Origin of the sequence: Lysobacter gummosus (assembly GCF_001442805.1) — a bacterium.
GTDB classification, from domain to species: domain Bacteria; phylum Pseudomonadota; class Gammaproteobacteria; order Xanthomonadales; family Xanthomonadaceae; genus Lysobacter; species Lysobacter gummosus.
This window is the reverse complement of sequence record NZ_CP011131.1, coordinates 1,662,787-2,579,576: the sequence shown is the minus strand read 5'-3', so window position 1 is coordinate 2,579,576 and position 916,790 is coordinate 1,662,787. Positions and strand designations below refer to the sequence as shown.

Below are 916,790 nucleotides of genomic sequence, written 5' to 3'. Positions count from 1 at the left end.
TCACGCAGCAGTTCGAAGTGTCCACCGAGAAGCAGAAAGGCCGCATCTGCCCGACCGGCACGCGCGTGCGAACCAACCGCGACAACTGCGAAGTGGCACAGGTCGAGAAGATCGACGAAGCCGCGTATCGCAAGTTCGGCGGGCGGTGATTTCGGGACTCGGGACTCGGGACTCGGGAGTCGGGATCCGGTAACACCGTAGCTACCTACCGTCATTCCCGCGAAAGCGGGAATCCAGTGCCTTTCGTGCGAGAACGTTTGAAGTCACTGGATTCCCGCGTTCGCGGGAATGACGATCGGAAAGATGACGCTGAAGCCTCTGGATTCCCGCTTTCGCGCGAATGACGATCTGGAAGATGACGCTGAAGTCCCTGGATGTTCGGCTCCGCCGAAGTAAAGCGGAGCCCGCCTTCGCGGGAATGACGGCGTGGAAGATGGCGCTGAAGTCTCTGGACACTCGCCTTCGCGGGAATGACGACGTGGAAGATGGCGCTGAAGTCTCCGGACACTCGCCTTCGCGGGAATGACGATCTGGAAGATGACGCCGACTGGAAGACGACGCCGAAGTCTCTCGATACTCGGCTTCGCCGAAGCAAAACAAACAGCCGGGCCTGACAACAAACGATCAACCATAAAAAAGGCGGCCCGAAGGCCGCCTTTTCTTTGTCGCATGACGCCGCGAATCACACCGTCGCCGGCAACAGCTTCTCCGGCTCGGCCTGCGCCTCGACCACGAGCTGATCGTCCTTGACGTCGATGGTGACCCGGCCGCCGCCCACCAGCTTGCCGAACAGCAGTTCGTCGGCGAGCGGACGCTTGATCTGGTCCTGGATCACGCGCGCCATCGGACGGGCGCCCATCAGCGGATCGAAACCGTGCTGGGCCAGCCAGTCGCGCGCGGTCGGCGTGGCGGTGAGGGTCACGTTCTTCTCGTGCAGCTGGCTTTCCAGCTCGATCAGGAACTTGTCCACCACCCGCAGGATGTGATCGAAGCCCAGCGCCTGGAACTGCACCACCGCGTCGAGGCGGTTGCGGAATTCCGGGCTGAAGCCCTTGCGGATCACTTCCATCGCATCGGTGGAGTGGTCCTGCTTGGTGAAGCCGATCGAACGCCGCGAAGCCTGAGCCGCGCCGGCATTGGTCGTCATCACCACGATCACGTTCTTGAAGTTGGCCTCGCGACCGTTGGTATCGGTCAGCGTGCCACGGTCCATGACCTGCAACAGGATGTTGAAGATGTCCGGATGCGCCTTCTCGACTTCGTCCAGCAACAGCACGCAGTGCGGGGTCTTGACGATCTTCTCGGTGAGCAGGCCGCCCTGGTCGAAACCGACGTAGCCCGGAGGCGCGCCGATCAGGCGGCTGACCGAATGCGGCTCCATGTACTCGGACATGTCGAAGCGGACCAGCTCGATGCCCAGTTGCAGCGCGAGCTGCTTGGTCACCTCGGTCTTGCCCACGCCGGTGGGACCGGCGAACAGGAAGTTGCCGATCGGCTTGTCCGGATTGCCCAGGCCCGAGCGCGCGAGCTTGATCGCCGAGGCGAGCGTCTCGATCGCCGGATCCTGGCCGAAGATCACCATCTTGAGGTTGCGTTCGAGATTGCGCAGCACGTCCTTGTCGCTGGCCGACACCTGCTTGGTCGGGATGCGCGCCATCTTGGCGACGATGGTCTCGATCTCCTCGATGTCGATGAGCTGCTTGCGCGCGCTCTCCGGCAGCAGGCGCTGGCGCGCGCCGGCCTCGTCGATGACGTCGATGGCCTTGTCCGGCAGCAGGCGGTCGCCGATGTGCTTGACCGACAGATCCACCGCAGCCTGCAGCGCCTCGTCGGCGTAGGTGACGCCGTGGTGCGACTCGTACTTGGGCTTGAGGCCCTGCAGGATTTCGTAGGTCTCGCCCACGGTCGGCTCGACGATGTCGATCTTCTGGAAGCGCCGCGCCAGCGCGCGGTCCTTCTCGAAGATGCCGCGGTATTCCTGGAACGTGGTCGAACCGATGCAGCGCAGCTCGCCCGAGGACAGGGCCGGCTTGATCAGGTTGCTGGCGTCCATGGTGCCGCCGCTGGCGGAGCCGGCGCCGATGATGGTGTGGATCTCATCGACGAACAAGATCGCCTCGGGCTGCTTCTTGAGCTGCGCGAGCACGGCCTTCAGGCGCTTTTCGAAATCGCCGCGGTACTTGGTGCCGGCGACCAGGGCGCCCAGGTCGAGGGCGAAGATGGTCGCGTTGCGCAGCACCTCGGGCACTTCGCCATCGACGATGCGCTTGGCCAGGCCTTCGGCGATGGCGGTCTTGCCCACCCCGGCCTCGCCGACGTACAGCGGGTTGTTCTTGCGCCGGCGGCACAGCACCTGGATGGTGCGCTCGACTTCGTCCGCGCGGCCGACCAGGGGGTCGATCTTGCCTTCGCGCGCCAGCTGATTGAGGTTGCTGGCGAATTCGGCCAGCGCATCGGACTTGCCATCCACATCCGGCCCCTCCGGCGGCTTGGACTCTTCCTCGTGGTGGCCCTGCCCCTCCTCGCCGCTGTGCTTGACGATGCCGTGGGACAGGTAATTGACCACGTCCAGGCGGGCCACGTCCTGCTGATTGAGGAAGTAGACCGCGTGCGAGTCCTTCTCGCCGAAGATCGCCACCAGCACGTTGGCGCCGGTGACTTCCTTCTTGCCCGAGGACTGGACGTGGTAGACCGCGCGTTGCAGCACGCGCTGGAAGCCCAGCGTGGGCTGGGTGTCGCGATCGACGTCGTCGGGCAGCACCTGGACCGAGGTCGCTATGGCCTGTTCCAGATCGCTGCGCAATCGCGCGAAGTCCGCGCCGGTGGCCTTGAGGACGGCCTCGGCGGACGGGTTGTCGAGTAGTGCGAGCAGCAGGTGTTCGACCGTCATGTACTCATGGCGCGCCTCGCGGGCGCGCTTGTAGCACTGGCCGATGCTGTATTCGAGATCCTTGCTGAACATGGGGCGGAGCCTCCAGGACGTATGCACGCTACGTGGGGGCGCTCGCCGGCTTTTCCATGCCCCGCCCCCTTGGCGGTGCTCAGCTCCCTTTTAGGCCTTTTCCATCGTGCACAGCAAGGGGTGCTGATGCAGTCTTGAAAATTCATTCACCTGCGCGACTTTGGACTCGGCCACTTCGCGCGTGAAGACGCCGCATACGCCGCGGCCGCGGGTATGGACGTGGAGCATGATTTGCGTAGCTTTTTCGACGTTCATCGGAAAAAAGCGCATCAGCACCTCGACGACGAAGTCCATCGGGGTGTAATCGTCGTTAAGCACCAGTACCGAATAAAGCGGCGGACGGGCGACTTCGGGCTTGCCGGCTTCCACCAGCACGCCGTGACTGTGTTCGTGATCGGTCTGTTTTGCCATTTTGCGATTATAGACGCCTGCCCCGAGGGGGCGTGGATACGATCGCGCCCGCAACATGGACGCGTGCACGGCTGCATTGCAAAATGCCGCAGCGCCGCCATCTAGTGCGGAGCCGTCGGTCCAGATTGCGCCGATGTCCAAGAATTCAAGGACCGTCATGCGCCTGATCCGTTCCGTTTTGTCCGCCCTGCTGTTGCCGGTCCTGCCGCTGTCGGCGCTGGCCGGCCCGGCGCCGGCCGCGGATACGGCGCCGGCCGCGGCCGCCGGCCCGGCCAAGCTGGCGCCGGCCAAGGCCGACCGCAACGATCCGGCCCGGGTCGAGCCCGACCACAGCGTCTCCAAGGGCGGCGATCCGCGTATCCGCGCGCAGCTCGAAGGCCTGGGCTACAAGTACGAGGTGGACAAGGACGGCGATTTCGTCCTGACCTTCGCCCTGGACAAGCAGCGCAGCCAGATGGCCTACGTGCTCTCGGGCACCCAGCGCTACGGCAAGCTGGAGGTGCGCGAAATCTGGTCGCCGGGCTACCGCGGCGGCGACAGCCAGCTGCCGGGCGATGTCGCCAACCGTCTGCTGGAGGACAGCCAGCTCAGCAAGATGGGCGGCTGGGTCAAGCAGGACGGCGTGGCCGTCTTCGTGGTCAAGATCGACGCCGGCGCGTCCCAGGACGATCTGGACGACGCGATCGATTACGTGGTGCGCGCGGCCGACAAGATGGAAGCCGAACTCACCCCCGACCAGGACGAATTCTGACGTGAGCTACCGCGAAGGCCGTTTCTGGCAACCCGACGTCACCGTCGCCACCATCGTGGTCGAGGGCGGGCGTCTGCTCATGGTCGAAGAATCGGTCGGCGGCCGGCTGGTGATCAACCAGCCCGCCGGCCATCTGGAGCCGGACGAAAGCCTGCGCGACGCCGCGCTGCGCGAGACCTTGGAGGAAACCGGCTGGGACGTGCGCCTGACCGCGTTCGTCGGCGCCTATCAGTGGAAGGCCCCGGTGCAGCCCGACGGCTCCGGCGGCCGCCATTATCTGCGCTTCGCCTTCGCCGCCGAGCCCGAACGCCACCATGCCGGACGCGCGCTCGACGAAGGCATCGTCCAGGCGCTGTGGATGACGCCGGCGCAGTTGCAGGCGCGCTCGGCCGAGCACCGCAGCCCGCTGGTGTGGCAGGTCGTGGCCGATTACCTCGGCGGCCGCCGCCACTCGCTCGACCTGCTGCAGCATTCGGTCGCGCCCGAAGCGCTGTGATCGAGATGTCCAGGTCGGCCAACACCATCGTGGGCATGTCGGGCGGGGTCGATTCCTCGGTCGCGGCCTTGCTGCTGCGCGATTCCGGCGAAGCCCTGTCGGGTTTGTTCATGCAGAACTGGGCCGACGACGGCAGCGGCGACTGCCGCGCCGAGGACGATCGCCGCGACGCGGTCGCGGTCTCGGGCCGGCTCGGGCTGCCGATCCACTTCCGCGATTTCTCCGGCGAGTACTGGGCCGGCGTGTTCGAGCACTTCGTCGCCGAGTACGCGACCGGCCGCACGCCCAATCCCGACGTGCTGTGCAACCGCGAGATCAAGTTCAAGTATTTCCTCGACGCCGCGCGCGAACTGGGTGCCGACTACATCGCCACCGGCCACTACGCGCGGGTCGACCAGGCCGGCGGCCGCTTCCGCCTGCTGCGCGCGCGCGACGGCGGCAAGGACCAGAGCTATTTCCTGCACCAGCTTGGCCAGGCCCAGTTGAGCGCGACCAAATTCCCGCTGGGCGAACTGCTCAAGCGCGACGTGCGCGAGATGGCGCGCGCCGCCGGCCTGCCGACCGCGGCCAAGAAAGACTCCACCGGCATCTGTTTCATCGGCGAACGCGATTTCCGCGAGTTCCTGTCGCGTTATCTGCCGGCGAAACAGGGTGAGATCCGCACGCCGGACGGGCGTGTCGTCGGCGCTCATCCGGGGGTGTTCTACTTCACTCTCGGCCAGCGCGAAGGCCTCAACATCGGCGGCGTGCGCGGCTTCGAGCCGGCGCCGTGGTACGTGGTCGGCAAGGACGTGGCCGCCAACGTGCTCTACGTCGATCAGGGCAGCGACAGCCGCTGGCTGCAGTCGCAGGCATTGCAGTCGGAAACCGCGCACTGGATCGCCGGCGTCGCGCCTGCCGCGCGGTTTCGCTGCAGCGCGCAGACCCGCTATCGCCAGTCCGACCAGGACTGCGAGGTGCAGGTGCGCGACGACGGCACGCTGCAGGTCCGCTTCGATCAGCCGCAGCGCGCGGTCACCCCGGGGCAATCGCTGGTGCTGTACGACGGCGAGGTCTGCCTCGGCGGCGCGGTGATCGCCGCCACCGACGCGCCGGCGCTGGCCGCCGGCAGCGACGACTCACTTCCGAATTCCACTTCTTCTTTTACGGCGACCCATTGATGGCCGATCTTTCGCAACGCGTCCTCGCCCTCGCCGGTCTCGCCCAGGCCCTGGCCCAGGTGCGGCGCATCGCCGACACCGGCCAGGCCAACGCGGCCGTGCTCGGCACCGCCCTGGACTCGGTATTCCGCATCGACGCCTCCTCGCCCGCCGCTGTGTACGGTGGCCTGGACAATCTGCGGCCCGGGCTGATGCTGATGCAGGACTACTTCACCCATCGCGCCAAGGACGAGCACCTGCCGCGCCTGACCCTGGCGGTGATGCAGCTGGAGCGCCGTTTCGTGCGCGATACGGCGATGACCGAGAAGGTGCTGCGCGGCATCCACGAACAGGCCAACCCCGCGCACCGGCTCGGCAGCAGCCACCCAGACGTGATCGCGGCGCTGGGCACCTTGTACGCCGACACCCTGAGCCACCTGCGTCCGCGCGTGCTGGTGCAGGGCAACCCGCATTACCTCGGCCAGCCCGGCGTGGTCGCCGAAGTGCGCGCGGTGCTGCTGGCGGCGGTGCGCTCGGCGGTGCTGTGGCGCCAGCTCGGCGGCAGCTACTGGGATCTGCTGCTGCGCAAGCGAGCGATGGTGGATTCGGTCGAATCGCAGTTGGGTTGAGGGGCGGCCCCGAAAGCCAGGCCGCAGCCGCGTCATCGCGGTTGCGGCTGCCATGGCCGACTTTCAGATTGAAGCGCATGGGCTTCGCAACCTGCGGCCGCTACCGGTAGGACCAGCGCGGGCCGCGAGGTATCGCCCGAACCGGAACGCTCGCCGCAGCCGCTCTGTCGCGGCCGCGGCTCACGCAGCTTCTACGCAGACGATCGGCGCGACGCCAGCGCCGGCCTGGGTCCTTAGTAATTCACTCGGTACTCGCAACCCACCATCGTCTTGCCCGGATGGGTGGTGATGGTGCTGACCGTCTGCACGATCTTGGCCTCGATGCCGTCGCCCAGCGCCTCGGTGCGCACGTCGCGAACGCGGATGTGGCCGGCCAGCGGTTCGCCGCCGGCGCCGAGCTTGAGCTGCTTGGCCAGCGCGTCGGCATGATCGCCGTCCACCACCGCCAGCATGCCCTGGCCCGCCAGCATCAGCTGCCGGCTCGTGTGGCCGTACACCGTCACCGGCTCGGGCATGTCGATCATGGCGACGAACGCGTTCGCGTCCTCGACCTTCTTCCATCCCGCCAACACCGGTTGCGCCGGCTTGTCGTAGTAAACGTCAGTCAGGGCGCTGGCAAAGCGCATGTATTCGGCGCGGCTGGCCTGACAGGTCAGCACCTTGGTCAGTTCGGCCTGGAGTTCGGCCTTGTCCTTGTACGGCGCGTCGTCTTCGGCGACGGCCGCCAGCGGGAGCGCGAGGGCCATCGCCAGCAGCGCGGGCGTGATGAGGCGATAGAGCGATCGGGTCATGTCCAATGTCCTTATGAGTCCTGTCCAAAGAAAAAACGGGTACGCCGGCCTGTCGCCCGACGTACCCGTCCCTATTTTGCACCCGGCGGGCGCGCCGGTTACCCGAGGCGCCCGGGGGCTGCGATCATCCGGCTCCGCGATCAGGCCGCGGCGACGGTGTCGGCGACCTGCTTGTAGTCTTCGATCTGATCGAAGTTCATGTAGCGGTAGATCTTGTCGCCGTCGGCCTTGAGCACGCCCACGTCCGCCATGTACTCCTCGCGGGTCGGGATGCGGCCCAGGCGCGAGCAGATCGCGGCCAGTTCGGCCGAACCCAGGTAGACGTTGGTGTTGCGGCCCAGGCGGTTCGGGAAGTTGCGGGTGCTGGTGGAGAACACGGTCGCGCCCTCGCGCGCCTGCGCCTGGTTGCCCATGCACAGCGAGCAGCCCGGCATCTCCATGCGCGCGCCGGCGGTGCCGAAGGTGCCGTAGTGGCCTTCCTTGGTCAGCTCGGAGGCGTCCATCTTGGTCGGCGGCGCGACCCACAGGCGGGTCGGGATGTCGCGCTTGCCTTCCAGCAGCTTGGCGGCGGCGCGGAAGTGGCCGATGTTGGTCATGCACGAACCGATGAAGACTTCGTCGATGACCGCGCCGGACACCGCCGACAGGGTCTTCACGTCGTCCGGATCGTTCGGGCAGGCCACGATCGGCTCGACGATCTGGTTGAGGTCGATGTCGATGACCGCGGCGTACTCGGCATCGGCGTCGCCTTCCAGCAACTGCGGGTTGGCCAGCCAGCCTTCCATCGCCTTGATCCGGCGCTGCAGCGAACGCGGGTCGGCGTAGCCTTCCGCGATCATCCACTTGAGCAGGGTGATGTTGCTGGTCAGGTACTCGATGATCGGTTCCTTATCGAGCTTGACCGTGCAACCGGCGGCGGAACGCTCGGCCGAGGCGTCGGACAGTTCGAAGGCCTGTTCGACCTTGAGCTGCGGCAGGCCTTCGATTTCCAGGATGCGGCCGGAGAAGATGTTCTTCTTGCCCTGCTTGGCGACGGTGAGCAGACCGCTGTTGATCGCGGCCAGCGGGATCGCGTTGACCAGATCGCGCAGGGTCACGCCGGGCTGCATTTCGCCGCTGAAGCGCACCAACACCGACTCGGGCATGTCCAGCGGCATGACGCCGGTGGCCGCGGCGAACGCGACCAGGCCGGAGCCGGCCGGGAACGAGATGCCGACCGGGAAACGGGTGTGCGAGTCGCCGCCGGTGCCGACGGTGTCGGGCATCAGCATGCGGTTGAGCCACGAGTGGATCACGCCGTCGCCCGGACGCAGCGAGATGCCGCCGCGGTTGCTGATGAAGGCCGGCAGATCGTGATGGGTCTTGACGTCGACCGGCTTCGGGTACGCGGCGGTGTGGCAGAACGACTGCATCACCAGGTCGGCGCTGAAGCCCAGGCAGGCCAGATCCTTCAGCTCGTCGCGGGTCATCGGGCCGGTGGTGTCCTGCGAACCCACCGAGGTCATCTTCGGCTCGCAGTAGGTGCCCGGACGGATGCCCGGCTGCACGCCGCCGACTTCCGGCAGGCCGCAGGCGCGGCCGACCATCTTCTGCGCCAGCGAGTAACCCTTGCCGGTGTCGGCCGGGTTGGTCGGCAGGCGGAACAGGGTCGAGGTCGGCAGGCCCAGAGCTTCACGCGCCTTGGCGGTGAGGCCGCGGCCGACGATCAGCGGAATGCGGCCGCCGGCGCGGACTTCGTCCAGCAGCACGTCGGACTTCAGCGCGAACTCGGCGATCACCTCGCCGTTCTTGAGCGCCTTGCCCTCGTAGGGACGCAGTTCGACCACGTCGCCCATGTTCATCTGCGACACGTCGAGTTCGATCGGCAGGGCGCCGGCGTCTTCCATGGTGTTGTAGAAGATCGGCGCGATCTTCGAACCCAGGCACACGCCGCCGAAGCGCTTGTTCGGGATGAAAGGGATGTCTTCGCCGGTGAACCACAGCACCGAATTGGTCGCGGACTTGCGGCTGGAACCGGTGCCGACCACGTCGCCGACATAAGCGACCAGATGGCCCTTGTCCTTCAGCGATTCGATGAAGGCGATCGGGCCGCGCTTGCCGTCTTCTTCCGGCACGATGCCATCACGCGCGTTCTTGAGCATCGCCAGCGCGTGCAGCGGGATGTCCGGACGGGTGGTCGCGTCGGGCGCGGGCGAGAGGTCGTCGGTGTTGGTTTCGCCGGTCACCTTGAACACGGTGACGGTCAGGCTTTCGGGCACTTCCGGGCGGCTGGTGAACCACTCCGCATCGGCCCAACTCTGCAACACGCCGCGGGCGTGGGCATTGCCGTTCTCGGCCTTTTCCTGGACGTCGTGGAAGGCGTCGAACACCAGCAGGGTCTTCTTCAGGGCTTCGGCGGCGATCGGCGCGACCTGCGCGTCGTCGAGCAGCTCGACCAGCGGCAGGATGTTGTAGCCGCCGAGCATGGTGCCGAGCAGTTCGGTGGCGCGTTCGCGGCTGATCAGCGGGTTCTTTTCGCTGCCCAGGGCCAGCGCGGCCAGGTACGAGGCCTTGACCTTGGCGGCGTCATCGACGCCGGCCGGCACGCGGTAGGTGATCAGATCCAGCAGGAACGCCTCCTCGCCCGCCGGCGGGGCCTTCAGCAGTTCGATGACCTCGGCGGTCTGCTGCGCGGTCAGGGGCAGCGGCGGAATGCCCAGCGCGGCGCGCTCGGCAACGTGGTGGCGATAGGCTTCCAACATAAACAATTCTCCGCGTGAATCTGGGTGGTGAAGGCGCTTGAAAACGTAAGGTGGCGCGATCGGATGGGGTTGGGCGCTCGGGCGCGGCACGGGCTCAGGCTTGCGGCACGATCAGCTTCAGGCCCTTGAAGTAGTCGCGATAAAACGTGTCGTTCCAGGTGATCAGGCCGTCGCATTGCAGCAGAGCGTGGGCGCCGATCAGAAACCCGCCGAAGCCGCGCGAGCGGTCGCCGCGCTGGCGATGGCGGCGATGCATCTCGCCGGCGCGCAACGCCGACTTGGCTTCCAGCGCGCTGAAATGGATGCCCATTTCCTCCAGCGCCTCCTGCGCTTGCGCGCCGCCGCGCAGCGCCGCGCAGATTTCGGCCAGGCTGACGTCGCAGACCACGACCCGGCCGCCGACCAGGCTCTGGCGCAGGCAGGACTCGACCGCGTCGGCTTGCGGGCCGTCGCTCAACAGTTCGATCAAGACCGGCGAGTCGACCGCGATCACCGGCTCATTCCTCCTCGCGCATCGCGCGCGCGGCGTCTTCGCCGGACTCGAAGCCGTCCAGGGCGAACTTGCCGCGCGCCTTGGAGATGGCATCGTCCACGCTCTTGCGCAGGATGATGCGGCTGCCGTCCAGCTCGACCTTGAGCAGCGTGCCCTTGGTCAGGCCGAGCGCGTCGCGCACCGCCTTGGGCAGGGTGATCTGGCCTCGTTCGGCGACGGTCGCTTCCATGGGCGGGCTCCGCAGGGTATGTACTTATTATACATACTTGATTCCGCATACCGATCACGCCCCGGCCGTCGGCGCGGCGGCCGGGGCCAGCGGCCATTGCGTCAAAAAACCAATTGCAGACGGGTATTTAGCGTGTATCCCTGGTCGGCGGCGAGGTACTTGCCGCTGCGGTTGTCGGTCTGCCACCGCACCAGATCGAGCATGACCCGGCTGTAGTCGTTCAAGTACCAGTTAGCGCCGAAGGTCCAGGCATGTCCGGCGCCGCCTCCGGGCAGATCGCGGAAATCCGCGTTCTCGTAGCGGGCCTTCAATTCCCATGCGCCGCGTCCGCCGGCGGTGACCGGGCGCTCGACCTTGACCCGCCCCCAGGTGCCGGTGTCGGCCACGTAGGCCGGCGCGCCGCCGCTCAGGAACCAGCCGGCCGAGACGGCGTAAGCGTCGTACCCGGCCGTGTAGGCGCCGCGGCGATCCAGCCCCTCGATCCGGCGCCGGCCCCATTCGCCCGAACCCCAGAACAGGCCGGCGACCGCCGCCAGTTCCAGGCCATGCCCACGCCCGCTTTCGGCGCCAGCCACGCTGCCCGGCGCGAGCTTGACCTCATCGTTGAAGTGGCCGCCGATCGCCGAAGCGCGCACCACCCCGGCCGAGCCCGCGCCGATGTCCTCGTAAAAAGCCCAGGCGCCCAAATGCACGATCGCGCGCTCGCGTTTGAACGGATTCCAGTGCGCGCGCGCGGCCCAGGTCAGACTGTCGTTGCCATCGCCGGCATTGTCCAGATCGTTCCCCGCCACCGACAGGCTGGCATGCCAACCGCGGCCGAAGACGCGCTCGGTCAGCCCCACGCCGAACAGGCCGCGCTGCGGCAGCACCAGCGTCCCGACCACGTTGCGCTCCTGGAACGGCGTATTGGAGGTGCTGCTGGAACCGTCGATGCCGCGGTCGTTGAGCCGGTTGCCGACGGTCAATTCGGACTTCTGCCCGAACAACGTGTGGGCGAAGCTGGCGTAAGCGGACTTCCAACTCACGCCGTTGTCGGCGAAGTCGCCTTCCAGGTTCCAGCCGATGCGGCCGTACGCCCCCTCGGCGCCCAGGCGCAGCGAGCGCACTTCGGTGCCGCTGAGGTTGCGGTTCGCGAAGCCGGAGCCGCCGGTGCTGGACGCGTCCAGGAACACGCGGCCACGCGGCCGGAACACGCTGCGGCCGTCGGCGCTGGTGAACTGCGGGGCACCCTTGGACCAGTTCACCGCCGGTTGCCTGGCCTGGGCCTGTTCGAGCTTGTCCAGGCGCTGGGCAAGGCCGGCGTCTTCGGGTGCTGGCGCCGGCGCATCGGCCGTCGCGGAACCGCCCTCCACCGCGGCCAGGCGCCGCTCCAGGCGTTCGATCCTGGCCGCTTGCGCCTGCACCAGCCGCAGCAGTTCGGCGGCGTCGGGCGTCTGCGCGACGGCCTCGCCGATGCCTCCGGCGGCGCCGATAAGCATCGCCAGCGCGATCGGATGCGGGCGAAAACGATTCGTCACGGGGGTTCTCCAGGCAGCAGGGCGCCGCTGGCGCGGCGCGCCAGGATTCGTGCGGACGAGGATCCGCGGCTAAGGCAGGTGGATGCCCGTCGCGGCGCGATGCCGCGACGAACCAGGCGCAGGCGTCAGGCGTTTTCGCGCGCCGCGTTCGGGCGCCACGAGATCAGGCGGTTCTCGGCGATGTCGAGCAAGGCGTCGATCAGCAGCACGAACACGGCCAGGATCGCGATGCCGGCGAAGACGCCGACGGCGTTGAAGTTGCCCTCGGCCTGGGCGATCAGATACCCCAGACCCGCCGAGGCGCCCAGGTATTCGCCGATGATCGCGCCGACCACGGCGAAGCCGACCGAGGTGCGCAGCGAGGACAGGATCCAGCTCGCCGCGGCCGGGAAATACACATGGCGCAGCAGATCGCCGCGACCGGCGCCGAGGATGCGCGCGTTGGCAAGCACCGTCGGATTGACCTCGCGCACGCCCTGCATCGCGTTGAAGAAGGTAGTGAAGAACACCAGCGTCACCGCCAGGGCCACCTTCGACCACAGCCCCAACCCCAGCCACAGCACGAAAATCGGCGCCAGCACGACGCGCGGAATCGCGTTGAAGCCCTTGATGAAGGGATCGAGGATCCGCGCCGAACGCCGGCTCAGGCCCAGCCACACGCCGCCGGCCACGCCGAGCGTGGTGCCGATCACGTAGCCCAGCCCGGTTTCCGCCAGGGTGATCGCGACATGCTGGTAGAACCCCGGATCGGACAGCCAATCCCAGGCCTGCCGCGCGATCGCCATCGGCGCCGGAAAGAAGAACGGGTCGATCAACCGCGCCGACACGCCGGCCTGCCAGCCGCCGAACAGCACCACGACCAGCAACAATTGCAAGACGCGGTCAGTCACGTTGTTGCGCATAGGTCTTCTCCACTTCGCCGCGCAGGCAGGCCCAGATGTCGCGATAAAGATCGATGAAACACGGGTCGAGCTTGATTTCCGCGACATTGCGCGGTCGATCCAGCGGAACGCGGAAACTCTCCACCACGCGGCTGGACGGGCCGGCCGACAGCACGACCACACGGTCGCCCAGGGCGATCGCCTCTTCCAGATCGTGGGTGATCAACATCACCGAGCGGCGCTGCTCCTGCCACAACCGCAGCAACTCGTTCTGCATCAGGTGCCGGGTGTGGATGTCCAAGGCCGAGAACGGCTCGTCCATCAGGATCACCTTGGGTTCCACGATCAAGGCCTGCGCCATCTGCACGCGTTTTCGCTGGCCGCCGGACAACTGGTGCGGATAGCGCGCCTCGAACCCGGCGAGCCCGACCTTGGCCAGCCAACGGCGCGCCTTCTCCTCGCGCTCGGCCGCCGCCACGCCGCGGAAGCGCAGCCCGAGCTCGACGTTCTGCAGCGCGGTCTTCCACGGCAGCAGCGCGTCCTGCTGGAATAAGTAACCCACGCTCTCCTGCACGCCCTTCACCGGCTTGCCGTCGATCGCGATACGGCCCTGGGCCGGCGTCAGCAGCCCGGCCACTGCGTTGACGATGGTGCTTTTGCCGCAGCCGGTCGGGCCGACGATGGCGAGGAATTCGCCGTCGCCGACCTGGATATCGACGTCGCGCACTGCGGTGAAGTCGCCGAAGGACATCGTGACGCGCTCGATCGCCACCAGGGTGTCGGCGTCGGCGCCGGCCGGGGCATCGTGAAGTTGCCGCACTGAGGCGGTGGTGGCCATGAGGCGCCCTCCCCTCGGTCAGCGCGACGACGCGGCGAGCGCGTCGTCGACGAAGCGGTTGGTGTAGGTCTTGTCCAGGTCGATCTTGGCGCCGGCGACGCTGCGATCGAACTCGCGCAAGACCGCCAGCGGCGTTTGCAGATCCGCCGCCACGAAACGGCCGTCGCGCGAGAAGATCGCCTTGGCGCGGGCCACGGCCTGGGCGTAAGCGGCGCGGTCGCCGGAGACGTAGCGATCCGGCAGCGCCGCCACGATCTGCTCGGGCGGCGTGCTCTCGATGAAGCGCAGCGCCTTCAGCTGGGCGCGCGCGATGCGCTCGGCCACCTGCGGATGCTCTTGCAGGAACCCGCTCTGCGCGTACAGCACCGAGGTCGGATACAGGCCGCCGTAGACCGCGCGCGCGCCTTCGTCGCTGCGCGCGTCGATCAGGATCCGGCCGATGCCGCGCGACTCGATCAGCGTCGCCGCCGGGTCGTAGTTCACCAGCAGATCGACCTTGCCCTGCTGCAGCGCCGCGACCGCGGCCGCGCCCGAGCCCACGCCGATGATCGACACCGCGTTTTCGTCGATGCCGTGGCGCGAGAGGAAATGGCGCACGAAGAAATCCGACGACGACCCCGGCGCGGTGATGCCGATCTTGAGGCCGCCAATGGACTGCGGCTGTTTCGGGTCGAAGCGCGTGTCGTTGCGCCCGGCCAGCACCAGCCCGGAATTGCGCGACAGCAGCACGAAGGCGGAGACCTCCTTATGTTTTGCTTGCATTTGGATGGTGTGGTCGTAGAACCCCACGGCCACGTCGGTGGAACCGGCCACCAGCGCCTGCAACACCTTCGACCCGCCTTGCGCGAAGTTCTCGGTGCGCACGTGCACGCCGGCCTCGGCGAAATAGCCGTTGGCGTCTGCGACGAAGAACGGCAGATTGTTGAGGTTGTAAGACCCCACGCTGATGCGCACCGGCCTGCGTTCGCTGCCGACGATGGCGCCTTGGCCGCAACCGGCGAGCGCCGCGGCGGCCGCCACCAGGACGATGGCGGCTGCGGCGATAAATTTCCTGCTGAACATCGATCCCTCCCAGGATGTCGTGTACTTCTACTTCAAAGGCCCGTCTGAAGGCCTCACTCTGTCTCGTTATCCATTCACGCTGCCGATGTCCATGCGCTCGCAGTGCCGGAGCCGGGCAGCAGCGAGGTGAACACGCGTCCTTCCAACAGGCGCCGCGCGGTGCGCACCACGCTGGCGACGATGGCATCGTCAGCCGCGGCACGCTCGAGCCTCACCTCCAGGGTGCCGCTGGGATGCTCAAGCCTGATCGGCTTGGCGAGATCGTGCTCGCCCAGGATCGATCGCGCCACAGTCCCTTCGGTGGCGCAGGCCGTGGCGATGCCGACCGCGCCGGTGATCGCCAGCGCGCCGTGGCAGCGCTGCGGCATGAAATAACGCACCTGAAGCGTGCCGCCATGCATCGGCGGCGAGAGCAGCACCGGCTTGGGAATGACGCGCTCGGCGGCATCGGCGATGCCCATGCGGTGGCCGGCTTCGATGCGTATCTTCTCCAGGCGCTGCAACAGCGCCGCATCGGCATCCAGTTGCGCCGGCGCTTCGTCGCCGCGCAGGCCCAGCGCCTGGGCGGGCAACAACACCATCGGTATGGCGCAGTCGATGCAACTCACCTCGATGCCGTCGATGCGCTCGCTGGCGCGCCCGGTGGGCAGCAGGCGCCCGGTGCGGGCGCCCGCCGCATCGAGAAAGGTCAGCGGGATCGGACTGCCGGTGCCCGGCGCACCGGCGATGGCGGTATCGCCGCGGTACTTCACCCGGCCGTCCGGCGTCTGCACCGTGGCGATGACGACCTTGCCGGTGTTGACGTTGTGGATGCGCACCTGCGTCTGCGGATGCCGCGCCGCGACCAGCCCGGCCTCGATCGCGAACGGCGCCACCGCGGCGAGCATGTTTCCGCAGTTGGGGGTGGTGTCGACCACCCGCTGATCGACCCGCACCTGAGCGAACAGATAGTCCACGTCGGCGTCGGCGCGCGAGGCGCGGTCGACGATGGCGACCTTGCTCGACAAGGGATTGCCGCCGCCGATGCCGTCGATCTGCAGCGGATGCCCGGCGCCCATCACATCGATCAGGAGGGCGTCGCGCAAGGCCGGGTCGGCCGGCAGATCTTCGGCCAGGAAGAACGGACCCTTGGAGGTTCCGCCCCGCATCAGGACGCACGGCACGCTTAGCAGGTCGCTGGACATCGGGCCCACGGATTGATACCAATATCGGATCAATTAGATCCAGTGATGCGATCCTGTCACGCCGGAATTTATCTGTGAAATGCTATTTTTTGGAAGATTGATCCGATATGAGCATCAATTGCGAAATCCTCGATCTGCGCGCTTTTCTCACCGTCAGCGAGACCCGCAGCTTCCATCGCGCCGCCGAAGCCCTGCACGTCTCGCAGCCGGCCTTGAGCCGGCGCATCCAGAAGCTGGAAGAAGCGGTGGGCGCGCCTTTACTGGAACGCACCACGCGCAGCGTCTCGCTCACGGCAGTCGGGCAGAACCTGCTGCCGTTGGTGCGGCGCATGCTCGAAGAGTTCGACGGCTCGTTGTTCGCCGCGCGCGGCATCGACGACGGCCGCGGCAGCCAGGTCACCATCGCCTGCCTGCCTACCGCCGCGTTTTATTTCCTGCCCAGCGTGATCGCGCGTTTCCACGAGGAACACCCCAACGTGCGCTTCCGCATCCTCGACCTGTCCGCTACCGAGGGCTTGCAAGCGGTGGAACGCGGCGAGGTCGAGTTCGGCATCAACTTCATGGGCGCGTCCGATCCGGAACTGAATTTCGACGTGCTGGTCGAAGATCCCTTCGTGCTGGCCTGCCGGCGCGATCACCCGCTCGCGCTCAAGCGCAAGGTGACCTGGAACGACCTGTCCAGCCATCGCCTGATCACCGTGCACCGCACCAGCGGCAACCGCATCCTGCTCGACGGCGCCCTCGCGCGCGAGAACCTCAAGCTCAGTTGGTTTTTCGAAGTCACGCACCTGTCGACTTCGCTGGGCATGGTCGAGGCCGGCGTCGGCATTTCGGTGTTGCCGCGGATGGCGACGCCGCAGCAGGAGCATCCCATCCTGGTCACCCGCCCGCTCCAGCACCCGGTGGTCTCGCGCACCATCGGGATCGTCCGCCGGCGCAACGCTGTGTTGTCCGCGGCGGCGGAACAATTCCTGCAAATGCTGAAAACAACCTGGCAGGGCCGGGCGAAATGACGCCGGCGCGGCCGGCGCCGCGCGGCATCGTCGACGCGCCGTGCACAGCCGCGCAGCATCAAGTGGTGGATAATCCGGCTCACCGACCCGCTGCGCACCGCGCCGCCCGGTCCCCCGCAAGCAGCGCTTCGCCCGGTGCGAGGCGCGCGCCAGCACCTCCACAGGAGTTCATCGCATGAGCGACTCGTTTTCCACCCGCCGCCAGTTGTCCGTCAACGGCCGCGACTACACCTACTTCAGTCTGCCGGCGCTGGGCGAGCGCTTCGACATCGCCCGCCTGCCCTACTCGATGAAAATCCTGCTGGAGAACCTGCTGCGCCACGAAGACGGCGGCATGACGGTCGGCAAGGAACACATCGAAGCAGTCGCGCAATGGGACGCGAAAAAAGAGCCCGACCAGGAAATCGCTTTCATGCCCGCGCGCGTGGTCCTGCAGGACTTCACCGGCGTGCCCTGCGTGGTCGATCTGGCGGCGATGCGCGACGCGGTCGGCAAGCTCGGCGGCAACGCCCGCCAGATCAATCCGCTGATTCCGTCGGAACTGGTCATCGACCACTCGGTCCAGGTCGATGTGTTCGGCAGCCCGGAAGCGCTGGATCTCAACGGCAAGATCGAATTCCAGCGCAACAAGGAGCGCTACAGCTTCCTGCGCTGGGGCCAGAAGTCGTTCGAGAATTTCAAGGTGGTGCCGCCCAACACCGGCATCGTCCATCAGGTGAACCTGGAGAACCTGGCGCGCGTGGTCATGGGCCGTGAGGTCGATGGCGATCTGCTGGCGTTCCCGGACACCGTGTTCGGCACCGACAGCCACACCACCATGATCAACGGCATCGGCGTGCTGGGCTGGGGCGTGGGCGGCATCGAGGCCGAGGCCGCGATGCTGGGCCAGCCGTCTTCCATGCTGATTCCGCAGGTGGTCGGCTTCAAACTCACCGGCCAGCTGCCCGAAGGCGCGACCGCGACCGACCTGGTCCTGACCGTGACCCAGATGCTGCGCAAGCACGGCGTAGTCGGCAAGTTCGTGGAGTTCTTCGGCGACGGCCTGCAGCACCTGCCGCTTGCCGATCGCGCCACCATCGCCAACATGGCGCCGGAATACGGCGCGACCTGCGGCATCTTCCCGATCGACGCCGAGTCGGTCACCTACCTGCGCCTGTCGGGCCGCTCGGAAGAACAGATCGCCCTGGTCGAGGCCTATGCCAAGGCCCAGGGCCTGTGGCACGAACCCGACCAGCCGCATGCGACCTACTCGGCCACGCTCGAACTCGACCTGGGCGACGTGCGCCCGTCGATGGCCGGCCCCAAGCGCCCGCAGGACCGCGTGCTGCTGGAAAACGTGCACACCAATTTCCAGGAAAACCTCGGCCCGCTGGTCGCCAACCGCAAGTCCAAGGTCGGTTGCGCGATAGAGGAACTCAAAGGCGAAGGCGGCGACCAGCCACAGGCGCAGCAACTGGCCGCCAAGCCGGTATCGAAGATCCGCATCAAGGATCAGGACGCCGAATTGTCCGACGGCTCGGTGGTGATCGCCGCGATCACCTCGTGCACCAACACCTCCAACCCGGCGGTGATGCTCGGCGCCGGCCTGCTCGCGCGCAACGCGGCAAGGCTGGGGCTGAAGTCCAAGCCCTGGGTCAAGACCTCGCTTGGCCCGGGCTCGCTGGTGGTCACCGATTACCTGAAGAAAGCCGGTGTGCTGAGCGAACTGGAGAAGCTCGGCTTCTACGTGGTCGGTTACGGCTGCACCACCTGCATCGGCAACTCCGGTCCGCTGCCGGACGAAGTGTCCAAGGGCATCGCCGAACACGAACTGGTGGTGGCCTCGGTGCTGTCGGGCAACCGCAACTTCGAAGGCCGCGTGCATCCGGAAGTCAAAGCCAACTACCTGGCCTCGCCGCCGCTGGTGGTCGCCTATGCCATCGCCGGCACGGTCAACATCGACCTCACCCACGACCCGATCGGCAAGAGCAGCGACGGCAAGGATGTGTACCTGCGCGATATCTGGCCGACCAACAAGGAAATCGGCGACATGATCGCCGCGACCGTCGGCCCTGAACTGTTCGCGCAGAACTACGCCGACGTGTTCAAGGGCGACACGCGCTGGAACCAGATCGAATCGCCCGACGGCGAATCGTTCCAGTGGGATTCGTCCTCGACCTACATCAAGAACCCGCCCTACTTCGACGGCATGACCATGGACGTGGGCAGCATCGACGACGTCCACGGCGCGCGGGTGATGGGCCTGTTCGGCGATTCGATCACCACCGATCACATCTCGCCGGCCGGCAACATCAAGAAGGATTCGCCCGCGGGTCGTTTCCTGCAGGAGCGCGGCGTGCAGCCGGCCGACTTCAACAGCTACGGCAGCCGTCGCGGCAACGACGATGTGATGGTGCGCGGCACCTTCGCCAACATCCGCATCAAGAACCTGATGTTCGGCGGCGAAGAAGGCGGCAACACGCTGTATTTCGGCAAGAACGGCGGTCAGGGCGAGAAGCTGGCGATCTATGACGCAGCGATGAAGTACAAGGCCGACGGCGTGCCGCTGGTGGTGTTCGCCGGCAAGGAATACGGCACCGGCTCCTCGCGCGACTGGGCGGCCAAGGGCACCAACCTTCTGGGCGTCAAGGCGGTGATCGCGGAGAGCTTCGAGCGCATCCACCGCTCCAACCTGGTCGGCATGGGCGTGCTGCCCTTGCAGTTCAAGGATGGCGAGAACGCGCAGAGCCACGGCCTGGACGGTTCGGAAGTCATCGACGTGATCGGCCTGGAGGACGGCAAGGCCAAGACCGCGACCGTCGTGGCCAGGAAGGCCGATGGCAGCGAGCAGACGTTCGAGGTGAAGGTGTTGCTGCTGACGCCGAAGGAAGTCGAGTACTTCCGGCACGGCGGGATCTTGCATTACGTACTGCGGCAGCTGGCGGCGAAGAAGGCGGCCTAAGTTCCCGCTGCGGCCGAACTCCCGCTTGTGCTCCCTCTCCCGCTTGCGGGAGAGGGCTGGGGTGAGAGCCCGCCGCGATTCCGTACAAGCACCTCGCCTCGCACCCTCATCCGCCCCCCGCCTTCGCGGGGGCCGGCTCTATCGGGCACCTTCTCCCGCGAGCGGGAGAAGGACAGCGAATTTCCGCTCCATGCAGCCGCTACAACCGCGGCGTCCACTGCGCCGAAGTCATCCGCCACTCGCCATCCTCTTCGCGCCAGCCGGTCTGGACTTCGTACAACTGCGCCGCATCCGGCAGCACCTGGCCCGAGCCGCCGCTGAGCGCCGCGTTGAAACGCACGGTGGCGTGGCCCGGTTGCAGATTCACCTCCAGGCCGACGATCTTGATCCCGACATCGCGATAACGCAGGAAACTCGCCGCGGCCAGCCGCCGCGCGCTGGCGCGGTCCAGGCCGTCGGGGCCGACGAAGTCTTTCGACAATTGCGCATCGATCGCCGAAGCGTCGCGTTTTTCGATCGAGCCCTGCAACTGCTCCATCGCCGCGCGCAGGCGCTGCTCCGGCGGCGCGCTCGGGCCGCAGGCGGCGAGCAGCGCCAGCAACGCTGGCAGCCACATCGCGCGCAAGACGCGGGCGGCGAGCGCGCCCATCCCCGCCTGGCCGCGCTCGCCCGGCCCGCCAAAGCGGCGAATCTTCGCCAGGCTCGCGCGGCGTCCAGGCCCGAGCCGACCGGTGTCGGCGAAGCGCTGTGCGTGGGTCATTGCAGGTGTTCTCCGTGGAAAGCGTCGGGTAATCGCACGATCGTTCGACTCGGTCGCGGCTGCGCGATCCTGACAGGTTCCAGGTGCCGCGGACAGCGCCGGGACTGCGCCAGCGGGCGCCGCCTTGCCAGCCAGTAGAGCCTATGCTCCAATCGAGAAAACACCGTACGCCGGCGCACACAGCGGGGCCTACGATCAGAATCGACGAGCGATTAACGAGGGGATCGCGATGAGTTTCGAACGTCCGTGGCTTGCCCACTATCCGCAAGGCGTGCCGGCGCAGATCGACGTGGAGGAGTTTCCTTCCGTGGTATCGGTGCTGGAAAACGCGATCGAGAATTACCGCGACCGCCCGGCTTTCTCCAATTTCGGCAAGCAGCTGACCTACGCGGACATCGACCGCCTCAGCGCCCAGTTCGCCGCCTACCTACTCGGCGAGCTCAAGCTCAAGAAGGGCGATCGCGTCGCGATCATGATGCCCAACTGCCTGCAATACCCGATCGCGACCTTCGGCGTGCTGCGCGCCGGCCTGACCGTGGTCAACACCAATCCGATGTACACCCCGCGCGAGCTCAAGCATCAGCTCGACGACTCCGGCGCGAAGGTGATCTTCGTGCTCGACAACTTCGGCAAGACCGTGCAGGACGTGGTCGCCGGCACCGACGTGAAGGTCATCGCCACCGGCCTGGGCGACATGATCGGCGGGCTCAAGGGCCCGATCATGAACTTCGTGCTGAAGTACGTGAAAAAGATGGTGCCCGACTACGACATCCCGGGCGCGGTGCGCTTCCGCGACACGCTCACCCTGGGGCAGATGCACAAGCTGCCCGAGATCGAGATCGCGCCGGGCGACATCGCTTTCCTGCAGTACACCGGCGGCACCACCGGCGTCGCCAAGGGCGCGATGCTGACGCACCGCAACCTGGTGGCGAACATGCAGCAGGCGGCGGCCTGGGTCGGCGCCAACGCCAAGCTGGGCGAGGAAATCATCATCACCGCGCTGCCGCTGTATCACATCTTCGCGTTGACGGCGAACGGCCTGGTCTTCATGAAGTTCGGCGGGCTCAACCACATGATCACCAACCCGCGCGACATGCCGGCGTTCGTGAAGGAGCTCAAGAACACCCCGTTCACCGCGATCACCGGCGTCAACACGCTGTTCAACGGCCTGCTCAACACGCCGGGTTTTTCCGAGGTCGATTTCTCCAAGCTGCACCTGACCCTGGGCGGCGGCATGGCCGTGCAGCGTTCGGTCGCCGAGCGCTGGAAGCAGGTCACCGGCATCACCCTGATCGAGGCCTACGGCCTGACTGAAACCTCGCCGGCGGCCTGCATCAATCCGATGGACCTGCCCGAGTACAACGGCTCGATCGGCCTGCCGATCTCCTCCACCGACGCCTGCGTCAAGGACGAGGAAGGCCGCATCCTGCCGATGGGCGAAGTCGGCGAGCTGTGCATCAAGGGCCCGCAGGTGATGAAGGGTTACTGGCAGAAGCCGGAGGAGACCGCCAAGGTCATCGATCAGGACGGCTGGCTGCACACCGGCGACATGGCCAAGATGGACGAGAAGGGCTTCTTCTACATCGTCGATCGCAAGAAGGACATGATCCTGGTCTCGGGCTTCAACGTGTACCCCAACGAGATCGAGGACGTCATCGCGATGATGCCCGGGGTGCTGGAAGTCGCCGCGGTCGGCGTGCCCGACGACAAGTCCGGCGAGGCGGTCAAGGTGGTCATCGTCAAGAAGGACCCGGCGCTCACCGCCGAGGACGTCAAGGCCCATGCGCGCGCCAATCTGACCGGCTACAAACACCCCAAGTTCGTCGAATTCCGCAAGGAACTGCCCAAGACCAACGTCGGCAAGATCCTGCGCCGGGAGCTGCGCGACGCGCCGCCGTCCGGACACTGAATCCGCGCTTGGCCGGGACCTTTCGGCTCCGGATCGGCACCCCGAAGCCCCCGCAAGGATCTGCTCCTTGCGGGGGCTTCATTTTAGGTGCATAGAATCCTCGGTCCCGGACGCAGCCCACCACTACACACAAGCCGTCCTGATGCGGCCGGCGGGACGGCTCTTACCGGAGATACCGCCATGTCCGTCGTACAGCCCTTCCCTCGCCCGCATTCCGGCCGCACTCTGCGCATCGTCGAAGAGTTCGATCGGGACGTGTACTGGTGCCACATGCACGCCAACCTGGCGCGCGCGCCCGGACGCGCGTGCTTCACCCCGTCGTTGATCGACGACATCCTGTCTTACCAGCGTCATCTCGGCGAACGGATGCGCCAGGGCGACCGCCACGGCCTCGCCCACGTGGTCCTGGCGTCGGACCACGACGTGTTCAATCTCGGCGGCGATCTGGATCTGTTCTGCCGGCTGATCCGCGAACGCGACCGCGACGGTCTGCTCGACTACGCGCGCCAGTGCGTGCGCGGCGTGCACGCCTTCCACGCCGGCCTCGGCGCGGGCGTGCACTCCGTCGCCCTGGTCCAGGGCAACGCGCTCGGCGGCGGTTTCGAGGCGGCGTTGAGCTGCCACACCATCGTCGCCGAAGCCGGCGCGCTGATGGGCCTGCCCGAAGTCCTGTTCGACCTGTTCCCGGGCATGGGCGCGTATTCGTTCCTGTGCAAACGCATCGCCCCGCGCCAGGCCGAGCGGCTGATGCTCGAAGGCGATCTGTACACGGCCGAAGAGCTGCACGCGATGGGCGTGGTCGATGTGCTGGTGCCGCGCGGCGAAGGCCGGCAGGCCGTGGAGGACGTGATCCGCGCCAATCGCCGGATACCGCACGCCCGTGCCGCCATGCATCAGGTGCGCGAACTGGCCCAGGGCGTGAGCCTGGAGGAGATGATGCGGATCACCGAGATCTGGGTCGATACCGCGATGCAACTGGGCGACAAGTCGCTGCGGACGATGGATCGCCTGGTTCGCGCGCAATCGCGCCGCGGAATCGAAGCCGCCTGATGCCAGTCCGGGAGCGCGCGCTCGCCGCCGCTGCCGCATCAGGGGGATGAATCAGGGGGAACGCTCGCTGTCGTCGCGAGCGTGACGGGACCGCTCGCGCGCGTCGAGCGCCGTCCGCCCCTGGGCCAGGCGTTCGCCCAGGCCCGAGACCCGCGATTGCCATTCGCGCGGCATCTGCTGGTCGATCAAATGCATCAACTCGCCGCTGGCCGAGGCCAGCCGGATCAAGCCCAGATTGCTGGCCACGCCCTTGAGCGCGTGGGCATGCTCGCGGACCCGATCCCAATCGCCCTGCCCGCCGGCCACGCCGAGCGCGCTGACGCAGGCTTCCGCGTCGCGCAGGCACTGGCGGACGAATTCGCGTTCGAAGCCCTCGCCCATGCCGAGCGCGCCCAACTCATCGAGAATGGCCGCATCCAGCACCTGATCGGCGCCCATGTACGAAGTGCTGCGCGGCGGCGCGATCAGCGGGCCGCTGACCCGCGCGCTGGAGGCGATATCGGCCAGGGTGTCGAGCAGGCGCGAGGTCGCCACCGGCTTGGACAGGAAGGCGCGGGCGCCGGCGCGTTCGCAGGCCTGGATCGATTCGGGCGTGACGTCGGCGCTGAACACCACCACCGGCGTGCGCCGGCCACCGCTGCCGGCTTCCATCACCCGCAGCTCGCGCAGCAGGTCCAGGCCGCTGACGCCGGGCATGTGCAGATCGACGATGACCGCGTCGTAGTCCGAACTCGCCAGAGCCTCCAGCACCGCCTCGCCGCCGTCCACGCACACCGCGCGATGGCCGGCCTTCTGCAGCAGGCGGGTGATCACCATGCGGTTGGCTTCGTGGTCGTCCGCGATCAGCAGCGACAGGCTGCGCACGCGGGCGCGGTGGCGCAGGAACGGATCGGAAAACGCGATCACGTTCTCCGGGGTTTCCTTGACCGCGGCATCGGCACCGGCGGGCGCCGTGGATTTGTCCGGGTCCGCGGCGGGCGCGGCGACGCTGTCGAACGGCAGCTCGACCCAGAACCGGCTGCCGCGCTGCTCGGTACTTTCGAAGCCGATGCTGCCGCCCATCGCCTCGGTCAGACCCTTGGCGATGGTGGTGCCAAGGCCGGTGCCGCCGTAACGCCGGGCCAGGCCGACATCGGCCTGCTCGAAGGCCTCGAACAGCCGCTTGCGCACCGCCACCGGGATGCCGATACCGGTATCGGTGACGGTGAAGCGCAGGCGCAGGCCGCCGCTATCGGCATCGCCGGCCAGCATCACTTCCAGCTTGACCGAGCCTTCGTCGGTGAACTTCACCGCGTTGCCGGCCAGATTCAGCAGCACCTGGCGCAGGTGCACCACATCGCCGCGCAGAATCTGCGGCACCTCGTCGGCGACCCGCGATTCGTAGCGCAACTGCTTGGCCCGCGCCTGCGGCTGCAGGATCAGGCCGATGCCTTCGACCAGTTCGCGCGGTTCGAACTCGACCAGATCCAGGCGCAGCTTGCCGGCCTCGATCGCGGAGATGTCCAGCACGTCCTCGACCAGCGACAGCAGGCTGCGCGTGGAGGCCTGGATGGTGTTGAGGCATTCGCGCTGCTCGCTGTCCAGGCGCGTGGTCGCCAGCAGCTCGGACATGCCGGCCAGGCCGTTGAGCGGAGTGCGGAACTCATGGCTCATGTTGGCCAGGAACCGGCTCTTGGCTTCGTTGGCGCGGCGCGCGTCCTCGACCGCGCGGGTCAGCGCGTTGAGCAGCGAATCGAAGTACAGCGGCACCGCGGTCAGGCCGATCAGCAGCCCCCACGACAGATACGGATTGGCGCGCCAGTACGGCGAGATCATGATCACGCTGAAGAACGACAACGACGCCAGCGCGGTGGCGATGCGCAGATAGCGGTTGCCGTAGCGCATGCCGTTGCCGATGGTCACCCACAGGTAGACCGCGTACAAAGGCGAGGCCGGCTCGCCCTCGATGCACATGATCGCGCCCATCGCGCTGTAGTCGGTGAGCATGCCGATCCAGCGCCGCACGTGCGAAACCCCGGGGCGCATCACGATGGCGACCATCAGCCCGACCGCGACGGTGAGCTCGCCGATCAGGATCAGCCAGGTCGCCGGCAAGGTGTCGCCGACGTCCTGGTGCAGGTAGCGCCAGCCGAGGTAGGTGATGAACAAGGCGGTGATGACCACGCGCACCAGGTTCTGCGCATGCTCGCTGTCGGGCCGTTGCGACAGGCGCCTTCTGACCTTGCCGAGAATGGCGAGCATCGGCCTACTCCAAGCCGGGGCGGGTAGAACTCGTCGAATAGCGTTGGCAGATTTCGTCGAGTCGGGCGCGGCTGCGGATCAGCGCGTCCACGCAGCGCGGATCGAACAGACGCCCGCGTTGGGCGTACATATACCCCAAGGCGGCGTCCACGTCCCAGGCTTTTTTATACGGACGCGGCGAAATGAGCGCATCGAACACATCCGCGACCGCCACGATGCGCGCTTCCAGTGGAATTTCATCGCCGATCAGGCCGTCGGGATAGCCCGAACCGTCGTAGCGTTCATGATGGCGCAGGGCGATCAGGGCGCCGGCCTGAATGAAGCGATTCTGGCTGCCGCTGAGCAGTTCGTAGCCGATCTTGGGATGGCGGCGCATGATCGCCGTCTCTTCCTCGGTGAGCGGGCCGGGCTTCATCAGCACCGCGTCGGGAATGGCGATCTTGCCGATATCGTGCAGCGGCGCGGCCATCTCGATGACCCGGATCTCGTCCTCGAACATGCCCAACTGCTCGGCGATCAGGCCGGCGATGTGGGCCATGCGCTCCAGGTAGGCGCTGGTGCCGGCGTCGCGGAATTCGATGGCGCGGGCCAGCCGCGACAAGGTCTCGCGCTCGCGCTCCTCGACCTCGTGCATGCTCGACAGCAGCCGCTGTTCCAGCGACAGCGCGCGTTGCTTGACGTTCTCGGACTGCTGGCGCAGCTGCAGCAGGTTGCGGCAGCGCGCGCGCAGTTCGCGCGGACGCACCGGCTTGACCAGGAAATCGATGACCCCGGCTTCCAGCGCGGCCTGGCGCACCGGCTCGTCGCCGACCACGGTGACCAGGATGATCGGGATGTCGCGGTGCATCGGCAGGCGGCGGAAGCGGCGCGCGAACTCCAGGCCGTCGATGCCGGGCATGCGGTAGTCGAGCAGCAGCAGGTCCGGCTGGTGGCTCTCGCACCAAGCCAGCGCGGCTTCGGGCTCGCCGAAGTCGTGCACGGACAACTCGGACGCGATGTCCTCGATGATATGGCGCAGCATCGTCCGCGCGGACGTTTGGTCATCGACGATAACGACGTTCACACACCGGTACCCGTAGTGAGGCCGCCCCCTGCGGCGGCCGACCTGGGAGCATACCCCGCCGCGTAGCCCAAGACAGCCGTCGAAAGTCCCGGCGCATTTCGCTTGGGCCGGCGTTCACCTGATCCGGACTCGCAATGCGCGCCGTTCATCACGGTTTACACGCAAACGGCCTGCAGGAACGGCCAAGCGATGTTGGCCGCGGTGAAGTGTAGGCCGCGTTTTGCGGCCGCGCTCTGGGCCGGATGCGGCCCAGGCGGGCCGCGAGGGCCCGCGCGATCTCGCCCGGGCCGATCGCGCCTGTATGGCTCAACCGCCGCTTTCCGGACGCATGTACGGGAACAGCAGCACATCGCGGATCGAGGACGAACCGGTCAGCAGCATCACCAGGCGATCGATGCCCACGCCCAGGCCGCCGGTCGGCGGCAGGCCCACTTCCAGCGCGCGGATGTAGTCGGCATCGAAGTGCATGGCCTCGTCGTCGCCGCCGGCCTTCTGCTCGACCTGGGCCTGGAAACGCGCGGCCTGGTCCTCCGGATCGTTGAGCTCGGAGAAACCGTTGGCCAGTTCCTTGCCGCCGATGAACAGTTCGAAGCGGTCGGTGAGTTCCGGATCGATGTCGTTGGCGCGCGCCAGCGGGCTCACCTCGACCGGATGATCGGTGATGAAGGTCGGCTGGATCAGGGTGTGCTCGACGGTCTTCTCGAAGATTTCCAGCAGCAGCTTGCCCCAGCCGTAGGAGGCCTTGGCCGGCACCTTCAGGCGCGCGCAGTGGGCGCGCATGGCGGTCAGGTCGCGCAGTTCCTCGCGCTTGATCTCGGGGTTGTGCTCGAGCACCGCGTCGATCATCGACCAGCGCCGGAAGCCCGGGCCCAGGTCGATCGCGTTGCCGTCCCACTCGACCTGGGTGGTGCCCAGCACGTCCTGCGCGGCGTGGCGGATCACCGCCTCGGTCAGGTCCATGATCTCGGTGTAGGTGGCGTAGGCCTCGTACAGCTCAAGCATGGTGAATTCGGGGTTGTGCCGGGTCGACACGCCCTCGTTGCGGAAGTTGCGGTTGATTTCGTAGACCCGCTCCAGGCCGCCGACCACCAGGCGCTTGAGGTACAGCTCCGGGGCCACGCGCAGGTACAGATCCAGGTCCAGCGCGTTGTGGTGGGTGGTGAACGGCTTGGCCGCGGCGCCGCCGGGGATGTAATGCATCATCGGCGTTTCCACTTCCAGGAAACGGCGGCTGTCGAGCCAGGCGCGCATCGAGCGGATGATGCGCGAGCGCTTGACGAACACCTCGCGCGCGTCGGGCGAAACGATCAGATCGACGTAGCGCTGGCGATAGCGCTGCTCCACGTCGGCCAGGCCGAACCAGCTGCTGGGCAGCGGACGCAGCGACTTGGTCAGCAGGCGCAGCTGGTCGGCGCGCACCGACAGCTCGCCGGTCTTGGTCCGGGTCAGCGGGCCCTGCGCGCCGATGATGTCGCCCAAGTCCCAGCCCTTGAAGGCCTCGTAGGCCTCGCCCAGCGCGTTGGATTGCAGGAACAGCTGGATGCGCCCGGATTCGTCCTGGATCTGCACGAAGCTGGCCTTGCCCATCACCCGCTTGGCGACGATGCGTCCGGCCACCACCACCCGCTGCGCCTCGGCGTCGAGCGCTTCCTGGGTCCAGTGCTCGGCGTCGCCGTAGCGCGTCTGCAGGTCGCCGACGTAGTCGCCGCGGCGGAAATCGTTCGGGAACGCGATGCCCTCGCCGCGCAAGGCCGTGAGTTTCGCCCGACGCTCGGCGATCAGATGGTTCTCGTCGATGGGCGGCAGGTTGTTGTCGTCGGTCATGGTCTTGGCGTTTGGGTAGGGCTTGGGGAAGCTTGAGGGGTGGAGAGTACTGAAGTCGCGGGGTCGGTGCTTGGACGGACCGCGGCCGAACGCGGGCTGCGCTGGTTTGGCTCGTCATCCCCGCGAACGCGGGGATCCAGTGCCGTGATGCTACAAGCCACTTTGCCCTGACCTACCGTCGTGCCGCGGTTTTTGCTCGTCATCCCCGCGAAGGCGGGGATCCAGGGCTTCACCGCGACATGGCTCTGAAGTCTCTGGATGTTCGGCTCCGCCGAAGTAAAGCGGAGCCCGCGTTCGCGGGAATGACGACTTTGAGAGGGCACGCAGAACCGGAAAGCCGAGGCATGGAATATCGGCCGGCGAACCCCGACGACAGTCGGGGAAAACCGCCCATCGGCGAAACCAGGCGGAACGACGCGGCCTTACACCGCGTCGGTACGTTTCGAGCCGACCTCCAGACCCGATTTGAGGCTGGCCTCGACGAATTCGTCCAGGTCGCCGTCGAGCACCTTCTGGGTGTCGCTGCGTTCGATGCCGGTGCGCAGATCCTTGATCCGGCTCTGGTCGAGCACGTAGTTGCGGATCTGGCTGCCCCACCCGATGTCGGACTTGGTCGCCTCCACCGCGTCGCGCTCGGCGTTGCGCTTCTGGATCTCCAGCTCGTACAGCTTCGCGGCGAGCATCTTCATCGCGCGGTCGCGGTTGGCGTGCTGGCTGCGCTCGGTCTGGCAGGCGACCACGATGCCGCTGGGCACGTGGGTGATACGCACCGCCGACTCGGTCTTGTTGACGTGCTGGCCGCCGGCGCCCGAGGAACGGTAGACGTCGGTCTTCAGGTCGGCCGGATTGATGTCGATCTCGATCTTGTCGTCCACTTCCGGCGACACGAACACCGAGGTGAAGCTGGTGTGGCGGCGGTTGTCGGAGTCGAACGGCGACTTGCGCACCAGGCGGTGCACGCCGGTTTCGGTCTTGAGCCAACCGTAGGCGAAGTCGCCTTCCACGCGGAAGGTCGCCGACTTGATGCCGGCCACGTCGCCGCCGCTGACTTCCATCAACTCGGCTTTCCAGCCGCGCGATTCGGCCCAGCGCAGGTACATGCGCAGGAGGATTTCCGCCCAGTCCTGGGCCTCGGTGCCGCCGGCGCCGGCCTGGATGTCGACGAAGGCCGAGGCCGAGTCCATCTGTCCGGAGAACATGCGGCGGAATTCGAGCTTCTCGACTTCCTTCGCGTAACGCTCGACGTCCTCGACCACGGCCAGCGCGGTGGACTCGTCGTCTTCCATTTCCGCCAGTTCCAGCAACTCCAGACCGCCGAGCAGGCCCTCGGTCAGGGTGCGGATGCCGTTGACCACCTTTTCCAGCGCGGCGCGCTCACGGCCCAGGCCCTGGGCGCGCTCGGCGTTGTTCCAGATGTCCGGGCTTTCGAGTTCGCGGTTTACTTCTTCGAGACGTTCGACCTTGGCGTCGTAGTCAAAGATACCCCCTGAGCGAATCCAGCCGGCCCTTGAGGTCGGCGATGCGCTGGCGGACGGGATTGAGTTCGATCATGTCCGGTGTCTGGATGCGGATGAACCGGCGATTCTAGCAAACTGGGGGGCGGGGTGCCCTGGCTGACCGAAGCGATGTACGCGAGCGGTCTGCTCCGGGGCCCGTCTGGTTGTGGGCGCCTTGGGCCTGCGCGGCGGCTGAGGCAAATCCCCCCTTCCCCCCTTTTTCAAAGGGGGGAACAGCACGGGTTGGGTGGAAGGACGAGGACGGGCGGCGGCGATCGATTCCGGAGGCTCCGACCGGGCGCGTCAATGAGCCCCCTTTGCAAAAGGGGCCAGCGCCCGACGAACCCCGAGGCCAGGCCACACCCCAGCGCGGGGGATTTGCCCCAGGCGCAACAAAGCTCCCCATCAAGGCCGATACAAAGACCGCAGATTCAACCCCTTCTGCAAACTGCCCAGATCCGCCTTCGACCGCACCGCGATCTCCACCGTCTCCCCCGGCAGCAAGGTCAACGCGTTGTCGGCCAGGCTCACATCCTGATCGCCGAAATCGACCCACACCGCGCGCGCGAACTTGTCCGCATGGACGCTGAGCACATAGCCCTCGCCATCGCGGCGCAAGCGCGCGCTCAGCTTGGGATCGGGCCACGCCAGCAGGCGCGACTCGGCGAAATACACCGCCCGGCGCGACACCGTGCGGCCATCGACGATCAACTCGAACACCGCCGCGGTGCGTTTGGGATCGGCGCCGCCGAGCAGTTCGGCATCGCTCCACGAGCCGGCGCGCGTGGACGCCAACGCCGCCAGGGTCGCCGGCTTGCGCTCCTCGCGCAGCACCCGGCCGTCGAAATCCATCACCCGCGTCCGCCACTCGCCCGCGACCGGCGCGACGCGATCGGACAACAGGCTCAACTCGGTGCGGCCGCCGTCCTTGTCCGACACCCGGCGCAGCGGCGCGATCGCCAGTTCGGCGAAGAAGCGCTTGGCGTGGAAATGCAGCGGCTTCCAGCGGCCGAAATAATCCAGACTCGACCACGACGCGCCCGGCCAGACATCGTTCAACTGCCAGTACAGCGAGCCCATCGTGCGCGGCCGCGAGGCGCGGTGATGCAAGGCCGCCAACTCGATGCCTTCGGCCTGCACCTGCTGGCTGAGATAGACGAAATCGGCGAAATCGCGCGGCTCACCGTATTCGCCGCGGATGTACTTGAGCAGCCGCGTATTGCCGTCGCCAGCGAGGAACTTCTGGTGCGCGCGGATCACCGGCGTATCGATGCCCTGCTCGCCGGGCTGGGCGAACGCGGCGATGGTGCGCAGCGACGGCCAGCCCTGCAGGCCGTACTCGGACATGAAGCGCGGGGTTTCCTCCAGGTAGGCGCTCGCCGGCAGCGCCGGGCCGCCCCACACGTCCCAGTAATGCTTGTCGCCGTTGTCGGAGTCGTTGGCTTTCTCGGCCAGATCGTTGCTCGGCGAACTGGACCAGTACGGCACGCCCGCGCCGTCCTCGGCCACGACCGCGCGCAGGTCCTTGCCGAACAGCGCGACATAGCCCTCCCACACCGTCTGCGCGAACTTGGGATCGGCCTCCATCAGCTTCTTGCTGTGGCCCCAATCCTTCCACGCGGTTTCTTCTTCGTTGTTGCCGCACCACAGCACGATGCTGGGATGGTTGCGCAGCCGGCGCACGTTGTCGCGCGCTTCGGCGACCACGTTGGCGCGGAAGGCGGCGTCGTAGCCCGGCGGCATGCCGCCGCCGAACATGAAGTCCTGCCACACCAGCAGGCCCAGTTCGTCCGTCAGTTCGAAGAAGTCGTCGGATTCGTAATAGCCGCCGCCCCAGTTGCGGATCATGTTCATGTTCGCGTCGCGCGCGGACTGCAGGTCGCGGCGCAGGCGCTCGCGCGTGACCCGCGCCGGAAACGCATCGAACGGAATCGCGTTGGCGCCCTTGGCGAACACCGGAATGCCGTTGATCACGAAAGCGAAGCCCTGCCCTTTCGCGTCGCGTTCGCGCCGCAACTCGACGCTGCGCAGGCCGGTGCGGCGCTGCGCGCTGGCCTGCACGCCATCGCGATCGCGGACCACGGCCTTGAAGGTGTACAGCGGCTGCTCGCCGTAGCCGACCGGATACCACAGCTGCGGATCGGCGATGTTCACCGCGATCGCGACGCGGTTGACGCCGGCGCGCAGTCGCGCCGATTGGCTCAGGGTCTTGCTGCGCGCCTTGGCGTCGGTGTATTCGATCTCGATCGTCGCCGCGTCGGCGCGGTCGCTGTGGATTTCCACTTCGACGGAGGTTTGCGCCGCCTGCCTGGAAACATGCTCGGGCCGCACATGCAGGTCGCCGATGCGCAGGCGATCCCAACTGTCCAGGCGCACGCCGCGCCAGATGCCGGCGGTGACGTAGCGCGGGCCCCAGTCCCAGCCGTAGTGGTAACCGGGCTTGCGCACGAAATTGGCGGTCATCGCATCGCGCGGTTCGTCGCCGTAGGGCGAAGGATAGTTGCCGGCGATCTTGTTCGGCATCGCCTGCACTTGCGGCAACAGGCGGCGGATCGGCGAATCGAAGACCACACGCAGTTCGTTGCCGCGCTCGCGCAGTTGGCCGTCCACCGGCACCCGCCAGGTGCGGAAGCTGTTGTCGGCTTTCAGGACCTGCTTGCCGTTGAGATAGATCGTGGCGAAGGTGTCCAGGCCGTCGAACACCAGTTCGTTGTGCGCGCGCGCCAGGCTGGCCTGATCGACGTCGAACTGACTGCGGTATTCCCATTGCGCCAGGCCGATCCATTGCAGCTGCGCTTCGCGCGCGCCGACGTAGGGATCGGGGATCAGCTTCGCGGCGAGCAAGTCGGTGTGCACATGGCCGGGGATGGTCGCGGCGTGCCAGCCGGTCGCGCCCTTGTGTTCGGCGGCTTGCGGATCGTCTGGGGTCAGGCGGAATTGCCAGTTCTCATGCAGCGGCCGGCTGCTCAGCGGCGCGGCCTGGGCGGCATGGGCCGCGAGCGCGGCGATCAGCATCAGGGCGATCGCGGCGAGGCTGCGCAGGCGCGAAACGGAATCGGACGAGGATCGGGCGAAGGGCATGCAGGCACCTGTGGATGGCGGGTGTTGCGGGGTTGCTATGGGACTTCAGCGGTCAGCGTCGCAGAACGATAGCGGCGCTGACAGCGGCATGACGGGTGAGCGATAGCGATTTGCAGTTCCGGTCACGGTGCGATCGGAGCGAAAGGCATCGGGGCTGAAGCCCCTCCCACAAAAGACTTCACGACTGCGCGATAAAAAAGCGGGAGCGCGCTTCCCGCGCTCCCGATCCGATACCGGACAAGTCCTCGCGAACGCGCATTGCAAACGCGTCTTGAGGGGTACACCGCCTTGCCCGGGAGGTCCGCGACGCAACCGGCGCGCCCGACTGGAGGGCGTGCGCGCAAGTTCCGCCGCGGGGTTACCGCCGATCGACCGGGCCCGGGCGGCCCGCTCGCTCGATACCGATGTGTCGCGATCAATCGAACTTGTAGACGAACTCCGCCGAGATTTCGCGACCCACGCGCGAGAACACGCGCTCGTTGGCGTAGGCGAAGAACTTCTTGTACGGGTCCTTGTAGTCGGCCTCGTCGAGCAGGTTGTCGATGTACAGGTTGACCCGGGCCTGCTCGGTCAGCTGATAACCCGCGGTCAGGTTGAAATACACCGGCGCCTTGAGCTTGCCGACCATATGGCAGGTGGTGTCGGTCTGGCCGGGCAGAATCGGTGCGCACTCGTTGTAGTTGTCGCCGTTGACGTGGCCGATACGGTTGGCGAACAAGGTCGCGTTCCACGGGCCGCGGCTCCAGCTGGCGCTGGCGCGGGCGAAGGTGCGCACTTCCTTGTCGCGGTTCTCCTGCATCGGCGAACCCGGGTCGCGCTGTTCGTTGTTCTTGAGCTGGTTGGTGTAGTTGAACTGGAAGCTGAAATCGCCGAAGCGGGTCTCCGGGATCTTGTAGCGCGCGGTCAGATCGACGCCGGCCACCTCGCGGTAGGCGATGTTGATCGGGCCGCTGAACACCGAGACCACCTGCCCGAGCGGATAGTTCGGATCGGCCACGCCGAAGGAATTGGTGCCCGGCGCGCTGCGGGTGACGCGCGAGACGATGTCCTGACACGTCGACGATCCCGGGGTGACCTGCATGCGATCGCTCGCGCGGCGCGTGCGGCCGTTGCGGCACTGGCTTTCCAGGTCGAGGATGTCGGCGATGTCGAAATCGCGGACCTGGTTGTCGATGGTCATGTGCCAGTAGTCGGCGCTGAAGGACAGGTTCTCCGCCGCGTCCCACACCAGGCCGGCGCTCCACGACTTGCCGGTCTCGCTGTCGAGCTTGAGGTTGCCGGTGCGGGCGATGTTGTGGCGGTAGTACAACGCCTGCGAACTGCAATCCGGCCCGAGCCCGCGGTTGATGCAGGTGGCCACATCGGAGTCTTCCTGAGTGCCGGTGCCGCTGGTGGCGAACAGGTAGTGCATGTCCGGCGCGCGGAATGTCGTGTTGTAGGCGCCGCGGACCAGCAGGCTTTCGATCGGACGCCACTCGATGCCGGCGTTCCAGGTGAAGTTGCTCTCCTTGCGCGCATCGTCGTCGTAACGGTCGAAACGGCCGGCCGTGGTCACGTCCAGGGTCTTGAACACCGGCACCTTGAACTCGACGCCCACGGCGTAGCGCTTGCGTTCGCCGCCGCCCTGGTTGGTGCCGCCGGGCTGGTCGTAGAGCTTGTTCGGACCGAAGGTCAGCGGATCGGGGTTGAGACGGTAGCCCTGCGAACCGGCTTCGATCACGCCAGCGAAGCCGACCGGGCCGGCCGGCAGCTCGAACAGATCGCCGGTGACCGCGAACTGGGCCTGGTTCATCCACGATTCGGCGCTGCTCTTGCCGCGCGTGGTGAGCTGGCGGAAGGTGTCCGGCGTCATCGGCGACCAGAACTTGCCCTGGTCCAGCGCATACACCGGCAAACCGTTGTTGGTGCCCAGTTGCGGCCCGAGGAAGTAGCTGTCGACCGCGCCTTGCAGCATGCCCGGGAAGCTGAAGTCGACCTTGTACTCGGTGCGGCCGACCGTGGCGTCCCAGTTGAAGCGTTCGCCGAAGCGGCCGCGCAGGCCGGCGGCGAGGTCCCAGGAACGCTCGCTGGTGTTGAACAGGAACGGATCGCGGCTGCCGGCTTCGGGCACGGTGAAGGCGCGGCGCGCCTGATAGCTGCGGCCGGTGTTCTGGTCGTAGAACGCGCCGCCGCGGTTGAGTTCGAAGCGCAGCGCCTCGTCCTGGCGCGACTCGCCGTCGCTGTCCCACAGCGAAGCGCTGACCCAGGCCTGCATGCCGTTGTCGAAGTCGTAGGTGAAGTTGCCGAAGCCGGAGCGGTTGTCCGAGCCGTTGCGCAGGCTCCACAGCGAGTTGCCGCGCGACTGCGAGCAGCTGTAGCCGGGGAACTCGGGCGCGTTGCCGTCGTTGCCGAGGAAGTTGTGCTGCGGCAGATCCTGGAAGCGGTCGCAGGCGCCGGCCGGCGGGGTGACGCGGCGCCGGGCGCCGGTGTCGATCAGCTCCACGCCCCACACCCACGGCCAGGGATCGTTGACCAGCGGCTTCACCGTGGCGGCCGGCTCCAGATCGGAAGCGAGGAAGCCGCGCTGGCCGGCGAAGATGGTTTCGCGGCCGCTCAATTGCACGCCGTAGGTGGCGCTCCACTTCTCGCCGGTGCGCCCGCCCGTCCACGACAGGTCGTAGGAATCGCCGCCGCCGCGGGTGGTGGTGCCGCCCTTGATCCGAACCTCGTCGCCGTTGAAGTTCTTCTTCATGATGATGTTGATCACGCCGGCCATGGCGTCGGAGCCGTAGATCGCCGAGCCGCCGCTGGCCAGCACTTCGATGCGCTCCACCGCCGACATCGGGATGTTGTTGAAGTTGGCGAAGTTGCCGCGGCCCTCGTAGGGCAAGGGATAGTCGGCGACGCGGCGGCCGTCGATCAGCAGCAGCGTGCGGCCGGGGCCGAGGTTGCGCAGGTTCAGCGGGCTGGCGTTGGGCGTGGGGCCCTTGTTGACGTCGGCCTGGACGGAGCCGGTGACTTCGGTCAGCGAGCTCAGCGCCTCGTACACGTTGGCGAAGCCTTCGCGCTTGATCTGCTCGGTGGTGATCACCGTGACCGGCGCCGGGCCTTCGATTTCCGCGCGCTTGATGCGCGAACCGGTGACGGTGATCTTGTCGATCGCCTTGACCTCGCCCGCCGCGGCGGGCGCTGCGTCCTGCGCCTGCGCGAGCAGCGGCAGGTACAAGGCCGCGAGCGTCGCCGCGGTCAGGACGTTGCGATGCGCGAAGCCGCGCGAACGGCCGGTAATCTGTTGCGATGCATGGCCTTGGCTCGGCTTGCGGTTCTGATGCTGGCTCACTGGCTACCCCTCCCAATCGCGGCCGAACCCTCGGCCAAGGTTACGTTCGTGTGTGCGGGACTGGCGTGCTCCGCGCCGCCCGATTTGGATCGATCTAAAATCACAGCAAAAAAAATCCCGTCGCGACATCTGTTGCGGCTTGGTTCGCGCGCTTGAACGAAGCCATTCAATGCACCGCCCCGCGCGCGTCCAGCGACCGCAGTTCCTGGCCCGGCGCCGCCGATTGCAGGCGCAGCGCCAACCCGCCTTCGCGCTGATACCAGTCGATGCGCAGGCGATGCCAACCGCGCCGCAGCGGCACCGAGGCGACCACGGTCTGGTCGTAGCTTTCGTTGCGGATCACCGGTTCGCCGTCGATGTACAAGGCCGAGCGGTCGTCGCCTTGCAAGGCGTAGCGGTACACGCCGTCGGCCGGCACTTCGATGAAGCCCTCGAAGCGCACGCCGAAACGGTTCTTGCGGCCGAAGGCCCGCACGTCCAGCGACGACGCCGCGCCCTGCGCCACCGGCGAGCCGGCGCGCTCGAATTCGTCCAGGCTGGAAAACAGACCTTCGTACACGCGATATCCCAGACCGGTTGCGGCGCGCGCCGGCTTGGAGATCGCCGGCAGATAACTGCGATAACGCACGCTGGCGCTGTGCACCCCACTACGGCGGCCGTCGGCGAGCACGGTCACGGTGCGCAGTTCGCGCGACTGGTCCAGCGGCACGACGATCTCGATCGGGCCCTGATAGGCCGGCGAGCCCTCGCCCGGTTCGCTGCCGTCGAGGGTGTAGCGGATCGTGGCGCCGGGCACGGCCGGGGTCAGGGTGAAGCGGTGCTTGTACTCGCGCGCGTCGCCCTGCTCGATCTGCAGCGCATCGGCCAGGCCCTGCGGCGCGGGAATGCGATAGCCGACGCGCTCGCGATCCAGTTGCGGGAACTGGCCGCGCAGGCGTCGCTGGAAGTCGCCGAAGTCGCGATCGGGCTGCGGCGTCCAAGCCACCTCGGCCAGCGCGAGCAGGCGCGGGAACACCATGTACTCGACCATCGCCGGAGTCTTGAGGTATTCGGTCCAGACATTGCCCTGCACGCCCAGCACATGCCGCGCCTGCGCGGCGTCGAGCACCTTCGGCACCGGGTCGTAGCCGTAGACCTTGTCCAGGCTCAGTTCGCCGCCCAGGTTCCACTGCTCGTGCGCGGCCGGGCCCTGGCCGTAATCGAAGTAGCAGCATTGGGTCGGGGTCATGATCACGTCGTGGCCCTGCTGCGCGGCGGCGATGCCGCCGGCTTCGCCGCGCCAGGACATCACCGTCGCGTCAGCGGCCAGGCCGCCTTCCAGGATCTCGTCCCAGCCGATGATGCGCTTGCCGCGCGAATGCAGGAACTTCTCCATGCGCTGGATGAAGTAACTCTGCAGTTCGTGTTCGTCCTTCAGGCCTTCGCGGCGCATCACCGCCTGCGCGACCTCGCTGCTCTTCCAGCGCGTCTTCGGCGCTTCGTCGCCGCCGATGTGCACGAACGGCGCGGGAAACAGCGCGACCACTTCGTCGAGCACGTTTTCCAGGAACTTGAAGGTTTCTTCCTTCGGGCAGTAGATGTCGTCGTACACGCCCCAGTTGCCGCCGACCTCGAACGGACCCGGCGTGCAGGCCAGTTCCGGATACGCGGCCAGCGCGGCCAGCGAATGGCCCGGCATCTCGATTTCCGGGATCACCATGATGTGGCGGGCGCGGGCATAGGCCACGACCTCGCGCACTTCGTCCTGGGTGTAGAAACCACCGTAGGGCTGGCCGTCGCCGACATAGGGCTCGATGTTGCGCCCGAGCACGGTTTCCTTGCGCTTGGAACCGATGCTGGTGAGCTTGGGATAGCGCTTGATCTCGATGCGCCAGCCCTGGTCCTCGGTCAGGTGCCAATGAAAGGTATTGAGCTTGTAGCGCGCCATCAGATCGACGTAGCGCTTGATGAAGGCCAGCGAATACAGATGCCGGCCCACATCCAGGTGCATGCCGCGATAGACGAAGCGCGGCTGGTCTTCGATGCTCAGCGCCTGCACGCGCAGCGGTTGCGCGCCGCGCGCCACCGGCAGCAGCTGGCGAAGGGTTTGATAGCCGTAGAACAAACCAGCCGGCGGGCCGGCCAGGCGGATGCCGCGCGCGGTGATCTCCAGCGAGTAGCGTTCATTGGCGCGCGCATCGGCGTTGGCGGCGACCGGCTCGGCGACGAACTGCACGTAGCGGCTGGGATCGGCCTCGCCCTTGCGCGCCTGCGGGGCGCCGCTGCGCAGCGGCAGTTGCAGGCCCTGGGTCGCGGTCAGCTCATCGCGCAGCAGATGGGCGACGGCGCGCGCTTCGGCATTGTTGGCGTAGATCGTCACCGCGCCGTCGAGGGCGAACTCGCCGTCGCCGCGCTGCAATTTGGCCGGCAGCGGCACCAGTTCGGGCGCGAGGACGGCGGAACCGGCATTGGCCGCGGGCGCATTCGTCGCCGCCGCGTGCGCGTTCTGCGCCAGCGGCACCACGCCGATCGCCGCGCCGAGCAGGCCGAGCACCGCTGCATGCAGTTTGGTTCGTCCTGATTTGGCCAATGCGTCTTTCATGGAGCTTCGTCCCTTCCTGTTGCTTCGATCGACCGGCTGCGACACTCAGCGCAACGTCCGGTCGCGGTCTTCCTTCCTACCGTCATTCCCGCGAACGCGGGAATCCAGTGTCTTGCCACGAACTGCCCGAAAGTCGCTGGATTCCCGCGTTCGCGGGAATGACGGCTTCTGGGAGGCAGCGCGGGTCTACTCACCTACTCACTTCGGCGAAGCGCAAGCCGAAACCGGCAACGCCTCCGCCTTGGTCCCCCACCCGCCCACCGCCGGCGTCTTGTCCAACGCGAACCGCAAGGTGCCGCCCTGGCGCAGCGCGATCCAATCCAGCCAGACCTTGTCCTGCGGCTTGCCGTCGAAACTCGCCGACTGCACGTACTGCAGGCCGCGCCCGTCCGCGCCGGGCGCCTCGATGGTCAGGGTCTTGCCCTGGCCCAGATCGAGTTCGACCTTCTCGAAACGCGGCGTGTGCAGCAGCAGTTCGCCGCTGCCCGGCACCGCCGGGTACAGACCGATCGCGCTGAACAGATACCAGGCCGACATGGTTCCCAGATCGTCGTTGCCGGTGACGCCGTTGGGCGCGTTGGTGAACAAAGCCTGGGCCGAGCGCAGCACGGTCGCGGTCTTCCACGGCTGGCCGATCAGCGTGTACATCCACGGGCTGTGCAGATCGGGCTCGTTGTTGGGGTTGTAGCGGTACTGGTTGTAGTAGCTGTACGGCCCGACCACCCACTGCTTGCGCGCGGCGTTCAGCGGATCGGCCAGCAACGCGTCGTAGGCGAAGAACGCATCCAGACGCTTGCCGGTCTGCTCCGCGCCGCCCATCGCCGCGACCACGCCGGGCACGTCCTGCTGGGTCAGCCACTGGTACTGCCAGGCGGTGCCTTCGTGGAAACCGTGGTGCGAGCGCGGGCTGTAGGTGCCGTCGGTTTCCGAATAGAACCTGCCGCCGTCCAGGCGCGGACGTGGAAAGCCCTTGAATCCAAGCTCGGCGTCGGCGGCGTCGTTGTCCCAGACCTTGCGCCAGTTGCGGCCGCGTTCGCGCAAGGTCGCAGCGTCGTCGTTCTTGCCCAGCGCCTGCGCCATCTGCGACAGCGAGCAATCGCCGAGCGCGTACTCCAGCGTGGACGAACCGCCGTGGTGCGGGTCCACGTCCATGCTCTTGGCCGGGAACGCGCGGTCGTACTGGACGAAGCCGTCCTTGAGATAGCTCGGATTGCCGGCGCGGCCATTGCTGCGCACCAGCGCCGGCGGCGTGCCGTAGGCGTTTTCGCGCAGCGCCGCATAGGCCTGCTGCTCGCGGCCTTCCAGCGCGCCGAAGCGCCACAGATCGACCATGAACGGAGTGACCGGATCGCCGGTCATCACGTTGCTGTCGTAGTTGGCGTAGCCCCAGCGCGGCAGCCAGCCGTTCTGCTCATGGATATTCAGCACCGAGTTGGCGATGTCGCGCGCGCGTTGCGGCCGCAGCATGGCCAGCAACTGGTTCTGCGAGCGATAGGTGTCCCACAGCGAGAAATACTCGTAGTAGGTCCAGCCCTCGGCCTTGTGGATTTGCGTGTCGTAGCCGCGATAGCGACCGTCGCTGTCGCTGCCGGTCAACGGCTGCAACAGCGAGTGATACAGCGCGGTGTAGAACACGGTGCGGTCGTCGCCGCTGCCACCGCTGACGCGCACCGAATCGAGTTCCTTGCGCCAGATGTCCTGCGCCTGCTTGCGCATCGCATCGAAGCTCAGCGGCTTGCCGCCCTTGCTGCCCTCGTCGCGCAAGTTGCGCCGCGCGCCTTCGGCATCGACGTGCGAGATCGCGCTGATCGCGGTCACCGCGCGGCCGCCGGCGGTATCGAAGGTGAACCACGCGCCGTGCGGACGGGTGTCGCCCTGCATGCTGTTGCTGCCGCCCGGATGGCCGCCGGTTTCGTCCCAGGTGCCGTGGCTGGCGAAGGGACGGTCGAACTCCATGCGGAACCAGGTGGTGTACTGCTGGCCGCCGCAGAAACTCTTGGTGGTGATGCGGCCTTCGACCGCGCGATCGCCGACCACCTGCACGGTGCTGCCGACCACCAGATGGCGCTCGTTGGCCTGTCCGGTGTTGACCAGGATCGTGCCCTGCTTCGCTCCGGCCGGGAAGGTGTAGCGCTCGGCCGCCGCCCGCGTGAGCGCGGTGGCTTCCGCGTCGATGTCGCCGGCCGCTTCGCCGGTCAGGCGCACTTTGTAGTAGCCGGCCTGGCCGACTTCGCCGTCGTGGCTGTACGACGACGCGTAGGTCTTCTGATCGAAGGACTTGAATTCCTTCGTGTCGAAACGCTTGCCCGGACCGATCTCGCCGGTGGTCGGCAGCACCGACAACACGCCGCCCTGCTCCCAGCAACCGGCGCCGGACAGGAACGAGTGGCCGAAGCCGCGGATCTTCGGATCGTCGTAGCGCCAGCCGCTGTAGTGATCGCCGATCGGGCTGACCTGGATCAGGCCGAACGGCGCCGAGGCGCCGGGAAAGGTATTGCCGTCGTCCTTGCTGCCGATGAAGGTGTTGACCTCGCGCACCGGATCGCGCGCGGCCTGCGCCGCCTGCGCGACCGATCCGCACACCAGCACCAGGCCCAACGCCGCGGCGAGGGGCCCGATTCTGGCGAGCGAGCGCGCCGTGCCCATCGTGGAAACCGTACCGCGCCTGCGTCGAACCGGAGTGCCAGCCATCGTGTGTGGAGTCCTTGCTGCAAGAGTGAACTAATGCCGCGGCGGCCCGATGCGGCCGCCGCGGCGCGGCGTTGCTTACTTGAAGTCGAACACGTATTCCAGAGCGATCTCGCGACCCACCGGGCTGAAGATGCGATCGGCGATGAAGGCGAAGTCCTTCTTGTACGGATCCTTGTCTTCGTTGACTTCGTCGAACAGGTTGCTGACGTAGACGTTGATCTTGGCGTTATCGGTGATCTGATAACCCGCGCTCACGTTCCAGGTGATCGCCGGTCCCACGCGGCCCCAGTACTTCTCGGTCTTCTGGCCGTAGGTCGGGCTGGCGCTATCGTTGTCCACGCAGTTGTCGGAGCTGGGCACGTAACCGTCGGCGAACTCGCGGCAGCCGCCGAAGCGCACGCTGGGCACGCTGCCGACGCGGTCGGCGTAGACGGTGGCGTTCCACTTGTTGCGCTGCCAGTTGACGCTGCCGCGGAACTTGCTGCGCGGCTCGCCGGTGCGCTTTTCCTGCATCTGTTCGCTGTCGTCGGTGCGCGTTTCCAGCTTGAGCAGGTTGGTGTAGTTCAAGCCGAAGCTGAAATCGCCCCAACGCTGGGTGTTCAGGCGGTACTTCAACGACGCGTCGATGCCTTCGACGTTGCGCGCGGCGCGGTTGATCGGGCCGGTGCGGATTTCGGTGACCGGGCCGAGCAGCGGGCCGGCGCCGTCGGGATCGGCGCCGCGGGTCACGCGGCCGAGCTGCAGCTTGCAGCGGTCGGCGCTGGGCGGGCTCAGGCGGGTTTCGCCGGTCGGGGTCTTGCCGGTCAGGCAGTAGGCCTCGTCCAGCAGCACGTCGTTGGCGCCGACGTCGTCGATCTCGTCCTCAAGTTCGATGCGCCAGTAGTCGGTGGACACCGACAGGCCGTCGGCGATGTCCCAGACGAAGCCGGCCGTCCACGAGCTGCCGGTTTCGTACTTCAGATCCGGCGTGCCCTGGCGCGAGATGTCCGCGTCCTCGACCTTGAAGCCGGCGTCCCAGGTGCAATTGCCCTGCTGGCCCGCGCGCAGGCAGCTGAGGTAATCGGTCTGGTCCGCGACCGAGGTGCTCGGCGTGGCGTAGACGAAATGCATGTCCGGCGCGCGGAAGCTGGTCGCATAGGTGCCGCGCACCAGCAGATTGCTGAAGGGACGCCATTCCAGGCCGGCGTTGTAGGTGCTGGCGGCGTCGCCGGAGACCGCGTCGTACTTGTCGTAGCGCCCGGCCACCGAGGCGGTCAGCGACTTCAGCAGCGGAATCTTGAACTCGACGCCGGCGGCGTAATGATTGCGCGTGCCCGAGCCCAGGTCGATGTTGGCGGTCTGGTCGTACAGGCGGTTGTCGCCGAGCGACTTCGGATCCGGCGCCAGGCTGTAGCCCTGTTTGGCCGCTTCGAGCTGGCCGGCGAAGCCGATCGGGCCGGCCCAGCCTTCGAACAGGTCGCCGCTGACGATGAAGTTGGCCGAGCTCAGCCAGGATTCGGCGCGGTTCTTGCCGCGAGTGGTGATCGAGGCGTAATCCTGCGGCGAGATCGGGTTCCACAAGCGGCCCTGATCGACCCGGTCGCGGTTGGCGCCGAGGAAATAGCGATCGGCTTCGGCGGTCAGGATCGCGGGGAATTTTTCATCGACGCGGTATTCGGCGCGGCCGATGCTGAAGTCCCAGTCGAAACGCTCGCCGAACTTGCCGCGCAGACCGGCCGACAGATCCCAGGACAACTCGTCGGAATGGGTGTAGCCGTTCTCGGCGCCGCCGATTTCCTGCGGCGTGAAGTAGCGCACCAGGTCAAGATTCGCGCCGACGCCGCTGTCGAAATAGCTGCCGTTGGAGCTCCACGCCGGCATGAAGGTCATGTTGGTGCCGCGCGAGCTCCACACGCCCAGCGTCGCCCAGCCCTGCATGCCGTTTTCGAAATCGTAGTTGGCGTAGACGTAGCCGGAGCGGTCTTCGCTGCCGTTGCGCAAGGTCCAGTGCTGGAACACCGCGCTCTGGCCGCACTGCCAACCGGTGTTGCTGATGGTGTTGGTGTTGCGGTTGTAGGTGCGACGGTTCTGCAGGAAGAACTCGCCGTTGAACTGGTCGCAGGCGCCGGGCGGCGGCGCCATGCGCACGCCGGTGTCGGCGTTGAACATGCGGATGCCGACCGAGGGCAGGATGCCGACCTTGCGGTCCTGCGGATTGAGCGACTGCGGCGGCGCGTCGAAATCCGAATCCATGAACTCGCGCTCGCCGGCCGGCAGCGCTTCGCGCTTGAAGTACTGCAGCGCGTAGGTGACGCTCCAGTTGTCGCCGCTGCGGCCGCCGGCCCAGGACAGATCGATCGCGTCGCGGCCGCCGCGCGTGGACGTACCGCCGCGGACCTTGACCTGATCGCCCTGGAAATCTTTCTTCAAGATCACGTTGATCACACCGGCGACCGCGTCGGAGCCGTAAATGGCCGAAGCGCCGCTGGCCAGCACTTCGATGCGCTCGACGATCGCGGTCGGGATGTTGTTGTAGTTGGCGAAGTTGCTCTTGCCCTGGTACGGCAGCGGGTAATCGACCACGCGGCGGCCGTTGATCAGCAGCAGGCTGCGGCCCGGGCCCATGTTGCGCAGGTTCAACGGACTGGCGTTGACCGTGTGCTGGCCCCAGGCGATATCGGATTCGACCGTGCCCATGGCTTCGGTCAAGGTGGTCAGCGCGTCGTAGACGGTGTTGAAACCTTCCTTCTCGATCTGCGCGGCGGTGATGGTGAACACCGGCGCCGGGCCTTCGATCTCGGCGCGCTTGATGCGCGAACCGGTCACGGTGACCTTGTCGATCTCGGTGGGCTTGCGTGCGGCGGCGGCCTGGCCGGCTTCGGCGCCGGCCGGCGCTTGATCGGCCTGGTCGGGCTGATCGGCGGCCGCCTGCGCCCCCCAAGGCGCAAACAGGGCCGACAACAAGGCGCAGGTCAGTGCGCTGCGTTGCAGGGTGGAATGTCTCATCTTCGCGGTGCTCCCCAAGGAAAGTGGACTGCAATGGCGACCGGTCCGTGGTCCCGAAATACACTGGAAACGGATTTCTCTCGATCTAAGGCCAAACGCCGAAGCGCCCCCTCAGGACCTCTCCGGCACATCCAATCCCCAAATTGGATCGATCTAAATTAACCACAATCGGGCCTGTCGTTGCATGACGCGGCGCAGCAATAGACCTGTGCTAGGGCACAGTCGGGCCGCTCCCGGCCGCGCGCCGACGGCAGGCGGGAACGCTAAGTGGTTGTTTTGCCGAATCTGGCGGCGCGATGGGTGCCACGTTGGCAGACTGACCGGTCAGGCGTCGGGCCCTGACGAGAATCCACCGCTGCGCGGGGAACAGGCGGAGCCGGGACTTTGCTGCGTCGCGGCAGTGATGCGGGGTCCCTCCTCTCCCGGCTGCGGGAGAGGGCTGGGGAAGAGCGCCGCAGGCGCGAATGCGATTGCCAGGATTTCCTCGCCAGCCCGCGCCCTCAAACCCCTCTCTCCCGTAAACGGGAGAGAGGCTTCATCGACGCTGGCGTCGTTCAAGTGTTTTTGCAGACGGCGTTAAGGCAACAACCGGTCCAGCAACGGCGATGAAAACACCCGGGCCGGATCGTAGCGATTGAGGATCGCCACCGCCGCGTCCCAAGCCGAATCCGCTGCCTGCCCGTAACGCAGCGAGTTCGGGATGCTCTGCCCGATCACCGCCGCATCGCTCCACGCGCCATGGACGGCGTCGTAGCCCCAGCCCTTGCTCCACTCCACCCGCGCCAAGGCGTACTCGCCGGAAAACTGCGAGAACACCCACTGCTCGACTTCGCGATAGAACGGCTCGGCCTGCGGCGTGCCCGGCAGGGTCAGCAGATCCAGCCACACCGCGCAGTCCCACTCGGGCCGGTCGCGCACCGGCCGCACCGCCGACAGCAAGGGTTCGACCGCGCCGCGCACGGCGACTTCATCCGCGCGGTCCAGCCCGGTCACGCGTATTTCCACCGGCCCGTTGACCGGGAACTTGCCTTGCGCGCGATAAGCTTCGGCGCGCGCCTGATAGAACGACACGAACTCGTGCACCACCCGTTGCACGTTCGCGCGCGAGGTGATCACCGCGTAGCCGTTGGCGGTGACGCGCAAGGTGCTCGGTTTGACGTACAGCATGAGGTTGCGCGACCAACCCCAAAGGTCGAAGCTCGCGGTGAACATCAGGCCGGCGCTGACCAGGCTGTATTGCAACGCGCCCAAGGCCGGCGTGCGGCTGACATCGCCCAGGTTGATGTCGCAGATCAGGTCGGTCAGCTCCGGCGGGATGCTGTCGGAGAAGGGGTAATTGAACGGCGTGGCGGCCTCGCGCACCATCGGCGGCAAGTCCGGCGTGAGCGTCCACACCTTGAGCCAGGGATTGCGCGTGAACGGAAAATGGATGGTTTCCACGCGTCCGGACTTGTCGAGAAAACTCGCGAAGGTGCGGCCCGTCGATCCGGGCGCGGCGAACAATTCGCTCGCCGCAATACCGACGTTGCTCTGGCAGCGCAGGCGCTGGTTCGGCCCGGCCTGCAAAGTCGCCTCGACGATCAAGGCGCGGCCCAGATGCGCCAGGAACGCGGCGCAATCGGCTTCGTCGCGACGGAAGCTGCGCAACATGTACGCCTGTCGCGCGGCATCCCACACCACCGCGGTCAGCGACAACACCAGATTGCTCAGCGAACCGTAGCTGTGTCCGCTCTGTCTGGTTTCGCCGAGCGCGGGCACCGCCGTGCCGTGCGCATCCACGGCGAGCACGCCGCCCAGGCTCAGATCGCCGGGCGCCGGCATATGCGCCAGACCCAGTCCGGCTTCTTCCAAGCGCGCGAGCAAGTCCTGCATCGAGATGCCGGCCTGCGCCGTCACCCGCGCCGGTTGCGCGCCGCGATCGATCTCCACCCGATTCAGATGCGTGAGCGTATCGATCATCACGATGCGCTCGGCGCAGGTCTGATCCGGGGCGAGATTCAGCGGCGACCAGTTGTGGCCCATTCCGCGCGGACGCACGCGGTAACCGTGCTGGCGTGCCCAGTTGACGACCGTGACCACTTCCTCGGGATTGCGCGGCGAGCAGGTCCACAGAGCATCGATCTGGATCTCTCCGGACCAATTGCGATACGCCTGTTGGAACAACGGGATCTGCGCGGGAAACGCCGGCGGCGCGGCGCAGGTCGCGAGCGCACTGGCCGCATCGACCGCGAACGCCGGCCACCAGGCCGCGCCGGTGCCGGCCGCGCCGATCGCCAGCGCCTGGCCCAAAAAGCGGCGGCGGTGCCGATCGGCGTCCGGCGCGGAATGATCGTCGTTGATCGCATCGTGAGGTGAATCGTTGGACATGGCGTCGCTCCGCTGTGGCGGTGAGGGAACAGGCATGGGGGTGTCGCCGCGCGGATCGCGAGGCGTTCGGTCGGTCGGCGATGCATTGCGACCTCGCGCGGACTGCGTGCTCGCATTCGCGGATCGCGATACAACGATTAGCAGCGCTGTCAGTTCGCGGCAACCGCGAATTCGCCGTTACGCAGGCGCATGCCGATTATCCGCGTGATCCAGGTCTGATCGCACAGCGGTAGCGCGAAGCGTTCGACGCGATCGTGGTTTATGCGCATCGAATACGCAGCATTCATCGCGCATCGGATCGCCACGGACACGTTCGTTTCCGCGCATCTCGGCGCGAATGAATTCAGTGCGACGCTGGCAAGTCATTCGTCACAGTACGCAAGCGTGATCGCATTCACGCCGATGGTCGCGCGCGGCAGCTCTTACGCCGCGCTAATCGGAGCGGAAACCGCGAACTGCGTTGGCGTGCGGATGTCGGCCGCTAGGCGCGGAGCGCTTGCGCCAACGCGCGGACGATGTCCGCGTCGCTTTGCACCCAATCCGGCGACAACCCGGCCAGGCCATCGTTGCGATAACGCATCGCCGACACGCGCGGCGCTTTGGCCGAAGCATGCAACTCGCCGACCTGCGCGCGTTGCGCCAGCGCGGCGATGTTGTGCGCGGTGACGCCGGCGCCGGCCATCAGCGCGATGCGTCCAGCCGCCTGCGCCACCAGCGCGGCGATGTGGTCGGCGCCCTGCTCGGCATCGACTGCGCCGCCGGAGGTCAGGATGCGTTCGCAACCCAGGGCGATGACGGCTTCCAACGCCGCGGCGCGATCGCGCGCGGCGTCGAAGGCACGATGAAAGGTGACGCCGAGCGAGCCCGCCGCCGCGATCAGCTCAGCGCATACGCCGGCATCGACCGCGCCGTCGGCGTCCAGCGCACCGATCACCACGCCGTCGCAGCCCAGGCGCACGCAGGTTTCGACGTCGGCGCGCATCACCGCCAGATCGTTTTCGTCGTAAAGAAAATCGCCGCCGCGCGGGCGGATCAGCACATACAAGGGAATGCGCAGGCGATCGCGCGCGACCGCGAGGGTGCCGTACGACGGCGTGGTGCCGCCCTCGCGCAGGTTCTCGCACAGCTCCACCCGGTCGGCGCCGCCGGCCTGCGCGGCCAGCGCCGAGGCCAACGAATTGGCGGAGATTTCCAGCAGTTTTCGCGTCATCGCCGGACTCAGGTCTGTTGCGTGGTGTAGACCGACGGCGAATCCAGCAGCGCGTCGCGCTTGTTCGCATCGCACACCGCGTAGACGAAACCGCGATGCAGCGCATGCGCGCCGACTTCGCCGTGCTTGTTGATCGCCAGGAAGCACACCTGCAAAGTCTTGCTGGCCTGCGGGCGCTTGCGCACCAGGCGGTCGATGGCCTCGCGGCAGGCTTCGTCCGGGCCGCGGCCCTGACGCATCAGCTCGACCACGAGGAAACTGGCCGCATTGCGCAGCATTTCCTCGCCCACGCCCGAGGCGGTGGCGGCGCCGACTTCGTTGTCCACGTACAGACCGGCGCCGACGATCGGGCTGTCGCCGACGCGGCCATGCAGCTTCCAGGCCATGCCGCTGGTGGTGCAGGCGCCGGCGAGCTTGCCGCTGCGGTCGATGGCGAGGATGCCGAGGGTGTCGTGATTGGTTTTGTCCCCGGGCTTGGCCTGATCGAGCCGCTCGGCGTTGATCTGCGGCTGGTACTTCGAAGTCTTGCGCCATTCGTTCCAGGCCGCGCGCGCCTTGTCGGTCAACAGCGGCTGTTTGGGAAAGCCTTGTTCGATCGCGAACTGCTGCGCGCCCGCGCCGACCAGCAGCACATGCGGCGTGCGTTCCATGACCCGGCGCGCGACCGTGACCGGATGGGCGATGTCTTCCAGCGCGGCGACCGCGCCGCAGCGGCCGTCGCCGTCCATGATGCTGGCGTCCAGGGTCAGCACGCCGTCGCGATCGGGATTGCCGCAACGCCCGACCGTGTTGTTGCACAGATCGGCCTCAGCCCAGCGCGCGCCGGCTTCGACCGCATCGAGCGCCGAACCGCCATCGGCCAATACCGGCCACGCCGCCTGATTGGCGCCGACGCCGAAATCCCAGGTCGACACCACGCGCGCGCCGCTCGCGGCGGCGGGCCGGGCGGTCGAGACGGCGGTGTTTTTTTCCGCGCCCAACGCGGGCAAGGCGGCGGCGCCCGCGGCCAACAGCGAGCTTTGCAGGAAACGGCGGCGAGAGGTCATGACGATCGGCTCGAAGGCGGCGCGCATGCAGCGCGGACCGCCGACACGCTAGCCGCCGACACGGGCCGGCGCAAGTTGCCCCCGCCGCTTATGCGGGTTTGCCATTGTCTGAACTTGTCGAAAAGCCGCAGCGATGTCCGCGGCGGCGCGGCGCCGCATGCCTCATGGACGCGCGATGAAGACGGCCGCGATGCGCAAGATCGCGGCCGTTCCGATTCAGCCGTTCACAGCCCGTAAGCCTCGACGATGGCCTCGTGCCGGCCGGTATCGGCGCCGGCCTGTTCCGCCAGTTGCAGCCAGCTCAACGGGTGCTCCCAGCCGGCGGTGAGTTCCAGCAAGCGGCTGTCGACCTGCGAAGGCGCGACCTGGGGCGGCGTGGCGAGGAAGAAATACAGACCCGGCAACGCAGCGTCTTCGTCCTGCTTCGGATCGCGCACCCGATAGTCGTCGCCGCTGCGCACCCACACCGACCATTGCTGCGCTTCCAGCGCCTCGCGCATCGCTTCGAACGCGGATTCGCCGGGGTGCGCGCCATCGACGAACCAACTGCGGTAATCGGCGCGACGGCGGGTGTGCACCACGCGAAACGGCGTCAGCCAGTGTTCGCGCTCGGCCTCGTCTTCCGGCGCCTGCTCCAGCGGCGCGGCGTCGAATACGACTTCGTCGCGCACGTGCTGCGGCCGGCCCGGCGCCGCCACGGTGACCACTTCGGCGGTCACCGGGCCGGTACGGCTGCCCAGGCAGTCGTAGCTTTCGCCGTCGTGCTCGTAACGAAGGCGCAGCCAGCCCCAGGACTCGCGTACCGGCCCGTCCTCGCTGCTCAGTTGCATGCCCAGGCGCGCGGCGCTGCGCCGCACCGCCGGCCAATCGCCGGCGGCGCTGGCGGCCGACATCAGATCCCAGTCGTCGCCGCCGGGTTCTTCCGATTGTTCGGCCAAGGCCGCGTACAAGCCCACGGCGCGGTCGAAATCCTGATTCGCCATCGCCGCCCTCGCCCACAACCGGCGCGCGCCGTTCGCATCCGGCACGTGGGTCAGCAGGCGTTCGACGTGCTCGCCGACTTCGCTCCAACGTTCGCGGGCGAACGCCAGCTGCGCGCGGCACCAATGCGCGAACGCCGGCCGCTCCGGCTCGACCAGCGCGGCGAGCCGGCCGATTTCGGCTTCGGCCTCGCCGTGGTCCAGCAACTGCTCCAGCAACTGGCTCGCCGGCGCGTCCTCGGACTGCGGATGCCGGCGCACGAACTCCCACAGATGCGCGATCGCGTCCTCGCGCGAGCCGCAGGCGATCATCGCCGAGCCCAGCAGCCCGGCCAGCGGACCGTCGTCCGGGCGTTCGCGATATGCCGCGAGCAGCAGTTCGATGTCCTGTTCCGGGTCGGAGCCTTCATCGTCGCGCACGTGTTCGTAGACCGCTTCGGCGGGCATGCTCGGAACGGCGGCGGCGTCCAGCGCGTCCACGCGCGCGGCGAAGGCGGCGATCAGCTCGCCCGCGCCCAGGTCGCTGCGCAGCAACGGCAGATGACGACGGGCGATCGCCAGAGCGCGGCGCGCGGTCCAGCCGGCCTTGCGCAGCAGCGCCAGTTCGCCGTGACGCAGCGCCAGTTCGATGCAGCGCCGGTGCGCGCCGACGCGATCCATGTGGCTCACCATCGTGGCGAGCAGGCGGCCGAGCCGCCAATGGTTGTGTTCGGGTTTGGCCGCCGCGATCAGCGCGACCGCTTCGGACCAGTTGGGATACAGCAACGGCACCACGGTCGGGCCGTAAGGCGGCAGCGCGTCCCAGGCTTCGTCCATGCGGCCGAGCCTGGCCAGAATCAGCGCGCGGAAGGTCGCGCGGCTGAGGCGGTCGCCGTCGTCGTCGTCGTCGAGTTCCTCTTCTTCGATCGCATCCAACGCGGCCAGTGCCTGTTCGCAGCGGCCGGCGCGGAACAAGGCGCCGGCCTGGGTTTCGCGATAGGCCACGCCGGGCTCGCCGCCGTCGCGCAGCATGTTGCGCGCCTGGGCTTGCAGATAGGTCACCGCCTCATCCGCGCGCCCGCCGTCCATCAGCGCCAGCGCGTATTCGCGGCTGATGCAGTCGTAGCAGTTGCGGCTGGGCTCGATCCGCGCCAGCGTTTCCTCGCTGAGCGCCAGACGCTCGGGCACCCAGCCCGGGCCGTCGACGTTGCCGTAGCAGATCGCGATGTCCTGGGTCACGCACACCGATTGCGGGCATTGCTGGGTTTCGTCGCGATGGGCGAATTCCAGCAGCGACACCGCCTCGGGCAGCGCCTTCTCGCCCTCGGCCAGATTGCGCATGCGGTTCTGCAGGCCCCAGTGGCGGAAGAACACTTCCAGCCACGGGTTCTGCAGCGCGCGCGCCGCCGCCAGCGCCTCGGGCAGCATGGCCTCGACGCGCTCGGGGTGGTTGTCGTGCAGTTCGTGCGGAATGCGGTTGATGAGTTCGACCACGCGGTACTGGCCGGCTTCGCGCAGTTCTTCGCTGAGGTCTTCGATCCAATCGAAGATGTCCATATCGTCTCTCTACTTAGCTGTTGGTGTTTTGGCTATCGTGCATGGCGAAGCTTCGCCGGATCAATCGCCGGCCTGGCCCGCCGCGGCCGGCAGCAGGCGCAGCACGCTGTCGCCGATCGCCGCCAGCGCGCCGTTGAGCCGGTGGCCGTGGCCGTCGGCATCGTTATGGGTTTCCATCAGTTGCTTGATCGCCTTGAGCAAACGCGCCGCAGGTTCGGCGGCGGCGCGATCGGCGCGCATCGTCGCCAGCAACGCGCGCATCGCCGGGTTGTCCAGGTTGACGTACAAGCGCGCCTGGGCCGAACCGTCGATGCCGGCGGTGAAGCCGCGCACCAGGCGCAGCGCGGTCATCGAAATGCGCTTGTCCGCTTCGTCGCTTTCCAGCCGGCGCTTGAGCTCGGCCTCGCGATCGGGCACCACCATCAGCGGCAGTTCGGCCGGGGCGAAACGCGCGGGCACGACTTTTTCGCCGTCGGCCAAGGTCTCGCGCAGCCAGTCCAGTTCGGCGTCCGGCAGGCCCAGTTCGGTGAACAGCTGGCGGTTGCCCTGCTCGGTGCCGATCTCGATCAGGCGGCCGCCGTGGCGCTGCACCCATTGCCGCAGGAACGGCAGCACCGCGTAACGGTCGCCGCGCGCGACCGGCACGCCGAGCATGCGGAACAGCATGTCCTCGAACCCGCCGGTGCTCAGGCCGACATGGATCGCGCCTTCGCGGCGCAAGGCGCTGGCGCGCAGATCGCCGTGCGAGCTGGGCACGCGCACTTCTTCGGCCAGCAACTCGAACAACCGCGCATCGCACAGCGCGGCGCCGAGCAGGGCCTCGTTGTGACGATTGAGGATGCGCCGCCAGGCTTCGGGCTGCTCGCGCGCCACCGCCGCCAACCCGCCGATCAGGGATTCGGCGATGGCGTGCTGGGCGCTGCGGTAGGCCTCGTTGCGCTGCAGGTCTTCGCGGCTGGCGGTGGGCATCAGCCGGCTGGACTCGATCACGCCGCCGACGAATCCGGCCCAGCCCGGCAACAGGTCGCGCGCGTCGTCGTCGAGCAGCATGCCGCGCACGAACACGGACAGATTGCGATTGTCGCTGTTGCCGTAGGTGCCGCCGTCCTGCACCCACAGCAGGCCGCGCGGATCGCTCTCGCCGGCGAGAGCCGGCACCGGCATCGCGCAGATCGGTTCGAATTGCTGCTCGAAGCGGCTGGCGAAGCGCAGCTGGCGCTTGCGCGCCTGCACCGGATGTTCGCTGACGCTGTCGCTGTCGCCGCGCCACGGCGGCGGCTCGGGATTGAGCGGCTCGGCCGCATCGCCGATGTAGATCGGCACGCGCAGCAAGGCGCAGTAACGGCCGAGCACGCGCGCCAGGTAGTCCTCGCCGGCCAGGCGCGCGTGTTCTTCGCGCAGCGCCAGCTCGACCACGGTGCCGATCTCGCGCGCCGGCGCCGCGGCCAGGCTGTATTGCTCGCCGTTGCTGGATTGATAGCGCCAGCCGCGATCGGGCTGCTGGAACGAGGTGGTGGTGACGGTGACCCGTTCGGCGATCACGAACGCGGACAGGAACCCCAGGCCGAACATGCCGATCAGCTCTTCGCTGGCGGCCTGGCCCTGGCGCAGGCCGCGGGTGTAGCCCACGCCGACGGTGGCCAGATAGGTATGGATTTCCGACTCGGTCAGGCCGGTGCCGGTGTCGATCACCCGCACCGTGCGCGCGCTGATGTCGCCGACCACGGTGATGCGCGGCGCGGTCGGCGCGGCGGGATCTTCCAGGCGGCGCCGGACGATGGAATCGTTCGCGTTCTGCACCAGTTCGCGCAGCGCGACCAGCGGTGTCGAGTACAAGTGCTGGCCCAGCACCGTCATCAATCCGCCCAAGTCCACGCCGGCGGTACGCAGTTGTGCCGGATTGCCTTCCAAGACGAGTCGCTCCTGTTCGATCGAGCGGCTAACTTAGCAGGGATGCCGGATCGCTCCCAGCGTATCGCCGCGTGTCGCCGCGCCGGCGAATGCATTGGCGGGAATACGCAAAGCGTCGCGGGGGCTTTGTGGGAGGGGGTTTTGTGGGAGGGAGCTTTAGCCCCGATGCTTTTCGATCAGTGGTCCGCATGACTTCAAGCAAACCGAAGGCTGATCGAAAAGCTTCGGGGCTAAAGCTCTCTCCCACAAAAGCTTTCCGCAAAAGCGGCTACAGCGCTTCGCGGTGGACCACCACGAGCTGCACCGCGTTGCCGCCGCGATAATCGTCCGGCTCCAGGCGATAGGCGATGCGCACCCACGGCGGCGGCCGGTTGCCATCCCAGCCGCCGAACTCGATCGCGTTCAAGCGCAGGCCGTCGCGGCCCAGTTCGAGTTTCAGATGGCGCTCGCCGACCACGCGCCACGACAGCACTTCGAACTCGCCGTCGAACTGCGGCTCGGCGAAGCCCTGGCCCCAGGGCCCGGCGTCGCGCAGCGATTCGGCGTGGGCGCGGTCGAACTCGGCGATGGCGAGTTCGCCGTCGCTCAGCACGTCGGCCTGCAGCAACTCGGGCGTCAGCGCCGCGCGCGCGCACTGCTCGAACGCGCCGCGGAAGGTTTCGAACGCGTCCTGCCGCAGCGACAGGCCCGCGGCCATGGCATGGCCGCCGAAGCGTTCGATCAGATCGGGATGGCGCGCGGCCACGTCGGCCAGGGCGTCGCGAATATGGAAACCGGGAATCGAACGCGCCGAGCCGCGCAACTGGTCGCTGCCCGGTTCGGCCGGGGCGAAGGCGATCACCGGCCGGTGCAGGCGCTCTTTCATCTTCGAGGCGACCAGCCCGACCACGCCGGGATGCCAGTCGGGATCGAACAGGCACAGCGCCAGCGGCGCGGCCTGGGCGTCGATGCTGACGCGGGCGAAGGCCAATTCGGCCTCATCGGTCATCTGCTGCTGCACCGCGCGGCGCTCTGCGTTGATGTCGTTGAGCGTGGAGGCGATGTAGCGCGCCTGCACGGCGTCGTCGGTGATCAGGCATTCGATGCCCAGCGCCATGTCCTCCAGGCGGCCGGCGGCGTTGAGCCGCGGCGCCAGCGCGTAGCCGATGTCGGCGGCGGTGAGACGGCGGTAATCGCGCTGCGACACTTCGATCAGCGCGCGCAGACCGGCGCTGCCCTGGCCGGCGCGCAAGCGGCGCAGCCCGGCGGCGACCAGCGCGCGATTGTTCGCGTCCAGCGGAACCAGGTCGGCGACGGTACCGACCGCGACCAGATCCAGCAGCACGGTCAGATCGGGGCCGGCATCTTTGAACAACCCCGCTTCGCGCATGCGCCGGCGCAAGGCCAGCAGTACGTAGAACATGACTCCGACGCCGGCCAGCATCTTGCTGGGAAACGCGTCGCCGGGTTGATTCGGATCGACGATGGCGTCGGCCATCGGCAAATGGTCGCCGGGCAGATGGTGATCGGTGACCAACACCTGCCAGCCGCGTTCGCGCGCGGCGGCGATGCCGGCGTGGCAGGCGATGCCGTGATCGACCGTGACCAGCAAATCCGGTTGCAGCCCCGCCAATTCCTCGACCAAGGCCGGCGACAAGCCGTAGCCGTGCACGATCCGGTTGGGCACCGCATGCGACACCCGCTTGGCCCCGAGCATGCGCAGGCCGCGCACGCCGACCGCGCAGGCGGTGGCGCCGTCGCAATCGAAATCGCCGACCACCAAAATGTGGCGATCGGCGGCGATCGCGTCGAACAGCAACTGCGTCGCCGTGTCCAGGCCGAGCATGCCGTCGGGCGGCAGCAACTGCGCCAGCCGCGGCTGCGCCTGCTCCAGGCAGGTGGCGCCGCGCGCGGCGTAGATGCGGCGCAGCAGCGGCGACATCGAGTCGGGCCAGTCGCCCTCGCCCGCGGGCTCGCGACGGCGCAGGCGCGCGGCGGTTTTCGTCGCGGCAGGGCTCATGGCCACAAGGCCTCGCGCACGATGGGCGTCGGGCGCATCAATCGAGCAGCGAACGCAAGGGTTTGCGCCAGAACCGCCAGCGCTGCGAACGCGCCAGTTCGAACCGTTCGCCGTCGGCGAAGGCCAGCGCCACGCGTTCCAGCGCGCCGGCGTCCAGGGCGCGCGCGATCGGCTCCAGCCAGTCGCGCTGCAAGGGCGTGAGGTCGCGCGCCGCGCGCAGGTCGAACAAGGCTTCGCCCTCGCCAGCGCTGGCCGTCCATTGGTTCGGCAGCGCGCCGACGGCGATGCCGGCTTGGGCGCCGAACGCGGTCAGCGCTTCGTCGTCGCTGAGCACCTGCGCATAAGCGGTGCGCACGTGATCGGGCAACACGCCCGCGCCCCAGAACCACAGCGAATTGATCGGCGCCAGGCCCGCGGCGATGCGCTGGGCGTTGTGCGGATGATTGTGCAGCACCACCTGCGCCTCGCTGAGCAGCGCGCGCCAGCGGCGGCCTTCGCTGCCTTCGCCTTCACCGCCGGGCAGGTGCTGGAACATGTCTTCGCCGAGCGCCTGCTCGGGCGAAGCGAAGCGCGGCAATCGGGTTTCGCGCGGCAGCGACAGATACCAGCGCGTCGGCACCGGCGCGTCGAGCGGGAAACCGGCGTCGCCGAACAAGGGCCGCAGCGCCGGCAGCAACGCGGCGCTGTCGCGTTCGCTGAGCGCCAGCGCGTCGCCATAGGCGAGCAGGCGCGCGCCGTTGATGTCGGGCCGCACATAAGCCGGGTCGGCGCGCAGCCACGCGCCGTGCGCGCCGTCGCCGACGTCGCGCTGGCGCGACACCGCCGCCACCGGCCAGCCGCGCGGCAGGATGTCGAACACGCGCGCGGCCTGATCGCCCGCTTCCACGCCGCGCTCGGCGCGGCCGATGCGCCGGCCGATGTCCTCGCTCAGGCGCTGGCCGCCGAAGCGCGCTCGCTCGGGCAGCAACAGGCTGATGCGGTTCATTCGGGCAGGCCTGCGGACGCGGTCAACGGATCAGCCGTTGTAGCTGACGCTGACGATTTCGTACTCGCGCACGCCGCCGGGCGCCTGGATCTCGACGCTGTCGCCCTCGTTCTTTCCGATCAGCGCGCGCGCCACCGGCGAGGAGATCGCGATCAGGCCCAGCTTGATGTCCGCTTCCAGGTCGCCGACGATCTGATAGGTGCGCTCCTCGTCGGTATCCACATCGGTCAGCTCGACGGTGGCGCCGAACACGACCTTGGAGCCGGCGTTGAGCTTGCTGATGTCGATGATTTCCGCGTGCGACAGCTCGGCTTCGAGCTGCTTGATGCGGCCTTCGATGAAACCTTGTTGTTCGCGCGCGGCGTGGTACTCGGCGTTCTCCTTGAGATCGCCGTGGGCGCGCGCTTCGGCGATCGAGTTGATCACCGCCGGCCGCTTGACCGACTTGAGTTCTTCCAGCTCAGCGCGCAAACGCAGCGCGCCCTTGGCCGTGATGGGTGCTCTCATTCCTTGTTTCCTCTGTAGTGCGTCGCCGGGCAATCCTTGAGCGCCCGACGCGGATGTTTCGACGATGCCTGGGGCCATTGTGCCGGGAACCTGCGCGGAAGGCATCCTGCCTGCGGGGGCCGGCGGCCACGACTTCAGCGCCTCCCCCGAAGCCGTCATTCCCGCGAAAGCGGGCTCCGCTTTACTTCGGCGGAGCCGAACATCCAGCGACTTCAGGCGTTCTCGCACGAAAGGCCCTGGATTCCCGCTTTCGCGGGAATGACGGACTGGAAGGATGGCGCTGAAGGCTCTGGATTCCCGCTTTCGCGGGAATGACGGATTGGAAGGATGGCTCTGAAGGCTCTGGATGTTCGGCTCCGCCGAAGTAAAGCGGAGCCCGCCTTCGCGGGAATGACGGCTGGGAAGGTGCGCGGCGAGCCGGACCGCGCACGCAGCCCGGGACGACGCAACCGCGCCATCCCGGCCCCCCACCCCATCAAGCCGCGCCGATCTGCGCGTGCAGTTCCTGCAGCGACCACACCGGGCCGGTGCCGCGGTAGTCCAGCGAGCCCACCAGCGCGCGCGCGCCCGACACCGTGGTCGAGTACGTGACGCGCTGCTGCAGCGCTTCGCGGCGGATCGAGAACGAGTCGGAGATCGCCTGGCGGCCTTCGGTGGTGTTGATGATGTAGACGATCTCGCCGTTCTTGATCAGATCGACGATGTGCGGGCGGCCTTCGGTGACCTTGTTGATCACCTCGCAGGCCACGCCGTGCTCGCTCAGGAAGCTCTGGGTGCCGCTGGTCGCAACCAAGGTGAAGCCGCGGCGCACCAGTTCCTGCGCCACCGGCAGCACGCGCTGCTTGTCGGGATCGCGCACCGAGATGAAGGCTTTGCCCACCGGCGGCGCCTTGATGCCGCCGGCTTCCTGCGCGCGCGCCATCGCCGCGCCGAAGTTCTTGCCCACGCCCATCACTTCGCCGGTGGAGCGCATCTCCGGCCCGAGGATCGGGTCCACGCCCTGGAACTTCGCGAACGGGAAGATCGCTTCCTTGACCGAGTAGTAGTCCGGCACGATTTCTTCCAGTGCGCCTTGCGAGGCCAGGGTCTGGCCGACCATGCAGCGCGCGGCGATCTTGGCCAGCGCCATGCCGGTGGCCTTGGACACGAACGGCACCGTGCGCGAGGCGCGCGGATTCACTTCGATCAGGAAGATGGTTTCCTTGCCTTCGGCGTCGGTCTGGATCGCGAACTGGGTGTTCATCAGGCCCACGACCTTCAGCGCCTTGGCCAGGGCGATCACCTGCGTGCGCAGGCGCTCCTGGGTTTCCGGCGACAGCGAATACGGCGGCAGCGAGCACGAGGAGTCGCCCGAATGCACGCCGGCTTCCTCGATGTGCTCCATCACCCCGCCGATCAGCACGCGGCCTTCGCGGTCGGCGATCACGTCCACATCCACTTCCACCGCGTTGTCGAGGAAGCGGTCCAGCAGCACCGGCGAGTCGTTGGAGACCTTTACCGCGTCGCGGATGTAACGGGTCAGGTCGGCGTCGGAGTAGACGATTTCCATGGCCCGGCCGCCGAGCACGTAGCTCGGGCGCACCACCATCGGGTAACCGATCTGGTTCGCCAGCGCCAGGGCTTCGTCCGGATTGCGCGCGGTGCGGTTGATCGGCTGGGCCAGGCCCAGCTCCTGCACCAGCTTCTGGAAGCGCTCGCGGTCTTCGGCCAGATCGATGCTGTCGGGCGTGGTGCCGATGATCGGCACGCCGTTGGCTTCCAGCGCGCGCGCCAGCTTCAGCGGAGTCTGCCCGCCGTACTGCACGATCACGCCCTTGGGTTTTTCCAGGTCGGCGATTTCCAGCACGTCTTCCAGCGTCAGCGGCTCGAAGTACAGGCGGTCGGAGGTGTCGTAGTCGGTGGACACGGTCTCCGGATTGCAGTTGACCATGATGGTTTCATAGCCGTCCTCGCGCAGGGCGAGCGCGGCGTGCACGCAGCAGTAGTCGAACTCGATGCCTTGGCCGATGCGGTTCGGGCCGCCGCCGAGCACGATGATCTTGTCGCGGTTGCTCGGGTTGGATTCGCACTCGTCCTCGTAGGTCGAGTACATGTAGGCGGTGGTGGTGGCGAACTCGGCGGCGCACGAGTCCACGCGCTTATAGACCGGACGCACACCCAGGGCGCGGCGCAAGGTGCGCACCGCGGTTTCGTCCGTGCCGGTCAGCTGCGCCAGGCGCGCGTCGGAGAAGCCCATGCGCTTGAGCGCGCGCATGCGCGCCTTGTCGAGCGCGGCCAGGCCGGCGTCGGCCACTTCACCCTCGGTCGCGATCAGTTCCTCGATCTGATCCAGGAACCACGGATCGACGAACGACAGCGCGTGCACGTCTTCCACGCTCATGCCGGCGCGGAACGCGTCGCCGATATGGAACATGCGCTCCGGACCCGGCTCCTTGAGCTCGCGACGCAGCTTGATCATGTCGAGTTCGCTGCCCAGATCCAGGCCGGTCGGGTCCAGGCCGACCTTGCCGGTTTCCAGGCCGCGCAGCGCCTTTTGCAGCGATTCCTGGAAGGTGCGGCCCATCGCCATGACTTCGCCGACCGACTTCATCTGCGTGGTCAGGCGCGCATCGGCCTGCGGGAATTTCTCGAAGGCGAAGCGCGGAATCTTGGTGACGACGTAATCGATGCTCGGCTCGAACGAAGCCGGAGTGGCGCCGCCGGTGATTTCGTTGCGCAGCTCGTCCAGGGTGTAGCCGATCGCCAGCTTGGCGGCGATCTTGGCGATCGGGAAACCGGTCGCCTTCGAGGCCAGCGCCGAGGAACGCGACACGCGCGGGTTCATTTCGATCACCACCACGCGGCCGTCCTGGGCGTTGATGCCGAACTGCACGTTGGAGCCGCCGGTGTCCACGCCGATCTTGCGCAGCACCGCGATGGAAGCATCGCGCAGGCGCTGGTATTCCTTGTCGGTGAGGGTCTGCGCCGGGGCGACGGTGATCGAGTCGCCGGTGTGCACGCCCATCGCATCGAAGTTTTCGATCGAGCACACGATGATGCAGTTGTCCGCGGTGTCGCGGACCACTTCCATCTCGAATTCCTTCCAGCCCAGCACCGATTCCTCGACCAGGATTTCGTGCACCGGCGACAGTTCCAGGCCGCGCTTGGCGATCTCTTCGAACTCTTCCTTGTTGTAGGCGATGCCGCCGCCGCTGCCGCCGAGGGTGAAGCTGGGGCGGATGATGGTCGGGTAGCCCACGCGGGTCTGGATATCGACCGCCTGCTCGAAGGTGCGCGCGACTTCGGCCTTGGGGCATTCCAGGCCGATCTCGGCCATCGCCACGCGGAACAGCTCGCGGTCTTCGGCCATGCGGATGGCGTCGCGCTTGGCGCCGATCAGCTCGACGTTGTATTTCTCGAGCACGCCGTTGTCGGCCAGGTCGAGCGCGCAGTTCAGCGCGGTCTGGCCGCCCATGGTCGGCAGCAGCGCGTCGGGCTTTTCCTTGGCGATGATCTTCTCGACCGTCTGCCAGTTGATCGGCTCGATGTAGACCGCGTCGGCCATGTCCGGGTCGGTCATGATCGTGGCCGGATTGGAGTTGACCAGCACCACGCGATAGCCCTCGTCGCGCAGGGCCTTGCAGGCTTGCGCGCCGGAGTAGTCGAACTCGCAGGCCTGGCCGATCACGATCGGGCCGGCGCCGATGATCAGGACGGTTTTGATGTCGGTACGCTTGGGCATGTCGTCCTCAGTAAAGTCGGTCCTGCCACGCCTCGGGGGCGCGCCAGGTGATTTGCTCGGGCGATCGCGCATCGATCGCCCCATGATCGACCGCGGCGCGAACCTCGCGCTGCATCGCGGTCCAGTTTTCAGCGGAGGCGCCCAGATGCGCGCCGATCGCGTTGTTGTGGGCGTCCATCGCCCGGCTCGCGTTGCCCTGCCCGCCTCGTTCCATCACCGCGGTCACCCAGCCGACGCAGCGCGGCGACAGGGTGTAGGCGACGATCGCGCTGGCCAGGCTGTGGCGGTACGCATCGGCCGGGCCGTTGCGTCCGCCGGGCAGATCCGCGGCGAACCACTGCGAGTACACCGCGATCATCACGAAGGCGGGATACGCGCCGAGCGCGACCAGCACCGCCAGCACGCGCAGACGCCAGCGGCGTCGGCGCGGCGGCGAGGCCGGCGCGGCGCTCATCAGGCCTTGGCCTGCTCGAGCATGGAGACGAAGCGGTCGAACAACGGCGACACGTCGTGCGGACCCGGGCTGGCTTCCGGATGGCCCTGGAAGCTGAAGGCCGGCGCGTCGGTCAGGGCGATGCCCTGGTTGCTGCCGTCGAACAGCGAGCGATGGGTCACCCGCACGTTGGCCGGCAGCGTGGCTTCATCGACGGCGAAGCCGTGGTTCTGCGAGGTGATCATCACGCGGCCGGAATCCAGGTCCTGCACCGGATGATTGGCGCCGTGGTGGCCGAACTTCATCTTCAGCGTCTTCGCGCCGGAGGCCAGGCCGAGCAGTTGATGGCCCAGGCAGATGCCGAAAGTCGGAATCTTGCTGGCGATGAATTCCTTGATCGCCGCGATCGCGTAATCGCAGGGCTCCGGATCACCGGGGCCGTTGGACAGGAACACGCCATCGGGTTTCAGCGCGAACACGTCGGCGGCCGACGTCTGCGCCGGAACCACCGTCACGCGGCAGCCGCGCTCGGCGAGCATGCGCAGGATGTTGAGCTTGACGCCGAAGTCGTACGCGACCACGTGGAAGCGCGATTCGGCGCTAACGAAAGCGTTGCGGTCCAGATCGAGCTGGCCTTCGGTCCATTCGTAGCGCTCGCGCGTGCAGACTTCCTTCGCCAAGTCCATGCCCTTCAGGCCGGGGAACTTGCGCGCGGCTTCCAGCGCTTTTTCGACGTCGATCTCGCCCGCCATCAGCGCGCCGTTCTGCGCGCCGGTGTCGCGCAGCAGACGGGTCAGCTTGCGCGTGTCGATGTCGGAGATCGCGACCACGCCGCGATCGGACAGCCACTGCGGCAGGGCGATCTGGCTGCGCCAGTTGCTGGGGCGGCGCGGCACGTCGCGCACGATCAGGCCCGAGGCCCAGACCTGATGCGCTTCGTCGTCCTGGGCGGTGATGCCGGTATTGCCGACATGCGGATAGGTCAGCGTGACCAGCTGGCGCGCATACGAGGGATCGGTGAGGATTTCCTGGTAGCCGGTGATGGCGGTGTTGAATACGACTTCGCCGACGCTGAGGCCGGGCGCGCCTACGGAAACGCCCTCGAACACGGTTCCGTCTTCGAGTGCGAGGATTGCGGGTTGGGTCACGGGGGTCGCCTTGGCTGCCGAAGGATCTGACCCCGAGCGCGACATCGGCAAAACCGACTTGCAGCAAAGCGCGGACGCGGTGCGGGACCGGTCCGGCGGGCGGGGTTCAGGCGAGCCGGAATTCTAGCGACGATGGGCCCCGGGCGCCAGCCTCAATGTGGCGATGCGGAAGGATTTCTGTGCGGGCGCGGGCTTGGCTTCAGCTTTGTGTGGGGTGTTTGGGGGCTGTGAGATTCGTTGCGCTGGGGAGGGTCGGCAGGAGCAAATCCCCCCTGCCCCCCTTTTTCAAAGGGGGGAACAGCACGGGCTTTGGGTGGGCGACGGGTTGGCTACGGGTTCGGGGTGGCGTGGGGAGGGGGTTGGGCGGGGGCTCCGGGTGGCTTGGCGTAGGCTATTCATGTTGCCTCCCGCTTCAAATTCGCCCGCTTTTGGAAACCCTCACCCTGCAAATCTCTCCTATCTCCGGAAACCCGGTTTGTTTCCCCCTTTGAAAAAGGGGGATCAAGGGGGATTTGCTCTTGCTTCACAGCAAACGGCGGTCAGCCCTCCCCTGGCCGCCTCCCCGCCATGCCCCATGGGCGTTCGCGTTCACGTGCGGCTCGCTGCAAGCCGCCGGCCTGAAGCGGCCCTCATCCGCCCTCCGGGCACCTTCTCCCGCAAGCGGGAGAAGGACGCATCGGCATGCGCGGTCACAGATTCGGAAACATCAACTCCGCCAGCCCATAGCGGCCGGGCGCCTGGTGAGCCACGCGCAGAGCGGCTTCGAGCGCGCCACGGGCGAAGATGTCGCGATTGGTCGCGCGATGGATCAGCTCCAGCCGCTCGCCGGCCGAGGCGAACTGGACGGTGTGCTCGCCGACGATGTCGCCGGCGCGCAGGCTGGCGTAGTGCGGCTCTTCGCCGCGGCCGATCGCGGCGGCGGCGCCCAGGTGCAGCGCGGTGCCCGACGGCGCGTCGAGCTTGCGGGTGTGGTGTGCTTCGATCACATCGCAGTCCCAGCCCGGCAACGCCGCCGCGGCGCGGCGCACCAGTTCGGTCAGCACCGCCACGCCCAGGCTGTAGTTGGCCGCCCATACCACCGCGATGCGCGAGGCGGCGTCGTTGATCGCGGTGTTCTGCGCCGAGCTCAAGCCGGTGGTGCCCGACACCAGGGCCTTGCCGCGCTGCGCGCACAAGGCCAGCACCGGGTCGAAGCCCTGCGGCAGGCTGAAGTCGATGACCACGTCGAACTCGGGCGCGCCGGACAATTCGGCGGTGGCGAAATGCGGGACGCCGTCGATCACCCGCTGCGCCGGCGAGGATCGCGAATACGCGGCGGCGACGTTCAGATCGGCGCGCTCGGCGGCCAATCGCAACAAAGCCTGGCCCATGCGCCCGGAAGCGCCGTGGACGAGGAGTTTGATCGGGGTCTTGGTGGGCTCGTTCATGCGCGCAGGCTAGCCGCTGCGCGCCCTTGGCGACAAGCGCCGCGCGCGAAAAGCGCGGCGCCGGTCGTGGCTTGCCTCAAAGCGCGATCGCCGCGGCACCGCGCCGGCACGCTCCGCGCTTACTGATACACCAACTGCGCCTTCAGATTCGGCAGCACTTTCTTCGCGAACTGCTGGTAGCCGCGGTTGTGCGCCTGCGTGCACACCGGCCCCTGGCTGGCGTCCACGATCACCCGCCGCGCTTCCAGCACATTGCCCTTGAGCGTGTACTTGGCCTCGTAGCTGGAACCCTCCCATTCCTGGCGCGCATCCGGCGGCACCGCGATCACCTTCATCGTCGCCGGAAACTCGATCCGGTAGATCTCCTCCGAACGCCCGCCGATGCACTGCCCTTCGCTTTCGTACACGCTGTCGTCGTACTGCGCCGAGCTGGCGAACGTGGCCACGGGCATGGGATTGAAGAACAGCGGCGCGACCGGGAACGCGCCCGGCACCGGCAGCATCTGCTTGACCTCGAACTGCGCGCTGTAGCGATGCTTGTCGAGCAAGGCCTGCGGATCGTCCTGAGTGAACGAACCCTGCGCGCTCAAGCCGCCGGCCTCGAAGTACTTCTTGATCATCTCCTGCGAGTCTTTCTCGCGCACTTTGCGGAACGCCGCGCGGGTTTCGATCGCCGGCTGGCCTTCCAGCTCGACCTCGACCTTGCCCTTGACCGAACCGTCCTCCTGCACGATCAGATCGGTGACCATGCGCTGGCGATTGCGCTTGGACGACAACGGCGCGGTGGCGGCCTTCAATTCGGGCTGATCCACGCGCAGCACCGGCTTGCCGGCGACCGCGACGGGCAGATCGCCGAACGGAATGCCCTTGGCGGTGGCGTCCACGTACAGATCCAGCCCGGGCAGATAATTGAGCACGTGATTGACGCTGGAAGCGACCGGGATATCCGGCAGCTGATAGACGTTGCCGGCATTGATCAGCGCCTGCGTCGCCGGCACGTTCTTGGCCGCGAGCAAGGCCTGCAGCAAGGTCGCGTGGTCCTTGCAGTCGCCGATGCGGTTGTCGAGCACGAACTCCTGATCGCGCGGCACCACCGCGCCCAGGCCGATGCAGTTGCCGGCGTACTGGATGTTGGTGGACACCCACTCGTACAGCGCCTTCGCCACCTCGCGCTGATCTTTCTTGCCGGCGGCGATTTCGTCCGCCAGCTTGCGCACGCGCGGCGTCGGCGCGGCCTTGGGCAGCGCGCGTTCGCCGTAGGCGGCGGCGATCTGGCCGTAGTTGCGGAAGGTCGAGAACGCGTAGCCGGGGAAATCCTCGACCTTGTAAACCGAATAATCGCGGCGCGTGTCTTTCGCCGGCGTCAGGTTCTGGTAGGTCCATTCGACGATATGACGGTCGCCGACGGTCTCATCGCGCACCTGCTTCATCGCGCCGAAGGTCCGGTTCTGCGACCACAGGCTGGCCGGCGTATCGATCCGGACTTTCAAGTCGCCCTGGTAGGAATTCGCGCTGACGTTGTCGAGCACCGAGAACTGGCGATCGAACATCGGCTGTTTGCCGATCAGCTTGTAATTGACCACCACCGTGTCGCCGACTTCGACATCGGGAAACACCAGGCTGGTGGTGGCGATGTCGGAGAACGCCGGCCCGCCGCCGGCGCGGCCTTCGTTGGTCTCGACCTGGAAATTCGACTTGGGCACATCGACGCGGCGGCCGTCGGCCTTGCGGGTGTAGGCCTCGGTCACTTCCAGGGTCTGGATGCTGGCGCTGTAGCTGATCGACTCGTGCTTGGCGCGCTCGATCGCCGGCGCCTGCAGCACCTTCAGCGCGGACTCGCGCTGCTCGATGTAGGAGCCGTCGGCCTGGACGGTGTAGCTGATGTGCTGGCGCTCGACCCGCGCCGGCGCTTCGTCGGCGGCTTCGGGCTTGGCGGCGGCCTTGGCGGCAGACGCAGTTTTCGCCGGCGCGGCGTTCTGCGCCAGCGCGGACGCGCTCGCCAGGGCCAGCGCGGTGACGGCGAACAGCCGCAGTGTGGTGGTGTGCATCCCTTCTTCCCCTGATCCATGTGTGGGTGAGCGGCCGCAGCCGCTGCGCCGGTCGGCGGGCGCGCAGAAGTTCTACCACATCACTTCGCATTTTGAGATACGTGTCGCGGCCGTTGGGGCGCCGTGCTGTCGGTGGATAGACGATGCGGACGCGCTCCCGCTCCGTGCTGTCCGGCGGCCGGACGTACGGCGTTTCGACCCGGCGAGGCCATGGCCGTCGTCGTTGGGGTCAACGATGGCACCTCGTCGCTGCCGCCCCGATGCCGCCGGAGAACGGGCGTGGCATCATCCATACCGTGGTCCGGCGCAACCCATGAGCCGTCCGTACGTCGGAAGCCGGAATTTTCGATGGCCTACCAAGGAGAAACAGGCATGGAACCCTTTGATCCCCCGTTCGACTGGGTGCAGTTCCCCCAGGGCCGAGCGAGGTTTTCCGGCGGCGTGCGCGGCGCCGACGAGCAAGGTCACGAAACCTTCGCCATCGATGTGGCCGGCACGGAACACTTCGGCGAAATCGCCCGCGCCTTCCTGCCGAACAACAACGACTACAACATCGAAGTGGTGTCGTTCGGCTACGCCAGCGACGACGTCGGCATCCCGATGCTCGATGCCTGCCGCACCTTCACCGGCGCGCAGATCGCGGCCATCCATGCGCTGATCGTGCAGCTGATCGACGCCGGCACCCGCTTCGCCGACCGCCCGCACCTGCTGATGGAGTATCCGAACGCGCGCTTCATGGGCGAGGTGATCTTCCGCGACGGTTGGGCGCTGCTCAAGGATGAGGAGTACGCGTCATGAGCGACGATTATTCCGAGCAGATACGACGGATCAGGAAAGCCGCGACGCTGGAGGAAGTGCAGGCGATCGCACGCGAGTTCCCGGCCAAGGCGGTGGGCGAAGGCGGCATTCTCTACAGTCGCCCGGTGGGCAGCGTGTCGTCGGAAAGCATCGCGCTGGAACTGGCGAGCAAGACCGGCGAGCCGATCATCAACAACACGCCGCGCGCGCAATTCCTGGGCGACAAGCAAGTCGAGAAGGCGATCCGCGACACCGCCGAACGCATCTTCATGGGGCAAGGCCAGGACTTGGCCCAGGCGGGAAAATCCGCGGGCGATCTGCTCTACGGCAATCCCAATGCCGCCGCGCGCAGCGCGACTTCGCTGGAAGGTTCGTTGTGGGGCGAAGCCTCGCATGAATTCGCCGGTTCCCTGCGCGGCGATATCAAGGTCATCGCCAGCAACGCCAACATCGAGCGCGTGTTCGGCAAGGTCGAACTGCCGGCGGTCCTCGACAATCCCAATGTCCGCACCCTGGGCGGGCAGCCCACGGCCGAGTTGAAGACGCTCTACAGCAAGGGCGGCGCCGATGCGGTGCTGCCGAAAGTGCAGGCGCAGTTCATCGAGGCCGCGCCCAAGGGTATTTTCGTGGCGCCGGAGAACGCCGGCACGACGGTCACCAAGGTCACGCTGTCGCGCGAAGCGGTCGCGACCCTGGGCGCCGACGCGGCGAAATTCACCCCCGCCGCCGAACTGACCGGCGCCGGCCTCGCCCGCGCGCCCACCGGCCTGACCGCGCCGGCGGCAAGCGTGGGCGAAGCCGCGCTCACCGGCGAGGCCGCCGGCGTCGCCCGCGGCCTGCGTCCGGGCACGGTCATGAAAGGCGCGGCGGTGGTCGGCGCGGCCGCGCTGGCCTACGACTTCGTCACCACCGGCCATCAGGTGATGAAGCTGGAGTCGCAGGGCAACACCACCGGCGCCGAATCGGCCCGTACCCATTTCATCGGCCGCAATGTCGGCGGTATCGGCGGCGGCATCGCCGGCGGCTTTCTGGCCGGCGCCGGCTATGGCCTGGTGGCCGGTTCGGAAACCGGTCCCGGCGCGCTGGTCACCGGCGCCATCGGCGGCATCGCCGGCGGCATCGGCGGCGCGGTGTGGGGCGAGAAATGGGCCCAGCAGAAAGACATCGACCGGGTCTTCACCCAGAAGGATCGCGACGGCAACGAGTGGAGCCGCGATCCCAAGGACGAGAAAGCGGCCTGGACGCGCGTGGCGCAGACCGAGCAGGTCAAGGCCAGCACGACGGTGGGCGCGGACAACGGCGCGGCGACCTACAGCAAGGTGCGTTACGTGGCCGGCGACGTCCTGGCCAACGAGTTGAACTACAAGTCGGCCAACGCCTCCTACGAGTTGGGCCTGAGCAATGCGCGCACGCCGCAGAATCCGTATTCGCTACCGCCCGGCAAGGGCGACACCCACAGCATCGACGGCGGCGGCAACTGGACGCGCGATCCGCAGAGCCATGCCTGGAAGCGCGAAGTCGTCGATGACCGGCTGGAACACGGCATCAAGATCAGCCACACCGAAACCGCCAATCCGCAGCGCGCGGCGGAACTGGACCAGAGCGCGAAACTGATCATCGCCGAGAACGCCGCCAACACGCCCGCGGCGGTCGCCGCGCGCTATCAGGTGGCCTACAACCAGTTCGGCTGGAAGCAGAACGGCGACGTGCCGGCGGCGGTGAAGGACGCCGCGGCCAAGACCGAATCGCTGCAGGCTTCCGACGGCGACACCTACACGCGCGGCGCCAACGGCGAGTGGACGACGCCGGGCATGATCTACGGCACCAATCAGGCCAGCGGCAATATCCGCGACGAATTGAACGCCACCTACCAAAGCCAGCGCGCCGGTCTGCAGGAGTTCTCCGCGCTCGCCGCCGAGGCACTCGCCCATCCCACCCTGCCCCAGCCCATGAGCATGCGCGGCATGGTCGCCGGCGCCTACGCCAACGCCGGCGTGCCGCGCACCGAGGCGCAGATCGACGCGGCGACCGCCGCGGTCGCCGCCACGCATGCGCGCGGCGGCCTGGCTCAGGCGGGGCATCCGTACTCGCTGACGCTGCAGCCCGACCCCAAGACCGGCCGCCCGGGGCCCAACAGCGCCATCGTCACGATGATGGACGACGGCCGCGACGGGATCCTGTCCGACAGCAAGATGGTGCCCAAGGGCATCACCACGTCCGACGAGATCAAGCAGGCGGAAAAAGCCGCATTGAGCGCCCCGGCGCCGGCAGCGGCGACGAAACCCGAGGTCAAGGCGCCGGACCCGGCGACATCCACCGGCAGCATTTCCGCGCCCGGCTTGCCGTCGGACCAACGCGCCGCGGTCTCGCCGCTGCAGCAATTGCCTTCGGCCGATCAAGCGATGTTCGCCAAGATCCGCACCGGCGCGCCGCCGCAGATCTCCGACGACCACGTCGCCCAGGCGATGTTGCTGGCGAAGAAGGACGGCATCACCGATGCCGGCAAGATCGCCGCCGTGAAGATGACCGGCGACACCTTGTGGGTAGTCGGCGATACGCCGGGCTTCAAGGCGTCGGTGAACGTCAACGAGCCGGCGCCGGCGGTGCAGGCGACGGTGCGGGAGACCTTGGCTTTCAATCAGCAGCAGGAGCGGCAGCTTGCGCAGGAGGCGGCGCAGCGTACTCAGAACGCGCCGACTCATGCCGGGCCGACTGTCTGAGGGTCTCGTCAAGTTTCGAGCCACCGTGTTTTTTGCTCGTCATTCCCGCGAACGCGGGAATCCAGTGCCTTTCGTGCGAGAGCGTTTGAAGTCACTGGATTCCCGCGTTCGCGGGAATGACGGCCCGGAGGGATGGCGCTGAAGTCTCTGGATGTTCGGCTCCGCCGAAGTAAAGCGGAGCCCGCATTCGCGGGAATGACGGCCTGGAGGGATGGGGCCGAAGTCTCTAGATGTTCGGCTCCGCCGATGAAGGCGGAGCCCGCGTTCGCGGGAATGACGGCCTGGAGAGACATTGCACAGGCTCTTGGCCAACAGCAGCTCACCTGCCCCGAAACCCACCCACAAAAAAGGAGCCGAAGCCCCTTTCTCGCACCGCTTCGATTTTCACCGCTATAACGTCAGCTCAAGACGTCATCCGGTCCCAAAATCCCTTGACCCCATCGAGGAAGGTCGAGGAACGGGGGGAATGCTTGCGCGCGCCCTCACCGACGAAGGTGGCTTCGAATTTCTCCAGCAGCTCGCGCTGCTCCACGGTCAGGTTGACCGGGGTCTCGACCACGACGCGGCAGTACAGGTCGCCGGTCTTGCGGCTGCGCACCGACTTGACGCCCTTGTCGCGCAGACGGAACAGCTTGCCGCTCTGGGTTTCGAAGGGAATGCGCAGCTCGACTTCGCCGCCCAGGGTCGGCACGCGGATGATGTCGCCCAGCGCGGCCTGCGAAATGCGGATCGGCACATCGCAGTGCAGATCGTCGCCGTCGCGCTGGAAGATGTCGTGCTCGCGCACGCGCACTTCCACGTAAAGGTCGCCCGGCGGCGAACCGGCTGGGCCGGCCTCGCCTTCGCCGGTCAGGCGGATGCGGTCGCCGTTGTCCACGCCGGCGGGAATCTTCACCGACAAGGTCTTGGTGCGCTCGATCCGGCCCTGGCCGTGGCAGTCGCCGCAGGGATTGGCGATGGTCTGGCCGCGACCGTTGCAATGCGGGCAGGCCTGCTGCATCGAGAAGATGCCGCGCTGGAAACGCACCTGGCCGCGACCGTTGCAGGTAGTGCAGGTCTCGACCTTGCCGTCGGACGAGCCGCTGCCCTTGCAGCTCTCGCACGCGTCCAGGGTCGGGATTTCGATCTGCTTCTCGACGCCGCCGACCGCTTCTTCCAGCGACAGCTCCATCACGTAGCCGATGTCGGCGCCGCGACGCGGGCCGCGCGCTCCGCCGCCGCCTCCGCCGAAAATATTCCCGAAGATGTCGCCGAAGATATCGCCCATGTCGGCGAAGCCGGGACCGCCGCCGCCGTTGCCGCCCATGCCGTGTTCGAACGCGGCGTGGCCGTGCTGGTCGTAGGCGCGGCGCTTGTTGGCGTCGGCCAGGACCTCGTAGGCCTCCTTGCATTCCTTGAACGCGGCCTCGGCGGCCGAATCGCCCGGATTGCGGTCCGGGTGGTGTTTCATCGCGCAGCGGCGATAGGCCTTCTTGAGGTCGTCGTCGCTGGCGTTGCGCGCAACGCCCAGCACTTCGTAGTAGTCGCGTTTGCTCATGGGCGGGAATCGAGAATCGAGAATTGGGAATCGTTGGAGCAAAAGCCGGAGACCCGGGTGGCCCGGCGCCGGCTACGGATACAAGAACGGGGAACCGGGTCGATGGCGGGCCGCATGCTCAAGCCCCACCACGATTTCCGATTCCCCATTCCCAATTCCCGGCTTACTTCTTGTCGTCCTTCACTTCGGTGAATTCCGCATCGACCACGTCGTCGGCCTTGGCCGAGGCGCCGTTGCCGGCCGGGGCTTCTTCGCCCGGCTGGCCGGCGTTGACCGCCGCGAGCAAGGTCTGCGCCGCTTCTTCCAGCGCCTTCGACTTGGCTTCGATCTGGCCCTTGTCGTCGCCCTTCATCGCCGTTTCCAGCTCGGAAATCGCGGCTTCGGCGCGGCCGATCTGGTCGCCCGGCAGCTTCTCGCCGTGTTCCTTGATGGTGCTGCGGGTCATGTGGATCAGACCGTCGGCGTGATTGCGCGCCTGCACCAGCTCATGGAACTTCTGGTCTTCCTCGCGGTTGGCTTCCGCGTCGGCGACCATCTTGGCGATCTCTTCCTCGGACAGGCCCGAACCGGCCTTGATCTCGACCTTCTGCTCCTTGTTGGTCTTCTTGTCCTTGGCCGACACGTGCAGGATGCCGTTGGCGTCGATGTCGAAGGACACCTCGACCTGCGGCATGCCGCGCGGCGAGGGCTCGATGCCGGACAGGTCGAAACGCGCCAGCGACTTGTTGAAACGGGCCTGCTCGCGCTCGCCCTGCAACACGTGCACGGTCACGGCCGACTGGTTGTCCTCGGCGGTGGAGAAGGTCTGCGAGGCCTTGGTCGGAACGGTGGTGTTCTTCTCGATGATCTTCGTGAACACGCCGCCCAGGGTTTCGATGCCCAGGCTCAGCGGGGTCACGTCGAGCAGCAGCACGTCCTTGACCTCGCCGGCCAGCACGCCGCCCTGGATCGCAGCGCCGACGGCGACGGCTTCATCCGGGTTGACGTCCTTGCGCGGTTCCTTGCCGAAGAATTCGGCCACGGCCTGGCTGACCTTGGGCATGCGGGTCTGACCGCCGACCAGGATCACCTCGGCCACGTCGCTGGCGCGCAGGCCGGCGTCGTTGAGCGCGATGCGGCACGGCTCGATCGTCTTCTTGACCAGATCCTCGACCAGCGACTCCAGCTTGGCGCGGGTCAGCTTGATGTTGAGGTGCTTCGGGCCGGAGGCGTCGGCGGTGACGTAGGGCAGATTGACTTCGGTCTGCTGCGAGGAGGACAGCTCGATCTTGGCGCGCTCGGCCGCGTCCTTCAGGCGCTGCAGGGCCAGCGGGTCCTTGCGCAGGTCGATGCCCTGGTCCTTCTGGAACTCTTCGACCAAGTAGTCGATGACGCGCTTGTCGAAGTCTTCGCCGCCCAGGAAGGTGTCGCCGTTGGTGGACAGCACCTCGACCTGCATTTCGCCGTCGACCGAGGCGATCTCGATGATCGACACGTCGAAGGTGCCGCCGCCCAGATCGTAGACCGCGACCTTGCGGTCGCCGCCCTTCTTGTCCATGCCGTAGGCCAGCGCGGCCGCGGTGGGTTCGTTGATGATGCGCTTGACGTCGAGGCCGGCGATCTTGCCGGCGTCCTTGGTCGCCTGGCGCTGGCTGTCGTTGAAGTAGGCCGGCACGGTGATCACCGCCTCGGTGACCGGCTCGCCCAGGTAGGCTTCGGCGGTCTTCTTCATCTTGCCGAGCACCTCGGCGGAGATCTGCTGCGGCGCCATCTTCTTGCCGTCCAGGGTCGAGACCCAGGCGTCGCCGTTGTCGTGCGGAACGATCGCGTACGGCACCAGGCCGAGATCCTTCTGCACTTCGGCGTCGGTCATCTTGCGGCCGATCAGGCGCTTGACCGCGTAGAAAGTGTTCTTGGGATTGGTGACCGCCTGGCGCTTGGCCGAAGCGCCGACCAGGACTTCGCCGTCCTTGGTGAAGGCGACGATGGACGGCGTGGTGCGGTCGCCCTCGGAGTTTTCGATGACCTTGGCCTTGCCGCCTTCCATGATCGCAACGCAGGAATTGGTGGTGCCCAGGTCGATGCCGATGATCTTGCCCATAGATGTAGCTCCCTCTCTCAATGCTTGAATGTTGGGGGCGGCGCGTGGTGCTGCAGGCCGCCGATGTTGGCTATTTGGGGCCCGGTGCCGGGCAGTTCAAGCGCCCGTGCCCGTTCCCCTCAATTGTTGTTGCCTTGGGTGAAGCTCGCGATCCATGCCCTCACGGCCCCCGCCGCGGCGCGGATGCGTCTTGCGATTCAGCCGTCCTGGGCGACCACGACCAGGGCCGGGCGCAGCAGGCGGTCGTTGAGCAGCCAGCCCTTCTGGTAGACCTGGACCACGTGATTCGGAGCCACGCCCGGCGCCGGCACCATGCTCATGGCCTGGTGGTGCTCCGGATTGAAGGGCTGGCCGGCGGGGTCGACCGCGACCAGGCCGTTGTCGTCGGCCACCTTGAGCAGCTGGCGCAGGGTCAGCTCCATGCCTTCGCGCAACGCGCCGGCCTCGTTGCCGGCGATGGCCAGGCCGGCTTCCAGGCTGTCGATCACCGGCAGCAGGGCGCCGAGCAGGCGCTCATTGGCGAATTTGCGCGCCATCTCGATATCGCGCGCCACGCGCTTGCGCTGGTTGTCGAGCTCGGCGCGTTCGCGCAGCGAATCCTCGCGCAGTTTGTTCAGCTCGGCGCGCAGGGTCTCGACCTCGGACAGCTCGGCGACCGGCGCCGGGTCCTGGGCGTCGAGGTTCAAGTCGGGGTTGGGATCGTTTTGGTTCATGCTGGTTCCTGGCGGTTTTCCGCGACAGGGCCAGCTATGGGGCCGGCACGGGGGCATTCAAGTGCCGGGATCTGCGGCGATCGTACGGGATCGGCGCTCAGCTGCGGCGTGCGGGAGCGGTTTCGGGACAATCCGGGCGCATGCGGGGTCCGGCCGCGAACGCTGAAGACGGCGGCTTACTCGGCCTCGGTCGTCTGAAACGCATTGCCCAGCGCATCGGCCGCGGCCTGCACCACCGGGATCACCCGGTCGTAGGCCATGCGGGTCGGCCCGATCACCCCGAGCACGCCCAGCACCCGCCCGCCGGCGGTGTACGGCGCGGTCACCAGCGACACGCCTTCCAGCGGCGCCAGCCCGGTTTCCTCCCCGATGAAGATGCGCACGCCCGGCGCCTGCACGGTGCGTTCGAGCAACTGCAGGATTTCGCGTTTGCGCGCGAACGCCTCGAACAGCTCGCGCAGCCGGTCCAGGTCGGCCAGCTCCTGCACGCCCATCAGCCGGGTCTGCCCGGCCAGGACCATGTCGTCGCCGTCCGGGGTCAGCACCTGCTCGGCCAGTTCCACCGACTGCGCCAGCAGCGTCTGCATCTCGGACTGGGCGTTGCGCAGTTCCAGCAGCAAGGTGGCGCGGATCTCGGCCACCGGGCGGCCGGCGAAATGGGCGTTGAGGTAATTGCCGACCCGTTCCAGCTCGCCGGCTTCGTAGGGCCGGCGGGTCTGGATGATGCGGTTCTGCACGTCCTGATCGGCGAAGACCAGGATCGCCAGCACCCGTTGCGCGTCGAGCGGCACGAAATCGATGCGCCGGAACGCGAACTGCTCGCGCTTGGGCACGCTGACCACGCCGACGAAGTGGGTCATCGCCGACAACAGCTCCGAGGCGCTGCCGAGCAAGGCCTGGGTACCGGTACCCGAAGGCAGCTCGCTGCGCAGCCGCGCGACCTCGCCGTCCGGCAGCGGCCGCACCTGCAGCAGCGAATCGACGAACAGCCGGTAGCCCTGCGAAGTCGGGATGCGGCCGGCGGAGGAATGCGGCGCGCTGAGCAGGCCGGCATCTTCCAGGTCGGACAGGATGTTGCGGATCGTCGCCGCGCTGACGTCGAGCCCGGCGTGCCGGGCCAGCGTCTGCGACCCGACCGGCTCGCCGCTGTGGATATAGCGGCCGATCAGCGTGCGCAGCAATTGCCGCGCGCGCGGGTCGAGGCTGGGATTGGGAGGTCGGCGGCTCATGGGGATGGATATAGGCGCGTGGAGGTGGGGGCGCAAGGGTTGGGGGGAGGAACGAGGAGCGAGAAGCGAGAACACAGGAGTGAGGAATGTGACCCCGGATCGAGAATGAGGCTTCGAGGGCTCCGCGCAGGCCTGCAAGTTTCACTCGACATCAAGATTCGAGCCGGTCCGGGTAAGAATTAAGCCCCACACTGCGCCGGCACCGCGACCCGATCTCAGCTTTTGATCCACCCGCCCCCTACGCTCGCCCCCGCCGCCGTTCCCATTCCCAGCCACCACCCTGCCCAGGCACAATCGCCGCCGCATGCTCGCCCATCTCTCGCTCAAGCAATTCGCCGTCGTCAGCGCCGCCGAGCTCAGCTTCGGTCCTGGCCTTACCGTGATCTCCGGCGAAACCGGCGCCGGTAAGTCCCTGCTGGTCGACGCCCTGGGGCTGCTCAGCGGCCTGCGCGCCGACAGCGGCGTGGTCCGCCACGGCGCCGACCGCGCCGAACTGGTCGCCGACTTCACCCTCGACGACGCCCCGCTCGCCGCCGCCTGGCTGCGCGAAAACGAACTCGACGAAACCGGCGACGGCGACGCGCCGGTCTGCCAGATCCGCCGGGTCATCCGCGCCGACGGCGGCTCGCGCGCCTGGGTCAACGGGCGGCCGGTGACCTTGGGGCAGCTCGGCGATCTGGCCACGCGCCTCGTCGAAATCCACGGCCAGCACGAACACCAGGCGCTGATGGCCAAGTCCAGCCAGCTCGATCTGCTCGACGCCTACGCCCGCAACGACGGCGTGCGCGAGCCGGTCGCCCGCGCCGCGCGCGAGTGGAGCGCGCTGTTGCGCGAACGCGAGACCCTGTTCGCCCAGGGCGACGTCTCCGACCGCATCGGCTGGCTGGAACACCAGCACGCCGAACTCGAACGCGAAACGCTCGACCCCGAGGCGCTGAGCAAGCTCACCGCCGACCATCGCCGCCACGCCCACGCCGCCGGCCTGATCGCCGCCTGCGAGACCGCGTTCGCGCGCATCGGCGGCGACGAAGGCCCGTCGCTGACCCGCACCCTGCAACAGGTGCGCGGCGAACTGCAGCGCGTGGCCGAGCACGAATCGCGCCTGCGCGATGTCGACGCCCTGCTCGACAACGCGGCGATCCAGATCGACGAAGCGCTGTCCCTGCTCGACCGGGTCCGCGACGACCTCGACCTGGACCCGGCCGCGTTCGAACAGATCGAAAGCAAGATCGGCCGCCTGCACGAACTGGCGCGCAAGCACCGCGTCGCGCCGGAGCAACTGGCCGCGACCCGCGACGGCATCGCGGAAGAACTCGAACAACTGCGCGGCGCCGGCGTGCGCCTGGAAAAACTCGACGTCGAGATCGACACCGCGCGCAAGACCTGGCGCAAGTCCGCCGACGCCCTGAGCCAGTCGCGCCGCGACGCGGCCAAGTCGCTGTCGGCCAAGACCACCGAGCTGATCGGCGAACTGGGCATGGGCGGCGGCCGCTTCGACGTCGCCATCGAAACCGTCGAAGACGACCGCCCCGACCCGCAGGGCGGCGAGCGCATCGAATTCATGGTCGCGGCCAACCCCGGCCAGCCGGCTCGGCCGCTGCGCAAGGTCGCCTCCGGCGGCGAACTGTCGCGCATCTCGCTGGCGATCGAGGTCGCCGCGTTCGGCCTGGACGCGGTGCCGACGATGGTGTTCGACGAAGTCGATTCCGGTATCGGCGGCGCGGTCGCGGAGATCGTCGGCCAGAAGCTGCGCGCCCTCGGCGGCAGCCGCCAGGTGCTGTGCGTGACCCACCTCGCCCAGGTCGCGGCCCAGGGCCACGCCCATTACCGCGTCAGCAAGGCCGCCAGCGAGGGCGTGACCCAGAGCGCGGTGCAGCTGCTGGTGTCCAAGCAGCGCGAAGAGGAACTGGCGCGGATGCTCGGCGGTATCGAACTTACGAAGGAAGTGCGCGCGGCGGCCAAGCGGCTGCTGGCGGATGTGGTTTGAGGGTTGGGGCTCGTGCGTTCGGGTTCCTGACATGATTCCCGGGCGGTCTCAGCCTGAAATTCGGAGTTCGGAGTCCGATGCCTGAGCCTGATGTCTGAGTCTGAGTCTGAGTCTGATGCCTAACGCCTGATACCCGAAACAGTGCATCCACCTACCGTCATTCCCGCGAACGCGGGAATCCAGCGACTTCAAGCGTTCTCGCACGAAAGGCACTGGATTCCCGCGTTCGCGGGAATGACGTTCTTGAGAGATGGCGCTGAAGCCTCTGGATGTTCGGCTCCGCCGAAATAAAGCGGAGCCCGTCTTCGTGGGAATGACGGCCTGGAGAGATGGCGCTGAAGCCTCTGGATGTTCGGCTCCGTCGAAGTAAAGCGGAGCCCGCGTTCGCGGGAATGACGTTCTTGAGAGATGGCGCTGAAGCCTCTGGATGTTCGGCTCCGCCGAAGTAAAGCGGAGCCAGCCTTCGCGGGAATGACGGCCTGGAAGGAAATGGATCCCGAAAGGCCCCCCAGCCCGCAAGAAAGCCGAAGGCCCGCCAATGGCGGGCCTTCCTGCATTCCAACACGACCGAATCGGCCTCGCCTGCGCGAATCCCGAATTCCGCCGGTCAGCGCTTCTTGCGCACGTACAACACCAGCGAATGCTCCTCGATCACGTACCCGTGCGAGGCCGCGATCTTGCGCTGCAGTTCCTCGATCTCGACGCTTTCGAACTCGATGATCTTGCCGCTGTCGATATCGACCATGTGATCGTGGTGGTGACCTCGATCGAGTTCGTACACCGACTGGCCGGCCTCGAAGTTGTGCTTGAGCACCAGGCCGGCGGACTCGAACTGGGTCAGCACGCGGTAGACCGTGGCCAGGCCGATGTCCTCGCCCTTCTCCAGCAACATGCGGTAGATGTCTTCCGCAGTCATGTGACGCGGCTTGGACTGCTCGAGCAGTTCCAGGATCCGCATGCGCGGATGGGTGACCTTGAGTCCGGCGTTGCGCAGGTCCTGCGATTCCATGGGGGTGTCCCTTGAGCTGATTCGGTCCGGCGGCCTGCGCCGTCCCTGGGTAATGACCGGCTGGCCGTCGCCGCGAGGGCGCATCGGGCGGGCGGGCCGGAATGGCGGATGAACGCGAGGGGTGGCCGCGCGCCGGTTTCCGCCCTTGGTGGGGTCTGGCTTCAGTGTATCATCGGCCCCGTTGCCTTCGACTGCCGCAGACCCCTATACGATGCGTAAGCTCCTGCTCGTTCTCTCGATCTCCCTGCTCACCGCCGGCTGCGGCATCATCTACAAGCAGCCGATCTACCAGGGCAATCTGCTCGAGAAGACCGCCGTCGATCAACTCCAGACCGGCATGAGCAAGCAGCAGGTGCAGGTGCTGATCGGCACGCCGTCGATCGAGGACCCGTTCCACCAGAACCGCTGGGACTACACTTCGACCCAGCGCGTGGACCGCCTCGGCCACACCAGCCGCAAGAACCTCACCTTGTGGTTCGAAAACGACGCCCTGACCAAGTGGGAAGGCGACTACTTCCCCGAGCAGGACGAACAGATCGCCAAGGCCTCGGTCAAGCAGTTCGGCCGCAACCTGGCCAAGGAAAAAGACAAGGACAAGCGCCGCCGCCGCGGCGGTTGAGCCGGTCGCCTCGCCTGAGCGGCCCGCAACGCGGGCGCCGGGGGCTTATTTCTTGAGTGGACGATCCGCCGCGCGGCGACGCCGCGCGTCCTTGGGATCGATCTGCAGCGCGCGCAGCAATTCGACCCGGTCGCCGTCGCGCAGGCGGGTATCGGCCGCGGCCTTGACCCCGAACACGGCGTAGCCGGTTATCTGCGCATCGTCCTGGAACCCGGCCGCGGCCACCGCCTCGGCGAGCGTGGCGCCCTCGCCCAGCTCCAGCCCGACCGACTCGAACCGGCGCGACCAGGCGCGGACGACCTCGACCTTCACGCCGTCGCGCCGCCCGCCACGGGCGTGCCCGGTTCGGCGCCGCGATCGGCCACGCGGACGAAGTCATCGACCATGCGATCGGCCAGGCTCTGGAAGCCCAGCGCCATCGCCGGGCCCAGCAGCTTGACCGCCGGCTCGAACTCCAGGGTCAGGGTGACCTTGCACGCCGACTCGTCCAGCGCATGGAATTCCCAGCGCCCGCCGAGCTTGCGGAACGGCCCATCGACCAGCTTGAGCTCGATGTGATGCGGCGGCGTGAGCGTGTTGTGGGTGGTGAACCAGGTGCGCAGCGCCCCCAGGCCCAGATCCAGGCGCGCGACCATGTGCTGATCGTCGGCTTCGAGAATCTGCGCGTGCTCGCACCAGTCGAAGCGGCGCGGATACGCGCCGACATCGTTGACCAGCGCGAACATGCGCGCGGCGGAGTGCTCTACCAGGGCGGAACGACGGATGGTGGGCATGTGGCTATCGCAATGAGGATCGCAGCGCGGAATTCAAGCTAACCGAAGTCGGCTGAGGTCGGCCGCTTCGAATCGGCCCGATGAGGTAAACAGTCGGACTGTCGCCCCATCGGCCTCAAATCCAAACTCCCGGCTCGGATCAGCCGCCGCGCGAGGCCCAGCCCCCCGCGGCAAACCGCCCCGACCCCGGCGACGTTCAACCAAACCAGCGACGGCTACGCAAACCGCCTTCGGATCGGAGACAATGGCGCATGGCTAACAATACGAACAACAAGGCCGGTAAGGATAAAGGAAAGGGCGGCGGCGGCGGGACCATTGCGCAAAACAAGCGCGCCCGCCACGAATACCACCTGGAGGAACGCTTCGAGGCCGGTCTGGTCCTGGAAGGCTGGGAGCTCAAATCCATCCGCGCCGGACGCGCCAACATCACCGATGCCTATGCGGTCGTCCTGCATGGCGAGTTGTTCCTGATCGGCGCGCAGATCAATCCGCTGATCCAGGCCTCGACCCATGTCGTGGCCGTGGAGCGGCGCACCCGCAAGCTGCTGCTGCACAAGCACGAGATCGACAACCTCATCGGCCGCATCCAGCGCGACGGCTACACCGTGGTGCCCACTTCGTTGTACTGGAAGGGCAACAAGGTCAAGGCCGAGATTCATCTGGCCAAGGGCAAGCAGACCCACGACAAGCGCGACGCCAGCAAGGAACGCGATTGGGCGCGGGAGAAGCAGCGGGTGATGCGGCGGCATAATCGCGACGCTTGAGGGTTCGGGCGGAGTTCCGTCGCGTCGCGGGCGCTTGCGACGCGTTTCCCCAGGTCGTCATTCCCGCGAAGGCGGGCTCCGCTTTACTTCGGCTGAGCCGAACTTCCGGCAACTTCGGCGCCATCTCCCCTGGCCGTCATTCCCGCGAAAGCGGGCTCCGCTTTACTTCTGCGGAGCCGAACATCCAGAGCCTTCAGCGCCACCCTTCCAGATCGTCATTCCCGCGAAGGCGGGCTCTGTTTTACTTCGGCGGAGCCGAATATCCAGAGGCTTCAGCGCCATCCTTCGACCTCGTCATTCCCGCGAAAGCGGGCTCCGCTTTACTTCGGCGGAGCCGAACATCCAGAGCCTTCAGCGCCACCCTTCGACGTCGTCATTCCCGCGAACGTGGGAATCCAGGGCCTTTCGTGCGAGAACGCCTGAAGTCGCTGGATTCCCGCGTTCGCGGGAATGACGGTAGGTAAGAGTGCGCGAGTCTGGTTGTTGCGAATGACGGCCGGGAGATACGAAAAGGCTTCGGTGCATTCAACGCCACTGAAGAACCTGCGCGGAAACAAAGGCACAGCAATCGCGCCCACCCGATCAGCCGCCGTGCCCGCCACCGGGCAAGGTGAAATAGAACGTAGCGCCCTCGCCTTCCCGCCCCTCGGCGCGGATGCTCCCGCCATGACGCTCGACGATGCGCTTGACCGAAGCCAGACCAATGCCATGTCCGGCGAAATCCTCCACGTTGTGCAAACGCTGGAACGGCCGGAACAGCTTGTCGACATAAGCCTGCGGAAACCCGGTGCCATTGTCGCGAACGAAGAACTCGCGCCCGCCGGACGCCTCGACCGTGCCGAACTCGATCACCGCCGGCGAACGATCTCGGGTGAACTTCCACGCATTACCGAGCAGATTGCCGAGCAGATTACGCAGCAACGGCGCATCGCCGATCACTTCCATGCCCGGCTCGATCAGCACCTCGACCGCGCGCTGACTGTCGCCCATGCGCAGCTCTTCGATCAATTCGTTGGCGAAGCGGCTCAAGTCCACGCTCTCGTGCTTGAGCTCGCTGCGGGTCAGGCGCGACATCTTCAGCAGCGCGTCGATCAGATCGCCCATGCGCGCGGCCGCCTTGCGCACCCGCGCCAGATAACCGCTGCCGGCTTCGTCGAAACGATCCGCGTACTTCTCTCCGAGAATGCGGCTGAAACCGTCGATCGCGCGCAACGGCGCACGCAAATCGTGCGAGACGCTGTAGGCGAACGCCTCCAGTTCCTGATTGGCCTGGCTGAGCTCGCGCGTTCGCAGCGCCACCCGCGCTTCCAGCGTGCGATTGAGCGCATGCACGCGCGCTTCCGCGCGCAGACGCTCGGTGACGTCCTCGACCTGGACCAGGCCGGTGATGTCCTGGCCGACCTTGCCCGGCACCGGCGAATAGGTCAGCTGCACCTGACGCGCGACGCCGTGCTGGCGGCGCAGGCGCCGGGTCGCGCGATGCACGCCGGCACCGTCGCCTTCCACGCCGCTGTTCGCCGCCGGCTCGCCGTCCTCGTCTTCCAGCAGGCTGTCGAAACGCTGATCGAGCAACTGCGGCAACGCCAGCCCGACGATCGAAGACAAGGCCGGATTGGCATCGACGATGCGCCCTTCGCTGTCCAGCAGCGCCTTGCCGATCGCCGAATACTGCATGGCGCTGCGGAAACGCGCCTCGCTGCGGCGGAAGTCCTCCGTCATGCGCAGCGCGATCTGGCGCGCGCGCGACTCGGTATGCGCCAGCACCAGGGCGATGCCGTACAGCAACAACGAACTGAAAATGCCGAGCGCGAACATGTTGCGCAGGTTTTCCATGCGCGGCACCGCCTGCTCGATCGGCGGCGATTCGTATTCGATCCGCCAGGTGCGTCCATACACCTCGAACGTCACCTTGTGCACGAACGCCGCCGGCTGCTCCGGCGCGGGCCCCGGCGGCGCGAACAACAAGGTGTCGCGGCCGCCGCGCTCGTCGAAGATGCGAAAACGCATGTCGCGGTGGGTCTCGCCGAGCGAGGTCTCGACGAATTGCTCCATCCGGAACGGCACGTACACCCAGCCCTGCATCTCGGCGCGGCGCAGGCTGGGACTTTGCGGACGCCCGCCGCCCACGTACACCGGCAACACCAGGATCAGGCCGGTGCTCTTGGTGCCGTCGTGCTTGTCCTGGATCAACTCGATCTTGCCCGACAACCGCGCCTGCCCCGACTCCAGCGCCGCTTCCATCGCCGCGTGGCGCGTATGTTCCGCGAACATGTCGTAGCCGATCGCTTCGACATTGGCCGCGGTCTTGGGCTCCAAGAACAGGATCGGCCCGTAGATTTCGCGCTGGCCGAACGGCCGCACCGTCAGCAGGCCGTAGCCGGCGTCGCGCCATTCGTTCTGCAACTGCGTCAGCAAGCGCTGCGGCACGTAACCGGTGAAGCCCAGGCCCAGCGTCGCCGGAAAGCGCCGCTGCAGGTTCATGCCCTCGACATAGGCCTTCCACTGCGCCGCGGTCGGCCGCTGCACGGAGGCGAACAGCGACACGCCGCCGCGCGCGACCAGTTCGTAATTGACCAGGTGCTGCTGGACCAGCTCGGTGACCTGCACGGTGCGGCCGACGAATTCGGCCTGGGCCGCGCGCTGCTCGCGATCGCGCGCCACCCGCCAGGCGGTGAACACCAGCACCAGGGCGACGATGAACACGATGAAAGCCAGCAGATAGCCGCGGCGCGGCATCAGCCCGGACACATCGGCGTAATCCGGCAAAGGGCCGGAGTCGTTCGGCGAAGGCGCGTGGGCGGCCGGATCGGACGTCGTCATCCGGCCTAGCATACTAGTCGTGTCGCGCAGACCGCATTCACGCCGACCAGCGCCGCGCGCGACTCACTCGCGCGGCACGTTCTCCAGCATCAGGCGGTTGATGCACTCCAGATGCTCCATCGCCAGACGCCGGCACAGCCGCGGCCAATGCCGCTGGGCCTGTATCGACGCCCCGGACAATTGCTGCATCAGCAGGTGCTCCTCGATCTCGTCGGCCAGTTCGAGCAAGGCACGGCCGTTGCGATCGGCCCGCTGCGCCAGGCGCTCGCGCGTGGGCGTGCGCCAGGCCAGATACGAGCAGCCGGCGACCGCGCCGGCGATCGTCACGATCAGGAAGCCGAACAACAGCCACGACGACCACGGCGCCGCCGTCACGCCCGGCAGCGCGACGGCCACGGCCGCCACCGCATTCACGCCGGCCATCACGAAACTCCCGGCGTGAGCGCCAGCAACTCGGCCGGCTTGACCTTGAAGCCGCAGGCCTGCGCCATCAGCAGGGCGCGCCCACGCGTGGAGACGAAGCCGCGGCTGCGCATGCGCCGCAGCATCGCGGTCGAGACCCCGGCCGCCCCGGCGGCGGCGCGCGCGGTGGCGAAACAGGCGATGTAGCGTTCGATCGGGTTGCCCGGCTTGACCGGCTTGCGCCCTCCGCCCGGACCGCCGCTAGCACCTCGTCGTCGCGATTCCACGCCACTTTCGACCTGCGATTCGTCCGCGATCGTGATGCGGTTTACGGTTTGCGGATCCTGCCGTGAAGCCGCCTGTCGCGGGTCCCGCGTCCGCCGCCCGCCATCCGCCCGGGTACTGCCATCAAATCGATCGAGTCGTTCCATAACCCTGCTCCTTCGGCATCCATGCCCAGCAAAACTACCATCTGAAATTGCTCTTTTCAACGAGTAAAAAGAGTGATCTTTTTACGAGGGGATACGCAACAATGAGTTGCGCTATCCGAGCCCGGCCCAAGGCCCAGGGGCAACGAGCGAGCGCCCATGTTTCAGCCCTGCAGGATGCTCCGGCGAGACCTATGACTAACGCGCCCCATCAAGAATTCGCCAACCGATTGCACCAGGCCTTGGATTTCTCCGGATTCGCCAAAGGCCGGGCCCGCACCGGTGCCCTTTCCGCCTACTACGACGTCAGCCGCGAAACCGCGCGCAAATGGCTGGTGGGCCTGGCCCTGCCCGAACTGGAGCGCATGCTGCAGATCGCGGTGCAGCAGCACGTGAGCTTCGAATGGCTCGCCACCGGCCGCGGCACCATCGAAGGCAAATCGTTGTCGGTGCGCGAAAACGCGGCCAAATACAGCGATCCCGACGAACTGCGGCTGATGGGACTGATGCGCAAGCTCTCGCGCAAGAAGCGCCGGGCCCTGATCGAGTTGCTCGACGGCAACTGACTCGTGCGGGGGGTTATCGCACCGCCTGAGTAGCGCGGCGATCGCGCCGGCAAGGCTGCGCGCGGGATTTGTCCGAGGCGCGCCAGACAGCGATGTGCGGACGCTTGTACGCCGCGCCCGGCCGGCGCGGCGGCTGGAGTCGATCAACGCCGATTCGCGCTTTTGCGGGCGAGCCGCGCAGGCACTGATCGAATGCCAGCCATACAGGTTCAGCCGAAAGGCTTGTGAACGCGGGCGCAGACCCTATACTGGCTTGGTCAGCGAGTATTGCTGTCCCCGGGGGTGCACTGGCTTCGACGGGGGTCGCGAAATCGCCTGGTGCATGCCGAGGGGGTAGCTTTCCTCGTAAATCCAGCTGCAAACTTTTAGTTGCCAACGACGACAACTACGCTCTCGCCGCTTAAGGCGTAAGCCTCGAAACTGCTTGTGTCCGTGCTCGCAGCGTAGAGTCATTATCACGGAATCGTCGGGAGTGGCTGCCTGTCAGCACCTGATCAACACATAACAGGCTGGTCCTCGGATGCGCTTTGCGCGCCGTGCTGTTCGGGGGCGAGATCTAACGGAGCGCTAAGCATGTAGTGCCGGGGATGGAGTGCCTTCGGACGGCGGTTCGATTCCGCCCACCTCCACCAATTCAAGCAAGACCAGACAAGGCCGGGACTCCTTTCAACAAGGGTTCCGGCCTTTTTTGTGTCCCATCACGCTCAAGGCAACTCATTGAAACTCGGGCGATCGAGGGCCAATGCGGGAGCCACGAGACTCCACGAACAAATCATCAGCGCACCACAGTGAGCGGGACCGTGCAGTCAAATCATCAGCGCACCACAGTGAGCGGGACCGTGCAGTTGCAAATGACCTTCGCGGTAACCGAACCCAACAGCAGGTTCTTCAGCGCCGAACGCCCGTGCGAGCCCATGACGATCAGATCGCAGCGGTTGGATTTGGCGAACTTGAGGATGGTAGCCGCGGGGTCTCCCACCGACAGGTGTTCCTCGTAATCGGTCTTGGCTCGCTTGAGCATCGCCCTGGCCTTGCGCATCGACGCGTCGCCGTTCTCGGCGTGATAGCGGGCCGCGCCTTCCAGTCCGAGGCTGAGCGCGACGCTGCGCATGAGCGGTTCGTCGGCATACAGCAGATGCAACTCGGGGGGCTCCTTCATGTCGCCGGCCAGTTTGATGGCGTGGCGAACGGCGCGTAATGCTGCTTCGCTGCCGTCGATCGCGATCACGATACGCATTGCTCTTCTCCTCGACGCGAACGCGTCTGTGCACCGGCAGTCTCGCGCGGATCGGCCGCGGCGGAGTTGATCGAGATCAATCCGGTGCGTCTAGAAGCTGCGCGCCCACGCCAAAGCCAGCCCCAGCATCAGCGGCCAAAGCAGCGCTGGATGCAGCAGCGCGCGCAGCCACGGGCGCACGGGCCGATAGCCCACGCCGTGGACGAAACCGGCGCAGATCGACAGCAGCAACGGGCTGAGCAAGCCATGCCCGGCCGCGGTCATCTCGCCGCCGCGCATCGCCGGCAGGAACAGCAGGCCCAATGCGAGGCCGCAGGCCAGCAGCAGCGACAGGGCACGGGCCATCACTCGTCCTCCAGCACTTCGCGCCGATCGCGCTCCTCATCGCTGCGCAACTCGTACCACATGGCGTTGAGAACGCCGAAGCTGCAGGCCAGGGCCAGGCCCAGTATCCAAGCGAAGTACCACATCAGTAGCTTCCTCCGGCGTCGTCTTGCGATTCCACATGAGCGCGCGTCACCGTGCCGCGCATGACCCGGAACGCCCAGCTCGTATAGGCCAGGATCAGCGGCAGGAAGATCGTCGCGGCGACCAGCATGATGCCCAGGGTGCTCTTGCTCGAAGAGGCGTCCCAGATCGTCAGGCCGTGGACCGGATCGGTGGAGGACGGCATCAGGAACGGAAACATCGCCAGGCCGGCGGTCAGGATGATCCCGGCCACCGCGCTTCCGCTCGCCAGGAAGGCGAGCCAGCGTGTTCGAATCAACACCACCGCGATGAGCAAGAGCACCGTAAGCAGCGGAACCGCGGTCATCCACGGGTTGAGCGCGTAGTTGGCGAACCAGCCGCCGTCGATCAACACGACGTGTTTTGTCAGCGGATCGGAGGGCGAATCGGCATGCAGGGCGCCGACGATCGCCGGTGCCGGCAGATAACGCAACCATACGCCGGCCGCGACAAAGCCCGCCGCGGCGACCACCGCGGCGATGCGCGCGATTCGCCTGGCCCGCAGCCCCACCGGATCTTCCACGCGCATGGCGGCGAAACAGGCGCCGTGCATCACCAGCATCGCCAGGCTCACCACGCCGGCCAACAAGGCGAACGGCCGGAACAGGCCGATGAAGCTGCCGTCGTAGACCGGCAGCAAATCCTCGGTGAAGTGGAACGGCACGCCCAGCAGCAAATTGCCGAAGGCCACGCCGAACACCAGCGACGGCACCGCGCCGGCGATGGTCAGCGCCCAATCCCAGGCGCCGCGCCAGCGCGCATGCGGCAATCGGTTGCGGAAGGCGAAGCCAACCGGGCGCAGGATCAACGCCACCAGCAACAACAACATGGCGAAGTAGAACGAGGAAAACGACGCGGCGTACAACAACGGCCAGGCCGCGAACACGGCACCGCCGCCGAGGACGAACCAGACCTGGTTGCCTTCCCAGTTAGGTTCGATGGATTCCAGCGCCATGCGCCGTTCGACGTCGTCGCGCCCGATCAGGCGCAAGATCGCGCCCAGGCCCAGATCGTATCCGTCCGTCACCGCGAAACCGATCAGCAACACGCCCAGCAGAACCCACCAGATCATGCGCAGCAAGGAATAGTCGATCATCGCTCGGTCCTCGCGGATTGAATGTCGGCGGCGGCATGGTCGCGGCGCGATGCCGGCCAGAATTTGAGCTGGTCGGGCCCGGAGCGGATCGCGCGCAGCATCAGCATCACATCGACCACGGCCAAGCCGGTATAGAGCACGACGAAGCCGATGAGGCTGGCGATCACTTGCGTGGAATTGGTAGACGACACGCCGAGGAAGGTCGGCAGAACACCGTCGATCGCCCAGGGCTGGCGGCCGTATTCGGCGACGATCCAGCCCAGCTCGGCCGCCACCCACGGCAACGGCAGGCTCCACAGCGCCACGCGCAGGAACAGCGGCCGCTGCAACCGGCCGCGCGTGGCCAGATAGAACGCCCATCCGAACAGCGCTATGAAAAAGCAGCCCAGCGCCACCATGATGCGGAACGACCAGAACAGCACCGGCACGTTCGGCACCGTGCTCCAGGCCGCGCGGTCGATGACGGCTTCATCGGCCAAAGCCGGGTCGGCTACGTAGCGCAAGGTCAGCAGGCCGAACCCGAGATCCTTGCGCAACGCAAGGAACGCCGCGAGCTTGCCCGGGTCGGCGCGGTCCGCGCGCAGCTCGCGCAAGGCGGCGTAAGCGGCGATCCCGCGGCGGATGCGCTGGCGATTGTCCTCGACCAGCTCATGAATTCCCGGCACTTCCTTGTCCAGCGAGCGCGTGGCGATCATGCCCAGCGCCCAGGGGACATGCACCGCATACTTGGTTTCGCGCCGCTGCATATCCGGCAATCCGAACAGGGTGAACGAAGCCGGCGCGGGATGAGTCCGCCATTCGGCCTCGATCGCGGCGACTTTCATCTGCTGGTTCTCCGAGGCGGTGTAGCCGCTCTCATCGCCCAGCACCGCCACCGACAAGGCCGATGCCAGGCCGAAGCTCGCCGCCACCACCATGGAGCGTCGTGCGATTTCGATATTCCGCCCGCGCAGCAGATACCAGGCGCTGATGGACAGGACGAACATGGCCCCGGTGACATAGCCGGCGCTGACGGTATGCACGAATTTCGCCTGCGCGACGGGATTGAACACCACCGCGGCGAAGTCGGTGACTTCCATGCGCATGGTCTGGAAATTGAATTCCGCGCCGACCGGGTTCTGCATCCAGCCGTTGGCGATCAATATCCACAGCGCGGACAGATTGGCGCCCAGTGCGGTCAACCAGGTCACCATCAGGTGCTGGAGCTTGCTCAGCCGATCCCAGCCGAAGAAGAACAGGCCGACGAAGGTGCTTTCCAGGAAGAACGCCATCAGGCCTTCGATGGCCAGCGGCGCACCGAAGATGTCGCCGACATAGTGGGAGTAGTACGCCCAGTTGGTTCCGAACTGGAACTCCATGGTGATGCCGGTCGCCACCCCCATGGCGAAGTTGATGCCGAACAACACGCCCCAAAAGCGCGTCATCTGCTTCCAGATCACCCGGTTCGTCATCACATACACGCTCTCCATGATCGCCAGGATCAAGGCCAGCCCAATGGTCAGCGGAACGAACAGGAAGTGGTACAGCGCGGTCAGCGCGAACTGCAATCGGGACAGATCGACGACATGGAGATCCGGCATGGCATTCACCTTGTAGGCAACAGATGCTCATCCACCGCCGCATCGTCGATGCGCGGACGGTGCGACGGCGAGAAGAACAACAGATAGAGCACGGCCAACAGGGCCAACTTCATCGCCACGGCCACGGCGATGCGCCGCGCCAGTGGACGCCTGGACCGGACCGGTGGCTTGGCATCGGCCCTGGCCCGCAGTTCATTCGGCGCGATCGGCGCTTTCACCGAACCCGCACGCGGTTGTCTACATTCCTGACGCCCGCGATCAGCCATGCCGCGTCTTCGACCGCGTTACGCGCCTGCCAGTCGCCGACTTTCCCCTTCAGGACGACCTTCCCGCTAGCGTCCACATCGACTTGAATATTCGAGGCCTGCACATCGGCGCGGCGATGCATCGCGTCCCTGATCGAGCGTTTCACATCCTGCTTGCACGAGATGCTGCGGATCTCGATCTTGTTCGCGATATCGATCACGCCCGCCAGGCAGCGCAGGTCGTTCTCGATCTCGCTGCGCTGGAACTGCCAGTCGACCGTCCCGGTCAGGGTCAGGCATCCCTGATCGACGGTGACCTTGACGGCGCCCTTGGGCAACGAGGTATCCCAAGCCAGGACGTCGGTAGCGCGCTTGACCAGCACTTCGTCGGATACGTGCGAATCCGGCGGGCAACGCACTTCGACATCGAGCACCACGCCGCGCACGCCCTTGACCCGCTCCACCGCCTCGGCCACGGCGATCTTGTCCGCGAGGCTGTGCACGTGGCCGGTCAGTTTGACGATGCGCTCATCGACCGTCACGCCGATGCCCGATGCGTCCACGCGCGGATCGAAAGCCAGTTCTTCCAGTACGTATTTGCGCAAGCGTTCGCTGTTCATGGACGACTCCGGTGGAAATCCGAAGCCATTACGCCCAGGGTCGATCCGGCGGGACTTGATCCAGATCAATTCCCCGGCCGGTCCAACCGCGCCGCCCCCGCCGGCCCGCCGCGTTGACTCAGATCAATACCGAAACGCCGGGCCGGCGTGAAATGGGCGTACAGGCCGATCCAGGCCGTGGAGAACGCACATGTACAAAGACCTGATGATCCCCATGACCGGTAGCGACGGCGACACGGACGCGTTGATCGTGGCGGTGGGATTGGCGACCCGGCATGGCTCACATTTGTCGGTCCTGGAAATGATCGACCTGCCGATGCCGCTGGCGCATCCGTGGGGAATGATGCCGGACACGGTCACCGCCGAAGTCCACGACACGCTGCGCGAACGGGGCAGGAAGAATCTGGCCGCCCTCAAGACGCGGCTGAGCGCGGAACCGATATCGACGGAGGTGAGAATAGTCGAAGCCCTGTATGCGCAAGCCTCGTCCATGGCCGCCCGGCAAGCCTACGACGCCGATCTGGTCATCGTCGCCGGCGCGGCGGGCGACACGGTGGAATCGGTCGTGCCGCATGCGTACTTCGTGTCCTTGCTGCTCGAATCCGGGCGCCCGGTGCTGGTGATTCCGCCGCGTTGCGCGGTGGACCCGGTGCCGCGCCGGATCGTGATCGCCTGGCGCCCCACCCGCGAAGCCTCTCGCGCGGTTCACGACGCATTGCCGCTGATGAAGGGCGCCGAGCGCGTGGACGTGCTGACGATTCAGACCGATGCGTCAGAAGAAAACGATATCTCGGCCGAACGGCTGGTGCGCCACTTGGCGCGGCATGGGATCGAAAGTCATCGGATCGAGCGCCCGACGCTGGGACAGACCGTGGCCACGGCCTTGCTGCAGTACACCCGCGAGTCCCGCGCCGATCTTCTGATCGCCGGCGGCTACGGGCATTCGCGCCTGCGCGAGTGGGCGCTGGGCGGCGTCACCCGCGAACTGCTGATCGCCAGCGACCTGCCTGTTTTCTTCGGACACTGACATGAGCGCCCACGCCGTGAACCGCAAGCATCATGTGCTGGTAAAAGATCCGCTGCGCATCCATGAGCACGCGCGCGCCGCCTTGGCGCGCGCGGTGTACGTGATCGAAACCCTGCAGCGGCAGGCCCTGGCCGGCGACACCGCTGCGCTGCGCCAGCAACGCCTGCTCGTGCGCGGCGCGGTGCGCGATCTGGAACTGCGATATCGCGATCTGGCCGCCCTGCATGCTGGTTTCGCAAACGAACAAGGCGCGGCGCTGGCGGCGGCCTGGCAGCGGTTCTTCAATGGTTACGACGATTTCCTGGAAGCCGCGCGCCGGGCCCGCAACGAAGTCGCCAGGGCGCAGTCGCCTTGCGCCGCCGCGCCCGCGGTGTCCGACCCGGATTTTTCCATCCATTCCGGAGCCCGCCATGCATCAGCCTGACCGCGCGATTCAAGACGCAAGCGAGGTGGAACGGGCGCTCAAACGCCAGTTGCGCTGGATCGAAGACGATATCGCCAAGACCTTGCTCGACCCCGGCGCCGACGCCGATGCGGCCGCGTCTTGGCCGAAGCTGACGGCCGCGGATGCGTCTTCGCCTTCGACGCCCGGGACGACGCGGAAATACTCCCCCTTGCGGTGGTTGCGGCATTGGTCGAATCGCCTGCTTGGCCGCATCTGATGCCGCGATGATCCGGCGCGCGCACTCGCGCGCCGGATCAGGCTTCGGACATCATCTCATCCAATACGCCCTGCCCTGACGAAACCGGCGCATCGATCCACGGCTGCACCATGTTGCGGATGCGGCGCCTGGCCGCCTGCAACGCGGGCGCCGCGCCGGCGATAGCGATCGCGGACGCCATCGAAGGTTCCAACGCGTCGCTGGCGTCGTTGGCAAGACACGCCAGCTCGGGCTGCATCTGAATCCGCGTCAATCCTTCGTAACGACGGCATCGCTCGGTCGCCTCGGCCAGGGCGGCCGGCAGCGCGCGATGTTTCCAGCGTTCGGCCAGCCCCGCTTCTGCGCCGCCGCCACGACCGCCCCGCTCCTGGGCCAGTTGCAGGGCCGCTTGCAGGCATCCCAGCGCCAGACTGCGGGCGATCGCCTGAGCCACCGCGGGCGCGCGTCCGCAGTCGTAGCCGAGCCGAAGGTATTCCAAGACGTCGCCCAGCCCCATCAGTCCCACCGCGAGCCGCAAGGGCCGGCCGTCGTGCGCGCCGAAGACCATGGCCGCATCGTCGAGCATGCGAACCGCCACGGCCGCCGCCGCGGTGAAACGCTTGTGGTCGAAACGGGCGCGGGGCGTATCCGGATCGGTCACGAACGCCCCGGCGTTCACCACCGCGCACGGCTCCGGCAACACGGGCACGGGCCGATCGGTCCCGGCGAAACGCAACAGCGCGGGGTCCGGAAGAATCTGCCAGCGCGAGAAGGCGAACGCATAGCGGCTGCACCAGTAATCGGCGCTGTCGCCTTCCGGCGCGGCTATCGTCGCGGCGACCCGCTGCCATGTCGCCTCGATGGTGCGGTCGTGCAGACGGGCGCCGCTTCGCCAACGGAAGCGGCCGTCCCAAAGGTCGACCGCCCGGGCTGCGGTGAATCGCGTAAGAAGCGTCAAGGCAATGTCCTCGGCGGTCATCGGCCGCGCTGCGTCCACGCCACTATGCCCTGGGCCGGCGCCCCGACCTTGACCGGGATCAAGCTCGCCGCCGATTGCGCGGCACCGCCGCGCGACTGCGCCGCCGGCGCCGTTACAAACTGTTACCCGTGGTTACCGCATTGGAATCGTGCGAGGCGGCGGCGGACGTAGCCTGATCCCAACGCCGCCGCCGGACCATCGCCATGTTGCTTGATTCCGCCGCTCATGTTGAGCCCAGTAACGATTCCTTCCTCGCGGCCACCTCAAACGGGCGCGCGCAGCAAACGCGCAGCCTGGAGCAACTGCTGCAAAGCTGGCCGCTGCAGCGCCGCCGCGTACACGCCAAGCAGTACATCTTTCGCGCCGGGCAGCCGCGGCACGCGCTTTACCTGGTGCACGCCGGATTCTTCAAGACCGCCGTCATCAGCGAAGACGGCCGCGAGAAGATCACCGGCTTTCGCATGCGCGGCGATCTGCTCGGACTGGACGCGCTGGACATGCCCGCCTACGCCTGCGACGCGATGGCGCTGGATACCGGCGAACTGTGGGAACTGCCCTACGCGCAGTTGCGCGATGAGCTGCCGCAGTTCCAGGAGCGCATCACCGCGCTGCTGGCGGGCGAAATCCGCCGCGACTGGGGCTGGATGCTGGCGCTCGGGACCCTGGGCGCCGACCAGCGCGTGATCACCTTCTTGTTCGATCTGGCTTCGCGCTTCGAAGGCCTGGGCTTCAGCCCCAATCATCTGCAGTTGCGGATGACGCGCGCGGAACTGGGCAATTTCCTGTCGCTGACTCTGGAGACGGTTACCCGCGTGCTGTCGCGCCTGCAGGCGCGCGGCCTGATCGCGGTCGCGGGCCGGGAAATCCGCATCCAGGATCGTCACGGGCTGCAAACGGTCTTGCGCGACAGCGCGAGCTGTCACTGAAATCCGGGGCGGTTGCGTATCTGCGGGTCCAGCGCACGGCCGATGGCGGCGATCAGCTGCTCCCTGCGATAAGGCTTGCGCAACAGATCGAACGCCCAGACGTCCGCGGTCGGCTCGCCGGCCGCGTCGGTCTCGTAACCGGAGGTCAGCAGCACCGACAGATCCGGCCGCAGTTGCCGCGCGGCCAGAGCGAGTTCTTTCCCGTTGATGCCCTCGCCGAGCATCACGTCGCTGAAGAGCACGTCGATAGCCTCCTCGCCGGACAACCGCCGCAGCGCCTCGGCCGCATTGCCGACCGCCAGCACCTGGTATCCGGAGGAACGCAGGAACGCGACCGCGATATCGCGCACGGCCTGATCGTCTTCGACCACCAGGATCGTTTCGCCCTTGCCCTCGATCCTGGTGCCGTTGACCGGAGCGGCCGCGATCGCGGAGGCTTGCGCGGCCGGCAGATACAGATCCACCTGCGTGCCGTAACCCAAGGTGCTGCCGATGCGCAGGTGGCCGCCGCTCTGCTTGGCGAAGCCATAGACCATGCTCAAACCCAATCCGCTGCCGCGGCCGACTTCCTTCGTCGTGAAGAACGGCTCCATGGCACGGGCCAGGGTTTCCGGCGCCATGCCCCGTCCGGTGTCGCTCACGGTGATGCGGACATAGCGGCCGGCCGCCAGTTCGGCCGACGCGCCTTGTTCGCCGATGCGGTGCGAGCGCGCCTCGATGGTGATCTCGCCTCCGCGCGGCATGGCGTCGCGCGCGTTCAACGCCAGATTGACCAAGGCCGCGTCCAACTGGGTCGGATCGACATAAGCGGCGGGCAGCTCGCTCTCGCAGCGCACATACAGACGCACGCTTTCGCCCAGGGTGCGCTTGAGCATGGACTCGACATCGCGCAACAAGCTCGGCGCATCCACCGCCTGCGGGACCAACCGCTGCCGGCGCGCGAACGCCAGCAGCTTTCCGGTCAGCTCCGCGCCGCGCCCGACCGAACGCAAGGCGCTGGCGATCAATTCGCTGGCCTCGGGCTTGTCGTCGCATTCCATCTCCAGCAACTGCAAGCTGCCGGACATGACGGTCAACAGGTTGTTGAAGTCGTGAGCGATGCCCCCGGTCAGCTGTCCGATGGCATCGAGCCGCTGCGAGTGGGCCAGTTGCTCCTCGGTACGCCGGCGCTGCACGAACGCGGCGATGAGGTTGGCGACCGACTGCAGCAGATGCAAGGCATCGTGATCGAAGTGACGCGGCTGGCTGGACAGGACCAGCAGCGCCCCCATCGGGCTGCCGCGATCGGACAGCGGCAACAACGCTGCGCTGCCCGAGCACGGCGAATCGATCGGAAAACGCCCGCCGGCCACGGCGTCGCCGGCCAAATCGTCGATCACCAAGGACTCGCCCGCGCCGATGCGGTCGAGCAATTTGGTTTTGTGCAATCTGATCGGCGAGTCGGTTTCGTCCGCGACGTCGGCCAACCCGACCGACGCCCGGGTGCCCACGGTCTGCCGGTCGCTGGACACGAACACGACGGCGACCATCGAAGCATCCAAGGCCGCGGCCAACAACGCCGGCACGTGATCGACCACGCCCGATTCGTCCTGCGCCTCCAGCGCCAGTTGCCCGATACGCGCGGCCAGCGCGTCGTAGCGAGCGCGCACCAGGGCCTGACGCGCGCGCTGGGTTTCGGAAATGTCGCGCACGGAGGCCAGATAACGCGGCCCTTGATCGCTTTCGATCGGGCTCAGGGCGATTTCGACCGGGAACTGCGCGCCGTCGAGCCGCTGCCCGATCAGGCTCTGGCCGGTCACCCCCATCGGCCGGACATGCGGATGCGCCATGTAGTTCGCGCGATGGGCGCGGTGGCGTTCGCGCACCGATTCGGGGATGAGCTGCTCTATCGGGATCTGGTTCAGGCCGCCGAGCGGATAGCCGAACAGGCGCTCGGCCTGAGCATTGGCCTGAATGATCCGGCCGCTGCTGTTGACCACCACCAGCGCATCGGGAACCGCCTCGAACAGGCCGGGAAACAGGGTGCCCTCGCTCATGCGCCGGTGACCTCCGCGGCGAACAGGTAGCCGGCGCCGCGCACGGATTTGATCAACTGCGGATCGGCCGGGTCGCGTTCGATCTTGCGCCGCAAGCGGCCGATGGCCACATCGATGGTGCGATCGAACGGGCCGGCATCGCGGCCATGCACGCGGGTCATGAGTTGGTCGCGGCTCAATACCTGCCGGGGATTTTCCAGCAAGGCCTTGAGCAGTTCGAACTCGCCGGTGGTCAGCGGCACGTCCCCGCCGGCGGCATCCAGCAAACGCCGTGCCGGAAGATCCAGGCTGAAACCCTCGAAGTGCAGGCGCCTGGATGTCGCGGGTGCGGGCGCGGGTGCGCGGGCCGCGGCCCGTCGCAGTACCGAGCGCGTTCGCGCCAGCAACTCGCGCAGATCGAAAGGTTTGGTCACGTAGTCGTCGGCGCCGAGTTCCAAACCGACGACGCGCTCGACCGCTTCGCCGCGGCCGCTGACCACGATGACCGGCCCGCGCCACTGCGCCTGCAGGTGGCGCAACAAGGACAGGCCGTCCTCATCGGGCAACCCCAGATCCAGCAGCACCAGGTCGATCGTCTGGACCGCAACAAGCTCCCGGGCCTGCGCGGCATTGGCCGCGCCGATCACCCGGTAGCCGTTCGCGCCGAAGTAGCGCGACAACAGGGCGAGGATGTCCGCATCGTCGTCGATCACCAACAGTCCGGGCATCTGCCCCGTCGTGGACATCGCGTCCTGGCTTTGCGCTGGCATGACGACCGCCGGGCCCATTCATGGATTGTGCCCCAGAGCATGGGCCGATCCACCGCACCTCGCAAGCTCCCCGGTTCGCGGGCCGCAAGCTTGCGCGGACTTGATCCAGGTCAAGTCGGGCGGCCGGGCCGCGCCTAGAGTCGCAATGAAATCCCGCGCTGGAGAATCTTATGAAAGGCACGATGCGAGCGGCGATGGCGCACCGCCTGGGCGCGGCCTTGACCATCGAACATCTGCCCATTCCCACGCCCGGGCCGGGCGAGGTGCTGGTCAAGATACGCGCCAGCGGCGTGTGCCATACCGACCTGCACGCGGTGCAGGGCGACTGGCCGGTCAAACCGGTTTTGCCGTTCATTCCAGGGCATGAAGGCGCCGGCATCGTCGCCGAGACGGGCGCCGGGGTGAATCATCTTCGCGCCGGTGACGCGGTCGGCATCGCCTGGCTGCACGACGCCTGCGGCCGCTGCGAATACTGCATCAGCGGTTGGGAAACCTTGTGCGAACGCCAGCGCAACAGCGGCTACAGCGTCAACGGCACCTTCGGCGAATACGCGATCGCCAGCGCGGCCTACGTCGCGCGCTTGCCCAGCGGCTGCGATTTCGTCGGCCTCGCGCCGATCCTGTGCGCCGGCGTCACCAGCTACAAAGGCATTCGCGAGACGCAGGCGCGTCCGGGCGAATGGATCGTGATTTCCGGCATCGGCGGACTGGGCCATCTGGCGATCCAGTATGCGCAGGCGATGGGGCTGCACGTGGCCGCCATCGACGTGAGCGAAAGCAAGCTTTCGCTGGCCCGGTCGCTGGGCGCGGAAATCGTCGTCAATGCGAACGACATCGGCGCGCTGGAAGACATCCGCCGCGGCACCGGTGGAGGCGCGCAGGGCGTGCTGGTCACCGCGGTATCGCCCAGTGCCTTCACCCAGGCCCTGGGCATGGTGCGGCGCAAAGGCACGATCTGCCTGGTGGGCTTGCCGCCGGGCGAGTTCGCCACGCCGATTTTCGATGTCGTGCTCAAGCGCATCACCCTGCGCGGCTCGATCGTCGGCAATCGCCAGGACCTGGCCGAAGCCATCGACATGGCCGCCTACGGCAAGGTGCAGGCCATGGTCGAGCCCTACCCGCTGAGTCAGGTCAACGTGGTGCTCGATCGTTTGCGCGTGGGCGGAATCGAAGGCCGCGCCGTGCTGGACATGAGTCTGGCCGCTTAGACCGCTGCCGAATCCGCGCCCGTGAGCCTGCATTCCTTACCCCTGCCCTCGGCGATCATCGGCCTGTGTGTGGCGCTCGGCATCGGCCTGTTGGTGGGCCTGGATCGCGAACGCGCCAAGGGCCGCGGCCCGCTGCGCGAACCGGCGGGCATCCGCAGCTTCGTGCTGTGCAGCCTGACCGGCGCGGTCGCCGTCAGCCTGGGCGATGCCGGCCTGCTGACGGCCGGTGTGTTCCTCGGCGTGCTGGTCACGGCCGGCTATCTGAGCACTCGCGATCGCGATCCCGGGCTCACCACCGAAATCGCCTTGCTGATCACCTGGCTCCTGGGCGCGCTGTCGATGCGATCGCCCAGCCTGGCGGCGGCGCTGGGCGTGGTGGTCGCCATCTTGCTGGCGAGCAAACAGCGCCTGCATCGATTCAGCCGGCGGGTGCTCACGCGTCAGGAACTGCATGACCTGCTCCTGCTTACCGCGGCGGCATTCGTGGTGCTGCCCCTGCTTCCCGACCGCACCATCGACCCGTGGAGCTCGATCAACCCGTACCGGCTGTGGGTGCTGGTGGTCGCCGTCATGACGATCAGCTCCGTGGGCTATATCGCGCTGCGGTTGTTCGGGGTCAGGCTGGGCCTGTCGATCGCCGGCCTGGCCGGAGGTTTCGTATCCAGCACCGCCACCATCGCCGCCATGGCCGATCGCGCCCGCGCCGATCCCGCGCTGGCCCCCGCCGCGGCGAGCGCCGGGCTGATGTCCAATGTCGCCACGATCGTGCAACTGGCGGTCGTCATCGGCGCGGTGTCCGCGACGATGCTGCGTTGGGCCACGCCGGCGCTGATCGCCGCCGGGGCGGTCGTCATTGCGAGCGCATGGCTATCCACGCGCTCATCGACCGCGGCCGTGTCGGTTCCGGCGCGCAAGATGGTCTCGCAACGCCCGTTCGAACCGATGGCCACGCTGCGATTCGTGGCCTTGCTCGCCGCGATCATGATGGGTGCGGCGATCCTGCGCGAGATTCTCGGCCAGGCCAGTCTGCCGTGGGTGCTGGCGGCGTCGGGACTGGCCGATGTGCATGCGGCCGCGGCCTCGGCCGCGCAATCGATGATGCGCGATCCGCTCGATACGCGTCTGGCCGAACAAGGGCTGATCGGGGCCTTCCTCGCCAACTCGCTGATGAAGTGCCTGGTGGCCGGCATCAAAGGCGGCCGCAGTTTCGCCGGTCGGCTGATCCCGGGAACGGTTCTCATGGCCGCGACGTTCGTTCTGGTCGCATCGCTGAATTGAAGCTAATCCCCTGGCACGGCGTGGAGCCGGTCACTTTGCCCGCGATTGCCGCGCCATGAGTTCGTACTTGCGGCGGTAATCGTCCAAGGTGGCTTCGTCCAGTTCTTCCAGATCCATCAGCCCGTTGCTCGCCGCTTCGGTCACCCGGATCAGCTCGTCGAGCTTGATCTGAATGGCTTCGGTATCGCGGCTCTGGGTGTTCTGGATGAGGAATACCATCAGGAAGGTGATCACCGTCGTCGCCGTGTTGATCACCAATTGCCAGGTGTCGCTGAAGCCGAACAAAGGCCCGGTAAGCAGCCAAGCCACAATGATCGCCACGGCCGATGTAAACGCCAAAGGCCGTCCGGAAAACCGCGCCGACAGCTTGGAAAACCGATCGAAAGCGTGTGCGATTTTCATGTCTTCGCCTGCCCGGTCGCATCAAGAAAAACGCCGCGCTGGGCGCGGCGTGTGTCGGTCACAGAGACAACTCGTGTATAACCTGACTGGCATCGTCCGGGTCGATGCGCACGTGAAAGCCCAGGTAGGTCGCCAGGTCGCGCATCTGCAGGTTCTCGGCCAGATCCACCGAGTACATCCGATGGATGCCGCGCTGCCGCGCGATCTCGATCAAATGCTTCATCAAGGCGCTGCCCAGTCCCTTGTTCTGCCATTGATCGGTGACGGTCACCGCGCATTCGCAGGACTGGTGATCCGCCGATGAGCTGTAGCGGCTGGCACCGACGATCCGCTCGGCACCTCCCTCCGCGACGACCGCGACGAACGCCACCTCGTGCTCGGGATCGATATCGGTGAGCTGATCCAGCAACTGCTCGCTGGGGCTGCGAACCTGCCCCAGAAAGCGAAAGCGCCGGGCCTGCGCCGACAAGCCTTCCAGAAAACTGCGTTCGGCCGACCGGTCCAGCGGCGAGATGGCTCTGATCAACACCTGGCTGCGATCGCGCAAGGTCTGCGTCCACCGCAGCGGGGGCGGAACGGGAGTGGAGGTCGTTGCGATATTCACGGCGGGCTCCTGGGATGGATGGGTTGCCAATCCAGCCTAGGCCTTGGCTGCGCGCCGCTGTTGATCTGGATCAATCCGCGCCATTGAACCGGCTTCGCCTTCATTGATCCGGATCAATGCGTGTTTCGCCGGCGCTGTCACGCTGTTGCCACGAAACCCGGAGCGCGCGCCATGTTCAAGGATTTCCTCGTGCCGTTGTTGATGGGAGACATTCCCTCGCCCGTCGTGCACACCGCCTGCGCGATAGCCAAGGCCTGGCGCGGCCGGGTGATCGCGCTGGTGGGCGTCAGCCAGGCCGCGCCGATTCCCGAAGCCTGGAGTTATTACCCCGCCGGCGTCTACCAGAACATGCGCGACTGCGCGCTGGCCACCACCCAAAGCATGGCCGAGGCCGCCGACGCGCGCTTGCACTACGAAGGCGTGCCCTATGAAATCCGCCGTTCCGAAGCGTTCTGGTCTACGCCGGAGGAAATTTCGGTAGAGCATGCGCGCTACGCCGACGTCACCGTGCTGGGCATGGATACGAACGAGCACGATGCCCGCCACCGCCTGTTCGCCGCCGTCGCGGTCGGCTCGGGCCGGCCGGTGCTGTGCGTGCCGGCATACAAAGCCCTGCCGGCGGATTTCGGCCACGCCGTCGTGGCCTGGAAGCCTTCGCGGGAAGCGGCCCGCGCGCTGCGCGACGCCTTGCCCTGGTTGGCGCGCATGCGCTCGGTCGACCTGTTGAGCGCGGATGAAACCTCTTCCACCGCTCATCCTTTGGACGCCTCGCTGCCCAACTACCTTGAGCGGCACGGGGTACAGGTCAAGCAGGTCCGCCGCTCCGCGGCCCACGCCAGTGCGGGCTGCGTCATCGTCGATCATGCGATCGAATGCAACGCCGACCTGATCGTGGCAGGCGCCTACAGCCGTTCCAGGCTGGTCGAACAGATCCTGGGCGGTACGACGCGTTACTTGCTGGACAACGCGATGTGCCCGGTCTTGTTCGCGCACTAGCGCCGGAGCCGGACTGGCGACCGGCCGGAAACGTTTCGCTCTTGAAACATAGCAAAAACCAGCTGCAAGCGTATATTCGCCCCCAACGCAGACCGTGTTAACGAACGCTTGCACCCATACGGCTGCGTCACGACGTGCATCGGGGAAGAGGCACGCGGAATCACACAGGACTCGAAAAAGGCACACCCGGCGAGAGCCGGCGTCGCAAAGCCTCCGGGTACCGGTCCCACGCCGGCACGGCCGAGCTACCGAGCGCATCGACCGGGCGATCACGCCCCGCTCATGGAGTTCTGACATGTCCACCCAACGACGTTGGCGTCCGCTGCTCACCGCGGCGCTATTGCTGGCATCTTCCGGGGCCTGGGCCGCGTCGGTGCAACCGACCACCTACCCCGGCAATTTCACCTCATGCAACGACCTGCCCGGCGTCGGCACCTGGCAGGGGCTGGGCTCCAGCACCGGCGGCGCGCCGGTCAACGGCCAAAGCTACAACCTCGGCCTGCCCGGCCAGTCCATCACCTTCAACTACACCCCCTCGGGGCAGAACCAGTACATCGGCTTCAACGCGACCGTGCCGATGGACTACATCGTGGTCAAGGGCGGTAACGCCTACAACGTGTTCCACTACGACCCGGCCGTATCCGCCGACATCAATCTGTACTCGCCCGACAACGGCAGCGGCGAACCGGCCGGCGTCAGCCATGTCGCGTTCTGCTTCCTGCCCAAGCCCAGCGGCGAGAAAACCGCCGACGCGAGCTGGAAACGCTATACCGACTGGAGCATCGACAAGAGCGTCACCCCCGAACAGATCACCATGTTCGACGGCGACAGCCATCAAGTCGAATACACCGTCACCGCCACGCCGCTGACCCGCGGGATTTACCGCGTGTCCGGCACCATCACCGTCAAGGATCCTTTCGACTTCGGCTGGAAAGCCACCGCGGTGGTCGACACCATGCAGTTCGGCAACGCGCCGAATCAGTTCGCGCTTCAATGGACCGCGCAAGGCGGCGACACCGACACGCTGGACTGCACGAAGCCGGCGCCCAACGCACAGAAGATCATTCTTGCGTGCAGCTACGCCTTCGATCTGAGCAGCCTGAGCCATCCGTTCCTGCTCAACGCGAGCGGCGGCGTCAACGCGGCCGGCATCACCACGCAACGCAACGGCAGTTGCGGCTGCGCCGACGACGGCAGCAGCGGAGGCAGCCCCGGCAGCGCGCAGAGCTACACCTTCACCGCCACGGCGGCCTTCACCATTCCGGCCAACCCGGCAGAAAGCTACGGCGACAGTTTCTCGGTCGACGACTCCATGCTGCCCAACGCCGTGGATCACAGCTTCGCCCTCGGCGACGCCGGCTATGTGTGGACCTATGGACGGCCGCAGCCGTTCGCGTGCGACGCCGATGGCGGCTCGCACAACAATACGGCCACCGGTAGCTGGAGCACCGGCGCGAACACCAATGCGACAGCGAGCGATTCCGCCAGCGTCAACGTGGCTTGCCGCACGGTCTCGATCTCCAAGACCGCGCAAACACGCTACGACCGCGACTATGGATGGAGCGCGGACAAGCACATCGTGGTTTCGCCGGCGGACGCCAAGGTCACCGGAATGCAGGGATGCCTGGCCGATCCGATCGCCAGCGGCGATTACGCAGGCAATTACCTGTGCGACGATATCGATGTCACGCTGAATGACGGCGGCAGCTACGAGACCGTGTACCGGCTCGCCGCGACCCGCGGTATCGAATCGGAAAGCGGCTTCGCCGTGTCCGGCGACATCCAGGTCAACTGGCCCGTCGATGTCACGCCCGTGTTCAGTCCGAGCGCCCCCAGCGATGTTCTGCATTTCGCCGGAGGCACGACGCAATCGGTATCGCCGACCTGCGACGCGCAAGGACCGACTTCGCTGCATTGCGCGTATCAAGCCTCGCTGAGCGGCAAGCTGGACGGGTATAACCAAGCCAGCATCCAGCGAGTGCGGCAGTGCTACGACGCCAACGGCGCCGCCAGCGACTGCGGGCTGCAAGCCTACGACTCCAATCAGGCGGCCCTGGCCTATGGCGATCCGAATGTCGAAACCGATCGTTGCGTGGTGCTGACCGACCTGTTCAACGGCACCGCCGGATTGAATCTCGGCACTGGCTTCGGCTGGACCGTGCAACCCCTGTTGTGCGGCAGCTTCGTGCACTATGCGACCGGCGACGTGGATCCCGATCCGGACATGGTGCGCAGCCTGGATGTGTTCGCTTCGTGGCTGCTTCCGAGCCAGACCGGCGCGGGCAACAGCTGCGAGTTCATGGTGCCCAACCTGCTCACGCTTGCGACCGACAACGGCGCGAACAAGAGCGACGAGGCGGTGCTGAGCGTGCGCGTGCCGGAACTGTGCGCGAACGCGGGTTGCACCTACACCCTGGGCTATTGGAAGACCCACTCGACGTACGGCCCCGCGCCTTACGACGCGACCTGGGCGGCGATCGGCGAGAACACGCTGTTCTTCAGCTCCGGGCAGACGTGGTATGCCGTGTTCTGGACTCCGCCGAAGGGCGGCAACGCTTACTACATCCTGGCGCACCAATACATGGCGGCGCGCCTGAATGTCGAAGCGGGCGCGAGCGCTCCGACCCAGGTAAGCAGCGCGATCGCACAGGCGACCGCGTGGTTCACCGGACGCAGCACCACGGCGCCGAAGGGACCGGCGCGCGACACCGCAATCAACCTGGCCGGCATCCTCGGCTCCTACAACGAAGGCACCACCGGCCCGGGCCATTGCTCGGTCTCGCCTTCCACACTCTCCAAGGCAGCTCAATAAGAACGGCATCACGCTGAGTCAGGCCAGCCCCCGGTTATCGCCGGGGGCTGGTCCGGTCGAGGCAGGAATACGCATAGTCAGAACCGAAAACGCAAGAAAGGCCGGAATCGCTTCCGGCCTTTCTTGTGTCCGCGGGTTTCCCGCGCTTGCATCGCATCGCAAGCCGTCAACGCACGCGATCAGACTTTGGCGACCATCCCCGCGATCGCATGCCCCGGATACTTGCGCCCCACCAGCACCACCGCCTCACGCCGATTGCTGGCCCGCACCGCTTCCACGAAGCTGACTTCCTCCGCGTTCAAGGGCTCGCCCGAATGCTTGGCGCGGCGGCCCAGTACCCAGTAATCGTGGTGATCCTGTTCGCGCCCGGCGCGCACGACTTCGACGTAGTACGTAGGTTTGCCCATTCCCGCCTCCTTGTCCGTCCCCGTCCCGGGTTCAATCGCTTGCGGGCGGGTCGTCGCCGTAGAACATCACGCCGAGTTGGATGCGCTCGCGGCCCTGGGCCTTGCGATGGCGGTTGGTGTCGCGCAGCGAGTACACGCAGCCGCAGTATTCCTGCTGGTAGAAGCGTTCGCGCTTGCTGATCTCGATCATGCGCTGGCTGCCGCCGTCCTTGCGCCAGTTGTAGTCCCAGTACGACAGGCCCGGGTACGGCGCGACCGCGCGCTGGCCGCTGTCGTTGATCTGGGCCATGTTCTTCCAGCGCGAAATGCCCAGCGAGGTGGTCATCACCGGGAAGCCGTGCTCGTGCGCGTACAGCGCGGTGCGCTCGAAGCGCATGTCGAAGCACATGGTGCAGCGGATGCCGCGCTCGGGTTCGTTCTCCATGCCCTTGGCGCGGGCGAACCAGTGGTCGGTGTCGTAATCGGCATCGATGAACGGAACGCCGTGTTTCTGCGCGAAGCGGATGTTCTCTTCCTTGCGCAGTTCGTATTCCTTGAGCGGGTGGATGTTCGGGTTGTAGAAGAACACCGAGTAGTCGATGCCGGCCACCACGAAGGCCTCCATCAACTCGCCCGAACACGGCGCGCAGCACGAATGCAGCAGCAGCCTGTCGCCGCCGGGCAGTTGCAGCGGCTTGCGCTGCGCGCTCATGCGTCCTTCGCGACCAGCTTGACCACGCTGGAAAAATCCAGGGCGCCGCGGCCGGCCTGGCTGTTCATCGCGTACAGATTGCGCGCCAGTTCGCCGAGCGGAATCGAGGCGCCGATGCCCATCGCCGCTTCCGCCGCCAGGCCCAGGTCCTTCAGCATCAGGTCGTTGCCGAAGCCGCCGCTGTAGCCGCGCGAGGCCGGCGTGTTGTCGAGCACGTTGGGCCAGGGATTGCACACTTCGGTGGCCCAACTGCGGCTGGTGCTGACCGCCATCATCTGCGACAGCACCTTCGGGTCGAGGCCGTGCGCGACGCCCAGCGCCAGCGCTTCGCCGGTCGCGGCCATGATCACGCCCAGCGCCATGTTGTTGCACAGCTTGGCGACCTGCCCGGCGCCGTTGGCGCCGACGTGGAAGATGTTCTTGCCCATCGCCTGCAGCACCTCGCGCGCGCGTTCCAGCGCCGCCGCTTCGCCGCCGACGATGAAAGTCAGCGTGCCGGCCGCGGCGCCTGCGGTGCCGCCGGATACCGGCGCATCGATCATGTCCACGCCGCGCGCGTTCGCCGCTTGCGCGACCTTCTGCGCGCAGGCCGGGGCGATGGTGCTGCAGTCGATGATCAACGCGCCGGGCTCGATCACTGCCAGCAATCCGCTGTCGCCCAGGTACAGGCCTTCGACATGGCGGCTGGCCGGCAGCATCGAGATCACGATCTGCGCGCCGGCCACCGCTTCGGCGGCGTTCGCCGCGGCGGCGGCGCCGGCCGCGACCGCGGTCGCCACCGCGGCGAACGACAGATCGAACACTTGCACGGAATATCCGGCCTTGAGCAGATTGGCCGCCATCGGCCCGCCCATGTTGCCCAGACCGATGAATGCGATGCGGCTCATGCGTGGACCTGCGTGGAAACGTCCAGATCGGACAGCGGATGTTCGCCGTGCGGCCACGGCGCGATGAAGAACGGTGCGGCCCAGCCCGCGCTGGCCAGTTCCAGCGTCGGCGGATTCCAGCGCGGAGTGCGGTCCTTGTCGATCAGCAAGGCGCGGATGCCTTCGGCGAAATCGCCGTGCGCGGCGCATTGCAGCGAGACCAGGTATTCCACGCGAAAGGTATCGGCCAACGACAGTTCGGCCGCGCGCTGTTGCAGCTCGAAGCCCAGCCGCGCCGACCCGGGCGCGCCCGCGGCCAGCGTTTTGGCCGCGCCGGTCAGCCAGGCGTCGTCGCCGTCCAGCGCCTGGATGCGCGCGACGATGCTTGCCAAATCCTCGCCCTCGCACAGTCGCTCGATCAACGCCGCGTGCTGTTGCAGCGGCCCGGCAGGCGCGGGTTCGCCATGCGCTTGCAACAGCGCGGTCAGGCGCTGGCGATCCATCTCCGCCTCGCCCGACCACGCTTCATCGCTCAACTGCGTCAACACCGCCGCGCGCCGCGCTTCGGGCACGTGGTGATCGGCGAGACCGGCGTAGATCGCATCGCTGGCGTTCAAGGGCGCGCCGGTCAATGCCAGGAACAGCCCGGCGCGCGCCGGCACGCGGTTGAGCAACCAGCTGCCGCCGACATCCGGATACAGGCCGACGGTGATTTCCGGAAACGCCAGCCGCGAGCGCTCACTGACCACGCGATGGCTGGCGCCGGCCATCAAGCCGATGCCGCCGCCCATCACGATTCCGTGGGCCCAGCACAGCAAGGGCTTGGGATAGCGATGGATGCGATAGTCGAGGCGGTATTCGGTGCGGAAGAACTCGCTGGCCTGATGATTGTTGCGAATGTCGCCGCCACCGCCGGCCTGGTATTCGCGCATGCCGCGATACAGCCCGTGCAGATCGCCGCCGGCGCAGAAGGCTTTCTCGCCCGCGCCCTGCAGCACGACCAGGGCGATCGCGTCGTCCTCGGCCCAAAGCCGCAGTTGTTCGTCGAGCAATTCGGCCATCTGCAGCGACAGGCCGTTCAAGGTCGCCGCGGCGTTGAGCGTAGCGATGCCGATGCGCCGGCCGTTGCCGGCCGCGCGCTGTTCGAACAACACCGGCGACGGCGCGACGGTTTCGCTGATTGCGGGCTGGATCGACGCGTTCATGCGTTCTTCCATTGCGCCGCGCGCTTTTCCAGGAACGCCGCCACGCCTTCGACCTGATCGGCGCTGTCGAACAGATCCACGAACGCTTCGCGCTCGCTCACCAGCGCGGTCGCATGCGACTGCGAACGCGTCGCCTGCACCAGCGCCTTGCACGCGGTGACGCTGGTCGGGCTCTGTTTCTCGGCCTGCCTGGCCCAGGCCAGCGCGCGCGCCTTGGCCTCGCCCTTGCCGACGACTTCCTCGACCAGACCGATGCGCAGTGCGGTCGCCGCATCGACGCGCTCGCCGAGCAGCATCATCCGCTTGGCCCAGCCTTCGCCGACCAGACGCGGCAGGTTCTGGGTGCCGCCCGCGCAAGGCAGCAGGCCTACCGTCGCTTCCGGCAGCGCCAGTTGCGCCTGTTCCTCGACGATGCGCAGATCGCAGGCCAGCGCGCATTCGAGCCCGCCGCCCATCGCATAGCCGTTGATCGCCGCGATCGACACGCCGCGGAACGCGCTCAGCGCTTCGAAGGCCTCGCCGAAGCGGCGCGCCGCGTCGCGCGCCAGGGCCTTGTCGCCGCTGGCGAACTGCTTGAGATCGGCGCCGGCCGAGAAGAATTTCTCGCCTTCGCCGGTGATCACCAGGGCGTAGATGTCGCGCTCGCGGTCCAGGTCGCGGACCAGATCGCGCAAGGCGGCGAGGCTGTCGCGGGTCCAGGTGTTGGCCGGCGGATTGCTCAGCGTGACCACGGCGGTGTGGCCGTCGATTTCCAGCTTCAGGCCGGTGTAGACGGTGTCGGCAAGACTCATCGCAATTCCTCGTCGCTGTTGAGCAGATGGCGCGCGATGATCACGCGCATGATTTCGTTGGTGCCTTCCAGGATCTGGTGCACGCGGCAATCGCGCAGCAGGCGCTCGATCGGGTATTCGCGGATGTAGCCGTAGCCGCCGTGGATCTGCAGCGCGTCGTTGCACACGGCGAAGCCGGCATCGGTCGCGAAGCGCTTGGCCATCGCGCACCACACGGTGGCATCGCTGCTGCCGGCGTCGATCTTGCGCGCGGCGGTATGCACCATCTGCCGCGAGGCGATCAGTTGCGTGGCCATGTCGGCGAGCTTGAACTGCAGGGCCTGAAACTCGGCGAGTTTCTTCCCGAACTGGCGGCGTTCGCCCATGTAGCGGCGGGCCGCGTCCAAGGCGCCCTGGGCCGCGCCGAGCGAGCAACTGGCGATGTTGATGCGGCCGCCGTCGAGCCCCTTCATCGCGATCTTGAAGCCGTCGCCTTCGCGTCCGAGCAGATTGCGCGCCGGCACGCGCACGTTCTCGAAGCTGATGCCGCGCGTGGGCTGGCTGTTCCAGCCCATCTTTTCTTCCTTGCGGCCGTAGGCGATGCCGGCGCTGTCGGCGGCGACCGCGAACGCGCTGATGCCGCGCGCGCCATCGCCGCCGGTGCGCGCCATCACCACCAGCATGTCGGTGGCGCCGGCGCCGGAGATGAAAGCCTTCGCGCCGTTGAGCACGTAGTCCTCGCCGTCGCGCACGGCGCGGGTTTTCAGCGAGGCCGCATCCGATCCCGCGCCCGGTTCGGTCAGGCAATACGAGGCCAGACTGCGTCCGCTGGCCAGAGCCGGGCCCCACTGCTCGCGCACCACGTCGCTGGCATGCGCGGTCAGCATCCAGGTCGCCATGTTGTGGATGCTGATGAACGCCGCGGTGGACGGATCGACCGCGGCCAGTTCCTCGAACACGATCGCCGCGTCCAGCCGGCTCAAGCCCGAGCCGCCGGCGGCTTCGTCCACGTACAGCCCGCAAAAGCCGAGCTCGCCGGCCTGGGCGATGGCTTCGCGCGGAAAGATGCCTTGCGCGTCCCATTGCGCCGCATGCGGCGCCAACCGAGCCTGGGCGAAGTCGCGCGCCGCATCGCGGTACGCAGCCTGTTCTTCGCTCAGGCCGGTCGGCACCACCGACGCGGCCTGCCAGTCCATGACCGCGGCCATCACTTGAGACTGATCGTGGTGTTGACGCCGTGACCCAGGGTCTCGTCGTCGAACCAGCGCGCGGTGACGGTCTTGGTCTGGGTATAGAAGGTCACCACCTGCTTGCCGTACGGGCCCAGGTCGCCGAGCTTGGAGGCGCGCGAGCCGGTGAACGAGAACAGCGGCACCGGCACCGGAATCGGCACGTTGATGCCGACCTGGCCGACGTCGATCTCTTCCTGGAACCTGCGCGCGGCAGCGCCGGACTGGGTGAAGATCGCGGTGCCGTTGCCGTTGGGATTGGCGTTGATCAGCGCGATCGCCTCATCCAGCGTGTCCACGCCGAGGATCACCAGCACCGGTCCGAAAATTTCTTCCTGATAGATGCGCATGCCCGGTTCGACGCCGGAGAAGATCGTCGGGCCGACGAAATTGCCTTGCTGATACCCCGGCACCGCGGGATTGCGGCCGTCGAGTTCGAGCACCGCGCCCTGCTCCACGCCCGAGGCAATCAGGCCTTCGACGCGTTCGCGCGCGGCGCAGGAAATCACCGGACCCACGTCGGTGCCCGGCTCGGTGCCGGCGTTGACCTTGAGCGTGCGCGCCTTGGCGACCAGATCCGGAATCCACTGCCGCGCTTCGCCGACCAACACCGCGGTGGACGCGGCCATGCAACGCTGCCCGGCCGCGCCGAACGCGGCGCCGGCCATGGCGTTGAGGGTTTGCTCCTTGTTCGCGTCGGGCAGCACGATGGCGTGATTCTTCGCACCCATCATGCATTGCACGCGCTTGCCGGCGAGCGAGGCGCGGCGATACACGTGGGTGCCGACCTTGGTCGAACCGACGAACGACACCGCGCGGATATCGGCGTGATCGCAGATCGCGTTGACCACATCTTCGCCACCGTGGACGACGTTGAGCACGCCCTTGGGAACGCCGGCCTGCAGCGCCAGCTCGACCAGGCGCATGGTCACCAGCGGATCCTGTTCGGACGGCTTGAGCACGAAGGTGTTGCCGGTGGCGATGGCCATCGGGAACATCCACAGCGGAATCATCGCCGGGAAATTGAACGGCGTAATGCCCGCGCACACGCCCAGCGGTTGCAGCAAGGTGTAGGTATCGACGCCGCCGGCGACGTTGTTGGCCAACTCGCCCAGTTGCAGGTTGCCGATCGCCGCGGCGTGTTCGACCACTTCCAGGCCGCGGAACACGTCGCCTTCGGCGTCGGGCAAGGTCTTGCCCTGCTCGGAGGTCAGGATCGCGGCGAGCTCGCTCATGTGCTCGCGGATCAGCTGCTGATATTTCAGGAAGATGCGCGCACGCGCGCCGATCGGGGTCTTGCGCCAGGTCTTGAACGCGCGTGCGGCCGAAGCCACCGCCGCGTCCACTTCCTCGGCCGTGGCCATCGGTACGCGCGCCAGCACCGCCTGGGTGGCCGGATTGACGACGTCGCGCCACTGCGTGCTGCGGGATTCGACGAATTCGCCGTCGATCAAAAGCTTGACCGTCGCGACCTCGGTCGCAACGCGATGCATATCGTTCATGGTGGTCTCCGTATCGCACACCCGCGAAAGCGAGGGTTGCGGAGACGCGCGACAAGACGAAACGATGGCGAACGCACGCCGCATCGAATCAGCCCGTCAGGTTGCCCGCCGCAACACTCGAGGAGGACATCTCCCGATGTCCGCCACGGGCCGGTCTCCGGGCTTGCGAGCGATGCCGAAGCATCACCCCGACACCTTCCCGCGCGAGCGCAGTGGTCAACGTCGGGTGTTCTCGCCTACCGTTGCGGGGGCAGCGTCGGAATTGGACGATCACGTCCGCACCGACTTCCCGTTTCACCCTGCGCGCCGGTATGGACCGGCGTGCAAGGCACCTGTGGCGGGCGAAGTGTAGTGCTTGCGGCCCTGGGCGGACAAGCCGCATCGCGGCGGGCGCATTGCGCGCGTTCGTTCAGAGCGGACGCAAGCGCTGGATGCGGGCCGGCGTCAAGGCATCGACGCGGCTGCAATGGCGGTGGATTCACCACGCGGATCACAAAGCGATGCGATGACGTGCATCGCGGCTCAAACGCTAATATCGATGGTGATGCGTGCATTGCCGCATCGAATGTGCGCCTCGCGCCTGTTCATCGCCTCTCTGCGGCGCCAGATCGGCACCGCCATCGTCGCGATCATGCAGACGCCGATGGTTCGCGCGATGCGCTCAGCGCCGACTTCGTTTGAATCGCACGCATTGACGGTGCGCGCTTCAACGCCGTAACCGCACCGTCGACGGCAACGCGGCGAACAAACGAACAGTCGATGTCGTCGGTACTCGTGTATCAGGCCGCCCAGGTCAGCTCGCGCACGTCGCCAATTGCTGTTTCGCGTACCAGATCGCGCGACGCGCCTGGTCGTAGGCCATGTCGGCCGAACGCGGCAGCAACTGTTCGGCGCGGATCGGATCGACGCCGCTCGCCATCGCGCGTTCGATGCGTTGAAGTTCGTCCACGCGCACGATCGCCGGCGCCAGCAACTCGCGCAGCCGCTTGCGCTCGCAGCCGCCGTGGGCCGCTTCGACTTCGCCGATCGCCTGACGGATACGGCGGCTGGCCTCGCCCTGCAGGCCCGGCGCGGGCTCGAACGCGATCGGCGCGGCCTTGTAGGCATCGCCGGTGGCTTCGCTGCCCAGGTCCGAGGGCCGCTCGTGCAGCGCCGGATTGAACCGCACCGGCGGCGGCGGCCGCGCGCGTGCCTGCTGGATATCGCGCTTGAACGGCATCGCGTCGGCGATTTTCTGCAGCCGCTTGGTCGCCTTACCCAGCAAGGCCTTGCCGAGGGTGCCTTCGGTGGCCCAATCCGATTCGAATCCGGTCGGCGGCACGTCGATCGGATTGCGGCGTTCGAAGGTGTTCTTCGCGGCTACGAATTTGGGATCGTCCGGATCGCCCGGCGCGCGGCCGGGCGGCGCGCGCATCGGGTCGGCCTCCGGCAGCGCGACGCGGCCGTCGGCGTTGAATAGCCGGCTGGGGCGCGCGGGCGGTGGCGTGTTTGCCGCGGTTTGCTTGCGCGGCGTCGATGGCTGAGGCTGCACGGGACGGGGCGTGTTCGCGGCGACGCTCGCCGTTTGAGGCGCGTGCGGGCGGTCGCGTGGCATGGGCACGGGCACGAAGTCCGGTTCGCTCGGCGGCTCGACGGGCGGCGGCACGCGCTCGATCAGGACCACATCCAGGGCCGGTTGCGCCGGCGCCGGGGCCGGCACGTCCAGCAACAGCCAACCGGTGAACATCGTCACCGCGACGGCGATCAGCAAAGCGCTCGCATGCAGCAGGGCATCTTGCGGAGGAGCGGCTTTGTTCATTCATCCTTCGGGGGTGATGGCCTGAAACATGCGCCGGGCCGCAAGCATCGGAACGGGAACGATAGAACGAGTTCCGCGCGCGCGACGCTCGTCGCGCGCGCTTGCCGGCCTTCGTTCAGGCGCGGCGGGCGAACACGGTGGACCGCGGCGACACGGGATTGCGTACTTCACCACGCCCTCGCCCGCTTCCGCCGCAAGCCGCGACGCCGTGGAGATCGGGAAACAGTCGACAGCGCTTATCGATTCGCGCCTCGGCGAAGCCGCCGAGCGTCCGCGCGCGCCGCGCCGATGCACTCGATCATCGACGCGACGAATGCACGCGACGATACGAGGACGGCGTCGGCGAGAGAATAAAAATTCCGTTGGCCACAGCGCGATCGGCGCCGCCGGTGTGGCTTTCGTTCACGATTCGATGACGGCCGCGCGGTGCGGCGTGCTCGGCGGCGTTGGCTCGCGGCATCGACGCGGCCAGGCCATGCAGCCGTCGATGCGCCCGATTCGATCGCGCCATGCGCAAAGGCCGGCGAACGCCGGCCTGTTTTCTCGCTGCTTGATTGCCTGGCGGCTTACACAGGGATGCCCGCGAACCTCCGCGGCGTCCCCGCGGCCGGCAACCTCAAGCCGGCCGCCGCCATCAAACCCTCAACGCTTGCGGAACGACGGCACCAGCGCGCCTTCGGCGAGCTTGCCGTTCGCCTTCCACACCACGGTGGTCTGCGGGAACTCCTCGCTGCGCGCGTAGGCGGCGGCCTGGGTCGCCATCACCTTGGGCGCGCCCTTGACCGACGGATTCCAGGCGAACACGTTCTGCACGCCGTACCAGACCACCGGCGTGGTGCTGTCGAGGCGGCGGTCCGGGCACAGGGCGACATCGAACTCCTCCAGCACCTTCAAGGTGGCGGCCGGGACGGCCATGACTCCGGCGCGGGTGCGCTCGGCGGAATGGTCGGGACACACCTCGGCCGAGCGCGCGATCGCGTCTTCGTAGACCTGGCGGTCTTTCTGCGCATGGGCTGGCGGAACCGCGACCAGGAGCAGGCCCAGGCACGATCCGAAGATCCGCGAATTGCGATTCATGTTGTCTCCTAACGATGGACGAGGTGCGGTACCGGCCAGGGCGGTTGGATGCACGGCGCCGGAGCCGCGCAGCATAGCAATCGAAAATGGGCTATTTGCTCTCGGCCGGTCGGCGCCTGCGGGTACGGCGGCAGCATCGCCCAAGTACGTCGCAGGGCCCGCGAATGGATGCAGGGCCCCTGGCCCGGCTTGGGACGCCCAGCACACTTCGTACATTTTTGTGCTACGATCCGTCCAGATCAGGACACCACGGACAGGGCCACCCGCCATGAGCAAAGCCGCCAAGACGCCTCCGCCGGCCAAGGCCGGGACCAAGCCGACCGCGAAATCCGCCGGCCGCGGCAAGCCCGCGCTGCGCGAAAGCCGGCTCGATGCGCAGGAACACGCCTACCCCAAGCTGGCGCGCAACAAGCACGGCGCATCGGTCAAGGAGCCCTCGCCCTTGCAGGCCTACAACAGCGCCCCGGCCACGCTCAACGGCTACGTCGCCTACCTGCGCAGCGCCAGCCCGTTGCAACGCGTGGAGGCCGAGCGCGAAGGCGTGCCCGCGCAGGTGGTCAAGCACATGGCGACCAGCATGGACCTGTCGGCGGTGAGGATGTTCAACATCCTGGGCATCGCCAAGGCCACCGCCGAAAGCAAGGCCGCGCAGCACGCGCGCATCACCGGCGCGAGCGGACAGGCCGCGCTGGGGGTGATGCATCTGCTCGGCATCGCCGAAGCCATGCTCAAGGACAGCACGGCGCCGGACGCGCGCGACTTCGATTGGGCCAAGTGGCTCGGCAGTTGGATCGAGCAGCCGCAAGCCGCCCTGGGCGGACAGAAGCCGGCCGACCTGCTGGACACGCCGACCGGCCTGAGCGTGGTCGCGCGCCTGCTGGGTTCGCTGGAAAGCGGTGCGTATCAGTAGTACGCCGCCGTGAGCGCAACCGCATGAGCGGTGTTTCGCCGATCCGATCCATTGCCGCAAGGACGAGGCCGCAAACATGAAACTTTGGCGTATCGCCGGCGAAACCCGCGCTTATCGCGCCGACGATCTGAGCGGCGCGGGCGCGGCCAAATTTCCCGGCCGTTGGAACGACGACGGTCAGCGCGTGCTGTACACCGCCACCTCGCTGGCGTTGGCAGCGCTTGAGACCGCGGCGTATGTGGATTCGCACGGCCTTCCGTTGAACCGGCACGTGGTGTCGATCGAGGTGCCGGCGGCGGTGTGGAAGGCGCGCATCCAGATGACGCCGCAGGACCTGCCGGGCGGTTGGGACGCGGTCCCGGCCGGCGTGGCCAGCGTGCGGATCGGCTCGCAGTGGTTGAACAGCGGCGCGTCGGCGATCTTGCTGGTGCCGTCGGTGATCGTGCCGGAGGAGTACAACGCGTTGATCAATCCGGAGCATCGCGACGCGAAGAAGCTGCGGGCGACTACGGGGCGGAAGTTTCAGTACAACGTGGTGTTTCGGGCGCCTTGAGGGTCGGGTGGGGGTTTGATTCGGATTCGGATTCGGATTCGGACTCGGAGATTCGGACTTGGATTAGAGCTCTGGCCGGAATATACGGAACTCGGAAACCGCGCACCTACCTACCGTCATTCCCGCGAAAGCGGGCTCCGCTTTACTTCGGCGTAGCCGAACATCCAGTGCCTTTCGTGCGAGAACGCGTGAAGTCGCTGGATTCCCGCTTTCGCGGGAATGACGGTCTTGAGAGATGGCGCTGAAGTCTCTGGATTCCCGCCTTCGCGGGAATGACGGGCTGGAAAGATGACGCTGAAGTCTCTGGATGTTCGGCTACGCCGAAGTAAAGCGGAGCCCGCTTCCGCGGGAATGACGGTCTTAAGAGATGACGCTGAAGTCTCTGGATTCCCGCCTTCGCGGGAATGACGGGCTGGAAAGATGACGCTGAAGTCTCTGGATGTTCGGCTCCGCCGAAGTAAAGCGGAGCCCGCCTTCGCGGGAATGACGTTCTTGAGGGATCACGCTGAAGTCTCCAGGCGTTCGGCTCTACCGAAGTACAACGAGCGCCTTTACGGAAACGGCGAGGCGGAGAATAGAAAAAATCGCACCATCCGCTGCCGCTTCACCCTACCCCGGCCATCCCTGGCCCATCTCCATCCCTGTACCGCATCCCTGCCCGCCGCGACCTTCCCTGATCCCGCATCCATGCCTCACCCGCACTACGACGCATTCCATTGCGCGAACACTCAAACCTCCTGCACCCGCATCCTTTCGAAACTGCCGTCCTGGTGAAACAACGGCCCGAACCACGGATGCTCTACGTCGATGCTGACTTCGAAATGCTCCGCATCCAGATCGCGATGCACCAGCACGAAACGGCCCGGCCATAACGGCTTGGGCAGCGGCAGGCGCAAGCCGCGCCAGTGCAGGAAATAGCCGTCGTCCACGAACACCAGCCGGTTCGGCAACACCTCCAGGCGTACGCGCATGCCCAGGCCGCCGCCGAAATGCTCCAGCAGTTCGCCGTTGTCGCCCAGGATCATGCGCGAGCGGAAACTGAAGACTTCATCGACGAAGTGATAAGTGCGGGTCTTGACCCAGCCCAGCCCGCGCGTCATCGGCCGCACGTCGAAACGGAACGGCACTTCGTCGGCGTTCTGATGCGGCAGGATCCGCGCATGCCGGATCAGCCGCGCGAACACGCCGCCCAGCCAGGTGCAGCGAACCTGATGCATGTTGCCGACGTACTCGGCCTGAGCTTCACCGGGCAAAAGTTCGAAACGTGCCTGGATATGCGGATGCAACAGCGACCAGCGCGCGCCGAGCGCCGCGCGCAACAGCGCGGCCAGATCGTGCGCGGCGGGCTCACAACGCGGTTTGTCGCCGGAACCGGCAAGTCCGCCGGCGCTGCTGACGCCTTCGCTGTTATCGCGAGGCAGGTCAATGGGATGCAACAGTTCCATGTTGGTCCTTTGGGTGTCCTTCACCCGAATAGAAAGAACGCGGATTGATGTCCGAACCGGCGTGCGCGGCGCTCAGCGCGCTGTCCAGGCCGGGATGGAGGAAACGAAAGCGTTGATCGAGCAAGCGCTGCGGCGCGACCACGGGACCGTCGAGCAGCATCGTCGCCATCTCGCCCAGCGCCAAGCGCAGCGGCGCGGCCGGCATGCGCATGAAGGCGGGGCGATGCAGCGATCGCGCCAGCGCGCGGGTGAACTCGGCCTGGGTGCAACCACCGGGCGCGACCAGGTTGTAAGGGCCGCGGATGCCGACGTGTTCCACCGCTTGCTCGACGAAACCCAGCACATCGTCCAGATGCACCCAGGCAAACCACTGCCGGCCGTCGCCGAGCCGCGCGGCCCCGCCGAGCGAAGCGGCCAGCGACAGCATCGGCAGCAGGCCGCCGCTGCGATGCAGGACCAGCCCCAGCCGCATCGTCGCCACGCGCACGCCCTGCGCGGACACCTTGGCCGCGGCGCGCTCCCAGGCCACGCACAGTTCGCTGGGGAAATCGCCGCGCACCGGCGGCGGATCGCGCAGTTCCGGCGCGCTCAGCGCATGCGCGCCGTACACGCCGACCGCGCTGGCCTGCAGCCACAGCGCCGGCTTGCGTTGCGAGCGCTCGCACCACGCACGCAAGCCATCGGTGGTGTCGATGCGGCTGGCGAGCAGCGCGCGCTTGCGTGCCGGCGACCAACGCGGGCCGACCACCGGCGCACCGGCGAGATTGATCACCACGTCGATGGCTTCGTCGTCGCGCAACTCGGCGGTGTCGGCGATACAGCGCGCGCGGCCGCCGAAACGCAGCGCGGCGCGGCGCGGATCGCGGCTGAGCACGGTGACGCGATGTCCGCCGGCCAGCAACCCTTCGACCAGCGCGGTGCCGATGAAACCGGTGCCGCCGCTGAGCAGGAATCCGGTCTGCGGATGCTCGGCCAGCAAAGCGCACGGCGCCGGCTCGGCGGCGTTGGCGCGCGCGGCCAATCCGTCGCGCAGCGCCGACACGGCGATGCCGATCGCCGCGGCGGTCAGCGCCCACGAAGCCCACCCGTGCGAATTCGCAAGCAAGGCGCTCGGCGCGGACCAGTCGGCGCGGGTCGCCAGCGCGTACACCGCGAACATCGCGCCGCCGTTGACGGCCAGGATGGTGTGCAGCACGCGCTCGGTGCTCGGCAACAGCCGGGTGGCGTCTTCGACCACGAAGTCCCACAAGGTGATGCCGACTTCGATCAACACCAGCGCCCACACCGCCGCCAGCCACGCGCCTTGCGGCTTGATCCAGGCGAATACCAGGAACAGCAATCCGTACACGAAGCCGCGCGTCGAATGCAGCTTCAACTCCAGCGCGGCGCTGCGGCGGTTGGCGAGCTTTTCCATCAGTTCGTGATGGGCGATGGTGTCGATCGCGCCCAGCGCGACCTGCAGCAGCAGTAAAGCGATGAACAAGCGTTCCATGGCGCGCCTGCCTCAGTAGTGCGTGGGGCAATGGCCGTCGTCGCAATGCGGCGCGGCGTCCTGGCCGGCTTCGCGATACCCCAGCCAGCGCGATACGCGATGCCGGTTCGGCGCGATCCAGCGATACGCGCGCGCGGCCAGGCGGCCGGCGCCGAGCACGCGCAACGGCCAGGTCAGCCAGCCCAGGCCGACCGCGCGATACGCCTCGGCGATGCCGGGCACGCCGATGCGCCATTCGCCGTCGGCGGCGCGCACGTGCAGCGAATTGCGCAGCGCTTCGAGTTCGAAGCCCCATTGCGCGGCGTCGAACTGCGGGTCGGCGATATCGACCAGGCGCAGACGGTCGTGGCGGTCGCCGGCCTTGAGCCGGTGCATTTCGGCGCGGCACAGCGGGCAGGCGCGGTCGTACAGGGCGATGACTTGCGCGTTTGCGAGTTGGCCCGGGATGGAATCGCTGCTCATGATCTTCTCCTACAGTTATTTCGGTAATGACAGAAACTTGTGGGCAAAAAAATGCCGGCGGGCGCTCAGGACGCGCGCTCGCCGGGCTGGGATCGGGTTTCGCCCTGGATTTCGGCGTCGGTGTCGGCTTGGGTGTCGTCGTCCTCGAACAACACCCCGCCGCTCTCGCCGGGCTGCGGCTGCGGCAGCGGTTTGACCGGGCCGCGCACGAATTGCTGGATGCGCGCGCCCATCTTCAGCAGCTTGATCAGGGTCTTGGGATCGAGGCGGTTCATTTCGTCGATCCAGCTGGTGCCGGTCTCCATGAACTCCAGCACTTCGCGCATGCGTTCCAGGGTACGGCGGTCGCGCGGGTCGTTCTGGTCCGGCGCCACCGCGGCGTTGTCGCTGTCGAGCACGGCGGTGCGCAGCATGCTCAGGGTCGGTTCGATCTCGCGCCGGCGGCGCTCCTGGACCACGGCGCGGAAGATATCCCACACGTCCTTATAGGTTTCGAAGTGGTCGCGGCGGTCGCCCAGCACGTGGCTGACCCGGGCCAGGTTCCAGCCCTGCAATTCCTTGAGGCTGGTGCTGACGTTGGAACGCGCCAGATTGAGGGTTTCGCAGATCTCGTCGGCGGTGATCGCGCGCTCGCTCAGGAACAGCAGGGCGTGGATCTGGGCGACGGTGCGGTTGACGCCCCAACGACTGCCCATCTCGCCCCAGTGCAGGATGAAACGTTCTTGGAGCGGGCTGAGCGCCATGGACTTCTCTTATTTCTGTTTAGACAGAAATTAAAGAACGGACCGGGGTGAGTCAATGGGTCGCAGCGACCGTTGGTCGGCTCGTGCACGCGGATGGGGTGGCGACGGCGCCTGGGCTGGCGGACAAGTCGCCTTATTTCAATCGTTTACGTGCGCTTTGTAAGCGATTTGCGTGCCGTAGGCCGCGTCTCAATCGGCGAGACCGTCCACACCCAAGCTGCACACCGGCCGTTTTATTACTAATATTAGTACATGAGCCTGACCGACCTCCGCCGCGCCCTGCTGATCTACCTGCACGAGCGCATCGCCGCCGATGGCCTGCCGCCGTCGCAGCAGGAGATCGCCGCGCACCTGGGTTTTCGCCAGAACCGTTCCGCCGGTTATCACCTGCAGGCCTTGCAGGCGCAGGGCCTGATCGAGCTGTTGCCGGGGCGCGCGCGCGGGATTCGCCTGCTTCAGGCGGGTCTGCTGCAGATCGGGCTGCCGCAGGACGAATCGGCCGCCGCCACCGAACCGAACCGGCATCCGGCCTTCACCGCCCCCGCCGCCAACGACGACAGCCGCCTGTCCCTGCCGATCCTCGGCCGGGTCGCCGCGGGTTCGCCGATCGGCGCCGATCCCGACGCCGACACCCATGTGCTGATCGACCGCCTGCTGTTCTCGCCGCGCCCGGACTACCTGCTGCGGGTCAAAGGCGACTCGATGCGCGAGGACGGCATCTTCGACGGCGATCTGGTCGCCGTGCACCGCACCGGCGACGCGCGCAGCGGCCAGGTCGTGGTCGCGCGCATCGGCGATGAAATCACCATCAAGCGCCTGCGCATCGACGCCGACGGCATCGCCCTGCTGCCGCGCAATCCCGATTACGAACCGATCCGCGTCGCGGCCGATGCCGACTTCGCCATCGAAGGCATCTACTGCGGTCTGGTGCGCAGCGCCTGAGCGCGGCCATGAGCAAACTGATCGCACTGGAAACCCTGATCAGCAGCCGCAAACTGTGGCGCGGACAGCCGGCGAATCTGGCGCCGTCCTCGCAGCCGACCGGCCACGCCGCGCTCGACGCCGCCCTGCCCACCGGCGGCTGGCCCGAGGCTTCGCTGACCGAACTGCTGCTGCCGATGCACGGCGTGGGCGAGTTGCGACTGATGTGGCCGGCGCTGGCGCGGCTGTCGCAAGGCTGGCCGCCGCAAGCGCAGGCCATGCCGGCGAAGTCCGCGCGCGCGCAGGCCTCGCATGCGTTTGATGGCGGCGGCATGGTCGTACTGATCGATCCGCCGTTCGAGCCGTATGCGCCGGCCTGGCGCGATGCCGGCGTGGCCTTGTCGCGATTGCAGGTGATCCGCGCGCGCGGCCGCGACGCCTTGTGGGCGGCCGAACAATGCCTGCGCTCGGGTGCGTGCGCGGCGGTGTTGTGCTGGCCGCAGCGCGTGGACGATCGCGCGCTGCGGCGGCTGCAGGTCGCGGCCGAAACCGGGCAATGCCTGGGCTTCGCCCTGCGCGACAGCAAGGCCGCGTTGAACCCGTCGCCGGCCGCGCTGCGCATCGCCATCGACACCTCGCCGCGGCAGTTGCGCGTGCTCAAGTGTCGCGGCGGCAACGTGCCGACACGGCCGATTCCCTTCGCCTCCACGGCCGAACCGGCGCCGGCACGGATGACACGCGAACAAGGCGCGATCGGCGCTGGCGTCCCGGCCGACCGCTCGGCCATCGTGTTTTCTGCGAGAGGCTTCGGTCCCGACGCTTCGCGCTCCGAAAGCGCCGAGCCCGCCATCGCGCCCGAAGCGGCCAAGCCGCAACTTGCGATCGCTTCCGTCTCGATCTTTCCTGCACCACCACTCCAGCCACGAAGCGCCGAAGCCTTTCGTGGGAGGGGCTTAAGCTGCGACGCCGCGCCCCCAGCCGAAAGCCCCGCCCCCGCGCCGTATCTCGCAGAAGCTTCGATCTCGACCCTCCCCGTCGCACCGCCCTCGCCCGCTCCGGCGGCCACGCGCTGAGTCCATCGCCATGCGCTGGGCCTGCCTGCTGCTGCCGCAAATGGCGATGGACGTGGTCCTTCGCAATCACCCGCATCCCGAGCGCCCGCTGGTGCTGGTCGATGGCCCGCACGCGCGCCGCCGACTGCACGCGGTCAACGCCGCCGCGCGCGCGCTCGGGCTCAAGCCGGGGATGTCGCTGATCGCCGCGCACGCCATCGTCGATGGCTTCCAGATGGTCGAACACGATCCGCAGGCGGTCGAACACGCGCGCAGCCTGCTCGCGGCCTGGGCCTATCGCTACAGTTCGCAGGTCAGCACGCAGTTCGCCCACGCCATCGTGCTGGAGATCGGCCGCAGCCGGAAGCTGTTCGGCCTGTGGCCGCAACTGCACAAGCGCCTGGGCGAGGAATTGCGCGAACTCGGCTTCCGCTACCGCATGGCCGCCGCGCCGAATCCGTACGCCGCCCGCGCGCTGACCAACCTCGCCGACGGATTGTTCTTCGACGACGACATGCTGCTGAGCGCGCTGGGCAAGATGCCGATCGAACGCTGCGGCCTCGACGCCGACGTCGTGCAGGCGCTGCAGCGCATGGGCCTGCGCAAGCTCGGCGCGGTATTCGCCCTGCCGCGCGCGCCGCTGGCGCGGCGTTTCGGCCAGGACGTGCTGACCCGGCTCGACGCGCTGCGCGGCGAAGCCTCGCCGCCGATGACGTATTTCCAGCCGGCGGATTTCTTCGACGCGCGCATCGAGCTCGGCCACGAAGTCGAATCCAGCCTGGCCCTGCTGTTTCCGCTGCGCCGCCTCACCGCCGACCTGTCCGCGTACCTGTCCGGCCGCGACGGCGGCGTGGCGCGTTTCAAGCTGCTGCTCGAACACGAACACCACAGCCATCGCGAGCGCATCGCCGACAGCGAAATCGCGGTCGGCCTGCTCGCGCCCGAGCGCGAGGCGGCGATGCTGTTCGAACTGGCGCGCGGGCGATTGCAGCACGCGCAATTGCCCGCGCCGGTGATCGGCCTGCGCCTGCTCGCGGAAGAACTGCCGCCGTTCGTGCCCGCGCGCCGCGACCTGTTCGACCCGCGTCCGCAGCAAGCCCTGCCCTGGGCGCAGTTGCGCGAACGCCTGCGCGCGCGGCTCGGCGACGAAGACGTGCACGGACTGGCGCTGCATCCCGATCATCGCCCCGAACGCGCCTGGCGCCGCGTGGTCGGCGACGCGCCGCGTTCGAACAAACCCACCGCGCCGGCCGTTGCCGCCGAGGCGACCCGTCCCGGCTGGCTGCTGGCCGCGCCCGAACCGCTGCGCGAACCGATCGCGCGCATCCTCGCCGGCCCCGAGCGCATCGAATCGGGCTGGTGGGACCAGGACGACGTGCGGCGCGATTACTACCTGGTCGAAACCGCCCGCGGCCAGCGCGCCTGGGCGTATCGCGACGCTGGCGGCGATGGGCCGCTGATGCTGCACGGCTGGTTCGCATGAACCTTCCGCCGCACGCACGCGCGCTCGCCACCTCGGAGCCCTTGCCGGACTACGCCGAACTGCATTGCCTGTCGGCTTTCAGTTTCCAGCGCGGCGCGTCGGTCGCCGACGAATTGTTCGACCGGGCCAAGGCGCTGGGCTATCGCGCGCTGGCCATTACCGACGAATGCTCGCTCGCCGGCATCGTCCGCGCCTGGCAAGCCGAGCAACGCACCGGGCTGGCCTTGATCGTCGGCAGCGAAATCCGCGTGCACGAAGGGCCGAAGATCGTCTTGCTGGCGACCGACATGGCCGGCTACAGCGATCTGTGCGGCTTGATCACGCAGGCCCGCAGACGCGCGAAAAAAGGCGAATACCTCAGCCTGGCCGATGACTTCCGCGAGCGCAGCGCCCACCTGCTCGCACTGTGGATACCCGATAACGACGAACACGACGACGCCCATGCCGCGTGGTTGCAGGCGAACTTCGGCGACCGGCTCTGGCTCGCGGTCGAACTGCATCGCGGCCCCGACGACGACGCGCGATTGGCGCAACTGAGCGCGCTGGCCGCCCGCCACGGCCTGCCGGCGGTGGCGGCAGGCGATGTGCATATGCACGAACGCGGGCGCCGTCCGCTGCAGGACGTGTTGACCGCGGTGCGCCATCACACCACGGTCGCCGCGGCCGGAGAACTGCTGTTTCCCAACGGCGAGCGCCACCTGCGCATCCGCAAGGCGCTGCAGGCGATCTATCCGGCGGCGATGCTGGCCGAGACGGTGAAGATCGCCCAGCGCTGCGCCGGGTTCGATCTCAAGCGCGACCTCAAGTATCAGTACCCGCACGAACTCGTGCCGGCCGGCCACAGCGCGAAATCCCTGCTGCGCGCCCTGGTCATCCAGGGCGCCCGGAAACGCTGGCCCGGCGGCGCCAAGCTCAAGCATCTGAAACAACTCGTGCATGAACTGCGCGTCATCGGAACGCTGGAATACGAATCCTTCTTCCTGACCGTCCACGACATCGTCAATCACGCCCGCTCGCTGGAGATCCTGTGCCAGGGCCGCGGTTCGGCGGCCAATTCGCTGGTCTGCTATGTCCTGGGCATCACCGAGACCTCTCCGGACCGGATGGAGATGCTGTTCGAGCGCTTCATGTCGGTGGAACGCAACGAGCCGCCGGATATCGACGTCGACTTCGAGCACGAGCGGCGCGAGGAAATCCTCCAGTACGTCTTCAATCGCTACGGCCGCCATCGCGCGGCGCTGACCGCGGTGGCCATCAGCTATCGCGGGCGCAGCGCCGTGCGCAGCGTCGCCGCCGCGCTGGGCATGCCGCAGGATCAGATCGCGGAATTGTCGCGGATGCTGGACCGCTGGAGCGAAGACGTCCCACAGCCCGATCAGTTGCACGAACGCGGTTTCGATACGCAATCGGCGCTGCTGCGCAACGTGTTGGCGCTGAGCTCGCAATTGGTCCAAAACAGCTTCCCGCGCCATCTGTCCCAGCACCCGGGCGGCTTCGTCATCTCCGAGCATCCCTTGCACACCCTGGTTCCGGTCGAGAACGCGGCGATGGACGACCGGACCGTCGTGCAATGGGACAAGGACGATCTGGATGCGATGCAGATCATCAAGGTCGATTGCCTGGCGCTGGGCATGCTCACGGCCGTTCGCAAGATCCTCAAGTCGCTGGAGGACCAGGGCCACGGCACGATCACGATGGATTCCATTTCGCGGCTCGGCGACGACCAGAACGTCTACGGCATGATCTGCAAGGCCGACACCGTCGGCGTGTTCCAGATCGAATCGCGCGCGCAGATGTCGATGTTGCCGCGGCTGCGGCCGCAGAACTTCTACGACCTGGTCATCGAGATCGCGATCGTGCGGCCGGGGCCGATTCAGGGCGACATGGTCAATCCGTATCTGTTGCGGCGCAAAGACCCGACCTTGGTCGAATACCCTTCCGAAGCGCTCAAGGGCGTGCTCAAGCGCACGCTGGGCATTCCGCTATTCCAGGAACAGGTCATGCAGATCGCGATCGTCGCCGCCGGCTACTCGCCCGGCGAAGCCGATCAGCTGCGCCGGTCGATGGCGGCATGGAAACGCCACGGCGGGCTTGAGCCGCATCGCGAGCGGCTGCGCGCCGGAATGCTGGAACGCGGCTATACGGAAGACTTCGCCCACCGCATCTTCGAACAGATCAAGGGCTTCGGCAGCTACGGCTTCCCCGAATCGCACGCCGCCAGCTTCGCCCTGATCGCCTACGTCAGCTGTTGGCTCAAGCACTACCATCCGGCCGCGTTCGCCTGCGGCATCATCAACTCCATGCCGATGGGGTTCTACACCCACGGCCAGATACTGCAGGACGTGCGCCGCAACGGCGTCACGGTGCTGCCGGTGGACGTGCGCTACAGCGATTGGGACTGCACGCTGGAAGCCGCGCCGGGCGGCCGCGGCGGGCATCCGCATGCCATCCGCATGGGCCTGCGCCTGATCAACGGCTTCGACGAAGCCTCGGCCGATCGCATGTCCGACGCGCGCGCGCGGGCGCCGTGGCGCGATGTCGAGGACTTGTGCGCGCGTGCCGCGATCGATGCGCGCGTGCGCGCCCTGCTCGCCGACGCGGGAGCGTTGCGCGCGCTCGCCGGCCATCGCCATCGCGCGCGCTGGGCGGTCGCCGGGGTGGATACGCAGTTGCCGCTGTTCGCGGGCGTGGCGCGCAGTGAGGCGCCGGTGTCGTTGCCGCTGCCGAGCCCGGGCGAGGACGTGCAGGCCGACTACGCGTTGCTCGGCACGACGCTCGGCCGGCATCCCCTGTCGCTGTTGCGCAGCGCGCTGCATGCGCGGCGTTGCCGGCGCTCATCGCAACTGGCCAAGGTCGAACACGGCGCGCGGGTGCGCTTCGCCGGCCTGGTGACGGTGCGCCAGCATCCGGAAACCTCCAGCGGGGTGACCTTCCTGAGCCTGGAAGACGAGGACGGCATGGTCAACGCGGTGGTCTGGCGCGACCTGGCCCAGCGCCAGCGCCGCGTGCTGGTCGAGTCGCGGTTGATGGCGATCGACGGACGCCTGGAACACGTGGACGGTGTCCAGCACATCATCGCTTCGCGCATGGAAGACCTCACGCCGTTGCTGGGCTCGCTGACGACGCATTCGCGCGATTTCCATTGACCGGAACCGGCGCGATTCGGATTTTTCAGCGCACCGCGTGCCGGCTCAAGCGCTTCAAGCCGCACGCCGCACCGATGAACGCCGCGTCGCGCCGATAACGCGCCGGCCCTACTCCGGCCGCTCGCGCACCGGCCGCTTCGCCAGTTTGCGCTGCAAGGTGCGCCGGTCCACGCCGAGCATGCGCGCCGCCGCCGAAACGTTGCCGCCGCATTCGGCCAGCACGCGCTGCATGTGCTCCCAGCCCTGGCGGCGCAGCGACGGCGGCTCGGCCGGCGGTTCCGGCGGCGGCGCCTGCGGCGACGGCGATTCGAACGCTTGCGCCAGCGCGTCGATGTCGAACGGCTTGGGCAGATAGTTCCAGGCGCCGCGGCGCATCGCATCGACCGCGGTGGCGATGCTGGCGTAACCGGTGGCGAGCACGATCCGCGCCTGCGGACAGCGCGCGCGCAGGTCGTGAATCAGCAGCAGGCCGTTGTCGGCGCCGAGCTTGAGGTCCAGGACGATGCCGTCGGCGGCGAAATCCTCCAGCGCGGCCAGCGCGCTGGCCGCGTCGTGACGCGCCTGCACCTCGACGCCGCGGCGCGCCAGCATGCGCGCGAGCACCTGGCAGAACGCCAGATCGTCGTCGACCAGCAGCATGCGCGCGGGCAGGCTCATGGCGTCGCCTGCGCGGCGGGCGACGACGACGGCGCGGCGAACGGCAGATCGACCTCGGTCACGCAACCGCCGCCTTCGCGTTCCACCTGCCGCACCCGGCCGCGGCTGCGCTCGATGCCGGCCTTGGAAATCATCAGGCCGATGCCGAGCCCCTGCCCTTCGTTGTCCAGGCGCGGGCGCGCGGCGATCTGCGCCGGCCCCGCGCCGCGATCGAGGATGGACACGGTCAGCCAGTTCTCGCGCGCCTGCGTCGTCACCTCGACCGGCTCATCGACGCCGCGCGCGGCATTGGCGTCGGCGGCGTTGTTGATCAGGTTGATCAGCGCCTGCGGCAGGCCCGCGTCCACGCGCACCTTGCGCTCGGGCGCGCCGGGATGGAACACCGCGGTCGCGTTAGGCCGCAGCAGGCGCCAGCGATCGACGCAGGCATGCACGAAGCCGTCCGCGTCTTCCAGCGTGGTTTCGCCGGCGGCGCCGCGGCGCGCCATCTCGGCCAGCGCGCGCACGTGATCGCGGCAATGCGCCAGTTGCGAGCGCAGCAGCTCGATGTCTTCGCGCGGCGGCGGTTGTTCGCTGGCCATCCAGTCGTCCACCAACAGGCCCATCGTCGCCAGCGGCGTGTTCAATTCGTGCGCGGTGCCGGCGGCGAGCGAACCCAGCGCCGACAGCGATTCGTCGCGGATCGCGCGTTCGCGCGCTTCCGACAGGCGGCGGCGCTGATCGCGCACGATGGTCATGAACCGGCTCAGCACCACCACCATGATTCCGGCCGAGAGCAGGAAGTTCACCCACATCCCGGTCACGTGCAGTTGGAAGTCGCTGCCGTGCATATGCGGCAGATCCACGTGATGGCGCATCAGCCAGGTGTACAGCGCCGCGGTCAGCACGGTCAGGCCGAGCATGGGCGCGATGTCCAGGCCGATCGCCGCCAGCGCCACCGGCACCAGATACAGCGACACGAACGGATTGGCCGGGCCGCCGGAGTAATACAGCAACGCGGTCAGCGCCAGCTGATCGACCAGCAACTGCAGCACCAGCGCGCGCGGGCCGGCGTCGCGATGGGCCAGCCACCACCAGTGGCTGAGCAGGTTGAACGCGAGCAGGCCGATTGAGATCGACAGCAGCGGTTCGGCCGGGATCGGCAGGTTCAGGCGCTGGACCACGAACACCACGGTCAGCATCTGCCCGGCCACCGACAGGTATCGCAGGTAGATCAGCAGTTGCAGCACGGGGCGATCCGTGGGAGACGAAGCCCGATTATCGCACCGCCCGGGCCGACGGGCCCGCCGGGCCGCTGCGACCGCGAGACGCATCCGCGCGCCGGCATGCTGCGCTGCGACGCCGGGCGATGCGCCCGGGTCAAGTCGGCGCCGGTGCGCGGTCCCGGCGCGCGATGGCCCCTGTCAATACCGACAGGTCGCGCGCGTGGCGACGGCGCGGCGCTATCCTCGATCGGCCAGGATGGTCTGGCGATACACAGGAATGTACGTCATGAAATCAAATGGATGGATTTTGATGAACGCCCTGCTGTGCGGCGCGCTCGCCCTGGCCGGCATGGGCCCGGCCCGCGCCGCGCCCGCGGCCGGCGCGCAGGCATTGCCGCTGGGCCCGGTGCTGTACTGCTTCGTCGGCCCGAACACGCAACCGCCGCCGCCGGGCAACCTGGGCAATTGCTCGACCTTCTACCAGGGCGCCAGCAGCTACAGCGCGGATTTCGACATCCGCAATCTGCCGGCCGGCAACTACAGTTTCGTGTGGACCAACGACAACGGCCTGGTGCTGCCGTGCACGACCAAGAGCTGCCGCACGACCTATCGCGGCGGCATGCCGATCGTGGACGTGGTCAACGTCACCTATACCGATCTGGCCACCGGCATCGCGCGAACGCTGAGCCGCGACGTGCAGATCAATTCGCCGCTGTGAGCGATACGATGCGATGACCGGGAAAAAGCGGGCCGAAGCCCGCTTTTTCCTGGCGTCAGCTTGGATTTTCAGGCTCGTCATTCCCGCGAACGCGGGCGCCGCTTTACTTCGACAGAACCGAACATCCAGTAACTTCAAACGTTCTCGCACGAAAGGCTCTGGATTCCCGCGTTCGCGGGAATGACGAGCCAAACCAGAAGCGCGGACGCTCGACATCTCTAAGCGCACACCGCGAACGGACTCTTATTGGAACTGGTGGTTGTACTCCAGCCAGAACTGACGCCCGTAGGGATCGTAATTGCCGACCGGATAGAACGGCCAGCCGCCGTTGTTGCGGTCCTGCGGCGGATTGGAATCGCGCAGGTTGTTGACGATCAGCGACAGCGTGGACTTGTCGCCGAAGTTGTACGACACGCTGCCGTTGTAACGGGTATACGGACCGTAGCGGCCGCTGCCGTCGCTCTTGGGCAGGCTGCCGTAACGCAGCGCGGTGAGGTTGGTGCTCCACGGGCCGATCGTCCAGGTCACGCCGGTGTTGATCTTGCTGCGCCAGTCGCCGGCTTCCAGCGGGTCCAGGGTGTTGCGCAGGTCGATCTTCGGATCGTCGGCGAATTGCTGGTAGTCGTGCTTGATCACCAAGGTGTAGGCCACGCGCGCGGCGAAGTCGCCGAAGCGGCCCGCGCTCCAGCGCAGGTTGCTCTTCAGGTCGATGCCGTCGGTACGCTCGGAGGCGGCGTTGATGGCGTTGACCAGCACGCGGCGCACCTGATCGGGCTGCACCGGCGCGTCGGACGGGTTGCGGATCACCCGGCTCAACACTTCGCGGCAATTGGGCGAGTTGATGTCGCGCGGCTCGCCGCTGAGGGTCCGGCCGAGGCGGCAGTCGCCCTCTTCGCGCAGGATGCGGCTGCTGTCGAGGTTGGTGAGTTCGTCCTCCAGGCGGATGCTGTAGTAATCCAGCGACAGATCGAAATGCTCCGACGGCGACCACACCACGCCCAGGCCATAGGACTTGCCGTTCTCCGGTTTCAGTTCCGGGTTGCCGCTGCTGGTATAGTCGATCGCAAGGCCGGTGAAGTCGCAATTGTCGTAGGGCTGACCGGCCGTTCGGCAGCGCCAGTAATCGGTCATGCCCGGGTTATAGCCGCGGGTTTGCGCGGCGAAGATGTAGTTCATGTCCGGCGCGCGGAAGCTGGTGGCGGCGGTGGCGCGAATCAGCAGCGTATCGGTCGGGCGGAATTCCAGTCCCGCGTTCCAGGTCGCCTTGCCCGACTTGCGTCCGGCGAAGCGGAATTCGTCGTAACGCGCCGCCGCCGATGCGGTCAGCGTGCTGAAGATCGGCACGTTGATCTCCGCGCCGATGGCGTAGCGGTCGCGATCGCCGCTGGCCCGCGAGCCGGCGCTGGTGTTCCAGAACGTGCCGTCGCCCAAACGCGGATCGGGCCTGTTGCTGTAGCCCTGCGTACCGGCTTCGAGCACGCCGGCGAAGCCGACCGTGCCGGCCGGCAGATCGAACAGGTTGCCGTTGACGCTGAAGCTCAGGTTCTGGATCCAGGCGGCGTTGACGCCTTCGTAGAAACCGGTCAGGCGCTGATAGTCGGCCGGGCTCAGCGGCTGGTACAGACGCGCCGGATCGGGGTTGTAGATGCCGATGCCGGTCGCGGTGGTGCCCAGGCGCGGGCCGAGGTAGAACTCGTTGATGCCGGCCAGGAACTGCCGGCGCTTGGTGCGGTTTTCGTTGCGGCCGTGGTTGTAGGCCAGCTCGTAGTTCCAGTCGCTGTCGCCGAGCGCGCCGCGCGCGCCGAGCGAGAACGCCCACGAGCGCTCCAGGAATCGGTTGTTGTTGGCGTGCGCCGAACCGATTTCTTCCGGCGCGATGCGGCGATACCAGATCTCGTTGAGGCCGCTGGCCTGATTGAGGAAGTAGTTGTTGTCCGAAGTCCAACTGGGCGCGCGGGTGTTGTTCTCGATGCTGGTCGTGCCCAGTTGCACGTCGGCGAACAGCTCGGTGCGATCGCTCAGATGCCAGGTCAGCAGGCCGTAGGCGTCGGCGCTCTTCTTCTGCGTCTGCAGCGTCCAGAACGCCGGCGAGGCTTCGTTGCTGCCGCAGTACCAGCCCTGGCGCGGGTTGTTCGCACGGAAGACCGAGCCATGATAAAGGCCGGACAACCCGCCGCAGGCCGCGCCCGGATCGATATAGCCATTGGTGCGCGCATTGCGGCGAAAACCCACCTGGGTCGCCAGCAGCGCGTCGCCGCTCGGGTTGTCCAGCAGCGAATCCATGAAGTCGCGCTGGTCGCCCCAGATCGCCTGACGGTGCGAGAGCTCGACGCCGTACACCGCGTCGAAACGATCGTTGGAATAACCGCTGACCACCTGCAGTCGCTGATTCTGCCCGCCGCCATGCTCGGTGCCGCCCACGCGCAGATTGAGCTGGGTGCCGTCGAATTTCTTCTTGAGAATGAAATTGACCACGCCGGCGACCGCGTCGGAGCCGTACACCGCCGAGGCGCCGCCGCCGAGCACTTCGATGCGTTCGATCAGGGCGCTGGGAATATTCGCCAGATTGACGACGTTGACCGAGCCTTCGTAGGCCAGCGGGTAATCGGCCTGACGCCGGCCGTTGATCAGCACCAGGGTGTGATTGGGCCCCAGGCCGCGCAAGTTGATGACATTGGCCGCCGGAGTGAAGGTATTGCCGTAGTCCTCGCCCTGCACCACGCCGGTGTTCTGGCTCAACGCGGCGAGCGCGTCGAACGCGCTGCGAAAGCCTTGCTTGTCGATCTCTTCCCCGCTGATCACGGTGACCGGCGATGGCCCTTCCAGGCTGGCGCGCGGAATGCGCGAACCGGTGACCACGACCTGATCGAGCAAGGTCGCGGGTTTGTCGCCCGGCGCGGGTTCGGCGTCGGCGGCCAGGGCCTGCGCGGACGCGGCCAGCGCCGACAGGCTCAGCGCGAGAACGACGGACAACGGACGGCGTCGCAGCCGTATGACAGCTTGCATGGAAGATCCTTGACAGTGGGGGCGCCGTGCGCGCTGCGCGCATTCCCCGGCAGGCGCGGCACGGCTTTCATGCCATCTTTGTTGTTGCGGCGCACAACCAGAAATGAAGGCGGCGCATCTGCTTATGGCGACCGGGAATTTGCGCCGCGTCGCAAGAGTCTACGGCCTGCGCCCCAGCAGGCTTGTGCGCGTCTGCACGCATTGGCGGCAGTGGCGCAGGCCCAGCGGCGACGCGCTAACGGACAAAATCGGTAAAGCCGCACGCAAGCGATGACACCGTGCGCGCGTTATGCGCGTGACCGTTTCCACGCATGGCCCGATACCTGTGACGCGCATTGTGCAGACGGCGCGAAGACGCACGCGCGAACAGTGACGCGGTTCATCCGCGGCCGCGAGAATCTGTGACGCAACCTGGGCTTTAGCGCTTGTCCGGCCGCATAAGCTCGCGCTCCTCCTGCCCGCCTACCCGCCAGCTCACCAAGGAGTGCGCCATGACCCGCTCCCTCTCCGCTTCCGAACAGGCCGCCTTGCGCCAGCATCTGCTGCAGCGCTACGGCGCGCTCGGTCGCGGCACGCCGTCCAAGGCCGCGCGCGCCAAGCTCGACGGCGCCAGCGGCGCCGCCCCGCTCGCCTCCCCCGACCTGCATGCCGCGCCGGTGACGGTCTTGCCGAAAGACCTGCCGCGCCCGCCGTTCTGGATCCGCGTGCTCGGCAATCTGAGCTACGGCGCCACCACGCAGTCGATCGCGGAATTCAACGCGCTCGGCACCACCGACGCGCAGCGCCTGGCCAATTACGTCGATTGGCAGCTCGACTGGGCCAACATCGACGACAGCGCGGTGGAAACCCGCCTGACCAACGCCGGCTACACCACTCTGGGTAAATCGTTGACCCAGTTGTGGGCCGATCACGTCAAGCCCGATCCCGCGTATGAAATCCGCATGCGCCCGGCCGTGGAAGCGCAGCGCGCGGCGCTGGTGCGCGCGGTCCACTCCAAGCGCCAGTTGCGCGAGGTGATGGTCAATTTCTGGCACGACCACTTCAACGTCATGGCCAGCGACTACGACGCCGGCCCGGTGTTCGTGCATTACCAGCGCGACGTGCTGCGTCCGCAGGCGTTCGGCAATTTCCGCGCGATGCTCGAACAGGTCGCCAAGAGCACCTCGATGCTCTACTTCCTCGACAACGCCGACAACACCCGCGCCGGCCCGAACGAAAACTTCGCCCGCGAACTGCTGGAACTGCACACCCTGGGCGCCGAGCATTACCTGGGTTTCATGGACCCGTTCCAGGTCCCGCCCGATGCCGAGGATCCGAATTATCCCGCCGGCTACACCGACATCGACGTGTACGAAACCGCCTCGGCCTTCACCGGCTGGTCGGTGAAGAACGGCCATTGGCAATACCCGACCGAGAACGACGGCAGCTTCGTCTATCGCCAGGCCTGGCACGACGCGGGTCCGAAGTTCTTGCTCGGCCGCATGCTGTATCCGGAACAGCCGGCGCTCAAGGACGGTCGCGACGTACTCGACCGCTTGGCCAGCCATCCGGGCGTGGCGCGCTTCATCTGCAAAAAGATCATCCGCCGCTTCGTCAGCGATACGCCCGATCCGACGTTGGTGACCAGCGCCGCGCAGATTTTCCGCCAGAACTGGCAGGCGCCGGACCAGATCGCCAAGGTCCTGCGTCACGTCCTCAACTCCAGTGTTTTCATGCAGACCTGGGGCGCGAAAGCGCGGCGTCCGTTCGAAGCGGTGGCCGCGGCGATGCGAACGGTCGGCAGCGACTGGACCATCGCCGTCGGCAATCAGAAGAGCGACGAATTCAACTGGCTGATGGGCTTCACCGGCCACCAGCCCTACGACTGGCCGGCGCCGAACGGTTATCCGGACGTGCGCGAGGCCTGGTCGGGTTCCAGCAGTTACGCGATGACCTGGCGCATCCTCAACTGGATCACCGAAACCAGCGAGAGCGGCGTGCCGCTGATGCCGATCCTGGCGACGACGCGAACCAAAGTGCCGTCGTGGACGGCGACCAAGCTGGTCGATTTCTGGTGTTACCGCATCCTGGGTTATCTGCCGACCGCGGCGCGGCGGCAGACGCTGATCGCGTTCATGGCCCAGAACGGCGATCCGGCCACCTATGTCATCACCGACACCAACACCTGGGCCGGCAGCGATCTCAAACGGCATTACAACCAGGAGCGACTGCGCAGCATGGTGTCGCTGATCCTGATGTCGCCCGAATTCCTCAGCCGCTAAGCCAGGACGCCGACATGACCACACGACGCGATTTCCTCAAAGGCACCTGCGCCACCGCCGCCATCGGCGCGGTGGGCGGCCCGTCCCTGTTGTTCTCCAACTCCGCCTACGCCGCGGCCAACGGCCACGACACCGTCGTGCATCTGTTCCTGCGCGGCGGCCTGGACGGCTTGAACCTGGTGGTGCCGATCGACGGCGCCGACCGCGGTTTCTACGAACAGGCCCGGCCGAATCTGGCCATCGCCGCGACCGGCACCTACGGCGCCCTGCCGCTGACCCTTGCCAGCGGCGCCGGCACCGGTTTCGGCCTGCATCCGGCGGCAAGCGGACTGCGCGATCTGTGGAACGCCGGCCACCTGGGCATCGTGCATGCCTGCGGCCTGCTGACCAGCGTGACCCGCAGCCACTTCGACGCTCAGCTCTACATCGACCTGGGCACGCCGGGCCAGCAAGGCATCGGCAGCGGCTGGCTGGCGCGGGCGATGAACGCGCAACCCAATCTCAGCGGCACGGAAAAAATTCCCGCGCTCGGCGTGGCTTCGCGTCAGCCGGCCGGATTGCTGGGATCGGTGCAGGCGCTGACCATGGGCAGCCCGTCCGACTTCGCTCTCAACGCCGGCGCGTGGTCGTGGCAGAAGATTCGTCCGGATTCGCCGGCCGGGTTCAAGGGCCTCAATGAAACCCTGGCGAGTTTGTGGGGCGGCAGCACGCCGCTGGAACTGGGCGGCCAGCGCGCCGACAGCGCTCTGAAAGTGGTCGCGCAACAAACCTACGCCGCGTTGCCGGCCGGTTGGCCGACCAGCGGTTTCGCCCAGCAGTTGTGGACGATCGCGCAATCGATCCAGTTCAACCTCGGCCTGCACTACGCCACGCTCGACCTGGGCGGATGGGACACGCATGACAGCCAGGGCACCGCGGGCAGCGGCTATCACTACTATCAGAACAAGATCGCCGAACTCTCGCAGGCCTTGTCCGCGTTCTACGCCGCACTGGACGCCAGCGGCCATGCCTCGCGCGTGACCGTGGTCGTGCAGTCCGAATTCGGCCGGCGCGTGCGCGCCAACGCCAACGGCGGCACCGACCACGGCTACGGCAATCCGGTGCTGGTGCTGGGCGGCCCGGTCAACGGCCGCCGCTTCTACGGCTCGTGGTCGGGCCTGGATCCGGAAATCCTCTCGCCGCATTTCGGCGACGTGCCGGTGACCACCGATCACCGCCGGGTGCTGTCGGAGATTCTGTTCAAGCGCATGGGCCACACCAACCTCACACCGGTGTTCCCCGGCTACGGCGGCTACGCGCCGATGGGCCTGGTGCGCGACTTCGGCACCTTGGCGAAACCGGCGCCGGCGCTGCAGCAGCGCCTGCGCGCGGCGGGCGCGCCGTCGCGACCTTCGCCGAGCGATGAGCCTGATCTGATCGAACGCCTGGTGCAGTATGCGAAGGAATTGATCGACTGAGCGCGACGACGCGGCCGATCGCGGAGTTCCGCACGCATACCGCGGGCAACTGCGCCGATCGGCGCTCGGATCGGAACCGCTCGACGCGGATCCGGCAGAGCGCGCCAGTCGATGCGAAGAAAAACCCAACGCCCTCTCCCGTTGGCGGGAGAGGGCCAGGTGAGGGCGCGCCATGAGCGCAACCGCTCTCGCGTTGTACTTATTGCCCGCGCCTTTTCTCGCCAGCAGGAAAAGGAAGCGGCGCGGTTCTGTCAGGCGCGCAGGCGTCCCGCTCCCCGGGCATGGGTCTCGCCCGAGCGGGAGCTGACATTGTCGCCAGTCAGAACGATGCTCGCGTTATTGCCCGATCTGCCGGTGATCGACCATCAGCGTACCCGTGGTCCGGGTGCTTCGAAGCACGATCCCAGTCATTCCTCCGGACGTTACATAGTCTTCAGGTTGAGCGTCGTACCGCCAGTTCGACGACATCTGATTGCTGCCGATGAAGTAGCCGACCCCGCTTTCACTGTTACTCACCACCAAGGCCTTCGTCGCCGGAAGAGTTTGGCCCGGCTCGGACTTGCGAACGATCTGACTGATCCATATTTGCGACGGAACAGCGGCTGATCCCGGGGCGGGCGAGCCAATCACGGAAACATTCGTCGTCTCACTGATCGCTCCGCGCGATGGCGCGCAGAGATCTTGCGTCTCAAGTTCGTTGGGATAATCCCATCCTTGCCAGAGCCTTTGCTGCACCACGTTGTAGCAGTCCAGTGCGTTGTTGGCGATCACCATATGGGTTTCGGCCAACGGCGCGGACGGACCCAGCGCGGGCCGTTCCAGAAGCTGGGTGTAGAGCCCCTCGTAATTCACCGAGCGCTCGGTCTGCGCGCGGTTCACGATGGGATCGTCGTGGGCGCAGGCCGCGGACAACGGGGCCAGCGCGAGCATCGAGAGCATGGCCATGGGGAGGAAGTGTTTTGCGATCATGAAAAAATCCTTTTGCGGTTGTCTTGGTTGGGCACCGGCATCAATGCCGACGTGCCGTCTTCGCCAGTCGGCGAAGACAAACCATTGGACCGAGAACGCAGATGGGCGAACACCGCCTTGCTCGCGAGGCCAGGCGAATTCCCGCGATCGAAAACACGCTTCGCGGATTTTCAGACTCGTCTTACTGGCGACGGCCGGCGGCTTGGCCGATGGGAAGCGCGGCGCAGTCCGTTCGGCCGCTTCCTCAAACATCGTCGGATCGATTCGCTGGCTTCGCCGTTGAAGCCGGCTGGGCGCGGCGGCTGGCGAATCGTGGATTTGCGTGCGATTGAATGCTCGCGTGCGCCGCGTGTCCGAACGCGATGAGGTCTCGGGCGCAGTTCGCGCGAAAGCGCTCGCGCCTGCGGCGCTCGTTCCCTCACCCCGGCCCTCTCCCGCTAGCGGGAGAGGGAGAGAGGGTGGAGAGATTTCCGCTTGCTGTCTGCCGCTTGCCTCCCGCTCGCGCGAAGCGATGCGGCCGCAGTTATCGACGCCGCGCCGCGCGAAAGCGCGGTAGCTGCGCGCGCCCGGCCGCGCGGCGTCGATCGCCTGCCGGGCTCAGTGACTTCCGCACACCGGCGATTTAACCCCGGCCGTGGGATTTGGCAGGCCCAGGAAATCGAGGATATGCGGCGTCGCTCCGTCGATCTGCCGCATCGGCGCGCCGCTCAGATCGCCCGAGCAATACGGCGTCCGGGCCGGGTTCCCATGGCGATTGTTCAACACCAGCACGGCGTCGCGCTCCTCCGCGCTCTGTCCGCCGTGCCCGGTGTTCAGGCCGCCGTGATCGGAGGCGACCACGATCAGCCATTCCTCGTTGAGATAGTTCGGCCGCCGCGTCAGCGCGTCGAGCACCTGCTTGATCTGCGCGTCCTCGGCGAGCAGCTTCTGCTGATAGGTCGCACTGGCCGGATCGTAACAACAGGTGTGGATGTCCACGTTGTGCAGGTAGTAGAAGATCGCGGTCGGCGCGTGAGTCTGGTCCAGCCACTGGATCACCGCGTCGGTCGCCTGCTGCGAGTTCTTTGCCGCGTTGACGAATACCTGGTCCACGCTCGCCGGCCGCAGGTTGGCGGTGAGATTGGCCCAGTCGGCGACCACCGCGGTGGTCGCGGTCGGGTACGTCTGCTTGATCAGGTCGAATACGTGCGGCTTCTTCAGCGGCAGCTCGATGTTGTTCGAGGTCACTCCATGCTGGTCCGCCCAGAAACCGGTGAATACGCTGCCCCAACCCGGACCGCTCAGGGTCGACTGCGTGCCGCCGGCGGACACGTTGGTGTGGTAAGCGCCGCCGGCCATCAGCGCGGACAGCGTCGGCGGCTTGGCGCAGCCGTTGCACAACACGGCGTCGCCGCGCAGGCCGTCGATGCCGATCAACAGCACGTGCCGGTCGCCGGGGATCGGATTGGGCGTGCCGGCAGCGACGCGGCGGCCGTAGTAGTCGTAAGGATTGCCCGGATAGTCGGTTTTCAATCCGCCGACATCACTCGCGCGTTTGTCGCTCAGGTCGCAGCTCGATGCGGTCTTGTTGTAGTCGAACGAGCGGCACCACGAAGCGCGCGACGACAAGGCGCAGGCCTCGGCGCAGGCCTGCGGCGTCACCGCGGTGAGCTGCTCGCGGTTGTAACCGGAGATCGCCGCGTTCGCGGTCGTTTCGAACGAGGCCAACGCGTCGATCTTCAAGCTGTAATGATCGTAAGGATTGTTGGGATAGTCGGTCTTCAGCGCTACCTGCGAGGCGCGCTTGTCGCTCAGGTCGCATTGACTCAGGGTTTTGTCGTAATCGAACGACACGCACCACGAGGCGTGCGCCGTATCAAGGCAAGTTACCGCGCATTGCTCGGCGCTGACGTTGCTCAGGCGTTGCACGTTGTAGCCGGGAATGGCCGCATTGGCGGTGACGGTGAAACGGTCCAGCGATTGCGCGCACGCCGCGCCGGAAACGACTAACGCGAGCAATGCGAACACGGATGACTGCATCTTCATGAGAAGCCTCGTGACTTGAAGGACGAAGTACGGCGACCAGACATCGATCGGATCGATCTCGCCCAACACATCAAGATCGATTCGGCCGCAAGAGTACTTCAAGCACGATCGATGACAACCGACCATTGATCAGATTAGACCTGCTCTAAGAATGCATTGAACGCGTCGAATCAACGCGCTTTTCCGATGAAATCGCGATGGCCTCGACGGAAACCAAACGCGGCATCGACACGGCCGCATGCTCGGCGGCGACATCGCCTGTTCCTGGCGCGACGATTTTTCCGGCCGCTAACGCCGCCGAATCAGCTCGATCAAGGTTTTCACCTGCGGCGAGCTCAGGTGCTTGTTGAGCACCACAAGGCTGCTGTCCGCGCGCAGATCGGCACCGATGATTTTCTTGGTGACGATGCGCTCGTGCGGCGTGTGCTCGTCCTCGGCCACCACCGACACGCCCAACCCTTGCGCGACCGCTTCGCGCACCGATTCGCGGCTGCCCAGTTCGTAGGCGATGCGCGACTTGATTCCGGCGTTATCCAAAGCCGCCAGAAACATCTTTCGCGTCAGCGAACCGGGTTCGCGGATCACCAATTCCTCGCCGGCGAAATCCTCGATCGACAAGGTCGGCTTGTGTGCCAACCGATGCTCCGCAGGCACGATCGCCATCAATTCGTAGCTATAGAAGTGGAACGCCTGCTGGCCCGGCCGCCCCTCGGATTGCACGAAAAATCCCACATCCACCGCTTCGCGGTCGATCAGGCTCTGCGCCTTGTCGGAAGCGACGAAGCTGACGTTGACGCGGATATTCGGACACAGGATGCGGAACTCGCGGATCAGTTTCGAAGTGCGCACCGGATTCACCGCGACCACGTTGAGCTCGCCGGTCTGCGCGGTGCTGTGCGAGAGCAGGATGAACTCGGCCTCGCGCACCTGATCGAGCACCGCGCGCAACGGCGCCAGCACGGCGATGCCGATATCGGTCAGGCGGTTGTTCTCGCGCTGGCGCTGGAACAGCTTGGTGCCGTAGGCCTCTTCGATGCCGGCGATCTGGCTGACGATGGTCGGCTGCGACACGCCCAGCGAATCGGCCGCGGCCTTGAAGCTGCGATGCTGGGCCAGCGCGCAGAACGCGCGGATCTGGGGCAGAGACAGCTGCGATTTCATCTTCGGCGTCTCCCGGAGTGGGCGGTGTTCGACATCGATGCGGCGCGCCGGCGCGGGCGGCCGGCATCGCGATTGTAGCGAGCCGGGTCCCGCTCAGGCCGTCGCGCCGGCGCCGAACTTGTCCGCGAACACGCCCGCCACCCAATCCACGAACACCCGCACCCGCGGAGACAACTGCCGGTGCTGCGGATACAGCACCGACACCGGCACGCCCGGGCTGGCGTAATCGCGCAAGACCTCGACCAGCCGGCCTTCGCGGATGTGCTGCTCCACGCCGTGCAGCGGCAACTGGATCAAGCCGCAGCCGCGCAAGGCCGCGGCGACATAGCAGGCGGCGTCGTTGACCGATATCCACGAGTTGAGCTGGTATTCGCGCAGTCGCCCCTCGACCGTGAGCTCGAAGGGATAACGCAAGTCGCGATTGCTGGCGAAGAAGCCGACCGCTTGGTGCGCCGACAACTCGTCGGGATGGCGCGGCGTGCCGAAGTACTGCAGATACTCGGGGCTGGCGCAGACCACTTCCGGCATTACCGCCAACCGCTTGGCCACCAGCGACGAATCGCGCGGCACGCCCGAGCGCACCACGCAGTCGATGCCTTCGCGCACCAGATCGACCAGGCGGTCGCCGCTGCTGATTTCCAGGTCGATCTGCGGATAGCGGCCGCGGAATTCGTTGATGCGCGGCAGGATGATGCCGGTGGCGTGGGTGCCGTGCAGGTCCAGGCGCAAGGTGCCGCGCGGATTGCTGGCGACCGCGCTCAAGGCCGATTCGGCGTCGTCGAGTTCGGCCAGCACGTGCACGCAGCGGTCGTAATAGGCCTGCCCGTCCAGGGTCGGTCGCACTTGCCGGGTGGTGCGGTCGAGCAGGCGCACGCCCAGGCGCGCTTCCAGTTCCTTGATGGCATGGGTGGCGGTGGCCTTGGGCACGTCCAGCACGGCGGCGGCGCGGGTGAAGCTGCCCAGCTCGACGATGCGGGTGAACAGGCGCAGGGCCTCGAAACGGTCCATGGCGGGCTCCGGGGGCTCGATTGTTGGCGATTATTGAATTGTATTGCCAATCCAGGCTGGTTTATCCAGCCCTGACCAACGAGCAGACTGGCCCCACAGCGAAACCGAAGGCCATCCGCCTCCCTCGCCTGCCCTCAACCATCCACCCGCTTAAGGAGTCCGCCATGACCGCTCAGACCTCCCCCGCTTCCAAGGCCGCCCTCGTCACCGGCGCCTCGCGCGGCATCGGCCGCGCCATCGCCCTGCGCCTGGTCGCCGACGGCTACGCCGTGATCGTCAACTACGCCGGCAACACCGCCGCGGCCGATGCGCTGGTCGCGGAAATCCACGCTGCCGGCGGCCGCGCCGCGGCGATCCAGGGCGATGTCGCCGACGCCGACGCCATGCAGCGCGTCTTCGCCTTCGCGAAAGAAACCCTCGGCCGCCTCGACGTGGTCGTCAACAGCGCCGGCGTGATGCCGTACGTGCCGATCCAGGGCGGCGATCTGGCCGAGTTCGATCGGGTGATCTCCACCAACCTGCGCGGCAGTTTCATCGTCCTGGGCCAGGCCGCGCAGCATCTGGGCGAAGGCGGCCGGATCATCGCGGTATCGACCAGCGTGATCGGCAAGGCCTTCCCGAACTACGGCCCGTACATCGCCTCCAAGGCCGGCGTCGAAGGGCTGGTGCACGTGCTCGCCAACGAACTGCGCGGCCGCGGCATCACCGTCAACGCGGTCGCTCCGGGTCCGGTCGCGACCGAGTTGTTCCTCAACGGCAAGACCCAGGAGCAGATCGCGCACTTCAGCTCGCTGGCGCCGCTGGAGCGTTTGGGCATGCCGGATGAAATCGCTTCGGCCGTGTCTTTTCTCGCCGGTCCCGACGGCAGTTGGGTGAACTCCCAGGTGTTGCGCGTGAATGGCGGCTACGTGTTCTAAAGCTCGCCGCTGTTTGTGGGAGGGCCTTCAGGCGCGGTGCTTTGTTTTCCGATCGCGGCGAACTGAACCGAAGGCGTCGGGCCTGAGGGCCCTCCCACAGTTGTATCGCTGCTATCGAAGTGTCCCCTTCCCTTCCATTCCCGGGCGCCGTCGCGGCGCTCGCCAGCGGAGCTTTGCCATGAACCAGCAGATCATCCTCATCACCGGCGCCTCCAGCGGTTTCGGCGCCCTCGCCGCGCGTGCCCTCGCCCACGCCGGCCACACCGTCTACGCCAGCATGCGCGAAACCGCCGGCCGCAACGCGGCGCAGGTCGCCGCGGCCGCCGACTACGCGACTCAGCACGGCGTGGACTTGCGCACGCTCGAACTCGATGTCGCCTCGCAATCCTCGGCCGATGCCGCCATCGCGAGAATCGTCGAACAGCACGGCCGTCTCGACGTACTCGTGCACAACGCCGGCCACATGGCCTTCGGCCCCGCCGAAGCGTTCACGCCCGAACAGTTCGCGCAACTCTTCGACAGCAATGTGCTCGGCGCGCAGCGCGTCAACCGCGCCGCGCTGCCGCAGTTGCGCAAGCAGCGCCACGGGCTGCTGCTGTGGGTATCGAGCAGCAGCGTGCGCGGCGGCACGCCGCCGTATCTGGCGCCGTACTTCGCCGCCAAGGCGGCGATGGATTCGCTCGCGATCAGCTACGCCGCCGAGCTCGCGCGCTGGGGCATCGAAACCTCGATCCTGGTCCCGGGCGCGTTCACGTCCGGCACCAACCACTTCGCTCATGCCGGCGCCCCGGCCGATCAGGCGCGCCTGGCCGAGTACGACGCCGCGCCGACCGCCGGCTTCGGTGAGGAAATCCTGCGCAAGCTCGCCGGCACCGTGCCCGAGGACGCGGATGTCGCCAGCGTGGCCGAAGCGATCGTGGAGATCGTCGCCCGCCCTTACGGCCGGCGCCCGTTCCGCGTACACGTCGATCCGGCCAGCGACGGCGCCGAAGTCGTCAACGCCGTCGGCGACCGCATCCGCGCCGAGTTCCTGCGCCGGGTCGGCCTGGGCGACCTGCTCGCTCCGCGCATCGACGCCGGCCACTGAGGAGACCGCTCATGACTCGCGAATGGATACCCGCGCATCTGAAAGTCACCGTCGGCGAATCGGCGGTCGCCTCCGCCGCCGCCAGCCTCAGCGCACTGCTGCTTGAAGTCCCGGTGTGGGCGATGTTCGTCGGCTGGATCGCGTTCTTCAGTCGCGGCGGGCATCTGCGCCAGGGACTGATCAGTCTGGTGTGCGTGCTGGCCGGACTGGTGTTCGGCATGGCGGCGGCGAGCGCCTTGGCCGCGCTCGGCCCGCACCTGGGCGCGGCCACCGTCGGCGTGGTGGTGTTCGCGGTGGCGATGCTGGTGGTGTCGTTGCGGCGGCTGCCGGTGTTCAACAACCTGCTCGGTTTCTTCCTGGGGCTGGTGGCCTGGTTCGCCGCGCATCAACCGGCGTCGTTGGCGAATTTCGCCGAACTGGCGATCGCGGCCACGGTCGGCACGCTCGCCGGCTGGTTGGCCAGCCGCGTGCATCATCGCTGGACGCCGGTGGCCGCGACTCCGGCCTGAGCCTGTGCGAACGCGCCGCGTGACGGCGCGTTCGCTTTTCTTCGCTGCGTGCGCATCGCAAGGTCGTGGATATGAAATCGCATCGCTACCGCGTCACCGTGCAGGCGCTGGATTCGTCAGCGGATCGGGCATCGGTGAAATTCAAAGTCGATCATCACGATGAACTGTTCGCCATCGTGGACAAGGTTCGCCGGGGCAGCGGGTATGCCGACGATGATGCGGCCGCGCTCGCAGTCGGACTGAAGCTGCTCAACGGGGTGATGCTGAATCATCGCAACGATCCGCTGTTCGCGGATGTGCAGCCTGCGCTGCGGGCGTTTATTGGGAATTTGAAGGCGCGTACGGCGGCGATGGATTCGGACCAGGGATGCGACAACATTGCCTGAATGAAGACAGCGCCTTGGAGCCCCTCTCCCGCTTGCTACCCAAGGTGACTTCCTTCGGGGCGCGGGAGAGGGAGATCTGGAGCTTTAGGAGCCCACGTTCCAAACGTCGCAACGTGATGTTCTACGTCGCCACGGATCGAACGCAGGGTTTCAGGCGATAACGCCGGCTCAGTTGGTCACCACCACATTAGGAAACGCCGCGACCACGCAGCGCTCATAGTCGCCGCCCTTGAGCGCCGAGTACGCCGTCTGGTAGCCGACCAGCTTGCAGGTGTAGTCGGCATCGCCGCGTTCCCAGTAGATCGCCAGCGCTCCGGCGCCGCTGGAATCGAACGGCCTCATCCCCTTGCAGCCCAGCACTTCGTTGCCCGGCACCGGCACCTGGAAGTAAGCGGCCGCGTCGCGGTAGTAGTCGATGCGGTTCTGCGACTGCGCAGACTCGCTGCCGCCGCCGCATTCGACGCCGCCGTTGATGATCTGCGTGGTCACGCCGAAACCAGGAAGCAAGCCGCTGGTCTGGTCGTTCGCGTTCGGCGCCCAGGTGCCGTCGATCACGTGCAGCATCGAGGGCTTGGGCGGCTGCGGATACGAGAAGAAGAACGTCGCGCTGGCGAGGTTGAGCCAGGTGTCGGCGACCAGTTCGGGGCGGTCCAGCAGCGTGCGCACATCGCCGTACATCGCATCCGAGAACGGGCCATAGTTGTAGTTGTACGACAACTGCTTGGCGCCGCGGCCGAAGTAGCTCTTGAAGGTACCGTCGGCGAATTTTCCGCAGGGCCAGGTCTTGCCCTGCCAGCCGGCGGGATTGCACTCGGCGTTGTAGCCGTTGCGCATGTTCTCGTTCCAGCCCATCTCGCGCACGTGCACCAGCGCCTGACGCCATTGCGGGATCGCGTTGCCGGCGTCGTGGCCGCCGGTTTCCTGCGCGAAGTGTGCGGTCATCGTCGCCAGAGTCTTGCGGCAGATCGCATCGGACTGCGCCGGCGTGGCGTAGGTGCCGCATACCGCGGGAAACTTCGCTACCGCCTGAAGCAAGCCGCGGTAGGTGTACTGCGATGCGCGCATCGGGAACACGAAATCGAACTGGGTGCTGCTGAGGATCGACTCGAGCCGGCGCACGTTGTCCGGGTTGGCCGAGCGTCCCGGCTGCACGGCTTCGACCGCGGTATTGTCGAGGGTGCGGATCGATTCCTTGACCTTGCGCATCAACACCGAATCGGTCAGCTGCGTTTCCTTGGCGGTCAGAACGCTGCGCGCGATGCGGTACTCGGCGGCCGGCACGGTGCCATCACCACCACCGCCGGACGAACTGCCGTCCGGGCAACCGGCCACTGACCCGGCCGCCGCGCGTTCCCACGGCGTATCCCAGGCATTGACGGTATGCCCGACCTCGGCCGGCGACTTGCCTGCGTCGGCGAACCACTTGGCTTTGTACGGCGCGCCGGCGTAGATCACGATGCAGCCGCCGGCATAGCCGCGGGTGCTGTCGTAGGTATCGCCCGCGGCCGCTACCGGCGTCGAGGCGGGCGGCGTCGACGGCGGGTTCGTCACCGGCGCTGTCGGCGTGCTCGCGCCGCTGACCAGTTCCCACGGGCTGTCCCAGGGATTGGCGGCCTGAGCGACGGCCGCCGGCGATTGATCGGCGTTGACGAACCACTTGGCCCGATACTGCCGCCCCTGGTATTCGACCATGGTGTCCTTGGTGTAGGTGCTGCCGGCGACGTAGGGCGCGGCGGAAACGGAGAAGGAAGCGCTGATGCTGATCGCGGTGAGCGCGAGCGTCAGGGTGGACGCGGCCAGCCATCTGTGTCGGATCATGTCGGTGCTCGTGCGGGAAGGAGGTAACGCAGCTTCCGGCACTGCCTTGGCGAATTCCATCAGACAAATCCGAACTGATACGAACGAAGATCCGTCGCCGCACGCTTGATTGCGCGCAGCGATGCGCGCATCGCTGCCTGGACGTGTGTGATGTGTGCGCTCGGCAGGCTTGCGAACCTCCGCCGAGGCAGCGGCCGCGTGGACGATGAAGCAAGTGGGTTGGCGAGCACGCCGATCAAACATCGCGACCCGATGCTCTACGTCGCAACGGATCGGGCGCGAAATTTCAGTCGGCGACTCCGGCCCCGCCAAACACCGCGACGCGATGTTCTACGTCGCGACGGACAAGACACGAAGTTTCAGAGACGACGCCGGCTCAGTTAGTCACCACCACATTCACAAACGCCTTGACCACGCAGCGCTCATGGTCGCCAGGCTTGAACGCCGAATGCGGCGTCTGGCAGGTCACCGGCTTGCAGGCGTAGCTGAAGCCATCCGGATTGGCCGGGACCCCGCTGAAGTCCTGCTCCCAGTAGATCGCCAACGCGCCCGCGCCGCTGGCGTCGAACTGCTTCATGCCCTTGCAGCCCAGCACCTCGTTGCCCGGCACCGGCACCTGGAAATACGCGGCCGAGCCGCGTCAGTAGTTGATGCGGTTCTGCGATTGCGGATGCGGCGGCGCCGCGGCACGCGCGCGCGTCCTCATTCGCTTCTATGATGCGGCGGTCAAGATGAGCGACCGACATACCCGACGATGACTTCGACCGTGAAGCAAGGACGCACCGCAATCTGGCTGATCGTGCTGGCCGCCAGCGGCGCCGGCATGTACTACTGGGGCCGCCACACCGCCGCCGAAGCGCCGGCCGCGCCGAATGCGGCCGCCGCCGACACGGGCGCGCAAACCGCCGCCCAGCGCGTGGGCGGCGCCGGCGCGTCGGGCCCGGCCGCGTCGATTCCCCGCTACACCACCGGCGCGGCCCGCCCGCTGCCGTCGGTGGACACGCCGCTGCGGCTGATCCTGCCGGAACTGCAGCGCCGCGCCGCCAACGAACCGGCCGCGGCCTGCCGGCTGGCGGCGGAGATGGAGTATTGCGACAGCCTGCGCCAGCGCCTGGCCGGCGCGGAAAGCGGCGTGGACAATTTCGAACGCCAGCTCGAACGCATGCCGCAGGACACGCCGCAGCAGCGCGAGCAGCGCAAGCGCATGGCCGACAGCTACCAGAACATGACCGACAAGCTGCTGACCCAGTCCGAACACTGCGCCGACGTTCCCACCCTCAGCGCCGAACAACGCGCCGGCTATTGGCGCCGCGCCGCGCTCGCCGGACATCCGGCGGCGATGCGCCACTACGCCAGCGGCAACGCCTTCCGCCAGCAACAGTTGCTCGACTCCCTGCCCGCGCTGGCGACCTATCGCGGCGAAGCCGAATCCATCGCCCGCACCGCGGCCATGCGCGGCGACGCGCGCATGCTGGCGTCGCTGGCCTACGCTTACTCGCCGCGGCGCGACAGCATGCGGCGCAATTTTCTCGGTCAGGCGGTCAAGTCCGATCCGGTGGAATCGCTGAGTCTGTTCCTGCAATTGCTCGATTCGCTGCCGCCGACTCAGCCCGACGCGGCGCCGGCCGGGCCGCGGCCCGGATTCGGGCGATCGCCGTCCTCGCAACGCGAAATGGTCGAAGCGCAGATCCGCGCGCTGACCCGCGACCTGCCGCCGGATCAGGCCAATCGGGCGCGCGAACGCGCCAGCGAGCGGGCGCAGAGTTGGAGCCGCGCCGGCGTGCCGCGCGCGCCCGCAGCCGGCGGCGAATCCGGCGCTTCGGACATGACGCCGTTTTTGCTGCAGGGCTTCGTGCCTGATGTTCAGCGGCAGGAATGCGATCCGACGTGATGCGGTGGCCGGCGACCGGTTGGCTTAAGGCTTACACGCCACCGCCGGATCGCCATGTCCGGCATCGGCCGCCCAAAGACACAGCACGCGATCCAGCGCCACGCCGGTGCGGGAATTGCTGAAGAACACGATGCCGTCGCGCTGCTGCGGCCGCAGCAGGAAGTTCGCCCGGAACCCGGCCTGATTGCGGCCGTCGTGGCCGACCGCCACGCTGCCGTCGGCGAGGCGTTCGATGAAATGGCCCAGGCCGTACATCGCCTCGTTCGGCGCGCGCGCCGTGCTCAGTTCGGCGGGCCGATGCATCTGCCGCAGATCCTCCGGCGACAGCCAGGCCGCGGCGCCGTTGTCGCCGTTGTCGCCGTTGTCGCCGGGCATCATGTCGGCCGCCATCCACTTGGCGAAATCCTCGACCGACGTGGTCAAGGTCGAGGGCGCTTGTTCGATGTAGTAACGCATCGCAATCGGCTCGCCGTTTTCGCCGTGTCCCTGCGCCGCGCCGGCCAGGACGCGCGGCGACATCGCGACGCTGGAATGGCGCATGCGAAGCGGACGAAATACGAGCTCGTTCGCCAGATCGGAATACTTGCGCCCGGTATCGCGCTCGATGGCCAGTTGCATCAAGGTGTAGCCACCACCGGAATACTGGAAGCGGCTGCCGGCCGGCGCGAACAATTCCACCGCGCCGCGTCCGTTGGTCTTGCCCGCCAGCGATTGCTCCAGGGTCGGCAGTTCCTTGAAGTCGAGCCACCCCTGATAGCCGCCGAGCGTGGTGCCGGCGGTGTGCGAGAGCAGATGGCGCGTGGTGATCCGCCGATAATCGAACGCGCTCGCGGCCAGCGGCCACGGCGACACCCAGTCGGCGACCGGACGATCCAGGTCGAGCCGGCCGCGCTCGGCCAACCGCATCGCCACCGAAGCGGCGATCGGCTTGGCCAGCGAGGCCGCGACGAACACCGTCCGCGGCGTCGCGGCCACTTTGCCGGCGTGATCGGCGAAACCGAATCCCCGCGCGTAGACCAGGCGTCCATCGACGATCAGGCCGAACGCGGCGCCCTGGATATGCGCGGCTTTCATGATCGCCGGCACTTCGGCTTCGATGACCTTGGCGAACGCCGGCATCGGTGCGGCCGGCTTGGCGGCGAGCGCGTGGGGGCTGGTCAACATCCCTGTCGCCAGCGCCATGGACGAAACGACGGCGGTCGCCGATGAGGCGGCGCGGTTGTGAACGCGGGAGCTTGTGTCGATCTGGGTAGGGATCATGGCGTCCTGGCAGGGTCGGATGTCGCGGCGGGAACTCGCGGCGTGGCGAACTGCGTCGGCGCAGGTATGCGGCGACGCGACGCCGGGCCGCGGGCCCGCCACGCAGAGAGTTCGAAATACGATGCGATGCGTCGGCGCGCTGGATTCGCGGCCATCCCCCGGCCGCGTTCATGACGCCCAACAGGTGGATGCGCGATGCGCGCGGAAGGTTTATGGCGGATAGCGACGATGGTCCGGCGCTTGAGTCGCGAACCGACCGTGACCGCCGCGCGCCACGCTACTGACGCCGGTACGGACCCAGGCGCCGCAATGCCGCCGCCGCTTCGCGCAACTGCGCCGCGGCCGGGGCGCCGATGCCGGCGCGGCGAATGAAGTCACGTGCCGTCGCAGCGGCTGTCCAAGATGCGACCGACCATCGCAGCATCCACTCCCGGCAGACGCGACAGGCCTTCGCGTTCGGCGATATTGAGATTGGCCACGTGCGACCCGCTCGAACCGCGGGCGGCCGTCGATGGCGCGAGCGCGACGATTGCGCGCGCGTCAGCGGCGAACAGGCACGAACGCCAGTACCGCGGCGAATACCAGGAACACGCCGCCCAGGAACAGGCCGACACGATTGTCGCCGGCCCAGGCCTCGCGAACCTGCGCATGGCTGCGAACACTGACGCCCGCCACCGACACGGCGTAGACCGGATAGAAGGTCTTCTCCGCGAACAGAGGGCCGCCCGGATCGGCCGGGTCGAACAGCAGCGTCACCGGCGCGCCGCCCGGCGCGAGCGCGTGTTCGACCTGCGCCATCGCGCCGCTCTTGGACGCGTAGCGGTATTCGCGCGCTTGCCCGCGCAGCTTGAAGTCGATGGCGTGGCGGACGCTGTGCTCCCTCTCCACCACACCGGCGACCGTGCGCAGTCGCGAGACCGGCGGAACGCCATCGTCGAACCCCGCGGCGTAGAGAATACACACGCCCAGCAGGGCGTTGAACAAGCCCCATCCGAACCGGCGCTTCTTGCGCCCGCGGCTTCGAATCAGAATCGCCAAATCATCAACCCGTGTACGGGCCCTTGGCCTCGCCCCAGCCCCAGCGCGGCATCGGCGCGTCCTCATCGACCTGCGCACCCGGCTGCGAATTGATGACCGCCAGGCGCGAGCCCCATTCCAGGTAAGCGACCAGGGCCGAGCGGAATTCCGGATCGTCCGGCATCGCCAGTTCGTCGGCGGTGGTCAACAGCAGGCCCACCCAGCGCCGGCGCTGTTCCTGGCTCAGGTGCCGGTTCAAGTGATGGCGGATCATGTTCGGATGGCCGCCGTGCCGCGCCGAATACTCGGCCGGGCCGCCGAGCACCTCGGCCAGGAACGCGGCGACATGCGCCGGATGTTCGTCGCTCATGTGGGCGAAGACCGGGCCCAGCAGCTCGTCGTTCTTGACGTGCTGATAGAAACGCACGGTAAGCCGCTCTAGCGCTTCGATGCCGCCGAGCCATTGATACAACGTGGGTACGGTTTGCTCCGGCATGGCCGCGAAGGTCTTCGTTGCTGGCGTCGCCGGCAACGATAAACCAAGCCGGCGGCGGTGCAAGCGGCGGCGCGCGACGTTCGCGCGCCGCCGCGGCCGTCAGTTCACCTGGCAGTTGAAGCTCAAGGTCGCGCTTTGTCCCGCCGCCAAGGCGCCCAGCACGATGCCGTTCGCGCCGGTCAGATCGGCCACGGTGAAGCTGCCCGCCGGCACGCCGTCGCCGCTGATGGTCACCGCATTGCCGGCCGGACAAGTGATGCCCGCTCCGGGCGCATCCCTCACCACCGCGCCGGTCACCGCGGTGGTGCCGTCATTGGTGACCACCAGGGTGTAGGTCGTCGTTTGCCCCGAATCCACCGTGTCGTTGGCCTGATCCAACGCGCCGACCGTGGGCGTGTTGGTCTTGGTGATCGACAGGTCGGCGACGCGACGGGTGTTGGTGAAGGTGCAGGCAATGGTGGCCGTCGTGGTCATAGCGGCAGCCGGCAGAACCACATTGCCGCCGTTGACGCCATTGACGGTATAGGTTGGCGTTCCCGATGGCAGGCCGGTGCAATTGATCGCGGTCAAGGTGAAGCCCGCTGGGGCAGCTTCGGTAACGGTGGTCGCGGTGTTGGTCGCCGCCAACACCTGGGTGGATCCGGCCATGCCGGTGCCGGCCGTAGTCGTAATAATACTTTGTGCGGCGAAGCCGTTACTGCCGGTAAAGTTGAAGGTGCCAGTGCCCCCATTGGAAATCTTAGTAACGGTGACCGTGGGCAGCGGACAGATTCCGGTACCGAACTGGAAGTCGTCGATAGTGAGGGTACTGCCGCTGCCAGAGGAGTTAGCGGGGCCGTTAAATGGGTAGACGCGCAGGTAGTAGGTCGTACTCGGTGTTAGAAGCGGAAAGCGTGAGGTATTGCCAGGGACGTACTGATAACCGCCTGTACCATTCTGTACGGTCGCATTCGGCACGATCGTCCAATATGAGCTGAAGTTGGGATCAGTCGAAACGCGCACCCCGTAATGAAAGTTCTGCCCGGGGTAAGAGCCCATGCCGGCGCGGGCGAAATAAAGGCGCGGGTTTGCGTTGGCTGGGGTCGTGAACTGGTACTGCGTGTAAGCGTTGCCCGCCACCGACGTGGCCAAGGTCGTCCCCGGACCAATATTGCCGCTGTAAAAATAAGCCGTGGGAGGACTGGGGATCGCAGTAAGCCCGCTTCCCACTATTTCGTCGGCCGCGTAGTCAGCGACTACGGTGGTGTCGGCGCCTAGCGGACTGGCATCTCGCGGGTTATCCCAGTAGACGGCGGGGCCGCCCGGCGGGTTTGCCCAGAACCCGTCCTGCCTGCGCGTAGGGATACCACCCGGGACAGGAGCGGGGGGCTGGTTATGGAGCCAGCCGGCATCGTAAGCCACGCCTGTACCACTCGCTCCGGTCGCGCATTCGCCTCCGGTGATCTCCTGTGCCAGTACTTCCAACGGCGCCGATGCTATCCATAACACCAGTAATGCGCGCATCCACACCTGCGTGCGGATCTGCCCATTGCGACGCTTCTCCTTGAAATTTATTCCGATTCGCATGATTTTTCCCCTACTCCTGTGTCACCGGCCATCACTGGGACTGCGGCATGGCCTGACGTCGCTGGCGGTTGATATGTGCTTTTGCCCCACCTCAACGGAATGTTTGGCTGTTGGCGTGGACAATGCTCCCGATCCTTTCCGCGCATTATTTTTTGATTGATTCAGTTGTTTGCCTGAGCCCTGCACTGACCAATCAGACTCGTACGAAATCAATTTCGTGCGAGACCGAGCACCAATTCCGCCAACCACCGGAGGCTATGCGGCGACACAAAATCGCCGCGAGAAGGCAGCTATTGCTACGCACCGTTGCTACGCGCCGCCGCTTCATGCCGCTGGCATTCGCGAACGCGAACGCGAAGAAACGTGGAACACCGCACGCTTCGCCGTGCAACAGCGATAGAACACTCGTCCCGCCCCGTACGAAGCGGCCGGCGCCAAGTCGCTGCGTTCTCGCCTTCGCTAGTTCACTTGGCAATTGAAACTCAAGGTCGCCCTTTGTCCCGCTCCCAACGCGCCCAGCACGATACCGGTGGAACCGGTCAGATCGGCCACGGTGAAGCTGCCCGCCGGCACGCCGTCGCCGCTGATGGTCACCGCGTTGCCGGCCGGACAAGTGATGCCGGCTCCGGGCGCATCCCTCACCACCGCGCCGGTCACCGCCGTGGTGCCGTCGTTGGTCACCACCAGGGTGTAGGTCGTCGCTTGCCCCGAATCCACCGTGTCGTTGGCCTGATCCAACGCGCCGACCGTGGGTGTGTTGGTCTTGGTGATCGACAGGTCGGCTACCGCAGTGTCGTCGTTGGTAATGCTGCAGGTCGCCACTGCCCCCTGAGCCAGGGTCACCGAACCTGCATTGAATGCGGTGCCCACCTGGGTTGTTCCGACGCCCGTGCAACTCCACGTCCCTTCGTTGTACTGCGGGTGATCGATTTCGTTCATCGTATAACTGCCGACATTAACCGTCAGCGAGTTCGATCTATAGATGGCATTCTGCGCGGTACCGGTATTAGCGCCGAAGGTCAACGCGCCCGCACTCGTTGCGATATTGAAATCGGCGGCGGCGGCGGCGGCGCCATTGTCGTTGGTAACACGCTTCACGAACTGGATCACTGGCCGGCAGGTGCCGGGAACTCTGACGTTGTGCTGAGCGGAGTTGATGGTGCCTACGCCATGCAACGACCTCCAACTGACGTTAACGCCCGTCATCGTCGCTCCGGCGGGTGTTCTGAGTCGATACTGGGCAAACTGGCGGGGGTTGGTTTGCGCGGTTCCTCTGAAACTGACGGTCAAGCCGTCTGGACTAACCGTCGCCGTTCCGGCGAATACCGGATCGACAATCCAGGAAAAACCCGGCGACATGCCTACCGCAGTGAACACTACTTCATCGTCAGCCCCCACGGTGCCGGGTGCGCTGTCCATGTTCGACGGAGGACCGGCATAGTTGGGTCCAGCCGCGATAATGACGGGAATTGGACGCGCGAAAGACATGCTGTATTGGAAGCCATCGTTCGCGAAATTCGGACTAGCCTGCTCATAGCGCACCACGCCGCCAGCCGTACCGGAACGAGATACAGAGCCATTGGTGGCGGGATTACCGGTACGGGTAATGGCAGAGAAAGTCGTGCCGATTGTCGCCGTCCCTGCCGTGTCTGTAGTGAACGTTGAAGTACCGTTGCCGAGCCCGTTCACATTCACCGGATTACCCGTGAATACAGGATCGCAGGTTTGCGCATGCGCAGACTCCATCGGCACCAATACGCCCGCCAGAAGGCTTAGCGCAGCCAGCTTGGAGAACGCACGACGAAAACCGTCCGCGCGATTCGGGATCGTCTCCGCTTCCTGTCTTCCCTCGAGCGGTTTCGCCCCTGCGTCCCGACTAATCGCCATGCTTTTCATCAAATCCCCCAAGTTCTAGCAAACATCCTCGGCAAAGCCGGGCTTTGGAAATATGCGTTCGAGACCGACGGCTGGAACGCCATTGAATCCGGCAAGGAATCCAGATCGAACAATGCGACGTCGGCGAGATCGCCGCGAGAAGGCAGCTATTGCCATGCATCGTCGCCGCACAACGAGCACGCCGCGCCGCTTCCGACACGCTTTTGGCCGCAAATTCAGATCGAACCGCGCATTGGTGATTGCCTCAACTAAATCGTATGTGCAGGGGCGCCGCATTGACTGTTGCCGGCGTGGTACAGGTCGAGCCCGCGGCACGGTTCGAGACTCGACATAAGAGGTAATCGAAAGCGAAGAGCAAATCCGGCCACACAGGCGGCATTAAATTCCACGCTCGCTACCCGCTGCCGAGCCCCCCCCCCTTTCTGCGCAACCGCGATCACGGCCGGCGCCCCGCGCAACGGCAAGGAAAAGGCCAGACCGCCACGCTGCGAGGTCTTTGAAAGAGTCCCCGGGCTTCACAAGCCCCAACTCATCCGAAGAGTCCGCGCCTGCCTGGACGCAAGCATTCGAATCCCGAAAATGCTCCGGCAGATTGCCGGGCACATCAATCAGACTCGTATGAAATTGGCCCCGCTCATCGTGAAGACGGGTCGATCGCCGGCGGCTGCGCAGCGGCTGCGATCGAAGCGGTCGCGCCACGGGCCGGATGGGGCGCCGGGAAGAACGGCGAGCAAGCGCAAGCGGGCCTGGCCCGGTTGATCGGAAGGCGGCCAGCCACACCGACGCGACCGGAACGACTGCGCCGCTTTTTCGGCGCGGGCCCATCGGAAACCCGCACAAAGAAAAAGCGGGCCGAAGCCCGCTTTTTCAAAAATCCAACGATGCGCGCGGCGATTACTCGGCCGCGACGCCCTCGCCTTCTTCCACGGCCTTCATCGACAGGCGGATACGGCCCTGCTTGTCGACTTCCAGCACCTTGACCTTGACCAGATCGCCTTCCTTGAGCTTGTCGCTGACCTTCTCGACGCGCTCGTTGGAAATCTGCGACACGTGGACCAGACCGTCCTTGCCCGGCAGGATCGTCACGAACGCACCGAAGTCCATGATCTTGGCGACCTTGCCTTCGTAGATGCGGCCCGGCTCGACGTCGGACACGATCTGGTCGATGCGCGCCTTCGCGGCCTGCGCGGCGGCGGCGTTGACCGAAGCGATGACGATGGTGCCGTCGTCCTGGATGTCGATCTGGGTGCCGGTTTCCTTCGTGATCGCCTGGATGGTCGAACCGCCCTTGCCGATCACTTCGCGGATCTTGTCCGGATGGATCTTCATGGTCAGAAGACGCGGCGCGTACTCGGACAGCTCGGTGCGCGATTCGGTGAGAGCGTGAGCCATCTCGCCGAGGATGTGCAGACGGCCGGCCTTGGCCTGATCCAGCGCCACCTTCATGATCTCTTCGGTGATGCCCTGGATCTTGATGTCCATCTGCAGCGCCGAGATGCCCGTGGCGGTGCCGGCGACCTTGAAGTCCATGTCGCCGAGGTGATCCTCGTCGCCCAGGATGTCGGACAGGACGACGAAGTTATCGTCTTCCTTGACCAGGCCCATCGCGATGCCCGCGACCGGCGCCTTGATCGGCACGCCGGCATCCATCAGCGCCAGCGAGCTGCCGCAGACCGAAGCCATCGAGGAGGAACCGTTGGACTCGGTGATTTCCGAGACGATGCGGATGGTGTACGGGAACTCTTCCATCGTCGGCATCACCGCCAGCACGCCGCGCTTGGCGAGGCGGCCGTGGCCGATTTCGCGGCGCTTCGGGCCCATCATGCGGCCGCATTCGCCGACCGAGTAAGGCGGGAAGTTGTAATGGAACAGGAAGTGTTCCTTGTACTCGCCCGAGACCGCGTCGATGATCTGACCGTCGCGCGCGGTGCCCAGCGTGGCAACCACGATGGCCTGGGTCTCGCCGCGGGTGAACAGCGAGGAGCCATGGGTGCGCGGCAGCACGCCGACGCGCGAGGCGATCGGACGCACGGTGTCGAGGGCGCGGCCGTCGATGCGGACCTTGGTGCTGAGCACCGAGTTGCGCATGGTCTGGTATTCGAGCTCGCCGAATTCCTTCGACAGCTCGGCGCTCTGCCAACCCTCGGCTTCGGCGCGGCCGGTCAGGCTCTGCAGCACGTCCTTCTTGATCGCGCCGATGGCGTCGCGGCGCTGCAGCTTGTCGCGGACCATGAAGGCCTGCGTCAGTTGGTCGCCCACCGCTTCTTTCAGCGCACCGATCAGCGCATTGTTTTTAGCCGGAGCTTCCCACGAGGACGGCTTGGTGCCGGCTTCGACGACGAGCTCGTTGATGACGTTGATGACCTTCTGCAGTTCGCGATGGCCGAACATCACCGCGCCGAGCATGACTTCCTCGGACAGCATCTTGGCTTCGGACTCGACCATCAGCACCGCGTTGGAGGTGCCGGCGACGACGAGTTCGAGCTCGGAATCGAGCAGCTCGGTCGCGGTCGGGTTGAGCAGGTACTGGCCGTTCTTGTAACCGACCTTGGCCGCGCCGATCGGGCCCTGGAACGGCGTGCCGGCCAGCGCGAGCGCGGCGGACGCGCCGATCAGCGCCGGGATGTCGCCGTCGACTTCCGGATTCATCGACATCACCGTGGCGATGATCTGGACTTCGTTCTTGTAGTCTTCCGGGAACAGCGGACGGATCGGACGGTCGATCAGGCGCGAGATCAGCGTTTCCTTCTCGGTCGCACGGCCTTCACGCTTGAAGAAGCCGCCCGGGATGCGACCGCCGGCGTAGAACTTCTCTTGGTAATCCACGGTGAGCGGGAAGAAGTCCTGGCCTTCGCGCGCGCTCTTGGCGGCGACGGCTGCCACCAGCAGTACGGTGTCGTCCATCTTGACGATCACGGAGCCGCCGGCCTGACGGGCGATTTCGCCGGTCTCCAGGGTCACTTGATGGTTGCCGTACTGGAAGGTCTTGGTAATTTTTGCCACGTTGGGTTCCTTCGGTATCTATGCGTTCCGGTCGGGGCCCTTGCCCCGCTCCGGTCGGCCGCCGGCGCAGCGACCTGAGGTTTGTTGCGTTTCGCGCGCAATCCGGCGCTGCGTCGCACGAGGCCGTGGGGCCCATCCAGTTCGACGGTCGCGCTCGCGTACCGTCGCTGGCGGCAGTGCTTCCTGCACCGCCTGCGGAACTTTCATGTCCGCCAAAACAAACCGCGGCGCATCGCTGCGCCGCGGTTGGGTGTCCGATTAACGGCGCAGACCGAGCTTCTCGATCAGGGCCTTGTAGCGCTCGCCGTCTTTGCGCTTGAGGTAATCAAGCAGGCTGCGACGGCGGTTGACCATCATCAGCAGACCGCGACGGCTGTGGTGGTCCTGCTTGTGCTGCTTGAAGTGGCCGGTGAGCTGCTCGATGCGAGCGGTCAGCAGAGCGACCTGGACTTCCGGCGAACCGGTGTCGTTGGCGCCGCGCTTGTTGTCTTCAATTACCTTGCTGGTGTCGATCGACATGACTTATGTTCTCTGTAGATGCGGGGCCCGCAGAAGCGAATCGGTCGCGGAATTTCCGCCCCGACGCACCGCCTGGCCCGCCGCTTGCTTTAAGTGAGGATTGCCGTACGAGCATCGCCCGAACCGATGGCCTTGGGCGAAGTGCTTGAAAAGCGGCGGAATTGTAACAGCCCGCGACGACGATTGCGACCTTGGATCGGTGCGGATCGGCGATCCGTGCCCGGCCCGGGCGGCACGTAATCGATGGCTGAGCGCGCTGTTCAGCTGGCTGCTTGAGCCGCTGCCGCTGGCCCAGTTAGCCCACCCTCGGCGCTTGTCAGCCCTGCGCCGCCCAGCGGAACAGCCGCTGCGGCTGCAGGCGGCCCTCGGCCTGACGCAGGCCCAGGCCCAGGCAGCGGCCGGCTTCGCCGAAGATCGCCACCAGCCCGGCCTCGCCCTCTTCGCACGTGACCGCCTGGCCCTGGCCCAGCCGATGGGCGGAGGCGGCGTCGATCGAGACTCGGGCGAATTCGCTCAGGCCCGCTTCGATCGGCAGCAGATGGGCGTCCAGCGCCAGATCGTTGCCCTGTGCGGCCAGTTCGCGCAGTTGCTCCAGGGTGACCATACGCGGCTGCATGAACGGCTCGACCCACAGCCGGCGCAGCACGCTGACGTGGGCGCCGCAGCCGAGGGTTTCGCCCAGGTCGCGGACCAGGCTGCGCACGTAGGTGCCCGATCCGCATTCCACGTGCAGTTCCAGGCGCGGGCCGTCGCGGCCGGTCAGGGCCAGCGAATGCACGATCACGTCGCGCTCGGGCGCCTCGATGGCCTCGCCGCGGCGGGCCTTGGCATACAGCGGCTCGCCGCCCTGCTTGAGCGCGGAATAGATCGGCGCGCGCTGGCGGATCGCTCCGCGCAAGGGCGCGAGCGCGGCTTCGATGGTGGCGTCGTCGAGCTCGGGCACCGGGCGTTCGAGCAGCGGCGCGCCGTCGGCATCGTCGCTGTCGGTGGTCAGGCCAAGCACGGCGGTGGTGGTGTAGGCCTTGCGCGCGCCGAGCAGCAGGCCGGCGATCTTGGTCGCCTCGCCGAAGCACAGCGGCAGCAGTCCGGTCGCCAGCGGGTCCAGGCTGCCGGTGTGCCCGCCCTTTTCGGCGCGGAACAGGTGGCGCGCCTGTTGCAGGGCCTGGTTGGAACTCAGGCCTTGCGGTTTGTCGAGCAGCAACAAGCCGTCGACGTTGCGCCAATTGCGTTTACGCGTCGTGTTCAAGCAAGCCGTCCACTCCTGCCTGCGCGATTTGCGCGTCCTGGACCGACTGCATCCCGGACACGCCGATCGCACCGATCACCTCGCCGCCCACGATCAGGGGCAGCCCGCCATCCAACGGCAACAGATTGTCCATGCCGAGCAATCGCATGCCCAATCCGCCGGCAGCGACCGCGTCTTCGAACACCTTGGTCGGGCGGCGGAACTTCACTGCCGTCTCGGCCTTGGCCTGGGCCACGGGAATGCTCCCATATTGCGCCTGATCGAGCTTGTGAAGCATCACCAGGTGACCGGTGCTGTCCACGATGGCGATGACCATCGGCCAGCCTTCGCGCTCGGCCCGCGCCTGCGCGGCGCGCATGACCCGGCTGGCGGTTGCGAACGAAATCGGGGCGCCGTAACGCGGGGGCAGCGTGGACATGCGAGGGCTCCTGGGAGAAGAAGAGACGGCGGCGCGAACGGCGGCCGGTGGCGCGGGTTTGCGGAAATTCGGGGGCAAACGGGGATGGCGATCGGCCGGATGGTAGTCCCGCTCGGCTGGGCGCGGGTATGCGGGAGCTGCCGGGCTGTCGTCGCGGGTGCGGTTTCGAATCGGGGCCGAAGCCCCTCCTGCAAAAGACGTCTAAGCCACGAGGTTGGTTGTGGGTGGGGCTTCAGCCCCGACTCGGATCACCGAGCTCCCTACACAAACCCCGACAGGTCGCCGCTACGGCCCTGGTCGATCACTGCCGCGGCCATCCATCGGCCGCCCACATCGGACGCTTATGCAGCCCGACCGGCGAAGCCACCGATCACTCCGGCTTGCCGCCCTCGCCGTCTTCGCTCCCGCCTTCGTCGGCGCGGGTTTCCAGATCGGGGTGATCGCGCAGCAGGTTGTCGATGCTTTCGCCGCGGTCCACGGAGTCGTCGTAATGGAAATGCAGCTCGGGCACATGGCGCAGCTTCATCGCCTTGCCGAGCTGGTAACGCAGGTTCGGAGCGAGCTCCTTGAGGTCCTTGACCGCCTCAAGCGAGCGCTCGGGCTGCAGCGCGGTCACGAAGACCTTGGCGTGGGCCAGGTCGCGCGAAACCTCGACGTCGGACACGCTGACCGACGGCAGGCCGTGCTCGCGCACGGCTTCGTGCACGATCTTGCCGAGCTCGCGGCGCAACTGCGCCGAGACCCGGTCGGTACGGTGGAACGATTTGCTACTAGGCATGGGATTCGTGATTCGTGATTCGGGATTGGTAGAGCAAGCAAAGCGGGGCTTCGAAAAGATCCGGGACTCGCTTTTGCGAATCCCGAATCCCCAATCCCAAATCCCGGCCTTACAGCGTGCGCTGAACCTCGATGCGCTCGAAGCACTCGATCTGGTCGCCCGGCTTGACGTCGTTGTACGCCTTCACGCCGATGCCGCACTCGGTGCCGTTGCGCACTTCGTCCACGTTTTCCTTGAAGCGACGCAGCGATTCCAGCTCGCCTTCGAAGACCACGGCGTTGTCGCGCAGCACGCGGATCGGCTTGGAGCGCTTGACCACGCCCTCCACGACCATGCAGCCGGCGACCGCGCCGAACTTCGAGCTGCGGAACACGTCGCGAACCTCGGCGATGCCGATGATCTCTTCGCGGATTTCCACGCCGAGGATGCCCGACGCCACCTGCTTCACCTGATCGATCACGTCATAGATGATCGAGAAGTAACGCAGATCCACGCCGTTGCCTTCGATGATGCGGCGGGCCGAAGCGTCCGCGCGCACGTTGAAGCCGATCACCGTGGCCTTGGCGGTAGCCGCGGCGTTGGCGTCGGACTCGGTGATGCCACCGACGCCCGAGCTGATCACGTTGATGCGGATCTGATCGTTGGACAGCGCGACCAGGGCCTGGCGCAGCGCCTCGACCGAACCTTGCACGTCGGCCTTGATGACCAGGTTGAGGCTCAGCTGGCCCTCGCCCTTGCCCATCTGGGCCATGATGTCTTCCATGCGGTTGCCGGCGGCGGCGACCAGGCGCGATTCGCGGCGCTTGGCGTCGCGCTGCTGCGCCACGTCCTTGGCCAGGCGCTCGTCCTCGACCACGACGAAGTCGTCGCCGGCATCGGGCACGCCCGACAGGCCGAGCACCTGCACCGGAATCGACGGGCCGGCGAACTCGACCTGACGGCCGGTTTCGTCGAACAGCGCACGCACGCGGCCGTACTGCACGCCGCACACGAGGTAGTCGCCCTTCTTGAGCTGGCCCTGCTGGACCAGCACGGTCGCGACCGGGCCGCGGCCCTTGTCGAGCGAGGACTCGATCACCGTGCCGATGGCGCGGCCGATCGGAACCGCCTTGAGTTCCAGCACTTCGGCCTGCAGCGAAATCGCGTCGAGCAGATCGTCCACGCCGTCGCCGGTCTTGGCCGACAGTTCGACCATCTGGGTCTCGCCGCCGAAATCTTCCGCGACCACTTCCTCGGCCAGCAGTTCGTTCTTGACCCGCAGCGGGTCGGCGCCGGACTTGTCGATCTTGTTGATCGCCACAATCAGCGGCACGCCGGCCGCCTTGGCGTGCTGCACGGCTTCCTTCGTCTGCGGCATGACGCCGTCGTCGGCCGCCACCACCAGCACCACGATGTCGGTCAGCTTGGCGCCGCGCGCGCGCATCGAGGTGAAGGCCGAGTGGCCGGGGGTGTCGAGGAAGCTGATCACGCCGCGAGCGGTTTCGACGTGGTACGCGCCGATGTGCTGGGTGATGCCGCCGGCTTCGCCGGAAGCGACCTTGGTGCGGCGGATGTAATCCAGCAGCGAGGTCTTGCCGTGATCGACGTGGCCCATGATCGTGACCACCGGCGGACGCGCGACCTTGTCGCCCTGCACTTCCTCGGCGTGCGCGATCAGCGCGTCCTCGGCGGCGTTGGCGTTGGTGCGCACGACGGTGTGGCCGAGTTCCTCGGTCACCAGCGCGGCGGTGTCGAAGTCGATGCTCTGGTTGATGGTCGCCATGACGCCCATCTTGAACAGCGCCTTGACCACGTCGCCGCCCTTGAGCGCGAGCTTCTGCGCCAGATCGGCGACCGTCACGGTGTCGCCGATGGCGACTTCGCGAACGATCGGCGCGGTCGGGCGCGAGAAGCCGTGCTGGCCGCCGCCGGAACGCGACTGCTCGGACTGGCGGCGCTGCTGCGGACGGTTGCCACCCTTGCCGCGCGAATTGGTGGTGCGGCGGGCACGGTCGGACGGGCTCAGGTGCAACTGGCCGGCGAAGCGGTTGGCCGCATCGTCGTCTTCCACGCCGGCGACCATCGCGTGCGAGCCGCGGGTCTTGTTGCGCGGAGCGTTGTGATCCACGCGCGCAGGCGCGGCCGGCGCGGGCGGCTTGGGATGGCCGTGACCGTGCGTGGCCGGCGGCTTGCGCACCGCGGTCGCGGTGGGCGCGTCGTCCGTGCTCGGAACGATGGCGCTGGCGTCGGCGAGCTTTTCTTTCTGCTCTTCCTCGGCCTTGGCGCGCGCGGCTTCCTCCGCGGCCAGACGCACCGCATCGGCGGCGTCGGCGCGGCGCTTGTCGTCGGCGGCCAGGCGCTGCTGCTCGGCAAGGTTGCGCTGCTTGGACTCTTCGAGCTTGCGCAGGATTTCCGCGCGCTCGTCGTCCGGCGAACCGGAGCCTGCCGGCTCGTTCGGGCGAACCAGGGTCACCTTCTTGCGCACGACCACATCCACCGTGGTCTTGTGCTTGCCGCCGCCGACAGTGATTTCCTGCTTGCGGCTGCGGTTGAGGGTGATCTTCTTCGCGGCGTCGTCGGTTTCGACAGGCTTGTCGGCCTTGCCGTGCGAGCGCTTAAGGAAGCCGAGCAGCTTGACTTTCTCGATACTGGTCACGACCTGGTCGGGGCCGCTGAACTTCATGCCGGCCTCGGCCAGCTGTTCCAGCAACTTCTCGACCGGCGTGTTCACCAGTTCGGCCAGCTTGCGGATGGTGGTTTGCTGCGACATTCGGTTTTCCGTGTCCTCTTGGCGCGGGACGCATCCCGCGCGTGATGGCGCCATTCTAGCTCCGCGCGCGCCCCTGCACCGGCTCGCGCAAGCCATCTCGGCCTGCCCGCGGACCGGGCCGATGCCCGATCCTGCGAATCCGGGGCCGGCCCAGGGCCGAATCCCGGTTTGCCGCAAGACGCCTCGCCGGGCCTCTTGCGACTCGTGTCACCTCATTCGAACCAGTGCTTGCGCGCTTCCATGATCAGGGCGGCGGCACGTTCCTCGTCCACGCCTTCGATATCGGTCAACTCGTCGGTGGCCAGGTCGGCAAGGTCGTCCCGGGTGACCACGCCGCGCGAAGCCAGGGTAAAGGCCAGCGCCTCGTCCATGCCTTCCAGCGACAGCAGATCGGCCGCCGGCTGGTGCTCGTCGAGCTCTTCCTCTGCGGCCAACGCCTCGTTGAGCAGGGCGTCGCGGGCACGGGCGCGCAGTTCCTCGACGATGTCCTCGTCGAAGCCCTCCACCGCCAGCAGCTCGCCGACCGGCACGTAGGCGATTTCCTCGACCGTGCTGAAACCTTCCGAAACCAGGATGCCGGCGATTTCCTCGTCCACTTCCAGCTTGTCCTGGAACAGCTGGCGCGCGGCGGTCTGCTCGGCTTCGGACTTGGCGGTGACCTGGTCCTGGGTCATCACATTGAGCTGCCAGCCCGACAGGCGGCTGGCCAGACGCACGTTCTGGCCGCCCTTGCCGATCGCCTGGGCCAGACGGTCCTCGGCCACGGCCAGGTCCATCGAATGCTTTTCTTCATCGACGATGATCGACTGCACTTCGGCCGGCGCCATCGCGTTGATGACGAACTGGGCCGGGTTGTCCGACCACAGCACGATGTCCACGCGCTCGCCGTTGAGTTCGTTCGACACCGCCTGCACGCGCGAACCGCGCATGCCGATGCAGGCGCCGATCGGATCGGTGCGGTTGTCGTGCGCGAGCACGGCGATCTTGGCGCGGTCGCCCGGATCGCGCGCGCAGGCCTTGATCGAAACCAGGCCCTGGCCGACTTCCGGCACTTCCAGCTTGAACAGCTCCATCATGAATTCCGGGGCGGCGCGGCTGATGAACAGCTGCGGGCCGCGCGGCTCGGTGCGCACGTCGAACAGGTAGCCGCGCACGCGGTCGCCGGCGCGCAGCACGTCGCGCGGAATGCCCTTGTCCTTCGGAATGATGGCTTCGGCGTTGCCGCCGAGGTCCACGTAAATGTTGCCGCGCTCAACGCGCTTGACGATGCCGGTGACCAGCTCGCCGACGCGATCCTTCCAGCCATCGACCACCTGCGCGCGCTCGGCTTCGCGCACGCGCTGCACGATGACCTGCTTGGCGGCTTGCGCGGCGATACGGCCGAAATCCGGGTTTTCGATCTGCTCTTCGATGTAGTCGCCGACTTCCACGCCTTCGACCTCATCGACGGCGTCCATCAGGCGGATCTGGCGGTCCGGCGATTCCATGACCACGTCGTCGGCCACCACTTCCATGCGGCGGAAGGTTTCGTAGCTGCCGTCTTTCTGATCGATGCTGACGCGCACCAGCACGTCTTCGTCGTGGTAGCGCTTCTTCGCGGCCGAAGCCAGCGCGGCCTCGATGGCCTCGAAGATGACCTCGCGCGGTACGCCCTTTTCGTTGGCGACTGCGTCCACCACCAGCAACAGTTCCTTGCTCATTTCGTCACTCCGCACGGGTCGGCTCGCGCCGCCGGCTATTCGGGTTGGTAATAGGCGTCAGATTCAAATTACTTTTTCTTCGAAGCGCGCCGCTTGGGCGGCTTCGAAGGCTTGTCCTTGGGCTTGATGCGGCCCGTGTCGGCCGGTTGGCCGGGCTTGGTCGGCGCGAAACCCAGCGCGGCCCAGTCCGGCACGATCCGGCCCTTGTCGATATTCATGAACGGCACGACGAAACGGCCTTCGTCGGGCGCGCCTTCGACCGCGAAAACCACCTGCTCGCCTTCGACGGCAAGGATCTGCCCGGTCAGACGGCGGCGGCCTTCGTGCGGCAGCTTCAGGCCGACCTTGACGGTCTCGCCGATGAAGCGCGCGTAATGATCGAGCGTGAACAACGGGCGGTCGATGCCCGGCGACGACACTTCCAGCGTGTAGTTGCTGCTGATCGGGTCTTCGACGTCGAGCTGCGCCGACACTTCGCGGCTGACCGCTTCGCAGTCTTCGATCGAGACCGAGCGCGGCTGCTCGCCTTCGGGCGTAGCTTCGTATTCCGAGGCCGGCACATCGATATAGATGCGCAGCGTTGCATTGCCGGGAGCCGGCAGATATTCGATGCCAAGCAATTCCACGCCCAGCGACTCCACCGTCGGGGCGAGCAATGCGGCGATTTGCGTTGCCTTGTCCGTCACGCGCCTGAACTCCTGAGGGTTGCGACTGGCCTGACCATCTTCGTCAAACCATGTTTCCGCGAGCTTTCCGCCAGGCATCGCAACGATCGCAATCCGACCGCCGTACCACGCGAAAACCGCTGTTTACTGAAAAATCCGGTTTTCCGGATAACAAAAACAACAAGGGGCCCATCGGGCCCCTTGTCCGTACAACTGGATTTCGGTGTGTTCGCGCGAGCAGAGCGCGATCACAAAGCCCGAGCTTGGCGGCCAAAAAAGAAAGCCTCCTTAGAGGCTTTCCATCGACCAGCCGAAGCTGGTAGCGGGGGCAGGATTTGAACCTGCGACCTTCGGGTTATGAGCCCGACGAGCTGCCAGACTGCTCCACCCCGCATCAGGCCGACCATCATAACGGCCGGCGGAACTTACTGCAAGCCTGCAATCGATGTTTCGTGATTGCCGCTTACCGCTTCGAAAAATCTCCGGTTTCCCGGCTGTTTCCCCGGAGGAAAACGTTGATCGTTCGCAGGTGCGCAATCTTATGCCGTATTCAAAATATTTCAAGTCTTTTTCATGAATGCGTGCGATTGAATGTCAGATCCGGCTGAAAACTTTGTCGCACAGGTTCAAATCCCGCCCCCGCTCCCAGCTGCGCCGGCGCGACGGGAGCTGCTCGCGCAGGCGCGACGATCAGCGGTCCGAGCGCCGCTGCGCGCCGCGCGGGCGAATCCGCGCCGGTTGCCGGGAATTCAAGCGCAAGCCCGCCGCTGCGCGCAGCGCACGCCGCAAAAGCGAAGGGCCGGCATAAGCCGGCCCTCGATGACGCTGCAGCGATGACGACGCGCTCAGATCATGAAAGCGCGCTGGCACCACTCCATGATCGGATTCCAGACGATGCCCAGCGCGAGCAGGCCCAGCGCGTTGACCGCGAACACCATGCGCAGCGGGCGGTCCTCGCTCGGCGCCGGCAACTTGCCCTCGGGTTCGTCGAAGTACATGGCCTTGATCACACGCAGGTAGTAGAACGCGCCGACCACCGCGAACACGATGCCGACGATCGCCAGCCACAGCATGTCGCCCTGCAGCGCGGCCTTGAGCACCGCCAGCTTGGCCCAGAAGCCGAGGAACGGCGGCAGGCCCGCCAGCGAGGCCATCACGCACAGGATCATGCCGGCCATCCACGGGTTGCGCGCGTTGAGGCCCTTGTAGTCGTCGATCTGGTCGGCTTCGAAACCGCGGCTGGACATGACGATGATCGCGCCGAAGGCCGCGGCCGTCATCAGCGAATAGCTGATCGCGTAGAACATCGAGGCGGCGAAACCCTGCGCGCCGCCGCCAGCCATGCCCAGGAACAGGAAGCCGACGTGGGAGACGGTGGAATACGCGAGCAGGCGCTTGAGATTGGTCTGCATCAGCGCGCTGAGGTTGCCGATCGCCAGCGACAGCACCGCAAGGCCGGCGAGCAGCAGGCGCCAGTGGCTGTCCAGGCCGTTGGCGCCGACTTCGAGCAGGCGGTAAGTCATGCCGAACGCGGCCAGTTTCGGCGCGGCGCCGATGAACAAGGTGATCGGGGTCGGTGCGCCCTGGTAGACGTCGGGCAGCCACATGTGGAACGGCGCGGCGCCGAACTTGAACGCGATGCCGGCGACCACGAACACCACGCCGGTGATCAGCATCAGCGAGGACGGGCCGACCGAGCCGGCCAGCGCGATCTTGTCCAGCATCAGGCTGCCGGTGGCGCCGTAGATCAGCGACAGGCCGTACAGCAGCAGGCCCGAGGCCAGCGCGCCGAGCACGAAGTACTTGATCGCCGCTTCCGAGGCCAACGGGCTGTCGCGATCCACCGCGACCAGCGCGTAGGAGCACAGCGCGAGCATTTCCAGGCCGACATAGACCATGGTCAGGCTGCCGGCGGACACCAGGAACATCATGCCGGCGATCGCGAACAACATCAGCACGCCGACTTCGCCCTTGTACAGGTTGCGCGCGCGCAGGTAAGGCCAGGTGTAGATCAACGAGAGGATGCCGACCACGCCGATGGCGAGCTTGAGCACGTCGGCGGCGGTGTCGCGTACGAACATGCCGCTGAGCACGGTGCCCTGCCCGCCCACGTCGAACGCGACCAGCGCGGTGGCGAGAGCGACCACGACGATCGAGAACACGTGGGAGATGATGCGATTGCGCTCCTCGACGAACAGATCGAGCATCAGCAGCGCGAACGCGCCGACGACGACCACCAGTTCGGGCAGCAGGGGCATCACGTCGGCGAAGGATCTAACGGGCATGTTCATTGGTGAATCTCTTGGCGGATCCGGCCCTGTTCGAGCCTTGCTCTAGGAACGAGTGGAGAGAAGCGAGAAGTGAGCCGCGGTGATCGCGCTTCCAACTCGTTCCCCACTGCTCGCTTCCACTCACTTCTCTATCGCGCGGGCAACACCCGCGCGCCTTACAACTTGCTGGCGACGATCTGGCTGGCGAGATTGGCGATCGCCGGCTCCATCAGGTCGGTCAGCGGCTTCGGCCACACGCCCAGCACCAGCACGCCGACCGCGAACACGCCCAGCACCAGCGCTTCGCGCGGGTTGAGGTCTTCCATCTCGGCCACGTGAGCGTTGCCGACCTCGCCCCAGATCACCCGCTTGACCAGCCACAGCGTGTAGCCCGCGCCGACGATCAGCGTGGTCGCCGCGCCGAAGGCGATCAGCGGATGCTGCTGGAACGCGGCCAGGATGACCATGAACTCGCCGACGAAGCCCGAGGTGCCCGGCAGGCCCGAGTTGGCCATCGCGAACAACACCACGAACGCGGCGAACCACGGCATCACGTTGGCGACGCCGCCGTAGTCCTTGATCATGCGGCTGTGCATGCGGTCGTAGAGCACGCCGACGCAGGTGAACATCGCGCCCGACACGAAGCCGTGGCTGATCATCTGCACCATCGCGCCCTGCAGGCCCAGGCGCGCCGCGTCGGTGCCGTGCGCATCGCCGTTATGGACCAGGTAGAAGGCGATGAAGGTGCCCAGGGTGACGAAGCCCATGTGCGAGACCGACGAATACGCGATCAGCTTCTTCATGTCCTCCTGGACCAGCGCGACCAGGCCGACATAGATGATCGCGATCAGGCTCAGCGCGATCACCAGCCAGGCGTACTCGTGGCCGGCGTCGGGCACGATCGGCAGGACGAAGCGCAGGAAACCGTAGCCGCCGATCTTCAGCATGATCGCCGCCAGGATCACCGAACCGGCGGTCGGCGCCTCCACGTGCGCGTCCGGCAACCAGGTGTGGACCGGGAACATCGGCACCTTGACCGCGAAGGCGATCAGGAAGCCGAAGAAGATCCACATCTGCTCGCTGGCGCTGAGCTGCAGCGCGTACATGTCCGCGAGCTGCCAGCTGCCGCCCTTCAGGAACAGGTAGATCAACCCGACCAGCATGAACACCGAGCCGAGGAAGGTGTACAGGAAGAACTTCACCGAGGCGTACACGCGGCGCGGGCCGCCCCACACGCCGATGATGATGAACATCGGGATCAGCATGCCTTCGAAGAAGACATAGAACAGCATCGCGTCCAGCGCCGAGAACACGCCAACCATCAGGCCTTCGAGGATCAGGAACGCGGCGTAGTACTGGCTCACACGCTTGTCGATCGAGGTCCAGGCGCTGATCAGCACCAGCATGGACGTCAGCGTGGTCAGCGCGATCAGCGCAGCCGAAATGCCGTCCGCGCCGAGGTGATAGCGGATGTCGTAGGCCGGAATCCACGCGCGTTGTTCGACCAGTTGCATGCTCGCGCTGGTGAAGTCGGCGTGGGTGAACATCAGCACGCTCGTGGCGAGCGTGGCGATGGCCACGATCAGCGCGAACCAGCGCGCGGCGTTGGCGCGCTCGTTGCCGAACGCGAGGGTCGCGAAGCCGCCGAGGATCGGCAGCCAGATCAGAATGCTAAGCAAGGGCACGGTGCTCACGTCTGGTGTCCTTGTCGAATTAGTGCCAGAACCGGATGACGACGGCGAGCAGAACAATCAGGCCGATGATCATCGCGAAGGCGTAGTGGTAGAGATAGCCGGACTGGACTCGGCGCGTCAGGTTGGCGATGAAGCCGACCAGGCTGGCGCTGCCGTTGACCACCGCGCCGTCGATGACATGGCTGTCGATCGCGCGCGAGGCCTTGCCGAGCTTGACGCCGCCGCCGGCGAAGCCGTCGATCCAGAGGTTGTCCATGCCGTACTTGTTTTCCAGGATGCGGATCGGCAGCTTGAACAGCTTGGCCGCCTTGGCCGGCAATTCCGGCTTCCACAGGTACATGACCGTGGCCAGGGCGAAGCCGGCGAAGGCCAGCCAGAACGCCGGCGCGGTGAAACCGTGCAGGGCGAACTTGATCGGGCCGTGCCAGGCTTCTTCGCCGACCTGGGCGATGGTGTCGCGCGCCGCCGACAGATCGATCGCGCCGAGGAAGAACGGCAGTTGCTTGTGGTGACCGAGCCAGTCGGTGCCGAACAGCATCGGGCCGGCGGTGAAGAAGCCGATCAGCACCGACGGAATCGCCAGCAACACCAGCGGCACCGTCACCACCCACGGCGACTCGTGCGGCTCGTGCGCGCCGTGATGGCCGTGATGGCCGTGATGGCCGTGGTCGTCGTGGGCGTGATCGTCGTGTTTGGCGTGGCTGTCGTGCGCATGGTCGTCGTGCGCGTCATGGCCGTGGTCGGCATGCGCGTCGCGGAAGCGCTCCTTGCCGTGGAAGGTCATGTACAGCAGGCGGAAACTGTAGAACGCGGTGACGAAGGCGCCCAGCAGTACCGCCCAGTAGGCGTACTGCGAGACCCAGGTCGCGTGCTCGCCGTGCGCGGCATGCGCGGCGGCTTCGATGATGGTGTCCTTCGAATAGAAACCGGCGAAGAACGGCGTGCCGACCAGGGCCAGCGTGCCGAGCAGGCTGGTCCAGTAGGTGATCGGCATGTACTTGCGCAGGCCGCCCATCTTGCGCATGTCCTGCTCGTGGTGCATGCCGATGATCACCGAGCCCGCGGCCAGGAACAGCAGCGCCTTGAAGAAGGCGTGGGTCATCAGGTGATACACCGCGGCCGAGTACGCCGACACGCCGAGGGCGACGGTCATGTAGCCCAGCTGCGACAGGGTCGAGTACGCGACCACGCGCTTGATGTCGTTCTGCACGATACCGATCAGGCCGGTCCAGAACGCGGTGGTGGCGCCGATGAACAGCACGAAGTTGAGCGCGGTCTGCGACAGCTCGAACAGCGGCGACATGCGCGCGACCATGAAGATGCCCGCGGTCACCATCGTCGCGGCGTGGATCAGCGCCGAGATCGGGGTCGGGCCTTCCATCGAGTCGGGCAACCAGACATGCAGCGGCACCTGCGCCGACTTGCCCATGGCGCCGATGAACAGACAGATGCAGATCACCGTCGGCGCCGACCAGGCGATCGGCTCGCTCAGATAGGTCCAGGTGTTGCCGAACAAGGTGATGCTGCCGCCCAGGATCGGCACGGTCTTGCCGACCAGCGCCGAACTCGCGTTGGCGAACACGGTGCCGTAGTCGAGCGAGCCCACCAGCCACAACACGCCGCAGATGCCCAGCAGGAAGCCGAAGTCGCCGACGCGGTTGACCAGGAAGGCCTTCATGTTGGCGAACACCGCGGTCGGCTTCTTGAACCAGAAACCGATCAGCAGGTACGACACCAGGCCCACCGCTTCCCAGCCGAAGAACAGCTGCAGGAAGTTGTTGCTCATGACCAGCATGAGCATGGAGAAGGTGAACAGCGAGATGTAGCTGAAGAAGCGCTGGTAACCGTCGTCATCGGCCATGTAGCCGATGGTGTAGATGTGCACCAGCAGCGAAACGAAGGTGACGACCACCATCATCATCGCGGTCAGCTTGTCGATCATGAAGCCGATATGGGCTTCGTAGCTGCCGATCTGGAACCAGGTGTAGACGTTCTCGTTGAACGGCGCGGCGCCCTGACCCACGAGCTGCCACAGCACGTACATCGACATCGCGCAGCTGGCGGCGACGCCGAGAATCGTGATGGTGTGGGCGCCGGCGCGGCCGACCCTGCGTCCGAACAGGCCGGCGACGATCGCGCCGAGCAGCGGCGCGAGCACGACGGCGAGCAGGATGGTCTTGGAAATTACGACGGGTTGCATGCCGGTCAGCCCTTCATCGTGTCGATTTCAGCGACGTTGATCGTGCGCCGGTTGCGGAACAGCGTGACCAGAATCGCCAGGCCGATGGCGGCCTCGGCGGCGGCGACGGTCAGGATGAAGAACACGAACACCTGACCGGCCGGATCGGCCAGCTGACGCGAGAAGGCGACGAAGTTGATGTTGACCGCGAGCAGCATCAGCTCGATCGACATCAGCAGCACGATCACGTTCTTGCGATTGAGGAAAATGCCGGCGACGCTGATGCAGAACAGCACCGCGCCGAGGGCGAGATAGTGGCCCAGGGCGAGGCCGGACCCAAAGAATTCGCTCACGGCTTGGCCTCCTGCGGCGCGGCTTCGGCGGGCGCGACGGGCGCCGCCGGCTTCACCGCATCCATCTTGATCAAGCGGACACGGTCGCTGGCGCGAACGCGCGACTGTTCGCTCGGGTTCTGGTGCTTGGCGCCGGGACGGCGACGCAAGGTCAGCATCACCGCGGCGATCACCGCCACCGTCAGGATCACCGCGGCGATCTCGAACGGCAGCAGGAAGTCGGTGAACAGCGCGGTGGCCAGCCACTTGGTATTGGAGCCGTTTGATGCATCGGCGGTCAGCGGCGAGACCACGCTGGCCTTGACTCCGATCAGGGTCAGCATCTCCACCAGCATGACGATCGCCACCAGCAGGCCGACCGGCAAGTAGCGGACATAGCCTTCGCGCAAGGGCGCGACGTCGATGTCGAGCATCATCACCACGAACAGGAACAGCACCATCACCGCGCCGACGTAGACCAGGATCAGGGCCACGCCGAGGAACTCGGCTCCGGCGATGATCCACACGCAGGCGACGGAGAAGAACGTCAGCACCAGGCTGAGCGCGGCGTGGACCGGGTTCTTGACGCTGATCACGGCCACCGCGGACAGCGTGGCCGCGGCGGCGAAGACGAAGAAGGCGATCTGGGCGAGATCCATATCAAATACTCAGCGGAAGGCGGCGTCGGCAGCGCGGCGCTCGGCGATCTCGGTTTCGAGACGGTCGCCGATGGCCAGCAGCTGCGGCTTGGTGACGATGTTCTGTCCGCGCTGGTCGAAGTGGTATTCGTGGATATGCGTTTCCACGATCGAGTCCACCGGACACGATTCTTCGCAGAAACCGCAGAAGATGCACTTGAACAGATCGATGTCGTAACGCGTGGTGCGGCGGGTGCCGTCGGCGCGCTTTTCCGAGTCGATGGTGATCGCCAGCGCCGGGCACACCGCCTCGCACAGCTTGCAGGCGATGCAGCGCTCTTCGCCGTTGGGATAACGGCGCAGCGCGTGGATGCCGCGGAAACGCGGCGACTGCGGCGTCTTCTCCATCGGGTACATCAGCGTGTACTTGGGCTTGAACAGGTACTTGAGCGTCAGCCCAAGGCCCTGCGCAAGCTCGATCAGGAGCAGGCTTTTGAAGTAGGAAACGATGCGATTCATGTCGTGGGATGCCTGTCCTTACGCGCCCGGCAGAAACACTTTGTAGTACGCCATCACGGCGACCACGCAGATCCAGGCGATGGTGAGCGGAATGAACACCTTCCAACCCAAGCGCATGATTTGGTCGTAGCGGTAGCGCGGGAACGAAGCGCGGAACCAGATGAAGCAGCTGGCGAAGAAGAACACCTTCGCGAACAGCCACCACCAGCCATCGACCGACAGGAACGGAATGCCCAGGCCCTGGAACGGGCTCAGCCAGCCGCCGAGGAAGAAGATCGAGGTCAGGAAGCTGATCAGGATCATGTTGGCGTATTCGGACAGGAAGAACAGCGCGAACGCCGAACCCGAATACTCGACCATGTGACCGGCGACGATTTCCGACTCGCCTTCGACTACGTCGAACGGCGCGCGGTTGGTCTCGGCCACGCCGGAGATGAAATACACCACGAACAGCGGCAGCATCGGCAGCGCGAACCACTCCAGCGCGCCGGCGTTGCCGGACTGCGCCATCACGATCTCGGTGAGGTTGAGGCTGCCGGCGCCGACCATCACGCCGACCATGGCGAAGCCCATGGCGATTTCGTACGACACCACTTGCGCCGCGGCGCGCATCGCGCCGAGGAAGGCGTACTTGGAGTTGGACGCCCAGCCGGCGAGGATGATGCCGTACACGCCCAGCGAGGTCATCGCCAGCAGATACAGCAGGCCGGCGTTGGCGTTGGACAGCACCGCCTTGGCGTCGAACGGCACCACCGCCCACGCCGCGAACGCCGGCGCCAGGGTCAGCAGCGGCGCGAGCTTGTACAGGAACGACTCGGCCTTGGCCGGCTGGATCACTTCCTTGAACAGCAGTTTGAACACGTCGGCGAAGGCTTGCAGGATGCCCATGCCGACGTACATCGGGCCGCGACGCACGTGCATCCAGCCGATCAGCTTGCGCTCCCAGACCACGTAGAACGCCACGCTGATGATCACCGGCGTGGCGATCAACAGGATCTTGAGCACGATCCACGCCACCGCGCCGGCCATGCCGAACGACAGGAAGAATTCGCGCGTCGGATCGACGACCTGGGTGAAGAACATTCCGTCCGCCATGGCTTAAGCCCTCCCCGCCTGCACGCGGCCGGCGCCGAGCGGCGCGGTCGCGCCATGCCCGCTTTCGATCCACACCGTGCCCGGCGCGACCTTGTCGCTGATCGCGACCGGCAGCGTCGCCGTGCCGGCGCCCGCGCTGAACTTGCCGACTGCGCCGTCACTGAAGCCCAGCGCCGCGGCGTCCTTGGAGTTGAGCACCGCGCGCGGTTCCTGATTCAAGGGATGCGATTGCAGGGCCGGAGCGCGGCGCACGGTGGCGTCGCTGCGGTAGATCGCGGTGGACATCGCGACTTCCAGTCCCTCGCCCGCCACGCTCGGCGCCAGGCTCGCGGCCGGCGAGACCTCGCGCGGCACGATGCCGCTGCGCAGGCCGGCTAGGTCGGTGAACTCGAAACCGTTCGCGCCCAGCTCGCCGCCGAGCGCGCGCAGCACGCGCCAGCCGGCGCGCGCCGAGCCCGGCAGCTTGCCGCCCGCGGCCGCGACCTGCGACAGGCCGTCGAGATTGGTCAGGGTGGCATCGACTTCCGGCAGCAGGCCGATCGGCAGGATCACGTCGGCGACGGCCTTGGTCGAACGGCATGCGTAATGGCTGAAAGCCACGACCTGTGCCGCGCCGAGCGCGCGCAACGCGCTTTCGGTATCGGCGAAATCCAGGCCCGGCTCGATGCCGTAGATGACATAAGCGCCGCGGGCGTCGGTGAGCATGGCGCGGGCGTCGCGCGCGCTCGGCAGCACGCCGTGGCGGGCCAGGCCCACCGCGTTGGCGCCCTGCGGAATGCGGCACAGCCTGGCGCCGGTGGCTTGCGCGAACGACTTCGCCGCCGCGCGGATCGCCGCCGCGTAGGGGCCGTTCTCGGCCACCGCGCCGACAATCAATGCGACGTGATTGCCGGCCTTGGCGATCTCGCGCAGCGCTTCATCGCTCAGCGCGGCCGCAAGCTGCGACGGCGCGACGATGCGCTTGCCGGCGATGTCGAAGGTGAAATCGAAATCGACCGGATTGACCACGTGCACCTTGGCGCCGCGGGTCCAGGCCTTGCGCACGCGCTGATGCACCAGCGGCAGTTCCTGGCGCAAGTTGGAGCCGACGATCACCACCACGTCCGCCTTCTCGATCTCGACGACCGGCATGGCGAAGGTTTCCGCGATCGCGGCATCGGACAGGTCGTGCTGGAAAATGCGGTGATCGATGTTGCCGGTGCCCGCGGCCTGTGCCAGGCGCGCCAGCAGTTCGCCTTCTTCGTTCGAGGTCGCCGGATGGGCGAGCACGCCGAGGTTGTCGCCGCCGTTGTCGCGCAGGATCCTGGCCGCGCGGCTGAGCGCTTCGTCCCAGGTCGCTTCGCGCCATTCGCCGTTGTCCTTCACCAGCGGACGCTGGGCGCGGTCTTCAGCGTACAGGCCCTGGTGCGAATAACGGTCGCGGTCCGACAGCCAGCACTCGTTGACCGCTTCGTTGTCGCGCGGCACGGTGCGCAGCACGTCGCCGCGGCGGGTGTGCAGGAACAGATTGCTGCCGAGCGCGTCGTGGTAACCCAGCGACTCGCGCGCGGTCAGTTCCCACGGACGCGCCTTGAACTGGAACACCTTGTTGGTCAGCGCGCCGACCGGGCACACGTCGATGACGTTGCCGGACAGCTCGGTGGTCAGCGGCTTGCCGTCGAAGGTGCCGATCTGCAGGTTCTCGCCGCGGTACATGCCGCCGAGCTCATAGGTGCCGGCGATTTCCGCGGTGAAGCGCACGCAGCGGGTGCACTGGATGCAGCGCGTCATCTCGGTGGCGACCAGCGGGCCGATGTCCTCGTCGGGCACCACGCGCTTGCGCTCGGAGAAACGGCTGACCGAGCGGCCATAGCCCATCGACAGGTCTTGCAGCTCGCACTCGCCGCCCTGATCGCAGATCGGGCAGTCCAGCGGATGGTTGACCAGCAGGAATTCCATCACGTTGCGCTGCGACTTCAGCGACTTCTCGCTGCGCGTGATGACCTTCATGCCGTCCATGACCGGCGTGGCGCAAGCCGGTGCCGGCTTGGGCATCTTCTCGACTTCGACCAGGCACATGCGGCAGTTCGCCGCGATCGCCAGCTTGTCGTGATAGCAAAAACGCGGGATCGGGATGCCGGCCTTGTCGGCGGCCTGGATGATCATCGAACCCTTCGGCGCGGCCATCTCGACGCCGTCGATGAAGACGGTGACGTGGTCGGGCGGAAGATTCGGGTTTACCGGCTGGGCGCTCATGCAGCCACCTTCTTCTCGACCACGGTGCCCGCGGCCTGATCGTCCACCAGGAATCGCTTATTGACGATCGCGTATTCGAACTCGTCCCAGAAATGATGCAGGAAGCCCTGCACCGGCCACGCGGCGGCTTCGCCGAACGCGCAGATGGTGTGGCCTTCGATCTGGCCCGCGGCGGCGCGCAGCATCTGCAGGTCTTCCAGGGTCGCCTGCTTTTCGGCGATGCGGGTCAGCATGCGGTACATCCAGCCGGTGCCTTCGCGGCACGGCGTGCACTGGCCGCAGCTTTCCTTGAAATAGAACCGGGCGATGCGCTGGCAGGCGCGGACCATGCAGGTGGTTTCGTCCATCACGATGACCGCGCCCGAGCCCAGGCCGGAACCGGCCTTCTGCAGCGAGTCGTAGTCCATCGTGCAAGCCATCATCTGCTCGGCCGGCAACACCTTCATCGACGATCCGCCGGGGATCACCGCCTTGAGCTTCTTGCCGCCGCGCATGCCGCCGGCCATCTGCAGCAGGTCGGCGAACGGCGTGCCCAGGCGGATTTCGAAATTGCCCGGGTTGGCGACGTGGCCGGACACGGAGAAGATCTTCGGGCCGCCGTTGTTGGGCTTGCCCAGGTTCAAGAACCACTCCGCGCCGTTGCGCATGATCGCCGGCACCGAGGCGTAGGTCTCGGTGTTGTTGATCGTGGTCGGCTTGCCGTACAGGCCGAAATTGGCCGGGAACGGCGGCTTGTAGCGCGGCTGGCCCTTCTTGCCTTCCAGCGATTCCATCAACGCGGTTTCTTCGCCGCAGATGTAGGCGCCGGCGCCGAGCGCGCCGTAGATGTCGATGTCCACGCCGCTGCCGAGCACGTTCTTGCCCAGCCAGCCGTTCTCGTAGGCTTCCTTCAGCGCCTGCTCGAAATGCTCGAACGGCTCATGATGGAATTCGCCACGCAGATAGTTGTAGGCCACGGTGGAACCGGTGGCGTAGCAGGCGATCGCCATGCCCTCGACCACCGCGTGCGGGTTGAAGCGCAGGATGTCGCGGTCCTTGGCCGTGCCCGGCTCGGATTCGTCCGAGTTGCACAGGATGTACTTCTGGGTGCCGCTGCCCTTGGGCATGAAGCTCCACTTCAGGCCGGTCGGGAAGCCCGCGCCGCCGCGGCCGCGCAGGCCCGAGCCCTTGACCGTGTCGATGATCACCGACGGGTCGGTCTTCTCGGTCAGGATCTTGCGCAGCGCGCTGTAGCCGCCGGTCTTCAGATAGTTTTCGTACGACCACGGCGTTTCATAGTGCAACGTCGTGTAGACGACCTGATGCTCCTGCGGAGCCGGGCCGACCGGGCCGTAGCCCTGGGAATAATCGTGGTGACCGTGCGCCATCTCGCCCGACCTCACTTCAAGCCATCGAGCAGCTCGTCGACTTTCGTCGCATCGAGCTTCTCGTGGTAATGACCGTTGACGACGACCACCGGCGCGCCGCAGCACGCGGCCAGGCATTCTTCCTCGCGCTTGAGGAAGACGCGGCCGTCGGGGGTGGATTCGCCGAGCTTGCAGCCCAGCTTCTTTTCGGCGTGCGCGACCAGTTGCTCGGCGCCGTTGAGCCAGCAGCTGATGTTGGTGCAGAAGGCGACGTTGTTGCGGCCGACTTTCTCGGTCTCGAACATCGAATAGAAGCTCGCCACCTCGTACGCCCACACCGGCGGCAGGCTCAGGTACTTGGCGACCGCGGCGATCAGCTCGTCTGTCAGCCAGCCGTCGTTCTGCTCCTGCGCGGCGTGCAGGCCTTGCAGCACCGCCGAACGCTTGCGGTCGGGCGGAAACTTGCCCAGCCAGTGGTCGATGTGCGCGCGCGTCTTGTCCGACAGTGCAACCATCGGATCGACGTGCTGTGCGGCCTCGAAATTGCCTGTCGCTTTCATAGGGGTAAAGCCGGGAATCGGGAATAGGGAATCGGGAATCGGTTGGAGCGGAACGCAGGAGCTTGGGACATCTGGATCGAGCGTCGCCCGGCGCGATCTCGCGCAGCCTTGGCACTACCCATTCCCGATTCCCGACTCCCGACTCCCGGCTTCACCGGTCGATCTCGCCGAACACGATGTCGTAGGTACCGATCATCGCCACCACGTCGGCCAGCATGTGGCCGCGGACGACTTCGTCCATCGACGACAAGTGGGCGAAGCCCGGCGCGCGCAGCTTGCAGCGGAACGGTTTGTTGGCGCCGTCGGAGACCAGGTAGCAGCCGAATTCGCCCTTGGGCGCTTCCACTGCCGCGTAGGTCTCGCCGGCCGGCACGCAATAGCCTTCCGAGAACAACTTGAAGTGATGGATCAGGGCTTCCATGTCGTCCTTCATCTCCTCGCGCTTGGGCGGGGCGACCTTGAAGTTGTCGACGATCACGGGGCCGGGATTGGCCCGCAGCCATTTCACGCATTGCTTGATGATGCGGGTGGATTCGCGCATTTCCGCCACGCGCACGAGGTAACGGTCGTAGCAGTCGCCGTTGACGCCGACCGGGATGTCGAAATCGACTTCCGCGTACTTGGCGTAGGGCTGCTTCTTGCGCAGATCCCAGGCGATGCCCGAGCCGCGGATCATCGGACCGGTCATGCCCCAGGCCAGGGCCTGTTCGGGCGAAATCACGCCGATGCCGACGGTGCGCTGCTTCCAGATGCGGTTATCGGTCAGCAGCGTTTCGTATTCGTCCACGCGCTTGGGGAAGTCGTCGGCGAACGCGTCGAGATAATCGAGCATCGAGCCTTCGCGCCACTGGTTGAAGCGCTTGAGGCCGGCGCCCTTCTTCCACGGCGATTCCTTGTACTGCGGCATCCGGTCCGGCAGGTCGCGGTAGACGCCGCCGGGACGGTAGTACGCCGCGTGCATGCGCGCGCCGGAGACCGCTTCGTAGCAGTCCATCAGCTCTTCGCGTTCGCGGAAGGCGTACAGGAACACCGCCATCGCGCCCAGGTCGAGCGCGTTGGAGCCGATCCACATCAGGTGATTGAGGATGCGGGTGATTTCGTCGAACAAGGTGCGGATGTACTGCGCGCGCTCGGGCGCCTCGATTCCCAGCAGGGTCTCGATCGCGCGCACGTAAGCGTGCTCGTTGCACATCATCGACACGTAGTCCAGGCGATCCATGTAGCCGATCGACTGATTGAACGGCTTGGACTCGACCAGCTTCTCGGTACCGCGATGCAACAGGCCGATGTGCGGATCGGCGCGCTGCACCACTTCGCCGTCCATCTCCAGGATCAGGCGCAGCACGCCGTGCGCGGCCGGATGCTGGGGACCGAAGTTGAAGGTGTAGTTGCGGATCTCGGCGTTGTTGAGGCCCGAGGTGTTGAGGTTGATCAACGGCATGGCGCTGGCGGGGTTGCTCATCACTTCACCTCGCGCTGTGCGTCGCGCTGGGCCGTCTCGCCCTGGGCGGTCTGGTAGCGCGCGTCGTCGCGGATCACGCGCGGCACGCCGACGCGGGGTTCGATCGACACCGGTTCGTAGACCACGCGGCGCTTTTCGGCGTCGTAGCGCACTTCGACGTTGCCGATCAGCGGGAAGTCCTTGCGGAACGGATGGCCGACGAAACCGTAATCGGTGAGGATGCGGCGCAGGTCCGGATGGCCTTCGAAAATGATGCCGTACAGATCGAACGCTTCGCGCTCGAACCAATTGACACCCGGCCAAATGCCGCTCAGAGAACCCACCACGGGCAGGTCGTCATTATCCGCGAAGGTTTTAAGCCGCACGCGCTGGTTGTGCTGGCACGACAGCAGATGCGCGACCGCGGCGAAGCGGCGCGCGGGCTTGGAATCTTCCGCGCCGTTGGGGGACTCGCCCCAACGGAAGCGGCCGGCGCTCTGGCCTTCCACGCCGCGCGAGAAACCTTCCGAAGACACGTCGGTGTCCCACTCGTCGCTGCCGTAGCTCAGGTAATCCACGCCGCTGACGTCGACGCATTGTTCGAAGCCGAACTCGTCGCGCAGCGCGAGCGCGGCGGCGAGCCACTGCGTCGGCGCGACTTCAAGGGTGATTTCGCCGCGCGGCTCGGCCACGACGACCGAAGCGCCGGCGAAGCGTTCGCTCAGGCGCTGGGCAAGAGGGGCGGCGCTCATTCGCGCACGCCCTGCTTGTGCTCGCCGAAGTTGGTGCCGCGGCGGATCTTGCGCTGCAATTGCAGGATGCCGTAGACCAGCGCTTCGGCGGTCGGCGGGCAGCCGGGCACGTAGACATCGACCGGAACCACGCGGTCGCAGCCGCGCACCACAGCGTAGGAGTAATGGTAGTAGCCGCCGCCGTTGGCGCAGCTGCCCATCGAGATCACCCACTTCGGGTCGGGCATCTGGTCGTAGACCTTGCGCAACGCCGGGGCCATTTTGTTGACCAGGGTGCCGGCGACGATCATCACGTCGGACTGGCGCGGCGACGGGCGGAACACCACGCCGTAGCGGTCCAGGTCCAGGCGCGAGGCGCCGGCGTGCATCATCTCGACCGCGCAGCAGGCCAGACCGAAGGTCATCGGCCACATCGACCCGGTACGCGCCCAATTCCACAGCGTGTCCAGGTTGGTGGTGACGAAGCCCTGCTGCAGCAGCGGGTTCTCGCCTTCCGGGCGCAGGATGTCGTCGAGGCGGCCTTCCGGGATCGGGTTGTGCATCAGACCCGAAACGGTGTCGCTGACGGTTTGGATCACTCCCATTCGAGCGCTCCCTTCTTCCAGACGTAAACGAAGCCGAGCAGGAGCATGCTGGCGAAAATGCCCATTTCGATCAGGCCGACCACGCCGAGATCTCGGAACACGGTGGCCCAGGGCACGATGAAGATGATTTCCAGATCGAAGATGATGAACTGGATGGCGATCAGGTAGTAGCGCACGTCGAACTGCATGCGCGCGTCTTCGAAGGCTTCGAAGCCGCATTCGTAGGGAGACAGTTTCTCCGCGGTCGGGCGCTTGGGCCCGAGCACATTACCTACTACCAACAGGGCGACGCCGATACCACCGGCGACGATCAGGAACAGCAGAGTCGGCAGGTATTCGGCCAGCACGCGGTGTTCTCTCGGCTACTTGTTCGGCTACATGGGCGCGCGTTACCGCGACCTTGGCTTGGCGCCCGGGGCACCCAGTCGTTTGGACGCGCGGCGCGGCCCGCCGTGCGTGCCGCACCTGCGTACCGTGGTGCGAAGTTGCGAATTGCTTGGAGCTGGGGATTACTGCGTCGGGATGGATGTGGTGCCCAAAGGGGGACTCGAACCCCCACGACCTAAGTCGCTACCACCTCAAGGTAGTGCGTCTACCAATTCCGCCATCTGGGCACTGCTACCAACCACGCCATCCTGGCTCCGGCTTCGTAATCGTCTCGAAGCCGACTGGTCATCGCTGACCGACCCCGCCATCCCGGCGAGGCTGAAACTCTATTTTAACCTGTTTATCTCAGCCGCCAGTAGCCGGCTGTTTTGCCGGGGCGGTCGGCTGGACCGGCGCCTGCTGCGCCGGCGCTTGCTGCGCAGGCGTAGTGGCGGCCGGAGCGCCCGGAGCCTGCCCGGCGGGCGCGGCCGGAACCGTCGTCGCCGGAGCGGCCTGACCGGCCGGAACCTGCGGCACGCCGCTGGCCGGAGCCGACGGCACGCCGGTCGCCGGAGCGGCGGGCGTGGTCGCGGCCGGCGCGGGCTTGGCGGCCTGCTGGGCCGCGGCGCCGCCGAGAAGGCCGAGATCGGGCTTGCCCGGGGTCGCGGCGGCCATGCTGCGGCTGGCCTGCCAGCCCATGAACAGGCTGATCACGAAGAACGCGATCGCCAGCCACTTGGTGGCCTTGGACAGGAAGTTGGACGAACCGCGAGCACCGAACACCGTGGCCGAGGCGCCGCCGCCGAAGCCCGAGCCCGCCTGCGCACCCGCGCCGCGTTGCATCAGGATCAGCGCGATCATCGCGATCGCGATCAGTACGTAGATGACGTTGAGGAACAACAGCATCGTTGAGGATTCTTCGCTAAGGAGAGCTTGTTACGACCGCGGCGGACGGGCGGGGTTCGCCGGTTCGCGCGATCAGGGCGCCGCCGCAGCTGCGATGGCGTTGAAATCGGCCGCGACCAGGGAGGCGCCTCCGACCAGGCCGCCATCGACGTCGGGCTGGGAAAACAGCGCGGCGGCGTTGTCGGCTTTCACGCTTCCGCCGTACAGAATCGGAAGCGAGCCAGCAATTCTAGCATCGTGCGCGGCGATTTCGCTACGGATGAATGCGTGGACTTCCTGCGCCTGCTCCGGCGTGGCAGTGCGGCCGGTGCCGATGGCCCAGACCGGCTCGTAGGCGAGGATCGCGCCTTCCAGGCCCAGCACGCCGACCAGTTCCAGCACCGGCGCGAGTTGTTCCTGCAAGCGCCATTGGGTCTTGCCGTCTTCGCGCTCTTCCAGGGTTTCGCCCACGCACAGCACCGGCGTGAGGCCGGCGGACTTGGCGGCGGCGAACTTGCGCGCGACCAGCTGGCTGCTTTCGGCGTGGTACTGGCGGCGCTCGGAATGGCCGACCAGGCCGTAGAGCGCGCCGACTTCCTTGAGCATCGCCGCGGAGACTTCGCCGGTGTAGGCGCCCTTGACGTTGCTGCTCACGTCCTGCGCGCCGAAACTCAGGCCGCGCTCGCCGTAGTGCTCGACCAGCTCGCCCAGGTACGGCAGCGGCGGCAGGATCACCCGTTCGACACCGGCCGGCGGCGTCTGCGCCGCGACTTCATCGAGCAGGGCGAAGGCGAATTCGCGGCTGCCGTGCAGTTTCCAGTTTCCGGCGACGATCTTGCGGCGCATGGCGATCCCTATGTTGCGAAGACGGCGCAGTCTACCTTCTGGGCGCTGCGCGGGCGAATGCGGCCGGCGCGCGCGCCGCCGCGATCGGCCTCGCGCGCGCGCGCGATGCCGGCGGATTGGCGAGCGCGCGCCGCTGCTTGCCTGCATCGCCCCTGCCCCCCATAACAGCCGCATGAGCCGACCGTCCGCCGCCATGCTGCGCAGCTTCGCCCCGATCGAATCGCCGCGGGCGCGGGTGCTGATCCTGGGCAGCATGCCCGGCGCGGCCTCGCTGAGCGCCGGGCGCTATTACGCGCATCCGCAAAACCGGTTCTGGCCGATCATGGGCGAGTTGATCGGCGCCGGGCCGCAGTTGGACTACGAGCGCCGTATCGATACCTTGCGCGCGGCCGGAATCGCACTGTGGGACGTGCTGGCGCAATGCGAGCGCGAAGGCAGCCTGGATTCGGCGATCCGCGACGACACCGCGGTGGCGAACGATTTCGCCGGCTTCCTGGCCCGCCATCTGCGGGTGCGCACCGTGCTGTTCAACGGCGCCAAGGCAGAGAACAGCTTCCGCCGCTTCGTGCTCAAGCCGCTGGCGCGGCCGGACTTGCGCCTGCTGCGGCTGCCCTCGACCAGCCCGGCCAATGCCTCGCAGCGCGGGGAGGCCAAGCTGGCGGCCTGGCGCGAGGCGCTGCGCGAGGCTGGGGTGAAGGTGCGCGAGGGTTGAGCTTTTGCGGGAACGGCTTCAGCTCCGATACTTTCCAGTCAGCGACCTCGCTGCTACATGGGCCCTGAAAGAAAAGCATCGGAGCCGGAGCCCCTCCCACAGATGCCGGCCGTGTGAACCCGAGCTTCAGCCCCCGAATCGCGTATCGCGCTTGAAACATTCGCGGCCCCTGCCCCGGCGCCTGCCATCGGCCCGAAACCCTTGCCACCACAGGCTTTGCGCCCGATAAACACGGTCCCGGCGCCGGCTTGCGACACCCCTCCCCGGCAATTTTCTTCGCCCTACCCCTGTCCTGCGCCCGCCTGCACCCCCGTTTCCTGGGGTTGACCGCCCGACAGGTCCATCCAAAACCAGACGATCGCTTGCGCCGCCCTGCAGCGGCGCGGGATGGACAGCCGCTTGCCCGCAAGGCGCAGGCCCTGCCCATCCAGGCGAAACGAGGTCGTCGGAAGGTCGAAACAGCGTCCGCGCCGCCAGGATCGAGGCGCGCGACGGTTTTCCCAACGCCGATCCGCCCATCGCCCATGGAAGCGATACCTCAAGGAGCTCCAACATGAAGTCGCATCGCAATCCCCCGACCCGTCTGTCCCGCAAGCTCGCCGTTCTCGGCGGCGTGGCCCTGTTGTGCACCGCCGCGCTGGCCGTCGCCGGCGAAACCGTCATCCGCACGCCCCACGGCGACATCGCCGCGATCGATGCCCCCAAGTCGCAGCAGCTCAACGCCAGGACCGCCGCCGCGCATCCCTTCGCCAGCGCGCGCCAACGCGCCGCGGTGCAGCCGATGGTGTGGGTCGATCGCGACGCCAAGGTCGCGCCGGCCGCCCAGGCCGAACTGGCCGACACGCTGGTCCGCACCGCCGGCAGCGCACCGGGCGGCAACGCGCCGGCGTTCGGCAACTACCTCGCGCGCAATCACTTCCGCGCCACCTGGGACAAGCTCGAAGCGCTGGACGCGCGTCAGCCGGCCGCGCCGATCTCCGCGCTCGGCGGCGAGAAAGACGGCGCCCACTACGCCTACAGCCGCTTCCCCGGCAACTACTACACCAGCCAGTGGAAGGCCGCGCCGTGGAACAAGATCGGCAAGCTGTATTTCACCAAGCCCGACGGCAGCGGTTCGTACTGCACCGCGCAGGTCTCCAGCGGCAATTCGGTGCTGACCACCGCCGCGCATTGCGTGTACACCTTCGGCGCCGGCTTCAACTCGAACTTCCTGTTCGTGCCGGCCGAGCGTTACGGCGAAGCGCCGTACGGCAAGTTCGGCTGGAGCACCGCGCGCGTGCCGACCAACTGGATCACCTACGGCACCCGCCGCTGGGACGTGGCGGTGATCAAGCTGACCGGTGAGCAGACCAGCGGTCTGCCGGTGATCAACTACGTGGGCTGGCTGGGTCGCGCCTGGAATCAGCCGTATTCGCTGTACACCTACTCGCACGGCTACGCCAGCAACCTGAGCACGCAGTACACCAACATCTGCGCCGGCCAGACCTACGATTCGCCGACTGAAGGCACCAACGTCGTCGTCCAGGGTTGCGACATGACCTACGGCGCCAGCGGCGGTGCGTGGCTGATCAACTACACGCCCAATTCCAGCGCCGGCAATCAGGTCAACAGCGTGGTCAGCGGCCCGCACATCGGCGCCTTCGGCACCGCGTGGGTCGGCGCGCGCTTCAACGACGACAACATCGTCGCGCTGTGCACGGCGATCGGTTGCTGATCGGCCGGCGCCGACGATCCGATTCGCCGAAGCGGCGATGAGCGATCGACGGCGTTGCGACGCGAACCAACGCCGGCGCGCGCAGGACGCACGCGCGCCGGCAAGGCGGCCGAGGGAACGGCGGCCTGATCGAACCGAGTACGGGCCCTGGAGGCGGGCCTGCCGCGCGGCCAGCAGCCAAGGATGCCGCGGGCTGGGACAGGGACGTCCGCTTGTTCAAGGCGAAGCCGGCTTTCGGGCCGGCTTCGTCGTATTCGCGACCGGCCTCAGTCACCGTACCGATTGGCATCACGTGCCGGTTTGGTGACGCGCTACGGCGAACGCACCCGGATTCGTCCGCGCCGCACTCGTTTTCGCCCATGCCGCGCGATATAGAGTGCGCGGATGAACCGCATCGCCCAACCCGCCCGCCTGCCGATCCTGCCCTATCGCAAGCCCACGCAAGGGCGCGACTACTGGGTCGTGGACGACATCCTGCCCGACCCCGACGCCGTGCGTGCGCGCTGCCTGGCCAAGACCGACTGGGCCGAAGGCTATCCGTACAAACCCGAGACCTGGCCCGGCCTGCGCGCCACGCCAGGCCTGCAGGATGACGAACTGGCCCTGGTCGAGGCGCGCGTGCGCCAGGCCACCGGCGTGCAGAAGCTGTGGGTGGTCGAGCCGCCCGAAGGCCAGTACTTGAACCACAACTGCGTGCAGGTGGTCGGCATCGACGAAAGCGAGCCGCGCCCGCACACCGACTCGCGCCTGCTGTGCCGCTACGCCGCGGTGCTGTACCTCAATCCCGCGGTGCCGGAGCAGTGCGGCACCGGCTTCTATCGCCAGCGTCTGGGCAACGGCCAGCGCGGCGGCAATACCGTGTCGCCGCCGCACGCCAATCTGGTGCAGGCGCTGGGCACCCGCTTCGTCGCGCCGGATTCCTTCGCCGAGGACGTGGTCGTCCCTCACCGCTACAACCGCCTGTTGCTGTACCGCTCCAACCTGATCCACAGCGCCAGCGGCTATTGGGGCCGCACGCTGGAGACCAAGCGCATGGCGGCGGTGTTCTTCTGGATGGCGTAGGCCGCCCCGCCCGCCGTGAACGGCCCGCGATCATCGGCGGAGAATGCAACGAAGCCGGCGCGAGGCCGGCTTCGTTGATTGCATCGACGGCTGACCCGGCGCGGCTTACTTCAGCTTGATCTCGCGCAGACGCTCTTCCAGATAGCCCTGCGCGGTGATCGGCTCGGGGTAGCGGCTGGGATTGTCCGGGGTGATCGTCGAGTCCAGCACGTCGATCAGGAAATCCGGATTCGGGTGCAGGAAGAACGGCGTCGAATAACGCGGCTGGCGCGCCTTCGCGCCCGGCGGATTGACCACGCGGTGGGTGGTCGAGGGATACACGTGATTGGTCAGGCGCTGCAGCATGTCGCCGATGTTGACCACGATGGTGTCGGCGTCGGCGGTGAACGGCACCCAGTCGCCCTGGTGCGATTTCACCTCCAGGCCTTCCGAACTCGCGCCGACCAGCAAGGTGATCAGGTTGATGTCCTCGTGCGCGCCGGCGCGAACGTTGGGGATGTCGTCGGCGGTGATCGGCGGGTAGTGGATCGGGCGCAGGATCGAGTTGCCGAAATCGGTCTTGTCCGCGAAGTAGTTCTCCGGCAGGCCGATATGCAGGGCCAGGGCGCTGAGCACGCGCGAACCCAGGTTATCGAGCGCGGTGTACAGGCCGTAGGCCTGCTCGCGGAACTCGGGGATTTCCTCCGGCCACAGATTGGCCGGCATGTCCGAGGCGTATTTGGAGTCGCGCGGAATCTCGCGGCCGACGTGCCAGAACTCCTTCAGGTCGAAATACTTGGCGCCCTTGGCGGTTTCCACGCCGAACGGGGTGTAGCCGCGCGCGCCGCCGCCGCCGGGGACGTGGTACTTGCGCTTGACCTCGTCGGGCAAGGCGAAGAAGCGCTTGAACAGATCGTAGGACTGATCGATCTGCTCGGCCGGGATGCCGTGGCCGCGGATGCCGGCGAAGCCCCATTCGCGGTAGGCCGCGCCGAGCTCGGCGACGAAGGCCGCGCGATCGGTGTCGAAGCGGCGGATGTCCAGGGTGGGAATCTGACTCACGTTGGGATCCTGTTGGTGTCTCTTCCGGGTAGGCGGCTATCTTCGCTCAAAGCTGACGGCCGCGCGCTACTGTGCACATGGCGGCGCGGTCGCTCCGGTTTCGTGCCGGCGGGGCAGCCAAGGCTGAACGGCCGGCCCACGGGCTGCATGCCCGATCGGCCAACCCGTCTTCCGGCGGTGTCTTGCGGCATTGTTCCAGGCTAAAGTCGCGCCCCCGACTCCGGTGTCGCACACCGGTCGCATCACCGCTGCCGAGACCCCATCCGCATGGAAGACCTCGCCGCCCGCCCTGCCTTTCCGGCGCGCCGTGCCCTGGCTTGGCTGACCGGCTTCATCCTGAGCAACGCCGCGCTCGCCATCGGCATCGCCTCGCTCAACATTCCCTTCGCCCATCTGGCCGAACACTGGAAGGCGGCGTTCTTCCTGACCCTGGCGCTGCCGGGGCATTTCGTCTTCTTCGGCGCTCTGCTCGGGGTGTTGCCGCTGCTGCTGGGCTGGATCGGCCGGCGGCTGAGCTGGATGACGGTGTCGGCGGTGGTCTTGCAGGCGGCGTGGTTATGTCTGCTGGTTACCGACGCGAAGGTGTTCGCCCTGTACCGCTTCCACCTCAATGCGATGGTCGCCAACATGGTGTTCGGCGGCGCCATGCAGGATCAGGTGGTGTTCTCCGGGACGGTATGGGGCTTGATCGCGCTGGCGGTGATCAGTGTGCTGGCGGTGGAGATCGCCCTGGCCTGGCTGTGGTGGCGCGCGCTGGACCGGCGCCCGGGCTTGGTCAAGATCCTCAAGGCCTGGTGGATCGCGCTGGCGGTGATGCTGTTCGGCCAGGCGATGGTGGCCTACTACGACGCCCGCGGCGATCGCGCGGTCATGTCGCAATTGCCCTACATCCCGTGGGCGCAGCCGATCACGCTGAAGGATTCGCTGCAGCGCTTCGGGGTCAAGAGCGATCCCTCCGCGAGCCTGCCCGGCGTCGGCCAGGGCCTGCTGAATTATCCGCGCCGCGCGCTGGACTGCGAAGCCGCGCCCAAGCTCAACGTGGTGGTGATCCTGCTCGAATCGCTGCGCCACGACGTCATGACCGAGCAGGTCATGCCCAACACCTGGCGTTACGCCCAGCAGTCGCAGGTGTTCGAAGATCACTACAGCTCCGGCAACGCCACCCGCTTCGGCGTGTTCGGGCTGCTGTACGGCCTGCCCGGCGGCTACTGGCATCCGATGCTGGCCGAACAGCGCGGTTCGGCCCTGATCGGCCAGATGAAGAAAGACGGCTATGCCATGCACATCTATGGCAGCGCGCCGTTGTACAACCCCGAGTTCGATCGCACCGCGTTTTCCGAGGTGCGCGAGCGACTGGTCAACGGCCCGCGCGAGCGCAAGAGCGCCGAGCGCGATCAGGCCATCTTGCAGGACTTGCAGCGCGACATCGCCGCCACGCCGGCCGACAAGCGTTTCTTCGGCTTCGTGTTCATGGATTCGACCCATCAGCCCTACTACATGCCCAAGGGCTATCCGCCGCTGTTTCAGCCGATGGCGAAGTCGATCAACCCGCTGGAATTCAGCCAGGACCACGATCCGTTGCCGGATTTCAACCGTTATCGCACCTCGGCGCATTACACCGATTCGCTGATCGGCAAATTCCTGGCCGCGCTGCAGGCCAGCGCGTTCGCCGACAACACCGTCGTGCTGATCACCGGCGATCACGGCGAGGAGTTCAACGACCTCAAGCAGAACTACTGGGGCCACAACGGCAATTTCTCCGACTATCAATTGCACACGCCGTTCGTGCTGCATTGGCCGGGCAAGCCGGCGCAGAAGATCGCCAACACCACCTCGCACGAGGACTTCGTGCCGACGGTGATGAAGCACGCCCTGGGCTGCCGCAACGACACCGCCGACTACAGCACCGGCCGCGATCTGTTCGGGCCGGGGCAAGCGAATCGGCCGCTGTTGGTGGAGAGTTGGTCGCAGCGCGGTATTCGTCAGGGCGACCGGATTTATCTGTTCGACAACTACGGCGCGGCGACGGTGGTGGATCGCAATTACCAACCGCTGCCCGATGCCAAGGTCGATCCGGCGGCGGTGAGTCAGTCGTGGGAAATGTTGACGCGGTTTCAGCAGCGTTGAGTCGCCCGAGCGCTTGAGCACGTCAATTCGCCTCCTTTGCAAAAGGGGCTGGCGCTTGCGGATGTTTGCTTCCTGCCGATGCTTAGGCGCCGGGGGATTTGCTTTTGCTGTGCGGCGATCTGAGCGTAAAAGCAAATCCCCCCGCCCCTCTTTTTCAAAGGGGGAACTTTGATGCGATGGGTTTGAAGGAATGGCGATCGAATGAGGCTCTGGGAAACAACGAAGGCCGCTTTCGCGGCCTTCGTCTGATCCAGCGCAAACAACCCCGCGATCACACCGCCGCGCGTACCGCCGCGGACAAGGCGTCGAGGGTGTTCTGCATCAAGGTCGCATCGTCGGCTTCGACGGTCACGCGCACCACGGGCTCGGTGCCGGAGGGGCGCAGGAAGGCGCGGCCGTGGCCGGCTACCGCGGCTTCGGCCTGCTTCAGCGCGGCTTTGACCGACTCAGCTTCGGTGGGCTTCGACTGCCCCTCGAACCGCACGTTGACGGTCTTCTGCGGCACCCGGTTCAAACCCTCCAGCGCCTGACGCAGCGACAAACCGCGGCGGCCCAGCACTTCCAGCACCTGCAAGGCGCTGACGATGCCGTCGCCGGTGCTGGTGCGGTCCAGGCACAGCAGATGGCCCGAGGCCTCGCCGCCGAGCACGCCGCCGTGCGCGATCAGTTGCTGATGCACGTAGCGGTCGCCGACCTTGGCGCGGATGAAGCCGATGCCGCGCTGTTCCAAGGCGCGCTCCAGACCGTAGTTGGTCATCAGCGTGCCGACCACCGGGCCCTGCAGGCGGCCGCTTTGCTGCCAGTCGTTGGCCAGGATGTAGAGCAGATCGTCGCCGTCGCAGATCGCGCCTTCGTTATCGACGAACAACACGCGGTCGCCGTCGCCGTCGAAGGCGATGCCGACATCGGCGCCGGTGGTGAGGACGCGCTCGACCAAAGTCTGCGGATGGGTCGAACCGACCCCGTCGTTGATGTTGAGGCCGCTGGGGTCCACGCCGATCGCGTCGACGCGCGCGCCCAGTTCGCGCAGCACCAGCGGGCCGACCTGATAGGTCGCGCCGTTGGCGCAATCCATGGCGATGCGCATGCCGCTGAGATCGAAGCCGCGCGACACCGAGCCCTTGCACGCTTCCAGGTAACGGCCGATGGCGTCGCGGGTGCGGATCGCACGGCCCAGACGCTCGGATTCGACGGTGCGGAACGGTTCTTCCAGCGCCGCCTCGATCGCCAGCTCGGTCTCGTCGTCGAGCTTTTCGCCCTCGGCCGAGAAGAACTTGATGCCGTTGTCGTAGTGCGGGTTGTGCGAGGCCGAGATCACGATGCCGCCGTCGGCGCGCAGCGAACGGGTGAGGTGGGCGACGGCCGGGGTCGGCATCGGCCCCATCAGTTGCACGTCCACGCCGGCGGCGACCAGGCCGGCTTCCAGCGCGGCTTCGAACATGTAGTTCGAGATGCGCGTGTCCTTGCCGATGATCACCATCGGGTTGCGCCAGCCGCGGCGGGTCAGCGCATGGCCGTAGGCGTTGCCCAGGCGCAGGACGAAATCGGCGGAAATCGCGCCTTCGCCTACGCGTCCGCGGATGCCGTCGGTACCGAAATATTTACGAGTCATGTGTTTGGTTCGGGAATAGGGAATGGGGAATCGAAGCCGTGCGGCGTGGTGCGGCATCACTGCCGCCGGGGGATCGCCGCAGCAGGAGTTTGCCGCAAGCCATCGGTGCTACACCGCCGCGCGGCTGAACGAGACGGCATAGCGCTTCCGAGTTCACAGTTCCCTGCGGGAATCGGGAATCGGGAATCGGGAATCGGGAATGGGGAGTCGGGAATCGGAAAAGCAAAAAGCCGCATCGCGCATGCTTTGGCTTTTCCGATTCCCGACTCCCCATTCCCGATTCCCGTTCCCCATCGAAGCAGCAACTCAGGCCGCTTCGACGTCGTCCTCCGGCTGCGGCTGTTTCATCATCATCGCCAGCAGATGGGAGAGGCGGTCGCGCATTTCGCGACGATCGCAGATCTGATCGACCGCGCCGTGCTCGACCAGGAATTCGCTGCGCTGGAAACCTTCCGGCAGCTTCTCGCGCACGGTCTGCTCGATCACGCGCGGGCCGGCGAAGCCGATCAAGGCTTCGGGCTCGGCCATGTTGATGTCGCCCAGCATCGCGAACGACGCCGACACGCCGCCGGTGGTCGGATGGGTCATCACCGAGATGTACGGCAGCCCCGCCGCGCGCAGGCGGCCGAGCGCGGCCGAGGTCTTGGCCATCTGCATCAGCGAGAACAGGCTTTCCTGCATGCGCGCGCCGCCGCTGGCGGAGAAGCACACGAACGGGCTGCCGATCTGCAGCGCGGTTTCCGCGCCCAGGGCGAAGCGCTCGCCGACCACCGAGCCCATCGAGCCGCCCATGAAGGCGAAGTCGAACGAGGCCGCGACCAGCGGTCGCTGCTTCATGGTGCCGCGCATGGCGATCAGCGCGTCGCGCTCGCCGGTGGCTTTCTGCGCGGCCTTGATGCGCTCGGAGTACTTCTTCTGATCCTTGAACTTGAGCACGTCGACCGGACCCAGTTCGGCGCCGATCTCGACCGTGCTGCCCGGGTCGAACAACGCGTTCAGGCGCACCCGGCCGCGGATCGCCATGTGGTAGCTGCACTTCGGGCAGACCTCGAGGTTTTCCTCGAGCTCGGGACGGTAGAGCACGGCGCCGCAGCGGTCGCACTTCTCCCACAGGCCTTCGGGGACGCTGCGCCGCTTGGCCGCGACCGTCTCGGTGCGGATGCCCGACGGCATGAGTTTCTTAAGCCACGACATGCGTTGAAATCTTCCTGTTCTGGCTGGCTGAGGGTGGATCGGTCATGGAGCGGCTGCGCATCGCCGGCACCGGCCTGACTTCAGAAGTCTAGCGCAGCGGCCCGGGCGCTCTGCGGCCGGCTGTTCAGGCTTGCCCGCCGGGAGGCGGGGCTGCGGCGGTTCAGCCCGCGGCGTCCAGCGCCTGGCGCAACGGCGCCAGGAAGCCGCGCGCGGCCTGCGCGGCGGCGTCCGCCGTGCCGGCCTGCGCCAGCACTTCGACCAGCGCGCTGCCGACCACGACGCCTTCGGCCTCGCGCGCCATGGTCGCCGCGCTGGCGGCGTCCTTGATGCCGAAACCGGCCACCACCGGCACCTTGGCGCGCTGACGGATGCGGTGCAGGCGGTCGTTGGCGGCGCCGGTGTCGAGCCGGTCGGCGCCGGTCACGCCGGCGAAGCTGACGTAGTACAGATAGCCCTGGGCGTCGTCGCACAGCAGCGCGATGCGTTCTTCGGTGGTGGTCGGCGAGGCCAGCAGGATCAGCGCCAGTCCGGCAGCGACGAAGGCCGCGCGCAGTTCGGCGGCTTCTTCCGGCGGCAGATCGACCAGCAGCACGCCGTCCACGCCGGCGGCGACGGCGTCGCCGGCGAAGCGCGTGGCGCCGCGGATTTCGATGGGATTGAGGTACCCCATCAACACCACCGGCGTCTGCGCGTCGCGGCCGCGGAATTCGCGCACCGCATCGAGCACCCAGCCCAGCCCGGCGCCGCGCGCGATCGCGCGTTCGGAGCTGCGCTGGATGGTCGGGCCGTCGGCCATCGGATCGGAGAACGGCACCCCGAGTTCGATCACGTCGGCGCCGGCTTCGACCAGCGCGTGCATGACCGGCACGGTCGCCTCCAGCGAGGGATCGCCGGCGGTGAGAAACGGAATCAGCGCCTTGCGGCCGGCCGATTGCAGCGATTGGAACTTGGCGTCGATTCGGTTCATGCGTCGAATGCAGCTTCTGCTGTTAGCCCCTCTCCCGCGTGCGGGAGAGGGGTTGGGGTGAGGGGCCGGCGGAGCGATTGAAGTTCAAGACGCGAACGTGGGTGCAACGATCTCATGCGCATATCGCAGCTTCGTTGCGTCCCTCATCCGCCCCCTGCCTTCGCGGGGGCAGGCTCTCCGGGCACCTTCTCCCGCAGGCGGGAGAAGGGAAGGCGCGCGCGAGCGTTTGATCAGAAGTGCAGACCTTCGCGACCAGCGATGGTATGCACGTCCTTGTCGCCGCGACCGGACAGGTTGCACAACACCACCTGGTCCTTCGGCATCGTCCGCGCCAGCTTGACCGCCTGGGCGATGGCGTGGCTGGACTCGAGCGCGGCCAGGATGCCTTCGGTGCGCGCCAGGGTGCGGAAGGCTTCCAGCGCTTCTTCGTCGGTGACGCCGACGTATTCGGCGCGGCCGGTGTCTTTCAGGAACGCGTGCTCGGGGCCGACGCCGGGATAGTCCAAGCCGGCGGAGACCGAATGGGTTTCGATGATCTGGCCGTCGTCGTCGCACAGCACGTAGGTGCGGTTGCCGTGCAGCACGCCGGGGCGTCCGGCGGCGAGCGAGGCGGCGTGGCGGCCGGTTTCGATGCCGTCGCCTGCCGCCTCGGCGCCGACGATGCGCACCGAGGGATCGTTCAAGAACGCATGGAACAGGCCGATGGCGTTGCTGCCGCCGCCGACGCAGGCGGTGATCGCATCGGGCAGGCGGCCGTACTCGGCCAGCATCTGCGCCCTCGCCTCGCGGCCGACCACGGCGTTGAAGTCGCGGACCATGCGCGGATACGGATCGGGACCGGCGACGGTGCCGATGATGTAGAAGGTGTCGCGCACGTTGGTGACCCAGTCGCGCATCGCCTCGTTGAGCGCGTCCTTGAGCGTCTGCGAACCGCTGGTGACCGGCACCACGGTCGCGCCGAGCAGCTTCATGCGATAGACGTTGATCTTCTGCCGCTCGATATCGGTCGCGCCCATGTAGACCACACATTCCAGGCCCAGGCGCGCGGCCACGGTGGCGCTGGCGACGCCGTGCTGGCCGGCGCCGGTCTCGGCGATGATGCGGGTCTTGCCCATGCGGCTGGCCAGCAGGGCCTGGCCGATGGTGTTGTTGATCTTGTGCGCGCCGGTGTGGTTCAGGTCTTCGCGCTTGAGCAGGATCTGCGCGCCGCCGACTTCGTCGCTCAGGCGCTGGGCGTGATAGATCGGGCTGGGGCGGCCGACGTAATGGGCCAGGTCGCGTTCGAATTCGGCGATGAAGGCCGGATCCACGCGGGCGGCGTCGTAGGCGCGGGCCAGTTCCTCGATCGGCGCGATCAGGGTCTCGGCGACGAAGCGTCCGCCGTAGCGGCCGAAATGGCCGGAGGCGTCCGGGTAGGCGTGGAAATCGATTGGCGGGACGACGGCGGGTTGGGCGATCGGTTCGGCGGACATCGGCTGGGCGTCGTAGCGAGGGGCGTCGCGCGCTGCGCGGCGGAACGCAGAGTTTAGGGCATCACGGCGACGACCGTACGCATCGGGGTATGGCGGAATGGGGTGCGCGGTTTTGTTGTGATCGGGTGGGTAAAAGCAAATCCCCCCTGCCCCCCTTTTTCAAAGGGGGGAACTGCTGCGCGGCGATCGTGGGGTATCGCACCGAAGCGAGCCTGCACACGCACTACCGCCCTCACCCGAAGAATTCCCCCCTTTGAAAAAGGGGGGCCAGGGGGGATTTGCTTTTACCGGCAAACGCCCTCAATCGACGTGACAATCCGCCCGCCGCACTTCCTCGACGAAATGCCGCATCTTGTCGCCGTCCTTCAGCCCCGGCGCGCTCTCGATGCCGCTGGACACGTCCACGCCCCAGGGCAAGGTCGCCTGGATCGCCTCGAACACGTTGTCCGGGGTGATGCCGCCGGCCAGCACGAACGGCTTCTGCACCCCCACCGGAATGCGCTTCCAGTCGAAGGTCTTGCCGCTGCCGCCGCTGCCGCCGCGGGCATGGCTGTCGAACAGGAAACCGGCCGCGCCGGGATAGCGCATGTGCAGCGCCGAGGGATGCTGGTCGGCCAACTCGCCGCCCATCGGGATCGCTTTCAGATAAGGCACGCCGAAACCGCGACAGAACGCGTCGTCCTCGTTGCCGTGGAACTGCAGCAGGCTGGGCCGGACCTGGCGCACGACTTCGCGCACCTCATCGACCGGGTTGTCGCTGAACAAGGCCACCGCATCGACCAGCGGCGCCAAGGCCTGGCGCATCGCCCGGGCTTCCTCGGCCGCGACCCGGCGCGAACTGCCCGAGGCGAACACGAAGCCGATCGCGTCCGCGCCCAGCTCGCAAGCCAGGCGCACATCGCCGGGACGGGTGAAACCGCAGAATTTGATGCGGGTGCGGAACAAAGTGCGGGGCGGATTCAAAGGCTGACCTCGACAGGCAACTGACACTCGACGGGATAACGCGGCCCCACGAACACCAGACCCGCCGACGGTGCGGTGGGACCGGCGACGGTACGGTCGCGCCCGGCCAGCAACTCGGCGATCCACCCCTCGGGCTGATCGCCTCGGCCGACCAGCAGCAAGCTTCCGACAATATTGCGCACCATGTGGTGAAGAAAGGCATTCGCCTGGACCTCCATTTCCACGATATCTCCGTCCCGGCGCAAGCTGATGTGCTGCAGATCGCGGCGCGCGTGCGGCGCCTGGCAGTGGACGGTGCGGAACGCGGAGAAGTCGTGTTCGCCGAGCAGCGCCTGCGCGGCGCGGTGCATGGCGTCGGCGTCGAGCGGGCGCCTCTCCCAGCTCAGGTATTGCCGCTGCAGGGCCGGACGCACCGAGCGGTTGAGGATGCGGTAACGGTAGCGCCGCGCCCGCGCCGAGAAGCGGGCGTGGAAATCGGCCGCGACCGGCACGCACCAGCGCACGCACACCGACGCCGGCAAGCGCGAGGTGGTGCCCAGCACCCAGCCGCGCGGTTCGCGCTCGACGTGGGTGTCGAAATGCACGACCTGGCACGAAGCGTGGACGCCGGCATCGGTGCGGCCGGCGCAGGTCACTTCGACCCGGCTGCCGGCGACGAAGCTCAGCGCGTCTTCCAAGGTGGTCTGCACGGTCGATTCGCCGCGCAGGTCCGGCTCGCCCGGACGCACCAGGCGCTGCCAGCCGGAGTATTCGCCGCCGTCGTATTCCACGCCCAGCGCGAAGCGACGCAGCGGCACGACGCCGTCGTTCGCGATGGGATCGCGTTGCTCTACCGCCATGAGTCAGCCGTCCTGCCCGTTCGCCGCACCGTTGCGCTTTAGCTGGAGGCTTCCAGCTCGCGCAGCAGACGCGCGGCCTGCTGGCGCGCGGCGTGGTCGCCGTTGATCAGCACCTCGCCGAGCAACTGGCGCGCGCTGCTTTCATCGCCCAGGTCCAGGTAGGCGCGGGCCAGTTCGATGCGCTCCTGGCCCGGGGCCGAACTTGCCTGGGCGGTTACCGCCGCGCGCGCGTCGGCCACGGCCGGCTCGGCCACGGCGGCCGGTTCGACCGCGACGGCCTGCACCGGAACCGGGATCGCGGCCGCAGCCGGGCTGGGAGCCGGAACCGGCGCCGCGACCGTGGAAGCGGCCGGCGCGGCACGGCGCGTCGGCGCGCTGCCGACCTCGGCCGAATGCCAGGTCGGCGCGTTCGTGCGCGGCTTCTGTTCGGCCGCCGACGCGGTCCAGAACGGCGCCGCCAGCGGTTCGTCCTGCGCGTCGGGCGCGGGCTTGGATTCGGGCTGCGCGAGCAACTGCGCGACCGGATCGATCAACGCCGGCGCGACCTCGGGCCGGCGGCGCAGCGATTCGACCGGGTCCTGGACCGGGTCGCGGTCGCCATAGGGCGCCGCGCTGTCCGGGCCCGGCGCGCGGAATGCCGGCCGCTTGGGCTCGCGCCGGCTCAGCACCCAGCCGCCGATCAACAGCGCCAGCACGCCCAGCCCGCCGAAGATCCACGGCATCGGCGAACCACCGTCGGCGCGCGCCTGCTGTTCGGACAGATGCTGCTGCGTCGCCGCCAGCTCGCTGTCCTTGAGCGCGATCAGCTTCTGCTGGTCCTTCTGCAACTTCTCCAGCTCGGCGACCTTGCTCTTGAGCTCGCTGAGCTCTTGATCGCGCGCGGCGATGGTCTCGTTGGCCTGCTGCATCTCTTGTCGCACCATCTCGCCCTCGCCTCCGGCACTGATGCCGGATTGAGCCCCGGCCTGGGTCGCGCGACTGGCGCCCGGCGGAACGATTTCCAAACGCGCGTCGCTGCTGCGGCCCGAGCCGTCGCGCAGCGCCGGAGCCACCGGCGCCTTGGCGACGCGGTCGGCCTCCAGCGCGATCGGCTGCGGCACCGCCGGACTGGCCACGCCCTGGCGCCACTGCTGGATCTGCACGCGCACCAGCTCGCTGGCTTCGCGCGCGTCGATCGCGGTCAATTGATTGCCCGGCGGCTGGCGCAGCACCGCGCCGGCCCGCAGGCGGTTGATGTTGCCGCCGATGAAGGCCTCCGGATTGGCCCGCAGCAGCGCGATCATCGTCTGATTGAGCGTGTGCTCGCCGGCCATGCCCGCGGCGATGCCGGACAGGGTCTGGCCGCGTTCGACAGTGATGTCGCCCTCGGCGGCAACGACCGGCGCGGCGGCCTGCGCACGCGGCTGGCGCGGCGCGCGCGGGATGCTGCCGGTGTTGGACGGCGCAAGCGGACGCGGCGCGGGCTCGGCGGTGAGCACGTCGGGCTCGGGCGCCGGCTCGGGCTGGACCGCGATCGCATCGGGCGGATACGCCGACGGCGCCGGCACCGCGCTGCCCGGATCGTAGCGATCGAGTTCGTTGTCCACCGACAGCGGATCGGTCGCCTGCGGCTGCGCGCCGAACGGCAGCGGCGCCTCCAGCGGACGTTCGATGGTGTTCGGCGCGGCGCCCTTGGGCGCCTGGATCGGCGGCTGCATCGGCGCCGACACCGTGCGCGGCGCGTCGAGCAGGGCCGAGTATTCGCGGGTCAGGCGGCCCTGCCCCCAATCGACTTCGATCAGGAAGGTCAGCAGCGGCTGGTTGACCGGCAGCGAGCTGGTCACGCGGATCACCGGCTTGCCGGCGCTGTCCAGCGCGAGGGTGAAGCGCAGGTCGGTGACGATGCCCTGCGGCGCTTCCAGGCCGATGCGCTGGAAGGTTTCCGGCGAGGCCAGGCCCGCGCGCAACTGCGCCAGTTCGTCCGGGCCGCTGGAGATCACCGGGATCTCGGCCAGCAGCGGCTGGCCGGAGCGCGATTTGACCTCGATCTGTCCCAGACCCAGCGCACAGGCAGCTCCGCTGGCCAAAGCCAGCGCCAAAGCCAAGGCGGTGCGTGCGAAACCTGATCTCACGGACGATCCCATTGCCAACGTCAGGCGGCGACTCTAGCGGTCGGGAGTAGTTATGCGCAACGCGAAGTGAAGTTTTCGTTGCGGTCGGATGGGTGTCATCGGGTATGGATGACGGAATCGATGCGGTTTGGGGGCTGGGCTGCGGGTTGGCTCGCCGGCCTGGAGGTCTTTTGTGGGAGGAGCTGCTTTTGTGGGAGGGCCTTCAGGCCTGATGCTTTTCGATCAAGCCGCGGCGATCTGTGACAAGAGCATCGGGGCTGAAGCCCCTCCTACAAAAGACCTCAAGGACGCCGATCCGCCCTGCCCGCCTGCCCCGGCCGCGCAAAGAAGATCGGGCCCCGCGGGGCCCGATCGATACCTCTATATAGCCTGCAAGCGCCGCGCGATCAGCGCTCGTTCCAGACCAGCTCCGCCAGTTGCACGGCATTGGTCGCCGCGCCCTTGCGGATGTTGTCCGACACCACCCACAACGACAGGCCGCGCGGATGCGAGATGTCCTCGCGGATGCGGCCGACGAAAACGGGATCTTGTCCCGAAGCGTGCGTGACCGGCGTCGGATATCCGCCGTTGACCGGCTCGTCCACCACTTCCACGCCCGGCGCGGTTTCCAGCAGCGCGCGCGCGTCGGCCGCGGACAGCTTGTCGCGGGTTTCGATGTGCACCGCCTCGGAGTGGCCGTAGAACACCGGCACCCGCACCACCGTCGCGTTCACGCCGATGCTGTCGTCGCCGAGAATCTTGCGCGTCTCCCAGACCAGCTTCATCTCTTCGGTGGTGTAGCCGTTGTCGGTGAAGTCGCCGCCGTGCGGGATCACGTTGAAGGCGATCTGCACCGGATAGACCTCGGCCTTGGCCTGCTGGAAGTTCAGCAGCGCCGCGGTCTGCTTGCCCAGTTCCTCCAGCGCGCGGCGGCCGGTGCCGGACACCGACTGGTAGGTCGCCACGTTGATGCGCTCGATCTTGGCCTTGCGATGGATCGGCGCCAGCGCGACCAGCATCTGCATGGTCGAGCAGTTCGGATTGGCGATGATGCCGCGCGGGCGGTTCCTGGCCGCTTCCGGATTGACCTCGCTGACCACCAGCGGCACGTCGTCGTCGTAGCGGAAGGCCGAGGAGTTGTCGATCACCACCACGCCGGCGGCGGCGAACTTGGGCGCGTATTCCTTCGACACCGAGCCGCCGGCCGAGAACAGCGCGATGTCCACGCCGCTGGGATCGAATTTCGCCAGATCCTCGACCACGATGGTTTTGCCGCCGAACTCGAGTTTCTCTCCCGCCGAGCGTTCGCTCGCCAACACATGCAGCCGGCCGATCGGAAATTTGCGCTCGGCCAGCACCTTCAGCATGGTTTCACCGACCGCGCCGGTAGCACCGACCACGGCGACATTGCAGGACGTCTTGGCGTTCATCTGTTCTCAGTTACCTGACTTGTGGGGACCGCCGGACCCATTTCCGGCGGGTGTTGCTTTGGAGCGGGGATTCGGGATCGGGGATTCGGGATTCGCAAAGCGTGTGCGCTTTCCAGGTATTCCGTTTTCCAGTCTCGAACCCCTAATCTCGAATTCCGGCATTCAACGGCGATGGCGGACGCCCCGCATCGGGCCCATAACCCAGGGCCGCGATCAGATTGTCCACCGCCAGCGACACCATCGCCCGGCGCGTGGCCAGGCTGCCGCTGGCGATATGCGGGGTCAGCACCACCCGGCGCTGTTGCAGCAGGCGTGGATTGAGCCTGGGCTCGCCCTCATAGACATCCAGGCCGGCCGCCGCCAACCGCCCCTGCTCCAGGGCGTCGCACAGCGCGTCTTCGTCGATGATGCCGCCGCGCGCGATATTGGTGAGCGTGGCATGCGGTTGCATCCTGGCCAGCGCCGCCGCGTCGATGAGGTGATGCGATTGCGGCGAATACGGCAGCACCAGGATCAGATGATCGGCGCGACCCAGCAGGTCGTCGAAACCGACATAGCTCGCCGCGCATTCGCGCTCCACCGTCTCGGGCAGGCGGCTGCGGTTGTGATACAGCGTGCGCATGCCGAACCCGTTCGCGCGCCGCGCGATGGCCTGGCCGATCCGGCCCATGCCGAGAATGCCGAGTGTGGCGCCGTGCACGTCGCCGCCGAGCAGCGAATCGAAACTCCAGCGCTGCCAGTGGCCTTCGCGCAACCAGCGCTCGGCCTCGCCGATCCGGCGCGCGGCCGCCATCATCAGCGCCCAGCCGAAGTCGGCGGTGGTTTCGGTCAGCACATCGGGCGTGTTGCTGGCGAGGATGCCGGCCGCGCTCAGCACCGGCAGATCGAGATTGTTGTAGCCCACGCCGACGTTGGCGATCGCGCGCAATTTGGCGGCGCCGGCGATCTGCGCCGCGCCGATCGGATCGTTGAGTGTGACCAGGGCGCCGTCGGCCTCGCGCAAGGCGGCGTTCGCCGCCTCGGGCGAATGCTGGGTCACCGCCGCGGTAGCGTTGACCTCGAAATACTCCGCCAAGCGCCCGACGATGTCGTCGAACAACGGCTGCGACACCCATACGCGCGGCCGCTCAGACATCGCCGTCGAATTCCGGCGCGGCGGGAATGCGCGGGGTCACCGTGCCGACATCGCCGCACTGGGCGCGATGGCGCAGCGCCTGATCGATCAGCACCAGCGCGACCATGGCCTCGCAGATCGGCGTGGCGCGGATGCCGACGCAGGGATCGTGGCGGCCGGTGGTGACCACGTCGACTTCGTTGCCGTGGATATCCACGCTGCGGCCCGGCAGGCGCAGGCTGGAGGTCGGCTTGAACGCGGTCGAGCAACGCAGCTGCTGGCCGGTGCTGATGCCGCCGAGGATGCCGCCGGCGTGATTGCTGGCGAAGCCGGCGCGCGACAGTTCGTCGCGATGCTCGCTGCCCTTTTGCGCGACCGCGGCGAAACCGTCGCCGATTTCCACGCCTTTGACCGCGTTGATGCTCATCAGCGCGGCGGCGAGTTCGCCGTCGAGCTTGCCGTAGATCGGCTCGCCCCAGCCCGGCGGCACGTTGTCGGCGACCACGTCCACGCGCGCGCCGACCGAATCGCCGGACTTGCGCAGCGCGTCCATATAGGTTTCCAGCTCGCTCACCTGGGCGGCGTCGGGCCAGAAGAAGGGGTTGCCCTCCACCACCGACAAGTCGTAGCCGTTCGGCACGACCTCGCCGATCTGCGACATGAAGCCGCGCACCGTCACGCCATAGCGTTCGGCCAGCCACTTCTTGGCGATCACCCCGGCCGCCACGCGCATCGTGGTCTCGCGCGCGGACGAACGCCCGCCGCCGCGCGGATCGCGCAGGCCGTACTTCTGCCAGTAGCTGTAATCGGCGTGGCCGGGACGGAACTGCTCGGCGATGGCGCCGTAGTCCTTGCTGCGCGCGTCGGTGTTGCGGATCAGCAGCGCGATCGGGGTGCCGGTGGTCAGGCCCTGATAGACGCCGCTGAGGATTTCGATGTCGTCGGCCTCGCGCCGCGCCGAGGTGTGGCGGGTCTTGCCGGTGGCGCGGCGGTCGAGATCGTGGCGGAAGTCTTCCGGCGCGATCGCCAATCCGGGCGGGCAGCCATCGACCACGCAGCCGATCGCCGGGCCGTGGCTTTCGCCGAAGGTGGTCACGGTGAAGAGGGTTCCGAAGCTGTTGCTGGCCACTGCGGGGTTCCTGGTGCGTGCCGGCGTTCCGGCGTGTGGGGCGAAGGCGATGATCGGTGTTGCCGGTGTGCTGGCGATGAAGTGCGCGGCGGCCTGAACCGCGCGTGCCGCTTCGATGGTATGACGCGGCGTTCGCGGGCGGAAATGAGCCTTTGGCGCGGGCTCAGAACCTTTGCCGGTGCGGGCGGTTGGCGGCGGCGCGCAGGCAAAACACCGATCCGGTCCACGATAGCCGACCCGGCCGGTTTCCGCTGTAACGAAGGCGCACACGCAGCCGCGACGGATCCGGACGATCCGCGGCTTCCGATGGAGTGCAGGATGCCGCGCCGCGCTTACCACTTGCTGCGGGTAAGTTCCGGCTGGCTTGGCGCCGTGTACGCGGCGCCGGGAGATCGGCGCAGCGCGCGGCACTGCGAAGGACGGGATCCCGCCTTCGCTACCGGCCGCCGACGCGCGTGACTCAGGCTCGCGCGTCGGCGAGCCGTTTGATTTCGTCGTGGTGTTCGACCAGATCGTGGCGCTCGACCACGAAGATGCCCATCTGGCCGACCTTGAACTCGACCCAGGCCAGCGGCAGCTGCGGCAGCAGTTCGACCAGCGCGCGCTCGGCTTCACCGACTTCGCAGATCAGCACACCGTCCTCGCTCAGATGCTCCGGCGCGTCGCGCAGGATCTTCAGCGCCAGGTCCAGGCCGTCGTCGCCGGCGCGCAGGCCCAGTTCGGGCTCGAAGGAATATTCCTTCGGCAGCGCGTCGGTTTCCTCGTTGGTGACGTAAGGCGGATTGGTCACGATCAGGTCGAAAACCTCGCCCTGCAGGCCCTGGAACAGGTCGGACTTGCGCAGTTCGACGTTGTCCGCGTGCAGGCGCGCCTTGTTCTCGGCCGCCAGCGACAGGGCGTCGTCGTTGATGTCCGCGCCGATCACTTCCCAATCCGGGTGGTAATGCGCGGTGGCGATGGCGATGCAGCCTGAACCGGTGCACAGGTCCAGCGCGCGCCCGACTTCGCGGCCGCCGAGCCAGGGCTCGAAGCCCGATTCGATCAGTTCCGCGATCGGCGAACGCGGCACCAGGGCGCGGCGGTCGCTCTTGAAGCTCAGGCCGGCGAACCAGGCTTCGCCGGTCAGGTAGGCGGCCGGAATGCGCTCGGCGACGCGGCGTTCGAACAGCGCCAGGATCGCGTCCTTTTCCTCGCTGGTGACCTTGCCCTGGCCGTAGACCGGGCTGAGGTCGTGCGGCAGATGCAGCGCGTGCAGGACCAACTGAGTCGCCTCGTCCAGCGCGTTGTCGTAACTGTGGCCGAAGGTCAGCCCGGCCGCGTTGAAGCGGCTGGCGCCGTAACGGATCAGGTCGACGAGGGTCAGCGGTTCGAAGAAAACGGGAGCGGGCACGGCGGGTCCAGGGCGAAACAAGAGGCGCAGTATAGCCGGAGAGGTGAATTGGGGGTTCAGGGCAAGAGCAAATCCCCCCTGCCCCCTTTTTCAAAGGGGGGGAATCCTTCGGGTGGGGGGGGCGTGAGTTCGGGTGGGGCGCGGCTGCGGCCGCCACGCATCCCCAAGGATGACTCCCCCTTTTGAAAAAGGGGGCCGGGGGGATTCGCTTTTGCCTTTTGCCTTAAGCCCAGCACCACCCGCCGCGCCCGGTATCATGCCCCGGCGCAACAACCGGAACCGACATGTTCAATCGCACCACCGCCATCGTCCTCATCGCCGCGCTCGCCGCCGCGCTCGGCCTGTGGGCCTCGCAGAAATACTTCGGCCAGGCCCGCCGCTCGAATCTGCCGCAGACCGAGGCGGTGCGCTTGTTCGACCCGCCGCGCACTCTGCCCGCCTACTCGCTGCGCCAGTCCGACGGCACCCAGCTGATTCCCGGCGAACTCAAGGGCCACTGGACCTTGGTCTTCCTCGGCTTCACCCACTGCCCCGACGTGTGCCCGACCACGCTGGCGCAGATGTCGGTGGCGCAGAAGTCCTGGGAGTCGATCGCCGAAGCCAGCCGCCCGCGCGTGCTGTTCGTGTCGGTCGATCCCGAGCGCGATACGCCGGACAAGATCGGCGAGTACGCGCACGGCTTCCACAAGGACACCCTGGCCGCCACCGCCGACGTGCCGGCGCTGGAAGCCTTCGCCAAGTCGCTGAGCATGGTCTTCGCCAAGGTGCCCGCGCCCGACGGCGCGCCGGCCGACCAATACACGATGGACCACAGCGCCAGCATGGCCGTGCTCGATCCGCAGGGCCGCATGGCCGGCCTGCTGCGTCCGCCGTTCGATCCGAACGTGATCGCCAAGGACATGAAGGCGCTGACGGAGGCCGCCCCGTGAGCCTCGTCACCACCCTGACCTACGCCCTGCCGCACCGCTTCATGTCGTCGCTGGCGCGCGCGCTGGCGTACTCGGACGATCCGCGCGTCAGCCGCTGGCTGATCGACACGGTCACGGAAAAGTTCGGCGTGAACCTGGCCGAAGCGGCCAATCCCGATCCGCGTTCCTACGCCACCTTCAACGCCTTCTTCACCCGCGCGCTCAAGCCCGGCGCGCGCGTGGCCGATCCGGACCCGCGCACGCTGCTGATGCCGGCCGACGGTCGCATCAGCCAATGCGGGCCGATCCGCGCCGGCGACATCTTCCAGGCCAAGGGCCAATCGTTCACCGCGACCGAACTGCTCGGCGGCGACGCCGCCGCGGCCGCACCGTTCAACGACGGCGTGTTCGCCACCGTGTACCTGTCGCCGAAGGACTATCACCGCGTGCACATGCCCTGGGCCGGAACGCTGCGCGAAACCGTGCACGTGCCGGGCCGCCTCTTCAGCGTCGGCCCCGACGCGGTGCGCAACGTACCGCGTTTGTTCGCGCGCAACGAACGCCTGGTCTGCCACTTCGATACCGAATTCGGGCCGATGGCGATGGTGATGGTCGGCGCGCTGCTGGTGTCGGGCGTGGAAACGGTCTGGAGCGGCGTGGAGATTCCGCGCTACGCCGACGCGGTCACCACCAAGGACTATCGCGGCAAGGGCATCAAGCTCGACCGCTTCGCCGAGATGGCGCGCTTCAACTACGGCTCGACCGTGATCGTGCTGCTGCCGCCGGGCGTGGCGGCACTGGACGCGGGCTTGAGCGCCGAGACCGCGGTGCGGCTGGGACAGGCACTGGCACGGCGCGGCGTCTGACCGCGCCTCATCACCCACGGAGGGGAATCATGCGAATTCTGTTACGCCCGGCGCTGCGCCGGGCGCTGCCGCTGGCCGTGCTGGCCGCCGCGCTCGCCGGCTGCGGCGACAAGAGCGAAACCGAGCAACTGGCCGACTTGCGCGACGGCCTGGCCTACACGAACTACCGGCGCGTGTCGGAGAACGGCATGCCCGCCGCCATCGCCGCGTATCGCAAGGGCGCGCAGTGGAGCGGCCAGACGCCGCCGGTGGAGTTCAGCGAGGCCGACATTTGCGCCATGCACGTGCTGCTGGCCTACGGCGCCCTGATCGCCGACAAGGGCACCATCGCCCTGGCCGAAAGCGACATCGTCGAGGCCGGCGATTGCGCGCCGTTCGACCGCGTCGCCGCCAACTCACTGCGTTCGGTCGTCTTCCGTCGCCAGCAGTGGCCGCAACTGGCGCAGGCCGAAAGCGACAAAGCCTGGGCCGCGCCCAAGCAAGCCGGCCAGGACAAGGCGCCGGCCGAACAGGTGATGATCCTGCACGTCACCCTGGCCTATCTGGCGGTCAGCGAACAACGCTGGGACCGCGCGCAACTGCATATCGACGCGCTCGCGCAATTGCTCAGGCAGCCGTGGATGAGCGACCTGCCGCGCGCCGGCATCGCCTTCAAGGAAGGCCGCACCGGCGACGGCCTGGTCGCGCTCAAGCACATGAGCCAGGACCCGACCGCGCCGCCGGAAGTACGCGCGGAACTGGCCCGGTTCATCGCCAAGATCGAAGCCAAGGGCGGCGATGTCGATTCCTTCGCCTTCATGCCGCGCCTGGTCGCGGTGTTGACTTGGGAAGCGATCAAGCAAGAAGGCCCGGACGTGCTGAAGACCACCGCGCGCTTCGCCGAGCAACAGGCCTGGAAGCCCTTGAACGATTCGGTGAGCAGCGGCGCCGGCAAGGCGCGTGAAGTGGCTGGAAGCTGGTGGAACAAGGCGCGCGATGCGGTGATGCCGGCGGAGGCGACGGACGAACCGGGGCGATCCGATCCGAACGCAGACAATAAGCAATCGCCGCAATCCGAGGCGAACAAGGCCGCGCCGCGGTCCTGAGGCAAAACGCGCCGGGCGGCGGCGTTACTCGCGCACTCGCGACGCAAGGCCGCGTACCGACAAGCCGATCAACGTCTGCGCGATCCAGTACGTCGCCAGCACCGCCAGCGACGCCGCGCCGAACGGCGCGGCGAAACGGTCGATCGCCAGCGTGGCATCGGAGGCGACGAAGAACGCTCCGCCCAACGCGGCCAAAGCTGTTGCCGGCACCGGCCAGCGCCGCCATACCACCGCCGCTTGCGCCGCCATCGTCGCGAGCACGGCGACGTAGACGATCACCGGAACACGCAAAGCGCCCGGCAGATGCGGCCACACGATCGCCAGCACGCCGGCAGCGAGCGCTGCATAGGCCAGCAAGGGCCACATGACCGCGAACAATCGCGCGCGTCCGCACAAGCCGGCCAGATACGCCAAGTGCGCGCACAGGAACGAACCCAGGCCGAACACGAACCAATCCCCGGGCAACATCAGGAACACATCGCCGCAGGTCGAAAGCAGCAGGCCGATCAGGATCGCGCGGCGGTAACCGGGCTCGGCGTCGCCGCCGTGGCGCCAGACCATCGCCACGATCAGCAGCGTGGTCAACGGTTTGAACAGGTAATGCAGCCACGGCGCGAAGTAGGCGCCGGCGATGGCCAGGATCGCGCACAGCGCGATCGCGCCGATCCAGGCGCGCGGCGCGGATGCCGGGGCTTGCGTGTTCGCCGTCATGCATCCTCGCTCGTGTCGTCAGTATCAGCGGCGAACCGTACGGTTCGCCGCGCTTCGATGCGCGTGGGCTACTTCGCCCCGATCAGTCGCCGCAACCGTTCAACTTGATCCGCTGCCCCGGCTTGACCACATAACGCGGCGCCTTGATGCCGTTGGCCTTGCCCAGCTGCTTGGTATCGCAGGAGAACTTGCGCGCCACGTCGGTCAGGGTTTCGCCGCGCTGGACCTTGTAATCGCGCGGGACGGCGCGCTTCTTCGGCTCGGGCTTGATGGCGGCGGGCTTGCCGGTGGCGATGGTGACCGGCACCGTGCCGTCTTCGCCCGTGCCTTCCATCGGCACCACGGTCACCGGGCCGGTGCGCACGATCGCGCTGTTGGGGTCGCTCATGATCAGCGTATGCGCAAGTTCCGCACGCTTGCCCTGCAGGCACCAGCGGTTGTACAGGCCGACCATCTTGGTGGTGGCGTTGAGCGTGGTGCCGGCGGACAGATAGCTGTCGGCCTGATAACGCGGATTGAGATTGCGCAGCGCGCGCATGTAGCCGTCGCGGCTGCCGCTGCTGCCCATGCAGATGGTCAGCTCGTAGATCGAGCTGGCCTTGCTCAGGCGCAGCGGCGCCGGCTTGTTGTCCACCTTGGGAAAACGCAGGCCGTATTCGCGCGGATGCAGGAACAGCCAGGCCGCGGCGATCACCATCGGCACGTAGTCGCGGGTTTCGGCCGGGAACTGGTTGTAGACCGACTCGTCCCAGAAATTGCGCCCGCCGCTGGCGTTGTTGATGCGCAGCGCGCGGCCTTCGCCGCCGTTGTAGGCGGCCAGCGACATCTCGATGCTGTTGTTGAGCTGGCCCAGGCGTTCGTTGAGGTATTCCGCGGCGGCCTGGGACGAAGAACGCGCGTCGTAACGGGTATCGAAACCGGTGCCGTCGTCGCCCAGGCCGAAGCGCTTGCCGGTGGCGAACATGAACTGCAGCGGGCCGGCCGCGCCGGCGCGCGAGGTCGCGTGCACGCGACCGTTGGATTCCTTCGCCATGATGCCGAACAGCAGCGCTTCGGGCAGGCCTTCGCGCTCGAACGACGGCCACATCATCGGACGCATGTACTGATAGTTGTCGTAGCTCTGCATCAGCGGGCCGCGCAGATCGGTCAGCCAGCGCTTGATGCCGGCCTGCACGGCCGGGTTGTACTGCACCATCTTGACGAAGCGCTGGCCGTCGTCGCTGAGCAGCGCGGCGGCGCGCGCGGCTTCGGGCACGTCGGCGGCGAGCCCGTCGCTGTCGAGTTGGCCGCCGTCGTCTGCGTCTTCATCGCTGACCGCCGAGGCATCGGCGCTGGCCTTGAGCAGGCGCTTGTAGCCGGCGAGCATGGTGTTGACCTGGCAGCCCTTCTGCTTGAGGCAGGCGGCGATCACATCCTCCATGTCCTCCAGCGCGGCGTCGCTGTCCTGGCGGCCGGTCGGATCGGCGTTGCGGATCTTGACCAGGGCCGACTGGTAGCGGGTTTCGGCCGATTGCAGGCGTTGGGTCAGCGCATCGACCGCGGCCTGGTCCTTCTTGGACACGGCGGCGGCTGGCGAGGACAGGCTGCACAGAGCGAGGGCGACGGCGAGCGGCGCGAACGCGCCCCTGATACCGATGAAAACGGGGCGTGAGTAAGCGGGCATGAGGCGTGCGGGTGTTCCTTTTCGCGGGGGGCCAGGGTAACGGCGGGGTTCGGGGTGGGCAAGGACCTTGATCCGTCTTGGTTTTTCCCGGTTTGGCCGGGCGAGACCGAACAGCCGTGGGCCGCCGCTCTTTCGCCGTCGTTGCGGTGCCGGTCCGGAACCGTTTTGCGGTTGCGGTTGCGGTTGCGGTTGCGGTTGCGGTTGCGGTTGCCAAGATTTTGATCCGGCCCTGATTCCGGCTTTGCTCTGCCCTTGGCTTTGGCTTGGCGCCGCTAATAACTCGCGAGACCAGGGACACCCGGAGGGCGGCGCACATGGACGTGCGCCGGGTCCCACCTTGGGCAGGATGCCCAATGTGGGACCTGCCTGCGTCGGCATCGCACTCGTAGCTTTTGACTCGAAACAGCCAATGCGTTTTCTTTGGTTACTTTTGACCGAAGGAAATCCCGTGGGACTTTGTCGCTTTGGACAAAGAAAGTGACCCGCCGCTTTATGGCGGAAGCGTTTAGCGTTTGATCTTGCTTGAGGCTTCTAAAGGAACCTAACGATCCCTGATCGAAACAACCAGACCTGCGCACTCCCTCCTACCGTCATTCCCGCGAAAGCGGGAATCCAGAGACTTCAAGCGTTCTCGCACGAAAGGCCCTGGATTCCCGCCTTCGCGGGAATGACGAGCAAAAGAAGCCTCAAGCAAGAGCAAGATCAAACGCCTAAAGCTTCCGCCATGGAGCGGCGGGTCACTTTCTTTGTCCAAAGCGACAAAGTCCCACGGGATTTCCTTCGGTCAAAAGTAACCAAAGGAAGGGCTTTGGCTGTTTCGAGTCAAGAGCCACGAGTGCGGTGCTTGCGCAGGCAGGTCCCGCAGTGGGCATCCTGCCCACGGCGGGACCCGGCGCACGTCCATGTGCGCCGCCCTCCGGGTGTCCCTGGTCTCGCGAGTTAGTTGCTGCGCCAAGCCACGGCCAGGCAATAACAACGGCTAAGGCAATAGCAGCGGCAAAAACAGCAGCTACGGCAACAGCAGCAGCCACAGCCACAGCCACGGCAAGGCCGCGGCAAGGCCGCGGCAAGGCCACGACAAATTCGACCGCGAAGATATAAACAAAAAATGAGTTTCCGCTCGCGCCACAATTACATCGAAGGCCACCCCGGGAATACCACCACAAGCACCAAGCCGATCAGCCGCCCCCAGCCACGCTGAGACGACGGTTCACGAACCCCTCACCGCTGCCGCTAGAATCGGCCCCTGCTCTTTCACTGAACCACGGACACGGACATGGCCCCGACCCCCGGCGCAAACCAGAACGACATCCTGATCGGCAAGGCCGTGACCACGCCCGAGAGCGGGCAAGTCTTCCTGCACACCAAACTGGGCAACCGCCACGGCCTGGTCGCCGGCGCCACCGGCACCGGCAAGACCGTCACCCTGATGACCCTGGCCGAAGGCTTCTCGCGCCAAGGCGTGCCGGTGTTCCTCGCCGACGTCAAAGGCGACGTCGCCGGCCTGGCCGTGCCCGGGGCGAGCAACGACAAGCTGCAGTCGCGCCTGACCGAGATCGGCGTCGCCGACTGGGCACCGGCGGCCAATCCGGTGGTGTTCTGGGACCTGTTCGGCAAGCTCGGCCACCCGGTGCGCACCACCGTCAGCGAGATGGGCCCGACCCTGCTGGCGCGCATCCTGGAACTCAACGACACCCAGTCGGGCGTGCTCGACATCGTGTTCAAGCTCGCCGACGACCGCGGCCTGCTGCTGCTCGACCTGGAAGACCTGCGTGCCCTGCTCGGCCTGGTCGCCGACGAGCGCAAGGACATCTCGACCAGCTACGGCCTGGTCAGCAGCCAGTCGGTCGGCGCGATCCAGCGCTCGCTGCTGCGTCTGGAACAGGACGGCGCCAACCACTTCTTCGGTGAGCCGGCGCTGGAGCTGGCCGACCTGATGCGCACCACCAGCGACGGCCGCGGCGTGGTCAACGTGCTCGCCGCCGATTCGCTGATCCTCAAGCCGCGCCTGTATTCCAGCTTCCTGCTGTGGCTGCTGTCGGAGTTGTTCGAACAACTGCCGGAAGTCGGCGACATCGACAAGCCCAAGCTGGTGTTCGTGTTCGACGAAGCGCATCTGCTGTTCGACGACGCCCCGCCGGCGTTGCAGCAGCGGGTCGAGCAAGTCGTGCGCATCATCCGTTCCAAGGGCGTGGGCGTGTACTTCTGCTCGCAGTTCCCCGACGACGTGCCGGACAACATCCTCGGCCAGCTCGGCAACCGCGTGCAGCACGCGCTGCGCGCGTTCACCCCGCGCGACCAGAAGGCGGTGAAGACCGCGGCGGAAACCTTCGTGCCCAATCCGGCGCTCGACGTGGCCGAAGCGATTTCCAAGCTCGGCACCGGCGAAGCGCTGGTATCGACCTTGCAGGACAAGGGCATACCGATGCCGGTCGAACGCACCCTGATCGCGCCGCCGCGTTGCCGCATGGGCGCCATCACCGAGGCCGAGCGCGCGCAGGTGCGCGCCGGCAGCCCGGTCGGCGGCAAGTACGACACCTCGGTCAATCGCGAATCGGCCGCAGAAATGCTGGTCAAGCGTGCGCAGACCGCGACCGAGCAGGCGCAGGCGCCGGCCGCCAAGACCCGCGAGCAGGACGATCAGGAAGAAGGCGGTTTCGGCCAGGCGGTCAAGGACGCGGTGTTCGGCACCAAGCGCCGCCAGGGCATGGTCGAGACCATGGCCAAGCAAACCGCGCGCACGGTCGGCAGCCAGGTCGGCCGGCAGATCCTGCGCGGCCTGCTCGGCGGCATCTTCGGCGGCAAGCGCTGACCGCCGCTCGCACCCGTTGGGCCGAACCCAATCGCGCATCGCTTTCGCGCGGCGGCCGGATCGGATCCGATCCGGCCGCCATTGCAACCAGTGAGTTCAGAACGTTTCCACTCATCACCAGGAGCCGCACGTGAATCAGAAACTGCTTGCCCTCGCCTGTCTCGCCGCGCTCGCGCTGAGCGCGTGCAATAAGCCAACCGAAGTGACGCCCGCGCCTGCCGAAACAGCCAAGGCCGCCGAACCCGCCCCAGCTCCCGCCGCGGAACCCGCCCCCGTCGCCGAAGCCCCCAAGCCCGGTTTCGACGCCGCCGCCTTCGCCGGCGGTTTCAGCGGCACCCTGCCCTGCGCCGACTGCAGCGGCATCGACACCAAGATCGAGTTCAAGGCTGACGGCAGCTACACCATCGAGGAGACCTATCAGGGCAAGAAGGACGGCAACGCCAAGGGCGACGGCAGCTGGACCGCGGAAGAAGACGGCAAGCGCCTGCGTCTGGACCCCAACAGCAAGAGCGCCGCCGATCGCCTGTTCGAAGTGGTCTCGCACGAGGAAATCCGTCAGCTCGATCAGGACGGCAAGGCGATCGACTCGCAGCTCAACTACAACCTCAAGCGCGCCAGCGCCGCGCAGTAAGCGTAGCCAGCGCGGCGGGCGCCGGCGGTGCGCAACCGCGCCTTTGGCGAGCTTCCAGGCGGGCCGGTCTATCCGGCCCGCCTTTTTTCATGCCCACGCACTTGCCTGGACATGGCTCCTGGATCGGGCCCATTGCAAGCGCGCCGGGTCTCGCCCGCGCGGCGGCGCGCTTGAACCGCGGGCGCCACTCTGCGATAACGGCCGCCCTGCTTGCTGCGATGCCTTTGCGATGGGCCGATGGCGCCCCCCAGCCGAACACAGCACCGCCCTGATCACCCGGGAAGGCCACGCGCGCCTGAAGCACGAGCTGGACGATCTGTGGCGGGTGCGCCGTCCTGAAGTGGTCAAGGCGCTGACCGCGGCCGCGGCCGAGGGCGACCGTTCGGAAAACGCCGAGTACATCTATCGCAAGAAGCAGTTGGGCGAAATCGACCGGCGCGTGCGTTATCTGAGCAAGCGCCTGCCGTTGCTGCGGGTGATCGAGACCACGCCGACCGATCCGCAATCGGTGTTCTTCGGCGCCTGGATCGAAGTGGAGAACGTCGCCGACGGCGAGCTGGCGCGTTACCGCATCGTCGGCCCGGACGAAACCGACGCCAAGCTGGGCTACATCAGCATCGACTCGCCGTTGGCGCGGGCCATGCTCAAGCGCCGCGTCGACGACGAATTCGAAGCGATGCTGCCCGGCGGCATGGCCCGCTTCGCGATCGTCGCGGTGTCCTACGACGGGCCGATCGAAGGCTGAGCGCCGGCTCGCGGCACCTCCCGAACTGAGTTCTACGCCCCCGGGGCGGCATGCCCTCGCCGGTGCTTGCTTCGGCGTTTTTTTGCTCGTCATTCCCGCGAACGCGGGACGAGCAAAAACGCGGACGCCCGAAACCAGAAACAGATATCTCAACGCCCCTGCGCGCGCGGGCAGTTGCGAACCATCCCCGGCTCGCCGGACGAAGCTGCGAGCCTCGCTCCGACCCGGCCCGCCCGGAGCCGACCTTCGCGCGAGGAGGCACCGTAGTCGCCCGGCTGCCGCCGGCGCGCGGAAACTTTTTGTGATTTTTGCCTCGCCAGGCCCGAGAATGGCCGCGCACAGGGGGCCCCCGCCCCTCGTTGGGCGCAACGGGTAAGTGCATGTCCGATAACGAGATTTACCGATTCGGCGGGTTCCGCCTGGAAGCCGGCCAACGTCGCTTGTGGCATGGACAAGAGCCGGTGGACCTGCCGCCGAAGGTGTTCGACACCCTGCTCCTGCTGCTGCGCCGGGCCGGTTTGCTGATCACCCGCGACGAGTTCTTCGCCTGCCTGTGGCCGAACACCGTGGTCACCGAAGCCAGCCTGGGGCGGCACATCTGGCAGGTGCGCAAGGCGCTGGAACGCGACGCCGGCGTCGATTACGTGCAGACCGTGCCCAAGCAGGGCTACCGCTTCGTCGGCGAGGTCGAGCGCGAGGCGGCGGCAGCGGCACCTGCGCTTGCGCCTGCCGCGTTCCCGCCTCCCGCGGCGGTGCCGGTTCCGGAACCGGAGGAACCCACGATCGCAGCCGAACCCGCTCCGCCCGCTTCGCCCGTCCCGTTGCCATCACCCGCCTCAACACCCACATCGCCGCACCCGCGCCGCCTGTGGCCCACGCTCGCCGCCGGCCTGCTGCTCGCCGCCGCCGGCACCGGCGGCTACCTGTGGCTGCGACCGGCCGCGCCGGCGGCCGCGGTCGCGCCGGTCAATCCGCTCGCCGAGGCCGCGGTCTCCCGCATCGCGGTGTTCGACTTCCTGCCCGCGCCCGGCGCCGCCGCCGGCGACGCCTGGCTGAGCAGCGCGCTGCCGGAATTGCTCGCGCAGGAACTGGCGCTCAACGACGGCCTGCAAGTGATCAACGGCCAGCGCCTGGCCGAACTGCTGCCGCTGCCGCCCGGGCGCGCGCCCGACAGCGCCGCGCTGCTGCGCATGAGCCGCCAGCTCGGCCTGCGTCTGGCCATGGTCGGGCGCTACCGCGCGGCGCCGGGGCAAGGCGCGGACGGCCTGAGCCTGGAACTCGACGTGCTCGACGCCGCCAGCGGCGAACGCCTGCAACAACTGCGCATCGACGGCGACCGCCGCCATCCGGCCGCGCTGATCGCCGCGGCCGGCGCGCAGGTGCGCGATCGCCTGCAACTGCCGCGCCTGAGCACCGCGATCGAACGCACCCGCGGCGCCACCACCAGCGACGACGTCGCCCTGCTGCGCGACTACGCCGACGGCGTGCAGGCGCTGCGACGCGGCGAACTCGGCACCGCCCAGAGCAAACTCGACGCCGCGGTGAAACGCGCGCCCGGGTTCCTGCCCGGCCAACTCGCGCTGACCCGCACCTTGATGCAGCAGGGCTACCACCCGCGCGCCGGCGCCGTCGCGCGCGCCGCTCTGGCCCATGCCGGCGCCGCGCCGCGCGAAATCCGCCTGGCGCTGGAAGCCTTGATGTACGAAGCCGACCGCTCCTGGCCGCAGGCGATCGAAACCTATCGCGCGCTGTACCGCTTCTATCCGGAAGACATCGAATACGGCCTGGGCCTGGCGCGCGCGCAATCGCAGGGCGGCGAGCTGAAGGAAGCGCAAGCCAGCCTGACCGATCTGCGCCGCAATCACGGCAACGCCGACCCGCGCATCGATCTGGCGCAAACCGCGATCGCCGAAGCGCAAGGCGACTACGCCGCCGAACGCGACGCCGGCGACCGCGCCCTGCGCAGCGCGCGCACGCTGCGCGCGCCGCACCTGATCGGCAACGCCCTGCTCGAACGCGGCTGGGGCCGCAACGCGCTCGGCGACCAGCCCGGCGCGCTGGCCGACTACCGCGCCGCGCGCGCCCAGTTCGAACAGATCGGCGATGCCATCGGCCAGGCCCGCAGCGACGTCAACCTGGGCGGCTGGTATTACGAACGCGGCGACTTCGCCCGCGCCGGCGATCTCTATCAACGCGCGTTGGACTTGTTCGAAAGCGCCGGCATGAAAGCCTCGCAGGCCGCCGCGCTGCAGAATCTGGCCAACATCGACTGGGCCCAGGACCGGCGCCCGGCAGCGAGGCAGAAAACCGAAACGCTGTTGCAGCTGTCGCGCGAACTCGGCGATCCCGACCGCGAATCGTGGACATTGAGCGCGCTGGCGGCATTGCAGTTCGACATGGGCGAAACCGCCGCGGCGATGGCGAGCTACCGGCAGGCGCTGGCGATCGCGGAACGCTCAGGGCTGCAGCCGCGCCGCTCGTGGGCGCTGCGCGGGCTCGGCGATGTGCTGCGGCAACGCGGCGAGTATGCGCAGTCGCGCGAGTTGCTCGATCAGGCCCTGGCCATCGAACGGCGCACCCGCGATTACGAAGGCCAGGCCGAAGCGCAGTTCCGCATCGGCCAGTTGCTGCACGATCAGGGCCGCCTGGCGCAGGCGCGCAAACAACTGCTGGACGCGCGCGAGCGCCAGAGCGATCACCAGCAGGATTACTGGGGTTCGGTGACCGGCCTGGAACTGGCCGCGCTCAGTGTCGATGAAGGTCAGGCGAATGCGGCCTTGAAGGAACTCGACCGGATCGAACCGGCCTTGCGCGAGAGTCAGGCCCAGATCGAACTGGCCCAGGCCGCGGGCATCCGCGCCGAAGCACTGGTTGCCTTGCAACAGATTCCGGCCGCGCGCGCCGCGCTGGAACCGGCGCTGGCCTATCTGCACAACCACGGCGACGGCATCGATGCGCTGACCATCCAGCTCAGCCACGCGCGGGTGCTGGCCGCCGAGGGCAAGCGCGACCAAGCCGCGGCCGTGCTCGATCAAGTGCTGCAGCACGCGCAGCGGCGCGAACTCGGCGGCCTCGTGGCGCAGGTCGAACAACGCCGGCGCGAATGGCTGAGCCCGGCGGCGGCGCAGGCGGGACGTTGATTCGTCCCGCGCCGCGCCCAATCCAGCCGTTCGCTCAGCCGCGCTGCTGCCGGCGCAGGCCGAAGAACTGCAGTTCGGCGAACACCGCCACCACCGCCGCCTGCGCCAGCACGAACGCCAGCCCCAGGCTGTTCGGCGTAATCGCGCCTTCCACCAGCACCAGCGCCGACGCGGCGACCCAGGCGACGTTGACGCCGATGATGGTCCAGGTCGCCGTCGCGCCGATCGCGCGGCGGCTCAACACCCAGCCCAGGAACGCCAGCCAGAACATCAGCACCACGCCGGCGCCGCGCAGCCAGCCGGCGTCGATCGCCAGCAGTCGCGACAGAGGTTCGGCGGCGCTGAGTTGCAGCAGGCCGGCGGCACCGGATATCACCGCGTCGGCGGCGATCACGCGGCGCAGGAAGTGGCTGGCGGGGGTTTGCGTGGCGATGGCCATGGTCGTTCTCCTGAGGGTCGTGGGTCTGAAGTCGAAGCCATCACACACCCGCGCCCGCGGCCGGTCGATTACCTGCCAGGTAATGCCTGCCGTCATCGCACTGGGCTATCGTGGCCGCATGAACGATCAGCGCCCCGTGGGCGAGCTGCTGCGCGATTGGCGCCAGCGTCGCCGTCTGACCCAACTCGATCTGGCCGACATGGCGCAGATCTCCACCCGCCACGTCAGCTTCATCGAGACCGGGCGCTCGCTGCCGAGCCGGGCGATGCTGCTGCGGCTGGTCGACCGTCTCGACGTGCCGCTGCGCGAGCGCAATCAATTGATGACCGCCGCCGGGCTGGCGCCGATGTACGCCGAACGCTCGCTCGACGATCCGGCCATGCGCGAAGCGCACGCCGCGGTCGAGCTGGTGCTGTACGGCCACGAGCCGCATCCGGCGCTGGCGGTGGACCGGCACTGGAACCTGATCGAACACAATCGCGCGCTGGCGCCGCTGCTGGCCGGCGTGCCCGAATTCCTGCTGGCGCGGCCGTCGAACGTGCTGCGCGTGGGCTTGCACCCGGAAGGCCTGGCACCGCGCATCATCAACCTGGGCGAATGGCGCGCGCATCTGCTGCATCGCCTGCGCCATCAGATCGCCGCCACCGGCGATGCGGTGCTGGCGAGCCTGTACGAAGAACTGGCCGCGTATCCGGCGCCCGACGACTACGACGACTACGACGTCCCGGCCTCGGGTCTGGTGGTGGTGCCGTTCCGGCTGCGCAGCGAACTGGGCGATCTGTCGTTCATCAGCACCACCACCGTGTTCGGCACGCCGATGGACGTGACCTTGTCGGAGATCGCGATCGAATCGTTCTTTCCCGCCGACGCGGCGACCACTCAGGCGATGCGCGTGCTCAGCGCCAGCCTGGAACCGGCGCCGTCGTCCTCGCACTGAGCATGGCGAACGGCCCACGCGGCCATCGCCGGCGCAGGCTAAGCTGTGCGTCCCTTGCCGGCGAAATTCCGAGGTAAAGCGTGTCGTTCGCTCTTAGCCCGTGCGCGTATTCCCATGACTCCCTGACGCGGCTGCGCGCTTTCGTCCGCGGCCTGCCGCTGGCCCTGGTTCTGGCCTCGGCCGCGCTGGCGCTGAGCGCCTGCGACAAGCCGGCCGCGCAGGAACAGGCGGCGGCGCCGAAGAAAGTGTTCAGCGGCCGCATCGCCCAGTTCCAGACCATCGACGAACGCGTCGGCACCGGCGAGGTCGCGCAGTCGGGCCAGGAAGTGGTCGTGCAGTACACCGGCTGGCTGTACGACGAAAAGGCCGCGAACAAGCGCGGCACGAAGTTCGACAGTTCCTTCGACCACGGCAAGCCTTTCAGCTTCCTGCTGGGCGCCGGCCGGGTGATCCGCGGCTGGGACGACGGCGTCGCCGGCATGCGCGTGGGCGGCAAGCGTGTGCTGATGATTCCGGCGGATATGGGCTACGGCGTCGAGGGCGCCGGCGGCGGTGCGATTCCACCGGATACTTCGCTGGTGTTCGAGGTGGAGTTGCTTGGGGTGGTGCCGCGCTGAAGGTTGGGTTTTAAAAGCAAATCCCCCCTGCCCTCCGGCCCACAGGCATAGCCTGTGGGCGTTCAGTGCCGCGCGAACCTGCGGTTCGCAAGCGCGGCCCTTCACCCTTTTTCAAAGGGGGGAACAGCACGGGCTTGGGAGGGCGCGCGATGTCACTTCGGCAACCGCCCCGTCAATTCGCCCCCTTTGAAAAAAGGGGCTGGCGCCTGCGCCGCCCTGGTTCACACCGATCCCGCCGCACCGGGGGATTTGCTCCACCGCTCTTAAGCGATCGCCTTACAAGCCCGCGCCGCCAACTCGAACGAATACAACCGAGCCGCATGCTCGTAAATATTCGCGGTGATCATCACCTCATCCGGACGATGCCGCGCGATAAACGCGGCAATGCCCTCGCGCACCTCGCCCGGATCGCCGACCACCGCGCAAGCCAGCGCCTGCGCGACCCCGGCCTTTTCCAAAGGCGTCCAGAAATTCTCGATATCGTCGATCGGCGGCGGAATCAATCCCGGCATGCCGCGACGCAGATTGACGAAGGACTGCTGCTGAGTCGTGAACAACCGCCGCGCCTGCGCGCTGCTGTCGGCAGCGACCACGTTCAAGGCCAGCATCGCGTGCGGCCGCGGCAACCGCGCGGACGGCTTGAAGTCGCGCCGGTACAGCGTCAGCGCCTCGTCCATGGCGTCGGGGGCGAAATGCGAGGCGAACGCGAACGGCAGGCCCATCGCCGCCGACAGGCGCGCGCTGAACAAGCTCGATCCGAGCAGCCACACCGGCACGTCCAATCCGGCGCCGGGCACCGCGCGCACCGCTTGCCCGGGTTGCACCGGTTCGAAGTAATGCAGCAGCTCGGCCACATCCTGCGGAAAGCTGTCGGCGCCGTCGTAGTAGCGGCGCAGCGCGCGCGCGGTGGCCTGGTCGGTGCCGGGCGCGCGGCCCAGGCCCAGGTCGATGCGGTCCGGATACAACGAGGCCAGCGTGCCGAACTGCTCGGCGACCTGCAGCGGCGCGTGGTTGGGCAACATGATGCCGCCGGCGCCGACCCGGATGGTCGAGGTGCCGCCGGCGATGTGGCCGATCAGCACCGCGGTCGCGGCGCTGGCGATGCCGGGCATGTTGTGGTGTTCGGCCAGCCAGTAGCGGGTGTAGCCCAGCGCTTCGGCGTGACGGGCCAGGTCGAGACTGTTGGCGAAGGCCTGGCCGGCATGACTGCCTTGAGTGACGGGGGCCAGATCCAGAACGGAGAACGGCAGCATGCGCGGGCGACTCGGGGGAAGATCCCTTTGATGTGGGGACCGCGCGCGGCGATTCCAGTTGGGGATCGGGTCCGGATCGGATCGAGTGTGTTGCCTGAGTGGCTGCTATGGGCGCTTGCGGCGCGCGACGGCCCTCACCCCAACCCCTCTCCCGCGCCCCGAAGGAAGTCACCTTGGGTGGCCAGCGGGAGAGGGGCTAGTTCGCTTGGGCTCAAGCTGTCTCGAATGAATCTGCCTGCCCTTCTCCCGCTTGCGGGAGAAGGTGGCCTGAAAGGCCGGATGAGGGCCGCAACCTCAGAACAAATCGAACTTCACACCCTCGCGTTCGTTATCCCAGATCGTGCAGAACACCCACCAGCGCCCTTTCTCGTAGCACAGCTGGAGGCTGTTGGCCCCGCGCTTGATCAACACCGGCGAGTCGGCCGTGGGGCGCGCGTCGTACTTGCTCCACACATGGGCGATCTGACCGAAACGCTCGATGCGCTGGTCGGTCTCGACTTCGAAGAAATCGTTCGCGGCGAAAAACGGCTCGACATCGGCGATGTACTGCTCGGTATCGAGCACCTGCGCCCAGGTGGAGCCGTCGGCTTCGACCACGGTGCGCAAGCTCAGATTGCGCGGATGGCACAGATAGCGGAATCGCGCCCAGTCGCGCGGGGCGCCGGCGGGGCCGGAGATGCAGGCGTAGATCGCCCGCACCAGGCGGCCGATGTCCTGGGTGTCGTCGAACCAGTGCGCGGGGACGGTTTGCGGGTCGCTCATGAGGCTGCACGCTCCTTGGGAAGGTCGAATACGCTACCAACAGATGAAACTCCGCTACCGTGCGGCCTAGCCCAACAGCGGCCAGCCCGCCAACGGCGCGATCAGCCAGTACAGGCCGCCGATCACCAACAGCCACATCGCCGCCTTCAACAGGAAACCGACCAGCTTGAAGGCCAGATACAACCCGGCGACCACGGCGATAAGCGCAACGATGTCCATGCAGGCTCCGACAGCCAAAACGGCCCCGAGCTTAGACCGCGGCAGCGCCGGCGACCAAGTGCCAGGCGACCGCCCCGGGCTCAGGCCGCCGCCCGGTTCGACCGCCCGCGGAAGTTCATCGATAAAAAAATCTCGACAAGCCGACGAACGGCAGGAACAATTTCCTAACATTTGGGTCTACCGTTTCGATCGATACGCGCACAAGCAAAAAACGCCCCGCGCGCAGTTCGAAACGTCGCAACTGATGGGGACCGGCTGAGCAACGGATCGCTCGGCCCGGCACTGGCCACCGCACCACGGATCGGAACTTCCGCAATGCAAACCTCTTCGTCGCCGTCGCAACCGGCTCCCGCCGCGGAGGCCGGCGACGCCGGCCGCCCTAAGCCCTGGACGCGCGCCAGCCGCGCCGTCTTCGGCGATATCGCCTGGTCCCCGCCCGCGTGGCTCGCCGCGCTGCTGGCGCGCGTCCGGCAAAAACCCGGGCTGTACCTGGGCAGCGTGCTCGGCCTAATCGTGGTCGGCGCGCTCGGCTACTGGCTCGCCACCCGGCCCAAGCCGGTGATTCCCGGCGCGCTGAGCGTGGAAGTGCACAACCCCGAGCTCACCGACTACAGCCGCAAGCCGGCCACGGTCGATACCTTGCGCCTGACTTTCTCCGACTCGGCCGCGCCGCTCAAGCAGATCGGCTCCGCGCCGCTCGGCGTGACGCTGACGCCCGAGCTCAAGGGCGCCTGGAGGTGGGAAGACGACAAGACCCTGGTGTTCACCCCGTCCGCCGACTGGCCGGTCAAGACGAAGTACAAGGTCGAACTCGACACCAAGCAGACCGTTGCGCCCAAGGTGCTGCTGCAGGAACACGAATTCGAATTCCAGACCGCGCCGTTCAAGGCCGAGATCGCCAGCAGCGAGTTCTACCAGGACCCGCAGGACCCGGCCTTGAAGAAAGGCGTGTACGAACTGAAGTTCTCGCATCCGGTCGATGAGGCGCAACTGCAGCGCCGCGTCGCCCTGTCGCTGGCCGACGGCGGCGGCACCGCGATGGCCGCGCCCAAGTACACCCTCACCTACGACGACACCCGGCTCAAGGCCTGGGTCCATTCCGAACCGCTGACCCTGCCGGAAAACGGCGGCACGCTGAAGCTCGAACTCGCGCCCGGCGTCGTCAGCGCGCTCGGCGGCGAAGGCAGCGCGGAAAAACTCAGCAGCCAGGTGCGCCTGCCCTCGCTGTACAGCGTCAGCGTCGACAACATCGATACCACCCTGGTGGAGAACGAGCGCTTCGAACCCGAACAGGTGCTGGTGCTGAGCTTCAACAACGCCATGCGCGACACCGACGTCGCCGGCGCGGTGCGCGCCTGGCTGCTGCCGGCCAAGGACCCGCGCCGTCCGGCCAAGGAACAAAGCGGCAATTACTCGTGGTCGCGCGACAGCGTCGATGAAGCCGTGCTCAAGGCCGCCACCGCGCTGCCGCTGAGCGCGGTGCCGACCGAACGCGAGTACATCGAAACCCACAGCTTCAAGTTCCAGGCCCCTGCCGGCCGGCACATCTATGTGCGCGTCAACAAGGGCCTGAAGGCCTTCGGCGGTTTCATCCTCGGCGCCAACCACACCGCCGTGCAGACCGTGCCCCAGTACCCCAAGCTGCTGCGCTTCGTCGGCGAAGGCGCCCTGCTCTCGCTGCGCGGCGAACGCCGGGTCAGCGTGGTCTCGCGCAACGTGCCGGCGGCGCGGCTGGAAATCGCCCGCGTGCTGCCCGAGCAGATCCAGCACCTGGTGTTCAACAACAGCGGCAGCTACGCCAAGCCCAGCTTTTACAACCTCGGCGCCGACAGTCTGGTCGAGCGCGAGGAAAAACGCCTGACCCTGCCCGCCGACAATCCGGCCAAGGCGCATTACGAGGGCGTGGACCTGGGCGAGTACCTCAAGCCGAACCGCCGCGGCGTGTTCCTGCTGAGCCTGCGCACCCTGAGCGACGACGACGCCAAGCGTCCGGCGCAGGAAACCTTGTCCGACGACGCCGGCAGCGAGGAAGACAGCCGTCTGGTCGTACTCACCGACCTGGGCATCGTGGTCAAGCAGGCGATGGACGGACGCCGCGACGTGTTCGTGCAATCGCTGTCGAACGGCTCGCCGGTCGCCGGCGCGCGCGTTCGCGCCGTGGCGCGCAACGGCGAAACCCTGGTCGAGGCCGACACCGACGCCGCCGGCCGCGCGCAGATTCCTTCGCTGAAAGGCTTCAAGCGCGAAAAAGAGCCGGCGATGCTGACCGTCAGCCAGGGCGAGGACTATTCCTTCCTGCCCATCGACGATTACCGCCGCAAGCTGGACTACTCGCGTTTCGACATCGGCGGCGAGCCCAACGACCTGGAGGCCGGCGCGCTCAACGCCTTCCTGTTCTCCGATCGCGGCCTGTACCGTCCGGGCGACACCATCAACATCGGCATGATCGTGCGCGCCGCCGACTGGAAGCGTCCGCTCGCCGGACTGCCGCTGGAGTGGGAGTTCACCGATCCGCGCGGCAACGTGGCCAAGCGCGAGAAACTCAAGCTCAGCGAACAAGGCTTCGAAAGCGCCAGCTTCGCGCCGAGCGACAGCGCGCCCAGCGGCACCTGGCAGATCCAGTTGTTCCTGCTCGGCCGCGACAACCAGCGCACCACCCTGGGCTCGACCTCGGTGCAGGTGCGCGAATTCGCCCCCGACACCATGAAGGTGACGGCGAAGTTCTCCACCGAGAATCCGAAGGGCTGGATCAAGCCCGAGCAATTGTCGGCGACGGTGTCGGCGGAAAACCTGTTCGGCACGCCCGCGCAGCAACGCCGGGTGGAAGGCACGATGGTGCTGCGTCCGTTCTTCCCGGCCTTCGCCGCCTATCCGGGTTATCAGTTCTTCGACCCGCAGCGGGCCAAGGAAGGCTACGACGAAGCGCTCAGCGACCAGACCACCAACGCCGAGGGCAAGGCCGAGTTCAAGCTCGATCTGAGCAAGTACGAGCGGGCTACTTACCAGTTGAGTTTCCTCGCTCGCGCCTTCGAACCGGGCAGCGGGCGCAACGTCGCGGCTCAGACCAGCGCGCTGGTGTCCAACAACGACTTCCTGGTTGGCATCAAGCCGCAGGACGATCTGAACTACATCAAGCGCGGCGCCAAGCGCGCGCTGCAACTGGTCGCCATCGGCCAGGACGGCGAGCCCAGGGCGGTCGCAGGCTTGCGCGCTGTGGTGGTCGAGAAACGCTACGTCTCGGTGCTGACCAAGCAGGACTCGGGTCTGTACCGCTATGTCTCGCACGAGCGCCGCTACGACAAGCGCGACGAACCGCTGGCCCTAGCCGGCGGCCGTCAGACCGTGTCGCTGCCGACCGACCAGCCGGGCGATTTCCTGCTCGAAGTGCGCAGCGCCGACGGCAAGGTGCTCAATCAGATCGGCTACCAGATCGCCGGCGCGGCCAACCTGTCGCGCTCGCTGGAGCGCAATGCCGAGCTCAGCCTTAACTTGTCCAAGCCCAGCTACAAGCCGGGCGAGACCATCGAGATCAGCATCCGCGCGCCGTATGCCGGCAGCGGGTTGATCACGCTGGAACGCGACAAGGTCTACGCCCACGCCTGGTTCCACGCCGACAGCAGCGCCAGCGTGCAGAAGATCACCGTGCCGGCCGATTTCGAGGGCAACGGCTACATCAACGTGCAGTTCCTGCGCGATCCGAACTCCGACGAGATCTACATGAGCCCGTTGTCGTTCGGCGTGGCGCCGTTCGCGGTCGATCGCAGCGCGCGCACGCAGCCGCTGAAACTGACGCTGCCCAAGGTGACCAAGCCGGGCACGCCGATGACGGCCGATGTCACCACCGAAGGCAAGGCGCGAGTGGTGCTGTTCGCGGTCGATGAAGGCATCCTGCAGGTCGCGCGCTACCGCGTCGGCGATCCGCTGGATCATTTCTTCCGCAAGAAGTCGCTGCAGGTGGACACCGCGCAGATTCTCGATCTGCTGCTGCCGGAGTTCAGCCGCATCGCCGCCTCGGCGGCGCCGGGCGGCGACGGCGAAGGCGGCATGGCCAAGCATCTCAATCCGTTCAAGCGCAAGTCGGAGAAGCCGGCGGTGTGGTGGTCGGGCATCGTCGATGTCGATGGCAGCCATCAGTTCAAGTTCACCCTGCCCGATCACTTCAACGGCCAGGTGCGCGTGGTCGCGGTGGCGGTGACGCCCGGACGCATCGGCGTGATCCAGGACGATGCGATCGTGCGCGGCGATTTCGTGCTGACTCCGACCGTGCCGACCCATGTCGCGCCGGGCGACGAGTTCGACCTGCCGGTCGGCGTGGCCAACACCATCGAGGGCGCGAAGAAGCCCTCGCAGGTGACGGTCAGCCTGCAATTGCCGGCGTCGCTGAGTCTGGTCGGCGCCGCGCCGGCCGCGGTGTCGATCGCGCCGCGCAGCGAAGCCACGGTGCGGTTCCGGGTCAAGGCCGGCAATGCGCTGGGCGCGCTGCCGGTCGGCATCCAGGCCGCGTCGGGGACGGCGTCTTCGGGCATGTACTCGGCCAAGCGTCGGATCGAGCTGTCGCTGCGCCCGGCGCTGGTCGCGCGCCAGGACCTGATCGCCGGCCGCGCCGACAAGCGCGTCGTCATCCAGCCGCTGCGCGCGATGTACGACCAGCGCGCCACGCGGCAGTTGTCGGCCTCGGTGTCGCCGCTGGTGGCGGTGGACGGGCTGACCGCGTACCTGAGCGATTACCCGTACCAGTGCAGCGAGCAGTTGCTCAGCGGCGCGTTCCCGGCGCTGGTGCTGGCCTCGCATCCGGAACTGGGCAAGATCGTCGATAACCGTCCGGGCGATGTGAAGTTGGACATCATCGACGTGCTGCGTTCGCGCCAGAACAGCGAAGGCGGCATCGGCCTGTGGACGGCGACGCCGGAAGCGGACAACTTCGTCACCGGTTATGCCGCGCTGTATCTGCTGGAAGCGCGCGATCGCGGCCAGGCGATTCCGCAGGACCTGCTCAAGTCGCTCAACGGCTATCTGGAACAGCTGGCCGCCGACCGCTCGGGCAACGACCTGCCGTCGCTGCGCAGCCGCGCGCTGGCGGTGTATCTGCTGGTCCGCCAGGGCCGCACCGCCAGCAACCTGCTCAGCGCGGTGCACGAGCAGATCAAGCGCGATCAGCCCAAGACCTGGGAGAACGATGTCGCCGGCCTGCTGATCGCGTCGAGCTATCAGTTGCTGCAGCAGGACAAAGCGGCACGACCGTTGGTCAACAAGGCGCTGATCCGCGCCAACGGCGCGGCGGCGACCACGCGCGGCGTCTACGCGTCCTACTACGACAACGGCATCGATCAGGCCTGGACGGTGTATCTGCTGAACCGTCACTTCCCGGCGCTGACCCGCGACGGCCTGAAGATGACGGCGCTGGAACGCCTGCTCGATCCGCTGCGTCACAACAGCTACAACACCCTGTCCTCGGCGCTGACCGTGCTGGCGATGGACGCCTACGCCGGCGCCCAGCCGCAGCAACCGCTGCCGGTGCTGGAAGCGGCCAGCAAGGACGGCAAGTCGCGGCCGATCGGCGCGGCGCAGGGCGTGATTTCGCGCGGCAACTTCGCCGGCGGCGATCTGCGCCTGTGGGTCGCGCCGGGCGGCCCGGCACCGGCCTGGTATCTGGTCAATCAAAGCGGCTTCGACCGCGCCCTGCCCAAGGAAGTGCAGGACAAAGGGCTGGAAGTGGTGCGCGAGTACCTCGACGACGCCGGCAAGCCGGTCGCCTCGATCAGGCAGGGCCAGGAAGTCACGGTGCGCGTGCGGGTGCGTGCGCTCGGCGTACCGATGCGCGATTCCATCGCGATCGTCGATCTGCTGCCGGGCGGTTTCGAACCGGTGATGCAGTACGTCGCGGCCAGCGCCAGCGCGGACGAAAGCGGGGCCGCGATGGAGGAAGGCTGCGAGGAAGAGTGCGGCGAAAGCGAAGGCGATGGCGAAAGCGAGGAAGGCCAACCTTCGCGCGACGTCCCCGATCCGAACGCGGCGCCGCAACAGACCCTGGCCCTGCCCGGCTCGACCTTCGCGCCCTTGCATGTCGAACAGCGCGAAGATCGCATTGTCCTGTACGGCAGCGTTGGCGGCGAAGCCAGCGAGTTCCGCTACAAGGTCCGCGCCAACAACAGCGGCAAGTTCGTGGTGCCGCCGGTGTATGCCGAATCGATGTACGAGCGCTCGGTGTACGCGCAGGGCGGCCCAGCGGGCGTGTTGCAGGTGAATGCGCCCACGCCATGAATCCGCGGCGGGTTTCGATGAGAAGGCGGCGGCGGATCATTGCCGCCGCCGCGTTACAGAACGTTTTGCACTTTGAGCCTGTGCGATGAATCTCGGCTTGTTTCGCATTAGCAAGTGGCGACGGCAGTGGGTGGTTCTTCTGCTGAGTCTCATTGTCGTCGCTGCGATGTGGGGCGCTGTGCGCGTTGGATCTGCGCCATGAATCTCGGCTTGTTTCGCATTATCAAGTGGCGACGGCAGTGGGTGGTTCTTCTGCTGAGTCTCATTGTCGTCGCTGCGATCCTTGGCGCTGTGCGCTTTTGGCCGCGCCCTTCCCTGTCGGAAGCGATCCCGCTGTCGACCGTCGTGCGCGACCGCGAGGGCCGGTTGCTGCGGCTGACCCTCGCCAGCGACCAGCGCTACCGTTTGTGGGTGCCGCTGAAGGACATTTCGCCCCGTCTGGTCGAAGCGGTGATGCTGCAGGAGGACGCCTGGTTCCGCTGGCATCCGGGATTCAATCCGGTCAGCCTGCTGCGCGGCGCCTGGTCCACCTACGGCAGCGGCGAGGCCCGCGTCGGCGGTTCCACCCTGACCATGCAGCTCGCGCGCCTGCGCTGGCGCCTGCAGACCCGCGATGTGCGCGGCAAGCTGGTGCAGATCGCGCGCGCGGTGCAACTCGAGCTGTGCTATTCCAAGGACGACATCCTTGAGGCTTATCTGAATTTCGCCCCCTACGGCGGCAACATCGAAGGCGTCGGCGCGGCCAGCCTGATCTATTACCGCAAGCCCACCGATCGCCTGACGCTTCCCGAATCCCTGGCCTTGGCCGTGTTGCCGCAAGCGCCGTCGCGCCGCGGCAAACTCGCCGTCCACGAAGACGGCAGCGACGACGATGCCTACTACATCGGCCGCGGCCTGCAAGCCGCGCGCGCGCGGCTGTACGCGCGCTGGCGCGAACGCCACCCCGAGGACGCGGCCGAGGACGCGCTGCTGAACCTGCCGCTGCGCCTGCACAGCGCGCGCGAACTGCCGTTCCGCGCGCCGCATCTGGTCGATCGCGTGCTGGCCGAACAGGCCTGGCATCCGGAGGCCGGGCCGGAACTCAAGACCACGCTCGACACCCGCCTGCAGCGCCTGCTCGAAGAACGCGTGCGCAATCATCTGCAGCGCGAACGCAGCCGCGGTCTGCGCAACGCCAGCGCGATCCTGATCGACACCCGCGACATGGGCGTGCGCGCGCTGGTCGGCTCGGCGGATTACTTCGACGCCTCGATCCAGGGACAGGTCAACGGCAGCGACGCCAAGCGCTCGCCCGGCTCCACCTTGAAGCCTTTCATCTACGCCCTGGCCCTGGATCAGGGCGTGCTGCATCCGCAGACCGTGCTGCGCGACGTGCCCAGCGCGTTCGGCCCGTACACGCCGGAGAATTTCGACGGCCGCTTCATGGGCCCGGTGACCGCGACCGAAGCGCTGGTGCGCAGCCGCAATATTCCCGCGGTGTATGTCGCCTCCCAGCTCAAGCAGCCCGGCTTCTACGATTTCCTGCGCCAGGCCGGGGTCAGCCGCATGGCCAGCAAGGATCACTACGGCCTGGCGCTGGTGCTCGGCGGCGGCGAAGTGACGATGAACGAGCTCGCGCGCATGTACGCGATGCTCGGCAACGACGGCCGCCTGCGCGCGCTGCGCTGGCGCGAGAGCGATCCGCAGGAAGAAGGCGCGCGCCTGATCAGCGCCGAGGCCGCGTTCATCACCCGCGACATGCTGCGGCACAATCCGCGCCCCGACGCGGGTTCGCAATCGGCTTCGCGACCCTTGCCGGTGGCGTGGAAGACCGGCACCTCGTGGGCGTTCCGCGACGCCTGGAGCGCCGGCATCGTCGGCCCGTACGTGCTGGTGGTGTGGATGGGCAATTTCGACGGCGCCAGCAATCCGGCCCTGGTCGGCGTGGAAGCGGCGGCGCCGCTGTTCTTCGACATCGTCGATGGCCTGCAGGCCGCGCGCGTGGATCTGGCCGATCCGGTGCGGCAATGGCCGATCAACATCAAGCGCGTGGAAGTCTGCCGCGCCAGCGGCGACCTGCCCAACGCCTGGTGCCCGCAGCGCGGCATGACCTGGTTCATCCCCGGCAAGTCGCCGATCCGGATCAGCACCGTGCATCGCGCGGTCGCCCTGGACAAGATCAGCGGCCGACCGGTGTGCGGGCGCTTCGATCCTGACACCATGCGCACGGAAGTGTTCGAATTCTGGCCGTCCGATCTGGCCCAGGTGTTCGTGCAGGCCGGCATTCCGCGCAAGCGCCCACCGTCCGGCCACGACTGCGGCGGCGCTCAGGATTGGCTGGGTACGGCGCCGAGCATCACCTCGCCCTATCGCGCCACCCGCTACACGATGCGGCTGTCGCATCCGGACCAGGTCAACCTGAGCCTGGCCGCGACGGTCGATGCCGACGTGTCGAAGCTGTACTGGTTCGTCGGCAACACCTTCATCGGCAGCGCCGACCCGGGCAAGGCGCTGGCCTGGACGCCGGATCGCACCGGCCAGTTCCGGGTGTCGGTGGTCGATGATCGCGGACGCAGCGATGAGCGGGAGATCGAGGTCGCGGTGGTGCAGTAACGCTGCCTCGCCGAGGTTTCGGCTTCACAAGCCTCTGCGTTTTTGCTCGTCATTCCCGCGAACGCGGGAATCCAGCGACTTCAAACGTTCTCGCACGAAAGGCCCTGGATGTTCGGCTTCGCCGAAGTAAAGCAGAGCCCGCGTTCGCGGGAATGACGAGCAAAAACGTGGATGCCGCGATCCGGTCGGCCCTGGCTTAGGATGAGGTTCACCATCACCCAAGGCTCCCCCTCATGCCGCGTTCGCCGAGCGTTTGCCTACCGCCCGCCCTGCTGGCGCTGGTCGTGTCGATTACCGGCGCGTTCGCGATATCGCCCGCCTCCGCGGCCCCGGTCTCCAACGAGCAATCCGTCGCCGAACTCGCGCAGGGCTGCTGGGCCATCCGCGGCGCCGACGACGACGGCGTCGCACGCCGATTGAACTGGCGAGAAGCGAAGCCATCGCCGTCCGGATTGTTCGGCGAAATCCGCCGCGTCGTCCCCGACCCGCGCGAACGTTCGCTGCAACTGGCGCTGACCAATCACGGTTCGCAGCTGATCATGGCGGTCCTCCCCGACGGCGCGGACGACGACGAAGTCACGATCGCGTGGCCGGCGAAAATTCCCCTGCGGCCCGTCGATCCGCGCACGTGGCGGCCCATCGACCGGTTGCAGCTCTCGTTTACCGCGCGCGCATGGCGCATCGTGTTCGAGCACGGCGATATGCCGACCAGGTTCAGCGACAGCCCGGCGATACCCGGCACGCTCACGGCCTACTATCAGCAGCGGCGCGGCCCGATTATTCTCCGGCTCGAAGTATCGGCCAGCCGATTGCGGATGCAGGCGATCCTGCTGGCGGAGCGTCTTCCCGATCCTTCCATCGGCCCGCAACTGGAACTGCTGTTCGAAGGCCGGCGCGAGAGCTGCGATGCGGCGACCGCCACGCCGCCCGCATCCGGCCCGCGCGATTCGAAGCCGCGACGCTGAACGCCATCGTGCACGCACGCGCCGGCCTTCACGACATGCACCGCGCGAACGCCTAGTGTGGCCGGGTGCGCCACCGGTCCCTTGCGAGAACCCCGCCATGCCGCGTTCCCTGATTGCTTTCACCCTCGGCGCGTCGCTGCTCGCGCTCGGCTGCTCCCATGCCGACGCCGCCAAACGCCCCGCGCCGCCCGCATCGCCGCCGTCGCCGGCCACGCCGGACGAGATCGACCGCGTGCGTGGCTGCTGGATCCAGAAAGTCGAGCCCGACGGCCGCGCCACCTTGTTGCTGCGCCTGTTGCCCGATCGCGAACACCCGCAATGGCTCAGCGGCCAGTTGCAACGCGCCGACGGCGACGATCCCGATCGCCGCGTGCAGTTGTGGTTCGCGCGCGACGGGCGCACGGCGCTGCTGGCCAGCCGCCCGATCGCCGATCCCACGCCCGCGCCGGCGTCCAAGCCCGCGCCGATGCGGCAGTTGCCGCATACCAAGGCGATCAAGCCCAACGCCGATGCGATGGCCTCGCTGATCGCCAATCCGCAGGCGCGGATCGAATACGAGCGTGTGTCCGAAGCGGCACCGCCGGCGCCCGGCGCATCGGCGGACACGCATACCCTGGACTACCGCGAACGCGGCGCGAGCAAGCGTCTGCGCATCGAGGTCTCGCCCGAGCACTTGAAGCTCAGCATCGTCGGCGCCTCGCTGTCGCATAAGCCGGGCACGCCGAATTCCGCCGCGGTGGTGTTGTTCGACGGCGGCCGCGACGGTTGCGATTGAGCCGGCGCGGCCCGCGACCGCGGCAATCGAACGCGCTCAGCGAACGCTCGCCGCCGTCACCCGCCACACCGTATTGCCGACGTCGTCGCTGACCAGCAAGGCGCCGCGCTTGTCCAGGCGCACGTCCACCGGCCGCCCCTGCGCGTCTTCCTTCGCGTTGAGAAATCCGGTCAGCACGTCCACCGGCGCGCCGTCGGGCTTGCCGTTCTTGAACGGTACGTAGATCACCTTGTAGCCGCTCTTGGGCTTGCGGTTCCACGAGCCGTGCTGGGCCACGAACAAACCGTTGGCGAACGCCGCCGGCAAGCTGGTTCCGTGCGAAAACGCGATGCCGAGCGAAGCGGTATGCGGCCCGAGCGCGTAATCCGGCGCCAGGGCCGAGGCGACCAGTTGCGAATTCTGCGGCTGCACCCGCGTATCCACGTGCTGGCCGTAATAGCTGTAGGGCCAGCCGTAGAAACCGCCGTCCTTGACCGAGGTGATGTAGTCGGGAACCAGATCGCTGCCGATTTCGTCGCGCTCGTTGACCGCGGTCCACAGCGCGCCGGTGCTCGGCTCCCAGGCCAGGCCGTTAGGGTTGCGCAGGCCGGTGGCGAACAAGCGCTTGTTGCCGCTGGCGCGATCGAGTTCCCAGATCGCCGCGCGGCCTTCCTCCATCTGCATGCCGTTCTCGCCGACATTGCTGTTGGAACCCACCGTGATGTAGAGCTTGCTGCCGTCGGCGCTGGCGATGAGGTTCTTGGTCCAGTGGTGATTGATGCCGGCCGGCAGGTCGGTGATCTTCACGCCCTTGTCGGCGATGCCGGTGTCGCCGTCGTGATACGGAAAACGCCACACCGCGTCGGCGTTGGCGACGTACAACGCGTTGCCGACCAGGGCCATGCCGAACGGCGAATGCAGATCCTTGAGCAGCACCGTGCGCAATTCGGCGATGCCGTCGCCGTCGGCATCGCGCAGCAGGCTGATGCGGTCGGCGCTGGGCACGGCCGCGCCGGCTTTCTTCATCACCCGCGCCGCGGCCCAGGCCTTGAAGCCGGAGGCTTTCTGCTCCGAGGCCGGCGCGTTGCTTTCGGCCACCAGCACATCGCCGTTGGGCAGCACATGCAGCCAGCGCGGGTGATCCAGGCCTTGCGCGAACGCCTGCACCGCCAGTCCCGCGGCCGGCGTGGGCTTGGCGCCGGCCGGCCAGCCGATGGCCGGGGCGATATTGACGGTCGGCAACGTCGTCGCGTTCGGCGCGGGCAATCTCGGCGTGGGACCGGTGCCGTCGGAGACCTGCAGTCTCGCGCGCTCGCCGCAGGCGCTCAGCACTGCTGCCGACAGCAGCGACAACGACAGAATCGATAGCCAACGGCGGTGCGGACGATACATGTGGAATCCTCATCGCGGCTAAGGCCCGAGCATGCATCGACAACTATTAAGACGATGAGAAAGCAATCACGCCGCGGGCAATTCGTCCGTAATCGCGTCGCGGAACCGACCACTGGAAATCCCGGCCCGGCGCGTGCCTAGAATGGCGCATGAAGATCACCCTCGACGAGCTGCTCGCCTTCGCCACCGTGGTCGATACCGGCTCGATCACCGCCGCGGCCGAATCGCTGGATCAGACCGTGTCCGGAGTCAGCCGCGCCTTGAGCCGGCTGGAGGAAAAACTCGGCACCACTTTATTGCGCCGGACCACGCGGCGGCTGGAGCTGACCGAGGAAGGCGAAACCATGCTGGCGCGCACGCGCGCGATCCTGGCGTCGGTGGAAGACGCCGAAGAGCAGATGGCGCTGCGCCATCAGCAACCGGCCGGCCGTCTTCGGGTCAACGCCGCATCGCCGTTCATGCTGCACGTGATCGTGCCCCTGATCGGCGATTTTCGCCGCCGGTACCCGCAGATCGAACTGGAGCTCAACACCAACGATCAGATCATCGATCTGCTCGAACAGCGCACCGACATCGCCATCCGCATCGGCCAGCTCGCCGACTCGACCTTGCACGCGCGGCCCTTGCCGAGCAGCCGCTTGCGCGTGCTCGCCAGTCCGGCCTATCTGCAGGCGCGCGGAACACCGCGCGATGTCGCCGATCTGAGCGAACACAGCCTGCTCGGCTTCGCCCCGACCGCGACGCTCAACCGCTGGCCGCTGCGCGATGTCCACGGCAACGAACTCGACATCGCCCCGCGCCTGCACGCCTCCAGTGGCGAAACCCTGCGCCAGCTCGCCCTGGCCGGCGAAGGCATCGTCTGCCTGTCGGACTTCATGACCCGCGAAGACCGGCGCCGCGGCGATTTGGTGCAGTTGTTCGCGGGCGAAACCCTGGACGCGCGCCAGCCGATCAACGCGGTCTACTACCGCAACACCCAGCTGGCCTCGCGGATCGCGTGTTTTCTCGACTTCGTCGCCGAGCGCCTGGCGCCGCGCGGTGGCGAGGCGGCTTGGGAATAAGAGCGACTGACAAAGCCGTACTACTCCCCCTCCTGCTCCCTCTCCCGCTTGCCACCCAAGGTGACTTCCTGCGGGGCGCGGGAGAGGGCTGGGGTGAGGGATGAGCGCCGCAGGCGCGAATGCTCTGACAGGATGTCCACACTACCAGCACCCTCACCCCAACCCCTCTCCCCGCAGGAAGTCACCTTGGGTGGCAAGCGGGAGAGGGGCTCCGTAGTCGATCGGGCATGAGGCGCATTAGCTGAGCGTTTCGCACCAGGACGCATGCCGCGGCAAGTGCGAACACACAAACCGACATCGACACCCACCGCATTAGAGCGTTTCGATCCAAGATATCCGGATTGCCGCCTCGTTTATCGCCGATTGGCGCGCCGATAGCCTGTGGACATCGTCTCCGACCGGAAGTCGCATGCCCCTGCATCCGCAAGCCCGAGCCATGATCGAGGCCTATTCGCCCGATCCCGACCTCGACTATCGACACCTGGACGCCGCGCAGCTGCGCGCGTCCTTCGCCATTCCCGAGCCCGCCGCGCCGCCGCGCGCCGATGTGCTCATCGAAACCCTGCGCGCGCCGGGCCCGGCCGGGCCGGTCGCGCTGCGGCTATACCGTCCCATCGCGGCCCCCGGCGATGCGTCCGCCCTGCCGATCACCGTCTATCTGCACGGCGGCGGCTTCGTCCTCGGCAGTCCCGACACCACCGACGGCCTGTGCCGCAGCCTGGCGGCATGGGCGCGGACGCTGGTGGTGTCGGTGGATTACCGGCTCGCGCCGGAAGCGCCGTTCCCGGCCGGGCTCGACGACGCTTATGCGACCTTGTGCTGGGTCGCGCGGCATGCCGGCGAATTCGGCGGCGACGGCGAACGCATCGCCATCGCCGGCGACAGCTCGGGCGGCAATTTCGCCGCGGCGCTGGCGCAACGCGCGCGCAGCGACGGGCCGGGCCTGCGCCATCAGCTCTTGCTGTATCCGGTGCTGGACGCCGCCTGCGCCCACCCGTCGTATCGCGAATTCGCGGAAGGTTATTTCCTCAGCGCGCCGATGATGCAGTGGTACTGGCGCCAGTACCTCGGCGGCGCCGATCCGGCCGATCCGCGGGTGTCGCCGCTGCGCGCGGCGGACCTGCGCGGCCTGCCGCCGGCGACGGTGTTCAGCGCCGAATACGACGTGTTGCGCGATGAGGCCGAGGCCTATGCGCAGGCGTTGATCGCGGCGGGCGTACCGGTCAACAGCCGGCGCTGGGACGGGCAGATCCACGGCTTTCTGCTGCAGCAAGGCAGAGTCGATGCCGCCGACACGGCGCTCGCGCAGGCCGCCGCCGCGCTGCGCGCCGCGTTCGCCTGAGCGTCGCCGGACACGCGGCGAGCAAGCGAACCAAGCGATATCTGGAAGGAAGATGGCCCTGCACCGCGTAGCGCCGCGGTGCAGGGCCGGAAGTGGCGGACGGTCACGGTACCGTCGCGCCACAAGCTGCCGCCGGCATCCTGGAGATATGACGGCGGGTCGACTGGGCCCAGTCATAAGCAACAACGGCACAGGCGGCGTGCCCCCCTACCTCGGCGGCGCCGCAATCGTCGCGGGGTCGGCGCATTGGCTGGGCGCGGCCGGTACAGACCTGCCGGCGCGGGCCGCCGAGCCCGCGATCGACCCGTAATCGGCGTTCCGACCGCTCGGCCTGCCGGAGCCGGGCCGCGGCGTGTGGGACGCCTGTCGCCGCCGCGATCAGCCGCCCGGCTTCTTCGACAGCTCGGCCTTTTCCTGTTCGGTCAGCGCGCGATGGCCGTAGCTCATCACCCGCGTCATCCGCCACTGCCCGTCCTTGAGCGCCCACACCATCAGGAACTTGGCGCTGCCCTCGCACTTGCCGCTGCTCACTTCGCAGAAGCGGTGCTCGCCTTCCTCGATCGCGCCGTAGTCCTTGATCGGATAGACCTTCAACGTCGCCGGCAACAACTCGCGGCGCACCTTGTTGCAGATGTACTTGCGGGTGTTGGACACGACCGTGGCGCGGTCGAAACTGGCGCCGCCCTTGTCGTGATAGAACTCGACGTCGGGCGAAAAATACTGCTCGAAGGTTTCCAGATCGCAGCGGTTGTAGGCATCGAACACCTTCGCGTCGAGCGCGGCGATCGTCTGGCGCAGCGCCGCATCGGCATCGGGCTCATCGGCCTTCGCCGCAAGGCTGGACAGCGACAAGGCGCCGGCGAGCAAGCACGCGGCGAACGGAAAACCTTGGTCCTTCATAACGGATACATCCCTTGTCAGCACGGTAAGCGGCCATCGGCCGGGAGGAAATACGGGAACTGCGCTCGCGCGGCTCAGGACTTCTTCGCCGCCTTCGGCGGGTCGGATTTGGCCTCGACTTCCTTCGCCACCGGCGTCAGCCGCAGATCCTGGAAATCGAAGCTGAAATCGGTCAGCGGCGAGATCGCCTCCATGCGCAGCTCGCGCACTTTCCCGTCCGGCGTCAGGGCGAAGTTGAGGAAAGCGTCGGCGTTGAGCCAGCGCTGATCCCAGCGCACGATGAAGGTGTCGTGCTGCCAATGGCTGAGTTCGCCGACCAGATCCTTGGTGCGGCCGAAGCGCACGCGCAATTTGCCGCCCGCGGCCGGCTCGATGAACACATCGCCGTACCACGGATCGCGATACGCGCCGGCGTAGCCCGACAGCGGCAGCGAAGGTTTGGATTTGGCGTCGCGCGCGGCGACATGTTTGTTCCAGTCCTCATCGGCCTTGTCGCGGCTCTTGGCCAGGGCGGCGGCGTAGGCCGCGTTCCAATCGGTTTTCGGCGCGTCCAGATAAGCGTCGAGCGCGCGCAGCGTCAGCGCCTGGAACGCGCCGCCGAGTTCGGCGTTGGTCAACACCACCACGCCGAGTTTCTGCTCGGGCAGCAAGGTCACCCGCGAGACCATGCCCGGCCAGCCGCCGGTGTGCCAGACCAGCTTCTTGCCGCGATAGTCGGTGAGCTGCCAGCCTTCGCCGTAACCGGCGAAATTCGGCTTGGCCGCCGCCAGTTCCGGCACCGCCGGTTCCGAGATCGCCATCGGCGTCACCACCGACCACATCTCGCGCTGGCGCTTGGCGCTGAACAAACGTTGTTCTTCGCCGCCTTCGCGGCCATAGACGCCGCCGTCGAGCTGCACGCGCATCCACTTGCTCATGTCGTGCACGCTGGAATACAGGCCGCCGGCGCCGGCGACGTTGGACCAGGTCATGCGCGGCGCGGTCTGCAGAATCTTGAAATCGGCCTTGGCATGGCCGCTGGCGACGTTGTCGCCGACGCGCAGCGCATCGGCGTTGTAGCGGGTTTCGTCCATGCCCAGCGGCTTGAAGATGCGCTGGTCGAGGAACTCGCGATAGCTGCGGCCGCTGGCTTTCTCCACCACCAGTTGAGCGACGCCGTAGAGAATATTGTCGTAAGCGTACTGACCGCGGAAACCGCCGCTCAGCGGCACCTCGGCCAGGCGCCGCGCGACTTCTTCGTTGCTGTAGTCGGTGCCGGGCCAATAGAGCAAGTCGCCCGCGCCCAGGCCCAGGCCGCTGCGATGCGCGAGCAGATCGCGCACGCGCATCTCGCCGGTCACATAGGGATCGGCCATGCGGAACCACGGCAGATGGTCGATCACCCGGTCGTCGAGACCGAGCTTGCCTTCGTCGGCCAGCATCGACAGCGAGGCCGAGGTGAAGGCCTTGGTGTTGGAGGCGATGGCGAACAAGGTGTGGGCATCGACCGGCTCGGACTTGCCCAGTTCGCGCACGCCGTAGCCGCGCTCGAGCACGACGCGTCCGTCCTTGACGATGGCCACGGCGATGCCCGGCACTTCGAATTGCTTGCGCACCGATTCGACGTAGGCATCGAAATCCCGCAGTTGTTCCGGCAGCGGCGGCTCGGCGGCGGCGGTGTTGACGGGCGTTTGCGCGGCCGCGGCGGCGGCGCTTACGCAGATCAGCAATCCGGCGCCGTGCGCCTTCCAGTCGGTGGCTCGCATCGTTTCAAGACCCTGGCAATCGGCAAGTCGCCCACTGTCGGCGATCGCGCGGCGCGGCACCAGAGGCCGGAAGTTGGGTGGCGCCGGGCGTCCGGGCCGGGCAGGCCGGCGGCCGCCGGCGCGCGCGCGGCATAATGCGCCGTCGCCCGTTGTCGGTTTCCGCCGGCGCTCGTTTCTTCGTACCCGGTTGATCCCGCCCATGCCCACCCCGCCCGCTCCCACCCTGCTCCCGCTGCCCGGCCTGGCCGTGATCGGCGGCGGCCCCGCCGGCCTGATGGCCGCGCAAGCCGCGCGCGCGATGGGCGTGGAGGTGGATCTGTTCGAGGCCAAGGGGTCGGTCGGCCGCAAGTTTCTGATCGCCGGCAAGGGCGGGCTCAATCTGACCCACGGCGAACCGCGCCCGGCCTTCGACCACCGCTATGGCCGGCGCAGCGCGGCGATCGCGCACTGGCTCGATCAATTCGACGCCGACGCCCTGCGCGAATGGGCGCGCGGTTTCGGCGTGGAGACCTACATCGGCAGTTCCGGCCGGGTGTTTCCGATGGACCGCAAGGCCGCGCTGTTGCTGCGCGGCTGGGTGCGGCGCTTGCGCGAGGACGGCGTGCGCTTCCACGTGCAGCATCGCTGCATCGGCTGGAGCCAGGACGGCGCGCTGCGTTTCGACACGCCGTCGGGTCTGGTGCATGCGCGGGCGCGCGCGAGTGTGTTCGCGCTGGGCGGCGGCAGTTGGCCGGAACTGGGCTCCGACGGCGCCTGGACCGCGTGGATGGGCGAGCGCGGCGTGGACATCGCGCCCTTGCAGCCGTCCAACTGCGGTTTCGACATCGGCTGGAGCGCGCACTTCGCCGAGCGCCATGCCGGCGCGCCGCTCAAGCCGGTGATCGCGCATTGGCGCGACGGCAATGGCATCGAGCGATCGCTGCAGGGCGAATGCGTGGTTACCGCCACCGGCATCGAAGGCAGCCTGGTGTACGCCTTGTCGGCGACGCTGCGCGATGCGATCGCGGCGCAGGGCTCGGCGGTGCTCGAACTCGATCTTGCGCCCGGTCGCGACCTCGCGCGTCTGCAACACGATTTCGCTCAACCGCGCCGCGGCCGCAGTGTAGGCGAGCATCTGCGCCGGCAGACCGGCCTGGACGGCGTCAAAGCCGCGCTGGTGTTCGAGGTGTTGGGCAAGGACGGATTGAACGATGCGGCGGTGGTCGCGCGCACGATCAAGCGCTTGCCGCTGCGCCTGCGCAGCGCGCGCCCGATCGCCGAAGCGATCAGCAGCGCCGGCGGCGTGCGCTTGGAAGCGATGGATTCCGCGCTGGCGGTTTCGGCGCTGGCGGACAATGTTTTTTGCGCGGGGGAAATGCTTGATTGGGAGGCGCCGACCGGCGGCTATTTGCTGACCGCGTGCTTCGCCAGTGGTTTGATCGCGGGGCGGGCGGCGGCGAAACGGTTGTTGGAAATGCCGAAGGCCTGAGCGCCCCTCAAGATGAGTTCCCCCTTTGAAAAAGGGTGAAGGGCCGCGCTTGCGAACCGCAGGTTCGCGCGGCACTGAACGCCCGCAGGCTATGCCTGCGGGCCGGAGGGCCAGGGGGATTTGCTTTTGCTCTAAGCAACAGCAAAAGCAAATCCCCCGGCGCAGCAAGCGAAACCCTCTTCGCCAATCAACGCCGGGCGCCAGCCCCCTTTTTCAAAGGGGGCGAATTGATGCGGCTTCGTGTGGATCGGGCGACGCAGTGACGACAACGCCTTACGACGCCGCCTTCTCCACCGCCTTGCCCATATAGAACATCGACGCGCACAAGCCCACGCCCTGCGCCGTCGCCGCCGGCAGATCGCCGCCCTGCAACGCCATCAGCTTGACCACATCGCCGGTAGGCTCGCTGACCTTGGCCAAGGCGATAAAACCCGTCGGCGTAGTACCGCAGAACGCATTGGCCGGAGTCTCCTTCGGCGGCGTCTGCTCGATCACCCGGCGCAATTCCACCGCCTGGCTGGCTTCGATCTGCATGGTCGCGCCATAGGTCTGGCCGGCCGAGTACTGGTCGCCGCCGCGCACGATCGCCACGCGCTCGGTCTTGTACAGCGAGCCGTTCTCGCCCTTGAGTTCCAGATCGTCGATGGTCAGCTTGCCGGTGGTGGCCTGGGCCACCGGATTGCCGGGTTCGAACACGCCCAGCGCCACCGGCGTGAGCATCGGCGGCGAGGCGCGCGAGACCGGATCGGCGTCCGGATCGGGCACGGCCTGCGGCGGCGGCGGCGGAGCGGCGGTGGTTTCCTGCGGGGCGGCAGTGTTGACCGGCGCGCTCTGGCTGCAGGCGGCCAACGCCAGAACGGCGAGCGCGAGCAGACTCAGAGCGGGGAACGAGCGTCGGTTCATCGAGGGTCCTCAATTCGATTCAAATTCGGCCGGCAACGGCGCCCGGCCTGGCGTCCATTCGCAGCGCGAAGGGGATCCGGCGCGCAGGCGCCGGCGCGATGCGAACGCGCAGCCTAACCGCAGGCCGCGTTTGGACGGGTTAATAGTTTGTAATAAATGGCAAAAAATGCCGATCAGGCGGCCGCGTCGCGCAAAGGCCGCAACTGCGGGTCCAGCGCAACGCGTTCGTCGAAGACGAAGCAATGGCCCTGATAGTGCTTGCCGCCGACGCGCTCGAAATAACCCAGGATGCCGCCGTCGAGCTGGAGCAGGTTGTCCATGCCGTCCGCGCGCAGCCACAACGCGGCTTTTTCGCAGCGGATTCCGCCGGTGCAGAAACTGACCACAGTGGCGTCGCGCAGGGCTTCGCGGTGTGGCGCGAGCGCTTCGGGCAGTTCGGTGAAGTTGTCGATCGGCAGGGTCAAGGCGTGTTCGAAACTGCCGTAGCCGACCTCTTCGCGGTTGCGCGTATCCAGCAACACCACGCGGCGGCCGTCGTCATCGGTGCCGCGGTCGAGCCAGCGTTCGAGTGTGTCGGGCGTCACAGTCGGCGCGCGTTCTTGCAGCGGCGAGGCCTGATCGCGGCGGAAAGCGATGATCTCGCGCTTGACCTTGACCTTGAGCCGGGCGAACGGCTGGGCCTGGCTGTGGCTGTACTTGACCGCCAGCGCCTGGAAGCGCGGGTCGGCGCGCAGGCCGTCGAGCAGGGTTTCGATGGCCGCCGCCGGGCCGGCCAGGAACAGGTTGATGCCCTCGCCCGCGACCAGCGCGGTGCCGCGCAGTTGCAGGCTTTCAGCCTGTTCACGCAGTTGCCGGGCGAGCTGCGGCGGATCGTCGATGACGGTGAAATGGTAGGCGGCGATGTTGACGATCATGCCGCCATTCTAAAGCACCCCCGGGCGGCGGCGCCTTTGCGAGCCTGACACGGCGGCGCTGGGCCGAAGCTGAACCGCGCCGCGAACCTTCCGCGACAGCCGCTGTCCCAAGTTTTGCGTGGCCGTATCGCGAAGGCTGGTTAAGCCGACGGACCGCGCAGACGCCGCGGCAAGGGCCCGGCGTCGCCCCGACATCTGCGCCATAAGGAGGCGTTTGCATGAAGATTCAGCTCAACACCGACCATCACCTGCGCGGCGACGAATCGCTGACCCACCACGTCGAAGGCGTGATCGATCACAGCCTGAGCCGCTTCCGCGACCAGGTCACGCGGGTGGAAGTGCATTTGCGCGACGTCAACGGCCCCAAGGCCGGCGGCGGCGACAAGCACTGCGCGATGGAAGCGCGCCTGGAAGGCCGTCCGCCCGTGGCGGTGACCGAAGACGCCGACACCATGCGCGGCGCGATCAGCGGCGCGGCGCGCAAGTTGCAGCGGGTGTTGGACAGTTCGCTGGGGCGATTGTCGGGTTGAGCCTGGGAGCGATCGCAGTTGCCTACGCCGTCGCTTTAATTGCATCGCGACGGATGAAGCATTGCGATGCTCGATTCGTAGGCGACCGATCCGGATGAGGTTCGTTCTGGATGGGGTCGCTGGGTAATCACAAGTCAGGTATCGCAACAAACGGCCGCTGCACGATCGCAGCGGCCGTTTTGGTTTTCAGGCGCGATGTGCGCTCAACGCTTGGTCGTGATCGAACGCCGCAGGTTGTTGCGCGCGGCCGCGTCGAAGCGCTGGTGGTAGTAGTCGCTGAGGAAGATACGCTCGCGTTTCAGCAGCCCTTTGAGAAAGCGCCGGCGGTTGAGCCGGAACAGCGGCCCGGGCACGTGGCCGCGGTATTCCGAGGCGATGCCGCGGTCGTAGGCGTCGAACGCCGCCGGCTCGGCGCCGAGAATGGCCATGTCGCCGTCGAGGAACAGGCGGGTTTGTTCGTCCACATCCTCGCGCGCGATCGCGCCGTGGCGCGCGGTGAGTTCGATCAGTTCGACGACGCGGTCGCTGTCGATGCCGGCGCCGGCCATCCAGCGCGCGATGTGCTCGCGCGCGAGCAGCGCCGAACGCGCTTCGTTGTCGCGGCGTCCGGCTTCGTAGATGGCGTCGTGATACAGCACCGCCAACGCGACCTCGCGCGGCTGCGTCCAGCCGGGGCCGGCGGCGACATCGGCGTAATGGCGCAGCACTTCGGCGACGTGGCCGATGTTGTGATAAGCGCGCGGCGGCGTGGCGTAGGCGGCTTCGAGCGCGGCGCGCTGTTCGGGCGCGAGCTGCAGCGGCACTTGCGCCAGCGCGGTTTCGGGCAGGCGGTCTTTGGAATCGGACGAAGCGGTGGCGGTTTCGGACATAGCGGCGAGGCGGCTACCGAGGGGTGCGGCATCTTGGCATTTTTGCCGTTGTCGCGGCGTGGCGGTTGTGTTGGCGTGGCGCAACGCGATCGCACGCCGACAATCGCCCCTTCGACAAATCGCCCCCTTTGAAAAAGGGGGCTGGCGCCTGCGTTGCACGAAGCACCAGGACGCTTGAATGCGCCGGGGGATTTGCTTTTGGCGCGAAAAGCGGGAAAGCGAAAAGCAAATCCCCCCTGCCCCCCTTTTTCAAAGGGGGGGAACAGCACGGGCTTTGGGTGGGCGACGGGCGGCGGGCGGCGGATTGGACCGATGCTTCACCACCCCACAAAACAAAACGGGCGCGACCCTGAGGCCGCGCCCGCTTCATAGACCTACCGCCTTCCGATCCAGACCGGCCCCACGCCGGTCAGTACTTCTTCTCGAAGTTGATCATGAAGCTGTTGTCGTCGTCGTTGCCGCTGCCGAACAATCCGCGGTATTCGAAGCGCAGCGCCCAGTCGCGCTCGCTCTGCAACACCGCGCCCAGGCCGAACACGAAGCGGTTGCGGTCCAGACCCTGCAGGCGCGCACGGTAGAACGGGCCGCCGATCATGTCGGCATAGCTCATCGTCGCGAAGCTGTCGTCCTGGAAGTCGTGCTGGTATTCCAGGCGCAACTGCGGCGAGAACGTGCCCCAACGCACCGGGTAACGGTAATCCACGCGCAGGCCCAGGCTGGTGGTGGTGGTATCGACATCCTGCTCGCGATAAGCCAGCACGTACTGCGGATCGCCGTTCTCGGTGTAACCGTCGAGAGTGGCGCGCGCCACGTCCACGCGGGCGTAGGGCGACACGCGCAGGCGATCGCGCTGGTAGTCCATGCCGGCGGAGACCGACGCGAACCACTGGTTGCCGTCGCGGCTGCCGCGGACCATGCCGCCGGTGTCGGTGACGTAGCGGCGCGAGTCGAACGACATCCACTGGTAACCCAGCAAGCCGTCGAGATAGAAGCTCTCGCCCGGGTGGTAGCTGGCGTACAACACCGCGCTGTAGCTCTCGCCCTTGCTGCGGCTGCCGCGCGTGCCGACATCGGTGTCGTCGCGGCCGTAGCCGATGCCGCCGCCGAAGGCGAAGTCGCGACGCAGGCGGTAATCCGCGCCCAGGCTGATGCCGCTGGTCTCGAAGTCCAGCCCGGCCGAGCCGCCGCCGCGACCGTCGCGGTTGCCGCTGTTGATGGTGCCGCCGGTCCAGATGCCGTACTGCGGACCGGTGCCTTCCACCGCCGGCTTGGGTTCGAGCGAGGCGCGCTCGTCGCCGAGCATCGGTTGACGGCAATCGCTGCCCGGCGTGCGCCGCGCTTCGTCGCGGCAACGCGAGTCGATCGAGAAGCTCAGGCCGTTGTCGAAGCGCGTGCCCGCCGTGCCGCCGTCGTGCAGGCCTTCCATGCGCTGCTGGAAGTTGCCGATCTGCGAACTGGCGAAGCGGCGCGCCGCCTCGGCCTGGGCGTTGAGGATGCCCAGCACTTCCGGGTCCTTGGAAGGATCGCTGCGCGGCATGACTTCGATTTCGATCGTAGCCACCGCCGAGGTCGCATAGGCGTTGTTGAGGGTGAAGCTGGCCACGGTGACGCCGGAATAGCCGATCACCGAGGTGTAGCGCAGCTCATAGGTGCCGCCCGATGCGCCGACCGTCGCCGTGCCGGCGTTGGCCGGCGTCAGCGACACCAGATTGGCCGCGGTGAACGGACCGCCTCGCGCGCCCAAGGTCAGATCGACGGTGATCGTCGCGCCCGCCACGGTACGCACGCGCCGCGATTGCGCGACCGGCACCGCGTTGACGGTGATGGTCGAGGTGATCGGCGCGGACGGGCCGAAGGCGTTGTTGAGCGTGTAGGTCAACACGATCGCGCCGACGGTGTCGGCCGCGGGCGTGTAGAGGATCTGCGTGCCCTGCACCACCGCCGTGCCCGAGCTCGGCGTCGTCAGCAAGGTCACGCCGGTGAAGGGACTGCCGCTGGCGCCGTTGGCGGCGTCGATGGTGACCGCCTGCGTCTGCAGCGTGGTCACGTTCTGCGGCTGGCCCACCGGCACCGGCAAGGCGGTCACGGTGATGCTGACCGTGGCCGGCGCCGAGGTGCCGCCCGGGCCGCTGGCGGTGTAGGTGAAGCTGTCGCTGCCGAAGTAGTTCGCGGCCGGCGTGTAGATCACGTTGATGCCGCTGGCGGTCGCGGTGCCGTGCGCCGGCGCCGAGGCCACCGCGACGGCGGTGATGATGCCGGTGTCGTTGGCGGTGACGTTCACGGTGACCGGCTGGTTGGACGGCGTGGTCGCGCTGTCGTCCACCGCCACCGGGACCGCGTCGGCGATCACGATGGTGTACGGCACCGTGGTGTTATAGCCGGCGTCGTCGGTGGAGCGGATGTTGGCGGTGTAGCTGCCGGCCGTGGCCGGCGTGCCGCTCAACACACCCGCCGAGCTGAAGCTCACGCCGATCGGCAGATTGCCCGAGACGATCGCATAGCTGTACGGCGCGATGCCGCCGCTGCTGGTCAGCGTCTGGTTGTAGGCCACGCCGACGATGCCGCCCGGCAATGTCGCCGGAGCGATCACCACGGTCGCCGGGTCGATGGTGAAGGTGTAGAGCTTCGACGCGGTCTGGCCGTTGTTGTCGGTGGATCGCACGGTGAGGCTGAAATTGCCGTCCGAGCGAGGCACGCCGGAGAACACGCCGGCCGAGCTGAAGCTCATGCCGACCGGCAACGCGCCGCTGAGCAGCGAGTAGCTGTACGGAGCGACGCCGCCGGTGCTGCTCAGGGTGGCGTTATAGGCAACCGCGGCGGTGCCGTTGGGCAGGGTCGGCGGATCGATCGCGATGACCGGGGTCGCGACCACGATGGTGTAGCTCTGCTGCAGCGCGAACGGGGCGCCGGTGCCGGTGCTGGAATCTTGCACGCGCACCGCGATGTTGTAGTTGCCCGGCACCGTCGGCGTACCGCTGAGCACGCCGGCCGAACTGAAGCTCACCCCGATCGGCAAGGAGCCGCTGGCCAGGCTGAAGCTGTATGGCGCGGTGCCGCCGGAAGCGGCGAAGTTGATGGTCGAGGCGACGCCGTAGTTCATCGGCAGATTGCCCGGCGCCGGCGTCATCGCCAGGGTCGGCGCGCTCACCGTCAACACGAAGGCTTGCGCCTGAAGGAACGGGCCGTTACCGGTGCTGCTGTCGGTGGCGCTGGCGTTGAGCGGGAAGCTGCCGGCCGCGGTCGGCGTGCCGCTGACGGTCACGCTGTTGGCGGTGTTGCCGGTGATGCTCAGACCCGCCGGCAGACCGGCGACGTTGTAGCCGCTGAACGGCTGCGCGCCGCCATTCCAGGTGAAGGTCTGGGTATAGGCCGCGCCGACCTGCGTGGTCAGCGGATCCGACGCCGTCACGGAAATGATCGGATTGGCCACGGTGACATTCACCGCGGCCGGAGCCGAGGTACCGACGCTGTTGCTGGCCGTGTAGGTGAACGGATCGGGTCCGGCGTAGCCCGGGCTCGGCTGATAGACGATGTTCAAACCGCTGACGCTGGCGGTGCCGTGCGCAGGCGGAGCCGCGATAGCGATCGACGCCGCGATGCCGCCGCTGGTGTTCGCGGCGAAGGAAACCGGCGGGCTGTCGTAAGCCACGGGCGGCGGCGTCAGCGGATTGGCGACCGGCACGATGTCGTTGACCACCAGGGTGTAGCTCTGCGGCGCCGAGCTGTAAGGACCGGTGCCGGTGCTGCTGTCGGTGGCGACGACGGTGAAGTTGAAGGTGCCCGGCGCGCTCGGCGTGCCGGAAAGCTGGCCGGCGCTGCTGAAGCTGATGCCCGCGGGCAAGCTGCCCGAAGCCAGCGCGTACGAATACGGCGAGGTGCCGCCCGTGGCCGGATTGAGGCTGGCGCTGTAGGCCGAGGCCACCGTCGCGTTCGCCAGCGAGGTCGCCGGCAGCACGATGGTCGAGGCGCCGATGGTCAGCGAGTAAGCGTGCGAACCGGTGTATGGGCCGCTGCCGGTGCTGCTGTCGGTCGCGGTGACGGTGAAGTTGAACGTGCCGCCCGCGGTGGGCGTGCCGCTGATCGTGCCCGTGCTGCTCAGGCTCACACCGGCCGGCAAGGCGCCGGCGGTGAGAGCGAAGCTGTAGCCCGGCGTGCCGCCCGACGCGGTCAGCGTCTGGCTGTACGCCTGCGCGACGCCGCCGTTGGGCAGCGCGGCCGGCGCGACGACGATCGTCGCCGCGGCCACGATCACCGAGTAGGCCTGCGAACCGGTCTGGCCGTGCGCATCGGTCGCGGTGACGGTGAAGTTGAAGGTGCCGCCCGCGGTGGGCGTGCCGCTGATCGTGCCGGCGCTGCTCAGGCTCACGCCGGCCGGCAGGGCGCCGCCGGTGATCGTGTAGGCGTATGGAGCGATACCGCCGCTCGCGCTCAACGCTTCGCTGTAGCTCGCGGCGATCTGTGCGCCCGGCAAGGTGGGCGGCGCGATCACGATGGTCGGCGCGGCCACCTGCAGCACGTAATTCTGCGTGCGCGAGAACGGTGCGCCGGCTCCGGTGGAGCTGTCGGTCGCGCGCACCGAGAAGGTGAACAGACCGGTCACGGTCGGCGTACCCGACAACAGGCCGGTGGCGGCATCCAGGCTCAGGCCGGCCGGCAAGGCGCCCGCCGAAACGGCGTAGCTGTAAGTCGGCGTACCGCCGCTGGCGACGAAGGCCTGACTGTAGGCGGCACCGTACGTCGTGCTCAAAGTGCCTGCGGCCGGGGTCATGCTCAGCGTCGGCGCGCTTACCGTCAGGGTGAAGGCCTGGCTGGTGGTGAACGGGCCGCTGCCGGTGCTGCTGTCGGTCGCACTGGCGTTGAGCGCGAAGCTGCCCGCCGCGCTCGGCGTACCGCTCACGGTCACGCTGTTGGCGGTGTTGCCGGTGATGCTCAAGCCGGCCGGCAGACCGGTCACGGCGTAACCGCTGAACGGCTGCGCGCCGCCATTCCAGGTGAAGGTCTGGGTGTAGGCGGTGCCGACCTGCACGGTCAACGGGCCCGACGCGGTCACCGTGATGCCCGGCGGCAGCACGGTGATCGTGACCGTGGCCGGCGCCGAGGTTCCGGCGCTGTTGGTCGCGGTGTAGGTGAAACTATCCGGGCCGGCATAGCCCACAGTGGGCTGGTAGGTGATCGACAGCCCCGACGCGATCGCCGTGCCGTGCGCCGGCGCGGTGCCGATCGCCACCGAAGTGGCGACGCCGCCGCCGGTGGTGTTCAGCGCGATCCCGGTGGGGCCGGCGTTGTAGCTCACCGACTGCGTGACCGGATTGGCCACCGGCGGAATGTTGGTCACCTGCAGCGTATAGCCGCGCGGCGCCGAGCTGTAAGGCCCGCTGCCGGTGCTGCTGTCGGTGGCGGTGACGCTGAAGTTGTACGTGCCGGCCAAGGTCGGCGTACCCGACAAGGCGCCGGCGCTGCTCAGGGCGATGCCCGCCGGCAGCGCGCCGGCGGTGATCGCATAGGTGTACGGCGCGGTGCCGCCGCTGGCGGCGTTCAAGGTCGCGCTGTACGCCTGGTCCTGGGTCGCATTGGCCAGTGTGGTCGCCGGCAGATTGATCGTCGGCGCGGCGATGACCAGCGCATACGCACGCGAACCGGTATGCGGCGCGCCGGTGCCGGTGCTGCTGCCGGTCGCGGTGACGGTGAAGTTGAAGGTGCCGCCCGCGGTAGGCGTGCCGCTCAGTACGCCGGCGCTGCTCAGGCTCAGCCCGGCCGGCAACGCACCGGCGCTGATCGCGTAGGTGTACGGCGCGATGCCGCCGCTGGCGGTGATGGTCTGGCTGTAGGCCGCGGCGACCGTGCCGTTGGTCAAGGTGGTCGGCGCGATCAAGATCGTCGGCGGAGCGACCGCCAACGTATAGGCGCGGGTACCGGAGAAGTTGGCGTTATCGGTGGCGCGCACGGTGAAGTTGAACGTGCCCGCCGCGGTCGGCGTGCCGGTCAGGTCGCCGGTGGTGGTATTGAGCGCGAGCCCTGCCGGCAATGCGCCAGCGGAAATCGCGAACGTATACGGCGCGGTGCCGCCGCTGCCGGTAAAGGTCTGGCTGTAGGCGACGGCGACGGTGGCGCCCGGGATGGTGGCCGGGTTGACCACGATGGTCGGCGGTTCGATGACCGTGACCGTATAGTCCTTGAGTCCGAAATTATCCGAGCCGTCGTTGGCCGTGCTGCTGTCCTTCGACTTGATCCGGAACGTGAACGTCCCGGAGACCGTCGGCGTTCCGCTGATCACGCCCCCCGCGCTCAGGCTCAATCCGGGCGGCAGCGGGCCGGGCACCGCTTCCAGGGTATAGGTATACGGCGCCACGCCGCCGCTGCTGGTGAGCGTGGTCGAATACGCCACCGTGCGCGCCGGCGTCGGCAACGCCGCCGGGCCGATCGTCGGCGGCGTGTTGGGAATGGTGAAGGTGTAGGACTTGGTGGTGGTCAGCGGCGTCGGCGCGGTCGAATCGGTCACGCCGATGTTGACCGTGAAGCTGCCGCGCCGGGTCGGGGTGCCGCCGAAGGCGCCGGCGCTGAAGGTCATGCCCGTCGGCAGCGTGCCGGCGCTGAGGTTGAACACGTACGGTGAGACACCGCCGGTGGCGCTCAGCGCCTGGCTGAATGGCAGGCCCAGCGCGGGCGAGATCGACGCCGGCGACACCACGATCGGGCTCGCCGACGGCGCGATGGTCACGGTGACGTTGACCGTGCCGCCGGTGCCGTCGTTGAAGACGAAACTGTCGCTGGTCGCGCTGTCGCCGTTATGGGTGTAGGTGACGGTCTGCGGACTGAACTGCGAGATGGTGACGATGCCGTGCGTGGGCGGAACGTAGCCCGGCGCGCCGACGCCGCCGATGCCCAGGTTGTCCGGGCCGTCGCAGGCGCTGGCGTCGATGATGTGCGCGCCGTTGTTGGTCACGCTGATATTGAACGGCCCGCAAAAGACCGAAGGCGCCGCCCAGGCACCGCTGGACCAGGCCGTCAGGCCGAGGCACATCAGCAACAGCGCGAACCGGCGCATGGCCGGCCCGATCCAACGAATAGCGAACCGGTCCGGTTCCGACGAGACGGCCGGACGGGCCAACGAAACGCCCGAATGACGCGCTGACTGTTGCTGCATGGCTGTGATCCCCTGATGCCCGCAAAACCGCCTTCTGGACGTGTCCTGCGGACGTTCCCGCTGTCTGGATAGGTCGTTCGTCCGCGCGCCCACCGCTCCTGGCGCGCCCCTTTCATGACCAAATACGCAGTTCGATCACAAAACCGGCCGCCTTTGCCGCGACATTGCGTTAAGCAAGGTCATGGCGCCCCGTGCGCCATGCCCGATCCGATCGGACCGGTCCTACCCGCCGTGCGCGGAGGGGCCGAGCGGTGGCCCGGGATTTTCGTCCGCAAGCGCGCACGGCGCCCGGAACCATCCTCTGGGGGAAGAGATGACAGAAGTATTCCTAGGACAAATCATCACCGTCGGCTTTGCGTTCGCGCCCAAGGGATTCGCGACCTGCAACGGCCAGCTATTGGCCATCGCGCAAAACCAGGCCTTGTTCTCGCTGCTGGGCACCCAGTACGGCGGCAACGGCACGACCACCTTCGCGCTGCCCAACATGCAAAGCCGCACGCCGGTGGGCTTCGGCCAGTCGGCCGACGGCGGCTGGAGCCCGACGCCGTACAACATCGGCGAAACCGGCGGTGTCGAGAACGTCACCCTGCTGTCGCCGCAATTGCCGACCCACAACCATCTCATGTCCGGCATCACCGCCGCGGCGACCACCCGCAGCCCGCGCGATGCGCTGTACGGCAACGACACTTCCCAGATCTACGCCAACACCGGCGGCCCGCAGGTCCCGCTGGGCCAGAACACCCTCGCGTCGGCGGGCAACACCCAGCCGCATTCCAACATCCAGCCGTATCTGACGATCAACTTCTGTATCGCGTTGCAAGGCATCTATCCGTCGCGCAACTGACGCCACGCCATCGACGCGCAACCGCGTCCGCGCCGACCGCGATCGACTTGCACGATCCACTGTTTACGGAGTTCATCTCATGAGCCAACCCTTCGTCGGAGAAATCCGCCTATTCGCCTTCGGCCGCACACCGAACGGCTGGTTTGCCTGCAACGGCGCCTCGGTGTCCATCGCCGAGTACGAAGTGCTGTTCACCCTGCTCGGCACCACCTACGGCGGCGACGGCCAGACCTTTTTCAATCTGCCCGACCTGCAAGGCCGCGTGCCGATCCACCAGGGCGCCGGCCCCGGCCTGAGCAATTACGTCATCGGCCAGAGGTCCGGCAGCGAATCGGTGACCCTGATCGGCAATCAGATGCCGTCGCACACGCACACGTTGTTGGCGACCACCACCGCGGCCACCGCCAACGCACCGGCGACGAATCTGCAACTGGGCGCGTTGAGCGGCGACACCATGTACCTCACCGACATCACCGGACTGGACCCGATTCCGATGGCGACCAACTGCACGAGCTCGGCCGGCAACAACCAGCCGCACGACAACACGATGCCCACGCTGACGGTGCAGTACTGCATCGCCTGGGCCGGCATCTTCCCGTCGCAGTCCTGATCCCATTCGCCCGCTCTCCGGCCGGCGCGCCTGGCGCGCGGCCCGGGACAGATTCAAGAGGACACACCCATGACTGAGCCCTTCATCGGCCAGATACAGATCTTCGGTTTCAACTTCGCCCCGCGCGGCTGGGCCTTCTGCGCCGGCCAAACCCTGCCGATCCAGCAGAACACCGCCTTGTTCGCGCTGCTGGGCACCCAGTACGGCGGCAACGGCCAGACCACGTTCCAGTTGCCGAACTTCGTCAACCGCGCCGGTTGCGAACAAGGCCAGGGCCCGGGCTTGACGGATCGCTCGATGGGCGAGACCTTCGGCTCCAACAGCGTCACCCTGACCACCAACGAAATGCCGACGCACAACCACATCGTCCAGCTCTACGGCCAGAACGACACCAGCAAGCGCGCCGGCTCGCCGAGTTCGGGCAACAGCCTGGGAACGCCGGCCAGCTTCGCCTTCGCCCCGGGCACGCCGAACACGTCGTTCTCGCCGTCGGCGGTGCTGCCCACCGGCAACGGCCAGCCGCACGAAAACCGGCAGCCCTACCTCGCGATGAATTTCTGCATCGCGCTGGAAGGCATCTTCCCCTCGTTCCCCTGAGCCGGATGCACGCCTTGCAGTCCGCCTCGCCGCTCGCGTTTCCCGACGCGCACGGCGGCGCCCTGGAGCTTCCCGCGTCCCTGAGCGGACGCGGGATCGCCGTGCGCGCGGCGCGCACGCACGACATCGACTGGCTGCGCGGCATGTACCGGCGCCTGCGCGCGCAGGAGTTCGCGCCGATGGGTTGGCCGGCGCAGGCACTGCATGCGTTTCTGGACCAACAGTTCACGATGCAGCACGTGCACTACATCCGCCATTACCAGCGCGCGGATTTCCTGATGGTCGAACGCGACGGCCAGCGGCTCGGACGCATTTATCTGCAACGCACCGCGCCGGAGCATCTGCTGGTCGATATCAGCCTGGACGAATCCGCGCGCGGCAGCGGCATCGGCGGGGCGCTGATCGTGTGGGCGCAGGACGAAGCGCGCGCGCTGGGACGCGGCATGCGCCTGCACGTGGAACACGGCAATCACGGCGCGCGGCGTCTGTACGAGCGGCTGGGCTTCGTGGTCGTGGACGCGATGCCGACGCATGCGTTGATGCGCTGGGAATCGGATATGCGTTGACTTGGGATGGGTGCGCCGGCAATCGATTGCCGGCAAGCGCATGGCCGCGGCGGCGCGCGGCAGGACCGCGCACCGAGATTCGCGCACGCAGTGGTCATCGATGAAAACCTTAGAACAGGCCGATCCGCGGATCGGCCCGATCCGATCTCAGTTGAAGATCGCCTGGTAAAGAAAACCTTCGCGTTCGCGCGCGACCGGCACCAGGAAAATGCCGACCTCGCCGATCGAATCGTGGCGCATCACATAGGTCTGCTGCGGAAACAGGAACGCCGAAGCATTGCGGAACAGCAGTGAGAACGGCGCCCGCGCCGCCTGCTGCGGCCGCGTGCTCAGCGCGCGCGCCTCGACCAGCACGAACGGCACCTCGCTGTCGTTGAGTTGCGCCGAGTAGGTCTCGTTCACATGCCCGGCGAAGTGTTCCAGCGTCAGCAGTTCCATCGATCAGGGCCTCCCCAAGCCGAGGCCGCATCGTCGTCGCGCCGGCGGCAAGATGCAAGCCCCCGGCGCGAATCTGCGATGCGTTCGGCTAATCCTGTGTCGCTTGCGCCACGCCGGGCGCCTGTGCGCGCAATGGCGCGATGGCGGCGCGGCTTCGTACGCCGCGGGATGGCTCATCGCGAACCTGCCGGCGGCGAGCATCGCACCGCCCCGGCTCCGGCCGCCGCGCCGCAAGCCCAGTGCGGCCGGCGGCGGCCGGAGCCGCCGACACGCGGGCATCCCTGCCCGCTTCGACTTTCATCACTGACGAGGAGATGAAAGGCGTCCTGACTCGAATCTTTCCGATCGGGCCGTGCCCGCCGGTTTCGGTCCGTACCGGGCCGCGACGCCGCAGGCGGAAGACCTGCGAACGCCGCGGACCGGCCGACACCGGGGATCGCGCAATCCTCGTCCCGATCCGCGGCTGACGCGCCGGCACGATCGGCCCGGCCATCACCACGACGAGAGGCCGGCGAAACGGCCGCGCATCGCGCGGACCGGTCCGAAGCATTGCGTATCGGCTCGCGCGCCCAGCGCCCGAAGCCGTCCCCTACCCCTTTCCGAGGGGTACCGGTAGCGCCGCCGCGGTGCGCGCGGCGGCGGCAAGGTGAGCGGCCGTTACAAGGCCGCGGCTGCCGTCGCCGGCAGGCTGCGTTCGCGGATCGAAGTCACCGCCACCACCGCTTCGGCGCTGTCCTGGCCGGCATGCACGCGGTAGGTGTAGGTGTCGACGCCGACGAAGTCCGGATCGGGCCGATAGGTGGCGCGACCGTTCTCGATGGTGACCCGGCCGTGGCGCGGCGCCACCGCAAGGCTGTAGCTAAGCGCATCGCCGTTGCCGATCGAACCGCGCAACGCGATGGTCGAATCGGCGCCATCGACGCTGTTGGTGACCAGATCCGACGCGGCCAGCGGCTCGTAACGGCGCAGACGCGCGAGGTCGCGCTCGATCGGCGCCAGGGCGGTGTCGATGCCGCCATCGCGCGAGACTTGCGAGGCGGTATGGGTAGACTGCGGTCGCAACGGCTGCGCCGCTTGCTTGCGAACATCGTCCAACTGCGGGGCACCGGACGCACCGGCGACCAGCGCGGCGAGCGCCAGACTCAGTACGAAGGGCCCCTGGATACTCTTGTACGGCATGCCAACTCCTTCTGGGTTGCAACGGATGGGGGAATTCCGGACCGCGCGTCCTTGCGCCGACCGCTCCGCGGTCGAGGTCCTGAGAGCGTCCGGACCCGCTTACGACGTCCTGTCGTCAACGGGAAAACATGATCGCAGCAAGGCGTCGCACAGGCCGAGATCAGGGGCGACGGCGATCGAAAAAAACGTCTTCGAACACGTCGATTTCGCGGCCAAGAAAACGCCGCCAGAAGGCTTTGTCGCGCCCACGAAAAAGCCCGCCGAAGCGGGCTTTTTGGCGACGCGATCGCAATGTCTCAACCCATCGCGTTGCGCGTGACGATGCTCAGTACTTGCCCATGAAATCGCGCTTGCCGATCTCCACGCCATTGCTGCGCAAGATCGCGTAAGCGGTGGTGACGTGGAAGAAGAACTGCGGCAGGCCGTAATGGGTCAAATAGTCCTGACCGCCGAAGCGGCGCTCCTTCGGCGTGCCCGGGCGAAGCACGATTTCGCGATCCTGCGCGCCTTCGAACAAGGCCGGCTCCAGGCCGTCGATGAAGGTCTGGGTCTTGGCGATCAGCGCCTGCAACTCGGCGAAGCTGCGCTCCTTGTCGTCGTACACCGGCACATCGACATCGGCCAGGCGCGCGCTGACGCCCTTGGCGAAATCGCACGCGATCTGCACCTGGCGCAGCAGCGGGAACATGTCCGGGAACAGGCGCGCCTGCAGGTAGGCGTCCGGGTCGATCTTGCGCTCGCCGGCGTGGGCCTCGGTGCGGGCGAGAATCTCGCTCAGGCTGCCGAGCAGTTGCTTGAACACCGGAACGCAGGCGGAGTGAATCGAAAGGGTCATGGCGACATCGTCAGGCGGAGGGAAGCGCCCATGGTACGACGCCGCGCGCGGTCGCTGACGAAACGCCTGTCTTCGCACAACGAACGACCTCGCCGTGCGCACCGCCGCCGGGCTCACTCGGCCTTCTTCGCGCCTCGCCGCGGCTTGGCCTGCTTCAACGCCGCCGCCCAGCGCTGCGCGCCGGCGCCCTGGTCGCCCCAGGTGTCGTCGGGATTGGCCAGGCGGCAACGATCCAGCGACAGGCAGCCGCAGCCGATGCATTGGTCGAGGGTGTCGCGCATCAGGCTGAGGTTGGCGATGCGCTGTTCGAGTTCGTCTTTCCACGACGCCGACAGCCGCGCCCAGTCCGCGCGCGAAGGCACGCGCGAGTCGGGCAAGGTGTCCAGCGCTTCGCGGATCGTCGCCAGCGGCATGCCCACGCGCTGGGCGACGCGGATGATCGCGATGCGGCGCAAGGTGTCGCGGCCGTAGCGGCGCTGGTTGCCGGCCGTGCGCAGGCTGTGAATCAGGCCCTTGGCCTCGTAGAAATGCAGGGCCGACACCGCCACGCCGGAACGTTCCGCGATCTGGCCCACGCTGAGTTCGGCGGTGACGCTCATCGGCGCGCGCTCCCGGCATGGGGCGAACCCGGATTGAAGGTGCGACACATTGGCGCTTGACCTCAAGTTAAATTGAGGTTCTATCCTGGCCGCCATCCCCTCACGGCGTCAAGTCATGGCCCTCCACCACGCTGAGCCGCGCGCGCCCCACATCGCATCCGCGTCGCCACGAGTCAAGGCGGTGGTATTCGACCGCTACGGCCCGGCCGATGTGCTGCGCGCGATCGATCTGCCGATGCCGCAGGCCGGTCCCGGCGAGATCCGGGTGCGCGTGCGCGCCGCCGGCGTGCGGCCCGGCGATATCGCCCTGCGCCGCGGCCCGAGCGCGAACGACACCGCGCGGAGCGATGCGCTGACCGCGTTTCCGCGCCGCCTGGGCAACGAATTCGCCGGCATCGTCGATCAGCTCGGCGAAGGCGTGCGCGACTTCGCTCTCGGCGATGAAGTCATGGGTTGGGCCGCGGCGATGAGTTATGCCGAAGCCCTGACCGTGCCGGTCGCGCAGGTGGTGCGCAAACCGTTGACGATGTCCTGGGCCGTGGCCGGCGCCCTGCCCTCCACCGGCCAGAGCGCGCATGCGGCCTTGCGCGAGTTGCGCGTGAGCGCGGGCGAAACGGTGTTGATCCACTGCGCCGCCAGCGGCATCGGCAGCGTCGCCGTGCAACTCGCGCGGATCTGGGGCGCGCGCGTGATCGCCAGCGCCGCCGCGGCCGATCACGATTACCTGCGCTCGCTTGGCGCGCATCCAGTCGGCGACGGCGAAACCGGTATCGCCCAGGCGCGCGCACTGGCGCCGCGCGGCGCGGACGCGGTGTTCGATTCCTGCGGCGAAACAAGCTTCGCCGATTGGATCGGCCTGGGCGCGGACGCCGCGCGCATCGGCACGCTGTGCGATAGCGAACGCACGCGCCGCCTGGGCCTGCGGACCCTGCACAGCCAGCGCAGCCGCGAGCGTCTGGCCGAACTGGCGAGCCTGCACGAACGCCACGGCCTGCTGGTGCACGTGCGCGAAATGTTTCCGCTGACCCGCGCCGCCGAAGCGCATCGCGCGGTGGAACGCGGCCCGGCGCGCGGCAAGGTGGTGCTGATGGTCTACGAGGCCATGCCGCTGCCGTTGCTGAGATTGAGCGCATGAACGCCGATGCGCTCGATCGCGCGCGGCCGCTCGATGCGCTCGCCGGCGATAACGAAACATCCGCGCAGTCCGCTGCCCCAGGCGCTCCAGCCCCGACACCCGACGAAAGCACGCTGGCGCTGCGGAGCGGATCGGTCGCGGCTGGAGCGCCTGGGGCAGCGAATCGCGCGCATACAACGCCGCCACCGGCGATCGACGATGATGGCGCCCCTTCTTCGCCACGGCCGCGCGACCCGATGACCCAAGCCGACGCTCGCAGCCCGGATAACGCCAGGCGCGACGCCCCAGCCACGCAAGCCCCTGCAATGAATGCAGCCACCGACACCGCGCCGGACCGCGCGAACACAGACGAAACCGAACACAGCAGCCTGTTCGCGCCGCGCTATCGCAGCCTGACCATCGGCGCGATCGCCCTGGTGGCGCTGGTCGCGTTCGAAGCGCTGGCCATCACCACCGCCATGCCCACCGTCGCACGCGCGCTCGACGGCCTGCCGCTGTACGCGCTGGCCTTCGGCGGCACCCTGGCCGCGAGCGTGATCGGCATGGTCGCCGCCGGCCGCTGGGCCGACGCGCGCGGGCCGACCGCGCCGCTGGGCCACGGCATCGCCTGGTTCGCCGTGGGTTTGATCGCCGCCGGGCTGGCGCCGTCGATGGGCTGGTTGATCGCCGGCCGCGTGGTTCAAGGTTTCGGCGGCGGATTGATTTCGGTCGCGCTGTACGTCGTGGTCGGACGGGTCTATCCGGCGCAGTTGCGCACGAAGATTTTCGCCGCCTTCGCCGCGGCCTGGGTGGTCCCGGCGGTGGTCGGCCCGGCGATCAGCGGCGCCATCGTCGAACACGCCGGCTGGCGCTGGGTGTTCCTGTCGGTGCCGATCGCCGCCGCGCTCGCCGCGGCGCTGGTGTTGCCGGCGCTGCGCGGACTGGGCCCTTCGTCCACAGCCGGCAGCGGGCTGTCGAACGGCGAACAATCCACGCGTCTGCTGTGGGCGCTGCTGACCACCGCCAGCCTGCTGGCCCTGCACTACGGCGGCCAACAGCGCGGCTGGACGGCGCCGCTGTGGCTGTTGCCGGCGACCGCCGCGCTAGCCCTGGCCGCGTCGCGGCTGTTGCCCAGCGGCACCCTGCGCGCCGCGCGCGGGCTGCCGACCGTGGTCACGCTGCGCGGCATCGGTTCGGGCGCGTTCTTCCTGACCGAGGCCTACATTCCCTTGCTGTTGTCGCAGGAACGCGCGCTGTCGCCGACCTGGAGCGGGCTGGTGCTGACCTTGGGCGCGGTGGGCTGGTCGTACGGCGCGTGGTTCCGCGGCCGCACCACCGATGCGCGCAAGCCGCAGCGGTTCCTGCAGGCCGGCATGGCGATGGTGGCGCTCGGCATCGGCGCGGTCGCCACGCTGATCGCGCCGCATACGCCGCTGGCGCTCGGCATCGCCGGCTGGATTCTCGCCGGCCTGGGCATGGGCCTGTTCTATCCGACCTTGTCCGTGCTGATGCTGGAGCTGTCGCCGCCGGAGCGGCAGGGCGTCAACTCCTCCGCGCTGCATCTGGGCGACGCCATCTACACCGCCACCGCGCTGGCGATCGGCGGCTCGCTGTTCGCCGCCTTGCTGAGCCGTTCGCACACGATGGCCTACGTGTGCGGATTCGCCATCGCCATGAGCTTGGCGCTGTTGGGATTGCTGCTGGCGGCGCGAGTCAGGCCGCGCGTCTAGCGCGCGGTCTGCGTCGCCTGCTCCGAGGCCAGCGCGCGTTGCGGCGCGGCCTGCGCCAGACGCTGATACAGGGCCACCACCTGCTCCATCAGCCCCTGCGTGCTCCAGCCGCCGGCATCGACCGGCCCGGCCGCGGACAGCTGCGCGCGCAGCTGCGGCGAACGCAGCACCCGGGTCACGTGGCCGGCGAAGGCTTCGATGTCCTCTTCGCTGATCACCGCGCTGTGCGCGTCGCGCAGCACTGTCGCGGTGCCCATGACCGCGGTCGATACGATCGGCACGCCCAGCGCCATCGCTTCGATCAGCACCAGCCCCTGGGTTTCGGTCGGGGAAGCGAACACGAACGCATCGCCGGCGCGATAGGCGTCGAGCAAGGTCGTGCGGCGGTCGAGATTGCCGAAGAAGCGCACGTTGCGCTCCAGGCCGTAGTCCTTCGACAGGCGCTTGAGGCGCTCGGCATCAGGGCCTTCGCCGGCGATGATGAACATCAGCTCGGGGAAATCCGCGACCAACCGTTTGGCGACCTGCAACAAGAAAGCGATGTTCTTTTCGACCGCCAGGCGGCTGACCGTGACCAAAGTCGGTCTCGATGCTTCGATCCCGTGCTCGGCGCGAAACTTGCCGCCGTCGCCCTGCGCGAACTCGCTCAGGTCGATGCCGGTCGGCAGCACCGTCGAAGGCGTGGTGATGCCGTAGCGGTTCAACACCTCGACCATCTGCGCGGTCGGCACGATCAGATGATCCACGCCATGACACAGGAACCGCGACAACCGCCGCGCCACCAGCCGCAGCAGCGAAACCGGCGCCCACGGCAGGTAATGGCCGATGTATTCCTCGAAATAGGTGTGATACGTCTCCACCGTCGGCCGTCCGGTCAGCTCGGCCAGCTGCACGCCCAGGCGATGGGCGCGGAACGGCGTGTGGATGTGGATCACGTCCCAATGCCGCGAGGTCAGCTGCGGCAGCACCCGGCGCAGCTCCGGCGCGCGGATCAGGCGGTCTTCCGGATCGAAGAAGATCACCCGCGAATCGAGGCGGATGATCTCGAACTCGCCGCTCTCGTGCAGCTCCTGTCCGCTGCCGGGCCCGTAGTCCGGCGCCACCAGGGTCACCGAATGCCCCATGCGCGCCAGCGACTGGGCGAAAGTGCGGATCGAGGTCGAAACGCCGTTGACCCGCGGGAAGTACACGTCCGACAGCATCAGGATGTTCATCCGGCCAGCCTAGGCCTGGGGCGTGACCGATTTGTGTCTGGGCCTGCGCGCCCTCACCCCAACCCCTCTCCCGCGCCCCGAAGGAAGTCACCTTGGGTGGCAAGCGGGAGAGGGGCGTGCAGATGCCGAATAATGTATTTCTAGCCCCTCTCCCGCTTGCGGGAGAGGGGTTGGGGTGAGGGCCGCAGGCAAACCGGCGTAGTTGCATAAGTCATCACGCATTTACACCATGGGCCACCCCGCATCCCGAACAACAATGCCCTCCTCCACCGATTCGACGCCCAATACCCCCTACGACGCCCCACCGCCACGCCGCTTCCGCCGCGGGCTCAAGCGCGCGCTCGCCACGCTGCTGCTGGCCTGGATCGCGATGGGCATCTACCAGGTCTACAAACCGTTGCCGGCCGGGGTCAGCCAGTCCGGCCCGCTGCGCACCGCCGGCAATGTCGAACTGTTGACCGACATCACCTGGACCGATGCCGGACAGGTCCGCCACAGCGATCAGCACGTGTTCGACGAAACCCTGCGCCTGATCGGCCAGGCCCGGCGCGTCATCGTCGCGGACCAATTCCTGTTCAACGACTTCGGCAGCGGAACCGACGGCGCGCAGTACCGCAAGCTCAGCCAGGAACTGGCCGATGCCTTGATCGCGCGCAAACGCGCGCAGCCCGGCCTGCACGTGGTGCTGATCACCGACCCGATCAACACCGTCTACGGCGGCCTGCCCTCACCGCGCCTGGACGCGCTGCGCGCGGCCGGGGTCGAAGTGGTGATCACCGATCTGCGCAGCCTGCGCACACCCAACCCGGCCTGGTCGGGCCTGTGGCATCTGTGCTGCAGTTGGGCCGGCAACAGCGACGCCGGCGGCTGGCTGCCCAATCCGCTCGGCCCGGGTAAAGTCGGTCTGCGCAGCTGGCTGGCGCTGCTGAACCTCAACGCCAACCATCGCAAGACCCTGATCGTCGATCAGGGCGAAGACTGGACCGCGCTGGTCGCCTCGGCCAATCCGCACGACGCCAGCAGCCTGCACGGCAACCTCGCGCTGCGTTTCAGCGGCGCCGCCGCGCTGGACCTGCTGGCCAGCGAGCGCGCCGTCGTCGCGCTGTCGGGCGGCGCCTGGCCGCGAGGCCTGCCGACCGCGGTGCCGCGCGAAAGCATCGTCGATACCACCTCGGCGCCGCGCGTGCAGATCCTCACCGAAGGCAAGATCCGCGACGGCCTGCTCGCCGCGATCGACGGCGCCCACGGCGGCGACCGGCTGGACATCGCGGTGTTCTACTTCTCCCATCGCCGCCTCGTCGATGCAGTGGTCGCCGCGCACAAACGCGGCGTCGGCGTGCGCGTGCTGCTCGACCCGAACGAAGACGCCTTCGGCCGCAAGAAGAACGGCGTGCCCAACCGCCAGGTCGCCTCCGAACTGCACGAAGCCGGCGTGCCGCTGCGCTGGTGCGACACCCACGGCGAGCAATGCCACGCCAAACTGCTGCTGCGCAGCGACCGCGACGGCAAGATAGAACTGATCGCCGGCTCGGCCAACTACACCCGCCGCAACCTCGACGACTACAACCTGGAAAGCAGCGCGCGCGTGGTCGCCGAAGCCGACGCCCCGGTCGCGCGCGAGGCCGCGGCGTATTTCGAACAAAGCTGGAGCAACGGCGGCGGCCGCAACATCAGCACCGACTACCCCGCCTACGCCGACGAATCGGCGTGGCGCAAGGTCTGGTATCGCTTCAGCGAGGCGAGCGGGTTGTCGAGTTTCTAGTCGGCGCTGTCCGTTTTCGCGATTCGACCCGGCTGCTCGGCGGCAGTCCGATCCAGCCAGACCAGGAACCGCTGAAAATGCCCGGCCATTTCTTCATCGGAATGCAGATAGGCCCTGCGCCGGGTGCGTACAGCGTCATGCGGTGAAGCATGCGCTCGCCCGGAGTGTCGTCGTCTTCGCCGAATCAGTCCACGAGTTCGCTTTCGAGACGGTGAAGCAGCGCGCGGCTGTGGTCGGCGGCGAGGAACTGCAGGACCAAAGAGCGCAGCGCCGAATAATCGTGCGAGGCCGGATCGGCCGTCATGCCGGAGACTTCGCGAGGTCGGCCAAATAATCTTCGGCGCTGGGACTGCCCGCGCGCAGCCATTGCTCATGATCCATTCGGTAATACGCCAACAGCGTTCCCTTCAAGCCGGCACGCGCCGCGTCGGCACCCTCGCGGCGATAAATAGCGGCGATGCGCTGACGCTCCTCTTCCAAGCGCGACGTCTGTTCCTCCGTAGGCACCAGCCTGAGCCGGACGTCGGGCTGCGGCATCGTCAACAAGGAAGAACGAATCTCGGCCAGTGCGATGGACGACTCGGTCGGAGCCGCGCCCTCCAACTCATTGATGGCCTGCAACGCCAGGTACAGCGCGTACTGGTGATGCGGCGGTTTGACCTTGTCCAGCAAGAGCGGGCGGTACAAAGGGTGCGGCGACAAGGCTGCGAACCAGGCGGCGAATATCTGTCCTCCTACGCCATGTCCTGACAACAGGTCGTGCAGCAGCCAAATATCGAGCCGCGCCATGCCGCGCAGGCTCATATAGTGGCGCGCCAATGCGTCGTGGAACACGCGCGGGTATTGGGCCAGGTCGCTGGCGTACTCTCTTCCAGCCAGCACCATATCCGCGAGAAAACCCGGACTGCCTATGCCGACGCTGAATCCGCTACGGGTGAGTTCCGCCGCATCTTCCGGTACGTAGTGATAGTGCATGTTCGAGAACCTGCCGCATGAGGTTGTTCGGTAAGAGTATGGCGGTGGATGAACATGCTCAAGTCAGGAGCGGCGTTGGCACTGCAAGTTCTGCGTGCTCGGCTTGATGTTTCGCCCAGCCAGACCGCCCGGCCGCATGCTCAGTCCGAGACCGCTATCACCCCAGGTCTCGCGTCCCCGGACGCCTTTGCCGTATCGTGCGCGCATGGACGAACTCCGCTATCTGCGCGGTTATGGCGAACGCGTGATGGACCAGGTCCGCTCGCTGATCGACAGCGGGCGGCTGGCCGAGATGCTGCGCGATCGCTACAGCGCCGGCCACGAGGTGCGCGACGACAAGGCCTTGTTCGAGTACGTGGTCGATATCAAAGAGCGCTACATGCGCAAGGCCGAGCCGCTCAACAAGGTGATCTACGACAACAAGCTGCACGTGGTGAAACACGCGCTGGGTACCCACACCGCGATTTCGCGCGTGCACGGCGGCCGGCTCAAGGCCGCGCGCGAAATCCGCATCGCGACCTTGTTCCGCGACGCGCCGGCCGAGTTCCTGGAAATGATCGCGGTGCACGAACTCGCGCACATCAAGCATCGCGAACACGACAAGAGCTTCTACCAGCTGTGCACTCACATGAGCGCCGACTACCACCAGCTCGAATTCGATCTGCGCCTGTACCTGACCCAGTTGGAAATCCAGGCCAAATCCAGCAAGGACGCAACGTGACCGAACCCATGCGCATCGCCGCTCCCGTGGCTGTTCCGGCGCGTATCTGCGCGCTGCTGACGGTACTGATCGCCGCCGGCTGCGCCCACGCGCCGCAAGCCTCGCGGCCGCCCTACGCCTGCCCCGACACGATCGCCTATCGCCTCGCCGACACGCCCGGGCCCGGCGGCCATGCGCTGGCGTTCACGCCGTGGGCGTTCGCGTTGAGTGCGCAAACGCCCGAAGGCCTGTACGGATTCGAGAACGACGGCGGCATCGCCCTGGCGCGCGGCGAGACCGACCAGGACGGCGCGGTCGCGATGACCGACGCGCAGCAACAGGCGGTGACCCGGGCTTATTGCGCAACGCCGGAAAAGATCTGGCTGATCTACCCCGGCCAGAGCCAGCGGGTGCGTCTTTACGATCTGAGCCTGGCCCGCGATCCGGACGAGCGCCTGTTCTACGCTCTGGTGCAGACCGGCTATGTCGGCGGCGACGATCTGCCGCGCTACCGCCGCGGTTATTTCGAAGCCGAGGGCAAACAAGCGCTCAATTACGCGCTCAGCGCGGAAGGGGTCGCCGACAAGGCCGCCTTGCTGACCAAGCTTCAGGGCGCCAGAGACGCGCGCCCATAGCGGCGGCGCAGGCGTTCTCCACGCCTGCGCGCCCTCGCCGTCAAACCGCCGGCTCGCCCTCGCGCACCATCAGCAAGGCGATCAAGGTCAGCGCGCCGGCCGCGCTGAGGTAATAACCGACATAGGCCAGGCCGTAGGTGCTGGCGAGCCAGGTCGCGATCGACGGCGCCAGCGAAGCGCCCAGGATGCCGGCCAGATTGAACGCCAGCGAGGCGCCGGTGTAGCGCACCGAGGTGGGAAACATCTCCGACAGGATCGTGCCCAGCGGGCCGTAGGTCAGGCCCATGATCGCCAGCCCCAGGCCCAGGAACAGCAAGGTGCCCCAGGCGTTTCCGCTCGAGAACAGCGCCTCGAACAAGACCCCGAACACCATCACCGCCAGCGTCGAAAGAATCATCGCCAGACGCCGGCCACGGCGATCGGCGAACAAGGCCGCCAGCGGAATGGTCACGGCGAAAAACACCACGCTGCCCAGCTGCAACAGCAGGAACTGCTCGCGCGAATAGCCCAGCTTGGACGTGCCCCAGCTCAGCGCGAACACCGTCATCAGATAAAACAGCACGAAGGTCGCCAAGGCGGCGAAGGTGCCCGCGATCAGCGCGCCCGGATGCTGCATCAACACCTTGACCATCGGCAGCCTGACCCGCTCGTGCCGGTCGATGGCCTTCTGGAACGCCGGTGTTTCGGCGATGCGCAAGCGCACCCACAAGCCCACGAACACCAGCACCGCGCTGGCCAGGAACGGAATGCGCCAGCCCCAGGCGAAGAAGGCCTTATCGCCCATGGTGTCGGTCAGCAACAGGAAGATGCCGGTCGACAGAAAGAACCCGATCGGCGCGCCCAACTGCGGAAACATGCCGTACCACGCGCGCTTGCCCGGCGGTGCGTTCTCCGTCGCCAGCAGCACCGCGCCGCCCCACTCGCCGCCCAGGCCCAGGCCCTGGCCGAAACGGCACAGCGCCAGCAAGGCCGGTGCGAGGATGCCGATGCTGTCGTAGATGGGCAGCAGGCCGATCGCGACCGTGGACAGGCCCATCGTCAACAACGCCGCGACCAAGGTCGCCTTGCGTCCGATGCGGTCGCCGAAGTGACCGAACACCGCCGCGCCCACCGGCCGGGCGAAGAACGCCAGGGCGAAGGTCGCCAGCGATTGCAAGGTCGCGGTGGTGGGATCGGCCGCGGGGAAAAACAGTTTCGGAAACACCAGCACCGCGGCGGTGGCGTAGATGTAGAAATCGAAGAACTCGATGGTGGTGCCGATCAAACTGGCGAACAACACGCGGGCGGGAGAGTTGGCGGGTGCCGCGGCGGCAGGTGTCATCGAGGTTTCCGGACAGGGGACGGTGAATTGATACTCCATCCGGGCCCGGCCGCGCAAAGCTTTTGCGCACATTGCGCATACAGGCCGTGCCGCGCCCTCTGGCCGCGGCCGGCGCGATCCGGCAAGGTGCCGTTTCCCTCCAACGAGTCCGCACGATGAACGATGCCTCCATCCGCGTCGCACTGGTCGGCTACGGCTTCGCCGGCAAGACTTTCCACGCGCCGCTGATCGCGGCCACGCCCGGACTCACGCTGAGCCTGGTCGGCTCGCGCGACGCCGCCAAGGTACAGGCCGATCACCCGCAGGCGATCGTGATCGACGATCCGATCGCCGCGGTTACCGACGCGCGCGCGGATCTGGTGGTGATCGCCACGCCCAACCACAGCCATGCTCCGCTCGCCCGCGCCGCACTCGCCGCCGGCAAGCATGTGGTGGTCGATAAGCCTTTCACTCTGGATCTGGCCGAAGCGCGCGAACTGGCGGCATTGGCCTCGCAGCACGGCCGATTGCTGTCGGTGTTCCAGAACCGGCGCTGGGACAGCGACTACCTCGCGGTGAAGCAGGCCATCGACGACGGCCGGCTCGGCGAAGTCGTGCATCTGGAATCGCATATCGACCGCTTCCGCCCGCAAGTGCGCGAGCGCTGGCGCGAACAGGCCGGCCCCGGCACCGGCGTGTGGTGGGACCTGGGCCCGCATCTGGCCGATCAGGCCTTGCAGTTGTTCGGCCTGCCCGAGCGCGTGATCGCCAGCCTGGCGGTGCAGCGCGACGGCGCCGCCGTCGCCGACTGGGCGCACGTGGTGTTCGAATACGGCCAGCGCCGGGTCGTGCTTCAGGCCAGCATGCTGGTCGCCGGCGGCAGCCCGCGCTTCATCGTGCACGGCAGCCGCGGCAGTCTGGTCAAGCCGCGCGCCGATCAACAAGAAGCGCAGTTGCTGGCCGGAATCGTGCCCGGCGCGGCCGGCTGGGGCGAGGACGACGACGCGCAACTGTGGCACGACGAACATGGCGCGGTCAGCCGCGTGCCGACGCCGCCGGGCGATCAGCGCCGTTACTACATGGCCGTGCGCGATGCCTTGCGCGGCCAGGGCCCGAATCCGGTCACGCCCGCGCAGGCGGTGGCGTTGATGGCGGTGCTGGAAGCGGCGGTCGAATCGGCGGCGCAAGGGCGCGCGGTGACGCCTGCGTTGAGCGGGCAGGAACGCGCGGCGTTCTTGCAACGCTGATCTACTGCGAAGTCTTTTGTGGGAGGGCTTCAGCCCCGATGCTTTTCGATCCGATGCTGAGAGTCTTCCCACTGCGGATCGAAACGCATCGGGGCTGAAGCTCCCTCCCACAATAAGCAAATGCGTATCGCCACCATGCGCCCCGGTATTTTTGCATCAGCGCGAAATTAAACTTCCGCTGCGGAAACAGCGAAAACAAAACACACCCGGATGCGCGGCGATGCGATCGCCAAACCTCACCGCGCATCACGCCCGCGAATCGATCCCGCGCACACACGCATGCGCTTCGCCAATCGAATTGCAAGCGCGTATGGAGTTGCAACCGATCCGCGCGCACAAGCGCAGCGACGAATCCATCGCAGATCGGCAAAACGGACTTAAGCCCGGCGACTAATGCGCGAAGCATCAAGGTTTCGCGGACCGGCGGTTTTCTACTCTTTGCCCGCACCAACCACGAGGCATCGGCTCCCCTGAACACCGACGCCCCGGCGCAACGGATGCGGCTCACAATCCGAACGAATCACGTGTCACCACACTTTGCGTCCAAGCCCGCCATCGCGAGGCTTGCGTCCTGACTGCAGTTGGCGGAACGGCCACGGCCGCTTCGCGTACCAGGGGTTTATCCGCGGCATTCAAGCAATCGGCCCGATCACGGCTCCCTCGCCGTGGACGGCGGCTGCGCGATGCCGGCATCGAGCGACAACAACTTGAGCAAGCCACCACCTCGACGGATTTCATCCGCGACTTCATTACTCAACTGAGCAGGTAAACACCATGAATCAACGCACCCTCCGCTCCGCCCGCCTGAGCGCCATCGTTTGCGCCCTGGGCCTGGCCTTCGCCGCCAACAACGCCGCCGCGCAAAGCTCGGAAGTGGCCTCGGCCGCGGTCAAGGCCTGCGCCGTCAGCGGCAGCGTGACCGTCACCGTGCTCGGCATCAACACCACCCTGCCGCTGCCCTGCGCCGGTCAGGCGCAAGTCACCGCCGCCGGCAGCGACGACAACAGCGCCCTCGGCATCGATCTGAGCCTGCTCGGCCTGGTCAACGTGGTGAAGCTCGACGCCGTGCACCAGCGCGCCGACTACACCAACCTGACCGACGCGACCGCGCTCGACGGTTTCTCGGAAGCCGCCGGAGTAAGCCTGGTGCAGAACCTGGTCACCGCGCAGGGCCTGCGCGGCAGCCTGTCGTGCGATTCGCTGTCGGGCGACACCCGCCTGCAGTGCCAGGCCACCTCGACCGTCGCCGACGTGCGCATCGCCGGCGGCAACGTCATCACCCTGCCCTCGCCGATTCCGCGCAACTTCACCGTGCCGGTCGGCGGCCGCCTGCGCCTGGTCGTGCTCGGTCTGCCGGTGGAAGTGCCGGTCGGCGGCGCGCTGGTGCTCAACCAGGCCGCGGCGACCGGCGCCGGCACCAACAACGTGAGGGTGACGCATCAGGCCGCGCAGTTGGGCCTGGGCGGCAGCGTTTCGGTCGGCGGCCTGGGCTTGATCGCGGTGCGCGTGGAAGCCAGCGCCAGCCCCTCCACCATCACCGTCAACTCGACCCGTCCGATCTCCGCGGTCACCATCGATTGATTCGCGCGATACCGGCGACGCGCGGATCGTGAGGATCCGCGCATGCCCTGGCGCACCGCATCGTCGCGACGATGCGGTGCGCTTTATCCTTGGCGCCGCCTGTGCGGCACCGGCATCGCCCGGTCAAGGCGACCGGCGTGCGGCTTCATCGACAGCGGCCAACTGGCGCAAGTGATGACGGACTGGCAAGACAAGACGTTTCCGCTGTACGCGCTGTATACCACGCGACATCTGCCGGCGGCCAAACTGCGCGCCTTCGTCGATTCCGTCGCCGCGCTCGCGCAAGGCCACCGCGCCACGACGGATTGATCGCGCCAACTGGAGCAAAGCCCGCCCGTATCCGCCCGCCGTGGCGGCAAGATTCATCGCCGCGCACGCCCGGCCCGCGTTCTCTTCAACTTGCGCTTACATCCGGAACGCTACCTTGGGCGCATGACGAACCCACACCGTTCGCAGTCCCGGGGCCGGCGGCCATGAGCGCGCTGTGCGATTACAGCTTCGGCATCGAGGAGGAATTCTTCCTCGTCCGCCCGCACAGCCGTCTGCTCGCCGCGCACGTCCCGGCCCGCCTGCTCAAGCGCGCCCGCGCGCAACTGGGCGATGCGATCGAAAGCGAGCTGCAGCAAGCGCAGATCGAAATCGCTTCGCCGGTGCAATGCGACATGGCGCAGGCGCGGCGCCAGCTCGGCGATTTGCGCCGCGGCCTGTCGGAACTGGCGCACGAGCACGGTCTGGCCTTGCTCGCCGCCGGTACGCATCCGCTCGGGCAATGGCGCGAACAAAGCCAGACCGACAAGCCGCGTTACCGGCGCCTGGTCGAGGATTTCCAGATCGTCGCCCGCCGCAGCCAGGTCTGCGGCCTGCACGTGCACGTGCAGTTGCCCGACGGCGTCGATCGGGTGCAGGTGATGAACCGGGCGATGCCGTGGCTGCCGCTGCTGCTGGCGCTGTCCACCTCCTCGCCGTTCTGGGACCGCGGCAACACCGGCCTGATGAGCTACCGCCAGGCCATGTACGACGAATGGCCGCGCACCGGCATTCCGGACTTCTTCGAGGACGAAGCCGATTACGACGCCTTCGCCGCGGTGCTGCAGCGCGCCGGCGCGATCGCCGACGCCGGCTCGCTGTGGTGGGCGATCCGCCCCTCGCCGAATTTTCCCACCGTCGAGCTGCGCATCGCCGACGCCTGCACGCGCCTGAACGACAGCCTGGCGATCGCAGCCCTGTACCGCTGCCTGATGCGGCATCTGTCGCAGCGCCCGGCGCAGGCCCCGCCGTGCAACGCCGCCATCCGTCGCATCATCGACGAGAACCGCTGGCGCGCGAAACGCTTCGGCCTGCAGGCGGATTTCATCGACGAACACGGCAACACCGAGCCGGCGCTGGCGCAGTTGCAGCGCCTGCGCGAACTGTGCGCGGAAGATGCGCGGCAACTGGATTGCACGCAGGCGCTGGCGGGCCTGGACGACATCGTCGCGCGCGGCACCAGCGCGCACACTCAGCTGGCGCTGTATCGCCAGCATCGCGAAAGCGGCGCCAGCCGCGCCAACGCGCTCAAGGCCGTGGTGGACTGGTTGCTGGAAACCACCGTCGCCATCGACTCCACCGTCTGACACCCGCCCTTTCGGATATCCGTCATGCCCTCGCCCGCCCGCAAACTGCTGATCGGCCTGTCGCCGCGCCTGATGCGCAACCTGCCGCCCGAATACGGTTTCCGCAACAAGACTTTGCAATACCTCGAGCAATCGATGGCGCACTGGGTGATGGCCAGCGGCGCGATCGTGGTGATGATCCCCACCGTCGATGCCCAGGGCGCGGTCCAGGCCACCGATCTGTCCGTGCGCGATTACGCGCGTTCGCTGGACGGGTTGATCCTGCAAGGCGGCGCCGACATCGATCCGGTGGCCTATGGCGAGCGCCCCAGCGAACTGCTGATGACCACCGATCCGGAGCGCGACCGGTTCGAACTCAATCTGCTGCGCGCCTTCGTCGATGCGGGCAAGCCCGTGCTGGGCATCTGCCGCGGCATGCAGCTGATCAATGTCGCCCATGGCGGCAGCCTGTACCAGGACCTGGTCGGCGGCGGCGCGACGCGCTCGCAGCACTATATTCCGGCGCAATACGACGAACACGCGCATTCGCTGCGCATGCGCGAAAACGGCTGGCTATCGTCGCTGTATCCGCAGGTGGCCGATCCGCGGGTCAACTCGATCCATCACCAGGGCGTGAAAGATCTTGGCGTGGGGCTGGAAGTCGAGGCCTGGTCGGAGGACGGCATTCCCGAATGCATCCGCGGCAACGGCGACGGCTTCGTGGTCGGCGTGCAGTGGCATCCGGAATTTCACGATCATCGCTTTCCGGAATTGCTGGCGGGGCGGCCGGTGCTGATGGCGTTCATGGAGGCGGCACGGCGGCGGGAGCAGGCGTTGGCGGCGTGAGGGGTGGTTACGCAACGAAACGGTGGGCTCCCTCTCCCGCTTGCGGGAGAGGGCTGGGGTGAGGGCTGAGCGCCGAAGGCGCGAATGCTCTTGCATTGAGCCTCACTGCTCCCGTGCCCTCACCCCAACCCCTCTCCCGCGCCCCGTAGGAAGTCACCTTGGGTGGCAAGCGGGAGAGGGGCTCAAAGCATTTTTCTGTCATCAACGCTGCTTACAAACTCGCCGCGCAGTTGTAGCAAACCAACGCAAAATCCTGATCGGTATCGTCCCCGGAGTTCGGCAGACCATTCGAGTTGATATCGGTCGCGCGCACCACGATGCTCACGCTGCCGCCATGCTGCGCCGACTGCAGGAACACGCCCTCGTTGTTGTTGCGCGCATCGGCCGCGCCGCCGGTCGCCGACCAGCCGCTGGCGGCGAACACGTTGCCGAGATAAGTGTTGCCGCCCGCGGTCACGCGCAAATCCAGATTGTTGTTCCAGGCCGGCGTGGTGCCGCCCAGGCCATGGCCCGGGGCGTCGGTCCACACCAGCATGATCCGCACCGGCTTGCTCGGATCGGCGGCGGTGAACGTGCGCGTCCAGCTTTCGCCGGAATTGTTGAACACGTGGCTCTGGTCGATGTATTGCACCGTCTGCGCCGGACGCAGCACCGGCTCGATCAGCATTCGTCCCCAGCCCTGCTTGGCGTCGGGCGCGGTGGCCAAGGTGACGCCGTCGGCGTCGAGCTTGCCGACCAGATTCTGCGCCACCGCGGTGAACGCCGCGCGGGTCAACGCCGGGCTCGGATCGACGCCGGCGCGGCCGCGGTAGTACTGCGTGAACAAGGCGCTGGCGCCGGCCACTTGCGGCGAAGCCATGCTGGTGCCGCACATCAGGCCGTGGCCGCTCGCGCTGTTGGCCGAATCGATCGAACAACCCGGCGCGACCATGCCCGGAATGCGGCGGCCGTCGCGCGCCGGGCCGTGCGCGGTGTTGCTGGACAGATCGTTGATCGCGGCGATCTGCACCGTCGCCGAAGACTGGCCCTTGGTCGAGCCGATGGTGAAGGTGTTCTTGGCTTCGTCCGGCGAGCCCTGGCTCTGCGTGCCGCCGTTGCCGTTCATGAACGACAGCACGTAGTTCAGCGGCTGATCGCCGGGCGCATTCGGATCCGCGTCGCGCACGCCGACATCGACCTGACGCGTGTCGCCGTCGTAACCGCGCGGCGTTCCCGACGGGCCCCAGCTGTTGCCGGAGATGGTCGCGCGATTGCGCACCGACTGCGTCATCAACGTCAACATGCCGCCGGCCTGGGTGTAGGTCGGCGAATACACTTGCTCGACCAGCTTGGCGCCCGGCGCGACGCCCAGGCCGCGCAGGAAGCTGCCGGTGGACGCGGTGGCGCGCGCGTTGGAAGCGCCGTCGCCGGCCATGATCGCCGCGGTGTGGGTGCCGTGCGCGCTGCTGGCCGAACCGCCGCAAGTGGTGCCGGTGCAGGTGGTCATGCGCGCGGCCAGATCGGGATGGGTGTGATAGATGCCGCCATCGACGTTGGCGATGATCGTACCGGTGCCGTTCACGCCCAAGCCGCTGAGATAGCTCAGATAACCGGGCACGGCGAGATTGCTCGCGTTGAGGTTGCCGGCGTTGATCTGGCTGCTCATCTCGCCGCGCAGGCCGCCGTCGGTGGGCACGGTCTGCACGCTGTACACGCCCGGCGTCTGCGCCAGCGCGGCGATCTGGTCGGCGGGAATCCGCACGGTCTGCGTCTGCAGGCTGCGATCGAGCATCTTGTTGCCGGCGCCGATGTCGGCCACGCCGATCTTGCTCAGGCTCGCGCCGACTTCGGCGCTGCCGCGATGGCTGATCACGCTGACCTGTACCGGCCCGGTCGCGGCCTTGCGCAGTTCCGGCTGCACGCGATACGCCGGCAGGAAGTCGCCGCTCCAACGCACCTCGGACTGCCCGGCCAGACGGTTGAGCGCATCGCGCTTGCCCCAGGCGATGTAGGTGTACGGATGCAGGTATTGCACCGGTTCCAGGCCGGCGCGGCGCAATTCGTCCAGCCACGCCTGTTGCACCGGGCCCTTGAATTGCACCAGGCGCCAGTCTTCGCCGTCGGCGCGGGTGCGGCCCCAGGCGCTGGCGGCCTGTACGGGTTTGCTTTTGAGCGGATCGAAACGCAATCCGCCCAGATCGAGTTCGAAACCGCTCGCGGGAGCGGCGGGCGCGGCCTGCGCCAGCGACAGCAACGGCGTAACGGCGAGCGCCACGGCCAGGGCCGTGAGCGGGATGCGGCGACGGTTCATGCGGTTCTCTCCAGAAAGGTTCGACAAACGCCGCCCGTACGGGCGACGGCTCGGTGGGTGCGATCTTGGAAAACACCGGACGGCAACGTCCGTGCTGCTCGCGTCGCGAAGACGCCCGCCGACACTGCGCCCGCGCGGGCGACCGCGTCCATGCGAATACGAACGGCGCTTCTAAATGATCGTTGAGGGCGATCACAGAACTTCGAAGAGGTACGCGAATCGGTGCGGGCGAAAGATCGGACGATTCGATCGATGCCGGCTCGATGCGTGCGCGCGGATCGGCGCGAATGCAGTTCCGCGGCGGATGCCGATGGTGAATATCGCCGCGCGTGTCAGCCGGATTGGCGACGGTGCGATCCCAACGTGGATCGGATGACGCGGTCGAAGATGCGCAAAACAGGCATAAAAATGCGGCGCGAAACTTTCGCGCCGCATCGCTTGCGCGTCGTTTACTCGCTCGCGACCGCCGCCGTCACCACGATTTCCACCTTGAACTTCGGATTCGCCAACGGCGCCTGCACGGTCGCGCGCGGCGGCGTGTGCCCGGCCACGACCCAGCTGTCCCACACCGCGTTCATGCCGGCGAAATCGGCCATGTCGGTGAGGAAGATCTGCGCCATCAGAATGCGGCTCTTGTCGGTCCCGGCGCGCGCGAGCAGCGCGTCGATCGAGGCCAGGGTTTCGCGGGTCTGGCCGGCGATGTCGAGGTCCTCGCTGTCGGGCACTTGCCCGGCCAGATAAGCCACGCCGTTATAGATCGCCATTTCCGACAGGCGCGCGCCGACGTCGAATCGCTGGATCATGGGTTCACCTCAGGGATGTGGGACGGGCATTGTCGGTCATCGCGCGCCCGCGCACACCTGTCGGCGCGCGATGGTCGCGCGTGCGCCCGGATTCGAAGCCATACGAGCGCGGATGCGGACCACGCCGCGATCCGCCTCCGCCGCCTACATCTCCGGCGTGCCGGCCTGGATGATGCGATCGCTTTCCTGCCGGTCTTCCGCGCGTTCGGCGCGCAAGGCCGCGTCGGCGTTGGCGCGATGCTGGGCTCGCACCTGCGGCGGCAAGGCATCGACCTGGCGATTGGCCTGCATCATCGCGCGCTCGCCGGGCTTGAGCTGGCAATTGCGGCTGAGGATTTCGAGTTCGTCGCCGTTGCGCGCCGCGCCGCTTTGCACGTTGACCACCACGCCGAGCGTATCGCCCAGCGGTTCGAGCTCGCCGCAGATCGAATCGATGGTGCCGTAGCTGCGCTCGGCATTGCGATTGACGATCACGAACAGATTTTCGCTGTCGAGCCACACCACCGAACGCACGCCCTTGACGCCCTTGGCGGCGATGCGCGCGTTCTCGCGATCGATGCGGCGCGCCGGATCGGCCAGGCGGATCGAGCGATTGACGTCGTCGTTGAGCGCCTTCAGGTTCTGCTGCAGGCCTTGTTGATCGCCGCCGAGCGCCTGACTGCGCATCTTGACCAGACGTTCGGCGGTCTTGGCCGGATCCAGCGGCTCGCCGGCCGGCTGCGCCGGCTTGGCCGCGGTCTGGCGTTCGCCCTGGCCGCCACAGGCGCCCAGGACCAGGCTCAGCGCCAGTCCCGTGGCCATCGCGATTGCCGTGTTCGCATTGCGCTTCATCGCTGCACCTCGCTGCTGCGCGGCCTCGGGCGCGGCGCCCTGGGCCGGTTGACGGCGGCCGCGTGGCCGCGTCCGCCGTGTTGCGTCCTGCGGTTTATACCGCGCCGCGGGTGAAAACGGTTGCCGCATCGCAACGCAAGTGCGACCGCGGTCGCCCCGGCAGCGTACGCGCGCACCGGATTGCGCAGGCATCGCGCGGCCGAGACCTTTTTCGCGACCGCTGCCCGGATTCATCTTTACCGCCTGGTTACAGTCGCCCGCGGGTCGCCCACCAGCGTCGCCACGCCGCTACACGCGGCAGCGTCCGGATATCGCACCGGCCGCGGCAACGCGGCGCATGGGACGGCCGCGCTCCATCGCGGGCGTGCTGCACGAAGCCCCTATTCCATAACGATCAGATCGCCGCCAATCGCAAGTCCACGCATTCGTCGCGGTTGTGCGGCATGCGTACCCCGGGGGGACCGAGAGTCCATTGCCTGAGGATACGAAATGAACGCACCCATCCACTCGCGCCGCACCGGCGCCTGGGCCGCCGGCCTGTTCGGCCTGCTCTGCGCCCCCGCCGCCTTCGCCGCTCCGCAAACCGCGGCAGCGAACACATCCGACACCTTGCGCGCGACCGCCGTCGTCGCTCCCGCCGCGGCCTGCAACTCCGTGGACTGGACGCGCGGGGTCAACTACACGCTCGGCACCATCGTGCGTTATCCGCCCAACGGCCAGTACTACAAGCTGGTCAACGTCGGCAGCAACGGCAGCGACGGCACCGATCCGACCATCAGCACCTGGTACTGGCAGCCGACCACCTGCGACGGCACGCCGCCGACCGGCGGTTTCGTGGTCACCGAAGCGCAGTTCAACCAGATGTTCCCGAACCGCAATCCCTTCTACACCTATGCCGGGCTGGTCGCGGCGATCCGCTCGTATCCCAACTTCGCGAAGGAAGGCGGCGACACCATCGCGCGCCAGGAAGCGGCGGCATTCCTGGCCAACGTCAACCAGGAAACCGGCGCGCTGCAGTACATCCGCGAATTGAACCAGGCCAACTGGGATCACTATTGCCAGCCGGCCGGCACCTGCGGCGGCAAGCAGTACTACGGCCGCGGCCCGATCCAGCTGAGCTGGAACTACAACTACGCCTCCGCCGGCAGCGCGCTCGGGCTGAACCTGCTCAACGATCCGGACCTGGTCGCGACCAATTCGGCGATCTCCTGGCAGACGGCGCTGTGGTACTGGATGACCCAGCGCGGCGGCGCCAGCAACACCCCGCATCAGGCGATGGTGAACCTGCGCGCATTCGGCGAAACCATCCGCGCGATCAACGGCGGCATCGAATGCAACGCCACCGGCATCGGCCATCAGCAGATGCTCAACCGCGGCGCTTACTACCGCAATTTCGCCGCGATCCTCAACGTCGCGCCGGGCAATAACCAGACCTGTTGATCGGCTTGCGCGCCCGGCCGCGAGGTTGCGGCCGGGCGCGCGATGTTTCGGATCTGAGTGGGCTTGGAGTCTGTGCGAACGCTCCACTTTATTTCGGCGACATCGAACATCCAGTGCGTTTCGTGCGAGAGCGACTGAAGTCAACGCGGGCTCACTTTACTTCGACGAAGCCGAACATCCAGGAACCTCAGCGCCACCCCTCCAGAACGTCATTCCCGCGAACGCGGGAATCCAGAGACTTCAAACGTTCTCGCACGAAAGGCACTGGATGTTCGGCTCCGCCGAAGTAAAGCGGAGCCCGCGTTCGCGGGAATGACGGCCTGGAGACATTGAACAGGGTCTTGCCAATCCGCCTGCATTCGTTGGCATCGCCGCGCGGCAACCGCCCCGCGCCCCATCCATCACATATCGAACGCCGCGCAACCAATTTCCTGCGTGCCCTTCTGCTCGCCGGCGCGCACGAACTGGATATCCGGCATCGGCACGTCTTCGCTCGGCGGCGCGGTCGCCACGCCCAGGCTGTAGTACTCGCGATAGATCTCCGGCAGCGGCTTGGCGTCGATCGCCGCGCGCGCCTGCTCGGCGCTGGCGTCGACCACCACGGCGAAGGTCGAACCGCTGCCGAAATCGTAGTCCACGCGCCGCACCGGCAAGCCGTGCAAGCGGATCGGCCGGCCCGGCGTCAGCGTGCCGCCGCCGGGGCCGACTTCGCCGATCGAGCTTTCCGCGCTCACCGTCACTCCCGCGTCGCGCAAGGTCTGGGCGAAGGCCGGCTCCTGCACGTCGGAGAAATATTCGCCCTTGCAATCGGCGTTGGCGGCGACCCAGGCGGCGAAATCGAACGAGGACGCGGCCGCAGGCTTGGCGCCCGCGGCGTTGGCCGTAGCAGCGGCGGGCGCGGCCTTGTCGTCGCCGCCACCGCCGCAAGCGCCGATCGACAGCGCCAGTGCGCATACCGCCGGCCACGCGATCGTCTTGTTCATGCCGCTTCCTCCGTCGGGGCGGCCAGCCTACTCCTTCGCGGCGACACGCGCAGCGCCTGCGCCACGCGAGAACCGCCGCGACTTACTGCGGAACCATCAGACACGCACCGGTGCCGTTCGGCGGCGGCTGTTGCGGATAGTCGTGCTCGGGGTACACGTACACCGGCGAGGTCGCGATGAAGCCGTCGGCGAACGAGAATTCCACGAACGCCGCCGACCAGCCGCTGGCCGGCTTCTCCAGCGCGATCTCCACCGAGTTGCGATTCACCTGCACCGCCTGTTCGCGATAACGCACGCCGCAGGCGAAACGGAAGTCGCGCCCTGAAGTATTGTCGGCGACCCACAGCTTGGCCGCGACCGGCCGCTCGGAGGCGCGCGCTCGCAGGCTCAGGCGGCCGTCGCGCTCGCTCAGCCGCGAATCCACCGACGGCAGCGCCTGATGGCGGTTCCAGCGTTGCAGCGCCGGGATCAGCGTTTCGCGGATATGCCGGCGAATGCCGCCGTGATCGGAATTGGGCGCCGCGCGCAGGCTGGTCGCGCCGGGCAGATCGTCCAGGTACAGCCGCTGCGCATCGGCGGGAAAGAAATCGTCGCCGCTGGCGTTGACCAGATACTTCGGAATCCGCAGGCGCTGGCGATGACGCGTGCTCAGATAGGCGTAAGGGTCTTCGATCTGCATCAGTTCGGCGAACTCGGGCTGGTTGTAGCGCGTGGTCACGCCCTCGGCGTGATAAGGCAGCAACGCGATCGGCCAACCGCCGCCGTAGGTCTTGTGGATGTGTTCGATCAATTTCTGGATGCGCATGTCGATCACATACGACACCAGGCCCTGCACGCGCGGATCGCCGATCGCGGTCAGCCATGCGGTCCAGGCGCGCTTGGACGCGCCGGTGACGACGAACGAACGCACCCGCCATGCGCTCAGCTCGCGCTCGGCCAGATCCATCGCCTTGACCGCGCTTTCGGCCATCGGCACGTGCAATGGCAGCGTGGCGTTGCTGGCGGACGGTTCGTCCATGAAGCGGCGCCAGGTGGCGGCGACCAGCACGTCCTCTTTCTTCGGCGCTTCGCCGGGCAGGGTCAGGTATTGGTTGGGAACATCCGACAGGCTGATCACGATGGTGTGCGTGGCCTTGGCCACTTCCAGCGCCAGGGTTTCGTCGAAATCGCTCGGCGGCCGCACCGGGTCGCTGCCGTTGGCGCGGTTGCTGCCGTTGTTGATCACCAGCAACGCCGACTTGGGCCGCGCTACGTCGGGGATATAGATATCGACCTGATGGGTCCATTCGTCCGGAACCGCGCCGCCGCTTTCCGGCCAGCGCTGCGAGTACAGCCGGTAGCTGCGCTTGTGCGCGCCGTCGAGCACGGTGCGGCCGAGGCTTTCGTAGCGCAGCGGCACGCGCGCCTGGCGCTTGCGGTAATCGGGCCAAGCCTGGCTGTAATCCGGATGCGGATGGCCGAGCGATGCCGCCTGCGCCGCGGGCGCCGCCGCGACGGGACCGATTGCGGCGAACGTGGTCGCCAAGGTCAAACCGGCCGTGAACACGGCCCGCTGGATACGCTGCTTGATCACGGCCGCGTCCTCGATGCGTTTTCAGGGGCGCCCAGCCTAAACGGAAAGTGTCAGCCCGCCTGTGCCTGACTGCCGGATTCCGCCGCCGCGCGCGGCCCCTACAGCGACGACCAGGCGCCGATCAGGCCGGTCAGATGGGCGATGCCGATCGCCAGGCAGATCGCAGAACTCCAATACCAGAACGGCGTCGCCGGCTGCGGCACCGAGGCCACCGCCATCGGCACCACCGCCAGTCCGCGCAGCAGATACACCGCGGTGATCAGGCACAGCGCGGGTTTGAGCAAGGGCAAGGGGCCGATCGCACCGGCGCCGGACAAGGCGTAGCCCGCCCACAGCATCAACAGCGCGGAAATGCCGGCCGTCACCACCGCCGGATACGCGCGCCCGGCCTCGGCCATTTGCGCCATGCGTTCGCCGGCGCCGAAGAACCGGTACCACGACGGTCCGCCGACGATCACGCCCAGATGCAGCACCGCCGCGCAGGCGCTCGCCATGCCGGCCAGCAACAAGCAAGGGTGCGAAAAACATTGAAACATGCGCCGACCGGTCCCTGGATGTGAGTCGAGCCGGCCGCCACGGGCCGACGTGCGGGCAGCATGGCCGCCGCGGGCACGTACTGCGCGTGCCAAAAGCAACACTAAACCCGATCCGCGAATCGCGGAAGTGGCCCGCGCGCCGCAGGCCGGGCCGAACTCCACCGCCGCCGACGACGCCTCGGGTCATGAAAGTCAGCCGCCCCTGGCCGCATGCGCGCCGTCGCCGCGTTGTTTATTCCGCCGTCGCCTCCGGCACGGTCTGGCTTGATCGCCGCGCCCCGCCGCGGCGGCCGGTTTTACCCGTTCGATCGCACCGCAAGTCTCCGCACGACGCAACGCAGCGGCCGCGACATTCCGCCGCACCGACTCGTCCCTTTTTCTATCGCCCAGGACAGGAGCTACGCATGTGCACTAATTTCTTGTTGGCCGTTCCGAACATCCCCGCCACCGGCGGCAGCGCCACCCAGTACATCTCCTCGCGCTGCATGGAACTGACCGGGGTGATGAAGACCTCGATGTACCTGGTGCCCGCGCAGCAAGTTTTTCCGCTGATCAAGAACGGGTCGGTGTCGTGGACCGGCACTTACGGCTTCGTCGCCCTCGCCGATCCGTCCGGCATGCCGGTGTTCCCGTGCTTCGTCGATGGCATCAACAGCGCCGGCTTGTCCTGCGCTTCGCTGTGGCTGCCCGGCACCAGCTACGCCGCCAGCGCCAGCAGCAATGCGCTGGAGTACTACGACCTGGGCGCGTGGATCATGAGCCAGTTCGCCACCGTCGATGAGGTAGTGCCGGCCTTGGCCGGCATCAACGTCATCGGCCCGGCGCCGGGCTCGGATCTGTACAAGCCCCTGCATTTCATCGCCACCGATCCGACCGGGGCCAGCGTGGTGATCGAATTCATCGACGGCGCGATGAACGTCTATCCGCCCAGCTACGACAACGGCGCGACCCAGGACGGCGTGCTGACCAACTCTCCGACCTACGACTGGCAGCGCACCAATCTGGCCGACTACGTCAACCTTAATGTCGAAGGCAGCGGCACCTCCAGCACCAACACCTCCGGCCCGCCGGTCGGCGCCGGCCTGCTCGGCCTGCCCGGCGACATCATGTCGGCCTCGCGCTTCGTCAAGGCCGCGACCTTACGCAAAGGCTACGGCAAGCTGCCCAGCGACGGCACCGGCTGGCTGCCCACCGTGCCCGATGCCGGCGCGACCGGCAGCACCCAGACCATCGTCAGCGCCGCGCTGTCGCTGGTGCAGATCATCCAGGCCACGCCCTACGCCAGTGCCTTGATCAGCCCGGCCACCAGCGCCGCCGCGCCCACGGTCGGCGACTGGACCATGTGGCAGGTCGCGCGCGATCACACCAACGCGGTCTATTACTTCAGCTCCGCGTTCAATCCCACCGTGCAGAAGGTCGATCTGAGCGAGGTCGATTTCGGCGGCGGCAGCGTCAAGATGTCGGCGCTGAAGACGATCCCGGTGCTGCCCTCGCCCGGCGCCTGGTACAACGACGCCTCCAGCAGCTTTGCCTGAGCCCGCGTTGCGACGCTCCGGCGCCTGCGCGCATCCGTGTCGGAAAGGCCGATCGAATGCCGCCCGTCGCGCCCTCGCGCGACGGGTCCACACAGGAGAATCCAATGCGCAAGGCACTGCATCCGTCGCTGTCCCGTCTGTCTTCGCTGCTGGGGCTGTTGCTGTTGGCCGGCGCCGCCCAGGCCGGTGCTGTATCGCCGCGCGACGCTGTCGCCGACGTCGCCTCGGCGATCGAACGCAATTTCTACGATGCGCAGCGCGCGCGTGCCATCGCCGAGGAACTGCGCGGCGAAGCCGCCCAGGGCCGTTACGACCGCTATGCGGACCCGCGCGATCTGGCCACCGCGCTGAGCGATCGCCTGCATCCGCTGGACGCGCACTTCCGCGTCAACTGGCGCGACCCGGCGCAACCGGGCCCGGCGCCGCAGGGCCATCGCCGGTTGCCGCCGCCGGGCGCCGCACCCGGGCCCGGGCCCGGGCCCGCGGCGGGACCTGCGCCGGTGGATTTCAGCCGCCGCGGCAACTACGGCCTGCGCAAGGTCGAAGTGCTGCCGGGCAATCTGGGCTATATCGATCTGCGCGAGCTTCCCGACTTCGCCTTCGGCGATGCCAACGCGCCGGCGCGGCGCGCGCTCGACGCGGCCTTGCAGCTCATCGTCGCCACCGACGCGGTGATCATCGACCTGCGCGACAACGGCGGCGGCTCGCCGGCCGCGGTCGGCTATCTGACCAGCGCCTTCACCGCCAGGAACGCCGACATCTACAACACCTTCCGCTGGCGCGAAGGCGAGCGCATGCGCAGCGACAGCGAAGCCCCGCGCGACTGGTATCGCGACCCGCGCCTGCAAGTGCCGCTGTATCTGCTGACCAGCCCGCGCACCGCCTCGGCGGCCGAAGCGCTGGCCTACACCCTGCAAAGCGCGGGCCGGGCGAAAGTGATCGGCGAGGCCAGCGCCGGCGCGGCCAATCCCGGCGGAGATATCGCTTTGAAGGACGGCTTCAGCGTGTTCGTTGCCAGCGGCTCGCCGACCAATCCGATCACGCACAAGAACTGGGAAGGCAGCGGCGTCGCCCCGGATGTCGCGGTGCCGCAGCGCGAGGCGCTGCAGACCGCGCAGCAACTGGCGCTGGAACGGGTGATCGCCGCGGCGCCGGCCGGCGCCGACACGCTGGACGCGCGCTGGACCCTGGAAGCGCTGCGCGCGCAGTCCGCGCCGAACCGCGACACGCCGGCCGCCGCCGATTACCTGGGCCAATACGATCGCATCCAGATCGGCGCCGACGGCGGGCAACTGGTATTGCGCAACGGCCAGCGTCCGCCGCAAACGCTGATCGCACTGCAGCGCGATCTGTTCTTCGTCGATGGCAACCCGGGCCTGCGCGTGCGCTTCGAGCGCGGCGACGACGGCCGGGTGACGGCGCTGGAAACCCTGCGCGCGGACGGCAGTTCCAACCGCTATCGGCGTTGAGCCGATCGCGGGATTCGCCGCCTGGGCCGCGCGGCGGCGAACCGGCCGCGATTCACAACGGCGATACGCGCGCGTTCTCCATCATGCAGAGCGTCGCAGCCTGCTCCGGCGCCCCCTATCATCCCGCGCCCGGTCGGGCTGACGGCGCTCTGCTTTTGTTCGCGCGCACGGATCGCGCGCCGCGCCCACGTTTCGGACCGACAACGCAGACGCCGCGATCAGGCCACTTCCCGCCAGCGGTAATACTTGCGATCGGCCAATGCCAGCAAGTCCAGATCCTCGACCGTGTCGCCGTAGGCGTACACACTGCCGTAGTCGCTCAGCTCGATGCGCTCGCGTACCCGTCGCGGCTTCTCCGCGCCGCAGCAATCGCGGCCCAGATAGCGGCCGGTCAGCACGCCGTCGCGGGTTTCCAGATGCGAGCAGATGTATTCCAGCCCCTGTGCGTCACACCAGGCCGAAACGAACAGTTCGAGATTGGCCGTGACCACGACGATGCGATCGCCGCGCTCGCGATGCCATGCGATGCGCTGCATCGCTTCGGGCCGCAGTTGCGTAGCGACCACCTCATCCAGATAACGCGCGGCGGCGACGCGTACCTCCTGCTCGCGCCGGCCGCGATAGCCGAACGCGACGATGCGCCGGCGCACCGCCTGGCCCGAGACCCAGCCCAGCTTGTAGCCGATCACATGCGGCGCGAGCAGGACATTGCCCAGCCACAGACGGCGGCGGCCGACGCTGGCGCGGACGAAACCCGGAAAGGTTTCGCGATGGGTGATGGTGCCGTCGAAATCGAATAACGCCAGATCCATGCGGCGGTTGATCCTGAAACCCGGGCGACGCCGCCCGCGCGGAGTCTAGCCGGCGCCGCCGCGCCGCGCATGCGCCGCTGGATCCGGCTACATCTCCCGCGCCGCGGCGAAACCGCCGCCCATCTCGGCGATGCATTGAATCTGGCTGCGCGAAATCAGGATGCAGCCGCAGGCGCAGAAATCGCCGTGGCGCGCGGCCGCGCGGCCGTCGATCGGATGCTCGCTGTCGCCGGTCACGATGGTGGTCATGCCGTGCACGCCGCATTGCACCGCGTCGCCGATGCGTGCCCAGGCCAGGCCGCCGGCCGGGTCGTGGGCCGCGCCGCTGAGCACGGTGCCGCCACCGCTGGTTGTATCGCCGACCTTGATCCAGTAACGGGTCATCGCCCACCTCCTTCCCGAATGCTCCAGCCCTGCCTGCACGACGCTGTAACGGCTCCGCATCGCCTGCGTGATCGATCGCTGCGCATTCTTCGACCAGGGTCATCTAGAACGGTATTTTCGATTGCAATTAATAGCAATTATCAGTTGCCAATCACGCTTTCGACGATGCCGCCGGGATTCCCGGCCAAGGCGATCGCCGACCCTGTAAACGGCAATACGAGTTCGTACCTGGGCGGATGCGTTCCGTGTGCCGGAAATGCGACGGGGACCGTGGCCGAGGTACCGAATTGGGTGACCCCGCGGCCCAGGATCCGGGCCAGGTCGTAACGCGCGCCCTGGAACTCGAAGGCGCGGCTGTCGATCAGGCGGGCGCTGAACACGTTGTCGCCCAACACCGGCACCGAGGCGCCGCCGACCTGCGCGCTCACCGTGCTGCCGACCACCAGCCCGGTGCGCCGGAACGTGGCGATGCGCTCGCCCTGCGCGAACGACTCTGGCCGGTCGAAATCGCCGCCCGGTACGCGCTGCAGATACACCGAGAACTCCCCGACCGGGTCCAGCGCTAGGTTCAAGGCGCCGTTGCTGACCGCGCGCGCCTTGAACGGCTTGGCCGCGAAGGTGAAATACGCCGCGCCCTCGCCGGGTTCGCTGTCGAACATATCCCCGACGATGCCCGACAGATGCAGGAAATAGCCGTAGTCGGCCAGCCAACCTTCGCCGGTGCGGTAAAAACGCCCGGTGACGTACCAGGCCAGTTCGGCGGGCGACAACAACGAGGACATGCAGGGCTCCGTGATCAGGATCGGCGCCGTATCGAAACCGCGGCGCCAGTGCGGCGCGCATTCGAAACCGCAACCGGGAACGAACAAGGGATGTCGCCGCAGACGACATCCGTGTCGTCTGATAACGCCCGCGGGCAGGTTATGGAGGACACGCCGTGAGCGCGGATATTCCGAATCGTGCGACAGCGCTCACTGGAATCCGACCGCGCCCGCAGTTTTCGCCATATGCCGCGCGCGGCGGCGATCTTGCCGATGCGATCGATGCGGTGTCAGGATGCGGCGACTCTCGCCAGGGACCGCGGACGATGCGCGTATATCTCGATGACGAACGCGTGACGCCGCCGGGTTGGCGGCGCGTCTATTGGCCGGACGAAGCCATCGCGCTGCTGGAAACCGGCGATGTCGCCGAGCTGAGCCTGGATCACGACCTCGGCGACGACGCGCGCGGCACCGGTTACGACGTGATCGTCTGGATCGAGCGCGCGGTGATCGAACGCGGCTTCGTGCCGCCGCGGATCGCCGTGCATTCGGCCAATCCGGCGGCGCGGACGCGGATGCTGGCGGGGATCGAGGCGGTGGAGCGCGCCGCGGGCCTGCGTGCGACGTCGGGGCAAGCGCGCGACGGCGAATGAGACCGCGACGGTCGGCGGCGCGCGCGCCGCCACCGTTCGTCGGCTTATGACAATGCAGTACATGCACCGCAGCCCATCGGCGGTTAATTGTCACCTCGCTCCCCCTACTTTCGGGGCAGGCGCGCCGCGCCCACTGCTGGCACAGTCGCCCCGCCCTTCAACGAGACCCGCCCATGCGCCCGTTACTGTATTCGGCCTTGTTGTTCGGACTGTCCTGCGCGGCGCACGCCGACCCGCGCCAGGACTGGGACGCCTTTCGCGCCGCGATGATCCAGCAGGCCAGCGGGCCGACCGGGATGTACGCGATCCAGGACGTGACCGTCATCGCCGCCGGCGCCAGCGCGCATCTGCCCGCCGGACAGAAACCGGCCGACGCGCGCTGGGCCAAAGACGCCGGCGGCAAGGACGAAGTGCGCGTCGGCTATCGCGACGGCAAGGCGATCGTCGAAGGCCCGGGCGTGGCGGCCACCGATCTGCTCAAGGCCAAGGATCAGCAGCAGGCGCTGCCCAACGGCCTGACCGTGCGCGGCACCGTCTACGAAGATTCGCTCAAGGTCTGGCTGTACAACCCGGCGCGGGTCGCCACGCACTACAAGGGGATGTCGTTCTTTCCCTACGATCCCAAGGGCGTGGTCACCGCCACCTTCACCCGCAAGGACGTGCCGGTCGGCGTGAGCCATCTGGATTCGCGCAATCACACCGGGCTGATGTACTGGATCGGCGACGTGCAGCTGCCGATCCAGGGCAAGACCTACACCTTGCGCGCGTTCAACAAGGAGCGCGACTGGTCGAAGATCAACCACGTGCTGATGTTCGTGACCGACAAGACCTCGAAGAAAACCAGCTACGGCGGCGGCCGCGCGGTCGGAGTCACGTTCGAACCCGGCGCCGCGCCGAAGACCATGACCGTCAACTTGAACACGATGTACAGCTTCCTGTGCGCGCATTCGGACTACTTCAACTGCCCGATCAACCTGACCACGTTCGTGCCGGTGGAGCTGAAGTACGGCGAGAAGTATCCGCCGGGCGGGCATTGAGGCCGGGCCGGCGCGCATGGGCGCCGGCTTGAGTCGAATGTGCGGCCGCGCGGATCAGCGCGGCGCCTTGTCCACCATTGTTTCGCCTGCTCGCGATAGCGGGTTCGCGACAGCGCGCGCCCAAATTTACCGCCGCGCCTATCTCTCGCCAGCCCGGTCCCGGCCGCTCAGGCGCTGAGGGCAACCGGCCAAACTGGCTCCATATAAGTCCAGGCAACTGGCTCATCCCAGGGTCCACAACCGCCCTAAGCTGATCGCATCGGATCAGCCCAGGAGTCGCCATGAGCCATCTCGCCACCGCCGCCGGCCTGTCCCGGCCCCGCACCGGGCTGCGCGACTGGCTCAGCCCTCTGGAGCTGTGCGCGCTCGCCTCGATCTGGGGCGTGTCGTTCCTGTTCATGCGCGTGGCCGCGCCGCAGTTCGGGCCCGTCGCGCTGGTCGAGCTGCGGCTGGCGCTGGGCGCGCTGGTGTTGGCGCCGCTGCTGTGGAAAGCGCGCGCGCAGTTCCCGCTGCGGCTGTGGCCGAAGCTGGCCTTGATCGGCGCGATCAACTCGGCGGTGCCGTTCACGCTGTTCGCCTGGGGCGCCGAACGCGCGCCGGCCGGGATCGGCGCGATCACCAGCGCGATGACGGTGCTGTTCACCGCGCTGGTCGGTTTCATGTTATTCGGCGAAAAAATCGGCAGCCGGCGCGCGCTCGCATTGGCGAGCGGTTTCGCCGGCGTCGCGGTGTTGGCGGCGGGCAAGACCGCCGGCGCCAGCATCGGCTGGGCGGTGGCGGCGGGCTGCGCGGCGGCGTTCTTGTACGGCGTCGGCTTGAATCTGGTGCGTCGCCATCTGGCCGGTCTGCCGGCGGCGGCGGTCGCTTCGGCGACGCTGGGCAGCGCCGCGTTGCTGATGCTGCCGCTGGCGATCGCGAATTGGCCGGCGCATGCGATCGGCGCGCGCCCTTGGGCCGCGGCGCTGATGCTCGGCGTGTTGTGCACGGGCCTGGCCTACGTGCTGTTCTATCGCCTGGTCGCGCGCATCGGCGCGGCGCGCACTTCGATGGTGACCTACCTGATTCCGCTGTTCGGCGTCGCCTGGGCCTGGCTGCTGCTGGATGAACCGGTGACCGCGAGCATGGCCGTGGCCGGCGTGCTGATCCTGGGCAGCCTGGCGCTCAACCAGCGCGCCGCGCACTGACACTTTACGGAGAGCATCCCATGCAATGGATCGAGCGCATCGACGACACCGACTGGAACGAACTGTCGGCGCTGTACCGCATCGCCCCGCTCGGCGAGAAGAGTCCCGAGGATCTGCGCACCACCTTCGGCAACAGCCGCTACGTCAGTCTGGTCTACGAACACGGCCGCCTGGTCGGCGCCGGCCGCGCCCTCGCCGACGGCGTGGATTGCGCGTATCTGTGCGATATCGCCGTGCATCCGGATTACCAGGGCACGGGCCTGGGCAAGGCCATCGTCGAGCATCTGCGTCAACGCGCGGCCGGGCATCGCAAGATCATTCTGTACGCCAATCCCGGCAAGGAAGGCTTCTATCGCCGGCTCGGCTTCAAGCGCATGAACACCGCGATGGCGATTTTCGCCGACGAAGCCGGCGCGCTCGCCAAGGGCGTGGTGAGCGCGGATTGAGCCGGCGTCGCGGCGCGCGTTAGCATCCGGCACTCCGCCGCGACGAGCCGACGACCCGATGCCGCAAGCCGATCACCTTCGCCTGGCGGCTCTCTGGATCGGCGCGATAGTGTCGATCTGCGGTTTGTCGCTGCTGGCCGCGGATCTGTACCTGCACTTTCACGACGGCGTCGTTCACGTCGCCAAGGGCCGCTATTTCCGCGTACAGCGCAGCAGCGTCGCTCTGATTATCGACGCGGCCGTGATCGTGCTGGGCGTAAGCCTGTCGATCTGGGCGCGCTTGCGCCGCGCCGGCTGACGGCCGCATCGAATCAGCCACCCGATCAAGTCGGCAACGCGCCAGCCTCGTACTGCGCCGCGAACTCGGCGCTGGGCGCGATCGGCTGGATGATGTCGATCAGCACGCCGTTGGGATCGGCGGTGATGAAGTGGCGCTGGCCGAAGGCCTCATCGCGCAGGCTCAGCAGCAGCGGCAGCCCGGCCTCGCGCAGCCGCTCGTGGACCGCGTCCACGTCCTCGACTTCGAAGTTCAGCAGCAGCCCGCCGACCCGCCCGCGGCCGGATTCGGGAATGGTGTGGTGGCCGCCGTCCAGCACCGCCAGATTCACCGACGGGTCGTCGGCCGATTGCAGGTGCACGTACCAGTCGGCGGTGAACAAGGCGACGAAGCCGAAATGGCGCTGGTAGAACGCGGCGGTGCCGGCGACGTCGCCGGTCATGATCACGGGGTAATAGCTGGTGACTTTCATTGGTTGTGGGCCTCGGCCGGGTGACATACAGTCTGTATGTAAATCGACATTAACGTACAGGCTGTATGTATGCAAGAGTCTCGTCCGCGTCGTTCGCCCTCCCCCGGCCCGCGCAGCAATCGCGAGCGCACCGAAGCCACCCGCCACGCCCTGCTCGAAGCGGCGCGCGGGCTGTTCGTGAGCAAGGGTTACAGCGATACCTCCACGCCCGAAGTCGCGGTCGCCGCCGGCATCACCCGCGGCGCGCTCTATCACCACTTCATCGATAAGCGCGATCTGTTCCGCCATGTCTTGCAGCGCGAGGCGCAGAGCGTGCGCGAGGAGATCGTCGCGGCCACCGCGGACGATCCGGACCCGCAATCGGCGCTGAGCGTCGGCGCCCAGGCTTATCTGCGCGCGATGACCGTGCCCGGCCGCACCCGCTTGTTGCTGATCGACGGCCCCGCCGTGCTCGGTCTGGCCGACATCGCCGCGATCGACGAGGCCAACGCCGCCGACACCTTGCACGAAGGCCTGGCCGCCGCGCTCGGCGAGCACGAGGTCGATGTCCCGGCCCTGGCGAAATTGCTGTCGTCCGCGTTCGACCGCGCCGCGCTGGAAATCGACGCCGGCGGCGACGCCGAACGCGTGGGCGAGACGATGGCGTGGTTGCTGCAACGCGTGCTGGAGCGGCCCGCCGCCAAGCCGCGCAAGCGTTAACGGCGCGGCGCCGCATCACTGCTGACAAACCCCGACAGTGCCGCTGCCTAGCATGGGCACCGAGCCGGCACTCGCCCGCTCCACCGCCCTTTTCCTGGAGCGTCGCCATGCTCGATAGCAACTTCGTCCTGCTCTACGTGGACCGTCCCGACGCCAGCGCCGCGTTCTATCGCGAACTGCTCGGCAAGACGCCGGTCGAATCCTCGCCCACCTTCGCCTTGTTCGTGCTCGATTCGGGCATGAAGCTCGGCCTGTGGTCGCGGCATACGGTAGAACCCGCCGCGCAGCCGGCGTTCGGCGGCGCCGAACTGGCGTTCCCGGTCGGCGATTACGCCCGCGTCGACGCCATCCACGCCGAATGGAACGAGCGCGGGCTGCGCATCGCCCAGGCGCCGACCGATCTGGATTTCGGCCGCAGTTTCGTCGCGCTGGACCCCGACGGCCACCGCCTGCGCGTGTTCGCGCCCGCGCCGCAATAAGCGCTTACGCCGCGGTCTTTTCGATCCACTGCGAAAACGCCGCGGCGCCGTCGCCCGCCGGTTTCAGCGCCAATCGCGTCAGCCAATAGCCGCCGGCGTCCAGCATGGTCTCGAACGGCTGCACCAGCCGGCCTTCGGCGAGTTCGCGCGCGAACATCGAGGCCGGCGCGAGCGCGACGCCGAGTCCCTGCAACGCGCATTGCACCATCGTCAGCGAGGAATCGAAGATCGGCCCGTTGATCGGGCCGTTCGGCACCGCCTGCGCCGCTTCGAACCACAACCGCCAGTCATCGACGAAGTACGAACGCAGCAAGGCGAAGCGCGGCAGGTCCTCGGCGCGGCGCAGTTGCGCGGCGATCACCGGCGTGCACAGCGGCGTGACCGGCGCGTTCATCAGGAACCGGCTTTCCATCCCCGGCCACGCGCCGCGGCCGTAGCGGATCGCGTAGTCCAGGCCTTCCGCGGCCGGATCGACGCGGTTGTTGTGCGTGCTCACGCGCACGTCCACCGACGGATGCAGGCGCGCGAACTCGGCCAGTCGCGGCAACAGCCAACCGCTGGCGAAGGTGCCGACCGCGCCGACGTGCACCACTTCGCGCGCCAGACCGTCGCCGACGCGGTCCAGGGCATCGTCGATGCGGTCGAAGGCTTCCTGGATCGCCGGCAGCAGGCTCAGCCCTTCGTCGGTCAGGGCCAGGCCGCGCGGCAGACGGCGGAACAACTCCACGCCGAGCTGATTCTCCAGCAGCCGCACCTGATGGCTGACCGCCGCCTGGGTGACGTTGAGCTCATCGGCCGCGCGGGTGAGGCTGAGCGCGCGCGCGGCGGCTTCGAAGACCTTCAGTGCGCCCAGATTGATACGTGCGTGCGCCATGGCGTTTCCAGTATTGAACGGGCCTGTGCATGCGAATGCCGCATCGGCCGGGTGCGCAGATTCAAAGCGCCCGCGCCGCCAGTGTCAACGTCGGGCGCGATCAGCGCCTGATCGCGGTCGCCGGCACCGCTTGTTCCTGCAACGCCAACTCGGCCTGCCGTTCCAGCAGATAGTCGTACCACTGCTGTTGCACGCCCTCGACCGGGCCCAGCGCCGCTTCGAACTCTTTCAGCGATCCGTTGCCGCGAATCAGCCCGCGATAGGCGCTCGCGTACTTGCCGTCCTGGTAGTGGAACAGGAAGTGCGACAGGCTCCAGTACTCGATGTAGTAGGTATTGAGATAACGCCCGCCGATGTCCGGGCCGGTGCCGTCGATGAGTTTGCGCAATTCGATCAAGCGGCCTTCGTCCAGATCGCGCTGCAGCGAACCGCTCAGTTGCAAGTCATCGACCCACCAGATCGGATAGGTGTCTGGATCGATCCGTCCGGGAGACAGGCGATTGTTCTCCAGCCGGCTGGTGCCGAAATACGTCGCCAGCCCTTCGTTGATCCATTTCGCCGTCGCCATGCCGGCGCGCTCGGCGTTCAACTGGTGGGTGGCTTCGTGCAGCATCCAGTGATACGGGTTGCCGCCGCCGTCGGCGTAGTACGCGTGGCAGTACGGCTTGCGATAAAAGGCCTCGGCCCAGGGCATGCTGGTGTTGTACTGGGAGAATTCGTGCTTGTCGCGATACAGGATCAGCTTGAGCCGCGGCGCATCCGCCGCGGCCGCCGGCAGATCGAAGAAGCGCCCGTAGGCCCGATGCAGCGCCTCCACCGCGGCCGCGACCTGCACAGTGCGTCGCGCCGCGGCAGTGCTGAAGATCGCGTAGTGATCGGTCTGGAATTCCTGCGCGCCCGGCGGTATCCGCACGGGCGCCGGCGCTGCGCGGGCCGGGACCGGCGCGGGCGGCGGCTGGCTTTCGCCGCAGGCGGTGCACAGGCTCGCCGCCAGCGCGAGGATCGACAGAGTCTTGCGTGCGGTGGGCATCGGCGTCGCATCCTGCGTGAGAGTCGGCCCGAGCGCATCACCCCGGTCGCGATCATTCTCGGGCGAAGCGGCGATCGCGCGCAATCGCCGCCCGCGCAAAGTGGCCTGGATGACGTCGCCTAACTGGCCCTGGAGCGGGCCCGGCCTACGCCACACAGTGCAGCGGCGGCCGCTCCCGCGCGGCCGGAAAGGAATACCGCTCGATGAGCGCAAGAAACAGCCTGACCTTCGCCGTGATCGCCGGCGGCCTGGCGGCCTTGCTGGCGATCGCTCCCACCGCCGCGCAACGCGCCCACGCCGCCGCGGGCGATGCGCCCGCCGACGGACAAAACGGTTTCGACTTCGAATTCGGCCGCTGGACCAGCCACGTCAAGCGCTTGAAGCAACCCTTGAGCGGCTCCGACGAGTGGGTCGAGTACCAGGGCACGACGGTGGTGCGCAAACTTCTCGACGGCCGCGCCAATGTCGCCGAACTCGATGTCGCCGGCCCCGCCGGCCGCATCGAAGGCGTGTCGCTGCGCTTGTACGATCCGCAAAACCGGCAGTGGACGATCCACTACGCCAGCCTGCGCGACGGCGCCCTGACCGCGCCGATCACCGGCCGCTTCGAACGCGGGCGCGGCGAGTTCTACGGCGAGGACCGCCTGGGCGACCGGCCGATCCGCGTGCGCTTCGTGATCCGTTGCGAAACCCGCGACCGCTGCCTGTTCGAACAGGCCTTCTCCGCCGATGCCGGCAAGACCTGGGAAATGAACTGGATCGGCACGGACACGCGCGTGCGCGGCGGCGGCTAGCCCGCGATCCCCTCGCGCCTCCACCCTTGTCGCGCTTCCTCCTCACTCAAACAGGCCGTTCATGACGCCAGACCCCGACCGCCGCCGCATCGTGCAACTCTCGCTGCTCACCGCCTTCGCCGGCGCGATTCCGGCCGGCATCGCCAGCGCCGAAGCACACAACGGCACCGCGACCGCCGACGATCCCGCGCGCGCGTTCGACTTCTTCCTCGGCAGCTGGCAAGTCCGCTATCGCCGTCTCAAGGAGCGCCTGCTCGACAACCACGATTGGGAGGAGTTCGACGGCGTGTGCAAAGTGCAGCCGATGTTCGGCGGCCTGGCCAACATGGACGAAAGCAGCGTGCATCGCCCGGGCCTGCCGTATCAGGGCATGGGCCTTCGCAGCTACGACCCCGCGCGCAAGATCTGGGCCGACTGGTGGCTGGACACGCGCAACCCGCACAAACTCGACCCGCCCATGCTCGGCGGCTTCGCCGACGGCGTCGGCACCTTCTTCGGCAAGAACACCGTGCGCGACCAGCCGGTCAAGGTCCGCGGCGTGTGGTCGAAGATCACCGCGACTTCGCTGCAATGGGAGCAGGCGTTTTCGCCGGACGACGGCAAGACCTGGGAGACCAATTGGGTGTCTCGGTATAAGCGCGTGGCGTGATCGCCCACTGCAACGATGCAGCCTGACCTATCCAGGCGGATCCGGCGATGCGAGCGCCGCACGCGGATCGCTGCCGCAATCGCATACCGGTTCCAACGACCGGCACGACCGAGGCACCCACCATTGCTCGACATAACCATCGCCCAGCGGCGACAGACGGATCACGCCCGGGCCCGCGCCGACCAACCACGAATCGCCGAGCGCCTGCACCGAATCCGGCTGTATCCAGGGCCAATTGTTGTTCTCATAGACCGTCTGCTGGCTGCGCTTGTGCAGATCGACCCGGATAAGGCCGGTATGAGTCAATACGGTCCATTGGCCATGATCGATATCCGCCGCGGCTCTGGGCGCCTCGTTCAAGATTACCGGCCGGTGTATCCGCCAACTGCGCGCGTCGCGCCGTTCGAATCGGAAAATCACCCCGCGGTCGGTGCCCAGGTGGCCCAAGCCTTCGAGGATGTAAACCTCGCCGCCGAATTGCGTCGAGGCGATCGCGTTGACATTTTTCATCACGAAGCCGGCGCTGCGATCCTTGGGCTTCCATTCGATGGTGCCCTCGAATTCGCCATGATCCGTGCCGATCAGCGTGCCGTCGGCCAAATCGACCCGAACCGATGGATTGGTCCTGGGCCGTCGCGGTGCGATGCTCAAACGTCCGCCGGGCGCGGTGCCCACGGTCTAGCGCACGCGCGAATCGTACACGCATTGCCATCCGCTCTCGCTCGATGGCGGATCGATCGCTACCCAGCCCGGCGGCACTTCGCCCTCACCGATCGTCAGCGGCGTACCCGCTGCGGCAGCGGCCAGAAGCCAGCTCATCCAGATCATTGCATCGCTCCCGGACCCGCGTCCGTATCTTCAACCTTGCCGCGAATAGCCATCGCCCGATGCGACTAAGCTGCGCACTTGCAATCAGGCACCTTGAGTTGCCTGCAACTCGCCGGCACCAGCCACTGCTCGATGTAGCGCTCCCCCAGCGGCACCAGCCGGATCACGCCGTGGCGCGCACCGATCAGCCAGGAGCGGCCGAGCGGACGGATCGAATCGGGATATATCTGCTCCCATTGCCGATTGCGATACAGCGTGTGCGGCCATAGCCTCGGCAACTCCATCCGGATCACGCCAACGGAGGTGACCAACATCCAGTCGGAGTTGTTCGCCCGCACCCCGGCGGTCGGCGCGGCGCCCAGCTCATGCGGGCCGGTGATGCGCCAACGCGGGCCGTCGCCGCGCCCAAAGCGCAGGACCGAACCGCGGTTCTGGTCCATATGCATCAGGCCTTCGGCGATGAACACATCGCCGTTGAACACCGTCGCCACGGCCGGATTGAGGCCGTCGTAGGCGAAACCGCCCCCCGGCCGTTTCGGCTGCCATTCGATCGATCCGCCCCATTCGCCCCTGTTCTCGCCCACCAGCACGCCGTCGGGCAATTCCACCCGCAGTCCCGGATCGGCTGTCGCCGCGGCGGCCACGATGCTGACCCGATCGGCGGAATCTCCCTGCACCTTCCAATGCTCGGGCGATTGATTGATGCACGACCAATCCGCGGCCTCGCGCGGCGGATCTACCACCACCCAGCCCTTGGGCACCTCGCCCTCGGCGATCGGCGGCGGCGCGGCTGTGCCTGCCGCCGCGGCCATCACGATCCAGCTTGCCCACAACATGCGACTGCTCCTTGTCGATCCAGGCTCCGTCCGCCCTTGCCAAGACTAGCGCGGCTGCGCCCGGATCGCCCGCCGCGCAACAAATCCCGTCTGTCAACGCCTGACGCCGCGCCCGCAACTGCCTACAATGCCGCCCCCACTGCTGTCGGCTGGCCCTGTTTCATGGAAATCCTGATCAACGAGTCGCTCAAGGCCTATATCGATCCGCTCACGCCGGACGAATACGAGGCGCTGGAAACCAGCATTCTGGCCGAGGGCTGCCGCGACGCGCTGGTGCTGTGGGGCAGCGTGCTGATCGACGGCCACAACCGCTACGGCATCTGCCGCAAGCACGACCTGCCATTCCAGACCGTGCAGAACACCCGCTTCCAGTCGATGGACGACGTGCACCTGTGGATGATCGACCAGCACCTGGGCCGGCGCAGCGTCTCCGATTTCCAACGCGGCGTGCTGGCGCTGCGCAAGCGCGAAATCCTCGCCGCGCGCCGCGCGCTGGCCGAGGAGCAGCGCGCCCAGGCCGAGGCGGCGACGCCGGAGCCGGACACCGCGCCAGCCGTGGCGCAGGCGCCCGATCAGGACGCCGACGGCGCGCCGCCGTGGTCCAGCGACGCGCCCGCCGGCACCACCGTGTTCGACAGCCGCGAAGACCTGGCCAAGGCCGCGCGCCTGAGCAGCAACCAGGTCGGGCTGATCGAGAAGATCCAGAAGCAGGCCACGCCGGAAGTCGTGGCCGCGGTGAAATCCGGCGCGATCTCGATCAACGCCGCGGCCGCCGTCGCCACCCTGCCCGCCGAAGAGCAACGCGCCGCGGCCATGGCCGGCGGCGACGAGCTCAAGCAGGCGGCCAAGCGCGCGCGCGAATCCAAGCGCAAGCCGCGCGAGCCCAAGGCGAACGATGCGGCTGCGGCCGGCGATGCCGCCGAGCTGCAGGCCTTGCGTCAGCGGGTCGAAGAATTGACCGTGGAGAACGAAGCGCTGAAGCGCGAGATCGCCGAGTTGCAGGCGGCGCTGGCGTAAGCGCCGGCTAGCGCACCACGCGTAAGCGCGCCGCAGCCGCGGGCGGCCCCGGCGGCTGCGGATCTGCGTCTTCGCGCCGCGGCGATTCGATATCCCAGCGCACGAAGCGCAACATCGCCAAGCGCTCGCGCAATTGCTCTGCGACCTCGTCGAGCATCTCGCCGATCGTAAGCTGGGTTTGTTTGACGAACGGCTGCGCCAACAGCTCGGTCACGTCCGCGGGCGCCATGGCGGCGATATGCAGGAGGATGTCCTGCGCCAACCGGGCGAATTCGTCCGTGCGCTGCGCGAAGTCGGTTTCCAATCCGAACTCAGCCAGCACGCCGATCCGCTGGTGATGGACGTAGCTGTGTATCGAACGCACCGGATAGAACATCGCGCACTACCGTGATGGCGTGGAGTGTCCGGCCCGGACTTCGAATCGAGCACTGGGCCGGGATCGTCCTGTATCGTGCTGCCGGCCGCCTTACTCCGCCGGCTTCTCGCACTTGCCGTCGCGGAACAGCGCCCACTCTTCGCACACGCGCCCGTCGGGCAGCGTGCACAAGCCGTACTGGCCGCCGTCCTTGCCGGTGCGGATTTCGAGTTTGCCGCCGACTTTCTGGCAATGCACCGAGGCCGGATTGGCCATGCCGATCGCGGTCGGTCTGGCGGCGGCGGTGTTGTCCGCGGTCGGGCCCGAAGGGGTGCTGCAGGCGGCCAGGGCCAGCATGGCGAGCGACAGCAGCGGCGACACAGCGCGTTGGTTCATGATCGGGGCCTCCCGGGAAACGGCCGCCACTATAGGGTCTTTCCGGTTCACGCCGGAGTGAAGGACGCCGCGCGCGATGGCCGCGCGCGACGCCCGCCTTGCCGCTTACCGGTCGCAACCGTCAGCCGCGCGCGGCCAGGTTGTTCTCGAACGCCATCTGCGCCTGGGCCTGATCGGCCCAACGCACGTCCGCGCTGGCCGGCGGATCGGTGCTGATCATGGTCAACGAAGCGTCCACGTAATCCGGGAACGTGCCGGCCCACTGCTGCGGCGTCGCCGGCAGGGCGTTGGTCAGCACCGTGGTCAGATTGACCAGCGAGTGGCGCGACAACAGATGCGGGAACCACTCGTGATCGACGTAGAACGCGGTGCGGAACCCGCTGCCGACCGCGCTGTAGTCGAACGCCGAAGGCGGCAGCGAAGGCACGTAGTCCCAGTAGTTGTAGACGCGCACGCTGTCGCTGTCGGCGATCTTGCTGGCGTAGGCGGTGGCCCAGTCGTCGGTGCCGACCATCGGGCTGGAGAAATTGATATTCAACGCCGTGGTCGGCTGGCTGATGGCGACATCCAGCGAGAACAACTGGCTCAAGGCCGCGCCCAGGCTGTGGCCGGTCACGTACAGCTGCGTGGTCGGGAACTGTTGCAGCAGGGCGAACAGCTGCTGCCGCATCGACTGGCTCATGCCGCCGCCGATGCCGTCGTAGATGCCGTAGAAACCCGACGACACCCGCGGCGTCGGGCTGATGCTGCCGCTGGTGGGAACGAAATCGGTCGGGATGAAATGCACGTCCTCGTACGCATCCAGGTCCGAGTCGGTGCCGCGGAAGGCGAAGATGCACGTGCCCGGGTCGCTGTCGGACTGAAACACCAGCCCGTATTTTTCCTCCGAACCGGTAAACAAGATCGCATCCCAGCCGGTCCAGGCGCCGACCTGGGTGTAACCGGCGGGCGCCTGATACGGCAGGCCCTGGTAATAGTCGTAGGCGGCCTTGGACGCGGCCGCCAGGGCCAGGGTCAAGGTTGCGTCGACAGTGGGATTGGACACCGGCTGCACATCGGAAGCCGGCCGTTTGGCCATCGCGTTGCTCGAGCTCATGGTTCGCCTCGTCGTGGGTTAACGGAATGACGTCGCGCGCGGCGAGCGCGTCTAGCGCCGTAAAGCGACGCAGAACGCGCGATAGGCAAGGTGACGCGCTTTGCCTGATTGCGGCAGGACTCGGCCGGCTGCGGCCGGTCCGGTTCGCACGCGGCATTCGTTAGTACGTCAAACGCACGGGGTTCAGGACAAAAAAAACGGAGCAGCGCGCTAAACGCTGCTCCGTCTTCGGGATCGATCCTGCCGGCGCGGCGAGCCGCCCTCGCCCACGCAAGCTGACTGCGCGGGCGGCGCCTTCGCGGCGCTTACTGCGGCGCGTCTTCGACCACGACATCGTCCACGTAGAAGGTCGCGTCCTCATGGCCTGAGTCGGACGACCCCAGCAGCATGATCCACACGCTCGCGGTCAGCGGCGGCGGCTGCACGGTGCCGGTCACCTGCGACCAATCGTCGCCGACCGCGCCGAACATCACGTCGCTGAAAGAGGTGCCCTCATCGCCGGTGGCCGGCGTGCCGTCTTCCTTGAGCCAGCGCAGACGCAGGCGCGAGTTGCCCGGCAGCGACGCAGTGCCGGCCGCATGTTTGATCCACAGGCTCACCCGCTTGGCGCCGTTGTCGGCGAGGTAACCGGGATGATTGGCGACCTGCACGCCCCAATAGCCGCTGCTGACCACCTGCAGGCTGTGCGTACCGGTGTGGCCTTGATCGGCACGGGCGATGCTGCTGCCGTACCACGCATTCCACAGGCCGGCCGATGGCTCCAGCGTCGCGGTCGGCGGATCGAGCAGATTGAACGGCGAGCCGTCGGTGGTGCTGCCGGCGTCCTGATGGTACGGCGCGGCCTGCCAGGCGCTGAAGCTGATCGCCTCGCCATAGCGCTTGGCGAAGCGCCATGGGCCGTAGTAGTGATTGTTCGCGAAGCGATTGTTGTTGTTGAACATCACATCGCTCTGCACCTGCTGCACGGTATAGGGCGACCAGGTCATGTTGTTTTCGCCGGTCGCGTACAGCGCCTGCGCGCCGCAATAGCTGGAGCTGTTGCACGGCACCACCGCCGGATCGAAGTAGAACTCGTTGTTGGTCACTTCGATGTTCTTCGCATGCCAGCGGCAATCGCGCTGCAGAACCGGGTCGGTGCCGATCTGGGTGTAGCACGGATGCAGGTTGCTGACAGGATCCGGGTACTTGCTCGGATGGTCCGGATCGGGCCGGGCGATCAGCGCCGGATGCACGAACGGGGTGCAGTACACCGAGCTGGTATTGCCGTTGGAATTGCAGAAACGGTTGGCGTTCTCGTAGATCGACACGCCGGAGAAATTATTCTCGAAGTAGTTGTCGTAGATGCGCAGCGAGGGGGAGCCGCTGATCTGCGACTGCAGGCGCGAATCGCCGCCGGACTCGGACAGGTAGATCGCCGGCGCCGGCGAGCCGCGGTCGGAGCCGCCCGACACCCAGGCGTTGTTGATGAAGGTATTGCTGCGGATGGTGGCGTTGTAGCTGATCTCGTACCAGATGCCGACGCCGTCGTTGTCCTTGATGAAATTATTCTCGAACAGGAAATCGATGTTGTTCGTGTCGGCCCACAAACCGGTGCCGCGGTTGTTGTGAACGTAGTTGCCGGCCACCTTCGCCCCGCGCACGTCCCAGAACTTGCCGCCGCCGGTGCAACCGCATTTGGTCGAGGTTTCCCAGTCGTCGGTGTTGTTGCCGGCGATCTCGTTGTAGCTCAGCTCGATGTCGACGATGGCCGAGCGGCCCGGCACCGGATTGTCCGGCGTCGGCTCGACGCTGGGCAGCGGCTTCTTGTACATGCTGAAGCCGTACTGGCCGTTGTCTTTCAGGCAGTTGTGGCGCACACGGTTGCCGCTGCCGAGAAACACCCCGGCGCCGTCGTTGTTGACGATGGTGTTGTATTCGATGGTCCAGTGGTCGCCGGCATCGTGGTTGACCACGCCCTGGTCAAAGTTGTCGCGGCCGCGGCCGAAATTGCGGATGGTCAGATAGCGGATGACAACGTTATCGACCGCGTTGGTGAAGGCGTACAGATTCTTGTTCTTGCCGTCCAGGATCGCGCCCGGCGCGCCCAGATAGGTGTTGCCCGCGCGGGCGATGATCTGGCCGTAGATGTCCTCGCCCAAGGTGTGCTCGCCGGTCTCGAACCAGAACGTCACGCCGCTGCGATTGAAATCGAAATGGCTGTTGTCGCCGGCCGGCACGAGGATCGCGCCCTCGGGCAAGGTCGCCGGGCCCGTCGGCATGACGCCGGCACTGCAGTAATTAACGGGCGCCTGCGCCGGCCACAGCAGGCCGGTGTGGGCCTGGCCTTCGCCGCCGATCCGCGCCTGCGCCGACACGGCCGGCGGCATCAGGGTGCAACTCAACAAAAGAGCCGGCAGGCACAGCCCGCGCAGCCTGCGATGGAATACGGACAACGGTTTGCGTCGATCGATGGCCACTGCGAAATCCCCGTGGATGGTGGCGATATGAGAGGTGTAGCCGCGCACGCGAAGCGGTTCTCGCCGCGGCGGCCATGACGGCCGCCGACGGACGCGATCCGAAGCGCTCCCCGCTCCGGTTCCGGCGCGTGCCTGGGCTGTGCAGGTAATGCCATGAGCCGTCATGGCTCAATAGTGGAGGCTGTCATCCCGCGACTGAGTTGTGATGCGGTTCGCGATAAGAGTCGGGGGCGGCGGGCGCTCGGCTGACCGGTGAGCGGCGGGTGTTGCGTCATCAGGCGGCGACGGATCGGCCGCGCGCAATACCCACGGTGGCGACTCGGGTCCGGCGCGCATTCATCGTGCCCGCGTCGGGTCGCCGAACCCGCGCCCGCATTTGCCTGCGCTTGCGCTTACGCGCGCCCTGCGCAGCGCATAAGTCCAATTGTCGCCGGCGAGCATCCGGCCCCGCGATTCGGGGACAACACCGCACACCGCCCTTGGCTACCGTGCGCACACCCTCCGCAGTGAACAAGGAACGGCCATGACTACCAAACATTCCCGCAACGCGCGTGCGTTGCTTCCGCTGGCGTGCTCGATCCTCGCCGTATGCGCCAGCGGCGGCGCCTTCGCCGGCGAAGCCGCCGCCGAGGCCTCGGCGCAAGGCCTGAACCAGGGCCAGAACATCCTGCATCGCATCTGCGCGCGCCAGTTCGAAATCGCGCAGAAGACCGATATGGAATCCTTCCGCGACTACGACGCCGCGACCTTCCGCGCCATCCACGACGAACGCGCCATCACCGTGTTCGACAGCGGCGGCACGCGCATCGGCATCGACGCGATCATGACCGCGCTGGCCAGCCACTTCACCAACCGCGAAGCCAAGTGGAGCTGGACCGAACGCTATCGCGTCGTCGACGGCTGCCGCTCGGCCTACATCCTGTACGAAACCGTTTACGAGATTCCGCGCATCGGCTATCGGCAGAAAGCCCTGACCGGCGTCACCTACACCCACGACGGGTTCAAGTGGCTGGCGATCGCGGACCAGGGCACCAAGCTGCCGTAAGCGTCCGCCAACCGGGTGTGCGCGGGGAAAGGCGGCCATTGGCCGCCTTTCTCGTTCCTGGGGAGCGGACCGGCCAGAGATCCGCACCCGCGCCTGGTCGCGGATCACGCCGCGCTCCGCGCGCTGTGAGCACGCCTGTTCGGCCGACGCGGACAAAAACCTGGGCGGCCCACCGGGTCAGACCGTTCACTGGCGTGCGCTGAGCGCCCGGCGATGTCCCGACAGTACGGCAAAAACGAGCGATTCCGATCCAGGCCGCGCACTCGGTGCAACCGCCGTCGCCCACGCCGCATCAGTTGCCACATGATCCGCGATGCCGGGCGCGCCCGGCGGATCGCATCATCACCTCCACCGGCAACTGGCCTTTCGCTCGGGATCCAATCCATGAAGACCGCTCACGTCCTGCTCGCCCTGCTGCTGTCCGCCAGCTCCACCGCCATCGCCGCCGAATGCAAGGACACCTCGAAGTACGCCGACGCGCGCGCCATCGTCAAGGACCTGGGCCGCATTGTCGCGCCCAACGGCGTGCAGGAAGCCTATGCCGCGCGCATCGGCGGCATCGAGCAGTGGATCAACGTGCGCGGCCAGGACAAGGACAATCCGATCCTGCTGATGGCGCACGGCGGCCCGGCATCGCCGCTGATCCCCACGATGTGGCAGTTCCAGCGCCCGATCGAGGAATACTTCACCGTCGTCAACTGGGACCAGCGCGGCGCCGGCAGGACCTACACCCGGCAGGACCCGAACAGCTACGCCGACACCATCCATATCGACCGCTACGTCGACGACGCCATCGAAATCGCCGAGTACGTGCGCAAGCGCTACGGCAAGCGCAAGGTCGTGCTGGCCGGCCACAGCTGGGGCACCATCGTCGGCATGAAGGCCGCGCTGAAGCGTCCGGACCTGTTCTACGCCTATGTCGGCATCGGCCAGGCCATCAACGTGCGCGAGAACGAGCGCATCAGCTTCGACTACGGCATGGCGCAGGCCAAGGCGCATGGCAACACCGAGGCGGTCAAGGAAATGCAGACCATCGCGCCCTACCCCGGCAACCAGCCGATCACCCGCGAGCGCATCATCATCGCCCGCAAGTGGGCGCAGTACTACGGCGGCCTGAGCGCGTACCGCGACGAATCCACCTATTTCTATCGCGCGCCGTCGCTGTCGCCGGAGTATGAGGATTGCGATCGCGCCGCGGTGGACGAAGGCAACGTGTTCTCGCTGGGGCGCATCCTGCCGGAGTTCCTTGACGTAGACATGAGCCAGGTGCGCGAATTTCCGATCCCGGTGGTGATGTTCATGGGCCGTCACGACTACACCACGCCGTCGCAGCCCACCGCGGCCTGGCTCAAGCAGGTCAAGGCGCCGTACAAGCACGGCGTTTGGTTCGAACATTCCTCGCACATGATCCAGTGGGAAGAACCGGGCAAAGTGCTGCTCAGCCTGGTGCAGTACGTGCGGCCGCTCGCCGACGAACGGGCCTCGCGCAAACCCTGAGCGCGGCGACGGAGCGGGTCCGTCGCGAGCGCACCGCCCATCAAACGGGGCGGCACCGGAGCCGCCGGCGATCGGGATCGTCGGCGGCGGGCGAGCGCTGGCTGTCGTCAGTTCCTATGGCAAGTGAGCGTTCCCTTGACGAACTGCACCTCGCTGAAAGGATCGAAGTAGGTTCCGTTCACCACGAATTCGCCCGCGGTCCCGCCCTTGCTCTCGCAAGCGCTGACCAGTTGGACCCGGACGACTTCGATCATTTCCTCCTCCGAAGTGAATACCGAGCCATCGGAAAGGGAGACGGTGAAACTTTCGCCCGCCGATGCGGCACCCATCGACAGCAGGCCGGCGGCGATCAACAGGGGCGAGAAAAAACGACGAGATAAGGTCATGAGGAAAACTCCATCGAGACATTTGAGTAACCGGGAGAGTCCCGGCGCGATTGTGTCGTTCGTTGCGCGCCCGTCCGGATCGGACGCAGGGAAAACTTAAACGCGCACCGGCAAAATTCAATCACCGGCGCGATGGCATCGATCGCACTTCGCTTGCTTTAGCGCGATCGGCGGCCGCTGCCTGGCCGCAACACCGGCGGATCGATCTCGGCGTGCATTAGAAGCTCAATCAGCCCAGTGTTTTACAGGTAAAAAATCACTGTAAATACGCATAGCCAGGCTACCGCCGGACCGCCTCCAGCGGCGGCTTGAACCGCGCGATCACACCGCGCGCGCCGCCGAAAAACAGTTCTATTCGACCAGGATCGTCGGAGCGGATGCGACCCGACGGCGCCGGAACGATCGCTGCAAGCAGGATGATTTCGTCTTTTTTCCGCGCCGACACCCGTGTGACTCGCAGCAGACAAAAATCATCTACCCGGATTGATCAGATTCCTCAATAACAAAGCAATCAGGCACACAAAATCACTGCGTCCTCGGCGCCGCTGATTGACAGATCGAATTCGACCGATCGTAAATTTGAATGACCACAATCGATATTTGCGACGCAGGCGGCGAAAAAGAATAGCCCCCCAATGCGATGGCCCGCAGTATTTGCGCGAATATTCCGGCGCACTCCATGCGTTGAACGCAACGCCTTGACGCTGGCCGCCCCCGTCGATTCGCCGATCGCGAACGCCGTCCCGCGGCCGGTCAGGCCATCGGCTACAAGTGCAATGACGAAGCCGCCGCATGGCGTCCAACATCAGCCGATCAGTTCCTGCCGCCGCCGAACCGCCGCTGGGAGGCGATCATGCAGTGCTGCTCAGCCTGGCGCAGTACGTGCGGCCGCTGGCCGTGGATCGACCGACGCCGAAATCCTGAACCGCCGCGCTGTCGCTGAAATCAGCGCGACGCTGACATTCATCTCGGCCAATCATGAAGGAGACGGCGCACCATCTCCTTCATGGCATTTAACCAAGGCTAAACGCGAAACCCCTGGGTGGCCTGATTCTTCCGGAACCCGCGTTCGCTCCAATTCCCACGCAGCGTTTTCCGACATCGGATGTCACCGGCTTCTGCGCACCGCCCCGATACGGTCAGGGACGACCTGCTACGCGAGGTCGCCCGAACTACCTATTGCCTGCTCAGCCCGATGGAGCAATCGGTGCTCGTCGCCGCCGCGCGCGGCGCCGAAGACAAACAGATCGCCGCATCGCTGGAGTGTTCGATCTCCACCGTGCGCACGCTGTGGCAACGCATCTATCACAAGACCGGACTGACCTCGCGGCGCAAGCTGATCGCGAAGATATGGAGCGAAGCGCTGCGCAGCGTGGGCGGTGTCGTTGTTTAAGCGACATGCCGTCGCGGCGACGATCTGGTACACCTTGCATCATGAAAACCATCTCGCGCACATGGATCGGTGGCGCGCTGCTCGGATTGGGCGGCCTCGCGATTTTCTTCCACCTCGACTCCGATACCCTGCAGACCGTATCGCAATCGCGCCCCGCGGCGGCAGCGCACACTCAAGCGGCCGATCCCGCGCAATCGTCGGGCACGGCCGAGCAGATCGCCGCCTTGCAGGCGCAGATCGACAAGCTGCGCACGCAGACCGCCGCGCAGCGCTTGAACGGCGAGGCATCGCCGATCGATCCAAAGCGCGCGATCGAACAAGACCGTAGGCGCCACGCGGCCTATGTCGCCGGCCTGCAATCCGCGTTCGGCCAGGAACGGGTCGATCCGCGCTGGGCGCCCACCACCACCTCGCGTCTGTGGGACGCGATCAACCATGACGACACCATGCGTGGCGCGATGCGCAACGTGGAATGCCGCGCGACCACTTGCCGGGTCCAGGTCAGCGACGACGGCAGCGGCAGCGTCAACAAGAACCTTCCGCTGTGGTCGCAGCAGCTGAGCGATCTGTTGCCGCGCATGGTCGGACAAAGCGTAGTCGGCGCCGACGGCCGGACCGAAACCGTGCTGTACCTGATGGCGCCCGACCCGGCCGCCGCGCGCGGCCCGCGCGGCTGAGCGCACGCGGAACCGAACTTCAACCCGGCGTCAGCCTCCCTGAACTGGCGCCGGCGATGGAGGACAGGGAAACGTCTACTCAACTCACGGAGCTACACATGAAAGCCAATGCAATGATCCTCGGACTCAGCCTCGTCGTCGGCGCGCTGGGCAGCGCCGTTCCGGCGAGCGCGCATGCGGCCACCGCGCAGAACATCAACATCAGCGGCACCGCCTGCAAGAACTACAACGCGTCCGAAGCGCTGGACATCGATTACCTCACCAGCGGCGTGCGCAACCTCAACGCCAGCCCGCGCTCTGTCGTCTGCCCGATCGCGCGTCATCCGGTTACAGGGCCAGGCCAGGCCTACTACGTGGACGGCAGCAACTACGCCGGCGCGTCCACCACCTGCACCGTCTCGGCCTATGACTACAACGGCACCTACCTGAGCTCGACCAGCTTCACCCGCAGCGATGCCACCTACAGCAACTACACCTCGCTGCCGACGGTCAGTTACTGGGGTTATACCTCGGTGCTGTGCACGCTGCCGGGCGGCGCCAACGGCGTGTTGTTCGGCGCCAGCGCGATCGATTCCTGATCAACCGATCGAGTCGAAACCATCCGGCCATGGACGCCGGCCGCGCACCCGGGTGCGCGGCCGGCGTCGTTGTCTCGGCATCGGCCGACGCCGAACACATCGCACCAATCGATGCGACGCTCGGCCGCGCAGATCCGCGCCAATCTAACCGACGCTCAAACCGGTAACTGGATACGTGTTTGCGCCAATACCCGGGCATAGGCTGCGCTCATCCGGCGGTGTCCGTCCCCGCGCGACCCTGCCACGCTCACCGTCCGTCCAGACCACGCGTCCTGCGCTCGCAAGAGCGCCCTCAAGGAGAGTTGCGATGAAACGGGTCGATACACCGCGGTTTTCCGCGCGTCTGCGCGCTTTGCCGATGGCCTTGCTGCTGGCCGGGGCCATGGTTCCGGCCGGCGCGGCCGCCACCTGCAATGTCGAAATCATCAACCAGAGAACCGTGGTCACCGCGACCGTGGTGCTGGGCCTGAGCGAGAGCTGCAGCGCGCCGATCGCGGCGTTTCCATCGCCGTTCACCTGCGAAACGGAGGTTCTCGGCCTGCGCTCGGGCGGTAACGACTCTTTCCATCAATACGACAGCGGCATGCCGGACCTGGCCGAATGCACAACGCAGGATGAGATCGTGGTGTGTTACGCCGACGGCCAGGCGCCGCCATCGGACGTCGCCTTCGAATGCAAGGCGGAAATCCATCGCGCCCTACTCGACCTGTTTCCGGCGACCGCCACTTCGGCGTGCGGCTGCGCTTCGTTGAAGAGCACGGGACGATAACGCGGGCGCGTAGACCGCTTCGACGGCGAAGGGCGCGCGGACATCGCGATGGGCGAGCGCGGCCAACCGTTTCCCCATCGCCCATAGGTGCAATACCCAAGTGCCGCGGGCCGGTCCAGCATCGGCCCGATCCGACTTTCGCTGTCGTCGAACGGGCACTCAGGGGAGGCACTCATGTTCCGCAACACGCTGAAGTTGGTTTCACTCGCGCTTTCGAATCCGCAAGCCGTCGCCGGCCATGCGTCGGCCGCGGTCCTGGCCGCGCTGTTGCCGCTGGCCGGCGGCGGCGCGCTGCTGGCGCCGTCCACCGCGCAGGCGCTGGATTGCGGCGCCAACAACGGCTACACCTGCCAGGGCGCCGCCAGCCAGTACGCCGGCGGCTTCAATCCCGGCGTCGGCAGCGGTGGTTTCGGCGGCGGCGATTGCATCGCCACGCGCACGCCGGTGGTGTTCGTCGCCGGCAACGGCGACAGCGCGATCAGTTTCGACATGCCGCCCGGCGCGGTCAGCGGCTACACCACGCCGGCGTACTCGGTCTACGACGAACTCAAGTCGCGCGGCTACAACGATTGCGAACTGTTCGGCGTCACCTACCTGGACGCGGACGAGCGCGGCTCGCCGCAATACAACTATCACCAGCCGGCCAAGTACCAGATCCTCAAGACCTTCATCGACAAAGTCAAAACCTATACCGGCCGCAGCCAGGTGGACATCGTCTCGCACTCGCTGGGATCGTCGATGAGCCTGGCGATGGTGAAGTACTACGGCTACCAGGCCAGCGTGCGCCGCTTCGTCAACATCGGCGGCGGCCTGCGCGGATTGCAGACCTGCCTGAGCACCGGCTACCAGTCGGCGTACGCACCGACCTGCAACGCCGAGGCGTACGTCTTTCCCTACGACTACTACACCTTCGGCCTGTATCCGAGCAGCGGCGTCGCCTACTACGGCTACAACCGCTGGACCGGCAGCGGCAGCAACAGCCTGCGGGCGATGCCGACGATGTACAGCACCATCGCCTTCTACAGCATCACCGCCGGCGCCTACGACCAGGTGCAGTGCTTCACCACCAGCTACTCGGCCGGATGCGCCAACGGCGCGCTGTTCAACGCGGCGAGCAACCTCAAGGCGCAGGTCGACATCGGCACCGGCAGCAGCGCCTACGCCTACGACTGGGACTGGAGCGACGGCAGCCCGTACAACGCCGGCGGCGGCGACACCAGCAACGGCGTCGGCCACTTCCGCTCCAAGACCAACGCCGGACGCATCGTCTACAACATGCTGGCGACGACCTGCACCACCGGCTGCGCGAACGGATACGTCGGGGTGAACGGGCCGGCGACGAATCGCTGACCCGTACCGCGGCGGCGAATCAGTTGGCCGTCGCCGCGCCGCCGCCGCAGCGGCCGTCGTCCTGCAACGGCCGCAGTTCGCATTCGATGTCCCACTCGTCGCCGTGGACTTCCAGGAACCGCCGTGTCTGCGCGATCGCTTCTTCCTTCGTCTTCGCTTCCAGCATGGCGTAGCCGCCGATCACTTCCTTGGCTTCGGTGAAGGGGCCGTCGGTGGCGGAGACCTTGCCGCCGCGCAGGCGCAGGCGTACGCCTTCGGCGCTGGGCTTGAGCCCGGCGGTCTCGATCAGCACGCCCTCGCGGGTCATCTGCTCCATCAGCTTGCCCATGTCGGCGAGCAAGCGCTCGGTGGGCGGCTGGCTGGTGGTCTCGTTGATCCGGATCAGCGAAAGAAAGCGCATCGGTCGTCTCCTGGTGGCATGAAAGGGGAGCGCGGGCCGCCGGACAGTTCCGGCGCGTAAACCCCGCTCCTGCCTTGACGACGAACGGGCGGCGGCCGGATCGACACGATGTCAAAAAAAAATCCCGATCGGTTCGCCGCAGCCGCGCGCCGGCCCGGACGAATCTCCCCACCCCGGGCCAGGGACTTGGTGAAGCGCAGCGCCGCCGCGGCATCGGCCGGCCTTCGGCCTGTGACGCGGTTGGCAATCCACGCGCGATCGCGCCGCTGCCGTGTCCTTCGCCATCGCCATAGACCGTTGCCACAAGAGCCGCTCGCCGCAAGCGACCGGCCCCAGCGATCGCGAGCGCGCCACGCAAGTCGCGCGGCGCGGGCGCCGCACGCGCAAGCGATGGTCGCCTGCGCCCGTTTCCACGCCTACAAGGAAATCGCCATGAACCGGTTGTCCCTGATCCTCGCATCGCTGCTGTTGATCGCCGCCGGCATCGCCGCCGCCGCCGAACCGCCGTCCAAGGCGCCGGCGAAGTTGACCGACGCGTTTCCGCAAGCCACCGCGACCACGTGCGCGCTGCCGCCGAAGACCACCCAGTACTCGTTCTGGCAGTCGTGCAACGACGTGACCATGAACGGCTGCACCCTGCAGGCGAGCTGCCGCATGGCCAACGGCAATTGGCGCAAAGCCACCTTCGACATGAGCAAGTTCGGCCAGTGCTATTCCGATCCTTTCGGCGGCCGCAATCTGGTCAACAGCAACGGCACGCTGTGCTGCGGCTATGCGGGCACGCCGCAGATCTGCGGCACCTGAGCCGCGCCGGGCATGACGACGTGCCGGGCGGGCCGCGGCCTGTCCGGCACGGATCGGGCCAGCCGCGGGCCCGGTTGTTCGCGGCGTTACTTATTGCTCGCGACGCAGCCGATGCAAGTCGTCAGCCGAGCGCTCGCGATAACGCCGCGCGGCGATGACGGATGAAATATCGCGGCACGGCGCAAAAGGATCGAACGCGTCGCGCCCCGGCCGCGGCATCGAAGCGCCCGGCGACACCACCGGCATCGATGAAGCGATCGCCGTGTTCGCGCCCGCGTGCATCGCTGCATTGTGTGACCTCAATTGCAAATCCGGATCTATTTCGCCACGCCTGTCCGAAACCGGGCTTCCGGCCCGTTCACACAGAGAACGCTCGATCCGGATCGACCGGGGACAAGAGATCTGGCTCACGCGCGCTAACCACTACCGGCGCGCTCACCTGGGCTCGATCGCGCAACGAATCCAGCCGTCGCCCTGCATTCACGGCAGCGACGCGGACCATGCGCCCCGCCGTCCGTGCAAGGGATTGAGGATCGCCACGTACCCAAAGGAGAGCCCGATGCGCTACACACGCCGCGAATTTCTGAGCACCGCCACCACCGCCGTGGGCGCCTCGCTGCTGCCGTTCGGCTCATTGCTGGCCGCCGGTCCCGGCTCCGGCCCCGGCCCCAAAGGCTCGGACCCGACCGCGCGCTATCGCCGCCACGATGTCGCCACCGTCGAAGGCCAGCGCATGCTCGCCAGCTACGCGCGCGGCGTGCAGGCCATGCTCGCGCTTCCGGCCGAACACCCGCACAACTGGTTCCGCAACGCCTTCACCCACTTCCTGGATTGCCCGCACGGCAACTGGTGGTTCTACGTCTGGCATCGCGGTTACGTGGGCTACTTCGAACGCACCATCCGCAAGCTCAGCGGCGACGCCAGCTTCGCCATGCCGTTCTGGGACTGGACCCGGCATCCGGAGATTCCTTCCGGCATGTTCGACGGCGTGCTCACGCCGACCGACAGCGCCTACGCGCCCTACACCGGCAACCTGTTCAAGTTCACCGAGTTCGTAAAACCGGCGATGCTGAAGTACTGGAACTCGCTCAGCAGCGCGCAGCGCGCGCAGTTGCAAACGCGCGGCTATCCCACCTTCGACGATGTCTGGAACGACGTCACCGGCTACAGCGTCGCGCACAAGGCCGGCCTGTCGGGCAACCAGAGCTACGCCATCACCTGCGGCGCGCGCTATCTGTCGCGCTCCAATCCCAAGCTCGACGCAAAGACCACCTACGACGTCTCGCCGCACATCGTCAGCTCCGGGCTGATGCCGACCTTGTTCTACGATCCCAGCATCAGCAACAGCTTCGCCAGTTCCAAGACCGCGACCCATCTGGTGCAGCCCGACGGTTCGACCAACTTCTCGATCCTGGAAGGCTTTCCGCACAACAAGGTGCACAACTACATCGGCGGCGTCGGCGCGATCGATCCGGGCCCCTACGGCAACATGACCAACTTCCTCTCGCCGGTGGACCCGATCTTCTATCTGCACCACTCCAACATGGACCGGTTGTGGGACCTGTGGACGAAGAAACAGCTCGCCGCCGGGCAGCCGATCCTGCCGACCGGCGACGACCTGGCGACCTTCATGAACGAGCCGTTCCTGTTCTACGTCGATGGCGAAGGCGGTTTCGTCGGCCCGAGCAAGGCCGGCGACTACGTCAGCACCAGCGCGTTCGATTACGACTACGGCCCGGGCTTCGGCAGCGACATGCCGATCATTCCGCGGATCAAGTCGACTTCGTCCGCCAATCGCTATGGCGCGATCAAGGGCAACATCGAAGCCGATGCCGCTTCCGTCGTGCTGCCGTCGGCCCTGGTCAAGCGCCACCTCAGCGACGCGCTGCCGGCGCCGCTGATCGCGGAAGTCACCATGGACCGGCCCGAAGGCCTGGCGGTGACGCGCGAGTTCGACGTGCTGGTCAACGCACCGGCCGGCGTCGGCCGCGTCGATGCCGACAGCCCGTACTACGCCGGCACCATCGCGTTCTTCGGCCCGACCATGCCCAACATGGCGATGTCGCACTCGGCCACCTTCGCCGTCCCGCTGCGCAAGACCTTGCAGGCGTTCTCAAGTTCGAATGCGGAAAGCGCCGGCACCCGCCTGAATATCCGGCTGGTGCCGTCGGGTACGCAACCGGCCGATCCGGTGCCGGTGCAGGCGGTCTCGATCACCTCCGGCGGCTGAGCGGACATGCCGCGGCGCGCCGTCGTTCTCGCTCTCGCGATGTTGATCGCGCAGAGCGGGTGCGCGGCCTCCGGCGGCTACCGCACGCTGACGCTCGCGCATCCGCCGAGCGTGGGCGAAACCGTCTACCTCGAAGTGCGCCTGGGCGCGTTGGCGGGCGGGCAGGAAATCGAAGTGCTCAGCGACGATGGCCGCAGCCTGGGCGTGATCTCGCCGCACGCTATCCGCGCCGGGAGCGACGCCGGCACCTACACCGTTCCCCTGCCCGCCGAAGCGATCCGCGGCACGCGCGTGCGCATCCGCCTGATCACCACGCCCGCCGGCGGCGCTGCGCGCGATGCGAACGCGGATGAGGTGCGCGAGGTGCGGGTGATGGGCGACGACGGGAAGAACTAGCGAACCGGCCCGACGACATCGGGCCGCTCCCATCGCCCATGGGAGCGGCCCGGCGCCACCGCTGAACTGCATCGTTACGGCATGGGCAACCACACGTTGCCGCCTGGTTCCTGATAGTCGGTGATGTACGCATAGGGAATCGAGGTCAGGAACGCCACCTCGGTCAGCCCGACCGCGCCGACGCCGGTCAGGGCGATGAGCTGCGAAGCCGGCATGGTGGCGCCGTCGAAGACCAGATTGGTGCTTACCGCCGAGGCCAGCACCGCGGAGTTGTTGCCGACCGGGATTACCGCGCCGCGTCCGTTGCGCTGGTAGTTCAAGGTCATGGTCATTCGATAGACGTAACTGGTGCCGTAACCGCCCGCGGCCGGACTGACGTCGGTGGAGATGTGCACGGTGTCGTGGCTTTTGCCTTTCTTGATCTCGGCCATCAAGGTCAGCAGGTTGATCGGGTTGTTGCTGTTGAGCGCCGCCTGCAACGGCGTGGTGTTGGCCGGCGGCGGCAACGCCACCGGCGCGTACGGCGGCGGCTGGCCCATGCAGCGATTGACCAGCGCCACGGCCAGCGGCTGAGTCAGCGGAACCCAGGCGTTGAAGCCGCCCGCGGCCTTGATGTCGGCGGGGGGCCGGCTGTCGCCGCGGTACAAATTGATAGGCATGTCGAAACTCCTTCTGCGCTCCCTGACGGGAGCCGATGCGATCGGGTTCGGAGGGGATGCGGCCTCGCGGGGGATGCGCGGAGCAGCGAGGTCTGCGGGTGTGGCGTTCAAGGACGAGTGCGTGCGGCGCGGATTCGCCGGCGAAGCGGTTCGCGCCGTGTCGAGCGGCCCGCCCGCTCCGGCGCATCGAATGCCGCGCCGCGCGCACTGGTTCAAACGCGAACGCATTCGCGATGTGAAGACGGCTGGGTGCGGTCAGTGCGCGCAGGCAAGCCGGTCGGCGGGCGGCGCGCGCTCGACTCTCCGTCGCGCGGATGCAGGCCGGTTCGCGCCGCATCGCAGCATCGGATTTGCCTTGAGCGAAAAGGCATGCGATATGGCTCGCAGCCCGACTCGCTCCCACGCGCGCGCCGCGAGGTTCGCTGGCTATCAGGACATCGGTCCACCGCTGCGCATTTCCGACGAGGCCCGCCCCATGATCAAGCACGCCATCCTGGGTTTGATGTTGTTCTGCCTGCCGCCGCTCGCCCTGGCCCAGGACGAAGTATTCGACGTCCACGTCCATCTGTGGCACGGCGAGAAATCGCTCAAGGAGTACTACGCGCAACTGGAGGCCGAGCACCAGCCGGTCGCCCGCCACAGCGGCATCTACATGGCGATCAAGGGCGAAACGCAAGAGAACCGGCGCAAGAACGACGAGCTGATCGCGCTGTCAAAGCGCTACCCCAAGCTGATGCCGATCGCCTCGGTGCACCCGCTCGATGGACAGGTCGCCATCGACGAGCTGAAACGGCTGGCCGGGCTGGGCGTGAAAGCGCTCAAGCTGCACCCGCACACGCAGCGCTTCGACATCACCGACCCGCAAGTGCGCGCGCTGTGCAAGCTGGCCGGCGAGTTGGGCGTGGCAGTGTTGTTCGACAACTTCAACATCGTCCCGGGCGACAACCAGAACCTGTTCAACCTGGCGGTGGGATTGCCCAAGACGCAATTCGTCTTCGCCCACATGGGCGGCCTGGATTTCCGCTTCTGGAACAGCCTGTTCCTGGCGCGCACGGCGAAGGATTTCTTCTTCGACAACATCCACTTCGACATCTCGGCCACCGTCGCGCTGGTGGCCGATTCGCCGGTCGAGCCGGAGTTCGTGTGGACGATCCGCAGTGTCGGCATCGACAACGTGATGCTCGGTTCGGACTATCCGCAACTCTCGCTCAAGCAGGCCGGCGACGCCTTGGAAAAGCTGGATCTGAGCGTGGAAGAGAAACGCAAGATCCGCTGGGGCAACGCCAACAAGTTGTTCGGCGACAAGCGCTGAAGTCGTCGCCGCGGACGGGCGGGTTCGCGCGTCGATCGACCCAGGCCGATCGACGCGCCCCGGATCAGGCCCGCGCCAGGGCGAAATCGATCGCCGCGCATACCGCCGCCGCCTGCGCGGCATTGCATTGCTCGGGCGTAGCGCGCGGGCTGTCGGGATAGACCTCGGTGGTGGTGCGGTAACGGGCGTTGGTGATGCCGGCGCACAGGCCCAGCGAACGCACCGGATAATTGATCACGCCCGGAGCGACGACCGTCGCGCCGATGATCTCGCCCTTGGCGTCGGCCGGGGCGATGTGGGTGATCATCGCTACCGCCGCGATCACCGCCTGCTGGAACTCGGGCTGCGGGTCTTCGCTGTCGCCGACCAGATAGAAACCGTCCGGGATTTCGCCCGGCTCGTTGGGCTTGCCGTCGCGCGCGGCCAAGGCCGGGCGGAACTCGGATTCGTCCGTGTCGGTGGTCTCGTGCAGGTCGATGTGCATGAGCACGCGCTCGCGCCACGGCGCCACCAGCGCGATGAGCGCGGCCGATTCCTGCGCCGGGCTGTTGTCGCGGAACGAGCGGTTGGGATCGATCGCGTCGATGTTCCAGCGATGAATGCGCTCGTAGGCCCACGGGCTGACGCAGGGCGCGACCAGCAGATTGGCCTTGCCGGCATAGTCCGCGGCATGACGCTCGAGGAATTGCAGCACGCCGTGCACGCCGCTGGTTTCATAGCCGTGTACGCCGCCGGTGACCAAGAACGTCGGAAGATCATCCCGCCAGTCCCTGCTTTTGATCGCGAACAGTGGATATCGGTCGGGCGCGTAATCCAGTACGCCGTACTCCACCACATCGAAACGCGAGCGCAGCTTGTCGATCTTGCTCACCACCTCGGCTTCGTAGCTGCGATGGCGGACTTGCCGCGAGCGCCATTCGGCGATCTCCGCCGGCCCCCAGGGCTGGCCGGGCGTACCGATCGGGTAGAAGGCTTGGCTGGTCATCGCGTCGCTCGCTTGGCTGCACTACGGGAGAACCCGGGATTTTATCACCGCCGCTGCCGTACCCAGGCCGTTTTCGTCCGAGGCCGCGCGCGGAGCATTGGCTGAGGCCGGAATCCGCCCGGGCGAATCCACGGCACGCGACGATGAACTCCCGCAAACGGGAGAGGGCTAAACAGAACCTGGATCTCCCTCTCCCGCACGCGGGAGAGGGGCTAAACAGAGCGGTGACTCCCTCTCCCGCTTGCGGGAGAGGGCCGGGGTGAGGGAATGAGCGCCGCAGGCGCGAATGCTGTTGCTTCTGCTCTTGCTTCAAGTTCTGCCGCTGACCGCGCCCTCACCCCAACCCCTCTCCCGCAAGCGGGAGAGGGGCTAAACAGAGCAGTGGCTCCCCTCCCCCGCGCCTCGAAGGAAGTCACCTCGGATGGCAAGCGGGAGAAGGACTGAGTCGGCGCTCCCGCGAACGGATCTCAGCAGACCTTCATTTCATCACCAGATCCGCACCCGCTGATCCGGCGCCACATACAACTTGTCGCCCGCCTTCACATCGAACGCCTGATACCACGGATCGAAGTTGCGCAGCGGGCCATAAGCGCGGTACTGCCCCGGCGAATGCGGGTTGGTCTTGATCAGGTTGAGCAAGGCCTCATCGCGATACTTGCTCTTCCACACCTGGGCCCACGACAGGAAGAAACGCTGATCGCCGCTCACGCCGTCGATCACCGGCGCGGGCTTGCCGCCCAGGCTCAGCTGGTACGCGGTGTAGGCCATCGAAACGCCGCCCAGGTCGCCGATGTTCTCGCCCATCGTCAGCGCGCCGTTGACGCATTGGCCCGGCAGCGGGCAGAACGCGTTGTACTGCGCGCCCAACGCCTTGGTGCGCTGCTCGAAGCCGGCGCGGTCGGCGTCGGTCCACCAGTTGCGCTGGATGCCGGCGTAATCGGACTTGCTGCCCTGATCGTCGAAGCCGTGGCCCATCTCGTGGCCGATCACCGCGCCGATGCCGCCGTAGTTCACCGCCGGATCGGCGTTGAGATCGAAGAACGGCGCCTGCAGGATCGCGGCCGGGAACACGATCTCGTTGAAGGTCGAGTTGTAGTACGCATTGACCGTGTGCGGCGTCATGAACCACTCGTCGCGATCCGGACGCGTGCCGATGCGGCGGACCTGGTCGTTGCGGCCGTAGCGGCGCATCTGCATCACGTTGGCCATCAGGTCGCCCGGCACGATGGTCACGCTGGAATAGTCGCGCCACTTGTCCGGATAACCGATCTTGGGCCGGAACGTGGACAGCTTGCGATAGGCCTCGGCCTTGGTCGCATCGCCCATCCAGTCGATCTTCTCGATATTGCTGCGCAGCGCGGTGCGCAGGTTCTCCACCAGCGCCTGCATCGCCGCCTTGGCCTGCGGGGAGAAATTCTTCTCGACGTAGAGCTTGCCCATCGCATCGCCCAGGCCGTCGGTGCCGGTGACCGCGGCCACTGCGCGCTTCCAGTCGTCGCGCTGCGCTTTCTGCCCGCCCAGCACGGTGCCGGTGAAGGCGAACGCGGCGTCGTCCATCTCGCGGCTGAGCAGCGGCGCGTTGCCGCGCACGGCGTGGAAGGTCAGGTAATCGCGCCACACCGGCAGCGGCGTGCGCGCGACCACCTCGATCACCGGCTGCACCGCGCTCGGCGTGACCACGTTGACGCGGTCCAGCGCCGGCAGCCCCTGCGCCTTGGCCTGCGCGGCCCAGTCGTAATCCGGATACTGCTTCGTCAGTTCGGCCAGGGTGGCGACGTTGTAGGTCTTGTCGCGATCGCGCAGTTGCGCGCGTTCCCACTGCGGCTTGGCCAGCTCGGTCTCCAGCGCCAGCACCGCCTGCGCGCGCGCCTTCGCGTCCTTGACGCCGGCGAAGCCGAGCATGCGCTCGATATGGGCCAGATAAGCGGTGCGGATGCCGGCGAAGCGCGCATCGGGGTTGAGGTAGTAATCGCGATCGGGCAAACCCAGCCCACCGACGCGCAGACCGACCAGATACTGGTCCGGGTCCTTGCGATCCAGCTCGACGTTGAAGCGCAGCGGCGCCGCGCTGCTGTCGAGATCGCTGTTGCCGAAGGCCTCGATCAGCGCCGCCTTGGAGCTGATCGCGCCGATCCGATCCAGCACCGGCTGCAGCGGCGCGATCCCGGCGGCGTCGCGCGCGGCGCGGTCCATGTAGCTGGCGTAGTAGTCGCGCAGCTTCAGCGCGTCGCTGCCGCGCGCCAGATCCTTGCGCTTGTGCAGCGATTCGATGATCGCGTGCACCTGCGCCTCGGACTGGTCGCGCAGGATGTTGAACGAGCCGTAGGTGGTCTCGTAGTCCTTCAACTGGTAAGTATCGAGCCAGTGACCGTTGACGTAGCGATTGAAATCGTCGCCCGGCTTGACGCTCTTGTCCTGCGCGCTGAGGTCCACGCCGAAGCTGCCCAACTGCGGCTTGCCCTTGGCCGCGCTGTCGGCGGCGTGGGCGGACGGAACGGCCAGCGCTGCAGCCAGCGCCAGGCCCAGACTCATACGTGAAAGCTTCATATGCGATCCCCTGATGGAAAGAGTGCAGCCTAGCGCAGCGGGACGGGAAGTGTCGCGGGCCGTTGCGGGGGAGCACCCGATCGGCCTGCGGGACTTGGCCAACGGCTAACCGCCACAGCCGCCGATCGAAGGCCGAATTTTTTCGTTCGCCGTGTCGATCGGGCGCCGCTGGATCCGGTCGTATCCGATAGAGCGCCGCCAGTCCTGGCAAAACCATCGCGTTACGCGCCCGATTCCGGCCTGCCCGCGTGTCGGCAAGACCGGCACGACAACGGCGCGATCGTAAACCGCGCTGGAAGCGCCGCCTCTTCCACAAGCCGGAAGAGGCGGCGCGTTTATGCCTTACGGCGAGAAGTACGACGAGACCTTCGACCAGACACCGCTAAGTTGCGAGAAATAATCCGGCTGATCCGGCCCGAGCAGACCACTGGCCTTGCAGGCCGAGTCGCCGCCGACCAGGCCACCGCGCAATTGGTACTCGCCAGTGGCGTTCACGGTGAACAGGCCCGAACCCGACGACCCGCCTTCGCCGACGCCGGTATTCCACTGCACCTCGGTCACCGGCGTGAACCAGTAGTACGAGGTCGACGTATCGGTCACCGTGCCCAGCGAATACTTCTTCAAGTCCGCATAGGGATGATGGATCGTTTCGAACGCGGTGCCGGTGGCGGTCAACGCGGCGTTGTTCCAGGCGGCGTAGAACGCGCCGGCCGGCGGAGCGTTCTTGAGTTCCAGCAGCAGGGTATCGCGGTTGGTGTTGGCATAGCGCAGATAGGCGCCGCCGGTAACGGTCACCGCCGACGGGCTGAGCGTGTCGGTATCGCACCTGACGGAATCGAAGAACCAGTACGTCTGCAGGCTGTTGGCCACGGTCTGCGTGCTGAAGCAGTGCGCGGCGGACCACAGCAGGTGGCGCTTGGGCGTGTTGCTGTTATTGAGCAAGGTGCCCGTGCAGTAGTAGGTCTCGCCGTCCGTGTCGGTGAACGCCATCCGCGCGACGGCCTTGCTGACCGCCACGAAGCCGGGGGAAGGATCGACCCGGCACACCACGTCGCGTTCGCATTCCTGGCTGCCGCCGATCCCGGCAACGCCCACCTCTTTGGTTATGGCGCTCGAGCTCAGGGACGGGTCCACGTCCAGATGCGAAAGCTTCGGCACCTCCAGAGTGAAGTCGCCGGGCCGCTGTCCGGGCGCCAGCTCGACTTCCACCACGATGGTATCGCCGGCCACGATCGCCGACCAGCCGATCTGGTCGCCGGCGAAGGCCTTGCCGCTCTCGCCGAACACGCGGCCATCGTTGCCCGCGAAGCGCAGCGATACCGCCGCGGGGTCCGCGCCCCGACGGCCGTTGCCGCGCAGGCGCAGGCCGGCGCGCAGCGCCACCGCCTGGGACGAGGTAAGGCTGAAACGGGCGCCGCGCGAGCCGTTGGCGAGCGTCTGCCAGTCCAGCGAATTCAGATCGATGCGGCTGCGCTCGACCGTGCGGGCCATGCCGATGCTCAGCGGCTTGCCGTGTTTGCCCTGCAGCGCGCGTCCCTCGCGCAGCGCGGCCAGCATTTCATGGGTCGGCCGGCCCAACTCGACGATGCGGGCGATGGCCGCCTTGCTGGTGGTCGCGAAGTCGTCGGCGCCGAACGCGCGCGCCAACGGCTTGGCGGTGACCCGCGCGGAGCCCATTTCCTCCGCGGCGGCGGTGCCCGCCAGCCCCGACACACTGGCCAGCATCGCCAGGCAAAGCAGATTCTTATGTTTCATAACGAACAGTTCCTCGAGTGCGATCGCGGGTTGGATATCCCCTTCTCCAAGCCGCGACCAAGCCATGCGATTTCACGGGGACATGAGCGCAAACGGATCGGCTCCGGAACCGCCCTACCTCGCGTGTGCCGTTCTGGTGGCCTGGTGAAACTCGGGCTTCATCAACCGTGACAGGAATCGCAAAACCAGCCCATCAAAGAACATCAAAGCGCAGCCGACGCAATTGCAGGCAAATTCGATATCGTGTACGCGCAGATCACATCGGCGATTCATTCATCTCACCGGCAGTCAACAAATTCCGGCTGTCGCATGTGTGGGCACGAGTACGCGACGCGCTTGCCGGGCACTGCGATGCGCGACTGCGTATCGCCGAACCGACTGCTCCTGCAGTCGAGATATCCGTCCCAGCCCCGTAAGCTTCTCCCTCCTTCCATCAGGCGCGATCCGCGATGCCGCATTACTCAGGCCCCCTGCTCACCCTTCCCGCGGCCGAAGCCTTGCGCGCCGCGCGCGAAACCGGCGCGCCGGCGTGGAGCGGTTCGCTGGATCTGGGGCGTTCGAACGGCGAAGTGCGGCTGCAGGCCGATGCCTGGCGGTGGCGCGAGCGCGAGTACCCGTATCCGCCCGCGCTCAAGGACCGCACGATCTATTACTGGGACGGCGAGGACTTCGCGCCGGTGTCGCGCTTCTCCGGTTCGCTGATCAAGCTGGTGCCGACCGAGTGGGGCCCGCCTACCTTCGAGATCGACGGCATCAAGATGTTGCCGACGATGAAGGCATCGCCGCTGGAGGACGCGCGCGCCAAGGTGGCGCTGATCGAGCCGCGCGGCAAGCGGGTGCTCGATACCTGCGGCGGGCTGGGGTATTTCGCCGCGTGCTGCCTGGAAGCGGGCGCGGCCGGCATCCACTCGTTCGAGAAGAACGAAGACGTACTGTGGTTGCGCACGCTCAACCCGTGGTCGCCCGATCCCGACGCCGACGCCAGCGGCGGCCGTCTGCGCCTGACTCATGCCGATGTGTCGCAGGCGATCGCGCAGATCGCCGACGCCTCAGTGGACGCCCTGCTCCACGATCCGCCGCGATTCGGCATCGCCGGCGAGTTGTATTCGCAAGCGTTCTACGATCAGCTGGCGCGCGTGCTGCACCGCGGCGGACGCATGTTCCACTACACCGGCAGCCCGAACAAACTCACCAGCGGCCGCGATGTCCCGCGCGAAGTGGCCAAGCGCCTGGAAAAAGCCGGGTTCAAGGCGCAGCTGGCGCTGGACGGCGTGTTGGCGATCCGGCGCTGAACGTTGTTCCAGGCGATCCGACCGAGCCGGGCTGCCGCGCTCGGATCACGGCACCTCGCATGTCCAGATCGAATCGGCCAGCCACAGATTCGCGCGGGTGACATGGTTGTAGATCTCCTCCACCGGCGTCCCGCCTTGCGCGGAGCATTTGCCGACCGCATCGGCGCGGGCGTCGCTCAGGGCGATGCCGGGGTCGTAACTCTGGCCATAGCCGCTGACGGTGACGACGCCGGCCTGGGCGCCGCCTGAGACCGACAACAGCAACGCTAAAGCGATGACGACGCAATGCTTCTTCATGGTCGTGCTCCCGAGGGTGAGTCCGGAGCATTCGAGCATGCGCCAGGGAGGCGACCGTGAAAATCGGGTAAGCGGACCGTAAACAGATTCGCTATGCCGGCTTCAGCGAAGCGCACGGACCCGTTCACTGAAGCGGGCCCATTCCCGCCCACCGCGATCGCACCACGCAAAATCATCCATCCATGTCCGCCACCGGCCGTTTGTGCTCGCCTGCGACCCGCGCGTCCTCGCATGCTGCGCGGCAATCGCACCGTGGCCACTAGGAAGTCGGAATGAAGTTCCAGCGCAGCAAACGCATCGCCGGCAGGTTCGTCCTGCTGTCCGCCCTGATCCTGGGCATCGCCCCATCCGCCGCCAGCGCGGCCGCACCGCCCGAACACAGCAACGAGATCGACCACGCCCTGCTGTGGGGACGCGACATCGACCAGATCAGCGCAGTCATGGCAGTGAAACTCGGGTTCCAGGTCCGCCCCGGACGCAACCCCGACGGCGTCGCCAACCGCTATGTGCGCATGGCCGATCGCAGCTACATGGAGTTGTTCGGCATCGTCCGCGCCGACGCCGCGATGGACCCGGGCATGAAGGCCGACCAGGCCTCGCTCCGCGGCGGAGCGGGCGCACGCACCTTCGGCCTGCGTTCGACCGTGCTCGAACAAGCGCATGCGTTCGCGCAACAACAATCCCTCGCGCCCACGCCGATCTTCACCGCCGCGCTCAACGACCCGGACGGCGACGGCCCGTCGGCGCCGCCGCGCTGGCGCCTGTTCGCCTTCGAACACGCCCCGCTGTCGAGCAACCTGTTCTTCATCGACTACGCCACTCTCAAGACCACGCCGGCGCGCGTGTCCGAGCACAAAATCGCGCCGCAGCACCCCAACGGCGCGCAAGCCTTGACCTCGATCTGGCTGCTGTCCGCCGACGCCGACGCCGACCGCAAACAATTCGAGCGGCTCGGGCTTGCCGGCGCGAAGCCCATTCGCTTCCCGCAGATCGCCGCGCAAGGTTACTGCGTACCGGTGAACGGCAAACGCCTGCTGGCGCTGCAACCCGACGGCCCGGGCATCGCCGCCGACGCCCTGCGCGAAGGCGGCCCGCAATTGCTGGGACTCAGCATCGGCGTGGCCGATCTCGACATCGCGAAAATCCGCGTCGAACGCGGGTATGAAACCCAGCTCACCGGCTATCGCGGCGCACTCGGTGAAGCGTTTCTGGCGCCGACCCAGAGCGATCTCGGGTTGCTGATCGAATTTCATGCTTCGTCTAAGACCGCCCCGGCTTGCAGCGGTGGCACCGGTTGACGGCTCGGACTGAGTCGTCGTAATCCGCCGACTCAGTCCAAACCTTGCCGACACCGCTCCAATGCGTTTTGGGGCGGTGCCTCTTGCCGTCAGCCGCGGCGCTGCCCCTGCCCGAACGCATCGACCAACAACTTCGCCGCCACTTCCGCGCCGTCGATGCGGATCATGCCCGCCACCGCGCTGGCACGTGCGCGAACCCCGCGGCTCAACACCGTATCGACCGCAGCCGAGAACGACTCCATGCTCGGGCTCGGCCCGGCGTGCGCGACGCCGATGCCCAGGTCGGCGACGCGACCGGCCCAGTACGGCTGATCGGCGATCTGCGGCACCACCACCTGCGGCGTACCCGCACGCGCGGCCGTCGTGGTCGTGCCGGCGCCGCCGTGATGCACGACGACGGCGACGCGGCGGAATAAGGCCTGCTGGTTGACTTCGCCGACGACGAAGCAATCCGCGCGATCGTCGCTCAAGGCCAACTCGGCCCAGCCTTGCGAGAGCAATACGCGATGGCCCTGCGCGCGGATCGCCTCGATGACCACGCGCGCCGATTCCTTCAACCCCTGCATCGGCATGCTGCCGAAGCCGACATACACCGGCGGCGCGCCGGCATCGAGGAACGCGAGCAGTGCATCCGGCAGCGGACGTTCGTCGGGCAGGATCCACGCGCCGGTCTGCACGACCTCGCGCAGGCTGGTCGGCGGCCACGGACACAGCGTCGGGTCCGACGCCAGCCACGGGCGCTCGGTCAGGACGTGATCGCGGACGTTGTCCACCGGCGGCAGACCGACCGACGCGCGCAGATGGTTGATGCCGGCGCCGAACAAGGCGTTCTTGGCCTGAATGTCGAACTCCCACAGCTGCTTGTTGTCGCTCACGTCCGCCGGCAGCGGATGGCCCGGATACTCGTAAGGCCGCTGGTGTGAGGACGGCAGGAACAGCGGGCAATAGGCCGCGTACACATAGCCGATGCCCATGCGCTCGGCCACCGAGCGCGCGGCGGCGGTTGAAGGAAACAGACCGGCCGCGACGATGGCATCGCAATCTTGCGCGGCCGCGCAGATCGCTGCGTACTGCGAGGCGACGATCCGGGCCGCGTGCGTGGCGATCGTCTCGCCCTTGCGTTCGGGCGGTTCCGCCGCCTGCCGCTTCAACGCTTCGCCGACCCACTCGCGTACCGAGGAGAACGCCGGCGCCAGCGGCACCCCGGCGCGTTCCAGCAGCTCCGCGAATTCCTGATCGGGCGGCGCGCACACCCGCACCTGCGCGCCGAGCGCCTGCAACTGCGCTCCAAGACCCGCCATCGGCTCGACATCTCCGCGCGACCCGTACGTCGATAACAAAATACGCATTTCGCTGCTCCCAATCCGCCGGTTTCGGCGTAGGGCGCGGATTGTGTTGCACGCCAAGGGCCTTGCCGCAATCCCCCCGGCGCGCTATAAATTGATGGTGGGAACAGGGCCGAACGTGGCCGATTCAATCGAACCCACGCTCGATCGCCTCTTTCAATCGTCCGGCTGCGAGTCCTCGCCCGGCAACGGCTGATGCCCCTTTCCCGGCGGCAAGTCCGCATTCTGAACATGCTTGCGTTTGGCCTTCGCGTCGTCGGACAACGGATTCTCGCCCGGGAGTGGCTGATGTCCCTGCCCGCCCGGCGGCCCGTCCCCGTTCCCTTGTCGCTGCTGCTTCGGCCCGGTCTGCTTCGTGTCGTTGCCCATCTGAGTCGTCCTCGTAAGACGTCGGCTCCGGCTGGATCCGGCGGTGGTTCACGCTGAGGGCTGGGCGGTTAATAGCGGGTCTAATCGAGGTGGGCCGCTCTTCACGGGTAGCGAACATAGGCTTGCGGTTCGCGTCGAGTCGCATTGCGTCGCATGCGTAAGTACACATCGTCTTCATTGAAGGATGCGCGGCGGGCGGGACGCGTTGACCGGCCGAGCATCGATGCCGATGCTATTGAAACGCAATGGCACTGCGTATCAACACGACGCCCGTAACTTATCGCTGCGTCACCGCGATCCACATCTATCCTCTGCCGACGGAACCGCAGTGAGTGCAAGGCTCGACTTCGACAACACTCATCGGATGAAGAAACTCGCGCAATTCGATTCGATGCCAAAGCGTACTCAGCAATGGATATCGGCATCTCAACACAACACCCGAGTCGCTATCTGCTCGCTGAGTGCAAAGACAATCGCGAAGAAATCCGGATGCACCGGGACATTCGTACTAAGGCATAGCCGCAGAGTCTTGCGCTAAAAACCCCGAGCGATCCAAGCCAAATCGCTCCGACACGATAACGTGTCTACGTCACATCGGTTCATGTTCCAAAACATGATCGAAGCGCAGCCACACGCCGCGCAATGAACGTCGCACCCTGCACACGCCTCATTCGGCAAACAACGAATGCAGAAAAGTGTGCGCCAAACCGCGCTTTTTATGTGGTTTCCAGAACCACCGATGACGTCTCACTTTCCGCGTAGGGGTGCGGCGATGAGGGCCCGTTCTAGTCAGTGCGGCCCGACTGAGCGTTAGACATTTCACTGCACACATCCGCGACTTGCCCCAGGCCCGCCGCAACTTCTGTTCGCATCCCTCTCTTTGCTTAAGGAGCTTTTGGATATGCGTAAGTTCAGTATGTCGGTTCTCGCTGCCACCGTAGCCATGACCGTATCCGGCGCGGCCTTCGCCGCCGACGATCTCTCCCCCGCGTTGAAGACGGCCATGCAGCGCGATCTGGGTTTGTCCAGCACGCAGCTGAGCCAGTACCTCAAGGTCGAACGTCTGGCCGAGCAGCAGGAAAAAACCGTGCAGGCGCAGTTGGGCCGCAACTTCGCCGGTGCGTGGGTCGAGCGTAAGGCCGACGGTTCCTTCGGTTTCGTCGCGGCCAGCACGTCGATCAAGAACGCCAAGGCCGTCGCCGGTGTCGAAACGCGTCAGGCGCGTCACAGCCTCGCCGCGCTCAATTCGGCGAAGGCACAGCTCGACAGCCTGCTCGCGCGCAGCGCCAAGGTGCCCAAGGGCGTGTACAGCTGGACCGTGGATTTGCCCAGCAACAGCGTTGTCGTCGGCGTCGCGCCGGGCGCGGAAGAAGCCGGTGTCGATTTCGTCGCCCGCAGCGGGCTCGATGCGCGCGTGGTGCGCTTCGAAACCTTGAATGAAGCGCCGCAGCGCCGCATCGCCGTGCAAGGCGGCCGCGGCATGCTGCGCGATCCCGGCGACGGCTATCTGTATGCCTGCTCGGTCGGCTTCACCGTGACCAAGGGCAGCACGCCGGGCTACGCCACCGCCGGCCATTGCGGCACCGTGGGCGAGATCGTTTACCAGGAAGTCTCGCAGTGGAACCCGGGCGTCCGCGTCGGCACGTTCTCGGCTTCGACCATGCCCAGCGGCAGCCAGACCGGCCCCGATCGCGGTTGGGTCAAGGTCGATACCACGCACACGCTGTCGCCCAGCGTCTACGGCTACGGCAACGGCGATGTCACCGTGCGCGGCAGCACCGAAGCCGCCGTCGGCGCCGCGCTGTGCCGTTCCGGCCGCACCAGCGGCTGGCATTGCGGCGCGATTCGCAGCAAGAACAACACCGTGTCGTACGTGGACGACGCGGGCAATCCGGACGGCACCGTCACCGGCCTGACCCGCACCAGCGCCTGCGCCGAAGGCGGCGATTCCGGCGGTTCGTTCATCACCGGCGCCGGCCAGGCGCAGGGCGTGCTCTCCGGCGGCAGCGGCAGCTGCTCGGGCAGCCAGGGCAACAACGGCGGCGGCAACAGCTACTACACGCCGATCAACTCGATCCTCAGCGCGTATGCGTTGACCTTGCGCACCAGCCCGTAATCCATCGTTGACGAAGTGCGAGTCGAGCGCCCCGGGATTCCGGGGCGCTTTTTTTCGTCCGCGGAGACCGCGACCACGACAGGCGACGATGCGACCGCTGTGCCGCGTGCCGCGTGCCGCGTGCCGCGAACAAAACGCGAGCATGCGATCGACCGGGCGAGCCATATCGCGGCAGCGATCCGCATCGCCCGGCGCTCGCAAGAAACAGATGGCGCGGACCGCAGGCGTTTGACAGCGGCAATCGTCGTCGCGATGCCGGGGTATCCGTTCGCCGCCCGGGACGCGCGACCGCAAAACATCCGGACAGCGAAAAGCCCCCGCGCCGAGCCTCTCAGCGGATCGGCGGCGAGGACGCAGCGGGCTTCACGCTCTAATTCAAACGACCCCGGCTAACGCCGATCGCGGCCGAGCCGGACGCCCGCCGCCGGGTCGCCAAACGCCGCCCCACCACCCGCGACAACGGTCGAGCCACGATCGCGATGCCATTCATGTACCAAAACCCACACCCGGCACTCATGAAATGCGCCATCCATCGCACAAAAAACACGCCATAAATCCCAGTCGCGCGTAGGGGGGTGCCAATTGGTAGCCGTTGTAACCATTACGGCCCGCCAAAACGTTGCCCCAACGCCAAAGGACCGGCGCCAGCGCCCGGCGGGTCGCCACTGCAGTTCGCGTCCCTCTTAGCCCAGGAGTTTCGGAATGCGTAAGTTCAGTCTGTCGATCCTCACCGCCACCGTCGCCATGACCGTCTCCGGCGCGGCCCTCGCCGCCGACGACCTGGCCCCCGGCCTGAAGGCGGCCATGCAGCGCGACCTCGGCCTGTCCGGCACCCAAGTGACCGAGTACCTCAAGGCCGAGCGCCTCGCCGCTCAGCAGGAAAAAGCCGTGGAAAAACAGTTGGGCCGCAACTTCGCCGGCGCTTGGCTGGAACGTAAGGCCGACGGCTCGTTCGGCTTCGTCGCCGCCACCACCTCGATCAAGGCGGCCAAGGCCGCGGCCGGCATCGAAACCCGCCAGGCCCGCCACAGCCTGAGCGCGCTCAACGCCGCCAAGGGCCAGCTCGACAGCCAACTGGCGCGCAACGGCAAGGCGCCCAAGGGCGTGTACAGCTGGGCGGTGGACCTGCCGAGCAACAGCGTGATCGTCGGCGTGGCCCCCGGCGCGGAAGACACCGCCGTCGACTTCGTCGCCCGCAGCGGCCTGGACACCACCGCCGTGCGCTTCGAAACCATGGCCGAAGCCCCGCAGCGCCGCATCGCCATCCAGGGCGGCCGCGGCTACCTGCGCAACCCGGGCGACGGCTATCTGTACGCCTGCTCGGTCGGCTTCCCGGTGACCAAGAGCACCACCCCGGGCTTCGCCACCGCCGGCCACTGCGGCAACGCCGGCGAAGTGGTCTACAACGAAGACTCGCAGTGGGTCCCGGGCGTGCGCCTGGGCGCGTTCGCCGCCTCGACCATGCCCGACGGCAACGAGACCGGCCCCGACCGCGGCTGGGTCCAGGTCGATAGCACCCACACCCTCTCGGCCAGCGTCTACGGCTACGGCAGCGGCGACGTCACCGTGCACGGCAGCACCGAAGCCGCCGTCGGCGCCGCGCTGTGCCGCTCCGGCCGCACCAGCGGCTGGCGTTGCGGCGCGATCCGCACCAAGAACGTCACCGTGTCCTACGTCGACGACACCGGCCAGCCGGACGGCACCGTCACCGGCCTGACCCAGACCACCGCCTGCGCGGAAGGCGGCGACTCGGGCGGCTCGTTCATCACCAGCGCCGGGCAAGCGCAGGGCGTGCTGTCGGGCGGTAGCGGCAGCTGCAAGGGTCGGCAGGGGCGCACGGGTGGCGGTAACAGCTACTACACGCCTATCAATTCGATCTTGAGTGCGTATGCGTTGACGTTGCGGACCAGCCCGTAAGCGATCGCGAGTCAGGTGTAAAACATGAGCGCCCCGGAAATCCGGGGCGCTTTTTTTTGAGATCGAGAATGACGATCAGGGCGGACTTCCCACACTCGTTTGCGTGGTCGCCGCGCCTTTGCCCTCGGGCGCGAACTTCGGGTTAATGGGAGATCGCACTTCCATACCGGAACGTTCCACTTGCCGCACCATATTCAACTGCGTATCAAAGAACGCGATTTGTTCCGACGACGTCGCAAGCACGAATCCAGATGCGATCTTCCGGTCATCCTTCCAAAACTCGGAGCATGGATTGTTTGCGAGGCATCCTTTTTCGAAATTGGATGCGTCCCTGCTGGCGGCCTCTTCACCAAATTTCTCCCCCATCACTCCGGGGATAAGGACTATCAAAATAGTGCACATCACGAGCAAGTAGCTGCCGCTCCAGCCAAGCCCGGAGAAGAGAAATGACTCAATTAAGAATCTCGGCCATTTTGCCTTCTTGGACGGTTGAGCGCTCACGTCCGCTCTGATCTTCTTCGCCCGCTCAGGCGACTCTAAAAAAGATCTCAATCGAACGATCACGACAGCAACAGTCAATAAGAGCAAAAGCCAGAGGGATGGCCAGCTGAACACAGACTTCGCCAGTGACGAGCTGAGTTGAACGATCGAGTAGTACCCGCTGACCATCAACCAATCGACTTCACGCTTGAAGCTGTCAGGGTCGACATTAAATGCACGCAGATAGCTTCTTTGCGCGATGTATCCGCACAGGTGAAGGAACACGCCACCCAATGAAGCAAGAACGGCCCCAATAGCCAACAGCTTCGCCGCGGATGAAAGCACGCGACCACCCTTTCCCTCTTCGACACCTTTGATATCTTCATCCATCTGATTGCGCTCCATATACAAGTTGTTCTACTCAAGCGTCTCACAAGATACGGCAACACCGCTGCGCGCTCGCCCTTCCGGCATTAAACCAGCGCCCTCACTCTTCGGCGGATACGGGCCACTCCCTCAACTGTCGCCGTCCGGTTGCCCGACGACCTTATCGTGACCTGATATTCCGCACCGCGTCCTACGCCGACGACACCGGCCCGCCGGACGGCACCGTCACCGGGCTGATCCAGACCACCGCCTGCGCGGAAGGCGGCGACTCGGGCGGCTCGTTCATCACCAGCGCCGGGCAAGCGCAGGGCGTGCTGTCGGGCGGTAGCGGCAGCTGCAAGGGGCGGCAGGGGCGGACGGGGCGCGGTAACAGCTACTACACGCCTATCAACTCGATCTTGAGTGCGTATGCGTTGACGTTGCGGACCAGCCCGTAATTCGTTGCGGTTTGGGTGGGAACAAGAGCGCCCCGGGGTTCCGGAGCGGTCTTTTTGGTTAGTGACTGCGAGAGCAGAGAGGGTCTTATCGTCACCTTAAGCCCCGCACTTTTCGGAAGTGCTGAATCGCCCAGGTTTTTGTAGACAGTCGTCAGCCGTTTAGTGCGTACCGCCTTTCAAACTCTATCGGGGACAGGCCATTGTTGGAACTGTGCCGTCGTTTGGGGTTGTAGAACAGCTCGATGTAATCGAACACATCGCCTCGTGCTTTGTCATGGGTATGGTAGATCCGTTGCTTAACCCGTTCGCGCTTGAGCAACTGGAAGAAGCTTTCCATCGCGGCGTTGTCGTGACAGTTACCGCGTCGGCTCATGCTGCACACGATGCCGTGGGCCTTCAAAAAGCTCTGCCAGTCTTCGCTCGTGAACTGACTGCCTTGATCCGAGTGCAAGAGCAAACCAGGCGCGGGCTTGCGTCGCCACACCGCCGCTAGCAGCGCCTGCAGCACCAGATCGGAGTGCTGCGTTGGACGCGTGGCCCAGCCCACGATCCTGCGGGAGAACAGATCGAGCACGACGGCCAAGTACAAGAAGCCTTCGTGGGTGCGAATGTAGGTGATGTCGGTCACCCAGGCCCGATTGGGTTCTTGCGCTGTGAACTCACGCGCCAGCACGTTGTTGGCGACGGCGCCGATCGGCCCGCTCAACGGCCGCGGCCGCCGGCCGTAGCCCACCATGGCGCGCAGCCCTTCTTGCTTCATCAAACGCGCAACGCGGTGTTTGCTGCACGTTTCACCCAACTCGCGCAGGTCCGTGGTGATCTTGCGATGGCCGTAGATCGAGCCGCTTTCCAACCAACTGTGCTTGATCAATCCCAACAGACGTTGGTCGTCGCGTGCACGCGCACTGGCCGGCGCGTGAAGCCAAGCGTAGTAACCGCTGCGGTTTATGCCCAAGACACGGCACATTGCGGCCAGGCCGAACTCGTCGGCGTGCTGCTTCATGAAGGCGTACTTCACCTTTACCCCTTGGCAAAGTACGCGGCGGCTTTTTTTAGGATGTCTCGTTCTTCAGTCACGCGCCGAAGTTCTGCCTTCAGGCGTCGCACGTCCGCGTTCTGATCTTTTTCCACACGACGAACCACATCGCTTTTGCCTTGCTGACGCCGCCAGCCGTACAGGCTGTGCACCGACACGCCCAGGCGCTCGGCTACTTCGGCCACCGGCCGCCCGTACTCCACGATCTGACGGACCGCTTCGATCTTGAACTCATCGGTGTATCGCTTCGCGCTCATAACCACCTCCACTTAAGCCATAGTTTATGGCTGCGAGATGTCTACGAAACCCTGGGCGATTCAACTGGTTGCCCCACTTGCTCGAATCCTTAAGGGTATCCCCCGACCAGCCGAGGGGCTTGGCCTGTTGCAGTTCCTTTAGGTTCGGAACGTATTTTCGCAACTCATCCGGATCGACCAACACCGCATCGCCCTTGAACTCTCGCATCGCCTCTTTCACCAGCCCGGTTTTACCGGCCCCGGGCTGCCCGGCCAGGATGATCGCTCTGGGCTTAGCCTGCGTAGTCGCCTCGCTGAAACCACTGTCTGGAAGTACTCGCTCGGCAAAAATCTTCGCATGCGCCTCCTTATCCATGCCCGGCGCGTTCACTCGAACGCCCCCTTGTTCTCTTCGAAGTATTTCTCCAGCCCCTCATCGTCGATCCAACGATGCTTGAAGCTCGCGCGCGACATCAACGATGCCTTCTCTTTTGCCTTCTCGACAGCCTCAGGATCGTTATCGGACTCAGCCACTTTCTGTTCGGCCTCCGCTTCATGCATGAAGGCTTCGAGGGTATCTTGAAGCGCCCATACGGCCTCGTCGAACGGCTGAACACGCGATTGAGGCTCAGCAAATTCATTCAGAACTTCTTGCAGCCGCGCAAGGTGTTCGGGATAGCCCTTAAGCATCTCACGCAATTTGAAGGGAACCGGCGGGGGAGTCAGTCTAGACATAAAGATCCTTATTCCATGTAAAGCAAAGCTGGGAAACGCATGGCCACAGGCTGACCGGCAATGGAGCAGTTCAAGCAATTTGAACAGAACCTCGGAAGGAATCAATCCGACATCAAAACTCCCACCTCATGGCATTGGCGGTTCGGTCATGCGAGCAAGTATCTCGGGAAGGTCCCGGTGCAGGGCCAATTGCTTTTGCAAGCCCATATGCACTGCCTTGGTCACCTTTGGATCGGCAAGCCTGGCCTCGCGGGCTTGTTCAAGCGCCGCTCCTGGCGGCGCCGGGTTGATGCGGCTGTCATAGACCTCCAGACCATCGCAATTGAAGATGCGGATAGGAATTCCTGTTTGACTGCGCACATGGTCCAAGCTGCTTGGCATGTTCATCGGAAGCACTCATTCGAAGGCCTCCTTATTCGCCTGGAAGTATTCCCACAGCTCTTGGAGCGACCTTCCTCCAAGGCCGATATTTCCGGAGCGAGCACGAGACATTACTTTCGCCTTGGCGGCCGCCTTCTCAATGGCTACCGCGTCACCACTAGCCTCTGCGGCCTTGAGTTCTTTGTTGGCATCGCCGAGGAAGCCGCTCATTGCATCCTCAAGCGTCCACACCGCCTCGTCGTATGGCTGCAATCTCGACTTTGGCTCAACAAACTCAGCAAGAAGCTCTTGCAGGCGTTCGATATGTTCGGGGTAGTCCTTGAGGATTTCGCGCAACACGGAGGGAACCGGAGGCGGGGGCAACTTAGACATAAAAAATCCTTGTTTCATTCAGGGCAGTGCGGGAAACGCCTAGCCAGAGGCCGATCTGCAAAGGAACTGTTGTAGCAATTTGAACAGAGCCACGGGAGCGGTCAGTTCAGCAAAGCTTCCACTTCAGGCCATCGGTGCCCCGGTCATACGAGCAAGTATCTCGGGAAGGTCTTGGTGCAGGGCCAATTGCTTTTGCAACCCCATATGCACTGCCTTGGTCACTTTTGGATTGGCAAGCCGGGCCTCGCGGGCTTGTTCAAGTGCCGCTCCTGGCGGCGCCGGGTTGATGCGGCTGTCATAGATCTCCAGACCATCGCAATTGAAGATGCGGATCGGAATTTCTGTTTGACTGCGCACATAGTCCAAGCTGCTTGGCATGTTCTCGTAGCATTGCTTACGAAAGGTTTCTTGGTGATAAAGACCGTGGCCATCCCTCAGGAAGCCACTCAGGAAGCGCGCATCGGCGGCGAGCTCGCTCTCCATTCTATGCACGGCCACGGCTCGAACTTGAACTTCATAGCCCTCGGCCTGCAGTAGCCGTATCTGTTCGAGCAGGCTTTCCGCGTCGTTCAATGTGGTATCAATGATGATGTTCTTACGGCCTCGAACCGCTACCTCTTGCAAGGCGGCGGCCCATAGACCGACATCGTGGTCGGTATCGAGAGACCAGGTGTATGGGTTTGCGTTGCGCAGCTCGCGCAAACCCGGCCAATAACTCCGGAGCCTGTCCGGGTCGATCATGATCAGGTCATTGCCCAGGTCTGCTCTCGCCATGCCTGTCAGGGCGCTTTTCCCTGCGCCCGGTTGGCCCACCAAGAAGATCGCCTTGGGTTGGGAGTGGGATGCGGCCTGCTCCATACCGCTGTCAGGAACGATCTGATCCCAGAAAATCGTCTCGCCGATCCTTATGTCCAACGCGCGCTCTTGGGAAGTCATTCGAATGCCTTCTTGTGCAGCTTGAAGTAGCGCCCAAGCCCGTCAGGATCGCTGTCGAAACTCAGGAGCGCGCGGCCCATCGTCGATCTTGCGCGGCTGGCCTCGTCGATCAACAAGAGGTTTCCGTCGACCCGTGCGACTTCAAGCTGTCGAACGGCCTCTTGAAGGAAGCGGTCGAGCCGGTTCTGAAGTGCCCAGATGGCCTCGTCCAACGGCTGCACTCGGGGCGTCGGCTCTGCGAATTCATTCAGGACTGTTTGTAAACTTTCGACATACGCCGGGTAGTCCCTGAGCAGTTCACGCAGTTGAGCGGGAACTTCTGGAGGAATCAGTGCTGAAGAGCGGCTAGGACTCATGATGTTCTTCAACATTCGACCGAAGATGCTCATTCGAAATCCTTTTGCTGGCGAGACGTCTGCATCCGCATGGCCTGAGCCTCTGATACGGAAGCAACATCGTGCATTGCAGCCGACGTTGCAAGCCTGTTTTATAGAATATTTCGAATGAGGTGTTAATTGGTTGCGGTGATCGCGATTTAGCGCAACTGTCGGTTGCGGAAATATTGGCTCGCCCGTACGCCAAGAAGATCGAGCCATCATGAAAACGCGCCCAATAGCCATTCAACTGACGTAACAAAAAAAACCGCCGAAGCGCGTTTTTTCGGTGTCCGGCGCATTCTTCGGCACACATTTCGTAACTGGCAGTTGCGCTATCGCCGATGTCGCGGCGCGCTATCACCCGGGAATACCGAAGAACACACGCGACCGAAGGCATCGCCCAATAACAAACAGGCCCGCAGCTGCGGGCCTGTTTTTGCTTGCGCCGCTAACGGCGGTTATCGAGCCGGTGGAGCAACCCCGAAGAAACCCAAGCTCCAATCGAGCAAAACCCCCGAACCGCCCAAAGTATCGTCGGTTACGCGCAGCTTCCACGCGCCGTTGGCCACTTTGTCGGTGAAGTCGAAGGTGTGCACGACGCTGGGATTGATCGGGCCGTTGACGTGGTCGCGCAGCAGGTAGGCCTGGCCGTCGGGGGCGATCAGTTCGACTTTGAGGTCGGTGCGGTACGGGTGGTTGAGGCGGTAGGTGACGGAGACGAAGCCGGCGTTGCCGCTCAGGTCGCTGGCGGTAATGGGGCTTTCGACGACGGTGTTGTCGTTGATGAGGTAATCGGTCGGATTGGAACGCCATTCGGATGACCGGCCGTCGTAGCCGTAGTTGGCCATGATGCTGGCGCCGGTCATGTCGGTGTCGGCCTTGATGAGCAGGAAATACGTCATCGGGAAGTAGGCGCGTGGGTTCCGCTCGATTTCGCAGTAGGTGCCCCAACGTCCGGTCGAGCGGCAATGGAAGTCGGTCTCGGTCGGCGGCGCGCCTTCGCGCACGTAAAACGTTCCGGTGCCTGTGCCGAAGCCGATCTGTGAGGTGAAGGAGTAAAACAGGCTACTACTCTCGGGCTTCATGATGTTGAAGAGCATGGACTCGCCGGCCCGCAACGAGATGCCGACTCGCGTGACGTTGTTGAGCAGGCGGTTGGGATCGAGGTACGGCAGTACGGTCAGTTGCACCGGCAGGCGATGGGTCGTCGATCCGCCCGTGCCGACGATGCTCGCCTCAAAGTTGCCCACCGGCGCTTCGGCCGATGCGGTGAAGGCGATGCTGGTGGGGCCGTAGGGGTTCACGACCGCCGGGCTGAAGGTCGCGCTGACGCCGGGCGGCAGGCCCTCGATCGAGAACGCGATGGGCTGGTCCCAAGCGTGCAGCGGGCGGGCGTTGATCTCCAGCCATCCGCTGATGCCGGCATGTTGGGTCACCGCCACGAGCGCGCGACTGCGGCCGATGGTCCAGAGCGCGAAGTCGGGCTTCGGGTTGACATAGAGCGTCAGCGACGCGCTGCGCACAATGTTGCCGGCGGTGCCGGTGATGGTGATCGGGTATTGGCCCTGCACCGCTTGCGTGGACGCGCTGAAGGTCAAGGTGGAATTCACCGCGGCCTTGGCGCCCGGGTTCACCGGGTTGAGGCTGAAGTTCGCGCTGACGCCCGCGGGCACTCCGCTCACGGCCAGGGTCACCGGTTCGTTGAAGGCGTAGCCGGCGACGGTGACGGGCAATTGGCTGCTTTCGCCGATCAAGGTGATGTGCTGGGTTCCGGCCACCATCACTTTAAAACCCGAGTCGGCGGTGACGGTCAGGTTCACCGTGGCGCTGCGCGCGAGTTCGCCGTAGCTGCCGGTGACGGTGATGGGATAGCTGCCCACCGCCACGCCGGCGGCGACGGCCAGGGTGAGTTTGGAACGCACGCTGCCGTTGGCCTGCGGCGTGATCGATGACTGCGAGAAGCTCGCGGTGATGCCTTGTGGCAGATCCGCGACGCCCAGCGCGGTGGGTTTGTTGTACTGGTCGATGCTGGTCAGCACGACATAGGTGCTGACTGTGCTTTCGCGGCTGGTGGCGATGGCCGCCGGTTCCATGCCGAGACTGAAATCGCCGATGGCCCGGGCCGCGGACGGGACGGCGGCCTGCGCATGCGCGCTGACCGTCGCCGCGAGCGCCACCAGTACGAACGCGCAGGCGCGATAAGCCAATGCGCGCAAACGCCGCTTGGGGATAGTCATATGCCCTCTCCTGAGGAAGACGCGAAGGATTGCCGTCCCCTGCCGGCGCTGTAACGCGCGGCGATCTTCTCAGAATGCAAACCGGGCTAATGAGAAAAGCCGCATGGTTTGAAGTTCATAAACGGGCTTGCGGCACGGTCTGGTTGCGCGGGGTTCGCGGGCGCATTCAACAACGTCTTCGCGTTTTTCGGGACGGGTGCTGTTGGCGATCACGCAAACGCGTGGCGGCGTGATCCAGGTCGCGAATCGGATCGGTGTTCGAATCGCCATGCGATGGGGGCTGACGGCATGTGGAAATCACGATGAAATATCTCGGGGTGCGCGCAAAAACGAGAGCTCGCGTGAGCGGGCTTGTCGTCTGGGTCGTGTTGGTTGCGCGCGCCCTCACCCCGGCCCTCTCCCGCGCCCCGAAGGAAGTCACCTTGGGTGGCCAGCGGGAGAGGGAGAGTGAATACGGGATTACATGTTGCGGCGATACTCGCCGCCCACGTCGTACAGCGCGTGGCTGATCTGGCCCAGGCTGTGGGTCTTCACCGCTTCCATCAAGGATGCGAACACGTTCTTGCGGTCGCGCGCGGCGGCCTGCAGGCTGCGCAGGCCTTCGCTGGCGTAGTCGTTGCGGCCCTGCTGGTACGACAGCACGTTATCGATCTGCTGGCCCTTCTCTTCCGGGGTGGAGCGGATCAGTTCGATCTCGGTGACGATGTCGCCGCCGTGATCCTTCGGCAGGAAGGTATTGACGCCGACCAGCGGCAGGCTGCCGTCGTGCTTCTTGTGTTCGTAGTAAAGGCTTTCTTCCTGGATCTTGCCGCGCTGGTACATGGTGTCCATGGCGCCGAGCACGCCGCCGCGCTCGCTGATGGCTTCGAACTCCTTGTACACGGCCTCTTCGACGATGTCGGTGAGGTAGTCCACGGCGAAACTGCCTTGCCAGGGGTTTTCGTTGAAGTTCAGGCCCAGCTCCTTGTTGATGATCATCTGGATCGCGACCGCGCGGCGCACGCTTTCTTCGGTCGGAGTGGTGATGGCTTCATCGTAGGCGTTGGTGTGCAGGCTGTTGCAGTTGTCGAACAGCGCGTACAGGGCCTGCAAGGTGGTGCGGATGTCGTTGAACTGGATTTCCTGCGCGTGCAGGGAACGGCCGCTGGTCTGGATGTGGTACTTCATCATCTGGCTGCGCGGATCGGCGCCGTAGCGCTCGCGCATGGCGCGGGCCCAGATGCGGCGGGCGACGCGGCCGATAACGGTGTACTCCGGATCCATGCCGTTGCTGAAGAAGAACGACAGGTTGGGCGCGAAGTCGTCGATCTTCATCCCGCGCGCGAGGTAGTACTCGACGATGGTGAAGCCGTTGCTCAGGGTGAAAGCCAACTGGCTGATCGGGTTCGCGCCGGCTTCGGCGATGTGATAACCGCTGATCGACACCGAGTAGAAGTTGCGGACGTTCTTGTCGACGAAATACTGCTGGATGTCGCCCATCATGCGCAGAGCGAATTCGGTGCTGAAGATGCAGGTGTTCTGCGCCTGGTCCTCTTTCAGGATGTCGGCCTGGACGGTGCCGCGCACGGTGGCGAGGGTCTTGTCCTTGATGCGCTGATAGGTTTCGGCGTCGACGACCTGGTCGCCGGTGATGCCGAGCAGGCCCAGGCCGAGGCCGTCGTTGGTTTCCGGCAGCAGGCCGCTGTATTGCGGGCGATTGCGGTCCTTGAAGATGGCTTCGATCTTGTCGTGCGCGGCGTCCCAGCGGGCGCCGTCTTCGCGCAGGTATTTTTCCACTTGCTGATCGATGGCGGTGTTCATGAACATCGCCAGCAACATCGGCGCCGGGCCGTTGATGGTCATCGACACCGACGTGGTCGGCGCGCACAGGTCGAAGCCAGAGTACAGCTTCTTCATGTCGTCGAGCGAGGCGATATTGACGCCGGAGTTGCCGATCTTGCCGAAGATGTCCGGACGCACGGCGGGGTCTTCGCCGTACAGCGTGACGCTGTCGAACGCGGTGGACAGGCGCGCGGCGGGCTGGCCGACCGACAGGTAATGGAAGCGGCGGTTGGTGCGCTCGGGCGTGCCTTCGCCGGCGAACATGCGGATGGGGTCTTCGCCGGTGCGGCGGTACGGGTAGACGCCGCCGGTGTAGGGGTAGTAACCCGGCAGGTTTTCTTTCTGCAGGAAGGTCAGCAGCTCGCCCCAGCTCTTGTAGGCGGGCGCGGCGATCTTCGGGATTTTCTGGTGGCTCAGCGAGTCGCGGTAGTTTTCGACGCGGATGGCCTTGCCGCGGACTTCGTATTCGGTGATGTCGTCGGTGATGGACTTGAGACGCTGCGGCCAGTCGCGCAGGAGCTTGAGGGCTTCCGAGGACAGGGTCTGGACGGCGTCGTTGTAACGCTGGCGCAAGGTCAGCAGGGTGCGGTCCACGGCGACCGGGCGGCCCTCACCCGCGCCTTCGGCGCGACCTCTCCCGCCAGCGGGAGAGGTATTCGATGCGGCTCCCTCTCCCTCTCCCGCTTGCCACCCAAGGTGACTTCCTTCGGGGCGCGGGAGAGGGCCGGGGTGAGGGTGCCCGGGCAGCAACGCTTCGGCCCGATAGAGATCCAGCGCCTTCGGCAACTCAGGGTCTTCAAGGTCATGCAGCGACTGCCAATACGACTGCGCGCGATCGGCGACTTCCGACTGGCTTTCGATCTGGCGATTGATCGAACGGCCCTGCTCGGCGATTTCGGCGAGGTAACGCACGCGCGCGCCGGGAATCAGCACGGTGGCGCGCGGTTCCTTCAACGAAGTATCGACTTGCGGCGACCACTTCTCGGCCGGCAGCGAGAGTTTCTCGCGCAGCAGGCGGCACAGGTTGACGAACATCCAGCTGATGCCGGGGTCGTTGAACTGGCTGGCGATGGTCGGGTAGACGGGCACGTCTTCGTCGGGCGTGGCGAAGGCGACGCGGTTGCGCTTCCACTGCTTGCGCACGTCGCGCAAGGCGTCTTCGGCGCCGCGCTTGTCGAACTTGTTCAGCACGACCAGCTCGGCGTAGTCGAGCATGTCGATCTTTTCCAACTGGCTCGGCGCGCCGAAGTCGCTGGTCATGACGTACATGGGGAAATCGACCAGATCGACGATTTCCGAATCGCTCTGGCCGATGCCGGCGGTTTCGACGATGACCAGGTCGTAACCCAGGCCGCGCAGCAGGCCGATGCAGTCCTTCAGCACGGTGTTGGTGGCGGCGTTCTGGCGGCGGGTGGCCATCGAGCGCATGTACACGCGCGGGCTGCGCAGCGAGTTCATGCGGATGCGATCGCCGAGCAGCGCGCCGCCGGTGCGGCGGCGGGTCGGGTCGACCGAGATCACCGCCATGCGCATGTCGGGGAAATTGGCGAGGAAACGGTTGAGCAGTTCGTCGGTGACCGAGGACTTGCCGGCGCCGCCGGTGCCGGTGATGCCGACCACCGGGGTCTTGCCGCCGGCCAGTTGCCATTGCTTGCGCAGGTGGGCCAGCTGGCTTTCGTCGAGAGTGCCCTCTTCGATCGCCGAGAGCATCTTGCCGATGGTGATTTCGTCGTCGATCGCGGCCGGCTTGTCCGGCGTGGTGTCGGCGATGCGGCCTTCGCTGGCGCGGCGGACCACGTCTTCGATCATCGCCACCAGGCCCATGTGCATGCCGTCGTTGGGGTGGTAGATGCGCTCGACGCCGTAGGCCTGCAGCTCGCGGATTTCTTCCGGGGTGATGGTGCCGCCGCCGCCGCCGAACACGCGGATGTGGCCGGCTCCGCGCTCGCGCAGCATGTCGACCATGTACTTGAAGTATTCGACGTGGCCGCCCTGGTAGCTGGACAGGGCGATGCCGTCGGCGTCTTCCTGCAGCGCGGCGCGGACCACGTCCTCGACCGAGCGGTTGTGGCCGAGGTGGACGACTTCGGCGCCCTGCCCCTGGATCAGGCGACGCATGATGTTGATCGCGGCGTCGTGGCCGTCGAACAGACTGGCGGCGGTGACGAAACGCAGCGGCGTGGCATCGGGCTGGGCGGCGGGAATTTGGGCGGCGGTCGTGCTCATCGGCTTCTCGATACGCGGGTCTGGCTGTGCGTATTGTAGCTCCGTGAAGCAGGCCCGGTTTGGCGGGTGGCCGTGCGGTGCAGGATGGTCGGCTTTGGCAGGAGATGGGACACGGTGTCAATGGGGGTTGCGGAATCCTCGTGCGGTTATTTCGCGAACGCCGGCTCTGTTTGCTCAGGCGGTGCCGAATAGTCAGGGCATTTCGCGCGAGAACCCTCAAGACCGTCATGCCCGCGAAGGCGGGCTCCGCTTTACTTCGACGGAGCCGAACATCCAGGGCCTTTCGCGCGAGAACCCTCAACACCGTCATTCCCGCGAACGCGGGAATCCAGGGCCTTTCGTCCGAGAACGTTTGAAGTCGCTGGATTCCCGCGTTCGCGGGAATGACGGCCTGGAAAGACGACAGCGAAGCTGAAACTCCGCGGCAATCCAGACAGCGTTTCGGCCACTGCCGCCGCGTTGCCCGCTCGCACATTCGCCCAATCCATGCAGCCGCCCTTCAGCAATCTGGCACGCCTCTGAACGCTTTCCCGGCCCGCGTCAACACGCCCTGAGCCGCGGCGTTGCCATCGGTAACGGCGGGTGGCCGCCGAATCCGAGGAGAACGGTCATGGCAATGCGTCCTTTGATGCTGGCGGCGGTACTGGGCGTGGCGACGCTGGCGGGTGCGCATGCGCCGCTGGCGCAGGCGCGCACCTATGTGGGCGTGGACGTGCGCGTGGCGCCTCCGCCGCCGCGGTACGAGCGGGTGCGGGTGCGGCCGGGGTATGTGTGGGCGCCGGGGCATTGGCGCTGGGACGGCCGCGGCTATTACTGGGTCGGCGGGGCCTATGTGGTCTCGCGGCCGGGCTATGTGTACGTCGGGCCGCGCTGGCATGCGTATGGGCCGGCCTGGCGGTTTCATCCGGGGCGCTGGGAGCGTCGCTGAGGGCCGGCGGTTCGCGGCGGGGTGAAGCGAATCCCCCTTAATCCCCCTTTTTCAAAGGGGGAGACTGCTTGCGGGGCGATCGGGGGGCTGCGCTGTGATGGCGGCGCGGTGCGCCTGCTCGCCTGCCGGGTGCGACGCGTCTCGATAGTGGACGCGTCGCACCGCTGCTGGCTGCCGCGATCCCTGCGGCGGTACGGCTCCGGTGACTCCATTGTTATCCCGCCAACATGATCATTTGTTGACAGCGCGGGCGATGGCGCTGCGCCGGTCGGCGTTGCCGGCTTCGGAACGGTGGATGTCGAAGCTGGCGGTGGTGCCGGCTTGACCGAGGATGCGCGCCAGGGTCGCGGCCAAGGTCGCGCGGTCGTCGTCGAAGCCGCCGTGCGTGGTCGCGGCCGATGCGTCCGGCGAGCCGTCGGGCGCGCCGGCGGTCGGCGACTGGATCCAGTCGATGCGGCCGCTGTCGATGAGTTCGCGCAGTTCCACCGAGCCTTGCGCGGCGTCGCGATCGAGGAACCGGGCCATGCCGAGCAAGGGCGTGCCGTGCCGGTAGCGCTTGTTGATCCAGGTGCGCGGCTGGCGTTCGAAGGAATGCGCGACCAGGTACAGCAACGACTTGTGGTAGATGCCGGCGCAGTGGTCGTCGTTCTCGGCCTTGTCGGTCAGGGTGAACAAGGCCATGCGTTTGATCGCGCCGCTGCGCAAGGCCGGTGCGTAGGTGTCGAGGAACAGATCGACGGTGATCGCCGGCGCCCACAGGGTCAGGGTTTCGATCTGCCGGCCCAGGCCCTGCATGCCGACCGCGGGGCCGCTGGGCACGACGCCTTGAGTGGTCAGCAACTGCACCAGCGGCGCCAGCAGGATCGAGCCGGCGCTGTGTCCGGCCAGATGCAATTCCAGTTTGGGATCGCGCGCGATCCATTCGTCGAGCAGGCGCGCGACCAGGGCCGCGCCGCCGGCTTCCTGCACCGTGCCGTTGGCCAACGGCGTGCGCGCGGTGGTCGCGAGCAGGCCGTTTTCCTTGATCTCGTCCCACATCAGCTTGCCGCCGGCGGCGCGCGCCAGCGGTTCCAGGGTGTCGTCGAAACGGTCCAGCAGCAGGTCCTTGGCTTTATCGACCACGCCTTCGCTGCGCGGCTTGGCGACGTCGCGCAGGATGTTGCCCAGCGTGCTCCATGCATCGGTTTTCCAGATGAAGGACAGCGGGTAGATCTGTTTGCCGAGCAGGGTCTGGCGGTAGTCGGCGACGCGCTGGATCGCACCCTGCTCCGGCACCAGTCCGCCGTGCGCGTACAGCAGCACGCGTTTTTTCTCCCAATCGGCGGTGATGCGCGGCAGGTCCTTGCGGATCAGATTGCGCACGTCGTCGGCGTTGGTGCCGAAGCGGCCGTCGTCGCGCAGGCGGCCGTTGTTTCCCAGGCTGACGATGTGCGGGCGCAGATCGGCCTGCGAGTAACCGGTGGACTGGCGCGCCACGCTGGAATGGCTGACCGCGCTGGACTGGGCGTTGTGCAGGCGCACCGGCACCGCCAGCCGCGCCACCCACACATCGGTGCCGCGTTCGAGCCATTCGTCGTAGCTGATATAGCCGTAGCCGTTCAAGCCCCAGGTCTTGCCCCAGGAGTTCTGAATCCAGAAGCCGCCTTCGTCGTAACCGACGATGGCGAAGGCGTGGTAGCCGGCGATTTCCTGGCGTTTCCATGCGATGCGGCCGCGCACGGGATCGTCCCAGCCGTCGTGCACGGCGGCCGAGGCGTACAGCACGCCGACTTCGGCGAAGGCCGCGTGCATCGCCACCAGGTCCTTGTGATTCACTCGGAAATAAGCCCCGAGCGGGCGCAGCGTCGCGTCGCGGGCGCGTTGCTCGGTATAGGTCTCGATGCTGTCGCCGACTTTGTACGGCCAGATTTTTTCCGAACACACGCCGTGGTGATGCCAGCCCTTCATTGCGCCGCGGCAACTGGAACCGGAGTATTTCTCGCCGCGCCATTCGTCGTAGCGGCGGGCCATGTCGTAGAGCATGCGGGTGCTGACCGGGGCCAGCCTGGCGCGCGGATTGCGCCGGCGCAGCAGCGCGTGCGCGACCGCGGCCAGACCGAACGCGGTGCAGGCGCCTTCGTCGCCCTGGTCCAAGACCGGCAGGCGCAGTTTCAGGTGTTCGCTCAAGGGCTTGTGCGAGGGCACTTCGACCAGGGTCGGCTCGAACATGCTGTCGCGGAAGTCGGCGGTGTCCGGGCGCGCGTCGAGCAGGCGCGAGTGCAGTTTGGGCGCGGTTTTCTTCACCGCGGCCTTGGCCGCGGTCTTGCCCGCGCGCCGGGCCGGACGTTCGGCGGTGGTGGCGGCGCGAGCGGCGGTGGTGCGTTTGCGTGAAACGGCGGCGTTCCTTGCGGTGGCCATGAAGTCGGCGTCCTGTGGCGATGATGGTGCGATCTGCATCCGGGCTAACGCCGTCGAGCGGCGGCTCCGGACAAATCGAATCCACCATTATCGTGTTCATGCGCCGCATGGTCAGAGACTTGGAATGCCGTTTTCGGCACAAACGGCGGATCGCGCTACCCATCGGTATCCACGGCCGCGCGCTTTGGATCGTGGCAAACGACCGTCTCGGCAAATCCGCCGCCGGCCGCGCCCACCCTACGGAACACGTACCTAGCCGTATTGCCCGATTGCTTTAGACTAGCGCCCCTGCGCCGGCCGCCATTCCACCGCCGCACAAGCGAATTCATTTCATTTCAACGACTTAACCCACAGCCTGGCGCGACGCGTAAGCGCAATCTTCCGCGCACTCCCGCCCGGTTCGGAGCACCCGATGATTTTCGAAACCCTCGACACCTTCGGCCATGAGCAGGTCGTGTTCTGCCATAACAAGGACGCCGGCCTGAAGGCCATCATCGCGATCCATAACACCGTGCTCGGCCCGGCCCTGGGTGGCCTGCGGATGTGGCCGTACAAGACCGAGCAGGACGCGCTGAACGACGTGCTGCGCCTGAGCCGCGGCATGACCTACAAGAACGCGGTCGCCGGCTTGAACATCGGCGGCGGCAAGGCGGTGATCATCGGCGATCCTTCCGCGGACAAGTCCGAAGCGCTGTTCCGCGCATTCGGCAAGTTCGTCGATTCGCTGGGCGGCCGTTACATCACCGCGGAAGACGTCGGCATCGATGTCAACGACATGGAATACGTGTACCGCGAGACCGAATACGTCACCGGCGTGCACCAGGTCCACGGCGGTTCGGGCGATCCCTCGCCGTTCACCGCCTACGGCACCCTGCAGGGCCTGATGGCGTCGCTGAACAAGCGCTTCGGCGACGAGGAAGTCGGCAAGTACAGCTACGCCGTGCAGGGCCTGGGCCATGTCGGCATGGAATTCGTGAAGCTGCTCAAGGAGCGCGGCGCGAAAATCTTCGTCACCGACATCAACAAGGGCCTGGTCGAGAAGGCCGTGTCCGAATACGGCGCCGAAGCGGTCGGCCTGGACGAAATCTACGACGTCAACGCCGACGTGTACTCGCCGTGCGCGCTGGGCGGCACCGTCAACGAGCAGACCTTGCCGCGTTTGAAGGCCAAGATCATCTGCGGCGCGGCCAACAACCAGCTGGCCAACAACGCCATCGGCGACGAAGTGGCCAAGCGCGGCATCCTGTACGCGCCGGATTACGCGGTGAACGCCGGCGGCGTGATGAACGTGGCGCTGGAACTCGACGGCTACAACCGCGAGCGCGCCATGCGCATGATGCGCACGATCTACCACAACCTCGGCCGCATCTTCGAGATCGCCGAGCGCGACAGCATCCCGACCTACACCGCCGCCGACCGTCTGGCCGAAGAGCGCATCAGCGCGATCGGCAAGTTGAAGCTGCCGCTCGGCCGCTCCAACCCCAGCTTCCGCGGACGCATCCGCAGCGGTCACTGACGCACACTTCGACGGGGCCATCGGCCCCGTCGTCGTATCCGGAGTAGGGTTTTCACCGCGTATCTGCGTTGATGGAGTGCGCCGGCGTGTCCGGCGATCGCGCCGCAGTGCGATCCGTCCCCAAATCGCTGTGTATACGTAAAGGATTCCGCCATGCGCAAACACACTTTCGCCACGCTCATCGCACTGAGCCTGGCTTTCGCCGCGCAGGCTGGCGAGCCGGCCAAGCCGGCCGCGCACGCCGCTCACGACGCGCTGGATTACGAACACCAGGAACAGTGGCAGGCCGCGCACGACAAGTCGCAGTCGCCGATCGACATCGTCACTTCCTCCGCGGTCGCCGCCGCCGATAACGAGCCGCGCGCGCTGGAGTTCCAGCACACCCGCGGCGGGATCGACAAGGTCGAGGACAACGGCCACGCGGTGCAGGTGGACACCCACGCCACGCAGGCGACCATCCGCGGCCGCCATTTCACCCTGGCGCAGTTCCATTTCCACGCCCAGAGCGAGCACACCCTGGACGGCAAGCACTTCCCGCTGGAAGGCCATTTCGTGTTCAAGGCGCAGGACGGCCGCCTGGCGGTGGTCGGCGTGATGTATGAACAGGGCAAGGCCAATGCCGTCGCGCAGGAGGTGCTCGACGACCTCAAGCCGCGCAAGAATAAGGCCAAGCCGGCCCAGCAAGAGATCGACATCGAAGGCCTGCTGCCGAAGTCGCGCGGCTACTTCCACTACCTGGGCTCGCTCACGACCCCGCCGTTGACGGAAAATGTGGAGTGGTACGTGCTGCCGGCGCCGGTGACGATGTCGAAGAAGCAGATCGACGGATTCTTGTCCCACTACCGTCGCAACAACCGCAACATCCAACCGCTCAACGGGCGGCCGCTGATTCGTTACGAGGGCTGATATGCGCAGTTTTCCCCTGGGTGAAGAGATCGACGCGCTGCGCGATGCAGTGCGCCGTTTCGCCGACGCCGAAATCGCTCCGCGCGCGGAGCAGATCGATCACGACAACGCGTTTCCGCAAGACCTGTGGCTCAAACTGGGCGAGATGGGTCTGCTCGGCATGACCGTGCCGGGCGAATACGGCGGCAGCGAGATGGGCTATCTGGCCCATCTGGTGGCGATGGAAGAGATTTCGCGCGCGTCCGGTTCGGTCGGTCTTTCCTATGGCGCGCACTCCAACCTGTGCGTATCCAACCTCTACGCCAACGCCAACGAGGCCCAGCGCCGCAAGTACCTGCCCAAGCTGTGCAGCGGCGAATGGAAGGGCGCGCTGGCGATGAGCGAACCGGGCGCCGGTTCCGACGTGGTCGGCTCGATGAGCTGCCGCGCCGAACTCAAGGACGGCGTGTGGGTCGCCAACGGCAACAAGATGTGGATCACCAACGGCCCGGAGGCCGACGTGCTGATCGTGTACATGCGCACCGCCGGCAAGAGCGCGGGCAGCAAGTGCATGACGGCGTTCATCGTCGAAAAGGGCATGAAGGGGTTTTCCACCGCGCAGAAACTCGACAAGCTGGGCATGCGCGGCTCGAACACCTGCGAGCTGGTGTTCGAGGACTGCGAGATTCCGGCCGAAAACGTGCTCGGCGAAGTGCACCACGGCGTCAAGGTGCTGATGAGCGGCCTCAACACCGAGCGTCTGGTGTTGACCGGCGGCCCGCTGGGCTTGATGCAGTCGGCGCTGGACATCGCCCTGCCCTACGTGCGCGAGCGCAAGCAGTTCGACGTCGCCATCGGCACCTTCAGCCTGATGCAGGGCAAGATCGCCGACATGTACACCGCGCTGCAGTCCAGCCGCGCGTTCGCGTATCAGGTCGGACGCGATTTCGATGCCGGGCATAAGAGCCGGATCGATTCGGCTTCGTGTCTGCTGCATGCCTCCGATGCGGCGGTGCAGGTGGCGCTGGAGGCGATCCAGACTCTGGGCGGCAACGGTTACATCAATGAGTACCCGACCGGGCGGATCCTGCGCGATGCGAAGTTGTATGCGATCGGCGCGGGGACCAACGAGATCCGGCGCATGTTGATCGGGCGCGAGTTGTTCGACGGCAAGAGCTGAGGCGGGGTTACGTTTCGGTGCGAGGCGCCGCTACGGAAACGTAGCGGCGTTTTTGTTTGGGCGGAAAGCGAAACTCCCCTAGCCCCTCTTTTTCAAAGAGGGGAACCTGTCTGCCAGGGTTAGGGGTTGCGTAGCCGCCGAAGGCGGACGGCGAACCACCTGAAATCCCGCGTCCGACCCACCCACCGCGAATGCGTTCCCCTCTTTGAAAAAGAGGGGTTAGGGGAGATTCGCTTTTCGCTTTGCCACCAAACCCACGCGCCCCACCAGGCTCAGAACGAAAACGACCAATTAGCCAACGCCCGCGGATACTGCCGTCCAAACTCGTACCGGTTATCCAGATCCAGGCTGAGCACCCCGCCCCGCGCGAACCGCGCGCTCAACCCAACCCCCAGCACGCCGGCTTCGCGCGAGAACGGATCGCTGACGATCGGCGACCACACTTCCAGGCCGGTGAAGCGCGCATCGATGAAACGCCCGGACTGCGCCACCGTGCGCTGCCATTCGGCGCGGCCGCTCAGGCTCAGCAAGGCCGAACCCAGGCGCCATTCGCGCTCAAGCCTTGCGCCCGCCAGCAATTGCGTCGCGCTGAGGTTCGAGTCGCCCGCGCTCAGGCCGAAGCCGGCGGCGCCGGCCTCCTGGAAACCGTCGCGATTCAGACGCAGGCTCTGCGCGCCCAGGTACGGCGTCAGCAGGCCGTTGCGCAGTTCGAAGCGATGGCCGGCCTGCACGCCCAGGTTGATGTAACGGTCGGCGTAATTGGAACCGGTGCCGAACTGCGCCGCGCCCAACTGGATTTCGCGCTGCAGGTAACGGTCCATGTTGCCGAACGCGGCACGCCCCATCACATAGCTGCCGCCGCGATCCCACGAGGCATAGAACTGGCCTTCGATCTGGCGGTTGCGCTCGCGATCGCGACGCAACTGGGTGTAGGCGTAACCGTCGGTCTGGCTGACCGCGGCGCCGACGCTCAACGCGCCCAGGCGCTGATCGTGGCCGACGATCCAGCCGCGCGCATCCAGGTCGAAACGGCCCGCGGCGACGCGTTGCGTGTCGATGCGGTCGGACCAGGCGCCGTCGTGGCGATCCAGGTACTGCGCATCCAGACGCGATTCCAGCGCGCGCCGGTTGCCTTCGATGGCCATCATCGCGAACGCGGCATCGGCGCTGTGCAGTTCGCCGGACAAGCTCGCCAGCGAGCGCTGCGCGATCTGCGGCGTCGCCGACTGCTGCAAGGCGCCGGCGGCGGCGTTGAACGCGCCCTGCGCGCCCGCGCCGCCGCTGACCACCGCGCCGTTGTCCAGGCCGCGCAAGGCGCCGTCCACGCGCGCGGCGGCGGCGGTCTCGGAGGCCTGCATGCCCAGCGCCTGCGCGGTGGCGGTGATGTTCAAGGCGGATATGTCGAGCCAGGCCTGGGTCGTGCTGTAGCCCAGAGTGGCGGTCAGGAACACGCCCGGCGCGGTGGACAGGCTGGCGAACTGGCCGCTCACGCTGCCGGCGTTGAGGAACACTTCGTGATTGGAACGCACATAACCCGGCAACTGGCCGAGCACGCGCGCATCGCCGGCCAGACTCGCGCTGCCGCCGACATCCAGCTTGGAGCCGATGAAGAACTGCAATTGCCCGGCCGCGGACTGCGCGTAGTTGCCGTCGATGCGCAGACCCGCGCCTTCCACGCGCACCGCGCCCTGGTTGTCGATGCGATTGGCGACCTTGGCGCCGTTGCCGCCGGCGAAGGTCGCGCCCGCGCGCACGGTGACCGGCGAGGCCAGGCTGCCGTTGTCGTTCAAGCGCAAGGTGCCGCCGGCGACATCGGTCGCGCCGGTGTAGGTGTTGGCGCTGCTCGCATCCAGGCGCAGCGTGCCGGCGCCTTCCTTGATCAGGCCGCCGGCGCCGCTGATCGGATTGCTCCAGGTCGAAGCGCCGTCGAAGTTGACCCGCACATCGCCCCAATCCAGGCGACGCAGACCGCGCACGGCCGCGCCGACATCGAGCAGGCCCTGGCCGAACACCGGATCGACTCCGGGCGCGCCCAGGTCCTTGGCGTTGCCGAGCAAGGCCTGCCGGACCAGATCGTTGTTGAAGTACGGGAACGCCTGCCACACCAGCGCGGCCGCGCCGGAAATCTGCGGCGCGGCGAACGAAGTGCCGCGCACGACCCAGTAACTCGGACTGCCGACCGCATCGTTGACGCCGGTGGCCTGCACATCGCCGGGCGCGACCAGGCAGTAGTTCATCGCGATGCCGCAGGCGTTGGAGTAGCTCGCCAGTTGCGTCGGATTGTTGGTGTCCAGCGCCGCCGCCGCGATCCAGCCGCGTTCGAGCACGTTCGCGCCCGCGCCCTGGCTCGGCAAGGAGGCGTTGTCGGACGGCTGCGGCTTGGATTCGTTACCGGTCGCGAACACCACCAGCCCGCCGTTGTCGATGAAGGGCTTGTACGCGGCGATGAAACTCTGCGTGACGTTGTCGCCGGTCCAGTACAGGCCGCCCCAGGAGTTGTTCATGATCCGCACGCCGGCGTTCATGAGATCGCGACTGACGATGTCCAGGCCGCCGGCGTCGCGCACTTCGTTGCCCATGCCCGAGCCGTCGTCGGCCGGGCGCGTGTCGGCGAGGATGCGCGCGGAAACGATGGTCGCGCCCTGGGCGATGCCGCCCGGCCAGGCGCCGACCGGCGTGCCGGCGGCGATTTGCGAGACGAAGGTGCCGTGGCCGAGGACATCGTCCACGCGATGGTTGTTGGTGCGCGGATCGGTGTAGATCAGCATCGGCCCGACCCGGCCGTTGAGCGCGGGATGATCGCGGCGCACGCCGCTGTCGACCACGCCGATGCGGATACCCGCGCCGGTGAGTCCCTGCGCCTGCGCCGAGCGGGTATTGGTCAGATCCAGATGCGCGCCGATCGGCGGCGGCGGCGCGCTCGGCGGCGGCGGCGGGTTATTGGTCGGCGGCGGCGTGGGCTTGACGTTGTCGCCGCCTCCACCGCCTCCGCCGCAGGCGCTGAGGATGGCGACGCTCAGTGCGCACAGGACCAGCCGCGAATTACGACGGACTGCCGATTCGAAACGTTTCATGGTTTTAACCCCGCTGCGGGACGATGCGTCGCCGCTCCCCAGCGGATCGATCGCACCTTGGGATTCGTTTTAATCCAAGCCTTGTGAACCGACAATCGATTCGTGGAGTTATTACGCAAATCTGGAGGAAACAAGGTGCGCGGCGCGCTCGACGGCGGTTTTGGGCCGAAGTTCGGCGCTGAATTCGGCTTGAGTCCGGCTGAAATCGCCGAAGTAAAATCGGCCTATCCGGACACCACCGCACCGATCGACCCGCAACGCCGATCCGGCGCGATTCGATACCCCGCCCCCGGATCGGGCGAATTTCGACCCGGATAATCCCGTCGCCCGGTCGGGCTCTTCGCGCATGTAATCGGTTTCTCGACTAAAAGCCCGGCGCGGGCATTCAGTTGCGCGCCGGTTTACCGGCCCGATATCGCCCTCAATTTGTTCAATTTTCGTTAGCCAGGCCAGCGCGCCGTCCCATCCCGCGGCGCATGTTTGCGGCACCGCAGCATGCCGCCGCATAATCGATGGGTTCCGGTCCCGGCCGCGCCGGCCACCGCCCATAACAACGCCACAGTTTTCGGAGTTCCTCCATGAGCGATGTCGTCATCGTCGGTGCCAAGCGCACCGCCATCGGTTCCTTCCTCGGCCAATTCACCGGCGTCCCGACCCCGACCCTGGGCAGCGCAGCGATCACCGGTGCGCTCGAACAGGCCGGCGTCGCCGCCGATCAGATCGACGAAGTGATCATGGGCTGCGTGCTTCCGGCCGGCCTCGGCCAGGCCCCGGCGCGCCAGGCCGCGCTCGGCGCCAACCTGCCGACCTCGGCCGGCTGCACCACCATCAACAAGGTCTGCGGTTCGGGCATGAAGGCGATCATGCTGGGCCACGACCTGATCAAGGCCGGCTCGGCCAAGCTCGTCGTCGCCGGCGGCATGGAGTCGATGACCAACGCCCCGCACCTGCTCAACAACTCGCGCACCGGCATCCGCTACGGCAGCGCCGAGATGCTCGATCACATGGCCTGGGACGGCCTGACCAACCCCTACGACGGCAAGGCGATGGGCGTGTTCGGCGACGCCGCCTGCGCCAAATACGGCTTCGATCGCGCTGCAATCGACGCGTATTCGGAAGAAAGCGTCAAGCGCGCACAGGCCGCGCAGGCCGCCGGCCACTTCAAGGCCGAAATCGTTTCCGTGACGGTCAAGGGCCGCAAGGGCGATGTGGTCGTGGACGCCGACGAAGAGCCGGGCAAGATCGACGTCAGCAAGATCCCGGGCCTGCGCCCGGCGTTCGGCAAGGACGGCGTGCTGACCGCGGCCGCGTCCTCGAAGATCTCCGACGGCGCCGCCGCCACGGTGCTGATGTCGGCCGAGGAAGCCGCCGCGCGCGGGCTCAAGCCGCTGGCGCGCATCGTCGCCCACGCCGGCCACGCGCAGGCCCCGGAATGGTTCACCACCGCGCCGGTGAAAGCGATTTCAAACGTGCTCGAAAAGGCCGGCTGGAAGGTCGAGGACGTCGATCTGTTCGAGGTCAACGAGGCGTTCTCGGTGGTCGCCATGGCGCCGATGAAGGACCTGGGCATCGCGCACGAGAAGATCAACGTGCACGGCGGCGCGGTCGCGCTGGGCCATCCGATCGGCGCCAGCGGCGCCCGCCTGGTGGTCACCCTGATCAACGCCCTGCGCGTTCGCGGCGGCAAGCGCGGCGTCGCGTCTTTGTGCATCGGCGGCGGCGAAGCCACCGCGATTGCGATCGAATTAGTGTAAAAAGTTAAAAACGCGTTGCACAAAAAAAACCGGCATGCCGCTTGACACACGTCACCGGCTTGTCATCATGTTATCGGCGCGCAACTGCGCGTTGCCTAACTAATCGACGAGGACACCGAATCATGAATTTCAACAAGGCGCTGATCGCCCTGGCTCTGGGCCTGGCCCTGGCCGCTTGCTCGAACCAGAAGCAGGCCGAACAAGCTTCCGCCGACGCCGCTGCCGCTTCGACCGAAGCTCAGGCCGCTGCTGACACCGCCGCTGCCGCTGGCGACGCCGCCACCGCCGACGCCGCCGCTGCTTCGGCCGACGCCGCTGCTACCGCTGCCGACGCTGCCGCTACCTCGGCCGACGCCGCTGCCAACGCTGCGACCCCGGCTGCTGCCGACGCCGCTGCCGACGCCGCCAAGGGCGCTGCTGACGTCGCCGGCGCTGCTGCCGACGCCGCCAAGGACGCTGCCGCTCCGGCGGAAGCTGCCAAGGAAGAAGCGAAGAAGTAATATCGCGCAAGCGATACTGCTAGTTCCGACGCGAATCTCGCGTCGAACGGGAAAGCCGCCGGATTTCCGGCGGCTTTTTCCGTAAGGTCAGTGAACGATCGAAGCCGGCTTGCCGGACCGCTGCGAGCACTGGCGTTGCCTGACAGATCCACCACACGTTTCATTCTCAGACAACTCCTCAGGAGACAGCTCATGAAGACCCATCTCTACGTCCTGCTCGCCGCCGCCGTCCTGGCACTGTCGGCTTGCGCCCAGAAGTCGGAAGAAGCCAAGGACGCCGCTGCCGAAGCTTCGGCCGCCGCCGAGCAGGCTGGCGACGCCGCCGCCAAGGCCGCTGACGCCGCTGGCACCGCTGCCGCCGCTGGCGCCGACGCCGCTGCTGCCGCGACCACCGACGCCGCCGCCGCTGCTGGCGCCGCCGCCGGCAACGCCGCCGACTCCGCCGCCGCCGCTGCCGATTCGGCCGCTGCTGCTGCCGGCAACGCCGCCGATGCCGCCGCTGCTGGCGCCACCGACGCCGCCGCCAAGGCCGCCAACGCGACCGCCGACGCTGCGCAGAAGGTTGCCGACAAGGCCGACGCCGCTGCCGCCGAAGCCAAGAAGGAAGAAGCCAAGCACTAATCGGCTTGCGCTATCGTTCACTGAGAGGCCCGCATCTGCGGGCCTTTCTTTTTGTGTGTCGCAGCTCCGATGCCCGCCCGCCGATGCGGGCTTTTTTGTTCTTGGGCGAATGTCGGTTCGAACGACGGTTGTCCGAACGCGCTTCATTCACGCGAGTTCCTCCCTCTCCCGCTTGCGGCAGAGGGCCGGGGTGAGGGCGCCCGTGATCTCAGCGCGATGACAGCTTCGCCGCGGCTCGGTGCCCTCACCCTAGCCCTCTGCCGCAAGCGGGAGAGGGAATCGAGCTATCCGCCTCACTCATCCCGCCAACGCCCAAACAACGCAGGTTTTGTGCGCATACGCCCGCGTTCGTTCTGATTTCCCGGGCAAAAGTCATTGGCCGGCGGCAGCGCTTTATGCTTTGATGCCGCGTCCAAGCATCCGGCCGTCCCAGCAATGCCCGCGATCACTTCCCAGCTCGACCCGCGTTCGCAAGATTTCCGCGACAACCTCGCCTATCACCAGGCCCTGGTCGAAGAACTCGACGCGCGCCTGGCGCGCGTGGCGCACGGCGGCGGCGACAAGGCCCGGGCCAAGCACACCGAGCGCGGCAAGCTGCTGGCGCGCGACCGCATCGCCGCCCTGCTCGATCCGGGCTCGCCGTTCCTGGAAATCGCCCCGCTCGCCGCCGAAGGCATGTACGACGACGCCGCGCCGGGCGCCGGCATGGTCGCCGGCATCGGCCGCGTGCAGGGCCTGGAAGTGGTGATCGTCGCCAACGACGCCACCGTCAAGGGCGGCACCTACTTCCCGATGACGGTCAAAAAGCATCTGCGCGCGCAGGAAATCGCCCGCGAGAACCGCCTGCCGTGCATCTACCTGGTCGATTCGGGCGGCGCGTTCCTGCCGCTGCAGGACGAAGTCTTCCCCGACCGCGAACATTTCGGCCGCATCTTTTACAACCAGGCCCGGCTGAGCGCGGAAAACATTCCGCAGATCGCCGTGGTCATGGGCAGTTGCACCGCCGGCGGCGCCTACGTGCCGGCGATGTGCGACGAGTCGATCATCGTCAAGGAACAAGGCACGATCTTCCTCGGCGGCCCGCCGCTGGTGAAGGCCGCGACCGGCGAAGTCGTCGATGCCGAAGCGCTCGGCGGCGCCGAAGTGCACACCACCGTGTCCGGCGTGGCCGATCACTTCGCGGAAGACGACCGCCACGCGCTGCAGATCGCGCGAGAGATCGTCGGCAACCTCAATCGCCGCAAGGTGCTGCCGGTCGCCGTGCAGCCCTCGCGCGAGCCGCTGTACGCAGCCAACGAGCTGTACGGCATCGTGCCCAAGGACACGCGCCGCCCGTTCGACATCCGCGAAGTCATCGCGCGCATCGTCGACGGCAGCGACCTGCAGGAATTCAAGGCGCGGTACGCCAAGACCCTGATCACCGGCTTCGCCCACGTGCACGGTTATCCGGTCGGCATCGTCGCCAACAACGGCATCTTGTTCGCCGAGAGCGCGCTCAAGGGCGCGCACTTCATCGAGCTGTGCAACCAGCGCGGCATTCCGCTGGTGTTCCTGCAGAACATCACCGGCTTCATGGTCGGCAAGAAGTACGAGAACGCCGGCATCGCCAAGGACGGGGCCAAGATGGTCACCGCGGTGGCCTGCTCGCACGTGCCCAAGTTCACCGTGGTCATCGGCGGCAGCTTCGGCGCCGGCAACTACGCCATGTGCGGCCGCGCCTACGGCGCGCGTTTCCTGTGGATGTGGCCGAACGCGCGCATCAGCGTGATGGGCGGCGAACAGGCCGCCTCCGTGCTCGCCACCGTGCGCCGCGACGGCATCGAGGCCGCCGGCAAGGTGTGGACGCCGGAGGAAGAAGAAACCTTCAAGGCGCCGATCCGCGACCAGTACGAAAGCCAGGGCAATCCCTACTACGCCAGTGCGCGGCTGTGGGACGACGGCATCATCGACCCGGCCGACACCCGCCGGGTGCTCGGCCTGGCGCTGTCGGCCAGCCTCAACGCGCCGATCGAGGAACGAACCCGCTTCGGCGTGTTCCGCATGTAAGCTTTCGGCCAACCGCAACGGATTGTCGTTACGCCATGATCGTCGGCATCGACCTCGGCACCACCCATTCGCTGATCGGCGTCTACGGCGCCGACGGTCCACGCCTGATCCGCAACGCCCTGGGCGAATCGCTGACGCCGTCGGTGGTCAGCGTCGGCGACGACGAACGCGTCATCGTCGGCCGCGCCGCGCGAGAGCGTCTGGTCTCGCATCCCCAACGCAGCGTCGCCGCGTTCAAGCGCTGGATGGGCAGCGAGCGCATCACCGCGCTGGGCACGCACCGGTTCCGGCCCGAGGAATTGTCGGCGCTGATCCTCAAATCGCTGATCGCCGACGCGGAAGCCGATCTGGGCGAAAAAGTCCAGGAAGCGGTGATCAGCGTGCCGGCGTATTTCTCCGACAGCCAGCGCAAGGCCACGCGCATCGCCGGCGAGCTGGCCGGAATCAAGGTCGAGCGGCTGATCAACGAACCCACCGCCGCGGCGCTGGCCTACGGCCTGCAGCAACGCGACGGTGGCGGCCGTTATCTGGTGTTCGATCTGGGCGGCGGCACCTTCGACGTGTCGATCCTGGAATTGTTCGAAGGCGTGATGGAAGTGCACGCCAGCGCCGGCGACAACTTTCTCGGCGGCGAGGATTTCTCCGCGGCCTTGCTCAATGCGTTCTTGAACGAACACTCGCTCAGCGCCAGCCAACTGTCGCTGGGCGAGCTGGCGACTTTGGAACGCCGCATCGAGCTGTTCAAGCATGAGCTGGCGCGCGGCGACGAAATCGCCCTGGAACTGCCGCTGGCCGGACAGAACCGCGCCTGGCGCCTGGACGAAACCGGCTTCGCGCAGTTGTGCGAACCGCTGGTGCAACGCCTGCGCGCACCGCTGGAACGGGCGATGCGCGACGCCAAGCTCAGCCCGAGCCAGCTCAACGAAATCGTCCTGGTCGGCGGCGCCTCGCGCATGCCGCTGTGCGCGCGGCTGGTCTCGCGCATGTTCGGCCGCCTGCCGCTGCGCCACGTCAACCCGGACGAAGCCATCGGCTTCGGCGCCTGCGTCGCCGCCGGAATGAAGGCGCGCGATCAGTCGCTGGAGGAAATCATCCTCACCGACGTGTGCCCGCACACCCTGGGCGTCAACACCAGCCGCGAATCGCAGCACGGCTACACCAGCGGCGTGTTCTCGCCGATCATCCACCGCAACAGCACGGTGCCGGTGAGCCGGGTCGAGCGCTACTACCCCACCCAGGATCATCAGCGCGCCGTCGAGATCGAAATCTATCAGGGCGAAAGCCCGCGCGTGGAAAACAACGTGCGCCTGGGGATGATCTCGATCGATCTGCCGCCCAAGCGCCGCGACGAAAATCCGATCGACGTGCGTTTCACCTACGACATCAACGGCCTGCTGCAGGTCGAAGCGGTCGCGCTGTCGAGCGGGCTCAAGCGCGAAGTGGTGCTGGAGAAGAATCCCGGCGTCATGACCCAGGAGCAGATCCGCGAACGCCTGGCCGCGCTGTCGGCGATCAAGGTGCATCCGCGCGAGCAGCAGGAGAACATCGTCCTGGTCGCGCGCGCCGAGCGCCTGTACGAAGAACTGCTGTGGGCGCGCGAAGATCTGCAGGGCGCGCTGGTGCGGTTTCGCGGCGCGCTCGATCTGCAGGACCGCGATCTGATCGCCGAACACCGCGGCGAGTTCGCGCGCTTCCTCGACGCGATCGAAGCCCAAGGCTATACGTGAACCCGTTCGCGCGGCTGGGCCTGTCCGAGGACGCGGACCGGGCGCAGATCAAGCGCGCCTACGCGCGCGAGCTGCGGCTGGCGCGGCCCGACGAAGACCCGCAGGCGTTCCAGCAATTGCATGAGGCGTATGTGCGCTGCCTGGAGCTGGCGGCGCCGGAGGATGCCGCCGACTTCAGCCACGCCGACATGCCCGCTGCCGCGTTCGACGACATATCGCTGCAATTCGACGCGCCGGCGCTGCAGCCGCTGGACGCGATCGATCCCCAGTGGCCTGCGGCGCTGCCATCGACGCTGTGGCGCTACAGTCATCGCAGCGAACCCCATGAGGCGCCGCGCTGGCCGGCATCCGCCATCGACATCGCCCTGACGCCGCCCGAAGACGAAGCCGCCTTCGACCTCGATCAATTCACCCGCGAGCTGTTCCGCTACCAGGCCAGGCACTCGCCCGGGCAGTTGGATGCATGGCTGCGCGCGCATCCGGCGCTGTACAACCTTGAGCGCAAGGAAGCGGTGGGCCAGCATGTCCTGGAGTTTCTCTGCGACGGGCCGACGCTGTACATGCACCCGCTGGAAGTGATCCTGCGTTTCTTCGAACTGGATGGCCTGCATCCCGGCCGCCCGTGGATGCACGCTGCCGTCGATGAACTGCGCGAACGCGCGCGCTCGACCGGCACCGACTTCAGCGAGTTGCGCTTCGCCCAACCCGATCCCCGGCGCAGCAGCGAAGAGCCGCCGTGGATGTGGCTGCTGGTGCTGTTGTTCGTGTGCATGACGGTGATGCGCGCATTCAAGGGCTTCAATTCCTCCTTATGAGCGCATTCGAACGACTGGGGCTGGAACCGACGGCGGACGAGCGCGAGATCAAGCGGGCCTATGCGCGCGAGATCAAGCGCACACGCCCCGATGAGGACCCGGCAGGATTCCAGGAACTGCACGAGGCCTATCAGCATTGCCTGGCGTACGCGCAATACCGTCCCGAGCAGGACGACGAAGAGTTCGAAGCGTCTTCCGACACCTCGGCGACGGGCGATGACGACGCATCCGCGACCGACCTCCACGAACGCTCGCAGGCCGAGTCCGTTGCGCCTGACACACAGACGCCCCTGTTCGCCTCGCATCCGCAGCCCGAAGGGTGCGTGACCGCGCAAGAATCGCGAACCGACGGAACCGAGCTCGACGAACCGACGCAGCAGTTCGATCTCGACAGCTTCCTACACGCATTATTCGCCCATGCCACGAGCGACCGGCCCATCGATTTGCAGCGCTGGCTGCACGATCTCGAACCGCTGTACGCATTGGAACTCAAGCACGCGCTGCGCATTCCGGTCGCGCGCGCACTGGCCCAAGGCGAGCCGCCGCCGCCCAAGGATGCGATCGACGCGATCGCCGAATTCTTCGCGCTGATCACCACCGATCCGCGCGAAGAACATCTGGGCCAGATCCTGTATTTCACCTATCACCGCTCCGAACGCTACGCGCATTTCAAGCGCATCATCGCCCAGCGTTGCTCGCCGCATAAGCGGCCGACCGAGCGCTGGCCGATGCACGAACTACTCGGCCCGCGCTTCTGGCCGCGGCGCTTACTCGTCGCCGCGGTACCGATGATGCCCACGCACTTGATCGAACTGCTTGAACGGCTCGAACAAACTGACGCCTCCTTGGCGCAGTCGCAACTCGATTCGGCCAGCGTCGGTTTCTGGCGTCGCGCTACCGATCGTCGTTGGCTCAATTATCGGCGCGTGCTGGTCGGACTGGGGCGCTGCGCGCTGTACTACCTAGCCACCGTCGGACTCGCTTCGCTACTGATGGGCCTGGATCCGGTCCCGTTCGCTCACGCCGCGCGCAACATCGCGGCGTTGTTCATCGTATGGCTCACCTCAGTCGCACTATGGGCTGGGTTGTTGCACTTCAAAGACCTTATCGAGCGGCGCTGGGGTTGGGACACGGCTGTCATTGTCGCCATCCCCACTCTGCTGACCTGCTTGTTGGTGGGTTATTTCGCGCCCATCGAAGGCGCGTTCTTCGCCGGTCTGGCCACGGTCGCGTTGATCATGGTGCGCGGCCGAATTCACTCGGTGCCGGCGGTCGCTTTCTATGTCGCCAGCATCACCGCCTTATGCGCGCTCGTGCCGTTGCTTGGACAGCCAATGGACCTGTCGCTGCCGTATATCGCGGTCGCGGCTGGCGCGCTGCAGATCGCGCACGATGTGGTCTACGCTCGCGCGCATAAGATCAGTGTCGCTCAAACCCGTAAACGCGAAGGCTGGTTGTGGGCTCTGGCCGGCCTGACCGGGCTAGCCGCATTGGCTCTGCTCTTCGCCCCCGTGATTGTCTGAGCCCAACGCCCGGCTCTGCTGTCCCCGCCCCGCCCACCCCATTCATCGTCCTGAAAGACTTCTGAATTATTTTTGCCATCAAGGAAGCGGCGCGCTTGCATGAATGCGCGCCGGATCAGGCTGTTTCTCAATCGCGCCGCTGCCTGCGAAAACTGAACTGGAGTCGCCTTTTCCCGTAACTCGGATTGGTGAGATGCATCACAGTGGGCGCTTCGTATCAGCGTGTTAGGCTCCGAAGTTCACGCGTGTCATCACCTGATCCCCCGACCTGAGGAACACCGCGTCATGGCAATCTTCAACCAGCCCGCCCCGCCCAAGCGCGACAATCCGGTTCCGCCGCTGCCGCCGGAAACCGCGCTCAAGCGTGAACCCGATCCGGCAAGCGAATACTCCTTCGGCCAGCCGTCCACGCCGGCTCCGGCTCCGGCTCCGATCGCCGCGCCCGCTCCGACCCCGGCCCCCGCGCCGCGCCAGGCCGAGCAGCCGGTCGTCAAGGAATCGCTGATCGCCTCGGACCTGTCGATCGAAGGCAAGATCCACGGTGCCGGCCACATCCGCATCGCCGGCCGCTTCAAGGGCGACGTGCAGGTAGACGGCGATCTCACCGTCGAACTCGGCGCCAAGCTCAACGGTGGCGTGCGCGCGCGCAAGGTCGTCATCGCCGGCGAGCTGGAAGGCAACATCGAAGCCGCGCAGCGGGTGGAACTGCTGGAAAGCGGCGTGATGATCGGCGACGTCAAGGCCGGCGTGGTCACCGTCGCCGCCGGCGCGCGCGTTCGCGGCCAGGTCGAGTTCGGTTGGGAAGACAGCGGCAAGTCGGTCGCCCGCAACGACGCCGGCAAGTCCGACCGCAACGCCGACAAGAACGACAAGGGCGAGAAGAACGGCGCCAAGACGGAGACCGGCGCCGACTCATGAGCGCTGTTCGCCAGGGCATGCCCGGGGCGACACGCATCTGCCCGCACTGCAAGGCGACGATTCTCGAAACCGCGAGCGTCTGCCCTGCCTGCCGGCATCATCTGCGATTCGATTCCGACGCAAACGCGCAAGCGGCGAAACGATTTTCGCCGCTGCACGTAGAAGGCACCATTCGCCACCCACCCAGCGATGGTGCCTGGGAATACTCGATGGTCTTGTCGATCAAGAACGATCGCGGCGAGGAAATCACCCGTCAGGTCGTCGGCGTGGGCGCGCTGTTCCCCGGGGATGAGCGCACTTTCACTCTCTCGGTCGAAGCGTTCGAAGCGGTCGGCTACAAGGCCGCGAACAAGGGCCGGTTGCGCCGCTGAGCGGCGGCGCGCCGGTATCAGAAGGAAAGGATCCCCCTCGATGTCGGAACCCGCTTCGTTGTATGCGCGCTTCACCCTGAGCCACGAGCAGTACGAGGCCTTCATGAACTCCACGCCGGCGCGTCCGGCGTCGTTCGGCGATTGGCAATCCTGGTTCGACCGCCACCCCATGGCCGGCGACAACCGCGTGCCCGCGGCGATCCTGGGCGACCTGGACGCGGCCCGCGTGGCCGAGGTCATCAAGGCCTGGCGCGAGGACGACTGGACCGGCATGCCGCCGGTGGAATACGACGAAATCAAGCGCACCTTGCGCATCGCCATGCTGCAGGCCTCGGAGAATTTCCACGAGATGCTGCGGCTGCTGACGCCGTTGCGCGGCGCCAGCGCCTACAACGACCCGGGCGCGGACGATTTCATCGTGATCTTCGATTTCCTCTGGGACGGGGGCGACATCAGCGCTTATCTGCAACTGCGCGACGGCGACAGCCGCTTCGTCGAGGGCTGCCCGCCCGCGCATCTGCAGGAGGCCGGCGGTTATCTGCGCGAGGCGCTGAACTACATGCGCGATCGCACCGGCTGAGCCGCGCGGCGGTTCGATCCAATGTGAATCCACGCCGCGCCGGTTCGACGCGGCACGCGCGTTATCGCCGCCTCAGTCCGAAGGCCCGCAGTTGTCGCAACCCGCGCAGTTAGGCCCCGACGCGCTCGGCGCCGGCGCGATGCGCTTGCCGAGGTTGCGTATCCACTGCGGACGTCCGTCGCGCACCAGCGGCAAGGCGCAGGCGATGCGCAGGCGGCGCACGCCGCCGGGGAACTGCTTGCGCGCGACGACCACGGCGCTGATCAGCACCGCGATCGCCACCACCACGTATTGCGCGAACAGTCCGGCATTCATCGCTCACCCCGCTCCCAGCGCGACCGCGACCTGATAGGTCAGCAGCGAGGCCAGATAGGCCAATGCGAACAGATAACCGGCGCTGATCGCCACCTGTTTCCACGAGCCGGTTTCGCGCTTGATCGTCGCCAGAGTGGAGATGCACTGCGGCGCATAGATGAACCACACCAGCAGCGACAAGGCGGTCGCCAGCGACCAGCTGTCGGTGATGATCGGCGTGAGCGCCTGCGCGGCGGCATCGTCGTCGGCGGCCGACAGGGCGTACACCGTCGCCAGCGAGGACACCGCCACTTCGCGCGCGGCCAGGCCCGGAATCAGGGCGATGCAGATCTGCCAGTTGAAGCCGATCGGCGCGAACACCGCGGTCAAGGCGTGGCCGATGCGTCCGGCGAAGCTGTAGTCGATCGCCGGCATCGTCGCGCCCTCCGGCGCGCCGGGGAACGACAGCAGGAACCACAGCAGCACCGTCAGCGACAGAATGATGCCGCCGACCCGGCGCAGGAAGATCCATGCGCGTTCCCACAAACCGATCAGCAGATCGCGCGGATGCGGAATGCGGTACGACGGCAGCTCCAGCAGCAAGGCGTGCTCGCTCTTGTCGCGGCGCCATTTCTTCATCACCCACGACACCACCAGCGCGCTGAGGATGCCGGCCATGTACAGGCCGAACAGCACCAGCCCCTGCAGGTTCAACACGCCCCAGACTTTCTGCTGCGGAATGAACGCGCCGATCAGCAGCGCATACACCGGCAGGCGCGCCGAGCAGGTCATCAGCGGCGCGACGATGATGGTGGCGAGGCGGTCGCGCGGGTCCTGGATCGAGCGCGTGGCCATGATCCCGGGAATCGCGCAGGCGAAACTCGACAGCAGCGGAATGAACGAGCGGCCCGACAAGCCGGCGCCGGCCATCATCCGGTCGAGCAGGAACGCCGCGCGCGGCAGGTAACCGGATTCTTCCAGCGCCAGGATGAAGGCGAACAGGATCAGGATCTGCGGCAGGAACACGATCACCCCGCCCAGGCCGGCGATGATGCCGTCCACCAGCAGGCTGCGCACCGGCCCTTCCGACAGGCTGCGCAACGTTTCCTGCGAGACCCATCCGCGCAGCGGGCCGTCCATCGACATCAGCGTGTTGACGCCGCCGCCGACCCAGGCGGTGCCGGCCTCGATCGCGTCCATCAACGGCGTCGCCCAGGCGTACACCGCCTGGAAGATCAGGAACATCACCAGCGCCAGCGACATCAGGCCGAGCACCGGATGCAGCAGCCAGCGATCGAGCGCGTCGTCGATCTTGGCGGTGCGGCTCGGCATGCTCACCGTCAGTTCCAGCAGGCGCCGGGTTTCGGCGTGCAGATCGGCGCCTTCGGGCAGATGCGCGCGCGGCTCGTGCGGTTCGCGCGGCGCGGTCGCGATGCGGTCGAGCATCGCCACCAGATCGCGCGCGCCGTGGCGCTTGACCGCGACGGTCGGCACCACCGGCACGCCCAGTTCGCGCTCCAGCGCGACCAGATCGATGTCGATGCCGCGGCGCTTGGCCGCATCCATCATGTTGACCGCGATCACCATCGGCCGGCCGAGTTCGCGCAGTTCCAGGGCGAAGCGCAGGTGCAGGCGCAGATTGGTCGCATCGACCACGCACAGCAGCACGTCGGGCGCGCGTTCGCCGGGATAGAAGCCGCGCAGCACGTCGCGCGTCACCGCTTCGTCCAGGCTGGCGGCGCTGAGGCTATAGGCGCCGGGCAAGTCGAGCACCGCGTAGTGGCGGCCCGAAGGCGCGTGCAGGCGGCCTTCCTTGCGCTCGACAGTGACGCCGGCGTAGTTGGCGACCTTCTGCCGGCTGCCGGTCAGCAGATTGAACAAGGCGGTCTTGCCGCAGTTCGGATTGCCGACCAGGGCCACGCGCATGGCCTGCGCGGTGTCCTCGTGCGATGCGGCAACGGCGGATGCGGCGGGTGCGGCGGCGCTCATGCCGGGTTCTCCAACACACTGACCCGCACCCGCGCGGCCTCGCTGCGGCGCAGGGCGAAACGGGTGTAGCCGATCTGCACCAGCAGCGGCTCGGCGGCGACCGGTCCGGCGGCCATCACTTCGACCCGCTCGCCGCTGACGAAACCCAATTCGCGCAGGCGTCTGGCAATGGTGTCGTTGGGCGTGTGGTCATCGACGGATTCGACCGTGGCCGCGGTTCGATGCGGCAGTTCGGACAGCTTCAAGAGGTGGCTTCCACGGAGGGTGGCGTCCCAAATGGGAATTGTTCTCATTCTAGCACCGACCGCCGTACAGAGGCGGATGCGGCAAGCTGAACGGTATCATTCGCCAACTCCCACAAACTCTCCCATGCCGATGAGCCACCCGCTGCTGAGCCTGCGCGAGGGCCCTGTCGCCCGCCTGCGCCTGAACCGTCCCGAGTTGCACAATGCGTTCGACGCCATCCTGATCGCGGCCCTGACCGGCGCGCTGGAGTCGGTCGGCGCCGACGACGGCGTGCGGGTGGTGGTGATCGAGGGCGAAGGCGCTTCGTTCTCGGCCGGCGCCGACCTCAACTGGATGCGCGGCATGGCCGCGGCCGGCGAAGCGGAGAACCGCGAGGACGCGCTGGCCCTGGCCCGGCTGATGCGCACCCTCAACGAACTGCCCAAGCCGACCCTGGCCCGGGTCCAGGGCGCGGCCTTCGGCGGCGGCGTCGGTCTGGTCGCCTGCTGCGACATCGCCATCGCCGCGCCGCAGGCCAAGTTCGGCCTGACCGAAAGCAAGCTCGGCCTGCTGCCGGCGGTGATCTCGCCGTATGTGATCGAAGCCATCGGCGCGCGCCAGTCGCGGCGCTGGTTCGCCAGCGCGGAGATCTTCGACGCCGCCACCGCGCTGCGCATCGGCCTGCTGCACGAGGTGGTCGCGGCCGATCAGCTCGACGCGGCGATCGACCAGCAGATCGCGCTGCTGCTCAAGGCCGGCCCGCACGCGGCCGCGCAGGCCAAGGCGCTGGTGCGCCGGGTCGCCGGCGAACGCGACGGCGCCCGCCTGGACGCCGACAACGCGGCCTTGATCGCCGGGCTGCGAGTATCGGCCGAAGGTCAGGAAGGGTTGTCGGCGTTTCTGGATAAGCGAAAGCCAAACTGGATCGCGTAAACCAGGCCCGTCGCTCCGCCCGAAGCTGTAATCGACCGGCCCCGGCAGTAACCGCGTAATCCCAAGCCCCTCACACCGGCAGAACCCACAACCTGCCGGCCTCAACCGCCCCGCATAAACCCAGGCCCGTCGTCCCGGCAACAGCCGTGCGTCCGGCCTCGGCGATCCGTATCCCGAACCCAACCTCACCGCCCACCCCGCTTCCGCCCTGGAGTCCGCCATGCTCGATCACCTGGGTTTCGCCGTTTCCGACCTGCGCCGCAGCCACGACTTCTACCTGCGCGCGCTGGCGCCGCTGGGCTACGGCCTGGTGATGTCGCTCAGCAAGGAACAGACCGGCGGCTACGAAGGCCACGCCTTCGGCCCGCAGCACGAGCCCGCCTTCTGGATCGGCACCGGCGAGCGCACCTCCACCGGCCTGCACGTGGCGCTGAAAGCGAAATCGCGCGAGCAGGTCGATGCCTTCCACGCCGCCGCGCTGGCCGCAGGCGGACGCGACAACGGCGCGCCGGGCATCCGCCCGCACTACTCGCCCGATTACTACGGCGCGTTCGTGTTCGATCCCGACGGCAACAACATCGAAGCGGTCTGCCGCATACCCGCGCAGTGAGCCACCGCGGCAACCGGACGATGCTCGTCAACACCTCGGCGTATGGGCGAGCGCCGGCACCACCAGATCACGCAAACGCGTGCAACGTCGCGCTACGTCGCGTTTTCGCCCGGCCGATCAGGCGACACGGCGCCCGCCAATCGGCGAAAATCCCCGCATCGCGTCGGCCGGCCGGCGTAGTCACCGGTTCCGACCGTCTTTCTTTCCATGCGCACACGCGCCCCGACTTGCGATGCACGCCATGTTCGAAAAGATCCTGATCGCCAACCGCGGCGAAATCGCCTGTCGCGTCATCCGCACCTGCCGCAAGCTCGGCATCCGCACCGTCGCGGTGTATTCCGACGCCGATGCCGACGCCCAGCACGTGCGCCAGGCCGATGAAGCCTATCCGATCGGCGGCCCGCGTCCGGCCGACAGTTATCTGCGCGGCGACGCGATCATCGAAGTGGCGCGCCGCTGCGGCGCGCAGGCGATCCATCCGGGTTACGGCTTCCTCAGCGAGAACGCGGATTTCGCCGACGCGGTGGAAGCCGCCGGCATCGCCTTCATCGGTCCGAAAGCCGCGTCGATGCGCAAGATGGGCAGCAAGGCCGGCGCCAAGGAACTGATGCAGGCCGCCGGCGTGCCGGTGGTGCCGGGCTATACCGGCGAGGATCAGGACGCCGCGCATCTGCATCGCCAGGCCGACGCCATCGGCTATCCGCTGATGATCAAGGCCGCGCACGGCGGCGGCGGCAAGGGCATGCGCATCGTGCGCGACAGCGGCGAGTTCCTCGCCAACCTGGAAAGCTGCCAGCGCGAAGCGCGCAACGCTTTCGGCCGCGACCGCGTGCTGCTGGAGCGTTATGTCGAGCGCCCGCGCCATATCGAAATCCAGATCTTCGGCGACTCCGCCGGCCAGGTGATCCACCTCAACGAGCGCGAATGCTCGGCGCAGCGCCGTTATCAGAAGGTGCTGGAAGAATCGCCGTCGGTGTTCCTGACGCCGCAGTTGCGCGCGCAGATGGGCGCGGCGGCGGTGCAGGCCGGACAAGCGATCGATTACGTCAACGCCGGCACTGTGGAGTTCATCGTCGGCCAGGACGGCGGGTTCTATTTCATGGAGATCAACACGCGCCTGCAGGTCGAGCATCCGGTGACCGAGCTGGTGACGGGATTGGACTTGGTCGAGTGGCAGTTGCGCGTCGCCGCCAATGAACCGCTGCCGCTCGGCCAGGATGCGATCGTGCAGCGCGGCCACGCCATCGAAGTGCGCTTGTACGCGGAGGATCCGGAAGCCGGCTTCCTGCCGGGCTCGGGCAAGCTGGAACGCTTGCGCCTGCCGCGGGCCGATGCGCATGTGCGGCTGGATTCGGGCGTGATCGAAGGCGATACGGTGACGATCTTCTACGACCCGATGATCGCGAAGATGATCGTGTTCGACAGCGACCGTCCGCGCGCACTGGCGCGGCTGCGCGGCGCGCTGGCCGCGTGCGAGATCGTCGGGCCCAAGTCCAACATCGAATTCCTCGAACGCCTGGCCCGCCATCCGGCGGTGGTCGGCGGCACCATCGACACCGGCTACCTGGATCGTCATCTGGATGAGTTCATGCCGGCGGCGAATCCGGACGAAGCCGGCGACCGCGACCTGCTGATCGGCGCGACCGTGGCCGAGCTGCTGAGCCAGGAACAACGCACGCGCGAAGCCGCGGCCGCGTCGAACGATCCCAGCTCGCCGTGGGCGATCGCCGACGGCTGGCGCCTGGGCCACGGCGGCCGCCGCAGCCTCGCCTTCCTGCGTCGCGAGCAGCGTCTGGAACTGCAGGCGCACGGCAGCGGCGGCGACTACCGCATCGAAATTCCGGCTAACGACGCGGCTGCCTACAACGTGCAGGGCGCGCGCATGGACGGCAGCGAACTGAGCCTGCGCATAGACGGCCGCGCGCGCCGCCTGAGCACGCTCGGCGACGGCCATCGCGTGGTCATGCACGACGGCGAGCGCCGCCTGCGCCTGGAAGCGGTGCCGATGTACTACCACCAGTCCAGCGCCGCCGCCGGCTCGGGCAACAACGTCAACGCGCCGATGCCCGGCCGCGTGGTCGTGGTCAAGGCCGCGCCCGGCGACAGCGTCGAAGCCGGCCAGGAAGTGATGGTGATCGAGGCGATGAAGATGGAGCTGAGCCTGAAGGCGCCGCGCGCGGGGACGATCGCAGAAGTGCGCGCGGTGGCAGGGGATTTCGTCGAGGCCGATGCGGTGTTGGTGACGTTGGAGACGGTTTGATTTTGTCTGCCCGCACGCAGATCGCTATGGCGGTTTGCGTGCGGGCCCTCCAACTCGTCATTCCCGCGAACGCGGGCTCTGCTTTACTTCGGCGGAGCCGAACATCCAGTGCCTTTCGTGCGAGAACCTTTGAAGTCGCTAGATTCCCGCTTTCGCGGGAATGACGACCTGGTGGAATGGCGCTGAAGTCTCTGGATTCCCGCCTTCGCGGGAATGACGTTCTTGATAGATGGCACTGAAGTCTCTGCACTTCCAACGTCGCGAGAATGACGGCATGGGGACGACGACGAAGGCTCTGCGTACCTACCAAGCACACACGTCCTTTCCTTCCGTCATTTCCGCGAACGCGGGAATGACGTTCTTGAGAGATGACGCTGAAGACTGTGGACTCCCTCCATCGCGAAAATTACGGCATGGGGATGACGACGAAGGCTCTGCGCACCTACCAAGTCCGCACGCCTTTTCCTACCGTCATTCCCGCGAACGCGGGCTCTGCTTTACTTCGGCGGAGCCGAACATCCAGGGCCTTTCGTGCGAGAACGTTTGAAGTCGCTGGATTCCCGCTTTCGCGGGAATGACGTTCTTGGGAGATGGCGCTGAAGTCTCTGGATTCCCGCTTTCGCGGGAGCGGCAGCCTTGAGGGAAACGCGGGAATAACGCCCCTGAAAGACCGGCGCTCCCCTAGCCACTTGACCGCAGCCCCCAACCGCGCCGAATAATGGCGCCGCAAATGCTTCAATCCCGGCTGGGAGCGCCGGATTCCTCGGCCGCCGAACCATGGCGGCCCCTGGTCTGTGTGTTCTATGGAGGGAAATCCCATGCGTTTACCCATGCTGTCGTCGCGGGTACGAAAGCTGTTTGCGGCCGGCCTCGCGCTGGCCCTGCTGAGCGGGTGCAGCGTCACCACCTTCGAATCGCCGCCGAGCGGCACCCAGGTCGCCTGCGATCCGCGTCTGGTCGGGCAATGGCGCAGCCGTCAACTCGACGACACCGACCGGATCAGCATCCTGCCGAAGGATTGCGGATTGATCGACCGCAACACCGGCGAGTGCCCTTCCGACCTGATCGGCTACCGCTTTACGTATCTGCCCGATGCCACCGGCGGGTACATCGTCGCGACCGACGCCACGCTGGCGACTCAACCCGCCACCTGCCAGGGCTTGCATAGGGAAGACTCCGATGACGACAGCGATTCGCATCGGGGTCGTTACATGCTCCTGCGCTATGTCGTCACCCCGGATCGGATCGCGATCCACAGCGTCGATACGCTGCGAATGGCAAGGCTGATCGCCGCGGGCACGGTCCCCGGCACCGTCAAGAACACCCACAGCCACACCGAACACCCCGACATCACCTCGGTCAAGCAACTCGACGCCGCGCTGCGCGAAACCAAGTCGAAGTACGACGAGCCGCAGATCGACGCGTCGGTGAAAGGCAGCAGCGCGCAGATCGATGCGCTGCTGGCTTCGCGCAAGGATCTGTTCTTCGCCAAGCCGGGCATCGTCCTGCGCCGCGACGGCAAAGCCGCGACAAAACCCTCGCCCCGCTCGAACCGCTGACACGGCTCACCGGACCGGCGTGCGCGGATCGCAGCGATTCGCGCAACGCCGCGTTCCCTTCGACGAACGAGATGCCGCTTGAATGCGCATCGCCCGTCGCCATCCATTCGCAGAGATTCCCGCAATGACTGCTCGCTCCCATTCCATCGTCTGGCGCGCATTGATAGCGGCCATCGCCCTGTCCATCTCGCTGGCCGGTTGCCTGATCGCCGAAAACCCGCCGTCGGCGCCCCTGCCTTGCGACCGCGCCCTGGTCGGCGACTGGGGCCTGATCGAGGGCGAGGCCATCCTCGGCCCATCCGGCCAGGCCGCCGCGGACGACGACTTCACCGACGACGACGAACGCCGCCTGCGCATCGATGCGCAATGCCGCGCTCACCTGCCGGCCAAGTACGAGCCGCGCGAGGTCCAACTCGGCGTATACAAAGCCAACGGCCATCGCTATCTGGCGCTGCCCCTGGCCGACGTGGCGGTGCTGCTGACCGGCAAGAAGGGCGCGCAGGAAGTGGCCGGCGACGCGCTCATGGCGAAGTATCCGCACACCGTCAGCCTGATGCGCTATCAGACCGAACCCGGGTTCGTGACCCTCGACCTGGGCAATCCCGATCAGCTCAGGCAAGTGGTCGCCGCGCGCAACGCCCGCAGCGGCCTCTCCGGCCCGGACGCGCCCGGCTTCCTGACCGGCGAGGGCCGCCAGATCGCCAGGCAGCTGCGTGAGCATCCGCAGCTGTTCGCGGCGCCCGATCGCAGTACCCTTTATCGTTTCAAGCGTATACCCCCCGCCGCGCACTGAGAGGCCGCCATGACTCCGCCCGATCCGTGCTTCCGCGCCGCCGATCGCCCCGCCGGGCCCGAGCGGACCGAGCGCCGCCGCGGGTGGACGAACGCAGTCGCCGCCGCGGCGATCCTCGCCGGCCTGGGCGGCTGTGTCGCCTTCGAGCACTCGCCGGTCGAATCCGCAACCTGCGACCCCGACCTGCCCGGCACCTGGAACCTCAAGGCCCAGGGCGTCGCCAAGACCCTGCGTATCGACGCGCGCTGCCACACCGAGGACTGGCCGGGCCTGCACGAGCAGCCCACGGCGCTGGACCTGACCGGCTTCAGCCTGGGCCGCGACCGCTACATCGTGCTCTCGCCGGCCGACGCCCAGCGCGCGATCGGTGCGCAGGGCGAATCGCTGGTCAAGGCCGCGCCGGCCGGCTCGGTATTCGTGATCCTGTACCGTATCGAAAACGGCCGGGCCAGCGCCTGGCTGCCCGATTCGCAACGCGTGCTGGCCGCGATCGCCACCGGCGAACTCAACGGGCGCAAACTCGACGAGAAATTCCCCCTGGTGCAGGGCTCGGCCCAGGCCATCCGCGATACCCTCTCGCAACACGGCGCCCTGCTGTACAACACCGAAGCGAACAAGGCGATGGTGCTCGAACGCGTCCTCGCCCCGGCCTCAAAGGATTCCCCATGACCCAACCCGTTTCCGTACGCATCGTCGAAGTCGGTCCGCGCGACGGACTGCAGAACGAGAAATCGCAGATCGCCACCGCCGACAAGATCGCTCTGATCGATCGCCTGTCGGCCACCGGCCTGCGCAGCATCGAAGCGACCAGTTTCGTCAGCCCCAAGTGGGTGCCGCAGCTCGCCGACGCGGCCGAAGTGTTCACCGGCATCCACCGCCGCGCCGGCGTGCACTACCCGGTGCTGGTGCCCAACGAACAAGGCTACGAGCGCGCGCGCGCGGTCGGGGTGGAGGAGATCGCGGTGTTCACCGCCGCATCGGAAGCGTTCAACCTCAAGAACATCAACGCCAGCATCGACGAATCGTTGCAGCGCTTCGCGCCGGTGATGGCGCGGGCCAAGGCCGACGGCGTGGCGGTGCGCGGCTATGTGTCCACCGTGCTCGGCTGCCCCTATCAGGGCGAAGTGCCGGTCAGCGACGTGGTGCGCGTGGCCAAGGCCCTGCACTCGATGGGCTGCTACGAAATCTCCCTGGGCGACACCATCGGCGTCGGCACGCCGGGCAAGGCGCGGGCGATGTTCAAGGCGGTGGCCGCGGAAGTGCCGCTGCAGGCGCTGGCGGTGCATTTCCACGACACCTACGGCCAGGCCTTGTCGAACATCCTCGCCTGCCTGGAAGAAGGCGTGGCGGTGGTCGATTCGGCCGTGTCCGGCACCGGCGGCTGTCCCTATGCCAAGGGCGCCAGCGGCAATGTCGCCAGCGAAGACGTGGTCTACATGCTGCACGGTCTGGGCATCGAGACCGGCGTGAATCTCGACGCACTGGCCGACACCGGCCGCTGGCTGGCCGGCCTGCTGGGCCGCGAGACCGGCAGCAAGGTCGGCAAGGCGCTGGCGGCGGCGTGAATTCCGACGCGCCCGCCGGCGGTCCTCCCACCTCGCCCGCCGCACAGGCGGCGGCGACGGCGGACACCATCGCGGCGCTGCGACGCGCGCTGCAAGACCCGTCCCTGCCCGCGACGCTGCGCGCGACCTTGGACGACGCGCTGGCCGCGCTGCAGCGCGAACCGGCCTCGCTGCACCGCGCCGCGTTCGACGCGATTCCCGATCTGGTCACCGTGATGGAAGAAGACGGCACCGTGGTCGAGATCAACCGCCACGGCATGGGCGCGCACCGCCGTCTGCGCGAAGACATCATCGGCCAGCCGATCCACGTGCTCAATCCGGAACTGCCGCGCGATCATATGGCGCCGGTCTGGGAAAGCTTGAACCGCGGCGAGAGCTACATCATCGAGGTCACCAACAAGCGCGGCGACGGCGCCCGTTTCCCGGTCGAGGTGCATTCGGCCAGTTTCGAATTCGAAGGCAAGCGGCGCATCATCGCGGTCGCCCGCGACCTGAGCAACCGCGCCGAGACCGAGCTGCGTTTCCGCGAGCTGGTCGAGACCATCGACCGCGGCGTGATCGTGCAGGACAAGGCCCTGCGCATCATCTACGCCAACAGCGCGGCGATGCGCCTGCTGTCGCTGCACAGCGGCCAGAGCATCGCCGACGAATTGCGCAGCGGCCACTGGATGCTGGTCGATGAGCGCGGCCACGAACTCAAGCCCGAGCAATACCCCTCGCAGCTCGCCCTGACCACCGGGCGCATCGTCGAAAGCACCGTGTTCGGCCTGTATCACCGCGACCGCCGCGAACTGATCTGGCTGTCGGTGACCGCGGTCCCGCAGTTCCCGCCCGGCGGCGACCGCCCGCATCAGGTGTTCGCGCTGTTCTCCAACGTCACCGAGCTCAAGCGCGACAGCGCCCTGTTCGACCGCGCCCAGGCCCTGGCCCACATCGGCGGCTGGGAATGGGACGCCGGCCGCGATCGCCTGTATCTGACCCTGGAAGCCGAACGCATCCTCGGCCGCGACAGCACGCCGACGCGGATCGAAGAACTGCTCGAATGCCTGCAGCCGCTCGATCGCCACCGCCTGCGCAACGCGCTCGAACGCACCCTCGCCGGCGGCCGCGGCATCGACCTGGAACTGCAGGGCCTGCGCCCCGACGGCAGCAGCTTCTGGGTGCGCGCGATCGCCGACGCCGGCCTCGGCGACGTGGTGCGGCAGGTGCTGACCGGAACCTTCCAGGACATCACCGAGCGCAAGCACGAAGAAGAACAACTGCGCGTCCAGGCGCGCAGCGACCCCTTGACCGGCCTGCTCAACCGCGATGCGGTGCAGGCCGAACTCGAACGCCGCCTGGACACGTTTCCGCATTCGCCGCTGGCGGTGCTGTACATCGACCTGGACCGCTTCAAGGTGGTCAACGACGTGCTCGGCCATGCCGCCGGCGACCGCCTGCTGGCTTCGGCCGCGCGCCGCATCCGCCACGCGGTCGGCGATCAGGCCCAGATCGCGCGCTTCGGCGGCGACGAATTCCTGGTGGTGTGTTCGCTCGACAGCGATCCGACCCGCGGCGAACGCCTGGCCGACGCGATCCTGGACATCTTCGGCGACAGCTTCCGCGTGGACGGGGAAGAATTCAGCATCACCGCCAGCATCGGCATCAGCCAGGCGCCGCTCGACGGCCGCACCGCCCAGCAGCTGATCCAGAGCGCCGACGTGGCCATGTACGACAGCAAGCGCCGCGGCCGCAACAGCTGGCAGGCGTTCACGCCGGAACTGGCCGAACAGCAACTGCACCGCCTGCAGTTGGAAACCCATCTGCGCCGCGCCGTGCACAACGACGAATTCCATCTGGTCTATCAACCGCAGGTGGATCTCAACGACGGCCGCGTGATCGCGGTCGAGGCGCTGATCCGCTGGCGCAACCGCTCGCTCGGCGAGATGCGCCCGGATCGTTTCATCGATCATGCCGAAACCACCGGCGACATCGTCGGCATCGGCGGCTGGGTGCTGCACGAAGCCTGCCGCCAGTTGCGGCAATGGCGCAACGACGGCCTGAAGATCGAACGCGTCGCGGTCAACGTTTCCTACCGCCAGTTCCTCGGCGACGATCTGGCCAGCAACGTCGCCGCCGCACTGGCCGAATACGACCTCACCGGCACCGCGCTGGAACTGGAATTCACCGAGCGGGTACTGATCGAGGACGCCCCCGACACCGTGCGCACCTTCGCGCGCCTGCGCGAGCTGGGCGTGAGTTTGTCGATCGACGATTTCGGCGAAGGCTACAGCGCGCTCAATTACCTGCGCCGCCTGCCGATCCACGGCCTCAAGCTCAGCCAGTTGTTCGTACAGGGCGTGCCGGACAATCAGTCCGACGTCGCGGTGTGTCAGGCGGTGACCGGCATCGCCCGCAGCCTGGGCCTGGGGCTGGTCGCCGAAGGTGTGGAAACCGAACGCCAGCGCGCGTTCCTGCGCGAGTTGGGCGTGGCCATCGGCCAGGGCTTCCTGTTCGCTCCGGGACTGTTGCCGGACGATCTGCGCGATTACTGCCGGGCGCAGCGGCCGAATTGAGCGCGCGCCTGGCGTGGCTGGCACGGATGGCTTCGTGCGATTCCCGCCAAGCGCGATGATCGCGACAGCGGACAATGGAGTGACCGAATGACTCAGCAACAACCGCCCGCCCTGGCCGCGTCGAAGCCGGTGCCCCAGTCGTGGATCATCCCGTTCGTACTCGCGCTGGGTTTCTGGTGCGCGGCCTTGACCTTCTATTACCTGGCGAACCGCAGCGATTGCTTCGCCGCGCTATTGCTGCTGATCGCCGGCGTGCTGCTGTTCTGCCTGCCCGCGGCGATCTGCGCGGTCGTCTCGATCTATCGCCGGCCGTTGACGATCGTCGGCCTGGCCTTGAGCGGCGCGGCGCTCGCGGCCGCGGCCCGGTACCTGGTCTCGACTATCGACAAGTGCTATTGCGGCTGCGGCTATCCGGGATAAAGCACAGCCGTCGAACAACGCCGGCCGCTCATTCGTCTGGAAGATGCCGCCGCCCCGGATCGCAGTGGTTCAAGGTCAGCATGCGCGCGATGCGTTCTTCCGCGTAACGGCGATCCTCCGGATTCAGGCCCTCGACGATCGGTTCGAGCAAGGCCTTGAACTGCGGCCAGAACTGCGCCTCATCGCGCAGGCTCGAGCGCCAGTGCGGCAGCATCTGCTCCAGGCGTGCGAGTTCGATATCCAGTTGCAGGCGGCATGTCATCGCAGCGCCCCCGGCCACTCCACCTCGACCCGATGCACGTCGCCGTCGTCGATCAGCGCGAAGCTGAGCCCGTCCTGGGCCACCTCGTCCAGAGTCAAGCGACCACCCTGCCCGGCTTCGGACTGCGCCTGCCGCACGCGGATCCGATAGCGCGTGTCGCCAAAACGGTAGTGCAGCCGGTACTCCGGCCAATCGGCCGGAATGCACGGCGCGATGCGCATTCGGTCGCCTTCGCGATGCAGGCCCAGCAAGGATTCGGTGAGCAGCCGGTACATCCAGCCGGCCGAACCGGTGTACCAGGTCCAACCGCCGCGGCCCACGTGCGGCGCCACGCCGTAGACATCCGCGGCCAGCACGTAGGGCTCGACCTTGTAACGCGCGGCCGACTCCGCGTCGCTGCTGTGATGAATCGGATTGATCATCCGCGCCAGTTCCCAGGCGCGCGCGCCGTCGCCCAACTCGGCGAAGGCCATCGCCGCCCACACCGCCGCGTGGGTGTACTGGCCGCCGTTCTCGCGCACGCCGGGAACGTAACCGCGGATATAGCCGGGGTCTTTCTCGGTGCGGTCGAATGGCGGATCGAGCAACTGGATCAGCCCCGCCTCGCGCCGCACCAGATGGCGGTCGAGCGAGTCCATCGCCTGCCGCGCGCGTGCCGGATCGGCCACGCCCGACAGCACCGACCAACTTTGCGAGATCGAATCGATCCGGCATTCGTCGCTCTCGTGCGAACCCAGCGGCGTGCCGTCGTCGAACCATGCGCGCCGGTACCACTCGCCGTCCCAGGCCTGGGCTTGCAGGTTCTCGCGCAGACGCTGCGAAGATTGCGCGCAAAAGTCCGCGAACACATGATCCTCGCGCGCCCGCGCGATCGGGCCGAAACGGTTCAAGGCATCGAACAGGAAGAAGCCCAGCCACACGCTTTCGCCGCGGCCGGCCTCGCCGACCCGGTTCATGCCGTCGTTCCAGTCGCCGCTGCCGATCAGCGGCAGCCCGCGCTCGCCCAGCAACTGCATGCCGCGCTCCAGCGCCAGCACGCAATGATCGTAGAACGGTTGCCGGCGATCGGTGCTCCACAAGCGGTCGTAATAGGATTCCTCATCGACGTTGAGCGGGCGGCCTTCGACGAAGCCGACCGGTTCGTCGAGCACGCTCAGATCGCCGGTGACCTGCAGATAGCGGCACGCCGCCACCGGCAGCCACAGGAAATCGTCCGAACAGCGCGTGCGAACGCCGCGATTCAGGGGCGGATGCCACCAGTGCATCACATCGCCCTGCGGGAACTGATGCGCCGCGCTCAGCAGCAGATGCTCGCGGCTCAGCGCCGGCATCGCATGCACCGTGGCCATGGTGTCCTGCAACTGATCGCGGAAGCCGAACGCGCCGCCGGACTGGTAGTAACCGCTGCGCGCCACATAGCGGCAGGCCAGCGCCTGATACGGCAGCCAGCCGTTGACCAGCGCGTCCACGCTGGGCTCCGGCGTCTCGACTCGGATCGCGCCCAAGGTGCGGGTCCAATGCATGCGCACCGCATCGAGCACGTCGTGCGCATAGGCCAGGCCCTTGCTGCGTTGCGCCAGTTGCGCCACGCCGCCCGCATCGTCGGCGGCACCGAGTCGGAACACGACTTCCATGCTCTCCTCCGCCGCCAGCGCCACCGGCACCTGGATCGCCGCGCACGGGTCCATGCCGACGCCGAGGCGCCCGGACAGGCGCTGATTGAGCAACGCCGCCGGATGGCCCAGATCGCCGTTGCGGCCGATGAATTCGCTGCGGTCGGCGGTGAAGCTGCAACCGGCGGCATCGGTATCGAAGAACGCCACGCGCCCTTCGAACTCGGTGTTGTACGGATTGCGCGCGGTCAGCGCGCCACTGGCCGGGTCCATCTCGCTGACCACGTGCATCTGCGAGCGGCTGCGGATATCGCCCAGCACCCATTCGACATAACCGACCGCCGACAGTCGCCGCGCGCGGCCGGAGCGATTGCGCAGGCGCAGCACCGAATACTTCACCGCATCCTCAAGCCCGACATACACCCATAGCTCGCTGGCGATGCCGTCTTCGACATGCTCGTAGACGCTGTAACCGAAGCCGTGGCGGGTGCGATAGGCGCCGCGTCCGCGGCATGGCAGCGGCATCGGCGACCACACCCGGCCGCTGTCTTCGTCGCGCAGATAGAACGCTTCGCCGCCGGTGTCGGCGACCGGATCGTTATGCCACGGCGTCAGCCGGTACTCGTGCGCGTTCTCGAACCAGGTGTAGCCCGGCGCGCTTTCGCTGACCACCGTGCCCAGGCGCGCGTTGGCCATCACGTTCGACCACGGCGCCGGCGTCGGCGCGCCTTCGCGCAGCACGATCACATACTCGCGCGAGTCGGCGGCGAAGGCGCCGGTGCCGTTGTCGAAATTCACCGATTCGGCCATGGCCTCGAACGGCCAGGTGTCGTCGTCGCTGGGTTGCGGCGGCGGCAGGCCCAGCAGCGGCGGCGGTTCGATCGACGTGGGCGCTGCGGCGGCCGCCGGTTCGGCCAGCAGCGGCGCGCCGTCGGGCCACAGCAAGGCCTGTGCGCGTTCGGGCGGCATGTGCCGGCTGACTTGCGCGGCCAGGGTGCCGCGTTGATCGCTGATGATCGCCCGCGCCACCGATTGCAACAAAATGCGGTCTTCCTGCGACATCTGCTGGATCGGCCGCACGAAGATGCCGCCGGGCCGATCGAGCACGCTGCCTTCCGGCCCGGCCGACACCAAACCCAGAATCTGCTCCTGCAATTGCTGGCGGTAGCCGCTTTGTTCTTCGTTCCAGATCACCAGATCGACATTGAGCCCCTTCAAGCGCCAGTACGCGTGCGCCTGCACCATCTGCCGCACCAGCTCGATGTTGGCGGACTCGGCGATCTGCAACAGCACGATCGGGAAATCGCCCGAGATCGAATGCCCCCACAGCCCCGACTGGCCGCGCCGGTTCTGCAACAGCACCGCCTGTTCGGCGCGCAGATACGGATGCGTGTACACCATCGAGCCGGCCAGACGCTCGTACAGCTTGGCGTCGGCCTGCGAGGCGTTGATCTGGCGGCGCACGACCTGGCTGTGGGTCCAGGCCAGATCGAACACGCGATCGGCCAGGCGCCGGTCGCGATAGCGGTCGATCAGCGCACCGCACGCCGCGCGATCGCCGCCCACGCCGGTGACCATGTCGATGATCGCGGTCTGGTCCGGCGCCAGCTCGATGCGGGTGCGGATCGCGACGATCGGGTCCAGCACCGACCCGGCCGAGTCCGACAGCTTGTCCTCGCCGGTCATCGCCTGCGGCGTGCGCGGCGTGTTGCCGCGGCCGAGGAAGCGGGAGCGATCGGTCTCGTAGGAAATCTGGCTGATGTCGGCGTCGTGCACGGCCACCAGATGGAACATCCACGGCGGGATCTCATCGCTCGAGCGCGGACGGCGCGTGCACAGCAGCGCCTGCTTGTCGCGTTCGATCTGGGTCTGCACGAACAGATTGCTGAAAGCCGGATGCAGTTCGTCGGACAAGGCCGAAGCCAGCACCACTTCGGCGTAGGTGGTGATCTCGATGGTGCGCGTGCGGCGCGAGCGATTGCTCACCCGCAGGCGGCGCATTTCGATGTCGTCTTCGGCCGAGATCGCGATTTCCAGATGCGTCTCGTAACGGTTCTTGCGCCCGCGGAATTCGGCCTTGGCGTCGGAGAAGATCGCCTCGTAATGCTCCACCGGCACGCAGGTGGGTTGATGCGTGGCCGACCAGAACTCGCCGCTGTCGACATCGCGCAAATAACAGAACGAGCCCCAATGATCGCGGGTGGCGTCTTCGCGCCAACGCGTCACGGCCATGTCGCCCAGGCGGCTGTAGCCGCCGCCGGCGCTGCTCAACAGGCCGTGGTAACGGCCGTTGGACAGCAACTGCACCGCCGGGCGCACGGTCGCCGGATTGCGGAACACCCGCAACTGCGTTTCGGCGGCCGGCGGCGGCGCGCGGCCGCCGCTGGCTTCGGCCTCGTGCGGATGGAACACGCCGGTGCGCGGAATGCGTTCTTGCAGCAACAGCAAGGTCGCCTGGAATTCGGCGTCGGCGACGAAGCGCTTCTGCATCGGCTGATCGCGCAGCAGATAATCCAGCGACAACAGGCCCATGCCCTGGTGATGGGCCATGAACGAGCGCACCACCGCGTGAGTCTGCCCGCGCGGCACTCGCGCCGGGGTGTAGTCGATCGCTTCGTACAGGCCGAATTCGCCGCCGAACCCCAGTTCGGTCAGGCGTTGCAGGTTCTGGCACGCGGCTTCGGGCATCACCATCAGCGCCATCGTGCTGGCGTAGGGCGCGATCACCAGATCCTGGCCGAGTCCGCGCTTGAGCCCCAGCCCCGGCACGCCGAACGCGCGGTACTGATAGTTCATGCGCGTATCGACCGTGTTGTAGCCGGATTCGGAAATACCCCAGGGCACGTCGCGTTGCCGGCCGTAATGAATCTGCGCCAGCACCGCGTGCTGCGAGGTCTGATCCAGCAAGGTGTCGGGATAACTCGGCATCACCAGCTGCGGCATCAGGTACTCGAACATCGAGCCGCTCCACGACAGCAAGGTCGCGCCGCTGTCGATTTCGGTCAGCAGCCGGCCCAGCGAGAACCAGGTCTCCTGCGGCAACTGGCCCTGGGCGATGGCGACGAAGCTGCACAGGCGCGCTTCGGAGGCCAGCAAATCGTAGAAGCCGGCATCCAGGCGCCGTTCTTCGACGTTGTAACCGATCGAGAGCAGATGGCGGGCGCGATCGTAGAGGAACTCGTATTCCATCAACGACAGTTGGCCGGCGATATGCGCCAAGTGTTCCAGCTCGTGAATACGCCGGCGCGCGCGGTCGCGAATGCCGCCGTCGTCGTTGGCGCGCTTGGCCAGATCGCGCAGGCTGGGCATGGTTGCCTCGGCCTGCGGCGATGCATCTGACGCAGTGTCCGACTGTGTCGGCAGGAATTCTTCGAACTCCCGCATGGCGCCGCGGCAGGTCTCGCTCAGAGCGCGCGGCCAGCGCAACGCGGCCTCCGGGTCCACGCCTTCCGCGACCGGCCAGGCCGATTCGACTGCTTGCGCCAGCAGCGACAATTCCGTCAGACAGCGCTCTATCTCGCCCGGCGAATGCGGGGGCGCCGCCGCGATCGCGTCGATGCGCTCGCGGAACGCCGCCAGCGCCTGGCCCTGCGCCGCCGTCTTCGCCGGCGCGCGCGCGTCGCGCAGATTATCTTCGAGCACACCGCAGGTATCGACCAGCCCCTGGAACAGGGTCGGCGTGATCAGCGGCTCATCGGCCAGCGCCAGCAGGCCCTGGCGCAGGGTCAGCAGATGCGCGGCCAGATTGCCGCTGTCCACCGTGGAAATGTAGCGCGGCGGCAACGGCAACAAGGTCTCGGTGTCGTACCAGTTGTAGAAATGGCCGCGATGACGCGGCAAGGTCTCCAGGGTGGCCAGGGCCAGACGGGTGCGTTCGATCAGCGCGCCGGCCTGCACATAGCCCAGGTCGTAAGCGCTCAGATTGGCGAGCAGCGACAGGCCGATATTGGTCGGCGAGGTGCGCCGCGCCACCACCGGCGCGGGGTGTTCCTGGAAATTATCCGGCGGAAGCCAATGATCCTCTTCGCGGATATGCACCTCGAAGAACGCCCAGGTGCGCCGCGCCAAACGGCCGAGGAAACGCAGTTGCGTCTGCGACAGCCCCGCGCGCCGCTGCTTGGGCGGCCGTCCCAGCCACGCCATCAGGCCCGGCGCGATCAACCACGACGCCAGCAAGGGCGCGGCGATCCACAACGAGGCCGGCTGCACGCGCGCCAGCATCACCGCCACCGCGACGGCGAACACCGGCGCGAACCACATGTCGCGCAGCTCCGCACCGAAGCGGTCGCCGAGACTGCGCTCGACCTCGCTGGACGGATTCCATTGCAGCAGGCGGCGATGGCTGATCGTCATCCGCCACAAGGTGCGGGCAATGGCGCCGAGACTGAAGAAGGCTTCGAACGGCAGACACGCCAAGGTCACCCAGGCGCGCTGCAATTGCCGCGCGAGCGAGCTTCCGACTTGCACCAGATGAGTTTCCAGCGCCATGTCCACCGGCCGCCGGGTCAGTTCCCAGCCGGCCAGCACCAGCATCGGCGCCAGCCACAGCGCCATCAGCCACAAGGTCCAGGCCAGCGGCTGCGGCAAACTCGCCCAGCCCCATACCAGCAGCGCCAGCGCCGCCGGCGACACCAGGCTGCGGCGCAGATTGTCCAGCAGCTTGCCGCGCGACAGCCACGACAGCGGATTGCGCTCGAAGCCGCCGCGCATGCGCGGCACCCACGGCAGCAGCCACGGCAGCAATTGCCAGTCGCCGCGGATCCAGCGGTAGCGGCGCTTGACGTCGGCGGCATAGCGCGAGGGATAGTCCTCGAACAGGCGCACGTCGCTGATCAAGCCGGCGCGCGCGTAGCAACCTTCCAGCAAGTCGTGGCTGAGCACGCGGTTGTCGGGCAGGCGGTCGGCCAGTGCGTGCTCGAACGCGTCGACGTCGTAGATGCCCTTGCCGACGAAGGAGCCTTCCGCGAACAGATCCTGGTAAACGTCGGACACGGTGCGGGTGTAAGGATCGATGCCGGCCTCGCTGCCGAACATGCGCGCGTAGCGCGAGCCGCGCCGCTCGCTCATGCCGCTGCCGACGCTGGGCTGCAGGATGCCGTAGCCGCGGGTAACGCGCTTGCGCCGTTCGTCGAAGCGCGCCTGGTTCAGCGGATGGGCCAAAGTGGCGATGAATTCGCGCGCGGCATCGCGCGGCAAGCGCGTGTCGGTATCCAGGGTTATCACATAACGCACGTTGACCAGCGCGTCGGTGTTGCCGGCGACCTGCGAGAACGCCTCGTGCGAGCCGCCGCGCAGCAGGCGGTTGAGCGCGGCCAGCTTGCCGCGCTTGCGCTCGTGGCCCATCCATTTGCGTTCCTGCGCGTTCCACACGCGCGGACGATGGAACAGGAAGAACACATCGGCGCGACCGCCGGCGTAGCGGCCGTTGAGGCGTTCGATCTGCCGCGCCGCATGCGCGACCAGCGCATCGTCGCCGGGCAGCGTCTGCTGATCGGCGTCGAGAAAATCCGTCAGCAAGGCGAAATGCAGATAGGCGTCGCGGTTGGCGAGGAAGCGCACCTCCAGGCCCTCGACCAGCCGGTCGATCGCATCGATATCGCCGAGCATGGTCGGCACCACCACCAGGCTGCGCGCGTTCGACGGCAGGCCCTTGGAATAATCCAGGCGCGGCAGCGGCTTGGGCGCGATCAGCACGGTCGCCAGCCAGTTGACCAGATGGATGCCCAGCTCGCTGAAAGCGACGAACGCCAACGCTGCCAGCAAGACCAGCCAGGTCGCATTCAACGACTCGCCGCGCACCTGCCACAGCAGGCCGCAGGCGCAAGCAGCCGCGACCGTCGCGATCGGCAGCAGATACGCCGCCAGCGGCATCCGCCGCCGGCTCAGGCTGACCGGCGTGCGCGCGCGGCCGGACTGCGCCAGCGCGCTCTTGATTCGCTCGGTGCCGTCGTCGATCAGGTAATAGCCTACGTGCGCCTCGCTGCCGCGCGCATCGCCGACCTCGCGCGCCAGATTCAGCACGATGCGGGCGACGTCGAGCTCATCGGCGCCGCTGCGGCGCGCGAGCTTCTCCACCACGTGCCGGTACATGTCGCGGGTGTTGAAATCCATCAGCGCGTAAACGCCGAGCGGATCTTCGCGCAAGGTCTGATCGACCAGGCTCATGGTCTCGACGAACTCGCGCCAGTCCATATTGGCCAGGAAACGCAGGCTGCCAATGCTGTTGCTGATCGACACCTGGTCGGAGGCCTGCTGCTGGCTTTCGGCGCGCACCAGCTCTTCCACGCTGCGGCCGCTGTCGGCCAGCCACTGGTCGATCCAGCTGATCGGCATCGCCAGTGCCGCGCTGCGGCCTTGCAAGCCGCGCACCAATTCGGCGACGAACGCGCCGGTCATCGGCGGATGCGAGCGCGCCATGTCGGCCACGACCAGCACCACGTTCTTCGGATTCTGGTCGGCGGTATCGTTGAGCGCGTCCGACCATTCCGCGGCGCGGCGATGGTCCAGGCCGTCGCGCATGATCCGCACCGCCATGCGCCGCAGGTTCTCGATCAGCGCCAGCCGCAGCATGATCGGAATCGCCCACAGTTCGCCCAGTTTCAGCGGCGTCACCGATTGATACGCGGCGACGAAGCGAGTCATGGTTTCCGCGTCGATGCGGCCGTCGCCGTGCGCGATGGCCTCCATCGCCAGATCGTAGACGCGCGGCAGCCCGGCCGAAACGCCTTCGCTCAAGGTCGGCAGTTCGCGGCTATAACCCTTGGGAAGATGACGGCGCGCGGTGCGGATCTGCTCTTCGATCAGATAGTAGTTGTCGAGCAACCACTCGCCCGCGGGTGTGATGCGCACTTCGTCGTGCACCATCTTGGTCAGCAAGGTGCTGGCGTCGTCGAGAACGCCTTCGTTGTCCTTCAGCCGCGCCAGCAGCAGATTCGAGCCCGCGGCCGCCTGCACGCGATGCGCCAGCGCCAGCGACTTGCCGTGCAGTTCCATCTGCTCGGCGCTGAGCAGCCGCGATCGCAGCGGTTCCTCGGCCAGCCATGGCCTGCCCTTCGCCCTCCGGCCCCAGCGCCACAAGCGACGGTGCAAGCGCAACCACTGACTCAGCATTCTCCACACACGGGCCATACGCTATCCAGAAATAGATCGGCCGTCAGGGCGGGCCTGACTTGAACCATTCGACGGGTGAGTAAGTCCTGGCCTGCGGACTCGAGATATTTTTGAACCCAGCTTCGCTATCGCCGGGTGAAGGGCGCGACTGGATCGCGCCCCGGCGGCGAGCGGAGCCCGCGCTAGTTGGCGGGCAGATTGACCCGGTCGATGCCGTGAATAACCGCATTGCTCGAGTAGATATTGGGCAGGACCACCTTGCCGACGCCGAAGCTGACCTGCTTGTCGAGCACCTGGATCGCGACGTTGCGGCCGTTCACCGTCTTCAGCGCGTCCCAGCGCTCGAACTCGACCACGGTCTTCCTTTTCGGAATCAGATGACCGTTGAGCAGATCGTTCAAACGCGCCTTGTTTTCCGGCAGGAACAAGCTTGCCAGCGCGCCTTCCGGCAGTTCGCCGAAGGCCGCGTCGGTGGGAATGAACGCGGTGAACGGGCCGTTTCCGTTAAGGAATTCGGACATGCCGGCGCGTTCCACCGCTTCGCAGAAAATCGCGAACGATCCTTCGGCCGCGGCGACTTCGAGCAGCTTCTTCGGCGCCGTCTCCGTCATCGCGAGAGGGGAAGAAGCGGCGCTCGCGCCGGCCGCAGTCGTGGTGCTGGTCATTCGGGTTCGCCTTAAGTACGGCTCGCGCAGTGCGGGCCGATCAACGGTCTGGGCCGTATCTCCCATGGAGACTGGGAGTTCCAGGCTGGTACGGCCGGGCGATGAAGATCGCCGCGACCGATTTGCGCCACGACATTGCGTCGTGGTGTCCGTCTACAGTGCGCCGCCTTGTGTTAGCTAACCGTGATCTGGCGCGATTCATGTCGCGAACTGAGCGTTTGCGCCCGTTGCGATCAATCCGGGCGACCATCTTGGTCAGCATGAGGCTTCGCGGCGGCGAATGCGAGGCCGCGAGGGTGTCGATTGCGCTTGCCGACGAGCAAGATTCGCGCAATCGCGGGCGCAAGGCGCGATGGCTTTCCGATCAGGCCGCCTCGCCCGCCTTGGATCGCCGCGATGGATCGAACAACCGCAGGCCGATGGCGTGCGCGGTCTGCAGATGCGAGGCTGCGTCGTTTACCGAATCGAGCAGCAGTTCCGAGGTCTCCACGCTGGCACCGCAGTAGTCGAAGATGCCGTGATCGATCTGGGTCTTCATCGCGTCCAGGTAGCCGCGCCGGGTATAGGTGCGCAGATCGGCGCCGCCGATGCCGACCAGATGCACGCGCCGGCCGCGCAGCCGCTTCACCAATGCCGTGTCGGCATCGGAGCGGTAGGCCCAGCCGTTGGTGAAGACGCGATCGATCCAGCCTTTGAGCAAGCCCGGCATCGACCACCAGAACACCGGATACACCAGCACCAGCGCGTCGGCACGATCGATCCGCGCCTGCTCGACGAGAACATCGGCCGGCGGCGGCGCAAGTCGGACATGCACGGCGACATCGTCGGCGGTGAAACGCGGGTCGAACCCTTCCGCGGCAAGGTCGGCGATTTGGAAGCTGTGCGCCGAAGCGCCGTGCGCGATGCCCTCACCGATCCGCGCGGCGACGGCGTGGCTGAGCGATTGCGGGTCGGGATGGGCGAGGACGATCAGCGCATGCATGAGGTCACGCTCCTGATGGGGCGATGTTGATCGCGGCGGCATACCGGATCTTCGGCCTGGGCCTTGGGTGGAACCACACAGCCAGGCAAACGTGCGGACATCGATTTACTCCGGAACATGCGCGAACGCGATCCCGGAATCATCGGGGACCGGCCCGCCACCGACAAACCAATTGTTTTCAATGGATCGACAAGCGCGGTTTGAAGATCGATCGCGACCGGGGTTCAATCGTTGCGCATACTCGCCGACGACACCGCTCATGAGCCGTCCACCCACGTGTCCTCGTTCGGCAGTTCCCCGGACAGCCCACGCCCCGCCACCGAGCCATCGGGATCGACCAGATCCAGCACGCCGGGCGCGGCGAAAAACTCCGCATCCAGGGCATCGCGCAGAACGATGCCGCTGTCGCGCCAGCCCCGCGGTTGCGGGCTGCGCTGCACATACAGCAGATGATCGTATTCGGCGCTGGCGTGGACCGTGCCGTCGTGAACATGCGCGGTGGGATAGAACAACCGCTCCGTGTCGCGAGTGCGGAACGACAACGCCATCGGATGCACGCGCGCGTCGCCGGCGCGAAGCTGGAACACCGCGAAGCCGAACCCCTCGTATGCGGGAAACTGGTCCCAGACCGCATCGTCGAGACGGAAGCGCGGGTCCAGGCGGACGAAATCGGCGCGCGTGGCCACGAAGGAGGCTTCGAAGGCGCCGACCCGATGCACCGCCAGGGTCGGGGCTCGGCGGCCGCCGTCAGGCGATCGGCTGCCCGAAGCGGCGACCGGAAAGCATCGGTGCAGATCCTCGAAAAACTGCGGCCGCGCCGACAGATCGATAAACCTGACGGCCTCTGCGTCGGTTCCGCGCGTGGGCAGCGGCAGGATCATCGCCTGATCCGTCTGCGAGACCAAGCGCATTTCGTAGACCAGCACCTGCCGCTCGCCGGCATGGCGGGCGAAGATGCGCGTGGAGCACACGCGTTGAACCGGTTGCGAGAAGATGCACATGGGACTTTTGATGTCCGGCGTCGATACCGCGCATGGTAGATCACCCACTGCGCGGCGGCGACATGAAGGCCGGCGCGGCCGTTGACCGAGTGCGGAAAAGCGGTGATTCTCGCCGCATTCTCAAAGCTGGCTTGAAGATCGATGAACCGGATGTTGCCGGGCACCCGCGCGCTGCGAACCTTCGAGGCGGCCGCGCGGCATTTGAACTTCACCCGCGCCGCCGACGAGGTCGGGCTGACGCCGGCGGCGGTCAGCCACCAGATCAAGGAGATCGAGGATCAACTCGGCCTGGTGCTGTTCACCCGCACCAGCCGCAGCATCCAGCTGACCCCGGCCGGCGCGGAGTTGTTCCAGGCCACCGCCACCGCGCTCGACACGCTGCAGCGCGCCGTCGGCCGCGCCCGGCGCATGGCGCGCGAACGCAGCGGCCTGCGCATTTCGACCAGCGCGCGCTTCGCCAGCAACTGGCTGCTGCCCAAGTTGCCGCAGTTCCGCGCCGTGCATCCGCAGTTGCAACTCGACTTCGACATCAGCGATGAGCTGCGCGATTTCGACGTGGACGATATCGACGCGGCGATCCGCTTCGGCACCGGCCGCTATCCGCATATGCGCTCGCAGCGGCTGTTCGATACCCGCATCGTCGCCGTGTGCAGCCCCGCCCTGCTGCAAACCGGGCCGCCACTCGACCACCCGCGCGACCTGCTCCAGCACACCTTGTGCCATGTGGACTGGAAGACCGACAGCATGGTCTGGCCGACCTGGCGCATGTGGATGGCGGCGGCCGGCATCGAGGATTTCGACGACAGCCGCTGTCTCGCGTTCGCGGATTCGGCGCATGTCGTGCAAGCGGTGATCGACGGCGGCGCGGTCGGATTGGCCGATCTGGAGATGATCGGCACCGATCTCGCCCAGGGCCGGCTGGTGCGCGTATTCGATATCGAGGTCCAGGTCGCGCCCGAATACGCCTATCACCTGGTCTATCCGGACAGCAGTCACGACGACCCGCGCATTCTCGCGTTTCGCGAATGGTTGCTTGGTCAGACGGATTTACCGGGGGCGCCCTGATCGCGACGGCGCGATCTCAAGCCGCACCGTCGGCCGGTTGCGATTGGGACGCAGGCTCCGCGCGGTACAGCGGGAACGTCTCCATCCGCACATCCAAAGCCTCGATCAGCCATCGAGCCTGCGTTCCCGGCGGTCCCGCCCATTCGATCTCATGCACGACGGTGCCGGCCGCGGTGAGGCGGATTTCGCTGTAACGCCAATCGAAATGGCCCGCCGTCGAGCACGGATTGCTCAGGGTGTAGGCGTGCACGCGCGGATAGAACAACTCGATAAACCGATCGTGCTGCGCGCTCAATAGTCGCACCCGCAGGTTCAGCTCGCGGATTTCATGCCGCTCGCCTTGCGAAGGCTCTTCGAAGCGCGCCCATTCCAGCCATGCGTCGTGCGGGCAGCGCGGATCGGAGACATCGAGCAGCGGCCCGGAGGCGATCGCGTGCGCGCTGGCCGGAAAGCGTTCGCGATTGTGCCGCAGGTACTGCGCGTAACGCTCGAACGGCAGGCGCGGATCGCCGTCTGCGTCCAACTGTTCCGAGAGAACATACATAGCCTATGACGCTCCGATGCGCGGCCCGAGAGCCCTACCAAGCCGGCCGTATCGACGCGCCGGCCGCGAACGCGCGGCCCACCTATGCGCGCACTATCACTTCAGAACCTCCTGCGCATCGACGATGCGCAGGCCCTGCATGCGGCCCAGCAGATCGTCGAACCAGGGCTTGTGCGAGACGCCGACGATCGACAGCACGCGCGTGCCGGGACGCTCGCGCGCGGCCGCGCGGATGTTGGCCACCATGCGCAGGTTGCGGGTCTCCCAACCGGCGACATACATCTGGCCGTAATGCTCGGGCGAGCGGTCGCGCAGGGCCGCGGCGAAATCGCTGTCGATGTTGGCGCGCATGACCGCGGGGCTGTTGATGTAGCGATACAGGCCCAACATGTCGCCGGCCTTGATCAAGGCGTTCTGGCGCTCGCGGATCGGCCGCATCGGCGCCGCGGCCGCGTCCCAGGCCTGCTGGATCGCCTTGCCGAAGGCCGCTGCATCGGCGACATCGACGTTGTCGCCGGTGTGATCGTCGGCCGCGTACACGCGCTGCAAGCCCAGGCGCGCCGCCACGACCGCGGCGATCAGCCCGCTTTCGCTGTTGGCGCGCGTGGATTTTTCGAGCGCGGCGACCAGCGCGGCGTCCAACCCATCGCCGGCGCGGCGTTCCGCCGTCGGCAGTTGCAGCCATTGCACCAGCGCCGACACATCGTCGTTGGCGGCCATGAACAACGCCGCCAGATGGCGTCGCTGCGCCGGAGTCGGCGCCGCCGGCCATGTCTTCAGGGTCTTGTGCGTCTGGGCGATCGCCGCCGGCACGTCCAGCCCCGTCGCCGTCTTGCCCGCATCGGGTTTGCGGCAATACGGCGCCAGCCCTTGCTCGCCATAGATCGCCGGATGGCGCTCGGCCATGTCGCACTGCTCGCCGGGCATCTCTTCGACGGTGACGATCTGCGGATGGAACTCGACCAGACGGTCGATCAGCGGCTGCAGGGAGCGGCGATCGAAATCCTTCGGCATCGTGCTCAGGTGCACCGTGCCCAGCACCAACACCTGCGTGGTGGGCCCGGCCATCTTGTCGTCGAGCGTGGACAGATCCACCTGCGCATGCGCGCTGCCGGCGCTGCTCAGGCCGAGGGCCAGCGCGCAGATTACGGATGTCATTCGCAAGGCATTACTCTCCGTGGCATGAATCGGGATGGCGGCGCGATAGCCTACCTGCGCATCGCGAAGGCCTCCAGTGGCCGCATCCCCGCTGCGTCAGAGTTCCTCCGCCGTCGCTTCGCGCGCGCAGCAGTAGATGGTGAAGCCGGTATCCATGGTCTTGGTGTAGACCAGATTGCCGTACTTGAGATAGTTGTGATCCGGACACGTGTAGGTGAACTTGGCCAGGACGAAGCGATCGCTGTCTTTCAGGAAACGGGTGGAATTGAGTTCCTTCAACTTGCAGCCCGGATACATACGATCGATGTCGGCCGAAACGGTCCCGCTTCCCACCGAACACGCACTCACAAGGCTCAGCGCCAACAGCGCGACCATCCACCGCATACGATTCCCCTGATGATTCCGGGTGCGCGGGCACCGGGCTGGGGCGCAGTTTAGCGCCGGCCGGCGCTCGTCGCTGCGGCAGGACCGATTCGCGATGCGGGGCTGGCGCAGCGCTCAGGGCAAGATGCTTGCGGTCTTGGCGTTGGAATCCACCCGCACCGAGCCGCGCGCGAATCGCCGCGTCCACACGCCCGGCGATTGCTGCACCGCTGCCGCCGACGGCGCGCCCAGATCGAAGGTCCACGCGCTGTTGTACGGGTCCTGGCCGGTATCCGCGCCGCCGCCGGTGGCATAGGCGTAGCCGCCGCCGGCCGCGCCGGGATCGTGCCAGAGCAGGAACGAGGCGCTGGTGTAACGCATCTTGTCGAGGGCCTGCCAACCGCCGGCATGCGGGAACGCGTAAAAGCCGACTCCGGCCTGGGCGATGTCGCGATGAAGCGAGGCCATCCAGGCCCAGTCGGCGCCGCCGAGCAAGCCCTTGTTGATGTCGTCTTCGCCGGGCGCATCGCCGCTGGGCCAGGATTCGTAATGCTCCCGCGCGTAAGCGCCGGCCAGTTTCGCCCAGCGCACTTGCGTGGGCCGGTCGGAGTTCCAGGCAGAGGCCACGTTGGGCATCAGCGCGAGGCCGGCGGCCTTCAGTTGCGGCGAAACGTTTTTCAGGAACGATTCGACCGCCTGCGTCCACGCCAGATCGGTCGGGTACTTGGACGGGATCGCCGACCAACTCGAACGAAAACTTTCGCCCATGTTGACGTCGTCCGCGAACACGCCATGGAAGCCGCCGGTCTTCGCGTAATCGATGGCGCGCCGCGCCCATTCGTCCTGATAGGCCTTGTTGCCGACGTCGTACAGATGCAGATCCCCGCCCCAGAACGTGACCGGGCGGCCGCTGCGATCCTTGACGATCCAGTCCGGATGATTGGCCTTGACCCAGCGATACGACATGCCGGAAGGCCACGGTTCTTCGGCGGGCGGCAGGTCGTAGGCGCCTGCGGTGTCGAAATACATATACAAACGCATGCCGGGATTGGCGGCCTTGAGCCGCGGGATGTCGACGTGCACGCGCATGTAGCTCTGGATGACCATCCACGAGTAAGCGCCGGGGTGCTGCGTGATCAACGGCACTTCGGCGTAGTCGAGGTAAAGCTGGCCGTTGTGCGGCGCGCTCGATGCCGTCGCCGGCAGCAGCAGCAGAGCCAGGGTCAATCCGGCGAAGATCGCGCGCGCCCGGACGAACGGCGCGGATGCGGAATTCGACATGGCGTCTCCTGTGATCGACGGCCGCCAGGGCTCGGCGACGCCACAGATATCACGGCCATCGGGTGCGACCTGCGCCTGGGATCACACATCCGGCGCGGCATGACAGCCGTAATGTTTTCGCGCTGTCGCGCCTTGCGCGCGGTTGAAACGTGAAATCGATCAGCAAGGATCGTCGTCGTGCGCGACCACCACGACATGGTCGATGCCTTGGCGGAACATCTTCGCGTAAGGGCAGATCCGCTCGGTGTTGCGCACCAGTTCGGCCGCGACCGCGCGCTCCACGCCGGGAAGATCGACGCGGATTTCCGCCGACAGCAGGAACAGCCCATCCATCGGATCGCGCGCGAACGTCACCGCGGCATCCACCGTCACTTGCATCAACGCCAGTCCCGAACGATTGGCGAGCAACACCAGCGCGCCATGAAAACAGGCGGCGTAGGCCGCCGCCAGCAGTTGCTCCGGATTGCTGCCGCCGCCCGGCCCGCCCAGTTCCACCGGCAAGCGCAGATCCACCTCGAGCGCGCTGTCGTCCGAACGCGCCACGCCCGAGGCGCGCCCGTGCATGGCCTCGCCGCCGCTCACCCGCACCCGGCCGGTGTACAGCGCGCGGGCCTGTTCACCGTGGTACTTGTCGAGAAAAATCGGCGGCGGCGGTCGCAACGGGCTCATGGGCGTTCAGGCGTCGTCCCGGTGTGGATCGCAGGGTCGGCGTTGCCGCCATGAAGTGGCCGGCACGGTTCGTCGGCGTGAAACGGTGCGGCCGCGCTCAGGCGCGCGGCGCCTGGCGGGCGAACTGCGATTGTGCAAGCCAGCTCTCGAAGTTCAACGCGCCCTGCCACGCCGCGCCGACCGGCACCAGCGTGTCTTCCTGCAATTGCGCGCCGAAGTACAGCGCGCTCGGATCGCTGACGACTTCGCGCGTATCTTGCACGGCGCGCATGAATCGCCGCGCCAGATCGGCCATCGGCTCGCGCTGCGGCCCGGCGATCTCGACGATGCCGTTGGCCGGCTTCTGCACGGCCACGCGCGCGACCGCGTTGGCGACATCTTCCGAGGCGATCGGCTGCACCAGCGCCGGCGGCAACCGCACCGTCTGGCCGTCGGTGCCGGCCTGGATGATGCCGGGCAGGAATTCGTAGAACTGCGTGGAATGCACGATGGTGTAGGGAATCGCCGATTCGCGGATCAACTGTTCCTGGGCGATCTTGGCGCGGAAATAGCCCGATGCCGACAGCTTGTCGGTGCCCACCACCGACAAGGCCACATGATGGCTCACACCGGCGCGCGCTTCCGCGCTCAGCAGGTTGTGGCCGGCGGTGCGGAAGAAGTCCATGACCGCGGCATCTTCGAACGACGGCGAATTGGCCAGGTCCACGACCGTATCGGTGCCAGCCATGGCCGCGTCCAGACCTTCGCCGGTGAGGATATTGACCCCGGTCGAAGGCGCGGCGGCGACGACTTCATGGCCCTGGGCGCGCAGTTGCGCGACCACCTTGCTGCCGATCAAACCGGTACCGCCGATGACGACGAATTTCATGTTGCACCTCTGCGCCTGATGAAGGAGAGCCGATGTCCCTGGCACGGGAACAGCGGGTAACGCCGGGCCATGCTAGAAGCTGGGCGTCGATCGCAGTAGGCCTGCGCGTGGATGCGCGATGTTTCCCGGCATGCACCAATGCCCGCTGGGCGGCAACGGCGGCCCCGTCAGGCCGCAGCGTCGGTGCGCAGGCCGAAGGCCGGCGCGAGCGGCGGCGGCGCATCGACCTGGGGATCGAGATTCAACGCCCGCACCTGTGCGGTGATGAAGTCGATGAACACGCGGATGCGCTTGGGAAGCTGGCGCCGGCTCAGATAGCACAGGTAATGGCCGCGGTCGTCGGGCGCGAACGGATTCAGGCACGCCAGCAGCGCGCCCGAGCGCAGGGCCGCGCTGACCTGGTACGCCGGCATCTGCGCCAGCCCCTGGCCGGCATGCACCGCTTGCAGCAGCAGATCGTCGTCGTTGAACACCAGCTCGCCCGGCGGCGCGACCGATTGGGCGACACCGTCGATCTTGAAATCCCAACTGCGCAGACGCCCGTTCGGCAGCCGCCGGTTGATGCAGGCGTGCGCCTGCAACTCGCCGATCGATGTCGGCAGGCCGCGCCGGCGCGCGTAATCGGGCGATGCGCAGACCAGCATGCGCATCGGGATCAGCTGCTTGGCGATCACCTGGCTGTCGTCCATGCGGCCGTCGCGGAAGGCGACATCGACGCGATCGACAGCGAGATCGGCCAACCGTTCTTCCAAGGTCAGTTCGATGCCGATCCCGGGATAGCGCAGGCGGAACTCGGCCAGCAGCGGCGCGACGACGTTGCGGCCGAAGCCGTGCGTCGAACTGATCCGCAACTGCCCGCGCGGCGGGCCTTCGCGCAGGTCGCGCATTTCGTCCAGGGCCTGGGTGATCCGTTCCACGCCGGGGCGGCAGTTCTCGAAGAACAGTTCGCCCTCGCTGGTGAGCGAGGTCGAGCGCGTCGTGCGCAGGAACAGCCGCGCGCCCAACTGCCCTTCCAGTTTCTGCACGCTGCGGCTTACCGCCGAGCGGCCGACGCCCAACCGGTCGGCCGCGCGCGCGAAGCTGCCCTCGGTGGCCACGGTGATGAAGGCCACCACACCGGCGTAGCTGGCCGAGAAGCTGCACGGCAGCGCGTCGTGGCCGTCGATCGGAGTCTGTGCTGTCGCGTTCATTACCAGGTTCATGGTGGTCATGCCTCGTCCTGCCCGCGCCGTGGCCACGGCGCCAGCGCGTGGGCGCGGGCGTGTTCGACCTGCTGGCGGCACAGCTCCGCCGGCTGGCCGATCATGCGGGCGATATCGGCGTAGCTGGTCTCGAAGATCACGTGCAGCACGAACGCCGCCTGCGCTTCCGGCGCCAGCGCCTGCAGCGCGCGCAGGAAATCCAGCCAGATTCGCTCGGCTTGCGATGGCGCGGGGTCGCCGCCCCGGTGGTGAAAAATAATGGTCATGCTCCAAGGTCGGCGCAGCGTATCGGCCTGTGACACGCCGGCCCCACTGGTGCCCTGCGCTCAACACCGCGCGTCCGTGCGCGTGCCTACCGGGCCGCGCGCTGGCTGCCTAGGCTGGATCGGCAACCCGGCTCACCCCCGGCCGCTCTCCCCCACCGATGCCAACCCAAGGACGCTTCGCCATGAGTCAACGCCTGGATTACCAACAGCAATCCCCGGAACTGTTCAAGAAACTCATCGAGTTCAGCATGCTCGTGGAAAAGTCCTCGATCGAGCAGCCCATCCGCGATCTGGTCTCGATCCGCGCCTCGCAGATCAACGGCTGCGCGTTCTGCGTGGACATGCACATCAAACAGGCCACCTTGCACGGCGAGCGCCCGCTGCGCCTGCATCACCTCGCCATCTGGCGCGAATCGACCTTGTTCGCCCCGCGCGAACGCGCCGTGCTGGCGTGGACGGAAGCGCTGACCCAGATCCCGGCGCACGGCGTGCCCGACGACATCTACGAGCGCGTGCGCACGCAGTTGTCCGAGAAAGAAATTTCCGATCTGAGCTTCATGGTCATGAACATCAACGCATGGAACCGCGTCAACATCGGCTTCCAGACCGTTCCGGGCAGCCTGGACAAGGCCTTCGGACTGGACAAGGCCAATCTGGCCTGAGTCCGCGCCGCGTTCGCCGCCGCAACCGCGGCGGCGAACGGTTTCCTTAGCTTTCGCCAAGGCCGCTCCGCCGCGAGCGGCGACACAACGAGGTCTCCCCATGCGCATCCGCCATTCGCTCGTCCTGCTGTTGCTGCTCGCACCCGCAGCCGCGTCGGCCCACGGCCCCGCCGCCGCGGGCGCCGCGCCGCTGCCTACGGTCACCACCGTCATGACCCAGCCGCTGTCCGGCTACCCGGGCAAGGAAGCGCTGATGCTCAGCGTCGAATACCCGCCCGGCGGCGCCGACCCGGTGCATCGCCACGATGCGGATGCGTTCGTCTACGTGCTGGAAGGTTCCATCGTGATGGGCGTGGCCGGCGGCAAGGAAGTCACCCTGACCGCGGGCCAGAGCTTCTACGAAGGTCCGAAGGACATCCACACCGTCGGCCGCAACGCCAGTCGCGACAAGCCGGCCAAGTTCGTGGTGCTGCTGCTGAAGGACGTGAACAAGCCGGCCCTGATCCCGGTTCCGTGATCCGTTGCCGGCGCCGGCGCTCGGCGGCCCAGGTGGCCGCTGAGCGCGGCATGTCACAATCGGGCCTGCTGCCCCGACCTGATATGCATGGAAGGCGCGACTCGACTGTTCACCCAACTGCAACCACGCTTGCGTGGCATTGCCTACCGCATGCTCGGCTCGGTGGCCGAAGCCGAGGATGTGGTGCAAGACGTCTGGCTGGCCTGGCACAAGGCCGATCCGGAGCGCATCGACGATGCGCAGGCCTGGCTGGTGACCACCACCACCCGCCGCTCGATCGACCGCCTGCGCCTGGCTCGCACCGACCGCGAGCACTACGTCGGCATCTGGCTGCCCGAACCGATCCTTACCGACGCCGGCGAGGCCACGCCCGAGCAATTGCAGGAAGCCGCCAGCGACTTGTCGATCGCGTTCCTGATGGTGCTGGAGCGGCTCGCGCCGGAGGCGCGCGCGGCGTTCCTGCTGCGCGAGGTGTTCGACGCCGATTACGGCGACATCGCGCGGACCCTGGACAAAAGCGAAGCCGCCTGCCGCCAGATCGTGCACCGGGCCAAGGCCCAGTTGCGCGAGGAGCGGCCGCGCTATGTGGTATCGGCGCAGGCGCATCAACAGCTGATGCTTCGCTTCGCGCAGGCCCTGTCCAGCGGCGATTTCAACGGCATGAAACAGATGATGGCCGAGTCGGCGACTTTGGTCGGCGACGGCGGCGGCATCGTCACCAGTTTCGCCGAACCGATGGTCGGCGGGCCGCGCATCGCCCAGCTGCTGTACGCCGCGCGCCTGCGCTACAAGCACGAGCTGCGTATCGTGCCGGCCTGGATCAACGGCCGTCTGGGCCTGTTGCGCTACATCGGCGCGGAACTGGAATCGGTGCAGTCCTACGACACCGACGGCGAGCGCATCGTGCGCGTTTACATCCAACGCAATCCGGACAAGCTGCGGCGCATCGCCGCGGCTCAGGCGGCGTTGCTGAGCTGACGCCGGAGCGAGCCGACGCCCGCCGCGCGGCACCGATTTGTATCCCAATGTATCCGGGCGCATCGCCCGCGCATTCGCATACGAATCGGCGACCTCGCCGACACCCGGCGGATACGCCGCCGGCGCGTAATGAACGCCATCCCGCCACGCCGCCGCATTCGCCGGCGGATCGGCCTTCATCAGGAGACAGTCCATGAACACCGGTCCTTCCGCCTCGCCGACCAACCCCCTGCGTCGCCGCCTGCTGGGCGGCGCAGCGCTCGCCTTCGCCGCCGGCCCCATGGGCGCGATCGGGTCCGCGCTCGCCGCACCCGCGTCGGTGCGCGCCGCGCCCGCCTCCGCGGGCAAGCCGGTGTGGGGTCCGCTGCGGCAGATCGACGCCGGCGTGCTGCGCGTGAGCTACGCGCAGATGGGCCCGGACGATGGCCCGCCGGTGCTGCTTCTGCACGGCTGGCCCTACGACATCCACACCTATGCCGAAGTCGCGCCGTTGCTGGCGGCGAAGGGCTACCGCGTCATCGTTCCGTACCTGCGCGGTTACGGCTCGACCACCTTCCTGTCCGCCGACACGCCGCGCAACGGACAACAGGCCGCGCTCGCCACCGATGCGATCGCGCTGCTGGACGCGCTGCATATCGACAAGGCGATCTTCGCCGGTTGCGACTGGGGCGCACGCACCGCCGACATCATGGCCGCGCTGTGGCCGCAACGCTGCCAGGGCCTGGTCTCGGTCAGCGGTTACCTGATCGGCAGCCAGCAGGCCAATCAGGCGCCGTTGTCGCCGAAGGCCGAGCTGCAGTGGTGGTATCAGTTCTATTTCGCCACCGAGCGCGGCCGCCTGGGTTATGAGAAAAACCGCAGCGAATTCTCGCGGCTGATCTGGCAACTCGCCTCGCCGCAGTGGCGTTTCGACGATGCCACCTTCCTGCGCAGCGCGGCCGCGTTCGACAATCCCAATCACGTGGCCGTGGTGATTCACAACTACCGCTGGCGTCTGGGCCTGGCCGAAGGCGAAAAGCGCTTCGACGAAATGGAAGCGCGGCTGGCGCGGATGCCCGATATCGGCGTTGCCACCATCACCCTGGAAGGCGACGCCAACGGCGCGCCGCATCCGCCCAGCAGCGCCTATGCCAGCAAGTTCACCGGCAAGTACGCGCACCGGCTGATCGGCGGCGGCATCGGCCACAATCTTCCGCAGGAAGCGCCGGCCGCGTTCGCGCAGGCGGTGGTGGATGTCGCCGCGTTCTGAATCAGGCCGACGGCGCCGTTGTATTCGCGCCCTGCCGCCCGAATCAGGCGGCAGGACACGGTTATCGCCGCGCCGCGGCCTCAGGGCTTGCGCGGATCGACCACCGGCGCGTGCTGCGCCATCACCTCAACGATCCAGTCGATGAACACACGCAGCTTGGCGCTGACATGCCGGTTCGGCGGGAAGGCCAGGTACAGCGGCATCGGATCGAAGCGCCAATCTTCGAATACCGGAATCAGCTCGCCCGCGGCGCGGTGCGCTTTCGCCATGTAGTCCGGCAACCACAGCACGCCCAGGCCCGCCAGACCCGCGGCCAGATACGCGTTGCCGTCATCGACCGCGAACACATAGCGGCCTTGCACGCTGACGCTCTCGCCATCGCGGTGCATGGCGTACGGAAACGGCTTGCCGGTGCGCGACCACAGGAAACCTACGATGCGGTGATGGCTGTCTTCCAGTTCGCGCGGATGCGCCGGCACGCCCTCGCGCTGCAGGTAATCCGGCGCCGCGTAAGCGCGCAGTTGCAGGTCGCCGACGTGGCGCGCCATCAGCGAATGATCGGTGATCTTGCCGCCGCGCACGACGCAGTCCACGTTCTCGCCGATCAAATCCACCATGCGGTCGCTGACGCCCAGGTCGATCTGGATATCGGGATAGCGGGCATGAAACCCCGGCAACGCCGGCACCAGGATCATCCGCGCCAGCGGGCTGGGCACGTCCACCCGCAACTTGCCGCGCACCGAGGCCGAAGCGCTGGACAGGCTGGTTTCAGCATCGTCCATGTCGGCCAGCAACCGCACCACGCGCTCGTAATAGACCGCGCCGTCGGCGGTGACGTTGACCTTGCGCGTGGTGCGGTTGAGCAGCTTCACCCGCAACCGCGCCTCCAACTGCTGCACCAGTTGGGTCACGCTGGTCTTGCTCATGTGCAGCGTGTCGGCCGCCTTGGTGAAGCTGCCGGTTTCGACCACGCGCGCGAACGCCTGCATCGCATCAATACGGTCCATCACCGCTCCAGGCGCTCGAAGATTGTTTGGATTCTACAAACAGTGATGGGTGGACGCGCGCGTTTATCCGCGCGCCGGGCCGCTCTACAGTCCTGGCATCGTCAACAACGGGCCGGTTGCGGCCCATGGATCGAGGTGTGCATGAGCAAGCGCGACGTGGTTTTTCCCAGCGGACGGCAAGCGCTGTACGAACGCAATCGTTATTCGCCGGCGATCCGCTCGAACGGTTTCCTGTTCGTATCCGGACAGGTCGGCAGCCGCGAAGACGGCTCGCCCGAGCCGGATCTGCAGGCGCAGGTGCGGCTAGCGTTCGAAAATCTGAATGCGGTTTTGCAAGCGGCGGGTTGCACCTTCGAGGATGTGATCGACGCGACCGTGTTCATCGTCGATCCCGAATCGAAGTTCGACACGATCTGGAAAGTCCTGCCCGAGTATTGGGGCGACGCGCCGCACCCGACCCTGACCGGCATCGGCGTGACCTGGCTGTATGGGTTCGATTTCGAGATCAAGGTGATCGCCAGGCTGCCGCAGGGCGAGTGATCGCGGCCGAGGCCGGGCAGGAAAGGGCTTCGTCCGCGCTAGATGAACCCGTGGCGATAATTCGCGGCCCTTCCCTATCACTATCCTAAACCACCCCGGGCTTGTGGCAAGCCCCCCGCCGTGATGCTCAATCGCCCACCGAACTCAAGCAACGAGGAGGTGCGCAATGAGACTGCCGCTATCGAAGTACGCATCGCGCGGGAACAGTGAACAGGCGATCGGAGCGCGGCCATGACGGCGCATGCGGTGGTGATCGCCGGAGGCGGCCCGACCGGGCTGATGCTGGCGGGCGAACTGGCCCTGGCCGGAATCGATGTCGCCGTCGTCGAGCGGCGCGCCAGCCAGGACCTGCAGGGCTCGCGCGCCGGCGGCCTGCATTCGCGCACGCTCGAGGTTCTGGATCAGCGCGGCATCGTCGAGCGTTTCGTCTCGGAAGGACGGCCGCATTCTCAAGTCCACTTCCATGTTCCCCTGGATATCGGCGACTGCCCTACCCGTCACAACTACGTGCTGGGGCTGTGGCAGAAGCATATCGAACGCATCCTGGCCGAGTGGGTCGGCGAATTGCCGGTTAGGCTCTATCGCGGCCTGGAGGTGACCGATTTCGCGCAGGACGAGGACGGCGTCGAGGTGATGCTGTCCGACGGTCGCTCGCTGCGCGCGCAGTATCTGGTCGGTTGCGACGGCGGCCGCAGCGTCGTGCGCAAGACCGCCGGCATCGAGTTCGCGGGCTGGGACGCGACCACCAGTTGGCTGATCGCCGAAGCGGCGATGAGCGAAGAACCCAAGTGGGGCTTTCACGAGGACGCCGCCGGTATCCACGGCATCGGCAAGGGCGACGGCGACACAGTGCGGCTGGTGCTGACCGAACGGGAACTGCGCCTGGACACCGAACCCAACGGCGACGATGTCCGCGCGGCGCTGACCGGCATCTATGGAAGCGACTACGGCATCCACGATTTCGCGTGGATTTCCCGCTTCACCGACATGGTCCGCCAGGCCGCCGCGTACCGCGACCGCCGCGTCCTGCTGGCCGGCGACGCCGCCCACGTGCATCCGCCGATGGGTGGCCAGGGCCTCAACATCGGCGTGCAGGATGCGGTGAACCTGGGATGGAAGCTGGCCCAGGTGATCAAGCGGATATCGCCGGAGACCCTGCTCGACAGCTACCACGCCGAACGCCATCCGGTCGGCGCGCGCGTATTGCGCAACACGATGGCGCAGACCGTGCTGCGTCGCACCGACGCACGCAGCAAGGCCGTGGGCGATGCGGTTACCGAGATGCTAGGCACCGATGAGGCGGGCAAGCGATTCGCCGCGCAGATGGCCGGCTTGAACATTCACTACGACCTCGGCGCGGGGCATCCGCTGCTGGGACGCCGCATGCCCGATCTCGACGTGATCACCGCCGATGGTCCGCTGCGGGTCTTCAGCTTGCTCCATGAGGCGCGGCCGCTGTTGATCAACTTCGCCGGGGCCGGCGGTTGCGACCTTGGTGACTGGAGCGAGCGGGTGCGGTCGATCGATGCCGAGTACGCGGGTGAGTGGGAGCTTCCGGTGTTGGGTATCGTCGCGGCGCCGAGCGCCGTGTTGATACGGCCGGATGGCTACGTGGCTTGGGTGGGCGAGGGAAATCAGGCCGGGCTTGTGGAGGCGCTCGGCATTTGGTTTGGGGCGGCTGCGGCGAGGTAGTGCAGCCGATGCTTACTATCGCGAAAGCCGCCGCTGAACCTGTCAGTAAAACCGCATCCGCTCCCTCTCCCTTCCCTCTCCCTCTCCCGCTTGCGGGAGAGGGCCGGGGTGAGGGTATGAGCGCCATAGGCGCGAATGCTCTTGAGTTCCGCAACAGCTGGCGGGCCCTCACCCCAACCCCTCTCCCGCGCCCCGAAGGAAGTCACCTTGGGTGGCAAGCGGGAGAGGGGCTCAATCATCGCGCGTGTTTTCAGATGTAGCCCTTGCAGTAGCATGAAGCGCCTGAACCCCACGCTGGAGCCCGGTTGTGTCGTCGTTCTCCGATCCACAAGCGGTCGCCCGCTACGCGCAAGGCCCCGTCAGGCAGGTGCCGGGCTTTCATGCCCTGCAGCAGATGACCGAGCTGCTGCTGGCCGAAACCGTTCCCGATGACGGCCACGTCCTGGTTCTGGGCGCCGGAGGCGGCCTGGAGTTGAAGGTCTTCGCCGAAGCGCATCCGCAATGGCGGCTGGTCGGCGTGGACCCGTCGGCGGAGATGCTGAAACTCGCCGAAGCCACCCTGGGCCCGCTCGCGACGCGGGTCGAGCTGTTCGAAGGCTATATCGACACCGCGCCGTTGGGCCCCTTCGACGGCGCCACCTGCCTGCTGACCTTGCACTTCCTGCCCAGCGATGAGCGCCTGCACACGCTGCGCGAAATCAGGCGGCGCCTGAAACCCGGCGCGCCGCTCATCGTCGCCCATCACAGCGTTCCGCAAGCGCAAGAGCAGAGGCTGCGCTGGCTCCATCGCTACGCGGCATTCGCGGCGGCGTCCGGCGTGCCCATGGTGGATGCCGCCAACGCCGTCGCCGCGATCAACAGCCGCCTGCCTATGCTCTCGCCCGAGCAGGATGCGGCCTTGCTGGAGGAAGCCGGCTTCGAGCGAGTCGAACTGTTCTATGCCGGGTTTACCTTCAAGGGTTGGGTCGCCTGCAACCCCGTCTGAAATCGCCCGGGAGCGGCACGCCGCCCCCCGCACGAAAGACCCTGATGTTCGCTGCGCCGAAGTAAAGCAGAGCCCGCGTTCGCGGGAATGACGAGCAAAAAAGAGGCTCCGCACCGAAGCAGAGCCCTTCGGGTCCTACGAGACCGCCAGCGCTTCTGCATCCGCTGACGTGCGCGTCTTCAAACCGCTCTGCCGCTTGCATTCCAGCAACAGCGGCGAAGCCAGATCGCACTCAGGATGCATGCGGCTGAGCCCGTGGATCGCCCCGGCCAGGCCGGTCATCAATCCCGGCGTGAACGCCTGCTTGGTGATGCCGCCGACGATGCCGTGTTCCTCGATCGCCGAAACGACTTCGGCGGTGGCGTCGTCGCGATCGATGGCGCTGGCGTCCGGATCGAGCAAGGACGCGCGCACCAGCAGTTCCCACAACGAGAAATCGCCGTGACACAGCGTGTGGGTAAAGCCCCACTGCCCGCGCGCCGCCGCCACCGCGCGGCGCATGTCGCGCAGATCGCGCGGATCGCCGCTGCGCGCATACAGATCCGCCGCGGCCAGGCCGATGCCGACGCCGCCGTTGCACCAGGTCGGAAAGTTCACCGTGTCCTGCATGCGCACATCGCGCCAGTTGCCGATCGAGGCGTCGAACAACGAATCCTGGAAGGCGAACGCGGCGTCGGCGAGTTCGTTCCAATGCCTGCGTTCGGATTCGCTGCCCGCATCGCTGCGCGCCAGGCGCGCCAAGGCCCAGCCGATGCCGTAACCGCCGTGGGCGAAGCCGCCGATCGGATCGGCCAGTTCCAGCGTCTGCCAATAGGTTCCGCGCTCATCGCTGCGCACCGCCGATTGCAGGCGCGTCGCGGCGCGCGCGGCCAGCGCCAGCCAACGCCGGTCGCCGGTGGCCTCGGCAAGACCCAGCAGCGGCGCGATCGCGCCGCAACTGCCGTCGGTGATATCCAGGCTGCGATCGTCGTCGAAGCCTTTTTGCTCCAGCGCTTGCGCGCAGGCGCAGGCATTGGCCAGCAACTGCGGCCGCCCGAGCAGATCGTGCAGCACCAGCCAGGCCCAGATGCGGCTGCCGTCACCGGTGAAGCCGCCCACCGTCGCCGGCGCCGGCTCGGCCTCGACCAGACTCTGCAGCGCGACCAAGGCGCCTTCCAGCGCCTCATCCACGCCCGCCACCGGATCGGCGCGGCCATTGCGCACTTCGTGCTGGTAGCCAGCCAAGGCCACGGCGACGCCGCCGAGACCGAAATAGGTGTCGCCGCCCAAGGGCTGCACATGCCAACCCTGGCTGCCGAAGCTCTCCGGCGTGATCCAGGTGGTCGAACCGTCTTCGCCGTGCACCGCCAGATTCAGCAGACGCTCGGTCGTATCGGCGGCGAGCTTGCGCCTGCGTTCGTCGAGCCGGTCGCGATGCGGATGGCGGGCGTAGTGCGAACGGCTGTCGCGTTCGCTCGGGCCGTCGGCGCCGCTGTTGAGCTGGGTGACGACCAGCGAACTGCGGATCGTCATTTCCTCCAGCTCGATCCGCATCGCGCGCCAATTGGCGAAGGTCTGCGCGATGCGTTCTGGCGACAACGACAGCGCGAAGATCGGAATGTCGCCATAACGCAGATCGTGGATTTCGCGCGCGATTTCCTCTTCCGAGAACGCCACCGTGCCGGCGCTGCTGGAGAACAGCTTGTGCGCGCGCTCGATCGACTTGGGCTCGTCGTACAGCGACGCCGGATGCCAGAGCATGCGGCCGATTTCCACGTAGATCTGCGTCGCGCGACGCACCTCGCGCGCGCGGCAGCCTTCGAACGCGGCCAGCAGCGGCGCCAGCGCGCCGTCGGCATCGAGCCGGCGCAGCCGCCGCGAGGCATCGAGAAAGGCGTCGCTGATCTCGTCCCAATACCGCGACACATCCGGATTCGGGCTGGGATGGTTCTGCGACATCGCCATTTCCGCTTCGACGATCTTCACCCGCGCATCGGTGGTGCCGTCGTCGGCGATGACCGGAACCTGCAACTGCGGCTGCTCGCCCGGCAACGCGCCGGCGGCGGACAAATCCGCGCGGCCGAAGCCCAGCACCGGCGCACGGAACGGCACGATGCCGGTGCGCAGCACCGAGCTTTGAATCAGCGTCTGCGCCAGATCGTAGGCCTGGCCGTACCCCGACGGCGTCACCGGCAGCGCGGCGGCGAACAGGCTCTCGACATCGACCACCACCGGCACTGGACCGGCGGCGACCAGATTTTCCAGATGGATGTCGGTACCGCCGAGCAGGCGCAGTATCGCCAGCCAATGGCCGAGGCCGCGATAAAAACCGCGCAATTCTTCATCGCCGTCGCAATAGCGATGTTCGATGAAAGCGGCCCAGCCGTAGTCGCCCTGGTCGAGCACCGCCGGCACGCGAATGCGTCCGTCGCCTTCGAAGACGTGTGCGAGGAAACCGTCGAGCACCGCGTCGATACGCAGCGAACGCGGCTTGTACATGACCTGCCCGGCCTCGAAACTCAACCGCGCCACGGTCTGCCCGCCTTCGTGCAGATCGCCCTGATCGAGCGTGACCGCGATCAAGCGGCCGGGCGCGGCGCCGAGCAAGGTCGCCAACTGCGCGCGGTCGGCGATCAAACGCACGATCAGCGTTTCGATGGCAAGGCACTGCTGGCTCAGCGTGCGCTCCAGGCGCTCGCGCAGCGGCGGATAGCGACCGTACAGAAGTTCGGAAAATTCCGGGCGCAGCGCCTTGGCGACGAACTGCGCGAAACGGCCCGGCTCATCCTCGGCGGTGAGTTCGCCGGCCAGCTTCGCCGCATGCAGTTCCAGCAGCAGCACGCGATTGAGCTTGAGCCGCGCGTTGGAGTACAGAGCCTGTGCGACGGCCTCGCGGATCAGTTGCGATTCGTCCGCATCCAGGCCGGAAGCCAGGGCCGCGAGACGGACCTCGAAGGCCTCGCGCGCGGCGGCGGTGAAATGATCGGTGATCGGACCGAAGCCCTCGTGGATACGGCTTTCGGTCATTGCGATACCGGTCTGGGATTTGGGCGGCGGCGCGAGGATGGCGCGCGCGGATGGGCCAGCGACGACGCGCAACCCGTGCCGGGCTGCGCGTCGATGACGCGTGGCTAACTCAGATGCAGCAGTAGCAGCGGCCGTTGGGGCAAGTGGAGACCGACGTGGAATGCGTCACCGGAGCCCGCATGGCATCGGTTACCGCGCTTTCGCCTTCCAGATACAGCGGACCCGCCGGATTCTCGTAGCCATCGACGCTGTCGGCGCCATTGAGCCAGCCCGAGACGATATCGTTGCTTTGCATTGCTAGTCCTCCTTGAGTACTGAATGTCGCCCAGCAGACGGCCGCTCCATGTGTCGAAACCCCGTCGCACCGGACATCGATTTCAACCTCGCGGCCTCTCCCTCGCAAACCGATTCGCATCGGCGACGTGTTTCAAGAGATACCACTTTGGCACTCTAAACAGGGTTCTTAGCTACTGTCAAATATGCGGCGCGGCAGAGTTTTTGCGGGGGCGTCCTGGGCGATATCGGAGCTGGAACGCAGGCCTCGCGCGGGTTCCAGCCTTCATCGCGTCCGTCTTTTTGCGCGGATTCGGCTCGACGCACCGGCGGCGTCGGGGTGCCACCGCTCAAGGGATCGGATGATCGAACCAGGGCTCGTAGCGAACCGCATTCTCGCTCTGTCCGAGGAAGTCGAACTCCATCGTCACTCGCACGCTCGAACGCACCTTCCGTCCGCGATCGAGCGCCGGCTTGAATCGCCAACGCTCCTGCGCGTAGTCCGCGGCGTTTTGGTCCAAGAGCGCATCGCCGCTTCCGCGCACGACCTGGACATCCAGAGGTCTACCTGTTTCGGATACCAGAATCCGAAGTTCGACCGCGCGCGGCCGGCTGTCAAAGGTCTTCGCATAGGCGACGACCGGGGCAGATAGCCGGTCGCCTTTGGCCACGATGTCCGGCACCACATCGGCGCGGCCGTCGATTGTCATGGGCTCCGCGACAACGGCCGCGATCTTCATGCCCTGCGCGGAGTAACGGTAGTAACGCGGCCCACGATAAGGCGGCACAGTGCATAGACCGAGCCCGGTGCACTCGTAGGGCACGAAGAACTCAACGCCGCGCTTAATCGGAGCGGCCACCGGCAGCGTCAGCGCCAGCAGCAAGGCCGCGTGCAGGGCCATCACCCCGGAAATGACCCCGACTCGCACCGGGCACCAATACGCATCTGGGTTTGCGGTTCGATCCATGGCCGGCCCCCAACCGTTTTCCGGCACTTTGCGCCCGGCGTTCGGGGTCTGCAAGACCCGCCCCGCTACGCACCGACTTGCATCGATTCCCACAAAGCGACTCGCTCGCCGTTGCCTGTTCAGATTTTCCAGGCAGCCGGATCGCTAAAAATTCCCCTGAAAAGCAATATTCGCTGCGGAAAATACTCCGCCCAGCGCAACCGCCGCACCGATGACGCCGAGGATACGAAAGCCCTTGCGAGCCACCGCAAGATCCGCGCTCTCGCGAAGCATGATGCGTTGTCAAGCCCCGGACGATGCCGTCGAGAACCCCAGGACCGCCACGGCCGCACTGGCGAGCGTGAAGCACGCTGCGCTGGCCAACGTGTTGACTCCGCCCACTCCATCATTGAGCCAGACACCGAGAAACCACAGCGCGTTCCAGGCGATGACGAATATCAAGATCGCCATCGGCTTGATGCATTTGAAAAAATCCCAGCCCATCATTCATTCCATCATCAACACTACTTGCCCTTGCCGAGCAGAATCCGCTCGATCTCCGCCTGCTCATCCATCGATCGCTCGAAATAAGCTGGATACGCGGGTTCGTAGTGGTCGCCCTTGAGCAGGAAGATGCTGTCGTTCTTGCTCGCTTCCTCCTGCATGGTGCCCAGGTTGTAATGCCACTCCGTCCATAGGGGGACGACCAAGGTCGGCGGCACCGCGCCTGAGCGCGCGAACAAGGCCTTCTTCACTCGCAGATGAAACCTGATCTGATTGTCCAGGCCCGGGCCGGTTCGCGCCTTGGGATCGGTTACCGCGCGGCCACGGCCATCGACCATGTCAACGCGCTCGATGTTGGCGATCACTACGTAATCTGCGGAGCGCACGATGTCTTCGAGTGACTTGTTCGCCACCGATGTCGCGCAAACCGATGTCGCGAACAGCATGGCCAGTATTGCCAAGAGGTATTTCATGCGCGGGCTTCCTTGCTAGAACTAATGAAAACGCTGACGATTGAAGCATCGGATCGATGGTCAATCAACGAAGGAATTCTCCACGTCCCCGCACCCGCTGGCGCATCTGACTGAGCCCAGCGGATTCGTGCTCTTCCCACATGATTTCGGCACCATCTTCCAGCGGCTCGTAGATCGGCAGCAAGTCGGTTACGCCTTCGCATACCCATTGCACAGGCACGCCGTCGGGCCCGCCTCGATAGGGGTTTGTCTCGCCGCTAGCTATGACCATGACTTTGTCGTAGGCCTCATCGAGATCGCGCGCCTTGACGATGACGGTATTCTCCCAGAACGTGAATTCTGCACCGGGTTCGTCGTTGCCCTTGGATTCCAATTCAATGAAGCGCAGCAGGTACGAACCTACATACCAGCCTACCGGGGACGTGTTCTTTGCATCGATCATGGCATCGGCTCAAGTATCTGTAATGAATATATCCGCTTCCTCAGCCTCGTACAAAAGAGAGGCCAGGAACCCGCCAACTAATCGGCCGCGGCCTCATTTTCGGAAAGACGGCCGCGAACTCGGAAGACCGCGGACGCTTCGGCAGCCGCTGAAGCCAGCCGCTGCCACTGCTGCGTGCCGAAAAGTATTTTGAGCGAGGGCAATGGATCGGGGGTATCTGCTGCAACAGCATCCCAAACGGTATGAAATCGCTCAATGGCGTCGACTTCGTCATGGGAGAACGTCGGCGCGGTCATGTACTCGCGCCAATCGGCATGAACCCAGTCCTCCCACTGATTGATGATCTCGTTGGGGATGTGGACGTAGGGCGCCGCTGCTTGGTATTGAGACTGCTCCTCGAACGAAGCGGCGAGTTCCAGATACTCGATGATCCGGTTACGTATCCGCTGATTGATGATGCGATCTGTCATGGGTCTTGGGATTGCATCGGCCCGCGTGCGGTGAGGGCCCGCTGGCAGGCCGCAGTCAGGAGCATCAGCGACCTGGCCAATGGCCAGTCAATTTACATTACCTCTAATAAACAACCCAGTGCCCCGGCTCTTGCCGAAGTTCCTGCTCACTCTTCCCCAGGAAATCGAACTCGATCGCCACCCGCACCGAAGACTCAACGGCCTGTCCGCCATCGAAGGCCGGCTTGAATCGCCAGTTCTCCCACGCATTGAATCTCGCCTTACGATCCACGTCGGCATCACCGCTGCTGCGCACTACCTTAACCTCCAAAATAGCGCCGGTCGCGGCGATCAATATCTGGAGTTCGACCGTGCGCGGCCGGCTATCGAAATACCTGACCACCGTATCGACCGGGACCGGGAGCCGTTCCGCCTTGGCCATGATGTCGGGCAGAACACCTGCACGGCCGTCCTCAAGCAAGGGCACCGCCGTGACCGTTTTGATCTTCACTCCGTTTTTGTCGTAGCGGTAGTAAGGCAAATCGCGGAACATCGGTGGGATGCACAGCCCCATGCCCACGCACTGCTCCGACTGGTAGAGCACAAAGAAATCTTCGCCGGCCTTGTTGGGCACGACCACGGGCAGGGTTAGCGCCAGGAGCAAGGCCGTATGCAAGCACAACGCGCCGGAAATCGCCCCGATTCGCAAAGGGCTCCAGTAAGCATCCGGGTCTGCAGTTGCGTTCATCGCCACGCCCCTGTCGTTTTCCGGGACTTTGCGCCTGGCGCCCGAGGCTTGCAATACCCGCCTCTTGGTTACCGCGATATTCCGATCGATCGCCCGACACGGAATAGTTCGTTGACGGGATATCGCGGGCCGAAATGAAGAAACCCGGCCTTATAACGCACCGTCACTTGACGACGAAAGCGGATGAGGAGAGGCTAATCCACGGAGACTCAAAACTCCTTCCACACAGCGGTTCCCACCTCCGAAATACTTGGTGGGTTTTTTGTGCCTGTTGTTTGGGTGCAAACTCGGCGCGCGTCCCTGCGTCGGGAGGGCGGCTAATAAAATACCCGCAAGGGGAATACGCCCGCCGTCTGTGTGCGGTTTTGAGCCTCCCGACTTCCCGCCTGCGACTTCGCGCAGCGCGGGCCCTGGTGTGTCCAAGGAAAAGGAGTGCCGTCTATGCCCCCTAAAGCTTCGTCGCCTGCCGGCGATGCGGACAGTGTTGCGTTGCCGCTGGATGCGTTTTTCGAGTTGCGGGCGTTTCAAGACCAGTTGTTGAGCGCGGCGCATACGCTCGACCCCGCCACGTCGCCCTGCCCTTCCCCGCGTAAACCCGAGCAGGCCCGGCATCGGGCGCTCGCGTCGGTGTTCCGCGTGTGGGCGGATCAGGTGGATCGCAGTCTGGGCGCGGTGCGCTCGCCGTAGCTTCTTCAATGCAGGCGGTGCAGCCCACGCCTCTTGCTTCGCGCGGTTAACTTGCATCGGTGTCGATGCGTCGCGCGTCAGCCAAAGTACGCCAGAACAATCAGGCGCTTTTTCGGAAACACCACCAAAACTTTCTCCGGGCCATTGGTGTAGAAGTTGCCCGGCTCGCGAACCGCTTGCTCCAGCTCCTCGCTTAGCGCCATATCGGCATGGGCGCAGTACAGTCCCAGGGAAAGCAGGCTCTGGTCGTCGTTCAAGTTGGGGGCATGCGGGGTCGGCCGCCACGGCTCGAAGGTGTGGTAGTGGTCGTGGGACTTGCGCGAGTAACGCGCATTGTCGAAGTAACGCAGGCCTTGTTTTGTTATCGCGTCCGCGCTGGCGCGATCCAGTCGGAAGATGGCGACGCCGCAGCCTTCGCGTAAGTCGGATTCGCCTTCGATGAAGGTCGGGTAGGAAATACCGATGGGTTCGGGAATGACGCCGGCCATCCACCACGCTTCCCACAAGCACCATGCGACGTACAGCGACAACAGCACGCACGCGATCGCGATGACGAATCTTTCGACTCGTTCGACTTTTTCGACGGTGACCACGGCGCCTCTCCCCTGCGATTGAATGTCGCGGCACGGTAATCGGCGTTCGTGGGTTGGATACGAAGCGAAGGTGAAGCATCAGGCGTGGCTGCGAGTTGAGCGCGGCGGCAACGTCGATGGATTCCGGCCTGCACCGGAACCCATCGAAGGCCGCGTTTTCACACGACGTGGCGCATCGGCCGACGCCTCAATTACCGTCGCGATCAACCGTGCGCAGCGGCTCCTGCGCAGGCGCACTGACACTGGTCGCGCCGACGCTTCCCGCGCGCGGTGCGGTGTCGGCGACCGGCGGCGGCGTGCGCAGGCTTTGGTAGTAGTTGCGGATGCCGGCGCTGAGTTGCAGCGAGTAGTCGGTGGTCATGTAGCGGTCGCCGGTCTGGGTTTCGATGTGCGAACCGCCGGGGATGGGCTTGAAGAATTCGTCGAACTGCGCCATCGGGTAGACGCTGGGCTTGGCGGCGCTGAAGACGGCCATGACCATCGGTTGGCCCCTCTTGCTCGCGGTGGGGCCAGCGTAGGTGCCGGCGCGGCCGTGGCAGGAGATGCACGACGATACCGGGCTGTCGATGGGTCCGTTGAGGCGGCCGCCGAGGCCGTGGTGCATGACGTAGGCGCGGTTGCCGTAGTTCCAGCCGGTGCGTTCGACCAGCGACGAGGTGATGCGGGCCTGGGTCAGCGCGGTGTTGACGAAGACGCCGTCGCGGTTGGCGTCGGTGCGCACGGGCAGATCGTCGCCCCAGCTCGCGCCGACCGGAATCATGCGGTCCCACACGGTCGGGCCGGGCGCGCCGCCGTCGTAGATGAAGGTGCCGAACACCCAGCCGGTGGTGTCGGCCATGCGCGGGTCTTTGACGGCGACGTCGAGTTGCAACAGGCGCACGGTGCGATCCACGCGCGGCTTGTTGTAGTTGACGTCGGGGTAGATGTTCGCGGTCCAGGTCTTGGTCCGGCTCAGGTACGGGATCTGCGCGGTGCTGGCGTCGGTGAACAACAGTTTGCAGGCCACCGAGTTGTCCGCGAAAGTCGATTTCGACGGATCGGGGCGGCCGTCGGCGGTGCGCCAGACTTTGCCCAGGCTGACCGCGCCGCGGTCGTTATAGAAGCCCACCGCCCAGTTCTGCGCGCGCTCGGTCTGTTTGCGATGCAGGTCGAGCGGGCGCGCCATGCGTTCGCGGGTGAGGCCGCGGCGCCATTCGCGGCCGCCGCCGAACTGGGCGCCGTCGTCGTGCAGCCACGGCGCGTGGTACCACTTGCGCACGCGGTTGTTCTGCACTTTGAAATCGACATCGACATTGCCTTCCAGGCAGTAGTCGAGGACCGAACGCAGGTATTCGGTGGGGAAGGCTTTGAAGTCGATCGCCATCCACGGGAAGGTGTCGTCGGCGAAAGTGGTCGGGTAATCCTGGCTGAGCTGGAAGACGTCGCGCGCGCCCGGCGGCGGCGGATAGTGCGGGTCGTAACTGGGAAAGCGCACGGGGGCGTCGGCCGCGGCCGTGGCTGGAGCAGCGGCCGGCGTGGCGCCGGCTGCGCCTGCGGTTCGTTCCTGCGATACCGCCGTGGCCACCGTGGCCGCGATCAAACCCACTGCGATCAGCGCTGTTTTCATGATCCGCTCCCTGTTTCCCGTCCTTAACGCGGTGGCGGGGCGGAAGGGGCCATGGATTTGCGGGATGCGTGGGCAGGTGCGCGAGTTGTGATCGTGGTCGCGGCCGGTCGCAGGATCGGCCGCGCGGGCGGTGCTTTGTCGCGGCGTGCGCGGCGGCGAATCAGGCCTTCTTGGCCTGCGCCAGATGATGGGCCACCAGTGCGTTGGCGTGTCCGTGGCCCAGCTTGTGTTCGCTCTTGAGGTGAGCCACCAACTCCATGTGCTTTTTGTCGCCCAGCGCCTGGATCACCTTGAACCAGTGCGCGACCGGATGGCCGTAGGTCTTTTCGATGGAGGGGAAGTACGAAGCAGGGCCTTTCACTTTTGCGTCGTCCGCCATTGCGGGGTCTCCTTGGGTAACCGCCACGATGGCGGATCGAAAGTCGGTTTTATGCGTTCTGGATTGGATGAGCGTCGTTGGCGATCGCACCTCACGCACCGGTGCTCCCCGCCGCACCCAAGCCGTTCCACTGTTGCGGCTGCGGGGTCCAATCGCCCTGCCCCAGCACGGCCTCGAGCAGGTGTTGCACGGGGTAGCCCAGATGCTCGCCGGCGGCCTGGCCGGCGTCGTCGCGATGGGCGGCCAGAACAAAGGGGACGAAGGCATCGTGGTCGCGCGCGGCCAGGCCGATCATTTTCTTGGCGAGGTCGTAGGACAGCAGGTTGCCGTCGTCGGTACGGTGGAAGGCGGCGCCGGACCAGTATTCCTGGATGCGTTCGGCAGTCCAGAACGCGGCGTGTTTCTGCGCGATTTCCTTCGGGGTGTAGAGCGAGGCGCGCGGGTCGCCCAGACGTGGGAACAGGCTGTGTTCGGTGTTGACCGCCATGCCTTCGTTGACCCAGGTCGGAATGGGCAGATGCGCGAGCAAGGCGTGGGTGAGTTCGTGGGCGATGGTGGGATGCATGGCGTCGGCATCGTTTTCGCACAGGGCGAAATGGCCGTAGCCGGCGTTGACGAACATCCCCGAGGACATCGCGTATTCGCCGCCTTCGGGGTAGTAGTGGGCGACGTAGTCGTAGTACTGATCGTCTTCCATGAAGATCAGGCACACGTGCTTGCCGCCGCCGATGGGCTGCGCCAGCGAGCCCAGGTTGCGCACGATCCAGCGCCGCGCCGATTCGCAGAACTTCAGGAACGACTGGGCGTCGGCGGATTCCAATGCGGTCAGCAGCAAAAAGCGCTCGGATGACAGTACGTGGTAATCGGGCCCCAGCGATTGCGCCAGCGCCTGCAGCCAGCGCTCGGCAGCCGCGGTCCAGAACGCATCGCGTTCGGCATCCGACCAGTCCGGGCGCTCGGCTTCGGCGATACGTTCCCAGTCCGGCAGCGGTTGGCGGGTATCGCCCCACCAGTGCATCGCGACTTCGGGCACCGGAACCGCGACGGGTGGCGGGGTTTGCGGCGATGGCGGCGAGGCTGTTTTGAACAGATTGCGCAAGCGGTCGAGCATGGAGAGGAACCGAAGTGAGGTGACTGGGCAGAGCCCGGGCGTGCGATCTCGCCCATTGTGTGGGGCGATGGGTATCGCGCGCCAGTTGCCGCGATCAACGCCATTGGAAACCCGTCGGCCGCGCGCTATAAAGACCGGCGGCTCGCCGACGCCATCGCTGGATCGTCGCGGCTGCGCACCATAGGGGGAGTTCGATGAATCTGGCTATCCGAACGCGTGCGCCGCGTGCGCTCGCATTGCCGGTGCGCGCGCATCGGCCGCATCCGCTGCGCGTGTTCGCGTTGTACGCCGTTATCGCCGCGACGGCGTTGTCCGCGCCGGCGTGGGCGGGTTTGCCCGAGTACCGGGTCTCGGTCGCCAACACCGACATCCTTAGTCATCAGACCGATGCCGCGCCGCTGCGGGTCGGCCGCTTCACCGCCGCGCGCGGCGCCGACGATCAGGCCACGCGGGAAGCGGCCGAGGCGGCGGTGTATCTGCGCGATGCCTTGTCCGCCGAACTGCAGGCCGCCGGCCGGTTGAGCGCGCAGGCGACGATCGATATCGACGGCGATCTGCGCCGTTATCAGGTCGGCCCGGCGCCGTCGTCGGGCATCAACCGCGCCAGCGTCGTCCTGCACGTCAGCCTGCGCCGCGACGGCGCGGCCTTGATGGAGCGCGATCTGAGCATCGAGCAGGTGTGGCCGCACGCGGGCACGCCGTGGATCGCGCGCTCGCTGACGTCCGATCGCTTGCTGACGGCGATGCAGACCTTGTTGCGGCAGCTGTACTCGGATCCGCAGTTCAAACGCGTTACGGCGCGCTGAGCGGACATCGCGGCCGCCCCGGCGGCTTTCGTTCCCACATCGGCCGCGACGCACTTCGCAAGCGCGGCGGTCTGAGCGAGGATGACAGCCTCGCGATCAGGAGATTCACCTCATGGCCCTGCCTCCCGGTGTCGTACTGCGTCCGATCCAGGCCCGCGACGACGCCGCCGCGGCGGCCATCATCCGTCAGGTGATGAGCGAGTTCGGCGCCGGCGCGATCAGCGATCCGGAGGTCGACGCGATGCAGCGCGCCTACAGCCTGCCGCGCAGCGCCTACTTCGTGGTCGAACGCGAGGGCCGCCTGGGTGGCGGCGCCGGCGTCGGCCCATTGCTGGGCGGCACCGACCGCATCTGCGAACTGCGCAAGTTCTATCTGTTGCCGTCGGTACGCGGGCTGGGGCTGGGACAGGCGCTGCTGGATCGCTGCCTGCTGACCGCGCGCGGGTTCGGCTTCGATCAGTGCTATGTCGAGGTGCTCGATCGCATGAGCGAAGCGCAACGGGTGCTGGAGGCGAACAGTTTCCAACTATTGGAAGCGCCGATGGGCTACGGCGGGTTGCGTGGCGTCAACACTTGGTATCTGCGCAGTCTGTAGTGCCCCGGCCGGGCCGCCCTGTCTCCGGCCCATGGCTTTACGGCCTGCCCGCCGGCCTGACCGCCCGCGCCGGTCCCCGGGCAGGCTTCGGGTCGCCAAGCCCCGCCCTGCCCGCCGTCCGGGCGACGATTCCCGCCGTCCTTTAGAATGGCGGTTTTCCGCCTTCAGGACCGCCCATGCAACTCGACAACGTCCGCGCCGTGATCACCGGCGGCGTCTCCGGCCTCGGCCTGGCCGTGGCCCAGCACCTGGTCGCCCGCGGCGGCAAGGTCGCGCTGTTCGACGTCAACGACGACAAGGCCGCGCAGGCCGTGGCCTCGCTCGGCGAGGACAAGGCCCGCTATTTCCGCACCGACGTCACCCACGAAGCCGGCGTCGCCGAGAACTTGAACGCGGCCAAGGAGTTCCTGGGCGGCCTCAATGTCGCGATCAACTGCGCCGGCATCCTCGGCGCCGGCCGGGTGCTGGGCAAGGACGCGCCGATGGCGCTGTCGCAGTTCCAGACCACGGTGATGGTGAATCTGGTCGGCAGCTTCAACGTCGCCAAGGCGGCGGCGAACCTGATGCAGGGCAACGAGGCGGGCGAGGACGGCGAGCGCGGCGTGATCGTCAACACCGCTTCGGTGGCCGCCTACGAAGGCCAGATCGGCCAGGCCGCGTATTCCGCGTCCAAGGGCGGCGTGGTCGCGATGACCCTGCCGATGGCGCGCGAGCTGTCGCGCTTCGGCATCCGCGTGATGACCGTGGCGCCGGGCATTTTCTGGACGCCGATGGTCGATGGCATGCCCGAGTCGGTGCAGCAGTCGCTCAGCGCGTCGATCCCCTTCCCTTCGCGCCTGGGCCGTCCGGAAGAATTCGCCGATCTGGTCGCGTACATCCTCGGCAATCGCTATCTCAACGGCGAGACCATTCGCCTGGACGGCGCGACGCGGTTGGCGCCGAAGTAAACCCGGGATTCGGGAGCGGGGATTCGGGATTGGCGAAAGCCGCCCGCCCCGACCCGCCCCACGCTTTTACCAATCCCTAATCCCCAATCTCGAATCCCGACACTTATGAAAGCCTACGACGTCAAAAAAGGTAACGTAATCGAGCACAACAACACCGTGTACCAGGTGCGCGACATCGAACGCAGCTCGCCGCAAGGCCGCGGCGGCAACGTCAAGTTCCGCTTCACCATGTATTCGGTTCCCGGCGGCACCAAGTACGACCTCAGCGTCGGCGGCGACGACGAGCTCAAGGAAGTCGAACTGTCGCGCCGTCAGGTCACCTATTCGTACAAGGACGGCGACGCGTTCGTGTTCCTGGACGATGAGGACTACACGCCGTACACGCTCGACGCCGATGTCGTCGGCGACGCCGCCGGCTACATCGTCGATGACCTCAGCGGCTGCTACGTGCAGATCATCGACGACCAGCCGGTCGCGCTGCAGCTGCCGGCCAGCGTGACCTTGCAGGTCGTCGAAACCCCGCCGGAACTCAAGGGCGGCACCGCGACCAAGCGTCCGAAGCCGGCCAAGCTGCAGACCGGTATCGAAATCATGGTGCCGGAGTACATCGGCAACGGCGAGCGCGTGCTGGTCAACACCGCCACCGGTGAATTCGCCGGCCGCGCCGACTGATGCATTCGCCCGGGCCCACGCGGCCCGGGGTTCGTCCGGGGCCGGTGTCGATCGTCGCCGGCACGAGCCGCCGCCCTTCGACAACGCCTTCGCGCGACGACGCGTAGCCTGCGTCGCTTCAAACGCCGGTCCCCACGCGGGCCGGCGTGTTCGTGAAGGAGTCGGCATGACGCAACCCGCGTACGAATTCGTCCCCGCCACCGACGCCGACCTGCCGCGTCTGCTGCCGGTGCTGCGCGATTTTTATCAGGTCGAACACCTGCCCTGGAACGAGCCGGCGCTGCGGCGCGCATTGGCGGCGTTGATCGCCGATCCCAACGCCGGGCGACTGCGCTTGATCGTGCACGAGGGCGAGATCGCCGGTTACTTCGTGCTGGGGTTCTGTTTCAGCCTGGAATTCGGCGGGCGCTTCGGCTTGCTCGATGAGTTGTTCGTGCTGCCGGCGCATCGAGGCGGCGGTCTGGCCAAGCGCGCCCTGGGCGAAGTCGAAGCGCTGTGCCGCGCCGAAGGCCTGGATGCGCTGCGCCTTGAGGTCAACGACGACAACGCGTATGCGCGCGGCATTTACGAACGCGCGGGCTACATCGTGCATCCACGGCGGTTGATGACTTTGTGGCTGCGCGATTGACCCGGTTCGCGCATGCGCAGAACGCGTCACCTCCCGCATGCATCCAACGGCGTTCACGCCGATGAACGCGATACGGTTGCGCATCGCCTCGCGCAACGCAGCGTGCGCACGGCGAAGCGCGCTCGAGCAAGACATCGATAGCAGCGATCGGAATCACAGAAAATTCCCGAAGAATTCGCGCGATGCACTTGCAGGATTGTGAATCCGAACACGCTGCGAACGCTGCCACATTGCTGCAACCTGCCATGTCCAGGCTTTATTGTTTAAGCGCGGCGCAACGCCGCCCGCCCAGCCCTGGAGCAAGGCCTTGATCTCCTCGAATCGTCGCGATTTCCTCAAACTCGCAGGCGGCGCCGCCGCGCTGAGCCTGTTGCCCCCTTCGATCCGCGCCGCCCTGGCCACGCCCGCCGCGCGCGTGACCGGCACGATCCAGGACGTCCAGCATGTGGTCATCCTGATGCAGGAGAACCGCTCGTTCGATCATTACCTGGGCGCGCTGCGCGGCGTGCGCGGCTTCGACGATCCGCGGCCGATTCCGCTGCCCGGCGGCAAGACCGTGTTCGAGCAGCCCAAGTCGGCGACCAGCCCGAACAACGTGGTGCTGCCGTTCCACCTGGACACCGCCAGCACCGCCGCGCATTGCCTGGCCGACATCGATCACAGCTGGAAGGGCGCGTATTCGCGCTGGAAGGACTACAACGCCTGGATCTCGGTCAAGGGCCCGATGTGCATGGGCCACTTCACCCGCCAGGACATGCCGTTCTACTACGCCCTGGCCGATGCGTTCACCGTGTGCGATGCCTATTACTGCTCGCATCACGGCCCGACCAATCCCAACCGCATGCATTTGTTCGCCGGCACCAGCGGCATGACCGTGGGCGATCTGGGCCCGCAGGCGGTCAACAACGCCGACGACGGCAACTGGACCGCCGACATGGCGCGCGACAACCCCAACTTCGCCGGGCATCGCTGGACCACCTACGCCGAGCGCCTGCAGAACGCCGGCATCGCCTGGCGCGTGTACCAGGAGCACGACAACTACGGCGACAACTCGCTGGCCTACTTCGCCAACTTCCGTAAGCTCGATACCAACTCGGAACTTTACAAGCGCGGCCGGGCGTGGGCGCCGGGTTCCACCGCGGAAAACGCCACCAAGTCGCGCGGCGAGTACTTGATCGCCGATTTCGCCAAGGACGTGCGTGAAAACAAGTTGCCGGCGGTGTCGTGGATCGTGCCGTCGTACATCATGAGCGAGCATCCGGCGGCGACGCCGGCCTACGGCGAGTCGCTGACCGCGCGCTTGCTGGAAGCGCTGGTGGCCAATCCGGAGGTCTGGTCGAAGACGGTGTTCATCATCAACTACGACGAGAACGGCGGCTTCTTCGATCACGTGCCGGCGCCGTTGCCGGCGATCAATTCGGACCTGGGCAAGAGCACGGTCGATACCGCAACCGAGAACTACAACGGCATTCCGGTCGGCCTGGGCGTGCGCGTGCCCATGTTCGTGATCTCGCCCTGGAGCAAGGGCGGCTGGGTCAATTCGCAGGTGTTCGACCACACCTCGGTGCTGCGTTTCCTGGAATCGCGCTTCGGCATCGCCGAACCCAACATCAGCGCGTGGCGGCGCACCGTCGCCGGCGATCTGAGCACCGCCTTCGACTTCGACACGCCCAACACCAGCTTTCCGGTGCTGCCCAGCACCAGCGCGACGATGGCCAACGCCGACGCCAGCTGCAAGCTCGCCAAACCCGCCGCGCCGGCGCAGCCGAGCATGCCGCGGCAGGAACGCGGCCAGCGTCTGGCGCGCGCGCTGCCCTACGAGTTGCGCGTGGACGGCCGCATCGAAGCCTCCAGCGGCCGCTACTGGCTGGACTTCGGCAACGACGGCATCGCCGGCGCCTGTTACAACGTCTATGCCGGCAATCGCACCGACGGCCCGTGGTACTACACGCTCGATGCCGGCACGCAGTTGTCGGATTACTGGAGCGCCAAGCAATACACGAAGGGAATCTACGACCTGTCGGCCTACGGCCCGAACGGTTTCCTGCGCGTGTTCCGCGGCGATCTGAACAAGGCGCTGACGGCGACCGGCGCCAATCCGGAAGTCTCGGTTCGCCACGACGCCGCCGCCGAGCAACTGACGCTGACCCTGGTCAACACCGGCAAGGCCGCATGCCGGCTGACCTTGAAGCCCAACCGCTACAGCAGCGCGGCCGCGCGTACTTTCGACCTGGCTCCCGGCGCGCGCACGAGCGCGACCTGGCCGCTGGCGACCAGCCGTCATTGGTACGACTTCAGCGTCACCTCCAACACCGACGCCGGTTATCTGCGCCGCTTCGCCGGTCACGCCGAGAACGGATCGGACAGCGTCAGCGATCCGGCCATCGGGGCCTGAGTCGCGGCTTCGCCAGGACCGGTCGTCGCGCAGGCGGCGGCCGGCCGGCCTGAATCGGCGACGGCCAGGGCGTGATCGCGCGGCCGAGCCGGCCGTGGACGAACGATCAAGCCCGTCCGCGCGGGGTTTGCTACGGTGTTGCGCAGCCGACGCCAGGACCCGCCGATGACGGTCGTAGACAAAGCGCTGTGGATCATCGAGCGCAATTCCAGCCGTGAACTCAGCCTGCCCGCGGTCGCGGCGGCCTGCGGCGTGTCGCGGTCGCATCTAGCCAACGCCTTCGGCAGCGCGACCGGGCGACCGGTGATCCAGTACCTGCGCGCGCGCCGCCTCACCCGCGCGGCCGAGACGCTAGCCGGCGGCGCGGCGAGCATTTTCGATGTGGCGCTCGATGCCGGCTACGGTTCGCACGAGGCCTTCACCCGCGCCTTCACTGAGCTGTTCGCGGCCACGCCCGAACGCGTGCGCGAGCGCGCCACCACGCAGGGGCTGACGTTGGTGCCGCCGCTGCGGTTTCAGGCGAACGCGCAACCGGTGCTGGAGCCGCCGCGGCTGGCCGAGGGCGACGCGATACGCGCCGTGGGCCTGAGCCGTCGACACGGTTTCGACTCGGTCGTCGGCATTCCGATCCAATGGCAGAGTTTCATGTCCGCTTATGCCGACATCCGCGATCGCATCGACAGCATGCCGATCGGTATCGTCGGCCCGGCCGACGAAAACGGCGGCTTCGAGTACGTGTGCGCGACGCAAGTGGCGCAGTTCGAGCGCGTGCCGGCGCGATTGATCCGGGTGGAGATCCCTGGCCGTCGCTATGCAGTGTTCGAGCATCGCGCGCACGTTTCGACGATCTTCGCCACCTATACCGCCATCTGGAACGAGGGGCTGGAACGGGCCGGACTGAGCCCGGCCGATGCGCCGGTGATCGAACGGCATCACCCCTCGTTCGACCCCGATACCGGCGAAGGCGGAATCGCGCTGTGGATTCCGTTGAGCCCGTGAACTGCGAGAGCTGCGATATGACTGATCCCGACAACGCCAATAACCGCCGCACCGTGGCGGCTTACGAAGATTACGCGCGCAGCTATGCGCAGGCGGTATCGGCCACGCCGTCGGCCGGCGAGGCCGAAGGCCTGCGACGATTGGCCGCGGCCGTCCCGGCCTGCGGCCGCGTGCTGGATATCGGCTCCGGGCCGGGCTGGGAAGCCGACTTCCTCGAGACCCTCGGCCTGCAGGTTCGCCGCACCGACGTGACCGAATCGTTTCTTCAGTTCCAGATCGAGCGCGGCAAATCGGCCTACCGGTTCGATGTGTTGAGCGATGAGATCGCAGACACCTACGACGGCATGCTGATGCTGTACGTGTTGCAACACTTCGAACGCGGGCAACTGGACGGCGTGTTGCGCAAGCTGGCTCGCGGCCTGACCGCGAACGGTGCGCTGCTGCTGTCGCATTTTCTCGGCGAGGGCGAAACCTGGGAAGGCGATGCGCAGGACTATCGCTTCGTGCGCTGGTCGAGCCAGGCGCTGGACGAACGCCTGACGCAAGCCGGATTCACGGTGGAGTGGGAGAACTTCGACGAAAGCGCGAGCGAGGAACGGCCTTGGCGCCGGGTGCTGGCACGCAAGCACGGTTGATCGGCGACACGCCTGCGTTCGCGGTTATCGATCGATAGTTATCGCCGCGCCGTCATCGGTCCGGCCCCGACTTCAGCCAACGCCGCAGGTGCGCGTACACCTGCGCGTCGCCGAGCAGGTCCAGGTGGTGCAAGCCGTAACCCACCCATTGCCGCGACTTTGGAATACGCAGATCGAAGGCGGGATCACGGTGATAACCCAGCGCGCTGGCGACCGGCACGAGGCCATCGCCGGATGGCAGATCGACACCGGCGGCGTGCGCGTTTTTTGAAGCGGCAGGTTTCGCGGAATCGCGCTTGTCGGTCGATACCGCGATCGCGTAACTGCGTACGCCCTGCGGCAGCGGAACCGGCGTGCGCGTGTCCGCGCGCTCGTCGCCTCCACCGCGTTTTTTGTCGGTGCGCACGCGGTCTGCGTGCTTGCGCCAATCCGAATCCAGCAAATTGCCGTGGCGCAGGTCCTGGATGCCCGCGCTGCGGATTTTGCCGAGCCGCGCGAACGGCGCGGTGTACGGGCTGAGCTGGATCAACATGTCGAACCAGCTGCCGGCGCGCTCCAGCGGCGCGCCTTGGTGCGGGGTGCCGAGAAACACCAGGCTGTCGAGTTGATCCAGCCATCGATGTCCGGCGCGCTCAGCGGCATGGCAGGCGCTGCGCGCGACCAGCCCGCCCATGCTGTGGCAGACGATGGCCAGCCGCTCCACCGGCACCGGCCACTCGCGCAGCGCGCGCTCCAGGCGCGACGCGAATTCGCGGCCGTTGACCGAGATATGCCGGCCGCTGTTGTAGTGCAGATACACCGGCGTCCAGCCGTCGTCCTGCGCCAATGCAGCGCCGTGGTCGTGACCGTCCCAGTTCCATTGCAGGTCGTTCATGCATAGGCCGTGCACCAGCACCACGATCTTGCCGCTGGCCTGCGGCAGCGCCGCCGCCAAGGCCTTGCGTCCAAGCCGCAGCGGTTGGCCGTGGCTGCGCAGGCGCATGTGGATCGCGATCGGATTGTCGGTCGCGGCCAGATGGTCGCCGAGCACGCCGTTGAGCGCGGCGATCACCGCGTCGCGTTGCGGCAGCGAATCGATGCGGTCCAGCAGGGGCGCGACCTGGGCGAAGGCCAGATCGAGCGCGTCGCCGACGAAGCGGGTGATGCCGCGCACGCTGCGATAGACGTGCCCGGTGATGCCGCGGGTGGGATCGCGCACCGGATTGCCCAGCGGCGCGGGCAAGGCGGCGATGGTAGCGTGGACGGATTCGACCAGGTCGGCGACGCCGGTGATGGCGTCGATGGTGAGGCGGCCGATGCCGCGCAAGTCGGTGCCGTGTCCGTGGCCGGCCTCGGGGCTGGCGAAGCGTTTGTTGGGCATTGCCGCGCGGTCGGGGGCTTGGGGCTTCAGACTAGCGCAGTCGGTGGGGCTTGGTGTTTGCGGGTGAGCGTGGTGGCAGGATGCAACCGCGCTTTTGCTCGTCATTATTCCTGCGAACGCGGGAATGACGCTGAAGTCTTTGGATTCCCGCCTTCGCGGGAATGACGTTCGGGGAGGATGACGCTGAAGTCTCTGGATGTTCGGCTCCGCCGAAGTAAAGCGGAGCCCGCGTTCGCGGGAATGACGTGCTGGGAGGATGACGCTGAAGTCTCTGGATTCCCGCCTTCGCGGGAATGACGTTCTGGAACGATGGCGCTGAAGTCTCTGGATGTTCGGCTCCGCCGAAGTAAAGCAGGGCCCGCCTTCGCAGGAATGACGATCTTGAAAGATGACGCTGACATGCGCACGACGATCAATCGGCGCCGTCGCGATCAGCTCAGCTCGGCACGCGCGCCAACCACTTGCGCGCCATCCGCCGCATCGAGTCGTCGCTGCCCGGATCCTCGAGCAGTTCCGCGATCTCGCGCCAGGCCAGGTCCAGCGATTCCTCGCTGACCACGTAGTCCTCGTTGTCGCCGGCGCGCACGACGTAGCGCAGGTCGTAGTGCCAATGCCCCGGCACTTCGCGGCGTTCGGGAATCCAGTGGCGGTCCAGGTCGAACAAGTCCGGGTCCACCGACAGGCCGGTCAGGCCCGACTCTTCCTCGGCTTCGCGCAGGGCCACCTGGGCGAGGTCGCGGTCGCCGTCGGCGTGGCCGCCCAGTTGCAGCCAGCGGCCCAGCTTGCGGTGATGGGTCAGCAGGACGCGGCGGCCGGCGCGGTCGATCAGCCAGGCGCCGCCGGTGAAATGGCCGGCCAGGCGCTCGCGCATAAACGGGTCGGCGGCGCCCGCTGTCGCATGCTGCGATGCGCCACCGGCGCCCGCGGCCGCGCCATCGGGCCCATGGTCGGCCTGCAGCGCTTCGTCGAGCAGTTCCAGGAACGGCTGCGTATGTTCGGCCTCTTCCGGCCAAAGTCGCGCATATTCGATGAGATTGGAACGAAGTTCGCCTATGGCGTCGGAATGTTTCGCGGACATGCGTAAAAAGGTGCTCGGCAGGTGATACGGACTGTGATTATGGCCGCAGGAACCATGACCGTGTCCGCTTGCCGCCCATTTCAACACTAGGTTAAGGTGGCCCGCCGCCCCGCTCTGGAGGCCGGTCATCGTCGTCGCCAGAACGACGGGTACAGATCACTTCTTACGAGAGAGAGGGGAGTTCGATGTCGACAGGCCTGTTCATCACCAAGCCGGTGCAAGCCGCGCCGCATGTAGACGCCGGGGAAGTCCACGGCAGTCTGGGCGGCGAAGATTCGCTCAAGCGCGCACTGACTTCCAAACACTTGGTGATGCTGGGCATCGGCGGCGTGATCGGTGCCGGTATCTTCGTCCTCACCGGCCAGGCGGCGGCGCAACATGCCGGCCCGGCGGTCGTCATCAGCTTCATGCTCGCCGGCTTCGCCTGCGCCCTGGCCGGCCTGTGCTACGCCGAGTTCGCGGCGATGCTGCCGGTCTCGGGCAGCGCCTACTCCTATTCCTATGCGACCCTCGGCGAGGGCGTGGCCTGGTTCATCGGCTGGAACCTGGTGCTGGAGTATCTGTTCGCGGCCTCCACCGTATCGGTCGGGTGGTCGGGTTATTTCAGCGAGCTATTGCATTTAGTCGGCGGATGGACAGGCACGGACATATCGCTGCCCAAGGCATTGGCGTCGGCGCCGTATGAATTCGTCAACGGTCACATCCAGGCCACCGGCACCCTGATCAATCTGCCGGCGGTGTGCATCGTCGCCGCGCTCAGCGGCCTGTGCTACGTCGGCGTGACCCAGTCGGCCTTCGTCAACTCGATCATCGTCACCATCAAGCTGATCGTAATCCTGCTGTTCCTGGCGTTCGCTCTGAAGTACATCAACCCGGACAACTGGACCCCGTTCATTCCGGAAAACGAGGGCCCGGGCAAGTTCGGCTGGGAAGGCATCACCCGCGCGGCGGCGATCGTGTTCTTCTCCTACATCGGTTTCGACGCGGTCTCCACCGCCGCCGGCGAAGCCAAGAATCCGCAGCGCGACATGCCGATCGGCATCCTCGGCTCGCTGGCGATCTGCACGGTGCTGTACATCCTGGTCTCGCTGACCCTGACCGGCATCGCCGACTTCCGCACCCTCAACACGCCCGAGCCGGTCGCCACCGCGCTCAGCAATTATTCGGCGCTGAACTGGCTGCGCTTCATCGTGGTGATCGGCGCGCTGGCCGGCCTGTCCTCGGTGATCCTGGTGATGCTGATGGGCCAGCCGCGCATCTTCTTCACGATGTCGCAGGACGGCCTGATTCCGAAGATCTTCTCCAAGGTGCATCCGAAGTTCCAGACGCCCTACATCGGCACGATCATCGTCGGCATCTTCGCCTGCGTCCTGGCCGGCCTGTTCCCGATCAGCGTGCTCGGCGAGCTGGTGTCGATGGGCACCCTGCTGGCCTTCGCCACGGTCTGCATCGGCGTGCTGGTGCTGCGCTATACCCGCCCCGACCTGCAGCGTCCGTTCCGGGTGCCGTTCCCCTTCATCGTCTGCCCGCTCGGCGCCGCCGCGTGCCTGTTCCTGTTCTGGCAGGCCTTCGCCGAGCATTGGCGCCTGATGGTGGGCTGGACCGCGATCGGCGTGTTCATCTACATCATCTACGGCTACCGCAACAGCAAGCTGCGCAAGGCCGCAAACGCGGCGGCTTGACCGGCACGAAGCAATCCAAAGGCCGGCGGAAATAACCGCCGGCCTTTTTCCATTTCACGTAACGGGCATCGCATCGGCGATCGGATTCGAGTCATCAGGCCTGCGGGCTTTTGATCGTCGTTCCCGCGAACGCGGGGATCGGGCGACTTCAAAGGTTCGCGCACCAAAGGCCCTGGATTCCCGCGTTCGCGGGAATGACGGAATGGAAGATCGTCGGCGCGGGCCGCAAGCAGCACCAGGACCAAACGCATGCTGGAACAACTTCGGGCGACCAAACACCCGCACGCCGCCCACGCCGAGGCCGAAGGGCTGAGCCTGCACCGCACGCTGGGGCCCTGGGGCCTGACCGCGCTGGGCATCGGCGCGGTCATCGGCGGCGGCATCTTCGTGATCACCGGCAAGGCCGCGGCCGAGCATGCCGGCCCGGCGATCATGCTGTCGTTCGTCCTGGCCGCGATCTGCTGCACCTTCTGCGCGCTGGCCTATGCCGAATTCGCCGCGATGGTGCCGGTCTCGGGCAGCGCCTACACCTACACCTACGCCACCCTGGGCGAACTGGCCGCGTGGTTCATCGGCTGGATGCTGATATTGGAGTACGGCGTATCCGCCTCCGCGGTGGCGGTCAGCTGGACCGGGTATTTCCTGAGTCTATTGCAACACTTCGACATAACCCTGCCGGCGGCGCTGGTGCAGGCGCCGCTGGACGCCAAGCTGCGCCCGACCGGCGCGATCGCCAATGTCCCGGCGGCGATCATCGTGCTGCTGCTGACCTGGCTGTGCTATGTCGGCATCCGCAAGTCCTCGGCCATGAACATGGCGATGGTGCTGCTGAAATCGGGCCTGATCGTGCTGGTGATCGTGGTCGGCTGGAAGTACGTCAATCCCGAGTTGTGGCACCCGTTCATCCCCGAATCGCAAGGCCACGGCAAATACGGCTGGGAAGGCGTGCTGCGCGGGGCCTCGATGGTGTTCTTCGCCTACATCGGCTTCGAAGCGGTGTCGGTGGCCGCGCAGGAATCGCACAAGCCGCAGAAGGACATGCCGATCGGCATGATCGCCTCGCTGGCGATCTGCACCGTGCTGTACATCGGCATGGCCGCGGTGATGACCGGCCTGGCGCCGTACGGCACCCTGGGCACCGACGAACCGGTGGTGACCGCGATCGCCGGGCATCCAGGCCTGAACTGGCTGCGGGTGGTGGTCGAGGTCGGCGCCCTGGTCGGGCTGTCGTCGGTAGTGCTGGTGATGATCATCGGCCAGCCGCGCATCTTCATGATCATGGCGCGCGACGGCCTGCTGCCGCCGGTGTTCACCAAGATCCATCCCAAGTACCGCACCCCGCACATCAACACGGTGATCACCGGCATCGGCATCGCCCTGCTGGCGGCGCTGTTCCCGCTCGACATCCTCGGCGACATGACCTCGATGGGCACCCTGATCGCCTTCGCCGCGGTCTGCGCCGGCGTGCTGATCCTGCGCCGCACCCAGCCCGACCTGCCGCGTCCGTTCCGCATTCCCTTCGCCTGGCCGATCTGCCTGGCCGGCATCGTCAGCTGCCTGATCCTGCTGTCCACCATGACCGCGCACAACTGGATGCTGATGGCGGTGTGGACGCTGATCGGCTTCGTGATCTATTTCGCCTACAGCATGCGCCACAGCAAGCTGGCCCGGCAGAACCGGCAATAGCCGATCCGCCGGGATTCGGGCAGCGGCCCCGGCCGCCCCGATCCCGGCCCCGCGGCAACGCTGCGTTGCCGCAGAAACGAGGCAAGCGACACGTCCGGGCGCTAAACTTGGCCCATGAACAGCGCCCTGCCCTACGATCCGCAACGCCTCGCCCATTGCGCCGGCGAGATCATCGTCAACGTGCGCGAGTTGTCGCAGCGCGGCTGGACTCCGGCCACGAGCAGCAATTTCTCGCGCCGCATCGACGCCCAGAACGTCGCCATTACCGTCTCCGGCCGCGACAAGGGCCGGCTGACCGAGGCCGACATCATGGTCGTGGACCTGGACGGCCAGCCGGTCGCCACCAGCCACCGCCCCTCGGCCGAGACCCTGCTGCACACCCAGTTGTACAAGCGCTACCCCGAGATCGGCTGCGTCCTGCATACCCATTCGCAGACCCAGACCGTGGCCTCGCGCCTGTACGCCGGCCAGGGCCATGTGCACCTGGAAGGCTATGAGCTGTTGAAAGCCTTCGCCGGCACCACCACGCATGAAACGGAGCTGGACCTGCCGGTCTACCCCAACACCCAGGACATGCCCACCCTCGCCGCCCAGGTCGATGCCACGCTCGACAGGCAGGCGATGTGGGGCTACCTGATCGACGGCCACGGCCTGTACGCCTGGGGCCGCGACATGCCCGAAGCCCGACGCCACTTGGAGGCGTTCGAATTCCTGCTGGGATGCGAACTCGAACTCAGGAGGCTGCAGCGATGAGCCGGCTGCGCATTTTCCCACAAGACCAGCCCGACACCCCGAACCTGAGCACGTCCGATCAGGCGCAGATCGCGCAGGAGCTGGCCAAGATCGGCGTGGGCTTCGAGCAATGGCGCGCGACCCAGCCGGTCAAGCCGGGCGACAGTCCCGAAGCGATCATGCAGGCCTATCGCGGCGACATCGACCGCCTGGTCGCCGAGCGCGGCTTCAAGACCGTGGACGTGGTCAGCATCGCCCCGGACAACCCGCAGCGCGAAGCGATGCGCAGCAAGTTCCTGGACGAGCACTATCACAAGGAAGACGAAGTGCGTTTCTTCGTCGCCGGCTCGGGCTTGTTCACCCTGCACGTCGAGCCGAACGTCTATGAGATCAAGTGCGAGGCCGGCGATCTGATCTCGGTGCCCGACAGCACCCTGCATTGGTTCGACATGGGCCCGCAGCCGAGCTTCGTCGCGATCCGTTTCTTCACCGAGCCGGACGGCTGGGTGGGGCATTTCACCGGCAGCGATCTGGCGCAGCAGTTTCCCCGGTATGAGAAGGGTCAGGCGGCTTGAGGCTGAGCAGTGAGTGAGAGGAGTGAGGAACGAGTAAAAAGCTCGCTCTATTTTCCTTATCCTGCCCCAATCGTTTGCTCAGCTGTTTATGCTTCCCACTCTCTACTCACTCCTGCCCACTGATTTCTAGCCCTATGCCCATCCGCGCCATCCTCACCGACATCGAAGGCACGACCAGTTCGATCTCCTTCGTCAAGGACGTCCTGTTTCCGTACGCGCGCCGCGCCCTGCCGGGCTTCGTCGCCACCCGTGGCCGCGAGCCGGGCGTGCGCAAGTGGCTGGACACGGTCGCGCTGGAGAACGGCGGCGCCTGCCAGGATTCGGTGATCGTCGAAGTGCTGCAGGGCTGGATCGACGAAGACCGCAAGCACACCGCGCTCAAGGCGTTGCAAGGCATGATCTGGGCCGACGGCTACAAGAGCGCGGATTTCACCTCGCACATGTACCCCGACGCGGCGCCGGCGCTGCGCCAGTGGAAGGATCAGGGCCTGCGCCTGTACGTCTATTCCTCCGGCAGCGTGCCCGCGCAGCGATTGCTGTTCGGCCACAGCGACGCCGGCGATCTTACCGAGCTGTTCTCGGGCTGGTTCGACACCGAAGTCGGCGGCAAGCGCGAGGCGGCGAGCTATGAACGCATCGTCGAATCGATCGGCCTGCCCGCGCACGAGATCCTGTTCCTGTCCGACGTGATCGAGGAACTCGACGCCGCGCGCGAGGCCGGACTGGAAACGGTGTTGATCGATCGCCTGGACGATTACCCGACGCCGCGCGAAGGCGCGGCCACCAACGATCATCCGCGCGCGACCTCGTTCGACCAGATCGAGGTCTGATTTCGGCTGGCGAATATCGCATCCGCCGCAGGTGATCTTGCGCAGTCGCGGCTCGCGCCGCTCCTACGGCGACACGTAGGAGCGGCGCGAGCCGCGATCTTTTGCATGACGCCGCTTACAACCGGCTCAGATTGCGCACCCGCACCTCATCGCGCTCCACGCCGTGTTCGTTCGCGGCCTGAGAGCGGATGCGGTTGAGCAGTTCGGCCGGATCGAAGGCGCCGGGCTCGGCCGGCGCGTAATCGAGGGTGGTCTGGCCCCACACGATGAAGCGGCCGCCGACCAGGATTTCGTAGTCGGCGAAATAGAAGTAATGCGCGCTCATGGCGGTGCCGCGGCTCAGGTACCGACGTGGACGTCGTTGCCGCTTTCCGCGCAACCCAGGTGTTCCAGCGCGATCGCCAGCGCCAGCGTGTAGCTCTGCGCGGCGTAGCCGTGGATCAGGCGCAGGCGCTGGCCGCAATCGGGCGCGATCGACGGCTCCAGCGCGTTCATGTCGTCGTCGTGGACTTCGATGTACGGCACCGACAACTGCTCCAGTGCGCCGCGCAGGTTATCGCTGACCGGCAGGCAGGCGCCCGGGTCGAGCAGCAGCAGTTCGGCGTTGGCCGCGCGCATGCCGCGCAGGCATTCGATCAGCTCGCCCTCGTTGCGGCAGCTGCGCACCGCGATCGCCTTGCCGGCGTCGGCGGCGCGTTCGACCAGGGTCGCGCGCACTTCGCCGGCCAGCGGCGGGACCATCGAATCGACGGCGGTGCCGGCGTTGGGGCCGCGCAGAATCAGGATCGACACGTCGGGACTCACTGCGCGCTCGGGGTGGCGCGCCTTGGAGTTCACTGTAGGAAGACCTGGCGTAAAGGCGCTATGCGCGGGTGGGCGCGGGGCGTAAATCCCGCGTCAATTCCTGGCGGGGGTTGGGCGTATGGAGCGAGGCGGGCCCTCACCCCACCCCCTCTCCCGCAAGGCGGGAGAGGGGCTTGGTGCGTGGCGGCTCGGGCTCAACCGTGAATCTTTTCCCCGCGCGCCAGCATCGCCACCAGCTTCTCTATCCGATCCGCGCGCGTTTGCGCCTTCTTCGCGGTCTGCACCCGCCACAGCACCGCGTAGCGATTGGTCTTGTCCAGGGTCTCGAAGAACTTGCGCGCCTTGGGCTGGCTGGCCAGAGCCTTGGCCAGATCCTCCGGCACTTCGATCTTGCTCGCCGAATCGTAGGCCGCGTCCCAGCGGCCGTCGGCCTTGGCCGCATCGATCTCGCGCTGCCCGCCTTCGCGCATGCGGCTGGCCGCGATCAGCTTCTCGATCTTGCCGATATTGATTTTCGACCACAGGCTCTTGGGCCGTCGCGGCGTGAAGCGCTGAAGAAAATACACCTCGTCCAGGCCGCGCTTGAGGCCGTCGATCCAGCCGTGGCACAAGGCCACGTCCAGCGCCTGCTCGTAGTTCACCGTGACCACCGTCTGGCCTTTCTTGGCGATTTTCAGCCAAACGCCTTTGCCGTCGGCTTGAGTTTCCAGCCAACGCTCGAATGCGGCCGAGTCTTCGAACTCGAGCACCGGCAAATCGTCCGCGGGCCCTTTCGGCGTCGGACTCACGGCGCGGCCTCCAGCAGACGATACGAGGTGCGCAGACGCTGCTCGCCCTGCCAGGCGTCGAACACTCGCACTTCGATCGCATGCTCGCCCGCGGCGCGGTCGGTCGGCAGCGGCGCGTTCCACAGATGCGCGCTCGGCGTGGCGACCGCGGCGCGGTCGTAGCCGCGCAGGCTCGTGGCTTCATCGTCGCGCGCATTCTCGGCCTGCAACGCCGGATCGGGCTGATCGATGCGCTTCATCGGCTTCCACTCGCCGTCGTCCAGGCGGTACTCGACCCGGCTGTCGTCGCGCCCCATGAACACGTTCGCGTACACGCCGCGGATCGGATAGGAGCCGCGGCGCAACGTCTTTGGCGCGTACAGGCTCATGTACCGGTTCATCACCCGGTTCTGGATCGTCTCGGTGCCGGCGGTCGCTTGCGCGAGCGGCTTGGCCTTGGTTTTCGCTGGGTACCAGCTCAATTCGTATTGAGCGCTGGCCTTCACCTGCAGCCGCGCATAGCCGTTCGGCGTGCCGTCGCCCATCGTGGCGTCGGGAATGCCGTCGGCGTTCTTCACGCCCGACCAGAACGCGCCGCAGGCCGCGCCGACGTTGTATTCGTGCAGCGGCTGGGCGCCCTTCCAGCCCACCGAAGCGTCATGGAACACATGGCGCTGCGCATGGCTGTGGCCGCTGAGCACCAGCACATGCGGGAACTCGCGCAACAGATCGAACAAACGCTGGCGATCGGCATGACGAAACGTCTCCCGCCCCGGCGCGGCGTCGAACAACGGGATATGCATGGCCAACACCAGCAAACGCCGCTTGTCCGCGCTGGCCAGATAACTTTCGAGGAAGGCGAACTGATCCGGCCGCAGGCCGCCGATGTAGTCGGGCTTGGTGCCGGGCTGATACACCACGTCGTCGAGCACGACGAAGTTCGCCTGCGGCTCTTCCCAGGCATAGGTGTCGGGGCCGTAGATGTGGCGATAGCTCAACAGCGAGTCTTCATCGCGCGTGGCGTCGAAATCCAGGTCGTGATTGCCGGGCGCATGCAGCCACGGCACGCCGAGACTGGCGGTGACCGCGTTGAGCTTGGGATACAGCGACAGATCGTCGTGGGTGATGTCGCCCAGGCTCAGGCCCAGATCGGCGACGGCGGCCTTGCCTTCGCGCCGCGCCAGCAGCGGCTCGACGATATCGCGGCGGTAGTAATCGACATCCGTCGCGCTTTTGGTCTGCGGATCGGCGAACACCAGCACGCGCAGATCGGGGCCGCCGCCGCGCCGCTGCGGCACCAGCGCATAGTCGCGGCAGCTCGGCGCGGCCTGCGGCATGCCGCCGTACTTCAGCGGCGGCGGTGCGCTCAAGCTCGCGTTGAGCCAGTAATCCGGCAGCCCGCTGTCGCCGCGCGCGGCGACGCGATAGCCGGCCGGCTTGATCAGGAACTGGCTGCGACGGTCGCGCAGCGGCAGCGTGTAGCGGCCCTGCGCATCGGTGCGCACGATGGTTTCGCCGTCGGAGACGCGCTGCCCGGCCATGCCCGGTTCGCCCGGGTCGCGCCGGCCATTGCCGTTGCGGTCCTCGAACACGCTGCCGCCCTGACACGGCGGCGGAAGCGACTCGGCCAAGGCGATCGGGACGAACAGGTACGACAGTGCGACGGCGATGGCGGACAGACGCATGGCAGGCTCCGAAACGATGCGGTCATTATGCCTGCGCGCACCGCGCAGGCCGCCGCGCCCGCGCCTCGCGGCCGCCGGTTCCGGCATCGCCGCCGAGCGCTTGCGCATTGCCCGATGCGATTTGCTGAAATCGTCAAAATGTTAGCTGTATCAGCGCTTTTCGCGACTTTTTCCTAGGGTCGGCCCCAATGGTCGCGGGCGCGCGAATGCACTAGCGTAGTCACACCCACCCACGCGTGGAGTCTCCCATGCTCAACCCCATCGACGCTTCGATGCCGGTGACCGCATACCGGCAACGTCCCATCCCGGAAGAACCGCCGACCGCCGCCGAGGCGACGGACAAGGCGATCGCGAAATACGAACTCGACGTCAAGAACGGCGCCAGCCCGTCGGATCTCGCCGACGATCGCGTCGCGATCGAAAAAGCCGTCGAGGTCGAGGTGCAATTGCAGATCCTGCAACTGCCCGGTCGCGAAAAAACCCAGCGCGAACCCACCGTCGCGCAACTGGTCGATCAGTTCGGCAAGGCCATCATGGACCGTCACGCCGACGATCCGGCGGCGACGCGCGAACTGGTCCAGGGCGCGATCGACGACTACAAGACCACCGCCACCCAATGGGCGCCGGAAGATCGCGGCAAGGTCGATGCCTACATCAAAGGCGCGATGGACCGTCATCCCGGCAATATCCAGGCCGCCTTCGAGGAACTGCGCGATCTGCGCTGGACGCCGGGACACTTCTACGACACCAACCTGGCGATCGGCGCGGATTATCTGCGCGCGCGCTGGGAGACCGAGAAGTCCAACAACATCGTCGGCGGCATCATGGTCGATGTGTATCTGGACAAGAAGCAGAACAACCAGATTCCGCAGAACGGCCCCGGCCCGGTGTCGCCGTATTCCGAGTTGCAGAAGGAATACATGCACAAAGGCGTCGAGGATCAGTGGAATACCTTGAACTGGTTCGAGAAGAGCTTCCTCAGCGACAACTCGGTGACCATCAGCGGGCTGGCTCGCGCTGCGTTCGAAAACGACGTGAGTTGACGCTAACCGAAGATACGACAGCCACCGGTTCAACCGAAGCGGCAGTCTGCGACGAGTTTTTGTATTGAACGCCCGGTATCGAGCGCTCGATTCGGAGCGCTCAACCTGCGTGTGCTTGCATCGCTACGCTTGTATACGTCGTTTCGGTTGAGCACGGCTTGTGCCGCACCGGCGAAAAGCCGCGTCACTCAGACGGCGCATGGCCGCGATGCGGCTGCCCGTGCCGCGCGCGCAGCACCGCGACCGCATCGCCCAGCGACAGGCCACGCGCGCGCAACAGCACTTGCAGATGGAACAGCAGATCGGCGGCTTCGCCGCACAGCGCGGCGTCGTCCTGGACCACCGCGGCCAGGGCGGTCTCCACGCCCTCTTCGCCGACCTTCTGCGCGATCGAACGCACGCCCTTGTCGAACAGATGGGTGGTGTAGCTGCCGGCCGGGCGTTCGCGTTCGCGCTGCTTCACCAAGTCATCGAGCTCGACGAGGAACGACAGCGCATCGCCCGGATGGCCCGGCGCGTTCGGGAAACAGCTTTCGCGGCCGAGGTGGCAGGTCGGCCCGTGCGGCTGCGCGCGTACCAGCAAGGTGTCGCGGTCGCAGTCGGTTTCCATCGACACCAGGTCGAGGAAATTGCCCGAGGTTTCGCCCTTGGTCCACAGCCGCTGTTTGCTGCGGCTGAAGAAGGTGACGTGGCCGCTGTCCAGGGTGGCCTGCAGCGCCGCCCGGTCCATGTAGCCGAGCATCAGCACCCGCAGGGTGGACGCGTCCTGGACCACGGCCGGGATCAGCCCGAGTTGCTTGTCCCAGTCCAGCGCGTCGATCTGCTGCGGCGTCAGCGCGCTCATCAGTGCAGTTCCCGCACCGGCACGCCCTGCTCGCGCAACGCCTGCTTCAGGGCCGGAATGCGGATGCTGCCGGAGTGGAACACGCTCGCCGCCAGCGCCGCATCGACATCGGCTTCGCGGAACACCGCGCCGAAGTGCTCGATGGTTCCGGCGCCGCCGGAGGCCACCAGCGGCACCTGGCAGATTTCGCGCACCGCGCTGAGCTGCTCGATGTCGTAACCGCTGCGCACGCCGTCGCTGCCCATGCAGTTGAGCACGATCTCGCCCGCGCCCAGCCGTTGCGCTTCGACCACCCAGTCCAGCGTGCGCTTAGGCAAGGCCTGGGTGCGCGAGGGATCGCCGGTGTACTGGCGCACGCGCCATTGCCCGTCGGGATCGCGCAGGCTGTCGATGCCGACCACCACGCACTGCACGCCGAACTCATCCGCGATTTCGCCGATGAGCTCGGGCCGTTCCAGCGCCGGGGTGTTGATCGAAATCTTGTCGGCGCCGGCGTTGAGCACGCCGCGCGCGTCGCCCACCGAACGGATGCCGCCGGCGACGCAGAACGGAATGTCGATCGCGCGCGAAACGCGTTCCACCCAGCCGCGATCCACGCTGCGCCCCTGCGGGCTGGCGGTGATGTCGTAGAACACCAGCTCGTCGGCGCCGTCGTCGCGATAACGCAGCGCGAGTTCGACAATGTCGCCCATATCGACGTGATCGCGAAAACGCACGCCCTTGACCACGCGGCCGTCGCGGACATCCAGACACGGCACGATGCGCCGGCTCAAGGGTGTGGTGGTCAGCAACGTCGTACCTGCTTCAATGCGTCGGTGAGTTGGAAACGGCCTTCGATCAGCGCCTTGCCCAGCACCGCGCCGCTGCAGCCGACGTTGTCGGCGGCGACGATGTCGGCGATGTCGCGGATGCCGCCGGAGGCCTGCAATTGCACGTCCGGAGCGATCTGGTGGATATGCCGGTACAGGTCGAGGTTCGGCCCGGTCATGGTGCCGTCGCGGGAAACGTCCGTGCACAGCAGATGGCGCAGGCCGGCCGCGGCGTAACGCGTGAGCAGAGGTTCCAGGCGCACGCCGCTGTCTTCGGTCCAGCCGGCGACCGGCAGTTCCCAGGCGCCGTCTTCGGTCTGGCGCACGTCCAGGGCGATGGTGATGCGTTCGGAGCCGAAGCGCTTGAGCCAGCCGATGACCAGGTCCGGGTCCTTGACCGCGAGCGAGCCGACCACGACGCGGTCGGCGCCGGCGTCGATGATGGCCTCGACATCGGCTTCGCTGCGCACGCCGCCGCCGGTCTGCACGCGCATCCAGCTGGAGGTGGTGATCGCGCGCAGCAGCGGCGCCAGGGTGTAGCCGCCGTAGCGCGCGGCGTCCAGGTCGATCAGGTGCAGCCACTTGGCGCCGGCTTCGGCGTAACGCGTGGCCAGGGCCAGCGGCTCGGTCTCGTAACGGGTTTCCTGCGTGTAGTCGCCCTGGTGCAGGCGCACGACCCGCCCGTCGCGAACGTCGATCGCGGGATACAAGGTGCTGTTGCCCATGTTCACGCCTCCAGCGCCAGGAAGTTGGCGAGCAGGCGCGAACCGACGGCGGCCGAGCGTTCCGGGTGGAACTGGGCGCCGAAGCAGCGCCCGCGTCCGGCCACGGCGGTGAAGCGGGTGCCGTAGCTGGCGCTGGCCAGGGTGTCTGGGGTCAGTGGCGCGGCATAGCTGTGGACGAAATAGGCCTGGTCGTGCTCGCCGATGCCGGCAAGCAGGCGCTGCGCGCCGGCCGATTCATGCTTCTGAAGGAGATTCCATCCCATATGAGGCACACGTACTCCTGGTCCTGGTTGCAACCTGGTGATCCGGCCCGGTAGAAGCCCGAGGCACTCGACCTCGCCCTCCTCCGAGGACTCGTACAACAGCTGCATGCCCAGGCAGATCCCGAGCAGCGGCTGTTGCAAGCGGCGGATCGTCGCGACCAGTTCCAGTTCGCGCAGTCTTGCCATCGCGGGGGCGGCGGCGCCCACACCCGGCAAGATCACGCGATCGGCGGAGGCGATCGTCGCGGGGTCCGCGGTCAGAATCGACCGCGCACCCAGCCGCTCCAATGCATAACGCACTGAGCCGATGTTCCCCCCCCCCGAATCGATGACAGCTACAACCGTCATCACAAAACTCCTTTGGTGCTCGGCAGTTCACGCCCTTGACGAGCGATCGCCTGACGCAGTGCGCGCGCCACCGATTTGAAACACGCCTCTATTTTGTGGTGATCGTTATCACCTTCCACGTTCAGGTTCAGATTGAGCCCGGCGGTTTCGCACAGTGAGCGGAAGAAATGCGGGAGCAGCTCGGTCGGGAAGTCGCCGACCCGCTCGCGCGCGAAGCTGCCGCTGAACACGAAATACGGCCGCCCGGAAAAATCCAGCGCGGCGCGCGCCAGGGTTTCGTCCATGGGCAGCACGAATTCCTGCGCTTGCGGCGTGTTCGCATCGCTCTGCGCATCGCTCACCTCGCCGTTCCCACCCTGCGCACCACCCAAATCGCCTTCCCCCCTTTGAAAAAGGGGGGCAAGGGGGGATTCGCTCTCAGCCTCGACCGCCTCGCCGCCAACCCCCGCCCGCGGATCGAACCCATACCGCCCGATCCCGCGTTTGTCGCCCAGCGCTTCGCGCAGCGCCTGCCCCAGCGCCAGCGCGCTGTCTTCGATGGTGTGGTGCTCATCGATGTGCAGATCGCCCTCGCAGCGCAGCTCAAGCGCGAAGCCGCCGTGCTTACCGATCTGTTCGAGCATGTGATCGAAGAAACCCAGCCCGGTGTGCACCTTGGGATCGGCGACGCGATCGAGATCGACCGCGACCTCGATCCGCGTCTCGCGCGTAGTGCGCCGCACCCGCGCGGTGCGCGGACGGTCGGCCAGCGCATGGGCGATGCTGGCCCAATCCCACTCGCCGCCGAACTGCTCGGTGCGCAGCTGGAACGCGCGGATGCCCAGGTTGGCGGCGAAACCGTTGTCGGTCTCGCGATCGCCGACCATCGCCGAGCGCTCCCAATCGATGCCGCGATCTTTCAGCAACGGCAGCGCCAGACCGATGCCCGGCTTGCGCGTGGGCAGGTTCTGCGCGGGGAAACTGGTGTCGATCAGCACTTCGCGAAACACGATGCCCTGGCTTTCGAAGATCTGCATCATCAGCTGATGCGGGCCGTCGAAGCTCCAGCGCGGAAACGAGTCGGTGCCCAGGCCGTCCTGGTTGGTGACCATGACGAACTCATAGCCGGCGTCGCGCAGCTTCAGCATCGCCGGGATCACCCCGCGCACCAGGCGCAGCTTGGGGTAGCTGTCGATCTGGAAATCGGCCGGCTCCTCGATCAAGGTGCCGTCGCGATCGACGAACACGATCGGCGTCAACCCGCTCATGCCGCCGCTCCGCAGGAGGCGCGCGCCGCCCGGTTCAGCACTTCGATCACCGCCGCGTTCTGCTCCGGCGTGCCCAGGCTGATGCGCAGCGCGTCGCCGAGTTGCGGCGCGTGGCGGAAATCGCGCACCACCACGCCGGCGTCTAGCAGACCGTCGAACGCGGCTTGCGGATCGTCGAAGCGCGCGAGCAGGAAATTGGCCTGCGAGGGATACACCCGGCGCACGCCGGGTATCGCCCGCAGCGCCTGCAGCAACTTCTCGCGTTCGCTCATCGCGGTGGCGATGCGCGCCTTGGTGGTATTGCGCGGCACCTCGGCCAGCGCGCGCAGCGCCAGGTTCACGCATGGCGTGGGCAGCGGATACGGCGCCTGGCAACGTTGCAGGGCGGCGATCACGCCAGCATCGGCGATCACGCTGCCGATCCGCGCCGCGGCCAGCGCATGCGCCTTGGACAAGGTGCGCAGCACGGCGATGTTGCGCTGGCGCGCGAGCGCGCTCACGGCCGAGGCGCCGTCGGCGAATTCGATATAGGCCTCATCGACCACCACCATCGCGCGGCCGCGCAGGCGCAGGGCCAGCGCTTCGATCTGATCGAGCGGCAACAAGGTGCCGGAGGGATTGCCCGGCGAACACAGGAACACCAGCTTGGCCGCTTCGCGTTCGGCCGCCTCCGCGATCGCGGCGAAATCGCAGGCGAAACCCTCCGCGGTGTCGCGCAAGGGCGCTTCCACGATGCGGGTGCCGTGCAGGCGCGCGTTGACTGCGTACATGCCGAAGGTCGGCGGCGTGATCACGATAGAGTCGCCGCCGGGGCGGCAGAAGCCGCGCACGAGCAAATCGATGGCCTCATCGCTGCCGCGGCCGGCCAGCAGTTGCTCCGGCGCGCAGCCGTAGAGCTCGGCCAGACATTCGCGCAAGCGCTGCGGCTGCGGATCGGGATAGCGGCGCACCGCGCCCTCGCCGTCGGCGACGCTGGGCCAGGCGGCTTCGTTGGCGTTGAGCCAGACCCGGCCGCTGCGCTTTTCACTGCGCGCCGAGCTGTAGCCGGCGAAATCGCGCAGGTCTTCGCGTAACAGGTTCATGGGGTTGTCGTCGATCATGTCTGGTTCTTCGTGCCCGATCTTGAAGCGTGGAGTTGCCGCGTTGCCTATCGTATCGATCCGGTGCGCTCAGGCGCGTGAGCCGACGCCCTGGCGCAGATGCTCGCGGCGGATCGCCACCGCCGCGCGGTGCGCGTCCAGGCCTTCGGCGGCGGCCAGTTCCATCGCGCAGCCGCCGATCGCTTCCAGGCCGTGCGCCTGCACTTCCTGCACGGTGATCGCGACCTGGAAGCTGGCGACGTTGAGCCCGCCGGCGTAACGCGCCGCGCCGCTGGTCGGCAGGACGTGGTTGGTGCCGCTGCAATAGTCGCCCAGCGCTTCCGGGGCGAAGTCGCCGAGGAACACCGAGCCTGCGACCTCGACCGCCGGCAACCATGCGCGCGCGTCGCGCAGCGCCAGGATCAGATGCTCGGGCGCGTAGCGGTTGCTGACGTCCAGGGCGGTGTCGATCGAATCGACCCGGATCGAACGCGACGAGCGCAGCGCGACACGCGCGGTGTCGGCGCGCGAAAGCTTGGCCAGTTGCTTCTCCAACTCGGCATCGACCGCATCGAGCAGGGCGACATCGTCGCTGAGCAGAATCACCTGCGAATCCGGCCCGTGTTCGGCCTGCGACAGCAAGTCGGCGGCAACGAAATCCGGATACGCGCCGGCATCGGCGATCACCAGCACTTCCGACGGACCGGCCGGCATGTCGATGCCGGCGCCGCCTTCGATCAGGGCGACCTGGCGCTTGGCCTCGGTGACGAAGGCGTTGCCCGGGCCGAACAACTTGTCGCACTGGCCGATGCTCTGCGTGCCGAAGGCCATCGCCGCGATCGCCTGCGCGCCGCCGATCTTGAACACGCGGGTGATGCCGCAGCAGCGCGCCGCGTACAGCACCGCCGGATCGGCGCTGCCGTCGCGGCGCGGCGGCGTGCACAGCGAGACTTCGCGGCAACCGGCCAGCAACGCCGGGACACCCAGCATCAGCGCGGTGGACGGCAACGGCGCCGACCCGGCCGGCACGTACAGGCCGACGCGGCGGATCGGCCGCAGCACGCGTTCGCAGCGCACGCCCGGCGCGGTGTCCAACTCATACGGCTGGGTCATGCCGGCCTGATGGAACAGGCGGATGCGCTCGGCGGCTTCCTCGATCGCCGCGCGCAGTTGCGGCGACAGCGATGCCTGCGCGGCGTCGAATTCGTCCTCGCCGACGCCGAAGCGCTCCGGCGCGCCGCCGTCGAAACGTTCCGCGTAACGGCGCAGCGCCGCGTCGCCTTCGCTGCGCACCGCGGCCAGGATGTCCGCGACCGCATCGGCGGTGGTCTGACGGGTTTCCTGCGCCGGCCGGCGCAGCACGCCGGCGCGCTGGTCGGCATCCAGCGCGTTCCAGTCGTAGCGCTGCATCAACCCGCTCATGCCAGCATGCCCTCCACCGGCAGCACCATCAGGCCGCGCGCGCCAGCGCGCTTGAGCTCTTCCAGCCGCTGCCAGGTCACCGCGCCGTGGCACAGCGCCTGCAGGGCGATGTCGTCGCTGCTGTCCAGGCGCATCACCGTCGGCGCCTCGGCATCGGGCAGCAACGGCAGCAATTCGTCGAGCAGGCTGCGCGGCGCCTGGAACATCAGCAGCTTGCTGTTGCGCACGCGCATCGCGCCGTCCAGGCGGCGCAGCAGCAGGTCGGCGAGTTCGCCGCGCACGTCGTCGAAGCCGTCGATCGGCCCGGCCAGCACCGCCTCGCTTTCGATCAGCGTCTGCACTGCCTTGAGTTGATTGGCGCCGAGGGTGGCGCCGCTGGAAACCAGATCGCAGATCGCCTCGGCCTGCCCCAGACGCGGCGCGATTTCGACCGAACCCGACAGCAGCACCACCTGCGCGTCCACGCCCTGCTCGGCCAGCCATTGCGACAACAACGCCGGATAACTGGTGGCGATGCGCTTGCCGGCCAGTTGCTGCGGGCCTTCCCACTGCCACGCATCGGGCACCGCCAGCGCCAGCCGGCAACCGCCGAAACCGAGCGGGCGCCATTCGCGGAACGCCGGCGCGCGGCCGCTGCCGCGGCGGTCGCCGTCCTGTTCCAGCAGCACGTTGCGGCCGACCACGCCCAGATCGCAGACGCCGTCGGCGATCAGCCCGGGGATGTCGTCGTCGCGCACCAGCAGCAGGTCGACCGGCAGGGTTTCGCCGTAGCAGAACAGGCGGTCGCGGCTTTCGCGCCAGCTCAGGCCGCAGGCCGCGAGCAGGGCGCGCGCCGGTTCGGCCAGGCGGCCGGACTTCTGGATCGCGATGCGCAGGCGGTCACGCGCTGCGGCGCTGGCGGGAGGGCTCATGAACGGGTCTCGGAAAGAAGATCGGGGGACGGGGGAAGACAGGCGGCGGGCCGGCGGCACGCGCGATAAGCAAGTGCGCGGCGGTCAGCGATGGCGCGCCGCGCGTCGGTGCAGGGCCGCGGCGTAGCCGCCGGCGCCGCGTTCGAACACCCGCGCGACGCGGCCGATGGTGGTCACGCTGACCTGGGTTCGGTCGTGAATTTCGCGGTACGGCACGCCTTCGCTGAGCAGCGGCACCACCCGCCAGCGGTCGCTCATCGCCTCCAGCTCGGCCGGCGTGCACAGGTCTTCCAGGAAGGCGCGCACCTGTTCGGGCGTGCGCAACGCGGCCAGCGCCATCGCCAGGTCGGCGATGGAATCTTCAATCTGGTCGCTGTCGGTGGAGCGGCGCTTCATCGTGGAGAACCTTTGCCGGCGTGGCTTTCGGAGCGGATCGGCAGGCTTTGCGGCCGGCCGGACTGGAGCGTGGAAGACGGTGGGAAGGCGCCTGCTTCGGGCCGGGACTTGGCCTGAGTCTACACAAGCGCATTAATGTACTAACGCGTTAATACATTAGCGATCCGCCGAACGGTCGTCAAGACGGCCTGATTGGCGATGAATTTGCGTTAAGAATTCAGGCATGCGCCCGAGCCATACCTTCCGCCGCCCCGAACGCCCTGCCCCGCCGCGACGCAAAGGCCTGCGTCGGAACCGACCAAGGAAGATGAATACGATCCCCGCCCCCACCTCGCGCCGTCCGCGCAACGTCGTTTCGCGCGCGTGGCTGCTCGCGCTGCTGTGCCTGCTCGCCGCATGCTGGACGCAGGCGGCGCTCGCCCAGAGCGTGCTGGACCTGGACCGGTCCACCCGCGAGGTCGCGCTGGCGCCGTTCACCGCCTACCACCACGATCTGGACGGCACGCTCGACCTGGCCGGCGCGCAGCGCCTGCACGCTCAGGGCCGCTTCAAACCGGTGCCGGACAACAACAGCTCGTTCGGTTTCCAGCGCGGCGCGTTCTGGTTCCACATCGCCGCGATCAACCGCAACGCCGAGGTGCCGCACTGGCTGCTGGTGCAGGGCTTCGCCCTCAGCGACCGCCTGGACGTGTACACCCGGCCGCGCGACGGCGCGGTCGCGCATCAGGCCGGCGGCGACAGCCTGCCTTTCAGTTCGCGCACCATCCGCTACCGCCATCCGAACTTCCAGATCGATCTGCCGCCCGATCGCATCGTCGATATCTATGTGCGGGTGAGCAGCGAAAGCTCGATGCAGGTGCCGCTGACCCTGTACACGCCCAACGCCTTCACCGAACTGGCGCGCGATGCGCAATTCGGCATCGGCCTGTACTACGGCATCCTGGTCGCGCTGTTCTTCTACAATCTGGTGCTATGGCTGAGCCTGCGCGACAGCAGCTATTTCTGGTATCTGCTGCATATCTGCGCGTTCGGCCTAGTGCTGCTGACCCTCAACGGCCTGGGCTTCGAATATCTGTGGCCCAACTCGCCGTGGCTGGCCGATCACTCGGTGCCGCTGTCGATCTGCCTGGCCCAGGTCGGCATGCAGCAGTTCGCGCGCAATTTCCTCGGGCTCGCGCAGCGATGGCGGTTCGGCGACCGGGTCGGGCTGGGGATGATCGGGTTCTTCGTGCTGCTGGGCCTGGCCGCCACGCAGATTCCGTATCGCATCGCCACGCCGATCGCCTCGGCCGCGGTGTTCGTGAGCATCGCCTGGATCGCGGTGGAAACCATCGTGGTGCTGCGCCGCGGCTACAAGCCGGCGCGGTTGTTCCTGCTGGCGTGGTCGGCGTTCCTGCTGGGCACCGGCATGTTCGCAGCGATCGCCTTCGACCTGCTGCCGAAGATGTTCATCACCGAATACGGCGTGCAGATCGGCTCGGCGCTGGAGATGTTGCTGCTGTCGGTGGCGCTGGGTTATCGCTACGCCTCGCTGCGCAACGAGAACGAACGGGTGGTGCGCGAAGCCAAGGAGCAACTGGAGCACAAGGTCGAACAACGCACCATGGAACTGCGCAGCACGCTGGAGCAGTTGGAGGACGCGCACACGCGCCTGCGCGAGACCTCGCAGCGCGACGGCCTGACCGGCCTGCACAACCGCAGCCATTTCCGCGAAGCCTTCGAGGCCTTGCTGCATCGCTCGCGGCGCCAGCGCCGGCCGCTGGTGCTGATGATGATCGACCTGGACCACTTCAAGCAGATCAACGATCACCACGGCCATCTGGTCGGCGACGAATGCCTGCGCTGGGCCGCGGGCCTGATCGCGCAAGTGCTGATTCCGCAGCACGCCCTGCTGGCCCGCTTCGGCGGCGAGGAATTCGTCGCGGTGCTGCCCGATCAGGACCTGGACAGCGGCGCGCGCGTGGCCGAAGACCTGCGCCTGCGCCTGCGTTCCCAGCCCTGCCCCAGCCGCAGCCACGACATCCCGGTGACCGCGAGCATCGGCGTGCACGAGATCACCCCGGACTCGGACATGGGCGTGGAAGCGGCGCTGCAGTTCGCCGATCAGGCGCTGTATCTGGCCAAGGCCGAGGGGCGCGATTGCGTGCGGGTCTGGGGCGCGGCGGCGGCTTGAGCTGAAAGCACGAGGCCTTATGCGGGAGGGGCTTCAGCCCCGATGCTTTTCGCTCAGATAGCCACCAAGCTTCATTGCTTGAAGCGCATCATTCCGGCGATCCGAGAAAAGAGCATCGGGGCTGAAGCCCCTCCTACAAAAGACTTCGACACGGCGCGTACATCACGTCCGACCGCAGCGCGTACTTGATCCCGGCCTCTACCGCCGCGCCTTCGTGCCAGGTGTCGTGCACGAACAACAAGGCATCGCCGGTCCGGGGAACCACGCGGAACTGGCGGAAATCGGTATCCCCGCCGAGGAAGCCTTCATTGAGATAGACCAGGAAGGTCAAGCGGCTGCTCAGCCCGTCTTCGATCCACGGCCCGTCCTTGTGCATGCGGAACCGCTGGCCCGGGTGATATTTGTAGAAGCGCAGCGCGCGCGGCAGGCCAACAGCGCGATGGCCGTCGAGCTCGGGCAAGTCCACCGCGCGCAAACGCTGCCAAAGCCGTTCGACCCAGTCCGCCGATTCGAACACCACACGTTCGTTGTTGCGCACATGCGGCATCGACTTCTGACTGTCGGCCGCCGTGCGCACGCCAGCGGCTTCGAAGCCGTGTTGCTCAGCGAGCTCGATCAACTGCGCGCATTCTTCCGGCGCCAGCAGGGCTTCTACCGTGAATACGCGATCGTTGTGGCGGATGGTGTTCATGACGGCCTCGAAGCGGGGCGAACATGATGATAGTCAACGCGAACCGGACGCCCCTCACCCCAACCCCTCTCCCGCCAGCGGGAGAGGGGCCAGGCAACTGCACGCCGCTGCGTCAGTCGCGCATGCCCGCACGTACCGCCGACAACACCGTGCCTTCGCGCACCAGCCGCACCGCCGTCGCCACTTCGCCGTCCAGCGCGCGATCGTGATCCAGGAACGCGATCGCTTCGCGCAGCTTCGCGTGCGCGATCGCCACCGCGCGGCCGGGACGGAACTCCGCCGCCGCCGACAGTTCGGCGCGCAGGCCCTCGACCTCGGCGATGAAGCCGGCATGCTCGGCCGAATCGGCGGCCGGGCCGCCGAACACCTTCGCAGCCAACGTGGCGGCGTCGGCACGATCGGCCAGATCGCGCGCGGCATTGATCATGTCGCGACGCAGATCCAGCGCCTGTGCGGCGGTGTACAGCTCCAGCGCCAACACCTTGCCCAGATCGTCGGCCATCGCCAGCACATGACGCGCCTCGTTGGCGCCCATCGACACGTGGTCTTCGGCATTGGCGCTGGTCGGGATCGAATAGACCGAGGCCGGATGCGCGCGGCTGGCCAGATCGTTGACGATCGCCGCGGCGGTGTACTGCACGATCATGTGGCCCGACTCGGTCGCATCTTCATTGCCGATCAGGAAGCCCGGCAGGCCGTCGTTGGTGGCCGGATCGACCAGCTTGTTGAGGCGGCGCTCGGAGATGCTCGCCAACACCGGGATCGCGGCCTTGACGTAGCTCATCGCCAGCGCCAGCGGCATGCCGTGGAAATGGCCGGCCGAGATCACCTGCTGCTCGACGTGCTCGGCCTTGGCGTCCGGGAACACGATCGGGTTGTCGGTCAGCGAGTTGAGTTCGATCTCCAGCACCCGCGCGGCCTGCGCGATCGCGTCGCGCACCGCGCCGTGCACCTGCGGGATGCAACGCAGCGAATAGCTGTCCTGCGGCTGATGCTTCTTGCCGCCGCGGAACGGACGGAAACGGTTGTAGAACTTCTCGCGGCCGTGGCGCTGGCCGAACGGCACCCAGTCCCAGCCGATGTCGAAGCTGAGCTGCTGCGCCGCCTCGGTGTCCCAGCTTTGCGGCAGCCAGGGACGGAAACGCGGCACCAGGTGATACGGAATATCGGCCAGGGTGGAACCGTCGAGCAGCTTGCGCAGATTCTCCGCGACCTGCACTTGGCCCGGATGCGGACGCAGCGCATGCACTTCCTCGGCGAACGCGCCCAGGCGGCCGGCGAAGGCGTCGATGGTCATCGCCGCGGCCAGATCGGCGGTGTCGAGCATGTCTTCCAGCCGCGCCAGCGCGAGCACGCCGCACGCCAGCATCTGCGCGGTGCCGTTGTTGAGCGCCAGGCCTTCCTTGTACGACAGCTTGACCGGCTTGAGGCCGGCGCGTTCCAGCGCTTGCGCGCCGGGCATGCGCTCGCCTTCGAAGAAGGCTTCGCCGCCGCCGAGCAGCACGATCGCCAGATGCGACAACGGCGCCAGATCGCCGCTGGCGCCGACCGAACCCAGCTGCGGCACCACCGGCACGATGCCGGCGTTGAGCATCGCCGTCAGCGCCTGCAAGGTCTCCACGCGGATGCCGGAGTGGCCGCGCATCAAGGTGTTGACGCGGATGCACAGCATCGCGCGCACGATCTCGGGAGCGAACGCGTCGCCGACGCAGACCGCGTGGGTGACGATCAGATTGCGCTGCAGTTCTTCGTGCAGGGTTTCCTGCGAGCGCTTCGCGCCCGGCAGCTGATCGCGCAGATGATGCGAACCGAGCAGGCGGTCGGCGTTACTGCCGAAGCCGGTGGAAACGCCGTAGATGGGTTCCTCGCGGCGCACTTGCTCGGCGAGGAAATCCGCCGCGCGCGCCACCGCCGGCAGCTGCGCCGCGGCTAGTTCGACCTGGGCGCCGTAAGCCACGGCGACGAGTTGCGACCGCGTCAGCGAACGGCCGTCGAGCTGGATCTTGTTCATTTGTAACCTCGCCTCGCACCCTGGCGATCATCTGAACGGCGGATCTGACCGCGAACGGTTAAACCCGGCCGAGCGTACTCGGGAGTCGGTGCGTCAATGCAACATTGGGAACCGCGGCGGCAGGTGCTCGCCGCGGCGTGGAATCGGCCCGCCCCGATGCCGGATCGCGATCCGGCGCAAGGCGAGCCAGGTGACGGGAGCCGCGCGCGCCTGCGCGTGCGTGGCTCCGATGACCGGACTTGCGAACGGCCGGCGCCCGGATCGTGCGATCCGCGACGACGGCACGGCCCGCGCATCCGGCCGACTGGCGCATGCCGGTTCCCCGCATGCCTATTTCTTCATGACCCGCGATTGTTCCAGCTCGACCCGCAGCGTGCGCGCCAACTCGGCGCGCGGCACTTCGAACTGGTCTTCGCGTCGCAGATCCTTGACCGTCGCGGTGCCCTTGGCGATCTCGTCCTCGCCCAGCACGACCACGAAGCGGATGCCGGCGCGGTCGGCGTAGCGGAATTGCGAGGTGAGCCTGGAGGCTTCCATCACCACTTCGGTGTTGAGGCCGCCGTGGCGCAACTCGTTGGCCAAGGCCAGGCAGTGCGGCAGCAGCGCGTCGTCCATCTGCGTGACCAACACCTGCACGCTGCTGTCGGCGGTGCTGACGATGCCGGCCTTCTGCAATTGATAGAACAGTCGGGTCAGGCCGATCGAGATGCCCACGCCCGGCAGCTTGGACTTGGTGTAGTTGCTGGCCAGATTCTCGTAACGCCCGCCGGAACAGATCGACCCCAGCCCCGGAAAATCGTTGAGGGTGGTTTCGTAGACGGTGCCGGTGTAGTAGTCCAGGCCGCGCGCGATCGAGAAATTCAGCGCGTAGTTCTGCTCCGGCACGCCCAGCGCGCGGATCAGCTCCAGCACTTCGCGCAGTTCGGCCACGCCTTCGCGCAGCGCGTCGTTGCCTTCGCCCAGGGCCGCCAGCTTGGCCAGGGCGTCGGCGTGCGAGGTCGAACGCGTTTCCACGAAGCTCAGGATGGTGGCGACCGCGTCCGCCGACAGGCCGAAGTCCGCGCCGGTGAGGGTGTCGCGCACGTACTCGACGCCGCGCTTGTCGAGCTTATCGACCTCGCGCAGCACCAGCGCCTGCAGTTCGCCGTCTTCCACGCCCTGGGCCTGGAAGAAGCCGCGCAGCAGCTTGCGGTTGTTGAGCTGGATGGTGAAGGCGCCGATGTCGAGCTCGGAGAACACCGCATAGATCGCCGCCGGCAGCTCGGCGTCGTAGCGAACGCTCAGCGAGTCCTTGCCGATCACGTCGATGTCGCACTGGTAGAACTCGCGATAACGCCCGGCCTGCTGGCGCTCGCCGCGATAGACGCGCTGCATCTGGTAGCGGCGGAACGGGAATGCGAGGTGATGCTCGTGCTCGGCCACATAGCGCGCCAGCGGCACGGTCAGGTCGAAGCGCAGCGCCAGTTCCGGCAGCGCCGCGCCGCCGGCCTGCGCGTTCTTCTCGCGCGAGCCGGTGGATTCGACGAAATACACCTGCCGCTCGGTCTCGCCGCCGGATTTGGTCAGCAGCATCTCGGTCAGTTCCATGACCGGCGTTTCCACGGGCAGGAAGCCGAAACGCTCGAAATTGCGCCGGATCGTGTCGAGCATGCGCTGAAACGCGATCTGGTCACGGGGCAACAGCTCCATGACCCCGGGCGGGGTGCGAGGCTTGATCAAGCGAAACTCCAATACGTACGTCGATTGCGGGCCGGGGCGTCGCCGGCGGCGCCGCGAGCGCTGGCGCCGGCGGATTGAGCGCCGCCGATAGTCTAACGTCCGCCCCCGTCCGTGGCTCGCGCCGCGGCCGGCATCGAGGCAAAAACACCGTCGCAGCGGGCTATGGGGGCGTCGCGGCGATTTTCTTCGCACCGCCCCCTTGCGCCGGCCCCGTGGGTATCGTTAGAATTTGCGGCTCACGAAGTCGGGGTGTAGCTCAGTCTGGTAGAGCGCTACGTTCGGGACGTAGAGGTCGCAGGTTCGAATCCTGTCTCCCCGACCAATCGTTGAACAGCAAAGGCTCCGAAAGCCGCGGATACGCGGGACTTCGGGGCCTTTTTGCTGTGCCTGCTCAAGACTGTCCATATCGGAACAATCTTGCTTGCGCGAAATCGGCCTTCCGCCGTTCCGGCAGTGTCCCGCGATAAGCCGGCGAACTGCGTGACCAACTGGACTGCAAGCGTCCAGCTTCCGGCCGGCAGCGTGGACGATGGCCTGTGGACCGGCCGGGGATGGCGGTGGTCGGCGCAGGCGCCACCCACGCGCCGCTGCCTGTCCACATTTCGCCCGCCGCCCCAGCTTCCTCGTCTCTTGCGCCGTCTTTGCGGCGTGCCACTGTCGCGAATTGATTCAGATCAAAGCTCGGGCATGCAAGGGACGGGAACCTGAGCCCCTCTCTCATGCCTTCAGCCGTTCGGGCCGTACATGCCGGCAAGGATTGTCCCCACGCGCACGTCAACCTCCGTCACCGCCGCCCCCGCCAGCGCTCGGCCCGTCGGACATCGCGGGTTGAAGGGTCTGTGCGCCTAACCTCATCACTGGATCGGTGTGGTTGCGATTCAGTTCTTCCTGCTGCCGCTGAAATTGCTCCAGCTCCAGCGCCTGTTTCTGATCGAAGGCCTGCGTGCGCTTCAGCGTGTCTTCCAATTCCGGCGCCGACGCTGTGAGCGATACGTTGCCGTAGAAGCCGGGGACATGTCCGTAAGCGAAGGCGCGATCGCCGACGACCACCACGTCCTTGAATTTGTCCACGCGATCGACACCGCCCAATTTGGCGGCGTGCATCAATTCGGCGGTCTTGTCGTCCTGCGTGTCCTTCGGCAATCGCGCCTGGATTGCGGCGAACAACGCGTAGTCACGATGATCGGACGCAAAGGCCTGCGATGGCCCATGAGGTTGTGCAGCAATAGCCTGCGCGTCATCGCGCCCGGGCTCCTGTCGCTGCGTTTTGCCGCCCGGGCTGCCCGCGCTGGGTGGCGCATTGATGGAATGCGCCGCATCTTCCATTTGCGCCCGCGTTTCCGCCGCCGATTGCGACGCCCCTCGAGACGAACCGGCCAGTGTCTGCGCCGCCGCAATCCGCGCTTCATGCGGCGCCACACTCAGTGGCGGCGCCTCGTTAGCGAATTGCGCCCGTGCCGGCGAAATCTCGGGATAGGAGCGCTCGACGGTCAGTTCTGCGACAGCTTGCGCGGGCATCACTGGCTGCGGCGGCTTTGGCGATCCAACACCGGGCCGCTGAGCCTGCACCAGCGCCATGTCCACGGCCTGGTCGGCCACGCCCGTGACAGGAAGGTCTTGCGCCTGCTGAAACTGCCTCACCGCGTATTCGGTTTCCACCCCGTAATAGCCATCCTGCGTCACCGGTCGCCCGTCCGGGCCGCGAGCACCGGCCCGTTGCAAGCGGAACTGCAAGAATTCCACGTCGTCGCCACGATCCCCAAGGCGCAGACCTTCCGGCACGCCTAACCCGGCCCCGGCCCCGGCCCCGGCAAGCGGGACGGGCCCGGCCGTGGCGGCATCCGGCGTGATCGATACCTCCGACGCGATAGTCCGCTCATTTGCTTTCGACGGCTGCGGCATCGGCGCATCGGCAGACGGCACGGACTGCGCCACGGCATCCGGCGTTTGCGCAGGCGACTGCGATTGGGGCGTCTGCGGTGTAGCCGACGGAAAAGCCGGGACCGCCGCTGCTTGCACGGCCGCCGATGGCGCGTCAGCCACGGCAAACGATTGGGGTATCGCAGGCTGCGCAGACTGAGCAGAAGGCGTGATCGTCTCCCGCTCTTGCCCTTGAGCGCGCCCTTCCAGTTCAGGCGCAACGGCTGCCGCTTGAAGCACGGGCACGGCAGGCATGTCGGCCCCGGCAGAAACCGGCGCCTGCGCCGCGACATCGCGTTCGCGTTCTCGCTCGACCGTTGATTCGACTTCGATCCGCCTGTGCGCTCCGTCGACACGCGGAGCGCGCACTTCGACGGCCGCCAGGGTCGCAAGCGTTTGCGCCTCCTGGACAGACACGCCTTGGCGATTGGCTTCGCGCAAGGCTTGTCGATAGGCCTCGCGCTCCTGAGGCGATTGCGCTGTAATCCGCATTTCCGGCGAGTCGGGCAGCGGCGCGGACTCCTGCCGGCTCGCCCGCACTTCTTTGAGCGCCTGCTCGATGTCCTGCGTGCTGGTGACCGCAGCGATACGTTCCACCCCGTCCAGGCCACGCTGATAGTGCGCTACGGGACTATCGGCCGCGACGGCATTGTCGGCTGCCGTCTTGCCGCCGGTCTTGTTCTGCAACTGCATGGACCCCGGCCCCGCGAGTCCATGTTCGTCGCGCGTGCGCCGGGTCGCCAGAACGATCGCCTGCTGCCAATCGGGATCGAGTTCGACGCCGGCGACGCGGTAGCGATGCAGCAATTCGTTCTGCTGGTTCTGTTCGGCAGTGGGCGCAGGCCGCGCCTCCAGGCTGGCGAGGCGCTGGCTGTGTTGCTCAAGCGATGGCTGACGCGCCGCCCGGGTCAACTCCAGTTCCAGTTCCAGACTGCCCTGCGCCACCTTGCCGCCGCTCGACCACACTCCGGCGTCGCTGCGCTGGTAGAGGTTCTTGTCCGACGCCATCAACGTATCGGGCCGCGGCGTGGCCGCGGCCACGGCGGCAGGAATACCGTCGAAATCGCGCCATCGCTGCGCGGCGTAGTTTTCCTGGTAGACCATCGCGACCGCTTCTCGCCCGGTGGCGATGTTGGTCTGAATTCGTCCGAGCGATTCGCGACTGAGTTCGTCGGCTCGCTGCGGGGAGGCGATTTGCTGTTCGTAGACGCCGCGATCGTTGGCTCCCGTCTCGGCGACCTTGACCGAACGCACCCATTGTTCCGTAGCCGGATCTCGCCGCCAGTGGTTGTTGTCCAGCCCCATCCGATCGCTTTCCCGCGCGGGCAGGTTGAACGGATCCTGGGGCGGCGGCATCTTGCCCAATGCGAGTTCGACAGCTTCATTGGTCGCGCGGTAACCCAGTTCGCGCGCCTTCTCATAATTTGCGCCGACGACTCCAGTTACCGGATTGCTTATGCCATCCGGCGTCCTGTCGAGCGCAGCCGGCCGGACCCAGTTGCCGTCGGCAAACGTCCAGACGACGCCATTTTTGTCGGCTTGGTGATGGATCTGGTAGTCCTCCACCAGATCGACGGCTTTATCCGCGGCCTTGGCCAGCAGCGCGGCGTCGGCCACGATCAGCGCGACGGGAACATAGCCCGAGGAGCCCACCACATAAGCGGCGGTAGTGCCGCCTATCCATGCGCCGGCATTGCGCGCGATCGTGCGACTCGATTCGGACTGAGCGGCTCGCAGATTGCCTTGCTCAAGCAGCTCGGCCGAACGCTGGGCGCTGAGAGTCAGATCGACACCTGTGGCCAGCAGGCCTCCTGAGCGGGCCAGTGTATGGATGGGGCGCTCGCCGACGAGCAAGTCCTTGGAGATGGAGCCGCTTTGCCCTTTTGGGCCGCGCAAGGCCTCGTCGGCCTGATCAAGATCGACCGATGCAGCTGACAAGGCGGGATCGAATGAGTTCAGGCGGGGGCTGTCCTGAAAATCGCTCAGTTTGCGATAGCCCACGACATGCTGTTGATACTCGGCTTCGGAGATGGTGCCATCGCGAAATGTCCGGTCGATCAATTCGGCCGTGGTCGTCGTTCGCAGGCCAGGCAACTCCCGCTGCAACTGACGCTGTATCTGCGGCGAAGCGAAGAGCTTGTCGTCCGACCAGATGATGACGCTGCGGCCTTCCGCGTGCTCGCGGGTGGCGATTTCGAGCAGGGAGCGCTCGCCTGCGTTCTTGGAGAATTTTTCGGGATCGGATCGTACTTTCTGCTGAGTCTCGGCAGCATCGAGGACCTTAATTTTCCGGTCAGCAATGTACTGACTAAGTTCTTGCTTAAGGGGACCATCCTCAATCTCGGTCTCGATAGTTTTGGTGATAGCGAACTCATGCCCCTCCGCTCGCGCAACCTTTCGGTATGTATCGAGCAGTTGAGGGCCACCCGCACGATAGGCATAAATCAAACTATTCGTATCAGCCAAGAAATAACTGGTGGCCATCTGATCCTCCTTAATCAGATCAAATGTAGCTTGACGTAATCGCGAAATTTACCGAATAGCCCAGTACAGTCCGACTGATCCAAGTCCGGCATCAATTCCCATATCAGACGACGAACGTTCCAGGCAAGCACCGACTCGATCTCGTTGAATTCTTTTTCCTGCCTTATGAACTCAACAAAATCCGCCGGCTTCTTTTCCTTGAAATACTGTGCAAAAGCAGCCACTTCGTCGTCCTTCCACTGCCTCCGCCGGCTCCATTCCTCCTTGGATTCCGTGTAACTGGACACGATCATTTCATAAATCGCCTCATCGGTCGCCCGCCTCTTTCCAGGCCCGGTAAGCACATCAAGAATGTCGGCCTTAAGCCTTTCGTCTTCCAGCGCATCGATTTTTGCTTGCAGTTCAGGACTAATGGACATAGAGAAATTTCCTTGAGACTTGGTTCTTCATGTTGTTGTTCATGGCTCCATTCTCTTGGAGAATGGAGCTTCCAGAAAATCCGGGGCAGCTCATCTCGCGGCAATCCGCGCCTCCCTGATCAGACCAAATTCAACTTGACGTAATCGCGAAATTTGCTGAATAGCTCAGAACGGTCATCGGAGTTCAAGTCCGGCATCCATTCCCGCATCAGGCGACGGACACCCCAGGCAAGTTCGGATTCGATCTCATTGGATTCCTTCTCCTGCCGCAGAAACTCAACATAGTCTTCCGATCTCTTTTCCTTGAAATACCACGCGAATGCGACCACCTCGTCGTCTTGCCACCTCCTCAACTTGGCCTGCCGCTCTTTGCCCGCTGTGTAATCGGACACGATCGATTCGTAAATCGCCTCATCGGTTGCCCGCTTCTTCCCAGGCCCTGTAAGCACATCTAGAATTTCGGCCTTAAGCCTTTCGTCTTCCAGTGCATCGATCCTTGCTTGCAGTTCAGGGCTGATGGACATAGATATATTTCCTTAAAACCTAGCGCTTCATGCTTAGGTTACTTGAAAGGCGCGTTGCTAGAAGCAGGATCGTTGCGCCAAAAGATAGCTCATCCTTACCCGCCCATCTTTTGGCTAGGTCAAATGCAGCTTGATGTAATCGCGAAACTCGCCGAACAACTCGTCGCAGTCATCGCCATTTAATTCAGGCATCCACTCCCAAATAAGCTGGCGAATCCCCCAGGCGAAGCCAGGTTCGATCTCCTTGAATTCCTTTTCCTGCCTTATGAATTCAGCATAGTCGCCGGGTCTTTTTTCCCTGAAGTACTGCGCGAAGGCTGCCACTTCATTGGGCCGCCACTGTCTCAGCCGCGCTCGCCGCTCTTTGGCTTTCGTGTAGGAAGACAAGATCGATTCGTAAATTTCCTCATCCGTTACTTGCTTCTTGCCAGTGCTTCTGAGCGTGCGAAGAATTCTGGCCTTGAGATTTTCGTCTTCGAGCGCATCAATCTTGGCTTGCAGCTCAGGACTTATCGACATAGATAAATTTCCTTGGGGCCTGGTTCTTCATGTTCTTGCTCACGGCTCCATCCTCCCGAAGCAGGCCCCCAGAAAAGCCGTGATGGTTCAGGGCGGCACCGTCCGTCCATATTTTGTCCACTATCTGCACATATGCTGGCCGCAAGCCATCGTCCTATACCCTGCCGGCAACACCCCAGATACTACCCAATGACGCGAAAGCGTCGCCATGCTGGCGACATAAAGACGGAACGCAGTGGAAAAAGTGGATTTTGGGTGACCTCCCGTTGGCCACATGACGTAGTCAACAATTAGGTATCTTTCGGAAAATTGGAATCACGTGGAGAACCTCCATGACACGGCGACCGATCCCCTTCCAGGAATTGTCCAGGCACGAACCGGCTCAGTCCGGATCACGGCGAGCGCAGCGGCCCGATTCTCCGCACACCGCCCCTGAGCGCACCGACTCGAGCGCATCGCCCTCGCATGCAACCCAGATCGCACAGACACAAGCCGCTCTGAAGCGCGAACTGGTCCGCGTGTACGCGCAGGCCTGCGCGGCCTGCGTGCGCAAGGGCTGATCCGGCGCGACGAGACATCGCCCACGGTTCTCGCGCTTTGCGTACCGCACTGGGCGTTTGCGGCCACGACAATGAGCCCGCCGCCCCGGCAGGCGTGTCGAAACGGTTTTACACTCGGCGCACGCATTGCCCGTAATGCGGCAGGAGATCCTAATGACAATACGCAAGTTACCCGGCTGGACGATGTCCTTCGCGATCGCCGCCGCCGCAATGCTGCCGCTGTCGTCCTGCGGGATGGCGGGCGCGCAAAACGCTAATCTGACGCGGGATAGGGCCATGAAATCAGGAGTTCACGACATGCTGGAAGAAATCTATTCCTCGCCGAAGCCGGTTCGCTTCGAGCAGCTCGACGTCAGCGCCATCGTCGTCAAGCATATTCCGCTGGGAACCGAAAAGGCCGCGGTCGCCGATTCGTTCAAGTCCTCGCCGAGCTCGAAGATCATCGAAGACTCGGCCGACAAACTGGTGGTGCGCGACAACAAGGGGCAGGCGATGCTCGACCCGGACGCCCGCTCGGTCGTGATGACCTTCAGCTTCGATGCCAGCGGCAAGCTGGCGAAGGTCGCCGCGGTCCATCTCAAGAATCAATAAGGAAGGCAGCCGGCCATGGACGAGAAAATCGAAGTCGGATACCGCAATATCGGATCGGCGCTTGGGAAGGACTATCACCACAAGTATCTTCTTTACACCGACAAGGACGGCAACCAGCACACCATCAGCGGCTGGACCGGGGAGCCCGAGGCGGGCCTGCCCTACGGGCGCATGCAGGTCGAGACCAATCTGCCTTTCGATGCGACCAATCCCGACCATCCGACCAATCCCAACGCGGCGGGACAGAAGCAGTATCACGAGCTGATCGCCAGCGGGCCGGACCTGTCCAAGACCTGGGATCAGATGGTCGCCAACGCCCAGACCAAGGACGACAAGTACCCCTACGACCCGCAACTGCAGAATTCCAACACCCTGGCCGACAGCGTGCTGCGCGACGCGCGCCAGCCCGAACCGAAGAACGACGGCTTTTTCGGCCATTGGGCGCCGGCCTCCGGCCGCGCGCTGGACGAGTCGATCAAGCCCACGGTGCCGGGGCTGGGCAATTCCGGACGCACCTTCAGCGCCAACGACGCCCATCCCGCCGATGCGCAGCGCGAAGCCGCGCTGCGCGACGACCCCTTGTTCAAGCAGGCCCTGGCCGGCCTGGACAAGCTCGGCCCGGACGCGGGCGTCTACAACAACCAGCAGGACAAGGAGCGCATCGCCGGCGCCCTGGCCGTGGAGGCCAAGCTGCATACGCCGCCGCTGCCGGAGATCCAGGAGGTGCGCGCCAGCCCCACCAACGGCAACGTGTTCGCGATGTGGACCAACCCGGGCAACGAGATGGACGTGCTGCGGCCGCATGTGGACAAGGCCGAGGCCGTGAAGCAACCGCTGGCGGACAACCTGCACAAGCTCGATGCCGCCAACCAGCAGCAGGATCAGCAACGCTCGCTGGCGCTGTCGCAAAACCCGGACGAGCCCAGCCGCAGCGGACCACGGATGGGCGGCTGAGAAACGGGCGGGCGCTGAACGCCCGCCCTTTTCCGCAGGTTGGCGCGGCAGTCGCTGAAGCAATGCCGTCGCGCCGGCCGCATTCGCTCCCGGTGCAACGCCGGGAGCGCGATTGCCGATACGCACCGGCGATCCCGGCGGGCAGGCAAGCCCTGCTCTCGCCCCGATGAACTCATGATCTCGCCCGCCGCGCATCGGTAGCCATCGGCACCGCGCCGCGGGTTCATGGCCGCGGGTTCATGGCCCCGGCCTCAGCCGGCGTCACCGCCGGCAATGCCACGCAGCTTCGCCAGCAACTCGCCCGCCTCCCGAGACCTCTTCCCTGTCCCGCCGTCACTACCAAAACGTGCGGCCGGTCGCTGTGCGCGCGCATTTCCCGCCCCGACAAAAGAAAAATCACAAAAAAAGGAAGTTTTCCTCCGGGCCGGCGCCAATGCCGGTCACTACGGTGGCGCCCATCGACGGCTCCCCCGCGCCGCTCCCCGGAGACTCCCATGACCGCCAAGACCCGTTCCGCCCTCGTCCTGACGCTGGCCATCGCCGCCTCCGGCCTGGGCTGCGGCCGGCTCGGTGCCGATGCCGCCAACCCGGCGCCGGTGGGAATCGGCTGGAAGACCCATGAAGCGGCGACTGCATCGGCGCAGACGCTGGCCTCGGCCGCCGCCGGCGCGAGGAAGTCCCGGCTCAAGCCCGGCCTGTGGCGGGTCGAAGGCGTGCAGTTCGACACACTGAGCGAACGCGGCAAGGTCTACCTGTGCATCGACGCCGCCAGCGCCGCGCTGATCGACCCGCCCCCGCCGCCGGCGGGGCAAGCCCGATGCAGCGTCGAGGACGGCACCCCGAAGCCCGACCTGTACCTGGGCACCACCCAATGCCGCTACCCGGATCGCACCGTCACCTCGCGCGTGCGCATCGACAGCAACAACCTCTACTTCCGCGACGTCGTCGTCCAACGCGGCACGGCCGCGGTGGAGAGCAACGACAAGAGCAGCCACTTCGCCGAATGGGTCGGCCGCTGCCGGCCCGAGCAAGCCCCGGGCAAGGTCTACACCCAGGCCTACGGCCAGGACGAGATGCATGCGGCCGAACTGCCGGCGGCGCTGATCTCGGCCGCGAGCGGAAGCTGAGACATGGCGACGACTTCGCGCATCAGCGCCCGCATCGCCGTCTGCCTGGCCGGCGCTTTGTTGACCCTGCCCGCGGCCATGGCGCAGCCGCCCGCCGGCGGCGCCGACGACGACGGCGTCCAGGCCATGCAGCCGCGCGATGTCGATCTGTATGTGGAAGCCGTCCCCGGCGATCTCGCGCTGGGCCAGGCCTGGACCGCGCCGGTGCCCGGCCAGCCCTACACCACCGCCATGGGCAGGCCGGTCAAGATCCGCGGCGTCGCCTCGCTGGCGCTGGCGGGCAAAACCTTGTCGGTCACCGTCACCTCGCGGCAAAAGAAAGAGCCGCCCGGCCCGCCCGATCAAGGCTGCCCGGCCGGCACGCAGGAAATGGACACCGGCGCGCAGCCCATGAGCGACCAGATGCGTCCGCAACCGCCGACCGTCCTGCAGGTCGACATCCGCAACTCGGGCACCTTCGAAACCGTCTACACGCCCAGTGTCACCGGCATGCATCAGATCCTCGCCAATGCCGGCACGGTCGGCGCCAAGAGCGAATTCGACGTGGTCGACCCGGTCATGCTGTGCGAACCCTTGTCGCCGAAGGAAATCGAACAGGAAGCCCGGCAACTGTCCGAGACCACGTACCAGACCGTGGACCTGGTGGACCAACACATCCAGGCGCTGCCCGATTCGCCGGCCAAGGACGAGTTCAAGAACAAGCTCGGTGAGCTACGCAAGGCGATGCAGTCCGCACAACCGCGCGGACAAGCGCCGGGCTGGGTGAAATCGATCGAGCCGTTCAACCGTCTGCGCAGCCTCAGTCCGCGCATCCGCCAAGCCGCCGAGCCGCTGCGCCGCCAACTGAGCGAATGGCAGGAGAAAGCCAGGCAGTCCAACCAGCAATCCAAGCAGGTGCTGGCCAAGCTGCAGCACGGCAACGTGGTCTGCGATCAGCTCGACATCGTCATCAACGCGCTGAAGTTCGTCGACTTCAGCCTGGGCCTGGTCACCACGCCCGGGCAACTCATCGAGGGCTGGTTGAAGGAGAACGTGCCGACCAAGTTGATCGGGCAAATTTCCGGCGCGGACAAGGTGCCGGCCGTGCAGCAAACCATCGAAAGCCTGTGGAAGTTTTCGCTGACCTACGCTTCGGGCTGGAGCGGACTGGCCTTGCCGAAGGTCGCCAACGATCTGGTCGGCTACGCCGCCAATCGCTATTTCGACCGTTACTGCCAGACCTTCACCGGCCCGGTCGCGGCGGAGATGAAGGGCGTCGTATCGAAGATCGGCGCGCCGTGGTGGTGGTTCCGGATCAAGACCAGCGGGCAGTTGATCCTTCGCTATCCCAAAGGCGCCACGGGCGCGGCGATCCCACTGAGCGGCGAACTGATCGGCAACGCCTCGCTGTTCAAGTCGAAGGACGACGCCATCCGCGTGCTGTTCCCGAAATTCGCGAAAGGCACCGTGTTCCACCAGACCCGCATCGAACCGCTCGCCGGCAACATGCTCAACGACGGCGGTTACTCGGGCTACGACCCGGGCAGCATCATGATGGACAAGGGCGGCACGATGGTGCGTTCGCTGGCGCCGGCGTTCTTCCGCATTCCGGTGCGCGGCGAGTTGCGCGGCGACCGGTTGCGCATCGAACTGCAGCCGGCGGTCGTGGACTTCAAGGACAAGTACACGACAGTGAGGCAGGTGACGCTCTCGCCGTTGTCGATGTTCCCGAACGTGACCGACTACGAACTGCCCTACCCCGGCGCGCACACAATTTTCCAGCGCGCCTTCAACGACGGCCCGGCCGAGTTCGTGGTGACCCGCATCGGCGCGAAGAAAGACGTCATGCAGATCAAGCAGCACTTCACCCGCCAGCGGGACACCAACCGGACCCATGGCGAATTCAGCGTGGACGTGACGGCCTGCAATCCCTCTTGCCCGTAACGCTCCTTCTTCCATCAGACCCAGGAATCATCGAGATATGACGACGCTCACTTCCCCTTCGCGTCTTGCCGGCCTGCTCGGGCTGGCGCTGGCGGTATCGGCGTGCTTCGGCGCGCAGGCACAGGATTCGGCCGAGACCGGCCAGGACCATCCGCTGGTCGGCCGCTACGAAGGCGCGAGCATCCGCGCCTACAAGCAACAGCAGTTCGATGAAGCCTCGCTGCTGCAGGCGCCGGTCGATTATCAATCGATGCTCGAACGCGACGCGCTCGAAGACCGCTCCGGCGCGGCCTGGCTGAAGCTGGAAGGCCGCCGCACCCGCATCCGCTACGAGGCGCCGGCCGAGCGTTCCTCGCTGGAGCTGTTCCGCAACTACGAAAGCAAGCTCAAGGCCAACGGTTTCGAGCAGGTCTACGCCTGCAACGACAACGCCTGCCTGGCCGGTTCGCGCAAGGATCCCAGCCAGCTCGGCGATCTGCTCGACAACTTCGACATCGCCGACAACGGCCGCCACTACGCCAATCACGCGCGCTACGGCCTGTACAAGGCGACGCGGCCGGAAGGCGTCGCCTATGTCGCGCTGCTGGCCGGCGACAGCGACGAAGGCCACATCCTGCCGCGCGTGCTGGTGGACGTGGTCGAGACCAAGTCGATGGACGCGGACAAGGTGAAAGCGGTGGCGGCGACGAAGGCGGCGGAAGCGCCGGCGGTGGAGCGCAAGGAACCGGCGGTGACCGATCGCGAACCGAAAATCCAGGACCGCGAACCGAAGATCCAGGAGCATCCCACCCAGGTGAAGGAAACGCCGGCGCAGGCGAAAACCTCCAGCGCCGCCGAAATGGCCCGCGCTATCGCCCGCACCGGCAACATCTCCGTGTACGGCATCCTGTTCGACTTCGACAAGTCCGAGATCAAGCCCGAGTCGAAGCCGCAGTTGGATCAGATCTCGCAACTGCTCAAGGACGATGCCTCGCTCAAGGTCGCGGTGATCGGCCATACCGACAACAAGGGCACGCCGGCCTACAACCTGGCGCTGTCGCAACGCCGCGCCGACGCCGTGGTGCTGGCGCTGGCGCGCGACTACGGCATCGCCGGTACGCGTCTGCTTCCGCAGGGCAAGGGCGACACCCAGCCGGTCGCCGACAACGCCAGCGATGCCGGACGCGCGAAGAACCGGCGCGTCGAACTGGCCAAGCTGTGAGCGCCGCCGCGCATCCGCTCCCCTCCTCCTTCAAGCGCCTTTGTCAGGAGCGCCCGATCATGCATGTATCCACTGTTCTGCTGTTGCTGTGCCTGAGCGCGAGCGCCGGCCTCGCCGGCGCCGCCAACCGATCCGCCGCCAGCCGCGATGCGGACCACTACGCGTCCTGCCGGGACTGCGGCACCGTCGCCCGCATCGAACCGGCGGCGCGGCGCCAACGCAGCAACGCGGTCATGCAAGCAGTCGGCAATGCCCTGGGCGATGTCGCCCTGGGCCATATCGACAGCGATGTCGCCACCGTCGCCGGCGCCGCGCGCGATGCCGCCAGCGACGACGACGAAGATCGCGACGATGCGCGTGCGCGCGGTTACGACATCACCGTGCGCATGGACGACGGACGTCGAATTCAATTGCGGCAGGATGAGCGGAACGAGCGCCTGCGCGAGGGCGATCGCGTGCGTGTGCGCGCGGGCCGCCTGTCTCCGATCCGTTGATCGGTACCGCGGCGGCGATCTCAGCCGGCCGGCAGGAATTCGCTCACGCGTACGAACTCATAGCCCTGCCCGCGCAGCGCCGGCACCAGTTGTCGCACGATTTTTACGATGCCTTCACGGCTGCGGCCTTGCTCATCGTCGCCGTCGTGCAGCAGGACGATCGCGCCGGGATGGATGCGCGCCAACACCGATTCGACCACGCACGACACATAGCCGGGCGCGTCCGGTTCCAGCCAGTCGCGCGGGTCCACCGACCAACCCACCACCGCGTAGCCGGCCTCGGCCAGCACATCGAACTGGGCTTCGTCGATCTCGCCGTAGGCGGGACGAAACAGGCGCGGGTTCTCGCTGAGCCCGGCTTCGCGCAACGAAACGGCGGCCGGCGCAACCTCGCGCGCGAACCAGTCCCGGGCGCCGAAGCCGCGCGCATCGGCGTGCGTCTGCGAATGATTGCCGACCTCGTGGCCTTCGCGCAGCAGTTGCTCGATCAATCGCGGATGCTGGCTGGCCGCCGCTCCGGTGCAGAAGAAACTTGCGCTCACCTGCAGCTCGCGCAAGGCATCGAGCAAGGCCGGCGTGGCCCGGCCGGGGCCGTCGTCGAAGGTCAGCGCGAGCGCGCGTCGCGAGCCGTCGCCGCGGCCCAGATAAGCCCGCGGTCGCGCCTGCAGAAATCGATGCCATTGCATGCCAGCGGCCTCAGCGAGTCATCCAGCTCTTGCGCCCACCGCGCAGTTCGTCGATCAGCCCGATCACGTTGGCCGGCAGGATCAGCACGTCCATCACCGTGTTGTAGACCGACACCAGCAGCATATCCCGCGGCCGCAGTTGCAGCAGCGTGCGCGAATGCAACACCGAGATGAAATTCAGCACCGCCATCAGCAGCCAGTTCAACGCCGCCACCGCCAGCAGATGATGGCTGCGATACACCAGCGCGCCGGCGATCAGCAGCAGCAAGGTCGGCACCAGCGCCGACTGCGCCCACAGCAGCCACCATGGCAGCATCTTCATGGTCCGCGCGCGCGAAATGCCCCAGGCGACGCGGAACGATTCCAGCCGTCCGCGCGCCCAGCGCCGGCGCTGGCGGAACAGGCCGAGGAAGGTCGTGGGACAGATGGTGTAGGCGATCGCATCGGAGGCGTACGCGATCGAATAGCCGTGCGCCAGCGCGCGCCAGGTCCAGGCGATGTCTTCCACCAGCCACTCGCCCCAGCCGCCGAGTTCGCGGATGACCGAAGTACGATGCAGCGAGAACGCGCCGCCGACCACGTTGACCACGCCGATCTTGCTCTGCACGTAGCGAATCGCCGCCAACGCGCCGATGTGTTCGTAGAACTGCAGGCGGTGCAGCCACGAGGTGTTGCGCCCGGCCGGCACGATCAGGCCGCAGGCCGCGGCATGGCGCGGCGACGAGTACAAGGCCTCGACCGCGTTGCGCAGCGCGCCGGGCAGGATCACCGTGTCGCTGTCGATCACCGTGACCACGTCGGAATCGGGCGATATCTGCGGCAAGGCCGCATCCAGCGCCAGGCCCTTGGCGCCGCCGTTGCGCTCGCGCGACAGCAGCCGGTAGTCCTTGAGCCTGGGTTGCGCGAGCCACTGTGCGACTGCACTCGCAGTGGAATTGGTCGAACCGTCATCGACCAGCAACACTTCCAGTCGGCCTGGATAGACGTTGTGTTCGATCGCCTCCAACGTGGTCAGGAACGACTCCACCGGCTCGTTGTAGAACGGCACCAGGATCGACACGAACGGATAGTGCGCCAGCGTCCGCGAGGCGGGCCGCCGCAGCAATCGGAAACACGCCCAGCCGGCCAGGAAAATCAGGCAGGCGAGCAGTACCAGGGTGGAGAAACCGACGAAACCGGTCAGGACGAACTGGCTGAACATGGGCGGCGCGCATCCGGCAGTGCGAGCGCCGCCGTCGGCGCGCGCGCATGCGCGCGGCCACAGGCTGCGAACTCGCAAATCTGATTGCCAGACCGGACGCGTCGATACGGGTGGCCGCGTTCGCGGGCCCGCACGCCAGGTGCTAGAACTAACGGGTTGGGAGAGGTGACTGGAAAACTTGCAGGCGGAACATTTCAACTGAAACGACTTCGACCACACGAGCGCGATACGTTGCCGCGCTTTCGCAAGCAAGAATGAAAGCTGAAACCGATTTAATCTGTGACGTCGCCATGCAGTTCCGCGATCGTTGCCTGCGCGGTCGCTCGACATGTCCTCGCCGATCGATGAAGAATCAAGATGCATCGTCTTCTTCGCGAATCCCAACCATGACCGAGTCCGCCTCCCTCCGCGCGTCCGCGTTCAGTCCGCGCTTCGATATCGGCGCGCAGCGCATCGATTGCGGGCGCGAACCGCATGTGGACACGCACGAAGCCGCCGACCAGCGCGCGAGTTGGCCGTTGCTGGACTACTCCGCGTGCGAGCCCACCGAGGATCAGGCCGCGATCAACCGCTGGCTGGCCGGCGCCGCGCTCGACGGCCGCGAGGTGCTGCACGTGGGCACCGGCAATTCCTCGGTCGCCCAGTTGCTGGCCGGCAAGGCGCGGCGGATCGTGTCGGTGACGGTGGCGCGCAACGAATGGGAGCACGGCCGCGCCCTGGGCCTGCGCGACTACTCGGTGCATCTGCTCAACAAACACAGTCTGGCCTTCGCTGAGCAGTTCGAGCCGGCCAGCTTCGACTGCATCCTCGACAACAACCTGGCCAGCTTCGCCTGCTGCCAGCGCCATCTGGAACGCTATTTCGAAGCGCTGGTGCGCCTGCTTAAGCCGGAGGGTTTCGTGCTGACCCATTGGCTGGGCATGCAGTGGACGCTGGATGTCGGCGTGGACGACGTGGAGCCGGTCTGGCGCCTGGACGCCGGCAAGCTGCGCGCGATCGCCAGCGCCTACCAGCTCAGCGTCGAACGCGAGGACGAATTGTTCTTCCTGCGCCGCGCGCGTGGCGCGGCCGCCGCGCGGTCTTGAGCGCGCGGCGGCGGCGATCGGTTCGGCCGCGAGCGTCGCACTGCGAATGATGAACACCGTTGCGCTCCGCCGTCGCGGCCCGCGCCAACGTCTGCGCGATGCCGCGCGGCTGTGGCGACTCGGCCGCCGCGACCCGCGCCTGGGCTGGCTGCTGCTGGATAATCTGATCACCACGCTCGGCGCGAGCTTCACCCTCATCGCCCTGCCGTTCCTGGTCATGCGCCTGACCGGACACGCGCTGGACCTGGGCCTGACCGCGACGCTCGAAGCCTTGCCGAGTCTGGCGTTCCTGTTCGCGTTCCGCGGATTTCTCGACCGCGCCGATCCGGCCCGGGTGTTGTGGTGCTGCCGCGCGCTGTACGTCGCGATCAACGCCGCGCTGGCGGCGACGACATGGTTCGGGCTGATCACCATCGAATTGATTTATCTGCTGGCGCTGATCGGCGGACTGGTCTGGGCGGTGGCGTATCCGGCCGGGCGCGCCTGCTTCGGCCTGTACATCCGCAAGGGCCTGCTGCCCGCCGGCAACGCTGTGTTCGCGGTCGCCTCCAGCCTGGCGACGATGGCGCTGCCGATGCTGGCCGGCAGCCTGATCCTGTCCGCCGACGGCGAACGCGGGCTGGCCATCGCTTTCGCCATCGACGCGGTCTGCGTGGCGGCGTCGTTGCCGCTGATCGCGGCGGTGCGGCGGCGGGGGCCGGTGCGGCGGCGAATGACGGATGCGCGCGACGACGATGCAGCTGAGGCTGTCGATCAGATCGCGGTAGCGGCGCCCACATCCGCTATCCCGCGCAGCTATTACCTCTATCTGCTGTCGAGCACGGTGCTGGTGTTCGGTCCCGTGCAGATCCTGCTGCCCGTGCTGTTGGTGCAACGCCACGACACGCGCTACCTGTGGATCTACCTCGCCCAGTTCGCGGGCATCTTCGCCGCCGCCGGCCTGTCCGCGCCGGGCGTGCCGCCGTCGATGTCGGCGGTGCTGCGCAAGATCGTGCTGTGCTGGGTCGTCGCCGCCTTCGCCTACGGTCTGCTCGCCTGGGGCGCGTACACCGCGGCGCAACCGTGGTGGCCGCTGTCGTCGGCGCTGCTGGCATTCGGCCTGCTGGCCGGCGCTTCGAACTACTACGGCATCCAATCGCTGTCGTGGCTGCAGCGCAGCGCCGACGCGCGATGCATGGGCCGCGAGATGACCTGGTTCTCGGCCGCGACCATGGGCGCGATGCCGCTGGCGACGTTGGCGACCGGCGCGATGATCGACCGCCTGCACTGGGCGCAGACCGCGCAAGCGCTGGCCTGGTCGATCCTCGGCGTGGCGCTGCTGGCCTTGCTGCATCTGCCCAGCCTGCGCCAAAACAAAGCTCCGGGGACTCGCGTCCCCGGAGCGGCGTGACTTCGATCTATACCGACCGCCGACAGCGCATCAGCGCGGCGACTTGCCGTCGAAACCGTACATGAAGGTCGCAGGTTCCCCCGAAGTGAAACCGTAGCTGCCGAACGGATCGGGCAGATTGTCGAGCGGATTGCCGGTGCCGTTCCAATTGGCCTGACCCAGCGAGTACACCGACGCGCCCACCGTGGACAACGCCCCCAGCGCCAGCGGCTCGGTCGGCGCGGCGCCGTAGTAGGTCACGAAGCTGAGCGTCTTTCCGGGCGACAGCGCGCCGAGTTTGAAATCGATGTGCGCGCCCTGATCGCCCGCGCCCAGGTCGGTGAACGGCCCGGACGTACCACTGTTGCCGCCCAGCGGATTGAACACATTGAAGCCGTTGTTGTTCCAGGCCAGCACATAGCTGGACGAGCCGGCAAGGGTGATGTACTCGGAGAACGTATTCGGCGGCACGTCGTAGTCGATGCCGCGCGTGTAGCGCAGATCGGCGACGTTCTGGCTGCCGTTGTTCTGGATGCTCACGTCCACGCGGTACAGATACGGCGTCGCCGGCACCGGAGTGAACTTGTGCGTGACGCGGAAGGTCTTGCTGGGCCCCACGTCCACCACCGAGGTCGCGGTCGATGTGGTGTAGACGAACGACACCAGCGCCATGTTGTTGACGCCGTAGCAGCGCGAGGTGTCGCCGGTGATGCCGAGATCGGCGCTGGCCACGCCCCAGCCTTCGCAGGGCGAGCCGGGCGAAGCGGCGTCGCCATTGGTCGGCATATAGCGCAGGCCGACGAGGGAACCGCCGTTGGTGCCGCTGGAACGCGGAATCGCCGGGCATTCGATATTGAGATAACCGGTGTTGTGCACGCCCAACTGGACGATGCCGTTGTTGATCACGCCCGGGCAATTCTCCGGCGGATCGACTTCGCAAACGATGTCGGCGCCGTGCACCGGCACGTAGGGAGTGTCCACGCGCTCGAACGGATCGATCCGCGCGAACTGCGCCTGCACGTCCTGCGGCTTGAACTCCACGCGCTGGACCTTGGGGTCCCAGGGCTTGTCGCACAGCGTGCCCAGGGTCGGATCGGTCTGCACCAGGTACATGTCCTGCGGATCGCCGACGCCGACGTAGTCGCTGAAGGTGGAGCCGGCGGCGACGACGCGGTCGCTGGACTTCAGGTCGATCGCGACCAGCATCTCCTTGCCGATGCCGAAGCGGTTGACGTTGAGCGGCGTGTCGTCGAGGTTGCCGATCGAGGCGGCGAACACCGCGCCGTATTGCGGCTGGCCCAAGGTGCCGGCCAGAGCCAACTGAGGCCCGGAACCGCCGACATCGTTGGTTTCCAGCACATCATAGGCGCGGAAGGCCTGACCGCTGGGGTCGGCCCACAGCGTCTGCGTGATCACCGCGCACGAGCCGGCGGCGAACCGCGTCAGATAGGCCTGCACACCGGTGCCGTCGATCCTGGAATTCAGGCCGACCAGCACCGACTGCCCGGTGAACTGACGGCTGCGCAAGGCGGTGACGCCATGGAAATAGGCCTGCGACTGATCGGAGTTGTTGAGCGCGGTGCTGCACATCGGCGTGCCGGCGAAATCGGTGCGGAACATCAGGCCGCTGCTCAGGCCGTTGGGCGAGACCGAATTGCCGGCCACGACCAGATCGGTGGGCGCGCCGCTGGCGGCGATATTTTCCGTCAGCGCGCGGAAGCGCAGTTCCGGCCAGCGGTCCAGGCCGTCGTAGAACTGGTTCCACAGCACGCCGCCACCGTTGTCCAGGCGCGCGATGCGGCCCCATTTGCGCTTGTTGTCGCGCGAGTTTTCCTCGCCTACCAGGACCAGGTCGAAGTGGCGATCGCCCAGGCCTTCGATGATGTCGTAACCGCTGGCGAACTGCTCGCGCTTGACGTTCTCGAGCACCGTGGTCCATTTCGGAAAGCCTTCGCAATCGATCTGCAGCACGTAGATCGAGCGGCCCTCGCCGAGCCACACGCCGCCGGTGACGGCGAAGCCGCGGCCGGTGCTGAGCTCGGTGATGGCCTGGCCGAGCGAGCGTTTGCTGCCGGCGATGTTGTAGGTCTTCTGCCACAGCTCGACGCCGTTGTTATCGACGCGGCTGACCTGCACGTCCTGCAGGTCGCCGCGATTGCGCGTGCCGACCAGCACCGAGCCCCCGCCGCCGCAGACATTGACCGCTTTCACGTCTTCGCCGAACTCACTGCTGTCGGTCTCGCCATAGACCGCCTCGAAATTCTGTGCCTGCGCCAGCGGCGCGGCGAACAGCAGGCTCGTCGCCAGCGCCACGGCATAGCGCCGCAGGCTGGAACGTTTACGTCCCGTGGTATCCATATCAGCCTCGTTTGCGGAATCGTTCCGCGTGGTGGGTCGAACGCTTCCGTAACGAAAGCGCCGTCGATCGAGCGTCCCCGACAAAGCGCGTCGCGCGGTGCGCGGCGGCGTTTGACCGTCCGACACTAGCGCGCTCGCGCGTGCGTTCCCAGGAACAAGAAGGGGCGATAGCGGGACATCGCGGGAAGGATTCGCAGCGGGCGATCGAACGGGTTGCGACCGGCGTCTAGGATTGGCGTTAAACCGTGTGGAGCGTCACAGCGCGTAATGAGGTACTAACAGTTCGGCTGGAGCCGAGATTGCTCTGGCCTTGCAAATGCACTTGCTCCGGCGCTGCACCTATCTTGGCTTCTCGCCTGCCCCACTTTGCTCTTGCTTTGACGTTACCTGCGCACTCCGTCCTACCGTCATTCCCGCGAAGGCGGGCTCCGCTTTACTTCGGCGGAGCCGAACATCCAGTGCCTTTCGTGCGAGAACGCTTGAAGTCGCTGGATTCCCGCCTTCGCGGGAATGACGAGCAAAAAAGGCAGGAGCCTCAAGCAAGAGCAAGAGCAAGCAGCCGCAGCTACAGTCTCAGTCGCAGAAAATTATTGGCAATCGCCGCAGCAAGGCCCGCGATAACGCGGGCCTCAACGTTTACCGAAGCAGCAAACCCAGCGCAGTCCGCCTACTTGGCCTCACCCAACAACTCAACCTCAGCCAACTCGATCGCCCCCTGCCCGTCCCCATCGTTCAACAGCCGCAACCGATAGCGGGAATACGCCGCCGGCTGCGCGATGGCAAAGGCGCGGGTCTGCCGACGCCAGGCGAAACGCTGATCGCGACGCTCATCCAGCGTCGTCCATTGCGCCCCATCGTTCGACGCCTGCAACGCCCAGGCCTGAGCATCGCCGCGCTTGTTCGACGAAGTCAGCGTATACAACCGCGCCGTGGCCGGCGCCTTGAAGTTCCAGCTCAGCGACGGCATCGGCCCGCTCAAGCGCGCGGATGTGGTCGAATCGTCGTCGAACAAAGCCGCCGCCTGCTTGCCGTTCAACCCGGCGACCGCGGTGTTGTCGCGACGGCTCAGGTCCAACAGCGGCGACGGCACCTCGCCTTCCTGGCTCAGCGATTCAGGCAAGGCCTGCGGCGAGCTCGCCCAGTTCGACGGCGACGGGCCCATGCGGAAATCCAGCACCGCGCCCTGCGCCAGCAACTCGTGCGGCAGGGTCAGCCGATCCCAGGGCTCGCCGTTGACCCGCAACGACTGTACGTAGCGATTGCGTTCGCTGACCTTGGGCGCGTTGATCTGCAACTGCTTGCCGTTGTCCAGGCGGATGTTCATGCGCTCGAAACGCGGCGCGCCGATCACGTACTCCGGCGAACCCATGCGCAATGGATAGAAACCTGCGGCGCTGAACAACCACCACGCCGACATCTCGCCGTTGTCCTCATCGCCCGGGTAGCCCTGGCCGATTTCGCCGCCGCTGTACAGGCGATCCATGATGTCGCGCACCTTCTCCTGGATTCGCCACGGCTGTCCGGCCGCGGCGTACATATAGGGAATATGGTGCGAAGGCTGATTGCTGTGGCCGTACTGGCCCATGCGCACGTCGCGCGCTTCCAGCATCTCGTGGATCACCCCGCCGTAGCTGCCGACATCGAACGTGCCCGGGGTCGAGAAGAACAGGTCCAGCTTGTTGCCCAGGGCGCTGCGGCCGCCGTACAACGCGACCAGGCCGGCGCCGTCCTGCGGCGCGTGGAAGGCCATGTTCCAGGCGTCGGTCTCGGTGTAGTCGCCGCCCCAGCGGGTGGGATCGAATTCGCTCGCGGTGTAGCGCCAGCGGCCGTCGCGGTGGCGGCCGACGAAGAAGCCTAACTGCGGATGGAACAAGTTGGCGTAGCCCAGCGCGCGATTGCGGTAATACGCCGCATCGTCGGCGTAGCTGCCGCGGTACGGATCGTCGCCGCCGCTTTCGCGCGACAGCGCCGAGGCCAGGCGCGCGATAGCGAAATCGTTGATGTAGCCGTCCATCGACCACGACAGACCTTCGTCGGTGCTGGTGTCGGTGTAGCCCTTGAAGATCGCGCGCTCGATGCCCTTGCGTCCGGCGCCCGGCACCGGGCTGACGGTGGAGGCGTTGCGGATCGCCGACTGATAGAACGAGCGCACATCGAAATTGCGCACTCCTTTGAGCCAGGCATCGGCGAAGGCGACGTCGGAGCTGGTGCCGACCATCAGATCGGCATAGCCCGGCGAAGACCAGCGCGCGATCCAGCCGCCGTCGCGGTACTGCTGGACGAAGCCGTCGATCATCTCGCCGGCATGCTTGGGCGTGAACAGCACATACGCCGGCCAGCTGGTGCGATAGGTGTCCCAGAAGCCGTTGTTGACGTAGACCTGCCCGTCCATCACCGCAGCGCCCGTGCGCGTCGCGCTGCTGGCGCCCGCGGCCGGCGAGAACGCGCTGGCGTACTGGTACAGCGGACGCTCGGCGGTGCCGGTGTTCTCCGATCCGCTGTTGGGATACAGGAACAGGCGATACAGATTGGAGTACAAGGTCGCGCGCTCGTGCTCGGCCGCGCCCTCGACCTGGACGATGCTCAACTGCGCGTCCCAGGCCGCGCGCGCGCGTTCGCGCACGCTGTCGAAGCTGTCGCTGTCGGCGATTTCCAGCTGCAGGTTGCGCTGCGCCTGCTCCACGCCGATCAGCGAGGTGGCGATGCGCATGCTGACCTGCCGCGCCGGATCGGCGGACAGATCGAAGCCGTACCAGGCCGAGACGCGGTTGCGGTCCTTGGCGCGGTCCAGGCGCGCGCCGTCCTTGATCGGCCGGTCGAAGCGCGCATAGAAATACAGACGGCCGGCGCCGGCGGACAGCTTGCTCTTGCTCTCGGTCCAGCCGCTCAGGCCGCGGCCATCGCGATCGAGCACGATGTCGCCGTGCTCGTCGCGCTGATCGAACAGCAACTGCGCATGCCCGTCGGGATAGGTGAAGCGCAGCATCGCGGCGTGATCGGTCGGCGTCATCTCGGCGATCAGGCCGTTGTCGAAACGCACGCGGTAATAGTCGGCGCGCGCGGTTTCCTGCTCGTGGCCGAAGCTCAGGCCGCGCTTGGCGCGATCGAACTGCGGCGCGCCCTCGCCCAGCGCCGGCAGGATGTGGAAGGTCTGCCGGTCGCCCATCCACGGGCTGGGCTCGTGCGACAGCGCGAAGGCTTCGATGCGCGGGCGATTGTCCTCGCCGTTGCGCTCCTGGTACTGATAGATCCAGTCCGAGCCGGCGTTGGTGGTCGGCGTCCAGAAATTGAACCCGTGCGGCAGCGCCACCGCCGGAAAGGTGTTGCCGCGCGAGTAGCGCGAATTGGAATTGCTGCCGCGGCGGGTGTCGACGTAATCACTGGGATGCTCGGCCGCCCGCTTGTCCGGGTTTTTCTTCAACGGCGCCGGTTCGATCCGCACATCGTCCAGATAGCCGCGATAGGCCTGGCCGCGTTCGCCCTCGTGCACCAGCACGATCTGGCGCACGCGGCGGCCGGCGGCGACCTCGCCGATGCGGCTGGCCACCGCGTTCCACTGATCCGGATACAACAGCCGCGCCGCGCCTTGCCCGCGCGCGGTCAGCGGATTGCCGTAGCGATCCAGCGGCTTGAGCTGCGACAGGCGGCTGCCGTCGTCGAACACCAGATCGATGGCGACATAGGTCGAGGCATTGCGCAGGTTATCGAGCTGCGACACCGGCGCGGGCGCGGCGACGTTGGCCGGCGACAACGGAAACAGCCGGTACGACAGCTCGCTGTCCTTGCCGATGGCGATATCGACCTCGAACACCTGCGCCAGTTGCTCGGCGCCGCTGCCGTCGCCTTCGAAGCGCAGCGAATGCACGCCGGTGAAGCCGGCCCCGGCCTTGGCGGTCAGGGCCGCGGCCGCGGGCGGGCCGCCGTCGAGGCTCACGTGCATGGCGTCGGCGGCCAGCGGCGCCGGCGCCGGATCGGCGGCTTCGAACGAACTCCAGAACTGGCGCGGCTTGGCCGCGGCGGCGGGCCCGGCGATCGCGCAGGCCAGGGCCCAAGTCAGCGCCGCCCTGCCCAGCACGGTGCCACGGCGGTTCTCTCTACGTGCCGACATATCCGCTCCACAGTGCCCACGAACGGCATGCCGTTCTGCCGCCGCGCGCCGATGTGTGACGTCGCGGCCCCATCAGAGATTGATTTAAATCGATCTAAATTCAGCTTGTCAAACCGCGATGCAGCATTTTCGAGCCCATTCATCAGCAAAAAATAGCTTAAATAACAATTGCTTAAGCCAATACAGGGCGATTGCTTTCACACCCCTTTGGCACAGCTCTTGCGTCAATACTCAAATAACGTGACTTGTTTCACATTTTTATTTGCACCAAGTCACGCTCTGCGACACTCCCCACCCTTCGGAACTCGGTCTCCAATGCCGATACAGCATCGTCTTGCCCTGTCCATCGCTCTGGCGATCGCGACCGCAACCTGCCCATTTGCGTCAGTTGTTGCCTCGCCGAGTCAGTCAGCCGCTGCCGACCCCCTGCCCGAGATCGAGCGCCTGCGCGCCGACCGGCAATGGCTGGCCGCGTTGTCGCGGATCGAAAGCGCGCAGGCGGCCCGTCCTGGCGATGATCGCCTGTACCGCCTGCAGGTGCTGACCCTGGCCGATCTGGGCGGCGCCGACCGCGCCTGGGACTTGTATCAGGCGCGCCCGCAGTTGTTCAGCGCGGAAGAACGCCAGCGACTGGATTCCGACCGCCTCGCCCGCCGCGTGCTGTGGGGCACGCTGTTTCCCGAGAGCGAAACCGCGCGCCTGACCGAGATGCGCGAAGCCCATGGTGCGCTCGAACAGCACCGCGCCGCGCAGACCCCGCAGCAACAGCAAGCCGATCTGCGCACGCGCTTCGACGAACTGGTGCTGCTCAACCATCTGGAGCGTCACGCCGAAGTCGTCGAGCGCTACCGCGCCCTGCAGGCCGAGAACGTGCAATTGCCGATGTACGCGCTGGCCAAGGTCGGCGCCTCGCTGCTGGCCGACAAGCATCCGGAGGAAGCCGCGACGGTGCTCGAACGCGTCACCCGCGAATGGCCGGAAGACCAGGATTCGCAGCTGCAACTGGCCTATGCGTACTCCGAGGCCGAGCGCTTCGACGACGCCTACGCGCAACTGGAAAAGATCAAGGCCGCGCAGCCCGCGTTCGTGCGCGTCGCCGGCGCCAAGGAAAGCCATGAGAACTGGCGCCACTACGACGCCGACAGCCACCTGACCATGATCCGTCTCTACGGCGAGGACACGGTCGGCGCGCAGAAGTATCTCGAAAGCCTCGCCGCGATCGGCCCCACCAACGCCGGCCTGCAAAGCGACCTGGGCGTGACTTATCAAAAGCGCGGCTGGACCGATCGCGCGCTGGAGCGCTTCCGCATCGCCAGCACGCTGGAGCCGACCAACGTCGGCGCGCGCATCGGCCAGGTCGGCGCGCATCTGCAACACAACCGGGTGGATCTGGCCCGGCCGATTCACGACGAACTGCTGGCCAATCGCGCGCGCGACGTGCAGGTCAAGCAGATGGCGCAGTCCTGGGACAGCCGCATGGGCTGGCAATGGCTGGTCGGCAGCAGCTTCGGCCGCAGCGATGCGCGCGGCGGCGGCGCCACCGCATCGCCGCTGGGCAGCCGCGATGCCGAGCACCGCGTCGAAATTCAGAGCCCGCTGATCCACGACCGCTGGCGCCTGACCGCGCATGCGCGCGACGCCTGGGCCGATTATCCCGACGGCGCGTTCGGCAAGCAGCGCGTGCACGACCGCCGCACCGGCGTCGGCGCGTTGTACGTCTACGACCGTCTGAGCCTGGGTTTCGGCGTGGATCGGGCCAACGACCGCTGGCTAGACAGCAGCGACCGCACCGGTTACTACGCCGATGCCGGCTGGCGATTCGACGATGCCTGGTACGGCACCGCGTCGTGGTATCGCGGCACGCCGGAGGCTTCGCTGCAGGCGCGCCGCAGCGGCATCGACGCCGATGCGCTGAGCCTGGGCCTGCGTTACACGCCCAGCGAACGCACCAACCTGGGCGCGACCGCGCAGCAACTGCGCTACAGCGACGACAACACCCGCACCGCCTTCGGCCTCAACGGCGAGCAGCGCCTGTTTACCCGGCCGCACTTGCTGATCGACGGTCTCGCCGACGTGGCGACCAGCCGCGCCAGCCGCCGTGATGCTGACGTGCCCTATTTCAATCCCAGCCGCGATTCGTCGCTGAACCTGGGCCTGCGCTTCGACCATCTCGCCTGGCGCCGTTACGAGCGCCACTTCCGCCAACGCCTGACCGTGCAAGCCGGCTCGTACTGGCAGCAGGGCTACGGCAGCTATTGGATTCCGCAATTGCGCTACGAACACGAATGGCGTTTCGCCACCGGCCGCACTTTGAACTACGGCGTCAACTGGTCGCGACCGGTGTACGACGGCGTGCGCGAGGAACACCTCGGCTTCGATCTGACTTTCCGCTGGGGTGAACAATGAGCATGCAAGGTTTCGCGACGCAGGCGGCGATGATGCGCCTGGCTTTCAAGCGTCTGCTGTTCACCGCCGCGTTGGTGCTGGCGATGCCGCTCGCAGCCGCAGCGGCCGAGCCGGCCACGGCGATCGACCGCGGCGCCGCCGATGCGATCGCCCAGCAGGCCAAGGCCGATCAGCTGCTGGTGCTGAGCTACCACGACATCCGCGACGATGTCGCGCGCAAGGGCGATCCCGACGCCTACGCGGTCAGCACGCAGAACTTCGCCGCGCATCTGGACTGGCTGTCCGGCCACGGTTACCAGCCGGTTGCGCTGAGCGATGTCATCAAGGCCTCGCGCGGCGAAAAGAAGCTGCCGCCCAAGGCCGTGCTGCTGACCTTCGACGACGGCCTGCGCAGCATCTACACCCATGTGTTTCCGCTGCTGCGCGCGTATCGCTACCCCGCGCTGATGGCGGTGGTGACCGGCTGGGTGGATCTGCCGCGCGAAAAACAGGTCGATTACGGCCCGCGCATGTTCACTCACGACGATTTCGTCACCTGGGATCAGCTGCGCGAGATGCAGGCCTCGGGCCTGATCGAAATCGCCTCGCACAGCGACAATCTGCATCGCGGCGTGACCTCCAACCCGCAGGGCAACACCATGCCGGCGGCGATCACCCGCGAGTGGGACGCCAAGGCCCAGCGCTACGAGAGCGAAGCCGAGTATCTGGCGCGGGTGCGCAAGGATCTGTCCGCGAGCGCGGCCGCGATCAAGCGCGAGCTCGGCGTCTCGCCGCAGTCGGTGGTGTGGCCGTACGCGGCCTACAACAGCCAGACCAACGCCATCGCCGATCAGCTCGGCATGAACGTCACCTTCGACCTGGAGGGTCGCCATCAGGCGGTCGGCCGCGACCTGCACGGCCTGGCCCGCCTGCTGATGTTCGACAATCCCACCGTCAACGATCTGGCCTACGAACTGCGCCACGACGAAGAACTCGACGGCGTGCGCGCGCTGCAGGTGGATCTGGACTACGTCTACGACGCCGATCCGCAACAGCAGGCGCGCAATCTCGACAAGCTGATCGAGCGAGTCAAGCAGGTCGCGCCCAGCCACGTGTTCCTGCAGGCCTTCGCCGATCCCGACGGCAACGGCTCGGCCGATGCGATGTACTTCCCCAACCGCCATATGCCGATGCGCGCGGACCTGTACAACCGCGTCGCCTGGCAGCTCAAGACCCGCGCCCACGTCAAGGTGTTCGCCTGGTTGCCGGTGCTGGGCTTCGAACTGCCGGACAAGGCCTTGAACGCGCAGCTGGAAATCAAGGCCAGCAACCCGGCCGAGACCCATCGCCTCAATCCATTCGAACCGCGTACGCGCAAGATCGTCGCCGATCTGTACGAAGACCTCGCCGTCAGCGGCTACACCGAAGGCCTGCTGTTCCACGACGACGCGCTGCTGCGCGAGGACGAACTGCGCGGGCAGGCGCCGGCCGATCCGGCCGCGCGCACCCAGGCCTTGATCGGATTCACGCAGGAGCTGGCGCGCGCCGCCGGCAAGTGGCGGCCGAAGCTGATCACCGTGCGCAACCTGTTCGCCGCGCCGGTGCTCGATCCGAACAGCGAGGCCTGGTTCGCGCAGAATCTGGCCGCGTTCAACCAAGCCTACGACTACACCGCGGTGATGGCGATGCCGTGGATGGAGAACAGCCGCGATCCGCAGCGTTGGATGGACGTGCTGATGACCAAGGTCAAGCAGTCGCCGCGCGGCCTGGCCCGCACCATCTTCGAACTGCAGACCGTGGACTGGCGTCACCAGGATCGTCCGATCCCGGCCGCGCAACTCAAGGCGATGGCGCGCCGGCTGCAAGCCGCCGGCGCACGCCATCTGGCCTGGTATCCGGACAACTTCATCGACGACCGCCCTTCCACCGCCGACGCTCGCGAAATCATGTCCGCGCGCGGCTTTCCCTACCTCGAACGCTGAACCAACGGTGGCCGCGACCGCGGCCACGACGCAAGTCCGCCGTCACACCGTCATGAGATCGCCATGAATCCTGCCGCAAGCCCACTACTTACTGCGCTGTTTCAGTTCGCGTTCTTCTATCCGATCGTGATGTCGTTCTTCTGGATATCCGGCGGGCTGTACTACTACTTCCGTCGCGAACGCCACGCGCGGCCGCGCACCGATCCGCCGCCGATGAGCGACGCGCCGTTCGTGTCGATCCTGATCCCGTGCCACAACGAGGGCGATCACGTCCACGAAACCATCGGCGCGGCGCTGGCGCAGCGTTATCCGGACTTCGAGGTGATCGCCATCAACGACGGCAGCCGCGACGATACCGGCGAAAAGCTCAACCGCCTGGCCGCGCAGCACGATCGCCTGCGCGTGGTCCACCTGGACCGCAACCTGGGCAAGGCCAACGCCATGCGCATGGGCGCGCTGGCGGCGCGCGCGGAGTATCTGGTGTGCATCGACGGCGACGCGCTGCTGGACGAATTCGCCACCCACTGGATGGTCTGGCATCTGTGCCAAGGCGCGCGGGTCGGCGCGGTCACCGGCAATCCGCGCATCCGCAACCGCTCGACCCTGCTCGGACGGCTGCAGGTCGGCGAGTTCTCTTCGATCATCGGCATGATCAAGCGCGCCCAGCGCGTCTACGGTCGCATCTTCACCGTGTCCGGGGTGATCTGCGCGTTCCGGCGCAGCGCCCTGCACCGGATCGGCTACTGGTCCGACAGCATGGTCACGGAAGACATCGACATCAGCTGGCGCCTGCAGATAGACCACTGGGACATCCGCTACGAGCCCAACGCGATGTGCTTCATCCTCATGCCCGAAACCCTCAAGGGCCTGTGGAAGCAGCGCCTGCGCTGGGCCCAGGGCGGCGTGGAAGTGTTGCTGCGCCATACCCGCGATCTGTTCTCCTGGCGCAAGCGACGCATGTGGGCGGTGCTGGCCGAATACGTGATGAGCGTGGGCTGGGCCTACATCATGGCTTTCATCATCGCGCTGTGGGCGCTGGGCCTGTTCGTCGAACTGCCCGAGCAACTGCGCGTGACCACGCTGCTTCCGTCGTGGCACGGCGTAATCCTGGCCTTGATCTGCCTGTTGCAGTTCGCCGCCAGCATCATCATCGACCGCCGTTATGAAACCGGCGTCGGCCGCAACTACTACTGGATGATCTGGTACCCGATGGCGTACTGGCTGCTGAGCTTCGCGACCACGGTCACCGCGGTGCCCAAGGCCCTGCTCAAACGCCGCGGCACGCGTGCGACCTGGGTCAGCCCGGATCGGGGACTGCGATGAACAGCGATCACATCACACCGGGCGCCACGCCCGGCACGGGCGCGGACACCGGACGCGCGGCGGCAACGTTCTCGCGGCCGGCGCACGCGGTGCTGCATCCGGCCCGCCCGGCGAAAGCGAAGAAGAAAGACGGAGCCAATCCGACGCCGCACAAGCACGATTCGCGACTGATCCAGAAACCCGGCGCGCAACCGGCGCTGCCGCGCACGCTGTGGGGCATGGTCACCGGCGCGTTCTGGCTGATCTACCTGTATCTGTGGACGCCGGTACTGACCCTGGTGCTGTGGCTGCTCGGCATCCGCAACGTCGCCTCCGAGTTGTACCTGCGCAAGCACGAGGTCGATCCGTTCCTGATGCTGGCCTTGCCCGCGACCGCCGGCGTGGTGGTGGCGTTGCTGCTGATCTGGGCCGAATACAACCGCTGGCGCTTCGCCGAAGCCAGCAGCGAACGCCGCGGCTCGCAGCGCAGCGTCGCGCTGGAGGAAGTCGCGCGCGCGCTGGGCGCCAGCAGCGAAGTCGCCGCCGCGCTCAACGCCGGCCGCGTCAGCGTGCTGCACATGGATCCCGACCACGCCGTGCCCTTGTCGGTCAGCGCGGTCGCGCCGAGCCCGCCGGCGCAACCGTTCCCGCCGGTGAAGATGCCGAAGTTCGCGCGTCCGGCCGAAGCGCCGACCAATTCATGGCTGCTGGCGCTGGCCTTGAGCGCGATCGCGTTGGTGATCGGCGTGCTGATCGTGGTCTCGCACGGTTACCGGCAGATCGAAAGCTCGGCGCCGATGCAGGCGATCGAAGGCACGCCGGGCATGGACCGTCCGGGGCTGGAGGCTGCGCCGGAGTTGATCGAACAAACCACGGCGCGCTTGTCGCAGATCGATCGCCTCGCCACCGCTACGATCGCGGCGACCGCGAAGGCGGCCGCCGCGGAGAAAGCGCGCCTCGCCCAGGCCCGCGCCGCGAGCGAACGCCTCGCCCGCGCGGCCGACGCCGCCAGCGCCAAGCCGCGGCCGCTGCCGGGCTTCAGTCCCAAACCGCCCTATCCGGTCGAAGCGCTGCGCCACAGCGAAGGCGGGCTGGTGACGCTGCGCGTGCAAGTCTCGGCCGACGGCCGACCGCTCAAGGTCGACCTCAGCAGGCGCAGCGGCAACCGCGTTCTCGATCGCTCGGCGATCAGCACCGTGCGCCGCTGGCGTTTCGCTCCGGCGATGCGCAAGGGCAAGCCGATCGCCGCGGTGGTGATCGTGCCGATCGAGTTCAGGCCAAGGAACTGAACATAAAACCAACTACGAAAATCCTGTAGAAATCGCACTACCAACACTGCTTTTCAAAAACCCCCACCCCGCCGCCCATGCATCACCGCGCCAACGGAACCTCCAAATAGCTCCGCCCCAACCACTCGATCCGCAACGGCACCCCCGCATCGGCGATGGTCTCGTCGCTGACATCCTTGCCGCTGCCGTAATTGATCTGATCCTGCGGCCCCTTGCCCGGCCCGACCACGGCGACCAAGCGGCTGCCGGGCCGGAACGCGCGGCTGGTGGCGCGCCCGGCGATAAAATCGAAACGCTGCCGCTTGCCCGGCTGCAACAGCCGCCGCTGCTCCGGATGCCCTTGATAGCTCAGGCGCGACTGATAGCGCGACAGCTCGAAGTACTCGTTCTGCGCGGTCAGCTCATACAAGCCGATATGCAGATCGACGTCGCGCTTGTTCGTGACCAGTTCCAGATGCCCTGAAAACAGCCCGCTGAACTCGACAGCGGCGGCGAAGGGCTCGCTGACGAAAGCCACGCTGCCCTCGGTATCGAGCACCTTATCGACGATATCGCCGCCGGGGACGGTACGGTCGGCGTCGCGGCGGTCGGCCAGATCCAGCGTCTGCACCGCCGACGGCCGCTTCGACGCTTCGCCCTGCAAACGCCAGGTGCCGTCCTCGCGCGCCGCGCCGAAATACAGGCGCGTGCGCCGCGGCCCCATCGCCGCCAGCGATGGCGCGTGTTTCCACACGTTGCCGCCCATCACCTGGTAGTTGATCCGATCCTGCAGCAAGGCCGGCTTGGGCGCGCCCTTGAAGACATAGTCGAACCACTGATAACGCAACTGGCCGATGTCGATGCCCGCGACCGGATCGACCGTGTAGCCGCGCACCGTGTTCCCGGCCACCACCGTCCCGCGTTGGCCGCTGAAGTGGTCGTAGGGGCCGATCACCAGGTAATGCTCCGCCTGCGGCCGATAGCGATAGTGCTCGCGCAGATGGTGCAGCGCGCCGATCTGCGCGCCGTCGAAATAGCCGGTGGTGGTCAACACCGGAATATCGATCGCGCCGTACTCCTGGCGGTACGGAGTAATGCTCTGCCAATAGGCGTCGTAATCCGGATGATCGAGCCAGCGCCGATACAAGGTGTTGGTGGTTCCGTCGAGCCTATCGCGTTCGCGATACGCCCCACCCTGCACATACCACTGCCGGAACATGCGCTGCCAGCGCGCATCGTCTTCATACGCCGGGTAATCCAGGGTCTTGTTGTTGGCGACGTAGAACGGCCAGTAATGCTGGAAACCGAAGAAAATCCCGCCCTCCATCGGCACGTCGATCCCGGGCGCGCCGGTCACCGACGGCATCATCGCCTTGAGCGCCTTCGGCCGATGCTTGGCCGTGGCCCATTGCGTGAAGCCCTCGTAACTGCCGCCGAACATGCCGACCCGCCCGTCGCTCCACGCCTGCGCGGCGATCCAGTCGATCAACGCCGCCGCATCGGCACCGTCGTGCTCGTACGGCACCGGCGTATCGGGACTGCAACCCTTGCCGCGGCTGAGCCCGGTCACGCCCGCATACCCGTTCGACGCACTGCGCCGCGCTTCGTTGAGCATCGTCGCCGGATCGGCGTAGATGGTGAAATTGAGCAAGGCGGTCAGCTTGGCCGGCGCCGCACGCTGGCGCACGATCAACGCGCACACGGTCGCGCCCTCGGGCGTGCGCACCGCGACATCGCGCTGGATCAGATAACGCCGGGCATCGTCGGCAGCCAGCAAGTCGGCCGCCTGGGCACTGAAGTCGCGATAGACGGTGGCGACCAGATAGGCGCGAACCAGCGCCAATGCGGAGGCCTGATCGATGCGCGACTTATCCTTCTGCCCAGCCAGCGCCGCGTCCAGCGCCCGCTGCTCCCCCGCCGAATTGAACTGATCGCGACCGAACCCGCGCATCGCGATGGCCGCGGCGCGATCGTCCATCGACCCGAACGCGGTTTCGAAACTGCGCCGGAACGCGCCATCGAACTCGATCCGCTCGCGCGCCTGCAACTGCTTGCTCGCCGCGTAGATCTCGTACTGCGCCATCGTCGCGCGCTGCTGCGGCGCCCCGCCCAGCGGCGACAGCCGGCGCAGTTCCTCGATCGAAGCCAGCGCCTGCGGGTACTGCCCGGCGACGATCTGCAGCCTCGCCGCAGTGCCCAGGTAACGCACGCGATCGCTGTCGGCGTAATCGGCGACGACCTGCCCGGCCAGCGTCGGCATGGCCCGATCGAGTTCGGCGCGGCTCTCGACCGCGGTGGCGGGAAACGGATAGTCCGCGGCGGCGAACGCCGGGCACGACAGCAGCAACCACAGACAGCACACGACAACGGCGCGAAGCATTCCTTTCTCCCCTGGCCGCGAAGGGCGGCTGCTATGTCATGGATGAGCGAATGGGCGGAAGGGTCGCATGGGTGCGAACTGGATGCACGGGTCCGGGCATAGGATCGGGGCTCCAGCCGGAGCGGTCATTTCCTATGACCGCCGCCGCCCCGTTTCGGCCACTTGTGTTTCCGCTAGAATTCCGGCACTGCAGCGCAAGCCAGTAGGAATCAGGCCCCCTTGACTGAAGACCGCCGCCCCACAGACAGGTCGATAGAGCTGGCTTTTTCGTCAGCGACCGACCTTGCGCAACTGATCCAGCGAAAACAAGTCAGCTCGTTCGAACTCACTCGGTACTACATCGAGCGCATCGAACAGTTCGATAAAGCCTTGAACGCCGTGGTGGTGCGGAATTTCGAACACGCACTGGAAGCGGCGAAGTTGTCCGATGCGTCTCTTGCCCGGGGGCACCGATCGGGACCGCTGCACGGCGTCCCGATGACGATCAAGGAAGCCTTCGATGTGTCCGGATTGCCGACTACCTGGGGCGTGCCGGAGCAACGGGACAACCTCGCCCAGAACGATGCCGCGGTTGTCGAGCACCTGAAGGCGGCCGGCGCCCATTTCATGGGGAAGACGAACGTCCCGCTGCGGCTCGCGGACTGGCAGAGCTACAACGACATTTACGGAACAACCAACAACCCCTGGGATACGCGCAGGTCGCCGGGCGGATCTTCCGGCGGATCGGCCGCCGCGCTGGCGGCCGGTTTGACCGGCCTGGAATTCGCCTCCGATATCGGTGGGTCGATCCGAAATCCGTCGCACTTCTGTGGCGTGTATGGACACAAACCCACTTATGGAATCGTCCCAACGTTGGGCCACAATCCGCTTGGCGTCGTATCCGCGCCGGATCTGAATGTCGTCGGGCCCATGGCGCGGAGCGCGGAAGATTTGCAACTGGCTCTGGATGTCGTAGCGGGCCCCGACCGGTTCCGGTCATCGGGCTGGAGACTGGTGCTTCCACCGCCAAGGGCGAGCACTTTACGGGGCTTGCGCGTCGCGATTTGGCCGAAGGAGGATTTCGCTCCTACCTCTGCCGAGATATCGGATCGCGTGCGGGACGTCGGGGAAGTTCTTGCCCGGGCTGGCGCGATAGTCAGCGATCTGGCTCGCCCTGAAATCTCTCCAAGACAATCGCACAACACCTATCTGAACCTGTTGGCATCGTCAGGACTCGCAAACCTTCCGGATGAATACTATTCCGCCATCGCGGGCATGGCCGCAGAGCTCGATGCGAGAGATGAGTCGCCGTTAGCGGTGCTTACCCGTGCCCGCGTACTGGATCATCGAAGCTGGTCCGATCACGATGAAGCGCGCACCAACTACCGACTGCGGTGGCGCGCCTTCTTCAACGATTGGGATGTAGTGATATGCCCGATTTCCGCGACAACGGCCTACAAACATGACCATCGGCCCAGGCCCGAGAGAGTTCTCGCCGTCGACGCGACACAAACTTCGCATTACGAGCACTACTTCTGGGTAGGCCTGGCGACCGTCGCATACTTGCCGAGCACCGCTTTCCCCAGCGGACTGTCGCGCGATGGGCTTCCGATCGGCCTGCAGATCATCGGCCCGGAATATGGCGATCGCACCACTATTGAAGTAGCCCGACTGATCGCACAAGAGCTTGGCGGGTTTCAGGCGCCGCCGGGTTTCGGGGTTTAACACCCACGGCCGAACGTCTGCATTTGGCCGAGCAGACATCTGAGCAGTGAAGTCCTCTTCCGGCCATAAGCAGACATCCAGACACTCGATCGCTCAGGCCCTGTCGGCGCCACCCGGAAAGCACTAGGTATTGAGCTGAGGGATCTTCGCGAACTCTTCAGCAATGAAGTCCATGAAGACAATGGCTCTCTTCGAGACCAACCGGTTGGCTGCGTACACGATCTGCATGGGCACCGGCGGAGCGGAGAACTCATCAAGAATGATCTGGAGATCACCAGACCTGAGCCCGTCTTCGAATAGCCAGGCTGGGCCTTGGCCTATGCCAAGACCCGCACGGACCGACTCGCGTGACGCCTCGGGTGAGTTGACGCGAATTCGGCCCGAGACCGGTATCTCCTCATCCTTGAAGCGCCATGTAGCCCCTGATGCAAGCAAGGTGTAGATGACGCAGTCATGATGTTTCAGGTCAGACGGCACCTGCGGTGTCCCTCGCTTTTCCAGGTAGCCCGTGCTGGCCACGCATGCGCGCTTGAAAGACCCGATACGTCGCGCGCGCAGTGAGCTGCTGTCCAGATGCCCGATGCGGATGGCTAGCTCCGCGCCTTCGTCCAGCAAATTGACGAAGCGGTCGCTGATCTGAAGATCGAGCTCCAGATCGGGATACCGCTGCAGAAAACCGGGCACCAATGGCATGACGTACATGTGGGACAGCGCCGTCGGACACGCCACCCGCAGTAGCCCCGACGGCATGACGTTTTCGCGCAGCGACATCTCCGATTCGGAGACCGCATCGAGTATGCGACGGACCTCCGCGTAGTAGCGCTCACCTTCGGGGGTCAACACGAGCTTGCGCGTGGAGCGATTGAGCAAGCGTGTCTGGAGATGATCTTCCAGTGCAGCCACATAGCGACTGACGTTGGGCTGCCCAATGCCGATGTCGCGGGCCGCAGCAGAGAAGCTGCCGGTTTCCACCGCGCGCGCGAAGCAGGTCATAAGCAGAAATCGATCCATCTACCCCTCCGACCTATGCGTCATACGCATAAATGCTATTCGAAAACCAGGTATTATTACAATTGAGGCATGAGTGCATGCTTTCCGCCAACGAAGATCCGCCACTTTGGCGGGTCCCATCGCTGACCCCAAGGAGCATCCCCATGTCCCGTCTTGCAGGCAAACGTACTCTCATCACCGGCGGCACCAGTGGCATCGGCCTGGAAACCGCCAAGCAATTCTTGGCCGAAGGCGCACGCGTCATCGTCACCGGAGTGAATCCGGACTCCATCACCCAGGCTAAGGCGACCCTCGGGAGCGACGTTCTGGTACTGCGGGCCGACTCCCGCAGCGTCGCCGCACAGCAAGAACTAGCCCAGGCCGTACAGGCCCATTTCGGCCAATTGGACGTCGCGTTCTTGAATGCGGGGGTCGCGGTCTGGGCGCCGATCGAACAATGGACCGAGCAGGCGTTCGAGGCGTCCTTTGACATCAACGTGAAGGGACCGTTCTTCCTCATGCAGTCGCTGCTGCCGTTCTTCTCGACGCCTGCGTCGGTCGTGCTCAACACCTCCGTCAGCGCCCATGTGGGCGCCGCCCAATCCTCCGTCTACGCCGCGACCAAGGCCGCGTTTCTGAGCATGACCAGGACGCTCTCAAGCGAGCTGTTGGGGCGTGGCATCCGCATCAATGCCGTCAGTCCCGGCCCGGTCCAGACGCCGCTCTACGACAAACTCGGCGTCCCCGATGCCTACCGCGCGCAGCTCGATCAGGACATCGCAGCGAGCGTTCCGCTTGGGCGCTTCGGCACGCCTGAGGAAATCGCCAAGGCGGTGGTGTACTTGGCCTGTGATGAGTCGAGTTGGACCGTCGGCTCGGAAATCGTCGTCGATGGCGGACGCATGCTCAACGGCTGAGTGTGTCCTGCCCGCAGGAGGCGGCCAGAACAGGCCGCCTGTGAACCTGGCGCCAAGCGACAGAAATGGCGGGCGAATGTTTCGACTCACGCAGGCCTTGGCGAGCCCTGCGGTCTGACCTGCGACTCGACGCTGACCGCATCTGATCCATCCAAGCCCTCACCGTTTGGTGCATATCGCCATGTCCGAATCCATGTTGAAGCTCATCAGCCATCCTCTTTGTCCCTTCGTGCAGCGCGCAGCCATCGTCCTGCTCGAAAAGGGCACCGCGTTTGAGCGGATCCAAGTGGACCTGGCGGCCAAGCCCGACTGGTTCCTGGCTCTCTCTCCCACGGGCAAAGTTCCGCTGCTATTGGTCGGCAAGCCCGATGGCAGTGAAGTTGTCATCTTCGAGAGCATGGTGATTTGCGAGTACCTCGAGGAAACCCAGAGCGGCGCACCGATGTACCCCCAAGACGCACTGTCGCGTGCCCGCCAGCGGAGCTGGATCGAGTTTGCCGGCTCGACGCTGTCTGATGCCTGGCAATTTCTTCACGCAACCGATCGCATCACGGCGGAGACGAGGCAGGCAGCACTCAGGACGAAACTGGAGCGGCTGGAGACCGAGCTTGGCGCTGGTCCGTACTTCGACGGCGCCCTGTTTGGCATGGTCGATGCCGTTTTTGCGCCGATATTCCGGTATTTCGGAATGCTCGATCCCGCCATATCCCGCCCCATCTTCGACAAGCTGCCTCGCACTGACGCGTGGCGATCTGCGCTGGCAGCCCGACCCAGCGTGATCCATGCCGTCGGTGCGGACTACGCATCGAGGCTTCGCGAGTACCTTCACCAGCAGGGTTCATTGCACATCGCCTGATCCACCGACACTACGCGGCAACACTACAGTTACCGCCAAATAGGGCGTTCGGGCATTAGACGATGTCCGCTTAGGGTCGAAAGCGGACGTTGAAGAGATCGACACTGGCACCGGATCGATCAGGGATTAGTTCCTGACTTCGAAGGGCCCTCACTGCCGAGATCGCGATCAAGCAGGCAGTCGATGAACGCGCGAAGTGCGGGAAGCAGGTAACGCCTGCTGGAGTAGTAGAGGTACAAGCCGGGGACCGTCGGCGACCAATCGCTGAGGACGCGCTTCAAGCGCCCGTCCTGCAGCGCCTCTGCAATGCCATCGTCGTTGTAGGCATAGAGGATGCCCAGGCCTTGAAGCGCGGCGGGCACGATGATGTCCTGATGGTTGGCAGTCACGGTACCGTCGCCAAAGAATTCGACCTCTTTCCCCTTCTGCTTGAACTCCCATCCCGCGACCTTGCCGCTGCCCGGAAAACGCCAGTTGATGCAGGCGTGATGACTCAGGTCGACAGGTGTCTTGGGCTCGCCGCGTCTGGCGAGATAGTCGGGCGAGGCCACGGCCAGCAGTTCGATGTCCGGAGTAAGTCGGACCGCGACCATGTCCTTGTGCAGGCGGCCGCCCACGCGGATGCCTGCATCGAATCCTTCGCCGGCGATATCGCTCAGCCCATCGTCGATCACGATGTCGAGCACCACATCGGGATGCGCCTTGGCGAAACGACCGAGTCGTGGCGCTATCACCTTCTTCGCAGCCATGCTGAGGGTGTTGATCCGCAGGGTTCCCGCGGCACGCGCGCTCGTTCCCACGGCCTGCGCAACGGCCTCGTCCATGTCGCGGAGCATCGGGGCCATGCGCTCATGCAATCGGCGGCCCGGCTCGGTTGGCGAAACGCTACGCGTCGTCCGGTTCAGCAGACGGACACCCAAGCGTGATTCCAGCTGGCGAATGATCTGGCTGAGGGCGGACCGGGACAGTCCCAAGTGATCGGCGGCCCGGGCGAAGCTGGCCCGGTCGACGACGGCCACGAAGGCCTTGAGTTCCGCAAATTCAGAGCCGCGCATTGTGCACTGATCTCTACATAGCCTGATCAGATAGTAGGTGATTCTCTTATCTATGAGAACGGGTCAACCTTGCTCCGTGACCCCACCGGAGCATTGCAATGAAAGATCTGAACCTGCCCGAGCCGATCGCGGCCTACTTCGATGCCGACACCCAGGACGCGCAAGCGGTCGTCCGCTGCTTCACCACAGACGGGCTTGTGCGGGACGAGGGCAAGACCCACTCGGGCCCCGCTGCGATCGAGGCGTGGAAGACCGACTCATCCGCCAAGTACACCTATACCGCCGAGCCCCACACGCTGGAGAAGCAGGAGCGCACCTACATCGTGACGGCACGCGTCGCTGGCAACTTCCCCGGCAGTCCGGTGGACCTGCGCTATAGCTTCACCCTGGAGCGCGGCAAGATCGCCGCGCTGGAGATCGTGCCGTGAGCTTCGACCTCCAGTTGGCCGGCAAGCGCGTCCTGGTGACAGGGGGCTCGCGCGGTGTGGGCGCTGCCGTAGTCGAACGGTTGTCCCAGCTCGACGCACGTATCGTGGCGACTGCGCGCTCGCAGCCGGATTGGCCCATCGACGATGTGCACTATGTGGCGGCCGACCTCGCCACGGCCGAAGGCGCTCGCCAAGCGGCGGAGGCGGCACTGCGCCATCTCGGTGGCGTGGATGCCCTGATCAACGTGGTAGGCGGATCGTCGGCGCCGGCGGGCGGGTTCGCCGCCCTGGGCGATGCGGAGTGGGCGAAGGCGCTCGATCTGAATCTGATGTCGGCCGTGCGGCTGGATCGCGCTTTGCTCCCCGCGATGATCGCGCAAGGATCGGGTGTGATCCTGCACGTCACTTCGATCCAGCGCACGCTGCCGCTGCCGGACGCTACGATCGCGTACGCAGCCGCCAAGGCCGCGTTATCGACCTACAGCAAGGCGCTGTCCAAGGAAGTCACACCGAAGGGCGTGCGCGTGGTTCGTGTCTCGCCAGGCTGGATCGAGACGGAGGCTTCCGTCGCGTTGGTCGAGCGCGTCGCGGCCCATGCGGGGACGGACTACGAAGGCGGCAGGCAGTTGGTCATGAAGGAACTGGGCGGGATTCCGTTGGGTCGCCCGGCCAAGCCGGGTGAAGTGGCCGACCTTATCGCGTTCCTGGTCTCTCCCCGGGCCGCGTCGATCTCGGGGACGGAATACACCATCGACGGCGGAACCGTGCCGACGGTGTAACCACCCGGACCGGCCGCATCGGTGCGTCCCGGCCCCCGGTTGTTTCCGGGAGCACGTTTCCCGCCGACGAGCCCCTCGATCCGGGCAAGTTTTTGTTCGCGGCTGATAAATACGTTCGGTCAAGTTATCAGGACGTTCGGTCACCGATGGTCCGGGCTCGCCCCGCAAAGTAGCCCTGCCGGCCAATGCCGCACATCGAACCACCACCACCCACCGCCCGAGGCTACGTCCATGATCAAGCTCATCCCCGCAGTGCTCGCAGCCGCTCTGGCGGCCAGCATCTCCCCCTCCGCCCAAGCCCACGATGCCGCAGCCCGCGATGGCGGGCAGGTGAAGAATGTCGTTCTGGTGCATGGCGCCTTCGCCGACGGCTCGGGCTGGCGCCCGGTCTACGATGAGCTGACCGCGCGCGGCTATCGCGTGTCGATCGTACAGAACCCGTTGACCTCGCTCGCCGATGACGTAAAGGCCACACAGCGTGTGCTCGACCGCCAGGATGGCCCCGCCATTCTCGTCGGGCATTCCTGGGGTGGCACGGTCATCACCGAAGCCGGCGTCCACGACAAGGTGGCGGGCTTGGTCTATGTCTCCGCGCTCGCGCCGGATGCAGGTGAAACCACCGCGCAGCAATACGCCGGTTTCGCGCCCACGCCCGAGTTCGTCATCGAAACGGGCAGCGACGGCTACGGCTTCATCAGCCCCGCGAAGTTCAAGGCAGGTTTCGCCCACGACACCAGCGATGCCGACGCAGCATTCCTACGCGACTCGCAGGTGCCGATCAACATGTCGGTGTTCGGGACCAAACTGACGCAGGCCGCTTGGCGCACGAAGCCCAGTTGGGCTGTGATTGCCACCGAAGACAAGGCGTTCGACCAGGCCATGCTCATCCATATGGCCGAGCGCATCCAAGCGCGCATCACCAAGGTCGCCGCCAGCCATGCAGTCTTCATGACCCAGCCCAAAGTGGTCGCTGACACGATCGATCGCGCAGCAAAGGAAGCGAGGCGCTCGACCAAGTAAGCGCCATCGCAACATGCCGGATGCCGACACACCGCACCGCGTCCGGCCGCCCTCGGTACCTTTCTCGCCCCTGCGAGTGGCCGTGCTGAAACGAAGCAGTCTGTCTGCTTCCGACCAGAAGCGGGCATTCCATCCTGGTGACGCGCCGCCAACGACCCACGTTCGAACGCCTATCCGGCTGCCGCCCGGAACCTTGCCAGCTCCGCCTCCAGTTCGGCGATACGTGCGTCTTTGTCCTGCAACGCCGCCAGCACGTCCTCGGCTTCGAAGCGTGGCGGGATGTGCTGGGGGCAATTGGCATCCCAAGCGTTGACGGTGAACCGTAGCACCTGTTCGGGACGCGCCCGGTAGCCCGGCGGCATCAGCTGCGCCAGCAAATCATCGGTGGCTGCAACCATGTGTGCCTCACCCCATACCTTTACCCGCTTGCGTTGGCGGTAGTCGATCAGGAACAGATGCGCTTTCGGGTTTTCCTGCAGGTTCCCGGTGCTGATGAATTGTCGGTTGCCGGAAAAATCGACGAAGGCGAGCGTGTGCTCGTCGAGCACGCGCAGGAAGCCCGGTGGCCCGCCCCGGTGCTGAATATAAGGCTGGCCATCGCCGTTGACCGTAGCCAGGAAAACGCTGCGTTGCGCCTCGACGAAGGCCTTCAGCTCGGCAGTGATGGTTGTTTCCCACGAGCCGGCCTGTTCCATGTGGGCGTAGGCGCGGCGCGATCCTTTGCTCGCCTGGATGGCTTTCACCGTCGGAGTAAAGGCGATGTCACTGGCGTAGTGCATGGTCATGGCCTCATAGCCCGAGTGCGCTCAGGGACGGATGGTCGTCGGGACGGCGGCCTTGCGGCCAGTGGAAGAGTCGTTCGTCCTCGCCAATCGCGAGGTCATTGATGCTGGCCAACCGGACTTGCATCAGACCGTCACCATCGAACTCCCAATTCTCGTTGCCGTAACTGCGCCACGATTGCCCGGCATCGTCCCGCCATTCGTAGGCGAAGCGCACGCCGATGCGGTTGTCGACAAACGCCCATAACTCCTTGATGAGCCGGTAGTCGCGTTCGCGTTGCCACTTGCGGGTCAGGAACGCCTCGATTGCCGCTCGGCCCTGGAGGAATTCCGAGCGATTGCGCCAACGGCTATCGGGGGTATACGCGAGCGCCATACGTGCAGGATCGCGCGAGTTCCAGGCGTCTTCGGCAAGGCGGACTTTCTGCGTTGCCGATTCGAGCGTGAACGGAGGCAGCGGTGGGCGGCTCATGATCGTTGTCGTCTCCCTGGAGGGCGAATCACCGACGGCGCGACGGGCGCCGTCGGTGCGGTTGAGGCTCAAGCCGCCTGGCGCGCGCCGATCACCGGAAAATCGATTTCGGTTTGCGCGACTTCATTGATGTAATTGGTCCAAGTGTTCAACGCGACATGCTGGACGATCTCGACGACTTGCGCATCGCTGTAGCCGGCGGCCTTGACTGCGGCCACATCCTCGCCGCCGACGTGACCGCGCCGTTCGGCAACCCGGGCGGCGAAGCGCACGGCCGCGTCGGCGAACGGATCGTTGGACGCGCCGTTGCGGTTGGCGGTCATCTCGGCGTCGTCGAGCTTGGCTACGTGCTTGCCGAGGTAGGTGTGCGCCGACAGGCAATAGCTGCAGCCGTTGATTTCGGCAACGGCCAGGGCGATGCGCTCGCGGGTGGCGGCGGGCAGCGCGCCTTTGGCCAGTGCCGAGTTCATGCCGAGGTAGCCCTCGAGTGCGGCCGGGCTGTTGGACACCAGGCGAAACAGGTTCGGCACCGAGCCGAGCTGCTGCTTCACCGCCTGCAGCAACGGCTGGGCGGCGGCAGGGGCGGACTCGATCGTGGCGGGGGTCGGAAGACGGGACATCAGGATTCTCCTCGGGTCTGGCCGGGCTGGTTTGGCCGGTGGAGAAAGCGTAGATACTTCCGATTGACGCAACTAGACGGTAAATTCGAGAAGTATCCTTCTGAAATTTGGAAGTAAATGGATCGCATCGAAGCGATGATGGTGTTCCGGGCGGTGGTCGACGCCGGCAGTCTCTCGGCGGCGAGTCGGCAACTGCACATGCCACTGGCCACCGTGAGCCGCAAGCTGTCCGACCTGGAGGCGCACCTGAAGGCGCGGTTGCTGCAGCGCTCAACGCGCCAGCTCGTGCTTACCGATGCCGGCGCGGCTTACCTCATCGCCTGTCGGCGCATCCTTGACGATGTCGAGGAAGCCGAACGCAGTGCCGCCGGCGAATTCAGCGCGCCCAAGGGCGAGTTGGTGATCACCGCACCGATCGCGTTCGGCCGATTGCACGTCGTGCCGATCACCGCCGAGTTCCTCAGGGCCTATCCGGACGTGGACGTGCGGCTGGTGCTGGGCGACCGCATGTTCAATCTGCTGGACGAGCATGTGGATCTCGCAGTCCGCATCGGCGAACTCCCCGACAGCACGCTGGTGGCCTCGCGCGTGGGCGCGACCCGCCACGTGGTGAGCGGCAGCCCGGCCTATCTGGACCGGCATGGCCGCCCACAGCAGCTGACCGACTTGTCCGGCCACGACATCATCACTTTCGACCATCTGACGGGGCCGGGGGCGTGGAAATTCCGCATGGGTTCGTCCGAAGCCTCGGTTCCCGTGCGCGCGCGGATGACCGTCAATACCGCAGACGCGGCGGTCGCGGCGGCCATCGCCGGCGCCGGCCTGACGCGGACCCTGTGCTATCAACTCGCCGAGCATGTGCGGCGCAAAACGCTGGAGCTCGTCCTCCCGGAATTCGAGCCGGTGCCGTGGCCGATCAATCTCGTCTACCTGCAGCAAGGTCGGTTGCCGCTGAAGGTGCGCGCATTCCTGGACTTCGTGACGCCGCGCTTGCGGGCGCGTCTGGCCGACACGGCGCCCCTGGGAAAATAAGGTGCTTTCCGGACGCCACGGTACTCCGGGCATGAACCCGGTCCGGAGCATCCCAGTACAGCGGCCTTCGCGCGGAGCCAATGACGGCCACCGGCAAATCGCCTGCATCTTGTTGTCAATTTCCACAGCCCCTGACGGGCTGTCATGCCCGAACAGTTTCGGCTTAGGGTCGAAAGCGGACTTCGGCGAACCACCAACAGCGAATCTGTCAGCGGCGATCAGAATAGCGACGCGGCTATCCGCCCGCGTGGTCGTTGCCACCGTGCGCGGCGATGAACATGGCAACGGCCGACCGGCAATAGGATTCGATTTCGTTGTCGTCCTCTGCCCTCGCCTTATCGAAGCGTGCGATAACCAGAAGATCAGATCCTTTGAAAAGCGCGGCAAACAAGCGGGCGGACCGGAGAGGATCGGGCACGTTCAGAACCGCCTTCGCGTGCAACTGACGCAGCAGTGCCTCGATTTGGGCGATGACATGGGCGGGGCCGGCTTCGTAATGGAGCTTGCTTAACGACTTTTGATTCGTCTTGTCGGCCATGACCATGGCTTCGACACTGCGGACCTCCGGGTTCAGCAGTGTGCGAAGCAGGGATGATCCCACCGCCATGAGTTGATCTTCGGCGGAACCGTCGACGCTTTCAAAAAGGGCCTGCGGTGCAAACTGATGGCAGCGGGCCGCGATGGCCGCGCTGAACAGCGCCTCCTTGTTCTCGAAGTGTCGATAAATGCTGAGCTTGGATATCTTCGCCCGCTGGGCGACCTTGTCCAAGGTCGTCGCTTGAAAACCCAATTTCACAAAGAGTTCGTACGCGGCGTCGACTATCGTTTGGCCAAGCGCCTCGTTGGTGGGCCGGCCGCGCCGACCCTGGCTGTTTTCGGTCACAAAAATTCCGGTACTTGACAGTATCCAAATTCTTTAATTAGGATACCACCGAGTATCTTAAATATGCAAGCCAATGGATAGGTTTCAACCGTCCTCCAAATCAAGTTTTCCCGGGCCGCCGGCGATATCGAATGCGGCATTGTCCGGCCGGTCAACACAGTGATGGGCGACTCTCTCGCAGATGCCGAAGCCCTGCTCGCTGCCGGTTTCGAACGCGCATCTCCGGACGACATTGCGCGCCAAGCCCAGCCCAACCTCCTCCATCCACAACCCGGAGCCCACCACCATGGATGACGTCATCATCATCGGCGGCAGCTTCGCCGGTCTCGCCGCCGCGTTGCAGCTCGGCCGCGCCCGCCGCAAGGTCACCGTTCTCGATACTGGCCTGCCGCGCAATCGCTTCGCCGGCTACTCGCATGGCCTGCTCGGCCACGATCACAAGCCACCGCTGACCATCCTGGCCGAGGCGCGGCAGCAGCTGGCGCGCTATCCCACGATCAGGCTGGTCAATGCCCGGGCCGACGGCGTCTCCGGCGCCATCGACGATTTCTCCGTTCTCACTGGCGATGGTGAAAGTCTTCGGGCGCGCCGCCTGATCCTGAGCTATGGCGTCGTTGACCAGATGCCTGATGTTCCGGGCTTTGCCGAAGGCTGGGGCACGTCCATCGTGCCCTGCCCCTATTGCGACGGCTTTGAAGTCGCCGGCCAGCATTGGGGCCTCGTCTGGTCCGGCCCGCAGTCGCACAATTCAGTGAGGCTGTTCCACGATTGGACCGACAGGTTGACGCTCTTCGCCGATGGTCACGACATTCCGCCCGATATCCGGGCCGATCTGGCGCGTCGCAACATACCTGTCGTCGATGACCGGATCACCGCGATCGCCCATCACGGGGGCCATACCGCCACCGTCAATCTCGCTACCGGCCCCAATGTCGCGGTCGACATCCTGTTCGCGCATCCGCGCAACAAGCCGTCCGCAAGCCTGCATGAATCACTGGGCCTCGCCACGGTCGATACGCCCCTCGGCATCGTCCTCAAGGCCGACGAGCGTCGCGAAACCAGCATGCCCGGCATCTACGCCGCCGGCGACCTCGTCAACCCCGGCATCCCCTCGGTCACCCTGGCGTCATCGCACGGCGCGATGGCGGGCATCTTCGCCCAGCAGTCGATGCTGGTTTGAGAGCAGAAATTGGAGAATGAGCATGGCCGTGGAACCGGACAGCGCGGGTGTGCGTTTCCCCCCGCCCTTCATCTATCTGGGAGCGCTGCTGTTGGGGCTGACGGCGGAGCGGTTCGTCACCCTGCGCTCTTTCGGCATCGATGGGTGGTTGCTGGTCGCGACGGGCGCGCTGCTGTTCGTTGCCGGAGCGGCGATGATGCTTGCGGCGGCGGGGCTGTTCCGGCGGCTGGGCACCAACGTTCCGCCGTCGCAGCCAACGACCCTCATCGCAACGACAGGTCCTTATCGGTGGACCCGCAATCCCATGTATCTCGGCATGGCCCTTGTCTATGCCAGCCTTACGATCGGCTTCGACGGGCCGATCGCCTTCGCCCTGCTCCCGTTGGTGCTCATCGCGATCCAGACGCAGGTGATCGCCCGCGAGGAGCGCTATCTCGAAGCGAAGTTCGGCGACGACTACCGCCGCTACAAGACCGAGGTTCGCCGCTGGCTCTGATCATAAAACCCGAGACAACGAAGCCAGCATCAGCATCTCTTATCCGACCGCTCCTGAAGAAGCCACGACACACATGAAGTTCGAACACGTCACCTTCGACCTGCCACACGGCACCTTTCATGCGCTGCAGGGTGGCGATCCCGATGGGCAACCGACGCTCGTCTTGCACGGCTTCCCGGACCATCCGCCCACCGCGAAGCCTTTCCTCGCCGAGCTTGGACGCCGCGGACGTCACGTCGTCGCACCTTGGCTTCGCGGTTACGCGCCGTCCCCGACCGCGGGGCCGTTCGACATGGCCGCCCTCACCGGCGACGTGCTCGCGCTGATCGACCGCTGGTCTCCCGGGCGAGCCATAGAGTTGATTGGCCACGACTGGGGCGGCGCGGTCACATACGATGTCTGCGTCACCGCGCCAGAGCGGATCAAACGCGCAGTCACGCTAGCATTCCCCCACCCACTGACGTTTCTGAGCCAGCCTCGCCTCGCTCAGCTACGCCGGAGCTGGTACATGGGGCTCTTCCAACTGCCGGGAAGCGGCTGGATCGTCAGCGCTCGAGATCTCGCCCTCATCGACCACCTATGGCGTCAGTGGTCGCCCAGCCTCTCGCTCGATCCAGCTCTCCAGGCGGAGCTACACGAGACCCTGCGGGCGAGTATGCCTGCGCCCTTGCGCTACTACCGAGGGCTGCTGCGACCCGGCATGCTTAGGGCGATGCGCCGCCTAGCTCAGCCGATCACAACACCCCTGCTGCAGCTCCACGGTTACGACGATGGCTGCATCTTGCCCCAACAGGTCAACGACAGCCATCGGTTCGCCGGCCCACACGCGCTGGAAGTCGTCCCTGACGTCGGTCACTTCCTGCACATCGAGGCCCCCGAGGCGATCGCGGAACGGATCGCGGCATGGGCATCGCGGCCCCACTAACGACAATCACCTGGTTCGTTGCGCGAACTGATGCAAGTGGAATGTCCGCTCTGGGTCGGAAGCGGCGTTGTCAGGCCGTACCCGATCAGCCCGGTGGGTCTTGCCATTGGCTCGGCTGTCATGGGTTTTGTGACGGCTTTGATGGCGTGCTATTCCGCTTGGACCCGGCAATGGCCCTACATCCACCAGCATTTGAATGAGCAGAGCATTCGAGCACGCTTGAGCGAGTTGGGCGCAGATTAAGAGCTGGCGCGATCTCCAAAAGCCCTCCAGCGCATTGATCATGCGGCAAGACGCGTACGCGGCGACGCAGGCCGCATCGCCTTGCTATCGCGTTACCGCAGGAAACTACCCGTTCGGCGCATCGCGCTGGTATTCGCCGGTCTGCGCCTCGATGGTGGGCTTGGCTCCGAAAATCTGCCGTCGCCCGTGGCCGTAATGGAAGTCAGGCAGACGCGGCCATTCGACGGCCGCTGCCGCATGCTGTATCTATCCGACAAACGCAGCCATTCCAGCCTCATGCGCCACTCAAACATCATGTCCGCCCACAAGGAACCAGCCGCGGGTCACCGGGTGCGCGAGCAAGGCACAGAGGACCGCGCCCTGCTCGGGCGAGTCGGCTCGCAAGGCGCTTGTGTCTCGATATCCGTTGACGGATGCTCACCCGCGCTGGGTCGCCCATGACGCCCTCTCGCCCCGGGCGGCGCATGCTTCCGCCCTTCTGGCTGCCGGTGCTCGCCGGCCTTCCGTTGGGCGCATGCCTGCTGGTGATGGCTATTCCGATCCTCGGCCATGGCAACGCCACGCTGGCGCGGACGCTGTATCTGTCGGCGTTCGTGCTCTGGGTGCTGCCGTTGACGCTGCTGCAGCGGCGACTCTGGCGGCGTGGGTTGCCGGTATGGCGAATCGCACTGATCCTGCTGGCGGCCACCTATCTGATGGCGCTGGCTACGCGCCTGCTCAGTATCGCGCTACAGACATTCCCATCCGGCCAACTAGCGCGGCTGACGACTGCCGGCATGTTGGACGCATCGCTCCTGTTGCGTGGACTGGAAGGCGCCTGGCTGGTGTTGGTGGCCTATTGCGCGGTGCATGCGGTGGTGACGTACTACGCGGAATTGCGCCGCGAACAGGCCGAACACCTGGAAGCGCGGGCATTGGCGAGCGATGCGGAACTGCGGGCCTTGCGTTATCAACTGCAACCGCACTTCCTGTTCAACACGCTCAACGCGATCTCGACGCTGGTGGCCGAGGAACGCGGCGCACAGGCGCGGCAGATGCTCGCGCGGCTCGGCGACTTCCTGCGCTGCGTGCTCCAGACCCGGCAAGGCCATGAGATCGCGCTCGCGGAGGAAATCGCCATGACGGACACCTACCTGGAGATCGAGAAAGCCAGGCTGGGCCAGCGCCTGGTGGTGTCGTGGCATCTAGGCGACGGTGTGCTCGCCGCGCAGGTGCCCTGTTTGCTGTTGCAACCCTTGGTGGAGAATGCGATCCGTCACGGCATCGCACCGCGCAGCGCGCCCGGCCGCGTCGACATCCGCATCGCACGCGATGCCGCTTGCCTGGATATCCGTATCGGCAACGATCTGCCCGCGCCCGGCGAATCGGCGCCACGGGACGACAGCTGCGGCGAAACAGTGGGCCTGGACAACGTGCGCGCCCGCATCGCGCGCTTGTACCCGGATCGCGCGACGCTGCATGCCGGCATCGACGACGACGGCCGCTACCAGGTTCGGATGATGTTGCCGTTCAGCACCGAACCCGTTCACACCGGGCCCGATCGCATCGCGCCGGAGCCGGGCGCGTGATCCGCGTCTGCGTGATCGACGACGAACCGTTGGCGCGTCGCGGCGTCGTTTCGCTGCTCGCCACGTTCGACGATATGCAAGTGACGGCCGAATACGAAGATGGCATCACGGCCCTGGCGGGGCTGCTGGCGCAGCCGCCGGATCTGGTCTTCATGGATGTGCAGATGCCTGGCATGAACGGTCTGGACGTGTTGGCCGCGCTCCCGCCCGCAAGCCGGCCACTGTCCATCCTGCTCACGGCGCACGACAGCTTCGCGGTGCGGGCTTTCGCCTTGAATGCGGTCGACTACTTGCTCAAGCCCATCGACGATCTGCGTTTCGCCGAAGCGGTCGAGCGAGCACGCCAGCTGCTGCGTCTGCGCGCCGTGGACGACGCCCGCGCCGCTGCGAACGCACCGACGAAGCACTTGCAGAAATTCTCGGTGCGGATCGGCCATCGCACACTGTTCATCGAGGCCGACAGTGTGGCGTGGATCGGCGCCGACGGCGATTATGCGGTTCTTCACGCCGGTGAGCGAACGTACATCGTGCGCGAATCGCTGCATCAACTGGCGATGCAGCTAGACCCTGCGCGTTTCGTGCGCGTGCATCGATCCTCCATCGTGCGCCTGGACCAGGTCGCCGAGTTCCAGCCGTTGACCAACCGCGACGCGCTCGTGCGCCTGCGCGACGGAACGCCCGTGCGCGTGAGCCGCACCTACATCGACTCGCTGTTGTCCGCGCTTCACGCGGCGGGCTGATCCGCGCATCCGGTGCCATTGGGCCAGGCCCGTTACCGAATCGGCGCAAGGCAAGCACGTTCCGCCGCGCCAGCGCTGAAACGCGGGTCATGCCGCATTAGCTTGATGGCTCCCACTGGAGCCGACCGATGTCCATCACGCCAATGCTTCCGTCCGTGCGCTATCCCTTGTCCGCGGCATGCGCGATTGCGCTGTTTTTCCTGGCCGCACCGTCGAAGGCCGCCGATACCTGCGACGCGCCCGCGACCGATGAAGCTGCGGCCACCGCGCAACGCATACTGCAGGCCTTGATCGATACCAACGCCGTGCCGGGCATGGGCGCGGCCGTATGGCGCAATGGCCGCGTGGTGTGGACCGGCTGCGCCGGGTTGCGCGATGTCGAAGCGCGCAAACCGGTACGGCGCGACACGGTGTTCCGTCTGGCCAGCGTATCCAAGATCATCGCCGCCACCGCGGTGGCGAAGCTGGCCGAGGAAGGCCGGCTCGATATCGACGCGCCGGTAGGCGGGGTATTGCCCTGGCTGCCAAAGCCGTGGTCGCCCGTGACGGCGCGCCAACTCGCATCGCATACCTCCGGCGCGCCGCACTACTCCGGCAACGACCTCGATGTGCTCGGCCGTGTCCGCTATCCCACCGCGCGCGACGCGGTCGGCATCTTCTCCGGGCGCGCACTGCTGTCCGCGCCGGGCGCGTCTTACAGCTACTCGTCCTGGGGCTATACGCTGCTCGGCGCGGTGATCGAAGCGATCTCGGGCGAGCATTTCCTCCACTACGTCAAGCGCCAAGTCACCGACGGACTGGCGATCGACGCCGACGGCGAAGCGGCCGCCGAAAACGCTTCGCAGCTGTACGCCATCGAAGGCGGCGCGATCGTGCACATGCCGCGCACCGACATGAGCTATATCTGGCCCGCGGGCGGGCTTGCGGCCACGCCCGAGGCCTTGGCGCAATTCGGCGGCCGCGTGCTCGAACACCGCATCGTCGGCGCCGCGCGCTGGCAGGTGATGCAGCAACCGGCCCTGCTGGCCAGCGGCGAGCCCGCGCGCGAGCGCGACTACGAGGTCGGTTTCGGCTGGCGGCTCGGCCGCGATGCCGGCGGCGACCGCATCGCGCACCATGCGGGCATCACCATCGGCGCGCGCAGCATGCTGATGCTGTGGCCCGGCGAGGACACCGCCGCCAGCGTGTTGTCGAACGCGCTGTGGGTATCGTCGATGGAACCCACGACGCAACTGCTCGCCGCTCCATTCCGCCCGCGACCAGCCGGCCTGGTCACGGCGGATTGTCCTGTCGCGGGCCGCATGGCCGGCACGCTCAAGAACGTCCGCTTCGATCTGGAAGCCACGTTCCGATTGGAGCGCGGCCGCTGCGTAGGCGAATTGGCTGCATCCGCGCCGCTGCGCGAGTATTTCGCGAAAGCAACCGCATGGCCAAGCCGCAGCTTGCGCATCGTCGCACTGACCAGCGACGGCACGCTGTCGCGCGCCGCGCTTGCGACCCCGTTCGGACTGTATGAGCTACGAGCCCTCGCCGCGGGTCGCTGGTCGGCAACGCTCAGTGCTGGCGCGACGCTGGAGCTGGCGATGGCAGGTCCAGAGGCGAGCACTCGGAGCCCTAACGCAGGATCGCGCTGAAGTCGCCCGATTCCCGCGTTCGCGGGAATGGCGGCGGGAGAAGCGTCGCCGATGGAACATATTCCATCGCCGGCCTTCACTCCCGATTCGTCAACGATTCCGCATGCCGCACCTGCCCTTCCCCGCGCACCACGAAGCGTTCGATCGTCAACGACTCCACCCCCATCGGCCCATAGGCGTGCAGGCGCGTGGTCGAGATACCGATCTCGGCACCCAGACCGAGCTGGCCGCCGTCGTTGAAACGCGACGACGCGTTGACCATCACCGCCGAGCTGCGCGTGCGGCGCACGAAGGCATCGGCCGTGGCCGCGTCTTCGGTGGCGATGACTTCGGTGTGATCGGAGCCGAAGCGGGCGATATGCGCCAGGGCTTCGTCCAGATCATCGACCACGCGCGCGGCGATGATCAGGTCCAGATATTCGGCGGCGTAGTCGCTGTCGTCGGCGGCGGCGATCGCGGCCGAATGCTCGCCGGCCAGCGCGCGCGTGCGCTCGCAGCCTCGCACCTGCACGCCGCGCGCAGCCAGCGCGGCGAGTGCGTCCGGCAGGAAGCGTTCGGCGATGTCGCGATGCACCAGCAGCGTCTCCAGGGCGTTGCATACGCCCGGGCGCGAGGCCTTTCCGTCGACCAGCAGGTTCAGGGCCAGGGCCGGATCGGCGGCGCGGTCCACGTACAGATGGCACACGCCCTTGTAGTGTTTGATTACCGGCACGCGCGCGTGCTCGGCGACGAAACGGATCAGGCCTTCGCCGCCGCGCGGGATCGCCAGGTCGATGAGGTCCGACAGCTGCAGCAGTTCCAGCACGTGTTCGCGCGCCGGGTCTTCGATCAGCGACACCGCCGCTTCCGGCAGCCCTTGCGCACGCAAGGCCGCGTGCAGGCAGGCGGCGATCGCTGCGTTGCTGGCGCGCGCTTCCGAGCCGCCGCGCAGCAGCACCGCGTTGCCGGCCTTCAGGCACAGCGCCGCGGCGTCGGCGGTGACGTTGGGGCGGGCTTCGTAAATCATCGCGATCAGGCCCAGCGGCACGCGCTGGCGTTCGATCAGCAATCCGTTCGGGCGGGTTTCGCTTCGGGTCACCGCGCCGAGCGGGTCGGCCTGCAGCGCCACTTCGCGCAAGGCATCGGCGATCGCCGACAGCCGCGCGGGATCGAGCTTGAGCCGGTCGATCATGGCCGCGCTCAGATTCGCCGCGGCGGCGCGTTGCAGGTCTTCGGCGTTGGCGGCGAGGATCGCATCGCGCTGCGCGTCCAGCTGCGCGGCCATCGCGTCGATCAAGGCCTGCCGCGCCGCGCCGTCGAGCGCGGCGAGCACGCTGGACGCGGCGCGCGCCTGTTCGGCCAGATTCCGGACGTAACCGCTCATGGCAACACCTCGTTGGATTGCGATTGAGGCGACGCGCCGATGGCGTCGGCCGCGGTGTCGGCGGCCGCCTGCGCCGGAGACGGCGCGGCGTCGTTGCCGACCAATACCAGATCGTCGCGGTGCACCACCGATTCGCCGTAGCCGAAGCCGATCAGCGCTTCGATCTCGCGGCTGTGACGGCCTTTGATGCGCCCGACTTCGACCGAGTTGTATTGCACCAGACCGCGGCCGAGGACTTCATCGCCCTCGCCCGCCGCGCGCAGTTCGACCACGTCGCCGCGGCGGAATTCGCCTTCGACCGCGACCACGCCGCCGGGCAACAGCGAGGCGCCGCGTTGATGCAGCGCCGCCGCGGCGCCGGCATCGATGCGCAGACAACCGCTGGCCGGCGCGTGGCGCAGCCATTGCTTGCGCGCACGCAGGCGGTCGCTGCGCGCGGCGACCAGGGTGCCGTGCAAAGTGCCGCCGGCGAGCGCGGCGACCACCTCGGCATCGCGGCCGCAGAACAGCGCGGTCGCCACGCCGGCCGTCGCGGCTTTCGCCGCGGCTTCCAGCTTGGTGCGCATGCCGCCGGTACCGAGCGCGCCGGCGCCGCCGCTGGCCGCCTGCAACAGTTCGGGCGTCACCGCGGCGACCTTGGCGATGGGCTTGGCGCCGGGATCGCGCTGCGGATGGCCGCTGTAGAGCCCGCCGATGTCGGTCGCGATCAACAGCAGGTCGGCATCGACCAGCGAGGCTACCGCCGCGGCCAAGTTATCGTTGTCGCCGAGCTTGAGCTCATCGACGGCGACGGTGTCGTTCTCGTTGATCACCGGCAAGGCGCCCAGCCGCAACAGCTCGCGCAAGGAGGCGCGCGCGTTGAGATAGCGGCGACGGTTGCGCAGATCGTCGTGGGTCAGCAGCACTTGCGCCACCGGCACGCTCGACAGCTGTTGCCAGAATGCGATCAGCGAGGCTTGGCCCAAGGCTGCCAACGCTTGGCGCAACACCAGGCCGTTGCCGCCGGCATCGATGCGGCTGCGCCCGGCGGCGACCGCGCCGGACGACACCAGCACCACTTCGCGCTGCTGCGCGCGCGCTTGTTCGATGAAACGCGCCAGGCCCGCGGCGTAGCGCGGATCGAGTCCGCCGCCGCTCTGGTCGGCGAAACCGGCGAGCAGGCTGCTGCCGACCTTGAGTACGGCGCGGCGCCAGGGCGGCAAAGGCTGCGCTGCGAAATCCTTTGCCGGCGCGGTCATGTAAGCGCCTGCAAACGTTGCTTGAGTGTGTCCAGACGCAAGTCGGCGGCGGCGCCGGGCGACACGCGCGCGGCCAGGCTCGCTTCGGGATCGCCTTGCGCCCAGCGCGCCGGGTCGGCGGCTTGCTTGTAAGCTTCGCGGAACGGCAGGCCCTGGCGCGCCAGATCGACGGCGAGATCGGTCGAATACATCGACGGATCGAGCGCGGCGCGGATCTTCTCCGGCTTCCATTCCAGATTGCGCAGCAGGTCGGGCAACAGCTCCAGCGCGCCCAGGCCGCGGCCGAAGGCGTGGAAGATCGCGCCCTTGGAGAACTGCAGATCGCGGTGATACCCCGACGGCAGCGACAGCAGGTGTTCGATCTCGGCGCGGCCGGCGGCGATGCTGGCGTAGCTGGCGCGCATGAGTTCGATCACGTCCGGGTTGCGCTTGTTCGGCATGATCGAGCTGCCGGTGGTGTATTCGGCCGGCAGCGCGACGAAACCGAATTCGGCGCTGGTGAACAGGCTCAGGTCCCAGGCCAGACGGCGCAGGTCGAGCACCGCGGTGGACAGCGCGTCGATGGCGCCCAGTTCGAACTTGCCGCGCGAGAGCTGCGCGTACGCGGCCGACACCTGCAGGCGGCCGAAGCCGAGCGCGGCGGTGGTGTGATCGCGCGCCAGCGGCAGATTGACGCCGTAACCGGCGGCGCTGCCGAGCGGATTGGCATCGACCCACTCCAGCGTCTGCTTCGCGCGCAGGGCGTTGTCGATAAAACCTTCGGCCCAGGCGCCCCACCACATGCCGGCGCTGGATACCACCGCGCGTTGCAGATGGGTGTAGCCCGGCAACGGCAGCGCGCTTTCGGCTTGCGCGCGCGCGAGCGCGACCTCGGCGGTTTCGCGGCACAGCGCGTATAGGCGGCTGAGGCGATCTTTCAACCACAGGCGCGTGGCGACCAGAATCTGGTCGTTGCGGCTGCGGCCGGTGTGGATCTTGCGGCCGGCATCGCCGAGGCGTTCGATCAGGCGGCCTTCGATCGCCGAATGACCGTCCTCGAAGCGATCGTCGAGTACGAAGCGGCCGGCCTTGAAATCTTCCGCCAGCACGTCGAGCTCGCGCGACAGGCCGTCGAGCTCATCCGCGCTGAGGATGCCGATCTGCTGCAGGCCCTGCGCGTGCGCGGCGCTGGCCTGGATATCGAACAGGAAGAATTCGCGATCGAGAATCACGTCCTCGCCGGCGAGGAAGTTCTGGATGCGCGCGTCGACCTTGACGCCGGGTTTTTGCCAAAGCAGATCGGACATGGGGGGGCGCTCGAAGTCGGTCAGGTCAAGGAAACGGGATGCAGCGGATTGAGGTGCGAGGCGATGTGCCGTACCGCTTCGGCCGGCGACAGTTCGACGCGCTCGCCGCCGGCGCGGCGCTTGAGCTCGACCACGCCGCGGGCGAGCCCGCGGCGGCCGACCACGATCTGCCACGGCAGGCCCAGCAGGTCCATGCGCGCGAATTTCACCCCGGCGCGATCGTCGGTGTCGTCGTGCAGCGCATCGACGCCGAGCAGTTCCAGGCCGGTCTGCAGGTTGGCGCAGACCTCGTCGATCTGCGCATCGCCCGGGTCCAGGTTGACCAGGCCGACGTTGAACGGCGCCACCGCGTCGGGCCAGACGATGCCGGCGTCGTCGTGGCTGGCTTCGATGATCGCGCCGAGCAGGCGCGACACGCCGATGCCGTAGGAACCGCCGTGGATCGGACGTTCTTCGCCTTCGGGCGTGGTCACCAGCGCTTTCATCGGCGCGGAGTACTTGGTGCCGAAGTAGAACACCTGTCCGACTTCGATGCCGCGCGTGTGCACGCGCTGATCGGCCGGAACTTCGCGCTCGAAGCGCTCGATGTCGTGCACGTCCTCGGTGGCGGCGTAGCGGCTGGTCCATTGCTGGACGATGCCGCTCAGGTCGCCGTCGTAATCGGTGTCGTCGGCGGGAATCGGCAGGTCGAGCACGGCGCGGTCGCAGTACACCGCCGATTCGCCGGTCTGCGCCAGCACCAGGAATTCGTGCGACAGATCGCCGCCGATCGGGCCGGTCTCGGCGCGCATCGGAATCGCACGGATACCCATGCGCGCGAAGGTGCGCAGGTAGGCGACGAACATGCGCTGATAGGATCGGCGCGCGGCGGCTTCGTCGACGTCGAAGGAGTACGCGTCCTTCATCAGGAACTCGCGCCCGCGCATCACGCCGAAGCGCGGGCGTTGTTCGTCGCGGAACTTCCACTGCACGTGGTACAGGTTCATCGGCAGCGCGCGATACGACTTGACGTTGGCGCGGAAGATCGCCGTGATCATGTCCTCGTTGGTGGGCCCGTACAGCAGCTCGCGCTCGTGGCGGTCCTTGATGCGCAGCATCTCCGGGCCATAGGCGTCGTAACGGCCGCTTTCGCGCCACAGATCGGCCAGCTGCAGGGTCGGCATCAGCAGTTCCAGCGCGCCGGCGCGGTTCATTTCATCGCGGACGATGGCTTCGATCTTGCGCAGCACACGCAGGCCCGCCGGCAGCCATGAATAGATGCCGGCCGCTTCCTGGCGGATCAATCCGGCGCGCAGCATGAGCCGGTGCGAGGCGATCTGCGCGTCGGCGGGGTTTTCTTTCAAGGTCGGCAACAGGTAACGCGACAAACGCATAACGACTCCAGATTCTTGCGACCGGCGACGCACTGCCCCGATCGCCGCCTCGCAGTTCCCCCCTTTGAAAAAGGGGGGGTTGGGGGGATTCGCTTTTGTTTTTGCCCTACACCGCAAAAGCAAAAGCAAATCCCCCGCGCCCGCTTCGCGGTCGTCCGCCCCCTTTTTCAAAGGGGGCAACAGCACGGGCGGCCTCTTCTAAAGGACGGAAACAACCCGGGCTGTCGATCAGACGACGGGTTCGACCTCTATCCCAAGCAACTCCTCGAACCCGAACGCCACATTCAAATTCTGCAAAGCCTGCGTCGCCGCGCCCTTGAGCAGATTGTCCAGGGTCGAAACCACCACCACCCGGCGGCCGTCTTCGGCCATGGTGAAGCCGCCGATATCGACATGGTGCTTGCCGGCGATCTTGCTGACCCACGGCGCCTCTTCCTGCACCCGCACCATCGGTTCGCCGTCGTAATGGCGGTGATAGTGCTCAACCAGTTCCTCGCGATCGAAGCGCCGCGACAGATGCAGGTTGGATGTGATGGTGAGCCCGCGAAAATGCGCGGCCACATGCGGCATGAATTCGACCGGATGGCCCAAATGCCGGGTCACTTCGCGCTCGTGCATATGCCCGGTCAGCGCGTACGGCATCAGGTTGTCGCGCAGCTTGTCGGGATCGTTCTTGTCCGACGGCGTGGTGCCGGCGCCGGAATAACCCGAGACGCCGAAGCACTGCACCGGACCTTCCAGCACGTTGAGCAGCGGCGCGATCGCCAGCTGCATGGCGCTGGCGTAGCAGCCCGGATTGCTGATGCGGCGCTGGCCGTGATAGCCGGCACGCGTGAGTTCCGGCAGGCCGTAGTACCAGTGATCGTCGAAGCGGTAATCAGCCGACAGATCGATGATCACCGGCTCGGCGCCGACCGCGTCGAACGCGGCCACGCAGTCGGCGGCCTTGCCGTTGGGCAGCGCCAGCACCACCGCGTCGGCGCCCAGGCCGGGCAGTTCTTCGTGGCTCGGCGAGCTGTAGCGCAGATCGGAATTCTTCGCCGCGTATTCGGGAATGTGCTCGGCCAGAGGCTGCCCGGCCAGTTCGCGCGAGGACACGAAGGCCAACTCGAAGCGCGGGTGCGCCGCGATCAGGCGGATCAGGTCGGCGCCGACATGGCCGCGCGCGCCTACGATGCCAACGGTCTTAGCCATGCGTGCCCGCTCCATTGCCGTGCCGGTCCAGTTTGTACTGCAGATTACGCTTCACCGCCGGCCATTCGTTGTCGATGATCGAAAACGCTACCGTGTCGCGCGCGCTGCCGTCGGCGTGACGGCGATGGTTGCGCAGCACGCCGTCCTGCTTGGCGCCCAGGCGCGCGATCGCGGTGCGCGAGGCCAGATTGAACCAGCTGGTCTCGAAACCGACCGCGATGCAGTCCATCTTCTCGAAGGCGTGGCCGAGCAGCAACCACTTGGCCTGGGTGTTCAAACCGGTGCGCTGAACGCGCGGCGCATAGAAGGTATAGCCGATCTGCACGCGCGGCACCGCCGGGTCCATATCGTAGTAACGCGTGCTGCCGACCACCTCGCCCGCCGCGTCGAGCACGGCGAACGCCCAGGCCACGCCCTTGGCCTGCATCGCCAGCGCGCCGTCGATGTAAGCGTCCACGCCGTCCGGCGCGGGCACGTTGGTGTACCAGGCCTGCGCCAGTTCGCCGCCGGCCAGCGCCGCGCGCAGGCCGGCGGCGTGGTCGCGGCTCAACGGCTCCAGGGTCACGTGCTCGCCGCTCAGGCGCGGCTGCGCGCTCCACGCGGCATGGACCTGATCGCTCATCGCTCAGTCCTCCAGGGTCGGCGCGCGGCGGCTGGAATAATCGACGCAGGCGGCGATTTCGTCGAAGCCGTTCATGCCGTACCAGAACACCTTCCACTTCTCCTGCTTGAGGCAGCCGTCGGATTCGGAGTAATAGAACGGGTTGACCGCGTTGCCGTGGCGCGAACGCCAGAACACGCTCGGATTCTGTTCGCGCATGACCTGCCACACCGCGCGGCCGAGGCCCTCGCCTTGGGCGTCGTCGAGCACCGCGAACTTGTCCAGATAGGTACGGCCTTCGGCTTCGATCAGGATCACCGCGGCGCGGTAGTTCTCGCTGACGTAGGCCTGCTTGAGCGTGGTGCGCTCGAAATAGTCATCGACCAGCTTGCGCCCGAACGCGGATTCGATCAGCGAGCGCAAGCGCACCAGATCGAGTTGATCCCAACTGCGCGCTTGTTGCACGCGCTCGCCACGCCGCACCAGCGTGCCCGAGCCCTTGTGGGTGAACAATTCCTTCGCCAACTCGGCCGGCTTGGTGATCGACACCGACGAGGTCAGCGGCAGCTTGTCCAGCAGATCCTTGATCTGCTCGATCTTGACCCGCATGCCGCCGTTGATCCACGGCTGCTGGATCAGGTGCTCGTACTCGGTGGACAGGTTGATCGAATCGATGACCTTGCCGTTGTCGTCGAGCAGGCCGCCGGTGCCGGTCAGGAACACGATCTTGTACGGCTGCAGCACCTGCACCAGTTCGTTCGCGGCGAAGTCGGCGTTGACGTTGAGAATCTGCCCGCCGGCGGTTTCGCCGAGGCTGGCGATCACCGGGATCGATCCGGCCTGCAGGCTGGCTTCGATCGGCGCCAGATTGACCTTCTTCACCTCGCCGACCAGGCCGTAGGTGTCGCGGTCGAGGTAATCGGCTTCGAACACGCCGGAGATGATCGAGGTGGCGCGGCCGTCGCCGGACTGCAGCGCTTCGACCAGCTTGAGGTTCTGCGCCTGGAACACGCGGCGCACGATCGCCAGCGCCTCCGGCGAGGTCACGCGCAGGCCGTTGACGGTCTGCTTGACGATGCCGGCGGCCGACAGTTCCTCGTCGAGCTGCGGGCCGGCGCCGTGGATCACGATCGGGGTCAGGCCCACGTCCTGCAGGAACGCCAGCGAGGAAGTCAGCGCGGCCAGATCGTCGCGCAGCACCGCGCCGCCGACCTTGACCACGGCGAAGCGCTTGGAGTCGAGCTGCGAAAACCGCTTGAGGTATTGCGAGATTTCCTTCGCGCTGGCCATGCTCGACAGCAACCGCACGATGGTCTGTCGCGTTTGCAGATGATTGTCCATCGACACGCTCATTACGCGTTGCTCCCCATGATCCGCGCGACGCTGTCGGCGTAGCGTTGCAGTTGTTCCAGCGCGACCCATTCGTCGGCGGTGTGCGCCTGGGCGATGTCGCCCGGGCCGTACACGATCGAAGTCAAACCGCCGGCCGAGAACAGTGAGGCTTCGGTCCAGAAATCCACCGCGTTGCCGATCGGCAGGTTCAGCGCGTCGGCCAGATCGCGCGCTTCCAGGCGGCGGTCCTCGGCGGCGGCGACATCGCCGGCCGGCAGCGGCGGGCCGCGGAAGGTTTCTTCGTAGCGTTCGATCGCGCCGGCCTCGATCAGCGTACCGAACACTTCGTGCAGGCTGTCGATGGACTGCGAGGGCAGCGGGCGGAAACCGAAGCGCAGATCGGCGCTGGAGGCGATCATGTTCGCCTTGATGCCGCCTTCGACGCGGCCGATGTTGAAGCGCAGGCCGGTGAGCCCGCCGAAACGCTGGTGCGACTGCGCTTCGACGTGATCGAGCGCCTTGCCGCCCCAGCGGATCGCCTGATGCAGCGCGCTGGCCTGCATGGCATTGGCGCCGGAAGCGTGGCCGGCGACGCCGCGGAAACGCAGCTGCACCGAGCTGATGCCGCGATGGGCCAGCACCGCTTCGCACATCGTCGGCTCGGCCACGATGGCTTCCGCGAAGCCGTGATCGGTGCCGAGGAAACCGGCGATGCAGCGCGCGTCGTTGGCTTCTTCGTCGGTGCTGAACAAGAACGCGGCATCGCCCGTGGTGACCGCGGCCGCGGCCAGCAGGCCGGCGGCGGCGCCCTTGATATCGCATGCGCCCAGGCCGATCGCGCGGTCGTCGGTGACCCGCAGCGCGTGCGGATCGGCGCTCCAGGCTTCCGAGGACGGCACGGTGTCCAGATGGACGTTGAACAAGCGGCGCGGCGTGCCGCGCACGGCGAACAGCGACACCGCGCCGGCGCCGTGGTCGATCACATCGACATTGAAGCCGCTGAGCTGGCTGCGCAGGTAATCGAAGATGCCGTCGGTGCCGATATCGCGCGGCGGATTGCGGGTGTCGTAGGACACCAGGGCCTGCAGGTGCTTGAGGACGTCGGGGAGCATGGGAGCCGTTCGTAGGAGTGAGTTAAGAGGAGTAAGGAGTGAGTAAGAGCGGGAGCGCGGACGCGGCAAGAGTGACGGGTGTTTTACTCACTCCTCACTCCACTCCACTCTTTCCTCATCGCAAGCGCGTCAGCGCTTGCGATTGATCTCGGCCCACAGCGTGCTGCTCATTCCGAACAATTTGATGAAACCCTCGGCCTCGGCCACGCCCCAGTCGGCTGCCTGAGCGTAGGTCGCGCCCTTGGCGTTGAGGATGTGCGGCGAATTCACCGCGACCGCGTTGACCACGCCGCCGCTGGTTTCCAGCACCACTTCGCCGTTGACGGTGGACTGCGAGCTGGCCAGGAACGCTTCCAGGTCGGTCTTGAGCGGATCGTGGAAAAAGCCTTCGTACACCAGCTCGACCCACTTACGCGCCACCTCGGGCTTGAAGCGGTTCTGCTGCTTGGTCAGCACCGCTTCTTCCAGCGCGCGATGCGCGGTCAGCAGCGCGATCAGGCCCGGCGCTTCGAAGATGATGCGGCCCTTCAGGCCGATGGTGGTGTCGCCGGTGTACAGGCCCCTGCCAACACCGTACTGCGCGAACAGGCCGTTGAGCTTGGCCAGCATGGTGTGGCCGGCGATCTTCTCGCCGTCAAGCGCAACCGCTTCGCCGTTCTCGAACGTAATCGCGACCTTGAGCGCTTCGCTCGGCCACTGCGCACGCGGCTTGCACCAGCCCACCGCGCCCTCGCCCGGCGCCTGCCAGCGGTCGATCTCGCCGCCGGACATGGTCAGGCCGAGCAGGTTTTCGTTGATGGTGTAGGCCTTCTGCTTGGCGCGCACGCCGAAGCCGCGGTCTTCGAGGTACTTCTGCTCGTAGGCGCGCACTTCGGTGTGCTCTTTCTGGATTTCGCGGATCGGCGCGACGATCTCGTAATCGCCCAGCGCCTTCACCGCCAGGTCGAAACGCACCTGGTCGTTGCCCATGCCGGTGCAGCCGTGGGCGATGACCTTGCAGCCCAGTTCGTCGGCGCGCTTGAGCGCGGCTTCGACGATCAGGTAACGGTCCGACACCAGCAGCGGGTACTGGCCCTGATAGCCCTCGCCGGCCCAGACGAAGGGTTTGACGAAGCCCGACCAGATCGCCGGGCCGCCGTCGATGGTGACGTGGCTGGCGACGCCCAGCTCGGCCGCGCGCTGCTCGATGAAAGCGCGCTCTTCCGCGTCCACGCCGCCGGTGTCGGCGAACACGGTGTGCACGGCCCAGCCGCGCTCTTGCAGGTAGGGCACGCAGAAGCTGGTGTCGAGGCCGCCGGAGAAGGCGAGGACGATGTCTTTGGAGCCGGGATTCGGGATTTGGGATTCGGGATTCGTGGAAGCCGATTGCTGCGACATGGGGAGGTGTCTCGTATTGAAGATGGTGTCTTGATGATGATCTGGACAGTGAGATGCGCTTTACGAATCCCTGATCCCGAATCCCTAATCCCGGCCGCCCACCAGGGCGGCCATGATCGCCTTCTGCACATGCAGACGGTTCTCGGCCTCGTCGATGGCGATGCACTGCTTCGAGTCCATCACCCCGTCGGTGGCCTTGACGTTGCGGCGCAGCGGCAGGCAATGGCTGAAGACGCCGTTGTTGGTCAGCGCCATCTTGGCTTCGTCGACGATGAAGTGCTTGTACTGGTCGCGGATCGGCTTTTCCGGGCCCCAGTTGCCGAAGTACGGCAACGCGCCCCAGCTCTTGGCGTAGACCACGTCGGCGCCGGTGTAGGCGCTTTCGATGTCGTGGCTGATCTTGAGCGAGCCGCCGCTCTCGGCGACGTTCTGCTCGGCCCAGCCCATGTAGCGCTCATCGAGCACGTACTCCGGCGTCGGGCACAGCAAGGTCACGTCCATCCCCAGGCGCGTGGCGATGGTCAGCGCCGAGTTGGCGACCGCGGTGTTGAGCGGCTTGGGGTGATAGGTCCAGGTCAGCACGTACTTCTTGCCGCGCAGATCGCGGGTGCCGAAGTGCTCCTGCAGCGCCAGCGCATGCGCCAGTTCCTGGCAGGGATGGGTGATGGTCTCCATGTTGATGACCGGCACCGGCGAATACTTGGCGAAGCTGGCCAGCACCTTGTCCTGGCGGTCGTTGGCCCAGTCCACGAACTTCGGGAACGCGCGCACGCCGATCAGATCGACGTAACGGCCCAGCACCTTGGCCACTTCGGCGATGTGCTCTTCGGTATCGCCGTCCATCACAGTGCCCAGATCGAACTCGATCGGCCACGCGTCCTTGCCCGGCTGCAACACCACCGCGTGGCCGCCGAGTTGGAACGCGCCCAGCTCGAAACTGGTGCGGGTGCGCATCGACGGATTGAAGAACACCAATGCGATCGATTTGCCCTTGAGCTCATCGCCGAGCTTGCTGCGCTTGAACACAGCGGCCTGCGCGAGCAGCGCGTCGAGGTCGGCGCGCGACCAGTCCTGGGTGTTGAGAAAGTGTCTGGGCATGTTCGGGATTCGAGATTGGGGATTGGGGATTCGCAACAGCTTTAGGACGCGAGGATGGGAAGCGCGATGGTCGATCAGGAAGCCGTAGTGTTGCTTTACGAATCCCGACTCCCCAATCCCGAATCCCGGCGGTAAAAACAAAAAAGCCCAGCGCTAGGCTGGGCTTCTCGTGTGTGCAGCTTGTTACACGAACGACGGCGAGCGCCGTCACCCAGCGGATTGGCAGGGCAACGGTCGGCGCGCGCGCGAGGTCATGCCCGCCGCCATGTAGGCGGAGGTCAGGATATCGGCGTCGGCGTAGTTCGGGTTCATGAGGCCGCGAATGCTCGCATGCACGGGGCCGGGGCGCAAGCCGCGCAGAGCGGAAACGCGAACCCCGCGGCAGGCGGCGCTCAGCGCGAGGTGCTGGTCGGGGCGATGACCGGGGTTACCGCGACCCGGACCTTGAGCTTGTTGCCCGGGTCTTCGGGCAGGCGCGAGCGGAACCGGCTGCCCTTGTAGACGTAATCCACGTCGTAGGCGATCGGCCGGCGGAATTCGCGCTCCACCGGCACCGGGCGGCAGTTTTCGCCGGTGCTGGGCTTGGGATCGCGCTCGCGGCCCAGGGCCTCGCGCACCGCGCCGACCACGCGCGACAGGCGCGAATCGGCCTTGCCGGTGGGCTCGGGATCACACTGCTGTTCCACCGTGGTCGCACGCAAAGTCTGGTAGACCGGGGTCACTCGCAGCACCTGGGCGTAGTCGAAACGCACGTTTTCGGCCTGGATCACCGTGTGCTGCTGCGCCGCCGCCGGCTTCGTCCACAGGGCCGCCACAGCGCCGGTCAGCACCAGGATCGAGACCTGCAGGGCGATTCGGTTCATCGGGCTCGCGAGTGGGAACTGTGAATAAAGTGTAAGAGCAGTGTCCGCTCACGGCCTGAATCCCGCCTTTAGGCCCCGTCCCTGCTGGCGATGGCCTCGCCCCACGCCCCGGATCGCAGGCCCGGTCCGCGCCGGTCTGCGCGGCCGCTTCGCGCCCGTGCCGGCGGCGATAACGCGGCAAGGGCCGCCGGGTTTCGCCGAATTACCGCATTCGGGCGGAATATTCGCCCGTCGCCGCGTCCGCGAACACGTACGACCGCTAGAATGAACCCGACCCCAAGCCTTCTATCCATGAGCCTGCATCTCTACAACAGCCTGTCGCGGCAGGTCGAACCCTTCCAGCCGCTGGATCCCTCGCGCCCGACGATGTATGTCTGCGGCCCCACGGTCTACAACTACGTCCATATCGGCAACGCGCGCGGCCCGGTGGTGTTCGGCGTGCTCGCCGACCTGCTGCGCCGGCGCTACGGCGCGCTGGCCTATGCGCGCAACATCACCGACGTAGACGACAAGATCAACGCCGCCGCGGCCGAGCAAGGCGTACCGATCTCGGCCATCACCGACCGTTTCGCCGCCGCCTACCGCGAGGACATGGCCGCGCTCGGCGTGCAGCCGCCGGATCTGGAGCCGGCAGCGACCGCGCATATCGGTGAAATCGTGGCGATGATCCAGCGCCTGATCGATAGCGGCCACGCCTACGAGGCCGAGCAGCACGTGCTGTTCTCGATCGCCAGTTTCGACGGCTACGGCAAGCTTTCGCGCCGCGACATCGAAGACATGCGCGCCGGCGCGCGGGTCGAAGTGGCGCCGTACAAGCGCGACGCGGGCGACTTCGTGTTGTGGAAACCCTCCAGCGAGGAGCTTCCCGGTTGGGAATCGCCCTGGGGCCGCGGCCGTCCGGGCTGGCACATCGAATGCTCGGCGATGGCCGCCGCGCACCTGGGCGAGACCATCGACATCCACGCCGGCGGCGTCGATCTGCAGTTCCCGCACCACGAGAACGAGATCGCGCAAAGCGAATGCGCCCACGGCGGCAAGGTGTTCGCGCGCTGGTGGCTGCACAATGGCATGCTCAATTTCGACGGCGGCAAGATGTCGAAGTCGGTCGGCAACATCCAGAAGATCCACGATCTGATCGCGCAATATCCGCCGGAAGTCCTGCGCTACGCCCTGCTGTCGGCGCATTACCGGCAGCCGCTGGAGTGGTCGGACGGCTTGATAGAGCAATGCACGCGCACGCTCGAACGCCTGTACGGCACGCTGCGCGATCTGGCCGGCGTCGATGCCGGCGCTGTCGCCATTCCCGACAGCGTGGAAACCGCGCTCGAAGACGACCTCAATACCCCGCGCGCTCTGGCCGAGCTGGCGCGCATCGCCGGCGAGGCCCGCAAGGCCACCGATCCGGCCGAACAATCGCGGCTCAAGCGCGACCTGCTCGGCGCCGGCCTGGCCATGGGCCTGCTGCAGCAGCCTCCCGAGGCTTGGTTCCAGCCCAAGGCCGTCGACTTATCGGTGCACATGGTGGACGGCGTGTCATCAAGTGTTTCGCTTGTTTCCGGGGAACTGAAATCAATCGACGATTACATTGCAGAGCGCGACGCAGCTAAGAAAGCTCGTAATTTCGCCCGTGCCGATGAAATCCGGGACATGTTGGCCAGCCAAGGCATCGTGCTCGAAGACACGCCGGCCGGCGTGCGCTGGAAGCGTTCGCGATGAACGTCGCCACCCTCGCCTCGCCCTTCCCGATCGAAGCCAGCGCCGCCGACGCGCAGGCGGCGATCCGTGACGAGTTCGCCTTCTTCGGCGACTGGTCCGAGCGCTATCAGTACCTGATCGACCTCGGCCGCAAGCTGCCGGACCTGCCGGCGGAGTGGAAAACGGAAGAACACCGCCTGCTGGGTTGCCAGTCGATGGTGTGGATCATGGTGGAAGGCGACGCCAGCGGTCTCACCTTCCACGCGATCAGCGATTCGGCCATCGTATCGGGCCTGATCTATCTGGCCCTGCGCGTGTACTCGGGCCGCAGCGCGGCCGAAATCGTCGCCACCCAGGCCGACTACATCGCCGACATCGGCCTGGCCAAGCACCTCTCGCCGACCCGCAACAACGGCCTGGCCGCGTTGCTGGCCTTCATCCGCGAACAGGCGCAGCGCCGGCTGTGAGCGAGGACGCCGTCCGCGCCGAGCCCGGCACCACGAACGGCCCCACCCCGATCAGCGCCTCGCGCCTGCTGCGCAATCCCGGGTTCGCGGGGCTGCTGGTCTATCGCCTGCTGGCGATGCTGTCGTACCAGATCGTCGCGGTCACGGTCGGCTGGCACGTCTACGAGATCACCCGCGATCCGTTCGCGCTGGGCCTGATCGGGCTCACCGAAGTCATTCCCTACTTCTGCTTCGCCCTGTTCGCCGGCTACGCGGTCGATCATCTGCCGCGGCGCAAGCTGGGCATGTTCGCCTGCCTGGGCCTGCTGCTGACCACGCTGATGCTGGCCGGCGTCGCCGCCGGCGTGCTGCCCACCGGCGGCTTCGGCTTCGCCACTCTGACCATCTACGCGGCGATCGCGATCAACGGTGTGGTCCGCGCCTTCCTGTCGCCGGTGTACATGTCGTTGTTCGCGCGTGTGCTCAAGCGCGAGCACTTCGCGCGCGGCTCGGGCATCAGCAGCGTGGTCATGCAGACCGGGCTGGTGCTGGGCCCGGCGCTGGGCGGCGCGCTGGTGGCCTGGGGCGGCAAGACCTCGGCCTATCTGGTCGCCGCCGGCTTCGCCCTGGCCGGCGCGATCGCGATCATCACCCTGCGCGTGACCGAACCGCCGCCGCAGGCCGAGCGCGCGCCGGTGTTCAAGAGCATTGGCGAAGGCCTGCGTTTCGTCTTCAACAACCAGATCGTGCTCGGCGCGCAGGCGCTGGACATGTTCTCGGTGCTGTTCGGCGGCGCGGTGGCGCTGCTGCCGGCATTCATCCACGACGTCCTGCACTACGGCCCGGAAGCCCTCGGTGTGCTGCGCGCGGCGCCGGCCGCCGGCGCGGTGCTGATGGGGTTGTGGCTGGCCCGGCACCCGCCGCAGAAGAACTCCGGGCGCCTGCTGCTGTATGCCGTGGCCGGGTTCGGCCTGTGCATCATCGGCTTCGCCTTGTCGCGCAGTTTCTGGCTGTCGGCGGCGATGCTGATGCTGTCGGGCATGTGCGACGGGGTGTCGGTGGTGCTGCGTTCGACCATCCTGCAGTTGTCCACGCCGGACGAAATGCGCGGGCGGGTATCGTCGATCAACGGCATCTTCATCGGCTCGTCCAACGAGTTGGGCGCGTTCGAATCCGGGCTGATGGCCAAACTGATGGGGCTGGTGCCGTCGGTGATCTTCGGCGGCTGCATGACCCTGGCCGTGGTCGGGGCGACGGCGAAACTGGCGCCGAAGCTGCGGCGGCTGGATTTGCGCGAGTTGCAGTAAGCCGCCAACAACGAGGACGCCGCTATAGCCCCCCTCCCGCTTGCCACCCAAGGTGACTTCCTTCGGGGCGCGGGAGAGCGGTTGGGGTGAGGGGCGCGGGAACTTGCAAGAGCATTCGCGCCTGCGGCGCTCATCCCTCACCCCAGCCCTCTCCCGCGCCCCGAAGGAAGTCACCTTGGGTGGCCAGCGGGAGAGGGAGAGAATGCAGCCACAAAAAAGCCCCGCTTGCGCGGGGCTCTTTCTGGATAGAGCGGCGTGCGAAGCGCCGATCAGTCGCCCATCTGCTTCTGCAGATGTTCCCAGCGCTCCTGCGCGTCGATGGTGCGCTCGGCGGTCAGGCGCGCCTCCAGGCGCTCCAGGCCAATTTCTTCGCCGGTATCGACGCAGAAGCCGTAGTCGCCCGAATCCACCCGCTTGAGCGTGCTGTCGATCTTGCTGATCAGCTTGCGATAACGGTCACGGGTGCGCAGTTCGAGCGAGTTCTCCGTCTCACGCGTCGCGCGTTCGGCTTCGTCGCCGACGTCGCGCACTTCGTCCTTGAGGTTCTCGATGGTCTGCTTGGACTCCTCGACCAGATCCGTGCGCCACTGCAGCAGGCGCTGACGGAAGTACTCGAGTTGCAACGGGCTCATGTATTCCTCGTCCGAGGCGGGCTTGTAGCCCTCCGGGACGATCGGGCGGCCAGTGGCGGGATCGTTCTTGTAAGCCACGACCTTGACCTTGGTCTTGGGGGCCGGCGCAGTCGGTTGCTTGGCCGTGATGGCCACGGCCACCTTGCCGGCCGGACGCGGGGCCGCAGCGGCGGTCGTCGTCGCGGGTTTACCCGCGGGTGTCTTGCTGGATGCTGTCTGGGTCACTGTGTTCTTGTTTTGGTCGGAGATACGGTCGGCCTGTGCCGCAGCGGCCGCCTCCGGGGCGGGGGGCTGCGATGCGGGCGGTTTGGCGGCAGGCGCAGGTTTGTGCTTCACAGCTTCGGGCTTTTTAGCTTCAACTTTTTTAAGCTCCGGCGTCTTTGTTGCTACGTTCTTGCCTGCCGCGGAGGGTGCGGTCGCGGATTTGGCCGGCGCGGGCGCCGCTTTCTTCACCGCTGCCGCCGGCTTGGCGGCCGGTGGGGCGACGGTCTTCTTCGCCGGTGCCGGCTTGGCCGGCGCCGCTTTCTTGGTCACAACGGCCTGCTTGGCCGCCGGTTTACTCGCCGTGGGCTTTTTCGCCGCCGCCTTGGCCGGGGCCTTCTTGACCGCCGCCTTCTTGGCGACCGTTTTCTTCGGCGCGGGCTTGGCCGCAGGTTTGGCCGCCTTCTTCGCGGCCGGCTTGACGGTCTTCTTGACCGCCTTGGCGGCCTTCTTCGCAGGTTTTTTCACTGCCACGAGCGGCTTGTCCTTCTATTCCCTGAGGGCGCCTCCGAACGCTGTCCGGAGACATCGCGGGCCAAGCATGACCCACCCGGCCATCAAATGCACATGCGCTCGATGACCGCAAGTGAAATCCGGCAACAAGCCGGTTTTCGCCCGATCCGACCAGCACGGCAACAGCGATTCCACGCTGCGGCGGACCTTCGTCTTGCACTTGCCTTGTTTGGGGAAAGCGCGCTGTTATACCCTGCTGCGGCACCCGCGGCAACCGCGCTGTGCGAGGCCGATCGCGGCGTAAAATAGCGTCCTGCGCGGGGCTTCGCGACACGCTTCCCCGCCCCCGTCACTACCGTTGCCGGCATTAAGGAAACGTGATCGACCGCCTGCTCATCGCCCTGCTACGTGGCTATAAACGTTGGATAAGCCCATTACTCGGCCAACGATGCCGCTTTCATCCCAGCTGTTCGTCGTATTCGATGACGGCGATCGGGCACTACGGCGCACTTAAGGGCAGCTGGCTCACGGTCAAGCGACTGGCGCGCTGCCATCCTCTCAATCCCGGCGGCTACGACCCGGTGCCCGGCACCGAGGACGATTCCTCCCCGCCGGATCCGCAACTTCGCGAATCCGCCGCCTCCTCCGCGCCCCCTTCCGGAAACTGCTCATGCCATCGACCCTGATCGTCAACGCCCGCCTGGTCAACGAAGGACGCGAGTACGACGGCGACCTGCGCATCGAAGACGGCCGCATCGCCCAGATCGGCACCGGCCTGTCCGGGCGCGGCGGCGAGAGCGTGATCGACGCGCGCGGCCGGCGCCTGCTGCCGGGCATGATCGACGATCAGGTTCATTTCCGTGAACCCGGCCTGGAATACAAAGCCGACATGGCCACCGAATCGGCCGCCGCGGTGGCCGGCGGGCTGACCACTTTCATGGACATGCCCAACACCAACCCGCCCACCCTCGACGCCGCCGCGCTGGAGGACAAGTACCGGCGCGCGGCCGGACGGGCCCGGGCCAACTACGGGTTCTACCTGGGCGCCAGCAACGACAACCTCGCCGCGATCCAGTCGCTGGACCCGCGCACCGCGCCGGGGGTGAAGGTGTTCATGGGCGCATCGACCGGCAACATGCTGGTGGACGATCCGGTCACCCTCGACGCGATCTTCCGCGACGTGCCCACGCCGATCATCACCCACTGCGAAGACACGCCGATGATCGACGCCGAGCTCGCCGTCTACAAGGCGAAATACGGCGACGACATTCCGGCGCAGTTCCATCCCGACATCCGCTCGCGCCAGGCCTGCAAGAAATCCACCGAGCTGGCGATCTCGCTGGCGCGCAAGCACAACACCCGCCTGCACGTGTTGCACATCAGCACCGCCGACGAGCTGGCGCTGTTCCAGGCCGGCCCGATCGAGGGCAAGCGCATCACCGCCGAGACCTGCATCCACTTCCTGCGTTTCGATCGCGACGACTACGCCAAGCTCGGCCATCTGATCAAGTGCAACCCGGCGATCAAGGACCCGGCCGATCGCGAGGCGCTGATCCGCGCAATCGCCGAGGACGTGATCGACGTGCTCGCCACCGATCACGCGCCGCACACGCTGGAAGAAAAGGCCCGTCCCTATACCTCCGCGCCGAGCGGCCTGCCGCTGGTGCAGTTCGCCCTCAACGCGGCGCTGGAACTGGTCCACGAAGGCCGCCTGAGCACCGCCCAGGTGGTGGACAAGTTCGCGCATGCGCCGGCCAAGCTGTTCGACGTCGAACACCGCGGCTTCCTGCGCGAAGGTTACTTCGCCGATCTGGTGCTGATCGACGACCTGCCCTACACCGTGCAGCGCGAGGACGTGCTGTCCAAGTGCGGCTGGTCGCCGTTCGAAGGCCGCACCTTCCACTCGCGCATCGCCTCGACCTGGGTCAACGGCGTGCTGGCCTGGGACGGGACTTCGCTGGTCGGCGCGCCGAACGGGCAGCGCTTGGCGTTCGCTCGATGAGGTTTGGCGTCATCGCTGCGGCGCTGGCTTTGCTGGCGCCCTGCTCGGCGCTGATGGCGCAAGCGCAAACGGCGGCGACGGCTCCGGCGGATGCGCGGATTGTTTTTCCCTCGCAGGTTTCGCAGGGCGGGTTGGTCATCGGCAAGGTCCCGCCCGGCAGCAAGGTGCGCTACGGCGAACGCCAGTTGCGCACCACGGCATACGGCACGGTGGTGTTCGGCGTCGGTCGCGATGCGAGCGGGCCGCTGACCGTGCAGGTCGAAGTCGCGCCGGGCCGGGTCGAAACAGCCAGCATCGCGGTCGCCGCGCGCGAGTTCCCGACCGAATACATCCAGGGCGTTCCGCCCAAGACGGTCAATCCGCCGCCGGAGATCGCCGCGCGCATCGAGCGCGAACAGGCGCAGGTGGTGGCCGCGCGCGCGCGCGACGACGACCGCGCCGATTTCGCCCAGGCCTTCATCTGGCCGGTGCAGGGCCGCATCAGCGGTCGCTTCGGCAATCAGCGCGTGTACAACGGCCAGAAAGGTTCCGGCCACTCGGGCATGGACATCGCCGCGCCCAGCGGCACCGCGATCAAGGCGCCGGCCGCGGGCGTGATCACCTTCGCCGGGCCGGACCTGTATCTGACCGGCGGCACCGTGCTGCTCGATCACGGCCATGGCGTGAGTTCGAATTTCCTGCACCTGTCGCGTATCGACGTGAAGGTCGGCGACCGGGTAAGCCAGGGGCAGATCATCGGCGCGGTCGGCGCGACTGGACGCGCGACCGGTCCGCATCTGCACTGGGGCATGAACTGGTTCGATGTGCGCATCGATCCGCTGCTGGTACTCGAACGCGCGCAGGCGATGCAGGCGGGCAAGAGCGCGCCCTGAGCCGGCGCGTCGCTCAGGGCTTCAGCAGCGAGCCCAATACCTCGAAGGAAGGCGACTGCTCCAACTCGCGCAGCCGCACGCATTTGGGATTCGGCAGACGCGGCCCGGCCATCGCCAGCAAGGCGTTGCCGCGCTCCATCAGGCCCAGGCGCTGGCGCGTGTCGGCGACCGCGGCGGCGAATTCGTCTTCGCCGACTTCCTGCGCCGAACCGGGCTGGCCGTGTTCGTCCAGGCGCAGGGCATCGCGGCGCGCCGGGCGCAGGCAGGGCGCGATATCGCGCCACAAGGCTTCCCAATCCAGCGACGGAAACGCCAGCGCCGAGGGCGCGGCGACCGGCAGGCTCGGGGCGAGACGGCCCCGCGGCTGCGCGGTATTTTCCGCGAAGCAGCGATAAACGAACTCGCTCGAACTCATCGCCCCGGCGTTGTCGAACGCGGCGTGATGCAGCGCTTCGCGCAGCACCGCGCGCAGCTGCGGCGACGGCGGCAGGCTGCGATCGCGCAGGGCCGCGGCGCGGCCGAGCGCGGCCAGCGCATCGCCGGAGAAGGCCGGCCGCCGCAGCGACAAGGCATGCGCGAGCACGGCGATGCGATCGTTGTCCTGCGGGTCGGCGCTGGCGCCGAGCGGGCGGCGCGCGTCCACCGCGACCAGCGCCGGATCGGTCAGGCGCTGCGACAGCGACAGTTCGACCACGCCGCCGACGCCGACCTCGATCAGATAGCCCGCGCGCCCCAGCAAGGCCACATGGCTGTAGCTGCTTTCGTTGAACCAGGCGATCAGCGCCGCCAACGAGCCGCGCGCGCGCATCAGTAGCACGTCGCCGGTACGCAGTTGCGCGGCCTGGATCGCGCCGGGGCCTCCGCCGTCCGGGGTCACGACACCACCTCGCGCTCGGGCTCGACGCTGTGGCCGGTGACGCGGTCGCGGCCGGCGGATTTGCTTGCGTACAGCGCCGCGTCGGCGCGTTCGAGCAGCTGCTCCGGAGTTTCATCCGGCATCAGCTCGGCCACGCCCAGGCTCAGGCTGACCGGCAGCAGGCGGCCGTCGATCGACAGCGGGCTGCCGCTGACCGACTCGCGCAGATGCTCGGCGACGCGGACCGCGTCGCGCAGATGGGTGTCGGCCAGCACCACCAGCACCTCGTCGCCGCCGTAACGGCCGAACAGGTCGTAGGCGCGCAGACGGTTGCGGGTGCGCAGCGAGACGATGCGCAGGGTTTCGTCGCCGACGCGATGGCCGTGTTCGTCGTTGATGCGCTTGAAGTGGTCGATATCGAAGAACACCACCGACAGCGGCCGGTGCGAACGGTGCGCGCTGTCCACCGCGTTGCGCAGGCTTTGCGAGATCGCCGCGCGGGTCATCGCGCCGGTCAGGCTGTCGTAGGTCGCCAGGCGATTGGCGGTGTCGCGATCGCGGCGCAGTTGCTGCAGCTTGGAGGTCAGACCCAGCAGCAGGCCCAGGCCGCCGAAGGCCAGGCCGACCGGGAAGGTGTATTCGAGCCAGCTGAATTCCGGCCACCACTGGTGATTTGCGCCGACCAGAGCGACCAGCAACAGCATCAGGGGCAGCCATGCCAGCAACAGGAAATAGGCTTCGCGCTGGCGGCGCCAGACCGCGACCACGGTGCAGTACAGCACCAGCGCGACCACCACCAGCAGGTTGAGGTTGCCGAACAGCGCGCTGTACTTCCAGGTCCGGAACAAGGACACCAGCAGCAGGCCGCCGAGCGAGATGCTGCACCAGTCCAGCAGGCGCGCGGCCTTCGGCTGCGTGGTGCGCAGGCCGAGGAAGAAGATCAGAAAGCGGATGCTGGCCAATACCGCGGCGGTATTGAGCACGATGTTGGTGCGGCTGTCGGGCGCGATCTCGTTGAGCCACGGCACCACCCGCATCTCGCCGCCGTCCGAGGTCAGAGTGAGTATCTGCAGCACCAGGGTCAGGCCCAGATAGGCGTAGCCGCGTTCGCGCAGGCCGATCCAGAAACCGAACGCGAGCACGGCGATCACGCCCATCGCGGTCAACACCACGCTGCGCAGGCCGACGTGCATCATGTCCTCGCGCTGCACCCGCGCCAGCGGCTGGATCTCGACGCGCGAACTCATCACGTCGGCGGCGAGCATGCGCAGGTACAGGCGATCGCCCTTGCGCAGGCCGCGCGGCAACGGAAACACGATCATCCGCGTGGAATGATTCAAGTCGGTGTCGGGGCCGTAGATCGAGCGGCGCAGCGGCAGGTCGTCTCCGGGACGCCACAGTTCGATTTCGCGCCGCGACGGGCGGTCGATGGTGAGCTGCGGCGCGTCGGCTTCGGCGACGTCCTGATTGACGATGATGCGCCACCACGTCGCCTGGCCCTTGTGCGCCCACAGCATGTCGCCGGAGACCGCTTCGAAGCGGCGCTCGAACTCGCCGGCCAGCACCCGCGCCGGCACCGGATCCTGTTCGAGCCGGGACAGGCTCAGGGACGGCGCGCGGTAGTGCGTGGGGTCGTAGGGTTCGCGATCCGAACGCGGGGCCACCGGCGAAGGCGCGGAGGGGCCGGGCTGGGGCAGGCTTACGTCCTGCGCCGACGCGATCGCCGCCACCGCCCACATCCCCAGCAGAACCAACAGGGCCTGCCAGCCACGACGCCAGGGTTTCCCCATGCCCCTTCCGGTCACTAGTCTGGTGACCTGAGCATAGCCCAAGGCCCCTATATTCCGGGGGTGGGGACCATCACGGTTTGCGACTTGTAGTGTGCCCGCGCACACGCCTGCATGCATTGCCGCACCGCTCGGGTCTATCGGCCGGTGATCCTACACCCGGGCGCGCACGCGCAGCTGCCGGCAAAACCGACGGCTCGCGACGTTTTCCGGCGCCGAACTCAGGCGCGCGGCGGGCGTTTTACCAGGTGTTGTTCCGCGGCCTCGGCCGATCGGCGAGCGAGACCGGGCGCGCCTGTGTTTGCCGCGCGAATCGCGAGGTCAAAGGCGCCAGACTCCGCACACCGCGGCGGCGCCAAAGCGGCGCGATTTACTCGCGCGCGCCCTGCCCGGTGACGCGGGCGACCGCGTCGTGCGCATGCAGGCTTTCGAAGTGCGCGACTTCGGCGTCGAAGCGCTCGATGCGCGCATCGGCCGACAGCGCCGCGGCGACCCGGCGCGCGGCGTCTTCGCAGAACATCAGGTTCTCGGCGTTGAGGCGGGCGAAGGCTTGCTCGTCCTCGCGCTTGACCGCGGTCTGCACCGGCGTTGCGAGCGCGCGTTCGAGCGCGTCGATCAACGCCACCAGCGGCAACTCGTCGAAGGCCGGACGCAGCTCCACGCGCACGTCGGCGCGGCTGCGCTGCGCATGCGGAGTCGCGGCCATGCCGCGTTCGGAGGCGAGCCAGTCGCTGACCACGGCGGTGGACAGCGGATGGGCGGCGGCGAAATCGGCGGCGAAGCGTTCGGCGTTGAGCTGGCGCGACAGCGCCGCCGAGGCCGGACAGGTGCTGGAGTATTCGACCGCGAAGCGCAGGCCCAGGTGCAGATGGCCATCGATCAGGCGCGCGTCGATCTCGACCGGATAGCGCTTCCAGCCGGCGTTGTGGCTGGCCAGCGCCGGACGCAGCAGCAGTTGCTCGTAGCGCAGCACCAGCCGCGCGGCGTTGGAGATGCCGCCCTGCCCGTCGATCAGGCTCTGCAGCGCGCGGCGCAGGCCGGCCGGGGTCACCGTCTCGCTGGCGAAGGCGTTCTGCAGATGCAGGTACATGCGCGACATGTGGATGCCGCGCGCGTTGGCGTCGCGCAGGTTGACCGAGACATCGACCGAGGCGGCGACCTGGATCGGGGTGCCGTCGCCGCCGGCGATGCGCAGCGGCAGGGCGATGTTGGACATGCCGACCCAGTCCAGCGCGCGCGCCGCGGCGGCGGCATCGAAGGCGACATCGGGCAAGGCGGAACGCGAGGGGGTCTGGGGAATAGTCACGACGAAATCAGTGGGGGCGCGTGGGGGAAACGCAACGGCGCCATTCTACCGGGCCCGGCCCGCCCGCCCCGGCCCGGGCCTGCAACGCTCAGTTGCGGGCGCCGCGCCAGGCCGCCAGCAGGGCCGTCCACGGCGACAACGGCCGCGCCGCGTCGCCGCGCTGCAGCCGGGTATGCGCCAGCGCGGTCCACAGCCGCCGCGGCACGGTCGCGCCGAAGCGCGCCGGCCATTGCGCCAGCAGCTCGCGGCTCCATTCCACCGCCGCGCCCTCGCCCGGACGCGCCATCGCCCGCGCGACCACGCTCAGCGGCACGCAGGCGTCGCCCTGCAGGACCAGCCGCGATTCCAGCAGGCTCGACTGGATCGCCGGCACCGCGGCCTCGGCCAGCTGGCCGGGCACCGGCTCGAACAGGGCCATGTCGATGGCGCCGATGGCGGTGGCGACAGGGATCAGGCCGTCGAAGGCTTCGTTGCGGTCGCCAGGGCGCTCGCGGCTGTCGCGCAGCGCCGGCAGGGCCAGGGCCAGATCGCCCCAGGGCGCGGCCTGCCGCTGCAGCGCCAGCCCCAGCGGGTGGCGCCGGCGGTTCATGCGCCAGCCCTGCAGTTCTTCCATCCACCAGCCCAGCTTGGCCTCGCCGGGCAGCGCGTCGGTGCCGCCCCAGGCCGCGTCGGTGAGCTCCTGTTGCAGCGCCGCCCAGGCCACCGCGACGCCGCGCTGCGCGCGCGGCACGAACACCTCCGCCACCGACCATTCCGGCCAGCGCGCCCGCCATTTGCCGGCGAAGTCCTGCAGCGCCTGCTCCTGCGAGGATTGCTCCTGCGAAGCGGCCTCGACTTCGGCGGCGACCTGCGGCTTCATCGCGTCGCCGGCCATGCGCCCGCCCCGATCAGTTCCGAGGGCGATTCGATCATCGCATCGCCCTGCCAGGCGAGCGGATCGTCGTGATCCAGGCGGTAACCCCACAGCGCCACCACCGAGGGCATGCCGGCGGCGCGCGCGGCGACGATGTCGCGCTCGTCGTCGCCGACATAGATGCAATGCGCCGGCTCCACGCCGATCCGGTGCGCGGCGGTGGTCAGCGGCAGCGGATCGGGTTTGCGCACGCTCAGCGTGTCGCCGCCGATCAGCACCGCGCAGCGGGTTTCCCAGCCCAGCAGCGGCATCAGCTTGCGCGCCAGGTATTCGGGTTTGTTCGTGACGATGCCCCACGGCGAACCGGCGGCTTCCAGCGCGGCCAGCATCGCCTCCACGCCGTCGAACGGCGCCCCGTGCAGGCCGAGCTCGGCTTCGTACAGGTCCAGGAACTCCTGCACCCAGCCGTCGCGCTGCACTGGATCGACATCGGGAAAGGCCGCGCCGAGCATCGCCCGCGAGCCCTTGGACACCTGCGCGCGCAGCGGCGTCATCGGCATCGGCGGCAAGCCGCGGTCGGCGCGCATGCGGTTGGCGACGGCGAGCATGTCCGGCGCGCTGTCGAGCAAGGTGCCGTCCAGATCGAACAACACCGCCTGCGGATACGCCGCGCCGCTCAGCGCGGGAGCGGCCGCGCTCATGCCGCCGACACCTGCGCGGCCGGCTTGTACGCGCAGGCCAGATAGTTGATGTCGGTGCGCGAGGTGATCCGCGCGCCGTTGCGCCACGGCTCGTACATCAGGCCGCTGACGTCTTCCAGCTCCAGGCCGGCTTCGCGCAGCCAGCGCGCCAGTTCGGAGGGCTTGATGAAGTCGCGGTACTGGTGAGTGCCCTTGGGCAGCAGCCGGGCCAGGTACTCGGCGCCGACGATGGCCAGCGCGAACGCGGCCGGGGTGCGGTTGAGCGTGGACAGGAACAGGCGCCCGCCGGGCTTGAGCAGGCTGGCGCAGGCGCGCACGATCGCGCCCGGGTCGGGCACGTGTTCGAGCATTTCCATGCAGGTGATGGTGTCGAAACTCTCCGGCCGCTCCTGCGCCAGGGATTCGACCGACTGCAGTCGGTAATCGACGGCGACGCCGGTTTCCAGCCGATGCAGCTTGGCGACCTTGATCAATTCCGGCGCCAGATCGATCGCGGTGACCTGCGCGCCCGCGGCGGCCAGGGCCTCGCTGAGCAGCCCGCCGCCGCAGCCGACGTCGAGCGCCTGCGCCTGCGGCAAGGGCGCGCGCCGGGCGACGTAGTCCAGACGCACCGGGTTGAGCGCGTGCAACGGCTTCTGCGGACCCAACGGGTCCCACCAGCGATTGGCCAGGGCGCCGAACTTGTCGAGTTCGGCCTGACTGAAGTTGTCGTGGCCGCCGGCGGCGTGTTGCGAATCGCTGCCCTGAGGATCGGATGCCTTGCTTGCTGCGCTCATGCCTGCCTGCTCACTGCGGTCGGTGCCTCGCGCGGCCGCCGGGCGGCGCGCGTGGCTAGTTTGAATCAAGCCCGAGGCTACGGGTGTGAACGCGACGCGACGACGCGGCCGCCGCGCGCGTGCGCGGGGCTCGGCGTCAGCGTTTGATCGTCGCGATGCGCGCGCGCCACTGCCGCGCATTCGCGACCAGCGCCGCAGTATCCATATCGACCAGCGCACGTTCGCGCAGCTTGGCGCGGCCGGCGATCCACACATCGCCGACCTGATGGCGGCCGGTGGCGTAGATCAGCTGCGAGACCACGTGATGCACCGGCTGCGTCTCCAATTGGCCCAGATCGACGCAGACCAGATCGGCCTGCTTGCCGATCTGGATCGAACCGATTTTGTCCTCGAAGCCCATCGCCTTGGCGCCGCCCAGGGTCGCCGCGCGCAGCGCGCTGAACGCGTCCAGGGCCTTGGCATCAATGGCCACGCCCTTGGCCAGCAGCGCGGCAGTGCGGGTTTCGCCGAACATGTCCAGATCGTTGTTGCTGGCGCAGCCGTCGGTGCCGATGGCCAGATTGACCCCGGCCTGCTGCAGCTTGCACACCGGGCAGAAGCCCGAGGCCAGCTTGAGATTGGATTCGGGGCAATGCACCACGCTGACGCCGCGCTCGGCGCACAGGGCGATTTCGGCATCGGTGAGCTGGGTCATGTGCACCGCGATCAGACGGTCGGTGACCAGCCCCAGGCGGTCCAGGCGCGCCAACGGACGCTGGCCGTGCAGCTTGATCGAGTCGGCCACTTCCTGCGCGGTTTCGTGCGTGTGCAGATGGATCGGCAGATCCAGCTGGTCGGCCAGCATGCGGATGCGTTCGAAGTTGGCGTCGCTGACCGTGTATGGCGCATGCGGCGCGAACGCGGTCGCCACCAGCGCATCGTCGCGCCACAGGTCATGGACTTCGCCGGCGCGGTCGAAGTATTCGTCCGAACTCTTGGCCCAGGCGGTGGGGAAATCGATCACCGGCAGGCCGACCCGGGCGCGGAAGCCGTAGCGCTTGTAGACCGCGGCCTGCACGTCGGGGAAGAAATAGTTTTCGTTGGCGCAGGTGGTGCCGCCGCGCAGCATCTCGGCGATCGCCAGGGTGATGCCGTCCTCGACGAACTGCGGCCCGATCACCGCGCCCTCGACCGGCCAGATGTGGCCTTGCAGCCATTCCATCAGCGGCAGATCGTCGGCGATGCCGCGCAACAGGGTCATCGGGTTGTGGGTGTGGGCGTTGACCAGGCCCGGGATCAGCGCCGACTCGGGCCGGCGGACGGTTTCGGCCGCTGCGTAGCGCGCGCGGGCGTCGGCGATCGGCAGGATATCGACGATCACCCCGCCCTTGATGGCGACGGCGTGGTCGTCCAGCACGACGGCATGCGGCTCGACCGGCACCACCCAGCCCGCTTCGATCAACAGGTCGCAGGGGATGGCGGAAGTCTCTGTCGTCATTCGCGTCTCACGTGCTGGTTGAAGTGCGTGTCGCTGTCGTGCGGCAGCGCCGGCGAGGACTATGGCATTCGCCGGCTACCGCTGTGCGGCGCCCTGGACCGCGCGGCCCCGGGCTCGCAGTGGATCTTGCGTTCGGATCGCCCGAATCGTCGCGGCAGGGTCGCTCGGTGGATCTGCTGACGGGACGGGAATCCGCGGCAGCGTGCGAAAGCGTCAAACCGCCTTCGCGGGAATCGCGCATCGGCAAAGCCGTGGCCGCCTGGGCGGCCACGGGCCGATGGGTCACTTCACCCGGCTGACGTACTCGCCCGAGCGGGTATCGACCTTGATGGTTTCTTCCTGGCCGACGAACAGCGGCACGCGCACCACCGCGCCGGTTTCCAGGGTCGCCGGCTTGCCGCCGCCGCCGGAGGTATCGCCGCGCACGCCCGGGTCGGTCTCGGTGATCTTGAGCTCGACGAAGTTCGGCGGCTGCACCGCGATCGGCACGCCGTTCCACAGCGTCACCACGCACTCTTCCTCGCCCTTGAGCCACTTCTCCGCGCCGCCCATGCCGGCCTTGTCGGACTGCACCTGCTCGAAGGATTCCTGGTTCATGAAGTGCCAGTACTCGCCGTCGGAGTACAGGTACTGCATGTCGGTATCGACCACGTCGGCCTGCTCGACGCTGTCGGTGGCCTTCATGGTCATTTCCACCACGCGGCCGGACTTGATGCTGCGGTACTTGATGCGGGTGAAGGCCTGGCCCTTGCCCGGCTTGACGTACTCGGTCTCGGTGATGATGCACGGGTCGTTATTGACCAGGATCTTCTGTCCGGTCTTGACGTCGTTCATGCCTAGGCTGGCCATGCTGGAACTCCTAACAAATGAATAATGTGGCGGTGATTGGGGTCCGGCCGCCCCCGCCTTGCGCCGGGGCCGTCGTCTGCCGTCGTGGCGGCGCCGACCCGGGCCGGCCCGGGTCGCGGGCGGGGTCCAGGCGCCGGAGGCGCGTACGGACCGCCATGCCGGCGATGCAAGGCTAGAATGTCGGGCTGCGCCGGCTCCGTCCGCAGCGGTTTTCCGCGTGGACCGAGCCCGGGCGCCGTGATCGGAACCCTGAAGGCTAGCCCCACATGATACCTGCTGCGCAACCCGTCCCGCATCCAGCCGCTCCCCAGGGCGCCGCCGCGCCGCCGCGCTGGCAGGCCCTGTGGCGAGATGCGGTGCGCGATCCGCGCGAGCTGCTGGCCCTGCTCGGCCTGTCGCAGGCCGCCCTGGCCGTGTCCGAAGCGGCCGCGGCGCAGTTTCCGCTGCGGGTGCCGCGCGGTTTCGTCGCCCGCATGCGCCACGCCGACCCGACCGACCCGCTGCTGCGCCAGGTGCTGCCGCTGGACGATGAAATGCGGCCGATGCCGGGTTTCAGCCTGGACGCGGTCGGCGACGGCGCGGCCAAGGCCGGCCACGGCGTCATCCGCAAGTACAACGGCCGCGCCCTGCTGATCGCCACCGGCAGCTGCGCGATCAATTGCCGCTACTGCTTCCGCCGCCACTTCCCCTACGCGCAGGAAACCGCGGCCGCGGCCGGCTGGGGCGAGGCGGTCGCGGCGATCGCCGCCGATCCGGGCATCGACGAGGTGATCCTGTCCGGCGGCGACCCCTGGTCGCTGGCCACGCCCAAGCTGGCCGAGCTCACCGACGCGCTGGCGCCGATCGCCCACCTCAAGCGCCTGCGCATCCACACCCGCCTGCCGGTGGTGCTGCCCGAGCGCGTCGATGCCGCGCTGACCCAGTGGCTGCAAGGCCTGCCGTGGCCGGTGGCGGTGGTGCTGCACGCCAATCACGCGAACGAATTCGACGCCGAAGTGGACTCGGCCATGCGGCGCCTGCGCGGCGCCGGCGCCACCTTGCTCAATCAGGCGGTTCTGCTGCGTGGGGTCAACGACGATGTCGAGGCCCTGGCCGCGCTGAGCGAGCGCAGCTACGCCGCCGGCGTGCTGCCCTACTACCTGCACCAGCTCGACCGGGTCCAGGGATCGGCCCATTTCGAGATCTCCGACGAGGCCGCGCGCGCGCTGCACCGCGCCCTGGCCGCGCGCATCTCCGGCTACCTGGTGCCCAAGCTGGTGCGAGAAGTGGCAGGCGACCCGGGCAAGCGTCCGTTGTAAGGTTGTAATCTGGATGGGGTTTGATCGGGGAACGCAGCGATAGCACGCGGCGCAAGCACAACAGCGTAAGCGATGCACTCTTTGCGTGATCGAACCCTATAACGGGTCACAGATTCTCGTCCTTGCGTGGACGAGGCCGGTGCTTCGTGTCATAAAACCGGCCCACGGAGGTGGTCAATGCAATTCGGCAAAGACATGGTGTTGCGCTTGCTGATCGTCGACGACAGCGTCGAGGCGGCCGAAGCCATCGTCAGCGCGCTGCGCAACAGCGGTATCGCGGTGCGGCCCACCCGCCCCGAGAACGAGCAGGAACTGTCGGCGCTGATCCTGCAGCATCCGCCGGATCTGGTGTTGGCCGCGCGCAATTCGCGCAACATCTCCCTGCTCAAGCTGATGCAGAGCGTGGACGCCAGCGGCAAGGACCTGCCGGTGCTGGTGCTGATGGAGGCCGTGGACGAGGCCGCCGTGCTCGGGGTGATGGAGATCGGCGCGCGCGGCATCGTGCTGCGCTCCAACATCAGCCATCTGCAGAACGTGGTCCGCGCCGAATGGGCCGACCTGGAAGCCCGCCGCTCGCTGCGCCGCCTGGAAGCGCAGGTGCGCGAGACCGAGCGCCGCTGCGATGCGCTGATCGATTCCTCGCGCGACCCCATCGCCTACATCCACGAAGGCATGCACATCCGTGCCAATGCCGCGTACCTGGAAATTTTTGGCTTCGAGTCCTTCGAGGACATCGAGGGCATGTCCCTGCTCGATCTGGTCGCGCCCGGCCAGGTCGATGGCTTCAAGCAATTGCTCAAGCAGCTCAGCAAGGGCGAAACGCCGCCGCCGACCTACGAAACCCAGGCCCGCGCGCTCGACGGCAACGCCTTCCCGGCGGTGATGGAATTCACCGCGGCCACCTACGAAGGCGAGCAATGCCTGCAGGTGGTGCTGCGCCGGCAGGAGGTCGATCCGGAACTGGCGCGCGAGGTCGAAGCCTTGCGTCAGCGCGACCAGGTCACCGGCTTGCTTAACCGCGCGACCTTCCTGCGCGCGCTCGAAGACGCGGTCGCCGACGCGGCGCAGAACTCGGCGCATCACGGCCTGCTGCTGATCGAGCCGGACCACTACAACCAGTTGTTGCAGGAAATCGGCCTGGACCAGGCCGACCAGCTGATCAAGGCCTGCGGCGAGCGTCTGCGCGAAGCGATCGGCCCGGACGACGTCGCCGCGCGCTTCGGCGAACACCAGTTCGCGGTGCTGACCCTGCACAGCGATCATTCGCACACCTCTGGCCTGGGCGACAAGCTGCGCGAAGCGTTCTCGGCGCGGGTGCTGGAAACCGACCATCTTTCGCTCAGCGCCACCGCCAGCGTCGGCGGCGTGCAGATCGGCGAGAAGATCGCCAGCGTCACCGCGGTGCTGGGCAAGGCCGCGCAATGCCTGCAATCGGCCAGCGACATCGGCGGCAACCGCATCGAGCTGTTCGACCCGGGCGCGGCCGATCGCGCCGAGGAAGAACGCATCGCCGCCTGGGTCGCGCGCATCCGCGACGCGCTCGACGCCGACCGCTTCGTGATGAACTACCAGCCGCTGATCAACCTGCACGGCGAGCCGATCGAGATGTACGAGGCCTATCTGCGCATGCAGAACCTGGGCCCGGGCACCGACGAAGGCGGCGGCGAGCTGGTGCAGCCGCTGTCGTTCCTGCAGGTGGCGGAAGAACACGGCCTGCTGTGGGAAATCGACCGCTGGGTGGTGGGCCGCGCGATCCAGGTGATCGGCGAGCGCATGCGCCAGGGACGCCGCACCACCTTGCTGGTCAAGATCACCCAGGCCTCGCTGCAGGACGAAAGCCTGCAGCAGCACATCGTCGAACTGCTGGCCAAGCACGGCGCCGACGGCAAGCTGCTGGTGCTGCAGTTGCCCGAGTCGAAGGTATTCACCAACCTGCGCGCGGCGCAGGAGTTCCAGTCGCGCATCTACCACTACGGCGTGCGCGTGGGTCTGGAGCAATTCGGCGCCGGCCTGAATTCGTTCCAGCTGCTGACCCATTTCGACGCGGCCTTCCTCAAGATCGACCGCAGCTACATGGAAGACCTCACCTCCAACCCCGACCACCAGCAGCGCGTGCGCGAAATCGCCGAAAAGGCGCGCGAACTGGGCCGGCAGACCATCGCCGAGTTCGTCCAGGACGCGGCCAGCATGAGCCTGCTGTTCGCCGCCGGCATCGACTACGCCCAGGGCCACTTCCTGGCCGCGGCGGGGCCGGATATGGATTACGACTTCCAGTAAGGCTGGGAATCGGGAATCGGGAATCGGGAATCGGGAATCGGGAATCGGGAATCGGGAATCGGGAATCGGGAATCGGGAATCGGGAATCGGGAAAGGCTAAAACCTCACCCAACAAAAAGCCCGCCTTTCGGCGGGCTTTTTTTGCTTTTTGCTTCAGCTGTTGCTGTTCCCCCCCTTTGAAAAAGGGGGGGCTGGGGGATTCGCTCTTGCTCTTGCCTCAACGAGCAACCACGCCCCCACCCACCTGCTCCTGCGGCGCATTGCGCAACGCCGCGATGCGCTCCTCCAGCGGCGGATGGCTGCGCATCAGCTTCGACAGACCATGACCGACCGCGCCGCTGATACCGAACGCCTGCACCTGCTTGGGCAGCGTGCTCTCGCCATAGGTCTGCGACAAACGCTGCAACGCCGCGATCATCTTCTGCCGCCCAGCCAGACGCGCACCGCCCGCGTCGGCGCGGAACTCGCGATACCGCGAGAACGCCATCACGATCATGCTGGCCAGAATGCCGAACACGATATCCAGCACGAACACCGTCACGAAATAAAACAGGCCCGGGCCGCGCGACTCGCGTCCGCCGCTCATCATCGCGTCGATCCAGCCGCCGACCACGCGCGCGGCCACCAGCACGAAGGTGTTGAGCACGCCCTGGATCAGCGCCATCGTCACCATGTCTCCGTTGGCGACGTGGCTGACTTCGTGCGCGAGCACCGCCTCGGCCTCGTCGCGGGTCATCGCCCGCAGCAGGCCGGTCGACACCGCGACCAGCGCGTTGTTGCGATTGGCGCCGGTGGCGAAGGCGTTGATTTCCGGCGCCTCATAGATCGCGACCTCGGGCATGCCGATGCCGGCCGCTTCGGCCTGGCGGCGCACGGTCGACACCAGCCACTGCTCGTCGGCATTGCGCGGCTGCTCGATGACGTAGGCGCCGGTAGTGCGCTTGGCGATCCACTTGGACATCAGCAGCGAAATCAGCGAACCGCCGAAACCGAACACCGCCGCCATCACCAGGATCGCGCCGTTATTGCCCAGACGGATGCCGAAGACGTTCTGCAGCACCGACATCACGATGCCGAGCAGCACCAGCACGGCCAGGTTGGTGGCGAGGAAAAGCGCTATGCGTTTGAACATGGTCGTAGGGCGTATCGTGCCGCGCACCATGCGCGGCTTCAGGGCGACGGTCCCTGTCGTTGTTTGTCCGCGGCGCAACGCCGCGATAGTTCAAATGTGGCAAAGCGGCGGTTAATTCAACGAGAATCGGCCGTAAACCCACCGCCGCGCGAGCCTTCGTTCATTGTCCGGACATCCTGCCGAAGCCCAGTCGCCTACCGATCCCTCGGCCCGTCCATCGGCCGGGCGGCCGGCCGCGGCGCGCGTGCGCTACCGCGGCCGCTTCGCGCCCTCGCCCACCGGCGAACTGCACGCCGGCTCGCTGCTGGCGGCGTTCGGCAGCTGGCTGCTGGCGCGCCATCACGACGGCGCGTGGCTGGTACGTATCGAAGACCTCGATCCGCCGCGCGAAGTTCCCGGCGCCGCCCAGCGCCAGTTGCAGGCGCTGGCCGCGTTCGGCCTGCACAGCGACGAAGCGGTGATCCGGCAAAGCGATCGCCATGGGCTGTATCAGGCCGCGCTGGATCGCCTGCTCGACGCCGGCCTCGCCTTCGCCTGCCATTGCAGCCGCAGCGACCTCGCCGCCAGCGGCGGCATCCATCGCCACTGCGTGGCCGCCGCGCCGCGCCCGGGACACGGCGCGCCGCAGCCGGCGATCCGCCTGCGCGTGGCCGACGGCGCCGCGGTCGATTTCGTCGATACGATTCTCGGCCCGCAGCACCAGGATGTCGCCCGCGAAGTCGGCGACTTCGTCCTGCGCCGCGCCGACGGCTACTGGGCCTATCAACTGGCGGTGGTCGTGGACGACGCCGACCAGGGCATCACCGAAGTGGTCCGCGGCGCGGATCTGCTCGATTCCACCGCGCGCCAGATCCTGCTGCAGCGCGCGCTTGGCCTGGCCACGCCGGACTACGCGCATCTGCCGCTGCTGCTCGACGCGAACGGCCGCAAGCTGTCCAAATCCGACGCCGCCCATCCGCTCGATCCCGCCGATCCGCTGCCGGCGCTGCGCGCCGCATGGCAGGCGCTAGGCCAGGATCCGCACACCCTGGATGAGGTGGCGACTGTCACGCAATTGCTCGCCGCGGCACGGGTTTCGTTCAGCCCGGCACAGATTCCGCAGACCGTCTCCGGTCTCGCCGCGATGCACAACGATCCTTGCGCGAATGCTGTCTAGAATCGGGACGAGACCGCCCTTCGCGGTCAAGGAGAGCTCAGCATGCAGTCCCGTGTTGCACTCGTCACCGGCGGTACCGGTGGCATCGGCACCTCGATCGTCCAACGCCTCGCCAAGATGGGGCACAAGGTTGCGACCAATTACCGAGACGAAGCCAAAGGGCGCGCCTGGCAGGCGCAGTTGAAGGAACAGGGCATCGACGTGGCCATCGCGCACGGCGACGTGGCCTCGCCGGAACACGCCGAAGCGCTGATCCGCGATGTCGAACGCCAGCTCGGCCCGGTCGACATCCTGGTCAACAACGCCGGCATCACCCGCGATTCGACCTTCCACCGCATGACCTCGCAGCAGTGGACCGACGTCATCTCCACCAACCTCAACTCCTGCTTCAACGTCACCCGCCCGGTGATCGAGGGCATGCGCGAGCGCAAGTGGGGCCGGATCGTGCAGATCAGCTCGATCAACGGCCAGAAGGGCCAGTACGGCCAGGCCAACTACGCCGCGGCCAAGGCCGGCATGCACGGCTTCACCATTTCGCTGGCGCAGGAAAACGCGAAGTTCGGCATTACCGTGAACACGGTCTCACCCGGTTACATCGGCACCGACATGGTCATGGCCGTGCCCGAGGACGTGCGCAACAAGATCGTCGCGCAGATCCCGACCGGGCGCCTGGGCACGCCGGAAGAAATCGCCTACGCGGTGAGCTTCTTCATCCCCGACGAAGCCAGCTGGATCACCGGCGCCAACCTGTCCGCCAACGGCGGCCAGTACATGGGCTGGTAAGCCTGGCGCGCGTTCGGGCCGGAGGCCTGTTCAGGTCTCCGGCTCCGCGCACCGGCGGCGCGCAAGCGTTGCTTCCACGAAAATCGCGAACCCTTCGGTTTACCGATCCGGCACGCTCCCGGCCCGGCCGGCGGCCTTGACGATTGCGCGCTTGAGGGCTGATTCGAAGGGTTTTTTACCGCCCGTTCGGGCCCGGCGGCGGATCGGGCGCGGGCGCGGCGAATATCCCGCGCGGCCGTGGCAGCCCGCCCTGCGCAGCCTCCCGCACGCCCCTGTTGCAAGCCCCTGCGCCCTGCGCCATGCTGCAAGGCACCACGTTTTTAGAGCCAAAGCTCAATGGCCTCGACCCGCATCATCAAGAAGTATCCGAACCGTCGTCTTTACGACACCGAGATCTCCAGCTACATCACCATCGAGGACGTGCGACAACTCATCGTCGATGGCGAAGAGTTCGAAGTGCGCGACGCGCGCTCCGGCGACGACCTCACCCGGCAAGTGCTGCTGCAGATCATCGCCGAGCACGAACAAGACGGCGAACCGGTGCTCTCCACGCAGTTGTTGAGCCAGATCATCCGCTTCTACGGCGACTCGCTGCAGGGCTTCATGGGCAACTACCTGGAACGATCGATGCAGGTGTTCCTCGATCAGCAACAGACCTTCCGCAACCAGATGGGCGGCATGCTCGGGCAGACGCCGTGGGCGATGATGAATCAGCTCACCGAGCGCAACCTGACCTTGTGGAAAGAGTTCCAGCAAAATCTTTCCGGAAGCGTGGGCCAGCCGGTCACGCCGAAGCAGAAGACCGATACCAAGCGCGAGCGTTGAGCCGCGCTTTTTTCTTGCGCGCCGCGCATCGGCGCGGATGATCGTTCGCGGGCCGTGGGGACGGTGCCGGGGCGCGTGAATCTTCCGCGTCCGCTCGCCTGGCGGCGGCCGCTATCCGTGAATTCAGGGCTCGCCGGCATGCGGCGCGTCTCTCGTTGTGGGGAACCGACATGAACAAACGCATCGCCGTGGTCAGCGGCGGCATCGGCGGCCTGGGCACCGAAATCTGCCTGTCGCTGGCGCGCGCCGGACGCCGCGTGATCGCGCTGGACCTGGGCGCGCGCGAAGAACGCATCGCGCAATTCGCCGCGCTCACCGACGGCTTCGACATCCGCTTCGAAGCGGCCAACGTCGCCGACTACGACGATTGCGGCGCGGCGATCGAACGCATCGTGGGCGAGGACGGCGCGATCGACATCCTGGTCAACGCCGCCGGCATCACCCGCGACGGCAGCTTGCGCAAGATGGAAAAGCGCGCCTGGGACGACGTGCTCAGCGTCAATCTCGACGGCGTGTTCAACCTGTGCCGGCATGCGGTCGATGGCATGGCCGAGCGCGGCTTCGGCCGCATCGTCAACATCAGCTCGGTCAACGGCCAGACCGGCCAGTTCGGCCAGACCAACTACTCCGCGGCCAAGGCCGGCATGCACGGCTTCACGATGGCGCTGGCGCGCGAGGTCGCGCGCAAGGGCGTGACGGTGAACTCGGTGTCGCCGGGGTATTGCGAAACCGCGATGGTGATGGCGATCGCCGAGGACATCCGCGGCAAGATCATCGACAGCGTCCCGGTCGGTCGCCTGGGCAAGCCCAGCGAGATCGCGCGCACAGTGGAGTTCTTGACCGCCGAGGAGGCGGGGTTCATTACCGGGGCGAATATTCCCGTGAATGGTGGGTTGTTTATGAGTTTTTGAGGGGCTGGGACTCGGGACCCGGGACCCGGGACTCGGGAGTCGAAGTCGAAGTCGAAGTCGGATTGTGGCTGCCCACGTCCTCTCACGTCCGTCATTCCCGCGAACGCGGGCTCCGCTTTACTTCGGCGGAGCCGAACATCCAGTGTCTTTCGCGATCCGGCAGAAAAGTCGCTGGATTCCCGCGTTCGCGGGAATGACGAGCAAGAGCAGACGCGCACGCCTCACCCCGTACGTCATCCCCGCGAAGGCGGGGATCCGGGGCTTTATCGCAACATGACTCTGAAGCCTCTGGATTCCCGCCCTCGCGGGAATGACGAGCAAAAGCAAGAGCAAACGCGCGCGCTCTACCCGTACGTCATCCCCGCGAAGGCGGGGATCCAGGGCTTTATCGCCACACGACTCTGAAGTCTCTGGATGTTCGGCTCCCCCGAAGTAAAGCGCAGCCCGCGTTCGCGGGAATGACGAGCACGAGCAAATGTGTGCGCCCTACCTCGAATGACGAGCGCACAGCGCCGCAAGCGAACCGCCGCGGCCACCTCACCTGGCCAGCGGCTTCCCCGCGCAATTAGCCTCATAGAACTTCATCGCCGTAGGCATCAGCGCCTCCAGCGTCTGGATGCGGTTGGCCGGATCCGGGTGGGTCGAGGCGAATTCCGGCGGGCGCTGGCCGCCGCCGAGTTGCGACATGCGCTGCCACAGCGGAATCGCCTGACGCGGGTCGTAACAGGCCGCCGCCGCCAGCATCAGACCGACCTTGTCGGCCTGTGTCTCGTGATTGCGGCCGTACGGCAGCACCAGGCCGTACTGCGCGCCGGCGCCGAGCGCGCCCATGATCATCTGCTGCTGTTGCGGGTCCATGCCGCCCACCGCCATGCCGGCGGCCATCTGCCCCATCTGCACCAGCTTCTGCTGGGCCATGCGCTGCGAACCGTGGCGCAACAGCGCGTGGGCGATTTCATGCCCCATCACCACCGCCAGCGCGTCGTCGTTCTGGGTCACCGGCAGCAGGCCGGTGTACACCGCCATCTTGCCGCCGGGCAGGCAGAAGGCGTTGGCCTCCTGCGAATTGATGACCGCCACGCTCCACTTGAAGTTCTTGTAGTCCTCCGGCGCGGTCTGATTGTTCTGCTGCGCCAAGGCCTGGGTCACCTGCGGCACCTTGTTGATCAGGCGTTGGGCTATCTCGCTGACGTCCTGGCTCTGCGGCGAGGCCGACGGCAACAGCGCGCGCTGCGCGGTGGCGTCGTTGAGCACCTGCACGAAGGCCTGCTCGCCGAGCTGCACTTCCTCGTCGGCGCTGGCGCCGTAATGCGCCTTCTCGCCGGTGTAGGGATCGGTCTTGGCGCTGCCGAACCACGACCACGCCGCATACAAGCCGAACAACAACAGGATCCACCAGCGAAAACCGCCGAATCCGCGCCGTCCGCCCTGCGCCTGATTGCCGAGGGGATCGATCCTCATCTGCACACTCCCGAAACCTGCCTGCGAGCGCTGAACGCCCTACCCTGCGATCGCGCCGCGCCGCCTTCGCGAACGCCGCATCGACCCGCTCGACTCCTGCCGCCGACCGGCCGCAGGCGCCCCATCATGGACCGCCGCCGGCCGAACTCAAATATCCCGCACGACCCGGAAACCCAGGCGTCCGTTGGTGGTGTCCGCGCTGGTGCCCTGGCGCCACGCCGCGCGCGTCTGCGCCGGCGAGCTCGACCACGAGCCGCCACGAAATACCCGCGTGCGGCAGCCCGGATTGAACCAGGCCGCGCCGTCGCGCGGTGCGCGCCGGTAGTTGTCGTGCCAGCAATCGGCCACCCACTCGCTGACATTGCCGCCCATGTCGTGAAGACCGAATGCATTGGGCGCGTAGCTGCCGACCGGCGCCGGCCCCCAGGCGCCGTCGCCGTAGCCCTGGAAGGCGTTGCGCCAGCGCCGGCCGCTGGGCGATGCGTCCAGGCTGCCGGTCAGATTGCCGGTCTTGGCCGGCGGCGCGCCGTCGCCCCAGGGATAGCGGCCCTGGCTGCCGGCGCGCAGCGCGTATTCGTATTCGGCCTCGCTGGGCAGGCGATAGCGCTGGCCGGTGATCGCCGACAGCCATTCCACGTACGCCGCCGCGTCCTTGGCGCTGACGTGCACCACCGGCAGATTGTCCGCGGCCGGTTGGCCGGCGTAGTCCGAACTCCAGTCCACTCTGCCGCGCCGCACCAGATTGCCGCTGCGCTCGTCGTAGGCGATGGAATAGCCGCGACGGGTGGCGCGCGCGCGATGCTTGGTCGAATTCATGAAGCGGCGGAATTCGCCGACGGTGATTTCGTAGCGCGACATCGCCAGCCCGCGTTCGAAACGGATATTGCGCAGCGGCCGCTCGGCATCGCTGGAGTCGGCTTCGCTCACGTCCGCGCCCATGCGGAACGCGCCGTGCGGAATCACCACCATCGCCGGGCCGCGGCCGCCGAGGTTCATCGCGTCGGTGAACACCTGGCCCGGACGGAACAGGCCGTAGTGAGTGGCCAGCTCGATGCGTTCGCGCAGCTCGGCCGCGGCCGGATCGCCGGTCGGCGCGATCCGCAGCAAGGTGGCCAGATAGCCCCGCGCCTCATCGATGCCGCGGAACTTCGGCAGCGCGGCGATGCCCTGATCGCGCAGGCTGCCGATCCGCGCCTGCCGCTGCGCGGCGATCCGTCCCTGCGCGTCGGACACCGTGCTCATCTTCGGCCGCACCAGCGCGGCCTTGGCCAGCCAGCGCTCGGCGCTCGCGTAATCGTCCTTGTCGGCGGCGACCTCGGCGCGACGGATCAGCGCGCTCTCGGCCGCGGCGATGCCTTGCCTGGCGCGCACGTCGCCCGGACGCAGTTCCAGCGCCTCGCCGAAGCGCGCCAGCGCGCCGCCCTTGCCGTCTTCGCCGATGCGGCCGGCGTTGAGGTCCACTTCGCCCAGGCGGTCGGCCTCCTGCGCCTGATCGGCGCGATCCACCCGCTCCAGGTACGCCTCGACCTTGCGATGCTCCGGCGCGACCGCGCGCGCCACCGCGGCGGCCTCGTGCGCGGCGCGCAGCGACAGCGGGTCTTCGTCGATCTTCTTCAGCGCGGCGTCGCCTTCGACCAGCAGCAGCGCGACCGCGCGGTCCAAACCGGCGGCGGCGGCGCGGTCGTTCGGGGCGAAGCCGCGCAAGGCCAGGTACAGCGGGATCGCCGAATCGGCGTTGGCGTGCAGATCGCCGGACTTGAGCGCGGCCTGCGCGCGCTTGTGCAACTCGCGCGCATTGTGCTCGCCGACCGCGATCGCCGGCGCCTGCCACGGCGGCACCGGCGAAACCGCCTGATCGGCGCTGACGGTCACGATCGGCGTGCGCGCGGCCGCGTCCTGCGAGGCGCTCTTGCCGGCCCGGTCGGTGCAACCGGCCAACAGCCCCAAGGCGACGATGCTGGTCCACATCAGTGCGCGCAAACTTCGACCTCTCCCGGATGGCGCGAGCGACCGGCGCAGCATATCGCTTCGGGGGTTAATGCCGGGAATCGGGAATCGGGAATCGGGAATCGGCAAAAGCTTGAGGCGCGGCCTGCCGGTAGTCCAGCCGGTCGGTAGTCCGGCGATATCCACCGTCGCAGCGATCCCACTCGCAATAGCCGCAAAGGCATCGCAAGCTCCCGATCCAGGCCGATTCCCGAGCCCCGAGTCCCGAGTCCCGCCCCCTTGCCGGCTGCATTAGGCTATTGTCGCCCGCCGGCCTTCATTCCACCCGCTAGCGAAACCACCGAAAAACATGCCCGTCTGGATCAACACCGCCGCCGCGCTGCAAGCGCATTTCCAGGTCAAGCCCGCGCGTATCGGCCTGGACACGGAATTCATCCGCGAACGCACCTACTGGCCGCAACTGGCTCTGGTGCAGATCGCCATCGAGCGCGAGGGCGAGGCCGAGCCGACGATCCTGCTGGTCGATCCGCTGCGTCCCGGTGTGAACGAGGCGCTGGCGCCGATCCTGGCCGACACGGCGATTCTCAAAGTGGTGCACAGTCCCAGCGAGGACTTGGTCGCGTTCAAGCACGCCTGCGGCGTGGTGCCCAAGCCGCTGTTCGACACCCAGCAGGCCGCGGCGCTGGCCGGCATCGGCAGCGGGCTGGGCTATCAGAAGCTGGTCGAACAGCTCACCGGCGTGGCCCTGGCCAAGGGCGAGACCCGCTCGGACTGGATGCGTCGGCCGTTGTCGCCGTCGCAACTGGAATACGCCGCCGACGATGTGCTGTATCTGTTCGCGATGCACGACGCGCTGGCCGGCATGCTCGATCAGCTCGGCCGCGGCGACTGGCTGGCCGAAGACGCCGGCCGCACCGTCGTCAACGCCGAAAACGAAGCGCCCGAGCGCTGGCCGCATCTGTCGATGCGCAGCGCGCAATTCCTCGACCTGCCGGCCCAGCGCCGGCTGGTGCGGCTGCTGCGCTGGCGCGACGTGTACGCGCGCGACAGCGACAAGCCGCGCAGCTGGATTCTGGACAACGAACTGGCCGTGGCCCTGGCCCGCCAGGCTCCGGCCGATCGCGACGCCCTGCAGCGCCAGCTCGACGCCCACCCCAAGGCCCCGCGCAAGCTCACCGAGACCTTGTGGACGGCGCTGAGCACCCCGCTCGCCGACGAGGATGAGGCGCCCGATGCCGGCGTCGCCGAAACCCGCGACAAGCAACGCCTGCGCCAGCTGCAGGACGCCGTGGCCAGCCGCAGCGCCGCGCTCGGCCTGCCCGACGGCGTGCTCGCCTCGCGCCGCTGGCTGGAAGCGCTGCTCGATCACGGCGACTGGCCCGACGCCCTGTCCGGCTGGCGCCGCGCCGCCCTGGAGCCGGATCTGGCGCCTTTGCTGGCCGCCGAACGCTGAACCACGGCGGCCTGGGCGGGCCGATCCGGCGAGGCGTCGCGGAAATTCGCCCCGCTACTAGCGCGAGCGGTTTCGTCCGGCTAAACTTGCTCCCTCTGAATGTGGGGCCATAGCTCAGCTGGGAGAGCGCGTCGTTCGCAATGACGAGGTCGGGAGTTCGATCCTCCCTGGCTCCACCACTTCATACAGAAAGCCGACGAGCGATCGTCGGCTTTTTTGTTGCGCGGGCGAAGGCTGGGGGGGGGCGGCTCCGAGTGTTTCCGTAAGGCGCAATGACGCCTCGGCTTCAAGCGCTTTCGCCGAAGGTCGCTGGATGTTCGGCTCGCGGGAATGACGGCAAAAGCAGAAACGCCGCGGCTTCGTACTCTTTCGCACGAAAGCCCCTGGATGTTCGGCTCCGCCGAAGTGAAGCGGAGCCCGCGTTCGCGGGAATGACGATTGGAGGGCGATCGACTCGCTACTTCTTACTTCGCATCGATCTACCCCGCCAGACTCGCAAACGCCCGCGCCACCGCCTCGGCGCCAGGATCGATCGCGCCGACGAGCGCGTGTTCGGGCACATACGAAGCCCGCCCCGCTCCGGCGCGCCTCATCGTCGCGGTGCGGTCGGCGCCTTCGCGCGCGGCGCGGGCCGCGGCGGCGAAGCCCTGGTCCAGCGCTTCGACCGCAGGGATCAGGGCATCGAGCATGGTCCGATCACCGGGCGCAGCGCCGCCGTAGTGGCGCATGCGCGCGATGCCTTCGCCCAGCGCGCCCTGCCAGCCGCGGCCGGCGGCCAACGCGGTGCCGGTTGCGGTGAACAGGATCGACAGCAGCACGCCGCTGGAGCCGCCCATCGCATGCGCCAACAGGCGGCCGAGTTCGTCGCACAGCTTGGCCGGCTCGCCGGTGCTCAACGACTGCCGCCTGAGCGCGTCGGCGACCGCGCGCGCGCCGGCGGCGAAGGTGCTGCCGGCATCGCCGTCGCCGATGCGCGCGTCGAGTTCGTCCAGGGTCTGTTCGGCCGCGAGCAAGACCCGCGCGATGCCGTCGATAGCGGCGGCGACCGCGCCGTCCTGCGCGCCGACGGCCGTGGCTCCCGCATCCTCGACCACCGCGAAGATGCCCGGTGCGCGCGGCTCGAACACGCCGGGCCAGGCCAAGGGTTCGACCGGCGTCGACAACGCTTCCACGTACTCGGGCAACGCCGGCAACAGGGTCAGCGAAAATCCGTGCATGTCCAGCGAGGTCATCAACGCCGCCGGCCGCACCATCAGCGCGATGCGTTCGCGGCCGATGCGGCGCATTACTTCGTCGGCGAGCACGGCCAGTTCCTGGGTCGAGCATCCGCCCAGATCGTTGAGCATCACGATCCAGCGCGTGCCGATGCCGAAGCGCTGCACCGCCTGTTCCAGCAGCGGCGTCAGCACCAGTTGCACCGCTTCGGCCGCATCTTGCGGATCGATCCGGCGCGCGCCGGGTTCGTTATGGATGCCCAGCCCCAGTTCGGCGCCGCGCGGCTGCGGCGCGTGGCCGGGCAAGGTGCAGCTCGACAGCGACAGGCCCAGCGACAGCAGCGAGTTGGCGAAGGCCTGGGTGCGCTCGGTCAGATCGTCGAGCGTGAGCCCCAGCTCGGCCAGATAACCGGCGTATTTGTGCACCAGCACCGTGCCGGCGACGCCGCGCGGCCGCGGCGCGTCGGCCAGGGCGATGTCGTCGGCGACGATGCACATGCGCACGTCCACGCCTTCGCGCCGCGCCTGCTCGGCGGCGAGGCCGAAATTGAGGCGGTCGCCAGTGTAGTTCTTGACGATCAGCAAGGCGCCGCCGCTGCCGCTGCAGTGGCGGATCGCGGCATGCACCGCGGCCACGCCGGGCGAGGCGAATATCTCCCCGGAAACCGCCGCGCTGAGCATGCCGCGGCCGACGAAGCCGGCGTGCGAAGGCTCATGGCCGGCGCCGCCGCCGGACAGCAACGCGACCCGGCTGCGGTCGAGCGCGGCGCGCGCGAGGATGCGCATGCCCGAGGCCGGATCGGCCACCGCCAACGCCGCGCCGGCGGCCGTGCTGTTCAACACCTGGGTGACTACATCGGCCGGCCGATTGAAGAAACGATCCATCTCACTGCACTCGCTGGGCATCGGGTTGACGGATAGTAGATCAGCCGCGCACCGGCACCGGCGTGTCGCGCTGTCGGTTTCTGGCGGTTGAGCGGCCGCGGGCGCGCGTCCGGCTATTGGGAACCGGACAGGCAAAAAAAACGGGCGCGACGACGCCAACTTCTCGCCGCCGCGCCCGTCCACCTCGACTCGGTGTCTGGCTGGTTGGAAGTGCTGCGATCAGCAATCGGGCGCGACGCGTCCGTCCGATCCGGTGTAGGTGTAGGCGTCGGGAATGAAACGGCCGCTGCCGATACGGTTCCACAAGCTGCTGGTGCCGTAGGTGCCGGTGACCGAGCTGCCGTTGGTCTGGCACTGGATGGTGACGCTGGCGCCGTCGGCGAGACTGTCGACCACCGAATAACTGGTGCCGGGGCCGGAGCGCACGTTCAAGGGCGAACCGCTGGTATCCACAGTGCCGCTCGCGCCGGTGCCGCCACCGGGATTGAGCAATTTGTAGTAACGCGCCCAATCCCAGTTGATGCCCGGATCGGTGTGATCGTTGCCGCTGTAATGCTGATGGCCTTTGACCTTGACCGTGGTCGCGAGCACCCTGACCGTGCGCGTCGCCGGGCCCTGGAACGCGGTGCCGCACTTGATCGCCGGATACTTGGCGCAGAAGTGGCGGGTAATGCCGGCCGAAGCGTTGTACATCGCGCTGGTGTACCACGCGGCGTTGTCCACATAGCCTTCGTGCTCGATGCCGAGCGTGGTCTTGTTATGCGACAGCACGTGATGGGCGGCGCGATTCTCGCGCACCATCTGGGTGATCTGGCCGTCGCTGCTGCGCACCAGGTAATGGATGCTGACGTGGTTCGGATTGTTCTGGAACCACGAGATGCTGCCGGCGTAGGAACCCTGCACGGTGTGGATGGTCACCGAATCGTAGGACGTGCGCTCGGAGTGATAGGGCGATGCGACCCACAACGCCGGGCCGTAGTCCGGGCTGGCCGCGGCGGCGCCGACGCGCGGGTCTTTGTTCTGCAGGGTCTGGGTGACCGGATCGACGAAGTACTGCTCGGTCTCGATGCGGTCGCTGTCGGCGTTCAAGCGCAGCAGCGGCGCGCGCAGGCGCACCAGATCGGGCGCGTCGAACGCACGCTCCCAGGCGATCGCGCGCGCGGGCACGACGATGCCGGACTCGCTGACGCCGCGATCCTGGGTCAGCAGTACGTCGAAGGCGAAACTCAGGCGCGCGTAGTCCTGCACCGCGCTCTTGGCCTGGGGCTTGGCGTAGCCGGCATAACGCTGCAGTGCCGGACGCAACGCTTCGGCGGTGAGCGCGGTGTCCTGCCCGCCGCGCGTGATTTCGCGGTCGAGCAAAGCCGCGGCGGCGAGGATGTTGGTCGAGGCCTCGTTGAGCACGCGCGACTCGGGCACGCCGAGCAGACGCGCGGCTTCGCCGACCTGATCGGCGAAACCTTCGCCGTGATACAGCCCCATCACGCCGAAGGCGCGCGGCATTTCCTTGCCGGCGCCGGCATCGGACGCCGCCGGACGCAGGTGCTGCCAGCGGCTGGCGACATAGGCCATCGCCTCCAGCGTGCCGGCCGGGATCGACGGGTAACGCACATAGGCCTGGCGGAAGTACGCCGGATATTGCGCGCGCTCGGCCCGCAGCGCGTCTTGTTCGGCGTGCAATCGCGGGCCCAGTGTCGGGTCGGCCAATACATCGACGGCCGCGGCGGGTTTGCCGGCCATCGCCATCGGCGACAGCAAGGCGGCCAGCGCGGTGCACAGCAAGGTGTTCACGGATCGATTCACGGAAGTTCCTTGTGATGGGTGGTCATCGAAGGGCGGCGCATGCGGCGGACGGATTCGCTCGCCGCCGCATGCGGTTGGAAGGAAGATCGGCAATGCGCTGACCGCGCTCAGCAGGCCGGCGCCACCGAGGTGTCGGAACCGGTGTAGGTGTAGGCGTCGGGAATGAAGCGGCCGCTGCCGATCCGGTTCCATATCTTGCTGGTGCCGTAGGTGCCGGTGACCGAGGTGCCATTGGTCTGGCACTGGATGGTCACGCTGGTGTTGTCGGCGAGCGTATCGACCACCGAGTAACTCGTGCCCGGACCGGAGCGCACGTTCAACGGCGTGCCGTTGGTGTTGACCGTGCCGGTGATGCTGCCGGGATTGGGCGTGCCGCCGGAATCGGAGCGGTAAGCGTTGCGCATGCCGCCGGGACTGTTGTTGTTGTTGAAGTAGTGGTCGGTGATCCACTTCCAGTCGCGGCCGTTGCTGTTGGCCCAGCGCTGCGTGCCCCACTGGCTCATGCCGCGGCCGTGGCCGAAGCAGCCCTTGCCCTTGCCGACCGAATCGCTCAGGCACGGCCAGTTGTTGCGCGGCGAGCCGTTCTTGCCGTTGCCGCAGCTCAGATCGTTGTTGCTGCACGACAGGCCGTCGCTGGGATCGTCCCAGGCGTTGTTCTCGGAGGAGTATTCGCTGAAAGCCGCGCTCCTGCCGTCGCGGCTCAGAATCACGCCCTTGGTCGTCTTGGCCGCGGCGACGGTGGCCGACACCGAATCGGAATTGAACACCTGGCACGAAGTGGTGTTGCAGATGTCGTAGCGGCTGCTGATCGGATGGGCGACGAAGTACGCGCCGTAAGTGCGATAAGCGACGGCGCCGGCAGCCAGCGAGTTGGCGTGCCAGGACGGAATCCACTCTTCGTCCAGGCCCTTGCCGACGTAGTCCTCCAGGCTGTACACCGACACGCCCGAGCACGAACGCCCGGAGCAGCTGGTGCCCACGCGGATGCTCGACGGCACCGCCACCGCGGTGGCGGACACTTGCGCCGCGCTCAGGGTCTGGCCGGGACGCATCGCCTGATCGGCATTGGCCGCGTCGAGCTGCTGCATGATCGCTTCGCGCTCCTTGAGCGGCCGGTCTTTGGCCAGCGCCTGCACGTGCGTCAGGTTTTCGTCGCTGCGGCCGCTGCCGGCCTGCAGATCGACGACGAAGTGAGCGCTGTCGTTGAGCAGCGACACGCCGGACAGACGATGCGCGCGATAGCCCGCGCTTTCGATATCGATGGTGGTGGTCGGCGGCAGCGCATCGTCTTTCAGCGCGGTCTTGACGAACTTGCTGCGCACTTCGAAATAGCCCGCGCCGTCGGTCACCGCGCGCTCGCCCTGGCCGGTGCGCACCGACACGCCGGCCAGCGGCTTGCCGCTGCGCTGGTCGTAGACGTGGCCGCTGTAGACGACGCAATCGCTGCATTCGACCGCCTTGAGCGCAAGCAGGTCGAGCTGATCGGACTCGCGTTCGGGCGACAGCCACAGTGTGGTCGGCAGGCCGAGCGCACCGTCGGAATTCACCCGCGTGGTCAGCGACTGATAACCGGGGACACTGACGGTGAGTTGGTAATCGCCCTTGGCCAGACCGGCGACGCGGCCGCCTTGCGAGGCCAGCGGCAACATCTGGCGCGCGTCCGAACGCCCGACCGGCGCGATGCTGAGTTCGGCCTGCAGTGCGCGGCCGCTGACGCTGTCGCGCACGCGCACATCGATCGCCGCCTGCGTGGCGGCGCTGCGCACGGCGATCTTCGACGCACCGGCGTTGTCGCCGGCCTTGAGCACCTGCCCGGCGTAGGCCGTGCTCATCGCCAGCGCGCAGGCGCCGGCGAGCCACGGCAGCCCCGTGGCCGCCAGCGGCCGCATCGCCGAAGCGGCGCAATCGCGGTTGGAAGCGTTGTTCTTGCTTGCGATGCTGCTGTTCATTCCACTGCCCCAGGTTGGCGGGTTGAGATGCGACGGGTTCCATGCGCCGGCCGGTACGCGCTGGTCCAAACGTGCCGACCCGGGCGTGTGCGTCGGAATCGGTCGCTCGCGTTCGCGAACCGAACTGGCCGGCCTTCGCGTAGGGCGAAGGGCAGCGCCGGTGGAAGCCGTTTTAAGCCTGGGGCCTGTCGCGCACCTGTCGCGGCTGCGGCGGGCGGCGATCGGCATTCGGTAACGCGACCGCGATCACTGCGCGGATGTGCGGTGCGCTGGGCGCTGGGTCGCGGCAGCGGCGCGTCGGCGCGGGCGTCGCATCATGTCAGGCGCGCTGGCGATACTGGCGCGCGCTCGGGCGCGTGCGGCGTGCGAATCGAGACGAAACGATCGCGTCAGTCGTGCCCGCAGTAAGCGCTGTGCCGGTGCATTGCCGGCCGAAAAATAAGGGATTGATCGCGCTTCCGGGCCGAGCAACGGCTCCAGGTCGCGCGTGGGCGTCGGCGACGTTGGGAGCCGGTTCGCATCAGGAAGCTACCCGGCTTGTCGCCACGGTCATCAATCATTGTCGTTGCCGCCAACGGCGATCCACCCGCCCGATCGGAGCATTCAAGCCGGAAGCACGCACACCCGTTCGAGTTCCAAGCTCCCGACCAAGGCGCCGACGAGTTGTCGATACGCGGCCTCGGACGCGGCGAAATGGAGTACGAAGAACAACGTCGCTATGGCGTAGATCCGCTCCCCGCCCGCCACCTGCCCCGGCAACTCCATCACCAACGGCAGGCATCCCATCGCCAAGGCGACCGGCCAAGCGCTGATCGCCAGTTTGATGGAGCGTTTCAGGCAGCGTCGCAGCTGGCGGATATCCTCGCGCCGGACGTCCAGCCAGCGCGCGTTGATGCAACGGCGAGCGGCAAAGATCAGCCTCGTCTCGAGCACCGCCCCGCGAAACCGCAGCACGGCCGCGCCTGCGGCGGCGATCTGAGCCAGGATCAAACACATGCCGGACTGCGTCCGCATCCACACCGCCGCCAACGCCAGCGCCAACACCAGAGCGGCGAACACCATCATCGCGGTCCAGCGCACGCGACGCGCCGAACCGGGCCAATCGATACCGTCCGCCGGCGGAGAGCGCGGATTCATCAGAACGTCGCCGCCGGATCTTTCGGCGCTTTGTTGCCGGTGCCCGGACTGATCGGCATCGGAATCCCGCCCGCCGTGCACACGCGGATAAACGTCGCGATGTACTGCGAATTCACCGGCGCATTCGGAACGATCGGCGCCCAGATTCCCGCCTTAGGCACCACCGACATCCAGTTGTGCGGCGGATACCCGAGCTTGCAGAACTGATCCGGGTTGTTGTTGTAGGGAACCTCTTCGTAAACGCCGCGCTGGCCGTCGCTGCTGGCGGGGAACGCGGATATCAGCGCGATCAGGGCGAGCGGGAGAATTGATTGTTTCATGGGGTCACTCTGAATCGCCCAGGGTTTCGTAGACATCTCGCAGCCATAAACTATGGCTTAAGTGGAGGTGGTTATGAGCGCGAAGCGATACACCGATGAGTTCAAGATCGAAGCGGTCCGTCAGATCGTGGAGTACGGGCGGCCGGTGGCCGAAGTAGCCGAGCGCCTGGGCGTGTCGGTGCACAGCCTGTACGGCTGGCGGCGTCAGCAAGGCAAAAGCGATGTGGTTCGTCGTGTGGAAAAAGATCAGAACGCGGACGTGCGACGCCTGAAGGCAGAACTTCGGCGCGTGACTGAAGAACGAGACATCCTAAAAAAAGCCGCCGCGTACTTTGCCAAGGGGTAAAGGTGAAGTACGCCTTCATGAAGCAGCACGCCGACGAGTTCGGCCTGGCCGCAATGTGCCGTGTCTTGGGCATAAACCGCAGCGGTTACTACGCTTGGCTTCACGCGCCGGCCAGTGCGCGTGCACGCGACGACCAACGTCTGTTGGGATTGATCAAGCACAGTTGGTTGGAAAGCGGCTCGATCTACGGCCATCGCAAGATCACCACGGACCTGCGCGAGTTGGGTGAAACGTGCAGCAAACACCGCGTTGCGCGTTTGATGAAGCAAGAAGGGCTGCGCGCCATGGTGGGCTACGGCCGGCGGCCGCGGCCGTTGAGCGGGCCGATCGGCGCCGTCGCCAACAACGTGCTGGCGCGTGAGTTCACAGCGCAAGAACCCAATCGGGCCTGGGTGACCGACATCACCTACATTCGCACCCACGAAGGCTTCTTGTACTTGGCCGTCGTGCTCGATCTGTTCTCCCGCAGGATCGTGGGCTGGGCCACGCGTCCAACGCAGCACTCCGATCTGGTGCTGCAGGCGCTGCTAGCGGCGGTGTGGCGACGCAAGCCCGCGCCTGGTTTGCTCTTGCACTCGGATCAAGGCAGTCAGTTCACGAGCGAAGACTGGCAGAGCTTTTTGAAGGCCCACGGCATCGTGTGCAGCATGAGCCGACGCGGTAACTGTCACGACAACGCCGCGATGGAAAGCTTCTTCCAGTTGCTCAAGCGCGAACGGGTTAAGCAACGGATCTACCATACCCATGACAAAGCACGAGGCGATGTGTTCGATTACATCGAGCTGTTCTACAACCCCAAACGACGGCACAGTTCCAACAATGGCCTGTCCCCGATAGAGTTTGAAAGGCGGTACGCACTAAACGGCTGACGACTGTCTACAAAAACCTGGGCGATTCATACAGTGCTTGTAACGAACATAAGAATAAGAAACGCCGCAATCTTCATATTCCCTCCTTATTGAAAATAGCCATTACCCAGCAACCCAAGAACGAGTAGAATTTCATCGATCTTGGCCTTGGCGTCCTTGAGGCAGAACCTTCTGCGAACTAGTCGAGGCAGACGACTCACCAGATCGCTGCTCAGCAGCTCGATGTTGACTCAACTGCAAAGTCCGTCCTGCGTCTTCTCGTGAATTTGCCCCAGTAACATTTCCACTCATGCCTGACATCGTCTGAGTACTGCGCCTCGCACCACTGCCATCCTGACTATGGGCAGCGGGCATCGCTCCCCCCTGAGCCCCCGGTCGCGACCCCGCCTGCTGCCCCGACCCATCCGCCCCGCGCCCCACCGCTCCGAACGCCGAGTACGCGCCGAAATTCCCCAAGGCCCCCTGGAAGAACGATGCCGCCATCGGCGGGATCGTAATCAGCAACACCGTAAGCACCATGCCCAAGCCGCCTTGCTGCATCGCCATCGTGCTGATGCCCGGGGTGCTCGCTTCGATACCCGCCGCGCTCAGGCCCGAGGCCGCGGCGTATTGAATGGCGAAGCCACCCGCCACGGCGCCGACCATCTTCATCGACACGGTCACCATGAAGCTCAGCACGGCCATCGAGAACATCGTGCCGATGCCGTAGTACAGCCATCGTCCGAACAACTGCTTGGTCTGCTCGAACATCAGGCTCAGGATGAACAAGGGCGCCATGCCGACGAACAGCGCCAGGGCGACCTTGTACATCATCAACAATGCGCCGCCGATCACCGCCGGGCCGGCCACGCCCAGGCCGGTCAGCACCAGGGCCTGATCCTTGTCTTCCTTGATGCTCGGGTTGTCCAGTAGCGGCAAGGCTTCGATGGCAGCCATCGCCGCCTGCATCTGGGTCAGGCCGTCGTCGATGGTCTTGGCCGGGGCTTCGTCCTTGCCCGTCACCATGTAGTGGATCGCCTTGGGCATGCTGTCGGTGAGCATCTCGTAGATGTCGGCACCACCGATGGTCAGGGTGGATGCGGCGATCACGATGAAGGCGCCGCGCGCCGAATTTGCGATCAACGTCATCATCGATTCGCGCGATTGACCGGTCACGATCCGGAATCCCTGCAGCAGTATCCATAGCGTCATCAGCACCAGCGCGATCGAAGCGACGAACGCCGACATTCGATACAGCATCTGTTCCCCGAGTGCCAGTATCTCGTTATCCAGGAAACCGAAGATTTCCTGGAAGAACATCCACTGGCCCAGCTCTTCGAGCGGTCCGGCGACCTCAGGCATCCATCCGTTGAACATTCTGCGACCCCATTCCCTGAAGATTGACGCGATTACCTGCGAATCAGTCGCCCAAGTGGCGCTGTAATTCATTCTCTGCGCAGTCCGCCGCCTGCATGAAACACTTCCACGGCCTGCGCTCCGACTTGGCCGCTCTGAGCACGCTGGACATGGTGGCGAAGCCGGCCAGGTTGCTCACCGTATCGCCGAGCATGCTGCCCTTCTTGCCGCGCATGACTTCGTTGCCGATCTGGTCGCGCGCCGCGGCCAGGTACTGCAGGCGCGCGTCGTAAGCGTCCATGTACAGACGGTGTTGGCGGATATCCAGGTCCATGCGCGCGATCAGCGCCAGCAGTTTGTTGGTGTTGTCCTGCAGCTTGCCCTGGTCTTCCGAGCCCAGATTGGCGCGCTCGCGCTCGATCTCTTCCAGCCGCTGCTTGCGCTTGTTGAAGACCTCATAGATCGCCAGCGAGTAGTTGTACTTCGCCATCTGCGTCTTGACCGTTTCCTCGCACAGCTGCCACAGCTGTTCGCCGGCTTTCTTCTCGCCTTTCGGGCAGCGATCTGCGACGGTTTTTTCGACCTGGCTGGGCTTGTCTTTCTCCAGCTTCTCGGTCGGCGCTTCGGCCGCTTCGCCGCTGGACTTGGCCGATCCCAGCTTGGCGATCTTCTTGAGTCGGTCGTTGACAGTGCCGTTGTCTTCGCCGATGGATTTTCGGATCACCTTGAGATGATCGTTGGCTTTGTTGTCGTGAACTTCCCAGCTCGATTGCGCGTGCGCCTGGGCGGCACAGAACGCCGTCGCCAACGCTAATACCCGCGCCAATCGCGACGCACGTCTGCGCCGGCCCGCTGCCTTCAATCTTTCCATGATCGCTCCCCTGTGCTGTCCGTGCGTTTCCACTGCGCGTCGGTCGCCTGATTCGCACCGGCCTTGGCCGTCGCAGTGATCGACGCATGACGCTGTGATAGTGGTGAACGCGGATCAACGCTAGTAGAGCGGGAAAGAGTTTTCAATCGTTGGCACGGAGCCTGACTTAGTGTTTGTCGGCCTCGCGAAAGCCGACCCCACTCACTAAATCCACATTTTATGTGCTTGCAGTACGCCCAACATTTCTCTTAAGCGCGTTATATGCGTTTAGAACACTCTCTTCTTACACAAACGCACGCGAATCAACACCCGCCGCCCGAATTCTGCTGATTCGTAATATTTATTGAACGCCACACTGCAGTGCTCATCGGCGTTGCACGCATCGCACTCACAGACACGCTCATGGCTCCGGTGCGACAACCCGGGCGGCTGACTGCGCAAAAAACTGGCGAACCGAGTTCGGGCGCCGACCAGGACGAAGGCGGGAAACCATCCGGACGACGGCTCCGCGATGCAGGATCAGCCCGCGTTACTGCTCAGCACCCGTATTGCGCTCGCGCGACGCGCTCAGGCCCGATCGCCGGCAACGGCTCCGGCATCACCGCGACAGCGGACGACGTCGTCCCTCGTCGATACTGTTCCCGCCACGCCTGAAACATCAGCACGTTCCACAAATGCGTATGCCACTTGCGCTGGCCGCGGAGGAATTCGCCCCACAGCCCGCGCACCACCCGCGCATCGAAATGCCCTTCCGCGCGCAATCGCGATTCGTCCAGCAAGGCCTCGGCCCATTCGCGCAGGGGACCGCGCAGCCAGCTCGCGACCGGTGTGCCGAAACCGTCGATGGGAAGTCGGCAATTCGGCATCAGATGACCGATTCAACCGAGTTTTTCAACGCAATAGCCCATAAGCGGACATCCGAAGTCTCAGCCCCGCCCCTCAGTCGAGCCTGACCACCACGACCGACTTGGCCGGGATATCGAGTACGAGCCTGCCCTGGCCGATCCGGCCGCCGCTGTAGGGCATAGGCGCGATGGTCGCCGGTTGCCCGGGAACATTGTGCGCATCCGTTCGGTCCGCGGTGAGAACCTCGCCCGAGACTGCTTTCGCTTTCACGGCGCCGAGATCGATGTCCAGTTCCACACGGTCCTGTGGATCCATGTTGGCGATGCCGATGAAGATCCTGCCGTCCTTGGCGCGTGCCGCCGAAGCGTTGATCGCGGGAATGGTTTTGCCGCCGGCGCTGAAGTTCGGCGTGGTCAGTTCCAGCGGCAGCGAAGTCGCGTCCTGGAACGGCACATACATCTTGAAGGCGTGGTAGGTCGGAGTCAGCGCCATCTTGCCGCCGTCGGTGAGGATCATCGCTTGCAGCACGTTGATGGTCTGGGCGACGCTGGTCATGCGCACGCGGTCGGCATGCTGGTGGAAGATGTTGAAGTTGGCCGCCGCCAGCACCGCGTCGCGCAAGGTGTTCTGTTGGTATAGATAGCTCGGATTGGTGCCTTTTTCGACGTCGTACCAGGTGCCCCATTCATCGACATACAGGCCGACGCGTTTTTTCGGATCGTAGGTATCCATGATCGCCGAATGGCGTTTGATGAAGTCGTCCATCTTCAGGGTCTGGGCGAAGGTGTCGACCCATTCCTGCTGGGTGAAGCCGATGGCGGCGCCCTTGGTCTTCCAGTCGCCGGTGGGCAACGTGTAGTAGTGCAGGCTGAGGGCGTCCATGGCCTGGCTGGCGTCCTTCATCAGCACTTCGGTCCAGCGGGTTTCATCGGAGTTGGGGCCGGTGGCCACACGCAGACCGGGATTGTCCTCGCCCTGATGGAAGAAGCTGCCGAAGCGGCGCAACTCGTTGGCGTAATACTCCGGCGTCATGTTGCCGCCGCAACCCCAGCTTTCATTGCCTATGCCCCATAGCGCGACCTTCCATGGTTTGTCGCGCCCGTTCTTGCGCCGCTCCCGGGCCAGAGTGTCCTGGCCGGGAGAGGTCATGTACTCGATCCATTCGCGCATGTAGGTCGGGGTTGAACTGCCGACGTTGATCGAGATATAGGCCTCGGCGCCAATCTGCTCCACGAAATCCATGAACTCATGGGTGCCGAAAGCATTGGTCTCGGCCGCGCCGCCCCACCAGTTGTTCTTGCGCACGGGACGCTGGTCGCGGGGGCCGATGCCGTCGCGCCAGAGGTACTCATCGGCGAAACATCCGCCCGGCCAGCGCACCATGGGCGTCTTGATGGCCTTCAGCGCTTCGACTACGTCGGTGCGAATACCACGGACGTTGGGAATTGGGCTGTTCTCGCCGACCCAGATGCCGTCATAGATGCCGCCGCCCAGGTGCTCGGAGAATTGGCCGTAGAGATTGCGATTGATCCGCGGCCCGGGCTTGTCGGCCTGCAGGGTCGCCTTCGCCTGAAGCGTTGCAGCCGTCGCCGCGCCGACGCTCAGACTGAGGATGAGGGTGGTGGTGGCCGCAAGGATCTTGAGCATGGAATTGTTCTCTCTGTATTGCCGTGCGTTCGCGGAAGAAATGGTGTCTGGACGGATGCCGGCCCATGCAAGACGCGACGCAACTGCGGCTCGGGCAAGGGATTTAACGAAGGTGCGCCGGCTAAGTCCGTTGGCGTGGTCGATATTCATGAGGGATTGGCTTGCGGTGGACGCAACGTCGTCACGGCTTTGACGCCGACGACTCGGTCTTGGGGGTGAGACGGAACAAACGCGCGCCATGCGGTGCGACCTGCGGTTTGAAAGTTCCGCTAACCGGCTTCAACTGGGTGTGACTCCACAGATCCCGCACCTGCACCTGTCCCTGCAGTCCGAGCGCGGCAAGTTCTACCGGAATCGGACGACTGCCAGCTGCCGCGTCGGCATCGCGGGTATCGAACACCGCCAGGTACTTGGACCTGCCGTCCGCCGCATCGGCGACCCAGGCGATCAGTCCGTCGTCGGTGCGGAACAGCTGGTGGTTGTGCGCACTGTCCTGGTTGACGGCGAGTACCTCGTCGTTGGTGAGCAAGGACAGGGTGAACGGATCGGTGCGGGTCAGGTCGCCGCCATGGATCAGCGGCGAGCGCGCGATGCTCCACAAAGTCATCAGCGTGATCTGCTCGTCGCGAGTGAAACGGATAGGCCGATCGAACTCGACGATGCCCAGCGGCAACATGTCCGCATCCGGCCATGCGCCGGCGGTCCGATACGGCGTCCAGTCATGCAGGCGCTTGAACTGGGGCAGCAGCAATTCCCAGCGATCCCAGAAATCGTCGCTGATGCGCCACATATTGGCGTGCCGATTGACGTGAGCGCCGGCGGACAAGGGGGTCTCGCCCGGCGAGGTGCTGAACACGATAGGCCGACCAGTCTTGTCGATCGCCTTGCGGATGGCCTCGATATCGGCCCGATTCTGGTTATAAGGGCGGCTGAGATCGTCGACCTTGACGAAGTCCACGCCCCAGTCGGCCAGCTGCTGCATCAACGAATCGTAGTACGCCTGCGCACCCGGCCTCGACATGTCCACGCCGTACATGTCCGGGTTCCAGGAGCAGGTGCTGTTGATATCGGCGATGTCCGCCGCGCGCAGGTCAGTGCCCAGGATCGGGGTGTTCTGTTTGACCGCCTGGCGTGGGATGCCGCGCATCATGTGGATGCCGAACTTCAGTCCCTTGCCATGCACATAGTCGGCCAACGGCTTGAAGCCCTGGCCATCAGCGGCCGAGGGAAACTTCTCCGGCGCCGGCACCAAGCGACTGAAGCCGTCCATCGCCAGCACGGCGCCTTCTTCGTAGCTGTGGCCTTTGGCGGTAGGCTGGTACCACTGGATATCCACCGTGATGTACTGCCAACCGTGCGCCTTGAGCTTGGCCGCCATGAAGTCGGCCTGTTGCTTGATCTGCGTTTCGGTCACCGTGGTGCCGAAGGCATCCCAGCTATTCCAGCCCAGCGGTGGCGTGGCGGCCCATCGATGGAAATCGTTCGATGGCGGCGCGGCTATTGCTGTGGCAGTCACCACGGACAGGCTGCCGGTGAGCAGCAGGATGCCTGCAAGCCGCAGCAAGCTCGATCGACGCATCGACCGCCCCCGCATCTCTGACAAGCGTGACCGGTCAGCGCTCAAGACCGGCACCTGCGCAGGCCGAACAAACGTTGCAGCACGCAGACACGAACAGCAGCAGACCGATGGCGATACGCGCCCACCACGAGCCGAGCGTGCCACCGAACGCGTCATGGTCACTTGCCGCCACTCTCGCCGAGAGCATTGCTGCTGTGTCGGGACATCACTTGATACGCATCGCCTGTAATGATCTTGCTTAGATTGGCACCTCGTTTTATCGCGCCGATGGCTCCCGAATCAACGACGGAGCCATTGGACCGGTTGAACAATGCAAAATCGGCTACGCCGTTATCCCAGTAGAAGGTCTTGATGCCATTGAGGCGGGCCGCGCGGTTGATGTATTCCAAGTAATACTCGCGCGACTGCCGATTCATTCCCGAGCGAAGCGAGACTCCGTATTCGCCGATGATGACCGGAATGCCGTTGTTCACCCACTTGGAGCGAACTTGAGAGAACAGACCGTCAACATAACTCTCCTGAGCCCAAGAGCAGGCGCTTTGCGGAGGATACGGCGAACCCCAATACAAACAGCTCCCATTCGGATCCAACGTGTATGCGTAAGGATCGTAAAAATGGACCTCGACCATCAGCCGGTTCGCGATCGAGTCCGTCGGCATCTTGAAGAAATTTATACCGTGCTGCATGTTCGTGTTGTAGGTCTGCACGATAAGCGTACGCGACGCATTGTTGCCGCCGGTAGCGCGCACAGCATTGACGAAGGTCTGGTTGTACGATTGTTGAACCGTGTTGTGCTCGCTGGTCGGCGTCCCGTAGTCAGCATGGACTTCGTTGGTTCCAGCGAATAGCATGCGTTCGTTGTAGTTGCGGAACGTGTTGGCGATCTGGGTCCAATAGTTGCGCTGCTTCTGATTATTCGCGGTCTGATGCGAGTAAAGAGGATGCTCCTCGAGCCAGCCGCCGTCCCAGTGGATGTTCAGAACCACATACATGTTCTGGCTGTACGCGTAGTCCACCACCTGTTTGACGCGCGCCATCCAAGTGGGGTCGATGGTCTGCGTCTGCTGATTGGCATGACAGTCCCAAGCCGCCGGAATGCGGATGGCGTTGAAGCCAGCAGCTTTCACTGAGGTGATGAGTTGCTGCGTAATAGCAGGATTGCCCCAGGCGGTCTCGCCGCAGATGGCTTCCATGGTGTTTCCCACGTTCCAACCGATACGGATCGGAGCTGCGACTTGCTGGGCCGTTGGAAGCTGAGCGAATGCAGGTCCTGCGAGCAGCAACGCTGCCGCACCACACACCGACAATTGCTTAATCAATCTGGTTTGGATCGAGCACGCGAGAAGCGCCAGCGACTTCTGCCATGTCGCAGCGAAAGGTATGCGGTTTGACATGAATCCTCCTGGTGTTGACCAACAAACTACGACTAAGGAAATGCGGCGGTCGTGTCATCGATTGAATAACGTCCCGTCGCAAGGAGTTGCTGCATCAAGCTCTTGCTTGTCTCCATCCCATGAGAAATCAGCTCCGGCATTCCTCTGGTTCCGTCACGCCATCACGTAGAATTTCATGGCGTCGTGTTTCCGGTCGCTACCCTCTCGTCAGCGCAAGGCAGCGATTTCGTTAGCCTGTACTGGCCAGCAAGTTGATTATCTGCAGTTCGAATTCGCTGTTCGAGAGGATCCGGCGTTTCCTCAGGTCGGCCAACTGCAAGAGTTCGAGATACAAGCGCGACCCTCTCCCGTCACTGGAACGGCGGGTTGTCTCCACCGGCGGGATCGAGGCATCCCCGCAGTCCCTGGCAGTTGTTTTCGGGTTCGACTGATTCTTGTTTTTCGCCAGACACCGCGCCTCCAGACATGGCCTGTAGTTCAACCCTTCGATCGCCTTGAGCACCTTGCTCCTGGTAACCGCCGAGACATTCGGTTCTTCGTTGAGTACCCGCGATACGGTCTTGATCGACACACCCGCAAGATTGGCCACGTCGTCGATGCGTGCCTTCGGTAATCCGGCACGGACTCGCCTTCCTGCCATGAATTTCCCTGCGCTCGCGACAACCACGACCACGCTCCTCATTCATTCAGTTGAAGCAACGCAAGGGTAAAGATCGTGGCCGCCGGGTTGATCTTCGATGTCAGCGAAGCCACGATCGCTGCGACCAACGCGCCGAACACGTACATGCCCAGCCAGAACACCGCCATCCGCTTGCGGATGCGCATTCCGTAACGCAGTTCCTGGAGCTACGAAAAGCCGACAGCCCCATTCGCCCTCCCCTTCAGCACTACCGATGGTGTGGATGCCCGGTCATCCGGCCGGGCAGTCCGCCGTTACTTCCGCTTCGTTTAATGCGCCTAGCGCAATGCGCGAGACCGACAGATCAAGTGCCGCCCTACTCTCCAGCACAAGCACCTGCACCAGTTTGCTCACGTCCGCGCCCGCGTTCACGAAGCACTTCAACGGCACGCCGACGACCTTCCACCGTCCCTGCGGTAGCGTAGCCAATGGCTTGTGCAGATCGATGCGCCCGCTGCAGCCTTCGCCGCAGCCAACGCCCAACCAGACCGGCGCACTGGCCGCACTGTCGCGGCGCAGGGTTAACTGAAGTTGCATGTCGCCATTGCTCTCGCGAGTGAGGTCGAGCGGCTTGCCGGAGGCCAGCGTCACCTTGGCTGTCGCCGCTCCGGACCATTGCAGGCGACGCGCATCCTCCTGCGCCTTGTGGTCCACCGCGCTCAGCTTCAAGCTGCCGTCGGCCAACGCCGTAGGCATCGTGGTCGCCGGCATGTTCGCTTGGGACGCGCCAGACAGCTGCAGCGTCAGGCTCACCGACGGCATGCCGTTCGCGAAGTACACGCCGCTGGCCGACTGCTCGCCGGACACGCCGGAATCCTCCGGCAGTGGCGCCAGGTCGCCCTTGTCCGCATAAGTCAGGCCGAAACCGAACGCGAACAGCGGGGCGTAGTCCTTCTGACCGACGTTGTTGGCGTACTGGGCGGCACTGCGCGGCCAACTGAAGCTGAGCTTGCCCTTAAAGTCATGCTGCACACCACCATCGGGCTTGCGCAGCAGCACATCGGCGATGCCTTCGCCTTCGGAACCCGGCAGCCACGCGGCGACGAACGCATCGACGGCGTTGATTTCGCGATTCATCCACAAGGGCCGACCGCTCAGAAACACCGCGACCACCGGAATACCGTCGGCCTTCAGGCGCTTAATCAGCTCTAGCTCGGCGTCGTTGCCCGGCTTGTACAGAAGAGTGGCGATGTCGCCCTGAAACTCGGCGTAAGGATTCTCGCCGAACACGACGACGGCGGCATCGGGCTTCTGCATGTACTTACCATCCACCGACAATGTCGCCACGCCGCCGGCGGCCCTGGCTTGGCGTGCGATGCCTTCGTAGATGGTGTCGGCGTTCGGGAAGTCGGCGCGCCTGGTGCCGGTGCCTTGCCAATTAAGCGTCCAGCCGCCGGCTTGCTTGCCGACATCGTCCGCGCCGTCGCCGGCGACCAGGATGCGTTGTTTCGGCGACAGCGGCAGCACGCTCTTGTTGTTCTTCAGCAGCACCAGCGATTCGCGCACCGCTTGGCGCGCCACCGCGCGATGCTCGCGCGCGCCGAGCAATTCGAACTTGCCGCCCAGTGGCCGTCGCGAAGGTTTGCCGGCCTCGAAAAGACCGAGGCGGAATTTCACACGAAGAATGCGCCGCACCGCGTCGTCCAAGCGTTCCATCGGTAGCGTGCCCGCTTTCACCGCCGCCACCGCGGTTTCGTAGAAGCCCTTCCAACTATCAGACGCCATCGCCATGTCGAGACCCGCCGCAATGGCAGCCGGGCAGTTGTCGTTGGTGCAGCCTTTGACCTGGCCATGGCCGTTCCAGTCGCCCACCACGAAGCCACCAAAATTCATCTGTTGTTTCAGCACTTCGGTCAGCAGATGCCGGTGGCCGTGCATCTTCTCGCCGTTGACGCTATTGAACGACGCCATGATGGTCTGCGCGCCGGCCGCGATGGCGGGCGGATAACCGGCGCCGTGCAAGCGCGCCAACTCGGCTTCATCGATCCTGGTATCGCCTTGGTCCTTGCCACCGGTGGTACCACCGTCGCCCAGGAAATGCTTCACCGAGACCATCACATGCGATCCATCCAGGAAGTCCAGCGCTCCCGCGGTTCCCTGTAGGCCTTCGACCATGCTGCCGGCAAAACTGGCCACTACATCGGGCGACTCTGAGTAGCCTTCGTAGGTGCGCCCCCAGCGATCGTCCTGCGGCACCGCTACGGTCGGCGCGAACGCCCATTCCATACCGGTGATGCGCGTCTCGACTGCGGTGACCCGGCCTATCTGGCGCATAAGCTCGGGGTTGCGGGTCGCCCCCAGGCCGATGTTGTGCGGAAACAAAGTCGCGCCGACGATGTTGCTCTGTCCATGCACGGCATCGATACCGAACAAGATCGGGATTCCGTGCCCACCGTTCCGCGTATCCATCGACGCTTCGTAAAATGCATCGGTCAGCGCCAGCCATTGCGCGGGCGTGGCGTTGTATTTCCCATCAGGGTCGGAATTGCCGCCGGCCAGCACCGAACCCAGTCGATACTTGCGGACGTCTTCCGGCGTCAGGCTGGCGATGTCGCCCTGCACTATCTGGCCGACTTTGTCTTCTACCGTCATCTTCGCCATCAGTTCATCGATTCGTTTTTCGATGACGGGATCTTCGGCCAGCGGCCAGGCGACCGCAGGCCATGGCGAAGCGGCGGCATCCCGACAGCTCAGAGCGAGCAGCGCTGCCGCCATGGGAATAGCCAGCAGCAAACCCGTCCGCCACGCGGGATGGAAACGGGAAGGCGCGGCGAATACGTTCAATGCAGTGGCTCCATCAAGCACGAATAAGATGACGGGAAGTCCCGTCGCATCGGCGAGCGCTGTCTCGCCCGCAACCAGGCGGATGGGATGCACGCGGGTCATGGCATGGCTGGACTTCCATCCTTCGACGCCGTCGTCCATGGCGACCACGACCGGGACCCCGCATCAACCCGTCAGCCTTCCATCTGTTCCAGCTCCCGGCCCTTGGTTTCGTATACGTACTTCAGCACGAAGAACACCGAGATCATCGCAGCCACCGTATAGATGCCATAGGCGCCGGCCAGTCCGATGCTGACCAGCAGGATCGGGAATGTCACGGTGATGATGAAATTCGACGTCCACTGCGCCGCGCCCGCCACCGCAAGGCTGGAACCGCGGATCTGATTGGGGAACATCTCGCCCAGCATCACCCACATCACCGGGCCCCATGACATGTTGAAGAACACCACGTAGATGTTGGCGGCCACCAGCGCCAGCGTGCCCATCGAATCGGATAGTTCGAGCTTGCCCGCGGCATCCACTCCGGCGCTGGCGAAAGCAAACGTAACAAGCGCCAGCGACACCGCCATGCCTGCCGACCCGATCCACAGCAACGGCTTGCGGCCGATCCGATCGATCAGCATCACTGTCACCAGGCAAGCGCCGATGCTGAGCGCGCCGGACAGCACGTTGATCAGCAGCGCGTCGCTTTCGGAGAAGCCAACCGCCTGCCACAGTACGGCGCCGTAGTAGAACACCACGTTGATGCCGACCAGTTGCTGGAACGTGGCAAGTCCGATGCCGATCCAGACGATCTTGCGGACTTTCCCGGTCGTCTTGTCGACCAGATCCGACAGACGTGGACGATGATGGTCTGCCGACAACGAGCCCTCGATCTCGACGAGCTTGGTTTTCGCTTCCGCCGCTCCGTACAGGCGGGTCAACACTTTCAACGCATCTTTCTTGCGATCCTTGACCACCAGGTAACGCGGGCTTTCCGGAATCAGCAGCAGCAACAACAGGAAGACTGTCGAGGGGATCGCCTGCATCCAGAACATCCAGCGCCAAGCCGCATGACCCAACCATAAGGCCTCGGTGGAAGCGCCCGCGGCCTTGGCCAGCAGGTAGTTGCTGAGGAACGCGCAGAACAGTCCACCGATGATCGCGATCTGCTGCACTGTCGCCAAGCGTCCGCGATAGCGGGCCGGGGTCACTTCCGCGATGTACGCCGGCGACATCACGCTGGCCGCGCCGACCGCGAAGCCGCCAAAGACACGCGCGATGATGAATATCGCCGACGTATTGGCCATGCCGGCGCCCACAGCCGAGATCAGGAACAGCACCGCCGAGATGATCAGTACCGCGCGGCGTCCCCAGCGGTCTGCCAGACGACCGGCGAAGAACGCGCCGATGGCGCAGCCGAGCAGCATCGAGGCCACTTCGAAACCGGTTCCGGCGGAACTGGAATGGAAGGCCTGCTTAAGTCCGTCGACGGTGCCGTTGATGACGCCGCTATCGAAGCCGAACAGGAAGCCGCCGATGGTCGCCACGCAACTGATCAGGATGATCAGCCGGGTGTTTTCGCCTCCATCTGTGGACGCCTTGCTGAGAGGAATGCTGTTCATGAGATACCTTGGGTGAGTGCGGCTCGGACAGGTATGGATCGAGTGATCGGCGACGCCGATACGACGGCGAGCATCAACGCAACAGGTATTGATTCAGCAGGTTCTCGTATCGCTCCTGCTTGCCGCTGATTCGGTTGGGTTCGCCGTTTTGAGCCGCGATGGCGCGCAGATCGTCCAGAGCCAGCCTGCCCTGCTCGAAATCGCGGCCGTCGCCGCTGTCGAAGCTGGAATAACGCTCAGTGCGCCACTGTTCCCATGGCGAATCCGTCAGCAGCGCATGCGCCACTTCCAGACCGCGTGCGAACGCGTCCATGCCGCCGATGTGGGCGATGAACATATCTTCCAGGTCGGTCGATTCGCGCCGAACCTTGGCATCGAAATTCAGACCGCCTTCCAGACCGCCCTGGCGCAGCACCACCAGCATGGCGCCGACGGTGTCGTACAGATCCGTCGGGAACTGGTCGGTGTCCCAACCGTTCTGTGCGTTGCCGCGGTTGGCATCGATGCTGCCCAGCAGGCCCTGATCCGACGCGACCTGCAGGTCGTGCTCGAACGTGTGCCCGGACAAGGTGGCGTGGTTGGCTTCGATGTTGAGCTTGAAGTCGTGCTCCAGGCCATGCTGACGCAGAAAGCCGGCGACCGTGGCGCTGTCGAAGTCGTACTGGTGCTTCATTGGCTCCATCGGTTTGGGCTCGATCAGGAAATTGCCCTTCAAGCCGATGCTGCGTCCATAGTCGCGCGCCATGACAAGGAAGCGAGCGAAGTGTTCGACTTCGCGCTTCATGTTGGTATTGACCAGTGAGGCGTAGCCCTCGCGGCCGCCCCAGAACACGTAGTGCTCCCCGCCCAACTCAACGGTGGCGTCGAGCGCCGCCTTGACCTGCACAGCCGCGCGCGCGACCACGGCGAATTCCGGATTGGTCGAAGCACCGTTCATGTAACGCGGATGCGAGAACAAGTTCGCCGTGCCCCACAGCAGCTTCACACCGGTGGCATCCTGGCGCGCCTTGGCCAGAGCGACCATGTGTTTGAGGTTGTTTTCGTACTCGCCGATATCTTCGGCGTCGGGCGCCAGATCGATATCATGGAAGCACCAGTACGGCACACCCAGCTTAGTAAAGAATTCGAACGCGGCATCGACCTTGGCCTCTGCAGCCGCCATCGCCGTATCGGCTTCCCAGGGAAAGCGGCGCGTGCCCGGACCGAAGGGATCGTGGCCGGTGTTGCAGAAGGTATGCCAGTAGCACACCGCAAAACGCAGGTGCTCGCGCATGCTCTTGCCGCCGATGCGTTTGTTTTCGTCGTAGACCTTGAAGGCGAGCGGATTGTCCGAGTCTTTACCTTCGAAGGCGATGCTGCCTATACCCGGAAAGTATTCCCGCGCGCCGATGAAATATGGATTGCTCATGGTCTGTCTTCCGTCCTGTTATGCGGGGTACTTGCCTAGGCCGCGTCCAGCGCGCGGACCGCCTCGAGATGTCGCAAAAAACGCGCGTAATGCATTTGGTATTCGTCCACGCGCACCGGGTCGGGGCGAATCGAAAGCGAGAGATCGATGGCAGCGTGCTGCGCCACCAATTCCGGCAAGGTAGTGCCGTCCCCGTTCTCGCGCAGTTGCGACCACAACGCCTGCAGCGCAGCGCCAAACGCGGCCCCTTCGGCTTGTCTTGGAACTTCCACCGGCAGATCGAAGATATCGGCGATCATCTGCTTCCAGGCAGCGCTCTTACTGCCGCCGCCGGTCAGCACGATGGTGTCGAATTCCAGACCCGCAGCGGCGAATGCGTCGTAGCCATACTTCATCGTGTAGGTCGCGCCTTCCATGGCCGCGCGGTAGCAGTTGGCCGGCGTGACGTTGCGCAGATCCATGCCCAGCATCGAGGCGCGGGCGTCGGGTAGATTTGGCGTGCGTTCGCCGTTAAAGAAAGGCAGCAGGGTCAAGCCGGCGGCGCCCGGAGAGGTCGCGCCGATCATGGCCTCGCCCTGGCCGACGCTGAAATCGAACAAGCGCGCGATGGTCTCAGTGGCGACCGTGCAATTCATCGTGCAGATCAACGGCAGCCAGCCGCCGGACGAGGAGCAGAAAGCGGCCCAGCTGCCGTTCGCATCCACCACCGGACGATCGGCGTAGGCGAACAAGGTTCCGGAAGTGCCCAGGCTCATCGACAAACGATCCGGCACCACGCAGCCGGTACCGATGGCCGCCATCATGTTGTCGCCGCCGCCGGCCGCGATGCGTACCGCGTGGGACAGCCCCAGCGCGGCGGCGATAGTGGGTACGATCGAGAAGGTGGTGCCCGGTCCGACCAGCGGCGGCAGGCATTGCAACAGATCGCGATCGGGATCGGTGGCCGCCAGCAGTTCCGGTGACCACTGGCGCGTGCGCACGTCGAGCCAGCCGGTCCCGGAGGCATCACCGGCTTCCATGAAACGTTCGCCAGTGAGGTAGAAATTGAGATAGTCGTGCGGTAACAGGATTACCGCCAAATCGCGGTAGACCTCGGGCCGGTGATGACGTGTCCAAGGCAGCTTGGAGGCGGTGTAGCCAGGCAGGATCGGGTTGCCAGCCAGTTCGATGCAGCGCCGCTCCCCTCCCACCGCCTGCATGATCTGCTGGCATTCATGGGCGCTGCTGGTATCGCACCACAGCTTGACCGGCGCGAGCACTTCGCCTTCGCGGCCCAACGGCACGAAGCCATGCTGTTGCCCGGAGACGGCGATGGCGACGATCGAGGCGCGGATCGACGCGTCCAATTGCGCGAAGCAAGCGTGTACGCCGTCGATCCACCACGAGGCCAGTTGTTCGCGGCTGCCGTCCGCGCCGCTGATCAGTTCGAGCGGCGCGCTCGCCGTCGCGACGACTTGCCTGGACTGCGCGTCGTAGACGAGCAGCTTGATGCTCTGGGTTCCCGCATCGATGCCGGCATACAAGCTCATGCCGCCACCAGCTTGCCGTCTTTAACGCGTAAGCGGCGCGACTGGCCCGCTTCGAGTTCGACGTCCAGACTCTGCTTTCCCAGAACGATGTTGTAGCGACCACCGCGCACGCTGGTGAGCGTGGCCTCGGTCAGGCGACCTGCTTTCCACGACAGATCGATGCCGGCGGCGCCACGCACCTTAAGACCACGCACGGATCCTGCTTTCCACGCTTCCGGCAGAGCCGGCAGCAGAAAGATCGAGCCGCCCCAACTCTGCAGCAGCATTTCGGTGATGCCGGCGGTGCCGCCAAAGTTACCGTCGATCTGGAATGGTGGATGGGCATCGAACAGGTTCGGGTAGGTCCGCTGCGGTCCCAGCAGCATGCGCAGGATCTTCAGCGCGTGTTCGCCATCGCCAAGCCGCGCCCATAGATTCAAGCGCCAACCCAGGCCCCAGCCGGTGGCGTCGTCGCCGCGAATTTCCAGCGAGCGCCTCGCGGCCGCGGCGAGTTTCGGCGTATCGCGCACGTTGATCTGCGAGCTCGGATGCAATGCGTAAAGATGCGAGACGTGGCGATGGTGAATCTCCGGCACCTGCATGTCCCAATCTTCGCGCCACTCCTGCAACTGGCCTGCTTTGCCTACGCGGTTGGGCGGCAGTTGGTCACGTAATTGCTTCAACTGTAGTGCGAAACCGCTGTCCACCCCCAGCAAGCCGGCGGCCTGGATGCACTGTGCGAACAGATCGCGCAGCAACTGTGAATCCAACGCCGGCCCGGCGCAAAGCGACGCGCCGTGCGGATGCACGTTCTCCGGCGACATCGAGGGGTTGGTGACCCGCTCGCCGGTGTGGGGATCGCGCGTCAAGGTCGCCGCGAAGAATTCTGCCGCGCCCTTGAACAAGGGATAGATCTTCGCCAGATACGCGCGGTCGCGACCGTAATCCCAGCGGTCCCACAGTTGCTGCAGCAACCACGCGCCCCCCATCGGCCACAGTCCGTATTGCGCGCCGTCAATCGGGCTCGTCTGCCGCCACAGGTCTGTGTTGTGGTGCATCACCCAGCCGGGCGCGCCGTACATCGTCTTGGCGGTGCGCGCACCGGTTTCGGCCAGATCGAACATCATGCGCTCCAGCGGTTCGACGCATTCGTGCAATGCGTTGGCTTCGCTCGGCCAGTAATTCATCTCAGTGTTGATGTTGACGGTGTACTTGCTCTCCCAGGGCGGATCCATCAAATCGTTCCAGATGCCCTGCAGGTTGGCCGGCTGCGTACCGGGGCGCGAACTGGAGATCAGCAGATAGCGGCCGTATTGATGGTAGAGCGCGGCGAGTGCCGGGTCGTTGCCATCTGCAAAGCGCTCGACGCGTTCGTCGGTAGGCAATCGGGCGGCCTCGGTATGGCCCAGGTCGATTGAGATGCGACGGAACAAACGCTGGTGTTCGGCCACATGCGTTGCACGCAACTCTTTGAATCCGCGCTGCTGTGCGGCGATCAACTGCTGGCGCGTGATCGATTCTGGATCTCCGCCGATATCGTCGTAGCGGCGATAGCTGGTAGCGGCCGTAATCAACAGCACCACCTCGTCCGCGTCTTCGATTTCGATGCGTTCTCCACGTAGCCGCAACGAACCGCCACGCGGAATGGCGCGAATCCTCACCGCGAACTTCAACCGGCCCTCGATACCATGGCGCGTGGCATTGCGTCCGCGCAGCAGCAGAGCGCCGTCGTCGGCGATCATATCGTTGCGTTGATCGCTATCCAGCGACACCCGCAGATTGATGCTGCCAGGCCGGTCGGTCGACAAGCGCATCACGACGCATTGGTCGACCGGTGAAATAAAGGCTTCGCGCGTATGCTCAGTCTTCCAGGTTTTGAACCGCGAGCGCGTAATCGCCGTATCCAGATCGAGCTCGCGGCGATAGTCGGAGATATCCGGAATATCGCGGAAGTCCAGCACCACGTCGGCGAGTGGCTGATAGGGCATCTGCTTGAGCGGCCGCGCCATCATCTTGGCGTTGGCCAAGTCTTCCGCGCGCGCGTACTCGCCGGCGAAAATCAGCCGACGCACTTCCGGCAATGCCTCCAGCGCGCCGGAAGTGTCGGCTTCGTACGGGCTGCCCGCATACAACGTGTCCTCGTTGAGCTGCAGCCGTTCATGCTCGATGCCGCCCCAGACCATCGCGCCGAGACGTCCGTTGCCCAGAGGCAACGCCTCGACCCACCTCGTCGCCGGCCGTCGGTACCAGAGCTTGAGCGCATCGCCATCGGCGATGGCGCCGTCCGCCGCATGCACGACGGACGACGGCATCAGACCCGCGATGGCGATACCCGCGCCCACTCCCTTGAACAACTCGCGACGCGTCGAGTCGATGCTCATGTCAGTTCGGCTCGGCAACCTTGCTCACCGTGATCGCCTTGCCGTCGTATTGCACGGTGGCGTCGACGGTGGGTTCCAGCTCACCAGCATCGGCGCGTGGGCCGCTGACGAAACGCGCGCGTATCGTGCGCTGCTTCTGCATGTCCGGGTACGAACCTTCCCGTACGCCGATGCTCAGTTTGCCGGTGCGCTCATTCCACGACAGCGGGATGCGGCTGAACTCGCCCTTCTCGTAGCCGTAGCCTTTGCCGTCGTCCTCGTACAGCGAGAACTTGCCGTCGGCGCCGGTGTACACCACCAGCGTCAGCGGCGCGTTCGGCTGCTCGTCGACGTATTGCACCACCGGACCGATCGGCACGATGGAGCCCGCGCGCACGAACAATGGCATGCGTGCCAGCGGCGCGTCGGCTCGCAAGGTCTGTCCGCCACGGTGACGCTTGCCGGTATTGAAGTCGTACCAGTCAGCTCCCGCAGGCAGATAGACGTTGCGGCTTGTCGCCTTGAACTCCGACACCGGATTGACCAGGAACGCAGGACCGAACAGGTACTGGTCGTCGATATCGCGAACCTTAGGATCGTTCGGGAAATCCATTGCCAGCCCACGCATGATCGTTCCGTCGCGATGCCAGGTATCGCCTGCCAACGTGTAGATGTAGGGCAGCAGCGTGTAACGCAGGCGGTCGTAGTAGGCGAGGCTGTCGTAGATCGCCGTGCCCTCCGGCGAAATATTCCAGATTTCGCGGGTCGGGAACTGTCCGTGCGACCGGAAGATCGGGGCGAAGGCGCCGAACTGGAACCAGCGCAGATTCAGTTCGCGCCACTCGGCCAGATGCGCAGGATCCTGGGTCTCATAGCGCTTCTCCACCGCGAATCCGCCGATGTCGAAGGTCCAGTTAGCCAGCCCAGAGAGAGACAGGTTCACGCCGGCCGAAACCTGTTCACGCAGATCGCTCCAGCGCGACGCCACGTCGCCACTCCACACCGCGACCGCGTTGCGCTGGGTGCCGGCATAACCCTTGCGCGACAGGATGAAAACGCGCTGGTCGGGATCCTTGGCGCGATCGCCTTGATAGACGCCCTCGGTGTGAACCAGCGGGAACGAATTGAAGAACTCGGTAGAGGAACCGATCGCCGTTGGCGTGGCGCGCGCCTTGCGTTCGTCGATGTCCAGGTTGGAATGCATGTCGGGCTCGTCCGAATCCAACCACCATGCATCGATGCCCAGCACATTCAGCTTTTCGTCGATCTGGCGCCAATAGATATCGCGCGCCTCCTTCGAATAGGGATCGTAGAACGAGGAAAGATAACCCTTACCGATCCAGTCCCTTTCCTTCACTTCGATGTTGCGCCGGTAGATATGCCCCTTGGCGTCCAGTTCCTTGAAATTCGCCGTGCTGGGATAGAACTTGGGCCACACCGAAATCATCATCCGCGCATGCTGGTCATGGATGTGCTTGACCATGGCCTGCGGATCAGGAAAACGCGCCTTATCGAAATCGTGCGAGCCCCAGGCGTTTTCCGGCCAGTACGACCAGTCCATTACGATCGCGTCGATCGGCAGCTTGCGTTTGCGGTATTCATCCAGCGCATCGGTCATCTCGGCCTGTGTCTTGTAGCGTTCGCGGCTTTGCCAGAAGCCATAGGCCCATCGCGGCAACAGCACCGACTTGCCGGTGAGCTGGCGATAACCGGCGATCGCCTGGTCAGCCGAGTCGCCGGCCACGAAGTAGTAGTCGATCATCTGCCCTGCTTCGGACCACAGCGACAGATCCTTGGCTTCGCTGGTCGGCAAGGGATCGCGGTGCAGCAGAGCCAGATAGCTGGGATCGATCAAGTCCCACTCGATCCTTAATTTATGGCGTTGGCCGGGCTGCATGTGCAGGGCGAATTCGCGGTGCCATGGATTCCAGTTCTGGCGCCAGCTGTCGGAAATCAGCTTCCCGTCGATCCACAACTTGGCGTACTCGCTGGAGAACAGCGAGAACGTATGGCGGCCTGCGGTTTTCGCCTCGATCTCGCCTTCCCACGTCACCTGCAAGCGCTGCGGTGCTTGTCCTTCCTCCGCTTTCGGCAGCCTGGCCTCGGCTGGCCACTTCTTGAGATCCTTGATGTACTGGTAGTTGATCTCCGATTCCCGACGCTCGATCTTCTGCACGCCATTGATCGAATAGCGCGCGGTCAACCCACCCGCTTCGCCGTTGGCGTCGTACAGATTCAGCGACTTCGGCAACGGCTGCAGTCCGCGCGGATCGCCGAGTCGGGTGATCGAGTTGTTGTCCCACAGCAGTCCGTAACGACGGCTGGAAACCAGATACGGAACCGCCATGTCGACGTTGTGCTGTAACAGCTCCACGTCGCGACCCTTCTGGTTCATCCAGCCCTGCTGGTGCTGGCCGAATCCGTAAATGGCTTCGTCGTCGGGCGAGTGGAAACGTTGGCGTACGCTGAGGTAGGACTGGTCCTCAGCCCGCAGCGGCGTGAACGTGCGCCCGCCTTCGACTTCGGACAGGATCGGCTTGCCGGCCGCATCGAAGAACGCCACACGGCCGCTTTGTAGCGACACGTCGGCCGTGACCTTCGCCGTGCTCACACGCACATGCCCCGCCTTTTCGGCGACGTCGAACAGCACGGGCTCGGGCGCATCTCCAACCCGCATCAGGCTGGCGCTACGCTTGAAGTCGCCATCCGGGTCGGCGCTGACGCGGATAATCCCGTCCGCGACGACTTCCAACCGGACCTGTGCGGCATCGTTTTCCGCCGGATGTACCACGACGCCCTTGCTGTTTCGTTCGTACTTGCCCGCTTCGACTGCGCCGGCATACGCCGATACCAGCAATGCCGGCAGCAGAACCGCCAATCCGATCAGATAACGCATGCCCGTTTCCCTCTTCATCAGTATGTCGCCAGCTTGACTCTCAGCAACTGGGTGCCATTGGAGAAATTCAAACCATAGTCAGTTTGGTCGCCATTCCAGATTCGCTGGAATTTCCATTGATCGTTTTCGTACGTGCCTTCCTCGACCCGGTCGTATATCTGTCGCGCGGCGACATCGGGATCGGCAGCGACGATGTTCACGCGCGCGTGGTAAGCGGTGACCAGGAATTCATCAACGCCAGTTTCAGCGATCAATGCCGCGCCGATCGGCGTCGGGTTGCCGGGCGCTTCCCCCCGGAACCAGAACTGCGGCACGCCGTAGGTAATCACCGCATTCCAGCGTTCGTTGAGCTTGAGGGTTTGTATCGGCTGTCCACCCTGCTCTGCCGTGCCGTGCACCTTGCCTTCGTAGCTGAGCTTGGCCAACAGCCGCGCGGCCGGCCGCACTAGGCGATAGTTCAGCGCGAACGGCTCCAGCGATTCGGGCGACATGCCTTTCGCCCCAAGCGGCCAGTTGGAATAACGCGTGTAGTCGATGCCGAACGGCGACCAGCCAATGGCTTGGCGGCCGAGCGCGGCAAAGAAATAACGCGCGAACGGAACATCGTTGCCGGTTTCGGCCACCAGCAAGGCGTTGTCGGAGCGCGAGTAACGATCCAGCACGGTGATGTACTTGTCGTACTCGCGCATGTAGATGTCCGGCGCCAGCAGATCGATATTGGGTGCGGCCGCCTTGTAGACATCGAGCACGTTGTCGGTGGGGCCGCCGCTCTCGTACTGACCGGGCAGGCCCGGAGTGAACGGATCGCGCAAGGCCGCGTTCACGTACATGGGCAACGGATACTCGGCCTTGCCCGCGGCCGCGACCTGATCGATGTAATGCGCCACATGCCAAGCGTGGAAGAACTCATCGGCGTCGCCGCCGAATACCCGCTTCCAGTCGCCCCCCTGCTTGCCCATCTTCCTGACCAACGCTTCTGGCACGGCGCCGTCGAACGCCTTCTGCGCCAGCGGCGAGAAATCCCTCGGTGCGCCATAGGTGCCGGGCTCGTTCTGCGGTTGCACCATGATGACGGTGCGCTGCGGGTCGGCTTGCTTGAGATGGCGCATCAATCGCACGAACGCCTTTTTATCGGCCTCCAGCGTTTGCGCAGCCAACGGCGACAGTGAATTCAACGTCTTGCCGTCAGCGGTGATGACGCGTGGGAAACGTTTGTTGTCCAGCTTGACCCAGGCCGGCGCGTAGTTGGGGCCGTTGTTCTTCCAGGTGGCGAACCACAACAGCACCAGCCGTACATCGTGTTGGCGCGCTTGCGTCAACAAAGTGTCGAGGAAAGCGAAATTGAACATGCCTTCCTGCGGTTCGATCTGTTCCCAGGCGATCGGCACCATCACCGTGTTCGGCTTCAGCACATCCATGGCGGGCCACACCTTTTCCAGGGCGGCGGGATAGTTGCTGGAGTTGTTGACCTGCGCGCCCAGCAGCAGAAAGGGTTCGCCATCCACCAGCAATGCGTGGCGGCCGTTTTTGCTCACCAGTTTCGGAATCGGCGTTTCGGTGCGGCGCATCTCCGACTTGGGCGCGACTTTTCCGTCGGCCGACGCGGTCGCCTGCGGTGCATCGGATGCAGGCTTGCATGCGGTCAGAACCGCCAGCGCCGCCGTCACTGCCGCCGATCGCAACAAGCCGATGGCAGTAGTGCGATTCGGAATTCGGGTCATCATCGTAGGGTTTTCCATGTCACCACGTGTCGCTGCGGAACGGCGATGCCGGCAGCCCGTCGCGGTTGATCAAATCGGCTTGTTCTGGGTTGTCGCGCCACGCGTAACGCACAGCCTGCGGCTGCGCGACTGCGGCGCTGGTCAGGACGACGGTGTCGCCCTGGACGACAGCGCTGGCCGGATGGAAACGGCGATCGGCGCCGGCCAGTTCGAAGCCATGCGCCGCATCGCCGCCACCGCGCACGGTCAATGCACTGGTGGAAGGTGCGAACTCCACTCGCGCTTCACGGCCCTTGAATCGGGCAGTCCGGTAAACCGGCCCGGAATAAACCAGCGATTCGCCGTAGGCGACATGGCGCGCGGCCAACGCCAAGCGGCGGCCGACTTCCTGTTTGTCGCGCGGATGAATGTCGTTGGGATTGCCGATATCGATGGCGACCGCCTGCGCGGTGGCCGGCAGAGCGAGCGCGCGCGACTGCGACTCGCGCAGCAGCGCCCATGGACTGCCGGCGCCGGCACTTTCGCCAGGAACATCCGCACCGGAAATGAAATTGGCCAGTTGCACCCACAGGAACGGCAAGGCCGGCTGTTTCCAGTCGCCGCGCCATTGCCCGATCAATGCGGCGAACTGGTCGCGGTACCGTAAGGCGCCGGTCACGGAGGCATTGGATTCGCCCTGATACCAGATCACTCCGCGCAGCGGATACGGCCGCAGCGGATGGATCATCTGGTTGTACAGCAGCGCGGGGTGCTGGTTCTTGTCGTCGATCAGCGCTACCGATACCTGTGCCGGACGGAATTTCCACGAACCCTCCAAGGGCCGCTTAGCCGCGCCTTGCGGTTGTACGAACACTTCGCCAGCCTCGCCATGGATGCCACCGCCGCCGCCGAAATCCTGCACCCGCACCGCGACTTGATTGATGCCGGCGCGCAGCGCCTGCGGCGGCACCGGGTATTCGCGCGGCAGGTTGTACTGCATGCGCGTCTCGCCTACTTGCTGGCCATTGACCCAGGTGGTGTCGGAATCGTCGATGCGCCCGACGCCCAGCACGACCCCCGCCTTCGCCTCAGCATCGCTGAGGGTGAAGCTGACGCGATACCACGCTTCGCCATCCATGCCGTTGTAGCCGCCCTTTTCCCACAGGCCCGGCACCGCAACGTGATTCCAATCGTGATCGTCGAAATCGGCCTGGCTCCAGCGCGAAGTATCTACGCCCTTCTGCGGCCATCGAGCCAGCCGCGCAAGGGTCTCGGACACAGCGCTTTGATCGCGCGCTTGCAACTCACGCGCCTGCCGCGCGATCGCCTGCGCATCCAGCCCTTGCGCAGATGCCTCGGTCCAGGCCTCGATGCTGCTGCCGCCCCAGGTACTGTCGATGATGCCGATGGGGACACCCGTCTTCGCCCGCAATTCGCGCGCGAAAAAATATCCGACCGCCGAGAATGCACCTGCCGTCTGCGGTGAAGCCGCTTGCCATCGACCGCCGGTCAAACGCGCTTGTTGCTGCCCCGACCACGACTTGGGCACCTTGAAATGGCGGATACGTTGGTCGCCCGCGCCCGCGATTTCTCGCTCCGCATCCTTGGACTGGGCGACCGGCCATTCCATATTCGACTGGCCTGAAGCCAGCCACACGTCGCCGACCAGGAGATCGCGCACGACGATGGTGTTGCCCGCGTGCTCGCTGACCTTCAACAGATAAGGACCGCCAGCCGCGTGCGCGGGCAGTTCGAGCCGCCACGCGCCGTCGTCGGAAGCTGTAGCTTCCGCGCTGCGGCCGTCGAGCTCGACTTCGATCTTCGCGCCCGGCGTCGCCCAGCCCCAGACCGGTAACGGCTGATCGCGCTGAACCACAGCGCCGTCGGAAAACAGCAGCGGCAGCACGATCTTCGCCTGCGCAGGCTGCGTTGCCGTCAGCAACAGTCCCAATACGATAAAAAACGTGCGTTTCACCGTGCAACCTCTAGGTAATAGTCGTGGATCACCTGCCAGGCCAGCTTGCGCTCACCGCGCTCGGACAACAGCCCCTTGCGGTTGTAGCCGGACTGCAGCGGATGCATTCGCACCGGCGAACGGAAATCCGTCATCACCCAGGGCGCCGTGCCACGCAGGAACGGAATGCGCGCGAACATACGCAGCTGTTTGCGATAGAACTCAGCTTGGAACTCCTCGTTCCAGGCGTTGGCCACGTCGTTCGCGCCGTGATGGCCGTAGCGCGCCTCGGCGCCGAATTCGGTGATCAGCAGCGGCTTGCCGAATGGTTTCCACTCGGCTTGCTCAGGTTCGACCGGCCAGGGCGTGTACCAGCCGAAGTACTCGTTGATGCCAACGACATCCAGCGACGCGATTAACGGATCGGCGACGGTCAACGCACGACCGTGGAAGCCTGGGCCATAGAACGCCGCGCTGATCAGCCGGGCCGGATCCAGTCGGCGCGCCTGTTGCGCCAGCGCCGTGAGCGCCGCGTTGCGCGCAGGGCCGGGCGTAGTCTCGTTGGCGATCCCCCACACGATGACCGACGCGCGATTGCGGTCGCGGCCGATCATCTCCGCCAGCATGGCTTCGAGCTTGCCCTGCATGCCGGCGGCGGCGAAGTCGATGCCCTGATAGACCGGGATTTCCTCCCACAACAACAGGCCCAGACGATCGGCCAAGCGCAGCAGATGTTCGTTGTACGGGTAATGCGCCAGGCGCACGAAATTGGCGCCCATTTGTTTTGCCTGCTCCAGCATTCGCTGTGCATCGGCTTCGGAATGCGCGCGACGGCCGTCGATCTCTTCGTGGACATTGACGCCGCGCAGAAACAGTGGCTTGCCGTTGAGAAGGAGCTCGTCGCCGTGGACGGCGATGCTGCGGAAACCGATGTCTTCCTGCAGCGACTCTTCCGGCGTGGAGACTTCCACGCGGTACAGCTTAGGTTGCGCTGGCGACCACAATGCGAACGACGCCTCGAAATGCAACGGCGCGCGACCGTCTGCGCCAGCCTGGGCGCGCACGTCCACGCCCAGTTCGCGAATGCGGACGCGCACGGGTTGCCGCGGCGCGGTGCCGGCCAACTGCACCCAGCCATCGACGCGGCGCAACGAATCCGGCGCCAGTTGCAGGGAGTAGTCCTGAATGTAGGTTTTCGGAGTTTCGATCAGAGCCACATCGCGGGTCAATCCACCGTAGTTGAACCAGTCGAAACCCTGCGCCGGAATGCCGTCCTTGCGGCGTTCGTTGTTGACGTGTACCAACAGTCGGTTTTCACCAGGCTTCACCCGTTCGGTCAGTTCGAACTGGAATGGCGTGAACCCGCCTTCGTGACTGCCGAGTTTCTCGCCGTTGAGAAACACGTCGGCGCGGTAATTCGCGGCGCCGAAGTGAACGAACAAACGCCGCTCTTCGCGCGCAGCGGCAGCGGCGTCGTGCTCGAACGCCTTGCGATACCACACCGAACCTTCCAGCCAAGTCAGTTCCGGCCGTTGCGTATTGAAATCGCCCGGCACGTCCAGAGTGACGCTGTCGTCGAATCCGTATTCGAAGAACTGGCTCTTGCCTGTCGCGGTGCGGTCTTTCCAGACCGCTTTCCAATCACCCATGCCCGCGGCGTAGCCGTCCACCAGCGCCTGCCATTTGCCGTTGAGGCTGCGCCGTTTGCGGCCCGGCAAATTGGTCAGCGGTGCGGAGGCAGGCTCTGCATCGGGCGTAGAAATCCGCGCATCACTCACGCGCTCCTGCGGACGTGGCGCGTAGCCCTGCGCGGCGGCCAGCAACGGCGAACACGCCAGCAACGAAACAGCGAGCCGGCGCAGCACGTACGAGCCCGCGGATTCAGCGCGGATCGCCATACACGACCCCCCTGCCGCCGGTGGCGAAATACACTCGGCCGTACAAGCGCGGGTCGCCGGTGACGCGGTAGATCTTGCCGTAGCGATGCGCATCGTCGTCGATGCGCGTCCAGCGGCGGCCATCGTCGTCGGAACGGAACAGGCCGGTCTTGCCGGCGATCTGACCGAACAGATACAGGGCCGGCGTGTCGCTGCCTTGCTTCGGCTTGCCTAGCCCCAGCGAATACGCGTTCTCCACGCCAGGCAACTTCTCCAGCTTGTCCGCCGACCAGCGCAACAGGCCACGCCAGGAGGCAGTGAGATAGACCACGCCGCTGCGCTTCGGGTCGGGATGCACCTCGGGACGAAACCGGTCGTCGAACTCGCCCACCGCGTTCTGGGACTCCTGGAATTCCATGCCGCCGTTATTGCTGACGTACAGCTTGCCGGTGATGCCGTCGAATCCGTAATAAATGTCTTCGTCGACCTGATCGGCCTCAATCACCGCCGTATCTGGGACGCCCTCGACCTTCTGCCAGCGCTTACCGAAATCGGTGGTAATCCACGCGCCCGATTTCAACGGCGTCCAGATCACGCGCTTGCCGTCGGCGGCGATGGCGATGTGTCCGGCGCCCTCGCCCTGCGGCGGTTCGCTGGCGAACGAGCTCCAGTTGCTGCCCCCGTCGAGCGAATACGCCGCGCGCACTTCGTTGTTGTTGCGATGACGGACGGTACCGCTGCGCACCACAATCTGCGGCGCCTGCCCGGCATAGGCGATGCTCTCGCCATTGGTCAGGCGCGGACCGGCGAACTGCAACGGCGACGCCGCCAGATCGTCGTGACGGAAGCCATCGATATCGCCGACCGCGCTGAGCAGATGCGCGCCTTGCGGTGGACTGGCCAGATCCAGAGGCACGGTTTCTTCCAGATGAGTGTTCTTGAACCACCACTTCACTTTGGATTGGCTTTCGTCGAACGCGGTCAGGTTGCGCGACGCCCAGATGCCGTAGCCGGTGACGAACATCGCCTCGTCGCTGTCGAATGGATTGATCACGATGTCGGCCATCCAGTGCGGACTGGCATGCGCGGTCCACGGCGAGATGGTGTGGTCGAACTCGGAGCGCGGGAACAGCGGCTGCCAATGCCGACCGCCGTCGCTACTGCGGTAGATCTCATCGTGTGGAACGAACCGGTTGAACGTTGTCGCCAGCAACACCTGTGGATTGCGTGGATCGACCGCGACCGCGCCCCAGCCGAACCCGTCGTTTTCGGCATCGATGGACTGCGGCGCTGGGGTGATGTCGGTCCATTGGCCCGACCCGGGTGCGAACTTCCACACCGCGCCGTTGTTCATGGTGTTGGGCCCGGGTTCGTCGCCGTAGCTCAGGAAATAGTCGCCACTGGATGCACGCACCATATGGTTCGGGCGCAGGCCCACCGGCTGTTTGGCCACCGGCCGCCAGCTCGCACCGCCATCGCTGGATTCGTATACGCTGATTTCGCGGGTGGAAACACCGGCGTACAGCTTCGGCGTCGGTGCGCCCTTGTGGCCGCTGGCGGGATCGAATACGACGAACACGATACCCACTGGCTGAGGGCCCGCCCACGAAGTCTGCACGCTGGCCGAAGGCGAATGAGCGACCGCAGGAAACGACTGCAACTGCGACCAGCTTGCACCGCTGTCCTGGCTGCGCCACAGACCCGACGCGCGGGTACCGAAAAACAACACTCTGCCGTCGTTGGGGTCGACTGCCAGGCGTTCGCCGTTGCCACGCCCCATTTCGTTACCGCCCAGCTTGAACGGAAGATCGGTGCGCTGGAAGTTTTTACCCCGGTCGAGCGAACGCAGGATCGCGCCGTTGCCCACCCACTTGTTCAAGTAAGTGCCCGCCGCCAGGTAGACACGCTCGGGATCGGAAGGATCGATCGCCAAGCTTTCTATCCCCAACAGGTTGGTGTCTTCCGCGCCCAGCCAGTCGGTCAACGGCCTCCAGCTATGCGCCTTGTCGTCCCAACGGTAGGCACCACCCACGTCGGTACGCGCATAGGCCAATCCCTTCTCGGCGGGATGAAACACTAAGCCGGTGACGAAGCCACCGCCGCCGATGGAGACATTTCGCCAACGATACTCGGCGGCTTCACCCTTCGCTGCCGCGCCAGTCGCCAGCAAGAAAGCAAAGAGTGCGAATGTCAGACGAAGCTTAGGCATGGGCTCTTCTGTACGCAGTGAGGGGCGATGCAAATGCAGCGGGCACACTCTCGGGAGTCAAACGTGCAGCTGCATAGCAAGCCTTAAAGAGCAAGTCTTAACTCGCTCTGCGTTTTCTGCTCTCTGGTGGGGCGGTAAACACTAAGCGGGAGGAAGATGAGGTCCGTTCTCAGGCCTGTCACGCTTAGAACGTAACGCGAAGGGTCGCGGCGTAGCGCGTGTCGTTTACGTACCAGGAAGTGACGCGGCGGCCGGCTCCGTTCTGGTCCATCAGCGTGCGCTGTTCGGCGTTGTTGAGATTGTTCATTTCCAGGCCAAGCTGGATGTGTTCGCTGAACTTGTAGAAGATCGAGCCATCCAGCTGTCCGTAGGCGTCGCTGTACACCGGCAGCTTCCAGGCAATGCCGTTGTCGGTTCCGTTGTAGCCATTGGGCCCGGTCGACAGCAGGTATTGGCTGCGCCAGTTGTAGGCCAAACGGATCTGCCAGGGCCCCTTCTCGTAGAAGGCGGCGACGTTGTAGGAATTCTTCGACAGGCCATCGGCCGGCAAGTCGGCAAACACTGAGCCGTCGGTGTCGACCGGCTGTGTATCCAGGTTATTCGGCACCTTGGTGGAGCTGTCGATGTAGGTGTAGTTCGCCGACATTCCGAATCCGTCGAAAGGTGCCGGCAGGAAGTCGAAGAACTGGTTCCAACCGATCTCCACACCCTGGATGCGCGCCGTACCGACGTTCACCGGGCGAGTGATCAGGTAATCGTATTGCTTGCCATCGGTGCCCGGATAGGCGACCAGTTGCGTCTGACGGCGGAAATAGTCCTCGACGTCCTTGTGGAACAGGTTGATCCAGGCCATGCCGCCGCGATCGGGATCGAAGTACCACTCCAGCGACAGATCGAACTGCTTGGCCTTCATCGGCTCCAGGTAGGGGTTGTCGAAGGAACTGCCCGCCAGATTCAGCTGAGTGACCGGCAGGCTCGAGGGGTCACCCGGGTTTGGCTGCTCGACCCCCTGCTTCGGATCGGCGTTCAGTACCTGGTACGCCTGCATATCGCTGAAATTCGGACGGGCGATGGCTTTGGAGGCGGCGAAACGCATGATCAGGTTATCGGCAACTTCCCAACGCAGGTTCAAGCTGGGCAGTACGTCCGTATAGGAATTTTTGGCCGTGATGGGCTCCGATTCACCGGCTCCCAGATACGGCGCAAAAGATTTGTTCGGATAGACTAAAAAGCCGCTGGCGGCATTCTCGGTGCGCACCACACGCACGCCGACGTTGCCGTCCAGACGCGCGTTGTCGAGACCAAAATTCGCCATTAGATAAGCAGCCCGGGTGGTCTCGGCCTGGACGTTGGTGTGCAGGTTGTCCGGTTGCGTTGTCGTGTACGAGATGCCAGAACCAGGCTGGTAATACAGAGCGGCAGCGTCGTGGATAGCCTGATAGCTGCCTGGATACCCAAGCGCAGTACTTAGAACCGGCGCGTAGAATCCTCCCGGCGCGTTGGCGTCGCCACGATAAAAGTTGTCGAACGAATTCACGTGCACCAGGCTGGAGTTGACTTCGCCGTTTAGATTCAGCGACGGCATCGCGCCATTGGGCAACGCCCCCCCGCGCATCCAGGTCTGGAACACGGGTTTCCAGTTGTAGCCGGTATCGATGCTGGTGGCGCCACGATCGGTCAAACGTACGCCGAACTTGATCGACTTGATGAAGCCGCTATCGAAGCTGTGCTTGAGGTCTGCGCGCCAAGCCAGTTCGTCGGCCTTGTTGTCGTCCTGATGGTCCATGGTGAAGCCCCAATAATAATTACTGGGATTGCCCGTGAACTGTTCGTCGACGCCGATGGTCGGTCTGCCGCCGAGGGTGACGTCGATATAAGGCACGTTGACGCCCAGGGCCACCGTCGAATCGAGGCCCTGGGTGGTGGCCTTGATGTACTGAAGATCGGTCGTCAGTTCGGTGCTGTCGCTGAGCGACCACTTCAATCCGAAGGAAAAGTCGGTGGTCTTGGATTTACGGTGAGAGGCACGGATATCCGTCCCCATGGGAACGCCGCCGGGCTGGGTCAGCCGGCCGGAACGGAATACATCGCCGTCCATCTGATAAGGCTGACTTGCGTCGAGCATTACTTGCAGGGGATCGTTCGAGACGAAGATGGCATCCTCGTTCCAGAGCTCATCGTATTTGCTCTGGAAAGCGGTCGCGTAGAGCTCAACGTCGTCGCTGGGGCGCCACTGCAGAGCGATATAGGCGCCATCGCGCTCGCGTTCGTACTCCAGGGTGCGCCAGTCGGCGCCGCGTGGCAGCCAGAGCCCCTCGTTGACGCCGTCGCCATTGAGATCGTTATTGCCGTTCTTGAAGAACGGACGCACGAACAGGCCGTCGGTGCGTGTGGCGAGTTCCGAGTGGGTGATATCGACCAGGAAACCGACTTTCCCAACGCTGGTGTCCCAGGTGTTGCTGTAAAGGGCGGAGACGGTAGGCTTGTATTTCTCGGCGAAGTCGCCGTAGTTCTCGCTCAAGCTACCGCTGATCTTCTGGCCATCGAAGTCGAAGGGCATGAAGGTGCGCAGATCTACGCTGCCGCCCACTCCTCCCTCGATCATATCGGCCTTCTGGTTTTTGTAGACATCGACGCCAGCCATCAGTTCGGCGGGCACGTCCTGAAAACTCAGGTTGCGGCCGCCGGAGGCGGAAAAGCTATCGCGACCGTTCAGTTCGGAACGGACCTGGGTCAAACCGCGGACCTGTACGCCGCTGCCCTCGGCAGAGAAGTGTTCCGGATCGCCCACTGACAGGAAGTGGTCGATGGTCACGCCGGGGATGCGTGAAAGCGTTTCAGTGACGCTGCGATCGGGCAATGCGCCGATGTCTAACGCGGTGACGGAATCGACGAAGGTGTCGGAGTCACGCTTGAGATCCTGTGCCTTGACGACGGAACCTCGGATTCCGGTGACGACGACAGCGTCCAGATCGACGGCCGCTTTTTTCTTCTCGCCGGCGTTGTCCTGGGCGATCTGGGGTTCTTGCGCATAGGCATTGGCGCTGAGTAGCGCTGCGATGCTTAAAGCGATGGCCGAATGCTGCAATCGACGGAAACTGGCAGGCCCGGCTACCCGGTTCGCCCGAGTACGGCTTTGGCGCGTTGACATGGTTGTTCCCTCCCAGGACACCTTGACGAACGATTGGCTGGTTTTCTAACCCGTGGGTACTGTTGTGCCCCTGTTCGGGTTCGTAGATGTTTTCGCGCCCGCCCCGGCGTCTGCCGGTTCCCCGTGCGTTGTTATCACTCGTCCCCTCGGTTGTCGCGACATCGCTCCAACAGGTGTCCGACTGCTCTGGACGTTATGTCGCATCCGCCTGGCGCCGATGTCGCGTTGCGACTTCCATGGCAGCATAGGCCGCTCTCGACATTCCACACCAATGAAATGTTTGGCAAAAACTATGTGTTTTTGGAATACATAACCGAAAAATCAGCCGGTCAGGCGGCGCAATCGGTTATAGGGCTGGATATAAATTGCGTGCGGTTGCGCGCAGCGCCTGCAGGACGCATTCCGCCCCGGGAGACAGTTGCTGGTCGCGGCGGCGGATGATTCCGAAGAATTCCATTCGCACGCGCAGATCTATCGGCAAAACCTGCATTTGCGCCGTTTGAATGTACGGCGCCACCGATTCGGCAGGCAGGGCGGTCAGCAAATCGCCGTAGCGCAGCAGATGAATAATGAGCGGTAGCGACGCGGTCTCGATGATGTTCTGCGGCGGCGCCAAGCCATGTTCCAGGAACATCGAATCCAAACGCGTGCGCAATATGCTGGCTGCCGGCGGCATGATCCAACCGTACTCGAGCAGATCGGCGTAGGTCACTTCATTGCGCTGCGTCAACGGATGCCCGGCCCTTACGATCACCGAATGTGGCTCGTCGGCCAGCGGCTCGAACTCCAGATCGCCTGCTCCTTCCGGACCCAGGATCCGGCCGATCACGATGTCCAATTGCCCGCCCAGCAGCTTCGCCACCAACGGCCGGCTGTAATCCATATCCACCCGGATCAGAATGTCGGGGAAGTCGCGCTTCACCGCGGCGATGGCCTGCGGGACCAAGTTAGTGCCCGGATTGACCACCGTACCAATCGCCGCCTGGCCCATGCGTCCGCTGCGCATGGCTTCTATCTCGTGATGGGCGCGTCCAATTTCCGACAAGGCCGAGCGCGCACGACGGATCAATGCCTGGCCATACCAGGTGGGCTCCACCCCACGCGCGTGCCGCTCGAACAGCGGCACGCCCAAGATGTGTTCCATTTCCGACAGCAGCTTGGAGGCCGCTGGCTGGGTCATATCGGCCGCATCGGCCGCTCGCACCACCGAGCGGTGTTCGTACAAGTGCAGTAGCAGCTGCAGGTGGCGGGTTTTAAGCCGCGAAGCCTTTAACAGTTTGACTGGGGATTGGATCATGGGACTCTCCCTCGATCGCTCAGCAGCTATATGCGCGGGGACAGCACATGACAAAGATTTCATTTTTCGCATATAGCTAGCTCCAGCACCCCTATGCCACGCCGATCTACTGTTGTCGCCCGCCTCCTGCGAACGTTGCAACGAATGAGAGAAGAACAATTGTCCCGTACGAGTCGCACGAGGTCCTCTGCCGTCATCACGTCAGGCGCGGGCACGGAATCATCGCTGCAAGCCGGAAGCACTCCGCTTAAGTTCTTCAACAGAGCCAACGGTCGCGCGCCGCCCGGCGCGCGACCGCGCGACGCTCAAGTGCGCCATACAGCGCGTGCAAGCCGTACGCCATGTCCTCTTCCCTGCTCAAGTGCGCCATACAGCGCGTGCAAGCCGTACGCCATGTCCTCTTCCCTCCCGTTCGAACGCTCCCATCTTCCGGCTCTTGTGACGGTGATCGTCACCGGCAGATGTGGAGCGGAGCGAGTGATACGCCCGAATGGCAGCGCTGTCAATCTTAAAATGGTAGCGCTGCCACTTTGTTCTTACGGCGTCACGCCATTGCTCCGTGTAATGCGTGGATGCCGCACCGCAGCAGCGTATCTGCGCGACGTTCATCGGGGGCGGACGCCGTCGTTAACGTCGCTGCCGGTCGGCCAATGGACCACGCTCGGGATACCGTTGAAGCGTCTCGCTCTGGCCGGCGCGAACCTGTCGAAGTTGTCCGGCTTATCGACGATCGAAACCTCCGCACCTTTTTCAACTGTCGTTCTCGCGCATCGCGCTGACCCCGCAAGGCGAAGCCGATCGGACGCTCGGATGCGGAGCCAATGAGTAACCTGGAGCCAGAGATTGTCCCGAGCTTCGGCATGGAGCACACCGATCAGTGGGTTTTTTTCATGCCCTGGCTAAAGCGACAAATGAGGAAGTCCGATTGCCATCCTGCTTCGGGCGCGGCTCGCGCGAGGCCGGGCCGCGAAGCGGCTTCGGCTTGCATGGCACCGTGGCAGCGAAGTGCTGGCGAAGACGGCTCGAATAAGATGGCGTCAGGTCCAGAGCATCCGCGTGCGCAAACGCGACTCGACCGATAGCGAAGAGGCAACCTTGAGTTAAGGCGATTCTACTTCGTAGCCTTTGGCTTGCAACTTGGCGACGAGACCGTCTGGCTTGAGCAACTGCGAAATTTGCACGGTCGCGAATACGACCTTATGCTCCTGCAGCGCGTCATCTACGACCTGGTACCACCGGCTGGCCATTTTCGATTGAATATTCTCGATGCCCAGCTTCTGCGTGAAGCCCGAATCAGTAAGCGAGCTCTGGCAGGCCAGGCTTTGGTCGTCGTAAGGCAATGCGCGCAGAGCGTCGATATCGCCGCCTGCCCAAGCATTGGCACGAGTCTTCATGACCGCCAGATCGGTCTCGAGCCGGTCGAGGGTTTTGCGTAAACACTCCACGTCATTGAGCGTAGACGCGTTGAATTCTTTGAGCGTTTCCTTCGGCTCATCGATCTTGATAGTCAAGACTGTGGGGCGCGTTTCGATGCCCGCGGCCTTGACCGCTTTGTCCAATACCGGCCCTATGATGCCGGACTCGACTAAGCCATTTTTCTCCAGCGCGGCTTGATAGAGCTCGTTTGCCGCAAACACGGGGCGCCACTTCTCGCTAGTCCTATCGTTGCCAATGTATTTCACTTTCAGCACCTGCCAGCGCGCGTATAAATCCGGCGGCAGCACTTCCTGAAGCTTGGTGCCGTTCGGATTTTTTCGGAGTTTGAACAGCGAAGGCACCAGTGACAGCCGGCCGAAGAATCCAATGTCGGCGGTAACGGCCAAGCCGGGGCTCTGCAAGACAACGCCCGATGCCGCGACTGCCGCATTCACATCGCGAGACACCCAGGTGATGTTCTTAGGCAGCGGCGATAGCGTGCCGAGTATCCAGAGAACCCGGTCGCCCTTATGAAATCTCCACAGCCCTGGGCCTGGTTGCACGCCAGTCACCGTGATCGCGTCCATATCGACAATGGCCGAAGGGACATCCGCGATGCTCGCAGACAGTGGCGACGATTTGGCCGCATCTACCGCCGACTGCGCTGCCGCCGACCCTGCTATCGTCGCGATCATGACGCCCACTAGTAGCTTTCCTTGCATTTTGTGCGCTCCAAGGTAGATATCGGGAACTGCCGCCGGTCACTGCCGATCGCATCCCAAGGAAGGAAGCGGCGGCGACTATCAGCAGCATGTCAAAAGTTCTCGCCCAACGAGCGAGAACTGTCGACCTCAACGGCACGCGCAAGCGAGCGCGCCGTTACTCGGCATACCCTATCAAACTGAGCCGCGAAGCGGCTTCGGCTGTCGTTTGGGCCACAGGCAAGCTTCTTGCCTCGCAAAATAAAAACCCGGCATGAGCTGGGGTTTTCGTTAGTGCGCTGGAGCGGCGCTCCCGCCATCGCCTAGAACGGAATTCAGCAGCGCGACTGCGTAATCCGCTCCTGAATCCATCTCTCGATCTCGTGTGCAACACACATCGTTGCGGAGCCGAACTTCACAGAATCACCAAGCCGCTCTCGCGCCACGGTTCCAAACATTGCACGGAACCCATGCGTCGCGTGGACACCTTGAAGCCCCGCGCGGCGTAGCGCAGCACTAAGTGCATTTCGATGAAGATGCGGAGACTTCTGGCGCGCCAGTGGAGGGAACACGTACTCATCGTCACCGGTGGACTTCAGCATTCCCTTTATTTCGTTCACCGCTTGAAGCGGCAACGGAACCACGTGGGCATTCCGAGTCTTCATGCGCTCTGGAGGGACCAGTCACTCCGCATCGTGCAAGTTGATTTCCGACCACCGTGCTCCGGCGACAACCCCAGGGCGCAGGGCGGTCAGCATCGTCACGATGAGGGCCGCCCGCGTCACAGATGAGTCGTAAGCGTCGACTGCCGAGAGCAGCGTCCGATTCTCGTCAGGGTTCGTCGCCGCCGCTATATGGCCCTTCCCGTGCTTCGGGACAGCGCCCTTCAGGGACAGATGCCGCCCCTCTTCGCGCAACCGGAATGGATCGCGAATTCCGCGATCGAGCCAAAATGTCCGCGCGCCTTCTGCGCCAAAGCTGGCGCGCGAGCCGCGAGCTTTGGCGATCGCCTTACGCGCTTCAGGAGTACCCAAGCTGGCGATGTCCAAGCCCTTGAGCGAAGGATGCAAACATTGCTCAACGACATAGCCGGCTTTCGGCAGGTCTCTGATGCCCAGCCGGGCTTGTTGTGCGCCAGCCAGTCGGCAGCAACTTTGGAGAAATCGCGGTCTTCGGCAGTGAGCAGGGCCTGCTTAGCTTCTTTCCGGTCGCGGGACGGATCAACACCGCCCCGCAGCGTTGCCCTGGCGACAGTGAGGCTGTCGCGTGCCTCTTTCAAAGAGACTTCCGGGTATACGCCCAGGCTCAGACGCTTGGCCTTCCCCGCAAACCGATATCGGAAGCGCCAGTAGCGGCCACCGTTCGGCCATACCTCAAGAGACAGCCCATCGCCGTCTGCGATGTTGCAGATGCAGGCCTGCGGCTTGATCGCGCGCAGCGCCTTGTCTGTCAACTTCCCCATTTCTCGCGGTCCCCGGTGCGCGTGTACAAGTCTCGGCCGAGGCCACCGACCTGTACACCGCTTTGGTCACGGAGCGGGCGAGCTGCTGGGAGACAGGCAGCCCCTCCCAGAAACAAAAAACCCGCGCATTTGCGCGGGTCTTTGTGCATTTCTGAGACGTTGGGAGCTGTACAGAACTGCTTAAATGGTGCCCAGGAGAGGACTCGAACCTCCACGGTTTTACCCGCTAGTACCTGAAACTAGTGCGTCTACCAATTCCGCCACCTGGGCCAATCGCTGCGGTTTCGATGAACCGTCGCCGCTGCGAGGAGGCGTATGTTGCGTTGCGGCGCCTCCGCTGTCAACGGTTGCGTGACAACTTTTTTTCAGCCGGCGGCTCCTCCCCGGGGCCGCACAGCCCAAACCCGGCCACGGCGCGGGATCCCGCAGCCCGGGGTTCACAGCGACAGACCGCCCTTGGCGACGATCGGCCCGGTCGGTGCGCTATGCGGCACACCGCTCGGCGGTTCCAGGCTGATCGCCAGGGTCGCGCTGGTCACCAGTTTGGCCAGCAGATCGGCCGGGACCGGCACCGAATGCGCCACCTGCGTCGAAACCAGGCCCAGCGAATGCGGCGCCTCACCCTGGGGAATCAGCCACAGCTCGGCGATGCGCCCCTGCGCGTCTGCGGGCGCGGGCACCGGCACCATCAGCACTTGGACTGGCGCCGATCGACCGTGGCCAGCCAGCCGGTGCTGCCGTCGTCGCGCGCCAGGAGCGTGACCGGACGGGTCGGCTCGGCTTCCACCGGCGGCAGTTGCACCGGCGGTTGCTGCACCAGCGGCGGCGGTGTCGGCGCCGGCACGCGGCCGAAGAACAGAGCGCGACCACGGCCAGAGTCGCGGCCAGCGCGGCGGCGGCGCGCCAGAAGCCGACGCTGTTCCACAGCTCGCGAGGTGGCGCGCCTTCCACCGGCGTGAGCCACGGCGCGGTTGTGGGGTTGGGCCCGGCGGTGCCGGTTCTGGCTGTGCGGTGTTCGCGCGCGAGCCGCGAACATTCGCCGCCCTGCCCCAGGCGATATCGCCGGCCGCGCATGGCGGCCGATACGGGTCGCGCGCTGGCGCGATCGGACCAGGAGAGTCGAAGACGGCTTGCATCGCAGGTTCATGCCATGGCCGCGGTCCGGCCTACGCGAACAGATACGGGCATGACGGAGCGCCGGATGCGCGGCGGCGCGATTCATCGTATCGACCGCAGCTCGCGAGCGAAGCCATGAAGTCTTTTGCAGGAGGGGCGTCAGCCCCGATGCTTTCCGATCAGCAATGATGAGAACCCCTTTCGGGCCGAAAAGCGCCGGGGCTGAAGCCCCTCCCACAAAAGACTTCGAAGATCCCAAGCCAATACGGTGACGCAATCAAGCGAAGCTCCGCAGCCCTCGCATTCAAGCCTTGACGCTCTCCGGCGCAGCCAGACTGAACCCCACCGTCGTCGCGCCATCGCTGCTGCTGGCGAACACATTGCCGCCGTGCAGCGCTGCGATCGCCTTGACGATCGACAGCCCAAGGCCGTGATGGCGCTCGCCCCGATGCTGGCGCGCGGCATCCACCCGATAGAAGCGGTCGAACATGCGCACCAGATGCTCGGCCTCCACACTGCTGCCGCGGTTGCGCACCGCCACGCTGGCGCCGGTGCCGCATTCGCTTGGCGCGCCGACGCCTTCGCGCAACTCCACCACGATCTCCGAGCCCGGCGTGGCGTGCTGGACGGCGTTGTGCAGCAGGTTGGTGATGGCGCGGCGGAACAGCGAGGTGTCGATCCAGGCGTCGGCGGCGCCATCGATGCGCAGGCGCATGCCGGCTTCTTCCAGCAGGTACTCCATGAACTCGCCGGTCTTGGCGACTTCCGCGGCCAGCGACACGCAGACCCGGTCCAGGGCGATGTCGCCCTGGTCGGCGCGCGACAGGAACAGCATGTCGTTGACGATGCCGCGCATGCGTTCGAGTTCTTCCAGATTCGACTGCAGCACGTCCTCCAGCTGCGCGACCTCGCGCGGCCGCGACAGCGCGACCTGGGTCTGGCCCATCAGATTGGTCAGCGGCGTGCGCAGCTCATGGGCGACATCGGCGTTGAACGCGTCCAGGCGCGTGTACGCCGCTTCCAGCCGGTCGAGCGCGCCGTTGAATGCGCCGGTCAGCCGGCCCAGCTCCGGCGGCAGTTCGGTCGGCTGCAGGCGTTGCGACAGATTGCTCGGGCTCAGCCTCTGCGCCTGGCTGGACAGGCGCTGCAACGGCCGCAGGCCGACCAGCGCAATCCAATGGCCAAGCAAGGCGACCAGGGCGGTGCCGACCACGCCGAGCGCGACCAGCGCCCAGGCGAAGGAACGCAGCGCGGCGGCGTAGGGCCACGAGTCGATACCGATCCACAGCCGAACCTGCGGCCGCTCGCCGCGCGGCGGGATCACTTCTTCCAAGGTCCGATACGGCGCATTGCTGTCGCTGAGCCACAAGCGGCCCATGCCGCGATCGCGTTTCTTCGCCGCCTCCACCTTGGGAGTGGATTGGCCGATGCGGAAACCCGAGTCGTCGCTCCAGGCCCATATCTTGGTGCTGCGGTCGCTGGAGGTCAGGCTTTCGACCTTGTCCTTGACCTTGTACCAGCGATCGCGCATGTCGCACACCGCCACGCTGCCGGCGACGTAGCGCAGCTTGGTTTCCAGCTCGGCGCGCTGATAGCGCACGATCTGCGTCTCCAGCACCTTGTACAAAGTGACGCCGACCAGGGTGAACACCAGCAGCGCGGCCAGCGCGAACATCGCCGCCAGGCGCTGGGCAATGGACAGATCGCGCAAGGGCTTCATGCCGACACCCGCCCCGGCGGCGGCGCGGCATCGTCTTCGTCGTCCTCTCGCGTCTCCAGCACATAGCCCATGCCGCGCACGGTGTGCAGCAGCTTGTTGCGGAACGGGCCGTCGATCTTGGCGCGCAAGCGCTTGATCGCCACTTCGACCACGTTGGTGTTGCTGTCGAAATTGATGTCCCACACCTGCGCGGCGATCACCGTCTTGGACAGGATCTGGCCGCGACGCTGCGCCAGCAAGGCGAGCAGCGCGAACTCCTTGCCGGTCAGGTCCAGGCGCGTGCTGTCGCGAAAGGCGCGGCGTGCGAGCAGGTTGATCTGCAGATCGCCGATCTGCAGCTCGGTCGGCTCCTGCTGGCGGCCGCGCCGCACCAGCGCCTGCAGCCGCGCCAGCAGCTCGATGAAGGAAAACGGCTTGACCAGGTAATCGTCGGCGCCCGCGCCCAGGCCGTGGACGCGATCGTCCACGCGGTCGCGCGCGGTCAGCATGATCACCGGCGTCTGCTTGCGCGCGCGCAACTCGCGCAGCACGGTGAAGCCGTCCATGCCCGGCAGCATCACGTCGAGCACGATCACGTCGTAGTCGAACTCGCGCGCCAGATGCAGGCCGCTGAGGCCTTCGCGCGCCACGTCCACGGTCCAGCCCTGCTCGGACAGGCCGTCGCGCAGATAGTCGGCGGTTTTGACTTCGTCCTCGACGATCAGCAGTTTCATCTGGGTGGGCGGTTCATGACGGTGGCGGGCCAGCGGGCATCGTACAACTCCACTCAGGCGATGGCCGGTTCGGCGGCCGCGCCGGGGTCCGCGGCCGGAGCCGCGGCCGTGCGGCGGCGGCTCAGGAACAGGCGGTCCAGAGCCAGGTAGATCACCGGCGTGCTGTACAGCGTCAACACCTGGCTGATCAGCAGGCCGCCGACCACCGCCACGCCCAGCGGCTGGCGCAGCTCCGAGCCGGTGCCCAGGCCGACCATCAGCGGGATCGCCCCGAGCAAGGCGGCGATGGTGGTCATCATGATCGGCCGGAACCGGGTCAGGCAGGCTTCGTGGATGGCCTCCATCGGCCCCAGGCCGCGGTTGCGCTGCGCGTCGAGGGCGAAATCGACCAGCAAGATGCCGTTTTTCTTGACGATGCCGATCAGCAGCACCAGCCCGATCAACGCCATGATCGAGAAATCCAGTTTCCACAGCCACAGCATCAGCACCGCGCCGATGCCGGCCGAGGGCAGCGTGGACAGGATCGTCAGCGGATGCACGAAGCTCTCGTACAGCACGCCCAGGATGATGTAGACCGCCAGCAGCGCGGCGAAGATCAGCAGCGGCTGGGTCGCGAGCGAATCCTGGAAGGCCTGCGCGCTGCCCTGGAAATTGCCGCTGACGCTGGCCGGCATGCCGATCTGCGCCTTCGCCTGTTCGACCGCGCGCACCGCATCGCCCAGGGCCACGTTCGGCGCCAGGTTGAAGGAGATGTTCACCGCCGGCGACAGCCCGTTATGGCTGATCGACAACGGGCCGTTGGCGGGCGGCTCGATCCGCGCCAGCGCCGACAGCGGCACCATCTGTCCGGTCAAGGGCGAGCGCAGATGGAAGTAGGCCAGGCTGTCGATGCTGCCGCGCATGCGCGGATTGATCTCCAGGATCACCTTGTACTGATTGGTCTGGGTCTGGAATTCGTTGATCTGGCGCTGGCCGTAGGCATCGTAGAGCACCTGATCGATATCCTGCGCGCTGAAGCCGAAACGCGCCGCGGCGGTGCGGTCGATCGCCAGCCGCACGATGCTCGCGCCGATCTGTTGATCGTTGGAGACATCGCGCAGCTGCGGCAATTGCGCCAGCTTCTGAGTCAGCTTGTCGGCCCATTGGGACAGCTCGGCGCTGTCGGCGTCGCGCAGGGCGTACAGGTACTGCGTGCGCGAGGGACCGGCGCCGATATTGATGTCCTGCGCCGAACGCAGATAGATCGCGATGCCCGGCACCTTGGACAGCTTGCTGCGCATGCGGTCGATGAACTGCTCCGAGGACACGTCGCGATCGCCGCGGTCCTTCAGCACGAACCAGAACCGTCCATTCGACATGGTCGCACTGCCGGCGGTCGCGCCGACCGAATGGCCGTAGGCCATGATCGCCGGATCCGTGGACGCGATCTGCGCGAGCTGCTGGTGCTTGGCCATCATGTCGTCGTAGGAAATATCCTGCGCCGCCTCGGTGGTGCCGAACACGAAGGCGGTGTCCTGCAAGGGGAAAAAGCCCTTCGGGATGTAGGCGTAGGACGCGATCGCGATGCTCAGGGTCACGCCGAATCCGACCAGCATCAGGCGTTGATGCGACAGCGCCCAGCGCAGGCTGCGATCGTAACCGGCCATCACGCGCGCGCCGAAACCTTTGCTGTGTGGATCGTGCCTGGGCGCGTTGCGCATGAAGCGCGAGGCCAGCATCGGCGCCAGGGTCAGCGAGGCGACGATCGAAATCAGGATCGCCACCGTCACCGTCAACGCGAACTCGGCGAACAGGCGCCCGACCACGCCGCCCATGAACAACAAGGGGATGAAGGCGGCGATCAGCGACAAGCCGATGGTGAGCACGGTGAAGCCGATCTCGCTGGAGCCTTGCAAGGCCGCTTGCAGCATCGGCATGCCGGCCTCGCGATGCCGGTGGATGTTCTCGACCACGACGATGGCGTCGTCGACCACGAAGCCGACCGCGATCACCAGCGCGACCAGGGTCAGGTTGTTGAGGCTGAAGCCGAATGCGTACATCGCCGCGAAAGTCGCCACCAGCGCGACCACCAGCACCGCGCCGACGATCAGCGTCGCCGACCATTGACGCAGGAACAGCCCCATCACCGCGACCACCAGCGCCACCGTCAGCACCAGGGTCAGCTCGACCTCGTGCAAGGACGCGCGGATGGTGCGGGTGCGGTCGTTGAACACCGCAACATCGACGCTGGCCGGAAGATTGGCGCGCAGCTTGGGCAGCGCGGCCAGCACCGCGTCGGTGGTGTTGATGATGTTGGCGCCGGGTTGGCGGAACACGATCAGCATCACCCCGTCCTTGCCGTTGGGAAAGGCGCGGACATAGTCGTTCTCGGCGCCGAAACTGACATGGGCGACCTCGCCCAGGCGCACCGGCGCGCCGTTGCGATAGGTCACCACCAGGCGCTGGTAGTCCTCGGGCTTGAACAATTGATCGTTGGTTTCCAACGTCGACATGCGCTGCGCGCCGACCACCGCGCCCTTGGCCTGATTGACGCTGGAACTCTGCGCGGCGGTGCGCAGGTCGGACAGGGTCAGGCCGACCGCGGCCAGGCGTTCGGGCTCGGCCTGGATGCGGATCGCCGGGCGGCGCTGGCCGGCGATGAAGATTTGCGAGACGCCGTCGATCTGGCTGAGATTGCGCGCGAGCACGGTCTCGGCCAGATCGCTCAGTTCGGTCAGCGGCATCAGGTCGGAGTTCATGCTCAGCACCAGGATCGGGCTGTCGGCCGGATTGACCTTGCCCCAGGTCGGCAGCGCGGGCATGTCGCGCGGCAGGCGGCCGGAGACGTTGTTGATCGCCGCCTGCACTTCCTGCGCGGCCGTGTCGATGCTCTTGTCGAGCACGAACTGCAAGGTGATGTTGGTGCTGCCCAGAGCGCTGGCCGAAGTCATCTCGGTGATGCCGGGCACCGAGGTCAGCTGGGTTTCCAGCGGCGTGGCGACCGCCGAAGCCATGGTCTCCGGGCTGGCGCCGGGCAGGCTGGCGCTGATGCGGATGGTCGGGAATTCGGCTTGCGGCAGCGGCGCCACCGGCAATCGCGGCAGGGCGAACAAACCGAGCAACAGCACCGCCGCGGTCAGCAGCGTGGTGGCGACCGGATGACGGACGAACCAGCCGGAAATCGAAACCCGCGCCGCAGGCTGGCCGCTCATGGCGTGGCCGCCGCGACGCGCGCGTCGGCGCCGACAAGGTTCGCAGCGACCGCCGCGGCCGCGACCGGCGCCACGATCATGCCGGGCTTGAGCCGCGACTGGCCGTCGCGCACCACCCGATCGTCGGCCCGCAGGCCTTGCACCACCGCGATCTTGTCGTTCTGATACTCCACCCGCACCGGCACCATCGCGACCTTGTCGCCCGCCTCCAGGCGATAGACGAAGTTCTGATCAAGGCCGCGCTGCACCGCTTCGGAGGCGACCACGATCGCGCCCGCGCTCAGGCCGGTGCGCACGCGCACGCTGACCAATTGCCCGGGCCACAACTTGTCCTGCGCATTGGCGAACACCGCGCGCACTCGCACGGTGCCGGTGGCCTCGTCGATCTGGTTGTCGATCACGCGCAATTCGCCGTCGGCCAGCACGCTGCCGGCGTCGCGGTCGAGCGCCTGCACTTCGACCTTGCCGCCGGCCTGGGCGTTGCGCAGGCGCGGCAGTTGATCCTGCGGCAGCGCGAATACCACCGAGATCGGATCGACCTGCTGCACCGTTACCAGCCCGTCCGGATCGCTGGCGCGCACGACGTTGCCCGGATCGACCTTGCGCAGCCCGATGCGGCCGTCGATCGGCGAGACGATGCGGGTGTACGACAGTTGCACGCGCGCGCCGTCGATGGCGGCCTGATTGGCCTGCGTGGTCGCCTGCAGTTGCTGCACCGAGGCGCTCTGCTGATCGAGCATCTGCCGGGCGATCAACTGGCTGCCGGACAATTGCCGGAAGCGGTTGAGATCCGATTGCGCCGAGCGCAGTTGCGCATCGTCGCGCGCCAGTTGCGCCTGCGCGCCGTCGAGGCTGGCGGCGATGGCACGATCGTCGATGCGCGCCAGCAACTGGCCGCGCTTGACCGTCTGGCCTTCGCGGAACAGCACGTCGGTCAGCACGCCATCGACCTGGCTGCGCAGCACCGCGCTCTGCAGCGAGGTCACGGTGCCGATGGTTTCCTGCCAATGCGGCACGTCGCGGCGTTCGACCTGGGTCAGATTGACCGGCACCGGCGGCGGCGCCTTGGGCGGCGGCGCTCCGCGGCTGCCGAATCCGCCCAGCGACAGGCCCGTGCCGACGATCGCGACAAGGCCCAGGGCGGAGTAGACGGTCTTGCGGGCGCGCGGCGACACAGCGTGTGCGATTTGGGGCGGCATGTCCGGCATCCATGGCAGGTGGGGGAAAGAGGTGGCGGCGCCCTTGGAGAAAAACGCCGCCGATGATCCGCGAGGGGATGGCGCGGACCATGCGGCGACTGTAGGCGCGCACCGCCTACGCGACGCTGTCGCTTGGCTGACAAATTCGTCAGTCGATGTCATGTGCGCGGGCATTACTTTCGGCAGGGAGAGGCGCGGATGCGCGTTCTTCGCCTGTTCAAAGTTCCGGCTTCGAGTTTCGAAGACCTGCGCCTTTCTCGTCATTCCCGCGAAGGCGCGAAGGACGGCCTGAAAAGATGACGCTGAGTTCCTGGTCGAAACAACCAGACTCGCGCACTGTCTCCTACCGTCATTCCCGCGAACTCGGGCTCCGCTTTACTTCGGCGGAGCCGAACATCCAGTGCCTTTCGTGCGAGAACGCTTGAAGTCGCTGGATTCCCGCGTTCGCGGGAATGACGAGCAAAAAACAGCAGATGCTTTCGACAAGCCTCAGCGCGCTCGTGCACTCGCACGGCAATCGCGACTCATCAACTGCGCAGGCCATGACACGGCCCACGCAAACTCGCCTCAGTGCTTGCCCTTACGCGCAGCAGGCGCCACCAGCTTGATCTCGAACAAATCCGGCCAAAGCTTGCCGGTCACGAACAACCGGTCGCGCGCCGGATCGTAGGCGATGCCGTTGAGCACATCGGCGCCGCGGGTGGAGCGGCCATGCTTGGCCAGCAGACCGCTCAAATCGATCCAGCCCAGCACGTGTCCGGTCTTGGGATCGATGCGGGCGATGCGGTCGCTCTGCCAGATGTTGGCGTACAGCTCGCCCTTGACCCACTCCAGTTCGTTGAGCTGAGCGACCGGGCGGCCTTCATCGCTGACCTGGATGCGCGAACGTTCCTTGAAGGTCTGCGGATCGAGCAAACGGATCTGCGCGGTGCCGTCGCTCATATACAACGTGTCGGCCGAGCGGGTCAGGCCCCAGCCCTCGCCCGGATAACGGAAGGTGCCGGCGGGGTCGAAATCGGGCAGATTCAGCACAAAGCCCACGCCGTTGGTCCAGGTCAGCACCACCACCTGCTGGCCGCGATCGACCATGCCCTCGCCGAACACCTCCGCTGGCAGGTCGGCCTTGTGCACGACCCGGCCGGTGGCCAGCTCGACCTTGCGCACGGACGAGCGGCCGTTCAGCCCGGTGCTCTCGTACAGGAAGCCGCCCCTGAAGATCAGCCCCTGGGTGAAGGCCTGCGGATCGTGCGGATAGGTCGCCACCACCTTGTACGAGTACACCGGCAACCCGCTGCGCGCCTGCGCCGGCACCTGCGAACAGGCGGCGGCCAGGGCCAGGGTCAGCGCCGCGACGGCGATTGAACGCATCCACATTGGGCTCACAGGCATGGGCTCTGGCGTTTACAGACCGCCGAGGATACCGCCAAAGCCTTGCTGCGCCTGCATCGCGCGCCAGTCGCACCCTGTGAAACCCGTCCCCGGGTAGAATCCCGGGCTCAGCCCCACCCTGCCCCAAGGTTCCATGACTGATTCCGTACGTCCGGTGTTCCACGGCTTCGAACAGATCCCCCTGCGCGAGTACGCCGAGCGCGCCTACCTCGATTACTCGATGTACGTGGTCCTGGACCGCGCCCTGCCCTTCATCGGCGACGGCCTCAAGCCGGTGCAGCGCCGCATCATCTATGCGATGAGCGAGCTCGGCCTCAACGCCGCCTCCAAGCCGAAGAAATCCGCGCGCACCGTCGGCGACGTGATCGGTAAGTACCACCCGCACGGCGACAGCGCCTGTTACGAAGCGATGGTGCTGATGGCACAGCCGTTCTCGTACCGCTATCCGCTGGTCGAGGGGCAGGGCAACTTCGGTTCCAGCGACGATCCCAAATCGTTCGCGGCGATGCGCTACACCGAGTCCAAGCTGACCCCGATCGCGGAAGTGCTGCTGGGCGAACTCGCCCACGGCACCGTCGATTGGACGCCCAACTTCGACGGCACCCTGGAAGAGCCGACCTGGATGCCGGCGCGCCTGCCGCACCTGCTGCTCAACGGCACCACCGGCATCGCGGTCGGCATGGCCACCGACGTGCCGCCGCACAACCTCAACGAAATCGTCAGCGCCTGCGTGCGCCTGCTCGACGACCCGGACGCGACCACCCGCGACCTGTGCGAGCACGTGCTCGGCCCGGACTACCCGACCCCAGCCGAGATCATCACCCCGCGCGCCGACCTGCTGCAGATGTACGAAACCGGCCTGGGCAGCGTGCGCGCCCGCGCCATCTTCGAGAAAGACGGCGCCAACATCGTCGTCACCGCGCTGCCCTACCAGGCCTCGCCGGGCAAGGTGATCGAGCAGATCGCCACCCAGATGCGGGCCAAGAAGCTGCCGTGGCTGGAAGACATCCGCGACGAGTCCGATCACGCCAACCCGACCCGCATCGTGCTGGTGCCGCGCTCCAACCGCGTCGATGTCGAACAGCTCATGGGCCATCTGTTCGCCACCACGGACATGGAGAAGAGTTTCCGGGTCAACATCAACATCATCGGCCTGGACGGGCGCCCGCAGGTCAAGGGCCTGAAGGCGCTGCTGAGCGAGTGGCTGACCTTCCGCACCGACACCGTCACCCGCCGCCTGACCCACCGCCTGGACAAGGTCGAGCGCCGCCTGCATTTGTTGGAAGGCTTGCTGGTCGCGTTCCTCAACCTGGATGAAGTGATCCGCATCATCCGCACCGAGGACGAACCGCGCGCGGTGCTGATGCAACGCTTCGGCCTGAGCGAGGAACAGACCGACTACATCATGGAAACCCGGCTGCGCCAGCTCGCGCGCCTGGAGGAAATGAAGATCCGCGGCGAGCAGGACGAACTGCAGAAAGAGCGCGAACAACTGATCGCCCTACTCGGCAGCAAGGCCAAGCTCAAGAAGCTGATCAAGGACGAGCTGATCGCGGACGCGAAGAAATTCGGCGACGCGCGCCGTTCGCCGCTGGTCTCGCGCAGCGCCGCGCAGGCGCTGTCGGAAACCGAACTGGTCGCCAGCGAACCGATGACCGTGGTCATCAGCGAAAAGGGCTGGGTGCGCGCGGCCAAGGGCCACGACATCGACGCGGCCACGCTGAGCTATCGCGACGGCGACGGCGTGCTGGGCTCCGCGCGCGGGCGCAGCACGCAGCAGGTCGCGTTCCTGGATTCCACCGGCCGCTCGTATTCGGCGTTGATCCACAGCCTGCCTTCGGCTCGCGGCAATGGCGAGCCGTTGACGGGGCGGTTCGCGCCGGTCGCGGGGGCTTCATTTCAAGCGTTGGCGGCTGGCGACAACGACAACCGTTTCGTGCTTGCCAGTTCGCATGGCTATGGCTTCGTCACCCGCTTCGAGAACCTCACCGGCCGCAACAAGGCCGGCAAGGCGATGCTGTCGCTTACGCCCAACGCCAAGGTGTTGCAACCGGCGCAGGTCGGCGATGTCGAACAGGATCGAGTGGTCGCGGTGACCAACGTCGGCCATCTGCTCGCCTTCCCGGTGTCGGAGCTGCCCGAGCTCGATAAGGGCAAGGGCAACAAGATCATCGACATCCCCAAGGCCAAGCTCGGCACCGAGCGCGTGGTCGCGGTGGCGGTGGTCGCGCCGGGCACGACGCTGAGCATCAAGTCGGGTTCGCGGACGATGAGTCTGTCGTTCAAGGAGCTGGAGCCGTATCTGGGGGCTCGCGCTACGCGCGGCGGGTTGTTGCCGCGTGGGTGGCAGAAGGTGGAAGGGTTGGCGGTGGAGTGAGTTTTCGCTTTCGCTGATCTGGTTTATGGAAACGCCCCGCATTGCGGGGCGTTTCTTTTTGGGGCGGCGCGGCGATCTGGTGGTAAGAGCGAATCCCCCCTGCCCCCCTTTTTCAAAGGGGGGAACAGCAACGGCAGCGACGGCAATAGCGGCAGCTACGATGGTAGCGGCAACGACGGCGGCGGCCAGGACGATACCGAACACGAACCGTTGCCCCCTTTGAAAAAGGGGGCTGGCGCCTGCGTAGCTCGCTTCAGGTAGATACAACTGCGCCGGGGGATTTGCTTTGGCTCAGCCTCACCCGCCGACGTAAGCCGCCAAATGCTTCCCCGTCAGCGTAGAACGCGCTTTGACCAGGTCCGCCGGCGTACCTTCGAACACCACCTTCCCGCCCTCGTGTCCCGCGCCCGGGCCCAGATCGATGATCCAGTCCGCATGCGCCATCACCGCCTGATGATGCTCGACCACGATCACCGACTTGCCGGCATCGACCAATCGATCCAGCAACCCCAGCAGCTGCTCGACATCGGCCAGATGCAAGCCCGCGGTCGGTTCGTCGAGCACATAGATCCCGCCCTTCTCCGCCATGTGCGTGGCGAGCTTGAGCCGCTGCCGCTCGCCGCCCGATAGCGTGGTCAGGGGCTGGCCCAGGCTCAGATAGCCCAGCCCGACATCGGCGAGCCTGTCGAGGATGGCGTGCGCGGCCGGCAGATGCGACTTGCCGGCGCCGAAGAAGTCGCGCGCCTGCGCGACCGACATCGCCAGCACCTGGCTGATGTCCTTGCCGCCGAATTTGTACTTCAACACTTCGGCTTGGAAACGCTTGCCTTCGCAGTCCTCGCAGACGCTGGCGACGCCAGCCACCATCGCCAGGTCGGTGTAGATCACGCCGGCGCCGTTGCAGGTCGGGCAGGCGCCTTCGGAGTTGGCGCTGAACAAGGCCGGCTTGACGTTGTTGGCCTTGGCGAAGGCCTTGCGGATCGGTTCCAGCAGATCGGTGTAGGTCGCCGGATTGCTGCGGCGCGAGCCGCGGATCGCGCCCTGATCGACCGACACCACGCCGGCGCCGGCCGGAATCGAGCCGTGCACCAGCGAGCTCTTGCCCGAACCGGCGACGCCGGTGACGACCACCAGCACGCCGAGCGGGATATCGACATCGACCTTGCGCAGGTTGTGCGTGCTGGCGCCGCGGATCTTCAGCGCGCCGCTGGCCGCGCGCGGTTTCTTCTTGAGCTTGGCGCGATCGTCCAGATGGCGCCCGGTGAGCGTCTTGCTGGCGCGCAGGCCCTCAACGCTGCCTTCGAAGCAAACCGTGCCGCCGCCGCTGCCGGCGCCGGGGCCGAGATCGACGACGTGATCGGCGATCGCGATCATCTCCGGCTTGTGCTCCACCACCAGCACCGTATTGCCCTTGTCGCGCAGCCGCAGCAGCAGGTCGTTCATGCGCTGGATGTCGTGCGGATGCAGGCCGATGGTCGGCTCGTCGAACACATAGGTGACGTCGGTGAGCGAGGAGCCGAGCTGGCGGATCATCTTGGTGCGCTGCGCCTCGCCGCCCGACAACGTACCGGCGGAGCGGTCCAGCGACAGATAGCCCAGGCCGATTTCAACGAACGAATCCAGCGTATGCGTCAGCTTGGCCAGCAGCGGCGCCACCGACGGTTCTTTCAGACCACGCACCCATTGCGCCAGATCGCTGATCTGCATCGAGCAGGCATCGGCGATGTTGACGCCCTTGATCTTCGAGGAGCGCGCCGCCTCACTGAGTCGGGTGCCCTTGCATTCGGGGCAGACGCTGAAGGTGACCGCGCGCTCGACGAAGGCGCGGATGTGCGGCTGCATCGCGTCCACGTCCTTGGACAGGAACGATTTCTGCACCTGCGGAATCAGGCCCGCGTAGGTGAGGTTGATGCCGTCGACCTTGATCTTGGTCGGCTCTTTGTAGAGCAGGTCGTGCAGCTCTTTCTTGTTGAATTTGCGGATCGGCTTGTCCGGATCGAAGAAGCCGCAGCCGTTGTAGATGCGCCCGTACCAGCCTTCCATGCTGAAGCCGGGGATGGTCAGCGCGCCTTCGTTGAGCGATTTGCTGTCGTCGTAGAACGCGGTCAGGTCGAAGTCCGACACCGCGCCGCGGCCTTCGCAGCGCTGGCACATGCCGCCGGTGCGGGTGAAGGTCTCGCGCACGGTCTTGGTCCTGGCGCCACGCTCGACCGTGATCGCGCCGGCGGCCTTGACCGTGGCGACGTTGAAGGCGAACGCGCTCGGCGGGCCGATATGCGGCTTGCCCAGGCGGCTGAAGACGATGCGCAGCATCGCGTTGGCGTCGGTGGCGGTGCCGACGGTGGAGCGCGGATCGCCGCCCATGCGTTCCTGATCGACGATGATCGCCGTGGTCAGGCCGTCGAGCACATCGACCTCGGGCCGCGCCATCGTCGGCATGAAGCCCTGCACGAAGGCGCTGTAGGTTTCGTTGATCAGCCGCTGCGACTCCGCGGCGATGGTGCCGAACACCAGCGAGCTCTTGCCGGAGCCGGAGACGCCGGTGAACACCGTCAGCCGGCGCTTGGGCAACTCGACGCTGACATCCTTGAGGTTGTTGACGCGCGCGCCCTGCACGCGGATCAGGTCGTGGCGGTCGGCCGCGCTGGCTGCCGGCGGCTGCGGGGGCTTCCTCGTGGACTTGGTCATCGGTTCTCCGTGGGTGGCGCGGTGCGGGTGCGGAGGTGGGTGGTTGGAGGTTTCGTTATTGCGGCGAACGCCGGCTTCCTTTCATGTCGTCGTCCTCTCCCAGCCGTCATTCCCGCGAACGCGGGAATCCAGCGACTTCAAGCGCTCTCGCACGAAAGGCACTGGATTCCAGCCTTCGCGGGAATGACGAGCTAACAAAACCTTCCGCGGAACGAAGATCGCTTTTCGCAAGAACAGGGCCACAAAACTGCAGCCCCGTCCACGAAATCGCAAACAAATACTCAGCGCACCTGCTGCAACCGGATCAGGTTCCCCGACGGATCGCGCACCGCGCAATCGCGAACCCCGTACGGCTGGTCGGTCGGTTCCTGCACGACCTCGACGCCCTGCGCCTGGATCTTGTCGAAGCTGCCATCGACATCGGCCGTGGCCAGGACGATCGCGGCATAGGTGCCCTTGGCCATCATCTCGGCGACGGTGCGCTGCTCGTCCTCGGTGACGCCGGGGCTGGCGGCGGGCGGAAACAGCACGATCGACGGGGTGCCGGGCGCGCCGGCGGGGCCGACGGTGATCCAGCGCATGCCGCCGTAGGCGACATCGTTGCGGACTTCGAAGCCGAGGATGTCGCGATAGAAGGTCAGCGCGGCGTCGGCGTCGGTGTGCGGGAGGAAGCTGGCGTGGATGCGGATGTCCATGTGTTCGGTCCGATGCGTGTGAGTTCGAGGGCGCTCAGTCTAATTGCGGCTCCACGACCGGCGCTTCTCGATTCCTGATCGGTCGCGTGACCTGCTTGGCCACGCACGAGGGCATGCCCGCCGTCGCCTGCGCCGCCTCGCGCTGATAAACGCTGGGCGGGACGCCGACCAGTTCGGTGAAGCGGGTGCTGAAAGTCCCCAGCGAGGCGCAGCCGACCGCGAAGCAGACTTCGGTGACGCTGAGGCCGCCGCAACGCAGCAAGGCCATCGCGCGCTCGATGCGCCGGGTCATCAGATAGGAGTAAGGCGATTCGCCGTAGGCCAGGCGGAACTGGCGGCTCAGGTGCCCGGCCGACATGTGCACGCCGCGGGCCAGGGCCTCGACGTCCAGGGGTTGCGCGTACTCGCGGTCGATGCGGTCGCGGACGCGACGCAGCCGTGCAAGGTCGCGCAGATGCTGCGCAGGGGCGGGTCGGCTGTTCACCGGCGCGATCGTGCCACTTCGCATCGGCAGGCTCAAGCCCGCGGCGCACTCCGACCCGGACGGGCCGGAACTTGGCGAACATCGAGCCGGCGCCGCGATCCGCGGCGCCGGCCGAACGCACCGGGCTTAGTGTCCGGTCTCGTTACCGCGATCGGGCGTCGCGCCGTCTTGCGGCATCGAACCGCTTTGATAGCCATTGAACGGAATCGTGCCCGACTCGGAGCGCGGCGCGAACGACAGCAGCAGGCCGAAGCTGGTGCTCGGGTCCTGGCCGCTGCCGTGTTGGCGACGCGCCAGCACGGACAGCTTCCAGCCGCGCGCGATCTCCATGTCCATGCCGGCGCCGTAGGTCAGCGCGTTGTCGCCGTAGCTGCGCATGCCCAGGATGTAGTCGTTGGCCGCGGGCAGGATCACGTAGTTCAAGTTCACATCGCTGCGGTTGTCGATCGAATCGCGGTATTCCAGCATCCAGTACGGACGGAACACGTTGCCGCGGGTGGTCACGATCGGGAAGCTGCCTTCCACGCCGAGCGCGGCGCCGCTGTTTTCGACGGTCTGCGAACCGTAGCTCAGGTCGTAGATGCCCAGGCCGTGTTCGCGATACGCATCGAGCTTGCTGCGGCTGCTGTCCAGGCGGCCGTAACCGGTCAGGCTCAGGCCGTCGCCGGTGCTGTGTTCGTAACCGGCGGTGATCGAGCCGAACACCTGGTCGCCGTCGCGCTGCGCGGTGCCGGTGGTGCCGGCGGTCGCGCTGTAGCGGCGGATGTCGAAGTCCAGCTGGCCCCAACCCAGGATGCCGTCCACGAACCAATGCTCGTCCGGGCGCCACAGGCCGTACAGCGACAACGATCGCTGCCTGGCGTCGAGCTTGGAACGCGCATCGTCCAGGTCGGTGTCGTTCCAGCCGTAGCCGCCGGCGACGCCGAGCAGGAAGCGATCGCCGATGCGCCAGTCGGCGCCGACCGTAATGCCGTCGCTGCGGAAGTCGAAACCGTCGCTGCGGGCATTGCGTTCGCGTTGGCCGTTGGTGATGGTGCCGGCCGTCCACACGCCCCAGCCTTCCGGCAAACGCATCGCCGAGACCGGCGCGAGTTGGCCCGCCGTCAACGACATTCCGGCGCCGCTGGCGTTGCTCAGGCTCAGATTCAGGCCGTTACTCGAACTGTTGCTGCTGGCGTAGCGCTGCTGGCGCAGGCGATCGTGGATGTTGGACTGCTGCGCCGAAGCGAAGCGCACGCTGGCATCGACCTGCGCCTGCAGACCGCCGACCACGCTGGGATCGCGGGTGGGATCGGGACGGTCGGCGACGGTCAGCGTGGCGCTGATCGTGGCCTGCAGATAGTTGGCGGTAGCCGCCTGGGTCGCGATCAGCGTCGCCACGCCGGAGCCGACGATGGTGACCTTGCGACCGCTCACCGTCGCCACCGCGGTGTTGGCGCTGGTGAAGGTGAAGGCGCCGTTGCTGTTGCTGCTCGGATCAGGCAGATCGAAGGCGGGCTCGCCCACGGTCTTGGCCATGTCGCCGATCCACGACAGGTTCGGCGTCGCGCCGCCGATGATCACTTGCAGCGCGAGCTGCGGCGCGGCGGTGTAGCTGGCGTTGCCGGCCTGATCGGCGGTGAGCGAACAGGTGCCCGCGCTCAGCGTCGTCACCGTGTTGCCGCTGACCGTGCACACGCTCGGCGAGGCGCCGGCGAAGATCACCGGATTGCCCGAACCGCCGCCGCTGGCCGACACCGTGAAGCTGCCGCCCGGCGTGAACACCGGCGTACTGGGATTCGCGCTGAAGTTGGTGATCGCCTGCGCGGCCGCGCCGATAGTCACGTCCAGCGTCACTTGCGGCGCGGCGCTGTAGTTGGTGTCGGCGGCCTGATCGGCGGTGAGCGAACACATGCCCGCGCTCAACATCGACACCGTGCTGCCGCTGACCGTGCACACCGACGCGGTGGTGCTGGCGAACACGACCGGGCTGGTCGAAGCGCCCGGCGTGGCGCTGAGCGCGAAACTACCGCCCGGCGCGAACACCGGCGCCGCCGGATTGGCGGCGAAGTCGGTGATCGCCTGCGGCGCCGCGGCGATGGTCACCGTCAGCGTCGCTTGCGGCGAAGCGCTGTAGTTGCCGTCGCCGGCCTGATCGGCGGTAAGCGCGCAAGCGCCCGCGCTCAACATCGACACCGTGCTGCCGGCGACCGTGCACACCGCCGGCGAAGCGCTGGCGAACAGCACCGGGCTGGTGGACGGGCCGGGCGTGGCCGAGACCGTGAAGCTGCCGCCCGGCGCATACACCGGCGCGGCCGGATTGGCGGCGAAGTTGCTGATCGCCTGCGTCGCCGGGCCGATGTTCACCGCCAGCGTCGCTTGCGGCGCGGCGGCGTAGTTGGCATTGCCGGCCTGATTCGCGGTCAGCGAACAGGTGCCCGCGCTGAGGATGCTGGCCGTGACCCCGCTGACCGTGCACACCGCCGGCGTGGTGCTGGCGAACACGACCGGATTGCCCGACGCGCCGCCGCTGGCCGAGACCGTGAAGCTGCCGCCCGGTGCGTACACCGGCGCGGCCGGATTGGCGGCGAAACCGGTGATGACCTGCGCGCCCGGGCCGATGGTCACCGCCAGTGGAACCTGCGGCGCGGCGCTGTAATTGGCGTTGCCGGCCTGATCGGCGGTGAGTACGCAGTTGCCGGCCGCGAGCGTGCTGACCGTGTTGCCTGCGACCGTGCACACCGCCGGCGTGGTGCTGGCGAACACGACCGGATTGCCCGATGCGCCGCCGCTGGCCGAGACCGTGAAACTGCCGCCCGGCGCGTACACCGGAGCGGCCGGATTGGCGGCGAAAGCGGTGATGGCCTGGGTGCCTTGCGCGATCGCCAAGGTATAAGCGCGCGTGCCGCTGAAGCCGTTGCTCGATGTGGCCTGCACGGTGAAGTTGTTCGAGCCCGCCGCGGTCGGCGTACCCGACAGCGCGCCCGCGCTCGACAGGCTCAGGCCCGCCGGCAACGCGCCGGCGCTGATCGCGAAGGTATACGGCGCAGTGCCGCCGTTCGCGCTGCTTGCGGTGAGGGTCTGCGAATACGCGGTCGCGAGCGCGCCATTGGCCAAGGTGGACGGGTTAATCGTCGTGGTCACCGTCACGCAACTGAGCGCGAGGTTGGTGACATCGCTTGCGATCGCCAGACCGCTGGACGGATTGACCGTGCACAACTGTCCGGCCGGCGCGCTGAGCACGCTGACGTTCCAGTTCGCGCCTTGCGGCAATCGCGTCGGAAACACGAAATTCGAGGCCGCCTGCGCGACCACCACTTGCTGCGAACTGCCCGGATTGGTCGCGGTGAGTTGCAGGGTGACCGGACCGGTCTGGCCCACCGCCGCGCCGCCGACCGAGAACTGGGCCTGGGCGAAGCAGATCAGCGCCGCGCCGTCGCCGCTTTGTACGCCGTTGTTGATGGTGACCGCGCTCAGGCCGGTGGCGCCGGAACTGCCGCCCGCACCGCCGCCGCCGCCGCCGTTCCAGTTCTGCTGGCAACTGGTCGTGCCGACACCGGCGCCGCCGCCGCCCGCGCCGATCGTGGCGCCGCCGCCGCCACCGCCGGCGAAACCGGCACCGGTGAAGGAACCGCTGAAATTGAAGGCCACACCGCCCTTGCCGGTGACCGCGTTACCCGTGGTGCCCGGATAGGTCGGGCAGCCCGCGCCCGGGGCGCCGCCGGTGCCGACCGAACCGCCGCCGCCGCCGAACGGACCGGGGCCTCCGGGCACGTTGGCGCCCGCACCGCCCACACCGCCGCCGCCAACGCCGCCGGCTCCGCCCGCGATAACGTCGTCGGTGCTCCAGCCGGCATTACCGCCGCCGCCGCCGCCGCCGGCGATACCGACCCGATTGCCGACGCCGTTACCGCCCACGCGCAGATCGGTGGCGCCGCCGCCGCTGCCGGTGCCGTCCACGCTGTCGCCCAGGCCACCGGGATTGACCGCCTGCGATCCTTGCCCACCGACCCATATCGACAGGGCCATGCCCGGCGTGACAGCCAAGGTGCCGCGCACACGCCCGCCCAATCCGCCGTTGCCACCGGGAGAACTTGGGCCACTGCCCGTGCCGCTGCGACCCGCGCGGCCTTGGGCGCCGCTGAGATACACCGTCAGCGAATGCACGCCGGCCGGCACGGTGGCGGTCTGTTCGCCGCCGGTGAAACCGAACGCGGCCGGTGTTTCACCGACCCCGCAGCTCTGCGCCTGGGCGCCGCCGGCCAGGCCCAGACCCGGCAACAGCAGCAGCCAACCGTAGCGGCGCGCGCCTTCGCGCACTGTTCGTGCAGCGGCCTGCGCGCGCGCAGCCAGCCATGCGCCGATATGCGTCGCGACGTGATTCAAACCCTTCATGTTGTCCCCAATGCGGATCGCCTGATCGCGTCCGCAAGACCCGAAGCCGCAGACGCACACCCCGCGCGCCGTCAGCACACCACCCCACACGGCAAGCTAGCCGCGCCCTCGTTCATCGTCCCGGGAAGCAAGAACTTCATCGGAGAGACAACTCACACCCCGGATGTTCCAGCTCATCCTGAATGCGCCTATCTGGATGATTGAACGCAAAGAGGGGGCGATACCGGCCGCGGGGATGTGGAGGCGTGCCGCGGCAAAAGAGTCGGCGGGCCTGGAGACCGGCTGTTTTTGCTTGTCGCTCCTGCGAATGCGGGCTCCGCTTTAGCAGGAATGACGAGCCAGCGAGATGACGTTGAAGGCTCTGATTGAACCCACCAGCCCCAGACGTCCTTACCTGCCGTCATTCCCGCGAGCGCGGGAATGACGGGCGGAAGGATGACGCTGAAGTCGTTGGACGTGCACAACGTTAGGATTTCGAGACCCACCCTCTCGACTCGCATCCGAACTCGCTGGTGCTGAGGCAGTATTTCTCTAACCAGCTGCGGGCGCTGAGCGTGGACGAAACCGGTTATCGCGCTTTGCGCGACATACTCGCGATGCACTGAGGCGCCGCGCATTCTTTCCGCGAACGACACTCGCCATTGCCGATTTTGCCGGCTGGACGTTGCTGATCCGATCAGTTCCATTTTCGCCTCCGCGCACCGTGGCGGGCGGGAGTAGCCTTCGCTCACGCCCTCGGGGGCGCTGCGCGCCTGACGCGCAAGACACTTCAACGGAGATGGATATGAATCGCGAGAAAGCCGAACAAGTCGCAGTGCATCTGGCTGCGGGAATGCTGGCCAGCGGCCAGTACGCCATGACCGACGACACCGGCAACGATGCCGAATTCGCCGCCGGGCTCTACAACGCCATCGTCGACAAGCTGGTGGCGTCGCTGGGGGGCGATGCGGGCTGAGCGCGGAAACTCGCGGCCGCGATCGGGCCTTTGTTCATCGAAACAAAGGCCGCGCGAGCCGCGGCCGCCGGTTGGCGTCGTAAGCGCGGCTCACGCCTCTGCTTCTAGCCGCGGGCACTCAACCAATCGCTGGGCGCCGCATCGCTGCGCACTATCGAATCAAAGCGTTCGCCGCCGCCGATCCGCGGCCGCGGCGAACGCGAACCAACGCGGATAACCGCGATCAGTACGACCCGGCCGGCCTGGGCCGCCGTTCGAACATCGGCACCGTCACGCCCTTGGCTTGGCTGCCGTCGGCTTTCCACACCAGAGTTTCAGGCGGGAAATCTTCTTTCCGCGTCATCGCATCGACCTTGCCCGCGATCAACTTCGCCGCGCCCTTGGTTTCCGGGTTCCAGGCGAATACGCCGTCCGCGCCGTACCACACCGCCGGGGTCGCGGCGTCGAGGCGTCGGTCGGGGCACATCGTGTAATTGCGCTGGGCCAGCACGCGCAGCGCGCCGACCGGGACCGCGCGGATGCCCGGCGTGGTGCGTTCCTTGGAATGGCCGGGGCACAGGCGCGCGGCTTCGGCGATGGCCGACTCGTAGACCTGCGCGTCGCTTTGCGCGTACGCGGCGTTGGCGCACAGCGCCAGCGCGGCCACGGCGGCGGTCTTGAACACGGTGGGGGTAAGACGGAAACGGATCGATTGCATGCACTGCTCCTTGATTGCTGCTGGGTCCGGACGGACCGGCGGATCGAGTCCCTGGCTGCCGGCGCGGCGCCATCGATCGATGGGCGCAGACGCGGGCAGGCCGATCGCGTCGGCCCGAGCATAGCCGCGGCGCCGGGGCCGCATGTAACCGAAGCGTTACGGCCCCGCGACGCCTCCCGGATGGCACACCGCGCCCTCGCCGCCCGCCGCGGCATGGCGGCCTTCGGGCCCGGCCGAGTACAATCCCGGCCGGTCGCGTCGATCCTGCCTGCGCTGCATCGCGTCGTCGGCGCGCTTCGCGCGCCGGCTCCGGGCCCTGCGTCCGGCCAACGTAACCAATTGATTTTAAAGCCAGGCCCCGTAGCTCAGCTGGATAGAGCATCCCCCTCCTAAGGGCATTCGATGGCGGCTTCAGCTATATAGATCAATTAGTTGCTGACTTCTGTGCGCGGCAAAATTGCAAGATTTGATTCGTCGATAGCACGTCTAGCACACGACAGGATTGCTGGAGCGCTCTAACTACTTCTGCGGATTCGGCAGTCGAGTGATCGAACCAATTTCGGGTTTCCCGCGCCCGTACAAACTGCATATCGACTGCATGATGCGCTTGGACTTGGCGTCCTCATGCCATGCGGCCAGGGTGCGGTCGTCAGCATCCGCCCAGTGGACGAAAAAACCTGTGTGAGCGTCGATCGTGGCGAACGGGATCTGCGTTCCCTCGTTGCAGTCCGCCAGGATTTTCACGTACGTCCATCGTCCGAAAGTAGCCCCGACCTCGGACCGTCGCCAGAAATCCACCAGCATCCCGTTGGCAATGACGGAAGGCAGATGTACCTCCACGCCTTCTACGCTGGTGCGCCATCCGGGGCCGTTCATTAATGCATACCTGCGAGGTTTCGCTCTTGTGCATTCGTACGCGCGAACGGCAACGTGGCAAGTAAGAAGTGAATCGCCCAGGTTTTTGTAGACAGTCGTCAGCCGTTTAGTGCGTACCGCCTTTCAAACTCTATCGGGGACAGGCCATTGTTGGAACTGTGCCGTCGTTTGGGGTTGTAGAACAGCTCGATGTAATCGAACACATCGCCTCGTGCTTTGTCATGGGTATGGTAGATCCGTTGCTTAACCCGTTCGCGCTTGAGCAACTGGAAGAAGCTTTCCATCGCGGCGTTGTCGTGACAGTTACCGCGTCGGCTCATGCTGCACACGATGCCGTGGGCCTTCAAAAAGCTCTGCCAGTCTTCGCTCGTGAACTGACTGCCTTGATCCGAGTGCAAGAGCAAACCAGGCGCGGGCTTGCGTCGCCACACCGCCGCTAGCAGCGCCTGCAGCACCAGATCGGAGTGCTGCGTTGGACGCGTGGCCCAGCCCACGATCCTGCGGGAGAACAGATCGAGCACGACGGCCAAGTACAAGAAGCCTTCGTGGGTGCGAATGTAGGTGATGTCGGTCACCCAGGCCCGATTGGGTTCTTGCGCTGTGAACTCACGCGCCAGCACGTTGTTGGCGACGGCGCCGATCGGCCCGCTCAACGGCCGCGGCCGCCGGCCGTAGCCCACCATGGCGCGCAGCCCTTCTTGCTTCATCAAACGCGCAACGCGGTGTTTGCTGCACGTTTCACCCAACTCGCGCAGGTCCGTGGTGATCTTGCGATGGCCGTAGATCGAGCCGCTTTCCAACCAACTGTGCTTGATCAATCCCAACAGACGTTGGTCGTCGCGTGCACGCGCACTGGCCGGCGCGTGAAGCCAAGCGTAGTAACCGCTGCGGTTTATGCCCAAGACACGGCACATTGCGGCCAGGCCGAACTCGTCGGCGTGCTGCTTCATGAAGGCGTACTTCACCTTTACCCCTTGGCAAAGTACGCGGCGGCTTTTTTTAGGATGTCTCGTTCTTCAGTCACGCGCCGAAGTTCTGCCTTCAGGCGTCGCACGTCCGCGTTCTGATCTTTTTCCACACGACGAACCACATCGCTTTTGCCTTGCTGACGCCGCCAGCCGTACAGGCTGTGCACCGACACGCCCAGGCGCTCGGCTACTTCGGCCACCGGCCGCCCGTACTCCACGATCTGACGGACCGCTTCGATCTTGAACTCATCGGTGTATCGCTTCGCGCTCATAACCACCTCCACTTAAGCCATAGTTTATGGCTGCGAGATGTCTACGAAACCCTGGGCGATTCACTTGGTGTCTTCCTGCTTGCGGTTGCCGGCCAAGTCCAGGGTGTAGTGGATCGTATTGCCGGCGTTATCGATGACGTCGGTCAACCGCTGAGCCGCATCGTAGGTGTAACGCGTATACACACTACCGGGCAGCGTCACTTTCTTGACCAGACCGGTGGGTTCGTACTCGATACGGGTGATGCGATCGTCGGTTTCCACTGCGTTGTCGGCGCCACGGACCTTGGTGGCGGTCAGCCAGCCGCGCGACTGGTACTCGTAGTCGGTGACCACGCCGTTGGGATCGATCACCGACAGCGGACGGCCTTGCGGGTCGTAACCAAGCACTTCCGTGGTACGGCCGAGCGCGTCGATGGTCTTGCGCAGGTCGCCCTTGCGGTAGGTGCACAACGTGGGCTGAGTGGCGCAGGTGCTGTCGTCGCTGCCGTAGTACTCGAAGCGGACTACGTCGTTGACGTCGCTGCGTGGACCGTCCACCGACTTGGGCAGACCGAGGATCGGGCAGACGCTATTGCTGGCAGCAACGTCTGCTGCCTCGCAGTAAGCGTACGTCGTCGCGCGGGTCTCGTTACTGACCGCGTCGCGCACGGTAACCGTGGCCGGCTGCAATCGTGCATTGCGGACGATGCGGGTCTCGCGATTGCCGATCCGGCTAAAGATGAGGCGATTACTAGAAATGTCGGTGCGCCGGTCGCTGATGCGTTCTTCGGCGAGTCCCGCAGCTTCTTTGACGGTATGCGTGCGCGCGAGCTGGCCGGTTATTACATCGTTGGCCTCGGCATAGCTGTGTTGTGTTTCCACACTCTGTCGGTCCTTTACCGTGCTCAACCGGCGCCGGAAATCGACGGTTTCGTCCAGATAGGTGCGAGTGATGCTTCCGCGAACATCGGTGAATTGGCTGGGCTTGCGCGGCAGGCCGTTTGGCCCGGCCGCCCCCACGCCATAGGTGGTGGCCCGACCGAGCGCGTCGGTCACGATCGACCCGCCCGCAACTGGGTAGGTCAAGGTCACTGAGTCGACGCCGCCGGCATGCGTGCTTGATATAACTCGAGCCTTATCGTCGTACGCAAACGTGCTGTAGCGTTGCCCATCCTCTCTGGTCACGCCGGTCAGAAAGCGTGGAAAGCGAGAGTCTTCGTAATGGTAAGTGCGGACACCTCCACCTGCATAAGTGACAGTTTCGACTTGACCGCCGGCAGTGTAGGTGTAACTGGCTAGAGCAACACCAGCCGAGCGAATAGCCACGATCGGTGCGTTATCGCCACCAGCGCTGTACTCGAATACCAAGCTTCGGCCGTTGCTATGGGTGATCGTAGCCAATCGCCGTGACGCGTCATACGAATAACTCAACGAACTTCCGTCTTCAAACCGTTGCTCTATTAGACGTCCGCTGGGGTTGAATCGCAGAACACGATCCGAGCGATACAGCAGCCAATCGGTGCCATCGGCGACAACACGGTCGCCGCTACCGTCGTCGGCCTCGTATGCCGAACTGACGGCGGTGAACGAAATCTGCGACCCATCGGACTCGACCAACCCGACCCGCAAGGTTTGGTTGGGGTCCATGGGATCCGTGCCGACTGCGAGTTGGATATTGTGCGAATGTGTCCAGCCATCACCGAAGCCGCTGCGCCCCGCCGAAGCCATCGAGTGGTAGTGTCGGTCGAATGCGATCCAACCCAGGTCGAAATCGGGCGCTGGTTCGGACTTGTCACCGGTGGTGGGATCGCATGGATTGCCGACCGGGCATTCGTTTTTTGGTAACGGCGCGGTTTCGTAAGTGATCTGGAACGGCGGGCCGCCGCAGGCTTGCTGATCTTCGCGCCATGACAGCAAGGCGTCATTCGGACACGTAACGTCGCGATCGCGCTTCAATGAGCCACTGAGGTTGACGGTGTCGCATTGACTGCCAGTCCAGGCAGATCGCGTACCCGTGTAGTCGCTGTACCCCATCGTAGCGGTCTTGTCGTCGTCCCAGAAAATCTCTTCGCTCCAATCAGGTGCGATTTGGATCGTAGTGACCGCCGCACAACCTTCGTCGGCGCTCTCCTGGTTGTAGCGCTGAATGAGTTGAGCCTTGAGCGCTTCGACTGAACCAACCTCGGGGGGATTACCGCTGGTGAACTGGCTGTATCGCCAGGGCTCAATAATCGGCGGAAGCGGCTCGAAATCGTAGTTATAAAGCGCTCTGCTGCCGAGGACGACGTTACCGGTGACAAGCAATTTTGATGCCGCTCCCCCAGGATAGTTTGAGAGGAAGGTCTTTATCTCTTGTTGAATTCCCGACTCAGTGCGCTGAGGCTGAGTCGGAATCGAATTGCTGATCCAAAGCTTTCCAGCTTCTTGGGCCTGGACACTCGCGCTGAGCGCAACCCCTAGAGAAATCGCCAGTGCGGCGGCGCGGGGACGCCGGTTGTGAGCGGCTAGCGGAACTCCATTTCGTCTCGACATCACTATCTCCTTGTGGGGCAGTCAGGTGCCCGGGATTACAGGTCGGCTTGTGTCGCACACGCACGAAGTCGCGCCGCTAGACTAAGAGCGGTCTCTAAGATGAGAAATCGGGGACGGCGGCAATCCATTGCAGGCCTTATCGTGGGTGCTTTCAGATACTGAGAGCAGACTGTCTCAGCAATTCGGACGTTACACGCCTACCCACCTGTTTGAACAGGGGACAAACTCCCCCAGAACGTGACCTTGCTCAATCCGGCCATTCATCTGAGTTATGCATGGCGTTTCCCCCACATCTGGCCGACTACATGCCCGTCAAGTCCGATGGTTGAATTGACATGGCATCCGTTCGTGAGGCGCATCTGGCGATAACCGGGTGCGCGCTCGAATCCTCAATCAAATCTAAATCAGACTGTTAGCTCCGACATCGCTAGATTCGGCGCAGCCGCCTCGATTTTCCCGTCGCGCAAGAACACGTTGTAAGGTGGCACCGCACCTTCGATTCGCCCCCAAGCGCGCATCGACTGACCGTCCAACGAGGTGAGGGAGCTCGTGCCGTCTTCGTTGTGAGAGGTGACGGTGGCTAGCAGTCGAGGATTGGCCGGAAGTAGGTCGAAGAAGTCGCGCCACAGGTTAGCTGGCATCGGTGTAGTGCCTCTCCAGCGTTACGGTTTGAATGATCTCAATGGCCTTTTCGGAACGCGTCGCTTCGATTCGAACCGCGGTGGCCAAGCCGATCCAAGCGCCGGCGCCGGTCACCCGATTTACCAACTGCATCGGCAGCACCAGGCCGGTTTGGCCAAGCTCCAAGGGGCTGTGGAACAGAGGTATGTCTGCCTCCACGACCGCCTGCCCTCCCCGATCACTCAAGACGTTGCGCCCGCGCTCCCGCGCACCGTCGAGGTGAGTGATCAGCTGGTCCACCTGTTGCGGCGCATACGTCTGCCCCGCTTCGCCCTCTCTACGAACTCGGGCCGCTACGCCGACCTGCTCGCCGGCGACTATCACGGCGTCGAAGATTGGCCTGCTCTGCAACTGCAGGCGTTCGCCCAGGACGATGTCGTCCTGCAAGGTCGCATCGGGCGTGGTAGTGGTCCGGTCCCAGGGCGATACCGGGTACCGCGGCCGGATCTGCAGCAGAGGATCGCTCGGGTGCGACTGCACGACGGCGCCGGCGCCCTCTGCCAAGCGAATGAGTGCCGCCATCGGAGTCAGCGAATCGAAGTACCAAGCGCCAGCGGTGACAAGCCAATCAACCGTTGCGTATTCAACTGTGCACGCCGAACCCAGAACCTCCGCGTTCGCCAGTTGCGCCATCGTTCGGACCTGATCCACCTCGACGCTGCGCGCCGGCGCATACGGCTCGGCCAACAACGCCGACACCGACCTCCCCGCCATTGAAACGCTGAGCTGTCCGAACGACTGGCCTTTGTCGAATGATTCGATGGCGAACACCCACCGGTATCCGTTGAGAGTCACCTCGACCTGCCTTGGACCGGTCGCCGACGGCGTCAGCTCGGCGATCTGCTCGGCCCTCAACAAGGACAGTCTCAGATCCCAGCACCACGCATCGCGGCCGCCGGAAATGGAGACCGAATCGACATCGATCGGCAGCCGATCAGGCAGCCGCACCACTTGCACCGTGTTGAGCACGACGTAGGTTCTCCGTTGCGGCCGGACGTCCCAGCAAAGGGCCAGTCCAAGATTGAGCGGGATGCGCCGCGAATCGCCGGCGAAGACTGAGCACCCCAAGTTCAGACCGACGAATCGGCCATCGACGATTCCAGGTTCAGGCGGCTTTGGCGGCTCAACCGGTGGCCGCACGATCCAGTCGAGACCGCGGCCGATTCCCCAAGGTATCCGAAAGGGCCTCGTCACCTTGGGCGGCGACCGCCAGGACGACCGCGCCGCAGACCGCAGTTCGAGAGCTAGCGATCGCCACTGCGCTCGGGCCTGTCCGAACGTGGTGGGCGGCGCCGACCATCGCGCGCGGAACGCCTTGGTCGCGGCGGAATGCCCAATGCCCCAACCGATGAGTGCGGCGCCATCGCGGCGCTTCGGGTACCGCCAACTCGATGTCAGTACTTGCGCGGCCGCGGCGGAGCCGTAGGCCCAAGGCACGCCAGTCTCCGCCTTGCGTGCAGTCAATCCGCCCCACCCGGCCACGAGGCTCACGATCTCGCTGGCCAGCCCTCCCCACAGCAACTCTGACTGAGCGCCGCAGGCTTCGGCGCCGCCACACCTTCTGCGCGCACCTGGTCATGGCCGGGGTGCCACTGCGGCGGGTACAATTGTTGGCTGGCCATGCCGATTACAAGACCACTGAGATCTATGCCCATTTGGCGCCAGAGGGGGCCAAGGGAGCTGTGGATAAGCTCAGGTTCTAGCACACGCATAGCACAACCACTTGGAGTGGCTGACCTAAGCCATTGATTTTAAAGCCAGGCCCCGTAGCTCAGCTGGATAGAGCATCCCCCTCCTAAGGGGAAGGTCACACGTTCGAATCGTGTCGGGGTCGCCATCCATGCGCAGCGCGCGTCCCGCGCGTTGCCGTCGCGTCCTCCGCGGCGCCCGCCTTTCCGTTTCGCCACGCCCCCCGGCGTGCCACCACATGGAGCTTTCGGTATGACCCACCCCGTTCTCGCCGCCCTGGGACTCAAAGACAATGAGTCCGGCACCTACCTCGGCCACGGCGAATGGTCCAAGACCGCCGACGCCGGCGTGCTGGAACCCGTCAATCCCACCGACGGCGAAGTGCTGGCGCGCGTGCAGGCGTCCTCGCAGAACGACTACGACACCATCGTCGAGCGCGCCCAGGCCGCCTTCGCAGTGTGGCGCACCACCCCGGCTCCGCGCCGCGGCGAAGCCATCCGCCTGTGCGCCGACGCGCTGCGCAAGCACAAGGACGCGCTGGGTTCGCTGGTCGCGCTGGAAATGGGCAAGTCCAAGCCCGAGGGCGACGGCGAAGTGCAGGAGATGATCGACATCGGCGATTTCGCCGTCGGTCTGTCGCGCCAGTTGTACGGCCTGACCATGCATTCGGAGCGTCCGGGCCACCGCATGTACGAGCAGTGGCATCCGCTCGGCATCGTCGGCGTGATCTCGGCGTTCAACTTCCCCGTCGCGGTGTGGGCGTGGAACTCGTTCATCGCGGCGATCTGCGGCGACATCACCATCTGGAAGCCCTCGCCCAAGACCCCGCTGTCGGCGATCGCCTCGATGAAGGTCTGCAACGAAGCGCTGCGCGCCGGCGGCTTCCCGGACATCTTCTTCCTGTTCAACGATGCCGGCACCGAGCTGGCGTCGAACTTCGTCGACGACAAGCGCATCGGCCTGGTGAGCTTCACCGGTTCGACCAAGGTCGGCCGCATCGTCGGCGAGCGCGTCGCCCGCCGCATGGGCCGTTCGCTGCTGGAACTGGGCGGCAACAACGCGATCATCGTCGATGCCTCGGCCGATCTGAAGCTGGCGATCCCGGCGATCGCGTTCGGCGCGGTCGGCACCGCCGGCCAGCGCTGCACCACCACGCGCCGTTTGTTCGTGCACGAGTCGATCCATGACGACGTGCTGGCCAAGCTGGTCGCCGCGTTCAAGCAGGTCGAGAAGAAGATCGGCGACCCGACCGACCCGGCCAACCTGATGGGTCCGCTCAACAGCCGCGATGCGGTGCAGGCCTATCTGGACGCGGTCGAGAAGGCCAAGGCCAGCGGCGGCAAGGTCGAAACCGGCGGCGCGGCGATCGAGCGCAAGGGCAACTTCGTCCTGCCGACCATCATCACCGGCCTGACCAACGACGCCGAAGTGGTGCAGACCGAAACCTTCGCGCCGATCCTGTACGTGATGAAGTTCAAGACGCTCGATGAAGCCATCGCGCTGCAGAACGACGTGCCGCAGGGCCTGTCGTCGTCGATCTTCACCGCCAACCTCAAGGCCGCCGAAGCGTTCCTGTCGGCCGCGGGCTCCGATTGCGGCATCGCCAACGTCAACATCGGCACCTCCGGCGCCGAGATCGGCGGCGCGTTCGGCGGCGAGAAGGAAACCGGCGGCGGCCGCGAGTCGGGTTCCGACGCATGGCGCGCCTACATGCGCCGCCAGACCAATACGATCAACTACTCCGATGCGCTGCCGCTGGCGCAGGGAATCAAGTTCGATCTGTAACACGAGGCGGCGGACGATGCGCTGCTTCGCTCCGCCGCCAGCGCCATTGCCGCCAGGGTTCGCCCTGGCGGCAATGGACGCATGCCGCCGGTCCCTCATCGGCATCCGGCGAGCGCTATGACCGCCGATAGCCCTACAGATATCCCGAGCGCGCCGTTTCTGCTCGAAGGCGTGCTGGATGCGTTGTGCGTCGAAGACGAACCGCAGCGGCTGCTGGCCCGGATCGCGCAACACCTTCCCGACGACACCGCCGCCGCCGCCGCGATCGCGCACGCGGCGCGCGACATCGAGCACGCGCTGGTTTTCGCCGAAGACACGCAGTACTTCGCTGGCCTGATCGATGGCCAGGCGGTGTGCGGCGTATTCGCCGGCGCCGGCAGACTCAAGCCCGGCCATCGGGTGAAAGCCGCGGTTTCGCGCAAGGGCCGGGCCTTGTTCGCGCATGCCATTCTCGACCCGCAGCAAGGCTGGCTGTGGATACACCATGCACGCGGCAGCGCCGCGGACGCGAAGGCGGAGCGGCGGCTGGCGTTGTGGCTGTTCTGCCTGTGCGCGCCCGGCATGGCCGCGATAGTCGGGCTGTCGTCGTGGCTGGGCGGGCCAGGGGTGCGCGATCCGCTGACAGTTCAGATGTGGTTTCTGCTCGGCAATGCGCTCGTGTTCGGCGGCATGGCTTTGTCGGCCGGCTACAGAATGGATCGGCGTTGCGAGTCCAATAACTCGGTACTCGGCTTGCTCGGTTTTGCCGATGCGCGCCGGGTCGATCTGACTCGCTACCGGATCCAGCAATTGGAGACGGACAAGCACTTGCGATTCATCCGTGAGAACAAGAACGCCTTGCGCTCCGGACAGATGCAGCCGATCCAAGCGCCCGCGTTCCTGCGCGAATCCGCCTGCGAAAATCGCGATGTCCATGATTACCGACAGGCGATCGCGGACGGGAAAGCCACGGTTACGCGCTGAGTTCCGGCGCTTTTGTAGGAGGGGCTTCAGCCCCGATGCTTTTCTTTCCGAACCGGTGAATTTTGGCGATCGGAAAGAGAAGCATCGGGGCTGAAGCCCCTCCCACAAAAGCAGCCCTGCTCACGAAACCTGTCGAAAATGGCTGAATAGCCGCGTCCCGCCTCAGTCCCAGGCGAGTGCCGAAGCCGCCATGAGCCGATGGTCGCAGACTTCGACGCCATCGCTTGACCGCCCCCATCCTCCGTGCCTAGCGTGAATTCGCCAGATGGACTGGCGACACATGAGGAAGCCTTGTGAATACACGGAACCGTAGCATCCGCCTCACCGCGATCGCGTTCGGCGTCTTCGGCTTCGCCGCCGCGCTGACCGCCACCGCGGGCATTCCCGACTGCAGATATTGTCTGGAAGGCTATTACCAGTGCAGGGACAACACCCCGGACGCGCAGCCCAGTTGCATGGATCAGCTGTTCCAATGCCAGATCGACAACAGGTGCGACCCGAGCCTGCCGCCGGATTGAAGCATCGCACGCGAGGACAGAGGCAAGCCGACCCGCGCACGCTCAGTGCGCGGGTTTTGTTCTTGCGCCGCGCGGCGAGCGCGGGACGACCACACAGGTGCAAGACTTTCAGGACGTGCCCGCCGCCGGCGCGCATCGTATGCTGTGACGGTGTTCAAATAACGAAGGAACGAATCCGATGCAAATGCCTGTCCGCCAGACCAATACCCTGGCCGTGCTCAGCCTGATCGCAGGCATTCTCGGCTGGACCCTGCTGCCCTTCCTCGGCAGCATCGCCGCGATCATCACCGGCCACCTCGCCCGCGGCCAGATCCGCCGCGAGCCGCAGCGCTACGACGGCGACGGACTGGCCCTCGGCGGCCTGATCCTGGGCTGGAGCTCGGTCATCATCGCGGTGCTGACCGTGATCGTGGCGATCCTGTTCTTCGGCGGCATCGCCGCGGTGCTGGCCTTCGCCGGCACGCGTTGAGCGCTGCGGCCGCCGGCCAATCCATCTGCTGCATCGCAGCTTGTCTGCGTCCGCGCGCTCGCCCAGGGTGACGCGTTCCGGCGCACCGGAACGCGGCGGCCGGAACCACCCACCTCACTCAAGGACGCACACATGAAGGCATGGACCCGCAACTCCCGACTCGCCGCCGTGGCCCTGGCCGTCTTCGGCTTCGGCGCTTCGCTCAGCGCCCTGGCCAGCGACGATGCGCAGTGCGCGCAATGCCGTTTGGAATACGAAAGCTGCCTGCTCAACGCCGAGTCGCCGAACCAGGCCAGCGGCTGCCAGGTGCGTTTCGCCGCGTGCGTGAGCACGCTGGATTGCCCGGTCATGGACATCTGAGCCCGGCGCCGCGGTGCGCCGGCGTTCGCGCGCACCGCGGCACGGTTCCGCGAGCCGCCCGCCCGCCGATGCCGCCTCGACGCTGATCCAGGCCACAACGCAGCAGTAAACAAGGGCCGAGCAACGAACCGGCCCGTACCACGCATCCCAAATCGCGCCAGTGGACGATCGCCATGCTCGCCCGCGGGCACCGGCTTGGGCGATAATCGGGTTTCCTCGACCCGAGCGCCCCCCCGACCTCGTGTATAGCCTTGCCCGCCCCTTCCTCTTCGGACTGGATGCCGAACGAGCCCACGGACTTGGCCTGACGGCGCTGGAGACGGCTTATCGCAGCGGCCTCAACCCGCTGATGGCGCGAGTGCCCAAGCCGCTGCCGACCAAAGTCCTCGGCCTGAGCTTCCCCAACCCGGTCGGCCTGGCCGCCGGCCTGGACAAGAACGGCGCCCATATCGATGCGCTGCTGGCGCTGGGTTTCGGCTTCATCGAAATCGGCACCGTCACGCCCAAGCCGCAGGCCGGCAACCCCAAGCCGCGCATGTTCCGCCTGCCCGAGCAGCAGGCGGTGATCAACCGCCTGGGCTTCAACAACGACGGCGTCGATGCGCTGGTGCGCAACGTGTCCAAGGCGCGCCGCCGCGGCGGCCTGCTCGGCATCAACATCGGCAAGAACAAGGACACGCCCAACGACAGCGCGGAGAACGACTACCTGCACTGTCTGGAGCGCGTGTATCCGCTGGCCGACTACATCACCGTCAACATCTCCTCGCCCAACACCGCGGGCCTGCGCGAACTGCAGGAAGAGCAATCGCTGCGGCGCCTGATCGGCACCCTGCGCGAGGCCCAGGAAAAGTTCGCCGCGCGCGAGGGCAAGCGGGTGCCGATGCTGGTCAAGATCGCGCCCGACCTGTCCGACGACGACATCGAAGCCGCTGGCCGCGTGCTGGGCGAGTTGCAGGTCGACGGCGTGATCGCCACCAACACCACCATCGCCCGCGAAGGCGTGGAAGGCAGCCCATTCGCGAACGAAACCGGCGGCCTGTCCGGCGGGCCGCTGATGAGCCAGTCCACCACGGTGCTGCGCAAGATGCGCACGCGCCTGCCCGAGAGCATCCCGATGATCGGCGTGGGCGGCATCCTCACCGGCGCCGACGCGGTCACCAAGATGGCCGCCGGCGCGAGCCTGGTGCAGTGCTATTCGGGTCTGGTGTATCGCGGGCCGGCCTTGGTCAACGAATGCGTCGAAGCCATCCGCCGTCGCAAGGAAGCGCCCAGCCGTGGCCATGTGCCGCCGACGATCTGAGCCCGCCGCCATCCCTCGCCACCCGTCCCGCTCAGAATCACGCGCATGACTTCGAACCTTCGCATCGTGCGCGATGCCCCGCTGCGACAGCGCAACACCTTCGGCGTCGCCGCGCGCGCGCCGTGGCTGGTCTCGATCGACGATCCCGCCGCCTTGCCGCAGGCACTGCAATCCGCGCCGCTGCGCGACGGGCTGGCCCTGGTGCTCGGCGGCGGCAGCAACCTGCTGTTCGCCGGCGATCCCGACGGCGCGGTGCTGGAACTCAGCGGCCGTAGCGTGCAGGTGCTGCGCCACGAAGACGAACACGCGATCGTGCGCGCCGATGCCGGCGTGCAATGGCACGGCTTCGTCCTGCAATCGCTGGCGCTGGGCTACGCCGGCCTGGAAAACCTGGCGCTGATTCCCGGCACCGTCGGCGCTTCGCCGATCCAGAACATCGGCGCCTACGGCGTGGAAGTGCGCGATTTCGTCCAAGCCGTGGAAGCCTTCGAACCGGCCAGCGGGCAATGGCATCGATTCGATAACGCCGCCTGCGGCTTCGGCTATCGCGACAGCCGCTTCAAGCAATCGCCCGACCGTTATCTGATCAGCTCGGTCGAATTCGCCCTGCCGCTGCGGCCCGCGCTGAAGCTCGACTACGCCGGCCTCGGCGAGGAACTGGCGGCGATGGGCGTGGACGCGCCGACGCCGCAGAACGTGGCCGACGCGGTGATCGCGATCCGCCGCCGCAAGCTGCCCGACCCGGCCGTGCTGGGCAATGCCGGCAGCTTCTTCAAGAATCCCATCCTGCCCGCTGCGCAAGCCGAGGCCTTGCTGGCGCGGCATCCGGCGATGCCGGTGTTCCGCGGCGCCGATGCCGGCACGCGCAAGCTTTCGGCGGCGTGGCTGATCGACGCCTGCGGCTGGAAAGGCCATCGCGACGGCGATGCCGGCGTGTCGCCGGCGCACGCGCTGGTGCTGGTCAATCACGGCGGCGCGAGCGGTCAGCAACTGCTCGACCTCGCCCGCCGCATCGCCGAATCGGTGCAGGCGCGCTTTCAGGTCGCCATCGAACCGGAGCCGCGCATCGTCGGCGCCCGCTGGTGAGCGCCGCCGCGCCCGTCCATCCGATGCGCGCCGCCGGCCTGATGCTGGCCAGCACCTTGTGTTTCGGCGGCATGGCCATCGCGATCCGGCTGGCCTCGCAGTCGCTGCATACCTTCGAGGTGGCGTTCTTCCGCAACCTGTTCGGCCTGCTCGCGGTGTTGCCGCTGCTGCTGGGCGCGCAGCGCGCCGAGCTGCGCACCAAGCAGTTGCCGAAGTATTTCGTGCGTTGCCTGATCGGCATCTGCTCGATGCTGGCCGGGTTCTGGGCGATCGGCCACCTGCCCTTGGCGCAGGCGATCTCGCTGACCTATTCCACGCCGATCTTCGTCACCATCGCCGTGGTGCTGTTCCTGCACGAACAAGTGCGCGCGCGACGCTGGCTGGCGGTGGCGGCCGGCTTCATCGGCGTGCTGGTGATCGTGCGGCCGGGTTCGGCGGAGTTTTCCATCGACAGTCTGGCGGCGTTGCTGGCGGCGGTGCTGGGCGGGGTGATTTCGATCCAGATCAAGCAACTGTCGCGGATCGATTCGGCCAACACCATCGTCTTGTACACCTATGCGTTCTGGGTGCCGATGTCGTTGTTGCCGGCCTTGTTCGTGTGGCAGTGGCCGCACGGCATCACCTGGGTGTGGATCGTCGCCGCGGGCGTGTTCGGCACCGGCGGGCAGGTGTTGTGGACGCATGCGCTCAAGCTCGGCGAAGTCTCGGCGCTGACGCCGATCAGCTTCACCCAGCTGCCGCTGGTCGCGACCGCGGGCTGGTTGTGGTTCGGCGAATCGCTGGACGCGTACACCGTCGTCGGCGCGGCGATCATCCTGGGCTCCAACGCCTACATCGCCCATCGCGAAGCGGTGCTGGCGCGGCGGCGGGCTTCGGTCGCGGCGACGGCGGGGGCGGTACCGGGGGAGTGACGGGGCGGCCGGTTCGCGTCGGCTTCATCGAATAAACGCGTCAATTCGCCCCCTTTGAAAAAGGGGGCGGCGCGCTGCGTTGGTTCGATGTTTGAACTTACTCATCGCTCGGGGGATTTGCTCTTTAGGGTGATGGGCAAGCAAGAGCGAATCCCCCCCAGCCCCCCCTTTTTCAAAGGGGGGGGGAACAGCAACAGCAGCGATCTCGAACAAGCGCGTCAATTCGCCCCCTTTGAAAAAGGGGGCGGCGCGCTGCGTTGGCTCGATGTTTGAACTCGCTTTCATCGCGCGGGGGATTTGCTTTTTGCGGTGATGGGCGAGCAAGAGCGAATCCCCCCTGCCCCCCTTTTTCAAAGGGCGCAACAGCAACGGCAATAGCAGCAGCAACAGCTACCACGACGCCACATCACGCAACCGGCTTGACCCACGACACGTCCGCGCATTCGTCGATGTCAGTCACATGCTGCAGCGCAAGAACCCGCCTCGCGCGACAGCGGTTTCCGTGACGCGCAACGGGGCAATAGCGGTCACTGGCAGCCGCATTCGCGGTCAATCTGCCCCCACACGACGAAACACGCCGTATCGCGATTGACCCTTCACGCCCCCGCGGCTATCCAGACGCAGCAGTACGGAGGGGAACCCGGTCGCGCGCATGCCCTAGCACGCGCCGGAGCGCGTTTGCCTCCTCCCTTCATGACGATCAAAGGAGAGAGACATCATGGCACTGAGCCGTCACGTGGCCGTCGTCCTTCTGGGCGGCGCCGTCGCCCTGTCCAGCCTGCCCTCGCAGGCCGAGCAAGGCGATTACGGTTTCTTCGAAACGATCCGCAACCTGATTTCGCCGCCCCAGGCGAACAACAAGGTCCAACCCGCGCAGCGCACCGGCCAATACCCGCTGCTGAGCCGCGATACCGCACGCGCCGACGGATTCGATCCGGCCGCGTACTACCAATGGCAGACCGTGCAACTGCCGGCGGAAACCGGCGCGATCTGCGGCAACGGTTCGCCGTACAAGGTCTTCGTCAATCGCGTCCCCGACACCACCAACACCATCATCTACATGGAAGGCGGCGGCGCGTGCTGGGACTACGCCAGCTGCACCGGCGCCACCGGCGTGCGCGGCGCGCGCAATCCCAACGGCGTGCCCGACGACTACATGAAGCTGCTCAATCCGGGTGCGAGCCTGGTCAGCCCGTTCGTGACCCGCGTCAGCCCGTTCGATGCGGTCAAGACCCAGGGCTGGAACATGGTCTACGTGCCCTACTGCACCGGCGACATCTACAGCGGCGACAAAGTCGCGGTGTACGACGATCCCACCGGGCAGAAACCGCCGCTGGTGTGGCACCACAACGGCCTGCGCAACACGCGCGCGATCACCGCCTGGCTCAAGGACAACCTGCCGCGTCCGGGCCAGATGCTCAGCACCGGCTGCAGCGCCGGCGGCGCCGGCAGCCTGATCTCCTACGACTCGGTGCGCAGCGATCTGGCCCCCACCAGCGCCTACCTGATCGACGATTCCGGCCCGATCTTCCCCACCCCGAGCAACGGCAATCCGGCCGAATATCCCTCGCAGCCGCTGATGAGCAAGATCCGCGAAGTGTGGGGCCTGGACGCGCCGAACGGCCCGCTCGCCTTCCTCGCCGCGGGTCTGCCGCAGATCGATCTCAACGAACTGGGCTCGATCTATCCCGCGCTGGCCAACAAGCACCGCAACGACCGCCTGGGCCAGACGCATTTCTGGCAGGACCTGAACTATTCGTCGTATTCGTATGAGCGTTTCCACGACGATATCCAGCAGGCGCCGACGCAAGCGGCCAAGGAAGCGTTGATCCACGCCAAGTGGGGCGCCGACACCCAGCGGCTGGCCGCGCGCTTGAACGGCCTGGACAACTTCGGCGGCTATTTCCCGCAGTACCGCGCCTTGAACGAAAGCCACTGCACGACCATCGTCGATTTCAAGAACGGCGACGTGCAGGCGCAGAACCTGGAGTTGAAGAACTTCATCGACAGCGTCCTGGACGGCAACGGCAAGGTGCTCGACGCCAGCGAAGCCAGCGATGCGGCCGACAAGGCCAAGCCGTTCAACCTGCTGTACTGGCTGGTCGATCAGCTGTTGGCCTGACGAGGCGATGACGGCATGAAACGCAATCCCGTCATGCTGGGCCTGGCCCTGACCGTCGTGGCGTTCGCCACGGCGGTCAGTCTGGGCTGGCTGCCGATGTATCCGGCCCGCGCCGACACAACGCCAGCGCCGGCCGCGGTCACCGCGATCGCCAACGCCAGCCGCGGCACGCCGCTGCAAAGTTTGCTCGCCACGCCGCAAGCGCGCAGCTATCAACAACGCCAGCGCTTCCACAACGAGGCCCGCGATTTTTTCCGCGACGCCTCCTCGCTGGGCCCGGTCGAACGCGAACGCCGCGCGCAGACGCTGCAACGCCAGATCGACGGCTACGAACAGGCGCGCGAACTGTCGGCCGGCGAAAGCCTGATGCTGCGGATCGGCCTGATCCAGGCCACGGTGGCCGATCCGGCGCGGCAAAAGGCGATGGTGCAGCAACTGGCGCAACGCTATCGCGCCGACGCGCAGCGCCGCGAGCAGCAGTGGGCCGATCGGCAGCAGCACGATCCGCGCTTTCAAAGCTACAAGCAGCGCGAACAGATCGTGGTCGCCGAGGTCATGGCGATGCAGAGCATTCCCAGCGGCCTGACCCGCAACGAGTACCTGCGCCAGCGCCTGCAGGCCGAGCGCGAGCGGATCTACCGGTAACCAACCGCCGCCCGTAGCCCCGAGAAAGCCCCCTTTGAGGAGGGGGCAGCGCACGAGGCTACTGCGAAGCCCGCCCCACCCCGCGCGGGGGATTTGCCCCCGAAAAGCCCCGCCCGCCCCATCCGGATCACGCCCGGCGCGCCGCGTCAATGCGCTAACGCCGCGCCCTGTCCGAGCATCGATGCCGGTCACGCCGAGACCGCGACCGGGTGCCCGCGCGGCTTCCATCGTCTGCAATGTCGCGCCGATACACTCGAACCCGCGAGGCCGCGCCGCCGTGCGGCGGCGGCCCGCGCACACCGCGTGCGCAGCACGCACCCTGGCCGAACCGAGGAACCCGATGCAGGTGGAAACGAACGATTACCTCGAGCTGAAAAGCGAGATCCTCGACGGCATGCGCAGCTACAGGGAAGACCTCGCTCAGGACGGCGCCGATGCGGGTTACAGCGACGGCGAGATCGACGAGTGCGAGCGCATCATCGACCGTTTCCTCGACGTCATCGTCGCGGCCCAGGGCGATCGCGTCGCCGGACGGGCGGCGATCAAGCAGGCCGTGCTCGCGCTCAACGCTCTCAACGCCCGCTGCGGCTACAACCTGATCGAAACCGACCAGCGCGAAGGCCTGTGCGAACTGATCCTGGGCGCCGCCGCGCAGGCCGGCGCGGTGCAGGGCGAGGAAGACATCACCGAACAATGGCGCGAGTGGTGAGTACGCAGCCGTGACACGCGAACAATAAAAAGCCGGGCCCGCGAACGGGCCCGGCTTGTGGTCGAACGAGCAAGACCTCGCGATCAGCGCGGCGTCACCGTCAGCGCTACCCGCAGCGCGACCTTCGGCCGCACCGGATCGTCGCTGGCCACGCACACATAACCGATGTGCGCGCCCTCGGCGAGGCCGCGGGTGTCGATGCGCACCCGGTTGGCCACACTGCCCTGTGCCGGCACCACGCCGAACGCGCGCGTCGGCGCGCCGATCCACGGCGCACCGCAGGCGCTTTCGCCCTGGATGTCGAAGGCCAGCCCGGCGAAACCGGCGCCGGCGATCCAGCTGCCCGCCCCGCTCGCGTTCGGCGCGATGGTGCGGAACTGGCTGTCGCCGGCGTTGGAGGCGAACCACACCCAACGGTTGGCGAAGCTGGTGCGCGCGTGCACCACCAGCCAGTAACGGCCCGGCGGCAATTGCACGTTCTGACCGGCCGCGGCAAGATCCAGAGTGATGTTGGCCCCGTCGATCTTCACCCCGGCCGCGTTCGGCGCCGCGGTATAGCTCCACACCGCCGCGCCGGCCAGCGGATTGCTGCTCGGGTTGCCGGCGTTATCGCTGTACACGCTCCAGCTCAGGCTGGTGGCGGTGCTCGCCAGCGACGAACCGCTGGACACGAACCCTTCCGAGAACAGCTTGGCCAGACGCGTGCTGTCGGTGAGGACGAAATCGTCCGCCGAGAACTGCGCCGGCAAGCCGACCGTGGCCGGATCGGTGTAGAGCGTGCTGCGGAAACCGCTGTTGACGCCTTCGGCCGTGGAGTGCGTGACCGTGCGCGAGGCGGTGCCGGTGTTGTCGATCTGGAACTCCAGCGCCGATGCGCTGCGATTGCCGATGCTGAAATCGGCGAAACCGCGGCTGCCGGCCGGCAGGCTCAGGGCCACCTGCTCGGGCGTGAGCACGATCTGCGGCGGCGGCACCGCGATCGCGATCGGCAGGTGCAGCTGCGGCGAGTCGCGACCGATCAGCGGCTTGAGTTCGACCTGACCGAAGTGCCACGCGCCGTCCTTCGCATACGAGCTGCTCAGCACGATCACCTTGAGCTTGCTGGTCTGGCCCGGTCCGGACAGCAACAGCGGCGGGAACGCGATGCCCTGCACGCCCTTGACCTGCACCAGATACAACTGCAGGCCGTTGCCGGCATGACGGAAGGTCCGCTCGAAGGTGCAGCTGTTGACGCACTCGCGCTTGTCCAGGCTGGCCAGATTCAACGCGGACACGTCGCCGCCGGTGGACGGATCGGCGGCGAGGAAGTTCGCCGTCGTCTCGTTGAGCACCAGCCCCGCGTGCACCGCCTGATCGACCTGGATGCGGCCGGAGCCCATCGCGAAGGCGTCGGCCGGAGTGACCTCGTCTTCTTTGAAGACCTTCGGCGTGGCGGTCATCATCAACGCCGACTTGATCTCCGCCGAGGTCCAGCTCGGACGCGCCTGACGCAGCAACGCGGCAGCGCCGGCCTGATGCGGCGAGGCCATTGAAGTGCCGCTGAGCAAGCCGACCAGATTCTCCGAGCCGCTGACCGTGGTGCCGGACAGCACCGCGAGCACGTTGACGCCGGGCGCGGTCACATCGGGCTTGATCAGATCCAGGCCGTTGGTGGGTCCGCGCGAACTGAAGGCGGCCAGCACGTCGGGCGTGTTCGGAATCGGCGTCGGCGGGAAGCCGATGCCGGCGGTGGAGGTGTTGGCGTTGCCCGCGGAGAAATCGCGGATGGCGTCGGCGTCGGTCTGCGCGGCCATGAAGGTCGGGATCGTCGTGCCGGGCACGCTGGGCGATACCACCACGGCCTGGTTGTTGGCGATCACCACGCCGATGGCGCCGGCGTTCCTGGCGTTGTTGACCTTGTCGGTGAAGTTGCAGGTGCCGCGGCGGATCACCGCGATCGCGTTCTGGAACGCATTGGCCGGGAACGCGGCGCAGCCGTCGGCGGCGGTGTCGATGCCGGCGCTCACGCGCAGCGGCGTGGTCGGCGGCAGCGAGGCGGCGAACGGCGTACCCGACACGCCTTCGGTGAGCTGCACCGCCTGCAAGGCCGGCGGCACCGCGCCGGGGCCGGTGACCTGCAGCAGATAGGCGAAGGTGCCGCGGCCGTGCTGGGACGCCGCGGTGGTCGAGGTCCACGGCTCCTGGTGGCCCATGGTGCTGGCGCCCGGGCCGCTGTTGCCGGCCGCGGCGGCGATGTAGATGCCGGCGTCGGAGGCGTTGAGGAAGGCGAGCGAAACCGACTCGCCCCACGGCGAAGCGCCGCCGCCGATCGAGTAATTGATCACGTCCACGCCGTCGGCGATCGCCTGATCCACAGCCGCCACCGCCGAGGTGTTGGGGCATTGGCCCTGATTGGTCGCGGCGATGGTGTAGCAGACGTCGTAGGCGATCACGTTGGCGTGCGGCGCGACGCCGGAGATGCGCACGTCGCGGCCCTTGAAGTTCGCGGTCCAGGCATTGCCGGCCGCGGTCGAGGCGGTGTGGCTGCCGTGGCCGTTGGTGTCGCCGAAACCGGGCTCTTCGCGCAGTCCGGGAACGCCGCAGGTGTTGCCGGGCGGGCCGCAGACGAAGTCGTAGCCGCCGATCAGCTTGTCGTTGCAGCGTCCCTCATCGACGCCGCCGGGCGCGCAGGTGCCCAGGTAATTGCCGCTGCCGTTCGGGTTGATGTGGTGATAGCCGCTGTCGTCGATGGCGGCGAAGGCCGGGCTGCCGAAGTTGATGCCGGTGTCGAGCACGCCGACGATCACGCCTTCGCCGCGGAAATTCGCCGGGGTGGAATTCCACAACGCCGGCGCGCCGATCAGTTGCGGGCCCACGTCGGTGGCGAGCGGATACTCGCGGTACTCCTCGACCAGTTCCACGCCGGGCAGTTTGGCGATGCGCGCGGCTTCGTTCTGGCTCATGCGGGTGATCACGCCGTTGACCGCGTGATGCATGCGCCGCTCGATATTGAGCGGACGGCCGATCAAGGCGCGGATGCCGCTTTCGTGATCGCGCTGCACCTGGTCCAGATGCTGCACGTAGCTGCGCGCCTGCGCGCTGCGCACATCGACGCGGCCGCCTGCGCCGCCGCCCGCGCTCTTGGCGGCCGCGGCGCTGTTGGCGTTCTGCGCGCCGGCCAGGCGCTGCGGCGCCGGCAATCCGGCGACCTCGCCGTGATAAGTGCTAAGCGGCGCTTCCTTGAACAACACGATGTAGCGGCTGGTCTGTGTTTCCAGCGAACTGTCGGCGCGTTGCGGCGGCGGCGCGCCGCCGATGGTTCCGGCATCGGCCGGACTGTCGTTGCTCAGGCCGCGAACGGCGGCTCCTGCGAGCGCGGCCAGCCCTACCAGGCTGACGGCGATCGTCAATCGATTGACTACGTTGGGCATCGAGAGGTCCTCCACGAATTGCGCGAAGACACCGCCCCACGCCTGCCCCCCTTCCAGGCACGTCGCGGTCCAGTTTTGGGAAGAAGGAATCGGCGTCGGTCAGCATCGTCCGTGCGCCTGACCGCGATCGCGGTCCCGGCCGTCCGTCCTTCCCGTAACGCCCGGCGCATCCGCACGCACCGGGCCGAACCTTCCCGCCCTGCGCGCACACTGCGCGAGGCAGGAAAGTTACGGCGTGATCATGCGCACATTTTGACTTTGGTTACTGATGCCTATCGCGCATGTTTCGGCATTGAAACGTCATGTTTATGAATTGCGCGAAGTTCGCTGGTCTTGAAGCGCGCGACGCAGAAAAACAAAGGAGCGCCGAAGCGCTCCTTTGTTCGCGACACCGCGTGCACCGCCCGCGTCGTTACCAACCAAAACCCGCGCCGACGCCGACCGAGCTTTCCGAATCGCTGAACGCGCCGCCCACGGTCACCGTCGCGCGATCGCTGATCGCGCGCTGATAACCGATCGACAGCGCCTGCTCGCCGCCCTGGAAACCGGCGCCGACCGCGACGCGGTTCTGCGTGCGCAGGCCCGATGCGCTGGCCGACATCTGCACCATCGCCGCGGTCATCGCGCCCATCTTGTCGATGCGCTCGTCCTGCTTGGCGAAGCGCCAGTTCATGTCGTCGCGCAAGCGGTTCACCGCTTCGGTCGGCGCGGCCAGCATCTGCGCGACGCGCGAATCGGTATAGGTGTTGGCGCTGCGCAGCGTCTGCGCATCGCCGGCCTGGACCTGGCCCACGTTCGCCGCGTCGGTCGCGGCGGTGCCGTTGGCGACGTTGGACACGCGCGTGCCGCCGGCGCCTTCCAACGCCAGCTGGGTCTTCGATGCGTCGGTGTAGTTCGCCGACAACGCCGAACCGCCGGTGCCGGCCGCGCCTTGCGGTCCCTGCGGACCTTGCGGACCGACCGGGCCTTGCGGGCCGGCTGGAATCGCGGCGATGCGGCCGTACAGATCGGTCAAGCGGCCATCCACCGCGCCGAATGCCGAGCCCACGTCGTTGAAGCTCGAACCCTGGATCACGTAGGTCGGCGGTGTGAATACGCCACCGCCGAAGCTCGCGCCGCCGCCGAGCGCGCCGCTCAGCGTGTTGAGCTGCGAGAGATTCACCGCATCGGTGTCCTGGGTCGCGGCGGCGACGTTGACCAATTGCCGCTCGTTGCCGACGGCGCCGAAGGAGACGGTGTTGGCGCGGTCGGCGACGGAGTTCGACCCCAGTGCCACCGCATTGTCCGCCGTAGTCGAGCTCTGCGCGCCCAGAGCCACCGAGTTGACGCCGCTCGCGCTGCTGCCGGCGCCGCCGGCCAGACTGAACTGGCCGCTGGCGGTGCTGCTGGAGCCGACGGCGGTCGCGAAGTCGGCGCTCGCCGTGCTGCCGTCGCCGATTGCGTTGCTGTTGGCGCCGGTAGCGTTGGCGCCGGTACCGAACGCCGCACTCTGATCGCCCGACGCGGTACCGCCGACGCCGACCACCAACGCGCCCGCGCCGCTCGCGGTGCTGCCCATGCCGTAAGCCGAACTGAAATCCGCGCTGGCAGTCGCGCCCGCGCCGATCGCCGAGCTTTGTTCGCCCGACGCGGTGCTGCCGCTGCCGATCGCGCTGGCGCCGGTGCCGCTGGCGATGCTGCCCACACCGATGGCCGAACTGGAATCGCCCGACGCCGTCGCGCCGGTCCCGCAAGCCACCGCATTGGCGCCGGTAGCGGTAGCGCCCTCGGTGCCGGTATTGCCGGCGCCATCGTCCAGTACGCAGGCTTCGCCGGCCCAAACCGAGGAAGTCGCCAGGGTCAACGCCGCAGCGATGAGAGTCTTGTGCAAAGTATTCAAAGTCTGTCCCCTAATCCGTGAATCAGGCATCGGTCCGCGCGTGGACGCGGGACCATGAAATGTCGAAAGTCGTCCCGCGTGCGGGCATCGGCTTGATGCGACCGTCCGCAGCGGCCGGGCCCTCGGGCCCGGCCGCTGCGCGAATCAGCCGGCGTGCGCTGTTACGGCGCGGGCGTGACGGTCAAGGCGACGCGCAAAGCCGCTTTCGGCCTCGACGCGTCGTTGCTGGCGACGCAGATGTAGCCCACGTAGTTGCCCGCAGCCAGACCCGCGGTGTTGATCTGGACCTGACTGTCCACCGCGCCGCCGCCGGCGATGCGGCCGAAGGCGCGGTTGGGCGCACCGATCCAGGTCGCGCCGCACGTGTTGGAGGCATCCAGCGAATACGACATGCCGGCCTGACCCGCGGCTGCGGCCCAGTTGCCGGTGCCGTTGGCGGCGACCGAAATCGTGCGCAGTACGTTGTCGCCTTCCAATGACCCGAACCAGGCCCAGGCGGTCGCCGACGGCGAACGCGCGGACACCACCAGCCAGTAGCGGCCTGCGGCCAGATTCGCGTTCTGACCTGCCGTGGCCAGATTGAGCCTGATCGTGCCGCCATTGATCGACACGCCGGCCGAGTTCGGCGCCGCCGTGTAGCGCCATACCGCCAGTTGCGGCGTGGTTTCCGGATTGCCTTCGGGATTGCCGTTGACGTCGCGGAAGATCGACCAGTCCAGGTTCGCTGCGTTGGTCAGACTGCCGCCGCCGAGCACGAAGCCGTTGGCGACGATGCTGGCGATGCCGGTCGGATCGCCCAGAGTGAAATCATCGGCCGCCAGCGAAGCGCGTCCACGCGTCGCAGGATCGGTAAAGCGAGCGGCATAGAAGCCGTTCCTGGCCGGATTGATGCTCTGCGTGACCAGGGTGCGGCCGCCGGAACCGTTGTTGTCGATCTGGTAATCCAGCGAAACGCCGCCAAGGTTGCGCGAACGGAAATTCACCGCGCCGCTACCGCCCGCGGGCAGGGTCAGCGCGACCTGCGCCGGCTCCAAGGCGAGCTTGGCAGGCTGCACCGCCACCGCGATCGGCAGACGCAGCACCGGCTGGGCAACATCGCCGCCGGAGGGCGCCAGCACAAGCTTGCCGAAGCTGAAAGCGCCCGTCTGCGCCAGCGAACCGCTGCTGACGGTCACCTTGACCGCTTTGCTCTCGCCCGGATTGAGCGTGATCAAGGAAGGCGTCACAAGGGCGGTCAGTCCTTGCACCTTGGCGGTCCAGCTCTGGCGCGTGGTCAGCGTGTTGCGGAAGGTGCGAGTGAACGAGCACGAGCTGACGCAATTGAACTTGCCCATGCTCGGCAGGTTAAGCGTGGAGATATCGCCGCCGTTGGCGGGATCGGCGGCCAGGAAGTTGGCCTTGGTCTCGTTGAGCAACAAACCGGCCTTGATCGCCTGATCGATCTGGATCCGGCCGGCGCCCATCGCGTGTGCATCGGCGGCGGTGATCGAGTCTTCTTTGAACACTTCCTGCTTGGCGGTCATCATCAACGCGGACTTGATCTCGGCCACGGTCCAGCTCGGGCGGGCCTGATGGATCAACGCGGCCGCGCCTGCGTGATGCGGCGAGGCCATCGAGGTGCCGCTGTCCAAATCGACCAGATTCTCGTTGCCGCTGATGGTGGTACCGGATTTCACCGCCAGGATATTGACGCCGGGCGCGGTGACATCGGGTTTGACCAGGTCGTAGTTTCCGGCCGGTCCGCGCGAACTGAAACCGGCCAGCACATCGGGCGTGTTCGGCAAGGGCGTCGGCGGATAGCCGATGCCGGCGGTGGCGGTATTGCCGCTGCTGGCGGCGAAATCGCGCACCGCGTTGCCGTCGGCGACGGGCACGCCGAAGGTCGGAATCGTGGTGCCCGGCACCGTCGGCGAGATCGCGGCGGCGACGTTGTTAGCGATGAGCACGCCGATCGCGCCGGCCGCCGATGCATTGCTGACCTTGATGGTGAAACTGCAGGTGCCGCGGCGGATCACCGCGATCGCACCTTGGAAGGCGCCGGCCGGGAAAGCTGCGCAGCCATCGTCGACGCTGTCGATACCCGCGCTCACGCGCAGCGGCGTGGTGTTGGGCAACGCGGCCGCGAACGCGGTACCGCCATTGCCTTCGGTCAGTTGCAGCGCCTGCAACGCCGGCGGTACCGCGCCGGGGCCGGTGACTTGCATCAGCAGGGCAAAAGCGCCGCGGCCGTGCTGGGCCGCCGCGGTCGTGCCGACCCACGGTTCGTTATGGCTCATGGTGAACGCGCCGGGACCGTCGTTACCGGCCGCCGCGGCGACGTAGATGCCGGCGTCGGTGGCGTTGAGGAACGACAGCGAGACCGCGTCGCCCCAGGGACTGGCGCCGCCGCCGATGGAGAAGTTGATGACATCGACGACGCCGTCGGCGATCGCCTGATCGACCGCGCGCGCCGACGACGAATCCGGACAACTGCCCTGGTTGGTGGCGATGGTGGTGAAGCACACGTCGTAAGCGACGATATTGGCGTGCGGCGCGACGCCGGAAATACGGATTTCGCGGCCTTTGTACTGCGCGTTCCAGGCATTGCCGGCGGCTGTGGACGCGGTGTGGCTGCCGTGGCCGTTGGTATCGCCGAAACCGGGCTCTTCGCGCACGCCGGCGACGTTGCAGCGGTTGCCGGGTTCGCCGCAGACGAAATCGTAGCCGCCGATCAACTTGTCATTGCATCGGCCTTCATCGACGCCACCGGGCGCGCAAGTTCCCAGATAAGTGCCGGCACCGAGCGGATTGATGTGCTGGTAGCCGCTGTCGTCCACCGCCGCGAATGCGGGGCTGCCGAAATTGATGCCGGTGTCGAGAATACCGACGACGACGCCTTCGCCGCGAAAATGCATGGGCGTCGCGTTCCACAGCGCCGGGGCGCCGATCAAGGTCGGGCCGACGTCGGTCAACAGTTCGTGCACACGATCGGGCTGGACCAGCTGCACTTCGGGCAAGCGCGAGATGCGCGCGGCTTCCGCGGCGGTCAGCTCAGTCACCACGGCGTTGAGCGCATGACGCATGCGATGCTGGACTTTCATGCGACGGCCGATCAGGCCATCGATCTTGCGTTCGTGACGCGCCTGCACCTCGTCGAGATGCTGCACGTACTGCATCGCGGCAGCGCTGTGCACGTCGATACGACCGGAACCTGCGCTGACCATCGCGCCCTGAGCGCGGGCCGCGCCCTGCAGGCGCCGGGGCGCGGGCAGTCCCGCCACTTCGCCTTTGTAGGTGCTCAACGGCGCTTCGCGATAGACCACGATGTAGCGCTCGTACTGAGCGACAGCAGCGCCGTTCTGGCCGCTGGGCGTCGGTGCGCCTCCCACGGGCGCGTCGTGTTCGGAACCTGTACCGGGCAATCCCACCGTTGCCCCGGCAATTGCTGCCGCCGCGGCGATCGCCAGGGCGATCGACGTCTTCTTGAATACCTTCGACATTTCCACTGGTCCCCAATGCTGTTGCACGAAAAAAACCGAACCCACCGCCTGGCGAACCAAGCAGCGACACAGATCAGCTGGGAATAAGCCGAATCGGCTGAGATCAACGTTTTTAATGCCGTCAAGGCGTCCCCTACACTCACAACGCGTGCAGGAACAGGACACCCCACCTCATTGGCGGTACTTTTTTTGTGAGGCAGTTGGGTAAAAGCGAGTCCGGGCCGTCAGCCGGGACTCAAGCGCCTGGGCGATGCAGCCAGGGCCTGAGCAGCCCGCCGCGATAAACGATCAGATAAATCGCCACCACCCACGCCGTAGCCACCGCCCACCCGGCCAGGATGTCTGAGGGGTAATGCACCCCCAGGTACAGACGCGAGAAGCCCACCAGCGCCACGAACGGCACCATCACCGCCAGCACCGGCCAGCGCCAGCGCGTCGGCCAGCTCAACAGCGCCAGGGTGACCAGCAAGGTCATCGAGCCCATGGCGTGGCCGCTGGGGAAACTGTAGTTGTGTTCGGGCGCGATCGAATCCCACAGCGACGGCCGCTCGCGCGCGAAGAATTGCTTCGCGGCGATATTGAGCAGGGCCGAACCGGCCAGGGCGATCGCGGCGAAGCTGGCTTCGCGAAAACGCCGACGCAAGGTCAGTACCACGACCAGCAGCACATCGAACGGCACCACGCCGTACAGATAGCCCAGTTGCGAGACGATCACGAACAAACGGTCGAAGCCGTCGCGCGCCAGGCTGTGGGCGTACTGCAGCAATGGTTCGTCGAAGACGATGGCTTCGCGCTCGTGGATTTCATCCGCCAGTTCGGCGAAACCCCACAGCGGCAGCAACAGGCCGGCGAACACCAGCAGCAGGCGCCAGCCGTGGCGGCGCAGCAGCGCCAGGCCGAAGCGCGCCTCTTGTTCGACCGCGCTGTCGCCTCGGCCGCGGCGCAGCGCGGCCCGGTCTTCGTTGGCCGCCGCCGGAGGCTGCGCGGCCGCGCGGGAGTCAGGCGCCTGCGAGGCGGGCGCCATAATTGCGTTCGACGTAGGTGTCGATCAGCGCGACGAATTCCTGCGCGATGTTTTCCCCGCGCAAGGTCACGGTCTTCTCGCCGTCCTCGAACACCGGCGCCGACGGCGTCTCGCCCGTGCCCGGCAGCGAAATGCCGATGTTGGCGTGACGCGATTCGCCCGGGCCGTTGACGATGCAGCCCATCACCGCGAGGGTGAGGTTCTCCGCGCCCGGATGGGTGATCTTCCACTCCGGCATCTTCGCGCGCACATGCTCCTGCACGGTCTGCGCCAGTTCCTGGAAGAAGGTGCTGGTGGTGCGGCCGCACCCCGGGCAGGCGGTGACCATCGGCGTGAACGCGCGCAGGCCCATGGTCTGCAGCAGTTCCTGCGCGACGATGACTTCGTTGTTGCGCGACTGGCCCGGCTCGGGCGTGAGCGAAATGCGGATGGTGTCGCCGATGCCTTCCTGCAGCAGCACGCCCAGCGCGGCGCTGGAGGCGACGATGCCCTTGCTGCCGATGCCGGCCTCGGTCAGGCCCAGGTGCAGCGCGTACTCGCCGCGGCGGGCCAGTTCGCGATAGACCGCGATCAGTTCCTGCACGCCGCTGACCTTGGCGCTGAGCACGATGCGGTCGGCCGGCAGGCCCAGCTCGATCGCGCGCGCGGCCGAGTCCAGCGCCGAGCGGATCAGCGCCTCGCGCAGCACCCGGCCGGCGTCCCAGGGTTCGGCGCGGGCGGCATTCTCGTCCATCAGCTGGGTGGCCAGGGCCTGATCCAGCGAACCCCAGTTGGCGCCGATGCGCACCGGCTTGCCGTACTTGATCGCGAACTCGATCAGGGTGGCGAACTGGCTGTCTTTCTTCTTGCCGAAGCCGACGTTGCCGGGGTTGATGCGGTACTTGCCCAGGGCCTGCGCGCAGGCCGGCTCGGCGGTGAGCAGCTGATGGCCGTTGTAGTGGAAGTCGCCGATGATCGGCACCTCGATACCCATCATCGCCAGCTTATCGACGATGCGCGGCACCGCCGCGGCGGCCTCGACGGTGTTCACCGTGATCCGCACCAGTTCCGAACCGGCGCGCCACAGCTCGGCGACCTGCTTGGTGGTGGAAGCGACATCGGCGGTGTCGGTGTTGGTCATCGACTGCACCACCACCGGCGCGCCGCCGCCGACCTGAACGCCGCCGACCGTGACCGCGCGGGTCAGGCGTCGCGGCAGAGGGCCGAAACCGGAATGGGCACAGGGCAAGACGGCATCTGAATTCATGCGGCTATTGTAACGCCGGGGCGCGCAGCTTTCGTGTCGCGGGGGTGAAGCGCGGGGAAACGCTGTGGTGTCGGGGGTTTGCCGTTGTTGGCGGTGGTTGGGACCGCCGCAACGACCCCGGACGGCCGCACGCGATACCATCGTCTCCGCGGCACCGGATATCGGACAGCGGGCATCGAATACCCGCATCCCAGCCGTCATTCCCGCGAAAGCGGGAATCCAGCGACTTTGACGTCACCCGCACGAAAGTCGCTGGATTCCCGCTTTCGCGGGAATGACGAACAAAAGCGCCGCGTCGCCTCGCCAAACCCGCCCCAGGTCGATCAGTACCCCATGCCCCCCAGCCAGCCCGACGAAGTCCTCACTCCCAGCCAGCTCAACACCCTGGCGCGCAATCTGCTGGAGGACACCTTCCCGCTGATCTGGGTCGAGGGCGAGCTGGGCAATCTGTCGCGGCCGTCGTCCGGGCATCTGTACATGACCTTGAAGGACGCCCGCGCCCAGGTCCGCTGCGCGATGTTCAAGCCCAAGAGCAGCTGGCTGAAGTTCGTCCCGCGCGAGGGACTGCGCGTGCTCGCGCGCGGACGCCTGACCCTGTACGAAGCGCGCGGCGACTACCAGTTGGTGCTGGACCACATGGAAGAGGCCGGCGAAGGCGCGCTGCGGCGTGCGTTCGAGGAGCTCAAGGCGCGGCTCGCGGCCGAAGGCCTGTTCGACGGCGAGCGCAAGCGCGAACTGCCGCGGTTCCCCGCGCGCATCGCCATCATCACCTCGCCCAGCGGCGCGGCGGTGCGCGATGTGCTGAGCGTGCTGGCGCGGCGCTTCCCGTTGGCGCAGGCCGAGGTGCTGCCGGTGCCGGTGCAGGGCGACGGCGCGGCCGAGCGCATCACCGCGATGCTGATGCGCGCGCAGGCCGCGCAGCGTTACGACGTGATCGTACTGGCGCGCGGCGGCGGTTCGCTGGAAGACCTGTGGGCGTTCAACGACGAACGCCTGGCGCGGGCGATCGCCGCCTCCGCTGTGCCGGTGGTGTCGGCGATCGGGCACGAAACCGACTTCACCCTGGCCGACTTCGCCGCCGACGTGCGCGCGCCGACGCCGTCGGTGGCGGCCGAATTGCTGGTGCCGCAACGCGAGGATCTGCTGCATCGCCTGCGCGTGCTCGAAGCGCGCCTGCACAACCTGCACAGCCAGCGCCTGCGCCAGGCCATGCAGCGCGCCGACCGCGCCGGCCTGCGCCTCAACGCGCTGCGGCCGCAGGCGCGGCTGGCCGCGCTGCGCACGCGCCAGCAGGACGCGCTGCGCCGGCTCGAACAAGCCTGGCGCCTGCGCCTGGAACGCGACGGCGCGCGCCTTCGCCACGCCGACGCGGTGCTGCGCGCGCATCATCCGCAGCGCCGCATCGCCCGCCTGCGCGAGCGCCTGGGCGCCCTCGCCCTGCGCCCGCAGGCCGCCATCGCGCGGCGCCTGCGCGGCGACGCCCTGCGCCTGCGCGGCCTGGCGCGTTCGCTGGAGGCGATCAGCCCGCTGGCGACGGTCGCACGCGGCTATTCGATCCTGCAGCGCGGCGACGGCCGCGTCGTGCGCAGCGTGCTCGACGCCGCGCCCGGCGATCGCTTGACCGCACGGGTACACGACGGCCAGTTGAAAGTGCGGGTCGAGGACAACGAGTCCTGACGAATGCATCGAAGCCTTTTGTGGGAGGGGCTTCAGCCCCGATGCTCTTCGATCCGATCTCTTTGAATCTCGGAAACCATCTGCAGCGGCGATCGGAGCGCAAAGCATCGGGGCTGAAGCCCCTCCCACAAAAGCTTTCGATGCTTGTGCGATGCCTGATTCACAGGCCATCCGACCTTTCCGATCCTGGCGACCCGGTCATGCATAGCCCGCACCGTTCCATCGCCATCGCCCACCGCTAACATCGTTTGCGCGAGCATCGACGGACTCGGGCCCTGCCCGCTCCCGGAGTTCCGCATGACCAAGGCGTCCGACCTGTTCGTCGCCGCGCTCGAAGCCGAAGGCGTGCAATACGTCTTCGGCATTCCCGGCGAGGAAAACCTCGACCTGCTCGAATCGATGCGCACCTCCACGATCAAGCTGGTGCTCACCCGCCACGAACAGGCCGCCGGTTTCATGGCCGCGACCTACGGCCGGCTGACCGGCAAGGCCGGCGTCTGCCTGTCCACGCTGGGACCGGGCGCGACCAATCTGGTCACCGCCGCGGCCTACGCCCAACTCGGCGCGATGCCGATGCTGATGATCACCGGGCAGAAGCCGATCAAGACCAGCAAGCAGGGCCATTTCCAGATCGTCGATGTGGTCGACACGATGCGGCCGCTGACCAAATACACGCGCCAGATCGTCGCCGCCGACAGCATCCCGGCGCGGGTGCGCGAAGCCTTCCGCCGCGCCGAGGAAGAACGTCCCGGCGCCGTGCATCTGGAACTGCCGCAGGACATCGCCGCCGATCCGACTCAGGCGCGGCTGATTCCGGCCTCGTTCTCGCGCCGGCCGGTGGCCGAGGACAAGGCCATCGAACGCGCTGCCGAGGCCATCGCCAACGCCCGCCATCCCCTGCTGATGATCGGCGCCGGCGCCAACCGCAAGACCACCTCCAAGACCCTGGACGAATTCGTCGCCAAGCTCGGCATCCCCTACTTCACCACCCAGATGGGCAAGGGCGTGCTCGACGAGCAAGGCCCGCTGTGGCTGGGCAATGCGGCCTTGTCCGATCACGACTTCGTCCATCGCGCCATCGATTCGGCCGACTGCATCGTCAACATCGGCCACGATGTGATCGAGAAACCGCCGTTCTTCATGCGCGAAGGCCGGCGCACGGTGATCCACGTCAACTACGCCAGCGCCGAGGTCGATGCGGTGTATTTCCCGCAGATCGAAGTCGTCGGCGACATCGCCCATTCGGTCTGGCGTTTGCAGGAAGCCCTGCAGCCGCAGGCGCACTGGGACTTCGCCTTCTTCGACCGCGTGCGCGCCGCGCTGCTGGAACAACTGCGCGACCGCGCCGACGACGATCGCTTTCCGCTCGCGCCGCAGCGTCTGGTCGCCGACGTGCGCGCGGCGCTGTCGCCGCGCGACGTGGTCTGCCTCGACAACGGCCTGTACAAGCTGTGGTTCGCGCGCAATTACCGCTGCCGCGAGCCGAACACGCTGCTGCTCGACAACGCGCTGGCGACGATGGGCGCCGGCCTGCCCTCGGCGATCGCCGCGCGCATCGTCTGCCCGGACCGCAAGGTCGTCGCGGTGTGCGGCGACGGCGGCTTCATGATGAATTCGCAGGAGCTGGAAACCGCGGTGCGCCTGGGCCTGGACCTGGTCGTGCTGGTATTGCGCGACGACGCCTACGGCATGATCAAGTGGAAGCAGGCGCACGAGCGCTACCCGAGTTTCGGCATGGACCTGGGCAATCCGGATTTCGTCGCCTACGCCCGCAGCTACGGCGCGCGCGGGCATCGGCCCGAGTCCAGCGATGCGTTCCTGCCGTTGCTGCGTCAGGCATTGGATACGCCGGGCGTGGATGTGATCGAAGTGCCGATCGATTACAACGACGACGACCGGATTCTCAACGAAGATATTCCCAGGCTCGCTTCGGCGGTGCAGTAACGCGGCTGGCCGCGTTCGACCCGACACCGGAAGCTACGAATCTCTCCGACTTCGCTCATTCCTCAAGGAGCAGCCAATGGCCAAGCCCAACAAGAAAAAACCCGCCAAGGGTCTGAAGTCCAGCTACCCCTACTACCTCGCCAACCGCCCGGTCGCGGCCAATACCCAGCTGGAAGTGCTGGACAAATACAGCGGCAAGCGCGCCACCCGCGTGGCGATGGCCGATGCGGTCGCGGTGCGCAAGGCCATCGTCGCCGCGCACAAGGCGCGCGAGGCCATGGCGCGGTTCACCCCCGACCGCCGCCGCGACGTGCTCGAACACTGCGTGCGCCGTTTCACCGAGCGCTTCGAGGAACTCGCGCTGGCCCTGTGCATCGAAGCGGGCAAGCCGATCAAGGACGCGCGCGGCGAAGTCACCCGCCTGATCGACACCTTCCGCATCGCCGCCGGCGAAGCCACTCGCGGCGACGGCCAGATCATCGAGTTGCAGATCTCCGAGCGCACCCGCGGCTATCGCGGCATGGTCAAGCGCGTGCCGATCGGGCCGTGCAGCTTCATCACCCCGTTCAATTTCCCGCTGAACCTGGTCGCGCACAAAGTCGCGCCGGCGATCGCGGCCGGCTGTCCGTTCGTGCTCAAGCCGGCGATCAAGACGCCGGTCGGCGCGTTGATCATCGGCGAGGTGCTGGCCGAAACCGATCTGCCCGAAGGCGCATTCTCGGTGTTGTGCTGCTCGAACGAAGACGCCTCGCTGCTGGTCGAGGATGAACGCATCAAGCTGCTGAGCTTCACCGGCGGCCTGATCGGCTGGGATCTGAAGGCGCGCGCCGGCAAGAAGAAGGTCACGCTCGAACTCGGCGGCAACGCCGCCTGCATCATCGACGCCGATCCGGGCGCGAGCCTGGATCACGTGGTCGAGCGGCTGGTGTTCGGCGCCTACTACCAAAGCGGCCAAAGCTGCATCAGCGTGCAGCGCATCTACGCTCACGCCGACATCTACGACAAACTGCGCAAGAAGCTCAAGGCCGCGATCGGCGCGCTGCGCATGGGCGATCCGCGCGATGACAAGACCTTTATCGGCCCGGTGGTCGATGAGGACGCGGCCAAGCGCATCCAGTCGTGGATCGACGCAGCGGTCAAGGGCGGCGCCAAGCGCATCAATGCAGGTCCGCGCGCCGGCAACATGATTCCCGCGACCTTGCTGGAGAAAGTGCCGCACGATGCCGATCTGTACCGCAAGGAAGCCTTCGGCCCGGTCGCGGTGATCGAGCCGTTCGACGATTTCGACAGCGTCCTCGATGAGGTCAACGACAGCGACTTCGGCTTGCAGGCCGGCGTGTTCACCGGGCGACTGGATCATGCGATGCGCGCATGGGACCGGCTCGACGTCGGCGGCGTGATCGTCGGCGACGTGCCGAGCTTCCGCGTGGACAACATGCCTTACGGCGGGGTCAAGGATTCCGGCCAGGGCCGCGAGGGGGTGCGGTATGCGATCGAGGATATGAGTGAGCAGCGGTTGTTGGTGATACGAGACCCAACCGAAGCGAAGTAACCCCGGACTTCTCCGAAGCCGCGCTCTACCAATCCTCAGCCGTATCAGCCCCTCTCCCGCTTTGCGGGAGAGGGGCTGGGGTGAGGGCCAGCCAGCCGCGCCGCGCCCTCATCGCTCCCCAGCCTTCACGGGGCAGGCTCTCCGGGCACCTTCTCCCGCAAGCGGGAGAAGGGAACAGTCCTCCCCTTCCGAAAAATTTTTCACAAGTTCAACCCCATCCACGTCACCGGCCCGTTCGCCTTCCCAGGTCCACACACCAGGGAAGCCGCCATGCAAGCCTCAACCTCGCGCCGTTCGCCGTCCGCCCGCCACTCCATGCACCTGCTCAGCGCCGCCCTGCTGGCCGCGCTGGCCCTCAGCGCCTGCCAGGCGCCGGGCGACGTGAATTCCTCCACGAGCAAGAACGAACAGGTCGGCAAGGTCCGCGGCGCGCAGGCCGCGCAAGCCGATGCGCCGCACGACAAACTCCAGGCCGCCGACGCGGCGGCGGCAACCAGCGCGGGCTACACCGCCCCCGCCCCCGCCGAGCCGGTCAAGTCCATGCCCGCCCAGCCCCTCGTCGAATACGAAGCCAAGTCGGTCGGCAACCTCGCTCCCGCCGGCCGCACGCAAGCGCAGGTGGACCGGGTGATGGTGACCGGTTCGCGCGTTCGCGAGGACAGCCGGCTCATGAAGCGCATGGCCGCCGCGCCGATGCCCGTCGCATCGCCGGCGATGATCGCGCCGCCGCCTCCGCCGCCCTATTACTCGCAGCCGGCCAACACGGAGAAATACGCCGAACGCGAGGACAACCCGGTGGTGCGCGCCAGCGAACAGCCGCTGTCCACCTTCTCCATCGACGTCGATACCGGCAGCTACGCCAACGTGCGGCGCATGCTCAACGACGGTCAGCGCCCGCCCGCCGACGCGGTGCGCGCGGAAGAATTCATCAACTACTTCGACTACGGCCACGCCGCGCCGAAGTCGCTCGCCACGCCGTTCAAGGTGTCCACCGAACTGGCGCCGGCGCCGTGGAACGCGCAGCGCCAGTTGCTGATGATCGGCATCAAGGGCTATGACGTTCCCAAGCAGACGCTGCCGCCGGTCAATCTGGTGTTCCTGATCGACACCTCCGGCTCGATGGAATCGCCGGACAAACTGCCGCTGCTCAAGAGCGCGTTTTCGATGCTGACCAAGCAGCTGCGCGCGCAGGATCGCATCTCGATCGTGGTCTACGCCGGTGCCGCCGGCCTGGTGCTGCCGCCCACGCCCGGCGATCGCCAGCAGGAGATTCTCGACGCGCTGGGCCGCCTGCAGGCCGGCGGCAGCACCAACGGCGGCGACGGCATCCGCCTGGCCTATGCGACGGCAAAGCAGGCTTTCATCAAGGATGGCGTCAACCGCGTGATCCTGGCCACCGACGGCGATTTCAACGTCGGCACCGTCGATAACAACGCGCTGGAGACGATGGTCGCCGACCAGCGCAAGAGCGGCATCGCCCTGACCACGCTGGGCTTCGGCACCGGCAACTACAACGATCAGCTGTCGGAGAAACTGGCCGATGTCGGCGACGGCAACCATGCCTACATCGACACCTTGCAAGAAGCGCGCAAAGTGCTGGTCGAGGAAATGGGCTCGACCCTGTTGACCATCGCCCGCGACGTCAAGATCCAGATCGAATTCAATCCGGCGCAGGTCGCCGAGTACCGCTTGATCGGTTACGAAAACCGTTTGCTCAAGCGCGAGGATTTCGCCAACGACAAGGTCGATGCCGGCGATATCGGCGCGGGGCATGAGGTCACCGCGTTGTACGAGATCACCCCGGTCGGCTCCAAGGCCACGCGCCTGCCGGCGTTGCGCTATACCGAAACGGCTACGGCCGCGGGCGGCAAGGACGGCGAAATCGCCAACCTCAAGCTGCGCTACAAGCGTCCGGGCGAAGATCGCAGCCAGCTGATCGAAACGCCGGTACTGCGTTCGGGCCAGCGCGCGGTCGCCAGCGATCCGATGCGCATGGCCGCATCTGTCGCCGCTTTCGCCGATGCCTTGCGCGACGGCAGCCAGTACGACGGCTGGGGTTGGGATCAGATTCTGGCCAGCGCGCGCAGCGTGCGGCTCGACGACCGTTGGGGCCAGCGCGCCGAGTTCGTGCGATTGGTGGAGCGGGCCAAGTCGCAGATCGGCGAGTTGAAGCCGGCTAACGGCGTGGCGGTCAGCGACTGACAGCGCCCCAGTGCTCTTCCCCCCTTTGAAAAAAGGGGGGCCAGGGGGGATTCGCTTTTGCTCCTGAGCGAATGCAGACACACCGAAAAGCAAATCCCCCGGCGCTTCAACAACCACATAGCAACCGCATCAACGCCGGGCGCCAGCCCCCTTTTTCAAAGGGGGCGAATTGACTCGCCAGGTCGAGGTGGACTCGCAGGGGCTCGCTGAAGCAACCGCAACACGATCCCGCATCACGAAGTTCTAAGCGTCGCCGGTACCGGTATGTTCGACGAAGTCAGGCTCGCCGAATCCGGTGCCGGCGGCACCCTTCAGCGCCGCTGGATCGCGCGATTCGATCCGCACGCCAATGTCCTGCGCGCTCGCGTCGACAACCTCGGCCGCGGCGACATTCGAAGCGACACCATCCGCGCCGATCACATCCGCGACGCCCTCGGGAATCCGCACTTCGCCGCTGACCAGCTCGGCCGGACGTCCGAACAGATAGCCCTGACCGTAGGTGCAGCCCAGCTCGCGCAGGATCAGCCGCTGCGCCTGGGTCTCCACGCCTTCGCCGATGGTGTGGATGCCCAAGGTCCCGGCCAACGCCTGGATCGCGCGCACCACCGCGATGCTCTCCGGACGCGATTCGCCCACCAACCCGGCGACGAAACTCTGATCGATCTTCAAACACTCGATCGGGAACCGATGCAAATACGACAAAGCGGAGAATCCCGTGCCGAAATCGTCCAGCTGCGCCAGTACGCCGTGATTGCGCAAGGTGCGCAGGATCCGCAGCGCGCGCGGCACGTCGTCGAGCAACGCGACCTCGGTGATCTCGATGCGCAGCCGGCGCGGGTCGGCGCCGGCTTCTTCGATCATGCGCAGCAACCGGTCGGCGAAATCGCCGGAACGGAAATGCCGTGGCGATACGTTGACCGAAATATAGCCCTGGCCGCCGCGCGCCAGTTCGGCGATCACCCGGCCGTAGAGAATCCAGTCGGCTTCCTCGATCAGGCCGCTGTCCTCGCCCAGGCCGATGAACTCACGCGGCAACAGCAGCCCGCGTTTCTCGTGGCGCCAGCGCAGCAGTGCTTCGTGGCCGATCACCAGTTGATCGTCGAGGCGCACGATCGGCTGGTAATAGGCGATGAAGGCATCGCTGTTGATGGCGCGGCGCAGGTCGGCTTCCAGGTCCAGGATGCGCAAGGCCTGCTCGCGCATTTCTTCGTCGAACACGGCGAAGCGGCCGCGGCCGGCGCCCTTGGCGCGGTACATCGCCGCGTCGGCGTCGCGCAGCAGCTCGGTGCCGTTGGCGTAGCGCGGATGCCACATGGCGATGCCGACGCTGGCGGAGGGAAACACTTCGCGCCCGGCCACCCAGCACGGCTCGCCGAGCGCGCGCAGCACGCGCTGGGCCAGGTCTTCGGCGACCATCAGGCCGTCGATGTTCTCGATCAGGATCGCGAATTCGTCGCCGCCCAGGCGCGCGACCATGTCGGCGCTGCGCACGGTGCCGACGATGCGGCGGCTGCTTTCGATCAGCAGTTCGTCGCCGGCCGAATGGCCGACGCTGTCGTTGACCAGCTTAAACCGGTCCAGGTCCAGGAACAGCACCGCGAACGCGCGGTTCTCGCGCTTGGCGCGGGCGATGGCGTGGTCCAGCCGATCGGCCAGCTGGCCGCGATTGGGCAGGCCGGTCAGCGCGTCGTGCAGGGCCTGATGGGTGAGCTTGAGTTCGGCGCGCACGCGCTCGCCGATCTGCGCGACCAGCTCGGCATTGGTGTGGGCCAGCTCGCGCGTGCGCGTGGCCACGCGCTGTTCGAGTTCGCCGTGGGCGGTGACCAGCCGGTCCTGCGCCTGCTTGCGCGCCAGGCCGATGCTGATGTGATGGGCGACGAAGGTCAGCAGTTCCTGGTCGCGGGCGTTGAAGCTGATCGCGCGCGAGTAGCTCTGGATCGCGATCACGCCCACCACCGCGTCGTCGCGGTACAGCGGCACGCCGAGCCAGCAGTGCGCCGCCGAGCCGTGGCTGCGCACTTCGCCGCGGCTGTTGAGCTCGGCGATGCGGTGGCGATCGGCCAGCAGCGGCTTGCCCTGGCGGATCACGTATTCGGTCAGGCCGTCGGCGAGCCGGCGGGTTTCGCGGATCACGTCGCGTTCGTCGATCGAATACGGAAACTGCAGGCGCTCGCCGTCGTCGGACAGCAGTGCGATATAGAAGTTGCGCGCGTACAACAGCTCGCTGACCACGTCGTGGACCTGGGAATAGAAGCGTTCCAGGGTGTCGGAGGTGATGGTCAGCTCGGCGATGCGGAACAGCGCGCGCTGCAGGCGCTCGGAGCGCTGGCGTTCGATGATCTCGGCCTGCAGGTCGCGATTGCTCAGCTGCAGCGCGTAGGTGCGCTCGGCGACGCGGCGTTCGAGTTCCTCGCGGGCGCGGAAGCGGTCCAGCGCGGTGAGGATGTGCTGGGCGACGAAGGACAGCAACGCGCGGTCTTCGTCGCCGTAGCTGCCGGCGGTGTCGTAGTTCTGCACCACGATCGCGCCGCACACGCGTTCGTCGCGGCGCATCGGCACGCCGAGCCAATCGGCGCTGTCGGGACCGTGGCGCTCGTCGTTGGGCACGTTCAGGCGTTCGCGCAGATCCGCCGAGCTGCCCTGCAGCGATTCGCCGTGGCGCAGCAGCGCCAGGGTCAGGCTGGTCGGCATGTCTTCGCCGCGGATCGACTGCAGCGGATTGGCGACGTAGGGATCGTGACGGTCGGCGAAATACAGGAAACGCATCGTGTCGGCGACGTCGTCGTAGAGCACGATGTAGAAATTCTCCGCGTACATCAGGCCGCAGACCACGCCGTGGATGCGGCTGAGCAGATCGGGCATCTCCAGGCCGGAGCCGGCCAGATCGGCGATGCCGTACAGCGCCTGCTGCAGGCGCTCGGACTTCTCCAGCGCCTCGGCGCGGGCGTGGGCGCGGCCGGCGGCCAGGTCGGCGGCGACGATGCGCCGCGCCATCGCCAGCCAGGCCGCGCGCAGCGGCGTGGTCAGCACTTGCGGCATCTGCGCGACGATGCTGGCGCGGCTGCGGTCTTCCAGCCACCACGCCGCCTCGATGCGGTCGGCGTAGCGGTCGTCGGAGGCGCCGACCGCGGGCGGGTCGCGCTCCAGCAGGCGGCGCGCGGCATCGCGCAGGGGCGCCTTGGTGCCGGGCGTGAACGAATCCGATACCCGGCCGTGGGCCGCACGCCAGCACACCACCACCTGCGAGCCGGCCGGCAGGGCCTCCTGCAGGGCGCACGCCAGGGCTTCGCCCGCGGACGATTCGCTCACCGCTGCCGCTTGCATCGCATCTGTCCGCACCGGATCGCCGCCTTCCATACAGGGCGCAGGATAACGCGAGCTTTACATGTTCGGCAGATCGCAACCCCGCCGCCGGTCCCGATCCGTTGTTCCAGACATGCTACTGGCCCTGCCCACATCGCTATACGACGCCCCGCCGACGCGCAAGCGCTTCCCGTCCGCGCCGACTCGCCGTACCCTGCCGCGAATGAATTCCGGTGCCGACGCGAGCGACGACGTGCTGATGCTGGCCTGGACGGCCGGCGACGCGGCGGCGTTCGAGTTGCTGTACGCGCGCCATCGCGGCCCCCTGTACCGGTTCTTGCTGCGGCAGATCCGCGATTCGGCGCTGGCCGACGAGTTCTTCCAGGATGTCTGGCAGCGCGTGATCGGCGCGCGCCACGGCTGGAAACCCGACGCGCAGTTCAGCACCTGGCTGTTCCGGATCGCCCACAACCGCCTCAACGACCATTGGCGCGGCCTCAAGCATCGCCCGCCGACGCCGGAAGACGGCGACGAACGCGCCGCGCGCGTGCCCGACCCGACCACGCCCGAGCGCGAACTGTCCGAATTCGAACAGCGCCGCCGCCTGCAGTGCGCGATCGAGGAATTGCCCGAGGAGCAGCGCGAAGTGGTGCTGCTGCGACTGGAACAGGAATTGAGTCTGGAGGAGATCGGCGCCATTACGGGGGCGGGCCGGGAAACGGTGAAGTCCAGGCTGCGATACGCGATGGACAAGCTTCGCGCGAGGTTGACCGAATGAACCGCCGTCCCGACGCACCCGATCCCCTGTCGCCGGAAGAACGCGATCTGGCCGACCGCCTGCTGCGGCTGGGCCCGAACGATGGTCCCTCTTCGGCGCTGGACGCGAAGATTCTCGCCGCCGCGCACGCCGCGGTGGCGCAGACGCCGCGTGCGCGCGAGCGCAAAACCCGCTGGCCGGCGTGGATCGGCGTGGCCGCTTCGCTGTCGTTGGCGGTCGGTATTGCCTGGCAATTGCGGCCGATGGACAAGGCCGCCGAAGCCATGCGCGAGGATCAGGTCGCCGTCACGACCAGCGCCGCCGACAGTTCCGCGGCGGCCGCCGATGCCGAAGATGCCGCCGCCAGCGCGCAGATGGCGGAAACCGCCGTCCTCCCGCCCCAGCCGGCACCGGCCGAACTCGCGCCACCGCCGAGCCGGATCGCGCCGCCTCCGCCGCCGCAGTTCGCCAAACGCAGCAATGCCGCCAGCGACGCCGCCCCGGCAGCGAGCGCGAAGCGCGCCGCCGAGCAACCGCGCGAGCAGGGTTATTTGCAGACGCAGCAGCGCAACGACGCCGCCTACCCGGCGAAGGTCATGGCCGCGCCGCCTCCGCCGCCGGCGCCGGTGCCGAATTTCGATCCGGCCCCGATCGCCGAGCCCGCACCGTTCCCCGCCGATGCCGCGCCCGCCGCCGCATCCGCGCCTGCGGCGCCCGCGCTCGCCCGCGACGCGGCCAAGCCCGGCAGCGAGGCCAAGATGCGTCGCGCCGCGCCGGCAGCGGTCAGCGGGCTCAGCGCCGCCGAAGCCGAAGCCCCCGCGGGCGCGCAGCCGGCGCAGCGGACCAAGTCGGAGGCCTCCAAGGCCGTCGCGGAAGAAACCAGATCAGTGCCGCCGCAGCCCGTCCGCGAGGACAGCGCGCTCGACCGCGTCATGGTCACCGGCTCGCGCATCTCCGGCAATGTCGAAGACGACAGCAAGCTGCCCGCGGCGCAATGGCTGGATCGCATCCGCGAATACCGCGACAGCGGCGAGCTCGAACGCGCCCGCGAAAGCCTGCGCCAGTTCCGCCGCAGCCATCCGCACAGCCGGGTTCCGCGCGACCTGCGGCCGCTGCTCAAATGAGCGCGGCCGCCGAGCATCGCCGAACCGCCCCGCCCCTGCCGCGCCCGCAGCCGGTGGGTTGAGGTCGCCGCGATGAGCGCGACCACGCTGGCCGAGCGCGCCCGCCACCAGATCGAGATCAAGCACAGCCGCTTCCTGGCCCTGGCCGCGCCGGTGGCTTCGCCCGAGGCCGCGCTGGCCTTCGTCCAGGAGGTCGCCGACCCGGACGCCACCCACAACTGCTGGGCCTACCGGATCGGCGCGCTCTATCGCTTCAACGACGACGGCGAACCCTCCGGCACCGCCGGCCGGCCGATCCTGGCCGCCATCGACGGCCAGGGCTGCGATCAGGTGGTGACCGTGGTCACGCGCTGGTACGGCGGGATCAAGCTCGGCGCCGGCGGCCTGGTCCGCGCCTACGGCGGCGCCGCGGCCGAATGCCTGCGCCGCGCCGCGCGCCGGGAATTGATCGTCTACGGCGAACTCGACCTGGCCTACGCCTTCGAGGACATCGGCGCCGTGCACGCGGCCTTGAACGCGTTCGGCGCGGAAAAAGCCGAGGAACGCTTCGACGCCGACGGCGCGCATGTGCGGATTCGCCTGCCGGCGTCGCAGTTGTCCGCCTTGAAAGACCAGTTGCGCGACGCCACTCGTAATCGCGTGCGCCTGAATTCTCCCGGCGAACCGCCCTCCCCTCGATAGACTGCGATCCATGACCGATGCCAGCGCCGGCCCGAAGGCCGCCCCCCGACGCGACAAGGCCCCGATCGGCAGCCTGAGCACCCTTTGGCCGTTCGTGCGCAAACACAAAGGCCTGTTCGTCGCCTGGCTGTTCGCGCTGGCCGCCTCCAGCGCCGCCACGCTGAGCTTTCCGGCCGCGTTCAAGACCATGATCGACCAGGGCTTCGCCCAGAGCACCTCCGGCGGCGGCAGCGGCGCGATCGACCGCGCCTTCCTGATCCTGTTCCTGGTCGCCATCGGCCTGGCCTTCGCCACCGCCGCGCGCTTCTATCTGGTGTCGGTGCTCGGCGAAAAAGTCGTTGCCGATCTGCGCGAGCAGTTGTACCGGCATCTGGTCGGGCTCGACGCCGGCTTCCACGACCGCAACCGCAGCGGCGAACTGGTCTCGCGCCTGACCGCCGACGCCGAGCTGCTGCGCAGCGTGGTCGGTTCCAGCATGTCGGTGGCGCTGCGCAGTTCAGTCACGGTGATCGGCAGCCTGGCGATGATGTTCGTGACCAATCCGCGACTGGCCGCGTTCTCGTTGATCGGCATTCCCCTGGCGGTGCTGCCGATCGTGGCCGGCGGCCGCAAGCTGCAGCGCATCTCGCGCGCCAGCCAGGACCGCGTCGCCGACGCCAACACCCTGGCCAGCGAAACCCTGGGCGCGGTGCGCACGGTCCAGGCGCATGCGCGCGAGCCCTACGAACAAGGCCGTTTCAGCCATTCGCTGCGAGTCGCGGTGAAGGCCGCGCGCCAGCGCATCACCGCCCAGGCCTGGGTTACCGCGATCGCCATCACCCTGGTGTTCGGCGCGATCATCATGGTGCTGTGGTCGGGCGCGCACGACGTCATCGCCGGCCGCCTGACCGCCGGCACGCTGGCGCAGTTCGTGCTGTACGCGCTGATCGGCGGCGGCTCGGTCGGCGCATTGGCCGAGGTCTGGAACGATCTGCAGCGCGCGGCCGGCGGCATGGGCCGGATCAGCGAACTGCTCAACGAAGAAAGCGCGGTGCAGGCGCCGCAGCATCCGCAGCCGCTGCCGCAGCCGCTGCGCGGCGAGATCGTGTTCGATCATGTCGGCTTCCACTATCCGCAGCGCCCCGACCTGCCGGCGCTGCAGGATTTCAGCCTGCGCGTGAATCCCGGCGAGACCGTGGCCCTGGTCGGCCCGTCCGGCGCCGGCAAGAGCACGGTGTTCTCCGTGCTGCTGCGCTTCCACGACCCGCAGCACGGCGCGGTGCGCGTGGACGGCGTGGACGTGCGCGACGCCGATCCGGGCGCGCTGCGCGAGCGCATCGCGCTGGTGCCGCAGCAGCCGACCATCTTCGCCACCACCGCGCGCGACAACGTGCGTTACGGCCGCCTGGACGCCAGCGACGAGGAAGTCGACGACGCCGTGCGCGCCGCCTACGCCACCGACTTCATCGAGGCGCTGCCCGAAGGCCTGTCCACCGAACTGGGCGAACGCGGCGCGCGCCTGTCCGGCGGCCAGCAGCAGCGCATCGTGATCGCCCGCGCCCTGCTCAAGGACGCGCCGATCCTGCTGCTCGACGAAGCCACCAGCGCGCTCGACGCGCAGAGCGAACGCGCCGTGCAGCAGGCGCTGGAAGCGCTGATGCACGGCCGCACGACGCTGGTGATCGCCCATCGCCTGGCGACCGTGCTCAAGGCCGACCGCATCGTGGTCATGGATCGCGGCCGCATCGTCGCCGAAGGCACGCATGCGCAGTTGCTGGCGCAGGGCGGGCTGTATGCAGAGTTGGCGAAGCTGCAGTTCCTCGACTGAGCGCAGCCGGCCAATCCGCCTGCCAGCGTTGCCGGCGCGGGCCACCGCCGCACCTTGGGACCTGCGACTTGCTCGCCGTCAGCAGCATTGGCGCGACGTCCTCGCCAAGGCACCGGCCGTTCGTCGCGTTGGCGCCGCCACGCGCCGACAACCGGCCGCCGCGCGACGGGCAATAAAAACGCCCCGCGCAAGGCGGGGCGTCGCGAAGCGCTCTGGCTGAAAATGCGCAGCCGGAGGAACGGCTAGATCATTGGGTCAGAAGAGTCAGGCCGTACTTGCTCAGGATCGGGTTCAAGGGCTGGAACCAGGTCTTGCGGGTGCTTTCCGCCACCACGCAATTGTCGTCGGCCCCGAACGGCACCAGGCCGGTGGAAGTCACGCCCTGGGCCTGGCCGTCGGCGGTGAGCCACGCTCCGCCCGAATCGCCCCGACCGGTGCACACGTTGGTTTCGGTCATTCCGGTGTACCGGTCGAAGCCGACCCTCACGCTGACGTTCTTGGCGCGGATGGTGCCGCACTTGTAGCCGGTGGTACGGCCCGAACGGCACAGCGCCGCGCCGACCGGCGCTTCGACGCTGCCCTTCACCGACAGCAAGCCGTCGGCGTAGTCCTTGACCTGACCGAGCAGGGTGTGTTCGGGGTTGACAGTCACCCACGCCATGTCGGTACCCGGATGGTTCACCGCGGTGAACGTACCCAACGGCACCAGGGCCTCGACGTCGCCGGTGAGCACCACCCGGCCGACCTGGCCGCAGTGGCCGGCGGTGACGAAGCCCTTGGTCTCGCCCTTGGTCACCGAGAACCCGACCGAGCACGGGTAGTACCCCTCGGTTACCTCCCACAGGTACTGATCGCCGCCGATCACGTTGGCCAGAAGCTGCGGCGTGCCTTCGTCGGTCTCAAAGCGCACGGCGCCGGCATCGGCACCGCTGAGCGCGACGAAATCCACGCCGTCCTCGGTCGCGCCCGGGGCGAGGCTGACCACGACCGAGTTGGTGACCGGATCGATGCGCCAGGAATGCACGCCGCCCAGCGGCTTGCTGACGCCGGCCACGCGCGAACGCACCTGCGATTCCAGCGCCGCGAACGCATTCTCGAGTTGGCCCAGGCTATGGCGCACGCTGCGCACTTCCACGCCGCCGAGGCTGCGCGCGGCCTTGCCGGTGCCCGAGGTCGCGACCACGAAGCCGAAGCTGCCGTCGGCTTTGCGCTCGATCCAGCTGCCGGCGAAGTTCGAACCCAGCGCGCGCTTGGCCGATGCGCCCTGCCGCAGCGAGAGGCTCTGAGTCTTCAGGTATTGCGGCAGTTGCTTGGCGGAGATACCCAGGTCGCGCTGCATCGCCAGTTGCAGGCGCGGATCGATCGAATCGGCCGCGAACGCAGCGCCGGACACGAGCGAAGCGGCCGACGCCAGAGCGAGGAACAATGAGCGCCGGCAGGCGCGGCGAGCGGATTGAGATAAGGACATGAAACCCCCTGTTGCGATTGGCAATGGATGGATCGGCCAGCCGGACTGGCCCGTTTATGTCGCGATGGAACACGCCTGTCCAGGATCGATACGGAACATGGCGATGACCACGACGGTCGGTTCTCGATACAAGATCGTGAAGTTCTCCGAGCGATGGAGAACTGTCCGGATAGTAGTTAAGAACTCGACGTTCACCGTACGAAAGAAGCAAATTCGTACTTGTCTGATGCGGCTCGCGCGATCGTCCATGGCCGTCGCTCCGCGTCGCGTCCATTGGCCCTGCATGCATTTGCATGCAGCCGGACACAGATCGGATGTAAAGGACTCATGCCATTGGTTCATTCAATTCTTTGCGCCCGTTCAAAGCCTCTGGAAAACGGCTCATCATTCCCGCGAACACGGGAACAACGGGCAAAAGACGCAGACGATCGAAACCCGGAACAGAAACTTTGAACTAGCGGACCATTGCGCCCTACGCGCAGCGCACAAAAAAAGAACGCCCCGCATTCGCGGGGCGTTCGCATCATCGGCATTGCAGGCGAATAGCGCCGCGTGTCGAACTCAGCCGGTGACCAAGGCCAAACCGTACTGGCTCAGGATCGGCCCCAGGCGCTCGAACAGGCTGGTGCGCTGCGAAGCCGGGAGGCCGCAGTTGTTGCCGTTGGACTGCACATTGCCGCCCGACATCACACCCTGCGCCTGACCGGCGCTGGTGATCCACGAACCGCCCGAATCGCCGCGGCCCATGCAGGCGTTGGCATTGGTCAGGCCGCGCACCGTGCCTTCGGCGTAGTTGGCGGTAACGTTCTTGGCGGTGATCGTGCCGCACCGATAACCGGTGGTGCGGCCCGAGCGGCAGACCGCCGCGCCGACCGCCGCTTCGGCGCTGCCGCGCACGGTGACGTAGCTGCTGCCGTTGACCACGCGCGGCAACAACGTCTGCGCGCTGGTCAGGCTGACCCAGGCGCGATCGTTGCCGGGGAACACGCGCCCGGCAAAGGTGCCGACCTGGGCGCCGCCGATGCGCGCGATCGAATTGACCGTGCCGCAATGACCGGCGGTGACGAAGCCCTTGGTGGCGCCGCGAGTAACCGAGAAGCCGACCGAGCACAAGTTCGTGTTGTTGATCGAGTACTCGATGCCGCCGATGATGTTGGCGGTGGTCTGCAACTGGCCCGGCGCGGATTCGATGCGCACCGCGCCGCTGTCGGCGCCGCTGAGCGCGACGAAGTCGATGCCGGCGTCGGTCGCGCCTTCATCGACCTTGACCACCACCGTATTGCTGCGCACGTCCACGTACCAGGTCTGCACGCCGGCGAGCGGCTTGCTGACGCCCTTGACCCGCGCGTGGGCGCCGGCGTCGAGCAGATCCATCGACTGCTGCAACCGCTTCAGGCTGTGGCGCACGTTGCGCACTTCCACGCCACCCAGCGTGCTGGACTTGCGCGCGCCGGCGGTCGCGGCGACGACGCGGAAACTGCCGTCGTCCTTGCGCTCGATCCAGCTGCCGGCGAAGTTGCCGCCGAACTCGCGCTCGATCGAGGCAGCCTGCTCGCGCGCGAGTTTTTCCGTTTGCAGGTATTGCGCGATTTGACCCGGGAAAATTCCCAGATCGCGTTGCATGGCGAATTTAAGTGCCGGGCTGACTTCCCCGGCAGCCAGGGCGGCACCGGAAGTAAGCGCGGCGACCGCCGCGACAGCGCAGAACACGGAAGCGCGCGCGAACGAACGGCGCGAACGGGATTTCGATACGGACATGCGAGGAACTCCTGATGGAAATCTGACATGAGATCGATGGAATGAAGCCGATCGGCTTCTCGACACCGTCGTGACGACAGTGGCCTCTCGTCGGCAAGCTCGCGCGCAATCCGGATGCGCGCACACGCTTGCGAGGCCATGCCAGATAAAAAGAACTTCGTGTCCCGCGCAAGCTCGCAGCCAAGGCGCGATCACACCCACAGTCCGAGGCGCGTCACAAGAACGCGCATTGGCATAAGCGAATGAACGAAACGCGGTGTCGACGCGTTATCGATGCACGGTTGTACGTAGCGATTTATTCCGGTGTTGCGACGCAGCGGAATCGATCGCGTTGCGATCAACGATGTCGCTTCAAGCGACCTCGGCGAAACCTGCCGATTCCGGCGGCTTCACGGGTCGGATCATAAATCTCAAGCCGCAACTCGATGCCGCGCTCACCAAGAAGATGCATATTTCGTGGCGAAATTACTAGTAAATCGTTCCTGGTTTCCATGAACAGACCGCAGTACAAATCGAGTTCGAAGCGCGATTGCAACGAAGTCCATAGCGCGGGATCGTGATTGAGCTGAGCGAACAACTCATCGATCTGCTCATCCAGATCGCCCGGGGTTCGCTGCTCCACTACCAGGTGCCAGGTTCCGGTTTTGGCGATTCGATTGGCACCGGTTCGAGCGTTCACCACGATCGTGTCGCCCTTGAGATGCGAAAACGATGGTCGCGCGCCGAGCACGTGGCTGAGTTCATCCGGAATCAGCTCGTCGCCCCAGATTCGCAGGCAAGCCGCTGTACGTTTCAGCAAGGACATCAGAGCGTATCCCAAACGGATTCACCGCCGACCCCATGTCCGCGGACGCGCCACTTCAGCGCAAACGCGGCGCGATAGCAATCGATTGGGTCGGGTTTGCGCTGTCGTGCGAGCGCATGCGCTCTCGCCGCAGCGGCGAGGACGCGCTGAGGCTGATACCGGCGCGGATGGTGGCGGCTTGCGCGGCGTTCGCGAACCTCGCCGCGCTGCAAATCGCCGCGGCTTCAATCCGTGCGCTTGAACTCGCTCACCAGCCACACGCTCAGCAGGCACAGCGCGAACAAGCCCGCGCCGCGGCTCAACCAGAACAGCGCCAGGGAAAAATCCGAACCGTGCGCCGGGGGCGGAATCGCGGCCAACGCCACCAGCGCCAGCGCCTGGGATTTACGTGAACCACGCATGGTGCACCTCCCGCGGCGGCCCGGATGGCCGCCTCACCCGACCTTACACCCATCCGCACTAGGCTGGCATGACCCGCGGCGGAACAAGCGACGGCCGGTATCGTGGCGGCGCGAGAATCGCCCGGGCGTGCGGATTCATGGTGTCGTTGGATGATGAAGCGATATCTCAACCTCAGCGGCGACTCGGGTGTGCGTGCGTATCTGCCCGGGCCGGATGCGATCGCGGTCGAGTTCCTCGACGGCTCGGTCTATCTGTACACCAGCGACAGCGCCGGCATCGACACGATCGCGCACATGCTCGAACTGGCCGAGCGCGGGCGCGGGCTGAGCGCCTACATCAGCCAGCACGTCGGCGATGCGTATGCGCAGAAGTTGCGCTAGCGGCGGCTCAAGCCAATACGCCAGCGACGAAAAACAGCCCGCGAACAACAGCGCGAATATCGGCGCACTGTCGGCCGCCGAAGCTTCCAGCCCTCGCGCGCCGCTGCGCGGCTACGTGCGCCAAGCGCGGATGGCCAGCGCTCAGGGATCGATCCGGATCGGAATCCCGTTCGGCACCAGACTCCACACTTCTTCGATCTGCTCGTTGCTCAGCGCGATGCAGCCGTCGGTCCAATCGCGCCGATAACCCGGCGGCGTGCCGCCGTGAATCATGATGTCGCCGCCCGGATCGACGCCGCGCAGACGCGCGCGCTTGCGATCGGCTTCGTCCGGATACGACACCCGCAGCGACAGATGAAAACGGCTGTTGGGATTGCGCCCGCTGATGCGGTAGTCGCCTTCGGGCGTGCGTTCGTCGCCCTGCTGGCGCTTGGGCCCGCTCGGCGCGTCGCCGAGCAGGATCGGGTAGGTGCGGATGACCTTGTTGTTGCGCAGCAGCTGCATGCGCCGCTCGGACTTGTCCACGAGAATGCGGTCGGCGCGCGCGGCGGCCGGCGCCATCGCCGGCGGCGTGCGCGCCCAGACCGGCGTGCACGCCAGGGCGGCGGCGAACAAACACAAACGCAATGCCTTCATGCCGGCAGCCCGCGCTGCACGATGACTTCGAAATCCAGATCGGCCGGCAAGGTGCCGAAACCCAGCCCATGCGCGCCGCCCAGGCGGCTGCGGCAGAACGCGTCCGCGCTGGGACTGTCGGCGACGAACAACAACGCCGACTGCAACGCCAGCGCCAACCGTTCCACCCACCCGCGCATCTGCGCTTCCTGCGGCGGCGCCTGCCCGCGCAACGCCGGCGCGAGTTCGTCGATGCGCGCATCCAGCGCGTCGTGACGGCCGCGCGCGCGTTCGAGCTCGGTCAACAGCGCGCGCCCAGCCTCGGGTTCGCGCGCGAGCGCGCGCAACACATCCAGGCACTGGATATTGCCGCTGCCTTCCCAGATCGAATTGAGCGGCGCCTGCCGGTACAGGCGCGGCAGTATCGATTCCTCGACATAACCGGCACCGCCCAGGCATTCCTGTGCTTCGTTGACGAAAGCCGGTGCGCGCTTGCAGATCCAGAATTTTCCGATCGCGGTGGCGATGCGCGCGAACGCGGCTTCGTGCGGATCGCGCCCGGCGCGGTCGATCGCGCCGGCGACGCGGATCGCCAGGGCGGTGGCGGCTTCCGATTCGATCGCCAGATCGGCGATCACGTTGCGCATCAGCGCATGATCGAGCAGCGGTTTGCCGAAGCTGCGGCGATGGCGCGCGTGATGCAGCGCCTGAGCCAGTGCCATGCGCATCTCGCCGGCCGAACCGAGCATGCAGTCCAGGCGCGTCAGCATGACCATCTCGATGATGGTCGCCACGCCCCGCCCTTCCTCGCCGATGCGCTGCGCCCAGGCGCCTTGGAATTCCACTTCCGAAGACGCGTTGGACCAGTCGCCGAGCTTGTCCTTGAGACGCATCAGCCGCAGCGCGTTCTTGCCGCCGTGCGGATGCCAGCGCGGCATCAGGAAACAGCTCAGCCCGCCCGGCGCTTGCGCCAGCACCAGGAAGCCGTCCGACATCGGCGCGGAGAAAAACCATTTGTGCCCGACCAGTTCGTACTCGTCGCCGCCGGGCCCGCCGATCGGCGTGGCCACGGTTTCATTCGCGCGCACGTCCGAGCCGCCCTGTTTCTCGGTCATGCCCATGCCGAGGGTGACGCCGGCCTTGTCGCCGCTGCCGATGTCGCGGCCGTCGTAATGCGGCGCGGCGGCCTTGCGCATCCACTCGCCCAGCGCGGGCGCGTGCCGCAGCACCGGCACCGCGGCGTGGGTCATGGTCAGCGGACAACTGGTGCCGGGCTCGACCTGATGGTGCAGATAGCTCAGCGCGGCGCGGGCGACGTGCGCGCCCGGGCGCGGATCGTGCCAGGACAGGCCAGCGACGCCGTGCTCGATCGCCGCGCGCATGATGGCGTGGTAGTTGGGGTGGAACTCGACCAGGTCGATACGGCGGCCGTAGGCGTCATGGCTGCGCAGGCGCGGCTTGTCGCGATGCGCGTCGAAGCTGAGCGCGTAGATGTCGCCGCCGGCCAGGACGCCGTAGGCGGCGAGCTGTCCGGCGAAATCGTCGCCGCCTTCGCGCCGCACCGCTTCGCGCAGCGCGGCGTCGTCGTTCCAAAGATCGCGCGGCGCGAACGGCGGCGGCTGGTTCTCGACCCGATGGGTGGCGAACGGGGGCAGCGTGTCCATCTACAGCTCTCCGTGCTGGGATGGCTGGATTCTAGTGGCAATGGATGAGGCGGGTGTGTGGCGGGCGGGTTTGCCGAATTTGGGGTTGTGGGCACGGTGTGCAGACCGAAGCACGTGGCACGGCAGCTTCCGCGCGCGGCCCCCACTCCGTCATTCCCGCGAACGCGGGAATCCAGTGACTTTGACGGAACTCGCACGAAAGTCGCTGGATGTTCGGCTACGCCGAAGTAAAGCGGAGCCCGCGTTCGCGGGAATGACGAAATGGAGGTGAGCGGCGAGAAGGCGAGAACCGGAACCACTTGCTGGAAATACCTGCGAGCTACCGCACCACGCGACAGCGCATACAACTCCTTACCAACGCCGCCACGCTACCAGCGTCGCAACCGCGCCCTACAAAAAAAGAAAGGCCCCGCCGAAGCGGAGCCTTGGAAACTGTCCGATACGATCGGGCCAGACATTGCCCCGAGGGGCAATGCGAATCAAACCACCGGAGCCACCTCGGACGCCTGTGCGCCCTTCGGACCCTGGGTCAGCTGATAGCTGACGCGCTGGCCTTCTTGCAGACTGCGAAAGCCTTTTGCGTTGATCGCGGAGAAGTGCACGAATACATCCGCGCTGCCGTCTTCGGGAGAAATGAAACCGAAGCCCTTGGCGTCGTTGAACCACTTCACGGTGCCGTACTGCATATCCTTATTGACCTCATGCTGGATGCGTTGACGTGCGTCGTCGCCGGATGTGGCGCGAGACGCAGTGCGAGTATGCAAACTGTGCCGTTGGATGACAACGGTTCAGCGTGACGGCATCGGGCACGTGATTTGAAGAAATTTCCGGCCACGTTTCTTACGCAGATTCGCATTTATGCGACTGCTGTCACCTATGCGGCGTCGAGCAACGCGCCCAGCAGCGCGGGCAGACCGGCCGATGCCACCGCGACGTTATCGAGCACATCCTGCAAGGTGATGACTTCATCCGGATCGGGACCGGCGCCCGCGGCCCAGTTGGCGACGATCGCCAGACAGGCGTATTCCAGGCCCATTTCGCGCGCCAGGCCGGCCTCGGGCATGCCGGTCATGCCGACCAGATCGCAGCCGTCGCGGCGCATGCGCGCGATTTCCGCGCGGGTTTCCAGGCGCGGGCCCTGGGTCGCGCCGTAGCAACCGCCATCGACCAGCGCCACGCCGGCCCGCGCCGCCGCCGCGATCACCGCCGCGCGCAAGCTGCGCGTGTAGGGCTCGCCGAAATCCACATGCAGCACTTCGGTGCCGGGCTCTTCGCACACGGTGGAGATGCGGCCCCAGGTGTAATCGATGAGTTGATCCGGACAACCGAGCGCGCGCGGGCCGAACCGTTCGGTAATTCCGCCCACCGTATTGAGCGCGAGCACGCGCTGCGCGCCGAGCGCCTGCAACGCGGCGAGATTGGCGCGGTAGTTGATCTGATGCGGCGGCAAGGAATGGCCTTCGCCGTGACGCGCCAGAAACGCGACGCGGCGGCCGCCCAGCATGCCCACCCGCACCGGACCCGACGGCGCGCCGTAACGCGTCACCGGCTGATGGGTCTGCACGTCCTGCAGTTCGGCGATGCGGTACAGGCCGGTGCCGCCGATCACGGCGAGGTCGATTTGGGAAGTCATTGCGGAAGATCCGGTTGGATGAAGCACGGAATCAGGGGATACGGGACATGAAGGGAGCGGAGGGATTCGCGGAAAAAGACGGTCGTGCAAGCCGGCAAAACGCTAACGCCCCATCCATTCCCGACTCCCTGCATTCCCGCTTGTCATTCCCGCTTCACTTCAAGGCATAGATCGCCGGCAAGTTGCGGCCCTGCTCATGGAAGTCCATGCCGTAGCCGAATACGTAGCGATCGGGCACTTCCACGCCGACGTAATCGGCGTGCAGGCCCTCGACGCAACGTCCGTGCGCCTTCACCGCGAGCGCGGCGATGCGCACCTCGGCGGCGCCCTGCTCGCGGCACCATTCGCGGATGCCGTTCAAGGTATGGCCTTCATCGAGAATATCGTCGGCCAGCAGCACGCGGCGGCCGCGCAGCTGCGTCGCCGGGCGGTGCTTCCAGACCAGGTCGGCGCCGGTGGTCGCGCCGCGGTAGCGGGTGGCGTGCAGGTAATCGAATTCCAGGTCCAGCCCGCGCTCGCCCAGCTCCATCGCCAGTTGCGAGGCGAACGGCATGCCGCCGTGCATGATCGTCAGATAGACCGGACGGCTGCCGGCGTAGTCGTTGCGGATCGTCACCGCCATGCGCGCGATCTCCCGCTCCAGGGTGCGGCGATCGAAGATCAGGTCGGCATTTTCCAGGGCCGAAGCCAGGTCGTTAACGCTCATCAAGCCAGTCCTTCCAAACGGGTGCGGGTTTCGCTGTAACGGCTGTCGGCGATCAGGCCGTCCCAGCCCATCGCGCCGCGGCCGATCAGGCCGAGCAGCGCGGCGGTGTTGAGGCTGCGGCCTTCGACCGCGGCAAGAGACTCTTCTACCAACTGCGGATGACAGACCAACACGACGTCGCAGCCGGCGTCCAGGTGCGCGTCGATGCGCGCCTTGACCCCGCCGACCGAGAACGCCGCGGCCATGCCGATGTCGTCGCTGAACACCACGCCGCGGAAACCCATCTGCGCGCGCAGGACGTCTTCGATCCAGTAGCGCGAGTAGCCGGCCGGTTCCGGCGCCACCGCCGGATAAGACACGTGCGCCATCATCACCGCGTCGGCTCGGGCGTCGATGCCGGCCACGAACGGAATCAGATCGGTGGCGCGCAGTTCCTCCAGCGTGCGTGGATCGGCGGCCTGATCGAAATGGGTATCGGCGAGCACCGAGCCGTGGCCGGGGAAATGCTTGAGGGTGGCGGCCATGCCACGCGCATGCATGCCGCGGACGTAGGCGCGGGTGAACTCGGCGACGATCTGCGGATCGGCGTCGAAGGCGCGGTTGCCGATGGCGAGGTTGCCGCGGCCCAGATCGACCACCGGCGCGAAGCTCAGGTCCACGCCGCTGGCCTGGACTTCGCCGGCCATCAGCTGGGCGTGCTCTTCCGCGAGCTTCAGCGCGGCCTGGGGATCGGAGGCGTAGAGCTTGCCGAACACCTCCAGCGGCGGCAGCGCGCTGTAGCCGTCGCGGAAGCGCTGCACGCGCCCGCCTTCCTGGTCCACGCAGATCAGCTGCGGCCGCGGCGCGGCGGCGCGGATCGCCGCCGACAGCTCGGCGACCTGGGCCTTGGAAGCGAAGTTGCGGCTGAACAGGATCACGCCGGCGCAGGCATCGTGCTGCAGCCAGTCGCGCTCTTGCGCGGTGAGTTCGGTACCGGCGACGCCGATCACGAGCATGCGGAACTCCTGAAGGAGAAAACAGCGCGGTCTGCGCTGTGCGTATTGTCGCGCAGATGCGGCGGCGGGGCATCCTGCCGGGGTGGCGGGCCCGGGGCCGGCCCACGAGGCCTTTTACAGGGGGGCTTCAGCCCCGGCGCTCTTGGCTCAGATGTGGCGAATAGTCGTGACCTGAGCGAAAAGCATCGGGGCTGAAACCCCTCCCACAACAGACCTCGTGGAGTCGCTGATGAGGGCTTTGTGGGAGGAAGCTTCAGCCCCGACGCTCTTGGTTCAGAAGTGGCGAATGGCCGCGACCTGAGCGAAAGGCATCGGCGCTGAAGCCCCTCCTGCAAAAGACCTCGCGCAGCCGCTGATGCGCGGCTCAGGCCGCGCCGTCGCGCTCGGCCTGGGTCCACTGCGCATACGGCCGGGTCGCCAGCGCCAGATTGTAGTAACGCACCGAGTCGGTGACCTCGGCGCCGGCCCAGTCGGGCTTGGCGAATTCGGCGTCGGCGCTGGCCAGTTCGATCTCGGCCACGACCAGCCCGGCGTTGTCGCCGAGGAATTCATCGACTTCCCACAGATGCCCTTCGTACTGAACGTAATGGCGGCGTTTATCGACCATGCCGCCGACGCTGAGCGCGAGCAGGCCGCGCGCGTCCTCGACCGGGATCGGGTAATCGAATTCCTGCCGGGTATGGCCCAGCTCTCGCGATTTCAGATTGAGGAAGGCCTCATCGCCGGCGATGCGCACGCGCACCGAGGCTTTCATCGCACCGGTGTCCATCGCCGCCAGATCGTTGAGATACCCCTGCGCCATCGGCACGACCTTGTGCGCGGCTTCGCGCCAGGATTCGCCGATCACCAGGAATTTGCGTTCGATTTCGATGCCCACGAAAATTTCCCTGAAGAAACAAACAACAACCGGTTACCGCGCAAGCGCTGCCTCAGCGCTCGAACATCGCGATCGATTCCACGTGCGCGGTGTGCGGAAACATGTCCATCACCCCGGCCGCGCGCAGCTTCCAGCCCTTTTCGCGCACCAGGTAACCGGCGTCGCGCGCCAGCGAGGCCGGATGGCAGCTGACGTAGACGATGCGCTTGAACTGCTTGAGCGGCAGTTGCGTCAGCACGAAGTCGGCGCCCGAACGCGGCGGGTCCAGCAGCAGGCGGTCGAAGCCTTCGCGCATCCACGGCTCGCCGCTCAGATCCTTGCCCAGATCGGCGGCGTAGAACTTCGCGTTGGCCAGGCCGTTGTGCTCGGCGTTTTCGCGCGCACGCTTGACCAGCCCGGCTTCGCCTTCCACGCCGACCACTTCGCGCACGCTGCGCGCCAGCGGCAAGGTGAAATTGCCCAGGCCGGCGAACAGATCCAGCACGCGATCCTCCGGCTGCGGCGCGAGCAGATCCAGGGCGTGCTGGATCATGTGGCCGTTGAGCCCGGCATTGACCTGGATGAAGTCCAGCGGACGGAACTTCAGCTCCAGATTCCACTGCGGCAGCGTGAACGACAGCTGCGGATCGGCCGGCCACAGCGGGTGCACGCTCTCGATTCCGCCGGGCTGCAGAAACACGGCGAATTCGTTCTGGCGGGCGAAAGCGACGATGGCGTCGCGATCGTCCTGCGACAGCGGCGTCAGATGACGGAAGGTCAACGCGATGCCGCTGTGCGAATTCTCGCCGGCGTCCTGGCGATCGCCGCCGATGAATTCCACCTGCGGAATTTCGCGCCGCGCCTGCAGGCCGTCGATGAGTTGCGCGAGCGCGGAAATCTTGTCGCCTATCGCCGGAATCACGGTTTCGCAGCGGCCGATGTCGGCGACGAAACGCGGATCGGTCTCGCGAAAACCGACCAGGGTCTTGTCCTTTTTCTCGACCCGGCGCACCGAGAACCGGCCTTTGCGGCGATAGCCCCAGGCCGAATCGGTCAGCGCCGGCAGCACGCGCTCGGGCATGACGTGGCCGATGCGTTCGAAGTTTTCCATCAGCACGCGCTGCTTGGCGAGAATCTGCTGTTCTTCGGCCATGTGCTGCAAGGCGCAGCCGCCGCAGGTGCCGAAATGCACGCAGCGCGGTTGCACGCGATCGGCCGAGGCCTGCAGCACTTCCAGCGTCACCGCTTCGTCGAAGCTGCGCGAACGCGCGGTCTGCTTGGCCATGACGCGCTCGCCCGGCAACGCGCCGGCGACGAAGATGGCTTTGCCGGCCTCGTTGGGCGCCTTGGGGTCCACGCGCCGGGCCACACCGCGGCCGTCGTGAGTGAGGCCGGTGATGGCGACCTCGAAGGGGGTTTGATCGATGCGGGCCACAGCTGCTGGCAGGAATCAAAGGGGGCGCATTGTCGCATGCTCGGGATTGGCGATTCGGGATTCGGGATTGGCAAAAGCCGCCGCGAAGCCGCCAGATGCGCAAAAGCCCGCAAATGCGGGCTTTTGCTTGTCCGAATCGTGAATCTCGAACCCCGCCTCTTACTTACTTTTGCTTCCAGCCGCCGCCGGCATCCTGATACCACCAGCCGCCCTTGGCGCTGTCGACCCATTGCCGGGCGAACACCTGGCGGATCTGCGCTTCCCATTCCGGGTGGCCGTTGGCGACGGCGATCTCGCGGTAGACCGCGGCCGAATCGCGGCCCTGGTCGGCCACCGCCTGGTTGACGCCGACCCGGTCCGACAGCGGGATCTTGGAGGCGTCGCGCACGCTGACCGTGCCGTTGCTGGCGAAGCCGAGCGCGCCGGAGTCGAAGTGCGCGCGCAACTGGCCGTCGAAACGCTGCGCCATGCGCGACTGGATCGCCTGGATCGCCGGGGTCTTGATCGAGATGTCGGGCGACTGCGCCTGCGCGCTGCCGATGCCGGCCAGCGACAGCCAGTCGATGCGGCTGGCCAGTTGGCCCCATTCCAATTTGGGCGAGCTCAGGAAAGCGTTGCCGCCTCCGCCACCGGGCTTGCCGCCTTCCTTTGGAACCTCGGGCGCCTGCATCTGCGGTTGATCGCCGATCACCTTCTCCACGAACTCCTTGGCCGCTTCCTTGGCCTCGGCGGCCGGGAAGTAGACGTTGATCGTCACGCAAGCCGTCAACATCACGGCGGCGACCGGTACTCCCATCCAACGGCGCATGAGCGAATCCTTCTGGTTGTGCGCGTCCGGCGCGGTATCCCGCGGGTCCGGTCGCGGGTTGAGCGAATGGCGCCTATTGAACCACGGCGCCGTTGAACGACAAGGCTACGTCGGCGGCGGGCCGATCGGCTACTGAACCACCGGCTTCACATCGCCCTTGCTGACCGCTTCCAGGCGTTCGAGCAGGGTCGGCCAATCGACTCGGCGGTTGTAGCCGACCACGTCCAGGTGCGGCACGCCCGAGCCTTGAACGATAGTGAAGCCGTCGTTCTTGGCCGCGCCCAGGCCGTCCATGTGGCAGACCTCGTCGGCCAGACGACAGGAAATACCGAGGCGGGCGTAGCCGAAATCGTCGAAGAATCCGATCAGCTTGTCCTGCAGGCTGCCGACGAAGGACGAATCGCCGACGCTGGACAGGTCCTGCACGGCGCGCTGGCTGATGCGCTGGCGCACGCCGCGGGTCTTGCGCGTGTGCAGCTCGGCGTCGAACGCGGTGGGCTGCCAATCGACCAGGCGCAGTTGTTCGATCCGGCCGAAGAGCCGTCCGGTGATGCTGCCGAAGCCGAACACGCCGGTCAGCGACTCCAGGTCGATGCTCTCCAGCGCCAAGTCCGAGCTCAGCGTCGGCGCGACCCCGAACGGACGCTCCATCGCCAGCGACGACACCGCCACCGTGCCGCCGAACAACTGCATGGTCAGGCCACCGTTGAGTTCGAGCCGGTCGTCGGCGTAATGGGCTTCGGGCAGGCGGCCGCTGAGCTCGCCGGTGAAGGCCGGCCAGTCCAGCGCCTTGGCCAGTTGGCCTACATCTAGCCGCTCCAGATTCAGGCCGAAGCGCAGGTCCAGGCCCTTGCCGCCGGAGGGCGGGCGCAGGCGCAGGCCGTCGAAGCCGGCGCGGCCGCCGAGCATCGGGAAATCCACCGCGCGGCGCAGGCGCAATTCGCCGGCGCCGCTGGAAAAAGGCAGCCGCACCGCGCCGAATCCGAGCCCGTACAAGGCGCCTTCGCGCCAACTCAATTCGCTGTCGCGCGGCGCGTCGGCCGAGTAGGCGACGCTGCCGTCGAGGCCTTCGAAGCGGAACCGGCCCTGGTCGTCTTTCAACGCCACCTCGTGCAGATTCGCCTCGGCCTGCTGCAGCTCGCCGCCGCTCATGCGCACACGCGCCTGCATGGCGCCGGACAGCTCCAGCTTGGCCAGACCGGCCAGGCCGAGGAAGCCCGACAGATAGCCGTCGCGCAGCGGCGCGAGGTCGGCGCTGTCGAGGTTCAGATCCAGCGCCGCCAACGAAGCATCGGGCGTCAGCGCCGCGCTGCCATCGAGCGCGAGGATGCCACCGTCGCGCCACGACAATCGCGGCAGGCGCCAGCCCTCGCCCGGGTTCTGGCTCGCTTCGATGCGCAGATCGACCGGGCGTTGCTGCAGCGACACGTAGGCGTTGCCGAACAACATTTCGCCGCCGAGCAGACGGCCGCCGATGGCGACGCGATCGCTGCGGTCCAGCGAGGCGTCGATCTGCAATTGCGCGCCGAGTTTCTCCGCCGCGGTCAGGCCGTCGGGCGTGTCCAGGGCGCCGCCGCTCAGGCGCAACGGGCCAGCGATGCTGAGCGGTTTATGTTCGGGCGCGGCGATATCGAGATGGCCGTCGAGGGTGCCGGCCTTGAGCCGCGCCTCCGGCCAGGCCTGCGCGACCAGCGCCTGCGCCCAGGCCAGCGGCACCCGCGCCAGTTCGATCCGGGTCAGGTCCGGCGAGGCCGCGGCGCGATGCAGCGACAAGGCGCCGCCGCCCTGGCTCAGGCGCGCGTCGGTGCTGGCCACGCCCAGGTCCAGCGCCAGCCGCAGCGGCTTGCCGGCGCCGCCGCGCAACTCGCCTTCGCAACGCCAGCCGCCGCGGCCGTCGCGCTTGAGCGGGCAGCGCCAGACCACGTCGCGGAAGCGGTAACCCAGGTCCGGCGCCTGGATTCGCGCGGCGCGTAATTCCAGTGTCCCCTCGGTGGCCTGCGCCGGCCAGGAAAGACGCACTTGCACCTGTTCCAAAGTTGCAACAGCGGTCGCGACCCGCGCCATCCTGGCGTTCAGCGTGCGCGCCTCAGCATCGGTCGTCGCCGCCCACAAAGCGGGCAGCGACAAACCCATCAGGAGGCGTAACATGGTCCGCAGCATGGATGCAGGATAGCGGGCGGAAGCGAACCGGCAATGAAGAATCCCCAAGTCCCACGCGTATTGCTGGTCGAGGACGATCCGACCAGCCGCGCTTTTCTGACCGCCGCCGTAGAAGCGGTACCCGCCTACGTCGACGGCGCCGACAGCCTGGCCTCGGCGATGGCGCTTAGCGCGTCCCAGGATTACCAGCTGTGGCTGTTCGATGCGCACCTGCCCGACGGCAGCGGCATCGATCTGCTCGAACGCCTGCGCCGTAGCCATCCACGCACGCCGGCGCTGGCGCATACCGCCACCGGCGAAAGCGAAGTGCGCGATCGCCTGATCGCTTCGGGCTTCTCCGAAGTCCTGGTCAAGCCGCTGCCGGCGGCGGCGATCCGCTGCGCGATCCGGCGCCTGCTCGGCTTGCCGGAACACGATCAACCCGCCGCGCCCGCCTCCGCCGCCGGCCAGTCCGCGGTCTGGGACGACGACGGCGCCGCGCGCGCGCTCAACGGCAACCGCGCCCACATCGCCACCTTGCGCGGATTGTTCACACAGGAACTGCCGAACGCGCGCCGCTCGATTCTGGCGGCCTCGCAACTGGGCAACCTCGAAGCGATGCGCGGTGAGTTGCACAAGCTGCGCGCCAGTTGCGGTTTCGTCGGCGCCGCGCGCCTGGGCGAGGCGGTGCAGGCACTGCAGGCCCAGCCCGATTCGCGGGCGTTGTTGAATCAGTTCGATCTGGCTGCGCAGGACACGATCGAGCAAGCGGGCTGATTTGTAGGAGGGAGCTTTAGCCCCGATGCTTTTCGGTCAGGGCATGGCGGATCGAAAGGCATCGGGGCTGAAGCTCCCTCCCACAGTTTCAACCGCATCACTCGGCGACCGGGCCCGGTTCGCGCTTGACCGATACCCGCGACAGCTCGGCCAGCATCTCCCACGACTTCAATCCGCGCGGCCCCAGGTGGTGCACGAGCACGCTGCGCATGACGTGGCGCAGGCCCGGCAAATCCGAAGCCTGCGGCACCACGTCGTCGGCCAACGCGAGTAAGGCGCGGCCGGTCGCGGCGGCGTTGCGTTCTCCGTGTCCGCGGTCGCTGAGCAGGCGCCGCGGCCCCTGCTCGGCGTCGAGGCGGTAACGCGCGGCCGGATCGATGGCGACGCCGTCGGCGTCCACGCGCCAATCGAACCCCGAACCCAGGGCTTCGAGCAGATCGCGCTCGAAGCGGCGCAAGGTCCAGGCCAGATTGTCGCCGTCCAGCTCGGCGCGGGTGCGGCCGTAGAGATCGAACAGCTCCGGGAACGGATCGCCGCGCGGCACCAGCCGCAGCAGCAGTTCGTTGATGTAGAACCCGGCCAGCGCGGCTTCGCCGTGCAGGCGCGGCGCGGCGTCCACGGCCTCGGCCGCGATCAGGCGCGCGAGTTCGCCGCGCAGCAACGCGTCCACGCGGATGTACTGGAACGGTTGCAGCGCCGCGCGCAGCACCTGCCGCTTGGGCCCTTGCACACCGCGCGCGATCAGGCCGATGCGGCCGTGCTGTTCGCTGAGCGCCTCGACCAGCAAGCTGGTCTCGCGCCAGGGGCGCGTGTGCAGGACGTAGGCGGGTTCGGCGGACAGGCGCATTGGGGCCGGGAATTGGGAATCGAGAATGGGGAATCGGTCAAAACCAAGCGCGAAGACTTGATAAGAAATCGTTCAAGGAAGTGCTTCGGCGGCGCGCGGCGGCCATGAATCACGGCTGTTCCGATTCTCCATTCCCGATTCTCCATTCCCGATTCCCGATTCCCTGCCTTATTCGTACCCCAACTGCCGCAACGCCGCCTCGTCGTCCGACCAGCCCTCGCGCACGCGCACCCAGGTTTCCAGGAACACTTTCGCGCCGAACAGATGCTCCATCTGCACGCGGGCCTTGGCGCCGATCTCGCGCAGGCGCGTGCCGCCCTTGCCGATCACGATCGCCTTCTGGCCGTCGCGCTCGACCCAGATCACCGCGCCGATGCGCAGCAGCGCGCCGTCGACTTCGAAACGTTCGATCTCGACCGTGGTCGCATACGGCAGTTCTTCGCCGAGCTGGCGCATGACCTGCTCGCGCACCATTTCGCCGGCGAGGAAGCGCTGGCTCTTGTCGGTGATCTCGTCTTCGCCGTACAGCGCTTCCTGCTCGGGCAGCAGCGCCATCACGGTCTTGACCAACGCTTCCAGGCCGCTGCGCTTGAGCGCGGAGATCGGATGCACACCGGCGAATTCGCGGCCTTCGCTGACCTGGGCCAGATACGGCAGCAACGCGGTCTTATCCGCGATGCGATCGACCTGATTGACCACCAGCACCACCGGCAGGCCGGCGCCGCGCAGCGCGTCGAACGCCAGGCTGTCTTCGTCCTCCCACTTGCCCGCGCGCACGACCAGCAAGGCCGCATCGACGCCTTCCAGCGAACCGCGCGCGGCGCGATTCATCATCCGGTTCATCGCGCGCTTCTGTTCGCGGTGGATGCCGGGCGTGTCCACCAGCAGCAACTGGCCCTCGGGAAACGTGGCGATGCCGAGCAGGCGGTGGCGGGTGGTCTGCGGACGCGGCGAGACGATGCTGATCTTGGCCCCGACCAGAGCGTTGACCAGGGTGGATTTGCCGACGTTGGGACGGCCGATGACGGCGACGTGGCCGGCGCGATAAGGAGTGGGGTTCATTGGCGAATTGTCCGCGTGCGGCGCGGCCAGGGCAAACGCGGGCAGCGGGCGCGTTCACGAATGGCGGCTGGAAAGGAGGAAATCGGTGCTGGCGGCGGCCACGGGGGCTGCCGGCGAGGCCGGTGGATGAGGCTGGACGGTCGGGGATGGGACGTAATGCGCGGTGTGCTGCGTTCGCCGGCTTTTCAGCCGACAGGCTTCACAGGGCCGCCGGCGACGCCGATACCGGGCAAGCCGGCGCGGCTCAGTCGTCGGCCTTGAGCAGGCGCAGGGCTTCTTCTGCCGCCAGTTGTTCGGCGGCGCGGCGTGAACCGGCTTCGCCCTCGGAAGTGAGCGGCGGCTGGCTCAGGGTGCAGCTGACACGGAAGCTCTTGGCGTGGTCTTCGCCGCTTTCCGACAACAGGGCGTAGACCGGCAGCGGTTTCTGCCGTCCCTGCAGCCATTCCTGCAGGCGGGTCTTGGCGTCCTTGCCGACCTTGTGCGCCGGCGGCAACGCGTCCATCGCCTGCACGAACCAGGGCAGTACCCGCTCGCGGCAGGTCTCGAAGCCGGCGTCGAGGTAGATGGCTGCGACCACGGCTTCCAGGGCATCGGCCAGGATCGAATCGCGGCGGTGGCCGCCGGATTTCATTTCGCCGGGGCCGAGCGTGAGCCGGCCGCCGAGTTCCAGCGCGCGCGCGATCGGCGCCAACGCCGACTCGCGCACCAGTTCGGCGCGGGCGCGGGTCAGCGCGCCCTCATCGGCCTGCGGCCAACGCTGGTACAGCGCCTCGGCCATGAACAGATTCACCAGCGCATCGCCCAGAAATTCCAGGCGTTCGTTGTGCGGCGCCCCGGCGCTGCGGTGGGTCAACGCCTGCTGCAGCAATGCCGGGTTGGCGAAGCCGTGGCCGAGGCGATCAATCACCTTCTTTCGAAGTCAGTTGCTGGACCGCTTCGAAATGTCCGATCACGTCGAGGTTGGCGATCAGCGGACGACGCACTTCATACTTGACGGTGATCTGCATGCCGCGGTCGTTGCGCAGGATCTTGAAGTTTTCCTGCTTCACGCTGTCGACATAGCTCATGTCCATGCGGCGAAAGAACAAGTCGCGCGCCTTGGCGGCGTCCATGTGGCCCGCGCCCGGCTCCTTGGCCAGGTCGGCCAGCGAACGCTTGACCGAATAGAACTCGCTGTACATCGGCACCAGCTTCATACCGACATAGACAAACAGGCCGGCCACGCCGAGCACGATGATGAACCCGATCAGGGTGATGCCGCTCTGATTACGCTTCATACCTTCAATCCCCTTTGATCCCATTGCCGATCACGTTCGCCGATCCAGGGCGGCCCCGCTCCTGACGACCGCGCGACGGCGGGCGCGGTTACGGAATGCTATTACCGATCCGGGAAAAATCCACGCCCCCGTCGAAATTCATCCAGATCAGGAAAGCCCGACCGCGCAGATTCTGCTCCGGCAGGTAGCCCCAGTATCGGCTGTCCTCGCTGTTGTCGCGATTGTCGCCCATCACAAAATACTCGCCGTCCGGGACGACCCAGTCGCCCTCGCCCAGGTCGAGCAGCGGCGATTCGGTGCGCAACAGGATACGGTGCACATGTTTGCCGATCTGTTCGCGCAATTCTTGCGCACCGGTCATTTCCGTACCGTTGCCGCGGCCCTGGTAGGTGCCGATCGGCGCATAAATGATCGGCTCGCCGTTGACCGTCAGGCGGCCGTCGCGATAGCTGACCTTGTCGCCCGGCAGGCCGATGATGCGCTTGATCCAGTCCTGCTCGGGGTGGTGCGGCGGACGGAACACGACCACGTCGCCGCGCTCGGGCTCGCCCATCGCGAGAATCTTCTGATTGGTGATCGGCAGGCGCAGGCCGTAAGTGAACTTGTTGACCAGGATGAAATCGCCGGTCAGCAGGGTCGGCATCATCGAGTTCGACGGAATGCGGAACGGCTCGGCGATGAAGCTGCGCAGGATCAGCACCACGAACAGCACCGGGAAAAAGGCTTTGGAGTAGTCGACTACGACCGGCTCCTTGCCGTCGTCGAGCAGGCCTTCGCGCGCGGCGCGGCGCTTGGCCAGCACCGCCTTGTCGAGCAACCAGACCAGGCCGGTGAACAAAGTCAGCGACACCAGAGCGATTTCGAACCAACGCATGCTTAATCCTTTGGGCGGGAATGGCCGGGAATCGGGTATCGGGAATCGGGAACCGGCCAAAGCCGTCGCCCCCATCCCGAACCTGTCTTACCCGCCTCCCGCGCTAGTTGATGGAGACGAAAACTTCAGAAAAACCGGATGCCGGCCGACTTGACGACGATTCCCGATTCCCCTGTCCCTATTCCCGTCCGCTTTACTTGTTGTCGGTGGACAGCACCGCGAGGAAGGCTTCCTGCGGAATCTCGACCCGGCCGACCTGCTTCATCCGCTTCTTGCCCTCTTTCTGCTTCTCGAGGAGCTTCTTCTTGCGGCTGATGTCGCCACCATAACATTTGGCCAAAACGTTCTTGCGCATCGCCTTGACCGTGCTGCGGGCGATGATCTGCGAGCCGACCGCGGCCTGGATGGCGACGTCGAACATCTGCCGCGGGATCAGGTCCTTCATCTTCTCGCACAGGTCGCGGCCGCGCCGGTCGGCGTGGCTGCGGTGGACGATGATCGACAGCGCATCGACCTTGTCGCCGTTGATCAGCGTGTCCACGCGCACGAACGGGCCTTCCTGGAAACGCAGGAAGTGATAGTCCAGCGAAGCGTAGCCGCGCGAGACCGACTTGAGCTTGTCGAAGAAGTCCAGCACCACCTCGGCCATCGGCAGCTCATAGCTGATCTGCACCTGGCTGGCCATGTAGGTGATGCCGATCTGCACGCCGCGTTTTTCCTCGCACAACTTGATCACGCTGCCGATGTAGTCGGGCGGCGTGAGGATGTTGGCGCGGATCACCGGCTCGCGGATTTCCTGCACCATGTTGACCGGCGGCAGCTTGGCCGGGTTGTCCATGGGGATGACCGTGCCGTCGGTCTTGAGCACTTCGTAGATCACCGTCGGCGCGGTGGAAATCAGGTTGAGGTCGTACTCGCGCTCCAGGCGCTCCTGCACGATCTCCATGTGCAGCATGCCCAGGAAGCCGCAGCGGAAGCCGAAGCCCATGGCCTCGGAGCTTTCCGGCTCGAAGCGCAGCGCGGCGTCGTTGAGTCGCAGTTTTTCCAGGGCCTCGCGCAGCGCCGGATAGTCCTCGGCGTCGACCGGAAACAGGCCGGCGAACACGCGCGGCTGCATTTCCTGGAAGCCCGGCAGCGGCTTGGCGGCCGGATCGCTGGCCAGGGTCAGGGTGTCGCCCACCGGCGCGCCGTGCACGTCCTTGATCGAGGCGTTGATCCAGCCCACTTCGCCCGCGCCGAGCTTGGCCAGGTCCTTGCGCTTGGGCGTGAACACGCCGACCTTGTCCACCAGATGGGTGCGACCGGTGGACATGACCAGGATCTTCGTGCCCGGGGTGATTTCGCCCTGCATGACCCGCACCAGCGAGACCACGCCCAGGTAGTTGTCGAACCACGAGTCGATGATCAGCGCCTGCAGCTTGTCGGTGTCGCGCGGCTTGGGCGGCGGAATGCGCTGGACGATGGCCTCGAGCACCAGATCGACGTTGAGACCGGTCTTGGCGCTGATCGCGACCGCATCCTCGGCGTCGATGCCGATGACCGCTTCGATCTCGGCCTTGGCGCGCTCGATGTCGGCGGTGGGCAGGTCGATCTTGTTGAGCACCGGCACCACTTCCAGGCCCTGCTCGACCGCGGTGTAGCAGTTGGCGACCGACTGCGCTTCCACGCCCTGGGCCGCGTCCACCACCAGCAGCGCGCCTTCGCAGGCGGCCAGCGAGCGGCTGACCTCGTAGCTGAAATCGACGTGGCCGGGGGTGTCGATGAAATTGAGTTGATAGGTCTTGCCGTCCTTCGCCTTGTACGGCAGCGAGACGGACTGGGCCTTGATGGTGATGCCGCGTTCGCGCTCGATCGGGTTCGAGTCGAGCACCTGCGCTTCCATCTCGCGCGCTTCGAGACCTCCGCACAGTTGGATGATGCGATCGGCGAGCGTCGATTTGCCGTGATCGACGTGGGCGATGATGGAGAAGTTTCTGATCAGTTGCATGCAGGGCGACGTGAGACTCGCCGACTCCAAAGAGTGAACGGACAGGAAAATTAACGGGAGATTATCGCACAGCCCCCGCCGCAGCCGGCGGTTCTTCGCGCCGGCGAGGCGGCGCCGGTCGGAAATCCGCCGGGCCGGGTTCACACACCGCGACACCGGCCGGGCTCGGCACAACCCGGCGACGGATGCGAAGGCGCCCGCCGAAGCCCGGCGGGCGCCCGATGGCACGGCCGGACCCGCCGCCGCGAGCCCGCGGGTCCTGGCGGACCCCGGCAGTCGCGGCGGGCGGGCCGGAATCACTTCTGCGCGCCGCCGGCCTGGACCGCGATGAACTGGGTCTGGGTGCCGCGCCGGACCAGCAGCATCACCGTCTGCCCCGACTGGGTCCCGGCCAGGGCCCGGTTCAACGCCGCGGCGCTGCCGACCTGGGTGCGGCCGACCGACAGGATCACGTCGCCCTGGCGCACCCCGGCCTCGCCGGCCGAGTCGCCCGGATCGCGCACCACCACGCCCTCGCCCGGCTTCAGGCCCAGGCGCTGGCGCGCGGCCGGATCGACGTCCTGCGCGACGATGCCCAGGGCGTTGCTTCTGGATTCGGGCGCGGAGTCGCCGGGACGGTTCGGCGCGTCACCGCCGCTCAGGCCGGCGGCGGCGCCGCCGTCGAGTTCGTTGACGGCCACGGTCAGCTCGACGTTCTTGCCCTCGCGGAACACTGTCAACCTGGCCTTGGAACCGGGCGCGATATTGCCGATCAGCGGCGGCAGATCGCTGGATTCGTAAATCTTCGTGCCGTTGACCGAGCGGATGACATCGCCCGGCACCAGCCCGGCCTTGTCCGCCGGGCCGCCCGGCAGGACCTGGTTGATCAGCGCGCCGGCGCTGTCGGGCAGCTTGAAGCCGGCCACCTTCTCGGCGGTCAGCGGCTCGACCACCACGCCGAGCTGGCCGCGGCTGACCTTGCCCTTGGCCCGCAACTGCTCGGCCGAGTTCATCGCCACGTCGATCGGAATGGCGAAGCTCACGCCCATGTAGCCGCCGGAGTTGGAGAAGATCTGCGAGTTGATGCCGACCACCTCGCCGCTGGTGTTGAGCAGCGGGCCGCCGGAGTTGCCCTGGTTGATCGCCACGTCGGTCTGGATGAAGGGCACGTAGCGCTGATCGGGCGCATACGGATTACTGCGGCCGACCGCGCTGACGATGCCGGCGGTGACCGAGTGATCCAGGCCGAAGGGCGAACCGATCGCGACCACCCACTGTCCGGCCTTGGTCAGGCTGGCGTTGGCGGTGCGCAGGAACGGCAGGTCCTTGGCCTCGATCTTGAGCAGGGCGACGTCGGACTGCTCATCGCTGCCGATGACCTTGGCCTTGAACTCGCGGCGGTCGGTGAGCTTGACGGTGACCGTGTCGGCGCCATCGACGACGTGATGATTGGTCAGCACGTAACCGTCCTGCGAAATCAGGAAGCCGCTGCCGATCGAACGCGCGCCGCCGCGCGGCTGGCGCGGGTTCTGCCCGCCGCCACCGGGACCGCCGGGGATGCCGTCCGGGCCGAAGAATCGGCGGAAGAACTCCGGAATCTGGTCTTCATCGGGCATCTGCTGCTGGCCGCGCGCGGTGCGCTCGCGCTTGGGCGTGACCTCGGCGCTGATGTTGACCACCGCCGGCCCGACCCGCTGCACCAGGTTGGTGAAGTCCGGAAGACCGGCGACCAGCGGCGCCGCCGGGGTGGCCGCGGGCGGCGGCGCGATCGGCGTGGCCGGCGGCTGCGCCGTGCACGCGACCGGCAGGGCGGCGACGATCGCGCCGACCAGCATCAGCGAATGCAGGGGACGACTGCGCAGGCGGCGGTCGGCGGAAAGACTCGTGGAAAGGCGATTCATCGTCAGGCGGTTCATTAGGCAGCGACCTCGATTACGACGTAGTTTTTCCGGGGAAAGGGACAAGCAGAAGGCAACACGGGTCCATTGCGCGGGCGCGGCGCGCATCGAGCGGGGTTTGACGTTGATTGTTTCGGAAGCGCCCGGCCGTCGTGGACGGCGCGGGCGTTGCGCAAGCGACTAAGGCCGGCGCGGCACAGGCAGCTTAGGGCTGCGGCTGCGGCCGTTCCTGGACCGATGGCCGGGTTCGCGCGTCTTCGGCCGAAACGGCCGGCTCGAACGGGTAGAACGAAGGCGAACTCAGGCCGCCGTTGCCGTAGCTGGCGGCGTAACCGCTGCCGGCGGACTGGTAGTTGGGCAGCGCCGCCCGTGGCCACGGGCGCGAGGCCGGCACTTCGCTCTGCTGCGGACGGAACGGGTTGGCGTGCGCCGCGGCATCGGCCATCACGACCGGCGTCGCCGCGCCGGCGGCGGCCGCGATCTGCAACGGCGGCTGCAGGCTCTGGCGCTCGGAGGCGCGCACCGCGGCGCGCTGGCTCTGGCCGCGCGAGCGGCGTTCGTTGAGACGGCGCGGGATTTCCGCGACCGCGATCGCGCCGGCGGCGATGCCCGAGGCATCGGCCGAGGTCAGCGAAGGCTCGCCTTGCGCGGGCACGGCGGCCAGCGCTTCTGCCGGAGCCGGCGCGGGAATGGGATTGGGCTGCGGCGTCTGCGCGACGGTCGCGGACTGCGCCGCCACCTGCGCCGGATCGGTCGCGCCGCCGGCGGCCTCGTCGGAGAACGGCCGCGCCACGAACAAGGCCGCGACCGCGACCGACGCGGCCAGGGCCGCGCCGCCGATCCAGCCGCGACGCGAACCCGCGGCACGGCGCGGCTTCAGGCCGGCGTCGGCTTGCGGCAGCGCATCGCGCGAAGCCTGCAACGCCGCGTCGGCGGCGATGGCCGCCGCCACGCGGTCGGCGAAACCGGTGCCGGCGAAGCCCGGCGCTGCACTGCCACGCGCGTGGCCGCGCAGCACGTCGCCGCACAGCTGCCAGCGGCCGCAGGTCTCGCGCCACTGCGCATCGTGACCGAGCCGCTTGTGCGCGAAGCGCGCGGCATCGTCGTCGAGCTCGCCGTCGAACAGCGCGCTCAAGTTTTCGCGATCATCGCTATGGAAAGAGGTCGATGCCATCAGTGAGCGCGCTCCCGGCTGCGTTGGGTACCTGGGTCTTGATTGTCCAAGAGGGGCCGAAGTTCCGTATCGATCGCCTCGCGGGCGCGGAAGATCCGCGAACGCACGGTGCCGATCGGGCAGGCCATCTTCTGCGCGATTTCTTCGTAGCTCAGACCGTCCACCTCGCGCAGGGTGATCGCGGACCTCAACTCCTCCGGCAGGGATTCGACCACGCGCATCACGGTGCGTTCGATTTCCTGCCGCAGCAGCTCATGTTCGGGCGTATCGGTATCGCGCAGGCGCATGCCGGTCTCGAACTGCTCGGCATCGCCGGCGTCGATGTCGTCGGTCGGCGGGCGGCGGTTCTGCGCTACCAGATAGTTTTTTGCGGTATTCACGGCGATCCGGTGCAACCACGTATAGAACTGGGCGTCGCCGCGGAAATTCGCCATCGCGCGGTAAGCGCGGATGAAGGTTTCCTGGGCCACGTCCTGGCATTCGCTCCAGTCGGGGATGTAGCGCCCGATCAGCGCGGTGATCCGATGCTGGTACTTGCGTACCAAGGCATCGAAGGCCGTGCTGTCGCCGCGCTGGACACGCCTGACCAGCTCCTGGTCCAACAACTCGTTATCGGCCATACCGCGCCGGCACTCCTGTCAGCTCGGCCATGGCCGAACAATGGGACAACCCTGTCGGGGAAAAAGTTCAATCGCAGGATTAATGGGGCCACCGGCGACCGCTCGCAACCGCCAAGTGTCCCACATGCCGCGGCGGACCGGCCGGACGGGCCCCAAACCGGCTCCGGCGGCGGCCGATTTGACGGCAGCGAAACAAGATCGGGATGATAGCGGTCTATTCCATACCTGAACGGATGGTGCGGCATGACTGCAGCCCTCGACGGCCTCCCCGCGTTTGACGGCTTACGCGCCCGGCACTGGCACACCGAATTGCGCGAGGACGGCGTATTGGTGCTGTCCTTCGACCGCGAAGGATCGCCGGTCAACACCTTCGCACAGGAAGTGCTGATCGAACTCGACGGCCTGCTCGAGCGCCTGGCGCTGGACCCGCCCAAGGGCCTGGTGCTGCGCTCGGCCAAGGCCAGCGGCTTCATCGCCGGCGCCGACATCAAGGAATTCCAGGCCTTCGACGAGAAGGGCACGGTCGGCGACGCGATCCGTCGCGGCCAACAAGTATTCCAGCGCCTGGCCGAGCTGCCCTGCCCCACGGTCGCGGCCATCCACGGCTTCTGCATGGGCGGCGGCACCGAGATCTCGCTGGCCTGCCGTTACCGCGTCGCCAGCACCGATCCGTCCACCCGCATCGGCCTGCCGGAAGTGAAGCTGGGCATCTACCCCGGCTGGGGCGGCAGCGTGCGCCTGCCGCGTCTGGTCGGCGCGCCGGCCGCGTTCGACATGATGCTGACCGGCCGCGCCCTGTCGGCTTCGGCCGCGCGCGCGATCGGCCTGGTCGACAAGACCGCCGAGCCGGCCGTGCTGGTCGATACCGCCGCCGCGTTGGCGTTGCGCGGTGAGGAACGTCCGTTCAAGCAGCGCTTCATGGGTTGGGCGACCAACACCTGGATCGCGCGCAAGATCCTCGCGCCGATGCTGGTCAAGCAGGTCGCGCGTAAGGCCAAAAAGGATCACTACCCCGCGCCGTACGCGCTGATCTCGACCTGGGAGCGCACCGGCGGCGGCATCCAGGCCAAGCTCGCGGCCGAGCGCAAGTCGGTGGTGAAGCTGTCGGGCACGCCGACCGCGCGCAATCTCATTCGCGTGTTCTTCCTTCAAGAGCGCCTCAAGGGCCAGGGCGGCAAGGATCACCGGATCAAGAACGTGCATGTGGTCGGCGCCGGCGTGATGGGCGGCGACATCGCCGCATGGTCGGCCTACAAGGGTTTCGAAGTCACCCTGAGCGATCGCGAGCAGCGCTTCATCGACGCCGCGCTGGAGCGCGCGCAGGAACTGTTCGCCAAGAAGGTCAAGGACGAGGCCAAGCGCCCGGCGGTGGCGGCGCGGCTGAAGGGCGATCTGGGCGGCGACGGCGCCGACATCGCCGATCTGGTCATCGAAGCGATCATCGAAAAGCCCGAGGCCAAGCGCGATCTGTACGCGCAGGTCGAGCCGCGCCTGAAGCCCGACGCGTTGTTGACCACCAACACCTCGTCGATTCCGCTCGACGAATTGCGCGAACACATCCAGCGCCCGGCCCAGTTCGGCGGCCTGCACTACTTCAATCCGGTGGCGTTGATGCCGCTGGTGGAAATCATCCGTCACGACGCGATGGCGCCGGAGACCGAGCAGCGCCTGGCCGCGTTCTGCAAAGCGATCGACAAGCTGCCGGTGCCGGTCGCCGGCACGCCGGGCTTCCTGGTCAACCGCGTGCTGTTCCCGTACATGCTCGAAGCCGGCACCGCTTTCGCCGAGGGCATTCCGGGCCCTGCGATCGACAAGGCCGCGGTCAAGTTCGGCATGCCGATGGGTCCGATCGAACTGATCGACACCGTCGGCCTGGACGTCGCCGCCGGCGTCGGCGCCGAACTCGCGCCGTTCCTCGGCCTGAGCGTCCCGGCCGCCTTGGCCAACGTCGAGCCGAACAAGCGCGGCAAGAAGGATGGTCAGGGCTTGTACAAGTGGGAAAACGGCCGCGCGCAGAAGCCGGAGCTGCCGAAGGACTACAAGGCGCCGAACGATCTCGAAGACCGTCTGATCCTGCCGTTGATCAACGAGGCGGTGGCGTGCTTGCACGATGGTGTGGTCAGCGACGGCGATCTGCTCGATGCCGGCGTGATCTTCGGCACCGGTTTCGCTCCGTTCCGCGGCGGTCCGATCCAGTATGTGCGCGAGACCGGGGTGGACAATGTGCTGACCCGGCTGAAGCAATTGCAGGCGCGGTATGGGGATCGGTTCGCGCCTCGGCAAGGGTGGGATTCGCCGGCTTTGCGCAAGTAAGCGTCGCTGGATTCATGCAAACGAAAAAGCCGCGCAATGCGCGGCTTTTTTTTCAAAAATAGCGGCTGATCCAGAGACCAAACGCTCAACTACATCGTGTGCGTAGGCCGCTCCGCTCCCAACGTTCCCGCCAGCAATGCCTCGATCTTCCCCTTGACCGCGTCGCCCTCGGCCGTCTCGGCGAACTGCACGCCGATACCCGCCGCGCGATGCCCCTGCGCCCCGGTCGGCGTCACCCATACGACCTTGCCCGCGACCGGCAAACGCTCGGTGGACTCAGGCAACGTCAACAGCAGGAAGACCTCGTCGCCGAGGAAATAACGCTTGGGAGTGGCGATGAAAATGCCGCCGTATTTCAGGAACGGCATGTACGCGCTGTACAGCGCCGCCTTGTCCTTGATCGTCAGCGACAAAATACCCTGCCGCGCTGCGCCCGCCGTTGCATTCATGCCCTGCTCCCTGACCCGGCGCGGCGGCTTTCGTCCGCGCGCCAGGCCATCAACAATTCCACTACCGCCAGATCCGCGCGCACCGTGGTTCGCAACAGGTCGCGGGTTCGGTTGGCGCGATCGAACCAAGTCGCAAGACTGCGCGCGCGCGCCGGGTCGGTCAAGCCGGAAGCGGCCTCGGCGAGCGCGATGTCCGACGCGTGTCGCAGACGCAGGGCCGCGTGCTCGTCGCCGGTCCAGCGCTGCGCGACTTCCGGCGCCGAGGTCTCGCCGCGCGCTAGCTTGCTCAGATCGGCGGCGACTTCGCGGCGCAGCTTGAGCCCGTCGCCGCTCAACCATTCGTGCGCCAGGCCCGGATGTCCGCGCGCGGCGTCGAAGGCTTCGCGGGTGGCGGCGTCGCCATGGCCCTGCGCTTGCAGCCACGCCAGCGCCTCCTCCGGCTGCGGCAGACGGAATTCCAGGCGCTGGCAGCGGCTGCGGATCGTCGCCGGCAGGCGCGCCGGGTGCGAGCTCACCAGCCACAGATAACGACCCGGCACCGGCTCTTCCAGGGTCTTGAGCAAGGCGTTGCAGGCGGCGGTATTGATCGAATCGGCCGGATCGATGATCGCGATCTGGGCGCCGCCGTATTGCGGCGTCAGCGCCAGGCGCTCGGACAGATTGCGGATCTGCTCGATCACGATCTCGGTGCGCAGCCGCGTGCCTTCCTTGTTCGGAACGAAGCTGACCAGTTGATAGTCCGGATGGGTTCCGGCCGCCAGCAGCAGGCAGCTGCGGCAGCGGCCGCAGGGATCGCCCTGGGCGCTGCGCTCGCGGCACAGCAGGCCGTGAGCCAGACGCTCGGCGACCGCGCGCTTGCCCAACTGCGCCGGGCCGCAGAACAGCAGGCCGTGGCCCAGGCGGCCGGCGCCGATGGAGGCCTTGGCCTGATCGTAGATACGTTGCTGCCAGGGCGCGAACACGGCGCTCATCGCGCAGCCTCCGTGGCCGCAAGCAGCGCGCGCAGACGCGCGACGGCTTGCGCTGCGACCGCGTCGGCCGGCTGGCTCGCGTCGATCACTTCGAAACGCTGCGGCTCGGCCGCGGCGCGATCGCGATAACCCTGGCGCACGCGTTCGAAGAAGTCGTTGCGCTCGCCTTCGATGCGATCGGCGGCGCCGCGACCGCGCATGCGCTGCAGGCCGACTTCCACCGGCACATCCAGCAGCAAGGTCAGCGCGGGCCGGATGCCGACCACGCGCCGCTCCAGGTCGGCGATGAAATCCAGGTCCAGGCCGCGGCCGGCGCCCTGATAGGCGTAGCTGGCGTCGGTGAAGCGATCGCTGACCACCCAGGCGCCGCGCTGCAGCGCCGGCAGGATCGTCGCGCGCACGTGCTGGGCGCGCGCGGCGAAGGCCAGCAGCAGTTCGGTTTCGGCGACGGCCGGTTCGTGATGGGTGTCGAGCATCAGGCCGCGGATCTGCTCGGCCAGCGGCGTGCCGCCGGGCTCGCGGGTGTAGACCGCTTCGATGCCGGCCGCTTCGAGCGCGCCGCGCAGGGCGGCCAGCACGGTCGATTTGCCGGCGCCTTCGCCGCCTTCCAGGGTGATCAGCCGCGGCGGCGTGGACAAGGTCATCGCGCCGCTCCCGGCACGGGCTGGGTGGATGCGGGTTGCGCAGAAGCAGGCGACGCTTCGGCCGCCTCTTCCAGCACCGCCTTGCCCTCTTCCGGTTGGCCGCGAGTCTGGTTCTGCCGGTAGCGCTGCAGATACAGCCGCACATTGGCCTGATGCTGGGCGTAGGTCGCGGCGAACAGGCTGCGGCCGCTGCCGTCGCCGGAGGCGACGAAGAACAGCGCATCGCCCGGCGCCGGGTTGGCGGTCGCCTTGAGCGCGGCCAGGCCCGGCATCGCGATCGGCGTCGGCGGCAGGCCGACGCGGGTGTAGGTGTTGTACGGCGTGTCGGTCTGCAGATCGCGCTTGCGAATGTTGCCGTCGTAGCTCGGGCCGATGCCGTAGATCACGGTCGGATCGGTCTCCAGCTTCATGCCCAGCTTGAGCCGGCGCTCGAACAGACCGGCGATCTGCGAACGCTCGGCGGGAATGCCGGTTTCCTTCTCGACGATCGACGCCATGATCAGCAGCTCGGCCGGGCTCTTGAGCACGCTGTCCTTGTCGCGCGCCTTCCACGCCGCGGCGACCGCCTTGTCCATCGAGTCGGCGGCGCGCTTGAGCACGTCCACGTCGCTGTCGCCGCCGGTGTACTGGTAAGTCTCTGGCAGGAAGCGGCCTTCCGGATGCTGGCCGGCGCGGCCGATTTCCTTCATCAGCGCCGAATCGTCGAGCTGCCCGACGCGCTGCTTGAGCGGCGTGGCGCGCGCCAGCGCGGCGCGCAGATCGCGCATGTTCCAGCCTTCGACGATGGTGAAACGATGGCTGATGACCCGGCCGTCGCGCATCGCGATCAGCAGCGCGCGCGGGCTGGTGCCCGGTTCCAACGAATACTCGCCGACCTGCAGGCGCCCGGCCGCGCCGAGCTGCTTGGCCAGCGCGCGCCATTGCAGTTGCTCGGCCTGATCGCCTTCGCCCTGGTTCACGCCGAGCGCGCGCAGCTTGCGCACCACCACCGGCAGCGAGTCGCCGCGTTCGACCAGCAGGGTCTGCCCGCTCTGCAATCCGCTCATCGGTGCGTTGGCGAAGCTTTCGTAGCGCTGCCACAGCCACAGACCGGCCGCGGCCAGCGCCGCCAGCAACAACACGATCACGATCAGACAACCGCAGCCACGCTTGCGGCCTTTTTCCTTTGCTGCCACGAAACCTCCTAAACGATCCGGACCCGCCGCGCCGGCGCGGACCGCCGTCCGCGCGGGCGGCGGCTCAGTCTGCGACCGGGACGAAGGCGGGATGGGCCGCGCCGAGCCGGTGCCGCAGCCCGGCCAGGGCCGGATGCGGCGCCCATTGCCGCTCGCCGAGCCGCGCCACGGGCAGGATACCGCGCACGGCGTTGCACAGGAAAATCGCCTCGGCGCGTTGCAGATCCTCCGGGTTCAGGCGCTCGACGCGGGCCTGGGCGATCTCGAGCAGGAATTCGCGGCAAACGCCGGCGACGCCGCAGCGATCCAGCGGCGGCGTGCGCCACTGCCCGTCGATCAACGCGAACACATTGGCCGCAGTCGCGCAGACCACCTCGCCGGCCCGATCGCGCAGCAGGCCTTCGTCGATCGCCGGATCGTCCCATTCCGCGCGCGCCAGCACCTGTTCGAGCCGATTGCAGTGCTTCAGGCCGGCCAGGGCCGGCTGCTCGGACAGGCGCAGATCGCACCAGCGCAGGGTCAGCCCCGAGGCCGGCGGCGCCGGCGGCAGCGGGTGGCGCGACAGGACCCAGATCGGCCGCGCCTGCGCCGGCGGCGCGTAGCCGCGCCCGCCTTCGCCGCGGCTGAGGATCAGCTTGAGCACCGCATCGGCGCCGTCGAGCATCGCCGCGGCCTGCTCGCGCACGCAGTCCTGATCGGGCAGCGCCAGGCGCAGGCGCTGGGCGCCGCGCGACAGCCGCGCCCAATGCGCGTCCCACCACGGCAGCTGGCCGCGATGCGCGCGCAGGGTTTCGAACAGGCCGTCGCCGTAGGCGTGGCCGCGGTCGAACGGCGACAGCGCGTCGATGCGCTGATCGCCGCGGAAAACCCGGGCTTGGTTCATGGCGGCGGTCGTCATGGCGGGCATCCTACGCGTTGCCGCGCGGGTTGTAGAAACGCGTTGCGCGAGAAACCCGCGGCCGCTAAAAACGACAAGGCCCGCGCGGACCGAAGTCGGCGCGGGCCCGGTCTTGCGCGCTCGCGGTCAGATCCGCTTGAACACCAGCGTGCCGTTGGTGCCGCCGAAGCCGAAGCCGTTGGACACGGTGATATCGACCTTGGCGTCGCGCGCGGTGTTGGGCACGTAATCCAGGTCGCAGCCCTCGCCCGCTTCGTCCAGGTTGATGGTCGGCGGGATGATGTTGTGATGCAGGGCCAACACCGAGAAGATCGCCTCGGCGCCGCCGGCCGCGCCAAGCAAGTGGCCGGTCATCGACTTGGTCGAGCTGACCATGGTCTTGTAGGCGTGGTCGCCCAGCGCGCGCTTGATCGCCAGCGTTTCGGCCAGATCGCCGAGCGGCGTGGAGGTGCCGTGCGCGTTGAGGTAACCCACTTCGTCGGCATTGATGCCGGCGTCCTTGAGCGCGGCGACCATGCAGCGCGCCGGGCCTTCGCCGTTCTCGCTGGGCGCGGTCATGTGGAACGCGTCGGAGGTGGCGCCGAAACCGGCCAGCTCGCAATAGATGCGCGCGCCGCGCGCCTTGGCGCGCTCGTACTCTTCCAGCACCAGGATGCCGGCGCCGTCGCCGAGCACGAAGCCGTCGCGCTCCTTGTCCCACGGCCGCGAGGCGCGGGTAGGATCGTCGTTGCGCGTGGACATCGCCTTCATCGAGCAGAAGCCGCCGACCGAGGTCGGCGAGGAGCCGCGCTCGGCGCCGCCGGCGACCATGACGTCGGCATCGCCGTACTGGATCATGCGCATCGCCATGCCGATGGAATGGTTGGACGTGGCGCAGGCCGAGACGGCGGAGAAATTCGGCCCCTTGATGCCGGTCAGCAGCGAAACCTGGCCGGGCAGCATGTTGATGATGGTGCTGGGCACGTAGAACGGCGAAATCTTGCGCGGGCCGCCTTCGTGGTACTTGATGGTCTGCTCTTCGATGCCGAGCAGGCCGCCGATGCCCGAGCCGATCAGCGCGCCGATGCGCTCGGCGTTGGAATCGTCGACGACGATGCCGGCATCCTGCAGCGCCATCAGCGATGCGGCGACGCCGTAATGGATGAACTCTTCCATCTTCTTCGCGTCCTTCGTGCTCACCCCGAAGCGGGTGATGTCGAAGTCGCGTACTTCGCCGGCGATGCGGGTGGTGAACAGCGCCGGATCGAAATGAGTGATCGGGCCGATGCCCGAGCGGCCGTTGACGATGCCATCCCAGCTGCTGGCGACATCGTTGCCCAGCGGGGAGATCAGGCCGAGGCCGGTGACGACCACGCGGCGATTGAAGGAACGGTTGGACATGCAGCGTTACCTCTGTTGAATCCGTCTGCGTACGCTACGCCGGCGTACTGACCGGCCGTAAAAGCACGGGGCCGCAATGCGGCCCCGAGTTGTTGCTCATAGATCGGTCACGATGCATGCGCAACGGTTGCCGCGCGAGGACCACACGCGTTTCAGGCACGTGTGGCCTTCGCTCAGGCGCCTTACGACTTGACGTGCGCCTTGACGTAATCGATCGCCTGCTGCACCGAGGTGATCTTCTCGGCTTCTTCATCCGGAATCTCGCACTCGAACTCTTCTTCGAGTGCCATCACCAGCTCGACGGTGTCGAGCGAATCTGCGCCGAGGTCGTCGACGAACGAAGCGTTGTTGGTGACTTCTTCTTCCTTGACGCCGAGTTGTTCGACCACGATCTTCTTGACGCGTTCTTCGATGCTGCTCATGGATGTTGCTCCTCCCGTGAGGGGTTTTTCGATGGAATAGTCTAATGGAATCGAGAGGTTTCGCGAGGCCGGCCCCCGGCCTGTTGGAAACCCCTTAGGGTTCAATCGCTTACCAGCCTACGCCAAGGCGTCAGGGCATGTACATGCCGCCGTTGACGTGGAGTGTTTCGCCGGTGATGTAGGCCGCCCCGGGGCTGGCCAGGAACGCCACCGCCCGGGCGATGTCGGCCGGTTCGCCGAAGCGGCCCAGCGCGATCTGGTCGAGCATGGCCTTCTTCGCGTCCTCGGGCAGCTCGCGGGTCATGTCGGTGTCGATGAAACCGGGCGCCACGACATTGACCGTGACGCCACGGCTGCCGATCTCGCGCGCCATCGATTTGCTGAAGGCGATAACGCCGGCCTTGGCCGCGGCGTAGTTGGCCTGGCCGGCATTGCCGGTCACGCCGACCACCGAGGCGATATTGATGATGCGGCCCTTGCGCGCCTTCATCATCGTGCGCATCACCGCCTTGCTGGTGCGGTAGACGCTGCTCAGGTTGGTGTCGAGGATGGCCTGCCAGTCGTCGTCCTTCATCCGCATCAGCAAGTTGTCGCGGGTGATGCCGGCGTTGTTGACCAGGATCGAGATCGCGCCGATGTCCTTCGTGACGCCGTCGATCAGCGCCTCGATCGAGGCGGCTTGCGCCACATCGACGACGCGTCCGTGGCCGCCGTGCGCGGCCAGGCGCGCGGCGATGGCCTGAGCGCCGGCCTCGCTGGTCGCGGTGCCGATCACGGTCGCGCCTTGCGCGGCCAGTTCGTCGGCGATGGCTGCGCCGATTCCGCGGCTGGCGCCGGTCACCAGGGCGATTTCGCCCGAAAGCGGGGGGGTGCTCATGCATTCACTCCGTTCAAAACATACTCCGGTGCGGGCTGGGACGGCGCGCGGACGCGAGATCGGGCGGGCCCCGATCCTGTCGGGTTACGGCTGTCGGCCCAGCGCCGCGGCCGTCGCCGCGAGGGCGCCAGGCCGGACGATGTTGCGACCGCAGCAAAGCGTACAGGCTGGGAAGGGAGTTGAGTAGCGCGCGCGGGACCGCCCGGAGGGCCGCGCCGGGCCGTGTCACGGATGGAATACGACCGCGCGCGCAGGCGGTCTGTGCGCTGGTCGCACACATCGCTCAACGTGACCCAGGGCGCGTACGACCGCGCCACGGCCCCGCAATACTCGCCGTTCAGCATGATCGAATCGGCGCCGCCGTTAGCGCGCGCGCCGTCGCTGCCCTTCCCCACCCCACTCTTCCTTCCGAGGCGCGAGCCATGACCGCCAGTCGCAGACGTTACGAAAACAAGGTAGTGCTGATCACCGGCGGTGCCACCGGCATCGGCAAGATCACCTCGACCGCCTTCGCCCACGAGGGCGCGATGGTGGTGTTCACCGATCTGTCGGCCGAACACGGCCCGGCCTTCGAGGCGCAGCTTCGCGAACACGGCGGCCAGGCGCATTTCGTCCAGTCCGACGTTACCGACCCGGTCCAGTCCGAACGCCTGGTCGCCGACATCGCGCAGCGTTTCGGCCGCCTGGACGTGGCGGTCAACAACGCCGGCGGCATCCTGGCGCCGGACGAATTGGGCACGGGCGTTCACGACACCCTGGAAGAGGGCTGGGACCGCAATATCGCCTTGAATCTCAGCGGCGTGTTCCTGGGCATGAAGTACCAGATCCGGCAGATGCTCAAGCAGGGCGGCGGCGCCATCGTCAACACCGGCTCGATCGCCGGCATGGTGGTCGATGTGGACTTCACCAGCCTGTCCTACAGCACCGCCAAGGCCGGCATGATCCACATGAGCAAATGGGCGGCGGTGAAGTATGCGAAGGACCATATCCGGGTGAACGTGGTGGCTCCGGCGGCGGTGGCCACCGAAGCGACCAAGGCCTTCCTGAGCGATGAAATGAAGTCTTTCCTGGCCGGCCAGTCGCCGATGCAGCGCATGTCCGAGCCGGAGGAAATCGCCAACGCCACCTTGTGGCTGTGCTCGGACGAGGCTTACGGCGTCACCGGCGTGACCTTGCCGGTGGACGGCGGCATCGCGGCGAAATAAACGCGACGCGCTCGCGCGGCTCAGCGCCAGTCGGCGAGCGCGCTCTCGAATTCCGCCGGCGTTCCGATCGCGCGGCCTTCGATGGCCTTGTCGATGCGCTTGACCAACCCGGACAACACCTTGCCGGGGCCGCATTCGGCGATGCGCTCGACGCCGCGCGCCGACAGCGCCTGCACGCAACCGGTCCAGCGCACCGGCAGATACAGCTGGCGCACCAGCGCCTCGCGGATCGCCTCGAGGCTGTCGTGGACCTGGGCATCGACGTTCTGCACCACCGGCAGCGCCGGCGCGTGCCAGTTCAAACCGGCCATGGCTTCGCCCAACCGGTTGGCGGCTTCGCGCATCAGCGGCGTATGCGAAGGCACGCTGACGGCGAGCTTGACCGCCTTGCGCACGCCGGCCTCGGCCAGGCGGATCAGCGCCTTATCGACCGCGTCGGCATGGCCGCCGATCACGATCTGGCCCGGCGAGTTGTAATTGGCCGGCACGACGACTTGTGCGCCCGACACGGCCTGGCAGATGTCCTCGACCAGCGCGTCCTCGGCGCCGAGCACTGCGGCCATCGCGCCGACGCCGGCTGGCGCGGCTTCCTGCATCAACTGGCCGCGCAGGCGCACCAGATGCGCGCCGTCGCGCAGCGACAAGGCGCCGGCGGCGACCAGCGCGGTGTATTCGCCCAGGCTGTGACCGGCCAACACCGACGGCTGCGCGCCGCCTTGGGCCTGCCACACGCGCCACACCGCCACGCCGGCCGCGAGCAGTGCCGGCTGGGTGTATTCGGTGCGATTGAGCATTTCTTCCGGGCCGCCCTGGCTCAGCGCCCACAGGTCCGCGCCGGCACCGTCGCTGGCTTCGCTGAACGCCTCGCGGACTTGCGGATGCAATTCCGACAACTCGGCCAGCATGCCCAGCGATTGCGAGCCTTGGCCCGGAAAAACGAAAGAAAGTCGCTGATCGCTCACGCGTGCTGCCGAATCGGTGTGGAGGGCGAATGATACGGGCGAAAAGCGGCGATCGTCTGTACCCGGCGGTACGGGGTCACGCAGCGTCGCAAAGTGACGTGAGCGGTGATGGAGCAATCGAACCGGCGCATGGACCTAGCGTCAACAACAACAACCCGCAGCAGCCCTCCCTCTCCCGCTTGCGGGAGAGGGCCGGGGTGAGGGATGAGCGCCGCAGGCGCGAATGCTCTTGCTCTTAAGGTGAGCCTCCCCCCCGGCCGAGCACCCTCACCCCACCCCAAAGGAAGTCACCTTGAGTGGCACGCAGGAGCGGGCTCAATCAACGATTGCCAACTTGCGCAAAGCCAACGCGATTTCGCGCGCGCACGAACTCTTTCAGCGACTTCCACTGCATGCACGCATCGCATTACGCGCGTGACGCCCGACGTGCGCACACGAAAACGGCGGCTTTCGCCGCCGTTCGCTGGAATCCGGATGCTGTCGCCGAGAGCGCCACGGCGCCCTCGCCGGACTCAGTAGCGCAGCAGCGCCGAGCCCCAGGTGAAACCGCCGCCGAACGCTTCCAGCAGCAGCAACTGGCCGCGCTGGACCTTGCCCGAGCGCACCGCTTCGTCCAGCGCCAGCGGCACCGAACCCGAAGACGTGTTGCCATGACGGTCCACGGTCACGATCACGCGGTCCATCGGCATGTCCAGGCGCTTGGCCGTGGCTTCGATGATGCGCAGGTTGGCCTGGTGCGGGATCAGCCAGTCGATTTCGTGACGATCCAGACCATTGGCTTCCAGGGTCTCTTCGACCACCGAGTCCAGGGCCTTGACCGCGTACTTGAACACTTCGTTGCCGGTCATCAGCACTTTCACGCCGGCGTTGTGTTCTTCCGGCTTGAAACCGACCGAAACGCCGACCGGATTCCACAACAGCTCTTTCTTGCCGCCGTCGGCGTGCAGATGAGTGCTGAGGATGCCGGTTTCGCTGTCGGCCTTGAGCACCACCGCGCCAGCGCCGTCGCCGAACAACACGCAGGTCGCGCGGTCGTTCCAGTCGAGCATGCGGGTGAGGGTTTCCGAGCCGACCACGAGCACGGTCTTGGACGCGCCGGAACGGATGAACTTGTCCGCGACGGTCAGCGCATAGACGAAACCCGAGCAGGCCGCATTGACGTCGAACGCCGCGCAGCCGTTGGCGCCCAGGCGGTGCTGCAACAGGCAGGCGCTGGACGGGAAAATCAGGTCCGGGGTGGTGGTTCCGAAAACGATCAGGTCGATCTCGGAGGCGTCCACACCGGCGGCTTCAAGCGCGCGCGTGGCGGCATGGAAGGCCAGGTCGACCGTGGTCTCGCCTTCGGCGGCGACATGACGCTCGCGAATGCCGGTTCGGCTGACGATCCATTCGTCGCTGGTTTCGACGAATTGAGCGAGGTCGGCGTTGGTCAACACCTTTTCCGGCAGGTAGCTGCCGGTACCCGCAATACGGGCGTAAATCCGATCTGTCATCACCACTCCGCGGAGTTGCCGTATGGCGACCCGAGCGGTTGGCGTCGTTCGATCGGACGCAGACCCGCGCGGACCACCGGAAAACAGGACCGCCAGCCTGAGCTGGCGGTGGAACGAGGCCGCGGCGGCCGCAGGTCTGTTGTCACGCGGACGCGTCCGGTGAGGACGGTCCGATCGGTGCCGGCCCGATGCGATGACGCATCGTCTCCGGCCCAGATCGGCGGCGACGCGCACCCGTCGGGGGCGCGGCGCGGCGTGCGGGAAGAGGCTTACTCTTCGTCGGCGACCGTCGAGGACTTGGTGTCGATGACCTTCTTGCCACGGTAGTAACCGTCGGCGGTCACGTGGTGGCGGATGTGGGTCTCGCCGGTGGTCGGGTCGGTGGCCAGCTGCTTGCTGGTCAGCGCGTCGTGGGCGCGGCGCTGGCCGCGGCGGGACGGGGAAACGCGGGACTTCTGAACAGCCATGATCTTGCTCCGGAAAAGCGGTCGAAACCTGAGGTGGATAGCGTTAGCCCGATTAGCAGGAGCTTGCTGACTCGCCTGCAGGTCGGAGTGGAACGATGTGAAACGAATACTTGCGTCAGTTCTTTTTCTTCAGCGAGGACAGTCCCGCGAACGGGTTGACGCTGTCCAGCTCGGCCTGCGGGGCCGGCCAGTCGGCTTCGACCGCCTCGCTGCCCGGCGCTATCGGCACCACCGGCACGGCGAGGATCAGCTCGTCCTCGACCAGTTCCGCGGCCCGCAGCATGCCGTCTTCGGGCATCAGCAACGGCTCGTAACCTTCCGGCAGCGAGGCTTCGTCGGCCTCGTCGCGGATCAGCCCCAGGCGCTGGACGATCTGCACCGGCAACAGGAACCGTTCCAGCGTGCGCTGGCACAGCAACGGCAGTTCGGTGTCGATCTTCAGCTCGACATAGGGGACTTTCAGTGAATCGCTGTCGAAATCCAGCGAGTAATCCACGAAGCCCTGCGTATCGAGCAGCACGCCTTGCAACCGGGTCAGGGCCGACAACGGCAGACGGCCTTCCACACCGCGCCGTGCCGCCACCAGGCGCCAGGCATCCAAAGCTTCGGGCACCCGCCCAGGTGGTACATGCGCTGACATAAGCCGCGGAATGTTAGAGACCGTGCGGGGCGCTGTCAAACCGTAAGCCCCGGCCGGCGCAGGGATTTGCCGCCGGCCGGGCCGGACGTGCAGACTTCCGGCCATTGTTCCCGCGTCGAGCCCCACCTTGACCAACCTCCTGTTCATGATTCTGGCCGTGCTGGTGGCGTCGTCCGTGGCCCTGCTGTTGTACCTGCCGGTGCGGCGCCAGCGGGCGATGCGCGAGGTTCTGGACGCCGCCGACGCGCTGGAAGCCCGCCTGCGTGCGGCCCGCGCCGAAATCGAAGCGGTCGCCGGCGACGAAGGCCGCGACCCGGTCGGCGACGCCATGCGCGAGATGCTGCGCCAGCGCCTGTGGCTGCGCGACCACGGCCGCCGCGCCAGCCTGAACCAGCTGGTCGAGGTGCGCGCCTCGATCGACGACGCCCGCAGCCGGATCGAGCAGCAGCTGAACAAGATCGAGCAGGCCCGCGCCGCGTCGCTGGCCTAATGGTCGCGACGCACTCTGAGACTGCACGACTGCGATAGCCATCCATCTGCGCGACGGGCCGTCCGGCGCGTCGCCCCGGGCGGTGGGATCGTCCGCGCCGCCCCCCCTCTTCTTTTGAGCTCCCGCATGCCCGCCCCTCTCCTGCTCGCCTCCACCTCGGTCTACCGCCGCGAACTGCTGACCCGGCTGGGCCTGCCGTTCGATGTCGCGCGGCCGGACACGGACGAAACCCCGCAGCCCGGCGAGGCCCCGGCCGCCCTGGCCCAGCGCCTGGCCGTGGCCAAGGCGGCGGCGGTCGCGGCCCAGCATCCGCAGGCCTGGGTGATCGGCTCGGACCAGGTCGCCGAGTTCGACGGGCGGCCGATCGGCAAACCCGGCAGCCGTGACGGTGCGCTGGCGCAACTGGCGGCGATGTCGGGCCGCGAAGTGCGTTTCGTGACCGGCCTGTGCGTATCGCGGCATGAGCAGGCGCCGCTGACGGCGCGGGACATTACCGTCGTGCGCTTTCGCCGGTTGAGCGGCGCGGAGATCGAACGCTATGTCGATGCCGAGCAGCCTTACGACTGCGCCGGCAGTTTCAAATCCGAAGGGCTGGGAATCGCGTTGTTCGATGCGATCGAATCGAGCGATCCGACGGCGTTGATCGGCCTGCCGCTGATCGCGACGGCGCGGTTGTTGCGTGAGGCGGGGTATTCGTTGCCCTGAGTGTTGCGGCAAAACGCCCGCGCAGCCCCGAAATCTTTTGCAGGAGGTGCTGCAGCCCCGATGCTTTTCGGTCAGTGGCTGCAGTGGCACCACTGCTGAGCGAAAAGCATCGGGGCTGAAGCCCCTCCCACAAAAGCCGCCCTCCCACAAAATCAGTCGCAGCCACAAAGCAAACTTCACCGGGCAACGCTCAGCGCCGCCCCACTTCGATCGGCTGCTCCGCCCAATCTTCGACACTGCCGTCGCGCCCATGCAGGCGCAGCCCCAGCCAATGTCGGCCTGCCGGCTCGGCGTCGAGCGCGACCTTGGCGGTGAAACCGACCTTGGGATGCTGCGGATCGCTCGAACGGCCGCCATCGGCGAGTTTCCAGTACTCGCGCACGCCCGGCAGTTCGCCGCCGTACTCGGCCTGGGCGACGACACGGCCGTCGAGCATCACCTCCACGCGCTGCAAACCGACCCCGTCCTTGAACGCCCAGCCGCCGACCTGGAATTCGCGCCCGATCTTGCTCCCCGCCGCCGGCGTATCGATCCAGGCCATTGCCGGCGTGGTGCACGCGCCTTCGCGCGGCTTGCCGTCGAAGGCGAACAAGGCGAAGCGCTGGCGGCCGTGATCGATGTTGATCGTCTGCGGCGGCGGCAGCGGCCCGACCATCGCGCACAAGTCGTGATAGCGCTGCAGCAGATTCTTGTATTCGACCTCGGTCACGCCGACCACCAACAGCACCGGCTTGCCGTCCCAGTCGGCGCGGCCGGCGCTGTGCAATCCCCACAGCCGCAGCTGCGGCGCGCGGCCGTGCTTGTGGTTGATCGGATGATCGAGCACGGCGATGCGCGGATCGTCCAGGGCAAAACCCAACTCGGCGCCGACCTTGAAATTGTCCGCGACGATGCGCGTGCCCGCCGGCATCGTCTGTTGCCGCGCGCGTACCTTGCGCGCCAGCTCGTCCCAGCCGGCGAAATTGGACGGATACCATTTCTCGCCGGCGCTGCGCGCGCGCAGTTCCGGCATCGACACCGCGACGTAGTAACCGAGCATCGCCAGCAAAGTCGCGCCGGCCAGTCCCGCGGTCAGACCGCGCGCCCAGCCGGGCCAGCGCGCCAACACCATCGGCAGCAGCGGCAGCAGCGCGAGGAATCCCGGCAACGGCCAGTGGAAGCTGACCCGCTCGGTGTCGGCGAAGAAACCCAGCACGAAGAAGCCCAGCACCACCAGGCTGCCCAGCAGCGCCAGATAGCGCGTCACCGGCGAGGGATCGCGCGCGCCGCGCCAGCCGGCGAGCGCGAGCGCGGCGAACAGCAGCGGAGTGACCAGCAGCGCCTGGATCGCGACGAACCACAAGCCATCGACATGGAACGACCACGGATGCCGTTCGACCAACTGGAAACGCAGGCCGGCGTCGGCGTTGTCCATGTTCCATGCCACCAACGGCGCCCAGGCCGAAGCGCCGATGGCGACGGCGATGATCACCCGCACATCGCGCAGCGCGCGGCGGCCCTCGGGCAGCAGCATCAGCGCGACGAAGCCGACTCCGATCACGGCGATGAAGCGGTAATGGCTCAACGCGCCCAGGGCGAGGCCGGCGGCGAGTTCGACCGCGCTGCGCGCATCGACCTCGCGCAACAGCCGCGCGCCCGCGTCCAGGCACAGCAAGGTCGCCAGCGCCATCATCGCGTCGGGCAAGGCGAGCACGCCCAGCGTGCCCGACAGCGGCAGCAGCAAACCGTAACAACCGGCGAGCCAACCGCTGCGCTCGCCGAATTCGCGCGCGGCGATGCGCGCCAACAGCCACGGCACCAACGCGGCGATCAACAAGAACGGCGCGCGCAGGGCCAGGGTGTGATTGCCGCCGAGCTCCACACCCAGCCGCGCCAGCCAGGCGGTCAGTCCGGGCAGGTCCGAGTACGCGGCGGCCGGATGACGGCCTTCCTGCCAGTAAAACGCCTCATCGACGAACAAGGGCAGCTTCGCGGCGACGGCGAGCTTGAGCAGCAACACCAGCGTCCACAGCGCCCAGAACACCTTGCGCATCGCGCTGGCTTCGTCCTTGTCCCGCATCGGCACCCGACCTCGCTACACTCTGGATGGATTTCGACCCGCCGCGGCGGCATCGGTTCGCGGCAGTTCGCGCTCCGTTCGCTTCCGCTGCCGCATGGCGATACGCGCTTTCGGGCGCGACCGCCGGCGACGGTTTGTTGACGCGCATCCCAGAAGTCCGGCATCGAGCCGCGCTTCGGGCTGTCTCGGCGCGAACCGCGCGCGATCATGCGAACCACGCAGCGCCGACATGCATTGCGCCGCGATCGCCGCAGACGCACGCGGCGAGCCACGCTCGACCTTACAGACTCAGGATCCAGGCAAGATGACGGCAGGCCCGACAATCGCAAGCAAGACCGCGCCGAGCAGCGCGCACCTCAACGCGAGCATCCTAACCGATGGCCTGCGCGCGGCCCTGGAACAAGCCCAGGCCCAGGTCAACGGCCTGGTGCTGGGCAAGGCGCAGGCGGTGCGGTTGGCCTTCGTCGCGCTGTTCTCCGACGGACATCTGCTGATCGAGGATCTGCCGGGCCTGGGCAAGACCACGCTCGCGCACGCGCTGGCCGCGACCTTGGGCCTGGAATTCCAGCGCGTGCAGTTCACCTCCGATCTGTTGCCGGCCGACGTGGTCGGCGTGTCGGTGTTCGATCCGACCTCGCGCCAGTTCGAGTTCCACTCCGGCCCGGTGTTCACCCAGGTGCTGCTGGCGGACGAAATCAACCGCGCGCCGCCGCGCACCCAGAGCGCTCTGCTGGAAGCGATGGCCGAGCATCAGGTCACCGTGGACGGCCGCACCCATGCCCTGCCCGATCCGTTCTTCGTGATCGCCACGCAGAACCCGGTGGATCTGTCCGGCACCTATCCCCTGCCCGATTCGCAGCTCGACCGCTTCCTGCTGCGCCTGCAGTTGGGTTATCCGGACGAAGCCGCCGAGCGCGATCTGCTGGCCGGCGCCGATCGCCGCAATCTGATCGCCCAGACCCGGCCGGTGCTGAGCGGCGAGGACGTGCTGGCGGTGCGCCGCGCGGTCGATGCGGTGTATGTCGGCGAATCGCTGATCACCTACGTGCAGGCGCTGCTCGCGCGCAGCCGCAAGCACCCGGGCGTGCGCGTGGGCCTGTCCCCGCGCGCCGGCCTGGCGCTGTTGCGCGCATCGCGCGCCTACGCATTGCTGCTGGGCCGCGCCCACGTGGTGCCCGAGGACGTGCAGGCCTTGTTCGCCGCGGTCGCCTCGCATCGCCTGGTGGCCGAAGCCGATGCCGCGCCGGACATCGCCAAATCCATCCTCTACGCGGTCGCGGTGGACTGAGCGCGGCGATGGCGGCCCGGCCGGATCCACACGCCCACGGCGCAGCGGCCGCGACTTCGCTGCGCGCGCGTTATGCGCAGGCGATGCGCTCACGCATGCTGTCGCTGACCCGGCCGCGCCGGCCCGAGCCGTTGCCGACGCGGTTCGACCGCCGCCGCATCTACGTGCTGCCGACCGGTTTCGGTGCGTTCTACGGCGCGTTGCTGGCGGCGATGCTGATGGGCGCGCTGAACTACAACAACAACCCGGCCTTCCTGCTGGCGCTGCTGCTAGGCGGCGCCGGGTTGGCCAGTCTGATCGCGGCGCAGTTGCAACTGGCCGGGCTCAGCATCGTCGCCATCGACGCCGAACCGGTCCCGGCCGGCACGCCGTTGCTGGTGCGCGTGCATGCGCGCGCCGCACCCGATCGCATTCGCCGCGGCCTGCGCGTGGACGATGTCGGCGCATTGGGCGCCGAGCCGGCCCGGCTGGATCTGGATCAGGGCGCCGGCGAAGCCGAACTGCGCATCGCCACCTATCAACGCGGCTGGCTCGACTTGCCCAAGCTGCGCGTGTCCACCACCCGCCCGCTGGGCCTGGCGCGGGCGTGGTCGCACGTGTGGCCGGAAGCGCCGCTGCTGGTCTATCCGATGCCGGAACTGCAGGGCCCGCCGCTGCCGGTCGGCGGCGGCGATCAAGCGGTGACCCGGCTGCATCCCAGCGGCGACGACGTGCATCACCTGCGCGCGTATCGCCCCGGCGACGCGCGCCGGGCGATCGCGTGGAAGCATTCGGCGCGCCGCGACATGCTGCTGGTGCGCGAGTACGAGCAACCGCTCGGCGCCGATGTCGAACTCGAATGGCATCGCCTGGCCGGCCTCAACCAGGAAGCGCGCATCTCGCGGCTGGCACGTTGGGTCGATGAGGCCGAACGCGACGGCTGCCGTTATCGCCTGAGCCTGCCGAACCAGCCCGCGCTCGGTCCCGGCAACGGCGCCGCCCACCGCCACGCCTGCCTGCGCGCCCTGGCGCTGATGCCGCATGGCTGAGCCGCGCGCCGCCATCGCTTTGGAACCGGCTTCGCGGCGCTGGGCGCTGCTGGCCGGCGCGAGCTGCCTGTTGCCGCTGCTGTTGCAATTGCCGCTGCAGATCGCGATCGCGATCGCCGCCGTCGGCATCGGCGTGGGCGTGTTGTCCTGGCGCAAGCCGCTGCCGGCGCTGCTGCGGCTGACGATGGTGATCGGGCTGGTCGGCGCGGTGTTGCTGATGACCCATTTCGCCATCGGCCGCGACACCGGCTGCGCCCTGCTCGCGGCGATGTTCGCGCTCAAGCCGTCGGAGACCTACACCCTGCGCGATGCGCGCAGCCTGATCGGCTTCGCCCTGTTCGGCCCGTTCGCGACCTTCCTGCTCGATCAAGGACCGATGTCGCTGGCGCTGGGCATGGCCGCGGCAGTGTTCTCGCTGGCGACTTTGCAGCGTCTGGCGGAAATCGAGTCGCGTCCGCCGCCCGGCCGCACCGTCGAGCCGTCGCCGACGCATTGGCAACGCCTGTTCGCGATCGGCCGCCTGATCGGCATCGGCCTGCCGCTGGCGCTGGCGGTGTTCTGGCTGTTCCCGCGCCTGAGCTCGCCCTTGTGGGGCGTGCCCGACCGCGCGCTGGCGCGGCCCGGCCTGTCGGACCGGATGTCGCCGGGCGAGATGGTCGATCTGATGAACGACGAGACGGTGACCTTGCGCGCGCGCTTCAACGGGCGCGCGCCACCGACCTCGCAGATGTACTGGCGCGGGCCGGTGCTGTGGAACTTCGACGGCCGCACCTGGACCCAGCCGCGCTGGTTCCGCAGCATTCCCGCGGCCGAGACGACGCCGTCCAAGACCGTGTGGGATTACGAGCTGGAAGTCGAACCCACCGACGATCGCCAATTCGTCGCCCTCGACCTGCCGCTGGCCGCGCCGGCCGACGCGCAGTTGTCGCTCGATCACGGCATCTACGCGCAACGCCCGCTCAGCGCGCTCAGCCGCTGGCACATCCGTTCTTCGCCGCCGGCCGCGTACGAGCCGCAACTGCGCTCGGTGCTGCGCCGCGCCGCGCTGGATCTGCCGCGCGGCTACAACCCGCGCACGCTGGCGCTGGCGCAGCGCTGGCGCGCCGAGGCCGGCGCCAACGATGCCGCCATCGTCGATCGGGCGATGACGATGATCCATCGCGAATTCGCCTACACCCTGAGCACGCCGCTGCTCGGCCGCGATTCGGTGGACGAGTTCCTGTTCGATCAGAAGGCCGGTTTCTGCGAGCACTTCAGTTCCTCGTTCGTGGTGCTGATGCGCGCCGCCGGCATTCCCGCGCGGGTGGTCACCGGTTACGCCGGCGGCTACTACAACCCGGTCGGCGGCTACTGGCTGGTGCGCCGTTCCGACGCGCACGCCTGGGCCGAGGTCTGGCTGCGGGGACGCGGCTGGGTGCGGGTCGATCCGACCGCGGCGGTCGCGCCCGAGCGCATCTACGACACCCTGGCCGACCGCACGCCGGGCGCGGGCGGCATGTTCGGCGGGATCGGCGCGGCGACGCCGTTGTTCAACCTCGGCGACTGGGCCCGCCGCGGCTGGAACGATTTCGTGCTCGGCTTCGACGCCAGCCGCCAGGAGCGGCTGCTGCAGCCGTTCGGCGTGGACAAGCTGGACAGCGGCAAGCTGATCGCGCTGTTCGTGTTGTTCGCCAGCGCCGCCGGCGCCTGGATGGTCTGGCTCAGCAGCCGCGGCGAGCGCCAGCGCGACCCGGTCCTGCGTGCCTGGCATGCGCTCGGCCGGCGCTACCGCAAGCTCGGCCTGCAGCGCGAACCGCACGAGCCGGCGCTGGCCTGGGCTGAACGTGTCGGAAAGGCGCGTCCCGATTTGGGCATAAGCCTGTTGCAACTCAGCCAACAGTTCAGCGATTGGCGGTACGCTGATGGCCAACCCGGGCGGCGCGAGGCCCGAGAACTGCGCAACGAACTGGTCCGGGCGCTACGCGCGCACCGCCCGGCCCGAACAGGAGAACGTCGATGAAGCTCCGTCTTGCCTTGATAGCCGCCGGCGCAGCGCTGCTCAGCGCTTGCGTCTCGGCGCCCCAACCGCTGCAGGGGGCGTTTTCGCCCCTCACCCCGGCCGACGCGACCGCCACCGACAGCACCGGCTCGGTGGTGCGCTGGGGCGGCCGTATCGTCAATGTGGAACCGCAGGCCAACCGCACCTGCTTCGAAATGATCTCGACCCGCCTGGGCGATTCCGCGCGCCCGTACTGGGCCACCGACGACACCGGCGGCCGCTTCCTGGCCTGCCGTACCGGTTTCTACGACCCGGCGTTGTTCGAGAAGAACCGCGAGGTGACCTTCACCGGCCGCATCGCCGGTTACGAATCGCGCCGCATCGGCGAGTACGACTACCGTTTCCCGCGCCTGGACGCCGACGTGGTCTATCTGTGGCCGGTGCGCCAGCAGGTGGACGTGATCGAACGCCCGGCGCCGTGGCCGTGGTGGGGCTGGTGGTGAGCCGCAGGCGATAAGTCATCGCCATGAGTGATGGACCGAAGGCGCGAAAGCGCCTTCGGTCGTTTTGGATTCTTGGTTTGGGTGCGCGCCGATCAATTCGCCCCCTTTGAAAAAGGGGGCTGGCGCCTGCGTCGACCGGTTCCAGGCCGATGCGTCTGCGCCGGGGGATTTGCTTTGGGTTGAGGCGTGGTGATCCGCGGCAAAAGCGAATCCCCCCTGCCCCCCTTTTTCAAAGGGGGGAACAGCACGGGTTTGGGAGGGATTGTGGTGGCGGTCGTTGTGCGCGGTGAATGTCGCCACTCAGCGCGGCGTACCGAATCGTCCCAGCGGCGCGCCGGCCAGCAGGTGCAGATGCAACTGGAACACCGTCTGCCCGCCGTGGCCATTGCAGTTCATGACGATGCGATAGCCGTCCTCGGCAAACCCTTTGCGCTGCGCATACGCGGCGGCCGCGTGCGCGAGCTTGCCGACTATCGCCGCCTGATCGGGCTGCAGATCGTTGAGCGTGGCGATCGGCGTCTTCGGCACGAACAGCACGTGCACCGGCGCTTGCGGGGCGATGTCGTTGAACGCGATCAGCTCGTCGTCTTCGTAGACGATGTCGGCCGGCAGTTCGCGGCGGATGATCTTGCCGAAGATGGTGGTGTCGGTCATGGCGGGCCGGGAACCAGGAATGGAGAAGAAGCAATCGTAACGCTACAACGTAATCGCCACGCTGTTCGCGCTACCGATTCCCGATTCCCCATTCCCGGTTCTCGATTCCCGCCGATCGGCCTCAACCCATCTCGCTGCGGCTGCCGAAGGCATGCGACAAGGTCCCGCGATCCACGTACTCCAGCTCGCCGCCCAGCGGCACGCCGTGCGCCAGCCGGCTCGGCCTGACGTTGTGCTGGCGCGCCAGTTGCGCCAGGTAATGCGCGGTGGCTTCGCCCTCCACCGTGGGATTGGTGGCGACGATCAGTTCCTGCACCTCGCCCTCGGCCAGACGATCGGCCAGTTTGTCCAAGCCCAGTTCGCGCGGGCCGATCCCGTCCAGCGGGCTCAACCGCCCCTGCAAGATGAAGTACAGGCCGCGATAACCGGTGGCCTGCTCGATCGCCAGGCGATCGGCCGGCGATTCCACCGCGCACAGCAGATGCGCGTCGCGCGAGGCGCTGGCGCAAGTCGAGCAGACTTCGGTTTCGCTGAAATCGCGGCAGCGCGCGCAGTGGCCGATCTTCTCGATCGCCTCGCTGAGCGCGTCGGCCAGACGCTGGCCGCCGGCGCGCTCGCGTTCGAGCACGTGGTAGGCCATGCGTTGCGCCGACTTCTGCCCCACGCCCGGCAATACCCGGAACGCGTCGATCAGTTGTTCGAGCAGGGCGCTGCTCATGCGCGCGCCCTCATGGCTGCGGCGGCGGGCGCGGCGCTCACTCGGAGGTCGTGAAGTTGCTGCGCGCGGTCGGTTCGCGATTCATCGCCCGCACCACGTTGAGGCAGACAATCGCGCCCAGCAGCGGGATCAGCCACACGAACGCCGACTGGATGGCCTTCTGCATGCCGGTCAGATCCGGCTCGCGCCAGATCGCCCACGTCGTATAGAGGTCCAGGCCCAGCAGGGCCGCGGCGACCAGGCTGGCGGTGATGCCTAAATGAAGTCCCATGGGCAAGCGTCCGGTCGAAAGAGGATCAGAACGGCAGCTTCATGCCGGGCGGCATCGGCATGCCGGCGGTCGCGGCCGACATCTTGGTCTGCGACTCGGCGTTGATCTTGTTGACCGCGTCGTTGAAGGCCGCGGCGATCAGGTCCTCGACCATTTCCTGGTCGCTCAGCACGCTGGGATCGATACGCACCTTGCGGCACTCCATGCGACCGGTGACGGTCACGCTGACCATGCCGCCGCCGGCGCTGCCGGTGACTTCGATCTTGGCCAGTTCTTCCTGAGCGCGCTGCACGTTTTCCTGCATCTTCTGCGCTTGTTGCATGAGTTGGGCGATATTGCCGCGCATGGTGGTCCTGCCTTTGCTGTGGGTCGGTGGATCGTGGCGCCGCGAGTCTGCCACGGTGCGATGTCAGTCATGGGTTGGGGTCGGAGCCGGCCGCACGCAAGGGCGCGGACGCGGCGAAACCCGGCCGGGCACGGCTCGAAGCCGCCGCCCGGGGTCAGGCCTCGTCGAGGGGCCGGATCGAATCGGGCACGACCTTGGCGCCGTAATCGTCGATCAGACGGCGCACGTCGGGATCGTTCATGAACATGTCCTCGGCATTGGCCTGGCGCTGGTCGCGGGCGCGCTGGTTGCGCGCGTGCAGCGATTCGCCGGCCTGGGCCGCCTCGAAGCGGATCTGCGGCGCGACGCCCAGGCGCGCGGCCAGCGAGTCGGCGACCATCTTGATCAGCGCCGGCGCCTTGAGGTGCTCATCGTTCGGGCCCAGCGCCAAGGTCAGCACGCCGTCGGCATAACTGACGAAGCCGGCATGTTCGGCGAGGATGCGCGACGGACCGCGCAAGCCGCTGGCATCGACGATCGCGTGCCAGGCCATGTCGTCGGCGATGCCGACGCCCGCGCTCGCCGTCGCGGCGGGGCGCGGCGGCATGGTGATCGCGGCCGGCGCGGATGCGCCGAAGATGTCGTCGCGCGGCGGTTCGCGATGCGCGGGTTCGGCTTGGATGGGCGCGGCCTGGGCCGGCCCCGGTGCCTGCATCGCCGCGGCTCGCGCGTGATCGGCATCGGCGCCGTTGCGGGCCGGCGGCGCGGCATCGGCGCTGCGCTGCGGCGGCTCGGGATCGAGCGACAGCGGCGGCGCGGCGCGTTGCGGCGCCGGATCGGGGTTGTGATCGCGCAGCGGTTCGCGCACGGGGTCTTCGTCGGGCCATAACGGCGCTTCGCGACGCGGCGCGGCGTTGCGCGTATCGGTCTGCGGCTCGCGCGGCGGCGCTTGATCGAGCGATGCGCGCGCGGGTTCGGCCGCAGCCGCCGGCTTCGGCGGCGGCGTCTGCCACGGCGGTGCGTCGCGCGGATCGTCCTGGAACGGGTTCGACAGCGCTGCGGCGGCCGGCTTCGGCGCTGGCTGCGCCGGCGCGGTGTCGCGCGGATCGTCCTGGAACGGGTTCGGCGGCACTGCGGCGGCCGGCTTCAAGGACGACGGCGCGGCATCGCGCGGATCGTCTTCGAACGGGTTCGCACGCGTCGCGGCGGCCGGTTTCGCCGCCGGCGCCGGCATCTGCCACGGCGGCGCGTCGCGCGGGTCGTCTTCGAAAGGATTCGCCCGTGCCGGCGCGGCCGGCTTGGCGACCGCCACTTCGCGCGGCGGCGGTTGTGCGACGACCTCGCGCGGCGGTGCTGCGGGCTCGCTCGATGCCTGACGCGACGCGGCGCCACCCATCTCGCGCATCGCCGCGGCCGCCTGAGCGGCTGCACTGGCGCTGCGCGCGGACTCGCCGCGGCTACCCGAACCCGAACCCGAGCCAGAACCGGCGGCGGCGCCCGAGCCCGAGCCCGAAGGCGTAGCCGGCGCATCGCCTGCCCCGCTCGGACGGAACGCGAGCATGCGCAGCACGCTCATCTCGAAACCAGCGCGCGGGCTCGGCGCCAGCGGCAGATCGCGGCGGCCGTTGACGCTCATCTGATACCAAAGCTGGACCAGTTCCGGCCGCAACTGCGCCGCCAGAGCATCGACATCCACGCCGTCGGCCTCGATCGCCGCCTCCGGCACCAGCTGCCGCACCTGGATGCGGTGCAAGGCATCGCCCACGGTTTCCAGCACGCTGCCCCAGTCCGGCGAAAACTCGGCCAGGGTCGCGACTTCATCGAGCAGGCGCTGGCCGTCGCCGTCGGCCAGGGCGGTCAGCACCGCCCCGACCCGGGTGCGGTCGACCGAACCGAGCATCGCGGCGACCGATGCGCCTTCCAGCGGCGCATCGGCACCGGCGCCGCCGTAGGCGATGGCCTGGTCGAGCAGCGACAGACCGTCGCGCAGGCTGCCGTCGGCGGCCTTGGCGAGCTGGCGGATCGCCGATTCCTCGACCGGAATCTGCTCGGCGGCGAGGATGCGGGTCATCTGCCCGGCGATCTGCTGCTCGTCCAGGCGCTTGAGGTTGAACTGCAGACAGCGCGACAGCACCGTCACCGGCAATTTCTGCGGGTCGGTGGTCGCGAGCAGGAATTTCACGTGCCCCGGCGGCTCTTCCAGGGTCTTGAGCAGCGCGTTGAACGCCGACTTGGACAGCATGTGCACTTCGTCGATCAGATAGACCTTCACCCGACCGCGGCTGGGCATGTACTGGGCGTTGTCGATCACCTCGCGCACGTCGTCCACGCCGGTGTTGCTGGCGGCGTCGATCTCGAGCAGGTCGATGTAGCGGCCGGCGTCGATGTCCAGGCAGGCGTTGCACTCGCCGCAGGGGTCGGCCGAGGTGCCGCGCTCGCAGTTCAGCGATTTGGCGAAGATGCGCGCGATCGTGGTCTTGCCGACGCCGCGTGTACCGGTGAACAGGAAGGCGTGGTGCACGCGCCCGGTGCTGAGCGCATTGGTCAGCGCGCGGACCACGTGTTCCTGCCCGACCAGTTCGGCGAAACGCTTGGGGCGCCATTTGCGGGCGAGGACGAGATAGGACATCGGATCCTTGGGGCGTTAGGACGGGACGAGGGCCAGCGCTCGCGCGCTGCGAACGTTCGGGCCGGCCGGCGCGAGGCGCCCTGGGACCGGTCGAGGCCGGCGACGCGGGTCGCCGGACGCTCGCGAACGAACCCCGGCATTGTGCCATGCCCCCACCCTCGCGCCGGCACGCTCGCGGCCGGGCTCGGTGTGGATGCGATCGCGGGCCCGACATTCGCGCGGTTCCGGCCCGATCGCGCCTCGGCCACGCTCGCGCACCCGCGCCGCCACGAAGCGGCTTGTTCCCGGAGCCGGCGACGGCTAGAATCCACGGCCCTGCACGGCCCGCGCACGCGGTCCGGACAGATCCGGAGAGGTGTCCGAGTGGTTGAAGGAGCACGCCTGGAAAGTGTGTAAGCGTCTAAACCGCGCTTCGGGGGTTCGAATCCCCCTCTCTCCGCCAGATCATTAAATAAGCCCCTGATTTCAGGGGCTTATTTATTTCTGGCATCGCCTTACCCGTCGCCCAGCCCATGACCGCGCATTTGCTTGCGGTGTCGCGGGCCTGTGTCCGTCATGCGGCCGCGAGATGCGACAGAAACGAATCGACTTGATGTTCTTCGGTCGCCCACGAAGTGACCAAGCGGATAACCGAGTGCTCGTCGTCCGCCTTCGCCCAGACGTAGAACGCGAAGTGGGATTGAAGCGCCGCTATGACGGCGTTCGGCAGGATCGGGAATACCTGATTGGTCTCGGTGTCCGCGGCCAGGCTGTGTCCGGCCGACACGATTCCGGCGGCCAGCTTCGCCGCCATGGCGTTCGCGTGTTGCGCCAGGGATGAGAACAAGTGATTGGCGCCGAACAACTGCTGGAATTGAATGCCCAGCAAGCGGCCCTTGGCCAGCATCGCGCCGCGTTGTTTGACGTGGAAGGCGAAGTCTTCGCTCAAGGCCGGGTTGCATACGACGATCGCCTCGCCCAGCAACGCGCCGAGCTTCGTGCCGCCGATCCAGAACAGATCGACCAGGGAGGCGATGTCGGCGAGGCTCGCGTCGTTCTTGGGCGAGGCCAGCGCGGCGCCCAAGCGGGCGCCGTCGAGGAACAGGATCAGGCCGCGGCGCTTGGCCAGTGCAGACAGGTCGCGCAGTTCGGCGAGCGTGTAGATCGTGCCGGTTTCCGTCGCGTTGGACAGGTAGATCAGCCGCGGCTTGGCCATGTGCGGAAAGTGGGCGTTGCTCGCCAGCGCAGCCTCGACCGTAGCGGTCGTGAGCTTTCCATCGACCGCGGGAACGACGATGAGTTTGTGCCCGGTCGCCTCGATGGCGCCGGCCTCGCGCAACACGATATGCCCCGAGGCGACGGCGATGACGGCTTCGTGCGGGCGCAGACAGCTGGCGATCGACACGATGTTGGCCATGGTGCCGCTGGCGACGAAGTGGATCGCGCCGGCGAAGCCCTCGCCCAGATGCGCCTTGATTTTGTTCGCCGCGTCTTCGGTATGGCTGTCGGTGCCATAGGAGGTCTGCTGCACCCAGTTGGAATCGGTCAGGGCGCGCAGGATGTCCGGGTGGGCGCCTTCGCTGTAGTCGTCAAGGAAGCTGTACATAGCCATTGGGGTTGAGTTCGATCGATAGCGACCCTGCAGAAAACCACAGCCATGCGCAAGGGGCTGGCGATCGTCGATCACATTGCCATGCAAGAAACTGCCATCGAGTCCCCAAAAGCCGCGCCTCCATCGGCCGCGTGCGCAACGCCGGACATGGCGACCGGTCGAGAGCGCCTCTCGGACCATCCAGACACGTCGTCCGCCCCGCCGCAGGCAAGCACCTGCGCGCGGCAAGAAACTACCGCCCATATCTACAGAGAAAACATTTGTCTTTCTCCAGCGCGCGGCATTACCCGCGCGCCAATTGTGCATTCGCGACCCACCGCGCAATCGCACGATTCATTACAGCCTCGTTGCAACGCAACTGTGCGAATTGCGTCGGTGTTCGCATTCGTGCGCGAAGTCGCGCCTCTAGATTGCGCGCGCCTCGCGGCGGCCTGGGGAGAGATCTGCCGCCGCGCGGCTGCCGCGTCCGCCGCCACGAAGCGACGGCGGGCGCGATCACTCCACGGCAATCCAACTCAAGGATTTCAGATGAGCAAGAAGTTATCCGGCGACGCTCCGGGCGGCGATTCGGCGCCCTCCTCGCGTTCGCGACGCAAGCTGATCGGCGCGGCCGGCATGATCGCCGGCGCGGGCGCGGCGGCCGCGGCGACCACCGCCGCTTCGATCGGCGGCTCGGCGTTCCAGGACCGTTCGATTGGCGGCGCACCGCCGCCGCGCCGCGATGCCGCGTTCGCGCCGGCCGCGACCCTTGCCGCCGAACCGGGCCGGATCAACGTCAAGGACTACGGCGCGGTCGGCAACGGCAGCACCGACGACACCGCAGCCATCGTCGCCGCGCGCGACGCGGTGCTGGCCTCGGCCAACGGCAACGGCTGGCTGACCCATCACCTGTATTTCCCGGCCGGCATTTATCGCGTCACCAAGGCCGACGCGCTGCTGCCCAAGGGCGACATCAAGAAGAAGATCAACGGCTACGTGATCGAAGGCCAGGGCAAGCGCAGCTCGGAAATCGTTTTCGACGCGGTGGCCGGCGGCGGCGACAGGTTCGCGGACAATCTGCTGACCGCGCACGGCCGCCTGCGGCAGTTGCGGGTGCGCGAGATCACCTTCCGCGCCAGCCGTCCGGGATTGAACTGGATCTACTGCTGGTCCTCGCTCGCGCAGGGCACCAACCAGGATTTCGCCTTCGACGACGTGGAATGGCGAGGCCCGTGGAACCGGGTGATCGGCCTGGACGGCCCGGGCGATTCCAATCTCAATTCGGAGTGGTCGTTCAACCGCTGCCATCTGGCCAACGACGTGGTCCTGGGCGACGCCTTCCTGCATTCGGGCATGACCCCGACGGTGAGCCAGCAGGATCAGTTCCTGAATTTCTGGTTCCGCGACTGCAAGTTCGAATACCGCAGCGGCACCTTGCTGCGCTTCGCCCGCGGCGGCTACGTCAACGTGTACGGCGGCTCGTGGATTCAGTGCAACGAGGACGTGGATACGCCGTCGGTGTTCTTCGATCTGCCGCCAGGCCCGCACAACAACACGGTCAAGACGCTGATCGTGATCGGCGTGCGTTTCGAATTGCGCCACGCCAAGAGCAAGTTGATGGACTGCGGCTGGGACGCGGCCAACGGCAACATCAGCTTCATCGCCTGCACCGATGCGGCGCGCTCGTTCCAGAGCCATATCGGCCCGGTGTCGGTGCCGGTGACGTATCGGCCGTTCAACGGCGACATGCCGTACGTGAAGTGGCAGTCGTGCCAGCTGATGGGCCGGCACGAGTCCTACGCCACCGCCAATCGCAGCCGGCTCGTGTTCGAGCAATGCCACACGCTCAACTACACGATGGACAAGTTCCTGGTGCAGAAGTAAGCGGAAGCGGCGCGACGGGGAATCGTCGCGCCGCCGATGGCGAAGTGTTTGAACCTCCGGCGCATCGGCGACTTAAGCGATTGCAGCGTTCGCTCTGGCGAAGCCGCTCAGACGTACCCGGTCGCCAAGGCGCGCGCCCAGTCCGGCCGGCCGTTGCGCAAGGCCAACGCGGCGGCGGCGTTCCAGTCGTAATCCACCGCGAACTGGTGCGCGTTCCAATCGCCGTCGCCGCCGCGCTCGACGATCGCATAGCGCGCCTGCGGCGAGCCGTTCTCGACCTTGTGCGGATGCGGGCGTTCGTCGCTGTAGGCCTGCAAGCCGACGCTGCCGGGATTGACGATCAGGCGACCATCGTCCAGGCGCAGGCTGCGCGGCACGTGGGTGTGGCCGCACAGGATCACCCGGGCATCGGCGGCGCCGGCGCGTTCGCCGACTTCGGCCGGAGTGGCCGCGCGCATGCCGTGGGCGTCGATGGTTTCCAGGAAACATTCCAGATCGCTGCGCGGGGTGCCGTGCACCATCAGCACGTCGTCGTTCAAGCGCAGGGTCGGCGGCAGGCTGCGCAACCAGTCGCGCTGATCGGGGCGGATCTGCGCGACCGCGTGGCGGTCGGATTCGCCCATGCGCTCGAACGCATCGTTGAGCACCTGCCGCTCGTGATTGCCGGCGATGGTCGGCAGCGCCAGGGCGATCAGGCGGTCGGCGGTTTCGCTGACCTGCAGCGGGCCGGACAGCAGATCGCCCAGATCGACGATCCGGTCGGCGCCGCGGCGCCGGATGTCGGCCAGCACGGCGTCGAGGGCGGCGAGGTTGCCGTGGATATCGGAAAGGACGGCGATGCGCATGCGCCGATCTTAAGGCGTCGCTGTCATACGGTGGCCGCCGGGCGGCTCAACGGACGGACGGCGAGGACGGCGGTTACGGGACGGGACGAAGCGAGCCGGCGCGGCTCGCGCGGCACGCCGGACTTCGCGCAAACAGCCCCGCGATCGCGCCGCCGGACGACCGCAACCGCGCCCATCCGGCTGTGCGGCGGGCCTTGCGCTCGCGCCGCCAACCCGGGTTTGCGCCGCGGGCCGGCTTTCAGGCAGAATGCCGCCCCTCCGGTGACGATCCGGGCCGCCCACCGGCGCCCGCACCCGATTCGGACGCAGCATGGCGCCACGGCGCGCATGCGAATCTATGGTGGCCCCGTTGGCGCCTCCGCGACGATAAGTTGAAAATCCCGCCAGGGCCGGAAGGCAGCAACGGTATCGACTGATTCGGGCGCCGGAGTCACGCTTGCGGGGCCGCCGCCTTTTCGGGCCCAGGTTTAACGCACTCTCAAGCCGAGACGTCGCTCCGCCCAGGCCTCAAACACTCAGTCGCCGCCGAACGACAACGCCAGCGCATCCGGCTCGCGCCCGGTCTTCCACTGCGCCACCGGCTTCCAGGTCTTGCGATCGATCACCGCGATCTCATCGCCGCCGCTGATCGCCACATACACCCGCGGCCGCTTCGGATCGGCGACCACGCCGATCGGCAGCGCCGCGCGGCCGAGCATGGTGTCGCGATACTCGGCGCCGGCGCGGGTCAGCTCCACCGTCGCCAAGACTTTCTTGCGCTTCGCATCGAACACCGACAAGGTCGCCGCGCGCGCATTGCTCACCAAGGCCTGGCGACCATCGGCGGTAAAGGCGACGCGGATCGGGAATCCCGGACTGGGCAAGGTCGCCCGGATCGCCAGCGTGCGCGGATCGTGCACGGTCACCGTGCCGGCCTCGCGGTTGCTGACCCAGACCTCGCCGCTGCCCGGGCGCACCGCGACGCCTTCCGCGCCTTTGCCGGCATCGACTTCGTCCGTCTTGGTGTTGTCGCCCAGATCGATGCGGCTGACGGTGCCTCGATCGACCTTGGTCACATACGCGGTCTTGCCGTCGGCGGCGATCGCGACCATGTGGCCCTTGCCCTCGCCCAGCGGAATCTCGGCGACGATCTTGCCGCTGGCGATATCGATGCGGATCAGATGCTGCGACGCCTCGGTGGTCGCCAACGCTTCGCGGTCGCCGGGCAGGAGGCGCAGGCCGTGCGGACGGCCGTGCCGGCCCAGATCGATGATCCGCGGCGCCGCGCCGCCACGCAGATCGAGCACGCTCAAACTGTTGCCGGGCTTGTCGCCGCCGCCGTAATTGGCGACCAGGGCGACGCTGCCGGCGTGATTGACCACGATCTCATGCGGCGCCCGATTGGTCGGAAATTCGCCAAGCTTGCGGCCGTCGTCCAGCGACAGACGCCAGACCGTGTCGGCGGCTTTGTTGCCGACCAAAATCTCGCCCGACACCGCGGGCAAGGCAGCGCACAGCAGCAAGGAAAGACACAGCGCACGGGACATGACGGCTCCGGTGGTTCGATGCGGGAGGTCGAAGCTACCGCAAATGCGAGGTGGGTTCATGTGTGGCGGGGTGTCGTGCTGGCAAGGGGTGCGCCTAAGCCAGTGAAAAAACAGATTCGTCATTCCCGCGAACGCGGGAATCCAGTGCCTTTCGTGCGAGAACGTTTGAAGTCGCTGGATATTCGGCTCCGCCGAAGTAAAGCAGAGCCCGCGTTCGCGGGAACGACGAGCAAAAAATGCGGATGGTCGGAGCCCGAAGCAACGATTTTGAACAGGCTCCAACGAGAGGCGCGAAGCTTGTCGCCTCGATGGGGATAGTCGGCCCTGTTTTACGCGGGTGCGGTTGGATGCAGCCAATCCGCATCGCCGTCGGCATAGCGCTCATGCTTCCAGATCGGCACCCGCCCCTTGGTCTCATCGATGATGAAACGGCAGGCGGCGAAGGCCGCGTCGCGATGCGCGGCGCTGACGCCGACCCACACCGCGAGTTCGCCGATCGCCAGATCGCCGACGCGATGCACGCAGCACGCATCGACGATGGCGAAGCGCTCGATCGCCTCGGCCATGATCTTGTCGCCCTCGCTCTGGGCCAGGGCGGCATAACTCTCGTAACGCAGTCCGGCGACCGCGCGGCCGCCGTGGTGATCGCGCACCCAGCCCTCGAAGCTGGCATAGGCGCCGGCATGCGCGCTGAGCAATCGTTCGCGCAGCGGCGCAATCTCGAACGGCACCTCGGACAAGGCGAATCGCTGCATCGCTCAGCCTCCCGAAACCGGCGGAATGAAAGCGACTTCGCTGCCCGCGCGCGGCGCTTCGTCCCAGCGCGCGAACGCGCCGTCCACGGCCACGCGCAGGCGCTCGACCGGCAGCGCGAAACCGTGACGGGCGCGCAGCGATTCGTACAGCCCGCGCAGGTCGCGCGCATCGGCCTCGACCGACTCGCTGGCGACGCCGGCGGCGTCGCGCAGGCTGGCGAAATACAACACGGTCAGCCGGCTCATGCGCCCTTCCCCGCGCCGCGGCCGGGATCGCGCTTGCCGAAGTCGCGCTTGCCGCCGCGCTTGCCGAGCAGCTTCGCCGGCCCGAGCACGATCGCATGCGACAAGGCCTTGCACATGTCGTATACCGTCAGCGCCGCGACCGTCGCGCCGGTCAGCGCTTCCATTTCCACGCCGGTGCGATGGGTGGTCTTGACCGCGCATTCGATCATCAGCGCGTTGTCGCCGTCCCAATCGACGGAAAAACGGCAGCCGTCGATCGGCAGCGGATGGCAGAACGGAATCAGCTCGTGGGTGCGCTTGACCGCCATGGTTCCGGCGATGATCGCGGTGTCGATCACCGCGCCTTTCTTGCTCTTCAGCCCGCTGGCGCGCAACTGCGCGGCGACCGCGACGGGAAAACGCACGCGGCATTGCGCGACCGCTTCGCGCGCGGTGACGGTCTTGTCCGACACATCGACCATGGCCGGACGGCCGTCGCGATCGACATGGGTCAGGGAAGCCTTGGATTTCAAATCGCGGTACTCCAACGCAGTCCGAACCCGGGATCGTGCGGGCCGAACAGAAAGTGCAGAACGCGCCGCCGCCCCGAGGGTTCGATCGCCTTGGACGAGGCATGCAGCAGCAACGGTTGCATGATAAGCAGATCGCCGGGCTGCGCGGTGCATTCAGTCTCGCCGTACTCCTGGCGCAAGGCCGCGGCGTGCGCTGCGTCCAGTTTGCCGTGGCGGTGCGAGCCGGGAATCACGCGCAGCGGGCCGTCGCCGGGGCCGCAGGGGTCCACGTGCAGACGCACCGCCATGAGGCGCTGCAACAGCGCGACCGGTGGCTGAACGAAGTGGCCGCCTTCTTTCTTCGACCATGCCTGCAACTGCGGGTGCTCGACGCGTTGCGCGACCGGAATCGAGAGATCCTGGTGCAAGGCGACCTTCCAGTTGGTGGCGTGGCTCTTGCGAAACAGCGTGCATTGCACGGCGGCGTTGTCGGCCTGCAGTACCTTCGCATCGAGCAGTCGTTCGCGCAGGACGGCGGCCAGGGCGCGGCACCAGGATTGGGTCAACAGATTGCGTGTGCCTGCGTCCGAATCGCTTTCGTCGGCGATCCCGGGCTGCGCGGCGATCTGCGCAAGCGTCGCTGCGGGGAGCGCGGCGCTTATCGTCAGGAAACCGTCGGATGCCAATGCTGGGGGCGTCATGCGCAGGAAAGGTCGGTTCTAAACGGAAAGCCGATGGTAGCGGGAGCGGGCGCATCGGCTCCCGGCCCTCACCCCAACCCCTCTCCCGTGAACGGGAGAGGGGCTATCGGGCGATTCATCGCACGCACCGCTCAACCGCCAATCAAGAACATCTCCACATGCCGCTTCGAGCGCGGCGCGTCCATCGCGCGCAGTTCGCTGTAGCGGTCGTTGCGGCGCGACCACAGTTCGGCCAGGCGCTGGGCGAAGGCGGCTTCGCCGTGGGCGAGCGCGGGCCGCAGGTCCGTGCCTTCGGCGGCGAACAAACAGGTGTAGAGGCGGCCGTCGGCGGATACGCGCGAGCGGTGGCAGTCGCCGCAGAACGGCGCGCTGATCGAGGACACGAAGCCGATTTCGCCCCGGCCGTCGAGATAGGCGTAGCGCGAGGCGACTTCGCCGCGGTAGTTGGCGTCGAGCGCGCGCATGGGCCAGCGCGCGTGCAGGCGGTCGCGCAGTTCCTGCGAGGTCACCACGCCCTGCTCGCTCCAGCCGTTGCAGTTGCCCACGTCCATGTATTCGATGAAACGCAGCACGTGACCGCTGCCGCGAAAATGCTCGGCCAGCGGCAACACCTGGTCTTCGTTGACGCCGCGCTGGATCACGCAGTTGATCTTCAGCGAATCGAAGCCCGCCTCCTGCGCGGCCGCGATGCCAGCCAGCACGTCGGCGATTTCGCCGCGGCCGCCGGACAGGCGCCGGAACAGGTCCGGAGCCAGCGCGTCCAGGCTCACAGTCAGGCGCCGCAGGCCGGCCTCGCGCAGCGCGCGGGCCTGGCGCGCGAGCAGCGAGCCGTTGGTGGTCAGGGCCAGATCGTCCAGGCTGTCGATCCGCGCCAGCCGTTCGATCAGCTCGGGCAGGCGCTTGCGCAGCAGGGGCTCGCCGCCGGTCAGGCGCAGCTTGGTCACGCCGATGCGGACGAAACCGCGCACCAGGGCCTCGATTTCCTCGAAGCTCAGCCGCGCCGCCGCGTCCAGGCCGTAGTCGTCCGCTACGCGCTCGGCGGGCATGCAGTAGGGGCAACGGAAGTTGCAGGCCTCGATTACCGACAAACGCAGGTCGCGCAGCGGCCTGCCGTGCCGATCCAGCGGCAAGGACGAAGGCGGCAGACCGGGGACGGCGTTCACGCGAAGGCTCTCAATCGACGGCTCTCAACAGGATGCCCTCAAGCGCGGATGCTCAAGCAATGCGCACCTGCTGGGCGGTGGGTTCGGCGAGATCCACGACCTCGCCGGGCCTGCCGACACGATACCCCCGCGCGGCCAGCGCGTCGCCTTCCTCGCGGCTGCCGTAGTGGTAAAGCAGGCACCGGTTCAGCAGTTCGCGCGGGTATTCGCGCTCCAGGTCCTCGATGCCGCTGTGCGAGGGGTTGCCGTGCAGGGCGCAGTCGTGGGCGATCAGCTCGCCCTGGTCGGCGTATTTGGCCAGCGCCTCGGGAATCGGCCGGGTGTCGCCGGTCCACACCGCGCTGCCGCGCAGGCGCAGGCCGAAGGCGGTGTCGGGCCAGTGGTGACGGGTCGCGAACACTTCCATGCGCAGGCCGCGATGCCAGAAATGGCCGCTGACCGGGATCAGCTGGAACGCGTCCCAGAAATTCACCCCGCCCTCGGCCAGCACGTTGGGGTAATCGGCCACGCGCTGCTGCAGCAGCGGCACGATCGGCGCGGGGATGTAGAGCTTCGGCTTGCCGCGCCGGGCCTGGTCGAAGTAATGCGCCACGAACAGCCGCTCGAAGCCGGCGATGTGGTCCATGTGGGTGTGGGTGAGGAACAAGGCCTCGGGCATGCGCCCGTACTGGGCGAGGAAGGCGGTCAGGCCTTCGCCGCCGCAATCGACGGTCAGCCAGGGCTCGCCGTCGCGCTCCAGGGTCGCCATCGCCGAACCCAGTTCCACCGCCGAGGCATTGCCGACACCGTGCAGACGCAGCCGCCAAGTCATTCCGTCCCCTTTCGAACGCTGGTAAGTCTCTCTAGTAACCACGTTCCCAGGCGCGGTCATAGGCCGCGCGCAGGCGAGCGAAGTCGCGCTCGACCTCGGCTGGGCTGCGCGAGCCGCGCAATTTCAGCAGCGAGCGCTTGAGCCGGGCCAGGTTGCGTTCGCGCCAGGCGGTGGCCGGAATGCGGATCGCGCCGCGGTCCAGGTCGATCACCCAGCCGCGGCCGGCGGTGTCGAACAGCAGATTGGTCGCGTTGAGGTCGGCATGGTCCAGGCCGGCGCGGTGGCAGCGCGCGATCAGCCGGCCGACCTCCTCCCACGGCGCGCCGTCGCCGGCGACCGCGGCTCGGTCGGCCAGCGAGCGCACGTCGTTGAGGCGCTCGATCAGGATCGCGGCGTAGTAATGCAGGCCGTCGCGGCGGTACCAGGCGGCGATCGGCACCGGCACCGGCAGGCCCTTGCGCGCGAGCTGGCGGGTCAGGCGGAACTCGGCGAAGCTGCGGGTGAGATTGGCGCCGCGCCACCAGTAGCGGTCGCGGTTGAAGCGCGCCACCAGCCCGCCGCGCAGGTAGCGCCGCAGCACGGCCTGGCCGAACGGCGCATCGACGAACCAGGCGCCGCCGCGGCCGCCGCTGTCCACCGGACGCGCCTTTTCGCCCCAATGCGCGGGCGAGAACCACTCCGGCACGGCTTGCTGCACCCGCTGGCGGTCGAACAGAATCGCGCCGTAACCGCTATCGTCGCGGTACGGCGTCAATCCCTCAGCGGCGTCATAACCCGTCATCCGCCGGAGTCTAACAAGTCACGTGGCCCAATCGTCTCTCAGCGCCTCCCCCGCGATCTGCCTGCTGCGCCTGTCGGCGCTGGGCGATGTCACCCACGTCGTGCCGCTGGTGCGCACCTTGCGCGCGGCGCGGCCGCGGGCCTCGATCACCTGGGTGATCGGCAAGGGCGAGCGGCGCCTGCTGGAAGGCCTGGAAGGCGTGGATTTCCTCGAATACGACAAGAAAAGCGGCCTGGCCGGCATGCGCGCCCTGCGCCGCGCCCTGCGCGAGCGGCCGCTGCCGGGCGGGCGCTTCGACGTACTGCTGCAAATGCAGGTGGCCGCGCGCGCCAACCTGCTGTCGGCGTTCATCCCGGCCGAGCGCCGGGTCGGCTACGACCGCTCGCGCTCGAAGGATCTGCACGGCCTGTTCGTCAACGAGCGCATTCCCGACCGTCCGGGCATCCACGTGCTCGACGCGATCGGCAGCTTCTGCGAGCCGCTGGGCCTGCGCCAGACCGAAGTGATCTGGGACCTGCCGGTGCCCGAGGAGGCGCGCGAATGGGCGCGCGCGCAGTGGCCGCTCGACACTGTGCCGACTTTGCTGATTTCGCCGTGTTCCAGCCACACCCTGCGCAACTGGCGGCCCGAGCGCTACGCCGCGGTCGCCGACCACGCCGCCCAGCGCGGCTGGCGCGTGGTGATGTGCGGCGGGCGCAGCCAGCTCGAACGCGACACCACCGATGCGATTGTCGCCGCGATGAAACATCCGGCCCTGGATCTGGTCGGCAAGGACACGCTGAAGCAACTGCCGGCGCTGCTGGAGCGCGGCCAGTTGCTGATGACGCCCGATTCGGGCCCGATGCACATCGCCAACGCCATGGGCACCAAGGTGCTGGGCCTGCACGCGGCCAGCAACCCGGCGCGCAGCGGCCCCTACAGCGATCTGCGCTACTGCGCCGACCGCTACGACGACGCCGCGCGCAAGTATCTGGGCAAGTCCGCGAGCGAGATCGCCTGGGGCACCAAGATCGAACACGACGGGGTCATGGACCTGATCACGGTCGACGACGGCATCGCCGCGTTCGAGCGCTACGTGGCCGATCATCCGGCCGTTTGAGAACCAACCCGCAAGGACCGCACCGATGTCGCCCCGCTCTTTGGATCAACTCACCACCGCGCTCGATGACGGCGCCGCATTCGATTACCTGTGCTTCTGGGGCCATCGCATCGCGCCGGGCAAGGTCGGCAAAAGCTGCTTCAGCCAGTGGTATCCGGCGCCGTTCGAGATCGAGGGGCTGCGTTACACCACCGCCGAACATTGGATGATGGCCGGCAAAGCGCGCCTGTTCGGCGACGAAGCCATGCACGCGAAGATCGCCGCCAGCGACGACCCGGCCCAAGTCAAGGCGTTGGGCCGCAAGATCGCCGGCTTCGACGAAGCGCGCTGGGTCCAGCACCGATACGCGATCGTGGTCGCCGGCAATCAGGCCAAGTTCGCGCAGAACCCGGCGCTGGGCGAGTTTTTGCTCGCGACCGGCGAGCAGGTATTGGTCGAGGCCAGCCCGGTCGATCCGATCTGGGGCATCGGCCTGGCCGCGGACGATCCGGATGCGACCCGGCCGGAGCGCTGGCGCGGGCTCAACCTGCTCGGCTTCGCACTGATGGACGTACGCGATCGCTTGCGCGCAACGAACTGACGGCAGACTGACCACGACACCGACCAAGACGAGGCCCGCATGCCCCTGGGAATCCCCGACGACGAATACGGCCCGCCGCCGGCCGATCTGGCCGCGCTGCTGCGATTGAACGCCGCGCAGGACGACGGCCTGGACGAAGCGCTGTCCGAACTCGGCTGCCGCCTGCTCGCGCCCGACGACGCGCCGACGCTGCTCAATCCCGGCAGCTACATGAGCCAGGACGAACTCGACGACCCCTCGATCGCCGCCGGCATCGTGGCCACCGAGCAGGTCTGCGCCTTGATCAGCTTTTTCGTCGAGGACGAGGAAAGCAATCTGTTCGGCTACTGGCACGGCCCGGAAGGCGCGGCGCTGGCGGACGCGGCGATCGTCAAGTACGACAACGAAGGGCAGTTCGCGCTGCTGCAGGGCCGCGGCCTGGTCGAAGCGCTGATCGGCGATCGCGTGTTCGACGACGACGAAGCCTTCGCCGAGCATGCCGAGCGGTTCGACGAACTCGGTATCGCCGTCGCGAACCGATCCTGGGAGTCGCTGGCCTCGCCAAACCCGGCGACGAAGCCAGATGAGTTGCACACGGTGTTGTACCAGCACGCCGAGGCGGATCGAACCTCGACCTGAGCGCGCTCGGCCGGGCTGGAGGCGAAGCGGCGCTACGGCGTAATGCGCGCCAATGCCGTCAAATCTTCGCGCGCGGCATCGAGCGCGCGAAATCGGCCAGATCCTTCGGGTAGTGCGGATGCTCGCGGAACGGTGTGTCGTCCACCTCGTACAGATACGCCACCGCCGCCGCATCGAAGGTCCAATAGCCGAAATGACCGCCGGCGCCGTCCGGCGACTGGTGCTTGTGGCAGTCGTACCAGCCCACGCCCTGCATGGCCGGATACCACGCATCCAGAAACAACGCGATGTCTTCCTGCTTTTCCTCCATCGGCGTTTGCGCGGTCGCATCGAGCAAGATGCCGTAGGGCACCGGCTGATAGCTGTCCTCCAGATACGGCCGATCGGGCAGGTACTTGCCCAGGAGGTCCTCGATCAAGGCATCGTTTTCGTCCGGGGCGCCGCCCTTGAACAAGGAATACACGGCGGGGATCAGGTCTTCGCGATGCAGAAGAATCGGCAGCGACACCAGATCCACCACGCGCACGTAGTCGTCCTTGTAGCGGAAGTCGAACAGCGGCATCGCCGGTTCGTTTTCGAAGATGCGGTTGAAATGAGCCGCGTCCTGGTAGGCCGCGACGACGGCGCCGAGCCGTTCGCGAAACTCGCCGATCGGCTGGCCCGCGGTGTAGTCGCGCACCATCATTTCGTACAACTCATCCGCCTTGCGGCGGTATTCGAGCCAGCGCATCTCATCCGACAACTCGCCATGGAGCAGCGCGTGCTCGATGTCCGCCATCGTGTGAGTGCGGACATGGTCGTTGTAGAACAGGTAATAGTCTTCGTTCAACAACGGCTGGCGGCGCCGTTGCTGGAAAGGTGTCGGGGTCATCGCAGGGCCGGCGCGGTCGGCGACCGCCCGCCCGGTCGTGGCCAGGCGAGCAGATCGTCGTACAGCCAGGCGCCGGCCGGGCGCGGTCTGGAATCGGCCATACGGCGGGAGGGTACGCCGGCGGGGGTGGTCAGAACGCGCCGGTGCCGTAGTCCTGGTAGGACTTCTCTTCCACGTAGGTCGAGCCCAGCGCCAGGTTGATCTCTTTCTTGACCCGGGCGCGCACGTCGTTCTCGACATAGACCGAGCGCGCCAGGCGGATGAACTCGGCATCGAACTCCTGCGCCTTCTCCTTGATGCGGATGTCGTCCTCGATCACCCACAGGCGCTCGTTGACGGCCTTGAGCTCGGCGCGCAGGCGGACGATGTCGCTGCCGGCGGCCGGGTGCGCCATCCAGGTCCGCTCCAGCGCGGTCAGCTCGTTGCGCACGTTGGCCAGCTTGGCTTCGTCGCTCATGCGCTCGGACTTGATCTGCAGGATCGAGATCTTGTCCAGCAGTTCGCCAAAGGACACCGGGACCAGGATTTCGGACATGGGGCGCGACCGTGGTTTGCGAAGGGGGCGATTAGTGTAGCCCCGAGCCGCGCGCGCGGGCTTGGCCGCGGCCGGGCGGATCGGCGGGCGTGTGCGCCGGAAAGCCGGCGGCCGCCGCTTGTGGTCGGCCGCGCCACCCCGTATCATTTGCGGCTCACTGCACCCGGAGAGGTGGCAGAGTGGTTGAATGTACCTGACTCGAAATCAGGCGTACGTTTATAGCGTACCGGGGGTTCGAATCCCCCCCTCTCCGCCAGATACGCACAACGGGCCCCTCGTGGGCCCGTTGTGTTTTTCGCGTTTTGCCGCGACGTGCCCGATCGCGCCCGGGCCGGACGCCGGCCGGGAGCGCAGCGCATCGCGCCACGCGGCCGCGCTTCGTTTTCTACGGAGCAATCCGGACAAGCCTCGCGCACGCTCCTTCATCGGCGGTTTGGGCGCGGTGGGCGAGTCTCGATCCACGGCGACACCGATCCGCACAAGGGCGAGGGCTTTATCGATGGACCGCGACCGTCGCGCAAGCAACCTGGCGCACACGCGGCCTTCATCGGCGCTCATGCATGAAGCCGTGCAGGGATCACGCTTTCTTGCCACACGGCCGCTCGGTCGCGATGATTCCGTTTTCAGCAATGGCACACCCGACGACGCGAATGGCATGACCGGCAGATGATCGAATTCGGACACCTCACGCACGTCGGCCTGCGCCGCGAACTCAACGAAGACACCTATTACGGTGACAGCGAACTCGGCCTGTGGCTGGTCGCCGACGGCATGGGCGGTCACGAATACGGCGAGGTCGCCAGCGCTCTGGCGCGCGAGGCCATCGTCCGCGAGATCCGCAACGGCACCGCGCTGGCGCAGGCGATCCGGATCGCCGACGAAGAGATCATCCGCACCTCGCGCCGCCGCAACGACGCGCTGCCGATGGGCACCACCGTGGTCGCCGCGCGCATCAACGGCAACCGCTTCGAAGTGGCCTGGGTCGGCGACAGCCGCGTGTACCTGTGGCGCGACGGCCATCTGGCGCAGTTGTCGCAGGACCACAGCTACGTGCAGGAGCTGATCGCCAACGGCGCGATCACCCACGAGCAGGCGCGCAGCCATCCGCACCGCAACGTCGTCACCCAGGCATTGGGCGTGACCGACCCGCGCAACCTCAACGTCGAGACCATGACCGGCGAACTGCGCCCGGGCATGCAGCTGCTGCTGTGCAGCGACGGGCTGACCGAGGAAGTGGACGATCGCAGCATCGCCCGGGTGCTGGCGCATAACGATTGCAGCGCGCAGGAATGCGTGGACTCGCTGGTCGCCGCGGCGCTGGACGGCGGCGGCTCGGACAATGTCACCGTGGTGCTGGTGCGCAGCCACTGAGGCACTAAGGCACTGAGCCTCTCGCGACGCTGGCCAGGTGCGGCGCAAGCCGCGACCACGCTACCGCAGCGGCCGGGGCGAACGCCGGCGCGCGGACTCAGGCCTCGACGGCCTGCGCGGTTTCCAGCGGCTCGGACAAATCCCACACGCACTTGCCGGCCTTCTTGCGCAGCTTCTCCAGCCGCGCCTGATGCGCGGCCATTTCACCGGCCAGCACGATCACGCGCGGACGCGGCGCGCTCAGATCGACCTGGATGTCGAGCTTCTTCTGCTGCGCGGCGGCGGACGGATCGCCGAAGCCGATTTCTTCCTGGCCCGAGGTCAGGCCGATATAGACCTCGCCCAGCAACTGGGCGTCGAGCAGCGCGCCGTGCAACTGGCGGTGCGAGTTGTCCACGCCCAGGCGTTTGCACAAGGCGTCCAGCGAATTGCGCTGGCCCGGATAGCGCTGGCGCGCCAGCAACAACGAGTCTTCGATGTTGGGAACGTGGTCGGCCAGCTTGCCGTACTGCGCGCCGCAGATCGACAGCTCGTTGTTGAGGAACCCGACGTCGAAGGCCGCGTTGTGGATGATCAGTTCGGCGCCGCGGATGAATTCGAGGAATTCATCGACGACTTCCTCCATGCGCGGCTCGTTGGCCAGCCGCTCCAGCGACAGGCCGGTGACTTCCTGCGCGCCGGCTTCGAAGTCGCAGTCGGGCTTGATGTACTTGTGGAAGTGGCGGCCGGTGGGGCGGCGCTCGATGAACTCGACGCAGCCGATTTCGACCACCCGGTTGCCGCGCTCCCAGCTCAGGCCGGTGGTTTCGGTGTCTAGGATGATTTGACGCATGCAGGGATTGTCTCAGAAGCCAGGAACGAGTGGCGTACAAAGCGAGGCATTAGGAAGGAGCGACGAGGCCGAGTTTCCTCCTCGTTGCTCTGTGTGGCCGCTCGATTGCGGAACTACGGCCTGTATGGCCTGAGCCGCTCGGCCTGCACCCGCGCCAAGGTATCCACGCGCTCGTTCTCCGGATTGCCCGAGTGGCCCTTGACCCACTTCCACTCGATCTGATGACGCTGGCTGGCCGCGTGCAGGCGCTCCCACAGGTCGCGGTTCTTCACAGGGTCGCCGCCGGCGGTTTTCCAGCCGCGCCGCGCCCAGTTGCCGATCCATTCGGTGATGCCCTTGCGCACGTACTGCGAGTCGGTGGTCAGCACCACCGTGCACGGCTCGCTGAGCGCTTCCAGGCCCATGATCGCGCCCATCAGCTCCATGCGGTTGTTGGTGGTGTCCGGCTCGCCGCCCGACAGTTCGCGCTCATGGCTCTTGTAGCGCAGCAGCGCCGCCCAGCCGCCGGGGCCGGGATTGCCGAGGCAGGCGCCGTCGGTGTGGATGTCTACGGTTTTGTCTGCGCCTTGGTTGGTTGGGCTCACGCAACGACTACTCAGTGAAACGGCCGGGCATTATCGCTGCTTATCGTCGTTGCGCGCGGCGCTGGCGCCGCGATGCGCGGCGGCGTCGCGCGGGACCAGACCGGTCTGCCAGCGCAATTGCTGCAGGCGCGAGGGCGGAATCGCGGCGTGCACGCGCTTGGTCAGGCTCAGGGCGACGCCGGCGCGGACCACGTCGGCCGCGCCGATGCCGGCTTCGCCGTGAGCGACCCGCCAGCGCGGGCCCAGCCACTGCAGGCTGACCGGATCGGAGGCGAAGCCCGAGGCGCGCAGCATCGCCTGCCAGTGGCCGGCGTCGCGGGCGATCAGGCCGCTGCGCGCCCAGCGCAGGCGGTACGGGCTCCAGGGGTTGAGCGTGGCCAGCCACAGGCGTCCGCCCGGAGCGAGGATGCGCGCGCATTCGCTGAGCAGCGGCTGCGGATCGGCGCCGTCGTCGAACACGTGCTGCAGCAGCACCGCGCCGAAGCCCTCGCTGGCCAGCGGCAGCGGCAGGCGGCAGCGCAGCGGGCCGTCGAAGCCGTCGCGGCTGCGGCGCAGGGCCACGCCCCGGCCCGGTGGCGGCGAGGCCGCGGCGACCCCGAACCAGGCCCAGGGCAGGCTCGGGCTGGCCGCCAGCACCGGCGCCATCGCCGCGGCTTCCACGTCCAGCAGGCCATGCCCGGGCACCTCCCCGAACCAGCGCAGGGCCGGGCTGGAATCGTGATCGGGTTGACGGCCGTGGGACAGGGCGGGCATGGTCGCGTCTCGGTGTGTGGGGCCGGGATTCGGGATTCGGGATTCGGGATTCGGGATTCGGGATTCGGGATTCGGGATTCGGGATTCGGGATTCGGGATTCGGAAATCGGAAATCGGAAATCGGAAATCGGGAATCGGGAATCGGGAATCGGGAATCGGCAGAGCTAGAGCATAGTCCTGTCGCGACCGGATCGATTCCAGCGCGCGCCAGAGCAACCAGCCTACTGCCAAGCGGCCCTGCCCGCGGGGCGACAGCCAGGAGTCCTCACAATGCGGTTGCTCGCCCTGCCCGCCCTCAGCGACAACTACATCTGGGCCTTGTCCGGCGACGACGAAGCCGCGCTGATCGTCGATCCGGGCGACGCCGCCCCGGTCCTGGCCGCGGCCGCGCACGGCCTGCGCCCGGTCGGGATCCTGCTGACCCACCATCACGACGACCACATCGGCGCCACCCCGGCGCTGCGCGAGCGCTGGCCGAACATCCCGGTGTTCGCCCCCGACGACGGCCGCATCGCCAGCGCCACCGCCCAGGTCGGCGACGGGGTCAAGATCCACGTCGATGGCTGGACCCTCGACGTGCTGGCCGTTCCTGGCCACACCCGCAGCCATATCGCCTATTACCTGGAGCGCGGCGGCCGCGCGACCGACCGCATCGTGTTCAGCGGCGACACCTTGTTCAGCCTGGGCTGTGGCCGCCTGTTCGAAGGTACGCCCGCCCAGATGCTGGCCTCGCTGACCCGCCTGGCGGCCCTGCCGGACGATACCCGGGTCTGCTGCGGGCACGAATACACCCTGTCCAACGCCGCCTTCGCGCGTGTGGTCGAACCCGATAACCCGGCGCTGCAACGCCGCACCGAACAGGCCCAGGCCATGCGCGACGCCGGACGCCCCACCCTGCCCAGCTCGATCGCGGAAGAACGCGAGACCAACCCGTTCCTGCGCACGCGCCAGCCGGGAGTGATCCGCGCGATCGCTCACCGCCTGGGCCGCGAGCCGGCCGACGAGGTCGAGACCTTCGCCGAACTGCGGCGCTGGAAGGACGGGTTCCGCGCGTGAGACCGGCGCGCGCCCTGGCCCGGGCGGCTTCGCGCCGGCCGCTGCACGCGGCCCTGGCCGCCTGCCTGTACCTGAGCGCGGCCCTGCCCGCGCCGGCGCTGGCGGCCGACGCCGCCCAGTTAGCGCCGCCGCCGGCCGCCGACCCGGCCAACGACACCGGCCCCACCCGCAACGGCCGCGACATCTACCAACGCTTCCGCGACGGCCTGGCCGACAAGACCTGCGAACCCGGGGTCAGCAGCCGCTGGCGCCAGCACTTCGCCACCGCGCCCAAGCGCCTGGCGGCCAAGGACGACGACCTGCTGCCGCTGTTCGGCTACGTGGTCGATGCCCTGCGCGAAGCCAGCCTGCCGACCGAATACGCGCTGATCCCGTTCGTCGAAAGCGGCTACCGCCCCGGCGCGCGCAGCGCCAGCGGCCCGGCCGGGCTGTGGCAGATGATCGCGATGACCGCGCGCAACCATCGCGTGCCGATGCGCGAGGGCTACGACGGCCGCCTGTCGCCGGTGGAGTCCACCCAGGCCGCGGTGCGCTACCTGAAAACTCTGCACGGCATGTTCGGCGGCGACTGGCGGCTGACGGTGATGGCCTACAACGCAGGCGAATACCGCGTGCTCAACGCGGTCAAGCGCGGCGGCCAGAGCATTGCCGCCACCCGCCACGACGACCTCACCGGGCTGTCCGACATCACCACCGCCTACGTGCGCAAGCTGCACGCCCTGTCCTGCCTGATGGAGCAGGCCGACGACCGCGCCGAATGGCTCAACGCGCTGGACCGGCCGGTGCCGCGGCTGGCCGCGGTGACGGTGCCGGCGGAGATCGACAGCATCGGCGAATGGGCCGCGCGCACCGATCAGGACTCGGCGCAGTTGCTGCGTCTGAACCCGGTGTTCGACAACGGCCGCATCGTCCGCCCCGGCGGCCAGCGCGCGCCGCTGCTGGCGGTGGCCGCCAGCGCGATCGGCACGCCCGGATCGGGCGCATCCGGGCTTTCGCTCGCCGGCGGCGAATTGTTTCCAAGCGCGGCTGCGGGCAGCGATGCGAATGTGGGCGCGAAGGTGTTCTCCACGACATTGGCGCCGAGCGAAGCGGCCTCCACTTCCGCATCGGCCGAAGCGCCCGACGACACCGACAGCGACGGCAAGAAAACCAAAGCCGGCAAGCACGTCGCCGCCGCGCCGCGACGCCACACCGTCGGCCGCGGCGAGAACGCGTGGACCATCGCCAAGCGCTACGGCGTGCGCGCGGCGGATCTGCTCAAGCTCAATGGCTTGAATGCGAAGACGGTGTTGAAGCCGGGGCAGGCGTTGTTGATCGATGGGCCTAAGCCCGGGCGTAAGTAGCGCGGTCGCGTTGATAGAAAAAGCCCGGCTATGCCGGGCTTTTTTTGTTCCTGCGCCACGGTGTGGAGAGCGTTCGCGCTTCGCGCTCATCCCTCACCCTGGCCCTCTCCCGCAAGCGGGAGAGGGAACGAACGCCACTTCACCAACACTGCTGATTAAGCCCCTCTCCCGCTTGCGGGGTGAGTGGACGCTGCTTGCGAGCCATCGGCTCGCGCGTCCGCGAACGCCCAAACGCTATGCGTTTGGGCCGGGGCGGGGTTGGGGTGAGGGCCCGCGAACTCAATCCGCCGCCGCAATCGCCTCGGCCTGCTTACGCTTCCGCGAAGGCCAAAGCATCGCCACGATCGTCACCCCGCCCAGCAACCAGCTGTAATGCACATTGCCGGCCAGTTCCAACGGCGAGACCTTGCTCAGCGACGCCGCCAACAGAATCTGCGCGCCGTACGGCAGCACTCCCTGAGTCACGCAAGCGAAGATGTCGAGCACACTGGCCGCGCGCGCCGGCGGCACGTCGTGCTGTTGCGCCACATCGCGCGCCAGGCCGCCGCTGATCAGGATCGCCACGGTGTTGTTCGCGGTGAACACATCGGTGGTCGCCGACAACGCGGCGATGCTGATTTCGCCCGCGCGCCGGCTGCGATGGCCGCGCGCGAACTTGCCGATCACCCGCGCCAGCCACGCCAATCCGCCGGCGGCTTTCATCAGCGCGCCCAGGCCGCCGACCAGCAGCGACAGCAAGGTAATCTCGACCATGCTCTCGAAACCGTCCCAAATATGCGTGGTGTAGGCGGCGAAACCGAAGTCTTCCGCGAAGAACACGCCGAACAGTCCGGCGATGATCAGGCCGATGCTGAGCACGATGATCACGTCGATGCCGGCGATGGCCAGGCCGAGCACAATCAGATACGGCAGGATCAGCCACGGCGACACCGGATCGGGCGTCTGCACCGGCGCGGTTTCGCCGAGGAAACCCAGCAGTATCAGCGTGCCCAGCGCCGCCGGCAGCGCCAGCTTGAGGTTCTCGCGGAATTTCTCCCGCATCGTGCAGCCCTGGGTGCGGCTGGCGACGATGGCGGTGTCGGAGATCACCGACAGGTTGTCGCCGAAGGTCGCACCGCCGATCACTGCGCCGAGCACCAGCGCGCGATCCAGACCGGACGCGTCCGACACGCCCAGCGCGATCGGCGCGACCGCGGCGATGGTGCCCATGGACGTGCCCAGCGACATCGAGATGAAACCGGCGACCACGAACAGCGCCGGCAGCAACAAGGCCGGATGCACGTTGCCGACGCCGAGCGACACGATCGCATCGACCGCGCCGATCGCCTTGGACACCTCGACGAAACCGCCGGCCAGCAGAAAGATCAGGCACATCAGCACGACGTTGTGATCGCCCATGCCGTTGAGCAATGTCTCCAGCGGCTTGATCCCGCGCCGCCACGCGATGAACGCCGCCAACGCCAGCGCCGGCAGGATCGCCACCGGCGCATGCAGTTGGTAGAACCCCATCGCATCGCCCTGCGCGGTGAAATACAGCCCGGCGCCGAAGAACAGCGCCAGGAACAGCAGCAGCGGGGTCAGCGCGAGCCCGCTCGGGGACAAGGGCGCGCCGGACTGGGACGGTTGATTCATCGCTTCATCCGAATGGATTCGAAAACCGTGCGATTTTGCAGTGCAGCATGGCGCGTGTCGAGTGCCGGGGGTGGAATGCTGTGTGGGGGAGCTACGAGTTTCTTGTGGGAAAGAGCTTCAGCCCGACGCTTTCCGGTCCGAACGCCGATCACCGTAAGACAAGCGTCGGGGCTGAAGCTCCCTCCCACAGAGATCTCGCGGCAGCGCCAGGCCGTTGAAACTGAACGAGCCGGTCTTCCCGCCGGGCCCTCCGCCATCCCGAGCCGGCTCAGGACCCGCGACAAGACGATAACGCCGCGAACCTCGGCATTCTGAAAAGGCCTCGTCAAACAGTACGGCGCGATCGAAGTCCCCAAGAACGAAACAGGGCGCCCGAAGGCGCCCCGTCCTACCCCCGCGACGGCCCGGGCTCGTTCGCCCGGGCGCTGCCGCGCGCGCTCAGATCACGATCGTGCAGCGGCCGCGGTTGTCGCAGATCGCGTACAGCTGCCACACGCTGTCGTCGCACAGATAGATGCGCGAACTGCCGTTGGACGCGGTTTCCGTTACCCGTTGGCCCTGGTTCGCCGCGGTGCAGGTGCCCGGCTTCGGAATCGCGGCGACCGTGCCGGCGGCGCTGAACAATGCCAGCGCCAACAGTGCGAGCGCCTTGACCTTCATTTCCCTGGTCTTCATCGATACCTCAATGCGAGATGGCCGCCGCGAGGGAACCGTCGCGATGAAGCACGCGGGCGTGCATCGACGGCCATTCGAGCAGTGGACGGCGTCCTGCCGAACTTCGCCGCCGAGCCTAGCACCGGCCCCGCGCGGCGGCCTCGCCGCCTGGTCGCTCGTACCGCGCAGGCCGTGCGCCGGCTCGCAAAAACGAAACGGGGCGCCTGCTGGCGCCCCGTCGTCGATCGGATCGGGCTTATCGCGCCCTGCCGGGCGCCGCTTATGCCGCCGCGCGGCTCGCGATCGCCTTGGCGAACGACATCGTGTTGCCCTCGCCGCCCAGGTCCGGGGTCAGCGAATCCTTGGCTTCCAGCGTGGCGATGATCGCTTCGCGCAGCTTGGTCGCCTTCTCCGGCTGGCCGAGGTGGTCGAGCATCTGCGCCGCGCCCAGCAGCAAGGCGCAGGGATTGGCGATGCCCTTGCCGGCGATGTCCGGCGCCGAGCCGTGCACGGCCTCGAAGATCGCCGCATCGGTGCCGATGTTCGCGCCCGGCGCCAGGCCCAGTCCGCCGACGAGGCCGGCGCACAGGTCGGAGATGATGTCGCCGAACAGGTTGGTGGTGACGATGATGTCGAACTGCTCCGGACGCATCACCAGCTGCATGCAGGTGTTGTCCACGATCATCTCGTTGCACTGGATGTCCGGATACTGCTGCGCCACTTCGCGCGCGGTCTTCAGGAACAGGCCCGAGGTCGACTTCAGGATGTTGGCCTTGTGCACCACAGTGACCTTCTTGCGGCCGGTCTTGCGGGCCAGGTCGAAGGCGTAGCGCACGATGCGCTCGGAGCCGCGGCGGGTGATCTTCTGGGTCAGCAGCGCGGTCTCGCCGTCTTCCGACAGCGACTGGCCTTCACCGATGTAGGCGCCTTCGGTGTTCTCGCGCACGGTGATCAGGTCCACGCCGCTCGGGAAGCGCGACTTGGTGTTCGGGAACGACTTGGCCGGACGCACGTTGGCGTACAGGTCGAAGCGCTTGCGCAGTTCGACGTTGATCGAGCTGAAGCCCTCGCCGACCGGCGTGGTCAGCGGGCTCTTGAGCGCGACGCGGGTCTTGCGGATCGAATCCATCGTCGCCGCCGGCAACAGCTCGCCGTGCTTTTCCAGCGCGACCAGACCGGCGTCGGCGAACTCGTAGCTCAGACCGAGGTTCATCGCGTCGAGCACGTGCAGGGTGGCGTCCATGATCTCGGGGCCGATACCGTCGCCACGGATGACCGTAATGGTTTGCGTCATGAGGGAATTCTTCCAGCGTTAGGGCGGCGCGCGCCGAGGGCGCGGCGCGCAAAAGTGTGAGCGTTAGCCCCCTAATTATGCCGGAAGCGGCTCCCCCCTGCATGCGCAGACGTACTGAACCGGCCCCGCCGGCGCTCGATCGGCCCGATTCGGCGCAGCCGCGGGTGCGATCCGGACAGGTTCGGGCGGCCATCAGCCCGGCAGACGCTGCCTGCCGCCCAGGTCGGCCGTGAGGTGCGCGGTCGCGGCTTGCGCCGCGACCGCGGAAAGCCGTTCAGCCGTGGTCGTGCCCGGCCGGCGCGGCCGCTTCGCCCTGTTCGAGCTTGTCGAGGAAGTCCACCGCGCGGCGCATGTGCGGGATCACGATCGAACCACCGACCACCAATCCCACCGAAAACGCTTCGAACATTTCGTCGCGATTGACCCCCGCCTCCTTGCACTGAGCGACGTGGTAGCTGATGCAGTCGTCGCAGCGCAGCACCATGGATGCGACCAGGCCGAGCAGTTCCTTGGTCTTCACGTCCAGCGCACCGGCCTGGTAAGTCTGCGTGTCGAGCGCGAAGAAGCGGCGCACGACCTGATTCGGCTCGGCCAGGATGCGTTCGTTCATGCGCTTGCGGAACGCGGTGAACTCAGCGACGCGGTCTTTTTCGCCGCTGTCCTCGGCGCCGCTCATGCCGCGCCTGCCAGCAAGGGTTCCAATCCGCCCGCGCGATGCAGCGCCATCATGTCGTCATAGCCGCCGACATGGGTGTCGCCGATGAAGATCTGCGGGACGCTGGTGCGCTTGGTCGTGGCGACCATTTTCTCGCGCTCGGCCGGGTCCAGATCGATGCGCACCTCGCTCCAGGTCTGGCCTTTGCTCTTGAGGAAATTCTTCGCGGCGACGCAATACGGGCAGATCGCGGTGGTATAGATCACGATCGACGGCGGTTGGGGGGCGGTGTCGCTCAAAACGGTTCTCCTGCCTGAAACTTACGGGTGGATTCGCGGTCGAATATGGGCGCGCGTCCGGGCAGTTTAAAGCGCGTGGGTGGAACGCAGTCCGTTGCCGCGCAATACGCCGGCGTCGGGTGCGCGCAGCAGGGCCGGCAGGCGGCCCTGGGCAGACCTGGGGGCGGGATTAACGGCATGTTCACGCCACCGATCGCGCCGGCCTGCATCCTGCCAACGCCTGCGCCGCACGCCCGTGTTCGCCGCCGCATCCACCCGCTTCACCCGTTTCGCCGTTTCATGCGTTAGTTCAGATCCTCGATCCAAGCAACCGGCCGAAACACCGCCGGCTCCGCACCGCCCGCTCGCCCCAAGGAATTCCGCTTGCGCCGCATCGCCCTGCTCACCGCCGCTGTCACCTTCGCCCTCGCCAGCGTCTGCGCGAGCGCGCAGGAAAACAAACTGCCGGACATCGGGTCCTCGGCCGCGGAACTGCTGACGCCGGCCAAGCAGCGCGAGTACGGCTCGATGATGCTGGCGCAGCTGCGCCATTACGATTATCTGCTCGAAGACCCGCTGATCGACAGCTGGCTCGACACCCTGGGCACGCGCCTGGCCGCCAACAGCGACAAGCCGCGCCAGCCTTTCACCTTCTTCATGCTGCGCGAGCGCCAGATCAACGCCTTCGCCACCCTGGGCGGCTACATCGGGGTCAACTCCGGGCTGGTGCTCACCGCGGAGAAGGAAGACGAGGTCGCCGCGGTGATCTCGCACGAAATCGCCCACGTCACCCAGCAACACGTGCTGCGCGGGGTCGAGCGCGCGCAGCGCGATCAGTTGCCGATCCTGCTGGCGATGCTGGGCGCGATCGTCGCCGCCCAGTCGGCCGGCAGCAATTCCAACGACGACGCCACCATGGCCGCGATCACCTCCGGCCTGGGCCTGATGCAGCAGCGCCAGATCAACTACACCCGCTCCAACGAGTCCGAGGCCGACCGCATCGGCATCCAGACCCTGTCGCGCAGCAATTACGACACCACGGCCATGGCTGGTTTCTTCCAGCGCATGCAGGTGGTCTCGCGCAGCAACGCGGCCAACTGGTACGGCGAAACGCCGGACTATCTGATGACCCACCCGGTCACCACCACCCGCATCAGCGAAGCCAAGGAACGCGCCGAGCAGCTGGCGAACAAGAACAGTCTCACCGCGGTGACCTCCACGCCCAACGCGGTGCGGGTCGAGCGCATTCCCAAGGCGCCCTTCACCCTGCCGCCCAACGCTGCCGGCACCGACAACCCGCTGCTGCCCAGCGGCCTGAAGCTCAACGATCAGGCGCTGAGCTCCGGCGGCACCGGCGTGTTCGACTACGCCCGCGAGCGGGTCCGGGTGATGAGCGCCAACTCGCCGCGCGAAGCGGTGCGCGAGTACGAAAAACTCGGCGGCGACAGCGACGCCAAGCGCTACGGGCTGGCGCTGGCGCGGATGCGCTCCAACCAGACCGCCGCGGCGATCGCCAGCCTGAGCGAATTGCTGCAGAAGCACCCCGACCAACTGTGGCTGAGCCTGGCCCTGGGCGAAGCCGAGGCCCAGGCCGGCAAGATCGCCGCCGCCGACGCCCGCTTCGAGGCCCTGCTGCGCCAGACCCCCAACAACCGCGCCATCGCCCTGACCTATGCCAAGGTGCTGACCGATCGCGCCACTCCGGCCGCGGGCCAGCGCGCCCAGGCGGTTCTGCGGCCCTTGTTCGGCCCGTACAGCGACGACCCGCTGCTGCAGCAGACCTTCGCACGCGCCTGCGAGATCGCCGGCGACTCGATCCGCGCCGGCGAGGCCTATGCCGAAGCCGCCTATCTGCGCGGCCGTCCGGAGCAGGCCCTGGTCCAGCTGAACACGCTCAAGCGCAAGCCCGACCTGGACTACTACGCCCGCGCCCGGATCGAGGCCCGCATCGCCGCGATCACCCCGACCGTGCTTGAACTCAAGCGGCAGGGTGTGCGCGACGAAGACCTCAAGCGGCAGTAGTCCCGGGGGCAAATCCCCCGCGCCGCCGGGTCGGCCCGACCTCCACGCAGCGCAAGGCGCGAGCCCCCTTTTTCAAAGGGGGCAGGCATTTACGTGCGTGCTCTACGGCTACTTGCGTGCCCACGGCCTCCCACGCCTCCACCTACCGGGTTCCCCCCTTTGAAAAAGGGTGAAGGGCCGCGCTTGCGAACCGCAGGTTCGCGCGGCACTGAACGCCCGCAGGCTGTGCCTGCGGGGAGGGCCAGGGGGATTTGCTTTTGCTACCCCACTGTCACGATTCCGCCCTCAACCCGCGCAACCAACCGCCCGATTTTTCAAAACGGGCAAAATTTCAGTCCCGAGTAACCGACAACACCCCCGCCCGTCATCGCCGCGCGCCCCAGCCCTGCCATCACGATGTCATCAGACCGCCAAACTCGCGCGGAGCCGATAACGTCGCCAACGACGGCGAAAGCACCCCCAACCACGGCGGAAGCCCGTCAGCATTGGCGGCGTACGGAAACCTTTGCACAGTGGCGCCACATCGCAATAACGACAATGCCGCCCACCCTATGTCATGGAGTAGTCACAAAACGGTAGTGTACTGGCGCGGCTTCAAGGACGAACCCTTTCCGCCTCCTCCCCCGGTGACCGTGTGCAGAAGCGCATCCTGATAGTCGAAGACGAACCCGCCATCCGCGACATGGTGTCCTTCGCCCTGCGCAAGGGCGAATACGACCCGGTGCACGCCGGCGACGCCCGCGAGGCCCAGGCCGCCATCGCCGACCGCGTCCCCGACCTGATCCTGCTCGACTGGATGCTCCCGGGCACCAGCGGCCTGGAACTGGCCCGGCGCTGGCGCAAGGAATCGCTGACCCGCGAGATCCCGATCATCATGCTGACCGCGCGCGGCGAAGAGAACGACCGCGTCGGTGGCCTGGAGGCCGGCGTTGACGACTATGTCGTCAAGCCGTTCTCGGCGCGCGAACTGCTGGCGCGCATCCGCGCCGTGCTGCGCCGCTCGCGCGAAGACGACGAAGACGGCAGCGTCGGCGTCGGCCCGCTGCGCATCGACGGCGCCGCTCACCGCGTGTTCGCCCAGGGCGAAGGCGGCGACCAGCCGGTGCAGATCGGCCCGACCGAATACCGATTGCTGCATTTCTTCATGACCCACCCCGAACGCGTGTACTCGCGCACCCAGTTGCTCGATCACGTCTGGGGCGGCAGCGTCTATGTCGAAGAGCGCACCGTGGACGTACACATCCGCCGCCTGCGCAAGACCCTGGAGCCGCATCGTCTCGACGGCATGGTCCAGACCGTGCGCGGCGCGGGCTATCGTTTTTCTGCCTCACTCGCCGCGTAAGCTGGGGGTATGCCGCCCCGCGCACGCTCCGCCTGGTTCCGCACCCTCGGTCAGCTGGCCCTGATCCTGGTCGGCGCGGCCGTGCTCGGGATTCTGATCGGCTATCCGTGGCCGATCGTCACCGCCGCCGCGCTCGGCGTGGTCGCGTGGCATTACTGGCGCCTGCGCCGGGTCCTGATCCGGCTGACCGCGCGCCAGCGCCTGACCCCGCCGCTGGGCGAAGGCATCTGGAACGAACTCGACCGCCTGCTGCACCGCAGCCAGGCGGAAATGCGCGGGCGCAAGCGCCGCCTGATCGAAATGCTGCGCGCCTACCGCGCCGCCGCCGCGGCCATGCCCGACGCGATCGTGGTGGTCGAGCGCAACAGCCAGCGCATCCAATGGTTCAACGAAGCCGCGACCGGCCTGATGGGCCTGCGCTATCCGCGCGACATCGGCGCGCCGGTGGTCAATCGCCTGCAGCCGCTGCAGCTGGCGCACTGGCTGGCCTCGGGCCGTAATGCCGAGCCGTTGGAAGCGGCGTCGCCGTGGAATCCGGCGATCACCCTGAGCCTGCGCCTGATCCCCTACTCGGAAAACCTGTGGCTGCTGGTCGCGCGCGACGTCAGCCGCCTGCTGCAGCTCGAACAGATGCGCCGCGACTTCGTCGCCAACGTCTCGCACGAACTGCGCACGCCGCTGACCGTGGTCCACGGCTACCTGGACATGCTCGATCCGGAAGAACACCCGGACTGGGCGCCGATGCTGGCCGAGATGCAGCGCCAGTCGCAGCGCATGACCCAACTGGTCGAAGACCTGTTGACGCTGTCGCGCCTGGAATCGCAGGACAGCCTGCCGGCGGAAGAAACCGTGTCGATGTCCTCCATGCTGTCCACGCTCAAGCGCGAAGCCAATGCGCTGAGCCAGGGCCGGCACGAGATCGCCATGGACGATCTGGCCGGCGTGGACCTGTTCGGTTCCAACAAGGAACTGCACAGCGCGTTCTCCAATCTGGTCGGCAACGCCATCCGCTACACCCCGGCCGGCGGCACCATCCGCATCCGCTTCCGCCCGGAAAGCGCCGGCATCGCGCGCGGCGCGGTGCTGGAAGTGGTGGACAGCGGCTACGGCATTCCGGCCGCGCATCTGCCGCGCATCACCGAGCGCTTCTATCGCGTCTCCACCAGCCGTTCGCGCGAAAGCGGCGGCACCGGCCTTGGCCTGTCGATCGTCAAGCACGTGCTGCACCTGCACGGGGCGCGGCTGGAGATCGCCAGCGAAGTCGGCCGCGGCAGCACCTTCGCCTGCCATTTCGGCGTGGACCGCATCCGCCGCCGCGATGCGTACAACGACGGCTTCGCCGATACTGGCCCGGACCCCGCGCATCACGCGGATTTACAGCAGACCTTGCAGCATCCCTCCGATTGACCCGTTGAACAGACCGCACAGGATCGAAGCAGCCGCGCCATGAATGCGATGACGGAAACCACGCTCGACACCGATCCGCTGCGCGACAGCTCGCTGTACTTCAACCGCGAACTGTCGCAGCTGGACTTCAATTTCCGCGTGCTGGCGCAAGCCCAGGACGCGCAGGTGCCGCTGCTGGAGCGGCTGAAGTACCTGTGCATCTCCTGCACCAACCTGGACGAATTCTTCGAAATCCGCGCCGGCACCCTGCGCCACGCGCAGGACCTGGGCTTGGCGCCGGGCCCCGACGGGCTGGCGCCGCAGACCGTGCTCTCGCGCATCCACGACCGCGCCGCCGAACTGGTCAAGGCGCAGTACGAATGCTGGAACGACGTGCTGCGCCCGGCGCTGCAGGACTCGGGCGTGCGCGTGCTGGGCCGCAACTCCTGGAACGCGCGCCAGACTCGCTGGCTGCGCGCGTATTTCCGCGACGAGATCATGCCGGTGCTGTCGCCGCTGGGCCTGGACCCGGCGCATCCGTTCCCGAAGATCCTCAACAAATCGCTCAACATCGTCGTCGTGCTCAAGGGCAAGGACGCGTTCGGACGCGCCGGCAACCTGGCCATCGTGCGCGCGCCGCGGTCGTTGCCGCGCATCATCCAGCTGCCGGAGAACGTCTCCGGCGGCAAGCACGACTTCGTGTTCCTGTCCTCGGTGCTGTCGGCGTTCGTCGATGAGCTGTTCCCGGGCATGGAGGTCAAGGGCGCGTACCAGTTCCGCGTCACGCGCAATTCCGAATTGCTGGTGGACGAGGAAGAAGTCGACAACATCGCCCTGGCGCTGCGCGACGAGCTGATCGGCCGCGGCTATCTGCGCGCGGTGCGGCTGGAAATCGCCGAGCAGTGCCCCAAGCCGATCGTGCGTACCCTGCTGGAGAATTTCGACCTGCCCGAGAACGCGGTGTACCGCATCAACGGCCCGGTCAATCTCAATCGCGTGATCCAGGTCTACGATCTGGTCCAGCGTCCGGAGCTGAAATTCCCGCCCTACCAGCAGCGCGTGCTGCCCGGCGTGGAGACCTTGTTCGACACCGTCGCCGATGGCGACGTGCTGTTGCACCACCCCTTCGACTCGTTCGCGCCGGTGCTGGAACTGATCCGCCAGGCCGCTGAAGACCCGAACGTGCTCGCGATCAAGCAGACCCTGTATCGCGCCGGCAAGGATTCGCCGATCGTCGAACAACTGGTCCAGGCCGCGCGCAACGGCAAGGACGTGACCGTGGTGGTCGAGCTGCGCGCGCGATTCGACGAGGAGGCCAACCTGGGCCTCGCCGACCGCCTGCAGGAAGCCGGCGTGCAGGTCGTGTACGGCGTGGTCGGCTACAAGACCCACGCCAAGATGCTGCTGATCGTGCGGCGCGAAGGCCGCAAGCTCAAGCGCTACACCCACCTGGGCACCGGCAACTACCACAGCGGCACCGCGCGCGCCTACACCGACTTCGGCCTGATCACCGCCGATCCGGATATCGGCAACGACGTGCACATGATCTTCCAGCAGCTGTCCGGGCTGGCGCCGTCGCTCAAGCTCAAGTGCCTGCTGCAATCGCCGTTCACCCTGCATGCCGGCGTGCTCAAGCGCATCGACCGCGAAACCAAGCACGCGCGCGCCGGCAAGCCGGCGCGCATCGTCGCCAAGATGAACGCCCTCAACGAGCCGCAGGTGATCCGCGCGCTGTACCAGGCCTCGCAGGCCGGCGTGCAGATCGACCTGATCGTGCGCGGCGCCTGCACCCTGCGCCCGGGCGTGGCAGGCGTGTCGGACAACATCCGGGTGCGCTCGATCGTCGGCCGCTTCCTCGAACACCACCGCGTCTACTGGTTCGCCAACGACGGCGCGCCGGACCTGTTCTGCTCCAGCGCCGACTGGCTCGAACGCAACCTGCTGCGACGCGTGGAAACCGGCTTCCCGATCCTGGACTCGGAGCTGCGCGGGCGCGTCTACGAGGAAGCGCTGGCCAACTACCTGGCCGACAACCTCAATTCCTGGGAGCTGCAGTCCGACGGCGAATATCAGCGCCTGGCCCCGGCCGAAGGCGCGATGCCGCACTCGGCACAGTCCACGCTGTTGGCCAAATTGTGCGGATGACCCAAACTTCCGCACATGAATAACATTTTCCCGACCACCCGCCTGCCGCTCCAGGACGGCGACCTGCTCGCCGCCGTCGATCTGGGCTCGAACAGTTTCCACATGGTGGTCGCGCGGTACGTGTTGGGCCAGCTGCGCACGGTCGATCGCCTGCGCGAGACCGTGCGCATGGCCGAAGGCCTCGACCGCAAGGGCGGCCTGGCGCCGGAAGTACGCCAGCGCGCGCTGGATTGCCTGTCGCGCTTCGGCCAGCGCATCCGCGACGTGCCGCCGCAGCACGTGCGCGCCATCGCCACCAACACCGTGCGCCGCCTGGCCGCGCCGCAGTCCTTCCTGATGCCGGCCGAATCGGCGCTGGGCCATGCCATCGAAGTGGTGTCCGGCCGCGAAGAAGCGCGTCTGATCTATCTGGGCATCGCCCACGCCCAGCCGTCCAAGCCCGGCGAGCGGCGCCTGGTCATCGACATCGGCGGCGGCTCCACCGAATGCATCATCGGCAGCGGCTTCGAGGCGATCGAGCGCGAAAGCCTGCAGGTCGGCTGCATCGCCACCACCCGCCGCTTCTTCGAGAACGGCAAGCTGTCCAAGAAGAAATGGCGCGACGCGCTGACCGAGGTCTCGGCCGAGTTCCAGCAATTCGCCGGCACCTACCGCGCGCTGGGCTGGCAGGAGGCGCTGGGGTCATCCGGCACCAACAAGGCCATCGGCGAGATCTGCGCGGCGATGAAGCTGACCAAGGGCGCGGTCACCGCCGAAGCCCTGCCGCTGCTGCGCGACCGCCTGCTGCAGGCCGACCGCATCGACGCCATCGAACTGCCCGGGCTGTCCGCCGACCGCCGTTCGGTGATCGCCGGCGGCATCCTGATCCTGGAAGCGGCCTTCAACGTGCTGGGGCTGCAGCGCATGGCCATCAGCAAGGCGGCGATGCGCGAGGGCGTGCTGTACGACATGCTCGGCCGCGGCGGCGCCGACGATCCGCGCGACGCGGCCGTCAAGGCCCTGGTCAAGCGCTACGGCATCGACGAACAACAATCGGCGCGGGTGGAAGCGACCATGCAGCGCTTGTTCGACCAGGTGGCCAAAGCCTGGCAACTGGACGCCGACGACCGCCTGATGCTGATACGCGCCGCGCGCCTGCACGAGCTGGGGCTGGTGATCGCCCACAGCCAGTACCACGTGCACAGCTCGTACGTGATCGAGAACTCGGACATCTCCGGCTTCTCGCGCCAGCAACAGCAGTTCCTGGCCGCGCTGGTGCGCACGCATCGCCGCGGCATTCCCAAGAACGCGTTCGAGGCCCTGCCCGATCGCCTGCTCGCGGCGGTGCGGCGCAGTTCGGCGCTGCTGCGCCTGGCGGTGCTGCTGCACCGCGCGCATGAGTCCGATCCGATCCCGCAGCTCGACGCCCACGCCGACGGCAACACGCTCACCCTGACCGTGTCCAAGCGCTGGCTGGAATCGCGGCCGCTGGTGCGCGCCGACCTTGAAGGCGAGCCGCAGGACATGGCGGGATTGGGCATCGCGCTGAGACTGCTGGCGGCCTGAAGCCGCGCGGATGCGGCGGCGCTCAGCCGTCGCTCGCGGCCGCCGCCAGTCGCTCGATCATCCGCTCGCGCATCAGGAATTTCTGCGGCTTGCCGCTGATCGTCATCGGCAGGTTATCGACGAACTCGATGTAGCGCGGAATCTTGTACTGGGCGATGCGGCCCTGGCAGAACGCGCGCACGGCCTCGGCATCCAGACTCGCGCCTTCGGCCACGCGTATCCATGCGCACACTTCCTCGCCGAATTTCGCATCGGGCACGCCGAACACCTGCACGTCGGCGATCGCCGGATGGGCGTAGAGGAATTCCTCGATTTCGCGCGGATACACGTTCTCGCCGCCGCGGATCAGCATGTCCTTCAGGCGGCCGACGATATGCGCATAACCGTCCGCGTCGATGACGGCCTGGTCGCCGGTGTGCATCCAGCCCCCGCTGTCGATGGCTTCGGCGCTGCGCTTGGGATCGCCCCAATAGCCTTGCATCACCGAGTATCCGCGCGTCAGCAACTCGCCGATCTCGCCGCGCGGCACGGTGTCGCCGTTGTCGTCTACGATGCGCACTTCGACATGCGGATGCACGCGTCCGACCGAATCCACCCGCCGCGCCAGCGGGTCCTCCGGCACGGTCTGGAAACTGACCGGACTGGTCTCGGTCATGCCGTAGGCGATGGTGACCTGCTGCATGTGCATGCGCTCGACCACATGCTTCATCACCTCGATCGGGCAGTTCGAACCGGCCATGATCCCGGTGCGCAGGCTCGACAGATCGAACTCGGCGAAACGCGGATGCTCCAGCTCGCCGATGAACATCGTCGGCACGCCGTGCAGGCCGGTGCAGCGCTCTTCGGCCACCGTGCGCAAGGTGACCAGCGGGTCGAAACCTTCCCCGGGAATCACCATGCAGGCGCCGTGGGTGACGCAGGCCATATTGCCCAGGACCATGCCGAAGCAGTGATAGAACGGCACAGGAATGCACAGCCGGTCGTGTTCGCTCAAGCGCATCGCTTCGCCGACGAAGAAGCCGTTGTTGACGATATTGCGATGAGTCAGCGTCGCGCCCTTCGGCGCGCCGGTGGTGCCGGAGGTGAACTGGATGTTGACCGCGTCGTCCGGCGACAACAGCGCCGCCACTTCGCGCAGCCGCGCATGCGCGTCGGCATCGTCGCAGGCGGCGACGGCGTCGAACGCGTGCGTTCCCGCGGGCGGCTCGCCGGCCCCCATCGACAGCACATGGCGCAGGTCCGGCAACCGCCGCGACCGCAACAGACCGGGCGGATGCTCGTCCAACTCCGGCGCCAGTTCGCGCAACATCTGCAGATAGTGCGAGGTCTTGAACGAAGGCACGATCGCCAGCGCCCGGCACGCGACCAGATTCAAGGCGTATTCCAGCTCGTGAGTGCGATAGGCCGGATTGATGTTGACCAGGATCAGGCCGACGCGCGCGCTGGCGAACTGCAGCAACACCCATTCGGCGCGGTTGAGCGACCACACGCCGATGCGATCGCCCGGCGCCAGGCCGAGCTTGAGCAGCCCCGCGGCCAACCGGCTGACCGCCGTATCGAACGCGCTCCAACTCAGGCGCACGCCCTGCGGCGGCACCACCAGCGCCTCGCGCTCGGGCCAGGTCGCGGCCACCCGCGCGAGCATCGCGCCGATGGTTTCCTCCAGCAGCGGCGGCGCGGTGGCGCCGACGACGTGGCTCAGTGCAGGGTCCGGCGAAGTACGGGCATGGCTCATGGCGCCAGCATATCCGTGCTCAGCACCGATGATTCGCGGCTCGTCGCCGTCGCGGAGCCGGATCCGTGACTCAGTTCGAAGACCGCTGCGCCGCCTCGATCCGCAACTGCTTCGCCCGCACCAGCACCGGCGGCGGGGTGATTTCTTCCGGGATGCGGAAGATGCCGATCTTGCGCAGCCATTGGCCCGGGGCCTTGGCCGAGGTGAAGGCGACCACCGGGATCGAGATGACCAGGCCGATGATCACCGGCGACATCCACGCCGCCAGCGGCGGCGAGATCACGTAGGCCATCGCGCCGATCATCAGGCCGAACAGGGTCAGGCCGCCGTAGCTGCGGATCAGGCCCGACAGCGGCAGGCTGCCGTCGTCGCGGCGCTGCGATTCCCAGCCCGAGTCCTTGCCGGCCAGCACTTCGGCCACGCCGCGCGATTGCACGTACATGGTGATCGGCGCCATCAGCGCCGCCAGCAGGGTTTCGAAGATCATGCTGATGAAGGCGCGAATCGCGCCGCCGCAGCCGCGACGGGTCTCGCGGTCGGTCAGCATCGCCAGGAAGGCCATGAACTTCGGCGCCAGCAGCACCGCCATGGTCGCCACGAACACCCACAACACGCGGTCGGGGTCCTGGTCGCGCCAGTAGGCGCTGGGCGAGAAACCCGGCAGGCGGATGCTCTGCCACTTGAAGTAATCGACCCGGTCCAGCGGAATGATCAGGCCGACCAGCATCAGCATCGCCCACATCGGCGCGGTGAAGTAATGGCCGATACCCATGGCCATGTGCATGCGGCTGACCCAGTGCAGGCCCTTGGCCGAAACCACCGCGCCGTGCTGCAGATTGCCCTGGCACCAGCGGCGGTCGCGCACCAGCATGTCGGTCAGCGACGGCGGGCCTTCCTCGAAGCTGCCGACCAGTCCCGGCACCATGTGCAAGGCCCAGCCGCCGCGGCGCATGAACGCGGCCTCGACGAAATCGTGGCTCAGCACGGTGCCGCCGAAAGGCTTGTAGCCGCGCAGTTCCGGCAGGCCGGCGTGATCGGCGAAGGCCTGGGTGCGGATGATCGCGTTATGGCCCCAGTAGTTGCTCTCCGCGCCGTGCCACCAGGCGATGCCGTAGGCGATCACCGGGCCGTACACGCGCCCGGCGAACTGCTGCATGCGCGCGAACAAGGTCTGGCCGTTGACGATCATCGGCAAGGTTTGAATCAGGCCGACATCGGCGTTGCGCTCCATCGCGCCGGACAGCTTCACGATGACCTCGCCGGTCATCAGGCTGTCGGCGTCCAGGATCAGCATGTGCGGATAGGCCGAACCGAAGCGGCGCACCCATTCGGAGATATTGCCGGCCTTGCGCTCGGCGTTGTTCTTGCGGCGCCGGTAGAAGATGCGGTCGTGGCCGCCGGTGCGTTCGCGCAAGGCGTTGAACGCGCGGATTTCGGCCTGGCGCACCGGTTCCTTGGTGGTGTCGCTGAGGATGAAGAAATCGAAACGCTCGAGCTGGCCGGTGGCGACGACGGACTCGTAGATCGCCTGCAAGCCGGCCATCAACCGTTCCGGGTCTTCGTTGTAGGTCGGCATCAGCAGCGCGGTGCGCTGGCCCAGCACTGGCAGCTCGCCGCCCTGCTTGAGGCCGAAGCGCCAGCGCCGCCGGGTCAGGATCAGGATGAAGCCGGCCAGCGAACTGGAGAACGCCAGCGCGATCCAGGCGAACAACGGCACGAACAACATCAGCAGCACCGCTTCGAGCAGGCTCAGGCCGCCGACATAGAGCACGCGCAGGATGTGGTACGCCGCGGTCAGGGTCAGCGCCGCGGCGCCGCCGATCACGTACAGGCGGCGCCAGGCCATGGCGTTGGGCGCGCTGGGCAGGCGACCTTTCGGACGCTCGCCCACGCGCAGCGATTGCACCGGCATCGCCATCGGCGATTCCGGGGGCAGCGCCTCGTACGGCACGGAGGTCGGTCGTTGCGGGGGAGCGACAGTTGCGTTCATGCAGTCCAACGATAAAGCCAGGTTTCGGAAAGGGGACCGCCGTCTTCCAGCACCGCGCGCAATTCGATCGTGCGCGCATCCCCGGGTTGCAGTTCGAACGATACGCGCCATCCGCCGGTGCCGGGATTGGCATGCGCGACGGCGTTGGCGATTCGCCCCGCCGATGACCACACCACCGCGCGCGGCGCGGCGTCGGCGGCCAGTTCGGACAGGCCGCCGCCTTCCAGGTCGATCACCACCAGCCGCGCGCCGTTGCCGCCGGCACCGATGCGGGTGCGCGCGACCGTCGCCAGCGACGGCGTCCAGGCATGCCTGGCGCACCAGTGCAGACGGTAGTCGTAGCGATGCTCGCGCCCGGCCGCGAGCGGCGCGCGCGGGCGCCAGAAGGCGACGATGTTGTCCTGATATTCGTCCTTGGTCGGGATCTCGATCAGGTGCACCGCGCCCTCGCCCCAATCGCCGACCGGTTCCACCCAGGCGCTCGGACGGCGCTCGTAATGCGCTTCGCTGTCGGCGTAATCGGCGAAGGCGCGCTTGCGCTGCATCAGTCCGAACGCGCGCGGCCGGCGGTCCTGGAACGCGCTTTCCTGCAGGCTGGGCGGATTGTGCAGCGGCCGCCAGATCTGTTCGCCGGCGCCGTTGTGCATCGCCAGGCCATCGGAATCGTGCACGGCGGGGCGGAAATCGTCGATGCCGACGCGATCGGTCGCATCGAAGTGATACATGCTGGTCAACGGCGCGATGCCCACGCTCGACAACGCCACGCGCGGATACAGGCGCAGTTGCGTATCGAACACGGTCTCGACGCCGGGCGTTATCGCGAAGCGCAGCGCACCGGCCACGCTCGGGCTGTCCAGCAACGCGTGCACGACGATCCGCTTCGCGCTCGACGCCGGCTGTTCGATCCAGAACCCGGTGAAGGCCGGAAATTCTTCGCTGTTGCCGGCGCCGGTGTTCAGCGCCAACGCGCGCGCGGACAGGCCGTACAGCAGGTTCTTGGCGACCGCGCGGAAATAGCTCGCGCCCAGGAACGCGCAGACCTCGTCGAAATAATCTGCGCGATTGATCGGCGCATGCACGCGGAAACCGGCAAAGCCCAGATCGTCCTGCGCCGGCCTGGGCGCCTGACCGAAGCTGAACATCTTCGGCGTATACACCACCGGCGTGGCGACGCCGCCGCGCACCACGTGCATGTCCACGCGCTGCTTGAACAAGAACGCGCGATGGAAGAACTGCAACTGGAACGGCAGCCGCTCGGACTTCCACAGCGCTTGCGCCGGGTCGAAGCGGATGTCGCGCCAGGTGTCGTACTTGATCCGCGCCAGCGCCTCGGGCAGATCCGACCCGGCCGCCTTGTAGGGCTTGGCCGCCAGCGCGCGCGCCAGCGCCGGCACGGTGTCGGCGGCGAACGCCTGTCCCGGTCCGGTCGCCGCCCAGACCGTTGCCAGGCCGCCGCCGGCCAGACCAGCCAACGGCAGGCTGAGCCCCGCCTTGAGTATTTCGCGTCGCTGCAAGCGCGCACCTTCGGATTGGATAAACCCGGCGATTGTAGGGATCGGCTTGTTAACACTCCGGAATATGCACCGCCCGGCGCGCTATTGACTCAGCAAAGATCAGGCCGTTTTCGCCGCGATTGCGTGACCGGATCGAATGAAAACGGTTACCCGGGGCCGCGGTCATCCACGCGTCATCCCGCCGCAACCGCCGGGACATGGCCCGCGCCCAGGATTGCTCAAACCCGGAGCCGCGCAATGCGCTACGCGATCGTCACCGAGACCTATCCGCCGGAAATCAACGGCGTCGCCCTGACCGTGCAAGGTCTGGAGCGGGGTCTGCGCGCCCGTGGTCATCAGGTCGATCTGGTCCGTCCGCGCCAGGACGCCGATGGCGGCGGCGACGGCGAGGCTCACGAGTTGCTGGTGCGCGGCCTGCCGTTGCCGCGCTACCCCGGCCTGCGCTTCGGCCTGCCCTGCGCCGGCCGCCTGATCCAGGCCTGGAAGCGCGACACCCCCGACGCCATCTACGTCGCCACCGAAGGCCCGCTGGGCGGTTCGGCGTTGAAGGCGGCACGGCGCCTGGGCATTCCCGCCGCGACCGGCTTCCACACCCGCTTCGACGAATACATGCGCGACTACGGCGCGCCGTTCCTGGTCGGCACCGCGCTGGCGTGGATGCGCCGCTTCCACAACGGCGCCGACGCGACCCTGGTGCCGACCCGCGAGCTGGCCGAGTTCCTGCGCGCGCGCGGCTTCGAAGACGTGGTGCGGCTGCCGCGCGCGGTCGATACCGAACTGTTCGACCCGCGCCGCCGCAGCGCCGCGCTGCGCCGCGAATGGGGCCTGGACGACGACGGCTTCGCCGCGATCTACGTCGGCCGGATCGCGCCGGAGAAAAATCTCGACCTGGCCGTGCGCGCGTTCCGCGCCTTGCAGCAGCAGCGCCCGCAGGCGCGCTTCGTCTGGGTGGGCGACGGCCCGGCGCGGGAAAAACTGCAGCGCGACAACCCCGATTTCATTTTCTGCGGACTCAAGCGCGGGCAAGTGCTGGCCGAGCATTTCGCCAGCGGCGACATATTCCTGTTTCCCAGCCACAGCGAAACCTTCGGCAACGTGACCCTGGAAGCGATGGCCAGCGGCGTGCCGACGGTGGCCTTCGACTACGGCGCCGCGCACGAGCACCTGCGCGACGGCCTGCACGGCGCGGCGATCGCCGACGGCGACGACGCCGGCTTCATCCGCGCGGCGGCGCGCATCGGCAGCCAGGACGCCTTGCGCGCGGGAATGTCCCGCGCGGGCCGCGAAGCGATCAGCGGCCTGCGCCCGCAACAGGTCGCGGCCGATTTCGATGCCCTGCTCCACGGCCTGGCCGAGCGCAATGCGACTGGCCGCGGCACGTTGCGACGATTGAACGACGAAACCAAACCCAAGCAGGAGGTCTTATGAACCGGTTGCCTTTGCGCAAACGTCTGATCGCCGGCGAATCGGGTTGGTGCCTGCGCGCCAATCGTCTCGGCGAACGCAGCAGCTCGCGCGCTTACTTCGCCGCGGTCAGCCGCCTGGGCGACGGCGTGTTCTGGTATGCGCTGATGGCGGCGTTGATCCTGGTGGACGGTTACGACGGCTTGCGCGCGTCCGCACACTTGGCGGCGACCGGGGTGATCGCGTTGGCGCTGTACAAGCTGCTCAAGCGCTGGACGCGGCGCCCGCGTCCGTTCGCGTCCGATCAACGCATCCACGCCTGGGTCGCGCCGCTGGACGAGTTCAGTTTTCCCTCGGGGCACACCTTGCACGCGGTCGCTTTCAGTCTGGTGGCGATGGCGCATTACCCGGTGCTGGCTTGGCTGCTGATTCCGTTCACGGCCAGCGTGGCGGCGTCGCGGGTGGTGCTTGGGTTGCATTACCCCAGCGATGTCGTGGCGGCTACGGTGATCGGTTCTACGTTGGCCGGGTTTTCGTTGTGGCTGGTGCCGGGCGTGTCGTTGTTCGGCTGAGAGTTGTTGGTTGGGTAGTCGCCGCGTTTCGATTGGCTTCGGCGATAAGCAACACTTGAACTTGCAAAAGCAGCGGCGACCTTGCCGCTGCTTTTTGCTTTTGCGTGTGCGTTTGCCAGCTTTGCTGGCGCCGCTGCTCTTGCTCTGCCGCTGCCGCTGCCGTTGCCGTTGCCGTTGCCGTTGCCAAGATTTCTTTGCTTCGCCTTCGCTTTTGTCGTTGCTGGGCGCGGCTAGTAACTCGCGAGACCAGGGACACCCGGAGGGCGGCGCACATGGACGTGCGCCGGGTGCCACCTTGGGCAGGATGCCCAATGTGGCACCTGCCCGCGACAGCTACGCACTCGTGGCTTTTGACTCGAAACAGCCTAAAGCGTTTTCTTTGGTTACTTTTGACCGAAGGAAATCCCGTGGGACTTTGTCGCTTTGGACAAAGAAAGTGACCCGCCGCTTTATGGCGGAAGCGTTAGGCGTTTGATCTTGCTTGAGGCTTCTGCCTTTTTGCTCGTCATTCCCGCGAACGCGGGAATCCAGAGACTTCAGCGCCATCCTTCCAGACCGTCATTCCCGCGAAAGCGGGAATCCAGCGACTTCAAGCGTTCTCGCACGAAAGGCACTGGATTCCCGCTTTCGCGGGAATGACGAGAAAAAAGACAGAAGCCTCAAGCAAGAGAAAGAGAAAGATCAAACGCTTAACGCTTCCGCCATAGAGCGGCGGGTCACTTTCTTTGTCCAAAGCCACAAAGTCCCACGGGATTTCCTTCGGTCAAAAGTAACCAAAGAAAGGGCTTTAGCTGTTTCGAATCAAAAGCCACGAGTGCGATGCCGACGCAGGCAGGTCCCACATTGGGCATCCTGCCCAAGGTGGGACCCGGCGCACGTCCATGTGCGCCGCCCTTCGGGTGTCCTTCGGTCTCGCGAGTTACAAGCGACGCCCCGCAACAGCAAAAAAACACAGGCGGAAGCACAAGCAACTGCAATAACACCAACACCAACAACTGCAACTGCAACTGCAACTGCAACTGCAACAACATCAGCTACTGCAACTGCAACTGCAACTGCAAAATCAACAGCGGCAGCAGGAGCTAAAGCAAGGTCAGAGTCAGCCCGGCAAGCGCGCCGACACCACTCACCTCACCCCTCAAACCCCTCCACCCGCGCCCTCAACATCCCCGGCCGCAGCTGCCCCATCCAATCGCGATCGTTAGCCACCTGCGCCCGCGCCCGACTGGCCTGCAACGCCGCAAAATCCAGATCCGCGAATGCCCACCGCTGCCCGCCGCGCGTCTGCGCCAGCACGCCATCGGCCGGCAAGCCCACGTCCATCGGCGCATAGATCGCCGCCTCGCCGGTGTTGGTGTCCAGGGCCGGACTCCACAAGGCCTCGCCCGCCGTCACCGATTGCGCGATGAAACAACGGTTCTCCAACGCCCGCGCCAGACACCCCACCCGCACCCGCGTCGCGCCGGCCGCGGTGTCGGTGCAACTGGGCGCCAGCAGCAGGCGCGCGCCGGCTTCGCATTGCGCGCGCACCGGCAGCGGAAACTCGATGTCGTAGCAGATGGCGATGCCCGCCCGCTGCTCGCCCAGGGCGAAGGTCTTGAGCGTGTCGCCGGCCTCGATCACTCCGGCCTGCTTCTCGAAACCGGTCAGTTGCAACTTGTCCTGCCACAACCGGCCGCCGTCCGGCGCGAACGCATAACTGCGGTTGCGATAACGCCCGTGCCCGGGATCGAACAGAAAACTGCCCGCGACCACATGCATCCGCAACTCGCGCGCCAACAGTCCGAACAGGTCCAGCCACGCGCCGTGATAGGCCTGTATCGCCACCAGCGACGCGTGCAAATCGCCCTGCGTCCCCGCGCCGAAGGTCGCGCCCAGTTCCAGCGACAGATACTCCGGCAACACCGCCAGCTCCGCGCCGCCGGCGCGCGCCTGGCTCAGCCATTGCGTCTGCTTGTCGGCGAACTCGGCGAAGCTGCGCGGCGCGCCGATCGTGTACTTGGCCACCGCCACTTTCATCGCGCACGCTCCAGCGGCCGCAGCCAGAATCCCAGGGTGTGGTCGCGTTCGCCGCGGCCGACTTCGTTCCACGGCAGTTGCGCTTTCAGCTCGGGCCGATAGGTGTAACCGCGTTTTTTCCAGAAGCTTTCGTTGCCGCGATGGAACGCCGGGCGACGCGGATCTTCGGGTTCGCGCTCGACCGCGCAGAAGGTAGTCCATCGCAATCCACCCAGCGCGCGCGCATGCGCCTCGCGCGCGTCGAAGAAACGGTGGCCGACGCCGAGACCGCGGTATTCGGGCAGCAGCACCGATTCGCCGCAGTAGAACACGTGGTCGACATCGACCAGATGGCCCTCGAACGCGGCGCGGAACTCGGGGACCTCATCCACCAGCGGCAGGCCGGTGGAGGCGCCGACCACCCGGGTTCCGTCGAAAGCCAGCACCGCCACGCTGCGCCACGAATCGCGATAGGTCCGCAGGTACTTGGCCTCGTAGGCGGCGTCGCCGTCGTACAAGTACGGCCAGTCGCGGAACACGGCGATGCGCAGGGCCGCGATCGCGTCCAGGTAGGGCGTGATCTCGGCGCCGGCGAGACTGCGGATCACGGGCATGGGCTTCTTCATGGGTCCATCTTAGACAAGACGCGGGCCGCCGCCGTGCCGCGCGGCGGCTGTCGCATATGCGGGAACCGTCGATCCGTCGCGGCGCGGGCATCTTCCCTCGCCGCTTCGCGGCGCGCCATCCGGGCCGGCCCCAGGCGCCGGCCGTGGCTTCGGAAACGACGGCGGCGGGCGAGCGCCCGCCGTCGTCGCCGCGCCGGTTCAGACCGCCGCTTCGTCGCTCGGATCGAGCGGACGTGCCGGCATCGCGCGCGGGTTGGCCGGCTCGCGCTTGGGCGCGGCGCCGCCGAGCTGGTACCAATCGACCTTGCGGGTCACCACCATGATCGTCGCCAGGATCAGGAACAGCAGGCCGGCGCCGAGCACCAGCGCGTTGTCTTCCGAGATCAGCAGGCCGTACAGCGATCCGTACAAGGTCACCAGCATCGCGCCGAAGCCCAGCGCGCGCACCACGCCGCCGAGCACCGCGCTCAGGTAGAACACCAGCAGGCCGATGCAGGCCACGCTCGCGATCAGATACGACAGGCCGAAGTCGATGTGCTCGCTCAGGCTCACCAGCAGCAGGAAGAAGATCGCCAGCGCCAGGCCGACCAGTCCGTACTGGATCGGGTGGATGCGCAGTTGCTTGATCAGCTCGAACATGAAGAAGCCGACGAAGGTCAGCAGCACGAACAGCAGGCCGTACTTGGTCGCGCGGTCGGCCTGCGAGTAGACGTTGACCGGGTCCTTCAAGGTGATCTGCACCGCGTTGATTTCGCCGCCCACCGTGCTGTCCGCCGCGTCGTTGCCGACCACCGCCACCGACGGCAGGATCGCGCCGGTCAGGTACTGGCGCTGGGCGTTGGTCGCGACCGAGGACACGCGCCAGTCGGCGCGAAAGCCCTTGTCGCCGATGCTGTCGGAGCTGGGCGGAAAGCTGCCGCCGTAGTTCGGATGCGGCCAGCTCGAACGCAGCGAGAAGCGGCTGTCCTTGCCCAGCGGCACCAGCGCCAGCGATTCGGTGCCGCCCAGGACGAAGTCCAGATCGGTCTGCAAGCGCAAGGTCGTGCCCGGCGCCGGCGCGGCCAGGCGCGCATGGATGCCGCCGCCGTCGCGCGCGCCCAGGCCGTCTTCGATCGCCACGTCCATGCCGTCCAGGCGCAGCTTGGGATCGCGCAGGCCGCGCACGTCGGCGAAGCCGTAACTCAGCCATGGCTTGCCGATGCTGCGGGTGATGCCCGACACGGTCATGCCGGGTTCGGCGACCGGATTGGCCGGGATGCTCGCGGTGAAATCCGCCTTGGCCTTGCCGGTCCATTCGTACACCAGCACCTTGTACAGCCCCAGCGGCCGCACCTTGGGCGCGATATCGCCCTCCACCGCGAGTTTGTTCGGGAAGTAAGTCCAGCGCCCCGGCTCGCGATGGGCGACGCGCTTGATGTTGCCCTTGTCGTCCTTTTCCTCCGAGATCCAGGTGTCCTCGTAGGGCACCACCAGCGCCGGGCCGGAGAAGGCCTGCGCGCCGGCGTAACTGCGCGCGACGGTGGAGACCGCCTGTGCGCGGTACATCTGCCGGTCGCTGATGATCCCGCCGATCATCAACAACGGGATCAATATCGCCAGGGTCATCCCCAGCACCATCAACATTTTCAGCCAAACACGCATGTCCTTGCTCCTGTCCGCGATGTGGACGGCAGGTTGAAGGCGCTGTGCGGAGCGATGATGGCTCATGCGTGCGGCATCGGTGAAGCAAGGGTGAAGCGGCGCGCGAGGACTGACGCGCGCCGCGTTGAACGGTATTCTCGTTGCGTTGTCGAAGCTGGCTCGCGGCATCGCGACCGGCGACGAACGAATCCAGAAAATCCCCCACTCGCCCCACTTGTCGCTATAGAACGGACTGCCCATGAACGCCACGCCCGCGGCCGCGCGCGACGTCATCAATGCCGACAAGGTCCGCGCCGCCATCGCCCGGCGCAGCCGCGGCCGCCAGGACCACGCCGACATCGCGCGCTGGCTGCAGACGCACTTCTTCCGCTGGACGATCAACAGCTTCGAGCACGTCCTGCCGGTGCGCAGCGTCGAGGGCTGGCGCACCTGCGTCGGCGAGCCGTCGCCGCCGGCGTGGTTCCTGAGCAAACTGGCCGCCGCGGGCGCGCCGATGATCTACATCGACCCCGAGCACCATCTGCTGCGCGAGCGTGAAGCACGCATGGTCGAGTTCTTTCACGCCCGCCTGGGCTCGCGCCTGGCGGGGAAATTCCATCGCATCACCTTCGCCGACGCGGAGGCCGCCTGGAGCAAAGACCACGAACGCATGCAGCGCCGCAGCCGGCGTGGATGGTGGCCCAGCCAAGCGCACGCCTTGACCGAAGTGGTCGCCACGCCGCACGGCCGCTTCGTCGAACTGCGCGCCAGCGGACGCACGCTGCGCGGGGAATTGGCCTACGAATCGTTCCACATGCAGCACTGTCTGGGCCAGTTCGCCCAGCGCGACCGGCTCGAAGGCGGGTATGGCGAGCACTATGCGCTCGGCTGCGAGCAAGGCCGGATTCGGTTGTTCAGTCTGCGCGATCCCAACAATGGCCCGCATGTGACGGTCAGTTTGATCGAGGACCTGGGCGAATGGAGCCTGGACCAGGTCAAGGGCAAGCAGAACACGATTCCCGACGCCAAGTACGCAGGCGACGTGCTGTGCCTGCTCAACAGCGTGCGTCCGCGCGACATCGGCAGCCTCGACCTGTCGCGCCTGGGCATCGTCGCGCAGAACGAGGGCTTTGAAGTCGCCTACGTCGCGTTCGCCGATCTGCGCGATGCGGCGCGGCGGCATGCCTTGCTCGGCGCGTTCCCGCATCTGCTGGGCCAGCACCCGCAGCCGGACCCGTTCGCGCAGTGGCTGGCGCTGGCTGGCGGCGCCGCGGTTGTCGGCGAAGTCGCGGCGCCGCACGGGCCGGTGGTGGCGGCCTTGCATGCCATGAACGCGGATGAGGCTTCGATGCCGGATCGCGAGCGGTTGTCGGCGACATTGATGGAGGTCTTTCCGCAGTGGCTCGCTCCACCGCTCGCGCAGGAAACCAGCGCACCTCAAGGTGGATGGTTGCGACGGCTTTTGATGGGAGGCGGCGCTTCGGCGGTGAATCAGTCGGCACCGCATCGCCAGTGGGCGCTGGCCGTTCCCGAGCTGCTGTTCTATCGCCTCGGCGTGGACGGCGACAGCCGGCGCGGGCGCCTGGCCGCGCCGCCGGGGACCGGCGACCGCTTGCGCGCGCAGATCGAATCCGAACTCGACATCCATGATGGCAGGGCGGACGCCGCCATCCGGGCATTCTGCGAAACGTTCTTTCGCGTGCCCTACCTCGCCCATCCGATGCTGGTGACGCCGCAGCAGGAAACGCACGAAGCGCCTTCCAAGCAAGCCCCGCAACCCGATGCCGCGCGCGACCTGCTCGCCTGGCACGCCATGCGGCAAAGTCATCTGCTGCGCCTGCTGGTGGCCTGGAATCTGCTGGACGAAACACGCGGCTGGGCGCTGTTGCTGCTCAACGCGCAACGCGTGCGCGACTGCTTCCGCGATTGGTCCGACTTCGGTTCCGCCGCCGCCCGCGGTCACGCCACCTGGCTGCACTGGAACGGCCGCGAAGCCCATCGCGCCAAGGCGACCCAGGTCGCCTTGCAGGATTTCCAGGACGAATACGACTGCGCGTGGAAGCGCCTGCCCTGGTCGGCATTCGACCTCACCCAGGCCATCGCCGCGCAACCCATCTACGCCACCGCATGACGGCGGCCTACTCATCTGCTCAGGAATCGCCCATGGCCGAAATCGCCGCACTGACCGTCAACGAAGCCGTCGTCGAACGCGACTCCATCGATTACGACACCTGGATGCGCGATCAGCGCTGGGACGATCTGGAGCGCGCGCTGACCGCGCTGCGCGACCAGCCCGACGAACAAGACGAGCACGACTACGCCACCGGCTACCGGGAATTCATCGCCTACACCCAGCGCAGCGGCCGCGCCGCGCTCGATCAACTGCGCCAATGGCAGGCGCAGCGGCCCGACAGCCGCTTCACCGCTCTGCTGGAAGTCGCCTATTGGGCCGCATGGTTCGAGCAATACCGCGGCAGTTCGACCGCCGATCAGGTGACTCCGGCGATGTGGGCCTGCGCCCGCACCGCGCAGGACACGTTGTTGTGCGCGCTGGCCAGAATGCTGGCGCAAGAGCAAACGGCGTGGCCGGCCATCACCAGCGTCCTCTACACCGTCGCCGCCATCGGCGAGCCGAAGTGGTGGAAACGCTGGCTGCTCAAAGGCGAGGCGCCGCGATCGCTGCCCTCGCACGGAAAGCCGAGCGACGATATCGGCGAGCTCCTGGCGCGATCCGGCGCGGCCGAAGCCGGCGCGCAGTACCTCCAGGCCCTGCCCGACCGCCTTGCCGACGTGTTGACCGGCCCGGCGCTGACTTGGCGGCGCGCACAGTCCAACGACGATTCGGCCGCGTTGCAGTATTGGCTTCGCGTCGCCCTGGCGATGGACCCGCAGGCGCTGGACGCGGCGGTCGCCTACGTGTCCATGCGCATGCCGCGCTGGGGCGGCAGCTGGGAGGAAATGCTCGCCTTCGCCGACTCGCCCCTGTGCGCGCACTTCGACGAGCACGACCGCAACACGCTGCGTTTCTTCGCCTGGTTCGACGAGCTGGAAGTCGATGACAGCGCGATGCTCGACGATCCGCGCGTGCTCAAGCATCACCTGCGCCTGGGCCAGCGTCTGCTGGAGCGTCCGTTGCGCGAAAACCTGCGCGGACGCGTGCACAAGTACCTGGCCTATCTGGAAGCCAAAGCCGGCCGGATCGATGCGGCCTGCGCGCACTACGCCCTGAGCGCGCCGCACAACGAGTACCAGGAATGGGAAATCATGCGCGCGACCACGACCTGGTGCGGCAGCGGCGACAAAGGCCCGTGGCTGGGGCAGATCGCCGAGCTCAACCGCCTGGTCACGCCGCACGGCGCCGCGCTCTACGGCCTGCTGTGCCTGAACGGATGGGCCGGCGTCGCGCGGCGGCCGGAGGTCGCCGACGGCTGGTTCGAACGCGCGGTGAAGATGACGCCCGATCCCAGCAACGTGCGCGACTCGCCCTTCAACGCCATGGCCGCGCTGGAGGAAGTTTTCGGGCCCGATGCGCTGCTGCCGATGTGGCTCAAGGCCGCCGAACTCGGCGACGCCTCCGCGCAGTTCTGTTGCGGCAATCATTTCGCCGCCGATCGCTCGCGGGCGATCGAGTACTTCCGCCTCGCCGCCGACAATAATCACGAAGTGGCGATGTTCAACGTCGCCTCGCTGTCGCTGATTCCGATCCGCGACGGCGAAATCGCCGCCGCGCAGGTGGACGCCGCGGCATCGCAGGCCCAGGACTATCTGGACCGGGCCTTGGCCAGGACGGAAGAAGTCTTGCAGGACGACTACACCGAGTTCACCGAAGGGCAGCTGGAAACCGTCAAGGACCTGTACGGCACGCTGCTGCACAGCGACTGGCCGCCGCTGTCCGCGCGCCGGCGCGCGCTGCCGCAGGTGCTGAAGTTCGCCGAGGCCGGCCGAATCAACTCGATGATTTCGCTGGCGTGGTGGTATGGCGACAAGACGCTGGCCGGGTATCGCTTTGACGAGGCGGTGCGCTGGGTCGAGGCCGCGCGGCATATCGATCCGGACAACGAGTACGTGGCCCGCGTGCGCGAGTTCGTCGAAGGCGATTCGTTCTGGAGCCGGCTGAAATTCGGCATGGCGCAGCGCAAGGCCAAGCGCCAGGGACTGCCCGGGCAGGACGATACGGTGTTGTAGCCCTGCGCCGTGGCGCTCAGCCCGGCACGGACAGACTCGCGCGCGCGCCGCCCTCATCGCGATTGACCAGCTCCGCGCCGCCGCCGTGCAAGGACGCGACTTCGGCGACGAAGCACAACCCCAGGCCGCTGCTGCGGCTGCCGCCGGCCGGACGCGGCAGCGAATAGAACCGTTCGAACACGCGGCCGACCGCGTAGTCCGGCACGCCCGGGCCGCGGTCGCTGACTTCGATGCGTTGCGTGTCGCCGTCGCGACGCAGGCGCAGCACGATCTCGCCGCCGGCCGGGGAAAAATCCGCGGCGTTGTCGATCAGGTTGATCAGGGCTTGCCGCAGCAGGAACGCATCGCCGCTGACCGGCGCCAGATTCGGTTCCAGATCCAGCAACAACTTGGCCCCGGACCGATCCAGACGCTGCGCACATTGCTCGGCCGCTTCCTGCGCGATCGCCGCCAGCGCCACCGGCTCGGGTCTGTCCAGGCTCTGACGATGCTCCACCGCCGCCAGTGCCAGCAATTTGTCGATCATCTGCGCCAGCCGTTCGGCCTGGCCGCGAATGCTGCCGGCGAAGCGCGCGCGGTCGGCGTCGGACATGCCGCCTTCGCCGGGCGGCGATTCCAGCAGCTCGGCGCTGCCGCGGATCGCCGCGAGCGGGCTCTTCATTTCGTGGGTCAGCGTGTGCACGTACTGCTCGACGTACTGCTTGCCTTCCAGGCGCGAACGCATGGTTTCCAGCGCGCGCCCGAGTTCGCCGAATTCGCCGGCCGCGCGCGGCGGCGCGGCGCGCCCGCCGGCGGTGACGGCATGGGCGTAACGCCGCAGCAGGCCGATCTGGCGCGACAACCACCACGACACGCCCACACCGATCAGCAAGGCCGCGCCCATCAGCACGAAGCCCCAGCGCGTCACCACCGACTGGCTGCGGGCGATGAACGGCGCGATCGCGCGATTGGGCTTGGCCACGCTCAACACGCCGACGATGCGGCCGCTGTCGTCGCGGATCGGCGCGGCCACGTGCATCACCGTGTCGTCCGGATCGCCGCCCTCGCCCGGGCTGGAGCGCGCGCCGTAGCGGCCGCGCAAGGTCAGATAGACGTCGTTCCAGCGCGAATAATCGCTGCCCACATCCTGGCCGGTGCTGTCGAACACGACGATGCCGCGCGCGTCGGTGACGTAGACGCGATAGCTCGCCGCCGGCTTGCGGAACCCCCAGATCGCCGCGCTGACCTCGCGCGAAGCCAGCGCGCGCGCGCGCTTGGCGAAGTCGCCGTCGTTGATGCGGCCGGCGAGGAAATCGTCCGAAGCCAGTTCGGCCAGGATGTTGGCGGTATCGACCAGGGTGTCTTCCATCGCCTGGCGCACGCCGGGCTTGACCTCGGCCACGAACACCCGCGCCAGCAAGGTCGCTGCGAGCGCGACGATCAGGAAATACCCCAGGAAGATCCGCAGGCCGATGCGCATGCGCGGCTCAGTCGTGTTCCAGCGAGTAGCCCAGGCCGCGATGGGTGCGGATCGGGTCGCTGTCGGCGGCGACTTCGCGCAGCTTGGCGCGCAAGGTCTTGATGTGGGTATCGACGGTGCGGTCGCCGCTGTCGAGCGCGTCGCCCCAGACCCGGTCCATCAGCTGCGCGCGCGACAGCACCGCGCCGGGGCGCTGCAGCAGCGCGGCCAGCAGGCCGTATTCGTAGCGGGTCAGATCCAACGCCTGGCCGCGGAAGCGGATGCGCTTGCCTTCGGTGTCGTGGACGAAGCCGGCTTCCGGCTCGATCGGGGCGCTGCCGGCGCCGGCCCGGCGCAGCACCACGCGCACGCGCGTGGCCAGCTCGCGCGGCGAAAACGGCTTGGTGACGTAGTCGTCGGCGCCGATCTCCAGGCCCAGGATGCGGTCGGCCTCGGCGTTCTGCGCGGTCAGGAAGATCACCGGCAGATCGCGCCCGCGACGCAATTCGCGGCACAGGGCGAAGCCGCCGATATCGGGCAGGCCGATATCGAGCACGGCCAGATCGAAGGCGGTGCGCTGGGCCTCGCGCAGCGCCTCGCCGCCGGTCAGGCAGTGCACGGCCTCGAACCCCTCCGCGCGCAGCGCGTAGAGCACGGTGTCGGCGATGGCGGATTCGTCTTCTACCAGGAGGATGCGCATTAGGGCCGGGATTGGGGATTCGGGATCGGGGATTCGCAAAAGCGCGGTGCGCGGCCATTATGGGGGTAGGCTGGGAAATCCCGAATTTCCGCGCCGGCGCCGGCATTGCCCCGAACCGCCCGCATAATGCGCCGCTCGCCTCGCCCCGCTTTGGCGAATCCCGAATCCCCCCATCCCGAATCCCGTCGCCCATGAACTACCGCCACGCCTTCCACGCCGGCAACCACGCCGATGTGCTCAAGCACGTCGCCTTGCTGGCCTTGTGCGACGCGCTGACCGCCAAGCCGGCGCCGTTGTTCGCGCTCGACACCCATGCCGGCCGCGGGCTGTATCCGCTGGACGGCAACTCGGCGCTGCGCACCGGCGAGGCCGAGGGCGGCATCGGCCGCCTGCTGGCCGAAGCGCCCAAGCAGCCGGCGATCGGCCGCTATCTGGCCGCGGTGCGCGCCTGCCGCACCGAACACGGCCCCTCGGCCTATCCGGGCTCGCCCTGGCTGCTGAGCCACGCCCTGCGCGCCGACGACCGCATCGCCGCCTGCGAGCTGCAGCCGGAGGAAGCCGAGCAGCTCAAGCACAATTTCGAGCGCGATGCGCGCATCGCCGTGCACCAGCGCGACGGCTACGCGGCGATGAAAGCGCTGCTGCCGCCCAAGTTCGGCGCCACCCGCTACAACCGCGGACTGGTCCTGATCGATCCGCCGTTCGAAGCGCAACTGGAAGAATTCGACACCGCCCTGGGCGCGCTGCGCGAGGCGCAGGCGCGCTGGCCGCAGGGCAGCTACGTGCTGTGGTATCCGATCAAGCGCCGGCGCGCGCTGCAGCCGTTCTACCGCCGCGCCGCGACCTTGCCGGCCAAATCCATCCTCACCGCCGAACTGCTGGTGCGCGCCGACGATTCGCCGTTGCGCATGAACGGCAGCGGCCTGCTGGTGCTCAATCCGCCGTGGCAGTTCGACCGCGTCCTCAGCGAGGCGCTGCCGGTGCTGGCGCGCACGCTGGGCGAAACCGCCGACGCCGGCTCCGCGGTCACTTGGCTCAAGCAGGCCGACTGAGCCCGGGCGCCGGGCCGCGCGCGGCGCCGCGATTTCGCGCTGCACTGCAACGATAAGGCCGCCGCGCGCCCGGCGAACGCCATCGCCGATTGCGTTTGCCGGCGATGGCCGCGCCGCCGGCGACTTCGATTCTGGCGCGCGCGCCGTCGCTTACCCTGCCCCGCGCCGCGCTCATTGCGGTGGCGAAACCCTCACCTCGAAGTCACAGTTCCGCTCGCGCCGGCTTGCGAGCCACGCCGGCCCGGGCGTATCACGGCTGCGCCCAATGATGGGCGTGGAGAGGGAATTCGTCATGCTAAGGAAGAAAGTCGCCATTCTTGCCGTATGCGCCTTCGCCTTCGGTATCGGCCTGGCCACCAGCGCGGTCGCCGCCTGCAACAACACCTGCCGGCTGGGTTGCGAGCGCGCTCACGACACCTGCACCGGCTCGGGTTGCGAACTGGCCTATATCCAGTGCTATCGCCGCTGCGGTTGCGTGTTGCCCTGATCTCTTTGATCGTCCGCGTCCGGAGGGCCACGGCTCTCCGGGCGCTGAGCGATAACGAAGCTATCGGGAAGGACGCCGCGATGCCCGCTTGCGCCGACTCCGGCGCCGCCATCTTCGTCGCCGCTCAGCGCGGCCACGGCACCGGCCGGCGCATTTCCACCAGGTCGTAACCCGGCGCGAAACCGTCGGCCTCTTCGCGGGTGACGACAAAGCCGTGGCGGGCGAAGAAATCGCGGCTGAAGGTGGAGGTTTCGATCCGCACCGAGGCGAACGCGGGATCGGCGTCGATCCGGCGCAGGCGCTCGCTCAACAAGCGCTCGCCCAGGCCGCGGCGATGCAGATCGCGGCGCACCATGCCCCAGCACAACACGGCCACGCCGGCGTTCGGATCGGGATCGCTGGCCGGATCGGGACGCCCGGCCGCGTAACCGCCGCAGGCGACGATGCCCTCGCCTTCCAACTCCAACACCAGGTAATCGGGAATCGAATCGAGCGTGTGTTCGAAATCCGCGCGTTCGATCTGGGCGAAATAGTCCGGCACGTTGCTGGCGAACAAGTTCAGGCAGGCCTCGCGATCGGCCGGGGTGTAAGCGCGCAAATGCATCAATAGCAATCCCAGTGATACGACACCCGGCTGAAATCGGCACGGGCCAGATCGTCGGGATCGATGAAGAAATTCGCGATGCCCGAATCGCCCCACATCATCTCCTCGTCGCTGTCGAGCTGCAGCAGCAGCACGCGCCGGTCCGAGGCCTCGCGCGGATCTTGCTGGGTGAAATCGGGGTAACCGCCCAGCTTGCTGCCGGTACGTTCCAGATAGTCGGCGACGGCGTCGTGCAGATCCTCATCGGACGTGCGATCGTCCGGGTGTTGCGCGGCGTAGCGTTCGATCACGCTGTCCACGTCGCTGCCGAGCGTCTTATTCAAGCCGGCGTCGTTGAGGCCGATAGCTTCGTGATCGGCGCGAAAAACCATCCGCCGCGGCTTGGCCGGATCGAACGGCAGCGAATCCTTGCCGGCCAACGCCGGCGGCGGCGCGATCGCCGGCGCCGAGGCGTCGGGCCAATACACCACGCGAAAACCTTTCTGCTGCGCCAGCGCCTGCATGCGATCGCTGCCGTGGGCGTCGTCGAGATTGGCGCCGTAGAAGTCGTCGCCGGAGATGAAGAACTGCAGCAGTCCGCGTTGCGGATAGTCGGCCCGCTTCGGCGGCTGGCTCAGATCGATCTGCGCCAGCAGGAACATCGGCTGGCCCTTGGCATCGCGCGGGTAGTCGCGGCCGGCGGCCCAATAGGCGCGCCCGCCGACCTTGCTCAGGTGGACGTCGTCGTTCTTGAGCTCTGCCAGAGCGATATGCGCGACGGGACGTTCGCTGCGCTGCAGAGCGTCGGCGACCGGCGCCAGGATCGCCTTGGCCTTGGCGTTTTCATCGTGCGCGGAACAGTTCCCGGACTGGGGCCGCTCGACTTCCGCCGCGGGCGACTGCGCTTCGGCCCGCGGCGGCTCATCCAGCTTGCGAACCAGCACATACCCGACGCCGCCGATCGCGGCCAGACCCGCCGTCACCAGCGCGATCGACATCATTACCGCCTTGCCCGTCTTCATCGCGTCCCTCGCCCCGATCGTCCCAGCGCCCATTATCGCCGCAGACGGGGCGTAAGCGAGGTGTCGGCGAAGCTCAGCCGGCGACGGCGGGTACCCGCGCCGCTTCGCTCCAGCCCTCGACGAAATCGCGCGCCGCTCGCGATATCTGCGCGTCGCTCATCCCTGGCTTGAACAGCGAAGAGCCGATGCCCACGCCGTTGGCGCCGGCCAATCGCCAGTCGCGCAGGTTCGCCAACGTCACTCCGCCGACGGCGAATATCGCGATATCCGGCGGCAACACCGCGCGCAGCGCGCGCAATCCGTGCGCTCCCCACACTTCGGCGGGAAACAACTTCAATGCGTCGGCACCGGCGCGCAGCGCCTGGAACGCCTCGGTCGGCGAGCACACTCCAGGCACCGACAACTGGTCGCTGCGGCGACTGATGTCGATCACGGCTTCATCGGCGTTGGGCGACACGATCAAGCCGCCACCGGCCTCGGCCACCGCGACCACTTGGCGGACATCCAGCACGGTCCCCGCGCCGATCAGGGCGCGCTCGCGAAAATGCGCGGCCAGCAGACGGATGCTGAGCAACGCGTCGGGCGAATTCAGAGGCACTTCCATCACCCGCACGCCGGCCTGATAGAGCGCATCGCCCACCGCCAGCGCGCGCTCCGGGGTCAGGCCGCGCAGGATCGCCACCACCGGATGCTCCAGCAGGAATGTCTTGGATTTCATCGTTCCCCTTTCTCGCGCCAGATGCGCATCAATCCGCGCGCCACGCAGGCGGCGGCGTCGCGTTGCGACGGTTCGGCCAAGCCCTGCGCGCGCATCGCCCGGCCGTAGCGCGCGGCCAACGCCGGCGCGCCGATCAGCAACGGCGCCTCGGCGCCGGCCAGATCGCGGCAGGCGGCGATTTCCGCGCCGATCAGCAGGCCGGAGAGGTAGTCGGGCAGTTCTTCCGGCTGCAGGCGCCGGGTAGCGTAGTCGGCGCGCGCGGAAAACAGCGCCGAGGCCAGCGGCTCGCGCGCGCCGCGCGCGACTCCGCGATCGAACGCCGCCCATGCCGGCGACGCGGGTTCCACCCCGGGCCAGCGCTCGCGCAGCGCCGCGTACAGATCGCCGGTGACGCAGGTGCGCAGTCCGACGATGCTGCCGCGCCGCAGCCGCGCCCATTTGCTGTGCGTGCCGGGGCAGATCGCCAAAGCCTCCTCGGCGCGCTCGTCCGGCTCGCGCGCGCCGAGGATCTGGGTTTCCTCGCCGCGCATGACCTCGACCCGATCCGGGTCTGTCGCGTCGAGCACGCCCGGCACCAGCCACACGCCGGGCTGCGCTTGCAGCAGGCCGGCGCGCAACGACGCCGCATCGGCCGGCGCGCTGCGATATGGCACTTCGCGCCAACCGTTGCGCGCGCCGACCATGCCGCAGGCCAGTATCGGCAGTTCCAGCCCGCGCCACGGCGCGATCGCCCGCGCGAGCGCGCCGGCATGCTCGCCGATCGCCAGCGCCGGCGCGCCGCAGGCGGCCCACTCGCTGCGCTCCAGCACCGAGCCGTCCTCGTCGATCAGGTAAGCGCGCAGATGGGTGCTGCCCCAATCCACGCCGATCAGCGCCGCCGCGGCCGTCACCTCAGATCACTCCGCCGTCGACGATGAAGGTCTGGCCGGTGCACATCGCGCTTTCATCGGCGCACAACCACAGGGCCAGTTCGGCCACGTCGCCGGGCCGCAGGTGGGTTTTCAAGCATTGGCGCTCGAGATAGCGGGTGAACTTGTCCGGATCGCGGCGGCCCTTTTCCAGTTGCCGCTCGGTCAGCACCCAGCCGGGCGCGATCGCGTTGACGCGGATGCCGTCGCCGCCGAGTTCGCGCGCCAGGCTCTTGGTCAGCCCCGCCACCGCGGATTTCAATGTGGCGTACACCGGAACGCCGGTCACGCCCAACATCCACGAGATCGAGCCCAGATTGACGATGACGCCGCGGCCGGCGGCGCGCATCGGCGCGGCCACTGCCTGGGCGAGAAAAAATTGATGGCGCAGGTTGACCGCGACGCGATCGTCCCAATCGGCCACGCCGACTTCGCCGAACGGCTGCGCCTGGTCGTTGCCGGCATTGTTGATGAGCGCGTCCGCCGCGCGTCCTTCCAGCAATTGCTCCACCGCGCGCAGCGACGCCGGGATGTCGCGCAAATCGCAAACCCGATAACGCGGCGCCGGCAGGCCCAGCCCGGCCACGCGTCGCGCGGTGGCCTCGGCGGCGGCCGCGTCCAACTCCAGAAACAACGTCTGCGCGCCCTGCCAGGCGAAGGCCTCGACCATCGCCGCGCCGATGCCCGCGCCACCGCCGCTGATCAGCACCGCCCGGCCTCGCAACGAGGGATACACGGCCATGTCGTCAGCCCCCGTATTCGCCGACCGGCGCGCCGGCCACGTCCACGCGCACCGACAGCACGCTGCCCGACAGCGGCGCCGCCGCCAGTTGGGTCGCAGACAGGCGAATCCGCGCGGTGGTGATGTACAGCGTCTTGAGATCGTCGCCGCCGAACGCGCAACTGGTCGGCCGCGGCACCGGCAGGTCGATGGTCCGCTCCAGGGTGCCGTCGGGCGCATAGCGGCGGATCGCCCAGCCGTCCCACATCGCGCACCATAGATGGCCTTGCGCATCGATGGCCAGGCCGTCGGGCATGCCGTCGCTGGGCCCGAAGTGGACGAATACGCTGCGGTTGGACAATTCGCCCGAGGCCAGGTCGAAGTCGTAGGCGTAGATGGTCCGGCGCCCGGAGTCGGCCAGGTAGAAGCGCTTGGAATCCGGGCTCCAGCCCATGCCGTTGCAGATGTCGAAGCCGCTTTCCATTTCGCGCAGCGAACCGTCCACGCCGAACCGGTACAGCGAGCCGCGCTCGGGGCTGGCGTCCAGCGCCAGAGTGCCGGCCCACATCCGTCCGGCGGCGTCGCATTTGGCGTCGTTGAAGCGGTGGCCGGACATGCCCGGCGGGCTCGCCAGCGGCGCCATCTCGCCGCTGCGCAGGTCCAGGCTGCGAAAGCCGCTCTGGGTCGCGGCGACATAGCCGCCGCGCCGGCGCGGCACCACCGCGCCGATCAGTTCGCCCAGCGGCGTGGTGCGGGTGTCGCCGGTGACCGCGCTGGAGACGTGCACCGCCGGCGCCAGGATGTCGACCCAGAGCAGCGACTGGCCGTTGCCGAGCCAGTACGGCGCCTCGCCGAGGAACGCGCTGTGCGGGATCGCGCAATCCACTTCGCGGTCGGCCGCGTGGCTGGGACTGACGGCGCTGGAGATGGACATGAAGGTTTCACCTACGTTGCCGGAAATGCGGCGCGCGGCCTCGATCACATCGCGCCCCAGCGCATGCAGGCGATCGGAAGGCAGGCGGAAGGAAGGCCCGACGATGCAGACCGCGCCGATCGACTGGCCGCGGTGGTCCAGGATCGGCGCCGCCACGGCGCTCACGCCGAGGTTGGATTCCTCGACCGAGACGGCGTAGCCGCGCGCCTTGATCAGGTCGAGTTCGCGTTGCAGTTCGATCGGGTTGAGGATCGAGTTCGGGGTCAGCGCCTTGAGCGTGCTGGAGGCCAGGAAGCGTTGCAGTTCTTCCGGCGGCCGGTACGCGAGCAACGCCTTGCCGATCGCGCTGGCGCCGGCCGACAGGCGGCTGCCGACGCCGTTGGCCATGCGCATGCCCTGGATGTGATCGCGCTGATCGATGACCAGCACGTCGTCGCCGTCGAGCACGCCCAGGCGGGTGGTTTCCTGGACCGCCTCGCGCAGCCGCAGCAGTTCCGGTTCGGCCGCGCTGCGCAAGTCGAACTCGCTCCATACCTTGTGCGCCATCTCGAACAGGCGCAGGCCCAGGTGATAGGTCTGCGCGTTTTCGTCCAGGCGGATCAGGCGGAAGTCGAGCAGGGTCTGCAGCATCCGGTGCAGGGTGCTCTTGGGCATGCCCGAGTAACGGATCAGGTCGCCGAAACGCAGCGGGTGCGGCGCCTCGGCGATCAGCCCCAACAAGTACAGCCCCTTGGACAGGGCCTGCGCGCCCGGAATGGCGAAACGCTTATCGCTTTCGCCCGGGTCGTCCGACTCCGACCGGTCCATATCGAGATTGTTCTCCGCCATCGGCCTTCCTTTTCCCAATATGCGGGATGATAGTTCCAATACTATGTGATAGAACGGCGATCTCGCAACCCCGCCGCCGGAGCCGCGCCATGAAGATCACCCAGGTCCGCCACTGGATGCTACGCATCCCCCTCACCGAATCCATCGCCTGGGCCTCCGGCGCCCGCACCGGCGCCACCCGCCTGGTCTGCCGGATCGACACCGACGCCGGCATCGTCGGATGGGGCGAAACGATCTGCCTGATCGAGACGGTGCGGGCGGTGTTCGACAAGATCGTCGCGCCGCTGGCGATCGGCTACGACCCCAGCCAGATCGAACGCTTCGGCCGGCACGTCCTCGGCGCAGGCTATTACCACCACAAGCGCGCCGCGGTGATGGCGACCGCATGCATGGAAATGGCCATGTGGGACGCGCTCGGCAAAGCCGCGAACCAGCCGCTGCACGCGCTGTGGGGCGGGCTGTGGCGCGAGCGCGTGCCGGCCTCGGCCTACCTGTTCCTGGCCGACCCGCGCACCTGCGCCGACAAGGCGGCCTGGTTCCTCGACCAGGGCTACGGCACGTTCAAGGCCAAGATCGGCTTCGGCGAGGCCGCCGACTTCGCCTTGCTGGACGCGGTACGCCGGCGCATCGGCGATGCGCCGCTGCGCGCCGACGTCAACGGCGCCTGGTATCCGGGCACGGCCAAGCGCCTGCTGCGCCGCTTCGAGCCGCTGGATCTGGCCTACATCGAGCAACCCCTGCCGCTGGAAAACCTGTCCGGCCACGCCTTGCTGCGCCGCACCCAATCCACTCCGGTGGCGCTGGACGAAAGCGCCTACACCCTGGAGGACGTGGCCGCGATCGTGCGCGCCGACGCCGCCGACGTGATCCTGCTGGACCCCCACGAGGCCGGCGGCCTGTGGCAGACGATCAAGTCCGCGGCCATCGCCGAAGGCGCCGACCTGCCGGTGACCCTGCACAGCGGCGCCGAGCTGGGGCTGTCCCAGGCCGCCTATGTCCACCTGGCGGCCTCCATTCCGAATATGAGTATTGCCATCGACACCGAACGCGCCTACCTGGCCGCGGACATCGTGCGCAATCCGCCGGTGCTGCGCGACGGCGCCTTCGAGGTGCCGATGGGGCCCGGCCTGGGCGTGGAAGTGGACGAGGCGGCGCTGGAGACCTACCGGGTGGAGGACATCGCCGGCGCCTATCTGGACCCTGCCCGCCCGGGCTGGTTTCCGACCAAACCGGCTTACTGACCAATTTGTGGAACTTAGTTCCTTATTTCGGAAAGCAGTGCTATAACGGCATCGGCGTCGCCCCGGAAACGCTCCGGACGCGCGGCCAAGCGACCACCTCGGGAGGGTGTGACAAATGCACAAGCAACACTTGGCGCTGGCGGTGCTTGCGGCTCTGGCCGCGCAACCGTCGCTGAGCCGGGCTCAGAGCGCCCCGGCCGAACCGGCCCCGGCCCCGCAGGCCGCCGCCGACGAACCCACCGCGGCCACCACGCTCGACGCGATCGAAGTGACCGCCCAACACCGGCGCGAGAACGCGCAGAAGATTCCGCTGGCGGTTTCGGTGGTCGGCGCGGAGTCGCTGGAACGGATCAACGCCACCGACATCAGCGCCCTCGCCACGCTGGTGCCGAGCGTGACCTTCTCGGCCGGCAACGAGCTGCGCAACAACTCCATCCGCATCCGCGGCGTCGGCACCGACGTGTTCTCCACCGGCGTGGAGCCCAGCGTCTCGACCGTGGTCGACGGCGTGGTGCTGCAACGCCCCGGCTCGGCCTTCAGCGACCTGGGCGACATCGAACGCGTGGAAGTGCTGCGCGGCCCGCAGGGCACCTTGTTCGGCAAGAACTCCTCCGCCGGCGTGGTCAACGTGATCACCCGCGCGCCGGACTTCGACGGCACCACCGGCGAGGTCTCGGCGCTGCTCGCACAGGACAACGAGCGCCGGATCAACGGCTCGGTGTCCGGCCCGCTGGCGCCGAACCTGGCCTACCGTTTCGCTGGTTTCTACCGCACTCAGGACGGCAACGTCCGCAACCGCGCCAGCGGCGATAGCGTCAACGATCAGGAAGCCTACGGCGCGCGCGGCAAGCTCGCCTGGCGCTCGTCGGACGAGCGCTCCGGCGTAACCCTGAGCGCCGACTACTCCAGGCTCGACGCCGACTGCTGCGCGCTGCCGTTGATCCGCGCCAGCAACAACCCGCGTTCGCCGGTCACCGGCACGCCGGTCGGCCGCGGCAACGATCAGGTCAACAACGATGTATCGCCGTTCGTGCGCCAGAAGAACTACGGCGCCTCGCTGACCGCCGACATCGGCCTGGGCGACTACACGCTGACCAGCATCACCGCGTGGCGAAAGTTCGCCAACGACAGCAATGTCGACCTCGACGACACCCAGGCGCGGCTGATCCGCAGCAACCGCAATCTCGAATCCAGCCGCACCACCACCCAGGAGCTGCGCCTGGCCTCGCCCACCGGCGGCCGTTTCGATTACGTGGTGGGCCTGTACTACTTCGACGGCTCGGTCTACAACTCGCTCGACCGGCGCGGCCTCAACCTCGGCGCGGTCGCCTTGATCGCGCCCGATGGCGGCATCGTGCCGATCGTGCCCGGCGACGAAGCGGTACTGGCCGGCCATTCCCGCGTCGATACCCGCAACGCTTCGCTGTTCGGCCAGGCCAACTGGCACCTCAGCGACCGCTTCACCGTAACCGGCGGGCTGCGCTATCTCGACGAAAAGCAGACCCTGCGCTTCGTGCGCCCGGTGTCGGGTTTCTTCAACGGCTCCAATCAGCCCGCGACCAATCCCGCCTTCGGCCCGGTCACCGGCCGCTATGGCGACCGCGCCACCATCGGCAAGCTCAGCGCCACCTACGAATTCACCCCCAAGATCACCGGCTACCTGAGCTACAGCACCGGCTACAAGAGCGAGGGCATCGCCGCCACGCTGGGGCTCACCGCGGCTCAGTTCGCCGCCGGGCCGGCGCCGGCGGAAACCTCCTCCCAGTTCGAAGCCGGGCTCAAGACCCAGTTGTTCGACGACATGCTGCGGCTCAACCTCACCGGTTTTCGCACTCGCTTCGACGACTATCAGGCGCAGACCTTCAACGCCGCCACCGGCCTGGTGGTGCTGACCAGCGCCGGCACCGTCGCCATCGACGGCGTGGAGGCCGAATTCGTCCTGCGTCCGAACCTGTACTTCAGCCTCAGCGGCGGCGCGACCTATCTGGACGCGCGTTTCCAGGACGTGCCCAACGGCCCGTGCTACAGCGGCCAGACCGCCGCGCAGGGCTGCGTGTCCGCCGGCGCCGGCCGGCCGGCGGTGCAGGATCTGGACGGCAAGCCGTTCATGAACGCACCCAAGTGGCGCTACACCCTCGGCGCCCGCCTGGAAGGTCCGCTCAGCGGCCGCCTCGACGGCTACCTGCAAGCCGACTACCGCTGGCAGGACCGGGTGGTGTTCGATATCAGCCAGAACCCGGACATGCTGCAGGACGCTTACGGCGTCGCCGACCTGTCGGCGGGATTGATCTGGGACGGCGGCAAGTACGAGCTGGGCGTGTTCGTCAAGAACCTGTTCGACGAGCAGTACGCCGCCAACATCATGGCCGTCAGCGGCGCCGCCGGCGCCAACGCCTACGCCCAGCAGTTGGCGCGGGATTTCCGCCGCTACGGCGGCCTGACCTTCCGCGTGCGCTTCTGAGCACGCGCCGCCCCGCCACGGAGCCGCCGCACACGCTGCGCGGCTCCGGATTGGAGATGCCCGCCGCATGGCCCTGATCGACTGCATCGTTCTGGCCCTATACCTCATCGGCACGCTCGCCGTCGGCCTGCATTACGCCGGCCGCAACCAGCGTTCGCAGGACATGTTCGCCGCCGGCGGACAGTCGCCGTGGTGGGTCTCGGGCCTGAGCAGCTTCATGACCCTCAAATCGGCCGGCACCTTCGTGGTGTGGGGCGGACTGGCCTATCGCGAAGGCGTGGTGGCCATCGCCATCACCACCTGCATCGGCGTGTCGGCGATCCTGGTGGGCCTGTTCGTGGCCGGACAGTGGCGCCGCACCGGCGTCACCACTCCGGCCGAGTTCGTCGAACTGCGTTTCGGCCGCGCCGCGGTGCAGTTGTATACCTGGGCGATGATGGCGGTGCGCATCGTCTCCACCGGCGTGGCCTTGTACGCAGTCGCGGTGATGCTGGTGGCGCTGGTTCCGCTGGAACCGGGGCACCCGCTGCGCGATCCGGCCAGCGGGCATTTATCGCTGGCGTTCGCCATTTTCCTGTTCGGCGCCATCGTGGTCGCCTACACCGTCGCCGGCGGGCTGTGGGCGGTGCTGATGACCGATGTGCTGCAGTTCATCGTGCTGCAGTTGGCGGTGCTGTTCGTCATCCCGCTGCTGTGGCTCAAGCTCGGCAGCGGCGCGCCGCTGGCGCCGTTGCCGCCGAACTTTTTCTCGCCGACCTCCGATCAATACACCTGGTGGTTCATGGCCGGCTGGGTCGGCGTGCATTTTTTCCTGATCGGCGCGGAGTGGGCGTTCGCGCAGCGCTACATCTGCGTGCCCAGCGATACCGACGCGAAGAAGAGCGCGTATCTGTTCGGCGGCCTGTACCTGATCAGCCCGGCGTTGTGGCTGACCCCGCCGATCCTGTTCCGCATGCTGCAAGCCGACGCCGATCCCGAGCAGGCCTACATCCTCGCCAGCAAGCTGGTGCTGCCGGCGGGCATGCTCGGCCTGATGATGGCGGCGATGTTCTCGGCCACCGCCAGCGCGATCAGCGGCCAGATCAACGTATTCGCCGGGGTCTTGACCGAGCAGTTCTACCGTCGCGTGTTCCGCCCCGGAGCGAGCGAGCGCAACCTGGTCGCCGCCGGACGCTGGTTCGCGCTGTTGATCGGCGCAGCGCTGGTCGCGGTGGCGTTGCTGGTGCCGGTCATGGGTGGCGCGGAACGGATCGTTCTGACGCTCACCGGCATGCTGTTCGGCCCGTTGATGGCGCCGACCATCTGGGGCCTGCTCAGCGGCCGCATCGGCATGGCGGCGGTGACGGCGAGCGCGGGACTGGTTTTTTTGGCCGGGCTGTGGGTGAAGTTCGGTCTCGACGGGCCGCTGGGCTCGCCGGTGCTGGCGGCCTGGGTTCAGGCCAATCCGCGCATCGCCGACGTGCTGGTCGGCGCGGTGCTGCCGGTGGCGATCCTGACCGTCGCTCACTTGCTGCGGCGCACGCCGCAACCGGCCTGGCGCGCATTGCAGGCGCGCGTGGACGCCTATGCGCCGACTCCGCCGGACGAACACGGCGTGGACCACGCGCCGGCCAAGGTGGTGGCGATCTCGCTCGGCGCGTCGGGCCTGTTGACTCTGGCGCTGCTGGCGTTCAACCGCGACGGCCGCGGCGCGCTGCTGGTGTTCGGCTTGTCGATGTTGGCGATCGCGTGGATGGCTTGGCGCGTATCGCGCCGACGTCCCGGGCCGGCGAACTGAAGCGCCGCGCGCGATGGCCGATATGCCAGCCGTTTTCGCTGCCGCAGCACTTTTTTTCGCGAGCGGCGTAAGCCGCGCTGTCTTTGCGCTGCGCCTGCCATCGCGGCGGCGGTATCGACGGAGCCGCTTTTGATTCCACGACCAGTTTGATTTCGGAACCCCTGGAGTCATGGACACACGGGCATCGCGCCCGTCCCCGCGTCCACCCGCTCTCGGCGGATCCGCCGCGACGCCACGGCGTCGCGGCCAGGCGCATCGGACCCGATTCCCGGGTCCGCGACGGAGGGAGCGATGAAGCGAAAGAACACATGGCAATCGTTGCTGTACGCGAGCTGCGCGGCCGCGCTGGTCGCGTTCGCGCCGACGGCATCGGCGCAGCAATACAACGTGCGCCTGGACCTGCCCAAGCAGGTGATCTGGGGCCTGGGCGTGGAAATCCAGAGCGATTCGATCGGCTCGGGCAACAACGGCCTGCCGCAAGCGCCGACCTCGGTGCCGCACGACCTGACCACCAGCGAACGCAACCGCCTGGCCACCGACCTGATCGGACGCGGCTACGGTTTCCGCTACATCCGCCTGGCCGGCGGCTTGTACTACCGCGGCTTGCGCAACGACGGCAAGAACCTGGACGCGCGCTGGCCCGAGCAATTGCAGGAACTGTCCACCCTGATCAGCCAGTCCGGCGCCGAGGGCGTGAACCTGGAGTACTGGTCGCCGGCGCCGGCGTGGAAGAGCAACAACGCCTACATCGGCGGAAGCCTGAAGCAATTCGACGCGACCTTTCTGGGCCAGTTCGGCGACGCCGTGGTCGAGGACATCCGCTACCTGAAGGCCAGCGGCGTTCCCGTCGTCCAGTTCGGACTGCAGAACGAGCCGCCGGCCAAGCCCGGCACCTATCCATACTGCGTCTATACCGACGACCAGTACGTGCTGGCCTATAACGCGGTCGCAAGCAAGGTCCGCACCGCCTATCCGGCCATCCACCTGCACGCCAACAGCTGGGACGGCCAGAACCGGGCGGCGCTGCGCGACGGACTGGACATGAATCTGGTCGACGCCTGGACCTGGCACCGGATCGGCAGAGACTCCAACGACCAGATCGACAACGCGCCGATGTTCAACGCCAATCGCATGGGCAAGGCGGTCTACAACAACGAGTTCGAGTACCTCAGCGGCGGCACCTCCGAAGCGCGGATGATGAACACCGCGCAGTCGATCATGAACTGGTTCACCTTCGTCGATTCGCCGACCTGGTACTGGCTGCACGCGCTCAAGCCGACCTACAACGCCGAAGCCGCCGGCTATGCGCTGGGTTACTGGCGCCCGGCCGACGACACCGACTTCAGCAAGTTCGCCCACATCCAGCCCGGCCACTTCGACTACGAATTGCGCAACTGGCGCGCGATCGTCGGCTTCCTGGAATGGATGCCGTGGAATTCGCAACGCTACCAGGTCGACGAGCCGCTCTACACCGACAGCAACGGTGTGCAGCGGCTGTACCGGGACAAGCGCATCCTCGCCTTCCGCCAGGGCGGCGCCGGCGGCAAGCTGGTGGTGGTGCTCAGCAACCGCGACACGAGCCCCTACACCTTCAACATCAACTTCGGCGGCAGCGGCAGCTTCAAGGGCTATCGTTATCGGGTGGACCAGTGGAAGCAGGCGCTGACCACGGTCGCCGGGCCGGTCGCGGCGGTCACCGTGCCGACCAACTCGATCGAGTTCTGGGTCCAGCAATAAACCGCGGCGTGCGCGGAAAACGAAAAGCCCGGCTGCGAGGCCGGGCTTTTCGCGGGTGTCCGCTCCGGATCAGTCGCCGGATTTCATGTCCGGCTCGAAGAAGCTCCAGCGCACTTCCGGGAAGGCCTGCTTCATCGCCCGCTCGACCGTGTTGATCTGCTCGACCAGCGAGCTCACGTTGCCTTCTTCGCGCATCTGCGCCTGTACCGAGACCATGACTTCGTTGCCCAGTTGCAGGGTGATCACGCTGATGATCTTGGCGATCTCCGGGCGGCCATCGAGGAACTCGCGGATCTGCTGCTGACGCAGCGGGTCCACGCTCTGGCCGATCAGCATGGCCTTGACTTCGATGGCGACGAACACCGCCACGATGATCAGCAGCGCGCCGATGCTGACCGTGCCGATGGCATCCCATATCGGGTTGCCGGTGACCACCGTCATCATCACCGCCGCCAGCGCCAGCACCAGGCCCAGCAGCGCGGCCAGGTCTTCGCCGAAGATCACCACCAGCTCGGCCTGACGGCTCTCGCGGAACCACTGCCACAGCGAGCGATCGCCGCGCGCCTTGGCCACTTCCTGCAGGCAGGCGCGCATCGAGACGGCCTCGGCGACGATGCCGAACGCCAGCACGCCGGCCGCCCACCACCACTGCTTGAGCGGTTCGGGATGCTGCAGTTTGTGGATGCCTTCGTACAGCGAGAACATGCCGCCGACGGTGAACAGCATCACCGCGACCAGGAACGACCAGAAATAGATGGCCTTGCCGTAGCCCAGCGGATAATCCGGCGAAGGCGGACGCTTGGACTGCTTCAGGCCGAGGATCAGCAGGCCCTGGTTGCCGCAGTCGGCCAGCGAGTGCACGGTTTCGGCCAGCATCGCGCTGGAACCGGTGAAGAACGCGGCCACGCCCTTGGCCACCGCAATCGCGAAATTGGCGCCAAGTGCGAACAAAATCGCGCGGGTCGAATCGCCACCACCTGCCATGACTGAACTGCTCCTTCGGGTCGAGCGGCGCAGTCTAGCATTGCCGATGCTGGCGGTTGGACAGGCGCGGAGCCCGCGTCCACGGCCGATGCCGCGACGCGGGCTGCGATACGAATCGGGACGTCGCCGTGCCGCTCGCGTTGCGGCCGGTGCCGATGAATCGGTCGCGTGGCGCGTAGTCCGGCAGCATGCAGGCGGCTTCGAGTTCCGCGCGCTCGGACGAAACCTCGCGGGCGTGCGCCGCGTCGTGCGGGTGGCGAGCTCGGCGATTGTTTTCGCCGATGTCGTGCAGCGCTCTGCTGCTTCAGCCCGACTTCGCATTGCCGGCGTTACCGCGACTTGAACGATTGACGGAAGAAATCCAAGTCGCCGCCGACAGAAACGATTCGCTGTAGCTCACATGCAGCGGCCACTCGCGGCCGGCATCGACGATCAGCCGGCCGTTCGCGACATCCCCGCCCGCGGCCCGAACGCGACTTGGGTCGGCGCCACGTCCGGCGCAACGGATCAGACCTACCCGTGCACGCCGGGCCGGGTTCGACCCTTGGCGCGCCAGCGGCGCCGGTTACGACGGCCTGTACCCGCCGTACGCCAGCCAGCCCAGCCGGCCGTCAGCGGCGCCGCCGCCTCGCGTCGCCGGCCCAGCCCAGACCCGAAAGGGGCCTGCCAGCTGAAGCCCAATGCAGACAGGCACTGGTGTTGTGGCTGACCGGGGGGCATTGTCAAGCCGTGTTCACACCGCCATCATGCGATTCATTCTCATTTTGACCGCCGACTGCGTCATAGAAAGCGCAACACCGGCCCCGCAGGGCCCACCCTTCACCTTGCGGGACGGGATTCAGGCTGTTCAGCGCCGCCGGTCGGACCGGCGATCGCCCATCACGAAGATGAAGGGCCAAATTCGTGACTAATGTGCCACTATCCCATCATGGCCACGCGTGAACGCTTACCGCCCTGGCATGAACGCCAGCGCCTCCCGAACGGTCGTGAGGTACTGATCCGTCCGGTCAGGCCCGAAGACGCCGAGCCCCTGCGGGCTGGGTTCGCCCTGCTCCAGCCCGACGAGGTCCGGCAGCGCTTTCTGTATGCGCTCAAGGAACTCACGCCGGAGATGGCCGAGCGCTTCACCCGCATCGACCCGCGTACCGAATTCGCCCTGGTCGCCGCCGAACCCCTGCCTCCGGGCGAGGCCCTGGTCGGCGCGGTCGCCCGCGTCGCCCTCGACGAGCGCACCAACAACGCCGAATTCGCGATCCTGGTCAGCCGCTACATCGCCAATATGGGTTTGGGCCGTTACTTGATGACCCGGTTGGTGAAGTGGGCGCGCGGCAAGAAGGTTCACCGGCTGTACGGCGATGTGTTCGAACACAACACGCCGATGCTGTCGCTGGCGCAGTCGCTGGGGTTCGAACGCGAGTTCCAGCAGGACGCGCCGGGCCTGATCCGGGTGTCGCTGGATCTGCGCAGCAAGACCGCGCGCACGGCCGGCGACGATCCGGCCGCGGCCAAGAGCGAAAGCTGATCGCCTGAACTCATCCGATCGGCGGCGGTTCGCTGCCGGTCGCGATGCATGGAGCGCAAGCGCTGCGCCCCGATCGTTGCGAACGCAGCTAAGACATCGACGCGGCGAAGCTGCGACGAGGCACCGCCTCGCCGCAACCCCGCTCATCGCCGTCGTCGCTTACGGCGGCGCCGCGCAATCCATGTACGAATAGGTCTTCTGACTGGTGCGGATGCCCCACGGCAGCGGCATGGGCGCACCGGGCGGACACACGCCCTGTACATCGCCGCCGACCGCCTCGCCTTCCAGCCAGAAGGTGGTGATCAGCAGCTTGCCGTTGGGAATCACCGGCCCGGCCGAACCGGTCGAGGCGAACATCGCCAACGCCAGCAGCGACACGGCGAAGGCGCCGCGACGTACGCGCGCATCGCGCAGAAACTTTCTCATCATGGTGGGTTTCTCCTGGAAGATGCCGCGCAGTCGCGCGGCGGTTGATTCGGCGCCTGGCGCCTCCATTGAAAGAGGCGGCGACAGGGCCTTGTGCGATCGCGCCGGACTTTGCAGTTGCAGGCCTTCCATTGCGTGCGTTCCCCCGCATCCCTGCGAAACTTCCCCGCGGACCATTGCGGACCGCCCCCGCCCGGTATAGCGCGTAACGTTCCCCGCTTCCGCGACCGTATGCGCAAAGCGCGCAAACCCTGCACGACGTATCCCTTTACACTAGCCGCCCCCTATGCCACCTACGAAAGAATCCGTGTCCCTGCTGCCCAAAACCGGCCAGCAGCGCGCCTGGTGGCGCGCGCCGGCCTCGCCTTCCGCGCTCGCCTGGGCCATCGCCCGCGCCGCCGGCGAATACGACGGCCCGTTGCTGGCGGTCGCGCGCGACAATCAGGGCGCGCATCAGCTCGAATCGGATCTGCGCACCTTGCTCGGCCCGGCCGGCGCGCTCGACGGCGCGCTGCCGGTGCTGCCGTTCCCGGATTGGGAAACCCTGCCCTACGATCTTTTCAGTCCGCATCCGGACATCGTCTCGCAGCGCCTGACGGCGTTGCACCGCCTGCCTTCGCTCAAGCGCGGCATCGTGGTGGTGCCGGTGCAGACGCTGCTGCAACGCGTCGCGCCGCTGCGCCATGTGGTCGGTGGCAGTTTCGATGTGCATGTGGGTCAACTTCTTGACCTGGACAGCGAAAAACGCCGGCTCGAATCGGCTGGTTACCGGCACGTGCCGCAAGTGCTCGACCCAGGCGATTTCGCCGTGCGCGGCGGTTTGCTCGATGTCTACCCGATGGGCGCGGACTCGCCGTTCCGGGTCGAACTGCTCGACGACGAAATCGAAACCATCCGCGCCTTCGATCCCGAATCGCAGCGCTCGCTCGACAAGATCCAGGGCGTGCATCTGCTGCCGGGCCGCGAAGTGCCGCTCGACGACGCCTCGCTCAAGCGCGCGCTGGACGCGCTGCGCGAGCGCTTCGATCTCGATACCCGGCGCAGCGCGCTGTATCAGGATCTCAAGGCCGGGCTGGCGCCGTCGGGCATCGAGTACTACCTGCCGCTGTTCTTCGAACACACCGCGACCTTGTTCGATTACCTGGGCGACAAAGTCCTGCCGGTGATCGCCGACGGCGCGATGGAAGCGGCCGATCAGTTCTGGACCCACACCGGCGAGCGCTACGAGCAACGCCGTCACGATCTGGAACGGCCGCTGCTGCCGCCCGATGCGTTGTACCTGACGCCGGTCGGCTTGCGCGAAAAACTCAACGACGCGCCGCGCATCGAGTTGTGCGGCGAGCAGCACGCGCAACGCGGCAAAGCGGTCGCACTGGGCGATCAACCCGCGCCGACCTTGCCGGTGGCCGCGCGCGACGCCGCGCCGGCCCAGGCGCTGAAGTCGTTCCTGGGCACCTATCCCGGCCGCGTGCTGATCGCCGCGGACACCGCCGGCCGCCGCGAAGCGTTGCTGGAAGTGCTGCAGGCCGCGGCGCTTACGCCGAACGTGGTCGCCGACTGGACCGCCTTCCGCGACGGCGACAGCCGCTTCGCGATCGCGGTCGCGCCGCTGGACGACGGTTTCGCCCTGACCGAGCCCGCGCTCGCGGTGCTGACCGAGCGCCAGCTGTTTCCCGAACGCGCCTCGCAACCGCGCCGGCGCAAGCGCGTGGGCCGCGAGCCCGAAGCGATCATCCGCGACCTGGGCGAGTTGTCCGAAGGCGCGCCGATCGTGCACGAGGATCACGGCGTCGGCCGTTATCGCGGCCTGATCGTGCTCGAAGCCGGCGGCCAGCCCGGCGAATACCTGGAAATCGAATACGCCAAGGGCGACCGGCTGTACGTGCCGGTCGCGCAGTTGCATCTGATCAGCCGCTATTCCGGCGCCTCGGTCGAAACCGCGCCGCTGCATTCGCTGGGCGGCGAACAATGGACGAAGGCCAAGCGCAAGGCCGCGGAAAAAGTCCGCGACGTGGCCGCCGAACTGCTGGAGATCCAGGCCAAGCGCCAGGCCCGGGCCGGTTTGGCGCTGGACGTGGATCGCTCGATGTACGAGCCGTTCGCGGCCGGTTTCCCGTTCGAGGAAACGCCCGATCAGCATGCCTCGATCGAAGCGGTGATCCGCGACCTGGGCAGCAGCCAGCCGATGGACCGCGTGGTCTGCGGCGACGTCGGCTTCGGCAAGACCGAAGTCGCGGTGCGCGCGGCCTTCGTCGCCGCCACCGCCGGCAAGCAGGTCGCCGTGCTGGTGCCGACCACCTTGCTGGCCGAGCAGCACTACCGCAATTTCCGCGACCGCTTCGCCGATTGGCCGCTCAAGGTCGAAGTGCTGTCGCGCTTCAAGAGCACGAAGGAAATCAAGGCCGAGCTGGAGAAGCTGACCGAGGGCAAGATCGACGTCGTGGTCGGCACCCATCGCCTGCTGCAGGGCGATGTGCGCTTCAAGGACCTGGGTCTGGTCATCGTCGATGAAGAACAGCGCTTCGGCGTGCGCCAGAAGGAAGCGCTGAAGGCGCTGCGCGCCAACGTCCACCTGCTGACCCTGACCGCCACGCCGATCCCGCGCACGCTCAACATGGCCATGGCCGGCCTGCGCGATCTGAGCATCATCGCCACCCCGCCGGCGCATCGCCTGGCGGTGCAGACCTTCGTCGTGCCCTGGGACGACATGCAACTGCGCGAAGCGTTCCAGCGCGAGTTGTCGCGCGGCGGTCAGGTGTACTTCCTGCACAACGATGTCGAGAGCATCGGCCGCATGAAGCGCCAGCTGGAGGAGTTGGTGCCCGAAGCGCGCATCGGCGTCGCTCACGGCCAGATGGCCGAGCGCGAGTTGGAAAGCGTGATGCTCGACTTCCACAAGCAGCGCTTCAACGTGCTGCTGTGCACGACCATCATCGAATCGGGTATCGACATCCCGAACGCCAACACCATCATCATGAATCGCGCGGACAAGTTCGGCCTGGCGCAGCTGCATCAGCTGCGCGGCCGGGTCGGGCGTTCGCACCATCGCGCTTATGCGTACCTGGTGGTGCCGGACAAGCGCTCGATCACCGCCGACGCGCAAAAGCGTCTGGAAGCGATCGCGTCGATGGACGAACTGGGCGCCGGTTTCACCCTGGCCACGCACGATCTGGAAATCCGCGGCGCCGGCGAATTGCTGGGCGAGGATCAGAGCGGGCAGATGGCCGAGGTCGGCTTCAGTCTCTACACCGAATTGCTGGAACGCGCGGTGCGTTCGATCCGCCAAGGCAAACTGCCCGACGTGGATTCCACCGAGTCGCGCGGCGCCGAAGTGGAACTGCATATTCCTGCATTGATTCCCGACGATTACCTGCCCGACGTACATACGCGCTTGACCTTGTACAAGCGCATCAGCGGCGCGCGCAGCGTCGATGAGCTGCGCGAATTCCAGGTCGAGATGATCGACCGCTTCGGCCTGTTGCCGGATGCGGCGAAGCATCTGTTCGCGGTGGCGGAGCTGAAGCTCGCCGCGACCGAGCTGGGCATTCGCAAGCTGGATCTGGGCGAAAAGGGCGGGCGTCTGCAATTCGTCGAACGGCCGAACGTGGACCCGATGTCGATCATCAAGATGATCCAGGGCCAACCGAAGCTGTATCAGATGGATGGGCCGGACAAGCTGAAGATCAAGCTGGATTTGCCCGATTCGGTGGCGCGACTGGCGGCGGCGAAGGGGTTGTTGACGTTGCTCGATACCAAGCACTGAGCGCGAATCATTGCCCCCTTTGAAAAAGGGGCGGCGCCTGACATCGGCCGCGATGTCTGGTTGAGCGGTCGCGCGGGGGATTTGCTTTTGCTTGTTCGCGGTGACCGGGCGGAAAAAGCAAATCCCCCCTAGCCCCCCTTTTTCAAAGGGGGGGAACTGGTTCGCTGGGACTGGGGCGATACGAATACCGACGCGAACCATTGCCCCCTTTGAAAAAGGGGGCGGCGCCTGACGTCGGCCGCGATGTCTGGTTGAGCGGTCGCGCGGGGGATTTGCTTTTGCTTGTTCGCGGTGACCGGGCGGAAAAAGCAAATCCCCCCCTAGCCGCCCTTTTTCAAAGGGGGGGGGAACTGGTTCGCTGGGACTGGGGCGATACGAATACCGACGCGAACCATTGCCCCCTTTGAAAAAGGGGGCGGCGCCTGACGCCGGCCGCGATGTCTGGTTGAGCGGTCGCGCGGGGGATTTGCTTTTGCTTGTTCGCGATGACAGGCGGAAAGCAAATCCCCCCTAGCCCCCCTTTTTCAAAGGGAGGAACTGATTCGCGGGGAATTTGGAGGCGCGCGGCTTGGATGAGGAGCGGCGCTTCGCGGGTAGCGTTCGCAGCGGCGGTTCCCCTGACATTCCACACTCACACCACCGCCGCATTCGCCCTACCATCGGCGCCTCCTCATCCCGCCGAGCCGCTCATGCCGCCCCGTCACGCACGCTCCTCCGCCCTCGTGTGGCTGACGCCGCTGCTTCTCGGCATCGCCTTTACCGCAACGGCCGCCATGAAAATCGAACTCACGCAACGCACCGTGCTCAATCTCGCCGCGGTCAAGCAGATCGCACAGGCCGCCGAGGACAAGGCGCGCGCGCAGGGACTGAGCGTGTCGATCGCGATCGTCGACGACGCCGGCCGGCTCATGCATTTCCAGCGCATGGACGGCACGCCCAATTCCAGCGTCGAAGTCGCCATCGGCAAGGCCGTTCACGCGGTGAACTATCGCCGCGATACCGCTTTCCACCAGAAGCTGCTCAGCGAGGGCAACAACGTCGTGCTCGGGCTGCCGGGGATCACGCCGATCGAGGGCGGCGTGCGCCTGTTGCACGGCGATCAGGTCATCGGCGGCATCGGCGTGTCCGGGGCGCAAGCCACGCAGGACGGCGAGATAGCCCAGGCCGGCGCGGATTTGCTGAAACCGGCGAACCGGGCACAGTAAGCTCAGGCCATCGTCTCGGCGACCGAATCCGTTCACAGGACTTCACCATGCATCCGATCCCGCGTCTGGCCGCCATCACTTTGTGCGTTTCGCTCGCTGCCTGCGCCAGCGCGCCGCCCGCTCCGAGCTCCAGCTACGTGGTGGTGCGCCACGCCGAAAAGGCCAGCGACGATCCGCGCGATCCGAATCTCACCGACGCCGGCCACGCCCGCGCGCTGCGCCTCGCGACCTGGCTGAAGAACGAGCCACTGCGCGCGGTCTACGCCACCGCTTACCGGCGCACGCAGCAGACCGGCGAACCTGCGGCACGCGCGCATGGGCTGAGCACGACGACCTACGACGCCAAACAGCCGGCGGAGGAATTCGCCGCGCAGGTGCGCCGCGATCATCCGCAGGGCACCACCCTCATCGTCGGCCACAGCAATACCGCGCCGCTGATCGCCGCGGCGCTGTGCGGCTGCACGGTGGAGCCGATGCCGGAAACCGAGTTCGACCGGCGCATGCGCATCGATGTCGACGCCAGTGGCCGCGCGCTGCTCACTCAAACGCGCGATCGGTGACCGGGCGCGCGTTACGCCGCGGTTTTGCGTCTGGACGCGCGCGCGCCGATCGCCCAGCATGCGATGCATGCCCGAATGGAACCGTCCGATGAAGCCGCTGATCGTTCTGTCGCTGTTGTCGTGTGTCCTGGCCCTGACTGCATGCGCGCATGCCGGGCCGGCGAGCTCTTCCGCCGCGACCGGCGGTTCCTCCGGCAGTACGCCTGAGACCGTGCGCGCCGGCCAGTCGGTGTCGCTGCAGCCCGGCCACAGCGCGGTCCTGTCCGATCGCTCGCAACTGCGCTTCGTCGCGGTGACGTCCGATTCGCGCTGCAAGCCCAATGTGCAATGCATCTGGGCCGGCGAGGCGGTGCTGGAATTCCAGTGGACCGGCGCCGACGGCCAGAGCAGCGCGCTGTCGTTCAACAGCGCCAACGACTCCAGCAAGAACGCCGGCGCCTGGACGTTCGAACTGCAGTCGCTGGATTTCGCCGACCCGCCGACCGCCAAGGTGCTGGTCAACGCGAAGTAAGCGCGCGACGGCGCAATGGCGTCGTTGCCATGAAGTAACGAACAGCGCCACGAGCGGCCGCACACGCAACGAAGGCGCGAGCGCGCAGACTCACGCGCGCCACGCCAGACTCCGCTCCACGCTCCGCACGCCCCCGCACCGCCCGCCCATCGCCGACGCCGATCGAGTCCACACAGCCGCCGCTCAAGCGCGCCCGCTGCAACACCGAGTTGCAGGACCGATAACCTGATTGCAGAAAAGTCGTGCCAATCTGCCGGCATCAGCCCTGCAGGAGTGCCCGCCATGACCACGATCATCGCCCCGCGCGTTCACGACCTCGGAGGATTTCAGGTCCGCCGCGCCGTGCCCAGCATTCAGGCGCGTTCGGTCGGGCCGTTCGTGTTCGTCGATCACATGGGACCGGCGGTGTTCGCGCCCGGCCAGGGCATCGACGTGCGCCCGCATCCGCATATCGGCCTGGCCACGGTGACGTTTCTGTGGGCCGGTTCGATCGGCCATCGCGACACCCTCGGCAGCGTCCAGGACATCAATCCGGGCGACGTGAACTGGATGACCGCCGGCCGCGGCATCGCCCATTCCGAGCGCACGCCGCAGAAGCCGCGCGCCGACGGCCATCCGCTGCACGGCATGCAGACCTGGGTCGCGCTGCCGCGCTCGTTCGAGGAAACCGCGCCGGCCTTCCATCACCACCCTGCCGCGACCCTGCCGCAGCAGCGCCGCGACGGCGCCTGGCTGCGCATCGTCGCCGGCCGCGGTTTCGGCGAGGAATCGCCGGTGCGCGTATTCGCCGACACGCTGTACGTGGCGATCGACCTGGACCCGGACGCCGAGCTGGATATCGAAGACAGCCACGCCGAGCGCGCGCTATATCTGCTCGAAGGCGAGGCCCAGCTCGACGGCGCCGACCTGCCCGAGCGGCATCTGGTCGTGCTCGATCCGGGCGCCCGTCCGCGGCTGCGCGCAAAGACCGCGCTCAAGGCCATGCTGCTGGGCGGCGAACCCCTCGACGGCCCCCGTCACCTGTGGTGGAACTTCGTCTCAAGCTCGCGCGAGCGGATCGAACAGGCCAAGCAGGACTGGGCCGAAGGCCGTTTCGGGCAGATCCAGGGCGAGCACGAATACATTCCGCTACCTGAACGCTGACTTTTCCGAATCTGGCGTTTGTCAATCCCCGCGAACTGGACTAAGGTCACATCTGATAAGGCTCGCAACACCGCTTAACCATACATCCGGTTGCAGGGGGAAGTGTCGTGAAGTCATGGGGAAAGAGCCACCGCGCATTGCCGTGGCTGTGTTTTTTATTGGTTTTATCCGCTAACGCACAAGAGGCCGCACCAGCGCAGGGCAACTGCCCGATGCTGCCGGCCGACACCGGCTTGCGTTGGGAGTACCGGGGCAACGCCGATTCGGACTTCTGCCGCGCCTTGCGTGCCGATGGGTCGGAGGCGTTCGGTCTCTACATCGCCAGCAAGTCGCCGTTCGAGCCCAAGCGCAGCGATCGCGCCGAAGCGGCCACCATCGACGGCAAGCCGATTCACTGGTATCGCGGCGAGCTCGCCGGCAAGCCCAACGTGCAGGTCCGCGAGACTTTGCTGGAAGTGGGCAACGGCAAGATGGCGCACATCTGGATGCAAGCCAGTTCACCGGAGCAGTTGAAGGAGGTACTCGGCCAGACCGAGGGCCTGCGATTTCCTTCGACCCGATTGAGCGTCAACAAGTAACACGCCGCAAACGCAGCGATCACGTCCTATGGGCGTGATCGCTTTTTGCTGCCTCGGCACACGATATGTGACGGATTGCTCATTTTTAAAGAATCGGCCAGCATAAGAATGGCCTGGCTGAACAGGGTCGAGCTGCCCGGTTCCAATGCTGAACAGGGTGATCGTCGATCCGTAGGGCCTGCCTGCCCCACAACTCAATAAGGAAGACGATCATGATCAAGCGACTCGGTGCAGAGTTCATCGGTACGTTCTGGCTGGTGCTCGGCGGCTGCGGCAGCGCCGTGCTGGCGGCGAACTTCGGCGGCGCCGGCAATCCACTGGGCATCGGCCTGCTCGGCGTATCGCTGGCATTCGGCCTGACCGTGCTGACCGGCGCTTTCGCGTTGGGGCATATCTCCGGCGGCCACTTCAATCCGGCGGTGAGCTTCGGCCTGTGGGCCGGCGGCCGTTTCCCGGCCAAGGACCTGCTGCCGTACATCGTCGCCCAGGTGCTCGGCGGCATCCTCGCCGGTTTCGTCCTGTTGCATATCGCCAGCGGCACCGGCGCCTTCAGCATCGATCCCAACGCCGCCGGCACCTTCGCCAGCAACGGCTACGACCTGATGTCGCCGGGCGGTTATTCGCTGACCGCCGCGTTCCTGACCGAAGTGGTGATGACGGCGATGTTCCTGGTGATCATCCTCGGCGCCACGCACAAGAACGCGCCGGCCGGCTTCGCGCCGATCGCGATCGGCCTGGGCCTGACCTTGATCCATCTGATCAGCATCCCGGTGACCAACACCTCGGTGAATCCGGCGCGGTCGACCGCGGTGGCCTTGTTCGCCGGCAGCGCCGCGATCGGCCAGTTGTGGCTGTTCTGGGTCGCGCCGATCATCGGCGGCCTGCTCGGCGGCGCGGTGTATCGCTGGCTCGGCAAGGACGACTGAACGTCCGCGCCGGATAACGAAAAAGCCGCGCTGATGCGCGGCTTTTTCGTTGCATCGGCCGGATCGCGCCGGCCGCCCCGCGCCGATTTAGCGCGCGGTCCTCTGGCTCACCGCCGCTTCCGCCACTTCGATCGCGGTCTGCTGCAACTGCGCCGCCAGGCGCGTGTTGCCGACGCCTTCGGCGGCTTCGAGCATCTGGTACACCGCCTGCAGTTGCTTGATGCCGCGCGGCGGGACTTTCTTGAGTTTGCCGCCGACGATCACCCAGCCGCCGGCGCCATTGGCCACGCCGGCCGATACGAAGGTGGCGACGATGGTGAACTGCTTGGGATCGATTCTGGTAGCCATGTGCTTACGCTCCTTGTGGACGTGCGCCGCCGCTCTGCGCGACGGCACGCGCGTCTTCGCCCGTCGCCGCGGGCTTGCAGCGATGATGCGTCTTGCGATAGCAAACAACGCGCGCGCCGCGCCACCACGGCCATCGCCGCCACGATGCGCGCATGCAACATCGGCGGCGCCGGAAGCGGGTAAAACGCGGAAACTGAAATGCGAAGGCCACGCGTGAGCGTGGCCTTCGGTGTCGCTGCATCGACGCGATCGCGTCAGAACTTGCCTTCCTGGAAATCGACGAAGGCCTGCATCACTTCCTGCTTGGTGTTCATCACGAACGGGCCGTAGCGCGCGACCGGCTCGCGCAGCGGACGCCCGGCGACCACGATCAAACGGCTGCCCTGTTTAGCATCGCGCAGCTTGAGCACGGAGCCGCCGGACAGCACCGCCAGCTCCTGCGCGTCGAGCGCACGCGCGTCCTCGCCGTCGCCGATTTCGATTCCGCCTTCGTAGACGTAGGCGAACGCGTTGTGGCCTTCGGGCAGTTCGTACTCCCAGCCCGCGCCGGCGTCGAGGGCGATGTCGAGGTACACCGGATCGGTCGCCGGCTGCGCGATCGGGCCGCGCAGATCGCCGATACGGCCGGCGATCAGCTTGACCTGCACGCCGTCGGCCGGGCGCAGCTGCACGATGCGATCGGGCGCGAACTCCTGGTACTTGGGCTCGGTCATCTTCTCGCGCGCCGGCAGATTGACCCACAACTGGAAGCCGCGCATGCGCCCTTCTTCCTGCTCGGGCATTTCCGAATGCACCAGGCCGCGGCCGGCGGTCATCCACTGCACGCTGCCGGGCACGAGCACGCCTTCGTTGCCGTGGTTGTCCTTGTGGCGCATGCGGCCGTCGAGCATGTAGGTGACGGTTTCGAACCCGCGGTGCGGATGCTCCGGAAACCCGGCGAGGTAGTCCTCGGGCCGGTCGGTGCCGAATTCGTCGAGTAGCAGGAACGGGTCCAGGTCGGGCAGTTGTTGGCCGCCGATGACGCGGGTCAGGCGAACCCCGGCGCCGTCGGACGTGGGCTGTCCGCGCAGCTTGCGGCCGACGCGGGCGTAAGCGGTGGGGGTGGCCATGATCCTCTCTCCAATGGGTACGCCGGATTGGCGATAGGCATAGGATGGCATCGCATTTTCAGAACGATAGCGTTTATGGCGCAATCATCTATTACACTAATAGAACAACGACCAGCGTTTGCGCGCCTGCGTTTCGGCCCAGGGACCGACACTCCAAGTCGCTCGCCGCCGCTCTGGCACCCTCTCCCGCTTGCGGGAGAGGGTTGGGGTGAGGGCACGCGGACTATCAGGACTTATCGCGCCGGCTGGAGCGGCCCTCACCCTACCCTCTCCCGCAAGCGGGGTGAGCGGACTCGGCTTGCGAGCCATTGGCTCGCGCGTCCGCGAACGCCCAAACGCGGAGCGTTTGGGCCGGGACAGGGAAAGCAGGCGTCGGGAGAAATCAGCGCAGCCGACTCCGCGAACTCAGCGCCGCACCCGGGTATAGACATACACCGTCGCCGGCGGCACGTTGCGCAGCACGAAATCGCCGCGTCGCACCTGCAGGCGCAGCGAACGCGCGACCGCATCGGCGACCGGCGCGGCCGGGCCATAGGTGAACTGCACGAACACCCCGTCCTCGCGCAGGCATTCGAACGCCGCGCCGAGGATGTCGCGCTGCAAGGGATGCGGCATCGTCAACAGGCCCAGGCCGGAGACGATCGCATCGGCCTTGCCGGCGTCCAGATAGCCCTGCTCGCGCGCGAGCTTCGGCAGCAGCCGCGCATCGCCCAGCAGCACCGGCACGCGCGGGAAACGCATGTGCAAATGCGCATGCAGTTCTTCGTTGAGCTCCAGCACCAGCAGGTCTTCGTCGCGCACGCCGGCGTCGAGCAAGGCGCGGGTGATGGCGCCGGTGCCGCCGCCGAGTTCGATCACCCGCTGCACGTCGTCGGGCAGCTCGGCGATCATCGCCGCCGCCAGCTCGGCGCTGGACGGCGCCACCGCCGCCACCCGCAGCGGGTTTTTCAGCCACTGGCGGAAGAAGGTCCAGGTTCCGGGCTTGCGATGCGACTTCATGCGCGAGGCTCCGCGCCGCGGCCGCCGATCGGATCGACGGTCATCAGCGCGGCTCCAGCCGCCAGCAGCGGTGGATGCGTGCGTCTCGCTCGAAATCCGGCGGAATCGTCTGCGCGCTGATGTCCTCGCAACGGGCGAACTGCGCGATCGCGTCGGTGTCCAGGCGGAACCGGCGGAAGTTGTTCGAGAAATACAGCACGCCGTTGTCGGCCAGACGCGCGACCGCCGCGCGCAGCAGGCGCACGTGTTCGCGCTGGATGTCGAAGTCGTCGGCGCGCGCGGAATTGGAGAAGGTCGGCGGATCGCAGAAGATCAGGTCGTAGCGGCCGCGATCGGCTTCCAGCCATTGCATCGCGTCGGCCTGCGCCAGCCGGTGCTGGGCGCCGCCCAGGCCGTTCTCGCGCAGATTGTCCGAACACCACTGCAGGTAGGTCGCGGACAGATCCACCGTGGTGGTTTCCTGCGCGCCGCCGACCGCGGCGTGCACGGTCGCCGCGCCCGTGTAGCCGAACAGGTTGAGGAAACGCCGGCCGCGCGACTCTTCCGCAATGCGCAGGCGCATCGGCCGATGATCGAGGAACAGGCCGGTGTCGAGGTAATCGAAAGGATTCACCCGCAAGCGCGCGGCGCCCTCGCGCACGACCACGAATTCGCCGCGCTGGTCGAGCTGTCCGTACTTGCTGCCGCCCTTGCCACGGCTGCGGGTCTTCACCGCCAGCCGCTCGCGCGGCACTTCGAATACTTCGCGCGCCGCGGCCAGCAGTTCGTTGAGGCGGCGGCGCTGATCGGCTTCCGGGATATCGGCGGGCGCGGCGTATTCCTGCACGTGCAGCCAGGTGCGCGGCGGCGCTTCGTCGCTGAGGTAGACGTCGATGGCGGCCGAGTATTCCGGCAGATCGGCGTCGTAGGCGCGGAAACACGTCACCGCTTCGCGCTGGCGCCAGTTCTTGAGCTTGCGCAGATTCTTGCGCAGGCGATTGGCGACCATCTGCGCGCCTTCGCTCAGCGGCTGCGGCGCGGCGTCCTCGGCCTTGGCTTTCTGTTCGGCGTGACCGACGCGGGCGATGGGATCGCAGACGATCAGCGCGCATTCGATCGCGCCGTTGAACACCTGGTATTTCTTGCTCGCGCGCAGGCCGGTGGCCTGGGCCAGGGCCGGGTCGCCGCACAGCAGGCTGGCGCGCCAGGACGGGACTATGCGCTTGAGTGCATCGCCCAGAGCGCGGTAGAGCGCGGCGTCGGCGGCGAGACGGGCGTCGTAGGGTGGGTTGCAGACTACGAGTCCGGGAGCGGTCTCAGGCGCACTCGACGTCGCATCTACACTCTTTTGTCCGGCGTCATCCTCAAGTCCGTCATTCCCGCGAACGCGGGAATCCAGTGCCTTGTCGCCATCTGACCCGAAAGTCGCTGGATTTCCGCCTTCGCGGGAATGACGATCCTGGGTCAGCGACAAAGACTGCAGCGACTCGACGCTCGCCACACTCCACTCGATCGCCCCGGCCAACCCCGCCATCGCTTCGTTCTCGCGCGCCGCGCGAATCGCATGCGGATCGATATCGCTGCCGGCGAAGGCCGGACGCAGCGCGGCCAGTCCGGCGAACTCGCGCGCGCGCGCGGCCTCGCATTGCGCGCGCCAGCCGGCGAAATCGAAACCGCGCCAGCGCGTCGGCGGCAGGTTGCCGTGACGCAGCAAACCCGGCGCGACGTCGGCGGCCATCAGCGCGCCTTCGATCAGCAAGGTGCCGCTGCCGCACATCGGGTCCAACAACGATCCGCCCTGCGCGTAGACCTTCGGCCACTGCCCGCGCAGCAATACCGCGGCGGCCAGATTTTCCTTCAATGGCGCTTCGCCCTGCTTCTGCCGCCAGCCGCGGCGATGCAGCGGACCGCCGCCCAGGTCGATCGAGACGATCGCCTTGCCCTTGCGCACGACCAGATTCAAACGCAGATCCGGCGTTTCGGTATCCACATCGGGCCGCGCGCCGGTGCGCGCGCGCATCACATCGACCACCGCGTCCTTGACCCGCTGCGCGGCGTAGCGCGCATGGGTGATCGCTTCGCCGGAAACGTGCGCGTCCACGGCGAGCGTGTGCACGCTCTCCATGTGCGAGGGCCAATCCAGGGCGGCGACGCCGGCGTACAGCGCGTGTTCGTCCGGGCAGTCGAACTCGGCGATCGGCCACAGCACGCGACTGGCCAGGCGCGACCACAGCACCGCGTGCTGTGCATCGGCGAGGCTGCCTTCGACGTTGGCGCCGGCGGTGGCGGCGGTGGCGCGCTGGCAACCCAGGGCGACCAGTTCGTCGGCCAACAGGTATTCCAGGCCCTTGCCGCAGCTTGCGTAGAACTTGCTCATGCGAATGCGTTACTCACAGACTTTGCAGCAGACGCGAGAAGGCGTCGGCGCTGCCTTCCACGTGCGCGGAGAGGCGATGGCTGTCGTCGACCAGGAGCAGGCGCGCGCGGCGCGGATAAGCCCAGGCGACGACGTCGGCGGCGGGGATCAGTTCGTCGTCCCAGCCATGAATGATGCTGATCGGCACGTCGGCGGCCTGCAGCCTGGGCGCGGGGCCCATCGCGATCGGCGGCGCCATCAGGAACATGCCGGCGGGTTTGACCTGCAGCGATACCGCACCGCAGATGTACGCGCCGAGGCTGGAGCCGGCCAGCACCAACGGCCCGCGTTCGGCCGCGGCGCGCGCCAGCCCGAGCAGGCGATCGATGCGCGCGTAGACATCGCCCAGGTCGCTGATTTCGCGCTTGGCGTCCAGGTCGCTGTAATCCGGGCGCTCATGCGTCCAGCCATGGCGTTGCGCGACCTCGGCCAAGGCGGTGACCTTGGTGGCGTCGGGGCCGCTTTCGAAGCCATGAGACAGAATGCAGTGTCCTGGAGCGATCATCTTAGAGCCGAGGTGAAGTAGGAGCAGGTCGCTTCGAAATTCCAGAGATGCAATGGTCTGGAGCGATCATTTTAGAGCCGAGGTGTAGTACGAACAGATCGCTGCGCCAGTACGGAGAATGTATTGCCCTAGAGCGATCATCTTCCGGGGTGTAGCAATTTCAGATCACTTCGAAAGCGATCATTCCCAAACCGTGCCATCGTCGAATCACAACCCATCACGCGCATCCAACCCAGCATCTCCCGTCGAATCCGCGTGTCAAATGAACATCCGGTAATGTGGGATCGCCTCGCCGATGCGAAGCCGGCGGCATCCGGCGGCGAACATGCGATCAACGGAGGCGAACCTTCATCCATCGCCGCGGCATCGCACCACCGGGTCGCACGCGGATGCGGCCCGCGGAGCCGATCGGCGGCTCAATCGGCAGACGCATCGATCACCGGGATCAGCGCGTCGCCGCACCGGATCGCGCCGCCTTCGACGATCCGCGCGCACAGGCCACCATGGCCGCGCATCGCGTTGTAACCGCCCGGGCCCAGCGCGGCTTCCATCATCGAACACGGGTCGCATTCTTCCGTGGTTTCCAGCAGCGCTTCGCCAAGACGGAAACGCCGGCCCTTGAGCGCGATCAGCGGCAGGCCCGAGACCACGATATTGCGGCGCAGACGCGCCGGCTCGACCGCGTCCAGCCCGGCCAGGGCCGCGATCGCCGGCAGGTGCTCGGCCTGGATCAGGGTGATGCCGCGCTTGCCGCTGCCGCCGGCATAGCGATCGCCGTCCAGACCGGCGCCGGCCACGGCGACCACTTCGTCCAGCGCCTGCATCGCCACCCCGCGCGCCGGGCGCACGCCGATCCACTCGACCCGGCCGGGCCTGGGCAGCGTGGCCATCAGCTTTCCTAGCGCCGAATCGGCGGGCGGCAGGGTCATATCGGGCTCCGTGTGAGGCCGAATGGTAGCATCCGCAGGCATGCCGCCCCTGAACCTCACGCCCGTCCCGTTGCCCTATGAAACCCGGCTGCAGGCGCGCGATCCCGCCGCCATCGACCTGGTGGTGATCCACTGCACCGAGCTGCCGGACCTGGCCACAGCGCGCGAATACGGCGAGCGGGTGCTGTACGCCGAATCGGGCACCGGCAACAGCGGCCACTACTACATCGACCGCGACGGTTCGGTCTTGCGCTACGTCAGCGAGGAGCGCATCGCCCACCACGTGCGCGGCTACAACCCGCGCTCGATCGGGATCGAGCTGGTCAACACCGGGCGTTATCCGCATTGGCTGGATTCGCGCCATCAGCGCATGGACGAAGACTACGCGCCGGTGCAGATCGAGGCCTTGATCGGCCTGTTGAACGATCTGCGCGGACGCCTGCCGTCGCTGCGCTATATCGCCGGGCATGAGGAACTGGATACGACTCAGGTGAAAGCCAGCGACGATCCTTCGGTGCTGGTGCAGCGCAAGCTGGATCCGGGGCCGTGGTTTCCGTGGGCGCGGGTGCTGGCGGCATGTGGTTTGGAACGTTTGCCGCGGTAGATTTCGGTAGCGGCGAGGTTTGCGCTGGAAATACCGGCGCTGAAAGGTTTTGCGGTGCTTTCAGCGCATCGGCACCAGATCGCATTGGTTCAAGACAGCACGCCACCACCTATCGTCATTCCCGCGAACGCGGGCTCCGCTTTACTTCGGCGTAGCCGAACATCCAGGGCCTTTCGTGCGAGAACCTTTGAAGTCGCTGGATTCCCGCGTTCGCGGGAATGACGTTCTGGAGAGATGGCGCTGAAGCCTCTGGATGTTCGGCTACGCCGAAGTAAAGCGGAGCCCGCCTTCGCGGGAATGGCGGCTTGGACAGATGGCGCCGACACCCCTCCCACCCCAGCTCCACCGCGCGCCCCGGACTGTGCCGACCGTCCCGCTATACTGCGCCGACCACACTTCCCCGCCCGCCCATGACCTCCTCTCCCGTCTCCGAACTGATCGAACTGCTGTCGCTGGAGCGGCTCGAGGACAACCTGTTCCGCGGCCAGAGCCGCGACATCGGCACCAAGTACGTGTTCGGCGGGCAGGTCCTGGGCCAAGCGCTGTCGGCGGCGCAGGCCACCCTGGACACCACGCGCGCGGCGCATTCGCTGCATGCGTATTTCCTCAAGGCCGGCGACATCGAGGCGCCGATCGTCTATCAGGCCGACCGCACCCGCGACGGCGGCAGTTTCTCGGTGCGCCGGGTCACCGCGATCCAGCACGGCCAGCCGATCTTCTTCCTCGCCGCGTCCTTCCACGAGGACCAGGACGGCGCCGAGCATCAGCTGTCGATGCCGGAAGTGCCCAAGCCGGAGGACATCGAACCGGCGCCGGCGGTGCCGGCCGAGGTCATGGCCACGCTGCCGAACAAGGTGCAGCGCTGGCTGTCGCGGCAGGGGCCGTTCGAGTTCCGCCACGTGTATCCGCGCGATGAGCTCAATCCGCCGAAGCGCCCGCCGTTCCAGCAGGTGTGGTTCCGCCTGAGCGAGCCGGTCGGCGACGCGCCGGAGCTGCATCGCGCGCTGCTGGCCTATGCCTCGGATTTCCATCTGCTGGGCACCACCACCTTTCCGCACGGCATCAGCTACTACCAGCCCAACGTGCAGATGGCCTCGCTCGATCACGCGCTGTGGTTCCACCGCCCCTTCCGCGCCGACGACTGGCTGCTGTATTCGATCGACAGCCCCAGCGCGCAAGGCGCGCGCGGTCTGGCGCGCGGGCAGATTTTCGACCGCCACGGCCACCTGGTGGCGAGCAGTACGCAGGAGGGCTTGATCCGCGTGGTCAAGAACGCCGCCGCGGCCGGCGCAGTGCCGGCGAAGGAATGACATGAGGCAGGTTTTCAGCAGTCCGCGTCTGGAAAACGTCGAAGGCGTGGCGCAGTTGCTGCGCGATGCCGGGATCGAGATCCGGGTCACCAACGACCGCTCCTACAAAGGCAACCGGCGTTCGAGTTTCAGCTATCGCGAACAACCCGGCGAACGCCCGACGGTGTGGGTGATCCGTTCGGAAGACCAGCTGCGCGCGCGCGATCTGTTGCGCGAGGCCGGCTTGATCGACAGCACCCGCGGCGAACAGGCGACGCAGGCGCCGTATCGCTTCCGCTCCGATGTCGATGCCAGCCGCATGCCTTCGGACAAGCGCGCGCTGCGGATCAAGGTCGGCCTGCTGGTGTGCATCGCGGTGGTGCTGGGCCTGGCCTTGTTCCAGGGGCTGCGCAACCGTCCGGTGCCCGCGGCGCCGGTCGATCCGGCCGAGGCCGCGCTGGCGACGCACAAGTTCGACGGCGGCGTCGCGGCGACGCCCGAAGCGCTGGCGCAGACGGTGTTCGCGCAGCAGTTGGCGGAAGCCGACCAGACTACCCAATGCCTGCGCGTGGATCGCCGCGACGCGCCGCGCAAACTGCTGAACGCCCTCGCCCGCAACGGCCTGCGCCTGCTGCCCTACAGCCAGTGCGTCGAAGTCGCCGACGAAGAAAAGGGCAGCATCGCCCGCGACGGCGCGCCGGCCGAGCTGATCGAAGTGCATGCGTTCCGCCCGACCTCGAAAGACGCCGGCACGATCGAATATTCGGCCTACCACCACCGTCTGGCCGCGGCCTACAAGACCCTGGAGGTCAAGCGGGTCGGCGGCAAGTGGACGGTGGTGAAGACGGTGAAGACCGTGCGCTCGATGGGCTGAGCGCCGCACCGCAGGCGCAGCGCGCGCAACAGGTTTCGCCGACACAATCCGGCCGCGAACATCGCGGCCGGGTTGCTTGCGCGCTGTCGTCAGGATCGGCGCGCCTGGATCGAAAAACGCCCGCTCTGGCGGCTCAACCGGCCCGCGTTCGACGCGCGCGCGGGCCCATCAACGGCCCCCGATCACTCGGCCGTTGACCAACAAGATGGCCGGGGCTTCGGGACAGATGCCGCCGGACATATCGGCGCTCCAGTTCGGCGACATCTGCCCCCTTCCCACGACCGCCAGGCAACCTGTCGTGTCGTTGCTGGCGACCAGGCCCTGCACCGGCGATCTCTCGCCCGGCCTGGGCTTGCGGGTAACGAGCATGATGGACACCGTTCCATCCGGGGGCAGCCTTTCTCCGTTGGAGGAGAACTTGTAACGGATCTCGTTGATGGCGCCATAGGACTTGGTGCAGCGGCCGCTTGCCTGTCCTTGCCGATAGCCCCACCCCTGCTGGCGCTTGTCGTAAACGGCGGAATCGCAGCCCGCCTCGTCGTTGGAGATCACGATGTGGCTGTCGGTCCTGGAGCCGGTCCCGACCTGCACCACTCGCTGCAAAAGCTGGTAGTAGATGCCCTCATAGGCCTGGGAATTGGCGGTCGAGCCGGGAACGACGATCGGGTCGCTGTCGGCGGCCGGCGCGGACGCCGGCGCCAGCACGAGCGCCGACAGCAGCGCCGAGGCAAGAAACGATTTCGCGGTCATGGAAGTTTTCCTGTAGTGATCCGATGGGACGGCCGCGTCGATGCGGCCGCCGCCTTCGCGCGTCGGCGAAGGCAGATCATTTGCTCGCGATCCCGGCCGTCCCGGCATCGGCCTCCCCGCCCGGAGCGGGCGTTTTTCGCCAAGGCCATCGCAGTGCGCCGGCTTTCGTATTCGTCCTATCCCCGCGCGGCGGGTTCCGGCGCCCTCGCCCGCCTCGGCACGGGCCGGTCACATCCGCCGCCGCGCGCCGTCCTGGTTCCCAGACCACACCCGATGCCGCCGTCCCAGGACCCGCACACATGCGCTACCGTCCCGATCTCCGCCACCGCCCTTCGTCCGGACACCGCGCGCGATGAACGCCGAAGCCCTCAACTCGCTGATCGGCCACGACCTGCCGGCGGCGGCGCGCGGCGACACCGCAGCGTATTCGCGCATCGTCGGCGCCTGCCAGAACTCGGTCACCGCCATCGCCCTGGCGATGGTGCGCGACGTCCACACCAGCGAGGACATCGCCCAGGAAGCTTTCCTCAACGCCTGGCAGAACATCCGCAAGCTGCAGAACCCGTCCAGCTTCCTGCCGTGGCTGCGCCAGATCACCCGCAACCTCGCCCGCGACCATCTGCGCGCGCGCCAGCGCCTGCCGCGCGGCGTGGACGACATGGAGGCGGCGATCGCCTCGGCCGCCGATCCGCAGCCCAGCGCGATCGAGCGCCTGATCGAAAGCGAACGCGCGCAAGTCGCCGCCGAACTGATCTCGGCCCTGCCCGACGAAAGCCGCGAGGTGCTGTTGCTGTACTACCGCGAAGGCCAGAGCTCGCAGCAGGTCGCCGCCCTGCTCGGCCTCAGCGACGCCGCCGTGCGCAAGCGCCTGTCGCGCGCGCGCAGCAGCGTGCGCGAGGAACTGATGGACCGCTTCGCCGCCTTCGCCACCGCCAGCGCGCCGACGGTCGGCTTCACCACGATGGTCGCCAGCGCGCTGGGCGTGATCGCGCCCAGCGCAACCAGCGCGGCGATCCTGGGCGCCGGTTCGCTCGGCTCGGGCCTGGCCAGCAAGCTCGGCGCCGGCGGCATGGGCGCGGCCGGCGCGTCGGGCGGCGTGCTCGGTGGAATGCTGGTGTTCTTCGCCGAACGCGTGCTGTCGCCGGTGTCGCAGGCGATCGGCGGCGAGCCGATCGATGTCGCCTCGCTGAGCGCGCGCATCCATCTGCTGTCGCAGCACACCGGCGTCTACAGCCTGAGCGGGGTGATCGGCGGCATCGCCGGCGGCGCGGTGACCACGATGCTGATGAGTCGCTATCTGATGTCCTACGCCGGCAACGACGCCGAACGCCGAGCGATCCGCCGCATGATCCGGATGGTCTCGATCAGCGGCGCGGCAATGGCGGCCTCGATCCTGGTCAGCCTGGAAGCCAGCCGCGGCTGGGTGCTGCCGGTCGCGTGCACCGCGCTCACCGTGGCGGTCACCACCTGGCAATGGCTGGCCTACATACCGCGCGCGCTGGCGCCGAGCGTCGAGCGCATCCGCCGCAGCCACGGCTACGACCCGCGCGACAGCTGCGCCTACCGTTGGCTGGTCGGGCCGCAGGCGCTGGTCTACAGCGTGGCGATTCTGGTCGCGGCGATGGCCTTCATCCTCTGGCGCGAAGGCCGCTTCGGCTGATCGCGGCCTTGCTGCCGCGCGCATCGCAAAAACCACGCCGCGGCGGCGTCCCCTGGCCCGCCGCCGCGGCGTGGCGCGCCCCCGCGCCTTGCTCCGCTCCCCCGACTGCGCACGCACCGCCCGCCGCGAATCCGGTCAAGGCGGCGGATAAGCCTCCGGCGCCGGGGCGAAGTTCACCGGCACCGTGATCGTCGCGGCCGCACCGCTGGCCAGATCCACGCTCAGATTCACCGCCGCGCCGCCGATCGCGCCGCCGCTGGCCGGAGTGCAGGCACCGATGCCGGCGCTGATCGCGCAGTTCCAAGCCCCGGCGAGGGTGGCGCCGTTGGGCAAGCTGTCGCCGACCAGCGCGCCGCTGACCGGATCGGGCCCGTCGTTGCGCACGGTGATCGTGTAGCTGGCCGCGCCGCCGGGCGTATAGCTGGCGCTGCCGTCGTCCTTGGTAATCGACAAGGCGGCCTGATTGCGGCTGTTGGTGAAGGTGCAGGTCAGCACGTCGTCGGCGACCAGGCTCGCGGCGGGAATCGTGTAGACCGTGCCCGCCAGCGTGCCGACGTCGCTGCCGCCGGCATTGCGGCAGACCGCGGCGCTGAGACTGTATCCGGCCGCCAGCGTGGTCTCGGCGATGGTTACCTCGGTGCCCAGGCCGCTCACCGTGTACGGCTGCAGGCCGGAGCTGTTGCTGTCGCCATCGACCTGCACCGGCGTGCCCGCGGTCACCGTGGTGACAGTGCCGGCGGCTTGCGCGGTGTTGCTCAGGGTGAAACCGAAACTGTCCACGCCTCGCAGGCTGATCTTGTTGAGCGCGATCCGCGGCAACGCGGCGACGACATTGCGCGTGGGCTGATCGCCGGGCGTGGCGAAATCGGCGTCGGACACGTCGAGCAGGTTGTCGCCCAGGGTCGCAGCGCGATGCGCCACGCTGGCGGTGTTGTTGATCACCGTGCCGGCGGCGGTCCCGGCGTTGACCCGCACGCGAAAGCGCAGGCTGAAACTCTCGCCCGGCGCGATGGTGCCGCCGTTCGCGCCGTTCGCGCCGGTGCCCAGGCGGAACACCACGCGATTGTTGGCCGCATCGAATTCGGCCTGATCGTCGCCGGCGACATCGCTCTTGCCGCCGGCATTGGCGCCGCTGACGATGCTCAGACTGCCCGGCTCGAAGGTGGTGTTGGCCGGAATCGCATCGGTCAGCACGCTCTGCAGCGACGCGTCGCTGCCGATGTTCTGGCTGGCGATGGTGAATTCGAGCAACTCGCCCGGCAGCAGGCTGCCGCCGTTGACGTCGGTCGAACTCTTGAGCAATTGATCCTTGAGATTGGGCCGCGCCACGTCGGTGGCGCGGCTGATCATGCCGAAGATCAATACCTCGTCGATGCTGCCGCGTGCGCGGATCAGCGCCGAGGTCGCGCTGTTGGGCAAGGGCACGTTGGGCGGCGTGAAATCCAGATCCATACCCAGCGTGTCGGCGTAGTTGGGCGTGCGCGCGGTGAGTTGGGCGCCGTTGCGGCTGATCGTGCTGTTCCAGAAGTTGTTGACCGGATTGACCGCGTTGGACACGTTGCTGAGCGTGGCCACGTTACGGCCGTACTGCAGACCGGCGCTGCCGTCGACGGTGGCGTCGCCGTCCCAGCCGAGCAGGCCCAGGGTGGTGTTGACCGGCCCGCTGGCCGGCGTGATGAAGCCGCTGAAGGCGATATCCACCGGCACCGAAGCGTCGCTGGCGCTGAGCAGGCCGTCGTAGATGTTGAGGTTGCGCGTGGCGGTCTGGGCCGGATCGCGATACGCCACGACCAGCGCCCATCCGCCCCAACTGCTGCCGCTCGCGCCGAACGCGCGCGGTGTGGTCTGCACGTTGGCGACGGTGTAGACGCCGTTGCCGGCGGCGCGCACCAGCGCGGTGACGTCGTCGAAACCTTGGTAGGCCGAGTCGCCGAACGCGCCGGCGGAATTGGTCAGCAGTTCGTCGGCGCTGAGCGCGCTGTAGGCCGCCGCGCCCGGGGTGCGCAGCCGCACCGAGCTGCGCGACAGCGACGCGCTGACGCCGCCCCAGTACAGACCGGCGAACAACACCGTCGAGCCGGCCGGCAAGGTCAGGGTGGCGCTGCTGGAGTTGAAGGTGGTCGCATCGGTATCGACATCGACGTAGACCATCGCGATGGCCGGATCCTGGTTCACCACGGTCCCGTTGCCGTTGCGCGCCTGCGCGCACAGGACGGCGTTGCCGCCGCAATGCAGGTTGATGTTGCCGATGCCGACGATGTCGCCGTTGGTCGCCGGGTTCTGATAACGCGGGGCGAAGGCGCGATCGGCGCGGGCCGGCGGCGCCAGCAGCGACGCGCACAAGGCCAGCGTCGCGATGAGGCCGGCGCGGCGCCAGGCCGGCAGGCGGTCTTGTCTTACCGAACACGCATTCCCTGTGTGCCATGGCGCCATAGTGCATTCCCCTTATGCAACATCTTGGCATCACGATTTTGCGATGCCACGGCACCACTCTTATCTGCAAAACATAGAAAACAAAAGCCTGCGCGCGGCTGTTTTCGAAAAGAAAATATTTGTCCGCACTAAGCGCGTACAAAGTACACACCAAGTAAGCATTAACGACGCAAAAGCCGCAAAGATGCCTTAAACAGCGGGGATTTATGCGCCGCCGCGCCCGGCGTCGAAACGGGCTTCGCGCGAAATCGCGCCGGCATCGCGAGAACAATTCCAAAAAATTTGTGCGTAACTATCGACTAGAACACGCCAATTCACACATGTCGAAATCGATCACACCGACGCGCTCGCGCCGCTCGGCATCGACCACAAAAAAAGGCGCACATCAGTGCGCCCGCTAGGGGAAAACAAGCACACGCCTCAGCATGCCTGTTCCGGAAAATCCGGCGCGTCGGGTTGTGCTGCCATCACCGACTTGCGCCTGGGTTCGTTGCCTGTCACTGCGTCGGACATCGGACGGATGATCCGGCCTGCATCCGCGCCATTCGTGCATCGTGCGCCGCGCCGGATCCCGGCGCGGCGAAACCGATCGCCCGCGCTTAGCGATGCGGGCCCGGCTTGAGGTCGGCCTTGGTCAGGAACCCGTCGCGATCCTCATCGAGGAACGCGAACTCGCTCGCCAGACGCGGCATCTTTTCCTGCACTTCCAGCTTGCTCAGCTTGCCGTCGCGATTGAGATCGGCCTGGGCGAATTTTTCGTCGAAACGCTTGGCGCGCTCGGCTTCGCGCTTGGGGCGCTCGCGTTCGAAGTAACCGCGCAGTTCGCTGCGCACGATGTAGCCGTCGTGGTTGGCATCGATCTGGGCGAAGGACTCGCTCAACCGCGGCGACTTGGCGACCTCGGCCTTGCTGATTCGTCCGTCGCCGTCGCTGTCGAGCTTGGCCGCGCCGCCCGGGCCGCCGCGATGGCCGCCGTGCTCGCGTCCGCCGCGACGCTGCGGGCGTTCGCTGGCGTCGAGCTTGCCGTCGTGGTTCTTGTCGAGCGTGTCGAAGTGCTCGGCCAGGCGCGGGAACTTGGAGGCTTCCTCGCGCGTGATCACGCCGTCCTGGTTGGTGTCGATCTTCATGCGCGGGCGCTGCTGCGAAGCGGCGTCGTCCTGGGGCGCAGCGATGGCCGCACCGGCGAACATGGCCGCGGCCAGCGCGGCGACATAGAAGGGGGAACGGTTCATGCGTTGACTCCTGCGGTCGGCGCCACCGCGGCGCCGATGTCCGGATCAACGCCCTGGCCACGTGGCCGTTGACAAGGCGGTGGGAATATTCATCGCCGCGACAGGCGCGGTGAACACCGGGTTCGCCCCTCCGCCTGGCTTTTCGCCCCGATCGCCGAAACCGGAGCCGCCGGCATGCGCAACACACGAACGCAGCGCTATGCTGAGCCCATGGGCACGCAACCGCAGCCTGACAGCGACGACCTCCGCCTGTTCCACACCGGCGAGCACGCCTGCGGCTACTGGCCGGAGCGCACCGCCCGCGATCTGGTGCTGGACCCGCGCGACCCGCGCCTGCGCGACTGGTACCCGCACGCGCTGGGCTGGGGCTTCCGCCGCTCCGGCGACATCGTCTACCGCCCGCACTGCAGCGGCTGCCGCGCCTGCGTGGCGGTGCGCATTCCGGTCGATCGCTTCGTGCCCGACCGCAGCCAGCGCCGCTGCCTGGCGCGCAACGCCGACGTGGAAATGCGCGTGTGCACGGCCGAGCGCAGCGAAGAACAACTGGATCTGTACAAGCGCTACCTGGCCTCGCGCCATGCCGGCGGCGGCATGGACAGCCACGGCGCGGTGGAGTTCGACCAATTTCTGATCGGCAGTTGGAGCGAGAACCGCTTCCTGGAGCTGCGCGAGCCCGGCCACGGCCGCCTGCTCGCGGTCGCGGTCACCGACGTGGTCGATCAGGCGCTGTCGGCGGTCTACACCTTCTACGATCCCGACCTGCCCGAGCGCAGCCTGGGCACCCTGGCGATCCTGCGCCAGATCGAATGGGCGCGGCGCGAGCGGCGCAGCCATCTCTACCTCGGCTACTGGATCGCCGGGCATCCGAAGATGGACTACAAGCGCCGCTACCGACCGTTGGAGGCATTCGACGGTCGCGATTGGCGCGTTTTTACACATTTGTAACACTCGTCTCGTTCAGGTCGTGTATCTCGTAGCCCCGTCGTAACCACGACGTGCGGGACGGCGCCCCTCAAGGCATGGCATGGAGTCGCCACCCTCATTACCTTTCGCCACATGGAGTCCGCAATGAAATTGAACACCCTGTTCCTGGCTGCCGCGATCACCCTGTCCCTGGCCGCGTGCAACAAGCCGGCCGACAAGCCGGCCGAAGCTGCTCCGGCCGCCGACGCCGCCGCTCCGGCCGCGACCCCGCCGTCCCCGACCGACGCCGCCGCTCCGGCCGCGATGCCGGCCGATGCCGCTGCCCCGGCTGCCGCTCCGGCCGCCGCCAGCGTCGGCGTCGCCGAGTGCGACGACTACCTGACCAAGATCAGCGCCTGCTTGAACGACAAGGTGCCCGAAGCCCAGCGCGCCGCGTTCCAGAGCGGTCTGGACCAGAGTCGCAATGCCTGGGCCCAGGCTGCCGCGACCCCGCAGGGCAAGGCCGCGCTGGCCACCGCCTGCAAGACCGCGCTGGACCAGAGCAAGGCTCAGTACGCTTCGTTCGGTTGCACGCTGTAATAGCGGCGATGGCGCCGGCGGTGGTTTAGCCGCCGGTGTTTCGCAGCATTCGACGCCCCGGCTTGCCGGGGCGTTGTTGTTTGTGGGTTGGAACGCAGCGTCATCGTAAATTCGCCCCCTTTGAAAAAGGGGGCTGGCGCCTGCGCAGCCCCGCTGCAGACGAACCTGGCCGCGCCGGGGGATTTGCCGTTCGGCGCGACAAAAGCAAATCCCCCTAGCCCCCCTTTTTCAAAGGGGGGAACAGCAACGGCACGGGCGGAAAAACAGCGCAGCCCACCCGACAAACGCTGTCACGAACCGCATCACCACCCATGCGATCATGCCCCCATGTCCAGACCCCACCTCCCCTACTGCGCCGCCCTCATCGCGGCCCTGCTCGCGGCCTGCACGCAAGTGAACGTACACGGCGATCCCAAAGCCTGGGCGCAGTCCCAGAACGACACCGCTGACAGCGCCGCCGACGCGCGCCTGCGCGTGGCGACCTACAACACCTCGCTCTACGACGACGCCGACGGCGGCCTGATCCGCCGCCTGCAAGCCGGCGACGGCAACGCGCGCAAGATCGCCGCGGTGCTGCAACGCGTGCGTCCCGATCTGGTGCTGCTCAACGAATTCGACTACGACGCGCAACAGCGCGCGGCCGACCTGTTCCAGCACGATTACCTGGAAGTCGCCCAGCCCGGCGGCGGCGAAGCGCTGCGCTATCCCTATCGCTATCTCGCCCCGGTCAATACCGGCGTGCCGAGCGGGCTGGACCTCGACGGCGACGGCCAATCCGGCGACGCGCAGCGCGCCGATCGCGCGCGCGGCAACGACGCCTGGGGCTACGGCCTGCATCCGGGGCAATACGGCATGCTGGTGCTGTCGCGTTATCCGATCGACGCCGATGCGGTGCGCAGCTTCCAGAAGTTCAAGTGGAGCACGCTGCCCGGCGCACGCCAGCCGCGCGATCCGAAGACCGGCAAGCCCTGGTACGCGGCGAAGGTCTGGCCGCAGATGCGGCTATCGTCGAAATCGCACTGGGACGTCCCGGTGCGCACGCCGCTGGGCGTGCTGCATTTCCTCGCCGCGCATCCGACTCCGCCGGTGTTCGACGGTCCCGAAGACCGCAACGGCGCGCGCAACCACGACGAAATCGCACTGTGGGCGCGTTATCTCGACGGCGGCACTCCGTCGTGGCTGTGCGACGACCAAGGCCGTTGCGGCGGCCTCGCTGCCGACGCGCGCTTCGTCATCGTCGGCGACATGAATGCCGATCCCATCGACGGCGACGGCGTGCCGGGCTCGATCAAGCAATTGCTGGATCACCCGCGCGTCGATTCCAGCCACGTGCCGAGCAGCGAAGGCGCGGCCCAACGCGCGACCTTCTACGGCTTCCCGCGCAAGGGCAACATCAACGAACATACCGGCGACTTCGGCCCGAAGGCCGGCACCCTGCGCCTGGACTACGTGCTGCCCTCGCGCGGCTGGACCGTGCGCGAGACCGGCGTGTTCTGGCCCAGGTCCGACAGCGAAGAGGCTAAGATTTCCGAGGCCAGCGATCATCATTTGGTTTGGGTGGATTTGACGAACTGAGCGCGCCTGCTCCGGCCAAAGGCACACCGTGAATCGCTTGCATGCCCTAATCTTTTCCGCGTTGGTGATGATCGGTGTTGCCGCATGCAGTGCATCCGAGCCCCACCTGCCGGGCGCGACCGCGGAGAGCCGACAACCTGAGCCGCCGCCTCCGGATACCGGCGACATCGCGCATTTCCATGCCTGCAAGGCGCCACCGAGGCGGACGTTGTCGGAACGAGAACGCTGCCAGATCGAAAAACTGGCGGCCCGCTGCACCCCGGCGGACGATTGCCTGGTCTCTTGCCTTGCCAGTCCGGACGCGGACAAAGTAGGCGGCCGCTGCGTCCACACCTGTTTCTCTGGCGTGCATCGCGGCGAACCGCGTCCTGCCGGCTTCGCCGATTGCGATTCGCTGCCCGGCGGCAGCAACATGGACTCCGGCGATTAGTCCGCAACACCTTGCCGAGCGCGCTGGAAGCGTGAGGCCACCGATCAAAGGAATGAACATGGCCGTCACCTGGGCCATCCAGACCAACTTCATCACCGAAGACCATATTCGCCGCGTGTGGACCGCCGCCGAAGACGCCGGCGCGCGCGTGCAGGAAATCAAGGTGATCCCGTTTTCCGACGAACTGGGCAACGAGGTGCCCGAACTCGACGGCGTGGTGATTCCTTACGGCGCGACCAAGCTCACGCGACTGGCGATCGAACGCGGTTGGCGCGGGCTGTGCTTCGATGCGCAGACCTTCCGCGTGGATTGCTGGAACCGCCATCGCGACGACATGCTCAACCAACACGTACGGCAGATGACGGTGCGCGAATGCATGGCGGCGATGCAGGACGAAGACGAGGACAGCATCTGGTTCGTGCGGCCGGTGCAGGATCTCAAGCACTTCGACGGCACGGTGACGGTCGCGAAGGAAATCCGGCGCTGGATGAGCAGCGTGGATTCGGGCAACTACAGTTTCGACGGCGAGACCGAGGTGATCGTGGCGCCGCCGCAGAAGATTCATGCGGAGTGGCGGTTCTTCATCGTCGATGGGCGGGTCGTGGACGGATCCTCGTACCGCATCGCCGGCCAACGCATGGCCAATCCGGTCGCACGTCCCGAGTTGTACGAACAAGCGCAGTCGCTGGCCGACGGCTGGCTGCCGCATCCGACCTGCGTGATGGACGTCGCTCAGACCGATGACGGCTTCAAGGTGATCGAGTTCAACACCTTCAACTCGTCGGGGTTCTATGCGCACGACATCGACAAGATCGTCGCGGCGGTGACGGCGCATTTCGCGGCGCAACCGTTCGGCGCCGGGCGAGACTGACGTCAATGGCTCGGGATGCGGCGTTCAGCGCTTTCGCGAGTTGGTACGGCTCGCCGATCGGCGAGCCGCTGCGCGCCGCGATCGCCGCGCATGGCGGAGACGAGATCGGTCAAGTGCGCCTGTATGCCGCCGACGAAATCGTCGAACGCAACCAGACCTACGAGACCCAGCTGTATTGCCCGGGTTACGTGACCATCGGCGACGACGGCGGCGGTCGCGCGGTCGTGGTCCATGGCGCGCTTGAGCCGCCGGCCGTGTTCGTGGTCGGGCACGGCAGCATGAGCGCAGACGATTTCGTCGAGGTCGGCGCCGGTCTGCACGACTGGATCGCCGACGGCTGCCCTGTCGGCTGACAGCGCGGACACTTGAGTGCCGGCATTTACGCATTCGGCGCGCCGGATCGGAAAGCGTCGGGCCTGAAGGCCCTCCCACAAAGGCGCACCCTGCCGGGCTCGCCGAAGCTCACGGCTCCGCGCGGAACTCGCGGATCACTTCGATCAGTCCAACGATTTCGTCGTTGAGCGCTTCCAGTTCCTCCGCCGGCACCCACCATTCGGTGTGATGCGCGCCGCCGACTTTCTGGATCGGATAGCGATCCATGAATGCCGCACGCACTTCGAAGCGGGTCACCGCGCCGTAGCCGCTGTCCTTGACGTTCCAGCGCTCGGCGATTTCGGCCGCGTATTGCTCGTTGGTGACCGGATAGAAAATCGGCTGATCCGGCAGACGTGCCGGCCAACGCTTGAACTCGTTCTCGCGCAATTTCGCCAGTTCGTTCGGGCCGACCGGGCGGTACAGGGTGACAGTGTCGTCCTTGCTCATCTCTCGAATCCTTGTGGGCGCCGGCTCCGCCAGCGCCATGTCGATTACCGATCCGCGATCGCGCAACCGATTCCGGCGATCGCCGGAATCGGTTGCATCGTCAACGGATCACTCCGGCTTTTTCGCCGCGATCACCGGTTCCGGCGTCCCGGGCACCACGGGCGCGGGCTCGGCCTCGGGCGCGACCACCGGCGGGGCGTCTGGCGCGGCCGGTGCCGCCGCGGCGCTCTTGGCCGCGGCGATGGTCGTATTGCGCGCCAGACGCGAGCCGAAGCCGAACGAGGCTTCGCCGTGCGCGGAGACGATCATGCGCACCATGCTGCCGGGCACCATCAACTCCAGAGACAGATCGCGTCCGTCGGAGGTGCGGCCTTCCAGGGTCATCTCGGTGAACGCACCGCCGGTGTCGATCTCCTTGCACAGCACGTGCATGCCGGCCGGGCCATCGAGCAGATAAGGACGAATCGCTTCGCCGAGTGCTTCCAGCGCTTGCGGGAAAAAGAAAACGGCATACCCCTGTGTATCGTTCATCGTCGCTCCGGTCGGGACGGGTGCTTCAGTACGATCAGGCCGCGCTCAGCGCAATTCGATCCGCAGTTGCGCGGCCGCTTCGCGCGCCTTGGCGCGGGCGTGGTCGATGTCGGCGCCCAGTGCCAGGGTCACCGCGACGCGGCGATGGCCCTCCACGCGCGGCTTGCCGAACAAACGCAGTTGGGTGTCGGTCTGGCCCAGCGCGGCATCGACGCCGGAGAACACCGGCACGCCGTGGCCCTGCGCCAGCACCGCGCACGAGGCCGAGGGGCCGTGTTCGCGGATGGTCGGAATCGGCAGGCCGAGGATCGCCCGCGCATGCAGGGCGAATTCGCTCAGGTCCTGCGAGATCAGGGTGACCAGGCCGGTGTCGTGCGGTCGCGGGGACACCTCGCTGAACCACACCTCGTCGCCCTTGACGAACAACTCCACGCCGAACACGCCGCAGCCGCCCAGATCGTCGGTGATCGTGCGCGCGATCTCCTGCGCGCGCGCCAGCGCGACCGGATTCATCGGCTGCGGCTGCCAGCTCTCGCGGTAATCGCCGTCGCGCTGCAGATGGCCGATCGGCGCGCAGAAGGTGGTGCCGGCGGCGTGACGCACGGTCAGCAGGGTGATTTCGTAATCGAAGTCGATGAAGCCCTCGACGATGACGCGGCCGGCACCGGCGCGGCCGCCGGTCTGGGCGTAGTCCCAGGCCTTGTCGATGTCGCCGGGATTGCGCACCAGGCTCTGGCCCTTGCCCGAGGACGACATCACCGGCTTGATCACGCACGGCAGGCCGAGTTCGGCGACCGCGGCGCGGTAGTCCTCGACGGTGTCGACGAAGCGGTACGGCGAGGTCGGCAGCTTCAGCGTCTCGGCGGCGAGGCGGCGGATGCCTTCGCGGTCCATGGTCAGGCGCGCGGCGCGCGCGGTCGGGATCACGCGGGTATCGGTGCCGCGCTCGGCGAACTCCTGCTCCAGCTCGACCAGGGTCTGGGTGTGGATGGCTTCGATCTCCGGCACGATCAGGTGCGGGCGCTCGGCCGCGATCAGGGCGCGCACGGCCTGACCGTCGAGCATGTCCAGCACGTGGCTGCGATGGGCCACCTGCATGGCCGGCGCGTCGGCGTAGCGGTCGGCGGCGATCACTTCCACGCCGAAGCGCTGCAGCTCGATCGCCACCTCTTTGCCCAGTTCGCCCGAACCGAGCAGAAGCACGCGAAAGGCGTGCGGGGACAGCGGCGTACCGAGCGTGGTCATGCGTGCAACCTCGAAGCGTGGGGATGCGCCTAGTCTAACTTTCCATGACGGTCCCGCGGCCGCGGGCTATGGCGACACCGGCCCGCATGCGATGCTGTGAAGCATGCCCTCCTCCCCCGTACGGCACCCTGCGCGTGCCGCCGCTTCCGCCTCCGAAACCGCGCACGCGCCGGGCGCGGCGCGGCCGTGGCGCTGGCGGACGCTGGCGCTGGCGGCCCTGGTCGCGGCGCTGCTGGGCGGCGTCGCGGCGGTGTCGTGCTCGGGCCGCTCCGGCCCGCCCGAGCCGGGCAGCAGCCAGCTCAGCGGGATGTTGCTGGACCCGCAGTTGTCCGAGATCAGCGGCCTGGCCGCCTCGCACCGGCATACCGACGTGCTGTGGATGCACGACGACGGCGGCAATCCCGAGCGCCTGTTCGCGGTCAACACCCGCGGCGACCGCCTGGCCACGCTGCGCATCGAGGGCGTGACCAAGACCGACTGGGAAGACATCGCCGCCTTCGACCTGGACGGCCGCCATTACCTGCTGATCGCCGACACCGGCGACAACGGCGGCCTGCGCCGCACCCTGCAGCTGCATATCGTGGAAGAACCGGAGAAGATCGAGAACGCGCGGCTCAAGCCGGCGTGGTCGATCGCCTTCCGCTGGCCCGACGGCGCGCGCGATTGCGAGGCGGTGGCGGTGGACATCGCGCGCCGGCAGGTGCTGCTGATTTCCAAGAAGCGCCAGCCGCCGGAGCTGTTCTCGCTGCCGCTGATGCCGGCCGGCAACGCGCTGCAGACCGCGACCAAGCTCGGCGAGCTGGCCGGCATTCCGCAACCCGACGCCCAGCTCAAGCGCGACAACCCGATGCGGGCGCGGCTGCAGGGCCAGATCACCGCCGCCGACATTTCGCCCGACGGCAGCACCCTGGCGGTGATGACCTACCGCTATCTGCTGCTGTACCCGCGCCAGCCGCGCCAGAGCTGGGCCCAGGCCGTGGCGGGCGCGCCGCGGGTCCGCGACCTGCCGTGGCTGCCGCAGGCCGAAGCCCTGGGCTGGGCCGCCGACGGCCGCAGCCTGTATGCGACGGGCGAGTTCATTCCGGCGCCGCTTTATCAGATCGCGCCCTAAGGCCGGGATTGGGGATTCGGGATTCGGGATTCGGTCCTGGGAGGTTGCCGGGCCGGCAAGCCGCGATGCTTTCCGATCCGAAACCTGGAGGCTGCGAGGTCTGAGCGAAAAGCATCGGGGCTGAAGGCCCTCCCACAAAAACGGCCCCCTCCCACAGCGCCCCAGGCGCCATGCCGACGAGCGGTCAAAAATATTTGATATCAATCTGATATCAATATCTCAGACAACGACCGAGCCAACGCCATGAAAGAGAACCCGACCCAGTCCCTCCCCGGCATCCCGGTGCTGCTGGGGTGCCTCGCCGCAGGCGCGCTGGCCGCCTCGGGATTTTTCGGCGGCGTCGCCAGCGGCCACGACCTGGGCATCGTGCTGTCGCTGCTGCTCGGCGCCGGCACCTTCTTCGTCCTGTTCGGCCTGTACAAGATCGAGCCCAACCAGGCCGCGGTGCTGAGCCTGTTCGGCCGCTACATCGGCACGGTCAAGGAAAACGGCCTGCGCTGGAACAACCCGCTGTACGCCAAGCGCAAGGTCAGCCAGCGCGTGCGCAATTTCGAAAGCGGCAAGCTCAAGGTCAACGAACTCGACGGCAGCCCGATCGAGATCGCCTCGGTGATCGTCTGGCAGGTCGTGGATTCGGCCGAAGCGGTCTACAACGTGGACGACTACGAAACCTTCGTCCACATCCAGTCCGAATCGGCGCTGCGCGCGATGGCCACCAGCTATCCCTACGACCAGCACCAGGACGGCCAGTTGTCGCTGCGCAGCCATGCCGCGGAGATTTCCCTGCACCTGCGCCAGGAACTGCAGGAGCGCCTGGCCGACGCCGGCATCAACGTCGTCGATGCGCGCATCAGCCACCTCGCCTACGCGCCGGAAATCGCCCACGCCATGCTGCAGCGCCAGCAGGCCAACGCGGTGATCGCCGCGCGCACGCGCATCGTCGCCGGCGCGGTCGGCATGGTCGAGATGGCCCTGGCCGAACTGCAGAAGAACGGCGTGGTGCAACTGGACGAAGAACGCAAGGCGCAGATGGTCAGCAATCTGCTGGTGGTGCTGTGCGGCGATCGCGGCGCCCAACCCATCGTCAACGCCGGCACCTTGTACTGAGGACGCGCGCATGAACCTGCCCGCCAACGCATTCATCGTCCCCGGCGTGATGGTGATCAGCGCCGTCCCGATCCTGGTCGCCGCGGTCCTGGTCGCGCGCGGCAACCTGCACCTGATCAACGGCCTGGACGCCTCGCGCCTGCGCGATCCGGCGGCGGCCTGCGCGCGCTTCGCGCGGCTGCTGGCGCTGGTCGCCATTTCGATGTTCGCCGCCGCATTGGGCTACTACTGGGCGCACGGAAACCACAACCACATGATGATCGTCACAGTGGCGCTGCTGGTCGCGGTCAACGCGGTCGCGGTGGCGATGATGCTGGCGCTGACCGCGCTCAAGCGCGACTACCGCCAGAGCGGGCAAGGCGACGCGAAGGGAACTCGCAGCGAGCGGACGCGCGGCCAGTGAGCGAGAAGAAAGCCTATCCGCTGCGCGTCAGCGCCGACGTCCTCGCCGCCGCGCAGCGCTGGGCCGACGATGAGTTGCGTTCGCTCAACGCCCAGATCGAATATGTGCTGCGCGACGCGCTGCGCAAGAGCGGCCGGCTGCCGCGCCAGGACCCCGCCACGCCCGAGGAAGACGCATGAGCCCGCAGTGGAAACACCACGTCACCGAACTGACCTACCAATTGTTCGAGGCGCCGATGCGCGAACGCATCCAGGCCGAACTCGACCAGCGCGGCGCGCAGGGCTGGGAGCTGGTCGCGGTCGAGCACGATCCGGCCATTCTCGGCACGCGCCTGTATTTCAAGCAGCCGGCGTAGACAAAGCAACAAACAAACACGTAAACAAATCGTTAGCGCATGAATCGCGGCACGCTTGCGCGCGCCGCCAATCTGGCATGCCACCGCCGCAGCGGCTAACCTGCCTGCATGCGCGGCCACGGCAACCTTCTGATCAACACGCCCGAGATCGAACTATGGCCGGGCGGCCTGCTGCGCGCGCGCAGCAATCACGATGCGCGCGCCCTGTCGCGCGCGCGCCACGTGCTGCGGCGCAAACGCGACGGCCGCTTCCTCGCCGCCGATCTGCCCGAAGGCCTGTTGCCGCTGGTGCACCGGCTGATGCGCGAGGACGGCATCGACGCCGCGCTCGACGCCCTGGACTGCATCGTCGAATACCGGCGCGAAGGCCTGATCCGGGTCGGCGAATTGCCGCTGGGCCGGCTCGAAGAACGCCTCGCCGGGCTGGGCCTGGACGCGGACGGCTATGAATCGCGCACGGGCCTTGCGCTGATCGCCGAACCCGATCGCCTCGCCCTGGCTGGCTTCGACCGCTTCCGCCGCCCGCTGTGGCTGCATCCGGCCGCCGCGCGCGCCTGGACGCATCTGCGCGGGGCCGCGATGCGCGACGGCGTCGTGCTCGATGCGATCTCCGGCTATCGCAGCCACGATTACCAACTGGGCATCTTCGAACGCAAACTCGCGCGCGGGCAAAGCATCGAGGACATCCTCAACGTCAACGCCGCGCCGGGCTACAGCGAACACCACAGCGGGCTGGCGCTGGACATCGGCGCGCCCGGCGAGCCGCCGGCGGAAGAATCCTTCGAACACACCGGCGCCTTCGCCTGGCTGCGCGAGCAGGCCGGCGGATACGGCTTCGTCATGAGCTATCCGCGCGGCAACCCGCACGGCATCGTCTACGAACCCTGGCATTGGCGCCATGAACCGGCCTGAGACGGCCGCGATGCGCGTGCCATCCGTCGCGCGCCGCGCGCCGACGCACTCCCTTCCCTTTCGTTCGCCCTGAATCATGATGCCGCCCGATACCAGACACTACAGCGACGCCGGCGTACTCGAAGCCTGGCACGAGAACGCCGAACCGTGGACCGAAACGGTGCGCAGCAAGGCGATCGAAAGCCGGCGCCTGGTCACCGACCACGCCATCGTCGATGCGGCCCTGCGCCTGGCGCCGCGCTCGGCCCTGGATCTGGGCTGCGGCGAAGGCTGGCTGACCCGCGCGCTGGCCGAGTGCGACATCCGCGCCTACGGCGTGGACGCGGTGCCGGCGCTGGTCGAGGCCGCGCGCCAGGCCGATCCCGGCGCGCCCGCCGACCGCTACGCCTGCCTGAGCTACCAGGCCATCGCGCGCGGCGCGCTGGATGCGCGCTACGACCTGGTGCTGTGTAATTTCTCGCTGCTGGGTTTCGAAGTGGTCGCCGAGTTGCTCGCCGCGATCCCCGGCTTGCTGGCGCCGGGCGGCAGCGTGCTGATTCAAACCCTGCACCCGCCGCTGGCCGGCGGCGATGCGCCGTATCGCGACGGCTGGCGCGATGGCGACTGGACCGGTTGCGGCAAGTCCGCCGGCACGGCCGCATTCGGCGAACCGGCGCCGTGGTATTTCCGCACCATCGGCAGCTGGATCAGCCTGATCCGCAGCAGCGGCCTGGAACTGCGCGAGTTGTCCGAACCGCTGCATCCGCAAACCCGGCAACCGGCCTCGCTGATCCTGGTCGCGGCCGCGCCGGAGCCGCGCTGAGCCGCAACAGTGCGCAAAAATCCGCAGTAAATATCGCAATCGCACCGACACCTGCTGCACACCGGAGAGGCAATGGACGCCGACACCCGCCGCACCCTGGAACGCTCGCACGCCTCCTGCGCCGATCCGGATCGGCGCAAAGTGCTGCAAGCCCTGGCCGCCTCCGCCGCCCTCGCCGCCGCCGGATGCGCGCGCGAATCGCCCGATCACGACGAACGCCGCCTGCACGACATCAGCGGCATCGATGAAACCAACGTCGCGCGCGTGCTCAAGCCGGCCTCGGTCGCAGCCGTCGCCGCCGCGTTGCGCGCCAGCCGCGGCGTAGTGTCCATCGGCGGCGCGCGCTGCAGCATGGGCGGGCAGATCGCCTGCGAAAACTCGTTGCATCTGGACATGCGCGGCTTGAATCGGCCGGTCGCGCTCGACCTCGCGCGGCGGCGCGTGCGCGTGCAGACCGGCATGCGCTGGCGCGACCTGCAGGAACTGATCGATCCGCACGGGCTGGCGGTGTCGATCATGCAGAGCTACAGCAGTTTCAGCATCGGCGGCTCGCTGTCGGTGAATTGCCACGGCCGCTACGTCGGCAAGGGCAGCCTGATCCACAGCCTGCGCGCGCTGCAACTGGTGGACGCCGATGGCCAGGTGCATGAGCTCGACCGCGAGCACCGCCCCGACCTGTTCCGCGCCGCGGTCGGCGGCTACGGCGGCCTGGGCGTGATCACCGAAGCCGAGTTCGACCTCGCCGCCAACCACCGCATCGCCCGCCGCGCCGAGCGCGTGGCGCTGGACGACTACCCGGCGTGGTTCGCCCAGCGCGTGCTCGCCGATCCGGCCAGCGTGCTGCACAACGCCGACCTGCTGCCGCCTCGCTTCGACGCGCCGGTGGCGGTGACCTGGACCCGCTGCGAGGAACCGCTGACGCTGAGCGAACCTCTGGTGCCGCGCGACGGCGATTATCGCCACGACCGCAAGATGATCTGGAGCGTGTCGGAACTGCCCGGCGGATCGTGGCTGCGCAAGCGCTACTCGGTCGAGGAGATGCTGCGCGAACGCGAAGTGGTGTGGCGCAATCACGAAGCCAGCCTGGACATCGCCTCGCTGGAGCCGCGCACGCGCCGCTACTCGACCTATCTGTTGCAGGAATACTTCGTGCCGGTGCCGGCCTTCGCCGCGTTCGCGCGGGCGATGACGCGGGTGCTGCGCGACAACGAAGTGCATGCGTTGAATGTTTCGATCCGGCATGCGCCGGCCGACCGGCAATCGTTGCTGAGCTGGTCGCCGACGCAAGTGTTCTCGTTCGTGCTGTATCACAAGCAGCGCAGCGGCGAACGCGAGGACGCGGTCGCCGGGCAATGGACGCGGCGGCTGATCGATATCGCCCTCGATCACGGCGGCCGCCACTACCTGCCGTACCGACTGCACGGCACGCGCGAGCAGTTCCTGCGCGGTTATCGCGCGGCGCCGGAGTTCGCCGCGCTCAAGCAGGCTTTCGATCCGCGGGGGCGGTTCCGTAACCGGATGTGGGACAAGTATTTGCCGGCGTGATTGCGGGTTGCGCAGCGACCTGAGCCGAAAGCATCGGGCCTGAAAGGCCCTCCCACAGAGACCTCGTGGCTTCGAAGTTTGTTGTGGGAGGGCCTTTCAGGCCCGATGCTTTCGGCTCAGATCGCGACAGCCCCCAACCTCAATCCTGCGACCGATTGACCTTGGTCTTCGGCCCATCGGCGATATCCGCGATCCGCCACAGATACAAGCTCGCATAGCTGCGATACGGCCCCCAGCGCTCGCCGGTTTCGGCCAAGACCTTCGGCGCCGGCATCGCATCGAGTTGGTCCACCCGCTGCGCGCCCTTGCGGATGCCCAGGTCGTCCACCGGCAGAATGTCCGGGCGGCCCAGGCGGAACATCAGCATCATTTCCACCGTCCAGCGGCCGATGCCGCGGATCGGCACCAGCGCGGCGATGATCGCGTCGTTGTCCATCGTGGACATGCGGCGCAGATCGGGAATCTCCCCGCGCTCCTCGCGCGCGGCCAGATCGCGCAGCGCCAGCAGCTTGTTGCCGGACACGCCGCAACCGCGCAAGGTCGCGTCGTCGCAACGGCCCAGGGTGTCGAAATGCAGGCGCGTGCTGGCGATCGCGGTCTCGACCCGGCCGACGATGGTCGATGCGGCCTTGCCGCTGAGCTGCTGGAACAAGATCGCCCGCGCCAAGGCATCGACCGGGTCGAACTTCTGCCGCCAGCGCGGATCGGTCGGGATCGGCCCGTTCTCCAACCGATCCACTTTCTTCATCCACGCCCCGAGCTTGCGGTCGCGCTTGCTCAGGTACGCGTGCGCGGTCGGCGCATCGAATCCACGGATGTGTCGCGGCATCTCAGCGCCTCAGAGCATCGGCGGCGTACACCAGCCAGGCCAGGATCAGCAGGCTGCCGCCGAACGGCAGCAGCCCGGTCGAGGTATTGAGGAAATACGCCGCCGCCAGGCCGCCGGAAAACACCGCCACGCCGATCAGCACCGCGAACAGCGCCAGCCGGGTCAACGCCCGCCGCGCCGACGGCGCCAATGCGGCCAGGGCGATGCCGTGGCCGAAGGCGAACACCGCCGCGGTCTGCAGACGCGATTGCGAATGCGCGTCGGCAACGTGGGCGGCATAGGCCGACAGCGCGACCGCGAGCGCTGCCAGCAACGCACCGGCGGCGACCAGCGCGCGCGCCGACAGCGGCGGCGATTCGGGCGATCGCCCGTTGCGGGATTCGGAAGCGGGAAGATTCATGCGGGCGGACGCGGCCGGATCGTGGAGCGGCCAACGATAGCAGCCGCGGCCGCGCGCGCCGACCGCCGATGGCGCTATTGCCGCCCCATGCAACACAAAAAAACGCGCCGCGGATAACCGCGGCGCGTTTGGATGGCGAACGCCGCAGCAGCGGCGCCCCGATGTCGCGAGGTATTACTTGATCGGCCAGTACACGTCGAACTGGCCCAGGGCCGGGTCGAAGCTCTGGTCGATACCGGCCTTCCAGGCCTCGTACGGACGGTCGCTGGTGCTGTAGCCGCGGGTCAGCGCCCAGGCGCGGACCGCGTCGCGCACCGGCGGCAGCGCGGCGATGTTGTGGCCGCCGCTGGAGGCGACGACGACCTTCGTGGCCGGCAGCAGCGACGCCTTGACCGGACCTTCGACCTTGACGTCGATCGCGGTCGCCTCGGTGCTGGTGTCGCCCTTCTTGCGCACCACCTGGACGGTGTCGAAGTCGTAGGTTTCGCTGCCGAACTCGTTGGTCACCACGCGGATCGGGCCGACCGCCTCGAGGCCGTTGGCGGCGATGACCTTGTTGATCCATTCCATGTTGGAGTGGATCTGGGCCTTGATCTTGTCGTTGTTGCGCTCGACCGCGGCGTTCACGCTGAGGATGTTCTCGGCCGGGCGATCGACGACCTTGGGCGCGTTGGCCGGGTCGGTCTCGGACAGCTTGGAGTAGTCGTAGTTCGGCACGGTCGCGAGCAGGTTGCTCAGCTGCGCCAGCCCCATCTTCATGTCTTCGCCGATGTTGCTGCTGACATACAGGCCCGAGTAGCGGCCCAGCAGGTTCCAGCCGTAATCGACGTCGTAGGTCTGGGTGATCTCGACGTTGCGATTGTTCTTGCCGGTGGGCTTGAGGGTGAACTCGCTGCGCTTGTTCTCGCCGCGCTCGGGGTTGCTGATCTTGTAGCCGACCAGCTTGCCCGGTTCGCTCTTGACGATTTCCCAGCTGCCGTTGCCCAGCGCGCGTTCCTTGGACGAATACTCAAGACGGGCGCCCACGCCCTCTTCCTTGCCGACGAGCTTGATCTCCATGGCGGGATCGCGGCGTGCGAGCGGGTTCCATTCCTTGAAGCGACGCATGCTGTTCAAGGTGTCGAACACGATGGTCAGCTTGCGGTTGGTCTCAACCGAGTGCGACAGATGGCGGCTCGCCGGCAGCGCGATGCCGACGATCAGGAACAGCGCGGCGACGATCGCCAGGGAAATCAGGATCTCGATCAGACGGGTCATTCAGGTTCTCCAGGGCCGGGCCCAGGTCGGGCCAGGGGCGCAGACCCACAATCGTAGCAAGATAAATACCGGCAGGGGCAGCCGTCACAGCCAAGAAAGATCATCGGAGCGTCCGCGATCCCAGTTTGGCCGCGAAAAGCTTTGAACTTGACGGCTTTTTGCCGGCTCGCGCCGGCATTCGCAAGCGTACGCACGCGCCGATGCACAAATCAGGACAACTGCCGCGGGCCAATGGCGCGCGCGAATGCGACGGATCGGTCGGCCGCCGGCGCGATGCGACGATCCGGCGCGGCGCGCCGGATCGCGGGTGCCCGGCTCAGACCAACTGCAGCTCCAACGCCTTGAGCACGGCCCGGGTGCGGTCGCGCACGCCCAGCTTGGACAGGGTGAGAACGGGCCGCCTACGCGGCACTGCCGCGTGGCCCGTTCGAACGCCCGGCGCGCAGCGCCGGGCCGGACATCCTTCGATCAGACCAACTGCAGCTCGAACGCCTTCAGCACCGCCCGGGTGCGGTCGCGCACGCCCAACTTGGACAGGATGTTGGACACGTGGTTCTTGATAGTGCCCTCGGCCACGCCCAGCGAATTGGCGATCTCCTTGTTCGAGAAGCCGCCGGCCATCAGCCGCAGGATCTCGGTCTCGCGCTCGGTCAGCGGGTCCGGGCGGTCCAGGCTGACGAAATCGTTGCGCATGTGCTCCAGGCCCGAGAGCAGGCGCTGGGTCATCGCCGGCTGGACCAGCGAACCGCCGTCGGCCACGGTCTGGATCGCGCCGACCAGTTGCTCCAGCGACACGTCCTTGAGCAGATAGCCCTTGGCGCCGGCCTTGAGCCCGGCCAGGACCAGCTGGTCGTCGTCGAAGGTGGTCAGGATGATGGTCGGCGGCAGGTAGCCCGAGCGCGCCAGCGCCTGCAAGGCCTCCAGGCCGGACATAGCCGGCATGCGCATGTCCATCAGGACCACGTCCGGGCGGATCGTCGGGATGATCTCGACCGCCTGGCGGCCGTCGCCGGCCTCGGCCACGACCTCGATGCCTTCGGCCAGGGCGAGCAGCGAACGCACGCCTTGCCGGACCAGGGTCTGGTCATCGACAAGCAACACGCGGATGGGGGTGGACGTCATGTCAGAACTCCTTCGCGGACCATGGCGGCCGCGGTGGCGGGCAGAGTCAGATGCAGGCTGAAGCCGGCCTCGGCCCGGGTTTCGATACGCAATTGGCCGCCGTACTGCTGCAACCGCTCGCGCATGCCGCGCAAGCCGTTGCCGGCGATCAGGTGATCGGCGCCGCGGCCGTCGTCGCGCGCGCTCATGAGGATCTGTTCGCCGCTGCGGCGCACATCGATCCACAGGTGCTGCGCGCCGGCATGGCGCACGGTGTTGGTGACGATCTCCTGGGTGCAGCGCAGCAGCACGTGGGCGCGCTCGGGATCGTCCAGGGTCAGGGGCGTTTCGATGTCCATGCGGATGTCCAGCGCCGGTACGTTTTCGGCCAGCGGGCGCAGCGCCAGCGACAGGTCGATGGCGCCGTTCTCGCGCAATTGGCTGACCGCCTCGCGCACGTCGGTGAGCAGCAGCCTGGCCAGAGTATGCGCTTGCTGCACGTGCTCCTTGACCCGGCCCTCGGACAGATGGCCGGCGACTTCCAGGTTCAGGCTCAGCGCGGTCAGGTGGTGGCCCAGCAGATCGTGCAGTTCGCGCGAAATGCGCGTGCGCTCGTTGATGCGGGCGCTTTCGGCCAGCAGCGCGCGGGTCGCGCGCAGCTCGGCGTTGAGCCGGCGCTGGTCCTCGCGCGCCTGGGCCTGCTGCATGGCCACCAGGGAGCTGACGAACACCAGGCTGGAGAAGCCGGCATAGGCCACCGACTGGACGATGGCGACCATCAGCGGCTGGCCGATGGCGATCACGAACACCGGAATGATCGACAGATTACTCAGAATCAGCCACGCCACCCCGATCCGCAGCGGCAGCAGCCACGGCAGCAGCCCGGCCACCACCATCAGCAGAATGCTGCCGATGCCGCTGTTGGAGTAGTAGCCGACCCCGATCGCGCAGGCGGTCAGGACCAGCAGCAGGGCGTGGTCGGCCGGTCCCGGCCGGCGCTGGCCCAGGCCGCGGCTGGCCCACCAGTAGACCGCGCCGAAGGCCAGGTGGATCGCCACCCAGCGCAGAATCAGCAGGAAAAAGGTGTGTTCGCTGCCGCCGGGCAGGGAGGACGCCGCCTCCGGCTCCAGCCACATGATCACCAGCCAGCACCCCGCCATGCCCCAGGTGAACAGCCCGGCGAACCGCATGAGTTGAGTAGGAGTGAGGCGAGCCAGCATGAATGCATGCTAACGGTATGGGCCCTCCCGCGGAGCCGTCCAGAAGTCATGCACTTGGCGTTCGCGGCAAAGGGATGCCCGTGCGATAATCGGGCCGCCGGCACGGAACGCGTGCCGGTTTTTGAATACTTGGAGCGTGGAATGTCGATCGTCGTCCGCGACGTGCGTGAGCACGAGCTGGATTCCGTCCTTGCCCTCAACAACGCCGCCGGACCCGCGATCCTGCCGCTGGATGCGGCCCGTCTGCGTCATTTTTTCGATACCGCCGAGTACTTCCGCGTCGCCGAGCGCGACGGGACCCTGGCAGGTTTCTTGATCGGCATGGGCGCCGGCAGCGACCACGACAGCAGCAATTTCCGCTGGTTTCTTGAGCGCTACCCGGATTTTTTCTATATCGACCGCATCGTCGTCGCCAGCCGCCGCCGCGGCGGCGGTGTCGGCCGCGCGTTCTATGCCGACGCCCAGAGCTATGCCGAGCTGCGTTACCCGCAGCTGGCCTGCGAGGTGTTCCTGGAAGGCGGCAACGACCCGGCCCTGCTGTTCCACGGCAGCTTCGGCTTCCGCGAAGTCGGCCAGCACGTCATGCAGGAAGCCGGCGTGCGCGCGGCCATGCTGATGAAACCGCTGTGCAGCTACCCCTGGGTGCGCGACACCTACGGCGACGCCCTGCCCGAGGCCAGCTGGCTGACCCGCCCGCGCGTGCCGGTGGCCCGCGTCCAGGCCGACGCGCCGCGCCCCACCGGAACCTGCCCGTGAGCGTGGCCGTGGATTACGAACAGGCCGGCGAACTCAAGATCGGTCAGGTCGGCATCGCCAACCTGCGTATCCGCACCCTCGACGTCGAACGACTCACGGAAGAAATGCGCAGCCGCGTGCAGCGCGCGCCGAACATGTTCGGCCGCGCCGCGGTGGTGATCGATTTCGGCGGCCTGAGCCACACCCCGGACACCGCGACCGCGCAAGCGCTGCTCGACGGCCTGCGCGCCGCCGGCGTGCTGCCGGTGGCGCTGGCCTACGGCACCAGCGAGACCGACCGCCTGGCGCAGGCGCTGGGCCTGCCCCTGCTGGCCAAGTTCCGCGCCTCCTACGAGCGCAGCGACGCCGGCACGGACGCCCCGGCGGCGCCGGCGCCCAAGCGCGAAGCGCCCGCACCCGCCGCCGAACCGGCTCGCGCCGCGCGCGCGGCCGCCCCCGCGGCGACTACGGCGGCCTCCTCGGTCGGCATGATCCAGTCCACCCCGGTGCGTTCCGGCCAGCAGATCTACGCCGACAACCGCGACCTGACCGTGCTGACCACGGTCGGCGCCGGCGCGGAAGTCATCGCCGACGGCTCGGTGCACATCTACGGCCCGTTGCGCGGACGCGCGCTGGCCGGCGCGCAAGGCAACACCAAGGCGCGAATCTTCTGCCGCGAGTTCCATGCCGAACTCGTGGCGATTGCAGGCCATTACAAAGTGCTCGAAGACATACCGAAGGAATTGCGCGGCAAGGCCGTGCAGATCTGGCTGGAAGACGAACAAATCAAGATTGCGGCGCTGGATTGACGCCGCACGAACGGAGGAAAGTATTTTGACCGAGATCATTGTTGTCACTTCGGGCAAGGGCGGTGTCGGCAAGACCACGACCAGCGCCAGCCTTTCCTGCGGCCTCGCCCGGCGCGGCCACAAAGTAGCGGTGATCGACTTCGACGTCGGCCTGCGCAATCTCGACCTGATCATGGGCTGCGAACGCCGCGTCGTGTACGACTTCGTCAACGTCGTCAACGGCGAAGCCAACCTCAAGCAGGCGCTGATCAAGGACAAGCGTTTCGACAACCTGCACATCCTGGCCGCCTCGCAGACGCGCGACAAAGACGCGCTGACCAAGGAAGGCGTGCAGAAGGTGCTGGAAGACCTGGCCGCGGAAGGCTTCGACTACATCGTCTGCGATTCGCCGGCCGGTATCGAAAAAGGCGCGTTCCTGGCCATGTACTTCGCCGACCAGGCGGTCGTGGTGGTGAACCCGGAAGTCTCCTCGGTGCGCGACTCCGACCGCATCCTCGGCCTGCTCGCGTCCAAGACCCGCCGCGCCGAGAACGGCGAGAAGGTCAAGGAACACCTGCTGCTCACCCGCTACAGCCCCAAGCGCGTGGAAGACCAGGAGATGCTCAGCATCGGCGACGTCGAGGAAATTCTCGGCCTGAAGACCATCGGCGTGATCCCCGAATCCGGCGACGTGCTCAACGCCTCCAACAAGGGCGAGCCGGTGATCCTGGAAACCGAATCCGATGCCGCCCAGGCCTACGACGATGCCGTCGCGCGCCTGCTTGGCGACACCCGCCCGATGCGCTTCACACAAGTGGAAAAGAAGGGCTTCTTCACCAAGCTGTTCGGAGGCTGAGCTTATGGGTCTGTTCGACTTCCTGCTGGCCAAGAAACCCACCGCTTCCGTCGCCAAGGAGCGTTTGCGCATCATCGTCGCGCACGAACGCGCCGGACGCGGCGGCGGCCCGGACTACCTGCCGATGCTGCAGCGCGAGCTGCTCGAAGTGATCCGCAAGTACGTCAACGTCGATGCCGAATCGGTCAAGGTCGACCTGATCGGCGAAGGCGACAACAAGGTGCTCGACATTTCCGTCGCGCTGCCGGAAACACCGAATCCGGCGCAGGCGTAACGGCGCGGCCGGCCTCCCGGCCAACGCCGTTGTCGCGTATCTGCCGGTAACCGCAGCGGCGCACGCCGCGACAGCGCCAATGAAGCGGCGTCGCGTCCGCATGCGCTCCACGCGCCGCAGCAGCGGCCGCAACGTCCTGTTCCAGGCCTCACGCCCTGTCGGCGCCGTTCGCGCTATCCGCGCAAGCATCGCTCTCATCCCTGAAACCTTCCGCACCATGCTGACCCTGTCCGACATTGCCTTCGACGACGTCGCCGCCCTGCTCGCGCGCTACGGCCTGCGCCTGGAGCGCGTCGCCGACGGCGAGCCGATCCCGGGCAGCTATTGGGGCGAATGCGAAGCCGGCCTGATCGGCAGCACCGTCTACGCGCGCGGCGACACGCCCGTGCACTCGCTGCTGCACGAGGCCTGCCACCTGATCGTGCTGCCGCCGGAGCGCCGCGCCCAGGTGCATACCGACGCGACCGATTCGATCGAGGAAGAAGACGCGGTGTGCGTGCTGCAGTCGCTGCTGGGCGACGCCATTCCGGGCGCCGGAAGCGAGCGCATCCTCGCCGACATGGACGAATGGGGCTACACCTTTCGCCTGGGATCGGCGCGGGCTTATGTCGAACAGGATGCGGAGAGTTCGTGGCAGTGGCTGGCTGCGCATGGATTGGTGAAGCTACCCGAGCGCAGCCTGATTCGCTGAGCCACCGACTCAGCACAGGTCCTGACGCCACACGCGGCGCCTACCCGACAATCGAACTGACGTTGTCCCACGCTCCTTCGGACTCGCAGACATGGGCAGTTCGCTCGCCGCCAACCATCCGGTTTTCATCGACAGCCTGCCGTTGATCGTCATGGCCGTGGCGACGGCGATCCTCATCGCCGGCACCTGCCGTGCCTCGCGCATGAATCATCGACGACTCGGTAAGCGCAGGAACTTCTGGACGCGCAATCCGCTGGAGCTTGTGAGCTACAACCGCCGCGAATGGGCGGTGCATCTGACCTCGGTCGGCGCGTTCGTCGCACTCGCGATCATCGCGATACGACTGGAATGCGCTTGCGGCTGAGAAGGGTTGTTGAGGCCTGGCAGGGCTGCGACGCAAAGGGTTGGCAGAGCGGTCACCGACGCCTTCCCTGGCGCCGACGCCATTCAAACTCTGCGGTTCCGGCTATCCCCATAACCGGTTCCGACTGGCACTGCTGTTGCTTCCCTTCCCCTGATGCGCCATCCAGGCGCCTACCCCCACCGAGTTCCTGGCGGCGCGCGCCTCAGCGCGCGGCCGGCCTGCGTTGCGTGTCTTCAACGGCATACGCCGCCCGCGGCGCCGCGACGGGCACCGGGACAGCACGATCGACTTCGACTTCGGCCTCGTTGACCGGATCGGGCAGCGCGCGCGCGCCGGTGAGGTTGGGGCCGGCGTCGGCCGGGCCGTTCATCATCACCACGCCGACCGCGGCCAGCGCCAGCAGCGCGAACATGACGATGCGGGCCAGATGGATGCCGCTCAGGCGGCCGTGAGAACGGGCCGGCGCGTGCTCGCGCGCCCAGCTCAGGTCGGCGGTGAACAGATATGCGCCGCCGTCCCGGCCGCGCAGTGGCAATGTCGTCAAGGTGGCCGTGTGCAATTTGCCGCTCGCGGTCCGCGTCGTAGATTTCATGCCTTATCCATTGCAGCCAAGACGGGTGCTGGAAGCCTGCCCCGCTTCCGGCGGGCAACCGATGAACGGCTGCCCTTAGACGTCACTTTTTCCGTTTTGGCGTCACAAATCAAATCGGTTTTTGTGACAGGGGTCGAGGAGCCGTCGCCCCTCGCTGTTCCACCGCCTGAACGAACCGGGCACGATATCTGTCTGCGTTGCGTGCAAGCCATGTGAATACGGAAAAATTAACAATCTAACCGTTTACACGTAACCAAATATTTACATTAGATCGCGACAACGATTGCAGTTCCGCGCGTTGAAAACACCTGAATAGGTCAAATCGGCCCTCGCGGCGGAAATCCGGTAACCGTTTTCAGTCTGGGCTTTGTGCCGGATGTGCGCAAAAGCTCACAAGCCGCCTCCGGCCGCGGCAGCCGGTCGGCCCCGCCGTCGCACTGCAGCTTGCGCGGGACCCGAGCGGCCTCTAGCCTTCTGGCTCGCGCGCAAAGCGCAGCACTATTCCGGAGAGAGCACACATGAAATATGTCCGCGCCTTGTTGGCGCTCGGCGTCGCTGCGGCCGTGATCGGCGTGGCCGGCTGCAAGAAGGAACCCGTCCCCTCCTCGAGCACCACCGCCCCGGCCGTCGCGCCCGCGGGCGAAACCGCGGATCAGTTCATCGCTCGCGTCAACGACGAGTACAAGAAGATGTATCCGGAGATGACCGCCGCGCAGTGGCTGTCGTCGACGTACATCAACGACGACAGCCAGTTGCTGTCGGCCAAGGCCAACGAACGCTATCTGACCCAGCTCAACAGCTGGATCGAGCAGTCGAAGAAATTCGAAGGCCAGCAGATGTCGCCGGCCACCGCGCGTTCGATCCAGTTGCTGAAGATCGGCACCGCGATGCCGGCGCCGAAAGATCCGGCGCGGCTCGCCGAACTCACCCAGATCGCCACGCGCATGGAAGGCATGTACGGCTCGGGCAGCTACTGCAGCGGCCCTGGCGACACCGACTGCCGCCAGCTCGGCGACCTTGAAGACGTGCTGCGCAACAGCCGCGACTACGACGCCCAGCTCGACGCCTGGAAGGGCTGGCACACCATTTCCAAGCCGATGCGCAAGGACTACACGCGCTTCGTCGAACTGGTCAACGAAGGCGCGAAGAATCTCGGCTACGCCGACACCGGCGAATTGTGGCGTTCGGGCTACGACATGAGCCCGGTAGAACTGGCGGCGGAAACCGATCGCCTGTGGGGCCAGGTCAAGCCGCTGTACGAGCAACTGCACTGCTACACCCGCTCGCGCCTTGAATCCAAGTACGGCACCGACAAGGGCCAGGCCAGCGGCGGCATGCTGCCGGCGCATCTGCTCGGCAACATGTGGCAGCAGGACTGGGGCAATTTGTGGGACGTGCTGGCGCCGTACAGCGATCAGCAGGCCGGCAGCCTCGACATCAACGGCGCGCTGGCGCGCCAGTACCAGCAGATCCTCGACGCGCAGGAAGCCAAGGCCGGCGGCGATCGCGGCCCGCTGGAGCAGGCGCAGGCCGAGGTCGATGCCAACCTGGCCAACGCCAAGCGCATGACCGAACGCGCGCAGGACTTCTACGTTTCGCTCGGCATGCCCAAGCTGCCCGACAGCTATTGGAACAAGACCCAGTTCATCAAGCCGCGCGATCGCGACGTGGTCTGCCACGCCAGCGCCTGGGACATGAACATGGGCGGCGACGTGCGCACGAAGATGTGCATCAAGCCGAACGAAGAAGACTTCACCACGATCTATCACGAGCTCGGCCACGTCTATTACTACCTGGCTTACAACAAGCAGCCGCCGTTGTTCCAGACCGGCGCGCACGACGGCTTCCACGAAGCCATCGGCGACACCATCGTGCTGGCGATGACGCCCAAGTACCTGTCCTCGATCGGCATGGTCGGCAGCCAGCAGCAGAGCAACGAGGCGCTGATCAACGCGCAGATGCGCATGGCGCTGGCCAAGGTCTCGTTCCTGCCGTTCGGCCTGATGATCGATCGCTGGCGCTGGGGCGTGTTCGACGGTTCGATCAAGCCCGATGGCTACAACAAGGCGTGGTGGGAGCTGAAGGCCAAGTACCAGGGCGTGGCGCCGGTCGAGGCGCGCGGCGAAGAGTTCTTCGACGCCGGCGCCAAGTACCACGTGCCGGGCAATACGCCGTACACGCGTTACTTCCTCTCGCATATCCTGCAGTTCCAGTTCTACAAGTCGCTGTGCGACGCGGCCGGCTACAAGGGCCCGCTGTACGAATGCAGCTTCTACGGCAACAAGGCCGCGGGCGCGAAGTTCGAGGCGATGCTGAGCAAGGGCGCGAGCCAGCCGTGGCAGCAGACCATGAAGGAACTCACCGGCGGCGAGAAGATGGACGCCTCGGCGGTGCTGGAATACTTCGCGCCGCTGCAGACCTGGCTCAAGCAGCAGAACGAAGGCAAGAGCTGCGGCTGGCAGGCTTCGGCGGCGGGCGCTGCGGCGCCGGTTTCGCCGGCCAAGCCTGCGAAGGCCGATGCCAAGCCGGGTAAGCCTGTGCAGGGCTGAGCCTTGCCGAGCGGGCGCGAAGTTCGCGGCCGCTTACGACAAAGAAAAACCGGCTTCGGCCGGTTTTTCTTTGTCCGCCTCATGCTCCCTCTCCCGCTTGCCACCCAAGGCGACTTCCTTCGGGGCGCGGCAGAGGCCCGGGGTGCGGACCCGCGGCCTACACCGCGGCGCCGATCGCCCCGATCAACTCGCGATACCGCGCAAGCAACCGCTGCTGCGCATCCTCGACGAACGCTCGCGCCATCGCGGAAAATTCCTGATCCGGCGCGGTCGCGGCATGCAGACTCGCCAGCTTCCTGGCCGCGCGCCGCAGCGGTCCGGCGATGTCGGCCGGATCGGCCTGCGCCGCTTCGTCCAGCGCTTCTTCCAAGTCCAGCAGCGACTCGTTGAGCCGCTGCAGATGCCGGCTGCGCGCTTCCACCAGCGCTTGCCGGTTCAAGGCCATGATCTCGACAGTACGCTCGCCGTAGGCATCCGCGCCGCTATCGTCGAAGCGCGGCGCCAACAGCGACAAATCCTCGGCCACGTGCCAGCGCAAATGCGCGGCCGGATCGCGCCGGGTCGGATCGATCAGCAACGGATCTTCGCCGTCGCAGTCGTCGCCGGGCTGGAACGCGCGCGCGGCGGCGATCGGAAACAGATTGCCCTTGCCGGCGTTGCGCGTGGCCTGCGCGGCGATCTGCGCGGCGCTCATGCCGACCGCCGCGATCCGGTGGCCTTCCACGCGATTGCAGCTGATGCAGCTGCGCAGCAGATTGGTCCAGTCGGCCGCCAGCCACCAATAACCGCGATGACCGGCCTCGCCGACCACGCCCGCCTTGGGCCGGTAGTGCTCGATGTCGGCCGGCGACGTCGATTCGTGGCGCGACTCGCAGTACGCGCATTTGCCGTCGAACAAGGTCCGCAACGCCAGCTTGACGTCATCGCCCTTGTAGGCCTTGAACTTGTACGCACCGGCCCGCGGATCGCGGTAGTGAGCCTCGGCATTGGCGCGTTCGCGCGCGCCGGCGCCGTCGGGATCGCTCAACGAGGCCGGCGGCGCGATGCGGCCGCGATCGACGTATCTCATGCCTCCCGCTCCGCGCCGGCTTCGAGCAAGGCGACGATTTCGCGCAATGCGTCCTCGCGCATGCTGGCGCGTTCGGCGACGGGTTTGCTGCGGCGCCCGCGCAGATAGCGCTCGGTGGCCTCGCCGATCAGTTGCTCTGTCGGCGTGTCACCCAGCGGCAACGCCGACACATGCCCGGCCAGCAACTCGCGCTCGCGCTGTTCGCCGGCGTCGAGTTCCGGCTTGCCGAGCAGATAGGCGTAACGATGCAGATGCGCATCGACCTCGGGCCGGGCGGTGCTGAGCAGGCCGAACAAGTCCGAGGTCAGCAACTGATCGGTGCGCATCAGCTCGATGTTGGGCAGATCCTCGCGCAGGCGGATGCGGTCGTGTTCGTCGCGGTACAGGACGTGTACCTCGCCGTCGCGCATGCCGCGCAGGCATAGGGCGTCGTGAGCGGTGACCACGAATTGCACCTTCGGCATCGCCCGGCGCAGCGCCGAGATCACTTCGATCTTCCAGCGCGGGTGCAGGTGCACGTCGATCTCGTCGATCAAGACGATGCCCTGCGCGTACTCAAGGTTGCCCCAGACCTCGACCATGCGCCGCATGATGTCCACCGCCATCGCGAACAAGGCGCGGTAACCGTCGCTCATGCGCTCCACCGGCGTGACCCGGCCGTGGGCCTGAACCATCACATGGCCGTCGTCGGCCCGGAACACGCGGTCGTCGCCGTGCAGGGCGAGGATCTCGCGCATGGCGCGGGCGACCGGCTCGAAGTACACCGCGGTGCTTTCCCTGAGCCATCCGGACGGGTCTTCCAGCACAGCGAAAGGGTCGAACAAGCTGCGCGCCGGGCCGGCGGTCTTGGCCTGATGCGCCTTGAAGAAGCGGCGGGCGCCGTAACCCAGCACCATCGGCACGCGACCATTAATTTCGTCGCGATAGCGCCCGAGCGCATCGACATGAACGCAGCGCCGTTCGCCGGAAGACAGGATCACCTCGACCCGGGGCAACACCGGCAACACGCCCCAGTTCTCGCGATCGCGCGGAAGAAACTCGATGCCCTGCGCGCGGCTGGCCTTGCGCTGATACTCATCCATCAGCGCCAACGCCAGCGCCTGCATCACGCTGCTTTTACCTGCGGCGTTTTCGCCCAGGAGCATCACGCTGGCGGCCTCGCCCCGAGCCGATCCCAGCGACGGGAATTCCAGGCGCAGATCGTCGATGGCCTTGAAGTCGTTCACCACGATCGATTCGACGTAGACCGGTGCCGGCGGCCACCAGCTGCTCGGTCTTCCAGCTGGAGCGGTAGGCAGGGGCGGACTCGGGCGGTTCGCATCCATGACATCGCTCAGATACTCCGCGACCGCGGCGTTCCACGCCTCGGCGTGTCCCAACAATTGACCGAGATGATCGACCGAGCGCGGCCCCGCCCCCGGTCGCCTACCTATCCGCCGCATCGTCGCGGAGAACACCGAATCCAGGGCCGACAGCGCGGCGCCCCAATGCGGCGCGCTGCCATCGGGAAAATCTTCCAGAACTTCATGATAAAGCTGGGAAGAAACCCAGTTCAGCGCATGATCTATCCTTTGCCGTCGCGCCTCGACCAAAGAGTCGCGATTCAAGCCGAGCAGCTCGATCGTCGCCGCGCCCTTGTCGTCCTTCGAAGCCAGCCGGCCGTTGCCCAGGAAATGCAGGTGGCGGCCAGGTTCATCCCGGCAGGGATCGATCAACAGGTTTTTTTCGAGCGCGACGGTTTCCCGCCACGCCGTCATCGGCCGGGCGCGCGGCGAACGCAAGGGGAAATGATTGCGCTTGGCCGAAACGCATTCGCGGCACGCCAAGACCAGATTGCGCCACTCGTACGCCAGCCATGCGTAGTGATCGGCGCTTTGCTCGCCGGTGGCGGGGTCCGACGCCGACATGGTCGGTCGGAACGGATCGATCAATGCCTGCCCCGGCTCGAGCAGGATTTCGCAATACGCGCACTTGTCGCTGAACTGCAGGCCCAGCGCCGCGACCACATCCTCGCCGAGAAACAACTTGTCGTAGCGCTCGAACGGCGGCCTCATCCCCGCCCGCACTTTCGCCGGCCGCGCATAGAAGCCGGTCATCTCGTGCGCCCAGTCCAGCAACTCCCGGCGCCTGAGCGAACGCGGCGTCGCGATGCGTTTGACTTTCCTCATCCAGCCCCTCCCGTGGGCATGGCGCCGCAATGCCGGCGCGGGTCTGATTGGACGGAACACGGCCCGGCCGCATCGTCGCGGCACGGCCGCCATTATGGACATGACCGGGTCTGGCGGAATAAGACCGGGTTGGCGGTCGCCGACCCGGCGCGCGGCCGCGCTGCGGCAGAATGGGCCGGCCGTTTCCGCTTTCCGTCCACCGGCCCTGTCAGGAGTCCGCATGCCCACTCAATCCCGTGTGTCCGCCGCGCTGCTGTTGTTGTGCGCGTCCGCCGCCGCCAGTGCCGCCGAGCCGGTGGATCTGCTGATCCGCCACGCCGCGGTGATCGACGTCGTCGCCGGCAAGCTGCGTGCGGACCGGTTGATCGCCGTGCGCGGCGACCGCATCGTCGCGATCGAAGCCGACGCCAAGGCCGCGGGTTTCGACGCCGCGCGCAGCATCGATGCGCAAGGCAAGTACGCGATCCCGGGCCTGTGGGACATGCACGTGCATTTCGGCGGCGGCGACAAGCTGATCGAGGAAAACAAGAATCTGTTGCCGCTGTACGTGGCCCACGGCATCGCCGCGGTGCGCGACGCGGCCGGCGACCTGAGCCCGAGCGTGTTCGAATGGCGCGACGCGGTCGCGGCCGGGTCGCTGCAGGGCCCGACGATTTTCACCTCGGGCCCGAAGCTTGAAGGCTACAAATCGATCTGGCCGGGCGACATCGAAGTCGGCAGCCACGAAGAGATCTCCGCGGCGCTGGACCGGTTGCAGGGCTGGAAGGTCGATTTCGTCAAGATCACCGACAACACCCTTTCGCCGGAATTGTTCATGGACGCGCTCAAGCAGGCGCATGCGCGCGGCTTGCGCGTGTCCGCGCACGTGCCGTTCTCGCTGACCATCGACGAAGTCAGCGCGGCGGGCCTGAGTTCGATCGAGCACATCGACTACGCGTACAAGGCCGGCTCGACCCAGGAGGCCGACATCGGCGCGATGGTCCGGCGCGGCGAGATCGACGCCAAGGAGGGCTGGAACCGCATCCAGGCGAGCTTCGACGAAAAGACCGCGCGCGCGGCGTACCGGCGCCTGGCGCGGCGCGGCACCGCGGTCACCCCGACGCTCAACGGCAGCTTCGTAACCACCTATCTGGATCGCGACGATCACCGCGGCGACGACTACCTCAAGTACATCGGCCCGGGCCTGCGCGCGACCTACGCCTGGCGGGTGGAACGCGCGGCCAAGGACGACGCGGCGGCGATCGAACGCCGGCATGCGCGCTACGAGCGCGACGCCGCTATCCTGCCGCTGCTGCAGCAGTCGGGGGTGAACCTTCTGGCCGGCACCGACGCGGGGTTCCTCAATTCCTTCAATTACCCCGGCGTGGGCCTGCACGATGAGATGCAGCGCTTCGTCGAAAGCGGCCTGACGCCGCTGCAGACCTTGCGCGCGGCGACCATCAACGGCGCGCGCTTTATGGGGCAGGACAAGCTGCACGGCTCGCTCGCAGCGGGCAAGGCCGCCGATATCGTTCTGCTCGATGCCGATCCGCTGCGCGATATCGGCGCGACTCGCAAGATCGATACCTTCGTATTGCGCGGCAAGGTTTATGACCGCAAGGCGTTGGATGCGATGTTGGAGGATGTGCGCAAGCGCGTGGCGGCCGAAGTGGAGTGAGGTCGGCGTCTCCCGCGCGCAGCCGCACACCCCGCATCGCCCCCCCGCCTTTGCTGTTCCCCCCTTTGAAAAAGGGGGGCAGGGGGATTTGCTGTTGCTGTTGTTGCTAAAGGCAAAGACAAAAGCGAATCCCCCCTGCCCCCCTTTTTCAAAGGGGGGAACAGCAAGAACACTGTCAGAGGAACAGCGAGGGCGCTGTTAGAGGAAGGACAGCACGAGCGTCGCTCTATTTCCGAAACTTCTGCGGCGTAGTCCCGCTGAACTGCTGAAACATCGCGATGAACGCAGATGCGCTGGCATAGCCCATCTGCGCCGCAACCTGCTGCACGCTGCGGCCCTGCTCCAGCAGCGGGATCGATTGCTGAAAGCGCAAGCGCTGCCGCCACTGACTGAAAGACATGCCCAGCTCGTCGCGACAACGCCGGCTCAAGGTGCGTTCGGTGGTATGCACCCGCCGCGCCCATTCCTCCAGCGTGCTGTTGTCGCCGGGCGCATGCTGCAAGGCGTCCAGGATCGGCCCGAGCAAGCGGTCCTCGCTCTGCGGCACGAACCGCTGCAGCATCGGCGTGGCCAGCAGCTTGTCGATCAACACCCGCGCCAGGCGCCGGTCGGCCGGGGTGTCGGGGATCTCCACGCCGCGATCGAACAGGTCCTCGACCCCGGCGATGAACAACGGATGCAGACGCACGATGCCCGGCGCCCTGGGCAGGCTCGGCGTGTAGCGCTCGGCGATATTGATCAGCCGGCACTTCACCTCGCGGCGGTTGTGCGATGTGTGATCCATGCGCGGCGGAATCCACACCGCGTAACCGGGCGGCGCGAAGAACGGCTGGCCTTCGACCACGAAGGCCATGCTGCCCGATTCCACGAACGCCAGCTGGCCCCAGGGATGCTGGTGCAGCGCGCTTTCGGTATCCACCGCCAGCGCCTCGTAGCGCAGCAGCAAGGGGCCCGGCAACGAGCGGTAGGGGTAATGGAATTGGCGGCTGCGGCGCATCTTGTCCGGGCTTCGCTACGGCGTGTCGGGTTATCGGCATCTGCCGATTACCCGACATTCTAGAATAGGCCGCCCCACCGTTGTACCGGTTGTACGAAGGAATCCCGCAATGCATCTGTTACTGCCGATCCTGGCCACGCTGATCTGGGCCGGAAACACGATCGTCAGCAAGCTGTCGGCCGGCGCCATCGAACCGGCCGCGATCTCGTTCTACCGCTGGCTGGTCGCGCTGCTGGTGCTGACCCCGTACATGCTGCCGCGGGTGTGGAAGCTGCGCGCGCAGGTGCGCCCGTACTGGCGCAAGCTGCTGGTGCTGTCGGCGCTGGGCATGGTGATGTATCAATCGCTGGCGTATTTCGCCGCGCACAGCGTCAGCGCGATGTCGATGGGCCTGATCGTCGCGGCGATTCCGCCGATGACGATGCTGATCGGCATGGTCGTGCTCAAGACCCGGCCGTCGCCGGGGATGCTGATCGGCGCGGTGATTTCCTTCGCCGGCCTGAGCTGGCTGCTCAGCGGCGGCCATCCGGCGCGGTTGCTGCAGCAAGGCCTGGGCCGCGGCGAGTTGATGATGCTGCTGGCGGCGTGCTCGTATGCGCTGTACGGCGTGCTGGTCAAGCGCTGGGCGCTGCCGATTCCCAACGGCGAATCGCTGTACCTGCAGATCGTCTGCGGCACGGTGCTGTTGTTGCCGGGTTTCCTGCTGGCGCCGTCGGTGGCGCTCAATGCGCACAACCTGCCGCTGGTGCTGTACGCCGGCGTGTTCGCCTCGACCCTGGCGCCGTGGTTCTGGATGCACGGCCTGCTGCGGCTGGGCGCGGACAAGACCGCGGTGCTGATGAACCTCACCCCGGTGTTCACCGCCGTGTTCGCGGTGCTGCTGCTCGGCGAGCCCTTGCAGACTTATCACTGGATCGGCGGCGGCCTCACCCTGCTGGGTGTGGCGACGGCGCAGGCGCTGCGGCAGAAGCCGGCGCTCGCGTTGCCAACGACGCGCGAATGCGCGGGCTGACCTCGGCGCAGTCGCGGGCGCGGCGAACGGCGAACACCGGCCGCGCCTGACAATCGTCATGACGAGGCACTGCGCGGCCCGGCGATCCGGGTCGCGCGGTGCTGTGTACGCACGCGCAGGAAAGCGCCGGATTCCCGAGTCGGGCGCGAGCGGCGCGGTCGCCGCGCCCGCTTCGTCGGCGCCGAACGCCGCTCGCGCGCGTCCGCGTCGCCACTGTGAGCCGCGTCAAGTTCGCCGCTCGCGAGCGCTGTTAGGGTCGCAGGCATGTCGTCGCCACCCGACACCCAAAACCCGTTTTCCCGGCTCGGTCCACGCCTGCTGTGGGCGGCGCTGGCGCTCGCCACCGCGCTCGTGCTCGCGCTGGGCTGGCAGGTCGGACGCATGCGCGCGGACCAGCGCTGGCTGGTCGATCGCGTCACCCAACCCTACGTCGGCATGTACGTGCCGAAGGTCGCGCTGACCTCGCTGGACGGACAGACCCGCGAACTCGGCCAGCCGCGCGCCGATACCCAGGTGCTGTTCTTCTTCACCACCACCTGCCCGCGTTGCCGCGCCTCGCTGCCGCAGCTCAAGCGCGCGGCCGAGCAGTTGCGCGCGGGCTCCAGCGGCACCGAGCTGATCGGCGTCGCCTTCGCCTCGCCCGCGCAGACCGCCGCCTACGCGCGCGAACACGGGCTCGACTTCCCGCTGATCGCCCACGACGACCGCCGCACCTCCGCGCTGTTCCGCGCGCGCAAGGTGCCGTCGCTGCTGGTGATCGGCCGCGACGGCCGCGTGCGTTACCAGCACGTGGGCGAGATCAACGACAAGCAGACCTTGCGCGAACTGATGGCGGTGGCACAGCCACGGTCCGCGCCGGCGACCACAATGCAACGACCGCTCGCGTCCCGTTAGGCGCGAGCGCGACGGGCTCTCGCCGCGGTCTGGCGATGGCGCCGTCGGCGGCTTCAGGAGTTCGTTACTGGTGTAAGGCGAGGCCACGGCACGGCCTCGCCGCCCGACCGGATCGGCAATCATGCCGGCCGGCGCCACCGCCGCGCCCGCCGGAGCTTTCGGCATGGACCGCGGCGACATCGACAGGAGCTGAGCAATGATCAAGCGTAATCGTGGTGTACGAGTCGTCCTGGCGAGTCTGCTGTTCACGGCCGCGATGGGATTCGGCGCCTTCCAGGTAGTCGCCGGCAACGGCAGCGCGCCGGCGCAATCGGAATCGTGCGACGCCTTCGCCTGCCGCACCGAGTGCGCCGAATTCGGCGGCGATCTCGGCCCCGGCGGTCCCGGACGTCCTTTGGTTTGCTATTGCTGCGGCTGATCCCCCTCGGCTGCAAGCCTCTGCCGGCCGCGGGGGGTGGCCCCCGGCCGGCTTTTTTTATTCCCGTGCGGCGGCGATGCCGTCCGGTCGCGAACATCGCGACCGCGGCGCCGCTGCCTCCAGCCGCTGCCCGCGCCGACACGCACGCGGGCCCGCTCGGCTGCCGGCCCGATTATTGATGCACGCGCCCGCGCGCGTTACGTAAAACGCGACCGGCACCGGACACCGATGAGCCGCTGCGTGCGCATACTGCCGATCGGCACCGATTTGGCGCTCTCGTTACAGACGAAACGCGCAAGGTTTGTTAGTTTTAGTGAGGCAATACACCCCGCCTGACGTTGCGATGGGGCGCAACGACGATGGCGGCCTCTCGCCTGTCACGCCGCACGGTGCTTACCGTCGCCGGACGTCGCAGATGCGGGGCGCGCATGAGGCTTCATGCGTCACCGGCCCCGACGGCTGACAAGCACACGCGAGCGAACGCTGCGATGCCCCAACGCATCGATCGGATCAAGAACCTGGCCGCGGTGTCGCAGTTCCGCATCGGCGCGCTGCTGGTCCAACCCGACCGCCTGGCGATCGTGCGCGACGGCGTGGTCACCGCGCTGGAACCGCGGATGATGGAAGTGCTGATCGCCCTGGCCGAACGCGCCGGCGAAGTGATCAGCGCCGAACAACTGCTGATCGAAATCTGGCGCGGCACTTTCTACGGCGACAACCCGGTCCACAAGACCATCGCCCAGTTGCGCCGCCGTCTGGGCGACAGCAGCCGCGAGCCGGACTACATCGAAACCATCCGCAAGCGCGGCTACCGGCTGGTCTCGCGGGTGAGTTTTCCCGACGACTACCGCAGTGGCCTGCCGCGCGCGGCGGCGTGGACCCAGGGCAGCCCCTACGTCGGCCTGCGTTCGTTCGACGAAGCCCATGCCGGCGTGTTCTTCGGCCGCAGCCGCGCCACCGCGGAATTGCTGGCGACCTTGCGCGAACAGATGGACAGCCAGCGCCGGTTCGTCCTGGTCTCCGGCGCCAGCGGCTGCGGCAAGACCTCGCTGCTGCGCGCCGGGGTGATGCCGCTGCTGCGCCAGGACGGCGGCTTCGACGGCCTGCACGCGCTGGCCAGCGCCTACTTCGATCTGGGCGCGTGCCGCGGCGGCGATCTGCTGACGCGGCTGGCGCAATCGCTGTGCGACTGGTCGCTGGACGGGCGGCCGGTGTTCCTGCCCGGCGAGTGCGAATGGCTGACCCGGCAACTGCGCGAATCCCCGGCCGCGCTGCATGCGCGCATCGACGACGCGTTCGCGCGCCACACCGCGCCCTTGGCCGAACGCGCGCATTTGTCGCTGGTGGTCGATCACGCCGAAGCCGCGGTCGCCGCGCCCGGCATCACCGACGCCGACCGCCGCGACCTGGGCGTGGCCTTGACCGCGCTGTGCGCGTCCACGCGGGTGGCGACGATCGCCATCACCCGCAGCGATTTCTATCCGGCGCTGATCGAAGGCGTGCCCGGGCTGGCCGAACTCAAGGCCGGCGACGGCCACATCGACCTGCTGACGCCGCGCCTGGGCGAGATCGGCCAGATCATCCGCGCCCCGGCCGCGCTGGCCGGGCTGAGTTTCGAGGAAGATCCGGACGGCTCCAGCCGCCTGGACGATGTGCTGCGCGACGCCGCCGCCGAACACCCCGATTCGCTGCCGTTGCTGCAACACACCCTGCAGGCGCTGTACGAACGCCAGAGCAGCGACGGTGTGCTGAGCCTGTCCACCTATCGCGAACTGGGCGGTCTGGAAGGCGCGCTGGCGCATCGCGCGGAACAGGTCTACGCCGAATTGCCGGCCGCCGCGCAAGCCAGCGTGGAGCGCGTGCTCGCGGCCCTGATCGTGATCCGCCCCGACAGCGACGCGGTCACCGGCCGGCGCGTGCTGTGGTCGAGCCTGGACGACGCGGCCGCGCGCGAGTTGGCGGAAGCCTTCGTGCGCGCGCGCCTGTTCGTCGGCGAACTCAGCGGCGGCGAGCCCGGTTTCGGCGTCGCGCACGAAGCCTTGCTGCGGCAATGGCCGCGCGCGCGCGAATGGGTGCGCGAGAACCGCCATCTGCTGCAGGCGCGCGAACGCCTGCAACGCGCGGCGCGGCGCTGGGTCACCGAAGGCCGCCGCGCCGATCACCTGCTCAACCCCGGCCGTCCGCTGGCCGAAGCGCGCGAAGCCGCGCGCCGCCTGCCCGACGATCTGGACGCCGACGACCTGAAGTTCCTGCACGCCTCCGAGCGTCAGCAGCGGCGCAAGCAATGGCTGCGGGTCGGCGCGATCGGCGCGCTGTGCCTGCTGGCGCTGGTCTCCATCGGCCTGGGCCTGCAGGCCTGGCAGGCGCGGCGCGAAGCCGAACAACGGCGCGATCAGGCGCAGCAACTGGTCGCCTTCATGCTCGGCGATCTGGCCGAGCAATTGCGCCCGATCGGCAATCTGAAACTGCTCGACAGCGTCGGCAGCCAGGCCCTGGCCTATCTGGAGTACATGCCCGAAGCCGACATGCAGCCGCGCGAACTGGTCAGCCATGCGCGCGCGCTGCGCACCGTCGGCGAGGTGTTGATGAATCAGGCGCGTTTCGCCGAAGCGCGCGCGGCGTTCGAACGCGCTAACGAAGCCTCCTCGCTGGCCCTGGCCGGCGCGCCCGAATCGCTGGACGCGCTGGCCGAATCGGGCACCACCGCGTACTGGCTGGGCTATCACGACTATCAGCAAAAGAAATTCGACGGCGCGCGCACGCATTGGCAGGCGTATCTGAAAGCCTCCGAGCGCCTGGTCGAACGCGCGCCGAACGACCCGCGCTGGCAACTGGAGTTGTCCTACGCGCTCAATAACCTGGGCACCCTGGCCTTCAGCGGCCAGCGCAGCGACGAGGCCGGCGAGTTGTTCGACCGCTCCGTCGCGATCAAGCGGCAACTGCTGGCGAAAAAGCCCGGCGACAAATCGCTGCGCTTCGAATTGGTAGACAGCCTGTCCTGGCTAAGCAGCGCGCAGGACATGAGCGGCGCGCTGACCGAAGCGGCGCAAGGTTACGCCGCGCAAACCCAGATGCTGCGCGAATTGATCGACAGCGAACCCGACGCCGACGAGTGGCGGCGCAAGCTGGCTACATCGCTGCTGCGCAGTTCGGTGCTGGCGCTGGATCGCGGACGGCTCGATGAGGCGCAGACCGAGATCGACGAAGCGGTGACCTTGCTCGATGCCCTGGTCGAGCAGCAGCCGGACAATAAAGTGTGGCGGCGCAATCTCGGCCACGCCTATTCCCACGCCGGTCTGGTCGCTTCGCTCTCCGGCGCGCGCGAACGCGCCGTGGAACGGCTGCGCGCGGCCCAACGCACGCTCGCGCCGATCATGCGCGAGACCGATCCGCCGCCGGAATGGCGGCTGCTCGACGCCAACGTGCGCCTGCATCTGGCGCAGGCCGATCCGCTGACCACCTCCGCGCAAGCCGACACCGTGGTAGCGGATCTGGAAAAGCTGCATCGCGCCGCGCCGGACGACTTGCCCAATCGCGCCGGCCTCGGCCGCGCGCTGGCTTGGCGCGGCGAGTTTTACGCCGCCGCCGGCGACACCGCCCGCGCGCGCCAGGACTGGCGCCGGGTCGATCAATTGTTGGCCGATGCCGCAGCCGACAGCCGCAGCCGCGTCGTGCTCGACGCCTGGGCGCGCGCGCAGATACGCCTGGGCGCGCGCGACCGCGCCGCGCGCCAGATCGCCTGGCTGCAACGCATCGGCTACCGAAATCCCGGCTTCGTTGCCTACTACGAAGCCGATCCGCAGCACCCCTGAACGACAGGAACTCAACATGGCCAGCAAGAAAGACGCCGCTCCCGACAAGGGCAGCAAGCAAGGCAAGACCAAGAAAGGCAAAGGCAAGGGCGAAGACGTGCCGGTGCTGAGCATCCAGCTGACGCTGGCTCACGTCGGCTTCGGCGGCAACGCCGGCAAGGGCCATTATTTCTACAGCTTTTCGCCGGACGTGGTGACAGTGCAGACCAGCACCCCGATCACGCTCGAATACGTATTCGAGGAGGAAGTGTCCTCGCGTTTCCAGATCGTCAACGTGCTCAACTCCGATGCCTACAAGCAGATCGGCGCGCCGGAGATTCTCGACGATGGCCGCCGCGTGCGCATGCGCAACCAGAACTCGGTGTCCACGCTGATTTTCTTCACCGTGCTGGTGCGCGACTCGCTGAGCGCCTACAACGATGTGGACCTGATCTCCTGCGATCCGCAGGTCGGCAACGATCCGCAGGTCATCCCCGGGCGCAAGAAGCGCGCTTGAGTTCCGCGCGCAGGCGGCGCGCAGCCGCCTGCGTTTGGGGCTGGGAATCGGGAATCGGGAATCGGGAATCGCAAGATTTTGCGGAAGCAGCGAAGTCTTTTGTAGGAGGGGCTTCAGCCCCGATGCCTTTGATCGAAAAGCGTCGGGGCTGAAGCCCCTCCCACAGATGTAGCCCTACGCGCGATACGGCCGGATCCTCCGGCTCAGTTGATCTGGCAGAACGTCGCGTAATGATCCGGCGTGTAGTAACGCCTCTCGACGATGTTCTTGCGCGCCCCCATCGTCATCAGATACACCAACCGGCGCGTCCCGGCCGCGCCGTCGTGGCGGATCTTGCCTTCCCAGTACTCCTGGCCGCGGCTCGGGTTGGGCAGTTTGCCTTCGTCGTTACCGAATACCTGCACGTCCATGCCCGTACGGCCGCATTCGGCCACCGGGTCGGCCACGGTCATGCAGAACGACATGTTGCGCATCGCTTCCTTGATGTCCGGCGGCAGTACCTTGCAGACCGGCGGTTTGGCCGTCGCGGGCGCGGCGAGCAGGCCCAGGCACAAGACGGCCGCATAGCGGTAATGGGCGTTCATGGCGAAACTCCTTGAATGAGGGGTGCAGCGTCTTGCAGAACGCGCGGGCGGCGGCGGCGTGAAAACGCGCGGTCATGGCGACCGGCCAGGCACCGAATACGAGATCGGGCCGGCGCAAGGCCGACCCGACTCCAGCGCACTGCGCGGGCGCGGCTTACCTGATGCGGCAGAAGCTCGCGAACTGGTCGGCGGTGTAATAGCGCTGGGTGATCGGCTTGCCCTGGGAACCTTCCTGGACCAGATACACCAGTCCCTGCGGCGAGCCGAGCAGACGCGGCGCGGCGCGCCAGTACTTCGGCCCCAGCGCGCCGAGCTTGGGCAGCAGGCCCTGGGCGTTGTCGTAACCGCGGGCGTTGAGTTCGACCTTTTCGCAAGCCGTGGTCGGGTTGTCGGCGCGGGCGCAGTCGTTGAACGAGGCCACCATCTTCTGCACGCTCTTGGGCAGCTTGGAGACGCACTGCGGCGGGTCGCCCGCCATCGCGGGCAGTGCGGCGAGACTGATTACGGCGGACAGCATGCACTTCGCGAGCGTGGCGTTCATGGGTTTCTCCGGTTGGGTAAGGCGCGGGCCCCGGCGATTCCGGTCGGCTTGCGCACCACGGCATGGGCCGCCCGTACACCCTCGCCGCCCTGGTCATGGCGGCGCCTTACCGCAACCTTACGGTGGGCCGGCAGGCCGGGCCGCGCGCCGGCCGCTTCACTCAGCCTCACTTTCGCCCTGCTCAGGCTCACCACGAAACTGCGCGGGGCGTCGCGAAAGCGCCCGATCGCGCCTGTCCGAACCTGACGAAAGCGCACCCGGATTGCTCCAAGCCGTTGAATCGAAAGGCGATCGAACTCCGTAAGGTTGCCGTAAGGCGATCTGGGGATCGCGCACCCACCCTGCGCTCCACCCGGATCGCCGCGTGCCGCGTCCGGAGCCGAAGCGCCCAGGGCGCGCGGTACCCGGCACGCAACGCCGCTTCGCGGCGATGCAGGAGCCAGGCCATGTCCGAGTCCGAATTTCCCTTCACCGGCAGCGACGACACGCTGAATTCCCAGGACGACGTCGGCGCGCTCTCGCAATTCCGCCACGGCGCCCAGGACCGGCGGTTGCTGGAACTGGCGCGCCTGGACGCTGGCATCATCGCCGCCAACAGCGACTTCGACGACAAGCCCTGGGGGCTGCTGTACCGCGCGCTGATCGATTCGATCGGCCTGTCGCCGGACGACTTCCAGCTGACCTACCCCTCGACCCAGTGGGACTGGAGCCGCGCCCAGGCCGGCTTCATCCCCGCCGCCCAGTACGACTTCTGCGCGACCGCGCCGCAGTGGAGCGCGATCGGCGCCTATGTCTCCAGCGGCGACACCGTGCACCAGGCCTATCAGCAGTTCCTCAACGTGATCCCGGCGCAGACCGAATACCGCAGCCTGCGCCAGCACCTGCACGACGCCGACGACGCGCTGGTGGTGGCAACCAATCACTACACCCTGGCCACCACGTCGGCCGCCTCGGCCTACGCCAACCAGGTCGAAGACCATCCGCCGAGCTTCAGCGAATGGCTGGGCAGCCCGCGCGGGCGCAGCTACCAGAACCGCATCGTCGCCGCGCAGGTGACGATGAATCAGGCGCAGGCGCACTACAGCAACCTGATCGCCCAGTGCGAACAGCCCGAACTCGGCGACGCCCAGCGCCGCTGCGGCAACGAAGACTTCCACGTGCGCTACGCCGACCTCAACCTGATCCGTCTGCCCAAGGTGCCGGACTGGCAGATCGATCAGAACGCGGCCGACTGGGTGGCCAAGGTCGAAGCCGGGCAAGGCCCGGCCGGCGTCACCCTGGGTTTCAGCAATCGCGAAGCGCCGTACGATTTCGCCCAGACCTGGGCCGGACGCCGCGGCCGCATCCGCCAGTTGTTCTGGCAGGTGCGCATCAACGGCCGCTGGGAGCGCATCGACGAATTCGAATTCGACAACAAGCTGGAGCTGTCGCTGGATTTCCAGGCGGTGGACCGCATCGGCATCCGCCCGGGCGAATGGTTCGACGGCGAGTTCGCCCGCAGCATGATCGACGGCCCCTTCATGCCCGGCTACAGCCCGTTCGGCGGCGATTCGATCGAGACCCGCGGCCAGCCGGTGTTCGGCGAGAAAGGCTTCTTCGGTCTGATCAAGAACGGCATGTGCGTGGGCTACAAGCCTTCGTTCGTGATCCGCACCACCACCTCGACCTTCCGCCGCTTCGTCGATCCGTTCAAGGCCGCGACCGGATTGCGCGTGGGGCCTTTCACGTTCGAGGCCGAAGGCGGCAGCATCGCCGCGGGCTGGAAGGCCGATGCGGCGACGCAGACGTTCAGCGGCACTACGACTTCGCGGCGGCCGTTGATTATCGGGGCTACGGTTTCGGAGTTGCCTAATGCGTCGGTGTGATTGCGCCACCATCAGGTCGTCATTCCCGCGAACGCGGGAATCCAGGGCCTTTCGTGCGAGAACGTTTGAAGTCGCTGGATGTTCGGCTCCGCCGAAGTAAAGCGGAGCCCGCGAACGCGGGAATGACGAGTCTGTTTTACGACGGTGTAAAGCGACAGACAAAGGATCGAAGAATTGACCGCCCGGATCATCGCGTGCAGCCCAGCGGATGCGCGGTGATCCGAACGAAGGGCAGGCATCGTACAGCGACGATGCGTTGCGTATCGGCGGTCAGTCGGGGACGCGGCTTGCAGGAGCCGGTTCCGGCGATCCGGCCGATGCGCGTACGGCAGGGGGCCGGCGCGCATCGGCCGGGCATCGCGATTCAATGAGCGCGGCGATGGCCGAAGTCTTTTGCAGGAGGGGCTTCAGCCCCGATGCTCTTCGATCCGCAGTGCTGGATCTTTCAGCGCTGAAAGAAAAGCGTCGGGGCTGAAGCCCCTCCCACAAAAAGTTGCGCGCCAATATCCACGCGGCGAGGCTCGACCCGCTCGATCACCGCGTTCTCGCGCCCGCCGCGCTTCATCTCGATCCAGCGGTAATGCGCGATCAAGCCCACCATCAGCACCAGCGTGGCTATCGCGGTCATCACGCCCATGTCGAAATCGCGATCCTGGCGCGCGCGCCAGCCCACCGCGATCAGGCTCGGCACGCCGGCCAATACCAACCCGGCGCGGAACCAGCGCTCGGGCTGGGTGTGCAGCGGCGAAGACAACAGATAGCCCAGCACGTCCATCGCCCACATCGGCAGCGACATCAGCCAGCCGGTGATCGGCGCCATCACCAGCACGGTGAAAAAGGCCAGGATCGCCACCTTCAGCCACGGGAACAGGGTCGGCACGCGCATGCGCTGCCATCGCGATGGCGGCCCGCGCCAGCTCATCGATTGTTCAACCTGCGCGGCACCGCCACGACGAAGAAATAACAGCCGACGACGAAGGCCAGACCCAGAAACGTCATCAGGATCGCGTTCATCCATCCGTCGAACGGCGACTGCGGCGCGGCGCGCAAGGCCGCGTAATAGCCCTGGACGAACTGGGCGATGAAGGCGAACGCCAGCGGGAACAGCAGCGCCAGCACCACCCGCATGCGGCTGGAGAAGCGCGACATCCGGCCCGGCGCGCGCGCGACCGCCGGCGACGGCCTGGCCTGCGCTGCCTGCATCTGCGCCTGCATTTGTGCCTGCAACTGCAGCTGCGCTTGCAACTGCGCCTGCAATTGCGCGCGGGTGGGCCCGGTGCCGCGCGCGGCCGCGGCGCGGGTGGCCGCGGTCCAGATCGGCGGCAACGGCGACACCGTCTTCGGCCGCGGCACCGCGTTGCGCGCGGTGCGGGTCAGCAACTCCTGGCGCATGCACGAGGCGCAGGACTGGCCGGCGTAGTGCTGGTGTTCGCGATGCTTCGCGCACACCACGATCAGCCCGCGCGAGGGCTGCGCGTACGCGCGCAGCGCATCGCCCCACTCGGCCGAACTCGGCCGCGCCGCCGGCGTCTGACCGAAAGCGCGATCGAACAGGTCGCGCAACTGCACCGGCATCATCGCGTGCGCGCTGACCGGGTTGGGCTCCATCGCCGCATTGCCGCGGCGTCCGTAGGCGTAGCAGCGTTCGCGGATGCGACCGGGCACGTCGGTGGGCACGCGATCGTGCTTGGGCCGGCCGCTGTAGGGATGGATGCCGAAATTCAACAACTGGAAAATCACCACCGCCAGGGCGAACCGGTCCTGGGTTTCCTCGCCGGCTTCGGTCAGCGTGTGGACCTGGTATTCCGGCGCCAGATAATCGGGCGTGAACTGCGGCGCGTGAAAGCGCCGGCCCAGGCCCTGGATGCTGAAACCGTCGCAGTCGAGCAAGGCGATATACAGCGACGCGCGATAGAAGCGCAGGTTCACCGGCTTGAGATCGACCACGTAATGATGCTGCGCATGCAAGGCCGCCAGCACCGAGGCCAGATTCGCCGCCAGGGTGACCTTGTGGCCCAGGCCGACCGGCAGGCCGGCGGCGCGCGCCTGGCGCTCCTGCAGGACTTGCTCGACTTCCGAAGTCGAATCCACGTCCAGCGCCGGCATGGTGAAGCCGATAAAGCGGCCGCGCTCGTCGCGCACCACCGCGTCGGGCCAGGCGATCTGCACGTAGCGCTTGCCGCCTTCCAGCTGATCGGGCAGTTTCGGCCGCAGTTGCAGCATCGCCTCGACGCGATCGGTGTAGCTGGGCGGGTCCACCCGCGCGTGATAGATCTTGGCCACGCTGTCGGGATAGTCCGGTAGCAGGTAGACGCTGCCGGCACCGCCGCTCTTGATCAACGGCCCGAGCCGGCTGGGGCGCGGGCCGATCTGGATGCGGCTGCCGGTGCTGGGGCTGCTCATCGCCGCGCTCAGCTCCGCAATGCGATCAGCAGGGTCTTGTCGTCGGAGGTGATGCCGTGCGTGCGCGGGTCCTCGAGCGTGGCCAGCAGCGCGCGGCTGCCCTGGTCTTCGTCCACCGACGCCAGATAGCGCGCGACCGGTTCGAAGAACGGCTTGAACAGGCCGGCGTTGTTCTTCTGCATCGCGAACGGCATCGCGCCGTCGGACATCAGCGCCAGATGCGCGATCGGCGCCGGCACCGGCGACACGCGCAGATGCTCGCGCCAGGAGTCGCCGGTGACGAAGTAGGTTTCGTTCGCGTACTCGCCGTTGGACGGCAGCGACACCCACGCCGCGGCGCTGTCTTCGCCGTCGTCCGGCGTCGCCGGCTCGGCCACGGCGATGCCGTCGCCGATATGGAAGAACCAGCCGCGTCGGCCGTCGCCGGCATAGCCGACCAAGGTCGCGGCATAGCTCGACAGCGGCGCCTGCGCGGCCTGCGCGGTCTGGCTCAGCGCATCGCGCGCGAGCGTCACCGCATCGGCGGCGATGGCGAACCAGGCCTCGGCGTCGCCGCCCAGGCACTCGGGTTCGCGCTCGCAGCGATCGCCCAATGCGCGCGCGACGGTGTCGGCAAGCAGACGCGAACCTTCATCGCTGCGCGGCGCCGAGCCGGCGCCGTCGCAGACCACCGCGACCAGCACATCGCCGGCCGCATGGAACGCGAACGCGTCCTGGCAGGGAATGCCTTTGTCGATGTGGGAGGTTCCGGTCGCCGATGCGGCGTAAATTCGCCAGCTCATGCCTGCGACCCCGCCGCTCAGGTCGGTACCGCCGACCAGGTGTCGGTCGACGGCAGCTGCGCCTGGCCGCCGGGACGCGATTGCGACACCACCTGCATGCTCGCGCTGAGCCACAGGAACAGCTCGCGGAACTGCAGACCGTGCAGGCGCTTGACGCCGCCCGGCCCCTTGCTGCTGAACTGGCTCATGATCGCGTCGTCGGCGCCTTCGCCGACCGCGATCGGGAAGATCGCCACTTTGTTGGCGCGCTCCGCGTCGCAGGCGCGCTTGGCCGCCGCTTCCCAGGCATCGGTCGGCGTGCCGTCGGACATCAGGAACAGCCACGGCCGCGTGTAGGCGATGCCGGCGGCCTTGAAGCGCTGTTTTTCGTTCTCGACCTCGACCAGGGCCAGATCGATCGCGCGCCCGGTCGGGGTGGTGCCGTCGGCTTCGAGGTTGGGCGCGCTGAAATCCATCGCGTCGCACCAGTCGCCGACCACTTCGGCATGGTCGAAACCGCCGTAGCGCACGACCAGCACGCGCACGCGCTTGGCCGCGATCACATCGCCCTTGAGTTCGGTCTCCAACAGCTTGAGGCCTTCGTTCAACTGCTGGATCGGCGGCCCCATCATGCTGCCGGAGCAGTCCAGCACCAGGACCAGCGGGGTGCGCTGTTCGGTGTTGTCCACCAGGGCGACATCGGGGATGACGGGCTGATTCATGGCATTCCCTTGCGTTGGATATGCGCCGGAGTATAGCCACGACCGGGCCATGGGTGCGCGGGTCGCGGTGGCGCTCAGACCGCGCTCGCATCGCCGCCCCATGCTTTGCGCGCCGCGCCCGCGCGGCGGATACTGCGGCCATGACCGAGCCCGCCGCCAACGTCATCGCCGCCATCACGCCCGCACAGCCGGATCTCGCGCCGCAGCCGCTGAGCCACGCTACCGCCCTGCCCGCGCGCTACTACGTCGCCGCCGGCATGGCCGCGCTCGACCGCGAGGCGGTGTTCGATCGCGGCTGGCAGCTGATCGCCCACCTGTGCCAGCTGCGCGAGGCCGGCGACCACGTCGTCGCCGATTTCGCCGGCCTGCCGGTGATCGCGGTGCGCGGCGGCGATGGCGAGATCCGGGTCTTCCACAACGTCTGCCGCCATCGCGCCGGCCCGATCGCCAGCTGCGACGGCCTGGCCGCGCGTTCGCTGCGCTGCCGCTATCACGGCTGGACCTACGGCCTGGACGGAGTGCTGCGCTCGGCGCCGGAAATGAATCACGCGCCCGACTTCGATCCCAGCCAGGTGCGTCTGCCGCAGTTACAGGTGCGGGTATGGCAGGGGCTGGTGTTCGCCGCCTCCGCGGCCGCCACCCTGAACTTCGACGAATTCGTGGAAGGCATTGCGCAGCGCATCGGCGATGCGCGCGGTCTGGCCGATTACGGCCATCACCACCGGGTCGGTTACGACGTCGCCTGCAACTGGAAGGTCTACGTCGATAACTACCTGGAGGGTTATCACGTCCCGCATATCCATCCCGGCCTCAACCGGCTGCTGGACTACCGCAGCTACGTCACGCAAACCGCGCGCTGGTATTCCTACCAGTGGAGCCCGCTGGAAAGCGGCGACAGCCTGTACGGCAGCGGCGACGCGCTGTACTACTGGATGTGGCCCAACACCATGCTCAACATCCTGCCCGGGCGATTGCAGACCAATCGCATCGTGCCGGTCGGCGTGGACCGGTGCCGGGTCGAGTTCGATTTCTACTACACCGCGGACGATTCCGGCGAGGCGCGCGCGCGCCGCGAAGCCGATCTGGCCTTCAGCGACGAAGTGCAGCTGGAAGACCTGACCATCTGCGAAGACGTGCAGCGCGGCTTGAGCTCGGGCTCGTACGTGGCCGGACGCTTGAACCCGTTGCGCGAAAACGCCGTGCATCATTTCCAGGAACTGTTGCGCGAGGCCTATCGCGCCGCGTGCGTTCCGGGACAAGGCTGAAACGATGAGCGCCGGCGGCTCGGCAGAACCGTCGCCGGTGGAAAATCCTTTGTCCGATGCCGTGCAGCGCCGCCCCCTGGGACTGTGGGCGGCGATCGCGCTGGTGGTCGGCAACATGATCGGCAGCGGCGTGTTCCTGCTGCCCGCGGCCTTGGCGCCCTACGGCGGCGCCAGTCTGGTCGGCTGGGCCATCACCTTGTGCGGCGCGCTGCTGCTGGCCTTCACCTTCGCCCGCATGGCCATGCGCTGGCCGCAGAGCGGCGGCCCCTACACCTACGCGCATCGCGCCTTCGGCGACACGGTCGGATTCGTCATCGCCTGGAGTTACTGGATTTCGCTGTGGTGCGCCAACGCCGCCATCGCGGTCGCCTTCGCCGGCAGCATCGGCGCGCTGGTGCCGGCGCTGACCGCGACGCCGGCGCGCGCGGCCGCGTGCGCGCTGGCCGCGTTGTGGCTGTGCACCGCGATCAATCTGCTCGGCGTGCGCGAAGCCGGCCGCGTGCAGATCGTCACCACCGCCTTGAAGCTGCTGCCGTTGCTGTTGTTCGGCGCGGTCGCGCTGTGGTGGCTGGACGGCGCGCACGCGTTCCGCCCGTTCAATCCCAGCGGGCAATCGCTGCCGCAGGCCGCGCACGCGACCGCGGCCTTGACGCTATGGGCCCTGCTGGGCCTGGAAGCGGCCACGGTGCCGGCCGGTTCGATCCGCGATCCCGAACGCAACGTGCCGCGCGCGACCGTGTTCGGAACCTTGCTGGCCGGCATCGCCACCGTGCTGGCCTGCAGCGTGGTGGTCGGTCTGTTGCCGGCCGACAGCCTCAAGCAATCGCAATCGCCGATGGCCGACGCGGCCAGCATGTTATGGGGACCGGGCGCGGGCCTGGCGTTGGCGGCGGTGTCGGCGGTGTCGTGCCTGGGCGCGCTCAACGGCTGGACACTGCTGTCGGGGCAGTTACCGCTGGCGGCCGCGCGCGACCGGGTGTTCCCGGCGTTCTTCGCCCGCGTCGACCGTCGCGGCACGCCGTGGCTGGGCGTGTTGATCGGCAGCGCGCTGGCCTCGATCCTGGTGCTGGCGAATTTCAGCCGCTCGCTGGTGCAGGTGTTCGTGTTCTCGATCCTGCTGTCGACCGCGGCGACCTTGTTGCCTTATGTCGCCGGCAGCGCGGCCTGGCTGTGGCGCGGCGAAGGCCGCAGCCGCATCGTCGCCGCCTTCGCGCTGGCATTCAGCGTCTACGCGCTGGCCGGCATCGGCGCGGAGGCTTTGCTGTGGGGCGCGCTGCTGGTCGCGGCGGGTTTGCCTGTTCATCTGCTGCTGCGCTTGCGACAAAGATCGCAGGGTTCCGCGAGCTAGCGCACAAGTCCGCGCACGGGTCTACAAGCGGTAACCGCGATGCCATCTGCGCGCAGCACGCTGCGGCAGCGGTCGCCCGCCGCTCCCCCAGCCGCTTTTGCCCGGATATTTATGACCGACCAGCCCGACTCCCCGCGCGACACCCAGCGCCGCGATTTCCTGCGCGGCGCCGCCGGCGCCACCGCCGCCGGCGTGGCCCTGAACCTGTTCCCGCCCGCCATCCAGAAAGCGCTCGCGATCCCCGCCGCGCGCGTCACCGGCACCATCCGCGACGTCAAGCACGTGGTGATCCTGATGCAGGAGAACCGCTCGTTCGATCATTACTTCGGCGCGATGCGCGGCGTGCGCGGCTTCGGCGATCGCTTCCCGATTCCGCTGCCCAGCGGCAAGCCGGTGTGGCAGCAGGCCACCGCGCAAGGCCGCGAAATCCAGCCGTATCACATCGACACCAAGACCACGAGCGCGCAGCGCATCGGCGGCACCCCGCACACCTGGCCCGACGCGCAGGCGGCCTGGAACAACGGCCTGATGGACAAATGGCTGCCGGCCAAGACCGAACGCTCGCTCGGCCACTATCAACAAGCCGACATCCCGTTCCAGTACGCGCTCGCCAACGCCTTCACCCTGTGCGACGCCTACCACTGCTCGCAGCAGACCGGCACCAATCCCAATCGCCTGTTCCTGTGGACCGGCACCAACAACCCGGCCGCCGATCGCGGCGGCCCCGCCATCGTCAACACCTTCGACGATTCCGGCCCGGCCAGCGAAGGCTATTTCTGGACCACCTATCCCGAGCGCCTGGAACAGGCGGGCGTGAGCTGGAAGCTGTATCAGGACATGGACGACAACTTTTCCGACAACCCGCTGGAAGGTTTCCGCCAGTTCCGCGCCGCGCTGCCGGGTTCGGGTTTGGCGGAGAAAGCCCTGAAAACCTGGACCCTGGAAGATTTGGCCGCGGACGTGCGCAGCGGCCAGTTGCCGCAGGTGTCGTGGCTGGTCGCGCCGGCCAAGTACTCCGAGCATCCCGGCCCGTCGGCGCCGATCTGGGGCGCGGACTACACCGCGCGCGTGCTCGATGCGCTCACCGCCGATCCGGACGTTTGGGCGAGCACGGTGCTGATCGTCAACTTCGACGAGAACGACGGCTTCTTCGACCACATGCCGCCGCCGGCGCCGCCGTCGCTGGACGCGAACAATGCGCAGATCGGCGGCTCCACGGTCGATCTGCGCGGCGAACATCACACCGCGCGCAGCGGCCCTTCGCACGGCACCTCCAGCGATCCGGCGATCTACTACAACCGTCCCTACGGCCTGGGCCCGCGCGTGCCGATGTACGTGATCTCGCCGTGGAGCCGCGGCGGCTGGATCAACTCGCAGGTGTTCGATCACACCTCGGTGATCCGCTTCCTGGAAAAACGCTTCGGCGTGGTCGAGCCGAACATCAGCGCGTGGCGCCGCGCGGTCTGCGGCGATCTCACCACCGCGTTCAACTTCTTCGATCCCAATCACGAACCGATCCCGAGCCTGCCCGACACCAGCGACGCCGATCGCATCGTCGCCGAACAAAGCCGCCTGCCCGCGCCGAAGCCGCCGGCGGTATCCGGCGCGCCGCAGCAGGAGCGCGGAATCAAGCCTTCGCGCGCATTGCCGTACGACTTGCACGTCGGCGAGCGCGTGGACCGCGACAACCGCCGCCTGCGCCTGAGCTTCGCCAACAGCGGCCGGGTCGCGGTGGTGTTCCATGTTTACGACTTGCTCGATCCCAATGCGATCCCGCGCCGCTACACGGTCGAGCCGGGCAAGTCGCTGCACGGCGAGTGGTCGCTCAAGACCCACGGCGCCCGCGCCTACGCTTTGAAGGTGTTCGCGCCGAACGGTTTCTACCGCGAATTCCGCGGCTCATTGCATGGCGTCAACCCGAGCGTGACTACCGTGCCCGACCTGCGCCTGCGCCGTCGCAAGCTGATCCTGGCGTTGCGCAACCCGCATCGCAAGCCGCTGCGGCTGGATATTACGGATCAGTACGGCTTGTACGAATCGCGCCTGGAGCGGCTGGGTGCCGGCGCGTTGCGTTATCGCGCGATCAAGCTGGACGAAAGCCAGCAGTGGTACGACTTCGTGCTGACCGATGCGAACGATCCAGAGTATTACCGCCGGGTAGCGGGGCGCTTGGAGACCGGTGAGCATGGCATCACCGATCCGGGATTGATCTGATCCTCCCCACCCCGTCGCCCCCCCCCAAGCTGTTCCCCCCTTTGAAAAAGGGGGGTTAGGGGGGGATTCGCTTTTGCTCTTCCTTCGCTCCCAGCGCAAAGCAAAAAGCAAATAGCAAATCCCCCGCGCGGCCGATCCACCTCGCACTTCGTACGACGCAGCGCGCCGCCCCCTTTTTCAAAGGAGGCAAATTTCTTCGCCTGCAGTGGGGCGAATTTCCTCGCGCCACATCAGACAACCTCTTAAATCGAATCCTGCGGCTCCACCACCACCGCATCCTCCGGAATACGCGCGCAGGCCGCCTTGGACACCCAAGCCTCCCGACGCCAGAATCCCCAGGCCACCGCGGTCAACACCGAAGCGGCGATCGCCAGATGCAACACGCTGTCGCTGAGCAAAGGCGAGATCGCCCCGGCCATCAGCGCATTGACCACCAACCCGGCGAAGGCCTGCAGCGACGAGGCCGAGCCACGCTGGTGCGGGTACATGTCCAGGATCGACAGAGTCACGATCGGGAACACCAGGGCGATGCCGAACGCGCCGATGCACATCGGGATCACCGCCCACGGCACCTGCGGCGTATCGGTCCACAGGTTGTAGCCCAGGTTGATCGCCAGCGCGAGCGCGCAGAAACCGAAGCCGAAGTTGACCAGGCGGTCGCCGCTGATCTTGCCGGCCGCGCGCCCGGATACGAACGAGCCCAGCACCATGCCGCCGATGGTCGGCACGAAGAACCACGCCAGCGACTCCACCTTGAGCAGGTCGTATACGAACGCCGGCGCCGAGGCGATGTACAGGAACAATGCGCCGAAATTGAAGGCGCCGACCGCGGTCAGGCGCTGGAACCGCGGATTGAGGAAGATCGCGACATAGTCGCGCAACAGACGCTTGGGCTTGAGCGCCAGCCGCGCCTGCGGCGGATGGGTTTCCGGCAGAAGAAAGATCACCGAGGCCAGCAGCAGCACCGAGAAGGCGACCAGGAACCAGAAGATCGCCGGCCAATGCGCCCGGCCCAGAATCCATTCGCCGATGATCGGCGCGATCGCCGGAGCGATGCCGAACACCATCATCACCTGGCTCATCAACCGTTGCGCATCGTCGCCGTGCAGCAGGTCGCGGATCACCGCGCGGCCGACGATCAGGCCGACACCCGCCGAAAGCCCCTGGATCGCGCGACAAAAAAGCAAAGTAGGCAGATCCGTGGACAAGGCGCAAGCCGCCGACGCCAGGGTGAACACCGTCAATCCGCCGATGATCACCTTGCGCCGCCCGATCGCATCCGACAGCGGCCCGTGCACGATGCTCATCAGCGCATACGCGGCCAGATAGACGCTGATGGTCTGCTGCATCTGCAGCTTGTCGGCGTTCAACTCGGTGCCCATTACCGCGAACGCCGGGAAGATGGTGTCGATCGAGAACGGCCCGAACATGGCCAGGCCGCCGAGCAACAAGGTCAGCCGGCGCAGCGACGGGGCTTTTACGGAGGTTCCGGCGTCGGGGCTCATCAGGTCGCTGCGTTGGGGGCGTGGGTGTCGATCGGCACCTGGTCCGGCGGCCCCTTGAGTTCGACCAGATTGCCTTCCGGATCGAACAAATACTGCGACGGGCCTTCGCCCTCGGCGCCGTAGCGCGAGCCGAAGTCGCCGATGCGCACGCCGTGGGCCTGCAAATGCTCGACGATGGCGTCGCGATCGAAAGGTTCGGCGCGCAGGCACAGATGATCCATGTTGCGCGCCTGCTCGCCGGGCGCGGCTCCGCCCATGCGGCCGATCTTGCCTTCGACATCGACCAGGTCGATCAGCGAGGAACCGGCGCGCAACTGCACCAGGCCGATGGCGTCCTGGCGCCGCTCGACGCTGCAGCCCAGGACGTCGCAATAGAAGGCGATCATCGCCGCGGTGTCGCGCACGCGCAGCACCACGTGGTCGAGTTGCAATAGCTGGAACGGCCGGGCGCTCATGCGGGCATCCGTTGTGGGCTGAGGGGGCCGACAGCATAACGCCGCGGGCATGCGCGATCGGGTTGCGAAGTTGTTTCTATGTGTCGGTTGTCGCCAGTCGCGCGGCTGCCGGGCTGCAGGCACAACGCAAGTCACGGCCGAGTCCACGTCGCTACAAAGCCGTCATTCCCGCGAACGCGGGAATCCAGCGACTTTGACGTCCGCACATGTGAGGTTGGGGCTACCCCGGCCGAAAGACACTGGATTCCCGCGTTCGCGGGAATGACGGGCTTGAGGTGGGCTGCGCTCGGACTTGGCGGGCTGCTCGCGGACTTGGCAGGGCCGTTTCAGGCCCTCCCCAACCCGACCGCCGCTAACCCTTCCCATCACCTGAACAGCCCCACCCCGTCCCCTCCCGCCCCATCAACCGCTATAATCCCGGGCTTGAAACACCCGGTGGGAGAAGCGGCCCGGCCCTCAAGCCAGAGCCCGCTGCCGAAGGCGCAACGCCCGTAATCGCTCAGGCCCCATACCGCCGCGTGTACAAAACTCTGGAGAGACCGACCGCCCAGGCAACAACCGGACGGAACCGGCGCCGAAGGGGCACGAAGCGAGCGCGGACAGGTGCGGCCCCACGGCCCTCCCCTCCCCAGGCTGCCTGACCGCAGCACGCTTCCAAACTCTCAGGCAAAAGGACAGAGGGGCGCCTCGCGTGCGGCACCGCACGTTGCCTTAGGACGCCCCCTGCCCATGACGAACGTATCCCTGCGCGCTCTCGAGCACCACGACGCTTTCATCGAGCGCCACATCGGCCCCAACGACGCCGAGATCGGCCACATGCTGGGCAAGGTCGGCTACGACTCGCTCGAAGCGCTGACCGACGCCATCGTCCCCGGTTCGATCAAATCGACCCAGCCGCTGGCCCTGCCGGCGGCGATCAGCGAAGTCGAAGCGCTCGCCAAGATCCGCGCCATCGCCACCCGGAACCAGGTGTTCCGCAGCTTCATCGGCCGCGGCTACTACGGCACCCACACCCCGAACGTCATCCTGCGCAACATCCTGGAGAACCCGGCGTGGTACACGGCCTACACGCCGTACCAGGCGGAAATCTCGCAGGGCCGCATGGAAGCGCTGATCAACTTCCAGACCATGATCGCCGACCTGACCGGGATGGAGATCGCCAACGCCTCGCTGCTGGACGAAGGCACCGCCGCGGCCGAAGCGATGACCCTGGCCAAGCGTTCGGCCAAGTCGAAGTCCAACACCTTCTTCGTCTCCAAGAACATCCATCCGCAGACCCTGGAAGTGCTGCGCACGCGCGCCGAGCCGCTCGACATCGAGCTGCACATCGGCGACGACGCCGACGCGCTCAAGGTCGAAGCCTACGGCGTGCTGCTGCAATACCCGGACACCTTCGGCGGCGTGCACGACTACCAGGCCGTGTCCGACGCGGTGCACGCGCGCGGCGGCATCGTCGCGATCGCCAGCGATCTGCTCGCGCTGACCCTGCTCAAGGCGCCGGGCGAATTCGGCGCCGACATCGTGGTCGGCAACACCCAGCGCTTCGGCGTGCCGTTCGGCTTCGGCGGCCCGCACGCCGGCTTCATGGCCTGCCGCGATGCGTACAAGCGCTCGATGCCGGGCCGCCTGATCGGCGTGTCGGTCGACACCGACGGCAAGCCAGCCTACCGCCTGACCCTGCAGACCCGCGAGCAGCACATCCGCCGCGAGAAGGCCACCTCCAACATCTGCACCGCGCAGGTGCTGCTGGCGGTCATGGCCAGCATGTACGCGGTCTACCACGGCCCCGACGGCCTGACCCGCATCGCCCGCCGCATCCACCGCCAGGCCGCGATCCTCGCCGCCGCGCTGCGCAAGGCCGGCGTGCAAGTCGCGAACGGTTTCTTCGACACCCTGCACATCAGCGGCGTCGATGCCAAGGCGATCCACGCCAAGGCCAGCGCCGCCTCGATCAACCTGCGCGCGATCGACGCGGGCAGCGTCGGCCTGAGCCTGGACGAAACCGTCAACCGCGACGATCTGACCGCGCTGGCCGGCCTGTTCGGCGCCACGCTCGACATCGACGCGCTCGACGCCTCCACCGCCGATGCCATTCCGGCGTCGCTGGTGCGCAAGTCCTCGTTCCTGCAGCACCCGGTGTTCAACACCCACCACAGCGAACACGAACTGCTGCGCTACATGCGCTCGCTGGCCGACAAAGATCTGGCGATGGACCGCACGATGATCCCGCTGGGCTCGTGCACGATGAAACTCAACGCCACCGCCGAGATGATCCCGGTGACCTGGCCGGAGTTCGGCAACATCCATCCGCTCGCCCCGGCCGAACAGACCACCGGCTACAAGCAGCTGATCGATGAGCTCGAAGCGATGCTGGTGGAATGCACCGGCTACGACGCGGTCAGCCTGCAGCCCAACTCCGGCGCGCAGGGCGAATACGCCGGCCTGCTGGCGATCCGCGCCTATCACCGCTCGCGCGGCGAGGGCCATCGCGACATCTGCCTGATCCCCGATTCGGCGCACGGCACCAACCCGGCCTCGGCGCAGATGTGCGGCATGACCGTGGTCGTGACCAAGACCGACAGCAACGGCAACGTCGATGTCGAAGACATCCGCCGCAACGCCGAGAAGTACAGCGACCGCCTGGCCGCGATCATGATGACCTACCCGTCCACGCACGGCGTGTTCGAGGAAGAGGTGGTCGAGATCTGCGAGATCATCCACAAGCACGGCGGTCAGGTGTACACCGACGGCGCCAACATGAACGCCCTGGTCGGCGTGGCCAAGCCCGGCAAGTGGGGCTCGGACGTGTCGCACCTCAACCTGCACAAGACCTTCTGCATTCCGCACGGCGGCGGCGGCCCGGGCGTCGGCCCGTGCGCGGTGAAGTCGCACCTCGCGCCGTTCCTGCCCAACACGGTGGATGGCGAAGGCGTGGTCGGCATGGTCAGCGCGGCGAGCTTCGGCTCTGCCAGCATCCTGCCGATCTCGTGGATGTACATCACCCTGATGGGCACCGCGGGCCTGCGCAAGGCCACCCAGGTCGCGCTGCTCAACGCCAACTACATCGCCACGCGCCTGGCGCCGCATTACGAGACGCTGTACACCGGCCGCAACGGACTGGTCGCGCACGAGTGCATCCTCGACCTGCGCCCGATCAAGGACGCCACCGGCATCAGCGCCGAGGACGTCGCCAAGCGCCTGATCGACTTCGGCTTCCACGCCCCGACCCTGAGCTTCCCGGTCGCCGGCACCTTGATGGTCGAGCCGACCGAGAGCGAATCGCAGCACGAACTGGACCGCTTCATCGACGCGATGATCCAGATCCGCGACGAAATCCGCGCGGTCGAAGACGGCCGCCTGGACCGCGAGGACAACCCGCTCAAGCACGCCCCGCACACCGCCACGCAAGTCACCGCGAGCGAGTGGGCCCACGCCTACCCGCGCGAACTGGCCGCGTTCCCGCTGCCGTCGCTGAAGCTGCAGAAGTACTGGCCGCCGGTATCGCGCGTGGACAACGTCTACGGCGACAAGAACGTCATGTGCGCGTGCATTCCGATCGATGCGTACAGGGAAGAGGAGGCCGAGGCGTAAGCCCGGCGGACAGGTTCGAATAGACAAAGGCCCCGCTTATGCGGGGCCTTTTGTTTTTCGGCTTCGCGGCCTTGCTGAGCCCGTGCGTCAACCGCTGGCGGACTCCCGCAGCACTTTGGCCAACGCCGCCGGCGCGATCCGCAACAAGGTCGGATTGACCTGCAAAGGCATGGTGCCGGTACCGGGCACCGCGTGGGACACGATCACCCCGCGCTTGGCGGCGCGCTCGGCGAACGCTTCCGGCGCGATACCGCTGACGGTCATGAAGAAGCGGCAGGTGCCGCCGGGGATGCGTTCTATCTTGAATCGCGGATCGGCCCGCAACAGCGCGATCATTTCTTCGGCGGCGCGCCAGGCCTTGGCGTACTCATCCTGAAAGCCCTCGGCGTAACGCGACACCAACGCCACCTGCGGCCAGGCCTGCGGCAGCGAGCCGCCGAACATGCGGCGCACGTGGTACAGGCCGTCGATGAACTTGGCATCGCCGGCCAGGATTGCGCCGGATGCGGCGTTGAAGTGCTTCCACAGCGATACGTAAACCGTGTCGAACAAGGCAGTGTGTTCCAGCACGCTCTTGCCCGAATGCAGCGGCAGATTGAACAAGCGCGCGCCATCCAGGTGCAGGCCGATCCCCTGCTCGCGCGCGTACGCGCTGATGCGTTGCAGCTCGGCGAAGTCGGCCATCTGGTGGTTGCAGCGCCTGACCGGGTTTTCGATGGAGATCGCACCGATCTTCATCGGCACGCGGCCGCCGGCCGAACGCTCCACCCATTGCCGCACTTCGGCCAGTTTGAGGTCGGCGTGGCCGGGCGCGAGCGGAATCAGATTCAGCCCGCCGAGGATTTCCGCGCCGTCGCCGCTGTCGTTGTAGAGATGGCTCTCGGCCTGCACCAGCACGCGGCGGCGGTCGCCGGCGAGTTTGCGGATCGCGAGTTGATTGGCCAAGGTTCCGGTCGGCACGAACAGCGCCGCCTCCTTGCCGAGCAAGCGCGCGAAGCGGCGTTCGATCTCCTCGACCACGCCGCCATTGCTGTAGTAGTCGGGCACCAACGATTTGCCGGCGACGGTCTGCTGCAGCAAGGACGCGTATTCGCCCGGGCTCAGGGCCAGGCCGTCGGCGCTGAAGTCCACGCGCTTGAACGGCTCCGGCCCGGTCGCGGCGCTCGCGTCGGCGATGTGCGCCAACAGCGGCATCGTGGCCGCCAATCCACCCAAGGCGAAGAATCGGCGACGGTCCATAGGCAACGGCCCTCCTGTTGGCCCTGTGCGATCGCCGAATGATGGCCGACGGATCGCGCGTTGATATTGGTGTCGAAGCTTAGTCGCTGCGCGCGACGGCCTACAAGCCGCCGCACCATCATCTGCCCGGTGTGAAACCGGTGAGCAGCAGGAACGGCACGATCACGATCACCGTGACCGCTTCGCGCACCATCGTCAGCGGCCGGAATATCTGGTTGAGCCTGCGATTGCGCGCCAGGGTTTCTTCGTCGATCGCCTCCACCACGCGCACCTGCGATGGCGCCAGCGAGGTGAGATCGGCGCCGGCGAACACCTGGTCCCGATTCTGCGCTTGCGCCGCCGGCCGCTTACGTCCGCGCAGATCCGCGCGCCAGGCCATGTACAACGACGGCTCGATATCGCCGACCATGTTGCCGTTCGACGGCTTGAAGCCCAACTCGGCCAGTGCGTGCCGGTCGTCTTCGGACAGGACGGTCTTGGTCTCCTGCAGGCTGGGATCGTAACCTCCGATCCTGATCTGCAACGATCCGGTGACGCCCGCGGGCTCGACCCGCAGCACGCCCAGGCTGAGGTTGCCCAGGCCGAGCAAGGCCTCGCGCTGCGCCGACAGCAGCGGCGGCTGAAGATCGTTCAGACGATTGGCCGGCAGGGCGAACTCGTAATCCTGCCGCACGGTCCGCAGCAACAGACGATCGCCGGATCGGTTCAACTTGAGCGCGACCACGTTCTCATCGGCTTGCGCGGATTCCTCCGTGAAGTCGGGCACCAGGAACGAGACGCCTATGACCATTGCCGTCGCGATCGCGATCTTCTTCCATAGTTTCATGCGGTATCCGTAGTCCCTGGCCCGAGGCCGAAAGTGCGATGTGTATTCGATGCGCGCAGGGCCGGCGACTCCGCGCGCAATCGCTCATCGCAGGCGAAAGAACGATGCTTGCAAAAAACGCATCCCGGCCAGAATCTGCGCGACACGTTGCGCCGACAGCGAGCCGATCCGTTCGCCCAGGCGATGCTTGTAGATCGACGCCACCTGCGACACCACCACGACGCTCTGCCGGGCCAGATCGCCCTCGCCCGCATCGAGCAACACGTTGCCCGGTTCGCTCGCACGGCCCAGGTTGGAGGTCAACGCGCACACCACCACGGTGCTGATCCGGGAATGATTGAACAGATCGTCCTGAACCACGACGTGGGGATGGGCGACGCCCGGCAGCGAGCCCTTGGACGGGTCGGCGGGCAGCCAGAACACATCGCCCTGGTTCACCACGCCGGTAAACATCTCCCGGTACGCCTCGTGTTCTCTGTCCATGACCGCATCGTTCGGGCTCAAGCCGCCGAGCTTAGTCGCCGCCCCGACGGGCGTCGAGACGATCGCGCAGCCAACCGGCGCCATCGATGTCGATTCAGGCCGTCGTGGTTCGTCGTATAGGCAAGAACCCGTCTTCATCCACCTCGATTCCGGAGCCGTCATGAAATTCATCTGCCTGTGCCACTACGACCAAGCCAAGTTCGCCGCCTGCACGCCGGAGGATTTCCAGGCGGTCGCCGCCATCTGCGCGCCGCGCGACCGGCAATTGCAGGCAAGCGGCCACGCCGATGTGATCTGCTCGGTCGCCGCGCCGGCCGATTACGCGGTGATCCGTCCGGGCGAGAACGGCCCCACCGTCGCCCGCGGCGCCTATGCCGACACGTCCGAACCCTGGGGCGCCTACTTCGTGGTCGATGCCGACGACATCGAACAGGCGATCAAGATCGCCAAGCTGCATCCCGGCGCGCACCTGGGCCGCTATTTCGGCGGCGGCATCGAAGTGCGGCCGTGCCACGTGCACTGGCCGGCCTGATCCGGCGCGCCCCGGCCGTGCACGGCGCGGTTCAGCCTGAATGCGGACCGCGCCGCGCTGGCGCTCACGTGGCGGGCTATATACTGCCGCCGTCGCCGGGGGGTGATTGGAATGAACATGCAGGAACCACAACTGCAGGCGTTCTCCGAACGCTTGCTCAAAGTGATCCAGACCCAGACCGAGATCGCCAAGCTCGGGCTGGACCTGGGCGATGTGATGGACCTGGTCGCCACGCGCGCGCAGACGCTGACCGGCGCGGTCGGCGCGGTGGTCGAGTTGGCCGAAGGCGACGAGATGGTCTATCGCGCCGCCTCCGGCATCGCCGAGCCCAGCCTGGGCATGCGCCTGCGCCGCGACGCCAGCCTGTCCGGGCATTGCGTCCGCGACGGCGCGCCGCTGCGCTGCGAGGATTCGGAAACCGATCCGCGGGTCGACCTCGACGCCTGTCGCGCGGTCGGCCTGCGTTCGATGATCGTGGTTCCGCTCAAGCACAACGAGTCAGTGGTCGGCGTGCTCAAGGTGATGGCGCGCACGCCGAACGCGTTCAACGACGACGACCTGCGCCTGCTCGACCTGATGTCGGGGCTGATCGCCGCGGCGATGTACCACGCCGCCAAATACGAAACCAACGAGCTGTTCTACCAGGCCACCCACGACGCACTGACCGGCCTGCCCAACCGCGCGCTGTTCTACGACCGCCTGCGCCACAACCTGGCCCAGGCGCATCGCGAATCGCGCCGCATCGGCATCCTCAATCTCGACATGGACGGGCTCAAGCCGGTCAACGATCACATGGGCCATCGCGCCGGCGACGCCGCCATCCGCGAATTCGCCGAGCGCATGAAGCAGAGCGCGCGCGCCGGCGACACGGTCGCGCGCATCGGCGGCGACGAGTTCGCGGTGATCCTGCCGCGGGTCGAACACCGCGAGGGCGTCGCCGCGCAGATGCAGCGGATCGCGCAATCGCTGCGCTTCGCGTTCGAATTCGAGGACCGTCCGATCACGCTGGACGCCAGCATCGGCTGCGCGGTCTATCCCGACGACGGCGAAGACCTGGGCGTGCTGCTGGAAAAGGCCGATCAGGCGATGTATCGGATGAAGCGTTCGAAGAAGGCCGGCGCCAACAGCTGAGCCGGTGCGGTCTCGGGCGACTTGCCGTCGTACCGGCGCACTCCGCGGGTCCGGTTGGGCCCGCGCTACCGGGCCCGACCGGATCGAATCGAGCAACCCCGAGCGCCCGCGCCTCGCCGATGGGCGTCTTAGGCCCCGATTTCGCTCCCCCGCATCCCGGTTTCATCGCGCCCGGCCCGATTTCGTCGCGCCCCGGCTTCCCCTGGCGCGAGGGATCACTATGCTGCGTAGCAAGCCACACGCCCCGGACCCCTACGTGATTCGCAGCCTGTTCTTCGTCGCACGTCTCGCCGCCGCATGGTTCGGCCTGTTCGTGATGCTGGCGCTGCTCGCCCAGGCCATGCCGGTGCTGCAGCACCAGGACACCGGGCCGCTGTTCCTGATCGCGACCGTGGTGACCATCATCGTGGTGATCACCGCGTTCTCGCACCTGCGCCGGGTGCGCCTGATCAGCGGGCGGATCGACGCCAACGCCATCGGCAACCGCCAGCGCCGCCAGATCGACGTGCCGCTGGACGATGAAGAAACCTTCCACCTGCTCGATGCGGCGATCCGCGAACTGCCGCGCACACAGAACGTCGAAAGCGCCCGCGACAGTCTGCAGGTGCGGGCCAAGGTCGAGAGCGCCGAGGCCGGATCGCACAGCGCGCCGGGCACGGCCAATCTCTACAACTGGTGGATGAGCACGACCCGCAACCGGATTCTCGCCACCGTCACGCCCGACGGCGAAATCAGCCGCATCACCCTGATCTGCGAGCCCGAATCGGGCGCATGGAGCGACTGGTTCCGCGTAGATCACGGCGCCAACCTGGAAAACGCCGAGGCGATCGTGCGCGCGGTCAACCGCCGCATCGCCGAGCGCCGCCGCAACGAACGCGCCGACGCCGCGCGCACCTCGACCGAGAAAGAACTCGCCGTGGCCAAGCTCAGCCTGCTGCACGCCCAGGTCGAGCCGCATTTTCTCTACAACACCCTGGCCAGCGCGCAGTACCTGACCCGCAACGATCCGCCGCTGGCCGACGAAATGCTGGGCCATCTGATCGAATTCCTGCGCCGCTCGCTGCCGCGCACCGAAGACGCGCTGTCCACCCTGGGCGACGAACTCGACCGTTCGCGCGCTTACCTGGAAATCCTCAAGCTGCGCATGGGCCCGCGTCTGGAGCTGCAACTGGACGTGGCCGACGAACTGCGCGCCATCGCGCTGCCGCCGATGATGCTGCAGACCCTGGTCGAGAACGCGATCAAGCACGGCCTGGAACCCAAGCCCGGCGGCGGCACAGTGTGGATCCTGGCGCGCCGCAACGAGGATTCCATCGCCATCACCGTCGCCGACGACGGCCTGGGATTCAACGTGCTCAACTCCGGCACCGGCATCGGCTTGCGCAACGTGCGCGAACGCCTGCAACTGGTCTACGGAGCGCAGGCGCAGTTGTCGATCGTGGCCAACTTCCCCAACGGCGTCGCCGCCACCATCGTCGTGCCGGCGCAGCCGGTTACGGAGACGCAAAGTGTCTGATTCCGCCAACACCGCGCAGGGCTTGACCGCACTGGTCGCCGAAGACGAAACCCTGCTGCGGCGGGCGTTGGTCGAAGCGCTGCAGGTCGCCTGGCCGCAGTTGCGCATCGTCGCGGAGTGCGAGGACGGCGCCGAAGCGCTGGAAGCGCTCGCCGAACATTGTCCCGACGTCGCCTTCCTCGACATCCGCATGCCTGGCCTGACCGGCCTGGATATCGCCGCGGCGGCAGTCGATGTCAGCCCGCAGACCCAGATCGTATTCGTCACCGCCTACGACCAGCATGCGATCGACGCGTTCGAACACGGCGCCATCGATTACCTGCTCAAGCCGGTCACGCCCGAGCGGCTGGCGGTCACCGTGCAGCGCCTGCAGGCGCGCCGCAACCGCGGCCAGAGCGAGCGCGATGCATTGACCGAACTGGCCCAGCGCCTGACCGCCAACCGGTCCGCGCGCGAGGACAAGCCGGCGCTGACCTGGATCACCGCCAGCGCCGGCCGCGAAACCCGCTTGATCCTGATCGACGACGTCGCCTATTTCCGCGCCGACAACAAATACACCACCGTCGTCACCGCCGACGGCGAAGCGCTGCTGCGCAAGCCGATCCGCGAACTGCTCGACGTGCTCGACGGCAGCCGCTTCAAGCAGATCCACCGTTCCACCATCGTCAACCTCAAGGCCATCGCCGGCATCGTCCGCGACGACAGCGGCAAGGGCACGATGCGCCTGCGCGACCGGCCCGAAACCCTGACGGTGAGCCAACCGTTCATGGCCTTGTTCAAGACGATGTAGTCCACCCGGACGCCGGCCGCGCGCGCGGCCGCACCGTCCCGGTCACAAATCCGGCCTCGACCACGTCGCGTCTGCGGACAGCGTCTGCGCGGATCGCTGCGCGTGACCATGGCTTGGGAACCTCGGCGCGGCGACGCGACAGGTTCCAAGTGCGCTCGAACCATGCGGCCTGCACGGCGCCACGATTCATTCAAAGCAGACCAGGGAGTTGGACATGCGTAACATGATGGCCTTGCTGTACTACTTGTGCGCCCTGCTCGGGTGCGACGTGGGCGGAACCACGATCGTCAATCGCAGCAACGACAACGGCGTGGATATCATCGACAGCCAGGTGCGCATCAGCGAGCAGATCGCCAAGTTCGAATGCCGCGCCAGCCGCAGCGGCACCTGCCATTACTCCTTGTTCCGCGGCCAGTGCGCCAACGCCGCCAAGTCCACGCCGGCGCAGGCCTCGCAGTGCACCGAGACCGCGTTCGAACGGTTCGACCTGGCGGCCGGCGCCACGCGCGAAATCATCGATATCGCGCCGGGGTTCACGCTGTGCGTCAGCGACAAGAGCGATGCGGTCGGGGTCGATTGCAAGGCGTTGGCGCGATAGGGCGCGGGTAAGCAATCACCTGAACAGAGGAGCGCTGATTGAGCCCCTCTCCCGCTTGCGGGAGAGGGAGAGGAATGAAGAGACTTAGTTAGCCGATCCACGCTCAATCCCACGCCTCCAGCCGAAACCCCGAACGTTGCAAAATTGAACTGTCCGCCCCGTCGTATCCCGCGCGTTGTCTAGGTCATGCAAGGACCGACCGGCCGCACGGCGGGAGGGGAACATGGAACTGTTTGACCAGGACGACTACCGCCTGCGCGGCGCGAGTCGGTTACTGCCGGGACAGACGATCGACGAAGCAGATTCGCGCCGGCGAGTGCCGGTCCGCGATACCAGCCGGCTCGACCACCTGTATCGGCTCAAGCTGGCCGGACGCGATCCGGAGCGGCTGAAGCGGCGACGGCGTTCGCTGCACGAAATCGCCTGCTGGATCGCGGTAGCGCTGCTGACGGCCGCGGCGCTGGCCTCTCCGGTGCGCGCCGCCGACGCGAGCGCGCGATCAGAATGCGGGATCGTCATTCCCGCACGGCACGAACACGGCGATGCGATCGCTGTGCAGTTCCACGTCGATCGCTCGCAACCAACGCTGCGCCGCCAGCACCTGCGTGCACGGCCCGAGGCTGCATAGGCGGATGTCGCGCCGCTGCGCCTGCTCGCGGATGCGTTCGAGCATCTCGCCCAGAACGCCGCCGGTGAACGGCGTGTACAGATAGAACACCGTCGCCTGCGACAGATCGGCCGCGCGCGCGTCGGCCTGGATGAAACTCACCCGGCTCAGGCGCAAGTCGGCGGCGGCGGCGCGTGCGCTGGCGACGTAGGCCGGTTCCAGTTCGACGCCGATGCAGCGCGCGGAGGTGCAGGCGCCGACCAGCAAGGGAACGTGGCCGAGGCCGGAACCCACATCCAGCACCACATCGTCCGCGCCCGGAGCGATGCGCCGGATCAGATCGAAGATGTGCCGGGCCGGAGTCGGCTGGTAGAACACCATCTCCGGCATCAACGCGGCGACGTCGTCGGCCGGCTCATGCAATTGCGCGATGCCTCCGAGCAGCGCGTCGAGATGATCGTAGCCCTCGCCTTGCGCGATGCTGGTGTCCGTGTCGGCGTGTTCTGCTACCGGCATCCATTCGCGCAGGCAGTTCGCGCCGTCGCCGCGGCGGATGGCGTCGCGCAAGTTCCGATAGAGCCGTTCGTTGACAGCATCCAAGCGCGATTGCTGGGCGGCGATGCCCGCGCTCAGCGCCAGCGTGTCGGGCGTATCGGACAGGTACAGGCTCAGACGCTCGATCCGGTCGAGCGCGTCCACGCGTTCGCGCAGGCGCTCGGGCCGGTCCAAGGTGAGGTCGCCGCGCAAGTGTTCGATCAGAGCGGACAATGCCTCGCTCATGCCGTCGCCCATCGGCTTCGGCCGCCGCCGCTATGCTGCTCCGTCGCGGCCATCCACTGTGTCCTGTCGCATCCGCCCATTTCGCATCCGAATTTGAAACCGCGCGGCTTGCGCAAGCGGGCGGCGAGTGCCGAGAGATTAAGCGTTCCAGCCGCCATCGTCAGCCGGCGTCGCGGCCGACGGCAGTCCTTCGGTATCGCCTGAATACCGTGAGTGCGCTACCGCGCATGTTCGCGACCCAAACCCTCGGCCCGAGCTGAGGCCGCCCTCTGTCTTCGAATTGTCACGCAACAGCCATAAATTGCCGTCATCCCACGACGGCAGCCTCCGCTTTGGACCTGTCCGGTCGCCGGTTCTCTTCACAGGCCCCTCCCCCATGCGTTCGTTCAAACTCGTTTCCGTATTGCTGGCGCTGGCGCTGCTGTCGCCGATGGCCCTGGCCAAACCGCCGTATGTCGAAATCGAACAGCGCCTGACACCGGAGCAGTTGCGCGAAGTCGGCCTGTCGGCCGAGCAGCTGGCGACGCTCAACCGCATGCTGCGCGAAGCCGACGACAAGACCGCGCCGCCGGTGGCCGAAGCCGCGCCGCAAGCGGACGGCCCGGCGATCGGCGCGGGTGCGCCGCAAACCGCCGGCCCCGCCGTCGGCGCCGGAGCGCCGCCCGTTCACCGCCCCGGCGCGGGCCAGTTCATCGGCCTCAACGACGAGCCGATCAAGAGCCGCCTCAAGCACGACGTCGCCGGCTGGGAGCCGGGCACGGTGTTCGAGCTGGAGAACGGTCAGCAGTGGAAGGTGCTCAAGGGCGCCATGAAACTGCCCAAGCCGATGGTCAAGCCCGAAATCGTGGTCATTCCCGGCGTCGCCGGCCGCTGGTTCCTGCAGGTCGATGAAGACACGCCGAAGGCGCGGGTGTATCGCATCGACTGATGCCGCGAGCGAGGCGGTGCGAAGACGCCGCCGCCTCGCCGCTCACGGCTGCTGAGTCACCGCATACACCGCCTGCACCACCTTCGCCATGCGCGCGTAGTCGAGCTTGTCGTAGGTGTCGCTGGCCTGGTGATACGTGTTGCTGCGCAAGAACGCGGTGTCGCTGATCATCAGCGCCGGATAGCCTTCGTGCCAGTAGCTGAGGTGATCGGAAAAATCCACGCCCTGCACCAGCAGCGGCGGGGCGTTGATCGAATACACCGGCAGGTCGCCGGCGCCGGTCATCGCCGCCTTGATCCGGCGGGTCGCGCCGAAGTCGCTCATGCGGCCGGTGACGACGACGAAATCGCCGCGGTCGGAATACAGCCGGTGCATGCCGCGCACGGGATAGCGCTGGCTGCCGGGGCGATCGCTGAAGCGGCCGATCATTTCCAGCGACAGCATGAACTCGACCTCGCGCCCGGCCTCGCGCAACGCGCGCGCATGCCAGGCGCTGCCCATGTGCTCGCTGCGGAAATGCGGCGGTTCTTCCAGGGTATAGGCCACCAGTTCGATCGGCCGCGCCTGTGGGCTGCGGCCCAGCAGGCGCGCGAGTTCCAACAGCCCGGCCACGCCGCTGGCGTTGTCGTCCGCGCCGGGGGTGTGGGTCTTGGGCGAATAGCCGCGCGCATCGTCGCTGTCGCGGCCGACATCGGCGAAGGAATCGTAGTGCGCGCCGATCACCCGCAGCGGCCCGGTCTGCGGGCCGAAGCGCGCGATGACGTTGCGGTAGGCGACGCCTTCCACCACCACGTCCTGATAGCTCACCTGCGCGCCGCTCAAACGTAGCTGCTCGTGGATGTAGCGCGCGGCGAGCTCGATGTTGTCGAACTGATCGTAACTGCGCGGATACAGGTCCACCGACAGATATTTGACGTCGGCGCGCAGCCGTTGCGGATCGGCGGCCGGCGGATGCGAGGGCCGCGGCGCGACGAAGGGCTGCACGACCAAGGCCAGCGCCAGGCCGGCGAGCGCGCCAAGGATCAGCAGCAGATACAACAGATGTCGCAGGCGTCGCATGGTCCAGCCTCCTTGCCGTCGCCGGAACCGCTCCGGCGCTCCATCAAACCGCAGTTCGCGCCGCAACGCCATGGCGGCCGGCGGCGGGATTCATGTCGCTGACATGGGCGCGTGGTCGACTGTCGTGGCGCATCGGAACCTTCCGTGGACCGGTGCGCGTGCCTTCTTCCGTCCGGATCAGCCCGCATGCCGCCTCGCAGCGCTCCCTTGCTCGCTCTCGTCCTGGCCCTGGCCGCCTGCACCAATGCGGCCGATGCCGACGCCGCCGTCGCGCGCAAGAGCTGGGTGGTCGCGCAGATCCGCGACTACAACCATCCCTACGCCGCCACCGCGAGCAACGAACTGGACACCAAGCTGGCGACCATGGCCGGCAGCGCCTACGACTTCTATCGCGGCGCCGATCATCTGTTCTATCAGGACATGCTGACCCGCCCGGCCTCGGCCTACACCAGCGCGCAGACCGGCTACACCTGGCTCGGCGGCGACACCCACCTGGGCAACTTCGACGCCGCGCGCGACGCCGGCGGCAAGGCCGTGTTCAAGGCCGCCGACTACGACGAAGGCTATCTGGGCCAATACGTGTGGGACCTGCGCCGGCTCGCCGCCAGCATGGTCCTGGCCGGCCGCGACAACGGCCTGAGCGACAGCGACATCGGTGCGGCCATCGACACCCTGGTCGGCGCGTATCTGGATCAGATGTCCGCGTTCAAGGGCAGCGACGGCGAAGCGAACCTGCGCTTGACCCGGGACAACACCACCGGCGTGGTGGACGACTTGATCGCCAAGGCCGACGGTAAGACCCGATCGGGCCTGTTGTCGAAATACACCGCGCTCAGCGGCAGCGCGCGCCGCTTCCAGGACCTGTCCAATCTGGTCGCGCTGCCGGCCGCCGGTTACAGCGCGGTGAGCGGTTCGATGGCCGCCTACGTCGGCACCATCGCCGCATCCAAGCGCTATGCCGGCAGCTACTACACCGTGAAGGACGCGCGCCAGAAACTCGGCTCCGGCGTCGGCAGTCTGGGCAAGCTGCGCTATTACGTGCTGATCGAAGGGCCGACCTCTTCGACCGCGGACGACGTGATCCTGGAGTTCAAGCAGCAGGCCGCGAGCGTGGTCGCGGTCGCCGCGCCCGGCCGCATGCCCGCCACCGCCTATGGCGATCATCAGGGCCAGCGCGTGGCGCGCACCGCCAAGGCGCAGACCATCGATGCCGACGTGCTCATCGGCTATGCCAGCATCGCCGGGCAGCCGTATTACGTGCACGAGAAGTCGCCGTTCCAGGAAGACTTCGACGTCGGCAAGCTCGACAGCGCCGGCAAGCTCGATACCGCGGCGACGTATCTGGGCCAGGCATTGGCCAGCGCGCATGCCTTGGCCGATCAGGACTACGACGTGTCGGTGGTCAGCTACAGCATCGACAAACAAGTCATGGAAGCGGCGACCAGCAAGAGCGGGCTGAAGTCGGAGCTGCGCGCGTTCGCGTTCGACTACGCCGCGCAGACTCAGCTGGATTGGCAGGCCTTCGTTGAGGCGTATCAGGCGGGAACGCCCTTGTACTGAAGCGCGCGACCGCAACGGTCATGCGATCGCGAACGCTTGCGGCGAGGCAAGCGTTCAGTCCAGCCCGGTGCGTCCCGGCGCCCAGTACGGCTTGATCCGCAAGGCGCCGCCGCCCAGGCCCTGCGCCTTGAGCGCGCGGCCGATGCGCTGGATCGCCGGCGCGCGGCCGGTCAGCACGAAGCTGGTGCGGATCTCGGCGCTGCGCTGGATCGCATCGAGGGTCTGGTCCAGATGCGTATCGTCGGCGCGGCGTTCGATCAGGCGCGCCCGATTGATGCCCAGCAGGTCCAGGACCGGCTGCGATCGCTCCGGCGAAGCGACTTCGAACACGCAACGCAGGCCGGGTTCGTCGCGCTGCAACGCCGCCGCCAGCGCGAAGGAGGTCTCGTCGCCGAACACCACCGTGCACGACGCCAGGTTCTGCAGGTTCAGCGAACCGCGCGGGCCGAAGATCTGCCGCACTTCGCCCTCGGCCACGCCGCGCGCCCAGGCCGAGGCGGGGCCGCCGCCGTGGCAGTAGGCGAGGATGCGCATGCGGCCGCTGGCCGGATCGAGTTCGATCGGGGTGAACGTGCGCGTCTGCAATCCGCCGTCGAGCTTGAGCTGGATCTTGTCGCCCGGCGACCAGGCGCTGCGCTTGAGCGCCTCGCCCTGCATCGCGATCAGGCGGAAATCCGGGTCGGGCGCCTGCACCGAGGTGATCCGCACCGGCCGCATCAGCAGGCGGGTGAAGGCGCGTTCCAACAGTCCGGCGCCGGGCGTCTGTCGTGCGGGCAGCGCGGATTGATGCATGAGTTCGGACTCCTGATTCGATCGCAATGGATTGCGAAGAGCCTCCTCATCCGTCCCGCGCTCGCGCGGGGCAGGCTCTTCGGGCGCCTTCGCCCGCTAACGCGCGAAGGCAGTCGCTCGATGACATACACCGGTTACGAAATCGCTCGCGGCCCTCGCCCATCGAAGGGCGAGAACCTGAGCCGTGCCTGGCTCAACTCAGGCAACGCGCGCCGCGCTCAGAAGCTGCGCGAAATTCCGAAGAACGCCTGGCCGACGCCGTCGGTGTTCTCCGCCACCAGCGGGCTGTCGCTGATTTCGTCCGGCAGCACCTGATAGCTCACGTTGGCGATGAAGCGCCACTTCTCGGCGAAGGGCTTGGCCACGGTCAGACCGATATGGGGAATGGTCACGCTGCCGGGGCGGTAGCTGACCACGCCGCGCGCGACTTCCTCGTCCAGGGTGCCGTAGTAGTAGTTGGCCAGATCCTTCGACAGCGCGCTCACGCCGACGCTGGGCGTGAACAGCCAGCCGCCGGCCTGCATTGGATAGCGATAGCTGACATCGGCCTCGTAACCGCCGCTGACATCGGCGATGTCGGCCTTCACTTCGACCTGGATTTCGCCGGCGGTGCCGCGCCAGCTCGCCGAAACGCCGGCATCGACGCTGTCGTCGCGGTCTTCGAGCAGATCGCGGTCGATGCCGCGGCGCGCCAGTTCGCGGCGGCCGAAATCGTCCGCGTCCATCGCGTCCAGGCGGCCCGATACGAAGCCGTCGAGAACGAAGCTGTCGCTCTTGACCAAGTGGTAGCCAGCACTGATGCCGCGGAAATAGAAGCGCTCGCCTTCGTAGCCGAAGAACGGAATGGCGCGGGTGTGATTGCCTTCGCCGGCATACAGCTCGGTGCGGATGGCCCCGGCGACGCCGAGGCTCCAGTTGGAGGGTGCGACGTCGGCGCGCTCCTCGCCCTCCTGGCGTACCTGGGCCGACACTGCGAAGGGAAGCAACAACAGCAACGGCGATACGAGGCGAACGATGCGCATGGAATAGTCCTGTCGGGGGAGTGGGGAGCGCGAGGAACGCGATGCGGCCCTCGCACCATGCGACGCTAGCGAGCGCGGTTTAAGAGTTCTTTAAACCCGGGCGCTTTACCGAGATATAAAACAAGAAAGGCGGTTTGGGTTTAACGGCCGTTATGGAAACCGCCCCGTCGCGATGGAATGGCATGCGACTACACGGGGGCGTATCGATGCGGTTGGTTCGTGCGCGGCGTTCGGGTTTGCGCCGCGATCCGCGCGGTGCGCTGCTTCCGAGCGAGACTGTGTCCGCTCTTGGAGTTGGTTCAACGTATCTGCTTCGGGTGCGGAGCATTTTCGTTTTCGCTCGTCATTCCCGCGAAGGCGGACTCCGCTTTACTTCGGCGGAGCCGAACATCCAGAGACTTCGGCGCGCCCCCAAGAACGTCATTCCCGCGAATGCGGGCTCCGCTTTACTTCGGCGTAGCCGAAAATCCAGTGCCTTTCGTGCGAGAACGTTTGAAGTCGCTGGATTCCCGCTTTCGCGGGAATGACGGACTGGGGGGATGACGCTGAAGTCTCTGGATTCCCGCCTTCGCGGGAATGACGGACTGGGGGATGACGCTGAAGTCTCTGGATTCCCGCCTTCGCGGGAATGACGAGCAAAAGAGCAGGTGCGCCACACCAGAAGCAGAGACGTAGCAGGCCCCTTACGCTTCCCCCACCATCAAATCGATCAACGCACGCGACGCCGCCGACAAGCGCCGATGCGGCGCGTAGATCAACGAAAACGGACGCGAGCGTCCGCGCAGTTGCGGCAGCACTTCGATCAGGCGCCCGCGTTGCAGGCGATCGGCGACGATGAAGTCGTAGGTCTGACACAGGCCGGCGCCGTGCTCGGCCAGCGACACCACGCCGAGCACATCGTCGGAAACGCGCAAGGTCGATTCCGGCGTCCAGTCGATGTCGCGGTCGCCGTCGCGGAACTGCCATTGCGCGATACGGCCGGTACTCGGCATTTCGAACGGCAGGCACACGTGCGCGGCGAGATCGTCCAATCCCTGCGGGATACCGGCGCGCTGCAGGTACTCCGGCGAAGCGACCACGCACAGCGTCGCGTCTTCGAGCTTGCGCGCGACCAGACCGCTGTCGGGCAACTGGCCCAGGCGGATCGCCAGGTCGTAGCCCTCGGCCACCAGATCGACATTGCGGTTGGCGATGTTGAGTTCGATCGACACCCGCGGATAGCGCTGCGCGTAGCGCTGCAGCATCGCCGGCAGACGGTAGTGGCCGTAGGTGGTCGGCACGCTCAGTCGCACCCGCCCGCTGAGTTCGCCGTTCTGGTCCTGGATCGCGCGCTCGGCGTCGTCGATCAGGGCGAAGGCCGAGCGCGCGTGTTCCAGATAGACGCGGCCGGCGTCGGTGAGCCCCTGGCGGCGCGTGGTCCGCCGCAGCAATTGAGTGCCGAGCCGGTTTTCCAGGCGGACGATGGCGCGGCTGATCACCGACGGGGTGGTCGCCAGCGCCACCGCCGCCGCGGTCAGGGAGCCGTGCTCGATGACGGCGATGAAGGTTTCCACATCGCCCAGGTGGTCGAATCGACGGCTCATCTTTGCTCCTGAAGAACAGATGATTTGCTTTTACAGGATTTTATCGCCGCCTAAGAAGCCAATACAGTGCCCGCACCCTCCTTTCCCCGCTGGACACCGCCATGAGCCCGAACGTCTCCGCCTCCCTCAAGCCCGTGCTGTTCGTGCTGACCAGCCACGGCGTCAAAGGCTCGACCGACCAGCCGACCGGCTACTACCTGGGCGAGGTCACCCACCCTCTGGCCGAACTGGAAGCGGCCGGGATCGCGGTGGAGTTCGCCTCGATCCAGGGCGGCGAGCCGCCGGTGGACGGGCTGGAGGTCGAAGACGCCCTCAACGCGCGCTACTGGAACGACGCCGGCTTCCGCGCCGCGGTGCGCGACACCCAGGCGCTGGACGCGGCCGATGCCTCGCGCTACTCGGCGATCTTCTTCGCCGGCGGCCACGGCGCGATGTGGGATTTCCCGGTCAGCGACGCGGTACGCCGGGTGACGCGCGAAATCTTCGAAGCCGGCGGCGCGGTCGCCGCGGTCTGTCACGGCCCGGCGGCGCTGGTCAACGTCACCCTCAGCGACGGCGCGTATCTGGTCGCCGGCAAGCGCGTGAGCGCGTTCACCGACGAAGAGGAAGCCGCGGTCGGCCTGAGCGATGTCGTGCCATTCCTGCTCGCCAGCACCTTGCGCGAACGCGGCGCGCTGCATCAGCCCGCCCCGAACTGGAGCCGACAGGTCGTCGTCGATGGACGCCTGATCACCGGCCAGAACCCGCAATCGGCCGGCGCCGTCGGCGCCGCGCTGCGCGAATTGCTGCTGACGCGCGCCGCCGTTTGATCCGCGCATTCCCGCGCCGCTGCGGCGCACTACGTCTACGAGCCCTCCGATGAAATCCCTGCAAGTACTCGCCGCTTCCCTCGCCCTCGCCCTGTCGTTCGGCAGCGCCCACGCCGGCTCGGTGCTGATCGTACTGTCCGATGCCGACCATCTCGATCTCAAGGACGGCAAAACCCTGTCCACCGGTTTTTATCTCAACGAACTGATGCAGCCGGTCAAGGCCTTGCTCGACGCCGGCCACCAGATCACCTTCGCCACGCCGCAGGGCCGCGCGCCGACGCTGGATCGCAGCTCGGCCGATCCGATGTACTTCGGCGGCGACGTCGAAGCGCTGCGCGCGCATCAGGCGCTGCTCGACAAACTGGCGCTGACCTCAGCGGAAAAATCGCCGGTGCTGAGTCTGGCGCGAATCGAGCAAACCGGTTACGACCGCTACGACGCGGTCTACATCCCCGGCGGCCACGCGCCGATGCAGGACCTGTTGAACAGCCCGGCGCTCGGCCGCCTGCTCAGCGATTTCCATGCCAAGAACAAAACCACCGCGCTGGTCTGCCACGGCCCGATCGCCCTGCTGTCCACCCTGCCCGACGCGGCCAGGTTCACCGCGCAGCTCGCCGCCGGCGGCCGCGCATCGAAGCCGGCGCAGTGGATCTACGCCGGTTATCAGGTCACGGTGATCAGCAATCAGGAAGAAACCATCGCCAAGCCGCAGCTCAAGGGCGGGGAGATGAAGTTCTATCCGCAGACCGCGCTGGAACAGGCCGGCGCGCGCTACAGCAGCAATACCCAGCCGTGGACGTCGAAGGTGGTGGTCGACCGCGAGCTGATCACCGGGCAGAACCCGGCCTCGGCGGCGGATGTGGGCAAGGAATTGCTGCGGCGCTTGAAGTAAGCATCACGCCCGCTTCGGCGTTTTTCGCTCGCCAGGCAACACACGAAAACGGCCGTGCTCGATGCACGGCCGTTTTCTTTGCGGAGGCATGTCACGTTCGCGATCCCTGTTTCGTCAGACCCGGTGTAAGGCCGATGCGAATGCGGCGGAAATATTCGGCAAGCCGATGTCACGTTTGCGCCGCCTGCTTCGTCAGACCAGTGAACGCCTGATCCAACACCCCACACCCAGACAGGAGATCCACCCATGACCCTCCAAGCCCGCATGAACCACCCCGCCGTGGTCCTGCCCGAAACGATGAAAGCGCTGTGGGCGCTGAAGGCCTCGGTCGAGCGCAAGGGCGTGCCCGATGCCACGCTGATCCTGATCGAACTGCGCGCCAGCCAGATCAACGGCTGCGGCGCGTGCGTGGATATGCACGCCAAGGCCGGCAAGAAGGCCGGCGAAACCGATGAGCGCCTGTTCGCGGTCGCGGCCTGGCGCGAAGCGCCTTACTTCGACGGCGCCGAGCGCGCGGCGCTGGCGCTCACCGAAGCGCTGACCCGGATCAGCGATCGTCCCGAGTCGGTGTCGGATGAAATCTGGGACGAAGCCGCGCGCCATTACGACGAAGCCGCGCTGGCGGCGTTGGTGGTGGCGATCGCCAACATCAACGTGTGGAACCGGCTCAACGTCGCGGTGAAGCAGCCGGTGGGTTCTTGGAAGGCGTAAGCGGCAACCTGGCGTACGCGCGGCGCTGACGATGCGCCGCGCCCACCCGTGCAAGCGCGATCACATGCGCGAGCACGACAGCGCGCCGGCGAACACCGGCGTCGGCGCGCGGCGCGCGCGCAGCACCGGCTGGCCGGACTTGAACAAGCGCGAGATGCGGTCGCGCGACAACCATTCGTTCTCGAAGGCCTGGCGCACGAACCAGGCCGACAATCCGGCCTGATCCGGATCGTCGAGCCGATAGCCGACCCGGTCCTCGTCGCCGATGCGGGCGACGTGATCGCTCAACACCAGCAGCGGCACCGACAAGGCGCCGCGCACGATCAACTGCTGATCGTTGTAATCGCCCCACAGGAATTCGCCCAGCTCGCAATCGCCGCCGACCAGCAGCGCGCCTTCGGTGATCAAGGCGCGCGCCTTGAGCGAACCGGCCACCACCAGCAGGCTTTCGTCGCAATCCAGGATCGGCCCGTCGACGGTCAGATCGCCGGTCACCACCAGCGGATGGCTCAGTTCCAGCGGGCCGTTGATGTGCAGATCGCCGCAGACCCACATCGGTTCGCGGCCCGGCGTTCCGCACGGCGGCTGCCGCACGCCGGCCAGCGCCAGGCTGCGCGCCAGCAGCAGGTGATGCCACGGCGCGCGCTGCGACAGCGCACCACCCAGCGCGTCGTTCCAACTCTGCGGCGGCGTGCGCTGCAGCTCGGCCAGGGTGGCGTCGAAGTCGCCGGTGCTATCGCCGTACAGGCCGGCGCAGAAATCCGCCTCGGCCGGATTCAGGCGTTTCGCACCCGCGTGCAACTGCGCCACGTCGGCCGGTGCCGCGCGCGGGCGCGTGGCGTCTTCCAGCAATTTTTTCACCGCCACCGAATTGGCGTAGTCCAGGGCGTTGTCGTTGCCGACTTCGCGCAGCGGATCGGCGCCGGCGGCGAGGTAGGCCTGCACCGCGACCGTATCGCCCTTCTCCACCGCGTAATGCAGCAAGGGATGGCCGTCGCGCATGGTCGCGTTGGGGTCCAGGCCGGCGGCGAACAAGGCGTCCAGATAGATCGCCGTGCCGGGCAATTTGAACAGGCTCAGCCGCCACGCGTTCGAAACCAGATTGGGCATGCCGGCGAGCAAGGCCGCGAGCAGGCGGCCGACGATCAAGGCCTGCATCTGCTTTTCCGGCACCGTGGCGTGATTGCGATAGGAATCCACGCAGTCGAACTCGATCGCGCCGCCGGCGCGGCTGCCGCGGCGTTCGCGCAGTTCGCGCCGCGCCCAGGCCTGGAACTGCGGCCGCAGCACCAGCGGATCGAAGGCCCAGCGCAGATCGCGCGATTCGATGTAGTCGGACAGGAAACCGAACTGCGGCTGCGCGCAGGTTTCGCTGTCCAGCACCGCCTGCCACGCGCGCAAGCGTCCGCGCGCGGCGCGGTAGTGGCTGTCGGGAAACCATTGCTCGCGTTCGTAGTCCTGGAACGGCTGCGCATCCAGGGCCTTGTACGCATCCAGGCGCAGGCCGGCCTGTTCCAGCGCGGCCGCGTCGGGACGATCTTCCAGCGCCAGCAGCGCGGCGGCGACGTTGGTCGCGCGCGCCAGCGCCGGGCGGATCGGCGAGGCCTCCGGATCGGGCTGCGCCAGCACTTCGAACGCGGTCGCCAGCGCGCGGCCCAGCGCCCATGGATAACGGGTGCGGTCGTCGTTGCCGATGCTCCACTTGATCGTGTCGCGCATGTGGCTGGCGATGTAGGCGTACAACACCACCGGATCGCGCGGATAGCGCTTGAGGTGGGCGTCGGCGACGCGACGGCGGTTGCTGTTGCTGGAATCGGGCTTGAGCAGCTCGGCCTGCGCGCGCGGCAGGTCGGGCGAGGAAATCGGCGTCATGACGCGGGAACGTCCTGTCGGAAGATGGACTTCCTTATGCAGACGAAGCAACGGCCCCGCATCCCGTATCGCGCGCGGATCGGAACCGGCAAAGCGTGAACTCGAACCAGCCGGCGGGGCTGCGGGCCGCCGCCGGCGAGGCGGCTCAGTTGCTCATCGCGCGGCGTTGTTCGCTGTGCGCGGGCGCTTCGGCCGGCGCGGCCTGGGCCAGCGCGGCGTTGTCCGGCGGTTGCGACACCGCGCGCTGCTGGTCGAGGAACACGCGGCGATGGCCTGGATCGTCCAGCCCGCCCTGGACCAGAAAGAAACCGCCGCCGTCGCGGCCCGGGACGATGTGATCGATGCGCTCCATGCCCTGCGCGCGCGCGTCCACCGCGCAATGGCTGGCGGCGTTGCGATAGCCCTGCTCGCCGCGGAAATCCAGCGCCCCCGGTTCCAGGCCGCGCAGACCGCGCAGCGCCTGATCGTAGAGCGCGTGGCCGGGATGGGCCGGGTCCGCGGGCCCGGGCTGGGCCTGCGGCGCCAGCGCCGCGCCGGGCTCGCCGGCGACGCGGCCGCGGCCGGCTTCGTGCTGCCCCGGGCCGGGCATGGCCATTTCCTGCGCCTTGATCACCGCGTCGATGTAGTGGATCTGCACGCCATGCTTGATGCCGTTGCCGGGCACCATGCGCTCCCAGAACGACTGCGGGTCCGGATCGGGCAGTTCGATCTTGTGTCCGACCGCGTCGGGCATCGCCCATTTCAGCGGGATGCTGTGCTCCTGCAGATCGGTGAGGATTTCGTTCTTCACCGCGTAACGGCGGATCTGGCCGTTCTCGGCGACCTCGCGCTTGGCCGCGTCGGCGTCGATGCCGATGCGTTCGAGCGTCTTGTCGTGCACGCCGGAGGCGTTGAAGGTCACCGCCGGAATGCCGCTGCTGATCGACGCCGCGCCGGCCAGGCCGCCGCCGAGCGAATGGCCGGTGATCACCACCTCATCGCCGAAAGCCACGCTGGCTTCGCTTGCGAGCGCGATGGCCTGGTTGTACTGCGCATCCTTGAAGCCCAGGCCCTGGCGGAAATTGGTCACCCAGTCCTTGCCTTCGTCGGTGCCCGAATAGGCCAGCACGTAATGGCCGTGTTCATCGCCGTAGATGCGCGCGAGAAAACCCGAATCCTTGTTTTCCAGACTGGACGGATCGATGCCGGCCGCCGTCAGCTGCTCGGCGTTCAACGGTTTGAAGCCGTCGGTGCCGGGGCCCAGATCGTAGAGGTCGTCCATCAGCCGGGCGAGGGTCTTGTCGATCGGCTTGGCCTGCTGGCCGCGCACTTGATCGGCGAAGGATTGCGGTTGCTCGCCCGCGGGCGGTTGGCTTGACTGGCTCATGCTGCGGTCTCCCTGAATTCCTTGGTGTGCCGTAGTTCCTGATGTCTTGCGCGATGTCGCCGAGGCCTCAGCCGCGTTCCAGCGCGATGCCGTGCTCGCGCAACCACGCATGCAGCGCATCGCGATCGGCGCGGGTGCGCGCGTTGAGCAGGCTCGGCGGCGTCATGAAGGCATAGCGTTGGAAGCTCACGCCCTGAGCGTTGCGCGCGTTGGCGTCGGCACCGGCCTTGAGCAGTTCCAGCGCGTGATCGGGCTGGTTGATCTTGCCGGCCACGTGCAGCGCGGTATTGCCCATGCGATCGGCGTGATTGGGATCGGCGCCCGCGCTCAACAAGCGCTTGAACTGCACCGGCCTTTCACCCATCAACGCGGCGCTGAGCGGTGTCGCGCCGGTCACCGAATGTCGCGTGTCCGGATCGGCGCCGTGCGCGAGCAGGGCTTCCAGGAACGCGGGATCTTTCGCCATCGCCGCCAGATGCACGACGGTGCCGCCGTCCACGCCGGGCCAGGCCGGATCGGCGCCGAGTTCGAGCAACGCGCTCAACCCGTCCAGGCTTTGATTGAACACCGCCCACTCGAGCAGGGTCACCTGCTTGTCGCCGCGCGCGGACAGATCCACGCCGGCGGCCAGGCGGCGGATATCGGCGCGATCGCCCGCGGCGACCGCGTCGGCCAGCTCGGCCACGCGCGGATCTGCGAATACTTGATGCGTCACTGCTTCGGACATCTTTGGACTCCTCCTGAGCACCTTGCGGACTTTCCCCGAGGCCCGCCTGAAGGCGGGAGGTCTTGCGAAGCGCACGTACACCCCTGCCGTAGTGCCTTGCGACATACGGCCACGTACCGTGGCTCGGGGAGCCTAGCAAGAACTGAGTGACGTTGCAGCCGGAACTGCGTCACAATTTTGTGCCGCACGGCACGCTGGAGGGCGGATTCACTGCGCGTGACGGCACGAATATCGGCCTCGGCGCGGATAGGGAATGAAGTGCGGAACCCGGTGGCGGTGAACCGTCGCCAGGCGCTCGATCCGGTCGGCCGATCCGTGCCGGCCTACTTGCCGCGCGCCGCCAACCAACGCTGATTGCGCGCGGTTTCTTCGAATTGGCGGTACAGCGCCTGATGCTCGCCGGGGCGCTGCGCGCCGTCGCGGAACACCGCTTCGGCTTCAGCGTAGCGGCCGAGCTTGAGCAGGCATTCGCCGCGCGAGAAGCTCGCCGCATCGCCTTGCGGATTCACCCGCAGGGAATGCTCGAAACCGATCAACGCCGCGGCGTAATCGCCCAGTTCCATCAAGCTGAAAGCGCGGTTGTCGATCGCCTCGAAGAACAGCGGAAACAGATCGAAGGCGCGCTCGTAATGTTCGATCGCGCGTTGCGGCTGGGCCTGTTCGCTCAACGCGCAGCCCTGGCGGTATTCGGCGTTGGCGCTGGCGATGAGCGCGCTCAGGTCCTGGCCGGTGGCTTCGACATAGCGCGGGAAATCGGTGTGCTTGAGGTATTCGAAGAAGCCGGCCTTGTCCGCGTCGGTGAGCGGCTGCGAGTGCAGCACGCTCCATCGCGCCTTGAAATCGGCCGCATCGATCGGCGCGTGATGCACCGCGACTTCCAGCATCCGCAGCGCATCGGCATGGGGACGCTCGCGGGTCGGCCGGTAACTAGTGCAATGGAAGACTTCGCTGCCATCGGGCCAGGTGTCGGCTTCGAGAATGCGCACCGTATGCCAGTCGCCGTTGTCTTCCTGGACAGTGATGAAATCGCCGGCTTTCATGTTGGGTTCCCTGGCAGTTGCGGACGTGTGATCGGCGGCCGGTCGCGCGGCTGCGCGACCGGCGTCGAGCTTAAGCCCCGCCGCCGCATCGCGAAAGCCGCGGCGCGCGTCGACACGTCGATCAGTAGTCGGCGGGATTCGCGCTGAAACGTACCGGCACGGTGATGTCCACGCAGGCGCCTACCGGCAACACCACGCCGCTTACCGCGATTGCGTTGTCGTTGATCGCGCCGCCGCCGGCCGGACACGTGCCGCCTCCGCCGCCGGGCGCGCACGACCACGGCGCGCGCAAACGCGCGCCGTTAGGCAGGTTGTCGCGGATGGTCGCGCCGGTCGCCGTATCCGGGCCGTTGGTATTGCAGGCGCGCACGATGTAGTCGGCCTGCCCGCCCGGGGTGTAGCTCGCATTGCTGTCGGTCTTGCTCAGCGACAACGACACGCATACCGCATCGACCGTGACCGCGGCGCTGTTGTCGGCGCTGCCGCCGGGCGCCGGGGTGAGGAAGCCGGCTTGCGCCGAACTGCCTTCGGCGAACGGCGCGCGGGCGGCGATGGTGGCGGTGTTGACGATGGCCGCGCATTGGCCGGCGCCCAGGGTCGCGTTGATCGTGTACCTCAGCCCCACGCCGGCCGCGGCGTTTCCGGCCGGCAAAGTGGCGCTGGCGTTGATCGCGCCGCTGCCGCTGGCGGCCGGACAGGTCGCCGCGCCGATCGGCGTGCAGGTCCAGGAGGCGAAGGTGAGTCCGGCCGGCACCGCGTCGGACAGGTTCACCACCGCATCGTGAGCGCTGGTGTCGCCCAGCGTCGGCCGCGCGGTGTTGTTGCGATAGGTGACGGTGAATTGCACGTTGCCGCCCGGCGTGGGCGCGGCGTTATCGACCTGCTTGGCGACCTGCAGATCCACGTCGTTGTCCACGATGGTGAGCGTCGCCGTCGTCTGGCCGGCGCTGCCGCTCGCGCAACTGGTGGTGGAGGTCAGGGTGTAGTCGTTGGCGCTGGGCTGCGCGGTGAACTGCACGGTTTCGTTGTCCTCGATCACCGCGTCGTCGATGATGCTGATCGGCAAGTCGAAGCTGGTGTTGTCGTAGCTGCCGGCCGGAATGCTGACGTTGACGATGTTGCCGTTGCCGCTGGTCACGCTGAAATCGCTGCCCAGGGCAGCGGTGCCGCCGGTGATGCGAACGGGAACCACGATGCCACCGGCCGGCACGGTGCCGATGACGCGCAACCGCGGCAATGTCGCCGCCTGGCCTTCGCGGGTGCTGTAGTTGGCTGCGTCGAATTCGATGTAAGGGCGCAGGGTGATCTGGATTTCGTCGAGAAAATTACCCAGCGAAATGCCGCCGCTGCTGCTGACCGCGGCGAATCCGACCTGCTGCACGCCGGACGTTCCAGTGTAGGTGAAGCTGCCGCTGTAATCGCGCCAGCCGTTGCTGCTGGCGCCGATGCTCAGCGTGCCCTGACTGGCCGAGGACGGCGTGCCGGCGGTATCGACGCGGTCGGTGCCGTTGTTGGTGGTGCCGATCTGGGCGATCGGGCTGGTCACCGCGGTGGCGGTGCTGCCCGATGCGTTGAGGCCGAAGCTCATCACGTCCGGCGTCGTCGCCGAATTGCGGCCGCGATGGCTCAGCCGCCAGCTGATCACTTCGCTGTTGGTCAGGCAGATGTTCTGGAAGATGCGCGAGGCCTGGTTGGCGTTGAGTTCGGCATGCTGCTTGCCGGCGCGCGCGGGCGTGGCGTTGAAGCTGTTGCCCCACAGTTCCACGATCGGCCCGCTGGCCGGGTTGGGCGTCACGCCGCAACCGCTGGCGATGCCGGAAGGATGCGTAGTGTTCCAGCCGGTGACCTGTTGCGGCCCGACCAGGAACGCGACGCAGGCGCCGGTGCCCAGGTCGGGCTGTTCGAAACCGAGATTGACGAAGGTGCGCTGGACCTGCGCCTGCGCCGGCAACGCCGCCGCCACGATCAATGCCGCCAGCGCGGCCCCGCACCCTCGGCGCGCAGGGCGCCACACGTTGCCTGTAACCATGAGCCGCCTACTCCCCCTGTGAGGCAGGCGCGCAGCCACCGCAGGACCGTCCGCCGCCGTCGGCGGACCCGGGCGGCGCCGCTCGCGGCGGTCGCCCCTCGACCTGCAGGCGACCAGACGCCGCCGGAATCAACTTGAACTCGGCTAAAAATGTGCCGATTAGCACGCTTTGTAGATGAGGAAGCGTGAGGATTGTGTAGGAGTCCGGGGACAGGGGGCCCGTCCCGGCTGGAGGCGAGGACCGCAGCAGTCGGAGACCGCTTCCTCTCCCGCTCCCTCTCCCGCTTGCTACCCAAGGTGACTTCCTTCGGGGCGCGGGGTGAGGGGCCGCGCTTGCGAGCCACTGGCTCGCGCGGCGCCGAACGCCCGAACGCTATGCGTTCGGGCCGGGATGGGCTGGGGTGAGGGGGGAGCGCCGCAGGCGCGAATGCTCTTGCTTGGATTTCTGCGACTACCCGCGCCCTCATCCCAACCCCTCTCCCGCGCGCGGGAGAGGGGCTCAAACGGGCTCCCGTCATCAGAAGACAGCTTTGTTAGCCCCAAGCTCAGGACGAATAATCGCCCACGCATTTCGACAACCGCTCCACCCCGCCCCACTGCTCGAAGCGGGCACGCGCCGCCGCATCGATGCGCTCGGGCGTCATGAACGGCTGTTGCGTGTCGCGGGTGCCGGGGAAGATCAACACCGCCGCGCGCGGCACGGTCCAGCCGCGGCCGAGGAACGGCGGCTTGCCGCGCACTTCCAGATAGTTCTGCGGCAAGCCTTCGCGGCCCAGCAGCTTGCCGTTCAACGCGATCGACGCCTCGCCGAGTTGCCGCGACGGCCCGGAATCGCCGACCACCGCGAACACCACGCGGTTCGTGCCCGGCACCATCGTCACCGCCAGATCGCCGACCTTGGCGCGCGCGGCGAACGGCGACGGCGCCTTGGGAATCACCAGCGCCGGCGTCAGCAAGGCATCGACGTAGTTGCCGATGTCGCAGGCATCGCTCATGCCCGGCGCGTGCAGCGCGGTGGCCGAGACCAGGAAGCCATCGACCGCCGGACACGGCTTGCCGTTGCGGAAGGGAATGATCGAAGAGGAAATCCGCGTGGCCTGCAATTGCGCCGCGGGCCAGCCGGCGGCGCTGGCCTGCTCGGTCGCGATGCGGCGCGCGCGCAACTGCGCGTTCGACAAATTCGCGCAAGCATCGCTCATCGCGTTGCACAGATTGTTGAGCGCGACCCGTTCGCCCCAGAAATCGTCCACGCGATACGAACGGCGGGTACCGTCGGTGTTGACGTTGAGCGCTTCCACGAACAACAGCGACGCCGACTGCGGATCGGCCCACACCGCGGTGCGGCCGCCGTGCGCGTTGCCGTCGGTTTGCTGGAACGACAGGCTCATCCCGCACTGCGCGCCGCGCGCCGGAGCGGCGGCCAGCGCGCCCACGATCAGCGACAACGCCAGCGGCAAGCCGCGCTTGCCCCACCACGATGAATACCCGACCACGGCCCGCTCCTTGTGCCTTCCCGCTCAGGACAACGCCCGGCGCCGGCGCGGGCGGCCATCGCGGTGTGTATCAACCGCGACCGAATCAGTCCCGCCCGGCCGCCACGTGCAGGGCGAAACCTTGCGTTCCCGCGGGCTCCAGCCCGGGCCTGAGCGTCATCGACGGCACCTCGTAATCGCCCGCGTTCTGCTGGCGGAACGCGATCGGCGCATCGGTCCACAACCCATCCAGGCGCTGGATCAGCCGTTCGCGAACGCCCGCGAACTGGTCCTCGCCCATGCGATCGGTGCGGTAGACCACGAACGAGGGCATCACCTCGAAGCCCGGGTAATGCAGCACGCCGTGATTGATCGGAAACAGCATGTCGTCGATCGGGCCGTTGATTCCGCGCGGGCCGTAGTGCTCTTCCCAACCGCCGGCGGTGACCGACAGCATCGCGCGCTTGCCGGCCATCCGGCCCTCGCCGTAGCGATCACCCCAACGCCGGTCGGAATGTTCGCCCACGCCGTAAGCGAAACCGTAGGCGTAGACGCGATCGACCCAGCCCTTGAGGATCGCCGGCATCGAGAACCACCACAGCGGAAACTGCAGGATCACCGCATCGGCCCAGCGCAGTTTGTCCTGCTCGCGGCGCACGTCGTCGGTCAGCGAGTCGCTGGAGAAGGCGCGGCGCGAATCGGCGGGAACGACCAGCTTCGCGGCGGCATCGCGCAACGGAAAATCGTCGCCGTCAACGCTGGCCTTCCAGTTTTGCGCATACAGATCGCTGACCTCGACCTCGTGCCCGCGCGCGAGCAGATGCTCGCGCATCGTGTCCTTGAGCGCGCCGTTCAACGACGCCGGTTCCGGATGGGCATAGACGATCAACACGCGTTTGGATTCGGTGGCGGTTTGCGGCGATTCGAAGTTCATGGCGGCGGGAAGGAAGATTCGAGAGACCCCACGATACAGGCGCATTGCGCTACGCAGGGTTCGCCTCGGACGCTTCATCGGGGCCTATCAGGAACCAATCGCCCGACAGCCCCGCCTTGATGGACGAACGCCGTAACGGCAGCAGCGGCGCGAACATTGCGCCGCCCGCGTGTCCGGCCGCGCCGCCGCCCGCCTCAACGCCAGCCGAAGCCGCGCAAAAGAAAAGCCCCGCTTTCGCGGGGCTTTTCGATGAAACGACAACGCAGCCGCTTACGCCCAGGGATCGCGCAACACCATGGTGTGGTCGCGGTCCGGGCCGGTGGAGACGATCGCCACCTGGCAGCCGGCGAGTTCTTCCAGCGCGCGCAGGTAGGCGCGCGCGGCCGGCGGCAGCTTGTCCCACTCGGTGATGCCGTGGGTGTTTTCGTCCCAGCCCGGAAATTCCAGGTAGACCGGCGTGCATTCGTCCCAGCCGGCCGCGTCCAGCGGCGCGTATTCGGTGCGCTTGCCGCGGTATTCGTAGGCGATGCAGATCTTCAAGGTCTTCATGCCGTCGAGCACGTCGAGCTTGGTGATGCACAGGCCGGTGATGCCGTTGATCGCCACGGCGCGCTTGAGCGCGACGATGTCGATCCAGCCGCAACGGCGCGGACGGCCGGTGGTGGCCCCGTATTCCTGCCCGCGGTCGCGGATGCCCTGGCCGATTTCGTCGTTGAGCTCGGTCGGGAACGGGCCGCCGCCGACACGGGTGGCATAGGCCTTGGCGATGCCGAGCACGTAGTCGATCGAGTCCGCGCCCACGCCGGTGCCGGCGAGCGCGCCGCCGACGGTGGTGTTGGACGAGGTGACATACGGATAAGTGCCGTGATCGATGTCGAGCAGCGAGCCCTGCGCGCCCTCGAACAACACGCGCTTGCCCTGCTTGCGCAGGTCGTGAAGGATGCCGGCGACGTCGGACTTCATCGGCTCGACGTATTCGCCGAAGGCCAGCGCTTCATCCAGGGTCCGCTGGTAGTCCACGCCTTCCACGCCCAGGTACTTGGTCAGCACGAAGTTGTGGTAGTCCAGCGCGCTGCGCAGCAGCTCGGCGAGCTGGGCCGGGTAATGCAGGTCGGCGACGCGGATGCCGCGGCGCGCCACCTTGTCTTCATAGGCCGGGCCGATGCCGCGGCCGGTGGTGCCGATGGCCTTGCCGCCGGCGGCCTTCTCGCGGGCCTGATCCAGGGCGATGTGGTACGGCATGATCAGCGGCGTGGCCGGGCTGATCTTCAGGCGCGAACGCACTTCCACGCCGGTGGCTTCCAGCTCGCCGATTTCCTTGCGCAGCGCCGCCGGGCTCAGCACCACGCCGTTGCCGATCAGGCACAGCGCGCCTTCGCGCAGGATGCCGGAGGGGATCAGATGCAGCACGGTCTTCTTGCCGCCGATCACCAGAGTGTGGCCGGCGTTGTGGCCGCCCTGGAACCGCACGACCGCACCGATCTGCTCGGTCAGCAGATCGACGATTTTGCCCTTGCCTTCATCGCCCCACTGGGCACCGAGAACGACGACTGACTGACCCATGAGTCCAAACTCCTGCGCTTGCTGTGAAAGCGGCCTTGGCCGCGAGGTCCGCCGTGACCCAGTCGCAGCCGATGCCGCGCCACAGGGCCATGAACGGAAAAAAGCCGGCGGGGATGGCCCCGTCCGGCTTTTGTGCATTATCCGGACTTCGGGTGGCCAAGGCCACCCCAAAAACGGTCCGAAACGGTCGGCAGCCGCGCGATCGGCGGTGTTTGTCCCGTTCCGTTCATGCTCAGGGGCCGCGAACGCGGACCGCGGCGGCCCGAACCGCGGCAACCGGCCCCTGTTGGCCCGGGTAAAACGCGGGCCCGGCCTTGCGCCGGGCCCGCCATCGCCGCGCGGTCCGACGCGCCCGGCGATCTCAAACGCTTACCTGTTTACTTGCCCGGCGCGGGCGCCTGGCGTGCCTCGATGCCGTCGTCGATGCCGCACTTGTTCTGATCCAGGCGCCGTCCGCTGAGCCGGCAGCAGGCGCGCGTGGTCAGCGGTCCCCTCACGTATCGCGTTTTTGCGTTCCAGCAGGTGGCATCGGGCTCGACGGTGTTGGCGGTGAACTAGACCGGTGGCGGCCGGGAACAGATCGCGAAAACGGCGCGATGCGCGCGGGGCCGAGCGGCCGTTGCCGTCGTCGAGCGCGTCCTTGCCGTGTTCCGTTCTAGGCCTGCGATCGCCCGCGCGACAGGGCGAAACCGGGACGCGCCAGGGACAGGCTGGGAAGGTTTCGCGGCCGCGACTGCGCGGCGGTGATGCCGGTCTCGCTGCCGGCTTGATCGGCGTCGGGTGTCGAGAGATTGCGTGAGCGGCCGGCGGACGCGATTCCGGCGGCTCGCCACGACGGCGCGAGCGCGGCGCCGGACGTCCAACGCGCAAGCGCGACAAATCGACGCGCCGAATCGCACGATCGAACCACGCAGATGAACAAGCCCGCTGAACGCACGACGCGCCCGCGGGCTCTCCGCTCAGACCGCGCGCAACACCCACAACGCGATCACCGCCACCGCCACCACGATCCCGCCGACGATGCGCAGCTGTTTATCGGGCAGCGCCTGCAACTGTTCGGCCGCGCGTTTCCAGCCGTTTGGCGCGACGAACAGGAACAGGCCTTCGAGCACTGCGACCAAGCACAGCGCCCGGATCAATTCGCCGATCACGTCCGATCAGCGATCGGACTTGAGGTATTGCAGGAACGGATCGTCGCGGTCGAGCACAATCACGCTCTGGCCGTCGGCGAAGGACTTGCGATACGACTCCAGGCTGCGCTGGAAGGCGAAGAACGCCGGGTCCTTGGACGCGGCCTCGCCGTACAGGCGGGTGGCCTCGGCATCGCCTTCGCCGCGCTGACGCTGGGCGTCGCGCTCGGCTTCGGCCAGGATCACGGTCTTGTCGCGGTCGGCGGTGGCGCGGATCGCCTGCGCCTGCTCCACGCCCTCGGCGCGCAGCTGGCTGGCGACCTGCAGACGCTGCGAGCGCATCTGGTTGTAGACCGAGGCCAGCACGTTGCTGTCCTGCGGCAGGTCGATGCGCTTGATGCGGATGTCCTTGATCTTGATGCCGAGCGTGGCCGCGCCCTTGTTGATGGTTTCCAGCTGCTTGCCGATCACCGCTTCGCGATCGCCCTTGACCACGTCGAGCAGCTTGAGCGAGTTGATCTCGTTGCGCAGCGAATCGCGGATGATCGGCGCGACGCGCTCGACCGCGACGTCTTCGTCGCCGCCGGTGGCCTGGAAGAACTTGCGCATGTCGTCGATCTGGCCCAGCGCGAAGAAATCCACGCTGACGTCGAGCTTGTCCGCGGTCAGGTAACGCTCGGGCTCGGAGTTGAGGATCTTCAGGCGGCGGTCGAACACGCGCGCGGACTCGATCAGCGGCCACTTGAAGTGCAGGCCGGGGCCGAGCTCTTCGCCGCTGACGATGGTGCCCAGGCGGAACACGATCGCGCTCTGGCCCGCCTTGACCACGAACACCGAGCCCAGCAAGGCCAGCAGCAGGGCCACGCCCGCTGCAATCAGGGCAGGAACTCTCATCGCATCACCTCATCGCGGGTCTTCGGACGCGGCGGACGGCCGACGTTGGGAACGGTGGAGAGCGAGTCGGTCGCGGTGACCGGGCTCAGCAGCTCGGGCTGGGCCAGCGGCACGCTGACCGGGCCCGGCGTGACCGGCGCGCCGCCGCGATCGGACATCGGCACGTAGATCATCTGGCGCGAATCGCCGCCGACGATTTTGCGGTTCTGGCTCAGCACGTCCTGCACGGTGTCCAGCCACAAGCGCTTGCGGGTGACGTCCGGCGCGTTCTTGTACTGATCGACCAGCAGCGAGAAGCGGGTCGCGTCGCCCTGCGCGCGCGCCACGACCGAGGTCTTGTAGCCCTCGGCGGTGGTGCGGATGCGCTGCGCGTCGCCGCGCGCCTCGGGCACGATCTGCTTGGCGTAGGCCTGGGCCTGGTTGATCGAGGTGGTCTTGTCGGCGTTGGCGCGCTGGGCTTCGTCGAAGGCGTCCTTGACGTCGTCCGGCGGGCGCGCGTTGGGCAGGTTGAGTTCGGTCACGGTCAGACCGGTCTCGTAGTCCTTCAGCGAACCCTGCAGGCGCTGGCGCACCTGGGTGGTCAGCAGGCTGCGCGCGCCGAGCACGGTGTCCAGGTCGGAGCGGCCGATCTGCTCGCGCACCGCGCTCTGCGCGGCCTGCTTGAGCACGTCGTCGGGCGCGCGCGAACCGAACAGATACTTGTACGGCGACTCGATCCGGTACTGGACGTTGATCTCGACGTTGACCATGTTGCCGTCGCGGGTCAGCACCGGCATGGTCTCGCTGTAGGCCTTGCTCTGGGTGGCGTTGATCTTGGTGACGCTCTCGATCGGCCACGGCGCCTTGAAGTGCGGGCCGGGCTGGAGCACGCGCGAGAAGTTGCCGAAGCGCAGGACCACGCCGCGTTCCTGCTCGGTCACCAGGACGAAGCAGTTGAACAGCAGCCACAGGCCGATCAGCAGCGCGACCCAGCGCAGGATGCCGCCGCCCCCGTTGCCGAACAGCCCGCGCAGGGGCTCGATCAGCGCGTCCAGGCCGCGGCCTGGGGGTTTGCGTTGCCGCGACGGTCGGTTGTCGCCGGAATTGTCACTGCCGGGGGTGTTCCAGGCCATGCCTGCTCCTAAAGAAGTGGACGCCAGACGGGACATCCTGTCCTGCCTGCTGCGCCGGCCGCGACACTGATCGCGATCGGCCCCCGGCGCAAGGGCGCCGCGGCGATCCGCGCGCATTCATGGCGCGCGAACCTGTCGATTCTAGGTGGGGGCCTGGGCGGCCTCAAGCAAGGGCCGCAAAACCTCGCCGTGCGCCTGCACGAACAGGCGCTGGGCGTCGGCCACGGCGAGGTCCACCTCGACCAGCCAGCCGAGCTCGTCGGCCTGCTCTGCGCGCACCGCGCCGAGCTCGTGCAGGCGCGCGCGCAGCTTCGCCGCCTGCGGCACGATGCGCACGCTGCCCTGCACGTGGCGCAGCTGCAGGGCTTCGCCCAGCGCGGTGCGCAGCAGGTCCAGGCCCTGGCCGTCGCGGGCGGAGACCCAGACCCGGTTCTTTTCCTCGCCCGGGCGGTCGATGCGCGCGGCCACGCCGTCGAGCCGGTCGACCTTGTTGAACACCAGCACCTGCGGCAGATCGCCGGCGCCGATTTCGTTGAGGACTTCATCGACCTGGGCGATGCGCTCGTCGCGCAGCGGGTCGGCGGCGTCGATCACGTGCAGCAGCAGGTCGGCCTCGCGCGCTTCCGACAGGGTCGAGCGGAACGCGGCGACCAAATCATGAGGCAGGTCCCGCACGAACCCCACCGTGTCGGCCAATACCGCGGCGCCGCCGGACAGATCGATGCGACGGACCGTCGGATCCAGGGTCGCGAACAACTGGTCGGCGGCGTAGGCATCGGCGCCGGTCATGGCGTTGAACAGGGTCGATTTGCCGGCGTTGGTGTAACCCACCAGAGCCACGCGCGGCAGCTCGCTGCGCATGCGCGCGCGGCGCATCTGGGTGCGCTGCACTTCGACCTTGTCCAGGCGCTTTTGCAGTTGCTCCAGGCGCTTTTGCAGCAGCCGGCGGTCGGTTTCCAGCTGGGTTTCGCCGGGACCGCGCAAGCCGATGGAGCCGCCGCGCTGGCGTTCCAGGTGGGTCCAGCCGCGGATCAGGCGGGTGGACATGTGCTTGAGCTGGGCCAGTTCGACCTGCAGCTTGCCCTCGGCGCTTTGCGCGCGCTGGGAGAAGATGTCCAGGATCAGGCCGGTGCGATCGACCACGCGGCGCTCCAGCAGGCGCTCCAGGTTGCGCTCCTGGCCGGGCGACAGCGAGTGGTTGACCAGGATCAGGTCGGCGCCGCTGGCGTCGGCCGCGGCCTTGACCTCGTCGAGCTTGCCGCTGCCGATCAGGGTGGCCGCGTTGGGCCGGTCGATGCGCGCGGTCAGCACGGCGGCCACGGAGGCGCCGGCCGATCGCGCCAGGTCGGCGAACTCTTCCAGCAGGTCCTCATCCGGCGCGCCGCCGGCATGAGGCTGGATCAACAGGGCGTGTTCGCCCTTTTTAGAACGCTCGAACATCAGTCGGGAGGGTGCTCAAAGAAGTGAGGAACAGGCAGAACGAACTCATATGGAGGCGCCGCGCCGGTTTCTCAATTCTCCACCGCCCGCTCCGGCGTTTATTCGGCTTCTTCGCCGTTGTCGCTGCCGTCGGCGGACTGCACATAGCCGCCGCCCGGGCCGACGCGGACGTTGCGCGCGGGGACCACGGTGGAAATGGCGTGCTTGTAGACCATCTGGCTTACGGTGTTGCGCAACAGCACCACGAATTGGTCGAAAGATTCGATGGTGCCCTGCAACTTGATGCCGTTGACCAGGTACACCGAGACCGGTACACGTTCGCGACGCAGCGCATTCAGGAAAGGATCCTGCAGGGATTGCCCCTTAGACATCTTCTAGTTCCCCAGCATGTTCTAGTTATTAGGACGGCGCGCCCCGCTCCGTCGGGTTCCCAGTGTGCCCCGGGAGGCCCGAAGGCGGGTGCTTCCGTATCGCCGGCTGTTGTCCCCACAGGGGCGACTGCCCGATGTTAACGCAAGTGCAAGCAAACATTGCGACCCGGTTCCGGGTTTGCGCGCTTCATTCTATGCGGCGCCTGTCCCTTCGCGCAGCCGCCCGGGCGCGAACAGCCTCAAGGCGTATGCGAGTTCCGCCGCGTCGCGCAAAGGATCGAACCAGCGCGCGTCAAGCTCGCCGCGCAGCCAGGTCAACTGGCGCTTGGCCAACTGGCGGGTGGCGAAAACCCCGCGGTCGCGGAACTCGGCCGCCGCGCAGGCGCCGTCCAGATGTTCCCAGGCCTGGCGGTAGCCGACCGCGCGGATCGCCGGCAGTTGCAGCGGCTGCGGGTGCGCCCGCAGACCCGGCAGTTCGCGCAGGCGCCGGACTTCGTCGAGGAAGCCGGCCTCCAGCATCTGGTCGAAGCGGCGCTCGATCCGCCCGTGCAGCACCGCGCGATCGGCCGGCGCCAGCACCAGCTTGAGTACGCGGTACGGCAGCCGCGGCGCCTGCGCCGAGGCGCGGCGCCAATCGCTGATGGCGCGGCCGGACAGGCGGTAGACCTCCAGCGCGCGCTGGATGCGCTGGGCGTCGGTGGCGTGGATGCGCGCGGCGGCCTCCGGGTCGATCGCCGCCAACTGCGCGTGCATGGCATCCCAGCCCTGCTCCGCCGCTTCGGCGCTGATCCGCTCGCGCATCGAAGGGTCGGCCTCGGGCATGTCCGACAGCCCGTGCAGCAGGGCGTGGAAGTACAGGCCGGTGCCGCCGGCGAGGATCGGCACCCGCCCGCGCGCGACGATCTGGTCCATGGCCCGGCGCGCGTCGAGCGCGAACTCGGCGGCCGAGTAGGTCTGCCAGGGATCGCGCAGGTCGATCAGGTGATGCGGGACTTGCGCCCGCTCCGCCTGAGTGGGCTTGGCCGCGCCGATGTCCAGGCCGCGGTAGACCAGGGCCGAATCGACGCTGACGATCTCCCCGTCCAGGCGCTGCGCCCAGTCCAGCGCGAGCGCGGTCTTGCCCGAGGCGGTCGGCCCCATCAGGGCGATGGCGAGTGGGCGCGGGTCGGAGGAAGCGGTCATGCGGGCGGCGAGGCGTAACGAGCCGGAAGCCTCGCACAGGCACGGGCGCGACGAAAGCCGCGGCATGCCCGCCCGCCGGATGCCGGCCGTCCGACCGGTTCCCCACAGATCGTGTGGAGAACCACTGGGGCAAGCCTGTTGATAAGCGCCCGCAGCCCAGGCCCCGCAACGGCTCGCGGCGGTTTGTCGATTTTTTGACCACTCGGTCACAGTTGTCCACACAGCCTGTGGACAAACCTGCGGACAGATTCCGGATCAACCTGCGCGAAGCGTTGCGGCATAAGCATTGCAAGAGGGTTGGCGAAAAATTAACCACTCAATTTTCTTGACTTCGATCGCGCGATCGGCGTGTTGGCTTACGCGCGGTCGATGCACTCGCGAGCGCATCGATTGCGATTTCCACAGAGTCTGTGGACAAGCTTGAGGACACCGATGTGGAGTCGGTGCTGCAGGCCTTGCGCTGCAAGGGCCCGCGTATGTTTGGACATTTTTTGACCACGCAAATCGCTTGACAGGACAGCGCGATTCGGCGGGTGCGCGATGAGCGCTTGTGGATGCGGTCGCATCGGCATCGCATCGAGTGCGCAATGCGATCGATGCGGCGACGAGCACGCTTGTTCGTCGCGCCGCGCGGACGCGAGCGCTGTCCACAATGCCTGTGGACAAGCCTGCGGACAGGCATGTGCGGTTTGCGCTGAGCGCCTTGCCTGGCAAGGGCCCGAGTAACTATGGACAAATTTTAGCCAGCGATTTTGTTTGACTTTTTCGCATTTGCACGCATGCGCGCGAGCGGCGCCGCGATGCAGAATCGCTGGTGGATTGCAAGCGATTTCGAGGATGTCGGCGCATCGTCGCCGGCAAGTTCGCGCAGCGATTTTTTATGTCCACAAACGCTGTGGACAAACCTGCGGATACACGCATTGGCATCGTGTTTCACGCCTTATGCCGCAAGGGTCCGGCCACTATGGCCAAATTTTAGCCAAGGCGATTTGGCGTCATGCGCAGCGGAATTTCAGGCGTCGTGCCGGTGTCGATTTTCCGCGAGCGATGCAAGTCGCTGCGGCGAGATCGCGATTTCGTCAAGACCCTGGATTCGCATCGCTTGCGCCAGCAGATACGCGCTTGTCGCAGACACGCGGTGCGCACCGCTCACGCCATCGCCCAGGCGCCGCTGGCAAGCCGGCCTTATTCGTCGTCGGGCCACTTCGGCATCGCCGATGCCGCGGCGCGCTTGGGCGTCTGCTGCGCCGCCACCGCGGCCCAGACCTTGAGCGCATCCACGGTCGCGGCGACATCGTGCACGCGCAGCAGCATCGCTCCGCGCTGCGCCGCGATCAGGTGCGCGGCAACCGAGCCGTGCACGCGTTCGCGCGCATCCTCGCGCCCGGTCAGCTCGCCGATGCTGCGCTTGCGCGACAGCCCCGCCAGCAACGGCACGCCGAGTTCGGTGAAGCGTTCCAGTTGCGACAGCAGGGTCAGGTTGTGCTGCAGGGTCTTGCCGAAGCCGAAGCCGGGATCGACCACGATGCGCTTCTTGGCGATGCCGGCCATCTCGGCGGCGAAGATGCGTTCGGCCAGGAAGCGATGCACTTGCGCGACGACATCGTCGTACTCGGGTTGCTGCTGCATCGAGCGCGGCTCGCCCAGCATGTGCATGAGCACGACCGGCACGCCGAGTTCGGCCGCGGCATCGAGCGCGCCTTCGCGGCGCAGCGCGTAGACGTCGTTGATCAGGCCGGCGCCGGCGGCGACCGCGGCGCGCATGACCTCGGGCTTGGAGGTGTCGATGCTGATCGGCAGCGAGGTCTCGCGCGCCAGCCGCTCGATCACCGGGATCGTGCGGCGCAGTTCTTCTTCCAGCGAGACTTCGTCGGCGCCGGGGCGGGTGGACTCGCCGCCGATGTCGAGCGCGTCCGCGCCCTCCTCCGCCAGCCTCAGGCCATGCGCGACCGCCGCTTCGAGCGTGTCGTGGGCGCCACCGTCGGAGAAGGAATCCGGCGTGACGTTGACGATGCCGAGCACGCGCGGGCGATCGAGCGTCAGACGGCGGCCGTTGCAGTCCAGGGTCGGGGCGAGGTCGAACATGGGTGGTTCCGGGCGGGCGGCGATGATTGGAATGCTAACCGCTCGCGGACTGTGTGGGCTTGCTGGGAGCGATGGGGGCTGATCGAAAAGCATCGGGGCTGAAGCCCCTCCCACAGAGACCTCGTGCATGCCGGAAGTCTCTTGTGGGAGGGCTTCAGCCCCGACGCTTTGCGTTCAAACACCGGACACCCCAAATAGAAAACGCCGGAGCAAGCCCCGGCGTTCTCGTTCTTTCAGCGATGTCCGCTTACGCGGCGCAATCCGATCAAGTCTGCGCCGCAGGCCCGCCGATCGCGCCCGGACGGTTGTCGTCCTTGGACACCTTGCCCGACTTGGCCCAGTCCGCCGGCGGGCCCGGCTCGCGGCCGGCCATGATGGCGTCGATCTGGGTCGCATCGATGGTTTCGTACAGCAACAAGGCGTCGGCCATGATGTGCAGCTTGTCGAGGTTGTCCTTGAGGATCTGCGAGGTGCGGCCGTAGGCCTTGTCCAGAATCCCGCGCACGACTTCGTCGATGCGGCGCGCGGTCTCGTTGGACACGTTCTTGTGCTGGGTGACCGAACGGCCGAGGAAGACTTCGTCTTCTTCTTCGCCGTAGGCGATCGGGCCCATCTCGTCGCTCAGGCCCCACTTGGTGACCATGTTGCGGGCCATCTTGGTCGCGCGCTCGATGTCGTTGGACGCGCCGGTGGTGACCTTGTCCACGCCGAAGATCAATTCCTCCGCGACGCGGCCGCCGTACAGCGAGCACAGCTGCGATTCGATCGCCACGCGGTTCATCGAGTACTTGTCGCCTTCGGGCAAGTACATGGTCACGCCCAGGGCGCGGCCGCGCGGAATGATGGTGACCTTGTAGACCGGATCGTGCTCGGGCACGACGCGGCCGACGATGGCGTGGCCGGCCTCGTGATACGCGGTGAGCTTCTTCTCGTCCTCGCTCATCGCCATCGAACGGCGCTCGGCGCCCATCAGGATCTTGTCGCGCGCCTTGTCGAAGTGCTCCATGCGCACGTCCTTGGCGTTCTCGCGCGCGGCGAACAAAGCCGCCTCGTTGCACAAGTTGGCCAGATCGGCGCCGGAGAAACCCGGAGTGCCGCGGGCGATGGTCATCGGCTCGACGTCTTCGTGCAGCGGCAGCTTGCGCATGTGCACGCGCAGGATCTGCTCGCGGCCCTTCACGTCGGGCAGGCCGACCACGACCTGGCGGTCGAAACGGCCCGGACGCAGCAGCGCCGGATCGAGCACGTCGGGGCGGTTGGTCGCGGCGATCACGATCACGCCTTCGCCGCCTTCGAAACCGTCCATCTCGACCAGCAACTGGTTGAGGGTCTGCTCGCGCTCGTCGTGACCGCCGCCCAGACCGGCGCCGCGATGACGGCCGACCGCGTCGATTTCGTCGATGAAGATGATGCACGGCGCGTGCTTCTTGGCCTGCTCGAACATGTCGCGCACGCGGCTGGCGCCGACGCCGACGAACATTTCCACGAAGTCCGAACCGGAGATCGAGAAGAACGGCACCTTGGCCTCGCCGGCGATGGCGCGGGCCAGCAGGGTCTTGCCGGTGCCGGGCGGGCCGACCATCAGCACGCCGCGCGGAATCTTGCCGCCCAGCTTCTGGAACTTGGACGGATCGCGCAGGAACTCGACCAGCTCGCCGACTTCTTCCTTGGCCTCGTCGCAGCCGGCGACGTCGGCCAGGGTCACCTTGACCTGGTCCTCGCCCTGTAGCTTGGCCCGCGAGCGGCCGAAGCTCATCGCGCCCTTGCTGCCGCCCTGCTGCATCTGGCGCATGAAATAGACCCAGATGCCGATGAACAGCAGCCACGGCAGCACGTTGATCAGGATCATGATCAGCGAGGGGCTGCTCGACGGCGGGGTCTGCTCGGTGACGACCTTATGGTTGATCAGGTCGTTGATCAGGTAGGGATCGCGCGTGCTGTAGGTCGTGAACGAGCTGTCGTCCTTGCGCTTGCCCGTGATCGTCGCACCGTCGTCGGAGATCTTGACCTCCTTGATACGGTCGGTCTGGACCTGGCTGATGAAGTCGTTGTACGCGAGAACTTCCGTCCCCGGCGTGCGCGGACCGAACGCCTGGAACACCACCATCAGCACGACGGCGACGATCACCCAGAGCAGCAGATTCTTGGCCAAATCGTTCATGTATTTCCTACCCTGCGACCCCACAGGCTATGTGGGGGGTCTCGTGTCCTCCGACGCCTCGTGCGCCGGCGGTAACGCCCAGATTGTCACACACCCGTCGCCGGGCACTTGCCGAGATTCGGCCGGTTCAGCGCCCGGTGCAATCACCCGTTAGCCCAGGGCTCAGGTCATCGCGGCCTTTTTGCCCTGCGCCAGCGCGTACACCTCCGGCGACCGCTTGCGCGAAGCCGCCGGCTTGCGAATCGACACCTTGGCGTAGCGACGGCGCAGTTCGCGCACGTAATCGTCGAAGCCCACGCCCTGGAACAGCTTGATCAGGAACGTGCCCTCGACCTTCAGGTGCCGGTCGGCGAAATCCATCGCCAGCTCCGAAAGGTGCATCGCCCGCGGCAGGTCAACCGCATCCACGCCACTCATATTGGGGGCCATGTCGGACAGCACAAGGTCCACGCTCTGCCCGCCCACGCTGGCTTCCAGCTGGGCCAGGACCTCGTCTTCGCGGAAATCGCCGAGAATGAAATCGACCCCGGCCAGGCCGGGCATCTCCAGGATGTCCAGGGCGATGACCCGTCCGGGCTGGCGCGGGTTCATCCGGTCCAGCTCGCTGCGGACCCATTGCGACCAGCCGCCGGGCGCGGCGCCCAGATCGACCACGATCATCCCGGGCTTGAGCAGGCGGTCGCGTTCGACCAGTTCCTCTAATTTATAGGCCGCGCGCGAGCGCAAGCCTTCGGCCTTGGCCTTCTTTACGAAGGGGTCGGAGAAGTGTTCCTTGAGCCAGCGCTGGCTGGATTTGCTGCGGGTCGCCATGTGCGGGCGGCCGTCCCGGTGGGGGTTGGGGACGCCATGATACCCTGAGCGCCCTTTCCGCTCCGTTCGTGTGACCAGATGCCGACCCTGCTGACCTCCGCCCAGACCCGCTTCCTGCGCGGACTGGCCCACGACCTCAAAGCGATGCTCCAGGTCGGCGGTAAGGGGGTGACGGATTCCTTGGTCGCCGAAATCGACCTGGCCCTGGAACACCACGAGCTGATCAAGGTGAAGGTCGGCGCCGACGACCGCGAAGTCCGAGACTCACTGATCGCTGAGATCGCCCAGCGCACCGAGTCCGCCCTGGTCCAGCGCATCGGCCACACCGCCGTGCTGTACCGGCCCAGCAAGGACAAGCGTCAGATCGTGTTGCCGCGCGCCTGACAGAGCCGGGAATGGGGAATCGAGAATAGGGCATCGGTTACCCCTCCTCTCTAAAGGCTTTGCCGATTCCCGATTCCCCATTCCCGATTCCCGCCCATGCAACTGACCCTCGAACGCCCCGACCACGAATTCTTCCTGCGCGGCGCCGACGGCCAGGCCGCGCTGGTGAACGATCGCCGGATCGAGCGCAGTTTCGTGCTGGCGCCGAACCGCCTGGTCGAAGACTGGGCCGTGGGCGAGGTGCGCTCACTGACGATCGAAGACCTGGAACCCTTGTTCGCGCTGGAGCCGGAGCTGATCGTGCTCGGCTGCGGCGCCGCCCAGGCGTTCCCGCCGGCCGCGACCCTGGCCGCCTGCCTGCGCCGCGGCGTCGGCCTGGAATCGATGACCAACGCCGCCGCCGCGCGCACCTTCAACGTGCTGGCCGGCGAAGGCCGGCGCGTGGTCGCGGGGTTCGTGCTCGGGGCGTGAGTCGCCGCGCTTAGCCGCGTCCGCGCCTCGATCCCCTCTGACTTCTTGTCCGAGCCGCGCGAACTGGCGCGAGTACGACGCCGACGCTATAAAAGTGCATCGCGGCGAATGATCGCGAATTGCCACCGAGGGCTCGGCATGGCCGCAAGCGATAGCACGGACGAGACCGACAGCGCGCCGCTGGATTCGCGCGAACTGGACCATTTGCGTTCGCAGGTTTCCGCGATGCCGCCAAGGCTGTCGTTGATGGGCGGACTGATCGCGGTCGCGGTGGTCCTGGGGATGGTGATCGCCTCGCCGGAGTTGCACGACTACTGGTCGCTGTTCGGCTTCGGCGTGCTGTTTCTGATCGGACTGTTGATGACCCTGTCGATCTATCACGATCAGCAGGCGCTGCGCGCGGATCTGGCCGGCGGCGTCAAGCTTTGGCGCGACGGCTATGTGCATGCGCTGTGGACGAGCGAGGACAGCGATACCGGGCGGACCCACTACAGTGTCGAGATTGCGATCGATCCCAGGCCTGATAGCGATCCCGATCCACAGTCGCCCATGAGCTTCCGGGTTCCGTCGGCTTGTTATGGCGCGGTGGCGCAGGGCGACCGCGTCCGTATCGCCTTCACGCCGCGCCAAGCCGTGTTGTTGAATCTGATCAACGGCAACTACGAGTACATCATCCTCGATGGGCACGGCAAGATCATTTCGTCGTCGCCGGATGCCACGGCCGGGAAAACGCGGCCGGGTTGAAGCCGTTGTTCGCAGATCGCGCATGGGCTAAACAAAGATCGTTTCTGCCGTCATTCCCGCGAACGCGGGAATGACGAGCAAAAAAACGGATGCTCGCTACAGAGCAGCACCTTTGACCGCCCTTTAAGGGCATCTCGCTCGACAGAACCTCAATCGCCCAGGCGATAGCGATAAGAAGCGGTGCTCAGCTCCATCACAATGCCGCTGGCCGGCACGTACCAGACGCTGACCCGACGGCCTTTCTGCAGTGCGGTGTACGCACTGCGCGGCACCTTGAACTCGATCGTTCTCGCGGGCGTTTTATCGCCGATCAAAGCGAGAACGCAATACGGCCGCAGCTTTCCACCGGCGACGCGCATGGATGCGACGCGGCCGCTGACGAGCACTTTGACTCCAAGCTCAATGTCGTCGCGCACATAACGCCCGCGGTTTTCCGCAATCGGAAAATTCAGCGAAAGCATGAACATCAGACCGGCGGCCACGAAAGCCACTTCGCCGCCGAAGCCGAACGGCAACACCAGCGCGCCTGCTGCGGCGGCGGCGAGCAACAGCGCCGTCAACACCCTCCAATAGCCGCCGCTCCTGGCGACAAGCTGACTGCGTTCGAATTCGCTCAGCGGCCGGCTGGTGTCGGCGAGGGCATTCCAGGTGGTGATCGGCTCGATATCTCCGAGCGGGAGACTCCATCCTTCTTGGTTCAGGGTCAGCATGTGCGTTCTTCTTGCGGCGGGGGAAGTGTGCGGGGCGGCGAAGCAAAACTTTCAGTGCCGCATGCATCGAAGCTGTACTTGCATGCGGGCGATGGTCAAGCACCATCGAGCTTTACTTCCGAGTTCTGCGCGCCGCTTGTGTATTCGCGCGATGCGTTGATCACATTCATCGCCACTGCGCTGCAATGCACGCAATCGACTCGAACGCGATCATTTGTTGCGTGCGCAACCTGTGTTGAATCAGCCGCATCGAACCAGAATTCTTTCGCCGACCTTTCATCGCTTTCCGCCGGCCTTTCATCGGCACCAAGTCCGATTTCGAACCTAGCAATCACCCTAGGTACGCATACTTTTTTTGCTCGCATGCGCGACTCGCGCGATGCGTACAAACCCGTGTGCGTCGATGCGAAACCGCCAGCGCGGCGCTTATGTAACCGCTGGGAAAACGCAGCCCAGCTTGCGCGACGGCGAAGTCGCGCAACGGCAGAGGCTGGGTTTCATCCGGTGATGTCGATGCGCCGATCCTTCGGCTCGCTAGTGCTCCATCGCGGTTCCATTCCGCATCGGTACAGGCGCACGCCGCGCGAGAACACCGCTCGCAGCAGCCACAGTCGCACCGCGGCGCGGACACTAGCACGCGATTTACCGAACAAGTATTCGAATACGGCAAGCATTCGATCGATTCGGCCGACAATTATTTCGATCTGAGATACAAGCCCGGTTTTCCTGCGCAATGCGGCCTCGACAAAGACGGCATTCGCATCGGATCGTGCAGCCATTTAGCCGGAAAACCGCGGCCATGCGAAAAACCAGCCTTTTTGCAGGGCAAAAGCGATTCCAAACCTCATGTCATGACTCGTTCCACACTTGCATCGGAACTGCGTGCATCCAGCCGCCACCTGTCGCCTTCCTGTCGCCGCTCATCGCCGCGCCTGGATTCGTCACGCGCGAAATCGCGATCATTAAACTCGGACGTGGCTGATGCGTTGCGCAGGCACGACCACGCCAAGTCCGCGACGATGGCCGCGTCGCGGATTGAAGTCCCGCACAGGGCCTCGCTTATTTCACGACTCGCTTCAACACCCGATCGCCTGCCCGATCGCCGGCCGCCAACTCCCAGCCGGACTTGAGCTGCAGCTTCCAGCCGGCTCCCGACATCTCGCTGCCGCGGGTTTTCTTCGACGGCGCCACGAGCACCAGCGTGCGCCAATCGGGTTTCATCAAGGCGCCTTCGCTGACCTCCAGCGTGCCCCAGTCATCGCTGATACGCAGCCCCGGATAGACCGTTCCGTGCTCGCCCAAGGCTTGCAGATTGCGCGGATCGAACTGGATATTCATATGCTGCAAGGGCACACGCAGCACCGGGCCGTCGACGAAACGGCGCAGGTTGTCCGCGGACACGCGTTGGCGCGCGAGCTCGCGTGCTTGCTCGCTCTCGCGCAAAGCCGCGCCGCCGTAACGTGTCGCGCGTTGGTCCAGGGTCTGCGCACCCACGGCCTCATCGATGTTCACAGTGGCGGACAGCAGCGCATACAGGCTTGCAGGCGTCGCGAGCCGTTCGCGCCAACCCGGCGCGCGGCGATCCAGCAACAGCCCATAAGCCGGGCCGGTGGCGTAAGCGAAGGAACGCACGAAGCTCGGATCGCCGACATGCACGCGCAGATCATGCAGCGCGGCCTGCAGACGCCGTTCCGGCGTGGCCTCTCCGACCATCACGCCGGTGTATTCCGCCAGGCCTTCGTTGAGTTCGAGTGCTGTCTCGTCGTTCGCGGCCTTGGGGAAACGCCGATAGCGATCGGCGCGGAAGGCCAGCGCATCGTCGATGGCCAGGCGCTGGGCCTGCGCATCATCGGCCTGCAACGCGGTGGCCAGCGCGCGCCATTCCAGTTGCAACGCGTAACGGCCTTCGAACGTATCCAGATGGGCATTGTCGCCGCCCTCCACGGCGGCGATGCGCAACTGCGGATGCAAGCGGTGGAACAATTCGTGCGCGATCAGCACCGAACGCCGCGCCTCATCCTCGGGCAGGGGCCAGACCAGCTGAGTCCAGTGCGTGCCCGACCAGTGCGTCGCGGTGTTGGCGGCGTTGTCCTTGGCCGGCAGACTGCCGACGAAGACCGCGCCGCGGGCCTTCAACGCGCCGTCGGCATCCGCCTGGCTGGCGAGGATGGCGCGGGTCTTGGGATCCACCAGCATGATCGGCGCGCACAACGATGCGCCCCACAACTTGCCGGCGTCGCGTTCGCACAGCGTGCGCGCCAGCGCGAACACTTGAATGGCGCGTTCAGGCGAAATCGCGGATTCGTCCGGCGTTTTCGTCGTGGCCTCGGCAGCAATCGCGCCGGAGGGCGCGAACGACAGCGTCACACTCAACACACCCGCCCACATCGCTGACTTCATGCACGCCTCATCCAATCGGCCGCCACACGGCAACGCCGCACGGATTCGTGCCGATGCTAGTTACGACGGCCGGGCGCTCACAGTGCTATCGGTTTGTTTCGCGCCATTGCAGATGTCACTGGTGCGGCAGGCGTCGAACAGATACCGAATGCAGCCACGATGCGTTCGCCGTCGGCGAAGGCGAGTTCGATCTGCGGCAACGGCCGTCACGGCCTTCGAAGGATTGCGCCAAGACGTCCGGCATCTGTGTCGCTTAGCCCACGCGATTTCAGAACATCGCCATCGACAGCCGCGCAGGCATCGACGCCATGGCGTCTGAATCGCCGTAGATCGCGCTCAGGCCGATTCTTCACGGCGCAACGAATAACTGTAGGTGTCGGTTCGCAGATGCAGAATCGTCTTGCTCACCGGGACGTAGACGATGCGCACCGCATCCTCCGGCAGCAGCGCATGGTACAAGCGGCTCTCCACCAGGAACACGATCGCTTTCGGCGGCGATTCGTCGGTCGTCACCGTGATGACGCAGTAGGGGCTGCCGCCTTCGGAACTCTCGGAGTGCATATGGCTGATGCGGCCGCAGACAGTCACCTTGATTCCTTCATCGAGATCCGCCTGCACCTTGTCGTCTTCATTGGCCAGCATGAAACCTATCCAGCCGAGAACGACGACCGTAATGGCGGCGGTCGCTGCGCTCGCTCCCGCGCCGATGCCGCTCATTCCGGCCAGCGCCCATATCGCCGCGAAAACCAATCCCAGAACGCACAGGAAAACGACGATCCGGCAACCACCCATTCGCTGCGGAGCCAACCTGTCCCGGTCTTGCGCGCTGAGCGGCTTGGTGATGCGCGGCGCTGCCGGCGGCGGCGCGCTGTCTATGCTCGCAACTGCTTGCAGGCGATGTTCACCGAGATCGTCAGGGGCATCGTCAGCCGGTTGCGCAGACGCCGCCGCCTGCCGCAGCTTGCGCGCCGCATCGCGCTTCGCCCTGCGCAGCTCCAGACGCGCCTGCGCCGAACCGTTTGGCTCCATTGCGTCCCGCCAAGCCGCATCCTCAGCACCGATCGTGTATTCGCACCCCACCGCGACGGCGTTGATGACGGTCTTGCTGGCCGGCGCATAGGCGACCTGGACTTGCTCGCCGTACTCGACCTCGAAGAACTCACGCTCCGGCAGGGTGAATTCGAGCTTGCACGGCGGCGTTTCCTGCGTCAGCAGTTCGATGCGATAGCGGGACTGCTCGCCGCCATGAACGACTTTCATAACCTTGGCCGCGGCCAGCCGCTTGATGCCGCCGTCGATATCGGCCTGCAGGCTCGTACTCGTGCTGTAGCTGCCCAGCACCGTCAGCGCGGCCATGGCCAGGCCGGCCAGCAACGCTACCACCGTCCAGAAAACGCCGTAACGCTCCCACGACACCATCACCGCTACGAGCGTGATCACGACGATCGCTATCGCCGTAGGCACGCCGTCGGACTTGAGCGCATCCAGGTGAGCGATCTCGTCCTGGCTCAGCGGCTGGGTCTGCGTTTCTTCCGGCGATGCCGACATGCTGATCCTTCAGATTGTTTCGCGAGCCGCGCGGACTCGACAGGTTCCATCCTAACGCGCCGCCCGGCCCGGACGCGCGCTGCCGCGCCCCTCACGCCGACGTACTGGCTCCGCCCTTCGTCGGGTCCGGGCGCCGGGAGTAACTGCAATGCCTGGTATCAGCTGAAGGATCGTCTTGCTGAGCGGAACGTAGGCGATACGCACGATGTCTTCCGGCCTGACCAACTGGTACAAACGCTTTTCCACGAAAAACTCGAGCTTCCGCGGTGGAGTTTCGTCGCTCAGCACGGTAACGAAACCGGGGCCGTCGCCCTCTTCGGAACCCATGCGGTCGATGCGGCCGGATACGATCAGTTTGATGCCGGCATCCAGATCCGAGCGCAGCCTGGCGTCCTCTTTCGACATCAAGAAGGCCGGTGCGGCCAGGACGCAGACAACGCCAAAAACGATGGCCGCTATCACGCGAATGTCCAGGCTGTAGATCCCGGTCACCCCCAATACGATCGCGATGATCAGAGCCATCGCGCCCACGAAACCGATGATTCCGCTGGCGCCCGATCGCATGCAGACCAACACCTCGCGATCGCGCGCATCGAGCGGCCGGGTCTGGGTCTGCCCTGGCGTGGCTTCGATGCCGTCCCATCGAAGATCGTCGCCGTCATCGGGCGAGCCCGGCGGCGGCTCGGCCTGGATTTCAGGCATGCTGATCCTTCAGACGGTGCGCGGGGCGATTATTTCGCCGGCAGATACAACATCGGATCGACCGGCTTGGCGTTGTAGCGCACTTCGAAGTGCAGCATGTCGCGCGCCGCACCGCTGCGGCCCATCTCGGCGATCTGGTCGCCGGCCTTGACCAGCTGGCCTTCGTTGACCAGCCGCTTGCGGTTGTGGCCGTAGGCCGACAGCCATTGTTCGTTGTGCTTGACGATGATCAGCTCGCCGTAGCCGACCAGGCCGGTGCCCGAATAGACGACCACGCCGTCGGCGGCCGCGCGCACCGGGGCGCCGCTGGCGCCGCCGATGTCGATGCCCTGCTTGGTCGGTTCGTTAGCGAGGTAACGGCCCAGCAGCGGGCCGTCGGACGGCCAGCGCCAGCGGATGCCGCTGTCGACCGACGCGGTTGGAGCCGGCGGCGGCGTGCTGGGACGCGGCGCGGTGGTGCCGCCGGCGACCGAGGAACCGGCGCTGACCGAACCCGACGAAGGCCGGCCGCCGCTTTGCGGATACAGGCGCAGGCGCTGGCCGGGATACAGGTTGTAAGGCGGCGACAGGTTGTTCCAGGCGGCGAGGTCGGCCAGCTGGATGCCGTTGTTGGTGGCGATGCGGTACAGGCCTTCGCCGCGCTGGACGGTGACGGTGGCGCCGTACTTCGGTCGCGACGCCGGCGGCGGCGCCGGACGCGAGCCGCTCGGGCGCGAGGCGCTGGGGCGTCCGCCGCCGCGGCTGGGCTCGCGGACGACCGTGCTCGAACAACCGATCAGGACGAGCGAGGCCAATACACAGGAAGCCATCGCCAAGGTCGGGGTTCGGGTCGTCTTGCTCATGCCTGTCCTCTTGCCGCGCCGCTGCTCGCGCGCGTTGTGTCCGGTGGTGCGCCGGTGGGGTGTTGCCGCTTGCGCCAGTGTGGCGTCAGACCCGGCTCAGTGCTGTGAACGCCAGACCAACCAGGCGACCGCGGCCACCACCAGCGCGGTGGCGATCCAGCCGATCGGCTCGATGTAGCGCCGCAGCGCCTGCTCGGCGCGTTCGCCGCCGATGCGGATCGCCAGCGCCAGCAGATACACGCGCTTGCCGCGGCCGATCAACATGCTCGGGATGTATTGCAGCATAGGCACGCCGACGATGCCCGACGCCCAGGTGAACACCTTCATCGGAATCGGCATGAAGCCGCCGAGCACCAGGAACGCGAATACCGCCCACGGCGACTCGACCATCTTGGCCTGCACGGTGGCGATGCCCGACTCGATCGCCGGCAGCATGCCCAACGCGGCGAACATCGGCTTGAGCGCTTCGAAGGCGTAGTGGCCCAGCGCATAGCCCACCAGCGCGCCGGCCATCGATCCGATCAGGCTCAAGGTGGCGAACCAGAACGCGCGCCGCGGCTGCGCCACCGACATCGGCGCCAGCATCACCTCGGGCATCACCGGGAAGATGATCGCCTCGATGAAGCTCAGGCCGGTCAGGTACGCCGGCGCGTGCCGGTGCCGGGCCCAGGTGATGGTGCGCTCGTAGAGCGGGCCGAAAATCTTCAAAGGGGGAATTCCTGTCGGCTGCGGGGGGTCAGTCGATCATGCCCGACAGCAGCGGCACGAAGACCACCGGCGCGAGCGTGTGCTGGACGATGTTGCCGTCGGCGTCCTTGCGCAGCTTGAGCAGCGACTGCGAGGACGATGCGCCGACCGGCGCGATCAAGGTGCCATTGACGGCGAGCTGATCGGTGAGCGCATCGACCAGCGCCGGCGCGGCGGCGGTGACGATGATCGCATCGAACGGGCCGTTCTCGGGCCAGCCGATGCGGCCGTCGTCGTGCTTGCTGCGCACGTTCAGGCCGAGCTGGCGGAAGCGTTTGCGCGCGGTGCGCAGCAGTTCGCCGATGCGTTCGACCGTGTGCACTTCCAGGCCCAGCGCGGCCAGGATCGCGGCCTGATAACCCGAGCCGGTGCCGATCTCCAGCACCTTGGCCGGCACGCCGTCCTCGAACAGCGCCTCGGTCATCTTCGCCACCACCCACGGCTGGGAAATGGTCTGGCCGTGGCCGATCGGCAGCGCGGTGTCTTCGTAGGCGCGCATCGCCAGGGCTTCATCGACGAACAGATGGCGCGGCACGGTGCGGATGGCGTTGAGCACGCGCTCGTCGCGGATGCCGGCCTCGCGCAGGCGCTCGACCAGGCGGTCGCGCACGCGCTGCGAGGTCAGGCCGCTGCCGATGGCTTCGGGCTGCAGACGCATGCGCTGGATCATGCGCCGCGCTCCGCCGAGGCATCGGCCGCCGTCGTGTCCAGCGCCGCGGCCAGGCCGCCGACCCAACTGGCGACCTGTTCCAACGCCTGATAACGGGTCAGATCGACGTGGATCGGGGTGATCGAGATATTGCCGGTACGCACGGCCTGGAAATCCGTGCCCGGGCCGGCGTCGGCCTCGGCGCCGGCCGGCCCGATCCACCACCACTGGCGGCCGCGCGGGTCTTTCTGCTCGATGCAGGCCTCGGCGCGATGGCGGTTGCCCAGGCGGGTGACTTCGAAACCGGCGACCTGCGACCAGGGCAGATCGGGCACGTTGACGTTGAGGATGGTGTCGGCCGGCAGCGGGTCGGTACGCAGGCGGGCGATGATCTCGACCGCGGCGCGCGCGGCGGTTTCGTAGTGGTGGCCGTGGTGATCGGCGGTAGCCAGCGACATCGCCACCGCCGGCAGGCCCAGGAAGCGGCCTTCCATCGCCGCGGCGACGGTGCCCGAATAGATGACGTCGTCGCCCATGTTGGCGGTGTTGTTGATCCCGGACACCACAATGTCCGGTTCCAGCTTCAGCATGCCGGCCAGGGCCACGTGCACGCAGTCGGTCGGCGTGCCGTAGACGCGCCAGGTGCGCTCGTCGAGCTGATGCACCCGCACCGGCATGTCCAGCGTCAGCGAATTGCTCGCCCCGGAACGATCGCGATCGGGAGCGACCACCAGCACTTCGTGACCGGCCTCGCGCAGCCCCTGGGCGAGGATACCGATGCCGGGCGCGTCGACGCCGTCGTCGTTGCTGACCAATACGCGCATGAGGCTCCGCTGAGAAAAAGGCTGGCAATCAGAGCCCGAATGATACCCGATAGGGCGGCCGCCTTCCCGCGCCGCGGCCCGCGGCGGGCCGGCGTATGATGTCCACGGCCCGCCGGGACGCAGGTATACAGGTACGGCATGGAGTATTGGGATCATATCGATCGGGTGATGCGCGCCGGCACGCTGGAGGAAGTCAAAGCGGCCGCCACCGCCTATACGCGGGCGGCCGGGTTCCAGCATCACGGTTACGCGACCAAGCTGCGCGAGCCGCTCGGCGACGGCGGCGACTTCGTGTTTTTCGAGGATTTCGACAGCGATTGGTCGAAGACCTATCCGCGCCTGGCCACGCCGCATTCGGAGCAGACCGATCCGCGCATCGTGCTGTCGCGCGAAGGCTTTCCGGCGGTGGCGTGGAATTCGCGCGGCCACACCAGTTACGAAGCGCCGCGCATCGCGCTGGCGCTGCGCACGCGCAAGACCTTGCTGCAGGCCGGCGAATTCGGTCTGCACGGCGGCATCACCGTGCCGAGCTGGTCGCCGGGCACGCAATGGGCGTTCACCACCTTCACCCTGCAGTCGCGGCTGGATCCGCGCGAACTTCTGCCGGTGCTGGGCGAGTCGGTGTATTTCGTCAGCTGCATGCACGCGGCGATGGATCGGCTGCTGCGCCGCCCGGTCGGCGCGCCGCGACTGAGCGCGCGCGAATGCGAGGTGCTGCGCTGGTCGGCGATCGGCAAGACCTCGTGGGAAATCTCGATGATCCTGCGCATCAGCGAGCGCACGGTGAATTTTCATCTGCAGCAGGTCTCGCGCAAGCTGGGCGTCAAGGGCCGGCGCGCGGCCTGCGCGCGCGCGGTGGCGATGGGCTTGATCGTGCTGTGAGGCGCGCGGGGCGCTGAGGTTCGCGTCGGCGGGGATGGCGAGGGTCGAACCCCGCATCCGCGCCGCGAGGACGCGCGGCGACTTTACATAATCGGCCGATTCGCTCGCGGCCCGCGACACCGCCCAACGCGGCCCTCGATCCGCCGCCGTGCCCGATTCCTCGCGCGTTCGCCGCCTCGCCGCGCGCCGATCGCGGCCGCGATTCCGTCCGCCCGGCCGCCCCGCCCGGCCTGTCAGTTTTGACAGTCGCCGCCTCGCGCCGGCCGCCGCGCGTGGTCCACTTCACTCACACGGCGCCCGCCGATGCATGCGCGACGCACGGCGCGAGGGGACTTCGCGGCGGAGCACCGTACCTATCACCTGTTTCCCCGGTGCGGGCCCGATACCGACGGGTCGCAGTTCCCATGGAAGGGCCGGGGCTTTTATTCGCGGGCGCCACGACGCCGGCGCGCGATTCCGGCGATGCCCGCCGCGCATGCGCCGCGCGGCGATTATCCTGTGCCGATGACGCCCCTGCCCGACCGCCCCGACGAAGACACCGACGGCGACGACGACGCGGCCCTGTTCCGCGCCGCGATCGGCGAGGTGCGCCGCCTGCCCGACGCCGCGCCGCCGCCGGCCGCGCCCAAGCCGCGGCCGTTGCCGCGCATGGCCGAACGCGACGAAGCGCTGGCGCGCGACGAATTCCGCCACGCCCTCGACCAAAGCCTGCTGGAAGCCGGCGACGCGCTGAGCTATCGCCGCGACGAACTGCCGCCGAAAGTGTTCGCCCGGCTGCGTCGCGGCGAGATGTCCGCGCAAGAGGAACTGGATCTGCACGGCAGCCCGGTGCGCGAGGCCGAAGCCTTGCTGCGCGCGTTTCTCAACGACGCGCGCGAACACGGGCTGGGTTGCGTGCGGATCATCCACGGCAAGGGCCGCAACGGCGTCAACGATTACCTCGACAGCCGCGGCGCGCCGGTGTTGAAAAATCTGGTCGATCGGATGCTGCGGCAGCGCGCGGACATCCTCGCCTTCCACTCCGCGCCGCCTGCGCAAGGCGGCACCGGAGCGGTGCTGGTGTTGCTGGCCAAATCGCAGCGGCGGCGTTGAACCGTTGCCAATACCGGCGCCAGCGCGATCGCCGGCGCCAGTGTCGGCCGATTATTGCGGCGTCGCCTCGCTGATCAGCTTGCGCCGATCCGGCGGGTTGACCCACATCACCTCGATCCCGCGCTTTCGCGCCAGACGCTCGACCGCGGAGACATAACGGTCGTCGCGGCTCATGCCGGCGATCTGGTGATTGGACATGCTCGGTTCGACGTAGGTGGATTTGCTCTGGGTGCCGGCGCAAGCGGCCAGGCCCAGGATGGATAACGACAGGACGACGGTACGCGACAATGCGTTCATGACGCTGGCTCCCTGACGCGTGAAACCCGGTCGCGCTGGGCGCCGGGCGGCAGCAGGCCCCTGCCCGCTGTTAACTCGGCTTATACGCCGGCGGAAACCGTGAACCAGTGCCGTCCGATACCATCCGACAAGCGGTCGTTTCCGGCGTCCGAATGCGGCGTGTCGCGGGCTGAATAGATGTTTTCAGGACATCGCGCAGTCGATCGACCGTCGCGATGCGAACTTGCTTGGCGGCGAATGCGCAGCCCGACTGCGTAGCTCGGAGGTCTTTTGTGGGAGGGGCTTCAGCCCCGATGCTTTTCTTTCAGGCCAGGTCTGGGCTGCAAGCGGCGATCTGAGAGCAAAGCACCGGGGCTGAAGCCCCCTCCACAAAACCCATCGAGCCATCGCGGCGCGTGCGCCAGCCGCGATTCAATCCACCGAACTAACGCGCGCCGCCGATCTGCCCCAGCTCCGCCAGTACCACCGTGGCGTAAGCGCCGGCCGGCAGCACGAAGGCGACTTCCAGCGCGCCGTCGTCGAGCCACTGCCAGCTCAACCCGTCCGGACGCAGACGCAACGCGCGCCGCTCCTGATCCATGCCGGCCGCTTCCAATCCGGCGCGCAAGGCCGCGGCCTGATCGCCGGCCATCGCCTCCAGCTCCAGCGCGCGCACCGCATCGAGACTGCGCAACTCGCCGCGGCCCCACAACGGCCCGCTGGGATGGATGTCGAACCCGGCCAGACGCGCGGCCAGCGCATCGCTCCACGGTTCCGGCCCGAACACGCTACGGCTGCCGGCCAGCGACCAGACCTCGCCGGACAACGGCGCGCCCTCGCGCAATCCGTCCCAACTGCCGTCGCGCACGCGCGCGGCCAGCACGCGGTTGAACAATTCCGAACGCGCCGCCGACAACAGCAGGCTGCGCTGCTCACGGCGCATGCGCCGGCCGGCGAACATCGCCAGCGCGTTGGCGACGTTGTCGCCGTCGCGGCCGAAGCGCTGTTCGCCGAAATAATTCGGCACGCCGCATTCGGCGATACGGGTCAGGCGCGCATCGATCGCCGCGCGCTCGCCTTCCACCTCGCGCAAGCGCAGCACGAAGCGATTGCCCGCCAACGCGCCGCGCGGCAATTTCTTCGCATGCCATTGGTGTTCGAGCACGTGCATCTCATCGCTTTCCAGCGCGGCCAGATCCGGCGCGACGCGCTTGGGCAGATGCACGCTGAAACGCTGCACGGTGACCGCGTGGCGATCCTTGAGCCCGGCGTAGCCGATGCCGACCTCGCCGATGCCGGCCCACTGCGCCAGGCGCTTGGCGGCGAAGGCGGTGTTCATGCCGCGTTTTTCGACGGTCAGCAGCAGGTGCTCGCCGCTGCCGCTGGCTTCGAAACCGGGCAGTTCCTCGACGCGGAAATCCTCCGGCGCGCTGCGGATGCGCGCGCGCAGCGCGGCTTCGCCGTGCGCGTGCGGCAGGCCGGTGTCCGCGGCCGGATCGTCGTGAACCTGGCTCATGCGCGGACCAACAGGCACACGGCCATCGCCGCGATGCCTTCGCCGCGGCCGGTGAAACCCAGTTGCTCGGTGGTGGTGGCCTTGATGCTGATCGCATCGGCCGGCACGCCCAGATCGGCCGCGATCGCCTCGCGCATGGCCTGCGCATGCGGGCCGACCTTGGGCCGCTCGCAGATCACGGTGACATCGGCATTGCCGAGCTTGTAACCGCGCTCGCCGATCAAGGCGTTGCAATGGCGCAGGAACTGGCGGCTGTCGGCGCCGCGCCAGCGTTCGTCGCTGGGCGGGAAATGCTTGCCGATGTCGCCCAGCGCGAGCGCGCCGAGCATCGCATCGCACAGCGCGTGCAGCGCCACGTCGCCGTCGGAATGCGCGAGCACGCCGCGATCGTGCGGCACGCGCACACCGCCGAGCATGATGTGGTCGCCCTCGCCGAAGGCGTGCACGTCGTAACCTTGGCCGATGCGCATGGGGATAGTTGCCTCAGGAATTGGATAGAAAATCGAATTGAAATCGGATACGGGCGAATCGGCTTATCTACCCAGTCCAGTGAAGAGCTGTCCGGATCGAAACCGAACGCTCGCCGATTCATGGATCTATTTTGCCCCTCATTGCCGCGAAAGCGGGCTTTTCTTGCGGGAGGGAGCTTTGGCCCCGATGCCTTTCGATCAGGCTTGCCGCGTCGGAACGCAAAGCATCGGGGCTAAAGCTGCCTCCCACAAAAGAAGCCGCGGCGGCAGCTCGCTGACGCTGCCCAACGGTTCATTCACGGTCTGATTGCAGCAGAAACTGCGCCAACGCCAGATCCGCCGGCGTGGTGACTTTCAGATTGTCCTCGCGGCCTTCGACCAGACGCGGGCGGAAACCGGCGCGTTCCATCGCCGAGGCTTCGTCGGTGACGACGACGCCGGCGGCGGCGGCATCGGCCAGCGCCGCGGTCAGGGCGGCGCGGCGGAAGGCCTGCGGCGTGAACGCGCGCCACAGGCCGCCGCGCGGTTCGGTGGCCAGGATGCGGCCTTCGCCGGCGCGCTTGAGGGTGTCGCGCAGCGGCGCGCCGAGGATCGCGCCCTGGTCGCCGGCTTCGGCGGCTAGGATCAATCGCTCGATGTCTTCGCCGCGCAGATTGGGACGCGCGGCGTCGTGCACCAGCACCAGCGTGTCGCCGTCGAGTTCGGCCGGCAGCGCGCGCAAGGCGGCGAGCACCGAATCGGCGCGTTCGCCGCCGCCCACGCAACGCAGCACCGGCTTGCCGTGCAACTGCGTCCAGCCCGGCCACGAGGTATCGTCGGCCGACAGCGCGACCATCGCGCCGGCCACGCGCGGATGCCTCAGCAAGGCGCTCAGCGCATGTTCGATCAAGGGTTTGCCAGCGGCGTGCAGATATTGCTTCGGCGTGTCGCCGCCGAAGCGTTGGCCGCGTCCGGCGGCGGGAAGCACGGCCCAGATCATCGCAGGCATCCGTGGCGACGATGATTCGCGCCCATCGCCCGCCTCAATGCCCCGGCCGCTCGTGCACCGGCGCCGGCATGGGTTGCGGCTCCGGCGTTTGCGGCGGTATTTCGGTCGGCGGCTCGTCCACCTGTTCTTCCAGGCTGGCGCCGTCGTTGTCGGCCGGATCGTCCTGCACGGCGCCGTTCTGCACCGCGCTGACCGCGGCGGCGGCGTTCGGGCCGGGTTGCTGCGGCTTGGCTTCGACCACGCGGTAGAAGGTCTCGCCGGGCTTGATCATGCCCAGCTCGCTGCGCGCGCGCTCCTCCACCGCCGCTTCGCCGGACTTGAGGTCTTCCACTTCCGCGGCCAGGGCGTCGTTGCGCTGTTGCAAGCCCTGGTTTTCACGGGTCTGGCCATCGACCTGGGCCTGCAGCGCGGCGACGCTGCCGCCGCTGCCGCCGCCGGCCCACCACAGGCGGTATTGCAGGAAAGCGAGCAGCGCCAGCAACGCCAGTGCCAGCACGATCAGCCAGCGCTTGCTCGACATCGAAGCCATTGCGTTCGGGCCGGACTCAGCGACGCAGCGAGACGAACGCGTCGCGGCCGGCGTACCTGGCCGCCGCGCCGAGCGCTTCTTCGATGCGCAGCAACTGGTTGTACTTGGCCACGCGATCGCTGCGGCACAGCGAGCCGGTCTTGATCTGGGTCGCGGTGGTGGCGACCGAGAGGTCGGCGATGGTGGTGTCCTCGGTTTCGCCCGAGCGATGCGAGATCACCGCCGCGTACTTGGCGCGATCGGCCATGGCGATGGCTTCCAGGGTTTCGGTCAGGGTGCCGATCTGGTTGACCTTGATCAGGATCGCGTTGGCCACGTTCTTGTCGATGCCTTCGGCGAAGATCTTCGGGTTGGTCACGAACAGATCGTCGCCCACCAGCTGCACCTTGTTGCCGATCTTGTCGGTCAGCAGCTTCCAGCCGTTCCAATCGTCTTCGGCCATGCCGTCTTCGATGGTGACGATCGGGTACTGCGCGGCCCAATTGGCGAGGAAATCGACGAACTGCTCGCTGGTCAGGCGCTTGCCTTCGCCGACCAGGTGGTACTTGCCGTTATCGAAGAACTCGGTGGAGGCCACGTCCAGGCCCAGCAGGATGTCTTCGCCGGCCTTGTAGCCGGCCTTGCCGATCGCTTCCAGGATCGTTTCCAGCGCTTCTTCGTTGCTGCGAAGGTCCGGCGCGAAGCCGCCTTCGTCGCCGACCGCCGTGCTCAGGCCGCGGCCCTTGAGCACCGACTTCAGCGCGTGGAACACCTCGGCGCCGGCGCGCAGCGCCTCGGCGAAGTTCGGCACGCCGACCGGCAGGATCATGAATTCCTGCAGATCGACATTGTTATCGGCATGCGCGCCGCCGTTGATGATGTTCATCATCGGCACCGGCAGCACGGCCTGGCGGTCGCCGGCCAGGTACTTCCACAGCGGCAGCTTCTTCGAGGCGGCCACCGCATGGGCGTTGGCCAGCGAAACCCCGAGCAGCGCGTTGGCGCCCAGGCGGCCTTTGTTCTCGGTGCCGTCCAGATCGACCATGCGACGGTCCAGGCCGGCCTGATCGGTCGCGTCCAGGCCCTTCACGGCCTGGGCGATGGTGGTGTTGACGTTCTCCACCGCCTTGCGCACGCCCTTGCCGAGGTAGCGGGTCTTGTCGCCGTCGCGCAGTTCCACGGCTTCCTTGCTGCCGGTGGAGGCGCCGGAGGGGACCAGCGCGCGGCCAAAGCTGCCGTCGGCCAGGGTGACCTCGGCTTCCAGGGTCGGGTTGCCTCGGCTGTCGAGGATTTCGCGGGCGTGGATATGGGTGATCGTGCTCATGTGAGGGCGGTCGGGTTCAGTGGGGAAAGGGTCGGGACGAACGATAGCCGAGAAGCGGCCGCGCCGGGCGCGGGCCGCGCGAAACTGCGGCGCCGGTCGGTGGCGATGGGACGTCGGGGGAAAGCGGGCCCGCGGCCAGCCGGATCGGCGCCGCGGGCGAAACTGCTAGAACGGACCGCGCTGCGGCCGGCATCAGAAATCCTGTTCCAGGAACCCGTTCTTCTTCGTGATCCGGTCCAGCTCGACCAGGGTCTCGAGCAGGCCGCGCATCTTCGGCAGCGGCACCGCGTTGGGGCCGTCGGACAGGGCTTCCTCGGGGCGCGGATGGGTTTCCATGAACACGCCCGAGACGCCGACCGCGATCGCCGCGCGCGCCAGCACCGGCACGAACTCGCGCTGGCCGCCGGACTTGCCGTCCATGCCGCCGGGCAGTTGCACCGAGTGGGTCGCGTCGAACACCACCGGACAGCCGGTGTCGCGCATCACCGACAGCGAGCGCATGTCGCTGACCAGATTGTTGTAGCCGAAGCTGGCGCCGCGCTCGCAGGCCATGATCTGCTGGTTGCCGACGGCCTGGGCCTTGGCGGTGACGTGCTTCATCTCCCAGGGCGAAAGGAACTGGCCCTTCTTGATGTTCACAGGCTTGCCGGCGCGCGCCACGTTCTGGATGAAATCGGTCTGCCGGCACAGGAACGCCGGCGTCTGCAGCACGTCCACCACCGAGGCGACTTCGCCCAGCGGGGTGTACTCGTGCACGTCGGTCAGCACCGGCACGCCGATCTGGCGCTTGACCTCGGCCAGCACCTTGAGCCCCTCTTCCACGCCCGGGCCGCGGAAGCTCGTCGCCGAGGTGCGGTTGGCCTTGTCGAAGCTGGACTTGAAGATGAAGGGAATGCCGAGCGAGGAAGTGATTTCCTTGAGCTGGCCGGCGACGTCGAGCTGCAATTGCATCGACTCGATCACGCAGGGGCCGGCGATCAGGAAGAAAGGCTGGTCGAGACCGACGTCAAAGCCGCAGAGTTTCATCGCTTGCTTCCTAGGTTCATGAGTGCGCGGCCGAGCCTGCGCGGGGTATCGCCATCACATGGATGCGGCCGGGCTCGAGCGCAAGCGCGGCGGCGCTCATCGAACGTTGCCGCAAGACGCGGCGACCGTCGGCCGCTTGCCGGCGCCGCGCGCATCGTTACGCGCGGACCGCCCCACTTCGGGGACGGCCTGCGCGGACTCCGCCGCAACGGGCGGAGCTGGATTCAAGCCTTGACCTCGCGCAACAGCTTGCCGCCGGCCCTGGCCTCGCGCGCGGCGCGCACGAAGCCGATAAACAACGGGTGGCCGTCGCGCGGCGTGGACAGGAATTCCGGATGCGCCTGGCAGGCCAGGTACCACGGGTGCTGGCTGCGCGGCAGTTCGATCATCTCGACCAGCAGGTCGTCCATCGACTTGGCCGCGATCACCAGGCCCGCGTCTTCCAGCTGGGTGCGGTAGCGGTTGTTGAACTCGTAGCGGTGGCGGTGACGTTCGCCGACCACCTCCTTGCCGTACAACTCGCGCGCCAGGGTGCCGGGCTTGATGCGCTGATCCTGCAGGCCCAGGCGCATGGTGCCGCCCAGGTCGCTGGCTTCGTTGCGACGCTCGACTTCGCCGGTGGCGGTGCGCCATTCGGTGATCAGGCCGATCACCGGGTGCGGGCTGTGCTTGTCGTTCTCGCTGCTGTTGGCGTTTTCCAGGCCGACCACATGGCGCGCGTAATCGACCACCGCCGCCTGCATGCCGTAGCAGATGCCGAAGTACGGGATGTTGTTTTCGCGCGCATAGCGGGCGGTGGCGACCTTGCCTTCGAAGCCGCGATCGCCGAAGCCGCCCGGCACCAGGATGCCGTCCACGCCCTTGAGCGATTCCACGCCGTCGCGCTCGATCTCGCTGGATTCGAGCCACTTCAGCTTGACCTTGGTGCGCTGGCGCAGGCCGCCGTGCTTGAGCGCTTCGGACAGCGACTTGTACGCGTCCTGATGGTCGATGTACTTGCCGACCACGGCGATGGTGACTTCATCGACCGGATGCTCGGAAGCATCGACGACTTCGTTCCACTCCACCAGATTGGCCGGACCGGGCTGCAGGCGCAGGCGGTCGAGGACGATGGCGTCCAGGCCCTGCTCGTGGAACCACTGCGGCAGCTTGTAGATATTGTCCAGATCGACCGCGGAAATGACCGCTTTTTCCGGGACGTTGGTGAACAAGGCGATCTTGCGGCGGTCGCTGTCGGGAAGCGGCTGTTCGCTGCGGCACAGCAGCACATCGGGTTGGATACCGATGGAGCGCAGTTCCTTCACCGAATGTTGGGTCGGCTTGGTCTTGAGCTCGCCGGCCGCGGCGATGAACGGCACCAGGGTGAGGTGCATGAACAAGGCGTGCTCGGGGCCGCGCTCGGTGCGCAGTTGGCGGATCGCCTCCAGGAACGGCAGCGACTCGATGTCGCCGACCGTGCCGCCGACCTCGACCAGGGCCACGTCGAAGCCTTCGGTGGCTTCCACGATGCAGCGCTTGATCTCGTCGGTGATGTGCGGGATCACCTGCACGGTGCCGCCGAGGTAATCGCCGCGGCGTTCCTTGCGGATCACGTTTTCGTAGATGCGGCCGGTGGTGATCGAGTTCTTGCGGCTCAGCCGCGTGCGCAGATAGCGCTCGTAGTGACCCAGATCCAGGTCGGTCTCGGCGCCGTCGTCGGTGACGTAGACCTCGCCGTGCTGGAACGGGCTCATGGTGCCCGGGTCCACGTTGATGTAGGGGTCGAGCTTCATCATCGTCACGCGCAGGCCGCGCGCTTCGAGGATGGCCGCCAACGAGGCCGCTGCGATGCCCTTACCCAAGGAGGACACCACGCCGCCGGTGACGAAAATCAGGGGAGTCATGGATTTTGCTGCCGCTGGAAAGCCGCAGTTTACAGGCTTGGACGTGAAGCCGCGACTGCTTGACAGCGACGCGGAAGCCCTTAGGGCGCGGCAAAGCCTTCAGCCATGCGGCTTTGCGCGGCTTTGCGCGGATTTGGCCGAGCCCGGCGGCAACCGGCGCAGACCGCCCGCCGCAACGGCGGCTCATTCGACCAGCAGCGCTTCGACGGCGGCCGCGGGAAACGCCTTGACCCGGCGGCGGCGATCCGCCCGCAGCCAGTCCAATGCTCCCGGGCCGACCCATACCTGCGGATCGGGCTCGCCGGGATTGGCCGAACGCCCGGGAGCGGCCGGCAGCATAGGCAGGGCCGGGTTCTGCCAGCGCAACTGGCGATTGCGATAACCCGCCTTGAGCCAGCGCGACCACGCCCGGTAACGCTGCTCCAGCTGCGCCGCGCCCGCCAGTTCCGGCGAAGAGCCGATCGCCAGCCGCCCTTCGGTCAGCAGCCCTGGCAGCGAGCGCGAACGCAGCCATTGCAGGGTCTGCGCCTCCGAGTCGTAGTACCACTGGCCGTCGTCGAGCGGCCGGGCGCTCAAGGTGGCGATCTGCGACCGCGGCCAGACGATACAGTAGTAGTCGGTCAGCGTCTTCAGCGCGCGATGCGCGACCGGTTCGGGCGAAGACCAGCGCGGTCCGTCGATCAATGCCATGCCTGGATCGGACAATATCTGCGCGGCGAACGCATGCTCGTCCTCGGCGTTCATCACGAAGCGGATCTGGCTTCTCATTCGATATCGACCGCCCGACTCAAGCCAGATCGGCGCCGCGCGCCGTAAGCAACTCGCGCAAGATCGATCGATGGCAATGCGATTCGTCCTCGCAATAGCAGCCGAGCGAAAAGTCGCTGTGATGCGACAACGTCGCCAGCAATTCGATCGCGTGGCTGGCGTCGGGCGCGGCCATCTCCGCCTTGTACTTGCGCACGAACGCGTTCCACTGCGCCGGCGTCTGTGCGGCCTGGGCCTGTTTCATGATTTCCAGGCTGGGCGCGAGGTTCGGAAACCACACGTCGTACCAATCGCGCGTAGCGAATTCGCTCTTGGGCACCCCGCGCGGCGGCCGCCGCACGGTGCCGATGCGGGTGCCTTCGCCTTGCGCGCGTGGGGTTCCCAGTCTGACGATGCGTACGGCCATCGCTGCATTCTCCTGATCGGCGCGATTGCTCAGGCTGTGGCCGCCGCGACCGGCCACAGCCGCCTGGCGCCAAAGTAGCCCAGCTCGATGCCCGCGGCCAATGCGACGCTGGACGCGATGATCATCGACCAGTGTTCGACCAATCCGTCCACGTAAGTCGCGTCGGCGGGCGACGTCTGGGACCACAGTTCCAGGCCGATGAACGTCATCCACGCAAACCAGAACAACAACAATGCCGGCATCAGCAAGTACCGGCGCGCCACCAGGCCTGAGACGACCCCGCTTGCCGCCATGACGGCGATGAAGGCCAGCAGCGAAAACGGGCCGGGAGCTTCATCATTGAAGGGCGCAATGCCCAATGAAACCCACAAGCCGAGCACTTGCAGGCACAGGCCGGCTGCGACCCGCACCAGATTCAACAGCAATCGCTTCATCCGCCACTCCCTGGGCTTCGCCCCGATCGAGCGCTCGCGCGCCGCTTCAAGCGATCCTAGGCCGCCTGCGACAGCGGCATGCGCAAACGCCCGGCGCCACGTGCGAGGTAGCCGATAACGCTACCCACGGTTTCGCCGCCGGCTACCGGGGCCGGGCGAAACGCCCACGCAGGCCGCGCTAGGCCGCGCCACTGCGCCGCTCGCCGTGGGCCGCAACGAAAAACGCCCCGGCGAGCCGGGGCGTTTTCCTGCGCGGGGCCGCTTATGCGGTCGCGCGATTACTTGTCGCCTTCTTCCTCGGGCTCGACGCCGCGGTCGCCGGACTTCTTCTTCTCGGCATCGGCCTTCTTCTTGGCTTCGGCTTTCTTCGCGTCCTCGGCCTTCTTAGCGTCTTCGGCCTTCTTGTCGGCCTGCGGGTCCTGCTGGGCGAACGCGGCGGGCGCGATCAGCACGGTCAGGGCGGCGGCGATGACGGCGGGGAGCAGCAGCTTGCGGATCTTCATGACTTGACCTCCTGAAACGTGTGGGAGCCGGCATCGAGCGGCCATGGCTGGCATCGGTGGCGTCCGGCGTCGCGGGTGGCGCGCCGCGTCGGTACTGCGACGCCGCGAACCCTAGCCCCGGCACCCTCGCTCGGACCTGAACGACTGCCGGAACGGCGCGACCGCCGCTGGATCGAACCAGAATATGGGGTTGCGCCAACGCCGGTTCAATCGGCCCCACCGGTCGCCGCGCAGACCGATTCGCGCAGCCGCGGCCAATCCTTGCCCGCCCCTCCCCCGAAACCCGCCCGACCGGCCCCGGCCGCGGACCGCCGCGAACCCGTCTCACCCCGCGAGACCTCGATCCGCCAAGCTTCTCGCTCGACCGTTCACCCGGTTTTAACCACGCCCGGCTTGACCACCCTGCCCGCCGTCTTCATCCTCGCCGCTCCGAACACCACGGCCACGCCCAACAGTTAATGAGCAGTCGCTATAACGCCGCCGACATTGAAGTCCTCTCCGGACTGGACCCGGTCAAACGCCGCCCGGGCATGTACACCGACACCAGCCGGCCGAACCACCTGGCCCAGGAAGTCATCGACAACTCGGTGGACGAGGCCCTGGCCGGGCACGCGCGCAGCATCGAGGTGACCTTGCACGCCGACGGCAGCTGCGAGGTCTCCGACGACGGCCGCGGCATGCCGGTGGACATCCATCCGGAGGAAAAAGTCCCCGGCGTGGAGCTGATCCTGACCCGCCTGCACGCCGGCGGTAAGTTCAGCAACAAGAACTACACCTTCTCCGGCGGCCTGCACGGCGTCGGCGTCAGCGTGGTCAACGCGCTGTCCAAGCTGGTCGAAGTGCACATCAAGCGCGACGGCAACGAATACCGCATGACCTTCAACAACGGCGATCGCGCGACGCCCTTGGAAGTGGTCGGCAGCGTCGGCAAGAAGAACACCGGCACCCGCGTGCGCTTCTGGCCCGACCCGAAGTATTTCGATACCAACAAGTTCAACCTGCGCTCGATCAAGCACGTACTGCGCGCCAAGGCGGTGCTGTGCCCCGGCCTCAACGTCAAGCTGTTCGACGAGGCCAGCGGCGAGCGCAGCGAGTGGTATTACGAGGACGGCCTGCGCGACTATCTGTCCAGCGAACTGCGCGAAGGCCAACCGCAGCGCGAGCTGCTGCCGCCGGACCTGTTCGTCGGCCAGCTCAAGAAGGAAAACGAAGTCGCCGACTGGGCCGTGGCCTGGGTGCCGGACGGCGAGTTGACGCAGGAAAGCTACGTCAACCTGATCCCGACCGCCCAGCACGGCACCCACGTCAATGGCCTGCGCACCGGCTTCACCGACGCGCTGCGCGAGTTCTGCGACTTCCGCAACCTGCTGCCGCGCGGCGTCAAGCTGGCGCCGGAAGACGTGTGGGACCGGGTCGCCTTCGTGCTCAGCGTCAAGATGACCGATCCGCAGTTCAGCGGCCAGACCAAGGAACGCCTGTCCTCGCGCCAGGCCGCCGGCTTTGTCGAGGGCGCGGCGCACGATGCGTTCTCGCTGTGGCTCAACCAGCACACCGAACTGGGCGAGAAGATCGCCCAACTGGCGATCGAACGCGCCGCCGCGCGCCTGAAGACCGAAAAACAGATCACCCGCAAGAAGATCACCCAGGGCCCGGCCCTGCCCGGCAAGCTCGCCGACTGCTCCTCGCAGGATCTGTCGCGCACCGAGCTGTTCCTGGTGGAAGGCGACTCGGCCGGCGGCAGCGCGCGCCAGGCCCGCGACAAGGATTTCCAGGCGATCCTGCCGCTGCGCGGCAAGATCCTCAACACCTGGGAAGTCGCTTCCGGCAGCGTGTTGGGTTCGCAGGAAGTGCACGATCTGGCGGTGGCGATCGGCTGCGATCCGGGCAAGGAAGACATCGCCGGCCTGCGCTACGGCAAGGTGGTGATCCTGGCCGACGCCGACTCCGACGGCCTGCATATCGCGACCTTGCTCAGCGCCTTGTTCCTGCGCCATTTCCCGGCGCTGGTCGCGGCCGGGCACATCTTCGTGGCGATGCCGCCGCTGTTCCGCGTGGACGTGGGCAAGACCGTGTTCTATGCGCTGGACGAAGAGGAAAAGCGCATCCTGCTGGAGAAGATCGAGCGCGAGAAAGGCGATCGAAAGAAGGGCCTGAGCGGCGCGGTCAACGTCACCCGCTTCAAGGGCCTGGGCGAGATGAACGCCTCGCAGCTGCGCGAGTCGACCATCCACCCCGACACCCGCCGCCTGGTTCAGCTGACCATCGACGACAACGCGCAGACGCACTCGCTGATGGACATGCTGCTGGCCAAGAAGCGCGCCAGCGATCGCAAGAACTGGCTGGAGACGAAGGGCGATCTGGCGACGCTGGAAGTCTGACTGGCGCGCGGTTCGCCGCACCCGTCCCGCGAAGTCGAACGCCGCAAGCTCGCCTGGCTTCGAAACAACACAACGCCGCCCGCAGGGGCGGCGTTTCTTTTTCGACTCATCCGATCGGCGGCCATTCGACGGCATAATCACGCAGTCATGCGGCTTAATGCCGCATCGTGCGGGCATCGCCCCGCGATCAGGAGACCAAGATGAAAGGACGCGGCAATTCCGCCCCGCACTGCTCGGGTCGACCTCACGGCGAGGACCATGGCCATGGCCGTTGAAACCGACACCATCCGACGCAAATCCGCGACCGATTCCGCCGGCCGCCTGTTCGGCGCGCTGGCCTGGTTCGCGCTGCTGCTCGGGCCGGCGCTGGCGTGGCTGGTGGTGTTCGGCCTGACCCCGGAAAACCAGTGCGGCAACTGGAGCCTGCACTGCACCGGCAAGGCCATCATGTACAGCGCCGCCAGCTGGCTGTTCGGCAGTCTGCTGGCGATGACCGCCTTGTTCCGCGGCGAGCGCCGCTCGCTGGCGGTGCCGGCGCTGGTCTTGAACATGATTCCGTTGCTGGGCTTGCTGGCCGCTTACATGCTGATCGCTGATCGGGCATAGGATCGGCGGTCAGCCGCCCCGGTGCGCGGCGATGAGTATCCAGGCCGATGAGGCGAATCCTCATCCGACAGCTGAAAGCCGTACTCAACATCAGGCCCTATCACGACGGCGGTCGCATTATTGAAACCCGCTCGATAACCCTGTGATTTCAAGACACGCTCAAGGCACTTAATCAATCGTCGTCGCGTTGACACGATTCTTGCCGCCAACCTATAAAACTCCTCGACTGTCGCAACAACGAGGTCCGCCATGCGAATGATGCGGTTCGTCGGTCTTCTCATCGCTTCTCTCCCACTCGTCGCCTGTGCTGGAGGCCACATGAAACCGCACTACTCCGAGTCGTCGGTGCAACCGGTTTCGGCAAGCAAGCTCGGCGACAACCAAATGATTTTCACGTATCGAGTGCCGCTGGAAAGCATGTACTTCTCGCCGGGCGTGGACTACCAAGCGCAGGCAGGAATACTGCGCGTGGTTATCGGCCGCTGCAGAATCCGCACTACATGTACCGTCATGTCTCAACACTCCAAACTTTCTGACGATGGCATGGCGGAGGTTCACTTGCCTTATCACGGGGAGAAGGTCGTAGTGATCCACGCCGACAAGGAACAGGTCGTGCATTTGTAAGGAAACGAGCCATGGACGACAGAGTCGTTTTAGGGATACACAGTTGGACGGACCCGAATACGGAAGGCAGTTTCGATCGGTTCGTCGATGGGCATGCTTGGATATCCGTGACACGTAACGGACACACCGAGTACTACGGGCTTTGGCCGGACGATCACGGCATGATCGAACGACGTGGATTGAGCAACGGCTCGGGATCGGACATCCGCACAGGCCTGGAGGCCGGCCGCAAAGCGACGGAAAGCCGCTTTTATAGCCTGACGCCCGAGCAGGTTACGGCTCTGGACGCGGAGATCCAGAAAAACGTGACTTTGGGCTACACCAACACCTGCGCGTCCTGGGCGAGCGAAGTGACAAGCCGGATTACCGGCGAGAAAATAGACGCGACGGAGTACGGCGCTTTCGAAACACCGAAGGAGTTGATCGATAGCCTGAGCGAACTGGAGGCCAAGCACCCCACCGCTCCGAATTCACCGATCAAGCCCGGCGATATCGCCAAAGGCGGCTCAAGCTCATGGAGTGTTGATGAAGATCCGCTCATCAATCAACTCGGGCATCCCTTCCATGACATGTACACGCGTTTGCGCGACCAACTCCCCGAGCAGGTCAGCGACGCTCAGGTCGCGCACGCCGTATACGCCGCGAAAGTCGCGGGCATCGACAGTGCGGACAAGCTCGATCGTGCCGTAGTGCATGATGGCCAGGTATTCATCGCGGGAAAAACGCCGGGCTATCTGGCGAAATTCGATTTGCGCGAGCCGGTTCCGCCCTTGGCTCAAACCAGCGAGGCGCTTGCGAAGCCACCTGCTCAGAACGAGCCGATGCATCAACCCAGTCCCACTCGTGCGCCGAGCGCGAGTCGCTGAGTCGAGCCGAATTATTTCCGAGCCGCCAAGGCCGCCTTGAGCAATTTGGCGAACGCCGCCGGCCGGCAGCGCGCCAGCTTCACCTTGGGCGTCTCGTGCCAGCGCGCGCAGTCGTCGATCGCGCCGGCGATCTGCGCCGCCAATGCATCGTCGGCATCGACGCCCTCTTGCAGATACAGCGCCTTGATCTCGAATTCGCCGCGGGCGCGATGCGCCTTCGCGTCCAGGCGCCCGACCAGGCGGCCGCGCACCAGGATCGGCAGGACGAAATAGCCGTAGCGGCGCTTGGGCTCGGGCGTGTAGCACTCCAGCGTGTAATCGAAGCCGAAGAATTCGCTGGCGCGTTCGCGATCCCACACGACCGGATCGAACGGCGACAGCAAGGTCGCGTGGTTCGCGCGCAAGCGGCCGGCGGCGGCCTGCGACAAAGCTTCGGCGTGATCGGGATGCACGTAGCCCGGCGCGTTCCAGTCTTTCACCGCCACCCGCTTCAGCTCGCCGCGTTCGACGAAAGCGTCCAGGTCGGCATCGCGCAAACGCGGCCGGGTGCGGAAATAGTCGGCGATCCAGCGCGCCTGGGCGATGCCCAGCGCGCGCACCGACTTGAGGATGGTCTGGCTGCGCACCGTATCGGCGTCGATCATGGTGTTGTCCCAGCCGGGCACGGCGAGGCCGGCCACGCGTTCGGACAAGTCGTAGACGCGATGGAAATTCTCGCGCCGCGCGACCATCAGCTCGCCGAGGGCGAAGCCGGCTTCGAGCCAGCGTTTTTCGTCCTTCCAGCCCCACCAGCCGCCGCCGCTGGAGGCCTCGCGTTCGAAGTCGGAGGACTTGACCGGGCCCAGCTTGCGGATGTGCGCGAGCAGGCGATCGATCTTGTCCGCGCTGGTCTGGCGATGGTGCTGGGCGTTGCGGATCGCCCAATGATGCTCGCGCTGTTGCAGGGCGTTGCGGTGCAGCAGGTAATCGTCCATCGGCGCGAAGCAGGCTTCGTGCGCCCACACTTCGAAGATCCGGCGCTGCGCCAGCAGCTCTTCCAGCCAGCGCGCCGGATACGAGCCCAGGCGCGAGAACAGCACCAGGTACGGACTGCGCGCGACGACGTGGATGGTGTCGATCTGCAGCAACTGCATGCGCGCGATCGCCGCCAGCGCATCGGCCTGGGTCGCGCGCTTGCGCGGCCGCGTCAGCAGACCTTGCGCGTGCAGATGCAGCGCGCGCGCCTGGGTCAGGGTGATTGGCGCCGGATCGACGGCGGATGTTTGCTTCGCCGCGCGCCTGGCCGGCGCGGGCTTGGCCGCAGCGTCGCCGGCGGCGCGATCGGCCGATGTGGATTGTGCCGACGCCGACGCCGACGCCGACTTGCGTCGCGGCACCGGCCGCGCGGGGCTCATGCGTCCTGCGCTTGCAAGGTGGCGCGCAGCAGCGCCTGCAGCAGCGGTTGCAGGCGCGCGGCCTTGGCTACGTCGTAGGCGAAGGAATCCTCGTCCATGTAGTTGCGCTGGCTCAGCTCCAACTGCACCGCCTGCACGCCGATTTCCGGATCGCCGTAGTGACGGGTGATGTAGCCGCCCTTGAAGCGGCCGTTGGCGATCCAGTCGTAATCGTTCTGCGCCGACAAGATGCCTTCCAGCCGCGCCTGCAGTTCCGGCAGGCAGCTCTTGCCCGCGGCGGTGCCCAGGTTGAGATCCGGCAGCACCCCGTCGAACAGGAACGGCACTTCGCCGCGGATGGAATGGCCTTCCCACAACACCGCGCGGCCGTGTTCGCCGCGAATGCGGTCGAGCTCGGCGACCAGGGTGTCGTGGTAGGGGCGCCAGTACAGCTCCACGCGTTGCGCCACTTCGGCTTCGTCCGGCGCCTGGCCGTCCAGATAGACCGCCTCGCCGCTGAACTGCACGCCCGGGCACAGGCCGGTGGTGTTCTGGCCCGGATACAGCGAGACATCGTCGGGCGGGCGATTGAGATCGACCACGTAACGCGAATGGCGCGGCACCAGGATCGAGGCGCCCAGCTCGCGCGCGAACGCGTACAGGCGCGAGACGTGCCAGTCGGTATCCGGCGCGCGCCGCGCCGATTCGACCATGCGCGACTTGAACGCTTCCGGGATCAGCGAGCCGTCGTGCGGCAGGCTGATCAACAGCGGCGCGCTGCCGCGATGCAGTTGGAACACGGGCTCGGTCGGGTGCGGGACGTTCATGGGGCCATTCAATCGGCGCCGGACTGCAGATGCCGGCGGAAGAAGTCCATGGTACTGCGATGGACCTGAAGCCAGGTCGCGTAACGCAGGAAAAAGTGGTCTTCGTCCGGGATCACCAGGGTTTCCACCGGCGCCTTGCGCGCGCGCAGGCGCTCGACCAGATCCACGCTCTGGGCGAACTTGACCGCGCGGTCGTCGTCGCCGTGCACGATCAGCACCGGCGAGCGCCAGCCATCGATGTGCGCGACCGGCGAGGACTTGAACGCGGTCTCCAGTTCGTCCGGCTTGAGCCCCCACAGGCCGCTGTTGTCGCCGCCCTGGGCGCTGACGCGCCAGTCGTGCACGCCATGGCGGTCCACGCCGGCGGCGAACAAGTCCGAGTTGCGCGACAGCGCCGAGGCGGTCAAGAACCCGCCGTAGGAGCCGCCGTAGATGCCGATGCGCTTGGCGTCCACGTTCTCGCGCTTGGCCAGCCAGGCCTGCGCCGCCAGTACGTCCTGGTACTCGCTGGCGCCGCGCGGGCCCTGCTTGTCGGCGCGGCGGAAAGCCTGGCCGTAGCCGATGCCGTCGCGATAGTTCAGCACCAACACCACGTAACCCTGGCTGGCCAGCCACTGGTTGTTGGCGTAGTCGGAATAGTAGTAGCCGATGTAATGCCAACCGGCGACGACCTGCCGGATCGGCCCGCCGTGCACGTAGATCAGCGCCGGGCGCTTGCCGGTGAAGGATTTCGGCGGCTCGAACACGTTCGCGTGCGAGATCACCCCGTCGCTCGCGCGCAAGGTCATGGTCTTGGGTTCGACCAGGCGCTCCAGCGGGAACTGCGCCGGTAATTGCGCGGGGAAAATCCGCTTGATCTCGCCGCCGGCGCGCGGCATCACCGCGATCGCGGTCGGCCGGCGCGCATCGGCGTGA

At 66.8% G+C, this 916,790-nt stretch carries 781 protein-coding genes, 8 tRNA genes, 2 other RNA genes, 4 pseudogenes and 3 riboswitches (2 of these 798 only partly in view); of the genes and pseudogenes, 316 read left to right on the top strand and 479 right to left on the bottom strand.

The genetic code is table 11. The features are described from left to right. On the top strand, positions 1-149 hold the 3' end of the coding sequence (locus tag LG3211_RS10685) for a DUF6491 family protein (protein WP_148648843.1). Its footprint begins 196 nt before the window's first position; the window shows 149 of its 345 coding nt (coding positions 197-345); its start codon lies off the left edge, out of view; it ends in the stop codon at positions 147-149. Between the two features lie 533 nt (positions 150-682). On the opposite strand, the gene clpA is transcribed toward LG3211_RS10685, so the two are convergent. Both clpA and clpS read right to left on the bottom strand, forming a co-directional pair. Next, entirely contained in the window at positions 683-2,962 is a 2,280-nt protein-coding gene (gene clpA / locus LG3211_RS10675; RefSeq protein WP_057942829.1) for an ATP-dependent Clp protease ATP-binding subunit ClpA, read from the bottom strand. A 90-nt stretch (positions 2,963-3,052) separates the two neighbouring features. Then, positions 3,053-3,373 carry an ATP-dependent Clp protease adapter ClpS gene (clpS, locus tag LG3211_RS10670; protein ID WP_057942828.1) on the bottom strand — a complete coding sequence of 107 codons (321 nt, stop codon included), beginning with the start codon at positions 3,371-3,373 and terminating at the stop codon, positions 3,053-3,055. 157 nt (positions 3,374-3,530) lie between these two features. On the opposite strand from clpS, the gene LG3211_RS26365 reads away from it, so the two are divergent. From LG3211_RS26365 to hflD, 4 genes are read left to right on the top strand one after another with little or no spacing between them, the layout of a single operon-like run. Further along, positions 3,531-4,124, top strand: a complete 594-nt coding sequence (locus tag LG3211_RS26365) for a hypothetical protein (RefSeq protein ID WP_057942827.1) — start codon at positions 3,531-3,533, stop codon at positions 4,122-4,124. Position 4,125: 1 nt separating this feature from the next. Next, positions 4,126-4,620, top strand: coding sequence for an NUDIX hydrolase (locus LG3211_RS10660; RefSeq protein ID WP_057942826.1), 495 nt, complete (start codon positions 4,126-4,128; stop codon positions 4,618-4,620). Positions 4,621-4,625: 5 nt separating this feature from the next. Beyond that, positions 4,626-5,780, top strand: coding sequence for a tRNA 2-thiouridine(34) synthase MnmA (mnmA, locus tag LG3211_RS10655; protein ID WP_057942825.1), 1,155 nt, complete (start codon positions 4,626-4,628; stop codon positions 5,778-5,780). After that, on the top strand, positions 5,777-6,388 hold the full coding sequence (gene hflD / locus LG3211_RS10650; protein ID WP_386789704.1) for a high frequency lysogenization protein HflD: 612 nt from the start codon (positions 5,777-5,779) through the stop codon (positions 6,386-6,388). Before mnmA ends, hflD begins: the two co-directional genes overlap by 4 nt. A 233-nt stretch (positions 6,389-6,621) precedes the next feature. Here the strand turns inward: hflD and LG3211_RS10645 are convergent, their stop codons facing one another. From LG3211_RS10645 to LG3211_RS10605, 9 genes are all read right to left on the bottom strand, one after another. After that, on the bottom strand, positions 6,622-7,179 hold the full coding sequence (locus tag LG3211_RS10645; RefSeq protein ID WP_057942823.1) for a hypothetical protein: 558 nt from the start codon (positions 7,177-7,179) through the stop codon (positions 6,622-6,624). Between the two features lie 140 nt (positions 7,180-7,319). After that, complete coding sequence (acnB, locus tag LG3211_RS10640) at positions 7,320-9,920, bottom strand: bifunctional aconitate hydratase 2/2-methylisocitrate dehydratase (RefSeq protein WP_057942822.1); 2,601 nt, start codon at positions 9,918-9,920, stop codon at positions 7,320-7,322. Between the two features lie 94 nt (positions 9,921-10,014). Beyond that, on the bottom strand, positions 10,015-10,413 hold the full coding sequence (locus tag LG3211_RS10635) for a type II toxin-antitoxin system VapC family toxin (RefSeq protein WP_057942821.1): 399 nt from the start codon (positions 10,411-10,413) through the stop codon (positions 10,015-10,017). A gap of 4 nt (positions 10,414-10,417) precedes the next feature. Continuing rightward, positions 10,418-10,642, bottom strand: coding sequence for an AbrB/MazE/SpoVT family DNA-binding domain-containing protein (locus tag LG3211_RS10630; RefSeq protein ID WP_057942820.1), 225 nt, complete (start codon positions 10,640-10,642; stop codon positions 10,418-10,420). A gap of 101 nt (positions 10,643-10,743) precedes the next feature. Continuing rightward, on the bottom strand, positions 10,744-12,120 hold the full coding sequence (locus tag LG3211_RS10625) for an OprO/OprP family phosphate-selective porin (RefSeq protein ID WP_057945404.1): 1,377 nt from the start codon (positions 12,118-12,120) through the stop codon (positions 10,744-10,746). Between the two features lie 164 nt (positions 12,121-12,284). Then, a complete protein-coding gene (locus tag LG3211_RS10620) occupies positions 12,285-13,049 on the bottom strand; it encodes an ABC transporter permease (protein ID WP_235114956.1) in 765 nt (254 codons plus the stop codon). Then, entirely contained in the window at positions 13,042-13,878 is an 837-nt protein-coding gene (locus tag LG3211_RS10615) for an ABC transporter ATP-binding protein (protein ID WP_057945403.1), read from the bottom strand. Before LG3211_RS10615 ends, LG3211_RS10620 begins: the two co-directional genes overlap by 8 nt. 18 nt (positions 13,879-13,896) lie before the next feature. Continuing rightward, positions 13,897-14,940, bottom strand: a complete 1,044-nt coding sequence (locus LG3211_RS10610) for an ABC transporter substrate-binding protein (RefSeq protein WP_057942818.1) — start codon at positions 14,938-14,940, stop codon at positions 13,897-13,899. A 74-nt stretch (positions 14,941-15,014) separates the two neighbouring features. Further along, a complete protein-coding gene (locus LG3211_RS10605; RefSeq protein WP_057942817.1) occupies positions 15,015-16,124 on the bottom strand; it encodes a 4-oxalomesaconate tautomerase in 1,110 nt (369 codons plus the stop codon). Between the two features lie 107 nt (positions 16,125-16,231). Between LG3211_RS10605 and LG3211_RS10600 the strand changes: the two genes are divergently transcribed. Both LG3211_RS10600 and acnA read left to right on the top strand, forming a co-directional pair. Beyond that, positions 16,232-17,137, top strand: coding sequence for a LysR family transcriptional regulator (locus LG3211_RS10600; RefSeq protein WP_057942816.1), 906 nt, complete (start codon positions 16,232-16,234; stop codon positions 17,135-17,137). 175 nt (positions 17,138-17,312) lie between these two features. After that, on the top strand, positions 17,313-20,078 hold the full coding sequence (acnA, locus tag LG3211_RS10595) for an aconitate hydratase AcnA (protein ID WP_057942815.1): 2,766 nt from the start codon (positions 17,313-17,315) through the stop codon (positions 20,076-20,078). A gap of 199 nt (positions 20,079-20,277) precedes the next feature. On the opposite strand, the gene LG3211_RS10590 is transcribed toward acnA, so the two are convergent. Further along, the gene (locus tag LG3211_RS10590) at positions 20,278-20,838 is read right to left on the bottom strand and encodes a nuclear transport factor 2 family protein (RefSeq protein WP_057942814.1); all 561 of its coding nucleotides are present in this window, start codon (positions 20,836-20,838) and stop codon (positions 20,278-20,280) included. 229 nt (positions 20,839-21,067) lie between these two features. Here LG3211_RS10590 and LG3211_RS10585 point away from each other — a divergent pair, with 229 nt between their 5' ends. Both LG3211_RS10585 and LG3211_RS10580 read left to right on the top strand, forming a co-directional pair. Then, complete coding sequence (locus LG3211_RS10585; protein WP_057942813.1) at positions 21,068-22,747, top strand: long-chain fatty acid--CoA ligase; 1,680 nt, start codon at positions 21,068-21,070, stop codon at positions 22,745-22,747. A gap of 180 nt (positions 22,748-22,927) precedes the next feature. After that, positions 22,928-23,797 (top strand): crotonase/enoyl-CoA hydratase family protein, encoded by an 870-nt coding sequence (locus LG3211_RS10580; protein WP_057942812.1) that lies wholly within the window; start codon positions 22,928-22,930, stop codon positions 23,795-23,797. A gap of 51 nt (positions 23,798-23,848) precedes the next feature. Here LG3211_RS10580 and LG3211_RS10575 read toward each other — a convergent pair whose 3' ends face one another. From LG3211_RS10575 to LG3211_RS10470, 23 genes are all read right to left on the bottom strand, one after another. Next, entirely contained in the window at positions 23,849-26,038 is a 2,190-nt protein-coding gene (locus LG3211_RS10575) for an ATP-binding protein (protein WP_057942811.1), read from the bottom strand. Positions 26,039-26,042: 4 nt separating this feature from the next. Further along, positions 26,043-27,059, bottom strand: a complete 1,017-nt coding sequence (locus tag LG3211_RS10570; protein WP_235114963.1) for a response regulator — start codon at positions 27,057-27,059, stop codon at positions 26,043-26,045. A 348-nt stretch (positions 27,060-27,407) separates the two neighbouring features. Beyond that, positions 27,408-28,925: a lysine--tRNA ligase gene (lysS, locus tag LG3211_RS10565; RefSeq protein WP_057942809.1), complete on the bottom strand. Its 1,518-nt coding sequence runs from the start codon at positions 28,923-28,925 to the stop codon at positions 27,408-27,410. Between the two features lie 422 nt (positions 28,926-29,347). Then, a protein-coding gene (gene prfB / locus LG3211_RS10560) for a peptide chain release factor 2 (RefSeq protein ID WP_148648842.1) occupies positions 29,348-30,476 on the bottom strand; the annotation gives its coding sequence in 2 pieces (ribosomal slippage) (positions 29,348-30,400 and positions 30,402-30,476; 1,128 coding nt in all). Positions 30,477-30,826: 350 nt separating this feature from the next. Then, positions 30,827-33,436, bottom strand: coding sequence for a beta-mannosidase (locus LG3211_RS10555; RefSeq protein WP_148649191.1), 2,610 nt, complete (start codon positions 33,434-33,436; stop codon positions 30,827-30,829). A 481-nt stretch (positions 33,437-33,917) separates the two neighbouring features. Continuing rightward, positions 33,918-36,821, bottom strand: coding sequence for a TonB-dependent receptor plug domain-containing protein (locus LG3211_RS10550; RefSeq protein ID WP_057942807.1), 2,904 nt, complete (start codon positions 36,819-36,821; stop codon positions 33,918-33,920). Positions 36,822-36,987: 166 nt separating this feature from the next. Next, positions 36,988-39,402, bottom strand: coding sequence for a family 20 glycosylhydrolase (locus LG3211_RS10545; RefSeq protein ID WP_083512449.1), 2,415 nt, complete (start codon positions 39,400-39,402; stop codon positions 36,988-36,990). A 198-nt stretch (positions 39,403-39,600) separates the two neighbouring features. Beyond that, on the bottom strand, positions 39,601-42,048 hold the full coding sequence (locus LG3211_RS10540; RefSeq protein ID WP_057942805.1) for a GH92 family glycosyl hydrolase: 2,448 nt from the start codon (positions 42,046-42,048) through the stop codon (positions 39,601-39,603). 120 nt (positions 42,049-42,168) lie between these two features. Continuing rightward, positions 42,169-45,078, bottom strand: coding sequence for a TonB-dependent receptor plug domain-containing protein (locus tag LG3211_RS10535; RefSeq protein WP_083512448.1), 2,910 nt, complete (start codon positions 45,076-45,078; stop codon positions 42,169-42,171). Positions 45,079-45,654: 576 nt separating this feature from the next. Then, a complete protein-coding gene (locus tag LG3211_RS10530) occupies positions 45,655-47,445 on the bottom strand; it encodes a cholesterol oxidase substrate-binding domain-containing protein (RefSeq protein ID WP_083512447.1) in 1,791 nt (596 codons plus the stop codon). A gap of 149 nt (positions 47,446-47,594) precedes the next feature. After that, a complete protein-coding gene (locus LG3211_RS26360; protein WP_187313168.1) occupies positions 47,595-47,756 on the bottom strand; it encodes a hypothetical protein in 162 nt (53 codons plus the stop codon). 170 nt (positions 47,757-47,926) lie between these two features. Beyond that, complete coding sequence (locus LG3211_RS10525; RefSeq protein ID WP_057942804.1) at positions 47,927-48,655, bottom strand: copper homeostasis protein CutC; 729 nt, start codon at positions 48,653-48,655, stop codon at positions 47,927-47,929. Between the two features lie 8 nt (positions 48,656-48,663). After that, positions 48,664-49,701, bottom strand: a complete 1,038-nt coding sequence (locus tag LG3211_RS10520) for a glycosylasparaginase (RefSeq protein ID WP_057945399.1) — start codon at positions 49,699-49,701, stop codon at positions 48,664-48,666. Between the two features lie 224 nt (positions 49,702-49,925). Further along, a complete protein-coding gene (locus tag LG3211_RS10515; RefSeq protein ID WP_057942803.1) occupies positions 49,926-52,217 on the bottom strand; it encodes a tetratricopeptide repeat protein in 2,292 nt (763 codons plus the stop codon). Between the two features lie 60 nt (positions 52,218-52,277). Beyond that, on the bottom strand, positions 52,278-54,128 hold the full coding sequence (locus LG3211_RS10510; protein ID WP_057942802.1) for an ATP-binding protein: 1,851 nt from the start codon (positions 54,126-54,128) through the stop codon (positions 52,278-52,280). Between the two features lie 268 nt (positions 54,129-54,396). After that, complete coding sequence (gene recJ / locus LG3211_RS10505) at positions 54,397-56,127, bottom strand: single-stranded-DNA-specific exonuclease RecJ (RefSeq protein WP_057942801.1); 1,731 nt, start codon at positions 56,125-56,127, stop codon at positions 54,397-54,399. A gap of 37 nt (positions 56,128-56,164) precedes the next feature. Further along, positions 56,165-57,112, bottom strand: a complete 948-nt coding sequence (locus tag LG3211_RS10500; RefSeq protein ID WP_057942800.1) for a hypothetical protein — start codon at positions 57,110-57,112, stop codon at positions 56,165-56,167. Positions 57,113-57,142: 30 nt separating this feature from the next. Beyond that, positions 57,143-57,607, bottom strand: a complete 465-nt coding sequence (greA, locus tag LG3211_RS10495; RefSeq protein ID WP_484502508.1) for a transcription elongation factor GreA — start codon at positions 57,605-57,607, stop codon at positions 57,143-57,145. 487 nt (positions 57,608-58,094) lie between these two features. Beyond that, the gene (gene carB / locus LG3211_RS10490) at positions 58,095-61,340 is read right to left on the bottom strand and encodes a carbamoyl-phosphate synthase large subunit (protein ID WP_057942798.1); all 3,246 of its coding nucleotides are present in this window, start codon (positions 61,338-61,340) and stop codon (positions 58,095-58,097) included. A gap of 7 nt (positions 61,341-61,347) precedes the next feature. Beyond that, positions 61,348-61,794, bottom strand: a complete 447-nt coding sequence (locus tag LG3211_RS10485) for a DUF6973 domain-containing protein (protein WP_057942797.1) — start codon at positions 61,792-61,794, stop codon at positions 61,348-61,350. After that, on the bottom strand, positions 61,794-62,921 hold the full coding sequence (carA, locus tag LG3211_RS10480) for a glutamine-hydrolyzing carbamoyl-phosphate synthase small subunit (RefSeq protein WP_057942796.1): 1,128 nt from the start codon (positions 62,919-62,921) through the stop codon (positions 61,794-61,796). Before carA ends, LG3211_RS10485 begins: the two co-directional genes overlap by 1 nt. A 689-nt stretch (positions 62,922-63,610) precedes the next feature. Beyond that, positions 63,611-64,348, bottom strand: a complete 738-nt coding sequence (gene dapB / locus LG3211_RS10475; protein ID WP_083512446.1) for a 4-hydroxy-tetrahydrodipicolinate reductase — start codon at positions 64,346-64,348, stop codon at positions 63,611-63,613. A gap of 119 nt (positions 64,349-64,467) precedes the next feature. Then, positions 64,468-66,396: a DUF3857 domain-containing transglutaminase family protein gene (locus LG3211_RS10470; RefSeq protein ID WP_057942794.1), complete on the bottom strand. Its 1,929-nt coding sequence runs from the start codon at positions 66,394-66,396 to the stop codon at positions 64,468-64,470. A gap of 210 nt (positions 66,397-66,606) precedes the next feature. On the opposite strand from LG3211_RS10470, the gene LG3211_RS25610 reads away from it, so the two are divergent. Together LG3211_RS25610 and LG3211_RS10460 are read left to right on the top strand one after the other, a co-directional pair. After that, complete coding sequence (locus LG3211_RS25610; RefSeq protein ID WP_148648841.1) at positions 66,607-67,194, top strand: hypothetical protein; 588 nt, start codon at positions 66,607-66,609, stop codon at positions 67,192-67,194. Then, entirely contained in the window at positions 67,191-69,914 is a 2,724-nt protein-coding gene (locus tag LG3211_RS10460; RefSeq protein WP_057942792.1) for a hypothetical protein, read from the top strand. The genes LG3211_RS25610 and LG3211_RS10460 overlap by 4 nt, the downstream gene beginning before the upstream one ends. Positions 69,915-70,317: 403 nt before the next feature. Here LG3211_RS10460 and dnaJ read toward each other — a convergent pair whose 3' ends face one another. The 4 genes from dnaJ to hrcA all read right to left on the bottom strand — a co-directional run bounded on the left by dnaJ (position 70,318) and on the right by hrcA (position 75,473). Beyond that, a complete protein-coding gene (dnaJ, locus tag LG3211_RS10455) occupies positions 70,318-71,451 on the bottom strand; it encodes a molecular chaperone DnaJ (protein WP_057942791.1) in 1,134 nt (377 codons plus the stop codon). A gap of 163 nt (positions 71,452-71,614) precedes the next feature. Continuing rightward, positions 71,615-73,531, bottom strand: coding sequence for a molecular chaperone DnaK (gene dnaK / locus LG3211_RS10450; protein ID WP_057942790.1), 1,917 nt, complete (start codon positions 73,529-73,531; stop codon positions 71,615-71,617). Positions 73,532-73,728: 197 nt separating this feature from the next. Beyond that, the gene (grpE, locus tag LG3211_RS10445) at positions 73,729-74,244 is read right to left on the bottom strand and encodes a nucleotide exchange factor GrpE (protein WP_057942789.1); all 516 of its coding nucleotides are present in this window, start codon (positions 74,242-74,244) and stop codon (positions 73,729-73,731) included. A gap of 176 nt (positions 74,245-74,420) precedes the next feature. Continuing rightward, positions 74,421-75,473, bottom strand: coding sequence for a heat-inducible transcriptional repressor HrcA (gene hrcA / locus LG3211_RS10440; RefSeq protein WP_057942788.1), 1,053 nt, complete (start codon positions 75,471-75,473; stop codon positions 74,421-74,423). A gap of 304 nt (positions 75,474-75,777) precedes the next feature. Here hrcA and recN point away from each other — a divergent pair, with 304 nt between their 5' ends. Beyond that, a complete protein-coding gene (recN, locus tag LG3211_RS10435; RefSeq protein ID WP_057942787.1) occupies positions 75,778-77,460 on the top strand; it encodes a DNA repair protein RecN in 1,683 nt (560 codons plus the stop codon). A gap of 607 nt (positions 77,461-78,067) precedes the next feature. On the opposite strand, the gene fur is transcribed toward recN, so the two are convergent. Then, positions 78,068-78,469: a ferric iron uptake transcriptional regulator gene (fur, locus tag LG3211_RS10430; RefSeq protein ID WP_057942786.1), complete on the bottom strand. Its 402-nt coding sequence runs from the start codon at positions 78,467-78,469 to the stop codon at positions 78,068-78,070. A 211-nt stretch (positions 78,470-78,680) separates the two neighbouring features. Here fur and LG3211_RS10425 point away from each other — a divergent pair, with 211 nt between their 5' ends. After that, positions 78,681-79,088, top strand: coding sequence for an outer membrane protein assembly factor BamE (locus LG3211_RS10425; RefSeq protein WP_057942785.1), 408 nt, complete (start codon positions 78,681-78,683; stop codon positions 79,086-79,088). A gap of 45 nt (positions 79,089-79,133) precedes the next feature. Here the strand turns inward: LG3211_RS10425 and LG3211_RS10420 are convergent, their stop codons facing one another. After that, positions 79,134-79,400, bottom strand: coding sequence for an RnfH family protein (locus LG3211_RS10420; RefSeq protein ID WP_057942784.1), 267 nt, complete (start codon positions 79,398-79,400; stop codon positions 79,134-79,136). Further along, positions 79,397-79,861, bottom strand: coding sequence for a type II toxin-antitoxin system RatA family toxin (locus LG3211_RS10415; protein ID WP_057942783.1), 465 nt, complete (start codon positions 79,859-79,861; stop codon positions 79,397-79,399). Before LG3211_RS10415 ends, LG3211_RS10420 begins: the two co-directional genes overlap by 4 nt. Before the next feature lie 251 nt (positions 79,862-80,112). Between LG3211_RS10415 and smpB the strand changes: the two genes are divergently transcribed. Continuing rightward, on the top strand, positions 80,113-80,625 hold the full coding sequence (smpB, locus tag LG3211_RS10410; RefSeq protein ID WP_057942782.1) for an SsrA-binding protein SmpB: 513 nt from the start codon (positions 80,113-80,115) through the stop codon (positions 80,623-80,625). A gap of 582 nt (positions 80,626-81,207) precedes the next feature. Here the strand turns inward: smpB and LG3211_RS10405 are convergent. The 3 genes from LG3211_RS10405 to LG3211_RS26355 all read right to left on the bottom strand — a co-directional run bounded on the left by LG3211_RS10405 (position 81,208) and on the right by LG3211_RS26355 (position 84,278). Continuing rightward, positions 81,208-83,445: a CHASE domain-containing protein gene (locus tag LG3211_RS10405; RefSeq protein WP_057942781.1), complete on the bottom strand. Its 2,238-nt coding sequence runs from the start codon at positions 83,443-83,445 to the stop codon at positions 81,208-81,210. 63 nt (positions 83,446-83,508) lie between these two features. Continuing rightward, the gene (locus LG3211_RS10400) at positions 83,509-83,868 is read right to left on the bottom strand and encodes a hypothetical protein (RefSeq protein ID WP_057942780.1); all 360 of its coding nucleotides are present in this window, start codon (positions 83,866-83,868) and stop codon (positions 83,509-83,511) included. Next, the gene (locus LG3211_RS26355) at positions 83,868-84,278 is read right to left on the bottom strand and encodes a hypothetical protein (protein ID WP_187313167.1); all 411 of its coding nucleotides are present in this window, start codon (positions 84,276-84,278) and stop codon (positions 83,868-83,870) included. The genes LG3211_RS10400 and LG3211_RS26355 overlap by 1 nt, the downstream gene beginning before the upstream one ends. Positions 84,279-84,469: 191 nt before the next feature. Here LG3211_RS26355 and LG3211_RS10390 point away from each other — a divergent pair, with 191 nt between their 5' ends. Further along, positions 84,470-84,841, top strand: a complete 372-nt coding sequence (locus LG3211_RS10390) for a helix-turn-helix domain-containing protein (protein WP_031373591.1) — start codon at positions 84,470-84,472, stop codon at positions 84,839-84,841. A 278-nt stretch (positions 84,842-85,119) separates the two neighbouring features. Further along, positions 85,120-85,473: a transfer-messenger RNA gene (gene ssrA / locus LG3211_RS24845) on the top strand. 182 nt (positions 85,474-85,655) lie between these two features. On the opposite strand, the gene LG3211_RS10385 is transcribed toward ssrA, so the two are convergent. The 7 genes from LG3211_RS10385 to LG3211_RS10365 all read right to left on the bottom strand — a co-directional run bounded on the left by LG3211_RS10385 (position 85,656) and on the right by LG3211_RS10365 (position 90,126). Then, complete coding sequence (locus tag LG3211_RS10385; RefSeq protein ID WP_057942778.1) at positions 85,656-86,078, bottom strand: universal stress protein; 423 nt, start codon at positions 86,076-86,078, stop codon at positions 85,656-85,658. A gap of 90 nt (positions 86,079-86,168) precedes the next feature. Continuing rightward, positions 86,169-86,423 carry a cyd operon YbgE family protein gene (locus tag LG3211_RS10380; protein ID WP_057942777.1) on the bottom strand — a complete coding sequence of 85 codons (255 nt, stop codon included), beginning with the start codon at positions 86,421-86,423 and terminating at the stop codon, positions 86,169-86,171. Next, positions 86,423-86,548, bottom strand: a complete 126-nt coding sequence (cydX, locus tag LG3211_RS24840) for a cytochrome bd-I oxidase subunit CydX (RefSeq protein WP_083512444.1) — start codon at positions 86,546-86,548, stop codon at positions 86,423-86,425. Before cydX ends, LG3211_RS10380 begins: the two co-directional genes overlap by 1 nt. Next, positions 86,548-87,681 carry a cytochrome d ubiquinol oxidase subunit II gene (cydB, locus tag LG3211_RS10375; RefSeq protein ID WP_057942776.1) on the bottom strand — a complete coding sequence of 378 codons (1,134 nt, stop codon included), beginning with the start codon at positions 87,679-87,681 and terminating at the stop codon, positions 86,548-86,550. Before cydB ends, cydX begins: the two co-directional genes overlap by 1 nt. Next, complete coding sequence (locus LG3211_RS10370) at positions 87,678-89,261, bottom strand: cytochrome ubiquinol oxidase subunit I (protein ID WP_057942775.1); 1,584 nt, start codon at positions 89,259-89,261, stop codon at positions 87,678-87,680. The genes cydB and LG3211_RS10370 overlap by 4 nt, the downstream gene beginning before the upstream one ends. A 5-nt stretch (positions 89,262-89,266) precedes the next feature. Continuing rightward, positions 89,267-89,374 (bottom strand): cytochrome oxidase putative small subunit CydP, encoded by a 108-nt coding sequence (gene cydP / locus LG3211_RS27290; RefSeq protein WP_338041421.1) that lies wholly within the window; start codon positions 89,372-89,374, stop codon positions 89,267-89,269. A gap of 101 nt (positions 89,375-89,475) precedes the next feature. Beyond that, positions 89,476-90,126: a BON domain-containing protein gene (locus LG3211_RS10365; protein ID WP_057942774.1), complete on the bottom strand. Its 651-nt coding sequence runs from the start codon at positions 90,124-90,126 to the stop codon at positions 89,476-89,478. Positions 90,127-90,316: 190 nt separating this feature from the next. On the opposite strand from LG3211_RS10365, the gene LG3211_RS10360 reads away from it, so the two are divergent. The 3 genes from LG3211_RS10360 to LG3211_RS10350 are packed head-to-tail and all read left to right on the top strand — an operon-like array spanning position 90,317 to position 91,815. After that, positions 90,317-91,153 carry a universal stress protein gene (locus LG3211_RS10360; RefSeq protein WP_057942773.1) on the top strand — a complete coding sequence of 279 codons (837 nt, stop codon included), beginning with the start codon at positions 90,317-90,319 and terminating at the stop codon, positions 91,151-91,153. A gap of 1 nt (position 91,154) precedes the next feature. Further along, complete coding sequence (locus LG3211_RS10355) at positions 91,155-91,577, top strand: hypothetical protein (RefSeq protein ID WP_057942772.1); 423 nt, start codon at positions 91,155-91,157, stop codon at positions 91,575-91,577. Further along, positions 91,564-91,815, top strand: coding sequence for a hypothetical protein (locus LG3211_RS10350; RefSeq protein ID WP_057942771.1), 252 nt, complete (start codon positions 91,564-91,566; stop codon positions 91,813-91,815). The genes LG3211_RS10355 and LG3211_RS10350 overlap by 14 nt, the downstream gene beginning before the upstream one ends. 37 nt (positions 91,816-91,852) lie before the next feature. On the opposite strand, the gene LG3211_RS10345 is transcribed toward LG3211_RS10350, so the two are convergent. Then, positions 91,853-92,773 (bottom strand): hypothetical protein, encoded by a 921-nt coding sequence (locus tag LG3211_RS10345; RefSeq protein WP_057942770.1) that lies wholly within the window; start codon positions 92,771-92,773, stop codon positions 91,853-91,855. Between the two features lie 203 nt (positions 92,774-92,976). Between LG3211_RS10345 and LG3211_RS10340 the strand changes: the two genes are divergently transcribed. After that, entirely contained in the window at positions 92,977-93,699 is a 723-nt protein-coding gene (locus LG3211_RS10340; RefSeq protein ID WP_083512443.1) for a helix-turn-helix domain-containing protein, read from the top strand. On the opposite strand, the gene LG3211_RS10335 is transcribed toward LG3211_RS10340, so the two are convergent. Then, positions 93,693-95,735 carry an ATP-binding protein gene (locus LG3211_RS10335; RefSeq protein ID WP_057942769.1) on the bottom strand — a complete coding sequence of 681 codons (2,043 nt, stop codon included), beginning with the start codon at positions 95,733-95,735 and terminating at the stop codon, positions 93,693-93,695. The two genes, LG3211_RS10340 and LG3211_RS10335, sit on opposite strands and share 7 nt — an antisense overlap. Continuing rightward, positions 95,732-96,484: a response regulator gene (locus tag LG3211_RS10330; RefSeq protein ID WP_083512881.1), complete on the bottom strand. Its 753-nt coding sequence runs from the start codon at positions 96,482-96,484 to the stop codon at positions 95,732-95,734. The genes LG3211_RS10335 and LG3211_RS10330 overlap by 4 nt, the downstream gene beginning before the upstream one ends. 170 nt (positions 96,485-96,654) lie before the next feature. Between LG3211_RS10330 and LG3211_RS10325 the strand changes: the two genes are divergently transcribed. Both LG3211_RS10325 and LG3211_RS10320 read left to right on the top strand, forming a co-directional pair. Continuing rightward, complete coding sequence (locus LG3211_RS10325) at positions 96,655-97,692, top strand: zinc-dependent alcohol dehydrogenase (RefSeq protein WP_057942768.1); 1,038 nt, start codon at positions 96,655-96,657, stop codon at positions 97,690-97,692. A gap of 21 nt (positions 97,693-97,713) precedes the next feature. Continuing rightward, entirely contained in the window at positions 97,714-98,970 is a 1,257-nt protein-coding gene (locus LG3211_RS10320; protein WP_083512442.1) for an MgtC/SapB family protein, read from the top strand. Between the two features lie 30 nt (positions 98,971-99,000). Here LG3211_RS10320 and LG3211_RS10315 read toward each other — a convergent pair whose 3' ends face one another. Together LG3211_RS10315 and LG3211_RS10310 are read right to left on the bottom strand one after the other, a co-directional pair. After that, entirely contained in the window at positions 99,001-99,372 is a 372-nt protein-coding gene (locus tag LG3211_RS10315) for a low affinity iron permease family protein (RefSeq protein WP_057942766.1), read from the bottom strand. 58 nt (positions 99,373-99,430) lie between these two features. Further along, positions 99,431-99,976, bottom strand: a complete 546-nt coding sequence (locus tag LG3211_RS10310; RefSeq protein ID WP_235115002.1) for a GNAT family N-acetyltransferase — start codon at positions 99,974-99,976, stop codon at positions 99,431-99,433. A 171-nt stretch (positions 99,977-100,147) separates the two neighbouring features. On the opposite strand from LG3211_RS10310, the gene LG3211_RS10305 reads away from it, so the two are divergent. Next, positions 100,148-100,972 (top strand): universal stress protein, encoded by an 825-nt coding sequence (locus LG3211_RS10305; protein WP_057942765.1) that lies wholly within the window; start codon positions 100,148-100,150, stop codon positions 100,970-100,972. Between the two features lie 169 nt (positions 100,973-101,141). Then, a riboswitch (cyclic di-GMP riboswitch) is annotated at positions 101,142-101,225 on the top strand. 42 nt (positions 101,226-101,267) lie between these two features. After that, positions 101,268-103,784, top strand: a complete 2,517-nt coding sequence (locus LG3211_RS10300; RefSeq protein ID WP_057942764.1) for a hypothetical protein — start codon at positions 101,268-101,270, stop codon at positions 103,782-103,784. A 179-nt stretch (positions 103,785-103,963) separates the two neighbouring features. On the opposite strand, the gene LG3211_RS10295 is transcribed toward LG3211_RS10300, so the two are convergent. Genes LG3211_RS10295 through LG3211_RS10265 form a run of 7 tightly spaced genes read right to left on the bottom strand, consistent with a single transcriptional unit; the run spans position 103,964 to position 110,445 of the window. Further along, positions 103,964-104,191 carry a hypothetical protein gene (locus tag LG3211_RS10295; RefSeq protein ID WP_057942763.1) on the bottom strand — a complete coding sequence of 76 codons (228 nt, stop codon included), beginning with the start codon at positions 104,189-104,191 and terminating at the stop codon, positions 103,964-103,966. A gap of 31 nt (positions 104,192-104,222) precedes the next feature. Continuing rightward, positions 104,223-104,882: an epoxyqueuosine reductase QueH gene (locus tag LG3211_RS10290; protein ID WP_057942762.1), complete on the bottom strand. Its 660-nt coding sequence runs from the start codon at positions 104,880-104,882 to the stop codon at positions 104,223-104,225. Next, positions 104,879-105,769: a 3-hydroxyisobutyrate dehydrogenase gene (gene mmsB, locus LG3211_RS10285; protein ID WP_057942761.1), complete on the bottom strand. Its 891-nt coding sequence runs from the start codon at positions 105,767-105,769 to the stop codon at positions 104,879-104,881. Before mmsB ends, LG3211_RS10290 begins: the two co-directional genes overlap by 4 nt. Next, positions 105,766-106,953, bottom strand: a complete 1,188-nt coding sequence (locus LG3211_RS10280; RefSeq protein ID WP_057942760.1) for an enoyl-CoA hydratase/isomerase family protein — start codon at positions 106,951-106,953, stop codon at positions 105,766-105,768. Before LG3211_RS10280 ends, mmsB begins: the two co-directional genes overlap by 4 nt. Further along, positions 106,950-107,744 (bottom strand): enoyl-CoA hydratase, encoded by a 795-nt coding sequence (locus LG3211_RS10275; RefSeq protein WP_057942759.1) that lies wholly within the window; start codon positions 107,742-107,744, stop codon positions 106,950-106,952. Before LG3211_RS10275 ends, LG3211_RS10280 begins: the two co-directional genes overlap by 4 nt. Then, complete coding sequence (locus LG3211_RS10270) at positions 107,741-108,919, bottom strand: acyl-CoA dehydrogenase family protein (protein ID WP_148649188.1); 1,179 nt, start codon at positions 108,917-108,919, stop codon at positions 107,741-107,743. Before LG3211_RS10270 ends, LG3211_RS10275 begins: the two co-directional genes overlap by 4 nt. An 11-nt stretch (positions 108,920-108,930) precedes the next feature. Continuing rightward, a complete protein-coding gene (locus LG3211_RS10265; RefSeq protein WP_057945395.1) occupies positions 108,931-110,445 on the bottom strand; it encodes a CoA-acylating methylmalonate-semialdehyde dehydrogenase in 1,515 nt (504 codons plus the stop codon). A 140-nt stretch (positions 110,446-110,585) separates the two neighbouring features. Further along, a riboswitch (cobalamin riboswitch) is annotated at positions 110,586-110,805 on the bottom strand. 4 nt (positions 110,806-110,809) lie between these two features. On the opposite strand from LG3211_RS10265, the gene LG3211_RS25600 reads away from it, so the two are divergent. Next, on the top strand, positions 110,810-111,172 hold the full coding sequence (locus tag LG3211_RS25600) for a hypothetical protein (protein WP_148648839.1): 363 nt from the start codon (positions 110,810-110,812) through the stop codon (positions 111,170-111,172). A gap of 75 nt (positions 111,173-111,247) precedes the next feature. On the opposite strand, the gene LG3211_RS25595 is transcribed toward LG3211_RS25600, so the two are convergent. Continuing rightward, on the bottom strand, positions 111,248-112,252 hold the full coding sequence (locus LG3211_RS25595) for a hypothetical protein (protein WP_057942757.1): 1,005 nt from the start codon (positions 112,250-112,252) through the stop codon (positions 111,248-111,250). Positions 112,253-112,894: 642 nt separating this feature from the next. Beyond that, entirely contained in the window at positions 112,895-113,329 is a 435-nt protein-coding gene (locus LG3211_RS10255) for a hypothetical protein (RefSeq protein WP_057942756.1), read from the bottom strand. Positions 113,330-113,597: 268 nt separating this feature from the next. On the opposite strand from LG3211_RS10255, the gene LG3211_RS10250 reads away from it, so the two are divergent. Next, a complete protein-coding gene (locus LG3211_RS10250) occupies positions 113,598-114,239 on the top strand; it encodes an antitoxin Xre/MbcA/ParS toxin-binding domain-containing protein (protein ID WP_222837595.1) in 642 nt (213 codons plus the stop codon). 76 nt (positions 114,240-114,315) lie between these two features. Next, positions 114,316-114,792, top strand: a complete 477-nt coding sequence (locus LG3211_RS10245; RefSeq protein ID WP_057942755.1) for an RES family NAD+ phosphorylase — start codon at positions 114,316-114,318, stop codon at positions 114,790-114,792. A gap of 728 nt (positions 114,793-115,520) precedes the next feature. Here the strand turns inward: LG3211_RS10245 and LG3211_RS10240 are convergent. From LG3211_RS10240 to LG3211_RS10225, 4 genes are all read right to left on the bottom strand, one after another. Then, the gene (locus LG3211_RS10240; RefSeq protein ID WP_057942754.1) at positions 115,521-116,237 is read right to left on the bottom strand and encodes a DUF4166 domain-containing protein; all 717 of its coding nucleotides are present in this window, start codon (positions 116,235-116,237) and stop codon (positions 115,521-115,523) included. Beyond that, on the bottom strand, positions 116,215-117,729 hold the full coding sequence (locus tag LG3211_RS10235) for a TIGR01777 family oxidoreductase (protein ID WP_057942753.1): 1,515 nt from the start codon (positions 117,727-117,729) through the stop codon (positions 116,215-116,217). The genes LG3211_RS10240 and LG3211_RS10235 overlap by 23 nt, the downstream gene beginning before the upstream one ends. 12 nt (positions 117,730-117,741) lie before the next feature. Next, positions 117,742-118,191, bottom strand: a complete 450-nt coding sequence (locus LG3211_RS10230) for a thiol-disulfide oxidoreductase DCC family protein (RefSeq protein WP_057942752.1) — start codon at positions 118,189-118,191, stop codon at positions 117,742-117,744. A 65-nt stretch (positions 118,192-118,256) separates the two neighbouring features. Next, on the bottom strand, positions 118,257-118,934 hold the full coding sequence (locus LG3211_RS10225) for a GbsR/MarR family transcriptional regulator (protein WP_083512441.1): 678 nt from the start codon (positions 118,932-118,934) through the stop codon (positions 118,257-118,259). A gap of 252 nt (positions 118,935-119,186) precedes the next feature. Here LG3211_RS10225 and lexA point away from each other — a divergent pair, with 252 nt between their 5' ends. From lexA to LG3211_RS10205, 4 genes and pseudogenes are all read left to right on the top strand, one after another. Further along, positions 119,187-119,876 (top strand): transcriptional repressor LexA, encoded by a 690-nt coding sequence (gene lexA / locus LG3211_RS10220; RefSeq protein WP_057942751.1) that lies wholly within the window; start codon positions 119,187-119,189, stop codon positions 119,874-119,876. A gap of 8 nt (positions 119,877-119,884) precedes the next feature. After that, positions 119,885-120,559, top strand: a pseudogene (locus LG3211_RS10215) (hypothetical protein); the annotation flags it as partial. A gap of 379 nt (positions 120,560-120,938) precedes the next feature. Beyond that, entirely contained in the window at positions 120,939-122,390 is a 1,452-nt protein-coding gene (locus LG3211_RS10210; protein ID WP_057942750.1) for a Y-family DNA polymerase, read from the top strand. Continuing rightward, positions 122,387-125,536: an error-prone DNA polymerase gene (locus LG3211_RS10205; protein WP_057942749.1), complete on the top strand. Its 3,150-nt coding sequence runs from the start codon at positions 122,387-122,389 to the stop codon at positions 125,534-125,536. Before LG3211_RS10210 ends, LG3211_RS10205 begins: the two co-directional genes overlap by 4 nt. Before the next feature lie 108 nt (positions 125,537-125,644). Here LG3211_RS10205 and LG3211_RS10200 read toward each other — a convergent pair whose 3' ends face one another. Both LG3211_RS10200 and LG3211_RS10195 read right to left on the bottom strand, forming a co-directional pair. Next, the gene (locus LG3211_RS10200) at positions 125,645-126,193 is read right to left on the bottom strand and encodes a response regulator transcription factor (RefSeq protein ID WP_057942748.1); all 549 of its coding nucleotides are present in this window, start codon (positions 126,191-126,193) and stop codon (positions 125,645-125,647) included. Then, the gene (locus LG3211_RS10195; RefSeq protein ID WP_057942747.1) at positions 126,190-127,422 is read right to left on the bottom strand and encodes an ATP-binding protein; all 1,233 of its coding nucleotides are present in this window, start codon (positions 127,420-127,422) and stop codon (positions 126,190-126,192) included. The genes LG3211_RS10200 and LG3211_RS10195 overlap by 4 nt, the downstream gene beginning before the upstream one ends. A gap of 286 nt (positions 127,423-127,708) precedes the next feature. Between LG3211_RS10195 and LG3211_RS10190 the strand changes: the two genes are divergently transcribed. Next, positions 127,709-128,116, top strand: a complete 408-nt coding sequence (locus LG3211_RS10190; protein WP_057942746.1) for a hypothetical protein — start codon at positions 127,709-127,711, stop codon at positions 128,114-128,116. Positions 128,117-128,359: 243 nt separating this feature from the next. On the opposite strand, the gene LG3211_RS10185 is transcribed toward LG3211_RS10190, so the two are convergent. Next, entirely contained in the window at positions 128,360-131,122 is a 2,763-nt protein-coding gene (locus LG3211_RS10185) for a TonB-dependent receptor plug domain-containing protein (RefSeq protein ID WP_057942745.1), read from the bottom strand. 491 nt (positions 131,123-131,613) lie between these two features. Between LG3211_RS10185 and LG3211_RS10180 the strand changes: the two genes are divergently transcribed. Then, entirely contained in the window at positions 131,614-133,383 is a 1,770-nt protein-coding gene (locus LG3211_RS10180) for a DUF1800 domain-containing protein (RefSeq protein ID WP_057942744.1), read from the top strand. Between the two features lie 14 nt (positions 133,384-133,397). Further along, positions 133,398-134,840: a DUF1501 domain-containing protein gene (locus tag LG3211_RS10175; protein WP_057942743.1), complete on the top strand. Its 1,443-nt coding sequence runs from the start codon at positions 133,398-133,400 to the stop codon at positions 134,838-134,840. 336 nt (positions 134,841-135,176) lie between these two features. On the opposite strand, the gene LG3211_RS10170 is transcribed toward LG3211_RS10175, so the two are convergent. The 4 genes from LG3211_RS10170 to LG3211_RS10155 form a co-directional block, all read right to left on the bottom strand. Beyond that, entirely contained in the window at positions 135,177-136,061 is an 885-nt protein-coding gene (locus LG3211_RS10170; RefSeq protein ID WP_148648838.1) for a hypothetical protein, read from the bottom strand. A gap of 345 nt (positions 136,062-136,406) precedes the next feature. After that, positions 136,407-137,834: a PAN domain-containing protein gene (locus tag LG3211_RS10165; RefSeq protein WP_187313166.1), complete on the bottom strand. Its 1,428-nt coding sequence runs from the start codon at positions 137,832-137,834 to the stop codon at positions 136,407-136,409. Positions 137,835-138,122: 288 nt separating this feature from the next. Further along, on the bottom strand, positions 138,123-138,995 hold the full coding sequence (locus LG3211_RS10160; RefSeq protein WP_057942740.1) for a LysR substrate-binding domain-containing protein: 873 nt from the start codon (positions 138,993-138,995) through the stop codon (positions 138,123-138,125). A gap of 93 nt (positions 138,996-139,088) precedes the next feature. Then, positions 139,089-140,003, bottom strand: coding sequence for a LysR family transcriptional regulator (locus tag LG3211_RS10155; RefSeq protein ID WP_057942739.1), 915 nt, complete (start codon positions 140,001-140,003; stop codon positions 139,089-139,091). 164 nt (positions 140,004-140,167) lie between these two features. On the opposite strand from LG3211_RS10155, the gene LG3211_RS10150 reads away from it, so the two are divergent. After that, positions 140,168-140,920 carry an SDR family oxidoreductase gene (locus LG3211_RS10150; protein ID WP_057942738.1) on the top strand — a complete coding sequence of 251 codons (753 nt, stop codon included), beginning with the start codon at positions 140,168-140,170 and terminating at the stop codon, positions 140,918-140,920. Here LG3211_RS10150 and LG3211_RS27455 read toward each other — a convergent pair. After that, positions 140,917-141,018: a DUF6053 domain-containing protein gene (locus LG3211_RS27455; protein WP_222837594.1), complete on the bottom strand. Its 102-nt coding sequence runs from the start codon at positions 141,016-141,018 to the stop codon at positions 140,917-140,919. The genes LG3211_RS10150 and LG3211_RS27455 overlap by 4 nt on opposite strands. Before the next feature lie 80 nt (positions 141,019-141,098). On the opposite strand from LG3211_RS27455, the gene LG3211_RS10145 reads away from it, so the two are divergent. The 3 genes from LG3211_RS10145 (at position 141,099) to LG3211_RS10135 (ending at position 142,902) form a co-directional block, all read left to right on the top strand. Continuing rightward, on the top strand, positions 141,099-142,007 hold the full coding sequence (locus LG3211_RS10145; protein ID WP_057942737.1) for an SDR family oxidoreductase: 909 nt from the start codon (positions 141,099-141,101) through the stop codon (positions 142,005-142,007). Positions 142,008-142,018: 11 nt separating this feature from the next. Continuing rightward, entirely contained in the window at positions 142,019-142,516 is a 498-nt protein-coding gene (locus LG3211_RS10140; RefSeq protein WP_057942736.1) for a DUF1097 domain-containing protein, read from the top strand. Positions 142,517-142,587: 71 nt separating this feature from the next. Further along, complete coding sequence (locus tag LG3211_RS10135) at positions 142,588-142,902, top strand: DUF3861 domain-containing protein (RefSeq protein WP_057942735.1); 315 nt, start codon at positions 142,588-142,590, stop codon at positions 142,900-142,902. 168 nt (positions 142,903-143,070) lie between these two features. Here the strand turns inward: LG3211_RS10135 and LG3211_RS10130 are convergent, their stop codons facing one another. Together LG3211_RS10130 and LG3211_RS10125 are read right to left on the bottom strand one after the other, a co-directional pair. Beyond that, the gene (locus LG3211_RS10130; protein WP_057942734.1) at positions 143,071-144,720 is read right to left on the bottom strand and encodes a glycoside hydrolase family 19 protein; all 1,650 of its coding nucleotides are present in this window, start codon (positions 144,718-144,720) and stop codon (positions 143,071-143,073) included. Between the two features lie 376 nt (positions 144,721-145,096). Further along, positions 145,097-145,336: a hypothetical protein gene (locus LG3211_RS10125; RefSeq protein ID WP_057942733.1), complete on the bottom strand. Its 240-nt coding sequence runs from the start codon at positions 145,334-145,336 to the stop codon at positions 145,097-145,099. A 138-nt stretch (positions 145,337-145,474) separates the two neighbouring features. Here LG3211_RS10125 and LG3211_RS10120 point away from each other — a divergent pair, with 138 nt between their 5' ends. Continuing rightward, positions 145,475-146,611 (top strand): hypothetical protein, encoded by a 1,137-nt coding sequence (locus tag LG3211_RS10120; RefSeq protein ID WP_057942732.1) that lies wholly within the window; start codon positions 145,475-145,477, stop codon positions 146,609-146,611. 24 nt (positions 146,612-146,635) lie between these two features. On the opposite strand, the gene LG3211_RS10115 is transcribed toward LG3211_RS10120, so the two are convergent. From LG3211_RS10115 to tpiA, 32 genes are all read right to left on the bottom strand, one after another. After that, entirely contained in the window at positions 146,636-147,775 is a 1,140-nt protein-coding gene (locus LG3211_RS10115; RefSeq protein WP_237049866.1) for a serine hydrolase domain-containing protein, read from the bottom strand. 470 nt (positions 147,776-148,245) lie between these two features. Then, positions 148,246-148,350 carry a ComEA family DNA-binding protein gene (locus LG3211_RS27675; RefSeq protein ID WP_484502503.1) on the bottom strand — a complete coding sequence of 35 codons (105 nt, stop codon included), beginning with the start codon at positions 148,348-148,350 and terminating at the stop codon, positions 148,246-148,248. 61 nt (positions 148,351-148,411) lie between these two features. Further along, entirely contained in the window at positions 148,412-148,855 is a 444-nt protein-coding gene (locus LG3211_RS10110) for a hypothetical protein (protein ID WP_148648837.1), read from the bottom strand. Between the two features lie 58 nt (positions 148,856-148,913). Further along, positions 148,914-149,384: a group II truncated hemoglobin gene (locus LG3211_RS10105; RefSeq protein ID WP_057942729.1), complete on the bottom strand. Its 471-nt coding sequence runs from the start codon at positions 149,382-149,384 to the stop codon at positions 148,914-148,916. A 99-nt stretch (positions 149,385-149,483) separates the two neighbouring features. Next, entirely contained in the window at positions 149,484-150,950 is a 1,467-nt protein-coding gene (locus LG3211_RS24830) for a prealbumin-like fold domain-containing protein (RefSeq protein ID WP_083512437.1), read from the bottom strand. Between the two features lie 459 nt (positions 150,951-151,409). Further along, positions 151,410-152,846, bottom strand: a complete 1,437-nt coding sequence (locus LG3211_RS24825) for a DUF11 domain-containing protein (protein ID WP_083512436.1) — start codon at positions 152,844-152,846, stop codon at positions 151,410-151,412. Between the two features lie 894 nt (positions 152,847-153,740). Further along, the gene (gene pnp / locus LG3211_RS10090; RefSeq protein ID WP_057942726.1) at positions 153,741-155,849 is read right to left on the bottom strand and encodes a polyribonucleotide nucleotidyltransferase; all 2,109 of its coding nucleotides are present in this window, start codon (positions 155,847-155,849) and stop codon (positions 153,741-153,743) included. Positions 155,850-156,107: 258 nt separating this feature from the next. Further along, the gene (gene rpsO / locus LG3211_RS10085) at positions 156,108-156,368 is read right to left on the bottom strand and encodes a 30S ribosomal protein S15 (RefSeq protein WP_057942725.1); all 261 of its coding nucleotides are present in this window, start codon (positions 156,366-156,368) and stop codon (positions 156,108-156,110) included. Between the two features lie 316 nt (positions 156,369-156,684). Then, positions 156,685-157,614, bottom strand: a complete 930-nt coding sequence (gene truB / locus LG3211_RS10080; RefSeq protein ID WP_057942724.1) for a tRNA pseudouridine(55) synthase TruB — start codon at positions 157,612-157,614, stop codon at positions 156,685-156,687. Next, on the bottom strand, positions 157,598-158,032 hold the full coding sequence (locus tag LG3211_RS10075; protein ID WP_057942723.1) for a GlcG/HbpS family heme-binding protein: 435 nt from the start codon (positions 158,030-158,032) through the stop codon (positions 157,598-157,600). The genes truB and LG3211_RS10075 overlap by 17 nt, the downstream gene beginning before the upstream one ends. 370 nt (positions 158,033-158,402) lie before the next feature. Beyond that, complete coding sequence (gene rbfA / locus LG3211_RS10070) at positions 158,403-158,810, bottom strand: 30S ribosome-binding factor RbfA (RefSeq protein ID WP_057942722.1); 408 nt, start codon at positions 158,808-158,810, stop codon at positions 158,403-158,405. Positions 158,811-158,919: 109 nt separating this feature from the next. Next, positions 158,920-161,559 carry a translation initiation factor IF-2 gene (infB, locus tag LG3211_RS10065; RefSeq protein WP_057942721.1) on the bottom strand — a complete coding sequence of 880 codons (2,640 nt, stop codon included), beginning with the start codon at positions 161,557-161,559 and terminating at the stop codon, positions 158,920-158,922. A 212-nt stretch (positions 161,560-161,771) separates the two neighbouring features. Beyond that, positions 161,772-163,259, bottom strand: a complete 1,488-nt coding sequence (gene nusA, locus LG3211_RS10060; protein ID WP_057942720.1) for a transcription termination factor NusA — start codon at positions 163,257-163,259, stop codon at positions 161,772-161,774. A 68-nt stretch (positions 163,260-163,327) separates the two neighbouring features. Continuing rightward, positions 163,328-163,945, bottom strand: coding sequence for a ribosome maturation factor RimP (gene rimP / locus LG3211_RS10055; protein WP_057942719.1), 618 nt, complete (start codon positions 163,943-163,945; stop codon positions 163,328-163,330). Positions 163,946-164,241: 296 nt separating this feature from the next. Next, positions 164,242-164,318 (bottom strand) — tRNA-Met (locus LG3211_RS10050). A 451-nt stretch (positions 164,319-164,769) separates the two neighbouring features. Continuing rightward, positions 164,770-166,215, bottom strand: coding sequence for an NADH-quinone oxidoreductase subunit NuoN (gene nuoN / locus LG3211_RS10045; RefSeq protein WP_057942718.1), 1,446 nt, complete (start codon positions 166,213-166,215; stop codon positions 164,770-164,772). Between the two features lie 155 nt (positions 166,216-166,370). Next, positions 166,371-167,888 (bottom strand): NADH-quinone oxidoreductase subunit M, encoded by a 1,518-nt coding sequence (locus LG3211_RS10040; protein WP_057942717.1) that lies wholly within the window; start codon positions 167,886-167,888, stop codon positions 166,371-166,373. Positions 167,889-167,907: 19 nt separating this feature from the next. Next, positions 167,908-170,088, bottom strand: coding sequence for an NADH-quinone oxidoreductase subunit L (nuoL, locus tag LG3211_RS10035; protein ID WP_057942716.1), 2,181 nt, complete (start codon positions 170,086-170,088; stop codon positions 167,908-167,910). Between the two features lie 5 nt (positions 170,089-170,093). Then, positions 170,094-170,420, bottom strand: coding sequence for an NADH-quinone oxidoreductase subunit NuoK (nuoK, locus tag LG3211_RS10030; protein ID WP_031370871.1), 327 nt, complete (start codon positions 170,418-170,420; stop codon positions 170,094-170,096). Further along, the gene (locus LG3211_RS10025; RefSeq protein WP_057942715.1) at positions 170,417-171,058 is read right to left on the bottom strand and encodes an NADH-quinone oxidoreductase subunit J; all 642 of its coding nucleotides are present in this window, start codon (positions 171,056-171,058) and stop codon (positions 170,417-170,419) included. Before LG3211_RS10025 ends, nuoK begins: the two co-directional genes overlap by 4 nt. A 9-nt stretch (positions 171,059-171,067) precedes the next feature. After that, positions 171,068-171,556 carry an NADH-quinone oxidoreductase subunit NuoI gene (gene nuoI / locus LG3211_RS10020; RefSeq protein WP_057942714.1) on the bottom strand — a complete coding sequence of 163 codons (489 nt, stop codon included), beginning with the start codon at positions 171,554-171,556 and terminating at the stop codon, positions 171,068-171,070. Positions 171,557-171,574: 18 nt separating this feature from the next. Continuing rightward, positions 171,575-172,639, bottom strand: coding sequence for an NADH-quinone oxidoreductase subunit NuoH (nuoH, locus tag LG3211_RS10015; protein ID WP_057942713.1), 1,065 nt, complete (start codon positions 172,637-172,639; stop codon positions 171,575-171,577). Positions 172,640-172,654: 15 nt separating this feature from the next. Continuing rightward, complete coding sequence (nuoG, locus tag LG3211_RS10010; RefSeq protein ID WP_057942712.1) at positions 172,655-174,886, bottom strand: NADH-quinone oxidoreductase subunit NuoG; 2,232 nt, start codon at positions 174,884-174,886, stop codon at positions 172,655-172,657. Beyond that, positions 174,883-176,253: an NADH-quinone oxidoreductase subunit NuoF gene (gene nuoF, locus LG3211_RS10005; RefSeq protein ID WP_057942711.1), complete on the bottom strand. Its 1,371-nt coding sequence runs from the start codon at positions 176,251-176,253 to the stop codon at positions 174,883-174,885. Before nuoF ends, nuoG begins: the two co-directional genes overlap by 4 nt. Before the next feature lie 11 nt (positions 176,254-176,264). Further along, positions 176,265-176,792 carry an NADH-quinone oxidoreductase subunit NuoE gene (gene nuoE / locus LG3211_RS10000; RefSeq protein WP_057942710.1) on the bottom strand — a complete coding sequence of 176 codons (528 nt, stop codon included), beginning with the start codon at positions 176,790-176,792 and terminating at the stop codon, positions 176,265-176,267. Positions 176,793-176,943: 151 nt separating this feature from the next. After that, a complete protein-coding gene (locus LG3211_RS09995; RefSeq protein WP_057945393.1) occupies positions 176,944-178,233 on the bottom strand; it encodes an NADH-quinone oxidoreductase subunit D in 1,290 nt (429 codons plus the stop codon). 20 nt (positions 178,234-178,253) lie between these two features. Next, positions 178,254-178,985, bottom strand: a complete 732-nt coding sequence (locus LG3211_RS09990) for an NADH-quinone oxidoreductase subunit C (RefSeq protein WP_057942709.1) — start codon at positions 178,983-178,985, stop codon at positions 178,254-178,256. Then, positions 178,982-179,569, bottom strand: coding sequence for a NuoB/complex I 20 kDa subunit family protein (locus LG3211_RS09985; RefSeq protein ID WP_057942708.1), 588 nt, complete (start codon positions 179,567-179,569; stop codon positions 178,982-178,984). The genes LG3211_RS09990 and LG3211_RS09985 overlap by 4 nt, the downstream gene beginning before the upstream one ends. Beyond that, positions 179,560-179,916 (bottom strand): NADH-quinone oxidoreductase subunit A, encoded by a 357-nt coding sequence (locus LG3211_RS09980; protein WP_057942707.1) that lies wholly within the window; start codon positions 179,914-179,916, stop codon positions 179,560-179,562. The genes LG3211_RS09985 and LG3211_RS09980 overlap by 10 nt, the downstream gene beginning before the upstream one ends. Positions 179,917-180,098: 182 nt before the next feature. Beyond that, positions 180,099-180,183, bottom strand: a tRNA-Leu gene (locus LG3211_RS09975). Between the two features lie 118 nt (positions 180,184-180,301). Then, on the bottom strand, positions 180,302-180,841 hold the full coding sequence (secG, locus tag LG3211_RS09970) for a preprotein translocase subunit SecG (RefSeq protein WP_057942706.1): 540 nt from the start codon (positions 180,839-180,841) through the stop codon (positions 180,302-180,304). A gap of 72 nt (positions 180,842-180,913) precedes the next feature. Continuing rightward, positions 180,914-181,666 carry a triose-phosphate isomerase gene (tpiA, locus tag LG3211_RS09965; protein WP_057942705.1) on the bottom strand — a complete coding sequence of 251 codons (753 nt, stop codon included), beginning with the start codon at positions 181,664-181,666 and terminating at the stop codon, positions 180,914-180,916. 172 nt (positions 181,667-181,838) lie between these two features. Between tpiA and LG3211_RS09960 the strand changes: the two genes are divergently transcribed. From LG3211_RS09960 to LG3211_RS09950, 3 genes are all read left to right on the top strand, one after another. Continuing rightward, on the top strand, positions 181,839-182,378 hold the full coding sequence (locus LG3211_RS09960; RefSeq protein WP_057942704.1) for a DNA-deoxyinosine glycosylase: 540 nt from the start codon (positions 181,839-181,841) through the stop codon (positions 182,376-182,378). Between the two features lie 553 nt (positions 182,379-182,931). Then, complete coding sequence (locus LG3211_RS09955) at positions 182,932-184,092, top strand: trypsin-like serine peptidase (protein WP_057942703.1); 1,161 nt, start codon at positions 182,932-182,934, stop codon at positions 184,090-184,092. Between the two features lie 384 nt (positions 184,093-184,476). Further along, complete coding sequence (locus LG3211_RS09950) at positions 184,477-185,154, top strand: DUF6445 family protein (RefSeq protein WP_057942702.1); 678 nt, start codon at positions 184,477-184,479, stop codon at positions 185,152-185,154. A gap of 105 nt (positions 185,155-185,259) precedes the next feature. On the opposite strand, the gene LG3211_RS09945 is transcribed toward LG3211_RS09950, so the two are convergent. Continuing rightward, on the bottom strand, positions 185,260-186,195 hold the full coding sequence (locus LG3211_RS09945) for an isopenicillin N synthase family dioxygenase (protein WP_057942701.1): 936 nt from the start codon (positions 186,193-186,195) through the stop codon (positions 185,260-185,262). Positions 186,196-186,462: 267 nt separating this feature from the next. On the opposite strand from LG3211_RS09945, the gene LG3211_RS09940 reads away from it, so the two are divergent. Beyond that, a complete protein-coding gene (locus LG3211_RS09940) occupies positions 186,463-188,322 on the top strand; it encodes a DUF3413 domain-containing protein (RefSeq protein ID WP_057942700.1) in 1,860 nt (619 codons plus the stop codon). A gap of 271 nt (positions 188,323-188,593) precedes the next feature. Here LG3211_RS09940 and glmM read toward each other — a convergent pair whose 3' ends face one another. From glmM to prmB, 11 genes are all read right to left on the bottom strand, one after another. After that, positions 188,594-189,934, bottom strand: coding sequence for a phosphoglucosamine mutase (gene glmM / locus LG3211_RS09935; protein ID WP_057942699.1), 1,341 nt, complete (start codon positions 189,932-189,934; stop codon positions 188,594-188,596). A gap of 306 nt (positions 189,935-190,240) precedes the next feature. Next, positions 190,241-191,128 (bottom strand): acetyl-CoA carboxylase, carboxyltransferase subunit beta, encoded by an 888-nt coding sequence (gene accD / locus LG3211_RS09930; RefSeq protein ID WP_057942698.1) that lies wholly within the window; start codon positions 191,126-191,128, stop codon positions 190,241-190,243. Positions 191,129-191,288: 160 nt separating this feature from the next. Continuing rightward, the gene (gene trpA / locus LG3211_RS09925) at positions 191,289-192,095 is read right to left on the bottom strand and encodes a tryptophan synthase subunit alpha (protein WP_057942697.1); all 807 of its coding nucleotides are present in this window, start codon (positions 192,093-192,095) and stop codon (positions 191,289-191,291) included. A gap of 230 nt (positions 192,096-192,325) precedes the next feature. After that, a complete protein-coding gene (gene trpB, locus LG3211_RS09920; protein ID WP_057942696.1) occupies positions 192,326-193,567 on the bottom strand; it encodes a tryptophan synthase subunit beta in 1,242 nt (413 codons plus the stop codon). Positions 193,568-193,867: 300 nt separating this feature from the next. Further along, a complete protein-coding gene (locus tag LG3211_RS09915; RefSeq protein ID WP_057942695.1) occupies positions 193,868-194,530 on the bottom strand; it encodes a phosphoribosylanthranilate isomerase in 663 nt (220 codons plus the stop codon). Continuing rightward, complete coding sequence (gene truA, locus LG3211_RS09910; protein ID WP_057942694.1) at positions 194,527-195,369, bottom strand: tRNA pseudouridine(38-40) synthase TruA; 843 nt, start codon at positions 195,367-195,369, stop codon at positions 194,527-194,529. Before truA ends, LG3211_RS09915 begins: the two co-directional genes overlap by 4 nt. Positions 195,370-195,407: 38 nt before the next feature. Next, on the bottom strand, positions 195,408-197,480 hold the full coding sequence (locus LG3211_RS09905; protein WP_148648836.1) for a motility hub landmark protein FimV: 2,073 nt from the start codon (positions 197,478-197,480) through the stop codon (positions 195,408-195,410). Positions 197,481-197,866: 386 nt separating this feature from the next. Then, positions 197,867-198,889: an aspartate-semialdehyde dehydrogenase gene (locus LG3211_RS09900; RefSeq protein WP_057942692.1), complete on the bottom strand. Its 1,023-nt coding sequence runs from the start codon at positions 198,887-198,889 to the stop codon at positions 197,867-197,869. Positions 198,890-199,031: 142 nt separating this feature from the next. Continuing rightward, on the bottom strand, positions 199,032-200,024 hold the full coding sequence (locus tag LG3211_RS09895; protein ID WP_057942691.1) for a 2-hydroxyacid dehydrogenase: 993 nt from the start codon (positions 200,022-200,024) through the stop codon (positions 199,032-199,034). Then, positions 200,017-201,132 (bottom strand): chorismate synthase, encoded by a 1,116-nt coding sequence (gene aroC, locus LG3211_RS09890; protein WP_057942690.1) that lies wholly within the window; start codon positions 201,130-201,132, stop codon positions 200,017-200,019. The genes LG3211_RS09895 and aroC overlap by 8 nt, the downstream gene beginning before the upstream one ends. 460 nt (positions 201,133-201,592) lie before the next feature. Then, positions 201,593-202,522 carry a 50S ribosomal protein L3 N(5)-glutamine methyltransferase gene (prmB, locus tag LG3211_RS09885; protein ID WP_057942689.1) on the bottom strand — a complete coding sequence of 310 codons (930 nt, stop codon included), beginning with the start codon at positions 202,520-202,522 and terminating at the stop codon, positions 201,593-201,595. Between the two features lie 284 nt (positions 202,523-202,806). On the opposite strand from prmB, the gene LG3211_RS09880 reads away from it, so the two are divergent. The 3 genes from LG3211_RS09880 to LG3211_RS09870 are packed head-to-tail and all read left to right on the top strand — an operon-like array spanning position 202,807 to position 205,381. Beyond that, positions 202,807-203,451: an SCO family protein gene (locus LG3211_RS09880; RefSeq protein WP_057942688.1), complete on the top strand. Its 645-nt coding sequence runs from the start codon at positions 202,807-202,809 to the stop codon at positions 203,449-203,451. After that, positions 203,448-204,296: an archaetidylserine decarboxylase gene (asd, locus tag LG3211_RS09875; RefSeq protein WP_057942687.1), complete on the top strand. Its 849-nt coding sequence runs from the start codon at positions 203,448-203,450 to the stop codon at positions 204,294-204,296. The genes LG3211_RS09880 and asd overlap by 4 nt, the downstream gene beginning before the upstream one ends. Before the next feature lie 29 nt (positions 204,297-204,325). Then, positions 204,326-205,381, top strand: coding sequence for a hypothetical protein (locus LG3211_RS09870; RefSeq protein WP_057942686.1), 1,056 nt, complete (start codon positions 204,326-204,328; stop codon positions 205,379-205,381). A gap of 24 nt (positions 205,382-205,405) precedes the next feature. On the opposite strand, the gene LG3211_RS09865 is transcribed toward LG3211_RS09870, so the two are convergent. Then, the gene (locus tag LG3211_RS09865) at positions 205,406-206,092 is read right to left on the bottom strand and encodes a lysoplasmalogenase (protein ID WP_057942685.1); all 687 of its coding nucleotides are present in this window, start codon (positions 206,090-206,092) and stop codon (positions 205,406-205,408) included. A gap of 82 nt (positions 206,093-206,174) precedes the next feature. Further along, positions 206,175-207,755, bottom strand: a complete 1,581-nt coding sequence (locus tag LG3211_RS09860) for a transglycosylase SLT domain-containing protein (RefSeq protein WP_057942684.1) — start codon at positions 207,753-207,755, stop codon at positions 206,175-206,177. Positions 207,756-209,031: 1,276 nt separating this feature from the next. On the opposite strand from LG3211_RS09860, the gene LG3211_RS09855 reads away from it, so the two are divergent. The 4 genes from LG3211_RS09855 (at position 209,032) to LG3211_RS09840 (ending at position 215,083) form a co-directional block, all read left to right on the top strand. Then, positions 209,032-210,567, top strand: coding sequence for a helicase HerA-like domain-containing protein (locus LG3211_RS09855; RefSeq protein WP_057942683.1), 1,536 nt, complete (start codon positions 209,032-209,034; stop codon positions 210,565-210,567). Between the two features lie 130 nt (positions 210,568-210,697). Further along, the gene (locus tag LG3211_RS09850) at positions 210,698-211,198 is read left to right on the top strand and encodes a copper resistance protein NlpE (RefSeq protein WP_057942682.1); all 501 of its coding nucleotides are present in this window, start codon (positions 210,698-210,700) and stop codon (positions 211,196-211,198) included. Positions 211,199-211,427: 229 nt separating this feature from the next. After that, positions 211,428-211,943 carry a transcription elongation factor GreB gene (gene greB / locus LG3211_RS09845; protein ID WP_057942681.1) on the top strand — a complete coding sequence of 172 codons (516 nt, stop codon included), beginning with the start codon at positions 211,428-211,430 and terminating at the stop codon, positions 211,941-211,943. A 380-nt stretch (positions 211,944-212,323) separates the two neighbouring features. Further along, positions 212,324-215,083: a tetratricopeptide repeat protein gene (locus LG3211_RS09840; RefSeq protein ID WP_057942680.1), complete on the top strand. Its 2,760-nt coding sequence runs from the start codon at positions 212,324-212,326 to the stop codon at positions 215,081-215,083. A 34-nt stretch (positions 215,084-215,117) separates the two neighbouring features. Here LG3211_RS09840 and LG3211_RS09835 read toward each other — a convergent pair whose 3' ends face one another. Then, positions 215,118-215,522 (bottom strand): hypothetical protein, encoded by a 405-nt coding sequence (locus LG3211_RS09835; RefSeq protein ID WP_057942679.1) that lies wholly within the window; start codon positions 215,520-215,522, stop codon positions 215,118-215,120. Positions 215,523-215,640: 118 nt separating this feature from the next. Between LG3211_RS09835 and LG3211_RS09830 the strand changes: the two genes are divergently transcribed. Together LG3211_RS09830 and LG3211_RS09825 are read left to right on the top strand one after the other, a co-directional pair. Then, positions 215,641-216,459: a helix-turn-helix domain-containing protein gene (locus LG3211_RS09830; protein ID WP_222837593.1), complete on the top strand. Its 819-nt coding sequence runs from the start codon at positions 215,641-215,643 to the stop codon at positions 216,457-216,459. Between the two features lie 158 nt (positions 216,460-216,617). Further along, positions 216,618-217,076, top strand: coding sequence for an FKBP-type peptidyl-prolyl cis-trans isomerase (locus tag LG3211_RS09825; protein ID WP_386793463.1), 459 nt, complete (start codon positions 216,618-216,620; stop codon positions 217,074-217,076). A 263-nt stretch (positions 217,077-217,339) separates the two neighbouring features. On the opposite strand, the gene LG3211_RS09820 is transcribed toward LG3211_RS09825, so the two are convergent. From LG3211_RS09820 to LG3211_RS26350, 3 genes are all read right to left on the bottom strand, one after another. Further along, on the bottom strand, positions 217,340-218,329 hold the full coding sequence (locus tag LG3211_RS09820) for an LLM class flavin-dependent oxidoreductase (RefSeq protein WP_057942677.1): 990 nt from the start codon (positions 218,327-218,329) through the stop codon (positions 217,340-217,342). Between the two features lie 294 nt (positions 218,330-218,623). Beyond that, positions 218,624-219,091, bottom strand: a complete 468-nt coding sequence (locus tag LG3211_RS09815) for a hypothetical protein (protein WP_057942676.1) — start codon at positions 219,089-219,091, stop codon at positions 218,624-218,626. Positions 219,092-219,157: 66 nt separating this feature from the next. Continuing rightward, complete coding sequence (locus LG3211_RS26350) at positions 219,158-219,310, bottom strand: hypothetical protein (RefSeq protein ID WP_187313165.1); 153 nt, start codon at positions 219,308-219,310, stop codon at positions 219,158-219,160. 315 nt (positions 219,311-219,625) lie between these two features. Here LG3211_RS26350 and LG3211_RS09810 point away from each other — a divergent pair, with 315 nt between their 5' ends. From LG3211_RS09810 to LG3211_RS09795, 4 genes are all read left to right on the top strand, one after another. Beyond that, positions 219,626-225,571, top strand: a complete 5,946-nt coding sequence (locus LG3211_RS09810; RefSeq protein WP_057942675.1) for an alpha-2-macroglobulin — start codon at positions 219,626-219,628, stop codon at positions 225,569-225,571. Between the two features lie 345 nt (positions 225,572-225,916). Next, the gene (gene pbpC, locus LG3211_RS09805) at positions 225,917-228,163 is read left to right on the top strand and encodes a penicillin-binding protein 1C (RefSeq protein ID WP_237049865.1); all 2,247 of its coding nucleotides are present in this window, start codon (positions 225,917-225,919) and stop codon (positions 228,161-228,163) included. A 233-nt stretch (positions 228,164-228,396) separates the two neighbouring features. Next, positions 228,397-229,128, top strand: coding sequence for a hypothetical protein (locus LG3211_RS09800; protein WP_057942673.1), 732 nt, complete (start codon positions 228,397-228,399; stop codon positions 229,126-229,128). A 97-nt stretch (positions 229,129-229,225) separates the two neighbouring features. Then, positions 229,226-229,903, top strand: a complete 678-nt coding sequence (locus tag LG3211_RS09795) for a hypothetical protein (RefSeq protein WP_057942672.1) — start codon at positions 229,226-229,228, stop codon at positions 229,901-229,903. A gap of 36 nt (positions 229,904-229,939) precedes the next feature. On the opposite strand, the gene LG3211_RS09790 is transcribed toward LG3211_RS09795, so the two are convergent. Then, positions 229,940-231,274, bottom strand: coding sequence for a PQQ-dependent sugar dehydrogenase (locus tag LG3211_RS09790; protein ID WP_057942671.1), 1,335 nt, complete (start codon positions 231,272-231,274; stop codon positions 229,940-229,942). Between the two features lie 149 nt (positions 231,275-231,423). On the opposite strand from LG3211_RS09790, the gene LG3211_RS09785 reads away from it, so the two are divergent. Both LG3211_RS09785 and LG3211_RS09780 read left to right on the top strand, forming a co-directional pair. After that, positions 231,424-232,335: a LysR family transcriptional regulator gene (locus LG3211_RS09785; RefSeq protein ID WP_057942670.1), complete on the top strand. Its 912-nt coding sequence runs from the start codon at positions 231,424-231,426 to the stop codon at positions 232,333-232,335. A gap of 409 nt (positions 232,336-232,744) precedes the next feature. After that, entirely contained in the window at positions 232,745-233,677 is a 933-nt protein-coding gene (locus LG3211_RS09780; RefSeq protein WP_057942669.1) for an alpha/beta hydrolase, read from the top strand. 378 nt (positions 233,678-234,055) lie between these two features. Here LG3211_RS09780 and LG3211_RS09775 read toward each other — a convergent pair whose 3' ends face one another. Together LG3211_RS09775 and LG3211_RS09770 are read right to left on the bottom strand one after the other, a co-directional pair. Then, positions 234,056-234,577, bottom strand: a complete 522-nt coding sequence (locus tag LG3211_RS09775) for a nuclear transport factor 2 family protein (RefSeq protein WP_057942668.1) — start codon at positions 234,575-234,577, stop codon at positions 234,056-234,058. A gap of 74 nt (positions 234,578-234,651) precedes the next feature. Continuing rightward, on the bottom strand, positions 234,652-236,322 hold the full coding sequence (locus LG3211_RS09770; RefSeq protein WP_057942667.1) for a serine hydrolase: 1,671 nt from the start codon (positions 236,320-236,322) through the stop codon (positions 234,652-234,654). A 199-nt stretch (positions 236,323-236,521) separates the two neighbouring features. Here LG3211_RS09770 and LG3211_RS09765 point away from each other — a divergent pair, with 199 nt between their 5' ends. Continuing rightward, positions 236,522-237,790 (top strand): TIGR03862 family flavoprotein, encoded by a 1,269-nt coding sequence (locus LG3211_RS09765; RefSeq protein WP_057942666.1) that lies wholly within the window; start codon positions 236,522-236,524, stop codon positions 237,788-237,790. Between the two features lie 273 nt (positions 237,791-238,063). Here LG3211_RS09765 and LG3211_RS09760 read toward each other — a convergent pair whose 3' ends face one another. Both LG3211_RS09760 and LG3211_RS09755 read right to left on the bottom strand, forming a co-directional pair. After that, complete coding sequence (locus LG3211_RS09760; RefSeq protein WP_057942665.1) at positions 238,064-238,693, bottom strand: hypothetical protein; 630 nt, start codon at positions 238,691-238,693, stop codon at positions 238,064-238,066. 173 nt (positions 238,694-238,866) lie between these two features. Then, positions 238,867-239,607, bottom strand: a complete 741-nt coding sequence (locus LG3211_RS09755; RefSeq protein WP_057942664.1) for a sulfurtransferase — start codon at positions 239,605-239,607, stop codon at positions 238,867-238,869. A 218-nt stretch (positions 239,608-239,825) separates the two neighbouring features. On the opposite strand from LG3211_RS09755, the gene LG3211_RS09750 reads away from it, so the two are divergent. Then, positions 239,826-240,137, top strand: coding sequence for an HPF/RaiA family ribosome-associated protein (locus LG3211_RS09750; protein WP_057942663.1), 312 nt, complete (start codon positions 239,826-239,828; stop codon positions 240,135-240,137). Between the two features lie 203 nt (positions 240,138-240,340). On the opposite strand, the gene LG3211_RS09745 is transcribed toward LG3211_RS09750, so the two are convergent. After that, positions 240,341-241,006 carry an HD domain-containing protein gene (locus LG3211_RS09745; protein WP_425479958.1) on the bottom strand — a complete coding sequence of 222 codons (666 nt, stop codon included), beginning with the start codon at positions 241,004-241,006 and terminating at the stop codon, positions 240,341-240,343. 409 nt (positions 241,007-241,415) lie between these two features. Further along, a complete protein-coding gene (locus tag LG3211_RS09740; protein ID WP_057942662.1) occupies positions 241,416-248,051 on the bottom strand; it encodes a putative Ig domain-containing protein in 6,636 nt (2,211 codons plus the stop codon). Between the two features lie 412 nt (positions 248,052-248,463). Between LG3211_RS09740 and LG3211_RS09735 the strand changes: the two genes are divergently transcribed. The 4 genes from LG3211_RS09735 (at position 248,464) to LG3211_RS09720 (ending at position 250,767) form a co-directional block, all read left to right on the top strand. Continuing rightward, positions 248,464-248,994, top strand: coding sequence for a phage tail protein (locus tag LG3211_RS09735; RefSeq protein ID WP_057942661.1), 531 nt, complete (start codon positions 248,464-248,466; stop codon positions 248,992-248,994). A 79-nt stretch (positions 248,995-249,073) separates the two neighbouring features. Beyond that, positions 249,074-249,604, top strand: coding sequence for a phage tail protein (locus LG3211_RS09730; protein ID WP_057942660.1), 531 nt, complete (start codon positions 249,074-249,076; stop codon positions 249,602-249,604). Between the two features lie 69 nt (positions 249,605-249,673). Continuing rightward, a complete protein-coding gene (locus LG3211_RS09725) occupies positions 249,674-250,201 on the top strand; it encodes a phage tail protein (protein WP_057942659.1) in 528 nt (175 codons plus the stop codon). A 14-nt stretch (positions 250,202-250,215) separates the two neighbouring features. After that, positions 250,216-250,767, top strand: coding sequence for a GNAT family N-acetyltransferase (locus tag LG3211_RS09720; RefSeq protein WP_237049864.1), 552 nt, complete (start codon positions 250,216-250,218; stop codon positions 250,765-250,767). Between the two features lie 147 nt (positions 250,768-250,914). On the opposite strand, the gene LG3211_RS09715 is transcribed toward LG3211_RS09720, so the two are convergent. The 4 genes from LG3211_RS09715 to soxR form a co-directional block, all read right to left on the bottom strand. Continuing rightward, positions 250,915-251,205: a DUF6916 family protein gene (locus tag LG3211_RS09715; protein WP_057942658.1), complete on the bottom strand. Its 291-nt coding sequence runs from the start codon at positions 251,203-251,205 to the stop codon at positions 250,915-250,917. Between the two features lie 657 nt (positions 251,206-251,862). After that, positions 251,863-252,384: an Ig-like domain-containing protein gene (locus LG3211_RS09710; RefSeq protein ID WP_057942657.1), complete on the bottom strand. Its 522-nt coding sequence runs from the start codon at positions 252,382-252,384 to the stop codon at positions 251,863-251,865. 325 nt (positions 252,385-252,709) lie between these two features. Further along, entirely contained in the window at positions 252,710-253,219 is a 510-nt protein-coding gene (locus LG3211_RS09705; protein ID WP_057942656.1) for a DUF1993 domain-containing protein, read from the bottom strand. Positions 253,220-253,332: 113 nt separating this feature from the next. After that, positions 253,333-253,818, bottom strand: a complete 486-nt coding sequence (gene soxR / locus LG3211_RS09700; protein WP_057942655.1) for a redox-sensitive transcriptional activator SoxR — start codon at positions 253,816-253,818, stop codon at positions 253,333-253,335. Between the two features lie 115 nt (positions 253,819-253,933). On the opposite strand from soxR, the gene LG3211_RS09695 reads away from it, so the two are divergent. Both LG3211_RS09695 and LG3211_RS09690 read left to right on the top strand, forming a co-directional pair. Beyond that, the gene (locus LG3211_RS09695) at positions 253,934-254,953 is read left to right on the top strand and encodes an NADP-dependent oxidoreductase (RefSeq protein WP_083512430.1); all 1,020 of its coding nucleotides are present in this window, start codon (positions 253,934-253,936) and stop codon (positions 254,951-254,953) included. A 305-nt stretch (positions 254,954-255,258) separates the two neighbouring features. Continuing rightward, positions 255,259-256,662, top strand: coding sequence for an MFS transporter (locus tag LG3211_RS09690; RefSeq protein ID WP_083512429.1), 1,404 nt, complete (start codon positions 255,259-255,261; stop codon positions 256,660-256,662). On the opposite strand, the gene LG3211_RS09685 is transcribed toward LG3211_RS09690, so the two are convergent. Further along, on the bottom strand, positions 256,659-257,876 hold the full coding sequence (locus tag LG3211_RS09685; RefSeq protein WP_057942653.1) for a glycosyltransferase: 1,218 nt from the start codon (positions 257,874-257,876) through the stop codon (positions 256,659-256,661). The two genes, LG3211_RS09690 and LG3211_RS09685, sit on opposite strands and share 4 nt — an antisense overlap. A gap of 256 nt (positions 257,877-258,132) precedes the next feature. On the opposite strand from LG3211_RS09685, the gene LG3211_RS09680 reads away from it, so the two are divergent. Further along, the gene (locus tag LG3211_RS09680; protein ID WP_083512428.1) at positions 258,133-259,638 is read left to right on the top strand and encodes a phospholipase D-like domain-containing protein; all 1,506 of its coding nucleotides are present in this window, start codon (positions 258,133-258,135) and stop codon (positions 259,636-259,638) included. Positions 259,639-259,938: 300 nt separating this feature from the next. Here LG3211_RS09680 and LG3211_RS09675 read toward each other — a convergent pair whose 3' ends face one another. Then, positions 259,939-260,613 carry a hypothetical protein gene (locus tag LG3211_RS09675; protein ID WP_057942652.1) on the bottom strand — a complete coding sequence of 225 codons (675 nt, stop codon included), beginning with the start codon at positions 260,611-260,613 and terminating at the stop codon, positions 259,939-259,941. 136 nt (positions 260,614-260,749) lie between these two features. Between LG3211_RS09675 and LG3211_RS09670 the strand changes: the two genes are divergently transcribed. Beyond that, a complete protein-coding gene (locus LG3211_RS09670) occupies positions 260,750-261,334 on the top strand; it encodes a YgjP-like metallopeptidase domain-containing protein (protein ID WP_425479971.1) in 585 nt (194 codons plus the stop codon). Beyond that, positions 261,331-261,948 carry a hypothetical protein gene (locus tag LG3211_RS09665; RefSeq protein WP_148648834.1) on the top strand — a complete coding sequence of 206 codons (618 nt, stop codon included), beginning with the start codon at positions 261,331-261,333 and terminating at the stop codon, positions 261,946-261,948. The genes LG3211_RS09670 and LG3211_RS09665 overlap by 4 nt, the downstream gene beginning before the upstream one ends. A gap of 40 nt (positions 261,949-261,988) precedes the next feature. On the opposite strand, the gene LG3211_RS09660 is transcribed toward LG3211_RS09665, so the two are convergent. Then, on the bottom strand, positions 261,989-263,269 hold the full coding sequence (locus tag LG3211_RS09660; protein WP_057945387.1) for an MFS transporter: 1,281 nt from the start codon (positions 263,267-263,269) through the stop codon (positions 261,989-261,991). 155 nt (positions 263,270-263,424) lie between these two features. Here LG3211_RS09660 and LG3211_RS09655 point away from each other — a divergent pair, with 155 nt between their 5' ends. From LG3211_RS09655 to LG3211_RS09640, 5 genes are all read left to right on the top strand, one after another. Continuing rightward, complete coding sequence (locus LG3211_RS09655; protein WP_057942649.1) at positions 263,425-264,495, top strand: oxidoreductase; 1,071 nt, start codon at positions 263,425-263,427, stop codon at positions 264,493-264,495. Between the two features lie 774 nt (positions 264,496-265,269). Next, positions 265,270-266,076, top strand: a complete 807-nt coding sequence (locus LG3211_RS09650) for a hypothetical protein (protein WP_057942648.1) — start codon at positions 265,270-265,272, stop codon at positions 266,074-266,076. Positions 266,077-266,118: 42 nt separating this feature from the next. Beyond that, positions 266,119-266,385 carry a type 2 periplasmic-binding domain-containing protein gene (locus LG3211_RS25585; protein WP_148648833.1) on the top strand — a complete coding sequence of 89 codons (267 nt, stop codon included), beginning with the start codon at positions 266,119-266,121 and terminating at the stop codon, positions 266,383-266,385. Between the two features lie 164 nt (positions 266,386-266,549). Further along, positions 266,550-267,689 carry a carboxylate-amine ligase gene (locus tag LG3211_RS09645; RefSeq protein ID WP_057942647.1) on the top strand — a complete coding sequence of 380 codons (1,140 nt, stop codon included), beginning with the start codon at positions 266,550-266,552 and terminating at the stop codon, positions 267,687-267,689. A 24-nt stretch (positions 267,690-267,713) separates the two neighbouring features. Continuing rightward, positions 267,714-268,514 carry a gamma-glutamyl-gamma-aminobutyrate hydrolase family protein gene (locus tag LG3211_RS09640; RefSeq protein ID WP_057942646.1) on the top strand — a complete coding sequence of 267 codons (801 nt, stop codon included), beginning with the start codon at positions 267,714-267,716 and terminating at the stop codon, positions 268,512-268,514. A gap of 211 nt (positions 268,515-268,725) precedes the next feature. Here the strand turns inward: LG3211_RS09640 and LG3211_RS09635 are convergent, their stop codons facing one another. The 3 genes from LG3211_RS09635 to LG3211_RS09625 all read right to left on the bottom strand — a co-directional run bounded on the left by LG3211_RS09635 (position 268,726) and on the right by LG3211_RS09625 (position 272,438). Continuing rightward, a complete protein-coding gene (locus LG3211_RS09635; protein WP_057942645.1) occupies positions 268,726-270,804 on the bottom strand; it encodes a S8 family serine peptidase in 2,079 nt (692 codons plus the stop codon). A gap of 449 nt (positions 270,805-271,253) precedes the next feature. After that, positions 271,254-271,607 (bottom strand): RidA family protein, encoded by a 354-nt coding sequence (locus LG3211_RS09630; protein WP_057942644.1) that lies wholly within the window; start codon positions 271,605-271,607, stop codon positions 271,254-271,256. Between the two features lie 144 nt (positions 271,608-271,751). Next, on the bottom strand, positions 271,752-272,438 hold the full coding sequence (locus LG3211_RS09625) for a hypothetical protein (RefSeq protein WP_187313164.1): 687 nt from the start codon (positions 272,436-272,438) through the stop codon (positions 271,752-271,754). A gap of 489 nt (positions 272,439-272,927) precedes the next feature. Here LG3211_RS09625 and LG3211_RS09620 point away from each other — a divergent pair, with 489 nt between their 5' ends. Next, positions 272,928-273,878 (top strand): glycoside hydrolase family 19 protein, encoded by a 951-nt coding sequence (locus LG3211_RS09620; RefSeq protein WP_083512427.1) that lies wholly within the window; start codon positions 272,928-272,930, stop codon positions 273,876-273,878. 401 nt (positions 273,879-274,279) lie between these two features. Here LG3211_RS09620 and LG3211_RS09615 read toward each other — a convergent pair whose 3' ends face one another. The 3 genes from LG3211_RS09615 to LG3211_RS09605 form a co-directional block, all read right to left on the bottom strand. Continuing rightward, a complete protein-coding gene (locus LG3211_RS09615; protein ID WP_057942642.1) occupies positions 274,280-274,861 on the bottom strand; it encodes a hypothetical protein in 582 nt (193 codons plus the stop codon). Positions 274,862-274,943: 82 nt separating this feature from the next. Further along, the gene (locus LG3211_RS09610; RefSeq protein ID WP_057942641.1) at positions 274,944-276,434 is read right to left on the bottom strand and encodes a PhoPQ-activated pathogenicity-related family protein; all 1,491 of its coding nucleotides are present in this window, start codon (positions 276,432-276,434) and stop codon (positions 274,944-274,946) included. 98 nt (positions 276,435-276,532) lie between these two features. Then, positions 276,533-276,943 carry a hypothetical protein gene (locus LG3211_RS09605; protein ID WP_237049863.1) on the bottom strand — a complete coding sequence of 137 codons (411 nt, stop codon included), beginning with the start codon at positions 276,941-276,943 and terminating at the stop codon, positions 276,533-276,535. A 431-nt stretch (positions 276,944-277,374) separates the two neighbouring features. Between LG3211_RS09605 and LG3211_RS09600 the strand changes: the two genes are divergently transcribed. Both LG3211_RS09600 and LG3211_RS09595 read left to right on the top strand, forming a co-directional pair. Then, a complete protein-coding gene (locus tag LG3211_RS09600; RefSeq protein WP_057942639.1) occupies positions 277,375-278,505 on the top strand; it encodes a linear amide C-N hydrolase in 1,131 nt (376 codons plus the stop codon). 104 nt (positions 278,506-278,609) lie between these two features. Then, positions 278,610-279,974: a S41 family peptidase gene (locus tag LG3211_RS09595; RefSeq protein WP_057942638.1), complete on the top strand. Its 1,365-nt coding sequence runs from the start codon at positions 278,610-278,612 to the stop codon at positions 279,972-279,974. Between the two features lie 218 nt (positions 279,975-280,192). Here the strand turns inward: LG3211_RS09595 and LG3211_RS09590 are convergent, their stop codons facing one another. The 3 genes from LG3211_RS09590 to LG3211_RS09580 form a co-directional block, all read right to left on the bottom strand. Further along, positions 280,193-280,786: an HAD family hydrolase gene (locus LG3211_RS09590; protein WP_057942637.1), complete on the bottom strand. Its 594-nt coding sequence runs from the start codon at positions 280,784-280,786 to the stop codon at positions 280,193-280,195. Positions 280,787-280,873: 87 nt separating this feature from the next. Beyond that, the gene (locus LG3211_RS09585) at positions 280,874-281,170 is read right to left on the bottom strand and encodes a PAAR domain-containing protein (protein WP_083512423.1); all 297 of its coding nucleotides are present in this window, start codon (positions 281,168-281,170) and stop codon (positions 280,874-280,876) included. 140 nt (positions 281,171-281,310) lie between these two features. Further along, positions 281,311-281,952, bottom strand: coding sequence for a hypothetical protein (locus LG3211_RS09580; protein WP_148648832.1), 642 nt, complete (start codon positions 281,950-281,952; stop codon positions 281,311-281,313). 305 nt (positions 281,953-282,257) lie between these two features. On the opposite strand from LG3211_RS09580, the gene LG3211_RS09575 reads away from it, so the two are divergent. The 5 genes from LG3211_RS09575 (at position 282,258) to LG3211_RS09555 (ending at position 285,549) form a co-directional block, all read left to right on the top strand. Further along, positions 282,258-282,584 carry a cyclic-phosphate processing receiver domain-containing protein gene (locus LG3211_RS09575; RefSeq protein WP_057942635.1) on the top strand — a complete coding sequence of 109 codons (327 nt, stop codon included), beginning with the start codon at positions 282,258-282,260 and terminating at the stop codon, positions 282,582-282,584. A 173-nt stretch (positions 282,585-282,757) separates the two neighbouring features. Further along, positions 282,758-283,621, top strand: coding sequence for a DUF1684 domain-containing protein (locus tag LG3211_RS09570; protein WP_057942634.1), 864 nt, complete (start codon positions 282,758-282,760; stop codon positions 283,619-283,621). 281 nt (positions 283,622-283,902) lie between these two features. Next, positions 283,903-284,805, top strand: coding sequence for a DMT family transporter (locus tag LG3211_RS09565; protein WP_057942633.1), 903 nt, complete (start codon positions 283,903-283,905; stop codon positions 284,803-284,805). A 20-nt stretch (positions 284,806-284,825) separates the two neighbouring features. After that, positions 284,826-285,251: a GNAT family N-acetyltransferase gene (locus tag LG3211_RS09560; RefSeq protein WP_057942632.1), complete on the top strand. Its 426-nt coding sequence runs from the start codon at positions 284,826-284,828 to the stop codon at positions 285,249-285,251. A gap of 58 nt (positions 285,252-285,309) precedes the next feature. Continuing rightward, entirely contained in the window at positions 285,310-285,549 is a 240-nt protein-coding gene (locus LG3211_RS09555) for a hypothetical protein (RefSeq protein ID WP_057942631.1), read from the top strand. Positions 285,550-285,574: 25 nt separating this feature from the next. Here the strand turns inward: LG3211_RS09555 and LG3211_RS09550 are convergent, their stop codons facing one another. Next, positions 285,575-286,000, bottom strand: a complete 426-nt coding sequence (locus LG3211_RS09550) for a VOC family protein (protein ID WP_057942630.1) — start codon at positions 285,998-286,000, stop codon at positions 285,575-285,577. A gap of 69 nt (positions 286,001-286,069) precedes the next feature. Here LG3211_RS09550 and LG3211_RS09545 point away from each other — a divergent pair, with 69 nt between their 5' ends. Both LG3211_RS09545 and LG3211_RS09540 read left to right on the top strand, forming a co-directional pair. Continuing rightward, positions 286,070-286,699: a TetR/AcrR family transcriptional regulator gene (locus LG3211_RS09545; protein WP_057942629.1), complete on the top strand. Its 630-nt coding sequence runs from the start codon at positions 286,070-286,072 to the stop codon at positions 286,697-286,699. Positions 286,700-286,806: 107 nt separating this feature from the next. Continuing rightward, positions 286,807-287,178 (top strand): VOC family protein, encoded by a 372-nt coding sequence (locus LG3211_RS09540; protein ID WP_057942628.1) that lies wholly within the window; start codon positions 286,807-286,809, stop codon positions 287,176-287,178. Between the two features lie 4 nt (positions 287,179-287,182). Here the strand turns inward: LG3211_RS09540 and LG3211_RS09535 are convergent, their stop codons facing one another. After that, the gene (locus tag LG3211_RS09535; protein ID WP_057942627.1) at positions 287,183-288,052 is read right to left on the bottom strand and encodes a LysR family transcriptional regulator; all 870 of its coding nucleotides are present in this window, start codon (positions 288,050-288,052) and stop codon (positions 287,183-287,185) included. Between the two features lie 100 nt (positions 288,053-288,152). After that, complete coding sequence (locus LG3211_RS09530; protein ID WP_148648831.1) at positions 288,153-289,082, bottom strand: hypothetical protein; 930 nt, start codon at positions 289,080-289,082, stop codon at positions 288,153-288,155. A gap of 203 nt (positions 289,083-289,285) precedes the next feature. Here LG3211_RS09530 and LG3211_RS09525 point away from each other — a divergent pair, with 203 nt between their 5' ends. Together LG3211_RS09525 and LG3211_RS09520 are read left to right on the top strand one after the other, a co-directional pair. Further along, complete coding sequence (locus LG3211_RS09525) at positions 289,286-289,876, top strand: hypothetical protein (protein WP_057942625.1); 591 nt, start codon at positions 289,286-289,288, stop codon at positions 289,874-289,876. Between the two features lie 61 nt (positions 289,877-289,937). Further along, a complete protein-coding gene (locus tag LG3211_RS09520; RefSeq protein WP_222837592.1) occupies positions 289,938-290,525 on the top strand; it encodes a hypothetical protein in 588 nt (195 codons plus the stop codon). Between the two features lie 27 nt (positions 290,526-290,552). Here the strand turns inward: LG3211_RS09520 and LG3211_RS09515 are convergent, their stop codons facing one another. The 3 genes from LG3211_RS09515 to LG3211_RS09510 form a co-directional block, all read right to left on the bottom strand. After that, complete coding sequence (locus LG3211_RS09515) at positions 290,553-291,176, bottom strand: hypothetical protein (protein ID WP_148648830.1); 624 nt, start codon at positions 291,174-291,176, stop codon at positions 290,553-290,555. 27 nt (positions 291,177-291,203) lie between these two features. Further along, the gene (locus LG3211_RS26345) at positions 291,204-291,353 is read right to left on the bottom strand and encodes an SRPBCC family protein (RefSeq protein WP_187313163.1); all 150 of its coding nucleotides are present in this window, start codon (positions 291,351-291,353) and stop codon (positions 291,204-291,206) included. A 65-nt stretch (positions 291,354-291,418) separates the two neighbouring features. Next, positions 291,419-292,189 (bottom strand): hypothetical protein, encoded by a 771-nt coding sequence (locus LG3211_RS09510; protein ID WP_057942623.1) that lies wholly within the window; start codon positions 292,187-292,189, stop codon positions 291,419-291,421. Positions 292,190-292,351: 162 nt separating this feature from the next. On the opposite strand from LG3211_RS09510, the gene LG3211_RS09505 reads away from it, so the two are divergent. Then, positions 292,352-293,206 (top strand): hypothetical protein, encoded by an 855-nt coding sequence (locus LG3211_RS09505; RefSeq protein ID WP_057942622.1) that lies wholly within the window; start codon positions 292,352-292,354, stop codon positions 293,204-293,206. 7 nt (positions 293,207-293,213) lie between these two features. On the opposite strand, the gene LG3211_RS09500 is transcribed toward LG3211_RS09505, so the two are convergent. The 4 genes from LG3211_RS09500 to LG3211_RS09485 all read right to left on the bottom strand — a co-directional run bounded on the left by LG3211_RS09500 (position 293,214) and on the right by LG3211_RS09485 (position 297,509). Further along, positions 293,214-293,582, bottom strand: coding sequence for a hypothetical protein (locus tag LG3211_RS09500; protein ID WP_057942621.1), 369 nt, complete (start codon positions 293,580-293,582; stop codon positions 293,214-293,216). A gap of 90 nt (positions 293,583-293,672) precedes the next feature. After that, positions 293,673-293,957 (bottom strand): putative hemolysin, encoded by a 285-nt coding sequence (locus LG3211_RS09495; protein ID WP_057942620.1) that lies wholly within the window; start codon positions 293,955-293,957, stop codon positions 293,673-293,675. Positions 293,958-294,078: 121 nt separating this feature from the next. After that, positions 294,079-295,053: a lipase family protein gene (locus LG3211_RS09490; protein WP_057942619.1), complete on the bottom strand. Its 975-nt coding sequence runs from the start codon at positions 295,051-295,053 to the stop codon at positions 294,079-294,081. Positions 295,054-295,358: 305 nt separating this feature from the next. Next, positions 295,359-297,509, bottom strand: a complete 2,151-nt coding sequence (locus tag LG3211_RS09485) for a right-handed parallel beta-helix repeat-containing protein (RefSeq protein WP_187313162.1) — start codon at positions 297,507-297,509, stop codon at positions 295,359-295,361. A 523-nt stretch (positions 297,510-298,032) separates the two neighbouring features. Between LG3211_RS09485 and LG3211_RS09480 the strand changes: the two genes are divergently transcribed. Both LG3211_RS09480 and LG3211_RS09475 read left to right on the top strand, forming a co-directional pair. Beyond that, positions 298,033-298,554, top strand: a complete 522-nt coding sequence (locus LG3211_RS09480) for a hypothetical protein (RefSeq protein ID WP_148648829.1) — start codon at positions 298,033-298,035, stop codon at positions 298,552-298,554. 384 nt (positions 298,555-298,938) lie between these two features. Then, positions 298,939-300,051, top strand: coding sequence for an alpha/beta hydrolase (locus LG3211_RS09475; protein WP_057942616.1), 1,113 nt, complete (start codon positions 298,939-298,941; stop codon positions 300,049-300,051). 107 nt (positions 300,052-300,158) lie between these two features. Here LG3211_RS09475 and LG3211_RS09470 read toward each other — a convergent pair whose 3' ends face one another. After that, positions 300,159-300,437: a hypothetical protein gene (locus LG3211_RS09470; protein ID WP_148648828.1), complete on the bottom strand. Its 279-nt coding sequence runs from the start codon at positions 300,435-300,437 to the stop codon at positions 300,159-300,161. A gap of 792 nt (positions 300,438-301,229) precedes the next feature. On the opposite strand from LG3211_RS09470, the gene LG3211_RS27210 reads away from it, so the two are divergent. From LG3211_RS27210 to phaZ7, 6 genes are all read left to right on the top strand, one after another. Then, on the top strand, positions 301,230-301,361 hold the full coding sequence (locus tag LG3211_RS27210) for a hypothetical protein (protein WP_257720562.1): 132 nt from the start codon (positions 301,230-301,232) through the stop codon (positions 301,359-301,361). 181 nt (positions 301,362-301,542) lie between these two features. Next, positions 301,543-301,830: a response regulator transcription factor gene (locus tag LG3211_RS09465; RefSeq protein WP_083512421.1), complete on the top strand. Its 288-nt coding sequence runs from the start codon at positions 301,543-301,545 to the stop codon at positions 301,828-301,830. 41 nt (positions 301,831-301,871) lie between these two features. After that, on the top strand, positions 301,872-302,507 hold the full coding sequence (locus LG3211_RS09460) for a hypothetical protein (protein WP_057942613.1): 636 nt from the start codon (positions 301,872-301,874) through the stop codon (positions 302,505-302,507). Between the two features lie 98 nt (positions 302,508-302,605). Further along, on the top strand, positions 302,606-303,085 hold the full coding sequence (locus tag LG3211_RS09455; protein ID WP_148648827.1) for a hypothetical protein: 480 nt from the start codon (positions 302,606-302,608) through the stop codon (positions 303,083-303,085). A 307-nt stretch (positions 303,086-303,392) separates the two neighbouring features. Beyond that, entirely contained in the window at positions 303,393-303,854 is a 462-nt protein-coding gene (locus LG3211_RS09450) for a hypothetical protein (protein ID WP_148648826.1), read from the top strand. Between the two features lie 174 nt (positions 303,855-304,028). Continuing rightward, positions 304,029-305,204, top strand: a complete 1,176-nt coding sequence (phaZ7, locus tag LG3211_RS09445) for an extracellular native short-chain-length polyhydroxyalkanoate depolymerase PhaZ7 (RefSeq protein ID WP_057942610.1) — start codon at positions 304,029-304,031, stop codon at positions 305,202-305,204. A 19-nt stretch (positions 305,205-305,223) separates the two neighbouring features. Here phaZ7 and LG3211_RS09440 read toward each other — a convergent pair whose 3' ends face one another. Further along, positions 305,224-305,604 (bottom strand): YciI family protein, encoded by a 381-nt coding sequence (locus LG3211_RS09440; RefSeq protein ID WP_057942609.1) that lies wholly within the window; start codon positions 305,602-305,604, stop codon positions 305,224-305,226. A gap of 432 nt (positions 305,605-306,036) precedes the next feature. Between LG3211_RS09440 and LG3211_RS09435 the strand changes: the two genes are divergently transcribed. Continuing rightward, complete coding sequence (locus LG3211_RS09435; protein ID WP_148648825.1) at positions 306,037-306,408, top strand: hypothetical protein; 372 nt, start codon at positions 306,037-306,039, stop codon at positions 306,406-306,408. A 90-nt stretch (positions 306,409-306,498) separates the two neighbouring features. On the opposite strand, the gene LG3211_RS26340 is transcribed toward LG3211_RS09435, so the two are convergent. Then, entirely contained in the window at positions 306,499-306,819 is a 321-nt protein-coding gene (locus LG3211_RS26340) for a hypothetical protein (protein WP_187313161.1), read from the bottom strand. 148 nt (positions 306,820-306,967) lie between these two features. Between LG3211_RS26340 and LG3211_RS09425 the strand changes: the two genes are divergently transcribed. Beyond that, positions 306,968-308,638, top strand: coding sequence for a tyrosinase family protein (locus LG3211_RS09425; RefSeq protein ID WP_057942606.1), 1,671 nt, complete (start codon positions 306,968-306,970; stop codon positions 308,636-308,638). A 6-nt stretch (positions 308,639-308,644) separates the two neighbouring features. Beyond that, the gene (locus LG3211_RS09420; RefSeq protein WP_057942605.1) at positions 308,645-309,034 is read left to right on the top strand and encodes a hypothetical protein; all 390 of its coding nucleotides are present in this window, start codon (positions 308,645-308,647) and stop codon (positions 309,032-309,034) included. Between the two features lie 74 nt (positions 309,035-309,108). Here LG3211_RS09420 and LG3211_RS09415 read toward each other — a convergent pair whose 3' ends face one another. Then, entirely contained in the window at positions 309,109-309,693 is a 585-nt protein-coding gene (locus tag LG3211_RS09415) for a hypothetical protein (RefSeq protein ID WP_057942604.1), read from the bottom strand. A 475-nt stretch (positions 309,694-310,168) separates the two neighbouring features. Between LG3211_RS09415 and LG3211_RS09410 the strand changes: the two genes are divergently transcribed. Then, a complete protein-coding gene (locus tag LG3211_RS09410; RefSeq protein WP_222837591.1) occupies positions 310,169-311,005 on the top strand; it encodes an amidohydrolase family protein in 837 nt (278 codons plus the stop codon). Positions 311,006-311,069: 64 nt separating this feature from the next. Here LG3211_RS09410 and LG3211_RS09405 read toward each other — a convergent pair whose 3' ends face one another. The 3 genes from LG3211_RS09405 to LG3211_RS09395 all read right to left on the bottom strand — a co-directional run bounded on the left by LG3211_RS09405 (position 311,070) and on the right by LG3211_RS09395 (position 316,292). Beyond that, a complete protein-coding gene (locus tag LG3211_RS09405) occupies positions 311,070-311,990 on the bottom strand; it encodes a M14 family metallopeptidase (protein ID WP_057942603.1) in 921 nt (306 codons plus the stop codon). Positions 311,991-312,476: 486 nt separating this feature from the next. Next, complete coding sequence (locus tag LG3211_RS09400; protein ID WP_057942602.1) at positions 312,477-314,537, bottom strand: M13 family metallopeptidase; 2,061 nt, start codon at positions 314,535-314,537, stop codon at positions 312,477-312,479. A gap of 342 nt (positions 314,538-314,879) precedes the next feature. Then, positions 314,880-316,292, bottom strand: a complete 1,413-nt coding sequence (locus LG3211_RS09395; RefSeq protein ID WP_057942601.1) for a hypothetical protein — start codon at positions 316,290-316,292, stop codon at positions 314,880-314,882. Positions 316,293-316,741: 449 nt separating this feature from the next. On the opposite strand from LG3211_RS09395, the gene LG3211_RS09390 reads away from it, so the two are divergent. Further along, positions 316,742-317,584, top strand: coding sequence for a class I SAM-dependent methyltransferase (locus LG3211_RS09390; protein ID WP_057942600.1), 843 nt, complete (start codon positions 316,742-316,744; stop codon positions 317,582-317,584). A gap of 45 nt (positions 317,585-317,629) precedes the next feature. On the opposite strand, the gene LG3211_RS09385 is transcribed toward LG3211_RS09390, so the two are convergent. Then, on the bottom strand, positions 317,630-317,881 hold the full coding sequence (locus LG3211_RS09385; protein ID WP_148648823.1) for a hypothetical protein: 252 nt from the start codon (positions 317,879-317,881) through the stop codon (positions 317,630-317,632). A 272-nt stretch (positions 317,882-318,153) separates the two neighbouring features. Between LG3211_RS09385 and LG3211_RS09380 the strand changes: the two genes are divergently transcribed. Beyond that, complete coding sequence (locus LG3211_RS09380) at positions 318,154-319,179, top strand: VOC family protein (protein ID WP_057942598.1); 1,026 nt, start codon at positions 318,154-318,156, stop codon at positions 319,177-319,179. 89 nt (positions 319,180-319,268) lie between these two features. Here LG3211_RS09380 and LG3211_RS09375 read toward each other — a convergent pair whose 3' ends face one another. Both LG3211_RS09375 and LG3211_RS09370 read right to left on the bottom strand, forming a co-directional pair. Next, positions 319,269-320,480: a glycosyltransferase gene (locus LG3211_RS09375; protein ID WP_237049862.1), complete on the bottom strand. Its 1,212-nt coding sequence runs from the start codon at positions 320,478-320,480 to the stop codon at positions 319,269-319,271. A 201-nt stretch (positions 320,481-320,681) separates the two neighbouring features. Continuing rightward, positions 320,682-320,894 carry a hypothetical protein gene (locus LG3211_RS09370; RefSeq protein WP_057942596.1) on the bottom strand — a complete coding sequence of 71 codons (213 nt, stop codon included), beginning with the start codon at positions 320,892-320,894 and terminating at the stop codon, positions 320,682-320,684. Between the two features lie 901 nt (positions 320,895-321,795). On the opposite strand from LG3211_RS09370, the gene LG3211_RS09365 reads away from it, so the two are divergent. Both LG3211_RS09365 and LG3211_RS09360 read left to right on the top strand, forming a co-directional pair. Further along, positions 321,796-323,010, top strand: coding sequence for an alpha-lytic protease prodomain-containing protein (locus tag LG3211_RS09365; protein ID WP_083512420.1), 1,215 nt, complete (start codon positions 321,796-321,798; stop codon positions 323,008-323,010). A 702-nt stretch (positions 323,011-323,712) separates the two neighbouring features. Further along, positions 323,713-324,927: a S1 family peptidase gene (locus LG3211_RS09360; RefSeq protein ID WP_057942594.1), complete on the top strand. Its 1,215-nt coding sequence runs from the start codon at positions 323,713-323,715 to the stop codon at positions 324,925-324,927. A 75-nt stretch (positions 324,928-325,002) separates the two neighbouring features. Here the strand turns inward: LG3211_RS09360 and LG3211_RS09355 are convergent, their stop codons facing one another. After that, positions 325,003-325,797 carry a hypothetical protein gene (locus tag LG3211_RS09355; RefSeq protein WP_148648822.1) on the bottom strand — a complete coding sequence of 265 codons (795 nt, stop codon included), beginning with the start codon at positions 325,795-325,797 and terminating at the stop codon, positions 325,003-325,005. A gap of 281 nt (positions 325,798-326,078) precedes the next feature. Here LG3211_RS09355 and LG3211_RS27315 point away from each other — a divergent pair, with 281 nt between their 5' ends. Next, positions 326,079-326,231, top strand: a complete 153-nt coding sequence (locus LG3211_RS27315) for a hypothetical protein (RefSeq protein WP_343123786.1) — start codon at positions 326,079-326,081, stop codon at positions 326,229-326,231. Positions 326,232-326,382: 151 nt separating this feature from the next. Here LG3211_RS27315 and LG3211_RS09350 read toward each other — a convergent pair. The 9 genes from LG3211_RS09350 to LG3211_RS09315 form a co-directional block, all read right to left on the bottom strand. Beyond that, positions 326,383-327,524 (bottom strand): IS3 family transposase gene (locus tag LG3211_RS09350; RefSeq protein WP_148648703.1). Its coding sequence is split into 2 segments (ribosomal slippage): positions 326,383-327,287 and positions 327,287-327,524, totalling 1,143 coding nucleotides; the frame shifts between segments, so codons are not numbered across the junction. Next, a complete protein-coding gene (locus LG3211_RS24820) occupies positions 327,499-327,879 on the bottom strand; it encodes a zeta toxin family protein (RefSeq protein ID WP_083512419.1) in 381 nt (126 codons plus the stop codon). The genes LG3211_RS09350 and LG3211_RS24820 overlap by 26 nt, the downstream gene beginning before the upstream one ends. Before the next feature lie 11 nt (positions 327,880-327,890). Next, positions 327,891-328,238: a hypothetical protein gene (locus tag LG3211_RS09340; protein ID WP_148648821.1), complete on the bottom strand. Its 348-nt coding sequence runs from the start codon at positions 328,236-328,238 to the stop codon at positions 327,891-327,893. Between the two features lie 126 nt (positions 328,239-328,364). Next, a complete protein-coding gene (locus LG3211_RS25570; protein ID WP_148648820.1) occupies positions 328,365-328,625 on the bottom strand; it encodes a hypothetical protein in 261 nt (86 codons plus the stop codon). A gap of 9 nt (positions 328,626-328,634) precedes the next feature. Further along, positions 328,635-328,991 carry a hypothetical protein gene (locus LG3211_RS09335; protein ID WP_237049861.1) on the bottom strand — a complete coding sequence of 119 codons (357 nt, stop codon included), beginning with the start codon at positions 328,989-328,991 and terminating at the stop codon, positions 328,635-328,637. Positions 328,992-329,114: 123 nt separating this feature from the next. After that, positions 329,115-329,927, bottom strand: coding sequence for a zeta toxin family protein (locus tag LG3211_RS09330; RefSeq protein WP_057942591.1), 813 nt, complete (start codon positions 329,925-329,927; stop codon positions 329,115-329,117). Further along, the gene (locus LG3211_RS25565; protein ID WP_148648819.1) at positions 329,924-330,316 is read right to left on the bottom strand and encodes a hypothetical protein; all 393 of its coding nucleotides are present in this window, start codon (positions 330,314-330,316) and stop codon (positions 329,924-329,926) included. The genes LG3211_RS09330 and LG3211_RS25565 overlap by 4 nt, the downstream gene beginning before the upstream one ends. 446 nt (positions 330,317-330,762) lie before the next feature. Next, the gene (locus LG3211_RS09320) at positions 330,763-332,541 is read right to left on the bottom strand and encodes a proprotein convertase P-domain-containing protein (protein WP_057942589.1); all 1,779 of its coding nucleotides are present in this window, start codon (positions 332,539-332,541) and stop codon (positions 330,763-330,765) included. A 459-nt stretch (positions 332,542-333,000) separates the two neighbouring features. Next, the gene (locus LG3211_RS09315; RefSeq protein ID WP_057942588.1) at positions 333,001-336,588 is read right to left on the bottom strand and encodes a methylmalonyl-CoA mutase family protein; all 3,588 of its coding nucleotides are present in this window, start codon (positions 336,586-336,588) and stop codon (positions 333,001-333,003) included. 610 nt (positions 336,589-337,198) lie between these two features. On the opposite strand from LG3211_RS09315, the gene LG3211_RS09310 reads away from it, so the two are divergent. Further along, positions 337,199-337,516, top strand: a complete 318-nt coding sequence (locus LG3211_RS09310; RefSeq protein ID WP_057942587.1) for a YXWGXW repeat-containing protein — start codon at positions 337,199-337,201, stop codon at positions 337,514-337,516. A gap of 231 nt (positions 337,517-337,747) precedes the next feature. Here the strand turns inward: LG3211_RS09310 and LG3211_RS09305 are convergent, their stop codons facing one another. Further along, the gene (locus LG3211_RS09305; protein WP_083512418.1) at positions 337,748-339,913 is read right to left on the bottom strand and encodes a C1 family peptidase; all 2,166 of its coding nucleotides are present in this window, start codon (positions 339,911-339,913) and stop codon (positions 337,748-337,750) included. 412 nt (positions 339,914-340,325) lie between these two features. Between LG3211_RS09305 and LG3211_RS09300 the strand changes: the two genes are divergently transcribed. The 3 genes from LG3211_RS09300 to LG3211_RS09290 all read left to right on the top strand — a co-directional run bounded on the left by LG3211_RS09300 (position 340,326) and on the right by LG3211_RS09290 (position 343,494). Then, on the top strand, positions 340,326-341,429 hold the full coding sequence (locus LG3211_RS09300) for a Glu/Leu/Phe/Val dehydrogenase dimerization domain-containing protein (protein ID WP_057942586.1): 1,104 nt from the start codon (positions 340,326-340,328) through the stop codon (positions 341,427-341,429). A gap of 153 nt (positions 341,430-341,582) precedes the next feature. Beyond that, on the top strand, positions 341,583-342,335 hold the full coding sequence (locus LG3211_RS09295; protein WP_057942585.1) for a carbonic anhydrase: 753 nt from the start codon (positions 341,583-341,585) through the stop codon (positions 342,333-342,335). A gap of 1 nt (position 342,336) precedes the next feature. Beyond that, positions 342,337-343,494, top strand: coding sequence for an isovaleryl-CoA dehydrogenase (locus LG3211_RS09290; protein ID WP_057942584.1), 1,158 nt, complete (start codon positions 342,337-342,339; stop codon positions 343,492-343,494). A gap of 272 nt (positions 343,495-343,766) precedes the next feature. Here LG3211_RS09290 and LG3211_RS09285 read toward each other — a convergent pair whose 3' ends face one another. Continuing rightward, positions 343,767-346,568, bottom strand: coding sequence for an autotransporter serine protease (locus LG3211_RS09285; protein WP_057942583.1), 2,802 nt, complete (start codon positions 346,566-346,568; stop codon positions 343,767-343,769). Positions 346,569-346,670: 102 nt separating this feature from the next. Here LG3211_RS09285 and LG3211_RS25560 point away from each other — a divergent pair, with 102 nt between their 5' ends. The 11 genes from LG3211_RS25560 (at position 346,671) to LG3211_RS09235 (ending at position 357,423) form a co-directional block, all read left to right on the top strand. Beyond that, positions 346,671-346,886: a hypothetical protein gene (locus LG3211_RS25560; protein ID WP_148648818.1), complete on the top strand. Its 216-nt coding sequence runs from the start codon at positions 346,671-346,673 to the stop codon at positions 346,884-346,886. 260 nt (positions 346,887-347,146) lie between these two features. Beyond that, complete coding sequence (locus LG3211_RS09280; RefSeq protein ID WP_057942582.1) at positions 347,147-348,322, top strand: thiolase family protein; 1,176 nt, start codon at positions 347,147-347,149, stop codon at positions 348,320-348,322. A gap of 122 nt (positions 348,323-348,444) precedes the next feature. After that, positions 348,445-348,822, top strand: a complete 378-nt coding sequence (locus tag LG3211_RS09275) for a hypothetical protein (protein WP_057942581.1) — start codon at positions 348,445-348,447, stop codon at positions 348,820-348,822. A 192-nt stretch (positions 348,823-349,014) separates the two neighbouring features. Beyond that, positions 349,015-349,443 (top strand): hypothetical protein, encoded by a 429-nt coding sequence (locus tag LG3211_RS09270; RefSeq protein ID WP_057942580.1) that lies wholly within the window; start codon positions 349,015-349,017, stop codon positions 349,441-349,443. 435 nt (positions 349,444-349,878) lie between these two features. Then, the gene (locus LG3211_RS09265) at positions 349,879-351,489 is read left to right on the top strand and encodes a carboxyl transferase domain-containing protein (protein WP_057942579.1); all 1,611 of its coding nucleotides are present in this window, start codon (positions 349,879-349,881) and stop codon (positions 351,487-351,489) included. Positions 351,490-351,524: 35 nt separating this feature from the next. After that, complete coding sequence (locus LG3211_RS09260; RefSeq protein ID WP_057942578.1) at positions 351,525-353,216, top strand: molecular chaperone HscC; 1,692 nt, start codon at positions 351,525-351,527, stop codon at positions 353,214-353,216. Further along, complete coding sequence (locus LG3211_RS09255) at positions 353,213-354,031, top strand: J domain-containing protein (protein ID WP_057942577.1); 819 nt, start codon at positions 353,213-353,215, stop codon at positions 354,029-354,031. The genes LG3211_RS09260 and LG3211_RS09255 overlap by 4 nt, the downstream gene beginning before the upstream one ends. Beyond that, positions 354,028-355,554: a J domain-containing protein gene (locus LG3211_RS09250; protein ID WP_057942576.1), complete on the top strand. Its 1,527-nt coding sequence runs from the start codon at positions 354,028-354,030 to the stop codon at positions 355,552-355,554. Before LG3211_RS09255 ends, LG3211_RS09250 begins: the two co-directional genes overlap by 4 nt. 285 nt (positions 355,555-355,839) lie before the next feature. Then, a complete protein-coding gene (locus LG3211_RS09245) occupies positions 355,840-356,472 on the top strand; it encodes a bactofilin family protein (RefSeq protein WP_083512417.1) in 633 nt (210 codons plus the stop codon). Then, positions 356,469-356,843, top strand: coding sequence for a hypothetical protein (locus LG3211_RS09240; RefSeq protein ID WP_057942575.1), 375 nt, complete (start codon positions 356,469-356,471; stop codon positions 356,841-356,843). The genes LG3211_RS09245 and LG3211_RS09240 overlap by 4 nt, the downstream gene beginning before the upstream one ends. Positions 356,844-356,883: 40 nt before the next feature. Further along, positions 356,884-357,423, top strand: coding sequence for a hypothetical protein (locus LG3211_RS09235; protein WP_057942574.1), 540 nt, complete (start codon positions 356,884-356,886; stop codon positions 357,421-357,423). 72 nt (positions 357,424-357,495) lie between these two features. On the opposite strand, the gene LG3211_RS09230 is transcribed toward LG3211_RS09235, so the two are convergent. The 3 genes from LG3211_RS09230 to LG3211_RS09220 are packed head-to-tail and all read right to left on the bottom strand — an operon-like array spanning position 357,496 to position 359,951. Then, entirely contained in the window at positions 357,496-357,738 is a 243-nt protein-coding gene (locus tag LG3211_RS09230) for a DUF6587 family protein (protein WP_057942573.1), read from the bottom strand. A gap of 3 nt (positions 357,739-357,741) precedes the next feature. After that, on the bottom strand, positions 357,742-359,643 hold the full coding sequence (gene feoB / locus LG3211_RS09225) for a ferrous iron transporter B (RefSeq protein ID WP_057942572.1): 1,902 nt from the start codon (positions 359,641-359,643) through the stop codon (positions 357,742-357,744). A gap of 59 nt (positions 359,644-359,702) precedes the next feature. Next, positions 359,703-359,951, bottom strand: a complete 249-nt coding sequence (locus tag LG3211_RS09220; RefSeq protein WP_057942571.1) for a FeoA family protein — start codon at positions 359,949-359,951, stop codon at positions 359,703-359,705. Positions 359,952-360,081: 130 nt separating this feature from the next. Here LG3211_RS09220 and LG3211_RS09215 point away from each other — a divergent pair, with 130 nt between their 5' ends. The 9 genes from LG3211_RS09215 to LG3211_RS09175 all read left to right on the top strand — a co-directional run bounded on the left by LG3211_RS09215 (position 360,082) and on the right by LG3211_RS09175 (position 370,626). Beyond that, positions 360,082-360,864 carry an enoyl-CoA hydratase-related protein gene (locus LG3211_RS09215; RefSeq protein WP_057945381.1) on the top strand — a complete coding sequence of 261 codons (783 nt, stop codon included), beginning with the start codon at positions 360,082-360,084 and terminating at the stop codon, positions 360,862-360,864. 220 nt (positions 360,865-361,084) lie between these two features. Further along, entirely contained in the window at positions 361,085-361,474 is a 390-nt protein-coding gene (locus tag LG3211_RS09210) for a VOC family protein (protein ID WP_057942570.1), read from the top strand. A gap of 241 nt (positions 361,475-361,715) precedes the next feature. Next, entirely contained in the window at positions 361,716-363,734 is a 2,019-nt protein-coding gene (locus LG3211_RS09205; RefSeq protein WP_057945380.1) for an acetyl-CoA carboxylase biotin carboxylase subunit, read from the top strand. An 818-nt stretch (positions 363,735-364,552) separates the two neighbouring features. Further along, on the top strand, positions 364,553-365,293 hold the full coding sequence (locus LG3211_RS09200; RefSeq protein WP_148648816.1) for a hypothetical protein: 741 nt from the start codon (positions 364,553-364,555) through the stop codon (positions 365,291-365,293). A 124-nt stretch (positions 365,294-365,417) separates the two neighbouring features. Then, the gene (locus LG3211_RS09195; RefSeq protein WP_148648815.1) at positions 365,418-366,086 is read left to right on the top strand and encodes a hypothetical protein; all 669 of its coding nucleotides are present in this window, start codon (positions 365,418-365,420) and stop codon (positions 366,084-366,086) included. 9 nt (positions 366,087-366,095) lie between these two features. After that, entirely contained in the window at positions 366,096-366,755 is a 660-nt protein-coding gene (locus tag LG3211_RS09190; RefSeq protein WP_057942567.1) for a hypothetical protein, read from the top strand. After that, the gene (locus LG3211_RS09185; RefSeq protein WP_057942566.1) at positions 366,752-367,651 is read left to right on the top strand and encodes a hydroxymethylglutaryl-CoA lyase; all 900 of its coding nucleotides are present in this window, start codon (positions 366,752-366,754) and stop codon (positions 367,649-367,651) included. The genes LG3211_RS09190 and LG3211_RS09185 overlap by 4 nt, the downstream gene beginning before the upstream one ends. Next, entirely contained in the window at positions 367,648-370,206 is a 2,559-nt protein-coding gene (locus LG3211_RS09180; protein ID WP_057942565.1) for a sensor domain-containing protein, read from the top strand. Before LG3211_RS09185 ends, LG3211_RS09180 begins: the two co-directional genes overlap by 4 nt. 87 nt (positions 370,207-370,293) lie before the next feature. Then, positions 370,294-370,626, top strand: a complete 333-nt coding sequence (locus LG3211_RS09175; RefSeq protein ID WP_057942564.1) for a hypothetical protein — start codon at positions 370,294-370,296, stop codon at positions 370,624-370,626. A gap of 28 nt (positions 370,627-370,654) precedes the next feature. Here LG3211_RS09175 and LG3211_RS09170 read toward each other — a convergent pair whose 3' ends face one another. From LG3211_RS09170 to LG3211_RS09150, 5 genes are all read right to left on the bottom strand, one after another. Next, positions 370,655-370,888 carry a hypothetical protein gene (locus LG3211_RS09170; protein ID WP_235109583.1) on the bottom strand — a complete coding sequence of 78 codons (234 nt, stop codon included), beginning with the start codon at positions 370,886-370,888 and terminating at the stop codon, positions 370,655-370,657. Beyond that, the gene (locus tag LG3211_RS09165; protein ID WP_425479970.1) at positions 370,885-379,611 is read right to left on the bottom strand and encodes a glycoside hydrolase family 94 protein; all 8,727 of its coding nucleotides are present in this window, start codon (positions 379,609-379,611) and stop codon (positions 370,885-370,887) included. The genes LG3211_RS09170 and LG3211_RS09165 overlap by 4 nt, the downstream gene beginning before the upstream one ends. 182 nt (positions 379,612-379,793) lie before the next feature. Further along, complete coding sequence (locus LG3211_RS09160) at positions 379,794-380,276, bottom strand: fasciclin domain-containing protein (protein ID WP_187313160.1); 483 nt, start codon at positions 380,274-380,276, stop codon at positions 379,794-379,796. 364 nt (positions 380,277-380,640) lie between these two features. After that, complete coding sequence (locus LG3211_RS09155) at positions 380,641-381,258, bottom strand: NAD(P)H-dependent oxidoreductase (protein ID WP_057942561.1); 618 nt, start codon at positions 381,256-381,258, stop codon at positions 380,641-380,643. Positions 381,259-381,515: 257 nt separating this feature from the next. Continuing rightward, on the bottom strand, positions 381,516-382,259 hold the full coding sequence (locus tag LG3211_RS09150; protein ID WP_057942560.1) for a hypothetical protein: 744 nt from the start codon (positions 382,257-382,259) through the stop codon (positions 381,516-381,518). 141 nt (positions 382,260-382,400) lie between these two features. Between LG3211_RS09150 and gcvA the strand changes: the two genes are divergently transcribed. Then, positions 382,401-383,324, top strand: a complete 924-nt coding sequence (gene gcvA / locus LG3211_RS09145; RefSeq protein ID WP_057942559.1) for a transcriptional regulator GcvA — start codon at positions 382,401-382,403, stop codon at positions 383,322-383,324. Between the two features lie 16 nt (positions 383,325-383,340). Here the strand turns inward: gcvA and LG3211_RS09140 are convergent, their stop codons facing one another. From LG3211_RS09140 to LG3211_RS09105, 8 genes are all read right to left on the bottom strand, one after another. Further along, a complete protein-coding gene (locus LG3211_RS09140) occupies positions 383,341-383,868 on the bottom strand; it encodes a hypothetical protein (RefSeq protein WP_057942558.1) in 528 nt (175 codons plus the stop codon). A 96-nt stretch (positions 383,869-383,964) separates the two neighbouring features. Further along, the gene (locus tag LG3211_RS09135; RefSeq protein WP_057942557.1) at positions 383,965-385,026 is read right to left on the bottom strand and encodes a DUF5694 domain-containing protein; all 1,062 of its coding nucleotides are present in this window, start codon (positions 385,024-385,026) and stop codon (positions 383,965-383,967) included. Positions 385,027-385,122: 96 nt separating this feature from the next. Then, positions 385,123-385,323: a hypothetical protein gene (locus LG3211_RS09130; RefSeq protein WP_148648814.1), complete on the bottom strand. Its 201-nt coding sequence runs from the start codon at positions 385,321-385,323 to the stop codon at positions 385,123-385,125. Between the two features lie 201 nt (positions 385,324-385,524). After that, the gene (locus LG3211_RS09125) at positions 385,525-386,670 is read right to left on the bottom strand and encodes a putative glycoside hydrolase (protein WP_057942555.1); all 1,146 of its coding nucleotides are present in this window, start codon (positions 386,668-386,670) and stop codon (positions 385,525-385,527) included. A gap of 159 nt (positions 386,671-386,829) precedes the next feature. Further along, positions 386,830-387,339, bottom strand: coding sequence for an Ohr family peroxiredoxin (locus tag LG3211_RS09120; protein ID WP_057942554.1), 510 nt, complete (start codon positions 387,337-387,339; stop codon positions 386,830-386,832). 97 nt (positions 387,340-387,436) lie between these two features. After that, complete coding sequence (locus LG3211_RS09115) at positions 387,437-388,207, bottom strand: SDR family oxidoreductase (RefSeq protein ID WP_057942553.1); 771 nt, start codon at positions 388,205-388,207, stop codon at positions 387,437-387,439. Between the two features lie 167 nt (positions 388,208-388,374). Continuing rightward, entirely contained in the window at positions 388,375-389,418 is a 1,044-nt protein-coding gene (locus LG3211_RS09110; protein WP_148648813.1) for a LysR family transcriptional regulator, read from the bottom strand. After that, positions 389,415-389,675: a sigma factor-like helix-turn-helix DNA-binding protein gene (locus LG3211_RS09105; RefSeq protein WP_057942552.1), complete on the bottom strand. Its 261-nt coding sequence runs from the start codon at positions 389,673-389,675 to the stop codon at positions 389,415-389,417. Before LG3211_RS09105 ends, LG3211_RS09110 begins: the two co-directional genes overlap by 4 nt. Positions 389,676-389,857: 182 nt before the next feature. Between LG3211_RS09105 and LG3211_RS09100 the strand changes: the two genes are divergently transcribed. From LG3211_RS09100 to LG3211_RS09085, 4 genes are all read left to right on the top strand, one after another. Next, positions 389,858-390,337, top strand: coding sequence for a carboxymuconolactone decarboxylase family protein (locus LG3211_RS09100; protein ID WP_057942551.1), 480 nt, complete (start codon positions 389,858-389,860; stop codon positions 390,335-390,337). Between the two features lie 100 nt (positions 390,338-390,437). Then, positions 390,438-390,854, top strand: coding sequence for a cupin domain-containing protein (locus tag LG3211_RS09095; protein ID WP_057942550.1), 417 nt, complete (start codon positions 390,438-390,440; stop codon positions 390,852-390,854). 129 nt (positions 390,855-390,983) lie between these two features. Further along, positions 390,984-391,832, top strand: coding sequence for an RNA polymerase sigma-70 factor (locus tag LG3211_RS09090; RefSeq protein ID WP_235109623.1), 849 nt, complete (start codon positions 390,984-390,986; stop codon positions 391,830-391,832). A gap of 193 nt (positions 391,833-392,025) precedes the next feature. Beyond that, the gene (locus tag LG3211_RS09085; protein WP_057942548.1) at positions 392,026-393,081 is read left to right on the top strand and encodes an alpha/beta fold hydrolase; all 1,056 of its coding nucleotides are present in this window, start codon (positions 392,026-392,028) and stop codon (positions 393,079-393,081) included. Between the two features lie 80 nt (positions 393,082-393,161). Here LG3211_RS09085 and LG3211_RS09080 read toward each other — a convergent pair whose 3' ends face one another. After that, positions 393,162-394,088: a LysR family transcriptional regulator gene (locus tag LG3211_RS09080; protein WP_057942547.1), complete on the bottom strand. Its 927-nt coding sequence runs from the start codon at positions 394,086-394,088 to the stop codon at positions 393,162-393,164. Between the two features lie 141 nt (positions 394,089-394,229). Between LG3211_RS09080 and LG3211_RS09075 the strand changes: the two genes are divergently transcribed. From LG3211_RS09075 to LG3211_RS09065, 3 genes are all read left to right on the top strand, one after another. Further along, entirely contained in the window at positions 394,230-394,628 is a 399-nt protein-coding gene (locus tag LG3211_RS09075) for a RidA family protein (RefSeq protein ID WP_057942546.1), read from the top strand. A 231-nt stretch (positions 394,629-394,859) separates the two neighbouring features. Then, the gene (locus LG3211_RS09070) at positions 394,860-396,320 is read left to right on the top strand and encodes an FAD-dependent monooxygenase (RefSeq protein ID WP_057942545.1); all 1,461 of its coding nucleotides are present in this window, start codon (positions 394,860-394,862) and stop codon (positions 396,318-396,320) included. Between the two features lie 307 nt (positions 396,321-396,627). Then, positions 396,628-397,305, top strand: a complete 678-nt coding sequence (locus LG3211_RS09065; RefSeq protein ID WP_057942544.1) for a class I SAM-dependent methyltransferase — start codon at positions 396,628-396,630, stop codon at positions 397,303-397,305. Positions 397,306-397,440: 135 nt separating this feature from the next. Here the strand turns inward: LG3211_RS09065 and LG3211_RS09060 are convergent, their stop codons facing one another. From LG3211_RS09060 to LG3211_RS09025, 8 genes are all read right to left on the bottom strand, one after another. Next, positions 397,441-400,311 (bottom strand): type 2 lanthipeptide synthetase LanM family protein, encoded by a 2,871-nt coding sequence (locus LG3211_RS09060; protein WP_057942543.1) that lies wholly within the window; start codon positions 400,309-400,311, stop codon positions 397,441-397,443. Positions 400,312-400,420: 109 nt separating this feature from the next. Then, a complete protein-coding gene (locus LG3211_RS09055) occupies positions 400,421-400,606 on the bottom strand; it encodes a DUF6229 family protein (protein ID WP_057942542.1) in 186 nt (61 codons plus the stop codon). Between the two features lie 328 nt (positions 400,607-400,934). After that, positions 400,935-401,606 (bottom strand): energy transducer TonB, encoded by a 672-nt coding sequence (locus tag LG3211_RS09050; protein ID WP_083512414.1) that lies wholly within the window; start codon positions 401,604-401,606, stop codon positions 400,935-400,937. Positions 401,607-401,834: 228 nt separating this feature from the next. After that, complete coding sequence (locus LG3211_RS09045; protein WP_057942540.1) at positions 401,835-402,038, bottom strand: hypothetical protein; 204 nt, start codon at positions 402,036-402,038, stop codon at positions 401,835-401,837. 17 nt (positions 402,039-402,055) lie between these two features. Beyond that, entirely contained in the window at positions 402,056-402,508 is a 453-nt protein-coding gene (locus LG3211_RS09040; RefSeq protein ID WP_148648812.1) for a hypothetical protein, read from the bottom strand. A gap of 64 nt (positions 402,509-402,572) precedes the next feature. Next, positions 402,573-402,950, bottom strand: a complete 378-nt coding sequence (locus LG3211_RS09035) for a DUF4288 domain-containing protein (RefSeq protein WP_222837590.1) — start codon at positions 402,948-402,950, stop codon at positions 402,573-402,575. Positions 402,951-403,027: 77 nt separating this feature from the next. Then, positions 403,028-403,420: a hypothetical protein gene (locus LG3211_RS09030; RefSeq protein WP_057942538.1), complete on the bottom strand. Its 393-nt coding sequence runs from the start codon at positions 403,418-403,420 to the stop codon at positions 403,028-403,030. A gap of 103 nt (positions 403,421-403,523) precedes the next feature. After that, on the bottom strand, positions 403,524-404,147 hold the full coding sequence (locus tag LG3211_RS09025) for an energy transducer TonB (RefSeq protein WP_148648811.1): 624 nt from the start codon (positions 404,145-404,147) through the stop codon (positions 403,524-403,526). 441 nt (positions 404,148-404,588) lie between these two features. On the opposite strand from LG3211_RS09025, the gene LG3211_RS26335 reads away from it, so the two are divergent. After that, positions 404,589-404,834 (top strand): XAC0095 family protein, encoded by a 246-nt coding sequence (locus LG3211_RS26335; protein ID WP_187313159.1) that lies wholly within the window; start codon positions 404,589-404,591, stop codon positions 404,832-404,834. A gap of 77 nt (positions 404,835-404,911) precedes the next feature. On the opposite strand, the gene LG3211_RS09015 is transcribed toward LG3211_RS26335, so the two are convergent. The 4 genes from LG3211_RS09015 to LG3211_RS09000 all read right to left on the bottom strand — a co-directional run bounded on the left by LG3211_RS09015 (position 404,912) and on the right by LG3211_RS09000 (position 408,523). Beyond that, positions 404,912-405,427, bottom strand: coding sequence for a hypothetical protein (locus LG3211_RS09015; protein WP_057942535.1), 516 nt, complete (start codon positions 405,425-405,427; stop codon positions 404,912-404,914). 187 nt (positions 405,428-405,614) lie between these two features. Then, positions 405,615-407,033 carry a hypothetical protein gene (locus LG3211_RS09010; protein ID WP_148648809.1) on the bottom strand — a complete coding sequence of 473 codons (1,419 nt, stop codon included), beginning with the start codon at positions 407,031-407,033 and terminating at the stop codon, positions 405,615-405,617. A 160-nt stretch (positions 407,034-407,193) separates the two neighbouring features. After that, the gene (locus LG3211_RS09005; RefSeq protein WP_057942533.1) at positions 407,194-407,412 is read right to left on the bottom strand and encodes a DUF4287 domain-containing protein; all 219 of its coding nucleotides are present in this window, start codon (positions 407,410-407,412) and stop codon (positions 407,194-407,196) included. Between the two features lie 91 nt (positions 407,413-407,503). Then, a complete protein-coding gene (locus tag LG3211_RS09000) occupies positions 407,504-408,523 on the bottom strand; it encodes a hypothetical protein (protein WP_057942532.1) in 1,020 nt (339 codons plus the stop codon). A gap of 194 nt (positions 408,524-408,717) precedes the next feature. Between LG3211_RS09000 and LG3211_RS08995 the strand changes: the two genes are divergently transcribed. From LG3211_RS08995 to LG3211_RS08960, 8 genes are all read left to right on the top strand, one after another. Continuing rightward, positions 408,718-409,329: a hypothetical protein gene (locus LG3211_RS08995; RefSeq protein WP_057942531.1), complete on the top strand. Its 612-nt coding sequence runs from the start codon at positions 408,718-408,720 to the stop codon at positions 409,327-409,329. Between the two features lie 112 nt (positions 409,330-409,441). Continuing rightward, the gene (locus LG3211_RS08990; RefSeq protein WP_057942530.1) at positions 409,442-409,924 is read left to right on the top strand and encodes a GNAT family N-acetyltransferase; all 483 of its coding nucleotides are present in this window, start codon (positions 409,442-409,444) and stop codon (positions 409,922-409,924) included. Between the two features lie 176 nt (positions 409,925-410,100). Then, complete coding sequence (locus tag LG3211_RS08985) at positions 410,101-410,871, top strand: SDR family NAD(P)-dependent oxidoreductase (protein WP_057942529.1); 771 nt, start codon at positions 410,101-410,103, stop codon at positions 410,869-410,871. A gap of 105 nt (positions 410,872-410,976) precedes the next feature. Further along, on the top strand, positions 410,977-411,543 hold the full coding sequence (gene yeiP / locus LG3211_RS08980) for an elongation factor P-like protein YeiP (protein ID WP_057942528.1): 567 nt from the start codon (positions 410,977-410,979) through the stop codon (positions 411,541-411,543). Between the two features lie 166 nt (positions 411,544-411,709). Continuing rightward, positions 411,710-412,171: a GNAT family N-acetyltransferase gene (locus LG3211_RS08975; RefSeq protein WP_057942527.1), complete on the top strand. Its 462-nt coding sequence runs from the start codon at positions 411,710-411,712 to the stop codon at positions 412,169-412,171. A gap of 307 nt (positions 412,172-412,478) precedes the next feature. After that, positions 412,479-414,566 (top strand): phosphocholine-specific phospholipase C, encoded by a 2,088-nt coding sequence (locus LG3211_RS08970; RefSeq protein ID WP_083512875.1) that lies wholly within the window; start codon positions 412,479-412,481, stop codon positions 414,564-414,566. Positions 414,567-414,731: 165 nt separating this feature from the next. Continuing rightward, on the top strand, positions 414,732-415,565 hold the full coding sequence (locus tag LG3211_RS08965; RefSeq protein WP_057942526.1) for an AraC family transcriptional regulator: 834 nt from the start codon (positions 414,732-414,734) through the stop codon (positions 415,563-415,565). A gap of 17 nt (positions 415,566-415,582) precedes the next feature. Continuing rightward, on the top strand, positions 415,583-416,200 hold the full coding sequence (locus LG3211_RS08960) for a class I SAM-dependent methyltransferase (protein WP_057942525.1): 618 nt from the start codon (positions 415,583-415,585) through the stop codon (positions 416,198-416,200). 52 nt (positions 416,201-416,252) lie between these two features. Here the strand turns inward: LG3211_RS08960 and LG3211_RS08955 are convergent, their stop codons facing one another. Further along, entirely contained in the window at positions 416,253-417,560 is a 1,308-nt protein-coding gene (locus tag LG3211_RS08955; protein WP_057942524.1) for an esterase/lipase family protein, read from the bottom strand. Between the two features lie 436 nt (positions 417,561-417,996). Beyond that, on the bottom strand, positions 417,997-418,638 hold the full coding sequence (locus LG3211_RS08950; protein WP_057942523.1) for an NUDIX hydrolase: 642 nt from the start codon (positions 418,636-418,638) through the stop codon (positions 417,997-417,999). Positions 418,639-418,823: 185 nt separating this feature from the next. Here LG3211_RS08950 and LG3211_RS08945 point away from each other — a divergent pair, with 185 nt between their 5' ends. The 5 genes from LG3211_RS08945 to mtnC all read left to right on the top strand — a co-directional run bounded on the left by LG3211_RS08945 (position 418,824) and on the right by mtnC (position 424,143). Further along, positions 418,824-420,320: an amino acid permease gene (locus LG3211_RS08945; protein WP_057942522.1), complete on the top strand. Its 1,497-nt coding sequence runs from the start codon at positions 418,824-418,826 to the stop codon at positions 420,318-420,320. 249 nt (positions 420,321-420,569) lie between these two features. Continuing rightward, positions 420,570-422,006, top strand: coding sequence for an amino acid permease (locus LG3211_RS08940; RefSeq protein ID WP_057942521.1), 1,437 nt, complete (start codon positions 420,570-420,572; stop codon positions 422,004-422,006). 114 nt (positions 422,007-422,120) lie between these two features. Further along, positions 422,121-422,759: a methylthioribulose 1-phosphate dehydratase gene (locus LG3211_RS08935; RefSeq protein ID WP_057942520.1), complete on the top strand. Its 639-nt coding sequence runs from the start codon at positions 422,121-422,123 to the stop codon at positions 422,757-422,759. Continuing rightward, complete coding sequence (locus tag LG3211_RS08930; RefSeq protein WP_057942519.1) at positions 422,756-423,313, top strand: 1,2-dihydroxy-3-keto-5-methylthiopentene dioxygenase; 558 nt, start codon at positions 422,756-422,758, stop codon at positions 423,311-423,313. The genes LG3211_RS08935 and LG3211_RS08930 overlap by 4 nt, the downstream gene beginning before the upstream one ends. A gap of 134 nt (positions 423,314-423,447) precedes the next feature. Next, positions 423,448-424,143, top strand: coding sequence for an acireductone synthase (gene mtnC, locus LG3211_RS08925; protein ID WP_148648808.1), 696 nt, complete (start codon positions 423,448-423,450; stop codon positions 424,141-424,143). Between the two features lie 115 nt (positions 424,144-424,258). Here the strand turns inward: mtnC and LG3211_RS08920 are convergent, their stop codons facing one another. From LG3211_RS08920 to LG3211_RS08905, 4 genes are all read right to left on the bottom strand, one after another. Further along, positions 424,259-424,468 carry a hypothetical protein gene (locus LG3211_RS08920; RefSeq protein ID WP_187313158.1) on the bottom strand — a complete coding sequence of 70 codons (210 nt, stop codon included), beginning with the start codon at positions 424,466-424,468 and terminating at the stop codon, positions 424,259-424,261. Positions 424,469-424,482: 14 nt separating this feature from the next. After that, positions 424,483-424,947 carry a type II 3-dehydroquinate dehydratase gene (locus tag LG3211_RS08915; RefSeq protein ID WP_237049860.1) on the bottom strand — a complete coding sequence of 155 codons (465 nt, stop codon included), beginning with the start codon at positions 424,945-424,947 and terminating at the stop codon, positions 424,483-424,485. 194 nt (positions 424,948-425,141) lie between these two features. Further along, on the bottom strand, positions 425,142-425,696 hold the full coding sequence (locus LG3211_RS08910; protein WP_237049859.1) for a YdeI/OmpD-associated family protein: 555 nt from the start codon (positions 425,694-425,696) through the stop codon (positions 425,142-425,144). 35 nt (positions 425,697-425,731) lie between these two features. After that, positions 425,732-427,399 carry a calcineurin-like phosphoesterase C-terminal domain-containing protein gene (locus LG3211_RS08905; RefSeq protein WP_057945375.1) on the bottom strand — a complete coding sequence of 556 codons (1,668 nt, stop codon included), beginning with the start codon at positions 427,397-427,399 and terminating at the stop codon, positions 425,732-425,734. Positions 427,400-427,647: 248 nt separating this feature from the next. Here LG3211_RS08905 and LG3211_RS08900 point away from each other — a divergent pair, with 248 nt between their 5' ends. After that, a complete protein-coding gene (locus tag LG3211_RS08900) occupies positions 427,648-428,442 on the top strand; it encodes a hypothetical protein (RefSeq protein ID WP_148648807.1) in 795 nt (264 codons plus the stop codon). A gap of 184 nt (positions 428,443-428,626) precedes the next feature. On the opposite strand, the gene hisIE is transcribed toward LG3211_RS08900, so the two are convergent. The 9 genes from hisIE to LG3211_RS08855 form a co-directional block, all read right to left on the bottom strand. After that, positions 428,627-429,286, bottom strand: coding sequence for a bifunctional phosphoribosyl-AMP cyclohydrolase/phosphoribosyl-ATP diphosphatase HisIE (gene hisIE / locus LG3211_RS08895; protein WP_057942515.1), 660 nt, complete (start codon positions 429,284-429,286; stop codon positions 428,627-428,629). Continuing rightward, complete coding sequence (gene hisF / locus LG3211_RS08890) at positions 429,286-430,077, bottom strand: imidazole glycerol phosphate synthase subunit HisF (RefSeq protein WP_235109723.1); 792 nt, start codon at positions 430,075-430,077, stop codon at positions 429,286-429,288. Before hisF ends, hisIE begins: the two co-directional genes overlap by 1 nt. Continuing rightward, positions 430,071-430,820, bottom strand: a complete 750-nt coding sequence (hisA, locus tag LG3211_RS08885; RefSeq protein WP_057942513.1) for a 1-(5-phosphoribosyl)-5-[(5-phosphoribosylamino)methylideneamino]imidazole-4-carboxamide isomerase — start codon at positions 430,818-430,820, stop codon at positions 430,071-430,073. The genes hisF and hisA overlap by 7 nt, the downstream gene beginning before the upstream one ends. 2 nt (positions 430,821-430,822) lie before the next feature. Next, on the bottom strand, positions 430,823-431,431 hold the full coding sequence (hisH, locus tag LG3211_RS08880; RefSeq protein WP_057942512.1) for an imidazole glycerol phosphate synthase subunit HisH: 609 nt from the start codon (positions 431,429-431,431) through the stop codon (positions 430,823-430,825). Next, on the bottom strand, positions 431,431-432,669 hold the full coding sequence (gene hisB, locus LG3211_RS08875) for a histidinol-phosphatase (RefSeq protein ID WP_057945374.1): 1,239 nt from the start codon (positions 432,667-432,669) through the stop codon (positions 431,431-431,433). The genes hisH and hisB overlap by 1 nt, the downstream gene beginning before the upstream one ends. 5 nt (positions 432,670-432,674) lie before the next feature. Continuing rightward, complete coding sequence (hisC, locus tag LG3211_RS08870) at positions 432,675-433,778, bottom strand: histidinol-phosphate transaminase (RefSeq protein ID WP_057942511.1); 1,104 nt, start codon at positions 433,776-433,778, stop codon at positions 432,675-432,677. A gap of 69 nt (positions 433,779-433,847) precedes the next feature. After that, a complete protein-coding gene (gene hisD / locus LG3211_RS08865; RefSeq protein WP_057945373.1) occupies positions 433,848-435,167 on the bottom strand; it encodes a histidinol dehydrogenase in 1,320 nt (439 codons plus the stop codon). Between the two features lie 8 nt (positions 435,168-435,175). Continuing rightward, the gene (gene hisG / locus LG3211_RS08860; protein ID WP_057942510.1) at positions 435,176-436,090 is read right to left on the bottom strand and encodes an ATP phosphoribosyltransferase; all 915 of its coding nucleotides are present in this window, start codon (positions 436,088-436,090) and stop codon (positions 435,176-435,178) included. A gap of 84 nt (positions 436,091-436,174) precedes the next feature. After that, a complete protein-coding gene (locus tag LG3211_RS08855) occupies positions 436,175-436,486 on the bottom strand; it encodes a YerC/YecD family TrpR-related protein (RefSeq protein ID WP_057942509.1) in 312 nt (103 codons plus the stop codon). A gap of 307 nt (positions 436,487-436,793) precedes the next feature. On the opposite strand from LG3211_RS08855, the gene LG3211_RS08850 reads away from it, so the two are divergent. Both LG3211_RS08850 and LG3211_RS27450 read left to right on the top strand, forming a co-directional pair. Then, the gene (locus LG3211_RS08850; RefSeq protein ID WP_057942508.1) at positions 436,794-438,659 is read left to right on the top strand and encodes a sensor domain-containing diguanylate cyclase; all 1,866 of its coding nucleotides are present in this window, start codon (positions 436,794-436,796) and stop codon (positions 438,657-438,659) included. Positions 438,660-438,701: 42 nt separating this feature from the next. Next, a complete protein-coding gene (locus tag LG3211_RS27450) occupies positions 438,702-438,848 on the top strand; it encodes a DUF6053 domain-containing protein (protein ID WP_222837588.1) in 147 nt (48 codons plus the stop codon). On the opposite strand, the gene LG3211_RS08845 is transcribed toward LG3211_RS27450, so the two are convergent. The 3 genes from LG3211_RS08845 to hisS all read right to left on the bottom strand — a co-directional run bounded on the left by LG3211_RS08845 (position 438,793) and on the right by hisS (position 443,080). Then, positions 438,793-439,350, bottom strand: coding sequence for a prolyl hydroxylase family protein (locus tag LG3211_RS08845; RefSeq protein WP_222837587.1), 558 nt, complete (start codon positions 439,348-439,350; stop codon positions 438,793-438,795). The genes LG3211_RS27450 and LG3211_RS08845 overlap by 56 nt on opposite strands. A gap of 112 nt (positions 439,351-439,462) precedes the next feature. Further along, positions 439,463-441,361, bottom strand: coding sequence for an HAL/PAL/TAL family ammonia-lyase (locus LG3211_RS08840; RefSeq protein WP_057942507.1), 1,899 nt, complete (start codon positions 441,359-441,361; stop codon positions 439,463-439,465). A 330-nt stretch (positions 441,362-441,691) separates the two neighbouring features. Continuing rightward, positions 441,692-443,080, bottom strand: a complete 1,389-nt coding sequence (gene hisS, locus LG3211_RS08835) for a histidine--tRNA ligase (RefSeq protein ID WP_083512872.1) — start codon at positions 443,078-443,080, stop codon at positions 441,692-441,694. Between the two features lie 245 nt (positions 443,081-443,325). Between hisS and LG3211_RS08830 the strand changes: the two genes are divergently transcribed. Further along, positions 443,326-443,402: transfer RNA gene (locus LG3211_RS08830), tRNA-Pro, on the top strand. 452 nt (positions 443,403-443,854) lie between these two features. Here the strand turns inward: LG3211_RS08830 and LG3211_RS08825 are convergent. The 4 genes from LG3211_RS08825 to LG3211_RS08810 form a co-directional block, all read right to left on the bottom strand. Beyond that, positions 443,855-447,484: a peptidoglycan-binding protein gene (locus tag LG3211_RS08825; protein ID WP_057942505.1), complete on the bottom strand. Its 3,630-nt coding sequence runs from the start codon at positions 447,482-447,484 to the stop codon at positions 443,855-443,857. Positions 447,485-447,498: 14 nt separating this feature from the next. Beyond that, complete coding sequence (locus LG3211_RS08820; RefSeq protein WP_057942504.1) at positions 447,499-447,903, bottom strand: hypothetical protein; 405 nt, start codon at positions 447,901-447,903, stop codon at positions 447,499-447,501. 119 nt (positions 447,904-448,022) lie between these two features. Further along, the gene (locus LG3211_RS08815; protein WP_057942503.1) at positions 448,023-448,427 is read right to left on the bottom strand and encodes a hypothetical protein; all 405 of its coding nucleotides are present in this window, start codon (positions 448,425-448,427) and stop codon (positions 448,023-448,025) included. 114 nt (positions 448,428-448,541) lie between these two features. After that, positions 448,542-448,946 (bottom strand): hypothetical protein, encoded by a 405-nt coding sequence (locus LG3211_RS08810; RefSeq protein ID WP_057942502.1) that lies wholly within the window; start codon positions 448,944-448,946, stop codon positions 448,542-448,544. Between the two features lie 743 nt (positions 448,947-449,689). Between LG3211_RS08810 and LG3211_RS08805 the strand changes: the two genes are divergently transcribed. From LG3211_RS08805 to LG3211_RS08780, 6 genes are all read left to right on the top strand, one after another. Next, positions 449,690-450,097, top strand: coding sequence for a DUF6393 family protein (locus LG3211_RS08805; RefSeq protein WP_237049858.1), 408 nt, complete (start codon positions 449,690-449,692; stop codon positions 450,095-450,097). A 15-nt stretch (positions 450,098-450,112) separates the two neighbouring features. After that, positions 450,113-451,051: an XVIPCD domain-containing protein gene (locus tag LG3211_RS26330; RefSeq protein WP_057942500.1), complete on the top strand. Its 939-nt coding sequence runs from the start codon at positions 450,113-450,115 to the stop codon at positions 451,049-451,051. A gap of 494 nt (positions 451,052-451,545) precedes the next feature. Continuing rightward, positions 451,546-452,178, top strand: coding sequence for a DUF3617 domain-containing protein (locus LG3211_RS08795; protein WP_057942499.1), 633 nt, complete (start codon positions 451,546-451,548; stop codon positions 452,176-452,178). 3 nt (positions 452,179-452,181) lie between these two features. Then, positions 452,182-454,101, top strand: coding sequence for a hypothetical protein (locus LG3211_RS08790; protein WP_057942498.1), 1,920 nt, complete (start codon positions 452,182-452,184; stop codon positions 454,099-454,101). A 37-nt stretch (positions 454,102-454,138) separates the two neighbouring features. Then, complete coding sequence (locus tag LG3211_RS08785; protein ID WP_057942497.1) at positions 454,139-455,302, top strand: OmpA family protein; 1,164 nt, start codon at positions 454,139-454,141, stop codon at positions 455,300-455,302. Between the two features lie 59 nt (positions 455,303-455,361). After that, the gene (locus tag LG3211_RS08780; RefSeq protein ID WP_057942496.1) at positions 455,362-455,796 is read left to right on the top strand and encodes a hypothetical protein; all 435 of its coding nucleotides are present in this window, start codon (positions 455,362-455,364) and stop codon (positions 455,794-455,796) included. Positions 455,797-455,816: 20 nt separating this feature from the next. Here the strand turns inward: LG3211_RS08780 and LG3211_RS08775 are convergent, their stop codons facing one another. Together LG3211_RS08775 and LG3211_RS08770 are read right to left on the bottom strand one after the other, a co-directional pair. Then, a complete protein-coding gene (locus LG3211_RS08775) occupies positions 455,817-456,482 on the bottom strand; it encodes a polysaccharide deacetylase family protein (RefSeq protein WP_057942495.1) in 666 nt (221 codons plus the stop codon). 10 nt (positions 456,483-456,492) lie between these two features. Then, on the bottom strand, positions 456,493-457,683 hold the full coding sequence (locus LG3211_RS08770; protein WP_057942494.1) for a glycosyltransferase family 2 protein: 1,191 nt from the start codon (positions 457,681-457,683) through the stop codon (positions 456,493-456,495). A 386-nt stretch (positions 457,684-458,069) separates the two neighbouring features. Between LG3211_RS08770 and LG3211_RS08765 the strand changes: the two genes are divergently transcribed. Both LG3211_RS08765 and LG3211_RS08760 read left to right on the top strand, forming a co-directional pair. Continuing rightward, positions 458,070-458,768: a methyltransferase domain-containing protein gene (locus LG3211_RS08765; RefSeq protein WP_057942493.1), complete on the top strand. Its 699-nt coding sequence runs from the start codon at positions 458,070-458,072 to the stop codon at positions 458,766-458,768. A gap of 46 nt (positions 458,769-458,814) precedes the next feature. Next, complete coding sequence (locus tag LG3211_RS08760) at positions 458,815-460,158, top strand: MFS transporter (protein WP_148648806.1); 1,344 nt, start codon at positions 458,815-458,817, stop codon at positions 460,156-460,158. A gap of 30 nt (positions 460,159-460,188) precedes the next feature. Here LG3211_RS08760 and LG3211_RS08755 read toward each other — a convergent pair whose 3' ends face one another. Then, positions 460,189-462,495, bottom strand: coding sequence for a hypothetical protein (locus tag LG3211_RS08755; RefSeq protein ID WP_057942491.1), 2,307 nt, complete (start codon positions 462,493-462,495; stop codon positions 460,189-460,191). 667 nt (positions 462,496-463,162) lie between these two features. After that, the gene (locus tag LG3211_RS08750) at positions 463,163-466,603 is read right to left on the bottom strand and encodes a GH92 family glycosyl hydrolase (RefSeq protein WP_083512410.1); all 3,441 of its coding nucleotides are present in this window, start codon (positions 466,601-466,603) and stop codon (positions 463,163-463,165) included. Between the two features lie 315 nt (positions 466,604-466,918). Here LG3211_RS08750 and pgaA point away from each other — a divergent pair, with 315 nt between their 5' ends. From pgaA to pgaD, 4 genes are all read left to right on the top strand, one after another. Further along, complete coding sequence (gene pgaA, locus LG3211_RS08745) at positions 466,919-469,009, top strand: poly-beta-1,6 N-acetyl-D-glucosamine export porin PgaA (RefSeq protein WP_083512409.1); 2,091 nt, start codon at positions 466,919-466,921, stop codon at positions 469,007-469,009. A gap of 2 nt (positions 469,010-469,011) precedes the next feature. Continuing rightward, positions 469,012-470,970: a poly-beta-1,6-N-acetyl-D-glucosamine N-deacetylase PgaB gene (gene pgaB / locus LG3211_RS08740; protein WP_425479969.1), complete on the top strand. Its 1,959-nt coding sequence runs from the start codon at positions 469,012-469,014 to the stop codon at positions 470,968-470,970. A gap of 63 nt (positions 470,971-471,033) precedes the next feature. After that, on the top strand, positions 471,034-472,293 hold the full coding sequence (gene pgaC, locus LG3211_RS08735) for a poly-beta-1,6-N-acetyl-D-glucosamine synthase (RefSeq protein WP_057942489.1): 1,260 nt from the start codon (positions 471,034-471,036) through the stop codon (positions 472,291-472,293). Next, positions 472,290-473,561 (top strand): poly-beta-1,6-N-acetyl-D-glucosamine biosynthesis protein PgaD, encoded by a 1,272-nt coding sequence (gene pgaD / locus LG3211_RS24810; protein ID WP_083512408.1) that lies wholly within the window; start codon positions 472,290-472,292, stop codon positions 473,559-473,561. Before pgaC ends, pgaD begins: the two co-directional genes overlap by 4 nt. 82 nt (positions 473,562-473,643) lie before the next feature. On the opposite strand, the gene LG3211_RS08725 is transcribed toward pgaD, so the two are convergent. Next, complete coding sequence (locus LG3211_RS08725) at positions 473,644-475,920, bottom strand: CocE/NonD family hydrolase (protein ID WP_083512407.1); 2,277 nt, start codon at positions 475,918-475,920, stop codon at positions 473,644-473,646. 219 nt (positions 475,921-476,139) lie between these two features. On the opposite strand from LG3211_RS08725, the gene LG3211_RS08720 reads away from it, so the two are divergent. Continuing rightward, on the top strand, positions 476,140-477,624 hold the full coding sequence (locus LG3211_RS08720; RefSeq protein ID WP_057942487.1) for an amidase: 1,485 nt from the start codon (positions 476,140-476,142) through the stop codon (positions 477,622-477,624). A 123-nt stretch (positions 477,625-477,747) separates the two neighbouring features. Here the strand turns inward: LG3211_RS08720 and LG3211_RS08715 are convergent, their stop codons facing one another. After that, positions 477,748-478,635 carry a LysR family transcriptional regulator gene (locus LG3211_RS08715; protein WP_057942486.1) on the bottom strand — a complete coding sequence of 296 codons (888 nt, stop codon included), beginning with the start codon at positions 478,633-478,635 and terminating at the stop codon, positions 477,748-477,750. Between the two features lie 143 nt (positions 478,636-478,778). On the opposite strand from LG3211_RS08715, the gene LG3211_RS08710 reads away from it, so the two are divergent. Both LG3211_RS08710 and LG3211_RS08705 read left to right on the top strand, forming a co-directional pair. Further along, positions 478,779-479,531, top strand: a complete 753-nt coding sequence (locus LG3211_RS08710; RefSeq protein ID WP_057942485.1) for an SDR family oxidoreductase — start codon at positions 478,779-478,781, stop codon at positions 479,529-479,531. A 181-nt stretch (positions 479,532-479,712) separates the two neighbouring features. Continuing rightward, positions 479,713-480,387 carry a glutathione S-transferase family protein gene (locus LG3211_RS08705; protein WP_057945369.1) on the top strand — a complete coding sequence of 225 codons (675 nt, stop codon included), beginning with the start codon at positions 479,713-479,715 and terminating at the stop codon, positions 480,385-480,387. Between the two features lie 119 nt (positions 480,388-480,506). Here the strand turns inward: LG3211_RS08705 and LG3211_RS08700 are convergent, their stop codons facing one another. Further along, positions 480,507-481,442, bottom strand: a complete 936-nt coding sequence (locus tag LG3211_RS08700; protein ID WP_057942484.1) for a LysR family transcriptional regulator — start codon at positions 481,440-481,442, stop codon at positions 480,507-480,509. Between the two features lie 98 nt (positions 481,443-481,540). On the opposite strand from LG3211_RS08700, the gene LG3211_RS08695 reads away from it, so the two are divergent. The 3 genes from LG3211_RS08695 to LG3211_RS08685 all read left to right on the top strand — a co-directional run bounded on the left by LG3211_RS08695 (position 481,541) and on the right by LG3211_RS08685 (position 483,669). Next, positions 481,541-481,870, top strand: coding sequence for a nuclear transport factor 2 family protein (locus LG3211_RS08695; RefSeq protein ID WP_057942483.1), 330 nt, complete (start codon positions 481,541-481,543; stop codon positions 481,868-481,870). Beyond that, on the top strand, positions 481,867-482,649 hold the full coding sequence (locus LG3211_RS08690; RefSeq protein ID WP_057942482.1) for an SDR family oxidoreductase: 783 nt from the start codon (positions 481,867-481,869) through the stop codon (positions 482,647-482,649). Before LG3211_RS08695 ends, LG3211_RS08690 begins: the two co-directional genes overlap by 4 nt. 231 nt (positions 482,650-482,880) lie before the next feature. Beyond that, entirely contained in the window at positions 482,881-483,669 is a 789-nt protein-coding gene (locus LG3211_RS08685; RefSeq protein WP_057942481.1) for an alpha/beta fold hydrolase, read from the top strand. Positions 483,670-483,839: 170 nt separating this feature from the next. Here LG3211_RS08685 and LG3211_RS08680 read toward each other — a convergent pair whose 3' ends face one another. The 3 genes from LG3211_RS08680 to LG3211_RS08670 all read right to left on the bottom strand — a co-directional run bounded on the left by LG3211_RS08680 (position 483,840) and on the right by LG3211_RS08670 (position 485,486). Further along, the gene (locus LG3211_RS08680) at positions 483,840-484,454 is read right to left on the bottom strand and encodes a pyridoxamine 5'-phosphate oxidase family protein (RefSeq protein ID WP_057942480.1); all 615 of its coding nucleotides are present in this window, start codon (positions 484,452-484,454) and stop codon (positions 483,840-483,842) included. 4 nt (positions 484,455-484,458) lie between these two features. Beyond that, complete coding sequence (locus tag LG3211_RS08675) at positions 484,459-484,923, bottom strand: nuclear transport factor 2 family protein (RefSeq protein WP_057942479.1); 465 nt, start codon at positions 484,921-484,923, stop codon at positions 484,459-484,461. A gap of 68 nt (positions 484,924-484,991) precedes the next feature. Further along, a complete protein-coding gene (locus LG3211_RS08670; RefSeq protein ID WP_237049856.1) occupies positions 484,992-485,486 on the bottom strand; it encodes a carboxymuconolactone decarboxylase family protein in 495 nt (164 codons plus the stop codon). A 174-nt stretch (positions 485,487-485,660) separates the two neighbouring features. On the opposite strand from LG3211_RS08670, the gene LG3211_RS08665 reads away from it, so the two are divergent. After that, a complete protein-coding gene (locus LG3211_RS08665) occupies positions 485,661-486,575 on the top strand; it encodes a LysR family transcriptional regulator (RefSeq protein WP_055910440.1) in 915 nt (304 codons plus the stop codon). A 235-nt stretch (positions 486,576-486,810) separates the two neighbouring features. On the opposite strand, the gene LG3211_RS08660 is transcribed toward LG3211_RS08665, so the two are convergent. Together LG3211_RS08660 and LG3211_RS26325 are read right to left on the bottom strand one after the other, a co-directional pair. Further along, entirely contained in the window at positions 486,811-487,458 is a 648-nt protein-coding gene (locus LG3211_RS08660) for a TetR/AcrR family transcriptional regulator (protein WP_057942477.1), read from the bottom strand. Between the two features lie 84 nt (positions 487,459-487,542). Beyond that, positions 487,543-487,746 (bottom strand): hypothetical protein, encoded by a 204-nt coding sequence (locus LG3211_RS26325; RefSeq protein WP_187313157.1) that lies wholly within the window; start codon positions 487,744-487,746, stop codon positions 487,543-487,545. On the opposite strand from LG3211_RS26325, the gene LG3211_RS08650 reads away from it, so the two are divergent. The 6 genes from LG3211_RS08650 to LG3211_RS08620 all read left to right on the top strand — a co-directional run bounded on the left by LG3211_RS08650 (position 487,745) and on the right by LG3211_RS08620 (position 494,244). Then, complete coding sequence (locus LG3211_RS08650) at positions 487,745-488,638, top strand: NAD(P)/FAD-dependent oxidoreductase (RefSeq protein ID WP_057942476.1); 894 nt, start codon at positions 487,745-487,747, stop codon at positions 488,636-488,638. The two genes, LG3211_RS26325 and LG3211_RS08650, sit on opposite strands and share 2 nt — an antisense overlap. Positions 488,639-488,654: 16 nt before the next feature. Further along, the gene (locus LG3211_RS08645; RefSeq protein WP_222837586.1) at positions 488,655-489,134 is read left to right on the top strand and encodes a methyltransferase family protein; all 480 of its coding nucleotides are present in this window, start codon (positions 488,655-488,657) and stop codon (positions 489,132-489,134) included. A gap of 73 nt (positions 489,135-489,207) precedes the next feature. After that, the gene (locus LG3211_RS08640; protein WP_057942475.1) at positions 489,208-490,059 is read left to right on the top strand and encodes an alpha/beta fold hydrolase; all 852 of its coding nucleotides are present in this window, start codon (positions 489,208-489,210) and stop codon (positions 490,057-490,059) included. A gap of 656 nt (positions 490,060-490,715) precedes the next feature. Next, entirely contained in the window at positions 490,716-491,870 is a 1,155-nt protein-coding gene (locus LG3211_RS08630; protein ID WP_083512406.1) for a sensor histidine kinase, read from the top strand. After that, positions 491,867-492,610 carry a LytR/AlgR family response regulator transcription factor gene (locus tag LG3211_RS08625; protein WP_057942472.1) on the top strand — a complete coding sequence of 248 codons (744 nt, stop codon included), beginning with the start codon at positions 491,867-491,869 and terminating at the stop codon, positions 492,608-492,610. Before LG3211_RS08630 ends, LG3211_RS08625 begins: the two co-directional genes overlap by 4 nt. Before the next feature lie 128 nt (positions 492,611-492,738). Continuing rightward, positions 492,739-494,244, top strand: a complete 1,506-nt coding sequence (locus LG3211_RS08620; protein ID WP_083512405.1) for a serine hydrolase domain-containing protein — start codon at positions 492,739-492,741, stop codon at positions 494,242-494,244. A 76-nt stretch (positions 494,245-494,320) separates the two neighbouring features. Here LG3211_RS08620 and LG3211_RS08615 read toward each other — a convergent pair whose 3' ends face one another. The 11 genes from LG3211_RS08615 to LG3211_RS08565 all read right to left on the bottom strand — a co-directional run bounded on the left by LG3211_RS08615 (position 494,321) and on the right by LG3211_RS08565 (position 507,081). Beyond that, complete coding sequence (locus LG3211_RS08615) at positions 494,321-495,607, bottom strand: glutamate-5-semialdehyde dehydrogenase (RefSeq protein ID WP_057942470.1); 1,287 nt, start codon at positions 495,605-495,607, stop codon at positions 494,321-494,323. Further along, positions 495,604-496,845, bottom strand: a complete 1,242-nt coding sequence (gene proB, locus LG3211_RS08610) for a glutamate 5-kinase (RefSeq protein ID WP_083512404.1) — start codon at positions 496,843-496,845, stop codon at positions 495,604-495,606. Before proB ends, LG3211_RS08615 begins: the two co-directional genes overlap by 4 nt. Continuing rightward, positions 496,842-498,131, bottom strand: a complete 1,290-nt coding sequence (gene argH, locus LG3211_RS08605) for an argininosuccinate lyase (protein WP_057942469.1) — start codon at positions 498,129-498,131, stop codon at positions 496,842-496,844. The genes proB and argH overlap by 4 nt, the downstream gene beginning before the upstream one ends. 20 nt (positions 498,132-498,151) lie before the next feature. Beyond that, positions 498,152-499,504, bottom strand: coding sequence for a proline--tRNA ligase (proS, locus tag LG3211_RS08600; protein WP_057942468.1), 1,353 nt, complete (start codon positions 499,502-499,504; stop codon positions 498,152-498,154). A gap of 228 nt (positions 499,505-499,732) precedes the next feature. Continuing rightward, the gene (gene argC / locus LG3211_RS08595) at positions 499,733-500,698 is read right to left on the bottom strand and encodes an N-acetyl-gamma-glutamyl-phosphate reductase (protein ID WP_235109868.1); all 966 of its coding nucleotides are present in this window, start codon (positions 500,696-500,698) and stop codon (positions 499,733-499,735) included. Further along, positions 500,691-501,320 carry a GNAT family N-acetyltransferase gene (locus LG3211_RS08590; protein WP_057942466.1) on the bottom strand — a complete coding sequence of 210 codons (630 nt, stop codon included), beginning with the start codon at positions 501,318-501,320 and terminating at the stop codon, positions 500,691-500,693. The genes argC and LG3211_RS08590 overlap by 8 nt, the downstream gene beginning before the upstream one ends. A gap of 3 nt (positions 501,321-501,323) precedes the next feature. Continuing rightward, positions 501,324-502,652: an acetylglutamate kinase gene (locus LG3211_RS08585; protein WP_057942465.1), complete on the bottom strand. Its 1,329-nt coding sequence runs from the start codon at positions 502,650-502,652 to the stop codon at positions 501,324-501,326. Further along, complete coding sequence (locus tag LG3211_RS08580) at positions 502,652-503,743, bottom strand: acetylornithine deacetylase (protein WP_057942464.1); 1,092 nt, start codon at positions 503,741-503,743, stop codon at positions 502,652-502,654. The genes LG3211_RS08585 and LG3211_RS08580 overlap by 1 nt, the downstream gene beginning before the upstream one ends. 129 nt (positions 503,744-503,872) lie before the next feature. After that, the gene (locus tag LG3211_RS08575) at positions 503,873-505,120 is read right to left on the bottom strand and encodes an argininosuccinate synthase (protein ID WP_057942463.1); all 1,248 of its coding nucleotides are present in this window, start codon (positions 505,118-505,120) and stop codon (positions 503,873-503,875) included. 84 nt (positions 505,121-505,204) lie between these two features. Then, the gene (locus tag LG3211_RS08570) at positions 505,205-506,218 is read right to left on the bottom strand and encodes an N-acetylornithine carbamoyltransferase (RefSeq protein ID WP_057942462.1); all 1,014 of its coding nucleotides are present in this window, start codon (positions 506,216-506,218) and stop codon (positions 505,205-505,207) included. A 392-nt stretch (positions 506,219-506,610) separates the two neighbouring features. Continuing rightward, entirely contained in the window at positions 506,611-507,081 is a 471-nt protein-coding gene (locus LG3211_RS08565) for a hypothetical protein (protein WP_083512403.1), read from the bottom strand. Between the two features lie 291 nt (positions 507,082-507,372). Between LG3211_RS08565 and cysS the strand changes: the two genes are divergently transcribed. The 3 genes from cysS to LG3211_RS08550 are packed head-to-tail and all read left to right on the top strand — an operon-like array spanning position 507,373 to position 510,529. Next, the gene (gene cysS, locus LG3211_RS08560; RefSeq protein ID WP_057942461.1) at positions 507,373-508,797 is read left to right on the top strand and encodes a cysteine--tRNA ligase; all 1,425 of its coding nucleotides are present in this window, start codon (positions 507,373-507,375) and stop codon (positions 508,795-508,797) included. After that, positions 508,794-509,243, top strand: a complete 450-nt coding sequence (locus LG3211_RS08555; protein ID WP_057942460.1) for a SufE family protein — start codon at positions 508,794-508,796, stop codon at positions 509,241-509,243. The genes cysS and LG3211_RS08555 overlap by 4 nt, the downstream gene beginning before the upstream one ends. Next, positions 509,240-510,529, top strand: coding sequence for an MFS transporter (locus LG3211_RS08550; RefSeq protein ID WP_057942459.1), 1,290 nt, complete (start codon positions 509,240-509,242; stop codon positions 510,527-510,529). The genes LG3211_RS08555 and LG3211_RS08550 overlap by 4 nt, the downstream gene beginning before the upstream one ends. Before the next feature lie 269 nt (positions 510,530-510,798). Here LG3211_RS08550 and dksA read toward each other — a convergent pair whose 3' ends face one another. Beyond that, positions 510,799-511,896 (bottom strand): RNA polymerase-binding protein DksA, encoded by a 1,098-nt coding sequence (dksA, locus tag LG3211_RS24805; RefSeq protein WP_083512402.1) that lies wholly within the window; start codon positions 511,894-511,896, stop codon positions 510,799-510,801. A 356-nt stretch (positions 511,897-512,252) separates the two neighbouring features. Here dksA and yidD point away from each other — a divergent pair, with 356 nt between their 5' ends. The 3 genes from yidD to LG3211_RS08530 are packed head-to-tail and all read left to right on the top strand — an operon-like array spanning position 512,253 to position 514,749. After that, positions 512,253-512,561 carry a membrane protein insertion efficiency factor YidD gene (gene yidD / locus LG3211_RS24800; protein ID WP_083512401.1) on the top strand — a complete coding sequence of 103 codons (309 nt, stop codon included), beginning with the start codon at positions 512,253-512,255 and terminating at the stop codon, positions 512,559-512,561. After that, positions 512,546-513,877 (top strand): dihydroorotase, encoded by a 1,332-nt coding sequence (locus LG3211_RS08535; RefSeq protein ID WP_057942457.1) that lies wholly within the window; start codon positions 512,546-512,548, stop codon positions 513,875-513,877. Before yidD ends, LG3211_RS08535 begins: the two co-directional genes overlap by 16 nt. Beyond that, positions 513,874-514,749, top strand: a complete 876-nt coding sequence (locus tag LG3211_RS08530; protein ID WP_057942456.1) for a M23 family metallopeptidase — start codon at positions 513,874-513,876, stop codon at positions 514,747-514,749. Before LG3211_RS08535 ends, LG3211_RS08530 begins: the two co-directional genes overlap by 4 nt. A gap of 13 nt (positions 514,750-514,762) precedes the next feature. On the opposite strand, the gene LG3211_RS08525 is transcribed toward LG3211_RS08530, so the two are convergent. The 8 genes from LG3211_RS08525 to efp all read right to left on the bottom strand — a co-directional run bounded on the left by LG3211_RS08525 (position 514,763) and on the right by efp (position 523,354). Then, entirely contained in the window at positions 514,763-515,626 is an 864-nt protein-coding gene (locus LG3211_RS08525) for a hypothetical protein (RefSeq protein WP_057942455.1), read from the bottom strand. Next, the gene (locus tag LG3211_RS08520) at positions 515,623-517,395 is read right to left on the bottom strand and encodes a sensor domain-containing diguanylate cyclase (protein ID WP_187313156.1); all 1,773 of its coding nucleotides are present in this window, start codon (positions 517,393-517,395) and stop codon (positions 515,623-515,625) included. The genes LG3211_RS08525 and LG3211_RS08520 overlap by 4 nt, the downstream gene beginning before the upstream one ends. A gap of 367 nt (positions 517,396-517,762) precedes the next feature. Next, a complete protein-coding gene (gene folE2 / locus LG3211_RS08515) occupies positions 517,763-518,698 on the bottom strand; it encodes a GTP cyclohydrolase FolE2 (RefSeq protein WP_057942453.1) in 936 nt (311 codons plus the stop codon). Positions 518,699-518,786: 88 nt separating this feature from the next. Then, complete coding sequence (locus LG3211_RS08510; RefSeq protein WP_057942452.1) at positions 518,787-519,572, bottom strand: hypothetical protein; 786 nt, start codon at positions 519,570-519,572, stop codon at positions 518,787-518,789. Further along, positions 519,554-520,252 (bottom strand): phosphoglycolate phosphatase, encoded by a 699-nt coding sequence (gene gph / locus LG3211_RS08505; protein WP_083512400.1) that lies wholly within the window; start codon positions 520,250-520,252, stop codon positions 519,554-519,556. Before gph ends, LG3211_RS08510 begins: the two co-directional genes overlap by 19 nt. Further along, positions 520,249-521,028 (bottom strand): bifunctional 2-polyprenyl-6-hydroxyphenol methylase/3-demethylubiquinol 3-O-methyltransferase UbiG, encoded by a 780-nt coding sequence (gene ubiG / locus LG3211_RS08500; RefSeq protein ID WP_057942451.1) that lies wholly within the window; start codon positions 521,026-521,028, stop codon positions 520,249-520,251. Before ubiG ends, gph begins: the two co-directional genes overlap by 4 nt. A gap of 136 nt (positions 521,029-521,164) precedes the next feature. Continuing rightward, positions 521,165-522,505 carry a TRZ/ATZ family hydrolase gene (locus LG3211_RS08495; RefSeq protein ID WP_057942450.1) on the bottom strand — a complete coding sequence of 447 codons (1,341 nt, stop codon included), beginning with the start codon at positions 522,503-522,505 and terminating at the stop codon, positions 521,165-521,167. Positions 522,506-522,787: 282 nt separating this feature from the next. Next, positions 522,788-523,354: an elongation factor P gene (gene efp, locus LG3211_RS08490; protein WP_057942449.1), complete on the bottom strand. Its 567-nt coding sequence runs from the start codon at positions 523,352-523,354 to the stop codon at positions 522,788-522,790. Between the two features lie 266 nt (positions 523,355-523,620). On the opposite strand from efp, the gene epmB reads away from it, so the two are divergent. Beyond that, positions 523,621-524,652: an EF-P beta-lysylation protein EpmB gene (gene epmB, locus LG3211_RS08485; RefSeq protein WP_057942448.1), complete on the top strand. Its 1,032-nt coding sequence runs from the start codon at positions 523,621-523,623 to the stop codon at positions 524,650-524,652. Between the two features lie 177 nt (positions 524,653-524,829). Then, positions 524,830-526,929: an EAL domain-containing response regulator gene (locus LG3211_RS08480; protein WP_057942447.1), complete on the top strand. Its 2,100-nt coding sequence runs from the start codon at positions 524,830-524,832 to the stop codon at positions 526,927-526,929. A 217-nt stretch (positions 526,930-527,146) separates the two neighbouring features. On the opposite strand, the gene htpX is transcribed toward LG3211_RS08480, so the two are convergent. After that, positions 527,147-528,061 (bottom strand): protease HtpX, encoded by a 915-nt coding sequence (gene htpX / locus LG3211_RS08475; RefSeq protein WP_057942446.1) that lies wholly within the window; start codon positions 528,059-528,061, stop codon positions 527,147-527,149. Positions 528,062-528,305: 244 nt separating this feature from the next. Here htpX and gluQRS point away from each other — a divergent pair, with 244 nt between their 5' ends. From gluQRS to phbB (LG3211_RS08455), 4 genes are all read left to right on the top strand, one after another. Continuing rightward, complete coding sequence (gene gluQRS / locus LG3211_RS08470; protein WP_057942445.1) at positions 528,306-529,217, top strand: tRNA glutamyl-Q(34) synthetase GluQRS; 912 nt, start codon at positions 528,306-528,308, stop codon at positions 529,215-529,217. Between the two features lie 42 nt (positions 529,218-529,259). Next, a complete protein-coding gene (gene phbB, locus LG3211_RS08465) occupies positions 529,260-530,000 on the top strand; it encodes an acetoacetyl-CoA reductase (RefSeq protein ID WP_057942444.1) in 741 nt (246 codons plus the stop codon). A 336-nt stretch (positions 530,001-530,336) separates the two neighbouring features. Further along, positions 530,337-530,825 (top strand): polyhydroxyalkanoate synthesis repressor PhaR, encoded by a 489-nt coding sequence (gene phaR, locus LG3211_RS08460; RefSeq protein WP_057942443.1) that lies wholly within the window; start codon positions 530,337-530,339, stop codon positions 530,823-530,825. A gap of 170 nt (positions 530,826-530,995) precedes the next feature. Further along, positions 530,996-531,736 (top strand): acetoacetyl-CoA reductase, encoded by a 741-nt coding sequence (gene phbB / locus LG3211_RS08455; protein WP_057945363.1) that lies wholly within the window; start codon positions 530,996-530,998, stop codon positions 531,734-531,736. Positions 531,737-532,273: 537 nt separating this feature from the next. Here the strand turns inward: phbB (LG3211_RS08455) and LG3211_RS08445 are convergent. After that, complete coding sequence (locus LG3211_RS08445; protein ID WP_057942441.1) at positions 532,274-533,197, bottom strand: M48 family metallopeptidase; 924 nt, start codon at positions 533,195-533,197, stop codon at positions 532,274-532,276. Positions 533,198-533,344: 147 nt separating this feature from the next. Beyond that, positions 533,345-535,165, bottom strand: coding sequence for a formylglycine-generating enzyme family protein (locus LG3211_RS08440; RefSeq protein ID WP_484502507.1), 1,821 nt, complete (start codon positions 535,163-535,165; stop codon positions 533,345-533,347). 328 nt (positions 535,166-535,493) lie between these two features. Here LG3211_RS08440 and rnd point away from each other — a divergent pair, with 328 nt between their 5' ends. Both rnd and LG3211_RS08430 read left to right on the top strand, forming a co-directional pair. Next, entirely contained in the window at positions 535,494-536,597 is a 1,104-nt protein-coding gene (rnd, locus tag LG3211_RS08435; RefSeq protein WP_057942439.1) for a ribonuclease D, read from the top strand. A gap of 103 nt (positions 536,598-536,700) precedes the next feature. Continuing rightward, positions 536,701-536,776: transfer RNA gene (locus tag LG3211_RS08430), tRNA-Ala, on the top strand. A 300-nt stretch (positions 536,777-537,076) separates the two neighbouring features. On the opposite strand, the gene LG3211_RS08425 is transcribed toward LG3211_RS08430, so the two are convergent. The 5 genes from LG3211_RS08425 to LG3211_RS08405 all read right to left on the bottom strand — a co-directional run bounded on the left by LG3211_RS08425 (position 537,077) and on the right by LG3211_RS08405 (position 543,905). After that, a complete protein-coding gene (locus LG3211_RS08425; RefSeq protein WP_057942438.1) occupies positions 537,077-538,696 on the bottom strand; it encodes a dihydroxyacetone kinase subunit DhaK in 1,620 nt (539 codons plus the stop codon). Positions 538,697-538,915: 219 nt separating this feature from the next. Continuing rightward, on the bottom strand, positions 538,916-540,499 hold the full coding sequence (locus tag LG3211_RS08420) for a peptidoglycan recognition protein family protein (protein ID WP_187313155.1): 1,584 nt from the start codon (positions 540,497-540,499) through the stop codon (positions 538,916-538,918). Positions 540,500-540,606: 107 nt separating this feature from the next. Then, positions 540,607-542,448: a SpoIID/LytB domain-containing protein gene (locus tag LG3211_RS24795; protein WP_187313154.1), complete on the bottom strand. Its 1,842-nt coding sequence runs from the start codon at positions 542,446-542,448 to the stop codon at positions 540,607-540,609. Positions 542,449-543,051: 603 nt separating this feature from the next. Continuing rightward, on the bottom strand, positions 543,052-543,585 hold the full coding sequence (locus tag LG3211_RS08410; RefSeq protein ID WP_057942436.1) for a hypothetical protein: 534 nt from the start codon (positions 543,583-543,585) through the stop codon (positions 543,052-543,054). Continuing rightward, positions 543,585-543,905, bottom strand: a complete 321-nt coding sequence (locus LG3211_RS08405; protein WP_057942435.1) for a hypothetical protein — start codon at positions 543,903-543,905, stop codon at positions 543,585-543,587. The genes LG3211_RS08410 and LG3211_RS08405 overlap by 1 nt, the downstream gene beginning before the upstream one ends. A 73-nt stretch (positions 543,906-543,978) precedes the next feature. On the opposite strand from LG3211_RS08405, the gene LG3211_RS08395 reads away from it, so the two are divergent. Then, positions 543,979-545,120, top strand: a protein-coding gene (locus LG3211_RS08395) for an IS3 family transposase (protein ID WP_148648703.1) whose coding sequence is annotated in 2 segments (ribosomal slippage) — positions 543,979-544,216 and positions 544,216-545,120 — 1,143 coding nt in all. Because the reading frame shifts where the segments join, the coding sequence is not laid out codon by codon here. 132 nt (positions 545,121-545,252) lie between these two features. On the opposite strand, the gene LG3211_RS08390 is transcribed toward LG3211_RS08395, so the two are convergent. The 30 genes from LG3211_RS08390 to LG3211_RS08255 all read right to left on the bottom strand — a co-directional run bounded on the left by LG3211_RS08390 (position 545,253) and on the right by LG3211_RS08255 (position 591,105). Continuing rightward, positions 545,253-546,548: a TrbL/VirB6 family protein gene (locus LG3211_RS08390; RefSeq protein ID WP_083512397.1), complete on the bottom strand. Its 1,296-nt coding sequence runs from the start codon at positions 546,546-546,548 to the stop codon at positions 545,253-545,255. Beyond that, positions 546,520-547,179 (bottom strand): hypothetical protein, encoded by a 660-nt coding sequence (locus tag LG3211_RS08385; protein ID WP_148648804.1) that lies wholly within the window; start codon positions 547,177-547,179, stop codon positions 546,520-546,522. The genes LG3211_RS08390 and LG3211_RS08385 overlap by 29 nt, the downstream gene beginning before the upstream one ends. Positions 547,180-547,862: 683 nt before the next feature. Next, positions 547,863-548,192 carry an asparagine synthase-related protein gene (locus LG3211_RS27445; protein WP_057942432.1) on the bottom strand — a complete coding sequence of 110 codons (330 nt, stop codon included), beginning with the start codon at positions 548,190-548,192 and terminating at the stop codon, positions 547,863-547,865. Between the two features lie 73 nt (positions 548,193-548,265). Next, entirely contained in the window at positions 548,266-549,969 is a 1,704-nt protein-coding gene (locus LG3211_RS08375; protein WP_237049855.1) for an alpha-N-arabinofuranosidase, read from the bottom strand. 31 nt (positions 549,970-550,000) lie between these two features. Continuing rightward, on the bottom strand, positions 550,001-551,443 hold the full coding sequence (locus LG3211_RS08370) for a glycoside hydrolase family 27 protein (protein WP_222837585.1): 1,443 nt from the start codon (positions 551,441-551,443) through the stop codon (positions 550,001-550,003). A 113-nt stretch (positions 551,444-551,556) separates the two neighbouring features. Continuing rightward, on the bottom strand, positions 551,557-552,792 hold the full coding sequence (locus LG3211_RS08365) for a glycoside hydrolase family 5 protein (RefSeq protein ID WP_083512396.1): 1,236 nt from the start codon (positions 552,790-552,792) through the stop codon (positions 551,557-551,559). A 229-nt stretch (positions 552,793-553,021) separates the two neighbouring features. Further along, entirely contained in the window at positions 553,022-553,465 is a 444-nt protein-coding gene (locus tag LG3211_RS08360) for a LacI family DNA-binding transcriptional regulator (RefSeq protein WP_237049854.1), read from the bottom strand. A gap of 5 nt (positions 553,466-553,470) precedes the next feature. Continuing rightward, positions 553,471-553,617 carry a hypothetical protein gene (locus tag LG3211_RS26320; protein ID WP_187313153.1) on the bottom strand — a complete coding sequence of 49 codons (147 nt, stop codon included), beginning with the start codon at positions 553,615-553,617 and terminating at the stop codon, positions 553,471-553,473. Positions 553,618-553,702: 85 nt separating this feature from the next. After that, positions 553,703-556,186: a glycoside hydrolase family 3 protein gene (locus LG3211_RS08355; protein WP_057942427.1), complete on the bottom strand. Its 2,484-nt coding sequence runs from the start codon at positions 556,184-556,186 to the stop codon at positions 553,703-553,705. 242 nt (positions 556,187-556,428) lie between these two features. Then, positions 556,429-557,859 (bottom strand): sugar porter family MFS transporter, encoded by a 1,431-nt coding sequence (locus tag LG3211_RS08350; protein ID WP_057942426.1) that lies wholly within the window; start codon positions 557,857-557,859, stop codon positions 556,429-556,431. Between the two features lie 73 nt (positions 557,860-557,932). Further along, positions 557,933-559,267 carry a xylose isomerase gene (gene xylA / locus LG3211_RS08345; protein ID WP_057942425.1) on the bottom strand — a complete coding sequence of 445 codons (1,335 nt, stop codon included), beginning with the start codon at positions 559,265-559,267 and terminating at the stop codon, positions 557,933-557,935. A gap of 35 nt (positions 559,268-559,302) precedes the next feature. After that, positions 559,303-560,796, bottom strand: coding sequence for a xylulokinase (xylB, locus tag LG3211_RS08340; protein WP_057942424.1), 1,494 nt, complete (start codon positions 560,794-560,796; stop codon positions 559,303-559,305). Next, positions 560,793-563,156, bottom strand: coding sequence for a glycoside hydrolase family 95 protein (locus LG3211_RS08335; protein ID WP_057942423.1), 2,364 nt, complete (start codon positions 563,154-563,156; stop codon positions 560,793-560,795). Before LG3211_RS08335 ends, xylB begins: the two co-directional genes overlap by 4 nt. A gap of 1 nt (position 563,157) precedes the next feature. Continuing rightward, entirely contained in the window at positions 563,158-566,031 is a 2,874-nt protein-coding gene (locus LG3211_RS08330; RefSeq protein ID WP_057942422.1) for a TIM-barrel domain-containing protein, read from the bottom strand. Between the two features lie 17 nt (positions 566,032-566,048). Further along, a complete protein-coding gene (locus tag LG3211_RS08325; RefSeq protein ID WP_057942421.1) occupies positions 566,049-567,770 on the bottom strand; it encodes a DUF5597 domain-containing protein in 1,722 nt (573 codons plus the stop codon). A gap of 1 nt (position 567,771) precedes the next feature. Continuing rightward, a complete protein-coding gene (locus LG3211_RS08320; protein ID WP_057942420.1) occupies positions 567,772-569,706 on the bottom strand; it encodes a sialate O-acetylesterase in 1,935 nt (644 codons plus the stop codon). Further along, positions 569,703-571,508: a glycoside hydrolase family 2 protein gene (locus LG3211_RS08315; RefSeq protein WP_222837584.1), complete on the bottom strand. Its 1,806-nt coding sequence runs from the start codon at positions 571,506-571,508 to the stop codon at positions 569,703-569,705. The genes LG3211_RS08320 and LG3211_RS08315 overlap by 4 nt, the downstream gene beginning before the upstream one ends. Positions 571,509-571,566: 58 nt before the next feature. Next, complete coding sequence (locus tag LG3211_RS08310; protein WP_425479956.1) at positions 571,567-573,615, bottom strand: WD40/YVTN/BNR-like repeat-containing protein; 2,049 nt, start codon at positions 573,613-573,615, stop codon at positions 571,567-571,569. Positions 573,616-573,955: 340 nt separating this feature from the next. After that, a complete protein-coding gene (locus LG3211_RS08305; RefSeq protein WP_057942418.1) occupies positions 573,956-576,922 on the bottom strand; it encodes a TonB-dependent receptor in 2,967 nt (988 codons plus the stop codon). A gap of 346 nt (positions 576,923-577,268) precedes the next feature. After that, on the bottom strand, positions 577,269-578,219 hold the full coding sequence (locus LG3211_RS08300) for a LysR substrate-binding domain-containing protein (protein WP_057942417.1): 951 nt from the start codon (positions 578,217-578,219) through the stop codon (positions 577,269-577,271). A gap of 1,100 nt (positions 578,220-579,319) precedes the next feature. Continuing rightward, positions 579,320-580,357, bottom strand: coding sequence for a TraB/GumN family protein (locus LG3211_RS08295; protein WP_057942416.1), 1,038 nt, complete (start codon positions 580,355-580,357; stop codon positions 579,320-579,322). A gap of 865 nt (positions 580,358-581,222) precedes the next feature. Continuing rightward, positions 581,223-581,798 carry an Arm DNA-binding domain-containing protein gene (locus tag LG3211_RS24790; protein WP_083512393.1) on the bottom strand — a complete coding sequence of 192 codons (576 nt, stop codon included), beginning with the start codon at positions 581,796-581,798 and terminating at the stop codon, positions 581,223-581,225. A 185-nt stretch (positions 581,799-581,983) separates the two neighbouring features. Beyond that, positions 581,984-582,068: transfer RNA gene (locus LG3211_RS08285), tRNA-Leu, on the bottom strand. A 167-nt stretch (positions 582,069-582,235) separates the two neighbouring features. Continuing rightward, on the bottom strand, positions 582,236-582,526 hold the full coding sequence (locus LG3211_RS27670) for an anti-sigma factor domain-containing protein (protein ID WP_484502506.1): 291 nt from the start codon (positions 582,524-582,526) through the stop codon (positions 582,236-582,238). After that, on the bottom strand, positions 582,487-582,642 hold the full coding sequence (locus LG3211_RS27665; RefSeq protein WP_484502513.1) for a hypothetical protein: 156 nt from the start codon (positions 582,640-582,642) through the stop codon (positions 582,487-582,489). Before LG3211_RS27665 ends, LG3211_RS27670 begins: the two co-directional genes overlap by 40 nt. Before the next feature lie 576 nt (positions 582,643-583,218). Then, on the bottom strand, positions 583,219-584,634 hold the full coding sequence (locus LG3211_RS08275; protein WP_057942413.1) for a heavy metal sensor histidine kinase: 1,416 nt from the start codon (positions 584,632-584,634) through the stop codon (positions 583,219-583,221). Then, positions 584,631-585,347, bottom strand: coding sequence for a heavy metal response regulator transcription factor (locus LG3211_RS08270; protein ID WP_057942412.1), 717 nt, complete (start codon positions 585,345-585,347; stop codon positions 584,631-584,633). Before LG3211_RS08270 ends, LG3211_RS08275 begins: the two co-directional genes overlap by 4 nt. A 53-nt stretch (positions 585,348-585,400) precedes the next feature. Next, complete coding sequence (locus LG3211_RS08265; protein ID WP_057942411.1) at positions 585,401-588,538, bottom strand: multidrug efflux RND transporter permease subunit; 3,138 nt, start codon at positions 588,536-588,538, stop codon at positions 585,401-585,403. Beyond that, on the bottom strand, positions 588,535-589,737 hold the full coding sequence (locus LG3211_RS08260; RefSeq protein ID WP_057945360.1) for an efflux RND transporter periplasmic adaptor subunit: 1,203 nt from the start codon (positions 589,735-589,737) through the stop codon (positions 588,535-588,537). Before LG3211_RS08260 ends, LG3211_RS08265 begins: the two co-directional genes overlap by 4 nt. 567 nt (positions 589,738-590,304) lie before the next feature. Further along, positions 590,305-591,105, bottom strand: a complete 801-nt coding sequence (locus tag LG3211_RS08255; protein ID WP_057945359.1) for a glutaminyl-peptide cyclotransferase — start codon at positions 591,103-591,105, stop codon at positions 590,305-590,307. 154 nt (positions 591,106-591,259) lie between these two features. Between LG3211_RS08255 and parC the strand changes: the two genes are divergently transcribed. Continuing rightward, entirely contained in the window at positions 591,260-593,503 is a 2,244-nt protein-coding gene (parC, locus tag LG3211_RS08250; RefSeq protein WP_057942410.1) for a DNA topoisomerase IV subunit A, read from the top strand. 297 nt (positions 593,504-593,800) lie between these two features. Here the strand turns inward: parC and LG3211_RS08245 are convergent, their stop codons facing one another. From LG3211_RS08245 to LG3211_RS26315, 4 genes are all read right to left on the bottom strand, one after another. After that, positions 593,801-596,191 carry an ATP-binding cassette domain-containing protein gene (locus tag LG3211_RS08245; protein WP_057942409.1) on the bottom strand — a complete coding sequence of 797 codons (2,391 nt, stop codon included), beginning with the start codon at positions 596,189-596,191 and terminating at the stop codon, positions 593,801-593,803. A 281-nt stretch (positions 596,192-596,472) separates the two neighbouring features. Then, the gene (locus tag LG3211_RS08240; protein WP_057942408.1) at positions 596,473-596,886 is read right to left on the bottom strand and encodes a VOC family protein; all 414 of its coding nucleotides are present in this window, start codon (positions 596,884-596,886) and stop codon (positions 596,473-596,475) included. Positions 596,887-596,920: 34 nt separating this feature from the next. Then, positions 596,921-597,370 carry a helix-turn-helix transcriptional regulator gene (locus tag LG3211_RS08235; RefSeq protein WP_148649181.1) on the bottom strand — a complete coding sequence of 150 codons (450 nt, stop codon included), beginning with the start codon at positions 597,368-597,370 and terminating at the stop codon, positions 596,921-596,923. 126 nt (positions 597,371-597,496) lie between these two features. Continuing rightward, the gene (locus tag LG3211_RS26315; protein WP_057942407.1) at positions 597,497-601,744 is read right to left on the bottom strand and encodes an autotransporter domain-containing protein; all 4,248 of its coding nucleotides are present in this window, start codon (positions 601,742-601,744) and stop codon (positions 597,497-597,499) included. A gap of 784 nt (positions 601,745-602,528) precedes the next feature. On the opposite strand from LG3211_RS26315, the gene LG3211_RS26310 reads away from it, so the two are divergent. Beyond that, on the top strand, positions 602,529-602,699 hold the full coding sequence (locus tag LG3211_RS26310; RefSeq protein ID WP_187313152.1) for a hypothetical protein: 171 nt from the start codon (positions 602,529-602,531) through the stop codon (positions 602,697-602,699). 223 nt (positions 602,700-602,922) lie between these two features. Here LG3211_RS26310 and LG3211_RS08225 read toward each other — a convergent pair whose 3' ends face one another. The 5 genes from LG3211_RS08225 to LG3211_RS08195 all read right to left on the bottom strand — a co-directional run bounded on the left by LG3211_RS08225 (position 602,923) and on the right by LG3211_RS08195 (position 609,673). Further along, a complete protein-coding gene (locus tag LG3211_RS08225; RefSeq protein WP_083512867.1) occupies positions 602,923-603,345 on the bottom strand; it encodes a hypothetical protein in 423 nt (140 codons plus the stop codon). Positions 603,346-603,915: 570 nt separating this feature from the next. Then, complete coding sequence (locus LG3211_RS08220; protein WP_148648800.1) at positions 603,916-604,272, bottom strand: hypothetical protein; 357 nt, start codon at positions 604,270-604,272, stop codon at positions 603,916-603,918. Positions 604,273-604,370: 98 nt separating this feature from the next. Beyond that, positions 604,371-605,512 (bottom strand): IS3 family transposase gene (locus LG3211_RS08215; RefSeq protein WP_148648703.1). Its coding sequence is split into 2 segments (ribosomal slippage): positions 604,371-605,275 and positions 605,275-605,512, totalling 1,143 coding nucleotides; the frame shifts between segments, so codons are not numbered across the junction. A 60-nt stretch (positions 605,513-605,572) separates the two neighbouring features. Further along, positions 605,573-608,023: a DUF6531 domain-containing protein gene (locus tag LG3211_RS24775; protein ID WP_083512390.1), complete on the bottom strand. Its 2,451-nt coding sequence runs from the start codon at positions 608,021-608,023 to the stop codon at positions 605,573-605,575. A gap of 630 nt (positions 608,024-608,653) precedes the next feature. After that, positions 608,654-609,673, bottom strand: a complete 1,020-nt coding sequence (locus LG3211_RS08195) for a hypothetical protein (RefSeq protein WP_148648799.1) — start codon at positions 609,671-609,673, stop codon at positions 608,654-608,656. A 422-nt stretch (positions 609,674-610,095) separates the two neighbouring features. Between LG3211_RS08195 and LG3211_RS27285 the strand changes: the two genes are divergently transcribed. The 4 genes from LG3211_RS27285 to LG3211_RS08180 all read left to right on the top strand — a co-directional run bounded on the left by LG3211_RS27285 (position 610,096) and on the right by LG3211_RS08180 (position 613,141). Next, the gene (locus LG3211_RS27285) at positions 610,096-610,407 is read left to right on the top strand and encodes a tyrosine-type recombinase/integrase (RefSeq protein ID WP_083512389.1); all 312 of its coding nucleotides are present in this window, start codon (positions 610,096-610,098) and stop codon (positions 610,405-610,407) included. Positions 610,408-610,464: 57 nt separating this feature from the next. Continuing rightward, positions 610,465-610,541 (top strand) — tRNA-Arg (locus tag LG3211_RS08190). Between the two features lie 104 nt (positions 610,542-610,645). After that, positions 610,646-612,178: an L-piperidine-6-carboxylate dehydrogenase gene (gene amaB / locus LG3211_RS08185; RefSeq protein WP_057942401.1), complete on the top strand. Its 1,533-nt coding sequence runs from the start codon at positions 610,646-610,648 to the stop codon at positions 612,176-612,178. Positions 612,179-612,295: 117 nt separating this feature from the next. After that, entirely contained in the window at positions 612,296-613,141 is an 846-nt protein-coding gene (locus LG3211_RS08180; RefSeq protein ID WP_057942400.1) for a hypothetical protein, read from the top strand. Here the strand turns inward: LG3211_RS08180 and LG3211_RS27440 are convergent. Next, positions 613,131-613,226, bottom strand: coding sequence for a DUF6053 domain-containing protein (locus LG3211_RS27440; RefSeq protein ID WP_425479968.1), 96 nt, complete (start codon positions 613,224-613,226; stop codon positions 613,131-613,133). The two genes, LG3211_RS08180 and LG3211_RS27440, sit on opposite strands and share 11 nt — an antisense overlap. Here LG3211_RS27440 and LG3211_RS27435 point away from each other — a divergent pair. The 7 genes from LG3211_RS27435 to LG3211_RS08150 all read left to right on the top strand — a co-directional run bounded on the left by LG3211_RS27435 (position 613,204) and on the right by LG3211_RS08150 (position 617,785). Further along, entirely contained in the window at positions 613,204-613,287 is an 84-nt protein-coding gene (locus LG3211_RS27435) for a DUF6053 domain-containing protein (protein ID WP_386793577.1), read from the top strand. The two genes, LG3211_RS27440 and LG3211_RS27435, sit on opposite strands and share 23 nt — an antisense overlap. A gap of 147 nt (positions 613,288-613,434) precedes the next feature. Then, positions 613,435-613,659, top strand: a complete 225-nt coding sequence (locus tag LG3211_RS08175; protein ID WP_057942399.1) for a hypothetical protein — start codon at positions 613,435-613,437, stop codon at positions 613,657-613,659. A gap of 178 nt (positions 613,660-613,837) precedes the next feature. Next, the gene (locus LG3211_RS08170; protein ID WP_057942398.1) at positions 613,838-614,128 is read left to right on the top strand and encodes a DUF4190 domain-containing protein; all 291 of its coding nucleotides are present in this window, start codon (positions 613,838-613,840) and stop codon (positions 614,126-614,128) included. A 132-nt stretch (positions 614,129-614,260) separates the two neighbouring features. Further along, positions 614,261-614,488, top strand: a complete 228-nt coding sequence (locus LG3211_RS08165; RefSeq protein WP_057942397.1) for a hypothetical protein — start codon at positions 614,261-614,263, stop codon at positions 614,486-614,488. A 241-nt stretch (positions 614,489-614,729) separates the two neighbouring features. Further along, positions 614,730-615,788, top strand: a complete 1,059-nt coding sequence (locus tag LG3211_RS08160; RefSeq protein ID WP_057942396.1) for a quinone-dependent dihydroorotate dehydrogenase — start codon at positions 614,730-614,732, stop codon at positions 615,786-615,788. A gap of 45 nt (positions 615,789-615,833) precedes the next feature. Further along, a complete protein-coding gene (gene murB / locus LG3211_RS08155) occupies positions 615,834-616,874 on the top strand; it encodes a UDP-N-acetylmuramate dehydrogenase (protein WP_057942395.1) in 1,041 nt (346 codons plus the stop codon). Between the two features lie 23 nt (positions 616,875-616,897). After that, a complete protein-coding gene (locus tag LG3211_RS08150) occupies positions 616,898-617,785 on the top strand; it encodes a DMT family transporter (protein ID WP_057945357.1) in 888 nt (295 codons plus the stop codon). A gap of 24 nt (positions 617,786-617,809) precedes the next feature. Here LG3211_RS08150 and LG3211_RS25525 read toward each other — a convergent pair whose 3' ends face one another. Further along, on the bottom strand, positions 617,810-618,109 hold the full coding sequence (locus tag LG3211_RS25525) for a hypothetical protein (protein ID WP_148648798.1): 300 nt from the start codon (positions 618,107-618,109) through the stop codon (positions 617,810-617,812). Between the two features lie 394 nt (positions 618,110-618,503). Here LG3211_RS25525 and LG3211_RS08145 point away from each other — a divergent pair, with 394 nt between their 5' ends. From LG3211_RS08145 to LG3211_RS08135, 3 genes are all read left to right on the top strand, one after another. Further along, positions 618,504-619,907, top strand: a complete 1,404-nt coding sequence (locus LG3211_RS08145) for a pectin acetylesterase-family hydrolase (protein WP_057942394.1) — start codon at positions 618,504-618,506, stop codon at positions 619,905-619,907. A 15-nt stretch (positions 619,908-619,922) separates the two neighbouring features. Next, on the top strand, positions 619,923-620,552 hold the full coding sequence (locus LG3211_RS08140) for a hypothetical protein (RefSeq protein WP_057942393.1): 630 nt from the start codon (positions 619,923-619,925) through the stop codon (positions 620,550-620,552). Positions 620,553-620,892: 340 nt separating this feature from the next. Continuing rightward, a complete protein-coding gene (locus LG3211_RS08135; RefSeq protein WP_057942392.1) occupies positions 620,893-621,261 on the top strand; it encodes a hypothetical protein in 369 nt (122 codons plus the stop codon). A gap of 83 nt (positions 621,262-621,344) precedes the next feature. Here the strand turns inward: LG3211_RS08135 and LG3211_RS08130 are convergent, their stop codons facing one another. The 5 genes from LG3211_RS08130 to ispG form a co-directional block, all read right to left on the bottom strand. Further along, positions 621,345-624,671, bottom strand: coding sequence for a S8 family serine peptidase (locus LG3211_RS08130; RefSeq protein ID WP_057942391.1), 3,327 nt, complete (start codon positions 624,669-624,671; stop codon positions 621,345-621,347). 412 nt (positions 624,672-625,083) lie between these two features. Beyond that, positions 625,084-626,550 (bottom strand): YadA-like family protein, encoded by a 1,467-nt coding sequence (locus tag LG3211_RS08125; protein WP_237049853.1) that lies wholly within the window; start codon positions 626,548-626,550, stop codon positions 625,084-625,086. Positions 626,551-626,711: 161 nt separating this feature from the next. Then, a complete protein-coding gene (locus tag LG3211_RS27280) occupies positions 626,712-630,029 on the bottom strand; it encodes a S8 family serine peptidase (RefSeq protein WP_057942389.1) in 3,318 nt (1,105 codons plus the stop codon). A gap of 235 nt (positions 630,030-630,264) precedes the next feature. Beyond that, entirely contained in the window at positions 630,265-630,975 is a 711-nt protein-coding gene (locus tag LG3211_RS08115) for a phosphatase PAP2 family protein (protein WP_057945356.1), read from the bottom strand. Between the two features lie 52 nt (positions 630,976-631,027). Continuing rightward, positions 631,028-632,299, bottom strand: a complete 1,272-nt coding sequence (ispG, locus tag LG3211_RS08110; protein WP_057942388.1) for a flavodoxin-dependent (E)-4-hydroxy-3-methylbut-2-enyl-diphosphate synthase — start codon at positions 632,297-632,299, stop codon at positions 631,028-631,030. A gap of 333 nt (positions 632,300-632,632) precedes the next feature. On the opposite strand from ispG, the gene xseA reads away from it, so the two are divergent. The 4 genes from xseA to LG3211_RS08090 all read left to right on the top strand — a co-directional run bounded on the left by xseA (position 632,633) and on the right by LG3211_RS08090 (position 639,674). Next, positions 632,633-633,976 carry an exodeoxyribonuclease VII large subunit gene (gene xseA, locus LG3211_RS08105; protein ID WP_057942387.1) on the top strand — a complete coding sequence of 448 codons (1,344 nt, stop codon included), beginning with the start codon at positions 632,633-632,635 and terminating at the stop codon, positions 633,974-633,976. 297 nt (positions 633,977-634,273) lie between these two features. Further along, the gene (locus LG3211_RS08100) at positions 634,274-635,920 is read left to right on the top strand and encodes an acetolactate synthase large subunit (RefSeq protein WP_057942386.1); all 1,647 of its coding nucleotides are present in this window, start codon (positions 634,274-634,276) and stop codon (positions 635,918-635,920) included. A 76-nt stretch (positions 635,921-635,996) separates the two neighbouring features. Then, complete coding sequence (locus tag LG3211_RS08095; protein WP_057942385.1) at positions 635,997-637,472, top strand: aldehyde dehydrogenase family protein; 1,476 nt, start codon at positions 635,997-635,999, stop codon at positions 637,470-637,472. Between the two features lie 270 nt (positions 637,473-637,742). Next, positions 637,743-639,674 carry a vWA domain-containing protein gene (locus LG3211_RS08090; protein ID WP_237049852.1) on the top strand — a complete coding sequence of 644 codons (1,932 nt, stop codon included), beginning with the start codon at positions 637,743-637,745 and terminating at the stop codon, positions 639,672-639,674. Positions 639,675-639,917: 243 nt separating this feature from the next. Here the strand turns inward: LG3211_RS08090 and LG3211_RS08085 are convergent, their stop codons facing one another. After that, complete coding sequence (locus LG3211_RS08085; protein ID WP_083512865.1) at positions 639,918-642,998, bottom strand: EAL domain-containing protein; 3,081 nt, start codon at positions 642,996-642,998, stop codon at positions 639,918-639,920. Positions 642,999-643,200: 202 nt separating this feature from the next. Here LG3211_RS08085 and LG3211_RS08080 point away from each other — a divergent pair, with 202 nt between their 5' ends. The 4 genes from LG3211_RS08080 to LG3211_RS08065 all read left to right on the top strand — a co-directional run bounded on the left by LG3211_RS08080 (position 643,201) and on the right by LG3211_RS08065 (position 647,346). Beyond that, complete coding sequence (locus LG3211_RS08080) at positions 643,201-643,755, top strand: RNA polymerase sigma factor (protein ID WP_057942384.1); 555 nt, start codon at positions 643,201-643,203, stop codon at positions 643,753-643,755. Beyond that, a complete protein-coding gene (locus LG3211_RS08075) occupies positions 643,752-644,858 on the top strand; it encodes a hypothetical protein (protein ID WP_057942383.1) in 1,107 nt (368 codons plus the stop codon). Before LG3211_RS08080 ends, LG3211_RS08075 begins: the two co-directional genes overlap by 4 nt. A 72-nt stretch (positions 644,859-644,930) precedes the next feature. Next, positions 644,931-645,539, top strand: coding sequence for an IMPACT family protein (locus tag LG3211_RS08070; RefSeq protein ID WP_057942382.1), 609 nt, complete (start codon positions 644,931-644,933; stop codon positions 645,537-645,539). 10 nt (positions 645,540-645,549) lie between these two features. Next, entirely contained in the window at positions 645,550-647,346 is a 1,797-nt protein-coding gene (locus tag LG3211_RS08065) for an ABC transporter transmembrane domain-containing protein (RefSeq protein WP_057942381.1), read from the top strand. A gap of 247 nt (positions 647,347-647,593) precedes the next feature. Here the strand turns inward: LG3211_RS08065 and LG3211_RS08060 are convergent, their stop codons facing one another. The 4 genes from LG3211_RS08060 to LG3211_RS26305 form a co-directional block, all read right to left on the bottom strand. After that, entirely contained in the window at positions 647,594-648,814 is a 1,221-nt protein-coding gene (locus LG3211_RS08060; protein ID WP_083512386.1) for a S1 family peptidase, read from the bottom strand. Between the two features lie 561 nt (positions 648,815-649,375). Beyond that, positions 649,376-650,572 (bottom strand): S1 family peptidase, encoded by a 1,197-nt coding sequence (locus tag LG3211_RS08050; protein ID WP_083512385.1) that lies wholly within the window; start codon positions 650,570-650,572, stop codon positions 649,376-649,378. Positions 650,573-650,909: 337 nt separating this feature from the next. Further along, positions 650,910-651,377: a DUF4279 domain-containing protein gene (locus LG3211_RS24765; protein ID WP_083512384.1), complete on the bottom strand. Its 468-nt coding sequence runs from the start codon at positions 651,375-651,377 to the stop codon at positions 650,910-650,912. Positions 651,378-651,601: 224 nt separating this feature from the next. Beyond that, positions 651,602-651,778 carry a hypothetical protein gene (locus tag LG3211_RS26305; RefSeq protein WP_187313151.1) on the bottom strand — a complete coding sequence of 59 codons (177 nt, stop codon included), beginning with the start codon at positions 651,776-651,778 and terminating at the stop codon, positions 651,602-651,604. Between the two features lie 150 nt (positions 651,779-651,928). Between LG3211_RS26305 and LG3211_RS08045 the strand changes: the two genes are divergently transcribed. Continuing rightward, positions 651,929-652,159 (top strand): hypothetical protein, encoded by a 231-nt coding sequence (locus LG3211_RS08045; RefSeq protein WP_386790913.1) that lies wholly within the window; start codon positions 651,929-651,931, stop codon positions 652,157-652,159. Positions 652,160-652,300: 141 nt separating this feature from the next. On the opposite strand, the gene LG3211_RS08040 is transcribed toward LG3211_RS08045, so the two are convergent. The 10 genes from LG3211_RS08040 to LG3211_RS07995 all read right to left on the bottom strand — a co-directional run bounded on the left by LG3211_RS08040 (position 652,301) and on the right by LG3211_RS07995 (position 663,019). After that, complete coding sequence (locus LG3211_RS08040; RefSeq protein WP_148648797.1) at positions 652,301-652,795, bottom strand: L,D-transpeptidase family protein; 495 nt, start codon at positions 652,793-652,795, stop codon at positions 652,301-652,303. Next, positions 652,792-654,438: an acyl-CoA dehydrogenase family protein gene (locus LG3211_RS08035; protein WP_148648796.1), complete on the bottom strand. Its 1,647-nt coding sequence runs from the start codon at positions 654,436-654,438 to the stop codon at positions 652,792-652,794. The genes LG3211_RS08040 and LG3211_RS08035 overlap by 4 nt, the downstream gene beginning before the upstream one ends. Before the next feature lie 479 nt (positions 654,439-654,917). Beyond that, positions 654,918-655,124 (bottom strand): cold-shock protein, encoded by a 207-nt coding sequence (locus tag LG3211_RS08030; RefSeq protein ID WP_031373678.1) that lies wholly within the window; start codon positions 655,122-655,124, stop codon positions 654,918-654,920. A gap of 188 nt (positions 655,125-655,312) precedes the next feature. Continuing rightward, positions 655,313-656,071 carry an S-methyl-5'-thioinosine phosphorylase gene (locus LG3211_RS08025; protein ID WP_057942377.1) on the bottom strand — a complete coding sequence of 253 codons (759 nt, stop codon included), beginning with the start codon at positions 656,069-656,071 and terminating at the stop codon, positions 655,313-655,315. Positions 656,072-656,225: 154 nt separating this feature from the next. Further along, the gene (locus LG3211_RS08020) at positions 656,226-656,777 is read right to left on the bottom strand and encodes a hypoxanthine-guanine phosphoribosyltransferase (RefSeq protein ID WP_057942376.1); all 552 of its coding nucleotides are present in this window, start codon (positions 656,775-656,777) and stop codon (positions 656,226-656,228) included. Further along, positions 656,777-657,772 carry a beta-N-acetylhexosaminidase gene (gene nagZ / locus LG3211_RS08015; protein WP_057942375.1) on the bottom strand — a complete coding sequence of 332 codons (996 nt, stop codon included), beginning with the start codon at positions 657,770-657,772 and terminating at the stop codon, positions 656,777-656,779. The genes LG3211_RS08020 and nagZ overlap by 1 nt, the downstream gene beginning before the upstream one ends. 364 nt (positions 657,773-658,136) lie before the next feature. Next, positions 658,137-658,649 carry a CYTH domain-containing protein gene (locus LG3211_RS08010; protein ID WP_057942374.1) on the bottom strand — a complete coding sequence of 171 codons (513 nt, stop codon included), beginning with the start codon at positions 658,647-658,649 and terminating at the stop codon, positions 658,137-658,139. 52 nt (positions 658,650-658,701) lie between these two features. Continuing rightward, complete coding sequence (gene rlmD, locus LG3211_RS08005) at positions 658,702-660,075, bottom strand: 23S rRNA (uracil(1939)-C(5))-methyltransferase RlmD (protein WP_057942373.1); 1,374 nt, start codon at positions 660,073-660,075, stop codon at positions 658,702-658,704. Between the two features lie 151 nt (positions 660,076-660,226). Then, a complete protein-coding gene (locus LG3211_RS08000; RefSeq protein ID WP_057942372.1) occupies positions 660,227-660,871 on the bottom strand; it encodes a DUF1318 domain-containing protein in 645 nt (214 codons plus the stop codon). Between the two features lie 129 nt (positions 660,872-661,000). Further along, on the bottom strand, positions 661,001-663,019 hold the full coding sequence (locus LG3211_RS07995; RefSeq protein WP_148648795.1) for a translocation/assembly module TamB domain-containing protein: 2,019 nt from the start codon (positions 663,017-663,019) through the stop codon (positions 661,001-661,003). A 45-nt stretch (positions 663,020-663,064) separates the two neighbouring features. On the opposite strand from LG3211_RS07995, the gene LG3211_RS07990 reads away from it, so the two are divergent. Then, positions 663,065-663,787 (top strand): Hpt domain-containing response regulator, encoded by a 723-nt coding sequence (locus LG3211_RS07990; protein ID WP_057942370.1) that lies wholly within the window; start codon positions 663,065-663,067, stop codon positions 663,785-663,787. A 97-nt stretch (positions 663,788-663,884) separates the two neighbouring features. On the opposite strand, the gene recO is transcribed toward LG3211_RS07990, so the two are convergent. The 9 genes from recO to rpoE form a co-directional block, all read right to left on the bottom strand. Continuing rightward, complete coding sequence (gene recO / locus LG3211_RS07985; RefSeq protein WP_057942369.1) at positions 663,885-664,634, bottom strand: DNA repair protein RecO; 750 nt, start codon at positions 664,632-664,634, stop codon at positions 663,885-663,887. A 168-nt stretch (positions 664,635-664,802) separates the two neighbouring features. After that, a complete protein-coding gene (gene era / locus LG3211_RS07980; RefSeq protein WP_057942368.1) occupies positions 664,803-665,696 on the bottom strand; it encodes a GTPase Era in 894 nt (297 codons plus the stop codon). A gap of 244 nt (positions 665,697-665,940) precedes the next feature. Then, complete coding sequence (gene rnc, locus LG3211_RS07975; protein ID WP_057942367.1) at positions 665,941-666,603, bottom strand: ribonuclease III; 663 nt, start codon at positions 666,601-666,603, stop codon at positions 665,941-665,943. Next, a complete protein-coding gene (locus LG3211_RS07970; protein WP_057942366.1) occupies positions 666,596-666,973 on the bottom strand; it encodes a DUF4845 domain-containing protein in 378 nt (125 codons plus the stop codon). Before LG3211_RS07970 ends, rnc begins: the two co-directional genes overlap by 8 nt. An 88-nt stretch (positions 666,974-667,061) precedes the next feature. Then, positions 667,062-667,847, bottom strand: a complete 786-nt coding sequence (lepB, locus tag LG3211_RS07965) for a signal peptidase I (protein WP_057942365.1) — start codon at positions 667,845-667,847, stop codon at positions 667,062-667,064. A gap of 193 nt (positions 667,848-668,040) precedes the next feature. Next, a complete protein-coding gene (lepA, locus tag LG3211_RS07960; protein ID WP_057942364.1) occupies positions 668,041-669,834 on the bottom strand; it encodes a translation elongation factor 4 in 1,794 nt (597 codons plus the stop codon). Positions 669,835-670,130: 296 nt separating this feature from the next. Continuing rightward, positions 670,131-671,714, bottom strand: a complete 1,584-nt coding sequence (locus tag LG3211_RS07955; protein WP_083512864.1) for a DegQ family serine endoprotease — start codon at positions 671,712-671,714, stop codon at positions 670,131-670,133. A gap of 202 nt (positions 671,715-671,916) precedes the next feature. Further along, entirely contained in the window at positions 671,917-672,885 is a 969-nt protein-coding gene (locus tag LG3211_RS07950) for a sigma-E factor negative regulatory protein (protein ID WP_057942363.1), read from the bottom strand. Further along, complete coding sequence (gene rpoE, locus LG3211_RS07945) at positions 672,885-673,505, bottom strand: RNA polymerase sigma factor RpoE (protein WP_057942362.1); 621 nt, start codon at positions 673,503-673,505, stop codon at positions 672,885-672,887. The genes LG3211_RS07950 and rpoE overlap by 1 nt, the downstream gene beginning before the upstream one ends. A gap of 243 nt (positions 673,506-673,748) precedes the next feature. Between rpoE and LG3211_RS07940 the strand changes: the two genes are divergently transcribed. Next, positions 673,749-675,818, top strand: a complete 2,070-nt coding sequence (locus LG3211_RS07940) for a 3-hydroxyacyl-CoA dehydrogenase NAD-binding domain-containing protein (protein ID WP_057942361.1) — start codon at positions 673,749-673,751, stop codon at positions 675,816-675,818. An 89-nt stretch (positions 675,819-675,907) separates the two neighbouring features. Here the strand turns inward: LG3211_RS07940 and LG3211_RS07935 are convergent, their stop codons facing one another. The 8 genes from LG3211_RS07935 to fabG all read right to left on the bottom strand — a co-directional run bounded on the left by LG3211_RS07935 (position 675,908) and on the right by fabG (position 682,634). Then, a complete protein-coding gene (locus LG3211_RS07935) occupies positions 675,908-676,267 on the bottom strand; it encodes a PilZ domain-containing protein (protein ID WP_057942360.1) in 360 nt (119 codons plus the stop codon). Then, positions 676,264-677,238: a DNA polymerase III subunit delta' gene (locus tag LG3211_RS07930; RefSeq protein ID WP_057942359.1), complete on the bottom strand. Its 975-nt coding sequence runs from the start codon at positions 677,236-677,238 to the stop codon at positions 676,264-676,266. The genes LG3211_RS07935 and LG3211_RS07930 overlap by 4 nt, the downstream gene beginning before the upstream one ends. Further along, positions 677,235-677,882: a dTMP kinase gene (gene tmk, locus LG3211_RS07925; protein WP_057942358.1), complete on the bottom strand. Its 648-nt coding sequence runs from the start codon at positions 677,880-677,882 to the stop codon at positions 677,235-677,237. The genes LG3211_RS07930 and tmk overlap by 4 nt, the downstream gene beginning before the upstream one ends. Then, positions 677,879-679,057 (bottom strand): endolytic transglycosylase MltG, encoded by a 1,179-nt coding sequence (gene mltG / locus LG3211_RS07920; RefSeq protein WP_237049850.1) that lies wholly within the window; start codon positions 679,055-679,057, stop codon positions 677,879-677,881. The genes tmk and mltG overlap by 4 nt, the downstream gene beginning before the upstream one ends. Before the next feature lie 64 nt (positions 679,058-679,121). Continuing rightward, positions 679,122-679,955, bottom strand: a complete 834-nt coding sequence (gene pabC, locus LG3211_RS07915) for an aminodeoxychorismate lyase (protein ID WP_237049849.1) — start codon at positions 679,953-679,955, stop codon at positions 679,122-679,124. 126 nt (positions 679,956-680,081) lie between these two features. After that, entirely contained in the window at positions 680,082-681,335 is a 1,254-nt protein-coding gene (gene fabF / locus LG3211_RS07910; RefSeq protein WP_057942357.1) for a beta-ketoacyl-ACP synthase II, read from the bottom strand. A gap of 182 nt (positions 681,336-681,517) precedes the next feature. Beyond that, positions 681,518-681,757: an acyl carrier protein gene (acpP, locus tag LG3211_RS07905; RefSeq protein WP_031373652.1), complete on the bottom strand. Its 240-nt coding sequence runs from the start codon at positions 681,755-681,757 to the stop codon at positions 681,518-681,520. A 130-nt stretch (positions 681,758-681,887) separates the two neighbouring features. After that, on the bottom strand, positions 681,888-682,634 hold the full coding sequence (gene fabG / locus LG3211_RS07900; protein ID WP_057942356.1) for a 3-oxoacyl-ACP reductase FabG: 747 nt from the start codon (positions 682,632-682,634) through the stop codon (positions 681,888-681,890). Positions 682,635-683,056: 422 nt separating this feature from the next. Between fabG and LG3211_RS07895 the strand changes: the two genes are divergently transcribed. Next, on the top strand, positions 683,057-683,839 hold the full coding sequence (locus tag LG3211_RS07895) for an SDR family NAD(P)-dependent oxidoreductase (protein WP_057942355.1): 783 nt from the start codon (positions 683,057-683,059) through the stop codon (positions 683,837-683,839). A 20-nt stretch (positions 683,840-683,859) separates the two neighbouring features. Here the strand turns inward: LG3211_RS07895 and fabD are convergent, their stop codons facing one another. The 4 genes from fabD to LG3211_RS07875 form a co-directional block, all read right to left on the bottom strand. Further along, positions 683,860-684,744 (bottom strand): ACP S-malonyltransferase, encoded by an 885-nt coding sequence (gene fabD, locus LG3211_RS07890; RefSeq protein WP_425479967.1) that lies wholly within the window; start codon positions 684,742-684,744, stop codon positions 683,860-683,862. A gap of 569 nt (positions 684,745-685,313) precedes the next feature. Then, positions 685,314-686,294 (bottom strand): beta-ketoacyl-ACP synthase III, encoded by a 981-nt coding sequence (locus LG3211_RS07885; RefSeq protein WP_057942353.1) that lies wholly within the window; start codon positions 686,292-686,294, stop codon positions 685,314-685,316. A 269-nt stretch (positions 686,295-686,563) separates the two neighbouring features. Continuing rightward, positions 686,564-686,761: a 50S ribosomal protein L32 gene (gene rpmF, locus LG3211_RS07880; protein WP_057942352.1), complete on the bottom strand. Its 198-nt coding sequence runs from the start codon at positions 686,759-686,761 to the stop codon at positions 686,564-686,566. A gap of 115 nt (positions 686,762-686,876) precedes the next feature. Continuing rightward, positions 686,877-687,401 (bottom strand): YceD family protein, encoded by a 525-nt coding sequence (locus tag LG3211_RS07875; RefSeq protein ID WP_057942351.1) that lies wholly within the window; start codon positions 687,399-687,401, stop codon positions 686,877-686,879. Between the two features lie 127 nt (positions 687,402-687,528). Between LG3211_RS07875 and LG3211_RS07870 the strand changes: the two genes are divergently transcribed. Both LG3211_RS07870 and LG3211_RS07865 read left to right on the top strand, forming a co-directional pair. Next, positions 687,529-687,891: a hypothetical protein gene (locus tag LG3211_RS07870; RefSeq protein ID WP_057942350.1), complete on the top strand. Its 363-nt coding sequence runs from the start codon at positions 687,529-687,531 to the stop codon at positions 687,889-687,891. A 126-nt stretch (positions 687,892-688,017) separates the two neighbouring features. Continuing rightward, entirely contained in the window at positions 688,018-688,596 is a 579-nt protein-coding gene (locus LG3211_RS07865) for a Maf family protein (protein ID WP_057942349.1), read from the top strand. 190 nt (positions 688,597-688,786) lie between these two features. On the opposite strand, the gene LG3211_RS07860 is transcribed toward LG3211_RS07865, so the two are convergent. Then, a complete protein-coding gene (locus LG3211_RS07860) occupies positions 688,787-690,655 on the bottom strand; it encodes an ArnT family glycosyltransferase (RefSeq protein WP_057942348.1) in 1,869 nt (622 codons plus the stop codon). Between the two features lie 304 nt (positions 690,656-690,959). Between LG3211_RS07860 and LG3211_RS07855 the strand changes: the two genes are divergently transcribed. From LG3211_RS07855 to LG3211_RS07840, 4 genes are read left to right on the top strand one after another with little or no spacing between them, the layout of a single operon-like run. After that, positions 690,960-691,943, top strand: a complete 984-nt coding sequence (locus tag LG3211_RS07855) for an AAA family ATPase (RefSeq protein ID WP_083512383.1) — start codon at positions 690,960-690,962, stop codon at positions 691,941-691,943. Between the two features lie 59 nt (positions 691,944-692,002). Further along, complete coding sequence (locus LG3211_RS07850; RefSeq protein WP_425479966.1) at positions 692,003-692,971, top strand: DUF58 domain-containing protein; 969 nt, start codon at positions 692,003-692,005, stop codon at positions 692,969-692,971. Beyond that, positions 692,964-694,970, top strand: a complete 2,007-nt coding sequence (locus LG3211_RS07845; RefSeq protein WP_057942347.1) for a transglutaminase TgpA family protein — start codon at positions 692,964-692,966, stop codon at positions 694,968-694,970. The genes LG3211_RS07850 and LG3211_RS07845 overlap by 8 nt, the downstream gene beginning before the upstream one ends. Next, the gene (locus LG3211_RS07840; protein ID WP_057942346.1) at positions 694,967-695,452 is read left to right on the top strand and encodes a Slp family lipoprotein; all 486 of its coding nucleotides are present in this window, start codon (positions 694,967-694,969) and stop codon (positions 695,450-695,452) included. The genes LG3211_RS07845 and LG3211_RS07840 overlap by 4 nt, the downstream gene beginning before the upstream one ends. A gap of 300 nt (positions 695,453-695,752) precedes the next feature. On the opposite strand, the gene LG3211_RS07835 is transcribed toward LG3211_RS07840, so the two are convergent. The 5 genes from LG3211_RS07835 to dnaX form a co-directional block, all read right to left on the bottom strand. Further along, entirely contained in the window at positions 695,753-696,106 is a 354-nt protein-coding gene (locus LG3211_RS07835; protein WP_057942345.1) for a histidine triad nucleotide-binding protein, read from the bottom strand. A gap of 121 nt (positions 696,107-696,227) precedes the next feature. Beyond that, entirely contained in the window at positions 696,228-696,824 is a 597-nt protein-coding gene (gene recR / locus LG3211_RS07830) for a recombination mediator RecR (RefSeq protein WP_057942344.1), read from the bottom strand. A gap of 37 nt (positions 696,825-696,861) precedes the next feature. Beyond that, complete coding sequence (locus LG3211_RS07825) at positions 696,862-697,095, bottom strand: hypothetical protein (RefSeq protein ID WP_057942343.1); 234 nt, start codon at positions 697,093-697,095, stop codon at positions 696,862-696,864. A 25-nt stretch (positions 697,096-697,120) separates the two neighbouring features. Continuing rightward, positions 697,121-697,441: a YbaB/EbfC family nucleoid-associated protein gene (locus LG3211_RS07820; RefSeq protein ID WP_057942342.1), complete on the bottom strand. Its 321-nt coding sequence runs from the start codon at positions 697,439-697,441 to the stop codon at positions 697,121-697,123. A gap of 154 nt (positions 697,442-697,595) precedes the next feature. Beyond that, positions 697,596-700,049, bottom strand: coding sequence for a DNA polymerase III subunit gamma/tau (gene dnaX / locus LG3211_RS26760; protein WP_057942341.1), 2,454 nt, complete (start codon positions 700,047-700,049; stop codon positions 697,596-697,598). Positions 700,050-700,398: 349 nt separating this feature from the next. Between dnaX and LG3211_RS07810 the strand changes: the two genes are divergently transcribed. Next, a tRNA-Ser gene (locus LG3211_RS07810) sits at positions 700,399-700,491 on the top strand. Positions 700,492-700,602: 111 nt separating this feature from the next. Here the strand turns inward: LG3211_RS07810 and LG3211_RS07805 are convergent. Further along, complete coding sequence (locus LG3211_RS07805; RefSeq protein WP_237049848.1) at positions 700,603-701,946, bottom strand: threonine aldolase family protein; 1,344 nt, start codon at positions 701,944-701,946, stop codon at positions 700,603-700,605. Positions 701,947-702,168: 222 nt separating this feature from the next. Here LG3211_RS07805 and LG3211_RS07800 point away from each other — a divergent pair, with 222 nt between their 5' ends. After that, complete coding sequence (locus tag LG3211_RS07800) at positions 702,169-703,503, top strand: glycosyl hydrolase family 28-related protein (protein WP_057942339.1); 1,335 nt, start codon at positions 702,169-702,171, stop codon at positions 703,501-703,503. A 107-nt stretch (positions 703,504-703,610) separates the two neighbouring features. Here LG3211_RS07800 and LG3211_RS07795 read toward each other — a convergent pair whose 3' ends face one another. Continuing rightward, entirely contained in the window at positions 703,611-704,348 is a 738-nt protein-coding gene (locus LG3211_RS07795) for a metallophosphoesterase family protein (protein ID WP_057942338.1), read from the bottom strand. A 347-nt stretch (positions 704,349-704,695) separates the two neighbouring features. On the opposite strand from LG3211_RS07795, the gene ffs reads away from it, so the two are divergent. After that, an RNA gene (gene ffs, locus LG3211_RS24760) (signal recognition particle sRNA small type) lies at positions 704,696-704,792 on the top strand. 71 nt (positions 704,793-704,863) lie between these two features. On the opposite strand, the gene LG3211_RS07790 is transcribed toward ffs, so the two are convergent. The 8 genes from LG3211_RS07790 to LG3211_RS07755 all read right to left on the bottom strand — a co-directional run bounded on the left by LG3211_RS07790 (position 704,864) and on the right by LG3211_RS07755 (position 710,822). Continuing rightward, a complete protein-coding gene (locus LG3211_RS07790) occupies positions 704,864-705,874 on the bottom strand; it encodes a YncE family protein (protein WP_057942337.1) in 1,011 nt (336 codons plus the stop codon). A 329-nt stretch (positions 705,875-706,203) separates the two neighbouring features. Next, positions 706,204-706,629: a molybdenum cofactor biosynthesis protein MoaE gene (locus LG3211_RS07785; protein ID WP_057942336.1), complete on the bottom strand. Its 426-nt coding sequence runs from the start codon at positions 706,627-706,629 to the stop codon at positions 706,204-706,206. Positions 706,630-706,632: 3 nt separating this feature from the next. Next, positions 706,633-706,875, bottom strand: coding sequence for a MoaD/ThiS family protein (locus tag LG3211_RS07780; protein WP_057942335.1), 243 nt, complete (start codon positions 706,873-706,875; stop codon positions 706,633-706,635). Next, positions 706,872-707,336 carry a cyclic pyranopterin monophosphate synthase MoaC gene (gene moaC / locus LG3211_RS07775; protein ID WP_235115139.1) on the bottom strand — a complete coding sequence of 155 codons (465 nt, stop codon included), beginning with the start codon at positions 707,334-707,336 and terminating at the stop codon, positions 706,872-706,874. Before moaC ends, LG3211_RS07780 begins: the two co-directional genes overlap by 4 nt. Before the next feature lie 47 nt (positions 707,337-707,383). Next, the gene (locus tag LG3211_RS27030; protein WP_057942333.1) at positions 707,384-708,067 is read right to left on the bottom strand and encodes a phytanoyl-CoA dioxygenase family protein; all 684 of its coding nucleotides are present in this window, start codon (positions 708,065-708,067) and stop codon (positions 707,384-707,386) included. A gap of 131 nt (positions 708,068-708,198) precedes the next feature. Then, the gene (gene moaA / locus LG3211_RS07765; protein WP_057942332.1) at positions 708,199-709,230 is read right to left on the bottom strand and encodes a GTP 3',8-cyclase MoaA; all 1,032 of its coding nucleotides are present in this window, start codon (positions 709,228-709,230) and stop codon (positions 708,199-708,201) included. Between the two features lie 52 nt (positions 709,231-709,282). Next, positions 709,283-710,041 (bottom strand): MBL fold metallo-hydrolase, encoded by a 759-nt coding sequence (locus LG3211_RS07760; RefSeq protein WP_057942331.1) that lies wholly within the window; start codon positions 710,039-710,041, stop codon positions 709,283-709,285. Positions 710,042-710,072: 31 nt separating this feature from the next. Further along, complete coding sequence (locus tag LG3211_RS07755) at positions 710,073-710,822, bottom strand: 3-deoxy-D-manno-octulosonic acid kinase (RefSeq protein ID WP_057942330.1); 750 nt, start codon at positions 710,820-710,822, stop codon at positions 710,073-710,075. A 22-nt stretch (positions 710,823-710,844) separates the two neighbouring features. On the opposite strand from LG3211_RS07755, the gene LG3211_RS07750 reads away from it, so the two are divergent. The 3 genes from LG3211_RS07750 to LG3211_RS07740 are packed head-to-tail and all read left to right on the top strand — an operon-like array spanning position 710,845 to position 713,119. Beyond that, the gene (locus tag LG3211_RS07750) at positions 710,845-711,921 is read left to right on the top strand and encodes a glycosyltransferase family 9 protein (protein ID WP_235110254.1); all 1,077 of its coding nucleotides are present in this window, start codon (positions 710,845-710,847) and stop codon (positions 711,919-711,921) included. Between the two features lie 25 nt (positions 711,922-711,946). Next, positions 711,947-712,501, top strand: coding sequence for a riboflavin biosynthesis intermediates N-glycosidase (gene ybiA, locus LG3211_RS07745; RefSeq protein WP_057942329.1), 555 nt, complete (start codon positions 711,947-711,949; stop codon positions 712,499-712,501). Between the two features lie 39 nt (positions 712,502-712,540). Further along, entirely contained in the window at positions 712,541-713,119 is a 579-nt protein-coding gene (locus LG3211_RS07740; protein WP_057942328.1) for a hypothetical protein, read from the top strand. 58 nt (positions 713,120-713,177) lie between these two features. Here LG3211_RS07740 and LG3211_RS07735 read toward each other — a convergent pair whose 3' ends face one another. Both LG3211_RS07735 and LG3211_RS07730 read right to left on the bottom strand, forming a co-directional pair. After that, positions 713,178-713,990 (bottom strand): PoNe immunity protein domain-containing protein, encoded by an 813-nt coding sequence (locus LG3211_RS07735; protein WP_187313150.1) that lies wholly within the window; start codon positions 713,988-713,990, stop codon positions 713,178-713,180. Between the two features lie 130 nt (positions 713,991-714,120). Next, entirely contained in the window at positions 714,121-714,525 is a 405-nt protein-coding gene (locus LG3211_RS07730; protein WP_057942326.1) for a DUF6165 family protein, read from the bottom strand. A gap of 165 nt (positions 714,526-714,690) precedes the next feature. On the opposite strand from LG3211_RS07730, the gene LG3211_RS07725 reads away from it, so the two are divergent. Both LG3211_RS07725 and LG3211_RS07720 read left to right on the top strand, forming a co-directional pair. Continuing rightward, positions 714,691-714,781 (top strand) — tRNA-Ser (locus tag LG3211_RS07725). Positions 714,782-715,191: 410 nt separating this feature from the next. Then, positions 715,192-715,896: a PP2C family protein-serine/threonine phosphatase gene (locus LG3211_RS07720; protein ID WP_057942325.1), complete on the top strand. Its 705-nt coding sequence runs from the start codon at positions 715,192-715,194 to the stop codon at positions 715,894-715,896. Positions 715,897-715,993: 97 nt separating this feature from the next. On the opposite strand, the gene dnaQ is transcribed toward LG3211_RS07720, so the two are convergent. The 3 genes from dnaQ to LG3211_RS07705 form a co-directional block, all read right to left on the bottom strand. Further along, positions 715,994-716,728 (bottom strand): DNA polymerase III subunit epsilon, encoded by a 735-nt coding sequence (gene dnaQ, locus LG3211_RS07715; protein ID WP_057942324.1) that lies wholly within the window; start codon positions 716,726-716,728, stop codon positions 715,994-715,996. 113 nt (positions 716,729-716,841) lie between these two features. Next, on the bottom strand, positions 716,842-717,312 hold the full coding sequence (rnhA, locus tag LG3211_RS07710) for a ribonuclease HI (RefSeq protein WP_057942323.1): 471 nt from the start codon (positions 717,310-717,312) through the stop codon (positions 716,842-716,844). 30 nt (positions 717,313-717,342) lie between these two features. After that, the gene (locus tag LG3211_RS07705) at positions 717,343-718,065 is read right to left on the bottom strand and encodes a class I SAM-dependent methyltransferase (RefSeq protein WP_057942322.1); all 723 of its coding nucleotides are present in this window, start codon (positions 718,063-718,065) and stop codon (positions 717,343-717,345) included. Positions 718,066-718,335: 270 nt separating this feature from the next. Between LG3211_RS07705 and gloB the strand changes: the two genes are divergently transcribed. Both gloB and LG3211_RS07695 read left to right on the top strand, forming a co-directional pair. Continuing rightward, positions 718,336-719,121 (top strand): hydroxyacylglutathione hydrolase, encoded by a 786-nt coding sequence (gene gloB / locus LG3211_RS07700; protein WP_057942321.1) that lies wholly within the window; start codon positions 718,336-718,338, stop codon positions 719,119-719,121. Further along, positions 719,118-720,464, top strand: coding sequence for a lytic transglycosylase domain-containing protein (locus tag LG3211_RS07695; RefSeq protein ID WP_057942320.1), 1,347 nt, complete (start codon positions 719,118-719,120; stop codon positions 720,462-720,464). The genes gloB and LG3211_RS07695 overlap by 4 nt, the downstream gene beginning before the upstream one ends. Positions 720,465-720,743: 279 nt before the next feature. On the opposite strand, the gene LG3211_RS07690 is transcribed toward LG3211_RS07695, so the two are convergent. From LG3211_RS07690 to grxC, 5 genes are all read right to left on the bottom strand, one after another. Then, entirely contained in the window at positions 720,744-722,096 is a 1,353-nt protein-coding gene (locus tag LG3211_RS07690; RefSeq protein ID WP_057942319.1) for a Na+/H+ antiporter NhaC family protein, read from the bottom strand. A 438-nt stretch (positions 722,097-722,534) separates the two neighbouring features. Then, positions 722,535-722,771: a hypothetical protein gene (locus LG3211_RS07685; RefSeq protein ID WP_148648793.1), complete on the bottom strand. Its 237-nt coding sequence runs from the start codon at positions 722,769-722,771 to the stop codon at positions 722,535-722,537. A gap of 259 nt (positions 722,772-723,030) precedes the next feature. Then, the gene (locus LG3211_RS07680; RefSeq protein WP_057942317.1) at positions 723,031-724,044 is read right to left on the bottom strand and encodes an isocitrate dehydrogenase; all 1,014 of its coding nucleotides are present in this window, start codon (positions 724,042-724,044) and stop codon (positions 723,031-723,033) included. Between the two features lie 274 nt (positions 724,045-724,318). After that, complete coding sequence (locus LG3211_RS07675) at positions 724,319-724,720, bottom strand: carboxymuconolactone decarboxylase family protein (RefSeq protein ID WP_057942316.1); 402 nt, start codon at positions 724,718-724,720, stop codon at positions 724,319-724,321. Then, entirely contained in the window at positions 724,717-724,998 is a 282-nt protein-coding gene (grxC, locus tag LG3211_RS07670) for a glutaredoxin 3 (RefSeq protein WP_057942315.1), read from the bottom strand. Before grxC ends, LG3211_RS07675 begins: the two co-directional genes overlap by 4 nt. 363 nt (positions 724,999-725,361) lie before the next feature. Here grxC and LG3211_RS07665 point away from each other — a divergent pair, with 363 nt between their 5' ends. From LG3211_RS07665 to ppx, 5 genes and pseudogenes are all read left to right on the top strand, one after another. Continuing rightward, positions 725,362-726,999 carry a M48 family metalloprotease gene (locus tag LG3211_RS07665; protein WP_083512379.1) on the top strand — a complete coding sequence of 546 codons (1,638 nt, stop codon included), beginning with the start codon at positions 725,362-725,364 and terminating at the stop codon, positions 726,997-726,999. Positions 727,000-727,633: 634 nt separating this feature from the next. Next, positions 727,634-728,341 (top strand): phosphate regulon transcriptional regulator PhoB, encoded by a 708-nt coding sequence (phoB, locus tag LG3211_RS07660; RefSeq protein WP_057942314.1) that lies wholly within the window; start codon positions 727,634-727,636, stop codon positions 728,339-728,341. A 9-nt stretch (positions 728,342-728,350) separates the two neighbouring features. Continuing rightward, positions 728,351-729,661 (top strand): annotated as a pseudogene (gene phoR / locus LG3211_RS07655) (phosphate regulon sensor histidine kinase PhoR); the annotation flags it as partial. A 126-nt stretch (positions 729,662-729,787) separates the two neighbouring features. After that, on the top strand, positions 729,788-731,872 hold the full coding sequence (gene ppk1 / locus LG3211_RS07650) for a polyphosphate kinase 1 (RefSeq protein ID WP_057942313.1): 2,085 nt from the start codon (positions 729,788-729,790) through the stop codon (positions 731,870-731,872). Between the two features lie 15 nt (positions 731,873-731,887). After that, on the top strand, positions 731,888-733,417 hold the full coding sequence (gene ppx / locus LG3211_RS07645; RefSeq protein ID WP_057942312.1) for an exopolyphosphatase: 1,530 nt from the start codon (positions 731,888-731,890) through the stop codon (positions 733,415-733,417). Positions 733,418-733,439: 22 nt separating this feature from the next. Here ppx and LG3211_RS07640 read toward each other — a convergent pair whose 3' ends face one another. The 3 genes from LG3211_RS07640 to LG3211_RS07630 form a co-directional block, all read right to left on the bottom strand. After that, positions 733,440-735,152, bottom strand: a complete 1,713-nt coding sequence (locus LG3211_RS07640) for an AMP-binding protein (RefSeq protein WP_057942311.1) — start codon at positions 735,150-735,152, stop codon at positions 733,440-733,442. 70 nt (positions 735,153-735,222) lie between these two features. Then, positions 735,223-737,142: a glucans biosynthesis glucosyltransferase MdoH gene (mdoH, locus tag LG3211_RS07635; RefSeq protein ID WP_057942310.1), complete on the bottom strand. Its 1,920-nt coding sequence runs from the start codon at positions 737,140-737,142 to the stop codon at positions 735,223-735,225. Beyond that, entirely contained in the window at positions 737,139-738,656 is a 1,518-nt protein-coding gene (locus LG3211_RS07630) for an OpgD/OpgG family glucan biosynthesis protein (protein ID WP_057942309.1), read from the bottom strand. Before LG3211_RS07630 ends, mdoH begins: the two co-directional genes overlap by 4 nt. 237 nt (positions 738,657-738,893) lie before the next feature. Between LG3211_RS07630 and LG3211_RS07625 the strand changes: the two genes are divergently transcribed. Next, the gene (locus LG3211_RS07625) at positions 738,894-740,084 is read left to right on the top strand and encodes a glycosyltransferase family 4 protein (RefSeq protein WP_057942308.1); all 1,191 of its coding nucleotides are present in this window, start codon (positions 738,894-738,896) and stop codon (positions 740,082-740,084) included. Then, the gene (locus LG3211_RS07620; RefSeq protein WP_057942307.1) at positions 740,081-740,632 is read left to right on the top strand and encodes a phosphatase PAP2 family protein; all 552 of its coding nucleotides are present in this window, start codon (positions 740,081-740,083) and stop codon (positions 740,630-740,632) included. Before LG3211_RS07625 ends, LG3211_RS07620 begins: the two co-directional genes overlap by 4 nt. 716 nt (positions 740,633-741,348) lie before the next feature. Here the strand turns inward: LG3211_RS07620 and LG3211_RS26300 are convergent. From LG3211_RS26300 to creD, 4 genes and pseudogenes are all read right to left on the bottom strand, one after another. Further along, the gene (locus LG3211_RS26300) at positions 741,349-741,663 is read right to left on the bottom strand and encodes a hypothetical protein (RefSeq protein ID WP_187313149.1); all 315 of its coding nucleotides are present in this window, start codon (positions 741,661-741,663) and stop codon (positions 741,349-741,351) included. A 100-nt stretch (positions 741,664-741,763) separates the two neighbouring features. Further along, positions 741,764-742,651: a carbon-nitrogen hydrolase family protein gene (locus LG3211_RS07615; protein ID WP_057942306.1), complete on the bottom strand. Its 888-nt coding sequence runs from the start codon at positions 742,649-742,651 to the stop codon at positions 741,764-741,766. Then, positions 742,648-743,256 (bottom strand): GNAT family N-acetyltransferase, encoded by a 609-nt coding sequence (locus LG3211_RS07610; protein WP_057942305.1) that lies wholly within the window; start codon positions 743,254-743,256, stop codon positions 742,648-742,650. Before LG3211_RS07610 ends, LG3211_RS07615 begins: the two co-directional genes overlap by 4 nt. 276 nt (positions 743,257-743,532) lie before the next feature. Further along, positions 743,533-744,897: pseudogene (gene creD / locus LG3211_RS07605) on the bottom strand (cell envelope integrity protein CreD); the annotation flags it as partial. Positions 744,898-745,135: 238 nt separating this feature from the next. Between creD and LG3211_RS07600 the strand changes: the two are divergent. Both LG3211_RS07600 and LG3211_RS07595 read left to right on the top strand, forming a co-directional pair. Next, a complete protein-coding gene (locus LG3211_RS07600; protein ID WP_057942304.1) occupies positions 745,136-747,007 on the top strand; it encodes a DUF1266 domain-containing protein in 1,872 nt (623 codons plus the stop codon). A 32-nt stretch (positions 747,008-747,039) separates the two neighbouring features. Continuing rightward, complete coding sequence (locus LG3211_RS07595) at positions 747,040-749,061, top strand: DUF4034 domain-containing protein (RefSeq protein WP_057942303.1); 2,022 nt, start codon at positions 747,040-747,042, stop codon at positions 749,059-749,061. Between the two features lie 16 nt (positions 749,062-749,077). Here the strand turns inward: LG3211_RS07595 and creC are convergent, their stop codons facing one another. Both creC and creB read right to left on the bottom strand, forming a co-directional pair. Further along, positions 749,078-750,520 carry a two-component system sensor histidine kinase CreC gene (creC, locus tag LG3211_RS07590; RefSeq protein ID WP_057942302.1) on the bottom strand — a complete coding sequence of 481 codons (1,443 nt, stop codon included), beginning with the start codon at positions 750,518-750,520 and terminating at the stop codon, positions 749,078-749,080. A 7-nt stretch (positions 750,521-750,527) separates the two neighbouring features. After that, complete coding sequence (gene creB / locus LG3211_RS07585; protein ID WP_057942301.1) at positions 750,528-751,199, bottom strand: two-component system response regulator CreB; 672 nt, start codon at positions 751,197-751,199, stop codon at positions 750,528-750,530. 191 nt (positions 751,200-751,390) lie between these two features. Here creB and LG3211_RS07580 point away from each other — a divergent pair, with 191 nt between their 5' ends. Both LG3211_RS07580 and LG3211_RS07575 read left to right on the top strand, forming a co-directional pair. After that, positions 751,391-752,251, top strand: coding sequence for a 23S rRNA (adenine(2030)-N(6))-methyltransferase RlmJ (locus LG3211_RS07580; RefSeq protein WP_057942300.1), 861 nt, complete (start codon positions 751,391-751,393; stop codon positions 752,249-752,251). 292 nt (positions 752,252-752,543) lie between these two features. Beyond that, entirely contained in the window at positions 752,544-752,738 is a 195-nt protein-coding gene (locus LG3211_RS07575; RefSeq protein ID WP_148648792.1) for a hypothetical protein, read from the top strand. Positions 752,739-752,862: 124 nt separating this feature from the next. Here LG3211_RS07575 and LG3211_RS07570 read toward each other — a convergent pair whose 3' ends face one another. From LG3211_RS07570 to LG3211_RS07545, 6 genes are all read right to left on the bottom strand, one after another. After that, on the bottom strand, positions 752,863-753,342 hold the full coding sequence (locus LG3211_RS07570) for a GNAT family N-acetyltransferase (RefSeq protein ID WP_057942298.1): 480 nt from the start codon (positions 753,340-753,342) through the stop codon (positions 752,863-752,865). Then, complete coding sequence (locus tag LG3211_RS07565; RefSeq protein WP_057942297.1) at positions 753,342-754,343, bottom strand: YwqG family protein; 1,002 nt, start codon at positions 754,341-754,343, stop codon at positions 753,342-753,344. Before LG3211_RS07565 ends, LG3211_RS07570 begins: the two co-directional genes overlap by 1 nt. A gap of 73 nt (positions 754,344-754,416) precedes the next feature. Then, positions 754,417-755,061, bottom strand: coding sequence for a 2-dehydro-3-deoxy-6-phosphogalactonate aldolase (locus LG3211_RS07560; protein ID WP_057942296.1), 645 nt, complete (start codon positions 755,059-755,061; stop codon positions 754,417-754,419). Next, positions 755,058-755,951 carry a 2-dehydro-3-deoxygalactonokinase gene (locus LG3211_RS07555; RefSeq protein WP_057942295.1) on the bottom strand — a complete coding sequence of 298 codons (894 nt, stop codon included), beginning with the start codon at positions 755,949-755,951 and terminating at the stop codon, positions 755,058-755,060. Before LG3211_RS07555 ends, LG3211_RS07560 begins: the two co-directional genes overlap by 4 nt. 1 nt (position 755,952) lies before the next feature. Next, positions 755,953-756,711 (bottom strand): SDR family NAD(P)-dependent oxidoreductase, encoded by a 759-nt coding sequence (locus LG3211_RS07550; RefSeq protein ID WP_057942294.1) that lies wholly within the window; start codon positions 756,709-756,711, stop codon positions 755,953-755,955. Between the two features lie 4 nt (positions 756,712-756,715). Continuing rightward, entirely contained in the window at positions 756,716-758,452 is a 1,737-nt protein-coding gene (locus tag LG3211_RS07545; protein WP_057942293.1) for an SMP-30/gluconolactonase/LRE family protein, read from the bottom strand. Between the two features lie 89 nt (positions 758,453-758,541). Here LG3211_RS07545 and LG3211_RS07540 point away from each other — a divergent pair, with 89 nt between their 5' ends. The 4 genes from LG3211_RS07540 (at position 758,542) to LG3211_RS07525 (ending at position 765,668) form a co-directional block, all read left to right on the top strand. Continuing rightward, positions 758,542-759,693 (top strand): mandelate racemase/muconate lactonizing enzyme family protein, encoded by a 1,152-nt coding sequence (locus LG3211_RS07540; RefSeq protein ID WP_057942292.1) that lies wholly within the window; start codon positions 758,542-758,544, stop codon positions 759,691-759,693. A 115-nt stretch (positions 759,694-759,808) separates the two neighbouring features. Next, the gene (locus tag LG3211_RS07535) at positions 759,809-762,154 is read left to right on the top strand and encodes a TonB-dependent receptor (RefSeq protein ID WP_057942291.1); all 2,346 of its coding nucleotides are present in this window, start codon (positions 759,809-759,811) and stop codon (positions 762,152-762,154) included. Positions 762,155-762,221: 67 nt separating this feature from the next. Next, positions 762,222-763,931 (top strand): sodium:solute symporter family transporter, encoded by a 1,710-nt coding sequence (locus LG3211_RS07530; RefSeq protein ID WP_057942290.1) that lies wholly within the window; start codon positions 762,222-762,224, stop codon positions 763,929-763,931. 291 nt (positions 763,932-764,222) lie between these two features. Then, positions 764,223-765,668: a glycoside hydrolase gene (locus LG3211_RS07525; RefSeq protein ID WP_057942289.1), complete on the top strand. Its 1,446-nt coding sequence runs from the start codon at positions 764,223-764,225 to the stop codon at positions 765,666-765,668. A 69-nt stretch (positions 765,669-765,737) separates the two neighbouring features. Here the strand turns inward: LG3211_RS07525 and LG3211_RS07520 are convergent, their stop codons facing one another. Next, complete coding sequence (locus LG3211_RS07520) at positions 765,738-766,652, bottom strand: cation diffusion facilitator family transporter (protein WP_057942288.1); 915 nt, start codon at positions 766,650-766,652, stop codon at positions 765,738-765,740. A 928-nt stretch (positions 766,653-767,580) separates the two neighbouring features. On the opposite strand from LG3211_RS07520, the gene LG3211_RS07515 reads away from it, so the two are divergent. Beyond that, the gene (locus LG3211_RS07515; protein ID WP_057945344.1) at positions 767,581-768,174 is read left to right on the top strand and encodes a GNAT family N-acetyltransferase; all 594 of its coding nucleotides are present in this window, start codon (positions 767,581-767,583) and stop codon (positions 768,172-768,174) included. Positions 768,175-768,333: 159 nt separating this feature from the next. Here the strand turns inward: LG3211_RS07515 and LG3211_RS07510 are convergent, their stop codons facing one another. Next, the gene (locus LG3211_RS07510; RefSeq protein ID WP_148648791.1) at positions 768,334-768,603 is read right to left on the bottom strand and encodes a hypothetical protein; all 270 of its coding nucleotides are present in this window, start codon (positions 768,601-768,603) and stop codon (positions 768,334-768,336) included. A gap of 304 nt (positions 768,604-768,907) precedes the next feature. Between LG3211_RS07510 and mfd the strand changes: the two genes are divergently transcribed. The 7 genes from mfd to aqpZ all read left to right on the top strand — a co-directional run bounded on the left by mfd (position 768,908) and on the right by aqpZ (position 777,286). Further along, on the top strand, positions 768,908-772,363 hold the full coding sequence (gene mfd, locus LG3211_RS07505) for a transcription-repair coupling factor (protein WP_237049846.1): 3,456 nt from the start codon (positions 768,908-768,910) through the stop codon (positions 772,361-772,363). 689 nt (positions 772,364-773,052) lie between these two features. Then, positions 773,053-773,568, top strand: a complete 516-nt coding sequence (locus LG3211_RS24755; RefSeq protein WP_187313148.1) for a GlcG/HbpS family heme-binding protein — start codon at positions 773,053-773,055, stop codon at positions 773,566-773,568. A 47-nt stretch (positions 773,569-773,615) separates the two neighbouring features. After that, entirely contained in the window at positions 773,616-774,128 is a 513-nt protein-coding gene (locus LG3211_RS07495; protein ID WP_057942284.1) for a SixA phosphatase family protein, read from the top strand. A 67-nt stretch (positions 774,129-774,195) separates the two neighbouring features. Beyond that, complete coding sequence (locus tag LG3211_RS07490; protein WP_057942283.1) at positions 774,196-774,639, top strand: hypothetical protein; 444 nt, start codon at positions 774,196-774,198, stop codon at positions 774,637-774,639. 282 nt (positions 774,640-774,921) lie between these two features. After that, a complete protein-coding gene (locus LG3211_RS07485) occupies positions 774,922-775,782 on the top strand; it encodes a pirin family protein (protein ID WP_057942282.1) in 861 nt (286 codons plus the stop codon). A gap of 212 nt (positions 775,783-775,994) precedes the next feature. Then, positions 775,995-776,360 (top strand): hypothetical protein, encoded by a 366-nt coding sequence (locus tag LG3211_RS07480; RefSeq protein ID WP_057942281.1) that lies wholly within the window; start codon positions 775,995-775,997, stop codon positions 776,358-776,360. Positions 776,361-776,572: 212 nt separating this feature from the next. Next, positions 776,573-777,286 (top strand): aquaporin Z, encoded by a 714-nt coding sequence (gene aqpZ / locus LG3211_RS07475; RefSeq protein WP_057942280.1) that lies wholly within the window; start codon positions 776,573-776,575, stop codon positions 777,284-777,286. 87 nt (positions 777,287-777,373) lie between these two features. Here aqpZ and LG3211_RS07470 read toward each other — a convergent pair whose 3' ends face one another. The 6 genes from LG3211_RS07470 to LG3211_RS07445 all read right to left on the bottom strand — a co-directional run bounded on the left by LG3211_RS07470 (position 777,374) and on the right by LG3211_RS07445 (position 783,571). Continuing rightward, positions 777,374-777,634 (bottom strand): hypothetical protein, encoded by a 261-nt coding sequence (locus LG3211_RS07470; RefSeq protein ID WP_057942279.1) that lies wholly within the window; start codon positions 777,632-777,634, stop codon positions 777,374-777,376. A gap of 254 nt (positions 777,635-777,888) precedes the next feature. After that, entirely contained in the window at positions 777,889-778,743 is an 855-nt protein-coding gene (locus LG3211_RS07465; protein WP_057942278.1) for a pirin family protein, read from the bottom strand. Positions 778,744-779,148: 405 nt separating this feature from the next. Then, positions 779,149-779,742: a class I SAM-dependent methyltransferase gene (locus LG3211_RS07460; protein ID WP_057942277.1), complete on the bottom strand. Its 594-nt coding sequence runs from the start codon at positions 779,740-779,742 to the stop codon at positions 779,149-779,151. 43 nt (positions 779,743-779,785) lie between these two features. Continuing rightward, on the bottom strand, positions 779,786-782,098 hold the full coding sequence (gene rlmKL, locus LG3211_RS07455) for a bifunctional 23S rRNA (guanine(2069)-N(7))-methyltransferase RlmK/23S rRNA (guanine(2445)-N(2))-methyltransferase RlmL (protein ID WP_057942276.1): 2,313 nt from the start codon (positions 782,096-782,098) through the stop codon (positions 779,786-779,788). Between the two features lie 13 nt (positions 782,099-782,111). Then, positions 782,112-782,639: an alpha/beta hydrolase gene (locus LG3211_RS07450; RefSeq protein WP_057945343.1), complete on the bottom strand. Its 528-nt coding sequence runs from the start codon at positions 782,637-782,639 to the stop codon at positions 782,112-782,114. Between the two features lie 419 nt (positions 782,640-783,058). Continuing rightward, a complete protein-coding gene (locus LG3211_RS07445; protein ID WP_057942275.1) occupies positions 783,059-783,571 on the bottom strand; it encodes an MOSC domain-containing protein in 513 nt (170 codons plus the stop codon). Positions 783,572-783,611: 40 nt separating this feature from the next. Between LG3211_RS07445 and LG3211_RS07440 the strand changes: the two genes are divergently transcribed. The 3 genes from LG3211_RS07440 (at position 783,612) to LG3211_RS07430 (ending at position 786,338) form a co-directional block, all read left to right on the top strand. After that, a complete protein-coding gene (locus LG3211_RS07440; RefSeq protein ID WP_057942274.1) occupies positions 783,612-784,175 on the top strand; it encodes an N-acetylmuramoyl-L-alanine amidase in 564 nt (187 codons plus the stop codon). Between the two features lie 410 nt (positions 784,176-784,585). Next, positions 784,586-785,485 (top strand): acyl-CoA thioesterase II, encoded by a 900-nt coding sequence (gene tesB, locus LG3211_RS07435; protein WP_057942273.1) that lies wholly within the window; start codon positions 784,586-784,588, stop codon positions 785,483-785,485. A gap of 1 nt (position 785,486) precedes the next feature. Continuing rightward, the gene (locus LG3211_RS07430; protein WP_057942272.1) at positions 785,487-786,338 is read left to right on the top strand and encodes a hypothetical protein; all 852 of its coding nucleotides are present in this window, start codon (positions 785,487-785,489) and stop codon (positions 786,336-786,338) included. A 168-nt stretch (positions 786,339-786,506) separates the two neighbouring features. On the opposite strand, the gene LG3211_RS07425 is transcribed toward LG3211_RS07430, so the two are convergent. Beyond that, positions 786,507-787,088 (bottom strand): hypothetical protein, encoded by a 582-nt coding sequence (locus tag LG3211_RS07425; RefSeq protein WP_057942271.1) that lies wholly within the window; start codon positions 787,086-787,088, stop codon positions 786,507-786,509. Positions 787,089-787,440: 352 nt separating this feature from the next. Between LG3211_RS07425 and LG3211_RS07420 the strand changes: the two genes are divergently transcribed. Next, a complete protein-coding gene (locus tag LG3211_RS07420) occupies positions 787,441-788,748 on the top strand; it encodes an RNA polymerase sigma factor (RefSeq protein ID WP_057942270.1) in 1,308 nt (435 codons plus the stop codon). A 135-nt stretch (positions 788,749-788,883) separates the two neighbouring features. Here LG3211_RS07420 and LG3211_RS07415 read toward each other — a convergent pair whose 3' ends face one another. Together LG3211_RS07415 and LG3211_RS07410 are read right to left on the bottom strand one after the other, a co-directional pair. Next, entirely contained in the window at positions 788,884-791,181 is a 2,298-nt protein-coding gene (locus LG3211_RS07415; protein WP_083512373.1) for a prealbumin-like fold domain-containing protein, read from the bottom strand. Positions 791,182-791,780: 599 nt separating this feature from the next. Next, positions 791,781-792,413 carry an EF-hand domain-containing protein gene (locus LG3211_RS07410; RefSeq protein WP_057942268.1) on the bottom strand — a complete coding sequence of 211 codons (633 nt, stop codon included), beginning with the start codon at positions 792,411-792,413 and terminating at the stop codon, positions 791,781-791,783. A gap of 210 nt (positions 792,414-792,623) precedes the next feature. Here LG3211_RS07410 and LG3211_RS07405 point away from each other — a divergent pair, with 210 nt between their 5' ends. The 6 genes from LG3211_RS07405 (at position 792,624) to LG3211_RS07375 (ending at position 797,145) form a co-directional block, all read left to right on the top strand. Then, positions 792,624-793,358, top strand: a complete 735-nt coding sequence (locus LG3211_RS07405) for an arginyltransferase (protein ID WP_057942267.1) — start codon at positions 792,624-792,626, stop codon at positions 793,356-793,358. A gap of 123 nt (positions 793,359-793,481) precedes the next feature. Further along, positions 793,482-793,916 (top strand): hypothetical protein, encoded by a 435-nt coding sequence (locus LG3211_RS26295; RefSeq protein ID WP_083512372.1) that lies wholly within the window; start codon positions 793,482-793,484, stop codon positions 793,914-793,916. 327 nt (positions 793,917-794,243) lie between these two features. Next, positions 794,244-795,491, top strand: coding sequence for an endonuclease/exonuclease/phosphatase family protein (locus LG3211_RS07390; RefSeq protein WP_083512371.1), 1,248 nt, complete (start codon positions 794,244-794,246; stop codon positions 795,489-795,491). A gap of 28 nt (positions 795,492-795,519) precedes the next feature. Beyond that, positions 795,520-795,921 carry a hypothetical protein gene (locus LG3211_RS25505; RefSeq protein WP_148648789.1) on the top strand — a complete coding sequence of 134 codons (402 nt, stop codon included), beginning with the start codon at positions 795,520-795,522 and terminating at the stop codon, positions 795,919-795,921. Positions 795,922-795,973: 52 nt separating this feature from the next. After that, entirely contained in the window at positions 795,974-796,792 is an 819-nt protein-coding gene (locus LG3211_RS07380) for an ATP-grasp domain-containing protein (RefSeq protein ID WP_057942263.1), read from the top strand. A 5-nt stretch (positions 796,793-796,797) separates the two neighbouring features. Further along, positions 796,798-797,145 (top strand): hypothetical protein, encoded by a 348-nt coding sequence (locus LG3211_RS07375; RefSeq protein WP_057942262.1) that lies wholly within the window; start codon positions 796,798-796,800, stop codon positions 797,143-797,145. A gap of 109 nt (positions 797,146-797,254) precedes the next feature. Here the strand turns inward: LG3211_RS07375 and LG3211_RS07370 are convergent, their stop codons facing one another. The 3 genes from LG3211_RS07370 to purT all read right to left on the bottom strand — a co-directional run bounded on the left by LG3211_RS07370 (position 797,255) and on the right by purT (position 799,390). Further along, complete coding sequence (locus LG3211_RS07370; protein WP_057942261.1) at positions 797,255-797,614, bottom strand: hypothetical protein; 360 nt, start codon at positions 797,612-797,614, stop codon at positions 797,255-797,257. Between the two features lie 108 nt (positions 797,615-797,722). Further along, positions 797,723-798,145, bottom strand: coding sequence for a hypothetical protein (locus LG3211_RS07365; RefSeq protein WP_057942260.1), 423 nt, complete (start codon positions 798,143-798,145; stop codon positions 797,723-797,725). A 45-nt stretch (positions 798,146-798,190) separates the two neighbouring features. Further along, on the bottom strand, positions 798,191-799,390 hold the full coding sequence (gene purT, locus LG3211_RS07360) for a formate-dependent phosphoribosylglycinamide formyltransferase (RefSeq protein ID WP_057942259.1): 1,200 nt from the start codon (positions 799,388-799,390) through the stop codon (positions 798,191-798,193). Between the two features lie 103 nt (positions 799,391-799,493). Between purT and LG3211_RS07355 the strand changes: the two genes are divergently transcribed. From LG3211_RS07355 to LG3211_RS07320, 8 genes are all read left to right on the top strand, one after another. Continuing rightward, on the top strand, positions 799,494-800,501 hold the full coding sequence (locus LG3211_RS07355) for an SdiA-regulated/phytase-like domain-containing protein (protein WP_057942258.1): 1,008 nt from the start codon (positions 799,494-799,496) through the stop codon (positions 800,499-800,501). Between the two features lie 243 nt (positions 800,502-800,744). After that, positions 800,745-801,608 carry an SPFH domain-containing protein gene (locus tag LG3211_RS07350; protein ID WP_057942257.1) on the top strand — a complete coding sequence of 288 codons (864 nt, stop codon included), beginning with the start codon at positions 800,745-800,747 and terminating at the stop codon, positions 801,606-801,608. A 10-nt stretch (positions 801,609-801,618) separates the two neighbouring features. Continuing rightward, positions 801,619-802,011, top strand: coding sequence for a hypothetical protein (locus LG3211_RS07345; protein WP_057942256.1), 393 nt, complete (start codon positions 801,619-801,621; stop codon positions 802,009-802,011). Next, positions 802,008-802,190 carry a type II toxin-antitoxin system antitoxin gene (locus LG3211_RS07340; protein WP_057942255.1) on the top strand — a complete coding sequence of 61 codons (183 nt, stop codon included), beginning with the start codon at positions 802,008-802,010 and terminating at the stop codon, positions 802,188-802,190. The genes LG3211_RS07345 and LG3211_RS07340 overlap by 4 nt, the downstream gene beginning before the upstream one ends. Next, on the top strand, positions 802,187-802,366 hold the full coding sequence (locus LG3211_RS07335; protein ID WP_057942254.1) for a hypothetical protein: 180 nt from the start codon (positions 802,187-802,189) through the stop codon (positions 802,364-802,366). Before LG3211_RS07340 ends, LG3211_RS07335 begins: the two co-directional genes overlap by 4 nt. 108 nt (positions 802,367-802,474) lie before the next feature. Next, positions 802,475-803,278 (top strand): M15 family metallopeptidase, encoded by an 804-nt coding sequence (locus LG3211_RS07330; protein WP_057942253.1) that lies wholly within the window; start codon positions 802,475-802,477, stop codon positions 803,276-803,278. A gap of 76 nt (positions 803,279-803,354) precedes the next feature. Next, positions 803,355-804,080 carry a class I SAM-dependent methyltransferase gene (locus tag LG3211_RS07325; protein WP_057942252.1) on the top strand — a complete coding sequence of 242 codons (726 nt, stop codon included), beginning with the start codon at positions 803,355-803,357 and terminating at the stop codon, positions 804,078-804,080. Between the two features lie 72 nt (positions 804,081-804,152). Beyond that, the gene (locus LG3211_RS07320; protein ID WP_083512370.1) at positions 804,153-805,625 is read left to right on the top strand and encodes an FAD-binding oxidoreductase; all 1,473 of its coding nucleotides are present in this window, start codon (positions 804,153-804,155) and stop codon (positions 805,623-805,625) included. Positions 805,626-805,764: 139 nt separating this feature from the next. Here the strand turns inward: LG3211_RS07320 and LG3211_RS07315 are convergent, their stop codons facing one another. The 5 genes from LG3211_RS07315 to LG3211_RS07295 form a co-directional block, all read right to left on the bottom strand. Beyond that, positions 805,765-806,454, bottom strand: coding sequence for a DNA-3-methyladenine glycosylase family protein (locus tag LG3211_RS07315; protein ID WP_057942251.1), 690 nt, complete (start codon positions 806,452-806,454; stop codon positions 805,765-805,767). A 1-nt stretch (position 806,455) separates the two neighbouring features. Beyond that, positions 806,456-806,854: a DUF423 domain-containing protein gene (locus LG3211_RS07310; RefSeq protein ID WP_148648788.1), complete on the bottom strand. Its 399-nt coding sequence runs from the start codon at positions 806,852-806,854 to the stop codon at positions 806,456-806,458. 174 nt (positions 806,855-807,028) lie between these two features. Continuing rightward, positions 807,029-808,111: a polyketide cyclase gene (locus LG3211_RS07305; protein ID WP_057942250.1), complete on the bottom strand. Its 1,083-nt coding sequence runs from the start codon at positions 808,109-808,111 to the stop codon at positions 807,029-807,031. Positions 808,112-808,579: 468 nt separating this feature from the next. After that, a complete protein-coding gene (locus LG3211_RS07300; RefSeq protein WP_057942249.1) occupies positions 808,580-809,233 on the bottom strand; it encodes a response regulator in 654 nt (217 codons plus the stop codon). Next, positions 809,230-810,432 carry a sensor histidine kinase gene (locus LG3211_RS07295; RefSeq protein WP_057942248.1) on the bottom strand — a complete coding sequence of 401 codons (1,203 nt, stop codon included), beginning with the start codon at positions 810,430-810,432 and terminating at the stop codon, positions 809,230-809,232. Before LG3211_RS07295 ends, LG3211_RS07300 begins: the two co-directional genes overlap by 4 nt. A 141-nt stretch (positions 810,433-810,573) precedes the next feature. Between LG3211_RS07295 and LG3211_RS07290 the strand changes: the two genes are divergently transcribed. The 6 genes from LG3211_RS07290 (at position 810,574) to LG3211_RS07265 (ending at position 814,140) form a co-directional block, all read left to right on the top strand. Beyond that, positions 810,574-811,188, top strand: a complete 615-nt coding sequence (locus tag LG3211_RS07290) for a GNAT family N-acetyltransferase (RefSeq protein ID WP_057942247.1) — start codon at positions 810,574-810,576, stop codon at positions 811,186-811,188. Further along, a complete protein-coding gene (gene minC / locus LG3211_RS07285; RefSeq protein WP_057942246.1) occupies positions 811,185-811,976 on the top strand; it encodes a septum site-determining protein MinC in 792 nt (263 codons plus the stop codon). Before LG3211_RS07290 ends, minC begins: the two co-directional genes overlap by 4 nt. Before the next feature lie 25 nt (positions 811,977-812,001). Beyond that, a complete protein-coding gene (gene minD / locus LG3211_RS07280) occupies positions 812,002-812,811 on the top strand; it encodes a septum site-determining protein MinD (RefSeq protein WP_057942245.1) in 810 nt (269 codons plus the stop codon). Between the two features lie 4 nt (positions 812,812-812,815). After that, positions 812,816-813,085, top strand: a complete 270-nt coding sequence (gene minE / locus LG3211_RS07275; RefSeq protein WP_057942244.1) for a cell division topological specificity factor MinE — start codon at positions 812,816-812,818, stop codon at positions 813,083-813,085. A gap of 217 nt (positions 813,086-813,302) precedes the next feature. Beyond that, positions 813,303-813,776 carry a hypothetical protein gene (locus LG3211_RS07270; RefSeq protein WP_057942243.1) on the top strand — a complete coding sequence of 158 codons (474 nt, stop codon included), beginning with the start codon at positions 813,303-813,305 and terminating at the stop codon, positions 813,774-813,776. Positions 813,777-813,867: 91 nt separating this feature from the next. After that, positions 813,868-814,140 (top strand): hypothetical protein, encoded by a 273-nt coding sequence (locus LG3211_RS07265; RefSeq protein ID WP_057942242.1) that lies wholly within the window; start codon positions 813,868-813,870, stop codon positions 814,138-814,140. A 202-nt stretch (positions 814,141-814,342) separates the two neighbouring features. Here the strand turns inward: LG3211_RS07265 and LG3211_RS07260 are convergent, their stop codons facing one another. After that, complete coding sequence (locus LG3211_RS07260; RefSeq protein WP_057942241.1) at positions 814,343-814,732, bottom strand: hypothetical protein; 390 nt, start codon at positions 814,730-814,732, stop codon at positions 814,343-814,345. 518 nt (positions 814,733-815,250) lie between these two features. Between LG3211_RS07260 and LG3211_RS07255 the strand changes: the two genes are divergently transcribed. Continuing rightward, positions 815,251-817,281, top strand: a complete 2,031-nt coding sequence (locus tag LG3211_RS07255) for a M2 family metallopeptidase (protein WP_057942240.1) — start codon at positions 815,251-815,253, stop codon at positions 817,279-817,281. A 157-nt stretch (positions 817,282-817,438) separates the two neighbouring features. On the opposite strand, the gene LG3211_RS07250 is transcribed toward LG3211_RS07255, so the two are convergent. Next, the gene (locus LG3211_RS07250) at positions 817,439-818,350 is read right to left on the bottom strand and encodes an HNH endonuclease family protein (protein ID WP_057942239.1); all 912 of its coding nucleotides are present in this window, start codon (positions 818,348-818,350) and stop codon (positions 817,439-817,441) included. Further along, positions 818,347-820,518 carry an AAA family ATPase gene (locus tag LG3211_RS07245; protein ID WP_187313147.1) on the bottom strand — a complete coding sequence of 724 codons (2,172 nt, stop codon included), beginning with the start codon at positions 820,516-820,518 and terminating at the stop codon, positions 818,347-818,349. Before LG3211_RS07245 ends, LG3211_RS07250 begins: the two co-directional genes overlap by 4 nt. Before the next feature lie 220 nt (positions 820,519-820,738). Here LG3211_RS07245 and LG3211_RS07240 point away from each other — a divergent pair, with 220 nt between their 5' ends. Further along, entirely contained in the window at positions 820,739-822,175 is a 1,437-nt protein-coding gene (locus tag LG3211_RS07240) for an amidohydrolase family protein (protein ID WP_057942237.1), read from the top strand. A gap of 226 nt (positions 822,176-822,401) precedes the next feature. Here LG3211_RS07240 and LG3211_RS07235 read toward each other — a convergent pair whose 3' ends face one another. Further along, the gene (locus LG3211_RS07235) at positions 822,402-823,172 is read right to left on the bottom strand and encodes a helix-turn-helix domain-containing protein (protein WP_057942236.1); all 771 of its coding nucleotides are present in this window, start codon (positions 823,170-823,172) and stop codon (positions 822,402-822,404) included. Positions 823,173-823,281: 109 nt separating this feature from the next. On the opposite strand from LG3211_RS07235, the gene LG3211_RS07230 reads away from it, so the two are divergent. The 5 genes from LG3211_RS07230 (at position 823,282) to LG3211_RS07210 (ending at position 829,804) form a co-directional block, all read left to right on the top strand. Further along, the gene (locus tag LG3211_RS07230) at positions 823,282-824,184 is read left to right on the top strand and encodes a DMT family transporter (protein ID WP_057942235.1); all 903 of its coding nucleotides are present in this window, start codon (positions 823,282-823,284) and stop codon (positions 824,182-824,184) included. 264 nt (positions 824,185-824,448) lie between these two features. Next, a complete protein-coding gene (locus tag LG3211_RS07225; RefSeq protein WP_057942234.1) occupies positions 824,449-825,078 on the top strand; it encodes a peroxiredoxin family protein in 630 nt (209 codons plus the stop codon). A 196-nt stretch (positions 825,079-825,274) separates the two neighbouring features. Then, positions 825,275-825,496, top strand: a complete 222-nt coding sequence (locus tag LG3211_RS07220; protein ID WP_057942233.1) for a hypothetical protein — start codon at positions 825,275-825,277, stop codon at positions 825,494-825,496. A 488-nt stretch (positions 825,497-825,984) separates the two neighbouring features. Continuing rightward, the gene (locus tag LG3211_RS07215; RefSeq protein ID WP_057942232.1) at positions 825,985-829,308 is read left to right on the top strand and encodes an nSTAND1 domain-containing NTPase; all 3,324 of its coding nucleotides are present in this window, start codon (positions 825,985-825,987) and stop codon (positions 829,306-829,308) included. A gap of 16 nt (positions 829,309-829,324) precedes the next feature. After that, positions 829,325-829,804, top strand: coding sequence for a hypothetical protein (locus tag LG3211_RS07210; protein ID WP_235110436.1), 480 nt, complete (start codon positions 829,325-829,327; stop codon positions 829,802-829,804). A gap of 203 nt (positions 829,805-830,007) precedes the next feature. Here LG3211_RS07210 and LG3211_RS07205 read toward each other — a convergent pair whose 3' ends face one another. After that, positions 830,008-830,388 carry a ribonuclease domain-containing protein gene (locus LG3211_RS07205; RefSeq protein WP_057942231.1) on the bottom strand — a complete coding sequence of 127 codons (381 nt, stop codon included), beginning with the start codon at positions 830,386-830,388 and terminating at the stop codon, positions 830,008-830,010. Between the two features lie 154 nt (positions 830,389-830,542). Further along, positions 830,543-830,929, bottom strand: coding sequence for a hypothetical protein (locus LG3211_RS07200; RefSeq protein WP_057942230.1), 387 nt, complete (start codon positions 830,927-830,929; stop codon positions 830,543-830,545). Positions 830,930-831,375: 446 nt separating this feature from the next. Here LG3211_RS07200 and LG3211_RS07195 point away from each other — a divergent pair, with 446 nt between their 5' ends. Further along, positions 831,376-832,794: a hypothetical protein gene (locus LG3211_RS07195; RefSeq protein WP_148648787.1), complete on the top strand. Its 1,419-nt coding sequence runs from the start codon at positions 831,376-831,378 to the stop codon at positions 832,792-832,794. A 445-nt stretch (positions 832,795-833,239) separates the two neighbouring features. Here the strand turns inward: LG3211_RS07195 and LG3211_RS07190 are convergent, their stop codons facing one another. The 4 genes from LG3211_RS07190 to LG3211_RS07175 are packed head-to-tail and all read right to left on the bottom strand — an operon-like array spanning position 833,240 to position 836,680. Beyond that, positions 833,240-833,680, bottom strand: a complete 441-nt coding sequence (locus LG3211_RS07190; RefSeq protein WP_057942229.1) for a hypothetical protein — start codon at positions 833,678-833,680, stop codon at positions 833,240-833,242. Positions 833,681-833,712: 32 nt separating this feature from the next. After that, entirely contained in the window at positions 833,713-835,197 is a 1,485-nt protein-coding gene (locus tag LG3211_RS07185) for a hypothetical protein (protein WP_057942228.1), read from the bottom strand. Between the two features lie 8 nt (positions 835,198-835,205). Further along, positions 835,206-835,979 carry a PP2C family serine/threonine-protein phosphatase gene (locus tag LG3211_RS07180; protein WP_057942227.1) on the bottom strand — a complete coding sequence of 258 codons (774 nt, stop codon included), beginning with the start codon at positions 835,977-835,979 and terminating at the stop codon, positions 835,206-835,208. Positions 835,980-835,996: 17 nt separating this feature from the next. Next, positions 835,997-836,680 (bottom strand): vWA domain-containing protein, encoded by a 684-nt coding sequence (locus tag LG3211_RS07175; protein ID WP_057942226.1) that lies wholly within the window; start codon positions 836,678-836,680, stop codon positions 835,997-835,999. A 140-nt stretch (positions 836,681-836,820) separates the two neighbouring features. On the opposite strand from LG3211_RS07175, the gene LG3211_RS07170 reads away from it, so the two are divergent. The 3 genes from LG3211_RS07170 (at position 836,821) to LG3211_RS07160 (ending at position 841,507) form a co-directional block, all read left to right on the top strand. Further along, complete coding sequence (locus LG3211_RS07170; protein WP_083512368.1) at positions 836,821-837,945, top strand: aromatic ring-hydroxylating oxygenase subunit alpha; 1,125 nt, start codon at positions 836,821-836,823, stop codon at positions 837,943-837,945. A gap of 4 nt (positions 837,946-837,949) precedes the next feature. Next, complete coding sequence (locus LG3211_RS07165; RefSeq protein ID WP_083512367.1) at positions 837,950-839,293, top strand: amino acid permease; 1,344 nt, start codon at positions 837,950-837,952, stop codon at positions 839,291-839,293. 111 nt (positions 839,294-839,404) lie between these two features. Then, positions 839,405-841,507, top strand: a complete 2,103-nt coding sequence (locus tag LG3211_RS07160; RefSeq protein WP_057942225.1) for a phosphocholine-specific phospholipase C — start codon at positions 839,405-839,407, stop codon at positions 841,505-841,507. A gap of 242 nt (positions 841,508-841,749) precedes the next feature. On the opposite strand, the gene LG3211_RS07155 is transcribed toward LG3211_RS07160, so the two are convergent. Both LG3211_RS07155 and LG3211_RS07150 read right to left on the bottom strand, forming a co-directional pair. Then, on the bottom strand, positions 841,750-843,012 hold the full coding sequence (locus LG3211_RS07155) for a multidrug effflux MFS transporter (protein WP_057942224.1): 1,263 nt from the start codon (positions 843,010-843,012) through the stop codon (positions 841,750-841,752). Then, on the bottom strand, positions 843,012-843,467 hold the full coding sequence (locus tag LG3211_RS07150) for a VOC family protein (RefSeq protein WP_057942223.1): 456 nt from the start codon (positions 843,465-843,467) through the stop codon (positions 843,012-843,014). The genes LG3211_RS07155 and LG3211_RS07150 overlap by 1 nt, the downstream gene beginning before the upstream one ends. 426 nt (positions 843,468-843,893) lie before the next feature. Then, a riboswitch (glycine riboswitch) is annotated at positions 843,894-843,991 on the top strand. Between the two features lie 205 nt (positions 843,992-844,196). On the opposite strand from LG3211_RS07150, the gene gcvP reads away from it, so the two are divergent. After that, on the top strand, positions 844,197-847,058 hold the full coding sequence (gene gcvP, locus LG3211_RS07145) for an aminomethyl-transferring glycine dehydrogenase (RefSeq protein ID WP_057942222.1): 2,862 nt from the start codon (positions 844,197-844,199) through the stop codon (positions 847,056-847,058). Positions 847,059-847,145: 87 nt separating this feature from the next. Here the strand turns inward: gcvP and LG3211_RS07140 are convergent, their stop codons facing one another. The 3 genes from LG3211_RS07140 to LG3211_RS07130 all read right to left on the bottom strand — a co-directional run bounded on the left by LG3211_RS07140 (position 847,146) and on the right by LG3211_RS07130 (position 849,744). Next, on the bottom strand, positions 847,146-848,297 hold the full coding sequence (locus LG3211_RS07140) for a threonine aldolase family protein (protein ID WP_057942221.1): 1,152 nt from the start codon (positions 848,295-848,297) through the stop codon (positions 847,146-847,148). Between the two features lie 118 nt (positions 848,298-848,415). Then, a complete protein-coding gene (locus tag LG3211_RS07135; protein WP_057942220.1) occupies positions 848,416-849,123 on the bottom strand; it encodes a hypothetical protein in 708 nt (235 codons plus the stop codon). Between the two features lie 84 nt (positions 849,124-849,207). Further along, the gene (locus LG3211_RS07130) at positions 849,208-849,744 is read right to left on the bottom strand and encodes a type II toxin-antitoxin system PemK/MazF family toxin (RefSeq protein WP_222837583.1); all 537 of its coding nucleotides are present in this window, start codon (positions 849,742-849,744) and stop codon (positions 849,208-849,210) included. Positions 849,745-849,766: 22 nt separating this feature from the next. On the opposite strand from LG3211_RS07130, the gene LG3211_RS07125 reads away from it, so the two are divergent. The 5 genes from LG3211_RS07125 (at position 849,767) to LG3211_RS07105 (ending at position 854,173) form a co-directional block, all read left to right on the top strand. Beyond that, entirely contained in the window at positions 849,767-850,138 is a 372-nt protein-coding gene (locus LG3211_RS07125) for a YciI family protein (RefSeq protein ID WP_057942219.1), read from the top strand. Between the two features lie 117 nt (positions 850,139-850,255). Beyond that, complete coding sequence (locus tag LG3211_RS07120; protein ID WP_222837582.1) at positions 850,256-851,269, top strand: sensor domain-containing diguanylate cyclase; 1,014 nt, start codon at positions 850,256-850,258, stop codon at positions 851,267-851,269. Positions 851,270-851,489: 220 nt separating this feature from the next. Beyond that, entirely contained in the window at positions 851,490-852,785 is a 1,296-nt protein-coding gene (locus LG3211_RS07115; RefSeq protein WP_057942217.1) for a sensor histidine kinase, read from the top strand. A gap of 22 nt (positions 852,786-852,807) precedes the next feature. Beyond that, positions 852,808-853,575, top strand: coding sequence for a LytR/AlgR family response regulator transcription factor (locus tag LG3211_RS07110; protein WP_057945335.1), 768 nt, complete (start codon positions 852,808-852,810; stop codon positions 853,573-853,575). Positions 853,576-853,789: 214 nt separating this feature from the next. Next, positions 853,790-854,173 (top strand): hypothetical protein, encoded by a 384-nt coding sequence (locus LG3211_RS07105; RefSeq protein ID WP_148648786.1) that lies wholly within the window; start codon positions 853,790-853,792, stop codon positions 854,171-854,173. A 499-nt stretch (positions 854,174-854,672) separates the two neighbouring features. Here LG3211_RS07105 and LG3211_RS07100 read toward each other — a convergent pair whose 3' ends face one another. Next, positions 854,673-855,560, bottom strand: a complete 888-nt coding sequence (locus tag LG3211_RS07100) for a methyltransferase domain-containing protein (RefSeq protein WP_187313146.1) — start codon at positions 855,558-855,560, stop codon at positions 854,673-854,675. Between the two features lie 376 nt (positions 855,561-855,936). On the opposite strand from LG3211_RS07100, the gene LG3211_RS24745 reads away from it, so the two are divergent. After that, on the top strand, positions 855,937-856,488 hold the full coding sequence (locus tag LG3211_RS24745; RefSeq protein WP_083512365.1) for a hypothetical protein: 552 nt from the start codon (positions 855,937-855,939) through the stop codon (positions 856,486-856,488). A gap of 42 nt (positions 856,489-856,530) precedes the next feature. On the opposite strand, the gene LG3211_RS07090 is transcribed toward LG3211_RS24745, so the two are convergent. Next, complete coding sequence (locus LG3211_RS07090) at positions 856,531-857,547, bottom strand: M28 family peptidase (protein ID WP_057942214.1); 1,017 nt, start codon at positions 857,545-857,547, stop codon at positions 856,531-856,533. Positions 857,548-857,754: 207 nt separating this feature from the next. On the opposite strand from LG3211_RS07090, the gene LG3211_RS07085 reads away from it, so the two are divergent. Beyond that, positions 857,755-859,107: a DUF2252 family protein gene (locus LG3211_RS07085; protein WP_237049845.1), complete on the top strand. Its 1,353-nt coding sequence runs from the start codon at positions 857,755-857,757 to the stop codon at positions 859,105-859,107. A gap of 54 nt (positions 859,108-859,161) precedes the next feature. Here the strand turns inward: LG3211_RS07085 and LG3211_RS07080 are convergent, their stop codons facing one another. The 3 genes from LG3211_RS07080 to LG3211_RS07070 form a co-directional block, all read right to left on the bottom strand. Next, positions 859,162-859,899, bottom strand: coding sequence for a siderophore-interacting protein (locus LG3211_RS07080; RefSeq protein ID WP_057942212.1), 738 nt, complete (start codon positions 859,897-859,899; stop codon positions 859,162-859,164). Between the two features lie 218 nt (positions 859,900-860,117). Then, positions 860,118-860,921 (bottom strand): MipA/OmpV family protein, encoded by an 804-nt coding sequence (locus LG3211_RS07075; protein ID WP_083512364.1) that lies wholly within the window; start codon positions 860,919-860,921, stop codon positions 860,118-860,120. 683 nt (positions 860,922-861,604) lie between these two features. Beyond that, complete coding sequence (locus LG3211_RS07070; protein ID WP_057942211.1) at positions 861,605-862,504, bottom strand: LysR family transcriptional regulator; 900 nt, start codon at positions 862,502-862,504, stop codon at positions 861,605-861,607. A 101-nt stretch (positions 862,505-862,605) separates the two neighbouring features. On the opposite strand from LG3211_RS07070, the gene LG3211_RS07065 reads away from it, so the two are divergent. The 3 genes from LG3211_RS07065 to LG3211_RS07055 all read left to right on the top strand — a co-directional run bounded on the left by LG3211_RS07065 (position 862,606) and on the right by LG3211_RS07055 (position 864,916). Further along, positions 862,606-863,313 carry a type 1 glutamine amidotransferase domain-containing protein gene (locus LG3211_RS07065; protein ID WP_057942210.1) on the top strand — a complete coding sequence of 236 codons (708 nt, stop codon included), beginning with the start codon at positions 862,606-862,608 and terminating at the stop codon, positions 863,311-863,313. A gap of 49 nt (positions 863,314-863,362) precedes the next feature. Further along, entirely contained in the window at positions 863,363-864,205 is an 843-nt protein-coding gene (locus LG3211_RS07060) for a type 1 glutamine amidotransferase domain-containing protein (protein WP_057942209.1), read from the top strand. A 246-nt stretch (positions 864,206-864,451) separates the two neighbouring features. Next, positions 864,452-864,916, top strand: coding sequence for a carboxymuconolactone decarboxylase family protein (locus LG3211_RS07055; RefSeq protein ID WP_057942208.1), 465 nt, complete (start codon positions 864,452-864,454; stop codon positions 864,914-864,916). Between the two features lie 60 nt (positions 864,917-864,976). Here LG3211_RS07055 and LG3211_RS07050 read toward each other — a convergent pair whose 3' ends face one another. The 17 genes from LG3211_RS07050 to rlmE form a co-directional block, all read right to left on the bottom strand. Then, entirely contained in the window at positions 864,977-866,788 is a 1,812-nt protein-coding gene (locus LG3211_RS07050; protein WP_057942207.1) for an ankyrin repeat domain-containing protein, read from the bottom strand. A 145-nt stretch (positions 866,789-866,933) separates the two neighbouring features. Next, complete coding sequence (locus LG3211_RS07045; RefSeq protein ID WP_057942206.1) at positions 866,934-868,154, bottom strand: Tle-like phospholipase domain-containing protein; 1,221 nt, start codon at positions 868,152-868,154, stop codon at positions 866,934-866,936. Positions 868,155-868,221: 67 nt separating this feature from the next. Then, a complete protein-coding gene (locus LG3211_RS07040) occupies positions 868,222-868,881 on the bottom strand; it encodes an ankyrin repeat domain-containing protein (RefSeq protein WP_057942205.1) in 660 nt (219 codons plus the stop codon). Positions 868,882-869,204: 323 nt separating this feature from the next. Then, on the bottom strand, positions 869,205-869,921 hold the full coding sequence (locus LG3211_RS07035) for a tetratricopeptide repeat protein (RefSeq protein ID WP_057942204.1): 717 nt from the start codon (positions 869,919-869,921) through the stop codon (positions 869,205-869,207). Between the two features lie 121 nt (positions 869,922-870,042). Beyond that, positions 870,043-871,950: a DUF11 domain-containing protein gene (locus tag LG3211_RS07030; RefSeq protein ID WP_083512362.1), complete on the bottom strand. Its 1,908-nt coding sequence runs from the start codon at positions 871,948-871,950 to the stop codon at positions 870,043-870,045. A gap of 545 nt (positions 871,951-872,495) precedes the next feature. Further along, positions 872,496-873,443 carry a glycoside hydrolase family 75 protein gene (locus tag LG3211_RS07025; RefSeq protein ID WP_148648784.1) on the bottom strand — a complete coding sequence of 316 codons (948 nt, stop codon included), beginning with the start codon at positions 873,441-873,443 and terminating at the stop codon, positions 872,496-872,498. A gap of 85 nt (positions 873,444-873,528) precedes the next feature. Next, positions 873,529-874,356, bottom strand: coding sequence for an NAD(P)H-dependent oxidoreductase (locus LG3211_RS07020; protein WP_057942201.1), 828 nt, complete (start codon positions 874,354-874,356; stop codon positions 873,529-873,531). Positions 874,357-874,626: 270 nt separating this feature from the next. Continuing rightward, complete coding sequence (locus LG3211_RS07015) at positions 874,627-875,919, bottom strand: adenylosuccinate synthase (protein WP_057942200.1); 1,293 nt, start codon at positions 875,917-875,919, stop codon at positions 874,627-874,629. A 959-nt stretch (positions 875,920-876,878) separates the two neighbouring features. Further along, the gene (locus LG3211_RS07010) at positions 876,879-877,070 is read right to left on the bottom strand and encodes a DUF2065 domain-containing protein (RefSeq protein WP_386791288.1); all 192 of its coding nucleotides are present in this window, start codon (positions 877,068-877,070) and stop codon (positions 876,879-876,881) included. A 6-nt stretch (positions 877,071-877,076) separates the two neighbouring features. Further along, complete coding sequence (gene hflC / locus LG3211_RS07005; protein WP_057942199.1) at positions 877,077-877,943, bottom strand: protease modulator HflC; 867 nt, start codon at positions 877,941-877,943, stop codon at positions 877,077-877,079. Further along, positions 877,940-879,055, bottom strand: coding sequence for an FtsH protease activity modulator HflK (gene hflK, locus LG3211_RS07000; RefSeq protein ID WP_057942198.1), 1,116 nt, complete (start codon positions 879,053-879,055; stop codon positions 877,940-877,942). The genes hflC and hflK overlap by 4 nt, the downstream gene beginning before the upstream one ends. 141 nt (positions 879,056-879,196) lie before the next feature. After that, on the bottom strand, positions 879,197-880,495 hold the full coding sequence (hflX, locus tag LG3211_RS06995) for a ribosome rescue GTPase HflX (RefSeq protein WP_057942197.1): 1,299 nt from the start codon (positions 880,493-880,495) through the stop codon (positions 879,197-879,199). Positions 880,496-880,593: 98 nt separating this feature from the next. Further along, positions 880,594-880,866 carry an RNA chaperone Hfq gene (gene hfq / locus LG3211_RS06990; RefSeq protein ID WP_057942196.1) on the bottom strand — a complete coding sequence of 91 codons (273 nt, stop codon included), beginning with the start codon at positions 880,864-880,866 and terminating at the stop codon, positions 880,594-880,596. Between the two features lie 192 nt (positions 880,867-881,058). Then, a complete protein-coding gene (gene miaA, locus LG3211_RS06985; RefSeq protein ID WP_057942195.1) occupies positions 881,059-882,048 on the bottom strand; it encodes a tRNA (adenosine(37)-N6)-dimethylallyltransferase MiaA in 990 nt (329 codons plus the stop codon). A 1,185-nt stretch (positions 882,049-883,233) separates the two neighbouring features. Further along, positions 883,234-884,133, bottom strand: a complete 900-nt coding sequence (gene folP / locus LG3211_RS06980; RefSeq protein WP_057942194.1) for a dihydropteroate synthase — start codon at positions 884,131-884,133, stop codon at positions 883,234-883,236. Positions 884,134-884,398: 265 nt separating this feature from the next. Continuing rightward, a complete protein-coding gene (gene ftsH / locus LG3211_RS06975) occupies positions 884,399-886,294 on the bottom strand; it encodes an ATP-dependent zinc metalloprotease FtsH (RefSeq protein ID WP_057942193.1) in 1,896 nt (631 codons plus the stop codon). Positions 886,295-886,456: 162 nt separating this feature from the next. Beyond that, positions 886,457-887,104, bottom strand: coding sequence for a 23S rRNA (uridine(2552)-2'-O)-methyltransferase RlmE (rlmE, locus tag LG3211_RS06970; RefSeq protein WP_057942192.1), 648 nt, complete (start codon positions 887,102-887,104; stop codon positions 886,457-886,459). A 78-nt stretch (positions 887,105-887,182) separates the two neighbouring features. On the opposite strand from rlmE, the gene yhbY reads away from it, so the two are divergent. The 3 genes from yhbY to LG3211_RS06955 all read left to right on the top strand — a co-directional run bounded on the left by yhbY (position 887,183) and on the right by LG3211_RS06955 (position 888,703). After that, complete coding sequence (gene yhbY / locus LG3211_RS06965) at positions 887,183-887,488, top strand: ribosome assembly RNA-binding protein YhbY (protein ID WP_057942191.1); 306 nt, start codon at positions 887,183-887,185, stop codon at positions 887,486-887,488. A 96-nt stretch (positions 887,489-887,584) separates the two neighbouring features. After that, a complete protein-coding gene (locus LG3211_RS06960) occupies positions 887,585-887,959 on the top strand; it encodes an Mth938-like domain-containing protein (protein WP_057942190.1) in 375 nt (124 codons plus the stop codon). A gap of 45 nt (positions 887,960-888,004) precedes the next feature. Continuing rightward, on the top strand, positions 888,005-888,703 hold the full coding sequence (locus tag LG3211_RS06955; protein ID WP_148648783.1) for a hypothetical protein: 699 nt from the start codon (positions 888,005-888,007) through the stop codon (positions 888,701-888,703). A 149-nt stretch (positions 888,704-888,852) separates the two neighbouring features. On the opposite strand, the gene LG3211_RS06950 is transcribed toward LG3211_RS06955, so the two are convergent. From LG3211_RS06950 to surE, 9 genes are all read right to left on the bottom strand, one after another. Continuing rightward, positions 888,853-889,413: a hypothetical protein gene (locus LG3211_RS06950; protein ID WP_057942188.1), complete on the bottom strand. Its 561-nt coding sequence runs from the start codon at positions 889,411-889,413 to the stop codon at positions 888,853-888,855. Positions 889,414-889,508: 95 nt separating this feature from the next. After that, positions 889,509-889,778, bottom strand: coding sequence for a hypothetical protein (locus tag LG3211_RS25490; protein ID WP_148648782.1), 270 nt, complete (start codon positions 889,776-889,778; stop codon positions 889,509-889,511). A gap of 694 nt (positions 889,779-890,472) precedes the next feature. Continuing rightward, positions 890,473-891,813 carry a hypothetical protein gene (locus LG3211_RS06945; protein ID WP_237049844.1) on the bottom strand — a complete coding sequence of 447 codons (1,341 nt, stop codon included), beginning with the start codon at positions 891,811-891,813 and terminating at the stop codon, positions 890,473-890,475. Positions 891,814-892,149: 336 nt separating this feature from the next. Further along, positions 892,150-893,361 (bottom strand): hypothetical protein, encoded by a 1,212-nt coding sequence (locus tag LG3211_RS06940; protein WP_057942187.1) that lies wholly within the window; start codon positions 893,359-893,361, stop codon positions 892,150-892,152. A gap of 51 nt (positions 893,362-893,412) precedes the next feature. Next, positions 893,413-894,063 carry a hypothetical protein gene (locus LG3211_RS06935; protein ID WP_057942186.1) on the bottom strand — a complete coding sequence of 217 codons (651 nt, stop codon included), beginning with the start codon at positions 894,061-894,063 and terminating at the stop codon, positions 893,413-893,415. 29 nt (positions 894,064-894,092) lie between these two features. Further along, on the bottom strand, positions 894,093-894,905 hold the full coding sequence (locus LG3211_RS06930) for a peptidoglycan DD-metalloendopeptidase family protein (RefSeq protein ID WP_057942185.1): 813 nt from the start codon (positions 894,903-894,905) through the stop codon (positions 894,093-894,095). 96 nt (positions 894,906-895,001) lie between these two features. Further along, the gene (locus tag LG3211_RS06925; protein WP_057942184.1) at positions 895,002-895,613 is read right to left on the bottom strand and encodes a YqaA family protein; all 612 of its coding nucleotides are present in this window, start codon (positions 895,611-895,613) and stop codon (positions 895,002-895,004) included. Between the two features lie 28 nt (positions 895,614-895,641). Further along, the gene (locus LG3211_RS06920) at positions 895,642-896,322 is read right to left on the bottom strand and encodes a protein-L-isoaspartate(D-aspartate) O-methyltransferase (RefSeq protein ID WP_057942183.1); all 681 of its coding nucleotides are present in this window, start codon (positions 896,320-896,322) and stop codon (positions 895,642-895,644) included. Beyond that, on the bottom strand, positions 896,319-897,125 hold the full coding sequence (surE, locus tag LG3211_RS06915) for a 5'/3'-nucleotidase SurE (RefSeq protein ID WP_057942182.1): 807 nt from the start codon (positions 897,123-897,125) through the stop codon (positions 896,319-896,321). The genes LG3211_RS06920 and surE overlap by 4 nt, the downstream gene beginning before the upstream one ends. Positions 897,126-897,263: 138 nt before the next feature. Here surE and LG3211_RS27245 point away from each other — a divergent pair, with 138 nt between their 5' ends. Together LG3211_RS27245 and LG3211_RS06905 are read left to right on the top strand one after the other, a co-directional pair. Then, on the top strand, positions 897,264-898,007 hold the full coding sequence (locus LG3211_RS27245) for a helix-turn-helix transcriptional regulator (protein WP_057942181.1): 744 nt from the start codon (positions 897,264-897,266) through the stop codon (positions 898,005-898,007). Between the two features lie 504 nt (positions 898,008-898,511). Continuing rightward, positions 898,512-899,099 (top strand): Smr/MutS family protein, encoded by a 588-nt coding sequence (locus LG3211_RS06905; protein WP_057945330.1) that lies wholly within the window; start codon positions 898,512-898,514, stop codon positions 899,097-899,099. Positions 899,100-899,150: 51 nt separating this feature from the next. Here LG3211_RS06905 and LG3211_RS06900 read toward each other — a convergent pair whose 3' ends face one another. The 12 genes and pseudogenes from LG3211_RS06900 to LG3211_RS26290 form a co-directional block, all read right to left on the bottom strand. Continuing rightward, positions 899,151-899,396 (bottom strand): hypothetical protein, encoded by a 246-nt coding sequence (locus LG3211_RS06900; protein ID WP_057942180.1) that lies wholly within the window; start codon positions 899,394-899,396, stop codon positions 899,151-899,153. A 424-nt stretch (positions 899,397-899,820) separates the two neighbouring features. Next, entirely contained in the window at positions 899,821-900,891 is a 1,071-nt protein-coding gene (truD, locus tag LG3211_RS06895) for a tRNA pseudouridine(13) synthase TruD (protein ID WP_057942179.1), read from the bottom strand. Continuing rightward, positions 900,888-901,361, bottom strand: a complete 474-nt coding sequence (gene ispF / locus LG3211_RS06890) for a 2-C-methyl-D-erythritol 2,4-cyclodiphosphate synthase (RefSeq protein WP_057942178.1) — start codon at positions 901,359-901,361, stop codon at positions 900,888-900,890. Before ispF ends, truD begins: the two co-directional genes overlap by 4 nt. A 292-nt stretch (positions 901,362-901,653) precedes the next feature. After that, positions 901,654-902,349 carry a 2-C-methyl-D-erythritol 4-phosphate cytidylyltransferase gene (gene ispD / locus LG3211_RS06885; RefSeq protein WP_057942177.1) on the bottom strand — a complete coding sequence of 232 codons (696 nt, stop codon included), beginning with the start codon at positions 902,347-902,349 and terminating at the stop codon, positions 901,654-901,656. A gap of 142 nt (positions 902,350-902,491) precedes the next feature. Next, positions 902,492-902,869, bottom strand: a pseudogene (gene ftsB / locus LG3211_RS27010) (cell division protein FtsB); the annotation flags it as partial. Positions 902,870-902,894: 25 nt separating this feature from the next. Continuing rightward, on the bottom strand, positions 902,895-904,181 hold the full coding sequence (gene eno / locus LG3211_RS06875) for a phosphopyruvate hydratase (RefSeq protein WP_057942176.1): 1,287 nt from the start codon (positions 904,179-904,181) through the stop codon (positions 902,895-902,897). 192 nt (positions 904,182-904,373) lie between these two features. Continuing rightward, on the bottom strand, positions 904,374-905,207 hold the full coding sequence (gene kdsA / locus LG3211_RS06870) for a 3-deoxy-8-phosphooctulonate synthase (RefSeq protein WP_057942175.1): 834 nt from the start codon (positions 905,205-905,207) through the stop codon (positions 904,374-904,376). A gap of 224 nt (positions 905,208-905,431) precedes the next feature. Beyond that, positions 905,432-907,090 (bottom strand): CTP synthase, encoded by a 1,659-nt coding sequence (gene pyrG, locus LG3211_RS06865; RefSeq protein WP_057942174.1) that lies wholly within the window; start codon positions 907,088-907,090, stop codon positions 905,432-905,434. 183 nt (positions 907,091-907,273) lie between these two features. Next, positions 907,274-907,858: a hypothetical protein gene (locus tag LG3211_RS06860; RefSeq protein ID WP_057942173.1), complete on the bottom strand. Its 585-nt coding sequence runs from the start codon at positions 907,856-907,858 to the stop codon at positions 907,274-907,276. A 19-nt stretch (positions 907,859-907,877) separates the two neighbouring features. Beyond that, entirely contained in the window at positions 907,878-908,264 is a 387-nt protein-coding gene (locus tag LG3211_RS06855) for a DUF488 domain-containing protein (protein WP_057945329.1), read from the bottom strand. A gap of 29 nt (positions 908,265-908,293) precedes the next feature. Beyond that, complete coding sequence (locus tag LG3211_RS06850) at positions 908,294-908,698, bottom strand: hypothetical protein (protein ID WP_057942172.1); 405 nt, start codon at positions 908,696-908,698, stop codon at positions 908,294-908,296. A gap of 278 nt (positions 908,699-908,976) precedes the next feature. After that, positions 908,977-909,201 (bottom strand): hypothetical protein, encoded by a 225-nt coding sequence (locus LG3211_RS26290; protein WP_057942171.1) that lies wholly within the window; start codon positions 909,199-909,201, stop codon positions 908,977-908,979. Positions 909,202-909,659: 458 nt separating this feature from the next. On the opposite strand from LG3211_RS26290, the gene parE reads away from it, so the two are divergent. From parE to LG3211_RS06825, 4 genes are all read left to right on the top strand, one after another. Further along, a complete protein-coding gene (gene parE / locus LG3211_RS06840) occupies positions 909,660-911,579 on the top strand; it encodes a DNA topoisomerase IV subunit B (RefSeq protein WP_057942170.1) in 1,920 nt (639 codons plus the stop codon). Positions 911,580-911,837: 258 nt separating this feature from the next. Next, the gene (locus LG3211_RS06835) at positions 911,838-912,185 is read left to right on the top strand and encodes a hypothetical protein (RefSeq protein ID WP_148648781.1); all 348 of its coding nucleotides are present in this window, start codon (positions 911,838-911,840) and stop codon (positions 912,183-912,185) included. A 318-nt stretch (positions 912,186-912,503) separates the two neighbouring features. After that, positions 912,504-912,809 (top strand): hypothetical protein, encoded by a 306-nt coding sequence (locus tag LG3211_RS06830; RefSeq protein ID WP_057942168.1) that lies wholly within the window; start codon positions 912,504-912,506, stop codon positions 912,807-912,809. An 11-nt stretch (positions 912,810-912,820) separates the two neighbouring features. Further along, complete coding sequence (locus tag LG3211_RS06825; protein WP_057942167.1) at positions 912,821-913,675, top strand: hypothetical protein; 855 nt, start codon at positions 912,821-912,823, stop codon at positions 913,673-913,675. Between the two features lie 11 nt (positions 913,676-913,686). Here LG3211_RS06825 and LG3211_RS06820 read toward each other — a convergent pair whose 3' ends face one another. The 3 genes in view from LG3211_RS06820 to LG3211_RS06810 are tightly spaced (at most 8 nt apart) and all read right to left on the bottom strand, a layout consistent with a single transcriptional unit that may run on beyond the window. Then, positions 913,687-915,069 carry a winged helix-turn-helix domain-containing protein gene (locus tag LG3211_RS06820; protein WP_083512360.1) on the bottom strand — a complete coding sequence of 461 codons (1,383 nt, stop codon included), beginning with the start codon at positions 915,067-915,069 and terminating at the stop codon, positions 913,687-913,689. Continuing rightward, on the bottom strand, positions 915,066-915,875 hold the full coding sequence (hutG, locus tag LG3211_RS06815) for an N-formylglutamate deformylase (RefSeq protein WP_057942166.1): 810 nt from the start codon (positions 915,873-915,875) through the stop codon (positions 915,066-915,068). The genes LG3211_RS06820 and hutG overlap by 4 nt, the downstream gene beginning before the upstream one ends. Positions 915,876-915,883: 8 nt before the next feature. Further along, a protein-coding gene (locus LG3211_RS06810) for a S9 family peptidase (RefSeq protein WP_057942165.1) crosses the window boundary here: on the bottom strand, positions 915,884-916,790 show its end. Its footprint extends 1,241 nt past the window's final position; the window shows 907 of its 2,148 coding nt (coding positions 1,242-2,148); its start codon lies beyond the right edge, outside the window; it ends in the stop codon at positions 915,884-915,886.

What these genes read in the sequence shown, in the direction of transcription:
- nagZ (WP_057942375.1), bottom strand. Translation starts at nt 657,772, where the DNA reads ATGCTCGTGATCGGCGTCGCCGGTACCGAACTCACCGCGCAAGAGCGC.
- LG3211_RS09185 (WP_057942566.1), top strand. Translation starts at nt 366,752, where the DNA reads ATGACCCAACCCGTTTCCGTACGCATCGTCGAAGTCGGTCCGCGCGAC.
- LG3211_RS08680 (WP_057942480.1), bottom strand. Translation starts at nt 484,454, where the DNA reads ATGACCATGCACTACGCCAGTGACATCGCCTTTACTCCGACGGTGAAA.
- LG3211_RS09520 (WP_222837592.1), top strand. Translation starts at nt 289,938, where the DNA reads ATGACGCCAGACCCCGACCGCCGCCGCATCGTGCAACTCTCGCTGCTC.
- LG3211_RS08305 (WP_057942418.1), bottom strand. Translation starts at nt 576,922, where the DNA reads ATGTCAACGCGCCAAAGCCGTACTCGGGCGAACCGGGTAGCCGGGCCT.
- LG3211_RS08330 (WP_057942422.1), bottom strand. Translation starts at nt 566,031, where the DNA reads ATGCGTTATCTGATCGGATTGGCGGTTCTGCTGCCGGCATTGCTGGTA.
- LG3211_RS08335 (WP_057942423.1), bottom strand. Translation starts at nt 563,156, where the DNA reads ATGAGCATCGACTCGACGCGTCGCGAGTTGTTCAAGGGAGTGGGCGCG.
- LG3211_RS09125 (WP_057942555.1), bottom strand. Translation starts at nt 386,670, where the DNA reads ATGTCGAATTCCGCATCCGCGCCGTTCGTCCGGGCGCGCGCGATCTTC.
- LG3211_RS09150 (WP_057942560.1), bottom strand. Translation starts at nt 382,259, where the DNA reads ATGTGCATCTTCTCGCAACCGGTTCAACGCGTGTGCTCCACGCGCATC.
- LG3211_RS09140 (WP_057942558.1), bottom strand. Translation starts at nt 383,868, where the DNA reads ATGTATGTTCTCTCGGAACAGTTGGACGCAGACGGCGATCCGCGCCTG.
- nusA (WP_057942720.1), bottom strand. Translation starts at nt 163,259, where the DNA reads ATGAGCAAGGAACTGTTGCTGGTGGTGGACGCAGTCGCCAACGAAAAG.
- LG3211_RS09645 (WP_057942647.1), top strand. Translation starts at nt 266,550, where the DNA reads ATGAGCGCGCTGTGCGATTACAGCTTCGGCATCGAGGAGGAATTCTTC.
- mnmA (WP_057942825.1), top strand. Translation starts at nt 4,626, where the DNA reads ATGTCCAGGTCGGCCAACACCATCGTGGGCATGTCGGGCGGGGTCGAT.
- LG3211_RS24820 (WP_083512419.1), bottom strand. Translation starts at nt 327,879, where the DNA reads ATGGATAAGGAGGCGCATGCGAAGATTTTTGCCGAGCGAGTACTTCCA.
- LG3211_RS09190 (WP_057942567.1), top strand. Translation starts at nt 366,096, where the DNA reads ATGACTCCGCCCGATCCGTGCTTCCGCGCCGCCGATCGCCCCGCCGGG.
- LG3211_RS07625 (WP_057942308.1), top strand. Translation starts at nt 738,894, where the DNA reads ATGCGCTACGCGATCGTCACCGAGACCTATCCGCCGGAAATCAACGGC.
- hisA (WP_057942513.1), bottom strand. Translation starts at nt 430,820, where the DNA reads ATGGGCAACAGCACCTTGTATCCCGCGATCGACGTTCGCGACGGGCGG.
- feoB (WP_057942572.1), bottom strand. Translation starts at nt 359,643, where the DNA reads ATGCGCGTGGCCCTGGTCGGCAATCCGAACTGCGGCAAGACCGCCTTG.
- LG3211_RS06950 (WP_057942188.1), bottom strand. Translation starts at nt 889,413, where the DNA reads ATGCTGACCCTGAACCAAGAAGGATGGAGTCTCCCGCTCGGAGATATC.
- cysS (WP_057942461.1), top strand. Translation starts at nt 507,373, where the DNA reads ATGAGCCTGCATCTCTACAACAGCCTGTCGCGGCAGGTCGAACCCTTC.
- LG3211_RS09900 (WP_057942692.1), bottom strand. Translation starts at nt 198,889, where the DNA reads ATGAACGCCAAGACGTCCTGCAATGTCGCCGTGGTCGGTGCTACCGGC.
- LG3211_RS08270 (WP_057942412.1), bottom strand. Translation starts at nt 585,347, where the DNA reads ATGAAACTGCTGATCGTCGAGGACGAAGTCAAAACCGCCGACTATCTG.
- LG3211_RS25585 (WP_148648833.1), top strand. Translation starts at nt 266,119, where the DNA reads ATGCCCTGGCGCACCGCATCGTCGCGACGATGCGGTGCGCTTTATCCT.
- LG3211_RS07425 (WP_057942271.1), bottom strand. Translation starts at nt 787,088, where the DNA reads ATGACCGCGAAATCGTTTCTTGCCTCGGCGCTGCTGTCGGCGCTCGTG.
- LG3211_RS25610 (WP_148648841.1), top strand. Translation starts at nt 66,607, where the DNA reads ATGGCCGTCGTCGTTGGGGTCAACGATGGCACCTCGTCGCTGCCGCCC.
- LG3211_RS07620 (WP_057942307.1), top strand. Translation starts at nt 740,081, where the DNA reads ATGAACCGGTTGCCTTTGCGCAAACGTCTGATCGCCGGCGAATCGGGT.
- LG3211_RS07405 (WP_057942267.1), top strand. Translation starts at nt 792,624, where the DNA reads ATGGGCACGCAACCGCAGCCTGACAGCGACGACCTCCGCCTGTTCCAC.
- dnaX (WP_057942341.1), bottom strand. Translation starts at nt 700,049, where the DNA reads ATGTCCTATCTCGTCCTCGCCCGCAAATGGCGCCCCAAGCGTTTCGCC.
- LG3211_RS09830 (WP_222837593.1), top strand. Translation starts at nt 215,641, where the DNA reads ATGAACGATCAGCGCCCCGTGGGCGAGCTGCTGCGCGATTGGCGCCAG.
- LG3211_RS08405 (WP_057942435.1), bottom strand. Translation starts at nt 543,905, where the DNA reads ATGAAACAATCAATTCTCCCGCTCGCCCTGATCGCGCTGATATCCGCG.
- rpoE (WP_057942362.1), bottom strand. Translation starts at nt 673,505, where the DNA reads ATGGCCGATAACGAGTTGTTGGACCAGGAGCTGGTCAGGCGTGTCCAG.
- LG3211_RS09525 (WP_057942625.1), top strand. Translation starts at nt 289,286, where the DNA reads ATGAGCGCAAGAAACAGCCTGACCTTCGCCGTGATCGCCGGCGGCCTG.
- LG3211_RS07540 (WP_057942292.1), top strand. Translation starts at nt 758,542, where the DNA reads ATGAAGATCACCCAGGTCCGCCACTGGATGCTACGCATCCCCCTCACC.
- LG3211_RS09995 (WP_057945393.1), bottom strand. Translation starts at nt 178,233, where the DNA reads ATGCCGTTGATCAACCTCAACACCTCGGGCCTCAACAACGCCGAGATC.
- LG3211_RS07245 (WP_187313147.1), bottom strand. Translation starts at nt 820,518, where the DNA reads ATGAGGAAAGTCAAACGCATCGCGACGCCGCGTTCGCTCAGGCGCCGG.
- LG3211_RS07120 (WP_222837582.1), top strand. Translation starts at nt 850,256, where the DNA reads ATGCAGGAACCACAACTGCAGGCGTTCTCCGAACGCTTGCTCAAAGTG.
- LG3211_RS08040 (WP_148648797.1), bottom strand. Translation starts at nt 652,795, where the DNA reads ATGAAGGCATTGCGTTTGTGTTTGTTCGCCGCCGCCCTGGCGTGCACG.
- LG3211_RS06920 (WP_057942183.1), bottom strand. Translation starts at nt 896,322, where the DNA reads ATGATCCAGCGCATGCGTCTGCAGCCCGAAGCCATCGGCAGCGGCCTG.
- LG3211_RS07485 (WP_057942282.1), top strand. Translation starts at nt 774,922, where the DNA reads ATGACCACGATCATCGCCCCGCGCGTTCACGACCTCGGAGGATTTCAG.
- LG3211_RS09705 (WP_057942656.1), bottom strand. Translation starts at nt 253,219, where the DNA reads ATGACCCTTTCGATTCACTCCGCCTGCGTTCCGGTGTTCAAGCAACTG.
- LG3211_RS08840 (WP_057942507.1), bottom strand. Translation starts at nt 441,361, where the DNA reads ATGAACAAGATCCAGCTCGACGGCCGTTCGCTGACGCGGTCGCAACTC.
- LG3211_RS07705 (WP_057942322.1), bottom strand. Translation starts at nt 718,065, where the DNA reads ATGCCCGCCCTGTCCCACGGCCGTCAACCCGATCACGATTCCAGCCCG.
- LG3211_RS08425 (WP_057942438.1), bottom strand. Translation starts at nt 538,696, where the DNA reads ATGGATCGTTTCTTCAATCGGCCGGCCGATGTAGTCACCCAGGTGTTG.
- grpE (WP_057942789.1), bottom strand. Translation starts at nt 74,244, where the DNA reads ATGAACCAAAACGATCCCAACCCCGACTTGAACCTCGACGCCCAGGAC.
- LG3211_RS10520 (WP_057945399.1), bottom strand. Translation starts at nt 49,701, where the DNA reads ATGACCTCTCGCCGCCGTTTCCTGCAAAGCTCGCTGTTGGCCGCGGGC.
- LG3211_RS07365 (WP_057942260.1), bottom strand. Translation starts at nt 798,145, where the DNA reads ATGAACGATACACAGGGGTATGCCGTTTTCTTTTTCCCGCAAGCGCTG.
- LG3211_RS09750 (WP_057942663.1), top strand. Translation starts at nt 239,826, where the DNA reads ATGAAGATTCAGCTCAACACCGACCATCACCTGCGCGGCGACGAATCG.
- LG3211_RS08945 (WP_057942522.1), top strand. Translation starts at nt 418,824, where the DNA reads ATGTCGACAGGCCTGTTCATCACCAAGCCGGTGCAAGCCGCGCCGCAT.
- LG3211_RS09780 (WP_057942669.1), top strand. Translation starts at nt 232,745, where the DNA reads ATGCCCCTGCATCCGCAAGCCCGAGCCATGATCGAGGCCTATTCGCCC.
- LG3211_RS08080 (WP_057942384.1), top strand. Translation starts at nt 643,201, where the DNA reads ATGAATTCCGGTGCCGACGCGAGCGACGACGTGCTGATGCTGGCCTGG.
- LG3211_RS08495 (WP_057942450.1), bottom strand. Translation starts at nt 522,505, where the DNA reads ATGACGACAGAGACTTCCGCCATCCCCTGCGACCTGTTGATCGAAGCG.
- LG3211_RS08035 (WP_148648796.1), bottom strand. Translation starts at nt 654,438, where the DNA reads ATGGACACGCTGCCCCCGTTCGCCACCCATCGGGTCGAGAACCAGCCG.
- LG3211_RS09865 (WP_057942685.1), bottom strand. Translation starts at nt 206,092, where the DNA reads ATGACGGCGAACACGCAAGCCCCGGCATCCGCGCCGCGCGCCTGGATC.
- truD (WP_057942179.1), bottom strand. Translation starts at nt 900,891, where the DNA reads ATGAGCCAGGTTCACGACGATCCGGCCGCGGACACCGGCCTGCCGCAC.
- LG3211_RS08940 (WP_057942521.1), top strand. Translation starts at nt 420,570, where the DNA reads ATGCTGGAACAACTTCGGGCGACCAAACACCCGCACGCCGCCCACGCC.
- LG3211_RS09205 (WP_057945380.1), top strand. Translation starts at nt 361,716, where the DNA reads ATGTTCGAAAAGATCCTGATCGCCAACCGCGGCGAAATCGCCTGTCGC.
- LG3211_RS09260 (WP_057942578.1), top strand. Translation starts at nt 351,525, where the DNA reads ATGATCGTCGGCATCGACCTCGGCACCACCCATTCGCTGATCGGCGTC.
- LG3211_RS10120 (WP_057942732.1), top strand. Translation starts at nt 145,475, where the DNA reads ATGACTTCGACCGTGAAGCAAGGACGCACCGCAATCTGGCTGATCGTG.
- LG3211_RS08510 (WP_057942452.1), bottom strand. Translation starts at nt 519,572, where the DNA reads ATGGCCGGCGACGCGATGAAGCCGCAGGTCGCCGCCGAAGTCGAGGCC.
- LG3211_RS07755 (WP_057942330.1), bottom strand. Translation starts at nt 710,822, where the DNA reads ATGACGGGTTATGACGCCGCTGAGGGATTGACGCCGTACCGCGACGAT.
- cydB (WP_057942776.1), bottom strand. Translation starts at nt 87,681, where the DNA reads ATGATCGACTATTCCTTGCTGCGCATGATCTGGTGGGTTCTGCTGGGC.
- cydP (WP_338041421.1), bottom strand. Translation starts at nt 89,374, where the DNA reads ATGAAGTTGGCCCTGTTGGCCGTGCTCTATCTGTTGTTCTTCTCGCCG.
- LG3211_RS08180 (WP_057942400.1), top strand. Translation starts at nt 612,296, where the DNA reads ATGACCGCCGATAGCCCTACAGATATCCCGAGCGCGCCGTTTCTGCTC.
- LG3211_RS08145 (WP_057942394.1), top strand. Translation starts at nt 618,504, where the DNA reads ATGGCACTGAGCCGTCACGTGGCCGTCGTCCTTCTGGGCGGCGCCGTC.
- LG3211_RS08775 (WP_057942495.1), bottom strand. Translation starts at nt 456,482, where the DNA reads ATGCAATGGCATCGATTTCTGCAGGCGCGACCGCGGGCTTATCTGGGC.
- LG3211_RS07675 (WP_057942316.1), bottom strand. Translation starts at nt 724,720, where the DNA reads ATGAGCGGCGCCGAGGACAGCGGCGAAAAAGACCGCGTCGCTGAGTTC.
- LG3211_RS07015 (WP_057942200.1), bottom strand. Translation starts at nt 875,919, where the DNA reads ATGGGTCAGTCAGTCGTCGTTCTCGGTGCCCAGTGGGGCGATGAAGGC.
- LG3211_RS09545 (WP_057942629.1), top strand. Translation starts at nt 286,070, where the DNA reads ATGCAAGAGTCTCGTCCGCGTCGTTCGCCCTCCCCCGGCCCGCGCAGC.
- LG3211_RS07495 (WP_057942284.1), top strand. Translation starts at nt 773,616, where the DNA reads ATGCATCCGATCCCGCGTCTGGCCGCCATCACTTTGTGCGTTTCGCTC.
- LG3211_RS09570 (WP_057942634.1), top strand. Translation starts at nt 282,758, where the DNA reads ATGCGCCCGTTACTGTATTCGGCCTTGTTGTTCGGACTGTCCTGCGCG.
- LG3211_RS07410 (WP_057942268.1), bottom strand. Translation starts at nt 792,413, where the DNA reads ATGAACCGTTCCCCCTTCTATGTCGCCGCGCTGGCCGCGGCCATGTTC.
- LG3211_RS07060 (WP_057942209.1), top strand. Translation starts at nt 863,363, where the DNA reads ATGAAATCCCTGCAAGTACTCGCCGCTTCCCTCGCCCTCGCCCTGTCG.
- fabD (WP_425479967.1), bottom strand. Translation starts at nt 684,744, where the DNA reads ATGCTGGCCGAGTTGTCGGAATTGCATCCGCAAGTCCGCGAGGCGTTC.
- LG3211_RS09555 (WP_057942631.1), top strand. Translation starts at nt 285,310, where the DNA reads ATGCCGCAAGCCGATCACCTTCGCCTGGCGGCTCTCTGGATCGGCGCG.
- LG3211_RS07200 (WP_057942230.1), bottom strand. Translation starts at nt 830,929, where the DNA reads ATGAACGCCACGCTCGCGAAGTGCATGCTGTCCGCCGTAATCAGTCTC.
- LG3211_RS08440 (WP_484502507.1), bottom strand. Translation starts at nt 535,165, where the DNA reads ATGTGGACCAGCATCGTCGCCTTGGGGCTGTTGGCCGGTTGCACCGAC.
- LG3211_RS09275 (WP_057942581.1), top strand. Translation starts at nt 348,445, where the DNA reads ATGAATTTCAACAAGGCGCTGATCGCCCTGGCTCTGGGCCTGGCCCTG.
- hutG (WP_057942166.1), bottom strand. Translation starts at nt 915,875, where the DNA reads ATGAACGTCCCGCACCCGACCGAGCCCGTGTTCCAACTGCATCGCGGC.
- LG3211_RS09640 (WP_057942646.1), top strand. Translation starts at nt 267,714, where the DNA reads ATGCCCTCGCCCGCCCGCAAACTGCTGATCGGCCTGTCGCCGCGCCTG.
- LG3211_RS10290 (WP_057942762.1), bottom strand. Translation starts at nt 104,882, where the DNA reads ATGAGCGCGCAGCGCAAGCCGCTGCAACTGCCCGGCGGCGACAGGCTG.
- LG3211_RS08355 (WP_057942427.1), bottom strand. Translation starts at nt 556,186, where the DNA reads ATGGCGGCAGCGCTGCTCGCTCTGAGCTGTCGGGATGCCGCCGCTTCG.
- LG3211_RS07155 (WP_057942224.1), bottom strand. Translation starts at nt 843,012, where the DNA reads ATGAGCCCCGACGCCGGAACCTCCGTAAAAGCCCCGTCGCTGCGCCGG.
- LG3211_RS10230 (WP_057942752.1), bottom strand. Translation starts at nt 118,191, where the DNA reads ATGAGCAGCGATTCCATCCCGGGCCAACTCGCAAACGCGCAAGTCATC.
- clpA (WP_057942829.1), bottom strand. Translation starts at nt 2,962, where the DNA reads ATGTTCAGCAAGGATCTCGAATACAGCATCGGCCAGTGCTACAAGCGC.
- LG3211_RS10300 (WP_057942764.1), top strand. Translation starts at nt 101,268, where the DNA reads ATGTCCACCCAACGACGTTGGCGTCCGCTGCTCACCGCGGCGCTATTG.
- LG3211_RS08170 (WP_057942398.1), top strand. Translation starts at nt 613,838, where the DNA reads ATGCAAATGCCTGTCCGCCAGACCAATACCCTGGCCGTGCTCAGCCTG.
- LG3211_RS10535 (WP_083512448.1), bottom strand. Translation starts at nt 45,078, where the DNA reads ATGAGACATTCCACCCTGCAACGCAGCGCACTGACCTGCGCCTTGTTG.
- xylA (WP_057942425.1), bottom strand. Translation starts at nt 559,267, where the DNA reads ATGAGCAATCCATATTTCATCGGCGCGCGGGAATACTTTCCGGGTATA.
- LG3211_RS07440 (WP_057942274.1), top strand. Translation starts at nt 783,612, where the DNA reads ATGCCGCCCCTGAACCTCACGCCCGTCCCGTTGCCCTATGAAACCCGG.
- LG3211_RS10415 (WP_057942783.1), bottom strand. Translation starts at nt 79,861, where the DNA reads ATGCCCACCATCCGTCGTTCCGCCCTGGTAGAGCACTCCGCCGCGCGC.
- xseA (WP_057942387.1), top strand. Translation starts at nt 632,633, where the DNA reads ATGCCCCCCAGCCAGCCCGACGAAGTCCTCACTCCCAGCCAGCTCAAC.
- LG3211_RS08095 (WP_057942385.1), top strand. Translation starts at nt 635,997, where the DNA reads ATGGCCAAGCCCAACAAGAAAAAACCCGCCAAGGGTCTGAAGTCCAGC.
- LG3211_RS08650 (WP_057942476.1), top strand. Translation starts at nt 487,745, where the DNA reads ATGGATGACGTCATCATCATCGGCGGCAGCTTCGCCGGTCTCGCCGCC.
- LG3211_RS09075 (WP_057942546.1), top strand. Translation starts at nt 394,230, where the DNA reads ATGAGCAAGCGCGACGTGGTTTTTCCCAGCGGACGGCAAGCGCTGTAC.
- LG3211_RS09440 (WP_057942609.1), bottom strand. Translation starts at nt 305,604, where the DNA reads ATGCGCTTTCTTTCGCTGATCCGGATCAACGAGACCACCAGCCAGCCG.
- trpA (WP_057942697.1), bottom strand. Translation starts at nt 192,095, where the DNA reads ATGAACCGAATCGACGCCAAGTTCCAATCGCTGCAATCGGCCGGCCGC.
- LG3211_RS09100 (WP_057942551.1), top strand. Translation starts at nt 389,858, where the DNA reads ATGAGTCAACGCCTGGATTACCAACAGCAATCCCCGGAACTGTTCAAG.
- pyrG (WP_057942174.1), bottom strand. Translation starts at nt 907,090, where the DNA reads ATGACTCCCCTGATTTTCGTCACCGGCGGCGTGGTGTCCTCCTTGGGT.
- LG3211_RS08725 (WP_083512407.1), bottom strand. Translation starts at nt 475,920, where the DNA reads ATGCTTCGCGCCGTTGTCGTGTGCTGTCTGTGGTTGCTGCTGTCGTGC.
- mtnC (WP_148648808.1), top strand. Translation starts at nt 423,448, where the DNA reads ATGCCCATCCGCGCCATCCTCACCGACATCGAAGGCACGACCAGTTCG.
- glmM (WP_057942699.1), bottom strand. Translation starts at nt 189,934, where the DNA reads ATGACTCGTAAATATTTCGGTACCGACGGCATCCGCGGACGCGTAGGC.
- LG3211_RS09985 (WP_057942708.1), bottom strand. Translation starts at nt 179,569, where the DNA reads ATGGGAGTGATCCAAACCGTCAGCGACACCGTTTCGGGTCTGATGCAC.
- LG3211_RS07305 (WP_057942250.1), bottom strand. Translation starts at nt 808,111, where the DNA reads ATGACCCGTCTGATCGAGATCCTGATTTCCCTGGCGATCGTCGCCGCG.
- LG3211_RS07490 (WP_057942283.1), top strand. Translation starts at nt 774,196, where the DNA reads ATGCCCGAATGGAACCGTCCGATGAAGCCGCTGATCGTTCTGTCGCTG.
- LG3211_RS09685 (WP_057942653.1), bottom strand. Translation starts at nt 257,876, where the DNA reads ATGAACATCCTGATGCTGTCGGACGTGTACTTCCCGCGGGTCAACGGC.
- epmB (WP_057942448.1), top strand. Translation starts at nt 523,621, where the DNA reads ATGATACCTGCTGCGCAACCCGTCCCGCATCCAGCCGCTCCCCAGGGC.
- LG3211_RS10135 (WP_057942735.1), top strand. Translation starts at nt 142,588, where the DNA reads ATGAAATCGCATCGCTACCGCGTCACCGTGCAGGCGCTGGATTCGTCA.
- LG3211_RS26310 (WP_187313152.1), top strand. Translation starts at nt 602,529, where the DNA reads ATGAATCGCGAGAAAGCCGAACAAGTCGCAGTGCATCTGGCTGCGGGA.
- LG3211_RS27210 (WP_257720562.1), top strand. Translation starts at nt 301,230, where the DNA reads ATGGCGTCCAACATCAGCCGATCAGTTCCTGCCGCCGCCGAACCGCCG.
- LG3211_RS07160 (WP_057942225.1), top strand. Translation starts at nt 839,405, where the DNA reads ATGACCGACCAGCCCGACTCCCCGCGCGACACCCAGCGCCGCGATTTC.
- LG3211_RS07075 (WP_083512364.1), bottom strand. Translation starts at nt 860,921, where the DNA reads ATGCGCATCGTTCGCCTCGTATCGCCGTTGCTGTTGTTGCTTCCCTTC.
- LG3211_RS10515 (WP_057942803.1), bottom strand. Translation starts at nt 52,217, where the DNA reads ATGGACATCTTCGATTGGATCGAAGACCTCAGCGAAGAACTGCGCGAA.
- LG3211_RS08795 (WP_057942499.1), top strand. Translation starts at nt 451,546, where the DNA reads ATGACCGCCAAGACCCGTTCCGCCCTCGTCCTGACGCTGGCCATCGCC.
- LG3211_RS09565 (WP_057942633.1), top strand. Translation starts at nt 283,903, where the DNA reads ATGAGCCATCTCGCCACCGCCGCCGGCCTGTCCCGGCCCCGCACCGGG.
- LG3211_RS07995 (WP_148648795.1), bottom strand. Translation starts at nt 663,019, where the DNA reads ATGTTACGCCTCCTGATGGGTTTGTCGCTGCCCGCTTTGTGGGCGGCG.
- LG3211_RS07115 (WP_057942217.1), top strand. Translation starts at nt 851,490, where the DNA reads ATGCTGCGTAGCAAGCCACACGCCCCGGACCCCTACGTGATTCGCAGC.
- hflC (WP_057942199.1), bottom strand. Translation starts at nt 877,943, where the DNA reads ATGAGAGTTCCTGCCCTGATTGCAGCGGGCGTGGCCCTGCTGCTGGCC.
- LG3211_RS08275 (WP_057942413.1), bottom strand. Translation starts at nt 584,634, where the DNA reads ATGAAGCCCTTGCGCGATCTGTCCATTGCCCAGCGCCTGGCGGCGATG.
- LG3211_RS10200 (WP_057942748.1), bottom strand. Translation starts at nt 126,193, where the DNA reads ATGAGCCTGCCCGCGCGCATGCTGCTGGTCGACGACGATCTGGCGTTC.
- kdsA (WP_057942175.1), bottom strand. Translation starts at nt 905,207, where the DNA reads ATGAAACTCTGCGGCTTTGACGTCGGTCTCGACCAGCCTTTCTTCCTG.
- LG3211_RS10385 (WP_057942778.1), bottom strand. Translation starts at nt 86,078, where the DNA reads ATGCGTATCGTGATCGCGATCGACGGCAGCGAAGCAGCATTACGCGCC.
- LG3211_RS07390 (WP_083512371.1), top strand. Translation starts at nt 794,244, where the DNA reads ATGTCCAGACCCCACCTCCCCTACTGCGCCGCCCTCATCGCGGCCCTG.
- LG3211_RS10540 (WP_057942805.1), bottom strand. Translation starts at nt 42,048, where the DNA reads ATGGGCACGGCGCGCTCGCTCGCCAGAATCGGGCCCCTCGCCGCGGCG.
- LG3211_RS26325 (WP_187313157.1), bottom strand. Translation starts at nt 487,746, where the DNA reads ATGGTGGTGGGCTCCGGGTTGTGGATGGAGGAGGTTGGGCTGGGCTTG.
- LG3211_RS10380 (WP_057942777.1), bottom strand. Translation starts at nt 86,423, where the DNA reads ATGGCCCGTGCCCTGTCGCTGCTGCTGGCCTGCGGCCTCGCATTGGGC.
- LG3211_RS09840 (WP_057942680.1), top strand. Translation starts at nt 212,324, where the DNA reads ATGTCCGATAACGAGATTTACCGATTCGGCGGGTTCCGCCTGGAAGCC.
- LG3211_RS09660 (WP_057945387.1), bottom strand. Translation starts at nt 263,269, where the DNA reads ATGACACCTGCCGCCGCGGCACCCGCCAACTCTCCCGCCCGCGTGTTG.
- miaA (WP_057942195.1), bottom strand. Translation starts at nt 882,048, where the DNA reads ATGACCGCTTCCTCCGACCCGCGCCCACTCGCCATCGCCCTGATGGGG.
- LG3211_RS08535 (WP_057942457.1), top strand. Translation starts at nt 512,546, where the DNA reads ATGCCATCGACCCTGATCGTCAACGCCCGCCTGGTCAACGAAGGACGC.
- LG3211_RS08675 (WP_057942479.1), bottom strand. Translation starts at nt 484,923, where the DNA reads ATGAGCCGCCCACCGCTGCCTCCGTTCACGCTCGAATCGGCAACGCAG.
- LG3211_RS08130 (WP_057942391.1), bottom strand. Translation starts at nt 624,671, where the DNA reads ATGCCCAACGTAGTCAATCGATTGACGATCGCCGTCAGCCTGGTAGGG.
- LG3211_RS07550 (WP_057942294.1), bottom strand. Translation starts at nt 756,711, where the DNA reads ATGGCCGTGTATCCCTCGTTGCGAGGCCGGGCGGTGCTGATCAGCGGC.
- LG3211_RS26355 (WP_187313167.1), bottom strand. Translation starts at nt 84,278, where the DNA reads ATGGAACGACTCGATCGATTTGATGGCAGTACCCGGGCGGATGGCGGG.
- LG3211_RS10530 (WP_083512447.1), bottom strand. Translation starts at nt 47,445, where the DNA reads ATGTCCAACGATTCACCTCACGATGCGATCAACGACGATCATTCCGCG.
- LG3211_RS07760 (WP_057942331.1), bottom strand. Translation starts at nt 710,041, where the DNA reads ATGACTTGGCGGCTGCGTCTGCACGGTGTCGGCAATGCCTCGGCGGTG.
- LG3211_RS09760 (WP_057942665.1), bottom strand. Translation starts at nt 238,693, where the DNA reads ATGAACCGACGCTCGTTCCCCGCTCTGAGTCTGCTCGCGCTCGCCGTT.
- LG3211_RS09755 (WP_057942664.1), bottom strand. Translation starts at nt 239,607, where the DNA reads ATGATCGTCAACATCGCCGCCTACCATTTCACCGTCATCGACGATCCG.
- acnA (WP_057942815.1), top strand. Translation starts at nt 17,313, where the DNA reads ATGAGCGACTCGTTTTCCACCCGCCGCCAGTTGTCCGTCAACGGCCGC.
- LG3211_RS10235 (WP_057942753.1), bottom strand. Translation starts at nt 117,729, where the DNA reads ATGGAACGCTTGTTCATCGCTTTACTGCTGCTGCAGGTCGCGCTGGGC.
- efp (WP_057942449.1), bottom strand. Translation starts at nt 523,354, where the DNA reads ATGGCCAGCCTAGGCATGAACGACGTCAAGACCGGACAGAAGATCCTG.
- LG3211_RS27280 (WP_057942389.1), bottom strand. Translation starts at nt 630,029, where the DNA reads ATGTCGAAGGTATTCAAGAAGACGTCGATCGCCCTGGCGATCGCCGCG.
- LG3211_RS09690 (WP_083512429.1), top strand. Translation starts at nt 255,259, where the DNA reads ATGAATGCAGCCACCGACACCGCGCCGGACCGCGCGAACACAGACGAA.
- LG3211_RS09340 (WP_148648821.1), bottom strand. Translation starts at nt 328,238, where the DNA reads ATGTCTAGACTGACTCCCCCGCCGGTTCCCTTCAAATTGCGTGAGATG.
- LG3211_RS08935 (WP_057942520.1), top strand. Translation starts at nt 422,121, where the DNA reads ATGAACAGCGCCCTGCCCTACGATCCGCAACGCCTCGCCCATTGCGCC.
- LG3211_RS07935 (WP_057942360.1), bottom strand. Translation starts at nt 676,267, where the DNA reads ATGAATGCAACGGCGGGCGCAGCGCGGCAGGGTATTTTGTCGCTGACG.
- LG3211_RS09070 (WP_057942545.1), top strand. Translation starts at nt 394,860, where the DNA reads ATGACGGCGCATGCGGTGGTGATCGCCGGAGGCGGCCCGACCGGGCTG.
- parE (WP_057942170.1), top strand. Translation starts at nt 909,660, where the DNA reads ATGAGCAGTCGCTATAACGCCGCCGACATTGAAGTCCTCTCCGGACTG.
- LG3211_RS08715 (WP_057942486.1), bottom strand. Translation starts at nt 478,635, where the DNA reads ATGGATCGATTTCTGCTTATGACCTGCTTCGCGCGCGCGGTGGAAACC.
- LG3211_RS06900 (WP_057942180.1), bottom strand. Translation starts at nt 899,396, where the DNA reads ATGAACGCATTGTCGCGTACCGTCGTCCTGTCGTTATCCATCCTGGGC.
- LG3211_RS10165 (WP_187313166.1), bottom strand. Translation starts at nt 137,834, where the DNA reads ATGAAGATGCAGTCATCCGTGTTCGCATTGCTCGCGTTAGTCGTTTCC.
- LG3211_RS07225 (WP_057942234.1), top strand. Translation starts at nt 824,449, where the DNA reads ATGTCGTCGCCACCCGACACCCAAAACCCGTTTTCCCGGCTCGGTCCA.
- LG3211_RS09550 (WP_057942630.1), bottom strand. Translation starts at nt 286,000, where the DNA reads ATGAAAGTCACCAGCTATTACCCCGTGATCATGACCGGCGACGTCGCC.
- surE (WP_057942182.1), bottom strand. Translation starts at nt 897,125, where the DNA reads ATGCGCGTATTGGTCAGCAACGACGACGGCGTCGACGCGCCCGGCATC.
- LG3211_RS09210 (WP_057942570.1), top strand. Translation starts at nt 361,085, where the DNA reads ATGCTCGATCACCTGGGTTTCGCCGTTTCCGACCTGCGCCGCAGCCAC.
- LG3211_RS09005 (WP_057942533.1), bottom strand. Translation starts at nt 407,412, where the DNA reads ATGGCGGACGACGCAAAAGTGAAAGGCCCTGCTTCGTACTTCCCCTCC.
- LG3211_RS10555 (WP_148649191.1), bottom strand. Translation starts at nt 33,436, where the DNA reads ATGCTGATCGCCGCGCTCGCGGCCCATGCCGCCCAGGCCGCGCCGCTG.
- LG3211_RS08620 (WP_083512405.1), top strand. Translation starts at nt 492,739, where the DNA reads ATGTCCATCACGCCAATGCTTCCGTCCGTGCGCTATCCCTTGTCCGCG.
- LG3211_RS09740 (WP_057942662.1), bottom strand. Translation starts at nt 248,051, where the DNA reads ATGCGCCGGTTCGCGCTGTTGCTGATGTGCCTCGGCCTGACGGCCTGG.
- phbB (WP_057942444.1), top strand. Translation starts at nt 529,260, where the DNA reads ATGCAGTCCCGTGTTGCACTCGTCACCGGCGGTACCGGTGGCATCGGC.
- LG3211_RS09795 (WP_057942672.1), top strand. Translation starts at nt 229,226, where the DNA reads ATGCCGCGTTCCCTGATTGCTTTCACCCTCGGCGCGTCGCTGCTCGCG.
- LG3211_RS07210 (WP_235110436.1), top strand. Translation starts at nt 829,325, where the DNA reads ATGGCCAGCAAGAAAGACGCCGCTCCCGACAAGGGCAGCAAGCAAGGC.
- LG3211_RS08390 (WP_083512397.1), bottom strand. Translation starts at nt 546,548, where the DNA reads ATGAATTACAGCGCCACTTGGGCGACTGATTCGCAGGTAATCGCGTCA.
- LG3211_RS09595 (WP_057942638.1), top strand. Translation starts at nt 278,610, where the DNA reads ATGCGCAAGGCACTGCATCCGTCGCTGTCCCGTCTGTCTTCGCTGCTG.
- LG3211_RS07470 (WP_057942279.1), bottom strand. Translation starts at nt 777,634, where the DNA reads ATGGCTACCAGAATCGATCCCAAGCAGTTCACCATCGTCGCCACCTTC.
- clpS (WP_057942828.1), bottom strand. Translation starts at nt 3,373, where the DNA reads ATGGCAAAACAGACCGATCACGAACACAGTCACGGCGTGCTGGTGGAA.
- LG3211_RS26295 (WP_083512372.1), top strand. Translation starts at nt 793,482, where the DNA reads ATGAAATTGAACACCCTGTTCCTGGCTGCCGCGATCACCCTGTCCCTG.
- LG3211_RS26300 (WP_187313149.1), bottom strand. Translation starts at nt 741,663, where the DNA reads ATGTTGTTGCAGTTGCAGTTGCAGTTGCAGTTGCAGTTGTTGGTGTTG.
- LG3211_RS26345 (WP_187313163.1), bottom strand. Translation starts at nt 291,353, where the DNA reads ATGATCTGGATGAGCTGGCTTCTGGCCGCTGCCGCAGCGGGTACGCCG.
- LG3211_RS09135 (WP_057942557.1), bottom strand. Translation starts at nt 385,026, where the DNA reads ATGACATCCGTAATCTGCGCGCTGGCCCTCGGCCTGAGCAGCGCCGGC.
- LG3211_RS09465 (WP_083512421.1), top strand. Translation starts at nt 301,543, where the DNA reads ATGTCACCGGCTTCTGCGCACCGCCCCGATACGGTCAGGGACGACCTG.
- gcvP (WP_057942222.1), top strand. Translation starts at nt 844,197, where the DNA reads ATGACGAACGTATCCCTGCGCGCTCTCGAGCACCACGACGCTTTCATC.
- LG3211_RS07575 (WP_148648792.1), top strand. Translation starts at nt 752,544, where the DNA reads ATGCTAAGGAAGAAAGTCGCCATTCTTGCCGTATGCGCCTTCGCCTTC.
- LG3211_RS08695 (WP_057942483.1), top strand. Translation starts at nt 481,541, where the DNA reads ATGAAAGATCTGAACCTGCCCGAGCCGATCGCGGCCTACTTCGATGCC.
- LG3211_RS10275 (WP_057942759.1), bottom strand. Translation starts at nt 107,744, where the DNA reads ATGAGTCTTGCCGACACCGTCTACACCGGCCTGAAGCTGGAAATCGAC.
- LG3211_RS08350 (WP_057942426.1), bottom strand. Translation starts at nt 557,859, where the DNA reads ATGAACAGCATTCCTCTCAGCAAGGCGTCCACAGATGGAGGCGAAAAC.
- LG3211_RS09670 (WP_425479971.1), top strand. Translation starts at nt 260,750, where the DNA reads ATGCTCAGTCCGAGACCGCTATCACCCCAGGTCTCGCGTCCCCGGACG.
- lepA (WP_057942364.1), bottom strand. Translation starts at nt 669,834, where the DNA reads ATGCAACTGATCAGAAACTTCTCCATCATCGCCCACGTCGATCACGGC.
- argH (WP_057942469.1), bottom strand. Translation starts at nt 498,131, where the DNA reads ATGTCCGATCTGCTTTGGCAAAAACCCGGCGTCAAGGTCGACGCGCGC.
- LG3211_RS08850 (WP_057942508.1), top strand. Translation starts at nt 436,794, where the DNA reads ATGAATACGATCCCCGCCCCCACCTCGCGCCGTCCGCGCAACGTCGTT.
- LG3211_RS08100 (WP_057942386.1), top strand. Translation starts at nt 634,274, where the DNA reads ATGACCAAGGCGTCCGACCTGTTCGTCGCCGCGCTCGAAGCCGAAGGC.
- LG3211_RS07580 (WP_057942300.1), top strand. Translation starts at nt 751,391, where the DNA reads ATGAACTACCGCCACGCCTTCCACGCCGGCAACCACGCCGATGTGCTC.
- LG3211_RS24775 (WP_083512390.1), bottom strand. Translation starts at nt 608,023, where the DNA reads ATGTCGAGACGAAATGGAGTTCCGCTAGCCGCTCACAACCGGCGTCCC.
- LG3211_RS09165 (WP_425479970.1), bottom strand. Translation starts at nt 379,611, where the DNA reads ATGCTGAGTCAGTGGTTGCGCTTGCACCGTCGCTTGTGGCGCTGGGGC.
- LG3211_RS09960 (WP_057942704.1), top strand. Translation starts at nt 181,839, where the DNA reads ATGAGCCGACCGTCCGCCGCCATGCTGCGCAGCTTCGCCCCGATCGAA.
- ppk1 (WP_057942313.1), top strand. Translation starts at nt 729,788, where the DNA reads ATGAATGCGATGACGGAAACCACGCTCGACACCGATCCGCTGCGCGAC.
- LG3211_RS09450 (WP_148648826.1), top strand. Translation starts at nt 303,393, where the DNA reads ATGAAACGGGTCGATACACCGCGGTTTTCCGCGCGTCTGCGCGCTTTG.
- nuoF (WP_057942711.1), bottom strand. Translation starts at nt 176,253, where the DNA reads ATGGCGCACGGTCACCACGATTATTCCCAGGGCTACGGCCCGGTCGGC.
- LG3211_RS09235 (WP_057942574.1), top strand. Translation starts at nt 356,884, where the DNA reads ATGTCGGAACCCGCTTCGTTGTATGCGCGCTTCACCCTGAGCCACGAG.
- LG3211_RS09095 (WP_057942550.1), top strand. Translation starts at nt 390,438, where the DNA reads ATGCGCATCCGCCATTCGCTCGTCCTGCTGTTGCTGCTCGCACCCGCA.
- LG3211_RS09085 (WP_057942548.1), top strand. Translation starts at nt 392,026, where the DNA reads ATGAACACCGGTCCTTCCGCCTCGCCGACCAACCCCCTGCGTCGCCGC.
- LG3211_RS08685 (WP_057942481.1), top strand. Translation starts at nt 482,881, where the DNA reads ATGATCAAGCTCATCCCCGCAGTGCTCGCAGCCGCTCTGGCGGCCAGC.
- LG3211_RS09390 (WP_057942600.1), top strand. Translation starts at nt 316,742, where the DNA reads ATGCCGCATTACTCAGGCCCCCTGCTCACCCTTCCCGCGGCCGAAGCC.
- LG3211_RS07255 (WP_057942240.1), top strand. Translation starts at nt 815,251, where the DNA reads ATGAAATATGTCCGCGCCTTGTTGGCGCTCGGCGTCGCTGCGGCCGTG.
- LG3211_RS08855 (WP_057942509.1), bottom strand. Translation starts at nt 436,486, where the DNA reads ATGAAGCGCCGCTCCACCGACAGCGACCAGATTGAAGATTCCATCGCC.
- LG3211_RS09635 (WP_057942645.1), bottom strand. Translation starts at nt 270,804, where the DNA reads ATGAACCGTCGCCGCATCCCGCTCACGGCCCTGGCCGTGGCGCTCGCC.
- rbfA (WP_057942722.1), bottom strand. Translation starts at nt 158,810, where the DNA reads ATGCCTAGTAGCAAATCGTTCCACCGTACCGACCGGGTCTCGGCGCAG.
- eno (WP_057942176.1), bottom strand. Translation starts at nt 904,181, where the DNA reads ATGAGCACGATCACCCATATCCACGCCCGCGAAATCCTCGACAGCCGA.
- LG3211_RS08785 (WP_057942497.1), top strand. Translation starts at nt 454,139, where the DNA reads ATGACGACGCTCACTTCCCCTTCGCGTCTTGCCGGCCTGCTCGGGCTG.
- LG3211_RS09620 (WP_083512427.1), top strand. Translation starts at nt 272,928, where the DNA reads ATGAACGCACCCATCCACTCGCGCCGCACCGGCGCCTGGGCCGCCGGC.
- LG3211_RS06825 (WP_057942167.1), top strand. Translation starts at nt 912,821, where the DNA reads ATGGACGACAGAGTCGTTTTAGGGATACACAGTTGGACGGACCCGAAT.
- hfq (WP_057942196.1), bottom strand. Translation starts at nt 880,866, where the DNA reads ATGTCTAAGGGGCAATCCCTGCAGGATCCTTTCCTGAATGCGCTGCGT.
- LG3211_RS07195 (WP_148648787.1), top strand. Translation starts at nt 831,376, where the DNA reads ATGTCCGAGTCCGAATTTCCCTTCACCGGCAGCGACGACACGCTGAAT.
- LG3211_RS08245 (WP_057942409.1), bottom strand. Translation starts at nt 596,191, where the DNA reads ATGACCAAGTCCACGAGGAAGCCCCCGCAGCCGCCGGCAGCCAGCGCG.
- proB (WP_083512404.1), bottom strand. Translation starts at nt 496,845, where the DNA reads ATGACCGCGCCGGCAAAGGATTTCGCAGCGCAGCCTTTGCCGCCCTGG.
- LG3211_RS10115 (WP_237049866.1), bottom strand. Translation starts at nt 147,775, where the DNA reads ATGTTGACCAGCCCCCACGCGCTCGCCGCCAAGCCGGCCGCACCGATG.
- LG3211_RS09300 (WP_057942586.1), top strand. Translation starts at nt 340,326, where the DNA reads ATGATTTTCGAAACCCTCGACACCTTCGGCCATGAGCAGGTCGTGTTC.
- LG3211_RS07045 (WP_057942206.1), bottom strand. Translation starts at nt 868,154, where the DNA reads ATGAGCCAGTCAAGCCAACCGCCCGCGGGCGAGCAACCGCAATCCTTC.
- LG3211_RS09295 (WP_057942585.1), top strand. Translation starts at nt 341,583, where the DNA reads ATGCGCAAACACACTTTCGCCACGCTCATCGCACTGAGCCTGGCTTTC.
- LG3211_RS26350 (WP_187313165.1), bottom strand. Translation starts at nt 219,310, where the DNA reads ATGGACATCGTTGCGCTTATCGCCGTGGTCGCCGGGTTGTATCTGGCC.
- htpX (WP_057942446.1), bottom strand. Translation starts at nt 528,061, where the DNA reads ATGTTCAAACGCATAGCGCTTTTCCTCGCCACCAACCTGGCCGTGCTG.
- dnaJ (WP_057942791.1), bottom strand. Translation starts at nt 71,451, where the DNA reads ATGAGCAAACGCGACTACTACGAAGTGCTGGGCGTTGCGCGCAACGCC.
- acpP (WP_031373652.1), bottom strand. Translation starts at nt 681,757, where the DNA reads ATGAGCAGCATCGAAGAACGCGTCAAGAAGATCGTGGTCGAACAACTC.
- LG3211_RS10180 (WP_057942744.1), top strand. Translation starts at nt 131,614, where the DNA reads ATGACCCGCTCCCTCTCCGCTTCCGAACAGGCCGCCTTGCGCCAGCAT.
- LG3211_RS07175 (WP_057942226.1), bottom strand. Translation starts at nt 836,680, where the DNA reads ATGAATCAGCCCGTCATCCCCGATGTCGCCCTGGTGGACAACACCGAA.
- LG3211_RS07600 (WP_057942304.1), top strand. Translation starts at nt 745,136, where the DNA reads ATGAACGCCACGCCCGCGGCCGCGCGCGACGTCATCAATGCCGACAAG.
- LG3211_RS07685 (WP_148648793.1), bottom strand. Translation starts at nt 722,771, where the DNA reads ATGAAGACCAGGGAAATGAAGGTCAAGGCGCTCGCACTGTTGGCGCTG.
- LG3211_RS07310 (WP_148648788.1), bottom strand. Translation starts at nt 806,854, where the DNA reads ATGAATCTTCCCGCTTCCGAATCCCGCAACGGGCGATCGCCCGAATCG.
- LG3211_RS07790 (WP_057942337.1), bottom strand. Translation starts at nt 705,874, where the DNA reads ATGTCCCGTGCGCTGTGTCTTTCCTTGCTGCTGTGCGCTGCCTTGCCC.
- xylB (WP_057942424.1), bottom strand. Translation starts at nt 560,796, where the DNA reads ATGAGCTTGTATGCCGGCATCGATGCGGGAACCCAGAGCATCAAGCTG.
- nuoN (WP_057942718.1), bottom strand. Translation starts at nt 166,215, where the DNA reads ATGAACATGCCCGTTAGATCCTTCGCCGACGTGATGCCCCTGCTGCCC.
- LG3211_RS08700 (WP_057942484.1), bottom strand. Translation starts at nt 481,442, where the DNA reads ATGCGCGGCTCTGAATTTGCGGAACTCAAGGCCTTCGTGGCCGTCGTC.
- LG3211_RS09105 (WP_057942552.1), bottom strand. Translation starts at nt 389,675, where the DNA reads ATGACCATTATTTTTCACCACCGGGGCGGCGACCCCGCGCCATCGCAA.
- LG3211_RS09355 (WP_148648822.1), bottom strand. Translation starts at nt 325,797, where the DNA reads ATGGATGAAGATATCAAAGGTGTCGAAGAGGGAAAGGGTGGTCGCGTG.
- mdoH (WP_057942310.1), bottom strand. Translation starts at nt 737,142, where the DNA reads ATGAACGCAACTGTCGCTCCCCCGCAACGACCGACCTCCGTGCCGTAC.
- LG3211_RS08570 (WP_057942462.1), bottom strand. Translation starts at nt 506,218, where the DNA reads ATGCCCAGACACTTTCTCAACACCCAGGACTGGTCGCGCGCCGACCTC.
- LG3211_RS07535 (WP_057942291.1), top strand. Translation starts at nt 759,809, where the DNA reads ATGCACAAGCAACACTTGGCGCTGGCGGTGCTTGCGGCTCTGGCCGCG.
- hisD (WP_057945373.1), bottom strand. Translation starts at nt 435,167, where the DNA reads ATGCAGCGCTACGACTGGAACGCGCTGGATGCCGACCAGCGCGCCGGC.
- LG3211_RS09315 (WP_057942588.1), bottom strand. Translation starts at nt 336,588, where the DNA reads ATGAGCACGACCGCCGCCCAAATTCCCGCCGCCCAGCCCGATGCCACG.
- LG3211_RS07240 (WP_057942237.1), top strand. Translation starts at nt 820,739, where the DNA reads ATGCCCACTCAATCCCGTGTGTCCGCCGCGCTGCTGTTGTTGTGCGCG.
- LG3211_RS09230 (WP_057942573.1), bottom strand. Translation starts at nt 357,738, where the DNA reads ATGAATGCCGGACTGTTCGCGCAATACGTGGTGGTGGCGATCGCGGTG.
- LG3211_RS07170 (WP_083512368.1), top strand. Translation starts at nt 836,821, where the DNA reads ATGACCGAGCCCGCCGCCAACGTCATCGCCGCCATCACGCCCGCACAG.
- LG3211_RS06935 (WP_057942186.1), bottom strand. Translation starts at nt 894,063, where the DNA reads ATGCCTGAAATCCAGGCCGAGCCGCCGCCGGGCTCGCCCGATGACGGC.
- LG3211_RS08585 (WP_057942465.1), bottom strand. Translation starts at nt 502,652, where the DNA reads ATGAGCGTGTCGATGGACAATCATCTGCAAACGCGACAGACCATCGTG.
- LG3211_RS09370 (WP_057942596.1), bottom strand. Translation starts at nt 320,894, where the DNA reads ATGGGCAACGACACGAAGCAGACCGGGCCGAAGCAGCAGCGACAAGGG.
- LG3211_RS08085 (WP_083512865.1), bottom strand. Translation starts at nt 642,998, where the DNA reads ATGCAAGCGGCAGCGGTGAGCGAATCGTCCGCGGGCGAAGCCCTGGCG.
- LG3211_RS08240 (WP_057942408.1), bottom strand. Translation starts at nt 596,886, where the DNA reads ATGGACATCCGCATCCACGCCAGCTTCCTCCCGCACACCGACGCCGAC.
- LG3211_RS08555 (WP_057942460.1), top strand. Translation starts at nt 508,794, where the DNA reads ATGAACGTCGCCACCCTCGCCTCGCCCTTCCCGATCGAAGCCAGCGCC.
- LG3211_RS09040 (WP_148648812.1), bottom strand. Translation starts at nt 402,508, where the DNA reads ATGAAATACCTCTTGGCAATACTGGCCATGCTGTTCGCGACATCGGTT.
- LG3211_RS07040 (WP_057942205.1), bottom strand. Translation starts at nt 868,881, where the DNA reads ATGTCCGAAGCAGTGACGCATCAAGTATTCGCAGATCCGCGCGTGGCC.
- aqpZ (WP_057942280.1), top strand. Translation starts at nt 776,573, where the DNA reads ATGATCAAGCGACTCGGTGCAGAGTTCATCGGTACGTTCTGGCTGGTG.
- LG3211_RS09310 (WP_057942587.1), top strand. Translation starts at nt 337,199, where the DNA reads ATGGCAATGCGTCCTTTGATGCTGGCGGCGGTACTGGGCGTGGCGACG.
- hrcA (WP_057942788.1), bottom strand. Translation starts at nt 75,473, where the DNA reads ATGAGCCGCCGACCTCCCAATCCCAGCCTCGACCCGCGCGCGCGGCAA.
- LG3211_RS08750 (WP_083512410.1), bottom strand. Translation starts at nt 466,603, where the DNA reads ATGTCGGCACGTAGAGAGAACCGCCGTGGCACCGTGCTGGGCAGGGCG.
- LG3211_RS09475 (WP_057942616.1), top strand. Translation starts at nt 298,939, where the DNA reads ATGAAGACCGCTCACGTCCTGCTCGCCCTGCTGCTGTCCGCCAGCTCC.
- LG3211_RS09320 (WP_057942589.1), bottom strand. Translation starts at nt 332,541, where the DNA reads ATGACTATCCCCAAGCGGCGTTTGCGCGCATTGGCTTATCGCGCCTGC.
- LG3211_RS07250 (WP_057942239.1), bottom strand. Translation starts at nt 818,350, where the DNA reads ATGAGATACGTCGATCGCGGCCGCATCGCGCCGCCGGCCTCGTTGAGC.
- era (WP_057942368.1), bottom strand. Translation starts at nt 665,696, where the DNA reads ATGAACCCCACTCCTTATCGCGCCGGCCACGTCGCCGTCATCGGCCGT.
- LG3211_RS07315 (WP_057942251.1), bottom strand. Translation starts at nt 806,454, where the DNA reads ATGCCGCGACACATCCGTGGATTCGATGCGCCGACCGCGCACGCGTAC.
- LG3211_RS09000 (WP_057942532.1), bottom strand. Translation starts at nt 408,523, where the DNA reads ATGCTCGACCGCTTGCGCAATCTGTTCAAAACAGCCTCGCCGCCATCG.
- LG3211_RS10625 (WP_057945404.1), bottom strand. Translation starts at nt 12,120, where the DNA reads ATGCTTATCGGCGCCGCCGGAGGCATCGGCGAGGCCGTCGCGCAGACG.
- LG3211_RS08930 (WP_057942519.1), top strand. Translation starts at nt 422,756, where the DNA reads ATGAGCCGGCTGCGCATTTTCCCACAAGACCAGCCCGACACCCCGAAC.
- LG3211_RS08990 (WP_057942530.1), top strand. Translation starts at nt 409,442, where the DNA reads ATGGCCCTGCCTCCCGGTGTCGTACTGCGTCCGATCCAGGCCCGCGAC.
- LG3211_RS07835 (WP_057942345.1), bottom strand. Translation starts at nt 696,106, where the DNA reads ATGACCGACACCACCATCTTCGGCAAGATCATCCGCCGCGAACTGCCG.
- acnB (WP_057942822.1), bottom strand. Translation starts at nt 9,920, where the DNA reads ATGTTGGAAGCCTATCGCCACCACGTTGCCGAGCGCGCCGCGCTGGGC.
- LG3211_RS10245 (WP_057942755.1), top strand. Translation starts at nt 114,316, where the DNA reads ATGAAACTTTGGCGTATCGCCGGCGAAACCCGCGCTTATCGCGCCGAC.
- LG3211_RS10025 (WP_057942715.1), bottom strand. Translation starts at nt 171,058, where the DNA reads ATGGATCTCGCCCAGATCGCCTTCTTCGTCTTCGCCGCCGCGGCCACG.
- LG3211_RS08410 (WP_057942436.1), bottom strand. Translation starts at nt 543,585, where the DNA reads ATGAATCCGCGCTCTCCGCCGGCGGACGGTATCGATTGGCCCGGTTCG.
- LG3211_RS07270 (WP_057942243.1), top strand. Translation starts at nt 813,303, where the DNA reads ATGCTGACCCTGTCCGACATTGCCTTCGACGACGTCGCCGCCCTGCTC.
- yeiP (WP_057942528.1), top strand. Translation starts at nt 410,977, where the DNA reads ATGAAAGCCTACGACGTCAAAAAAGGTAACGTAATCGAGCACAACAAC.
- hisC (WP_057942511.1), bottom strand. Translation starts at nt 433,778, where the DNA reads ATGATCGACGACAACCCCATGAACCTGTTACGCGAAGACCTGCGCGAT.
- LG3211_RS10240 (WP_057942754.1), bottom strand. Translation starts at nt 116,237, where the DNA reads ATGGAACTGTTGCATCCCATTGACCTGCCTCGCGATAACAGCGAAGGC.
- LG3211_RS10630 (WP_057942820.1), bottom strand. Translation starts at nt 10,642, where the DNA reads ATGGAAGCGACCGTCGCCGAACGAGGCCAGATCACCCTGCCCAAGGCG.
- LG3211_RS07805 (WP_237049848.1), bottom strand. Translation starts at nt 701,946, where the DNA reads ATGCACAATTGGCGCGCGGGTAATGCCGCGCGCTGGAGAAAGACAAAT.
- LG3211_RS10570 (WP_235114963.1), bottom strand. Translation starts at nt 27,059, where the DNA reads ATGCTGCGCCATATCATCGAGGACATCGCGTCCGAGTTGTCCGTGCAC.
- LG3211_RS08065 (WP_057942381.1), top strand. Translation starts at nt 645,550, where the DNA reads ATGACCGATGCCAGCGCCGGCCCGAAGGCCGCCCCCCGACGCGACAAG.
- LG3211_RS07680 (WP_057942317.1), bottom strand. Translation starts at nt 724,044, where the DNA reads ATGACGCAAACCATTACGGTCATCCGTGGCGACGGTATCGGCCCCGAG.
- LG3211_RS07560 (WP_057942296.1), bottom strand. Translation starts at nt 755,061, where the DNA reads ATGAAATCCAAGACATTCCTGCTGGAGCATCCGGTGGTGGCGATCCTG.
- LG3211_RS09045 (WP_057942540.1), bottom strand. Translation starts at nt 402,038, where the DNA reads ATGATGGGCTGGGATTTTTTCAAATGCATCAAGCCGATGGCGATCTTG.
- LG3211_RS06855 (WP_057945329.1), bottom strand. Translation starts at nt 908,264, where the DNA reads ATGGCCGTACGCATCGTCAGACTGGGAACCCCACGCGCGCAAGGCGAA.
- LG3211_RS08480 (WP_057942447.1), top strand. Translation starts at nt 524,830, where the DNA reads ATGCAATTCGGCAAAGACATGGTGTTGCGCTTGCTGATCGTCGACGAC.
- LG3211_RS09585 (WP_083512423.1), bottom strand. Translation starts at nt 281,170, where the DNA reads ATGACCCGTTACTGGATCAAGGTCGGCGATACAACCAGCGGTGGCGGC.
- LG3211_RS07955 (WP_083512864.1), bottom strand. Translation starts at nt 671,714, where the DNA reads ATGAATCGCCTTTCCACGAGTCTTTCCGCCGACCGCCGCCTGCGCAGT.
- LG3211_RS07325 (WP_057942252.1), top strand. Translation starts at nt 803,355, where the DNA reads ATGATGCCGCCCGATACCAGACACTACAGCGACGCCGGCGTACTCGAA.
- LG3211_RS07690 (WP_057942319.1), bottom strand. Translation starts at nt 722,096, where the DNA reads ATGAATCAACCGTCCCAGTCCGGCGCGCCCTTGTCCCCGAGCGGGCTC.
- LG3211_RS09375 (WP_237049862.1), bottom strand. Translation starts at nt 320,480, where the DNA reads ATGGCGGGTCTTGGAGCGCAGTTGCAGGCGCTCGGCGCGCAGGTGCGG.
- pgaD (WP_083512408.1), top strand. Translation starts at nt 472,290, where the DNA reads ATGAACAGCGATCACATCACACCGGGCGCCACGCCCGGCACGGGCGCG.
- LG3211_RS09495 (WP_057942620.1), bottom strand. Translation starts at nt 293,957, where the DNA reads ATGAACCAACGCGCTGTGTCGCCGCTGCTGTCGCTCGCCATGCTGGCC.
- LG3211_RS10305 (WP_057942765.1), top strand. Translation starts at nt 100,148, where the DNA reads ATGTTCAAGGATTTCCTCGTGCCGTTGTTGATGGGAGACATTCCCTCG.
- LG3211_RS08765 (WP_057942493.1), top strand. Translation starts at nt 458,070, where the DNA reads ATGACCGAGTCCGCCTCCCTCCGCGCGTCCGCGTTCAGTCCGCGCTTC.
- phbB (WP_057945363.1), top strand. Translation starts at nt 530,996, where the DNA reads ATGAACAAACGCATCGCCGTGGTCAGCGGCGGCATCGGCGGCCTGGGC.
- LG3211_RS10615 (WP_057945403.1), bottom strand. Translation starts at nt 13,878, where the DNA reads ATGGCCACCACCGCCTCAGTGCGGCAACTTCACGATGCCCCGGCCGGC.
- LG3211_RS09950 (WP_057942702.1), top strand. Translation starts at nt 184,477, where the DNA reads ATGAACCGCATCGCCCAACCCGCCCGCCTGCCGATCCTGCCCTATCGC.
- LG3211_RS10500 (WP_057942800.1), bottom strand. Translation starts at nt 57,112, where the DNA reads ATGAACCGCATCAGCCTGTTGCTGCCCGAGCGAGCGCGCTTCGGCGGC.
- LG3211_RS09870 (WP_057942686.1), top strand. Translation starts at nt 204,326, where the DNA reads ATGCGAATTCTGTTACGCCCGGCGCTGCGCCGGGCGCTGCCGCTGGCC.
- LG3211_RS09400 (WP_057942602.1), bottom strand. Translation starts at nt 314,537, where the DNA reads ATGAAGCTTTCACGTATGAGTCTGGGCCTGGCGCTGGCTGCAGCGCTG.
- LG3211_RS07970 (WP_057942366.1), bottom strand. Translation starts at nt 666,973, where the DNA reads ATGAAGCGTAATCAGAGCGGCATCACCCTGATCGGGTTCATCATCGTG.
- LG3211_RS09560 (WP_057942632.1), top strand. Translation starts at nt 284,826, where the DNA reads ATGCAATGGATCGAGCGCATCGACGACACCGACTGGAACGAACTGTCG.
- LG3211_RS08820 (WP_057942504.1), bottom strand. Translation starts at nt 447,903, where the DNA reads ATGTCCATTAGTCCTGAACTGCAAGCAAAAATCGATGCGCTGGAAGAC.
- LG3211_RS09810 (WP_057942675.1), top strand. Translation starts at nt 219,626, where the DNA reads ATGCAAACCTCTTCGTCGCCGTCGCAACCGGCTCCCGCCGCGGAGGCC.
- LG3211_RS09735 (WP_057942661.1), top strand. Translation starts at nt 248,464, where the DNA reads ATGACAGAAGTATTCCTAGGACAAATCATCACCGTCGGCTTTGCGTTC.
- LG3211_RS08260 (WP_057945360.1), bottom strand. Translation starts at nt 589,737, where the DNA reads ATGCCGCCCCAAATCGCACACGCTGTGTCGCCGCGCGCCCGCAAGACC.
- LG3211_RS07380 (WP_057942263.1), top strand. Translation starts at nt 795,974, where the DNA reads ATGAACATGGCCGTCACCTGGGCCATCCAGACCAACTTCATCACCGAA.
- LG3211_RS10470 (WP_057942794.1), bottom strand. Translation starts at nt 66,396, where the DNA reads ATGCACACCACCACACTGCGGCTGTTCGCCGTCACCGCGCTGGCCCTG.
- LG3211_RS07595 (WP_057942303.1), top strand. Translation starts at nt 747,040, where the DNA reads ATGGCCGAAATCGCCGCACTGACCGTCAACGAAGCCGTCGTCGAACGC.
- LG3211_RS07125 (WP_057942219.1), top strand. Translation starts at nt 849,767, where the DNA reads ATGAAATTCATCTGCCTGTGCCACTACGACCAAGCCAAGTTCGCCGCC.
- LG3211_RS10360 (WP_057942773.1), top strand. Translation starts at nt 90,317, where the DNA reads ATGTACAAAGACCTGATGATCCCCATGACCGGTAGCGACGGCGACACG.
- LG3211_RS08000 (WP_057942372.1), bottom strand. Translation starts at nt 660,871, where the DNA reads ATGCGCCGTTGGATGGGAGTACCGGTCGCCGCCGTGATGTTGACGGCT.
- phaZ7 (WP_057942610.1), top strand. Translation starts at nt 304,029, where the DNA reads ATGTTCCGCAACACGCTGAAGTTGGTTTCACTCGCGCTTTCGAATCCG.
- LG3211_RS07235 (WP_057942236.1), bottom strand. Translation starts at nt 823,172, where the DNA reads ATGCGCCGCAGCCGCCAATTCCATTACCCCTACCGCTCGTTGCCGGGC.
- hisIE (WP_057942515.1), bottom strand. Translation starts at nt 429,286, where the DNA reads ATGAGCGCGCTGACGCCGCAGCAGATCGACGCGCTGGACTGGGACAAG.
- LG3211_RS08960 (WP_057942525.1), top strand. Translation starts at nt 415,583, where the DNA reads ATGACTGATCCCGACAACGCCAATAACCGCCGCACCGTGGCGGCTTAC.
- LG3211_RS10280 (WP_057942760.1), bottom strand. Translation starts at nt 106,953, where the DNA reads ATGAACGCGTCGATCCAGCCCGCAATCAGCGAAACCGTCGCGCCGTCG.
- LG3211_RS07610 (WP_057942305.1), bottom strand. Translation starts at nt 743,256, where the DNA reads ATGAAGAAGCCCATGCCCGTGATCCGCAGTCTCGCCGGCGCCGAGATC.
- LG3211_RS09240 (WP_057942575.1), top strand. Translation starts at nt 356,469, where the DNA reads ATGAGCGCTGTTCGCCAGGGCATGCCCGGGGCGACACGCATCTGCCCG.
- LG3211_RS08020 (WP_057942376.1), bottom strand. Translation starts at nt 656,777, where the DNA reads ATGAGCGTTAACGACCTGGCTTCGGCCCTGGAAAATGCCGACCTGATC.
- LG3211_RS26320 (WP_187313153.1), bottom strand. Translation starts at nt 553,617, where the DNA reads ATGCGCATCCGCAAGCGGATGGCGGTGTTCTGGCTGGGCATGTACGTG.
- LG3211_RS10400 (WP_057942780.1), bottom strand. Translation starts at nt 83,868, where the DNA reads ATGGCCGGCGTGAATGCGGTGGCGGCCGTGGCCGTCGCGCTGCCGGGC.
- LG3211_RS10425 (WP_057942785.1), top strand. Translation starts at nt 78,681, where the DNA reads ATGCGTAAGCTCCTGCTCGTTCTCTCGATCTCCCTGCTCACCGCCGGC.
- LG3211_RS10205 (WP_057942749.1), top strand. Translation starts at nt 122,387, where the DNA reads ATGAACCTTCCGCCGCACGCACGCGCGCTCGCCACCTCGGAGCCCTTG.
- LG3211_RS26315 (WP_057942407.1), bottom strand. Translation starts at nt 601,744, where the DNA reads ATGAAGGGTTTGAATCACGTCGCGACGCATATCGGCGCATGGCTGGCT.
- LG3211_RS09615 (WP_057942642.1), bottom strand. Translation starts at nt 274,861, where the DNA reads ATGAACAAGACGATCGCGTGGCCGGCGGTATGCGCACTGGCGCTGTCG.
- LG3211_RS09770 (WP_057942667.1), bottom strand. Translation starts at nt 236,322, where the DNA reads ATGCGAGCCACCGACTGGAAGGCGCACGGCGCCGGATTGCTGATCTGC.
- LG3211_RS24825 (WP_083512436.1), bottom strand. Translation starts at nt 152,846, where the DNA reads ATGAAAAGCATGGCGATTAGTCGGGACGCAGGGGCGAAACCGCTCGAG.
- LG3211_RS09395 (WP_057942601.1), bottom strand. Translation starts at nt 316,292, where the DNA reads ATGAAACATAAGAATCTGCTTTGCCTGGCGATGCTGGCCAGTGTGTCG.
- LG3211_RS09080 (WP_057942547.1), bottom strand. Translation starts at nt 394,088, where the DNA reads ATGGACCGTATTGATGCGATGCAGGCGTTCGCGCGCGTGGTCGAAACC.
- ppx (WP_057942312.1), top strand. Translation starts at nt 731,888, where the DNA reads ATGAATAACATTTTCCCGACCACCCGCCTGCCGCTCCAGGACGGCGAC.
- LG3211_RS10075 (WP_057942723.1), bottom strand. Translation starts at nt 158,032, where the DNA reads ATGTCCACGCTGCCCCCGCGTTACGGCGCCCCGATTTCGTTCGCAACC.
- purT (WP_057942259.1), bottom strand. Translation starts at nt 799,390, where the DNA reads ATGACCACGCTCGGTACGCCGCTGTCCCCGCACGCCTTTCGCGTGCTT.
- hisG (WP_057942510.1), bottom strand. Translation starts at nt 436,090, where the DNA reads ATGAGCCCTCCCGCCAGCGCCGCAGCGCGTGACCGCCTGCGCATCGCG.
- LG3211_RS08300 (WP_057942417.1), bottom strand. Translation starts at nt 578,219, where the DNA reads ATGATCCAATCCCCAGTCAAACTGTTAAAGGCTTCGCGGCTTAAAACC.
- LG3211_RS08165 (WP_057942397.1), top strand. Translation starts at nt 614,261, where the DNA reads ATGAAGGCATGGACCCGCAACTCCCGACTCGCCGCCGTGGCCCTGGCC.
- LG3211_RS09880 (WP_057942688.1), top strand. Translation starts at nt 202,807, where the DNA reads ATGTTCAATCGCACCACCGCCATCGTCCTCATCGCCGCGCTCGCCGCC.
- murB (WP_057942395.1), top strand. Translation starts at nt 615,834, where the DNA reads ATGACTTCGAACCTTCGCATCGTGCGCGATGCCCCGCTGCGACAGCGC.
- LG3211_RS08520 (WP_187313156.1), bottom strand. Translation starts at nt 517,395, where the DNA reads ATGGGGAAACCCTGGCGTCGTGGCTGGCAGGCCCTGTTGGTTCTGCTG.
- creC (WP_057942302.1), bottom strand. Translation starts at nt 750,520, where the DNA reads ATGCGCATCGGCCTGCGGATCTTCCTGGGGTATTTCCTGATCGTCGCG.
- LG3211_RS06940 (WP_057942187.1), bottom strand. Translation starts at nt 893,361, where the DNA reads ATGTCGGCATCGCCGGAAGAAACGCAGACCCAGCCGCTGAGCCAGGAC.
- tesB (WP_057942273.1), top strand. Translation starts at nt 784,586, where the DNA reads ATGACCTCCTCTCCCGTCTCCGAACTGATCGAACTGCTGTCGCTGGAG.
- accD (WP_057942698.1), bottom strand. Translation starts at nt 191,128, where the DNA reads ATGTCGTGGCTTAAGAAACTCATGCCGTCGGGCATCCGCACCGAGACG.
- LG3211_RS09820 (WP_057942677.1), bottom strand. Translation starts at nt 218,329, where the DNA reads ATGCTGCCGTTCTCCGTTCTGGATCTGGCCCCCGTCACTCAAGGCAGT.
- LG3211_RS09055 (WP_057942542.1), bottom strand. Translation starts at nt 400,606, where the DNA reads ATGCAAAGCAACGATATCGTCTCGGGCTGGCTCAATGGCGCCGACAGC.
- LG3211_RS07460 (WP_057942277.1), bottom strand. Translation starts at nt 779,742, where the DNA reads ATGAAGTCGCATCGCAAGCCCGGAACCTGGACCTTCTTCCGCCAGTGG.
- recJ (WP_057942801.1), bottom strand. Translation starts at nt 56,127, where the DNA reads ATGAGCCCTGCCGCGACGAAAACCGCCGCGCGCCTGCGCCGTCGCGAG.
- LG3211_RS10145 (WP_057942737.1), top strand. Translation starts at nt 141,099, where the DNA reads ATGAACCAGCAGATCATCCTCATCACCGGCGCCTCCAGCGGTTTCGGC.
- LG3211_RS10130 (WP_057942734.1), bottom strand. Translation starts at nt 144,720, where the DNA reads ATGATCCGACACAGATGGCTGGCCGCGTCCACCCTGACGCTCGCGCTC.
- LG3211_RS08325 (WP_057942421.1), bottom strand. Translation starts at nt 567,770, where the DNA reads ATGGAAAACCCTACGATGATGACCCGAATTCCGAATCGCACTACTGCC.
- LG3211_RS08965 (WP_057942526.1), top strand. Translation starts at nt 414,732, where the DNA reads ATGACGGTCGTAGACAAAGCGCTGTGGATCATCGAGCGCAATTCCAGC.
- LG3211_RS07370 (WP_057942261.1), bottom strand. Translation starts at nt 797,614, where the DNA reads ATGAGCAAGGACGACACTGTCACCCTGTACCGCCCGGTCGGCCCGAAC.
- LG3211_RS10365 (WP_057942774.1), bottom strand. Translation starts at nt 90,126, where the DNA reads ATGAACAGCGAACGCTTGCGCAAATACGTACTGGAAGAACTGGCTTTC.
- LG3211_RS08445 (WP_057942441.1), bottom strand. Translation starts at nt 533,197, where the DNA reads ATGAGGATCGATCCCCTCGGCAATCAGGCGCAGGGCGGACGGCGCGGA.
- LG3211_RS26330 (WP_057942500.1), top strand. Translation starts at nt 450,113, where the DNA reads ATGGACGAGAAAATCGAAGTCGGATACCGCAATATCGGATCGGCGCTT.
- LG3211_RS10185 (WP_057942745.1), bottom strand. Translation starts at nt 131,122, where the DNA reads ATGCAAGCTGTCATACGGCTGCGACGCCGTCCGTTGTCCGTCGTTCTC.
- tmk (WP_057942358.1), bottom strand. Translation starts at nt 677,882, where the DNA reads ATGACCTTGTCCACGCCGCCGCGGCTGATCACCCTGGAAGGCGGCGAA.
- LG3211_RS09785 (WP_057942670.1), top strand. Translation starts at nt 231,424, where the DNA reads ATGAAGATCACCCTCGACGAGCTGCTCGCCTTCGCCACCGTGGTCGAT.
- LG3211_RS09380 (WP_057942598.1), top strand. Translation starts at nt 318,154, where the DNA reads ATGAAGTTCCAGCGCAGCAAACGCATCGCCGGCAGGTTCGTCCTGCTG.
- LG3211_RS09510 (WP_057942623.1), bottom strand. Translation starts at nt 292,189, where the DNA reads ATGTTGTGGGCAAGCTGGATCGTGATGGCCGCGGCGGCAGGCACAGCC.
- LG3211_RS27285 (WP_083512389.1), top strand. Translation starts at nt 610,096, where the DNA reads ATGTCAGTACTTGCGCGGCCGCGGCGGAGCCGTAGGCCCAAGGCACGC.
- LG3211_RS25565 (WP_148648819.1), bottom strand. Translation starts at nt 330,316, where the DNA reads ATGAGCATCTTCGGTCGAATGTTGAAGAACATCATGAGTCCTAGCCGC.
- pgaA (WP_083512409.1), top strand. Translation starts at nt 466,919, where the DNA reads ATGCCGATACAGCATCGTCTTGCCCTGTCCATCGCTCTGGCGATCGCG.
- LG3211_RS24830 (WP_083512437.1), bottom strand. Translation starts at nt 150,950, where the DNA reads ATGCGAATCGGAATAAATTTCAAGGAGAAGCGTCGCAATGGGCAGATC.
- LG3211_RS10350 (WP_057942771.1), top strand. Translation starts at nt 91,564, where the DNA reads ATGCATCAGCCTGACCGCGCGATTCAAGACGCAAGCGAGGTGGAACGG.
- LG3211_RS08665 (WP_055910440.1), top strand. Translation starts at nt 485,661, where the DNA reads ATGGATCGCATCGAAGCGATGATGGTGTTCCGGGCGGTGGTCGACGCC.
- LG3211_RS10605 (WP_057942817.1), bottom strand. Translation starts at nt 16,124, where the DNA reads ATGTCCAGCGACCTGCTAAGCGTGCCGTGCGTCCTGATGCGGGGCGGA.
- LG3211_RS07950 (WP_057942363.1), bottom strand. Translation starts at nt 672,885, where the DNA reads ATGGCATCGACCTCTTTCCATAGCGATGATCGCGAAAACTTGAGCGCG.
- LG3211_RS08575 (WP_057942463.1), bottom strand. Translation starts at nt 505,120, where the DNA reads ATGTCGCAGCAATCGGCTTCCACGAATCCCGAATCCCAAATCCCGAAT.
- carB (WP_057942798.1), bottom strand. Translation starts at nt 61,340, where the DNA reads ATGCCCAAGCGTACCGACATCAAAACCGTCCTGATCATCGGCGCCGGC.
- rpmF (WP_057942352.1), bottom strand. Translation starts at nt 686,761, where the DNA reads ATGGCTGTTCAGAAGTCCCGCGTTTCCCCGTCCCGCCGCGGCCAGCGC.
- rpsO (WP_057942725.1), bottom strand. Translation starts at nt 156,368, where the DNA reads ATGTCGATCGACACCAGCAAGGTAATTGAAGACAACAAGCGCGGCGCC.
- ispG (WP_057942388.1), bottom strand. Translation starts at nt 632,299, where the DNA reads ATGAATTCAGATGCCGTCTTGCCCTGTGCCCATTCCGGTTTCGGCCCT.
- LG3211_RS08630 (WP_083512406.1), top strand. Translation starts at nt 490,716, where the DNA reads ATGCTCACCCGCGCTGGGTCGCCCATGACGCCCTCTCGCCCCGGGCGG.
- LG3211_RS07055 (WP_057942208.1), top strand. Translation starts at nt 864,452, where the DNA reads ATGACCCTCCAAGCCCGCATGAACCACCCCGCCGTGGTCCTGCCCGAA.
- LG3211_RS08565 (WP_083512403.1), bottom strand. Translation starts at nt 507,081, where the DNA reads ATGAACCGAATCGCCCTGCAGGTCTCGATCCTGGTGCTGACCGGCGCT.
- ybiA (WP_057942329.1), top strand. Translation starts at nt 711,947, where the DNA reads ATGTCGCCCCGCTCTTTGGATCAACTCACCACCGCGCTCGATGACGGC.
- LG3211_RS09110 (WP_148648813.1), bottom strand. Translation starts at nt 389,418, where the DNA reads ATGACCACCATGAACCTGGTAATGAACGCGACAGCACAGACTCCGATC.
- LG3211_RS08025 (WP_057942377.1), bottom strand. Translation starts at nt 656,071, where the DNA reads ATGACTTCCCAAATCGACCTCGCCGTGATCGGCGGCACCGGCCTGTAC.
- LG3211_RS10355 (WP_057942772.1), top strand. Translation starts at nt 91,155, where the DNA reads ATGAGCGCCCACGCCGTGAACCGCAAGCATCATGTGCTGGTAAAAGAT.
- LG3211_RS07520 (WP_057942288.1), bottom strand. Translation starts at nt 766,652, where the DNA reads ATGGCAGGTGGTGGCGATTCGACCCGCGCGATTTTGTTCGCACTTGGC.
- LG3211_RS10255 (WP_057942756.1), bottom strand. Translation starts at nt 113,329, where the DNA reads ATGAATCGCAATTCGCGGATCTTCGGATCGTGCCTGGGCCTGCTCCTG.
- LG3211_RS27440 (WP_425479968.1), bottom strand. Translation starts at nt 613,226, where the DNA reads ATGCTTCTCTTTCCGATCGCCAAAATTCACCGGTTCGGAAAGAAAAGC.
- LG3211_RS09195 (WP_148648815.1), top strand. Translation starts at nt 365,418, where the DNA reads ATGACTGCTCGCTCCCATTCCATCGTCTGGCGCGCATTGATAGCGGCC.
- LG3211_RS08580 (WP_057942464.1), bottom strand. Translation starts at nt 503,743, where the DNA reads ATGCTCCCCGACGTCCTCAAGCACCTGCAGGCCCTGGTGTCCTACGAC.
- LG3211_RS10190 (WP_057942746.1), top strand. Translation starts at nt 127,709, where the DNA reads ATGAACGCCCTGCTGTGCGGCGCGCTCGCCCTGGCCGGCATGGGCCCG.
- LG3211_RS07080 (WP_057942212.1), bottom strand. Translation starts at nt 859,899, where the DNA reads ATGCATCAATCCGCGCTGCCCGCACGACAGACGCCCGGCGCCGGACTG.
- ispF (WP_057942178.1), bottom strand. Translation starts at nt 901,361, where the DNA reads ATGCGCATCGGCCAAGGTTACGACGTGCACGCCTTCGGCGAGGGCGAC.
- gph (WP_083512400.1), bottom strand. Translation starts at nt 520,252, where the DNA reads ATGAGCGCGGCCGCTCCCGCGCTGAGCGGCGCGGCGTATCCGCAGGCG.
- LG3211_RS08755 (WP_057942491.1), bottom strand. Translation starts at nt 462,495, where the DNA reads ATGGATACCACGGGACGTAAACGTTCCAGCCTGCGGCGCTATGCCGTG.
- LG3211_RS09730 (WP_057942660.1), top strand. Translation starts at nt 249,074, where the DNA reads ATGAGCCAACCCTTCGTCGGAGAAATCCGCCTATTCGCCTTCGGCCGC.
- LG3211_RS06905 (WP_057945330.1), top strand. Translation starts at nt 898,512, where the DNA reads ATGACGCCCCTGCCCGACCGCCCCGACGAAGACACCGACGGCGACGAC.
- nuoH (WP_057942713.1), bottom strand. Translation starts at nt 172,639, where the DNA reads ATGTTCTTCACCCAGGTCGTCGATCCGACGCGCGAATTCTTCCTGTCG.
- LG3211_RS07740 (WP_057942328.1), top strand. Translation starts at nt 712,541, where the DNA reads ATGCCCCTGGGAATCCCCGACGACGAATACGGCCCGCCGCCGGCCGAT.
- LG3211_RS09130 (WP_148648814.1), bottom strand. Translation starts at nt 385,323, where the DNA reads ATGTATCCGGGCTGCAAGTTGAAGGAACTCAATTCCACCCGTTTCCTG.
- LG3211_RS07820 (WP_057942342.1), bottom strand. Translation starts at nt 697,441, where the DNA reads ATGCGCGGCAATATCGCCCAACTCATGCAACAAGCGCAGAAGATGCAG.
- LG3211_RS10460 (WP_057942792.1), top strand. Translation starts at nt 67,191, where the DNA reads ATGAGCGACGATTATTCCGAGCAGATACGACGGATCAGGAAAGCCGCG.
- LG3211_RS06960 (WP_057942190.1), top strand. Translation starts at nt 887,585, where the DNA reads ATGCAACTGACCCTCGAACGCCCCGACCACGAATTCTTCCTGCGCGGC.
- LG3211_RS10335 (WP_057942769.1), bottom strand. Translation starts at nt 95,735, where the DNA reads ATGAGCGAGGGCACCCTGTTTCCCGGCCTGTTCGAGGCGGTTCCCGAT.
- LG3211_RS09940 (WP_057942700.1), top strand. Translation starts at nt 186,463, where the DNA reads ATGGAAGACCTCGCCGCCCGCCCTGCCTTTCCGGCGCGCCGTGCCCTG.
- LG3211_RS08975 (WP_057942527.1), top strand. Translation starts at nt 411,710, where the DNA reads ATGACGCAACCCGCGTACGAATTCGTCCCCGCCACCGACGCCGACCTG.
- LG3211_RS07545 (WP_057942293.1), bottom strand. Translation starts at nt 758,452, where the DNA reads ATGGCGGAGAACAATCTCGATATGGACCGGTCGGAGTCGGACGACCCG.
- LG3211_RS09710 (WP_057942657.1), bottom strand. Translation starts at nt 252,384, where the DNA reads ATGCCGTACAAGAGTATCCAGGGGCCCTTCGTACTGAGTCTGGCGCTC.
- LG3211_RS08090 (WP_237049852.1), top strand. Translation starts at nt 637,743, where the DNA reads ATGCAAGCCTCAACCTCGCGCCGTTCGCCGTCCGCCCGCCACTCCATG.
- LG3211_RS08135 (WP_057942392.1), top strand. Translation starts at nt 620,893, where the DNA reads ATGCAGGTGGAAACGAACGATTACCTCGAGCTGAAAAGCGAGATCCTC.
- LG3211_RS09500 (WP_057942621.1), bottom strand. Translation starts at nt 293,582, where the DNA reads ATGTTCTATCCGGTGCGTTCGATACACAGCTACGTCCATCACCAGCGG.
- LG3211_RS07875 (WP_057942351.1), bottom strand. Translation starts at nt 687,401, where the DNA reads ATGTCAGCGCATGTACCACCTGGGCGGGTGCCCGAAGCTTTGGATGCC.
- LG3211_RS07065 (WP_057942210.1), top strand. Translation starts at nt 862,606, where the DNA reads ATGAGCCCGAACGTCTCCGCCTCCCTCAAGCCCGTGCTGTTCGTGCTG.
- greB (WP_057942681.1), top strand. Translation starts at nt 211,428, where the DNA reads ATGGGCCGATGGCGCCCCCCAGCCGAACACAGCACCGCCCTGATCACC.
- LG3211_RS24795 (WP_187313154.1), bottom strand. Translation starts at nt 542,448, where the DNA reads ATGAACAGCAGCATCGCAAGCAAGAACAACGCTTCCAACCGCGATTGC.
- LG3211_RS27030 (WP_057942333.1), bottom strand. Translation starts at nt 708,067, where the DNA reads ATGACGCCCCCAGCATTGGCATCCGACGGTTTCCTGACGATAAGCGCC.
- LG3211_RS09455 (WP_148648827.1), top strand. Translation starts at nt 302,606, where the DNA reads ATGAAAGCCAATGCAATGATCCTCGGACTCAGCCTCGTCGTCGGCGCG.
- LG3211_RS07930 (WP_057942359.1), bottom strand. Translation starts at nt 677,238, where the DNA reads ATGAGCGCCGTGTTCGCGCCCTGGCAGCAACGTATCTACGATCAGGCC.
- LG3211_RS09835 (WP_057942679.1), bottom strand. Translation starts at nt 215,522, where the DNA reads ATGGCCATCGCCACGCAAACCCCCGCCAGCCACTTCCTGCGCCGCGTG.
- folP (WP_057942194.1), bottom strand. Translation starts at nt 884,133, where the DNA reads ATGTTCGACCTCGCCCCGACCCTGGACTGCAACGGCCGCCGTCTGACG.
- LG3211_RS25490 (WP_148648782.1), bottom strand. Translation starts at nt 889,778, where the DNA reads ATGCGAGCAAAAAAAGTATGCGTACCTAGGGTGATTGCTAGGTTCGAA.
- LG3211_RS10150 (WP_057942738.1), top strand. Translation starts at nt 140,168, where the DNA reads ATGACCGCTCAGACCTCCCCCGCTTCCAAGGCCGCCCTCGTCACCGGC.
- LG3211_RS07825 (WP_057942343.1), bottom strand. Translation starts at nt 697,095, where the DNA reads ATGGGACTTCATTTAGGCATCACCGCCAGCCTGGTCGCCGCGGCCCTG.
- LG3211_RS27245 (WP_057942181.1), top strand. Translation starts at nt 897,264, where the DNA reads ATGGAGTATTGGGATCATATCGATCGGGTGATGCGCGCCGGCACGCTG.
- LG3211_RS08530 (WP_057942456.1), top strand. Translation starts at nt 513,874, where the DNA reads ATGAGGTTTGGCGTCATCGCTGCGGCGCTGGCTTTGCTGGCGCCCTGC.
- LG3211_RS09600 (WP_057942639.1), top strand. Translation starts at nt 277,375, where the DNA reads ATGTGCACTAATTTCTTGTTGGCCGTTCCGAACATCCCCGCCACCGGC.
- LG3211_RS09435 (WP_148648825.1), top strand. Translation starts at nt 306,037, where the DNA reads ATGAACCGGTTGTCCCTGATCCTCGCATCGCTGCTGTTGATCGCCGCC.
- LG3211_RS07840 (WP_057942346.1), top strand. Translation starts at nt 694,967, where the DNA reads ATGAAGCTCCGTCTTGCCTTGATAGCCGCCGGCGCAGCGCTGCTCAGC.
- LG3211_RS09410 (WP_222837591.1), top strand. Translation starts at nt 310,169, where the DNA reads ATGATCAAGCACGCCATCCTGGGTTTGATGTTGTTCTGCCTGCCGCCG.
- phaR (WP_057942443.1), top strand. Translation starts at nt 530,337, where the DNA reads ATGGCCTCGACCCGCATCATCAAGAAGTATCCGAACCGTCGTCTTTAC.
- LG3211_RS07420 (WP_057942270.1), top strand. Translation starts at nt 787,441, where the DNA reads ATGAACGCCGAAGCCCTCAACTCGCTGATCGGCCACGACCTGCCGGCG.
- rlmKL (WP_057942276.1), bottom strand. Translation starts at nt 782,098, where the DNA reads ATGAGCAAGTTCTACGCAAGCTGCGGCAAGGGCCTGGAATACCTGTTG.
- LG3211_RS08825 (WP_057942505.1), bottom strand. Translation starts at nt 447,484, where the DNA reads ATGGCCACCAGTTATTTCTTGGCTGATACGAATAGTTTGATTTATGCC.
- LG3211_RS07480 (WP_057942281.1), top strand. Translation starts at nt 775,995, where the DNA reads ATGCTGCCGGCCGACACCGGCTTGCGTTGGGAGTACCGGGGCAACGCC.
- LG3211_RS10645 (WP_057942823.1), bottom strand. Translation starts at nt 7,179, where the DNA reads ATGACCCGATCGCTCTATCGCCTCATCACGCCCGCGCTGCTGGCGATG.
- LG3211_RS10210 (WP_057942750.1), top strand. Translation starts at nt 120,939, where the DNA reads ATGCGCTGGGCCTGCCTGCTGCTGCCGCAAATGGCGATGGACGTGGTC.
- rlmE (WP_057942192.1), bottom strand. Translation starts at nt 887,104, where the DNA reads ATGGCGACCCGCAGCAAATCCAGCCAGCGCTGGCTCAAGGAACACTTC.
- dapB (WP_083512446.1), bottom strand. Translation starts at nt 64,348, where the DNA reads ATGAACGAGCCCACCAAGACCCCGATCAAACTCCTCGTCCACGGCGCT.
- LG3211_RS07190 (WP_057942229.1), bottom strand. Translation starts at nt 833,680, where the DNA reads ATGCGCGTGCCGACCCTGTTCCCGTGGCTGAAGGTGGCGATCCTGGCC.
- LG3211_RS08995 (WP_057942531.1), top strand. Translation starts at nt 408,718, where the DNA reads ATGAATCTGGCTATCCGAACGCGTGCGCCGCGTGCGCTCGCATTGCCG.
- LG3211_RS09365 (WP_083512420.1), top strand. Translation starts at nt 321,796, where the DNA reads ATGCGTAAGTTCAGTATGTCGGTTCTCGCTGCCACCGTAGCCATGACC.
- LG3211_RS08805 (WP_237049858.1), top strand. Translation starts at nt 449,690, where the DNA reads ATGTCCTTCGCGATCGCCGCCGCCGCAATGCTGCCGCTGTCGTCCTGC.
- LG3211_RS08075 (WP_057942383.1), top strand. Translation starts at nt 643,752, where the DNA reads ATGAACCGCCGTCCCGACGCACCCGATCCCCTGTCGCCGGAAGAACGC.
- LG3211_RS07230 (WP_057942235.1), top strand. Translation starts at nt 823,282, where the DNA reads ATGCATCTGTTACTGCCGATCCTGGCCACGCTGATCTGGGCCGGAAAC.
- trpB (WP_057942696.1), bottom strand. Translation starts at nt 193,567, where the DNA reads ATGTCCGCCGAACCGATCGCCCAACCCGCCGTCGTCCCGCCAATCGAT.
- LG3211_RS07030 (WP_083512362.1), bottom strand. Translation starts at nt 871,950, where the DNA reads ATGGTTACAGGCAACGTGTGGCGCCCTGCGCGCCGAGGGTGCGGGGCC.
- LG3211_RS07290 (WP_057942247.1), top strand. Translation starts at nt 810,574, where the DNA reads ATGTCGATCGTCGTCCGCGACGTGCGTGAGCACGAGCTGGATTCCGTC.
- LG3211_RS09765 (WP_057942666.1), top strand. Translation starts at nt 236,522, where the DNA reads ATGCCCACCCCGCCCGCTCCCACCCTGCTCCCGCTGCCCGGCCTGGCC.
- fur (WP_057942786.1), bottom strand. Translation starts at nt 78,469, where the DNA reads ATGGAATCGCAGGACCTGCGCAACGCCGGACTCAAGGTCACCCATCCG.
- nuoI (WP_057942714.1), bottom strand. Translation starts at nt 171,556, where the DNA reads ATGAATCGCATCGTTTCCTACTTCAAAAGCCTGCTCCTGATCGAGCTT.
- LG3211_RS07300 (WP_057942249.1), bottom strand. Translation starts at nt 809,233, where the DNA reads ATGACGTCCACCCCCATCCGCGTGTTGCTTGTCGATGACCAGACCCTG.
- LG3211_RS07070 (WP_057942211.1), bottom strand. Translation starts at nt 862,504, where the DNA reads ATGAGCCGTCGATTCGACCACCTGGGCGATGTGGAAACCTTCATCGCC.
- LG3211_RS08265 (WP_057942411.1), bottom strand. Translation starts at nt 588,538, where the DNA reads ATGAGCGGCCAGCCTGCGGCGCGGGTTTCGATTTCCGGCTGGTTCGTC.
- LG3211_RS07525 (WP_057942289.1), top strand. Translation starts at nt 764,223, where the DNA reads ATGAAGCGAAAGAACACATGGCAATCGTTGCTGTACGCGAGCTGCGCG.
- LG3211_RS10600 (WP_057942816.1), top strand. Translation starts at nt 16,232, where the DNA reads ATGAGCATCAATTGCGAAATCCTCGATCTGCGCGCTTTTCTCACCGTC.
- LG3211_RS26335 (WP_187313159.1), top strand. Translation starts at nt 404,589, where the DNA reads ATGCCCCCTAAAGCTTCGTCGCCTGCCGGCGATGCGGACAGTGTTGCG.
- LG3211_RS10330 (WP_083512881.1), bottom strand. Translation starts at nt 96,484, where the DNA reads ATGCCAGCGCAAAGCCAGGACGCGATGTCCACGACGGGGCAGATGCCC.
- LG3211_RS09425 (WP_057942606.1), top strand. Translation starts at nt 306,968, where the DNA reads ATGCGCTACACACGCCGCGAATTTCTGAGCACCGCCACCACCGCCGTG.
- parC (WP_057942410.1), top strand. Translation starts at nt 591,260, where the DNA reads ATGACTGATTCCGTACGTCCGGTGTTCCACGGCTTCGAACAGATCCCC.
- LG3211_RS08770 (WP_057942494.1), bottom strand. Translation starts at nt 457,683, where the DNA reads ATGTTCAGCCAGTTCGTCCTGACCGGTTTCGTCGGTTTCTCCACCCTG.
- pgaC (WP_057942489.1), top strand. Translation starts at nt 471,034, where the DNA reads ATGAATCCTGCCGCAAGCCCACTACTTACTGCGCTGTTTCAGTTCGCG.
- LG3211_RS09285 (WP_057942583.1), bottom strand. Translation starts at nt 346,568, where the DNA reads ATGAAACGTTTCGAATCGGCAGTCCGTCGTAATTCGCGGCTGGTCCTG.
- LG3211_RS10265 (WP_057945395.1), bottom strand. Translation starts at nt 110,445, where the DNA reads ATGCATCGCGTTGCGACCGAGGTCGCGACGGTCAAGCTTTTGATCGAC.
- LG3211_RS09725 (WP_057942659.1), top strand. Translation starts at nt 249,674, where the DNA reads ATGACTGAGCCCTTCATCGGCCAGATACAGATCTTCGGTTTCAACTTC.
- LG3211_RS09025 (WP_148648811.1), bottom strand. Translation starts at nt 404,147, where the DNA reads ATGAACGCAACTGCAGACCCGGATGCTTACTGGAGCCCTTTGCGAATC.
- lexA (WP_057942751.1), top strand. Translation starts at nt 119,187, where the DNA reads ATGAGCCTGACCGACCTCCGCCGCGCCCTGCTGATCTACCTGCACGAG.
- LG3211_RS10585 (WP_057942813.1), top strand. Translation starts at nt 21,068, where the DNA reads ATGAGTTTCGAACGTCCGTGGCTTGCCCACTATCCGCAAGGCGTGCCG.
- LG3211_RS09415 (WP_057942604.1), bottom strand. Translation starts at nt 309,693, where the DNA reads ATGCCTATCAATTTGTACCGCGGCGACAGCCGGCCCCCCGCCGACATC.
- LG3211_RS09625 (WP_187313164.1), bottom strand. Translation starts at nt 272,438, where the DNA reads ATGAAGCGCAATGCGAACACGGCAATCGCGATGGCCACGGGACTGGCG.
- LG3211_RS07735 (WP_187313150.1), bottom strand. Translation starts at nt 713,990, where the DNA reads ATGACCCCGACACCTTTCCAGCAACGGCGCCGCCAGCCGTTGTTGAAC.
- LG3211_RS24790 (WP_083512393.1), bottom strand. Translation starts at nt 581,798, where the DNA reads ATGGGGAAGTTGACAGACAAGGCGCTGCGCGCGATCAAGCCGCAGGCC.
- LG3211_RS07730 (WP_057942326.1), bottom strand. Translation starts at nt 714,525, where the DNA reads ATGTCCGAAATCCTGGTCCCGGTGTCCTTTGGCGAACTGCTGGACAAG.
- LG3211_RS09420 (WP_057942605.1), top strand. Translation starts at nt 308,645, where the DNA reads ATGCCGCGGCGCGCCGTCGTTCTCGCTCTCGCGATGTTGATCGCGCAG.
- LG3211_RS07035 (WP_057942204.1), bottom strand. Translation starts at nt 869,921, where the DNA reads ATGAAAGCCGGCGATTTCATCACTGTCCAGGAAGACAACGGCGACTGG.
- LG3211_RS08985 (WP_057942529.1), top strand. Translation starts at nt 410,101, where the DNA reads ATGCAACTCGACAACGTCCGCGCCGTGATCACCGGCGGCGTCTCCGGC.
- LG3211_RS10390 (WP_031373591.1), top strand. Translation starts at nt 84,470, where the DNA reads ATGACTAACGCGCCCCATCAAGAATTCGCCAACCGATTGCACCAGGCC.
- LG3211_RS06860 (WP_057942173.1), bottom strand. Translation starts at nt 907,858, where the DNA reads ATGAGAAGCCAGATCCGCTTCGTGATGAACGCCGAGGACGAGCATGCG.
- LG3211_RS10590 (WP_057942814.1), bottom strand. Translation starts at nt 20,838, where the DNA reads ATGACCCACGCACAGCGCTTCGCCGACACCGGTCGGCTCGGGCCTGGA.
- LG3211_RS09405 (WP_057942603.1), bottom strand. Translation starts at nt 311,990, where the DNA reads ATGACCAGCCAAGCCTTCTACCCGATCGGTACGCCCGGCCAGCCCTGG.
- argC (WP_235109868.1), bottom strand. Translation starts at nt 500,698, where the DNA reads ATGGCTAAGACCGTTGGCATCGTAGGCGCGCGCGGCCATGTCGGCGCC.
- LG3211_RS10270 (WP_148649188.1), bottom strand. Translation starts at nt 108,919, where the DNA reads ATGGACTGGCAGGCCGCGTCGGTGGTGCCGACCGGCCTGAGCGAAGAA.
- LG3211_RS09540 (WP_057942628.1), top strand. Translation starts at nt 286,807, where the DNA reads ATGCTCGATAGCAACTTCGTCCTGCTCTACGTGGACCGTCCCGACGCC.
- LG3211_RS09030 (WP_057942538.1), bottom strand. Translation starts at nt 403,420, where the DNA reads ATGACAGATCGCATCATCAATCAGCGGATACGTAACCGGATCATCGAG.
- hisH (WP_057942512.1), bottom strand. Translation starts at nt 431,431, where the DNA reads ATGACGGTTGTAGCTGTCATCGATTCGGGGGGGGGGAACATCGGCTCA.
- LG3211_RS09490 (WP_057942619.1), bottom strand. Translation starts at nt 295,053, where the DNA reads ATGAGCTCGAGCAACGCGATGGCCAAACGGCCGGCTTCCGATGTGCAG.
- LG3211_RS07335 (WP_057942254.1), top strand. Translation starts at nt 802,187, where the DNA reads ATGAGCCCGCAGTGGAAACACCACGTCACCGAACTGACCTACCAATTG.
- LG3211_RS08140 (WP_057942393.1), top strand. Translation starts at nt 619,923, where the DNA reads ATGAAACGCAATCCCGTCATGCTGGGCCTGGCCCTGACCGTCGTGGCG.
- LG3211_RS09530 (WP_148648831.1), bottom strand. Translation starts at nt 289,082, where the DNA reads ATGCCCACCGCACGCAAGACTCTGTCGATCCTCGCGCTGGCGGCGAGC.
- LG3211_RS09590 (WP_057942637.1), bottom strand. Translation starts at nt 280,786, where the DNA reads ATGGATCTGGCGTTATTCGATTTCGACGGCACCATCACCCATCGCGAA.
- LG3211_RS26290 (WP_057942171.1), bottom strand. Translation starts at nt 909,201, where the DNA reads ATGAAGATCCGCAAGCTGCTGCTCCCCGCCGTCATCGCCGCCGCCCTG.
- LG3211_RS07130 (WP_222837583.1), bottom strand. Translation starts at nt 849,744, where the DNA reads ATGAAGACGGGTTCTTGCCTATACGACGAACCACGACGGCCTGAATCG.
- ftsH (WP_057942193.1), bottom strand. Translation starts at nt 886,294, where the DNA reads ATGAACGATTTGGCCAAGAATCTGCTGCTCTGGGTGATCGTCGCCGTC.
- LG3211_RS07185 (WP_057942228.1), bottom strand. Translation starts at nt 835,197, where the DNA reads ATGAGCAGCCCCAGCACCGGCAGCCGCATCCAGATCGGCCCGCGCCCC.
- LG3211_RS10545 (WP_083512449.1), bottom strand. Translation starts at nt 39,402, where the DNA reads ATGAAAGACGCATTGGCCAAATCAGGACGAACCAAACTGCATGCAGCG.
- LG3211_RS09895 (WP_057942691.1), bottom strand. Translation starts at nt 200,024, where the DNA reads ATGTCTGAGCGGCCGCGCGTATGGGTGTCGCAGCCGTTGTTCGACGAC.
- LG3211_RS08295 (WP_057942416.1), bottom strand. Translation starts at nt 580,357, where the DNA reads ATGCAAGGAAAGCTACTAGTGGGCGTCATGATCGCGACGATAGCAGGG.
- lepB (WP_057942365.1), bottom strand. Translation starts at nt 667,847, where the DNA reads ATGCGTTGGTTCGAAATCGCTCTGGTGTCGCTGACTTTGTTCACCGGC.
- LG3211_RS10575 (WP_057942811.1), bottom strand. Translation starts at nt 26,038, where the DNA reads ATGCTCGCCATTCTCGGCAAGGTCAGAAGGCGCCTGTCGCAACGGCCC.
- LG3211_RS09680 (WP_083512428.1), top strand. Translation starts at nt 258,133, where the DNA reads ATGCCCTCCTCCACCGATTCGACGCCCAATACCCCCTACGACGCCCCA.
- proS (WP_057942468.1), bottom strand. Translation starts at nt 499,504, where the DNA reads ATGCGTTTGTCGCGTTACCTGTTGCCGACCTTGAAAGAAAACCCCGCC.
- tpiA (WP_057942705.1), bottom strand. Translation starts at nt 181,666, where the DNA reads ATGCGCCGCAAGATCGTCGCCGGAAACTGGAAACTGCACGGCAGCCGC.
- LG3211_RS07355 (WP_057942258.1), top strand. Translation starts at nt 799,494, where the DNA reads ATGCCCTCCTCCCCCGTACGGCACCCTGCGCGTGCCGCCGCTTCCGCC.
- LG3211_RS07515 (WP_057945344.1), top strand. Translation starts at nt 767,581, where the DNA reads ATGGCCACGCGTGAACGCTTACCGCCCTGGCATGAACGCCAGCGCCTC.
- LG3211_RS10340 (WP_083512443.1), top strand. Translation starts at nt 92,977, where the DNA reads ATGTTGCTTGATTCCGCCGCTCATGTTGAGCCCAGTAACGATTCCTTC.
- LG3211_RS08070 (WP_057942382.1), top strand. Translation starts at nt 644,931, where the DNA reads ATGAGCGCGACCACGCTGGCCGAGCGCGCCCGCCACCAGATCGAGATC.
- recO (WP_057942369.1), bottom strand. Translation starts at nt 664,634, where the DNA reads ATGCGCCTGTCCGCCGAACCCGCCTACGTCCTGCACACGCGCCCCTGG.
- LG3211_RS07220 (WP_057942233.1), top strand. Translation starts at nt 825,275, where the DNA reads ATGATCAAGCGTAATCGTGGTGTACGAGTCGTCCTGGCGAGTCTGCTG.
- dnaK (WP_057942790.1), bottom strand. Translation starts at nt 73,531, where the DNA reads ATGGGCAAGATCATCGGCATCGACCTGGGCACCACCAATTCCTGCGTT.
- LG3211_RS09270 (WP_057942580.1), top strand. Translation starts at nt 349,015, where the DNA reads ATGAAGACCCATCTCTACGTCCTGCTCGCCGCCGCCGTCCTGGCACTG.
- LG3211_RS09815 (WP_057942676.1), bottom strand. Translation starts at nt 219,091, where the DNA reads ATGAGCGACCCGCAAACCGTCCCCGCGCACTGGTTCGACGACACCCAG.
- LG3211_RS26305 (WP_187313151.1), bottom strand. Translation starts at nt 651,778, where the DNA reads ATGCGTGGTTCACGTAAATCCCAGGCGCTGGCGCTGGTGGCGTTGGCC.
- LG3211_RS08905 (WP_057945375.1), bottom strand. Translation starts at nt 427,399, where the DNA reads ATGCGTCTGTCCGCCATCGCCGTCGCACTGTCGTACCTGTTCGTCCCG.
- LG3211_RS07640 (WP_057942311.1), bottom strand. Translation starts at nt 735,152, where the DNA reads ATGAGCCATGCCCGTACTTCGCCGGACCCTGCACTGAGCCACGTCGTC.
- rnd (WP_057942439.1), top strand. Translation starts at nt 535,494, where the DNA reads ATGCCCGTCTGGATCAACACCGCCGCCGCGCTGCAAGCGCATTTCCAG.
- LG3211_RS10345 (WP_057942770.1), bottom strand. Translation starts at nt 92,773, where the DNA reads ATGACCGCCGAGGACATTGCCTTGACGCTTCTTACGCGATTCACCGCA.
- LG3211_RS10225 (WP_083512441.1), bottom strand. Translation starts at nt 118,934, where the DNA reads ATGGCGCTCAGCCCGCTCCAAGAACGTTTCATCCTGCACTGGGGCGAG.
- LG3211_RS10325 (WP_057942768.1), top strand. Translation starts at nt 96,655, where the DNA reads ATGAAAGGCACGATGCGAGCGGCGATGGCGCACCGCCTGGGCGCGGCC.
- LG3211_RS09290 (WP_057942584.1), top strand. Translation starts at nt 342,337, where the DNA reads ATGCGCAGTTTTCCCCTGGGTGAAGAGATCGACGCGCTGCGCGATGCA.
- LG3211_RS07260 (WP_057942241.1), bottom strand. Translation starts at nt 814,732, where the DNA reads ATGAAATCTACGACGCGGACCGCGAGCGGCAAATTGCACACGGCCACC.
- LG3211_RS09160 (WP_187313160.1), bottom strand. Translation starts at nt 380,276, where the DNA reads ATGACCAGCACCACGACTGCGGCCGGCGCGAGCGCCGCTTCTTCCCCT.
- secG (WP_057942706.1), bottom strand. Translation starts at nt 180,841, where the DNA reads ATGCTGTTGTTCCTCAACGTCATCTACGTACTGATCGCGATCGCGATG.
- LG3211_RS08920 (WP_187313158.1), bottom strand. Translation starts at nt 424,468, where the DNA reads ATGAGCGCGCATTACTTCTATTTCGCCGACTACGAAATCCTGGTCGGC.
- LG3211_RS09695 (WP_083512430.1), top strand. Translation starts at nt 253,934, where the DNA reads ATGGCCCTCCACCACGCTGAGCCGCGCGCGCCCCACATCGCATCCGCG.
- LG3211_RS08220 (WP_148648800.1), bottom strand. Translation starts at nt 604,272, where the DNA reads ATGAACGGCCCCGGATGGCGCACCAGCGTAGAAGGCGTGGAGGTACAT.
- moaC (WP_235115139.1), bottom strand. Translation starts at nt 707,336, where the DNA reads ATGGTCGATGTGTCGGACAAGACCGTCACCGCGCGCGAAGCGGTCGCG.
- LG3211_RS09775 (WP_057942668.1), bottom strand. Translation starts at nt 234,577, where the DNA reads ATGAAGGACCAAGGTTTTCCGTTCGCCGCGTGCTTGCTCGCCGGCGCC.
- LG3211_RS10295 (WP_057942763.1), bottom strand. Translation starts at nt 104,191, where the DNA reads ATGGGCAAACCTACGTACTACGTCGAAGTCGTGCGCGCCGGGCGCGAA.
- LG3211_RS09280 (WP_057942582.1), top strand. Translation starts at nt 347,147, where the DNA reads ATGAGCGATGTCGTCATCGTCGGTGCCAAGCGCACCGCCATCGGTTCC.
- LG3211_RS09800 (WP_057942673.1), top strand. Translation starts at nt 228,397, where the DNA reads ATGCCGCGTTCGCCGAGCGTTTGCCTACCGCCCGCCCTGCTGGCGCTG.
- gcvA (WP_057942559.1), top strand. Translation starts at nt 382,401, where the DNA reads ATGAACCGGATGTTGCCGGGCACCCGCGCGCTGCGAACCTTCGAGGCG.
- infB (WP_057942721.1), bottom strand. Translation starts at nt 161,559, where the DNA reads ATGTCGCAGCAAACCACCATCCGCAAGCTGGCCGAACTGGTGAACACG.
- LG3211_RS09630 (WP_057942644.1), bottom strand. Translation starts at nt 271,607, where the DNA reads ATGATCCAGCGATTCGACGTCGGCGCGCGCCTGTCGGAAATGGCGATC.
- LG3211_RS07330 (WP_057942253.1), top strand. Translation starts at nt 802,475, where the DNA reads ATGCGCGGCCACGGCAACCTTCTGATCAACACGCCCGAGATCGAACTA.
- yhbY (WP_057942191.1), top strand. Translation starts at nt 887,183, where the DNA reads ATGCCGACCCTGCTGACCTCCGCCCAGACCCGCTTCCTGCGCGGACTG.
- LG3211_RS10105 (WP_057942729.1), bottom strand. Translation starts at nt 149,384, where the DNA reads ATGCCGGAGCAAACCGTACCCACGTTGTATCAATGGCTCGGCGGCATC.
- LG3211_RS07865 (WP_057942349.1), top strand. Translation starts at nt 688,018, where the DNA reads ATGCCCGCCCCTCTCCTGCTCGCCTCCACCTCGGTCTACCGCCGCGAA.
- LG3211_RS06930 (WP_057942185.1), bottom strand. Translation starts at nt 894,905, where the DNA reads ATGAGCAAGACGACCCGAACCCCGACCTTGGCGATGGCTTCCTGTGTA.
- LG3211_RS09265 (WP_057942579.1), top strand. Translation starts at nt 349,879, where the DNA reads ATGCCCGCGATCACTTCCCAGCTCGACCCGCGTTCGCAAGATTTCCGC.
- LG3211_RS24765 (WP_083512384.1), bottom strand. Translation starts at nt 651,377, where the DNA reads ATGTCCTTGCTGAAACGTACAGCGGCTTGCCTGCGAATCTGGGGCGAC.
- LG3211_RS06835 (WP_148648781.1), top strand. Translation starts at nt 911,838, where the DNA reads ATGGCCATGGCCGTTGAAACCGACACCATCCGACGCAAATCCGCGACC.
- LG3211_RS09385 (WP_148648823.1), bottom strand. Translation starts at nt 317,881, where the DNA reads ATGAAGAAGCATTGCGTCGTCATCGCTTTAGCGTTGCTGTTGTCGGTC.
- mmsB (WP_057942761.1), bottom strand. Translation starts at nt 105,769, where the DNA reads ATGAGCCGCATCGCATTCATCGGTCTGGGCAACATGGGCGGGCCGATG.
- LG3211_RS07565 (WP_057942297.1), bottom strand. Translation starts at nt 754,343, where the DNA reads ATGAAGACGGGCAAGGCGGTAATGATGTCGATCGCGCTGGTGACGGCG.
- LG3211_RS27450 (WP_222837588.1), top strand. Translation starts at nt 438,702, where the DNA reads ATGCTTTTCGCTCAGATAGCCACCAAGCTTCATTGCTTGAAGCGCATC.
- LG3211_RS09200 (WP_148648816.1), top strand. Translation starts at nt 364,553, where the DNA reads ATGCGTTTACCCATGCTGTCGTCGCGGGTACGAAAGCTGTTTGCGGCC.
- LG3211_RS07350 (WP_057942257.1), top strand. Translation starts at nt 800,745, where the DNA reads ATGAAAGAGAACCCGACCCAGTCCCTCCCCGGCATCCCGGTGCTGCTG.
- lysS (WP_057942809.1), bottom strand. Translation starts at nt 28,925, where the DNA reads ATGACCGACGACAACAACCTGCCGCCCATCGACGAGAACCATCTGATC.
- LG3211_RS07895 (WP_057942355.1), top strand. Translation starts at nt 683,057, where the DNA reads ATGACCGCCAGTCGCAGACGTTACGAAAACAAGGTAGTGCTGATCACC.
- LG3211_RS08780 (WP_057942496.1), top strand. Translation starts at nt 455,362, where the DNA reads ATGCATGTATCCACTGTTCTGCTGTTGCTGTGCCTGAGCGCGAGCGCC.
- LG3211_RS07795 (WP_057942338.1), bottom strand. Translation starts at nt 704,348, where the DNA reads ATGCGCATCGCCGTCCTTTCCGATATCCACGGCAACCTCGCCGCCCTC.
- recN (WP_057942787.1), top strand. Translation starts at nt 75,778, where the DNA reads ATGCTCGCCCATCTCTCGCTCAAGCAATTCGCCGTCGTCAGCGCCGCC.
- soxR (WP_057942655.1), bottom strand. Translation starts at nt 253,818, where the DNA reads ATGAGCGTCACCGCCGAACTCAGCGTGGGCCAGATCGCGGAACGTTCC.
- LG3211_RS07785 (WP_057942336.1), bottom strand. Translation starts at nt 706,629, where the DNA reads ATGCAGCGATTCGCCTTGTCCGAGGTGCCGTTCGAGATTGCGCCGCTG.
- LG3211_RS09655 (WP_057942649.1), top strand. Translation starts at nt 263,425, where the DNA reads ATGAACGATGCCTCCATCCGCGTCGCACTGGTCGGCTACGGCTTCGCC.
- LG3211_RS09060 (WP_057942543.1), bottom strand. Translation starts at nt 400,311, where the DNA reads ATGACCGAAAGCCGTATCCACGAGGGCTTCGGTCCGATCACCGATCAT.
- amaB (WP_057942401.1), top strand. Translation starts at nt 610,646, where the DNA reads ATGACCCACCCCGTTCTCGCCGCCCTGGGACTCAAAGACAATGAGTCC.
- LG3211_RS08375 (WP_237049855.1), bottom strand. Translation starts at nt 549,969, where the DNA reads ATGAATATCGACCACGCCAACGGACTTAGCCGGCGCACCTTCGTTAAA.
- LG3211_RS09035 (WP_222837590.1), bottom strand. Translation starts at nt 402,950, where the DNA reads ATGATCGATGCAAAGAACACGTCCCCGGTAGGCTGGTATGTAGGTTCG.
- LG3211_RS10580 (WP_057942812.1), top strand. Translation starts at nt 22,928, where the DNA reads ATGTCCGTCGTACAGCCCTTCCCTCGCCCGCATTCCGGCCGCACTCTG.
- LG3211_RS07265 (WP_057942242.1), top strand. Translation starts at nt 813,868, where the DNA reads ATGGGCAGTTCGCTCGCCGCCAACCATCCGGTTTTCATCGACAGCCTG.
- dnaQ (WP_057942324.1), bottom strand. Translation starts at nt 716,728, where the DNA reads ATGCGTCAAATCATCCTAGACACCGAAACCACCGGCCTGAGCTGGGAG.
- LG3211_RS07295 (WP_057942248.1), bottom strand. Translation starts at nt 810,432, where the DNA reads ATGCTGGCTCGCCTCACTCCTACTCAACTCATGCGGTTCGCCGGGCTG.
- LG3211_RS10170 (WP_148648838.1), bottom strand. Translation starts at nt 136,061, where the DNA reads ATGTTTGAGGAAGCGGCCGAACGGACTGCGCCGCGCTTCCCATCGGCC.
- LG3211_RS24745 (WP_083512365.1), top strand. Translation starts at nt 855,937, where the DNA reads ATGCGTTCGTTCAAACTCGTTTCCGTATTGCTGGCGCTGGCGCTGCTG.
- LG3211_RS09535 (WP_057942627.1), bottom strand. Translation starts at nt 288,052, where the DNA reads ATGGCGCACGCACGTATCAATCTGGGCGCACTGAAGGTCTTCGAAGCC.
- LG3211_RS09790 (WP_057942671.1), bottom strand. Translation starts at nt 231,274, where the DNA reads ATGTATCGTCCGCACCGCCGTTGGCTATCGATTCTGTCGTTGTCGCTG.
- LG3211_RS07615 (WP_057942306.1), bottom strand. Translation starts at nt 742,651, where the DNA reads ATGAAAGTGGCGGTGGCCAAGTACACGATCGGCGCGCCGCGCAGCTTC.
- LG3211_RS25595 (WP_057942757.1), bottom strand. Translation starts at nt 112,252, where the DNA reads ATGAACAAAGCCGCTCCTCCGCAAGATGCCCTGCTGCATGCGAGCGCT.
- LG3211_RS09330 (WP_057942591.1), bottom strand. Translation starts at nt 329,927, where the DNA reads ATGACTTCCCAAGAGCGCGCGTTGGACATAAGGATCGGCGAGACGATT.
- LG3211_RS08900 (WP_148648807.1), top strand. Translation starts at nt 427,648, where the DNA reads ATGCTCAACCCCATCGACGCTTCGATGCCGGTGACCGCATACCGGCAA.
- LG3211_RS09215 (WP_057945381.1), top strand. Translation starts at nt 360,082, where the DNA reads ATGAGCCACCCGCTGCTGAGCCTGCGCGAGGGCCCTGTCGCCCGCCTG.
- LG3211_RS07510 (WP_148648791.1), bottom strand. Translation starts at nt 768,603, where the DNA reads ATGATGAGAAAGTTTCTGCGCGATGCGCGCGTACGTCGCGGCGCCTTC.
- LG3211_RS10155 (WP_057942739.1), bottom strand. Translation starts at nt 140,003, where the DNA reads ATGGACCGTTTCGAGGCCCTGCGCCTGTTCACCCGCATCGTCGAGCTG.
- smpB (WP_057942782.1), top strand. Translation starts at nt 80,113, where the DNA reads ATGGCTAACAATACGAACAACAAGGCCGGTAAGGATAAAGGAAAGGGC.
- LG3211_RS07720 (WP_057942325.1), top strand. Translation starts at nt 715,192, where the DNA reads ATGATCGAATTCGGACACCTCACGCACGTCGGCCTGCGCCGCGAACTC.
- LG3211_RS08150 (WP_057945357.1), top strand. Translation starts at nt 616,898, where the DNA reads ATGCGCGCCGCCGGCCTGATGCTGGCCAGCACCTTGTGTTTCGGCGGC.
- LG3211_RS10370 (WP_057942775.1), bottom strand. Translation starts at nt 89,261, where the DNA reads ATGCCGGATCTCCATGTCGTCGATCTGTCCCGATTGCAGTTCGCGCTG.
- LG3211_RS06820 (WP_083512360.1), bottom strand. Translation starts at nt 915,069, where the DNA reads ATGAGCCCCGCGCGGCCGGTGCCGCGACGCAAGTCGGCGTCGGCGTCG.
- LG3211_RS09010 (WP_148648809.1), bottom strand. Translation starts at nt 407,033, where the DNA reads ATGAAAACAGCGCTGATCGCAGTGGGTTTGATCGCGGCCACGGTGGCC.
- LG3211_RS07845 (WP_057942347.1), top strand. Translation starts at nt 692,964, where the DNA reads ATGGCTGAGCCGCGCGCCGCCATCGCTTTGGAACCGGCTTCGCGGCGC.
- LG3211_RS07180 (WP_057942227.1), bottom strand. Translation starts at nt 835,979, where the DNA reads ATGAGCTGGCGAATTTACGCCGCATCGGCGACCGGAACCTCCCACATC.
- LG3211_RS09245 (WP_083512417.1), top strand. Translation starts at nt 355,840, where the DNA reads ATGGCAATCTTCAACCAGCCCGCCCCGCCCAAGCGCGACAATCCGGTT.
- LG3211_RS10175 (WP_057942743.1), top strand. Translation starts at nt 133,398, where the DNA reads ATGACCACACGACGCGATTTCCTCAAAGGCACCTGCGCCACCGCCGCC.
- LG3211_RS07105 (WP_148648786.1), top strand. Translation starts at nt 853,790, where the DNA reads ATGCGTAACATGATGGCCTTGCTGTACTACTTGTGCGCCCTGCTCGGG.
- creB (WP_057942301.1), bottom strand. Translation starts at nt 751,199, where the DNA reads ATGCGCATCCTCCTGGTAGAAGACGAATCCGCCATCGCCGACACCGTG.
- LG3211_RS07430 (WP_057942272.1), top strand. Translation starts at nt 785,487, where the DNA reads ATGAGGCAGGTTTTCAGCAGTCCGCGTCTGGAAAACGTCGAAGGCGTG.
- LG3211_RS10610 (WP_057942818.1), bottom strand. Translation starts at nt 14,940, where the DNA reads ATGTTCAGCAGGAAATTTATCGCCGCAGCCGCCATCGTCCTGGTGGCG.
- LG3211_RS07465 (WP_057942278.1), bottom strand. Translation starts at nt 778,743, where the DNA reads ATGGCCACCCCCACCGCTTACGCCCGCGTCGGCCGCAAGCTGCGCGGA.
- LG3211_RS07150 (WP_057942223.1), bottom strand. Translation starts at nt 843,467, where the DNA reads ATGAGCGCCCGGCCGTTCCAGCTATTGCAACTCGACCACGTGGTGCTG.
- LG3211_RS09505 (WP_057942622.1), top strand. Translation starts at nt 292,352, where the DNA reads ATGGAAATCCTGATCAACGAGTCGCTCAAGGCCTATATCGATCCGCTC.
- nuoG (WP_057942712.1), bottom strand. Translation starts at nt 174,886, where the DNA reads ATGAGCGCCCAGCCGGTAAACCCGAATCTTCCGCCCGACCACGTCACC.
- LG3211_RS07800 (WP_057942339.1), top strand. Translation starts at nt 702,169, where the DNA reads ATGAGCAAGAAGTTATCCGGCGACGCTCCGGGCGGCGATTCGGCGCCC.
- LG3211_RS08045 (WP_386790913.1), top strand. Translation starts at nt 651,929, where the DNA reads ATGATGAAGCGATATCTCAACCTCAGCGGCGACTCGGGTGTGCGTGCG.
- LG3211_RS07990 (WP_057942370.1), top strand. Translation starts at nt 663,065, where the DNA reads ATGAAGAATCCCCAAGTCCCACGCGTATTGCTGGTCGAGGACGATCCG.
- LG3211_RS08640 (WP_057942475.1), top strand. Translation starts at nt 489,208, where the DNA reads ATGAAGTTCGAACACGTCACCTTCGACCTGCCACACGGCACCTTTCAT.
- LG3211_RS09115 (WP_057942553.1), bottom strand. Translation starts at nt 388,207, where the DNA reads ATGAAATTCGTCGTCATCGGCGGTACCGGTTTGATCGGCAGCAAGGTG.
- truA (WP_057942694.1), bottom strand. Translation starts at nt 195,369, where the DNA reads ATGGCGGTAGAGCAACGCGATCCCATCGCGAACGACGGCGTCGTGCCG.
- LG3211_RS09745 (WP_425479958.1), bottom strand. Translation starts at nt 241,006, where the DNA reads ATGTCCGAAACCGCCACCGCTTCGTCCGATTCCAAAGACCGCCTGCCC.
- LG3211_RS08060 (WP_083512386.1), bottom strand. Translation starts at nt 648,814, where the DNA reads ATGTCCTTATCTCAATCCGCTCGCCGCGCCTGCCGGCGCTCATTGTTC.
- LG3211_RS09460 (WP_057942613.1), top strand. Translation starts at nt 301,872, where the DNA reads ATGAAAACCATCTCGCGCACATGGATCGGTGGCGCGCTGCTCGGATTG.
- LG3211_RS08705 (WP_057945369.1), top strand. Translation starts at nt 479,713, where the DNA reads ATGTCCGAATCCATGTTGAAGCTCATCAGCCATCCTCTTTGTCCCTTC.
- LG3211_RS07165 (WP_083512367.1), top strand. Translation starts at nt 837,950, where the DNA reads ATGAGCGCCGGCGGCTCGGCAGAACCGTCGCCGGTGGAAAATCCTTTG.
- LG3211_RS09715 (WP_057942658.1), bottom strand. Translation starts at nt 251,205, where the DNA reads ATGGAACTGCTGACGCTGGAACACTTCGCCGGGCATGTGAACGAGACC.
- LG3211_RS07780 (WP_057942335.1), bottom strand. Translation starts at nt 706,875, where the DNA reads ATGAGCCGGCTGACCGTGTTGTATTTCGCCAGCCTGCGCGACGCCGCC.
- LG3211_RS09575 (WP_057942635.1), top strand. Translation starts at nt 282,258, where the DNA reads ATGCGCGTATATCTCGATGACGAACGCGTGACGCCGCCGGGTTGGCGG.
- LG3211_RS09860 (WP_057942684.1), bottom strand. Translation starts at nt 207,755, where the DNA reads ATGCCCGCTTACTCACGCCCCGTTTTCATCGGTATCAGGGGCGCGTTC.
- nuoE (WP_057942710.1), bottom strand. Translation starts at nt 176,792, where the DNA reads ATGAAAGCGACAGGCAATTTCGAGGCCGCACAGCACGTCGATCCGATG.
- ubiG (WP_057942451.1), bottom strand. Translation starts at nt 521,028, where the DNA reads ATGAGCGCAGCAAGCAAGGCATCCGATCCTCAGGGCAGCGATTCGCAA.
- LG3211_RS09650 (WP_057942648.1), top strand. Translation starts at nt 265,270, where the DNA reads ATGAATCAACGCACCCTCCGCTCCGCCCGCCTGAGCGCCATCGTTTGC.
- LG3211_RS07860 (WP_057942348.1), bottom strand. Translation starts at nt 690,655, where the DNA reads ATGCGGGACAAGGACGAAGCCAGCGCGATGCGCAAGGTGTTCTGGGCG.
- pabC (WP_237049849.1), bottom strand. Translation starts at nt 679,955, where the DNA reads ATGACGACCGCCGCCATGAACCAAGCCCGGGTTTTCCGCGGCGATCAG.
- LG3211_RS09855 (WP_057942683.1), top strand. Translation starts at nt 209,032, where the DNA reads ATGGCCCCGACCCCCGGCGCAAACCAGAACGACATCCTGATCGGCAAG.
- LG3211_RS08810 (WP_057942502.1), bottom strand. Translation starts at nt 448,946, where the DNA reads ATGTCGATAAGTCCTGAGCTGCAAGCCAAGATTGATGCGCTCGAAGAC.
- hflK (WP_057942198.1), bottom strand. Translation starts at nt 879,055, where the DNA reads ATGGCCTGGAACACCCCCGGCAGTGACAATTCCGGCGACAACCGACCG.
- LG3211_RS09470 (WP_148648828.1), bottom strand. Translation starts at nt 300,437, where the DNA reads ATGACCTTATCTCGTCGTTTTTTCTCGCCCCTGTTGATCGCCGCCGGC.
- LG3211_RS09120 (WP_057942554.1), bottom strand. Translation starts at nt 387,339, where the DNA reads ATGAGCCCGTTGCGACCGCCGCCGCCGATTTTTCTCGACAAGTACCAC.
- LG3211_RS08255 (WP_057945359.1), bottom strand. Translation starts at nt 591,105, where the DNA reads ATGCGTTCAATCGCCGTCGCGGCGCTGACCCTGGCCCTGGCCGCCGCC.
- nuoL (WP_057942716.1), bottom strand. Translation starts at nt 170,088, where the DNA reads ATGCAACCCGTCGTAATTTCCAAGACCATCCTGCTCGCCGTCGTGCTC.
- LG3211_RS07885 (WP_057942353.1), bottom strand. Translation starts at nt 686,294, where the DNA reads ATGACAGATCGGATTTACGCCCGTATTGCGGGTACCGGCAGCTACCTG.
- LG3211_RS24755 (WP_187313148.1), top strand. Translation starts at nt 773,053, where the DNA reads ATGCCGCCCCGTCACGCACGCTCCTCCGCCCTCGTGTGGCTGACGCCG.
- LG3211_RS09580 (WP_148648832.1), bottom strand. Translation starts at nt 281,952, where the DNA reads ATGTCCTCGTTGTTGTCGCCCGCCGAACTGGCCTGGTACGTCACCGGG.
- LG3211_RS08815 (WP_057942503.1), bottom strand. Translation starts at nt 448,427, where the DNA reads ATGTCCATCAGCCCTGAACTGCAAGCAAGGATCGATGCACTGGAAGAC.
- LG3211_RS09175 (WP_057942564.1), top strand. Translation starts at nt 370,294, where the DNA reads ATGACTCAGCAACAACCGCCCGCCCTGGCCGCGTCGAAGCCGGTGCCC.
- LG3211_RS07320 (WP_083512370.1), top strand. Translation starts at nt 804,153, where the DNA reads ATGGACGCCGACACCCGCCGCACCCTGGAACGCTCGCACGCCTCCTGC.
- LG3211_RS25570 (WP_148648820.1), bottom strand. Translation starts at nt 328,625, where the DNA reads ATGAACATGCCAAGCAGCTTGGACCATGTGCGCAGTCAAACAGGAATT.
- LG3211_RS07215 (WP_057942232.1), top strand. Translation starts at nt 825,985, where the DNA reads ATGCCCCAACGCATCGATCGGATCAAGAACCTGGCCGCGGTGTCGCAG.
- LG3211_RS08955 (WP_057942524.1), bottom strand. Translation starts at nt 417,560, where the DNA reads ATGCCCAACAAACGCTTCGCCAGCCCCGAGGCCGGCCACGGACACGGC.
- LG3211_RS07445 (WP_057942275.1), bottom strand. Translation starts at nt 783,571, where the DNA reads ATGACCCTGCCGCCCGCCGATTCGGCGCTAGGAAAGCTGATGGCCACG.
- LG3211_RS10525 (WP_057942804.1), bottom strand. Translation starts at nt 48,655, where the DNA reads ATGACGCGAAAACTGCTGGAAATCTCCGCCAATTCGTTGGCCTCGGCG.
- fabG (WP_057942356.1), bottom strand. Translation starts at nt 682,634, where the DNA reads ATGAGCACCCCCCCGCTTTCGGGCGAAATCGCCCTGGTGACCGGCGCC.
- LG3211_RS07345 (WP_057942256.1), top strand. Translation starts at nt 801,619, where the DNA reads ATGAACCTGCCCGCCAACGCATTCATCGTCCCCGGCGTGATGGTGATC.
- LG3211_RS08365 (WP_083512396.1), bottom strand. Translation starts at nt 552,792, where the DNA reads ATGTCAAACCGCATACCTTTCGCTGCGACATGGCAGAAGTCGCTGGCG.
- LG3211_RS07100 (WP_187313146.1), bottom strand. Translation starts at nt 855,560, where the DNA reads ATGAGCGAGGCATTGTCCGCTCTGATCGAACACTTGCGCGGCGACCTC.
- LG3211_RS09360 (WP_057942594.1), top strand. Translation starts at nt 323,713, where the DNA reads ATGCGTAAGTTCAGTCTGTCGATCCTCACCGCCACCGTCGCCATGACC.
- LG3211_RS08950 (WP_057942523.1), bottom strand. Translation starts at nt 418,638, where the DNA reads ATGTCCGCGAAACATTCCGACGCCATAGGCGAACTTCGTTCCAATCTC.
- cydX (WP_083512444.1), bottom strand. Translation starts at nt 86,548, where the DNA reads ATGTGGTACTTCGCTTGGATACTGGGCCTGGCCCTGGCCTGCAGCTTC.
- LG3211_RS08760 (WP_148648806.1), top strand. Translation starts at nt 458,815, where the DNA reads ATGATGAACACCGTTGCGCTCCGCCGTCGCGGCCCGCGCCAACGTCTG.
- LG3211_RS09155 (WP_057942561.1), bottom strand. Translation starts at nt 381,258, where the DNA reads ATGCATGCGCTGATCGTCCTCGCCCATCCCGACCCGCAATCGCTCAGC.
- LG3211_RS10160 (WP_057942740.1), bottom strand. Translation starts at nt 138,995, where the DNA reads ATGAAATCGCAGCTGTCTCTGCCCCAGATCCGCGCGTTCTGCGCGCTG.
- LG3211_RS26365 (WP_057942827.1), top strand. Translation starts at nt 3,531, where the DNA reads ATGCGCCTGATCCGTTCCGTTTTGTCCGCCCTGCTGTTGCCGGTCCTG.
- LG3211_RS08030 (WP_031373678.1), bottom strand. Translation starts at nt 655,124, where the DNA reads ATGCAGTACGGCACCGTGAAGTGGTTCAACGACGCCAAGGGCTTCGGT.
- LG3211_RS08645 (WP_222837586.1), top strand. Translation starts at nt 488,655, where the DNA reads ATGAGCATGGCCGTGGAACCGGACAGCGCGGGTGTGCGTTTCCCCCCG.
- LG3211_RS07050 (WP_057942207.1), bottom strand. Translation starts at nt 866,788, where the DNA reads ATGACGCCGATTTCCTCGCCCGACCTGCCGCGCGCGCAGGCCGAGCTG.
- LG3211_RS10250 (WP_222837595.1), top strand. Translation starts at nt 113,598, where the DNA reads ATGAGCAAAGCCGCCAAGACGCCTCCGCCGGCCAAGGCCGGGACCAAG.
- LG3211_RS07205 (WP_057942231.1), bottom strand. Translation starts at nt 830,388, where the DNA reads ATGAACGCCCATTACCGCTATGCGGCCGTCTTGTGCCTGGGCCTGCTC.
- LG3211_RS09170 (WP_235109583.1), bottom strand. Translation starts at nt 370,888, where the DNA reads ATGACATGCCGCCTGCAACTGGATATCGAACTCGCACGCCTGGAGCAG.
- LG3211_RS08710 (WP_057942485.1), top strand. Translation starts at nt 478,779, where the DNA reads ATGTCCCGTCTTGCAGGCAAACGTACTCTCATCACCGGCGGCACCAGT.
- LG3211_RS07570 (WP_057942298.1), bottom strand. Translation starts at nt 753,342, where the DNA reads ATGCATTTGCGCGCTTACACCCCGGCCGATCGCGAGGCCTGCCTGAAC.
- LG3211_RS06850 (WP_057942172.1), bottom strand. Translation starts at nt 908,698, where the DNA reads ATGAAGCGATTGCTGTTGAATCTGGTGCGGGTCGCAGCCGGCCTGTGC.
- LG3211_RS09675 (WP_057942652.1), bottom strand. Translation starts at nt 260,613, where the DNA reads ATGCACTATCACTACGTACCGGAAGATGCGGCGGAACTCACCCGTAGC.
- LG3211_RS09990 (WP_057942709.1), bottom strand. Translation starts at nt 178,985, where the DNA reads ATGAGCGCCGCCCCTCTTGCCCAGCGCCTGAGCGAACGCTTCGCCGGC.
- LG3211_RS09480 (WP_148648829.1), top strand. Translation starts at nt 298,033, where the DNA reads ATGACTACCAAACATTCCCGCAACGCGCGTGCGTTGCTTCCGCTGGCG.
- LG3211_RS10405 (WP_057942781.1), bottom strand. Translation starts at nt 83,445, where the DNA reads ATGACGACGTCCGATCCGGCCGCCCACGCGCCTTCGCCGAACGACTCC.
- LG3211_RS27445 (WP_057942432.1), bottom strand. Translation starts at nt 548,192, where the DNA reads ATGCCGAATTGCCGACTTCCCATCGACGGTTTCGGCACACCGGTCGCG.
- ispD (WP_057942177.1), bottom strand. Translation starts at nt 902,349, where the DNA reads ATGCCTGCGATGATCTGGGCCGTGCTTCCCGCCGCCGGACGCGGCCAA.
- LG3211_RS08790 (WP_057942498.1), top strand. Translation starts at nt 452,182, where the DNA reads ATGGCGACGACTTCGCGCATCAGCGCCCGCATCGCCGTCTGCCTGGCC.
- LG3211_RS10140 (WP_057942736.1), top strand. Translation starts at nt 142,019, where the DNA reads ATGACTCGCGAATGGATACCCGCGCATCTGAAAGTCACCGTCGGCGAA.
- LG3211_RS07530 (WP_057942290.1), top strand. Translation starts at nt 762,222, where the DNA reads ATGGCCCTGATCGACTGCATCGTTCTGGCCCTATACCTCATCGGCACG.
- LG3211_RS07020 (WP_057942201.1), bottom strand. Translation starts at nt 874,356, where the DNA reads ATGAACTTCGAATCGCCGCAAACCGCCACCGAATCCAAACGCGTGTTG.
- recR (WP_057942344.1), bottom strand. Translation starts at nt 696,824, where the DNA reads ATGAGCAGCGCCCTGCTCGAACAACTGATCGACGCGTTCCGGGTATTG.
- LG3211_RS09955 (WP_057942703.1), top strand. Translation starts at nt 182,932, where the DNA reads ATGAAGTCGCATCGCAATCCCCCGACCCGTCTGTCCCGCAAGCTCGCC.
- minE (WP_057942244.1), top strand. Translation starts at nt 812,816, where the DNA reads ATGGGTCTGTTCGACTTCCTGCTGGCCAAGAAACCCACCGCTTCCGTC.
- LG3211_RS07140 (WP_057942221.1), bottom strand. Translation starts at nt 848,297, where the DNA reads ATGGACCGTCGCCGATTCTTCGCCTTGGGTGGATTGGCGGCCACGATG.
- LG3211_RS07940 (WP_057942361.1), top strand. Translation starts at nt 673,749, where the DNA reads ATGACTGCAGCCCTCGACGGCCTCCCCGCGTTTGACGGCTTACGCGCC.
- LG3211_RS07135 (WP_057942220.1), bottom strand. Translation starts at nt 849,123, where the DNA reads ATGAAACTATGGAAGAAGATCGCGATCGCGACGGCAATGGTCATAGGC.
- LG3211_RS08590 (WP_057942466.1), bottom strand. Translation starts at nt 501,320, where the DNA reads ATGAGCGATCAGGTCCATGCCGCGTGGAGCGCGCAGCCGCGCCTGAGC.
- LG3211_RS10485 (WP_057942797.1), bottom strand. Translation starts at nt 61,794, where the DNA reads ATGAGCGCCGCGCCGGCCTCGCCGCCGCGCCGACGCCGCTGGCGTCTG.
- pgaB (WP_425479969.1), top strand. Translation starts at nt 469,012, where the DNA reads ATGCAAGGTTTCGCGACGCAGGCGGCGATGATGCGCCTGGCTTTCAAG.
- LG3211_RS10315 (WP_057942766.1), bottom strand. Translation starts at nt 99,372, where the DNA reads ATGAAAATCGCACACGCTTTCGATCGGTTTTCCAAGCTGTCGGCGCGG.
- fabF (WP_057942357.1), bottom strand. Translation starts at nt 681,335, where the DNA reads ATGTCCAACCGTTCCTTCAATCGCCGCGTGGTCGTCACCGGCCTCGGC.
- LG3211_RS07415 (WP_083512373.1), bottom strand. Translation starts at nt 791,181, where the DNA reads ATGGCGCCATGGCACACAGGGAATGCGTGTTCGGTAAGACAAGACCGC.
- LG3211_RS09305 (WP_083512418.1), bottom strand. Translation starts at nt 339,913, where the DNA reads ATGGCCACCGCAAGGAACGCCGCCGTTTCACGCAAACGCACCACCGCC.
- LG3211_RS09335 (WP_237049861.1), bottom strand. Translation starts at nt 328,991, where the DNA reads ATGTCTAAGTTGCCCCCGCCTCCGGTTCCCTCCGTGTTGCGCGAAATC.
- LG3211_RS06945 (WP_237049844.1), bottom strand. Translation starts at nt 891,813, where the DNA reads ATGAAGTCAGCGATGTGGGCGGGTGTGTTGAGTGTGACGCTGTCGTTC.
- LG3211_RS08615 (WP_057942470.1), bottom strand. Translation starts at nt 495,607, where the DNA reads ATGAGCGGTTACGTCCGGAATCTGGCCGAACAGGCGCGCGCCGCGTCC.
- gloB (WP_057942321.1), top strand. Translation starts at nt 718,336, where the DNA reads ATGCGGTTGCTCGCCCTGCCCGCCCTCAGCGACAACTACATCTGGGCC.
- LG3211_RS06830 (WP_057942168.1), top strand. Translation starts at nt 912,504, where the DNA reads ATGAAACCGCACTACTCCGAGTCGTCGGTGCAACCGGTTTCGGCAAGC.
- hflX (WP_057942197.1), bottom strand. Translation starts at nt 880,495, where the DNA reads ATGTTCGAGCGTTCTAAAAAGGGCGAACACGCCCTGTTGATCCAGCCT.
- LG3211_RS07090 (WP_057942214.1), bottom strand. Translation starts at nt 857,547, where the DNA reads ATGCGACGCCTGCGACATCTGTTGTATCTGCTGCTGATCCTTGGCGCG.
- LG3211_RS08845 (WP_222837587.1), bottom strand. Translation starts at nt 439,350, where the DNA reads ATGAACACCATCCGCCACAACGATCGCGTATTCACGGTAGAAGCCCTG.
- LG3211_RS09250 (WP_057942576.1), top strand. Translation starts at nt 354,028, where the DNA reads ATGAGCGCATTCGAACGACTGGGGCTGGAACCGACGGCGGACGAGCGC.
- LG3211_RS07375 (WP_057942262.1), top strand. Translation starts at nt 796,798, where the DNA reads ATGGCTCGGGATGCGGCGTTCAGCGCTTTCGCGAGTTGGTACGGCTCG.
- LG3211_RS07855 (WP_083512383.1), top strand. Translation starts at nt 690,960, where the DNA reads ATGACGGCAGGCCCGACAATCGCAAGCAAGACCGCGCCGAGCAGCGCG.
- LG3211_RS08050 (WP_083512385.1), bottom strand. Translation starts at nt 650,572, where the DNA reads ATGTCCGTATCGAAATCCCGTTCGCGCCGTTCGTTCGCGCGCGCTTCC.